Here is a 655,939-nt window from a genome sequence, read left to right on the forward strand (position 1 = left end):
CCATTATTTATATTTAATCAATTGATATTTTAAAAACAAATTGAGACTGCAGGATGCGTACCCAGGTGCAGGAAAATGAGATCAGTGCGAGATCTCGGCCTTGCACCATTTTTGTGCATCGCATGCTTTTGTGGACATCGCGCACGGCACAGATATTTTTCTTGTAGATTTGGAGATTGCATGCAGCACTTGGCAATGCGCCGCAGGTTACGGCTGCGTCACGGTGAGAATGGCCAGTGGAGCGATCACAATCCGCAGGCCTTCAGCATGCCTGGCTGCTACTGCCATGTGCGACGATATTCCTGGTGCAAAGCAGCCTCAGTCAAACCAGAAACAGCACATCAAAAAAAGCGCCGATTGCTACCTGCTTACTCCCGCTGACAGGCCCATGTTCCCCCCAAAAAAGCGACCCCGGGCACATCACAAACCGCTTCATCAGCCCGCAAATCTAGAGGGGAAATTCTAATTCCTGCTTTATTGGGCTGATTTGATTCACGCATGAGGCAATCAACAAAAAACCTGTATCACAACACCTATTATTACCCCCTTTTTTTGTTCAAAACACGCACATCAATGCGCAAATCGGCACAAGAATTTCAGCCAGATGTGCGCTTTTTGCGACGATTTTGTTGTGATTTCGCAACCATTTTTTGCGCTCCAACTCATTCCTTTTCAGTAATGAAAGTATATCTTTTCCTCTATGAAAATAAGTTTTCATAAATTTCAAGGTAAATGATAAAAAATATTTGTCTATACATCAGTAGTTATTGCTTTTGACATATTGTTAAAGAATGTCAATAATTTGCCTCTGTTGCAAAACGGCAAACTGGTATTAGTTTTTTTCAGTGCCATAAAAAAATTCAGCAGTGCCAATAGTCTTGTACGGCGGTCGCCGTGTGCAAGTGGTCTTACTATTGCCTGAAAGAATTGTTATGTGGGGAATTTGATCAATTGCCTGCATGGCAATGCGGAACCAAGGGTGGGCCTCGCGCAGCCTGCCTGGGTGTTCCTGGATGTAGGGCCTGGACGGTGCGGATACACCGTTTTTATCTGTGCATCCATCCCTGTTTTGGGAAGAATGGGGATGAGTAAATAGCTGGATCGGCGTCGCCAACACGAACCGATCACATACTTCGTATCAAAAAAACAAGGAGAGAAGTAATGCGTATCAGTTGTAATCTCAAACTAGCAGGTGTCTCCATGGCTTTGGCCATGCTGTTCGACACGGCCCAGGCAGCAGAACAATGGGCACCGACAGCAACCAAAGCCACCAGGGTACCAGCGACGGTGGCTTCCAAGTCAGCCGCCACGTTGATGCAGGCGGGTGCACCGACACAAGTGTCGGTCGCGCTCAAGTTGCGCAACAAGGCTGAGCTGGATGCCATCACAACGGGCATATTGAACGGCAAAAATGTCAAAACGATTTCCAGTGCCGAATTCATGTCCCGTTTTGCACCAACAACAGCCCAGGTGCAGGCAGTAGTGAATTATTTGAAGGCCAGTGGTTTCGTCAACATCACGGTGTCGGATAACCGCATGCTCGTCACTGCAGAAGGTGCGGCAGCGACAGTAAAAACGGCCTTCAATACTGATCTGCAAACCTTTAGCGTAGATGGCCGTACCGTGCATGCCAACACGACGGATGCACAAATACCGCAATCGCTGGCTGACACGGTGCTGGCAGTACATGGCCTGCAAAATGTGCATACTTATCACACCAACCTGGTGCGTCCAAATGCCAATACGCTGGCTGTAGGTGGGCATAATCCTACCGAGTTTTCTGCGATCTATAACGCCACCAGCTTGCCCAGCGCAGTGAATACCACTATCGGTATCATCACGCAAGGCAGCATGACGCAAACCATCAAGGACTTGAACACCTTCACCAATAAGGCCGGTTACCCGACCGTAAATGTGGAAACAGTCACGATAGGTTCGCCCAGCTCTGACACCTCTGGTGTCGGTGAATGGAATATGGACACGCAAGATGCGCTGGCAACTGCGGGCGGCACCATCAAGAAAATGGTGCTGTACACAGCCAACACGCTGAACCTGACTGACATTACTGCTGCCTACAACCGCGCTGTCACTGACAACGTGGCCAAGGTCATCAACGTGTCTTTGGGTATGTGTGAAAACGATGCGTTCAATGGTGGTATCACGGCCAGTAATGACCAGATATTCCAGACAGCGGTTGCACAGGGCCAGACTTTTGCCGTCTCGTCCGGTGATTCCGGCGCGTATGAATGCGGTGGCCCTGGTACTTCACAAAGCTATCCATCGGCTTCACCTTATGTGATCTCGGTGGGCGGCACGCAGCTCAATACTTCGGGCACTACCTGGGTTTCTGAATCGGTGTGGTCTTGTACCTCAGCGTCCAGCTGCCAGGCAAATGCAAACGGTGGTGCTGGTGGTGGGCCGTCCCTGACAGAATCAGCACCTAGCTGGCAAGTCAGTTCCGGCGTATTGGGTTCTTCTACCAAACGCGGCACGCCAGATATCTCGTTCAATGCTGACCCTGCCAGCGGTGCTTTGGTGATTGTCAATGGTTCCAACCAGCAGATCGGTGGTACCAGCCTGTCAGCACCTATCTTCACCGGCTTTTGGGCACGTGTGCAGTCGATGAACAATAACAGCCTGCCTTTCCCTGCTGCTGCGATCTATCAAAAAGCGGCCAGCACACCGGGCATGTTCCACGACGTCACAACCGGCAGCAATGGTGGTTATACCGCCAAGGCAGGCTGGGATTATGCCAGTGGTTTTGGTAGCCTGAACATGGCAAACTTTGCAGCCGCCATGGGCTCGACACCGCCACCACCCAATGTCCTGGTCAAGGATGTACCTGTCACCGGCATCAACGTAGCAACAGGTGCCAACCTGGTCTACACCTTTGCCGTGCCAGCTGGTGCAACCAACCTGACGTTCAAAACAACGGGCGGTTCAGGCGATGCTGATCTGTATGTACAAGTGGGTGCTGCTCCAACCACCACGGCCTACCTGCAAAAATCAGACGGCTCTACCAGTACTGAAACCATTACTGTGGCAACACCAACAGCAGGCACCTACTATGTCTTGCTGAACGGTTACACTGCATCCAATGGCGTCAACCTGGTTGCCAGCTATCAAATCGGCACACCACCGAACGTGTTGAGCAATGGCGTACCAGTGACAGGCATCAACCTGGCATCAGGCGCATCATCGATCTACACCTTCGCAGTGCCTGCTGGTCGTCCTACGGTGACATTCAAAACCAGCGGCGGCTCTGGCGATGCTGACTTGTATGTCAAACTGGGTTCTGCACCAACGACATCGTCGTACCTGCAAAAATCCAACGGTGCCAGCAACAATGAAAGCATCACCATCAACTCACCTGCAGCAGGCACTTACTACGTCATGGTCAAAGCGTATAGCGCGATCAGCGGCGTAAGTCTGGTAGCAACAGACTAAGCTATGTCCTGATCTGATGTTGATTTAAAAAGTAACGGCATTAAGGCCCCGGGGTAAAACCCGGGGCCTTATTTTTTTGTCGGCGTATCGGCCTTATTTCAATGCCTTTTACCACAGAGACGCAGAGGTTTCACAGAGGTTCACAGAGAGCGACATCGTTCACATACCTAAGATCGCAGAAAATGGACAGATGCTGGGCGCATTGCAATGCGCCTCCCGTTACGCCCACGTCACCGTAAGGTGCGTCGTACGCCGGATTAAACTTGTATGACGAGAAGCCGAAACCGGATTGAAACGGGGGAAGAGTTAAAATGCCCCTGAGCCCTGTTACCGTCATCCCAGCGCAGGCTGGGATCCATCTGCCCAAGATCCGTTTGCATGGAATAAGCAGCGGCTCGCAGGGTGCGCCATGCGCACCGTTACAGCAAGATGAATAAATGCGATGGTGCGCACGGCGCACTCTACAAATACTCAAGCACAGACAGCAACACGATGCCACCGAAGGACATGAATGTTACAAACAAATTTTGCCATTGAAACCAAACACGACCACGGTGGTGGCTATGGCATCAATGAAGGTGAATTGCTGTACGCGCTCAGGAAAAAGAGCAAATTATTGATGCTCAAAATCGTCACCAGTGACACCTCGCTCTGGTCTGTCCTGGTCAGCCTGTTTTTCTGGGGGCCGGTACTGTGGGCCATGATACTCTATCCGGCATTTGTCATCCTGTCTTTAGTGCTGCGCAATTTCGTCGATATCTCAAACTCGACCATGAATACGGCCACTGTTTTGCTGACCTACGCCACCGGCGTCTGGCTGTCGCTGCGCAAGCAAACCCCTGTGCGTGATTACCGGACCAGGAAGCAGCACGTCGGCACCAAAACCCTGCATCTCGATTGCAGCCAGCAATTGCTGGTAGCAGAAGAAGTCTATCGTTTTGTGCCTGAAAAAAATCGCGTGGTAACGGTGCCGTTTGAGCATATCCATGCCTGGGTGGTCTGGCACCAGGCCGACCAGGAACTGGCGGATGACGATACCTATCTGGACTCAGTCAGCATCTATTTAAGACTCAGCCGCAACAGCCGCCTGGACATGGATTGGGCTAATAAAAAAATCGGCGACCCCATTCTTTATCACCAATACGACCGCAGCAACGAAGCCCAAAACGCACTTGCCAAAGAAAAATTTGATGAAGTGATGGCTTTATTGAAGACCTGTCAGATACTGCAAAAGTAGGGAATGACATTGATGCAGGGTGCGCAGGTTGCCTTGTAACGCCGCAATTTCCACCAGAAATTTCAAGCTCCCGGGAAAATCAGACGGGCGTGAAATCCTGAATCACACATCAATTGTGACCAACATACGTGATATGACGCGCCCTGCGGTGCGTTGCAACGCACCCTACGTCACTGGACAGCAAGACCTCTCATCACAGCGAAAAATCCGTTCCCATAAAATGACCAGCAACTTGTAGGGTGCGTTATAACGCACCAGTTCCCCTGAAAATTCAAACTCGCCGGAACATTAAACTAGCATGACTGATCATCATTCATAATATGACGTCTCTTGTTGTGGTTCATTTGCGGTGCGTTGCAACGCACCCTACGCACCTACGTCACGGCAATTTTATATTCGTTTGTCATTACCACACACAGGGAAACAAGATAGTTACATGCCAACTCGCCTGTTTACCCCCAAAACCCCGCCAAAGTCACAATAAAACGGTACCCCCGCCGTTATCCTATGATTAATCCCCAAAATTGATTACACTCATAAACTGTCGTTTTTGCGCTATTTTCTTGATTTCTACCTGACCCCGCACCATAAACGTGAAGCCCGCCATCGAGCCTGCCAACAAATTTATCGTCTGTCATGAATGCGACCTGGTTTGCATTGATGTACCTCTGGTGACGGGTGAAGCTGCCAGTTGCCCGCGTTGCCAGGCGACGTTGTACAGGAATGGCAAGGCCAGTGTTGACGTGGCACTGGCGCTGGCCGCCACAACGGTGATTTTGCTGTTACTGCTCAATAGCTTCCCGCTGTTGTCACTCAAAGTGCAGCAGGTCACCCGTGACACCACCCTGCTGCATGCAGCACTGGCGATGTGGGATGACGGCATGCATATCCTGTCGCTATTGGTAATTATCACCACCATACTGGCACCAGCCATGCAGATATCGGTAGCCATCTACTTATTGTGCGTACTCAAGTTTGGTGACGCCAGACGCGCCCTGGGTGCACCTTTGCGCCTGTTACAGACCCTGCGCCCCTGGAGCATGATAGAAATTTTCATGCTGGGCTTGCTGGTGTCGCTGGTCAAGCTGCAGCACATGGCCGATATTGTCATCGGCCCGGCCTTGTGGTCATGCGCGTCACTGATCTTTTTTACGGCAGCGCTGACATCGGTACTTACGCCGCGCAATGTCTGGCTGTGGGCACATGCTGCAGATAATATGGAAGACAACAAGTCTGCACCCGCCGGAGTGCCCCATGGCTGAACACGAATACCGCCACATCCCCGCGACCAATCTGGCTGGCCAGACGGGCGCTGCTACTGGTCTCATCACTTGCGACATTTGCGAAACCCTGTGCTGCACCCATGACGAAGCCGCGACCCACTGCCCTGTTTGCGGCGCGTCCCTCCATTTGCGCCATCAAGACAGCCTGACAAAATCGCTGGCTTATCTGGTGGCCGCGGCGATACTGTATATCCCCGCCAACCTCTTGCCCGTCATGCAAACCAATACCATCTTTGGTGCGCAGAATGACACCATCATGAGCGGCGTGCTGGTCTTGCTGTATTCTGGTTCGTGGCCATTGGCCTTGCTGGTATTCTTTGCCAGCATCGTCGTGCCTTTGCTCAAGCTGTTTTCCATCAGCCTGCTGCTCTTCACCTGCTGGAAAAAATCTGCCTGGAACCCTTTGCAGCGCACACAATTGTTCCGCATGATAGAAGCCGTGGGGCGCTGGTCGATGCTCGATGTGTATGTGGTGACAGTGCTGGTGGCACTGGTGCAGTTTCAGTCACTGGCGGCAATACACCCCGGCGGTGGCGCGCTGGCTTTTGGTGCTGTGGTGGTGTTGACGATGTTGTCGGCACAAAGCTTTGATTCACGTTTAATCTGGGTAACAAAGACGCATGAGTGATCCAACTTCAGAAAAACCCGCCACACCTCCTGCAGAAAAACCTGCAGAGGCTGCCGCAAATACCGCAAATGCCACTAATACCGCGAATGCAGCCGATACAGTTGATGAGGTAGATGCCATGGTACCCGTCGTCAAGGTCAAACCACAGCGCCGCCTGCCCTCCTTCATCTGGGCCGTGCCCATCATTGCCGCCCTCATCGGCATCTGGCTGGTGGTACAAAGCGTTACCAGCCAGGGTCCGGTCATCACCATCACCTTTAAATCAGCCGAGGGGCTGGAAGCAGGCAAGACCAGGCTGCGTTACAAGGATGTGGATGTCGGCCATGTCAAGGCCATTGCCCTGTCACCAGACCGCAAGCGCGTGCTGATCACGGCGCAACTGATCAAGAGCGCGTCAGACATCCTGGCGACCGACACCCGCTTCTTCATCGTCAAACCGCGCATTTCTGGCGGCTCGGTCTCTGGCCTGTCCACCCTCTTGTCTGGCAATTACATCAGCGTTGATGTGGGCACAGCTACTGAGACCACCAATGAATTCACCGGGCTGGAAGAACCGCCCCTGATCAACCGCGATTCACCCGGACGAGAATTTGTCTTGCATGGTGCGCAGACCGGCTCGGTCAATTACGGCTCACCTATCTTCTTCCGCCACATCAATGCCGGCCACGTCACCAAGTTCCAGCTTGACCGTGATGGCAAGGGCGTCACCATCCGCGTCTTCATCGACGCGCCCTATGACCAGTACGTGACTGAAGATACCCGCTTCTGGCATGCCAGCGGTGTTGACATGCAGCTTGATGCCAACGGCCTGCGCGTCACTACAGAATCGCTGACATCATTGATCGAAGGCGGCCTCGCCTTCCAGGAACATGATGATGCCCTGCCAGGTGGCAAACCCGCATTCGAGGGTTCCGTCTTCCCCCTGTTTGAAGATCGCGAACATGCCATGCGCGCTCCCGACACCAAGGTGCGCAACTTCCTCATGTACTTCCCTGAAACCCTGCGTGGTTTGTCCAAAGGTGCGCCTGTCGATTTGCGCGGCATTGTCATTGGCGAGGTTAAATCCCTGGGCGTGGAATTTGCCGAGAATGGCCGCCTGCCGCGCTTCCCGGTCGAAGTCAGCCTCTACCCTGACCGCCTCAAATCCCGCGTCAGATCAGGTGCCCGCCTGCCAGACGACGATACCGAAGCCAAAGAAAGATCGCTGCTAGACCACCTCATCGCCCGCGGCCTGCGCGCCCAACTGCGCAGCGGTAATCTGCTGACCGGCCAGTTATACATCGCCCTCGATTTCTTCCCCGATGCCGCTCCCGCAAAAATGGACTGGCGTACTGACTACCCCGTGCTGCCCACCGTCGGTGGCGGCCTGGGTGAAATACAAGACACCGTAGGCCGCATCGCCAAGAAGATAGACAAGCTGCCTTTCGACAAAATATCCGATGAACTGGTGCAAGCCCTGAACAAGCTCAACACCACACTCGCCAGCACAGAAAAACTGGTGCGCCGCCTTGATGTTGAAGTCACGCCAGAACTGACCTCCACCCTCAAAGAGGCACGCGGCACCCTCAACAGCGCCAACGCCCTGCTGGCAGAAGACGCACCGCTGCAACAAGACATGCGCGAATCACTCAAGCAAGTCGCCAAGTCCGCCCGCGCCGTCGCCAACCTGGCCGACATGCTCGAACGCCACCCCGATGCCCTGGTGTTTGGCAAACAAAAGGTAAAACCATGATGCGAAGCACACACGTCCTGACGATTTCCCTGCTTACCCTGCTGCTGACCGCCTGCGCCACGCCGCCAGTCGAACACCTGTACCGCCTCGACTATCCGCTGACGACCAGCAATCAGGCAGAACCGCAGTATGAACTCGTCATCACCACCGTCAAACTGCCAGAAGCCGTCAACCGCCAGCAACTGGTCATCCAAAAGTCCGCCACAGAATCCATCATCTCTGACGAACAACGCTGGATAGCCCCGTTGGACGAACAACTGACCCTCGCCCTCATCGCCCACCTGCGCACCCGCCTGCCCGACGCCTGGCTCTCATCCGATACCGGCATCAGCGCAGGCATCGCCGCCAATACATCCAACAACCTGCCCCGCTACCTCGTCAAAGTACAGGTAGACCAGCTACTCATCAACAACGGCGACCAGCTCACACTGGAAGCCAGCTGGGTCGTACTGGACCAAGGCCGCAAACTGCTCAAACGTGAACACAAAGTATTAACCGTGCGCCTGAATGGCACGGCATACGAAGCCGTAGCACCGGCAATGTCGGAAGCGGCGAAGCAGCTGGCCGAACAGCTTGGAGTAAGTGTGCAGGGCGCACGCAAGTAAGGAAAATGTATAATCACGTAGGTACGATTAGCGCAGCGTAATCGTACGCATGATGCGCCGAAAATAACGAAAAACTTCAAGTAAATCTCATGACCACTGTCCATTCATCTCTGCACGAGTATGATGAATTCTTGACTCAAGATCATAATGCAGTCTTGCTTTTTCAAGCCGTATAAAGAATTGCAGCTGACCATGCGTACGATTACGCTGCGCTAATCGTACCTACACGAGCTGACTGTGAAACAGAATGCGATAGAATGGCGGCTGTTGCCAATCAATTACCCTTGCGAACTCGATGATATCCAAGCTTGCACACCTTATCAACAACACGAAGGAGCTTCCATTTGTGATACGTGTCTTGTGTTATGGAGGAATGTTGGTGTGTCCGTTGCTGCTTCTCTTGCTGCTGCTGCCCCTGTTTAACTGGGAGGTCGATGGCAGGGAAATGACTTACCTTGATCTCTGGACTACCGGTACAAGTGTTGTGCTTGCAGTTTCTTTAGCGATGGGCGCGACGGGTTCATGGGGTATGGCTGCACGCAAACCCTGGGCGCGCTGGGTCTTGGTATTCATGCAGCCAGTACTGTTGCTGATGTTGGCCTGTTATCCATCGACATGGATGACGCAGGAGGGCCTGAGCATTGGCGAACTGACTGTAGAAACACTGCTCACTTCGCTCGGCATTTATGCCTGCCTGTTTCATCTGCCTGGCATGCGCCGTTATTACCAGTTGACTGAACCTGCTGTTTAGGTGGCAAGCCCGCGTAGGTACGATTAGCGCAGCGTAATCGTACGCATGATCTCCGCTAAATTAACCATAACCACTCAAATACACATGCCCAACTATCGCCGCGCATTCGTCTCTGGTGGCACATGGTTTTTCACCGTGAACCTGTTGCAACGGCATGGCAATGACTTGCTGGTGCGTGAGATTGATCTGTTGCGGCAAGTAATCAAGAATGTTCGTCAGAAATACCCATTCCACATCGACGCCTGGGTAGTCTTGCCAGAGCACATGCATTGCATCTTCACCCTGCCTGAAGGCGACAGCGACTTCAGCATGCGCTGGCGGCTCATCAAAAGTGGTTTCTCACGCGCCCTGCCAAAAACAGAATCACTCTCCGCCGCACGCATGGCAGCCGGTGAGCGCGGCATCTGGCAACGCCATTATTGGGAGCATCTGATACGCGACGAACTGGATTTCCAAAGACATGTCGATTACGTGCATGTCAACCCACTCAAGCATGGCCTGGTCCAGCGTGTTTGTGACTGGCCTTACTCTACTTTTCATCGCTATGTGAGCGAAGACGTGTATCCTCTCAACTGGTGTGGAGATGTGGCGGCTGATGCAGCTGGCAGTGAGTGATATGTGTCATGCTGGATTTACCCTACAGTTGGTGGACTCTGTATGCCTGGCATGCGTACGATCACGCTTTGCTAATCGTACCTACATAACATCTACTCACGATCTCTACCGCAAACATACTCTAAAAAATCTCCCTGGATACTCCCATGTTTTTACGCTTTACAAAAAATGCTATTTCCATCCTGACTTTGAGCTTGTCAGTCAGCGCAAGTGCGGCCGCGCCGGTTGACGCTGCGCAGTTTCAGGCTTATCTACACCAGCAGATAGACAGTGAAGGTGCGTATGCGATTATTCCCTTGTATCCAAATGAGCAGACAATAAAATTGGCCCATACCGTGCTGGACAAGCTCTGGCAAGACAGTGCCTATCGTGACAATATGCGTGCGTGGCTGGAAAAAAACAAGGCAGACGTGATGGAAGACTTGCTCGCCAACTGGCGCAAGCATTATCAAAAAGCCTTTGTCAGCAGCTTTGACTTTGTGGATGATGACAGTCTTTCCTTGCTGTGGCGCATGAACGGCCCCAATGCAATCTATGCGATGAACCGAGAAAACTGCCAGACCTATAGCCCGGCGCAAGTGGAGAGTTTCGTCACTGAAGAGCGTCAGCGATTGCTCAATGACAATGCGGACAAGCTCGGCATCTCACTGCCAAAGGCATTGCACACTGAATTTGTCCGGCTAAATACACCGCGCCCTGGAGACCGGCCTGTCGACACGCTGATCGCAAAAATCGCCACGCGCAGCTTGCATGCCATCGCCTTGCAATGGCCGGAGGCGGATGCCAAACGCATTATTGAGCGTTTCTCTTATGGCGCAAAACAACCAACACCACAAGAGTATTGTGAAATGCTATGGGTCGTCAGCCACGCCATCAATGACAGCAAGCTGGATAATTCCAAAGACCTGGTCTCATCCCTCCTCCTGCGCGTCAGCGTGACAGGGGCTGGCTATACCAAAGATTTTGAGCGGGCCAACGCAACAGGGCGCGCCAAACCAGCCATAGAAGGCTTCAAGCCCGGCAATGCTTTTGTGTATTACCCCGGGCTGGTCGTGACAAACAAGGCCAGCGGCGCCGTCACTTATCTGATTAATATTGATGACAAGGGCCAGGTCAGCGATGTCAGCGTCGAATCCAGCGCAGTGAAACCGGCCACACTGAAAAGCATAGATGGTTCCAGCCATAAGACAGACACCCTGCTGCTCAAGGTCGTCGATGCCTATTTCCGTGCAGGATCGTTTGTGCCTAAGGTACAAGATGGCAAAGCTGTCGCTTATAAAGTATCAGTGCCTTTTACCTGGCGTGCAGAATAGGATAAGCTGAGGGTCGGCAGTGGTATGTACTGTAAATGCTTTCGGTAAAATCTTTATGGGATGGGCTGGAGCGGATAATGCAATCCGGGGCCTTGCAAGTGTAGCCCGCACAAATACTATCAGCTACGTAAATGCGATCAACGCAGCACAATCACCGCATGCCTGCAACAAGAACAAATTCCCGTTCAAAGTTACCGTGACATACGGCGCATTTCAATGCGCCGTATGAATCGCCGTACGCTGAAAAAATCAACAATATCTGTTACATGTAAAACGCCACAGTTCTTCAGTCTCCCCCAAGTCTTAACACATACCCGGACGCGCTGAAGCTTTCATTGCCGGCCAGCTTGCCTTGCGAGTGTTCGGCGATCCTGAAGCCTTCGCTCAGGTAAAGGGCGAGTGCGGCTTCGTTGCCGAGCAAGACTTCGGTGTCGAGTTTGCCGTTGTGGATCTGGATGGCGTGACGCAGCAACTGCCTGCCTATGCCTTGCTTGAAGCTGGCCGGGTCTACGTAAAGCCAGGTCAGTTCGCCTTCACTCCAGGCGGCAAAGCCTTGTACCTGGCCGTCAAGTTCTGCCACGACGATGTCGCCGTCGAACAGGCCTTCGTTCTTGCCGGTTTGCTCCAGCGTCAGGTAGGCGTCTGGCAAACCCGCTGCCTGCAGTTCAAACACGCGCGCTGCGTCGTGGATGGCGCACAGGCGTGGCCAGTCGCTGCTTAAATAAGTTCGTATATTCATATGGTCGTCCGTAAGATTGGATCAATTGCAAAATCAGATCGCCATGTGCAATGCCGCACCATGTGCATGGTGTGCACATTGCCTGCGCTAGCGCAAACGTCCTGTCTGCGAGACACAGTTGCAATCTGATTGCTGTCGTTAACTGCACGGGCATTAGAAATTGCGTATTTCCTGGCCCTGCGCATGTTCTTACCGACTATACGAACATAAAAAACATTGTCATCCCTTTGTTAATTTCTATAATAAAATCTGTTTTCCGGCCCATCCACAGAGAGGCATCCAGATGAAACTTCAGTTCAAAAAAACCTATGCACCTTACCTGGCGGCACTGCTGGCCCTGCCCTGCCTGACATTTTCTGCCGACAAGGGCAAACCTGCGCCAACCATCAATACGCCGGACACTACCGTCTGCAGCAGCAATGCCGTAGAACGCACACTGCCATTTCCGGTTGGTGACAAGGCTTTGTATTTCCTTAACCTGCGCGATGGTGACAAAGTACGCTCGCCTTTCAGGGTGGCGTTTTCAGTCTCGGGCATGGGTGTCGCGCCTGTGCAGGCGGGCAATATTGATGGCACTGGCCATCACCATATCCTGATCGACCTGGATCTGCCGCAAGACATCAAAAAACCGATTCCCTTTGATAGTGCTGAAGAATACCAGCACCAGCATTATAAACATTTTGGCAAAGGCGAAACAGAAACCGTGCTGAACCTGCCGCCCGGCAAACACAAGCTGCGCCTGATGTTCGCCAACCACCAGCATGTACCTTATTACATTGCCAGCAAAGAAGTCAATATCGAGGTGCTGGCGAGCAAGGGGTAAATCAAAACCTGGACGGAAAGTGCAAGGTTCAAGCGACCACTCTATCGTGGTCGTTTTTTTTACTCGCCACCGGTATGGGCTGCAGAACCTGCCCCCAACCGTCATTCCTGCACAGGCAAGTATCCATCTGATCGAGGTTGAAAAAGCCTGGGCAGCGGGATTATTCTTAGCCGCGTAAACACAAAAAAATCGACGTGCGATCCAAAGTGGAAGGCACGTCGATCTCTTCAGTTGCAACCCTCATGGCTGTTATAGCCACCTGGGTGCAGGCTTAGCGGCTTACTTCGATGCTGCCGGGGCAGCGGCTGCTGCTGGTGCTGGTGCTGCCTTGGCATCGTCCGCTTTCTTGTCCTTTTTGGCATGCTTGGCATGCTTCACTTTTTTCTCTACCGCAGGTTTGGCTTCTGCCGCAGGCTTTGCCTCTGCTGCCGGTGCTGGTGTGGCGGCCATTGCGGATGCAGGCGCTGCTTTGGCTGCCGGTGCCGGTGTGCTGGCAACTGCAGAGGCAGATGCTGCCTTGGCTGGTGCGGCAGGCGTTTGTGCAAATGCGCTACCCATCAAAACAGTAGAAGCGATCAGGGCAGTAATGAGCTTGTTCATGGTGAGATTCCTTACATTATGTGAGCGTTTTAAATCTGTGTTTTTTTATCCGGCAGCTAATGCTGCCGGTGTACATACCTGGTGCAAATTCTTGCTACTGGCGATTGAAACTTATTTCGATGCTGCGCTGGCTGCGGCGGATGCAGATGCTGGTTTCAATTCAATTTTTTTCATGTCTTTGCTGGCGTGCTTGTCATGCTTGGCGGCCTTGTCAGTCACGGGCTTGGTGTCTGCCGGTGTTGCTGGTGTAGATGCTGTTGCAGAGGCAGAAGCGGCTACTACTTTAGCTGCCGGAGCAGATTTCGCTACGCTGGCTGCTGCGGCAGCTGTTGCTGGTTTGGATGCAGCTGTAGCAGATGCGCTGGCTGGTGTTTGTGCAAATGCGCTACCCATAACAACTGTGGAAGCGATGATGGCGGTGATCAGTTTGTTCATGATATTTCCCTCTTTATGTTTTGGGTTGCTTGCTTGGTTTGTATTTCGTTTTTGCGTTTCGTAGTCACGCTACGTAAGCCAAAAACGCCGCCCGGATACTTTGCGTTGACGCGAAAAACCACAGAGCACGAGGCTTAGTGTTGTTGTTCTAAACGACATGCCGCCTGTCAACCGGATGCCATGCTCATGCGTTACGCGCGTAGGAACATAAGAAAAACGACGCCTGCTTGCTGCATGGCGTCGTTTTTTTTGGGCGGTCATAACGCGTAGGGTGCGTTGTAACGCACCGTCCAGGAAGATAGCTATGTAGAGAGGGGAAATATTACATAAATAATTTTCATTGTATTTATATAAAACGATCAAATTTTTGATACGGCTTTTGTGGTGCGTTATAACGCACCCTACTGACTGTATGGCGTCGTTTTTTTTGAGGGATAATCGCAGCACGCCGTACCAACTTAAACGCAGCCGTGACGTAGGGCGCAATATATTGCGCCTCACGTTACGGCTACGTCACTGCTATGTTCATCGTTGGGATATACGCACCGGCTTTCCTTCTGTCCGTGACCTCCTCCTGATGTCCAGACAGCATCCGGCTTGTCACCACGGCAGCCATGCAAGCTGGGTATAATTAAGCAACCAACGCACACTCAGGGACAAATCAATGAGAGCACATCTCGATGCACAACACCAAGGCAATCGGTATGCAAATTATCCAGAAGATGAGCATGCCGCCTCGCTACAGGCAGACCCTGAGCTGGTCGGGCGCTGGCTCAAGGGCTGGGCGCTGGCACGAGGCATCGCCCAGCCTGTCGCTGCGCATGGTGGCTGGCGTGTCGATGTAGGCTGGCCCGAGCAAAAGGCACGTCATGTCTTCCCTGGCCTGTTGCCAGGCATCGCAGACCTGGCGCGCACCATCAGCGAACCCTTCATTTTCTTGAAAACCTGCGCCTCCGCTGCCGCACTACGGGCCATACTGCCTGCCCACTGGATCATGCAGCGTCCCGGTTATATGATGACGCTGGCGACCCGCATGCCAACAGCGCCGGATTTGCCAGCGGAATATAAACTCGATATCACACTGGCACAGTCCATCTCCATGGTGCGGGTGCTGACGGCAGAGGGTGAAGTGGCCGCTTCCGGACGCATCGTATTCGTCGATGGGCTCGCCATCTATGACAGCATAGAAACGCAAGCGCCACATCAGCGGCGCGGCCTGGGGCGTGTGCTCATGAAGCAACTGGAAGCCATCGCCACAGAGCGCGGTATCGACGGCGGCGCACTGGTGGCGACGCCTCAGGGCCGGGCACTGTATGCCAGCCTGGGTTGGGAATTGCATTCACTGTACAGCACCGCCGTCATCCAGGCAGCTGTCTGAAACTATCACAAGCGCTGGAAAAAACTGGCACTGCCTGCCCCAAGTATGCACAGTCCGAACCGGCTCTTTGCGATCTTTTGCGAAGCATCATTGCAAAAGTGGCGCATGCAGCGACAGGTTCAACACACCAGGCTATCTGCTTAGCAAGTCCAGTAAATCCTTTTGCGCAAGTCAATCACGTCGGGGCCATCGCTACAGCCACCAACATCCCTGGCATAGCGGTCGTCCTTGCTGGTGCCTATGATCCATTGTTTCGAGGCTGCATGCCACATCAGCGTGCCCTCGGCAATGACCCCTTTGGGAAAAACTTCCGATGCGCGCCGGTTGATCAAGACGATATGATGGCCACGAATTTTGGCAGTCAGCACCAGGCTGGGCATGTTGGGTTGTTCTGCAAATCTGTGCTTGAACGTATATTGTCCAGACTGGAGCGGCAACGGCGGCGCGGCTGCAACTGTGCTTGTGCAGATGGCCAATGCGAACATCGCGATCAGGGCTTTTATTCCACGGACAAGCATGTGCTTCTTTTTTGATGACATCACTTTCCCATTCAAGCCCGCGTAGGTACGATTAGCGCAGCGTCATCGTACGCATGTGAGCCGCAACTCTATTTACTGATTAAAAAGCACGACGGCTTTTTGATATTGGGTCAAGTATACATCGCACTCGTGCAGGGATGGATAAATGACGAATACAAGATTTGCTTGAGGTCTTTGCTTATTGATGGCACTGCATGCGTACGATGACGCTGCGCTAATCGTACCTACACCGGCTGCCGTCTTTGCCCTTGATGATATACCCCATTCATGCCAGTGGGGCGTGCCGCGCGCGCAGGGTGTTAAAATTCTCACGCAAATCATGGTGATAAATAAGGCGTATGGCATGCAACATATTGTAATGCACACTGCGTCAACTTGTGCATCACACGCGTACGATGACGTTGCACCAATCGTATCTACATGGGCTGTGCTGTGTTTTGCCCGATTGATGAAATCAGGCTAGTCCTGCCGCGCAAACATGCTCCCCGCCCGCAGTCATCCCGCTTTTCGACAGGCTTATTTTTTGACGATCATTTTTTTGATATCTCAAATTGCAAAGTGTAATCTCCAGGCCTTCCTCCAGTTGCTTCCAGGCACAGGCGGTAATCCGGTCTATTGAAGCATCCCCTGTGACTGATACCAAATTGTTCACTGGGCGACAACCAGGCCATTATCTCATCAGAGATTGTTTGCGGAATTATGCTTTCAGTGAAGTCGCCGCTTTTTTGTTCTTCCTTGCGCTTGAGATAACCTGCAAGCTCTTCTTTGCTAAAGCCTTGTTTGATACTGCCATCGATTGATTTCACTTTCCTGCTATTCGGATAGGTAGACACCCCGATATTTTTTGCTTTTGCCCGAAATTCAGTCTTATCAGAGAGACGAACCGTCAAATAGAAAATAATGCCATCACAATAATATTCATTATCGAACCCGGTTACTTTAAAACAGTGTGCTTTTTCTTGCGACATGATTGTGTCTATCGTCGTGCTCTCGTCCACCGTCACATTGATATGGGCGGGCCAAATACGTTTAATCAGGAAAATGCTTGTTGGCACAAAGACGCAGAGCGACAAAACCCCAATAATGACCGACTTATAAAGTTTGGTTCTGCGCCTTTTGTAGGCATAGACAAGACCAAACCCTGATGCAAGGTAAGCCGCCGCCCAGAAACATAGAAAAAAAAATCCCACATAAACGAGTTCAAGACCCATTCCCCCCATCATATATTCGCCCCTTCCGCATTAATGATGCTGTCAAGCTGAGGAGCTGCCTTTTTTTGAAATTTCATCAATACTCCTTTCAGACTGAAATTGCTTTTATTGTTGTAATCAGTGTAGCGTAAATGCGTGCATCATGCTTTTTATCATAGCAGCGATGATAGCCATGCGTACGATCACGCTACACTTTCTACCTACATCCCGGACAGGTTCTTTGCCTCCATTACTTTGATATTTTCATATATGGCACGAGCTCAGATGGGATTTGATACAGATTTCTAGGGTCGGTCATTTTCTGAATTTGTTGGCGCGTTATGTCACGTGTCGCGGGGCCATTGTATCTACCTGTAAACTGATCCAGTCCCTTGCCGGCATAAGCCCAGCGATCATCAAAATTAGAGAGATCAATGCTTTTATCCGTTGGTGAAATTTCAAAATAGCCGGGCTCCCCCTTTTGACCAACATGCACATCCAATGGCAGTATTCGTGAACCGGTAGCACCGTTGATCCATGCGCCTCCGCTCATCATTGGTTCACTATACATTTTTTGAAGAACGTTTTTTTGTTCGTGATAAAGCATTTTTTTAGCTGAAATAGCACGAAGTATTTCTGCCCGCTCAGGGTCTTTGGTTTCCTGACTGACTTGAAGCGCTTCAAATGCCTCTCTCATTTCATCTTTCATGCCAATATCTTTGGCAATAGAGAGTAATTTAGCGACACCATGCTGCTGATAAAAGCGCAGATACGGCGTAATGTCTTCAAATACTTGCTTATTTCCTTCAGCAAGGTTATCAAAGGCCATGCCAGGCATGGAAGAGCTATCCAATCCTCTATCAGGTGTGGCCGATAAAAAATATTTACCTTCAACTGACTCACCTCTATTTCTCAAAGACCGCTTGGCAAGCCACGCGAGTGCGGCACGAACTTCGTTCGATGCAAATGGCGCGAGACCAGTCCAACCCAATTCCGGATTTTTTTTATTGATATCTGCGTAGGTGGTAATGTAAATGGAATTTTGGTCAAATCCCTTACTAAAGATATCGCCACCGTGTTTCTCTTCCAATTTCCGACCGACATCCTTGATGCCTTCTTTAATGCCGTTAAATGATGAGATGAGTTCGCTTTTACTGGGTTGCCTGGCGCCATTCCCAACGCTGGCCTGCGCGTTTGATTGTTCAGCTTGCTGTCGTTGCGCAGATTCAATAGCCTGCTGCCTTGCAGACGTATCATCAGCAATAAACTGGCCACCTGCACGCAGGTTCGCATTGCTGATGTTATCCGGAATAGTCAAGACGCGTCCAACTGGCAAATTGCGTGCGCCATCGACGGAAGTTGCTAGCCCATTCTGAGCAAGGATGGACATCCCTGCCCGGCCATCATTAAAATATTGCTTACCGAGCAGCGAGGGATTATCACCACGCCGGATAGTGTGTTTACGAGGTGCAAATCTGAGGTCTGCAGCATTACCGAGCAAGTCATCTATCTTGAACGGGATATTGACTCCGCTTTCTACTTCTTCTCGCGTCAAGGCGGGCATGCCACGCAATCTTCTAACGTCTCCTTGCAGGGACAGGCTTCCTACATCCTCAGGACGAATCCTTTCTGTAAGACTTGCGCCCAAAGAATAATCTGGCAAGAATTTAACGCTATCGTCATCTGCTACTTTCTCTCTGCCATACGGGGTATATGTTGGATTGCCTTCTTGCAGGTCATCAGGATTAATGATGCCGAAGCGATTTTCCTGCGGAGCCGAAGTATCAAATCTGCTGAGTAATCCCGTATTTCGCCGGGTTAAATTTTGCGCAGCAGAAGATTCGCTGTTTGTCTCGCCATTATCCGACATGGTATTCAACAGCCAGCTCTTCGCGGGGGTGTTGGCTTGCAGGTATTCACGACCGAAGCCACCAGCGTCAGTAGTGGACATGCTGTCTCCTCTTGTCATCAGCCTGACACCAGTGCTTGCCGGGGAGAGCTGGCTGCCCATGTCAGCGAACAATGGCAGCCTGTAGCTGCCTTCATCATTGTCGGCCCTGCCCATGGCGGTGCCGGATGGCAAAAGACGGATGCTGGGGTCGAGGTCTGAGAGTTACAAATCATCTGCCATGTTACTGGCATAGTCTTGCGCGTTGAAATTATCGTAGCCGTCAAGATCATCAAAATCGGGGATGTGGTAGTACAGGCCGTCGCGGCCGCGTATGCTGCTTGTGTTTGGCATGGTTGTTCCTTATATGTTTTTGAATGGAGATGCAGGCTTGTTGCCTTGTTGTGGCATTGCTGTTGCGCATGGCGATGCGCCCTGCACTACAGCAATTGCTTCCTGTAGGAGCGGCGTTAGCCGCGAAGCTTGCGACCCTTGCAAGCATTCACAGCTAAAGCCGCTCCCGCAGAAACTCTTCTCCTGCATCAAGAGCTTGATACAGCGATATGACGCAGTTTTTGGCATATCCTATTTTTTGTTCATTGCCGTGATGTAGGGCGCAATATATTGCGCCGCATGTGCACTTGGCATACGGCAAAGATGTTTTTCGAGAGAATGCGGTGATCACATACGGCGCATTGCAATGCGCCCTACGTCAAGGAAATTGCTGCCCGCAAGAACGGCTTCGGGCGCGAAAAATAAGTATGATAAGCATTTGCGGCTAAAGCCCCCCCCCTACGGGAACATGCGCGATTTGAAAATGCAGGTGTTCGTATTTGCCAGCTCACACGCCCCATTCAGCTAGTATGACTTTAAAGTCCGGAGAGATATCAAATCCTGGTAGCCAGTCGTCTTCAGGATAGGCATCAAGTCTCACATAAAAACTGCCATCTTCGTGCAAATATAAACAAGAGATTGGCGCGTTGAGGAGTCGGTAATCAGGATGCTTTTTTCGCCACTCCTCAGTTGGAGCATCAGGAAAATTAGATGAGGCAATGATTTCAGGCAGCCGTGCAATCAACTCTGCAAATATGTCCATTTGCGCTACGCTTGGTTCGTGGCTCTTTGCCCGTATTCTGATCGGGTAATCAATACCACGCAAAAGTGCATCTGCAATCCAATCATTATGTTCGGCGCGGTACCTGTACTGACCGACCAGCGGGTGACTTATCCAGCCCGGGTTTTGGGTTTGAGAGACATGATTTTTTTCGTTCATTTATTTCTCCTTGCCAGTGAAATGTGGAGATTTTTGCACTGCGATTGTATAGATACATCAACTTCTTATCGCTTTCGAAATTGACATTGACATCGGCAAAACAACGTTCAGGATGTTTGTCTACTCGTTCAATTCTTTCAATATCTCTGATATCATCTTTCTCACTTCGTCATCTTTGTCATGGATAAACGGCTGCAATAAGCTTGAGTTGTCTGGTCGATGTGAGTATGCAATGATCGGTATTGCATGTACCAGACATATGGCTGGAAGCTGGTTTAAAAGTTCAGCAGTTTCATCTGCAATCAAGTGTGTTAAATCCCCATTGTCGAATACTGTTGCAAGCAGATTGAATATGCTCTCATTGACAGCTGGATCAGCTTCATGTTTGAGTTGATTCATTAATTGCTTCACGATAGATTCCAGATCTGTCGGGTTCACCTCCCCATAAACAATGAGGTCGTTTAACTCATCAATGAGCAAATCGCGCTCTTTATACCCAGGGTTGCTGATTCTGTTCATCAAGTCGCTCATTGTCCACCTTTCTTTGATTTCAATTTGCGCTTGGCGTGGTTCGTTTCCCTCTGCGGTTATCCTGATTGGATAGTCAATGCCGTACACGGCAGTGTGAGCATTCCAATCGCCCAAGGATCTTCGCCTGAATTGTCCGAACAGAGGGTGGGGAATCAGTTCAGGATTCCAGTATGAGGGTTCTAAATTTGTTTGATTTGACATCTGATTTTTTTCTGATATTGGGTACGCTAATTGTATCTACGCAGGCTACTCTCAATTCCTGCTCCCTTGAACCAGATCCGATATAACACCAAATCAACACCAAATTAACACCAAATTTTTTGCTTATACAACCCACGCGGCTTCTCTAACTTTGAAATCGGGAAAGATTTTAAATGCAGGGGACCAGTCATCTTCAGGATAGGCATCGAGACAGACATAAAAGCTACCATCTTCGTACAAATACAAAACAGAAATTCGTGCGTTGACTAGCCGATAATCAGGGTGCTTTATCATCCATTCATTGGTTGGTGCCTCAGGCAAGTTGGAAGAAGCAATGATGTCAGGGAGGCGCGCAAGCAATTTGATCATGCTGTCGATTTGCACAGCTGTCGGCGCTTTACCAGGGGCGTATACATCAATCGGATAGTTGTGATTGCCAACAGGCGTCTCGGCAAACCAAGAATTGGATTTGATATTTTGTACGTATTGACCAACAAGCGGGTGATCTATCAAGCCTGCTCTAGTGTCTTGTGATTCTGAATTATCTTCGTTCATTTATTTTTCCTTGTCAGTGAAATGTGGGGCTTCCTGCACTGCTATTGCTCAGCTTCATGTTTGAGTTGATTCATTAATTGCTTCACGATAGATTCCAGATCTGTCGGGTTCACCTCCCCATAAACAATGAGGTCGTTTAACTCATCAATGAGCAAATCGCGCTCTTTATACCCAGGGTTGCTGATTCTGTTCATCAAGTCGTTCATTGTCCACCTTTCTTTGATTTCATTAAGCCCGCGTAGATACAAGCGCAGCGTAATCGTACGCATGTGAGCCGCAACTCTATTTACTGATTGAAAAGCACGACGGCTTTTTGATATTGGATCAAGTATACACCGCACTCGTGCACGGATGGATCAATGACGAATACAGTATTTGCTTGAGGTCTTTGGTTATTGATGGCACTGCATGCGTACGATTACGCTGCGCTAATCGTACCTACGCGGACTGAATCCCCCCCAATCAGCCAATGTGACTTTGAATTCGGGAGAGATATCAAACATAGGGATCCAGTCGTCTTCAGGATAGGCAGCAAAACTCAAAAAAAACTGCCATCCTCGTGCATACGAATAAATGAGATTCGTGCGCTGGCAAGCCGGTATTCAGGGTGCTTGCTCCTCCATTCATCCGTGGGCGCATCCGATAAATTGGAAGAAGCAATGATTTCAGGCAACCTTGCAATCAATTCTGCAAACCTGTCAATTTGCACTTTGGAGGGTTCGGTTCCCTTTGCCCGTATTCTGATCTGGTAATCAATACCACGCACAGATGCATCCGCAATCCAGTTATTGTGTTCGGCACAGTACCTGTACTGACCAACCAGGGGGTGACTTATCCAATCCGGGTTTTGGGTTTGTGGGGCATGATTTTTTCGTTCATTTTCTTTTCTTTACTAAAGTAAAGATAATTTTCAGTGCCTCAAACACCCCATATAGCTTCCGTGACGATAAAGTCCGGGGATATGCCAAATATTGGCCCCCAGTCGTCTTCAGGAAAGGCATCGAGAAAAATAACAAAACTGTGGTCTTTACGTAAGGACAAATACCCAATCTTTGCATCAAGCAAGCGATAATCGGGGTGCTTGTTCCGCCACTCTTCAGTTGGGGCATCAGGCAAATTTGATGAGGCAATGATTTCAGGCAGCCTCGCAATCAACTCTGCAAATGTGTCCATTTGCGCTTGAATCGGTTCGCTTCCCATTGCATTTATCGAAACAGGATAATCTATCCCATGTACTTTTGCTTCTGCAATCCAGTCATTGTGTTCGGCGCGGTACCTGTACTGACCAACCAGTGGGTGACTTATCCAATCCGGGTTTTGGTTTTGTGGGACATGATTTTTTTCGTTCATTTTCTTCTCTAGAATAATGAGTCTTTGCATTGTCGATATTCTTCATCAACAAGAATTTTTTGATACGAATATTCTACACGGTATGCATTTTCAACGTTTAGCCGTACCTGCTACTATGCACACCGCCTCCAATGAGGAGGCGACGGAAAATTCATCGCGAATTGGCGATATAAGTTATTTCTATCTTGTTGAAGGAACTACTCCCACATCCTGATCCCGATAACCAACGCCAAAATAGCGATTGATCGAACCACAATTCTGGCAGGCGGCTCTGATATTGCCTGTAGGATCATGTAGCTGGGCTGCTCCCATAAAGCCCCACGGTTGGTCATTATTATTCAATATCTGGGAAAAAACCTGAGGTTCGGCGCAGGTGCCGCGAAATCCTGCGGTATCTGGATGTAAATTGTTTTGGTCGATCAGCTCTTTTACGAAAGAATTCTCTATTGACGGAATCTTTAATTTTCCTCGAGGGTTAATGCTATATCCGAGTTTCACTCCCCCTGCCTTGTCAATGAAAGCGGTTACCATTCCTGATTTTGCGTCGTTTTGCACTTCTTTCACCGCTTGTTGTGCCAAAAACTCAGCATTCGCCTGGTTGGGAAATATCGTGATTTTATCCAGCTGCGTCCTCCAGTCAGCTGGTAAATCAGCTTTTGAAAAAGTGCGTTGTTCCTTAAGCCCGGCTTCTGACATGAAGCCGCTTTCAGGTCGCATGCTGTCGCGAATTGCATTCACTCTACTACTGAAGCCTGAATTTGTATTAAAAAAATTCGCTCTGCGAGATGGAGGAACTGTATTGCTTCCCCATAATTGTTGACTGTCATAAGTAGTACTACTTCGCGGTCTACCAACCCTTGCCCCTGCAATATCAAGCCCTATGGCGCCAAGCTGATTTGCGGATTCGACTTGTTCTTCATTTCCGCCAAACAGGCGGGTATAAAAGCCGGGAGCATTAAAAATTGGCCCAAGCAAAGCGAGTTCGAGATTGTTCTTTACTCTCAGCTTTGCCGCATAGTCGGTCCTGTCCAATTCCATGCGTTCATTCGGCCTCCCGGCATGTAGCATTCGTAAAGAATCGGGCATCCTTGATTGATCGGGAGTTTCGAACTTTCTCAACTGCGGCATTTCATCGGTCAATTCCTGCCAATAGTAATAACCCGCTGGTGGTGGCGACCATTTTTTAGAAAATTTTGCTTTACCCGCACCCGGTCCAAAAATGGTGACATCTTCTGGTAACGGTGTCGTTTCAGGCTTGTCGTAAGGTGTTGCCCAGCTCATGGCGCCGGTATCGCGGTCTGTAAAACTTGGTGGTCCTTGCTTCGCGATGATCCCGGGCAAGGAATCAAACATATTGCCTGGGTCGCTTTGTCCTGGCGTGGCACGAGAAAATAAATCCTGCACCGGTGTGTAGATTTGTGGACTGCCGCCATAGAAGTGGTCATCTGCGGCAGCTCGCCTGATGTCCATATCTGCTGGCGAGATGCGGCTGCCCCAGTCAGCAGAAAACGGCAGGCTGTAGCGGTCTTCATCACTACCACCTCTACTGACAATGGTATTGGGCTTCAAGCGGGGAATGTTGGGCCCCAGGTCTGACAATTGCAGATCGTCTGCCAGATTCTGGTTGTAAGCTCGTGGATCGAAATCATCGTAGCCGTCAAGCTCGTCAAAATCGGGGATGTGGTAGTACAGGCCGTCGCGGCCGCGTATGCTGCTTCTGTTTGGCATGGTTGTTCCTTATGTGTTTTTGAATGGGGATGCAAGCTTGTTGCCTTGTTGTGGCATTGTTGTTGCGCATGGCGATGCGCCCTGCACTACGGCAATTGCCCAGTGCAAGGTGCGCCGTGCGTCCCTGTGTTGATTTGGATATTTGAAAAAAAATGACCGGAAATGGTACGGGTGGTGCGGGTGGTGCGGGTGGTACGAGTAGTACGGGTGGTGCGAGTAGTACGGGTGGTGCGTGTGATGCGATGTAGTGCGCACGGCGCACACTACTGGATATGAGTCAGTAAAGTGCGCGTGGTTTATTGTGCCGGGCTTACAAAACCAGCTTGCGTTCTTCGACGAGGTATTGCAGTTCGTCCAGCGCGTTGATAAAGGCTTCTTGCGGGTCTAGCCTGGGATACTTCCAGAAGTTCATCAGGCCCAGGTGTTTGCAGATGGCCCAGTAGGTCCAGGGTTGTTCGAGGCGCAGGTCGTTGATGAGGCAGTCTATCTCTTTGACTTTTTTCTCTCTTTCCATATCCCAGACGGCGTGGCAATCGTCACTGGCAACGCAATAATTGCTGAGGGCGTTTTTGCCGATGATGCCGCCACCGATGCCGGTGTCGCGGGCGATTTCTGCGTGGTTGTTGTTCATCCACATGGCCCATTGGTCCAGCCAATAGGTCAGCAGGTCTTTTTGTTCCTTTTGTGGGTCATTGTTTTTGGTAACTGTGTGTGCAAAATTCTGACGTGCGTTCATGCTTGCTCCTTGTTATGCATGGGCTGTAGAGGTGTTGCTTGCGTATTTTTTAAAACTTTAAAACCTTAAGATCTCTCAACACAGAGGTACGGGGAAAGGCTGGGCGCATGTTTGTTGTGTAGGTTGGGCCGGGCCTCGCTAGGCTACGCTTTACCGGCCCAACCTACGTATCTACCAACGCTTCAATTTCTCAACGGCTTTGCATTTCTCGGTGTTAACTCTGTGTCTCTGTGCCTCTGTGGTGAGTGGTTTTGACGATCTATATCAAACCACCCGCCGGTACGAATCCCAATCAAACACCACGGCTTTACCACCGCCTTCGCGTAGCCTGTCCATGGCGCGGGGGCCGATGTAGCGTTCGAGTTCTGCCAGCCCCAGGTTGCTGATGAGGATGCTGGGTTTCATGACTTCGTAGCGGCCATTGATGATGTCGAAGAGCAGCATTTTTTCTGTCTCGCTGCCGAACTGCACGCCGACTTCGTCGAGTATCAATAAATCTGGTTCAACAAATTCCTGTATCAATTCCGCCTCGGTGTGAGGGCTGTCGCGGCGGTAGCTTTCTTTGATGCGGCGTACTGCTTTTAAAACGGAGCTCATCACGGCCTGCTTGCCTGCATCCATGATGTGCCTGGCGATGCCCACCGCCAGATGGGTTTTGCCTGTGCCGACGCTGCCGCAAAAGATCAGGCTGCGGCCCGTTTTGAGGACAGCATCAAACTCTTGCGCATAGGCCTGGCAATTGCGCAATGCCTGCTCTGCAGCGGCGCAGGTCGGGTGATAATTTTGCAGGTTGCGTTCTGCAAAGCGTGCCGGAATGGCGGCACGGCCGAGGCGTTTTTTCCACAGTGCGGCTTGTTGCGCTTGCCGTTGTTGGCGGATGCTGGCCTGGCGTTGTTGTGCATCGCTGGCTTCTTGGCATTGCTCGCAGGCAGACCAGATGCCGGACTTGTGCGAGTAGGCGGTGTAGCTACCGTGCTGCTGGCATTGCCTTTGCTCGCTGCCAAGCTGCATACCGCCGACGCGGACAAAACTGCTGCTGTCAGAATGAACCATCCTGGGCTATCCCCTGTGTGTAGTTGGTGTTGGCAAACCCTGTGTGCTTGCTGCTGGCGGGTGGTGCCTGATGCTCAGGCATGCTCCAGTCGGCCTTGTAGTGCTCGTAAGGGCCAAAGAAGGTCGCAGCATGCTTGACGAACCTGGGTGCCTGCCCGCTGGCGGCGATGTAGGCGGCATAACGCTTGACGCCATCGACCATGAGGGTTGCATCGACACCATCACGCCGTCGTGCCAGCCAGGCTTGCCAGGCTTCTTTTTTGCTGGCACCGGGTCGGCGTGGATAGGCTTGCCAGGCGGTTTCGAATTCGGCAGGGCATTCGTCGAATTTGCCTGATTTTTTTGGCTTGGCAGCGGCCGTTTTTTTATCGGCAATATCCTGGCGAGGCAAAGCCGTGACAGCTTCAGGGTTAAGGGAATCAGGAATCCGGTTAAGGGGATCAGGAATCAGGTTAAGGGAATCAGCCGGGCCAGTTCCGGTTAACTCTGGTGCTGGCATCATGCCTGGCACGGTCATCATCTGGTGCTGGTCTGGTGCCGGAATGAGGCTGTCATTTTCTTTGACGTGCGGGTTTTGGTGCGCATCCCATTTGCAGATCTGGATATAGTGATTGTCACCCACCACATAACGATGAATGAAGCCACGCGCATCAAGTATGCTGAGCAGGCAATCCACATCACAGTCGTCATAAGGCAAGACCTTGGCCTTGATTTTTTTGACGCGGTCTTCCAGCCGTCCTGCTCTGTCGGCAATGGTCCAGAGGCCGACAAACAATAAACGCCCGAGGGCGGGTATGTCTGCCAGCACATCATTGGTAAAAAAACCGGGTTTGATATTTCTTGCGCGTGCCATCTCAGCATTTTCCTTTTATCACTTTAAGACCTTAAAAATTGCAGCTTTCGCTACCCACCACGACATAATTTGCAATACGTATACACAGGCTGGTTCTGCGCATTGCAAAACTGCCGTATCGAGCGCATTTGTCCACGCCCGTGACGACAACGCGGGCCTTTGCATAAACGGCGTGGTGTGATGGTGTGGGTGGGGGAAATCACCCGGTTGTCCAGATGCTGCCAGTCGGTGGTTGCGGGTGACTGGCTCAGCATAGGCAGACCTTTGTTTGTGTTGATGCGTATGCGGATACTTGATCTGTTCCGCAGGCTTGCCCCAACAGGCGTGCGCGTGCGAACACCTGACGCAGGATGTCATTTTGTATTTTCATGTTGTCGTCGTGTGGCTGCCTGGGCAGCTTGGTTTGTGTTTTTTAAACAGGGAAGACCTCTGAACACAGAGACACAGAGGGGGCACAGAGGGGCACAGAGAAAAGCGAAACGTTAGTAAAACGAGAGTGTTGGCAAGTGCGTAGGTTGGGCTGGTAAAACGTAGCCTAGCGAGGCCCGGCCCAACCTACAGATACAGCGCACCTTCGCCTTCGCTTTTCTCTATGCCTCTGTTTCGAGAGGTCTTCATCGTAAAATTTATGCCCCTTGCATGAGGGGCCTCGGTCGCTGAAAACGCGACAAAATAATCAGCCGGATCGCCAGAACAAAAGGCGGCTGATGGTGGCCGGGGAATCCCGGCGGATAAGTAGATAGTTAAACAGCATTCGCGCGGTAATGAATCAAGGCAGGCGAACGGCTAGTATGTTTATTTGATCGGGATTATTGAATTTATACAGTGGGCGGCTTGTTTAAAGTAAACGAGCTCATCCCCACAAACTCAATTATATACACTTTCGTATTGCGATCCAAGTTTTTTTCGTATTGTTCTTGGCATTTTTTATGCGATAACGCATAATGCGCTCATGGACGCGAAAACTAATATCAAATACCTCATGGATAAGTCGGGCATGAACCCGACTTCGTTGGCAACTGCCCTGGAAAAAATGTTCCCTGATGAAGTCAGGGTGCCGCAGGCGACGATATTCCGTATCGTCGAGGGCATCACCAAGGACCCGCGCACTTCGTCGCTGGCGCCGATTGCCAAGTTCTTTAATGTCAGCCTGTCAGACTTGCGCAGCAAGGATTTGCGCGGCTATGAATCAAACCAGCCAGCTGCGGCCAATGATGAGCATGTCGGCATTGCTGCTATTAATTACTATGCAGCCAAAGGTTCATGCGGTGGCGGCGCACATAATGAAGATGCCGAACCCAAGGGCCAGCTGATTAAAGAAGTCGGCTTTTTCAAGAAATACGGCGTCAAGGCAGAAAACCTGGCTGCCATCTATGCCGATGGCAGCTCGATGGCTGACTTTATCGTCGATGGCGACATGGTCATCATCGACCAGACCAAGACTGAACCGCAAAGCGGCAAGATCTTTGCCATCCAGCATCCTGACGGCCTGCGCATCAAGCAACTTCGCCGCGAAATCGATGGCACCTGGGTCCTGGAAAGCCGCAACCCTGACAAGCGCACTTATCCCGATGAGCGCATCACACCTGAAAACGTGGGCCTGCTGAAGATCATCGGGCGCTTTGTATACAGGCAAGGCGGTTGATCAATGCCCCTGAAAGTGCGGTATGAAGGGGCGGTATATGGCGGTATATATATGTAGCACCGCAGTGTCATCTCAATGTCGCCGCACTTTCCCATGCTGATTTGCTATGATAGGCACTCATTCAGAGTGCTATGCCCCTGCTCACCATCATGATTGGATGATCAAGTCTCATGCAAACCAAGTTGCCACATCCCCTCCACACTCCGCGCCTGATCGTGCGCACGATAGAAGAAGGCGATCTGCCTGATTTGTTCCAGGTATTTTCTGACGATACCGTCACCCGCTTTTTGCCCTATATCACCTGGCAAGACACGCTTGCTGCCCATAGCTGGTATCAGCGTGCCAAGGACATGGCGGCGCAGGCAAGTGCCTTGCAATGCGTGATCGTTGATAAAGAAAGTAACAAGGTCATCGGCTCTTGCCTGCTGTTCCGCTTTGATACCGACAGTGAGCGGGCCGAAATCGGCTATGCCCTGGCCCAATCGCACTGGGGCGGCGGCTACATGGCAGAAGCCGTGCGCGCCCTGCTCAAGCATGCTTTTGGCGAGATGGGTATCAACCGCATAGAAGCTGAAGTTGATCCGCGCAACCCCGCCTCTGCCCAGCTTTTGAAGAAACTGGGCTTTGTCCAGGAAGGTTTGCTGCGCCAGCGCTGGAAGATGAAGGGCGAAATCAAGGACACCTGGATGTTTGGCCTGCTGCGGGATGAATGGCAGGCGCAGGCAGCAAACCGGCCTGCTTGAAGCTGCTGGTGTGCTGCTGAGTGGAGCTTGACCTCAGCAATTTATTCACTGCTTCCACTGTATTCACCATATCCAACTACACTACAGACTTAGCAAACTACATCAAGGAAGACGCATATGACTACTTTCTTCACCTCGCGCGACATCCCTTCCCCCCCTGAGCAAGTCTTCGCCGCCATCAGCGACCCGCAACGCCTGGCGCGCTGGTGGGGGCCTGCTGGTTTCACCAATACTTTCAGCATCTGCGAGTTCAAACCTGGCGGCCAGTGGTCTTTCATCATGCATGGGCCGGATGACAAGAACTATCTCAACGAAAGCCAGTTTGCCGAGATAGAAGCCCCCAGCAGGGTCGTCGTGCAACACGTTTCAGAACCCCGGTTCCGCCTGACCATTACCTTGGCACCATCGGCGACGGGCACCCTGGTGTCGTGGTCGCAGGTTTTTGAAAACCCGGACATCGCCAACAGCATTGAGCATATTGTCGTACCGGCGAATGAGCAGAATCTTGACCGGCTGACGGTGGAAGTGATGGGGGATTAAACCCAACTTGGGAACCCTCGTTAGACAAAACTGCACAGTAAATTTATAGATATGTCGATAGTATTTAAAAAATCGACATATTGATTCTATATGCCGACGTGACCAGCATATAAGGGTTTCTTCTCTTATAGCGCCTATCTACCTCTGTGTGCGTCTCACTGCAAAAACTGACATTCTTTAATTCTGTCCGTGGTGCAAGACGCATAACCCACAGAGCAAGCATTTCACTGCCCGCTTCAGCCAATTTCTTTATACCAAATCCAGCACTTTCCGCGTTTACATATAACCAACAATTCCATACGAAATCATACTTTTCAATACAATTTCGTATTGACTCGTTTAATACAAAAGCGTATAGTTCTATACATGGTCAGACAAACAAAGAAAGCGACAAATGAGCACGCAAACTTATTTCGGATTGCCTAAAACTTACTATGCCCAGCCTGCCACTGCATCTACTGCGGTGCTCATGAACGGGCAAAACCTGATCGACGCCTTTGCAGAATGCAGTATGGAACAATGCGACAAACTGGCCAGCATGCTGGACCAGGGGCGATATGAAAACTTTGGCCGGATGATGGCGAAGGTTTTATCAGACTGGCAGCAGTAATCTCAATAATCACAACACTATCCAACTGATCCGCATCTGATCATATTGCGCACACAAAAGTATACGCTGGTGAAATTGGGTCGCGGCCAATTTCGCGCTTGCCGGGGTCAGCGTCCGGCACCTTGTCTGCGCTGGCCTTGCATATTCTGCTGCCGCGTTCACCCGCGGCGGGCAAGGCCAGCGCATCACATTGTCACCAGTTTTTTCAGCATCAACAGCCAGCCGCAATGGCCAGCTATAGCAGCAACAGTTTTACCCTGCAGATTTACATCCAGCAGACTTACATCCAGCAACTAACACCTATTTTTTAACACGAGAACGAGTGCGTTTTTTCGCTGTGTACGCGCTCGCCCAAAATTTTGTGAGGACTAGTATGAAAACATCCCTGACAGACTGGCTGGTCACTGCCCTGGCGTACATCGTCATCTGCGCCGTGCTCAGCATCATCAATAATGAAGAAGACAAACAACCCGGCACAGAGCAGCCTGAACAACAGGCAGCGCCTGCCAGCAAGGCCGCCGCGACACTGCATGCCTCAGTGAGTGCATCAGTGAATGCACAGCTCACGACAAAAATAACGGCACAACAAATGAGTATGCCACGCGCTGAACGCAGCGACCTGCGCCAACTGGCGCAAGAGGCAGAACGCATGACTGGCTTTGGCGCGAGTGTGCAATGAAACATAGCCGCCAATTACACGCCGTCGGCAATGCCTTGTTCGATGCGCGCAGCAGCCAGTGCATGGCGATTGCCTATGGTTGGCAGGCCGAGGCGCATTACGATGCCAACGGCAAGATCTGCAACCCGGATGCCCTGCAACCGTCTGACGAAGCCATTGCCAATGCCCGCCTGTGGGCGATGGCACCAGAGCTGCTGGACAAGGCACAGGCCCTGGCTGCAAAACTGCCACAAGATAATCACTGGTTTGCCGCCGATGAAGCGCAAGCCCTGCGTCAACTTTGCCAGACTTTAGAGAAAACCAGCACATGAACGATACACACGCCCTCATCAACCACCTGCACATGCGTGTGCGCATCATGTGCGCGGTCTACCGCATGATCAGGAACCTGGGTTACAGCCGCCTGGCGGCATGCAAGACAGCATTGCAACACTGAACGATTTTTCTTACCGCAAGGCGACAACACACATGGCATCTGTCAATAAAGTTATCCTCGTCGGCAACCTGGGCCGCGACCCTGAAACCCGTTATGCCCCCAGTGGCGAAGCCATTAGCAGCATCACCATCGCCACCGCCGACAGCTGGAAAGACAAGTCCACTGGCGAGCGCAAAGAGCGCACTGAATGGCACCGCATCAGCTTCTTTGGCCGCCTGGCAGAAGTGGTAGGCATGCACCTCAAAAAAGGGGCATCCGTCTACATCGAAGGCAGCCTGCGCACACGCAAATACAAAGACAAGGATGGTGCAGAAAAATCCATCACCGAAGTACGCGGCGACACCATGCAGATGCTGGGCAGCAGGCCAGCGCCGGCCGGTGGTGCTGATGGCACACCCGCAAGAACACCCCAGCCAGCCCGCGCCCCTGAGACCTGGGACAACATGGATGATGATTTGCCGTTTTGATCAGCACTAAAAACCAAACATATAAAAGTAATCGCAATCCCCTCCTCTTCAATGAGGAGGAAGTAACAACCCAAACAACCGCCGAAAGGACACATCATGAGAAACGACATCGCCGTACGCTATGCCCAGGTAGCGCAAATCCTGAGTGACAAATTCCTCTTCATTGAAGACATCATGCGCGAGTTGCGCACTTCAGAAAATTATGCCCGCAAGCTGGTTGCCGACCTGTGCTTTTCTGGTCACGTCGTACAACGCGCCATCCCCAACAACCGTGGCCGCAGCAAGCTGCAGTTTGGCTGGCACAGCGGCAAGCCAGCGCCCACCATCTACACCCGCCAGATCAAGCCCAGTGCAGAAAAAATCCGCCGCACTGATCCCTTGATGATTGCGCTGTATGGTGAAGCCTGACGACAATTCAAACACCCGGAGCATGGCCATGCCATGCAATCAACAAGTATCACCGTAGGAGCAGCTTTAGCCGCGAATGCTAGCAAGGGCCACCAGGTTCGCTGCTGAAACCACTCCTACAGACCGTAATTTCCGGATGGTAGGGCAGCGCCGCATGTAATTTACACATTTACCAGGTCAGTCTGCATGGTCGTGACCGATGCTTACATGCGGTGCGTTGCAACGCACCCTACTGGCTTTATGTGCTTCATGCGCTTTGATCCAGGCGAAGATGTAGGGCGCTTAGTAATGCGCCACAGGTAATTTCGCATTCCCTCGGGTCAATGCGCATAGGCGTGATCAACGCTTTCATGCAGTGCGTTGCAGGCACCCGACGCACTGCTTACAGAGCATCATTTAACAAGCATGCATGACATGGCATTTTTTCTGCCAGGCACATACTGGGTATAAACAAAAAAATCGCCACTTCACAGGAATATCATGGCAATCAAACGCATCATAGGCCAGGATGGCCTGCCCTACCTCATCAGCTCCCTGGATGAAGCTGGCGATGAACAGTACAGCGACTGGGCAGCCCCAGACCTGCCCTCATCCAGCCCAGGATTCTATACCTCCACCCTGCTCACTGAGAGCTATCCAGGGCAGCCCGGCAACCAGGGCCACATCAGGCTGATGCCATTTGCAGAAATCAACGACACCGGCGAGTATCAAAACCCGCGTATATACGACAGGCTGCCAGGTGGAAGCAGCAACTTCCAGTCATTTGCGCCATACAGCAGCGACAAAGAACAAACGCCAGGCCAGGCACCAGTCAAAGGTTTGTTATTGCGTGTTATGGCGGCGAATGATGAATCAGACGCGAATGAACCTGTGATGCAGGTAAACGATGTGGATAGATGGTCCCACAATTCTGTAAATGAACAGGAAGGTGAATATCCGTCTTCTGGACCTGCAGAGCAAGATGCAATGCCCGGAAAAATGGGGTTGCTCAATAGATTTTCTTATCCTGAATCAAAAGGCAGTAAGCCACAATTTATTTTACCCGGTGAATCGGAAAATGATGTCCCGATGATGCGAGTTCCTTATGAGGATCATATCGATCAACATGAGCATTTCACTGATTCACGCGTAGAGCAGCAACTGAATTCGCCAACTTTACTTCCATACAATAAAATTGAACAGGGTTTTTATTCCAATCACTTCAATAATTCAGATAACAATGAGTTACTCAATGAGATGAGTAAAGACATCAGCAGCTCATCCTGGGACAGTGGAAAAGGGCAATATCCTTTACTGGCTTCGAATGACCCTGTACAACTTTTGCAATGGGAAAAAAGCCCAGATTCGGAAAATAAAAAAGGCATACAGTATTATTTTGACGCTTTCAAAAAAGTCGACAAAGTAATGGATAAAGCATTGCTGGAAAAATGGAATGAAGGCTTACTTCGTAGTGCATTGAATCCAAATGAACTCAAACCTTTTCCTCTCGTTGCGCATCCAAAGACTAAAGAAGCACCTATTACCTTCAATGGAAACGAAGCCCCCACGCCTGAGTTTGTCAACGGATCAGAAATTCCAACAATTAATAGGGGGAAAGGCAGCGGTGTGTGGGGAGAAAATCCCCGAAGATTTTCTGAATTCGCGAAAAAAATTGCAATTCAAGCAGAATTGCCCTTTGTATCTATTGCGCTTCCAGATGCGACCAGGCACTTGCAGCATTATTTGGGCAATACGGGGGAAGATTACCAAGTTGACTTGAAAAGAATAGTAGAAACAACAGATGCTGGAAGAGAACTCTATTTATCGCAACGAAACGGTGCAATAAAATATGCAATAGAAAATGCCAAAGACGGTGTCCCTCTTGATTTTTCTTCCAAGCGCCTGGAGCAGCGAGTTTTTGCCGAAGGCACTGAAAACTGGTTTTATGCCAGTGGAAATTTTTCTGGGTATTCGCAATCCAAGGTAATAAGGAACGGCGATAACTTCAGCATGAAGTTCGAACTAAACTATATTGATCCCTACGATTGGGATAGAATAAAAACACCGCTTTTTAACGCCAAGGACATACTTGACAAAGATATGGCGGAGTTTCACAAACAAGGCATAGCAAAAGATTTTCTGTTGACTGGAAAACTACCGCTTATCATCACGTGGAAAGTCGGCAATGAAATGAATCCAACTGTAAAGATCGATCAAAGTAAAATGCCAAAACCAAGTCATCCTCAGAGATAAAACATGAACGCCATCCTGAAAAAAGTAGCGAGTATTCTTTTCTTGATATTGTTTGCCTTGCTCCCGCCGCTTGCCTTTATTTACTTCCTGTTCTATGAACCCGGAGAGCAAGTGCGCGAAATCTATTCATATGAAGATCAGAAAAAAAGAGGCGGCCATTATGTCACCATCTCATCTGATGGAACACACAAGCATGGATATTCTCATGAGGAAGATCGCTACGTATTGAATGTTTTCTTTTATCGACGATATATCAGCGTAGACATTTCGCTCATCAACCGGGATGAGGATATTATCTCTTACCTGAAAAAATGCCAGGTCATTGAAACAAATGATGGTATTACTTTTTTGCAGCCTAACGGTTATTCAACATTCATTCCCAAGTCGGAACTACCTTGATACAAGAACTCATTTGATCAATAGGGTGAAATGCGTTTGCCTCATAACGTGGGCTGGCCACCACATTAACCACATTAACCACATTAATTTGAAAATGACCAGGCATATGTCTCCTGTCTGATCATCAAGGATATGGCACATCATACGCGTACCGGCAAGAGTAAACATTCTGGCACTGAGCATGCGGCCTTCCATCCTGTCTGCGCCATCAGCGATGAGCAGATACGCAATGGCAGCAAGCGCCCATTGGCTTATGCCACTGCACGCATGGATGATGAGCATAAAATCATCCACATCAGCTTGCGCATGAACTATGGCAAGCCATCACTTGTTACCTGTCTGGCAGGACTAGCCACCAAACCCAGTGACGGGCAGTTTGAAAAATATGCGAGGCTGGCCGATGAAGGTATTGCACAATACTGGAGCAGAACCATCTCGCTCAAGGGCGAAGAATGGGCTGTTAAAGTAACTCCAGAAAAATCGGCAAAGGGAATGCCGCTGACACTGGCAAACCCGGGCAGCCCCCTGCTTGGCAACCTGAGCAGGCGCTCGCGCAATCCATATCCGTTTTTTACCGGCACACTGTATTTCGATGAGAACGACGGACCAGACCCTGAGCGCTCGTATGCCATGACAGCTGCACATGAAGTTGGCCATCCAATATTGACGCATGCATTTGGCGCGAAGTGGTCCTGGGGGCATGCAGGTACATCTACCATACTGGGCAGGAGGTATGACGCTGCTCCAGAATGTCCTGCGCAAGGCGAGATCAACCTGATGATTTACTACAATAGAAATACCAGCTGCGTCATTGATAGTGATAGTGTTTTTAACAGAACAATCGCGAGTGAAGACGACCTTAAAACACTCTTACATATTTCTGGCAGACTTAAGTAATATGTTGCCTGGTGTCGCGAAGGTGCGGCGCGTAGGGTGCGTTCTAACGCACCGCCTATGATGGTAAAAGAGGATGGCTGCAATTAGAAATCGGTGCGCCATAACATACACTACGCACTCTACACGTGCTTACTCTTCACACATTGGGAGTTCATCGTTACTGCAAAGCAGCCACTCAGGCAAACACCAGTGCAGCAATGGCAAAGGCAATTCCACCAAGCACCATGTACCAGGATGTTTTTTCTTTTTCAAATACAAACTCATGTGGATGACTGGGGTCATACAACACACTAACGGGCCTGCCTGCTTCAAAATCGGCAAGCAGCTCAGAAGGGAAAGAATGATTTCGGGTGATCTTTTCACCCTTTTCTGTGGTGAAGGTAAATTCAGCGCTGTAGGCTGATTTGCGTTTGGTGTAATTGCTGATGGGGTCAACCACGGCGGGTTTGCCTATGGACTTCAAGTGCGCAAGGGATGAGCGCTCAGAAAAACCAGCACCCATGAACGTCAGGCCAGCGATCACGCCCAGCACCTTGAAAACAATCCCCTTCTTTGCCATGTTCCCGCCCTCCGGCTTATCGATAAAATGATGATGTTTGAGTGTAGCATCATCATGAATACCTGAACAACTTGGTCAGGCTAAAAATATCGTGCCCGCAAATTCATGCAGCCGAGCTGAGTAATCACATGTCGAAGGAACAGGCTGGCATGCCCTCCGCTATAATCTGCGTTTTGAATCCCGGACAAGCATCATGCAAGCCCAGCTCATCGCCCTGCTTCTCGCCCATCAATCTTACGACGCCACTGAAGCCGCGCATTTAACAAGTGCGCTGGCCTTTGTGTGCACTACCGCCAACTGCAGCAGTCGCGCCACACTGGCGGGGCATGTCACTGCATCTGCATGGATACTCTCGCCAGACGGCACATCCGCCTTGCTGACGCATCACAAGAAGCTCAACCGCTGGTTGCAACTGGGTGGGCATACCGAAGACGGCGACGCCAGCATACAGGCCGCTGCTGCCCGCGAGGCTTGTGAAGAAAGTGGCATCAGCGATTTGCAATTACTGAGCCAGGCACTGTTTGATGTTGATGTACACCCTATCCCCGCCAGAGGCAGCGAGCCCGCGCATTATCATTACGACCTGCGCTTTTTGTTCCAGGCGCAACGTGAAGAATTTAGTGTCAGCGAAGAGTCACATGATCTGGCCTGGGTGACGTTGGCTACGCTGGCGGCAGAAGATGGCAATGCATCGGTGAGCAGGATGGCGAAGAAGAGTTTGGCAGGCGGTCTCTAGCTTGATATAAGGTCGCTGCCAGATGCAGAATTGGCTACCTGCCCTACGCACTTTGTGGCACTACTTTCTTTTTTCAGAGAGCTGAAAAGAATGCAAAAAAATCCTTGATGAGCCGCTCTCACATTCTCCCTGGTAACTCACATGCCACCCCGTAAGCCACCCTCACAAATCTTGCTGCTTTTGGCAGTACGCAAGAAAGCTGCGTTTTGGATAAACGTCCCGCGGGCACCACAGCCCTGGTCACAACCGCTGTCTGGTGCTGCCAGGCTGATGTAATGCCGCTTGATGAGCAGTCTGGCCTTGCAGTTCCTGAGCTCGGGTTGTTTCGGGTCTGGCATATAAACGTAAGCCTTGCCTTTCCTGGCGAACCGGCCTTCCAGATGACACTGATGGCCGTTACCAAAGACCAGGACCGTGAAAAGTTGCACTTGATCTGGCGCGACTTTTTTCAGGACCAGGCAATCTTTCACTTTGAGATGTTTGCCATCTGAAAAATCTGATACGTGATAGTCATTGTAGGTGCCATCCAGCTTACTGTTTGTGGCGGCATCCTCATGCCATTGCTGGATAAATTCCATGCGCTTGTCGTAGGCATCTTCCAGACATTGCTCATCCTGGCAGGCGTTGCGCACCGACTGCAACCAATCTCGCTGGCTGGACTGCAACAAATCCCTGGTGTAATTCGAATAATCGGCTTGCCCATCAATATCTCCCACCAGGCTGGCCTTGCGGACAGCCTGTTGATACATACTGGTCAGCTTTTCATCCAGTGCACCGAGATCATCGGACTGGCAAATCAGTTTTTCTGCTGGCATGCTGGTCTTGTTGCAGTCAAAGCTGGTGGCATGTGCAGTACTGGCAAGAATGGAGAACAAAGCGAGAGTGAAAAGTCGGCGCATGGATGATGGATAATGGCAGATATAGTTTTTTGTAAGTAGCAGGGTGCGCCGCGTGCACCATCGTTGCATATGGATGAACGCTGGGCGCAAGGAACGCCGGTGCGCATGGCACACCCGAATGACGATTGCTGTTATATTTTGCGATTTTTTTTACATCACCGCAATCAAACGCACTTGCACGGCATTGCTTTCAGCTTCCATGCAGCGCTGTATGATGATCTGCAATTCTTCCAGCACTTCATTGTTGTCGCCTGATTCGGTCAGGGCGGTTTCCAGTGCGCGTATGGTGAGCAGAAGTTCGCTGGGGTTGACCCATTTGGCGTTCTCGGTGAGCCAGCTTTCATCGAGGTCATCTTCGCTCATGTTGTATTCAACGTCAGAATAATCAACAAACTCGCTTAACGGCAAGACACCCAGTTCTTCGCAGCGTGCATCGATATCTTCCAGCTCGTCAAGCAGGTAGCCCAGGTCGTCTGGCGCAACATCGTCGCTGTCGCTTTCAAGTTTTATCCATAAGACCATGCTCATGATTTGATTTCTCCCACTTTTAAAGATTTTTAAATAAATTTGATCACACTGGCTCTTGCTAAAGCTTACACTATGCGCAGTAGAACAGACATCTGGATAATGCTATCAATTCAAGGTTTTTCAAAGAGTCTGTGAATCGGGCTGTCTCTTTAAAACGTCTTTTCATACGGAAACATCATGAACTAAGACAAGTTTTGGTGACTGTGGCATTATATTTTACATAGAGCTTGTAACTGAACTGTGAACCAAGCTTGGAACCAAGTCTGTATCTGGAAAAGCGTGAAGTAAGTATTCAGTAAGCATTGAATGAAATAGTCTGACACCTGCTAAGGCGAGAAGCATGAAAATCTATTCTGAAATCATCGTTCTGTATGACCATGTCGCCATGCCAGGCGAAGATGATTTTTGTCCGGCATTCTGGCAGGCAGAAGAATTTGATTCGGATGGTGATTTTTATGGCGATGACGAGTCCAAAGACTGGACCACGCTGAAGCTGACCAAGCACTATGCCAATGGCCGCAATAGTGACTTTCATTTGTATGTACACCGTGAAAAAGGCGGCGATGCCGCACACGAACTGTCGCGCTATGTGCAATACCGTGATGGTGGCCAGTACAAAGAAAAAAAGAATGTGCAGGAAGCCAAGAACCTGTGCGTCGCCTCATTTGAAATCAAGGCAGCTTCGCTCGAAGACTACCGCGAATTTTTACGCACCGTGCATTTTTTCCTGGAACACACCGGCGGTATCGCAGCCAATGTGGGCGGGTATGATGCCTGGGATTTCAAGACGGAGTTTGTGGATTGATGCCGGGGTAGCTGAGCAGGGTGCACTGTAACGCACAACACACCGGTTTTATTAAGGCGCAAACCTGCGTGATACTCATCTGCCAGATCATACTGATATTGCATTTCCATTCGCCAGAAACAAAATAGCGCAAATTATTTTCGACGCATAAATGGTGCGTTATAACGCACCCTACATGAATGATATGGCAATCTGGCATTTCGAATTCTCATTAATCCCTACTGCAGGTATCTACAAGACGCATGGCAAGATGGTAGACTTTTTACCAGAATATGGCCGACGTCAGCCAGATGCGCCATTCTTGGAAGACGCCGTTTTTTTCAATTATTGGGCAGGCTCTGATCTGTCATCGGCACCAGTGCGCTTGCTGGAACAATTACTGCCACAAAAAAAATCATGGCGTGACGATGTGCGCATGTATGGCAGTAAAGACCAAAGTCAGTTGGAGGTAGGGAATGAGGATATACGTTGCATTTTTAACGTCGGCAAGCTGGATATCCCATTATTAACAAGCGTTGTCAACATTGCGCACGATCTGGATTGCAAACTCGCGCTGAAAGATGAAGGCAGACTGATAGACCCAGACATGGATATGGTCTTCGAAGCGCTGCGTGATTCTTTAGCCTGGAAATTTGTGAAAGACCCAGAGGGAGTCCTCACTCGCGGAGAGTATGTGAATCGATGAGACTCATTATAATGATCACGATGCGTACGATTATGTGAATTCGTAGGGCGCATTGCAATGCGCCGCATGCATGCGTCGTGCACAGCATTGCCATTTTGTCCGGGCGTGCAAAATCCCTGCTACTTGATTAACTCCACCGAGCGCTTGAAAGTTTCGCAGACTATCCTGAACATACTGCCGCGTGAAAAATACCATTCATGAACCACGGCCTGATGGTCGTCTGTCAGGCTCACTTCATGTATCAATAAATCGCCGTGGCCAATTGTCCCAAATGGGGGATGAGCAAAGTCTGGCGGTGTCACGATGCTGTACTCAGTCACGCCAGAATAAACAAGGTGGATTTTCAGATCATGATAAGGCCCCAGAAAACTTGCTTCTATCTGGATGGCGCGAATCTCCGAGCGCTCACCACTTGCCGGTTCTGAGATACAGAATCGCTCCAGCCAGGCATCATGCAAGCTTTGATGGCTCGTCAGATCATAATTGCCCGTGTCTATAGCGAAGGCATACACGTCTGGCGGAAAATGATCACGATGCTCTTGCAAGTATCGTTGATAGGATGGGAAGTCGAAGTCATATTCCCCCACCTGCTGTGATTCAAAAAATTTCATCGTATAAAAATGTGTTAGCTCGTAGGGTGTATTGTAATGCGCCGCATGTGTGCGTCGTGCACGGCACCATCATTTTGCCCGAGCATGCGAATATTTCATACGGCGCATTGCAATGCGCCCTACGGTTACGGCGATGGTAAAAAATGGGGCATTGCAGAGTACGCATGGAATCACATCCCCAAATAAAAAATCGCCACGGAGGGGGAAGATTCCGTGGCGACAAAATACCTAAGGAGACACAACAATCATAGGATATCGGATTAATGTTACACAAGTATGACGACGATATTTTACAATTGCTTACAAGCATGTAAATCATGCCTGCCTGTGTTTGCTGTTCAAAACGTCCTTGCTCAATGCACCCCTGCTACATGACGGCTCACCCGCCTCTCAACCAACCCGCATCTTGCCTGGATGGGGTATGCCCAGTTCCCTGAGTTTTTCTTCGTGGATGCGGAAGGGGCAGCTGCCCAGCCACATGTCTTCTTCCGGATGCGGGAATTTGCTGGCGACGAAATCGACAAAGCGCCTGACCTTGGCCGACAACTGGCGGCGGCTGGGATAGACCATGGAGATCGAGACGGCGCCAAAGCAGTGTTCCGGGAACAGCCTGACCAGCCTGCCCTGCGCCAGGTCGTCATCAATCTGGAATGAAGTGCGCAAGACCAGACCCATGCCAGCCAGGGCGCAGGCGCGCAGCACGTCGGCATTATTGCTGATGACCTTGCTCTGGATGGGGATGCTGCGGTAAGAGTCGCGGCCTATGCGCTTGTCAAAGGCCATCCAGTTATCGCGCAAAAAGTCGTAATTGAAATTGAGGCAGCGGTGGCCAGAGATATCCTCAGGCGTGGTGGGCGTGCCATGCTCCTTGAGGTAGCTGGGCGAGGCACACAGCAGCACTTCAGAAGTGGCCAGCTTGCGTGAGATCATGCTGCCGTCTATCTTTTGCAAATCCAGGTAAAAACCGACATCAATGCCCTCTTCGACCAGATCAACCTGGTGGTCAGTGATTTTGATGTCGAGCATGACATCGGGATAATCCCTGGCAAATTCGGGCAAAAGCTGCGCCAGTTGCGCTTTGCCGAAATGCGGTACAGAATAGATACGCAAGGTGCCGCTGGGCTTTTTGGCCGCATACGAGGCGATGGCATCAGCATCGTCGATATCGCTCAAAATGGCACGCACCCTGTCCAGATACACCAGACCGGTCTCTGTCAGCGACAATTTACGGGTTGAGCGGTTCAGCAATCGCGTGCCCAGATGAGTCTCCAGATCCGCGATATAACGGGTGACAACAGCGTTAGACATGTCCAGAGCCGTCGCAGCCTTGGCAAAATTGCCCAGCTCCACAACCTTGGCAAAAGTACGCATTGATTGCAATCTGTCCATTTTCAAGCCCTTTATTGTTCCTGATTCAGCAATAGTATATTCCCGTTTTCATACTTTATTGTTGAATCCGAAAAGCCTACACTGCATTTCATCGGTGCAGTGCAACATAAATCAAAGCTCTTCACCGCGCCGCTGGCGACGACTTGCTTCAGTTGTTATCGGAAGTGAAATTTCACTTCTCATGACAATTGAGCAAGATCACCGAGGCGGCTTACTCTGAAACTTACTTATTGATAGGAACAATCATGAATGCGAAACAACTCTTTTTGGCAACCAGCCTGACATTTTTGACAGCGACTGCCGCTTTTGCTGCTGACACAACTGATACAACAGCCCCAAAAACCCGCGCCCAAGTCGTCGCTGAACTGCAAGAAGCCCGCGCCAATGGCGAAGAAATCGGCATGGAAGGCTACTCCTGGTACCCAGCTCAAAAAGCTGCCCTGGTCAAAGCCAATGCAGAAACACGTCTGGCTGCAGAAAAAGCCAATGCTGAAAAAGTAGCGACATCCAAAGCACAAAAATCGACACAGAACTAATTGTGTTGGTAATGTGTTGATGTGAAGGCCAGGTAATAACTGGCTGGCAACAGGAATGATGAAACCCGGTGATCGATGATCAGCCGGGTTTTGTTTTTTTGTATGCGTTGATCTTAAGCAGGAAGACTTCTCAACACAATGGGTAGGGTGCGTTATAACGCACCATGGTTTTATATGACACCCGGCTCTTAAACACCAGCAGTGCTACGCCATGTTCACACGCAACAAGCGGTGCGTTGCAACGCACCCTACTGTACTGCACCACAGGGTTTCACAGAGAAAACCTGAGCGTGCCATACTTGCAGACAGCGATTCTTGATTACCAGCCTCAGCGCAGTCATGCCAGACTTGATCCGGCATGACGGGTTTGCGGGTACTCCCATGAAAACCTTCGTCTCAGTGCCATACACTCCTCCCATGCCGTAACGCCACTAGTTGTTTTTTGTGTGAACGTGCTCACCTCATCTTGTGAAAACGATTATTTTAAATAACAATATATTGGTTTTACTTCAAGATAAAAAATCAGCATCAGGCATTTGTTGTGGATATCCCCTGAAAGAACTGCCGTGCGTTTGACCAGGTCGCGCAAAATTTTTGCGCCTGGCGGATGTTTGTGACGCTTCGCAGTTGCTGGCGAACTGGTCTGGGGGTTTTTCACGCTTCTGTTCCTGCATTCAACGCTGGTTTTGCCAAACTCAAGGAGAAGTATATGGATGCCTTATCTACGCCTGTTCCCGCCTCAGTTCCAACGCCCTCCCGCCGCCGTTTTTTGCAGACATCCACTGCCCTTGCCACCGCCAGCATGCTGGGTATGTCGGGCGGGGCCACCGCAGCACCGGCACTGCACAGCAAACACAACCTAGCGGCGCTTGCACGCAGTATGGCCGGGCGCCTGATTTTGCCTGGTGAGCTGGGCTACATGATGGCCGCAGCGCCGAATAACCAGCGCTATGCTGATATCCTGCCCATCGCCGTTGCCATGTGCGCCAATGACAGGGATGTGCAGTTGTGCCTGCGCTGGGCGATAGATCATCGCCAGCCCTTTGCGGTGCGTTCTGGTGGCCACAATTACGCAGGCTTTTCTACCACCAGGGGTTTGCTGATCGACGTGAAGGCGATGAATGGCATCAGGGTCGATGAAAAGGAAAATACCTGCACCATTGCAGCAGGTGTCAGCAATCAGGATATGGCCAACTTTTTTAGCGGCAGCAGCCTGGCTGTGCCGTCTGGCCGTTGTCCGACCGTGGGTGCGGCGGGCCTGGTGCTGGGTGGTGGATGGGGCTTTTCTGCGACCCATGCAGGTTTGACTTGCGATAGCCTGAAGTCGTCAGAGATTGTTTTACCCAACCAGCGACTGGTGGTCGCCGAAGACAAGGGCACGTATCAGGATTTATTCTGGGGATTGCGCGGCGGCGGTGGCGGCAATTTTGGGGTGAATACCTCGTTCACCTTTAACCTGGTGGATGTGTCGCACAACGTCACCATCTTCAACATCCTCTGGCCTGCCCAGCAGCAGCTGGAATTATTTTCTGCCTTGCAGGACATGCAGCAAAATAATCCCACCACGATTTCTACCCGCAGCAAAATCGTGCCGCGCCGTGCCGGTACCAACTACACCATGGCAGATTTGCAGGTCACGACCCTGGGCCAGTTCTTCGGCGGCAAAGAAGCCGCGCTCAAGGCTTTGGAACCGGTATTAAAAATGCTCACGCCTGTCAAGGCCGACATCCGCGAAATGACTTACTGGCAGGCGCGTGATTATCTGATTACGGACGACCCCAATGGCATGTATGACCTGCGGTCTTCGTACGTGGGCGAAAAAATGTCACCAGAAGGCATGGAAATGATGCTGCGCTGGATGCTGAAATGGCCTGGCGGTTCACTCGTGCCAGAAAACATGGGCATCCTGTTTGCCATTGGTGGCAAGGTGCGTGAAGTGCCCGTCAATGCCACTGCCTACCCACATCGCAATGCCAATTATATTTTTGAAATGGAAGCCGCCTGGGGGCCGATAGACAAGCTGGACGTGGTGCAGAGGCAGCAGCAATGGCTGCGCGAATACTTTGCTGCCATGAGCCCTTTTGTACTGCCGCAAGCCTATGTCAATTTCCCGAACCGCGAGCAACCCAATTGGGCACGGGCTTATTATGGCCCTAACCTGGATCGCTTGAAAACCGTCAAGCACAAGTACGATCCCCACAATTATTTCAAATTTGAGCAAAGCATCCCACAGGGGTGAGCTGGTTTGCTTGAGGCCGGACGATCAAGCACTGGCCCTGGTGTCGTCATGCCGCCATGCCAGGCTTGATCTGGCATCTTTGTCGTTATGCCCATGCGCCTGCATATAAGGCGCTTTCTCACTATTTGCCACGCTGTTGTCATGCCAGTGCTATATTCTGCAATCAAAATAAACGCAGCAAGTGCCAGCCATCATCAACATGCAGATCAAATCCCTCTCTACGCCTGCCGGCAGCAAAACCAACGAAGACCTGATCCACCACTTCAGCCACGCGGATGGCACGCTGGATGTGCTGATGTTTGACGGTGCCAGCTCAGTATCCGACCAGCATTATCTGGATGCCGCTTTGGGTGACCCGGCCTGGTTTGTGCAGCAGTTTGCGCTGGCGCTGGAACAGGTCGCCACGCCTGCGCAGACGCAGGCGGACAGCATCATGCTGGCCCTGCAGGTCTTGCGTGATCAACACAGCAGTTTACTGCAGGCCGCCGCCATGCCCGCTTATGCCTGGCCAATTGCGGCCCTGACCTGGCTGCGTGTGCATGCCAATGGCGAAGACTGCAGCATCTATGCGCTGGGGGACTGCAAAAGCTTTTTGCTGGATGCGCATGGCAAGGTCACCGATCTTGACCCTTACGAGAATCCGCAAGAAGGCATACTCAAAACCGCGATAGAACAGTTGAAGCAAGAGGGCCTGGATGAACAGGCGCGCTGGGCCAGGCTGCTGCCCATGCTGCGTGAGCGCCGCGTAGCACAAAACATGCACCCGCAGGCAACGATACTCTGCCTGTATCCACAAGGCCGCTTTGCTGCGCGTAAGTACAAAATCAAACTGGCGGCGTCTGACCGTTTATTCTTGATGACGGATGGTTTTTACAGGCTGGTGGATAGCTACCATCTCTACGATGAGCAAAGCCTGATGCAAGCCTGCGTCACCCGTGGGCTGGAGGCCATGATGCAGGAATTGCGTGCGCATGAAACGGGCAAGGCAGGCGGCATGACGGTGAAAAAGGCGGATGATGCGACAGTAGCGATGCTAAATCTGGGCTTGATCTGAAAAAAGAAGAATGAGCAAACACAAACTACGCATCGCCGCCTTCCAGCGCCATCCTGTTTTTGATGACATCAAAAAAGCGACGGCGCAATTATGCACTGACCTGTGCTGGTGCGAGGACCAAGGTGTTGAGCTCGCCCTCTTCCCTGAATGTTATCTGCCGGGATATGCCTCGGACGCGCAAACTATCGAAAAACGTGCGATAGCCATAGACAGCCCCACGTTCAAACACGTGCTACTGGAGCTGTCTGCATTTAACACCGACATCATCCTGGGATTTTTTGAGCAACGTGCAGCAGGCGTGTTCAATTCTGCTGCCGTGCTAAGGCAAGGCCAGGTAATGGGTGCGTATGCGAAACGGCATCCCAATGAGCGAGGTGTGCTGGCAGGAACTACATCCCCCGTGTTTGACAGATCAGGATTTTCTTACGGCATCAATATCTGCAACGACGCCAACTACCCTGATTGCGCGGCAGATATCCGCCAGCAAGGTGCGCGGCTTTTATGCTATCCGCTCAACAATATGCTGAGCGCCGCCACCGCTGACAAATGGCGCAGCAAGAGTGTGGACAACCTGCGCCAGCGGGCCATGGAAACCGGCTGCTGGGTGGCATCTGCTGACGTGGTTGGCGCACATGATGGCAAAATCAGCCATGGCTGCACCTGCATAGTCGCCCCGGATGGCAGCATCGTCGCCCGCGTGGCGGAAGGGAGTGAAGGGGTAATCGTCGTCGATATTGAATAAACTGGGTGAATATCCGGGTCTGAGAAGAGCCGTTCTCTTTTATCAATTGTTGCTCTTTATAAATATTTCACAAACCCGCCCCACCCCTCGTCACATTCCTCAGTTACACTCGTCAAACGCCTGATGTAGCCGGGATTTATCCCGGTCTCATACCAATTTCTCGCAGCATGCAGTTCCAAATACAGTTCCACAACACCATACAAACTTGAAATTTGCCTGCCAAAAACGGGCAAGATAATGGAGTCAGCATGAAATTCTCATCCAAGATCGCCCTCTGCTCTGCCCTGCCTGCTGTACTGTTTGCCGTAGGCGTGACCACATCCATCACCTCGCTGATGTCTACCCGCAGCCAGTTTGACAACTATATTTCAACTGAACAGGCGCTGGAGCGCAGTATCTCCGAGATGTATGCCCAGGGTTTGCAGATGGGGCAGGCACTCAGGAATGTGGTGCTTGACCCGTCCAACAAAAAAGGCGTGGATAATTTCCTGGCCGCGCAAGTTGCCTATGACAAGGCGTATGAAGAGGCCAAGAAAATATCGGCCAACAATAACACCGCACAAAGTCTGGCCGAGCTGCCCAAGCTGCGCGCCACCCATGCCCAGGCGCAGGAAAAAATCGTCACCATACTCAAGGACAAGGGCGATGCCGCCCCCGTGCTGAATGCCGAAGAAACTCCGGCCTGGCGCAACCTGCGGGCAGAATTATTAAAGCAGCGCGATGAAGCGGGCAAACGCTCGGCGCAGGAGCATGCCAACGTCAACAGCAAGGTCAGCTTCACGGTCACCCTCTCGCTTGTCCTGGCGGTGCTGGCTGGCCTGGTGGCAGTCTTCCTGAATTTTTATTGCCAGAAAACCTTGCACAAGGAACTGGGCGGCGACCCGGCGCAGGCCAGGGATGCCCTGTCGAATATCGCCAAGGGTAATCTGGCGCAAAGCATCAACAATAATGCTGGTGACGACAGCCTCATGGGCGTGTTGCAAGAGATGCAGACTTCACTCGAATCTTTGGTCAATGGCGTGCGCGGCTCGGCCAGCGGTATCGCCCAGGCCACCAACGAAATTGCTTCTGGCAGCATGGACCTGAGCAACCGCACGGAAAGCCAGGCCAGCTCACTGGAAGAAACCTCGGCTGCCATGGAAGAACTCAATTCCACGGTCAACCACAATGCCGACAGCGCCAAAATGGCCAATCAACTGGCAGCACAGGCATCAGCAGTTGCCAGCCGGGGTGGCGAAGTAGTTGAGCAGGTCGTGGGCACCATGCGCGGCATCAATGAATCATCGAAAAAAATCCAGGACATCATCGGCGTCATTGATGGCATCGCCTTCCAGACCAATATCCTGGCCCTGAATGCTGCCGTAGAAGCTGCCCGCGCGGGTGAACAGGGCCGCGGCTTTGCCGTGGTCGCCAGCGAGGTGCGCTCACTGGCAGGCCGCAGTGCCGACGCCGCCAAAGAAATCAAGTCACTGATAGGCAGCAGCGTAGAAGCCGTGGGCAAAGGCACGCAACAGGTTGACCTGGCAGGCAGCACCATGGAAGAAGTGGTCAGCGCTATCCGCAAGGTCAGTGAAATCGTCGCGCAGATCAGCGCATCAAGTGCAGAACAATCGACAGGCGTAGGCCAGGTCGGCCAGGCCGTCACCCTGATGGACCAGACCACCCAGCAAAATGCCGCCCTGGTAGAACAAATGGCCGCCGCCGCATCCAGCCTCAATGACCAGTCGGGTGAATTGATGAATGCAGTGTCGGTGTTCAGGACCAGGCAGAGTGGCGGGGCCGTGCGGGTAACGAGGTGAGCAGGAAATTGCCGTAGGGTCTGAAAGATATCAATATCGCAGCGTAATCGCACCTTAAGTGCCCCTTGTTCATACTCTTAAGCGCACCTTAAATCATCAGCAAGGCAAGCATGACAGGCAGGCACAAGAAACACCCTGCCATGATCGCTGCCCTGCCTCTGGTGTCCAGCAGCAGAGCCTGCCTGCCCAGCAATATGAGGCGGGTGATGGCACCCGCAGTCAAAGCCATGCACACCAAAGCAAGGCCACACAAAAGTATGGCACCACCGAATGACGACGCATTGTTTTCCGGAATACTCATCTCTCTGAAGACATAGATGAAGATCGCGATGATGGGCAAACCAAGCACAAGGGCTGCAATTGTCAGTGCGCGGCGGTCGGGCATAGCCGCCATGATGAGAAAGGGTATGGCGTACAAGGGCAAGCACACGTAGAAAAAGAAGCTCAGAAAGGATGTCATGCTTGAATGGGCAAATAATAGCAGTCCACCAGATCAAGCCCCATGCTGACCCGCACCGCTATTGAGTGCGCAGCATGTCATGCTGGCGTGAAGGGAGTATGTGGTGGGTGTGAAGAATGAGAATATCCGCAATCAATGCTCGTTTGAAAGACACTTGCACGGCACAGGTATTTTCTCTGGCAGGCTGCACCTTACACACCAGAACTCCAGTTTGACTGCCCCTCACCCGCATCACAGGATGGCGTGGGTGGCGCACTTCTCTGCTGCGAAAAATTTGGCAACCACAGAAAATCCTGGGTTATGATAATTAAAAATTACTGGTGGCGATGCGAGATGGAATGTGAAAAAACGCAGGCATCGTTTTATTTTCCGGCCTGGATTTGATTGCAGGCCCTACACTTCACAACACGGGTAAAGCAGATGGAAAACGGTATGAATGCAACAGCTGCAAAATACAAGATAGGTGAACGGCTCGACGGTGGCATTATCTTTTATCTCGATAAAAGTGGTGAACATGGCTTGATGGCCGCGCCCGAAGACCAGGGTACGACGACCAGCTGGAGCCCGGTCGGCAGCCAGCATGTCCTGGCCATGACAGTGAGAGACGGCATAGGCATGGGCAATTACAACACAGAGAAAATCATCAGCACCTGTGGCCCTGGTGATTATGCCGCAGTACTTTGTGCACATTATCAGTTGAACGGGAATGGCGACTGGTATCTTCCCTCCATCTATGAACTGGAATTAATGATAAAGACCATAGGCAAAGCAGCTACCGGCCCTAACAGGGACATCGGCAAGTTCGCGCAGAATTATTACTGGAGTTCCAACGAAAAGAACACATCTGAAGCCTTGGTCGTTGCAAGTAACAACGGTGGCCGAACCGATATTGTGAAAACCTCAAATCAAATATGTGTAAGGGCGGTCAGGGTATTTTAGTCTGCTGTTTGTTTGCGGTTTGTTTGCGGACATGCTTGGCAGCATGCAGGTGTGATTTGCGGATTGCGCTACTGCACCACGTCCGCCACGTCCGCCAGCGGGAAACGCAATGAAGAGCGCAGTAGCTGGCTCATCGGCAGTTGCAGTTTGATGTTGTGCGGCGGGATGGCTTGCTGGAACCATTTGTCGTACATGCGGTAAATGTCGCCGTCGATCATGATGCGGCTGAGTTCCTGGTTGAGCAGGTGCTTGAAGGAGGTGTCGTTTTTGCGGAAGATGATGGCATAAGGCTCGGTCGACAGTGAATCGCCGACTACCTGGAAATCTGCCGGATGCGCGGCGGCGGCGCGCAGGCCGTAGAGCAGCACATCATCCATCGCAAAGGCGGCTGCCTTGCCCTGGGCGACCATGGCGAAGCCTTCTGCATGGTCTTTGCTTTCTATCAGGTTCAAATTCAATGAGCGCACCTGGCCACGGTCTGCCAGGGTTTGCGCATTGGTGGTGCCTTTGGTGGTGACCACGGTTTTGCCACGCAGGTCACCCCAGTTGCGTATGCCAGAATCACTGCGCACCAGCATCTTTGCACCGGCGATGAAATAGCTGATGCTGAAATCAACTTGCTTGCGCCTTTCTGCGGTATTGGTGGTGGAGCCGCATTCAAGGTCGGCAGCACCATCAGCAATGGTTTGCAGGCGATTGGCCGGGGTCACGGCCAGGTATTTGACTTGCAGCGCAGGCAGCTTGAGTTCACGCTTAACGGCATCGACGACTTTGAGACAAATATCCATCGCATAACCAACCGGCCGCTGTTGTCCATCGAGATAAGAAAAAGGGATGGACGATTCGCGGTGCGCAATGATGATGGTCTTGCGTTCGCGGATATTGCTCAAGGTATCGCTGGCCATAGCTGACAATGGCAACAGCAGGATGACGAATTGCAGTATCACAAACTGAAAGACGAGCTTGACCATGAGATATCTTCCCCAAAATTTAATCGAATAAATGCATGCAGTTTTAGTGAAGCTGCGCTGCCTCGGCACGCGCTACGCATGCCTGCGCCAATATGGTCGTAGGGTCAAGCAAAGCCACCGTCGTACCAGCAATTACAAACGCCGGGTCTTGCTGCAAGACCAGCGGCAACTCGGTACAGCCAAGAATGACGACACTTGCCCCTTGCTCTACCAGGTGCGCCAGCGCATCGAGCAAATCCTGCCTGCTCACACCACCGGTATGGCCTGCCTTGATACCCAGCGGGCCGTAGATGGCGTTCATGACCTTGCCTTGATGTACAGCATCCGGAGTGATGAGCTCAAAGCCCTGGCCCACGGCAGCATCATGATAGACGCGGCTGGCGATGGTGCCAGAGGTGGCCAGCAGGCCGACTTTGGCAGGCAAAGGGAAACGCTCACGGATGTAGCCGACCGTTTCTTCCAGCATATTGACGATGGGGATGGACAGGTGGGCCTGTATGCGCTTGACGTAGGCATGCGCGGTGTTGCAGGGGATGGCGATGAGTGCTGCCTCGTTTTCTTCCAGACGCTTGCAGGCAGAGTACAGGGCAATGGTAGGGTCTTCGCCATCGGCAATCAGGTTGGCGGTGCGGTCGGGGATTTTGGGGTTGTGTTCGACCATGATCTTGATATGGTCCTGGTCGCGCGCGGCGTGGGTGTTCTGGATGATCTTGTCCATGAAGTCTACCGTGGCTGCTGGCCCTACCCCGCCAACCACGCCTATCTTGAAGCTGCGCGGTTGCGGCGCCTGCTCATTGCGCAAGGCATATTCAACATACACCTGATTGGTATCGACGATGGGTATGCCACGGCTGCGCAGCAAGTCGGCCACAATGGCGACATCGGTGGCACCAGAGACGATCACATCTGCACCGCGCGCCAGCAAGTGCACGCAAGCCTGGTGCAGGAGATTGACGGCATCGCCCTGCAAATTGCCTGCCTTGATACCCTGCTCGCCGTAGATGGCGCGCATGACGCAGTCGTCCTGCACGGTATCGTCAGGATAAACCACCGTGATGCCTGAACCGGCAACATGCTGGTCAAACAGTTTCTTGTTCTTGACATAGGTGGATGCCAGCACGCCGACCTTGCAGCCTGCGGGAAACTCTTGCTGCAAGTGGGCCAGCAAGGCGTCCATGATATTCACGATGGGCGTCGCCAGCTCGCTTTGCAATTCTTTGATGAAGGTGTGACTGATAAAACAAGGCACCAGTACACGCTCTACCCGGCTTTTTTCAAACTGCTTGATCATGTCGAAAATGTATAGTTTGCGGGCATTCAGGTTGGGGTTCTCGCCGCCTGAGTTTTCATTGCCTTCGAACGGATGTTGTTCAAAGAACAGTTCATAGCGTTCTGAAATACTGTCCCTGGCCAGTGCGCGGGCGACTTTGAAATACACATCCACACCTGCCAGCGTGCCCAATCCGCCGATGATGCCCAGCCGGGTTTTATGTGTTTCTGGTTTCATGGTCATGTTCATTGCCGGTTGATTTTCTATTTTTGTGCGTACAGATAAAGATACCGGATAGTCAGAAAATGTTTATGCAAAATCGGTCTAGTTTCATGCCGATACTACATAGATGGTTTTTTGTGCCGCGTGCGGGGATACAATGTCTGTCATCAAGACGCTGGGGGAAGGCATATGGACATCAAATGGCTGGAAGATTTTTTGAGCCTGGCGCAGACACGTAATTTTTCTCGTGCGGCTGACGACAGGCATGTGACCCAGTCTGCCCTCAGCCGCCGCATCCGCAGCCTCGAAGCCTGGGTAGGTGCCGACCTGGTTGACCGCAGCACTTACCCGCTGGTGCTGACGCCTGCCGGTAAAATCTTCAGCGCCTCGGCAGAAGAAGCCATGCGCCTGCTGAACGACACGCGGGCGCAGTTGCGCGTGCGCGGGCCGGATGAAAACCTGCTGCGCATCTCTGCCGGCCACACCCTGTCGCTGAACTTCTTCCCCATGTGGTTAAAGAGCGTACGCTCGCAGGTAGGTGAAATCCACGCCAGCATCCTGCCCGCCAATGTGCATGACTCTGTGCTGTCACTGGTAGAAGGTAATTGCGATCTGCTGCTGTCCTACTACCATGCCGACCTGCCGGTAGAGCTCGATGCCCTGCGTTATGAATATGTCAGTTTGGGCACCGAGGTAGTCTTGCCGGTGTCGGTGCCCAACCGCAAAGGCTCTGCCCTGTATAGCCTGCCCGGCAGTAAAAGCAAACCCATCCCCCGCCTTAACAACATCAAGGCATCCTTCTTTGGCCGCGTGGTAGAACGTGTACTGGCCCGCTCAGACCAGCCCTGCTATTTTGTGAATGCCTACGAGAGCGACATGGCAGAACTCTTGAAGCGCATGGCCCTAGAAGGCCACGGCCTGGCCTGGCTGCCGCAGAGCAGTATTGCGAATGAACTGGCAGAAGGCAAACTCGTTCGCGCCGGCGGTGAGCAGTGGTCTATGGAGATGGATATACGCCTGTACCGGGCGGTGGATAACAAGAACCCGGTGTTGTTGAAGTTGTGGGGGGCGCTGGGTGGGAATCAGGAGAAGTGATGGGTGTTGCAAACCATGTTTGCGTAGGTGCGATTAGCGCAGCGTAATCGTACGCATGTTGCATGTAATGCGATTCACGTTAGCGCTCTCCCCAGATCATAAGGATGGCTCCCAAAATCAGCAATGCCCAGCACATCAATTCGGTTTCTCTCATTGATGAGACATACTCCTTCACTTCTTCTGGCTCCCGCTCGAAAACTAAAGTTAATTTCCTGATTGAGCTTTTCCAAAAAAGACTTTCGAAAGTGCCACGACGATAGAGTCGATCTGCGTACTGTCCAGAAGCATGCGTGATATTCGGTTCGTAACGTCGCGCCCGCAACTCAGTAATCCATCCGCAAATCACACCCAATATAAACAAGGTGAATCCATATGGCATGTTTGTTTGCTTTCTCGATCAATTTTTTCTGCACTCGCATTCACCTTGGCATAGCCATGGGAACATTGTCTGTCCGCCCGCCTCTGGCTGGAGGCTGCTAATCTGGCACCAGGAATTTGCATATAAATCTCTGAACCCCGTAGATACGATTGGCGGCGCTGCATCGTACGCATGCTACATGCAGTGACATGAACGTATACAACAGTCTTGCCTTAATCTGCGGGAAGAACAAAAATCTTGCGGTGTAATTTCCCGTTAAAGCCAGTTTTTAAAATAGCAGGGTTGTTGCTGATATGCGTACGATTACGCTGGCGCTAATCGTACCTACAGTTCTAATCGTATCTACAGTTATTATTCGCGATTTATACGATGTGTAAAAATGCACTCTACTTACCAATCATTGGAAGTTTGCAAATACTCGCAAGCACTCCCCAGACTTCATATCCCACAAGCGTAACGTCCTGTCCTTTGCTCCAGTGAGTAAATAATTGCTATCAGCACTGAAGTCTGCGCGATTAATTTCTTCACGATGTCCGATCAGGACCTGCAAGCGCTGATTTTTTTTACCATCCCATATCTCAATATTTTGGGTGTCATTGACACTAATTGCAATCAGTCCTTTATTAACTGCGAGTGGCGTCCGGGTTCCGAATCTCCCTTCGGGCATATCCGAAAAAATGGTTTCGCGCTGCTCGTTATCAATATTCCATAGATCGACTTGATAATCACTATTATATTTATTAAAGCAAATCAAATTCCGTTCAGTTTGTCCCAGAATTTCACGTACTAAAACGTCTTTGACAATTATCTTTCTATCGAAAGTCAAATCTTTCGTGTGCCAAATACTTAAGGTAAGGTCTTCAAAAAAATCTCCATCAAGAGAAATAAATCGCTGTTTTGCGGCATCCAGAATGATACCTCGAGTTGGCTTTTCCTGAACTTGCGAAACATGCAAACATTCTCCGGTAGCCAAGTTCCATAAGCGGAAAGTTCTCTCATCTCCACAAGATATTGCGTACTGACCTTCTGCATCAGCACTAATATGGTGAATCCATTCCCGATGGCCGGTGGAAATTACCCGCAGACAGGTTCCCGTATCAACGTCCCAAGTTCTAATTGTGAGGTCACCTGTGGATACCAATAGCCGATCGTTGCTGCAGATAGCCAGACCACTGATGATCCCGGTGTGGCCGTGAAAGACGCGGACACATCGACCACTCATCACATCCCATAGCCGCATCATTTTGTCTTCTGAGGCTGAAATTGCATGCTTTCCATCAGACAGAAAGCGAATATAGGTAACAGGTGCAAGATGACCATGCGTGAGTGCAGCCGGATCGAATGTATTTCTCTTTTGTATCGCTTCTTTAGAAGTATAAGACTCTGGTTGCAAAGCCTGATACGGAACCACATGTCGCATCTTATTAGCAAATTCTTCAACAAATATAAATGATGAACCAAATCCCCAACCACAGACAACGCCCTGGCGCAACAAAGTTTCTCCAAACAAGCGGAATTCCACTTCCTGGCCTAAATAGATTTTTTCTTCAATTTCCTCGTTCGTGAAAACAGGTATTCCTCCGACAATAAATATTTTTGATTCATGCACGCCATTAAAGAGTGCGTGTTCAATACGAACAATGCCATGACGCTCCAGACATCTTATGAACTCCAGCCTGTGCAAATAATTATAGTCAGGTGCATGCGAATCTGGAGGCTGGATCTCTGAAGTGATTTTCCTTATTGATCCACCATTGTCATATTCATTCATCCATTCTTGAATATTCGCAACCACTATCTGCAAAAAGAAACGCGGCACAACTTTGGTCAAATTCTCCAAGTTGACGCGACCATTGCACAGTGCTAAAAGTAAAGGTTCGGGTAAAGGCCTGATCAATATTTCGACAGCTTTATCGATCACTTCCCGATCGGATGCCTGGGCATACATATCACCAAGAACAGAATTAAAAGCTGATCTTATTTCTTCAACATCTATCATTTCAAACCTTAACAAGATCAAATCGAAGGCAATGCTATTTATAAAGACTGCTAAAAATAATCAAAATTAACTCGGTAACAACTGCGATTTTACGCCCCTCATTGCCATATTACTTTAGTTCATTTACTTGAGCGTCTTATCCATCTGCGCCTGCAAAGCACTCTCCAGCGACTTCCTCAAACTATCCGCGAAGCCGTCATCGCAAGATCACTATCGGCCACGGAATTATGCTGCTATCCTTAGTTCGCAGAGTGCGTTGTAACGTGCGCTATATGCCTGAATGCATATCGCCGACTCCTTACCCTACCTTTGAATCACGGCGACGCTGGCCGTACGTCGTGTACGGCAAATATATCTTTTCCCCCAAACCTTGAAACAACATGCAGCGCATTGCAATGCCTTTCATTTTGTTTTAACGGAATTTGCGCAAAGCCCGACAAACTGGCGATTGAAATGGAGTTAAGTCGATTTACGTCAATTTCAATCCGCCTTGATACATTCCCCTAAAAACAAGTGTAAAAAATGTAACAAAGTTAAATTTATATTAATATATTTGATGTCAATGTTATATTTTTGATGCACTCTGGAAAGTATGTATGTTGCCACTAATGTCAATTTATTACCAAACAAAGGAAATGCGATGACTACAATAGCAAATCAACTCAACTCGATATCTGAAGCGAAGTTTGGAAAAAAAGGCCGCAAGGTCTACTTTAGCTCGGTACTTTTAGCACTTTGCGCAAACCTGTTTGTCCTGCCCCAGGCACATGCTGATCAAACAATTTCGGCCATGGCAGGTCCCTGGCCTATCACCATCAGGACATGCTCCTACGACGCGGGTGCCGTCTGCTCACTGACGTGGAGGGGAAAAGAGTTTATCAACGATTATGATCATGGCCGTCAACTTCAATCCGCTTCGTCGTTTGACAATTTAGGGGAAAGTTTTAATCCAACTGAAGCCGGGGCAGCGGTGCCGTATAACGGCGTCAATCCAAGTGCGAGCAGCAGTATCCTGCAAGGGGAGTGGGCAACCAGCAATGTCCTGGCCACACAAACCAAGATGGCATTCTGGTATCCGGTAGGTGGCAGCCAGGTATCAAACCACATCCTCAACAAGCGCATCACCATCGGCCTGCCCAACATGCCGCATGTGATTGAGTACCTGACGCAATTTACCATCCCAAGTAATGAATCGCATTCTTTCGGCGTATTTGAGGCGCTGACAGGGTATATGCCGCCAGAGTTTTCCAAGTTTTATACATTTGATGTCAGAAACAATGCCGTCATGGAAGCCCCGCTGAGTGATGGGCCTGGTGAGCAAAATCTGCCTGTCATTTTTTCCACACCAGACGGTGGCTGGGCAATGGGGATTTATTCGCCAGAAGCGCCACAACCCACGTTCGCAGGCCTGGGCTATGGTCGCTTCAGGTTTCCAGATACGGTGAAATGGAATAATGTATTTCGCATCTACAATCCATCTGGTACCTATCACTTCAGGTCTTACGTCATCGTCGGATCATTGGAGAACGTCAAGGTCTCAATGACGCAGTTATATAACTACGTACATTGAGTATTTGCCCGCGCATTTTTCTTTCTGATCCGGTCCCGGCCAATACGCAGCGCGCTTTACAGTACGCGCTGCGTAATGAAGCTTGAACGCGGGAGATTAAATGTGGGCGACTGAATGCGTGCAGCTCGCAGGGTGCGTTCTAACACACCGCATGTGATGTAATAAAGACGAGAAAAATTTAAACTCCGGCCATACAAAATACGTCTGCCAAGAACGCACGGCAAAGAAAAAGAATTGCTTAGCGACCATTGATGCGGTGCGTTGTAACGCACCCTACGTCTCAGCTAATCACATCTACGGACTCAGGATCTGTTTAACCGAAAAGTGATCAGTCTTCCATTTCAGTATCTCGTCTTTTTCTGCCTCCTCCAGCCGCTTGGAATTAAGGCTTGCCGGATATTTTCCGGCTCTATAGCCAGCAATCAAGAAAGCGGCTTCATCACCAATCGTTGATCCTAAACGTATTCTCGAGCTATATTCCAGTGCAACAGTCATGCATTCATCCTCAGAATTTAACAGAGCCGCAAGAGAAGGGATATGTTCAGCCTTGACCCAATTCGATATAGGCTCACGGATAGTGTACGTTTTTTGGGTTTTATTCATTTTCAAAAAAGCCAAAAACTCTAGTGGGCTCCCACTCGAAAAATTAAACCTGCCAAGATTTTCGCCCGCATGACATGCAGGAAGCAAAGCCATCGACAGCAGTACTACAACAACTCCAAGTATTTTTCTCTTCATTCGGTAATCCTGCCAGAAATTAATCGGATTTGAAAACCCGTTCGATTAGCACCGCTCAATCATACCCTCACCAAATTGTAATCAATAAAACCACAAATCCTGATATATCCACGATATAAAAGTTAAGGAATGTATAATTCATTCTCTTGTTTTTGTACTATTAGTCCCTTAAACAATGGCTATTTGACGATAACAGGATGACTTCCCGAAAGCGGGGGTTTGCTGGGTAGCAGGATGGAATTGCTGCCGCTATGCAGTAAATCTTCGCCAACATCGCTTTAATGCTTTCCCGTTTTTTCTCATTTGTTGTCGATTGCAGCCCATTCCACCGGTCCGTTCCTGTCAGACGGAGTTTGTTTTTGCGCTGACAAGGGGACTGGCGTGTCAATATACATGGAACATATTCTATGAAAAAAGTCTTGAAATTATTCTTGCTTGCTTTTGCAGTTTCTTTTTTCACCCACAATGCGATGGCGCAAAGCTGGCCCGTTACCAGGGTGGCGACTTCATCGGCACTTTGGCCCAATACCAATTTATATGACAATAACCCAGGCACCGTCTGGACCAGTAATGGCTATGCCGACCCCAACCACCAGGAATGGCTGGCTTACTGGTTTGACGGTTTTCATCCTGTTAATACCATCAAGCTGTATCCCCGTTATGCGGGCGGGCGCACGCTGGGCTTCCCTACTGCATTCAATGTGTACTGGAGTGATGGCAGCAACTGGAACCTGGCGAACAGTTATGCCAATGTCACCATGCCGGCAGCAGGTAATTATGTAACAGTGAAGCTGCCCTCAACAGTCAATGCCAATGGCATCCAGGTGGTTGCCACCCAGTTGGGGCAGGATGATGTGGGCAATTACTATTTCCAGATAGGCGAAGTCGGTGCAGCGAGCACAGATGTCGTTGCAACGGACTATTTCAGGAACCCGCTTCCTGGTTCGCCGATACTGAGCATGGCCGGTGACGTACCAACCAGCGTACTGGTCAGTGGTGTGCTGGCACCTATGCACAGGGTCAAACACCCTACTAACGTAGGGGCAAACCCGGGGACGCCTTCTGATCCGCTAGCGGCAAACCCGGGCATAGATCGTGATCTCGCGAAATATGGTGGTGTCACGCGCGAGTGCCTGAAGCTCAACCCGAATGCCACTGCACCCGACTGGGCATGTTATTCGACCTTTCCAGGCGATTATTGGAACAGCATCCCTGTCCTGGAAAGCCCGCAGATGAATGCCGTTTGCGGTACACCGGCCAGGGTCCCGGCAATCATTACTTCGTGCAGCAGTGGTCAATGCACTTCTGAAATCTTCATGAAGGATTGCCAGACCGGGTATCCAAACCTGGTGTCCAGCCGCTTCTTCAATTCAGAAAAAACTGATCTGAATTATGGCAACACGATCGATGACCCGGACTATTTGTCCAAGCAGAGTTTTAGCGGTCAGTACTACGTCACCGGTAATTACAATACAGCGCTGCAAGTCTTGCAGCAGGGTCGTATTCCGGTTGTCAGTATCCCGATTTTTGACCGGCCTCTCAGAGGTGGCTCTTATTCGCTCAGGCCTGATGCAGAGCAGGTCCTCAACAACGCCGTGGCGCAGTATCCGCAGTTGTTTGCATCGGGTGCCAGGATTTCGATTGTCGACGAGCCATTCTGGAATAATGACGACATGGTGCAAGGTCAGGCACTGGAAGATGAGATCACTGCCCTGCGCCTGGGTATCGCCATGATGCAGAGAAAATTGCCGTGGGCAAAGTTCGGGCTGAATCTGGTTGGCTTGCAGAGCAAGCAGCCGCAGATGATGGATGCGATGAAAAAACTACTGACACCAACCGGCGGCGTCAGCATCAGCCTGCAATGGCTATCGTCCGATATCTACATCAGTTCATTTGATATAGCTGCCCGCAACAGTGCCTTCAATGCCGCCAACTGGTTCGCCAACTACATGAAAACCACTGCCCCTTTCAACACTATGGAGAGATGGCTGGTGGTGCAGGGTTTTGGGCCTTTTGCGCATGACGTCGCTCCTCCTCCCAACTGGTCTGTCGGCATGGAAAACGACTTCAAGAGCATCATGAGCACCATGGGTATCGCCGGGCTCAACTATACCGGCCTGGTCGTGTGGGGCTGGGACCAGGCGTCTGAACTCGATGACAGGTTTACGGGCAAGTATTTTTCGACCAACGTCAAGCGTGTGTATCAGGCACCGGTTTGTTCAGGCGTTAACCTGACTGCTGCCACCCTGCCAGCCAGCGGCGGCACGGTCACTGCGCAAGCTGCTTGTGCCAATGATATATCGACCTATGCATGGACGGTGAACGGCACTGCCTTCGGCGGTAATACACAGTCGATCGGCATCACCCTGACGGCAAACAGCAGCACGTCTGCGCTCAACTACAAGGTCTGCTTCACTGCCATCAACATCGCCCATACTGCCCCCATCTGTAACAACCTGGTGCAGGCTGCAGCCAGTGCTGCCACGGTGCCGGGTGCGCCTGCCATCAGCTCGGTCTTGCCGGGTAATGGCAGTGTCACGGTGGCATTCAACCCCGGTGCACTGGGGTCGGGTACTCTGGTCAATTACACGGCTACTTGCGGCAGTGTTACTGTCAACGGCAACGGCTCACCTATCAATGTGACCGGCCTGACTAACGGCACAGCCTACACCTGCCGCGTCAAGACCAACAGCAGTGTGGGTAGCAGCGCCTGGTCGGCGGTATCCGCTTCGGTAACGCCAACGGCGACACCAGTTCTGCCTGCTGCACCGGCCATCAGTTCTGTTGTTGCTGGCAATGCCAATGTCAAAGTGTCGTTCAATCCAGGTGCACTGGGATCGGGCACCCTGGTCAGGTATACGGCATCCTGCGGCAGCATCTCGGTCACGGGTAGCGCGTCACCTATCACGGTCACTGGCCTGACGAATGGCACTGCTTACACCTGCCGTGTGCAGACTACCAGCAGTGTCGGCAGCAGCCCATGGTCAGCGGTGTCTGCTTCGGTGACACCATCGGCAGCAATATTGCCTGCTGCACCTGCCATCAGCTCTGTGATGGCTGGTAATGCGGCTGTTACAGTGTCCTTCAATCCCGGTGCTTTGGGTTCTGGCACACTGGTCAGGTACACGGCATCTTGTGGCAGTGTATCTGTCAATGGCAGTGCATCGCCTATCGTGGTCACTGGCCTGACGAATGGTACGGCATATACCTGCCGCGTGCAGACCACCAGCAGCGTGGGTACGGGTGCATGGTCAGCGGTGTCTGCTTCGGTGACACCAACGGCGGCGACATTGCCTGCTGCGCCTGCCATCAGTTCGGTTGTCGCTGGTGATGGCGCGGTCACGGTGTCGTTCAATCCCGGTACTTTGGGATCTGGCACACTGGTCAGGTACACGGCATCTTGCGGCAGTGTATCTGTCAATGGCAGTGCGTCGCCTATCGTGGTCACTGGCCTGACGAATGGCACGGCATACACCTGCCGCGTGCAGACCACCAGCAGCGTAGGTGCGGGTGCTTGGTCTGCGGTGTCGGCTTCGGTAACGCCAACGCTACCGCCAGTATTGCCAACCGCACCTACCATAGGCACAGCCACCAGTGTTCCTGGTCAGGCGACGGTGTACTTTACTCCAGGTGCATTGGGATCGGGCACCCTGGTCAATTACACGGCTGCCTGCGGCGGTGTTTTTGCCACTGGCTCGGCGTCCCCTATCATCATACCGAACCTGCCCAGTGGTACACCTTTCTTCTGTCACGTGAAGACCATCACCAGCGTCGGGGCCAGCCCATGGTCCAGCTGGACGACTGATCCTATCTATCCTTAAACTGGCTTGTTCCAGGATGCCGGTGAAGTTTACCGGCATCCTGAAATAACTTCGAATCAGAGGAGACGGTGCGTATTGAATATTACGTATTGCGCACCGCCTCCTCACACCATATCTCCCCTGCAAACACCCATCACCGCCACCTCGCAAATCTGCAAACTATTTTGCACCTCTACTGCAATCCCTGAAACAAACCCCGGCATTTCCCCCTACATTCTGTCACCGCATCAAAGTATGCGTAATCAGAATAGTTAGAACAATTTAATTCCCTACACTGCGTTGCGTAGTGCATCCATCGGCAATTCTTGGCCTATTCATGGCCAATTCATCGTCTGATGAAATGCATGCAAACCCTACCAGCCCACGCAACCACGCAACCACCAGGAGTTTATTTTGTCTACACCAGCGACCAGAATAGAGCACGATTTGCTCGGCGACCGTGCCGTACCGGCGGATGCCTATTATGGCGTGCACACCTTGCGCGCGATTGAAAACTTCCCGATAACCGGCACGCCCATCTCCAGTTACCCTGAGCTGGTGGCGGCACTGGCCAGTGTCAAGCAGGCTGCGGTAATAGCCAACCACGGGCTGGGGCTGGTCAGTGATGAACATAGCAAGGCCATCATCAGCGCCTGTGAAAAAATCCGTACGGGCAAGTTCCATGCGCATTTTGTGGTGGACGTGATACAGGGCGGCGCGGGTACTTCCACCAATATGAATGCGAATGAAGTCATCACCAATATCGCGCTGGAAGAGCTGGGCCATGCTCGCGGCAGCTACAAGATCCTGCACCCGAATGAACAGGTCAACCTGAGCCAGAGTACTAATGATGTCTACCCCACAGCCTTGCGGATTGCGGCTTACCAGGGCATCCTGCGACTGGTCAGTGCAATGGAGGTGTTGAAGACTTCCTTCCATAACAAGGCGCTGGAATTCAAGGATGTGCTGAAGATGGGCCGCACGCAATTGCAGGATGCCGTGCCAATGACGCTGGGGCAAGAGTTCAGCACCTACGCAGTGATGATAGATGAAGACCAGGAGCGCCTGCGTGAAGCTGCCAAGCTGATGTGTGAAGTCAACCTCGGTGCAACCGCGATAGGCACGGGCATCAATACCCACCCGGATTATGCGCGGCTGGTGTGCCAGGCTTTGAAGGATATTACCGGCATACCGCTCTCCACTTCGCCCAACCTGATAGAAGCAACGCAGGATGTGGGTTCGTTTGTGCAGTTGTCGGGCGTGTTGAAGCGCGTTGCCGTCAAGCTGTCGAAGATGTGCAATGACTTGCGCCTTTTATCCAGCGGCCCGCGTGCGGGTTTTGGTGAAATCAATCTGCCTGCCGTGCAGGCCGGTTCCAGCATCATGCCGGGCAAGGTCAACCCTGTGATACCTGAAGTAGTGAACCAGATTGCCTTTGAGGTGATAGGCAATGATGTGACCATCAGCTTTGCGGCAGAAGCTGGCCAGTTGCAGTTAAATGCCTTTGAACCCATCATCGCGCACAGCCTGTTCAAGAGTGTCTCGCACTTGTCCAACGGCTGCATGGTGCTGGCAGAACGCTGTGTTGATGGCATCACTGCCAACCATGAACGCCTGCGCGAAATCGTAGAAAACTCCATAGGCATAGTCACCGCCCTCAACCCCTATATCGGTTACAGCGCCGCCACCGAAGTGGCACAACAAGCCCTGCTGAGTGGCAAAAGCGTCTACAGCCTGGTGCTGGAAAAGAAACTACTGACTGAAGCGCAGTTGAAGGAAATCCTGCAACCGCAAAGACTGACGATGCCACGCCAGGTCGAGATAGGCGAAACCATGATTGCCAAATAAGGCACAAGGATATCCGCGACAGAATTGATCAAACAAAACCTTAGGAGAGACAAATGAAAAAAAACAGACTGACCACATGGATCATCACCGGCATGGTGCTGGGGCTGATCACTGGCTACATCTGCCACCGCTATGCAGCAGATGCAGCGCACGCCAAGACCATTGCCGGTTACTTCAGCATCGTCACTGACATCTTTTTACGTCTCATCAAGATGATTATCGCACCGCTGGTGTTCACTACCCTGGTGGCGGGCATGGCGCATAGTGATTCTGGTTCGATAGGTCGGGTGGGCTTGAAAGCCATGACCTGGTTCATCAGCGCATCGCTGATTTCGCTGGCGATAGGCTTGCTGTTCTCTAACATCTTTGAACCTGGCCGTTCGCTGGCACTGACTTTGCCTGATGTGAATGCGACCACCAAGCTGGCGACTTCGTCACTGAACTTCAAGGACTTTTTGACGCATGTATTCCCGCGCAGCTTCTTTGAAGCGATGGGTAATAACGAGATTTTGCAGATACTGGTGTTTTCCATCTTCTTTGGTTTCGCCCTGTCTTCACTCAAAGGCAACGGCCCGCGCGTGCTGGTTAACGCGATAGAAGAAACCGCCAATACCATGTTGAAGATCACTGACTATGTCATGCGCTTTGCACCTATAGGTGTGTTCGCTGCCGTGGCTGCGGCAATTACGGTGCAGGGTCTGGAGGTACTGGTCACGTATGGCAAGTTCCTCGGCACTTTCTTCCTGGCGCTGGCAGTGTTGTGGGTGATCTTGATAGGCGTGGGCTTTTTGTTTTTGGGACGCGATGTGTTCCGCCTGATAGGCCTGATCAAGGAACCGATGATCATTGCGTTTTCTACCGCCAGCAGTGAAGCGTCTTATCCCAAGACCATAGAGCAGCTGGAAAAATTCGGCGTCAACAGCAAGATCACCGGCTTTGTGCTGCCGCTGGGTTATTCCTTCAATCTTGATGGTTCCATGGTCTACCAGGCCTTTGCCGTGATGTTCATCGCCCAGGCCTATGGCATAGAGATGAGCCTGTCGCAGCAAATCACTATCTTGCTGGTGCTGATGGTGTCAAGCAAAGGTATGGCAGGCGTCTCCCGCGCTTCACTGGTGGTGGTGGCCGCAGTGCTGCCCATGTTCAACCTGCCAGAAGCAGGCCTCTTGCTGATCATGGGCGTAGACCAGTTCCTCGACATGGGCAGGACAGCGACCAATGTGCTGGGTAATAGCATTGCGACCTCGGTCGTGGCGAAATGGGAAGAAGGCAAAGAGCCTGTTGCCACCGGTGTACCAGCGAATGAGTCTTATCAGGAACACGAACCTGTGTTGGCGAGGGTGGCGAATAGTTAAGGCCAGGATTTGATTGGTAGTGCTTGCAGGGATGGCGCGCGTAAAGTGTGCCATCCCTTTTTTGTAGGGTGCGTTATAACGCACCATGGATGCGCCGTAGAGCATGTGATTTCTGAAATTGAAATGCGGTGCGCTAATTGGTGCGTTATAACGCACCCTACTTGCTACAATTCTGGCTACGATATACAACGATATGGCGTGATGCATGTACGACTAATGCATACAGATAATCATGCATGCGATCGGGTTTCGCTAATCGTCACGACAGGCTAAAAAGTATTCACTCATCATTCAAGCGTTCACAAGCCATGGTTTCACTTAAACCGCATCGCCCTCAACAAAAGCCTCGCTTCACTGTCTGCATTTTTGTCAGGTGCAGGTGGTCCCCAACCTTTTTCTCTCGGCATCACCATGGGGGCATAGCTTGTACCAACGATATGATAGGTCGTTTTGCCGTTGACAAAGATATAGTTTGACGACACATGATGCGGCTTGTCGTTGACTGACACCTGATGGAAATAATGCAGGAAATTGCCCAGGAATTTGCTGTGTTGCAGTGTCGACAAAATAATGTCTTCGTGCTTATCAAGCGCACTCTTGATCGTTTTTAATAACTCTGCGCTGTCGCCATCAACTGGTGGCGGCAAGGTGATTACTTCATAGGTGAAAGGGAATATGCGCCCCTTTGATACAATTTTCACTCCCTGTATCTGGTTCGGTTCAGGGGAGAATTCAGAAATTTCCAGAGGTTGGGGGTCCAGTGCTTCGATCTCGCTCAAATCAAGGCTGTAGGGCTTGTCTTTAAAAATCGCTGCCGTCTCAGTTGCTGCCCTTGCTGGCGTTGCTGCCGACGCTGTCGGTGCAAGCAAGGCCAGCATCAGCAGTATAAAGAAGTGGGGTAGCGCTTGCAGTCCTGGTGCTTTCATTGATCAGCCTTGTTAGTGAGTGATAGCGGTTGTCTATGTGGAGTTCTACGTGGTGTGAACACTTCAATGAGATTATATCTAAGTAATGTTGAATGCATATTTTGGATATGGTAAGCGACTTGGTGGCTTTTTAGAAGCTTGGCCTTGATAAGAAATTTTGCAATGCTTACTTCATTGCATCATTGCATCACTGTATAAAATCTGCACCGTTCGCAACACACACATGCGGCGCATTGCAACGCGCCCTGCGCAATCCCTTTGCAAGCATCGCCGTCACATCCATGATCATGCATCCATACTTTGCACAGGCTTTTGCTGCCATGCGAGGATGCCGCCGACAAACAGCGTCAGGCCAGAAAATATCAGGCCACGTTCCAGCCCGCCAGTGCCGTCGGCTATCCAGCCTACGATGGTGGGGCCGACGATCTGGCCCAATGCAAACACGGTGGTGAAGGCGCTGATACCAGCAGACCATGCTGCTGGCCTGGCATTGTGCCGCACCAGCGCGGTGGTGGATGCCACTGCTGACAAAAACACTGCGCCAAACAAAATGCCGGATGCAAACACGGCGAAGACATTGCTACTCAGTGCGGGCAGCAATGCCGCCAGACCCGCCAGCGAAGTCAGAATAGCGAGTGACTGCCCACCCTTATAACGGTCCAGCATGCCTGCCCAGATGCGCGACGAGGCCAGCACCGCCAGCCCAAGCAAGGAATAAAAACCAGTGATGGCTGGCGCAGGCATACCCTGTTCTTTCAACAGGGCGACGACAAAGGTCATATAGCCTATGTAGCCTGCGCCAAACATGAAATAGCCCGCCAGGCCAAAACCAAACGCCCTGATACTGAACGCGCTTCTGGCCCCCGCCTGGCCAGGCAAATCCTGTATGGCCCGGACAGGCAGACTCATGACGATGGTCGCCAGCAGGCAGACTGCGCCCATCGTCAGCCACGGCCACTGCCAGGCATGCTCGACATGCTGTGCCTGTGCCGCTGCCAGCGTGGCAGGAACCAGCAGGGCAGACAGGGTAATGCCAAAGCCCGTGCCGCCGTAATACAGCCCTATCAGCAAACCCGCACGCGCAGCATGCAAGCCACCCAGGCGCGAGATCAATACGCCACCCGCAATAAAAATCAGTGCGCTGGAGATGCCTGCCAGTATGCGTTGCAGCAGCAAAAAGCCGGTTGCAGTGACCATGCCTGACACCAGCATGAATATGCCCGTCAGCACGGCGCCACCCGTCAGCAGGCTGTGCGCACGACAACGCCGCATCAACATGGGCGTGATCAGCGCACCCAGAAAATAGCCGAGTGCGTTGCCGGTATTCATCACCCCTGCCAGCAGATAAGACCAGCCCAGGTCGGTGCGCATGGGTGGCAGCAGCAGGCCGTAAGAAAAGCGCGACAGGCCCAATGCAATTGCCGCCCCCAGCGACAATGCCAGAGCGGTCAGGACGGGGCGTTGTTGTGGAAACTGACTGAACATTCCTGGCATTACCTGCACCTCAAAATTGGGGCTGCCCCGGCAGCCAACATGTTTTATGCTCATGCGATAGAATGCATCTCATCAAACATCATGCTGTCCATTTTATAGGTAGAAGAGTGATGTACAAACGTAATTTGTGCATGTCTTGCATGAACTATATTCATGAGTATCATGAGTAACCCCTTACTTCACTTGCCGCCGCTCGACGCCATCCGTGGTTTTGTCGCCGTTGCCCGGCGCATGAGCATTACCATGGCGGCGGAAGACCTGTGCCTGACGCAATCTGCCGTCAGCCGCCAGATACAAAGCCTGGAAGAACATCTGGGCAGCAAACTGTTGATACGCAAACACCGCGCCATCGCCCTGACCCCGGCGGGCGAGCAACTGCTGCAACTGGCCTCGCCCTGGCTGGACAAGCTGGCTGCCTACAGCATGTCCCTGCAACAACAGGGGCAGTTGCAGGCGGTGACCATGACTGCGTCCATCAGCGTCACAGGTTTGTGGATATTGCCAAGGCTGGGCGCGTTCCAGGAAGCGCATCCGAATATCGACGTGCGTGTCTCCGCCAACAACCGCACGCTGGATTTGAAGAAAGAAGGCCTGGACCTGGCAATACGCTATGCCCGCGCGGCAGATGTGCCAGCGCATGCGATCAGGCTCTTCGGTGAAAAGGTCATGCCCGTGGCCTGCCCAAAAATCGCCGCCCGCGCGTTTGCCCATCCGCAGGCCTTGCTGAATGAAGTCTTGCTGGAACTTGATGAGCGCGCCCTGCCCTGGCTACGCTGGTCAGACTGGCTGACCGCCACCGGCCTGCTCAGCATCAGGCCAGACGCAAAACCCAAGGCCTACCTGCATCTCAACCAGTACGACCAGGTCATCCACGCCGCCCTGGAAGGGCACGGCATCGCCCTGGGCCGCGCCGCGCTGATACAACCCATGCTAAAGGATGGCCGCCTGGTGGCAATGGATGACACCCGCCTGGGCAATAGCGACTATGCCTACTGGCTCATCGACGAATCATCTTCGCCACGCGCCGAAGTTCAGGTGTTCAGGGACTGGATTATTGCGGAGGCGAGGCAAACGGATCAGGCATCTGAAAGTCTGGCGAACACCTGAGACAACAAGTAAACAAACTGAGCGCGTTGCTCCACACTGAATTGCATCATCGCCGTGATGTAGGGCGCATTATAATGCGTCGTATGAGATCACCGCATACCGGGGAAGAATATCTGTGCCGTGTACGACGCGCACAGCGGTGCATTGCGATACGCCCTACGTCACGGCAATGCTTGAGTGAGCCATGCCTCTATGTGCTTACGCCAAACTTGTTACATTGACGTCCCTGATTTGTCACCGACATATCTGTCTTCTTCCGCAAAAACTATTTTTTTCGCTGCCCGCCAGCGTACAAACTCTGCCACCATCAGCAAAGCAAGCAAGATAATCTGCGTACCAGGTCGCCAGAGGGAGAAAGCAGACAGGATGATGAGAAGAGGAAGCGCGGCCAATTCTGCCTTGCTCCTGTACGGGATAGTCCTGTCCCTGAGGAACACCTGGCAATGCGGGCATTGCAGCTTATAGGATTGTGGCCAGTACCATTTCACATGCGGCGGCCAGAGTGCAACAGCAGCCTGGTCAAAACGGCAGGCGCAATCCGGGCACCGGTACTTGCCAGTATCCTGTGCTGTATTTGGTGCTGTAAATTCTGGTTCGCAGTGCAGACAAACCGCATTGGGCGCGGCCAGAAGAGCGCCGCAATTTGCACATTGAGATACGTTAGCTACCATAAATTCTGGGCTCTGTTTAAAAAATAGGAGTGAATCAGACACAGGCGAATTACCATCAATCCTGGATACTATACGATCAAATTAATCCTTACAAATGCGGAATGACGGGAGTCTGTTTAGTTTAGTATCGTAGGTACGATTAGCGCAGCGTAATCGTACGCATGTCAGCAAAATCCTGCTATTTTCAAAACTGATTTTCATGGGAAATTGCATGAGTAAAATTTTTGTTCTTCCGGCAGATTAAGGCATGGCTGTTCTATATATTTTTGTAATTTCAAAGCTCAACATGCGTACGATTACGCGATCTAATCGTACCTACCCTGGCTCCGCTCGTCACCCCGGCTTCCGCGCCGTATGCACTGCCACTATCCCCAACGACAGTCTTTCAAACTGGATATCGCTAAAGCCCATATCCTGCATCTCGGCAGCGAGTTGTTCTGCGCCTGGGAATTCGCGTACGCCTTGCAGCAGATATTTGTAAGCCGAGGCATCGCCGCCGGTGGCTATCCATGCGATGATGGGGGTGCAGATGGACATATAGGTCAGGTAAGCGCTATGCAGCCATGCGGGGCGGATGTTGGAAGCTTCTAATATGATCAGGCGGCCACCAGGGCGCAGGACGCGCAGGGCTTCTTGCAGGGCCAGGTGGCGCTGGCAAATTTTGAGGCCCAGTGAAATCGAATAAGCATCGACACTGCCGCTGGCAATATCAGGCATGCTGTGCATATCCAACTGACACAGCCGCACTTGCTCTCTATGCTGGCCCAGCTTGCCTTGCGCAATCGCCAGCATTTGCGGGCTGATATCAGAGGCGATGATGTGGCGGCTGGCGGGTAGCTGTTTTGCCAGCACGCGCAACATGATGTCACCTGTGCCGGTTGCGCCATCGAGCAGGGTTTGCCATTCTTCCTGCGCGATGATGTCGGCGACGCGGCGCTTCCAGGTACGGTGTATGCCAAAGCTGAACAGGTCACACAGACTGTCATAGCGGCTGGCAATGCGGCCAAAGACGTCATCGATTTCGGCGACGAATTCAGCGGCATTGTCGGATTGTCGTGTGGGTATGTGCTCAGACATGCTTACGGCAAGAATTAAATAAATCGTGAGTGTAGCGTATCACGCAAACCAGTATCCGTTTTCATCATCCCCGTGATGTAGGGCGCATTGCAATGCGCCCTACAGTTATGGCTTCGATATGCAGTTCCGTGCACACTGACCCGCTAGTTTATCAATATTGATATACGGCATCTTATTGGTGTGCAGGGTATGCCCACATTTCCTGGTTTTTCCTCTCCAAAAATTTTTTTAAAATATTTTAAAAAGAAGTGTAAGTAATCTGAAATCCGTCCGACTGATGCTTAAGTTCTGCTTGTTGATGCTGACGATAAGGCAGGCAAAGAACTTGGTTTGACTTTCAATAGCACTTAAATAGTAATTAATTACCTTCACTTATTTTATATTTTACGGAGAACACATCATGAAAAAATCTATCCAAACTGGTGCCCTGATCGCTGCTGCTGCCGCTACTCTGGCTTTGTCTGGCTTTGCTGTTGCTGGCACAAGCACGATCAGCGCTGGTGACAAGGTACATTGTTCTGGCATCAACAGTTGCAAAGGTACTAGCGATTGCAAAACAGCAGAAAACGCATGCAAAGGCCAAAATTCTTGCAAAGGCCATGGCTTTGTAGCGGTAGCTGCTGGTCAGTGCCTGGCCAAAGGCGGCAAGATCATTGATCTGGATAAATAATCCTTATTGATTGATGAAATGCGCTGACTATCATGGTCAGCGCATTTTCTGTTTCCACTCTACACACATTCATCATGACAAATCCCCTCACCTCTTCCAGCTTTGGCCTGGGTTTGCGTACCGACCATTATCTGTCCATACTGGCCGATAAACCGGCTGTGGACTGGTTCGAGATCTTGTCTGAAAACTATATGGTGCCCGGTGGCAAACCACTGGCGATGCTCGATGCCATACGCGCTGATTACCCCGTGGTCATGCACGGCGTTTCGATGTCGATAGGCACGGCAGAAGGCCCGACGGATGACTACCTGCGTGACTTGAAAAAGCTCATCGACAGGGTTGCGCCTATGTGGGTGTCTGACCATATCTGCTGGACGGGTGTGCATGGCAAGAATATGCATGACCTGTTCCCGCTGCCATATAACGAAGAAACGATAGACCTGGTCGCCAGCAATGTGCGCCGCGTGCAGGATGTGCTGGGGCGCAGGCTGGTGCTGGAAAATGTATCGAGCTATCTGCAATACAGCAGCGACAGCATGCCCGAATGGGAATTTGTCGCCGCCATTGCCGAACAGGCTGACAGCATGATTTTGCTGGATGTGAATAATATCTACGTCAGCAGCATCAACCATGGTTTTGACGCGATGGCATATTTGCGCGGCATCCCCCTTGACCGGGTCCAGCAAATTCACCTGGCCGGGCATAGTGATCACGGCACGCATATTGTCGATACCCATGACCAGCCCATCGCCGACCCGGTATGGGCCTTGTATGCGCAGGCGATACGCCGCTTTGGTGCAGTGCCCAGCATGATAGAGCGTGATGACAATATCCCGCCGCTGGCAGAGCTGGTGGCTGAACTCAATCAGGCTCGCCGTATTTGTGCCGACATACTTTCACCAGCCATTGCGGCATAAAGGTGACAATGATGAACGCGACCCAGACCCTGCAATCAGATTTCCAGCAATTTATTTTAGGCCAGCGCGATGCGGGCAGCATGCACAGGCACCTGGCCGAAACACCCGGCCTGGGGCGTGATGCCCGGCTGGACATTTATTACCAGGCTTATCGCCTGCGCCTGCGCGATGCATTGTCTGAGGCTTACAGCAAGACCCATGCATATCTGGGTGACGAATTATTTTATCAGGCCTGTGCACAGTACATAGAAACCCATCCCTCTCACTATCGCAACCTGCGCTGGTTTGGCGATGCATTTGCACAGCAGTTACGTACGCAGTTTGCCGAACACCCACAAGTCGCTGAGCTGGCGCAATTTGAATGGGCGCTGGGCCTGTCCTTTGATGCGCCTGATCACGCTATCCTGACACTGCCTGATCTGGCAACAGTCAGCGATTGGGAGACCGTGGGTTTGCGCACCAGCAACTCGCTGCAATTCATCCCCATGCAATGGAACAGTGTGGCGATCTGGCTGGCGTTAAATGAAGACAGCACACCGCCTGCGCCAGAGTGCACAGAGCAAGCGACCGCGTGGATGGTCTGGCGCAAGCAGTTGCAGGCGCATTTCAGGTCATTGGGTACAGAAGAAGCCCAGGCCTTGCAGCAATTGGGAACAGGCATGCGCTTTGCCGATGTGTGTGAACAGGCGGCAGAAAATAATCCAGAGATTGCCAGTGAAATAGGTGGCTGGCTGCAGACCTGGGTGGTGGATGAAATGCTGGTGGAAGCGACAGAAGTTTAGCCATCAGCATGACCACGTGCGGCGTAAAATTCGGTACATCCTCATCGCCAATATTGCCGTGACGTAAGGCGCATTGCAATGCGCCGTAGGACATTGCTGCTCACACATTAGCTCACCATCACCATACACGACGCACATAAGCGACATACATAAGCGGCTCAATATATTGAGTCCTGGGTCTGCGTGTTTTCCATCATCGCTGTCAACAAGTCTGGGGTAAAGGTCTACCCTCGCCCAACATTCCCGCATGGCAATTATATCGACTTGTAAAGCACTGAAACAATTTGACACAAGCAGAAGGCCAATGTTTTAATCCACGCTTTGATTTTGGCGAAACGCGTGCCATTCCACCGACTAAAAAATAAACCACATGGAATTTGACCCTTTCGCCCCCAAGCCGCAAAGTCGGCCAAGTCCATCTGCCACCGGCACCCTGAGTCTGGAAGACTGGGATAAACCCGCCGCAAAAAAACCAGAGCCAGTCGCCACGCCATCCAGCCAGCGCGAACTGACGGGGCATGACATTTCCAATCTGAATCCCAAAGCATTTCGCAATGCCAATCTGAACCTGGAATTTTATGCGCCAGGCAGCTGGAAAGAAGTCAAGAACAGCCGCTCACTGCATTTGCTGGACCCGGCAACCGGCACCAAGCTCGAAGCCAATGGCTTTGCACGCGACCATATATCCATAGAAAAATGGGTGGGCATGCGCCTGCACATTGTGGACAAGGAACTGCCGCACATGCAGCAGGTGGCCAAGCCCAGCATCATCAAGGGTGAAAACTGGGGTAACCGCATCCAGGGTATCGTGGCAGAGTACAAAGGCAAGCAGCCAGGCGATGACGAAGAAAGCCATATGCTGATTTGCTGCATACGTACCGACAGCATGCTGGTCTCGATTGCGATCACGGCGAAAGCCTCCGTGTTTGCCATCAACCGTGCCGTGTATAACTGGATCTTCAGCCGCACGGACATCAATGCGTTTCCTGCCATGGCGGGTAGCACAACACCTGCCAGCAGCACAAATGCCAGGACCAGAGATGTTGGCGGCAGCGGCGGCAACAATTCCTCCGCAGGCAATGTGCAGTTTGAACATCACCACGGTGCCAGTGACGAAGTAGGCCGCCTGGCCAGCGGCCAGCGCTTGCTCATCCTCGGCATTGTGGCTTATTTTGTGCTGGCAGCTTGGGCCAAGAATGTTGATTATGGCAGCCGTGCAGAATTGATGTCGATTTTCTGCCTGAGCGTGATGACCATCATCATGAGCATCTTTGGTTTCTTCCGCGTTGCTGGCGGCCTGGGCTGGTCTGGCGGCAAAACAGCATTGATGTTCCTGCTGTCTTTTGTCCCTATCGTGAACATCATCCTGATGGTGGTCTTCAACATGAAAGCCACTGCCCTGATCAAGGAAGAAGGCTATAAAGTCGGCCTGTTTGGCGCGCGCGAGGCCATTCCCGATGATAACCATGACCTGCGCAATATCTTCCTGGTCAGCCTGGCGCTGACCGCCTGCATGTATGCGATGTCGGGCAAGTTTATCAAGCCCCCAAAAGAAGACCCGGTTGCCGAATTTTCACCACCTGATCAACGCTACACCATCAGCATGCCGGGCACACCAACAGAACAGGCAAACCCCAAAGCCGAAGGAGTTTTCAACAACCACAGTTACTCGCTGCGCGCTGGCAAGATGCAGTATGGGATTACCTCTTTCGACCTGGCTGTGCGACCTGCTGATGCGACATACTTCCTCGACACGCTCAGGGAGAGTATCGTCAGCCAGGGCAAGATCAATATCACCGACGAAAAAACCATACGGGTAGAAGGCAACACCGGCCGCAGCCTGATGCTGTCTGCCAAGGGCGGTGTCAAGCGCGTGGATTATTTCCTGGTCGGAAAAACCGTCTACATCATCGAAGCCGGCGCCCCCAAGGACGAAGCAAATTCACCCAAGATAGCGGCATTTTTTGATTCTTTCCATTTGAATTGACTGGCTGACTTGATAAGCTGGATTCACCGACATTACCAAATGCTGCGTCATACAGATGATGCAGCATCAGCGCTCTGGCGTACCAGCTAGCATCACCTTGCGTGACGATTCCATATACCGCACGATCATCATCTCACTACTATCATTGCAGTAATGCAGGGCTCATTGCAATGCGCCCTGCGATTATCCATTTATTCATTGACCAAAGTCACCGCAAAGTGGAATGCCTGCGCCTGATTGCAGCACTCTTCAGGATGCCTGAGCATTTTAGAAATTACGTGCCACCACGACACCGTGGTAAGTCGTGACATACAAAGCATCACCGCTAAAAACCACAGACTGGGGTTTGGACAAGGCACCTGGCAGTGTCCCGGGGGTGAAGCCTTCCTGACCGGCTACCCCTATCAATGTGCTGACCAGGCCTGCTGGCGTGATTTTACGTACGGTATGATTGTCCGTATCAGCGACGTAAAGATTGCCTTTGGTATCAATACTCAGGCCTTGCGGACGGTTGAAGCGGGCTGCCGCGCCACTGCCGTCAGCACTGCCTGCCTGGCCGCTGGCACCTGCAAAAATGCTGCTGACACCTTCGCTGGAAATTTTGAAAATCACATGATTGCCACCATCTGCCACATAGAGATTGCCACTGCCATCCACCGCCATGCCGTTAGATACCAACGGCGTCAAACGTACCGACGCAGGATTGCTGAAGTAAACTGCCTGTCCCAAGGGGACGCTGGCAAATGTATCGACCAGGCCGGCTATCGTCATCTTGCGTATGGTTTTATTGGCGATGTCGGCAATCAGCATATCGCCATTGCTGGTGGTGACTATACCATTCGGTGAATTGAACCTGACATTACTGCCTGTTCCATTGACCAGGCCATACCGGTCGACCGTACCAGCCAGTTGCGTGATGACGCCTGCGGGGCTGATCTGGCTGACCGTGCCTATCGTGTCTGCAACATAGACATTGCCGCTGGCATCTATCGTCAAACCATGGATCTGGTTGAATTTTGCCGTGCTGTTGACCACAGTCGTGACCATGCCTGCAGCGCTGATCTTGCGCAAGGCAATGCCATCTGAGAGGAGCAGATTACCGCTGCTGTCTGCAGTCAGATTAGCTGGTGCATTGAAGTTGGCCACTGCGCCGTTACCATCAGCCATACCCCAGACAATACTCGAACCGGCCAGTGTCGTGACGACACCTGCAGCGCTGATTTTGCGCACTTTGAAATTTTTCGTATCTGCCACATACAGGTTACCGGCGCTGTCGCTGGCTATGGATTCAGGCGTATCAAAACGTGCTGATGAACCTGTACCATCTTCTGGGCCCGTCAGCCCGGCAACACCTGCAATTGTACTGACCACACCGGCAGGTGTGATTTTTCGTATTAAGCTGTTGAGCGAATCTGCTACATACAGATTGCCTGCCGCATCCAATGCCACTGCGCGTGGTTCCTGGAAACGGGCTGCTGCCCCTGCCCCGTCAAGGCTGCCTGTTTCACCAGCGCGACCGGCAATGGTGCTAACCACGCCTGCAGCGGTGATCTTGCGTATCACGTGGTTGTATTTGTCCGGCACATAAACATTGCCTGCATCATCTACCGCCAGATCACCTGGCCAATAAAAGCGCGCATTTGCACCTGCCCCATCCTCAGAACCCGCCACCCTGAACTGCCCGGCCATAGTCGTCACCACGCCTGCCGGTGTGACCTTGCGTACGGTCTGCTCATCAGACACATATAAATTACCCGCCTTGTCAATCGCCAGACCATTCAGCATGTTGAACCTGGCAGTATTGCCAGGGCCGTCAACGGGGGAATCACATGCATTGCCAGCCAGGGTTGACGAGACAGCAGCAGGTGTCAGCTTAAGTATCTTGCAGCCGTAATCAAGGACATAGATATTACCAGCAGCATCTGTCACCATATGGTCGAATTTAAACAACCTTCCACTGCTGCCGGTGCCGCCTGCAGATGTTCCACCCGCAAAGGTCGTGACCACGCCAGCCTGGGTGATTTTACGCACGCGCCCGTAGTCGCCGACATACACATTACCGCTGCCATCAACAGCAATACCGCTCAAGACGTTAAAGCGTGCATAGGCACCAGCACCGTCGGCATTGCCAGAGCCACCGACATTACCAGCAAACAGGGCGATGCTGCCGGTACTTACAGTACCAGTGTTGCCACTGCCATTGTTACCACTATTACCGCCATCAACGGGATTGGAAGTTGCCACATTACTGCCACCACCACCGCAAGCAGATAATATGGCTGCCGTCATCAGGCCAAGCAAGGGAGTACGTAAGTGCGTGAATTTCGTCATGGATGACCTTTATGAGTTTGCACATCATGCAAGCGACCTCAGAACCGCATGAAAAGGAAACCCTTTGCAGACAATCTGGACAAGCTCGCATAGAGCATTTGATCCTGATGAAATATGATTTGCCAGGCAATTAAAATTTCATATGGGAAATTAATTGCAAGGATGGTATCACAATATTAATAATAGAGTGACAAGCCATCATGGCAACTGTATTCAAACGAGGAGATGGGACATAGCCTTCGCTCCAAATACGAAAGCGGACCAATAATAATTTGTGCTAGGTAAAGAGATTCAAATGTACGCGTAAACTAGTTCAAAGTTTCGCGTCGCCTTAAAGTAAAGTTGGCAGAGACTTCCAGACAGTCGTTGAATCCCTTGCCGACTGCGGGTATGTGGGATACTGGCGAGTGCTTAATGCTCAGTATTTCGGAGTCCCCACGCGCCGCCGTCGCGTTTTTCTGGTCGCAGGTCTTGGACAGTATCCCCCAATTGGGCTGCTGGCTGACGCCGCAGCAGTGGGAGCTTTTTCTGGCTCGACGAGCCCGGCAGACTACCCCGCAGAAATCGATGGATGGGCTTATCCTACCCTTCTATCAGGAAGCGCAACCTCACAAATCAATATCAGTGGTTCGGGCCTCATCTTTGCCGAAGAGCACAGGCATAAGATGGTTGATCGGATCGGAGAGGTTGAAAATAATGGGATTTGCCGGGGACTAGATGAGGCCCACTTTGCGGAAACTCATGCTGCCGGAAACGCCGTTGTCCCGCAAGTCGCGGAATGGATTGCAAACAGACTGAAATAGATCAAATGCAATCAGTATCTACAAGCACATACGAGATTTATTGTTGTACATTTGATTCACTTAACAATAGTTAACATTGGATTTTTTATTAATTTTAATACTGTTCTCATAGGAGAAATTCAGCTGAGTGTATATACAGTTATGTACAATTTTCAACTATCTGTTTTCATTGTATGTGGATATATGCAGAAGTACAGCATTACAATGTGCGTCAGTAGCACTGGAGGAAATATAGAGCGCTATGAGATTGCAATATAAAACTACTCGTATTGCTTTCGCTTGACAGTTTTCCGGGACAAGTCACTTGTCCCGGAAAACAAAGAACCCACTTGTGCAGGTACTTTAGCTTGGAATCTAACAGTCTCGGGCATGAGCTGGTTCTTGTCAAATAAATTTTATACAAAAATCTTTTTTGATTAAAGGAGCCAACATGGCACACCAAATTGCAGCAGTAAAAAAACTTGAGTCATTTAGCCAAGCTAAAGGCAAAAATATGACGGAGCAATTAGCAGTACTGCTTGATTCAAGATCAGTTTCCGAAACTACTCTGTTGCATGACCTTTTAAAAGAGCACCGCGGCGACATGATTAGTCGGGGAACGTTCCATTCCAGCATGTACATTCTTGGAGTGTTAAGAATTTGCGCTGATTACGTTGAGAAATACAGTGCAGGAGCATTGGAAGACTACAAGCGTGCAATTTCTTCTGATTTAGACAAATATGATGAAACATATTTGTCCAATACAGCCACTACACTTTTAAATCGCATCTCACAAGAGAAGGATAAAGTGCAAGGAATTCTTATATCAAATGCAGGTGACGTCGCTGCTGCAATGTCCAATAAAGGCTTGCTCGACTACAAGTCTCTTGATAGCGCATTCCAAAGTGTTTGGAATAGGTCAAAAGCAGAAATCGAAATATTCAATGCAAAATTAATTGAAAGCAGGCCAACTTTTTATACTCTCTTAAAAGAGAAATGGGAACGACAGCCCGTTGTAGTTGCCTTTACAGTAGTCGTTACGGTAATCGTATTCTTAGGCGGTTTTCTTGAAAAAATACAGAAAATGATTTTCTTTTAAATTAGAAACTTCCTTATTTTTTCTATGCTGTCTGACCAAAAAGTCCGCTAACATGCGGACTTTTTCAATTTTTGAAAAATGCAAATTCATTTGCAAATCTGTGCAAAGTATTGCGCAGCCTTACAACAATCCAAGCTGTGCCTATTGGATACATCTATATTGACACCTCCTGCCACATACAAATACCAGGTCAAACAAACTGAAAACGGTGAGATTCGAACTCACGGCCCCCGACAGCGATCGCTGTATGTAGACAGGTGCATTGATCCACTCTGCCACGCTTTCAAATTTTTTGTTACCACATGCTTTGTGGATGTAAATCTCATCATGCGCGCATGTAGTGCTGTCCTTCGCAAGACGACGCTGGACGCCAGATCAAGTTTGGCCTGACGGCGGTGATATCGATGGCAATCGTGGTGCGCGTGGTGGGACTCGAACCCACATGCCAAGAGGTGCCGGTTTTTAAGACCAGCGTGTATACCATTCCACCACACGCGCATTAACTGACATCACGCAGCAAAAAAATGCGCGATTCCAACTGGTCGGAGTGCGAGGATTTGAACCTCGGACCTTCTGCTCCCAGGGCAGTAGCGCTACCAGGCTGCGCCACACTCCGAAAAACTTTCACTACTCAAACTGGCAGGGGATCAAGGATTCGAACCTTGGTGTGCCGGACTCAAATTCCGGTGCCTGGCCTCTTGGCTAATCCCCTGTAAAACTGGTGCGCGCGGAGGGACTTGAACCCTCAATCCTTTCGGCACTGGTTTCTAAGACCAGCATGTATCCCAATTCCACCACACGCGCATTAATTCATTGTTCACTACTTGCCTTCTGTAGGGTGCGTTGCAACGCACCACCTTCGGCTATCAAAACAAAACCTTGCATTTTTTGTGCGCCGGTTTTTATTACTTTTTTTCGCACCAACTATCTACGCCCGGGCAAAACGGTGCGTTGTAACGCACCCTACAGAAGTGCACATGTTGATGTGCTTACCAACTGGCGGAAACGGTGAGACTCGAACTCACGGGACCTTTCAGCCCTACTGTCTTCCAGACAGCTGCAATGGCCGCTCTGCCACGTTTCCAAATATTGGTGCGCATGGAGGGACTCGAACCCTCAAACCTTGCGGTACTGGTTTTTGAAACCAGCGTGTATACCATTCCACCACACGCGCATTCATCATTTGCTTCAACCTGCTTTGGGGTGACCACCCGGAATCGAACCGGGATAAGCGGAATCACAATCCACGACTTTCACCGTTAAGTTATGGTCACCCCAAAGCAGGCTGATTTTTCTTTCATCGCCATTCATTCTCTAGTCTCAATTACCGCCACAAGAAAAATTCAGGGTGTAGAGAACGCCGTATAAAACGACGCCCTCTACAGAACGATGCAACGCTCTAACTGGTCGGAGTGCGAGGATTTGAACCTCGGACCTTCTGCTCCCAAAGCAGTTGCGCTACCAGGCTGCGCCACACTCCGAAAAAACATTTCACTACTCAAACTGGCAGGGGATCAAGGATTCGAACCTTGGAATGTCGGGTTCAAAACCCGATGCCGTCACCGCTTGGCTAATCCCCTGTAAAACTGGTGCGCAAGGAGGGACTTGAACCCTCAATCCTTCCGGCACTGACTGGGAACTCATTTCACCAATATAAGCGAGTGCGAACAAGGCGATTTGGGATGTAGTGCAAGGCGTGTCCCGCTGCTAAGGCTCCTGCCTTAGCGAGGGGCACAACGCTGCAATGCGCCCAAATCGTCAGTTCCCGAAGGGTTTGCCTCATAACGTGCGCTGGACTGCGTTGAACTCGTTATCAATAGCACCGCTATTGACTGCCTCGTCCGCCTTGCCAGCCCACGTTATGAGACAAACGCATCTCGCTTATATTGGTGAAATGAGTTCCATGGCCAGCGTATATGCCAATTCCACCACATGCGCATTCATTCATTTCTTATTGCGTGTCTGCATCAGGCTTATTCCTGTAGGGTGCGTTGTAACGCACCGCTTACGAGTATCAAACAAAGCCTTGCATTTCTTATGCATCGTTTTTTTCAATGCATCTACGTCACATTTATTTCTTCTCAAACTTCCATGTTTGGGCAAAACGGTGCGTTATAACGCCCCCTACGAAATCGTCCATGCTTAAATCTGGTCGGAGTGCGAGGATTTGAACCTCGGACCTTCTGCTCCCAGGGCAGTAGCGCTACCGGGCTGCGCCACACTCCGATATGACTCACTTGCCTGTTGCGATCTGCAATCAGGCTTAAAAATTCTGCGTTATAAAACAAAAAAGCCCGGTGCATTGATCGCATCCGGGCTTGTCGCTACAGGTGACGTACACCATTAACTGGTGAGGCTTCCCTGTGGGGTTTCCCCCCGGATGTTGAATTGCACGCATGCGCCCAGATGATGCAAGGGCAAGGCGAAAAATGGGCTGGGCAATGTAGGCTGCGCTTGCAGTGGTTGCGACTGCAGGTCAGCGGCCAAAGAAAAGGACGGGAGCGATGCGGTATCCAGCAGTGCTGCACCAGCCTGTGCCATGCCCTGCGCGATGAGGCGCAAGTTCTGGTTCAGTTGTTGGAGTAGCGTTGCGTTCACAATATGTCCTGTTCTTTAGTTTGGTGTTGGTATTAAAGCTGGTGTTGCTGGTGTTGCAGCTGGTGTTACAGAACTACTTGCTGCATTCGATGGATGTATCTTGCCATAGCTTTTTAAATAAAACAAGCATGGCATGACGAATTTATTCAATTAATTGATATAATTTTGCAACAGGCGAGTATTTCGATACGGAATTAAGCTGTCAAAATGCGCATATCCACACTATGAAAAAGGCTTAATTTATTAAAATTTATGCTAGAGTAAATTACATCGAAATTTTTTTTGCTGTTTGAAATTTGGTGTAACAGGACAGATTTTTTTGCATCACACATGCGCCTGGCTTACAGATGCCGATCGCAAGTGTGCTGTTTTAGTCCCCTCCCCTTCAAGGGGAAGGAGCAAAAGCATCCCCCTTGCATCCCCACCGGAGTAATCCATGTCACAAACCAGCACAGACAGTACCAAACCTGCCTCTCCTCTCTGGCAAAACTGGAGCCAGAACCTATTCTACCAGGGCGATAATTATTACTACACGCCACGCACGCGTGCAGAATTGGAGGCCATCGTCAGCAATGCCGCAGCACAAAACAAGCAGCTGCGCGTATCTGGCCAGCGCCATTCACAAACCCCGCTGGTGGCGAGCAGCGAAACACCTGCCAGCAAATTCATCATCGTCGATCTGTCTTGTTATGCCGACCTGGGCCGCGATGGTGACCAGCGCATGCAGATCAACAGCGATGGCAAGAGCGTCACCGTGAATGCTGGTGTACGTGAAGATGAGCTTGATGCGTTCCTGACGCAAAACAAGCTCATGCTGCAAACCGTCACGGCTGGCGGCTTCTTCAGCCTTGGCGGCATGACGGCGGTGGACGTACATGGCGCGACAGTGCAGGCACCTATCATTGCCGAAACCGTGACAGCCTTTGCCATCATGGGGCCCAGCGGCATCGTCAATACCGTAGATGCCAGCACACCCAAGGTGGGCGCATGGTCACCGCTGCAATTTGCCCGCGTGTCGCTGGGCGCTTTGGGTGTTGTCACCGCCGTCACCATCAGCGTCCTGCCCCGCCCTTTTGCCAATTGCCTGACATCCGGCATCAATGATTATGTCTGGGAAAACGCGGCCAACTTTGGTGCTGGCCTGTCTGCACTGCTGGCATCCAAATCCAGAGTGGAAACCTTCTTCAACCCTTATGCATTGACAGGTACCAACAACTTCACTGCCGCCTGGTGGAATGTGGAAAACGGCTCGGGCGCAGCCCCCACACCTGAGCCAACTGCAGACGCCTGCGCGCTGGCGCAAAAAGATGAATTCGGCGCACCGTATTTGCCTTTTGGTGAAGACCTGGCCGAAGATGCTGCCATCTATGCACAAACTTTCGATGCCCCCATCGTGGGCACTGCTGCGGCTGCCATGGTCACCTCGGCTGCGATATCCGTCATCAAGGGCGAAGTCAAAGCCGCGGGCCAAAAGAATTCTGACCTGTGGCTGGGTGATGCTGCCAGGGTCATCTTCATGTCTTACTTCATCGAACTGCCTGACCTGGGCGCAGAAAGCTTATCCACGGTATGGGGTGCCTTGAAATCTGTGAGCGACAAGGTCAACAAAAGCAGCAACTTCCACATCGCCGCACCGATGGAATTTCGCTTTATCAAGGGCGGCAACACTGCCATGGCTGGCACCTATACGGACAATGCCGACGCGTATTTTGTTAACCTTGACCTGATCGCCTTCGTCGCCGTCCATGACGATACCAATGGCCATAAAAACGGCCTCGACTATCCCACCAAATTACTGAATTTTTTTGCTGAAGTCGAAAGTGAATGGGTCGCCCTGGGCGGCTGGCCACACAATGGCAAGATGTATGGTTTCTACGACCCGGCCACCGGCCCGGGCGCAAGTACGCAACCTTTCAACCCGGCATTCATCAAACAGCTACGCAGCCGTCGCAAAGAACGCGTACAAGCCTTTGATGATTACCGCCAAAGCTGTGATCCTACCGGGATGTTTGTGAATCCTTATGTGGCGAGGCTGGTGGGAGAGTGATGCGTTTTTTGCAGCGATGTTTACGGCGATGCTTGCGAAAGGGATAAGCGTAGTGAGCGTTGTCCACGGTATTGATATTTTGCCCGGGATGTTGTGAGACCATGCGGCGCATTGCAATGCGCCCTACGTCACGGCGATGGTGAAAAATGGCGGAATGTAGGTATGATTAGATCGCGTAATCGTACGCACGCCATGCACAGCAATATCCAGGCTATCTGGCAATTTTCTTTTTCTGAGCAGCCGCAGCAGAACTCTGGCCAGCATTATCCGGCGCACGAATAAAATCCACAAATGCGCGCAAGGGCGCAGGCAGGTGCCGCCGCCCTGAATAATATAAAAACGGCCCCGGAAATGTCAGCCACCAATCCTGCAATATGGGCTGCAACTGACCCGTTGAGATGTAGGGTTGCAGCCATTCTTCAAACAGATAAATCACGCCATGGCCCGCCACCGCCGCATTGACAGCCAAATCCATCACCGTAGGCGTGACAATCAGGGGGCCGCTGGGATCAACACTTAATTTTTGCCCATCACGTTCAAATTCCCAAGGAAAAATAGCACCGCTAAGAAATTTGCCACGCAGGCAGGCATGTTGCAGCAGATCACGCGGATGCTCGGGTATGCCGCGCCTGGCCAGGTAGGCAGGCGCGGCAGCAACAGCAAAACGTTGCGTGAGCGGGCCTATGGGGACGGCGATCATGTCTTGTTCCAGCCGTTCGCCATAACGGATGCCTGCATCACATCCGCTCGCCACGACATCGACAAAATTATTGTCGATGACAATGTCGAGCAAGATATCCGGATACTTGCGCATGAATTGATCGACGATGGGTTGCAGGAAAAAAAGTGCCGCACTGACTGGCACATTGAGCCTGAGCGTGCCACGCGGGCTGTCGCGCAAGTCGTTCAGCACATCAAGCGCGCTGGCAACATCGTTGAGCGCGGGTTGCAGGCGGCTCAGCAGCAACGCCCCAGCCTCGGTTGTGGTGACGCTGCGGGTCGTGCGCAGTAGCAGCCGTATGCCAAGCTGGCTTTCCAGCCGCCGTACAGCCTCGCTCAGTGCCGAGGCAGATTGCCCGCTCGCTCGTGCAGCCTGACGGAAGCCACGGTGCTGCACAACCAGGGCAAAGGTGGACAGGTCAGCCAGGGAATGCAAGTCTGTGGTCATGGTTGGAATGCTCCATTGTGTGGAATATCGTACAAGCCGTGCGGAATTGCCCTGATTATCACACAGTACGACTCTTGTTAAGATGTGTCCATGCCCTGACCCACTAAGCGACAAGCGCAAAACAAACGCAAAACCGGGTCCTGGCAAACCTGTCAACCTTCACCCCGGAGTTTTTTTATGACGATATATTCCCCTTCCAGTGACCAGTTCACACCTGCACATTGCGCGATTGCATTTAACCGCATGGGCTACGGCGCCATGCAACTGGCCGGCCCGCATGTGTGGGGTCCGCCCAAAGACCGTGCTGCTGCCGTGGCAGTGTTGCGTGCCGCCATGGAGCTGGGTATCAACCATATCGATACCTCGGATTTTTATGGGCCGCATGTGACTAACCAGATCATCCGCGAAGCGCTGCACCCTTACCGGGATGATCTGACCATCGTCACCAAGATAGGTTTCAAGCGTGGCAAAGACCAGTCATGGCTGCCCGCGGCCTCTGCCCAGGAATTGCGTGACGCTGTTCACGACAACCTGCGCAACCTGAGGCTGGATGCATTGGACGTGGTCAACCTGCGTGCACCTGGTGTGGCTGGCCCGGACGGCTCATCACTCGCCGAAGCACTTGACACCATGCTGCGCCTGAAACAAGAAGGCCTGATCCGCCACATAGGACTCAGCAATGTCGATATGCAGCAATTGACAGAAGCTCAGCAGATCACCGACATCGTCTGCGTGCAGAACCACTACAACCTGGTCCATCGCGATGATGACGCCATGATAGACACACTGGCTGCACAGGGTATCGCCTACGTACCGTTTTTCCCGCTCGGTGGATTTACACCTTTGCAGTCGGACGTGTTGACGCAGGTGGCAGCAAGACTGCAAGCCCAGCCCATGCAAGTGGCACTGGCGTGGCTGCTGCAACGTGCACCTAATATTCTCGTCATCCCTGGTACATCATCGGTGGCACATCTGCATGACAACGTCGCAGCAGGTGCGTTGCGACTTGATGAGGCGGCGCTGGTGGCGTTGAATAAAATGTGAGGGTGATTGCGTAGCCAGCTTCATCCAGCGCCTGATCAGGTTGGCCGAAGATGGCGATGATCGTTTGATGATGCAGATATCTTGACAAAAGGGATCATCGTTGCCGTAATGGGAAGTGCATTGTAATGCGTCGCATGTACGCGTGGGGCATGGCGCAGATATGTTGCCCAGGATAGTGTGAAACCATGCGTCGCATTGCAATGCGACCTACGTCACGGCGCTGATAAAGAATTGGGTGCGCGTCGCCCTCAGAAAACGTAGGTACGATTAGCGCAGCGTAATCGTACGCATGATGTGCGCCCAAATAATCACAGCCCCAAGAAAATCTGAGCATCGCAAAATATCTGCTTCAACAACATTACGGCCTTTGCTGAAAACACTACATTGAAGTCGTGATGACTTTCAATCTCATCAGTTAGCGGCGGTTGGCATGCGTACGATTACGCTGCGCTAATCGTACCTACACACGGCTCATTTTCTTTTATCACAGCACGATAGATTGCGATGTAAACCTCATGCTTGAGTATCGTGCACGGCGTAGATATGTTGCCCGGGATGGTGTGAAGCCATGCGGCGCATAGCAATGCGCCCTACACCAAGGCTGGCAGAAATATCCCTGCAGTGCCGCCATCTTCCATCCTTCCATTAACTGACAACCACATTCATTGCAACATTGTTGCAAAAAAAATTGAATTACTTTATGATCCTGAAAAATGCAATTGTGTTGCAAATAGACTTGAGATAACAAACCATGTGCACGCCTGATGTATGGTGGATGCTGTCTGTTTGCTTGAGGTGCTGAGCTGCACGCACGCCTTTGCAGGCGTTGCTCAGAGCTGGAAAATTGAGAGATACAAAGATAAGCACAGACTGATTTCAGTCTATTTTTTTAAATCAATAATGCAACAAAGTTGCATTTAATAGTGAAGGCGAGATGGGATGCACCGTACTTCTGTCATTGGAAACGCCTGACCTGGTGCCATCCTTTATCAAGACTCAGTAACACAACTGCCACTTACCGAACCCCAGACACAGGACCCATCATGCCAACCCCCACGCTCTTGCCCGTCACAGTACTCTCCGGTTTTTTGGGTGCAGGTAAAACTACCCTGCTCAATCACATCCTCAACAACCGTGAAGGTAAGCGGGTGGCTGTCATTGTCAATGACATGTCTGAAGTGAATATCGATGCTGACCTGGTGCGGCAAGGTGGGGCCGAGTTATCGCGGGCGGATGAAAAACTCGTCGAGATGAGCAATGGCTGCATTTGCTGCACCCTGCGAGAAGACTTGCTGATAGAAATCCAGCGGCTCGCCCGTGAACAGCGTTTTGATTATCTGCTCATAGAATCGACCGGTATATCTGAACCCATGCCGGTGGCCGAGACTTTTACTTTTAGGGATGAAGAAGGTCGCAGCCTGTCTGATATTGCGCGGCTCGATACCATGGTCACGGTAGTGGATGCCTATAACTTTTTACGCGACTATGCATCGGGCGACAGCCTGAACCAGCGCGGCACTTCCATGGGGGAAGAGGATGAACGCACTGTGGTTGACTTGCTGGTCGAGCAGATAGAATTTTGCGATGTCATCGTTCTCAACAAGGCGGACATGGTCAGTGCCGCCGAGTTTGAGAGACTGAGTCAGATCTTGCAGGCGCTGAACCCGCGTGCGGATATCGTGCCTTGCAGTTTTTCGAATGTGCCGCTGGAACGGATATTGAACACGGGCCGCTTCAACTTTGAACAGGCATCTGCCGCACCAGGCTGGCTCAAGGAACTGCGCGGCGAGCATGTGCCTGAGAGTGAAGAATATGGCATACGCAGCTTTGCCTACCGTGCACACAGACCGTTTCACCCTCAGCGTTTCTGGTCTTGCATACACCAGGGCTTTGCGGGTGTGGTGCGGTCAAAAGGTTATTTCTGGCTGGCGACGCGCATGGATATCGCTGGTGAGTGGTCGCAGGCGGGCGGCATTTGCCGTCATCATGAAGCGGGCTTGTGGTGGTCTGCCGTCAATAAGGCAGAGTGGCCGCAGGATGCAGATTACCAGCAGCATATTTTAAGCAAATGCATAGAGCCATTCGGTGACCGCCGCCAGGAGCTGGTATTCATTGGCGTGGACATGGATCAGGCGGCGATAGAAGCGGTGCTGGATGCCTGTCTGCTGACGGATGCAGAAATGGCGCAGGGGCCAGAGGCCTGGGCCAGCTATGACGATCCTTTCCCATCGTGGATGGAAACAGATGATGGCGAAGACGAGGAAGCCAACCACGCGATCACACCGCACGTGGAAGAATTAGTATGAACAAACTGATCTCCCTCGTCCTGCTCGCTGCATTGCAAGCACTGTCCATCAGCAGCAGCGCCCATGAAGCCCATGTACACGGCAGCGCCACGGTATTGCTGGCGCAGGATGGCAACAAGCTGACGCTGGAATTTGACAGCCCCCTGGATAACCTGCTGGGCTTTGAACATGCGCCGCGCACGGACAAGCAAAAACAGGCAGCCAAGGCTTTACTTGATCTCATGCAAAAACCGGATACCTTGTTGAAGCTCAGTGCCGAAGCAGACTGCCAGCTAGTCGCAGTGAAAGTAGTTGCACCCGTATTGCAAGCTACAGCTACAAGCAAGGATGAACATGCAAACCTGCATGCCGAATATGAATATGCCTGTACCAAAGTCGCCGCATTGAAATCGCTGCAACTGAGTTTGTTTGATGCCTTCCCGTCTATACACAAGGTCGATGCGCAAATGGCAGGCGCACGTGGGCAGGCTGCCGCAACACTGACACCAAAACAACGCACGTTGGCATGGTGATGTCTGCAATAGAAAAAGACAGCAGCCCTGCTCTGAGTCTGCGCGACGTACAGTTCCGCTGGCAGGCCGGACATGCACCTTGCCTGGACATAGAAGGCTTCAATATCGGCAAAGGTGAAAGCGTGTTCCTGTACGGCCCCAGCGGCAGTGGCAAGAGTACGCTGCTGTCGCTGGCGGGTGGCATTATCACGCCGCAGCACGGGCAGGTCACGGTGCTGGGTAGTGACCTGGGTGCCTTGTCTGGCGCAGCGCGTGACCGTTTCCGCGTTGATCATGCGGGATTTATTTTCCAGCAGTTCAACCTCATCCCTTATCTGTCTATGCTGGAAAATGTCTTGCTGCCTTGCCGCCTGTCGGTGAGACGGCAACAGCGTGCCAGCGCAGCGCATGGCAGCCCGCGCGAGGCGGCAGTGGCTTTGCTAAATACACTGGGGCTGAATGCCCACCTGTATCAGCGCCATGTCACAGGACTGAGCATAGGCCAGCAACAGCGCGTGGCGGCGGCGCGGGCGCTGATAGGCCGACCAGAAATCATCATCGCTGATGAACCTACATCTGCACTGGATGCTGACAGGCAAAAAGATTTTATCGCACTCATTTTGCAGCAATGCGCCAGCCATGGCAGCAGCCTGCTATTTGTCAGCCATGACCACAGGCTGGCCAGCCAGTTCAGCCGCGAGCTGGACTTGCAAAAAATCAACCGCGTGGAGCAGCACTGATGTTTTCGCAGTTATTTTCGCAGTTACTATATTTCTTGCGACTGGCAGGCAAAAGCGCCTGGAACCGCCGCCTGACGCTGGGCTTGATGCTGTTTGTCATTAGCCTGTCGGTCTGCCTGTTGCTGGCGGTAGAGAGGCTGCGCAATGATGCGCGTGAGGGTTTTTCGCATGCCATCTCTGGCACTGACCTGGTCGTGGGTGCGCGTACCAGCCCGGTGCAACTGATGCTGTACGCGGTGTTTCGCATCGGTGCGGCGACCAATAATATTGCCTGGCAAAGTTACCAGGATTTGCTGCATGACCCGGCGGTGGCCTGGGCCGTGCCGCTGTCGCTGGGTGACTCGCATCGCGGCTTTGCCGTAGTTGGTACCACGCCGGATTACTTCAGCCGTTTTCGCTATGGTGATGCGCAAAGCCTGCAACTGCAGGCGGGGCAGGCTTTTGCCGGGGATGCAGATCATTTGTTTGACGCCGTCATTGGGGCAGATGTGGCAGACAATCTGGGTTACCAGGTAGGCACAAAAATCACCCTCAGCCACGGTACCGGCGATGCGACACTGGCAGAGCATGCCGACAAACCTTTCAAGGTCGTGGGTGTGCTGGTGCGCACTGGCACGCCGGTCGATAGCAGCGTGCATATCAGCCTGCAAGCCATGCAGGCCATCCATCTTGACTGGCAAGGTGGTGCGCCTGTACCGGGTTTTTCTATCGCGGCAGAGCATGCGCGCAAGTTTGATTTGCAACCAAAAGAAATTACCGCCGTGCTGGTGGGCCTGCACAAGCGCAGTATGGTGTTTCGTTTGCAAAGGCAAATCAACACCAAAGCTGGAGATGCCTTGCTGGCCGTGCTGCCGGGTGTGGCGCTGGATCAGTTGTGGCAAGTCATCAGCATCGTTGAACGGGTCTTGCTGGCAATGTCTTCCTTGCTGGTGGTGCTGGGCAGCGCGGGTTTGTTGGCAGTGATGCTGGCCAGCCTCAATGAGCGCAGGCGTGAGCTGGCGATTTTGCGCTCCGCCGGTGCCGGGCCGGGACATCTGTTCTTGATGCTGATGGCAGAGAGCCTGGGGCTGACCATCGCCGGGGCCATCAGCGGCCTGCTCCTGCTTGATGTACTGACGCTGGCGGGCAAGGACTGGGTGCAGATGCATTACGGCATCCTCATCAAACCCGGCCTCGTCAATGCAACAGAAATCCCGCTGCTGGGCCTGGTAGTGCTGATGGGCATGCTGACCAGCCTGGTGCCTGCATGGCTGGCTTACCGCAATTCGCTGGCTGATGGTTTGACGCCGCGTTTGTAAAAATGAGGGAACAACGATGAAATCAAAATACCAATCCCGCTTTGCTTACCAGTTCTGGCTAGGCAGCGTCTGCTGTATTTTATTCATGCTGACTGCCTGGCTGTTGATGACAGCCAAAGCGGCGGAGCCTGGCGGGCAATACAAGGTGGGGGACAGGCTGCCGCAGAATAAAGCTGCGGTAGTGCCGCACAAGCCAACCGTACCACCAGCGCCAGCCAATGATAGCTACAAAGAAATCCGCTGGGAGGCCCTGATCCCCAGGAACTGGGACCCCAGCAAGGACTTCAAGAACCTGGACATGAATTTCCTCAACGATGGCGACCCACGTGCCATGGCCGCCCTGCAAACCATGCGCGAAGCCTGGGACAAGGCACCAGTCGATGCCAGCCTCAACGGCACGCGCATCAAGATCCCCGGCTTCATCGTGCCGCTGGATGGCGAACGCGGCAAGCTGCGCGAATTTTTACTCGTCCCCTACTTCGGCGGCTGCATCCACACCCCGCCACCACCTGCGAACCAGATCATAGCCGTGGTGCTCGACAAGCCCGCCAAGATACAGATGATGGATGCGGTATGGGTCAGCGGCGTGCTGGAGACGACGCGCAGTGATACGTCCATGGGTAGTGCGGGATACAAGTTGAAGGGGATGAAGGTGGAGGCTTATGTTTATGCGAAGTAGGTTTTACGAACCGGCGCAGGTTAGGCACGAGCGTAGGTTGGGCCCAACACTCGGCGTTGCAACAACGTATACGTTTATTAAAGGCCCAGTGTTGGGCTGATGAAGCGTAGCCTAGCGAGGCCCGGCCCAACCTACGCCCCGGCCCAACCTACACCCTATCCAACCTCCGTCCCCAAATCAATTTTTTAATTCCCCTAGGAACCCCATGCACTACAAACACCTTAGCCTCCTCATCGCTGCAGCCTACCCCGTACTCACCCACGCCCAGGAATCAACCCAAACCGAAGTCCTGATCAAAGCCCAAAGACAAAACTATCGCAGCCTCTCCGCCACCGGTGCCACCAAGACCGATGCCCTATTGGCCGACCTGCCGCAAAGCGTGCGGGTCTTGACGGCTGACCTGCTCAAGGACAATGGCGTCACCAGCCTCAACAATGCGCTGGACCTGACCAGCGGTATTGCGCGGCAAAGCAATCTGGGTGGTTTGTGGGACAGCTATGCCATGCGCGGTTTTACCGGCGACCCTAATTTTGGATCTGACTATCTGGTCAATGGCTTCAGTTCCAGCCGTGGCTACAATGGCTTGCGTGATACTGCGAGTACGCAATCCATCGAGATATTGAAAGGGCCATCATCAGCCCTGTATGGCCGTGGCGAACCTGGTGGCACGGTGAATATCATGACCAAGAAACCGCGCTTCAAACCTGAATATGATATCGACCTGACACTGGCCAGCCACCAGACTTACCGCATCGCTGCCGACCTGAGCGGGCCGGTCAGTGACAATTTCGCCTACCGCATCAATGCAGCAGCAGAACAGGCTAACAGCTACCGCGACACCATCAGCAGCAAGCGCAGCTTTGTCTCGCCTTCGCTGGTGTGGCTGATAGGTGAGCGCACGACACTCTCGTATGAACTCGAAGCCAGTGAACAAAAAACACCGTTTGACCGTGGCGTACTGGCCGTGAATGGCAAGCTGGGCCTGATCCCCAATTCACGCTTTTTGGGTGAGCCTGGCGATGGCTTGATGACGGTGAAGTCGCTGGGACACCAGGTGTTTGTCCAGCATGACTTCAACCAGCAATGGTCGCTGCAAAGTGGTTTGTCTTATCGCGACAGTGCGCTGAGTGGTTACTCCACCGAAGCAAATAATCTGCTGGCAGATGAACGCACTTTACGCCGCCAGCGCCGCTACCGTGATTTTTCTGCGACGGACAAATCTGCGCGGGTGGAACTGGTTGGCAAGTTTGTCACTGCGGCCATCAAGCACCATGTCTTGCTGGGTATGGATACCTACCAGTTTGATGACAGCCGCCTGCAGTTGCGCCGCAACCCATCGGCCACCAACGCCTATGCCATCGACATCTACAATCCTGTCTATGGCAAGACTGCCGACCCGCTGACACTGTCCGTCAATACCCTGGAAAACCAGCGTGCACGTGGACTCTACCTGCAAGACCAGCTTGATCTGGGCACACAATGGAAGGCGTTGCTGGGCTTGCGCAGTGACCATTATGAGCAGACCCTGACTAATTATCGCGCATCAGTCGCCAGCAGCCAGTCACTGAGTGCCACCAGCCCGCGCGCTGGGCTGGTGTATCAACCCATAAAGGGCGTGTCGCTATATGCCAATGTGGCAAAAGGCTTTCGCCCGAATAGTGGCATCAGCATCAATAACACCGCCTTTCCGGCAGAAGAAAGCCGCGCCTATGAAGTGGGCCTCAAATTTGATACGCCAGACAACAAGACCAGCGCCACCATTGCGCTCTACCGTATCAAGAAAAGCAATGTGCTGACCACCAACCCGGCCAATACTGATTTTTCTATCGCGGCAGGTGAAGTGGGCAGCAAGGGGCTGGAGCTGGATGTGGCGGGCGACATCGCCAATGACCTGCGCCTGTCTGCCGCTTATGCCTATACCGATGCGACAGTCACCAAAGGGGACAACACCATCGTCACTGGTAGCCGCTTCCCGAATGTGGCAAAGCATAGCGCCAATCTTATCCTGAGCCAGTTATTCAACATAGGCACAGCCAGGGCCAGCGTGGGTGCGGGCATCAATTATGTGGGTGAACGTCTGGGTGATGTGGCGGTGTCTTCCAGCTTTGTGCTGCCAGCTTATACAACGGTGAAACTCATGTCTTCTTACAGCCCGAGCAAAACCATGCGGGTGTCGCTGAATGTGGATAACCTGTTCAACAAACGCTATTACGCCAGTTCATATAGCCAGCTTTGGGTGGCACCGGGGGCTGAGCGCAGTGTCAGCCTCACCCTGCATCAACAGTTTTAATGGCGTGACGATGACGGACAACAGTAAAACCAGCCAGCGCATCAATAGCATCGATGCGCTACGTGGCCTGGTCATGATGATCATGATGTTTGACCATGTGCGCGAGACTTTCTTTTTACATCAGCAAGTCAGCGACCCCATGGATGTGGGCCAGACTGCGCCAGCACTGTTCTTTACGCGGCTGGCAGCGCATCTATGTGCGCCGGTGTTTGTGTTCCTGACTGGTTTGTCTGCATGGCTGTATGCAAACCCGCCACCTGGCACTCGCGATGCTGGCCTACGCAACACCGGCGGCTTTCTGATCAAGCGTGGTTTGCTGCTGGTAGCGTTGGAACTGACGATAGTCAATTTCGCCTGGGCTGGGCAATTCCCGCCTGCGACGATTTACCTGCAAGTGATCTGGGTCATAGGACTGAGTATGATAGTCCTGGGCTTGCTGCACAAGCTGCCGCCGCTGGTATTGGGCTTGCTAGGTTTGTTGATTGTGGGTGGACACAATGCCCTGGCTGACCTGAGTTTCGCACCTGGCACGGTGTCGTACACCCTGTGGACTTTGCTGCTGCACCGTGGTTACCTGATCAGCGATGCGGTAATCAAGGTCAAGGTTAGCTACCCTCTGCTGCCGTGGATAGGCATCATCTTGCTGGGTTATGTTACTGGCCGCCTGTATGCGACAGGTATGAGTGCAACGCGCCGTCAGAACCTGCTAGTGATCTTTGGCATCACTGCCCTGTTCCTGTTTGCAGTACTGCGCTGTGTCAACGGCTACGGTGAAACCCAGCCCTGGCAAGATCATGGCAACGGCCTGCTGACGCTGATGTCCTACTTCAACCTGAGCAAGTACCCACCCTCGCTGGACTTTGCTCTGCTGACGCTGGGTACAGGCATATGCTGTTTAGCCTTGCTGGAAAAATACCCCGGCAAGTTAAGCCGCATCGCCAGCGTGTTTGGTGGTGCGCCGATGTTTTATTACCTGCTGCATCTGTATGTCTTGCTGGCCTTGCAGCGCCTGATGCTTGCCGTGTCTGGAGCCAATCATGGACAGCGTTTTGGTGTGGAGCATGTCTGGCAAGTCTGGCTGATTTCTGCTGCCTTGATACCGGTACTGTATTACCCTTGCCGTGCTTTTGCGCGTTACAAGCGGCAAAGCGGGAAGACATGGGTTAGGTATTTTTGATAGACAGGGAATTGCCCGGTAAGGCGCACCATACGCACCCTACCGGATAATTTTTCTCACTTCAATATTTGACGATATACGTCAGCGCAAAATACGGTGGCCGGTTTTCATGGGGTTGATCACCGCCGGTTTTGTCAGTGCCATTAATGGGGGTGTTGTACCTGGTTTCATAAGGATAATCCGTGTCGGTATCACCCTCAAACGAACGGTTGTGCAAACCAAAATCGCCTTTATTGATGGTGTGAGAATGCGATGGCATCTGCACGGTAGTCAGCGTCACAGCTTCCAGACCGCCGGTTGCGCTGGTGGGGTAGTTACTCAAACCTGCGCCTTGTCCGGCACCGACGACGAAGCGGCTGCGCAGGTCAGGCAGGACGCCGTTGACCAGTGGATACAGATTCGGATAAGTGGCAGGATCTATGTGAGAGCCATCGCAGAGCAGCCAGCCATTCGGCGGGTTTTGCCCGACAAAGCTGACTACCGTGCCAACCGGCATGGCGATCAGGGCAACAACCGAACCGCTGTCAGCGGGTATATCGGCATCCAGCGTATATGTCATCATCCATTCCTTCTTGTTTGAATTGCATAGTGATAGTTTTAACATGCACTCATGTATGGAAAACTGACCATCAGAGAGTGTGTTGAGCACCAGAATAATTGCTAATTAATTAAAACTCAAGTGCATTCGGGAAAATAGGGGTAACACGGGGAAATGGCTGACCGCTTTGTTGCTGAAAACGGCCTGGGATGTGAAATATAAGATAGAACAAAATTTCCAGGAATGTGGAAAATCATGCGGCACATAGCAATGCGCCCTGCAGTCACGGGGCTGAAGCAAAAACCGGATAACCGTAAAGCGCATGATGCTATGCAAAATGAACATCACCTGCGGACATGATGCATACCGCTGGCCCTGCTACTGTGGTTCAGCCTGATGTTTTTTCTTGCTGGCAAAGAAGAATTGCAGAGTGGCGTTCAAGGCAAACAAGCCGCTGGCAAAAAAGCGGGCTATTTGCTGGTTATCTGCAGCCTGGAAACCTAACGTCAGGAAAACCAGGCTGGCCAGGGCGAAACAGATTCCCGAGACAAGATGCAGGCGCGGGCTTTTTACAGTGATAGACATAGGTAGCTGCTCTGATTTTATAGAACTTCCATCATAGCAGCTCAGGCAATATTTTCCAGCCTGATGCCAGACTGAGGTTTGCCCCGATATCAAGGCAAGCTGAAATCAAAACTGTAAAAATGCTGCCCCTCTTTGATATCGATGCCCATGTTGCCACTGATGCCGGTCAGCTCGCCGGTACCTGAATCAGGCACGACCTGTACCGTCAATTGCGGCTGGCCACGGTTCATGATGCCAGTGTGCATGAGGACGAAACTGCCTTGCTTGCCCAGCAAAGTACCCGTCACTCTTTCGATGGCGACATAGCCTGCCGAGCCTTTGACTTCGCCCATGGCTGACATCATTTCACCCAGGCTGCTGGCTTGCAGCTCACCATGAAATTGCTTGTCTATCGTCATGCGGCCCAGCTTGGCAGCTTCTATACCAGGTGCGGCGGCCTGCGGGCTGAGCTTGACCTCGAATTTGCCGCTTACGTGATGCATATGTTGCATGCGCTGCTCCTTTACAATGGTGGATGGGGTTGCGGTAGTTTGCGCCTGAGATGCGCTAGTGTACAGGCAGAATGCGCCGATCATGGCGATGCTGGTGACACTGGCTAGTATAGTTTTCATCTCTGCTCTCCAAAAAATTACATGAACAGGATTACACCAGACCCATGCCACACATGATAGTAAAAACGCGACAAGCTGCAAACGGGAATAAAAAATGAACCAGACCGAGTCCCAGGATCCTGGCCCGGCACGCGGTGTCTTGCGCCCGGCCTTTGGTGAAGGTGATTTCCAGCATCACCGTCAATTGCCCTCGCCCGCGCTGGCTGGCCTGGTGGCGCATTATTGGTACGTAGCCTGGGATTTGCGCGGCATGCCAGCGCAGGAGCAAGCGACCCTGCCACATCCGAATGTGCATCTGGTTGTCGAGAATGGCCAGGCGCGTATCTATGGCGTACACAGCGGCCGCTTCATGCGCACTTTACAAGGCAAGGAAAGAGTTTTCGGCATCAAGTTCCAGCCTGGTGGTTTTTACCCGTTTTACCGGCAGGCAGTGGCACAACTGGGCAATACGTCGCTAGACGTAACAGACTGCTTTGGCAAGGATGGAGCAGATTTTTGCGCACAGATACTGGCCGCAGATGACGTGCAAGCCATGTGCACTGCGGCAGAAATATTCTTGCTGCGCCATCAGCCACCCGCTGATGAACAAGTCAGCCGCATCAGCAACTGGCTGACACAGATAGAACAGGACCGCAATATCGTCGCCGTAGAAGACGTGATGGCAATCGCTGGCATGGACAAGCGCAGCCTGCAAAGGCTGTTCCAAAAATACGTAGGCATAGGCCCAAAATGGGTCATACAACGCTACCGCCTGCATGAAGCCGTGGCCCAGGTGCAAGCAGGCAAGACCCTGAGCTGGGCAGCGCTGGCAATGGAACTGGGTTACTTTGACCAGGCACATTTTGTGCGGGATTTCAGGCAACTGGTGGGGATGACACCGGGGGAGTATGAGAAGAGTTTGTAGGATTTACCAGAAATCACTTACTTATCACTTCCTTGCAAGACAGTCATGAATACGCTATCTTGAAATTACCAACTCTCTCCACTCTACAGGAGGTCATATGCAATACGATCCCAGCAAGACCGCCTTGTTCCATCCCGAATCCCAGCCTGCCTTGCTGGGCACAGAATTACCCTGGACCACGCATGCGATTTGTGCCGAGCTGGCGAGGCTGGCTTACTGGCATTATGAAAAAGGCGGGCAGGTACTTGAGCATTTCCAGGGCATATTGACGCAGGCGCAATTTGGGGAAGCTACCCTGCTGCTTGATACGCGCACCGATGTCACAGAACGCACCCGCACCCAGGGTTTTGCTGTCGTCAAGGGTGATACTGCCTATATCGCTTTCCGGGGTACACAGCCGGATGATCCTACCGACATCCTCATCGATGGCTTGTTCTGGCCGGTGAACTGGCAAGGCGATGGCCAGGTGCATGATGGATTTTTGCGGGCCTATAACAGCATCGCCCCGCAACTGCATGACTGGCTGGGTAAAATCCAGGCCACAAAAATTTATATCACCGGCCATAGCCTGGGGGCAGCAATCGCCACACTGGCCGCCGCCCTGCTGCCCGACAGCCGCCTGGTGACGTTTGGATCACCCCGCGTCGGCAATGCCAGCTTTGCTGCCATGTTCAAGAACCGCGTGGTTGATCGCTATGTGGATTGCGCCGACATCGTCACCATCCTGCCGCCTGAGTCGGAATATTATGAGCACCTGCATGGCATGCATTACATCGACCGCCATGGTGCCCTGATCGCTGCCCCTAGCAGCCTGGACATGCTGCAAGACCAGACCATCGCCAAGGCAGAATATCTGTTTGAACATGCATGGCGTAGCGAGAATGTCGGCTTTCGATCACTGGCGGATCACGCGCCGGTGAATTATGTGAGGGCGGTGTTGGGTCTGTGAGGGCTGATTGTGAACACTTCATATCTCGTAGGTTGGGCCGGGCCTCGCTAGGCTGCGGAATGTAGGTTGGGCTACGGGTTATCAGCTCAACATTAGGCTTCTGAATAATGTATCCATTTATTAAAACCTGATCCAAGACCTTTCACCACAGAGGAAGTACAGAGGACAAACGTGTAGGTACGATTAGCGCAGCGTAATCGTACGCATGCCTCGCCGAAAAATGGATAAGCGTGTGGTGCATTGCAATACACCTCCAGTTACGGCTACGTCACGGTCAAGCCGTAGTTCGCTTGTTATTGCCAGGCAAATGCGGGCGATTACGCGAATCTAATCGCCCCTACGCTGTCAAGACATTTCACCCGTCCTCATCAAAAATGCTATCCTAAGACATCAAGTTCAACTGACGACACCATGCCCGCCAGCCCGCAAAAACAGTTCACCATGCTGCCCTGCCATTTACCCGGCGTGGAAGCAGTGCGGGCGCAATCCAGGCACAGCTTTGGGCGGCATATGCATGAGCAGTTTGGCATAGGCATCGTAGTACAGGGTGCACAAAAGTCCCTGAGTGGCGTTGGCATGGTCGAGGCCATGGCAGGCGACACCATTACCGTCAACCCTGGCGAAATCCACGATGGCACACCCATAGGTGATAGCGGGCGCAGCTGGCAGATGCTGTACTTTGAACCAGTCCTGATCAGCAGCATCATGATGGACATCAGTGAAGGCAAGACTACCCAGGCAGAATTCAGCCTGCCAGTCATGCGTGATGCACACACCAGTCAGGCGGTGCAGCAATTGTTTGCAACGATGACAGCATCACCTGACGCGCACATGCCTGCAGAAGAACAAATGATCATGCTGTTCGCCCGCGTCATGCAGCCAGCCACCATGCTCAGTCAGCCTGTGCCGCAAGCCATACACCATGCGCGCAACCGCATTGATGATGACCCGACTGCCATCATCAGCCTGCAAGACCTGGCGCAGCAAAGCGGACTGAGCCGCTTCCAGCTTTTGCGGGCCTTTGCCAAGGTCACGGGCATGACACCACATGCCTATATCCTGCAACGCCGCCTGCACCATGCCCGCCGCCTGATCGCCGCAGGCACGCCTCTGGTACAAGTCGCCATGGATAGCGGCTTTGCTGACCAGAGCCATCTGACGCGACTGTTTGTGCGCAATTTTGGGATATCTCCCGGAACTTATAGCACCAAGATCTAAGCTGCAATTTTATTCAAGACGACGCAATTTCAAACTGTCACGCTGTAGCCTTTCCAACCATGGTGAGGCAAGCAATGTCAGACAGATTATTGGGATATGCATATTTGGCGCTGGCGATGATCGTCGTCGGCAGCACGGTAGTCGCCAGCAAAGTCATAGGCAGCGGCTTGCCGGTGTTTACCGCAACGGCGCTGCGCTTTGCCATCGCCTTCCCCTGCTTTTTATTATTGATGCGAGTCACTGGCACACGCCTGCCCAGGCTGGGCAGGCGTGACTGGGTCTTGCTGGTCTTGCAGGCCGGTGCTGGCAGTGTTGGCTACACCACCCTGCTCATCAGCGGCATGCACCTCACATCTGCGGCAGACGCCGGTGTCATCATCGGCACCCTGCCGATAGTCTCTGCGGCGATTGCCATTGTCTTGCTGGGTGAAAGGCCGCAAGCCAGCTTATTGCTGGCCGTGCTGCTGGCGGGTGCAGGCGTTTTATCGATAGCCATGCGGGCAGATGGAGGTGGCCAGCATTCGCTGCTGGGCAATGCCCTGATCTTTGCTGCCATTATTTGCGAAGGCTTGTTCATCTTGCTGAACAAACGCCTGAAAACTGCTATCGCTCCGCTGGCGCTATCCACCATCATGACGGGTCTGGGATTAACTTTATCCATCATCCCCGCCCTGTTTGAAATGCCATGGCAAACACCTGTCACCAACGATGCGGTATGGGCAGTGGTCTACTATGCGATGGTGCCAACAGTAGCTGGCTTTTTGCTGTGGTATGCAGGCGCTGCCAAAGTCAGCGGCAGCGAAGCTGCCCTCTTCACGGCGCTGGCCCCGGTATCTGCCGTGGTGCTGGCAATCGTGGTGCTGGGCGAAGTGGTCAGCCGCAGCCAGATCACAGGCATCGCCTGCGTATTGCTGGCGATAGGTGGGATGGGATTGTTAGGCAGGCGCGGGGTTGGTGTAGCAGGCGAGAAAATTTCGTAAATTTGTAGGGTGCACCGCGCGCACCATCACCGTGCCAAAAAAACGGTACGCACGGCGCCCCTACTGAATTCGCGCTCTCCCCCTTCCCTGCAAAACCGTGTACATTATGCATCTGTCCCAACCGACCGTCCACGTTTCAGGAATACGCCATGCTCATCAAGAAAACGCTCCCGCTTTGCATTGCCCTCGCTATTTCTACCAGCATGTTTGCAGCCAGGGCCAACGCGCAAAGCCTGTCGCCAACCGAACAAAAAATTGTCGCGGCTGTACAGGCCAGATCAGAAGCGGCCCTGCAATTGCTGGAGCGCAGCGTCAACATCAACAGCGGCACACTCAATCATGCGGGTGTGCGGGATGTAGGCAAATTGTTCCTTGCAGAGCTGGATGGCCTGGGCTTCAAGACCAACTGGTCAGAGATGCCCGCCACCATGAACCGCGCCGGGCATTTGCTGGCCGAGCGTGAAGGTAAGCAGGGCAAGCGCGTGCTGATGATAGGCCATCTGGACACTGTCTTTGAAAAAGACAGTCCCGTACAATTGTGGGACAGGCAGGGTAACCGCGTGCGCGGCCAGGGTGTCAATGACATGAAGGGTGGCGACGTTATCATGATAGAAGCCCTGCGCGCCCTGCATGCGGTGGGGGCACTCGACAATACCCGCATCCAGGTCATTTTCAGTGGTGATGAAGAAAGTGTCGGCCACCCTATCGCCACCTCACGTGCTGATCTGGTCAATGCAGCCAAGCGCAGTGACGTGGCTCTGGCCTTTGAAGGCACGGCACTCGACAATCAAGGCAACGCCACTGGCACAGTAGGCCGCCGCGCTTCTGGCGGTTTTGTGCTGGATGTAAAAGCCAAACAAGGCCATTCTGCCACCGTGTTTGCTCACAATGGTTATGGTGCGATCTATGAAACGGCGCGCATCCTGAACAGCTTTCGTGAAACTTTGATCGAGCCCGACCTGACCTTCAACCCCGGCAACATCCTCGGCGGCACCGAGATCAGCTACGACAGCCAGAACAGCAAGGGCACGGCATTTGGCAAGACCAATGTCATCGCCCCCAGCGCCCAGGTGCATGGCGATTTGCGCTACCTCAGCGCAGAACAAGGACAGCGCGCCAAAGACCGCATGAAAGACATCGTCAGTAAAAACCTCGCTGGCACCAGCGCCAGCATACGCTTTAGCGAAAACTATCCCCCCATGTCGCCGACGCCCGGCAACTACGCCCTGCTTGACCTGTATTCCAAAGCCAGCTACGACGCCGGTCTGGGCGAAATCAAAGCCTTTCCACCGGGTGAGCGCGGTGCCGGTGACATACAATTCGTCGCACCCTATGTAGACAGTCTGGATGGCCTGGGTGCCACCGGCAGAGGCGCGCATTCACCGGATGAAGACCTGGATATTTCTTCGATACAGAGAGCGACGATCAGGACGGCGATTTATTTGTATCGATTGACGCGGTGAGAAATGGCAATACGTCATTGATCAACGCAATGAGATTTAAGTATTCGCACGCGGGCAGCCTGCGATGCTCCCCCATGCCGTCATTCCAGAAACGCTTTTGAGCTGCAGCGATTCTTTGACATCGTAATTCAAGCAGTAGAGGAAGCAAATCCCACGACGCAAAAATGGATCATGGCGAAGCTAGCTGCAGCCAAGCTGGATCAGGTTCTGTCAATTGCCTGTTTTTATCAGGAATGATCCAGTGTCACTATACAAAGAACAAAATGAATTTCATTGTCAACGTTGATGACCGACTTGCTCCCGCTGATATGTGACCCCCGTTCATTTATTCGCTGGGTAAAGTCAATTTAACGCCACCTTGAATGATAAAGGTACGTAGCAAATCAGCTGTCTTAATATTCACTCTAAAGGGAGGAATACTTTTGCCTTCAAGTGCTTCGAAGTAAGTTTTGGCCTTTTGCTTGTCGACAGTTGCTGTCAGCTTTTCAAAACCACCAAACTCATTCAGGTTGACCTCATTCATTTGGGTGTTCATCAAGGCGATCAGCTGACCTGCGTCAACACCAAGGTATTTGACAATGGTTTCAATCTCCTCACGCTTTGCCTCTGCCTGATAATCTGCAAGGTAATCGCGGAATGTGCGGTTAGGGTCTATCTGCACATCGCCACGCTGGATGTCGTGCAGAAAGATTTCCGCAATTTTCTGGTCCTCTTGGGAAAGTGATGTAAAGGAGCGATGCAGTTCAGCCAAAGTGGCTTCCTTTGCCTGCTCGTCCCCGCCATGCAACACTTTCAGAAACTTCTCAAAGCGCGAGTTCATGTAATCTGCGTCGATCTTACCGGTGTCGATTTCGGTGATGTGGCTATTAATTTCGAAGGGAATACTGTCGCCGCCTCCGCCGCTGCCGCCACCAAGTTCTTTGTAGCGCTGCAACAGCGTCAGATATTGATGATGACTGATAATCAGCGTGACTTGCTTCTTGGCGTCTTCACCAAATTCATAAACTGATTTCTCCCACGTAAAGCCCTGGATTCTCGCGGCTTCCAGGATGGCGCTGAACTGGTTGAACTGCTTGGCAAAGGCTGCGCGTGCTGCCAGATCGTCCGGCAGCTTTGAGAAATCAGCAATACCTGCCGCACTAAAAATGGCGCAGATTTCGACAAAGCAAGCGTTCATACGCTCAAGGTTTATCGGCAAACGATCAGCGAAGAGTCCAATCGGCTTATCGCCAGAATACAGCTTCACGGCGGCTTCGACATTCCGCTTCATCGTATGGGGCTTGCGGTAATAACGGATCGTGCCAAAAGGCTTGTCTGATCCTGAAAGGCGATTGGTGCGCGAGAACGCCTGAATAATGTTTTCGTATTCCAACAGCTTGTCGAGATAGAGCGTGTTCAACCATTGCGAATCGAAGCCTGTCAGCATCTGATTCACTACGATCAGCAAATCGAGTCGTTTTTCAGGCTCCGCCGCGATACGTTGGTAGGGCTTTTTGTGGGCAAGGCGTGCCGCCAGGTCTTTTTTGAAGTTGGCATGCGTTCCCAAGTCAAAGGTTTGCCCATAGGTAGTGTTATAGTCGCCAATGATTTCAAGTAATCCTGCTGTTTTAAACTCGGAATCACAGCCACCGTCATCGTCGTTAATATGCGGATCAAAGAGCGCGGTGATTTTCAGTTGCGGGCACTGCGCCTTCATTAATCGGAAGTAGGTGATTGCTTCCTCGATGCTGCTGGTGGCCAAGATGGCGTGAAACTTGTTACCCTGACTTAAGGTGATCCAATTATCGGCAATGTCTTGCACCACCGCGTTCTGATGTTCGTCGCGCTCATACTGAGAATTAAGAAAATGGTCTTCGATACCGGAGTGATAAACACCGGCGCTATCCCAGTGGCCTGCCATCGGCACATCGTTCATATAGTGGTTAAAGACCTTCTTTTTCTTTGAGTCGGCAAAGGCTTCTGTTGGCGAGGCAGCTTTGGCTTTTTCCAGCGCAACGGCCTGCCGTAAATCCTTGTCGCGATACGTCATCACCTGATAGGGATCAAAGCCCAGAACGTTCTTGTCGCGGATGCCATCAGCAATGCTGTAACGGTGCAGCTCATCGCCGAACACATCGGTTGTGGTGTTGTCCTTGCGGATGTTCTCCTTATGGATGGGCGTGCCACTGAAGCCAAAAAACACCGCGCCCGGAAAGCTCTTTTTAATGTCAATCAGCATGTCGCCAAAGGTGGAGCGGTGGCATTCATCCACGATGAACACAATGCGCTTGGCGCGCATTTTTGCCAGATCATCGCCTTTCAACCCATCTTCCTCATCCTTGAGTCGGCTCATCTTTTGAATCGAAGAAACGATCAGGGTATCGGCGGGGTCTGTGCTCTTGAGCTTCTTGACGAGTACCCCTGTGTATTCCGTGGCCTGCACCTCGTTGCTATCACCAGCGAAGTTGCGGTAGTTTTGCAGTGTCTGCGTGCCCAGTTCGATACGGTCAAGCAAGAACACCACCTTATCCGCATCTTTGGAATTAGCGATGAGCTGCGCTGATTTAAAGCTCGTCATGGTCTTGCCCGAGCCTGTGGTGTGCCAGATGTAGCCACCCAGGCGGTTCGGGTTCTTCCAATCGGTTTTGGCGACTTTATCCGAGATAGCATGCGCGGCGTAATACTGATAGCTGCGCATCACCTTCAGCACACCGTCCGACTCATCGGCCACGGTGTAGAAACCGATCAGTTGATGTGCCATCGGGATCGAAAGCAAACTGGTGGTAAAACTCTTCCAGGCGTTGATTGGCTCATTATTGAAGTCTGCCCAGTGGAAGGCGTAATCCTTATTGAATTTCCCGTCCGGCCCCGGGTTGGCGAAGTAAAGCGCCTCGGCAGGTTCCATCGCCACGAAGATCTGGACAAGTGAAAACAGACCGCTGAATATGCCCTCACGCGAATATTTTTCGATCTGGTTGTAGGCCTGACTCACCGGCACACCGTTTTTTTTCACCTCGATGTGGATGACTGGCATGCCGTTAATCAGCAGCAACAGATCACCACGGCGGTCGTTGAGCAGCGGCGATCCACGCACGTAGCATGGCTGTTGTACAATCTGGTAACGGCTCTGTCCCGCGGCAATTTCCAGCCTGTCATAGATCTTCAGACTCACTTCTTTACCCAAATGCAGAGCATCGGCTGGGTTGTCACGCGTGATGGCTACCGTCTTGCCATTGATAAAGCCATTGAGCTTGAGCGGCGTGCGCAGCGCGGTGATCTGCTCCATGATTTGCTGCATCTCGCTATCGGTCAGCGGCACTTCATTGAGACTATCCTTGCCGCGATTGTTCGCGAACAGGATTTGCTTCCAGTTCGCCAGCAAGTCTTCTTCACTTGGATTCTTTATGATATCTGCGTCACCCCAACCGCGCTGGCGCAGCGTATCGATCACTGCGGCTTCAAAATCGGATTCTTTGGAATAGGTGGTCATAGTTGATCGGTAAGGTTTTTAGACAAACATCTTTTCCAGGCAGGCAGATTTGATCTGCTGGAGTTTTTGGAGCTGGGTCGCGTGTTTGGAAATCAGCGCGTCCAATGTGCGGAAGTAGTTGCCGATTTTTTGCTGCTCTGGAACAGAGGGGGCACTAAAAGTGAACTCCGAGTACTCGGTCGCATTGATTCCTGGCTGCCCCGATCGCTGGGAATTGAGCGCCACAAATTTTCCATAGTGACTAGTTATGGTCGTATAAAAGATGAAGTCAACGCAACTAGGGTTAAATACTTTTGCTCGGATTAGAAACCCCGCGAAAAACACCCTTCCATCCTTCTGTTGGTAACGATATGTCTTGCCAACTGACGCACCTGTGCGAGCAAACAAAATATCACCGTCAGTTAGTAAGTAGTTCGTAGAACGAACAAAATCTACGTCTGGTGTGGTGATATCTGCCTGGGAGAAATTTCGTGTAGTTTCATCAATATCCGTGATTCGGATGTATTTGTTCCGACCATCATAGGATTTTGCTGAAGCATTTAGACCGTATTCGAATGGGCCACAAACTTCCCTAAGCTTTGTCTCCTTCCACCCTCCCCCCTCGAAGCCTTTGAAACGAATTTCAGGCGTGGTGGCGCCGGGTTGCGGGAACATCTTTTGCAGCATCGCTTTTTTCAGCGCCAGCAGTTTGTCATGCTTGCGCTGATGCAGAGTGATAAGGCTATCTAGCTCGCGGAAATACTCGCTGATTTTGGTTTGCTCTCCATGATGCGGGAAATATCCTCCAAATTTCTTAATATCAGAAGCAAGTATGTGCTTAATCGTATTGCCAGTAGTGATATTTGCCAAGTCTCGCTTAGCTCTATTTCCTTGCAAATAAAAATTTAGGTAATAGGAGCAAGTATCACGTAATGGTTTGGAAATAATAATCAAGGCGTGCGCCGCGCTATTATTTAGCTCCTCGGGAATAACTGCGGTATGTCCCACATGGCCAGACTGCACCATCACAATATCATTCGTGTACAGCCAATTATCTTTCTGCTTAAGGTAGAACTCTTCATTAATAAAAACTTCTGTATTACGATTTATTTGGCCGTTTTTTACATTATTTGACTGAAGATAAAAATATCCTTTGTGAGTATAAAAAGGTGTGGCCGTCCCAACGAACGCATTTCTTATTTTCGCATAGAGTTCTCCGAGGTATCTCTTCTCCCATTCATCCTCGAACCCCTTGAAGCGCACCTGTGGCACTTTGTTGACTGTCTGTTCCGCCATCTCAATCCCCCGCCAGCAAGGTTTTGAGTTCCGCGAGGCCTTTGAGGTCAAACTCGCTCCCGTCCAGCTCTGCAATCATGCCCGCCAGTGCGCTTTCGGCTTGCTGAATCTCGTGGGCGTTATCGGCGTAGGTGATACGATACTTTTCACCGAAGGCTTCGAGCTTGGCGGTCAAGCGGTCGATCTGCTGATCGGGCAGGCCGTACAGCTCGTCGTTGAGGGGAGTGATCCACTTGCGTTCAAGAAGTTCATATACCTGTGCGTCGCTGAAGCCTTCAATGGTTTCCTTGGTCTTGAGGTGCAGGGTTTCGGCCTCTTTCTTGATGGCCGCTTTCAGTGTTTTCTCCTCTGCGAGCCATTCGGCGATCTGGATGATTTTGGCTTCGTATGATTCTGGCTCGAAATCGCCTGACTTCTTCGCCTCGGCGAGCAAGAGCCTGGCCTCTTTGGTCACGACAGCGGCGACGAACTTGTCACCCGCATCGTTGACGGTGTCATTGGCCTTGTCCTCTTCGCTGAAGTTCTCCAGCGTTTCTTCCAGCGAGGCCGTGATTTCGCTGAGGCGGTTTTCCTTCTCGCGCAGTGCATCCAGCTCTGGCTTGTGGTGGATGGTCTGCACCAGTTCAAAGGGTAGAATGCGGCCCTTCCAGCCCTCTTGCACCTCGGCTTCTTTACCATCTTTCTTTTTGATGACGTAATGGGGATCAACGATACGAGTCGCCTCAAAGCCCTCAGCCTGGATAATTTCCAGATCACCTGCAATTGCTTGCCAGTGATCGTCAAGAATTTGGTAAGCGTGGTATTTATCGATAAGCGGCAGAGGAGCGAGGCGGGTAAATATTTCTTCGCTGATGATCGCCTCTTGCTGGGGAATTTGCAAAGTAAGCATTCTTTCAAGCAGTGCGTCACGCAGCCAAGGTGTGAAATTGGCAAAAACAGTATTAAATGCCTTGCCGTAGCGCTCGACCTCAGCATGCTCGTGGATGACTTTGACCATATCGCTCACCCGTGGCGCGACATAGGGCGTGCCGTTGTCGGTGAACAGAGCGCTGCGCAGGCTGGGAAAGGCTTTCCAGAAATCGGCCAATCCATCGAGTTCGCTCTGCGGTATGCCACCAAACATGGAGGCGTAAAGGTCCCAGCTTTCCGCAGGCTCAGAGGAATCCACATAGCGCGGGATGTTGAGGTTGTAGTCATTGTCTTGCAGCTCGGTCTTGGGCACAAGGCGGCTGTAGCTGGGCACAGTGAGGCGGCCAGTTACTGCGTCGGCGATTTTCTTGATGTCGGAGGCGCGGAGCTTGTTGTTTTTGCCTTCCTTGGCGAACCCCTTGGAAGCATCCACGATCAGTACGTCACTGCTTTCGCGCTTTTGCCTTAGCACTAGGATAATGGTAGGAATGCCGGTGCCAAAGAAAATGTTGGACGGCAGGCCGATGATGGTTTCAAGATGGTTATTCTCAATCAGGCTTTTACGGATTGCGCCTTCTTCACCGCCCCGGAACAGCACGCCGTGCGGCAAGACAATGGCCATGATGCCGTCCGGCTTGAGGTGATAAAGATCGTGCAGCAAAAAGGCATAGTCGGCCTTGGACTTGGGCGCGAGGCCAAAGCGGGCATAGCGCGGATCTGCCTCTTTGTGCTGCGGGTCCCATTTTTGCGAGTAAGGCGGATTGGAGACGACGGCGTCAAGGTAGAGCGGGTTATAGGAATTGACCGGGTCTTGATCATCGAAGTACGGCCAATCGTCTTCCAATGTGTCGGCGTTACGGGTGACGATATTGCTGGGCAAAATACCGCGCATGACGAGGTTCATACGCGTGAGGTTGTAGGTGTTTTCTTTCAGCTCCTGGGCGAAGTACTTGATGTTGTCCTTGTCCACCATGTGCTTGGCGATGGACTCGCCAATATTGAGCAGCAGCGATCCCGAACCACTGGTGGAGTCGTAAATCTGGATGGTTTCGCGATCCTTGAGGTGGTGCGCAATGATCTCGGACATGAGCACAGAAACTTCATGCGGCGTGTAAAATTCGCCTGCTTTTTTGCCCGCATTGGCGGCAAACATGCTGATGAGATATTCGTAGATGAAACCGAGCACGTCGTAGCCCTGGCGGCCATCCATGGGAATATCTTTAATAAGCTGAAGCAGCGCGTTGATCGCTTTGGTTTGACTGGCAGCGGACTCGCCCAGCTTGCTCAGGCCAGTTTCAAGGGTCTTGAAAATACCGTCAAAGAGACGCTTGTGGTTCGGATGAATCAGGCGGCTAAAGGCTGACAGCGCCACCCGGACGTTTGCGACTTCAAAATCGCCGCCCAATGCCAGCCACGTCGAAAACAAATTGGGGTAAGAAATGAAGTAACCGAGGTTGCTTTTGAAGAAGTTGACGACTTCTTCATCATCTTCGGAAAGAGCCTGAATATCTTCTTTGCTGAATTCCTGGCTGACGGCAAAGCTTTCTAATTTGTCTGACAGGTACTTATAGAAAATGAAGCCCAGGATGTAGTCTTTGTATTCATTCGCTTCGATTTTGGATCGCATCTGGTTGGCGGACTCCCAGATTTTTGCTGCAAGTTGTTGCTTATTCACTGTGTGTCCTAGTTAAGGAAATTCTTGTTTTCGGTTGTAAAGCTGCTTAAACCTTATACGTTTTCTTGACGACGCAAATAATACCGCAATAGCCCTTATTATTGCTTCGTTGCCGTTCCTTACACAACAACATATGGGTGCATTTGGCGGAGAATGGGATGCCAAACCCCACAGATAAGTTCTTATCTTGTATCTCCCCTCGTATAAAGGCACACTCAAAGCTCAGTACCGGGATAGAGGTAAGCATCTGCAAGCTTGTCTGCTGATGTCACCCTGAGCACAGACTTGCCGCCCCGCTCCGGGTTGGGCTCATAACCTTGCCATTCTTCTGCTTTGGCGAGCAAAGTCTGCAGGTGTAGCGCCACCGGAGTTGGTGTATATACCTGCAGGGAGTTACTCATGTTCTTTGCGTCATCGAGTTTAGAATAATACCTATTGTGCCTGCGCATCCGGCAACATTTCATCAGCACTACGGAATCGCAAGCTTAGTACAAGCGGCACCGCCACAGCATACACCACCATCACGCTGAGCCAGATCGCCCCTGGCCATTGCGGGCGGACGAGGAAATACAGCGTCGAGAATGTCAGCGGGCCAATGATGGAGGCCAGGCTGACGGCGGATGCCAGCACGCCCTGGTATTGCCCCTGCCTGTTCTCGTCAACCATGCGGCTTGCCAGTGACTGCAAGGCCGGTATGCCTACACCGCCCATGACAAACACCGGCATGACGGCAAACACCATCCAGCCCTGTTTGGCGAAAGCCATGACAACCAGGGCCAGGCAGGTGCCTGCAAAACCGGTCAGTATGGTGCCGCGCTCACCCAGCAGTTTGACGGCAGGGCCGGGCAAAAAGGCTTGAGCCAGTGACTGGCACAGGCCATAGGTGCCGAGTGAGAGACCTATCCACAAACCATTCCAGCGGAATACGTCGTTGCCCCACAGTGACCAGCAGGTGCCATATACCTCACCTGTCATGCTGAGGATGAAGAAGACGATGGTGACTGGCACCAGGTTCTTCATCGTGAATATCCAGCGCATGGGCAGCAGCGGATTGAGCGCGGCCAGGTCCAGCTTCTCGCGGCTGGGCGTGCGTGATTCTGGCAAGACAAAAAATGCCATGAGCAGGTTGGCCGCATTCAAGACCGCTGCTGCGATGAAAGGCAGGCGCAGCCAATAATCACCGAGCACACCACCGAGGATGGGGCCGATGATAAAGCCTGCACCAAACACCGCATTGAACAAGCCAAAGCGGCGCGCCCGCTGGTCTTCTGGTGAAATGTCGGTGATATAGGCCATGGCCACCGACATATTGGCGCTGGTCAGCCCGGCAATGGCGCGGCCCAGCAACAGCATCCAGAGTTGCGGCGCGAAGGCCATCACCAAGTAATTGATGGCCGCCCCGGCCAGCGAGATCAGCAACACCGGGCGGCGGCCCAGCCTGTCACTCAATGCGCCCAGCACGGGGGCGAAGATGAACTGCATCACTGCATACAAGGCCGTCATGATACCTATATAGGGCGCGACATTGTCACCATGCGTAACCTCTTCCAGCAAGCGCGGCAAGATGGGGAAGATCAGGCCTATCCCCACCGCGTCAAGACCGATAGCAGCAAAGATGACGGTCAGTGCCTTGGAGCTTGCTTTATTCATGGTCATGCTCCTGTGCAGTTTGATTTTTGGAAATGCGCGCAGGAATCGCCACAGGGCTGCACGCTATTCGCGGCATCGCATGACAAGGGTTTGATAGCCCATTTTCTTTTGTAATTTTGGTCATAACATCAACTTTCTTATTAATATACTCGATATAATTATATACTGAGTACATTTAATATATGCTATGATGCCTTCCATGTCAAATCCGTCCGATCTTCGTTCCCGCAAACGTCTGGCCATGCGCCAGGGTATTTCCAATGCCGCCACCCTGCTCTTCCAGGAGCGGGGCTTTGACCATGTGACGGTAGATGAGATTGCGGCAGCGGCTGACGTGGGGCGCATGACGGTGTTCAATCACTTCCCGCGCAAAGAAGACATGTTCTTTGACCGTGATGAAGAGGGGCGCGAGATGCTACGCGCAGCCTTGCGCGAACGCGATCCCTCCATTTCCCCAATCGAGACTCTGCGCCTGCTTGCACATCAACTGGTGGCAGTCGAGAGCCCTTATGTCAGGTTCGCAGCTGGTGCCAAAGGCTTTATTTCACCGGGCAGCCAGGGCTTCATGGAAACCATAGAAGGCAGCGAAACCCTGAAGGCGCGCGCCAGGGCAATACGCGACGAGATATCACAAGTCGTGGCAGAGGCAATGGTCCTGTCCGTCAAGCGCGAAGCTGGCGATACCGATGCCGCACTGGCGGCCAACCTGTTACTGGCGACATGGACGGTGGCACTTATCCAGGCTCACCAAAGCTTCAGACAAAAGCAGGATGCGGCAGAAGCGAAAGCTGTGTTCCTGGCGATTGTTGATAAGGGAAGCGTGGGGATCAAGGCGGCGATGGCGGGGACGGCTTATGCTTGAGTTGGCTGAATGTGGTTGAATACGGATTGCAGGCAGCCTGCATCCAGACTATATAAACTGCACATTATTTGCTGCAGATGAATCCCAGCCTGCGCTGGGATGACCTGAATATGTATTACGGGGCTTTAAACGCCAACGCTTCGATATGTTTATAAGCGCGGCACTTTCATTCTAAAGCCGTATCCCGCAGGGTAATGAAATGGACACTTTTCTGGTGTTGATTCATGATTTTCGCCCTTTCTCTTTACGCCACTCTTTCTGACAATCCGCATAATTCGCAAACTCATAACTGACGCCGACTTCACCACGGTTGATGGCCTTGGCGTGGGCGAAGACGATGATGTTGAGGATGTTGTCGGGCAGTTCGCGCTCTGTCTTGCCATTGGCCCACAGGTAGCCGTAGCTGACTGAGCCTTCTTTGAGGCCGACCATCCAGAATTGCGGGCGGCGGGTGTAGATGTCGGTTTTTACCTTGTCTTTTTTGAGGCTGGGTTTGCCGTATTGCTGTTCCAGCGTTTGCGCTATGCGATCGGCGGCGGCTTTGATTTGTTCACCTGTGCCGCTGACGGCGGTAATGGTGCGCGATGCGCCGACCTTGCAGATGCCGCTGATGGGGGCGGTAACGGCGTAATAGTCGTTGAAGTCATCTACTGGCATCGGCGGCTGGCCTTCGAACAAATGCCTGGCTTTGCCGGATCTGACAAAGCCGAACTTGCTGGCCAACTCGGTTTCGCTGATGGCCATGGCGAGGCCGAAGGGGCCGCTGCTGGTAACTGCTGCAGTTGCGGTAGCTGTGGCGGCTGCCGTGGCGATTGCGCTTGTCCCAGCCGCACTGTCCGCCACTACCTGCGAGCTGGCAGATGCAGGTGAAATCTTATGTGATGCAGCAGCAGTGCTTTGTTCAGTGCCAGGACAACCTGTCAGTAAGGTAGACGCAGTGATGATGCTGATGAGATTGGTCATGCAGAAGCGGTGTCTGGTAAATGTGTTCTGCATAAGCTGTGATCGCATGATTTATTTGCTTGCTACCTGTCAGTCTGGCCTGTGTAGGGACGTGCGTCATTATGGCGCCGGAATCAATCTGACAATGTAATGCGATTGTGCTGTTGTTTGCAATAGCTTTAAAGGGTCAATCCCCTTGTTTCAGCATCGCCAGGATTTCTTTGCGTGCCTGGGCTTGCTGTTCTTCCCTGGGAATGGTGGCGTCACCGTCGAGGAGCTGGTAGCGGTAATGGGCAAACTGGGAATGGTTGCCGCCGGTGATTTCTACCCATCTGGTGTGTGCGGGCAGCAGTTTTTTATTGGCGATGATTTTTTCTTTGGGGGCAACCTGGTCATTACTGGCAAAGACCTTGGTCACCGGTATCCGCAAACCCGACAGGTCTGCGGATTTGGGATGAGTACTGCCCATCAGCAGCATGCCGGCGATGTGTTCAGTATCTGTCTGTACATAGCGTGCCGACAGTGCAGCCCCCAAAGAATGACCGGCCATTACCCAGGATGACAAATCTGGATGGCTGGTGATGACGTCTTTGGCATGTGACAAGACAGCTTGCTTGTGGGATTCCAGCGGGGCAAAGCGCCAGGGCAGTTTGATGATGAAAACGCTAAAACCAGCTTCAGCTACCGGCCTGAGCAGGGGAATATAGGCATCTGCTGCAATGCCACTACCACAGAAAAAAATCAGTCCACGTTGTGGCTTGCTCTGCAAAGGCCTTAATTCCAGGGAGGCCGGGGTGTCGGTGAGTGCGATGCTGACGCTGGACTGGAGCAGGCTGTCATCAACATCGCGGGTCCTGACATTGTTGATCATCCAGAGGGTAAACAAGATGGCAAAGCTGACAAAGAAATAGCGTATCCAGCGATGGATACGCTTTTTGGCAGCGAGTGAATGCGGCTTGCTTATGGCAAACATGACAGGTGTTCCATCAAATTCAACATGAAGAGCATGGCTGGGTCAGCCACACTCTGCTGCCCATTATAGATGCTGCGCCGGCCTGTATCAGGAACTTGATTACTTGACGTTCTTGACAACCAGCACAAACCTGTCAGTCTTTGAGCGTATGCTGGGGTCGAATACTGAATTGGTCCTGCTGTCTTGCGGGTTGCGCAAGATATCGCTCTGTGCCACGGTTTCAAAACCGAATTTGCCCAGCTCATCCTTGACGTAAACTTCATCTATCCTGTGCTGCTCTTGCGCATAGCTGGTTTTGCTATTGGCGGGTGCAGAATGGTCGATGACGAGCATAAGGCCATTGGGTTTGAGTGCCTTTTTGATTTGCCCCAAAAGTTCAGGCGGGTTGATCAGCCATTGCTTGGACACGTGATACATGTCGTGATAGCCCATGACAAAGAAGACGGCATCGAGGGAATTTTCTTCCAGCCCCAGTTGATCTACTTCACGGTCATAGCGCAGCACGTTTTTGAGGTGGCCATCGACCAGGCGCGCTTCCAGTTCCTTGCCGATAAAGGGGTAATAAGCCTTGTTATTGTGCAAGAGCACCTTGCCCTTGTCGCCCACTTGCTGGGACAGCAGTTCACTGAAATAACCACTGCCGCCGAGCAGATCCAGCACGACCATACCGGGCTTGATCTTCATTAAATCCATGGTCTCTTGTGGGCGACTGGTGGCGTCGCGGGTAAGGTCTGCCGGACGGCGGTGAGGCTCGGCCAGGTTGACCTGGGCCAGGCTATTAAAGGATAGCAAGCTGAGCAAGGCTATGCCCATGTATTGATGGATACGCATTCTTTATCTCCTTTTAAAGTTTTTTATTCAGGATTTACGCAAACTTGTCCCCGCAAGCCTGGGCAGGATTTTCTGTCAGGCCCAAGCACTATGAGTGTTTGGGCACGACAAAGTTCAGGTGGCAGATTATTCAATTATCCCCACCCTTGCATCATAGTGCCTGTAGTTTGCCGACACGCAAAACTGTGGAGTATAGTGCGGATTGTCTTCATCAAACACCAAAATCCATGATGCGATTGCTCGTCACCAGCCTGACTCTACTCCTGCCTTTGATTCTCGTCTGCCAGCCTGCAATAGCCGCAGAAGACCCGCCTGCTGCCACGACGATGGAAGAACCCCAGTCAGTCGCCGTGAGCGGCATCAAGAATCCTGAATTGCGCTCTTACCGCAATATGCTGGCCGGACTTGATATGTTCGAGAGCAAACGCCACCTGGCCCCGACGGCGGACAACTTACGCTTTGTGCTCAAGCCCAGGCATGCCGGTACATCGCTGGCCGGACTGAGCTTGCGCATCGCTACAGATGATCTATCCATCCCGGTGGTGCTTGCCGCTGATGGCAGCTTTATCCTGCCACGCGACCAGGCGGCTGCCGATGGTGATGCTGAACTGATGCTCAACCGCAGCCGTGGTGAATTCAATGGCATGCCACGCGTGAGTAGCGCCAACGTGCCGCCAAATATGCGCCGCCTTGGTGATGTGCGCCTTGAATGCCAGGTTGCCATAGCAATCGCCAAGAAAGAACTCAATGTCTTGCTGCGCACCGCTGCTGCCGTAGCTTTGGGTGGGACGGACTGGTGTATGTCATCGAGGGTCAGCTATGGCACGTATACGCCTTTCGCGTCGGACAGCGTCACCCTGGTGTCAGGTGACAAACGCACGGTGCTCTATACCGGCCACAGGATGAAGTATGTCGTGTTACCGCTTTCTGAACGCAACTGGCCTGACGACACCCTGGTCGAATTCCAGCCATCGCCAGCCACCAGCATAGCGCATTTCACCGCCCAGCCTATCTACCTGAGCGGCAACATGAACAAGTGGGATACCTCTTTGCCTCTGACGCAGATTGATGCCAGCAATTTCAGTGTGGACGTGGTTTTACCCAAAGGTATCAGCAAGTTCAGAATAGTCTCGAAAGATTTCAAGATGGTTGAGCTTGGTGCAGCCGACAGCAGGGCCAATGAAAACAAGGGTAATTTCGTGATCAATACAGGCAAGGCTCTGGCCTGGTCCGGCAAGGATGTGTGGTTTGAACCGCCACAGGCGGGCAAGTATCACTTTGCCTTGAATGTGGCTGATCCTGATGCGCCTGTGTTGACGATTACGGCGCGGGAATGAGGCGTAGCCCAACCTACGAAGCGTAGCCTGGCGAGCCCCGGCTTAGCCTACGAATTTACGTAATTTACCCTCACCTCACACCCTGTCCAGCGGCAATCTCGTCATCAAAAAATCCAGCAAGGCGGCTACCCGTGGTGGTATCGCTTCCTGTTTGTAAAACACCGCCCAGACTGGCTGCATCCAGGGCAGGCTGATGTCGGACAGCACCGGTTTGAGTCTGCCGTGGGCACGGTCTGCCATGGTCAGAAAGTCGGACAGGCAAACGATGCCAGCGCCCTGCACGGCCAGGTGACGCAGGGTTTCGCCATTGCTAGCGCTGACGACGGGGTCTATGGTGTAGCCCTCACCATCTGCGGCATTAGCTGCGTCTGATTTGGGCAGCGGCCAGGTATTCAGGCTGGCGGGCGCGGTAAAACCCAGCAGCCTGTGCTGGGCCAGGTCGGCCACGGTCTGTGGTTCACCGTGACGTGCCAGGTAATGTGGTGCCGCCACCGGGCGGATGCGGCTGCTACCCAGGCGGCGTGCATGCAGGCTGGAATCTGTGAGCTGGCCTATGCGTATCGCCAGGTCAGCGCGTTCTTCGATAAGATCAACAAAGGTTTCACCACTGACCAGTTCCAACTTGATGAGGGGATAGGCATCCAGAAAATCTGCCACCAGCGGTGCCAGCAAATGATCCAGCGTGGGGGTGGCGGCGTTCACCCGCACCAGGCCGGATGGTTGCGACAATCTGGCTGTCAGTTGTTCTTCAGTGTCATCAATATCACAGAGTATTTTCTTGGCCCTTTGCAATAACCAGTGGCCTTCCTCGCTCAGCTCCAGCTTGCGGGTAGTGCGCGTCATGAGAGTCATGCCCAGTTGCGCTTCAAGGCGGGAAATGCTGCGGCTGATGCCGGACGGCGTCTGCCCCAGGCGCTCGGCCGCGGCCGAGAACGAGCCGGTATCGGCCACTGCCACCAGGGCTTTCATGGTTTCCAGGCTTAGCATTATTGATTCCGAGTCACAAGTTAAGTGTAGCTTAAGCTATTTTTCTTATGCTTGCATGGGTTCAGACTGGCATCTCGTTCACATTTACATAGAACTTACGCAAAATTGTCCCAGCAAGGCGTCAGCGACGAAGACAGTACTTTAGTACCGAATTTGCTAAATGCGGGAGCTGCAACGCAGCTGGGGCGGTTTTGCGTAAGTTCAACCCAGGAGTTAATATGCCCTTAGCCTTGTGGGCGCTGACACTCAGCGCCTTTGCCATCGGTACGACAGAATTTGTGATTGTCGGCCTTATCCCTACCATCGCCAGCAGCCTGGCGGTGTCTGTTCCTTCTGCCGGTTTGCTGGTCAGCCTGTATGCATTGGGCGTGGCCGTTGGTGCGCCAGTGTTGACTGCGCTGACTGGCCGCGTGCCACGCAAGCAATTATTGCTTGGCCTGATGGCCTTGTTCACGATCGGTAACCTGGTAGCCTGGATGGCCCCCAACTATGCCTCGCTGATGGCGGCGCGGGTGCTGACTGGGCTGGCGCACGGGGTGTTCTTTTCCATAGGCTCAACGATAGCCACTGGCCTGGTCGCCAAGGACAAGGCCGCCAGTGCGATTGCGCTGATGTTCAGCGGCCTGACGGTGGCACTGGTGACGGGCGTGCCGCTGGGTACCTTTATCGGCCAGCATCTGGGTTGGCAGGCGACGTTTCTGGCGGTGTCGGCGCTGGGTGTGATTGCCTTTATTGGTTGCGCGATATTGATCCCTTCGACCATCGCCAGCAGCAAGCCTGCCTCTTTGTTGACGCAAATGGCGGTGCTCAAAAAACCGCGCCTCTTGCTGGTGTATGCGATGACGGCGCTGGGTTATGGCGGCAGCTTTATCGCCTTCACTTATCTGGCACCGATACTGCAGGACATCAGCGGCTTTAGCGCCAATGCAGTGGGCCTGGTGATGCTGGTGTATGGCGTCTCAGTTACTTTTGGCAATATCTGGGGTGGCAAACTGGCAGATAAAAAAGGGCCAGTCGCTGCATTGCAAATCGTGTTTGCCTTATTGGCCCTGGTCTTGCTGGTGCTGACTTTTACTGCACATAATAAATGGCTGGCCTTGCTGACAGTATTAGCCTGGGGTGCAGTGGCTTTTGGTAATGTGCCGGGTTTGCAGGTCTACGTCGTTCAGCGCGCCGAGCATGATGCGCCGCAGGCTATTGATGTGGCATCAGGCTTGAATATCGCCGCATTTAATGTCGGTATCGCATTCGGTGCCTGGGCAGGTGGCCTGATTGTCAGCCACATCGGTTTGATGCATACACCTTGGATAGGTGCGCTGGTAGTGGTAGGTGCGTGGAGCCTGACAACTCTGGCAGGCAAGCTGGACAGGGCCGAGGGTTTGCCTGACAAGGCTGTGCACCTGGGTGCTGTCAGCATGCATTGATTTTTATCAAAGCTAAAAACATGAATGGGGATATGCATTGCTGCATATCCCCATCATTTTTTGTGTCAAGCCAGATGCAGCAGTCTGCGACAGACTGCAATAGTCTGGGGTAGTCTGGGATAGTCTGGAATAGGCAGCCTATTTTTTTGAGTACGAATTGTTTTTTTCGGGATCAGGCAAACCCATTAATTTGAGTTCAATATTTTTGGCATCTTCCTGTGGCACCTTTTCATTAAAGTTTTGCTTCAGGAAACGCCACATATCTTTCTCCAGCGCTTCACATTGCAAAACGGCGCGGCTTTTGCGTGTGGATCTGTGGATGTATTCGAGATCATCACCTTCTTGCGATGTGTCGCGGTATTCGCGGCGTTCTCTATAATTTTTATAACTGGTACTCTGGTTGTCGCTGCTGCGCTCCTTGATGAACTGGTTCATGGGGATGCCACAATTTTCCCTGAAGTTGGTCATCAGGGTACGGTCAACACTGATGCTGCATTGTGAATACCGGTGATCCAGTACCCAGCAGCTTTTGCCAGTGTCACGGTCTTTTTGCATGGCCGTGATCTTGCGCAGTGTAGAGTCATTTTTGACTTCAGTCGCGGTACTGCCAATTTTTGCATTACAGGGTTGATCTGTATAAATCGTTTCGCCCGACGGGGTGACGCACTTGCGTACTTCTGCCTGCGACATGCTGGGGAAGGCAAAAACCAGGAAAGACAGGCAAGCGAGGAGTGATTTTTTCATAATAAATGGGAGAAGGCGAGCCTGGTTTCTTGTCTTTATTTGTTATCAATTTGCATTTAAATATGCAAAAACAGCTGCAAATTATAACGCAAGCTACAATTGGTTACATTTATGTTTAAGGATTTATTCGCTTATCTATTTTGTCAAGTGCATCCATGGTGCAGGACTAGCAAGCCCGACAGTATGGACATCGTGGACTGCATGTAGATGGGTTTAAGCATGCCACGCAGCTTGATTGACGTCGCAATTTTTCTTTGTTAGGATCGCCCCATATCACTGGAAACAGTGACGTAAGCGTTTACGTTAGCCAACGCGCAAACAAATTTGTCATGCATTTGCAAACAGATTTGTCGCGCCATGGATAATGTATATGCGACTTCTATTACGGCTGGAATCTTTACTACCACTACGACTGCCACTCCGGCTTTCTGCCTCTCTCAGCATTTTCACGAATGCACCTCTTGCCACTGCGGTTGGCCTTTTCCTCTGTTTTTTTGTCGGCTTTGCCGATGGTGTACTCATGCCGTTTTTTGCCTTGTGGGCAGAAAAAGAGGCGGGTATTTCTGTCGCCAATATAGGCTTGCTGCTGGCTTGTTACTCTGGCGGCGAATTGCTGGCCACTCCTCTGGTGGGCGGCATTGCCGACCGCGTCGGGCGGCGCCCGGTACTGCTGATCTCCACTGCGGGCGTGGGGCTGGGCTTTGCCCTCCTCTACTTTACCCACGGCGTATGGGCGTCTGCCCTGGTGCTGATCTTGATAGGTGCGTTTGAAAGTGTCTTGCATCCCACCATCTCTGCGGTGATTGCCGACGCCATCCCGCCTGAACAGCATCGCTATTATTTTTCCATCGCACGTGTCATGTCGAGTGCAGGCCGCGTTGCTGGCCCGGCAGTGGGATCTGTGCTGGCGCTGTTTTCTCTGGGTGCGGTGTTTCTGGGGTCTGCACTGGCAACGCTGATGGGTACACTGATCATTGCGCTCTGGCTGCCAGAGACCCTGACAAAAAATACCATCTCTGATGATGAGGATGACAGTTTGCTGGGCATCCTGCCAGCCTTCAGGGATGCGCGCCTGGCTGGCTTGCTGCTGTGGTCAATGTGCCTGCAAATATCGGCGGGCTGGTTAAGTTCAGTCTTGCCGCTATATGCCGTAGATGCAGGCACCCTGACGCCATCGCAGATAGGTTTGCTGTTTACTTATGCGGCGGCGCTGACGGTCTTGTTCCAGTTAAAAATCAGTTCCTTATTGGCGCACATCAGCAACTTCAGGATGGTGATTGCCAGCGGCTGCGTGCTGGTGGCTGCTTTCATCTGCCTGCTGTTTTCATCCAGCCTTGCCGCACTGGTGCTGGGCGTGAGCTTGCTGTCGCTGTCGCAAATGCTGTTTGGCCCCTTGCTGCCTACCCTGATCATGGAACTCGCACCTGCGCATGCACGGGCAACTTATATGGCAGCGGCATCGGTGGCGGCAGATTTGAAAGATACCGTGGGGCCAGCGGCTGGCACATCCCTGTATGCGATTGCCGTACGCCTGCCATGGATGGTGGGGATACCGGTTGCGGTGTGCGCGACGCTGGCGCTGGCGTTTAATGTCAGGCGGTGTGGGAGAGGGAAAACCTCGTAGGTTGGGCTATGCCTCATCAGCCCAACAGCCGACCACTGCACACGTATACGTTATTTAAACGCCCAGTGTTGGGTTGGGCCTCGCTAGGCTGGTAAAGCGTAGCCCAACCTACAGATCAGCCCAACCTACATCCCCCCAACCTGCAAAATTAATTAACAAGAGCTATGGCTCACAAAAAATTCAAAATATCATGACTACAAATACCAAACACCACATCGAACGCCTGTATTGGGAAAAACGCCGCAGAACCCTGCGCGTCATCGACGTCACACGCTTGACGCCACATATGCAGCGCATCACTTTTCAATCAGATGATCTGCATGATTTTGCCAGCCTCGCGCATGATGATCACGTCAAGATCTTGCTGCCCATTGCTGGCGAAGCAGACAGCGTTGTTACACGCGAATATACACCGCTATATTTCGATACACAGGCGCACACGCTGGTGCTGGACTTTGCATTGCACCAGCATGGGCCAGCCAATGCATGGGCGATGCAGGCAAAAGCAGGCGATACCCTGATTGTCAGTGGGCCGGGCAAATCCATGGTCGTGGCAGACGACTTTGACTGGTATCTGCTCATAGGCGATGCCACTGCCCTGCCAGCAATCACTAGACGTGTTGAACAATTGCGCGCAGGCGTACACGTCACCAGCATCATCATGCTTGCTGATGCGGCAGATAAACAGGCTTGCGTAACCGCCGCCAACTGGCAAGCACAATGGCTATTACGTGATAGCGATTCAGTCAGTGATGAGCAGTCCTTGCTGGCAGCAGCGGCTGCTTATCAATTCCCGCCTGGCGATGGTTATATCTGGATCGCTGCTGAAAAACAGGCCGCGCGGGCATTGCGTACCTATATGGTGGAACAGCGCGGGCAGCCAGAGGCATGGATAAAATCGTCAAGTTACTGGACGCGTGATGAGGTGTAAAAGGCGTTGCAAAAATGGTGTTTGCGTTGTGTTCCCATCTCGTCAATTGTAAGTTTTCTGTAACAGGAAAATCAATTTGTTTCTTACAAGTTTGTCATAAACCAGATAGCGCTAATACCACTTTCTTTTTCAGGCAAATTTTGTGTATTACAAATTTAAATTTGATATTTTCTGGCCATTTTTTGTCAGCAATTTTTCTGGGGCTGCACATGGTTTGGCAACTGGTATTAGCACAAGCATTGCCATAAAATTGGAAAAGTTTCCAATTTTTCCAAATCAAATTTGCTAACCAGCACTGGGATGCTTTCCAAACTGACCAAATCTGTCAGCCCCGCTGACAAAATTTGAGATGAACCACGCCCCAATTCAGGGCAGGCAGAAGCCCATTTGCCCAGCCTTGCAACATGTCTGGCATTTGGATACTGTCAGGCCACAAACAACAAATAGCAAATACAGACCGGCTTTACCTGTTTCTTTTTTTTGCTCATTTGTAATTCATGACCTCAGTCAAGTTTCACCAGGGCGCATCTACAAACATGCGCCTTGCAGTTTCAATGAGTATCAATGGATGCCGTGCACCCACGCATCCATGCATCCATATGCATCAACGTAAAAAACCAGGAGTTCATACGTGAAAAAAATATCCAATCGCATGACGGCCATCTGTCTGGCCTCATCGCTACTTTGCCTGCAACTGGCAGGCTGCGGCGGTTCCAGCACTGCTGATTCTGGCAGCACCAATGGCGGTACCAGCCCCATGGCTGCACCACCACAAGCTGCACCAGCCGAAACAGCGCTCACACCTGTTACAGCTACCGCCAGTTCCGTTGAACGTGGTGACCTGTCGGCAGCCGCCGCGATAGACCACAACGAAAATACCCGCTGGGGCAGTGCTTTTACAGATGACCAGTATCTGACGCTGGACTTTGGAAAGACAGAAACCATCACCCGTGTACGTATACAGTGGGAAAACGCCCATGCCACGCAATACCTGCTACAGGTCTCGGACAATAATAGTGACTGGACCACGATCAAGACCGTCGACAATAGCAAGGGTGGCATTGAAGACCTGACCGAGCTCAATGGCAAAGGCCGTTACCTGCGCGTGAAGGGCATCAAACGTTCTACCCAGTATGGTTATTCCATCATAGAGATACAGGCACTCTCAGGCACGCCAGTAACACAACCGGGCACCGATCCAACCCAGCCCAGCCAGCCAGGCAACCCTGGAACGATAGACTTGAGCAAGCCTGGTGTAGCCGTCAAGCCTGTCGCCGCCACTTCATCCGCAGTAGAAAACCAGGCCATGTCAGCCGCCATGGCGATCGATGGCAAAGCCAATACCCGCTGGGGCAGCACCTCAGAAGACGGTGCCTGGATACAGTTTGACTTTGGCAGCAAGACACCCGTCGGCTATATGAAGCTGGTATGGGAAAACGCCTATGGCAAGGAATACGCCTTGCGCGTATCTGACGATGGCCAGACCTGGACGCAACTGCGCTATGTCAGTGGTGGCAAAGGCGGTACGGAAGAATTCTTTAACCTTGGTGCAAATGCCCGCTACATACGCCTGCAAGGCGTGGCCCGCGCTACCCAGTATGGTTATTCTTTGTTTGAAGTTGAATTCAAGTCGCCAGGCAGCGACAATACCCTGCCGGATGCGACGACATCTGCTTTAAAATTCCCTGCCAGTGGTAGCGGCTGGACACCTTTGCCTGCTGCAGCAGAACCACTGGAAAGCCTGCAATTCACTCTGCCTGATGGCACCCTGGTCACACGTTTTGGTGCACGCGGCCTGGCACGCCATGGCCGCGAACGTGGTGAAGAATGGAATGAAATCGGCTATGGCCCGAATGAAACTGTTGATGCTGCGACCGGCTTGCCAGTGGATAAAGGCCCGGGCAATTACCTGACCTTTGTGGCGCAATATTTCAAGAACCGCACCTGGGGTTTTGAGATCATCGACAATAGCCGTGTGGCTGGCGTGACCAAGCCAACACTGACCGTCAATCAATACAATACCGTAGACTTTTTGCCGGGTGGCGTGGCCTTCTTCCGTGGTTTTGACCGCGTCGGCGTTACTGGTTATGGCTGGATGAATCCGGGTGAACTGGTAGACCGCAATGTCGCCATCTGCAAACCCGTGCCCTACCCTGCCAATAACAAGCTCAACACGCCGGACGGTGTGAATGGTGCCTGTACCTTGCGCGTAAAGGACTATCCTGGACATAGCGACCTGGATGCAAATGGCTTCCCGAATGGCAAAAACATCCCGGCACGTCCGCTGGTGGTGGGTGACATTATTGAAGTGTCGCCATCCATGTTCTCTACGCCTGAAGGCATGGCTGCCAAGGGCGACAACGGCGGTGTGCGTTATTACTCGTCTGAATGGATTTATGTGGTCGGCTCTGGCCTTAAACCATGGTATGGCGTGCAGCCACGCTTGAACTCGGTGCCACTGCCGGAAGAGACTTTGTCAGGCGGCCAGGGTTCCGTCTCTTACAATTATTCTGACAATGGCTTGTTCATGTTCCAGCAGCCTCACAATAATGCGGGCATGCAAAACATACAGCGTTTCGTTGAAGGTCGTCGTCTGGTGCATACCAATTTCACGACCGGTGATCATAATGAGAACGGCAATGACCGCTACCAGCAGGCAGTGGGTTTGCAGGGGCCGCGTTTCAACCAGTCTGCCTGTATCGCCTGCCACGTCAACAATGGCCGCAGCCCTGCACCAGTTGCCATCAACCAGCGTCTCGACAGCATGTCGGTCAGGGTGGCAGCCACCAATGCAGCAGGCCAGCAATTGCCGCATCCGCAATATGGCACTGTGGTGCAGATGAATGCGTTCTCCAGCAGCGGCGTGCCGCAAAACTGGGGTACCAATGTCAACGTCGCCGGATTTGAAACCCGCACAACCAAGCTGGCCGATGGCACCAATGTGGAATTGCGAAAACCCACGCTGGCATTTGAAGGCGCTGTACCGACAGTGTATTCGCTACGTGCAGCCCAACCAATGATAGGCATGGGCTTGTTAGAGGCCATATCTGAAGCCGACATCCTGGCACGCGCCCGCACATCACCAGATGCTGATGGTGTCGTCGGCCTGGCCAACTATGTGTATGAACCAGAAACCGGTGCTGTACGCGTAGGCCGCTTTGGCTGGAAGGCATCCAAGGCGACCCTGCGTCACCAGACTGCTGCCGCGCTGTTGCAGGACATGGCGGTAACGTCACCAAGCTACCCTAACCGTAGCTGCACGACAGACCCGGCTGGCTGTGCTGCCGCACCGGCGCAAAAAGGTATCTCGGAAGCTGACCTGCAATCCATCACCCGCTACCTGGGCCTGGTGGCCGTACCTGCACAACGCAGCATCGCCAGTGGTTTCCCCAAAGGTGTAGCACCTATGGATGAGCATGTCGTCAATCCTCAGCAAGTCAGTGCCGGTGCCAAGGTGTTCCAGAATATGCGCTGCTCGGCATGTCACACGGTGGAGATGAAAACCGGTAATGGTCATTTGCTGGCTGAATTGCGCAACCAGACCATCAGGCCATACACAGACTTGCTGCTGCATGACATGGGCACAGGTCTGGCCGACAAGCTGGCAGAAGGCCAGGCCCAGGGCAATATGTGGCGCACCTCGCCACTGTGGGGCATAGGCTATACAGAGAAAGTCATGGGCAATAACAGCAAGGTAGGCTACCTGCACGATGGCCGCGCCCGCAACCTGACCGAAGCCATACTCTGGCACGGCGGAGAAGCAGATAAAGCCCGCCAGCGTTTTGAAGCTTTGTCAAAAACTGACCGTGATGCGGTGCTGGCTTTCTTGAAGTCGCTGTAAAGCTCTTGTAACTGGCCTTGCTTTTTAAAACGGCTGTTGAACAGGTATATGTTCAACAGCCGTTTTTTTATGTGGACTGCATTCAGCACGCGTGGCAAGTCTGGTGCATATTAGAATAATTACCGTCGGCTAAAATTTGTCTTTCTCTACATACCCAGCTTCTTTTAGCATCCTTAGAAGCTCCTCATTCAAAACCTCATCCCTCATTCCCTGTGTTTTGCCGGGCCCTCTCCAGTGCCAGATAAGCTGCCCCGCCAAACCGTCAACATTTATAAACTCGCTCCTGAAAATCTGCGAAAGGCGAATATTGGTAAGTGCAGGATCTTGTTCAATCAATTCTCGAAAAACTACGCTGGGTAATTTTCCTTTATAAATATCTTCAAGCATATTCAGTTCACTTAAAAAGTTAATTCCATTCTTTAGCTGCTTGAGTATCACATATTTAGATTTATCTTGATATGACTTGTTTCGATTAATAGGCAATGCCGGGGAGATCACCTTTCCGGCAGTGCTTTTTATTTTTGCACCAGGCATTGTCGGCGCGAAATTGACGTCAGGCCAGCGTAAGGCTCACATTGATATTGCCACGGCTCATCTTCGAGTAAGGGCAGATCTGGTGTGCAGCATCAATCAGCTCTTGCCCTGCCTCCTGCGATAAACCAGGCAGACTTACCTTGAGGCGCGCCTGCAAGAAGAAGCCGCCTTCCCCGGTACCGAGATCAACTTCAGCATCTACCGCAGTGCCCGCAGGCAGTGAGATATTTTTCTCCCTCGCCGCCCTGCCCATCGCACCGATGAAGCAGGCTGACCAACCCGCTGCAAAAAGCTGCTCAGGATTGGTGCCTGTACCATGGCTGCCAGGAGGCGACAATTTGATATCGAGACGGCCATCGTCGCTTTGTGCGGCACCATCGCGGCCACCGGTAGTGTGGGTTTTGCCTGTATAGACGACTGTTTCTATCTTGCTCATGACGTTTCCTTATTTAGTGTGATATTGATAGTGAAGAAAAAGTAGATGCCAGTCACCATTAAAGATGGTCGGCACTGATGACCGCATCAGCAAAGGCGCGTGGTGCCTCTTGCGGCAAGTTGTGGCCTATACCACCCGTGATGAGCGTGTGTTTGTATTTGCCCGTGAAGCGCTTGGCGTAAGTAGCAGGATCAGGGTGTGGCGCACCGTTGGCATCACCCTCCATGGTGATGCTTGGCACCGTGATGGCAGGGAAGCTGGCCAGTTTTGCTTCCAGCGCTTCATACTTCGCTTCGCCATTAGCCAGACCCAGGCGCCAACGATAATTGTGGACGGTGATAGCGACGTGATCAGGATTGTCCAGTGCCACGGCGCTACGATCAAACGTGGCATCGTCAAAGCGCCATTGTGGTGATGCAGTTTGCCAGATCAGCCTGGCGAAATCATGGCGATTCTTTTCATAGCCGACGCGGCCACGCTCGGTGGCGAAATAGAACTGGTACCACCATTGCAGCTCGGCCTTGGGTGGCAAGGCTTGCTTGCCTGCTTCCTGGCTACCGATCAGATAGCCACTGACAGAAACCAGCGCCTTGACGCGCTCAGGCCACAACGCAGCAACGATGCCTGCCGTACGTGCACCCCAGTCATAGCCGGCAAGCACGGCCTTGTCTATCTTCAGCGCATCCATCAACGCCACCACATCAGTAGCAAGCGCCGCTGGTTCGCCATTGCGCAAGGCATTGGGGTCGAGAAAGCGGGTCGTGCCATACCCACGCAGATGCGGCACGATGACGCGATAACCAACCTTGGTCAACATGGGCACGACATCAATGTAGCTGTTGATGTCATACGGCCAGCCGTGCAGCAAAATCACTACCGGGCCATTTGCCGGACCTTCTTCCACATAGCCGACATTGAGCTCACCGGCATTGATCTGCCTGATGGCCGTAAAGCCGGGCAGCCCCTGGCTTGCCTTGGTATTCACATTCTGTGTCGCGCTGGCGGACTGCGCCAGTGCTGTTGCTGGCAGCATGAATTGCGCACCAGCCAGGGTGAAAGCTGCTGCGACAAGGGCAAACCGGCGCTTGCCGTTTATCTGATTGATTTGATTGTGCTGGCTGAGGCGCTTCAGATATTGGTGCATTTTCTTACTCCTGTATTGATGGTTTGGTTTTCCAGCTTGAGGGTGCTACCGGCATTTTCTCGTAAATATCAATAATTCAATTATCGTCATAATTATTATGAAGCGAAATATATACGGGTTCAGAATCATTTTCAAGTACGATAATCATTATTTCGATAATTAATTTACAGAGATGCTAAATGGACAAACAAGCGAATAAACAAATGAGCAAAAAAACAGTAGCAGACAAGGAAGCAGCCCGGCTAGGCGACTTCATGTGCTTTGCGGTGTATTCAACCAACCTCGCCTACTCACGCGTCTACAAGCCCGTGCTGGAACAACTGGGCCTGACGTACCCGCAATACGTCACCATCATTTGCCTGTGGGAAGAAGACGGCCAGACCGTCAAGTCATTGAGCGAAAAGCTGTTCCTGGAGCCGAGTACCATGACCCCCATGCTGAAACGCCTGGAAGCGATGGGCTATGTGAACCGCGAGCGCGACAGCGAAGACGAACGCAGCGTACTGGTATCACTGACCGACGCGGGACGAGAACTGAGGGAAAAAGCATTTGACTACCGCGAGGTAACGGCCAGAGCATCCGGCCTGGCCCCGGAAGAATTTCGCGTACTGCAAAAAGCCATCGTCAACTTGCGCACCAATCTGATGGATGCCTATAAGCAAAATGAGGCAGGTAGTTAACATTCGCCGTGCAGACTGCCATTCTGCATGCGCGGCAAGACTGCTGTATAGTTTTTCACTCGCTAATTAAGGAAAATTCGTAAGGAAAATATATGCATAGTCTGGCTGGAAAAACCGCAGTAATCACCGGTGCAGGACGCGGCCTGGGTGCCGCACTGGCCATCTCACTGGCAGAGGCAGGTTGCAAGGTGATTTTGTGCGGCCGCAATCTTGCACAACTCGCTGATACCGCCAGCATCATACAAAACATGGGCGGCGCAAACCCTGTATGTATAGCAACCGATCTGGCCGATGTGCAAAGCGTGCAAGATGCCGTCGATACCATCATCAAATCGCACACCCATATCGACCTGCTCATCAATAACGGCGCCATGTGGCTGCAAGCCAGCGATGAAGCCTACACACCTGCCCAGGTACTGGGCGTCATCAATTCTGCAGTCACGGGCACCTTCCTTTTTACACAGGGCCTGCTGCCACTGCTGAGATTATCAAGTGGTGCAGACATTCTCACCATAGGCTCCATCAGCGGTTTGCCAAATGCGAGGATGCAAAGCGTCTCTGTACCCTTCTACGCCGCCAAACGCGCCCAGGCTGGCCTGGCAGACGGCTTCCGGCAAATGCTGGCAGGCACGCCCATCAGATCCATCAGCGTGCACCCGCCCTATCTTGATGATGTAGCACCACAGCAGCCGGAATGGAATGCCGTGCAAGACCGCAAGAAAGGCGAACGCGCAACCAGCAAGGACGTTGTCGATGCGGTCTTGTTTACACTGACGCGGCCACGGCATATTACTTTGTCGGTGATACTGGATGCGGATGAGGGTGGGGTGTTTGGGTGAGATTGGAAGGCGGGAGTATTGAAAGACAGGAGCAAAAAATCCGGCGGTGATCTTACACGCACACATCTCAGTGGTGTGGAATTGTTGTAATGTGAGACTTGCCCCCTTTCACCGTCTTAGATTTGAGATCCACCATATTATTTATAGATAATTTATCTTTTTATTTGAATTCACAAAAGAAATATTATTTAAAATTTTAGCTGATACGGCTTTTTTTTGAAAATTGAAGATCACTAATGGATTCATTATGCTTTATTGATTTCGGTATATAGTCGATCAATCTGCCAAACTTCAAATGAGACATCAAATAATTTTCTCATTTCAGCCATCAGCACTGGATGAGCAACGCCATCTCTACTCCAGTCGATTTTAGTATCATGTGTAAGTAGCACAGCGTGCTTAAAGTCAACTCCACTTTCCTTGGCAATTAATAGACCAGATAAGAATTCGACCCAAATAAAAAAATCGCCATCACCTTCATCTTTGAAGCCCGGTGGAGTTTTAGTCCGCTTTCTCGCGATTGCCATTTCATAAAAACGCATTCTTGGAACATATGAAAGAATCGCTTTATCCTTTAACACCTCTAAAAAATTCGAAGTAGATCGAAGAGTGGACTCATCGTAAACATATCCATACTCAGAACTGAATTCATTAAGTATTGCCTCCATTCGCACAGCATAATCACCAAAATTGATATCGATTTTGTTTGCGTCATTCTTAAGTGTTTCAAATTTCTTTTTTAATCCAGCTGATACAGTGTCCACGGCGGCCAACTGATTATTCCAAAATTCTTGAATAGCCTGACCTGGAAGTATTAGCGGACCTTGATGCCTCGAAGAAAGATAATCTACAATATCGGCGCTTTGCTTATGAGTACCAAGTCGCAAAAAAACACTTGAATCAAGGCCTAAGGCGATGCTTCCAATTGGTATAGGATTACTTTTGGACCGATTGTTCACAGCATAGATTAGAGCATCTAGTGAATCAATAGGAGTTCGCCTATCGAGAACAGATTCAAGTTTTGATAACCTTCTTTCAATATCTTCAGTACCAGACATTTCCCGCCGCCCTAGCAAGTTGCTCACCAATTGCTTCAGCTGAAGCAGCGCTCCATTCATCCAAATTCTCCAATTTCTCTTTCCATTCACCGTCAATCCCGTGATTGAGAAGGCATAATTTAAATCCAATCCAACTGTCTGCACCTTTTGGCCTGCGGTCTAAAGAAGAAAGGAATGTATTCGAAACAGTACCGCCGAAAAAAGCAAAATCTTCATCACTAAACGAATTCCAAGTTGCAGTTTGACGTGGGCGTATTAAGTGCAAAACACCTTTATTACTTGGAGTAATGCTTTGTGATAATATTGATTTACGAAGAAAAGCTAGTACAGCTTTGTTAAACGATCGCTTACGAATCTGATCAACAAATTCTTGTCGAGATGGATTAAGATCATTTAACTCACTTTCCGCAACATGCCAATTACCTGTATCGTTAACTTTTTTTGCGGCTTCCCCAAATCGTCTTTCAACATTTCCAGTCCCTAAATTACCAACAACAATTCGTCTCACAACCAACCTTAGTATGTAACGCATGCCGTTAATAGCATCTGCTTTTTTTGACATAGCTAACATGATAGGGCGAACAGAAATCACTCCCAAACTATTCAATGCATCAAAAATTTTCAGTGCCTCAGGATCGGCTGGCCCATCTAAAGTTGGATCAACCATTTGCATATACAAAGGAAGATGCTCCTCTAAAAGAGACATCAAATTTGTAGGTGTTGGAGGTTTTTTATTTGCAAAAAGTGTTCTATTTGCTAAAAAATCAAAAAGATCTTTCGGCAAAATATGTCCACCTTCAACCGTCACAACGTGACGAATGTACTGTACAAGAGAATTTGAGCCGATTGGAGAAAACTGCCGAGCAATTTCTTGCCACTGTCTGTACCGTCTGTCTCGATCATCAGCAGGAGTTTGACTAAGAACATAATTTTTTAACAAATCCGCAGTAGTTAACTCTCTTCCACGAGTATTAATTATTTCGAAAACACGATATGCAGAAGCAGTATCAGGGTGCACGAACACCACGAAATAAAGACGATTTGTAATAAAGTCTGTCCAAATCCCAAGTCGCTTAAACGAATCTGCATTTAAATCTTCACGTAATTGTTCACGCAAGTATTTAAATGCATCTGACATTCGTTGTGACAGCGAGTCTTTATCCTCAAACAATGAACCAGCCAAGTCGTAATTGGAATCATTTAAAATCGATTGCAACATTTCATTATCAATCGAATCCGATAAAGTTACTCTAGGGTGTGTCTCATCGGTATCGTAATCAATTGTCCGCAAAAAATCGGCCTGTATTCTCTCAGCAAGCGCCTTACGTTCGGAGTAAACAGCCTCATGAAAAAGCGCAGCAGCGAGAAGTGTAAGTGTCAAAATCCGCTGCTGTCCATCCACAACTTGTTTTTTGCCGTTCCCATCTGTAAGAATGATAAGACCTAAAAAATAAGGTTCATCTCCCAATCCATTCTTAAGGTCATTCCAAAATTCAGACACATCATCTTCCAGCCACGAATATTCTCGCTGATAAGGCGGAACCTCGAAACAAGAACTGGACATCAAAGCTCCTGCCGTCATAGCAGAAGCAATTAAAGGAGTGCGCACACAATCACCTAATATAAGATATTCGATTGTATTAAGACTACAGAAAAATTATTAGAAAAGCGAGAAAAAATATCAATTTTTCATTGTCGATTCCCAACTTTTTTATTTGGATTTCATAAGCAGTATTAAAAGTTTCGTGCTCGTTTCTTTATAGAATGGTTAACAGCAATCTATATTCAAATTTGAATTCGATATGATTGCCAATTAAACATTATCGAAGCATCTATTGCTGCAATACGCCCTTCATCGGTAGGCACCACCCAGACCTCTTTAGTGCAGACGAAAGTGTGTATCGTCATGATGTTTTCACCACTTGAAGCTGTATTTGTTTAATGCCTCAATTTGCACATAAAGGTAAACCAGACCATCTGCCACGTCTTGCTTCAATTGCGCGTAGTATTCACCGATGCTGTATGTGAACACCTGAAAGCCAGGGTTCCAACTAGGGACGTAGGTATGATTAGCGCAGCGTAATCGTACGCATGCTTCCTGCTCCAGCCTGCTTCTTCACCATGGCTACTTTGCAGTTTTCAATCAAATATAAACAATGTTCATTGTTGAGATGGATTAGCGAAGAACACGTGACACGCTTGAGGTTTTTTCTTTTTGAGGGCACGGTTATGTACGATTACGCTACGCTAATCGTACCTACACGTTTCCAGAGAATCCAGGCCAATAGCCGCTATGATTTTCCAATACCCGCTGCATTTGCAAGAAAACGTGCCGCCTCCAGGCGTGTTCCCTTCGAAATTGCATCCCAGGTCATTGCTGGAAAATCAGCTGGCAACAAGGTTTCTACATGAGCCAAAGCAGCGTCTACCCTGCTTACAAAAACCTGCATTGCCGCCCAGGTAGCAGGGCCGCCGTTTTTCATCGCCAGGTCATGCCAGTGACGCGTCTGGATTTCTTTGAAAAGGTAGTGGGCATTTTTTGAGCGGAGTGCCATGGCCATGCCTGCTTTATGCGAATCAAGTTGTTTCGGCTTATCCAGATAAGGCCATACCGATAATACATCGTACAGAGGAGTCATTTGATACACATCACTGCGCCCTAAAAAGAGGGAATAATTTTTTGCGTGGCCGTCTGTGGCTCTCAGCAAGAAAAAGAGCAATTGCGTCAGTATAAAAAACAGGGTGTCGCTCGCTTGTGAACTGCGCTGGAGTAAACGCAGGCATTGCTGCATGCCGGGGCCACCATCGGCTTCATATTTTTGATCAGGTGATATACCAAGTGCCTGACAAAAATCTTCTTGCGGCAAACGGGCTATCCAGCGGCTGTCGTCCATCCATGCGCGATCAAAACGTTCGACAACCAGGGCTTTTTGTTCCCCAAATGTAGCCATGGAAGTAGTGGCGACTGGCAAACCCATCGCAGCGATAATTTGCGCGCACAGCCATTCGTTTTCGACAGAATCCGACAGATCCAGACGTTGTCCACCAATAAGTCCTAACGGTAATTTAAATATATGCGTGGTGGGCGTGGCACCATGTGGGTGACACCATTGATGTTGATATCGAAGGAAGGCTGTTTTTTCCTGTGCGCCAGCAATGGAGATACGAAACAGTTCGTCATCTTGAACGAATCGCTGATCAGAAGGAACAGTTTGCAAATGCCTCTCAACTTCTTCATCAGAGAGCGCCTCATAGGCCATGCGATTCCATCCATCTGGCGTGGCGTCATCAGGAAGCAATTGCACGGCACCTACGCAGTCACGGCCTATAGCTTCAAGCAAACCGAAAATGTCTGTACCTGCCTTAAAGCGTTTCCCTAGCCTTTTTCGGATTTGATGATTGTCAGGCAGCAAATTATCGAAGTAGTTTCTGACGGCGTCGCCCTTTATCTCCAGCGAACTACTTATTGGCAGTGAAAGTGACAAGGACCGGCTATGGGGCGACTCCAGCCAGGTCGCTTCATATCTGAATGTATGAGAATCACGGTCAACCTTCCAAGCTCCTACTAGCTCGCCATTCATCCACACATGTAATGACCGGGTCACCAGGAGCCTTTCTTGACATTGTCCAGGTCACGCATTTGCCTCAGTGCCTCATTGTTGATGCTTAGTTTTTTGAGCTTTTGCAATGCTTCATTGGTGCTGTCCTGCTCTTTAATCTCTAGTGGCACGACACTACTCACCCCACTGTCATACGTCGAATTTTGCTCAGCAGTATTTGGTGATATTTCGCTTAATACTATGCTCACGTCCAGTATCGACAGTAATTGCATCATTTGATCAAAACTAACCAGGCCGGGATTTGCTTCAATTTCTGCAATTCGCCCTTGACTTACACCTGTGAGAGCACCTAGTTGCGCTTGTGTCAGGCCACGCTTCTTCCTGAACGCACGAAGATGGTGACGTAGCTGGGTGGCAAATTGAATTGGATAAGAATTAGCCATGATATAACTCGCACATAAATGCCTATTTACAAAGTTATTTAGATAAGCCAGGAACTGCAAGCATTACTGCATTACTTCAAAAAATCTTCTGAACTTGTATTTCAATATACATGCTGTGACCAATATTTTCAATATATATCCTGTATCCTATATTATAAAAATATAGGCCATAGCATATTTTTATAAAATATAAGTTATAGCCGATATTTCTCGATGATATCAATGAGAATGTTTCCATATCACTTCTGAATATCAAGCGTCGTAGGGTGCGTTCTAACGTACTGTGCTGACAAAGGAAAAACAAAAAAACTGAAAGCTCGCCACCGAATCACAGGGAGATGCTGGAGACTGTCAATTTTTTTCCGCCTCTTCGGTGAAATTCTCGGCGTAGGATGTGCCGCACGCACCGCCATCAGCGCGAGATATTCATTCCCCCGCATCCAGATACCCAAACACCGCCCGCCTCACCCGCCTGCGCAAATTGGCGGCACTCGTATCTGCGCGCGCACCCGCAGCATCGACCATGCCTTTGATGATGCCCATCAAATCGACCATGACTTCTGCATCGTTTGCACCTTCTGGCATATCGGCCTGAGAGAGTATGTCACGCATGGTTTTGCGCAGGCGGGTGGACTGGCGTTTGAGGTCTGCGGCTACAGGCAGGCGCAGTTCTTCTGCGTCGAGTATTTTTGCCAGCGCCGGTCTTTTTAACTGATGGGTGACGGCAACGGCTATCAAGTCTTCCAGTGCCTTGCGGCCGCTCTGCTCCAGGTCAATTTTCTCGGCGTCTTCGACCAGTGCCGTGGTCTGTTCCAGTATCAGCGCCCTGCTGATGGCGTCTTTTGAGGGGAAGTATTGGTAGAGCGAGCCTATGCTGACGCCAGCCTTTCTTGCCACGGCATTGGTGGAGCAGGCGCTCAGGCCTTCAGTTTCGAGAATGTGAGCAGCAGCTTGCAATATGGCTTCTACTGTTGCGACAGAGCGGGCTTGTGTGGGGATTTTACGAGGGGCCAGCGGGGTGGCGGCCTTCTTGATGGGCTTGGTCATGAATGCGAGTTTCCAATATGAGCGATAACTCATATTATATCTCTACTTTATTGAACTTAACGAACTTAAGGAAAGCAAATAATCATGCAAACACAAAACCACCATCAACAACGAAGCGATCAACAACAAAGCGATCAACAGTTATTAAACGCCACCGTCATCGCCGTACGCCAGGCGGCTGACCTGCTGCTCCAGCGTTTCGAGCCAGATGCACGTCCCGCAGACTTGCCGCAACTGCTGACGATGATAGATGACAATGACGCTGCCGTGACAGCGCAATTGCGTGCGTCTTTGCTGGCTCTACGCCCTGCTGCGCAATGGCTGGACGATGAAAAATCCAGCGGTCCCCTGCCTGTAGGTGAATGGTGGGTGACTGACCCGGCAGAAGGCAATGTCAACCATATCCACGGCACGACTGAATGGGCGGTGACGGCGACGCTGGTGCGTGACAACGTGCCTGTGCTGACGGTGGTTGCTGAGCCGTTGGCGGCAAAGCTGTATACGGCGGTGCTTGGCGGCGGTGCTTATCTGAACGGGCAGCCCCTGCATGTATCGCAAAAAAACAGCCTGGCGGCGGCCCTCGTCAGCACTGGCCAGGCGACGCCGGGTGAAGGCAAGCTCGCTTACAGCAAGATAGGCCAGTCTGTCACGGCCATGCTGGAGCAGGCGCTGCTGGTACGCATGGCTGTGCCTGCGACCATGCAACTGGTGCAGGTCGCCAGCGGGCAACTCGATGCATTCTGGCAGCACGGCAATGTCTTGTCTGGCCTCGTCAGCGGTGCCTTGCTGGTGACTGAAGCTGGTGGTCAGGTGACAGACTGGACAGGCCAGCCCTGGACTTTATCCAGCCCCAATTTTATCGCCAGCGCACCTGCGATGAACAGTCAGTTGGTAGCCGTTTTGAAAAATATATAAATAGAATAAATAACAGAAAAGAATCGATATGAAAGAATACGCAGTCGTCGGTGCCAGCAGCGGCACAGGTTTGGCCATTACCCATTTGCTGGCCAGCCAGGGTCACACTGTGCGTGCCATTGCACGCAATCCACCCCCAGCAACAGAATTTATCAAGCCCGTCATTGCCGATGTAAGCAATCCGGCAGCCATTGCCGCAGCGCTGGCAGGTGAGCTGGAGGCAGTATTTTTTACGGTGGATATCCACAAGGCATTTGCGACAAAACAGCTGATACGCTCGGTGATGTTTGATGGTTTCGTGAATGTGCTGAATGGTGTACAGCGTCACGCAAAACCACCACGCATTGCCCTGCTCTCGGTCATGGGGCCGGGCAAATCATCAATGACCTGGCATCTGCTGAACCTGGCAAAGCGCGGCATGCAAAAGAATATCGTGGACAGGGAACAGGCTCTAAAGGATAGCGGCCTGCCGTATGTGATAGTGCGTGCGCCGCGCCTGGTTGATGTGAAAGTTGACGCAGTCAGGCAATTGACGGCAGCAGTACCATCTGGCCAGGCAAACCATCGACTCGACATGAAGCGTACGATCGCAAGACCTGATCTGGCCGTTGCCATGATCGCAGCCGCAACATCAGCACCAGAGCACAGTGTGTGGGATGTGTATGGCAGTGATGCGGGGCCTGTGCCTGCATGGCTGGGCTAAAACCTGAGAATGAAGAGTCAGCAGAAAACCTCGAAAGAACTGTCCAGACTTTCTTGATAGCATTATAATTATTGCACTTGTGCTAATTGAGTGGTCTCATTTTTTTGATTTGATTTGTCACGGGGCTTGCCGGATTTTTATCTACCCGGCAGGCTTTTTCTTTTTCGCTCAGTTTTTTAAAACTGAACCTGCCTCAGGCGATACATCCACCATGGTATTCAATGAATTCTATCTACAAAAAACTGTCGTCCTGTAGTACTTATCTCATCGTATGTGCAGCACTTGCACTTGCCCCTTTTGCGACTCACGCGCAAACCACGCAAGATGCGAAGCCAGATACAAACAGCGCTGCGCCTGGCGTGCGCCGCATTGCCATCACCATTGATGACTTGCCATTCGAAACCCGGCATTTGAAACTCGCTGACGTGCAGCGTGCGACAAAAACCATGCTGACGACTTTGCAGGCGCACAAGGTCAAGGCACTGGGTTTTGTCAATGAAGACCGTTTGCTGGTCAAGGGCGAGGTCGATGCCCGCATAGGATTACTGGAGTCATGGCTGGATGCGGGCATGGAATTGGGCAATCATAATTTTGCTCATCTGGGTTTTCATGGCAGCAGCCTGGCAAAGTATCAAGAGGCCGTGCTGCGCGGTGACACTGTCACACGCTGGCTGCTACAAGAGCGCAAACAGGTGCCGCGCTACTATCGTTTCCCCCACAACCAGACGGGCGATAATGCTGAAGTCCAGATGCAATTTGAACAGTTCCTGCACCAGCATGGCTACAAGATCGCGCCTTTCACGATAGAACATGATGATTTCATCTATGCCCGCGTGTATGAAGATGCGGTTCTGAAAAACCGCAAGGATGAAGCAGAGCGCGTGCGCAAAGACTACCTGGCCAATCTCGATCGCGCCGTCAACACTTTCGAAACCATGAGTGATGAAATGTTTGGACGGCAGGTTTCTCACATCCTCAACATCCATGTCTCGCTATTGAATGCCGACATGCTGGACAAAATGCTGGGCAAACTGGAACAGCGTGGCTATCAATTCATTACCCTCGAAGAGGCATTGCAAGACCCTGCCTATCAACTACCAGCCGGGCCTAGCGGTCAATATGGCATGTCATGGCTGGCACGCTGGGCACGCATGGCGAAAAAACGCCTGTCAGTGTATGGCCAGCCGGATCCTGAGGAATGGATCATGAAACGGGATCAGGAGTTACAACACTGAGGGATTTTCCAAGCGTAGGTTGGGCCGGGCCTCGCTAGGCCGGGCCTCGCTAGGCTATGCTTCATCAGCCCAACACTCGGCATTTAAATAACTTATACGTTTGTTGAGGCTCAGTGTTGGGCTAATACACCGTAACCCAACCTACGGGCAGCCAGCAGCCCGATCTTGCTGACAAGTTTGGCTGTACGATCAAATACAAATGGTGGATAGCCATGCAGCTACCCACCATTTTTTAACTAAACCTTACCAGCACAATGATATCAGCGCACAGTTGGCACACTGCGCGGCACGATCGCAAATTCAGGCTGGGCAGAGTAATCAGGCAAGACGCTGCGTTGCATGAATTTTTGCCAGGCTGTGGCACCACCGGTAAAACCAGAATCTGCTGAATACGCCAATGCTGGCTGCATATTCGATGGATAGCCTGTAGCTGAGCTTGAATAACCTGTCATCTCACCGACTTTCAATCCCAGTGCCTTTGCCATTTCCGGGCTGTTGCAGGCCATGCCAGCGACGACAGGATTACGGCTGGCTTCATAAGCTTGCCCAAATGTGGTGTACAGGGGTGCCGTTGCGCTGGCCCTGAGGTTGAGGCTGTAGATACCACCAAAAATCCAGCAATAATCTGGTGCCAGCATGCGGCTCACAGGGAATTTGGCTTTCCAGTTCAACAGTGGCTGGGCCTTGCTGTAGCCAAGCTCAACTGCGCGCCCTATGGCTGAGGTGAAGAAGTCATCCATCCACGGTGCGATGCCTATGCCATTGGCGTACACAATTGCGCCTGGGCCAGTAATGGCACCGAAGATATTGGCTGCCGCATTATTGCTGTAGGTAGTGTTGTAGTAATCGAGATTATTTGACAGTATCCTGGTGAACTCGGCCTTGAGCACATCATTGTCCGGCGTGATATAGGCAGTCTCGGCGAGGTTACGTATGTCCCAGGCCTGCACCCTGACATTCGACTGATAGATCAGGCCCTGAATATTAGCCCGATAGCCGGGGTTGGTCTGGAACACATCCCACATGGCCCAGAACTGCATTTCTTCCAGGTGATAATAATCACCTGTGACCAGATAAGGCAGGTAGCTGAAGGCTGGCGTATGCGCAGCATCGGCAGTATTGGTATTGGTACAGGTGCCGCCACAGACAGGGAAAGCTTCGCGCAACTTGGTAGCAGGGTTATAGGTATCACCCGGATTACCCAGGATGGTCATGTAGGGATAATCACGCAGGCTGATGGGCCTGTCGGTCTTTTGATCACGATAATGGGCAGACCAACTGCCTGCCAGGTCTGCAGTCGCCAGCGTGGCATCTTTGGCGCGCTTGTCCATGCTCAACAGGTACGCAGCAGACCAGCCAGGCATGAGGCCGATATCGGGCCTGCCACCGGTGGTGGGCATGTACGCCATGGCCAGTCCCGGCCCCATGGGCTGGAAGTTGGCACCGCTCATGAGGCTTTTCATGCTGTTCAGAGATGACTCTGAAATGATGATGCGCTGGTCATAATTGGGCACTGCCTTGCTGGCGATCAGGTAAGCCTTGTTATGTGCGATATGGGTTTGCGGTGCTACGCCCCACCAGAAAGTCTTGCGCCAGCGGGTATGGTGGAAATGCGTGAGGTTGGCTTTCGAAAACACGCTTTGCCCACCAATGACAACTTCGGCATCATAGGTGAAATTTTGCGGCGCAGGCTGGTATGCCCAGTCATTCTCTATCGTCACATCGACCCTGGCCTTGCTAAGGCCGGGGTAAGCACGTATGGCGAAACGGGCATGCAGATGTGGATGCGCAAGGCCAGTGGAATCGTAAAGTGGTGCTGATACCAGCCATTCACCCACTTGCGATCCGCTGAGCCAGTCTTGTATCTTGCTGCCCCTCAGTGCCTGGTCTATCGACGCGGTATACAACCTGCCAGCGATGGTGATATTGACACTGCCATTGAAACCGGCATTGATCAGATCACCAGGCTTGGCGGTCTGTGTAGGAATTGGTGCAGTCGTTGCCAGTTTCAATTGCAGGGTTTGCGTTTCGCTTTTACCGAGTTGCGGCAAAACGGCCGTAATGATGGCATGACGCACGGAGCCATCCGCATGCCTGGCTTTGACATCGACTTGCAAGGGGATGCTGATGCCGTTACTGAGTTGCCCTACAAGACCGTTCGCACCCGGCACATCGCCAACCGCAAAGGCCTGACCAAAAGTGACGGGGACATTGCTCTGTGCAATATCGGCAGTACTGCTGATTTTGACATCTGGCAGTGCGGCGCTGATGCCTATGCTACTCTGGACTTGCAAGACGGGTTTTGCAGTCTGGGCAAACGCGGAAGATAGTGCGAGCGTGAGCAAGGTCACGGCTGCACATGCAACCGGAATTTTTTTTGACATGATAATTTCACTTTCTCTTGTGGGAGGTGAGTTTGGGCATAGCGTATATGCCTCTTGAAACTGGAACCCGTTTCATCAGCAGGGATGAACAGCGATGAGTTCCAGTGAATGATAGTCAAAAAATAACATCAGCACTTGACCGTTCATCGCCAGAACCTTACCGGTCATGCAGAAAACTTCAGAAACAAAATACCGTGCAACCAAGCACACAAATGGATACAAATTGTTGCAACTTTCAAAACTTTAAGCGGCTAAGATGGCCCACCCAATTTGACAAAAACAAGAATGAAAACCCTTCAAACAGCAGTGTCCGGTTCCCACAAAAAGACCATGTATCAGAGTGTGTCAACGCGCATGCTGGCGTGTATCAGCCTGGCCTTGCTGGCGACCGCCTGCAGCAAAAAAACTGAAGATGCATCAGCTTCATCTGTGGCACAAGCCAGTAGTGCCACCACGGCCAGCCAGGCTGCAATGACGCATACGCCTGCACCAGCCTCCCCATCTGCACCGGCCTCAGCCGGCGCCGACAAGTTGCAAGACTATATCGCCTGCTACAACCAGCTCGACAGAAATGCCCACCGCAGCATTGCCCGCTATCGCAGCTGGGTCAAGGATATGGATGCAGGCCCCAGCGGAAAAGAAATGGTGGTCTACGGCCTGTATAAAATCGATGTCGATGATATTGCCAAGTGCAAGACCAGCTTTGCTCAAGCGGTAAAAGGCACGCCAGGCAAACTCGACGCCGCCGCCACCACCTATATAGATAGCCTGGCAGAACTGGGCGCATTGGTAGCCGACGCCGACGTGTATTACAGCCGTGAAAACTACAAGGATGATGCCTTCGCCAAGGGCAAAAAACTGCACGCACCTCTGGCCGCCAGCATCAAGAATTTTGAAGAAAAGAGTAATATTTTTTCTGATGAAATTGAAGCAGAAAACGACAAGGTCCTGGATGCAGAAATGCAGCAACTGGAAAAAACCGAAGGCCGCCAATTACCTTATCTGCAAATGGCATTGATGAGCAAGGCCAAGCATTTGATACGCCTGATCGGTGAAGAAAAATTCGACGCTGCTGCTGCCGCAAAAATCCTGGCCGATTATGAAAGCGTGACCGACGAAGCCATCGCCTACGTCAAAAAGAATAGCGAGAGCGCAGGCAGCGGTTGGTCAAGTCTGGAGAGAGCCACTGAAGATTATCGCAAGGCTGCCAAAGAACGTGTGCGCCGCATCCGTGACAAAGTGGCTTACAGCGAAGGCGAAAAAATGATGCTGAAACCAGGCTCAGGCTGGATGGTAGAAGGCAGCCAGGAAAAAGTCACCAAGGCTTACAATGAATTGATAGAGGCGAGCAATCGCATGCATCGCTGATACTAACTAATACTCGTTGATGCGGCACTTGTGCAATATCGATTTTGCGCAAGTCCCGTCCAAGGAACCAACCCGGTAGTACTCCAGGTCCCCATCTGGAGTTGCTCTTTACAATGCCCTTGTTTTTCGAGGGCATTTTTTTATGGTTGTACAGACTTACACTGCGCTGCCTGCTTATCAACTACTGCCTTGTCTCCAAACAGCAATTTCACGCCGCATAGCGAACCAAATATTTTGCTCTGGTCATGCCCTACTCCTTGCACATCAAAATAATGATGGCTGGCAGTTGTTGGCATGGGTTTGGCAACGGGCGTATGTTTGCCAAGATATTGCTCATACGTCCAATAGGCATGAGCACGGTCGTAGCGTGTTGGCCCTTCTGCTTCGGCACCGCAAGACTTGTCGAGTACGCGATGGTTGGGGTCGGTGTCCATGCTGCCGACCAGATAGGTCACCTGCCTTTGCAAGTGGCGTATATATAAATCCATGCCCGACATACCTTTTGCATAAGCGACCATGTCTTGCATGCCATAGCGGTAATCATCATAGGCGGGGCAGACGGTTTTGTCGTAGGGCGCAAAGCTGCCAGAGCCTGAGCGATCCGGTCTGTCTGGTGTGAAATACAGATAAGAAGACGGGTTCGCTACCACATACTGCACATCCAACCCTCTTGCCCGCAGGGCTTCATCGACATGGTTCAGCACGGCGTAACGATGTATCAACTGCCCACCGCCAGAATGCCCGGCGAAAATAATCTTCTTCAGCGATGGCATGCGCGACTTGTCTGCCAGCAGTTGGGCGATATCATCAAGCACCTGCAAAGAACTCAAACCCGCTTGTGTGCCCGTCCCTGGCAAGGCAGCATCACCACCTGCCCAGCCCTGCACAGACCATACCGGCATGCGGTCAAAACCCTTGCCGGGACTGTCAAGGTCGGGCTTGCCAGGAAAGTTGGGCGCCAGCACCAGCACTTCATCGGACGAACGCCCCGATGCCCGCAACAGTTCCATCGCTGCCGCATAATAATCGTCACCATTGCGCTGTATGCCATGCTGGACAATGATGACTTCACGTATGGTATCCAGTTTTCCATTGAGCTCGTGATTGGCATAGACCGGAAAATCATAGCCAGCCTGCTGGCCAGGTACGGGCAGATGCAAGCGCTGCCAGGTGGGTGCAGCGCTGGCTGGAAATGCGAGAGTGACAGCGATAGATATCAGCAAGGTCGGCATATGCAAAAAATTGAGTGATTTCATTTCTGTCCCTGTCATTAATCGAAATGAATGCTAGCATACTCATCATGAAAGCGATCACACCGCCATGAGCAAGCACAACACCGACTGGATACGCCACGCGCCGGGATCTGCACGGCTGGAACGTATTGAAGCTTATTTCGCAGGCAACGCCTATGCCATGCACAGGCATGATACCTATGCCATAGGCAGCACGCTGGCGGGCGTGCAAAACTTCGTCTATCGCGGTAGCACCTGTAACAGCCTGCCGGGCGGCACCATTGTCCTGCATCCGGATGAGGCGCATGATGGGCAGGCAGGTACGGGTGACGGTTTTCATTACCGCATGTTGTATGTCGAGCCTGCCTTAATACAACAAATCCTTGGCGGTCAGGCTTTACCTTTTATCAAGCACGGCATTTCCAGCGACCCGCGCCTGTTTGCTGCCACCCTACCCCTGCTACAAGCCATGGACAAACCCATGGATGCGCTGGAAGAACAAGACGCCCTGTTCGAGCTGGCCCACGCCATGCATGCCTGTTCTGACAAACTGGCTGGCACAGCCACCAGCAAGTTGCATTTTGATTACCAGGCTACTGAACGGGCGCGTGAATATATCCACGGCGCCATCACTGACAATATCACGCTGGAAGAACTGGCTGAGCACAGTGGCCGCGACCGCTGGAGCCTGTCACGTGACTTTCGCCTGCTGTTTGGCACCAGCCCCTACCGCTACCTGACCATGCGCCGCCTTGACCTCGTCAAAACCTTGCTGATGCAAGGCTACACGCTGGTGAATGCGGCCCTGGCTGCCGGGTTCAGCGACCAAAGCCATATGAGCAAGCACTTCAGAAAGGCCTTTGGCCTGACACCTTTGCGCTGGCTGAACATGCATGGCAAGGCATCGAGGCGTTAATACCTGACGCACAAACGTACAAGAATTGCTGTTACAGCTTGCGTATGCTTGGTTTTTTCACTCACAAAGCCAGGGATGCCAGCCATGAATGCCACAGCCGTCAGCGACAACAAAATCTATCACAGCGTCAACTTCGCCAATAAATTCAGCCTGTTCAGCGAACAATGGTCACAAAAAGTCATCGCCGAGATGAACGACTACCAGTTCAAAGTCGCCAAATTGCAGGGCGATTTCATCTGGCATGATCATGCCGACACCGATGAAAGTTTCATCGTGCTCGAAGGACAATTACGCATCGATTTCCGCGATGGCCATGTGCTGATATCTGCTGGCGAAATGTTTGTCGTTCCCAAAGGCGTGGAACACAAACCCTATGCAGAAAATGAAGTCAAGCTCTTGCTGATAGAGCCGCGTGGTGTGGTCAACACTGGCGAAGAAGGTGGTGAACGTACCAGTGAGCTGGATGTGTGGATATGAGGTTGATGCCGGTTGCGGATTAGTCTTGCGATCGACATGCCTCCCCGCGATGTAGCAGATGGCTCAAGGTAGGGAGCATTATAATGCGCCGCATGTGTGCGACGTTTACGGCACAGATAATTTCCCAAAGCATGCAATGATCTCATGCGGCGCATTGCAATGCGCCCTACGTCACTGCACCTCGATTTCCGTGATGGCCATGTGCTTATATCTGCTGGCGAAATGTTTGTCGTTCCTAAAGGCGTGGAACATAAACCCAGTGCAGAAAATGAAGTCAAACTTCTGCTCATAGAACCGCGCGGCGTGGTCAATACTGGTGACGAAGGTGGTGAGCGCACCAGTGAGCTGGATGTGTGGATTTGAGATTGAATTTTGCCTTGATATTTTGCTGGCTAGTCTGAAAAGACGTGACGCTTATTCACAGCAAAAAACCTCAACCTGTCATGCCAGACTCGATCTGGCATCCAGCGGCGTTTGTTGTACAAGCATGTCGGTAGTAACGGCCTGCATCCGAACACACTCCCAATCAAAAATCTGCACAAGTCAATCAAACTCAAGGCTTAACGACACTGGATGCCGGATCAAGTCCGGCATGAAGGGATCGGGGGTTATTTGTCTATCTTGAGCGCTGCCGCCTTTGACCTTTTGAATTCACACACACAACTTACGCAACACGATCATTCGTGGCCGAAGCTTGCAGAGTGCGCCGTGCGCACCCCACCTCGCAGGCAAGTCATTACTTAATTATCACTCCATTGGCGCAAGATATCGATCAAATACCTCATGCAACTTCTCCAAGTCTATATTCGCCGGAACAATTTGATCCTGCGATTTAGCTGAACCATGAAGCACTGTAAAAATCGCCCAATCCATTTTGAACAAGTGCTCATTGTCTTCCAAAGCGTATATGGCAGACTCGACCATATCATGCACTTTGCTCAATTCGGGTATCGTGACGCCGCCATTATCATGGAATTTTTTATTAGTCACATTAATGCTTGCAGGCCAGAGAGAAATCGCTTTTTGGAATAAGAGATCAAAATTTACTTCACTTGCCATATGAATTCCAGTTTATCAATCACTGTTTTGCCAAATCAAAACCATTTCTGCCCGAGGATCCGAGCCGTCACAAAATGGTACCCACGTATACTCTGCTTTAATACACACGTGTATCCAGGCCTCGTAAGATTCCTTTAGGCGGTTAGGTGCAATGCAAAGCCAGTCAAGCTTATGCATCTTAAATATGGCTTCAATATCTTCTACTTCTCTCTCGCTAAGACCCGAATGACTGTGAGCTGGCAGGAAGTAGCTGGCCAATTTGTTTTCTGCTTCATACGAATCTTCAAGCGGCACAAGATAGCCCTCCAGGGAAGGATGAAAACATGCAGTGCCAGCACATTGGTGGGTGTATTCAACTCCGGTGGGGTGATGAACTATGAGATACAAACCTCTAATTTCCTGAATTTCCACATCAATCAACTTACGTTTTTCGCTTTCAGGCCTAATTTTGTGTGCAGCAGATGTTTTTGGTGAAAATGTATAAGGCGGAAAATTACTACCCTGCGTCTTTGCTATCGGTTTGGATACAGGTGGCACCTCGTCTTTGATATCCAGCAGTTTTTTTAACCAACTCATTCCGTATTCCCATTTGAAATTGCATTTATTTCATTCTCAATCTGCTCAGAGCCGACAATATATCCAAGGCTGCCAAGAAGATTAAATTAGCATTAAAGCACGCACAATTCCAAACGGACAATAAAAGTCTTCCAGCGACAATACCAAAATTATGTAGTATATTACATACTACCAGACAAAGCATGATTGAAGATAGTTGCTATTACTGTCTTACTAACCACAAACCCAGCATGCCAATACCAGCCAGCACAGCCCCCCTAAGCCGTTCCCTCGCCCGTGAAGAGGTGTACCGCAGCCTCAAGCAATGGATCATAGAGTTGCAGCTTGCCCCCGGCGAAATACTGCGTGACCAGGAACTGGCAGCGCAGCTTGGCGTGTCACGCACGCCCGTGCGTGAAGCCTTGCGGCAGTTGGAGGATGAAGGTCTAGTCATCACCAGTTTTCATAAATGGACCAAGGTGGCACCATCGAATCTGGAGGATATCATCCAGCTTTATCCTGTGGTGGCTGCGCTGGAAACTGCCGCGCTGGAACTGGCTTTACCGTATTTGACGAGTGCATACTTGCAAGAACTGGAAGCGACCAATAATGAGCTCGCGCATGCCATTGCCGCTCATGCTCATCAGCGTGCGACTGAACTGGATGCACAATTCCACGCCATCATCGTGCGTGCCAGCCAGAATACGGAAATAGAAAAACTGTTAGCCAGCCTGCGCCCGCGCATCAAGCGCATAGAGCTGGCGCATTTTGGCGACCAGCGCATGGCACCGCAATCGGTAGAAGAGCATCAGGCCATCATCGCTGCCCTGCGTACTGGCGACACGAACGCAGCGGTACGGGCCATCAAGCAAAACTGGAGTCTGCCGCCTGAATTATTGAAACTGGCTGCCACTACTGCATCCACATAAACCTGCCTGTCTATTTTGGAGAAACCCATGTCATCTGCCCTGCTCATCATCGATTTCCAGAACGCCATCTTCATCGCACCATCAGCCTATCAGGCAGACGTGATACTGGCACGCATCAGCGACCTGATCGCCAGGGCGCGCAAAGCTGGTATGCCCGTCGTATATGTACAGCATAATGAAGCAGGCACTGCATGGGAAAAAGAGTCAGACAGCTGGCAGTTCCCTGCCGCAATTGCGCCCCAGCCTGACGACTATGTTTGCGCCAAGCAGCATAGCAGCGCCTTCCAGCAAACCGGCTTCCAGGCTGGTCTCGCTGAACGTGGCATAGCCGAAATTTTTGTCTGCGGCTATGCCAGCGAATTTTGCCTGGACAGTGCGATACGTCAGGCAGCAGCGCTGGGTATCAAGACCAATGTGATTGCTGACGCGCACACCACACGCAATCGCCCGCACCTGGATGCACCGACGATCAGCAATCACCACAACTGGGTCTGGAGCGAGATGGGGCAGATCAATGTCATCCCTGCTGCGCAATTACCATTCTGATTCACTTTATGAGATGGGGAAAACCATGACCGACATCAGCACCGGACTGGCACAACCTGCCAGCGATATCCCATCGGGATTTGCATCGCTGTCGCAAGGCGTGTTCCATGCATCCACCATCGTCTTCCCGGATGTCGCGTCCTTCCTGCGCAGGCAGGCGCAAGCACATACCGGATACAGCTATGGACAAAACGGCACGCCCACACACTATGCGCTGGCCAATAAACTGTCTGAGCTGGAAGGTGGCGGTTACACGGTGCTGGTGCCGACTGGCTTGGCCGCCATCGTCCTGGTCAACAGCATGTCGCTGGGCACAGGTGACCATGTGCTTTTGCCTGACTCCATTTATGGCCCCACGCTGGAAACCACCAAAACCCTGTTCGCCAAATGGGGGGTGCGTCATACCATCTACCCGAATGATATAGGTACTGGCATCACTGATTTTTTTGAAGACGCTACCAAACTGGTATGGACAGAAAGCCCTGCCTCGAACAGCATGGAAATGCAGGACATACCCGCCATTGTCGCCGCGGCCCATGCGCGCCAGATCAAGGTGGCGATGGACAATACCTGGGCTACGGCACTGGGGTTCCAGGCGTTGGATGCTGGCGTGGATTTCACGATACAAGCCCTGACCAAATATGTGGGTGGGCATTCTGACTTGCTGATGGGCGCGGTCAGCACACGCGATGAAACTGCATATCGCAGCCTGCGCGACACGGCAGAACTGCTAGGTTATTACGTTGCTCCCGATGAATGCTTTCTGGCCCTGCGCGGCCTGCCCACGCTGGCATTGCGGCTGGAACGCCAGTATGCATCTGCCCTGCGCATTGCAGAATTTTTGCAAACCCATGCAGCAATAGGCCAGCTCAATTACCCACCGCTGCCAGGTGATGCTTATCATCATTTATGGAAGCGCGATTTCAAACTGGGTAACGGCTTATTGTCGTTCACTTTGAAGCAAGATAATCTCGAAGCGATCGAAAGTTTCGTCGCCGCCTTGCAGGTTTTTACATTGGGCAATAGCTGGGGTGGCGTGCATAGCCTGATCGCCGTCGCACCACAACGCGCCCCCAAAACCGGCTGGCTGCTACGCCTGCATGTGGGCATCGAACATGTTGATGATTTGCTGCTGGATGTGAGGCGTGCGCTGGCAGCACTGGAAGAATAATAATTCTATCGTGCTGCCTCAAGCGAAAACAGCCGCAAGGCAGATGTCCCTCATCCCGGCGGCATCTTGTCAAATAACGGTAACTCTGGATCAAGATGATCCCATCCCAGGGCGCGCGCATGATAGGTTACCACCTGCGGCCTGAAGAGGGCGGGGTCATCCAGGCTTGCTGCGTGGACGGTAAAAATCTGCGGCATGGCGGCAAAGCGCAGATAGACAGGTGACCCGCAATGCGGACAAAAACCGCGAGTCTTCACATTGCCGCTATCGGCCACAATGTCCCATTGCCTGGCATCGCCACTGAGTTTCACACCTGCGGCGGCAAAGGTAAGGTAAGAACCGTGGCCAGTGCCGCTCTTGTACTGGCAGTCGCGGCACTGGCAGTGGTTCATGAAAACCGGTTCACCGGGTATCTCATAGCGGATCGCGCCGCAAGCACAACCGCCTGTGTAGTTTTCGCTAGTGGCATCACTCATGTTTTGTCTCCTGTCTTGATCTGGTGTTTGCTATCGCACTTCAGTGTGGCCCATTGGCAAAATTGCCCAGGCTGGGGACGACCTTGCGCCAGCCATCGTTCATATTCTGGAATGCAGTGTCATTGACCGGCGTCACAAAGCCTGAATGCACGAGCTGCAATCGCGTCCCTTCCGGCACCCTGGTCAGCGTGAACGTCACCACTGTATCCAGCGCAGAACCATAGCCCTGATTGCTTTCATGGCCGCCCTTCCAGGCGTAGACGAAGCGCTCGTTCGCCACGACTTCCAGCACTTCGCAATGGATGGTGCCATCCCATGCACCTGCGGCCTTGGTCTGGTAAGTGAAGCGCGCCCCCTTCACGGGTGCGAAGCCATTTGGCTCCATCAGCCAGCGCGCCATCAATTCGCCCGAGGTGAGTATCTTCCAGATCGTTTCTGGCGCGTGAGGGAAAATTTCATCCACGACGATGTCTTGCGTGGCAGGTTTCAAGGCGGTGTCGTTCATGGGTCGATTTCTTTCAAGAGAGTCCTGAGGTCGGCAAAGCGTTCGCGCCAGAACACGGCGTAATGATCCATCCATTCGGCCAGGGGAGCCAGGCCAGTGGGATTGGCACGGTAATACACATTGCGCCCCTGTGCACGGTCAATGACCAGGCCCGCCCGTTTGAGCGAACCCAGGTGCTGCGAGATGGCAGACTGCGTAACCCCACTGCCCTCGGTCAGCTCGACTACGCTGATTTCGTCTGCGCGCATGATACGTTCCAAAACTGCACGCCGTGTAGGGTCGGCGAGCGTGCGCATGAGGGTGTCGAGGTGTGTGGTTTGCATGATGATTTCATATTAGCGCATGCTAATTGATTAGTCAATACTAATTCATTAGCCATGACTAATTTGTTTTATATCTTAGGTTTACAGGTATAGCCACATGTTAAAGTTATGGCATCTCAATTGTGACCAGAACCAAAGTCCCGACAACAACATCCCATGGCAGACTACATCAATCCACTTCCTGAAGCGCTTGAAAAACTTGATACACAACACAAGCGCTTGCAATTGCAAACAGAGGTGACGCCGGAATTTCTCCACATACTTGAAAATGAACTGACCACTCTTGTCCATGATCGCCTGATGGCACACCGTGACCGTTTTTTATCGAAAAAACTTCAATTGCTTGCAATGCGGGCGTTGAAGTATATAAGCGTCTTTGGACTCTGCATGTCGATTGCACTTTTTGCTCTTGGCGGCTTCAACTACCACGGTGTCAGGCTGGAGATAGGATTTATTATTTTCTTTGCCCTCGCTTTTTTATTTGCCAGGGATACTCGCCGACTCATGGAGTGGCGCACAAAATTCTCCAAACCCTATTGGCTTTGGCTGGCAAGAAGCAATGCATCCAGAATGCTCAGGGTCGCAAAGAAATCACTTCCATTTCGTGCTGAATATGAATTTCGCGACAATGTCGTCGTGTACTACCGTATTAGCAAGACCGGTTCGAAACTTGCCTGGACCAGGACATTAAAACATTGGCGCGTCAGCGGGCAACATGCCACCTTGCTGTTCAAGAAAAAGACTTCACTGTATCCCTATATCCTCATCATGCACGAGGCATCGCATGACTTGAGCCAGTATCTGGAAGCGCTTGGGATACAGTCTATAGTTGGAAATCAAGATATATAGAGTACGCCGCACGCATCGTTTTAATAATTTGAAGTAAAGACCCGGTGCGCACGGCGCCACTGCAAATTTTCGGAATGACATCCACCATGCCCTTGCAAAAGTCTGCTACATCCACAATTACACAATAATGATATCTTCAATATAGAGAGACCATCATGAATCATCACAGCAAGCAGTTCCTAATGACCCACAAGGCGGCAATCGGGCCGCCAGGGGTAATGAGGAACTATCATGAAAGATCTCTCTCGTGCTTTGCGCAGGCACCATGCGGTGCGCCTGAAAAAGAAGCGTCAGTATTATTTTTATAGCTGGGAAGAAAAACTCAGTATCTTGCGCCTGGGTATAGCTTTGCATACTCCAACAACCTGCAGTTGCCATATGTGTGGTAATCCACGCAAGTATTTCAAAGAACGCACCATTCAGGAGAAACGCTGGCTGCAAGTAGTCGAATAATGCGGAATTAAATCGACTCTGTAAGTGCGATTAGCGCAGCGTAATCGCACGCATGCCTGGTAAACGACATCAAAAACATGGGGGACCTGCAGCCATTTACATGTGCAACATACGTACGATTACGCGCCGCTAATCGTACCTACGACACTGACAAAATTTCCAGCAACCTCGCAAAGCCTGTCGGGATTTCATGCATCTGATCTGGTGAATAAAGCACATTCAATACCTGGTCTCCCAGACCAAGATCGACAACATCAATTGCCAGCCAGTCTTTAGACCAAAAATCTATCGCCCCGATTTTGGAGGAGGATGAAAATTCCAGCCTGTTCAAATCACCAAAATCGCCCTCCAGATATTCAGTCCAGGTCAGGACATAGGAAGCTGGCATCCGGGGCTCTACAAGTTCCTTGAAGTAGGCAAGGTGTTCATTCATATACGGTCGCGTTCAAATCGGGAACACGCATATTATCCTGAACGTATCGCCGGACGTCACAAATAAGGTTCAATGTTGCGCATGGCCCGCGCCACATAGTCCTCTTTCTCACCGACCGGGGCAACGTAATGGATGGCGCTTTCTGCCGCCTCGGTGCCTGCCAGACGGGCGATGATCCAGGCGGCCAGGTATTGCGATGCCAGGCAACCGCCAGCGGTGGCGACATTGTCCTTTGCGAAGAAGGGCTGGTTTAGTACCTCAACTCCGGCTTCCTGCACCCATGGTTTGGTGGTGAGATCAGTGCAGGCTGGCACGCTGTTGAGCAAACCCAGCTTGGCGAGTATCAATGTGCCTGAGCATTGCGCGGCCAGTAATTGTCTGGCTGGATCAAGCTGCAATTGCGCCATCAGGGCAGTATCTGCCACCACTTCACGCGTACGCATGCCGCTTCCAACGATGACGGCGTCTGCAGTATTTGCTTCTGCCAGGGATATCTGTGATTCAAGCAAGAGCCCGTTCATCGAGCGCACCTGAGCCGTGGGGCTGGCGATGGACACGCGCCAGCCGGGTGTTTTGATACGGTTCAGGATACCGAGGGCAATCAGTGAATCAAGTTCGTTAAAGCCCTCAAATGTCAGGATAGCGATATGCATGTCTGCTCTTTCTTTATCAATGGAATGGCGATGAGGCATAATAGGCTGACAAAACAATACAATCAAATAATTGTCATGGATACGCTTTGCGATGAACAGCCGTTATAAAGTTTTAGTCGACAGCTTTGCCAGCGAGATACGTTCAGGCCATTTACCGCCCGGCACACGCCTGCCTACACACCGCAAACTCGCGGCAAAGCATGGTCTGGCCCTGGTGACGGCGACCCGCGTGTATGCCGAACTGGAGGCCATGGGGCTGGTCAGCGGCGAAACTGGGCGCGGTACCTTCGTGCGCGAAACTGCACTCTCCCCTGGCCATGGCATAGACCAGCATGCAACCGCAACGGGGATGGTTGACCTGAATTTTAATTATCCATCTTTGCCGGGCCAGACTGAATTATTGCGCGCCGCGCTGCGCCAGCTCGCATCCTCAGGTGACCTTGATGCCCTGCTGCGCTATCAGCCACATGCTGGCCGGCAGCATGAGCGGGCCGCTATCGCACGCCACCTTGCCAGCCGTGGATTGAATATACATGGCGAACAATTGCTCATCGTCAGTGGTGCCCAGCATGGCCTGGCTGCGACAGTGATGGCTTTGCTGCAGCCCGGTGATGTGGTGGCGGCAGATGCGCTGACTTACCCCGGCTTCAAGGTGGTAGCCGAAGCGCAGCGTCTGGAATTGTTGCCTATCCCCATGAACGAACATGGCCCTGATCTGAACGCGCTGGAGAAGTTATGCAGACGCCGTAAAGTACGGGCGGTGTACACCATACCAACCATGCACAATCCACTGGGCTTTGTCATGGGCACGCAATGGCGACAAGAGCTGGTGAGTATTGCACGCAAACATGGGCTGCTCATCATAGAAGATGCCGCTTATGCGTTTTTGGCAAACAAGCCACCTGCACCCCTGGCTGCGCTGGCACCTGAATTAACGGTCTATGTATCAGGCTTTTCCAAGAACGTTTCTACCGGGCTCAGGGTAGGGTATGTTGCCGCTCCCGTGCAATGGGTGAGCGCAATTGAACGCGCCATACGGGCAACCACCTGGAACACTCCTGCCCTCATGACCTCGCTGGTGTGCAACTGGCTCGATGATGGCACGGTAGCCCGGCTGGAGAAAGAAAAGCGTGCAGATGCCAAAGCCAGGCAAACCCTGGCTGGCAAAGTACTTGCGGGATTTAACTACACCAGCCATCCGGCATCGTATTTTATCTGGCTGCCGCTGCCAGCAGAACTTCGTGCTGACCAGCTTGCCATCGCGCTGGAACGGGAACACATTGCGGTATCAACGGCTGAACCCTTTGCAACGACAGAACATGTGCCGCATGCGATACGTCTGGCGCTGGGGTCGGTCGATATGGATGTGCTTAAAAGCGCGCTGGAAAAAGTCAGGTATGTGATCAATCAATATGCGTATTGACAGACTTTATGCAGCCTGCACCTCAAGCCGCTGTCGCATCAGTTCCACAAATGTATCCAGTGCCGGTTCAGGCCCGGCACCAAGATTGGCATTCGTCCCCATGTCATCGATCTCGCGCAAGACCGTGCCGCCGCCCATGGAAGTCTGCCCCAATACATAGTAGCGAATATGCTGGCTGGTCTTGTTGCGTACGACACCAGAAAAATGCGGTGCCAGTACCCAGGTGCCCGCACTTTGCTTGACTTCTTCCAGCGACTTGCCAGTCAGGTCTACTGGTGCAGCTTGCGGATAAACCAGCACCAGCAAGCTATGGGTGGCATCCAGCTCAAACTGGTGCCAGCGGTATTGCATGGCCTCTTCCTGCAGGCTGGGTATTTCCTGCGCTTTGCAACTGAGGTGATAAAACAGGTAGTGAGAATTCTCGTCGGCCTTTGCGACGATATCAAATAATTGTGCCGCCTGGCGGAAGACATAATGCGGCAATATCTGGTAAGCAATGTTGTAAGACAATTGTTCCAGCGATATGCGTGCGGGTGGCTTGCTTTTGAAAAAGTCGAACAGTCCCATGGTGTCTTCCCGGATTTTTTATATGTTTTTCTGTGCTTCGCCAATGAGAACTTGACTTACAAGGCGGCAGAGAGGATGACAAATGAAACCATGGCGGACAGCGATTTGTCAAATAGCCGGGTCAGCCATGATTGGGGACACGCAAGATTCCTGCATGCGTCTGCGCGGCACAGATTTTTTGTCCCGAGATGTTGTGGCACCATGCGGCGCATTGAAATGCGCCCTAGGTCACGGCATATTCTGCAAAATCAGGCCAACGCTTCCAGCGCCCGCGCCAACACTTCCACATCATCCAGAGTATTCAGATAAGAAAACGAAGCCCGCGCTATGCTGTGCAAGCCGCGCGCCTGCATGTCCAGCGGAGTATAAGGCACACCGTTTGCGCCTATGTAGATGCGTTGCTGGGCGAGTTTGTTTTTTAGTGTCATGGCATCATGCCCGCGCACGTTAAACGAGACTATGCCAGATCGTGCTCCTTCACCGAGGTCATGTAGGCTGATGGTCGGGATGCTCGTTAAACGTTCGCGGCAAGTCACTGCCAATGCGGCGCTGACAGCACCCAGGTTGGCGACACCCATGTTCAATGCCAGTTTGACGGACTCGGCCAAACCCAGTTGCAGGGCGACTGCGGCTTCGCTGGTTTCAAAGCGGCGGGCGTCATTGCGTAGATTGATTTCATCTTCTGCCAGGGGGGCAGATGAGACATCCACCCAGGCTGGTTCCAGCTTGTCCAGGAATGATTTACGCACATACAGCAAGGCTGTACCGCGAGGCCCGCGCAAGTGTTTGCGGCCTGCGCTTTTTAATACATCACATTGCAGGGCTTTGACATCGACCGGCACCTGGCCCAGGGCTTGCCCGGCGTCGATGATATAGGGCACACCTGCGGCGACCGCGACCTTGCCGATGGCTGCGGCATCATTGATGAGGCCGCTATTGGCGGGTAGCCAGGTCAGTGAGATCAGGCGCACATGCTTATCGATCATCTGCGCCAGCGCATTGGCATCAACACTGCCGTCGGCATGGCAGGGGATGCTTTCTACCCTTGCGCCCGCAAGTTGTGCGGCGCGCTGGTAGTTTGCCAGGTTGCCGCCCCACTCTTGCCGCCCTACCAGTATGCGGTCACCCTGCTGCAAGCTGGGCATGGCGGCGAAAGCGCTGCCAAAGGCGCTGGAGCCAGATGTCATAAGGGCGATTTCATCGCTGCTGGCGTTGATGAGCGCTGCGGCATCTTCGCGCAGGGCTTGCAATCTGTCGGCTACCAGCAAGGCAGCCTCCATGGGGCCGACTTGTGCTTCCAGATCCAGATGAGCATGGATGGCCTGCAGTGCAGCTTGCGGCAATAGCGAGGCACCAGCATGATTCAGGTGCGTACCCTTATCGATGCCCGGCGTTTGAGCACGCAATTGCGCCAGTTGTTCAACACTGATCATGCTGCCACCAGAGTGACAATCGCATCGACTTCCACCGCTGCACCTGTGGGCAAACTGGATACACCTATCGCCGTACGCGCATGGCGACCACGCTCACCGAGGACAGCAACAAAGAGATCAGATGCGCCATTGGCTATGGCGCTGTGGCCGTCAAAGTCCGGGCTGGCCGCGATGAAGACACCCAGGCGCTGCACCTGGACTATGCGCGTGATATCGCCACCGGTAACGGCATCTATCACGGCCAACAAGCGCAGTGCCGCCATTTCAGCTTCTTTGTGTGCGGCCTCTACCGAGCCGCCTGCACCCAGCACGCCGCCCTTGGCAGTGCCCGGGTTGCCGATTTGTCCGGCGATGATGAGCTGGTTACCCTGCAAGGTATAGCTAAGGTAATTCGCCGCTGGTGCTTTGACGGGCGGCAGGGTGTGGCCGAGTTCTTGCAATTTTTTTGAGATGCTAGTCATGGTTGTATTTTTAAGCGAGGGTGGAATTAATCGATAACAAAAGCTTGCCCTGGGTGCCGCGCTCTGCCAGTGCAATATGAGCTTGCGCAACATCTGCCAGCGCATATTCGGCATGGATACGCAGCTTCACCGTGCCATTGGCCAGGTAATCAAACACTTTGCTGGCATGCGCCTGCAGGGCAGCGGATGTGTTCAGGTAATGCGGCAAGACCGGGCGTGTCAGGGTGATGCTCTTCTTCATGAGTTGCAAGACATCGACAGGATCAGGCTGGCCGCTGGCTGCGCCAAACAAAATGACGTGACCGCAAGGGGCGACGACATCCAGGCTCTGGGTGAAGGTGCTTTTGCCGACGGAGTCAAACACCACAGCTACACCACGTCCCTGGGTTTTATCCAGCACGTGGGCGACCCAGTCTTTACCGTCCGTATAAGACACAGGCTGCGCGCCAACACTGCGCAACCAGTCAGCCTTGCTGGCAGACGATGCTGTGCCAAACACCGTCAAACCGCGTGCCACCAGCAATTGCACCAGCCAGCCGCCGATGCCACCGGCAGCAGCATGCACCAGGACTGATCCGGATGCAGGCAAGCGTGCCACATCATCAGCCAGCATGATGGCGGTAAGGCCGTGTTCTATGGCGGCGCAGGCATCACGCAGGCTGACTGCATCCGGTATGCGTATCAGATTGGCGGCAGGTACGGCCACCTGGCTGGCATAAGTGCCCTGCACGCCCGTGGTGTAGGCTACCCGGTCACCGGCGTGCCAGTTACTGTTTGCCGGTGCTGTAGCGATGATGCCTGTGCCCTCTATGCCCATGGGCCAGGCTTGCCTGACACCAGGGTAGCGGCCTTCACGCTGATAGATATCGACAAAATTCACGCCTGCCCAGGCAGCATTGACGATAACCTCGCCACTTGGTGCAGACACTTCCTGCAGTTGTAATTGCTCAGGCCCGCCAAACTTGTTCACGATGATTGCTTGCATGGTATTTCCCTTAAACATGTTGATACCGAACTTAGTGGCACCATTATTGTCGTAATATAGGTGAGTAAAAAACGATACTTTCGCAATATGAAAGTGAGGAAAATTCAATATGCAAGGAAAACTGCCGCCCCTGTTCACGTTGCAAGCCTTTGAGGCAGCCTCGCGCCTGGGCAGTTTTAGTCGCGCTGCCGATGAGCTGAGCCTGACGCCGGGTGCCATCAGCCGCCAGATACGCCAACTGGAAGACTGGAGCAGCCTGACCCTGTTCAAGCGTCATGGCCCTAGAGTCAGCATGACGGATGACGGTGCAGCTCTGCTGACACGCCTGGCAGGCCCCTTGTCGGCCCTGCACCAGGCCATCTACCCACCGGCAGATGCCACGCAAAAAACCCTGCACATCACCACCCTGGCGTCGATTGCCAAAGAATGGCTGTTGCCACGACTGGCCAGCTTTAGCGCTGCCCATCCGCACATACGCCTGATCATTGATACCGACTATGCCCTGGTGCGCGCCGCCCCGCGTGTGGCGATGGTGGCGATACGCCACGGTGCCAGGCAAAGCACGGACCAGATTTGCGAAACCCTGTTCACGGATAGGCTGCTGGCCGTGACTTCGCCAGAACTTAAAGCCAGGCTGGGAACAGATGCGCGCCTGTGGCCCGCATCAGCCATGCTGCAACACCTGTCACTGGACCCGGCAAACTGGCTGACCGCCGCTGGCCTGCCAGAAGATTTCAACTTGCAAGGCCAGGCCTATAACGACGCCGATGTCTTGCTGGAAGCCGCCCAACACAGCCAGGGCATCGCCCTTGGCCGCCTCTCGATAGCCTGGCGTCGCTTGCAAGCTGGCAGCCTGGTACTGGCTAGCGATACCATCTGCCCTACCTCACGCGACAATCTGCTGGTCTTGCGGGAAGACAGCGCCACCTTGCCCGAAGTGCAAGCGTTTACAGGCTGGCTGCGTGAGCAGGCGCGGCTGTGGCAGTTGGAAGTGGATAAGTTCGACAACGAGCATCATGTCTTGCAGGTAACAGAAAAATAAATACTCCGTCCTGGAGGGAAACCACTTTTGCCGGGCAAATTGAACCTTAGGCTGATTCAACTGTCTGAATACCGGACATAGCCCTGACGAAAATCCAAATGAAGATTAAAATAAGGGCATTACAGCCATACTTCTGCAGCCTTACTTCGAGAGTCGCTTCATGAAACCAGTGAACAAAACCATAGACCTGGCCAGCATTGGCGCTGTAGCAGGTATAGCAGCGTTGGCCGGACTGCTGTTGTTCAATATCCATGAAACCAGGCAAGCTGTTGTTGCCAGCCTTCAAGCCAGCAATGCCGTCAAACTGGCAGCAGGCAATGCCAAACCAGCCTCCCGCCTGGTTGGCAAATCAGACTGGAAACAGTTGAACGCTGCCCAACAACAGGTTTTGCTGCCCCTGCTTTCTCAGTGGGACAAACTGGACGACAAAAATAAAGCCAAGTGGGTCACCATTGCAGACCGCTACGTCAGCCTGAAGCCTGAAGAGCAAAAACGCATACAAAAGCGCATGGAACTGTGGGCACAACTCAGCCCGGAACAAAAACAGATCGCCCGCCTGAATTATTCGCAAGCCAAAAAAATCGAAGCTGCCCAAAAAACCAAACAATGGGAGCTGTACCAGCAATTGCCCGCAGAGAAAAAACAATTGCTGGCCAACGGTGTACCTTTCCAGCTCGCCACAGTGCAGACACAAAAAACCCTGGCTGACACTATCACTACCGCCAGCACAGAAAATACTGCCGCATCTGCCACGGAGCAAACATCAGTCTCTGCCAGCGTAGCGGCTGATGTAGAAGTATCAGCTTCACCTGCCAGTAATGGTGAATTGCCTGTGGTGAAGTAAGCTTAAAAACATCAGCATGCTGCAAATGCCCTCTGATTGAGTTCGTCTCAGTCGAGGGCGACTCCGTCCCGCAGTAGAGCGGCGTATGTGACTATACCTGCAATGCATACACCGGCTACTTGCATCCTGATCAGATTAATGTAATGCTAAGGCATCACACTTCCATCAGGATGCCATCATGGTTTTTTCTACTTCAGCCAAACAAGACCAGGATACTGAGCGTTTATTGGGAATGAATATGACGCCGTTTATTGGCGTCATTCTGGTGCTAATGATGGTAATGATCATTGGAGTACCAAGGCAACGGGATATTTTGTTATGGAAATTGCCAATCCTGAACTATGCTGCCTGCGACGGCATGGCAGAAATAGCCTTGACAAAAATCACGATAGACTTTGATGACAGCCTATTGTGGGACGGGCATGTGGTATCTCTTGAGGAAATGCAAACCCGCTTGTCGCAGATAAGCAGGGCCGAAGCCTTACTACCGGTGGTGTACTTGAAACCATCCTTCATGACAAGTCACGCGAGTCTGGTATCGGTTACCAATAGTATTCGGCGCAGCGGAATAGACAGCATACTTCTGGAAATAAGTGAGTTCAGGACAGTGTCGTAGGACCACACCGGCTTTTCAGGCTGATGTGCCGGTGACGGGGAAGTAGAGTTGCAAGAACTGGCATGCACTTGCATCCTGCTTGAATTAATGTAATGCCAAGGCATCTGCACTTTCTTAAGGATACATCATGGTTTTTTCTGACTCACTTGAGCAAGACAAAGACACTGAGCGTTTTCTGGAAGTGAATATGGCACCGCTTATTGGCATCCTGCTGGTACTCATGATGGTGATGATCGCTGGTGTGGCACCAAAAAGAAATATGTTACTGATGGACATAGGCATGCCTTGGACCAGCAATTGCGGCATAGTCGGCATCAACATCGACATTGATTTTGATGACACCCTACTTTGGAATGGTGTCGCTATATCTGAAAAAGAGTTGCAACAACGTCTGATCAGGATAGCGTCAGAACAACCAGAAATAAACTTAAGGCCATCTTTTATGGCTAGCCACGCGGCAGTGACAGCAGCTACCAACAGCCTGCAAAATGCAGGTGCTAACAACATATCTCTTGTCACCACCGTATCGCATGTGTTTGTCAGGCAGCATCTTTTTTGAACGTTGGGGTGCCAATTTCCTTCTTTCACGGTAAATCGACACCCTGAAGCTTTACATCAAAGATAACAAGTCAGAAAGCACCTTGCCGGTATCAAACCCTGTTTATACATTTTCCTGCGTCCTGTGTTTGTGACAAGTGGCGTTGGTATGCCATAATTATTCATTTTCGGGTGGCGATGATACCGCCACCTCAGCCTTAAGCACTTAAATCAAATGCAGCTATTTTCAATACTCCGCAATGCAGAGAAGGCGCTGGACGCCGTCACTGAGTCGTTCTCGCCAAGACCTGGAGCTACTTCCGCAGAGATACGCAAGAATGGTTTGCTTTGCCTTGCCATTGGCCTGCTGTGCTTTGCACTGAGCGGCTCGCTGATCTTCGCCATGCCCAAAGCACCGGGCCTGGCGCTGCTGCCCGTCTTGCTTTCGTATGCGTTCATGATCGTTGGCGCTTACCGGGCAGTTTTTGGAAAAACGCCCGCACCAGCACACCCTGGAGAACTCTCCATCAAGCGCGTTTTGTTCGCAGTCTTCACTATTGTTTTCATGTGTGGAGCGATAGTAAGCCTCACCTACCTGGGCACCCTGCTCTATGAGCTTTTGCATGCAGGCGGTACCTGAGCTTCGTAGCTAAGATTAGTGAAACGTAATCGTACGCATGTCGAACGTTCGATTCCCCCTTAAATCGTATATCCCACTTCACACAAACGGATCTTGCGCAGATGGATCCCAACCTGCGCTGGGATGGCCTGAATACAATTTGGGTTGACCAATCCAATCACCTTTTTAACTCGCCCAACAGTATTGCAAGACCTGGTACTAAACGGATTTCTGAACCGATATCCGCTATATCTTGAACATCCCTACAAACTTCCCCGCATCCCATTTTTTGCGATCAGAAACCTGACCATCACCCAGTTCTATCAGCCTAGGCACACCCGCGCTGTTCAAGACTATGTCGATGGAAAAGAAAGGGCTGGAAATACCTTGTGCAATCTTTTGTACGATGTCTGGTACGACATCATCACGCGCATGGGCCCGGCCCTGATAGATGAAATAGCGTTCTTCGGTTTCTGGCAAAAGCGCTTCATATTCACGCACGCAAACGCCACCTTCTATCTGGCCACGATAGCGTTCTATCAGATCGATAATTTCGCGCACTTCTGCGGCATTGCGGGCGATTGATCCGCGGCTCGTCGTCAGTGATTTTACATAGTCTTTGACGAAAAATGCTTGCCATCCTGTCGCTGCAAGTGCAGCATCGATATCAGCATCGCGCGACAGGAAAATGGTTTTCGGTGTAAGGTCTTCGCAGGCCGGATACCATTCTGGCAGATAGTGACATTGCTTGTACTGGCTGGGGGAATTGATCAAGCTCGCATTTTTTGCCGCCACTGCCTGCGCCAGAGCGGCATAGCGTTCAGGCGTCAGCATCCAGCCGCGATATAGCATCTCTCCCTGAAACTGCTGGAGCGGCCTTGGCTTGAATTCTCCCGATTCAAAATCATCCTCAGAAAACAGGAAACAGGTCAACCCTGCTGCTTTCGCAGCATTGAATTCTTCTTCGTACTCTTCATCAGGCGTATTTTTGTCGAATGGATTGCAGGGATAAAGGAGTTGCGTATTTTGTTTCGTCAGTATTTTCAAAGGCTGGTGCTTTTTCTCGTTTATTTAGAACTCATTTCATCAATAGGCTGAGGTGCGTTCTAGTAACGCAGAAAAATTGCACGCACGTTGTGTTTTTCACTAACGAATAAATGCCAAAGTCGCCGTGAAGTAGGGCACATTGTAATGCGCCGTATGAGATCATTACCTACTAAGAAATCTGTGACGTGTGCATCGCGTACATGCGACACATTACAATGCGCCCTAAGATTTTCCCATTTTCACCATTGCCGTGAATTCGCTTATAGGGGCTGTGATTTCTGCAGGAGATTTATCTCAACGACACGGCTAACATATTCATTTGAGGTAGTGCAGTTGGAAAACATGCGTGCGATTAGCCGAGGCTAATCACACTTACCCCAGGCATCTCAATCGATGCTAATTACCCTTATAAATCCCCGCTTCCAGCGTGTATTCGCCGCTGCGTACATAGTAAGTGGATTTATTTTCGAGTTGTTTCGTGACGGGATTATTGTAGCGGTAATCGACCCAGCCTTTGCCCTTGGCTTTTGCGCCTTCGACGATTTCCTTGCGGAAGAACTTGCCGTCAGCATCTGGCAACACCAGCATGTTTTTTCCTACCAGTTTGGGATTGACGGGGTGAGCGAGGGTGGTGCCATCGAGACTGCGCACAACGAGATAAAGGTCGCCTTTAATGAATTCAGGATTTTTATTATTGACTTCTTTGATGAGTGCTTCAATGCTGTTTTTCTTGACATAGGCGAGTCCTTTTTCAACCATGTCAATGGCATCAGCCGGGCTGTCGGCATAGGCATCAGGAAAAACCATGGAACTTAACAAAGCCAGGAAAATTAGTGCGCGTCGTTTCATGGTGTCTCCCGAGTGGTTATGGTCTTGGCTTAGTATAGGCAAGGAGCCGAAACGAGACAAGTCAAATATCATTATGAAAATGCGACACTGCTATATACAAGTAAGGCGGATGTCACTATTAAACGTCAATATCTCGACATCAGTATCTGAGTTGACTGAGGCCATGTTCGCACTGGGTAAGTCAACCGCTAAAGCCACGATGTGTCGATAACGAGAAAGCCTTCTCCCAGTTCTTGCTGCAAACTTATTACCAGGTCTTTACCGGTTGCGATGAAATCCGCTTCTACATCTGCGTTAATGAATACAGATCGCGCAGGGTCATCCATGTTCAGAATGGCATCATAAGTGCTCGCCCATATTATCAATTTTTTTTGAAGCGCTTGAGAGATAGGCAGACTGGCAGGATCTACATTACCAACGTTGCCAGGCGATGCTTCCCACAAGGGAAAGCAATGGTAATCGGCCATTAACTTTAAAGTTCTCATCTCCTGACACTAGCACTTAAGTTGACTCAAGTAAATATCATGCCCAAAGACCACCACTCATTTGCAGAAAAACCGCACTGGCAACACCACAAATGCGGAAAAAAATCAGCTTGCCTGAATTAGCATTTCTATCCGGGCATTCTCAATTACAGCTCTCTTATTAACACTCTTTTCAATCAATTCGGAAAGCACGCAATATGCAATTACTCTACCAAACCCATTCGCCCTATGCCCGTAAAGCCCTGGTGTTCGCTCATGAAGCCGGGCTGGCTGAACAGATAGAAGTCATCCACCATGAAACCAGCCCTACCAATCGCAATGAAGCGGTGTATGCACAAAACCCTTTGGGCAAGGTACCGGTGCTGCTGCGAACTGGCTTGCCGCCGCTGTTTGATTCTGATGTGATTTGCGAATATCTGGATGCCCTGCACACTGGCAGGCCGCTGATTCCATTGCAAGGTGAAGCGCGCTGGCATGCCTTGCGGGTGCAGGCGGTGGCCAAGGGCATGGCGGATTCTGGCATTGCCGTGCGCTGGGAAACCACGCGCCGCCCGGAACCCTTGCGCTATCCGCCATTGCGTGATGGTCATACCCAAAAACTGCTGGCAAGTTATGACTGGCTGGAACAAGAGCTGGACATAGATGGCCCTGTCCACACCGGCCACGTCGCGCTGGCAACTGCACTGAGCTGGCTGGAGTTTCGCGAACTACCGGGCTTCAGGGACCAACGCCCAAAACTGACAGCATGGTATGAAGCATTCATCACGCGGCCATCCATGCTGGCGACTCCTTTGTCTGGTGAAACCCACGACTAACCAGAACGCATTTCATCAATAGAATGAGATGCGTTCTAAATTAATCAGCCTCATCCAATGGCACAGGAATAGCCAAACCGCGCTTCACCAGCCCCAGGCTGACATTGGTGGTGAAGCGTTTGACGTTGGTGTTCTCTTGCATGAGGCGCGACATCAATGCATCAAAGGCTTCCATATCGGGTGCGGTGACGATGAGGACAAAATCAACTTCGCCAGTGACATAAAAGGCTTGCTGTATATGTTCCTGTTCATTGAGCCAGGTGCGTAGTTGTGCCAGCAATTCTGGCCGCTCACGTTCGACTTCCAGCGAGACGATGAAGAAATTCGGGCGGCCTATTTTAGCCGGATCAACAATCGCTGCGTCACGCATGATGACACCCTGCTCACGCATGCGGCGCAGGCGTCTTTGTATGGCCGACGGTGACAAGGGAACCTGTTCAGCCAGGCGCTCAGCCGCCAGGCTGGAGTCTTGCTGCACGAGGTTGAGTAAGTGGCGGTCGAATCTGTCGAGTTGCATGTTGTCTGACTTGGCTGGAATTGGCGAAATGAAGCCCTGTTTGCGCCATTTGCTTGAATACCGGATTGTAGCATTCTGCTAGTCAGGCTATTTACGTACCCTGGGTTTGACTTGAAAAGCCTGGCTGAATACCTGGCGCGCCAGCGCATGTGCGTCTTCGGGCAACCAGCCTTCATAATATGAGGAGATAGCCTCCAGAATTTCACGACGGGCGAGTACGGTGTTTACCTGTTCTATAACCTGTTCGCCGAAAGGGCTTTTGGAACATGCGGCGTAACCCAGCAAGAAGGCGGGTTGCTCTTGCAGGGGATAAAATTTCAGGTCGACAAAATCAGCACTGTCACGGCTGTTGAGGAAATTGGCTTCATAGGGGTAGCCCAGCATGAGGTTGACACGGCCCAGGGCATTCATCTGGAACAGGCTTTTTGCTGCATTCGGTGCGCTGTTAAGGAAGATACTTTTCTTGCCCTTGTGAGCAAGCAGCAGTTCATCAATCGCTGCACCATAGCTGCGGCCACTCTGCACGCCGACGGTCAGCACATCATCTTCCAGCAACTTGCTCAAGTTGAGTTTATCGCCCGCGCCCAGATAGGGACGCAGTTGTGCAATCTGTGCACGCGGGATCATGGCACCGGGTGGTATCTGGGCAAAAAATGGCGTAGAAAAAACCATTGTTTTTTCACGCTCGGCATTTTTAAACAAGCCCAGGGCGCAGGCATTGCTTTCATCCTTGAGCATCAATTCAAGGCGTTTGAGCGGGACATTGATGAATTTGTGCTGGTAGCCTGGCAAGTTGGGGATGAGATGGCGTTGCAGGGCAAGATCAACAATGCCCTCGCCCTTACCCGGTCCATCAGGAATATACAGTGGTGGCAGAGGGAAGACATACCAGTTGACCTCGCTGACAGCCTGACCTGCAGCCTGAATCATGCTACTGACAAGCAGGCTGGCGATCAGGGTGATGCCCTTGATCCACTTTGCAATACAAGCACCCAGACATGAAGCATCTCGCATCCGTCTTCTCCCTGATCACTGTTACACGACAACACAGTGTCAGTATGTCACATTTTGTCAGTTTGACAAAGATGGACAAGAGGTACTTCTGCAGGGTGCGCCGTGCACGCCAATTTTTGTTCAGCATACTTCAAAGACTGCGTGCATGGCGCCCCCTACTGCGATACATGAGTTACGCAAAATCCCCATCCGTCGATACCGACAAGACCCGCCATTGCTGCAGCTCTTGCTGGTGTTTTTCCAGGCTGGCACCGACGACTTCTATGGCGTCTGAACCGGCTGCATAACGCAACGGTGGTTCTGCCATATTGCTGATGGTCACCACAGCTGCGCCTAGCTTGACGGGGTCACCGGCTTGCTGGTGATTGTAGCTGGCAAAGCTCTCGCGGCTGTTGACACCACTGCTGGCATAGTCGGCTATCGTCTTGTCACCATAGCGCACCGATGTCTGGTCGAGGAAATCTGTCCTGAAGAAGCCGGGTTCAACAATGGTGATATGGATGCCGAAGCGTGCCACTTCCAGCGCCAGCGATTCTGAGAAACCTTCTATGGCAAACTTGCTGGCGCAATAGACAGATGCACTTTCAAAACCGACGATGCCGCCTATCGATGACAGGTTGAAGATATGGCCGCGTCTTTGTTCACGCATGACGGGCAAGACTGCGCGTGCCATGTTCATGCTGCCATAGACATTGGTATCGAATTGCTGGCGGATTTCTGCGGTGCTGATTTCTTCAAACAGGCCAAGCTGGCCATAGCCCGCATTATTGACCAGCACATCAAGACTGCCAAACTGTGCACAAGCTGCCTTGACGGCGGCTTGTACCTGGGCTTCATCATTGACATCCAGTGTCAACGCCAGCACCTTGTCGCCATAGCTGGCAAACTGGGTTTGCAGTTTGCTGATATCGCGGCCAGTAACGACAACCTTGTCGCCGCTATCGAGTGCGGCCTTGGCGATGGCTGCGCCTATGCCACGGGTGGCACCAGTAATTAACCAGGTTTTTTGTTTCATGATTTAGCTTTCAGTAGTTACCCGCGCTTTGCAGGAATGAGGCCATGATAGGTAAATAACGCCATGAACTGAATGCCGGAAACTTTCTGATTCTTGCCTAATCCTATTTCTGGCAGTAATTCGGCCTGCTAAACGGCAAAGATTATTGCTATGATGAATGCCTATTCCTATTTCTATTCCTACCATCAAGCATATGCAAAGCAAGGACGACATCAATCACAAGCTGAGCGCCATGGTGGCCAGCATGGCACCGCAGGAAGGCTTTACTGCATCTGCGCTGGACTATGTGCATTTCATGCGTAGTAACCAGGCGTATAGCCGTACGCCTGTCATGTATGAGCCCTGTATCTGCATCATCGTGCAGGGGCGCAAGCGCGCTTATCTGGGCGATGCCATGTTTGTCTATGATGCCAGGCAGTATCTGGTGGTATCTGCCCCCATGCCATTTGAAGCAGATACCGAGGCCACGCCAGATCAACCCATGCTGGGCATCCATGTCGGCATACAGCAAACTCTGGCGGCAGAACTGGCGCTGGCGGTTGAAGAGGCGCAGATTGCCGAATCTGCCAACTCTGCCAGCACAGATGCCACAGCAGCCTTCATGTATGCCACACAGGTCGACGATACTTTGGCAGAAGCTGCATTGCGCCTGCTGCAGGCTTTGGCGTCGCCGCTGGAGGCAAAGATACTGGCACCTGCCATCGTGCGTGAAATTTATTTCCGCATCCTCATGGGCGAACAAGGTGCGGCCATGCGGTCAGCCCTGAGCCAGGGCAGCCACTTTCAAAAAATCACCCGTGCCTTGCGCAAGATACATGAAGGTTTCAGCGACAAGCTTGACGTTGATAGCCTTGCGCGTGAGTCTGGTATGAGCCTGCCTGCCTTTCATTTGCATTTCAAGCAGGTAACCAGCACCACGCCTATCCAGTACATCAAGGCCATGCGTCTGCACAAGGCGCGCCTGCTGATGATACGTTCTGGCATGAATGCTTATACCGCATCCAATACCGTGGGGTATGAAAGCAGCTCACAGTTCAGCCGTGAATTCAAGCGTCTGTTTGGCCGCAGCCCGCTGGAAGAAGTCAGGCAAATGCGTACGGCTTTACGCATGCATGATGGGGCTGGCTTGTCTTAATCAAAATACAAGGTAAAATAATCTCATCCTCAAGCCTGCCTACCTTCAGCAAGGAGTTTCCCCATGACTATTACTGTCGTCAACAACACTGGCTACGAAGCATTTCTCACCGTCAACAAAGGCGACCTGGTCATCGCGCACTGGGCGCGCATAGGTGGTAACCACAAGCTGGAAATCCACACACATATCATAGGCACCATCGTCGCCAAGGCCAACTTCCAGAACCGGGAATACGTGTCGGACAGGATGCAGTTGAACGACACCGCCGCCTACATTGCACAGATGGAGCAGGACCTGGAAAACAAGTCCTATGTCTTGCGCCTGGTGGAAAGCGGCAGCAGCGAACCACCCTTCATGCAGTTGTACAAGACCTGCACACCTGCTGTCAGTTTCATCATCCAGATGCATGGCCTGTTCGAGCAGGAAATCACCCAGTCGCGCGGCTTTATTCCATACAATTTGCGCAATGGGCCTGCTTATACGCTGCAAGCTGTCATCAATGGCATTACGCTGCCACCTGTGCATTTCAGTGACGAGAATGCGACGATTACAGCAGAGACTGTGCAAAACGATCCTGTCGCAGGTTTTTACAGGCTGGAAGTGGCCCAATCAAAAACTTGAAAACCAGAGGCAAGCAATGAGCACATCCAATGCCTGGTTTTATTGGGCCGCTCTGTCGGCGATGTTTGCGGCGATGACGGCCATTTTTGCCAAGATAGGCATACAGGGCGTAGATTCTGACCTTGCCACCCTGATCCGTACCGGCATCATCATCGTCGTGCTATCGCTGTTTGTGGTGTACACCAGTAAATGGGCGAACCCACTCGCCCTGTCTGGCAAGACCTGGCTGTTTCTTACCCTCTCTGGCCTGGCGACGGGAGCATCGTGGGTATGTTATTTCCGCGCATTGAAGCTGGGTGATGCATCCAAGGTCGCGCCTGTCGATAAATTCAGCCTGGTGCTGGTGGCGGTGTTTGCCTTTGCGTTTCTGGATGAACGGCCATCCTTGCAGGAATGGGCAGGCATAGGCATGGTGGCAGGCGGGGTTTTGTTGTTGGCGTTCAAGCGGTGAGCAGTTTCGTAGGTTGGGCCGGGCCTCGCTAGGCTACGGTTTACCAGCCCAACGCTCGGCGTTACAACAACGTGTACGTCTATTAAAGGCCAAGTGTTGGGCTGATACACCGTAGCCCAACCTACAAGTCTGACGAGGCCCAGCCCCAACCTGCTAACTTCAAGCGGCCTTCCTCCCTTACTTCAAACTCGCCTTCAGTTCCCCACCCGCCTGCAGCATCGCCGAGCGCACAGCCGGTACTTTGGCCAGCACATTCAACAAACCAAAATCATGGATCATGCCCTTGTAGCGTATGGTCGTGACCTTGACGCCTGCGGCATCAAGTTTGCGGCCATAGGCTTCGCCTTCGTCACGCAGGACATCAAATTCAGCGGTTTGTATCAGGGCTGCCGGCAAGCCAGTCAATTGCTCAGTCGTGGCGCGCACAGGGGATGCGTAGATCTCCTGGCGTTTGGCTGCATCGGTGGTGTAATTGTCCCAGAACCATTTCATCATATTGCGGGTCAGGAAATGGCCTTCAGCAAATTGCTTGTAGGAGTCATTATTGAAGTCCGCATCCGTCACCGGCCACAGCAGGATTTGTGAGCGCAGTTTGGGGCCGCCCTTGTCCTTGGCCATCAGGCTGACCACGGCTGCCATATTGCCACCTACGCTATTGCCTGCCACCGCCAGGCGGCTGCCATCGACATTGATTTCTTTACCGTGTTCTGCCACCCATTTGGTCGCGGCGTAAGCCTGCTTGATGGCAACGCCGTAACCGGCTTCTGGTGAGGGTGTGTAGTTAACGAAGATGGCGACGGCACCGGATTCTGCCACCAGGTCACGCACCAGTCTTTCATGGGTAGGATAGTCACCCAATACCCAGCCGCCGCCGTGGAAGAACATAAAGCCCGGCAAGGTTTTTTTGACACCGGCAGGACGTACGATAGTCAGCTTGATGTCACCACCATCGACCTTGATGATTTTCTCAGACACATCAGCAGCAGGCAATGTGAGCTTGACACCGGCTTGTGCACCCACCAGCACGCCACGCGCATCGGCTACCGATAACTGTTCAAGCGGTTTACCGCCACCGGCTTCCAGCGCCTGCAAAAAGGCTTGCGTAGTGGGTTCGACACCGGGACTACCCGCCGCGACGGCATTGGTAACGGCGAAGCTGATGGCGCTTGCAGCGAGGAGCGATTTCAAGTGTGTCATGGTCATTTCCTTTTCATGTGATGGCAGCGTGATTACTGCCGTTGGGGGGTACTACAAAACTGGTTTTGTTTCTGATCGCCTGACGTAGTTCTTCTGGCGACTTATTACATTAAATAATTCACTATTAAATAGTGCGCTATATATTTACAAGATTTGCTAGCGACGAAACGATGCCTTGGACAAGCGGATATTGTCCGTCTTCGCAATTCACATTTGCATCCTCTTGCGGATTCACTTATCCGCACATTAATATCCATACATTAATATCCACATATAAATATATACGCTATTAAATAGCGAACTACCTATCTGTCAGGAATAAAAACGCCAAAACTGCTTTAAGCATGGATAAACTCATGCACGCTCACATTAAAAGCACACAGGCTTGTGGTCAACATCTATTGATCAACAGCCTGTTACTCAAGACAAGATCCCATCATTCAAGCATGTGCTCAAACATTTTTCATCAGCGCTGCGCGCAGGGCCAGAATTTCTTGCTTCAGATCACGCGCCTCGTCGGCAGTACATTCGGTCGCACACAAGACCGAAGTTGGCAGACTCGCTGCCTGCTTGCGCAAGTCGCTGCCAGTTTTGGTCAACGAGATAATCACCTGGCGTTCATCTGCCGCTGACCTGACTCTGGTGATCAACTCCTGTACTTCCATGCGTTTGAGCAAAGGTGTCAAGGTAGCCGAATCGAGTATCAGGCGCTCACCTATGTCATTCACGGTTTGTTCATCCTGCTCCCACAAGACCATCAGCACCAGATACTGCGAATAGGTGATTCCCATTTGCTTGAGCAACTTGCGGTACAACTTGTTCATCGCCAGCGAAGTTGAATACAGGGCAAAACAAAGCTGGTCACCCAGTTGCGGCGTTGACGCTGTTTTATTGGTTGTGGTTTTCATGCTTTGCATTTTAAATAGTGCACTATTTATTTGCAAGCTATTTTTTTAAATATTTAACCGGTTAGCAGGTGCGCCGTGCGCACCATATCGCATTTTCCAAGGCATTTAGGTTTTGACACTCTGGGGCACGCGGCTCACCCTGCAAATGTTCCCTAAGGGCGTACAAGACGCAAGTTAGGCCGTTTGGGCGGCTCTGCCGCAACCGTGTTGACGATCTGCAATTGTGCCTGCGGCCTGTGTGTAGCACCAGGTTTGAATCCGTTGTCCATTTGCGCCAGATGAGTTGCCTGCTGTTCCAGCAACCTGGTGGCAGTGCTGGCTACCCCTAACAGGACAGCGTCTTTGCGGTTTGCATAGTCCATGTCACTGACGGCATGCTTGATTTGCCTGATGCTGGCTTCCTGTTTTTTGGCGGAAGTACTGATTTCTGCCATCAAGCTGTTGACATGCTGCATGGCAGCCAGCATTTGCTCGGTGCCAGCGTTGCTCTGGCTGATCAGCCTGCTGCTGCCATCCAGTTTTTCACGCGTCTCAGCGAGCAGTTTTTTTACTTCATTGACTGCACAGGCCACGCATAGCGCCAGGTCGCGCATTTCTGGTGCAGTTGTGGCAAAGCTACTCCCTGCATCAGATGTATTTGCGTCTTCTAACGTTGCCTTCAGGGTCAGGGTATCGATCTGGAAGACGAGCTCATCAATCACCTGGATGTTATCAAGAATCTTGTCCGACGCATGCCGGATCTGTGTCATGACTGTGAACGCCTCGCTGGCTGCCTGCCCTTTTTTAACGGCAAGCTCGCTGGCGTCATCAGCATGCTGCATGGTCTGGCGCGCTTGCTCGCCATTGTGGCGTATCTCTGATGTCAGTTCTTTGGTGGCCAAGCTTATTTGCCTGTGTAAACCAGCCTGCTGCTGCATGCGTGAAGACAACACCATATTGTTGCTCAATATCTGGCCCGATGTCCTGGTAATGTTGCCGGTACTCAGGCGCATGTCCTTGGTGGCTTTTGTCAGCCGGGTCTGCAGTTGCTGCAGGGAGGCTAATACACTGGCGTCTTCAGGCACTTCTGGCGAAATACTGACATTGAGATCACCGTCAGCGATTTGCCTGGCTATCTGTGCCACATAAGCTGGTTCACCACCCAGTTGACGATACATGAAATGGATAAGAAAGTACGCCAACGCTGCCGCGAGGACAAGACCCAGAACAATGACCGCCAACATCAGATTACGCAGGGTCGCATAGCCTGCTTCCGCATTTTCATACTCTTTTTTTGTCATGTCCGACTGCATGCCGCGCAAACTATTCATGGCGCTGATGATGGGGTCTTTCAGGCGGTCTGCAAGAAGGCTGATTTCTTTGGTTTTTCTTGTGTCAGCGTCGCGCAGAACTTTGATGACAGGCAGGGTAACTGCACGATCAAAACTGGCCAGCAAGGATTTCAATTCATCTGTTTTTTTTCTGGCCAGAGGTGACATGGGAATGCCGGCAAGCTCTATCCATAATTGATCTATCGCATGATGGTCACGCTCTATTTCATCTGCGCTTACCTGCATTTTTTCTGGCACGGGGTCAGCCAGTGCAGCCAGGATAACATAGCGATTGCTCAATAATAATTTGTCTACGCTGGCGATTTTTTCCAGGCCCAGGGCATGCGCTTCATGGCTGCTTTTCAAACTCTCATGTGAGGCCCTCATCGCATACAGCCCAGTCAGGCCGACCAGTATCATGAATGCGCTCATGATGCCCATCACGAGCATGAGCCTGGTTTTTAGCGTCGTCTTCATAACCCTGCCCCGATCGTCAATCTTTAGAAATAAATAAAATAGCAAAAACGCATCAGCGCCTTTACCCGTCGCGCTTCTTTGCTTTGATAAATATGAAGGTATAGGATAATTGCCGGATGGAAAACCAAATTTAGCAATGTTTGACGGTCAGCAATATGAATTCACATTCATATTGAAATGACATTGCCTTGCATATCTGGTGCAAACACCGGCCGCAATCTTTCTGCGCTGGCAAGCTGTTTTTACAGGCGGCTTATGCTCTGAAAATTTCTTGCTATGTGCGTTATTTAACTGTTCAGGTGAGATTGAACGCGCATGCTATAAGCTCGATTCACTCTTAAGGAGATATCATGCTCGATAATCCTTACGTCGCTTACATCCCTGATCTTACGGACAATCCTCACCGTGGCCCTGGCCCTGATTTGATGGGCGCGGGCACACTGATCGGTGACAAGATTGTCAACCATGCCGATGAGCATCTGGGCGACATCAAAGAAATCATGCTGGACACACATGCAGGCAGTATTGCCTACGCCGTAGTCGCGCATGGCGGCATCCTGGGAATAGGCGAAAAACTGTTTGCCGTACCGTGGTCATCATTGAGTCTGGACACAGTCCACAAACGCTTTGTTCTGGACATAGCAAAATCATATTTTGAAAATGCCCCTGGTTTCGACAGCGAAAATTGGCCGGATACGTCAGATCCTGCATGGACGGACTCAGTACAAAGTTATTACAGCAAAAACCTGTGATTGCATGACGGAAATGTCCATGACAAACCCTATCGACAGGTAACACCGGCATGTCGTTTTTCATCAGTATCCATTCCATACTCAGGCAATGGATACTGAAAAAAATGTGTCAAAGAATATAGTTGGTTTGTCTTATTGATTTGCTTATTGGTTTGCTTATTGATTTGCTTATTGATTTGCTTATTGGTTTGCTTATTGGTTTGCTTATTGGCTTACTTATTGGACTACTTACTGGTTCTGCTCAGAACAAAAATAATTTCTTGCTATGTGTGTTATCGAACTGTTCATATCAGTTTGAGCGCGCATGCTCAGACCTCAACTTACTCAGAAGGAAAAGATGATGCTTGATACAACTTATATCCCTATTGAACCTGGCAATGGTCACAAAGGCCCAGGCCCTGAACTGATGGGTGCCAACACCCTCACAGGTGACAGTGTTGTCAACCAGGCTGATGAAAACCTGGGCGACATCAAGGAAATCATGCTCGACATGCGCACAGGCCGTGTTGCCTACGCGGTCGTGGCTTTTGGCGGCATATTGACCATAGGCGAAAAACTGTTTGCAGTACCATGGTCTGCACTGACGCTGGATACGATTAACAAGCGCTTTGTATTGAACATAGAAAAAAGCCGCTTTGAAAACGCCCCTGGTTTTGACCCTGACCATTGGCCGGATATGGCAAACCAGGCATGGGCAGATTCGATACACAGCTACTACGGCCTGACAGTATGAAAGCATGACGAAGCGTTGCGTGAGCAGATCGCGGCAGTCAGAATGACGACCCTGGTTTACGAACAGCAGCATTTCGTTTTTGTTGATGATGAATAGAAGAAACTGGCGCTGCAAACTTGGTCTTTGCAGCGCCTTTTGCATTAAAAAGCAAATCCGGCAGCCAGCCGCCGCAAAGAATAAGTCTTCCCTCCGGGACATCCCGTAGTTCTCCCGCCCTTCCATTTCCAGGCACATAAAAAAATACTTCATGTGTACGCTATCGAACTGATCTGCCTGATTGCGGCGCACATACTGGAGTCTCCATTTCTATTGAAGGAAAAGATAATGATTGATATTAATTCCAACATTTATGACACGGGCCCGGATAACAATGCTCACAAGGGGCCAGGCCCCGAGGTGATGGGTGCGCGCACTCTGACTGGTGACAATGTCGTCAACCATAAGGATGAACACCTGGGCGAAGTCAAGGAAATCATGCTGGACATGCGCACTGGCAAAATAGCCTATGCAGTCGTCGCTCATGGTGGCTTGCTGGGAATAGGTGAAAAATTATTTGCCATACCCTGGTCTGCCCTGACGCTGGACACAGTCAACAAGCGCTTTATCCTGAATATAGAGAAAAGCCATTTTGAAAGTGCCCCTGGCTTTGATCCTGACCAGTGGCCGGACATGGCAGATGAAATCTGGGTAGATTCGGTCAATGCCCATTACGGCACCAAAACATGAAGCGATGATCAGGACAACAGGAAAACAGGAGAACAATATGGATTACACAGAAATGCAATTTGCCTTCAAGGTATATGAAAAAGCCCTCAACAAACGCAGCCGTCATTTGTTCCGCACACCAGAGCCAGTACGTGAAGCGGAAGAAGCAAAGTACACCTTGCAGATGGCAGTCAATGAAGTGCTGGCTGAGACACGTGAAGTAGCAACAATGATCAGGACCAGTCCATATTGATGGCAATACTTTTCATCAGGAATATAAAAAATAGCAGCCTTTAAAAAGCCTGCTATTTTTTTCCTGCTTTCAACAAGCTGCCACAGCCACTGGCCTGATCAGGTCCGGCATTGACCAGTGGCAGCAGTGCTGCAAATGGACTCAGCAAGGCCAGGCCTATGGCACCGCCGGCACGCATGGCCATCACGCCCTTGTCGACAGATATTTGCGGATGTAAAAAAGTACCTCGCACATACAGTGGCGCACGCAAGGACAGTACACGCAAACCCTTGCTATTGGGTTTGATGGTCAGATTCAAATCTTCCTTCTGCATATTGATACTGCCTGTGATGTCGATCAGCGCTTCGTCAGTATCAATCAAGAAACTGCGTGCATTCATTTGCCCATTGGTGACAGCAAAATCTGCCAGCATGCAATTCAGTTTGACCTGTTTGTCACCAGACAGACGGGTCAGGATGACATTGCCTATATTCAACCCCATTTCTTCCAGCAAGAGCTTGCTGACTGATCCATGGTCTATCATGCTGCTCAATTCACCATTGGAGGTTGCCAGCAAACCTGCCACAGAGTTACCGGTAGCTGCCAGGTTGGCATCAGCATTGATTTCGCCCACAGTCAGCTTTGATGTCGCCAGTGTAGGTATGAACTTTTGCAACTGTACATGTCTTGCTGTAACACGCATTTTTGCCTTTATGGCATGCGCATGGACACTGTCGCTATCGCTGTCTTTATTACTGCCGCCGCCATTGCCATCCAGCGTGATATGCGCCTGCATTTGTCCGCCAGACAACTCGAAACTCAGTGGCAACATGGAAATCACGCCATCTTTCATGAGCAGCCTGGTTTGCAACTTGTGTATGGGCAGCACTTTTTCACGTATCAGTTTGGCGGCGCTCAGACTCACATCTGCGTCAATCGCGCGCCAGCGCTCGGTACGAAAGGTTTCTACTGGCAAGAGTTTGTCACTTGGTTGTACCGCAGGCGTACCACGCTTGAGCTTGCTGGCATTGGAGTCGGCACCGACCAGCGGGGCCAGGTCGGCAGATTGCAAGACTTCAGAACTCATATTGCCTTGCAGCAGGGGGCGTAACTTGCTTGCTTTTCTGGTTTGGTAATCCAGGCTGCCAGACAGATCGCTGGAACCGACCTTGCCGGTAAATTTTTCATACTTCCAGTGATTGTCGATCTTGCCCAGCGTGGCACTGAGATGGCCTGCAGTGCTATAGGCAGGCGTTTCGGGCAAGACTATGCCGGTTAAAGGATACAGGCGCGCCATGCTGTTGCCCGAGATTTGCAAATGCATGTTTACCGCAGCCAGCTCGCTGGGTTTGGTGACACTGCCTTCAACACTTACCTTGGTTTGCCCCATTTGCAGTTGTGCCATGATGGGGAAAGGCTGGGTCTGGTTTTGCAAACTCAGGATGGCACCGGCCTTGCCGCTGCCTGTGACAGCTTCACCATACAGCTTGCCCTTGAGCTTCCAGCTGATACCGTAGCTGGCTTCGGTAGTCAGGCTTTCTATATCGGCAGTGATATCGGCATGCCGGATGGCGTCAATATAATGTACCTTGCCCTGGCTGAGTACCAGCCTGCGCAATTCCAGCCGCCAGGGTGAAGACGAAGTGCTTTTCTTGAAGGTCCAGTTATTTGTACCATCGGCAAAGCGCTGCAGAAAAAGACTGCTGTCCTGAAAACGCAACAAGGGTATATCCAGCCTTTTTTCCAGCAAGGCCAGCGGGTTCAGCGAAAAAGACACTTCATTGATATGTGCCATGTCTTCTGGCGGTGCCACTGCCCGGGCTGATGCAGAAGCTGACACAAGTGCCGGGCCAGGTGCAGGTTTTGTTTCTGGCATGGCTGCCGGCTGACCGATATGGATGTCCTGCGCCAGTAAATGTGGCCAGGGAATCTTGCCACGCCAGCCTGTTGCCGTTTCTGGCCCGCTGAGCTGCTTTTCCCAGCTCAGCGCCAGGTTGCCGCGTATGCTGAATGGCCGCCCCAGGGCTTCACTGGTACGTTCGTTGAGCCAGGGCTTGGCGCGGTTCCAGTCCATATTGATCAAAATCATCACACAAATGGCTGCCAGGCTGACGACGCCAAGCACTAGCCAGAGACTGATGCGCAATATTTTATTGTTGGGTTTCATGAATATCTGTTTGCCTTTTATCGCCTGCCTATAGCCTACTGCAAAACTATTATGCTCTATGTACGGCAGCGTACTGACGTCACTTTTGGCAGGATTTATAAAGGAACCTGAGCGTTACAGACCGCTCTTGAAATTCTCTTTAATTTAACCGGAAATCATCATGCATGAAGTCAATAGCAATCTCCGCAATGGCATGGACACTGCTGCCATCCGCGAAGCAGCCAAAAATCTTGATGACGGCGCCGTCACTGCAGGTTATCAAGGCAAGCGTGAAGAAGTCATCGCCATGCTCAATGGCGCCCTGGCCACGGAACTGGTGTGCGTCTTGCGCTATAAACGTCATTATTACACAGTGTCTGGCGTACACAACGGCCCTATCAAGGCAGAATTTCTGGCACATGCGATGGAAGAACAAGCCCACGCCGATTTGCTGGCAGAACGCATCATCCAGCTGAATGGCAAACCCGATTTCAACCCGGCTTCACTGACTGCACGCAGCCATGCTGAGTATGACGATACAGAAGACGTGACTTCCATGGTAAAAGCCAACTTGATCGCTGAACGTGTCGCCATAGAATCGTACAGGCAAATGCTGGAAAAAATCGGCGATAGCGATCCGACCACACGACATATGCTGGTGGGAATTATGGCGAAGGAAGAAGAACATGCGGACGACATGAGAGATTTGCTGGCTTAAGAACAAAGGCAACACCAAAGCAGTAAAAAGTTTAAAAACAGCTTCAAATATTGCAGTACCCAACCCTACACTGAAAGGTAACCATCATGCTCGAATCTGATTTTAAATCCGTCAACAAAGACATCAAAGTATTGCTCAAGGATGCACAGGCATTGTTTAATGCAGCCGCTGCCCTCACTGGCGAAAAAGCCGATGAAATGCGCGCCCGCGGGATGAAGATGGTCGACTCAGCCATGCAGATGACGCATGATGCACAGGCATCGGTGGTCGCTACTGGCAAGCAGGTCGCAGAATCTACCGATGCTTATGTCAAGGATCATCCATGGAGTACCCTGGGCGCAGCAGCAACTGTAGGCTTGCTGGTAGGCTTGTTGTGCTGCCGTAAATAAACACTTACTACATCGGAGGGCCTGTGTGGCACCTGGCTGCACAGCCCTCTATCTTTCAAAGTCTTAAGCAGCTTTTTTTTGTAACTCAACACAACACCATCCGGCTCGCCACCATACAAGCCCGGTTCGCCACATACTGCGTGGCTCTACCTGCCACTGCCAATATACTCCTCTGACTAATTTCGCTCGGGAGGGGGCATGATGAAGAGAAGGTATTTCCTGCATAGTCTGGCATCTGCTATGGCTTACAGTCTGCTACCCTTGGCCTATGCCAAAAATAAATTGAAGCCCTTGGCAAAAACACGGCAACGCTTACGGCCTACTGATGCTGGCTGGCCCTCTACTGTCCAATGGCGCAAATTGGGGCGGGACACAAATGGTCATCTTCTGGCAATAAAACCCTCGCTGAGCGATAGCGACGGCGCATTGAAATACATGGAGAACCCTTACTGGGTGGGAGACCAACCTGAGGGAACGCAAAATTCAGGCTGGCTTGATGCCTGGGCTCCGGCAAGCAGCGTTTATGCTGTCAAGGCGGCTCATGCAGGAGAAATTGCTGCGGCAGTCAACTTTGCGCGAGAGCACAATTTACGGCTGGTCATCAAGGGCGGTGGCCATAGTTATCTTGGCACTTCCAGTGCGCCTGACTCTTTGCTGATCTGGACCAGGGCCATGGATCAGGTGGTCTTGCACGATGCCTTCGTGGCGACTGGCTGCGAAGGCCATCAGTCTCCCGTGCCTGCAGTCAGCGCAGGTGCTGGCACGATGTGGATAGACTTATACCATGCCGTGACGACCAAGGCAGGACGCTATGTGCAAGGTGGTGGCTGCATGACGGTGGGCGTCGCGGGTCTGGTGCAGAGTGGCGGCTTCAATTCTTTTTCCAAGGGTTTTGGGACAGCGGCGGCAAACTTGCTGGAAGCTGAGATCGTCACGGCCGATGGTCAGGTCAGGGTAGTCAATCCACGCCAGGAGCCAGAACTATTCTGGGCGATTAAAGGCGGTGGCGGCGGCAGCTTTGGCGTAGTCACCCGACTGACACTACGCACCCATGATTTACCACAGTATTTTGGCGCGGCCTGGGGCAAGATAGCAGCGAAATCGGACGCTGCCTTCAACCAGTTGCTTGCACACTTCATAGCTCATTACAAAACACATTTGCTAAATCCGCACTGGGGTGAACATATCCATGTGGGCACAGGCAATATCATGGAAATCAGCATGATCAGCCAGGGCCTGGACGCAACTCAGGTGCAAGCAGCATGGGAACCACTTTTTGACTGGGTAAAAGCCCGCCCCGATGTATTTACCATACAGTCGCCCCTGGGTGCCGGGGCCTGGGATGCACGTGGCTGGTGGGATGTACAGAAAAATACCAATTCCATGACTGCCGATACCCGGGAAGGCGCACCCAGACATCATGGTTGGAGCAAGAGTGACCTGGACGAATTGGCAATCATTTTGCATGGTTATGATTCGCTCTGGCTGCCCACCAGCTTGCTGGAGCCACAACAACAAGCGCAACTGGTGGCTGCCCTGCATAATGCTAGCCGTCATCAAATGCTGCGGCTGTTCTTTGGCAAGGGATTGGCTGGGGCATCGCGAGAGGTGCGCGCTGCCACTCTGCAGACGGCCACTAACCCCGCTGTTGTCGATGCCTTTGTGCTGGTTATTATCGCCGATGGTGAAAAACCGTCCATGCCAGCCAAACCACACCCGGCCCCGGCTAATTTGCAGGCAGCACGTAAAAACGCCAAGAATATTGCCAACGCCGCCGCCGAGCTACGCCGCATTGCACCGGACTCAGGTTCCTATGTTTCTGAGAGCAATTACTTCAACAGCAATTGGCAACAAGACTATTGGGGCGACAATTATGCAAAGCTGCGCTCCATCAAGACTACCTACGATCCTGATGGCTTATTCTTTGTCCATCATGGTGTAGGTAGTGAAGACTGGAGTAAGGATGGCTTTACTCGTTTAACCTGATATCAGGGCAGCTTTTTTCTTGCCTGCGCTGTTTGTGTTACTTGCTCTACACAAAAAACCCGCAATTGCTGCAAGACCTGGGCCACGGCCTGGTTGCTGGCGAGGACGCCGCCATAAGCATCTTCACTGGTGGTTGGGATGCTGATGCTGAATTCGCGCCAGGCGGTGATTTGCTGATTTTGCCGGTCTGACAGATGAGCGCGCAGTTTAAAGTGAATGCGGCCAGGCGTGCTGCTGAAGTCTTGTTGCAGGCTGAGTATTTCCAGATCCAGCCGGTAAGTGGTCAACACGGCGCTGGGAGCCTGCAAGACAACCTTGAAGATGCCGCTGGATTCCAGCGTAGTAGCGACCAGAGGCATGAGCATGGCGGCGGGTGGTTTTTGCCACTGGCTTTGCTGGAATTCTTCAACCTGGTATGGCTGGCGCATGAAGAGCATACGACTGGTGTCAAATCCGGCAGCAGCACGGATATTGCCAACCAGGATACTGGCCGTAGCAGTAGCAGGTGCAGGCGAGCTGCCGGGCGCGACTGCATCCAGCCGGTAAACTGCCATCGGTGGCACGTTGGCGGGTTGCAGGGCTGAGCAGCCAGCAAGGGTTAATGCCAGTACGGGCATTAAACTGGCTGCGCTCAATTGCGTCAAAAAATTCGTCCGTATTTGCTTCATGGTGTGACTCCTTTAGATTCGCCCGGACCTGCCGGTGGGGTTTTTCGCCCTCTGATCAAACTGCTGGGATTGTGTTCTGTCTGTTCTATGAGGCGCGTCATGGAGGCTGACAAGGTCGTCAGTTCAGCCATCAGCCTTTGCAATTCCGGCAGGGTATCGCTGCTTAACTGGCGTACGCCACCGCCCAGTTCATCTGCAGTTTTCCTGGTGCTGTCGCTGGCAGCGCCAGCCTTGTCTGCCATGCTCGCTACGGCATCAGCGCTCTTGCCTATGCGCTGGAATAAAGCATCTATTTTGGCACTGGCCTGGGCAGTATTCGCAGTGGTGACAGCGGCATTGCTGATAGCCACGCGCATGGCATTTTTCTGCGAGGCCAGCGTATCCATGACGGTGGAGGTGTCACGTAAAATCTTGCTGAAGGCGGCGCGGTTTTCATCGTTCAGGATGGCGTTGACATTGGCAGCCGTACGGTCAAGATTGGCCAGCACTGCGCTAAGGACATTTTCCAGCCTGGCACTTAAAGACGGTTTAGTCGGTATCTGCGGATAGGCCTGGCCCTCTGTCGCCTGCAAGAGTGGTGCGGCAGGTGAACCACCACTTAACTCTACATAAGCGATGCCGGTCAGCCCCTGGGTTTTTAATACCGCCTGGGTATCGGTCTTGATGGGTGTACCCGCGATAATCGAAAATACCAGTCGTACCTGCTGCGGATTGCTGGGGTCCAGGCTGATAGTGCGTACCTTGCCTACATTCACGCCCTGGTATTTAACCGGCGCGTCCAGATTTAAACCTGAGACCGACTCATTGACGACAGATTGATACAGGACGGTTTGCTCGCGCTTGCCCAGGCCGACTGACAGCCACAATACCGCAGCGACCAGCAGCGCGCCCAATGCCAGTACAAAGGCACCAACGGCAGCATAATTTACTTTGGTTTCCATGGGTTTTCCTGTGCGCTCTTTTGTTCATTCTTATATTCGTTCTTATGTTCAGATTCTCCTGCTTGTTGCTGCGCAGCCCTGCCGCGTGCGCCATCAAAATAATCGCGGATGACGGGGTGCTCCAGCTTCGACAATTCTTCCATGGTGCCTACCGCCAGCACCTTGCCCTCACCCAGTACTGCCACCCTGTGGGTGACTTGCCATAACAAATCCAGGTCATGAGTGATCATCACGATGGTGGGCTGGTATAGCGCGTGCAGATGCCGTAGCAAGGCATCCAGGCCACCGGCACTGGCAGGATCCAGGCCGGCGGTCGGTTCATCGAGGAACAAGAGTTCCGGGTCCAGCGCCAATGCCCTTGCCAGTGCGGCACGTTTCAGCATGCCACCACTTAACTCTGCCGGATAAAGGCCCGCAGATTCTGGCTTGAGACCACTGAGCGACAATTTCCAGGCGGCGATTTCATTGATACTTGCCTCATCCAGATCACTGTGTTCGCGTAAGGGCAAGCCTATGTTTTCTGTGACGGTCAGCGTGCCAAACAAACCGCCTTTTTGAAACATAACACCACAACGCTGTCGCAAGGAGCTGGCCTGTTCGTCACTGATACCAGCCAGATCACAACCGAGTACCTTGACCGTGCCGGAATCCGGCGTATGCAGCAAAATCATTTCCCGTAGCAAGGTTGATTTGCCAGAACCACTGCCACCGACGATCGCAAAAATTTCGCCACGGCGTATCTGCAAGTCCAACCCCTCATGCACGACCTTATCACCAAAGCGGGTGCAGACCTGCTGCATTTCTATGGCATAGTCATAGCTCTCTGCCTGGGACGTGGACTGGGCTTCTGTCATTACAATCCCAACAGATTGAAAATGACAGAGAACACGGCATCCAGCACGATCACAATAAATATCGCCTGCACCACACTGCGCGTGGTCTGGCGGCCTACGCTGTCGGCATTGCCCTTGGTGCGAAAACCCTGATAGCAGCCGATGATGACAATCACCGCTGCAAACACCAGCGATTTACCCAAACCTATGAGCAGCGTCTTGAGAGGGATTTCTGTAGCAAAGCGATCGACGAATTCATGCATGCCCACGTCCAGCTGGCTACTGGCCATCAGCATGCCACCGGTGACACCGATCAGATCGGCAAACAGCGTCAGCAGTGGCAGGGCCAGCATCAGCGCGACCAGTTTGGGCAACACCAGCAACTCTATGGGCTTGATGCCTATGGTTTGCAGGGCATCGATTTCTTCTGTCACCACCATGGTACCTATCTGCGCCGCATAGGCAGAGCCAGAGCGACCAGCAATGATGATGGCGGTGATCAGCGGTGCAAATTCACGCAGCATGGCATAACCAACCAGTTCGACGACAAAGATATTCGCGCCATAATGCTTGAGCTGGTCAGCTCCCTGATAGGCGATCACGATACCCAGCAAGAATGAAGTGACACCGACTATGGGCAGCGCTTCAAAACCAGCGATCTGGATATTATGCAAGATAGTGCGGCCACGCCAGCGGCGCGGGTGCAGGAACAGGCCCAGCAGGCTGATTGCAGTTTCACCCAAAAAGCTCAACAGCGCCAGATTGTCTTTGACTACGTCTACGCTGGCCTTGCCGATTTTTTCCAGCATGCCCGGAGTTTTAATGACCGGGCTTGCATCATGCGGCAACTCACCAAGTCCATCCAGCATTTTCTGATATTGCGCAGGCCAGCCTTGCATGCTCAGTTGTACTCCACTGTCACGCAATTTCTTCAGGCGCGACTGCAAGACCCAGGCGGTAATACTGTCTATCTTTTGTATTTGCTGGCCATCCAGTTCCAATACTGCCTCATGTCGCATCAGCAAAGAATCCAGTTGGCGAATGACATTGCCTAGCTGGCAGACTGTCCACGTACCGGAAAATTGCAGTGCGCCTGGCGTGATCTGTTTGATGCTGGCAGGCATGGGCGCAGGATCATTGGCAGCCCTGGGGCTGGCAACTTTACTTGCCACCTCAGTGACAGGTTTGATGGGGCTGGAGGGAACGGCGGGCATGATGATTTATTATTGGATGCACATGCAGGCTAGCTTGCCGCTTTATTGAGGCTTAATCTGTACGCTGGCGTACCAAGCCTGGCTTTCATTACCTGACGCATCAGTGTCTGAATTGAACCAATCCCAAGAATTACAGTCACTCATCCATTGCTACATCACCTACCTCACAGGACTAAGGATGAAACACTGGAACAGGCGAGACTTCATGTTGAGTAGTGCAGCAGTGCTATTGAGTCCGCATGCTTTTGCCAGCAATGATACTGGCTTCGCCGGCTCTGACAACGAGGTGGTTGATGCAATCGTCAATACCTTCTTCAAAAGCCAGCCCTTCTATGGCGTAGTGATGCTGGGCAAGCGGGGCAAAGTGACTTTTGCGCGCGCAGTTGGGATGGCCAATATTGAAGAGCAACGGCCTTTGCGGGTAGATACACCGTTTGCGGTTGCCTCTATTTCAAAATGGCTGACTTCGGTCACGGTATTGCGGTTAATTGAAATGGGCAAGCTGGAGCTTGATGCGCCAGTCGGCACCTACCTGGCATCATTCAACAAGAATACCGGCAGCAAGGTGACACTGCGCCATTTGCTGTCTAACAGCAGCGGCATACCGAATCTGTTTTCTTCCAGGATCAAGGCTGAACCTGCCTTGTTCACGACGAGCATGGATACGGCACAAGCCATGCGGGAATTTTGTCAGGGTGATTTGATTTTCCCGCCGGGCAGCAGGTTTGATTATGCAGCCACCAACTGGATCATCGTGTTGGCTATCATAGAAGCGGTCACTGGTCTGAACTTCCAGCAAGCCATGCGTGCTATTACTCTAGACCCGCTGCGGTTGCCAGTCACCCGCGCCGACCAGGCTTATGCCGATGATGCATCGACCGCTGTGGCGTATGCAAGCATCCAGCCAGCTGTGCGAAAGACTGACCGGCGTCAGCCATATATGGCTGCTGCTGGTGGGTATTACAGCACGGCGGACGATTTGATGAGAGCGGCTTATTCCGTCTTCAACCAGAATTTCATCACACCTGCGTCACTGACACAGCTCACGCATATTGAAGTTGAAAGTGAAAACTATGCCCTGGGTGGCCGTGTCAAGACCCTGCAAATCGCCGGACAGCCGCAGCGCTTTGGCTGGGAAACTGGACGGACGACCGGTTATCGCTCAGTACTCGCACACCGCCTGGATGGTGAAGATACCGTCATCATTTTGAACAATACAGATATATCGCAAAAAACCCTGGATGAATTCGCTTACAGCCTGCTTGGTGCAAGCGCTGTTTCCTGAGGCATAGTTGAGCTGCTCGAAATGCCCAAAATGCCCGAACAGGTGATCGGGTTTGCCCGTACGTCCTGCATAGGCCAGGATTGAACAAAGCACTTACACAAAATCACTCCAGCGACCCAGTACCGCATCTTCATGCAAGTACCTTGTGGGCCACCGTTTGTGCTGGAGCGATTTTGCGTAAGTGCTCTATTGTTGCGGACAGTCACGCGCAATTCCTGGGTAGAAAATGTGCAGTAAGAATTGACTGACATTTATTTTCGGCTTTTTCCTGTCCCACTTCCGTGCGCTGGCGAACAGACGCCTATTTGCCACTCCATCAGGATGCAAGTGTGCTTCAGATAAAGCACATTTGTCGATACGGTTTATTGATCAAGATAACAATTGCAAGATCATCAAAGCGAATCTGAGCTTATCTGTTTGTCAGCATCTCTTAAACCCGAGCGCAACTCTAATGATTGTGCATTTTTAAAGAAAGAAAAAATCATGCTCTATACTATCGCGGTAATTTTACTTGTCATGTGGCTGCTGGGTATGGTGTCGGCTTACACCATCGGTGGCTTTATCCACATCCTTTTGGTGATCGCTATCGTCATGATACTGGTCCGCGTGATACGCGGCGAGCGACTCTGAAGCCTTTGCTGTCTGCACTCGGGGCGCTGCTAAAACATGGCATCGCCTTACCTTTGCTGCTGCCGGAAATTATCCACATTTTGCAGCGCACCCTGAGTGAATGGCTACGCCACCGTGCTGCCAGCAAGGGCGCGGCGCTGGCTTTCTACACGCTGTTTTCCATGGCACCGATCCTGGTGCTGGTGCTGGCAATTGCCGGTTTTTTTTATGGCAAACAAGCCGCACAGGGACAGTTGTTTCATCAATTGCAAAGTCTGGTCGGGCACACCAGTGCAGAAGCCATACAAGCCATGCTGGCGGGCGCGCGTAATGAAGAAGAAGGCCGCCTGGCTACCATGATTGCCAGTGTGCTGTTACTCATTGGTGCCACCAGCGTCTTTGCCGAACTCAAAGAAAGCCTGGATGAAATCTGGCAAGTGCCGCATCAGGCCGATAGCAGTATCTGGCATTTGCTGCGTACCCGTCTTTTATCCTTTGGCCTGATCCTGGTGCTGGCATTTTTAATGCTCGTGTCACTGGTGATCAATGCCGTGCTGGCGGCGCTGGAACATTACTGGAGCGGCAGCCAACTCGCCATCTCCCTGGTATTCCTGCCTTTGTCTGCCATGGTCGGCTTTGCTGTGATTGCCTGCCTGTTTGCCGTCATCTTCAAGATGCTGCCAAAAGTGCGCCTGTCGTGGAATGATGTCTGGGTTGGTGCGCTGGGTACGGCAGGCCTGTTCCATGCGGGTAAATACGCGATTGGCCTGTATATCGGCAATAGCGGCGTGGCCAGCAGTTTTGGTGCCGCAGGATCAATGATCGCCATTTTATTGTGGGTGTATTACTCAGCCCAGATTTTTTTGCTGGGGGCAGAATTTACCCGTCAATATGCGTACAGTCTGGGCAGCCTGCAAAATGAAAGCAGGATGCCACCTTGATCACTCAGGACTCAAAGGCCAGCTATTTTGCAGTAACCCGCCAGATGATATTACCAACGTCATCTGCCACCAATACCGCGCCAGCAGTATCTACTGCAACACCAACGGGACGCCCTCTGGCTTTACCATCTGCAGTCAAAAATCCTGTCAATACATCTTGCGGTGCACCACTGGGCTTGCCATTCGAAAATGGTACAAAGATGACTTTATAGCCGCTGTGCGGCTGGCGATTCCATGAACCATGCTGACCAATCAATGCGCCGCCAGCATAACGTTCGGGCAGTAGTTTTGCGTTGTAAAATGTCAGTCCCAGCGATGCCGTGTGCGCACCGAGTGCATAGTCGGGGGTAATGGCTTTGGCCACCAGATCAGGTCTCTGCGGCTTGACGCGCACATCCACATGCTGGCCGAAATAGCTGTAGGGCCAGCCATAAAATGCGCCGTCCACTACTGAAGTCATGTAGTCAGGCACCAGATCATTGCCCAGTTCATCCCTTTCATTGACCGCTGCCCATAAGGCACCACTTTGTGGCTGCCAGGCCAGGCCATTGGCGTTGCGCAAGCCACTGGCAAACACGCGCATGCGGCCAGTGGCGATATCTATCTCATGGATGGCGGCACGCCCTGCTTCTTTATCCATGCCATTTTCACCGACATTGCTGTTAGAGCCGACAGAGACATACAGACGCAAACCATCAGGGCTGGCGACCAGATCCTTGGTCCAATGATGATTGATTGTGCCGGCGGGCAGGTCTGCCAGTTTGGTACCGGGCGCGGTGATCTGGGTTTGTCCGCGCTGGTAGGGGTAACGCATGATGGCATCGGTATTGGCGACATACAGATAATCACCTACCAGTGCCATGCCAAAAGGTGAATGCAAGCCTTGCAGGAAGACAGTGCGCGTGGTGGCCTTGCCCTGGCTATCCATGCCACGCAAAAGCGTGATGCGGTCAGCACTTTTGACCTGGGCACCGGCAGATCCCTTGACCATGGACTCTACCCATTTCTTGACGCGCTTGACGCCACTGACAGTGTCGTGCACCGCAGGCGCATTGCTTTCTGCCACCAGCACGTCGCCATTTGGCAATACATGCAACATGCGCGGATGATCCAGACCTTGCGCATAGGCAGAAACGGCCAAACCGTCAGCAGCGACGGGCTTTTCTCCCTCTGCCCAGCCTATGGCTTTGGCGATATTCACGGTCGGCAGCAGCTTTTTATCTGGTTCAGGTAAAACCGGCTGACTGCCAAAACCCGGCGTGTCAGAATGTGCGGGGGCCACCATGCATGCTTGCAAGCTAAAAAGCATGCAGGCGCGGAAAATATGTTTATTGAGTGTCATCTATTTCTCCCGAGCCATGCCAAAAAACAGCTCTCGAATGAACAATATGAAAACACCTGGCGTGACAACACGTCTGTTCGTCAACCCACACTGATGACACGAGGAAAGTTAAGTTGCCATGCAATGGCAGAGATAAAACCAGGTGCATCGTGCGATTTGGGCAAAATACCTGGCCATGCAAAAATAGCCATGGATGCTGATCCAGTCGGGAAATGATGCAGGAATCATCAAGATTTACCGGCAAATCGCACTAGCATTTCAATTCCGAAATATTTACTTACAAATGGCCATGATTTGTCACTAAAATAATATTGTTAAACAATGTAAACTTGATATTATTGCTGTTGGTTAATAGTTTTACGGATGGTGGCGTGCCTGCATGGCGCTGTCGTAGCCATCTTTAGCAAATGAACACAGCATTTCTACAAGTAGTAAAAGACGCGGACCTGGCCAGAGATTTGAGCCGGATTGCGGATGATTTTGACATACTCGGATTTTTCCATCACTTTGGCAGTTCCTGTTTTGCCATGTCGGCCATGCTGGCGCAGATACTGACGGCCAAGGGCTATACAGCCAAGGTACAGGGCTGTTACGCTGAGATCAGGCAAGGTAACGGGGTTTTCTATATAGGCTATCAAGGCTTTGCCCATCAAGGACAAAAAGAAGGCCATGCGGTTTGTCTGGTAGAAGACAAATATCTCATCGATTTTGGCCTTGGCACGCTCAGAAAACACTATGCTGCCGACTTCAGACCTGCACTGGCCTGCCCGCTGGTCAGCAATGCTGAAGGTGCAGGAGTAATTGCCCATCTGCCACTCAATGATGGCAGTGACATGGTCTGGCGTACTGACTGGATTTCACCCATGGTGGAAGCAGAATTGCGCTTCCAGGTGCCAACCGTGCAGCGGATTTTGACTGTGTTTGAAGACTTTCAAAAAAACCGCGTCGCCCATCTGGTGAAAAAACTGTTCACCGACAAATACCCTCCTGCAGCAGAAGATACTCTGCTGGTCTTGCGCGAACCACAGACCGGCACCAGTGACGCAACACCAACGCAGCATCGGCTTGCTTAAGCAAATTGATTTGCGCCATCTGTGGACAAGCGGCGCAGAGGCTATGCGCCAATAATGGTCTTCCCACTATCTTAATTGCCATCTTGCTTGTCAGTGATACAGATCCTGTGAACGCAGGATTTGATGCATCGGGTTTGCAGGCGTACTCAAGCACTGGTCAAATCAGGTAATGGCGATTAAAATTAATTAGATACCAACAACATTCCATAAAGTTAAATCTTGCTGCAAGTCACCTTTTGAAAAGAATATCCTGCTAATAACATGCTAATAACATGTTAGATTATTGATCTCAAACGGTTTTTCATTCAGACCCTGCACTGTGGGAAAGCAAGATGACAGAAACGCGTGAAGACTTATCGACATCAGCGCCAACCGCGCCTGCGAGGTCTATACGCAGTTATTTGCTGATACTGGTACTGGCCGTATCATTGCCACTGGTGGCAGCTGTGGCATTTGGTATTTATTACGACTTCCAGCAATCCACCAACTACACCAAGACCACACTCAAGACCATGACCAGCGTCATGATCAAGAACACCCATGGCAAACTGGATCAGGCACACAAAATCATGGCCGGGGTTGCCAACCTGCCGCTGGTGAGGCAATTGCAGTTACAGGATTGTCCTGAAAAAATGACCAACCTGGCCAGCCTTGATCCTGCCTATGCACGCCTGGCGATTACTGACTTGCAAGGCAATATCCTGTGCAGTGCCCGCAATGGTTCTGCGACAGCGGTCAAGGACATGATCAACATCAGCGAGATTGCAGAGACCGTGAAGACCGGGCGTTTGACAATCTCGCCACCACGCCGCATACAGGCCTCCGCCCCCTGGAGCACGATCATGAGCCTGCCTGTACGCGACAGGGAGAACGCTATCATCGCCGTGGTGGTTTTGTCGCTGGATGTGAACTTCTATGATCCTGGCATTCCCTCTGAGTTTTTGCCTGACTCCAGCCGTTTTGGTTATTTTCGCGATGATGGCATCATGGTCTGGCGCAATCTTGATCCTGACCATGTCATAGGTACGCGTCCCAATGCCAATGCTGCCAGGCGCATCGTGGCAACCAGAAAAGGTGAATTTGAAAGCCTGGCAGTAGATGGCGTGACCCGCTTCTTTTCAGTCCTGCCCATGCCTGAATATGGCATGGTGGCCTTTGTCGGTGTCCCGGCGGACACCATCTTTGCCCAGGCCAGGAAACGTGCGGCTGAAGCCATCATTCTGGCCTTGCTGATGATCATCATGTTGTGGGTGGTAGCGCGCGCATTCGGATTGCGTATCACCAGGCCCATGACAGCGCTGGAAAGCGTTGCCCGTGCAGTACAGAAAGGGGACCTGGGTGCCAGGGCCAGACTGGAAGGGCCGGGCGAGTTGCAGGCGGTAGCCAATGAATTCAACCGCATGCTGGCAGCACAGCAGCATAATGATGAATTGTTCCGTGCCTTTCTCGACAATAGTGCCATCGTTGCCTGGATCAAGGATGAAGATGGCCGCTACCAGTTTGTCAGCGATAATTTCTTGCGGCGTTTTTCTTTCCAGACTGACCAGGTCATAGGTAAAACCGATCATGATATTTTACCCGCAGAGATTGCCGACAGCTATCGCTCCAGTGACCTGGCCCTGCTGGCAAGCGGTGAGCAGGACGAAGCTATCTGGCCATCGGATAGTCCTGACGAAAGCGTGAACTGGTGGCTGGTCAACAAGTTTGTATTCACTGGCTCGGATGGCAAGCGCCAGCTTGGCGGGCTGGCAGTGGATATTACTGAACGCAAGCGCATGACCGATCTGGATGAACTGATCCTGCAAACGGCCATGGATGCCTTCTGGCTGCTGGATAAGTACGGCAATCTGCGCGCCGTCAATGAAACTGCCTGCAGCATGATGGGTTATAGCCGCGAAGAAATGCTGACCCTGAATATCGATGATGTCGATGTAATGGATGAATACCATGGCAAGCTGGTAGAAGAGAGGCTCAATAGCGTGCGCCAGGCAGGTGCCCAGCAGTTTGAAGCCAGGCACAAGTGCAAGGATGGACGTATCATCGATGTTGAAGTCTCGGTACGTTACCTGCCCGGCCAGGAATTGTTTCCGGCTTTTGTACGCGATATCACAACGCGCAAACAGGCCGAGCAAAGCCTGCATCTGGCGGCCACCGTGTTTGAGTCGCATGAAGGCATGTTTGTCACCAATGCAAACAAGATCATCCAGCAAGTTAACCGCGCCTTTACCGAAATCACCGGCTACAGCCGCGAAGATGCGATAGGACAAAGCCCCAAGATCCTCAATTCTGGCCGTCATGACCAGGAATTTTTTGCCGATATGGATGTGCACCTGGGCATGAGTGGTTCATGGCAGGGTGAAATCTGGAACCGCCACAAGGATGGTCATATCAGTCCGCAGTGGCTGGCCATCACTGCCGTGTATGGCCGCAACAATGAGCTACTGCATTATGTCGGCACCCTGGTTGACATCTCCATGCGCAAGGCGGCCGAAGATGAAATCAAGACCCTGGCTTTTTATGACCCGCTGACGCATCTGCCCAACCGCCGCCTGCTGACTGACCGTCTGCAACAAGCCCTGCTGGCATGCGCCCGCAGTGGCCGCAAGGGTGCGCTGATGTATATCGACCTCGACAATTTCAAGACCCTCAACGATACTCAGGGCCATTACACCGGTGACCTGCTGTTGCAGCAAGTATCAGAACGCCTGACGCATTGCGTACGTGAAGGGGATACCGTGGCACGCATAGGTGGTGATGAGTTTGTGCTCTTGCTGGAAAACCTCAGTGAATCCTTGCATGAAGCAGCCAGCCAGATAGAAATGGTAGGCAAGAAAATCCTTGCCGCACTAAACCAGCCTTACGATCTGGAAGGCTATGAATGCCATAGTACGCCCAGCATAGGTGCGACCCTGATCGCTGAGCATGACAATGGTCATGAAGAGCTCATGAAGCAGGCCGACCTGGCCATGTATGCAGCCAAGACTGCTGGCCGCAATACCCTGCGCTTTTTTGACCCGGCCATGCAAGCTGTAGTCAGCTCACGCGCGCAAATGGAAAAAGAATTGCGCGACGCCTTGCGTGAACAGCAATTGCGCCTGTTTTACCAACCGCAGGTTGGCCGCGATGGTGAATTGCTGGGTGCCGAAGCACTGGTACGCTGGCAGCATCCGCAACGCGGCATGATCTCACCGGCTGAATTCATCCCGCTGGCAGAGGCTACCGGCCTGATCCTCCCACTTGGGCAATGGGTCTTGCGTACCGCCTGCCAGCAATTGCTGAGCTGGGCTGATGATGCTGTCAGTGCGCAGTTGACCATCGCTGTCAACGTCAGCGCCCGCCAGTTCAGGCAGTTGGACATCGTCGAACAGATACTGGGCATCCTGCAGGAAACCGGGGCTAATCCACAATTGCTGAAACTGGAATTGACAGAAAGCCTGCTGGTTGATGATGTAGAAGACACCATCATCAAGATGGAAAAACTGAAGGCCGCTGGCTTGTGTTTTTCTCTTGACGATTTTGGTACCGGCTATTCGTCCCTGACTTACCTGAAGCGCCTGCCACTGGACCAGTTGAAGATAGACCAGTCCTTTGTGCGCGATGTGTTGACCGACCCTAACGATGCTGCCATTGCCAGAACCATTGTCGCTCTCAGCCAGAGCATGGGCTTGTCCGTCATTGCTGAAGGCGTGGAAAGTGCCGAACAAAGAAATTACCTGGCCAGCCAGGGGTGCTTTGCCTACCAGGGCTATCACTTTGGCAAACCCGTGCCTATCGCGGACTTTATTGCGGCACATCTGGCACCGTCTGACAGTACTATCAAATGAGCTTCTTGCCTTGCTGACAAAATTTGAGAACTGCAGTAAATTAGCTGACCGCCGTGCCACTGCACGCTACACACTACACGCCGCACACACTCATTGAAAGCGTCACTTACAAGATGAAGCCTGGATTAAAACTGTCGTTCTCAGTCCTGTTTTTTCACATGTTTTCTTATGCTGCTGTCAGCAATGCGGCTGTAGTTGCAAATACCCAGACAAGCACCCAGTCAAACACTGCTGTTGTATACAGCTTTGGCCATCATGTAGGTGAGCGCCTGGTCGATGTCAAATTCAAGGATGTCGATGGCCGCGCAGGCAGTCTGGCGCAACTGGCTGGCAAGCGTGGTGCCATTATCGTCATGCGTGATGCAGAGTGCCCGGTGTCGCAGCGCTATGCACCGCGCCTGGCTGATTTCGAAAAAGAATATACTGCGCAAGGTTTTAATTTCGTGTATATCGATGTCAGCCCGCATACCGCTGCGGCTGCCAGGCAGAGTGCATCCGGCAGTCAGTTGCAGGGCCGCGTAGTGCTGGACACCGACCGCAGCCTCAGCAATGCACTGCGGGCTGCTTCGACCTCTGAAGTCTTTGTTGCCGACCATCGTGGCACGCTGCTGTATCGTGGTGCCATTGATGACCAGTATGCGATCGGCGTGCACAAGGATGCTGTCAGCAAACCCTGGTTGCACAAGGCATTGAAAGAATACCTGGCGGGCAAGGACATTAGCACAGCGCAGACTACCGCCACAGGTTGCCTGCTGCCCGATCATGCAGGTGAAGTAGCGCAAAAACGCCCTGTCACCTACCACAACCGCATCAGCCGCCTGCTCGCGCAGAAATGCGAAATGTGCCACCGCGATGGCGGCGTTGCGCCCATGCCGCTGCAAAACTTTGAGCAAGTCGCTGCGCGCAAAACCATCATCGCCCACATGACAGAAAACCGGCTGATGCCGCCCTGGGGGGCAGACCGCAGCGTCGGCCACTGGGCCAATGACAGGAGCCTGTCTGATCAGGAACTGGCTGATTTGTCAGCCTGGATAAAAACTGGTACCCCTGCTGGCAATGCTGCCGAGGCACCTGTCCCGCGCACCTATGCACCTGGCTGGGAAATGCTCAAACCGGATGCCGTCTTGCAGGTGGCAGAACCACATAAAGTGCCAGCCCAGGGTGTCATTGAATATCAATACAGCTATTTGAAAACCAATTTTGACACTGACAAATGGGTCACGGCGATGGAAATACGCCCGACTGCGCCCAAGGTGGTACACCATATCCTGGTCTTCCTGGAAGAACCGGGGGCCAAGCGGCAAGCTGGTGGCATCGATGGTTTCTTCGCAGCGCTGGTGCCAGGTACGCCATTAACCACCTTCCCTGAGGGTGCAGCAAAAAAAATCCCCAAGGGTGCCTGGCTGAAATTCCAGATTCATTACCAGCCCAACGGCAGCGAGCAAACCGATCAGGCTAAAATCGCCTTCCAGTTTGCCGAAGATGCCACCAACACCAGTGGCAAGTTGAAGGAAGTCAAAAGCGAATCCGCCTTCAATGCCAAGTTTGAAATACCACCAGGTGCGGCGAATCACCAGATCGAAGCCAGCTACCTGTTCCGTCGCCCCGGCCAACTGACAGCGCTGATGCCACATGCCCATTTGCGCGGCAAGGCCTGGAAAATGGAACTGGTTGATACCATGGGCAAGCGTACTTTATTGCTGAACATCCCCAAGTATGATTTCAGTTGGCAAAGCAGTTATCAATTGCAGGAACCTGTCGCCGTGACACCTGGCATGCGCATTGCTGCCACTGCCTGGTATGACAATTCCAGCGCCAACCCTGCCAACCCCAATCCCAAACTGGCCGTGCGTTTTGGCGAACAGACTTTTGAAGAAATGATGATAGGATATTTTGACTGGATACCGGATTGAGCCAGGCCGCAGGCTAGCATGCGCTGCGGTCAAACTTGCCTGAAACCCGCCCGCAACTTGCCTTGTCCCATGTTGCAAATCTGCCTGTAAAACTTGCCGGTAGCGTCAATAAATCGCTATTATGAATACATAAGCTGCAGCAGCAGACTGTAGCCAGATCAGCCTGTGGGCAAACTCCAGGCAAGGAGGCAGACAATGAAAAGCGCTGGCGCATATGCCTGCTTTATGTTGGCACTATTCACATGCGGGGCCGCATTTGCCCAAGTAAGTAACCCTCCGCAAAACATTGCAGCAAGTGCTTCGCCTGCCGCTACACCAGCCCTGATCCTGAATTCTGAAGACTTCCCGCCTTTTAATTATCCAGATACTGATGGCAAAACGGCAAAAGGCCTGGCAACGGAAAAAGTCATAGAACTCATGGCGCGCGCTGAAGAACATTACAGCATCCATTTCTACCCCTGGGTACGCTCTTTCCAGGCCGCCCGCCAACACGCCAATACTTGCATTTATGTTGTTACCCGAACACCTGAGCGGGAAGCCATGTTCCAGTGGGTGGGGCCATTGGTGAAAAACACCTGGACCGTCTTTGCCCGCGCCGACGATACCCGCCGCCCCATCAGCATGGATGATCTGCGCCCTTATCTGCTGGGTGCTTACCGTCAAGGTGCGGTGTCTGAATATCTGCTGGCCAAAGGCTATCAGTCAGAACTGGCAAATGCCGACCGCGACAATCCAAAAAAATTACTGGCAAAGCGCTTTGATTTCTGGATCACCGGCGAACTGGTCGGCCATGCCTTTATCAAAGACCTGGGCTTGAAAGACAAGATCATCCCCATCCTGCCCCTGCAAACCAAGGAACTTTATCTGGCTTGCAACCACGGCGTCGCCAAAGAGCGCATAGAGCGTCTGAACATGATCTTGAAGAATATGGAAAACGATGGCACCAATGCCAGCATAGAGAAAAAATTTCGCTAAGCGCTGCTGTCAGCGTGGCTGACGCAAAGCGCGCAGTACACCCAGACCCAGCAAGGCAAAATTCAGTACAGCGATCAAGGCAGCAAAGAATACGAATACCAGCCATGGCAAGCCTTGCACGCTGAATGGTGAAAACAACGCTGCAAATTCCCTTGCATCTGAGTACATGCCATTACGCAAAGCTTCATACTGGAAGATATAACTGGTGTCACTAAATGCCGAATAACACATGACGATGCCCAGGCACTGCAATACCAGCCGCTGCCAGGCATCCGATGCCCGCATCACGAATATGCTAGCCAGTATCAGCGTCACCGGCAAGGCCAGGCCCAGCAAATGCGCTGCATGCCATTGCGCCAGCAAGGGATAAATACCACTGTTCATGAAGACAGGCTTAAGCATGTAATAGGCGCCACAGACAAAGAACAGCAGCAGGACCAGGTAGGCAAACAGCAATTTTTCTGCCCTGGTCGAGATCATCAGCAAGATACTGCCAAACACTGCTGGTCCCAGCAAACCACCCAGCAAGACCAGGCTTTGCCAGCCACCACTGGTGATGGCCGCGCCACCGTTGGCATCCATCTGGAACCAGTAAAACGAGCCACCACTGATCAGGCTGGCCAGGCCATGCCCCATCTCATGCACAAACACACCCAGATAACGCAGTGGCGCTGTCAGCCAGTACAGCAGGTAAGCCTGGGCAGGCAGGAGCAAGGGCAAGACTATCCATAACAAGAAAAACACCGCCATCAGCGACAGCAACATGCGCCTGTGTCCCAGGCCACGGTTATTGGCACTATATCCCGGATAAAACGGCGTCTGCTGGGCTGCCATGGGCATTCCTGATGAAAAATATTGGCAATAGTGTAACCCAAGATGTATATGTTTCCTGCGCATCCCCTCTGCTCAGGCAATGCATTCTGCAAGGCAATAGAAAAAACTGCTGAACATAGTAAAATTGCGTCATACCTCCTTACCGGAAATTTGCATGTCCAAGAAAAACGAACTTACCCTGCTGATGGCAAAAGTTCTTTTAAAACTCACTTCCGAATCCCCGCAAGCCTGGGATCAGTCGTATTGCCGTTTTTTGGCGCAGGATAAAACCCAGCCCAGCTTCGAGTTCGTGATCCGGTGGGGCAGGACCATCTATACCTTGCCAGTGCCGCCTGAATACACAGATTTGCTGGCACCGCTGATGCAATCCCTGTTTGATGAAATGCAGGCAGAGACTACACACAGACCCGTCCTCGCTGTTCTCACCGTCGATGCTGCCAAGACCTATAAACTCAAGCTTGAGTACCACAATCCATCAGCCCATGAGATCAACCCGCTGGCACTAGGAACAGCGGTTTCGTATTTTGTGAATGATGAGATTGATGTGCCTGCACGTGACCAGGCCAAATTTTAGAAATGACGCTTCAGTGTTCAAACCAGTTGGTTTTTACCAGCGCTGCGCTTGATAAAAAAATAGAACCAATTTTGCGGTTTTTCTTATATCTGTCTTTTCTACTCACCAGTTGTTTTGCATATGCACAAACATCGGCACCACAGAAACCCGGATTAAATACAAAATCAACGCAACCACATGTGACTGGCCCCATGGCTATGTCGCCAGCAAAGCTTCAAGAATTAATTGGCAAAGCTGAAAGCGGTGACGCCATCTCTGCCAATGAACTGGCCTACTACTACGATGTTGGGCGCAGGGATATACCTAAATCACTACACTGGTTCAAAATTTCTGCTGAAGGTGGTTACCCCATAGGGCAATACAGTTACGGTTGTGTGCTTTTACGTAAAAAAACGAATGAAAGTGTGACTGAAGCAATATATTGGTTGGAACTGGCACAAAAAAATGGTGTATCAGCTGCAAAATATTGCATTGCAGATGCCATACAGTGGCAACAAATGAGAGATGCGCACCCTTGACAAAGAGTAACGTTGGGCGGATTGCAATGCCCCTCTCGTTACGACTACGACTATCCTTTTACGACCATCTCGATTGGACCACCAATCCCACAAATAAAAAACGGCTTGTATGCTTGTGCATCACAAGCCGTAGCAAGGCGATATGGAGGGAGGAGGTCGCCATATCACCTAAAAATCAAACATATTGCACATTGCATGGATCAGGTTTTGAGTATGCGTTTGGCCTGTGCTTTTTGCTCATCCGTTAAATGTGTTTCAAGCTTGTTTGCCGCTGTAGCTGACTGCTCGCGGCCTAACCTGGCGGCCAGTTTTAGCCAGACATAAGCCTTGAGCTTATCTTCATCAATGCTCCTGCTTGCACCTGCTTCCAGCCCTTCGCCATTCAAGAGCATGGCGGCCAAATTCACCATGGCATCTGGCTGGCTTTGCATGGCGGCGCTTTGAAACAGCTTGCGGGCAGTTGCCAGGTCTTTGTTCACTATCTGGCCAGTATAAAAATACGTGGCCAATGCATTTTGTGCATCCGGGTGCCCGGCGACTGCAGCATCTTTGTAAAAGGCCAGGGCTTTTTGTGGATCGACGCTTGTGCCCTGCCCCTGCTCATACATCATGGCCAATACATATTGCGCCTGTGGTTTCTTTTGTTTGGCGGCTTGCTGGAACCAGGCAAAGGCACGCGGAAAATCTTGTGCTACTTCAATGCCGTAGTAATACAAATCGCCCAGTGAAAGTTGTGCCGGGGCATAGCCATATTCAGCCGCATTGGTATATAGCTTCAGCGCTTCCTTGATATCTTTGCTGCCACCATAGCCAGTCTGGTTAAAACGTGCGAGCACATAACGCGCTGGCACAAAATTCAGTTCTGCCGCCTGTTTATACCAATACCTTGCTTTGACGGGATCTTTGGGTATTTGATACCCTGCCATGTAGATACGGGCCAGACGTAATTGCGCCTGCACACGCAGGGATGCGCGTTCCGGGTCTCTGACATCGAAGGGACTGTATTGTCCGGCGTTGAAACGTGAATCAGCGAGTTTGTCATACCATTCCATGGCCAGGCGAATATCGCGCTGCACACCCTGCCCGTAGAAATACATATTTCCCAGCATCAGTGCGGCTTCGTCATAGCCAATTTTTTTATATGATATTTTGAAAGTGTCCAGTGCCTTGACATATTCGCCTGCATCATAGGCGGCAAATGCCTGATCCAGGGTTTTGTCCTTGCGGGCAAGATAATTGCGCCCTGCAGCAAAATTGCGGTCTGCCTGTGAGCAAGAAGCACTGGTCGATGCACTGTTTTCTGCAGGAGTTGGTAATCGCTCACCACCGGCTGCATTGCCGTAAGGGCTGCTATCGCGAAAACCTTCGCTGCGATCACCTAAGCCTTGCGGTCCTTCCAGGCCCATATTGGTATTATCAGTGTCGCGCCCGCGGCCCTCGAAGTGATCGAGGTAATCATTAATAATGTCGTCCTGAAAAGAGCTAAAACTAAATGCGCAGGAACTGGCAGAACTACGGTCCAGATACCTGACCGTGGCGGTAGGTCGTTTAGTCAGGTTGCCCGTAATCGTCACTGATGCCGCAGTTGCCTCGCCTGCTGCAGGCGCAGCCTGTTGCGCCTGTGCGGGCAGCAAGGTCATGCCTGACAAACTCAAGGTAAGCGTGGTGAGCAGCAAGTTGATTTTTGATTTCATAGATCCTGGTAACTATCATCTGACAAACAATTTTTTCATCGGTGTTAAAAAATGGGCAAAACCAGTCGACCAATTTCCTGCGCCGTCCTCGGCCAGACAGGGATTGCCCATAAAACGGTACGAGATCAGTTCCTCATATTGAGTCCCACCATGATTCTGCGTCCGGCATAGGCATAATCATTCAGGCTGGGTATGCCATTGGCAAACGCGGCATATTGCCCCTGGCTGCTGCTGGTCGTTGCCAGACCCAGATTGCGGGCTTCGGCAAAAATCTCCAAACCATTCTTGAAGCGATAGGCGATCTTGGCGTCGATATAAGCCGTGGCATCCCTGAAGTTGGGTGAGCCGGGGTTATAAGGCACGCGGTAAAAACCACCAGCATCATTCGGGTAAGTGTAAGTCGTAGCGATATTATTGCCGCAACCTGCAATGCAGGTGAAGTAACTGGCGCGCGCCTGATAGGCAATCCGTGCACTTAAGGCGCCATCGTCATACCAGATCGAGGCATTGGTGGTATAGCTGGATTCCAAAGTCGGTGGCAGCGAATCACCAGTGAGCAGGTCACGTACTGTCACAGAGTCGGAGGATTTCAATTTTGAATAATTGAAGTCAATACCGGTATATTTGAAGTACCAGGGCAAGAAGGTGAAGGCCATCTTGCCGCCAATTTCTATACCTTTGCGCGTAGTAGCAGGACCATTTTCCCAGGTTGAATAACCAAACTCAAAGTCAGACAATTTCTTGCCGGTGACAGGGTCAACATCATTGGAGCCAGCAAACAGCGCGACATTGGATTTGCCAACTGCAATGGCTGGCCCCACCTTGCCGGTCTGCCTGAAAGTGCCTATGCTGAACATGGTATCTTTGTTGGGATACCATTCTGCGCTCAGGTTCTGGTTGATATTCGATTGCGCCTTCAGATTAGGATTACCCATGGTGCCGCTACAACCCATATCAGCACCACTGCCATCGGTATCGACCAGACCTGCCCTGCGTTCATCATAAGTACAGGTGCCGGATGGCAGCAGGCGTGAGATAGGCGGCCTGGCGACGGTCTTGGCATGGCTGTAGCGCAAGATGAATTTTTCTGGTATCACCCACAAACCGACATTGGAAATTGGCAAAATGTCTGTGGTATTGCTGTCGAGTGAAGTATTCTTCATCAGGGTGCTGCTTTGTACACCGGCTGCAGCATTAGGATTGAGAGGATCGAAGGCGGTAGTCTTGGTGATCGATGTAAAGAACATCTGCCCGGTCGCATGTATTTCAGTGTTGACATAGCGCACACCGATATTGCCTGTCAGTTCCATGCCAAATGGCAGTTCATCCTTGTCAAACTCGACCATGAAATAGCCAGCCTTGGTTTTTTCACTATTCAGGCTGACGGGCTGGGCATACACTTTGCCGTCGCTGCCTACGCATGACTTCATGCAATTGAAATTCATGTTCGGTACACCCAGCAAGTCGAAGGCTTTGGCCACATCGATCTGGCTCCAGCCATTGATCAGGCTGGCCGGGCGATCAGGCAAGCCAGCCATGAATTGAGAAGACGCTGGCATCATGGATTGCGCGATCACATTCTGGAACTGCGCCTGTGTCAGTGTCGTGGTGCCATACAGGGTATTCGACAAATTGGTGTTTGCTACGTAACCGTAATTACATGGCGCACCACCGGCGCCCAGTGAGCCTGGTGTATTTTCACAACCAACAAAACTGCCACGCAGATTATTGGTCGGCATCACGACCGGCGGGATATAACCGGCGGCACCAAAAGTACCGACTGCAGATTTAATCGTCGCACCGCCGCCGCCCCACTGTGCAGCATTGGCATCACGCAGATTGAAACCTGTCTTCACCAGGGTCAGCCAGGGCAATTTATCAGTCAGGTTATAGCTCAGGTCGAGCTTGGCTGTTTTTTCGCCAGTTTCAATCAGCTTGGGTGAATACGAAATTTGCGGGGCCTGCGTCAGCATGGGTTGCTGGGCAATGGTATAGGCTGGCGTTGCCGGGTTATTGATTGTCGCAGCAACCGCTGCACGGGCACTGGTCGCAAGATTGACAGTGGAATACTGCGCAGGATTAGCCTGGTCAAACGTGGAATTGGCAGGGAAAGCATAAGTCCACAAACCATTTGGCAACACGCTCAGGGTAGCCTCGCCGTATGGAGTAGACCAGCTGGTGCGCTTGTCGGCACGAGAAAAATCGGACCTGCCATCGGCAATAAAAAACTCTGCCTTGAAACGGTCTTTTTTGTAGGTGCCACCACCTTGCAGGTAAGTCGATTTGGTTTCCATCGTGTTCTGGATCTGGTCGGTACTTGCCGAGCCATCCGTGATGGTGAACTTGGTCACGTGATGATTCGCATCCATCACCACGGAACCGGGTACTACGTTAGCTGTTGCCCCCATGGCAGGATCTAGCCCGGTACGGCTACTGATATTGTCGTACACATAGTAACCAGAGCCTGGCACGGCAGTACGCACGCCAGTGGCTGAGTCAACAAAGCTGGTACCGCGGAAAGCAGGTGAGATCACGTCAGTGGAATTGATACGCACACCACCCAGGCCATAGGTCAGGAAATTGTCTTGCACCTTGCGTGAGTTGCCACTGCCTTTCACATACACGGTGAGATCATCATTGACCTTGAAGTCAAAACGCAGGTCAAAGGATTTGCGGTCTTCTTTCTGGCGCTTTTCTATGAAACGCACCAGTGAAGGTGTGTAATCATTCCATTGATTGAGACAGGTTTCCAGCTCGGAAGTACGCTGTGAAATAGCGGCGTTTCTGGCTGTCGTGCCATTCACGGCAGCGGACTGTACGCTGGTCAGTGCCGGGAAAGCTGCATAACAATCCGCCTTGGTTTTGGCAGCGGCAGACTTGCTGACCAGGCTCAGCGGTGTTTCTGAATTAAAGACACCACCGGCTGTCAATGGCGATGCGACGATGGGCGCAGTTGCCGTGGGGTCACTGGTGGATACGGTGCTGGGGTTAAAGGTAAAGGTCTTGTTAGGCGAATTGTCAAAATCCAGCGAGCGCGCATAACCCGCCAGACCTGAGGTGGTCGGCTGGAAAGAATGACCATCATTGGTGACCTTACCCGCAGACACATTCAGCAAGACACCCAAACGGTTATCCAGGAATTTATTCGCCAGCACCAGATTCATGTCTGGCGTCCACTCCTTGTTGATGGAATTTTGCGTACCGGCCAGGCGCAGGGAAATATAAGGTTTGGCAAAATCCAGGCCGGTGCGGGTAGTGATGATGATGCCGCCGCCTAGCGCGCCCTCAGTCATGTCAGCTGTCGAGCCCTTGACCACATCGACGCTCTTGATCAGGTCGGACGACAGCTGGCGAAATTCTACCGCACGGCCAAAGCCACCACCATTCATGTCAGAACCACCGGCAGACTGCACTGACTGCCCGTCTATCTCTACCCTGGTCAGGTCCGGCCCATTACCGCGCACGGTGACACTGACACCTTCGCCAAAGTCGCCACGGTCGAGTGAAATGCCGGATATGCGGGAAATCGCTTCACCTATATTCCTGTCGGGGAAAGCACCGACATCTTCGGCCACGATGGAATCCTTGGCCGTAGTCGCATGTTTTTTTCTGTCAATGGCAGATTGTTGTGAGGCCCGCGTACCAACGACCACGATGGTGGAAAGGTCTTCATCCTTGCCACTCGTTTTTGTTGCAGGTTTATCGACAGCAGTTGATTCTGCGGGCTTAGTAACATGGTTGCTGGCTGGCTTGGTATCTTGCGCCAAGGCGAAATCATGCGCCATCATGGATGTCAAAGCCAGTGCAATGGCATAACTCAGGCGTTTGAGTTTCAAGCCTTCATGTGCTGCAATACCTGTCTCGCCCAACTCACGCGACAAGTCCTGCCCCCTATTATTTAGGCATCGTTTGTTCATGCTGTCTCCTGATTGGTTTTATTAGTTTTATAGGTGACCTTGCTGTGCAGGTCACTTTTATTGCACCCAATGCTGAATGCTTGTATTGATATTATTTGATTTGCAAATTTGATTTATATAGATTTTCTCGCTAAACGTATGTTGTTTTCATATAGCTTGCGTAGGCAGGATTTGCCGGAACTTGTTCCATTGTGAAAAATGATTGCGCAGCTTTCATAGTGCATAATAGGGATACAGGCAGCCTGATCTGTCGACTCTGACCTAAGCCATGCACAAGAAATTACTGATATTGGATCTGGATGAAACCCTCATCTTCGCGACAAAAAAACAACTCGCACATGAAGCTGATTTTTGCTTCTTTTCGTATCACGTCTACCTGCGTCCGCATGTACGCGAATTTATTGCATTCTGTCTTGAACATTTTGATTGTGCCGTCTGGACATCGGCATCAGAAAGCTATGCTGCCGTCATCGTCAAGCATCTGTTTGGTGAAGACCCGCCCTTGAAGTTTGTCTGGGCAAGGCAACGCTGCACGCGTGTGTTTGATCCTGAATACCAGGATTTTGAATGGGTCAAGGACTTGAATAAAGTCAGGCGACGTGGCTACATGCTTGAGCAAGTCATCATGCTGGACGACACACCCAAGAAGCTGCGCCGCAACTATGGCAACCTGATGCGCATGAATATGTTTGAAGGTGATGTCAGCGATAGAGAACTAAAGCTTGCCATGGCTTATCTGAAGGAATTGAAGCAGGCAGAGAATATCCACGCTATAGAAAAACGCGGCTGGCGAACACGGTTTGTGGAAGGTGATGGGAATACCATCTCAGGATAGCAAAGGCAATCATCATCGCCTTGATGTAGGGTGGATTGTAATCCGCCGCATGAGATCATCGCAATCCTTGGGAAAGCACCCGCGCCGTGCACCACGCACACATGCGGCGCATTACTATGCACCTCCAGTTACGTCTGCGACTACGGCTATCCATTTACCATTATCATGGTAAATCGCAAGAAAAGTTTAGGGCACTATCGTCGTAAACAAATACACCGCAAAGATCACGCAATGGATGGTGCCCTGCATGATGGTGGTTCGTCCCGTTCCCAAAGACAGTGAAGTAATCATCAGCGACAACAACAGCAGCACCATCGATTTTGCATCAAGGCCCAAATTCAATGACCAACCCGTCGTCAGCGAGATCACCGCTACTACCGGTATGGTCAAGCCTATGCTGGCAAGGGCAGAACCCAGCGCCAGGTTGATACTGGTTTGCAGACGGTTGGCACGGGCAGCGCGAAAGGCGGCGACACCTTCCGGCAACAAGACCACCATGGCGATAATAATACCGACCAGAGCTTGCGGTGCCCCAGCGGCAGCAACTGCGCTTTCCAGTGTCGGTGCCAGGGATTTGGCCAACAACACTACCGCACCAAGGCACAGCATGAGCAGGCCGGTACTGGCCCAGGCCACGCCATTGCTGGGTGGCTCGGCATGGGCTTCTTCGTCTCCCGTGGATGCGGCAGGTAAAAAATAATCACGATGACGCACGGTTTGCACCAGTACGAAAGTGCCATACAACACCAGTGAGACAATCGCGATAAAGGCCAGTTGGCTGGCGCTGTACACTGGCCCCTGCGCAGTCGAGGTGAAATTAGGCAAGACCAGGGTCAGTATCGCCAGTGCCGCCAGTGTCGCCAGCGAAGTGCTGGCCCCGCGCAGGCTGAAGCTTTGTTCCTTGTGCAGGCTGGCACCAGCCAACAGGCACAGGCCTATGATGCCATTTAAAATAATCATGATGGCGGCAAATACGGTATCGCGCGCCAGGCCAGCTGTCACCTCGCCCCCCGCCAGCATCAGCGAGACTATCAGCGCGACTTCTATCAGAGTCACCGCCAGCGCCAGCAGGAGTGTGCCAAAGGGTTCACCAATTTTATGCGCCACGACTTCGGCATGATAGACGGCAGTGAGCACACCACCAAACAAGGCAATAGTCAGCAAGATAGCGTAGAGGGAGTTGCTGATCAGGATGCCACCACCCAGGATAATCCAGGCGGCGAAGGGGATGATGATGGACCAGCGTGGCAAGGTGTTGGATATGGTCATGCTCGTTCCCGTCAATGAATGATTTACTGGCAGTCTAACCCAGGTTTGACCGTATCTGCTTCGCCATAACGTGTTTGCACTACACGCATATTCTGTCCTGCCGGGCGCAAGATCAGCATATGACTGAAGCTGCTTTCGCAAAATTCTTTCATGGCTGGCGCACCCAAGGCAGTGGCAATAGCAGGAACAGTATTGCCATGCCCTACCACCAGCACAGTGCCGCTACTGGCACGCACGGCATCAGCCATCTCCTTGACATGTTCAGCGCCACGCTTGGCAGATAAGACCTGTGGTGTGATGCCTTTGGCCTGCGCCAGTGGCTGCGCCGTTTCGCGCGTGCGTTTGAATTGCGTGGTGTAGATACTGCTGACCGCCGCATTCTGCAATGCCAGCGCCAATGCCTGCGCCCTTGCCTGCCCTGCTTCTGACAAGCTGGGATCAGCCGGATTGTCAGTCGATTTTTCTGCATGGCGCACCAGGATGATGAGTTCGGGCTCAGCCTGGGCCATCATGGGGAATAGCATCGTGCAGCAGCAAACAAAAAAGGCGATAAGAAGTTTAAGCATAGTTGGCATCATGGGTAAAAAGGGGGTAAGGTCCACGCAGGATACAGCTAAGTGCAGCTAAGTTTAAATTAGACATCGGAATTCTACTACGTCACCATGGTATCCTTGGATATCGGTTTTGCAGGAGCATGTTCATGAAATTACCAGGCAACAAAGCACTATTTGGCATTGCCGTACTGGCTGGTGCATTATTCATTGTCGGTGCCGCGCTTAATTCGCGCTACAGCAAAGAGAATGTTAACACCTCTTCTGCAGCACCACTTACCCATCATTTGCATGGGAAAATTCGTGTATCCGAGCAAATTAATCCACAAGATATTGCGGCCCTGAGGCAGCAAGGTGTACAAACCATCATCGCCATGCGCCCGGACGGTGAAGTATCCGGCCAGCCTACAGCAGCGACCATGGAAAAAGAAGCACGCAAGATGGGCATAAAATTTTCTTATGTCCCGGTACCACATGGCGAGATACCTGATGCTACCGTCAAGGATCTGCAAAATGCACTGGCCAATAGTGAAGGACAGGTATTGATGTATTGCCGCAGCGGTAGCCGCGCTGCCCGCACCTGGAGCCTGGCTGAAGCATCGCGGCCTGGTGGTCTGGATTTGACGACTATTTTAGCTGCCGTCAAATCCGCCGGTCTGAAAGCGGAAGACTTGCAAGCATTGATAGAACAACGTATTGCAGCCAGGGGCGCAGGAGGAAAATCATGAGTGAACCCGCAATTGAACCTCTCCCGGCTAACCAGCAGTCCGGTAGTAATAAAGTTCTATCGGTCGAGCAGGTATTGTACAAAATTCTGCTCGTTGCCATGGGCCTGGGGGCAGGCGTCGTTGTAGGCTTCATATTTTGCCTGATGACCGGCTTGCTTGAGTTTGAGTGCTAAATATTTAGCCGCAGACTGCACTATCCATCGTTTGTCACCTTTGCTGCCTGTCCTGCGTCAATCAGGGTAAGTCCCGTGACCTGCATCTTGCCATCTACTTGTAAGATATGCGATGCTCTTGTTTTCTCCTGCATGACAAGGCCTGTATTACCCATGATCAAGTTCACGCGCCTTACCAATCTCTTGTTGATGATCATGCTGGGTCTGGTCGTGCTGTTGCAGATCATGGGTAAATCTCCTCACAAGCTGGTCACATTTTTTCCAGCCTGGCCTGGCTTGTTGATGCTGCTGTCGGTGTATCTGGTTCCATGGTGCGCGCTGAGTAATGATGCCTCACTGCGCTTGCTGCGTATTGCCAGAGGTTATACGACATTCACGTTGATGTTCTCCATCATTGTTCCGGTTTGTCTCACATTGAATGCCAATGTCACCCATATGCCCGACATTTTGATGACAATCTTGCTGGCAGGCTTGCCAGGCTTGCTGAGCCTCAATGCGCTGAATAAAAAGCTGGCACGAGATCATGTATCTTCCGGGGCTGTTCTGGCTGCGGAGCCCGGCCAATTAGATTCACGTAATTACTTCATGGCACACTGGCGCGGCCAGCTATCCCTGGGCAAATCATTCTGGCTCAATGGAGTAGGTATAGGTAATCTGCTGGCAGTACTGCTGGTCTCGGGATTAGCCAAATTGATAGAAGCAAGCGACGTCAGTTTGCGCATGCTGGCTGGTATCAGCATAATGATCTTTGCGCTTGCCGCCCTGATATGGCTGTGGGCCATTACAGGCATCTTACGTTCGGCCAGCAAACATACTGCGCGTGGCGGTTCTGGATTGGTCGCCGGTTTGACGATATTGCTGGCATTGTCCAACATCCTGGGAGTGTTGCTGAAAGCGTCGTCATCCTATGTGCCGCAAATGAAAGAGTTTGCCATGCTGGCGACGGGTCATGACAATATGAAGCGTGTCGGGATCAGTGGCGGGGCCAAAGGCGATGTATTGAATTTGCGGGGCACCATAGGTGAAGGCAGCATGGCAAATTTTGTTGAAGCCCTTGAAAGAAATCCACGAGTCAAAACCATCTCATTGAACTCACCCGGCGGACGCTTGCGCGAAGCCCAGCAAATAGCCAGACTGCTCAAATCACGCCAACTCAATACCTATGTCGAAGGTGAATGCAGCAGTGCTTGCACTTATGTTTTTCTGGCAGGCAAGGATCGCGCTGCCACACCCAATGCGCATATAGGTTTTCATCAACCCAGCTTTCCTGGTATCGGTGGGGCGGAGCTGGCAATTGCCACCGACAATATGGCGAAACATTATCGTGCCGCAAATTTGCCGGAAGATTTCATCCAGATCGCCATCAACACCAAGGCGGAGGGTATGTGGTATCCCAGCCGAGAAGAAATGGTCAAGGCGAGAGTAATTACCCGCGTCTCGCTGGGCGGTGAGGCCAATGAATCGTTTGACATGCAGTCACGTGAGGAAGTCTTTAAAGACTTGAGTAGCAGTACAGTCTGGCGCAATTACGAACGGCGTGCACCTGGCAAAATTGATCAAATCACTGACCTGATCTGGAACATGAAACTTGCAGGTAAAGATTCGCAAACGATACAGGATGCCGTCAAACTGGCATCCAAAGATGTCTATTTGCTAGCCCTCAAAAGCGCGCCAGATGACTTACTGGACGAGTATGCGCAATTACTCTCTGAACAGCTGGAAGCCGCCAGACAACTCGGCCCGCAGGCCTGTGCCCAATTAATCAAGGGCACGCTGAGTACACAACGCACCATGCCAGATAATCTGATCAAGCGCGATAGTGCCTTGCTGGGAAAAATAATGGCAAGTGAGCCGCGCAGCCGCAGCTACACCATGGCATCAAAAGAATTTGCCACGAGCGCAAAAAAACTGCAAGACCTGATGAGCCCGCTGCAACGGCAAGTCACCGCCAATCTGGAGGCCTATGCAAACCAGCCCATCTTGCAATGCGAAGGGGTCATTGGTCTGTACAGAAATATCCTGCGCATGCAAGATGCTGACAGGCATATCATTTTGAGTGCCTTGATGCAGGCGAAGTGAGGAAATCTAAACTGTAGCAGTATCCTGTAGGGTGCGTTATAACGCACCGTCCCCGTAATCAACAAGGATGAGGTATCACGCGTCATTGATGATTCTTGGAACTCATTCATATTGATTACATGAACCCAATAATGTTTGGACATTGATACCTCACAATATTGCGCGCCCAAACGGTGCGTTATAACGCACCCTACACAGTGAAACGTGTGTACTCCTCCTCTGCCAGCCCTGTACGCCACCGGGCTATCGTGGCAGACTTCCCGCTTCAGAGCTACAATGCTGGCAGCCATCGCCAAATCTTAGAACTCATCCAGGAGCAGGTGTAAATGAAAACCGATACTACCGTCGCGCAAAGAACAGAACGCGATACCTTTGGCGAGATCGCCGTGCCCGCAGCCGCCTTGTGGGGCGCGCAAACCCAGCGCTCGCTGCATCATTTTGCCATCTCTACAGAAACCATGCCGCCAGAACTGATGCTGGCACTGGCACGCGTCAAGCGCAGCAGTGCGCAGGTCAATAGCGACCTGGGCCTGCTCGACAGCAAGGTGGCAGAAGCGATTGCCCAGGCGGTTGAAGAAGTGCTGTCAGGCACGCATGCAACAGAATTCCCTCTGTCGGTATGGCAAACCGGTTCTGGCACGCAAAGCAATATGAACATGAATGAAGTGCTGGCCAACCGCGCCTCTGAATTTTTGGGTGGCACACGTGGCATGAGCCGCGTCGTGCATCCGAATGACCATGTCAACATGGGCCAGTCATCAAATGATGTCTTCCCCACCGCCATGCATGTGGCTGCCAGCATCGCGGTCATTAGCCATGTACTGCCATCGCTCGCCAGATTGCGTGCCACGCTCGATGCCAAGGCCAAAGAATTTGCTGACATCATCAAGATAGGCCGCACCCATTTGCAGGATGCCACACCGCTGACACTGGGCCAGGAAATATCCGGCTGGGTCGCACAACTCGATTATGCAGAACGCGCCATACGCCACACTCAGCCCGCCCTGCAAGAGCTGGCCATCGGCGGCACTGCAGTTGGCACCGGCCTCAACACCCATGCAGATTTTGGCAAGCTGGTAGCCGCCAGCCTGACGCTCGATACCGGCATCGCCTTTGAAGCTGCCCCCAACCGCTTTGCTGCGCTGGCCGGGCATGATGCCATGGTCAGCAGCCATGGCGCGCTCAAGACCCTGGCAACTGCCTTGATGAAGATCGCCAATGACATACGCTGGCTGGCATCCGGCCCACGTTCTGGTCTAGGTGAATTACAGATACCTGAAAACGAACCGGGTTCATCCATCATGCCAGGCAAGGTCAACCCCACCCAGTGTGAAGCGGTGACCATGCTATGTTGCCAGGTCATGGGTAATGATGTGGCACTCAGCATAGGTGGTGCATCCGGCAATTTTGAATTGAATGTCTTCAAGCCTCTGATCGTCCACAACTTCCTGCAAAGCTGCCGCCTGCTGGCTGACGGCATGGCCAGCCTGGAAGAACATTGCGCCCGTGGCATGCAGGCCAACCGCCCGCGTATCAAGGAATTGCTCGACAATTCGCTGATGCTGGTAACCGCGCTCAACCCTTACATAGGTTATGACCGCGCCGCTGCCATTGCCAAGCATGCGCATGGCAATGGCACGACCCTGCGTGAAGCAGCGCTGGCCCTGGGTTACGTGACTGCGGAAGAATTTGATGGCTGGGTCAGGCCTGAGGATATGGTGTAATTTTTTACGAGCGCACGGGACTCAAAATCCCATGCCTGCTTTTGTAGGGTGCACCGCGCGCACCGCATTGATCTATGTGTGCTGGTGCACACGGCGCGCCCTACCTCCCCCAACACAAAAAACATAGAACGGAAACCGCATGTCCGAACAACTCAAACTCGTCATCCTGATACAAACCAAACCTGGCCGAGCTGCTGAACAGATCGCCGCCTTCACCAGGCTGGCACCGCTGGTGCGTGCTGAAGCAGGTTGCCTGCAATATGAGATGCATCCTGTCGCTGGCGATGAAGATAAATTCGTCCTCATTGAAACCTGGACATCCAAAGCAGCGCTGGATGCGCATGACGCCATGCCTTATATGATAGAAGCCGATGCCAACAGCCCGAATTTTCGCGCAGGGCCAGCGACTGTGCTGTTTTTAGGGCCTGTCATCGCGTAGTAAAGCAGTTGGAGTAAGGTGCGCACTGATGCACCAGGCGCACCAGGCGCGATGCATCCCTCCCTGCCACTTAATTCCTGCCACTTAATTCCGGCCATTTAATATTGCTCACACCAAAAGTCCCCCATGATGAAACCGTCTTACACAAAAGCCCTGCGCTGTGGCTTGCTGAGCCTGGCAATCGCCGGTTGCTCGTCCACGCATTTGCAAACTGGCAGCACTGATAATTATCGCCCCGTCATCCTGGTATCGATAGATGGTTTCAAGCCTGAATACCTGACACGCGGTGTGACCCCTGCCTTGAACGCACTGGCTGCAGAAGGTGTACGTACTGAGGCCATGCGCCCGTCCTTTCCATCGATCACCTTCCCCAATCATTACACGCTGGTGACAGGTTTGCGCCCTGATCATCACGGCATCGTCGGCAACACCATGGAAGACAGCAATATCCCTGGCGTGCGCTTCAAGCTCAGCAATAAAGAAGCCGTGCTCGACAGGCGCTGGTGGGATCAGGCTGAACCAGTCTGGGTCACCGCAGAAAAAAATAAAGTAAAAACCGCCATCATGTTCTGGCCCGGCTCAGAAGCAGCCATACACGGTGTGCGCCCCACTGAATACCGGACCTTTGATGACAAGTTGCCGCCCGCAGTGCGGGTAGACACCATGCTGGGCTGGCTGGATAAACCTGCCGCAGAGCGTCCTGGTTTTTTGACTGTGTATTTCGACCAGGTAGACCATGCAGGCCATGATTTTGGGCCTGATACCAAAGAAGTCACCGATGCTGCTGCAGGTGTGGATGCTGCCATTGCCCGCCTGATGGATGGTTTGCGCGCACGCAACATCAAAGCCAATGTCGTCATCGTCTCTGACCATGGCATGGCCGCCACCAGCCCTGAGCGGACTATATTGCTCGACCAGATTGCCGACCCGGCCAACTATGAAGTCGTCAACTATGGCAGCTATGCAGGTATCAATCCCAAGGCCGGGCAAGAGGAGGTAGTATCCAAAGCACTGCTGAAAACCCATGAACACATGCAATGCTGGAAAAAAGAAAACATACCGGAGCGTTTTCATTTCGGGCAAAACGCCCGCGTACAACGCTTCGTCTGCTCCGCTAATGTAGGCTGGCTGGTGGTGCCGGATGCCAAGGTCGCCGCCAAGGCAAACAAGGGTTCGCACGGTTACGATAATTTATCCAGGGAAATGCAGGCCCTGTTCATCGCGAATGGCCCGGCCTTCAAGAAGGCAAGCGTATTGCCACCGTTTGACAATGTGAATGTGTATCCGCTGCTGATGAAGCTGATCAAGGTACCGGCCCTGGCATCAGATGGAAATATAGATGCAACCAAGGCGGCGCTGGCTGAATAAGCTTCAAGCCAAATGCCCGGTTACCTGATCAGTCGATACCGGGCAATCTGGCATATACAATCCATGTCAGCCCGTTTATCTTTTCCCCGTCGAGGGCGCATTACAGTGCCCCTCGCCTCTCTATTATCCGTATAAAACAGGGCAAAACAGCATCTGTCACTATCTGTCACTGGTTGCGCCATCACCGGCAGCAAATGTCCGCCAGGGTATTTCGCTTCTCGCACTGACAAGCGCTGGCAGCACCTGTCAGTTCATCAGTCAATTCAAATAAATCTTGCCAAATGTCTCATTAATGCAAATTTGACAAACATTTTTCCATCAACTATTATCATATAGTAAATTCAAATTATTAATTTATTTGACTTCTGTCGCCGCCGCAAACAGAGGGAAACTTTCAATTGAACAACATGGTATTTGCAGGCTGGCTTTGTTCAGGCGTGGTCAGCAAGGTAAGCCTGTAACCATGTCCTGTCCATCTGTTTGCAAACAGGATGCAGCCCTTCCTTCACAGGCAAGGCACGTACCGCTTCCGGCCTCAGCTTTGGTTTTGATTCGTCTTTAGCATTACCTGCAGCCAGCATCATCTGCCGCAGGATAAACCAGGGATTGCCGGCAGGCAGTCTCTCTTGTGGTCCATGTTTCAATGCATTAACTCGATGCACTCATTCACTTCTTGTTGAGGAGAACTGCAATATGAATACGCAATTGGCTTTTGCTTACCGTGATGCCTGCAGGGGGCAAGCATGATATTTCTACAACTATCTCCCATCACCAGTGTGGCGCAGGCGCAGGCCATGCTGGAAACCGCGATCAATGTTGAATTTGGTACGCTGCCACCTTATCTGTATGCGCAACTGACGATACTGCCTGGTACCAATGCACCAGCCATGGCACGCCTGCAGTCGATCACACATCAGGAAATGATCCATCTCTGCCTGGCAGCGAATATTCTGAACGCGCTGGGTGGCAGCCCCAAGCTGCAGCCGCCCAAGTATCCCGGCCCGCTACCTGGTGATATCGGCCATGACGGCAAGGTGCTGACCCTGCACATACTGCCGTTTGGCAAACCTGCCATGCAGCAAGGCATGAACATAGAAATGCCGGTAGACCCGATTGAATTCCCGCAGATGAAACTGGCTGCCTCGCCAACCAAGGCAGTGACCATAGGGCAGTTTTATGAAGCACTGGACGCTTACTTGAAAACCCTGCCTGCCACGGCCTGGCAGGCAAACCGCAATCAGATTGATGACAAACAATTCTTCCCTGGCCAATTGTTTGCGGTGAACAATTATGCCGATGCGCACAAGGCGATACAGGTCATCGTCTCAGAAGGTGAAGGTGCCAGTACCAGCCCGCTGGACTTCAGCAATGAGCTTGCTCACTTCTACCGCTTTGAAGAAATCTATCGTAACCAGGTGTTGACTGCCAGTGATTCGCCGCAAGGGTTTTCCTGGGGTGGGCCGCTGGGTGTGGACTATAGCAAGGTCTACCCGGCGATTGTCGACCCGCAATTGCACGATTTTTCCAAAGAACCAGCCGCCGCCAGACTGGCGCAAGACGCCTGCACCAAGGCCTACAGCGCCATGGTCGATGCATTGAACCTGGCTTTGAATGGCGACTTGGCACAACTGGGCATTGCAGTGCGCAAGATGTTTGACTTGCGCATGGCTGCCGTCGAGGCTTTGCACACGCCCCTGAACGACAAGCACAAAGTCGCCGGGCCAGCCTTCATCTACAAAAAAATCTGAATCGGGAGAGAACAGCATGAGTATCCTGCAAACGCCGCGCATCCATTTCAAGGGGCAAATTTCCTGGGACCCCATCGTCACCAATAACTACAAGAGATTTTATGACGAGAACACTTCCCAGACCGTCATGACACCGACCGAGACCATGCAGCAATTTCGCCAGAGTGCGATTGAATCCGTTAAAACCGGAGCTGGTGGTGGCAACTGGAACCCGCATGGCACCCACCGTGTGCAATTTTTCAATACCGCCGTCTCCAGCGTTGACCTGGGCAAAGGCCCGGTAACGACAGACAAGCTGGTTGGTGCCCCCGCCAGGCTCAGCGCCATGCTGATAGACCTGGAACCCTATGGCGCCTGCACTTCGCAATTATTCTTTGACGGTATCAGCTTTGGCATAGACGGTGGCTGCCGTGTTGCCGCGCCATGCAACCAGCGCTTTACGGCGCGCTATATCAACTTCCAGCGCAATGCAGAAGGCATCATTGCCGGCATCGCCTCGGTCAACTGGCAAACCTCTTTCTCAAAGCATGGCTTGCAGATTGATGTCCACAAGAGTGAAGCCCTGGCAGCCTTGCACCATGCACTGCAAGACAGCGATGCGCAAGGCATCGTCGTCAGCTTCAATGCCTACTGTACTGTTTATTTTGATGACCCCAGCCTGGCTACTGCAGGTGCACCGGCCACGACGGCACAATTCCAGCTGTTGCGTGACAAACTGATCAAGGGCGGCTTCCAGCCCAACCCCGCCCGCAGCCAGGTAGTGGGCACCATCGGCGTCTGGCGCAGAGATGAACCCATGCATGAGCCAGGCGATCGCGCACTGCTGCCAGTTGACGGCGCCAAAACCTTCGTCGCTGCCGCCCACGCACGCCAAGGCAAAGGCATCATGACTGTGGACCTGTCCAATAGCGTCAGCGAAACCGGTATGGACCTGAAGAAAGAAGATCTGGGCACATTGCAGCTCTTCCTCACCGGCAAGACAGATCCGATTGCCAGCATCAACTATGACAAGTATGACCGTGCTGCCTATGAGGCAGGAGCAGGCATTGTCACTTTCGACATCAGCAAGACCAACCCGGCTGACATAGAAAAAGGCCAGCTCGAATTGCATAGTTCCAAATTTGGATTGCTGTTGCAGGAAAGTGTATTGCGCATGATCCCGCAGACACCCAACCTGTATCTGGACCAGGGGCCGGCGGGCAATGTCAAGTTCCAGCTCTATGCGCGCGGCAAGCCCCTGCATCAGGCCAGCGATGTCACCCTGTTCCAGATGTCGGCCAGCGGCGGCCAGGTCACTGGCACGCAAAACCTGAAAACCGATGCGCAAGGGGTGCTAAATGTCACTGCCAGTGCCACCAAGGGCACGGTCTATGCGTATGTGCCAGTGCCGGTAAAAAACGCACCCGCACCCACACAGGGGTTGGATACCCAGGCTAATACCTATGCCTATGTACGCGTACGCCAGGCAGACACCAGCATCGCAGCCATGCCCCCGACCTGGGCCAATGTCTATAAATACGTACTGATCAACTGGAATGCCATGGCCCCCTGCATGGACAACTGGCTGGACCTGGCCAACCCTGCGCAGGTGCATCAATACGCCAACATCCTGCGCCGCCTGACCGCACCTGCCGCATTTGAAACCTATCTGTTCATGCCAGTGACACGCGACATGACAGCAGGCCAGCGCAGCTTGCTGTACAAGTTTCTGGACAAACCTTTGACACCACTCACAGCGGCAGAACAAGCCGACCTGGCAGAAAAAGTACCCGCCATGGCATTCAAAGCAGCGCAGGCACCTGAGGCAGCCGATGCAGAAGAAGCCGCAGCCCTGCCACACTTCGCCCAGCTCAGCCGCTCTTTAAGGAATCCGAACAACGAGTAAACAAAAAGGGTGTGGATAGAAACCGCCTTATCCACACCCTTTCATACCTTTCCACACCCTTGCTGCACACTGTCATGTACAGCCAGCGACATTAACTAGTTTGCAGAAGTTTGTTTGCTGATCTGGTTATCATTACCAGAACTCTGCACTTGCGGTTTTTGTCCGAGCAAAGCTTGCGCCCATCTGACCTGATTGTCATTGCCCACGACCTGCACTTTACCCAGTTGTTCTACCGTGACCTGGTTTTCGTTACCATTCACATTCACTTGCGGGCAAGCCCCAACAAGACTAATTTGATTACCATTGCCCTGTATGCTCACTGGCTGCCCATTACACTGCGTACTCGTGCTCATATCATTACCAACGATGCGCCCACCATCTGCGCGTGCGACTGGCTTGCCACCGGTCTTGCCCTGCGTCGCATTCACGCTCCCACCCGGTGCCTTGACATTCACGTTCGCATTGGAACCGGTATCCTGGTTCGCCTTGACGCTGATACCCGGCAAATTGACCGACACATCACCCGCATAAGCGCTAGTGCCTGCCAACAATAAGACTGCCAATAAATGCTTTTGAATTTTCATCATCCTGCCTTTATTTATCATAAAATTTGATCAACCAATTTTGCTCTGCCATACGTACCACTAATATTCGCTACTATTCACTACCATTCGTGACTATTGCGAATACTCACTTCGTAGAGAAAATGGATTCAGGCCCTGCAGCGAAACATCGTCACTGCATATATTCAACCCGAACAAGGCAGGATGCTACCATAATGACAATAGCACCCTTAAAAACCAGGCATGAAGCTCAGGCCGCAGCAAGCGCAATGCCATTGCCTGCCGCAAATGCCTGCAAACCATCACCCGCCAGGCGATAACGCACCCACTCATCCTGCGGCTGCGCACCTATCGATAAATAAAACTGTATCGCCGGCTCATTCCAGTCCAGCACACTCCACTCCAGACGGCCACAGCCACTTTCAACCGCCACCTGCGCCAGATGCCGCAACAGCGCCTTGCCAGCACCACTGCCACGATGGCTGGGCGAGATATACAAGTCTTCCAGATACATGCCCTTGCGCCCCAGCCAGGTTGAATAGCTGAGAAAGTAAACCGCATAGCCAACCGGCTGCCCATCGACACTGCAAATCAGACCACGTGCCGGGCTGTCAGCCGCAAACAAACTTTGTCTAATATCGCCCACACTGGCGATGACTTCATGCTCTGCCCTCTCGTAAATCGCCAGCTCGGTGATATAGGCATGGATCAGGGCTGCATCTTCGGGTTGGGCCGGGCGGATTTGTATGCTCATGGTATTCCTTTAAAACACATTATTTGCCACATCCTAGCAAGCCAGCCTACAATGCGGCAAGTGCAATTACTTCAGACTATCATGCAGAGTATGCATCTTGACCTGCGCAAGCTTGATCTTAATCTCTTGCTGGTATTTAACGCCCTGTATCAACTGCGATCAGTCACCGCCGCTGCGCATGAGCTGGCGCTCAGCCCATCTGCCCTCAGCCATGCACTGGCCAGACTGCGCCAGGCCCTGGGTGATGAATTATTTGTGCGGCTGGACAACCAGATGCAGCCGACATTGCGCGCAGACCAGATCGCCGCCCCCATCAGTGCCGCCCTGGCACAATTATCTACCGGGCTCAGCCTCAGACAGCGTTTTGATCCAGCCACCAGCCAGCGCAACTTCGTTATCTCCGCCAGCGACTATACCGCCTTCGCCATCTTGCCGCGCCTGATCAGCAGGCTGCAACAAGTCGCCCCCAACATCACCCTGCGCATCATCAACACCAACCAAAAACTGGCCATCGCCGAACTGGCCGCAGGCCATATCGACTTCGCCCTCGGCTACGATGAAGAACGCACACCCCTGCCCCCGGGCCTGGAAGAATTTGACTGGCTGCAAGACGACTACGTCGCCATCGCCAGCCAACAACACCCGCTCATCAAACGCAAGCTGACATTAAAAACATATTTGCAAGCACGCCATGTCGTCGTCACCCCCTGGAACGAAAGCCGCGGCGTCATCGACTATGTACTCGACGGCATGGCCCTGCAAAGACAAGTCGCAGTGCAACTACCCAATGTGCTGGTCGCCCCCTTCATCATCGCCAGCAGCGAACTCATCATGACCCTGCCCCGCCATGCTGCAAAGACCCTGGCACAAGCTGCAGGCATCGCCATCTACGCGGCACCCTTTGCGATACCGCCTTATACTTTGAAAGTCTATAGCCATAGTAAGTACGCGCGCAGCGATGCGCATTTGTGGTTGCGGGGATTGATGAAGGAAGTGGCAGATAGTGCCGGGTAGTGGTAATTTATTTTCTTTACCGCGCTCACCCGGGATTGTATGAAAAAAACAAGCTACAAGCGCAGCCGTAAGGTACGGCGCATTGCAATGTGCCGCATGCTTCTCAAACCCTCCTTGCAGCGTCTAATACCGCGCACTCGAATACTGTTGAAGTCATAGCAATTGCCACGCAATACTACTGCTACCGCGAAAAATGCAATTCTAGTTGATGCGGTTTGTATCCGTCGGTGTCGTCGAACAAAAATTCCTCGATCAAAAGCCTATCGCTCTTTACCTCGCGGACCCGTCCAAAATTCCTCGCAATAAAATCATTCTTTCTGACTACGCGAGCGATGCCTGATTCATCGATAATTGTTGCTTGTCGCTTGCGAGAATCGACTGAAACCAGTTTCAAATTCTCGATGCTGCCTACAAATCGAAGGCTTTTCAATAAAGTCACCAACGCCCTGTTGTCTGCTCCAGACAATCCAGAGATGGTAAAAATAATCAATTTAAAGTTAGCTTCGTCTTTAGTATCTTTGATTGAAATTCTTCGCTTTATTTTTTGATGATGCTGCTCTGATGAAATACACTTCAGATCATCCAATGTGGTCATCACAGACATGTCAGAAATTTCGCAATCAAGCTTATGATCTGATACACGTAATCCATAATCAAATGCAATGAGCTGTGATCCCTTGTACAAGCTAAATACCTGGCTATCGGGCGATCTGTTTTTTTGTACGCGCCAACCAGATGGCACATCCAAAAATATCGGCGGATACCACGCAGGTTTTCCATACGCAGAAATCTGCAGAACAAGCAACGTGCAAAATAAAAGAGCTCTATTCATGGAAACATTTTTTCTCGATTTAATCGATCAGATTAGTTTGCAAGGCCTTACCATCACTTGACTGCCATCCGTAGGAACAAGAAACCCGGCAGCACAAGCTATCTTCCCGCGAAGACTACTTACGAAAGGCCCCATAGGCATCCAGTTGAAAAGAAATCTCCAAATCAGACATCCTGCGCAAGGTTTTCCAATCCAGTACCATGCCCGCAGTCCCCTCAAAAAACCATCCTATAAAAAAATGCATCTCACCACCGGACGATGTCATATCAACGATTTCTTTTCGTTTCGACTCCAGCAGCTCAAGCACATCATTGATGGCAACTTCCAAAGAAGCGTCTTCATCAAGCTCAAAACTGCACGTACAAAAAGATCGTTTATGTATCCCGCCCAATAATCTGCCATCTTCCGTCTGTCTTACTTCACCGGCCAAATTCCATTTCCATGGCACCAGCTCAATCAGATCGCAAAATGCCTGTAAATCCATTTCTGGATGCGTCATCCTTAAAGATAGTGCAAACTCCCTCTGTTCCGGCTGTTTCATCATTAAACTCATTCCTCTGTTTTCTTGTTGATCCCGGCTTTTACCTGCCTGCATAAGCTCACCTGCCAGCTAAAAGCCCAATCGCATACTCCCATGCAGCCACATATCCTGGCACAGTCTGCAACACACCCGCACGCACACCCGCATCTGCTGCGGCCAGGTTCACTGCCTGCTGGCTGTCTTTAGCTTGCAAGGCTGCTTGCGCTTCGGCCAGCGCAGTCAATAGTTGCGGCGTCAGTTTGTCGAGTGCTGGGCGGATTGCTGTCTTCAGGTCAGGCGGATTGCCAAACGGGGCTTGCGTCTTGTTCACCCACTCGGCAAACAAAGCCGTCTGTATCATCTTGCCCGCCACAATCTGCACAGCAAAAAAATCCTGCACCTGTTTGGGCTCAAGACCATATTGAGGTGCCTGCTGCGCCAGCCCGTCCAGTATCTGTTGCTCGCGCACGGGGTCATCAATCGCTGCTTTGGCATTCCACTTATACATAGCCACATCTTGCGCCAGGTTCAGGCGTTGCTGCATCAGGCTGAGCAAGCGAAGCAATCGAGGGTCGCTGGCATTCTGTGCCTGTGCGGGATGTGACAGCGAAAATGCGGCGCATGCCAAAGTCACATACAGCAAGTATTGCAGGATGGTTTTTTGGACAGTATGCTGTGATACAGCAGTAAAAGAACGAGATGTCATTAGAACTTATTTCATAAAATATATACCGACATTGTAATGGCACTGGCTTTTTTGCAGAGATCAAGGCAGGTCTGCATTCCACGCCATGCAATCTGCAAGCCAGTGCTGGTGAAAAAATACTTGACCACGACTCCGCTGCTAATACATCATCATTCATTACACTCCTTGTACATCAAGCCTTGCAGAATGCGCCAGGCTACAGAACGTGTGATTGCCAGCTTAACTCAGAATATATGGAGTACGCGCATGAAAGTGAAAATCGCCTATATAGAAGAAGCACCTTTCTACTGGACGGGTGAAGATGGTAGCGTAAGGGGCGCAGACATAGAACTGGCCGAAACCATACTCCATGCAATCGGTGTCTCGGACATAGAATATCAACTGGTACCGTTCGCAGAACTTATACCCGGCCTGCAAGCAGCCCGTTGGGACATGAATGTACCTATTTTCGTGACAGTCGAACGTGCAAAGCAGGTCGCATTCAGTCTGCCAGTATGGTCGCTGGGTGATGGCTTTGTAGTGCACCGCGGTAATCCCAAAATGCTTACCAGTTACGAGGCCGTAGCGGCACAAAGCGATGCACTACTCGGCATCATCCCTGGGCAGGTACAATTTGATTCAGCAAAATCAGCTGGCATTGCCGATAAGCAGATCGTCATGTTCAAAAACCAGCCCGATGCCGTTGCAGCACTACTGGCAGGAAAGATAGACGCATTCGCAGCCACGGCAATTGGCAACCGTGCCATCGCCAGAGACAACCAGGAGCTGGAAGCGGTTGCCCACGAAATAAGTAAATACAGCAAAGCACCTGTCGGCGCTTTCTCATTCAACAAAAACAATCATGAACTTTTGCATGCCGTGAATGAGCAACTTCGTCAGTACCTCGGCTCTGCCGATGATCTTGCGCGTATGGAAAAGTATGGTCTCACGTAGGCGACGAGTGATGGTGCAAACGTAGGAAAAAGTAACAGGCCAGGCAGGGTGAATGGTCCATCGCTTGATTAATCCTTGTAATGATATGCCCACGATTGCACGTCGCCAATCGCATCCATTTACTCACTCACGGAATCAAGCTAAATTTAACGCTACCACCAGAACCCGGTGCAAACCCAAGAGCCAGATATTGTATTCCATGGCTCAATTTTTTAGCTTTGGCGGTTTCTGTGTAACCCGCAGGAAGACTTCCATAGCGCACCAGTTCTACATCTAAAGCACTTCCTGGCGGCAATTCAAAAGCCCATAGTGGATGCTCATAGTCCCAGCTATCTGATTTTTTCTGCACGATCATAAAGTGATTCAATTGAACAACCGTCGTTTTCCATCTTTCTACGGCCAGCATTGGCTTTGAAAATTTGAATGAGGGTGTTTCGGTATTTAATTCAAATGGAATAATTTCAAACTTATATGAGCATCCGACTGCACACAATAAAATGAGCAGGCAAGATATAAAAAGGAAATTTTTCTTCGTTGGAAATTCAGGCATGATCTTTACTATAGTGCGTGTGGTGCGTTACAACGCACTCTACTGGCTGATTGGATGTGCAGCATCTGCCCATCACTTGGACGCAACGCGGTACTGAGATACTTCTGGAGTAGCTGTGCTAATGGGCGAAAACCATGCTTATGTTTCGCTAGATCCACATGGGTGAAGCTGCGATTCACGCAACCACACGTTGAAGCAAAAGGCACGACGGCATTTTGAAACAAGCGTGTGGTGGCGTGATAAATTTTATCGCGGTGTGTTGCGAGTGTGTTGTTCGACTACTTGACTACCGGGGGCTAATGGGTGACCCCGTCTTTGCAAATATGTTGTTCGACTACTTGACTATCGGGGGGTAATGACCCCAAGCCATACCTCCGATTACACTTCGTTAATCAGAGCTACGCGGGCTATTTGACCTCAATTTTTTTTTAAAGTATCAATGTAAGCATTCGCATTTCCTTCAATAACATTGATAGATAAGGTGACATTCAATAGTGTTTGTGGCTGGGAACACATAATTTGGTATTTGAACATATACGAAAGTAGCCGTATTCTTTCTTTTTTAATTATTACGCACTGCTTTCTAATATCATGAACATTTATATTCCAACTTACTTGCTTGATGTAACTGGAATTCCCTTCGTTAACTAGACGCGTGACTTGTGTATCCCAGTGTTGCCCAATCTTTTCTTCAGAGACCATCGCGATTTCGATGATTAATCCCAATGCTGCAAACCAGACTATAAAAAATGCGAGTATTAAAATCCCTCTTACTTGAGTAAGTCGAAGTTGTTGATATGACAGCCATAGTAAGGCACATATTAATAAAAACTCAGCTCCTGCTGTTGCCTCGATACGAGTTAAAGCAACGAAACTAGATACTCCAATCGATGCACGGCAAAAATCTATTGCCAGTAATATGGAGATGACAGCATAGGCCAAAGGGCGAGCAAATTTTTTACTTATCATCTTTTATAATTTTAAATTAGGGAGCAGTGCATGATTTCAAGCATTCTCCTATAACGGTCATTGTCTGCAAGACACACTGATTAGTGAATGCCTGATATCGCCCTTGAATACCTGGTGCAGATTTCTCTTTCACACATTGATCAAATTTTTTCTGATCACACTTTTTTGGTGGTTTTGCTTCTTGACAGTATTCATCTGTCTTATATTTTTCAACAGGTTCTTCAGACATCCGTCTACCTGGTGTACCAATAGTCATTGACTTCACTAGCTCAAGAATAACGGAGTTAGACTCAGGGGCAGGGTTGAACCCACTGCAATAGCCATCGCCACATACCCATGTATGTACATAATTATCTGGTTTTCCCGCGCAAAAAACAAAAAATGGGGTCATGTCTGACATTACAACATTTCTATACTACGAAAATGTATGAATGTAAGACCTGACCCCGTCTTTGCGAAAATGTATGAATGTAAGACCTGACCCCGTCTTTGTATGTTTCGCTAGATCCATATGGGTGACTGGTGCGATTCACGCAACCACACGTTGAAGCAAAAGACACGACGGCATTTTGAAACAAGCTTGTGATGGCGTGGTAAATATTATCGCGGTGTGTTGCGAGTATGTTGTTCGACTGCTTGACTACCGGGGGCAAATGGGTGACCCCGGCTTGTTTACTTGCGGTTTGACTTACCATTCCCGTTTTATTTGCGCGCCATACGCCAAATAAGCCAAAAACCCAATGCAGACACACTACCGATAGGTGTTGTTGGCAACAAATCACTTAAGTGTGGTGTACTCGGTAGTCGTATAAAAATTCCCGCTAAACCACCGATCACTGTGCCTGCTCCAACGGTAGTCCACCAAGTAACCAACTTGAAGTGATCAAGCAATAGAAACGCAGGAACTCCTAAAAGGATGGTGGTAAAAAAAGTAAAAAAGTAAAAAAATAAGATCAAACCATAAGCAGTAAAATCTTGGGGGTTAAAAATTGGCGACCTCAATGCAATAATTACTGCCGCAATTAAAGGTGCGAAAATAAACCCGAGGATTGTGGCAGAATTTTTGTTCATGAATAGATTTCTATTTTTTACATTTACACCGTTTGATTAGTTCATCCATTTGCCTCCCCCAAACTAATTCATTGCCAAAATCTTGGAGAGCATCTGTAATTGAATTTGTAGAAGACTGATAATAATTACTCATCTCGCAGTAAGCATGTACCACCCAATTGAAACGGTCACACACCTCTGCCAATACCGTCAACCACTCCTGCCGGTCTTCATCATCCAGATAAATATCCTCACGCCTGCCGCCTCGCGACGTCACATGATACCAAGCTCCGGCGAATTCTAATCGTAGTGGCCTGACCATGTGTAAAGCATAACATAATGCCTAAAGCACCAATGAAAATGTTGGAATGTTAGAACTGACCCTCGTTTTGTTTTCAACTGTCACCAGGCAAAGCGCCCATTCTGAATATTGTGCGAAAGTCATTCCTCCGATTACACTTCGTTTGGAGCTATCGGGCTTAAGAGACCTATCGCTAATTTTTCCCGTTTGATTTAATCATTTCAGGCTCGAAGTTAATATCATCACCGCGACCTTGCTCATCAATTCCATTCGGACCAATTGAATATAGCAAAAAATGGTGTTCAGAATTCAATTCTCTATCTTTGTAGATAATCGCCTGTTTCCAACCATCAAGTGGTTGATTAGTGCGTAACCCGAGCACTTCAAATCCCTCAGCCGTTGTCGGCAATCGACCATGGTCTTTTTTCCACGAATCAATGGCTCCACCACAAAGCCAAAGCATTGATTTTGTCTGTCCATACTTTGCTGCTGAGGGATCGGAATCCAGCGGTATTGACATCCAATAAATCACCCATCCAACAATGCCGGTGATTACGATAAACGCGTAAATACGCGCAATCTTAAAGTTTATTTTTTTGTACATTTGCAATCCGGAGAATCTGTCGTGTACTGTTTGTATAAAGTATCCATGTCTTTCTTAGTGACTCGAGTGGCCCGAGGAGTTCCCCATACAGGACCTGCCGGATACTTTTTAGTTCCATTCCTCTCTAAACTCTCGCGGTTATAAATTGATTGATGGTGAGTCGATTTTCCAACATCATTGCTTGACTTTCCCCTATCCCAAAAATCATCACTACTATGCATCCCTTCATGAAATAGCGTAAAAAAGAGGTCTTCCCATACAGACCGCCGTAAACAATCAGCGCCACCAAATTCATTCGGGACAGTAATATTACCATTCCATCTATTTGTTACAGCTGCAACATTCTCGTCTAGAATAGGTCCCAGTGATAAATCACCACGCGGCTTAATGTCTGGATAAATCCGTTTCATCTGCTTAAATATAAAATCTACCCCTTCTTTACTCAGGCCGAAGGGATCTTGACCACCGAGCGGATCGGTGCCTACATACCCAAAAGTATTAATCCCCCCATTTAGACCTATTGGATCAGATTCTATGTAACGTCCTGTGGCTGGATCATAATCCCTGAAGTAGTTATAGTGCAGATTGGTCTCTACATCATAATACTGCCCCGGAAACCTTTGATTAAACACAAACTTGTTTGCGTTGTTTTGCGGCTGTTCATTAGGCAGCATCTCCCCAAACGGCGCACTATCCCAACGCCAGACTTCTATTCCCGTATTGTCCGTAATCACCCGCGGTGTATTCAAATGATCCGCATGAATATCATACGCCTTCGGTGTATTCGCTGTCACTGCGACCGGCACTGCCGCTGAAGTCGTGCTTGCACCCAGATTGTCCGTGGCTTTTGCCGTCAGGCTGTAACTCCCCTGCGCCACATTCGCCCAATTGGTCGTGTACGGTGCCTGTGTGACTGTCGCAATACTGTTCGTGCCATTCAGGAACTCCACTTGCGTAATCGTGCCGTCTGTATCCGTCGCTGTCGCATTCAGGATGATGGTCGCTGGTGCTGTTCCGTTAGCCGGGTTGGCGGTCAGGCTGACCGTTGGTGCGCTGTTGTTGATGACGTTAACTGTTACAGGTGCCGTGGTTGCCGTGGCGTTCTTGTTATCCGTCGCTTTGGCCGTGACGTTATAGCTGTTGGCCGTGACATTGCTCCAGTTGACGCTGTAGCTAGTGCCGTTTGTGACTGTGGGTGCGGTGGCTGTGCCTATCAGTGTTGCTCCCTGGTAAAACTCGACCTTTGCAATCGTGCTGCCGGATGCTGGTGTTGCAGTGGCTGCCAGGCTGATGCCTGCTGGTGCGACGAAGGTGCCATTCGCCGGCGCAGTCTGGGTAGCCTGCTTGAGTGCGGGTGTCAGGCTGACTGTTGGCGGTGTCGTTGCTGCTGCCTTGACTTGTACACTGACTGCGGTACTGGTTTGGGTGAGGCTTTGGCTGTCAGTGACTTTTGCTGTCAGGCTGTAAGTGCCGATTGCGGCATTGGTCCAGCTGTAGCTGTAGGGGCTGGCTGTTGCACTGCCTAGCAATGTTGTTCCATTGTAGAACTCGACTTTTGAGATGGTGCCTTTGCTGTCTGCGGCTGTGGCAGTAATGGCGATGGGTGCACCAACCGTGACACTGGCATTGTTGGCTGGTGCAGTAAGGTTAACAGTGATCGGGTTGGTGACGGTGATGCTGACCGGGGTGCTGGTCGTTGTGCCGCTGAGGTTATCGGTGGCTTTGGCGGTGATGCTGTATGTCCCTGGGGCTACATTGGCCCAGCTATAGCTATACGGTGCGGCTGTGTCGCTATTGAGCAGGGTGGTGCCGTTGTAGAACTCGACTTTGCTGATCGTGCCATCCGCATCTGTAGCGTTGGCCGTCAGGGTGATGCTGGCTTTGCCGGCAACACTGCTGTTGTTGGCAGGGGCTGTGATGCTAACAGTGGGGGCATTGTTGACGACGACGGCAACTGCTGTCGAGGTCTTGGTTTCATTGTGGCTATTTGTCGCTTTGGCGGTGAGGCTGTAGCTGCCTGTGGTGACATTGCTCCAGTTGTAGCTGTAAGGCGCCGTCGTGGCTGTACCCAGTAATGTAGCTCCTTGATAGAACTCGACCTTGCTGATGGTATCACCAGTGTTGGTGGCAGTGGCTGTCAGGGTGATGGCTGCAGGTGCACCGTAGCGGGCATTGGCGGCTGGTGCCGTCAGGCTGACGGTGGGTGCGACGGCGAAGGCCGGGCTGCTGATGCCGAGGCCCAGACCAGTAACGCAGATCAGGGCTGCGCTGGTTACTGTCATGTGTAATCGTTGTTGGAACAAATTCTTCTCCCCTGCGATCAGCCCGGCTCTCGTGGGTGGGCTGATGGCGGTTTTTTTTGAGTAAAGTTTTTCTGGTAACCAGTTGGCGATTTGATTTAGCTATTCTGGTTGACCTGTCGTGTGCTGGTCAGTGGCGTCTTACTTGATCACTGCCACAGGCAAGTCACCGAGATAGATGTAATCGACATCGTTCTGTCCGGTACGCTCACTGATCAGTTTGCCACCCTGGTCGTAGTGATACAGGGTGCTGCTGGCGGGGTTGCTGCCATTGGCGGGTACGTTCTTTTGTACGCGTTGGCCCAGGGGGTTGATGAGGTATTGCACAGTACCTATGCTGGTGACGGCGGTGGTCATGCGGCCACGGGTGTCGTAGGTGAACTGGTTGGTGCCGTTGTTGGTGATGCTGCCATTGGGGTCCATGACAATGGTTTTTGTCTGGCTGTCGGTGACCTGGGTGAGGCGGTTGCTGTTACCTGCATAGGTGTAGCTGGTATTGGCGGCGCCATTGGTCTTGGTGTTGCGGTTGCCGACGGGGTCGTAGGTAAAACCCTGGCTGACCTGGGGTGTTAAATAGCTGGTGAGGCGGTCGACGGTGTCATAGCCGTAGGTGGCCTGGCGGCTGGGGTTGTTGGTCTCGTTGATGGCGGTGATGCGGCCTGCTGCATCGTAGCTGATGGCTTGGACTTTGTTGTTGAGGGTGTAGCTGGCAATGCGGCCTTCGTTGTCGAAGCTGCGGCTGGAGGTTTGTCCGGCGCTGTTGCGGTAGCTTTGGACGCCTCCAAAGGGGCGGTAAGTGGCCTGACTGAGGATGGTCATGGCGATGCCGTCTTTGGTGGTGTCGATCTGGGTGATGCGGCCCAAAGTATCACGGGTGTAGCTGATCAAACGGCCATTGGGGTAGGTGGTGCTGCTGAGGCGGCCTGCATTGTCGTACTGGTAGCGGGTGACGTTGTTGGCTGCGCCCAGGACGCGGGTCTCGGTCAATACGCGGCCACGGCCATCATAGGTGTAGCTGATGGTGCCACTGGCGTCACTGATCTGGCTTAAGCGGCCTTTGGCATTCGTGCCCTGGTCGTAAGTGTAGGTGGTGACGCTGTTGTCGTGCCAGGTGATGCTGGTGATGCGGTTGAGGACATCATAGGCATAGCGGGTGACTTGGCTCTTGGCGTCAGTCTTGGTGAGGATGTTGCCTGCGGCATCGACAGTGGTGGTGGTGACACCGGTGTCGGGGCTGGTGAGGCTGAGCTGGTTGCCGAGGCCGTCTATGCTGTAGATCGTGCTGAAGTTGCGGGCATCGGTGACTTTGGTTAAGCGATCCTGAGCATCGTACTTGTAGCTGGTGATCTTACCATCGGCATCGGTCTGAGTTTGCAAACGATTGAGACCATCATAGGTCTGATTGGTAGTGGCATTGTTACCATTGACGATCCAGGTGAGGTTACCGTTACCATCATAGTAATATTGATAAACAGTGCTTTGAGCCTGACTGTCTTGCATTACCGCAGCCAAGGCCAAAGCAATTACGCTGTATTTTAAAGATGATGTTGTCAATGTGGTTTTCATTGTGCAGCTCCTGTCACGGTCTTCAGGCGGTTCAAGGCATCGTACACGCGGCTGACCTGACGTGTGAGGGTGCCACCGGCATCTGTGACGGTTTCATTGGTACGGTTACCCATGTTGTCGAGTGTGTAGTTGATGCTGTTGCCCAGGCTGTCGCTGATTTTGGTCAGGCGGTGGGCGTCGTCATAGGTGTAGCTGATGTAGCTGTTGTCTGGCAGGGTAACCTTGGTCATCTGGCCGACGCTGTCGTAGTCATACACGGTCGTTTCGGTGACACCGTCAGCATTGGTGCTGCGTTGTTTGAGCCAGCCACGGGGGGTGTAGCTCAGGGTAGTGACCATGCCGTTGGGGTCGGTGATCTGACCTGCGCGGCCATTGGCGTCGTAGTTACTCAATGTGGTGAGGTGGCCGACAGCATTGGTGACAGTGGCCATGTTACCAGCGGTATCGTAGGTGTAGGTGGTTTTATCGGCGACGTCGGTACGTGGGCCTGTCACAGTCAATACCTGGCCTATGTTGTTGTAGGTGTAGGTCCATGTACGAGACAGTCCGCTGCTGCCGGCATTCATAGCCAGCTCTGTCTTGGTCAATACATTACCTTGTGGATCATGGGTAAAGCTGGTTCTGGACAGCGGGGTATTGACCTCAACAGGCAGACGATAGTTCGTATGCCACAGAGTGGTGATTGTTCGTTCCGCAGCTGAACCTGCCGCTTCTACGCGTTTAAGTTCAAGATTGCGGACAAGGTCAAAAGTATATTTAGTGGTCCAGCCATTAAAGTCAGTTTTGCTGGCCAAGTTACCGCTGCTGTCATAGCTTGTCATACTTGATGCCGCACTACTTCCTGCACCGGCTGGCTGTATGATAGACACTATTTTTTTCACATCGAATATTGGCTGCAAGTTATGCATCCAGAAAGTGCCAAGAGGATCGGTAATGTTTCTACCATTCGGACTGGCATAATCAACGACATATTTTTCTACGCCATTTGCATGTTCGCTGGATACCGCCCTGCCGTTTGCATCATATTGCCAGGTTGCATAGCGGACGCTGTTTTCGTCAACGATGCCGGTCAGCGCATTAGGGAAACGTCCATCTTCATAGACGTAACGGCGCACCTTGATATCCGGATAAGTCACGGACACCAGGTTGTTGTTCGCATCGTAAGCATAAACATATTTGCCACCATCTGGCGCTGTCATTTGCTGGAGACGGAATTCGGTATCATAAGCAAAACTTAACTGACGGCCATACGAATCGATAACAGATTCGATCAATTGTCCATCTCCTACATAGCTCAGCGTCTGCGTTGCTCCGGCGCGATTGCGAATAGACATCAAGCGACCATTTTTATCATAGGTCTCGATATCGTCCTCAGATGTGGTCAGCACCCATGTATTACCGTTTTGCACCAGCTTGACATTCACATCTGCATCAGTACTCCAGACGCCATCATTCTGGACAAATGGAATGATCGAACCATTGGCACGCGACACGGTGGCGACAGCTGCGACTGTCTGGAACAATATCCGTTTATGAAAATTGTGCTGCCACCCCATGCCTGGCGCACGGGTTGCTGAAGAGGGATAAGTATCGCCAATATCGGCAAAAGGAAAATTAAGCATATATTTGCTGGGGCGTTCGCTATTGTAATAACGCACGAATTCCAGACCGCCAACTGCGCTGCGGTAATCAGCCTCTATCTGATGTTTGTTTCCAGTCGCGTAACTGATCGGATTACCAACACAAGGGCAATCTTTATTTTTATCCGGTGGCAAAACACATTGGCCACCTTCTTTAATGTACGGTAATGTACAAACGTCATCGTAGAGCGCAGGTATTGAAACAAAGGCAACTATAAAACCAGGGGTGGCAATGCTCTCATAGGTACAATCATAACCTTCATGCCCCGGGCCACTACCTGCAGTGGGGAACAGGCCATAAAATCTGTAGCCGTTAAATAAGACACGAGACTCAATCTCGTAACGTCCGCACCCCTCGCTCGCTGAAGATAAGATAACACCGGGGCCATAACCCCATCCTTTGATTTTTTTTCAGTAGGAATAGGTGATTTAATTTGTCCAGCATAGCTAGTTTGAAAAGCCAGACCAACTTGCATCATAAGAAAAAAAGTCAAGCGCAATAGCACTTTGAAATTACAGTATTGTTGATTACGCATAGCAGAAAATATGAGAAGTAAGCATTAGAAAACCTGCATGAGCTGTTCATGCGAAACAAAAGCGAAGGCTCTTGGGGATTTCAGATATTTGGACGGAAATTGAGCAATGACGACGCTCAAGAAAGGAGGCTTTTTACCAAGTATAACTACAGTATAAAGCTCGGTATTCCCAAAAAAATTCTGGCGAGTATATTTTAAAGCCACCAACAATGCAAAATTTTATTACTTAAAATACCGTAACATCAGATTGAGTTTCAGAGTTCATTTTATCAACAGGATATGGAGCGTTTGTCTCGTCATCCGGTCAGGCAAGGATAAACCAAGGGTGTCGCGCAACATACTGCATTCCTGCGTGCAGCGTGGACTGACTAGCGCCCCCATCCGGGGGGGCGCACGATTTAGGTGAACTGCAGCTTTACGACATTCGCTCAGACTCCAATCTTCGCTGCACAAGGCGAATATTTTATGCTGTCCGCCAAAACCGCACAGCCAGTGCCGCCAGCGCCGTGACTGTCGCCATGCTGGTGACACCTATCCAGCCCCATTGCGCCAGCAAGGCGCTGCCCAGTGTGGCACCTGCCGCCATGCCAACGAACATGCCGACAAACAGGACTGCGTTAAGGCGGCTGCGGGCACCGTTGTCTATGCCGTAGACGATGGTTTGATGCGCAATCAAGGTGCTTTGTACGCCCAGGTCAAAACCGACTGTGCCTATGCCCAGCAACCACAATTGTGCGCTCGGCGGGAACAGCGGGCTCAGGTTCATGATGGCGAACGATGCTGCTGTCAGACCCGATCCCAGCTTGGTCACCAATTCTGGCCCACGCTTGTCTGCCAGGTGGCCAGCCAGGGGTGCTGCCAGTGCGCCTACTGCACCTGCCAGGCCAAAGGCACCGGCCACTGCGCTGCCCATGTGGAAGGGTTCGGCATGCAACATCACTGCCAGGGTAGACCAGAAACCGCTAAAGCCCATCGCCAGCAAGCCTTGCGCCAGTGCTGCACGGCGCAGCTTGCCATGACGACGCACAAGCTCAAACAAGGAACCGAGCAAGGCGCGATAACTCATGGAAGTAGTCGGTACAAAATGCGGCAGGCCGCGCCAGATCGCTACGCCTATGAGTGAAACGCCAAGCGCCGCCAGCACAAACATGGTGCGCCAGCCAAATTGTTCTGCCACAAAGCCGCTGACGACACGCGATAGCAAGATACCCATCAGCAAACCCGTCATGACACTGCCCACCACCTTGCCACGGCGCGATTCATGTGCCAGGGTGGCCGCAGCAGGCACGATGTCTTGTGCCATGGTCGCTGTCAGCCCTATTGCCAGGCTGGCGACCAGCAAGACACCCAGCGACTTTGAGGCTGCTGCAGCCAGCAGTGCCGCCACCAGCAAACCCGCCTTGATGAGGATGATATTGCGGCGGTCGTGCTTGTCACCCAGCGGGGCCAGCAGCAAAATGCCCAGCGCATAACCCAATTGCGTCAGCGTAGGCACATAACCAATGGCGACATTACTGACACCTATGTCAGTAGCCAGTATGCCCAGCATGGGCTGGCTGTAATACAGCGATGCCACAGAAAAGGCAGCGCCACTGGCCAGCAAAAACACCATAGACGGTGATGGCTGCTGATGTACCTGGGTATCTGTAGCTGACGGCAGTACAGTTATATGGTCATGCGGATTTTGAATGGAAGACATGCTTTTCTCTTTGCTTTAACTGATGCATCACAGTGTAAAGCGCGCCCAACTTGAACGGTAGTAGCAAGCCGTGCAGATTTGTTATACATTGAGCGTATGACCAAAACCCTGACCAGACGCCCTGACAATGCCGCCACCGCTGCCCTGATGACGGGTGCAGGTGACCGCATAGAGTTGATGCAAACCTTTGTACGCATCGTCGAGGCGGGCAATCTGTCAGCCGCAGCCGCGCAACTGGGCACCACCCAGCCCACAGTCAGCCGCCGCCTGCAATCGCTGGAGCAATTCCTGGGTGTGCGCTTGTTAAACCGCTCCACCCACAGCATGCGCCTGACTGCTGATGGTGAGCGCTGTTATGAACATGCCAGAAACCTGCTGGTCAGCTGGGCCGCCTTTGAATCTGATTTGCGCGGCACCAATGAAGAACCAGAAGGCGTGTTGCGCGTTGTCGCCCCACACGCATTTGGCCAGGAACGCCTGGTCAGGCCGCTGGCAGATTATCTCAGGCGGTATCCACGCGTGTCGGTAGAATGGCTGCTGCATGACGACACTTCGCTGCAAGATTTTATTTCTGAAGGCATAGACTGCGCCATACAGATAGGCGAGCTGACCGACACCAGTCTGGTTGCCATCAAACTGGCAGAAGTGCCACGTATCGTCGTCGCCGCACCATCGGTTTTGGCGGGCCGCCCCATGCCACAACAAGCCATAGACCTGGCCGGACTGCCCTGGTTATCGCTGCGTACTTTTTACCGTAGCGAAGTATTCCTGCATCATGTACACACTGGCGAAATCCAGCGCCTGGCCTTCACACCACGCCTGAGCACCGACAACCTCTACGCCCTGCGCACCGCCACACTCGAAGGCCTGGGTGTCGCCATCGGTTCAACCTGGATACTGACTGACGACATCGCCGCCGGGCGGCTGGTACAACTGGCACCACAATGGCAGGCCACGCCACTACCAGTGAATCTGGTGTATCCCTATGCACGTTTTTATCCTGCACGGCTGCGCAGGTTTATCGAAGTTATCCGGGCGGCTGTGCCGACTACTTTGCATGGTTGACGACTTATAGCATCGCCCGGCATGCGGCAATCTTTTTTCCGGGCTAATGCAAGGATTTCCCTCAAATCTGCCATACAATTAAATCATTCATTTTTTACACTTCCGTGCTGTTTAATTTAACCTGAAGGATGTTCCATGACTAATGCCCTTGTTGCGCTGCCGCCTGGTTTGTTTCGTAGCAATTCTTTACGCACGCATGCGCCACGTCCGGCGCTGGGGTTCAAGACGGGCGTCAGCCAGGCCCTGCCTTATCCTGGCGCGGGAGAAAACCAGGTGCTGGCAGTGGCAGCCGATGGCAGTGTATGGACTTTGACCAGGGACAGTGTTTCGCAATTCAGCAATAGTACAGGGGCAATAGTCAGGATTTGCGACTATGCTTTATACAATCAAAGCATGTTTGGTTTTCCCCAGCATCTGGCTCCAGTCAATTTCAAGCGGGCGTTTTTTATACGCAGCAAAGACAATAATCCTGTCGTCATGGAATACCACAAGGATGTGATCATCGACCCTGGTTCAGTCAAGTCCCTGCCTGTTCTGCCTGAAAGTGATTTCCCCTCCACCATCACTGCTACTGCCGATGGCAATATGTGGGTGCGTGGGCGTAGTGGCCACGTCTGGCAATACTTGAATAATGGCTGGCAAAAAATCGCCACGCCGGTGGGAATGGTAATACAACAAATCAGTGCAGGTGCGGCTGATTTTTTGCTGGCACTGGTCAAACAAAACGGCCAGGACATCATCATGCGTCTGCAAAGTGGCAGCTGGATTAAACATGATGACCTGCCCCACAATGGCATCCGCTGGATAGGCGCATGTGAAGACAAGGAATACTGGTGCACATCTGTCGGCATGGAAACCGATGGTGAGCTGCATTTGATACGTAGTGCTGTCAGGGTACAGAGTTTTAAAATCACCAAAGGTACAGTCGGCCTGACGGCCGCCACCCATCGATCATGCTATTTCTATTCCATTTTTGATGGTATTTTCAAGCGCGCAGCGCTTGGTATCATTGACCAGGCGAGCCAGGAATGGCCAGCCATGACAAGCGTGCAAAAAGAAATTTATGGCAGCATGTCCAGCGAACTGGGCATTGCCGATGTGGGTGGCATACGGTCGCAATACACCAATATCAATGCTGCTTTTTCCATCTGGGCTGGAAAAATCGATAAAATGACCCGCCCCGTCAAGTTTACTGAAGCTGACTGGGAGATAGTCAAAAGCCAGTTGATTGATGAACTTGAATACGTGCAAGGCGTCACCACCTTGTCCACCAATGTGGCCCTGCTCAATGGCATCATGGGGCAAATTTATACCAACACCTATAACCAGGTGGTGCAAATGATGGGCTTGCCCGAGCATAGCACCGACCAGCCAAAGACGGCGGTAGAAATGGTGCTCGATAAACTGCTGGATAAACTCGAAGGGGCACTCATCAGCAAAGCCAAAGCCGTGATAGGTGCAGAAGCCGTCGATATCTCGGTGGCCTGCTTTAAATTCGCCAATGCGCAGATGGCCAAGGAGCATCATCTGCCTGATGGTTCTGTCCCCTTGATCATCGCCTGTTCTGAGCTGGCAGGTACCCTCAGCGCCCTGGTAGTACGAAGCGAACAGGCACGCGGCCAGTACCAGACTGCCATCTTGCAAGACTGGGGCAAACTCAGCGGCTGCGGTGAAGCCATACGCAGCGGCATCTGGTTCTGGGCACCTGGCACTACCTATGACAAAGTCAAGGATGCAGGCAAAGCCATCGCCCTGAACTTCTACCAGACCCTGATGCCGGTCAAATGGAAAATTGTTCTCTGCCAAGGTATACAGTCGGTACAACTGCGTACCGACCCCTTCATGCACAAAGTACCGCGTTATTCACTGATGTGCAAAATGCTGGGTACGCAAATGGACAGAATCTACTGGTGGTATGCCTGCATGGAAGTTGGTGCTGCAGTCAAACAGCAAAGCGAGGGCCCATTCCCCGATCAAAGACTTTTAGAAACCATCTTCGCACTCGACACCAAGCCCGTGGACTTTTTCTCAGGCGCAAATGGCTGGAAGTTGCCAACCGCAGAAGTCCCCGGCTACCGCCCACCCGAAGGCGCTGCGCAATGGCAGACGTATCAGAACTTGCCTTCGCCGTTTTAGGCTGGGGTGGACTTTACTGAAATAATTAATGCCAATTGGATAGAGATAAATTCATGTTTAAAATTGGAGACATGATTGCTTCAATGCTGATGCGATCGTACTTTGCCCTCGCGTTAAAAAATGAATATATCCTTAAAATAAACTATCGTCACCCAAAAAATTAGCGCTTTTATGTTTAGCTTTCTCCAGTCAACTATCTACGTCCAGATTTCTTCTGATCGTTTAAGTATGAGGGATGTCAAATCCGGTCAATCCATCTCGGAAGTACCTGAAATAGCAATCAGTACTTCAACAAAACAGGAAGTAATAGGCGCCGGGGCTGAGGCGCATTCTGCGGCTGCGACCCAGGGTAACGCCATTGTTGTCAACCCTTTCGCCCATCCTCGCTCACTTGTTTCTGACTTTACTGCAGCAGAAAAACTCATCAAAGCATTTTTGGCCCGTCTTGTGAGCGACCGGTACTGGAAGATGTCACCGGTCATGATCATCCATCCCCTGGGTAATCCAGATGGAGGTTTTACACAGATAGAGAACAGGGCATTCCACGAACTAGGCTTTGGTGCGGGTGCTGCGAAAGTCATCTTGTGGCAAGGTGAAGAACTGAGCGACCAAGAAATACTGTCGGGCCAATTCTCTTCTCGTGGGAAAATCTGTGCTTGAATAAGGCAATCAGTTTTCAGCTAGCAGGCTGAGGGAATATGTCTCGCATTTTTCAATATTGTTCCCAACAATACTGAAAAATGCTTATTTTTTTGCTGGTAATGTACGGACAAAATCTAATGCAGTACTGATCAATTTGCGACGGATTTCATCGTCGCCAAATACACGGGCGTCGGCACGTACCCATCCGGCCATGGGTTTTCCGCGCGAGAGCATAGGTACTACACCATCTAATTGAAGCGCCCTGATTTCATGAACTTTACCTAACCGGACAAGCATACCGTCATGGCGTGCGCCACATAACAAACGTCCACCATGCAACCATGCCCAGCCACCAAACATTCCCTTTGTGGTAATTTCCGGTTCCGATTCCAGCTCATTGTTAATCAACTCTTCCAGTCCTTTGTCGCGTGCCATAGCTGCTCCTCATTTAATTTCCTTGATGGAAAATGATGCCCTCAAGTCTGGCAGAAAGCTCATCAAGATCATTCATACCCGCTATCGCCAAAAATTTAACCCGCCCTGTGACGTCTGGCAAATCTTGAACCGGATCAAATCCAGCATTTCACTCTCTTGATATTTGTTCCCACACCTACAAATCCAGTTTCTGCATCAATTGCTTCATATCCACTGCATAAAATTGCGGTATCTTGAAATCCCCCTTGCACGGCACGGCTAAGGTTTCTCCATTTTCCAAACCCAGGCTCACTTTGCCGTGTGAAGTGCAGGTTTGTATCATTTCATCGACGAGTAGCAAAGTGCCGAATAATCTTTTGCCTTCCATTTTCTGAATTTTCATGCCTTCTTTAAATAGTTTGCATCCTTTGATTTCTCCTACGAGGAAAGCGTCTTTACCAGTGTAAAAACTGGCACTGCCATTACAGTTTTCTTCCATCAAGGCAGTAAAAGCCATACGTTGGATATTGGCGTATTGTGTTGGCGGCGGAGGGGCAGGTTTTGCAAATTGGGTGCTGGAAAAAAATTCAGGCCAGGCTGTTGCCATGGGTTGGTCACCCATGAGTTTGGGTAGCCATAGTGGCGTGCAATTTTTCTTCTTTCCGCATTCCATGGCTTGCTCAAAACTTGTCACCTCCCCTGTTTCAAATCCATGGTAATAATCATTTATTTGTTGCAGGGCGCTGCCATCGTTCTGACGTGCCGCCAGCCCCATGACATGCAAAGCCAAACCACATTCATAGGGTACCGCGCCGCTGGCTGCCAGATTCTTGGGTAATGTTTTCCAGCTATATCCAGCTGTCTTTGAGAGGCAATTGAAAATAGCCGTACTGAGTTCTGTTGCTGCGTCCTCCGGGTTAAGCCATCTGGTTTTCAGGCTTGCTGTCCAGCGCAAATATTCAGCTCCACCTTCGCCAATGAAGGGGGCACGTTGTTCTTTTTCTTTGGCTGGAGGTGCTTGAAAACGATGGGCAAATTCATGCCAGACAAATTTCCTTAATCGCTCATCACTATCAGGATTGGGGTGCTCTGGCCAGTTATAGAGCGCCAGCCGCAAGACATCACCGGCATCGCCCCAAAAACCTGGGACGCCACCATCCTGCTCCACATTAGCGGCAAGTATGGGCTCGCGAAAAGCCACATCAGGCAATGCCTGGTGATAAAAATCTACCGCTTGACTGGCGATGTTTTGCAGAAGCTGTATATTCGCTGCCCCCAGAGCGGGATTGAAATAGCTGATGACGCCAGCTTTTGATGAAATCTGCTTTTGCAGTAGCAACACGGCCATGTATTGCCCATCATATGCATCGTAAGAGGCCGTTTTCTGGAATAGCTGGCCTTTGAAAGCGATACTGCCCGGCGCTGAAAATTGATAACCTACGGTGCCGCACTTGTCGCTGACCGCGTAGCTGGTCGTGTTGACATACATGCCTTCGCCCATGGGGAAAGAACCAGGCGATACGCGGTCATAAAACTTGCTGCTGGCAGGCACCTGGAAACGTATGTGTGAGCATGCCTTGTTGGTTTTGGTGAGTGCTGTTCCGTCAGCGGTACCGCAGTCATCCGCAGCTTGCCACGCTGCCCGGATCTCGCTGCCAAATTTGGGCAAGGTTTCCTGGTTCAGGAATGGAATGGCATCACATGTTTGCGGCAATTGATAACTGACTTCCAGTCTTTGTGGAGAGATCAGTTTAAGGTGTACGGTAACGTCAGCAGCCTGGCTTTGCTGGAGTAATAAACAGGCAGATGTTGCGAAGATTGCTGGCAGATATTTCATCATGAAATGAGTTCTCGTAACAAGAACTCAACATTGTGCCCTATCTTTCATTGCCGCAGCTTCCTTTATCAAAGTCTCCAGCACCTTCATATCAACATCACTCAATTTCCGAATATAAAGGCAGCTTTTGCCAGATTTGGTTTTACCCAGGCTGGACATCAATTGCTCATGGTTGGGTGTTGCATGCAAACCGTAAAGACTGATATCACCCTTGCGCGAAGAAAAGCCTAACAGGCAGCTATCGCCTTCGCGGCCGCTTTCGTAGCGGTAGTGATAGCTGCCAAAGCCGACTATGCTGCTGCCCCACATGACGGCGGGCTGCTTCGTCGCTTTGGACATGAGCTTGACCAATGTTGCGCAGTCCTGGCGGCGGGTTTCGTCTTCAATGGCGGCGATGTATTCGTCTACGCTATTGTCTGTTGCTTTGGTTTTATTCTCAGCCATGGCGACTCCCTGTATGTAGAAATCTGCTCTGTTTTTTTCCCATGAGAGCTATGAGGATACTAGCAGTTTGTCTTTCAGCATAGCAGTTCTCGCTGGCCTGTATGGGAACCATCTTTCGTTTGTTGTATTGGGCGCGCTGCGCTGTTGCCTTTGCCAGATGGCTGTCGCCAACAGGTGTTGATGCATAGACATACTGTGCCAGAGGCAAGCACAAATTCCAGACGATTCCTATGTTTCCGGCAGGACGTTGTCGCACACGCGTTTTAACGCAGCCATCACTGCCTGCCGGGCATCGGGGAAAGTGGCAGCGGGATGACGGGCCAGCCATTTCGCCAGTTCGTTGATGGCGCCGTTCAGGGCAGAGGCGCAGGCATCGACCTCCAGCACACTTAATCTGCCGCCGGGGTTGAGGATGTCGCCCAGCACGGCGTGGAGTTGCTGGTAACCATGGCGCTCATCCAGTGCTGCCCAGGTCTCTGCCCCCAACACCGAGGGACCATCTATCAGCAATACCTGACGCGGGCCAGGTTGCGATATGGCGTCAACCCAGGCCATGGCACCTGCTATCAGTTGTTGCTGAGGTGATCCCTGGGTATCTGCTGCTTTCTCAATTGCTGCACTCAGGTCGATGTGCACTGCCTCACATACGGCAACGAACAAATCTTTCTTGTCACGAAAATGGTGGTAGAGCGCACCGCGGGTGAGGCCGGTAGCGAGCAACAACGCTTCGGTAGAGGTATCGGCATAACCATCTTTCTCGAACAGGGCGCGCGCAGCAGCTATCAAGCGCGTGCGTGATTGCGCACCTTGCGCCAGGCGCCGGTTCGCAATTGGGGCTTCCGTGGTATTTTTCTCAGTTGACATACAGACTGTATGTATCCATAATTAATTAGACATACAGACAGTATGTACCAAACCTGAACTTCAACGCAACAGGAGCTATCATGTCGACTCTCTCACCCGCCACACTCTCGCAACTGACCTCAGCCTACCCTCTGATCACGACAGCTGACATACAGGCTTCACGCGACTTCTTTATGAAACACCTGGGTTTTGAAGTAGGGTTTGAGGCATCCTGGTTTGTCTGGCTGTCACGCAGCACGACCGAAGCTGGCACCACGGCAATCGCTTTCATGACACCTGATCACCCTTCACGCCCGCCTGGGCCAGAGGCATTCAATGGTCAGGGCCTGTTACTGACCCTGCAAGTAAACGATGCACGCAAGGAAGAAGCCTTGATGCGCGCTGCCGGTGTAGAAATCGTCTATGCGGTCAAACACGAGCCATGGGGCCAAGTACGCTTCCAGGTGCGCGACCCATCGGGGCTGGTGCTTGACATCGTGGAACAGGCTGAACCGGCAGCGGGCTTTTGGGATGCTTACATGTGAATGTAGCTCGACAATGCTCGCCGCCATTGGGGGAATGAACTGGCATATTACAGGTCCTGGCCTGATCATAAAAACTGACGTCAAAAACAGGCTGAAAAAATGCAGGTGGCAGTTCTATTGGACAGGCATTGAATGGTGCTGGCGGATGAAGCTTATGAATAAAGCCGACCTAAACAGGAAACGTCTCTGCGTTTCCTGTGGTCAGGTATGTATCAGGCAGCCTTGTTCCACATCGGCGTCAACGCAGTCACCTGCGGCGGGCCTGACAACAAAGGCTCGACCTCCAGCAGGTAAGCGGCATAGCTGTCTGTCTTTAAAAATTCCTGCGACGCTTCAAGGCTGGTGTATTGCTGGAAAGCGCAGATGGAATCAGGGTCTGCATTGTCGAAGCAATAGAAATAAGCCATGTGGCCAGGGTTGGTTGATATGGCTGGTGCCATATGCTTTTCCCAGACTTTGCGCACTTCGTCGCGTTTTCCGGCTTGGGTTTTATGTTTGATGATGACGGCGAAACTCATTATTACTCCATAAAAATTGATATCAGTTGTCAGGTCAGACTATTTTGCGTCGATTTTGTGTCGCTTTTTACGTCCATTGCGGATTCCAGACTACTTCCCACAAATGCCCGTCGGGGTCCTGAAAGTAGCCTGAGTAGCCACCCCAGAAAGTAGCGTGGGCAGGCTTGATGATCCTGGCACCGGCTGCTACTGCTTTTGCCATGACGGCATCCACTTCAGTTTGTGATCCTACATTATGGCCCAGCGTCATTTCTGTCGCACTTGCCGCTTGCAATGCAAGGCCGGTGTCATGCGCGATACTCGTGCGTGGCCACAGGGCCAAACGCAAGCCAGGCTGAAGCTGGATGAAAATCACAGCACCATATTCAAATTCTTGACCGATGATACCTTCGGTGGCAAAGCCCAGACCATCTCGGTAAAACCGCAATGACGCTTCCAGATCGTCCACGCCCAGGGTGATGACAGTGATTTGTGGTTTCACAGTAATACCTCCACAGGGGTACCTTGAATAGAATTTAAAATCAAAGTTTAACAGCCAAACTCAAGGGCTGCATTCAGGGTAGCAATCTTACCTCTTTCTTAATTCGTGCAAATCGAGTGAAAGCAAAAAGCCATACATCTCATGAGATGTATGGCTTTTTGCAAGTTATACAAATCCTGCTATCTACGCATGCGTTGAAACGCAACTTACGGGTCTATATGGCATTCAAAAAAAAATTACAATCAATCATGGCTTGCTGATCGCAAGCACCTTGATGGGATGCTGCATTCTTTCAGCATGCGCCTTGACATAGGCTTGCCATTTTTCATTGCTGTTGTATGGGCTGGCTCTGTCCCAGGCTGCACCGACGTAATAGCGTAATGGTTTGCCGGAAGAGACTGTAGCGACGATGAGGTCGTTGAGTTTGTCCTCGGCATAGCCCTCGGCGGTTGGCAAAATAATCGCGGTGCCGATGGAACCATTGCTGGCCTGCTCTACCCATTGGGTGATGGATGGGGTGACCTGGTTTTTCGTCAGCTTGATGACGGGGTTCTGACCTTTGTCTGTCGGTGTTTTATTCAATCCCAAGGCGACTTTCAATTGCGCAGGGCCGGTAAAGCTGAAGGTGCTTTCCATCTGGTCAAACAGATGGCCAGCATCGACGGTGAAGCGTTTGACTTCTGACACTTTGACGCCCGCCGCATCCCAATTGTCGTAACTGAGTTCAAACACGGTACGCACTGGGCCGTTGGCGATGACTTTCCAGGTGGCGTAGTTGGCGCTGGTGTACAGGCTTTGGCCGTCCCAGATGCCGGTGCCACCGCAACCGCGTGAACGGCCAACGTTGTACATGTCCATGCCCTCACCTTCGTCCTTGTGGTAATGGTCATGGCCCTTGTTGTACCAGCGGTCTACGATGGGGTAGGACACACGTTTGAACCAGATGTCGAGGCCACTGCTGCGCAAGACTTCTTTATTGCTGCCAGCTGGCGCGGGCGCTTCCAGTGCCGGGCCGTAGGTGCGGTGACCTATCTTGTCATTCTCCCAGGCGAAATCATCCAGACGTTCTGGTATGTAGCGGGCAAAGGCCTTGGTTTCAAATACAGGCACCAGGGTGTCGATTTTTTCCACGTTGAAGATTGCCTGTTTTTCACCGGGGGCAAAGTCATATTGAAAAATCAGTTCACCATAGGCAATGCCTTCACCCTTGGGGTCTTTTGACAAGGGCGCGACATTGGTCACCTGATGTGCCAGCACTTTGCCTTTTGCATCCTTGACGGCAATGCGTTGTATCAGTGCGCCGGGCAAGGCCTTATTGACTTCTGACCAGGGTAGCGTGATGGTTTCAGACGGGCGTGCCGCGTCGAGATCATGGCTGACTTGTATGGTGAGTTTGTCGACAGCGTGGGCGGCACTGGTCACACCTGCAGCAAACAGACTGCTCAAAACTAGTGGAAGTATCTGGCAACGCAAAGTCTGTTTCATGGCGATGGATTTCATTGTGGGTGTCCGTTAGGTGTAAGGCGTCAATGGTGTTCGCGATAATCTGTCTTGCTATTGCCAGCAGGCAGATAGTGGTAGGTGCGTACCTTATGCTGGACTTCAATCGCTGGATTCTTCAACAACTTGATCATTTCAGCGCCGGCCAGCAGCACGGGGCCATAGCCATGCAAAGTATCTACACTGGTGGGGCGGTTGTAGTAATACACCTGGTCGCTGGCGAAGGTAGTACCTACGCAAGTGCCTTCGACCTGGCCTTTGGCATTGATGCGTGGGTAGAGTGCATTCCAGCCAGCCTGGGCAATGGAGCCATAGGTCGTCGGGCTGACCCAGCCCTGGTTGATGGCGTGGGCAATCGTGTACACGAACATGGCACTGGCAGATGTCTCAAGGTAAGAGTCATTGCGGTCCAGCATCTGGTGCCAGAGACCCTGGCCAGACTGCAGTTCGGCTATGCCATTCAATGTAGCACGCAGTTGCGCCAGCACTTTGGGATAACCTGGGTGATCCTTGGGCAGCACATCGAGCACATCTGACATGGTCAGCACGGCCCAGCCATTGGCACGCGCCCAGTAAAAGCGCGGTGCATCTGGGTTATTCGCATTCCAGCCGTGGGTGTAGATACCGGCCTGCTTGTTGAACATATAGGCAGACATTTGCAAAACGTTTTTGACTGCATCATCAAAATACGCTTTGTCTTTGGTCAGGTGACCGAACTCAGCCAGCGGCATGACGCCCATATACATATCATCAGACCACAGGGAAGAGGCTTGCGGGCGTTTTCTGGCCAGGGTGCCATCAGCCAGCCTGTACTGTTGCTTAGCGACGAAATTGCTGCACACCTTGATCATATTGCCTAGGTCTGGCCCGATACTGGCAAACTTGGCCCTGATAAGTGCCGCACACATGGAACCGCTGTCATCGAGCGAGCGCGGGTCAAGAAAGCGCGCAAAGCTGTTGGCGCGCTCCAGGTGGAACTGTTTTTCTTGCGCATCAAAATAAGGCATGGTCTTGGCAAAGAACTGCAGGTGGCGCTCTGTCATTGCTGTAAATTTTTTGTCGCCTGTGACTTCAGCCGCCTTCATCAGCCCGGCGTGCACCACACCCATTTCATAGACCAGGATGCCAAAGTCACCCTTGGCCGGCTCAAAAATCGCATCGGCAACCGGTGGCTTGCTAAAGTCTGTGACCTCTGCGCCACTCCCCTTTTGTATCACGCGGGTAGGCGTGACTGATTCCATATAGGCGCGTACGCGATGCAGGGCTTCAGTAATTTCGGCCACTTCCGGCTTTTGGTAAGGCACGGGGTAAGTCCCCTCGCCTGCATCTTTCAGGTCCTTATTGTCACGGTTGCGATACCCCCCTTCAGCATAAGCAGTGCCATATAAGAATAAGGATGCCATAACTGTTGCAAAGAGCGTCTTGGCAAAAGTATTAACAAGGATGGAACTTGATTTCATATGCGCCTGCCTGGAAAGTTTGTTGAAATGTCTCATTTATAGGACTTACGCAAAACCGCCCCAACTGCGTTGAAGCTCCTAGCCGTACTAAAGTACTGTCTTCGTCGCTCCGCCTTGCTGGGACAATTTTGCGTAAATCCTGATTTATTTGTTTTTTCTTGCTTCAATTACATATATTGCAATAATTGGTCAGACCATTTTAAATTGGCCTGTCCAATAATGCAATGTGGACTAGCCGCTTATTGCATGATTATGCGATAATTCCTGAATGCTGCCCGATAAGCTTGAACAAAGCCTGGACAAGAACCTGCCATAATTGGGCTGGATGCATTACCAAAAGTATATGATGGAGTAAGGCTTGAATCGACTTGTCGCCACACTGCTTGCAGGTACATCGTTGGCAGGAAGCATGCTGTCAGGATGTGCCAGACCCGGCCAGCCCGCGCCTGCAGATAACGTCTACACGGCAGAAAGCACCTACCAAAAGCTGGCCAGCACTTACCCTTTCATCCACGTCGCCAGCAAAACACCACCGGAGACTGTCAGGGTACTGCGGGACATAGACTACGTCAGCAATCAGGGCAAGACCCTGCAACTGGATCTGTTCATGCCCGCACAAACCAGCAAGGCAGCCTTGCCGGGCATAGTCCTGGTACATGGCGGCGGCTGGCGCTCAGGCACACGTGACAATCTCGCCCCCATGGCAATACGCCTGGCAGCGCGCGGCTACATTGCCGCCACCGTCAGTTATCGCTTATCAGGCGAAGCCCGCTACCCCGCGGCGATTCATGATGTCAAGGCAGCGATACGCTGGCTACGCACGCATGCGACTGAGTACCAACTGGACCCCAGACACATTGCAGTCGCCGGTGGTTCAGCAGGCGGCCAGATCGCCGCCCTGGTTGGCGCCACCAATGGCATGCCAGAGTTTGACCCGCAGGTGCACCTGAGCCAAGTTTCCAGCGCTGTGCAAGCCACCATCAATATTGATGGCCTGTCTGACTTTACGTCAGAAGAAGCACGCAAATATGAAGACGACCCAAAGAAAAAACCTTCTTCCGCCGGTGCCTGGTTTGGTGGTACTTATTCAGAAAAACCTGAGTTATGGAAAGAAGCATCGCCACTGACGCATGTCGGTCAACATACCCCGCCCATCTTGTTCATAACCAGCGCGCAAAAACGCTTCAGCCTTGGGCGGGAGGAGATAGTGCAAAAGTTGACGGGCCTGGATATCGCAACATACACAGTGCTGATACCGGATACACCACACAGCTTTTGGTTGTTTGATCCATGGCTGGAGACGACCGTAGGTGCGATGACGGAGTTTTTGGGGAAAGTGTTTGGAAGACAATAAACTTGTGATTTGGAGGCTTGAGGCAAGCTGCACCTAAGCGCGATGAACATACATCAAAGCCATGCGGCGCAATACATTACACCCTGCGTTACGGCGTTGCCTGGATAATGTCAGCTTGCTTACTTTGTGCTGAGGCTTTAAAAATGACGACAATAGCAGCCAGCATAGACAAAGGAATGACAAAAACAAAAAAGATGAAATTCAATGAGTCGATATCCCATTCTATTGGCAAGAGATAGCTAAAAAATTTTCCAATAGCGTCAGTCATCGCCATAAAGCGCACAAGCGAGAGATAAATGCCGATCAAAGTGCCCCAGACTATCGTCGCAAAAGGCATAGCTTGAAAATGCTTTCTCAGTGAAATAGCAAGCAGGATAAACCCAGTCACTGTCACGATTATCAGGAAGATAGGGGTCCCTATTATTTCTTTTCCAAAAAGTTGGATGATATCCAGAGGCGATAATACAGAACGCACTTCTTCAGGAAATAATTTCCTCAACAAAATTGCGATGACGACTTCAGAAAATGCATTACCAATGGCTGTACATATGCATGACAGCATTAACAGTTTCCAGTAAGTGCGGATGGTCTTCATGCTTCGCCTAAATTATTGCGGTGTTGGCGTTATTGAGCGGTAGCTAAGGTTTGCGCTTATGCCCACAATGGATGATTTTCCCTTGTTGCTGCACGATAAAACTGCATGATGAGTTCAGATAAATTTGCATCAAACCATTTTCTCTATGCATGCCCATATCAGTTTCTGTACTGTCGCAGGTGATCAGGATATCTTCTCCCGGCTCCAAAGTAAAATCATGTGCCCAGGGTTCGATCCAAACGATCAGATCATTCGCGTCATTATTTGAGACGGTAAATTTAAATAAAGGCTTCTTGTTAAAGAAACTGTTGATGAAATTTCTCATGCAGGAATTGAACAAGAATAAATCGCTATATTTTATGGAGTAAGAGAGCTGTGATTTTGTAGGATGCGCCGTGCGCACCTGTCTTTCGCGATTATATCTGTTAGTTCAAATTGATTTCTGGAGCGGTCAACAATATCCTGCTCCCTTCACTCTGCCTCTCCCTGAACGGGAGAGGCGTTTGAAATGCACCCACGCGCCAGCAACGTGTATTTTACTTACCGCCGACTGCCCCGCAGTAAGCACAGCGCACTCTACAAATTTACATTTCAGGTCGGTGCCTGCCCATCTGCCACGATGCCCATATCCTGCATGTTTTGCGGCGTATAGCCCGCCTTGACCAGTGACTGATTCAAAGCCTTGCGCAAATAGGCCAGATCAAATTCAGTCTGCGCCAGATTAAGGCCAAGCTCAACGATCTGGCCCGAACGCAAAACAGGTGCACCTGTGGTTTTGTCCCATTGCAGCAGGTTATGATTTTCATTTGGGTCAGCATCAAGGTTATACAATTCCCACTGAGTATTGGTGGGGTTTTGTGGTTCCCAGTAACGCACCAGTTTCCACGGTTTTTCAAAATAAGATTGCACATGGTTGGGTTGTACGACCGGGCCAGGTGCTGTCAGGGGCTGTCTTTCCGTAGGCTTGCCGGTGGGGCTGGTCAGGCGCTCTGTAATATCGACATACCACTGGTATTTATCGGGCAGGTAGTTGGTGTCCAGCGGTGCGGTGATATTGTCGTCGGATACAAACAACACGCCGCGGCGTTCTGTCTCTTGCGCTGTACCACGGATGATGGGTGCCAGGTCTTCACCAACCAGGGGTTTGACATCATGACCTTGAATAAATTTGGCCAGCGCCTGCCTGTCGTTCTGGTCATAGCCTGCCAGGCCCAGCAGGGTTGGTACCCAGTCCACATGGGTGGTATGGCATTGCACGGTGCGCATGTTTTTGTCGCTATTCACCAAAGGTGAAGAAATGATGGCGGGGATGTGGGTGGCTTCTTGATATGCGCCACACCATTTTTCTATCTGGCCACCATGCGCCCCCGCCAGCTCGCCATGATCAGAGGTGAAAACGACGATGGTGTTTTGATCAAGGCCGCTTTCATACAGACGCTCCAATATGGTGCTGACTTCGATATTAACCAGGTACTGCAGGTAAAGATAGAACGCCAGGTAGTTGCGATACCAGTCCTCTGCATTGCTTTGCATCTTGAAGGGATAAGGTGAAGGGATGACGGCATGCTGACCGCGCAGGGTTGTCAGCGCCAACTGGAACTTGTAGGAATAATCGTACTGGCAATCTGGCTTGCTGGATAAATCACCGCGCCAGTTGGCAGGCAGCCTGACATCACCTAGTTTGAAGCCATCAGGATTCAGCGGTACGCGGTAGGTGGCCTTGAATTGATTGGGGGCATTGCCATACACCGGTGGCTGGCTGAGCGTACCTTTCACCGGTGCGCCATAAGGTGCAATGATGTCGCCCAGCGTCGGCGGTGTTGCCGGTGTTTCTACTGCTGGTTGCCATGGAAAGGGATAAGCGCCTATGTCGTGCGGATTGACAAAAGACGCCACCGCCAGCCAGGGCCGCAGCTTGAAGCTGGCATTGGTGGGGTTATTACTGTTGATCATGTTCGCCTCCACACCCACGCCCTTGCGGCGCAGGAAGGTGGTGACGAGATCAGTATAAGTTTTGTCGCGGTACACGCCCAGATTGGGCGTACCAAAACGCTGGTCAGATGGTGTCGAATATTCCCAGTCACCAAAGCCCCAGTTCTCCAGACTGCCATCAGGTGGGTTCGATAAATCCCAGCGGCCAAAATAATGCGTCTCATAACCCGCCGCACGGAACCAGTCGCCCATGGTGGGCACGCCGTCTTGCGGCAACCACGGGAAGGCCGGGTCGGTATCGACCTTGAACATGCCCTCGGTCTGCGTCACGCCACTATGCGCACTGTATTGCCCCGTCATGATGGTGGCACGGCCCGGCACGCAAGCGATGCTGGAGCAGGTATGGTTTTGCAGCGACACCCCATTCTCACGCAGCTTGACGAAACCGGGAAACTGCTCTGCATAGGGATTGTCCTCCAAGCTACCCTCTTCAAAACGCAAAATCTGGTACAAGGGATCCAGCGGATCATCTGAATAACGCGGCGGATAACGCATCTGATCAACCATGATGAACAGGATATTTGGCCTGCCTGGCGGGGTGCTGGTATCACTGGTATCGCTGGTCGAATTTGTAGAATTGCTGGCTGTAGGGCTTGCTGTGCTCATGATCATCCTTTTTGCGGTAAGGGGCAGAACATCGAGGGGCATTGCTGCAAGGGCAGATCAGGCTTTTCCTTGCACTGAAATTATCTAATTGTTAATTTTAATACTGCTTATCGAAAAAACAAAGATATAAGTGGGACGTGCACAAAAATTTTCAATTGGCGCGGTGCAATAAAAGCCAAGGCCCCCCGTTGTATGACAAGCAGATTTCATTGCATTCAAAACTGAGTGGTCTGAAAGTAGACGCTTGGGCGCTAATCCGATACGCTGCACGGAGAATCAGGATTGCTTACATTTTTAAAATTCATTGCAACACGAACCGAGGCAGCATGATAGAAAAGCTGGAAATAAATCACCTCAGAACCCTCGACGCCTTATACAAGTTTGAAAACCTGTCGGCAGCGGCGGAATATCTCGATGTCTCGCAGCAAGCCATCAGTCTGCAACTGAAAAAAATCAGGGGCATCCTCAGTGATCAGCTGTTTGTACGAACCGGTCATGGCGTAGTGGCTACGCCCTATGCGAAACTGATACAGCCGCATATCCGTCAGATACTGATCCATCTCAATGAAATCCCGCTGCCGGATACAATCACACCAGAAAATACAGAACGAACCCTGGTGATATCTGCCACTGACTATACGCAAAAAGTCATCGTCGGCGAGTTGATCAAAGAGCTGAGACTCTCTGCCCCCAAGGTAAAAATCATCGTCATCAATATCGAGAGTGCAAACCTGATACAGAAAATGCATCAGGGTGAAATTGACCTGACGCTGACATCAAATGGCTATGTGCCGGAGGGCTTGGTTTCAGATGCCATCTTCACTGAAAGATATGTCTGTGTATCTGCCAACAAAGATATTGTCTTCGACGACTATTTACCATTGGAACGTCTTGTCGAATATGACTTCGTCGTGACATCACCCGGCATTGCCAGCTTTAAAGGATCAGCAGATAGCTGGTTTGAACAACAGGGTTTGCGGCGCAAGGTACATGTCTCGGTACCTTCGTTTTTTATGGCGCAGGAATATCTAAAACAATCCGATATGGTCGGCTTTCTCCCATCGCGGCTGATGCCATGTGCAGGCTTGTTTGAAATACCGCTTAAAAAGTATCCACCGGGATATGAAGTCGTTGCTGCGTATCACTCCAGCGCCAGGGACGATGCATTCATGATGTGGCTGCTTGACAAAATACAGCAAAAGTTTTCAACCACGGCATGACATCATAACCCCGCTTGTATCGGCTACAAGCCTAGCTTGATGGCTAAGCGCAGCATCCATCACTAAACTTTCTCTGTGTTTACACAATATTTCAGATTACACAGAAAGGTTTTCATGAGTATCAACAAGATCAATCCCGCTACGCTGTATGACGGCACACCATTTGGCTTGTCACAGGCAGCGATAGATACAGAAAGCGGCCTGATTTTCATATCAGGTCAGGTAGACTGGGACAGCAGTTACCAGGTAAAAAACCAGGACATGGCAGCACAGACTGAGGGCGCAATCAAAAACCTGCTGACGGTACTGGAAGCAGCAAATTCGTCTGTAGCAAACTTGCTGCAATTACGCGTCTATATCAGAGGCGAACTCGCTGATCATATGGAAAAGATCGTACCGATATTACTTAACTACCTGGGCACATCCCGCCCGGCCCTGACAGGTATCGGTGTCGCTTCCCTGGCGACACCGGACACCTTGATAGAAATTGAAGCAGTGGCAAAGCTGAATCCTGTGCCGTAATCAGCAGATAGTCTGGAACTGCCGTATATTTGCATTTTCATCACCTGAAAAATGCGCGTAGAATATATGCCATGCGGGTGTAGTTTAATGGCAGAACGGCAGCTTCCCAAGCTTCATACGAGGGTTCGATTCCCTTCACCCGCTCCAGAGAAAACAGCTATCTTGCTTTAGCGCATTCAGCTAATGCACAGTTAATACGACATGATTTTAAATGCATTCTCATCGATCGAAGTAAGACGTTCATCGATTTAGTTGTGAATTGATCCTTCGTTCAAGTGACAAAGTCGAAAATTATTATTTTCTTTTGATTTTCAAGTTCCGAATTATAAAAGTAACGCGAAATCGATAAGTAATTAGCCCACTCATTCTGCGTATCACCGAAAATACATTTATAAAATATTTCGTCACCAAAGCGTCACAATTGTTATCTATGCATTTTCCATTTTCTTGGGTTCGGTAATAGAATGCGCCGCAAGATTTGCTCCAATAGCAGCAATACCAAAGGAAATGCAATCTTTCACATAAATGAGAGATTGCTTAAATATTAGAAAAAATGTCGAATATGACTCGGGGAAAAGAGCTTGCTTCTCGCTAACATTTTTCGCGAAATACTCGAAGCTGTTAAACATAAGCGAAGCTGCTACTACAAGTAATAAACCAAACGTGAACCTTACATGTCTTTCCGTCCCACCATGGGACACGTAGAGGTACCATAGTATTGCACAGCACTCTAGTAATAAAACTAAGGCTGACCAAAAAACGCCATTAAGAACCAAATCAAGCTTGGATGGCCACAAAATCGGAAGCACTGCAGTACCAATTACCACGATGTAACAAAATAATCCTTTTAGTGCATCAGTAAAAGTTTTGTTCATAAAATTCCAATTTTTTGAACATCATTTTTTTCAAAAAAATGATTTCTGTCTTCATGCAAAAATTACGAAGCGGGATAAAACAATCCTAAACATACTGGCTATCTATTCTATATTCTGGAATACAGATACCTCTGGAATGAAAAACTCCTCTTCTCCCATGTATATACGATGCAATTTTTATACATTACGCACAATATTGTAAGCAATGCTCAATAGTCTTATAGTTGCACAATCTATCTTAAAATTTATCACTTATATCGACATAATTTCAAACGTGAAATTATTATTGCATGCCAAAAATCAGCAAAGCAAGGAACTTATAATGGACTCTTCACATATATGAAACCATACATGCACTACGCTCGCATAATACTAATCATACTTATAGAAAGCAGTGTGGGTATTACTGCCCATGCAAGCGAACCCGTCAACGGTAGCTTCACCGCCAGCAAGTCTTGTGAACTGTACTCGTCTTTCAACAAGCAAAGTAATCCCGGTGCCGTGCATACGGCAGTAGGTAAGAGCTATGCGGTGAAAGAGATCAACAAGCCTGGGAACTATGGCTGGTTGCGGGTGGATGTGGATGGTGCCAATCCTAACTTGCGCTGGGTGGCGCGGGATTGTGGCACGGCGCAGCTGGATCAGGTGCCGCAAGAGAATGCACCGGCAGGTCGTGCCAAGGTAAACAGAGAAGCTGAGCACCAGACCATGTGCAGCACAGCTAACCAGGAAGACAGTTATGTACTGGCCATCACCTGGCAGCCCGGCTTTTGCGAACATTTTGCTTATCGCGGCAAGAAGCCGGAATGCGATGCCATCAACAGCGGCAAACTGAAGATCAATAACCTGACCCTACATGGTCTGTGGCCAAATAAAAAAGAATGCGGCATCAATTATGGCAGTTGCTCGACCGAGCCTATGAAGTTGTCAGCAGACACGGTGAAGCGCATCGCCAAGTGGATGCCGAATTTTCAGTTTGAAAGCAAGTTTGGTGAATACGAATGGAGCAAGCACGGTACTTGTCAGGCACGCGATGCTGATACTTATTTCAAGACTGCAGCGGCAGCGGTGGAAGAAGTGAATAATTCTGCAGTAGGCAAATTCATCCTGGAGCATGCGGGCAAGTCATTCTCAGTAAAAGACTTCTTTGAGATGGTCAAGAAACAGGAGGGTGAAAAAATTGCGCAGAACTTCATGCTCAGTTGTGCTGATGGTAAATACCTGCAAGAGATACGCCTGAAGCTGCCGACGAATTTTGAAACCGGCAAGGGCCTGGCTAAACTGGTCGGTGATGCGGAAGGATTTAATCGTCAGGTGGACAGGTGTGACAATGAAATTATTGTGGAGACCAGTGGGCGCGGACGGTAAGTGGTTTGTAGGGTGCGCTGTGCGCACCGTTTCGCCGGCATGGATGTTCATTAATTGACATAGCAGCCGATCCGGCTCCGTTAATCACATACTGCGCCTTACTATCCTTCGTCCAGACCATTACTCTCCAGATTTTCTTATCATGTTCATCGTCGAGCTCACCTATATCCAGCCTCTTTCTATCGTAGATAACTTTGTCAGCGAACACCGTGCATTTCTTGAGCGGCATTATGCGACAGGGCAGTTTTTGCTATCGGGACGCAAGGAACCGCGTACCGGTGGATTTATTCTGGCGAATGCGGCTGGCAAGGATGTATTGGAAGCGATATTACGGGAAGATCCGTTCCAGCGTGAAGGGATCGCGCAGTACAAGGTGACAGAATTTTTGCCATCCATGGCAGCACCAGACCTGGTGAGCATGCTGGTGAATTGAACCCATTGCGGACAAGCACAGGGGGTATATTTCTCCTGCGCTTTGCCGTATCAATACTTGCTATTTACTAAGCACAGCCACCGCCTTCTCCAGTACTACATCACGCCCTGCGCGTATGTCGGCAACTGTTGGTACGACTTCTATATCAGGTGCGATGCCCTTGCCGACGAATTCGCGGCCATCGGGAAAGCTGTCGTGCTTGACGCAGATACGGGCACTGCCGCCGCCGGGCAATTTAAAGGACATGGGCATGCCGGTGCTGCCAGCAGTGGCGCTGCCTATGATGGTGCCGCGTTGCAGAGTGACAAAAGACATCAGGAAGTCTTCTGCGGCAGAGAAAGTTTTTGCGCCAGCCAGCACGGCCACCGGGCCAGTGTAGACTTCCTTGCGTTCCTTGGTATAGGGTTTGGAAATGCCAGCCCTGAGAGTATCAAGCAGAATCAGGTCACTCTGAGTACGCATGACATGGCTCTCTTGCCTTTCTGTGCTATAGGCATACGGCACTGGCTTCTTGCTTAAAAAACTCAGGATGGCTGCGCCATGCAAAGTAGACCCACCACCGTTGGCGCGTATATCAAGTATCAGACCTTTGGCTTTCATGATACTGGGCATGACGGATTCAAGTTTTTTGACACCGGCATCACTTTCAAAATGATCGAGGGCAAGGTAGGCGATATCGCCGGGCAGCATTTTGAAATCAAAAGGTGGGTCACCTGCCGCGTCGCGGTCCTGCCCACGGCTGACGACCTCTACTCTTTCTTTGCCAGCGGCATCGCGCAAGCCCAAACGTATACTTTTGCTTTTATCACCGCTTAACAGCGCATAGCTGTACACACGCACGGCTTTGTCTTGCGGCGTACTGCTGCTGGCATAGGGAGCGATCTTGCTGCTTGCATATTCGTGCACAGGCTGGCCGTCTATGCTGATGATCTCATCGCCACGCTGGATTTTTTGCGCAAGTTGCTGGTTGAGTACCCTGGTCACCAGCACGCTCTTGCCGACCAGGGCAGTTGCCAGCGCTGGCCGGGAATAAAACACCTCTTGCAGTTCATCCGGCGCGTAGATATTGGTGTGTCCATCCTGCAGGTGCGGGGCCAGTTGCATCATGACCTGATAATACTCACGGGTACTCTTGGTTTGCGTGACTTTATCGAGATATTCGAGGTAGAGCTTGTCCCAATCCAGGTCAGGAACATTCTGGAAATTCACAAAGCTGCGTTTGACTTCTGACCAAAACATGGAGAGGCCAGCAATTTTTTCTGCATTGCTGATATTGTCTCTGTAAGGAGTGACGAGAGCAGATTCTTTCCCCATTTTGGCAGGTATATCTATCAGCTTGAGATAAGCTTTCAAACGCGGCTCATCTTTGACTGCATCGAAAGCTGGACTGGTCAGATATGCTTTTAACGAGGGCAATAAAACCCAGGTCTGACTGCTTTCCAATAAATTAAAAAACCCTTCTTTGTTGCCAAGGCGCAGCTCAAGCGAGGCCGCGTCCATGACGAAATTGAAACGTTGTCCTTTATAGTGCTGGGCCGCAAATGCCAGGCGTTCAAATTCACTACTCTCTATCACTGTCAATGCCAGTTTGATTTTAGCGAGTGCGGTTTGCAAATCTTCTTTACTGGCATCAGGTTTAGATAAACCATTGGCTTCATTCCTGAGTTGATGGATATTTTCCGTTGTGTTTGTTACGCTCTGCGATGATTCGCTGATCATGGTTTTGATAGCGGCATGTCTGGCGGAGAGGTCAGTAGCACTGGAGAGGCTGGCAGCCAACAACAAAGGAAATGCAAGTAACAGGCGCAAAGTCAAAGCAGAAGCAGTATTGGTATTTTTCACAAAGAGCGTCACTTTCACAGAGGTGATATCAAAAAAAACAGTATAGAAACGATCAAACTATTATAAATTGCCGCCAAGAAATTACAACTAAAACAACATAGTATTCTCTATGTAAACTTGTACGATGTGTTTTCACACTGTTGTATAGCCCGCTCATCAGACACACTATTTATGCAGATATTTCTTACAATAAAGATACAATCATCCAGATTGATATAGCTCAATACGCTTGAATTTTTATTATGCAAAGTTGAAAAATTCACCATTTCCGGGCTTATGCAAGTAAATCCAAAGACAACACCGCAAGACCCGCTGACAACAACACAAAGTGATCAGCTTGCTGCGCAACATTTGCTTGCGCGGGTGGAGCAGCTTGAGCAGGAAAATGCAGCGCTTAAATTCGCTCAACTTTCGCACCCTGCTGAAAACGGTTTTTACAAAGAATTTTTTCAGCATTCGACAAATTCCTTTGTGATCATCGACGGGAATGGATTGGTGATACATGCCAACCAATCAGCAGCAGATTTACTGACGACAACTGCACAAGACCTGGAGGGGCAACAGTTCCAGACCTTTGTCTTTAAAGATCAGATGGTGCTTGATACTCAGTTGATGGCGTTGACTGCATCAGGTGGGAAATCTGCATGCGAACTCAGGGCAATAAGGGCAGACCGTGAGCTCATTTTCCTTAGACTGGAGATGGTGCTACTGAACGCCGACAAGCAGGAAAACTGCGTGGGGATACAACTGACGGATATCACACGCCGGCAAGGCAAGATGATGACTCAGGCGGAAGGTCAATATTTTGCCAGCGTGGTCGCCGAAAATGTCCCCGGCATGGTGGCCTACTGGAATTCTGATTTGCGCTGCACTTATGCCAACTATCAATATCTGAGCTGGTTTGGCCGCACGCCTGAACAAATGCAAGGCATACTCATGCAGGATTTGCTTGGACAGGAACTGTTTTCCAAAAATATTGCCTATATCAAGGCTGTATTGAAAGGGGTTGATCAGAAATTCGAGCGCACTCTGGTCAAAGCTAATGGAGATGTTGCTCATACTTGGGCACAATATATCGCCCATACTATCGATGGTGTTGTGCAAGGGTTTTTTGTACTGGTGACAGACGTCACTTTACTAAAGCGGGCGCAAAAGGCACTGATGGAAAGTGAAGCCAGGAATCGCGCTCTGGTGCGTGCCATCCCCGACCTGATTTTAACTATCCACCGCAACGGCAGCCATCTTGATGTCCACGCTCCTGATCCTGGCATGTTATTGCAAAGCCGCGAACAACTCTTGCAGCTAAAAGTTGAGGACGTGTTACCACCCAAAGTGGCGAGCCAGTATACAAACGCAATCGAACAGGCGCTGGGCAGCGGCAAATTACAGGAATTTCGCCACGACTTACCTGTTGCTGGCAGAGGTGACATGCAATTCGAGGCCAGGGTGGTGCCATGTACCCAGGACACTGTCATAGCCATTATTCGCGACATCACAGAAACTGAGCGCGAGCGCCGCGCGCATGAACTGCAATTGTCCGAGCGCTTGCAAGTTCGGGAAAACGATGTACGGGCTATCCAGTTAAGCCTGACCATGGCAAGCGATATAACCAATATTGGCACCTGGATACGCGATCTGGGGACGGGTGAATTATGGGCTTCGCTGGAATGGCGCAGGCAATTCGGCTTCAGTCAGGACGAAGCGTTGACCATGGACATGGTCATTCAACGCATCCATCCGGCAGATCGTCGCCATATTCAAAATATCACGGGTAACTACAGGAATGATCAGCAACATCGGTATCAGGCTGAGTTCAGAGTAATGCTACAGGACGAGACAGAGCGATGGCTGGCGGTAGTCTGGCAGGTAGAGCTAGACGAAAAGCAAAATCCATTGCTGACCCGTGGCGTGACTGTAGATATCTCCGCGCGCAAGGAAGCTGAACTCGAACTGGGGCAAAAACGCATGGAAGTCATGCACCTGGCGCGTGTCGCTACCATGGGTGAATTGTCTGGCGCTCTTGCCCATGAATTGAACCAGCCTCTGACAGCCATACTCAGCAATGCCCAGGCGGCCCAGAGGTTCCTGGCGGGCCCAGAGGTAGATAGACAAGAGCTGGGTGAAATACTGCAAGACATTGTCGATGAAGACAAACGTGCCGGTGAAATCATACGGCGTTTGCGTCGCCTGTTTGACAAACGTAGTCATGAACAGCACAGTGTGGATATCAATAAACTGGTTCTCGAAGTGCTGCATATTTTACGCAATGATATGATTAATCAGGACATTACTTTGCTCAGTGAGCTGCAAGAAAATCTACCTACCGTCAGCGCTGACACTGTGCAATTACAGCAGGTTTTGATCAATCTGATCATGAATGCCTGTGAAGTTATTGCCGGGCTTGATGCCAGCCAGCGTATGATAGAAATCAACACGAGATTAAACGAAGAAAACCGGGTGGAAGTCAGTGTCAATGACCATGGCCCTGGCGTGCCTGAATCGCTGGGCACCAAGGTATTTGAAGCCTTTTATACTACCAAGGCCAGCGGCATGGGACTGGGACTATCGATTTGCAAAAACATCATTGAAGCCAGTGGTGGTCAATTGTGGTATGAAAATCACGGCAATCATGCAGGCACGGGCGCAAGCTTCCGTTTTTATCTGCCCACTTCCAGCGAGCCAACAACATGACAGAAGCAAGCAGCGTTTTTCTTGTCGATGACCAGCCAGCTGTACTCAAGGCGATGTCTCGTCTAATGCAATCGGCCGGGATAAATGCGGTCACTTTTGAATCGGCGCAAGCCTTTCTGGAGAGCGGCAGCGCGAGTAAAGCGGGCTGCCTGGTGCTGGACCTCGCCATGCCAGGCATGGACGGCATGGCTTTGCAACAAAAGCTAACCGAAATAGGCAGCGACTTACCCATCATCTTTTTGACGGGCCACGGCAGTATCGATACGGGGGTGCTCGCCATGAAGCTGGGCGCACAAGATTTTTTAACCAAACCCGTAGATGCAGACAAACTCTTGACAGCGGTGCAGTTCGCCTGTGAGCGCAACCTGCTCGCGCGACTTGCCAAAATGGAGAAACAGGCAATACAAGCCCGCTTGAACAGCCTCACACCTCGCGAACTGGAAGTACTGCACCTGGTGGTCGAAGGCAAACTCAACAAACAAGTTGCGGCAGAACTGGGGACAGTCGAAAAGACCATCAAGGTACACCGAGCCAAAGTAATGAGCAAGATGAATGTAACGTCAGTGGCAGCACTTATCCATTTGCTGGAAAAACTGAAAGTCTAAGCTCTGCCAGCGCCAGCTTGCTCTGCGCGCGCCCACTTCACCTTGATTCACAATTGCAGGCCTGATATTGGACCAAGGTCCAATAGCGTCATCATCTTTGTCCACATAAGATGATGCTCATGGGAAATACATCTACATGGATAGCAGTGATCGATGACGAAGAAGGAATACGTCGCGCTCTGCTGCGCTTACTACGCTCGGCTGGGCTGGAAGCACATGCCTTTGCGTCAGGTAAAGCCTTTCTCGATAGCTTGCGCATAAGGCAGCCAGCATGTGTATTGCTTGACCTGCACATGCAGGATATGTCTGGCTTTGCTGTCATAAAAACACTGGCGCAAATAGCGCTGGAGCTGCCTGTGATCATCATGACAGGGCAAGATCTGAGTGAAAAACAGCGAGATGCCGACCTGGCACATGCCCTTACTGTATTGCAAAAACCAGTCAACGATCACGATTTGTTTGCCGCGATAGCAGCGGCTTTAATTAACCGGGACGAGCAAACACTTTTTCCAGACATCAATTTAGCAGTACACACTTAGCCGGAGACATGAAATGAAATTATCCAACCTGAAGATAGGCCAGCAACTCGGCATAGGGTATGGCCTGTTGCTATGCATCCTGACAATTGTTGCGTTGCTGGGCATTAATGGTATGCACAAGTCCAATGAAGCGCTACACCATGTTGTCGATGTCAATGTCAAAAAAATCAATCATCTGGAAGAGATGAGCAGTTCTGTTCATGTCGTATCGAGGGTGATCAGAACTATTGCATTGCTCCCGGTTGACAACATGGCACAAGAGCAACACAAGAAAATCGACGAAGCACGCACTCATTACAACAAGGCGTATTCGGAACTGGAAAAGATGCCCATGGATGATGCTGGCAAAAGCTTCATGCATAAAATCAAGGAAGATCAACAGGCGGCGCGGACGTTGAATGACAAATTTATAGAAATGGCAAAAACGGATAAGGATGTCGCTATCAAATTTCTCTTGAAAGACGTCATTCCAGTTAACGCCAAATGGCAAGATGCACTGCATGAATTTGTCGTATTGCAAGAAGCAAAAAATACCCAGGACGAAGTGAATGCCAAGGAAACCTATCAGGCCTCGATGACTCTCATGATCATTGCGACGATCGCTGCCATTTTTATCGGCATAGGGATAGCCTGGAGCAGTACGCGCGCCATCACCACACCACTAAAAAAGGCAATACAAGTGGCACAAAGCGTGGCGGGAGGCGACCTCACCAGCAAGATTGAGGTGCATGCGGAAAATGAAGCAGGACAGTTGATGCTCGCATTGCAACAGATGAATGACAGCCTCGCTCACCTGGTTGGTCAGGTGCGCCAGGGTACAGAAACGATATCAACGGCTTCCTCCGAAATCGCCACTGGTAACATGGATTTGTCATCCCGTACTGAATCACAGGCTGGGGCATTACAGGAAACGGCTTCCTCGATGGAAGAACTGACTTCTACCGTCAAACAAAATGCTGACAACGCCCGTCAGGCAAACCAGTTGGCCATCGCCGCCAGTGCGGTCGCCGTTCAGGGTGGGGCCGTGGTTGCACAAGTTGTCAACACCATGGGGGACATCAATACCTCATCGAAAAAGATTGTCGATATTATCAGCGTCATAGATGGAATAGCCTTCCAGACCAATATTTTGGCATTGAATGCCGCAGTGGAAGCCGCACGTGCTGGTGAACAAGGTCGGGGTTTTGCAGTGGTCGCCAGTGAAGTGCGTAACCTGGCGCAGCGCAGCGCATCTGCTGCCAAAGAAATCAAATTGCTGATTGACGATTCGGTTGAAAAAGTTGGTCTGGGTAGCCGCCTGGTGGATGAGGCTGGTGCAACCATGGAAAAAGTCGTCAGTAGTATCAGTAACGTGACCGACATCATGGGAGAGATCACCGCAGCCAGTGCAGAGCAAACTTCAGGCATAGAACAAATCAATATCGCTGTCACGCAGATGGATGAAGTGACTCAGCAAAATGCGGCTCTGGTGGAACAAGCCGCGGCGGCAGCCGGCTCATTACAAGAGCAGGCAGTCAGTCTCGCCGATCTGGTTCGTCAATTCAAAATCGAAGCGACAAATCAATTGCAAGTATCGCCTGTCAGGCAAACGCGGCCAAGTGCAATAAGCAAATCGACCTCTGCGGGGATAAAAAAAATCCAGCATGCGGTGGCAAAGGCCAGACCCATGCCCAAACTTGTACCAGCCATTGAAGGTAGTTGGGAAGAATTTTAAGCAGAATTGATATGTTGTGTCGGTTCAATTTTCTGAAAAAACATTAGTGCGAAACAGTAAATAGCGCAGATGTATCGCTTTTTTATAAAGGGTTGCAGAAAAATCTGCAGCCCTTTTTTTACATCGGTTTAACACAGCTTTACAAATTCCCGCTCCATATTGGACCAAAGTCCAATATCAATCGCTGAGCCAGCACCATAAGATGATGCCTATGGGAAATACATCTACATGGATAGCAGTCATTGATCACGACGCAGCCACGCGGGAGGCGACGGTGACTTTGTTGGACTCTATGGGGTGGCAGACATTGAGTTTTAGCTCTGGCTACCTGTTCATAGATAGCCTGCACTTCACACAACCTGATTGCATTGTGCTGGATTTGCACATGCCCTATATGTCCGGCTTTGCCATCATGTCCAAGCTTGAGCAACTAGCGAAGAAAATACCCGTGATTGTCTTGACCAGATACGAACTGACTGAAGATTTTAAAAAGGCCTGCTTGTCGAAAGCTGTCGCGGTTTTACAAAAACCCATCAGCGATCAGGCATTGGGCATAGCCGTTAAAAAAGCCCTCAATCCAGAAATGCCAGGCTTGCCCAGTTCGCGGCTCGCAATCTGAACAAAGTTCAAATCATTTAATAAAGAAGCGATACTATCAAGGATTTTCATCATGCGTAATAATTTGCCCGTCACCAATCAGGAATACATCATGCAGGAAACGGAAACCATCGTTTCCAAGACTGACCTGCAAGGCAATATTACTTACGTCAATGATGACTTTGTTCGCATCAGTGGCTATAGCAAGCATGAATTGCTTGGTGCGCCGCAAAACATTGTGCGCCATCCGGATATGCCGGTCGAGGCCTTTGCCGATTTTTGGTGCACGATCAAGGATGGAAAATCCTGGACTGGTCTGGTCAAAAATCGCTGTAAAAACGGTGATCATTACTGGGTAGAGGCACATGCCGCACCGCTGCTCAAAGACGGCAAAATGGTGGGCTATACCTCGATACGCATCAAGCCCAGCCGTGAACAGGTCAGAGCTGCAGACGCAGTTTATCGCAGCATCAAGAACGGTGATAAATCACTGATCATCCGTGAAGGTATTGCTATAAAACGCAGTGCGTTTTCTTCCATGGATTTTTTTGCCAGACTGAACATGACGCAAAAATTAGTCAGTTTCAATGCCTTGACAATTCTGCTCATGGGCGCAATCACCTATTTAGTCAACATGGGAAATGCACAAACGGGTAACCAGAATATCTTGAATCTGCTGGCATTAGCCATGCTTGTTCTGACAGCCACATTTAGCTTGAACCTGTATCAAAAATTACTTACACCATTGCACAGCATGATGCGGGATATCCAGACCATGAGCTCTGGCGATTTATCGAATCACATCAAGACAACCGGAAGCCAGGAAGTCATCAATCTGGCGCAAGGTCTGCGCGTATTGCAGACAAACGTCAAATTGCTGGTCGGCCAGATACGCCAGACGACAGGCCATCTCACTAATGGCGCGAGTGAAATTGCAGCAGGCAATGCTGACTTGTCTGGTCGTACAGAATCACAGGCAAGTTCGCTGGAAGAAACCGCCTCATCCATGGAAGAATTGACTTCCACCGTGAAGCAAAATGCCGACAACTCACATGAAGCGACTCAATTAGTCGCTTCCACCGCAAAAATTGCGGAAAAAGGAGGCCATGCAGTAGCCAAAGTAGTTGAAACCATGGGGGCAATCAAGCATAGCTCGTCCAAGATTGCAGACATCATCGGCGTGATAGATGGTATAGCCTTCCAGACGAATATCCTGGCCTTGAATGCTGCAGTTGAAGCCGCCCGTGCAGGTGAACAAGGGCGTGGATTTGCCGTGGTCGCAAGCGAAGTACGTAATCTGGCACAGCGTAGTGCCGGGGCTGCCAAGGAAATCAAAACGCTGATCCATGACTCAGTTGATCAAGTGAATAGCGGCGACAAGCTCGCAGAGGAAGCAGGTAAAACCATGCAGGAGATCGTTTCCGGCGTTAAGCGTGCTGCAGAAATCATGCATGACATCACCGTTGCCAGTCAGGAACAAAGCGCGGGCATAGAACAAGTCAATCAGGCAATCACGCAAATGGACGACATTACTCAGCAAAATGCAGCCCTTGTTGAACAGGCGGCTGCCTCCGCCGAGAGCTTGAAAACCCAGGCAATCAGCCTCAGTGAACTGGTCGATGCATTTACACTGGTAAAAAGCAGTGGATCGTCAGCGATGGCAAGACCTGTCACCGCGGAGATAAGGGCTTACAAGACCGCGAAAAACAAATTATCCGGGCAAATAACGCAGACACTTATTACCAATCAAAACTGAATTTTGCAATTACACGATTGAATCGGAAATAATGTACTGAACAAACACAAATCCCGTCGCTGACGTTATCATACGGAAAAATGATCTGTACCGGAAATACAGAGCCCCCTGATGTTACGATAACCATACAGCCGCTCGGGAGATTCATGGGATTCTTCGATTTATTCAAATCCAGGCCATCGACGCACAAGTTTGCCCAGATCGTCATCAAGTACGCACGTAGTCAGGGCATTGCCCAGACCATGCATTTTGATGAGGCTGAATTCCGCCTGGTAGTGGGTGAAAATGGTTCGCACATACTTAACCTGCACAATGCCTATCGTGACTATTGTGCTGCAGCCAAGAGCCAGCGTGACCATGTACTGTTGAAATACACGGCTGGCTTGCAGGTGAACGGCATTCCCGACGATTTTGCCAGTGCCAGCAAACACCTGATGCCCAGTCTCAAGCCTCGTGGCCAGGGTGAATACCTGCGCCTGACTTCGCTGATGCAGGACAAACCCATGTCCTATCAACAGGCTGCCCTGCCCTTTGGTGAAGATGCCATGCTGATGCTGGCCTATGATACTGAGCATTCCATGGCGCTGGTCAACCAGAGCAATTATGAAACCTGGAATATCAGCCTTGAAAATGCCTTGAAAGTGGCATTGGACAATTTGCGTGACCGCACCGATGACAAGTTCGTGAATCTGGGGGATGGTGTCGTCGCCGGGGTATGGGAAGATGCCTATGATTCTTCACGTATCCTGCTGCCTGATCTTATTTATCGCGCTGGTTGCGGCAGTGACCCGGTGCTGATGGTGCCAACCCGTGGCCGGCTCTTGTTATGCACAGCCAATTCCAGCACCTCACAATTAAAGATGCTGGAACATGCGCAAGCCTGCATGGAGCAGGAAGGGCGTGTGGTTTCCGCCGGCATGTACAAGCTCAGGGATGGCAAGATCGTCAGCTACACTCCGGACAATGCTGATGTGCTTGACCGGCTGAGAAATCTGCAAACCACCCAGAGGGCGGAAGACTATAGTTCACAAAAGGAATTGCTGGAAGCCCTGCATGACAAAACCGGGGAAGATGTTTTTGTCGCCAGCTATACCGTACTCAAAAATAATGATACCGACAAGCTGACCTCACTTTCTACCTGGACCCAGGGCGTGGTATCGCTACTACCAAAAACCGACCTGGTCGCGATGGTCATTCCCGGTGCCCAGGAAGGCGAATACACCAGCAAAATCCTGAGCTGGGATGACCTGTGCAGCACTGCCAGCGAACTCATGCAGAGTGTGGAAGGCTATCCTGAACGTTACCTGGTAAAGGAATTCCCTGCGCAAGACAAGCTGGATGCGGCGGCGGAGTCGACTTTGTAAGGCAGAGCATAAGTATCTTATGGATCATGGCAATTTATAGGGCGCGCCCTACTACATCAAGGCTTGAACCACAATTCTGGCCGGTTCAAAGGCATCTTCTCTGCACTCAGCAAGGGGTTGCGCAAGTTGATGATGGTGCGGGATTTGAGATTGGCGTTTTTGATGGATGCTTGCTGATAGCGCTGGAATATCTTTTCAAAGCTGCCGTTTTTTATCATTTCTTCAAGGCCGTTTTGTATGTCTTCGGCCATTTTGGGTTCGCGTGGGCTGACAAAGAAATACAGGGCCGAGGGGTAATATAAGGCTATGTGTTTGTCGATCACCAATTGTTGACCGGGGCGGCCATCCAGTTCAACCTGCACTTCAAATACTGAACGCGGGAAATAATCAAAGCGCCCTGCTTTGAGCATATTAAACAATGGTTCATAAGATGCCGAGGTTTTTACCGGCAGGCCATTGCTTTTCAGTATGGGGCCGTCAGGCCAGTCCAGCTCTTGCCCGGCGCTGAAGGCGGCCAGGTCTTTGAGATTCTTCACGTCCTTGAAGATATTTGCATTCGCTGCCGTCAGCAGGGCGATGCGCCAACCTATCAGGCCCTTGTCTATGGGGATGCGGATGGGGATAAGTTGCGCCTCCCTTTCATCGGTACTCATGGTCCAGAGAATATCAACATTTCCCTGTGCCGAGCTCAGTTCATAGATGCCACGTGCCTGCTGCATGGGTGCTTCGCTGGCTTGTAGCTGGTATGGCTGGCCGCTGGTTTTGATCGCCAGTTTTAAAATTTCCAGAATATAGTCACTATGCGGATCAAGCTGCGTGGATAAGCGTGGATAGCGTATGAGCTTACCTGAGTTGTTGACTGTATTGACGGCATCACTGCCACGCGCCTGGTTCAGACAAGCAAAAGTTATCCATAACAGTATCAGTAGTCTAAGCAATTTCATCTGATCAGATTTTGTGTGGATTTCGTGGCTGGCAAACCTTCTTGTCAACACTGCTGGTACGCAGTTTTAGTGTAATGCGGGCGCGCATATCCGTGTCAAGAATCAGTAACTTATTCCTTTATATTGGTAAGAAGCAGACAGAATTTAAAAATTTGCAAACAGGATCATCTTGCCGTTGGCCTGAAGGCTCGCTTTTTATCCGCTTTTTATCCGCTTATTGTGCCATTCATTACCTGCTTTTCACACTTTGTCAGATCGCAGATGTAATTTTTTATCATCTGTTTATAGTGCCATCCAGTCATCCACCAGCCCGCGGGCGTGGCTGACACCAACTATACTCACAACACAGTCAAGGGGGAGATTTATGACCACGGCAGAAATCAATGCCAGCTTCAGCAAGCCTGTCTGGCATCAAAAGCTGTTGCAATACACTATCGTCAAATTTTTGCTGGCCGTGCTCATCGTCGGCATTGTGCAATTTGTCTCGCGCAAGGCGATGTCGCATTTCCTGGCAGGGCCAGACTGGATGGTGTTTCGTAATATGGCGGGCATGACGCTAGGCCTGCTGAGTTATGCATTTTATGTGCGTCTCATAGAAAAACGCGCCGTCACTGAACTGGCATTATTCTCGGCCTGGAAAGAATGGCTGCTTGGCCTGGTATTGGGTGCCATGCTGTTTGTCCTGGTGCTGGGCAGTTTGTCCTTGCTGGGTGTGTTTCATGTCGATGGCTACAATGACCCACGCCTGATGCTCAAATATCTTCCGGTATTTGTGGTGGTGGCGGTAATGGAGGAATTATTTTTCCGCGCTATCATATTCCGCATGATGGAGGAATCGCTGGGCAGTATCGTCGCTATCCTGATATCAGCACTGGCCTTTGGCTTTGCCCATGCATCCAATCCCGGAGCAACTATCTTCAGTTCGATTGCCATTGCGCTGGAAGCGGGCATTGCCTTTGGTGCAGCCTATATGCTTACACGCCGTCTGGCATTGTGCATTGCCATGCATTTTTCCTGGAATTTTACCCAGGGTGCGGTGTTTTCTGTCGCGGTGTCCGGCACGGACAGCAAGGGCTGGTTGCAAACCCATATGACGGGTTCTGACTGGCTCAGCGGTGGTGCTTTTGGTGCAGAAGCCTCGGTGCTGGCAGTCTTGCTGGCGACACTGATGGGCGTGGTGTTCTTGCATCTGGCCTGGAAGAAGGGCGAGTTCAAATCAGGCTTTTGGAAAAAACCGCGCAATATCGTGCCGGCATAAGGTTCGCTATGTAGCGTGTACCGCGTGCGCCTTTGCGTAATCGGTCTGTAAAAGACAGTGCGCGTAGCGCGCCCTACTGTTGCAGGTAGTTTTGCATCTGTGCCATTTCATCATGCAGCCAGTTAACAAAATGATCGACCCTGACTGCTCTGCTGCTGGCAGTGACGATGCGGTAGCAATAGCGTGAGCTGAGTTGTGCGGCCGGTAGCGTACGCAGGCGGCCTTGCTGCATGTCTTCACAGGCAATGGCAACTGGTAGCAAGGCCACGCCCTGGGCCGCGACAGCGGCCTGTACCAGCAAACCGGCATGGCTGTAATTTTGTGCAAAGTCATGTGGCTGCTTATTTTCTTGCTTCAGCAAATCATGGTTTTGCAACAGACGTATCCAGTTTTCTGGTGTGCCTTCATACAATAGCGGGTAGCGTAGCAAGCGTTTCAAGTCAGGTGGCTGACGTGCACGCTTGTCCTTGTCGGTCAGCATGGCAGGGCTATACGCCAACAATAATTGTTCGCGCCACAGCAGACTGGCTTCATCCCCTTCGACAAACAGCTGATGGCGTATGGCGATATCACATTGACCCTGGCCGGGGTCAACCACGGCATCATTGGAGTCGATACGGATATCAATATCAGGATGCAATTGTGTATAACGATGCAGGCGCGGCACCAGCCATTTCATGGCGAAGGAGTGGGTGCAAGAGATACGCAGGCTATCGTTTGCGCTGTCTTCACGCAGAGCGGCGACCTTGGTATGCAGGTCGCGCAGTAGCTGACTGACGGTGCCGGCAAATTCCATCCCTTTTTCTGTCATGCTCAGATGCCGCGCATGGCGGGCGAACAGGGCAAAGCCCAGTTGCTGTTCCAGCTGCTTGATATTCTGGCTGACAGCTGCCGGGGTCTTGTGGAGTTCATGCGCAGCCAGTTTGAAGCTGCACCAGCGCGCTGCGCATTCAAAGTCCACCAGCAAGGATAGATTACGTATGGGTTCTTGCATATTGAGATAGTTTTACTTAGTCATGACATCAATATTAATCGTTTGTCGCCATTCTTTGTTAAGCACATGATCTCCTTTTACATATGAAAGGCATATCCCATGCATAAGAATATCTTGATTATAGGCGGCACCCGCTTTTTTGGAAAACAATTGGTCAGGCGTCTGCTGGCAAAAGGCCATAGCGTCACTATCGCCACCCGTGGCCAGACGCCAGATGACTTTGGCGACGCCGTGCAACGCCTGCAAGTGGACAGGCGTGACGAAGCAGCCATGTACGCTGTGTTTGCCCATGCCAGCTATGACCTGGTGTACGACCAGATGTGTTACAGCCCGCTGGATGCAGCAATTGCGCTGGATGTATTCACCGGCAAGGTCGGGCGTTATGTGATGTCATCCACCATAGAAACCTATCGCCATTTGATCGGTAATATCAAACGGCCATTGCGTGAAGATGATCTGGACCTGAGCCAGGTCAGCATCAACTGGCAATATCCCTGGCGTGACCCGGCGCTGGCAGATACCAGCTATGCAGCAGGTAAATTGCAGGCAGAAGCTGTGTTAATGCAGGATGGTCGCTTGCCGGTTGTCAGCTTGCGCATCGCCCATGTACTGGCGGCACAGGATGATTTTACCGGCAGGCTGGCCAACTATATACGCACCGTACAGCAAGGTCAGCCCTTACATCATCTGGCAGGCGCGGGGCGCACGTCATTCCTGAATGTAGAGGCGATCGTCCATGCCATGCTATGGGCCGGGGAGACAGATTTTCTGGGGCCGGTGAATCTGGCTTGTGAAGGCAGTTTATCGGCACCGCAATTACATGAGCGCATCGCGCATTTAATGGGCAAGCCCGCACTACTGCACGTCGCCGACAATCAAGAAAAAGAAAACAGCCCCTTTGATTACGCCCATGACTATGTGATGGATACGACACGTGCGCGCAAACTGGGATATGAATTTTCTCCAGTAGATGACTGGCTGGATAAATTGATACTGGACTTGCATGTCCATCTGCAAGCTGTAAAAGCGGAGGCGCAATATGCCTGATCAGACTTCATTACTGAGTTTCATCCTGGCAGCCAGCCTGGTCATCCTCATACCTGGCCCGGCCACCTTGCTGGTGGCCGGATATGTGAAGCTATCTGCCAAACGTGCTGCAGCCGCCGTGGCGGGCATCATCTGCGGCGATGTCTTGCTGATTGCACTGTCGGCAGCAGGTTTTGCTGTACTCATGCAAAGTCTGCCCTGGCTATTGCCCACAATGCGCCTGCTGGGGGCCACGTATTTGCTGTACCTGGGTTTTATGCTCTGGCGTGGCAGTACCAGACAAAACCAGAAGGAGTTGCAGGGAGAGCAGCAGGAAGCTGCCATACCGCATCACTCGGGCTTTGCACGCGGATTATTGATCACGCTCAGCAATCCCAAACCTGTGCTGTTTTTTTCCACTTTCTTCCCTTTGTTCATTCAAGGTGGGCATGGCAATGCCGTGCAAAGTTTTGTCGTGCTGGGCGTGGTATTTGAAATAATCAACCTGCTCTATTTTGTATTCTTGTGCAGCCTGCTGAAATGGACGACCAGGCTGCTGGCGCAGCACCGGTTTGCCTGCTTGCCCAATGGTAGCGTGCAAAAATTCTGTGCCTGTGGATTGATGTTGTGCAGCGTGGGAATGCTCTGCTATCTATGAAGTAAAAGATCACGTAAAGGCGCTATCCTTATTTTTTCTTATAGAATGCTGGCATATTCAATAACTTCCTGATGGCATCCATGCGAACCTTCCTGATCTCCACAACAGTAGCAATAGGCTTCAGCCTGCTGTACAACTTGCCAGTCGCGGCCGCAGAAACAGGCAAGTTGCCTGCACAAATGCAACTGACCCGCGTTGCTGCAGACAAATGGCGCGCGGACTATAGCTTCAGCGAAGCGATATCCAGATTCACCATGCCTGCCGCGGGCGACTACCGCAGCACTGCCTGGAAGCCGCTGACAACCGGTGTACGCTATCAGGCAGAACAGTCTCCCCAGCCTGATCAGCAGATGGACAGCTATATCCTTGCGCAGCCCCTGCGCCAGCTCAGCTTTGAAATCACTGCCTACAATGGCTTTGCGCCAAAAAACTATGCCCCAAACAACCGCTTCAGCGATGGTGGCGCAGGTATCTATATGGGATTTTTTGATGGTGATGTGCAGGAAGGCGGCAAGACGCGAGGCATGAATTTGACCGTCAGCTACCGGGGGCTGCCTGGTGAGACCATCATTCCCACACCTGCGTTTGCTGATGCAGAACGCAGCTTGCGTGCCTATGCTTATTTCGGGCCACAAAAACCCGTCCCCGCCGGCACGGCCAAACTGATTCTGGATCCGGCCACGCCTGAATGGCTTGCCAAACTTATCCTTGATACTACTAGCAGCATGTCGGCCTATTTTTCCAATACCTACCAGAAAACTCTCTTGCGTGAACTGGTGTTGATGGTTTCTGTCACTGATACGAGCAGTCCGGGTTTCTCCATGAAAGGTGGTGCGACGAACGGGCAAATCACTTTCCGCCTCAGCGGCAAAGCCATGCTCAACGAACATCCTGCGATACGCCGCATGGTACAAAAATTGGTCGCCCATGAAATGGCACATATCTGGCAAGAAAACGTCAGCCAGGGTGGCGTAGGTGATGAGCCCGCCTGGATACATGAAGGCGGCGCGGAAGCGATGGCAATGGACGCACTGAAAAATACGGCAATCTGGACAGCAGAAGAAGCTGCCACTTATCAGGCAAACGCCAGCGCCACCTGCAAAAAAATCACCAGCCAGAGTGATCCCTACAATTATGCCTACGCATGCGGCCTGCAAAAATTCACGGACCTGAATGTAGACATCCCCGTGCTATGGCGCAACCTGATCAGCGAAACAGGGCAAAGCGGCCAGCCTTACAGTGAAGCAATGCTGAGCAGCGTCAGCCAGCGTTTGCGCAAATAATTGCGACGTTACCCGGCTTGGTCTTTACCCATGAATTATTAAAGGGCTTCATATGCTCATCAAAAAACTGTTTCTGCTGACCATGCTGCTTGGCAGTTCCCTGGTCAGGGCAGAAGTTGTAGAAACCCTCAACTACACCATGTATGCCGTCAAACCTGAGGCAGGTAGCTCACTGCTCAAGGCCATTAATGCCGCCACACCTATCCGCGAAGGAGATAAAAAGTATCATGGTTTCACCAGGTGGGATGTGCGCTGGAAATATAATTACGACACTTCAAGCTCAGGAATTTGCAAGGTCAAATCGGTCTCTGTCACTTTGACGACCATGATTACCTTGCCAGAATTAAGCAGCAATGATGAAACAGCCGTACGTCAATTCGCAAACTACTTGCCTGCCTTGAAAAAACACGAGCTTGGGCATTTGCAGATTGCACAAGAAGCAGCCAGAAAAATTGAACAAAGCCTGCTGCGGCAACCCGGCTTGTCCAATTGCGAGCAATTAAAAACCGCACTGAATGAACGTGGCAATGCACTGGTTGCAGTAGCGAAAACCCAGGGTAAAGAATATGACGAACAGACACAGCATGGTAAAACCCAGGGAGCATATTTAAAAAACTGATAGCCTGGTCCTGCAAATTGTGAGCAAATGCAAGTCTGGTTTGTCGCATGCAATCCAGCTGTTATCGTGCGTGGCATGTCACACACTCCTGCAGAATAAACATGCCAACCATCACCCATCAGCAAGCCCTGGATAAACTGGCCGCGCACCAGCTGGTACAAGTCATCGAAGATGATGTCGCAAGCCTGACAGCGACGGCCATGAGTTATGCCAAGCATGACCAGCAGATAACCGTGGCAGGCCATGTATTGCCCCTGCTGCTGGGGCGCTGGAATTGTGTGCTCAATGCAAACGATGCTGAAGTCAGCCCGGGCTACAGGGACAAGACTGCACTGGCGCTTGCACTGCTCTTGCATAAGCATGGTATCGCTGAGTCTGCAATTACCCAGCGTGCCCTGCAGGCCGTTGATAATCTGAATGCAGCTGTCGCCCTCAGCGATGCATTTTTCAGGAACACAGATGCCATCAAGTCTTTATTGAGCAGCCCGGTGCAGCCACTGAAGAAGCGGCCATCTACCAGGGACAGCCTGACATTTCTGCGTGCCCAGGACGTCATCGTCATCCAGCTTGAGCAATACTATTACGCCGCCTATGTACACGAGATCACGGGTTTTAATGCCTACCCCATTGTCGAGTTTTACCATGCGCGTTTTGAACAAAGGCCAGACATGGCAGCCTTGCAGGGATGTGCTGCGCAGGGCGAAACCTATAATGATGGCAAAACACGTATCTCACTGCATGCAGTCATTGGCATGCGTCATGTGCCTGATCCGGCTAACCAGTTCCACCTGATTGCCACAGGTATCACTGAAAAGCCAGACCAAAGCCAACTAGCAGCATCAGTTGGCTTGCATACGATCAGCGACTTGTTCCAACTACAAGGCATGATGCGCAAGACTGGCATCTGAATTTGTTTTTCAGCATCTTCACCTGTACTGCGCAAAGCGTGCTGCAAAACTTTCCAGCTCCACCTTTGTGGCATTGGTGATGAAGGATACAGTGTGATAGCTGCCAGTCAGGCTGATGATTTCCAGTATCTGTTCCTGGCTGAAATGCTGCTCCAGCTTTGCCCACAAGGCATCCGTCATCGTTGAGCTGGCATGCAATTCATCGACGGCTTTGAGCAGGAGTATTTCACTGCCTGATAAGGCCGTCAGTTCAGGCTCATCGCTGAGCGTGGCTGCAATATCTTCCTTGCTCAATCCTGCCTTGGCGGCAAACAGGGTGACATGTACCCCCCATTCATATTCCGAATCGCAGCGGGCACAAGTGCGCAAGATGACCAGCTCACGTTCACGCAAGGAGACAGTCCCCTTGTCCAGCAAGTTGCCAGCAAACATGCGAAGCAGCACCCGCTTGTTATGCGCCTGCGTGCGAAATAGTTTCAAGGGTGGCATGCCAGGAGGCATGATACGGCTGAAAGCCTGGTCTACTTCTGCATCGTAGGGTGGCTCCATTGGAGCAATTCTTGGCATGTCCATCGTCTTCTCCTGAAAAAGTACGCAACAAGGCAACAGGCAAATACCGGCCCGCATCGCTCAGTGCTAGAATTCATGATTCGCTACGTTATTAGTAGCAACAGCATAGCGCTACATTTAACGTAGCGCAAGGAAAAAATATGACGACACCAAAACCAAGGCAGCCCGTCAGGGGATCACAAACTGGCCGCCCTATCATGGCCTTGCTGGACTTGCTGGGCCGCCGCTGGGCTCTGCGCATGATCTGGGAACTGCGTGGTGAGCCACTGAGTTTTCGCGAACTACGCGAGCGCTGCGATGCCATGTCCCCCACGGTACTCAACCAGCGCCTGCGCGAGCTGCGAGAAACCCGCATCATAGAAATGGGGACCGCAGGTGGTTATAGCCTTAGTCCTTCAGGGCAAACGCTGATGCAGGCAATGATGCCCTTGCTGGCCTGGTCGGAAGAATGGCAGCAGATGCTGGATATGACCGGGGAAGAGGAACGTTGATTTCACCCATGCCAAGTAAGATGAATTACACTAGCAATCTACCAGAAACCCGCGTCTGCATGACCATATCGCCATCCATGTTCAAATCAACACTCTTTGCTGCCCTGCTCTCCACCCAGATATTGACAGCAAGTGCAGCCACTGCGCCAGTCGCACCAGCCAAACCCGATGTGGCGGCAGCAGCCTTTAGAGAGGGCAATTTTGCACTGGCTTTTCAGGACTGGAGTACACGGGCAGAGAATGGTGAAGCTGCAGCCCAGCATAATCTGGGCACCCTGTATCTGAACGGCAAAGGCCCGGACAAGGATGAAGCCAAGGCCATGGAATGGTTCCAGAAAGCAGCCACAGCCGGTTATGCCAGATCACAATTCAATCTGGCAGAGGGTTACAGACTGGGCATAGGCATGGAAAAAGACATGGCGCAAGCCCTGATCTGGTATCAAAAAGCAGCCGCACAGGGCCTGGCCAGCGCCCAGGTAACGCTGGGTATTCTCCATGAATTGGGGCTGGGCATGCCCAAGGATATGGAACAAGCCACCAAATTGTACAGAGCCGCCGCTGACCAGCATGATGCCGAAGCCCAGTTCCGCCTGGCCCGCATATTTGCCCTGGGCCTGGGTACTGAAGTCGATCAGCGTGTTGCCAATATCTATGCGGCGGCTGCCGCCGACCAGGGGCATCCCCAGGCACAAACTTATCTGGCAACCCAATATCTGTCTGGTGCCAGCATGCCCCGCGATGTGAATCTGGCCATCCACTTGCTGGCGCAAGCTGCCCGCCAGGGTCATGCACGTGCCTTTGCCTGGCTGGGCAATATCTACAGCGAAGGCAATGGCATTGCTGCCGACCTGCCACGCGCCTACCTGTATTTCACGATCGCCGACAGACTCGATACCGAGAAAGAAATGCAGGACATGCCCAATAAACAAAAACTGGGCCTGGCCTTTCGCCTGAAAACAGAGGACATACAACAGGCCGTGACACTGGCTAGCGAATGGCAACTCGGCAACCTGCCACCCAAGCTGGTCTTGCCTGCACTGAAAACGAACAAAGCCAAGCCGGAGATTTATCAGGGCGAGGTTTATTATTTAAAGAACTAAGCGCCCCCCTTCCAGAATGATCATGTCCGTATTGTCGTCACCATCTCACCTTCGTTCAACAACATTGCGCAGTGCCGTCGCCGTTTTCAGCAGCCTGTTATTGTTGAGTACGGCATTCGCGCAAAATGCCGCACCGCCATCACCGCCAGTCACTGGCATCAATGATGGCCCTTACGCCTTTTACCAGTCTCCCAATCAAATCGACAAGGGTGGACTGGATGTGAACTGGATATGCAATGATCAATTGCAAAAACAAAGTTTCACCGCTTCTGCCAACATCAGCCTGCCTGCGCCTTGCGGCTATCCGCAGGCATTGACGATACGTCCGGCTGCAACTGCCTTCCCTGCCAGCATCAAATTCAATGCTGACAAAGTCGCCGCCATCAGCGACATCCACGGCCAGTTTGACCTCATGCTCAAGCTCTTGCAGGGTAATGGCATCATCAACCAGGGCTGGCAATGGACATACGGCAAAGGCCATCTCGTCATCGCCGGTGACGTGCTGGACCGTGGGCCCAAGGTCACTGAAGCCCTGTGGCTGCTGTATGCACTCGAAGCCCAGGCCAGCGCCGCCGGTGGTGGCGTGCATCTGTTACTGGGCAACCATGAAGCCATTTCCATGGCTGGCGACGTACGCTACCTGAATAAAAAATATGCCGCCGTTGCTCAGCATCTGAATACCAGCTATCAGCAAATGTTTGACAACAGCAGCGTGCTGGGTCGCTGGTTGCGCAGCAAGCCCGTCATCATCCAGGTCAACGACATGCTGTTCATGCATGGCGGCCTGCATCCCGACCATCAAAACCTCAACATGAGCCTGCAACAAATCAATGAGAAATACCGCAGCACGCTGGGTTTGAGCAAGGCGCAAGTCAAGACCGATGATGTACTGAGCTGGTTATACGGCAGCATAGGGCCACTCTGGTATCGCGGCTATTTCACTGCACCAAAACTACCAGTGGACGACCTCAATAAAGTGCTGCAACAACTCAAGGTCGAACGCATCGTCGTCGGCCACACCACCATGGACGGTGTGTATTCGCACTACCAGGGCAAAGTCATCTCCATCGATTCAGGCATCAAGGGCGGCGTCAAAGGTGAAATGCTATTCTGGGATAAAGGCCAGCTCAGCAAGGCCGGCGTGGACGGGCAAAAAGTGGCGGTGCCGGATGCGCCGGAGAAACGTAAGGATGCGGGCGATTGAGTCAGTATCAAGACTACCCATACCAAAGCCATACTCTTGACGTAGGGCGCATTGCAATGCGCCGCATGTGATATCGAAATAGTGGCAATCTGTTTATCAAACAAACATGCGGCGCAGACCATAGCACCCTGCAAGACCTACGGTGTCGGTATCACCCCAGCAACACCCTCTTCACCACCCCACAAATCTCATCCACATCCCCCACCGTCAAACCCACATGCAGGGGCAGGGTAACTGTCTCGCGGGCAATGCGTTCTGCATTGGGGAACATGCCCTCGCCATAACCAAAACTCTTGCCTACGGTAGTCAGGTGGCAGGCTTCATAGGAGACACCAGTGCCTATGCCAGCATCATGCAAGACGGCACGGAAACTGTTGCGGGTGTGGCCAAAATTTTCGTAAGGGATGAGGACGCAAAACATATTCCAGGTTTGCTCTGGCTGCCCCTGGGGTGGCAGCACGATGCCCGGGATGTGCGGGAAGCTAGCGAAGTAACGTTCTGCCAGCACCTGGCGCCGGGCCATGAAGTCGTCGAACTGTGCCAGTTGGTGCAAGCCTATCACGGCGGATACATCCGACATATTGAACTTGCCGCTGGCCTCTACCACATCGCGGGTCTGGTCTGGCAGTTTGGCGATGCCGTGGAAACGCAGTACATCTATCCGCTGTGCTTCTGCTTCATCGTTGACGACGATGGCACCACCTTCTATCGTCGTCATGTTTTTGTTGGGATGGAAGCTGAAGATGGCGATGTCACCAAATGAGCCCACAGGCTTGCCCTGCCACTTCGAACCTTGCACCAGCGCGGCATCTTCTATGACGCGCAGTTTGTATTTTTTTGCCAGCGCATACAGCGCATCCATATCGCCGAGCGCACCGGGAAAATGGGTGGGCATGATGGCTTTTGTTTTAGGTGTAATGGCAGCTTCGACCTGAGCCAGGTCGATGGCGCGTGTGACCAGATCACAATCTACAAATACTGGTTTGGCACCGCATTTGACGATCATGTTCATGGCGGAGAAAAAACTTTGCGCCGAAGTGATGACTTCATCGCCCTCACCTATATTGCATAATGCCAGCGCAACTTCCATCGCACCAGTGGCCGAGGTTAGCAACCTGGTGGGGCGATGTCCAAAAGTCTGCGACAGTGCCTGCTCAAGTTCGCTGACCTTGGGGCCAGTGGCGATCCAGTTGGAACGCAATACATCGGCCACGGCCTGTATGCTGGCTTCTGATAATTGTGGCTGGGCGAATTTATGATAGGCAGATGAAGTCATGGAAAAAGACCAATGCTAAAAAAATGAAGAGTTATTGTAGCTGAAGATTTTTAAGGGCTACTTTAGAGGTCAAACCAGTCAAGCTGACTGTTCCGCAAACAGCTTGAGTCTGGCACTGGCCGCAACCAGCAGCATGGCGATACCCAGACCGGCAAAAGCCATGTTCAGGCTGATTGCATGTGCGACAAAACCTATCAGGGCCGGGCCAGCCAGTACACCTGCGTAACCTATCGTGGTGATGGCACCGATGGCCAGGCTGGCAGGCATGGCATTTTGCTTGCCTGCGGCGCTAAACAAGATGGGTACGATATTTGATGCACCTATGCCGATCAAGATAAAACCCAGAATGGCAATAACAGGTGAGCTTGCCAGTACGGCTGCAAAAAAACCTGCCGCCGCACACACGCCCCCCGTCAGCATGACCAGCTTGCCACCCAGACGCTGTACCACGCGGTCGCCCGTCAGGCGGCCCAGGGTCATGGCGATGGAGAATGCGGCATAGCCTATGCCGCCCTGCCCAGCTTCCAGCCCACGGCCTGCAGTCAGCAATAAGGCGCCCCAGTCAAGCAAGGCACCTTCGGCCAGAAAGACCACAAAGCACAGGACACCGATGAAGATCACTGCGCCATGCGGGATCACGAATTGCGGGCCATCGCGATCAGAGGCATCTGGCTCGTGCAACAGGCTGGGGCTGGCAATCCCAAGCATCAGCGCCACCAGCAGGCCAAGGCAGATACTGGCGGCCAGTGTGTTCATGCCCAGCCATAACAACAAGGCCATGGTGCCCGCACCAAGAAAACCGCCAGCGCTGAACATGCCATGAAAGCCAGACATCAATGCTGCGCCACTGTTTCTTTCAACAATCACTGCCTGTATATTCATGGCCACATCCAGCGTGCCTACCGACGCACCAAACAGGAATAGTGTCAGACCAAACAGCAAGGGGCTGCTCACTATTGCCAGACAAGGCAGGATCACGCAGGTCAAAGCACCTGCAGTCAAAATCACCTGGCGGCAACCAAAGTGTGCTGACAGCATGCCTGTCATGGGCATGGCACATAAAGAGCCACCGCCAAGGCAGAGCAAGAGCAAACCCAGCGTCGCCTCATCCAGCCCCAGCCTGTCTTTGGCATAGGGCACCAACGGTGCCCAGGCAGAAACAACCAGGCCAGCAGCCAGAAAAGCCAGACGGGTGGACAGGCGTTGTGCAGAATCTGTTTTATTGACGGGAATTACTTTGCTTCGAATTTCACGCATGAGATTGCTTGGGTACTTACCGTTTTTATAAACAGCAAAGAGATTGTTTAATGATGAAAGCGTATCTTACCGCATGCCAGATGCAGATGCAGATGCAGGGTAAGCATGACGCACGCCATTCGACATTCAAGGCTCTGGTTTTGTCCATTTCTTTTCTATGGCCGCATACACACCATTCGCCCTGATCTGGCGCAAACCCTGGTCAAGTGCATTGGCATAGCGAGTGGATTCCGGGCGGCGTTTTGAAAAACTGACATACAGGTTGTCTTCAACCAAGATGCCAGCCTGTTGAATTTTTCCTTTGAATTCTTCTGCGTGGGTACTCGTCAGGTAATCGGCAATGCGGGTATAGATCAGGGAATAATCAGAGCGGCCAAGCAAGAGTTTGCGCAGGTTGGACAAATCATTGGGCGCAGGTTCTCGAACGATACGGGTATCACTTTCAAATACCGTGCCATAGGTATAACCGTGGGTCACGCCTATGACATATTTATGCAGATCCTGAACGTTGAATTTGCTACCTCTGTTTTGCAGACTCTCAGTTCTGGCGTAGATGCCGACACTGGCCTTGAAGATGGCCTCTTTGTGGAAAAGAAAATCATGTTCCAGCTTGACGTCTTTGAGACTGTCAAAACAGCCCAGCTCCTGCCCGCTTTGTACCAGCATCAGGCAGCGTGAATAGGGAGTCGCAATAAATTTCACATCGATATTGACAGCAGCGTAGGCAGCCTTGATGACAGCAACGGCAAAGCCACGGTTTTGCCCATCCTTGACTGCCGAGTACGGGTACCAGCTATCTTCACCGACAAGCGTGATGGTCTCGGCATGGCTGTAAGCGCTGCCAAGAAAACTGCAGCAGCACAGCAAGACGCTGATGAATCTGGACAGGATTTTTTTTGAAGAAGCTGCGCGCATACTGATTTGGATGATGACGAGACCACTTGCCAGAGTGTGCCATACATTCTCTATAGAGATGTTGATTTAAGTCGCACATCTGCCGTCAATACCAATCATGCTATGCATGTTGATATACGGATATATTCGTTTTCTTATAAATATATCCTTGATATTTTTCGGTCTTCGTTCATTTCTGAGAAGACCCATGCAACATAAAAACCACCTCCACAAACCTGCGTTGACACCCATGGCAGCGTGTCTTCTGGCGCTTTTTTACAGCCAGACTTATACCAGTGCCGCCTTTGCCCAGGCGGCAGAAAGCAAATCAGAATCTGTCGTCATCACCGGTTCACGCATACCGCGCGCCAGCCTCGAAGGGCCAGCGGCAGTGACCATCATCACTGCAGAAGAAATCACCAGGCAGGGCTACAAGAATGTCTATGACGCAATCAACAACTCGGTGCAAAACTCTGGCTTTACCCAGGGCGAAGACTTCGGCAATACCTTCACGCCTTCCGCCAACACCATCAGCCTGCGCGGTCTGGGGCCTAACCATACACTGATACTGCTGGACGGCAGACGCATGGCTGATTTCCCTATCGCTTACGAAGGTACGGTCAATTTCACCAACCTGGCGAATATCCCGTCTAATATTGTAGAGCGCATAGAGATCCTGAACGGTGGGGCATCTGCGATTTATGGCTCAGATGCGATTGCAGGTGTAGTCAACATCATTCTGAAAAAGCAAAGTCAGGGTTATAACCTGAATGTCAAACTGGGCGATACCGACCGTGGTGGTGGCAGCAACAAGCGCGTGCAATTCTCTGGCACAGCCAATGTCGATCAGTTGCGCAGTCTGTTCAGTCTGGAATACAGCGAGCGTGAACCGCTGCGTGCGACCCAGCGCGATTTCATGGCCACCCGCAGCACACCCAGCGCGACCTTGTACCGCAAGGATATCAAGTCTGGCAAATACCTGGATCTGGGTGATGCCTGTAGCCAGCTCGGTGATCTTTTTGAAGGCACGCAGATCAGCTATAAAACCAGCAAGGGCAGCTATTGCGCCAGTCCCCGCCTGAGCCCTATGCACTGGAGTGTGCAAACCAAAAATCAGAGCCTGAATTTTTTCTCCAGCAGCAACCTGGATCTGAATGCAGACACCACCCTGTTTGCCGATATTTTACTGGGCAAGAACAAGACAGAAAACGATACGCGTTCGCCAAGCTGGGTTTCGTCCTCGACCAACCAGAGTTATTTCTGGAACAAGAACAGCAATGCCTATGAAGCCTGGAGCAAGATATTTGCACCGGAAGAAATCAATGGCGTGAACCGGTTCAACCGCCTGTGGGAAGACCAGTCTGCGGGTATCAATCTGGGTATCAAAGGCGTTATCCCTGGCACGCAATGGAACTATGAAGCAGCCTATAGCGCGTCAGCTTACCGCAGCGAAAACGTGGTACCACGCACGCTGGCAAACATAGACCAGTTTTTCCTGGGGCCCAAGCTGGGGCTGGACCAGGCCGGTATCGCCATCTATGCACCGGACCCTAAACGCCTGACGCAAAAACTGACACCAGCAGAATTTGAGCAGATCACAGGAGCATCACGCAGCTCTGACAGTTCGCGCACCCAGACCCTGAGCCTGGCAGTCAATACAGAGCTGTGGAAGCTGCCCGCAGGCGCGGTCAAGACTGCAGGCATAGCCGAGATAGGCCGTCAGAGCTTTGATAACCTGCCTGACCCCAGGGTCAATCAGGGTGTGTTCAATACTGTCACCAAATCAGATGATGTACGTGGCTCGCGTCAGCGTTACGCGCTGGGTGCCGAAGTCTATGTACCTCTGCTCAAAGAGCTTACCGCCAGCCTGGCTGGTCGCTACGATGATTATCACTTCGCTGGACGCAAGGATGGCAAGCTGACCTATAACGGTGGCCTCGAAATTCGCCCGACCTCTGAGCTTTTATTGCGCGCCAATTACGCCACCAGCTTTCGCGCACCAGACATGAACTACATCTTTAAGGCACGTGGCACAGGTTATTATTCTAGCACCACCGACTACTACCGCTGCAAGGCTGAAGGCCAGGAACTCAAGGATTGTGATTACGCGAATTATTCACCAGGTGCAAACTATGTACAGTTTGGCAGCCCTGACCTGAAGTCAGAAAAAGGCAAATCCTTTGGCCTTGGCGTGGTCTGGTCACCCAGCAACCAGTTTGATGTCTCGCTGGATTACTGGAACATCAAGATCAGCGATATGGTGGTCAACCTGAGTGCAGACCAGCTCTTGCGCGATGAAGCCGATTGCCGCACTGGCAAGCGCGATATAGGCTCCAGCCTGTGTGCCGATACCATCAACCGCATCAAGCGTTATCCAAAAGATGCATTGAGCCATGCCGGTGAGATACAGGAAATCTGGGTCAACCCCATCAATGCGGCTTACCAGGCTACCAGTGGTATCGACATCAGCGGCAAGTATCAGTTGAAAACCAGCGCTTATGGCAGCTTCAGCATCAAGGCCAATTACAGCAAGACCCTGAGCAAAAAATCCAAACAGTTTGAAGGCGATGCCCTGTATGACGACCTGGCCGACCTTGGCAATAGCGACTGGCGCGACAAGCTCATTACCAGCATTAACTGGGCAAAAGGGGATTTTTCAAATACCCTGACGGTAACCCGGTATGGCAAGATACCAAATGGCTCTGGTCAGTATTACCTGTCACCTACCGGCATCGCCAACTGGAGCACTGTGTATCAGGCCAATAAAAACCTGACCGTATCTGTCATCGTCAACAATGTCTTTAACAAGATCAAGTATGACTATAGCGGCGGCTGGCCTAACTACCCGGTTGGATCTTTCAATCCGTTTGGCCGCCAGGGCTGGGTAGAGGTGAATTACAAGTTTGGTGCCTGATGATATGAATCTCCTCTCTCTTCAAGGGAGAGGTCGGATGAGGGATAGGTTGCGGTTGGCCAGGCAAGACACCAGCTATCCCTCATCAATCGAGAAAATTCACACGTGCAAACTTGGCCCTGAAATCTTCCGGCATTTCGACCACGCGCCCGGCACGGTAATCAAAAAATACAAAGCCTGATTTCGCCATGGCGATAGCAGTCTGGTCGGCAGGCCTGGTAATGCGGAAAGTAATGTCACCACCGTATTTATTAAAGTCCATGACACCCACTTCAAACAATAACTGGTCACGTGCATGGGCTTCGGCCCTGTAAGTGGTTGCCAGGTCAGTGACAATGATGCCGCTGCCACCAGCGGCAGTTTCGCGTATGCCAAAGTCGTACAGGAAACGCGCCCGCGCTTCAGAAATCATCGAGATCATGGAATCATTACCCAGATGGTTTGCACCATTGATGTCGGTCACGCGCACCGTCAACTGAGTAGAGAAATAGTATTGATCTTCTGGGAAATGCAGTTGCAGGCGAGCCATGATAGGGAGTAAGACTGGGAAAGCCTCATTTTACCGCGAAGACCGGTACATACCTGCAAATGCTGACTATAACTGGCAGCCGCGATATAAATCTGATATCAATCCAGTATCTTGGCCCCCAAAGCCACTGAAGCACTTTGTATCAAGCCATTTTTTATTTCATAGATGGCAATCATTTCCATACGGCCTGTGCCTTCCGGGAAAGTGCGTGTGACTTCTTCATGGTCGATGACGATGTGGCCTATCACCTCGCGGCGCATGAGCCTGGCATGCAGGTTGGGCTCGGCAAAGCGCGCCGCCATGCGCGGGCGGATTTCAGTATGGCCTGTCGCCAGCAACTTGCCCGGGAATTCAAACTGCTGTGCATCGACAGCATAGGTCTTGAGTATGGCGTCAACGTCGCGTGCATTATAGGCGTCGAGCTGGGCCTGGACTACGGCTTCAGGGGTAGAGTGAACAGTAGCTGTCATGGTTTGGGTCAATTCCTTTCAGAGCAAATGAGTCAGGTGGGCGGGTGCAGAGTCTGCACTCAAATCACCATCAGGTAAATTGTTAATCACGGCTTCTACTGTGGGCTGGTTCAGCAGGGATGCCAGCACGGCAGCATGCGGTTCTGCCCAGATACCGGCAAAGTCTTGCTCGCCAGCGGTTTTAATGGCAAAGGCCAGTTGTTCTTGTGGCGGACAAAATTCTGCATCCACACCAGGTTTATTGCCGCGCGGATCAAGCCTGTACCAGCCATGCTCAGGCAAATAGACTGCGTTCAGGCCATGCAGGCAAAACGGCGGTTCTGTGCCTATGGTCAGGCGTTGATAGCACAAACCAGCAGGGATACCGTTTGCCCTCAGCAAGGCGGCCAGCAAATGGCTTTTGGCATAACAATAACCGGTGCCATGTGCCAGCACATCGGATGCCTTGCAGGTTACCGGATTCTGGCGATAATCCCAGCTATGCTTGATCTGGTCACGCACGAAATGAAAACAGCGTCGCGCCACCTCGGCCTGGTCACCACCGGCGGCTGCCAGTTGCTGTGCCTTTGCCAGGACGGAGGGATGCTGCCAGTCTATATAGGTGGTACTTGCCAGGAATTCTTCCATGCGTGCTTCCGTCAATTGAGTGTCAAATTAAATCAGATTTTATAAGCCATGCCTACCGAGGCAGGGGCCGTATGTTTAAAACCGAATTGCGCATACAGGTCTTGCGCAGGACCATCGGCAATGAGGCTGACATACGCCGACTCTGGCGCATTTTGCCGCAGGTAGTGCGTGATCTCTCGCATGATCATCTTGCCCAGGCCCTTGCCCTGATGCTCTGGCAAAACCGCAATATCGACGACATGATATGAAGTACCACCGTCACCAACGACACGACCCATGCCTACCACTGTTTCACCCTGCATGATTTGCACGGCAAACAGGCTGGCTGGCAAGCCACGCGCTGCTGCTTCTGCCGTCTTAGTGCTTAAACCAGAAGCCTGGCGCAAATGACAGTAAGTAGCGACGTCAGGAATGGCGGCTACCGCCTGGTAGATATTTGTATTCATGCTGCTCTTCACATTAGTTTTTACACTGGCTTTTTACACTTCAGCGAGCACAGAAATTTATCACAGTTAGACAAGCGATGTGCAAGGCATGTGGATAACCCGGCAGCAAGCTGCTTTAGTCGCTCAAAAACTGTTTTCACTCCGCTCATTTGGGCTTTGGTCGTAATCGGGCTGCCTGTGTCTGTTAATTTTTTTATAGTGATCTCTGTCGCATCCGCATCAGCAATTCCATTACCGCCTGCACAAGCTGTGCTGTGCGTCGATCAACTTTATTTGAGAGCTCATATGTATCACTATCCTGCGCGCGCCCTGCTCATATTCACGCTCGGTTGCCTGGCCCTGACGGCGCATGCGGCACCACCATTGACGGACGCTGAAATTCTGGCCCTGATGAAGCAACGCATTGACGTCGATAAAAAGGGGGTGGGCATGGTGGTGGGTGTGCTTGACAGCAAAGGCAGCAGAATCATCAGCCATGGCTATGCCAATCTGGCGCAACAGCGGCCAGTAGATGGCGACAGCCTGTTTGAGATTGGCTCCATCACCAAGGTATTTACCGGCCTGGCCCTGGTGGACATGGCAGACAAAGGTGAAGTCAGCCTGCAAGACCCCATCGCAAAATATTTACCGGAAAATGTGAACGTCCCCAGGCGCGGTGAGCGGCAAATCACGCTGGCAGATTTATCCGTGCATAGGTCGGGTTTGCCGAGAGTGCCGCCCGATATGGTGCGCAACGGGCAGGAAAGCCCATACGCTGCGTTCACCAGCGACAAGCTGTATCAATTTTTGTCCAGCTATCAATTGCCGCGTGACATAGGTTCCAAAAGTGAGTATTCCAATCTGGGGGTGGGCTTGCTAGGCCATGTACTCAGCCTGCGCGCAGGCAGCAGCTATGAAGAGCTGATCAAACAGCGCATCACTACACCACTGGGCATGCGCAGTACAGGCATTACTCTTGATACGGAAATGAAAAAGCATCTGGCAACTGGCTATGCCATCAAGACCCAGACAACACCTGTCGCCGTTCCCAACTGGGACCTGGGTTCTTTGGAAGGTGCCGGTGCATTGCGTTCGTCTGCGCGCGACATGTTGATGTTCCTGGCAGCAAACATGGGCAAGACGGATTTACCCTTGCAACGCAGTATCGCGAAGATGCAAGAACCCTTTGAGGCGGGTAATCCCATCCTGCTGGCCTGGGGCAGGCACAATAAAAAATATGGCAGCATGATACTCACGCATGGTGGCAAGACCGCTGGCTACAATACGTATATTGGCTTCGACAAGCAGGCGGGCGTAGGGGTAGTCGTTTTATCGAATACCGATACCAGCGTGGCCGATATAGGCAACAAGATTATCAACAGCGATTATCCCCTGGTACTGCACGCGCCACCCGCCAGTCTGGTGCAAACCCTGGAGCGGCAGGGCTATGCGCAACTGCAACCTGAATACCAGAAACTGAATGCCACGGATACGACATTCAGTTTATCAGAAGAGGTGTTGAATGCCTGGGGCTATGCCCTGCTTGAAGCAAACCGCACACAGCCTGCCACAGAAGTATTCAAGCTGGCCGTGCAACTCTATCCTGACAGTGCCAACACCTATGACAGTCTGGCCGAGTCTTATGAAAAACTGGGTAAGGCTGATCTGGCAATACAAAATTACCAGTTGTCACTGAAACGTAATCCAAACAACCAGAACGCGGTCAAGCGTCTGGCGGCACTTGCAATAAATAGTAAGCAATAGCAGCCAGTAACAGCTAATGGCAGCAAATAGCGAAACAGCCATCGTATGGTGCAATATCATGCGCCATACGAAATACAAATCCCCTCTCTGCATCCAAAATTAAACAAAAGATAAGTAAAAGATAAGCAAATCACTGCAAAAACAGCAAATAAAGTCTCCCATCAATCCGCCCATAGACATAAAACAGGTTTACAATCCAGCCAAACCAAAGACTTTGCTTTTCCGGAATTTGCCTATGATTAATGTCTTCGTCTTGCACAATGGCCGCCTGAGCCAGATCAATGTGGAAAACCGCGCTGATCTCGAAAATACCCTGCCTATCTGGGTCGACCTGACTGACCCCAATGAAGAAGAGCGTGAATGGGTAAAGAGTATCTATGGCGTGACGCTGCCTGGGGAAGACGAGGTCAAGGATATTGAAGCATCAGCCCGTTATTACGAAGCCGATAATGGTGACCTGCACCTGCGCACCGATTTTCTGATCGACGATGATGATGAACCGGCACGTACGGTGACGGTGGCCTTTATTCTCGCGCGCGATATTTTATTCTCTGTCCATACCATCGATTTGCCGGTTTTCCGCCTGGTGCGCATGCGTGCCCGTTCTCGTCCCGGTTCGATTGCTGATTACAAGGATGTACTGCTGGACCTGTATGCGACAGATGCCGAATATTCAGCCGACGCACTCGAAGGTATTTATCAAAACCTGGAAGACGTCAGCCGCAGCGTGCTGCAAAAAAACTTCAGCGATCAGGATGCCGCCGCTGCGCTGAACTCGATCGCCGTAGAAGAAGATTTGAATGGCCGCATACGCCGCAACATGATGGACACCCGCCGCGCTGTTAGCTTTTTGATGCGTGGCCGTTTGCTCAATGCTGACCAGTTTGAAGAAGCGCGCCAGATTTTGCGTGATATAGAATCACTCGATGGCCATACTTCATTTTTGTTCGACAAGATCAACTTCCTGATGGATGCGACCGTCGGTTTCATTAACATCAACCAGAATAAGATCATCAAGATTTTCTCGGTCGCCAGCGTGGCCTTCTTGCCTCCTACCCTCATCGCCAGTATCTATGGCATGAACTTCAAGGGCTGGTTCCCTGAACTGGACTGGCAGCTGGGTTACCCGTTTGCACTGGCGCTGATGCTGGCATCGGCGATTACGCCGTTCTGGTACTTCCGCCGCCGCGGCTGGCTTAAGTAATCAACAAATAGAATAGGACTTACACAAAATTGTTCCAACAAGGCGTAGCGACGAAGACAGTACTTTAGTACGGCTAGGAGCTGCAACGCAGTTGGGGCGGTTTTGCCTAAGTCCTGTAGAAAGTAAAACATATGCCTGCCATAGCCCTTGGTCATTACAACCTGCGCGGTGATCGTGCCACACTGGAAAATCTCAGGGATTTTTACATCCATTATGTGGGGCTGACAGAAGGCCCTCGCCCGCTGAAGAGCTTTGGCTTTTGGTTATATGCCGGTAGCCGTGATGTCTTGCACCTGTCTGAAAACCGCCCTGGTGAAACCCGCCAGACAGAATTAAAAACCGGCTTTGACCATGTCGCCTTTGTCTGTACGGATTTGCCGACCATGCTGGCAAGATTGCAGGCTGGTGGCATCGTTTATCGCCATGCTACAGTCGAAGCTTCAGCCGGTTTTGCGACCCAGCATCAGGTTTTTTTCAGTGATCCTGAAGGCAATGGCATAGAGCTTAATTTCTCTGAAGGTGCTTGAGTAATCTTCTGCGCTCGCCCGGGCAACGCACCCTACCTGGCACCAGCACAATCCCACAAAGAAGTTTAAGATAAGAAAATTATCACTTCCAAATCATCTACATCATGTTCAAGATACGCGAAATCGATCATCTGGTGCTCAGGGTAAAAGACCTGGACAGCATGCTGCATTTTTATTGTGATGTACTGGGTTGTCCTGTTGAACGCAGGCAGGAAGAAATTGGCTTGACACAGTTGCGGGCAGGCAGGTCGCTGATAGACCTGATCACGGTAACGGGCAAGCTGGGTCGCATGGGCGGTGCTGCGCCTGGCAAGGAAGGCCACAATCTTGACCACCTGTGCCTGCGCGTAGAGCCTTTCGATCTCGCCAGCATACAGGCCCATCTGCAAATCCATGGTGTGACCGTTGGTGAAGTCGGGCAGCGTTATGGGGCCGAGGGCGAAGGCTTATCAATCTACATCAGCGACCCGGAAGGCAACGTAGTGGAATTGAAGGGCCCGCCGGATAGTGCATAAAGATCAGGTCGGCGTATCGACCTCATCCCAGGCTGCATTCTCAAAATTCACCAGCCAGTTCAGGGCATAGTGTCTTTCGTAAATGACACCAGCATCCAGGTTCAGCGGTAGCGTGCCCTCTTTCATCCTGGTCTGGCGCACCAGCCAGTGCAGACGGTAATGCAGGTCGAGGGCATCCAGTATCTGGCTGGCAGTGCGTGTTTTTGCCTTGGCCATCTCACCTTCAAAATCCAGGTTCATCATGGTGCGCGCTGTCAGCGGCACATCGCAAATGGCATCTGCAAAGGGTAACTCATCCTGCAAGCCCAGCACCCATTCGAGCACGTACAGGGATTCATATCGCCAGGCGAATTGCGGCAGGATATCTTCTGCAGGTTCATCCGTCTCCAGGAATTCACGCTCGTTTGGTGTCAGCCATGCATGCACTTGCGGAAAACGTTCAGTCAATTCGTGAGCTGGAATGGGCTGGTGTGTCGCCACTGATTCTGCCCGCAAGGCAACGATGTATAAGGCCAGCGCCCGCCCCAGTATCTCGGTTGCGGGGCGCAATTGTAGTTCAGTCTCGCTGACCAGAGGCGGCAGGTGCGATGGCAGTTGTATGCCCATTTCTGCCAGCAAGGTATCCGTGCGCGCCTTTCTTTGCCATGCCTGGGCGGGATAAGGAATAGTTGCTCCGGTTTCGATACCGCCATCTGCAGCTGCCAGCAAGACATAGCCGTGAGGGTCACGGATATCACCATCTGGCATGAAAGCAATCGCATTCGCCGCCACTGCCCAGTCAGAAAACGCATCCAGCTGGCTTTCATCTATCCACAAACTGAGATGCTGCTGCACACGCTGGATATGCCGCATGACGTGATAACGCTGATGCGTCATCTGGCCGTCGCCGCGATTCAGTACATAGCCTATAAAACCTTGCAAATGCCCATGCAGTTCCGGGTCAGTCAAATCACGTTGGTTATTGAGCTTATGTGGAAAATTCAGCGGTGGCAATTGCGCGCATGTGCAATAGGCATTGACCAGTATGCTGCTGGCATCGTTGGGATCAATTTCTGACGCTACAACTGAACTCGCCGCCGACACCACTGCACTTGCCGTTACTGTTGCAGGTGTCCGGACATCTGTAGCAGGTTTTCCGGAAATCAAATTCTTTAAAATTTTCAGCATGGTGCAGTCAGAAATTGGGGGGTGGATTGCTGAATCAGGGATAGCGTTTGGTGATTTGGCACTACCATCACTCAGCATGAAAGGCGGTAGGATACGAGCAATGCAAAAGCTGCGGGGGTGCTTTTACATGTAGAAACAGAATTGGAAACAAGCAATAGTTAATTGGCCTGGCACCTTGAGCATTTCACGCGGCGCAATACATAGCACTTTACAAAATGCCCCGATACGCACCGCAGTAACTCCTGAATGCATCAAGGCATTTCCAGCATATCCCCGCTATCCACCGGCCCCGCTTCCACTACCAGACTGCGTGCGCCCTGATGTCTGAGATAATGGTGGAATACGGCAGGCAAGCCTTCGGCCTTCAAATCCTTACCGGTGCGCAGTTCATAATGCACATGGGGATTATTGGAGCTGCCGGAGTTACCGATTTTAGCCACGGCCTGCCCGCGTACCAGTTTGTCACCAGTTTTCACCAGCAGGCTGGCTTTTTGCAAATGGCCAAGCAGACTGTATTCACCATTGCCATGATCAATGACAAGGTAATTGCCGTAAAAATTCATGGGTGATTTTTTCACGCTCTCGGGTTTGAAATAATTTTCCCCGCCACGGATATTATCTGGCGTCAGGTCACTGGCATCCACTACGACACCGTCGCCTGTAGCATACAGGCTTTGCCCCCAGGCATACCAGTCTTCATTCCTGGTACCGTCGCCGCGGTAGGCATCAAAACCAGTATTGGTAGGATTGATATCAAGGCTATAGCGCATGAAATTTTGCGTAATGCCCAAATCCCTGGCGACTGGGTGTTCTGTGTTCAAGCGACGGTGATGGGCATAATAATCATGGCCGTCATGAATCAGCAAGCGGCCTTTTACAGGCAGGGCCAACTCTGTTTTACTGACATACAGCCTGGGCTCTACAGTGATGCTGGCCGTGGTTTCTGGTGCTTCTTGCGGGATGCTGAGACTGAATTTATAAGTCAGTTTATGCAAATCCAGATCAGGCCTAAAGTTGTGAAAAGGATTGAAAACCAAAATCTTCGCACCCGCAGCGACCACCCGCCCCGGAACGGTATCTATGCTGGGCGCAAAGCCATTGCTGTCGATAAAGCGGCGCAAGATGGGCTGGCCGTTGCTGTCAAAGGCAGTAACTTCTATGCTGTCTATACCCAATGGTGTACTACCCGGGTTTTCCACCAGGAAATCAAAATTCAGGCTTTGCGCGTGCTCGCCTGCTTCTATCCATAATTGCTGAGGCTGGGCCGTGATCCTGACCGGGCCTGCAGGTTTTGGATGACTGCGCTGCCAGCCAGTATAGGCAAAATAAGCAAGCGCTACGGCGGCGGCAGTGGCGATGACGGCAATAAGCAGGATGGCGGCTTTTCTTCTGGACATGATTTTCCCTTGCTGAATAAGCGCAAACTATAAACCTGGACTATGCACCTTTCCAGCTGCATGCGACAGATTGCACGATATGGGGAGCAGAATGCTTGCCGTGCAAGAATTTCAGCATGGCTGATATGTGAGAAATTCTGCTCATACGATACCAGCACTTGCTTATATCTGATGGCAGTCAGCATATTCTTGCGCTACCATCTCGCCATGAAAAATTTGACTCTGCAATTCATTCTGCGATCCAGGCTGGTATTCGCCGCGACCATTCTGGCATGCTCATGCACGCTGGCAGCAACATCAAAAGACCCGCTCGCCCTTTGCCGTCTGCCTGAAATGGGCATCAGGAATGATGTAGGCCTGGGCTTTCCACGTATCGCACACCGCCTGCCTGCTTTGGGTGAAGTCAAGATCACCGTGCTGTTTGTTGATTTCAGCGATGTTCCGGCCACAACGACGCCGCAGCAAGTGATGTCCATCATCTCGCCGCAGGCAGAGAATTACTTTGCGGCCATGTCTTATGGCAAACTGCGCATGCATTTCCTGCCCAGTTATCAGTGGTTACGCATGAGTAAAAGCTCAGTTGATTATCACTTTGGGCGCGGCGCTTCATTTGAAACCCACCGCAGCTATATGCAAGAAGCTGTCACACGGGCGGGCAAGGCGATTGATTACAGCCATACAGATGCCGTACTGGTCATCGCCAACCCGGCAGTCAAAGCCATAGACTGGGGCCCGGCATTTACGGCAGCACCTGGTTTTGGCATACAGGCAGGTGGGCACGAAATACTGAATGGCGCGACGTCAGGTAGTGATCTGACTATATTGGGGTGGCCGTGGTTTGCGCATGAATTTGGCCATGCCATGTCCCTGGTTGATCTGGCCGGACCACTGCCTGGCACACAAGAATGGCATACCTATGTTGGCGACTTCAGCGTCATGGGCAATCCTGCTGGCAAGGCGCGAGAGTTGCTGGGCTGGGAAAGATGGCAACTGGGCTGGCTGGATGACAAGCAGGTCTTGTGCGCAGATGGCCGACAACTACAAGCCAGGCTGACACCGATAGAACGCCGCAGCGCAGGTGACAGCAAAATCATTGTCATCCCGACTGGCAAGACCACCGCCACCATCATAGAAAGCCGCCGTGCCGAAGCTTATGACAGTGGCATACCCGAATCTGGCCCTCTGGTATACACCGTAGACACTCGTCTGAGTTCGCACCATGGTGCCATACGCATACAACCTGTCAATGACAAGGATACCCGACACCTGCAAGCCCCCATGAAACCCGGCCAAACCATGCGCGTTGGCAAAACCAGCATCCAGTTCCTTGGCAGCGATGCGCATGGCGATCTTGTGCGGGTAGAGACGGAATAAAAAAATGGCCAGCTAATTGATCAATTAAGCTAAAGGCAGGAGAAGATATACAAAAGCGAGTGAGTAATCTTCTGCTATGTAATACTCTTCTCATTCATGTCATACAACAGCTCCTCAGCATGATCACAAAAATACTGAGTCAGGTATTCCAGCCTGTCCAGATCACCGGAAAGTGCATGTGCTTTTTGCTCTGTTGCAAGATATAAGGCATCGGCGTCATCTGGATCTTTTTTGTAGGCCGCCATTTGCACGCGCAACGATTCAGATTCGGCGCTCAAACCGACTTCATCAAAGCATTGCAGCAAGATTTCAAATTCTGCATCCCCAATGTTCGCAAATGCCCCCCATCCATCGAACTGACATGCGCTCTTCCAGTTGAACAAGCGACTCAGCACAACATAAGCATGGGGAACTTCATTTTCTGGAATGTCAGAAAGTTCAAGTAGTGATGCCAGCGTACCAAAACCATCCAGTATGGTTGGTCCTTGATCTATAGTCCAAAAATCCAGGGGGGCTTTACACCCTAAATCTTGAACCACTTTTGCCAGTATGGGTTTTAAGACCGCCGGTATTTTATTTTCCATCACTAAGTCACCATCAAATAATCACCATCAAATTAGCTGACTGGATTTTACCAGCTTCAGCATTGTGGACTATGTCCAAAAAACATTGAAAACAGCAGGTTTCAACAATTGCCAAGTCATCTTAGTTAAAATTTAGAACTAACTTAGTTGCAATTAATATTTAAGTAGACTATCCTATATTCAAGCAGAGAAAAAATCACGTCAAAATCAAAATAAACGAGCCAAAAACACCTCCGCGCACCTGAAAACAAGAAAAGGAAAAACCATGTTCAGCATCAAATTCATCAAATTCCAGCCAACTACCTACGTGCTGCAATTCAAGAACGGCCACGTCAGGCGCGAGGGTGCGGGGCTGGCTTTCTTTTACTATGCCCCTACTACCTCCATGCTGGCGATACCCATGGCGAGTACGGATACACCGTTTATCTTTGAAGAGAACACGGCTGATTTCCAGACTGTCACCGTACAGGGTCAAGTCACTTACCGCATCAGTGATCCGCAAAAAGTAGGTGCCTTGCTCAATTTCGCCATCAACCCAGTGACACAGCAATATATCTCTGATGACCCGCAAAAGCTCTCGCAGCGCATCGTCAATCTCGTTAAGGTGTTGACCCGCAAAGGCTTGCAAAGCCTGGCTTTGCGCGACGCCCTGAAAGCGGCTGATACACTGGGTTCTGCGGTGACCATGGCGGTACGCGACAGCAAGGAATTGCAGGCACTGGGGGTAGAGTTGCTAGGCTTGAGTTTTCTGGCACTCAAACCCACGCCAGAAGCAGCCAAGGCTTTGGAAGCGCAGGCGCGCGAGCAAATCCTCAAATGCGCGGACGATGCTATCTATGAACGCCGCAATGCTGCCGTTGAACAAGAGCGCCGCATACGCGAGAATGAATTGAATACCGAAATCGCCGTTGAAAGCAAAAAACGCCAGATACGTGAAACCCAGATGGAAGCCGAAAAAAGCATACAACAGAAAGAAAACGAACTTAAACTCGCCCAGGTACAAGCCAGGATAGCGGAAGAAACCCAGCAAACCACACTCGTCAAGCTGTCCACAGAAAACGCCAGGGCAGAAGCCGACAGCCGCGCCTATGCTGCACAAACCCTGATGAATGCCTATAGCGGTGTAGACCCAAAAGTCTTGCAGGCGCTGTCCATGGGCAATATGCAATCCGGCCAGTTGATCGCCCTCGCCTTCCAGGAACTGGCAGAAAAAGCAGGCTCCATAGGCCAACTGAATATCACGCCAGACTTGTTGCGTGAATTGATCAACCAGCCTGGGTGAAGCGGGGAAATAATATGAGCAGCATCGGCACCAGCACAACAACGCGCCTGACAGAAAACAAGATCATACTGGTCACCCGCAAGACCCGGCTGGAAGAACTGATCGTCAAGTACAACACCGTCGGCCAGGCGCGCTTTTATATAGAACATCTGGGCGGTGACTTTACCGCCTACCAGGCTGAGCATGACAATTACATGGCTCGCGTCAGCGCCGCAGAAAACAGCCTGTTGCGCCTGGCGCGTTTGCAAAAGATAGAACGCAGCTTCTTGCCGAACATGATCTTTGGCCGCGACGATATCATCATCGCCCTGGGGCAGGACGGCCTGGTCGTCAACACCATGAAGTACCTCGATGGTCAGCGCCTGATTGGCGTCAACCCTGACGTGCAACGCTGGGACGGCATGCTGCTACCCTTCCAGGTCATGGACTTGCCCAGTATCGTCCCCGAGGTGCTGCAACAGCGCCGCCCCGTGCGCGAAGTGACCATGGCCATGGCAAGGCTGAATAACGGCCAGACCATGCTGGGCGTGAATGACATCTTCATCGGCCCCAAATCCCATATCTCGGCCAGCTACACCATACAACTGCACAACCACCAGGAGCAACAATCATCGAGCGGCATCATCATCTCCACCGGGATGGGCTCCACAGGCTGGATGATGAGCATACTGACAGGCGCAGCCGCCCTGCAAGAGCAGATTATTGATCCACGTCTGATGACATATAACATCGCTGCGGAACCACTGACATGCGCCACAGACTGGGATGCCCGCGAGCTGATGTTCGCCGTGCGTGAACCCTTCCCCAGCAAGACTTCATCTGCAACTTTAGTCCGCGGCCAGATCCAGGCAGACAGCAAGCTGCAAGTCACATCCCTGATGCCTGAGCATGGCGTCATCTTCAGTGATGGCATAGAAGCGGATTACCTGGAATTTAATGCGGGCCTGACGGCAGAGATAGGCATTGCAGACAGGCGTGGGTATCTGGTGGTGTAGAAGTGCAGGGCGTGCCGTGCGCACTTTACAAAATTTGTGCAGATTTCTGCAGCGCACTTAGCGCCAATTGATTCTTGGTCAGCTTCATTAATTCATCCGAAGGTTCTTCATCAGACATCATTTCAAACATGGCTTTCAGGTTACCGAACAAAGCGGCAATGGTAAAAATCGGCCCCCAAGGTATCCCCCACCAACCAATGAAAAAACTGACCAGCAAGCCACCACGGTTCTCTTTTCTGCCACAGGGAACACAACAAAGACGTGTTTTGGTTTCCTGGTTGCTCATGAATATGATGGAAGTTGCTATGTATGAATAACGCACCTCTACAGGAGTCGCCATACTGCTGCAGACCGGACAAGCGCCGGAACGAATTTTCCTCGCAGCCTGCAATATCGTTGCATCGGCAAGATCAACAGCAGCCTCGCTGATCCTTGCGTCCTGCAAGCATTGATGAGAGCAAAAACGCTGGCCCTGGTTGAGTAAAAAATTAATCTTTGCAGAGTCACCGCAAAAATCGCAGTTTGTCGTCCCTCTAGCTACCCTGTATTGGGCTTTTTGTATTTGCTTGCTGACCCTGTCTATTTCAGTCACAGAAATGCCTCGCGCCACAAGAATGTCCCTGACCGCTTCTTTAGCGTTATCGACCAGATCATCACCAGAAAGCTTGACCAGAAGCTCTTCAGATGCAAGCTCGGAAAACTGTTCTAAAAAAAATTCTTTTGGGTACATGGCGTCAGTAAATGTGAAATAGAAAGGCTGCAAGCGAAGCGAATAAATTTGCGTTTCAGGCCGCGATTATAACTTGCGACTCCTTTTATCCAAAATAAAACTAAGATAGTTGCAATTAAAAACTAACAAGTTTATTATCTATTGACCGCGCTATGCAACTCAAGCTTTGCGCGTGCAAACAATGGAATAAATCATGGACATCACATTAGAACAACGCTATCTCGGCGCACTGGCTGGCCTGGCCTGCGGTGATGCTGTCGGCACCACGGTAGAATTCTCGGCCCGTGGCAGCTTTACGCCAGTCACCGACATGACAGGCAAAGGCCCTTTTGGCTTGCTGCCTGGCGAATGGACAGACGACACCTCGATGGCACTATGCCTGGCAGAAAGCCTGCTGACGAAAGACGGCTTCGATGCCAAAGACCAGATGGGGCGTTACCTGAACTGGTGGAAATGGGGCTACCTGAGCTCCACCGGCATCTGCTTTGACATCGGCAATACCGTGCGTGCTGCCTTGTCACGCTATGCCGGTAGCGGTGAGCCCTACTGCGGCTTAGAAGACCCCAGCACGGCAGGCAACGGATCACTGATGCGGCTTGCCCCGGTCGTGATATTTGCTTACCCGGATATACCAGCGGCCATCCACTACGCCGGCGAAAGCTCACGCACCACCCATGCCGCACCAGAAGCTATACAAAGCTGCCAGTTGCTGGCGGCGATACTGTGCAAGCTGTTTACAGGCTGTGCCAGGTCTGACTTGTTTGCAGAGCTGCCATTCACACCGACCGAGCCAAAAATCATAGCTATCAGCAAGGCTGATTTCATCAATAAAGATAGTTCGCAAATACGCGGCAGCGGCTATTCAGTCGAGTCCCTTGAGGCATCGTTGTGGTGCTTCATGCACACCGACAGCTTTGAAAGCGCCATCCTCACCGCCACCAACCTGGGTGACGATGCCGACACCACTGCCGACACCACTGCCGCCATCACCGGGCAAATTGCCGGAGCCTATTACGGCGTGGAAGGCATACCTGCAAAATGGCTGGAACGCCTCGCCATGCGTGAAGAGATATTGCGTATGGCACGGGAGTTGTATCAGCGGTTTGCTAGCAGGGAAATTTCGCAAGCGAAAGAGTCTGTATGAAAGAATGCACAGGAGATTTATTGGCACTCGCCTTGCAAGGCGAGTTTGATGTCATCGTTCATGGTTGCAATTGTTTTTGTAACATGGGTGCTGGCATCGCCAAGAGTATCAAAAAGCAATTCCCTGAAGCCTATGCAGCAGACCAGTCCACTCTGCCCGCCGACCATGCAAAGCTTGGAACGTATAGCCAGGCACATATACAAAGAGGAGACAAGCAATTTGTCCTCCTCAACGCCTATACTCAATTCGACTGGCGCGGCCAAGGTGTGAAGGCTGACTATGCAGCAATACGCAAAGCATTTGCCGCAATACGTAAAGAATTTGACGGCTTGCGCATAGCTTATCCATTGATAGGTGCTGGTCTCGCTGGCGGTGACTGGGGGAAAATTGCGGCCATTATTGATGAAGAACTGGATGGCATGGATCATACGCTGGTGCGGTTTGATGCTCTTTGAAACCCGGGTGCGGAGCAGGATGGCCATGTTGATGCGATGCGAGCTATAACGATTCGAAGGAGAGACTGTGCCCGCTTCAACATCTGATGCAATTGCAGGCTGCCTGATGGGCGGCGCAGTCGGCGATGCCATGGGCTTGCCGTTTGAAGGTTTGTCACCACGCAGGATAGCGCGTTTGCGTAAGGGGTCACTACAATATCGTTTCTTCTTTTCTCATGGCATGGTCAGTGACGATACTGATCATGCCATCTTTGTCACGCAGGCGCTGATCAAGAGCAAGGGAAATATCGGACTATTCAAAAAAATTCTGGCATGGCGTTTGCGCCTTTGGTTGATATGCCTGCCTGCGGGCGTGGGGTTTGCTACCCTGCGTAGCATTATCAAGTTGTGGCTGGGTTTTACAAATAGCGGAGTCTTTTCGGCTGGCAACGGCCCCAGCATGCGTAGTGCTATGATAGGGGCCATACTCTCAGATAATGCATCAGCACGCCATGCCCATGTACAAGCATCTACCCTGCTTACGCACACTGACCCCAAGGCTTTTATTGGTGCACTGGCAATTGCGGAAATCGCAGCACGATTAGCTAACCTTGAGTGGCAAACCAGGCCACCTCTGGATAAATTGATAAACATGCTCAGCAATTTGTCAGAAGACAGGGAATGGCAAGCAGCTGTTAAAGGCATACAAGAAGCCTGCCTTGCACCAGACCCTGCACTGGCTGCACAACAACATTTTGGAAGCAAGGATGGCATCTCAGGCTACACCATGCACACGGTGCCATTCGCCATCATCACCTGGTATCAAAATTTTGGTAACTATCACGATACGATAGACGCTGTAGTAAATGCGGGTGGAGATGTAGATAGTGTAGCCGCTATTGCCGGTGCGCTGGCAGGAGCCAGTGTCGGGCTATCTGGCATCCCGCAAGAGTGGCGCGATGGCTTGATGGACTGGCCACATAGTCGCCAATACTTACAGGCATTGGTTGAAAGAATGAATAATTCCGATACGAAGGCAGGCCTGGATTTCTCCGCGATGCTATTTCCACGCAATATTATTTTTACGGTGATCGTTTTAATGCACGGGTTACGCCGTTTGCTACCACCGTATTAAGCTACATCGTAGAGTCTTGCTTGAAATACGCAGCAACAGAAGCTCGCCTTTTTAAAAGGTATTTCCAACAGAAACTACCAAGTGAAAATAAACACCTTTACTTCATCATGCAGACAGGTGATATATGAAAGGCCTGCCCGTTCATAGTCATTCATGTCCACCGACTGTAGTCTTTCTGGCGGATAGGCTTTCTTTACATCTTTGGCAAAAATATAGCGGAGCTCTTTTTCGACTGCCTGACCAAACATGACTTGATTATAGGGGCCACTGGTCAACAGCAGTGTACCTGGTAATTGCTCAAGGATGCTTTTCGGGACAGGTGAAAAAGGCCAATACACTTTAGCGCCCGGATAGCTATGCCACTCCATATCTAAAAAAGGGGCTATGACTGCATTCAAATCAAGCTCAAATCCCTTGGTGCAGGTCAGCTCACCATCGTGATGTTCAAAATCTACCGGGACAAGGCAGAGATCAACTCCCATAAACTTCCTTTTCCAATGCATTAATAGTGCGGCTTGAGTTACTTAAATCAGGTAAATCCATCACAATCGCTGCCTACTTCCCAATTGATTTTCGGCATGCCTTGCACGATGAATATAGAAAATGAAGACAGCCTGGGTGCCTGGCTCTACCTATCGGCATCTAAAGGTCATTTTATTTCTTCGAAAATATCTTGCGGATACGTTGTAGCAGCCAGACAATTCCGCCAACAATAAGCACAAGGCCAAGAAGGCCCAGAAAAATAATTTCGCGTAACCACAATAAAAGAAAAGAACCAAGATTGGTAGTCTGTCCGCTAGGGCCAACAAAATTCCAGGACCAATACATTAAAAGTGCCAAAAACAAACAGGCCATCACAAGTTTGACAGCATTCCCAACCTCTTGTTCCTCTTTGCTAATTGGAATATCTTTTTTATCTGTGTCGACCATCTGATAGCTCGCTTGAATTTCTATACTGACTCAAGATTGCCGAGACCTTGCGAGTCGGCGCGCTGAGGTGCCTGTCTGACAAGGTTGTATTCGAGTAGGGATAGAGTGATATTTTGCCCCTCAATGCGCCTCTTCCCAATTCCCGCCCACGCCAACTTCAGCAAGTAAAGGCACATCCAGCTTCGCCACATTCGCCATCAACTCTGGCAATTTTTGTTTGACGAGTTCCAGCTCAGCCTCAGGCACTTCGAGTACCAGTTCATCGTGTACCTGCATGATCATTTTTGATTGCAGCTTGTCTGTCTCCAGCCAGTTTTGCACGGCGATCATGGCGAGTTTGATGAGGTCGGCTGCTGTGCCTTGCATGGGGGCGTTGATCGCTGCGCGTTCAGCGCCGGCGCGGCGCGGGCCATTCGGGGAATTGATTTCGGCCAGCCACAGGCGGCGGCCGAAGACGGTTTCTACATAGCCGTGGGCTTTGGCCTTGGTGCGGGTGTCTGCCATGTACTGGGCGACGCCAGGGTAGCGCTGGAAGTATTTGTCGATATAGCTTTGCGCAGCGCTGCGTTCTATGCCGAGGTTGCCTGCCAGGCCAAAGGCGCTCATGCCATAGATGAGGCCAAAGTTGATGACCTTGGCATAGCGGCGCTGCTCGCTCGTTACTTCTGTCAGTGGTACGGCAAAAATCTCTGAGGCGGTGGCGCGGTGGATGTCTTCGCCATTGGCAAAGGCAGCCAGCAAGCTGGCATCGCCAGAGATGTGGGCCATGATGCGCAATTCGATTTGTGAATAATCGGCAGAGATGATGACATTGCCCGGCCCTGCGACAAAGGCTTCGCGTATGCGGCGGCCTTCTGCGGTGCGCACGGGGATGTTTTGCAGGTTGGGGTCATTCGATGCCAGGCGGCCTGTGACAGCCACGGCTTGCGCATAATTGGTGTGGACGCGGCCAGTCTCGGCGTTGACCATCTTGGGTAATTTATCGGTGTAAGTCGATTTGAGTTTGGCCAGACCCCGGTATTCAAGCAAGACCTTGGGCAGTGGATAATCCTCGGCCAGTTTTTGCAAGACTTCTTCATCCGTCGATGGTGCACCGGAAGGGGTTTTCTTGACGACGGGCAGACCCAGTTTGCCAAAGAAAATCTCGCCCAGTTGTTTGGGTGAATTCAAATTGAAAGGCTGCTCTGCCAGCTCGTAGGCCTTTTGTTCCAGTTCCAGCAGGCGTATGCCGATTTCATGCGACTGGGTTTCGAGCAGGTCTTTGTTGATGTGTACGCCATTGCGTTCGATCTTTTGCAGGACAACCGAGGTGGGCAGTTCTATGTCGTGATAGACGCGCAGCAGGTTCGCATCCGGCTCTATCTCTGGCCACATGGCGAGATGCAGTTGCAGGGTGATGTCGGCATCTTCTGCTGCATAGGCAGTAGCACGTTCCAGGTCGACCTGGTTGAAGCCTATCTGGCTGGCACCCTTGCCGCAGACTTCTTCAAAGCTGATGGTTTTCTTGCCGAGGTGGCGCATGGCCAGGCTGTCCATGTCATGCGATTTGTGCGATTCAAAAACATAGGATTCAAGCAGGGTGTCATGCGCAATGCCGCGCAGGCTCACACCCTGGTTGGCGAAGATGTGGCTGTCGTATTTGAGGTTCTGGCCAACCTTGGGCTTGCTGTCGTCTTCCAGCCAGGCTTTCATCTTGCCCAGCACGACAGCCTGCGACAATTGCTCAGGCGCGCCGGGGTAATTGTGAGCAACGGGGATGTAAGCCGCATGGCCGACTTCGCAACAAAGCGAAATGCCGACCAGCTGCGCCGTCATCGGTTCCAGCGAGGTGGTTTCTGTATCGACGGATGTCAGCTTGGCGGCATTGATGCGGGCCAGCCATTCATCGAGTGCGGCTTCGGTCAGGATGGTTTCATAATTGTGCTGGACTGGTGCTGCCGGGTTGTCAGCGTCTGCCGCATCATCATTGAACAACCCTGCCTGTACAGAATTACCGCCACTGGTCGCGGCTTTGGCGGCAGGAAGCGGCGTGGCACCCGCGGTGGCGTCGCCAGTCAGTTCACGCAACCAGGTCTTGAAGCCCCAGCGGCTGGCAAAGCCGACCAGTTCTGTCTTGTCTTCTTCCTTGGCTACCAGGCTATCCTGTATCGATGTGTAATGCCCGGTCAGGTCGCAATCGGTTTTGACGGTGATCAGCACGCGGCCTTGTGGCAGCCAATCCAGCGCATTGCGCAGGTTGTCACCCACTACGCCCTTGATCTTGTCGGCATTGGCGATGACGCCATCGAGACTGTCGTATTCTGTCAGCCATTTGACGGCAGTCTTGGGGCCGCATTTGGCAACGCCGGGCACGTTATCGACGGTATCGCCTATCAGGGTCAGGTAATCAATGATGCGGTCGGGCGGTACGCCAAATTTGGCCAGTACGCCGGGCTCGTCGAGCTTTTCATTGCTCATGGTATTGATCAGGGTGACATTGGCATTGACCAGTTGCGCCAGGTCCTTGTCACCGGTAGAAACAATGGTATTCATGCCCAGCTTGGTGGCTTCTACTGCCAGCGTGCCGATGACATCATCAGCCTCCACCCCTTCAACCATCAGGATAGGCCAGCCCATGGCCTTGACGGCAATGTGTATGGGTTCTATCTGCAGGCGCAGGTCGTCTGGCATGGAAGGTCGCTGAGCCTTGTACTCGGGATAGAGGTCGTCACGGAAAGTCTTGCCTTTGGCATCAAACACACAGGCAATGTATGCTGCCGGGTAATCAGTACGCAAACGGCGTAACATATTGATCATGCCGTGTATGGCGCCGGTTGGCTCGCCTTGTGCATTACGCAGGTCAGGCAGGGCATGGAAGGCGCGGTACAGATAGCTTGAGCCATCAACTAACAAGAGAGTATTTTGCATATGAACGGAAACAGAAAAGATGTAACGAGGTTGCGCCAGATTATCGATCAGGAAAAAGCAACTTCGCTGAAAGCGCGTGAATCATGGCATATGTTCACGATTATGGCAGAATTTATCGAGTCCACCGAGAGGCTTTCATCAATCCGCCCTGCAGTGACGATTTTTGGGTCTGCCCGTACCAAGGATGACCACCCTGATTATGCCAAATGCGTGGATTTATCGCGCCGTCTTTCGGACGAGGGCTTTGCCGTCATCTCAGGCGGTGGCCCTGGCATCATGGAGGCGGCCAACAAGGGCGCCTTTGAGGGGGCATCCCCCTCAGTTGGCCTGAATATAGAATTGCCACACGAGCAACGTAGTAACCCCTGGCAAAACATCAGTCTGTCCTTCCGTCACTTTTTTGCGCGCAAGGTGGCTTTTGTCAAATATGCCGATGCCTATGTGGTCTTCCCAGGCGGCTTTGGTACTCTGGATGAGGTCAGCGAGGTATTGACACTGATACAAACCGGCAAGACCCGCAACATCCCCGTCATTTTGGTAGGCACCAGTTTCTGGCAGGGTTTGCTGGACTGGATCAGGGTGCAAATGGCAGGCAATGGCATGATCAATCGGGACGACCTTTATCTCGTGCAACTGATTGACGAGCCAGCCAATATCGTCGATGCCATTTTTGCGTTTTATGAGGCCAGGGATATCAATCTGTCTGAGGATGAACGGCAGAAGATGCTGTATTTGTAGGATAAATAGGACTTACGCAAAACCGCCCCAACTACGTTGCAGATCCTAGCCGTACTAAAGTACTGTCTTCGTCGCTATGCCTTGTTGGGACAATTTTGCGTAAATCCTAATAAATTGGCAGGGTGCTCACGACGCACCCTGCCAGGGTTTTACCGCCCCAAATCACCCAACTTCTATTTGGCTTTCACTGCCCCCTGCTCTGTCTGCGGAAAACTCTGTATCACTTCGCCTTTGTCATCGAGGAAGTTCAGCATGGCCTGGCCTTCTGGCGTCACCATCATCATGATGCGCGCCTTGCCCTTGGCATCTGCCATGATGATGGCTGATGATTTGCCGCGAGTCTTGCCGATGAACATGCGGTTGGTTTGCTGGCCGCCAGCGTCTTTCCACTTCTGCAGCAACGCATCTTTCTCTGGCCCGGCCGGGGCTTTTTCATAGGCCTGGTACAAACCGTCGTAGTCTTTTTGCAGGCCACGGTCATAGATCTTGAGACCAGATTCCATGGTGCCGCCGCTCTCGTAATGACCGAGCGAGAGTTGCTGGTCGCCGCCAAATCTGTCCATCGAGAAATGCATGCCCGCGACAGGCTTGCCCTTATCGTCAAGCTTGCCATCAAAGATAAAGCCGCCATTTTCATCACCCTGAGCATTATAGAAAATCATGCCTGGGCGTTGCGGTCCGCTGCGCTTGCTTTGCTTGCCGTCGGTGACAGGCTCAGGCAGACGCAGGTGATTGGCGATGACCATCTCATGTTTACCTTCAGGCGTGACGATGTTGATGCGCTCTACATCGATTTCTGAAAATTTGCCACGGTTTTCAGTATTGACTGCAGCAGTAAGCAACATGACGCCCAGCCCTGCCCCGGCGATGGTCAACACCTGTTTAAGCAAGCGGTTTTGGCGTGTCAATTGTGTGATGAGTTCTTGTTGCTGGGTCATGCTGTCTCCTTTGGTATGTTGAATATTGATGCGACTGTCTTAGTGAATTGTTGCAGCGCCCGTGCATAGTAAAAGTCCTGGGCATAGCAAGACCAGTTAGCTGCGACTAGTGGAAAGATGCGGGTATTGAATGGCAGATAAGAACGATGAACGGGGCAGCAGACTTAAGTCTGTACAGGCGAATCTGGCTTGCAGGTACAATATCGCCATACCAGTAACACAGACCACGCAGCACACATCAATATCATGCTCTTTCACCTGATCAGCATCCCATCTGAAGATTTGCGTGCTCTGGCAGCCTCTGCCCTGCCAGACATGCATGGCTATAGCTGTGCCGTGGATGCGCTGCCACCGCACTTTGTTGCCTCCCGGGCGCTGGAACAAATGGCAGCCGGTGTACCTGTCTACTGGTGCAGCACCTTTTATATAGTCGAGACGACAAACCGGCACATCGCCGGCAGTTGCGGTTTCAAGCATGCACCCAGGGATGGCATGGTGGAGATAGGTTATGGTATTTCACCCGAATGCAGAAAACGGGGCGCTGCCACAGCCGCCGTGCAGGCTTTACTGCAACTGGCCTTTGAGGGTGGTGCCACGCAAGTGATGGCTCAAGTCAATCCAGATAATCTGGCATCAACCACGGTCGTGCAAAAGCTGGGCTTCGTTAATACTGGCAGTTATGCTGACGAGGCGCAGGAGACGCTGGTGCGATGGTGTTTCAACCGGGATATGCGTGCTGAGGCATTGGCTAACTCTCATGAGCGGAGACACGGGCAATGATACGCGTAATGCTTTTATTCATCAGTGCATTGGGCAGCCTGTTATTCGGCGCGGCATTTGTGCTGTCTTATATCAATCCCGTGATGGTGGAAAACGCGGCACGCGAAGTCGTGCGCATGGAAGTGGAAAAGCGCGTTAATGAAAAACTGCATACCCTGCAAGACAGTAACATCATGGGACTGGCAAACCGTATTGCCAGCCGCCAGAATGCCGAGATAGAAGACATCAAACAACAACTCGCTGCAGGTCTGCCCGCAAAAATCGCTGGCATAGTGGCAGAGATGGGCAGGCTTGACTGCCCGTGCCGCCAGAAGATAGAGAAATCCATTACGACAGGACTGGAAGAGCGCAGCCTGAGACTGGCAAAACTGAATGACAAATTGAACGACCTGATACGCAGCAAGTACATGGAAGTGGCACAAGCCCTGACGAGAGAATTCCGTATCTTTAGCGCTGCCAATGCCATGGTATTTATCCTGCTTGCAGCCACTGTCAGCTTGCGGCCGCGCGCCAGCGTGCAATTATTGTTGCCCGCTTCAGTACTGCTCGGTGCTGCCGCTATCACTGCCTTTTTCTACCTGTTTAAACAGGATTGGTTACATACCATTGTTTTCGCTGACTATGTGGGTCTGGCTTATTTTTCCTATCTGTCGTTGGCGATGGCCTGTCTGGCTGATGTCGTATTCAACAAGGCAAGGATATGCAGCGCAATAATCAACGGTGCGGCGCAAGTTGTGGGGGCGTCATTCCATGTATTGCCTTGTTGAATCAGGTTCAGGCAGTCTCATCAAATAAACGTAAGGCCAGCAAGCCATGTCCAACGGCAGCACCTGCACGCAGGGCAGCGGCGATGAAGACGGTTTCGGCAATTTCTTCCCGCGTTGCCCCTGCTCTGGCTGCATTCTTGCTGTGCGTGTCTATGCAATAGGCGCACTGGGTAGTCAGGGCAACAGCAATGGAAATCAGCTCGCGGTATTTTTCCGGGATGGCACCATCTGCTCTTTCTGCCGTGGTCTTGAGTGCCAGAAAGGCCTGAGCTTCTTTAGGGGCAAGGCTGATAAGGTCTTTGGCCTTGGCCAGGTCTTGCGGGTTTTGGTAAGTGCTCATATTGATTCCTTTCAGGGGGCTGGTTGATATCTGCTTGTATGACAAGAGTGCGCAGCGAGCTAAAAGGGTTCATTTAATTATGCATTTCCTGAAAAATATATCGGGAAGATATAATTTCCATGCTGCTGTCAAACTTGTGGGTAAGCAATGAAAATGAAGATATTTCGCCTGTTCTTTGGATTATTGCTGTCAGGCTGTGGGATAGAGGCAATCATGAGGGCCAGGTCTTACAATGTGCCAGACCCTGACATGGCAATTATCCTGGTGATACTGGGTGTGTTCTATCTTTTGGGCGGCATAGCCTTACTGCAAAAGAAAATGTTCACAAACCAGGTGGCTGCGCGATATTTACTGATCTATGCCTTGCTGGTATTTCCATTGACCTTGGCAATCCCGCTGTTGACGATCTATAGCGAAAATATGAAGGTGCCACATACCCGTTATTTTTTTGGTGACTTCTATGCTTATGGGCCGATGATATTGGCGCTGGTCTTTGCGGTGAATTTAAGGGAAGCCGACAAGGTTCAATTCAAGCCTTACTATATGAAGGTATTTAAACTTTCCGGGCTGGCCGCCTTGTTTGTCGTCTTTTTGGTGCTGCATGAAGTGGTATATGTCATGGCGCACATGGTTTGAGTGACATGGTAGCCCCTGCTGCTCAATGAGGGCATTCCATATCGGCCTGCGAACTTATTTCGTCGCCTTGTCAATTGCCCGGTTCATGGCCTTCAGGCGCAGGTCTTCATCAGCCGCACTGGAAGCGGGAGCGTTTTTACCCAGTGCCTGTTCCATGATTTTTTTCTTCATCTCTTCATTGCTCATGGAAGCCGGGTAGTTATTATCCGCGCTCTTACCGCCATCTTCTCTGGCGACCGCAGTTTTTGGCGGCTCCATGCCTTTGGAGTCGTTGAGCTTGATTTTTTTGGTGGTGGGATTGGTATCCAGGCACAAGGTGTCTGAATACACGGTCTTGCCATCAATCGTGCAGCGGCGTACGCCTTCGCTGGTAGTGGCGGCCTGGCGCATGCCCGGGCCCTCGCTGCTGTCAGTTGGCAGGCCGGTGCTGTCTTTGACGTCATTGCCGATGACGGCAGCAGCTTTGCCAAAGCGTGCCCACACGTCTTGCATGGGCAGGTGACCATAGCGCATGTAATACAGGAAAGCCATGCCCAGTGCCGCCACCAGCATGGAGAGGATGGCGACTGCGACAAGACTGAGACCGCGTTGTTTTGTATATTTCATGGCAGTTCGGAGTTATTCATGCGCTGCAGGATAATTTCGCTACGTCTTTGCAAATAGCCAGAGCCCGGGTTTTTATAAAAGTAGCGTGGTTTGGGCAACATCACTGCCAGCCTTGCTGCCTGGGACGGGCTCAGATTGGCGGCACTGGTACGATAATAATTTTGGGCTGCCGCTTCCGCGCCGAAGACACCCACACCCCATTCTACGACATTCAGGTAAATCTCAAGGATGCGCTGTTTGTCCATGCATTTTTCCAGCATATAGGTGATGATCAACTCCTCACCCTTACGGAAATAACTGCGGTCAGGTGAGAGAAACAGGTTCTTGGCCAATTGCTGGGTAATGGTAGAACCGCCAGAAACGACCTTGCCTTTTTTCTGGTTTTTTTCGTAAGCGGCTTGCATGGCTTCCCACTCCACACCCTCATGATCGACAAAGCCATCATCTTCTGAAGCGATGACGGCACGCTTGAGATGATTGGAGATGCGGTTATACGGTACCCATTTATGCTTAAGTTGAAAGTCTGGCTTTTTCTCTTGTAAGACATCCAGTTGCTGACGCATGAAACTGGTAGAGGTCGGGTTATGGTCTATCCACCACCATACATGCGCCAGATAATAGGCTTGCAAAAGCGTAAACAATAGCAAGGGCACGAGCACCAGCCAAAACAGGAGACGGCCAAATAATTTCATGCCTGGCTCGCTAGCAGGGTCGCACGCATTTCTGCCAGTACTTGAGCTGATGGCGGGCGCACGTCGCGCCACAGCGCAAAGGCTTCTGCTGCCTGTTCTACCAGCATGCCCAGGCCATCGCGGCATTGGGCGCCATGGTTGGTGGCCAGCCGCAAAAATGCAGTGGGGGCAGCGGAATACATCATGTCGTAGGCCAGCGTGTCTTTGCCAAATACTGTCGCAGCCAGAGGCGGCACATCGTCGTTGATGCTGGCAGATGTGGCATTGATGATGATATCAAAGGGTTGTTGCAAGTCTTCAAAACGACAGGCTTGCAGTTCGCAACTATCACTCAGGCTGCACGCCTGTTGCTGCAAATCCTGTGCTTTGGCGAGAGTGCGGTTAGCGATGGTCAATGACGCGGGTTGCTCCTGCAACAGCGGCAGCAAGGCACCACGTGCCGCACCACCCGCACCCAGCAAGAGCAGGCGCTTGCCGCGCAGGCTGACACCGGCATTACGTACGATATCGGCCACCAGGCCTATGCCGTCAGTATTGTCGCCATAGATGCGGCCTTGCTCGAACTTGAGGGTGTTAACGGCACCGGCAATCCTGGCGCGTTCACTTAATTCAGTGGCCAGTGCAAAGGCTTCCAGCTTGAAAGGCAGGGTGACGTTGGCTCCCTTGCCACCTTTTGCGATAAAGTCATGGACAGTGCTGGCAAAGCCATCCAGCGGTGCCAGCAGGCGCTGGTAATCAACTTGCTGGCCTGTCAGCTCAGCAAAGCGGGCATGGATGGCGGGTGACTTGCTATGCGCAATCGGGTTGCCTATGACGACATACTGGTCAGTGTTCAATTTGGCCCCTTGCGCAATTCAGTTTCCAGTTGCTGTTCGCGGGTGAATTTGAAGCGGGCAAACATGATGAAGACTTCATTACTGTCTGGCCCCAGACTGGCTTTTGGATAGTGCCCAAATGGCCCGGAACGACGGACAATACGCAGCGCAGCCGCATCCAGCGCCTTGTCGCCGGAAGAGACTTCTATGCGTGGGCCGCCTTCTTTTTCATAGATGGTGCCATCCTGGAAAATGGGGATGGAAATAAACATTTCACCATACAGTTTCTTGCCATCCTTTTGCGGGAAGTTCAGCGTACCTGTATCTTCTATGCGTTTTTGCACAGCCTTGTAATAAATCGCATGGTCCAGGCGTTTGGTGCTGGGCGTGATATAAGTTTTGCGCGGGCGCTTGTTCTGGTCTTCTATGGTTTGCGAAATTTCTGCAGCCATGCGCGCCAGCGCCTTGGTGGTATCGACGTTATCTGCACCAGTGGACGGCTGGGGCTTGTCTTCCGTATTTTTCTTTTCCTGCTTCTCTTGACGGAAGTTGTCCTTGAGTTTGGCCTGATCCAGCAATTGCTTTTGCTGCTCTTCCAGTTCGGCAATCTTGCGGCTATTGGTTTGCAAGGCATCGCCGTCTTCGCTACGCTTCATGTCTGGCAAGGGAGATTTGCTACGTCCGCTATCATGCGCGCCACCACCGTCAAGGTCTGCCTGTGCCAATGCTTCCGCCGTGACTGGCGGTTTGGCATGCTTGGAGTTGACGAGGATGATTTCCAGGTCAGCATCACGCGGCTTGTTGTCTATGGTTTTGGGCATGACAAAATGCACCAGCAAAGCCAGCGCGTGCAAGACCAGCGAAGCAGTAATGGCAACCGTGAAAATCAGGTTTTCATGGTTGGCTTTGCCTGCCCCCAATTTGATGGTTTGAGACTTGGCTGAGTCGCTTTTTACTTTGCTGCCAGCAGTTGCAGCACCAGTAACAGAGCTTACTGATGCGACGGATACAGCCTCACCTGCCTTTGCAGGCTGATCTTGCTCGCCAGGCAGATTTTCTTGTTTGACCTGTTTCGCAGGCTTGGTTTTTTTATTCTGACTTTTCATTACTAGGCTTGTGGCTGTTCTTCGTCTGGAGTATTCGCGTCGTCATTTGCAACATCAGTTGCAACGTCTGCTGTCGCGCTCTCCGCCTCTGCTACTGTCTCTGTCACTTCTGCAGGTGCGCCTTCTTCTGCACTGAAGTCTTCTGCGACTTCTGTGCTGGTTTCATCGTCCAGTTCTTCTTCATCCAGTTCGGTGACGGTGGACAGCAATTCCAGCAGGCGGGCTTCGACTTCAAGATCAACTTCATCCCAGCGCAGGATATCCAGCCTGACCTGGGCACCGCGTGCAGTTTGTGGCATACCCGGTAAACGGATGATGAGCGGAATATCGACCAGACGCAAGACTTCGTCTTTCAAAACAACAGCTTCGACCTGACGCTGCTCTTGCTGACCCAGCCAGCGCAGGCACCAGTAACGTTCCATATTGTTCTGGAAATCAGCATAGGCGGCATAAGCTGCATCAAAGCCGGAGACTATCGCAAACAGGTCAGCATCCTTGGGTTTGAAGGTAGCGACCAAAGGTGCCGTAATGCCATGCTGTACGCAGGCGATAATTTGCCATTGATTGACCAGATCGGTATAGCGGCGCAACGGCGATGTGCTCCAGGCATATTGATCCACGCCCAGGCCCTGATGCGGTGCCGCATGTGTCAGCATGCGCACCTGCATGCGTGCTGTCCAGCCGCCGGGGCCACGGCCACCGGCCACGCCCTGGGCGCGGTAGATGCCAGGGATGCCATGGTCAGCCATGAGTTTGCCCCAGGTACTGTTGGCAAAGATCATCAGCTCGGCCACGATCTTGTCCAGCGGCGCACCACGTTTTCGGCGCACGATGGAAACCACGTCATCTTCTACATAGAAATTGAAATCGACGCGGTTATTTTGCTCAGGCTTCATGCCAAAGCTCTCACGCTTGGCCATACGCCCCTGTTCCAGCACTTGTGCCCATTTCCACAGTTGCGCGATATCGGCCTTGTGCGGATATTCACCGGCATCATTGGCCAGGTTATCTTCAGTGACCAGAGCATCCAGGTCATTGTGGCGCAGGTTGCTGGCCATGGGCACTGCTTCTACCTTGGTCTCAGTGCTGATGACGGACCAGTCTTCGGTATTCAGGGTTGCATACAGTGACACCGCCGGTCGGGTCTGGCCTGCACCCAGGGTGTAAGTATTGACCAGCTCATCCGGCAGCATGGTGATCTTGTCGCCCGGCATATACACGGTAGACATGCGGCCACGGGCAATATGGTCGATCGCGTCACCGCGCTGTATGCCCAGGGCAGGCGCGGCAATATGTATGCCGACGCGCAACTGGCCATTGCCGATATCGACGACAGAAAAGGCATCATCAATCTCGGTGGTAGTCACGTCATCGATAGAGAAAGCCTGTACATCAGCCACGGGCAGATCAGCAGGCAAGGCCGGTATGGTAATGGCCGGAAAACCCACGCCCTTGGGGAAATGCTCGTAATGGAATTTGGCCAGATGCAGATGCTTGGGGCTGGCAATGCCACCCACAGCCAGCATCAAACGTTGCGGCGACATTTGCATGACATCGCAGGCTTCTGCCAGGGCTTTGTATTCTATGCTGTTCTTGTCGGGCTTGAACAAGAGTTGCAGGGCCAGCGATTTCATCGCCTCTGGCAAATGGTTTTGCTTGAGTTCTTCGACATAGCCAGCCTGTATCAGGGCTTGCTGTTTTTTCTTTTCTATACCGGCGAGTGCGGCTTTTAGCGATGCTTCAGGCGCAGCCTTGTAGCGGCCACGGCCTTTTTTGTAGAAATAGACCGGCGCATTATGCAAGGCATAGATCAGGCCTGCGGCTTCGACAGGCTGCGGTGCGTGGCCAAAATATTCTGTGCCCAGTTCAGCAAAGCCAAATTCTTCCTGCCCGGCGACTTCCCATAAAAATTCCAGGTCTATCTCAGCAGCAGCAGCCTTGGCCTGTTCGATCAGGCTGGAGGGATCGGGAGAGGCGAATTGCAACAGCACATCCTTGGCTTTCACCTTGGTCCGCTTGCCACTGGCCATCTCGACCTGATAAGCCTCACCAGCATGCGTCATGATGCTGCCTGCCTTGAAATCACCGGATTCTTCGAAAAATAAATTCATTCAATACTTCTTTAATATTGTTTATGACCAAAAAGCTCAACACAGAGACACGGAGAAAGACAGGAAAAAATCCTGGATCTTTACTGCTTCTTTTTTATTCTCTGCGTCTCTTGTTTAAGATGTCTGTTGTTCTATATTTACTTTGCTTTTATCAGCAAAGCGGAAAATTATTCATATGCCTATTTCATTTCCCTCCCCCTTGAAGGGGAAGAAGTAAATACATTGCAGCTTGCGTTTTGGCTTTATCAGTTTGCCACGAACGCCGCTGGTGTCGCCAGCCGATGGATTCCTGCCTTCGCAGGAATGACGACTTTGAGAGAGCTGCCTCATTAATACGGTACCGCCTTGTTTCTCTCTACGTCCTTTTTGCATTTCTCTGTGCCCTCTGTGTTGAGCGGTCTTCGGCCTTACCGCTTTTCAATAATCCGCAAACCCTCAACCCCCGGCAAAAACACTTCCGTCACCTGCAAACACCCACCCTTGCGCCAGAACAGAGACCGGCGTGCCAGCATGCTATGCACACCTGCCAACTCCGGCTGTCTTGCCACGATGCGGCGTATCAACGGGTGACTCTGTCTTAGCCTGGCGTAATGCAATTCACCACGGCGCACCAGCGGGTCGTTGAACAAGGTGCTGCCCAAAGACTTTTCACCAAGCGCATGAAACAGCGGCCATTCATTGGCCGTAGCACTCAACGGGACGATGGTGTGACCATACACCATGGCCACACCATCGCAACGCAAAAACACTTCGCGCTCATGGACTTTCATGGCGCGGGCCAAACCTATAGCAGCATATTCATCCTGCAGGCACACTGCCTTGTGCTGCGACAAACGCTGCACGCGAAACTGCTGGCACCGTGCCACCAGCCTGGCCGTCAGTGAATCGCGGTTACTGAGCCAGTCTTCCATCAGCGCGCTGGTATCAACTGCATTCACATGGGCATACCATTGCGCGGCCAGCGGTCGCTGCATTTGCTTACTTGTCCGCAAACCTGTGTGCAAAATTGCTGCTTCCAAATCAGGCCCTGCCATCTGCAAAGGCCATCACCTGATCCAGGTAATCGGCAAATTCAGCAATGCCATGGTCGCTGCCTTCAATCACGAGCTGTCTGGCTTGCGGATAATGGGCGACCATTTCGCGCCAGTCCAGCACTTCGTCACCGGTAGCGGCCATCAAAAAATAACGCTCAGGCCGGGTGATCTTTTCCACAGCCAGGGCGCGCAACTCAGCCATGTATTCAGCCTTGAATTCAAATACGCGGTCGCTATGATAATAAGTTGTCACACCAACATAGCTCTCCAGATCACGTGGCGGCTTGACGGCGGGGTTCAGCAAGATAGCTTTGCAACCGTATTTTTCTGCCAGCCAGGTCGCATAATAACCACCCAGCGACGAGCCTATGATGCAGATGTCTTCTGCCTTGTGCCCTGCCAGTAAAGCCTCAGCCTGTTGTATCGCCAGCGCTGGCGAAGGTGACAGGTCGGGGCAGGCTATCTCTTCGCTACGGCCCAGCTTCGCCATATGCGCAAGCATGACACGCGCCTTGTAAGAATCAGGCGATGAACGAAAGCCGTGCAGGTAGAGAATCATGCTGCAATCGCCTGTTTACCTGCTTGCTGCGCACGGTCTTGCAGGGCATCCAGCAATTTTTGATGGATGCCACCAAAGCCGCCATTACTCATGATGAGTACATGGTCACCAGCCTTGGCTTTGCTGACGATATCCTGCACCAGTTGATCTATCTTGTGATGACAGGCGACCTTGTCACCCAGTGGCGCCAGTGCTTCTGCCAGATCCCAGCCTAAAGCTGATTTGCCGTCTGCCTCGCCAAAACCAAATACCAGGTCAGCCTGCTCCAGGCTACCAGGCAAGGCCTGTTTCATGGTGCCCAGCTTCATGGTGTTTGAGCGCGGCTCCAGCACGGCCAGGATGCGGGCATCGCCAACCTTGTGGCGCAAACCTTCCACCGTCGTGGCAACGGCTGTAGGGTGATGGGCGAAATCGTCGATGACGGTGACGCCATCAGCGACACCGCGTACTTCCATGCGGCGCTTGACGCTGACAAACTGGGCCAGCGCTTCGATCGCGATTTCTGGTGTGACGCCGACATGGCGGGCAGCGGCTATCGCGGCCAGCGCATTTTGTCGGTTATGTTCGCCATTCAAATTCCATTGCACCTTGCCTTGCAACTGGTCATTGAAATAGACATCAAAGTCTTCACCGTCTTGCATGAGCAGACGCCAGGCCTGGTCATTGCCAAAGAATTCTTTTTCACTCCAGCAGCCGCGTTTCAGGACACGTTCCAGTGCGGCATTATTGCCATTCACGATCAGACGGCCTACACCGGGTACGGTGCGCACCAGATGGTGGAACTGGGTTTCTATGGCCGCCACATCGGGGAAGATGTCGGCATGGTCATATTCCAGATTGTTGAGCACGGCTGTCTTGGCATGGTAATGCACGAACTTGCTGCGCTTGTCGAAGAAGGCAGTATCGTATTCATCAGCCTCGATGACAAAAAAGTCAGAGGCGTGGTTGCCCCACAAGCGGGCAGAGATACCAAAGTTCAGCGGTACACCACCGATCAGAAAGCCAGGCGAATATCCGGCATATTCCAGTATCCACGCCAGCATGGCAGATGTGGTTGTTTTGCCATGAGTACCAGCAACAGCGAGTACCCACTTGTCACGCAGGATATGTTCGCCCATCCATTGCGGGCCAGACACATAGGGCAAGCCGCGGTTGAGGATTTCTTCCATCAGCGGGTTGCCACGCGAGACGACATTGCCTATGACATACAAATCCGGTTCCAGCGCTATCTGCTCTGCCCCAAAACCCTGGGTCAGGCTGATGCCCTGGGATTCGAGCTGGGTGCTCATGGGCGGATAGACATTGGCATCACAGCCCGTCACTGTATGACCTGCTTCTTTTGCCAATACGGCCAGGCCACCCATGAAAGTGCCGCAGATACCTAAAATGTGAATATGCATAATTGAACCAAATTCCAGAATCCCGCAATTCTACCTGAGAGAAGGCATGTTCTTGTCACCACTCGTAACAGAAGCTGAAAACCTATGAGTGCATAGACAAAAAATCTGCATTTTTCTGCATTGAGCAGTCTTGTTTTTGGATTTAGCCAAGGTTTCAGTTATGATTACCCCATGATGATCCATACACCTAATGAAGCAGAGAACCTGCGGGCAGAGATTGCCGCGCTGGCGGCGCGTATGATAGCCGAGGATGGGGCAGATTATGGTTCGGCCAAGCGCAAGGCGGCCAAGCAGTTGCTGGGCAACCATAAAGTCAAGGGTGATGTCATGCCTGACAATGCCCAAATCGAGCAGGAAGTACGCGAATACAATGAATTATTCTTTGGCGATACTCAGCCGCAGCGATTATTACACTTACGTCAACTTGCCCTTGAGCTGATGGAAGACATGGAGCGCTACAGCCCTTATATCGTTGGCGCAGTGCTGAATGGCACGGCAGGCAATCATTCCGATATTCATTTGCATTTATTTGCTGACAATACCAAGGATGTTGCCATCTACCTATTAAACAAAGATGTGCAATTTGAAGTTTCAGAAAGTTTCAATAATCGCAATGAAAGTATAGAAACACTGAGTTTCATGTACAAAAACGAAGGGGTACATCTGGTGCTACAAGATCAGGATGCCATACGCAGCGGTCACGGCAAGAGCACTGAGCGCGCCAATGCCGCTGCTTTGCGGGCGATTATGGCAGAGGCTGAGACAGCAGATTGAGCATCTGCACAAAAATCGCCTGAAGCAATCTTCCTGGCTTACCCCTCTACTCTGATTAATTCACCATTTACTGCGCCATGGCCGCTGCCGCCTTCTTGAAACGGGCTATACGTTCATCCGAAGGCGGATGACTGGCAGCGTAATTATTCATTGCACGTAACCATTTGGGCATCGCTTCAGTTCCAGACCGTTTGCGCTTCTCGCTCATTTCAGCTAATACATCAGCCAGGTGGCCGGGTGAAATCTTCCTTTGCACCAGTGCTGCAATGGCATAGGTATCGGCTTCAACTTCCATTTCACGGCTATATTCCTGGTTCAGCAAAGCCGCAGGTGCAAGGGCCGCAACCGAGCTGAAATCACCAAACATGCTACCCAGGGTGACCGTCAGCAAACCATTGCGCAACAAACGGCGCATGGCATGACGATGTTCTATATGGCCGATTTCGTGCGCCATCACACCTGATAATTCATCCGCCAGAAAACCCGTCAACTCGTTGCCGCCAGTACCAATGATGAGGGCAATCAACTGATCGGTAACAACCACGGTACCACCTGGCAGGGCAAAGGCATTCGGGCCGATTTGCGGCGAGTTGCGTACTTCCAGGTGTACCGGCACCTGTGCATCCTTGTTGCGCAAGCGACGCAATAATTGTTCGGCCTGCGCTATTGTGCGGTCATCAAGCTTGCTTGGTTTCAGCATGGATTGGTCCAGCACATTCATTATTTCGGCACCGAGGGCGCGTTCATAGCTGACAGGGACCAGAACTGCAAGCTTGTCGGCCAGCACAGGCACACCCCATTTATAAGCCGAGAACAAAATACCCGCCATGACGACAATCGCCAGCAAGGCTGCCTGCCATTTGTGCTGCCATCGCTCTACGATGGATGGGTGATAGCCAAGATACGCGAGCAGGCTTTGCTTGTCAGCCTGCGCGTGAATTTCACAATGGCTGCCATCAGCAAAATTGAGTATGCATGGCGCATCCTGAAAAGCTTCTTCCAGTTGCAACTGGCTCCTGTCTATCTGTCTGTCTATACCCTCGCCTGTCAAACTGATTCCGCTAGCCTGAAAATGCAGGATGACCTTGTGCAGCAAAGCCCGGTGATGGTCAAAATAATGTGCTTGTATCATGAATGCTTTCTACCAGGACAAATCAAAACCAAACAAATCTGCGGTACTGTCACCACTGGCCTGGCCGACTTGCCCTGATTTTCCCGTCTGCGCAACTGGCGCGTGCTGTGCTGCCAGCAACTGCTCAAAACCGGTCGCTTTCAAACTGACATGCTGCAAACGGAAGCGATAAATATTCACAACCGCAAATGGCCGGTACAAACCGAGCGTCAACATGGTCAGGATGAGGTTCTTTACCTGCATAAAATAAAAAGCCTTGTAGGGCAAATGTGAGTCTATTGCCATGCCAGGGAAACGGGTGGCATTCCAGGACTTGTTCCAGATTTTGACTTGCAATAAAGTACTACCACTGAGGAAGATAATATAGGCCAGCAATATCACCAAAAATCCTAGCGGGAACAAGAGCCAGCCATACATCTCCATAAAAAATTTATAGTTGTCCGGGGTATGGTTTTTGAGCGTGGCGATGAAAATGGCACTGCCCATCCCTACCATCATGACAAAGATCAGCAAGACCAGTCCGACAGCAAAATAAGCCCATAAAAAAGAGTTACTGGTGAGTTTGCAACTACTTTTCAAATCTGCAAAAGCCAGTTCATTATGCTGATACATGCGCATGCGTGCATGCAGCCAGGGCCAGCTTAAATAAGGGATGAAAGCAAGTGCCACAACCTCGGGCCGACGTGGCATCAAAACGCCGAGCAAACCCGGCAATAACACCATCAGGCCGACTGGAAAATACGTTCTGTAAGCACCCGCAAGTGTGCCGTGAAATTGACAGCGCAGACCAAGGTAACTGGTGTTGCGCAAGCGAAAACGCAAGGCACTGCGCATCATCCACGGCACGCCCAGCAAGAAAATGGCAAACAGACTCAGCGCCAGTGTTTTTGAAAAAGTGAACAGGTAGTGATAGCAGAACAGCATTAGCACTGCGATGACCCTGCCACGAAATATGATTTTAGGATCACCATGAAAATTGAAGACCGTGCCATTCAATTGGGTATTGCGGTCAAAATACTTGAGCCGCCTCACTTTTGCCCAGGCTGAATAAATACCCAAAGTCGCCAGGCTCAAACAGAGATTGACGATCCAGATGCGAAAATATTCTTTGCCTGTGCCAGTGAATGAAGGCTGGTATTCAGTATGCTGTTCTGCTATAAGTCCAGAGCTTGTATCTGCGGCAGCATCATGATCTGGGATAGTCATTGCGGGCAGAAGGTCTGCCGCAGGTGGCCACATATCTGTAGCCCCGGTTTGTATTTGCATGCCTGAAGTCTTTATGGTCTTAGCGTGTTTGCCCTGCCCTTTTGGCGGAGACAAGGAGAAATAACATAAGACTATCAGGTTTGAAAATTTTTGCTACAAGACTTCAATACAGGCTATTGCTTTAGCAAAACCTGGATTATATCGGCCATATGGACAGACATAATCATGGCAGGCATGTAAATGGCGCATCATGGATAAAATACGCCTACATGAAAGCCAGCTGCTTTCAGTGCCGGCAACTCAAAATACAATTTGATGCTGTGTTCACCACCAGCAGCAAAGCCTTTTTCCAGTTTATCTTTTTCTGTCAGATAATCAGCTGGAGTGAAAGCGCGTTGCAACAAGGGTTTATCTTTAACATCATTCAAGACCAGTTCTATATTCGGCCATGTCTGCGCTACATCACTCTGGTTCTGGATTTGCATGACCAGCATAAAGACATTACGTTCTGGTGCCAGATTTTGCAATTCATTCGAATCGACAAAAATCTTTTCTATCTGCGCGGGCAATGCCACCTGGCAGCTCAGGTATTTGCAGGCCTGCTGTAACCAGGGTTTGGCTTCTGGCACTCTGGCAGCGAGCTGGTTACGGAAAATATAGGCAGACTGCCCCAGCAATAATGGAATCAGTAAAACGATCATCAAACCCAGCATGATGTTGGCGATGCGTTTGCGGGAGCGCTGCTTTTCTGCCTGAATGACAAAGTTGGGTTTGGCTGCCTCTTCTTCAGGATCACTGCTGGAATCTTCATTGATGGCGGCCTGATTGGCGAGCGCGGCTTCAGCCTCACCTATATAGGAATCTTTGTGCAGCCCATCAGTAGCATCATCATTGATGGAAACCGCGTCATCAGGTGAAGCGACATCCGCATGATCTTTATGACGCCAGACCTTGCTGGTGCTGTGTGCATCCGCAATTTCAGTGGCAGCAAATTCTGGCAGTTTCTCTTTGCCATCCGCCGCATCTTCTACGGCTTCGCTGACTGACCAGTCAGCTGTTGGCGGGTCCATCAGGGCGGCACGGGTTTCCAGTTCTATGCGGGACAGATCGGCTTCCTGCACCTCCTCAGACGGCAGCAAAAAGCCGCCATCACCGAGGTCAAAATCGAGAGCCGATGAGCTACTGATTACAGGTTCCTTTTTTAAACCTGCCGGTTCAGGGTCAGCCTTGAGCTGGCTGAGAGGGTCGAGCACAGGCTCAAGCTTCTGCGTCTCTGCGGTGATGAGCGCCGTGCTGATTGGAGTAAGCACAGCAGGAGTAACCACGGCGGACCCGACTGCCGCAGGAATATCCCTGGGCATGTCAAAAGTTTCCGCCTCAAATTCCAGCTCGGCCTTGCTGATGGCGGCCAGCACTTTTGTTGCAGGCCTGGCCGTCGCGCTGCTTGCTGGCGTGCCGACAGCTGCGCCCCTTTCTGGCGGCACCAGACTGTCTGGCAAGAGCGTGTCTTCTTGCGGCAGCGCATCCGGCGGGAAGAAGCGGCCCACAGGAGTGACGGGAGCTGGCGGAACTATACGCGTCTGCTCGAAATTGGCCTCAGGTTCGATCAGGAACGCCAGATGTTCTGCCGGCACTGGCTTGGCGTCCAGCTTGGATTCTGGCTTGCTTTCTGCCACAACTTCGCTTGCCGTGGCAGACATGACTGGTTTTGCTGCTGGCGCTGGCACCGCTGCACTGACTTGCGGCCTGGCAGTCATAACATTATTTGTCGCTGCCGTTGCCGGCGGTGATGACGACTGACTTGTAGCTGGCGCAGATGCAGGTGTTGACTTGCTGACTGGCGCTGGCGCAGGTTTTTGCCCCTCGACCGGAATCAGGTTTTCTACTGCATTAAAAGTTTGCTGGCATGAGCCACAGCGCACCAGGCCCGCATGCAACTTCAACTGATCATTGGCTACCTTGAAGGCAGTCTGACAGTGGGGGCAGCGGGTCGCCAGTGCCATAGTCGCCTCAGCTACTCAAAGAGCCAGACAACGCCACCCAGCCTTCATGCTCAGCCCAGACTGTGAGCTTGATGAAAGGCGCATACGCTGCTGCCACTTCTTCGGCCTGCCTTGCCAGCACGCCTGAAAGTATCAGTGAACCACCAGGAGCAACACGGCCAGCCAGCATCGGTGCCATGAGTTTCAAGGGACTGGACAGGATATTCGCCACGACCACATCAAATTTCTGCGATGCAGGATGAGCCGCACCAAAACCTTCTGGCAGTGCATATTCGATCTGGCAGCTATTGCGTTCAGCATTGAAGTTGGCAGATTCAATCGCTTGCGGATCAATATCCACACCAATGACACTCGCGGCACCCAGCTTGCTGGCGACCATGGCCAGAATACCGGAACCACAACCATAATCAAGCACAGACAAATCCTTGGGCGCATGCGCTTCCAGCCATTCCATGCACAGCTTGGTGGTCGGGTGGCTGCCAGTACCAAAGGCCAGGCCAGGATCAAGCTCCAGGATCAGGGCGTCAGGATCAGGGGCATCATGCCAGCTAGGCACGACCCAGATATTCTTGCCGATATGGATAGGAGCAAACTGCGATTGCGTCAGGCGCACCCAGTCTTGTTCTTCTACATTGCGGGTGATGTAGGCTGGCACGACAGTCAGGCCAATGGCAGCGGCGGCTTCAGCCACCAGTTCAGCGTGATCGGCATCGATATCGGCGAGCGCAACCACACGGCTGCGGTCCCACGCGGCTTCGTCAGGCTCCATACCTGGCTCACCAAACAGCGGACGTTCAGCATCCGTACCTTCATCGGCATCTTCCACGGACACCGACAAGGCACCCGCATCCATCAAAGCGTCCGACAAAGCCTCAGCCTGCTCACGCGCTACTTCTATGACTATTTCTATCCAGCCCATATTGCTACTTTCTTATACGACGTTATTACTTCAATAGCGAAAAGCTTACCACAGAGGTGGCAGAACAAAACCAAAAGCACAGGGAAAAACTTGTGTTTTCTCTGTGCTTCTTTTTGACGGAATTTTTGCATCCCGTCTATCCCGTAGGTTGGGCTACGCTTCATCAGCCCAACACTGGGCCTCAACAAACGTATACGTTATTCAAGCGCCGAGTGTTGGGCTGGTAAACCATAGCCCAACCTACAAAACTCAAACACTTTCCTCTGTGTCTCTGTATTGAGAGGTCTTTACTCCAAATTACTTAGACTTCTTCGACAACTCCGGCATATCTGCAAGCTTATGCTCAAGGTAGTGAATATTCGTACCACCTTCAATAAACCGCGCATCTATCATCAGTTCGCGATGCAGCGGGATGTTGGTTTGTATGCCTTCTACCACCATCTCTGACAAAGCAATCTGCATGCGGCGTATGGCCTGTTCGCGGGTTTCACCATAGGCGATGACCTTGCCTATCATGGAATCATAATTCGGCGGCACGAAATAGCCAGCGTAAGCATGCGAATCCACACGTATGCCAGGGCCACCCGGTGTATGCCAGGAAGTGATGCGACCAGGCGAAGGGGTGAACTTGAACGGATCTTCGGCATTGATACGGCACTCAATGGCATGGCCCTTGAGCGTAATATCGGTTTGCTTGAAGCGCAGCTTTTCATTGAAAGCGATGCGTATCTGTTCTTGCACGATATCAACACCGGTAATCATCTCTGTGACCGGATGTTCAACCTGCACGCGGGTATTCATTTCTATGAAATAGAATTCGCCGTTTTCGTACAGGAACTCAAAAGTACCTGCGCCACGATAATTGATCTTGCGGCATGCAGCAGCGCAACGGTCACCGATTTTTTCTATTATCTTGCGCGGGATGCCGGGTGCTGGTGCTTCTTCTATGACTTTTTGATGGCGGCGCTGCATGGAGCAATCACGCTCACCCAGCCAGATGGCATTGCCATGCTGGTCGGCCAGAATCTGGATTTCCACGTGACGTGGGTTTTCCAGAAACTTTTCCATATACACTTCAGGATTACCAAAGGCTGCGCCCGCTTCTGTCTTGGTCATGGTGACCGCGTTGAGCAGAGCCGCTTCAGTATGAACCACACGCATACCGCGCCCACCACCACCGCCAGCGGCCTTGATGATGACCGGGTAACCAACCTTGCGGGCGATTTGGACGATGGCTTTGGGGTCGTCGGGCAATGCACCTTCAGAACCGGGCACGCATGGCACGCCAGCCTTGATCATGGCATGCTTGGCGGATACCTTGTCACCCATCAGACGGATGGATTCAGCACGCGGACCGATGAAGACAAAACCGGATTGCTCTACACGCTCAGCAAAGTCGGCATTTTCAGACAAAAAGCCATAGCCTGGATGGATGGCCTGGGCATCAGTCACTTCAGCGGCGCTGATGATGGCTGGCATGCTCAGGTAACTCAGATTCGACGGAGCAGGGCCTATGCAAACAGATTCGTCGGCCAGCTTCACATATTTTGCTTCGCGGTCAGCTTCAGAGTGCACGACCACGGTTTTGATACCCATCTCGCGGCAGGCGCGCTGGATACGTAGCGCGATTTCACCACGATTGGCGATAAGAATTTTTTCAAACATGATTTAACTTTGCGGTGGCAATGGTTGCAATTGCGTGAGCAGAAAACCCTGTCCAGTATTATTGCCCTCAACACGGGCATTGGACTTCAGTTCGCGCACGCGCGCCTGGATCAGCCAATCACAAACAGCGGCTGGCCGTATTCAACAGGCTGACCATTTTCAACCAGAATCTGTTTGATCGTGCCTGTGAAATCGCTTTCGATTTCATTCAGCAATTTCATTGCTTCGATAATGCAGAGGGTGTCGCCAGCATTCACGCTTTTGCCGATATCAGCAAAAGGAGCTGCGCCAGGCGCGGAGGAACGGTAGAAAGTACCAACCATAGGGGATTTGACAATATGACCATCCGGCACGACTGGTGCTGCTGCAACAGGTGCGGCCGCAGCGGTGGCCGGGGCTGCGGCAGGCATCATTTGATGCTGGGGCTGCTGCATCATGACGACCTGATTTTGCGGCATCGCAGAAGATTTGACGATGCGGACTTTGCCTTCACCTTCAGTTACTTCCAGTTCAGCGATATCTGATTCTGCTACGAGGTCGATCAGGGTCTTGAGTTTTCTTAAATCCATGTGGAATCCCCTTGAAAAAAGTGGTTCTGAATTAATTGGGACGCGCAATACTGAGCATGACAATAGCTCAGGGAATGCCGCCGAAGTTTGGATTATATACGAAATAAGCTGGCATTATCAGCAAATTACGCGAAGATGCGAGAATTTAAATATTTTTCAGGGAAAAGTCAATCGCCAGACGGTAACCTTCAGTACCGAGGCCACAGATGACCCCTTTGGCAATTGCAGACAAGTATGAATGATGTCTGAAGGCTTCTCTTTGATGTACATTTGATATATGCACTTCAATAAACGGGATCGCCACGCCTGCCAGGGCATCCCGCAAGGCAACACTGGTATGCGTCAGGCCGCCCGGGTTGATGATAATAGCATCGACTTGCTCATTTCGTGCAGCATGTATGCGGTCAATTAATGCGCCTTCATGATTACTTTGAAAAAATGACAACTCTGCGCCCGCTGCTTTTGCCTGCTCCTGTGCCGCTGCTTCTATCTCGGCCAGGGTGATAGCACCATAGGTAGCAGGCTCGCGCGTACCGAGCAGGTTCAGATTGGGGCCATTCAGCAGCAATAGTTTGCGCGCCATAGTCACATTCAATTTGACGAAGATGGCCGCATTTTGCCGCTAATCGACGCAGATTGGCAAGGAAAAACGATGCGACTTCTATTTTTCCAAAGAATATTTGGCAATATCGGTATGCAATTCATCCATCTTCAGACGGCCCAGATAAGATTTCACGACCTTGCCCTCGCTATTAATCAGTACAGTAAACGGCAAACCGCCACCGGTGTTACCCAATTGGCGCGAAAGCTCAGAACCTTCCATGCCCGCAGAAAACAAGGGATAGCTGATTTTATATTTTTTTGCAAAATCAGCAATATTTGTCGGACTATCTATGCCCAGCCCAAGTATCTGTATGGACTTGCCTTTGAATCCATCTTGCATAGCTGACAATTCAGGCATTTCCTGAACGCAAGGTGCACACCAGGTTGCCCAAAAATTAACCACCAGGAATTTCCCCTGCCATTCAGTCATGGATTGTGGTTTGCCCTCACTATCCTTGAACTGCTGCGCCATTAATTGCGCAACCGACTTGTCAGCCGGCGGCTTGGGCGTGGTCTGGCGGTTGCCCGCATAAATCCCCAAACCCCCAAACAACAAACCCAGCGCCACGGCCAGGGCAATAAACTTCTTATTCATAGACATACTCATTAAGGGCAACATTGCAGCTCAAGGCAGGGATATTAGCTTAGCTGGGAGATTTTTGCTGGAATGAATACGGATAGATCAGGCTCTCCAATATCAATATAAAAACTCAACCGGATTGCAAATCAAGGGCAATAAGCACCATAGAAAACGCCCCATAAAATGCGCGCGTTTTCTCAACCGGCCATCTTGATCTGTCACCTCTACGGCCTAATGCGCCCCACCTGCATCCACAGGTACCGCCGATTTCTTCGGTTTTGTCAGCCACACCAGACCTATCAGGCCGATGAACATATAGGCCGACATCCAGAAAATATCCGTCGCGGCCATGGTGCTGGCCTGTACGCTGATAGTGCGGTCGATGATAGCGTAGGCGCCTTGTTCTGGTATGCCTTGCTGCATCAGCCCCTGCACGGTCTGCACAAAGTTGGGAAAGCTGCTACCGGTGTTTTCTGCAATCTGGGCATGATGCAGGGTGCTGCGGCTGTCCCAGATGGTGGTCATGATGGAAGCCCCCATGCCGCCGCACATGATGCGCACGAAGTTCGATAAACCCGATGCTGCCGGGATTTTATCCGGTGGCTGGCCTGACAGGATGATAGACGTCAATGGGATAAAGAACATCGACATTGCCGCGCCCTGTATCAGCGTGGGAATCAGCAAGGTATAAGTATCCACTTCGGTATTAAATCGCGAGCGCAGGAAGAAGACCAGCGCAAAACCCAGGAAGGCAGCAGAGGCGACTTTTCTGGCATCCACCTTGGGCAAGATCTTGCCTATGATGGGCGACAAAATAATCGCGAAGATACCGACTGGTGCCATGACTTTACCCGCTTCGGTCGCGGTGTAAGCCAACTGCGTTTGCAACCACAGCGGCATGATGACCAGACTGCCAAAGAACAAGCCATAACCTATCGAGATAGCCACCACACCGGCACTGAAATTGCGCCCCTTGAACAGCGACAGATCAACCACCGGATGATCTTGCCCCAGTTCCCAGACCACGAAATAAATCAGACCTATCACAGCAATTACGGTCAACAGGATGATCTCGCCAGAATTGAACCAGTCCAGCTCTTTACCCTTGTCGAGCATGATTTGCAAAGCGCCGACCCAGACCACCAGCAGGAACAAACCAACCTTGTCGATAGGCAGGCTCTTGATGGCAGATTCGCGCTTGCGATAGATGGACCAGGTGGCCCAGGCAGTAAACAAACCTACCGGGATGTTGATATAAAAAATCCAGGGCCAGGAATAATTGTCGGAGATCCAGCCGCCAAGCAGCGGCCCCATGATGGGGGCGACCAGGGTCGTCATGCCCCATAGCGCCAGCGCCATGGAGCTTTTCGCGGGAGGGTAACTGCCCAGCAATAAGGCCTGTGAGAGCGGGATCATGGGACCCGCAACTGCGCCCTGCAAGATCCGTGCAGCGATCAGTATCTCAATATTGGGTGCCATGCCGCACAGCCACGATGAAATGACAAACAGCAGGATGGACGACAGGAACAACCTGACCTGGCCAAAATGCGTAGTCAGCCAACCCGTCAGCGGTACAGAAATCGCATTCGCTACCGCAAACGAAGTGATGACCCAGGTACCCTGCTGTGGCGAGACGCCCAGGTTGCCAGAGATTGCCGGTATCGATACGTTGGCAATAGACGAATCCAGCACATTCATGAACACCGCCAGCGACAAGGCCAGCGTGCCCATTGCCAGCTGCCCACCTTTCAGTGGTGGATGCGGTGCCTGAGGACGTGGCGTGCTCATTACGCACCCTTGCCTGTGGTTTTAATTGCGGCAGCGCTGTGACTTTCTTTGTGATCGTCTTTATGATCTTTAGTGCCCGGCAAATTCGCCGCGATAATCTCGGCGATACGCTGGTCAGCATCTTTACCATTTTGCTCAAACACTGCAGTCTGGTAGGCAGGAACGGTGCGTGCCGCTGCAGTTACCGGTGCGCCCTGCTGCTGCGAGATATTGACCTGCACCTGCATGGAGACACCGATGCGCAATGGGTGCGCTTCCAGCTCTTTAGGGTCGAGGCTGATGCGCACAGGTACACGTTGCACAACCTTGATCCAGTTACCGCTGGCATTTTGCGCAGGCAGCAAGGCAAAGGCAGAACCGGTACCGGCTGACATGCCAAGCACCTTGCCATGGTAAGTCACGTCGCTACCAAACAAATCAGAATGCAATTCCACATCCTGGCCTGTACGCATATGGGCAAGCTGCACTTCCTTGAAGTTGGCATCTACCCACAAGGTATTCAAAGGCACGATGGACAACAAGGGTGCACCGGGGGCGATACGCTGGCCGACTTGCACGGCACGCTTGGCGACAAAACCATTCATGGGTGCTGGCAGGCTGGTGCGGCTCAGGGCCAGCAGGGTTTCACGTACACGGGCGGCAGCGCGCAAGACATTCGGGTGCTGGGTGACGGTGGTGTTTTCTGTCAGTGTGCGATTGGATGTCAGTTGTTCATTGGCCGCTTGCAAGGCAGCTTCTGCACTCTTGACGGCATTGCGGGCATGCTCCAGTTCTTCAGCAGAGACAGCACCTGTGCTCAGCAACTGGGTGCGGCGTGCCAGGTCAGATTTGGCCCTTTCGACTTCGCTACTGCGCAGGCTGACATTGGCTTGCAGACTGCCATTATTGGCAAACAGTACGCGCACTTCACGTACGGTCTGTGCCAACTGAGCTTCGGCCTGATCAACAGCCACCTTGGCATCGGTCTTGTCGAGCTCCACCAGAGGCTTGCCTGCCTGCACAACATCAGTGTCATCAGCATGAATGGCGACTACCGTACCGGCAACTTGTGACGTCACTTGCACGACATTGCCGGCGGCATAGGCATCTTCAGTATGTTCAAAATTGCGGCCTACTGTATACCACCATGCGGCATAGGCAGCAATTGATGCCAGCACGATGAGGGTGATGATGATCAGTAGCACGCGGCGCTTGCCATTTTTTTCTGGTGCGTATTCAGCCTGAACAGGAACATTGACAGGTTTGTTTTGATCTGGGGCGTTCATAACGCGGCCTCCGCTGTGTTTTTAACTTGAGATTGAATGATGTTTTTATTACTGCTGGCGGCAGTGGAATTAGTCGCAGGCAAGGCCTTGCTTTCATAACCACCACCAAGCGCCTTGATCAGGTTAATGCGCGCTTCTGTATGGCGCGCAGCCAATTCCAGCGAGAGTTTTTGCTGGGACAGCACTACACTTTCCGCAGCCAGCACGGGCAGCTTGTTGGCAGTGCCCGCCTTTTGTCTTTGCTGTGCCAGTTGCAGCCCTACACGGGCAGCTTGTTCTGCAACCTGCTGCTCTACCAATTGTGACTGGCTGGCTTGCAGTATCTGCACCTGGTCTGCTACTTCATGCAGGGCATCGGTCAGGCTCTGGTTATAGGTCGCCACAGCCACGTCATAAGCCGCGACCTTGCCCTTTAATTGCGCACGCAGGCGGCCACCTTCAAATATCGGCAGGCGTATCGCCGGGCCAACACCTATGATGCTGCTGCCGCTATTGAGCAAATTACTCAGGCCCAGGCTGGATAAACCGGCAAAACCAACGATATTGATATTGGGATAAAACTGGGTCTTGGCGACATCGACATCACTTTGCCCCGCTTCTACACGCCAGCGGGCAGAGACGATATCAGGACGGCGGCCCAGCAATTCCAGCGGCAAATTACCTGGCAATGCCGTGTCTGCCACGGGCTGGAATTTGGGTATGGCGATCAGCCTGCCTTCTTCTGGACCCAGACCCTGCAAGGCAGCGATCTGGTTGCGCGTCAATGCCATGGCTTCTTGCCATTGGGAGATTTCATTTTTAAGGCCAGACAATTGCACCAGGTTTTGCTGTACTTCTACCTTGGTATCAAGACCGGCTTTGACACGTTGTTGCGTCAGGCTGTCAAACTGTTCACGTACTGCCAGTTGTTGCTTGCTGAGTTCCAGTTGTGCATTCTGACGTGCCAGTTGCAGCCAGGCGCGGGCAATGGCATTGCTCAGCATCAGACGCACACTTTGCGCTTCGGCTTCTGCCACTTTTTCCTGAGACATGGCGCTACGCATTTCTGCACTGTGCTTGCCCCAGAAATCCAGTTCATAAGAAGCATTGAAACTGATCTGGTTATTCGTATTGTAAGTACCTGCCAGTGGTGGCGGCACCAGGCCATGCTCGGTAAAACGCTGGTAAGTGCTGTCCACACCAAGATTAACTGAAGGCAATTTACTCGCACCCACAGCAGCAGCGGCTGCCTGTGCAGCCTGCAAACGCGCGGCGGCGACCTGCAGGCTGGGATGGTTTTCCAGCGCGCGGCCTATCAATACCTGCAACTCTGCACCACCTATGCCTGTCGCCCATTGCAGGTCGGGCCAGGCCGCATTACCGCCCTGATCAGGGAAAGCCCCTGTTTGCGCTGTCAGGGTCTTAAGCTGCGCATGGCTTTCAATACCCTGATAGCTGACGCAGGCCGACAGCAGGCACAATGCAGATGCACTGAGCAGCAGGCGCAGGCTGGCTGCGGCTCTGACTGGCTGGAAAAGAGATTTTTTCATATGGATGATGTCAAAAAACGATGTCAAAAATTAATGACTAAAATTGGTGAATGAATTAATTGCCCAAGCAACTAATTATTCTGTGCCATCCATGCTTCAAGGGTAGATCTGTTGGCCAGCAATTTGCGCAAGAGATACTTGAGAAAATTGATTTCCTCAGGCGCAAAACCTGTAAAACCCACATCCAGCACTTCTGAATACACGGCTGGCAATTGCGCCGCCAGGGCCTTGCCACTGGCGGTAAGTGCCAGCTTGAACAGGCGTTTGTCGTTGTCATCCACGATGCGCTGTACATAGCCCTTGGCTTCCAGCTTGTCGAGCGTGCGTTTCATAGCAGCAGAATCGATAAACAGCTCGCGCGCAAGATCAGCTGCCGTATGGCAAGTGCCCATGGACAGCATCATGAACACACTCCCTTGAGCGTGAGTGATATCAAGGCGGCGCAGCGACTCATCAATCGCCCGGGACAGCATGGTACGGGAACGGGCCAGCAGATAACCGACGCTTTCTTCAACCTGATGGGCAAAAAACTCTGAATTTTGATTTTCGTGGTTCATGGCAGCAACAATATTCATTGACTAGTCAATAGTCTATACCAGTTTAAAATTTTTTGCAGGACAGCATGAAAGCCGCCACCACGCATAGGTAAGCACCTTGTTTTCATAGGAAAATGCAGTGAAATGAAGGGGGATAAGAATCTGATACACTGCCAGCCGAATCGCTATGGCGTCACAAAAAATGACAATTGCAGAGCAATGAATCAATCGTGTGGCAATAATTCATCAAAAATCAAAGCGACGATAGTCCCTGCAAACAAATGCAGAAACACAGATAGAAAATGGCGTAATTGTAGAAGTAATATATTCTGACCTTGCCAGATAGGGCATGGGCATGACCCTGGCATGAGATCGTGGCAGGAGCCACATAGATTGCCCGACAAGTCAAAGCACAAGCCAGGGGTGCCCGACAGATGATTTAAAGACTCAGATGAAGTTTATGACGAATACCCTTGCTTTGTTCTTGTCAGTTCATCCACCTATTATCACTGTGAAGTCGCCCATCAATATCGCACCGCCATGAGCGGTAAGATCACCCATTCTGGCAGCAGGCATGCCGCCAATCATGACAGTACTCGAGCCTTTGGCTATGCAATCAGGCGGCCCGACACAAACCAGCATGTCACCCACCCTGGCAGCAGGCAGTTTGCCTATCAGGACATTCGGGGCACCAGGCCCTGTGACAGGGCCACCAACATGAGGAATGGGACCTGTAGTCATGGGGCATTGATGAAAATCAGTGACGCGGGCTGCAGCTGGCATGAGGTGATGTCCTGTGTTTTTTGAATACGTTCTTAATTAATCATAACCATGCTACCCCTGATTATCAGCTCTCCACTGCTTTGCAGCTTGGCCCCGGCATCACCGCTGGCGCTGTATAGTGACTGGGCTCGTTGCTGAATGTTCATCCCCGAGATATTGACGTCTCCACCATTACCGGCAATGGCAATCCCGCTCTGCCCCATGATGCCGATATTCTGACTGCTCTCCACGCTGATATTGCCCACACTCTTGATTCTGATACCACTGCTTGACATCACCAGAGAATTACCGTTCTGGTCACTAATGGCGATGCCGCCCGTGCTGTCATCCAGCACCACTTTATTGCCCTTGGGCGTATGCAAGCCCAGCACCTTGTTTTGATCATCAAACAGGATGCGCAAATCTGATTTGCTGACGATACCCTTGATGGCGTTACTATCTTCAGGTTTGAATATGGAAGCTGGTTTATTTACCTGACTATATAAACTGCCAAGTATCACAGGATATCGCGGATCCTGGTTCAGAAACCCAAGCACGACTTCGTCCCCGATCTCCGGCATGAAGAACGTCCCTTGCCCATTACCCGCATAAAAACTGGCAAGCCTGGCCCAGACCCCGCTCTTGTCATCAAACAGCGGTACATCGACAAGAATGCGGTATTCGCTGGCAGGATCATTGGCAATTTGTTTGACGACGGCGTTGTACATACCGCCTATGCCTGGCAAAAGACCGGCTGCCTGCGGTGCCTGTGAAGATTGCTGTTCAGCCTTGGCTGGCAGGCCTATGCTGATTTCAGTATGCCAATTGCCTTCAATGATTGCGTGCCTGACTCTGGAGATGAAATGCTCGCCATTAAAGCGCGCACCCGCGCCCTGCAGTGTCAGGTATTTACCTGCACCGGGCAGGCTGCTTCCAGCCATGTTCACTGTGCCGGTTATCTTTGCCAACTGACTCTGGCTCATTTGTGCCTGCGCCCAGGCGCTCAGTACGTCCTGGCTTTCAGCAGTAGCCGTCTGCAATACAAAATTATCTAGTGCGGCAACCGCTGACAGGGTCTTGCTGCTGATATTGCCGGGTCCGGGCCTGGTATTTTGTGCCTCGGCATTGATCATGCTTTGAGTCGGATAATCCCATGACCTGGCACTGACCTGCCCCAACTGGCTGAGCGCATTCAGTTCAGCAGTAAAATTCAAGATGTCGACACCATAAGTCGCAGTCAATACCGGTGTGTTGTTTTTGGCAGGGTCAAATACACTGACCGTGTTGTTGATTGCCGTAATCAGCATGCCATTGGCTGCGGCCCTGCTGACAATGAAATCCCAGTCACTGACGTAATACTGTACCAGTGTTGGCAGTGGTAATACAGTGTCACTGACCACGCCTGCCAGGCCATAGCTGCCTATGAGCTGCTTCATGGCATCACTGTCGCTGCTCTGAGCCCAGCTTCTGCTATGTCTGCCTACTGTCATTTTGACGGCTTCATCCTGACATTCTATGTTCAGGATGGAGCCAGTATGACCACCATGTATGGTTTGCTTGCAAATAATGCCGAGGAAAATGGATGCATTACGTCCATCGTAACCCGCTGCAATACTGATCTTGTTGCCAGGTACAAAGACATCTGAAGCACTGACGGCAAAACTCTCAGTCGCCAGGTCGCCATCGAGGATGCTGATGGTCGCACGACTAATACCGTTGATGGATTGATCTGTGACGACACTTTGAATTTGCATACTCACAGGAATGGCCTTGCCATTGACCTGGATCTCAAACGTGACAAGAGCACCTGCTGCAGTATCACCCATTACTTATTCCCCTCGGTTTTGGTTATCGACAGCCGTAGCAGAAGGTCGCCACGTGCATAAAAAGAAAGTGCCAGAGACAGTGCACACGTGCTAATTCAAACAAGCATAGCTGGATTTCAAAAGAGCCCATTGTGCCGCAGACTGCTGCCATCATAACAACAAATAAATCGCTGGCCAGCGATTTACTTCATTGCAAGCACAGAGATGTCTATAAAAGCGACGTTTTGAAAGCGACGTTTTATTTTCAAATAAGAAATAAATGAATTCCGGTTGAAAATTTTTCCTGAAATCAAATACCGCCCTCTTACTGGATAAGGCAGATGCCAAACCAGACACTCCTCAAAATTATCAAGAAAATCATATCTAATTGCCAATGCGTTCTATAATCATTACATATTTAGCATTTTCTCAACGATGAGACGCTTTCCTGCTAGTAATACGCATTGACAAATAATGGAGGGCTACATTTCATGACGACCATGACAGCCTTGAATACCGACCTCCCAGAACCTGCACAAAAAAAATTTCCGATTACCGCCCTGGCAATCGGTTTTGTCGTTCTGGTCTGCATGTCCCTGATCCTGGTACAAGCCTGGGTCACCTGGCGTGCCCGCGAAGTGCAATTGGCGGAAACCGAAAGGGCAACTTCCAATCTGGCGCGTTCTGTAGGCCAGCATGCTTACGATACGATCAAAGGTGCCGACACTGTCCTGGTTGGCCTGGTCGAACGGCTGGAAGTAGATGGCACGGGAGAATCAGCTCTCGCGCGTTTCCATGCCCTGGCGGTAAAGCGCGTCGAGGAATTACCACAGTTACACGGCATTTTTGTCTACGATCAAAGTGGTAACTGGGTTGTCAACTCTCAACCTGCTCTCAAGAAAAATGCAAACAATTCTGACCGGGAATATTTTATCTATCATCACGACCACGCTGACCGCGGTGTCCACATAGGTCCGCCTATCAAAAGCAAATCTACTGGTGAATGGATCATTACCGTTTCCCGCCGTTTTAATAAAAGTGACGGCAGTTTTGCTGGCGTGGTACTGGCTACCATACAGATGACTTACTTCAAGAAATTTTACGAGCAGTTTGATATAGGTGAGACCGGTGCAATTTTCGTTGCACTGAGTAATGGCACGGTGCTGCTGAGGCGACCTTTCGAAGAGAAATCCCTGGGCAGGGATATTTCGCAACTACCGCTATTTCGCGACTACCTCCCCGCCGCCAAAGTAGCCACCAAGACCTTTACCTCCGGCCAGGATGGCATCACACGCATCAACAGCTACCGGCAACTGGACAGCTATCCGCTGGTGGTTTCTGCCGCATTGTCCAGGGATGAAGTGCTGGAAGAATGGAAATCGAATGCCATTATTCATGCTATTGGCGTGGCATGTCTGGTGTTTGGTCTGGCCATTATAGGATCGCGCCTGATCAGGCAAATAGCGCTGCGCGTGCAGGCAGAAGATGAATTGCAAAAAGCCCGCAGCTCGCTGGAACAATTAAACCGGACACTGGAAAAACTGGCCATGCAGGATGGCCTGACCGGGCTTGCCAACCGGCGTCAGTTTGACATTGCCTTAAAAGATGAATTCAGCCGCGCCATGCGCAATGCCAGTTCACTGGCACTGATCATGATTGATGTCGATTGCTTCAAACAATATAACGATATCTACGGCCACGCCGCCGGTGATGAATGCCTGCGCGCCATCAGCAAAGTCGTCGCTGCTGGCAAGCACAGGCCAGGAGATTTGAGTGCACGTTATGGCGGCGAAGAAATGGCTATCTTATTACCCGGTACCGATGTAGCCGGTGCCATGAAAGTCGCTGAAAACATACGTCAGGCAATTTACCAGCTGGAACTGAAACACTCTGGCAATGCCACCGGCGTGGTCACCGTCAGCGCTGGCATTGATGCCTTTGTGCCCGTCAGGGAAAACAATCTGCCTCTGCAACTGATAGAAGCTGCCGACAAGGCACTGTATTACGCCAAATCCCAGGGGCGCAATTGTATTCGTGTTGGAAATGGACATTTGGCCTGAATCAAACACCGGGAATGAACTTGCGTTTATAATTATTCCGGTAATTTATAAAGGAAGTTCTGCACTTTCATGAAAATGTCCCGTCCATCCCGTGTTCTTGCGGTGTTTGTCATGCTGTGGAGCCTGCTGTTCATGCAGCTGGCCGTAGCAGCTTACGCCTGTCCGGGAATGGCCACGTCCAGTGCCGCCGAGGTTTCCATCACTGCCAGCGTGGCGATGCCGGATTGCGCAAGCATGGATCAGGATCAGCCCGCACTTTGTCATACGCATGCAGAAAATCCGTTTGGCAAGCAATCCGCCGATAAACCAGCCTTGCCTGATATACCAGCTTTTGTCAGTGCCAGCCTGCTGCTGATACTGCCTGCTTTTGATACGCTTCAGGCACCTGTTTCTGTATCCTCTATTCCAATCTCACTGGCACGTTCGACTGCGCCACCGCTCGCCATACGCAACTGCTGTTTCCGCATTTAATTTCCTGAACGCCTGATTCATCGTCACCAGCTTTTGCTGGTGTACGTCCTGTTTCTTCGTCTGGAGGTTTTATGTTTTTATTTTCTATATTGCCCCATCACGGGCACGTATACCCTGCATGTATTTTTCTTGCGGTATGCGCACTGCTACCTCTGGGTATCTCAGCAGCAGAATTGAGTCTGCCACAAGCCCAGCAACTTGCGCTGGCGCGTTCCAGGCAATTGTCTGCCCAGGACCTGGCCATCAGCGCAGCGCACGATATGGCCGTTGCTGCCAGCCAGTTCCCCGACCCTGTGCTCAAAGCCGGTATTGACAACCTACCTGTCAGTGGCCCTGACCGTGGCAGCCTCACGAATGATTTCATGACCATGCGCCGCATAGGTCTGATGCAAGAAATTACCCGCAGCGATAAACGCCAGCTACGTGCCGAACGCTATGAACGTGCGATCGATAAGTTCCAGGCAGAAAAAACGCAGTCCATGCTCGGTATTAAGCGAGACACTGCCATCGCCTGGCTGGATCGTTATTACAGCGAGCAAATGCTGGTGCTGGCCAGCGAACAGCTAAGCCAGGCCAGGCTGGAAATCCAGGCCGCAGAGCTAGCGTATCGGAGTGGTCGCGGCAGCCAGGCAGATTTGCTGGCTGCCCGCAGTGCACTGGCGCTGACGGAAGACCGCAACAGCGACTTGGCAAGACGCGCACGCAATGCCAGCATCATGCTGGCGCGCTGGACTGGCGAGACCGCCGCTGAGAGTCTGGGTGAATTACCCGCGATGGACAAGGTGGATCTGGATACAAATGCATTGGAATCCACTCTTGAGCACCATCCGCAAATCAGCATCTTGAACAGGCAAATTGAGCTGGCTGATACCGAAGCAAAACTGGCCGAAGCAAACAAGAAGCCGGACTGGAGCATAGAAGTCGCCTACCAGCAACGCGGCCCTGCCTATTCCAACATGATATCGGTTGGCCTGTCGCTGCCATTGCAATGGGACCAAAAGAACCGCCAGCAACGCGAACTTTCTTCACGTCTGGCTATGGCGGGCCAGGCCAGGGCAGAACGTGATGAAGCCTTGCGCAGCCATATTGCCGAAGTCAGCAGCTTGCTCAATGAATGGCATAGCAAACGCAGCCGCGTGAGCCGTTATGACAATGAATTACTGCCCCAGGCCGGGCAAAGGGTACAAGCCATCCTGGCCGCTTATCGCGGCGGCAAATCCAGCCTCAGTGACTTGCTGGCAGCACAACGCAATCAAACCGACATGCATCTGCAAGCCCTGCAACTGCAGGCGGAAACGGCAAGCTTGTGGGCGCAACTACGTTACCTGACGCCATCCAATGAAACAAAAACCACGTCAAGCGCCAACAAGGAATAAGCATGAAAACCAAACACATATTATTTGTTACCATTACCACCTGCTTACTGGTTGCTGCGGCTTATGGTCTGTATCAACTGGGCAAACATGAAGGTATGCAGCATTCATCGTCAGATAAAAATACAGGTCTGCCAGATGCTCGCGCAGTGAAAAAAATCTTGTACTGGCATGATCCCATGGTACCGGGTCAGAAATTCGACAAGCCAGGCAAATCGCCCTTCATGGATATGCAACTGGTGCCAGTGTATGCAGACAATGCTGATACGGCGAGTGAAAATTCCGTCAGCATCAATCCGCGTATACAGCAAAATCTCGGCATACGTATAAGCAGCGTGATACTGGGCAAACTCAACTCAGCAGTGCAGGCAGTTGGCAGTGTTGCCTACAATGATCGCGATGTCGCTGTGCTGCAAGCCAGGAGCAATGGTTTTGTAGAAAAACTTTATGTGCGTACTCCGCTGGACTTGGTGCACAGGGGTCAGCCGCTGGCAGAACTCTATGTACCTGACTGGGTGGCAGTACAAGAAGAATTTTTGGCAGTGAAAAACATGCAAGGCCAGGCGATCACTGGCTTGCTGGATGCTGCACGTCAACGCATGCGCCTGGCAGGCATGACGGATGAACAGATACGCACAGTAGAAAGCAGTGGCAAGCTGCATGCGCGCATCACGGTCAATGCCCCGCTGAGTGGCGTGATGACAGAATTGTCCGTGCGCGAAGGCATGGCCGTGAGCATGGGCACACCCATGTTCCGCATCAATGGTGTAGATACGATCTGGGTAAATGCCGACATCCCGGAGAGCATGGCGCACAAAGTACAGATTGGCAATTTAACAGAAGCAAGGACAGCATCGCTGCCTGGCATGGTTTTCCGTGGCAAGGTCACCGCTATACTGCCACAAGTGGATAGCAATACACGTACTTTGAAAGTGCGCATGGAACTGGCTAATTCTGCTACCGGTGCTGCTGGCGCACGGCTATTGCCAGGCATGTTTGCCGCCCTGAGTTTTACCGCTACGGCGCATAAAGATACTCTGCTGGTACCCAGTGAGGCTATCATCAGCACAGGCACCCGCAACGTGGTGATCCTGGCGAAGGACGGCGGCAGGTTCATGCCTGTCGATGTGGAGGTAGGTGAGGAAGCCAGTGGTCAGACTGAAATACTTAAAGGCTTGCAAGCCGGGCAAAAAGTTGTAGCCTCCGGCCAGTTCCTCATCGATTCAGAAGCCAGTCTGAAAGCGAGCGTGGCGCGCATGGAAGGTGCCACTTCTGCGGCTTCTGTAACTGCCCCCTCGGGAGTTGAAAATTGATTGCACAACTCATACGCTGGTCCATCATCAACCGTTTCCTGGTCTTGCTGGCCACACTGATGTTAACGGCTTGGGGCATCTGGGCTGTGGTACGAACACCCGTGGATGCCATCCCTGACCTGTCGGATGTGCAAGTCATCATACGAACAAGTCTGCCGGGCCAGGCACCGCAGATTGTGGAAAACCAGGTCACTTATCCACTGACGACGACCATGCTTTCGGTACCTGGTGCCAAGACCGTGCGCGGTTATTCTTTTTTTGGTGATTCCTTTGTCTATGTCTTGTTTGAAGATGGCACGGATTTGTACTGGGCGCGTTCACGCGTGCTGGAATACCTGAACCAGGTACAGGCCAGGTTACCGGCACAGGCAAAAACTTCACTGGGTCCGGACGCTACAGGGGTAGGCTGGGTCTACGAATATGCACTGGTTGACCGCAGCGGCAGAATGGACTTATCACAACTGCGTGCCTACCAGGACTGGTTCCTGAAATTTGAATTGAAATCGCTGCCGAATGTGTCAGAAGTTGCCAGCATAGGTGGCATGGTGCGCCAGTACCAGATCCAGCTGTCCCCGGATAAAATGCGCGCCTATAACATCACGCATGGCAAGATCATCGAAGCCGTGCAAAAAGCCAATCAGGAAAGCGGCGGCTCCGTACTGGAACTGGGTGAAGCCGAATACATGGTGCGTGCCTCTGGCTATTTGAAGAACCTCGACGATTTTCGCAAAATACCGCTGACGACGACAGGTGCCGGTGTGGTCGTCAGCCTGGGCGATGTAGCGCGCATACAGGTGGGGCCAGAAATGCGGCGCGGCATTGCAGAGCTAAATGGTGAAGGTGAAGTCGCTGGTGGTGTGGTCGTCATGCGCTCGGGTAAAAATGCCCTGGCCACCATAGCCGCCGTCAAAGACAAGCTGCATCAACTCAAGCCTGGCCTGCCACCTGGCGTGGAAATTATTCCCGTGTATGACCGCTCTGGCCTGATCACGCGGGCAGTGGAGAATCTACAGCATAAACTGCTAGAAGAATTCATCGTGGTAGCCGTGGTCTGTGTCGCATTTTTATTTCATCTGCGTTCAGCCCTGGTGGCGATAGTATCGCTGCCTCTGGGCATACTCGCAGCTTATATCATCATGCATTACCAGGGAGTGAATGCCAATATCATGTCCCTGGGTGGCATTGCCATTGCGATTGGCGCCATGGTCGATGCTGCAGTCGTCATGATAGAAAATGCACACAAACATATCGAAGCCTGGCAACATGCGCACCCGCATGACAAACTGGCGGGTGAACAGCATTGGCAAGTCATTGCAGAAGCCGCCGCAGAAGTGGGGCCAGCGCTGTTTTTTTCTTTACTGATCATAGTCTTGTCCTTCATTCCGGTATTCACGCTGGAAGCGCAGGAAGGCCGCCTGTTTGCGCCGCTAGCCCTGACCAAGACTTATGCCATGGCAGCGGCGGCAGGTCTGGCAGTGACCCTGATTCCTGTGCTAATGGGCTACCTGATACGTGGCAAGATACCATCTGAACACAAGAACCCCTTGAATCGCTTGTTGATTGCGTTATACCGTCCCTTGCTGGAAAAGGTTTTGCAATTCCCCAGGATCACTCTGCTGTTGGCTACATTGATAGCCGTGTTGACAGTCTGGCCGCTGGCACGCCTGGGTGGTGAATTCATGCCGCCTCTGGATGAAGGCGATCTGCTTTACATGCCTACTGCACTGCCTGGCCTGAGTGCAGGCAAGGTGAGCGAGCTTTTGCAACAGACTGACAAACTGATCAAGAGCGTGCCTGAAGTACAGACCGTGTTTGGCAAGGCTGGAAGGGCCGAAAGCGCGACTGATCCGGCACCGCTGGAAATGTTTGAAACTACCATACAGTTCAAACCGCGCGATCAATGGCGCGCAGGCATGACACCGGCAAAGCTGCTGGAAGAACTCGACCGTACCGTCAAGGTACCTGGCCTGTCCAACATCTGGGTACCACCAATACGCAACCGCATCGACATGCTGGCGACCGGTATTAAAAGCCCGGTAGGTATCAAGGTCGCTGGTGCTGACTTGAAGGAAATCGACAAGATCACCAGCGAGATAGAACGCATCGTCAAAAGCGTTCCCGGTGTCAGCTCTGCCCTGGCAGAACGCCTGAACGGTGGCCGGTATATTGATGTGGATATCAACCGCGACCTCGCTGCACGCTATGACTTGAATATCGCCGATGTGCAGAGCATCATCGCGGCAGCCATAGGAGGTGACAATATCGGTGAAACGGTGGAGGGTTTGCAGCGTTTCCCCATCAACCTGCGTTATCCGCGTGAGCTGCGCGACTCTGTAGAAAAACTGCGCCAGCTACCGGTGTTGACTGCAAGAGGTGCGCAGATCAGTCTGGGGGATATTGCCAGCATACGCATCAATGATGGCCCGCCCATGCTGAAAAGCGAAAATGCCAGATTATCCGGCTGGGTGTATGTCGATATCCGCGATCGCGATCTCAGTTCGACTGTGCGCGAGATGCAGCAACGGGTCAGCAAAGAAGTTCGCTTGCCTGCGACTTACTCCCTGTCCTGGTCGGGCCAGTTTGAATACCTGGAACGCGCCACCGCCAAACTCAGGATCGTCGTACCAGCCACACTGCTGATTATTTTTGTATTGCTGTACCTGACCTTCAAGCGCCTGGACGAAGCTGCGCTGATCATGGCTACCCTGCCCTTTGCGCTCGCGGGTGGTGTCTGGCTATTATGGCTGCTGGAGCATCAATTATCAGTCGCTAGCGGGGTTGGTTTCATCGCCCTGGCAGGTGTCTCGGCAGAATTTGGTGTCATCATGTTGCTCTACCTGAAGCAGGCCTGGAACCAGCGTCTGATGCAAGGTCAAAACAGCGAACAGGATTTGCTCGGTGCCATACGCGAAGGCGCAGTGTTGCGCGTGCGCCCCAAGGCTATGACAGTGGCTGTCATCATCGCCGGACTGGTACCCATCATGCTGGGCAGTGGCACAGGTTCAGAAATCATGCAGCGCATTGCCGCCCCCATGGTGGGTGGCATGATCACTGCGCCGTTACTGTCGATGTTTGTAGTACCTGCGGTGTACCTGCTGATGCGCAGGCGCAGCTTGAAACAAGAATAAGATGGATACCAGGACACGCCACCTTGCGGTGGCGTGTCAATATTGTAGACCAGAATCACGCTGTCAATTTCAATTGCAGACTGTTCGTAGTATAAGTTGGCGTTGCAGTAAATCCGTCAACCGTGATGCTGCTAAATTTACCTTTCAGGCTGCCAGCATTGATGACGGTGAGAGTATCGCCAACGCTGGGTTTATAGCCATTCTGGAAGCGTATGCGCAAGCTGCCGCCAGCGATGGTGACTGTGCTGCCAACCTCCATCTGGCTTTGCGCGCTACGCAGGTTAATCTCCAGTGCACCGCTGGCCAACTGTGTGTATTTGCCTGCGATAGCCAGATTGCCTACGGTATTGACGACCACGCTGGCGGCGCTATACACATCGCCATTACCAAAAGCCGTGGCAGAATTGGCTTCAACCGTACCGGCATCGACTTGTGTGCCACCAGTCCAGCTATTATTGCCAGCCAGTTTCAATATCCCGCTACCGAGTTTGCTGAGCTTGCCGTTGCCATTGATATCATTGCGCCAGATATCCATGGCATAGAAACCACCCTTGCTTGCATCCATGTTGACGATGACATTGCCGACAAAACTGCCGTAACCGTCTGCTGCTGCAAACAGGTTCAGCCTGCCCCAGCCCTCGGCATCATCCATGATGGGGTAGCCAGATGCCATGGCTGTGGTTTTCAGGACCACGCGTCTTTGCGCGTCGCTCAAATAGGGCAAGCGGGTTTCCAGCAAGACTTCTGCGCCTTTCGGTACGACTGCCGCCACATTGGTGGCAGCGATGGGGGCAAAACCATAGGTCATGCGGCGCAGGTAATTGGCCTTATTGCTGACATAGTCAGCAAAGCGGTCTGTGCTTGCAGTGGCAGAATGGGCATAGGTATTGAAGCTGTCTGCCGTGGTATTGGTTTGCGTGATCAGGGTGGCGTGGGCCTGTGCATAAGCTGCGGTTTTCTTCGATGCATTGGCGCCATCATACAAGTTGGCAGCAGCCACGGCTTGCGCCTGTATGCGGCCACTCATAACATCCAGTGGTGAATGCATGCCTGCCATGATGCGGTTCTCACCCAACTCCAGGCCACGGCTCAGCAACTCCTGGAAACGCTCGGGCACCAGATAAGCCATGGCAATGACATCGCGGGTCGCTTCTGCCGAATGACCGCTGGTGGAGCCGCCATCGGTTGCCGGTGTCGTGCTCTTGGCTGGTGCCAGCGATGGGGCGACGATGACCTGGTTACTCCAGCGGTAAGGGCGCGCATACTTATAAAAACGCTTGGCTGGTTCGGTCGAGCCATTATTGCCTATCAGCGACACCAGATCGACGGCATTGCCAAAGTTGGCATTGGCCGTGCCACCTACGCCTATATTATTACCACTGTCATTGTATAAAACCGTGCCTGCATCTGCGGGTATGGCAGTGATGCTGGTAGTTTGCTGGGCTGCACTGCGCCATGCAGCTGTCAATGGACCCAGGCCATCGGTCACGCTATAACCTTTGCCACGGCGATCATCAAGGTAAGCAGCCAGTTCCTGCCCGGGCGTGCGTTTGCTGGTGAGGCTGGCAACGTAACTGATGTTGGCATCATGCACAGGGCGATTCAGGATAGCGCCATCTGGCGTGCCGTCATTTGGCACACCTGTCCATTTGGACGTGACCACTGCCGGGAAATTATCTACCGCAGGCGCAGTCACACCGGCATCCACGAGCAGGGTCAGCGGCTGCCAGATCGCCAGGAAGCCGGACAGCACGCGCACACCGGCATTGGTTTCCAGCGTCGCATATCTGGCGTCCCCTCGCTGGTTGCTGGCGACAGTATCGACAAAGGCTGGCACACCGGCAGGCACGGGTGCACTGTCAACCACGCCAGGATCTGCAGGTGGTGTTGGTATCACCAACGGGCCTTCAATAACGACAGTATCTGTCGACACGGTGTTCGAGCCGCCACTGCAAGCCATCAGGCCAAGTGCGGTGCTGATCATCAGGGCCAGGGACAGGCGTTTCAAGCAGTGAGTAGAATTCATGATGCAGGTCTGGTGTGAAGTGGAAAAGTCCGGCGATCATAAGGTATGCACATGACTGTTGTATGACAACCGATCACAAAACTAATTAAGTTTGTCAAAACGACCTATCACGCTCACCAATAAAGCGCTCTTATTCGCTCTACACTGACATTTTCATGACAATGTTGTAGGATGACTGCCTTGCAAACAGAATACCCAAAACCATGTCTTACCGCTTTACAGCTACCCTGCTCGCTTTGATATTAGGTTTCTGCCAGCTGGAAAGCCGGGCGCAATCTGCAACGCCCGTTCCCGCATTGAAAGACAGTGCCAAATTCCCCATCGGGGTCGCATTGAATGTGGGAAATGAGCTTGGTGATATGGCCGACATCAAGGAAAGTGCCGCACTGATCAATGCGCAGTTCAACAGCATCGTCGCAGAAAACGGCATGAAAATGCGCTTCCTGCATCCCGCCTTTGATACCTACGATTTTGCAGCCGCCGATGCGCTGGCAGATTATGCGCGCGGGCATGGCATGATCTTGCATGGCCATACCCTGATCTGGCACCATGACTATCAGTTGCCAGCCTGGATGAAAAACTATCAGGGTGACTGGCAGGCAATGTTGCGTGACCATATACAGCAAATCTGCAGGCATTTTGCAGGCAAGGTGAAGAGCTGGGATGTCGTCAATGAAGCGATAGATAACAAGCATCCCAAACAATACCGTGCCACGCTCTTTCTTGAAAAGCTGGGCCCGGCCTACATAGAACAGGCCTTCATCGCCGCCCATGAAGCCGACCCTGCAGCAGTGCTGTACTACAACGACTTTAACATGGAGAGCAAAGCCGACAAATTGCAGTTCATGCTGAATATGGTGGATGATTTTCAGCGCCGTCATATTCCCCTGCACGGCATAGGTTTTCAGATGCATGTCAGTGTTGATAGCCCGGATATCGCACAGATCAAAAGTGCGCTGCAGGCAGTGGCTGCACGTGGTCTGCAGGTGCGCATTTCAGAGCTGGATGTCAACCTGAATCAGAAACAAAAGGCAGCGAACCTGGATCCGGCTCTGGCGCAACTGCAAAAAGCCAGATACCAGGAAATTGTCAGTGCCTATCTGCAAAGCGTACCGCCTGCCCAGCGCGGTGGCATCACTTTCTGGGGGTTGCTGGACAAGGATTCGTGGCTGGTAGAAAGCAAACCCTACCCCGACTGGCCCCTGCTGTTTGACGATAAAGGACAGGCAAAGCCAGCATTCTGGGGAGTGCTGGAAGGTTTGAAGGAATAAGAATATCAGTCGCTCTTGTCCTGGTTATTACTGACGGTAGCAGGCCCCAGATAACTGGGCGGCAGCTTGCCATTGTCCAGCACTATCTTGTCGATCACAATGCCTGGGCGTATGCCATATACATGCAGGCGGTGCTTGCCCGCAGCCAGCTTGCCCAGGTTGGCGCGGATCATGCGTGTGGCATTCAAGACACCCTGCGCCCAGTCGGCACTGCCATCTTTGACATCCAGTTGCACCAATTGTGGCGCGCTATCATCAATGGCGATTGCCATTTCCAGCAAACTGCCACTTAGAGCATGCGTGGGGATCAGGTAAGCAACAAAGTCGTAATTATCTGGCTGCACCAATGTGAAATCATAATCAAGCCGAGGTGCCATCGTCACTGCCTGTGCCAATGGTATGGCTGAAGCAGTTGTCGGGAACAGCGCCATTGACCCAGTGCCTGTGCGACCCAGACCAGGTATCAGTTCCCAGCGCATGCTGCCGTGGGTACGTTGCTGATACTGCTCGGCTTCCATCGCCGTAACAGCTAATAAATTGGTTGATGATGCAGGAGGAATTTCAACAGCTTTCATCGGTCCTGCAGGCGACTGCCATTTGGCAATGCGCATGGATTTCCATTGCTCATCCGCCGGTTCTGCTGCCATGATGCCACGCCATTTGCCGCCTGCCAGTTGGCTATCCCAGTATGCATTGATTGCGCCCAATTGCTGGTCAGCGGCGATAGCGGCTGCGCTATTGCCACGTTCGGTTTCAAAATAGCGGATATTCGCCAGCGCCGCTGCATGCACGGGATAGGCCAGCAGCTCAAAAAAAGCATCTTGTTTGTCTGCGGGTATTTGCGGACGCAGTTTGTCTGCGCGGCTTTGCAATTGCCGGAATGCGGCCAGCCTTTGCGTGATTTCTGCAGCACTCAACTCACTGGGACGCGGGCTTGTTTTTGGCAACCACCATTGCAAATGTTCTGGCTTGCGCTGGTAATTCAACTGGTAATACTCAGCCAGGATGGCGGCAATTTCTGTCGCATGGACATGGCCAAATTCACGCGCTGCCCATTGCGGTAGATAATCCGGCAATTGCGCGCGGGGCCAGCGCTGTATATCCCAGGCCATTTGCAAAAAGAATTCTGTGCCAATTTCTGCCGGTTTCAAGTCACCGACATTGGCTATCCATATCGTGCGGGCACCGGCATCATAAGACTTGCTCATTTCTTCCCAGATCAGGGCTGGTGGTGTCGTGCCCAGCCACAGATAAGACAGCGGTGCACCAAGATAAGACAAGTGGTAATACACGCCGAAACCACCGGCACGCTGGCGTTCATCGCTGTTGGCAAAACTGCGCACATAGCCAAAATTATCATCCGGCCAGATGATGGTGACATCATCCGGCACCTGCAAGCCCTGGCGATACAGTGACAGTACTTCCTTATAGGCGCAAAACATTTGCGGCACTTGCTGTATGTCGGGGTTCACATATTTGCTCAGCAAGCGACGCTGGTCGCTAAAGATGGTTTCTAATACCTGCTTGCGCTCTGTATCGGTCTTTGGGCCCTGCATTTTGGAATCATGGATGCCGCGCATGCCCAGGGTATAAATATTTTCGTAACGGCCATTACTGCGCAGGCGCTCTTCCCAATAAGCACGCACACCTTCTGCATTGCTGACGTAGTTATAGCTTTCTGGCGCGGCCTTCCACTCGCCAACATTATTGCGCAGCATGGGCTCAGCATGCGATGAACCCATGAAGATGCCATAGTCATGCGCCAGTGCAGCATTTGCAGCCAACTGGTTAAAGGGCGGGCTGACGGCATGCATGGCTGGCCAAAGGGTATTGGCTTTCAGGCGCAACAACAGTTCAAATACTTTGGCATACGTTTTGGGGCCTATGCCTTTATGTTCAGGTTCAAAGTTTTTTGCTGCCCATACATGCAAGCCCCAGTCTTCATCATTGATGAAGATGCCACGATACTTGACCGAAGGCGGTCCAAAACGCCGCGTACCTGCCGCCATGTACAGCACATTTTTTTTCTCCGGCACCACATCAGCCCACCAGTGCCAGGGCGACACCCCTATGGCTTGCGACAATTCATAGATGCCAAAAGCGGTACCGCGCGGGTCACTACCGATAATGGCTACCGCATGATCAACACCGGGCATGGGTGCAGCGACAGTGGCAATGATGAAGCTTTCCCAGGCACCGCGCAGCTTGCCAATATCCAGCTTGCCTGCTGCCACCAGACCATCCAGCAATGGGGACTTGCCCAGCGTGCCAACCAGTATCAGGTTAGCGGGTGCAGCAGTCATAGCTGAGCCGATTACGGGCTTGCGTCCTGTGACGCGCCCAAAATCGCGCGCCAGATCCGCCGCCGCCAGATGCACCGCCCTGGCATCACCATCAGCAACCAGAATATTGCTGGGCTTGCTGGTATCAGACAAAGCCACATGACCGGGCCGGGCCACACTGCTGATCCAGTAGTCATCGACCTGCGCCTGTGCCAGATTGCAAGCCAGCAAAGGCAAGACCAGCAATCGTACAATGAACTGGCGCAGTCTGGCTGGTGCAAGCATGGTGTAGCCCTGTAGAAGAGATCGGTATGCTGCATTGTAGAAGATCATGAATTAACACTAACACGCACATAGCGGCAGAGCGCAAAAAATCGGCAAGATGATTGCAGGCAGGATGCAGCAAGCACTTCAGGTAATTTTTTGAAACAGTTTCCTGGTTGTTAAATACCCCTGCATCCCGTATCTTTGCCGCATCTTCGCCTACCACTGATTGCCATGACACCATCCCGCCTTGCCACAGCAATGACTGCCTGCCTGATCATTAGTCCGGTCTGGGCTGCCGATCTCGCCTATAAAAAACTCTCAGGTAATACCTTTGAACTGGTACTCAGCAGTGACACCAGCCTGACCGTGGACCAGGCACAAGTCATGATGTCGGAGCCTGCGACAAAATTGTGTAATGGCAAAATACCGGAATTTGGCAAATACAAATTTAGCCGTAATGAGCCTCTGGCAGGGCAAGCCGCAGATGGCAAAACCACGCTCAACATGGTGCAAATGCTGAGCTGCGTAGCAGACATACCAGAACGCCCCAAGGTAGTGAGTAGCAAACTCAGTGAAGATGACATCATCAAATTCAAGATAGAAGGCAAGAAACTCACCAATGCCTATATGTCAGCCATAGACAATGGCTACTATGAAACTGCCTACAACATGCTGGGCAGGCGTTTGAAAAATACTAACACCCTGGAAGAATGGCAAACCCGGGTTGCTGCCTATCAGGCGCAAATTGGCAAGCAAACCAACCGTGACCTGTGGCGCGTCACCGTCTACGAAAACCCCGCCAACTCACCGGAACCCGGTACCTATATCGCAGTTGACTATGAAACCAGGCAAAGCATCGCTCCTGTCACCTGCGGCTATCTGGTCTGGTTTTTGCCAGCAGGCAGCAAGAACAACTTCAGCCTGATGCGCGAAGAATATGGGCATATCTCTGAAGACATCCAAAAATCTACTGCGGCCAGTGATATGGGTAAGTTGCGTAAGCAGATGGGGTGCAAGGCGTAAAATCGTAATATGAATGGCCCTCTGCAGGATGCGTTGTAACGCACCTTGCAAGTTGAGATGCAAGCTTGCGTGCCAGGTTTATGCGTACGATTACCTGCTTAGAGGGCAACTGCCAGCAGCATACTCCCCGGTTACCAGCGCCGATACCTCGTGTAATTTTTGTCGGCGAAGTTGCTAATCAACAAGCCATCGTCAAGCAAAATATCAAAGAGTCGGTCTTCGACATCGCCAGGCTGCTGCTTCTTGTTCCCCGCCCGGTGATACCAGGCCATTTCAGGAGCATCTGACCGCTTTCTTTTCAATTCTGTGTCTATTTGATCAAGCGACATCTGTTTGCCGTCGTAGAAAATCCTATCGTCAGCGGTAACCAATATCTTGATTACTCTGGGTGCCACATAACTTGATTTGGCAGCATTTCTTTGCGGTGCGGGATTCGTGGCCAGCTCTGCATAGACGGGCGTTACTGCAAACAATAAAATGCAGATAGCTGTCTTCAGCTTCTTGGCGATATTGTTCATTCTTTCAATTGTTCTCATGAGAATATGCAGCATTACCCTCAAGCTTGCCCGTCCGCAACCAGCCTGTTATGTCTGAACCACTCAGCAAAACCCTGATCCTCCAGCGCATAAATGCCTCTGGATTCTTTCCAGACCAGATTCTTTTCACGCAAGCCATCGATGGCGGTTTGTACTGTTGCTTTTGATAGCTTTTTGGTTTGGGTGATGTCCATGTACGCTGCCATGGATTCGTCGGAAAACGGTATCCAGTGTTCACCCTTGCTGATGAGTACACTGAGCACGGCTTTCTGTATCGCTGTCAGGGCATCAAACTCGCTGGCGAATTCCTCCCACAGGCGGTTATTGATTTTTCGGGCACCGTCTTCCAATATTTCTGACAGACTTTGCGCCTGGCCGTCGAGGGCGATGTGGGCGATCAGGTCGCGCAGCATCTCTGGTCTGTGTCCCAGTAACTGGAATGCTGCCCAGACACTTTCTGCACGCAGCTTATTACCCCTGGCCAGGTTGCCATTCGCCCATTTGGTGAAGGCATCCGTGTACGACTTGTTGAGCAATGGGAAAGGCGTAATGCTGGAACCAAAGAAAGGCTGAGTGCGGTTCAGCACCAGGTGGGCAAGTTTGTCGCGGTTGGAACCGGTGAATACCAGCATCAGGGCAGGCAGCTCGGCACTCAGGTTGAGAGTGTCGCGGGCGGATTTGAGTGCGAACATGGCATTCAAGCCTGCCGGGGTACTCAGGGCATGCTGGGCCTCATCGACGATCAGCACGACAGGTTTTTTGACCTGATGACTGAGTTCTGCAATCACATCTGAGAGCGTGACATTGTCTGGTAAACCCGGCTGGTTGATATCAATGGTCAATGTCCCCAGCACATTGACCCTGGAGAGACCCACAGCTTTAGCGGCCTTGTTGATGATGCCTATGGTGTCCGCCAGATGTTTTTTGATGGCCTCGGTAATAATCAGTGCCGGGTCGCGCTCTTTGTTAGCCCACAAGTCCACATACACTGGCTGCCAGCCACGCTGACTGATCTCTGGCACCAGGTCTTCCCGCAAGAAGGTACTCTTGCCGACACGCCTTGGCGCAGCCAGGAACAAGCCTGATCGAGCATCACTCAAACCCTTGCCTTGCAGCCTGTTACAAAGTTCCTGAGCCAACTCAGGGCGGCGAAAAGTAAAGGAAGTACTCATGGGCTGATGACCTTATTTTCTCTATTATGCTTTATTATGTCTGGAAACATAAATTATGTATTCGAGCATAATAAAGCATAAATTGTTCTAAGTTCAAGATATTTTCACAGTCTGAGTACCGTCAGAAACAGTCGCCCCATGTCATATCCGGTTTGACGGATGCGCTATGCAGGCGGTGTACTTGTTACAGCTTCAAGCATGAATCATGAAGCAAAGGAACAAACAAGTTCCGGCGCAAGAGCATGCAGGTAACTGCGGACATCAAAGACCGCACCTGGCGCGTGCGCCCCGCTACGCTCTTTCACTTCACCCTGCAAAATCCGCTGCACTGCCTCGCATATCAGCGGTGCAGTAAAACCATAGATATCACGCCCCTGCGCTACCAGCTTGCGTGTCACCCCATCCTTGCTTGCAATCACTTCAACCAGGAAAAGCTGGGCGGACTTGCCGCTTTCGTCAGCCGCTGCGGGTGGCGGCGTCAATGGGTCTCGTATGTCTTGGAGAGCAGACAGATTCAGATAAGTATGCAATTGCCCTATCCTGAGATGCTGCTTCATCAAAATGACTTCAGAAAACGGCACTTCAATGGCATCCAGACGCCCGAAGGGTTCTGCATAATCCCAGGCAATTTCAGCCGCAGGCAGGGCCATCGGCAGCAACTCGCCGTCACTGACTACCAGGCGATGCGCAGTATTACGGGCACCCGTGATGCGTGTCCCTTCGGTCGGATGCCAGCTATCCAGTGCGATGCCTATGCGGATGTCGTCTACAGCATCCCAGTCGCCGATGACTGCGGTAGCCAGCAAGTCGGCAAGACCGCCGTAAAACCCCATGGCGGGGAGAACCAGCACGCCTGCTTCCCGTGCCGGGCTGTCAAATTTCTTCAAGGTGTCATGTGCACTCATCTGCTCTGCGCTGACATCCAGATAATGCACACCATTGCGCACTGCGGCTGCAGCAAGTTGATCCGCGGTCTCCAGGAAGGGGCCTGCGCAATTGATGAGGGCAGCTACACCATGTAAGGCATCATCAAGTGCTACGTTATCGGCTATGGAGACAGACCTGGTCTGAATGCCGCGCTCTGCATAGCCAGCAGCAGCCAGCTTGATGCTGTCGCGGGCCAGGGCTACCGGCACCATGCCGCGCCGTACAAGTTCATCCACCACAAAGCGCCCCGTATGTCCGGTGGCACCAAAAACAGCAACTTTGTTATTTACTGAGGTTTTCATCGTTTGACTCCATGTTTGTTGTCACATTTACTTCATATTTATGTTTACGTTTAATCGATACAGACCGGTATGTTTTATAAGATACATACAGGTCTGTAGCATGTCAAGCGATTATGTTATAATTTTTTCCCATGAATACTTCAAAGACCGGCAACGCATCTGCTACCTCAGAGGTAAAAGAGCGCATTCTTGAAACAGCATCCCGCCTTTTCTATAGCCAGGGCGTAAGAGCCGTGGGCGTGGATTTGGTGGCGGAGCAGGCTGACGTGGCAAAAACCAGTATCTATCGTCATTTCGGTACCAAAGATGATCTCATCGCTGCTTTTCTGCAACGTGAAGACGAAGACTTCTGGCAATGCTGGGGTGATGTTCATGCGCGCCATGCAAATGATGCCGCCGCCGAACTTGATGCGCATTTCCAGTGGATAGGTGAGCGGGTAGCACGCCCCAATTATCGCGGCTGCCCGCAAATCAATGTCGCGGCAGAATTTCCTGACCAGGATCACCCTGCCCGCAAGGTCGCACACACCCATAAGCATGAATTGCGACGCAGGCTTAAAGAAATTGCAGTACGCCTGGATGCAAAACGCCCGGATGAGCTGGCTGGCCAGTTAGCCGTGCTGATCAACGGTGCCTTTGTCAGCTCGCAGATGTTCTTTGAAGGGGAAGCCACGGTATTGTTAATAGCGGCAGCACATGCTCTGGTCGCGGCGGCCAAAGAATAAGGGCAGCCACATCACCTGGATATGCACATCGCTGACAATATGAATCCAGCACAAACCGCCACGACACAAGTTGCGATAAAGACCTACCAGGATTATTACAAACACTGGATGCAAAACGCCGGGCTGGAAATGTTAGCCCTGCCAGATGCAGCCAGCAAATTACAGGCAGTTGCACATCCCCTGCCACTTGCTTTGCTGGCCTACTATCATTGCGCTGGCAATAGCTCTATCAACACCACATATAATGAACTCTTGTTACCCGAAGATTTGTACGTAGAACAAGAACACCTGATCTTCATGCATGAAAACCAGGGTGTCGTCGATTGGGGCATACGTCTGCAAGACCTGTCACAAGATGACCCGCTGGTGTGGCAAAGGAATAATGATGACCAAGCCTGGTATGCAGAAGATCATCAGCTCAGCAGCTTCTTGATGGCTTGCTGGTACTGGACTGAATTTGGGGAAGAAAAGTCAGCCGAGTTTTTTAAACTTTCATAGCATGTAAATTTGCTGGTTTGCAGGGTACGTCATACGCAGCTATCCTGGCGAATACGATTAGCATTCATCAAAAACTGCTGCGCATGGCGTACCTGCAAAATCGCCATACATGCCGGCTCACAAGAATAATGCTTCTGTCCGGCAGAGCAATAAAAACCGGGTTCGCACAGCATGACCAACTGGCAGTTTCCTGCTACTGTAATTCACGCATCCAGCTCGTGCAATTTCGCCATGGCATCAGCCAGGCCATGATTACCGTTTTTTCTGAGAGCAGGCAAACTGTCTTGTATCAGGCTCACAGGATCGCCCTGCCCCAATTTGAATTGCGCCTGGCAAGACAAGACTTTGGCACGAAAAGGTACGATGAATTTTGCCAGTTGTTCTGCCCTCGGGCTTTCTTCTATCTTCCATGGTTGCGGCTCATTGGCATCCATATGGCTGATCAGGGTTTCCAGCGCAGACCAGGCAGCAGCAGGACCTTCTTCCAGACAAATCTCCACTTCAAAATGGGCGACTTGATAATTCCAGGTGGGCGCATAGCGACGGTCGCTGAGCCAGGCGGAGGAAATATAACCCTCGACACCGGTGAAGGCCAGCAAGGCGCGCGGATTCTTGCGTATGATTTCCAACTGCGGATTGTGGATGGAAAAATGTCCTACGAAACTGGCATTGCCTTCAGCATCCCTCTGCAATATCAGCGGCAAGGGTGAAGCTTGTATATTCACACCGTCAGCACTGATGACCAGGGCCAGGGGATTGCGGGCGATCATCTGATCTATTTCATCTGTGGTTTTTGGCTGGAAAATTTCGGGGTTGTTCATTTTTGACTCCGTATTGAATTTATAGCTATGGTAATCTTGCCACAGACCTACAACAAGACCTGCTCCTGCAATGCAAGATTTCAAAAATGAACAAGCCAGACTGGACTGGGATGACTTGCGCATCATCCTGGCTGTCGCCAGGACAGGCAGTCTGAATCAAGCCGCGCTTGCGCTGGGCAGCAGTCATCCCACGGTTTTTCGCCGCGTGCGGGCGATAGAGAAAAAACTCGCGGTCAATCTATTTGAACGCAAACGCTCCGGGTACACGCCGAGTGCCGCTGCCAGCGAAATCATCGCCGTGGCACAACAAATTGAAGATGACATCCACCGACTGGAACTGGGCATCGCCGGGCTGGATGAAAAACCTGCAGGCAGCGTGCGGCTGACGACGACGGATACGCTGATGTTCCAGCTATTGCCCCCCATATTTGCCAGCGTACAGCAGCAATTGCCAGGAATATGTCTGGAAGTCAGCACTGGCAACAGCATGTTTTCCCTGGAAAAACGCGACGCAGACATTGCCATTCGCGCTGGCGGTGATCCCCCCGGGCATTTGATCGCCCGTCGCGTATGCGATATTGCCTCCTGCATTTACTATCCCGTCGCCTGGCCAGACATTTCTGGCAGCGACATGAATGATATGAGCAAGCACCCCTGGGTCATGGTCGATGCCACACTGGCCCATCTGGATTCAGCCAAGTGGCTGGCCGCGCAAGGCTTGGCAGAGCGTGCGGTATTTCGCTCCAACAGTCTGGCAGGTGTCGTCAGTGCTGCCAACGCCGGCATGGGCATGGCTATCTTGCCCTGTTATCTTGGTGACCGCGCCCCTGCACTCAAACGCCTGGGTGCGCCTGTGGAAGAATTTCTTTCCACCTTGTGGATACTCAGCCATCCCGACTTGCGCCGTGTCAGGCGCATCAATGCCTGCATAGAAAAACTCCTGCCTGCACTGGCCGCGCATCGGCAATTATTTGAAGGCAATTTGCCAGCAAACTGACGCAAAGGCTTGATGCGTTTCTTTCCTGCACCGGGAAGAAACGCGCTTATCTGGCAAGCGCCCTGAGTGTGCCATCCAGGTCAGCAACCAGCACAGCATCTGCGGTCAATACGGGGCGGGCGAATACACCGCCGGTGATAAAACTGCCGCTCAGGCTGGAAGGGTGATACTGCCAAAGCTGCTTACCGGTAGCGGCATCCACTGCGTAAAAACCGCTACGTAAAGTCACATCCGGGAAATAATAGGGACTGGCCGAAATAGCACCTATGTACAAGACACCATCGGCCAGCAGTGGCGTCATCCAGCTCCAGCCTCCTGTATTGAACTTCCATATTTCTTTGCCGGTAGCGCTCTCAAAAGCAGATAACTTGAGTGAATCTGAACTGCCTACGTAGAGCATGCCTGCATCTGCGACTGCCGTGGATTCTACCCAGGAACCATCGGCATAAGGTGCGATCCATACTTCTTTGCCGCTCTTGGCATCAAGTGCAAACAAAGCAGGCTTGCGGCCACCAAAAACTATCTTGCCATTGGATACGACAGCACTCGACTGTATGACTTTTTTGGTGTCATAGCGCCATTGCTGTTTTCCGCTGTTACGCTCCAGGCAGTAAAAGAAATGATCCCAACTGCCGACGCAAACCTGCCCATCCGCCAGCATGGGTGTGGCCCGGATACGGCCTGCAGTGGCAAATTTCCAGCGTAGACTACCGCTCTCAACATCAATGGCGTACAAATTACCATCGGCGCTGCCAACGAATACCATATCACCATCAACTACGGGGGAAGATGCCAGATAATCGTAGTCAGGCTCCCCGAGATTGGAAGGCAGGTGACGCACAATGTCCGCACTGCCAAGCTTAAATTTCCACAAGAGCTCGCCGTTACCGTTATCAAGCGCATACAGGTACCCGTCATCGCTGGAGAACAAGACCATGTTCTGGTAAAACGCTGCGCCGGAACGTATCGCCGCGCCACTACGATAGCGCCAGACCTCTTTTCTTTGACTGGTGTTGAGTGCATGGAAGTAACCATCGTCACTGCCAAAGTAGGCTATATCGCCGCGTGATGCCAGGGGTGACCATACCTGTGCATCGGTCTTGAACTCCCATAGCACATCCCCTTTATTGACAGCGTGTGCAGCATGGGTAGATAGTAGCGTGCAAAGCAAAAGCATGGAAACCACAACATAGTTCAACATCGCTTATCTCCTTTTGAATAGTAGGTATCTGACCTTTATTAATAAAATAAGTTCTTACCCAGAATAAATAATCAAGCCTTGACGTTGCGCCGACAAGGAGCTTGGTGAGACAATCAGTTTCCATCTTAAGATTTCATTAAATGAAAACAAACCCACCCAAGGTATTGGCACTAGACCTTGAAGGTACGCTGATCTCAAACGCCATGAGCCAGATCCCGCGTCCTGGTCTATTTGAATTTTTGGAGAGTTGCACCTCGCTTTTCCCGCGCCTGGTTATGTTTACAACCGTCAAGGAAGACAAGTTCCGGCACATCGCCTGTTTGCTGGTAGAAGAAGGGAAGGTACCTGCATGGTTTGCCGATATCGAATACGTCAACTGGCAAGGTGAAACCAAGAATCTGGAATTTGTACCTGATGCGGCAGTCGCCGATGTCATCCTGGTTGACGACTTTGAAATCTATGTACACCCTGGGCAGTCTACGCAATGGATGCAGATAGAGTACTTTGATTATCCTTATTCTGAAGACGACAGGGGTTTGTTTACGATGCTGGAGAAGCTGGAGAGACTGGTCGGCAAGAGTACTTGAAAATGGAAAATTTACGCACTATCAGCAAGTATCTGGAAGAAAAGGGTTTACAAATCGAATTGCGCGCACCCGAGCACATGCTTATCAGTAAATCTGAAGACACCATGCTGGATTTACGTATCGTACAAAATCGCTTAAATCTACTGCGTTGGGACTACATACCCGGTCCTGGCGAAAATGATTTTTCGATCTTTATTGATACCCTGGATGAGGCGACGCTAAAAATCTGGAATTACTTCTTCGCTCAAACAGTAAAAATCAAGGACTGGGATATCGCGCTGCACCGCTATCCCTATTGGTCACTGGCGCAAATGCAGTACAGATTAGCGAATCTGGTCCATATAACAGAAGAGCAGCTTGAGGCTATTAAGGAAGACCGCCAAAATCGGCTCGACCACACATCCTTAGAATCTCTTTCGCGCCTCGATAGCGCTGAAAAAACGCAATTCATATGTTGCGGCAGCCACCTGATAAGCTGCGACAAATTAATGATACGGCGTGATATGCAGGAAGCATATGCTGTGCGTATGAAATAGCAATGCCACCTGATCCGATATGGACAAATGAAAACCTAATCGTTGGGACTGCCTTGTTTTTCACTCTCCGATCGTATTCCCTGCCAAATCATGGTCACACCAATTAATATCGTCCCGGCACCCAGTACTACTTTGCCATCGCGATCACCAAACAGCATCAGAATAAGGTGCTCCAATGCACATCCTCTTCTACAGCCAGGAAGGGTGCTGCCATTGGCGAAAATCAAACCTGCACCATACAAAATCGCAAGCAAGCCCAATACACATATTCCAATTCGTAAAAACAAATTCATTTAATCAATACTCCAGCTCTGCGCCCTATTTACAATCATGGTGATATTCACCAGTTAATCTATACTTCGCATAAAAGAAACTCTCATACAGCAAAGCCTTGCTCTTTGAGCGCCAACTGACATAAAGACTGGTAGGTGTAGCGGCTGAAACAGCATTGATGTGCAATTCATCGGCCATCGTCATCGCCCGCTTCATGTGCAATGGATCACTGACTATCATTACGTTTTGCAACTGTTGCGCCTGCATGAGCTTGCAAGCCTGCACCAGGTTTTGGTAAGTGTTTGTCGATATCTCTTCTATCAATATCTTTTCTGCGGGAACGCCCTGGACAATCGCATACTGGCGTGCTGCAGCCGATTCTGAGAGCTTGTCACCCTCACTCAAACCACCAGTGAAGATGAGGTAGTGCACCTGGCCGTTTTTGTATAGCTGAATGCCATGCTTGATACGTTCGGCAAACACGGGCGATGGTTTATCTTTCCAGACCGATGCACCCAACACAATTGCGGCATCGGCTTTGATTTTTTCAGGTGCAGCAGAATGCTGAGCCAGTAGTGCAGGATAAAAGGCAATATTCAACATGGCCCATATAAAACCCGCCAGCAGCAAGGCAAATACCAGCAGGATAATGCGCTTGATGCTGAAATAGCGACGCAGGCTATTGAGGTAAGAGCACATTCTGGCTTACTGCTTTCTCAACACGCGCCAAGGCTTGCTGGTCTTTGGATCGATGGGTACACGTTTTTCATTACTCGCATAATCATCTTCAAATACTGCCCAGCTTTCGCCGCGTTTAATCAGGTACCAGAATGGCAGCTTGCGTCCTTCAACACGCAGCGGGGTGCCATACAAATCCAGTTCCGACAAATCGCGTGACAAACTGGCTTGGGCCGGTTTTCCATCTATGCTGAGTTTGCCGTTTTGAAAGCACCACTGCTCTTTTTCTTCACTGACAAAGCAGCCTTGTATGATGCGCGCCAGGTAGAGGTTTGCTTCATTCTGATCCAAAGTGCCCAGACGCTGATACGGGCCTTGCTCTATCCTGCTTTTGCCATCACCCAGCAACCAGATTTTGTCGCCTTGCTGGCGCAGGCAATATTCAGTCTCATCCCCTTCATGCCAGGCAAGGTTCTGTTTGATGAGTCCATCTTTTATGGTCAGGGCAACTCGTTGGCTGTCCGTAGCAGTCATGGCAGCAGTCCAGCTGCCATGTTTTTTCAACAGCGCCAGGAAGTGGCTGGTACTCCAATAGCCATCAAGCTTGCGCAAGGCAGCGTTGCCGGTACAGACTTTACCTGGTGCAGCCATGGCATTGGAAACGCATAGCAGCAACAAAGGGGATAACAACAAGGCAGTGAATCTGAAAAATGTGGATTGCATGTTGTGCCTGCTCTTTTACTATCAACAAGAATTGAATGATTTTATCAGAGCAGGCAGGCAAACCTTGACTAAAGCTATCCAGATCACCGAGCCTACCTGACCAGATTGGCCGTCATCGTAATATCAAAATCCTGTTGCTTGTCTGGCGTTTCTTTTTGCAGCCTCGCCTGCTGGTTCAAGCCTGTAATGAGTTTTGGCTTGGCGATCACCTCATCTCCTTTTTTAACTACCATGTCTATGGTCACTGAATTTTTATACTTGTCTGCAGGCGCTGGAATGAGGGTGAAACTGAAGTCCCACTTTGCCTGACCATCTTCAGACTGCATGGCAATGCTGGCTTGCGTACCTTGCTTGACTACTACACGAGGTGAACTTTTTATACCAGCTACCTTGATATCCATCGCCACAGAATAACTATCCACTTCTGATTTGCCCACATCTTGACCAGCCTGGATGGGTGCAGCGACTGTGCTCGCCGGTGTAGCAGCCCAGGCACTATAAGCACTGGCACCGCACAGACAAGTCAATACCATATAGGCACTGATGCGTTTCAATTTTCCAGGACTGTTTTTTTGCAATTGCATGATTCTCTCCTTTAAGGGATGACGGGAAGGCCAATGACAGGCCAGGGCACTGGGGGTAATACTTAACTGGGTTTTCAGCATGGCTTCGGCATAGGTGCGCCTGGCTTGCGGCTCTTGCGCTATCACGCTGGCGTCGCAGGCCAGTTCCTGATCAAGGCGAAAACATCTGGCGGCGACATGCACGAATGGATTAAACCAGAACAGGCATTGCAGCAGCGCGAACAGGGTATTGGCAATGACATCACCCCGGCGTTTATGCACCAGTTCATGACGGATGATGAGTGCCTGTTCTGCCGCGCTGTAACGTTCAAAAAAATCGGCAGGTACTATAATTTTTGGCTTGAAACAGCCTGCCAGGACAGGGCCAGTATCCACATCACTGGCAAGATATACATCATCAGCCCTGGTGAGTTTGCCCAGCCTGCGCACGAAATGCAGGTGCTGCATCCCGAACAGTGTCAGCATGACAAAGCTACCGATGAGCCATGCACTGACCAGGATTACTGGCCAGACACTGGCAGACTGAATTTCCAGCAAAGTTGTACCGGGAATGAGTTGATTCACCGGTGCATTCAAATCCACTGCCATGTCCAGATATTGATGATGCGGGAAAAGCATCGCCATCAAGCTTAGCGGCAAGATGACCCAAAATTGATAGCTGATACTGGCGCCCACCAGTTTGCGCAAGGGCTGCCTGATCAACAGGATGAGGGCAATAAGGCTGCTGATGATCAGGCAAGCCAACAAGCCTGTCTGCAAAAAAATATTACTCATCACCCAGCTCCTTGATCAAACGTTTCAGTTCAGCGATGTCCTGTTTGGATAATTTCTTTTGTTCGCTGAAATGCGCCACCAGCGGGGCGATGCGGCCATTGAACATGCGGTCCAGAAAGCCCTTGCTCTCCGACATCAGCCATTGTTCACGCCTGAGTATGGGGGAGTACAAAAAACGCCTGCCATCCTTCTCCGCAGCTATCGCCCCTTTTTTGAGCAGACGGTTCAGCAGCGTTTTGACGGTGGCGTCTTGCCAGTCCTGTTGCTGCGCCAGAGCTGCGCTGACCTCTTCGGCTGACTGGGGGTGCTGCTGCCACAGGGTTTCCATGACAAGCGACTCTGCTTCGCTGATGGCGATGTTTTTCATTACTGGCTCCAGGCTTATTTATAAGCTTCAATCTCAAATTCAAATCATTTACACATGTAATCGATGAGGAATGATTACATGTGTAATCATTGAAGTCAATAAAAAAATTCAAGACACTTGCATGAGCACGGGCTTGATTTTTATCATTCGCCTGAAAACTGAGCTTGCATGCTTTTACATTGCCTTGCATAATTGGTCTTACCAATTTTCACACTGGTCGACCAACCATCTGTTAGGAAAGCATGATGAAGCAAATGCCTGGAATGATGGCCCAGCTGGCAGCTGCCTGCCTGTTGTTGTCCAGCCTGAGTGCGCACACCTGTGCGGCTGATGCTGACGCTGGCAAGCCGCGCTACCAGAATCCCATCATTCACGCCGATTATTCTGATCCCGATGTCATACGCGTTGGCAATCGCTACTACATGACTGCATCAAGCTTCAACAGCGCCCCCGGCCTGCCACTGCTGGAATCGGCAGATATGGTGCACTGGCAGTTAACCGGCCATGCCCTGTCCCAGCAATTACCGTTGGCAGATTTTGTCAGGCCGCAGCATGGCAAGGGTGTGTGGGCACCCTGCCTGCGCTATCACGATAATCGCTTCTGGATTTTTTACCCTGACCCCGATAAAGGTATCTACGTGATGACTGCAGAAAAGTTCAGCGGTCCCTGGACTACGCCACATTTGCTGCTGGCAGGCAAAGGCATCATCGACCCTGCTCCATTGTGGGATGAGGATGGCAAGGCCTACCTCTTGCATGCCTGGGCCAAGAGCCGTGCCGGTTTCAATAATGTACTGAGCCTGCGCCGCATGAACAACGAAGCGACACAATTGCTGGATACCGAAGGCAAGATCGTCATTGATGGCAACAAGCTGCCTAACTACAAGACGCTGGAAGGAGCAAAGCTTTACAATCATCAGGGCTACTACTATGTCTTCGCCCCCGCAGGTGGTGTTGAAGAAGGCTGGCAATCGGTATTCCGCTCGCGCAATATCGACGGCCCCTATGAAGACAAGATCGTCATGGCGCAAGGCAAGTCCACGATCAATGGTCCACACCAGGGCGCCTGGGTACAGACACCAGAGGGAACAGACTGGTTTTACCATTTCCAGGACAAGCGGGCTTATGGCCGCATCGTACACCTGCAACCCATGCACTGGAAAGATGGCTGGCCCGTCATTGGTGATGATACCAATTACGCTGGTACGGGCGAGCCGGTGCTCAACCATGCCATGCCGCTGCCAGGCAAATTCCCCGCCGTACAACCGGCGACGACGGATGAATTCAAGAGTAGCAAACTGGGCTTGCAATGGCAGTGGAATGCCAACTGGAAGCCTGAATGGTTTTCACTGACAGCCAGACCACAACATCTGCGCCTGCTGACGCAAGCAGATACCAGCTATGCCGAACGCAAAAACCTGTGGGATGTACCCTCCTTGCTATTGCAAAAACTGCCTGCAGAGCAATTCACGGTAGATACCAAACTGGATGTCAGCCATCTGCAAAACGGCAGTAGCGCTGGTCTGCTCATGTACGGCTTTAACTATGCCTGGCTGGGCGTGCGTCAGCAAGACAAGGAAAGGCAATTGCTCTTGTCCACTTGCGACAAGACAGAAGCAAAATGCGAAGAAATCACCCGTGCCAGCCTGCCATTGAACAGCGGCATCGTGTACTTGCGCATGTTGGTGCAGACAGGTGGCAAGACACGCTTTTATTACAGCACGGACAATCGGCAATTCAATGCAATTGGCGAGGTGTTTACCGCCACGATGGGGCGTTGGGTTGGCGCGCAAATGGGACTGTTCAGCGTGCGCGCTGGTGCGCCAGTTTCTGCAGTCGGGGAAGATTATGTGGATGTGGACTATTTCAGGGTGACGATAAATAATTAATCACCAGAATCAAAACACCCCGGCTTGGGTTTGGGTTTTGCCGCTGCGTTTGACTTTCGCAATTCCCATGTGTAGCCGCCGTTTGTGCGGTACAGAAAATGGATTAAGAAGGACCGGTGTCTGAGCGAAGCGAGTTTCGGGCCTTCCCATTTTTTGTACTGCACAAACGGGAACCCCCTTTAGGGGGCGACTACGCCTGGGTCGCCTTTCTTTGAATACGTTCTTTGGCGACGCAAAGAAAGTATTTCGGCTGCCGGGCCGAGACCCGGCTTGTATCCACGAAGGGCAATTTAATTTCAAGCTACACGGTATGCAAAGAACGCCCCTAGATTCCTGCCAAAAGCACGCAGGAATGACGTTACCAAGATTACGGATCAATTTGCAAGCTTGGCTCTGATGACAGCCAGCCAACAAAACCCCATATCAAATTCACCCTCTTGATGCCCCTCAACGACAATTCCTTGCCCTGGCACAAATATATCCCCACCCAATCCCAGAAAATCCTTCATATTGGGTTAAAGTTGACCCTGCATGCAGCGCAAATCTCAGCAGCGTGCCAAAATAGAAAGAGATGCAGCCGGGCAAAGTCAATTCCCTGTATGCTGGCATCCGATAACAGAGACAAACTACCGTAAAACGAATTCATCATGCGTATTTTGCTAGCAGAAGACGACAGTGTCCTGGCCGACGGGCTGACCCGTTCGCTCAGGCAATCTGGCTATGCCACTGACTGTGTTAATGACGGGGAGGCAGCGGATACCGCGCTGACCACCCAGGATTTTGATTTGCTGATCCTCGACCTGGGCCTGCCCAAATTAAGCGGGCCAGAAGTCCTGCGCCGTCTGCGGGCGCGTAATTCGCGTTTGCCGGTGTTGATTTTGACAGCGGCAGATTCTGTAGAGCAAAGGGTCAAGGGCCTGGATCTGGGTGCTGATGACTACATGGCCAAGCCCTTTGCCCTGTCTGAACTGGAAGCACGTGTACGGGCGCTGACACGGCGTGGCGCGGGCGGCGGGCCAACTGTGATCAAGCATGGGCCACTGACCTATGACCAGGTCGGACGCATCGCCTATATCCATGAACAGATGCTGGATTTATCGGCACGTGAACTGGGTTTGCTGGAAGTACTGCTGCAGCGTACCGGGCGGCTGGTCTCGAAAGAACAGTTGGTCGATCACCTGTGCGAATGGGGTGAAGAGGTCAGCAATAATGCCATTGAAGTGTATGTACACCGCTTGCGCAAGAAAATAGAAATTGACGGCGTGCGCATCGCCACGGTGCGCGGACTTGGTTATTGCCTGGAAAAATTCTTTGTTCCTGCCACGCCTGCAACATCAGCGGCAACAGTCGCAACAGCGACGACAACCGCAGCCGCTGCAAATCCTGAACAAAAATGAGTCAACAGCCAGGCAGTGCCGACAGCGACGCAACAGCGCCTAACAGCACGGCGGGCAAGCAGCCTGAAGAAAAAATTCAGCGCTCGTTGTTTGGTGAAATCCTTGACTGGATGCTGGCCCCGCTCTTGCTCTTGTGGCCCATGAGCATTGCCATCACTTATCTGGTGGCAAAGTCCATTGCCAACCAGCCCTTCGACCGCGCGCTGGAAGACAATGTGCTGGTGCTGTCGCAGCAAGTCAAAGAAATAGATGGCCAGATCATCACCCAGCTCAGCAATCCGGCCCGCGACATTTTGCGGGCCGATGACCTCGACAATATTTATTTCCAGATCAAGAACGCCAAAGGCGAAGTCATTGATGGGGACCGTGACTTGCCCATGCCGACAGAAGAAGAAAAACCACTGACCGGCACAGTGCAATTAAGAAATGCCGTTTTGCGCGGCATCGATATCCGCATTGCGTATAGCTATATTGACCTCAACAAGACTGGCAAGCGCGGTCCCAATAAAGATTCGCACAAAGATTCACTCAAAGACCCGCATCTGGCGTTGGTGCAGGTAGCCGAGACGCTGGAAAAACGTGCACTGCTGGCGAATGAAATCATCAAGGGTGTGATCCTGCCGCAATTCATCATCCTGCCTATTGCTCTGGCACTGGTCTGGTTTGCGCTGACCCGTGGCCTCTCTCCACTGGTGGAACTGCAGCAGAGAATACGCGCACGCAGGCCAGATGATCTAAGCCCCATTGATTCACGCCATGTGCCGGAAGAAATCACGCCCCTCGTTAAATCACTCAATGAAATGCTGGAGCGACTGGCGCAAACCATCGCCATCCAGAAGCGCTTTATTGCCGATGCTGCGCACCAAATGAAGACACCGCTGGCCGGTATGCGCATGCAGTCAGAACTGGCTTTGCGGCAAACTGACCAGAAAGAAATACATCAGTCACTGACACAACTGGCCACCAGTTCAGAAGCCGCCACACGCCTGGTCAACCAGCTGCTGACACTGGCCCGCGCAGAAAACCTGGCACCGACCAATCAGCCACGCGAACAGATAGACTTGAACATATTGGCACGCAATGTGGTGCAAGACTGGATACAGGCTTCTTTCAGTAAAAAGATAGACCTGGGATTTGAGCAGGATAAAAATGCCGTGCTGATTTTTGGCAGCCCGCTGATGCTGCGCGAAATGCTCAGCAACCTGATCGACAATGCCTTGCGTTACACCCCACAAGACCATAGTGTGACAGTGCGGGTGCGTATAGATCATGACCAGGCACTGGCGATACTGGAGGTGGAAGACAATGGCCCAGGCATACCAAAGGCAGAAAGAGAACGTGTGTTTGAACGCTTTTACCGCATCCTGGGTACTAATGTGCAGGGCAGTGGCCTGGGCCTGGCCATCGTGCGCGAAATCGCCAGCCAGCACGATGCCAGGATAGACATACTCGACAATCCCCAACCACAAGACCCGGCTTATCCCGGTTGCGTATTCCGCATTTCTTTCCAGCTAAATCCTTTTGATGAACTTGCCATGGAGGGCCTGTCATGAACGATGCACCTGAGTTGGCTGGCAGTGTCAGCAAACAATACTGGCGTCATACCAAAAGACTGACGGTAAGCCTGCTGTGCTGCTGGGGTGCACTGTGTTTCAGCATGCTGTTCTTTGCACGTGAATTGTCAACCCTGATTTTCTTTGGCTGGCCGTTTTCTTTCTACATGGCAGCACAGGGATTGACGCTGAGCTTTGTCTTGATACTGGTCATCTATTCTCTAGGCATGGGCTGGATAGGCCGCCGGCACACGGGGGGCTGATCACATGCCACAAAAACGCTTTACCCAAAGATTGACGCTGTACTACCTGTGGTACACCCTGCTGTTTTTCATCTTCCTGATCAGCCTGGCGATACTGGAAAAAGAAGGCGTGCCGCGTGCATGGATAGGTTATCTGTTCATGTTCGCCACCATCGTGCTGTACGCAGGCATAGGTGTGGTCAGCCGCACATCCGACATCAGTGAGTATTATGTCGCAGGGCGGCGTGTGCCTGCCGTCTTCAATGGCATGGCAACGGCGGCCGACTGGATGTCTGCCGCCAGTTTTTTAAGTCTGGCTGGTGGCTTGTATTTACAGGGGTTTGATGGCCTTGCCTACATCATAGGCTGGACTGGTGGTTTTTGCCTGGTGGCGATGCTGATCGCACCCTATCTGCGCAAGTTTGGTCAATACACGATTCCTGACTTTTTGGGTGCACGCTTTGCTGGTACGCCTGAGAATAATATGGTCAGGATCATCGCCGTGTTTGCCACCGTCTTTATCTCTTTCATTTATGTGGTGGCGCAAATTTATGGTGTGGGCCTGATCACTTCGCGCTTTACCGGTGTAGATTTTTCTGTTGGTATCTTCCTGGGTCTGGCCAGCATCCTGGTGTGTTCTTTCCTTGGTGGCATGCGGGCAGTGACCTGGACCCAGGTGGCGCAATACATCATCATCATCATCGCGTTTTTGATCCCGGTGGCGTGGTTGTCGGTCAAACACACCAACAACCCGGTTGCCCCACTATCGTATGGCTCAGTGTTGCCTGAGCTGGTCAACAAGGAAAAAAGCTTTGAGTCAGATGCAAGAGAAAAAGAAGTCAGGGCGATCTACCGTCAGCGCGCCGACGAATTACAAAAGAAAATACAACAACTGCCACAATCCTGGGAGGAAGGCCGCTTCGAATTGCAGCATAAGCTGGAAGAATTAAAGTCAGGTAATGCCTCGCTGCTGGATATCAAGGCAGCCAGCCGGGTGCTGGCGAATTATCCCAAGACACCGCAAGAAGCACAAAACCGCTGGAGCGATATACGTAATAATTACCTGGGCAAGTCGCAACCCAGTTTTTCCAAGTACACGCCGTATGCCGCAAAAGACAAGAATGAGTCGGACAACAAACGCAATAATTTCATGGCACTGGTGCTTTGCCTGATGATGGGCACAGCCGCCCTACCCCATGTGCTGGTGCGTTATTACACAACACCCACGGTCAAGGAAAGCCGAGACTCGGTATTCTGGTCGCTGTTCTTTATCATGCTGCTCTACATCACCATCCCGGCGCTGGCGATACTGGTCAAGTACGATATCTATAATTCCCTGGTCGGCAGTGAATTCTCCAAACTGCCCGCCTGGGTCACTTATTGGGCGAATATAGACCGCATCAATCCACTGGTGAATATCACCGACATCAACCATGATGGCATAGTCCAGCTGGCCGAGATCGTGCTGGATGGTGACATCGTCGTACTGGCCACGCCCGAGATTGCCGGGCTACCCTATGTGGTGTCTGCGCTGGTGGCGGCCGGTGGACTGGCGGCTGCGCTGTCTACCGCCGACGGCTTGCTATTGACGATATCGAATTCACTGTCGCACGACATTTATTACAAAATCATAGATCCGCAAGCCTCCACGCAAAAGAGGGTGACGATATCCAAACTGCTGTTACTGGTAGTGGCACTGGTGGCGGCCTATGTGGCCTCACTCAAGCCTGCCGATATTTTGTCGCTGGTCGGCGCTGCGTTCTCTGTGGCTGCATCGGCCTTATTCCCTTGCCTGGTACTGGGCATATTCTGGAAGCGCGCCAACCGCCAGGGGGCCATCTGCGGCATGATTACCGGCTTTGTGGTTTGCGTGTTTTACATGCTGTCCACTCACCCCTTATTCGGCGGCAACCCTGCTAACCAGTGGTTCAGCATCGCCCCGATATCGGCAGGTGTATTCGGCGTACCGGCAGGTTTTATTACCATGCTGGTGATCAGCTTTTTTACACCTAAGCCGGATCAGAAGACACTGGAGCTGGTGGACTTTATCCGGCAGCCCTGAAGCGGGGAGAACAGGAAATGCCTGGCGATGGTAAAAAATAGATACTGTAGGACGCTTTGTAATGCGCCCTACGTCACGGCTTACCTGGACATGTATCTGTTAATCAAAATCCACCCGCATGCTTAGAGTATTGTAAGAGCACCTGGTGATGTTTTTCGGAATTGAGCCGGTGTTTCCCCAAACCGCTTACGGAATATCTTCCCCAGATAACTGACATCAGAAATACCTGCCTCATCTGCAATTGTCGCAAGGCTATGGCTGGAATTAAGCAAGCGCCATTTCACATGTTGCAAGCGTACTTCGTTCCAGTAATTTTTCGCTGTCATACCATGGCTGATCAGGAACAGGCGATCCAGTTGTCGCCTGCTGATGCCGACCATGCTGGCAAGTTCATCTGTCGTCTTACTTGAGCTGAGCAAGCTGCGCATCAGGGCGATGGCGCGGCCTGTGTGACGACCTGTTGTAGCCGCGATATCCAATGAACGCAGTTGATGACCGCTGCTGCGGGCCTCATCAACCAGCATATCAGCCAGTCCTTTCAAGGCACGGTTGCGGCCACAGGCACGCGCCAGTATTTCTACTGCAAGGTCTATTGCCGACGTGCCACCGGCACATGAAATGCGGTCTCCATCAAAGCAATACATCTGCTCGCTCACAACTTCTATGCGTGGGAATGAAGCGCGAAATTCTGCTTCATGCCGCCAGTGCAGTGCGACCTTATGACCAGACAACAAACCACAGGCAGCAAGCAGAAAACATGCGTTATCAATGCAGACCAGTTTGACACCGTGTCCTGCCGCCTTGCGCAGGATATCTTTATAGCTTGGTGCCAGTGCCTGTGTCGCCTTGGCATTTCTTCCACCAAATACCACCAGATAATCAAAGTCCGCATAATTAATTTCTGCAGGCGTGATCTGTACCTGTATGTCAATCCCGCTGCTTGATTTGACACTGCCAGCATTAAGACCCAGGACATGCCATGTGCAATACCGCTGGCGACTGTAGTCTGCCTCGTCTGCGGTAAAGCGCAGCTTGTCCAGAAACCCGCCAAACGGCAGTAGCGCAAATTCGGGCAAAGGCATAATCAGTATGCGTATGTCTGCCACAGTAGTTTCATTACGCATATGCTATATGTCCATAATTTACCTTATTAAGTCCATATAATACCATTCACAAGACATCGTATTGTCTACACTAATCGCATAGAAAACGGGAGAACACATGGCTTTGCATACCTGGATTATTTACGCGATTGCAGTATTGGGCTTATCGATTACACCGGGGCCGAATGGCTTGCTCGCGATGACACATGGCGCGATGTATGGCGCAAGAAAAGCGGTGTGGACCATCACAGGTGGCGTGGTGGGTTTTACCTGTTTGATTGCCTTGTCCATGTTTGGCCTGGGTGCCTTGCTGCAGGCTTCTTCACATGCCTTGCTTGTATTGAAGATAGGCGGCGGGCTTTACCTGGTCTGGCTTGGCATACAGTTATGGCGCGCCCCTGCGCTGCGCCTGGCACTCATGGGAAGCGCCAGTGCAGCATCCGGGCTCAGCCTGTTCCGCACTGGCTTGCTGACTGCCATTGCGAACCCAAAAGTACTCTTGTTTTATGGCGCTTTCCTGCCCCAGTTTATTGACATGCAACAGCCGCTGTTACCGCAATTTCTGATCATGACGGCGACATTTGCAGGCATGGAATTTGTGGTCGAATGCCTGCTGGCCAGGCTGGCCCACCAGATACGCCCCTGGCTGGAACGTGGCGAGAAACGCTTTAACCGCGCTTGCGGAACGCTGTTTGTATTGGTAGGTGCGGCTTTACCGATAGTAAAGTAAGGCCAGGTTCTCAACTACAGAAACGCTAGTCAACAACCTGGCCATGCCGCATTCAAGCCACATTCATGCGACCAGCTCAGTCTGCAAGCACAGACTGTAAAGACACAGGTTTGCTGGCCTGCGCCATGGGGAACAGCCACCAGCGCTTGCCGGTTTGCGGTTCGGCGATGTCAACCTCTTCACCCATCTGCGGCGTACTGATCCTGACATCATGCTGTTTGGCCAGTGCAACGATGCGTTCAAACGGCTCGAACCAGCTATGCAAAGATAAATCAAAGGTGCCGTTATGGATAGGCAGCATGGTTTTGCCACGCAAATCGATATGGGCCTGCAGCGATTGCTCTGGCTGCATATGCACATCAGGCCACATCTTGTTATAGGCACCGGTTTCTATCATCGTCAGGTCAAAAGGACCGTATTTGTCACCTATCTCTTTAAAGCCTTTGAAGTAGCCGGTATCGCCGCTGAAAAATATTTTCAGCTCAGGCGTGAGAATGCTCCACGATGCCCACAAGGTCTGGTCACGATCATGCAAGCCACGGCCAGAGAAATGCTGAGCGGGTGTGGCAACAAACTGCGTGCCGTTGATCCAGGTGCTTTGCCACCAACCCAATTGCTGGATTTTGTCTGCAGCTATACCCCATTTGATGAGGCGATCACCCACACCTGTCGGTGTCAGGATATGCTCAGTTTTTTTCGCCAGTTGCAGGATAGCGGCGTAATCAAGGTGATCATAATGATCATGCGACAGGATGATGCCCTTGATAGGTGGCAGGTCAGCAATGCTGATCGGTGGCTGGTGAAAACGTTTTGGTCCCATCCATTGGAATGGTGAGGCACGCTCAGAAAACACCGGGTCAGTCAGCCAGAATTCACCCTGCAATTTCATCAGCATGGTTGAATGACCAAGACGATAGAGTGTGTTATCCGGTGCGGCCAGCAACTGCTCTTGAGTCAGGTCAAACACGGGGATGCTGCCGCCAGGCACCGTGTCTTTTGGTTTATCGAAGAAAAACTTCCACATGATTTTCAGGTTTCCCAAAAATCCAGGCTCGCGCATTTCTTTGTCATTGACAAATCCACCCGCTGAAGCAGGCGCCTGCATGTCAGCCTGGGTTGCAGGGACAACTGCTGGCACGACAGTAGATATAACTGCAGGCAAATTCTGGGCATTGCTGGGGTATGAAACATAGGCCATGGTGATCAACACTCCTGTCATGAAGAGACTGAATACAAACCGCGAAAGTCGGGGCATAATTAATAAAATGCTTACGAAGCTGATTACTGCGCTGAAATACTGCACTGAAATATTACACTACACAGTGTAGTTTCTAAACCTGAAAAAGTAAACTACTTAGTGTAAAATTCTTTTATCGCAGCCAGACAGGCTCAACCAGCACATCAGATAATAAAATTACAAAATGTCAGAACCCGTACGCCAGACCGACCGCAAACGCGAAGCCATCTTGCAGGCAGCCATTCATGAATTTCGCCTCAATGGTTTCGATGCAACCAGCATGGACAAGATCGCCGCCACGGCCATCGTCTCCAAACGAACGGTGTACAACCACTTCCCTAGTAAAGACGATTTGTTCGCCGCAATATTGTTAAAATTGTGGCAAAGCGCAGTTTCTCAGGATGATTTTCGCTATCAGGCCGATAAAAACCTGCGCGAACAGCTGGAAACTTTCCTTGGCAACAAGATGCGCCTGATGAGCGACACCAACTTCATCGACCTCGTCCGCGTCGCCGTTGCCGCCACCATCCACACCCCGGACCGCGCCCGCGACATGGTCGAACGCATGAGCAAGCGCGAAGAAGGCATCGTCGCCTGGATCAGAGCAGCACAGGCCGACGGCAAGTTAAAAGCTGGCGACCCCTATTTCATGGGCGACATGCTGCAAGGCCAGCTCAAGTCCCTGGCCTTCTGGCCGCAGGTGGCGATGGGGCAGCCGATGCTGGAAGAGCCGCAGCAAAAAGTGTTGATAGAACTGACGGCGGGGATGTTTTTGGGGTATTACGGCGTGGCTTGATGCGAACGCATGCTGGACTTCTGCATTCAAAACAATCTACTTGCGTATGAACATTTTTACGTTGTAAGGCGCATTGCATTGCGCCTTACGTCACGGCAATTGCGAAGGAATGAACTGTGCAAAGTTCATTAGCTTAAAAATCGCAGAAGGATTCAAATCAATCATCCTGAGCAGCCAGAATCGCTTGTTGTGTATGCGCAATGTGCTCTTCCAGTAGTCTGATGGCTTTACCTTCATCACCGGCACGCAATGCATCGAGAAGCGCATAATGCTCGCGTTGCGGCTGTTCTCTTCCCACGACATGGGAGATATAAATTCTGGTGTAGCGCTGCGTCCCCAGTACCAGGTCTTCTATCATCCTGAGCAGGCGCGGTTTGCCAGCGGCGCTATACAGTGTCAGATGAAACTCAAGATTCAGTGCAGACCAGACACTGGGCTTGCTGGCCTGGTCATATCGCTCAAGTATGGCCTGGCAACTGTCGAGATGATCCGACGTCAGCCTGGGCATGGCTAATCTTAATGCCCTGGTCTCCAGGCCTATGCGTATATCCAGCATCTCGATAATCTCTGGTATTGAATGTGTGGTAACCACAGCACCTTTATTGGGCTCATGCTTGACCAACCCTTCTGCCCCCAGCTTCTTGAGTGCTTCACGGATAGGGATGCGGCTGACGCCAAATTGCTCAGCCAGTTCTTCCTGCTTCAAAGGCACGCCTGCTGAGAGCACCCCATCATAAATATTCTTTTTCAGTGAAGAGCTGATCTGGTCTGACGTAGGCTTGTTCATAAGCGCTCAATTTTTGGTATTTTTTATCAACACAAAAATTATACATTATTGGATCCAATTTAAGATACAATTTTTCATCGCCTGGGTTTGGGCTGCAGGCAGGCAAAATTTTCTCCGACAGGGATGGCAATGGACACTACAGAAAAAACTCATTATGACGCCGTGATCATAGGCGGGGCCATCATCGGTTCATGCACGGCTTACTTCCTGAAGAAGACCAGCCCGGACATGAAGATTGCTGTCATAGAACCAGATCCTACCTATGAATTTGCATCGACAGTCCGTGCATCTGGTGGTGCCAGGCGCTTGTTCTCATGCCCGGAAAATATCCAGATGTCGAACTTCAGCATTGATTTCATCAAGGCATTTCCTACAGAGATGGGCATCAATGGCGAGCTTGCGCCTATTGACTGGAAGGAGCAAGGCTATCTGTTCATCGTCCAGGGTGAGCATCTGCGCGTCATTGAAGAAAATGAAAAAATACAAACCGCACTTGGTGCAGAAATTCATCTGCTCGATCGCCAGGGATTACTCAAGCATTTTCCATCAATGAATGTCGATGATCTTGACGGTGGGGCATATTCCCCGCGCGATGGCTGGTGTGACCCGTCCAGCTTCTTGCAAGGTATGCGCAAGAAGGCGCGTTCGCTGAGGGTAGATTACATACAGGACAAAGTCGCAGGACTGAACTCCAGCAAGCATGCCGTGACCAGCGCCGTTTTAGCCAGCAAGCGAGTAGTCAGTGCCGACTACTTTGTCAACGCTGCTGGCCCATGGGCCAGCCAGATCTGCGACATGATAGGCATGCATTTACCTGTCAGCCCGCTACGCCGCTTTGAGCATTACTTCACAGGCCAAAACAAGATAGAAGCACTACCCTACGTCAAAGACAGCAATCGCCTGGCGTTTCGCCCCGAAGGTGTAGGCTATTCAGGCGGCCTGGTCAATTCTGATGAGCCACGCGGTTTCAATTTCGATGTTGATCATGACTATTTTGAGCGCGTGGTCTGGCCAGCACTGGCACACCGCTTCCCTACCGCATTTGAAGGTACAAAATGCCACCGCACATGGTCAGGCCTGTACGAACAATGCGAGCTGGACGGCAATCCCATTATTGGTAACTGGAATGGACACTTTGACAATTTCTACGTCTCCGCCGGATTCTCCGGCCACGGCATGATGCACGCCCCAGCCGCTGGCCGCGCAATTGCCGAGATGATAGTCAAGGGACATCAAGAGACAATAGATTTGTCGCGCTTGTCTTATGACCGCGTTGAAAAGAACGAGCCTTATCGGGAGAATGGGATACTTTGATTGGTAGTGAGAGAGAGTGCGACTTGCTGCATTCGTTAAATCACACCGGGACAGGTACAATTATTTTTTAGTAAAACTATCCGTCTTCGGTACATATTCGGAGATAGGTCAAAAAGGTGACGCCCCTAGACCATTTATCGAAACGGCAAATATACTGACTTGAGGTGATTACACTGTATCACCATATTACGGAGTGAAAGATGACCCATCAAGCAGCAAATTTTGGTAAACAAATTGGAGATACAATCATTTGGTATTCCAAAACAGCGGAGCGTTCCAATGCATGCTGCATCTACTGCGGCGTTTCGCTACGCGGGCCAAATGCTTCTCATTCAGACAAAGAGCACCTTATTGCCAACAATTTTGTCCCAACTGGGACCATGGCAAGTCATCCATTCAATCTCATCTTCCGCGCATGCCGCCAATGCAATGCTCGTAAGGCAAAAGCCGAGGGGCACGTCTCCAGCATCACTTTATTCAATTCACCAGACCGACTAGAGAACGTTCACATAAATGAAATAGCTCTCCGCAAAGGGAGAGGAGCTTATCACCCAAGGAAAAAAGGTGTTCTGGTACAGGATGCATATGAAAATCTATCCATCAGCAGTTCATTCGGCCCGATGTCAATCAAATTCGGGATGATCGCACCGCCACAGTTAGATATGAACTTGACTGGCGAAGTTGCATTCAGTCATGTACAAGGTCTGTTTACGCTAGTAAGCACAGAGGACCATAGAGATCTGCAAAAAATTCGCTTACTTCCCCAAGACCAATTCATCTGGTATGACGTATACCCTCACAGCGATTGGGGTAATCCTCAGACGCTAGAGATTGCTAATCGAGTCAAAGGCTGGGAATGTCTGGCAAATATCATCTCGGCCAATGGGTACTTTAAGGCGATATTACGCTTGAGTGATGAGGGATGGTTCTGGGCCTTAGAGTGGAATAAGCAGCTAAGACTAATTGGTGGAATTAGTACGTCAAGTATGAAAGTGTTTGAAGGGCTAGCTGATGAAGGCTGGATATCAACGCCAAAAGGACGAATGCGGCAACATGCGCCGTACGACCCGAAGTTTGACCAGCTATTTTCTGGGGTAATCTATGACTGTATGGATTGAATAAATGTGACCCAACTGTGGGTCAGCACGACATTCAATGATATATAAATATACAGCGACAAAAATTCCTGAATTTAATCGGTATTAAAAGTAGAATTTTCTCAGTTGAATTATTAAGTAGACTCTAAATAAAGGTATCAAGATTTATTGACAGTCAGGTAGTGGCTTTGATCTTTAAATGCGTTCATTTGCATTTTATAGACTGATGCATAACTGCGCACTGCAAATTATAACTTTTAGCTTAATTTAAAATTTAAGCACGGCAAGAAGCGCTTCCGCAGTTTCGTCGAATGCATGTACCTTCTGATCACTGGCACTTGATGCAAGAAGATTTGCACGCATTTCTTCTAACTCACTTTCTAACACTTTAGCTGCGGCAGGACTGGCTCGGTGCGCAGATAGTAGAAGCTTCACTGCTACAACGAGTGCCAACTGCGCACCTGCCGAATCTTCTGGATTATGGGCCATATTAATCCTCGTAGTTCACTTAGCTACTTTGTTTAATGCTTGAACTATTTATTTGATTGTGCAACAACAGAGCCCGCAAGTGTTTTTGTAACCGCATTAGTTTTTTCGCTCTTTAGAGCTTGAGACGCTTTAATTTCTAAAACCTTGCTTGTTGTCTTTGAAGTGCCGGACTGAGCAAGAGCACTACCTGCTAAGCTTTTCTGAATTTGCGATGCAGAAGAGCTTGCGAGCGTTTTCCCAGCCAGTGATGCTGTCTTACTACCAGTCATCTTTGAATTTTTCATAAAAAATCTCCATAGATTGTTACCAATTACAATCCTAAAATTGAATTCATAAAACCACTATATACGGTACATTAACTGTATAAAATAACTATAGGCGGTATTTTTGAAATTTCAAGAAAAATTAGCAGTACTGACTAAGGAGTGCTAACAATTTACAGAAATGCTTTTAAAATTATTTCTATGAATAGAGCATCATTAACATTTCAATCGCTGGATGGCTGCCAATAAATTTGATCTTATAATATGATTGGAATAGCCAAGCACTATTATTCGGATCTTTCCAACACCGCCAACATCGCCCTCAGCCCTTCATTCAATCGCTTCAAATCCCCCGTCCCTAGACCAGACATGATGCGTTTTTCATTTTCCACATGAGCAACCACTGCACGGTCTACCAAATCTTTACCGGTATCTGTCAATTGCACCAACATGCTGCGGGCGTCGTCGGGGTTTTGCAGGCGTAGTATCCAGCCGCTGGCTTCGAGCTTTTGCAGTCTGTGGGTCATGGTGCCGGAGGTGACCATGAGTTTCGAGAACAGGTCGGTCGGGCTCATGCAAAAAGTGGCGCTGGAGCGTCGCAGTGTTGCCAGCATGTCGAATTCCCAGGCGCTCATGCCGAAGTTGCTGAAGGTGGATTCCAGTTCACGCCCCAACAGGTCACTGCAACGGCGCAGACGGCCTATGTTTTCCATGGGGCTGCAATCAAGGTCTGGCCTGGCATTGCGCCACTGTTCCAGTATCTTGTCGACTGCATCCATCGTCTTTTCCCCCATCTTGCTTACTCCCTGATTATTTATTCTTTATAAGTTTCCATTATATGCGCTACCCCTGATGCTTCAGGCATTTGGCCGCTACGGCCTCTTGCTTCCTGCTGAAAGACCATACGCTGCATGGGGATTTTATCTTGATATCAAGATACTTTGTGCTACCATGATTTATCTTGAACTCAAGACATTATCATGAAAACCGCAAATACCACTCCCAACCTCGCCCGCCTTGGCTTTTGGCTGGATACTTTACTGACTGCCCTGGCACCTGCCATCTGGGGGTCAACTTATATTGTCACTACGCAATTCTTGCCGCCGGACCGTCCGTTTACTGCCGCCCTGCTGCGCTGCCTGCCCAGCGGGATTTTGCTGGTGCTGTTTTGCAAGCGCCTGCCCTTGTCGCGTGAATGGGGACGCTTGCTGGTACTGGCTGCGCTGAACATAGGTTTCTTCCAGGCCCTGCTGTTCATTGCTGCATACCGTTTGCCTGGTGGCATGGCTGCCGTGATTGGCTCAATACAGCCGTTGCTGATTATGGCAATGGTCTGGTTAATGGACAGGCGCAGGCCAGCGGCAGTGGCAATCACGGCCAGCATCTTTGCAGTGCTGGGCATGGCGGCTTTGCTGCTATCAGCAACTGCGGAGATGGATGCGGTGGGCCTGGCTGCCGCTGCGGCTGGGGCAATTTGTATGGCGGGTGGCACGTATTTGTCGCGACGCTGGCAAAGCAGTTTGCCGGTATTGGCTTTCACCGGCTGGCAGCTCCTGCTGGGTGGTTTGATCTTGCTACCCTTGAGCCTGCTGGTGGATGCGCCGCTGCCTGCACTGAATCTGACACAGATACTGGGCTATGCCTACCTGTCCATCGTTGGTGCCTTGCTGGCCTATAGCCTGTGGTTCCGCGGCATAGCGCGTTTGTCACCAGTTGCTGTGTCTTCACTGGGTTTATTAAGCCCTATCACTGCCGTCATCCTGGGCTGGGTCGTGCTGGATCAAAGCATGCGCGGGATGTCACTGGCGGGTTTATTGATCGTTCTGGCCAGCGTCATCGTCGTGCAAAAAAGCATGCGTAGCCAGGCCTGAAATTTTTATCTCTCTCACTTCATCAAGGAAAACAAAATGCACGCATCCATACAAGAAATTATCGAGTCCCGTGTCTCTGCCAATCATTATGAAGCCAGCCGCAAGCTCAGCCATGCCGAGATCAGCGAACTGGTGCGCCTGGCAACGCTGGCACCCTCTGCCTATAACTTCCAGAACTGGAAATTTTTGGCGGTTGTCAGCGATGAAGCCAAACAGCGCTTGCAGGCGGCAGCGTTTAATCAGCAAAAGGTCAGCGATGCTGCGGTGACTTTCATTATCTGCGGCACGCTGAATGCGCACACGCAACTGGAACCGGCCTTGCGCCCGGCTGTTGCTGCCGGGATCATCGACGATACGATGCTCAGCACCTGGGTAGGTATGGCAGAGCAAAGCCATACCAATAATGCGGTGCTGCAAAGGGATGAGGCCTTGCGATCAGCTTCACTGGCAGCGATGACGCTTATGCTGGCTGCACAAGGCATGGGCCTGGCGTCTTGCGCCCTGAGTGGCTTTGATGCGGAGGCAGTGTCACGTGAGTTTGAACTGCATGAGACGGAAATCCCGGTCATGCTGATTACGGTAGGTTATGCTGCACCAGGCAATTGGCCGCAAAAACCACGCAAGCAAGTGCATGAAGTAATGCACTTGCTATAGCACTTGTTATAGCTTCACTGTCACATCAATCGTAACGTGCCAGGCTGGCTTCCAGATGCGGAGCCAGTTCATCGGCAGAGCTGACGGTCATGCCCAATTCACTAAGCAAACCATCGCGCAAGCCATATACCCAACCATGCACGGTTAATTGCTGGCCACGGTCCCAGGCGTCTTGCACGATCGTGGTCTGACAGAGGTTGACGACTTGTTCGATGACATTCAATTCGCACAGGCGTTCGCTTTGTTGTTGCAAAGACAGTGCCTCGCCCAGGTATTTTTCATGCTTTTGATGTACATCCTGCACATGGCGCAGCCAGTTGTCGGCCAGACCAACACGGCGTTTGGTCAATGCGGCATGTACACCCGAGCAACCATAATGGCCACAAATGATGATGTGCTTGACACCCAGTACGTCAATCGCGAATTGCAATACAGACAGGCAATTCAAGTCAGAGTGAACGACGACATTGGCGATATTGCGGTGGACGAATAATTCACCAGGCAAGAGGCCCAGCAATTCATTCGCTGGAACGCGGCTGTCGGAGCAGCCTATCCATAAGTATTCGGGGCTTTGCTGTGCTGCCAGCTTCTTGAAAAAATCAGCATCTTTTGCTGTGATGGCAGCAGCCCAATTGCGGTTGTTTTCAAATAATTGCTGTGGAGTCAATCCAGTGTTGCTTGTTGCGTTCATGCTCTCGCCCATTTATTTTAGACAGGCGAGATTCTAACCGTATTGGCGTTTGGCTGCATAATATATCCTGACATGGCTAATCTGACATGAACAAAATTATCATATTGCGAAGCAAGTCTGTATAAGCAATACTTAATGAAAATAAACATCCAGCTATGGATATGGAGTTCGGGCATGATCTTGGGCAAGTATGGCAAGACAAAGACGATATGGCTTTGCGCATTCAGCATTTTTTACCTGTGCGCATCCGGGCATGCCCTGGCTCAGCAAGAAAACATACGTATTGCCACTTTTGGCCAGGGTGGCCCTATGGAAAAAGCTGCCGCCACGTATCTGACCGAGAATTATAAAAAACTGGGTGTACAAGTAGAGTTCGTCAATCTGCCCGGCAACCGCGCCTTGCAGGAATCGAATAGCGGTCGCCTGGATGGCGAACTCATGCGCAAGGCGGGCTTGAGTGTGGAATATCCCAACCTCTTGCAAATCATGGTGCCGCTGGCGACTACCAATACTGTGGCATTTGCCTTGGATAAAAATAAATATTTAGATAAAGGCTGGGACAGCCTGCGTGAACACACGTTTTCATATGAAACCGGCACCAAGGTCATAGAACAACATACCCTGGGCTTTACTAGCGGCCATGCCGAACACAATATCAAGGCAGCCTTCCGGCAAATGTTGAACAAGCGGGTAGAACTGATCGTCATTGATGAGCAAACCGGTTTGCAACTGGTCAAGGAAATGGGACTGGAAGGCACAGTGCATATGCTGACGCCACCTATCAGCACCATCCCGCTTTACCATTACCTGCATAAAAAACATACGGACCTGGCGAACAGGCTGGAAGCCTTGTTACGCAAGAATCACTAATCCAGACTGGCACGTTGTTTTTGCAGGAAGCGCCGCACTGCCTCATCCGCTTCCAGCCCTATTGCAACATCATAAGCCTGGCGCGCTTGCGCCCATTCACCTGCACTCTTCAGCAAATACGCACGTGCCGCCCAGTATGCCTGGTAGTTTTGCAAACGAGGTTGAGCCTGCACTGTCGGCAATATCTGCAAAGCAGCTTGTGGACCGGCTGTCTCTGCCAAGGCAATGGCGTGGTTGATGGCGACCACGGGTGAATCTGTGATGCGCATTAACTGCGCATAGAGTTGTACTATCGCCTGCCAGTCAGTCTTGCCGATGGTGCGCCTTGCCGCATGGGCAGATTGTATGGCGGCTTCCAACTGATAACGTCCGACTTGTTGCAAAGCACTGGCGCGTCTCAGGATTTTTTCAGCGGCATGAATGAGTTTGCCATCCCATAAGCTGGTGTCTTGTTGGGCCAGCGGCACATAATCCCCACCAGCATCACGGCGCGCTGGCCGTCGCGATTCCGTGTACAGCATGAGTGCCAGCAAACCCAGGGACTCGGCCTCGTCAGGTTTCAGGGCTGCCAATAAATCGGCCAGCCATATCGCTTCATCTGCGAGATTTGGCCTTTGCCCTTCTGTGCCTATAGTATCAGCCCAGCCGGCGGTATAAATAGCATAGATGGCATCGGTGATGGCATCCAGTCTTTCGCCGATGACGCTCTGGTCTGGTATCAACAGAGGTATGCCGGAATCACGTATCTTGGCTTTCGCCCTTACCAGTCTTTGTGCCATGGTCGCAGGTGAAACCAGAAAAGCCGAGGCAATTGCCGCCGCATCCAGGCCAAGGATAGTTTGCAAAATCAGCGGCGCACGCATGCTGGCGTCTATGGCCGGATGGGCGCAGGCAAACATCAACGCCAGACGCTGATCAGGGATGGCGGCGCTGTCCACTTCATCCATCAACTCATCGCTAAGCAAGAGCAAATCAGGCAAGGCTGCTGCCTGGGTTTGCCGCTGGCGTACACCATCTATCATGGCGCGTCTGGCCACGGTCAATAACCAGGCTTCGGGTTTTGCCGGTATGCCAGTCTGCGGCCAGTGTTGCAAGGCGCTTTCAAAAGCAATGGACAGAGCATCTTCTGCCCAGGCCACATCATGCGAACGAGCCGACAGGATAGCGACCAGCCGCCCATAGCTGTTACGAGCGGCGGCCTCTGCTGCCTTGATTGCCCCGGCTACAGTAACAATACTCGCTAGCTTGCTGCCGAACATTCGTCGCCAGGCATTTTTTCTGTAGGCCAGATTGGTCTGACTTCAATTGAACCATAGGCGGCACCTGGGCAACGCGCCGCCCAGTGCAAGGCCGCATCCAGGTCTGCCACATCGATGATGTAAAAACCACCCAGTTGCTCTTTGGCCTCGGCATAAGGACCATCAAGCACCGTGGTCTTGCCTTCACGCACGCGTACCGTGGTTGCCTTGGTCGATTCGCGCAAACGCTCACCGGATACCAGGGCACCCGCCTGTATCAGGGCTTCGGTATAGGCACCATAGGCAGCAATCATCTGCACCATTTCGGCATCCGGGATTTGTTGCTCTTCGGCTTCATTTGCGGCTATCAATAACATGTATTGCATGACTTTCTCCTCTTCAACATATAACGGGCAGGATGCACCGTCATGACAATGACGTTCGGGATACGGGCAAATCGACAAAGCGCTAAAAATATTTTATAGGCCTAATCAAGTAACAAGGCAAGCAACAAATGAAGCTTATAAGTATCAACGCCCTGGTATCAGCAATCCCCTCTGCACTGCCGGGCGTCCGACAAACTCAGCCAGGGCGCGCTGTACATGTGGATAATCATTGATGCCCACCAGATCACCCGCTTCATAAAAACCGATGAGATTGCGTATCCATGGGAAAATGGCGATATCGGCAATGGTATAGGTATCACCCATGATCCATTTGCGGTCAGCCAGACGCTGGTTGACTACAGCCAGCAAGCGTTTGGACTCCGCCACATAACGGTCACGCGGACGTTTGTCTTCATAGGCTTTACCAGCGAACTTATTGAAGAAACCAAGTTGACCAAACATGGGGCCTATGCCTCCCATCTGGAACATCAGCCATTGTATGCATTCATAGCGCTCTACTGCATCCGTGGGGATGCACAGTCCGGTTTTGTCAGCCAGATACAGCAGGATGGCACCGGATTCAAACAGGGCTAGTGGTTTGTCGCCTGGGCCCTGCGGGTCGATGATGGCAGGGATTTTATTATTCGGGTTCAGCGACAAGAATTCTGGCGACATCTGATCATTGGTCTCAAAATTGACCAGATGCGGTTCATATGGCAGGCCGGTTTCTTCCAGCATGATGGAAACCTTTACGCCATTCGGCGTCGGCAATGAATACAATTGCAGGCGTTCAGGATGTTGCGCTGGCCATTTTTTGTTGATGGGGAAATTGCTGATGACAGAGCTGGACATGGTGTTTCCTTCCTGGGTTAATCTGATAGCGGCCTTTCAGCACAGAAACCAGATGCTAATCCATTTATGAATTTTCTGCGCAAGGCCGCAATGTCCATGATGGCAAGCGCGCTGTATTTGGGCTAAGCTGCACGACTTGCACCGCAATCCAATTATTTTTCCCATGCTCAGAACCATCTTCATACGACTGCTGTTTGTTATCGCATTGATTGCCATTGTCCTGGGACTGGCACGTTATCTGGGCAAGGATAATAGCGATATTGCGCCAGAAAATTTGCTGGCTAAAGTAGGTGTCATCAAAAAGCCATTAGCAACCTCATTTGAATGGCAAGCGGAACTGGATGTGTACGCTGGCGTGCCAGATATCGATGCCAGTTATTTTTCAGATCCCTACGCGGTCGCAGCAGACAAGCAAGGCAATATTTTTGTCAGCGATGCCGGTGAACATAACCTGATCATGAAGATCAGCGCTGATGGTGCAGTTGCGCCCTATGCTGGCTCTGTTGAAGGCTTTGCCGACGGCAAGGCTGATCAGGCGGCTTTCAATACACCGTCTGGCATTGCGCTGGATGGCAAGGGTAATTTGCTGGTGGCTGATACAGGCAATCACGCCATACGCAGTATCAGCCCTGAAGGCATGGTGACGACATTAGCAGGCAATGGCAAACCCGGTTTCCACGATGGCCTGGGTGCTGAAGCACAATTCAATGGCCCGGTAGGTATAGCAGTTGATGCGGCTGGGAATATTTATGTAGCAGATACCTACAATGACCGCATACGCAAGATCAGCCCGGATGGCCAGGTCAGCACTCTAGCTGGTGGCAATGGTTCTGGTTATCTGGATGGTCCGGCAGCTGATGCCCTGTTTGATACGCCAACAGGCCTTGCCTTGAATAGCAAGGGTGACATACTGATCGCCGACAGCAAGAACGACGCCATTCGCAGGTTGGGCAAAGATGGGCAGGTAACAACCATAGCGCGCGCCCAGGAGGATGAGGACAAGCCACTGATGCGCCGCCCTTTGAGCATAGTCGCCACCTACGACGATCATTTATACATAGGCGAAGGTGGCAAGGGCCGCATCATACAGATTTCGCCCACAGGTGAAATGCGCGGCGTAACAGGTGTGGGTATCAATTTTGAACCCGGGGATGAAACGACGCCACGCTTTCTCCAACCCACAGGCATAGCCCTGAATGACAAGGGTACCTTGTTCGTCAGCGATTCAGCACGCCTGCAGTTGGTGAGGATACGTGCGCACGGTACAGTTGATGCCGCGACAGAGGAAAAACCTGCGGCACCAGCACCCAAGCAAGAAATCAAGAATACCCGTCTCGACGATCAAATCAAATCCTACCCCTGGCCCATCAAGCCACAAAAATCGCCACATGAAGTGGTAGGTACCATGGGCGAAGTGCGCGGCAATTATGATGGCGAAAGCCGCGACCATTTCCATGGCGGTCTTGATGTACAGGCGAATATGGGTACGACCGTATATGCCATCGCCGATGAGAAAGTGCGAGGCACCAGCAGTAGCTGGGGTTATGCTGGGCTCAGCGAAGGCATCAAGCTCGACAGCATGGCTTATATCCACATGAAAGTGGGGCGCACCGCCAAAGATGCGCTAATTGATGAGGATAAATTCCAGCTACAGACTAACGCAGAAGGCAAACCCTATGCAGTACGTGTCAGACGCGGCACCCGCTTCAAGACTGGCGAGGCACTGGGCAGTATCAACCGCATGTTCCATGTGCATCTGGAACATAATCATGCGGGTCTCAAAATCAACCCACTGCAACTGAACTTCCCCGGCCTGTTCGATACCGTCGCACCACAAATAGAAGAGATCACGATCGTTGACGGCAGTGGTAAGGAAGTCAAAGAAAAGCAAAAAGGCCGCTTGCTTTTATCCAGCCAGGCCAAAGATTACGGCATCGTCGTTGATGCTTTTGATCAGGTGGACGGCAATGCCAAACGCCGCCGTCTGGGTCTTTACCAACTCGGTTATCAACTCCTTTACACCGACGGCAGCTCCGTGCCCGGCTATGAAAACCCGCGCATGACGATGGAATTCAACGCCCTGCCACCCGACCGTGAAATGGTGAAATTATTGTATGCAGAAGAAAGCGGCATCACGGTACACGGCGCGAAGAAAACCCGCTTTTTGTACATGGCCAGCAATTCGGTCAAAGACGGGATTGCTAAAAAAGGCAGCTGGGATGTCAGCAAGTTAGCACCTGGCAATTATGTCTTGCGTATCCATGCGGCGGATTTTGCGGGGAATGTGGCGAAGGATAATCGGGACCTGAAATTCACATTGGAATAATATTATTGTAAGTCCACAGCGATTATCAGCTACGCCAACCATCCACCACATTAAAGATGTAAATTCTTAACGATGATAAATACGTATATAAGGTGTTTACTTTTTCTCGCTTTTTTGACTCAACTTTCTCACACTGTGTTTGCTGAAATTGTTCCAGAGTCGTCTGGTCACGACCTGATTGGGTTCGGTGGCTACCAGACGAAGCAGGCAAAATCACTGGCAGATATCCCGCAACCCGTCGTAGCGCGACTTACCGAACATCTTAAAAACCGCATGGGTGAAACACAATATGCTCATTTGAAATTTGCTGGTGTTCAGTTGCCAGACGGAAGTTCCAAAAACGAGCAAGGAAAAGTTCCAGCCTATATATTGCAGTTCGATTTTGAATTACCTGGTACACCTAAAACCATTTTTCCCGCTGAAATCTGGCTCAAGTCTGACGCGAGTGTGCTCAAGGAGATTAACCTGCCTGCTTATGCGAATTCAACAAACAAGCAAGTGTTTCATTCTTTCAAAGAGTTAACGAGCGTCATAGCCAGAAAAGGTTTTCTCGAAAAAAACCTGGCTTTCATACACGAACAAGATGAAGATGGTGCCATCATCAAGAAAGGCTTGCTCGAAAAGGACATGACTGCCAGGCTCATGTACTATGAAAAACTTGATACCCTCGCCTGGGAATATACCAAGATATTATCGGACGATGGCTACACCAAAAACATGAAATCTATTTTGGTCAATGCGTATTCAGGGAAAATTATACGGACCATAAAGTCCTATTCTATTCGTTGAAATGAGGCACCAGACCTCCCCCTCAACCCACCACGCCCAGTATCACACTGGATGCCTTGAACAAACCTGTCACCGTACCACCTACAAACAGGCCCATGCTGGTTGCGCTTTCGTTGGTGATGATAGCGGCCAGAGTTGCGCCGCCTGGCAATTCGACCACTACTTCGGTATTGACTGCACCAGGCAAGATGCGGCTGATATTGCCTGTAAGCTGGTTGCGGGCTGAGAGCCTGGCTTTAGGGTCTTCTTCCATGAGGATGATGGAAGAAGCCTTGATCAATGCAAAGGCTTCAGCACCTATTTGCAAACCTAGCTCCAGCGTGCTTTCATGGGTGATGATGGCGACTATCTTTTGTCCGCCGGCTATTTCGAGTTCTATTTCATCATTGATGGCACCGGGTTTGACCTGACTGACCTTGCCGAGGAACTGGTTGCGTGCGCTGGTTTTCATATTCATTTTCCTGATCAATAAAAAATCGTCGGCAATGCCCACTGCCTGTCTGTCTAGCTGGGCGATGAAGTCACGGTGTTCCTGTTCTATGATCTTGAAATTATTGACCAGTTGTTCACCACGCTTCGTCAGACGTGTACCACCACCACCCTTGCCACCTGTGAGACGTTCCACCAGAGGTTCACCTGCGAGATTGTTCATGGTGTCGATGGCATCCCAGGCGGCTTTATAGCTCATCTTGACAGCCTTGGCGGCCTGGGTGATGGAACCGCTTTCGGCAAGCTGAGCTAGCAGTGTGATACGGCTTTGTCCCCCGAGATTTTCTCCATTGACGGTCATCCAGACTGAGCCTTGCAGGGTAATTTCTTTATTCTTTGCATTCATCTGTTGCAGTCCTTTTCGACGAATCTGCCATCCTGCAAGTTCAGCACATGTTCACCAAACACCTGGACATCTTCTGCATCATGGGTGATGAGTATCATGGGGATATTCAGTTGTCTTTGCAGGCTGTCCAGCTCTTTGCGCATGCTGATGCGCAAAGGCTGGTCGAGGGCAGCAAAGGGTTCGTCGAGCAAGAGTGCGCGTGGTTCAGCGATCAAGGCGCGGGCCAGGGCAGTTCTTTGTTTTTGCCCGCCCGATAATTCATGCGGCATTTGCCTGGCCAGCGCTTTTATCTGCAAAGCATCCAGCCAGTAATCGACCTTTTCATCCTGCACTCTGGCAGATGGATTGCGCCAGCCATGACTGAGACCAAAAGCAATATTCTGCGCCACGTTCAGATGCGGGAACAAGGCGTAGTCCTGGAACAGGTAAGCCAGTTGGCGGCGCTGTGGCGGCAGGTTGATGTGGGCTGCATGGTCGAACAGGGTGCTGCCAGCGACATGGATATAACCGGTATCGGGTGTCATCAAACCGGCAATGGCTTTGAGCACCAGGCTCTTGCCTGCACCGGACGGCCCGAGTATGACGAGGCGCTGGCTATCGCTGCGAACCACGACATCAAGTTCAAAACGACGCTGGCCTGATTGCAGGCTCTTGTGTATGTGCAGGTCAAATTGCATGGTATCTACTCATATTCAAAGGCGTCACATGCGGTTGGCGATGCGACCCGGTGCAAGCTTGCCCGCCAGTAGCAGCACCGCTATACAGACCGCCGAAGTCAGCAAGACCAGGGTATTGGCGACATCGTCCTGCCCCGCTTGCACTGCTTCATAAACGGCAATCGACAAGGTCTGGGTCTTGCCGGGTATGCTGCCAGCCACCATCAAAGTGGCACCAAACTCACCTAGGGCGCGCGCAAAGGCAAGCAAAACACCGGCCAGTATGCCGCGCCATGCCAGCGGCAAAGTCACGCGGAAAAAGATCGCCATTTCACTAACACCCAAGACCTTGGCTGCCTGCTCCAGTTGCCCATCTACCGCTTCAAAAGCCGCCCTTGCCGGTTTGAATACCAGCGGGAAGGCGACGATGGCTGCCGCAATGACTGCACCCTGCCAGGTAAAAATAAAACTGAAGCCAAAGTGATCTTGCAGCCAAGCGCCGATTGCGCTACGCCGCCCCAGCAGGACCAGCAGGTAATAACCAAGCACCGTGGGTGGCATGACCATGGGCAGAGTCAACAAGGTATCGAGCAGGTCACGACCAGGAAAACGCTTGCGTGCCAGCAAATAGCCTACCCCTATGCCAAAAATCAGATTCAGCAGCGTGGCCCAGCCCGCGACTTTCAGTGACAATAGCAGGGCTGTCCATGCTGGATTCATCTATAACCTTAAATTTTTACGGTTTCTGGAAACCGTATTTAGTCAGGATAGCCTGGCTTTGCGGCAAGAACAAAAAGGCGATAAAGCGTTTGGCTTCTTCCCCATTGGTACTGGCCTTGATCTTGGCGACAGGATAAGTGACAGGTATATCCAGCGGCACATCCATGACGACTTTGACCTTGTCTTTCATGATGGCAGCATCGGTAGCATACACAAAACCGCTCTCCACTTCGCCACGGGCAACATAGTCCAGCGACTGGCGCACGTTCTGGGTATAGATGGCCTTGGCTTCCAGTGCAGGCCACAGCTTTGCTGCCGTCAGTGCATGCTGGGTATAACGCCCGACCGGTACGCTGGCAGGGTTACCGATAGCAATGCGCTTGACGCCAGCCAGGTTCAAATCTTCCAGGCGTTTGATGGGCAAAGTGCTGTCTATGGGCGCGATCAACACCAGGATATTTTTAACGAAATCACGGCGGTCGGCAGCGATGACCAGACCCTGCTTCTGTGCTTCATCCATGCTCTCCTGATCGGCAGATGCAAATACATCGACTGGCGCACCTTTGGCAATTTGCTGCAGCAGCGCACCAGACGCACCAAAGTTCAGGGACACCTTGGCTTCAGGATATTGCGTCTGGTAATTTTGCGCAATTTCCTTGAAGGCATTGGTCAGGCTGGCAGCGGCAGAGACTGTCACTTCTGCGGCAAGGCTGGTGACAGAAATTGTGCAGAAAGCAATACTGGCAATTAACTTGCCCAGGGTCTTGATTTGCATAAGGTATCCGGAAGAATAAGTGTCGAACAAGAAGCGTAATATACACTTATATATAGCGACTGCGAAATAGCTTCTTTTGGAAACTTGATATGCGTCATGAAAATACCCAATTCCACACATCTCTGCAAAAAAACAAGCATTTGTTGCAGTTGTGGGCAATATAAAAGCTGAAGATCGGCAGTTGCGGGTATCTTTTCGCATAGCAAGACATTGTTGAACAGGTCACTTCCCAGTGCTAATGAGCACCCTCAGTTTCTGCAAAAATCTTGATACAAGCCATAGCCATTATACATGATATAATGGCAACAAAAATTGACGAACGACTACCGACTGAGTAACCGACGGCAAGGCAGGGAATGATAGAAAAAATGACTAATCTGTTGTTGCAGGCATGTGGCCTGATTGCCGTATGTACTGGCAATGTATTAGCGGCCGACTTCAGCATCTTGAGCAGCACGATGAACAAGACCTTTGAGGAGGCTGGGAAGATCAGACAAGTCGAACTCAGGATGCCATATGTCAAGATGAGTAATGCAGATGTTGCCCAGCCCATCAATGATCAGCTTTACATTCATACACTGGGTTATTACGCGCCAGACAGCTATGCCTCAAACTTGACTGATAAAGGAGATCAAATTGCTTTTATCCGGAATCTTTCACATGAACTGGTCTATCAGAACGAACACAGGCTAGTAATAAAGGTCGCATCGTTTTTTTGCCGGCCCATCTGCTTTCAGTATGACGACTACTTTAATTTTGATTTGCGAAATGGTCATAAAATTGACTTGCATGAAGTCTTGCAGCCGGAAGCCAGCAAGATGATGGCGCGAGTAGTTCTCACAGAATTGCGCAAACGCTATCGCAAGGAAATTGATTTGCTACAAAATGAAATCCGCAAGTTGAAAAGTGGACAGTATCGTGGCGACCGCAAGCTAAAATACTTGCAAGACAGCCTACGTGTAAATAAAGACTGTCTGGTAAGTATTAAAGCAAAACTGTCTCCCATGGAATTCTTTAAGCAGTACGCGCTAACGAGTCGTTTTTTCGATGGCAGAGTAGAGTTCACTAACCACTGGTGCACCAGTTCTGACGAGAGATATCTGGATAAAGTAGCTACTACTGATTTTACTTTTAGCTATACAAGCTTGCGCCCATGGATGACAGCCTATGGCCGCACCATATTACTCAATGAAGGCGATGCCATAGACACGGACTGGAGGGGCCAAATCCTGTACGGCAGCATGGGTAAGGAATCAGTCAAAATACTAGCGCAGGAAACCAATAAATCTGGCCTTATCCACTACTCAGGCAATGTGGATATTTACGGTGATCTACACCAATCATATTTCTTCATGGGTGCGTGGATAGACAATGGTCAATTTAAGCTGATAAGCTTACCCGGTAGCAAACGTATCGCGATAAACCTCAGGCAAACAGGCAATACCTTGAGCGGTGAGTATATAGAGTTGGATGATGATGATCAGCCTACCAATAATATCCAGCAGATAAAATTGCGTATACCGTGATATGTTCTAGTGGGATGAGTCGCTTTAGTAAACATCCGTCAAAAAAACAGGCGCATCGTAATGCGCCTGTTTTTGAAACAGCGGTCTCAGAAACTTTCGGGTTTAGCGACCGCGTGTATCTTCCTCAGCCAGCATGGCTTTTTTCAGGCTGCGGTCTACCGGGGATTCTCCCAGCCAGATACGCAGCAAGGCATTGTAGAAACCGAGATCCGGATAAGGATCTCCCATTTTCTTGCCATTCAGTGCTACCACTGTGCCGACACCGGGTATCCAGTCATTGGTCATGACATCGCCTTTTTTGAGTTCAGGCACGGAGGCAAACAATTCACCGAAACGGATGAATTGTGAAGTCATTTTGGACTTTTCTGCCTTGTCGGTATTTTGTTGAATGCCGGTCATGAAACCACGTCCGAATTCTTCATTGCTGAGGTCGCGCAACATGACGATAGTCACGCGACGTGGACCTTGTGATGCCAGTACTTCTGGTACTGTGGTCTTTTTCTCTTTCAGATACAGTCCCGCTGCATAGACTTTGAAAATGGCCTTATAGCGTATGCCAGCACCGTTCAACTTCAATTCTGTGCCGCCTACCTGTACGCTTTCATCAAATTTAACTCCGGCAACTTCGGTGGCACTGGCCTGCGCACTCATACATACGGCCAGCGCCAGACCTGCCAGGCGCATTACTGTTTTGTTCAATCGCATTTGTCTCCCCTTTTATTTTAATACCACTTGTAAACTACTCGCCATCGCTTTGGGATACGATAGTCGCGACTCTAGCTTACCTGAATTTCAACTTTTGGGCTGTCGGCTTTTTGTAGCGTGTGACGGTTGCTGATGAAACGGTCAAATTCGTCTATGGGAATAGGCTTACAGAACAGGTAACCCTGATAGGCCTGGCAACCGGCCTGCAATAAAAATTCGCGCTGCTGTTCGGTTTCCACGCCTTCGGCAATCACATTCAAATCCAGGCTGGCACCCAGGCTGATGATGGTGCGGACGATGTTCGCATTGTTCACATCATCTGGCAGGTTGTGCACAAAACTGCGGTCTATCTTGAGCTGTGTCAGCGGCAAGCGTTGCAAGTAAGAAAGTGATGAATAACCGGTACCAAAATCATCCATGGAAAATCCCACGCCAAGTTTTTTGATGGCATGCATTTTTTCTATGACGATGGCGACGTCTTCAAGCACGACACTTTCAGTCAGCTCCAGTTTCAGCAAGACCGGGTTGGTACCCGTGTCATGCAAAATGCGTTTCACATCATCTACAAAACCAGGATGACGGAACTGGCGGGCGCTGACATTTACTGCCAGTTGCATGCCGGATTTAACCGGGTCATCGGCCCAGATGGCGATTTGCTTGCAGGCAGTTTCCAGCACCCATAGCCCTATCGGCAAGATGAGACCCGTTTCTTCTGCCAGGGGGATGAAATCCAGTGGAGACACCAGTCCGCGGTTGGGGTGATGCCAGCGCAATAAAACTTCTGCACCTATGGGGTCACCAAGGGCGCTGACTTGCAATTGATAATGCAGGACAAACTGATCATGCATGAGGGCATGGCGCAAATCAGTTTCCATCGCAGTGCGGAACTCCAGTGCTGCCTGCATGCTGGGATCAAAGAAGCGCACACTGTTTTTACCCAGCGCCTTGGCCTGGTACATGGCCATATCTGCGCGCCGCAATAATTCATCGATACCAACAGCCTCGGCACCAAACATGGTGATACCTATGCTGCCTGAACTTTCATAATCGATATGACCAAGATTAATGGTCTGGCTGAGTGTCAGGCGGATTTTTTCAGCGACGTTTTCAGCCAGACTGGCGGCATATTGCTGCTCTTCATGCAGGCCTTCGAGCAAGACCACGAACTCATCACCACCGGTGCGCGAGACTGTATCATCAGCGCGCACACAGGCATGGATGCGCTTGCCGATCTGGGTCAGCAGCAAGTCACCCATATTATGGCCCTGGGTATCATTCAGGGTTTTGAAGTTATCCAGGTCTATCATCAAAATCGCACCGTAACGCAGATGCCTGCGGCTCAGTGACAAGGCACGCGCCAATCTGTCCAGCAAAAGACGGCGATTCGGCAAACTGGTGAGTGGATCAAAAAAAGCCAGCTGATGAATTTTTTCTTCAGAGACCTTGTGCTCGGTAATGTCATTGAAAGAGCCGACATAATTACTGACCTTGCCATCCTCATCCAGCACGGCAGACACTACCAGCCGTTCGGAATAAATTTCACCATTCTTGCGGCGATTCCACAGCTCACCTTGCCAGCGATGATTACGGCGTATCTCGTCCCACATCTGGCTATAGAAAGACTCGTCGTGACGACCAGATTGCAGCAAGCGTGTGCCCTGACCTATCGCCTCGCTGGCTTCATAACCGGTGATGCGGGTAAATGCCTTATTGACGCGCAAGATGATGAGGTTGGCATCAGTGATTAATATGCCTTCTTCAGTTTCAAATGCCATGGCGGCAATTTCCAGCTCTTTGTCGGCCAGTTTTTTGTCGGTAATGTCACGCAACAGGGCGACGTATTGCTGTAATCTGGCTTGCTGGTCGTAGACGGGGGTGAGCAATAACTCCAGCCACAGTAACTGACCATTGTCACTCAGTCTGCTGTATTCCAGTGTCAGTGGTTTTTGCTCTTCATTATCCTGGGCCAACATGCTGGCAACAGCGGGAGCAAATAAATCACCGAGTTTTTTTTCATGCAAGGCATCTTCTGCATATCCACTCAAATGGCAAGCTGCCTCATTGACATAATTGATATGGCCGTCGCTGCCGGCGATCATCACACCTTGTGAAGTAGCGCTCAGGGCTTCATTGCGCAGACGCAGCAAGGCCTCACTTTCACGCAGCTCTTCTGCATTCAGTTCACGTTGCCTGCGTTTGATGGTGGATTGATAGCTGAGCATCCAGGCCATGAGGCAAACAATGAGGCCAAAAACTTCGATGAATCTCGATAACCTGGTCGTGCCTTGCCAGCCACCGTGCGGCAAGGCGGCCAGCTCCCAGCTACCGCCAGGCAGCATGATGCTCTGCCTGACCGCATCACCAGTGAACAAACTGCCGTCACCGAGAAACACTTCTCCCTTGCTGCCTTTGGCATCACGACCACGTATGGACAGATTGATTTCATTTTGCATCTGGGCGACGCCAGCCTGTTCCAGCAACTGGTCATAATTGACGACCATCGCGATCGAACCAAGAAATTCATCGCGGTTTTCATGCTGGTAGACGGGGATGCGCACTACCAGGCCGACACCGCCCTGCACCAGCGTCAATGGCCCGGCAATTTGTATGGTGTGTTCTTCTATCATGCGCTGATAGACTGGCCATTGCTTGGGTAACTGGCGATAATCGACACCGAGGATTTTTTCATTCCCTTTATAAGGATAGACATAGCTGGCCACCGTGCCTTTGACGAGAACCAGATTACGGATACTGGGATTGGCACTGGCCACTTCAGCCGCCAACACCTTGAATTCCTGTTCAGACAAATCAGGCTTGGTAGCGAACGTGACGGCCAGTACGCGGGCGGCAGAAATATTTGAAGTCATGCCCGTACCAAGCTTGGTACGCAAGACCACCAGCTTTTCTATGATGTCGACTTTTTGCTTCTGGATGGCCAGTTCACGTTCATTATTGTCAATGGCCCATAAACCCAGAAACACAATCAGAGCTACACCCAGAGCAAAAAGCCTGGGATATCTGGATGACAACCCGATATATGATTTATCCATCAAGGCGGTATGAGTCCTGAAAACAGGTTTTAATGTACTGTTTTTTGTTTTTGTGCTGTTTGTGCTGTTTGTTCTGTCTGTTAACGACTTGTTCTTGGTTTGCTTATAACTCAGGAGCAACAATATTCCACTCTTCTCATAGTAGCAGAATGCCATAGGGGTGACAGGCAGAATTGCGGCACTGATATGCAAGAAATGGTTTCGCGGTATATGAGCAACAAAAAAGCCTGCCAAAACAAGTTTGGGCAGGCTTTTAAGTAGAGCTTATAGCGCTTTTTGCCGGTTTTTTTGCAAAACTAGCAGAACTGATCGTGTCTATTCAAAGAATTTCTTGACCTTGTCCATCCAGGTTTTGCTTTGTGGATTGTGCTTGGGCCCACCTTCCACCGTCAGCTTTTCAAAATCACGCAAGAGTTCTTTTTGTTTTTCTGTCAGCTTCACCGGTGTTTCGATGACAACGTGACAGAACAAATCACCCGCATAACCAGAACGCACGCCCTTCACACCCTTGCTGCGCAGGCGGAAAGTCTTGCCGGACTGGGTGCCTTCAGGCACGGTGAAAGATGCCTTGCCGCTCAGGGTAGGTACTTCGATATCCCCCCCCAGTGCTGCCTTGACAAAGGAAATCGGGATTTCGCAATGCAGATCGTCGCCATCACGCTGGAATACCGGATGCTGCTTGATATGGATTTCCACATACAAGTCACCCGGAGGGCCACCATTCACACCCGGTTCACCGTTACCGGATGAGCGGATGCGCATGCCATCATCAATACCTGCAGGGATTTTGACTTCCAGCGTCTTATTACGCTTGATACGGCCAACGCCTGAGCAAGTAGTACAAGGATCAGGAATCATCTTGCCTGTGCCATGACATTTAGGGCAAGTCTGCTGTATGCTGAACAAGCCTTGCTGCATGCGCACCTGACCATGGCCACCGCAAGTTGTACAAGTGACTGGCGAGGTGCCTGGTTTGGCACCGGAGCCATGACAGGTATCGCAAGAATCCCAGCTAGGTACACGGATGGTGGTATCAAAACCGTTGGCAGCCTGTTCCAGCGAGATTTCCAGGTTATAGCGCAAGTCAGCACCACGATATACTTGCGGGCCGGCATTGCGACGGCCACCACCAAAAATATCACCAAAAATATCGCCGAAGGCATCAGCAAAACCACCTGCACCGCCACCACCGCCGCCGCCCATATTCGGGTCGACACCGGCGTGACCATAACGGTCATAGGCATCGCGCTTCTGGCTGTCGGAAAGCATCTCATAAGCCTCTTTGGCTTCCTTGAATTTTTCTTCCGCGACCTTGTTATCCGGATTGCGGTCCGGATGGTACTTCATCGCCATTTTGCGATAGGCCTTTTTGATTTCGTCTTCGGTGGCGTTTTTGCCCAGCCCAAGAATCTCGTAAAAATCACGCTTCGCCATCTCTTGTTAACCTCAGTATTGTTCTTGAACTTAAGTCTAGAATTTCTAGCATCGACTTAAGCATCAAACTTAAGCGCAAACGCCGGGCAGCATCGCAAAGCGAGCCACCCGGCGCGTCATGACGGGCGCAGACCCGTCAAACTAGGTATTACTTGCCGTCTTTGACTTCTTTGAAGTCAGCGTCAACTACATCATCATCTTTAGGTTTGGCATCTGCACCGGCCGCGCCTGCACCACCAGCAGTTGCGCCTGCGGCAGCCTGTTGTGCCTGCATGTCAGCGTAGACTTTTTCACCCAACTTTTGCGATGCAGTGGACAGTGCGCCCAGCTTGGTGTCGATCTCAGCCTTGTCACCGGATTTCAATACGTCTTCCAGCTCCTTGATGGCGGCTTCGATCTTCTCTTTTTCGCCAGCTTCCAGTTTGTCGCCATGTTCAGCCAGCGCTTTTTTGGTGGAATGCACCAGAGCGTCGCCCTGATTGCGGGACTCGGCCAATTCCTTGACCTTTTTGTCTTCTTCCGCGTTCAGCTCTGCATCTTTCACCATTTTCTGGATTTCTTCTTCCGTCAAACCAGAGTTTGCCTTGATGGTGATCTTGTTTTCTTTGCCAGTGGCTTTGTCTTTTGCACCTACGTGCAAGATACCATTGGCGTCGATGTCAAAAGTCACTTCAATCTGTGGCGTGCCACGGGCTGATGGTGGAATACCTTCCAGGTTGAATTCGCCCAGGCCTTTATTGCCGGCAGCGATTTCACGTTCACCCTGGTAAACCTTGATGGTCACTGCAGGCTGGTTGTCGTCTGCAGTAGAGAACACCTGGCTGAACTTGGTCGGGATAGTCGTATTCTTCTGGATCATCTTGGTCATGACGCCGCCCAGGGTTTCGATACCCAGAGACAAAGGTGTGACGTCCAGCAGCAACAGATCTTTACGGTCACCAGACAGAACAGAACCTTGAATCGCTGCACCAACGGCAACGGCTTCATCAGGATTCACGTCTTTACGTGGTTCCTTGCCGAAGAATTCTTTAACGATGTCCTGAACCTTGGGCATACGTGTCATACCACCAACGAGGATGATGTCATCGATGTCTGTGGTTTTCACGCCTGCATCCTTGATCGCCATGCGGCAAGGCTCGATGGTTTTCTGGATCAGTTCTTCTACCAGCGCTTCCAGCTTGGCACGTGTGATTTTCAAATTCAGATGCACAGGTGCGCCATTTGCCATGGCGATGTAAGGCTCGTTGATTTCTGTCTGTTGCGAGCTCGACAATTCAATTTTTGCACGCTCGGCAGAGGCCTTGATACGTTGCAAAGCGATAGGGTCTTTGGACAAGTCCAGACCATTGATCTTTTTGAATTCGTCGATGATGTAATCAATGATGCGTTGATCGAAATCTTCACCACCGAGGAAAGTATCACCGTTAGTGGATAATACTTCGAATTGCATTTCGCCATCTACGTCAGCGATTTCAATGATGGATACGTCGAAAGTACCGCCACCGAGGTCATATACCGCAATCTTGCGATCGCCTTTTTCTTTTTTGTCCAGGCCAAAGGCCAGCGCAGCAGCTGTTGGCTCATTGATGATACGTTTGACATCCAGACCAGCGATACGGCCGGCGTCTTTGGTTGCCTGACGTTGTGCATCGTTAAAGTAAGCAGGAACAGTGATGACTGCTTCTGTCACTTCTTCACCGAGGTAGTCCTCAGCGGTTTTTTTCATTTTGCGCAAAACTTCAGCAGAAATTTGCGGTGGTGCCAGACGCTTGTCGCGCACGGATACCCATGCATCGCCATTGTCAGCTTTGGAAATGGTGTAAGGCATCAGGCCGATGTCTTTTTGCACTTCTTTTTCTTCGAACTTACGACCGATCAAGCGTTTGACCGCGAACAGCGTGTTCTTGGGATTTGTTACAGCCTGGCGTTTGGCGGATGCACCAACCAGGATTTCGCCATCTTCTTGATAAGCAATAATGGAAGGCGTAGTACGCGCACCTTCTGCATTTTCGATCACTTTTGGCTGGCCGCCTTCCATGATAGCAACGCAAGAATTGGTTGTACCCAAATCAATACCAATCATTTTTCCCATGATAATTCCCTCAGAATGTAGATTTTTTTGTCAATGTTGGTGAGTCAGTGCGCTTTTTTATTGCAACTGAACTCGTCTGTTTCGGATATATGGTAAAAAACACGCTTTTCAAGCCATTTTTGCGTGTTTTTTTACGCTTTTCTTACTTTCCTTGCGCTACTGTCACTAAAGCCGGACGCAATAAACGGTCGGCAATGGTATAACCTTTTTGCAATACAGTCACGACGGTATTAGCCTCTTGCTCGGCAGGCACCATAGAGATGGCCTGGTGCTTCATAGGATCCAACTTATCGCCCTGTACCGGATTGATTTCGGTCAAACGATTTTTTTCAAATGCTGAGCTAAGTTGCTTCAATGTCATTTCCACGCCTTCTTTCAGCGCTTCTATAGACGGTGTGTCAATCTTCAGGGCCATTTCCAGGCTGTCCTTGACTGGCACCATGGCTTCGGCAAAACCTTCAATCGCAAACTTGTGTGCCTTGCTGATATCTTCCTGAGCGCGGCGGCGAATATTTTCACCTTCGGCCTTGGCGCGCATGAAAGAATCTTGCAATTCTTGCACTTTTGCTTCGAGCTTGGCAATCACTTGCTCAGCAGTATCCTGTGCAGGTACTGCTTCCTGGGCTGCTTCTGGTGCAGACGTCTGCACTATTTCACCTTGAACAACGCCATCCAGTTGAACTTCCGGCGCGGCTTCTTTTATTTCTACCTTTTCCGCTTGCTGGTTTTCTTGCTCTTGCATACTTACTCTCCCGATCAAAAACATACATTACCCCTGCATTTGGGGATATATCCTTACGATTTCAAGGCTTTATCTTCAAATTTTCCTGAACTTCTCTTACTCGCGGTGACTTGATCCAACATTGGGGTGGCCCGGCGCTAAGCAAGCTCTATTTCAAGCTACATTTGATGTACAAATAAACACATTTCGTAACAAAGTAAGAACAATTCATTACTGGAATATGCTGCGTCGCATCCTAAAATGATGCGTAAGAACCTGTTTACGATCTGTAGCGAGCGAGTATCAGCGGGGTCAAGGCAACATAAAACGCAGCGCAAAAAAGCGGAATGTACTCTACTACATGAGCATTTTGAGCAGCACATGAGCCCCGCACGAACTCCGATTGCGCTCGCGTAGTAGGATAGTAAGCAGGTTCCAAGAAATATCTTCATTGGAGGTATAACCATGAAACTCTCACTCATCTCCCTCATCTTGCTGGCCTACACCGTCGCCACTGTCGCCTGGATCTGCCTGTCCCAGACAAATACCCTGGCTTCGTAAGCTGATACGGCACAACGACATTTCAATAGTGGCAAGTTTTCAAACTCGCCAGCAGGTTTGTCGGTCGCTATCTATATAAAACAATTGCCAAAACATATTAAATAAACGCATAGATTAGTAGTCCCCTTCAACGAAAGCAGCCTCTTCTCAAGTAAAATCGCCTGTTGCAAGCAATTCAGCAGATTTCAGCGATTATTAGAGGAGTGAGGCATGATTTTTGTCACAGGAGGCGCGGGTTTCATCGGTGCCAATTTTGTTCTGGACTGGCTAGCCCAGTCGGATGAGTCTGTCCTCAATTACGACAAACTGACCTATGCTGGTAATTTGAACAACCTGACCAGCCTCAATAATGATGCGCGCCATGTGTTTGTCAAAGGCGACATCGTCGACAGTGCCCATCTATGCGGTTTGTTTTTTGAATATCAGCCGCGGGCCATCGTACACTTTGCAGCAGAAAGCCATGTAGACCGCTCCATCCTGGGCCCGGCCGCCTTTGTCACAACCAACGTGAATGGCACCTTCAATCTTCTGGAAGCAGCACGCACTTACTGGCAAAGTCTCGAAGGCGAAGATAAAGCCAACTTCCGCTTCCTGCATATATCCACGGATGAAGTGTATGGCACGCTGGCGGCAGACGATGCTGCCTTCACAGAAACCACAGCCTATGCACCAAACAGCCCCTACTCGGCAACCAAGGCTGCATCCGATCATCTGGTACGGGCATATCACCATACCTATGGCCTGCCGGTACTGACGACCAATTGTTCAAACAATTACGGGCCTTACCATTTCCCCGAAAAACTGATCCCGCTGATGATAGCCAATGCCCGCGCAGGCAAAGACTTGCCGGTCTATGGTGATGGCTTGCAGGTACGTGACTGGCTGTATGTGAAAGACCACTGCGCAGCAATCCGCCGGGTACTGGAAGCTGGCAAACCCGGCGAAACCTATAATGTGGGTGGCTGGAATGAGCAAACCAATCTCAGTGTGGTGCATACCCTGTGTGAATTGCTGGACGAATTGCAACCAAAAGCGCAAGGCAGTTACAAAGACCAGATCAAACATGTCACCGACAGACCAGGACATGACCGCCGTTATGCAATCGATGCCAGGAAGATAGAAAAAGAACTGGGCTGGAAGCCAAAGGAAACTTTCAGTACCGGCCTTAAAAAAACCGTGGAATGGTATCTCGCCAATGATGACTGGACCAGGCAGGTACAATCGGGCGAATACCTGAAATGGGTAGCATTGCAATATGAAGATGATGAAGACGGGGACGTAGTATGAGCGGCAGTAACGAGATAAACAGTAGCATGGCCAATACATCTGCACGCAAGGGTATCATCCTGGCTGGTGGCTCAGGCACACGCCTGTATCCCGTGACGCAGGCCATATCCAAGCAATTGCTGCCTGTGTATGACAAGCCCATGATTTATTACCCGCTGACATCGCTGATGCTGGCGGGGATACGCGACATCCTGATTATTTCCACCCCCCAGGATACGCCGCGCTTTGCCGAGTTGCTGGGCAATGGCAATCAATGGGGCATACAGCTCAGCTATGCAGTCCAGCCGTCACCTGATGGATTGGCGCAAGCCTTTATCATCGGCAAGGACTTTGTCGGTAATGCCAATACAGCCCTGATACTGGGTGACAATATTTATTATGGCCACGACTTTGAACCGCAATTACGCCAGGCTGATGCGCAACAAAGTGGCGCAACCGTATTTGCCTATCATGTACAAGATCCTGAACGCTATGGTGTCGTTGAATTCAATGAGCAACGCCAGGCCATCAGCATAGAAGAAAAGCCAAAAAACCCGAAATCCAATTACGCCGTCACTGGCCTGTATTTCTATGATAACCAGGTCTGCGATATCGCGGCCAATATCAAGCCGTCAGCACGTGGCGAGCTGGAAATTACCGATGTCAATAATGAATACCTGAAGCACGGTACGCTGAATGTGGAACTGATGGGCAGGGGTATGGCCTGGCTGGATACCGGCACCCATGAATCACTGCTCGAAGCCGGACAATTCATCGCCACCATAGAAAAACGCCAGGGCCTGAAAGTAGCCTGCCCTGAAGAAATTGCCTACCGCCGCCATTACATCAGCGATGCCGACCTCGAAAAACTCGCGCAGCCGCTGAAGAAAAATGAATATGGCCAGTATCTGTTGAAGTTACTGGACAAGAAAGCGTATTGATAGATGAGAGTTTTACGATGAAAGTTGTAGAAACCGGCTTGCCCGGCGTACTGATACTGGAACCCCGGGTTTTTGGCGATGACCGTGGTTTTTTCTATGAAAGCTTCAATGCCCGCACATTTGCTGAACTCACGGGCCTGAATGTCAATTTTGTGCAGGATAATCATTCCAAATCAGCCAAAAATGTCTTGCGCGGCCTGCACTACCAGATACAACAAAGTCAGGGCAAACTGGTGCGTGTCATTGCCGGTGAGGTCTTTGATGTGGTTGTCGACCTGCGCAAGTCTTCACCGACTTTTGGCAAGTCTGAGGCTGTCATCCTGTCTGGAGAAAACAAGCGCCAGTTGTGGATACCGCCGGGCTTTGCCCATGGCTTTTTAGTCACCAGCGACAGTACAGAATTTTTGTACAAGACCACCGATTACTGGGCACCAGAGCATGAACGCTGCCTGCTGTGGAATGACCCCATACTGGATATCAACTGGCCCTTGCAGGATGCGCCATTGCTGTCTGGCAAAGACCAGTTAGGCAAACTGCTGGCAGATGCCGAGGTCTTTGCATGAAGATATTATTGACAGGCACGAGCGGGCAACTGGGTCATGCCCTCCTGCCGCACTTGTCACGCTTGTCTGCAACTGCCACCATCCATGCGCCGCAAAAAGCAGAACTGGATTTGAGCAATGCCGCGCAATTGCGACTGTGCATCAACGACTTCAAGCCAGATCTGATTATCAATCCGGCTGCTTATACCGCGGTAGATCTGGCCGAGAGCGAGGCAGAAAAAGCCCATGCCATCAATGCGATAGCACCTGCCATCATGGCTGAAGAAGCACGCAAGCTGGGTGCTGGTCTCATCCATTACTCAACGGATTATGTCTTTGCCGGTGACAAGGCAGATGCAGAAGGCAACTGGCAAGCCTATGCAGAAACTGATGCAACAGGCCCCTTGAATGTCTATGGCAAAACCAAGCTGGCTGGTGAACAAGCCATTATCGCCAGTGGCTGCGCGCATCTGATCTTGCGCACCAGTTGGATCTATTCAAACTTTGGCAAGAATTTTTTCCTGACCATGCTGAAGCTGGCGCGTGAGCGTGAGCAATTACGCGTCGTTAATGACCAGTGGGGCACACCCAATTCTGCTGACTGGCTGGCCGCGACTACTTGCGGGATACTGGAGCAATTACAGCAATCCAAAGATGCGGTAAGCTGGTGGCAGCAATTTGGTAGTGTGTATCACCTGAGTGCTGCGTGCGCGACCAACTGGTTTGCCTTTGCCTCAGCCATCATAGAACTGGCAGACCAGCAAAACAAACTGGGCAAGGCCGCACCGCAGATCAGCGGCATACCAGCCAGTGAATATCCTGTGCCCGCGCGTCGTCCGTATAACTCTTTATTGAATACAAAAAAATTGCAGGCTGCTTTTGGATTGTCCATACCGGACTGGCGCATCCCCCTGGCTGGCTGCATGCAAAGCGTGCAAGCGCCTGTTTATGCATCACCCCATACAACAACTCAAGCTCAAGGTCAGACCACGTGAAACTGCAAATGATACCTATGCGCGTGCTCGGTGATGAGCGCGGCAGCCTGGTCGCCGTCGAGGCCAACCAGGACATCCCTTTTCCTATTGCTCGGGTTTATTATATTTTTGGTACGCTCGAAGGTGTGGAGCGCGGTTTTCATGCCCACAAGACCTTGCAACAAGTGGCAGTGGCCGTACGCGGTTCCTGCACCATGGTGTTTGATGATGGCAAAGAGCGCGTAGAACTCGAACTCGATTCGCCGGCCAAGGGTGTTTATATCGGTACGCGCATCTGGCATGAAATGAAAAATTTCACCGAAGATTGCGTCTTGCTGGTGTTTGCTGACCAGCACTATGAAGAAGCAGATTATTTGCGCAAATATGATGAGTTTTTGAAGTTCATAGAAACTGACTGATATCAGTCAATCTGGAAAAGACCTCTCACAACAGAGGCACAGAGGAAGGAATAAACTTTTGCAAAAGTTTATCGTTGCGCAAGCAAGCGACATGTCGCTTGAATTCCTTGCTTCACCACAGAGAAATCAAGAGAAAATCTGTCTTAGTGCAGTCCTTCTTACACGTGAAATAAGTGAATGGATAATATGAAACCTATACCTTATCTGGAACTCAAGCCTCAGCATCAGGATTTGCGTACAGAGTTGAATCAGGCTTTTAATGAAGTATTGGATAGCGGCTGGTTTATCCAGGGCAAACAGCTGGAAGCCTTTGAAGCTGAGTATGCCGCGTATTGCGGCAGCCAGTATTGCGTTGGTGTCGGCAATGGCATGGATGCGCTGCACCTGATTTTGCGCGCCTATGGCATAGGCGAAGGCGATGAAGTCATCGTGCCTTCGAATACTTATATCGCCAGTTGGCTGGCGGTGTCGTATGCAGGTGCGACGCCAGTTGCAGTGGAGCCGGATCTGGCTACTTACAATATCGATCCTGCAAAAATCGCGGCGGCCATTACTCCCAAAACCAAAGCCATCATGGTCGTGCATCTGTATGGTCAAATCGCAGACATGGATCCGGTTATCACCATCGCCCGTGAACATGGTTTGAAAGTCATAGAGGATGCAGCGCAATCGCACGGTGCAACATATAAAGGGCGTGTCTCTGGTGGCCTGGGTGATGCTGCTGCCCACAGTTTTTATCCGGGCAAGAACCTCGGCGCACTGGGCGATGCTGGTGGAGTCACTACCAATGATGCAGAACTGGCCAAGCAATTAAAAGTCTTGCGCAATTATGGTTCGCAAATCAAATACCATAATGAAGTCAAAGGTTACAACTCACGCCTTGATGAATTACAGGCTGCACTACTAAGAGTAAAACTGGGCAGACTCGATGGCTGGAATGTGCAGCGCCGTGCACTGGCACAGCAATATCATGAAGGCTTGAAAGACTTGCCTGGCCTGGTGATACCGTTTGTGCCTGAGTGGTCCGAACCGGTCTGGCATATCTATGCCGTGCGTCATGCCAAGCGCGATGCCCTGCAAAAACACTTGCAGGACGCTGGCATAGGCAGCCTGGTGCACTACCCCATCCCGCCGCATCTGCAACCGGCGTATGCTGAATTGCAACTGGGTGTGGGCAGTTTCCCTCTGTCTGAACAAATCCATGGAGAAGAATTGAGCCTGCCGCTAGACCCATATCTTGCACCGGAAGATGTCAGCCGCGTCATCGCCGCAGTTCGCGATTTCGTTCTGCAAGCTGGCTCAGCTAGTTCAACTGCATCAGCTACCTGACAATGACACTGGTACGCACCAGCCTGTTGAATGCAATTGCTGTCATCGTCAGGATGCTGACCATGCTGGGCCTGAACAAATTGCTGGCAGTATATGTGGGGCCAGGTGGCTATGCCGTCATAGGCCAGTTCCAGAATGCCGTGACCATGATCTTGTCATTTGCCAGTGGCGCAATTTCCACCGGCGTGACCAAGTACACAGCTGAACATGGCGACGATGCCGCCGCCCAGCAAAGAGTATGGGCCAGTGCGGCGCGTATCTCTGTCTATTGCTCACTGGCGGCCTCTGCCTTCATTGCGGTATTTCACCAGCAACTGGCGGTATTGCTATTAAAAGATGCGCAATATGGCAGCGTGTTTTTATGGCTGGCAGCCAGCCTGGTGCTGTTTGTCTTGAATACGCTCTTGCTGGCGATTTTGAATGGCAAGAAAGCAGTCGCTGCCTATGTAGGAGCCAACATCGCGACCAGCATAGTCACACTGATGGCAACCTGGTTGCTGGCCAGCGTCTGGGGCCTGTATGGCGCACTGGTAGCGCTGGCAGTGAACCAGTCTTTCGTCGCCATCATCACACTCATCCTCTGCCTGCGCAGCAAGTGGTTCAGCTTTGGCATGCTGTTTGCAAAGGCAGACAAGAACATGCTGCGCAAGCTGGGCGCTTATGCGCTAATGGCTGTCGTCACTGCCACGGTCGTGCCGTTGAGCCAGATGCTGATACGTAATCACCTGGCGCAGGATTTTGGATGGCAAGAGGCGGGTTATTGGCAGGCTGTAACACGCATCAGTGATATTTACCTGATGCTGATCACTACCACGCTGACGGTGTATTACCTGCCGCGCCTGGCAGAAATCAAGGCAGCAGCAGAATTGAAAAAAGAAATCGCCCGCGTATATCGCTTCGTTTTGCCTTTGACAGCACTGGGTGCAGTCATGGTCTATCTCTTGCGTGATCTCATGCTGTGGCTGGTATTCACAGAAGAGTTCCGCCCCATGTTACAGCTACTGGCATGGCAACTGATGGGGGACTTTATCAAGATAGGCAGTTGGGTGCTGGGCTTTGTCATGCTGGGCCGGGCGCTGACCAGGCCTTATGTGATTACCGAGATCGTCTTCAGCCTGTCGCTAGTTGTGCTGACTTATCTGCTGACCCCTACATTTGGTTTGCAGGGTGCAGTGATTGCCTTTTGCATTAACTATGTATTGTATTGGGCATGTATCGCCTGGATTTTAAAAAAATATGCCTACCGCTGAACGCCCACTCAAGCTCGCCAGTTTTATACAGGCATGCGTCGCCCGCATACTCGCGACGGGAGAACTCGATAGTTGCATACGGCGCGCCCGCGCGCTTGGCGAGCTGCTATGGAAAAACAATCTGGGTCAGTATGCTCTGCCTGAGCTGGAACAGGCCTTGCTGCAGCGTTATCAACATTTGTTCACAGCGCCAGCACAGCAAGGCATCAAGGCAACTTATCTGCATGTATTGAGCCAGACTTATACCGCCAGCGGCCATACCCGCGTAGTTGAGCACCTGATAGCCAGTCAGGCCTTGCAGGATTCTGCGGTATTGGTGACAGAAAAAGCACCACTTGCTACCTGGGAAAAATTGAGTACGCCTGGCCATCCCTGCATCTGTCTGCCCAAATTCAGCAACAGGCAAGACAAGATACAGGCCTTGCTGAATCACTTTGCACAATACAACATCCTTGTGCTGCATATCCACCCCTACGATATCGATGCCGTCATCGCTGCTGGTTTAGCCAGGCAATTGTGCGGCACCCGCATCTATATGTACAACCATGCCGACCATGTATTCTCTTATGGTCACGGCATCGCAGACGTAGTGCTTGAACTCAGTTATTTTGGCTGGGAACTCAGTAAACTGCGTGGCAGCCATGAGAAATGCGTGTTTGCAGGCATCCCGTTAAAGTTGCCGGATACCACTGCCGAACGGCCAGAAAATGCCACAGGCCATATCGCCAGCGCAGGCTCAGCTTATAAATACAAGCCAGGCGGTGAGTATTCCTTCCCTGATTTTGCGGTACGCCTGCAAGCCAGGACGGGGCGCAAACTGATGTTGATAGGCCCCAACCTGAAAACCAACTGGTGGTGGTGGAAGCCTGCACGACAAATGGGCAAGCAGGCGATTTTCCACAAACGTATGGCTTATCAGGATTATCTGGTCTGCATGCGCGACGCCAGTGTCTATGTCGATAGCTTCCCCTTGACCGGTGGCACGGCCTTCCCGGAAATGGCGGTCAAAGGTCTGCCCTGCTTTGGCATATTGACCGGCGCGCATGGTTATTCTCCTGCGGATAAGCTCAAATCAGGCAGTCAGGATACCTTGCTGGACGACATGAGCTATTATTTACAGCAAACCCGGCAGCAAACGCCACAACAAGCGCAACAGCAACGCCCCGGCTTGGACCAGGCTGCGATACTGCAAGAAATCAGGCAAGCGCATGATATAGAACAGGTGGCACGGCGCATCAGTATGGCAGAAACAGCGAATGCGCAAGAAAAACAACCGCCATGGTTAAATCCCGCACCTATAAACTGTGATTTCTATGAGAAAATCTGGTACACAAGAAAATTGTTCACGCCGCCCATCCATAACTTCCCTGACTGGAAATTGGGCGTATTATTTTTAAAGTATTGGATACAAAGTCGCCAGCTTAGTCACCAGGCTTAATTGCTAGCTAATTGCTAGTTTAATCGCCAGCTCAGTTGCCAGCTCAGTGCCAGACCCTATGCAGCATCACTTAGTAAACTATGATACATGTCGCAATCGTCAGTCACGGCCATGAAAATCTGCTTATCGCAAGCGGCATGGGTGGCTTGCGCGATGCCGCTGCGAACATGCATGTGTGGATCAAGGATAATCACCCTTCCCCGGAATTAAAAGCCTATTGTCTGCAACATGGCGTTTCTTACATAGACGATAAACCTGGCCTGGGTTTTGGCGAAAACAATAATTACCTGTTTGATCTGATCAGCAGCAGCATCGGTTTTGCCGAAGGTGACAGTTTTATCGTCATGAATCCTGACATCACCATCAGCGCTGACACCATAGTCACCCTGGTTGAGAACATGCGGCGCGACGCTTTTCCTGTAGCCACCATCAATCTCTATCGTGATGAACAACATCTGTATGTGGATGCGAATGTACGCCGTTTCCCGAATGTGATTTCATTATTGCGCATGGTGGCGGTGCGCTCCCTGTCCGAACCGTATGACAAGAAGACCATGACAGAAACCTGCCATGTTGATTGGGCCTCTGGTGCCTTCCTGGCTTTTGATGCGCTGCACTATCAGGCACTGCAAGGCTTTGATACACGGTATTTCATGTATTTTGAAGATGTGGATATCTGTTACCGTTCCAAGCAATTGCTGGGCAAGGGCATACGTTTTTATCCACAACTAAACGCTACTCATACAGCCGCCCATAAAAACCGCAACCTGGTGTCACGCCATGCCAGCTGGTTTTTCCGCAGTTTCCTGAAATTCCTCTCGCGCCGCTATTTTGTCTATGACAGGCGGTCGAATTTGCCTGCTGCCAAATAAAGTATGAAGCAGCAAATCTTGTTGACCGGTGCCAGCGGCTTTGTCGGCCAGGCTATTGCCCGCGCATGTCTGTCTCAGGGTATCGCCCTGATTTGCCCTGGCCGCCGCCCTTTGGATTGGCAGGCCGCGGACATGCACAATCCCATAGTCAGCGACATGACTCCTGACACTGACTGGTCTGCCCATCTGCAAGGAGTGGACATCGTCATCCACAGCGCTGCGCGGGTGCATGTCATGCAAGAGACAGCCAGCGACCCTCTCGCGCAGTTCCGTGCCGTCAATGTAGGCGCCAGCCTGCAACTGGCACGCCAGGCTGCAGCTGCGGGCATCAAGCAATTTATTTATCTGAGCTCGGTCAAGGTGAATGGTGAAGCGACCCTGCCTGGTCATCCTTACACTGCCGATGATCAACCCATGCCTCAGGATGCCTATGGTATTTCCAAAATGGAGGCCGAACAGGCTTTACTGCAACTGGCACAGACAACTGGCATGGCTGTCACCATCATACGCCCGCCGCTGGTGTATGGGCCGGGTGTCAAAGCCAATTTCCTGAGCATGCTGCGCATGGTGCGCCGTGGCCTGCCTTTGCCATTGGGTAGCATCCATAACCAGCGCAGCTTTGTGTATCTGGATAATCTGGTTGACCTTATCCTGCATTGCCGGCTGAACGAAGTGGCGCGCAACCAGATATTCCTGGCCTCCGATGGCAGGGATTTATCGACGACAGAATTATTGCGCCTGTGCGCGCAGGCTTTGCAAGTTAAATCCCGCTTGCTCCCTTTCCCGGCGGGCTTGCTGACACTTGCTGCCAGCATACTGGGCAAAAGAAATGTCGCGGACCGTTTATGCCAGTCGCTGCAAGTCGATATCAGCAAAACCAGAAAGCTGCTGGCCTGGTCACCACCTTATACCGTAGAACAAGGCTTGCAAGCCACGGCTGCAGCCATACCTGTTGAATGAAGAATATGTTGAAGCGCCTTTTCGATCTCGTCCTTGCACTGACAGCCAGCCTGTTTTTGATCATCCCTTTGATCATCGTTGCCATCTGCGTCAAGCTGACTTCACGTGGGCCGGTCGTCTACTGGTCCGATCGTGTCGGGCGCAATAATGCCATCTTCAAGATGCCCAAGTTTCGCAGCATGCTCATCGACACACCTGCGGTTGCCACCCATCTGTTGAGCAATCCTGATCAATACCTGACACCCATCGGTTCTTTCCTGCGCAAATCCAGCCTCGATGAATTACCGCAATTGTGGAGCATACTCTGTGGTGACATGAGTTTTGTGGGGCCACGCCCTGCCCTGTACAATCAGGATGACCTGATCGCCCTGCGCACAGAAAAGCAAGTACATACTATCCCACCTGGCTTGACAGGCTGGGCGCAAATCAATGGCAGGGATGAATTACCTATTCCTGTCAAAGTGGATCTGGATGCGTATTACCTGCAGCATCAATCCTTCATGCTGGATATTCGCATCTTGTTCCTGACCTTCTACAAGGTGGTGCGTCGTGATGGTGTTACACATTAATGAGCATTCATAAGATTAACAAGCAATGAATCGAGATATGCAATCATGATGCAATCCCTGCTCAATCTGCCGCGTCTGCAAAAACAGGTGATTGCTGCCCTGGCTGATGCCGTCTGCCTGCCACTGATGTTTATCCTGGCGATCTGGCTGCGCTATGAAACCTTTAATCTCAGCCTGTTCAATCATTACTTCTGGCTCATCGTTTCTTCTTCCCTGATCGCCATACCGGTATTCATACGCATAGGTTTATACCGTGCCGTGATACGTTTCATCGATCAGAAAATCATCAGCGTAGTCGTCTTTGGTGTCACTCTGTCGGTGCTGTTCATGGCCTTTGTGGCGGTGATGCTGCATATCACGCCATTATCGCGGGCAGTGTTTGGCTTTTTTTGGGCAGGCTCCATCTTGTATGTGGGTGCCAGCCGTTTTCTGGCCAGGGCCTGGCTGTTACAGGCTGACATGGCTGAAAACGCCACCCGCATTGCCATTTATGGCGCTGGCAAAGCCGGTGCGCAACTGGCCACTGCCCTGCGTGCAGGTGGTGAATATGTGTGCGCCGCCTTCATCGACGACAACAAGTCCGTGCAAGGTTCGACCATAGGCGGCGTCAAGGTATTTGCACCTGAGCTATTGAAGGACCTGGCCGACCGCCACGACATACGCGAGATTTTGTTGGCCATGCCCAGCATCAGCAAGACAAGGCAAAAGCAGATACTTGATCAGCTTGAGCCGCTGAAGCTCAAGATCAAAGTCACGCCATCGATACAAAGCCTGGTCAATGGCGAACTGCGTGTGCAGGACATACGCGAAGTCGAGATAGAGGATTTGCTAGGCCGTGACCAGGTTGAACCCGATGCCCGCCTGCTGAGTATCTGTATCACCGGCAAGCGTGTCATGGTAACTGGTGCAGGTGGTTCCATCGGTTCTGAACTATGCCGCCAGATCTTGCGCCAGCGCCCCACCAAACTGGTCCTGCTGGAAATGTCGGAATACGCCCTGTATGCCATAGAACAGGAATTGACTGGCCTGCGCCAGCAATTAAAGCTGGATGTAGAGATTTTGCCCTTCCTCGGTTCGATACTCGACAGCGCCAAACTGGACCGCATCTTCACCACCTGTGAAATAGAAACCCTGTACCATGCGGCCGCCTACAAGCATGTGCCGCTGGTCGAGCATAATCCGGCAGAAGGCATACGCAATAATGTGTTTGGTACACTGTCCGTGGCGCAAGCTGCCATGGCTGCAGGGGTCAAGAATTTTGTATTGATCTCGACTGACAAGGCGGTGCGCCCTACCAATGTCATGGGTGCGACCAAGCGCCTGGCAGAGCTGATCTTGCAAGCCTGCTCACGTCGCCAGCAACATACGCGTTTTTGCATGGTGCGCTTTGGCAATGTGCTGGGATCATCCGGCTCGGTCGTACCGCTGTTTCGTAAACAAATCATGGCGGGTGGCCCCATTACCCTGACCCACCCTGAGATCACCCGTTACTTCATGACCATACCCGAAGCTGCACAACTGGTCTTGCAGGCCGGTGCCATGGGTGAAGGTGGAGATGTGTTTGTACTCGACATGGGCGAACCGGTGCGCATCATTGATCTGGCAAGACGCATGGTGCATCTGAGCGGCCTGGAAGTGAAAAGTGAAGCAACACCAGACGGCACCATAGAAATCCAGCATGTAGGCCTGCGCCCCGGTGAAAAACTGTATGAAGAATTGCTGATAGGCGACAATGTCGAAGGTACTTCGCACCCGCTGATCATGCGCGCCCAGGAAAATGAATTGCCATGGGATCAACTGAATGCCCTGTTGCAAAACCTGCATACTGCCTGCACCGCCTTTGATTATGAGCAAATCCGCGCCCTGTTGCTGCAAATAGTGGCAGAATATGAACCACAATGCGGTATTGAAGACCTGATCTGGCAAGCCCAGCAAGTTGGCACTGAAGAGCAGGCCACAAAGGCCAGCGCTGGCCTGCTCCACTGAAGCATTAGATTAATTAGCTAATTTAGATAAAGAAGAAAAATCATGTCCCTACTTTCCCCCAGCATATTCAAAGCCTACGATATTCGCGGCATCATCGACAAAACCCTGGATGCAGAAGTTGCTCACCTGATAGGCCAGGCCTTTGGCAGCGCAGCCATCGCCAAGGGTGAGAAAGCTGTGGTTATAGGCCGTGATGGCCGCTTGTCCGGCCCGGACCTCATCACAGCGCTGGCCAAGGGTTTGCAATCAACTGGCATTGACGTCATCGACCTGGGCGTAGTTGTCACCCCCATGGTGTACTTTGGCACCAATGTATTGGGTGCTACCTCCGGTATCATGGTCACAGGCAGCCACAACCCACCTGACTACAATGGTTTCAAAATGGTGCTGGCTGGTGAAGCGATTTATGGCGATGCCATACAAGCGCTGTACCAGACCATCCTGAACAAGGATTTCAAACAAGGCAGCGGCAACTACCGCACGCATGACATCAAGGCGACTTATCTTGAGCGCATCATCGGTGACGTCAAGCTTGCCCGTCCTTTGAAAATTGCCGTCGATTGCGGCAATGGCGTGGCAGGTGCATTTGCCGGTGAATTGTATCGCGGCATGGGTTGTGAAGTCATAGAACTGTTTTGCGAAGTCGATGGTACTTTCCCTAACCACCACCCTGACCCAGCACATTCAGAAAACCTGCAAGACCTGATACGCTGCCTGCAAACCACTGATGCAGAAATAGGCCTGGCATTTGATGGCGATGGTGACCGTCTCGGTGTCGTTACCAAGGATGGTCAGATCATTTACCCTGACCGCCAGCTCATGCTGTTTGCTGAAGACGTGTTGACACGCAACCCCGGCGCGCAGATATTGTATGACGTCAAATGCACACGCCATATCGCACCCTGGGTCAAAGCACGCGGTGGCGTACCACTGATGTGGAAAACCGGCCATTCCCTGGTCAAGGCCAAGCTGCGCGAAACCGGCTCACCTCTCGGTGGCGAAATGAGTGGCCACATTTTCTTCAAAGACCGCTGGTATGGTTTTGATGATGGCCTGTATGCAGGTGCCCGCCTGCTGGAACTCGTCAGCCGCGTAGCTGACATGACAGCCACACTGAACAATTTGCCGCAATCGACTTCGACACCAGAACTGCAATTGCAACTGGCTGAAGGTGAAAACTTCAAGATCATCGCTGCCATGCAAGCCAATGCCAGCTTCCCAGGCTCCGATGAAATCATCACCATTGATGGCTTGCGCGTTGAATACCCGGACGGCTTCGGCCTGGCCCGTTCATCCAACACCACACCCGTCATCGTCATGCGCTTTGAAGCCGAAAACCCCGAAGCACTGGCACGCATACAGGACGCAATGAAGCAGGCTGTGCTGGCTGTTAAGCCAGATGCGAAATTGCCGTATTAATTTTATTTAAACCTAAAACATAAAAGCTCACCACAGAGATACAGAGAAAAACAAGAGAAAATCTTTTAAGCTAAAAGTGTTTGGCAATGACTCTTCACGCCTTTGCTTTTTCTCTGTGCTACCTCTGTGTCTCCGTGCCTCTGTGGTGAGAATTCCGGTCTTACTATCCAAGTGAAAATCCTTCTTGTTCGTGTCTCGTCGCTGGGCGATGTTTTGCATAATATGCCCATCGTGGATGACTTGCGCCGCCAGTTTCCGCAGGCGCGCATAGACTGGGTTGTTGAAGAAGCCTATGTGCAACTGGTGAGGCTCAATCCCGGCGTCGATCAGATATTCCCCTTCGCCCTGCGTCGCTGGCGCAAGAGTCTGCGAGAGGCGGCAACACGACAAGAGATCAAAAATTTCTTTCACCAGCTAAGGCAAGAGCAATATGACCTGGTGCTTGATACCCAGGGCTTGCTCAAAACCGGCATCATCATGGGCCTGGCAAAAACCGTCAAAGGCGGTAAAAAAGTCGGCCTGGCAAACGGCACTGAAGGTTCGGGCTATGAAGGCATTTCCAGAATTTTTCACGATATCAGCGTACCAGTAGACACACGCACCCACGCCGTCTTGCGCGGCCGCCTGGTTGCTGCCGCTGCTGGCGGCTATACCGTCAATACACCCGCCAGCTTTGGCTTACAGGCACCGGATATACCTGTTGACCAGCGCACCTGGTTGCCAACTTCACCGTATGCAGTGTTCTTCCACGGCACAGCAGGTGCCGCAAAAAAATGGTCACGTGAGAATTGGCAGGCGATTGCCGCAGAATTGAAAAACTACGAATTGCCGATACTGCTGCCCTGGGGTAGTGCGGCAGAAAAAACCGAGGCTGAAGTCATGGCCGCCGTCATGCCAAACGCCAGAGTCTTACCCGCGCTCTCCATGCAGGCAGCAACCCTGCTGGCACAAAAAGCGCGCCTTGCCATCGGTGTCGATACCGGCCTGACACATATCGCTGCAGCTTACGAAACACCAACCATAGAAATCTATTGCGCTTCACCGCGCTGGAAGACTGAGGGGAACTGGTCGGACAAGATTATCAATCTTGGGGATAATGGGGAGCCTGCGACTGTTGAAGAAGTTCGCTATGCGATTAGCATACTGATGAGAACAAACTAAAATATAGCAATAGCCTTGCGTTTGAAGATAACTTCACGGCCTTAGTAACGTCATTCCAGCGTGGGGTTAGCTGGAATCCACCGGGCTGGCGCTCCAGAAACTGAGCTGCTCCAACCCGGCATATTAATTAACAGAAAAATTACTGAAGCAAGTAGCTTTTAAAATAGGAGGTGCCCTGCTAACGACTATCAAATTTATATGGCATTAAAAACTAAGTAGAAAATATTTGAACACTTTGTCCATTCTGCCAATTCTCTATTGACTTAAACAATTCGGTTTTAGTAAATTTAGCAAAATCAAATGATGCGATTAGAAGGTCTTCAACGCAATCAGCATTTTGCAGAATTTTATTCTTACTTTTCAAGCCATCTCTGGAAATCATCCATAAAAGTTCCGAAACATCATGACCGTTAATTATTTCAATAGCTGGATGCTTTTCTGCAATAATTTCTTGTAATTTCTCGCTGATAATCGCAGCATTGGAAATTTCATTGTCTCTATTCTTTGAATATTCCATCACATACTGAATCATTTTTTCACGCCCTAAATACGTCCAATTTTTGACAGAAATGAATTTTTCAATTTTCAGCTTGTTTCCTTCAGGACGGACTGGTTTGAAAGAAAGACCTAACTCAAATCTTTTACTTGCCAATCTTAAGCACCCTAATTCATAGAGCAGATTAAAAATTAATTCAGAAAGAGAGCAACCAACTTCTTTTTCAAATGACACCACTCTTTCCTCATCGCTCACTATAGTCAAATAGTGTCTTAAAACCCCATGTGTAACCATCATGATTTCAGAGTCATGACCATCAGTTGCAAAAATATAGTCTGAATAATTTGAATTGAATTTTGGATTTCCTTTCACTCTTAAAAAATCAGCATCTCGAATTCCAAATTTTCTCTCGAAGCTACGCTTTCTAAGAATTTCATAGACTTCTCGCAGCCGATACTTTCCAGAAGCGAGCTTTATTCGTGCTATATCGGGATTAAGAAAGCGGTTATATACTTTTACATCTTTTTTACCTTCAACTAACACGTAGTAACCCGAAAAATTCTTATCTTGCATAATTGAATTTGCAATCCTGGACGGCGTTAATTGATCTTCCATTACTCTAACCCTTGCAATTCAATTTTCAAATCCCAATTTTCATCAATTATATCGGGCGAATGCGTTGCGATTACAACTTGAACATTATTCATTAACGTTACTTCTTTTAAATCATTAATAAACTTATTTTGCCAAGAAATATGCAATGACAGTTCCGGTTCGTCAATCAAGATCATATCGCCAGCATTTGTTTTAAAAATTAATTCGTAGAATAAAATAAGTTCATTTTGTTCGCCAGATGATAATTTTATTGGTGAAATAGTTTCGTATTGACCTTTATCGTCCTTCTTAATTTTTGATCTAAAAACAAATCCTTTACTCCTGCTTATCTCTAAAACTTTGTGCTTAAATCGCTTATTTACAATGTTTTTAAAAAGAAGAATCTGTCTAGAAATTTGTTCATATGGCGCGAGTTTTTCTTGACTGTCATCAATATAAAGTTTTAATGGATTAATTAAGTCATCTTGATTATCTTTTATTTGAAGCAAGTCTGAATCATAGTTACTTTCACTCAGGCCGATTGATGCGAGTAATTTCCGTCGTTCGTCTAATTTACTGAGTGCTGCGTTCAATTGATCAAATGGCTCGATGGTTTTTTGTTTTAATTTCTGGACTAATCTATTTGGGTAAGTACTATCTAATTCGGTTGCGATTTCAGATGCCGATTTTTCTATTTTAGATATTTTTTCGACTAATTCGTCAGAACACTTAAGTACATTATTTATATATGACTCTCCTCCTTGTTCTTTTGCAGTAATAATCCTCTGAGTTTCAATTAATTTGACTCTTATTTTTTTTAACGTTGTTTCAAACGATCGCGGATTAATTACTTTAGAATCAGGAAAATTGTTTCCATACATCATTTCGTTTAGAAAACGCATTCGCTCATATTTATCCCAAGGGTCATGGGCGTTCATGTTGTTTTCATGAATATAAGCTTCCATATTTGCCAACTCGAATCTACGACGAGCCTCTATAAGTCCCCGACTCGCGGCATTTTTTACGAATTCACCACTTATTTTTATTTCTGCTATTCCGTGTTGCTTTGATGATTTCGATTGCTTCGATTGCTTCGATTGCTTCGATTGCTTCAATTTTGTATCTTTGACTTCAGCACTTTTATGATTAATAGTTAATATAAATCCATGATTTGTATGAACTTTACTCAACTCCCAAGGCTCACTGTCTTCGAAATAAAATATAAATTTATCAAAAACAAGGTCATTAAAGAACTCGTATCTTCTGCCAAAAAAAGAATTAATAGCTTCTAAAATTACCGTTTTCCCTATCCCATTTTCTCCAATTACAATTGTAATTCCGCCTTCCTTCAAAGGTATGTCGTGATCAAAAACACCGAACAATTTCTTCACTTCTATTCTATTAATTCTCACGAATATTTCCTCTTTTCCAAAATGAATTCAAAATTCATTCTGAATCAAAAATGTATATTTATCAGTTTTTATATTTAAACGATACTATATTCAATAGTGCACTTATTCATGTTTCTACCGGAATTTTAAATCTCCAACTTTCCAAACGACTTCACCAAATCATCCAGCGATTTCAACTGCGCCAGAAATGGCTCAAGCTTGTCCAGCGGCAAGGCACTGGGCCCATCGCACTTCGCCTGCGCCGGGTCAGGATGTGCTTCGAGGAACAGGCCTGCCAGGCCAGTTGCCATGCCAGCGCGGGCCAGTTCGACGATCTGTTCACGGCGGCCGCCTGAGGCTGCTGCGCCAGCTTCGCGTTGTTGCAGGGCATGGGTGACGTCGAAGATGACAGGCAGGTTGTTGGTGACCTTTTTCATGACGGCGAAACCGAGCATGTCGACCACCAGGTTGTCGTAGCCAAAACAGGTGCCGCGGTCGCAGAGTATCAGTTGGTCGTTGCCTGCTTCCCTGAATTTTTCGACGATGTTTTGTACTTGTGAAGGGCTAAGGAATTGTGGTTTCTTGATGTTGATGACGCGGCTGGTTTTTGCAAGGGCGACGACGAGGTCAGTCTGGCGTGCCAAAAAGGCTGGCAGTTGCAGCACATCGACCACTTCTGCCACTTGTGCGGCTTGCCATGGTTCGTGCACGTCGGTGATCAGGGGTACGCCGAATTCTGCCTTGATGGCCTCGAATATTTTCAAACCTTCTTCGAGGCCAGGGCCACGGTAAGAATGGATGGAAGAACGGTTGGCCTTGTCAAAGCTGGCCTTGAAAACATAAGGGATGCCCAGCTTGCTGGTGACGCGCACGTATTCTTCTGCAACGCGCAAGGCCATGTCTTTGGATTCGAGCACATTCATGCCACCGAACAGGACGAAGGGGCTTTGGTTGCTGGCTTGAATTTGTGGGGTGATGGCTACGGTAGTCAAGATGATTCCAATTCTTTTAAATAGGCTGTTAAAACTATATGTACAAGCGATTTATTTTCAGCATTACCTTAGAGGCTGTTGCAAAGTTAAGATGGCTAGGCGCCCCCGGCTAGGTGCTCCCGGCTAGGCGCCGCCGACGCAGACAGTGCTTTAGTACCGGGTTTTACATCTGGGAGGCGCAACAACGCCAGATTAATTTTGCAACAGCCTCTAAGAAACCCAGCGCAGGTAGTCTTGCCATTGTGGATCAAATTCGCTGCTGATATCAAACTCCAGCGGGGCGAAGTTTTTTGCCAGTTTTTGTGCCTTGGCCAGGGCAGTTTCTACATCGCTGACATGCCAGTTCATGCTGCGCACATTGCCATGCAGCGTGATCTGGCTGGTGATGCCTTCCTGGGTTTGCATGAGCAGGGTTTCGAGCTGGTCTTCAAACTCGCGTGCGGCTTCCAGATCATCTTTATGATCCAGCACCACATCGACTTGCACGCGCCACAGCATGTCTGCCCTGCCTACCAAAGACATGGCAGATTCATTGCGTTGTACCAGCAGTTTGTCGTCAGGGTCGGTATTGCTGACGAGCTCAAAACCTGTCCATTCATTCTCACCGGTGGGGAACAGGGCAGTATGCTTGAGCTCATCGCGCCAGAAGTTATCCAGCACTGGCGGAAAGGCAGCCAGGCTGACAGTGGCCTGTTCAGGCGCATCGTCCATGAATTCTACCGGGCCTATCTTGATGGCGAAATCATATTCACCGATGGCATGGTCAAGCAGGATGAAGGACATGTGCCTGGCATGATCGGTCATGTCTTGCGGTATCGGTTTGGCAAACCATAATTGCAAACCCACCCTGCCTGTGTCGGCATAATGGCCAACCAGGACATCGGCCGGACTGAGGCTGAAATTATCCATGGACATGCCGAAATCGCCCATTTCTGTGCGTGCCCGGAAAGCAATCACATGCTGAAACATGGCCAGTTTGGGCGCTGATTGAGTGAGCGTCATGACATCCTGAAAATGCTCGGTCGCACCGTGGGCCGTGATGATCAGGTCATATACGCCGCCCTCCATTTTGCCTTGCAACTCTGCTGCCAGGTTGGGGAAGTGGGGTTGCAGCAATGCATTAATGGCTTCCATCGCATCGCGGGCTTCCATTTGCTGCAACTGTGGCTGTGCGTTTGACAGTGCTTGCCAAAAGATATCTGTGCTCATCTATTCATTTCCACGATGGGTAGGTGGCTCAACATGTCCTTGCATGTTGTTTAAGAGGCATAGGATATCATTTTATGGGAGTGGTTTTGCAGAACTGCAAAGTGCCTTGTTGAACTATGCCCATTTTTCAAGTTCTTGCCTGATGACGAAAACCACTGGAGCGTCAGCCCGGTAGCCTCCTGCCTGCGCAGGAGCGACGGCTTTGCGTTCTCGCTTTATTAAGCTGTACAGTTTACAGAGTAGCAAAAAGTTACCTATTGGACAATCAATTATCTAGTTTATTTGGCTCAACTTTCTTGCTAAATTATAAAAATACATACTCCACCCGGCATTTACAGCAAGCAAGACATACACCCCTGCACACCGTTTTCAGGTATATTCCCACCTCTTCGCCCACACTCCCAAGCTTGATGTCCGCTCAACGTAAAAATCTTGATGGTTTTGCCATATCCCTGATGCTGATACTCTGTCTGTGCTGGGGTTTGCAGCAAGTGGCGGTTAAGTTGGCGGCACCAGTGATTAGTGCCAGTATGCAACTGGGCTTGCGTTCTGGTTTGGCGGCAGTGCTGGTGTTATTACTGATACTTATCAAAAAGATTCCGTTTTCCCTGCGTGACAAGCATGTAGTACCGGGTATTGCGGCAGGCCTCTTGTTTGCCATCGAATTTTTATGCATATCGCTGGGTTTGAAATACACAACGGCTTCGCATATGTCGGTGTTTTTATATACAGCGCCTATTTTTACGGTGCTGGGCCTGCACTGGCTGATCCCTGCTGAGCGTTTGCAATCAACACAGTGGCTGGGTATCTTGTCAGCCTTTGCAGGTGTGGCAATCGCCTTTTCTGGCGCCTTCAGTAGCAACCAGCGTGATGTGGCAGATATGCTCATCGGTGACAGCTTTGGGGTCGCCGCAGCCATACTATGGGCGGCAACAACGATTACCATACGCAAGTCCAGCCTGTCTGAAGCAGAGCCGACGACGACCTTGTTTTATCAACTGGCAGTGGCTGCGGTGATTTTGCTGGCATTTGTCTTGCTGCGTGGCGAGAGTTTGCCTGCACAATGGGATATGACCAGCATCGTCAGCCTGATTTTCCAGACCGTGGTGATTGCCTTTGCCAGTTACCTGACCTGGTTCTGGCTGATGAGGCGTTATCTGGCATCACGTCTTTCTGTATTTTCTTTCCTGACACCCTTGTTCGGCGTGGCCGCTGGTGTCATTCTTATGCACGATCCCATTAGCCCGCGCTTTGCGCTGGGTGCAGTACTGGTCTGTGGTGGTATTGTATTGGTGAATTTCCGTCGGACATAAAGCATGCGTCTTCTTTACTCTCTGGTATGGGGTCTGTCCCTGCCGTTTGCCCTGTTCCGCCTTTGGTGGCGTGGCCGCCTTGAGCCTGGCTATCGCCAGCATATAGGCGAGCGCCTGGGGTTTTACCCAGCCTCTGTCAGCGTACCAACGATCTGGGTGCATGCTGTCTCTGCCGGTGAAACCCGCGCGGCAGAACCACTGATACGCGCCCTGCTGGCACGTTGCCCTGAACACCGCATCCTGCTGACGCACATGACAGCTACAGGGCGTGAAACAGGCGACAAACTGTTTGCCGATGTCGGCCCACGCCTGCAACAGGCGTTTTTACCGTATGACATCAACTGGATGATCGTACGCTTCTTGCGGCACTTTTCTCCTCAACTGTGCATACTGATAGAAACAGAAGTCTGGCCCAACCTGATCGCCCAGTGTGAGGCCAAGTCCATACCGGTAGCGCTGGTGAATGCCCGCCTGTCAGAAAAGTCTTTGCGCAAGGCCCAGCGCCTGGCTTCGCTGATATTGCCTGCGGCACGTGCGATCAGCAGTGTGGCTGCTCAATCAAATCCTGATGCCCTGCGCCTGCATGAGCTGGGCATAGAGCAACCAGGTGTGACCGGCAACATGAAGTTTGATGTGACACCACCACCTTTGATGGCAGAACGCGGCGCAGCCCTGCGCCGCAGCTTTGGTGAGCGCCAAGTAATCTTGTGTGCCAGTACCCGCGACGGCGAAGAAGAATTGATACTGCAAGCCTTTGTCGAGCAAGTGCCTCTATTGCAAACCAACCCGCTGCTGATCATCACACCACGCCACCCGCAACGCTTTGACCATGTTGCCAGCCTGCTGGAATCCCATGGCATCAAATACCTGCGCCGATCCAGCCTGAACCATGAAGAAATCGCTACTATAGGTGAAGACATACGGGTCGTACTGGGTGACAGCATGGGTGAGATGTATATGTACTATGCTGCCTGCGATATCGCCTTTGTTGGTGGCAGCCTGGTGCCGCTGGGCGGCCATAACCTGATCGAAGCCTGCGCCATGGGCAAGCCTGTACTGACGGGCACGCATACCTTTAATTTTTCTGAAATCACTGATCAGGCCATTGCCAGTGGCGCTGCTTTCCGTGTCGATGGCGCACTGAGCCTGTTCCGCCAGGCCCATGCCTTGCTGACAGACAAAAAGCAATGCCTGCGCATGGGTGTAGCGGCCCATGCCTTCTTCCTGCAGCATCAGGGGGCGACTGCGCGCACCATGCAGATGCTGGAGAAATATCTATAAAGTAGCACTGTCTGCAGGAGCGACACTGTCGAGTATCTGCAAGGCGATTTCAAAGTCAAACACTTGCAGCGACTGCACAAACTCTTCAGCCTGCGCCCCCAGCACCTGGCGCATGCTGAGATTATGGGTATTGAAATAATCCAGTGCCTCGCTGTCTGATTCCTCCAGATACTGGCGCAGCATGGCAAATAGCTGGGCTACTTCTGTTGCCTCTGCGGCATCAGCATCCTTGGCTGCTGCTTTATGTTTCTCTTCAGCTGCGGCCTCAGTTGCTGCCTTAGCCGTCTGCTCCACTAAAGCCTGCTTCAATGCATTGATCAGTTCCGCACTGGCAGCGGTGAATTTTTGTATCAGCGCCTCGTTCTCTTCAGACTTTTCAATTGCCAGTTCCAGCTCGGTTGATACCGCCGCCAGCGTGGTCGCGCCGATGTTGCCAGCGGCACCGCGCATGGTGTGTGCTTCGCGCTCGGCAGTGCCACGGTCGCCCTTCTCCAGCGCCTGCCTGATCTTGTCTGGCGTGGATGCAGCACTGTCGACAAAAATTTGCAGCAGACGCAGGTAGAGGTCGAGATTTTGTCCGCAGCGACGCAGGGCTGGCGCGACATCGACACCAGGTATGGTCAGATCATGAACAACGACTTCTGGCTTCGCTGGTTCAGCTTTGCTTACCGCTGCGGTAGTGGTAACTGAGGTCTGCGTAACTGAGGCTGGCGGTTGTATGCCTGTGCTGGCTGGCAGATCAGTCTGGTAGCCAGGCATGCGACGGCCACACCAGCGGCTCAGGGTTTCAAAGAAACTGTCCGGGTCTATCGGTTTGGCGATATGGTCATTCATGCCTGTGTCCAGGCAGCGCTGCCTTTCTTCGTTCATGGCATGGGCTGTCATGGCGATAATGGGCAAGTCCAGCCATTCAGGGTAAGAACGAATGACGGTAGTGGCGGCATAGCCATCCATCTCGGGCATTTGCAAATCCATGAGCACGATGTCATAAGGATTGCCACGATTCAGCTTGTCGATGGCGATGCGGCCATTGTCGGCCACTTCAACGATGATGCCTGCCTCAGTCATCAGTTCTGCAGCAATTTGCTGGTTGATGTGATTGTCTTCGACCAGCAGGATGCGCAAGCCTTCGAAGCGGCAGTCGTTGTGCGTCTCGGCTGCGGTGCTGACCGGCGCTTCACGCGATGAAGCGCTGATACGCAATAAAATCTCCAGCAAGCCTGCCATGCCTGTGGGCTTGGACAGATAGGCAAGCGGTGCATAGGTCCTGGCCTGCATGGTGGTTTCATCAAAGCTCATGGTGGTCAGCATGATGACTTGCGGTGCTTCCTTGCCCATGCTGGCGGCAATCGCATTCATGGTGGTGGCACCATCCATGTCTGGCATATGGGCATCGAGCAAGAGCAAATCATATGGGTGACCAAGTACCCTGGCTTCACTCAGCATGTGCAGCGCCAGCTTGCCGCTTTTGGCAGCATTCACGGTCAAACCCAGTTGCTGCCCCAGTTTTTGCAAATGCAGGCGTGCCACGTCATGGTCATCCACGACCAGCAGTTTCAGGTTTTGTACTTGCGGCGGCAAGATGATTTGCGGTGCCGGGCTGGCAAAAGCGAACCAGCAAGTGAAATGGAAATGACTGCCTTTGCCTACCTGGCTTTCGACCCAGATAGTGCCACCCATGAGTTCAACCAGGTGCCGCGATATCGTCAGACCCAGACCCGTGCCGCCATATTTGCGCGTGGTGGAACTATCTGCCTGCGTAAAGGCCTGGAACAGGTTTTCTTGCTGTTCTTCTGTCATGCCAACGCCAGTATCCTGCACACTGAATTGCAGTTGTACCTTGTCGACTTCGGCCTGCACCTGTTTGACCAGGATGATGACAGAACCCCGGTCAGTAAACTTGATGGCATTGTTGACCAGGTTGGTAATGATCTGCCCCAGGCGCAAAGGGTCACCGCGCATGCTGTGGGGGACATGAGTGTCGATATCAAATACCAGCTCTATATCTTTTTCTGCGACATTGTGGCTGACGATGGTGGCGACATCGTCGATGACATCGGCTAGTACAAATTCGGCAGATTCAATATCGAGCTTGCCTGCCTCTATCTTGGAAAAATCCAGGATGTCATTCACCACACCGAGCAAAGAAGTACCGGCGCTATGGATTTTATCGATGTAGTCGCGCTGCTTCAGCGTCAGGCGAGTTTTCTTGGCCAGATGCGAGAGACCGATGATGGCATTCATGGGCGTGCGGATTTCATGGCTCATGTTCGCCAGGAAGTAAGACTTGGCAACAGTCGCCTGTTCAGCCTGTTCCTTGGCTTCACGCAGCTCGTCTTTTTGCAGATAGGTTTCCGTTTCATCTATCCAGAAACCATTCCATATCCAGTCGCCATTGACACGCTTGGGAGCCACGGTTTGCGAACGCAACCAGCGCACCTTGCCATCCACCAGGACGCGCTGGTGGAAATTGCTGGAAGTGCGGTTATCGACAGCCCGGTTCAGGCTGATCTCGGCAGCTTCCCTGTCTTCAGCCAGCGTGGTGCGCCAGCGGGCGTCTTTGTCGGCCAGCAAGTCCTCTGCCGGTACACCCATGACGTTTTTAACATTCTCGCTGACGTAGGCGTATTCCCTTTGGCCATCCGGTCTTTCACGATACTGGTAGACTGACAGCGGCAAGACATCGGTGAGGTCAGTCAAGCGTTTGCGCTCACGGTCAGCCTCGGCAGTTCTTTGCCTGACCAGTTCTTCCAGCAGAATTTGTTGGTCAGAAAAGCGACTGACACGCCAGCGGTACACCAGGTAGATAAGTCCCAGTAAAATCAGGCTGACGATAATCCTGAACCACCATTCCATCCAGAATGGCGGTGTGATGGTGATGAGCAGGCTAGCGCCTTCATCATTCCATTCACCATCCTTGGTGGCAGCCCTGGTTCTGAATACATACTCACCAGCGCCCAGATTAGTGTAGTTGGCTGCGCGGTGGGCGCCATCTATCTGTACCCAGTCTTCATCAAAGCCATCGAGCTTATAGGCATAGCGATAATGCTGGGGGTCTGAATAATTCAGCGCCGCAAACTCTATCGACACGACACTGTGTTTGTAAGAAAGGGTGATGGATCTGGCATCAGAAATATTGCCATCCATTTTCACGCCAGCGGGCAATTTGCCGCCGCGCACAGACTGGTTGAAAATCTGAAAATCAGTAATCGTCGTGACCGGCTTGGCATTATTGTCGCGTATGGCTTTCGGATAAAACCAGGCCATGCCCTGAAAGCCGCCAAAGTACAAGGCACCATCGGTATCGCGATGGCTGGCCCCGACTGTGAAAGTGCCATCGACCAGGCCATCATCGGCAGTATATTTCTTCAGCGTTTTCCTGTCCGGCCCCAGTTTGTACAAGCCACCATCGGTGCTGATCCACAGATTGCCTGCCTCATCTTCTGCAAAGCCAGCGGTCGCATCATTGCCCAGCGCGCCGCCATAGCGAATGAAACTGATCTTGCCATCAGCACCCTGCACCATCTGATTCAGGCCACTTGCCGTGCCTACCCAAATTACGCCGGCCTTGTCTTCATACACGGCATACACGCGGCTATGGCTAAGACTATTTGGATTGTCCGGTTCATGATGATGATGTTCGAAACGTCCGGTACTGCGGTCAAGCTTGTCGAGCCCGCCAAAACTGCCCACCCACAACTGGTCGCGATGGTCAAACAGGAGAGACACTACCCGGCCATGACTAAGACTGTCGCTGTCTTTGGGGTTATGCATATAGCGTTTGAACCTGGCACCCTGCATGAGATTCAAGCCGTCATCACTTGCCACCCATAGATTACCTGCTTTGTCATATGCCAGTGAATGCACGATGTTGGAGCTGATACTGTCAGGCTGTTTGGGATCACTCTGGAAGTGCTGTGCACGTTCAGTCACGGTGTCAAACAAATTCAAGCCATCTTGCGTACCTACCCAAAGCTTGTCTTCCGGTGCCAGTTTCAGGGCCCTGATCTTGCTATTACTCAGACTGAGTGGCTGCCGGTCCTGATGCTGGTAAGAACGTATCTGACCGCTGGCCTTGTCCAGACGATTCAAACCTTCACCTGTACCTATCCACACCACACCACCCTTGCTGGTAATAGCTGACACAGTGTTATTACTCAGGGTTATGGCTTCACCAGGCAAATGCAACAGGCGCTCAAAACCACCACTGGAAAGATTGGTACGGCTGGCCCCACCCAGCCAGGTGCCTACCCATAAAGTACCGGTACGGTCTTGCAATAAGCGGGTGACGCGGTTGTCAGCCAGGCTATGCCTGTCGCTGGCATGATGGCGATATGAAGTGAATTTGTTGTCGGCAGCGTTCCAGCGTTTCAGGCCGTCATCCGTACCTATCCAGATGACACCATCGCGGTCTTCCAGCAGGGAGGAAACAGGGCCAGGGCCCAAGCCTTCAGCCAAACCAAGGCGTCGTTTTTTGGTGCGTTCTTTAGACCAGATTTCCAGACCGGCAGAAGTGGCTATCCACAGATTGCCCTGCTTGTCGCTGAGTATGCTTTGTACATTATTGTGGCGCGGGTCTGGCTTGCCGTCACTATCGAGACGGAAATTCTCGAAAGCGGTCTTGCCCCGGTACATGACGCTCAAACCGGCATTGGTGCCCGCCCATAGATTGCCGTCTTTATCCAGACTCAGTGCACTGACCTGATCACTGGCAATGCTGGTGGCATCCTTGTCATCGTGACGCAAAATCTGGAAGCGGGCAGTGTCGGGGTCAAAATGCGCCAGACCATCGCCGGTCGCCAGCCACAAACCAGAACTGCTGTCACTGATGATGGCCTGTATCTGGTTACCGCCAGAACTACGGATATCTGCCAGGTTACGTTTATACCTGACCATGGTTTCGGTCGCCATGTCATACCTATGCAGGCCACCATTGCGCGTACCTACCCAGATCCTGCCCTTGTCATCCTGATGCAAAGCCCAGACCCAGTTATCGGTGAGGCTGTCTGTACGGCTGGGGTCATGGCGAAAAAATACCACCTTGGAACCATCATACCTGTGCAGGCCACCCTGGGTACCAAACCACATATAGCCCTGGCGGTCTTGCAGCATGGATTGCACGGATTCATGCTGGAAACCCTGGTCACGCCCGACTTGCTCAAAGCGCAGGCTTTGTACACTGGCCGCCTTAACAGGCTGGCAAAATAGCAAAGAAGTCAGCAAGAGCGCCAGACAAAGCAAGCTGGTACAGGCGAACAGAAACTGAGGATAAAGATATCGCTTAGCCAAACTGTCCTGCCTCATTATGTGCCCTCTGCATTTACTGGATTTTTTAGTTCAATTTTTTGTTCAAGTATATGTTATTCAGTCATTAAGAAATCACTGTTATCCCTGAGTTTCACAGAGTTTTTCACAGTTTGTAGGGAAATCGCGAAAAAGCGGCAATATTGACAAGACTTACTGACATCAGACCAATATTGGAAACGATGGACTAACTATTTAGTTTGTAAAAACATATATCTGAATAGCAAGCTCCATGGCGAATTTTTTTGCAGGTAAACATCCCGCAATGTCATATACCCATGCTTGCCATAAAGATCAACTTCAGGCATTGCTATCCAAAAATCCCGTATCACTCCTGCAGTTTCCATTAACCGCAAAAATCAGTGATTTTCAAGGGAATTTCAGCTTGGTAATTTTGCTATGCCTTGCCCTGAGGATTGCCCTTATCTAGATTCAGCTCAAGAAAAAATGTGGCGACGGGGTTTATAATGAGAGCCATCAGACATCAGGATATCTGGCATTACGATGCTTTAATTTCAATAGAGCAATAATAGAACAATACTTGTAGGGTTTGTTTTTTATAATGAAAATGTGCCCCTGCGTCTTCACCTTTCTTAAAAAGTCCCGAACGACATAAATCAGCCTGGTATTTGGTATTCGCCTTGCTTTTTTATCCTGATTGGCGAGCTTTCGGAATCATCTCTGCAACAAGTAACAAAGAAAACTTTCTCACATGAACGCAAACGAAAAAATTTTAGGATTGACGGAAATGTCTCCTCAAGAAATCTCCCTCGATGTCTTGCTGGAAAAATACGCCAAAGGCGATGAAGTCACCATCCACGACGTGCAGTCTCGTGTTGCCAAGGCACTGGCCAGCGTAGAGCAACCAGACTTCCAGGCGTATTACGAAGAAAAATTCTTGTGGGCGCAAAAGAATGGTTTCGTACCAGCAGGCCGCATCAACTCTGCCGCTGGTATGGATCTCCACGCCACCCTTATCAATTGCTTCGTACAACCGGTAGGTGACTCTGTTTCCAGCGCCACCGATGGCAAACCCGGCATTTATACTGCACTGGCAGATGCAGCAGAAACCATGCGTCGCGGTGGTGGCGTAGGCTATGATTTTTCTACCATACGCCCGAAAGATGCGTTGGTACGCGGCACGCGTTCACGCGCGTCCGGCCCTGTGTCTTTCATGCAGGTCTTCAATGCCTCCTGCTCGACAGTTGAGTCTGCCGGTGCGCGTCGCGGTGCGCAGATGGGTGTCTTGCGTGGTGACCATCCTGACATCCTCGAATTCATCCGTTCCAAAGACCAGGGCGGTTTGACCAACTTCAATATCTCCATCGGTGTTACCGATGAATTCATGGAAGCAGTGGCCAAAGACACAGATTACTGCCTGGTCCATAAAGCGGAACCTGGCGAAGACAAGAAAGAAGCCGGTGCCTACCAGCGTGAAGATGGTCTGTGGGTGTATGAGACTGTGCGTGCACGTGATCTGTGGGATGAGGTCATGAAATCGACTTACGATCATGCAGAACCGGGCATCCTGTTTTTGTCGCGCATGAATGCCGAGAACAATCTCTACTATTGCGAAAAAATCGAAGCCACCAATCCATGTGCAGAACAACCATTGCCTGATTATGGTTGCTGCTGCCTGGGTTCGATCAACCTGACGCGCTTCATCAAGGGTGCATTCACTGATGCAGCCGAATTTGATTTCACTGCCTTTGAAGCAGTGGTGACGGTAGCGACACGCATGCTCGACAATGTGCTGGATGCCACGGCCTGGCCTTTGCCTCAGCAAAAAGCCGAAGCCATGTCCAAGCGCCGCGTCGGTCTGGGCTTCCTGGGTCTCGGTAGCAGCCTGGTCATGCTGGGTCAGCGTTATGATTCCGATGTCGGCCGTGCATTCGCACAAAAAGTATCTGAAGTCATGCGTGATGCCGCCTACCTGGCATCAGCAGAACTGGCTAAAGAAAAAGGCCAGTTTCCATTGTTTGACAGCACCAAATACCTGTCCGGTGCTTTCGCCAAACGCCTGCCAAAAAATGTACGCAATGCGATTTCCAAACATGGTTTGCGCAATTCCCATTTGCTATCCATCGCCCCTACCGGCACCATCACCCTGGCTTTTGCTGACAATGCATCGAATGGTATAGAACCTGCTTTCTCCTGGGTATATAACCGCAAGAAACGCATGGCAGTTGGCGATGCCAAAGTCTATGAAGTGGCTGACCATGCATGGCGCCTGTACCGTCATCAGGGCAATGACGTATCTGACGACAGCAAGCTGCCAAAACAATTTGTCACAGCCCTCAATATGTCTGCCAGCGACCACATGAAGATGTTGCAGGTCGTGCAGCCGTATATTGATTCTGCAATTTCAAAAACCGTCAACGTACCGGCAGATTATCCTTACGAAGATTTCCAGAACCTGTACATGGATGCCTGGCGTGCTGGCCTCAAAGGCCTGGCAACTTACCGCCCGAATAGCATACTCGGCAGCGTTTTATCGGTCTCCACTGAAGCCACACCAGAAGTCAAACAAACACCTGACGACGACCTGCTACGCAAGCAATTCGATGGCCGTCCATTTGGTGACCTCGAATCTGTCACCTCCAAGGTGCAGTACATGACTTACGAAGGCAAGAAAACTGTCTACCTGACAGTCAGCTTCATCCACATAGACGGCATGGTAGGTGGCGAGCGCGTGACGATAGAACGCCCGTTTGAATTCTTCATGCCTGCAGGACAAAAGAACGATGGCCAGCAATGGATCTCAGCCAGCATGCGTTTGCTGTCAATGGCAGCGCGCTCTGGCGGTTCCATCGCCAAGGCACTGGCAGACATGCGTGAAGTGGTCTGGGACAAGGGTACAGTACGCTGCGGCATGATCACCAAGGACGATGGTTCACAGGCACCGCTGTTCCATGAATCCGAAGTCGCCGCCATCGGTTACTCGCTGCAACGCATACTGATGAAACGTGGCTTCCTCGATGCTGCCGGTAACCAGATCCCTATCACCGTACTGGCAGAAAAGTTCAAGCAAAGAAGCCACCACTACGGCATGGATGACCTGGCCTATGAAGGTGAAACTGCGCCTATCAGCTATATTCCAACAGGTAAAAAATGCCCGGATTGCGGCGCGCATGCCCTGCAAAAAATAGATGGTTGCAGCCGTTGCGTGTCTTGCGGTTACGTCGGAGCTTGCGGATAATTTTAACTAAGCTCATTGAGCTTATTGTGTGGGTGACACCATAAGCTGCAAGTTTGACAGCATAAGCTGCAAGTACTTTAAATGTCAAAATAGTTGCGCAAAGCCGTCCATTTCAAATGGGACGGCTTTTTTTGCATAATCACTAAATAAATTTCCTCTTCTTACTCACCAGTAATTTTTGACAAACAAATGTGACTGCATCTTAAGCTTCCAAAAGCATTTGAACAGCTATTAATCCTTCCATATTCTGCATTGCATGTGCAGGCGACTCCCCGAGAGTCGGGTGGAACGTTGTTAACCAAATCTTCAGCAAGTCCGTTGAGCCAAATAGTTTAACTAGTCTTTTCAAAAGCTTATGTTCCAATGGTGTATTCTCGTCACAAGGCCAAAAATCCTCGCCGTTGCCAACAATTGCCTCCCAAATTAGCCTTGGAGCCGCAACGACAATCTCATCTCGCAGATAATATTTAAATGCCTGAAGTTGAATATTTATGCAGTCGACAATCTCTTTTAAAACAAAACTGATTTCAGGCATTTCTTTAACGTAAAACAAATTTTGAGAAATCCTTCCCGTAATTTGTGCATGAGCTCTGTCTGTTGTCAATTTTCGGCCAAACCTCAGGATGGCAAAGCGCCATATGAACATTAGCAACTATTTCGCGGTCTTATGCGCTGGTGCTGTCCGCGCAAACAGTCATCAAGTAGGCTGAAATCCTGCACCCTCGCTCGACTCAGAATTTGTAGTTGTAAGCTACACTGATCATATGCAGACGGGTTTGCCAGGTACCCTTGGTAAATTCCCCATTGCCGGTGCATCCACTGATCAAAGGTGAGCAAGAATTCTTGTAGCTTCCGTCCGCATCCTGAAAGTGCAAATAGGAGTACGCCAAATCGACGGAGGAGTTGTTGTTCAGCCTCCAGTTCGTTCCAACCGACAGTTGCACACGGTCCGCATCAGGCAGAGCCGGGTGGCGCAGGTTTGTGCCTGCAACAGGCGACTGGTCGTATGCTAGTCCGCCACGCAGGGTGAACTTTTCATCGAGCTTGTAGCTCGCTCCCCCCGAGAAGCGCCAGGTATTTTTCCAGTTCTGGAGAATCACCTCGTCACCTTGCACGGTTCCAGGAAACTGGATGTTCAGGTTCTTCAAACGCGAAGTGCGTGTCCAGGTGGCATCACCCATCACAGCCCACTTAGTATCGATCTGCCGGAAACCGCTGATGGAGAAAGTCTCAGGCGTATGGATATTCAGCAGCACAGCGGAGTTGTTTTTGGCCGAATTGGCGGCAATGATCTTGTTGACTAGCGGATCAGTGGTGACGTTAAAGTCCCACACGGCACTGCCTTTGAGCTTGTGCGAGATCGAAGAACGGTAGGACAGACCCAGACGCGTGTTCTGGTCCAATTGGAACAGATAGCCCAGATTCCAGCCATAACCCCAATCCTCGCCATTCATAGAACCGTGGCCATCCTTGACGCTTGCGAGGGCTGCAGGGTTGCCGCCAGATGCAACAATGGCACGTAGCAATGCCGTTGCAGCAGGCGTGCCAGTCAGGGCGGCGATCGAGCCTGGCACATCCACCCCCTGACCCAGATTGGCTTTCATGAACTGTGCGTTAAGACCGAAGCCGAAAGAATGCTGTTCATTCAGCTTGAAGCCGACAGACGGATTAAGGTTGACCGATTCCAGCTTCACATTGGTCAGCGCGTAACGGCCAGACCAGTTGTTGTCGTAATCGAGCTTGGTACCGTAAGGCACGAACAGGCCAAAGCCAGCAGCCCACTGGTCGTTGATTTTCTTGCTGACATATAAGGATGGTGCCGCCACCATGCCCGGCGTGTAACTATCCTGCGTAGTCAGGCCGCCAGAACTGGCGCCGGTGAAGCGTCTGGAGCCAGTATCTGAGAAGCTCGAATGCGGTATGACGGCGGTCGCGCCCACCGCGATCTGGGTGTCATCCAGATAAGTCAGGCCAGCCGGATTGGTGAAGACGATGGAGGCGTCAGCCGCTTCGGCACCGTTGGCTTCAGCAGTACTTTGGGCCGACACGCTCTGGGAGCCGAAGCGGTAGCCAGACGCATGGGCGGACAGGGATACAGCGCCCAAGGCGGCAGCAATGGTCAGGGTAAGGAATTTTGGGTTCAAGATGTAGTCTCAGTCATTGTTAAAAGTTCAGGTAATTCAGTCAGCGCAGTTTCTCAACACAGTATCTCAGTAAGATTTCCCGGTGAGCCCGAAGCTCTTCCGCAGACCTTTCTCAACAGGGCCAGCGGGCATGAAGCGGCGCAATCTGGCAAGAAGAGACGCCTCACCTTTGGGTGTATGGCGCATCTTCCATGGGCCTAACGCGGCGTTGACAATCGTGGCGGCAACGCCATCGGGCTCAGGTGCTTTTTGGACGTTGTTTTGGATTGCCTGGGAAACGAGGCCAAGTTCTTTGCTGTAGTCAGGAATTCTGGAGACGGTCTGGGGCGCGTTGAGATCCAGGTTGGTTTTTGTAAAGGATGGTTCAACAAGTGCCACGCGGATGCCAAATTGACGTACCTCGTGATCCAGGGTCTCGGACAGTCCTTCAACGGCATGCTTGGAGGCCGAATAGAGCGCCATGTATGGCGCAGGCAAAAAGCCCAGAACTGAGCTGACGTTGACTATGCGGCCAGAACCTTGCTCGCGCATGTGCGGCAGCACGGCCTTGATCGTACGCAAGAGGCCGAAGAGGTTGGTGTCAAACAAGGTCTGCGCTTCGGCAATCGAGGTTTCTTCCGTCGCGCCGAGCAAAGTCACACCGGCACTGTTGACCAGCACGTCGATGCGCTTGGTCTGAGCGATGATGGTCTGGATTCCGCGCTCAATCGACGCTTCGTCACGGACATCCATCTCTATGAGTGCAACGCCTGGTATTGCTTGCGCTTTTGCCGGGTTGCGCACGGTACCAAATACCCGGCAACCAAGCTTGGTAAATTTCTCCGCAGTGGCGCGCCCAATGCCTGATGACACGCCGGTAACAACGATAACTTTAGAATTCGACATGGTAGTTCCTTTTGTCTAAGTGAATGAGGGCAGTCAGCACATCAGCTTTGCGATGGGCTTGGCCTGATCTTGAACCAGATGGAATACATCGCTGGCAAGAACACCAGGGTCAGGATTGTTCCCGCTAATGTGCCGCCAATCAGCGTGTAGGCAAGCGTCCCCCAAAACACGGAATGGGTCAGTGGAATGAAGGCCAGGACCGCTGCCAATGCCGTCAAGACCACAGGTCGGGCGCGCTGCACGGTGGCTTCGACAACCGCACGGAAAGGTTCCAGCCCGGCCTCTTCGTTTTCACGAATCTGCCCGATCAATATCAACGTGTTGCGCATCAAGATGCCTGAAAGCGCAATCAGGCCAACCAGTGCATTGATGCCGAATGGTTGCTGGAATACAAGCAGCGTCGGTACCACGCCGATCAGTCCCAGCGGACTGGTCAGGAACACCATGACCATCCCCGAGATCGAGCGAACCTGCAAGATGATGATAAGCAGCGTGAGCGCAATCATGATAGGGAATAGCGGTAGCATCGCCGTAGAAGCCTTGCCGGATTCTTCTATAGAGCCAGCCTCTTCAATTCTGTAGCCCGAAGGAAGCTGGTCAATGACAGGCTGCAACTGCTTGATGATGGCGCTGGAAACATCTGGCGGTTGCAGCCCTTCGGCGATGTCGCCGCGTACCGTGATGGTCGGTGTACGATCACGACGTCGCAGAATCGGATCTTCCATACGCACATTGACGGCACCTACCTGAGACAGGGGGATACGCTGCCCTGCCGAGCCGACCAGCGTAAAGCCTGCGATCTTCGCGGGGTCGAGACGGATATTGCCGGCCGCGCGGCCAACTACCTGCACTGAACGGATATCTTCGCGTACCTCCGTCAGCGGTGCTCCGTTCAGCAGGAACTGCAACTGCAAGGCAACTGAAGCAGAGGTCAGTCCAACACCTTGAAGCCGGTCCTGATCTAGCGTGAAGTGCAAGGCAGGTACAAGCGGACCCCAATCCGTGTTGACGGTGCGAAGCATTGGACTTGCGTGCATGACGCCCTCGACTTGCGCGGAGATCGCGCGCAGCTTTTCCGGGTCCGGCCCCATGACGCGGTAGGCCACGGGAAAGGGAGAAGGCGGGCCAAACACAATCTGGGTAACGCGCACCCGTGCCTCGGGTGCCAGCCCGTCAGCCGCCGCCTGGCGCAATCTGAACTTGAGGGCTTCGCGTTCCTTGTCATCACCCGTGAGTACCACGATCTTGGCAAACGATGGATCCGGCAATTCAGGGGCCATCGCAAGGAAGAAACGTGGAGCGCCCTGGCCGATGTAGGAAGTCACGATCCTGGCCTCTTTCTGCTTCGCAAGCCAGGCTTCAACCTTTGCCGCCGCGGCACTGGTTTGCACTATGGAGGTACCATACGGCATCTGCACTTCCACCAGCACTTCTGGTCGGTCAGATGTCGGGAAGAATTGCTTATTGACCAGCCCCATGCCAGCAATGGCCAGCGCAAACGTCCCGACGACCGTGCCTGCCACCAGCCATTTACGGGCGATGACGCGCCCCAGCACTTGCCGGAAACGGTTGTAATGGCGTGTGTTGTAGATCGCTTCGTGCCCACCTTCAACCTTCTTGATGTCTGGCAGCATCTTTACCCCCAGATAGGGCGTAAATACGACGGCCACCACCCAGGACGCGATCAGGGCGATGCCGACGATCCAGAACATATTGCTGGTGTATTCACCTGCTGTGGAACGCGCGAATCCATTGGGCATGAAGCCGATGGCGGTAACCAGCGTGCCGGACAGCATGGGGGCCGCTGTGTGGCTCCAGGCGTAGGCAGACGCCGCCACACGGTTATACCCTTCCTCCATCTTCACCACCATCATTTCAATGGCGATGATGGCATCGTCCACCAGCAGGCCCAGCGCCAAAATCAGTGAACCAAGCGTGATGCGGTCAAAGTTCTTGCCGGTGGCCGCCATGATGACGAACACGGCAGCCAGGGTCAGCGGTACAGCGGCTGCGACCACGATGCCGACGCGCCACCCCATGCTGATGAAGCAGACCACCAGCACGACGAGCAAGGCAACAAAAAACTTGACCATGAACTCGTCCACTGTCGAACTGATGTTGACGGACTGATCGGTCACCTTGGTCAGCGACATTCCCAGCGGCAGGCTGGTGTTGATTTTGGTGATTTCCGCCTCAAGCGCCTTGCCGAGATCGAGCCCGTTCCAGTCATCGCGCATCACTATGCCCAGCAGCAATGCCGGTTCGCCGTTGTTGCGAACCTGGAAGGTAGCCGGGTCTTCATAGCCGCGTTCAACGGTCGCCACATCCGACAGCTTCAACGTCCGCCCCTGCACAGCAACCGGGGTCTGTCGGATCTTGTCCAGGTTGTCGAACGCGCCATCAACACGAAGGAAAACCTGTGGCCCCTTGGTCTCGATGGAACCGACGGGTGTCAATACGTTTTGGCTATTCAGCGCGGCGAAGATGTCCTGCGTCGTGACGCCTAGCGTGGCCAGTCGGTCGTGGGAGAAAGAGACAAAAATGCGTTCGGGTTGCTCACCTATGATGTTGACCTTTTTCACGCCCACGACGTGCAGCAGTTGCTGGCGCAGCGCTTCCGCATCGCGCACCAGCAAGCGTTGCTGTTCGCCCTTGGCTTTGAGGGCAAGCAACGCAAACGTGACGTCGGCATACTCGTCGTTAATAATCGGCCCGATGACGCCGGCAGGCAGCTTTTTGGCCTCGTCTCCAAGCTTCTTCCGGGCCTGATAGAACTCTTCCAGAACTTCCGAAGGCGGCGTCTTGTCGAGCAGGGAAACCATGGTGAACGCCAGACCAGGACGTGTATAGGTTTCCGTGCGTTCATACCACCGCAACTCTTGCATGCGCTTTTCGAGTGGCTCAGCGACCTGATCCTGCATCTCCCTGGCTGTTGCCCCTGGCCACGCGGTGACGACAGTCATCTGCTTGATCGTAAATGGCGGGTCTTCGGCACGCCCGAGCTTGAAGAATGCGAGAATGCCCGCAACCGAGATCAAGAAGATCAGGAACAGCGTGATGGATCGCTCGCGTACGGCGAGCGCCGACATGTTGAAACGACCTTCGCTCATGGAGTCACTCCCGGCGTTGTGGCAGCGGCCTGTGTGGTCACCCGCACTTGCTGACCTTCGCGCAGCAAATGCGTGCCGAGTGCGACTATCCGGTCACCTTGTTTGAGTTGTCCGGTGATTCCGCTGACATAGCCGCCATCGTCATCCAGACGCTGGACCTTGACGGCACGCCAGGCAACCTTTGCCGGCTCATCTTCGAGCACCCAGACTCCTGGCCCCTTCCCTGCATCAAATAGGGAAGCAATAGGTACCCGTAGGCTGTCCTGCGCAACGGCAAGCCCGTCCGGAATCTGGATAGTGACAGTAGCGCCCAATGGGGCATTTGACAGCTCACCATCGAGCACATACCGCGCTTCAAAGGTGCGGGTTAGCCGGTCTGCAGTATCCGAGAGTTGTCTGAGTTTGGCCGGAACAGTAAGACCCTCTTTACCAAAGAGCGTGGCCTGGCCAACTGAACCGACGGCAGGGCGCAAGGTTTCCGGTAACTGGATGATGGCTTCGCGATGTCCGGCACGAGCAACACGTACCACGACCTGGCCAGCGCTGACGACCTGACCGGGTTCAACCAGGGTTTCCATGACGACGCCATCAGCATCGGCCAACAATTCTGCATAGCGGCTGGCGTTACGCGCAACTTCTGCCTGGGCTTCGGTCGCGTTAAGCTGGGCTTTCGCGGCATCTGCCGCAGCCTTGATCTGGTCGTAGGCTGATGTCGATATCGCACCGGTTCCGCGCAGGTCACGGTAGCGTGCTTCATCCTCCGCCGTTTGCTGCGCCCGCGCCCGGGCGGCGGCCACCGTCTCTTGCTGGGCATGGGCAGCCAACTTCAGATCAACAGGATCGATGCGCATGAGCACCTGCCCGCGCTTGACAGTTTGCCCAGTATCCACCAGGCGCTCCAGCACTTTGCCAGATACCCGGAAACCGAGATCGCTTTGTACCCGGGCAGCTACCGTGCCAGTAAAAGTACGTGATGCGGCGACCGCACTCTGAACAGTAGCCACACGTACCAACGGCGCTTCGGTACGGGGGTCGGATTGCGGTTTTGCACTACAAGCGACCAGCGCAAACGGCAATGCAGATATAAAAGCAGAAAAAACAAGGCGACGGAACATAGGAATCCCATATAGAACTGAACAGGATTCGTATTTTGGGACTAGTGACCAATATTGTCAACAGTCACTTCATATTTTTCGTATTTATGGTGAAAGGCTGCGTAACACCAGACTGGACAACTGAGCTGGTGCATCATCAGTGGAATTCAGGCTGTACTGCAAGATCAGCGGATTAAGATAAGGGCGAATCACCAGGTAAATTGCTGCCGCCGTCTCATCAAGAGGAGTCTTGCGCTCAAACTCCTCGGTCTCGCGCCCCTGCCGCAGAATGTCTTCCAGCATGAGCTTGATGCGCTCCTCATAGGTACGCACTGCCTCCCACTGTTCGGTAGCAGCCGAGGCAGCAATGTCATACAGCTTACGGTCTTCAAAAAACAGGCGAAGGCTGGACTCGACGATAGTCTTGAACATGCGCCGGAATTTCTCTGGCGGATGCTTGACCCCGTCAACAGCTGCCCTGACATCCGCTTCAATCTCACGCAGGCAATTTGCGCAAATCAGTTCTCCAATAGCCTGCTTGGACTCGAAGAACTTATATATATAGGCTTTGGAAAAACCGATGGCCTTGGCAAGGTCAGAGACGGTGGTCTTTTCGTATCCATACAGGCGAAAGTGCCCGGTAGCCGCGACGATGATCTGATCCCGCACTCCATGATCAACCGGTCCCCGGGCTGTGCCCGGATGCGTGGTCGGCGTAGTGATTGTGGTAGTTGTGATGGTTGTTTTGCTCATGCCCGATAGCTTACCCTTTAAATTTGATTTGCACAACATGTGACCATTTCATGATATAGTCACCAAATACTTTACCCTTTTTCACTTCACGGAAGATGCCCATGTCAATCAAACGCTCTCTCTTGATGTTCATTGCCACCGGTCTTGCAGCAGGTTGCGCTGTCGGACCAGATTATCATCAACCTGCCTCCTCAATGCCAGATCGCTACTTAGGTCAGACCGCGATTGAGCAGCGGCATGCAAAAGCCACCGCAGACTTCATCGCCTGGTGGGAAGGCTTTGGCGACCCACAACTGACCCGCTACGTAACGCTGGCGCTGGCGCAAAATCTCGATCTTGCCCAGGCGTCCGCTCGTGTCGCCCAAACGCGCGCAGGACTCGGGGCCGCGAATGCCGCACTGCTGCCTTCCGGCAATATCAGTGCCCAGGGCGCGCGCGCCTATCAATCGCTTGAAACGCCGCTGGGGCAAATCATGAATTCAAAGCCCAATTTCGATCGCCACGGCAACGCCTATGAGGCCGACCTCGGTGCAGGCTGGGAACTGGATGTATTCGGTGGCTTGCGTCGTGGTCAGGAAGCTGCACTGGCTGAATATCAGGCTTCTGAAGCGGGTGCCACGGCAACACAACTGGCGGTGGCAGCGCAAACCGCCGACATCTATATTAGTATCCGCGGACTGCAAGCCCGCCTTGACATCGCTCGCAAACAAGTGCAGACGCAACAAGACCTGCTCGCCACCGTCAGTCTGCTATATGGCAAGGGACTGACGGCGGAACTTCAGGTGCGCCAGGCCGAAGCTGCGCTGGCCCAAGTGCGGGCATCGGTGCCTATCCTCGAAACAGGGCTGGATACGGCCATGAATGCGCTGGATGTCATGTTAGGCAAACCACCCGGCACTTACCGGGTGGAACTTGCTCATACTGGTGCTATTCCGGCCGCCCCGCAAATTGCATCTAGCGGTTCGCCAGGTGATTTGCTCAGGCGCCGGCCCGATCTGATCGTGGCAGAACGCCGCCTGGCTGCATCGAACGCCCGTATCGGCATGGCGATTGCCGAGTACTATCCCAAGCTTTCCTTTAGCGGACTGATAGGCAGCACGACATCGGTGTCTGGCAGCAACCTGTTCACCAGTGGTGCAAGCCAGGCCGCTGGCGTACTGGGTCTTCGCTGGCGTCTGTTCGACTTTGGCCGCATCAATGCACAGATTGATCTGGCCAAGGGGCAGGAAGCCGAGGCGTTGGCGGCTTATCGGCTCGCTGTGCTGCGCGCAACCGAAGAGGTAGAAAACGCGTTCTCGGCCCTGGTCAAACGTGAGGATCAGGCTGACATACTCACTCAGGGTGTGGGCTCGCTCAGTCGGGCGAGAGGTGCCTCGTTTGCGGCATACCAGAAAGGAGTCGTCAGCCTTATCGAAGTCCTGCAAACTGACGAAAACTTGCTACGCGCTACCGATATGCAAGCGCAAGCACAAACCGAATCAGCCCGCGCAGCAGTCGCCGCATTCAAGGCGCTAGGTGGCGGTTGGCAACCCCGTCAACCCGAAGTACTAGCAATTAGGTAACCTGTCCAACAAATATCGAAGTTGGTGTTTGATATGGGTATTTCACATTTTCAGCAAAACGTCGAAGTCGAGATATCAGGGAAGACGTATAAGTTACCACGCAAAGTGACCGATGATCTTTGGCAACTAGAAGAGACGAAAACCAAGCGAATTATCGAGCATACCTGAAGGCGGCAATGCCAGAACAGCTAAGCGAATCACAGGCGGCAGAGCTCGTTGTGGAAGGGCACCATGTTCAAAATTGATGATGAAACTGCTGACGAAGTGATTAACCGTCTTGACCAGGCACAAGCTTCCGAGATCATATCGGACAAGCTTTTCCATGATGAGATCATTGGGCAAATGGACAGTACTTTTGCTGCACGTCCATGGATTCTGTGTCTGGCACTCTATATTTATCGCGGCATCTACGTGGTATTGCGATATGTAGCCAGCATGCCTGGCAGTTCAGATACTGCCAAGCGATCAACCATGAATGAGCGTCTGGAGAAATTTCGGTTTGCATCCGAATACGGACGCACGGCAAATGCTGCAGGCCGCGCCTGGTTCTTTGAACAAATTCTACTCAGCAAAATCAATAAGATCGATGCCACGTTTCTGGCTTGGTCTGGCGTCATCCAAATTCGCCGACGCAGGAATTACCTGTGCAGCCGGGACAGCATCTCTGGGTACTTCCTGATGGCACCGCTTATCTTGCTCGCCATTGTTGCAGACCTGGTTTGCGCTTGTGAAGGTATCTCTGCAGGAGCGAGGGCTTTCCAGGTGACCGTCTATCTTGCAGAGATTTCCATGCTGTTCAAATTTTACAAAAGTGTGAGTTTCGATGTTTACAAACTAGCGTCCAAGTATTACATCACTAATAGCTGGTTAGGTAACCCATCATTGCGATAAGCTACTTACTTCAAAGAACATGTGTCCTTGACTAAAACTTACACAGCTCCAAATATTATTCGATTCAAATTCAGTTCAAGTACCGTGTTTTTTGAATAAGTTAAAAATTCCGTTTATATGATGAACAGTATATTTCAGCACCGTTCATTCTTCCATCGCCACGTCCGACGGCCCGAACCATTGCTGCATGAAGTGGATGTGCAGCATCGCCTCGATTGGAAACGGTTTGCGGCTTGTCGCCTTGACCGAGGCGTGCGGCGCTATCAACGCCAGAAACTCTTGCCACGGAACTGCCAGCTCCATCTCGTCGAGAAATACCTGCTTGCGCGTCCGTCAGTTGCTCAGGCCCAGACCAAGGTCGCTTTGTTTCATGGACTTCCCTCTTTTCGGGAATCCTTTTCCGACTGCCGAGGTCAGCAGAAATTTCGAATACCATCCCTAAGCACGTGCACCAACATTTTCGAGTGTCGCGCAAACTCTGTACCCCGCCATTAAAGCCTCTAGCTCGCTAATGGGGGCTTCCAAGCCAGAGGGCACATCAATCTGACTGGCCAAAGACACCCCGCTCCACCGAGCGGGGGCGTCTCCCCCTATTAATCACTGCCAGCTCACTGGATTGCGTGCCATGACGATCCACGCCGCGCCGTTGATCATCACCGACCGCTCGCCGGGGAGGACAGCGAAGGCGGCACGAACTGCGGCCGAGGCGCGGGCGCGGATGTCGTCGGGCTGATCAGCGAGGGCACGCGACAGCGGGCCGACCTCGAGTGCCATCTTCACCGCGTCGTCGATCGCTGCGTCGCGCGTCCTGCCCTCGCCAAACGGGACGGAAGCATCGAAGGGCGCGATAGCAATATCGGTGAAGCCAGCTGCCGTCAGGATGCGCGCCACCCGCCCCCGGTCGCCGAACGAAAATGGGCCGGGTGCTTCGGGATCTGGCAGCGCGGTCAGCGGGACGATGCTCTTGAGTGCGCCCATCGGCAGGCGCATCCAATCGTTCTCGGCCGCGCTGCGCCAGCAGACGAAAGCGACCCGCCCGTCCGGCCGGAGCGCACGTCGCAAGTGGGCGAACGCCCCTGTCGGATCGTCGAAGAACATCACCCCGAAACGCGAGAAGAGGATGTCGAACGCGCCCTCGGGCAGCTCGGCGCTGCTGGCGTCGGCGACCTGGAACAGGGCCGACGTATCCTGTGGCGCAAGCGCGCGCGCTCGGCCGATCAGTGGTTCCGATATGTCCACGCCCAGCACTTGGCCCACCGCGCCGACGCGGGTGGCCAGAGCCAGACTTGACGCGCCCGCGCCGCAGCCGACGTCCAGCACGCGCTCACCCGTCACGGGCGCGACGGCTTCGATCACGGCCTCGCCGAACATCGCTACCATGGCGTCGAGCCGGGCCTGATTGGCGACCCAGCGCTCCCCGCTTTGGTCATTCCAGTCGGCAACCTGATAGGCCTTTTGCTCTGTCATGCTATCTCCTTGTTCTGATTCGTTCTTAACTAGCTACGCTTTTCGCTTGGCAGGGGTAAAGACACTACTCGGCCCCATGCCGCGATCCGTTCTGCGATCGCCTCGGGGGCTTCGATGTGCAGGAAGTGGCCGACGCCGGGGACGACCTCCATCGCGTGCGGGGCAGCGAACCGATGTCGGTCGTCGACCTGCGGGGGGAGGATGCAGCCGTCGTCGGCGCCGTGAAGCTGCAGCAGGGGCACCTCGATCGGATGAGACATGCGGCGCGTCGCCCCAAGCATTCCGGGTTGCAGCATCGCCCGGTAGTACTTTAGAGGCGCGGGCATGCTCGCTCGTAGGTGCTCGTGTAGCTCCGCCTTGAGCGCAGGATCGAGCGAGAAGCCGGGCGACCACTGACGCCAAAGGTGGTCGATGAGGGCGAGATCGCGGGCGGTGGCAAGCCAGCCGCTTCCTGGCAGTTGAAAGAGCCCCATGTACCAGCTCCGGCGTAGCTGAGCGGGGTGTGTCAGCCGACTCATGAACGTGAGTGGATGAGGGATTGCGAGCGCGACAGCGCGTTCGATCCGCTCTGGCGCAGTGACGCAGGCATCATATGTGATCAGGGCGCCCCAGTCGTGGCCAATCAACTCCACGGGTCGCCCCGGAGACCAGAGGTCGATCAGCGCGAGCACGTCGCTGGTGATGGCCGTGAAGTCAAACGGCCCCGCAGTCGGGGACGGCGCGTAACCGCGAAGCCAGGGGGCGACAACGCGGCGTCCACGGCGGCCGAGTTCAGCAAGGAAGGGCTTCGCGGTCGGCGGATGGTCCGGGAAACCGTGCAAGACGATCGTCGGTTGGCCATCGGGATCGCCACCCTGCAGCGCGTGAAAGGTGCCGTGTGGCAGGTCGAAGGTGACGTGTTCGAATTCCATGTGTGTCTTCTCACACCAGCATCGACTGCTGGGCGAAGATACCCGCCATCGCGCCCTGCGATGATGCCTGGGTGACCGAGGGCAAGAAGGGCGTCGTGAGGTCGCCGGCGGCGTAGATGCCAGGCATGCTGGTTTGGCGGCGCTCGTCGACTTTGAGGACGATGCCGGTGGGCGTATCCACCGTAGCGAGGCCCAGTGATTCATGCAGGCTTGCGGACGGCTTGTTGCGCGGATGTGCGAACAGGATGTCGACCGCGACATTGAAGCCAGTATCGAGCTTGACGGTGGCGCTATGCCTTCCCTGATGAGCGATCTCGATAATCCGGCCATCAACGACAGGTAAGTTGCGGCGCGCCAGATCGGCCCGAATCTCGGGCGTAATGTCGTGACCATCGGTGAAGACAGTCAACTTGTCGGTCCAATCGTGGAACAGCCTGACCTGATTGTGCGACTGCGGGCCGGACCAGACGAGGCCCCAATGCCTGTCGGCGACTTCGTAGCCGTCGCAATAGGGGCAGGGCACAATGGATGTACCCCAGCCTTCGGCGAAGCCTGGGACGTCAGGCATCTGGTCGACGACGCCATAGCTCAGGATCAGGCGACGCGCCCTTAGGCTTTCATTATCGTCAGTGACGACGCAGAAATCGTCGATTGCGCCAGACACACTCTCGGCCCTGGCATTGACCAGCTTGATCGTTGGATAGCGCGCCAACTGCTGCCGCGCCTCGGCCAAGATGTCCAGCGGTGGCTTGTGATCATGGCCGAGCAAGCCATGCGAATGACCGGCAAAGCGGTTGCGCGGCCGGCCAGTGTCGAGAACGATGACCTTGCGGCGGGCACGGCCGAGCTGCAAGGCTGCGGCGAGGCCGGCAAAGCTGCCGCCGATGATGATGACGTCATTCATGGTGATGGGCTCCGTGTTGTTGTGGATGGAAGGGGTTGGATTGCACATTTAAGATACTATGTGGTATAGTAATTCAATAATTTGAATACTGTCAAGTACTGGAATTGTCATGACCAAAAACAGTCAAGGCCGGCGCGGCCGGCCCGCTAACGAAGCGCTTCGCCAAACGATCGTCGATGCCGCCTGCGAACTCTTTGTGGAATTGGGTTTTCAAGCGACGACCATGGATAAGGTCGCCCAGCGAGCGAAGATATCCAAGCTCAGCATCTATCGGCATTTCGAGAACAAGGAGGCTCTGTTCAGCGCGGCCATGATGGCCCATTGTCGTCCGTTTGCACCACAGGCCCTTTTCGAAGGTGCCGACGGTTCGGCCGAAGATCAGCTCATGGCGATGGGATCATCCCTGCTTCGCACGCTGTTGAGCCCGGACGTCCGCAGTGTCGAAGCCATGGTCTTGGCCGACAAGACGAATCAAAAATCGTTAAGCAAGCTCCATTACGAAGCCGGGCCCGCCCATGTCATTGCCCAAATCGAGGCTCTGTTGCGTCAGTTGCACGCGAAGGCGATTCTCCATGTGCCCGATGCTCTCCGGTCCGCCCGCTTGTTTGCCGCGCTTTTCAAAGGATCTGATCTCCTGATCATCGCACGCTTCGATGAGGCGAGAGCAGAGGACGATACCGAAATTGAATCCTATTGCCGGTCGGCTGTCGCCATGTTCGTCGCCGCGCACGGTGGCAACTAAAGGTGCGCTACCACGGCCTGATGAAGAACACGCAACAATTGCATACGTTGTTCGCCCTGAGCAACCTATGGATGATGTGCGGACGACTGATGGGCGAGGTCATGCATGAGCGCAAAAACCGCCCGCGCGGGCAGGCAATCGGCGGCTTCTTTATGCCGAACGTCGCGCTGCATTCAACCCAGGTGCCGCGCCACTCGCACCGCATCGGCTCTATGTTTATGACTCAGTGCGGCAAAACGAGTTCTGAACACCATCCTTAACGAAGAATGGAATTCTAGGCTCCAGCTTAATGGGAGGAAACATCGGGACTGTTTTTGCTAAGCTAGAGCATAAGGTTGTTTTCAGCTACCGTTAAAGGACACTAATAACGGTCACATATTGTTCCAAGATGGCATCACCAGCTTAGGTTGCTTAGCAAGGAGCGGGAGTGGAATCATGCTGGGTTACAGCACAAGGATAGCGCGCTTATCAAAAATGAGCAATTATTCTTTCTTGGCAATTAGCACCATCTTGAATAAATCTCTACGCCTGTTTGCAAACTCAGAGTGCCAGCTTAAGCCAAGAAAGTATGTCAGAAACTCTATGGATGACCCAAACGCCTTCAGCATTGGATACACACCCGTGTACATCATGAGCCACGCACACTTGACCAAATCAGTACAGGGCAGCGTGCCGCATTTGCGCTTTCAATATTTCTCGCACTGAACCTCACCTTGCAAACTGCTCCGCCGATATTACTCTTAGACGATCCAATTGCACATATTGATGACCTTAATGCGCTTTCATTCATGGACTATCTGCGAGATTTCGCGGTTCGATCAAAGAGACTGATTTTTTTTGCCACAGCGGATACTCGCATCGCTTCGTTATTTGAAAAGAAATTTTCCTTCCTCGAATCCGAATTCAAAACAATTCGTTTAGCACGGCGAATTGATGTGTGACAAAAGTTGGAATTTGCAACAAGGGAGCAGCTACGCCCACCATACAAGCAGCATCTGCTCGTCAGCCGTAGCCAAGCTTGGGCTGGAGCATAGTTATCTTGATTTCGCAATAGCCTATATCCTAGGATGTTATGCAGAAAATATCTATATCGAAGCCGTTTCCTCGGCACTGTAAAATCATCAGGCGATGATGAATATAAAACTATTAATAGATGTGATTTTACTCACGCAACATTTTGAATAAAGACTTTCTTTTTTTGGGTGTGGCCCGGTGATATTCAAGTACGAGTTCAGCGAGATCATCATCTTCCGTATAAAAATATGAAGTAGGTGCTTCCAAGATTGCAGCTAATTTTTCTGCAATTAAATAGTCTGCTTGATGTACTGCTTTTTCATATCGATTGATACGCGGACTGGCTACAAACTGATCAATCCCAGCTTGTATGCCTAATTGTTTTTGGGAAATTCCAGCAGCCAATCTCAATTCTTTGAGCCGCCTGCCGAAAATTTCGTTTCCTTTACTCATTCCGTAGTTCTCTATGTATTTTGAGAACTACGAGATTCGTAGTTATATTAGTTGCCAGATACTACGAGTTACGTAGTATCGTGTTACTGTGTGCCTCTAAACCTTTCTTGGCATTAATTGGCATACACCTTGTTACTATAAATTCTATGATCATCACCTATCCTTCGTACGCAATGCCCGTTTTTTTTTGCAACTTGGAGAAGAGCGCAGTCATGCTTGGAAGTGTGTTGATCTCGAACTTAATATTCCATATTTCTTCGTCGATTTTGAATTGATTAATGAGGAAGAAGTGCTAAATATGCGTAGGATTATTTCATCGGAGCGTGATTTATTGCAACTTTACCATGATGTCACAGTCAACCCCAATACCAGAATGCGTCAACTTTCTATCATTGCGCCAAATTGGCTAAATCAGACAAATCGTTGGCAAATGATTGATATTGTTGAAGTTCAAAGCGCACATTTTCTGACAAGCGACACACCGATTACTGTTTTTGTAAATCCGATTGGCCAAAAATTGACGACGTCTATGCAAGAGATTAATCTTCAAGAAGCCACACAAATCGAGTCCGTCTTTTCTTTACAATAGCTGGCTCATGCAATATCGTCAGCAGACTAAAAAAAGAAACTTGCAGCTTATGGTGTTACCCACATTGAGCTAAAACCTGCCGGGTTTTTGGATAACTCCACAAACCCGGCCAGGTGATCAATGAGTCAGGGTTGCATGCCTTCTTTTATCCATTGGTCATATAAATCAATTTTCTTTTGATCCATGCGGTTTTTTTCTCCTCCAGGCGGCATGGGGTGTGAGGCTTTGACAGGCTTGCCTTTGTCCGGGCCATCTTTCACAAGCAGGGGCGGCGCGCCAACTGCCTCGTCATAGCCATGGATCGCCACCTGTACCTGATAATAAAAACGTTTTACGCATTCATAATCGTCAAGCTCAAGGTTGGCTGTGCCTTGTGTATCACCTAACACTACCCTTTTCATACAGGCTGTGTAGCGGGCAAAAATTGGTTTGATGTCACGGTTAAACGAAACCATCATGCACTCCTGATTTTATTTGCTGTAATTGATGACGGGGGCGCTGAAGGCAAATTTGCCAGACGGATTATCACGCGAACTGATCGCTAGCGTGACAGTCCATTCCTGGCCATCCTTGCCGCCGAGACGCAGGTTGTTGATATCCTTGCTGATATCCTGGGTCAATCTCAAAGGCACACTGCTGCCTGCATCATCATGATGGTGATGATGCCCGGACAAGGCCCAATAGCTGGCACTCAAGACCAGGTAGCGCTTGCGGAAATTTTTATTACCAACATCGGCTGCAACGTCTTGCGGATGGAAGTAGACATCCGCCTGATAACTGTAATCGTCGCTGCCAGCCTCACGCACGATATCGATGAGGGCTTTGCTTCCATCCAGCGACTGAATCTTGACTTTGCCCTGGATTATCGCATTGGGACGGGATGCAGGGCCATGTGCGCCATGGCTCATCAACTCACTGAACAGGCTTTGCGGATTGTCCCCCAGGGTTGCACCTGGCAGATTATGTTTGGCAACGATGGCGTCAATCTGGCTCTTGGGGACAAACTCGCCAAAGGCACCGGACTGATAGGCATAACCCTGTTTTTTGGTGTCGTAATACAGTTCTGCCCGTCCCATGTTTTTGGTGTAATTGCTGTACGGCTCGCGTTTTTTTCCAATACCTTCTTCAAACCCGACCGGCAATTGCAGGCGCGCATCCTGTTCGCCGCGCATGAACCAGTTGCCACCTGTGATCGTCTCGCTGCCGTGCTCTTCTATCCATTTTTCCAGGGCATAGTCAATGAAGGCATGGAAGGAATAAAACAGGGGATCAAGACCAGCAGTAGCGGGGTTACGCAAGTAACCATGCACATACTCGTCGTGCATGGTATCGTGGATTTGTGATTCAAATGAGCCCGAGTTACCGGCACCACCCAGGGAATACCCACCAAAGGACTGCCAGTCCTGCTTGTAAATCAGGTAGGCCATCAGATAAGGTGAAGTGTAACTGGGCATGGCAGGTTTGCTGCCAGCTGGATTCTGCAACCTGTGCTTGAACCATAATGGCGATGCTGAATCTTCAAAAGCTTTAGGATAACGATTGCCCGTTGGGGGCTTGGTGAAGTTCCAGTATGGGACGGTAACGTTTTTCGTACTCGGGCCAGACAAACCCTCGGGGTCAGCATCTTGCAGGGCTTTTTCGTAAAAATAAAACTCAGCTCTGTGCCACTGGAAAAAAGTGTCTTTCCTGTGTTCGCACATGCCCGGATTTTCATAGGTAATGTTGCCAGTACCTTTAACCTGTTCGTCAAATTTACAACCGTTGAACGGGTTGCTTAAGGTGTCGTTAATCTCATTACCGACATTCAGTTGCCCGTTAATGACTTCATACAATTGCTTGTCGTCACCGCTACCCAGCGCATGGTGGCGCTTGTCATTTACGGCAACCGAAGTGCAATTGTGGACCCAGGCTTGCCATAAAAATCCAGTTCTGTCATAAATGTTTTTCGCGCTCTTGATTTTCATCATCTTCACAGCGTGCTCGAATGCAGCCAGTTCCTCGGCACTGAGTTCATCAATGTTCTTGCGATACTGGATTTCCCGGGGCACTGAAATTTGTGCGCTGACATTGATGGTGAAGCAGCTGGCGAGCAGCAGGCCCGCGAGCAATCGATATCTTGAGGTGTTCATTTTGTATCTTTCATTCTTGATGCCCAAACCTGAAGGCAGGTGCAGCAGTGTGGCTGCCTGATTACCGGATGTTCGATTATCCGATTATTCGTATGCAACCACACTGTGTATTCAGGAAGTCTGCTTAATAAGGAGTATGTGGGTCAATGTATACATCAATGCGAACCATGTGCTCCATGTCCACCTGTGGATGCACCGCCATTACCATCCGGCAGCACGACCTTGACGTTTTGCATCATGCCCTGGTCTTCATGATCAAGGATATGGCAATGCAAGACGTACTCACCGATATAGCGCTGATAGCGGGTGCGGGTTTTGACGGTATAACCTGGTGTCGCCATGATGGTGTCTTTCCATACTCCCTGCATACCGGCATATTGCCCTATCGTCGGCGCTGTCGTATCTTTGAGTGCGCTGACATCGACACCGTTTTTATCGGTGATGCTGATAATCTGGTAGGGATTGACGTGGATGTGGAAAGGATGCTGTATCGGTGCTTCACCTGTGTCAGTCGGGTTGTAAGACTTGATATGCCATTCCTGTACCTGACCCAAGATCAGGGTTTGATGGACTTCAGAAGGTACATAGGGTGCACCATTGACGTCAAAGGCAATTTTGCCGCCGCGCTGATCAATACCCAGTACCAGATCGACTGGTTTTTGCGGATCAGTGAGTTCGGATTCGGGGATGGCTTTATGCGGCACGAATTTCGTCAGTTTCAAGCCATCTTTCAAATCCCTGATGATGGTATCGCGCACACTTCTCGACAATAAGCCAGCTGCACGTACCAGTTCTTTGGTCACGAATTGCGTCTGATCACCGCTGGTCTTATTGCCGGTCGCATGGATCACTGTAATCACCTTCGCATTATTCGGCTGGGCAGAAACAAAGTCAGGCGCGCCGGAATCGCTATAGACGCAATAATCACCTTTTTCTGGCAGGCTGAACAAGATATCGCTGCGATAGCCCGGTTGCAAGGTATTGGTCACCTTGGCAAAAGCACTGGGGCGTGTCAGGCCATCGGTTGCGACTTCAAACTGCAATACGTCAATGCCGTTGCAGGCATTTTTAACCTCGGCTTGCAGTGCCTCTGGTGTATTGGCGGTTGGTGTCAGCTTGCTGATGTCGTTGATTTTGCGGATACGTAAAACGATGGACTCACGTACACCTGCATCTATCAAGCGCCAGCGATACAGTTTGCCTGCTTCCATCACCAAAGGTTTGGCAGGATTACGTGCGAAACCGTTGATCAGGGTATGGCGGCCAGACTTGGTCCAGGCAGTGGGGGCGAATTGCGCCTTAAAGTCTTGCACTATGCCTATGTCCCCCTTTTTGCATAGCCAGGTACCATCAGGGTTGGTCTGTATGACGTCTATTTCTTTGCCAGGGTTCTTGGGGTCAGGTCCCTTGATAAAGCAAGCATAGGGAATCTGCTGCATGAGCATCACTTCGCCATAGCTGCCCGCGGCAGGTTTGAAGGGATTGAGCAAGGTGTCGAGATCACCATTGCTGAGTACGGTAGGCTGCCTGTCGCCTTTGACGATCAGGGCACCGGCCATGCCACTGCCAACTTGTATGGCAGTAGATCCATGCACATGCGGGTGATACCAGAAAGTGCCAGCCGGGTGATCTGCCGGTACATTGTATTCATATTCAAAATTGACCTTGGGCTTGATCGCCAGCAGCACATTGTCGCTATTGCCCGATGGTGAAATCCACAAACCATGCGAATGCAGATTGGTCGTATTGTAGCAATGCGGGGTATTGACGTTGTCTTTCGCCACCAGCTCGCAACCTGGTTCCTTGTCGAGGCGGTTACTGAGGTCAAAGCGCACGGTCTGTCCTGGTTTCATGACTACCGTAGGTGCAACAAAGTCGGGGCGCAGCAGATTAGGCACACCAGAAACATTGCGGCCATACGAGCGCAAGGACACCTGGTCATATTCGCCAGTAGAGGGATTGTAGATAAACCCTGGCGTCATCTGTATTGGCAGGAAATAGCGTATTTCACGGCCCGATCTTTCCACCATCTTGCGCTGCTCACCGCTCAGCAGATTGGCTGCTGGCTTGATCAGGTCTGCGGCTACATCGCGGTCATCGATCTGACTGGCCAGCGGCGGTGCTGGTGGCGTCTCTTTGATTTTGGCCTCTTGTGCCAGAACCGCATGACAGAACATGCTGGCCCCGGTCACGGTGGCGACACCAGCCAGGCGGCGCATTTGTTTTAATTGTGTATGCATAAGGTGATCTCAAATCGGAGTGAGGAGAGTGTGAAAGGATATCAATGGTATTTACTTGCCATTTCAGTTTATAAAATTGACATGCATCTTGCAACAAAGCCAAGCAATCGCTAGCACAAATTTGTTGTTTTTTCGATAAATTTTTCAATTACTTGCAATTGATGCACTAATCGTGTCTGCGCCGACTGCGTGACCTGCATGGTTTGCTCCGGTCCGGCTCTTCAAAAGAACTAGTTCTTCCAGACATGCGTCCCCTCCTTTTGCATGGAAAACAGCAACCGTCAGACGAATTTCTAAATACCCCTACTCTTTGTAAGCTGATAGCACCTATAAAAGTAAAAGGAGCTGTCATGGCCAGTCAGGGCAAAGCGTATGCGGTGCTGGGTTCCAGCACGCTGGCGTTCACTGTATGTTTCACCATCTGGATGATGTTTGGCGTGATTGGGATACCCATCAAGACCGCCCTGCATCTGAATGAAACCGAGTTTGGTTTGCTGACGGCCATGCCGGTGCTGACCGGTTCGCTGATACGCGTACCACTGGGCATCTGGACAGACCGTTTTGGCGGCCGCATCGTCCTGTTCCTGCTGATGCTGTTCACAGTAATACCTATCTATCTGATCAGCTATGCGACGGCTTACTGGCATTTTCTGGTGCTGGGTTTGTTCGTTGGCTTGGCAGGCGGTTCTTTTTCTGTCGGCACGCCTTATGTTGCCCGCTGGTTCAAAAAGGACAGGCAAGGTCTTGCCATGGGCATCTTTGGGGCCGGCAATTCTGGTGCGGCGGTGAATAAATTCATCGCCCCGGCATTGATCGCAGCAGCTGGCTGGACTCTGGTGCCCAAGGTGTATGCAGTCATGATGCTGGCTGCAGCCCTGATCTTCTGGGTATTCTCTGCCACTGATCCCAGCCATAACGTCAAATCAAACATCAGCTTCCTGGCCCAGCTGAAAATGCTGAAAGACCCCAAGGTCTGGCGTTATTGCCAGTACTACTCCGTCGTCTTCGGTGGTTATGTGGGCTTGAGTTTGTGGATGGTCAAGTACTACGTGACTGAATATGGCTTCGACATCAAGAGTGCCGCCCTGCTGGCCGCCTGCTTCTCTTTGCCTGGCGGTGTCCTGCGTGCCTTTGGCGGCTGGCTGTCCGATAAATTTGGTGCCTATAAGGTGACCTGGTGGGTCATGTGGGTGTGCTGGGTAGCATTCTTCTTGCTGTCTTATCCACAAACTGATTTTACGATCAAGACCATCAACGGCATGCAGACATTCCATATCGGCCTGACACCAATGCTGTTCACGACCATCCTGTTTGTCGTGGGTATTGCGATGGCTGTTGGCAAGGCATCTGTCTTCAAATTCATCTCGGACGATTACAGCAGCAATATCGGTGCCGTCTCTGGCGTAGTTGGTTTGGCCGGTGGTCTTGGAGGCTTCATCTTGCCGGTCTTGTTCGGTGCGATTGTTGACATTACCGGTGTGCGCAGTTCCTGTTTCATGCTGTTGTATGGCACCGTCTGTGTGTCCCTGGTGTGGATGCATTTCCAGTTCCGCAGAGAAAGCATGCTGGCAGCGCAGGCCGCTATGCCAGCCTGACATCTGTGAGCACTTTTTGATTACAAGTTATTGAAAACCAGGAGCATATGATGAGTCATGTATTAAACCGGTGGGAGCCAGAGAATCTTGAGTTCTGGCGCAAGGAAGGCAGCTCCATTGCCAATAGAAATTTATGGATATCCATACCCAGTCTGATGCTGGCATTTACAGTATGGATGCTGTGGAGCGTGGTTGCGGCTAATCTGGACAAGGCTGGATTCCATTTCAGTAAAGACCAGCTGTTTTTCCTGACGGCTTTGCCTGCCTTGTCAGGCGCGACCTTGCGGATTTTCTATTCTTTCCTGGTGCCCGTATTTGGTGGCCGTAAATGGACGGCGATTTCCACAGCAAGTTTGTTGATCCCCGCTATTGGCATGGGCTTTGCATTGCAGGATCCAACTACAAGCTATTCGACCTTATTGATACTGGCGCTGCTGTGCGGTTTTGGTGGTGGTAATTTCAGTTCCAGTATGGCGAATATCAGTTTCTTTTTCCCAAAATCACGAAAAGGTTATGCAACCGGGATGAATGCGGGCATCGGTAATCTGGGTGTCTCAGTGGTGCAGTTTGTTACCCCGCTAGTGATTTCTTCCGCCATGTTTGGTGTCAGCATCTCTGGCGATGGTTTCCTGTTCCATAATGCCAAGACAGGTGCAGACCATATGTTCTGGCTGGCGAATGCCGGATTTATCTGGGTACCGTTTATTGTCGTGGCAACTCTGATGGCCTGGTTTGGCATGAATGATATCGCCTCGGCCAAAGCTTCTTTTGCGGATCAGGCGGTGATCTTCAAACGCAAACACAATTGGCTGATGTGCTGGTTGTATATCGGTACCTTTGGTTCTTTCATCGGCTTTTCTGCCGGATTTGCGATGCTGATCAAGGCGCAGTTTCCTGAAATTGATGTCGCGAAATTTGCCTTTCTCGGGCCTTTGGCCGGTGCACTGGCAAGACCAATTGGTGGCATGATCTCTGACAAAATAGGTGGAGCCAGATTAACATTCTGGGTCTTTGTCGCCATGGCAGCCACTATAATAGCAGGCATTTTGCCCGCTTTGCATGAGCATCAGTTTATGACGTTCTTGGTGTCTTTTATCATCATGTTCATTTTGACTGGCCTGGGAAATGGTTCAACCTTTTGCATGATACCGATCATTTTCCAGACCGACCGTGAACGCGCAGCCAAGGGCAAGGGCGAGCCAGCCTTGAAACAAGCCAGGCTGGATGCCGCCAAAGAATCCGCCGCTGTGCTCGGCTTTTCTGGTGCCATAGGTGCATACGGTGGTTTCTTTATCCCGCAAAGCTTTGGTACTTCCATCAAGATGACGGGAGCACCTGATATGGCGCTGTATGTGTTCATCGCCTTCTACGTCAGTTGCATGGCTATCACCTGGTGGTATTACTCGCGCAAAGGTGCAGAGATGCCTTGCTAATTTTCGCTAACTACTAGTGTCAAAAAAACCTCACCCTGTGCCACCACAGGGTGAGGTTTTTTCATGGGCCAGGCAATGCCCTAGTTCTAAAGGACTAGACGGACTAGTGCGAATGCGCAAGGACTTACACCGCACCGAAGAATGGGCGAAAGCACCTTGAATCCCTACACTCTCAATATACAAGTAAAGAAAATGTGGGTACATCGCCCACCTGATATGGAGAGTTACGATGAGTCATTTTCTGGATAGATTGAAGTTCATGTCGCGGGTGAAATCTACCTTCTCCGATGGTCATGGTGCCGTGGTCGAAGAAGACCGCAAATGGGAAAATGGCTATCGCAGCCGCTGGCAGCATGACAAGATCGTGCGCTCTACCCATGGTGTCAATTGCACCGGTTCCTGTTCATGGAAGGTCTATGTCAAAAACGGTTTGATTACCTGGGAAACCCAGCAAACTGATTATCCACGCACCCGCCCTGACCTGCCGAATCACGAACCACGCGGCTGCCCGCGCGGTGCATCTTACAGCTGGTATGTGTATTCTGCCCAGCGCGTCAAATACCCGATGATACGTGGCCGACTCATGGAAATGTGGCAGGAAGCACGCAAGACCATGGGACCGATAGACGCTTGGGAAGCCATCAGCCAGAACCCTGAAAAAGCCAAACGCTACAAATCCATACGCGGCCTTGGTGGTTTTGTCCGTGCTGACTGGGATACAGCACAGGAAATCATTGCTGCATCGAATGCCTACACCATCAAAAAATTCGGCCCCGACCGTGTGGTTGGTTTCTCGCCTATTCCGGCGATGTCCATGGTGTCTTACGCTGCTGGTTCACGTTACCTGAGTCTGATAGGCGGCGTACCGCTGTCCTTCTATGACTGGTATTGCGATCTGCCACCAGCCAGCCCACAAATCTGGGGTGAGCAAACTGACGTACCTGAATCTGCTGACTGGTATAACTCGACTTACCTGATGGTGTGGGGATCGAATGTGCCACAGACCCGTACACCAGATGCGCACTTTTATACTGAAGTTCGCTACAAGGGTACCAAGACGGTCGCCGTGTCATCTGACTTTGGTGAGATGGTCAAGTTTGGCGACATCTGGATGGCCCCAAAACAAGGTACTGACGCCGCATTGGCCATGGCCATGGGCCATGTGATACTGAAGGAATTCCATCTCGGTAACAAGTCTGCCTACTTCCGCAGTTATGTCAAACAATATACTGATATGCCCATGCTGGTGCGCCTGGTAGAGCGCAATGGCTGCTATGTACCAGACCAGATGCTGCGTGCTTCGCAATTGCCGGGCAACCTGAACGAAGCCAATAATCCAGACTGGAAAACACTGGCTATCGATGAAATCACAGGTGACATCGTGTCGCCCAATGGCTCTATCGGCTATCGCTGGGGTGAAGGTAAATTCGATGAAGGTGCCAAAGTCGGACGCTGGAACCTGGAAGCCAAAGACGGTAATTCTGGTCGTGCCATCAACCCGCAACTGAGCCTGATAGCCAAGCATGACGAAGTGGTCACGGTAGGGTTCAATTACTTTGGTGGCACTGATGCCAATGATATGTTGTTGCGTCATTTGCCAGCAAAACGCGTCACTCTGGCCGATGGCAGTACTGCACTGGTAGCCACTGTTTATGACTTGTCAATGGCAAATTATGGTGTTGACCAGGGTCTGGGCGGTGCTGTTGCCAGCTCATATGACGATGATGTCCCCTATACACCAGCCTGGCAAGAAAAACATACCAGCGTCAAGCGTGATCTGGTGATACAGGTAGCGCGTGAGTTTGCGCAAAATGCCCATGATACCGAAGGCAAAAGTATGGTAATCGTTGGTGCTGCCTTGAATCACTGGTACCACAACGACATGATTTATCGCGGCATCATCAATATGCTGATGATGTGCGGTTGCATAGGAAAATCCGGTGGTGGCTGGGCGCATTATGTCGGGCAAGAAAAACTGCGCCCACAATTTGGCTGGGCACCGCTGGCCTTTGCCAGTGACTGGGTACGGCCAGCACGCCAGATGAATGGCACCAGCTTCTTCTATGCCCACACCAGCCAATGGCGTCATGAAAAACTGGCGATGGATGAGATACTCGCACCGACTGCAGACAAGTCCAAGATCAGCCACATGAGCATGATAGACATGAATGCCAAGTCTGAGCGTTTGGGCTGGCTGCCATCAGCACCGCAACTGGAAACCAATCCTCTGGATGTTTGTGATGCGGCAGAAAAAGCAGGCATGACACCTCAAGATTATTTGAAGAACAGCCTGAAATCAGGCACAGTCAACATGAGCTGTGATGATCCGGACAATCCCAAGAATTTCCCGCGCAATATGTTTGTCTGGCGCTCGAATATCCTCGGTAGTTCTGGCAAAGGGCATGAATACTTCCTCAAGTATTTGCTGGGCACGCAAAACGCCTTGTTTGATGATCCTGATGAAGCGGTCAAGCCATCTGAAGTCAAATACCGCCCTGTGGCAGCAGAAGGCAAGTTGGACTTATTGGTAGTGCTCGACTTCCGCATGAGTACAACTTGTTTGTACGGCGACATCGTCTTGCCGACCGCTACCTGGTATGAAAAGGATGACCTCAATACCTCTGACATGCACCCTTTCATCCATCCATTGAGTGAAGCAGTGCAACCGCTGTGGGAAAGCAAGACAGATTGGGAAATCTATAAAGGCATTGCCAAGAAATTTACTGAAATTGGCGGTGAATATCTCGGTACCCGCAAGGACATCGTATTGCAACCTTTGATGCATGATACCCCTGGTGAACTTGGTCAGGCTTTTGAACCCAAGGACTGGAAGAAAGGTGAATGCGATCTGATACCCGGCAAGACTGCCCCTAATTTCTTCGTAGTAGAACGCAACTATAAAGATATCTACAAGAAGTTTACTTCGATAGGGCCATTGCTCGACAAACTGGGCAACGGCGGTAAAGGCATCAACTGGAACACCGAACATGAAGTCAAGGAAATCGGTGGCATTACCAAAGTCGTGACTGAAGAAGGTGTCAGCAAAGGTCGCCCACGCCTGGAAAGCGCCATCGACGCCTGCGAAATGATACTCACCTTCGCACCAGAAACCAATGGCCATGTCTCCGTCAAGGCATGGGAAGCGCTGGGCAAGATTACCGGTCGTGATCACACCCATCTGGCCGTTGGCCGTGAACATGACAAGATCCGCTTCCGCGATGTGCAGGCACAACCACGCAAGATCATCTCTGCACCGACCTGGTCTGGCCTGGAATCTGAAGAAGTCAGCTACAACGCCGGTTACACCAATGTGCATGAATACATACCCTGGCGCACGTTGACTGGTCGCCAGCAGTTCTACCAGGATCACCGCTGGATGCTGGATTTTGGTGAGGGTTTGTGTGTCTACAAACCGGCGATTGATACCAAGACCGTGGCACCGATGCTGAATAAATCACCGAATGGTGAAAAAGAGATCGTTCTCAATTTCATCACACCGCATCAAAAATGGGGTATCCATTCCACCTATTCTGACAATTTGCGCATGCTGACACTGAGCCGTGGTGGCCCGCACGTGTGGATATCTGAAGGCGAAGCAAAAGAAGCCGGTCTGGTCGATAACGACTGGGTTGAAGTCTTTAACAGCAATGGCACTTTGACCGCTCGCGTCGTGGTCAGCCAGCGTGTGCCCAAAGGCATGTGCCTGATGTATCACGCTCAGGAAAAAATCGTCAATACACCGGGGGCAGAACTCAGCGGCAAACGCGGTGGCATCCATAACTCGGTCACACGCGCAGTCCTGAAGCCTACCCACATGATAGGCGGCTATGCGCAACTTGCTTATGGTTTCAATTATTACGGCACCGTAGGCAGTAACAGGGATGAATTCATCGTCCTGAGAAAAATGAAGAAAGTAGATTGGCTGGAAGGCAAACTAGAAGAGGAGTCAGCATCATGAGAATACGCGCACAAGTCGGCATGGTGCTGAACCTGGATAAATGCATAGGCTGCCATACCTGCTCGGTCACTTGCAAGAACGTCTGGACCAGCCGTGACGGTGTTGAGTATGCCTGGTTCAATAACGTGGAAACCAAGCCTGGCATAGGTTATCCCAAAGAATGGGAAAACCAGCAGAAATGGAAAGGCGGCTGGCACCGCACTGAGGCTGGCAAGCTGGAACCAAGACAGGGCGGCAAGTTGCGCATACTCGCCAATATTTTCGCCAACCCGAACTTGCCATCGATTGATGATTATTACGAGCCATTCACATTTGACTATGAGCATCTGCAAAACGCGCCCCTGATGCAGACCCCGCCGACAGCACGCCCTATCTCTGTGCTGACTGGCAAGAAGATGGACAAGATAGTCTGGGGCCCGAACTGGGAAGATGATCTTGGTGGTGAGTTCAGCGCACGCAGTAAGGATGCCTTGTTTGAAGGTGTGCAAAAAGAGATGTACAGCACATTTGAATCCACTTTCATGATGTATTTGCCGCGTCTGTGCGAACACTGCCTGAATCCGGCCTGCGTTGCGTCCTGCCCGTCCGGTTCTATCTACAAACGTGAAGATGATGGCATCGTATTGGTGGACCAGGATAAATGCCGTGGCTGGCGCATGTGTATTTCTGGCTGCCCGTACAAGAAGATTTATTACAACTGGAGCTCAGGCAAGGCAGAAAAATGCACCTTCTGCTACCCACGCATTGAGGCCGGTCAGCCTACTGTCTGTTCTGAAACCTGTGTAGGCCGCATACGCTATCTGGGTGTCTTGCTGTATGACGCGGACAAGATAGAAGCTGCAGCGTCTGTGCCAGACGAGAAGGATTTGTATGAAGCGCAACTCGGTTGCTTCCTTGATCCGCATGACCCGGCAGTGATCGCCGAAGCGCGTAAGCATGGGATACCTGAAAGCTGGATACAGTCGGCGCAAAAGTCGCCTGTCTACAAAATGGCGATGGAATGGAAGATAGCTTTCCCCCTGCACCCTGAATACCGCACCCTGCCCATGGTCTGGTATGTACCGCCTCTGTCGCCTATACAAAAGGCAGCTGAGGCAGGTCACATGGGCATGAATGGCATCATTCCTGATGTGAAGTCCTTGCGCATACCTGTGCGTTACCTGGCGAACTTGCTGACGGCAGGTAAGGAAGAACCGATCACCAACGCCCTGGAACGCATGTTGGCCATGCGTGCCTACAAGCGTTCTGAAACTGTGCACGGACAACTCGATCATGAGGTCTTGAAACAGGTCGGGCTGAATGCAGCCCAGGTTGAAGACATGTATCAGACGCTGGCGATTGCCAACTATGAAGACCGCTTCGTGATTCCGTCTTCACACAAGGAAATGGTGGAAGACAGCTTCAATGAAAAAGGCAGTTGCGGATTTACTTTTGGTAATGGTTGTTCGGGCGGTACCTCGGATGGTGCCTTGTTTGGCAAGAAACCACAAGGCAGCGTGATTTTTGTGGAAATGCCCAAGTCGCGCAAGAAAATGTCGACCACCGAATAATTTGTCAGAGCGCAGCAAGTGCGCCCTGACCTGACGTAAAAAGGAAATCGTATGCAAATTTATCGCATTTTATCGGCATTGATGAGCTACCCACAGCCAGATCTTATTGCTGCCTTGCCAGAGATCGAGCAGGCGCTGCAAGACGAGCCAGTATTTCTGGATGCATTGCAGACCTTATTGAACTATCTGAAATCAAACAACCTGATTGCGCTGCAAGAAAATTATGTAGGCACCTTTGACCGCACGCATTCTTTGTCACTGCATCTGTTTGAGCATATTCATGGTGAAAGCCGTGATCGTGGGCAGGCCATGGTGGATTTGATAGAAGAATACCGCGCCCATGGCTTTGAACCTGAGGCCAGCGAATTGCCGGATTTTGTTCCACTGTTCCTGGAATTCCTGAGCCTGATGGACGAAACTACTTCAGAAAAATTGCTCGGTGAAGCCATCCATGTACTGGCTGCGATAGGCATGCGTCTGCAACGCAAGGACAGCCCCTACGCCAATCTGTTTTTGTTGCTGACAACATTGACTGATGTGGTGCCACATGAGCAGGGTGAGCCTCCAGTGCGCGACATGGATGACGCAATGGAAACTTTTGGCCCTGGTGCGGATGGTGTCGAGCCTTTGTTGAAGCCCAATTTGTCGGGCACGCATACCGTGAATTTTTATCCCAGACAGCCTAAACAAGGTGCTGCTGCAGCCCAATAATCAGGGAGACCATCATGACTTATCTGCATCAATTTATTTATGGGATTTATCCCTACATCGCGCTGGCTATTTTTCTTTTTGGCAGCCTTGCACGTTTTGAACGTGAACAATATACCTGGAAGAGTGATTCATCTCAGATGCTGCATACCGGCAATCTGCGACTGGGAAATATCCTGTTCCATGTGGGGATACTGGGTCTGTTCTTTGGCCATCTGGTGGGTTTGCTGACGCCTGTCATCGTGTGGGACACGCTGGGCATCAGCCACAGCTTCAAGCAAATGATCGCCATTGTTGCTGGTGGCATCTTTGGCACGCTGTGCATGCTGGGCCTGCTGATCCTGTTGCACCGCCGTCTTACCGATGCGCGTATCTCTGCAGTGACAAAAACAGGGGAAAAGGTCTTGCTGTTATGGATATTCGTCACACTGGGTCTGGGCCTGTCGACGATTTTTGAATCGGCGAATCATAGCGATGGCCACATGATGGTCTTGCTGATGACCTGGGCCCAGCACATCGTCACTTTCAAGGGTGATGCTGCCGAGTTCATCGTTGCTGCTCCTTTGCTGTTCAAGCTGCATTTATTCATGGGACTTAGCCTGTTCGTGATCTTCCCATTCACCCGCCTGGTACATGTCTGGAGTGGATTTGCTTCAGTGACTTATATCAGCCGTGCATGGCAACTGGTAAGGCCGCGCTGATTTATCCATAGATTCAATAAGCTTAGTAAGTTACGTTAGGGAGAACAATATGCCAGTCATTGTCAATGATTACGAACTGACAGATGCCGATATGGAGAAGGAATTGCCTGCACACCAAGATGCAGCAGATGCGATGAAAAGCGCCATGACCGCACTGGTGTTGCGCCGTGTCTTGCTGGATGAGGCGCAGCATCTGGGCTTGCAGCATGAAGATGATGACGCCAGTGTCGAGGCTTTGCTGCAACAAGAAGTCAAGGTGCCGACACCAGGGCGTGAGGAATGTCTGCGTCAGTATCATGCCTATCCTGACCGCTTCAAGGTCGGTGAGTTGGCAGAAGCCTGTCACATCCTGTTTCAGGTGACACCTGGTGTAGACCTGGATGCCTTGCGCAAGCATGCTTCTGTGGTACTGGCAGATTTGCTGGAAAATCCGTCCCTGTTTGCCGAATATGCGAAAGCAAATTCAAATTGCCCTTCGAGCGAAGTAGGCGGCAGCCTGGGGCAGATAACACGCGGTGCGACAGTGCCGGAGTTTGAACAAGCCGTATTTGCGGCAGAGCCTGGGCGCATTATTCCCAAGCTGGTAGAAACCCGCTTCGGTCTGCACATCATCCTCGTGGGTCGCAAGATGGATGGAAATTTACTGCCCTTTGAAGACATAGAAGGCAATATCGCGAAGGCTATGCACCAGGCCAGCCACGATCATGCTTTGCGCCAGTATCTGCAATTGCTGGTGGGGCGTGCAAAGATTTCTGGAATAGATATACAAGGCGCAGATACTCCATTAGTCCAATAGTCAGGGAAATAAAATCATGTCGCAAGCAATGAAACAACTCGTACTTCAGCACACAGAATGCGATGAGCAATTGAATCGCTGTGAAGCTGCTTTACACAAGGGTGATATGGCGGCTGCCCAAAGGAATTTCCGTTTATTCAGTGAGCAACTGAATAGCCATTTTTCTGTAGAAGAAGAAAAGCTTTTCCCGGCTCTCGAAAAAGCAACCGGCATGCTGCATGGCCCTACGGTGGTCATGCGCGCCGAACATATAGAAATCCGCAATTTGCGCGACGAAGCAAATGTTGCGATTGAAGCCGGGCAGGCAGAACAGGCGCTGGCTGTGCTGGATACACTCAATGTCCTGATACAGCAACACAATATCAAGGAAGAGAATATTCTGTATCCCATGTGTGGTGGCAGTATCCCCAATCTGGAAGCAGTTCTGGGCATGGGTAGTACATGTTGTGGTGCCTGTTCTTGCGCCTAAAGAGTCTCGCTGTTGCATACTTAAGCAATACACAGATTGCCATTTATGGCTGGCGTAAAAATTCTTAACTACGAGCTGTCTCCTTCGCCAGCCACTATCTTTGGCTGTTTATTGCCTGCGCCCTGGATGGGGGCGCTGACAGGCTTGTTGCTGGCATTTGGCCCACAGCAAGGCTTGCCAGACCGGTTTGCGCCTTTGGCTTTGGCGCTGACTCACTGCCTGGTACTGGGGATGCTGGCCCCCATCATGATAGGCGCGCTGTTTCAATTGATGCCTGTGGTGGCAGGGCAGGCAGTAACAGGCGCGCGCAAGATAGCACCTTTTGTGGCGCTTGGCTCTGCCTTGATCGCAGTTGGCCTTAGCCTGGGATTTTTGCAGGGTATCACCGCTGGATTTATTTTGGCTGGCATCCTGGCTGCACTACTGTACGGTGCCGTCACCGTCTCTTTGCTGATAGCAGCCTGCAAAGTCGTGGTCGTCGATAGCACTACCCGTACATTGCGCTGGATAACACTGGCGTTCTTGCTGGTCGTGACGCTGGGTATCAGCCTGGCAGGTAATTTTGCTGGCTGGTGGCAACTTGATGTCATGTACTTGCTGGACTTGCATGTGGGCTGGGGGTTAGCAGGCTGGATAGCGACGCTGGTAGTTGGTATCGCATCGACGACGGTCCCCATGTTCTGGCAAACCAAACGCCCGACAGCGTATTGGCAAAAGGCTTTGCCCGGTGTGCTGTGGCTGCCTTTGTTATTGGCAATCTGGCCAGCGTTGCAGCAGTTTGCCTTGTTATTCGCTTGCCTGGTGATTTTCGTGCTGGCATCAATTGCTTTCATGACGCTGTGGCGTGCCAAGCGCCGTTTTGATCCGGCATGGGGCTTATGGCTGGTATGTACGGCCAGCTATGTCTGTGCCGCGCTAGTGGCCGCCCTGCCTTCTGTGCTGAAACATGCTGGCGGACTAATTTTGCCGGAGTTTATCTCGCAGGCACTATCCTGGTGGATAGCTGTACTGGTTTTGGTCGGTGGCGCGGTGTTGCCAGTCAATGCGATGCTGGGCAAGGTTATTCCCTTCCTGGTATTCCTGCATTTGCGCAGGCAGATACCGATGGGACAGCGTGTCCCCACCATGCAGGCAATATTGGCACCGCAACGTCTGCTATGGCAAGCACGTCTGGTATTACTGGCGCTTGGTTTGTTGCTATTACTGCCACTGGCACCGGGCTGGCTCCCTGGTGTCGCAGGACTTGCTTTTTCTATATCCCAAGGTTATCTGGGTAGCTTGTTGATCATGAGTTTGTTGCGTTACCGGCACGAGTTAAAGCTGATATTCAAAACTGAATGAGTCTTTCATATACGCCGAAAGAACTATGTCCCTTTAGCTTGGCGGCGAATTGTGCTGTTGCCAGTCTCCAACCACAATGCAGGTATGGAAACTCCTGCCCCTCCTTCAACTGTACCTGCACTGACAGACCGTTTTGGCCGCCGGGTCAGTTATTTGCGCCTGTCTGTCACTGATCGTTGTGATCTGCGTTGCAGTTATTGCATGCCCAAAGGTTTTTCTGGCTTTGAAGAACCTGAGAACTGGTTGCGCTTCAATGAAATCACCAGGGTTGTCGCTGCATTTTCCCGTATGGGTGTAGGGCGTGTGCGTCTGACGGGTGGCGAACCTTTGCTGCGCCGCGGCTTGCCACAGTTGGTGGCACAGCTATCCGGCTTGCCGGGTTTGCAAGACATTTCGCTGTCCACCAACGCAACGCAATTGCACAAGCATGCACAAGTCTTGCACGATGCAGGCGTGCGCCGCATCAATGTCAGCCTGGACAGTCTGGACCGAGCCTGTACAGAAAAAATCACGGGGCGCGACAGTTTCGCCAGCATCATGGCCGGGCTGCAGGCTGGCAAGCAAGCGGGGTTTGACCCTATCAAGCTGAACATGGTCGTGATGCGTGGTATCAATGACCATGAAATCATGCGCATGGCACAATTCTGTTTTGAAGAAGGCTTTATCCTGCGCCTGATAGAAGCCATGCCCATGGGTGAGACAGGTCGCAACAGCCAGTATATGGATATAGGCCCTATACGCGATCAATTGGTCAGCCGGTTTAATTTGGTTCCCGCAGCGGCAGAACTCGGTGGTGGCCCGGCCCGCTACTGGACCACGGACGACAGCAAAGGCACGATAGGTTTCATCTCCCCCATCAGTCAGCATTTTTGCGCCACTTGCAACCGGGTGCGTTTGTCGGTAGATGGCACCTTATACATGTGCCTGGGGCAGGAAGAAAAATTTGAACTGCGGCCCTTGCTGCGCTCCGGTATCAGTGACCAGCAACTGGATGCTGCCATACGGACAGCGATAGAATTAAAGCCGGAGCGCCATGAATTCAAGGAGCAGCCGCATAAGATCATCCGTTTCATGTCACAAACTGGCGGTTAGCAGAATGATGGAGTAGCAAATGGAAGTCAGAAATATCCAGCAATTCATAGAAGGGTTCCAGCGTTTTCAAAGCAAATATTTCACAGGAGAAGACCGCCTGTTTGAAAAGCTGAATCACGGCCAGAATCCCACCACCTTATTGATAGGTTGTTGCGATTCACGGGTAGATCCTGCCTTGCTGCTGGATTGCGACCCTGGCGATATTTTTGTAGTCCGCAATGTCGCCAACCTGGTGCCACCCTGCAATGAATCAGCACAGCAACATGGCGTGAGTGCCGCCATACAGTTTGCCGTCGAGGCTCTGAAAGTAAAACGCATCATCGTCATGGGACATGAAAAATGTGGTGGTATACGGGCGCTGATGCAGGGTTACCAGCCTAGCCGCAAGATAGATTTCATCGGCCGCTGGATGAAGATAGTGGAGCCAGTCAAGCAGCAAGTGCTGCAGCAACTGGCGAATTGTTCAGAACCGGAACAGATACGCGCCTGCGAATTGGGGGCAATCATCAATTCCTTGAATAATTTGCGCAGTTTTCCCTGGATATCAGAGCGTGAGGCCAGAGGCGACATCGCTTTGCATGGCTGGTATTTTGATATGAGCAAGGGTGCCTTGCTGGCCTATTCAGAACGGTCTGACACTTTTTTACCCATGGTATGCCCCCTGAACATTGCCAGCAAGGCTGTCATAAAAGAAGTCTCGTATAGCGAACCATGAAAAATGGCCTGCAATGCGCTTATACTACATCTACTACATCTGACACATACCAGCTAAAGTATCCATCATGAACCCTATATCAGGCTCACCTCATACCTTGCCAGTAGGCAAGCGCCTGACTTTCAGGATATTGCTGACGACACTGATAGGTCTGGGCCTTACGCTGGCGGCAGTTGGCTACACCTTGTTGCTGTCATGGCAACTGGAGGGTGGTGGCGCTGCAATCAATGAAGCAGGCAGTTTGCGCATGCGTTCTTACCGTTTGGCCATGCAACTTGAGCACGATCACGCAGCGACCAGGATTGAGCAGGAGCTGGATGATTTCAATCGTACTTTAACGGATTTGCAGGCCGGTGATGCGAAACGGCCTTTGTTCCTGCCTGCTTCCAAGCCCATTCGTGAGCAAATGCTATTGGTACAAAATGAATGGCAACAACATATACAAGTCTATGCCAGAACAGTACTGGCAGAGAAGAATCCACAAGCAAAGCAGGCGGCACTGGCCCTCTACACCAAAGAATTACCTGTTTTCGTGGACAGCATCAATAAACTGGTATCACTGGTTGAAGTCGAACTGACAGAGAAAACGACCTGGTTGCGTTTATGCCAGACTGCCCTGATTTTTTTATCACTCGCTGCCAGTATTGCGCTGTTATATCTGCTGTATTTATGGATAGTCGGCCCGGTCACACGCATGCAGGCAGGTATCGCACGCATGTCCAAGGACGACTTGAGTGTGCGCCTGCCAATTGAGACTGAAGATGAGTTCGGTGTCCTGGCACAAGCCTTCAACCAGATGGCTGACCATGTACAAAGCGTGCACCGCACTCTGGAAGAACGCGTTGCGGAAAAAACCGGCAAGCTGCAAGACCAGAATCATGAGATCAGCACCTTGTATGAAATTGCCGGTTTCCTGGCAGGACCGCATGCGATAGAAGAATTATGTCGCGGCTTCCTGCACCGGATAATGCAGAGAATAGAAGCCGATGGCGGTACCGTGCGCATACTCGATAACCAGAGCGATAACCTGCATATAACGGTACATGAAGGTATCTCGGAGCAAATGATAGAAGAGGAACATTGCATCAAGAAGGATGATTGTCTGTGCGGTGCTGCTACCCACCAGGGCATCATCATTGTCCGCGACTTCCGCAAGATGGACCAGCAGCGCCGTTATCGCTGCCAGGAAGAGGGCTTTTTCTCGCTGGCGGTTTTCCAGATACTGGCGCGCGAACAAGTCATAGGCAGCTTCTCGCTACATTTTTCCAGGGAACGTGACATCACCAGCGAAGAACGGCGCCTGCTGGAGACACTGGGTAAAAACCTGGGTATTGCCATTGAAAACCAGCGGCTGATCGCCAGAGAAAAAGAATTTGCCGTATCGAATGAACGCAATCTGCTGGCGCAAGGCCTGCATGACAGCATTGCGCAAGGCTTGAATTTCCTGAATCTGCAAGTACAGATGCTGGAAGATTCCTTGAGTCGTAATGATGTAGAAGAAATCAAGGATATCACCCCCATGCTCCGTGCCGGAGTGCAGGAAAGCTATGAAGACGTAAGGGAGCTATTGCTTAATTTCCGCACCCGCCTGCAAGACAGTAATCTGGAATCAGAAATGCGCAATGTCGTCGGCAAATTCCAGCGTCAGACTGGTGTGCATGGTGAGATTGAGTTCGTCGGAAATGGCGCACCTCTTGCGCCAGAACAGCAATTACAAGTGCTATTCATTCTGCAAGAAGCTTTGTCGAATGTGCGCAAGCATGCACAGGCCAGTGAGGTCAGGATCAAAGTACAGAATGAACGGGATTTTTCCCTGACTGTGACAGATGACGGTGAAGGATTCAACATGGCCAGCGTTCATGAAAAAGGTGAAGCACATGTAGGCTTGCGCATCATGCAGGAAAGAGCAGAGCGACTGGCCGCCAAATTCGATATCAAGAGTCAGGTTGGTGAGGGCACTACCATCGCACTGGAATTGTTGCGGCAAGAACGTCTGGTAGCATAAGCATTATTTATAAAAAACTGGGGACACTGAATACCAATGCCAATCAAGATTTTACTGGTGGATGACCACACTCTTTTTCGCAGTGGTGTACGCTTATTGTTGCAGCGTAATCCAGAGTTTGAAGTGGTCGGTGAAGCTGTCGATGGTCTCGATGGTGTCAAACGCGCCAAGCAATTACGTCCTGATGTCGTCCTGATGGACTTGAATATGCCAGGCTTGTCCGGTCTGGAAGCCATGCAACTCATCGTTGAAGACTTACCCGATACCGCTGTCCTGATGCTGACCGTTTCAGAAGAGGCCGAGGATTTGACTACCGCCTTAAAAAATGGCGCACGTGGCTATTTATTAAAAAACATAGAAGCTGAATATCTGACGCAGGCCATTAAACGCGCTGCTGCCGGTGAGCCTGTGATTGCCGAATCCATGACAGCCAAACTGGTCATGCAATTTCGCTCCGGTCTTAATCAGAATAACATACCCAAAAAAGAAAAACTGACGCCAAGGGAGCGCGAAACCATGGTCTGTCTGGCACGCGGTGAAAGCAATAAAGAAATTGCCCGCAATCTGGATGTGGCAGAAAGCACCGTCAAAATCCACGTGCAAAATATTTTGAAGAAACTGAATCTGACCAGCCGTGTGCAAATTGCTGTGTATGCAGTCGAACACGGCATGGATAAAAATTAAGTGTTCAGTACTTACGCAAAACCACTTCTCATCCCTTTGCAGCAGCGGCCTAGTCCTCCCGGCGTATAGGCATATCAGCACATCACTTCTACACTTGATCTCAATCAGTTTGCCGGAGATCTGTGATGACGAAAATAAATTTGTTGGGCCTGCTGCAAAATCATGCCTTGTTCCGCCATATTTCGCAGGAAGATGTCAGGGAATTGCAAAAAGAAGTTGTCAAGCTGGAGCTGGACAAAGGTGCAATGCTGTTTCGTAAAGGCGATATGGCAGAAGCCACCTACATCGTGGTTTTTGGCCTGGTCAAGCTGTGCCTGCCTTCATCGCAAGGTAACGACAAAGTCCTGGAGTTGATACGCGGTGGACAAAGCCTGGGTGAAGCCATGATGTTCCTGGATGAACCCTACCCTTTTTATGCAGAAGCTCTGGAGAACACGCTACTGTTGAAAATACCCCGCCAGGCCCTGCTGCAATTGCTGGATCGCTCACCATTGATATCCCGGCAAATGCTGGCCGGATTATCTTATCGCCTGTTGGGTTTTATCCGCAATGTAGAGCGTTATTCCCTGCAAAACGCCACCCAGAGAGTGATTGATTATCTGTTGCAGCTATCCGCCTCGCAGCATAGCAATGACATCCGTCTTGAACTCAAAAAACACCTGGTCGCCTCACTGCTGAATTTGTCACCAGAAACCTTGTCCCGTGTTTTGCATCAGTTGATGGATGAGCATTTGATCAAGGTATGTGGTGCCAGCATACATATATCATCCGAGGAAGCACTCAAGTCTTATCAGAAAAATATTCATGCATTGGCTTGAAGTCTGAAGAAACGCCGCTTTCTTGACCCAGCACAATGACCCAGCGAATAATTTTCATTACCATCTGATTCATGAAACCTATAGATCTGGTGGCTCCTGCCGGTAGTCTGCTCGCACTGAAGGCAGCGGTAGATAAAGGGGCGAATGCGGTATACCTTGGTTTGCGCAATGCGACCAATGCACGCAATTTTGGTGGCCTCAATTTTGGCGATCATGAGATACGGCAAGGTGTCGCCTATGCCCATGCGCGTGGCAGGCAAATTCTATTTGCCATCAATACTTATCCGCAAGCGCGTGCCGTCGCCGAATGGCGGGCGGCAATTGACACTGCGGTACAAATGGGTGCAGACGCGGTGATCCTGGCTGACCCCGGTCTGATGGCCTATGCCCGTGACCGCTACCCGGATTTACGCCTGCATTTGTCGGTGCAGGGTTCGGCAAGTACCCTGGATGCAATCGAGCTCATGCGTGAGCAATTTGCGATCAAACGTGCAGTACTACCCCGTGTCCTGACCCTGTCAGAAATTGAAAAAATTATTCGCCAGACCAGCGTGGAAATCGAAGTCTTTGGCTTTGGCAGCCTGTGTGTCATGGCGGAAGGGCGCTGCCTTTTATCCAGCTATGTCACCGGCGACTCACCAAATAATAAAGGCGTATGTTCGCCAGCCCATGCCGTAAGCTGGGAAGAACAAGACCAGACCATGTATGCACGTCTGGGCGGCACCCTGATAGATCGCTATGCACCCGGTGAAGCTGCCGGTTATCCGACCTTGTGCAAAGGGCGCTTTGAAGTGGAAGGTGAAATCGACTATGCGCTGGAGGAACCAACCAGCCTGAATGCCATAGGTCTCTTGCCCAAGCTGATCAATATGGGTGTTGCCGCGATCAAGATAGAGGGCCGCCAGCGCAGCCCGAATTACGTCAGCCAGGTCGTTGGTACCCTGCGTGCGGCACTCGATGCTGCCCAACGCGACCCAGAACGTTATACACTCCGCACAGACTGGCAAGCCAGCCTGGCCCGCCATGCCGAAGGTGCGCAAGTGACTCAGGGCGCTTTTGAACGTCCGTGGAAATAATATGACTGCCAGCTTACCCGCTACCACAGCCCTGCTTTCCCTCGCACCCCTGGCCTATTACTGGTCCAGGCAGGATACGTTAAGTTTTTATGTCGAAGCCATGCAATGGCCGGTCGATATTATCTATCTCGGTGAAGTCACCTGCTCGCGCCGTCATCTGATGAAACTGGATGACTGGCTGGCGCTGGGCAAGGAATTAAGGGATGCAGGCAAGCAGGTCGTGCTGTCCAGCCTGACCCTGATAGACAGTGAAGCCGACCGGCGCAATATGCACAGGATGATAGAACGTGCCTGCGAAGAAGACTTCCTGGTCGAGGCGAATGACTACAGTGCCGTGCGCGCCATGCAGGGTAAGGCCTTTGTCGCCGGGCCGCATCTGAATATCTATCATGCAGACAGTCTGGCATGGCTGGCCAGCCTCGGTGCTTGCCGCTTTTTACCACCGCTGGAAATGGGGCGCGATGCGCTGGCAGCCTTGCAACAGCAACGCGGTGAACAGATGCAGACTGAAGTACAGGTCTGGGGGCGCATGGCATTGGCTTTTTCATCACGCTGCTTCACCGCGAGACATCATCGCCTGCGCAAGGACAGTTGTGAATTCCGTTGTGAGCTATACGCGGACGGCCTGCCACTGGCCACCCGTGACGGCAAGGATTTTTTGACCATCAATGGCATACAGACCCAGAGTGCCAGTTGCGTCGATCTGGGTGCGCAATTACCTGAACTGGCCGCCATGCAGGTGGATATCTTGCGCCTGCAGCCACAGTCACAAGACATGGCAGAAGTGATTGCAGCATTTGACAGCGCCAGAACGGCAAAGCTGGCTGCCGATGTCAGCGAGACCCTGCTGCCTCCCCATGCACAGCGCAGCAATGGCTACTGGATGGATAAACCCGGCATGCAATGGCTGGCGGGGGAAGGATAAATCAACATGGATCTGAGTAATTTCCGTTTTCCCCAGAGTGTACAAAAACTTGGCAGCTATTTGCCTGCACCACTGGCGAATGCCCCTTTGATGCTGCTGCTTGAACTGGCCAGGCGGCGGGCACTGCTGGTCGCACCTGAGAGCCTGTACGGCAAGAATTTTCGTATCAGGGTAGAAGACCTCGGTTTGTCGCTGTGTTTTTACTGCGAGGCTGGCAAATTCAAGCCATTATCATCTCTGCCCCAGCCGGATGTCAGCCTGTCTGCCAGCGCCATGGATTTTTTAAAACTGGCAACTGGCCAGGAAGATGCCGACACCCTGTTCTTCCGCCGCCGTTTGAAGATGGAAGGTGACACTGAACTGGGCATCGCCGTCAAATACTGGCTTGATGCCAGCGAACGCCCGGCCTGGCTCGCCCGCTTTGGTCAGCGCTTCATGCAGGCAGGTGAAGGTGTGTGATGAAAACCGTGCCACTGCCCCTGGTGTATTCCTGCTCTGGCTGTTCCAGTGTCGCGCAACTGGCCAATGATTGTGCGCTCAGGCTGGACCGCGAGCAAAAGGCACAGATGTCCTGCATCAGTGGCGTTGGTGGTGGCGTTGCCAGCCTGGTTAAACTGGCGCAATCTGGCAGGCCTGTACTCGCACTGGATGGCTGCGCACTGGCCTGTGTCAAAGCTTGCCTGCAACAGGCAGGTGTTGTCCCTGATGTCCATCTGGTGCTGAACCAGCAAGGCGCGCGCAAGCGCTTCCATGCTGATGCCACTGAAGATGAGAGGGAACATATCTGGCAACAGGTCGAAGATGCAGTGCAGACACTACAAACCCTGGAGCCACAAGCATGATACCAGGCTTATATTTTGCGGGGCCTCCCTGGCCCCACCCAAGGGATACATGATCATGAAACGTCTTGCCAGCGCCCCCCACAGGCTGTATTTCTTTCTCGGTACTGTGTCTGTCTTTATCCTGTTTTTCTGGTGGTGGTTGCAGCTACAGCATCCGCAAACCATGGCCATACCTTTGCATGCCTTGTTGATGCCGCTAGGTGTCTTCCCCTTGTTCATTTTGGGTTTTACTTTCACTGCCGGGCCCAAATGGCTGGCTGTCAGCGCTGACGATGATTACTTCCTGCTGCATGGAGCCACCTATTTTTGCGGCCTGCTGCTGGCCATGCTGGCAGCCAGCCTGGGTTTGTCGCCTTTGCGCAGTTCAGGTTTTGCACTGATGCTATGCGCCTGGCTGGCAGTGACCTGGCGCTGGGCCGGTTTGATCAAACGCAGCACGGTGCCGGATAAAAAACATGCGATTGCCATCCTGCTTGCCATGTGCGGTGGAGCATGTGCACTGGCAGCGACCCTGATGTGGAGTTGTGGCTGGACAGATGCATGGATTGCCGCCCGGCAATGCGCCTTCTTTGGTTTTTTACTGCCGGTGTTCCTGACAGTCTGCCATCGCATGCTGCCATTTTTTAGCAGCAATATCATCAAGCCTTATGTGGTCTGGCGTCCTTACTGGTTGCTGCTTGCCTGGTTAAGCGGCTGTGGTTTGCTGGTGATCAGCGGCAGCCTGCAATGGCGCTGGCTGGAAGCAGGCGCGGCCACAATGATGAGCCTGAGTTTCATGTATACCTCCTGGCGCTGGGGTCTGCTGCGCAGCATGGCAAACCGGCTGCTGGCCATGCTGCATCTGTCGTTTGCCTGGCTTGCGATCGTCTTTGCCCTGCAGGCTGTGGGCGCGTATGGCGTATCAGTAGGGTCTGCGCCCGTGCATGCGCTGGCCCTGGGTTTCATGGGTACCATGCTGGTGGCATTTGTCAGCCGGGTTACTTATGGCCACAGCGGTCGCCCGCTGCAGGCTTCCGGCCTGTTATGGGGTATTTACCTGGGCTTGCATATTGCCGCCCTGTTGCGCATTTTGGGAAGCCTGCTGTCATACAGTTTTCTCATCACGGTCTCTGCAAGCGCCTGGCTCGCCCTGCTGGCCTGCTGGGTCGCCATGATGCTGCCCATCTACCTGAAGGCAAGGTCAGATGGGCAGGCTGGTTAATTGTAAAGCCCATAAAAAAAATCAGGCGCGTATATACACCCAGGCTTGCTTGCCAGACTTCAGGGATACCGAAACACGCTTGTAGTCTGCCACTTCATAGGCATCTGCGGCTGCAAGCTCTTGCGCGGTGATCGTAAAGACAGTGCCAGCAACTTCATCAGCGGGGTTGGCGCTGGCCTGGACGATGGGGTGATGCGTCTTGCCACTGGTTGCCACGACATCAGGATCAGCTATGGCGAGCATTGTTTGCGCATAGCCAGGCAGGGAATCTGGCTTGCCTGCAAGTTCACGGCCAAAATTGGCAAGTTGCACCGCCTTATCTTGCAGGGTTCCATAAGAAAATAGCAGTACTCCAGCATCTTGCGACAAAGTCATGTTTACTTTTCCTCAAATTAATGATGTGAATTGGTGATGCAAGTCGATAAGGTATATAGAAATTAATTCTCAGCCTATAAGCTTTAATAACTTCAGCATGCGTGCAAAGGTTTTTCCGTAAGGCGGATAAAGCAGGTGCATGCCATTCAGGCTGCTTTGATAGAACACAGGCTTCTCCTTGCTCAGCGCACGGAAACCCCATTCGCCATGGTAGGCACCCATGCCGCTGGCACCAACGCCACCGAAAGGCTGTGATTCCTGACTCAGATGCCACAGGCAATCATTGATGGTCACACCACCAGAGACGGTTTGTTGCAGCACCAGGTCGCGGTTACGATTGTCAGTGCCGTACCAGTACAGGGCCAGCGGACGCTCTCTCTCAATGATGAATTCTATCGCCTCTTTGATGTCGCCCTGATAGGTGATGATCGGCAGCAAGGGACCAAAAATTTCTTCCTGCATGATGCGCATGTCTGGCGTGGCATTCAAGACCAGCACCGGTGCCTGTTTGCGTGCGGCTGTCATGCCTGCAGACTGGGCAGTGCTGGTGAGTGGCAGCAATTGCGCACCTTGCTCGACTGCATCATTCAACAAGCCTTGCAGGCGCTGGTAATGATGGTCGTTGATGATGGCGGTGTAGTCTGGATTGTCTTCCAGCACCGGGTACATTTTGCCCGTGGCGGCCATCAACGCTGCCACCAGTTCATCACGCTTGTCTGCTGGCACCAGCACATAATCTGGTGCCACGCAGGTCTGGCCTGCATTGAGTAATTTGCCAAAAGCCAGACTGGCTGCGGCGGTCTTGATATTGGCGCTGGCATCCACTATGGCCGGGGATTTGCCACCGAGTTCCAGCGTTACCGGTGTCAGGTTTTTGGCTGCAGCAACTGCCACATGCCTGCCGATTGCGGTTGAACCTGTGAACACCAGGTGATCGAAACGCAGTTCAGAAAATGCTTTCGCTACATCGGCACCGCCAGTGACAACCACCATTTCATCCTCAGAGAAATAATCAGCAACCAGCTTCGCCAGCAGTGCTGAATAATGTGGCGTCAGTTCTGACGGTTTGAGCATGACGCGGTTGCCTGCGGCAAAGGCGGCAATGGTAGGCCCCAGCGCCAGTTGATGCGGATAATTCCATGGAGAGATGATGCCAACCACACCCAGGGGCTGGCTCAGCAACCTGTTCTTTGCAGGCAAATATTGCAGGGCGGTAGCAGCACGCTGTGGCTTCATCCAGCCAGCAAGGTGGCGCCTGGTGTGCTTGATGGAAGAAACAATCAACGATAAATCTGCCAGTTCGGTTTCATGTGCAGAGCGATGCCCAAAATCCTTGCTGATCGCCTTGTTGATTTCAGCGCCATGTTGCACGGTTATTTTTTCCAGGCGATTGAGCCAGTCCAATCGTTGTTGCAGATCAGGATGAGGCTGGGCGCGGTAGGCGACACGCAAACGCTTCAGCGTTGCTTCCAGGGTTTGTGCAATGACTTCGGGTGCCAGATTCATTTCCATACCGGTCTCCTGAACATAAGTGAGCATTAATGCAATTTTGCCATTATGCGTCAAATTTCAAGCGGATCAAGGTATAAATGTATGAGCAGCCTTACATATCAAAAATGCGCATGGAAACCAGCCAGCATCACCTGACCGGTTTTTGACATCATCTACTCAAATACCCTTGCGCACCAGAACCGGATCAGGCCTATATACCGCTGGCATGACACGCTTGAGGTTCTCGACCTTGGGCAAGTCGTTGATCGCAATGTATGGCTCATTAGGATGCAGGGTCAGGTAATTCTGATGATAGCCCTCTGCCGGAAAAAATCCTGTGTCTGCTTCCAGGGTAGTCGCCAGTTTGCTACGGAAAGCATGCGAGGCATTCAGTTGGGCCATGTATTTTTCAGCTACATCGCGTTGCATCAGCGTGGCTGGAAAAATCGCGGAACGGTATTGCGTGCCACTATCCGGACCCTGGCGGTTCAACTGGGTGGGGTCATGTGCAACTGAGAAAAATATCTGCAGCAGCTTGCCATAACTGATCTGGGTGGGGTCATAGGTCACCTGCACTGCTTCTGCATGACCAGTTGCGCCTGAACCTACCAGTTCATAATGCGCAGTAGCTGCCTTGCCACCGGCATAGCCCGAGACTGCATTGGTGACGCCACGTACATGCTGGAAAACGCCCTGCACACCCCAGAAGCAACCACCGGCAAACACTGCGGTCTCCGTCTTGGCGCTGCCTGCCGGTGCATCCGCCACTGGGGCGGCAATGATGACTGCTGCCTCACCGGCCCTTACCTGACCATTCAAAACCAGTGCTGCGGCGACACTGCCTATGCCCAGCACCAGTGCTGTGAATCTGTTTGCTATTTTCATGCCGTACTCCTTGTAGAAGGAAAATCAACCAAAAGTGAAGGCGTAGGCCTCTACTCCCGGATCAAGAAACTCTATGCTGAAAGTGTGCCCGACGACTTTACCGGATTGCCGCACCAGTTGGTACAAGCGCTGTCCAGTTACGGTGCCGGCACCGTCGGCTGCTATGTCGCTGCCATGCGCTGCACCAGGTGCAGCGCCGTCAATAGTGACGCGGAAACGCACGGGCTTGCCGTCTTTGCCTGGACCCAGCACCAGATGCAGGTCACGGGCATGGAAGCGGTAAGTGATGCGCCCACCCTTCTGCGTCAGGGCGGCATGCTCTTCCTGTACCTTCCAGTTACCTGCCAGACCCCATTGATTCAGCGTCAGTTGCGCTGGCAAGCTGTAATCGGCATTGCGGTTTTGCTGTACACCGCCAGTTGACACAAAGTTTTGCACGCGGCTGTAACCAAGATAGGTTTCTGGTGATTTGACCTGGCTATCGTCCGCTGCCATTTGTGCACCAGCCGCCCCCGTCTCGATGACGACATCATTGGCGACATTTTTCTGCCCTGCTTCTTCCAGCAATTGCTGTATCACCTGTTCAGATTGCACATATTCACCTTCACCAAAATGATGGTGGCGTATGCGGCCATTGGCATCGATGAAATAATGCGCAGGCCAGTATTTGTTACCAAAGGCACGCCAGATTGCATAGTTGTTGTCGATGGCAACCGGGTAGCTGATACCCAGGTCACGCACGGCATTGCTGACATTGGCAGGATCACGCTCAAACGCAAATTCAGGCGCGTGCACACCAATCACGACCAGGCCCTGGTCACGGTATTTCTTCGCCCATGCCTGCACATACGGCAGGCTGCGCAGACAGTTGATGCAAGAGTAGGTCCAGAAGTCGATGAGCACGACCTTGCCTTTGAGCTCTTGCGCAGTCAGTGGTTTGGAATTGAGCCATTGTGTTGCACCATCCAACGCTGGCATGCCCCCTTCTTCTGGTAAAGCGCCTGCTGTAGCTGCATTGCTACCATGGGCAGACATCATGGCATTCGATGGCGCCATGATGTTAGATGTCATCTGCTTGTTCGATGCCATCATTGCATTCGAGGCCATCATCGCTCCCTGTTGCGGTGCGGTCTGTGTCTGCGCTGGATTGGCTTGTACATCCGGTGAATTTGGCGCATAGCGGTCTATCAATTGCTGTTCCAAACCTGAGGTGGCAACAGTAGATAAGCGTGTCAGCAGGCCAGTATCCAGACCCAGCGCAATCGCAGCAACACCGGCTATCATCGCAGCACCCAAAATGCGGCGTACCCATTCACCAGCACCCAGTGAGCGTTTCATCGCGGCAAATACCTTGCCACCTATCAGCAAGGCCACTGCCAGTGAAGTCGCGGCACCGGCAGCATACGCCAGCAGCAGGAAAGTTGTCTGTACACTCGCACCATTGAGTGCTGCGCCAGTGAGCAGCAGACCAAGTACCGGCCCGGCACAGGGTGCCCACAACAGGCCAGTCGCCACACCAAGCAATAACGATGAACCTATGCCACCGCCATCTGCCTGTGCCGTACTTGATAAACGGTCACCAGCAGCTACCAGTGGCTTGGTGAGCTTGTCAGCCAGGTGCGGGAACAATAGCGTCAGGCCAAAGAAAGCCAACAAGGCCATTGCCAGCCATCGGCCATATTGATTGGTCTGCAACACCCAGTTGCCACCCACCGCAGCCAATGTGGCAACAGCGGCAAAGGTCAGCGCCATACCCACCAGCAGAGGCAAGCCACTGCGGCGGAAGGGCTGGCCGGTGCGGGCAAAGACAAACGGCAGCACCGGCAGGATGCAGGGGCTGAGTATGGTCAGCACGCCACCAAGATAAGAAATAAGTATCAACAACATGTTTGCTTTCTGTGTACAGTTCAGAACGTGTTTACGATCTATAGCGAGCGGGGGTCAGCGGGGCCAGGTTAACAAAAATGCAGCGCATGAACCCCGCATGAACTCCGATTGCGCACGCGCTTTAGATCGTAAGCAGGTTCTCAGGCTTTGCCGGGGGTGAATGTCATCGCTATACCATTCATGCAATAGCGCAGGCCGGTAGGACGCGGGCCGTCATCAAATACATGGCCGAGATGACCACCGCAGCGGCGGCACAGTACTTCTGTACGAAGCATGCCAAAGGTGGTGTCGGTCACATTGTTGACTGCGCGCTCCAGCGGCGCATAAAAACTGGGCCAGCCAGTGCCGCTGTCGAACTTGGTCTTCGATGAAAACAGCGGCAACTGGCAACCAGCGCAACTGAACTGGCCACTGCGATGTTCATCATTGAGTGGGCTGGTAAAGGCCCGTTCGGTCGCGCCACGGCGCAAGACCTCGTATTGCATGCCGGTCAGCAGACGACGCCATTCGGCATCGGTGCGCTGGACTTCGAACGCAGTGTTGGATGAATTACCGGCGGGGGCTGCTGATAACATGGGGCTCATGGCCAGCATGCTGCCAGCCAGTAAAAATTGACGTCGGTTTTGCATAAATCCTCCTTGGTGTTGGTTCCACTCCTGTACCATGATTCTTATTGTGCGCCCCAATCGCTGTCCAAGTCTTCACGTAAAGTTAAACGATTTGTGATACTTTTTTACCCGTAAATCCTGCACAATGACAACATTAAAGCAGCCTGCCGGAGCCTTGCCTTGGATACAGTAAAACGTATATTGATCGTGGAAGATGATATGCCCATCGCCGACCTGCTGCGCCTGCACATGAAGGACGAGGGCTATCAGGTCACGCATTGTGCTGACGGCAAACAAGGTCTCGCACAATTGCGTACTGGTAAATGGGATGCCCTGATACTCGACATCATGCTGCCCGGTGTCGATGGGCTGGAGATTTGCCGCCAGGCGCGCGCCATGGAAAACTATGTTCCGATTATCATCATCAGCGCCCGTTCCAGCGAAGTGCACCGCATTTTGGGACTGGAACTGGGGGCTGACGATTACCTGGCCAAACCTTTCTCGGTGCTGGAACTGGTGGCCCGCGTCAAGGCCATGCTGCGCCGTGCCGATGCGATGGACAAGAGCCGCCGCACTGAAGCCGGTGATGTAGCCGTAGATGGCGTGGCCTTGTCACCAGTGACACGCGTTGCCACTGCCGATGGCAAGTTGCTGGACCTGACCCCGCGCGAATTTGACTTGTTGTACTTTTTTGTACGCCACCCTGGCCAGGTATATTCGCGCCTGGATTTGCTCAACAAGGTCTGGGGTTACGAACATGAAGGTTATGAGCATACAGTCAATACCCACATCAACCGCCTGCGCGCCAAGATAGAAGCTAACCCAGCCGAGCCGCAGCGCATACTGACGGTATGGGGCAAGGGTTACCGTTATGCGCTGCCGGGAGAGGTGACGTGAAGCTGACACTATCACAGCGCTTATCGCTGGTTTTTTCTGCGTTGTTGCTGGCCAGTTGTGGTGTCTCTGCCTGGTTGCAGATACGCGCCAATGATATGCGTGAGATGGAAGTGGTGCAGGGCCTGTCACGCGGCCTGGCAGGCAGCATTGCAGTCAATGCGCAATTGACGGGTACAGAAGAAATGGGGCCTGATTCTGTACGTCGCCTGTTCGATCAATTGATGACCGTCAACCCCAGTGTAGAAGTCTATCTGCTCGATGAAACCGGCAAGATCATCGGCAATGCGGCACCGCCTGGCCGTCTGAAGCGCCAGCAAGTTGATCTGGCACCCATACGCAAATTCCTCGATGGACGCATGCTGCCCATACTTGGTGACGACCCACGCAGTGAAAGCAGGCGCAAGGTATTCAGCGTAGCGGCATTGCGCAGTAACAGGCCTGAAGCACATTACATTTACGTGATTTTGCAGGGTGAAGAGCATGACCGCTATGCCGCTCACGCAGGTATCAATGCCGTACTGCGTGTTACCTTGTTTTCGATGGCGCTGGTGGCCCTGCTGACCCTGGTGGCAGGCTGGGCTGCACTGCGCTGGGTCACTCGCCCCTTGCATAAACTGGCAGACACCATGCGCCGTTTTGATACCCAGGCTGAACAGCCCGTCGTACCGCCACCGTCAGCACAGGCTACTAACCAGCGTGATGAAATTGCCGTGCTGGAAACCAGTTTCGGGCAAATGGCGGCGCGCATCAATGAGCAATGGCACACCCTGAAACAAATGGACCATGACAGACGCGAAGTGGTCGCCAATATCTCGCATGACTTGCGCACGCCACTGACATCAATCCACGGCTACCTGGAAACCCTGGCTGCCAGAGATGCGACGCTGGATGCGGCTGAGCGACAACGCTATCTGGCGATTGCGCTGGGCCAGAGCCGCAAAGTCGGCCGCCTGGCGCAGGCATTGTTTGACCTGGCGCGTCTCGAACATGGCGGCGTAGCACCCGAGCCAGAAGCCTTCATGCTGAATGACCTGATACAGGACGTGTTCCAGAAGTTTGAACTGCAGGCACAAACCGGCCAGGTCGCGCTGGAAGCAGAACTGGATGGCAATGCCATGGTCATGGCAGACCTTGGCATGATAGAGCGGGTGCTGACCAACCTGATCGACAATGCCATACGCCATACACCGGCAGGCGGCGTGGTGACTGTGGCAGTAACAAAACGCTTGCAGGCAGTGGAAATCTGCATACGCGATACCGGCCCCGGCATACCCGTTGAATTGCTGGACAAACTGTTCAAGCGGCCATTTGCGCTCAGTGGTGAAAGGCACGGTGGTGGTGGTCTGGGCTTACTGATCGTGCACCGCATATTGCAATTGCATCACAGCAGCATAGAGTTGCGTAATGATGCAAGCAATACGGGTGCTTGTTTTTGCTTTGAATTGCCATTGGCGACAAGCCCAGGTGGAGTCTGACTTATCTAACTTACTTGACCTATTTTCCTGCTTTCTTCTTCACCTGACTTGAGCCACTAGCTTGCTTTGAATGCCTTGCCAGTTCAACGAAGGCTTTCAAATAATCGATATCCACATCAGCTTCGCGCGCCCCTAAAAATATCTGCTTGGCGATACCCTGGCGGCCCAGGCGTACCGCCACTACATCCATTTTTTCTGCATATTCTTCTGCCAGCCAGCGCGGCAAGGCGGCAACGCCACGGCCACTTGCTACCATCTGCAACATGATGTCCGTCGTCTCTATGGTCTTGTGTCGCTGCGGGCTGATCCCGGCTGGCATCAGGAACTGATTATAGATATCCAGCCGGTCTATCGCCACGGGATAAGTGATGAGCACTTCATCAACGAGCTGTGCTGGCTGCGCATAAGCGACCTTGGCCAGCCCATGTTTGCGGCTGACGACCAGCACCTGCTCGTAATCAAATACAGGTTCAAAATGCAGGCCAGGTTTGTAGAGTGGGTCAGGTGTCACCAGCAAATCAATTTCATAACCAAACAGGGCACCAATGCCGCCAAACTGGAATTTCTGTTTGACGTCGACATCAACATCGGGCCAGCTTGCCAGGTAAGGTGACACCACTTTCAACAACCACTGGTAACAGGGATGGCATTCCATGCCTATGCGCAAGGTACCGCGTTCACCACAGGCGTACTGGCTAATGCGTTCTTCTGCCATTGCCAGTTGCGGCAGCACACGGTTGGCGACGGCCAGCAAATATTCACCTGCCTGCGTCAGTCGCAGGCTGCGCCCTTCACGCAGCCAGATGTCAGTACCCAGTTGCTGCTCCAGCTTTTTGATGGCATGGCTAAGCGCTGACTGGGTCAGGAACAAGGCAGACGCTGCAGCGGTCAGCGAGCCCTGTTTTTCTACTTCCTGGATGATGGACAGATGTATGCGTTCAAGCATGATGTATGAGCAAAACTAATCGAATAATGAGAAAACATCATTTTACTTCATGATTTACTGACTATAGCATAGCCCTCATTCAATAATCTCAAGGAATGAAGACAACATCATGGTCACTACACATAATCTGGGCTTTCCCCGCATTGGTGCCAAACGCGAACTCAAGTTTGCGCTGGAATCTTACTGGAAGGGTGAATCTTCACGCGATGCACTGAAGGGTCTGGGTGCAGAACTGCGCCAGCGTCACTGGAGTCACCAGTCTGCACTGGACCTGACACCGGTTGGAGACTTCGCGTTTTACGATCAGATGCTGGACATGAGCTTCACGCTGGGCAATTTGCCTGAACGTGTCAGCGGTTTTCATGGCGATGTGCTGGACAATTACTTCCGCGTTGCCCGTGGCCGTTCTGCGAAAGGGCTGGAAGATCACAGTGCCTGCTGTGGTGCAAATGGGAGTGGAAGCGATGGTGTCGCGGCTGGTGAAATGACCAAATGGTTTGACACCAATTATCACTACATCGTCCCTGAATTTACTGCCGATACAAAGTTTGCGCTGGATGCTACACGCCTGCTGGAACAACTGGCAGAAGCCAAACGCCTGGGTGTGAAAGCCAAGCCAGTCGTCATTGGCCCAGTCACTTACCTGTCTCTGGGCAAGGCCAAGGATGATACTGACAAGCTGGCCCTGCTACCACGCCTGCTGCCTGTCTATGTAGAATTACTGAGCCAGCTTGCCGCTCAGGGTGTGGAATGGGTGCAAATTGATGAACCCATACTGGTCACCGAATTGGCGACAGAATGGAAGGATGCGATCAAGAGTGCCTATGCGACGCTGGCCACGAGTAAGGTCAAATTACTGCTGGCAACTTACTTTGGTCAGTTACAAGACAATCTGTCACTGACATGCCAGTTGCCTGTGCAGGGCCTGCATCTGGATGCCATCAATGCGCGTGCAGAAGTCAGCGCTGTCGTTGAACAATTGCCACAAGACCGCGTGTTGTCACTGGGTGTCATCAATGGCCGCAATATCTGGAAAACTGATCTCAATGCCGTGCTGGAATGGCTCACACCTATAGCAAAAAAACTGGGCGACCGTCTGTGGATAGCGCCTAGCTGTTCATTGCTGCATGTGCCAGTTGATCTGAACAGTGAACAAAAACTGGACGCCGACATCCGTTCGTGGCTGGCTTTTGCAATCCAGAAGCTCGATGAACTCAAGGTATTGGCGACTGCCCTGAATCAGGGTAGCGCCGCCGTCAAAAATGAACTGGAGGCCAACCAGGCAGCCATTACCGCACGCCGCACTTCACCACGGGTGAACAATGCTGCCGTCAAAGCCGCCGTTGCCGCCATTACTGCAGGCATGGGACAACGCCAGAGTGCCTATGCACAACGCGCCAGCAAGCAAGCCACATTGCTGAAGCTGCCAGCGTATCCGACGACGACTATCGGCTCTTTCCCGCAGACGGCAGAAATCCGTCATGCACGTAGTGAATTCAAGGCGGGCAGACTGGACGAAGCTGGCTATAAAGTCGCCATGCAGGCCGAGATTGCCCGCAGCGTGCGTGAACAGGAGGCACTGGGCCTGGATGTGCTGGTACATGGCGAAGCCGAGCGCAATGACATGGTTGAATACTTTGGTGAGCAGCTTGAGGGTTACGCCTTCAGCCAGTTTGGCTGGGTACAGTCATATGGTTCACGTTGCGTGAAACCGCCCATCCTGTTCGGTGACATTGCCCGCCCCAAAGCCATGACGGTGGAATGGAGCCGTTATGCCCAGTCGCTGACTGCAAAACCGATGAAGGGCATGCTGACTGGTCCGGTCACCATTTTGAACTGGTCTTTCGTGCGTGATGACCAGCCGCGTTCTGTGTCCTGTTACCAGCTTGCGCTGGCAATCCGCGAAGAAGTGCTGGACCTGGAAAAAGCAGGCGTGCGCGTGATCCAGATTGATGAAGCCGCATTGCGCGAAGGTTTGCCACTGCGTAAAGCACAATGGCAGGGATACCTGGGCTGGGCAGTAGAATCTTTCCGCATCACGGCCAATGGTGCACAGGATGAGACCCAGATTCATACCCATATGTGCTATTCAGAGTTCAATGACATCATTGAATCTATCGCTGGTATGGATGCTGACGTGATTACCATAGAAACCTCACGCTCTGACATGGAGTTGCTGGATGCATTCGATCACTTTAATTATCCTAACGAGATCGGCCCTGGTGTGTATGACATCCATTCGCCCAATATCCCGACACAAGCGCATATCGAGCAATTGATGAAGAAAGCGGCGGAACGTATCCCCGCCGAACGACTGTGGGTCAATCCGGATTGCGGCTTGAAGACACGCGCATGGGAAGAAGTGATCCCTGCGCTGACCAATATGGTGGCGGCGGCTAAAGCGCTGCGTAATGCAGCATAAGCGTGCTGCATACCCCCTGTAACGCTGTATAAAAAGTAAGTCTATGGCATATGGCGGTTGGCATCACTCATTGCGTGACACCAACCGTTAACGTCGTAAAACTGGCACGGAGAGGATACCGATGTGCATTAAATTTGATCGCAAAGACGACTTGCTTTCGGCTTACCGGACTGTCATTTTCCTCAAGATCAGTAAGCCTGAATAAGTTAAGATAGTAGTTTTCAAGCTGCGCATTTTGCACGGCATCAGGACAAACTATTGAAAACACGAGCATGGATCAGGCTGCCATCAGGCAAGCACCTGGATCTGATCAATCCCGATCCCCAGGCATGGCTGGACAGCGACCTGGCAGACAGACTGTCCCGCACTTACCGCTGGGGCGGTGAATCCTGCTGGGCCAGGCCGCTGTCAGTCGCACAGCATAGCCTGAATGTGCTGGCCTTGCGCAGTACCATGACAGACTCTGCCTTAAGCGCCGGTGCAGCGCTGCGCGAACTCTTGCATGATGGTGAAGAAGGCTTGCTTGCCTTCGATTGCATTTCACCACTCAAAGCGGTATTGGGTTCACCGTTCAAGGAAGTCAGCGACAGGTTGACAGATGCCATCATCAAACGCTATCAGCTCCCCGCCTGGGATGAGATGGATTACCGCCTGCATAAACTTGCAGATGAACTGATCGCCGCCTCAGAGGCCGTGCATTGTGCAGGCTGGCCACGCAATGAAGTGCTGGATGTGCTGGAAATCAAGCTCCCCATACTGGAAGAAGACCCACTTGCAGAAATCTATGATTGCCAACCATGGGAGCCTTGGCCATCAGATATCGCCTGCCAGCGTTTTCTGGAGAAGATGACCGCACTGGGCACAGCATCGACATAAGTCAGGATTCATCAAAAATTACCGGATAAACCCGGCACTATCCCACCCCAGATCGCTTACTTAAGCTACGCGCTGTCATGTCATGCATGTATAACGGCTCCTTGCACCACATCCAAAATCATCTTTTCCACAGTCATCCCTGTTGGCGAAATGAATTTCTAAAAATTGTGAATCCAGTTCTTTGCTTCCTGCGTATTAAGACTTAAGCAAGATAAAAAGCAAGCTGCCTCGATGTGGCATGGCTGAAACAAGCGTATAGGTCTGGTTTTTGCTTGTACAAATATAAAGTATGGCGAATTCAATTTTCATCATACAGATCCAACAAATGAAATCAGCAAACAAGAATATGAATGGAGCAGCAATGCAAAAAACAAAGATGAACCGTGCACTGCTTTCCTGCTTTGGCTTTTTGCTGCTGCAAACCTTCCAAATAGCACGGGCGGATGATTTAGAAAAAATCCCTACAGTACAAGTCCTCGGTAATTACGATAATGCAGTCGGTACCAGCAATGCTGCCAGCCAGGGGGCGGTGACATCCAATCTTGTCAGCAACCGCCCTGCCCTGCGTACTGGCGAATTGCTGGAATTTGTACCCGGCATGATCGTTACCCAGCATAGCGGTGATGGCAAGGCCAATCAGTATTTTTTGCGCGGCTTTAATCTCGACCATGGCACTGACTTTGCCACGTTTGTTGATGGCATGCCGGTCAATATGCGTAGCCATGCGCATGGCCAGGGTTATTCGGATTTGAATTTCCTGATCCCGGAACTGGTACAGCGCATTGATTACAAGAAGGGGACGTATTTTGCCGATGAAGGTGACTTTGCTTCTGCCGGTGCGGCGCACCTTCGTCTGGCGGACAAACTCGGTGCCGGTATCGCCAGCCTGTCTTTGGGGAGCTATGGCTATCAACGGGCAGTGCTGGCAAATTCAGTGCCGCTGACGAACGGCAATTTGCTGTATGGCCTGGAGATCAACCGTAATGATGGCCCCTGGGTTAATCCTGAAAATGTGCGCAAGTACAGTGCCGTACTGCGCTATAGCCAGGGCAGCCATGACGATGGTTACAGCGTGACAGCCATGGCTTACAAGAATAACTGGAATTCCACGGACCAGGTACCCTTGCGTGCTGTGCAATCTGGCCAGATCAGCCGCTTTGGTGCGCTTGACCCTACGGATGGAGGACAAAGTTCACGTTACAGCCTGTCTTATGCCATGAAGAAGCGCAGTCAGGATGGCGTGTTCGAAATGGATGCTTATGCCGTGCAATCCAGTCTTGACCTGTTCAGCAACTTTACATATTTCCTGACCAACCCTGATACGGGTGACCAGTTCAGCCAAAGCGAGAAGCGGCAGATGCTGGGGATGAATATGAGCCAGACCTGGCCGCTGACTGTAGCTGATCTTGAAATGCGTAACAAGATAGGTGTACAACTGCGCTACGATAAACTGTCGCCAGTCGGCATTTATAACACCGTCGCACAGCAACGCATATCAACGATACGTGAAGACAGTGTCAAGGAAGCCAGTGCTGGTTTTTATGCAGAAAATTCCATACAGTGGCATCCAAAATTCCGCAGTATTGCCGGGTTGCGTTACGATGCCTATCGCTTTGATGTCAACAGCAGCATAGGCGGCAATTCAGGCAAGGCAAGTGACCATATCGTCTCGCCCAAGTTGTCATTGATCTTTGGCCCATGGAACAAGACAGAATACTTCATCAACTATGGCAGCGGCTTTCACAGCAATGATGCACGCGGCACTACGCAAGCCCGTTTGTCTGATGGCAGTGCCTCCACACCGGTAATACCACTGGTAAAAACCAGGGGAGCAGAACTGGGTATGCGTACAGAAATCATCCCCGGCCTGCAAAGCTCGCTGGCGCTGTGGCGGCTGGATATTGCCTCTGAGTTGCTATTCGTTGGTGATGCCGGTGAAACCGAACCCAGCCGTGCCAGCCGCCGCACCGGCATAGAATGGAACAACCACTATATCGCCAGACCATGGCTGCTGTTTGACCTTGACCTGGCAGCGTCACGGGCGCGTTATACGCAAAATGACGTGACGGGCAATTACATTCCCGGTTCCATCGACAAGGCGGCTTCTTTTGGCGTGACTGTGACTGACATGGGCCGCTGGCATGGTGGCTTTGAACTGCGTTACTTTGGCCCACGTCCTTTAGTTGAGGACAATAGCGTGCACTCTTCATCGACCACGCTGGCCTATGCCCGCTTGGGTTACAGGATCAATGCCAGTACCAAACTGACTATGGATGTGTTCAACCTGTTCAACAGGCAGGCCAGCGACATTGATTATTATTACCAGTCACGCCTGCCGCGTGAAAGCATGGAGGGTGCTAACGGCATTCATTTTCATCCGGTTGAGCCACGCTCTGTGAGGTTGACGCTGACACATAATTTCTGACGTCTGTAAAACTACCTTCCTCATTGCTGTATGACACTTCACCTTGAGAAAGATGTGACATGACTGGAACTCATTTCATAAACAGGGATGCGTTTGCCTCATAACATGGGCTGGCAAGGGTAAAGCAGGGAATTCGTGCAAGAAGCCGCCAGATTGACGCAGGCAATGCTGGCAGGACTCGAACTGCAGTTTTTTTGAAAACCAGCGGTGGTAAAGGCTTGCATGTCGCGGTGTAATCCTACAAGACCTGGTGATATAAACTGACTGCTCATCATCGCTACGCGCCTTATGATGATCACTTGAACGGTATTTCATGATTAAAAAAGATGAGCGTTTACGGTTTCAAACGCCTATATGCATGATTCATGGATGAAAAAGCATATGCTGCCACCAGCAAAAGTGTCGGCGACACTGCCAGACAATGACACAGACAATGATAATAAGGAATCAGTCCTGGCCAAGCTGAGGCCAGGTAGTGGTTAGTACTGTCATGCCGCATATCTCAATGAAAACTGAGTATCTGACGATGATCGTCGCTGTATTTGGCACCACCATCAGCCCTTAGCTTTTCTTCTGGCAAGTCTCACAGGAGGTGGAAGAATTGCGTACCAGGCCAGAAGAAACCGCATTATTGCAAGCACCATTGCAAGCCATCAAAAGTTTAAAGTGCATCAGTATTGATACCTTTATTGGTATGGGGTTTTCAAATATGGTGGCATTCTTCATCATGCTGACCACAGCGGTGACCTTGCATATGCATGGGCAAACCGATATACAGTCCTCAGCGCAGGCAGCAGCGGCATTGAAACCAATTGCAGGTGAATTTGCCTTTCTGTTATTCAGCCTGGGTATTATTGGTACAGGGCAGCTGGCTGTTCCTGTGCTTGCCGGTTCTTCTGCCTACGCCATTGCAGGCAGTTTCAAATGGAAAAACAGCCTTGAGCACACTGCTATGCAGGCAAGGGAATTTTACGCTGTGATTGCGGTGTCAACCATCATCGGTGTCGTTCTCAGCCTCAGCAATATTGATCCTATCAAGGCGCTGTTCTGGAGTGCCGTCATCAATGGCATTATCTCTGTGCCAGTGATGATCGTCATGATGCTGATGGCAGCCAAACCTGCCGTGATGGGGCAATTTGTTATTTCCCGCAGATTAAAAATCCTGGGGTGGCTGGCAACAGCGATGATGGGGGCTGCAGTTACTGCCATGGCATTCACACTTTGAATGCCATGATTTGTCTTTCGCATCCCCCCTCAACTACAGCAGGCTCTTATCTTACAAGACCGGGGACCACAGTCCGATGGCGGTAAGGCGGCCAGGCGAGCAGGATGAATCATGCACATGACAATTGGAGGTCAAAGTGATTATTGTTAAAAACGTAGGAAAAGGCATTTTACGAGCTACAGTTCGTATGGAAACGACTGAATACGGAAATGGCTGGACAGTGGGTGTAGAAATCAATGGCATCATGGTGCATCACCCTGACAAGGATTTATATCCTACCGAACAGGATGCACTGACAGCCGGTGGTGAATTTGCTGATGCTGTCATGCCAAGCCTGCATTGACCAGTTGCATGGCGATAATGCATAACAGAACTTGTTCTGAGGATCAGGAACTCCTGATTTTTTCCGCGACCTTAGGGCCCTCATCATGAACTGGCACTGAGAACAGGTAGTAAAAATTTGAAGCAAAATTTGAAGCAATAGCATGATTGTCTTTTTCACTACCGGCAGTTATATTCTCATTATTGAATGTCTTTCGATGAACAAGATAGATGAATGGAGAATATCGTGAAACCTTCTGCACTATCATCCTGCATCACGACCAACCTGGTACAGGAATCGCGGGATTTTTACCTTAAATACTTTGGTGCCAAAGTTGCCTTCGATTGCGGCTGGTATGTCAGTGTAGAATTTGGCCAACGGGCAACTTCATTGCAATTCATGGCACCACAACCAGGGCAAAGCCTGTGCAATCCTGCAGGTTTAACCTATAACTTCTGCGTCCCGGATGTCGATGCAGAATACCAGGCTCTGACCGAAGCAGGAATAGAAGTGACTGTCCCGCTTGAAGATCATCCCTGGGGTGATCGCGGTTTCGCCATCAACGACCCCAATGGCATCGTGCTCTACATTTACTCTGATCGTGAACCCAGCGACGAGTTCAGGCAATATCTGAATCCATCAGCATCCGTCTGATTCAAGAAAAGAAAATTCTCGCAAAAAAACAGCATGCCTCTTTAACAGAAGCACGCTGCGAAAACCAGAACTTGTTCTGGGAGGGTGGAAATCTTAGTCGGCTTTTGCCACGATTGTTTTTCCATCTGCGCTGGTCAGAGCACCGGGCAATACTGCGGGTACAGAACCACGTGCCTCCCAGCCACCACCAATGGCACGTATCAGATTAACTGCGGATTTTGCACGTGCGCCGTCGAGTTGTGCAGCGATGCGCTGCTGCTGTAATACCGTGCGGTCAGCATCGATCACATTCAGGTAACTGACCGAGCCTTCGCGGTATTGCACATGCGAGAGTTTCGCTGCCCGCTCTGCCGCCTGCACCGCATTGTCTTGTGCCAGTGTCTGATCACGCAAGATACGCAAGTCAGCCAGATTGTCTTCGACTTCCCTGAAGGCATTCAGCACGGTCTGGCGGTAGGTGGCCACATCTTCTTCATAGACTGCACCAGCCCTGTCCACACTGGCCTGGCGACGGCCGCCATCAAACAGAGGCATGGACAACAGAGGCCCCAGCAGGAAGGTACGACTGCTCCAGTTCAGCAAATCACTCAGACTGGCTGATGCATAACCGGCGGAGCCGGTGATATCCAGCCTTGGGAAGAAAGCTGAGCGGGCCACACCGATACGGGCATTAGCAGCGGCCATGCTGCGTTCTGCTGCGGCAATATCTGGCCTGCGTTCCAGCAAGGCCGATGGCAAGCCTGCCGGGATATTGACAGCAATGCGTGACAAGGGCCGTGGCAGGAAATTGAATTCTGCCGGCGTCTTGCCCAGCAAGACGGCCAGTGCATGTTCAGCTACCGCACGGCTGCGTGCCAGGCCCAGTGATTCTGATTGCGCCGTTGCCAGTTCTGCCTTGGCGCGGGCCAGATCGAGTTCGCTGATATCGCCTTCATTAAAACGGGTTTGCACCAACTTCAGGGTTTTTGAGCGCAACTCTACCGTGGCGGCATATAAAGCCTGTTCTGCATCCAGTTCGCGCAGCAAAAAGTAGGCTTGCGCCACGTCGGCTTGCAAGGCCAGTTGCACAGACTGGAACAGGGCTTCATTTTTTTGCGTATCTGCTGTTGCCGCATCTATGCTGGACGCCACGCGGCCAAACAAATCCAGCTCATACGATGCACCGAGTTGGGCATTGTAGGTCGTGGAAGTCGGCATCCTGGTATTGTCAGGCAGACCCTGGGACGCCGGTGCGGCACGCCCACGGCTGGCACCCAGGCCCGCATTCACTTGCGGGAACAGACCAGCACGCGCATCCTGGCGCAAGGCGCGGGATTGCTTCAGGCGGGCGGCCGCGGCTTTGAGGTTCTGGTTGGCCGCCATGGCCTGGCTTTCCATCTCGTTGAGACTATCGTCCGCAAAGATTTTCCACCAGTCGCCACGGGCGACTTCTTCTGAGGGCTGGGCTTCTTTCCAGTTGCTGTTTGCTTGCACTTCTTTATAGGCAGCGGGAGTTGTCACTTCCGCTTTCTGATAAGTTGGTGCGACTGAACAGCCAGCCAATACCAGCAATAACATCAACAGCGATGAAGCAGACTTCAGGGGTTTGATTGTATTCATCATCATGTTCTCTCAAACTTTAACAGTAGTGTGCTCATGATCGTGACCATGTGCAAGGTCGTGTGCAAGAGCGGGCGCTTCATGCACCACTGCAGAATGCAACTTGCGGCCACCTGCAAGAGTACGCAGCAATACATAAAACACCGGCGTCAGGAACAGGCCAAACAGGGTTACACCCAGCATGCCAAAAAACACCGCTACACCCATGGCATGACGCATCTCGGAACCAGGGCCGCTAGAAATCACCAGTGGCACCACACCCATAATGAAGGCGATGGAAGTCATCAGGATAGGGCGCAAGCGCAAGCGGCTGGCATCTATCGCAGCCTGCAAAGGCGTGCTGCCCTGCAGTTCAAGCTCCCGCGCAAATTCCACGATCAGAATCGCATTCTTGGCCGATAGCCCCACCAGCACCATGAGACCGATCTGGGTAAAGATATTATTGTCACCACCTGTCAGCCAGACGCCGGTCAAAGCCGCCAGCAAACTCATGGGCACGATCATGATGACAGCCAGTGGCAAGGTCAGGCTTTCATACTGCGCTGCCAATACCAGGAAGACCAGCAAGACACTGATAGGGAATACCCAGACACCAGCATTGCCCGCCAGGATTTGCTGGTAAGTCAGGTCCGTCCATTCAAACTTGATACCGGCAGGCAGTGTTTTTGCAGCGATACGTTCTGCCGCAGCCTGCGCCTGATTCGATGAGTAACCAGGGGAAGGGCCACCGTTGATATCCGCCGCGGTATAGCCGTTATAACGCACCACCATCTCAGGACCAAAGCTAGGCGTCACCTTGACGAGGGAAGACAGGGGCACCATTTCACCAGCCGTATTGCGGGTTTTCAGTTGCAGGATATCTTCAGGCTTGGCACGGTAAGGCGCATCTGCCTGGGCACGTACCTGGTACACACGGCCAAAGCGGTTGAAGTCATTCACATACAAAGAACCAAGATAAATCTGCATGGTGTCAAACACATCGGTCACCGGTACGCCAAGCTGCTTGGCCTTGACGCGGTCGAGGTTGACATCCAGTTGTGGCACATTGATCTGGTAGCTGGAAAACATAGGCCCCAGTTCTGGCGCTGTCTTGGCAGCGGCGATAAAGGCTTGTGCTGCCGCATCCAGTTCTGCATAGCCAAGCGCACCCTTGTCTTCTATCTGCATCTTGAAGCCACCCACCGTGCCCAGGCCCATGACAGGTGGTGGCGGGAAGACGGCGATGAAACCATCCTTGATTGCTGAATACTTCTGGTTCAGCTTGCCTGCAATGGCATCGGCTGCCAGCTCCTTGCTGCGGCGTTCTTCAAAGGGTTTCAGCGTCACAAAAACAATACCGGCGCTGGAGCTATTGGTAAAACCATTGATGGACAAGCCAGGAAAGGCAACTGCACTCTCCACACCCGGTTCTTTCAAGGCAATGGCCGACATATCACGGATGACTTTTTCAGTCCTGTCCAGCGTCGCGCCATTTGGCAATTGCGTGAAGCTGATCAGGTATTGCTTGTCTTGCCCAGGCACAAAGCCACCCGGCACGATGTAAGAAATACCCACGGCTGCGGCCAGCAATACGACATACACCACCATGCTGGATGCCTTGCGCGATATGACGCCAGCCACACCCTTGGAATACTTTTCAGAACCACGATTGAACATGCGATTGAAGGCATCGAAGAAGCGGCCAAACAGGCGGTTCATGACTTTGGTCAGCCAGTCCGGTTTTTCATCATGGCCTTTGAGCAGGATGGCTGCCAGTGCTGGTGACAGAGTCAGCGAGTTGAAGGCCGAGATCACAGTCGAAATCGCAATCGTCATCGCAAACTGTTTGTAGAACTGCCCGGTCAGACCTGTCATGAAGGCCAGTGGTACGAATACCGCAACCAGTGTCAAAGCAATCGCGATGATAGGGCCGCTGACTTCGCGCATGGCGCGGTAAGTCGCTTCTTTCGGTGACAGGCCAGCAGATATATTCCTCTCCACATTCTCCACCACCACAATCGCATCATCGACCACGATACCTATGGCCAGCACCATGCCAAACAGTGACAAGGCATTGATGGAATAGCCAAAGCCCAGCATCAGCGAAAAAGTACCAACGATGGAAACCGGCACGGCCAGCAGCGGGATCAGCGAAGCACGCCAGGTTTGCAAAAACACGATGACCACCAGCACCACCAGCGCAATCGCTTCCAGCAAGGTCTCGACGACCGCGTGGATGCTGGAACGCACGAATTGCGTAGGGTCATACACGATCTTGTATTGCACCGAACTTGGGAAGTCTGCCGACAATTCCTTCATCGCCGCACGCACCTGGTCAGACACATCCAGCGCATTCGCGCCAGGTGCCTGGAAGATAGGTATGGCGACGGCCGGCTTATTGTCGAGCAAAGAACGCAAGCCATATTCAGAGGCATCGAGTTCTATACGCGCCACGTCGGCCAGGCGGGTGACTGCACCATCGACAGAGGTCTTGAGTATGATCTCGGCAAATTCTGCTTCTGATTTCAAACGGCCTTGCGCATTCACATTGAACTGCAAAGGCGTACCCGGCACATTTGGCGATGCGCCAATGACACCCGCCGCCACCTGCACGTTTTGTTCGCGTATGGAGTTCACCACGTCAGAGGCAGTCAGGCCACGCTGTGCAACTTTTTGCGGGTCCAGCCAGACGCGCATGGCGTAATTGCCAGAGCCAAACAAGCCCACTTCACCGACACCCTTGATACGCGCCAGACGGTCTTTGACATTCAGCACGGCATAGTTGCGCAGGTAAGTCATGTCATAGCGGTCATCCGGTGAAATCAGATGCACCACCATGGTCAGCGCAGGCGAACTCTTGATCGTCGTCACACCCAGGCGTTGCACATCAGCAGGCAGACGTGGCAAGGCTTGCGAGACACGGTTTTGCACCAGTTGTTGTGCCTTGTCAGGGTCTACACCCAGCTTGAAGTTGACAGTCACCGTCAGGTTGCCGTCACTGTTTGCCTGTGACTGCATGTACAGCATATTCTCTACGCCGTTGATGGATTCTTCCAAAGGAGAAGCCACGGTTTCTGCAATCACCTTGGGATTGGCACCGGGGTACTGCGCCCGCACCACGACAGAAGGTGGCACCACCTCGGGATATTCCGAGATAGGCAACTGGAACATGGCCAGCGCACCGGCCAGCAAGATAATTACCGACAGCACCCCGGCGAAGATGGGGCGATCGATAAAGAATTTTGAGATATTCATGATATTTTTCTATCTGCGTCTATATTTATGTATGTGACGATTAAGATTTGTTAGCTGGAGTAGCCTTGTCTTCCGCGCCTGCAACCGGGGTCGCTGATTCAGCAGATGCGGCAGTCGCTTTGCTCATCGCCACCATATTCGGCGTGATGGTGTCACCAGGTCGTGTACGTTGCAGGCCATTGACGACGATGCGTTCACCAGCTTTGAGGCCAGATTCCACAATCAGCAAATCTTCCTGCCTGTTACCCAGGCGCACTTCGCGATAGGCTGTGTGGTTGTCTTTGTCGACTGCCAGCACGAAGCGTTTGCTCTGGTCTGTGCCCACGGCTTTTTCATCTATCATCAAGGCTGCATGCGGTGCACCACCACCGAGGCGCACACGGGCATACAGGCCGGGCAAGAGCAAGCCATCCTGGTTTTCAAACACGGCGCGCACGCGTATGGTTCCTGAAGAAGTGTCAACGCGGTTGTCGATGGACACCACCTTGCCCTGGCGTGAATAACCTTCTTCATTCGCCAGGCCCAGGAATACCGGCACCTGGCTAGTCTTGGCCTGTGCCGGGTTCACGTATTTCAAGAAGCTTTGTTCATCCACATCAAAGGATGCATACACTTGCGAGACAGATACCAGAGTGCTCAAGGCGGGTGAGCTGGCACCAACTGCAATGACATTGCCAACGGTGACTTCGGCACGCGAGATACGGCCAGCAACGGGGGCGGTGATCTGGGTATATTCAAGATTGAGTTTTGCCGCCTTCAATGCGGCCTGCGCTGCCATTACGTTGGCGGCTGCTTCACGCGATGCATTTTGTTTTTCTTCAAAGTCACGGCGGGCGATGGCGTTTTCACCGAGCAGTCTTTCACCGCGGGCCACGTCAGAACTGGTATAGGCTGCGCGTGCTTCGGCTGCTGCCAGTTGCGCCTGGAAGCGCGCCACTTCAGCCGCATACGGACGTGGGTCTATGGTGAACAGCAAATCACCTTTCTTGACCAGGCTGCCATCCTTGAAATGCACGGCAGTCAATGTACCGCCAACCAAGGGGCGTATCTCAACTCTATCGACTGCTTCGAGCTTGCCAGAATAATTTTGCCAGTCGACGATATTGCGGCTGACGACTTCTGCCACGTCGACTGTCGTTGCCGGTGGAGCACCTTTAGGTGCAGCATCGCTGGCTTCAACTTTGATGGCACCTATGGTGCCTGCGGCGGCGATCAACAGGACAATGGCAGTGCTGATAGCGATGGATTTGCGGCTTGGTGCTGTGGAGCTAGTAGATTCAGACATGATATTCCTCGTGGATGTAGTATGTAAATTACTGAGTTCTTGAGTGTCTTTTGCGTTGTCAGACATTTTGTTTTTCCTCCAGGGATACGAAAGCAGATGTGTTCAAATCAGATGAAGACGAGGCAGCAAGGCGGCGACGCAAAAAATCCGCCACTTCCACCAGCACAGGCTGATGCTCAGGCAATGAGGCATGCTTGATCCCGGCAAAGCGGGCTACCTGCACAGGCACACCAACGGTGATCAGGGCTGCAGCATATTTTTCTGCTTCCACATGCAGGACATCATGTTCAGCAGTAGCGATAAAGGCGGGTGACAAACCGCCCAGGCGGCTGGATTCCAGCGGTGCGGCATAGGGGTGCAGGCGCTGCAAAGAGCGCGGCAGGTATTGGCCGTAGCAATGCGCGCATTCTTGCGGGGTCAGGTCAGACTCCAGTTTCTTGGCGTCGCCCAGACGTGTCATGCTGGGGTCCAGCATCGGGCCTATCAGCGCCTGCGCCAGTATTGGCGGTGCATTGCGGTCGCGTGCTATCAGCGTCAGGCAAGTCGCCAGGTTGCCACCGGCATCGTCACCCGCTACTGCCAGGCGACTGGCGTCGGCCTTGATACTGGCGGCGTTCTTGATGGCCCACAGCATGGCGGTGTAGGCATCTTCCGGTGCAGCAGGAAAAGGCTTGGCAGGTGCCAGTGAATAGCCCACGGACAAGACGATGACATTGCTGTTGCGCGCAATGAAGCGGGCCGGTACATCGGCATCATTCAAGGAACCGCTGATAAAACCACCACCGTGGAAATACAGCACCACCGGCAAAACCGCATTGCCCTGAGGGCGGTACAGGCGCACAGGAATGACCCCAAGTTGGCCAGGGATAAGGAAATTGTCTATCTGCAAAGATGGCTCAGCCGTCTTTGTGGTCTTTTTTCTTTTCTTGACGGCGTTGCCGGGGTTGCCAGAAACGCCAGGGTTGCCAAGAATTATTGCTGTTTCGTCCATCATATTGTCGCCAATCGCGCCAGAGCTTAGTGAATGGACCGAATAGTAGGCGCGATGCGCTTGCGGATAAACGCCTATAATCGAACATGACTATTCCGCCAGGTCGACTAATCAGACATCAAATTAGGTTTATACTTCGTTCAGACGAATAGTCCTTGACTATGCCAACCAGTTATTCAGGAGTACCGCGATGGACCGCTTCCAGGCAATGCAAGTCTTTACCCGCGTGGTGGACAGCAATAGTTTTACCCGCGCCGCCGACAACCTCGGCTTGCCGCGTACCACCGTCACGACCATCATCCAGAACCTGGAAAGCCTGTTGCAGGTGCGCCTGCTGAACCGCACCACCCGCCGCCTGAGCCTGACGCCAGACGGCGCGGCCTACTATGAGCGCTGCGTGCGCATCCTGGCGGACGTGGACGAGACCGAAACTTCTTTCCAGAATGTGGCACGTGGCCCCAAAGGCCAGTTGCGCATTGATGTGCCAACCTCGATAGGCAGGCTGATACTGTTGCCGCAAGTCTGTGAGTTTTATTCGCGCTACCCTGACATCAAGCTGGTCATGGGCATGGGTGACCGCATGGTGGATATGGTGCAGGAAGCGGTTGATTGCGTGATACGGGTAGGTGAGTTGCAGGATTCCAGCATGGTCGCCCGCCGCATAGGCACTTTCCAGAGCATCACCTGCGCAGCGCCAGATTATCTCGATACGCATGGTGAGCCACAGACCCTGGAAGACTTGCAGCACCACCAGGCTGTGCACTATTTTTCCAGCCGCACTGGCCGCAACCTGGATTGGGATTTTGTCGTCGATGGCAAGACTGTGGATGTCACGGTCAATGGCAAGATATCCGTCAATGATTCTGAAGCCTACATAGAATGCGCCCTCAAGGGCTTTGGCCTGATACAGGCACCGCGCTTCATGCTGATGCCGCATCTGCAATCCGGCGCATTGCGCGAAGTATTGCCACAATGGACACCCGCCCCCATGCCCATCTCTGTGGTCTACCTGGCGAACCGCCATCTGTCACCGAAGGTGCGCGCCTTTGTTGACTGGGTCGCAGAACTGTTCCCGCGCTGCCCGCTGTTCAGCGGGCGCGATGCAGAATTACTCAATGGTATGAGTGAATGTGCTTTCGCTGGCAAACCTGAGCAACGCCCAGCCCACAATACCTTGCGCTCTGTCATCGAGCAAAAGAATATTGCTGAGAGTGTCTTCTAGCTACGCATCGCGCTTGCGAACCTGCGCAATCACTGCATCTACCAAAGGGTTCGGTCGTTTTGTATTCCATGCTATGGCTGTGGTTACCACATCCAACTTCTCCCTGAGAGGCCGGACCACCACATTCTCTGGTGCAAGCTTCTTCAATATCGTTGGCACCAGAGCTATACCTTGCCCACATCCTACGAAAGCAATCTGGGAAGCGACCGAACTGACTTCATGCACTATGCGTGGTGAAAAACCATGTGCCTGGCAAGAAGCGATCAGATTATCAAAATAGACTGGGCTGACTCTGCGAGCAAACATCACAAAGTCTTCTTCGGCTAGTGTTGCAAGACTGACGCGTGTTTTTTTTGCGTAAGGATGTGTATGTGGGAGCGCAACTGCGAGACGCTCCTGTATCAATGGTAATGTCCGCACGGTCTCGCCAAAGTCGCCTTCCAGCCGTGCAAAAGCCAGGTCAATCTCACCTGCAAGCAATGCCGGAACTGCATCTGCGCTATCAATTTCCCTGACTGAAACCGTGAGCTGTGGATGTGCGGACTTGATTTTTTCTATGATGACGGGAAGCACATCCAGCATTGCAGAAGTGATGGCACCGATAGCCAGCACCCCGGTTTGTCCAGCAACCGCCTCCCTTACTGCGAACTCCAGATGCCCCATCTGTTCAGCCAGTTTTTGTACTGCCGGGAGTATTGCAGCACCGACCGGAGTGAGCTGAGCGCCGCGTCTTGAGCGTTCAAACAAAGTCACCTTCAAAGACTGTTCAAGCACTTGAATTTGCTCGGTCAGAGGTGGCTGTGACATTCCCAGGCGAAGTGCAGCCTTCCTGAACGATTTTTCTTCTGCAACAACGAGAAAAAGCCATAAGTGACGCATCAGGCGAAAATTGATCATGGCAGTGATAGCTTTTATAGAATTAAATGATATTTAATTAGGAATTTACGTATCACATCTTATACCTCAGAGTAAGTCCTGTGCAACCACACAGAGGATATACACCATGACTCAAGAAAACCTGCTGGACCGTCTGGCGGCTCTTGATACCAACACGGTATCGGATGCCCTGGATTTTCTCAATCTCCCAGGCGCAACATTTGGCATTCGTCCTCTATGGGATTGCCAGAAAATCGTTGGCAGAGCCAGTACGATACAGTTGGGGCCAAAGACTGACTCAGCGCCCACAGTCCATTTGATCTCGCCTGTCATCGCAGAAATCACCTGCGATGATCGCATCCTCGTTATTGCAGGCGGTGTCGATGGCATTTCATGCTGGGGCGACATTCTTGCCAATGCTGCCCGGGCAAAGGGCATACGTGGTTCCGTTATCGATGGCAACAGTCGTGATATTGAGGGAAGCGAGTCAATTTCCTATCCCGTCTATGGCCGCGGCATCACGATGATCAGTGCCCGCAACCGTGTCGTACAAATATCATCGGGCCAAACAGTCAATATGGGGGGAGTCGTCGTCAAGGAAAACGACTACGTGATCGCCGACCGCTGCGGCGCGGTCTTCATACCGGTTGACCGCATTGCCGAAGTCATTGAGCTTGGCGAGCGTATCGCGCAACGTCAGGATGGCATGGTTCAGGCGGTACGCTCAGGACACTCGGTTGCAGATGTCATGCACGACAAGAAATTTGAAGCCATCAAGTCAGGGAGCGCGAAATGAATCACGAAGACATGGAAATCACTGCCCTGTTCAAAGGCCTGGACACACCAGGTATTTCGGACGCGATGGACAAACTGGGCTTGCCGGGTCAATGCCTTGGTATCGCACCTTTAGATAATTACAAGAATGTGGTTGTCGGCCCAGCTTTCACGGTCAAATATGTGTCGGCCAGCACGCCACCCGGAACGGTAGGTGATTTCATTGATGACGTTGCCGAGGGTGACGTGGTAGTGATCGACAATAATGGTCGCACTGACTGCACGGTATGGGGTGACATCATGACCCAGTATGCTGGCACCAGAAAAATTGCAGCAACCGTTATCGACGGTGTCTGTCGTGACGTCACTAAAGCACTGGGAGATGCCTACCCGATATTCAGCCGGGGACGCTTCATGCGCACCGGAAAAGACAGGGTACAGGTCGAAGCCACGAATGTAGCTGTGTCGGTTGGTACAGCGCGGGTTTGCCCACGCGACATTGTCATCGCTGATGCCAATGGCGTGGTAGTCGTTCCCCGGGCGCGTGCCAGGGAGATTGCTGACACAGCGCGCAAAATCGAACAGGTGGAAGCAGATATCAGGGCGCAACTTGCGCAGGGAAAGACACTCAGGGAAGCCCGCGAAGTACTGGGTTATCACACATTACAAAGGAAAGTATCATGATCACCGTCACTGCAGACATTGCCGGGCGCTGCAAGCAACTTGGCAGCTCCACACTATATGAGGCATCCGGACTGGCTTGCTCGGTCGACCCTGATATCCGCAGCATCTGGCCCGGTGCCGCCATTGCTGCACTGGCGTTTCCCCTGATCTGTTCGCCCGGTGATAATCTATCCATACACCTCGCCATGGAGAGTGCTCCGCGTGGCAGCGTACTGGTGGTCGGTACGGGTAATTTCATTGCTGGATACTGGGGTGAGGTACTGACCGTCGCGGCGGAAGCAGCAGGCATAACAGGACTGATTATCGATGGTGGAGTGAGGGATGTGGCTGCTATGACCAAGCGCCAGTTTCCCGTATTTACACGAGGCGTGAGCGTGCGTGGAACAATCAAGGCTAGCAGCCCTTCCGTCGGGCAACCTATCTATTTTGGCGGCGTCCCTGTCCATGCAGGAGATCTGGTGGTTGCGGATGACGATGGTGTAATCATTATCCCCTCTGGCGATATGGAACGCACCATCGCAGCGGCAGAAGCGAGGACCAGCAAAGAAGAAATCATGATGCAGCAATTAGCGCAAGGTGCAACTACTCTGGACTTGCTGGGCCTTACTGCCTGGAGGACACATTCGTGAATAGACCACTACAAGCTTTGAACATCAACCTGACTCAGGCCCAGCCCTCGGCCACTTACCGCATGATAGACCGCGTGGCGGCACGTCGTGCCTCGGGTGCGAAAATCATCTCCCTGAGCGCAGGCGAGCCGGATTTCGACACGCCTGCGCATGTCCGGGAGGCTGCCATTGCTGCAATTGAAGCAGGGCACACTCGCTATACACCGGTCGCAGGCATGCGGACATTACGTGAGGCTGTCGCGGATAAATTCCGCAATGAAAATGGCATAAACGCCAGTTGGCAAGACACCATCATCTGCAGCGGAGGCAAACAGGTGATCTACAATGCACTGGCTGCGACGCTTAACGCTGACGATGAAGTCATCATTCCAGCACCTTACTGGGTCAGTTACCCTGAGATGGTGCAGCTTTGTGGGGCCACTTCCGTCATCATTCCTTGTGACCACACCAGCGGCTTCAAACTCACACCTGCCGCCCTGCAACAGGCAATCGGGCCCAGAACACGCTGGCTGATCCTCAACTCACCTTCCAATCCAACTGGTGCCGTCTACACGCGTAATGAGCTCGTCGCACTGGCCGAAATTTTACTCCAGCATCCCCACGTGCTTGTTCTGTCAGACGATATCTATGAGCACCTGATCTTTGATGGCGTTTCATTTCATACCATGGCTCAGGTTGAGCCGCGCTTGCGAGACAGAACCTTGACCATGAACGGAGTATCCAAGGCCTATGCCATGACGGGCTGGCGAATAGGTTTTGGCGCTGGCCCCCGCTGGTTGATTGATGCAATGGAGAAACTCCAGGGCCAGCAAACATCCGGGGCTTGTTCCATCTCACAATATGCAGCACTCGCCGCCCTTACCGGGCCGCAGGATTTTATTCAGGAATCGAGATCTGTATTTGAAGCGCGGCGCAATATGGTGGTACAGATGCTGAATGATACGCCAGGCTTGCGATGTGAAAATCCTGATGGGGCATTTTACGCATTCACCTCTGTTGCTGCATTGATAGGCAAAACCACGGCGGCAGGAACCATGCTGTCCAGCGACGAGGATATTGCCTATGCCTTGCTGGATGAAGCTGGTGTAGCCGTGGTACATGGCAGCGCGTTTGGCTTGGGACCTTACATCCGGATCGCTTATGCCCTGGACAATGCATCCCTGCACCAGGCTTGCACCGCCATCAAACAGTTTTGTAAAGCACTACGATAGATGCCCAGACCAGGAGCAATACATGAATGCACAAAAAGAATTTCAAAAGACAAATCTGTCTTTTTCCATGGCAGGTACTGAACTCAACATTTCGGCGATCCATCGTCATGGCGAACTCTCCCCTATCGTGTTTCTGCACGGCTTTGGCTCTACCAAAGAAGACTATGCCGATATCCTGCGTCACACCAACTTTGCCGGTCATCCTTTCGTCGCCTATGATGCACCCGGATGCGGTGAAAGCACCTGTGCGGATCTTACCCAGGTATCCATTCCTTTTCTGGTGAGTACGGCCTTGGCGGTACTCGAGCGCCTGGCTATCAAACACTTTCATCTGGTTGGTCATTCCATGGGGGGCTTGACTGCCCTGATACTGGCGTACCAAAATCCGGAACGTGTGCTCAGTTTTGTCAATATAGAAGGCAATATCGCGCCCGAAGATTGTTTTCTGAGCAGGCAAATCATTGATTATCCACAGCTTGATCCAGAGAGATTTTTCAAAGACTTCATTGCAAGGACCTTGTATTCTCCCGCCTATGCCAGTGCATTGTACGCAGCCAGCCTGCCTCACAAAGTCCGTGCTGCTGCAGTTCCTGGCATATTCAAGTCCATGGTTGAATTGTCTGACAATGGTGAATTAATGAGTAAGTTCTTAAATCTTGCTTGCCCGAGAATGTTCATGTATGGCGACCAAAACCGCTCACTCTCTTATTTACCTCACATCGCCAATCATGGTGTCCAGTTGGCTGAAATCCCACAATGCGGCCACTTTCCCATGTATTCCAATCCTGCGGTGATGTGGGAAGAGATTAGCAATTTTCAGATGGCAGCGGAGAAACTGCTTATCCTCAGTTAAGCCACCCTGATTCTTTACCATCAAGAAACGCAAGCGATATGGACGGCCGGGGTTTTAAGCACAAGCGTATTTTTCACAAGTTGGTTTAAAGCAATAGCAATTTGACAAAATTAAATTTACAACAAATAGTGTATTTCAATTAAATCATTTTCCGTTTGCCCGCTAAAGTCGTTAATAATTCATTACTAGCGAGCGTGCAAGATGATAAGCAACATTAAAGCTGATAATTATTCCCTCAGAAGCTTTGAGAAGCATGAGCCTGCTGCATCGCCCACCTCGTCGTCCACTGACACGGTGAATATGAATGTCTCACGCTCAAGCAGCAGGGACACAGCGGGCGGCACGACCTACTCGCAACGCAATCATTACCTGCATATGAAGTTGCAAAACGATTTGAAAAAATCGGGCGCACCAGCATTGCAACTGAACTTGCCCAAAGGTTCTTTGATCGCATCCTGGAATGGCTATCTGAAAGAGCAGGCTGCGGGAAATCCTGTCAAGGCAACTGGCACAGCAACATCTTCTCAGCGCAGCTCAGAGTCGCTGAATGACATATTCAAGCAAGGCATGCAGGGAGGACGCAGTCACTCTCCTGCCGGTTCATTCACCAACTCGCAACACAAAGCAGATACAGACAAGCTGACACCCGACCCTGAGCAAAAAAACAGTTCTGAAAGCAAGCGACCTGCCAGCAGCAATTCCATGCAACAGCAATTGCTCTCCCAGCTCAAGAACAAGGAGCATGCCCCTGTATCAAGCACACAAAAAGCCCAGGCTGTTCCGGGACCTGTAATTGATCCTGTGACAGGTGCAATCAACAGAGAAAACCTGGCAAAAACAGTGCGCACCCTGATACAGGAATTACCGCCAGTACCGGCCAGCCCGCTGGATTTGCGTGAAAAAAGAAGAGCAAAGATAGTTGAGCAGCTTCATAGTGTCCTGGCTTTGGCCACCAGCAAAAATGGCTTGCCCGAAGATGAGCTGGGTTTAAAAATTCGCGAGAGCTTTTCACAAGCGGCAAGCGATTCAAGAAAGCTGGCGCGCAATCTGGCAGGCTCAACCATACAGCGCCCCCTGTTCAAGCCTGAGCCTGAACTGGCATTGACTTATAGCTGCATGGGTGCCCTGCTCACTGAATTGAAGCGCATACATCTGACTGCAGCAGCCCCGGCTATTTTGGACAAATACGCGGCGGCAGAAGCTAAAAACATGGAAAACGCCGCACCGACAATAGATAAAGGTATTCCTGGTGCCAGTCTGGTGGTATCAAAAAGCATAGGTGCCAAGCATTCCTTCTTTGGCCTTGGTAATCTCGGTGGCAGCCTGCAAAAAACCAATGTCCTGAGCATTGATGAAGATGGTGATGCCAATTACTGGGAAATGCTGGGCGGACAAATCAGAGGTGGTTACGGCAATAAAATAAATGGCTGGGGTTACGATGCCAGCGGCAAGGTGAAAGCAGAATTTGGCACAAAATTCTTTGAAACAGCAAGCGCCGCCGAGATGGCAAAATTGATTGCGAACATGCACGCGAACCAGTTACTGAGCAAGGGTTCGGCTGGACAAAGCGCTGAAGCACTGACCAAGGTCAAAGAAACCTACAATAAAATTGCCAAATTCGTGGTTGGCAGGCGCTATGAGAGTGACGCCACAGAACCAACTTATCTGAATGACGCCAAGCTCGGCAAAGGCTACAACACGGCAAAGCTGATGCATATCGCCGACGCGGCAGACGCCATGCTGGGACAAAAAAGGATAGCTGCATTGTTTGCAGCAGCCTACCCCAGTGCGGCGCAACTGGTGAATAAAAACCAGAGTGCCGGGGCTGCCAGGACTACTGATAAATTACGCTCACCCATCAATGCGTCTATCCCTGATTCAGTGGGGTATGCCAACAATAAAACCATGAGACCGGCGATCAATAGTGTGACTGCCACCCTGGCTGCTGATATTGGAAAAAAGCATAATGAGGGCCTATGGTCTGCAGCTAGTGGCAAGTTCGGAGGCGAGCTGACTGTCAAAAATCTGGCGATGCATATCAAAACAGCAGAGCCTGCACATCGCTTGCTGGATCCGGCACATCTGCATGACATGGCACAAACCATGGAAGTCCATCAGCGGCTTGAGAAACTGAATAATCCACGATTGCATTTGTACCACTCCCTGCGCGAAATCATGGAACAGGTTACACCTGGTGCTACGAATAAATTACCGTCAGAAGCCCAGCATTTTTATGGCAACACTGGTCAGGTTCCCAAACAATTCAGAACCACCATTACTACTCCAGATGTTGAGAAATTGGCCGGATTGACATCTGCACTTGAAGAAGTGCACAAGATGTATGGCAACTATCTTGAAAATGCCAATCTTGTGTTAGCCAAGCCGGACCGTTTCCTGCCACCTGCATTAAGAGATGAATTCCAGGCGAAAAGAGAAAAAGCTTACGATGCAATCAATACTGAAATCTGGCAAGGTAAAAATCCGCAAGGCGTGCAAAATGCATTGAAAGATCCAGAGAAATTTGTCGCTGAAAGCTATGATGGAATTTCCCTGGTACTGGCATCTGCCGGTACGCACCTGAGCTTGCTCAAGAGAGAAATCGCCAGAGAAGAGGCATCCAGTCCAACTGCAGACCCAGCTGCACGAGAGCAAAAAATTGCCGTGATCAGAGCGGCTGATCATGAGTACGCAAAATTACGTGAACTCGTGGATACCACCTTGCTGCCTATTAAGCATGAGACCTTGTCAGAGCACATGCTGCTGAAAGAACGTGCGCTTTGGCAAAGACAGGACTACTCGGCAAAGCTGACGGGGTCTGGTGGTTCAAATTTCAATATCTCAGATACCCTGCCTGCACAAACCGGCCAGACAAAAGAAGATGGCGCACATAATCCCAGTTTCACGACACAGGTCGGGAATATGTCCATCTCGGTTGAAGCGAGAGTACAAAATGCTTCTTCGCAAATCAATTCCGGGCGATTGGGACAATTCATCGTCCTGACGATCAGCGCAAATGCAGGCCAGCCGATCACAGGCAAGCTGGCAGAAAAGGGGCTGATGCTGGCATTGGAGAAAATGTATCCCGGCACATCATCCCAGGATTTAAGGTCCATGACAGACGAAGCCTGCCAGCAATTGCGTAGTGTGCAAGGGGTAGTCGCAGATCAGGGAGCCGGTGCATCCATAGAATTGAAGCTGCACAGAATGCCGGAGGTAGGATCCAGAACGCGCTTTGAAATGCAGCGTATCCGTGGTCTGGCAAATACCGATAGCGGCATGAGCATTTCCGTCCCATTGATTGTGACCAAGGCAGGTGTGACTTCTTTAAGCCTGAGCAACAAAGATTCGACCACCTCGGTAGTGAATGAAATTATTGGCCCGGACCTGAGTTATCTGATGTTGCGTTTTTCTGACCTGAAACAAATGCTGGACCTTGGGAAGAAAGATGATGCATCGCTGTCAGAGATGTTTGGCGCGAATCCCCGGATAAAGAACCAGTATTTCGGCAACCCGGATTTATTCATCAAACTGATCGAAAAGCATCAGGAATATCAGTCAATCAGCAAGGCTGGATATGATATTTCCACCATGACCATGCCCAATGAATTCTTTTGGTATTTTGAGCAGGAGCCTTATAAACGTGCGGCGACTATGGCAAACGAAGTGGCGCATTTTGCACCGGGGTCAAGCAAGGACAATAGCGACCCTTTTGCCAGGCCACCTGAAAATCTGCTGACCCAGATACGCAGCATGCAACTGCCTGACGGCGTCGATTGGGAAAAAGAAAAAGCGGCAATCAGTCAATTGTCTTCTGTAGAACAACGTCTGGCTTATTTTGAGAGCCCCAATGGACGTCATGTATTCAATCATTTCGTCAATATCATTGATGTCACCAAGCAGGTCAATAGTGCCGCAATGGTACATGCGGAACATCGCAAGGACGGCTTCAGTATCAAGGCACCTCACGCTGAAATAGCAAAAGAGGTGACTGACACGATCACGCGCATGGATGCCAGGCGCTCAAGCGAGAAAGGTCTGTTTGGCGCGTTAAAGTCAGCTGTCGCAGATATCAAACGGCCTGAGAGAAGGACCCTGCGCGAACTTAAGCCCGTCGAGCTTGAGATCATTTCAAAGAATATGACAGTCTCTGACCGCATCAGGGTTGAGGCATTCAAGGAACTGGCTAAGCGCTCTGCCCTGATCAAGGCTACTCCATTGAAAAAAAAATCGGATGTGCGGGGCTCATTTAAGACTGGTGAAAAAACCAGCGAAGCCAGCAAGAGCATTTCCAGTTTACAGAAAAGCTTTATTAATGGCACCCAGCAGGTAAAAACTGAAAAAAATGCCAGCACTAGCGAATCTTTGAAATCCCCATTTGATGCAAAAGGGGCGACGATAGCAGCGAAGAAAATCACTGAGATGCAGGGAACTGCGTTCGACAATCCGGGTAATGATACCGACAAACTGGTCGCTGGCAGTATTTTACCGACACCCAGGTCACAGGCAGGTACAGCATCAGACAACAGAGCCACGCAGGCAATCGCTGAAGAACGCGAGCGCATGGCAAAACTGATGCCCAAAGTCGAAGGCTGGATGAAGGCCAGGAATATAGCGATAGTACCAAATAACGGGGATAGCCTGAATTGCCTGATCATTTCTTTACTGCAGCATGCCACCAAGGACTACACCTCACAACATACAGAGATGGCGACAAAATTGCGCGCTGCGTTACAGCAAAAATTTCCTGAAGTAGGTAGCCAGATGCTGTATTCAGACGATGTACCTTTCCGGGCACTGGTGAACCATATTAATAAAAAATTTGATGTCAGTATGAATGTATTGATTGTCCAACCGCATGAAAGTGGCACACCGGTTGTATTACCCACCAATCAGACAGGGAAAAACGATGTCGTTATCATTCAAAAAGCTGCGCATTATGAAGCGGTCACCATGGCATCTGGCGCAAACCTGCAAAGCAAATCTGATCTTTTGAATATCCCCAGTGTGCCCAGCTCCAGATTAAGCCAGATCTCTGACAGATTGACGGCAAAGACTGATCCGACACGCAAACTTTAATCTACAAGGAACGCATTTCATTGCAAAAAATGCGTTCCCATCAATGAGCTGAGTCAAAAAAGCCGGATTTATTTTTTTGGCTCGGCAATAACATTCCCTTCAAGCCCGGCTTTTTTGCCGGGCCCACCTTCTACCAGCACTGTCACTTGCGCTGGCCCTTCGACGGCGGGCAAGTCCACGCTTAGATCACCTGTGCCTACAGAAGTTTTAGCTCCCAGCAATTTGCCATTCAACCATACCTCGGCCTTGCCGTTGACGCGTGAGAAAAGCAGGCGAGCTTTACCGCTAGCCAGTTTTTTATCCAGTGTGAAATTACTGCGGAACAGGTGAAAGTGATTCGCCTTGCTATTAATCTCACTGGCATCAACTTCCAGCATGGGTGGCTGCCCCCAGCTCCAGGTATTCATGTCATTATCTGCCAATACCTGGTTCGGATCAGGTCGCGTAGCATATGCTGGTGAGATACGCCAGTTTTGCAGATACAGCGTGGGAGCATCGCTGACTGCGACAAAAGGAATGCCCGCAGTTTTATGCACCGGTATGCGCACACTGGCTGCTGTCAGACCAGGTGCGGTAGCGGTAGCCAGCAGTTCGCCACTGCTGTCAAAATGACTTTGCACGATGAGTTGTGCCAGGCCGTTAAACAATTTGCGTGTCTTGCCTTTTTCATCTTCATGCGAATTCGGGTCACCATTACCATGACCTATGGACTGCCCCGCGCCGGAGACTTCAAAACTGACCTGGCTATTATCGACAGGGAGGGCACGACCCTGTGCATCCAGCGCGCGCACGGTAATGGGCATGGCGTCACGACCATCACCTGCCAGTGATGCACGGTCAGGTAAAAGCTCCAATGCAACGGCCTTGCCCGTGGTTTCTACGTTAGTGCGTACTACCTCCCTGCCGCCCTTGTAGCCAAATGCTTCCAGCTTGCCAGCTTCATACGCGACCTGGAAAGTATTCATGCGGTAAGGATCAACTTGCTGTTCACCCAGTTCACGGCCATTCAGTGTGAGCTTGACGCGCTCTACATTGGCCATGACCATGACGCGAATTTCCTTGCCTTCCTTTCCTTGCCAGTTCCAGTGGGGTGCGATGTGGATCAAAGGTCTGTCCTTGATCCACTGTACCTGATGCATGTAGTAAGCTGTCTTGGGAAAACCATTCATATCCATGATGCCGAATACTGAACTCACTGAGGGCCACTCATGCGGCGTTGGCTCACCACGGTAATCAAAGCCAGTCCAGACAAAACCACCTGCCACATAGGGGCGGCTGTCTATGGCCTGCCAGGCATCACGGTGGCTATTACCCCATTTGGCAAAGTCATCATCATAACTGGTGACGATATTCCTGCTTTTATCGGTCGTAAATTCACCGCGTGTCATGAAGGCAGAGGTATCTTCTGCGCTGGTGAATGGCTTGTCGGGATTGGCCTTGTGATAGCGGTCATAGTCAGGCACCTGGTAATTGGCACCCAGTACGTCGACGGCATGTGAGACATTCAATGCAGTAAAAAAGCCACCATTCATCGCTGCAGTGACCGGGCGTGTATCATCCAGCGACTTGACTGCCGCTGTCATGCGGCGTGCCATTTCATAACCGACTTCTGTGCCCTGCACCGGTTCTTCATTAAACACTGACCACAGGATCACGCCAGGGTGGTGGCGATCACGCCGCACCATCCATTCAAGTTGCTTCATATACTCTGGAGAGGGATTGAAATTGCGGTTTTCATCCATCACCAGAAAGCCCATGCGGTCTACCATGTCCAGCACTTCAGGTGCCGGAGCGTTGTGCGAAAAACGTATGGCATTCACACCCAGTTCTTTCAGGCGGCGCAGGCGGTATTCCCAGATGGAATCTGGCACGGCCACGCCGACACCGGCATGATCCTGATGCAGGCATACCCCCTGCAATTTCACATGCTGATCATTGAGGAAAAAACCTTGACGGGCATCAAAGCGTATGCTGCGAAAGCCGGTTTTGAGGCTCACCTCATCTATCGCCTTGTCATCTTGCAGCACCACTGTTTTAACACGGTAAAGTACTGGTTTATCCAGCGTCCAGCGCTGTGGCTGATTGATGGTTACTGGCAATTTGGCGATAGCCTGGCCAAGCACAGGCACACTGACAGACTGTATCTTGCTGGCGACCACCTTATCATCGGAACTAAGCACCGTGACTTCGACCTTGACATTGGCCACCTGCTTGCCGCTGTTGTCCAGCGTCACTGCTACCGGGATTTGCCATTGCCTGTCATTGATTTTTTTTGGTGTAGCATGCACACCGTCAGTCATGATGTGGACAGGATCAGATTTGAGTAACCATGCGTGGCGGTAAATGCCTGCGCCTTCATACCACCAGCCTTCCATTTGCTCTGCATCAACACGAATGGCGATGGTATTGCTGGCATCGCCATAGCGCAGATAGGGAGTGATATCGATATTGCTGGCATTGTAGCCAGACCAGTTGCGGTGCACGATATTGCCATTCACCCAGATGCTGGCATGGGTGGCAATGCCGTCAAACTGCAGTTCAAAATAGCGGCCACGCTCACTTTCATCCACCCGCAGATAACGGCGATACCAGGAAATGCCACGTGACCTGTAGCCTTGCGAGATATTCGCTTTGGGATCGAAAGGACCTTCTACCGCCCAGTCATGCGGCAAGTCCAGCTTGCGCCAGCCACTGTCATTGTATTTTGTACCTGCCGCCCCCTGGGCGTTACCTGCCTTGGCATTACCATAGGTAGCACTATGGCCGACAATCTCCGGCATGGGGATATCACCCTGATGGAATAACCAGCCTCTGTCCAGCGACAGACGTTCACGCCCTGGTTCAGCAAAGGCTGGAGTCGCCGATAAAAGTGAGATCAGCATCAGGGAGCTGATGACACGTAGCCGCCATCCCTGTCTGAATAAATTGATGATAGATAACATATGCCTGCACCCTTGATTAGTGCAGGATATTTTATGAGAGTATGCTCACCACCGACGTCAGACCGAGAAAGAATCAAGACATTGACTGATCTTCAATGAAAGTCCGGGTCTGACAGGCTTACAAATCACCTCCACGCTGCGCAGCCGCTGGCAAAGTGAACCAGAACACTGTACGCACACCGGGCTCGGATTCAAAACCTATGCTGCCCCCCATAGTTTCCACCAGGTTCTTGGTGATATTCAAACCCAGACCGGCGCCACCCAGATTCTTTTCGCCATGCTCTTCTGCCTGGGCGAATTTGCCAAAAATACGGGGGCGGAATTCTACCGGGATGCCAGCACCATGGTCTTCCACTTCTATCTTGAAAATATCATCGTGGTACTTGAGACGGATTTCTATTTGCTCATGTGCAGGAGAATACTTTGCGGCATTCGACAAAAGGTTGGCAAACACTTGCATGATGCGGTCCGTGTCACCCATGACCCAGGCGGACTTGGGATACTCAGTCAAAGAAAAGGAAGTCTGACGTTCTAGCGCATAGCTAGTATTTGCCTCGATAGCCTGCAGTGCCAGGGCAGTCAGGTCAACACGCTGGATTTCAAAACGCATGTTGCCAGAAGTAATTTTCTCCATATCGAGAATATCATTGACGAGGCCAGTCAGGCGCTTGCTGTTATTGTGGGCTATGCGCACCAGTTGCAGGGCTTTGGGTGAGAGTTCTGTCAACGTGCCGGATTCCAGCAAACCCAAGGCACCGCGTATGGATGTAATCGGGGTGCGCAATTCATGGCTGACGGTGGAAATGAAGGCAGCCTTCATATTGTCCATCTGCTTGCGCTGGGTGATGTCGCGCGCAATCGTTGAGGCACCAATGACACTTTGTCCGCCATCATGTACTGGCGACATGGCGACAGAGAGCTGGATTTTTTCACCATTCTTGCGCAAGCCGGTGACTTCGAAGTGGCTGATGCGTTCGCCTTTGATGATGCTGTCCAGACGTGCAGAACTGGCGATGACATCACCATCTGCATAGAGCAGTCTGGAAGACCGGTCCAGCACTTCGTCGGCACGATAGCCAAACAGCTTTTCTGCACCGGCATTCCAGCTGCTAATGATGCCGTCCAGCGATTCACCCATAATGGCATCTTCAGAGCTGTCGATGATCGCCGATAGCTGCGACAGCTTGGCTGCCGCTTGCAATTGCTTTTCAAATTGCCTGACGATGACCCCACCAAAAATGATCAAAATGATGATCAGGACGCCATTACCGATTACTTGCACGATGGCACTGGAACGCCAGCCCTGCAGCACTTCTTCCCTGGACAGAGCAGCAACGGCAATCAGCGGAAATTGTTCGAGACGGCTATAACCAACAATACGCTCTATACGATCAAGCTTGGAAGTGGAAGAGAATGTACCAGAATTGTTGGCAGCAATTTGTTCGCGAAAGATGGGGCTGTTAATGTATTTCTTGCCCAGGGCTCCGACAATCAGCGGCCTGCGCAATACCAGGGTGCCATCATCTGCCAGCATGGCAATGGAACCTTTTTTACCCAGATTGATGCTGTTGAAATATTTAAGCAGAAAATCAACATCGATGTGCGCCAGCACCATGCCGGTGTAATCACCATTTTTTTGATTCAGGCGGCGTGACATCAAAAAAACCCAACTGCCGTCCTGTATCACTTTGGCTGACTTGCTGATATACCAGCCAGTTTCTGTGTGAGTTTGATGATAGGTGAGATTATCGCGCTCCAGTTCGCTGATCTGGGTAAAGCCTGCGCTGCTTGATGCCATGACTTTGCCATCAGCACCTATCATAGTCATGAGTTTTAACTGTGGCAGCTTATCCATCTCACGCTTCAGGGATAGGGTCAGTTTGTCGCGCTGCTGCAGATAGCTGGCATCCTGCTCCAGCCTGTCCATGACAGAAATGATGGCAACATCAACTGCCTTAAGCGTATCACCAGAGTGCTGCGCCATCGCCTGTGCCAGATTCCCTGCGGCCACATCGCCGGCGCGCATCGCCATGTCATGGGTTTTCCACATCTGCCAGATGCTATTCCCTATCAAAACTATGCATACCAGAGCAATGAACATGTACATGGCTAACTTGATGGATGTTCGCTTTACTGGCATTAAGGTATTCATTCAAGATTGATAGAAAAGGAAATCTGGCCTGTGGGCAATATCGTGACGCAGGCATATTGTAAGTTGTCTGCCTTGAATAGGCGAATGAATCGCCTGCCATGCTTGCAGCAGGGAAATAAAGTATCAGCTCACGTGCCTGCAATTGCTTCCACATTTAAAAACATTTAAGGAATATGTAAAAACTTCTTTGCCAAGCAACTATAATTCCATTATTATCGAAATATAGAATTAATTATAGGCCGCCAAAGAAAAGACGATGGAAACAAAAAAAGCACTATTAGCCCTGGCTGCCCTGGCACAAGAATCACGTCTGGCCCTGTTCCGCCTGCTGGTACAGGTTGGTCCTGCCGGGCTGGCGGCCAGCAAGATCAGTGAGCAACTGGGCATCCCTCCTTCGTCCCTGTCTTTCCATTTGAAAGAGTTATCACACGCTGATCTGGTGCAATCGCGCCAGGTAGGACGCTTTGTCATTTACTCTGCCAACATGGACACAATGAACCAGATGCTGGGCTTTTTGACTGAGAACTGCTGTGGCGGTAATCCATGCTCACCAGTAGGCATACAAACATGTGTGGCAACTGAATAACTTATCTGCACTCTGCATCAGAATTTTTATGAACTCAGTACCAAGGCCGGACAAAATGAAACTCGCATGCACATATTTGAAGGTGAACTTGTCATGACAATGGCACGGCGTCTGGTTTCTGAAGGCTTGGGTACGGCGTTCCTTCTGACCGTGGTGGTAGGTTCCGGCATCATGGCTGAACGGCTGGCAGGCGGCAATGTCGCTATCGCCTTGCTGGCAAATGCAATTGCCACTGGTACGGGCCTGGTCGCCCTGATCCTGATGTTTGGCAGCATATCTGGTGCGCATTTCAATCCTGCCGTCACACTGTCAGAAGCTTTCCAGAAGAATATGCCAGGCAAGGAAGTGCTGCCTTATATTCTGGCGCAAGTGCTGGGCGCTTTTGCCGGTGTCGCTGCTGCACATGGCATGTTTGAGAACCCGCTGTTCTTTGCATCTGAGCATGTGCGTACCGGCATGGCGCAGTGGTGGAGTGAATTTCTGGCGACCTTTGGTTTGATCGCCGTCATCATCAGTTGTACCCGCAGCCGTCCTGCGGTCACACCCTTTGCAGTGGCAGCATATATCACTGCTGCTTACTGGTTCACCTCATCAACATCTTTTGCCAACCCGGCAGTCACTTTGGCGCGCGCTGCCAGCAATACTTTTGCGGGCATACGTCCGGCAGATACACCTGCCTTCATTATTGCCCAGCTGTTGGGAGCTGCTGTAGCAACGGCAGTATTTTGCTGGCTGTACCCACTGAAACAAAAAGACTCTGCAAGCAATTGATTTTTTCTGGATAGCGATATGACGATTACCATTTATCACAACCCTGATTGCGGCACATCACGCAACACTCTGGCCCTGATACGCAACAGCGGTATCGAACCGGAAGTGATTGAATACCTGAAGCAACCGCCTGGTAAAACCAAATTGCAAGAATTGATCGCAGCGATGAACATGCCGGTACGCGAACTCTTACGCAAAAAAGGCACTCCTTATGAAGAGCTGGGGCTGGATGATAGCAAATGGACTGATGATGAACTCATCAACTTCATGGTTGCACATCCGATACTGATGAACCGCCCTGTGGTTGTCACGCCTCTGTGTGCCAGACTATGCCGCCCGTCGGAAGCAGTGCTGGATCTTCTGCCCTCACCACAGCTGGCTGAATTCATCAAGGAAGATGGCGAGCAAGTCATTGATGCGGAGGGCAAGCGTGTTCACAGCAAATGACTTACCCAGCCTGCAACCGGACTTGTTCAGACTACCGGAAGCCGAACAATTATTTGCACCTGAGCGTTCCAGCCATGTGCCGCGCATCCTGCTTCTCTACGGCTCTTTGCGCGAGCGTTCGTACAGCAAATTGCTGACGCAGGAAGCGGCCCGCCTACTACAGGCCATGGGTGCTGAAACCCGCATCTTTGATCCGCATGGCCTGCCATTGCCGGATGAAGTACCTGACAGCCATCCCAAGGTACAGGAATTGCGTGAACTGGCCCAGTGGGCAGAGGGCATGGTCTGGACTTCGCCAGAACGCCACGGCGCGATGACGGGCATCATGAAGGCGCAGATAGACTGGATACCCTTGTCCGTTGGTGCAGTGCGCCCTACTCAGGGCAAGACATTGGCAGTAATGGAGGTATCTGGCGGTTCGCAATCATTTAATGCCGTCAATCAAATGCGGATACTGGGTCGGTGGATGCGCATGATCACGATACCAAATCAATCATCAGTAGCAAAAGCTTTTCTGGAATTTGATGAAGCTGGTCGCATGAAGCCATCTTCTTACTATGATCGCGTGGTTGATGTGATGGAAGAATTGATGAAGTTCACCCTGCTGACACGCGATGTCGCTCCTTATCTGGTGGATAGATATAGCGAACGTAAGGAAACCGCAGAGGAATTAGCCAGACGGGTGAACCAAAGAGCCATTTAATCGTTAAGCATCATTTGCATCGATGCGGGAAAAACCAGATTGACAGTGCTACCGTGCGAAGTAAATTCCAGGTCCAGCTTGCCACCCAATTGCCTGGCTCTGGCTTGCATGGAAAGCACACCATTGCCAGCCCCTTTCCTGTCCGCAGGCAAGCACATGTCATCCACTTTGCCATTGTCGATAATGCGCAATTGCATTTGTTTTTCAGTATGGTCGTAGGCACTCCAGAATACGACTTCTGTTGCACGGCTATGCTTCATGATGTTGGTCATGGCTTCTTGCAATATGCGGTACAAATGCGATACCGCAGGTGCATCCAGAAGGATTTGGCCTTGATACATTTCTATATTCCAGAATATCGATATACCTGTACGTTTTTAAAAGGGTTCTAACCTTTCCCGGAAATTTTCAAGAGGTGTAGCGACATTCCAGAAGAAGTGCTGGCACATCCCATGCCTCGTCCAATTTCAGACTCCGCTTCTTTTGAATTTCATGATAGCCGATACGAGCCTGCACCATACCAATATTTTCCAGATCCTGGCAATTGCCCCCTGATGATAATGAGCGACTCACAATTTCCACCTCAGAGATTAATACGCGATATTTAATGTTTATTTTTATAATATTTCACTTAAGAAATATCAAGTCTCATACCTGCTATCACTCATTATTTTGACAGTGTGGTCATCAAGGGCGAGTTGTCCTGATGTTAGCGTTAAATCAGGGCTCAGGTGAAAACATAAATAGAATCAGCCTATATGGAAAATCGAGGGGATGAAAAAGCTTTTTCATGCTCAGCCCGTCTAAGTATTAAGTTTCCATCAAAATAAGATAGTAATAAATTGTTACGCATTTCACCCTTGACAAATATTAATAATAAATTAACCTTGAACTATTGACATGCAAATAAAGTAATAAGTATATGCAATAAATTCTCTCGCCTGCAAATCCCCTTCCTGAAGCATTCTTTTGAGTTATTGAGCCAGCGTCCAGCAAGCTCAAGGTGGGTTGTTGTCGCCGTTTTTTTGCACACTTATTTTTGCACGATAGTTCAGGTTTGCTTTAACACCCTGGTTTTGTTTTATCTGCGTCATCTTGCTGTAACAGAGGCGCATGTTGTGGCTGCATGGCAGGGGTCTGGCTTCTGTCTGCTGAGTTTTTATTGTTATCCAAAATTTTCTGAATCCGCAATCAGGCATCTGAAAAGCCCGATGCCTGGCCTGCGTTTCAGTTTCAACCAAATGGAGAACTGTGATGGCGAAAGACAAGTATTTTGTAGAAGTATTGGCTGCCGATCCGGCGAATATTCCCGAGGTGGTGTTACTCAATGGCTTTGTGGGTAATTCTGCACTTGAAGGCTATACGCGCCTGTATCTGAACGCGGTACTGAATGAATATTATGAAATCCCCAGCGAGGCAATTTTGCACACGGCCACAGCATCCGCCAACAGCAATAATCCACTGGAAACAGCCTATGTCTGGGTCAAGGCCGACGCCGAGCTGATTCGCAAAGGCAAGAGCGTGGCAGACACCAAGATGAGCTTTTTCAGCGGCCCCATACAAAGCGGGCAAGCAGCTACCGCTGCAGCCAATGCAGCCCAGGCTGCGGTTGCCAGTGGGCCTACAGGTGTCCTGAACTGCACGCAAGCCCCCGCTGTTTGCGGCAATACCGCATGGCAGGGTTGCCCGGATAAACCCAATTGAAATATTCGTGATGTGAAGGGTCGCTGATTTAACGGGCCTTTTTCTCATGCGAATGTGTGAAGAATGGCGCTAGCATTGCCTCGTCCTGAGGCAGGAAATGTTGCCATTAGTTTGTTCCCTTGTTGTCCCTATCGTTCATGAAATGTAGTGCCACTCTTAGGAGAGTTTGCTATGTCCACTCAATTACCGATTTGCCATATACAGACATTACCACCGCAATGCCTGCCTCATACTTTACCGGTCATTTGTCATCCAACACAACCGCCACAATGCCTGCCACATACTTTGCCGGTCATCTGCCATGTGACGCAACCACCGCAATGTTTCCCTCAAACATTGCCAGCCGTTTGTCACCTGACACAACCACAGCAGTGCTTCCCGCATACCAGCCCTGTGATATGCCATATCGTCACCCACAATAACCCGCTGTGCGGCATACAATGCCAGGCTGGTACGCATATTCCAGTGACCACAACCATCAACACGACCATAGTGCAAACCCAACCACCAGTATTTAATGGTGGCGTGGCTGCACCGGCACAAGCACAAAACTTTGCTGGCGCTGCTGCGCCTGCTCAGCAATTTGCGGCGCAGGCCAATGTGGGCCCGACTGGTGTACAACATTGCACAGCGGCCCCCCAATTTTGCGGTAACACTGCGTGGCAGCCTTGCCCACCTCTTGGTCCAACCGGCGTCCAGCATTGCACTGCCGCTCCACAATTTTGCGGTAACACTGCATGGCAGGGTTGCGCGCCACCACAAGCACAGCAGGCACAACAGGCTTTCTATCCAACTACAAATCCTACTGCCAGCACCCATTGCTTCATTTGCCCACCATTCACCATTGAGGCGCAGCAAGCGGCACCTCAACAAGCACAGGCAATGAATCCAACGAATGCTACACATTGCTTCGTTTGCCCTCCTCCTACACTGGAGGCACAACAACAGCAACAAGTCGGCCAGACTGGCGTTCACTTTTGCACGGCCGCGCCGCAATTTTGTGGTCATACCGCGTGGCATGGTTGCCAGCCACCGCTGTCGGCACCACCACATTGCCCAACCGTTGCTGCCGCTGTTTGCCACACTGCTGCCACGGTTTGCACACAAACGATAGCACCAACTCATCTGCTTGGTTGCACTTGCCTGCCTATGACAGTTGGCCCTGTTATTCCAACTCATAACATGCCGATTTGTGGTCACACTTGCCTGCCTATGACGGTGGGGCCTGTTATTCCTACGCATAACATGCCAATTTGCGGCAATGTCACTGCGCCCGGATTTTGCTAACAGGGAGCAAGTGAACCAAAGCAGCACAAAGTAGTTTGATCAGCCCTGGTAAAAAACGGTCGGGATATATTTCCGGCCGCGGGCTGACTCATTCTTCGCAAACCCCAAGTGCAATTATTTGCACCTGGGGTTTCGGCATGAAAGTGGACTGTAAGCCATTTTTCTTGCTTTAATCTAAGGAGTATCAGGGATGTTTTTAACCGCTTCCAATATGGCCCACTATCTGCTGGCGCGTGGCACGATCCCACCGGCAGTGGTCGTTGATGGTGATTTTATGGTGGTAGAGGCTGGCAGGCGCAATCGCAATTACAAGATCATACGGCGCGATGGTTCTGGCCTGTTCGTCAAGCAGATCAAGGAAATCGAACCGATGGCGATGTCGACCATGCAGCGCGAAGCTGCCTGCTACCGCATGTCGCAAAAAAGTGGTTATGAAGCATTGGCAGGACTCATGCCCAACTTTGTTGATCATGATGCAGCACGCCATTGCCTGACTATCAGTCTCTTGCCTGGCGGTGAAAACCTGACGGAATTTCATGCGCGCAAAAAAACATTCCCGGCCGAGATAGGCAAGTTGCTGGGAGCTGCGTTGGGCAGCTATCACCAGACCCTGCGTGGCAAAACTTTGCAGACAGAAGACTTGAGCAGCTTCCCGCGCATGGTGCCATGGATTTTAAGTTTTCATCAAAACAGCATGCAGGCAGGTAATACCCTGAGTGGTGGTGTGCAGCAGCTTGGAGCCCTGATCAGGCAATACCCTGATCTGCAACAAAACCTGGCGCGGCTGGCACAAGGCTGGCGCTACGACAGCATTATCCATGGTGATATGAAATGGGATAACTGCGTGGTGTATCCGGGTCCTGGTGGTGAAATAGCGATTCGCATCATAGATTGGGAACTGGTTGACTACGGCGATGCCAGCTGGGATACAGGTGCAGTGCTGCAAGCCTATCTGACCTCATGGATTTATTCCATGCCGCTATATCATGATTTCAATCCTACCAGCTTTGTTGATAAAGCCATTTACCCGCTGGAAGGGATGTATCCATCCATCCATGCCTTCTGGCGCAGCTATGTACAAACGGCGGGTATCGACAAATCCCAGGCGTATGCCTACCTGCTGCGCTGCATAGAATATGGTGCTGCCCGCATGGTGCAGACTGTTTTTGAATCACTCTACTACTCGCCCGTCATGACCAATCATGCGGCGACCTTATTGCAAGTCAGTCAGAATATTTTACGCAATCCACGCCAGGCTGCATCTGCCCTGTACGGATTTAGCGGGGAGCTGCCATCATGAGTGATGAATGCATGAACAATACAGCCATGATCGAAGAATTGAAAGGCATCTACGCAGCCTTGCAGATCCACAACCAGAATAGCTATGCATTTGGCAGTAGCGCAGCAATTCCTGTCGTCACGGCCACTGGTCAGACTAATCCTGCGCAAGACCTGATCGCCGCCATCAATAGCAGCCTGTATGGCATGTATTATGTACGTGATACTGTGGGTGAACCGATACAAGCTTCACAAAGCCTGGTACCCAACCTGAGCCAGGCCAACCAGACGCCAGACCGCTGGGATCCTGGCTGGAAAATTTATCAGCAAAGCCCCGACGGCCGCGTCATGATACAAAAAGGTGAACGCAGCCGTACTGCAGTCGTGGGTGAATATGCCGCCAACAAATGGCCGGGTATGGCACCTGTAGCGGGCGAGCTGGTTAACTTACGCGTCTATCCGGGTACTGCCGATATGCAGCAAGGGTTTTACTATGCCTTTGGCAGCAATCTGTCTGACCAGTTTGACGACTATGAACTCATCCGTTTTTACTTCAATGTACCAGCCAGTGCAGCGGCAGAATTGCTATATGGCCTGACGACGCAACTCAACCGCTATGCACTGCCCTTCCGCTATAAAACACTGGTTGACGCCAGCGCCTACCGGCGTGCAGATGCAGCCGTGCTGTATATCGCCAAACGCCATTACCCCATGGTGGCAGCACTGGTACAGGATTTGCATGCAAGCCTGGGCAGCAAACTACGCCCCCTCACGCCCATGTTCTGCAAAACCCTGGTTGATGGCATAGGCGTGGCAGAAGAGCCAGGCACAGGTGAGAGCTTCGGCATGCATAGGTGCAGGCTGGTAGCCGAAGGTATGGTCGATGCGTGGCTGGCTGGCTCACAAAGCGTGGATGCGCGCGCAGATGCTGTACAAAAACGCTTCGCCGCGAATGGCATCGATATGCGTACCCCCTACCTGAATCGCAATTCAGTCAATTTATTTGAAACACCGGTATTTAACGGAGGCTTGCAACTATGAATGCACCTATAGACGGACCTATAAGCGCAGCAATAAATTCGTACAAGGAAGTCTATCTTGAGGTGGCTGACCGTATAGGCCGCAGCTTATGCCGTGATGCCGTCTGGGATGGCGCACGTTGCAACTGGCTGGGCTGGTCGATGGAAGCCGTGAATCAAGCCTGGGTGCCAGCTTACCGTTCCTTTGCCAGTGACCTGTATGGTGGTACCAGTGGCATCGCATTGTTCCTGGCGGAGTTGTACCAGTTCAGTGGAGACAAACAGCAAAAGCGGGTGCTGGAAGGGGCATTGAACCAGGCCCTGTCGCTGTCTGACAAAATGCAGGGCGCAGCACGTAGTGGTTTTTATGCAGGCAGCAGCGGCTTTGCCTATGTGCTGGTACGGATAGGCACATTGTTGAAGAACGAAGCCCTGGTAGCACGTGGCCTGCGCGAAATGGCCAGCCTCACAGAACAGGCACCCGATGCGATGTTCATTGACGTCATAGGCGGCAGTGCTGGTGCCATACCTGCCATGCTGAAACTGGGGCTGGAACACCAGCGCCCTGACTTCATCGCGCTGGCGCAAACTCATGGTGATTATTTGCTGGCACATGCGAGCAAAAGCGACGCAGGCTGGTCATGGGAAACCATGCACGTACCAGGACAAAAACATCTGACCGGGCACTCGCATGGCGTGGCGGGCATCGTCACTGCCTTGCTGGAACTGTATCGCGCCACGGGTGAAAAGCGTTACCTGGACGGGGCGAATGAAGGCTTGCGGTATGAGCGTGGCCTGTTCAGCGCCCAGCATAATAACTGGCCAGACTTACGCATCATGGATGCCAGCCAGGCTGATGCTCCGCCAGTCTATAACATGGCATGGTGTCATGGCGCACCCGGCATAGGTTTGTCACGCCTGCGCAATGTGGCCTTGATGCCGGATGACGCCATGCTCATGCAGGAATTGAATGCCGCCATACAAACCACCGCCAGTTCGCTGATGCCTGCCTGGGTACATGGGGTTGGTAATTTTTCACTATGCCATGGCGCATGCGGCAATGCTGAATTGATGATCATGGCGGGACAATATCTGAAACGCCCTGACCTGACCCAGGTCGCAGAAAAAATAGGGCAGGAAGGCTGGCAGCATTACGGCCAGTCCGACATGCCCTGGCCTTGCGGGGTGGCTGGTACGGGTGAAACGCCTAACCTGATGCTGGGGACGGCAGGGATAGGGCACTTTTATTTGCGCCTATATAATCCAGAGGCTGTGCCTTCGGTGTTGATTGTGACGCCGCCGGAGAAGGTGGTGGGTTGAGGTGTCACAATGATTGAGTTCGTAGGTTGGGCTGCGGTTTACCAACCCAACACTCTGCGTTTAAATAACGTATACGTTTGTTTAAGCCAAGTGTTGGGCTGATGAAGCGTAGCCCAACCTACGAGATAAACTGCCGTTTGTCTTTTTAAACCTTAAAACAAGCGACTGTAATAAGCCACTTGTGCTTTCAAACGCGCAATTTCAGCCTGGTCACCGCGTGTCACTGCATCTTGTATGGATACGCCATACAAAGCCTGTGGCGGCAAGCCCTTGGCTTTCATCGCTGCTTCCAGTGATGGCAAGAGACGCTCTATTTCTGATGCCGCAGCCAGGTAATCGAGTGCCTGATCGCGGATGGCAACGATCTTGCCGAGATCACCACTTGCAATAGCTTCATGGATGGGTACGCCGTACAAGGCGGCCATGGGTGCGGCGTGAGTTGGGGAAACCATATCTACTCCTTCAAGAAATGCAGACAGTTAATGGACAATGAGCGGGCCATGAGTAAGCAATGAATGCGATCAGTTAACTGCCTTGCGGATTAAGTAAAATATACTTCGACACCAAAACTATCCCGGCAAAAAAACAATGCCGGGCTTTGATCATCAGGCTGTGCTGGTCAGCACATGCAAACGATCAAGTACGCTCTTGAGTTCTGTCATGACGGCTTGCCGTCTGGCTTCTTCAATAGCATATTTTTGTGCTGCTGCGGCGACATCGGCATGACAGTGCGGGCACTCGGTTTCATCTGGCCAGATATATTCATTGCAGCCGCGGCACAGGTCCAGTTCAGGTAAAGGATTACTGCTGGTGCGTTCTGCTACCCTTGGTGCTGGCGCAGGTTCTTCTGGCAGCACTTGCCTTCCTGGAATCGCTTCTTCATACAATTCAAACCTGCCTATGGCAAAAGGCTTGTCAGGCGCTGGTGCCACTTTGCGGATTTTTTCATGTATACCGCGTTTCTCCAGCTTCAGTGCGCGGTAGTGGCAATAGGGATTATTGCCTGGCTTGCCGAACAGGGAATCTGAAGTCCAGGTGCAGCCACCACGGCAAACATCGGCGTAGTAGCAGGTCCGGCAATGGCCCCACAGCGAATCAATATTGCGCATGCGGCCAAAGTGCAGGGCTTCAGACGTGTTCCACAATTCTGCCACGGCAGTGTCACGGACATTGCCGCCACCATAGGTTTCCGTCGCCAGTGATGGGCAGCCCTTGATGGTGCCATCGGCTTCCAGGCCGATGACATTCTGGCCTGCAGCACAACCTGTCCAGTGCAGGGTTTCATCCCCCAGGCCACGCCAGTGATGCTCGAAGGGGCCGAAGTAACCGAGGTTGTTGCCAAAGGTCAGCAGCAAGCCGCGCTGCTGGCCTTCATGGTAAAGACGGTTCAACAAGGGCATGAGTTCCAGCACACGGTGTGGTTGCAACAAGAGGTGATCATTTTCTACCGCATTGCCCATGGCGACTGTGATTTGCAGTTGCCAGTGAGTGGCGCCGGCTTCGATGATGCGGTTGAACAGAGGCTCCAGTTGATCTATGGTCTCTGCACCTATCTGGGTATTACAGCTGACACCCAGGCCCAGGGACTTGGCGGTTTCCATGGCACGCAGGGCATCATTCCAGGAACCGACCACACCACGCACCCTGTCGTGATAATCTTTCATGCCATCGATGGACACGCCTATGCCAAACAAACCAGCCTGCTTGCCTGCTTCCAGCCTGGCAGTATTGAGGTTGCGGGCACCAGTTTGCATGCCTACCCGTATGCCGTGACCAGCAATGCGCTCCACCATTTGCAGCCAGTCCTTGCGCAAGAAGGCTTCGCCACCTATCAAAGTGATTTCACGCGTGCCCAGAGCGGCTAGTTGATCAATCACGGAGAAGGCTTCTTCGGTGGAGAGTTCGCCCACTCTGCGCTTGCCTGCACGTGAACCGCAGTGGCTGCATTTCAAATTGCAGGCGAGAGTGATTTCCCACACGACGTGCACAGGGGTATGACCGTTGAGGTCTGACAAGGTGCGCGCCCTGGCAGGTTGGGAAGCTTGAGAAGCTTGAGATAAGAGAGGAGTTTGTTCCATACTTGGCTCCGGTGGCAAACGCCAGCAAGCTGGCATTTGCGATAAAGAGGTGACTGCTTATTTACCGGCGTTGAGTTGTGCCAGCAAACTTTGCGCGAGTTCTTTCAGGCGATCCACTTCGGCCTGATCACCGCGCGCCTGCGCGTCCTGAATTGCGACGCCGTAAGGTGTGACAGGATGAAATGCGGCGGCAGTATTGCTGACCCCTCCGAGCAGATTGCTGTAGGAAGCCAGTTCGGATTTAATGCGGGCAATTTCAACCTGATCGCCACGGGCGACGGCATCTTGTATCGTGACGGCATACAAAGGGCGGATAATACCGCCCTTGCTTTTGATCGCGCTTTCCAGCTCAGGCAAAAGACGGGCAACATCAGCCGCGGCTGCCAGGTGGCTAAACGCGGCATCACGTGCAGCGCTCATTTTTGCTGCATCGCCACTAGCAATTGCATCGCTCATTGCCACTGCATACAGAGGGATAAAACCGCCATAAGATTCTTTACTGGTAGTCATAAAATTACTCCTTGAGGTGAGTACGGGTTATGAAACTGGGGTGGGTATCTATGAAATTCTGGAAACCTGCCTGCTATCAATATGGCAAGCTTACTTAGTATATTTTCAATTATCGAAAAGTCAATGTCATTATTCTTTTTTTAAGTAAAGATATTCGAAGCAGTGATTTACAATCTTCATTTCCGGTAAAACACGATAGTCAGAACATGCATGTGAATAAAATCAGTGGCACCGAAGGCTATGCCGAGATGGCTGTTTGTCTGGTGCAGCAGTGGCAGGAAATTTCCTTTCAAGAACACCACGCCATGGTCTTGCACTTGTTACCAGCAGCGCCCTGTCATGTACTGGATATAGGTTCAGGCATAGGCAAGGATGCGGCGGTGTTTGCTGCCATGGGACATAGCGTAGTCGCGGTAGAGCCAACGCGGGAGTTGCGCTTGCCGGGCATAGCGCTGCATGATTCACCCCGCATTACGTGGCTGGATGACAGCCTGCCAGACTTGTCGAGGCTGTGCGCCATGAATCAGACTTTCGACCTCATCATGCTGAGCGCTGTGTGGATGCATCTTGATGCAGCACAACGCCAGCAGGCCATGCCCAGACTGGCAGCTTTGATGAATGCATCTGCGCCCCTGATACTGTCGCTGCGTCACGGCCCTGTCCCTGCCGGGCGACGCATGTTTGATGTCAGCGCAGCAGAGACCATAGAACTGGCTGCTCTGCAGAGCCTGGAACCCATCTTGAATGTACAGACGGCATCAATACAAAAACTGAACCAGCAAAACGGGGTGACGTGGACGCGACTGGCTTTTCGCCAGGCCTTGTCATAGTAGGAAAAATACATATCACATTGACCATATTTATCTTTTGTGAAACACTGTCCTGCATTGACAAGCCCCATTCAGATTCACTCCATGGCAAACCCGCCCCCCATCGTTCTACCGCAACTCATGATCCAGCAACGCTGCGCTTCCAGCGTCATCTTGCGCGGGCTGAATAATCCACGCGGCATCAAGCTCAAGCAGGATGGCAGCCTGCTGCTGATAGAAGCAGGCAGCGGCGATGCTGAACAAGTTTTTTCTGGCCGTCTATTGCAGTTCAAACAGGATGCAGAAGCTGAGTATGTGAAACGGGAAGTACTCGCTGATGGCTTTCGCTCCATGAATATGCAGTCACGCATGTGCAGGGATGAAATATTTGGCCTGGCGGATATCGCTTATGGTGGTGGTCGCTGGCTGCTGAGCCAGACTGACTATGTCGCCGGTTCACGCATCCTGGATTTGACTACCCTGCCACCGCAAGCTGTATTCCACAGTAGCGGCAACCTGAATGCGCTGTGCTATCACCCGCAAAGACAAAGCTGGCTGACCGTGAAGCCTGATACCAATCAGGCCATAGAGTTTGTAGATGACCAAGCAGAAGCTGTAGTTGGTGTGCTGCCAGATTTGTCTGGTGGTCAGCATGCTGTGCCGGTGACGGTGATTCTTGATCAAAGCTGGCGACCATCGAGTGGCAGCCAGCCAGTACTGATCTCCCTGTTCTCGGGCGAATTGCAGGACAATGCTGGCAAGACGGGTATTAACTTTGAGAAGGGTGTCAGTAAAATCGTCAGGCTCGATCTTGATACAGGTGAAGTCAGCACGGTAATCACAGGCCTGACACTGGCCACAGGTATGGCTTTTACTGAACAAGGGCAATTGCTGGTGCTGGAATTATGCGATGATTTTTTAGAGCCCATGCCAGTAGATGAAATACCGCAAACCGCCTGGCATGGTGGCTTCAAACGTTATTCTGGCCGCCTGCTTTGCTTTGATCTGGACAAGCGCACAGTGACTTGTCTTGCAAGGCACCTGGATACCCCATCGAATTTATGCGTGGCAGGCAATACAGTATTCATCAGCGAAGGCATGGGTCTACCCGGCCGCCCCATCACCAATGCGGATGGAGAAACCGTGGCACTGGAAGGCTATGTGCGTAAATTGATCCTGCCCGAAAACTAAATCAAGCCGCTTGCAGGCACGCAGTCAGTTCAGCCAGCTTATCCGGGAAAGGTGCTTGTGCCACCCACTCTGCAGGGTCACCTTCTTTTTGCCAGGCAAAACCAACCACCGCCATCACATCACCCGCCTTGCTGAGCAAGGGAATAGCGATTGCCGCCTGGGCACCAACTGCCTTGGCACCAGGGCGTATATTGCCGCTTTTATCGTCTTGCAGATTGCAGGTCTGCACAGGGGCTTTACTCAGCTGCGCCGCACCCGCCATGCCCTTGCCATGGCTGACATGGGCGACGATGGCGAGTACGGGTTCTGGTATGCGCAAGGCGGCACTCAGGTATAAATCTTCTCCGCGCTGTATATGGATAGTACCGGCGGCTGCGTCCAGATTGGCGATGCTGGCTTCCAGCCATTGCTGGTGTTCATTATTCTTTTCAAACATATTGAATCTCCTTTGTGTATTAATGTTGCACTTGCTGCGGCTCTTGCAACAGTTCTTGCCAGTTCAAGTCTTTCGCTGCCGTTATCAGATTCTGTTGCTGGCATAAATTGCGAATTTTGCTGTCATGTGCAGGCAGGCTCTTGGCGATAGCCAACCGCTCTGCCATGCTGCCTTGCTCCAGCGCGCGCAACAAATCAGCCTCACCTACAGCATCAAGTTGTGGTGCTACGCAACGCCATAGCTCGGGGCTGATGGCGCGCCCTGCAGCCCAGCGTTCATGCGCCAGGTCGATCAGGATGCGTGCCAGGGCTGGATTATTTCTTTGTTCCAGTCCTTGCACTGGCCACAAGGGACTATCGAGAAAAAAGCATTTGACGACCATCTGGTTCCAGGCTGCCTCATCAAATGCCTGCATGGGATAAGGATTGCGATGCGCCATGGCTTCAAAGATAGGGCGCATGCTGGAGCGTATGGCTTCACGGGCCCGGTGTTCTATCGCACTGGCTGCGGGATACAAGGGAAAGCCGGAATACAGGGCAATCAATTCATTGATTTCAGCACTGTCAGCGATGCTGTCAAGCTGGCTGGCAAATTGCGCCTCATCACCGGCATAGCTGGCGAGTATGAAAGCAACCCTGGCAGCGATATCGGTACTCCAGCCTGAAGGATCGAAACCAGGACGCAGTAAATTCGCTGTCGCCAGTTCATCGCTGCTTAAATTCAAATCAAGCTTGCCCAGTTTACGTGAAGCCATGCCCATGGCACGGTAGACATCACGCTCCTGCTTTGCCGTACTGATTTGCTGGCATTGTAGGCGAAACCACAGCAAGGCTTCGGGTGAGCTGCGCGCGGCGATCCAGATATCTAGTTGCGACAGGGCTGAGGCGGTTGGGGTAAGTGCCTGCATTTCTTCTAAGGATGGATGTCTCATGATGGCAGCCTTCAAATGATGGATCAGGTTCCGGGAATGACACGTTGCAAAACCCTGGTCATGACAAAGGCACACAGGCAAAACGTTACGGCAGCAACACCACCACCGGCGATGGCTATCACCAGCGCATCCAGCAAGGAAGTTGCCGCAATCAATTGCGCCACAGCCTTGGGTACCGCACCCGCGATATGACGGGTGATCAGCAAGCGCACAGCAATAATGTCAGCCATGATCAGGGCCAGCAACATCAATAAAGCCAGGCCACCATCAGCCCAACTGGTGACAGAACGGCTGCCATACAAAAGTACGGGCAGGGCCAGTATCAGCAAGGGCCACAGACTGCCCAGGCGATTCAGGCTCTCTTGTTTTGCTGCATAAGTCAGCCCGACCACATGCGCCCAGATAGCGAGTGCCGCCAGCACCACGGTGGTATTCACCAGCACGGTATTTGTCAAAGGCAGGCTGCTGCCAGCATTAAGCAAATTATCATCGGCCACGTTACCGGTGATAACCATGGCACTGGCCGCGGCTGCAAAATACACGAGAGCGCGGCACAGACCCATGATCAGCGGACTAAGCGGATTCCCCTTGTGCCAGACGTTGTACAGCAAGATGGTGGCTGCCAGTGCGCAACCGCAAACGATGGCCCAGGTGCCGTAGTAACTGAGTATGGCAATGCCCGCAACCTGCAAGACAAAGCCGATGGCAAACACTGCCCTGGCGCTGATCTGACCTGAGGGAATGGGGCGCCCCGGTCTTTCGCGGGCATCGATTTCGCGGTCAAAGGCATCATTCAGATACATGCCCGCGCAGTAAAAAAAAGAAATCGCCAACATGACCAATAAGGTATGCATGGGGGACAAGGGGCGGCCAGTAATGCTGCCAGCAACGATGGCACCTGCCAGCACATTGGTCCATACCGTAGGCAGGTTGGACACCCGACCCAGCCGCAAATAAATACCCATGCGGCTGTTGTTCATGACTAAAGTATTCATGTCAGCAGTTCTTTCATGATAAAGCTCAGCTCACGCGCAATCGCGTGGGCTTTGGATTCAGTTTTTAAATGTGCGGGCAAGACATCCCAGGTATAGGTTTCGACTTCAAGATGACCGGAAAGATCTTGCCTGCGCAAAGCTTGCAGAGTCGCCAGCAAATCAGTCCTGGTTGAACCCAGTGTTGAACTCAATTGCTCTTCACTGTCCCAGAATATCGGTACATGGCAGTGCACACGCCATTCACCATCAGCCTGACCAGCCTGATAAGCAGCCAGCGCAGCAGGCAGGTCGGTATAGCGCTGCAAGCTATCCTGATTCTGGACCACGACCTGGTGCAAATACACGCCATCATCAAAACGCCGCAGTTCATTCACCATGTCAGCATGCATGACAGGGATGCGCAAGGCGCAGGACAACTGTATCTTGGGTATGCGTATGCCCAGATCGGTCAAAGTTTGCATTGCACTGACAGGATCTTCAAATTCGACAGCCGCATGGCAAACGTCATAGCAGACACCCAGATGACGGCGCATCAGACGGGCGGCTTGCGCTTCTGTACAGGTGCATAATTCTGCCAGCTTGCTTATACTGTCCTGTGCCCACAACTGGCCACAAAAAAAGGCCGTGGTCTCAGCCATGGTTTCAAGAAAGCAGCAAGGTTCTGGTTCCAATGCCAGGGCTATGCATTTTTCACTTTGTTGTTCCAACTGGGCCAGCATGGCAACCGCCTCTATGAGCTGATCGACAATTTGCTGCTGCGCATACTCTGTTTGCGTTTCAGATTTGAATGCACCGGGGACAGTGGAAATACTGCCCTCCATACCGTCAGGCAAGAGCTGGCTCAAAATCAATGCGCATTGCCTGGTATAGCGCAAGCGCTCTTCATCGCGCCAGTCAGGCAGATAGACTTGTTCTTTCACTCTGACCGTATGAAATGGTCCATAAGGAAAGGCGTTGATGGTGAATACATAGGCATCCAGCCTTTGCAGTTGCGCCTTGAATTCTTGCAAGACTACAGGCCTGGCCAGACTATCGGCAGCGATGGCTGACAGGCGCAAACCTATGCCAAAAGCTTGGCCATCAACAAGCTCCAATTTCTTCCTGAGTACTGGAATAGTTTCATCCAGGCTGACCACTACTTCATCCCAGCTTTCGCCCGCATGTATATTCGTGCAGTAAGTCAAATGCACGTTTTGCGGTGGCAGGGATAATTGCATGTCAGCCTCTTCTTCAACTCAACATGCCAGCCATGGCAGGCTGTAAATCTGCAGTCGAATTTACATGCAGATTTTGCAGCCAGTCTATCGCTGAGCGCACCCGTTCTGCATCCATTTCATGCACTTCTACACCACTGCCTATGGCCGCCAGCAGGGTGATGGTTAACTCCCCCCCAAGATGTTCACGGAATTCTTTGAGGCCCTGTAGAACCAGTAATTCACTTTGCGCATCTTGCGCCAGTAATTGTGGATGCCACAAATCAAAACCCAGTTGCGTCAGCAAATGATGGATGCGCGCGTCTTCACCGGCGGGCAACAAACCCGCCAGGCAGGAATAACGCGCATCCAGCGCCAGACCTATGGCAACCGCCTCGCCATGCGATAAAGCATGTGCAGTCAGACGCTCAAGCTTGTGAGCAACCCAGTGTCCATAATCCAGTGGCCGCGCCGAGCCGCTTTCAAAAGGGTCACCGCCATGCGCAATCTGGTGCATGTGCAGACTCGCGGATCGGGCAATGACGGCATTCAACACTACGCTGTCAAATGCCGCAAGCGCGGACAACTGCTTTTCCATCATCAGGAAAAATGCATGGTCACGTATCAGGGCAACCTTGACGGCCTCTGCCAGCCCCGCACGCTTTTCACGGGCGGGCAAGATATCAATAAAGCGCGCATCATTGACGACAGCCCAGGGCGGCGCAAAGGTGCCGATGAGATTTTTTTGTCCCTGCCAGTTAACCGCATTTTTGACACCCACACCACTATCATCCTGCGCCAGCACGGTAGTCGGGAAGCGTATATGCCGCACGCCGCGATGAAAGATCGCCGAGGCATAGCCCACCGCATCCAGCACGGCCCCACCGCCGATGGCAATGGAATAGGAATGCCGGTCTATCGCGCGTTCAGATAGCGCCTGCAATAGCCTTTCCACCAGGGCAGGATCATTCTTGCAGGCCTCGCCACCGGGCATCATGAAGATGTCACCGATCAATTCCATGGCTTCATGATGGAAGCGTATATAAGTCCTGATTTGCTCGGCAAGGCCGGGCATGGCCCTGGCTACACCTTCATCCAGGAAAATGGCAATGCGATGGCAGCGTTGCGGTTCACGCAAAGTGATCACTGCACGAAAATCGGGATTGGCAATATCAAAGGCATCGCGGGTCGATACCACAGGGAAGGAATAATCGACGCGTACATGTTGCTGTTGCCAGGTACCACGCAAGGCTGCTGGTGCTGTCACCTCCAGATCGGGCAAGCTGTTCAGTTCAGCCAATTTCACGATAAATCCTCTCCATGGGTATCCATTTCCAGTTTGCTGTCGTGCCTGAATGCGCCTTGCTGAAAATGATTATAAAACTGATATGCATTTATTTGCAAATTTACAAATCCGCCAAACAACAAATTTGATTCCCCAATAGCAGATGTCACAGATTTAATTGCAATATACGAACGCAAATATTGAAACATTATTGCAAATTAATCAATGCTTATTTTGAAACAAATGTTTAAATACTCACCCTTAGTGAAATTAATTAAAAAGAAACATTTATTCATTAAACTGTGGTTGCAATTAACTGCAGGTTAAGATGATAATCAGGCAACAAGCTAATCTGGATCCCACGGCTTCCACGTATGCGCCTTTGCACAAATCATGTTTTTCACCTTAGCGAATGACAAAAGACAGCCCCATGCAAGCCTTGCTGATATTGAATATAGTTGGACTGACACCGCGCCTGCTGGGGGCATATACCCCCAGGCTCAAAGCCTTTGTTGAGCAGGGCAAACTGCTGCCTTTACAAACGGTGACGCCCGCCGTCACCTGTACTGTGCAGGCAACACTGATGACGGGACTGGCACCACTGCAACATGGCATCGTCGGCAATGGCTGGCTGTTCCGCGACCTGGCAGAAATCTGGTTCTGGCGACAATCCAATAAACTCGTGGCGGGAGAAAAAATCTGGGAAGCGGGCAAGGCGCGTGACCCCAAGTTCACTTGCGCGAATTTGTGCTGGTGGTACAACATGGCATCCAGCCATGATTACGGCATTACCCCTCGCCCTATCTACAAGGCAGATGGCCGCAAGCTGCCGGACTGCTATACGACTCCGCCAGACTGGCGCGCAGAACTGACAAAAAAACTGGGGGCTTTCCCCTTGTTCCAATTCTGGGGACCGGCTACTACGATCAAATCCAGCCGCTGGATAGCCGATGCCGCCAAACTGGCGATCAGCGATAAAGACCCAACCCTGACCATGGTGTACCTGCCGCATTTGGACTATGACTTGCAAAGGCACGGGCCAGACCTGACTAATCCCGCAGTACAACAGTCGCTGCGTGAAATTGATGAAGTGGCTGGTGATCTCATTGCCCATGCGCAACAGGCTGGCCGTCGCGTCATGGTCTTGTCTGAATATGGCATTACTGCCGTTGACCAATCTGTGCACCTGAACCGCATCTTGCGCGAAGCAGGCTACCTGGTCGTGCGTGAAGAAGATGGTGCTGAATTGCTGGACCCTATCGCCTCCAGTGCTTATGCCGTGGCAGATCATCAGTTTGCCCATGTGTATATTTCCAGGCCGGAACTGATCGCCCCCGTGCGCAGGTTGCTCAGCAATGTCGCTGGCGTAGAAACAATCTGGGCTGGCAGTGAGCGGGCAGAGATAGGGCTGGATCACCCGCGTTCTGGCGAACTGGTGGTGATGGCAGACAAGCGCTCGTGGTTCACTTACTATTACTGGCAAGACGATGCACTCGCGCCCGATTTTGCACGCACGGTAGAAATACACCGCAAACCCGGCTATGACCCCGCTGAGCTGTTTGTCGATAAGAATATCCGCTTCCCCAAACTGGCAGTGGCATGGCGGCTGGGCAAGCGCATGCTGGGTTTCCGCAGCCTGATGAACGTCATTGGCCTCGATGCCAGCCTGGTCAAAGGCTCGCATGGCAGGCCGGTGGATGATGTGGCCGATGGTCCTTTGCTGATACTGGATAAGGTTGTGGCAGATGACAGGAATGATGTCCATGCAGCAGATATCAAGGACATCGCTTTAAAAATCATGTTTGAAGATCATGTTTGAAAATACGAATCAGGAGCAGGCAAATGAACGAGAATGGAACGAACCCAGGTAATTACCCAGGCAACTTCGTCGCCGACAGCACGATAGTCGATGAAATGTTTTCTGACCGTGCAGTGACCTGCCCCTGCTGCAATGGCACGATCACGCCCCAGATGCTGCAAAACCTGCTTGCCCAGGCCGGGCAACTGCAACAGGGGCAGGCAGCATTCCGTCAATTGCCCAGCGGTGGCAATGGCATGATGATAGACCCGCATGCACACATGATCGCCCGCACTACCGATGATTATGAAGCCATGGCCAGGGCCGGTATTGTCGCTGTCATAGAACCGGCTTTCTGGCTGGGGCAATTGCGTACCAATGTAGGCAGTTTCATCGATTATTTTTCTACCATCACCGGCTTTGAGCGTTTTCGCGCCGGGCAGTTTGGCATACGCCATTATTGCGCAATCGGCCTCAACCCCAAAGAAGCGAATAACCCGGCACTGGCAGAAGCGGTGCTCGACATCATGCCACGCTATCTCGGCAAGGAAGGTGTGGTGGCACTCGGTGAAATTGGCTACGACGAGCAGACCGAACTTGAAGACAAAGCCCTGCGTGCACAAATCGCCATGGCGCTGGAATTTGAACTGCCCATCATGATACACACGCCACACCGTGACAAGAAACGCGGCACCACCCGAACCATGGATGTGCTGGAGGAATGTGGCTTTGATCCGGCCCGTTGCGTCATCGACCACAATAATGAAGAAACCGTGCAAGAGGTACTGGACCGCGGCTATTGGTGCGCCTTCACGATTTACCCATCCACCAAGATGGGTAATGAAAGGCTGTCTGACATCGTCAAGCAGTATGGCCCTGAACGCATCATCGTCAACTCTGCCTGTGACTGGGGCGTGTCTGACCCACTGGCTGTACCCAAATCAGCCCGCCTGATGGCCAGCCGTGGCATCTCTGCCGAAGTCATCCACAAAGTGGTGTATGCCAATGCCTTGTCCGTCTACGGTCTGAACCAGGAAATGCAGGAAGCCCACTGGTGCCAGCCAGCCAGGATAGACCAGCGTACTCTGTATAGTGGCAATTCAGTCTTGCGCGGACAAACGCCGAGGGTAGATGAAGAGGTGTTGAATCCGGATATCATTCGCTGAGCAATCCGGGAGCTCGCCGTCTGCTTAATTCGATTTGCCGCCAGTAACGCTGATTACTGGTTAAAATACTTGAACTTGAGACCAACCAGACGACCAGCTCCCATGTTGAAATGGCTTAAAAACACTTTTTCAAAGTCAACAGAATCTTCCCAACAACAGCCTGTAGAAGCCGTTGCTGAGCAACGTGCTCCGGCATCTGCGCCCGTACCCCCGACCGGACAAAACACCCCAGTTGCATCGACGACTACTGTCATGCTGGCAGACGAGCAGAATGCCATTGCTATTGCTTATCAAAAACTGGGGCTGGATCCGGCAGAAAACCTGCCCGTCAATATCCTGGCTGACAGACTGTATGAGAGATTGCTCTTGCCAGATGCCGAAGCGCTGTACCGCCTGGTCTTGCAAGCCAGACCAGAGTCGCTGGAAACCTGGATCAATCTGGGCCTGACACTGGATGGCCAGTCACGCTTTGCCGAATCCGTGCAGTGTTACCAGCACGTTATTGCCCAGCAAGCGGACCATACCATTGCCTGCTTCAATCTTGCTGTCAGCCTCTCACTCATGGGCAAAAATTCCGAGGCAGAACAGGCGTACTCGCGTGCGCTGGAAATCAACCCGAAATTGACGCATGCGCACTTCAATCTTGGCCTGTTATTGCAACAACGTGACGATCTTGCCGGGGCAGTACGACATTACGAAGAATTACTTAAACTGGACACCCAGCACTACTACGGCTATTGCAACCTGGGCATGATACATGCGAGCCAGGGACGCATGACAGAGGCAGAATCCTGTTTCCAAAAAGCGATTGCCGCGCAACCTGAATTGGTGAATGCCGATTTTTTCCTGATCAACCTGTATCAGCAGCTGGGCAGGCAGGCCGATGCTGAAACCTTGCTGCAAAATCTCTGCCAACGCCAACCGGATAATGCCAGTGCCCGTGACAGTCTGCTGAACCTGTATATGCAACAACGGCGTTTTGCTGATGCGGCAAACATCTACAGGCAGATGATCAGCCAGGCACCGGCTGAACCGCTTCATCACTATAACCTTGCGGTTGTACTCAAGGAACAGGGCCTGGTTGAGGATGCCATACAACATTATCAGCAGGCAATACAACTCAAACCAGATTTCACAGAAGCACATGGCAATCTTGGCGTGATTTTGCAGGCGCAGGGCAAATTAAAAGAGGCGCAAGCCAGCTATCAGCGCAGTCTCGAATGCAATCCTTGCTTCAGTATCGCCCTGAACAATCTTGCCCATATTTACAGCGGTACCGGACAGGTCGCCCAGGCAGAAGCAAATTACCGCAAAGCGCTCGCGCTTGAACCTGGCAATGCAGATCATCATGGCAATCTGGGGCGTTTGCTATCCGAACAAAAACGCTATGCGGAAGCTGAGGCCTGTTATCAGCAGGCACTCAAACTCAATCCCGATTCCTTCACTGTCCTGCATGACTATGGCAAGTTGCATATGTTGTTTAGCCGGTTTACCGCGGCACACAAGTGCTTTCAACAGGCGATCAAGCTCAAGCCAGATTTTGCCGATGTATATAACAGCCTGGGTGCCCTGTTTGATGACCAGGGCATGATCGCCGAAGCGGTGGATGCTTATCGCCTTGCGCTGGAATACCGCCCGAATTTTTCTGAAGCCTATGGCAATCTGCTATTCGCCCTGAACTATCACCCTGACCTGAGTGCAGAAGAAATTTTTGCTGCTTACCGTGAATATGAACAGCGCTTTGCGGCGCCGCTATATCAATTGCAGCGCCCTCATACAAATAGCAAGACAGCTGATCGTCGCCTGAAAATAGGCTATGTCTCACCTGATTTGCGCCAGCATCCGGTACAGTATTTTCTTGAGCCACTGCTCGCTCATCACGACAAGAGCAAATTCGAGATTTATGCCTATTCTGAACTCCAGACTGAAGATGCTGTATCCGCACGCTATCGCGGCTATGCCGATCATTGGGTATCGACTTCACATTTAAGTGATGACGTACTGGCAGACCAAATCCGTGCTGATGGCATAGACATACTGATAGACCTGGCCGGGCACACTGGCAATAACCGTCTGCGGGTGTTCGCCCGCAAACCGGCACCGATATCCCTGTCCTGGCTCGGTTATGGCTACACGACCGGTTTGCAGGCCATCGATTATTTTCTGGCAGACTCATGCACGGCCCCGCACCGGACAGAAGCCCTGTTTGCAGAAAAAATCTGGCGTGTCGATAGCCCCGTATTTGCCTACCGGCCCAAGGATGGCATGGGTCCAGTCTCTACCCTGCCAGCTCTGAAAAATGGCTATATCACGCTAGGCACACTAAGCCGTGCAGTACGCATCAATCACAAAGTCATGCATGCCTGGGCAAAAATATTGCAACGACTGCCAAATGCCAGGCTGGTGATAGACAGCAGCAACTTCAGTGATACTGCCATGCGCACCGCCTTTGAAGATAAATTTGCGGCGCTGGGCATAAGCAAAAATCGCCTGCAGATAGGCGTCCATAGCCCGCCATGGGATGTACTAAGGGGGATAGACATAGGCCTGGATTGCTTCCCGCATAATTCTGGCACAACCCTGTTTGAAACCCTGTATATGGGTGTGCCCTTTGTGACCCTGCTGGGTCGCCCCGGCGTTGGTGGTATAGGCAGCAGCATACTGGAAGGCCTGGGACGACCAGAATGGATAGCCCGTACAGAAGAGGAGTATGTAGAAAAAGTCGTCAGCCTGGCATCCAATCCAGACTATCTGAACACCTTGCGTTTGAGCCAGCGCAGCCAGATGCAAAACAGCAAGCTCATGGATGAACCCGGTTTTTGCCGCAAGCTGGAAGCAGCTTACCGCGCCATGTGGCAAACCTGGTGTGAAAAATAAGGCCTGTCTTAATTTAAGAGGCTGTTGCGAAATTAAGGTGGCCAGGCGTCACCGACGCAGACAGTGCTTCAGTACGGCAAGGAGGCGCAACAACGCCAGGTTAATTTCGCAACAGCCTCTAAGCCTTAATGATGAAATCCATCGCAATATCATGCGGCTCTGAGGCAAATTCAGCCTCAGTGCAGGCGTAGGCGATACCTATCGCCGTAGGACGTGGGCTGGCTGCCAGAGTACGGTCATAAAAACCGCCGCCATAGCCCAGCCTATAGCCTGCTTTATTCCAGCCCAGGCAGGGAATAATCAGGACCGACGGTTGGCTGACCAGCCTGCCATGCGCGGGGATGGCGATACCGTAGCTATCGACCGTCATGACATCTCCGGCTTGCCAGTCAAGAAAACTCAAGGCCATGTCCTTGCCTGTCACCAGTGGCAAGGCCAGGTGCAAGCCGCTATCCAGCAATTGCTGGTAACAGGGGCGCAAATCCGGTTCAGCCTGTATCGGCCAATATACCCCCAGGCTGGCTGGCTTGTTTTGCCTGTACCATGCAAGTAATTGTCTTCCGATCTCAGTATCCAGCGCCAGTTTTTGATCTGCCGTCATATCCAGGCGTTTTTTGCGTAAAAGCTTGCGCAATTCAGAACGACTTTGCGCTGTTTCAACGATGACTTTGTGTTCGCTATTCTTGGGCTGTGTCATACTGTCAGAAATGTAATCTCAAACTGTTAAAAGATGTCTGTGAAAAAAAGTTTAGCTGGTCTTAGCCTGATGATCTTAGCAGGTTTCGCAACAAGTCCTTTCGCCTACGCAGCACCGGCGAAGAGGGGCCTGATTGCCAATGATGATGACCGCTTCATGGCCTTGCGCGATGCGGCTTTCCATGATGATGCCGCCAGTGCCGAGCAATATGCTGCGACACTGAAGAATTATGACATCCCTTCCTATGTCGATTATTACCGCATACGGGCGCGCCTGGTAAAAACCAGCAATAACGAATTCCGTGAATTTATTAGCAAGTATGAAGGTAGCGCGATTGCTGACCGGCTGCGTAATGACTGGTTGTTATTGCTGGGCAGACGCGGTGAGTGGGACTTGTTCGATCAGCAATACCCGCAATTTGTCGTTGCTGATGATAATCAGTTGCGCTGCTATTCCCTGCTATCGAAAGCCATGAAGCAACAGAAAGTGGCGACCGAAGCACGCAACTTGCTCAATAGCCCACGCGATTATGGCGAAGGCTGTCATGCCCTGGTAACTTATCTGGCCACAACTGGACAATTCAACCAGTATGATTTGTGGGCGCAAATGCGCATGGCAGCAGAAAACGGTGCCACACCATTGGCGCAACGTATGGGCAAACTGCTCAATGTGCCAGAAAAACAAGTCGCAGAAGTCATCGACAAACCCGCTGGCCTGTTGAAAAAAGCACCCGATGCCGGACATGCTGCGCATGAGCTCTACCTGATTGCCCTTGGTCGCCTGGCAAAAACTGATCATGAACAGGCTGCGGCTACACTAAGTCGTCATGCAGCCCTGTTCACTGATAATGAACGCGCCTTGGGCTGGGCCCAGATCGCCATGCAGGCTGCCTTGAAACTGGAGCCAGAAGCATTAGGCTATTGGCAAAAAAGCGAAGCTGCCCCCTTAACGGTGGAGGCTTACCAATGGCGTACCCGCACGGCCTTGCGTGAACTTGACTGGAAGCTGGTGAAATCCAGTATCACCGCCATGCCTGCCAACCTGAAAAGCGATCCAACCTGGGTTTATTGGTATGGCCGTGCCCTGAAGGCAGAAGGCAAGAACGAAGAAGCGCGCGCGCAGTTTGCCAGCATCGCCGATCAGTTGCATTTCTATGGCCAGCTCGCGCTCGAAGAGCAGGGTCAAAAAATAGGTTTACCAGCGACCGTCAAGCCATTGACGCCAGAAGAACTGGCACCAATGGAAAGAAACCCCAACCTGCAAAGGGCGTTGAGGTTTTACACCATGAATTTGCGCTTTGAAGGCACGCGTGAATGGAATTGGGAATTGCGCAAGATGAGCGAACGCCAGCATCTGGCGGCAGCTGAACTGGCCAGGCAAAACAATTTGCTTGACCGCATGGTGAATACCTCGGATCGCACCAAGGGTGAACTGGATTTCAGCCAGCGCTACCCCACACCATTCAACGACAGCATGTACAAGACTACCCAGGCACTGGGTATGGACATGGCCTGGGTGTATGGCTTGATACGCCAGGAATCACGCTTCATCATGAATGCCAAGTCACATGTGGGTGCATCTGGTCTCATGCAATTGATGCCGGCAACAGCGCGTTATGTAGCCAAGAAAATTGGCCTGGGTAATTTTGTGCCCAACCAGGTCAATGATGTGGAAACCAATATTGCCCTGGGCACAAATTATCTGAACATGGTCTTGACTGACCTGGGTGGCTCGCAAGCATTGGCATCAGCTGCCTATAATGCTGGCCCTGGCCGTCCGCGCGCCTGGCGTTCCAAGCTCAGCAAGCCGGTGGAGGGAGCTATTTTTGCCGAGACGATTCCTTTCAACGAAACCCGAGGATATGTCAAAAACGTCTTGTCGAATGCGACTTACTACGCCGCCCTGTTCGAGAAAAAACCGCAATCACTGAAGACACGCCTGGGCGTCGTCGTGCCCAAGGGCATGACTGCTGGCGACCCTGATCTTCCTTAATTTTCAAGTGTAGACATCATGCAAGATACAGAAATGCAACCTGCCCTGGCCGCCATGCTGGATCAGCACCGTGCTGGTTTGCGCCTGGTGATAGGGAATAAAAATTACTCGTCCTGGTCCATGCGCCCCTGGGTGCTGATGAAGGCATTTGGCATCCCCTTTGAAGAAATACGCATACTGCTGAACCAGCCAGACACCACCAACCGTATCGCCGAATATTCTGCCGCTGGTCGCGTGCCTGTCTTGCTGGCGGGTGAAATCACGATATGGGATTCATTGGCGATTTGCGAATACCTGGCCGAACAATTTTCCATACTCAACCTATGGCCGGAAGATGTGGCAGCCAGAGCAACCGCACGCAGCATCTGCGCCGAAATGCATTCCGGTTTTTCTTCGCTGCGCTTTGACATGCCCATGAATATCCGCGCAGACCTGTTTGGCAAGGGACGTACCATAGGTTCACAGGCAGACATAGGGCGCATCAGTGAAATCTGGGAAGATTGCCTGGCCCTGTATGGAGCGCATGAATTCCTGTTTGGTGCATTCTCTATCGCCGATGCATTCTATGCTCCAGTCGTGATGCGCTTCCGCACCTATGGTGTATCGCTGGCACCGGCCCTGCAAGCCTATGCTGACCGCGTCATCGCCCACCCTGCAGTAGCCCTGTGGGTCAGGGAAGCCTTAATGGAAACTGAAAACATGCCCGGCCATGACAGCCGCCATGGTGATTGAGCGCTAGCTCTGCAAAGACATAGATGAAGACATACATCGTAGGCGGTGCCGTGCGCGATGCCTTGCTGGGCTTCCCTGTACAAGACCGTGATTTTGTCGTGGTTGGTGCCACACCTGAAGACATGCTGGCAAAAGGATTTCTGCCGGTTGGCAAGGACTTCCCGGTATTTCTGCACCCCAAAACCCATGAAGAATATGCCCTGGCCCGCACCGAACGCAAGACCGCTGCCGGTTACAAGGGTTTTGTATTTCATACCGATGCGGAAGTCACGCTGGAACAGGATCTGATACGGCGCGACCTCAGCATCAATGCCATGGCCCAGGATGATGATGGCAATATCATCGACCCTTACGGCGGCTTGCAGGATCTGAAGAACCGCGTATTCCGTCATGTATCAATGGCGTTTTGCGAAGACCCGGTACGCATCTTGCGCCTGGCCCGCTTCGCTGCCCGTTTTGCCACGCCACCAAATGATTTCAGCGTAGCACAAGAAACTACCGCGCTGATGCAAACCATGGTAACTGCCGGTGAAGTCGATGCCCTCGTGGCAGAACGCGTATGGCAAGAAATTTCACGTGGCTTGATGGAAGCACGTCCTTCACGCATGTTTGAAGTCTTGCGCAGTTGCGGTGCGCTGCAAAGGCTGTTGCCTGAGCTTGATGTCTTATGGACTATCCCCGCAGCAAATCACTCCAGCAAGGCTGAACAATTGATGAGCTTGCTGGATGCCACGGCACAAACAGGCCAACCCTTGACGACACGCTATGCCGTGTTATTGCATGACCTGCTTGCTGTTCAAACGGACGGACAAGTTATCATTGCACAGGAAAAACAGCGCATGGCACTGGCCGATGCCATCAGCCAGCGACTGAAAGTGCCGGCAGAATGCCGCGACCTCTCTGTCATGCTGGCGCGTGAGCATTTGCGCATTAAAGATGCCGCATCACTGTCCGCTGCTGACGTCATAGATTTGCTGGGACGCTGCGATGCTTACCGCAAGCCCCAGCGCTTCCATGAATTATTAAGTGCCGTAGCTTGCCTGTATGCTCAGGCAGACACTGCATATGTGCCACAAATCCAACTCAGCAAAGCGCTGGAAGTGGCACAGCAAGTCAATGGGGGTGAGATAGCCAACCTGCATGTCAATAATCCAGCACAGATTCCCGTGGAGATACGGGCAGCCAGGATTGCAGCGCTAGGGGCCAAAAACAGTTAAATTCAGTTAAATTTAGTTAAAATGAAGAGAATAGAAGTTTTATTCTCAAAACTTGGGCTTTTCTGGAATAATCCGCATAGATCAACTACAATGCATTGTGCACTGCACAAAAAGGCTACCCATAAGGAGCTGCTATGAATGCGTCAGATATTTTTCCAGAAGATCCCAATCACTTGTTAGATTCAGCAAAAAAATCATCCAAATCCACAGTTTTCGTCAAAGAACTGTCAGAAAAGGACAGGCATCGCATCATGAAACACTTTCTTGGCCTTGAAGAAAGTGACCGCTTACTGCGTTTCGGTACTTACTTGCCGGATGCGATGATAGAAAAATATGTAGACGGTATCGATTTCTCCCGCGACAAGGTATTTGGCGTCATCAGCCATCATTTCCGCATTGTCGGCGTCGGCCACCTGGCCTATGCCCCACGCGCAGAAGATGACGAGGCTACAGACAAAGACAAAGTCGCCGAATTTGGCGTTTCCGTCTCCAGTTCTGCCCGTGGCAAAGGCATAGGTTCCAAACTGTTTGAACGCGGCGCCATCCACTGTCGCAATGACGATGTTGACACCCTGTACATGCATTGCCTGTCATCGAACCAAACCATGATACACATCGCCAAAAAAGCCGGCATGGAAATCCACCGCGCCTACGGCGAAGCCGACGCCTACCTCAAACTCATGCCAGCAGACGCCGCCAGCGTACTCAAGGAAGCCATGCAAGAACAGGTAGCAGCGATTGATTACAGCATCAAGGCAAATACCCGCGCTGCTGCCAAATGGCTGAGTAATTTGCCGGGGATGAAGGATAGCTCCAAGTAGTTGAGCTAAAGCATCTCACCACGGTCACACTGAGATCAGAGAAAGTTGCAAGGAGAACAAAAACTGACTTCTTTGTATCCAGTTCGTTGATTAATCCAACCCAACGAATCTCGTTTGCAAGTCGCATTGACGTTGCTTTTGACTGTTGCAGTTCCCATGTGTCGACGCCGTTTGTGCGGTACAGAAAATGGAAATAGAAGAGCCGCTGTTTGAGGTGTAGCAGGGGTTTCGGGCAGCATGCTGCCCGCCTGCGTAACGGCTAATCGCTTGCAAGCGATTGTGCGCCCTGCAAGGGAAGCGAGTTTCGGATCTTCCCATTTTTTGTGCTGCACAAACGGGAACCCCCTTTAGGGGGCGACGACGCCTGGGTCGCCTTTCTTTGAATACGTTCTTTGGCGACGCAAAGAAAGTATTTCGGCTGCCGGGCCGAGACCCGGCTTGTGTCCACGAAGAGCAAGCGTTTTAATCAAAGTATGGCAAGGCAACGAACGCCGCTAGACACCGAGCCTATGCTGGAGCGACGATTTGAAGGCTAAATATATAAAATGTCGCTGTCAGCACATCCCTCAAAAAAACCGCTACCCTTACGCCCCCACCACCACCGGCAATGCCGTCGTATCCTTAATCTGCTGCAAGGCAAAACTAGACTTCACATCCAGCACAGCAGGATGACGCAACAGCGTCTCCATCATAAAACGTGAAAAGTGATTCATGTCTTCCACATGCACACGCAAGAGATAATCCATTTCTCCCGTCATCGCATAACAGGCCACCACCTCAGGCCACTGCCCTACCGAGGCCGAAAAATCATCGCGCGGTGAGCGCGAAGCACCCTTGCCAGGATTATCGCTATGCTTTTCCAGGCGCACATTGACATAAGCGAGCAAACCCAGGCCTATCTTGGCCGGTTCCAGCAAGGCAACATATTTGCGGATGACACCGCTATCTTCCAGGCGCTTGATGCGCCGCAAACAAGGGGAAGGTGAGAGATTGACACGCTCTGCCACTTCCTGATTGGTCAGCCTGCCATCGGCCTGCAAAATCGCCAGTATCTTGCGGTCTATCTTATCCAGTTCAACTTCAAGCATAATCTGCTCCATACTAAATAAATTAAGCAATATTATTGCTCAAATTGATAATCCATTGGGTTATTTTGCAATTATATGGCGCGTTTTGCAGACTATACTGAGAACTTGAGCTACATCAAAACCAGCCCTAAAAGCGGAAGATGCAGCAAACACTGATGATCACACTGAGGAGACAGGCATGACTTTCCAAACTTGGGAAAACCCTATGGGTACTGATGGCTTTGAGTTTATCGAGTACGCAGCACCCGATCCAAAAGCACTGGGCGAATTATTCGTCACCATGGGTTTCACAGCGATAGCCAAGCACCGCACCAAGGATGTGACTCTGTTCCGCCAAGGTGGTGTGAACTTCATCATCAATGCAGAACCAGATTCTTTCGCACAAAAATTTGCCCGCAAACATGGTCAATCCGTTTGCGCATTCGCTTTCCGCGTCAAGGATGCCAACGCTGCCTACAAGCGCGCGCTGGAACTGGGTGCCTGGGGTTTTGACAATAAAACCGGCCCTATGGAATTGAATATCCCTGCCATCAAAGGCATTGGTGATTCCCTGATTTATTTCGTTGACCGCTGGCATGGCAAAGATGGTGCAGATGCAGGTGCCATCGGCAATATCAGTATCTATGATGCTGACTTCGTGGCACTGCCAGGTGTGGATTCCAATCCTGTCGGCAAGGGCCTGACTTATATCGATCATCTGACCCACAATGTACACCGTGGCCGCATGAAAGAATGGGCAGATTTCTATGAAACCCTGTTCAACTTCCGCGAAATCCGTTACTTCGATATCGCTGGCAAACACACAGGCCTGAAGTCCAAAGCCATGACTTCACCTTGCGGCAAAATCCGTATTCCTATCAATGAATCCTCGGATGACAAATCCCAGATCGCTGAATACCTGGACCTGTACCACGGCGAAGGCGTGCAACATATCGCCATGGGTACAGACAATATCTATGACACAGTAAGCGGCATGAAAGCCAATGGCGTGGTATTCCAGGACACCATAGAAACTTACTATGATCTGGTTGACCGCCGCCTGCCTGGCCATGGTGAAAACCTGGAAGAATTGCGCAAGCTGCGCATCCTGGTTGATGGCAAGAGCACAGAAACATCACGTGAATTGCTGCTGCAGATTTTCACGACCACAGTCATCGGCCCTATCTTCTTTGAAATCATCCAGCGCAAGGGCGATCAGGGTTTTGGTGAAGGTAATTTCCGCGCCCTGTTTGAATCTATTGAGCTTGATCAGATCCGTCGTGGCGTCATCAAAGACGAAACAACTGCCTGATTTCCGTCAACAGCTAATGGAGATATGAGAGAGGCTGGCCATCATCTTGATGCCGGCCTTTTTCACTGAAAAAATATGGATACTATCGATACTTCCGCTGCTACTGTCAGCAACGACGATTTCCTCGCCACCGTTGCCGAAAAATCCAATGGCGCAGCCCTGCGCGGCAATTATGAAAAAGCCGACGATCAATACGTAGTCGAGCAAGACTGGGCTGCCTATACAGAAGAAGAACACGCCCTGTGGCGCAAGCTCTACCAGCGCCAGATGGAACTCTTGCCTGGCCGTGCCTGCGACGAGTTCATAGAAGCACTGCACAAGATGGATGCTTCTGGCGGCATCCCGAAGTTTGAGCGCACTTCAGAGGAGTTGTTTGCTGCAACTGGCTGGCGCATCGTTGCCGTGCCCGGACTGATCCCTGAACTGACTTTCTTTGAACACCTGGCAAACCGCCGCTTCCCCATTACCGTATGGTTGCGTAAGCCTGAGGAGTTCAATTACATCGTCGAGCCAGATGTCTTCCACGATTATTTCGGTCATGTGCCGCTGCTGTTCAATCCTGTCTTTGCCGACTATATGCAGCTTTATGGCAAGGGGGGTTTGAAGGCGATGAAGCTGGGTGGTCTGGATTATCTGGCACGTCTGTACTGGTACACGGTAGAGTTTGGCCTGATCAAGACTGACAAGGGTTTGCGCATCTATGGCGCGGGCATCCTGTCATCAGGCGGTGAAGTCGAGTACTGCCTGAAACCGGGCACGCCTTCACGCCATATCCATCTTGAAATAGAACGCTGCCTGCAAACCCTGTACAAGATAGACAGCTTCCAGGAAACTTATTTTGTCATCGACAATTTCCAGCAATTGTTTGATGGCACGGCACCGGATTTCACGCCTTATTATGAGCGTCTGAAACAACTCGATGCCTTGCCAGCCAATACCTTGTTGCCGGGGGAAATTGAATTGCTGCCGTAATTCTGGATTGATATTAAAAAATGAAATGGGAGCATCAGGTGATGCTCCCATTTTTATTTTTGCGCAGTAACGGTATTTGATACGCGCGTCCACACCTGGGTACGACCATTTTCTGGCTTGTCCTTGTATGCGGTAACTTCCAACTCAGTCTGGCTCAGCATGCGCATCTGGCAAGCATAGGTCTGGCCATCGGCACGGTTAAAAATCTTGCCTGACCAGGTATCGGCCTTGGCTGGCGTAAAACCTTCCATGATGGTCTTGCCCAGCACAGGTATCGCAGGCACGGATGTTGCGGTAGCACCCATGGCAGCCATGTTGCTGACATTGCCCATATCAATGACCTTGCTGACTTTGCCGCACAAAGCCTCACCACAATTGCTGATCTGCACTTCCAGGCTGCCACTTTGCGTGAGCCAGGTACCGGCGACTGCGCCAGCCTTGCTGCTGGCATGATGATTGGCCTGGATTTCAGCTTCCACAGGTGCCAGGTAGTAATCAGACAAACCAACTTGCTGCGCCTGGGCAGACCAGGCGCTCATCAATACAGCGGCGAAAGTGGTAATAACGATCATTTGCTTTTTCATGTCAGTTCTCCTTGAGTTGTAGAGGTGATGAATTCATCACGGCAATGTCATTAGACAGGCGCAAGGTATCTGGCAGATGTCAGGGAATGCCATATTTGCATCTGACTATGTGTCAACGGCACTCAGATACACTGGGATACAAAAGATTTTGTCTCAGCCACGATTTAAGCTATAAAGCACTATGAAATGAATCATCAAAAATGCGCATCAAGAATGAGCAACCAGTCCACAACCGTCCCAGCACATGGAAAACACTGAATCCCCGGATCACATCCTCATCGTTGATGATGATGCAGAAATACGCGAACTGACTGCCCTGTACCTGCGCAAGAATGGCAACAAGGTCAGTACGGCGGCAGGTGGCAAGCAAATGCGCGCTTTGCTCGAAGGCAATGCCATCGACCTCATCGTGCTCGATATCATGATGCCGGGTGAAGATGGTTTAAGCCTGTGCCGTGAACTGCGTTCCAGCCCACATAAAGTCATTCCCATACTTTTTCTGACTGCACGCGCAGAAGAAACCGATCGTGTGGTCGGACTGGAGATGGGTGCCGACGATTACCTGACCAAGCCCTTTGCCGCCAGGGAATTGCTGGCACGCATCAAAGCAGTCTTGCGCCGCACGCGCATGCTGCCACCCAAGCTGCGCGAACAAAAACCACCCGCCATGCTGCAATTTGGTGAATGGCAACTCGATACCCTGGCGCGTCATCTGCTTGATAAAGATGCTGTCATGGTCACACTTAGCGGTGCTGAATACCGCTTGCTGCAAGTCTTTGTCGAGCACCCGCAAAGAGTATTAAATCGTGACCAGTTACTGAACCTGACCCAGGGCCGCGATGCCGACTTGTTCGAACGCTCCATCGACTTGCTGGTCAGCCGCTTGCGCCAGCATTTGCGTGATGATGCGCGTGAGCCACGCTACATCAAAACCGTGCGCAGCGAAGGTTATGTATTTTGTGCGCAAGTCACGGCAGCAAAGGAGCCCTGATGCACATCATAGAAAGCCCGCACTGGCCGCACACCCTGTTTGGCCGCCTGTGCCTGATCTTGCTCAGTGCCCTGCTGATGGCGTATGCACTCTCGTTTGCCTCGTCGCAATGGGACAAGATGCAGGTCAGGAAAAATCACATGGTCTACTCGGTAGGCAAGGATGTCGCCAATGCGATTTCCTTCCTCGATCGCCTGCCAGTCAGTGAACGTCGGGCCTGGCTGGATAAACTGGCCCGCAATAACTATGAATATGCTTTGCAGGCCGCCCCCGCAGATGCCAGGGACAGCATAGACCTCGACATTGCCAACGAGGCGATAGAGGCCATCAAAAACAACCTCGAACATCAGGCAAAGATCAGGATCAGCGTACGCATGGAAGCTGATAAAAAAATCCTGCAATTGCATCTGGCCTTAAGTGATGGCACGCCGATCACCGTGCGCCTGACTGCAACACCTTACACCATACAATGGAGCATGTTCTCACTGCTCTGCGTACAGCTTGCCATTATCATGCTGGCTGCCTGGCTGGCCGTCAGGACGGCGACGCGCCCGCTGGCCATGCTGGCTGAAGCAGCCGACGCCATGGTCAAGCCAGGTGCCAGGCCGCAGTTTCCTGCCCGTGCCCCGCGAGAAGTATTCCGTGCTGCTACCGCCTTCCAGAACATGCAAGAACGCATAGACACTTACCTGGCTGAGCGCATGCAAATCCTGGCCTCCATCACTCACGACCTGCAAACCCCCATCACCCGCCTGCGCCTGCGCACAGAACTCATGGACGACGATACCCATCGGGATAAGATGCAGGCTGACCTGCAAGCCATGCAAAAACTGGTAGAGCAAGGTCTGGCCTACGCCAAGGTACAAAATCAATTGCAAGCCGATCAGGAAGCCAGCAGCAAGATCAAGCTCGACGCCCTCGCAGGCAGCCTGGTACAAGACTATTGCGACACCGGCCAGCAAGTCGGCCTGCGTGGCAATAGCAGCCAGATAATACAAACCCGCCCTCTGGCCCTCTCCCGCCTGCTGGGCAACCTCATTGACAATGCCCTGAAGTTTGGCAATGAAGTGGAGCTTATTCTAAGTAGCGATGCACAGCATGCAGTCATCACCGTACAAGACCGCGGCCCCGGCATCCCCGAAGACCAGTGGGACGCCGTCATGCAACCTTTCGTGCGACTCGAATCCTCGCGCAACCGCGATACAGGCGGCGCTGGTTTGGGCCTGGCGATCGTGGCACAACTGGCGATACAACTGCATGCCGAGATACGGTTTGCCAATCGTGAGAATGGAGGCTTGGCGGTCAATGTCAGCTTGCCTTTGCTGGTTGGAGTGGAGTAAATCGGTTGAACGATTGAGTATGAAGGATATAAGCTGCGGTCGTGGTGACGTTGCTGTTGCTGTTGAATTTGCGGTTGCTTTTGACTTTTGCCGTTCCCATGTGTAGCCGCCGTTTGTGCTGTACAGAAAATGGAAAAAGAAAGGCCGATGTTTGAGCGTAGCGAGTTTTCGGACTTTCCCATTTTTTGTACTGCACAAACGGGAACCCCGCAGGGGCGGCTACGCCTGGGTCGCCTTCTTTGGCATACCTTTCTTGGCGACGCAAGAAAGGTATGTAGCTGTCGGGCTACCCCCGACCGGCAATCATAAATGACCTGCAAGCGTATTTCAAAAACAAATGCGCAAAACACGACGGATCTGAAATTACTATACCTAACAGTATGCAACGAACACCGCTGGATTCCAGCCAAAAGCACGCTGGAGCGCCAGCCCGGTGGAATGACGATAACTTTATTGCTGTTAATTTGAATTTCTTCAGCTTGGCATGTATATCAAAACCACGATTTCATCTACATTAAATCGCAGACATAGCTCACACTCTCCAATACTCCCCCTCCGCCCTCTCCATCAATCCATTCATAATAAACTCCCGCCGCAAGGTCGCAAAATCAGAATGAAACTGCAGCAAGAAGCTATTGATATCAGCCTCGACATAACGCCGATCAAACTGTAATTGATCCACCAGCCAGCGCAAGATTACCAGTCGCTTTTTACGCTGCTCAGGAATACTCACCAGGCGCCCGTTCTTGACGAAAGACTTCATCACCCGTTCAGCCTCAACTTCGGTAGACTGCAAATCCAGCATGATCTGGGAAGCATCCCAGTTCGCCTTGAAACGCTCGGTGCGGCTGGATTGCAGACGTTGCTGCGCCAGGTTCAGCCAGTTTGCGCTGCCGTAACCCTGCACCAGATCACGCCCGATAGAGTCCCAATATTCAGCAGCGGCACTGACACCCAGCGCCTGCAAATAATCACTGGTGACGACCAAATACTGACGACGGTAAGGCAGCAAATAACCGGCTTCATTCGCCTGCAATTGTTCTTGCGCTTCAGCATAGCTGGCATACCAGTGATTGATGAAGACAGACACTTCGGGACCGTGCCAGAAGTCCCCCATGTCTTCACCAGGTTTGACTTCGCCACCGAGGACGATGCGGGCATGTTCCCAGTTCTGGAAACCGGTATCGGCAGCAGCCAGGTTCATGCAGTGCTTGAGTTGCCAGCTCTCGGGGATTTCCCAGTTGCGCTGGCGGCTTAAGATCAGGGCGCGTTTGCTGGCTGCGGTATTGCGTGTCTCCAGCAGTTTTTGCAATAAACGGGCGCGGGTTTTGATTTCTGTAGTAAGTGCGTTCATGCTGCAGCTCCAGTCAATATGGGCTGTTGTATGATGAACAAAGATAGGTAGTGCGACGATAACATGATGAACTCCAGTTCGCTTATCGACGACCCGCTGACGTCAAACGAAACATGGCAATTATCACATTAATCTGGATGTGCATTTGCAGGGTGAGAGCCTCTTGTGCGGGAAGGCGCCCCTTAGCACCTGACGCAATTGTAGGCTCGGATCCAAACTTCGTCAACTCCAGTTAAACACGCTATCACTAATGCAAGGCTGGCAAACTGGCGAGGGATACCCCCAGGACTATCAGCACAGCGCCTATGAACCGATTCAATATCACTTGCTGCCTGAGCATGCTGGCACGAAGACGGTTATCTGAAAAGAACAGGGCAACCAGGCTGAACCATATCCAGTGTGCGACAGACATGAACAAGCCATAGCCAAATTGTGCCAACAGGCTGGTATCGATTTGCACGACCTGGGTGTAAGTACTCAGGACAAATAAAGTAGTTTTTGGGTTAAAGGCATTGGTCATGAAACCAGCACGCAAGGCCGCCAGATTATTCAAGGACTGCTCCGCTCCGGCCTCTGCATTCACGACGGCGCGGGCAAAAAAAGTCTGGTAGCCAATATAAATCAAGTAAATCGCACCGATGATCTTGATGGCGAAATACAGGCTGGGGGATTTGGCAATCAGCAGCCCCACACCCAGCATGGTGTACATGACATGTACCTGCACGCCCAGTGCAATGCCGCTGGCGGCCAGCAAACCTGCACGGCGACCATACAGATAACTGTTCCTGGTGACCATGGCAAAGTCAGCTCCAGGGCTGATGACGGCCAGGATAGTGATGATGGCGACGGCAATGAGTTCTGTCATTTTCTTCCTCAAGATAAAGTATTCATTTGTGATCCGATTTGTGATGCACGATCACGTATGCACAGATTCTGAAGCCTTACAGCAATGATGAAAATCGATATATACTGAGACATATCATTGAGAAAATCTCACACATGCCTGGTCACTTACCCTCGCTGAATGCCATACGCGTGTTTGAAGTGGCCGCGCGCCATTTAAGCCTGGTCAGGGCTGCGGAAGAACTGCATGTCACCCACGGTGCGGTCAGCCGCCAGATCAAGCAACTGGAAGAAAACCTGGGCGTGGAATTATTCGAACGCCGCAACCGCGCTATCTTTTTAACGCGTGCCGGACTGAGCTTGCAAGGCACTTGCACTGACATCATGCGACAACTGGAAGCTGGCTTGCGTCAGCTCAAGCAGACAGATGATCAACCGCTGGTGGTGTCTTGCGAGCCGACGATAGCCATGCGCTGGCTTATCCCGCGCCTGGGCAAATTCAGGCAGTTACATCCAGAGTTGGACATTCATTTATTTGCTGCCGGTGGGGCCGTGGATTTGCGTCATGGTCACATCGACCTGGCTTTGCGGCGCAATGATTTTGCCTGGGATGCAAGCTATCATTTCGCCAAAGTGGCTCAAGAATTAATTGCCCCGATTTGCGTACCGAACCTACTCAAACAAGGCAAGCTGCAACTGAACCAGCAATGCCTGCTGCATACTGCAACACGTCCCGATGCCTGGCCACAATGGCAAAAACTCAGCAAACAAACTGCACGTGGCAAAAGCAGGGCGACATATGAACACTTTTACCTGAGCCTGCAGGCAGCTTGCGCTGGCCTGGGTGTCGCCATGGCGTCGGCCTATATGGTGGAAGATGAAGTGCGCGGCGGGCAACTCGTAGCACCACATACTTTCCTGGAGGATGGTAGTGACTACGTTTTATTGTCAGCCCTGCCCTTTGATGAAGACCAGCGCCGTACCGCATTTTTGGGATGGATACAGCAAGAATTGGAACTGACGGCGCAGGCCGTCACAGGCCTGACTCAGTAAACACCAGGCTCACCAGGAGGGCGTGTTTTGAAACGCTTGTGCGCCCAAAAATATTCGGCTGGCGCTTTCAGGATTTCCTGCTCAATGAAGGTATTCATATATCGCGTAGCTGCCACGATATCTTCACCCGGATAATTTTGCCAAGGTTCGTGAAAAGTCACTTTCCAGCCTTTGTAGTCAGGCAAAATCGTGGCGATGACGGGGATGACCTTGGCACGGGTAGTGGCAGCAATTCTCGGCACTGCTGTCAGAGTCGCTGCAGGAACACCAAAGAAAGGCACAAACTCGGCATCTTTCGCACCAAAATCCATGTCCGGTAACATAAAGAAAGGCAAGCCTTCACGCATCGCGCGTATGATGGGCTTGACGCCCTCAGCACGTGAAAACAGCTTGACCGGACGAAAACGTGAACGACCTTTGCGTAAAGCAGCATCAAACACTTGGCTGCGCTGACGGGTATAAATTGAACACAGGTTAGACTCCAGCATGACGGCCACCCCGGCCACATCGAGGCTGACAAAATGCGGGCACATCAATATCGTTGCACCATCACTCATTGCCGCCACGGGTACCGCAGGGTCAAGCTGGATCAAGCGTCTCAGGCGCGCTTCAGAAGCCCACCAGAGTATGCCGCGTTCCAGCACGCTGCGGGCATAGACCTGAAAATGACGTTTGGCGATAGCCTGCCGTTCAGCCTGGCTCAAATGAGGCAGGCAAAGTGACAAGTTTGTGAGTGTGATATGCCTGCGCTTGCGTATCAGCATAAACAATATACTGCCTACCCCCTCACCCAGGCGACCCAGCACCGACAAGGGCAACCAATGCAATATCCACATCAAGACCAGCACTGCCCTCATGCCGGCTCCCTGTCCGCGCCTGTTTCGGGGTCGTCGACACCGTCAGGTTTCTTGTAGCGGTTATAGCTCCAGAAATACTGTGCAGGGGATAGCGCAATGAGTTTTTCCATGCCACGGTTGATGGCAGTAGCTTGTGCCACCGGATCCGTACCCAGTTCTTCTTCAAAGGGCACGAAGCGGATCACATAGCCACGCCCGCCGGGCAGGCGTTCAGCAAAAGTCAGGATAATCGGTGCGTCTGTCATACCATGCAATTTGGCAGACAGTGTCATGGTATAGGCGCGCTTGCCAAAGAATTTGGCCCAGACGCCCTCGCCTTCTTGCGGCACCTGGTCGGGCAGCAGGCCTATCGCCTCGCCTTTTTTGAGCGCCTTGGCCATGATCCTGACACCGGAAAAGTTCGCCGGTGCCAGCAAGAGATTGTCACGCGCACGCGCTCCCTCTATCAGCGGCTTGAGAGCAGCTTTACGCGGTGGGCGATATAAAACTGTCAGGCGGGTGCGCACGGCGATGCTTTGGGCGACGATTTCAAAACAACCCAGATGTGGTGTCAAAAATATCACACCCTTCCTGGCATCCAGCGCGGTCTGTACCAGTTCCCAGTTCTCTATCGTTGCAGTCTTCAATACCCTTTCCGGCTTGGCGCACCAGATAAATGGCAGCTCCAGGATATTCTTGCCAGCTTCACGCACAGCGACATGCAAATGCTGAGGAAAACCGGCTCGGCTTATGTTCTGCTTCAGGCGGCGGCGATACGATCCAGACAGCAAATAGACGAGCCAACCCAGCGCGGCTCCAGAAAAATGCAAGACCGACAATGGAAAGATGGAAAGAAAACGAAACAAAGTGACAAGCATGACGCCGCTCAAGTATCAGTATAATAATAAGGGTATATTCGACAGACTACGCAGAACGAGCGTAAAATATCACATATTGGCTAGCTTTGACCTGCTTAAGGGCAGGATAAACACAGAAGGCAAGCCACCGCCGAGTTAATGACAACTTGCGAGGCGGTTAATAAAACTCGCTAAAGCGTCGCAGGACTCTTCCGACTGCGGCATAATTTTTTACGGTCAATTTTTTATAGGAGCCTGCGATGGCTAATGATTTTCTTTTCACCTCTGAATCGGTATCCGAAGGACACCCGGACAAAGTCGCCGATCAGATTTCCGATGCGATTCTGGATGCGATCTTTGAACAAGATCCCCGTTCCCGTGTTGCCGCCGAAACCCTGACCAATACTGGTCTGGTCGTTCTGGCTGGTGAAATCACCACCAATGCCCACGTTGATTACATACAGGTAGCGCGTGACACCATCAAGCGCATCGGCTACGACAATACCGATTATGGTATCGATTACAAGGGTTGCGCGGTACTGGTTGCTTACGACAAGCAATCCAATGATATCGCCCAGGGCGTTGACCAGGCATCTGATGATCACCTCAACACCGGTGCCGGTGACCAGGGTCTGATGTTTGGTTATGCCTGCGATGAAACACCAGAACTGATGCCTGCGCCAATTTACTATGCGCACCGTCTGGTAGAACGCCAGGCACAATTGCGCAAGGATGGCCGCCTGCCTTTCCTGCGTCCTGATGCCAAGAGCCAGGTCACCATGCGCTATGTTGATGGCAAACCGCACAGTATTGATACTGTCGTGCTGTCCACCCAGCATCACCCTGACCAAAGCGAAACCTCGACCAAGATGAAGCAGTCTTTCATTGACGCCGTCATTGAAGAAATCATCAAACCAGTCTTGCCTAAAGAATGGTTGCTGGACACTAAATTTCTGATCAACCCGACTGGCCGTTTCGTTATCGGCGGCCCGCAAGGTGATTGTGGCCTGACTGGCCGCAAGATCATCGTTGATACCTACGGTGGTGCCTGCCCTCATGGTGGTGGTGCTTTCTCTGGTAAAGATCCTACCAAGGTTGACCGTTCTGCTGCCTATGCTGCCCGTTATGTCGCCAAGAATATCGTCGCTGCAGGTATCGCCCGTCAATGCCAGATCCAGGTGGCTTACGCGATCGGTGTTGCACGCCCGATGAACGTAACTGTCTACACTGAAGGCACCGGCGTTATCCCTGATGACCAGATCGCCGCATTGGTGAACGAGCATTTTGACTTGCGTCCAAAAGGCATCATCCAGATGCTGGATTTGCTGCGCCCTATCTATTCCAAGACAGCCGCTTACGGCCATTTTGGTCGTGAAGAGCCAGAATTCACCTGGGAACGTACCGACAAGGCAGCAATTCTGCGTGCCGCTGCCGGACTGTAGTGTGTTCATTGTTTTAAGTAATAGGTAGCACTGGGAGTAGAAGCAAGAATGCCAGCTAGTATTTTTAGAAGTAAGTTCTGTGCATCTCGCTGCAAAAAACTTGGTGCTTTGTTTGCAGTGGCTGGCCTGTTGGCCATGCCATCTGCACACAGCGTGTCTGCCCCACCTGTCACAAAGACTGCCACTACACCTGCAAAACCAAAAACCGTCACCGACTGGTGCACACCACTGGTAGCGCGCCTACCCCAAGTTAGCCTGACTGACTGCAAGAACAGCAAACTCGGTCCTACAGGTGCCAATTCCCTCAATGGCTTCCCGGTGTTGTTCCGCGATATCAAGGCAGATGCCAAGCATCCGCAAGCCATACGCGTGCTGCTACTGGGCGGCATCCATGGTGATGAACAGACGGCATCTTCCGTTGTGTTCAAATGGATGGAAACCATGCAAAAAAATCCGCTGGAATTCAACTGGCGTGTAGCTCCGGTGGTGAATCCTGATGGTTTGTTGGCACCCAAGCCACGCCGCGTCAATGCCCGTGGCATAGACCTGAACCGCAACTTCCCCACACCCAACTGGCAAAAAGAAGCGCCAAGCTATTGGGCACGCGTAACCCGCAGCGACCCGCGCCGCTACCCTGGCAAAGCACCGATCTCTGAACCAGAAAGCCGCTGGGTCTATGAGACCATAGAAAAATACAAACCCGACGTCATCATCTCCGTACACGCCCCTTTTGGCGTACTCGACTTTGACGGCCCGGCCACACCACCCAACCGTTTTGGCCGCCTGATCTACAACCGCGTCGGCGTTTATCCTGGCTCACTCGGCAATTACAGCGGCCTGCACAAGGATATCCCGGTCGTCACCATAGAACTGCCGAATGCCACGCAAATGCCGCCGGATGCTGAAGTACAACGTATCTGGCAAGACATGCAGACGTGGATAAGACAAAATGTGGCAGCGCCGCTGAAGACAGCGCGTAACCCCTGAATTTGGCAAACAGTCTGCCAAAGGCGATTCAGATTGATTTCACGGCATGGCTGAGCCAATCCCTGAACTGCTGCGCTTCTTCCCTCATTAATACCTCGGAAGGATAGACCAGGTAGTAGGCGATACCTGTCCTGACGGCCGTTTTGAAAGGCATGATCAGTTCGCGATTCTTCAACTCTTCCCTGACCATGGCTTTTCTTGCCAGCGCTATGCCGTAGCCGCGCTTGGCAGCCTCAATTGCGCCATTCGAATCTGCAAATACCGGGCCGTTGTTCCACACTACATCGCTTGCTGCTGTCGCTTCCAGCCATAGCCGCCAGTCGTGCTGGTGTTCGTCATGCAGCAGGGTGTAGGCACTTAATTCACCGGATGATTTCAACTGTTTTTTGCTTTTGAGCAGACGCGGACTACATATCGGCTGCAGGGGATCATCGATCAGCATTTCTGATTGTAATCCCTGATAGTTTCCCAAACCATGCCTGACAGCGAAGTCCACGTCATCGCGAGAAAAGTCTGCCAGCCGGTTGGTAGTGCTGATCCTGATATCAATCGCAGGATAGCTGGCGTGAAACTGCGGTAGTTGTGGCAACAGCCATTGCATGGCAAACCCTGGCGTGCAACTGACCGTGATCCTGGGAGGCGTACGCTGCTCTTGCAGGCGTCTGGTCGCTTCTTCCATTTGCCTGAATGCCGTGCGTATGCCCATGAAATAGCGTTCACCTTCTGCAGTCAGGGCGATACCGCGCAGGTCTTTCTTGAACAGCGCCATCTGCAAGATATCTGCCAGCTTGCTCAGTTGCTGGCTGACAGCTGCCGGTGTGACATTTAATTCAGCCGCCGCATTTTTGACGCTCAAATGGCGGCTCACACATTCAAAATATTGCAGGGCTTTCAGTGGCGGAAGGCGGTTCATATTGATTTAGTTTTTCTAAACCATCAATAGAAATGATGATTTGTCTTCGTCATTGTCTCAGTGATTAAATCATGCAATACAGGAATTGATGAAAAGAATAACTTACTTCAAATCTGTATAGAAAAAATATTTTGCATTTGCAAGAACTTGATTAACAGGAGCAACATTTGAAAACTACTGACATTATCCGGCTCATCATCCTCGCTGCTATCTGGGGTGCAAGTTTTTTATTCATGCGTATGATCGTACCCACACTAGGTGCCATGCCAACTGCATTTTTTCGCGTATTGTTTGGTGCTGCGGGCCTGATCGTCATTTTGCTCATCATGCGCGTACGCTGGGATTTTAAAGGAAAGCTGGGTACTGCCATGATGCTGGGAGTCATTAATTCCGGCATTCCCTTTGTCATGTTCAGTCTGGCGGCAAAGCTGTTGCCCGCCGGCTATTCTGCAATCCTGAATGCCACGACACCGCTCATGGGTGTGATTATCGGTATGCTGTTTTTTTCTGAAAAACCTGGCCTCTACAAAGTACTGGGTGTTTGCATCGGCATAGCCGGTGTCGCAGTGTTGACCACCACCGGACCTGTGCAGTACAGCGTACAACTACTGATTGCTGCGGCGGAATGCATGGTGGCAACAGGATGCTATGGGCTGGCCAGCTTTCTGACCAGGAAATGGATCACAGCCAAAGGCGGCCTCGATAGCAAGCTTGTCGCTTTTGGCAGCCAGCTAGGCGCAACTGCCTTGCTGCTGCCAATTTTTTCTTATGGCGCGATGACGCAGGCACCAGCCTCATGGGGCAACAGCGCGCTATGGCTGACAATGGCGGCGTTGGGCTTGATATGCACGGCACTGGCTTATATCCTGTATTTCCGCTTAATCGCCGACATAGGTCCGGTAAAGTCACTGACAGTCACGTTCTTGATACCACCCTTTGGCGTCCTGTGGGGTGCGCTATTCTTGAATGAAAGCATCACGCTGGCCCATCTCATGGGTGGTGCACTGATCGGTCTCGCCGTATGGCTGGTGTTACGACCGGAGAAATCACGCAATACCTGAAAGGAAGAAATCGCTAGTCATGCATGCCTGCCCTGATTAAGTTGTACAATTCATTGCTGTTTTATCCGGCGTTTCAAACATGCAAGTACATCCACAAAGAAACCTTACAGGAGAACACCATGCAGCTTCGCGAAGACTTTAATAGCCTGGTTGGTACCATCGAAGACAATACGACAGTCAACCGCCGCAGCTTTATACAGACCGCAGTTGGTGTAGGCTTTGCCGCAGCGGTGGCACCAGTATGCGCACAGACCATGATCAAGACTGACCGGGCAGGCTTGACGGACGGCGTGGCCAAATTGACTGTAGCTGGTGCAGAAGTGCCTTTGTACTTTGTCAAACCTGAGGGCAAAAGCAATTTGCCGGTGATACTGGTGATTTCCGAAATTTTTGGTGTACATGAACATATTGCCGATGTCGCACGTCGCTTTGCCAAGCAGGGTTATCTGGCGCTGGCTCCAGAATTGTTTGTACGTCAGGGTGATGCCAAGAATGCCGCCAGTGTCGCAGAATTGATGAAGGAAATTATTTCCAAGGTGCCGGATGCGCAAGTCATGGGTGACCTGGATGCAGTAGTAGCATGGGCAGGCAATAATGGCGGCGACACCAAGCGCCTGGGCATCACCGGCTTTTGCTGGGGTGGCCGCATTACCTGGCTGTATTCTGCCCACAACCCCAATGTCAAAGCCGGCGTGGCCTGGTATGGCCGCTTGCAGGGCGAATCCACGGCACTGACACCCAAACACCCTATCGATATCGCTGCCAACCTGAAAACACCAGTGCTGGGCCTGTATGGTGCCAAGGACCAGGGTATTCCGGTTGAGTCTGTCTTCAAGATGGAAGTCGAACTCAAAAAAGGCAATAGCAAATCAGAATTCAAGGTCTATGAAAATTCTGGCCATGCCTTCAACGCTGACTACCGCCCCAGCTATAACGAAGCCGATGCCAAGGACGGCTGGGGTCGCGCCCTGGCCTGGTTCAAGGCAAATGGCGTAGCCTGATTACCACCTCTCTTATCAGCCCTCGTCTGTCACGAGCAGGTTCGGTGTCAACCGAACCTGCCTCATTCATTAATTTACCCAGGACCATCATGCATACTTACGACTATGACTTATTCACGATAGGCGGCGGTTCTGGTGGTGTGCGGGCCAGCCGTTTTGCGGCACAGTATGGTGCCCGCGTTGCCCTGGCTGAATCCGGGCCGCTGGGCGGCACTTGTGTAAACGCCGGTTGCATCCCTAAAAAACTGATGTCGTATGCTGCGCATTATCATAGCGACTTCGAAGAAGCTGTCGGCTTTGGCTGGAGCTTGGGGGAACAGCGCTTTGACTGGGCCACCCTGATCGCCAACAAAGACAAGGAAATCGCCAGGTTGAATGGCATCTATAGCCAGATACTGACGAATGCCAACGTAGATGTCATCGCTGGCCATGCCCAGATTGTGGATGCGCACACGGTTGTGGTTAACGGTAAAAGCTATAGTACACATCACATCCTGATCGCCACCGGCGGCCATCCAGTCAAACCGGAATTGCCTGGCAGCGAATTGGGTATTACTTCGGATGAATTCTTTCATTTGCCTGCACTGCCACGCCATGCGGTAGTACAAGGCGGCGGTTATATTGCGGTAGAGCTGGCCTCGATCTTGAACGGACTGGGTTGCAAGGTCACGCTGGTGCAGCGCGGGACACAAATCTTGCGCAGCATGGATGCGGATCTGGGCCATTTCCTGCTTACTGAAATGCGCAAGAAAGGCGTGGAGATTGCTCTCGATACCAGCATTGCATCCATCACTGTCCACGGCGACAGCAAACAGGTAGTGCTCAGCGATGGCCGCATACTGGAGAGTGATTGCATTCTGTTTGCCACAGGCCGCAAGCCCAATGCCAGAGGCCTGGGCCTGGACAATGCGGGCGTACAGCAGCGTGAAAATGGCGCGATTATTGTTGATGAACATTTCGCCACCAGTGTCGCCAACATCTACGCCATAGGCGATGTCATTGACCGAGTGGCGCTGACTCCGGTAGCACTGGCAGAAGGCATGGTCGTTGCGGCCAATTTGTTCCAGCACGGACGCAAGATGATGTCATATGAAAATATCCCCACTGCGGTATTCAGCCACCCGAACGTGGCGACATTGGGGATGACTGAAGCCAGGGCACGCGAAAAACATACGCATGTCAACATCTTCAAAAGCGAATTCAAGGCACTCAAGCACACGCTGTCGGGTTCAAGCGAACGCTGCCTGATGAAGATGATCGTCGATGCCGATACCGACCACGTATTGGGCATGCACATGGTGGGGCCGGATGCGGGTGAAATCATCCAGGGTTTTGCAGTCGCCATGCAATGCGGCGTGACCAAGGCTCAGGTCGACGCCACCATAGGCGTACATCCTACCATTGCAGAAGAGTTTGTGACGATGAGGACGGCGGTGGTATAGCTGCAGGAAACTGTTCCAGTAAATAGATATTGCCAGTGTTTCGTAGTTGTTTAGTATTTTCCTTGAACTCACTCCTTCTGACACAACTTTGCATAAATTTCATCTCCCGTTTTTCCTCGCCATCATGCTTGGCCTGTTTTCAAACAACTCCCATGCTGCATGCCCCGATGACTTACTGGGTGATTTTGCCAGCGAAAAAAATGGCCCTGCCATCATCAGGATAGAGAAAATACATGGTGAACTTACCTACCGCATGTCAACTGACAGCCAGCAGTGGGATGCCAATGTTCACAAGAGTGCGTTGGTCGCGCAGGACAAACTGTTGCAGTTACTAAAAGAGCAGAGTCTGCTCAAGACTTCATGCGCGATGTGGGTAGACAGTGGCGTACTGATGAAACTGCCAGTAGGGACACCCCTGCAAGTCAGTTCGCCAACCCAAAAATCTTATATAGACAGGGAGGTGACGACTGGCTATGTCTATTACATCATGCAAGGCTTCATGCTGGAAGCGACTGATTTGTACCCCGTTACCGCCAAGGGTATTTCGCCAGCCGCACCTGAACCTTTAAAGAAAAGGCCTGAAGGCAAAGAGGTACCTGATACGGCTGCAATTTGCCCAGGCAACAGGCTGCCTGATGTGCAGCAAACTGCTTTTGATAATTTGCGCGCCGGTACCAAAGACTGGTTCAGGAAACGCTCACCGCAAATGCAACTGGAATTTATCTGTGGCCAGTGGCTGCATGCAGCAATGCTGAAGTTTCCCGGCATGGCGACAAAAGACGAAAAGGAAAGAACTTCGGCCCTTGAGAATTTTCGTGAATTGCTGCAGGCAGGCCAGATACCGCGCGACGAAAATGGCGATGCGCAATGGCTGAAAGCTGCATCCGGGCTACTCAGCGGCAATCATGACTGGAACACCGTCGTATCTTTGCAAAAAGAGTTTTATGATTTGTTCGAGCAAGCTGTCTTCCCACATCTGGCTGTACCCGCCCCTTATGAAAATGGTTATGCCAATACCGAGCTGCTTAAACAGACACAGTTTATGCCAGCAGAACAAGCCCTGCGTGTACTGAAAAAATTCAACCAAAAAGGATTCCTGACGTCCTCCAGAGAAAAGCCGGAGTCAAGGAGCTATGCCTTATCACCAGTGGCAATGGAACTATTGCAGCACTATCGTGACTTGGGCAAAGTACCAGCAACCACTCTGGACTTTCTGCTACCACTGGCAGGTGCAGACGCCATCAATGACAGGGACTTGATGCGCAATGCTGTTGGCAGCAAAAGCGGGGATGCAGCACAGAGACTACTGAAACGTGGTGCAAATCCATTGCGCGCAGGCGTTTTGGTGCAGGCCTGGGATACACCCGCCTACCCAGTCTTGTTGGCTGCCGCCCTGGACCGGCATGCATCAACACAAGTATCAACCAAGGACAAAACCCGTTTACCCCAGGCAGAAGCTGAAGCCATCCTCATTCGCATACTTGACACCCGCGAGTATGAAAAGAAACTGGATTGGCAAGAAGTGGATTTTTTAATCAGCGCTGGCGCAGATATCAATCATATGTTCGAACAGCAAAAGCCAGAGAACATAGGTGTATATACGCACACACATCCAGTAAGGACGATGCAATTGGTAACACGCGGTTTGCGGCTAGACAAAAGCCACGAATACAGCGATGGAAAAAACAAGACCTCTGGTGAATTACTGCCTTTGTATTTGCGTTTTGAAGGTTATGAACCACATCGTGACGACCTGATACGCGCCATGCTAGCAAAGCACAATAATGTGAATACTGCTTCGGTATGTCCAAGCTGTGGGCTAAATTATCCCATGGACTACGCAGCTAAATCCGGGCGGGTCGATCTGGTGAAAACCTTGCTTGAATTTGGTGCCAATCCAAACAACGTGAATGTAGATGGCTCATTAAGTTTTTGGCAGGCAGTCATCAAAAACCAGCCTGATATGCTGAACATGATGGCAGCTTCAAAATTCAAACTCAATTTGAATGCCGTTGATAAAAACGGCATATCAATACTGGCCTGGGCCAATTGCCTTAAGGCTGATGCAGCGGCAGCATGGTTGAGCAAAAACGGCGCGCTGGAAATTGGCCGCGAGATTTGTGCCAAACTTAAATAAACCTATTTTAAGTTTGCTGCACTAAACCATACAGACCCAGTATATCTAATTCAGAGTTTGCTAAAGCGGATTCAGCGGAATGTACTCTAGTACATGAGCATTTTGAGCAGCACATGTGCCCCACGTGGACTCCGATTGCGCACGCGCAGTTAGATCAGAAACAGGTACTTAGATCCAGGTGAAGCTGTTTCAGCCTGCCTTATAGACCAAATATCTTTCGTTCACACTGCAGTTTATCTTCCTCTTTTTCCAATTTTTCACAGTTGCGGATACGTGGTTTTAATTCTGCCAGTTCGGTATATTTTTGATTGTTCTCTATCGCCGCACATTTCCTTAAGTTGTACACATAAATATAGGTAGTGTCGACATCAGGATTTTCAAAAACCTCATCAATTATTTTTGGCATTACCCGCAAAGTAAGCTGGTCATTCTGCAATCCAGTTTTGACGAGAGCGCTGACACTTTCTTTTGACATTCCCTTGTCTCTGGCAACGGCAACATTGGATGCGGACTGTCCGATATTTTCGCATAGAGGCACTCGCTTCAATGGATCCCATGCAGACCGTGGGTTTCTTTCGAGGTAGTTGGCAATATAGCGTTTATCTGCGTTTTGGCCTTTGTAATGCGAACAGGCATCAACAATTGCAGCTTGAGTCGCGCCACGCTTGATGGTCTGATCTGCATAAATAAGCTCATAGATTTTGCCAACAACCGCGATATATTCAGACAGCAGGTTTGCTGGAATTTTAAGATGACGATTCATTGATGCTTTGACCATGTTGAATGCAATCGCCTTCGGCATAGCAGAATCACGTCCGTCTACTGCGAAGTCTGCATACATATCCAGGTTAGAACAAACCGTCAAGGTTTCTTGGTTGACAGGATTTTGGCTGCTTTGCTCTGCTGCCTCTACGGCAAATGGAAACACCATACTCAGGATAAAAAAGAGGGGAAATATTTTATTTTTCATTTTCTTGAATACCAAGTTTAGAAATAGTCAGGCTAATTAACACCACTCAGTTGATCCCGACGACAAAGCGACACATGAATGACGGTGATTCATAAATATTGATGCAACGGTGCAAAGATAACATAAATAAAACAGTATTTCTTAAGCTGTTCTTTCAAGGTTTTATAGTCTCATTCCATTTAAACGTCAGCTTGGATGTATATGGGTGGGTACTGCACAGGACGAGGCCACGTGGGCATTCACAGCGAGGAATAAAAAAACTAAGCAAGACTGACTGGCATTTCAATTTCACGGGAGACATGGAGGCAGAGGAGGTGATGATAAGGAAATCAGTGCCCTGATCAGGTGTGTTCAAGTGGCTTGGGGTAGGCGGGCAGTGGCGCATACTGACGCAAAGTCATCTGATGCGTATGTCTGTGCGAATGCTGCAGGTGAGATTGTGCGACGTGCTAATTTTACTGATGAGCCCTACTTCAATAATGCGATTGAACAGTACGAAAATTACGCCTCCTCCGAAGGCTGCATTCGCTTCGCCAGGGAGTCCGCAGAATACAATACCGTTCAACATTCCATTGCAGAGGGCAGCGACATCGCTACATCGACGCCGCTTCCACAAATTGTATTGGTTGGTGAATGGACGCATGAAAGTGTCTTGAAAGTCGTTGATCAACTTCGGGCGCAGCTCCATGCACCTGTTGCAAAATCTACACCATGGTGGAAGTTTTGGTGAGCATGTCTTTACACAGATTTTGCTCCTTTCACCCTAAAGCGGCTACTGCTCACTCAGCGACAAATTTGCAGAAACCCCCGCAATATGTTTTAATTTGCAACCTGGTTGCAAATTCCCGAGGCTTAAAATTCATTCCACGCTGTTATCCATCCTGTTTGCTACCACAATTGCTGGTGTCCTGAGCATCACTGCGGCTGCCATTTTTTCGTTTTCACTGCTCTCCAAAGTCGTAGAGCGCATGGTCAGCCTGTCGGTGGGTATCATGCTGTCCACTTCTTTGCTGCATGCGCTGCCCGAGGCTTTTGAATCCGGTGCGGACACCCGCACCCTGTTCGCCTGCCTGCTGGGTGGCTTACTGGCTTTCTTTTTGCTGGAAAAATTCGCCATCCTGCGCCATTCGCATCATCACGAGGGTGACGGCCACCATCATGAACATGGTCACGATGCACATGAAGCTGGCAAGGCTGGCTGGATGATATTGGTGGGTGATGGCCTGCATAATTTCACCGACGGCATTTTGATTGCGGCGGCTTTCTTGGCTAACCCCAAGTTGGGTCTGGTGACTGGCCTGGCAATTATTGCCCATGAAATCCCGCAAGAGATAGGTGATTTCATCGTCTTGCTGAATGCCGGTTTCAGCCGCATGCGTGCTTATATGTATAACCTGATCTGCAGCATGATGGGTGTGGTTGGTGGTGTGCTGGGCTATTACACGCTGGAAAGCGCCAGCGGCATGATTCCCTATGTGCTGGTGTTTGCGTCTTCCGGGTTTATCTATATCGCAGTCAGTGATCTGATGCCACAGATGCAGAGGCGGGCGACGCTGAAAGAAACGATACCGCAGATTATCCTGGTGTCACTGGGGGTGGTGCTGGTGTTATTTGTGACTAGTCACAGGTAGTTATTGAAATTCTCGTAGGTTGGGCCGGGCCTCGTTGGGCTACGGGGTATCAGCCCAACACTTGGCCTCAATAAACATATATCTTACTTAAACGCCGGGTGTTGGGCTAATGAAGCGTAGCTTAGCGAGGCCCGGCCCAACCTACAAGCCCAACCTTCGCGCTAACTCAACGCTCCACAGGCCGCGACACATCCGCGCACCACTCGCTCCATGATCCCGGATACAAGGCAGCACCATGCAGGCCTGCCACTTCCAGTGCCAGCATGTTATGACAGGCGGTTACACCTGAGCCGCATTGCATGACAGCCCCGCTGGCATCACCAACTATAACTCCCCATTCCTGTTGCAACTGGTCTGCTGGTTTGAAACGACCATCGGCTTGCAGGTTATCTTTGAAAAAGCGGTTTTTTGCACCGGGGATATGGCCACCTACAGGATCTATCGTTTCGTTCTCACCACGGAAACGATCCGGAGCACGGGCGTCAACCAGGGTTTTGGCTGTGTTACTGATATTACCCAACACCTGTATGACATCAACGGTCAACGTCAATGCATGCTGCTCAGTGATATTGCCGCTACGTGCAGACGGGACTTCGGTTGTCACTGGTTGCCCTGCTGCCACCCAGGCAGGCAGGCCACCGTCCAGCACAGCCACGGCGCGGTGCCCCACCCAGCGCAGCATCCACCACAGGCGCGCGGCAAACATGCCGCCATGCGCGTCATACACGATGACCTGGCTGTCACCATTGATACCCAGCGCTTGCAAAGTCGCGATGAAGTCAGCTTTTTCAGGCAGGGGATGGCGGCCACGGAAGACACCATCCGGGCCGATCTTGGCAGCCGACAAGCGCTGGTCCAGATGCACGAATTGTGCACCGGGGATATGCCCCTGGTCATAGGCAGCCTGGCCGGCATTGGTGTCCATCAAATCATGACGGCAATCCAGCACGACCCAATTCTGGTCTGCGATATGTGGGGCCAGCTCTATTGCACTGATCAATGTTGTGTACATCTTGGTCTCCTGAAAAATAAGATGATGATTATTCTGAACTGATGGCATCGCCAGGTATGGATTTGCGATTGGTTTTGGCATTATAGAATGTTGCGATCAGGCCGCTACATAAAATCACAGCGATACCTATCCAGCTTAACCAGGCCAGGCTGACTTTCCAGATCAGCAAATCCCATACACTGGAAAACACGATGCCCACATATTGCAGGTTGGCTGTGACCAGAGTATTACCAAGACGGTAGGCGCGTGTCATGGCCATTTGTGCGCTGGCGGCTGTCACGCCTATCGCCAGCAGGAGCATGATGCCTTTACTATCCAGATGGTGCCAGGTGACATCGCCCGCAGCGGCATAGACTGATTTGCCGATCAGCGCACCCAATAATCCAGCCACGGCGCAGGTCAGGGAAAAATAAAACACCACACGGTATTCAGGCTCGCCCAGCAAACCCATTTGCCTGACTTGCATATACGCCCAGGCCGCCAGCATGCCCGACAACAGGGCCAGCATGCCACCCATGACCTGGTCAGCATGTATGCTGGGGCGCAACAGCAAGACCACGCCAACAAAGCCCATGATGATGGCGGCGATGGGTTGCCAGGTCAGGCCGCGCTGCTTGTTCCACCAGGCACCTGTCAGCAAGATGGCTGCTATCCAGATCGGTGACATGTAATTCAGTGTCACGGCCATCGCCAGCGGCAATTTACCCAGGGCATAAAACCATAACCATAGTGAGACTACGCCGACACCACCACGTACCAGATGATGGTAAGGCATGCGCGTTTTCAAGCTACCTCCCTGGAACTTGACCAGTACGGCGATCATCAACATGCCTATGGCACCACGATAAGCAACAATTTCAGCGGTGGAATAATCAACCGATGCCAGCTTGACGCAAACACCCATGATGGAAAACAGAAAACTGGCAACCAGCATCCATAAAGACTGCATAAAAACACGACTCCAAAAGATAAGGGAGGCACAGGCCTCCCATATTTACGCTATCAACACTACACTGCGATTTTTCTTCGGTACCATTCATGGAAGTGCTGCATGCCATCTTCCATGGGCGACTGATAGGGGCCAACTTCATTGACACCGCGGTCAAACAGAATCTTGCGCCCGGCATCCATACGCTGGCCTATCTCATCATCCTCGACGCAGGTTTCCATATAGGCGGCACGTTCGGCCTCTATGAATTCACGTTCGAACAAGACGATTTCTTCAGGATAATAAAACTCAACTACATTGCGGGTTTTGCCAGTAGCTGTTGGCCACAGGGTAGATACCACCAGCACATGTGGATACCATTCAACCATGATGTTCGGGTACAGCGTCAACCAGATCGCGCCGTACTTGGGTGCTTCACCATTACGGAACTTCAGTACCTGCTCTTGCCAGCGCTGGTAAGTGGGTGAGCCAGATTTTTGCAAACCCTTGTGTACGCCCACGGTTTGCACGCTGTAGTCTTCGCCGAATTCCCATTTGAGGTCATCACAAGAGACAAAGCTGCCCAGGCCAGGATGGAAGGGTTCGACGTGATAATCTTCCAGATAGACTTCGATAAAAGTCTTCCAGTTGTAATCACATTCATGTACCTCGACATGGTCCAGCATATAGTCAGTGAAATCCAGGTCCTGGGTGACACTGAGTTTGGACATGCGTTCCATGACGTTGTAGCCGTTTTGTTCGAACAGCAGGCCATTCCAGTTTTGCAATGGTGTGCGCTGCAAATTCAGGCAAGGTGTGTCGGCAAAATGCGGCGCACCTATGAGCTCGCCTTTGAGGTCATAAGTCCAGCGATGCAGCGGGCAGACAATATTATTGGTATTGCCGCGCCCATTGAACATCAATGCCTGGCGGTGACGGCAGACATTTGACATCAGTTCTATGCCCTGTGCGCTACGCACCAGCATGCGGCCTTCGTTTTCGGCAGCAAGCGTGGCAAAGTCGCCGACATTGGGCACCATGAGTTCATGGCCGACATAACGCGGACCAGACTGGAATAAATCTTTGATTTCGCGCTGTAACAGCGTTTCATCAAAATACACGTGAACCGGAAGTTGCGCGTCAGAACGCGCGAGTGTAGACAAAGAAGCCAGATCGGACATCCCCACCCCCCAAATTAATTTGCACCAACCTAAGAGAGAAAGAATCCACAAATACCTGTTCCGTAAGGACTTTCAATCCAGACGAAAATTCAAACGATCAAACGACTTGAAGAGGAAATTTTGGACAGAACCGGGGATTATACCTGAACTTGAAAAAAATGGCCTGAAATGATGATGAAATGATATAAAAGTATTAGAAATTACTGGATTTGCAGAGAAGGCAGCGTTGAGGGCCGTCGTGTTGACGACGCAAGCCTCTCGCTAATCTGCCGTCAAAGCAAAGAGGCTAAAACAATTCTGGTCATAGCGCAGCCTGACCTTAAGCCGCCTGCAAGACAGCTTTCAACTGCCGCAAAGACAAGGCTGATTCTGCTGCAATACGACGACGCAAGACCAGGAAATTCAGGATTCTCAACATCAGGCTTGGCAATTCGTAATGCAGATGTCGTTCAAACAAAGTACCCGTCGCAGTTGCTGATAAATGATAACTGACCGTCAGGCTGGCACCGTTATCGACTGTTGCCTGCCCTGTCCAGCGACGCCGATCTTGGTATTCAGTCACAGTCCACACCAGATGCCCGGTACGGCCACCGGCACGCACATCTTCTTCAAACCTGGTTCCGCCGGTGGCGATACCAGTTTGATCCATGTAGAGCTTCAAGGAAGAAGGATGCCAGTCTGGCCAGTGTACAGGTGTGCAGGCATAGTCAAATACCTGCTGGACAGGACGTTGTATCTCTATGGCATTGTAGATATGTGTGCCCATGGTGTGCCCTTGTCTCCGATCCAATTGTTTTAATTTTGATTTAACTTCGATCCAGGGCAGCGCGGGTATAAGCTTCGACATTGTCGAGCAGCTTTTCAGTGGCAGCAACGGCTGCCTCGGCATTGCCACTGGCAATTGCATCTGCCAGGTCGGCGTGGGTCATGGCGGTGAGATGCAGGATGTCTTCAAACTGTGACTGTATCTTCCAGAAACGACGTGACAAGGCATGCATGCGCTGCAGCGCAGATACCAGGAATTCATTTCCGGCCACTTCAAATACCAGTTGATTAAAGGCACTATCTGTTTCGCTGAGGATGAATTCATCAGCCTTGTCGGCGGCTTCTCGGAAGCCTGCCGCCAAGGTGCGAAACTGTTCACGTTCATCCTTGCCGGCCTTACGGGTAGCGATGCGTATGAGGCTGCCTTCCATGGCGCGGCGTGCTTCTATCAGGCGCATCTGGCATTGCAGGTCAACTTCGCTGACGATCATGCCGCGCCTTGGCAAGACCTTGATCAGCCATTCTTGCGCCAGTCTTTGCAAGGCTTCACGCACAGGTGTGCGACCCAGATCGAGGTAATCACAGAGTTCACTTTCAGTAATCGCCTGACCAGGTTTAAGGTCCAGAGAGACGATACGTAATTCCAGCAGGCGATAAGCACGCGCTGCCTGTGATTCGCTTTTGATGATGGGAAAAAGTTTGCTGAATTCTGTTTTATCCATGGTCTGCTGGTGATATAGACGACTGTTGTTTCATAAGATTTTATTTGGCATCAGGGGACATCATTACCAAGCTGACAGGCTCCAGTGGTGCTTGCGGATGTGGCACTGGTGGCTGCATGCCAAGCTCCTGATAGCGTCTGGCCACTTCCGGTTTCAGGTGCTGTGAACCATAGCCATTGAAAACGGTACCTAGCAAACTGCGCTGCAAGTCTGATGTGCCGAGCAACCAGTCAGCAAAGGGAAATGTCAGATTCATATTGTAGTCGGTCATCAGCGCCTGGGTATGGTGCACCATATGATTCCTGCGCATGGTGTTCACCAGAGGCAGATGCCTGACCAGGCTATTTTCACCAACGTGGCAGAGAAAATGCATGGCTTCATACAAGAGGTAAAAAGCGATGGCCGTGGCAAATACGATATAGCCAAGATTGCGCCCCGCCACCAATGCACAGACCAGACCCAGCAAGATACTTTGAATAGCGATCATGACAAAGGCATAGGCCGGGAAAAACACGATACGGTATTCACGCGTGCTGGCGACACGCATTTCTTCATGAGTGAAGTAATGATGATGTTCCTTGGTGTGGCGATACCAGATCAATTGCGATAGGCGATTCTTGCCGCGTTTGTGCAAACGGTTTTTATGCACATACCATTCATTCAGGTTGGCAAACAGCAAGGTCGCTGGCACACCCAGCCAGATCCAGCCAGCAGTCTGCACCTGGGACAGCGCCGCCACAATGAGGGCAATACCAAGACCAAACACAAACAAGCCATGCAAGACCCCGTTGTAATAAGGACTGGTGGCAGCCTGATACTGGCTGCGGAACAAACGCTGCTTGTCATCCATGTTGTCATCCTCAAAATAGTTTTATTTTCGCCGAACAACTGATATATCATATGTTCATCATATACCATTCTTAAAAATTGAAAAGCACCTGCGTGGGTATTTTTTTGTTCGCGCAGTGTTTTCCCAACACGCAATCACAAGCTGTCACATAGCTGCACCACCTGTCGATGGTATTGACGAAGGTTCTGGACAAAGGTGAGAAATAACAGGAAATAAGGCGTCAGAAGCAGTGCAAAACCTGCTGATATAGCCTGTTGTGATGAGCCTACAATTCTTGCCTGTCAAAAACGCAAGACTTCATTTTAGTGAATTTCATCTAAAAGCCCTTCTATATCAGTCTTGCTCAGGCATCTACAGAGTGCATATAAATGATTTAACAATTTACAACTGCAGTTGCGCCGTCACAAATTCCCAACACTATTCATTTTCCTGACTGTTTTATGTTGCATAGCAACTTGCTAATCCGGCGCGGGAAACCTAGCCTGAGCTTGCCATATCAAGATCTGCTCACAAGAGGCAGACACATAGGCACCGCTGCGTTTCATTTCAACGATAACAATGAAAGAGACAAAATGAAAAAACAAATGGTAAAAAGTGTAGTGATGTTCGTCATGGCCATGATGGTGTTACCAGCACCGTCCTGGGCAGCAGGTTATACGGAGACAAAATATCCCATCGTGCTGGTGCACGGCCTGTTCGGGTTCGATAACATCGGCCCGGTAGATTACTGGTATGGAATCCCCTCAGCCCTGCGCAGTGATGGTGCGAAGGTCTATGTTACCCAGGTTGCGGCTGCCAACAGCACCGAAGTCCGGGGCGAACAATTGCTGACCCAGGTTAAACAAATCCTGGCCGTCACAGGTGCAGCCAAAGTCAATCTGATAGGACATAGCCATGGTGGCCCCACCATACGCTATGTGGCATCCGTCAGGCCCGACCTGGTGGCATCGGCAACCTCGGTAGGCGGCGTAAACCGCGGCTCCAAGGTGGCAGATGTTTTGCTTGGTGTAGCACCGGCAGGTTCATTGTCGAACACCGTACTGGTCTCGATCACGAATGGCCTGGCACAAGTCATCAGCTTCTTGTCAGGCAGCCCGACCATGCCGCAAAACTCACTGGCCGCAGCTAATTCGCTGAGCACGGCCGGTTCGCTGAAGTTCAACGCCAAATACCCTGAAGGCGTACCAACAACAGCATGCGGTGAAGGTGCCTACACAGCACGCGGTGTGGCGTATTTCTCCTGGAGTGGTGCCAAGCCTTATACCAATTTGCTTGACATCATAGATCCTGCCCTGGCACTGACTTCACTGGCATTTGCTGGTGAAAAAAATGATGGCCTGGTTGCCAGCTGCGCCACCCATCTGGGCAAGGTAATACGTGATGACTATGCAATGAACCATCTGGACGAAGTAAATCAGACCATAGGCCTGACAAATATCTTTGAAACCAATCCGGTTACCCTGTATCGTCAACATGCAAACCGCCTGAAAAATCAGGGCCTGTAACACTGGCCCCGGATGTAGTCCACGCAAAGATGTAAATTTGAACAAGGAGCGGGAGTCTATGAGAACAGCCAATCTGGCATTTGCTGGCGCGACGGCTTTGGTCGTCGCGGTTTTTTTCGTTTTTACTTCCCTGAAATCAGAAAGCAATAACGAACCCATCAAGCAACGCAAGGCCGATAAAAGCTTTGACTTCGTCCGCTCGTTTGAAGGTACCACCCAGGACGGCAATATCGGGCAAACTGATACCAGTCAATTGCAAGTCAGCGCAGAATTACGCCTGCTGTTTGATTACTATCTGGCCGCCACCGGTGAGAAAAAATTACCCGAGATACGCGCCGAAATTGAACGCGTACTGGATCAAAAACTCAGCGGCAATGCCGCCATACAAGCCAAGAATTTACTGGCCCGCTACATCCAGTACAAAGAAGCACTGGTTGGTGTGGAAGCCAATGCACAAAACGTCAATGCGGGCAAGACCAGCATGGCTGCAGCAGCCCGCCAACGCTGGTCTGCCATGCAGCAAACCCGCCAGCGCTTCTTCAGTGAAAAAGAAAACCAGGCCATGTTCGGTTTTGACGACGCCTACGATATTGATGCCCTGAACCGCATGGATGTCGCCGAAAACACCAGTCTGAATCAAGAACAGAAACTGGCACAACTCAAAGCCCTGGACGATGCCTTGCCTGCTGCATTGAGAGAAGAAAAAAATGCCCCCTACCAGGTCATACGCCTCGAAGAACAGGCAGCAAACCTGCGTGCCACAGGCGCCAGCGACGAAGACATCTACAAAATGCGCGCTGCCGCCACGTCACCAGAAGTCGCCAGCAGACTGGCCGAAGTCGACCGCGAAGAAAGCATCTGGAAAGCCCGCATACAGCAATACCTGGAACAAAAAAGCAAGCTCAATACCGAAATGGCATTCCACAGCGCCACCGAAAAACAGGCAGCACTGGATCAAGTGCGCAAGCAGTATTTTAATGCGGATGAGCAGCGCAGGTTGCCTGCGTATGAGTGAGGATGAATCAGAGAAAAACAAGCATCTCCCTCAAGCATTGAGGGAGATGTTCATTGCGTGATGATAGGCATATGTATAGCGGCAAAACGCCCTATGGCCCCCATTCCAATTTTGTATGTCGGTTTTTTCTCGTTTGTCACATAAACCGTGACGTCAGAATCAACTGCCTTAAGACTCCCAGCCGGAGCAAAAGATACACTCCATTCGCCATTGAAATTCTTTTCTGTAGCCATCCATTCAGAATAATAAATAAATGAAAGGTGGGTGAGTACAAATTTTTTCATATCCAGCCGTCTCTCTTTCGCCAGAAAACTCTTTGCAGATTCAACGACTTCACTCGCTTGCAGAACCGGGGCCCTATTCTCCAGAACCTGAGCAGTGACCGGCGGTGCCGCCGTCGCACCATTCAGATGAAACAACTGCACCAACACTATTGCAGACAAAAAAGATTTCACCGGTCAGCCTTTCAAAAAAATAAGCGGTAGATCTGCCCAGGTCAGAGACTATCAGTCTAACCGCAAGCTTGAGCAACTACACATGCTGATCAACCAGCAACGGATTTCCGTCAGGATCTATCGCCATGAAATACGCTGGCCCTGTCGTTGATTCATCTGCCTGCTCGGTCAATTGCACGCCTTGCTGTTTCAATTGGCGCTGCAATTCTCGTACATCGGTAAAACTTTCCAGTGCATTCGCGTTGCTGTCCCAGCCGGGGTTAAAGGTCAGCATATTCTTTTCAAACACACCCTGAAATAAACCTATGACATGCTCGCCATTCTTGAGTATCAACCAGTTTTGCGAAGCATCACCAGCAAATTTTTTGAAGCCAAATTTCTCATAAAATGCCAGTGATGCCGCCAGGTCCTTGACGGCGAGGCTGATAGAAAAGTTACCGAGTTGCATTGATCTCTCCTTGATACGAAAAGGCTATGAAAAGCCAGATGTAAGTACCTCACCCTGCAATGTTTTATCCGTCACGCATCTGCATATGCCCTCAATATGGCATCATCATTACTGTAGGCAGAAATGTGCAGCAATATTGTATGTCTGAGCTCAACAGTAGGATGTTCTATATGGACTTTAGCAAACTCAAAGAGTTCTTCCAATGTGTAATCCGAAAACCAGCTTGTGATCAAGAAACTATCCTCAGGATAATCCCCGTAGTCATATTTCTCCATGTGACACCAATCCACAACATCATCCCACAGAGAGCACTCCTTCCCCCAGGCAATCATATACAGGCATCCCGTATCCACCAGCCAGCGGCTGATCGTTGAACGCCACTCTGGGCTAACATCATCCTCTATCATGACGATCGCGACATAAGGGGAACATGCTGATATGTCAGTTGGCTCAGCGCCTGGCTTGAGATGCAGATAAATAGGGTTATTTGTCATGGCAGAGCTTACAAGAATAAAGTCTTAACAGGCCGGCGACGAAGACCAGCGCGCTGCAGCTTTACCTGTACGCAAAGTCACCTTCCCTTTGACAATATCTGCACAACTCAAATCTGCTTCGAGTATATTGTCATCGCGCCAGACAGGATTAACAAATTGGGCAATCACCATTGCCGAATCATTCTTAGGCGTGCTCAGGATGCCCGCGTATCCTTGCCACAATTTTTTCCCGTATAGCTTGTAGACTGCCCAGTCTTCGCCATCAAAGCCATTTTGCTGTTCGATAGCAAGAAATTTCGTCCGTTGTGGCGACATCAATATCGTATGACCAGCCTTGAAAGTCTTGCCGTCACTATGGCGCAAGATGAGGCCACTGAACAGTGAATCTATAGTGTGACCTATCAGATGCAAATTTTGTGCTGCATTGTAGCCACAGTAAAACCAGCGTGTACCACCAATATCCACATGCGGTGGTTTATCGATAAAACGTTTTGTGCCATTTGCATACTTCACTTCCAGCACATGTTCACTGGGCCTGCGTGCTTGTGCTGGATGTTGCTGGATCAGCTTGCTTTCTGCACCACGGGTAAGAAATGCGTCCATGCAGCTCAGTTGCTGATCTGCCGTGTGGGCGTTTGTCGCCCAAACTGTGGCGATTAAGAAGGAAAGCAATCTCATTGCGTGAAAATAAAGAAGGTGTCGACATCAAAATATCGCTGTGCACATAAGCAAGCGAATGCCAGGCCAGTGTTCTTTAAGAGAAGTGGTGATGGGACAAAGAGTGTGCCATTTTAATCAAGCTTTGACACGACTTCCAGGGGCTTTATTTCAGATGCTTTCGCTTGTACGTTTAATACTATTTACCAGCGAAAATCAAACGAGACTCATCTCTTCTTCATTCTCTTGCTCATCTGGCGTATTTTCCAACGCTTCAGTCAGAGCACGATCAACGACGCGGTCGAGTTCGAGTATCTTCGCGCGTTTTTCGCGGAAGGTTTGTTCGAGTTCTTCGGCAGTGACCTGGAAGGTTTTTTCCTTGTCACCGGTAGTGAAGATGTACAGACTGCGCATGGGACTGACCCAAGCGAGTTTGACCTTGGTGGTACCACCGGTTTTTTTAGTGAATTCCAGCCAGACGCCGCGCTCGAGTTCAGTAACGGTATCAACGTGCTCATCTGGCGGAGGTGCAGGCTCGGCCTCGGCCTTGCCTTCCGCTTCTGCACGTTTTGCCATCCTGCGTTCAGCGGCCTGCTGTGCGACTTCAACGGCGATTTCTATCTGGCGTTCTGGCGACAGATCGAGTGGTGCGCGGACAATGGAGGCGTGGCACTCTGCCAGGTCAGCAAAGAACTGTACGCGGTCGGCGTCTTCCCATTTGATGAGGCTCAGCCATTTGTTCAGGCGTGCCAAAATTGCAGGCAGGCGGTTCAATAATTCCTGACGTTGTTGCAGGGTGATCTTGGGTTTGACGCTCCAGATCAGATCGTCCATGGTCTTGATGGCGTCTTCAACGGCATAAGGTTTTTCTTCCTTGACGCTATAGGCCAGGGTCAACACCTTGGTCCAGCGGTCTTCGAGGAAGGTTTCAACAAAGGCGACGACTTCACCAGTGCCCACCCGCAATGAGACTTCGTGAGTGGCGGCAATACCAGCCTGTTTGACTTTTTCTTTTTTGAGCGCTGTTTTGATGGGCAGTTGCAATGCCTCTGCCGCTTCTTTCTCTTCTTTCTGTATGAAAGATTCGAGATCGTTGACGACTTCTTCAAACAGGGCAACTTCCTGGTCAAACTCTTGCTGCACACGATGGACGTTGCGCTGCATGGTCTGGAACAGGGGATCTTGCTGGCCTTTTTTCTGGTCCCAGGCCAGGCTGTAGCGTGACAGCAAATCAACCAGGCGACGGGCTGGATGGTTTTCCTGGAAAAAGAATTCCTTGTCCATCAAGGCGGCCTTGAGGACAGGTATTTGCAGAACCGAGATCAATTCCTTGATCTGTGTCGGGATAGCCTGATTGCGGAAGACGCTGTCAAAAACCTGTGACAGCAAATCCAGAGTATTTTTTTCTATGCCGGTATTGGCAATTTCCGGCATTTGCTCACGCATTTGCGAGAGGCGCAAAACGTCTTGCGCGCCAGCCATCATTTGCTGCAGCTTGACGCTCTTTTGCAGGTCAGCCAGTTTCTGGAACAACTCTGCGCGCGCTACTGTCTGCGGTTCACCTGCCTGGGCAAAGCCAGAATAAGGTGTAGAACCACCAGCACCATCTGGTGCACCACCCATTTGACCTGATCCGCCAGACTGTCCAGCGAAACTACCAGAGCCGCCACCAGCACCGGCAACGCCACCTGCTGATCCGCCGCCTGCGTTCATACCACCAGCGCCACCGCCATGTCCGCCTCCAGAGTGGCCAGTTGCCTCATTCGCGGCACCGGCCTGGGCATTACCAGACAAAAGGTTCCTGAGTTTTTGCGAGATATCGCCAGGGCTTGCTTCTTTACGTCTTTCTGAATTGCGATTACGGCGTATGCGGAAGGACTCATGCAAGTCAGGCAGAATGCCCTTGGCAATCAGCGCTTCATTGAGTGCATTTAAAATTGGTTCCAGATCAAACAGGATGTCTGCGCGCAACAGAGGCAACACCAGTTCGTGGGTATTGACTTCAGGGTCAAATTCACACCAGGCTGAATAGATGGTGTGCAAGAAAATTTCTGGGCGGAAGGGGTTTTGCGCAATACTTAATGCATCATGTTCCATTAGATGGGCAAAACGCATGTTCAGCGCAGCATACTGCTCGGCACTATCAAGTTCCAGCGTACGGCCAGCCCTGCTCAGAGCCAGCTTTTTGTCCATCTCTTCATAAGTAACCAGTGTCAGCGCAACGTCGGCATTGCTGGCGACAATTTTGACACCTTGCAGGAGAGCATCGATTTCCTTGCGGAATGCGGCTTCAAATCCTGCCGAGGTCAGGTAGAAAAAGGCATAGCCATTTTTTTTCAGCAATTGCCCTGCGTTAAAGCTCAGGTTTGCTTCGCGGGCATCCATGCTTTGCTCGGACAAAGCCAGGAAAGCATTTGCCAGCCGGGCAGAAAATGCATCGATTTGCGATGCTACCAGATGATTCGCCAGCGGAATAAGCGCGCGCAAGACTGCATCACGGGACTGCAATACAGTACCGGTAGGCTTGGGCTGGTGTGCTGGCGTGGACATGATAGCAATGAAGTCGGGTTGTTTTGCTCAGGCTACAATTAAAACAATGAAAGTAAGAAAATTTCTACAAATAGTAATGTAATGCAAATCGGCTACTACAATTGCAAAACATTAAGACAAGCTCATGACACATTTATAGTTTTTAAGGCAATTTGCCAATTAACTACTGATCATTGGAAAACAATTAATCTGCACAAGAATTAATCAAACTGGATGAAACGTACTATATACCGTTAATTTCCACATGGAAATGTTTGAAACGCAATTTCTACAAAAATTTAGTATAACTTGAGAACAAATCTAAAATCGGCAACAGCTTCGAGTAAGTCCCCTAAATTTGATTGCCATGATTGCAATAAACAGTAAATTTCTTGGGATTGCTCTAAAATAGCAGGTTGAACTCTGTTTACCTTACTTTTCACGCCGATTTTTACGTTTGGTTTCACTTTTTTTTGTTAACGGCGCGAAACAAACATTTCTTTATGACAAAAAAACAAGCAACTGCAAATCTATCTGTTCCGGCCCATTTGGAAGGTCTGTCCTTTGAAGATGCCATGGCAGAACTTAATAAACTAGTCTCCAGCATGGAAGCAGGCGAACTGCCGCTTGAAGCCTCTGTGAGTGCTTACCAACGTGGTTCTGAACTGGTGAAATATTGTGCAGCCCAACTCGAAAAAGTAGAGCAACAAGTCAAGGTGCTGGAAGCTGGCATGCTCAAGCCATTTGTCGATTCCAGCAACAATGGCGGCAGCAACGGCGGTGAGGAAACAACATGAGTGAACAATTTGGTAACTGGATGCGACAAACCCAGGCAGAGTGCGAAACCAGCCTGAAACAGTTTTTACCAGACGAAAATACGGTCCCGCAACAATTACATGCCGCCATGCGTTATGCGACTCTGGATGGCGGTAAAAGAGTGCGTCCCTTATTAGTGTACGCAGCGGGCCAGTTGTTTGATGCCCCAGCCACCTTGCTGAGCCGGGCAGCAGCAGCAGTGGAAATGATCCATGCCTATTCATTAGTACATGACGACATGCCCTGCATGGACGACGATGCCCTGCGTCGTGGCAAACCCACCGTGCACATCAAATATGACGAAGCAACCGCCTTGCTGGTGGGTGATGCCTTGCAGGCGCAAGCCTTTTTGGTGTTGTCAGAGGGTGAAGGCGATGCTGCTGCCAAACTGGCCATGTTGCAATTGCTGGCACGCGCCGCCGGTTCTGTTGGCATGTGCGGCGGCCAGGCGATTGATCTGGCCAGTGTCGGTGTCGCCTTGAACCGCGAACAACTGGAACAAATGCACAGGTTGAAAACCGGCGCCCTGTTGCGTGCTTCTGTATTATTAGGCGCCATGTGCGGAAAAACCCTGACAGCTGATGATACTGCAGCACTGGATAGCTATGCCTCCGCCATAGGACTGGCCTTCCAGGTGGTCGATGATGTACTGGATGCAACGGCAGATTCTGCCACTCTGGGCAAGACGGCAGGCAAGGACGCGGCAGATAACAAGCCGACCTTTGTCAGTCTCATGGGGCTGGACGCTTCACGCGCATTAGCCACGCAACTGTGCCATGATGCGCATGCAGCCTTACAAAATTTTGGTGACAAGGCAACGCTGTTGCACGAGTTGGCGGATTTGATTGTCCAGCGTCAGGCTTGATAGTTTTGTGTTAGCAGTAGAAATATATGCAGTGCGCAGGGTGCGCCGTGCGCACCACAGCAGTAAAAAATAGTAAAGCGAACGATAGATTTGGCAAAGAATTCTGTCTAAGGATAGAGCCCGGACAGAAGTAAGCCCGAACAAGAATACCGTGCAAGTATGCGATAGCAGCTCTGGCTGTCAGCCAGACATGATGTAGCTGACAATCTGAGGCGTTTAGCCAAGTAATGAAAAGAATAATGACGACTTTATTAAACACCATTAATTCCCCCGCTGACCTGCGCAGCATGACTCGCAGCCAACTCAAGCCCCTGGCCGATGAGTTACGTCAGTATGTGCTTGAATCCGTTTCCAAAACCGGCGGCCATTTGTCGTCGAATCTGGGCACGGTGGAATTAACCATCGCCCTGCACTATGTCTTCAACACACCGGAAGACAGGCTGGTATGGGATGTGGGCCATCAGACTTATCCGCACAAGATTTTGACCGGCCGACGTGACCAGATGCATAGCCTGCGCCAGTTGAATGGCATCTCCGGCTTCCCGCGTCGTGCTGAAAGTGAGTACGATACCTTTGGCACCGCGCATTCATCAACCTCGATTTCTGCTGCGCTGGGCATGGCACTGGCTGCCCGCACCAAGGGTGAAGACCGCCACGCCGTTGCCATCATCGGCGATGGTTCGATGACCGCAGGCATGGCATTTGAAGCCATGAATAATGCAGGCGTACATGAAGACATCAATCTGCTGGTGGTATTGAATGACAATGACATGTCAATCTCGCCACCGGTCGGTGCATTGAACCGTTACCTGGCGCGTTTGATGTCGGGCAAGTTTTATGCAGCAGCCCGCAATGTCGGCAAATCGGTCTTGCCTTCACCGGTACTGGAACTGGCCAAGCGCTTTGAAGAACATGCCAAAGGCATGATCGTACCAGCCACCATGTTTGAAGAATTCGGTTTCAATTACATAGGCCCTATCGATGGCCATGACCTCGACTCATTGATACCGACACTGCAAAACATCCGCAACCTCAAAGGTCCGCAATTTCTGCATGTGGTTACCAAAAAAGGTCAGGGGTATAAACTGGCCGAAGCTGACCCTGTTTTGTACCACGGTCCCGGCAAGTTCAACCCGGCTGAAGGTATCAAACCTGCGGCGGCACCGGCCAAGCAAAGCTATACCCAGGTATTTGGTAACTGGTTGTGCGACATGGCTGCGGCTGATCAAAAACTGGTCGCCATCACCCCTGCCATGCGCGAAGGTTCAGGCATGGTGGAATTTGAAAAGCAATTCCCCAAACGTTATTACGATGTCGGCATCGCTGAACAACATTCAGTCACTTTTGCAGCAGGCCTGGCTTGTGAAGGCCTGAAGCCTGTCGTCGCCATCTACTCCACTTTTTTACAGCGTGCTTACGATCAATTGATCCATGACGTCGCACTGCAAAACCTGGACGTAACTTTTGCACTTGACCGCGCTGGCCTGGTGGGTGCCGATGGTGCAACGCATGCAGGTAATTATGATCTGGCCTATCTGCGCTGCATCCCGAATATGGTCGTCATGGCAGCCTCAGATGAAAATGAATGCCGTCAGATGCTGAGCACCGCCTATCAATACTCCGGCCCTGCTGCTGTACGTTACCCGCGTGGTTCTGGCATCGGTGTGCCAACAGGTAAAGACCTGGATACGATCCCGCTGGGCAAAGGCGAAGTCAAACGCCAAGGCAAGCGCATTGCGATACTGGCCTTTGGCTCTCTCGTACATCCTGCGCTGAAAGCGGCGGAGCAACTCGACGCCACTCTGACCAATATGCGCTTTGTCAAACCGCTGGATGTGGAGTTGCTCAAATCCCTGGCCGCCAGCCATGATGAACTGGTGACAGTAGAAGAAGGCTGCACCATGGGTGGTGCCGGTTCAGCCGTAGCCGAAGCCCTGGCAGAGGCAGGCATCAACAAGCCTCTTCTTATACTCGGCTTGCCAGACCGCTTTGTCGATCATGGTGACCCTGGTTTGCTATTGGCGCAATGTGGGCTGGATGCGGCGGGGATAGAAAAATCGATACGGGCGAGGTTTGTGGCGGAAAGCTAACAAGCAAAAATCACTCATTGAGGGGCCACTTGCAAGCTGCCCCTCACTCATTACTTGTCAAACACATCGGCAATACTGCACGGTCTAAAATTCAATAAATTGATTTTTTAAAAAGCTTCAGTTAGTGTGTGGTCTGAAAAACTCATCAGTCACATCCATGCGCGCACTCGTCCTCACTCTGCTTTGTATTTTGCCATTTTCAGCCTGTGCCGCAACACTGCAGGCTGGACAGGTCTGGGCATATCACACGCGCCAGGGGGAAGAGGCCTCGACACTCACCATACTCAAAATTGAAAACTACAAGGACCTTGGCAAAGTCGTTCACATTCGTGTGGATGGCATTAACATGACTAACCCCATCAAGGGCAATGCTGTCGAGACACTGCCACATCTGCCATTCAAGGATGCGCCCTTACAGAAGAGCATTACAAAACTGTTGCGCCAGATAAAACCCGTTCCTGATTTTAAAAAAGGATATGCGCACTGGAAACAAGCATACACGGCACATCAGGCCGGCGCGTTCAATGTCAGCGTAAGAGAAATGCTGGACGGTATGCCCAAGGCGCAATGGGTGGAAGAAAAATGAACATGGCCTTATACAGATAAAATACCAGCCTGCCTCGCTATCAGCCATCCAATAAAAAAACCTTGTCAACAAAATCGGAATAATCGCCATGTTTAACTGGTTCAAAAAACAGTTTTCTTCAAATGCAGCTACATCTGAAAACTCAACTACACCAGAACAAGTGTCTAGCAGCACAACAGCCAACCGTAGCGACGATCAAAACCACGACAATGACCACGGTAATAGTCAGTACATGCAGCAAGGCGATGCACTCGTCAAAGCAGGCAAACCCGACGAAGCAATACTCTGCTATCAACAAGCGCTGGATTTAAATCCACATGACGCCCAGACACATAACAGTCTCGGTGATATCTACTATGAAAAACAGATGCTGACTGAAGCCGAGGCATCTTATCGCCGCGCCATAGAGATCAAACCTGATTACAGCGATGCCTTGCTGAATCTGGGGCTGGTGCTGGACCAGCAAGCCCGTCTTGATGAAGCAGAAGCCTGTTATCGCAAAGTCGTACAAGTCCAGCCCGGCAATGCCCTGGCCCATTTCAATTTGAGCATTACCCTCAAAGCCCAGGCCCGCTGGCAAGAAGCCGAAAGCAGTTGCCGCAAAGCGCTGGAAATCAAGCCTGATTTCAGCCATGCACATTTTAATCTGGCCACTCTGCTGCAACAGCAAGGCCGACTTGCAGAGGCAGAAGCAAGCTACCGTACTGCCATCAGTATCAACCCTGATTTTTTACAGGCACATTACGCCCTGGCCATGTTACTGCAACAGGACAACAAGCTAAGCCAGGCTGCCGACAGTCTGGAAAACATACTCAGGCTAAGGCCAGACGTGAGTGAGGCAAGAGATTCACTGCTGAACATCCTGATGGTATTGCAACGCTTCCCTGAAGCCGAAGTCCTTTGCAGGCATTCACTGGAACTGGCGCCAGATAACGTAATAACACTTTACAACCTGAGTGTGACCTTAAGAGAGCAATCCAAGTTGCTTGAGGCAGAAACAGGTTTCAGAAAGGTCATCGGACTAAAGCCTGATTTTACTGAAGCACATTTTAATCTCGGCTCGATTTTGCATCAGCAAGGCAAGCTGGCGGATGCAGAGTCAAGCTATCGCAATGCCCTGGCTATACAGTCATATGCCCCCGCATTGACACGTCTGGCAGATGTCATGCAGGAACAAGGCCGAATGGCAGAGACTGAAACCGTCTTGCAGCAAGCTGTGAAGAACCAGCCTGACGATGCTGCCAGTCATTTCAAACTGGCATTGCTGCACATGGAACAAGGAAAACCATCAGAGGCAGAAAATGGCCTGAAAAAAGCCTTACTCATCCAAAAAGATTTTGCTGACGCACATGGCGCATTGGCGTTGCTGTTGATGAGTCAGGGTCGCTACCCTGAAGCAGAAGCCAGTCTCCGGCGTGTTTTGCAGATCAGGCCGGGTGATGCAGTGGCCTACGATAATCTTGGCATGATTTCCTATCAACAGGGAAAGTTTGCCGAATCCATCAGCAGCTTTAAAAGCGCAATAGCACTTGATTCCAAACTACTGAATCCGCACCACAATCTGGCCAACGCCTATAAAAGATTGGGACGTTTGCAAGACGCTGAAGCCTGTTACCAAACAGTCTTGCAGATGGATGCTGACAGCCCCATGGCACACAATAACCTGGCGTTGGTCTATGTTGATCAGGGGCGTATTGCCGATGCCATTACCCTTTATAAAAAAGCCCGTACCATCAACCCGGATTATGCCGAATCCCATACCAATCTGCTGTTCGCACTGAATTACCATCCAGATCTCAGCAGTACAGAAATATATGCAGCTTACCAAGAGTATGATGCGCGCTTTGCCAATATATACAAAAAAGATTGGCTTGCATTTTCCAACCGGCGTGATCCGGCCAGACGTCTCAAAATAGGCTATGTTTCACCTGACTTATATAACCATTCGGTCAAACACTTTCTGGAGCCCTTGCTGGCGCACCACGACAAACGCGAAGTCGAAGTTTATGTTTATGCCCAATTGAATTGGGAAGACGATGTCACTGCCCGCTACAAAACTTATGCAGATCACTGGATTCCGACCATGCTGATGTCGGATGAAGCACTGGCAGCACGCATTCGCTCAGATGGCATCGACATCCTGGTAGACCTGGCAGGCCATACAGGTCAAAACCGGCTGCTGGTCTTTGCGCGCAAACCTGCCCCCGTCTCTGTGTCATGGCTGGGCTTTGGATACACCACCGGCGTCAAGGCCATCGACTATATGCTCATGGATGACACCAGCATACCTGCAGGTAGTGAACATCTATTTGCCGAGCAGCCGTGGCGGCTCGACACACCAGGTTATGCCTATCGTCCAGGTAAAGACATGGGTGCAGTCAATTCGTTGCCAGCACTACAGCGTAACTGCATCACTTTTGGCACGTTGAGCCGGGCCATACGCATCAACGACAATCTTATTGCCGTATGGTCAGCGATACTGAAAAAAGTGAATGGTGCCAGACTGATCATCGACAGCCACAACTTCCGTGAAAGTTTCATGCAAGAGACCTTCATTGGAAAATTTGCTGCCCACGGCATAGACCGCTCACGACTCGATATAGGTTGTCACAGCCCACCATGGGACACCATGCGCAAGATTGATATAGGACTGGATTGTTTTCCTCACAATTCTGGCACAACCCTGTTTGAAACTCTGTACATGGGCGTGCCCTATGTGACACTGGCTGGCCGACCCAGTATGGGCTTGCTTGGCAGCTCCATACTCAAAGGCGCAGGCCATCCTGAATGGATAGCCAGGACAGAAGAGGAATATATAGAAAAAGCAGTAGCACTTGCCAGCAACTTGCCAGCACTAGCAAGCCTGCGCGCTGGTTTGCGCGAACAAATGAAGGCCAGTCCCCTGATGGATGAAACCGGCTTCGCCCGTAAAGTCGAGACTGCCTATCGAGGTATGTGGGCCAAATGGTGTGAACAAAATCCGGACTGATGCCGTAAGCTGCAGTCTGATGTAGGCCAAGTGTACGACATCTGGCCTGCTATGACCTGTTATCTACTTTGCTGACTTCTTCCGGTAAACACCTCTGAAACTGACATTCAGACCGCCGCAGACATTATTGTCCTTGACGACCAGATAAGATCCAAGCAAGCTCAATTCAAGCTTACAGCCATCTCCTTCTGCACCGTCGTTCAACAGAGCCTTATTGGCTTGCGGCACCATCAACCCGGATACGTCGCCGACATGGACATTGCCACCGCCCCCCTCCCATACCGCATTGCCAGCATAGCTAAGTGATTTTCCTTTTTTCTTTATACTCAGTTCAGCGAACTTATAGAAAACCCACTTACCCAGCCAGTCATCTGGTTTCGCCACGGCAGCTTCAGCAAGGCTGGATTTGTGAAGCAATCTGTCCGCCCTGACCCAGCCCACTGTTTCGCGTTTGGCGCCGGGATACCAGGCACAAACCCAATCACCCCTGCGTTGATTGGTGATCAGCTCATCGCCAGCCAGCACATAGGCTTTGATCTTGCAGGCCTCTCCTTTTTCAGGGCAAGATTTTTCATCCTTGTAAAAGTACAGTTTTTGCTCAGCATCTGCTTTGACACTGACCAGTGCCAGCTTGCTGTGGTCTTCGACAAAAGCATAAGACTGGCACGCCGGCTCATCCGCCCGGGCAACAGAAGTGTGCAGAACAAGACCAAACAGCAGCAATGAAATAGCGATTTTGTGAACTTGCATGGCTTGAATGAGAGGATTGACAGTATTGCATACTATAAAACATTATCGATTCTGGCGACAAAAACCTGTATTACAGCTAACACTGACACTTAACTACCATACATCGCCAGAGATTACCGCTGATCGCCTGGAATTTGAGCTGAAAGCACAACATCAATATAATCATTGCACTGTGGTTTATACACGCGCATTCCTGCTGACTTGTCAGCCGGAGGATGCCAGAGAATTGTAAATAACTACCACTAAGCCCCATATCGTAAAGACTTTTTAAGGAAACTAGCATGCACATCCACGCAAGAAAACTATGGTCAGCAATCATCATCCTGATCTCCATGTTTTGCGGACTGGTTCAGGCAGCAGAATCTGGCGGCCAAACATTTACCACTGACGACAAGCACATCAAATTTTGGGCAGCAGGCACACCAGAAAAAACCGAAGAGGCGATGCCCGACCGTAAAGGAGCCCCGTATAAACGCACCACCTACTTAATGGAAACAGAGGGCAGCACGCTGATGCTGGGGATATTGGAATTTCGCCCGGATGACACATCGCCAGCAGGCTATGAAACTATCTACCTGAACACCATGCTGGACAACTTGCGCAGAAGTTTTGTTTCCAGGTTTTTACTTGATACTGACAGTGGCTGGAAAGATATAGACCTGCCCAAAGGTAACTTGAAAGGGAAACAATTAAAAGGCAGGCTTGAGGGTCAGGATTTTATTCTGAGAGCCTATGTAGCGCCACATACCATTTACATGCAGCAAATTGGCCATGCACCACAAGACAACAAGGCAGCAGAAATTGCAGATCGTTTTTTGCAATCACTGGAACTCATTCCATGAAACAGGAATAAATTCTACTTATTGAAAAGAAAAAAACCAGGAGCGTCTCTACATTGAGAAGCTCCTGGTCCCGGATTTGTTCCCGGATCTTTTTTAGGATCCCAGACGAACTGTCTTATCCCTGCGCAGCAATCTGGCGCAATGCCTGCTCAAATACTTCCGGCGGCTGACCACCTGAAATCAGATGGCGTTCATTGATGATGATTGCCGGTACAGAACTGATGCCTTGCTGGTGATAATAGCGCTCTGTTTCACGCACTTCTTCAGCATAGTCACTTGATGCCAGAATCCGCGCGGCCTCTGCCGTATCCAATCCCACTTCACCTGCCACACGTACCAGGGCTTCATGCGAAGCCGGGCTTTCACCCTTGCTGAAATACAGTTCAAACAGCGCCACTTTCAGCGCGTGCTGGCGTCCTTGCAGTTCAGCCCAATGCAGCAAGCGGTGCGCGTCGAAGGTATTGTAGATGCGGCTACGCGTTGCCATGTTGAATTCAAAGCCCAGCTCTGCACCGCGTGCCCGTATCATTTCGCGGTTTTTGGCAGTCTGTTCCTGGGTGGCACCGTATTTTTCGGCCAGGTGTTCTGCAATATCCTGCCCTTCCGGCACCATTGCCGGATTTAACTCAAAAGGCTGAAAATGCAATTGCACATTGGCATTGTCACCTACGCGTTCTATGGCTTGCTCAAGCGACTTGAGCCCGATGATGCACCATGGGCATGACACGTCTGATACAAAGTCGATTCTGATTTCTTTACTCATTTTATGCTGCCTTTCCGCTGCCGGCTTGATGCCGCAGCTATCCAATTTGCAGTGCCTCAGGTATTACCTCCAGGCACCAGTATGCAAGCTTATATGTGCACTTTATCAGTCAATTCAAGTGGCTGCAGGATGCTGCGGCGCAAGCCGCCTACAAACTGATACAAATTAGTTTTATTTGCAACTTTATTTATGCGCAGATGGCTATATCTTAAGAGTCTAACAATGGCTTATTTCAAGGCAAGAAATTTTACTGAAGCACACACGCAGCACAGCGTCATCCATTGCCGCACTCACCCATGCATTAGCTCAGGAAGAAGACAAATGACAGAAGATGAAATCCGCCGCAATGCCTTTGCAATGCCCTACCCCAATTCTGCTTTCCCGCCAGGCCCTTATCGCTTTACCGACAGGGAATACCTGATCATCACCTACCGTACTGATCCTGAGTTGCTGGAAAAAATCATCCCGGCACCATTGAAGCTTGCAGAACCTGTCGTCAAGTTTGAGTTCATCAACATGCCGGATTCAACAGGGTTTGGACATTATTGCGAATCCGGCCAGGTTATTCCGGTCACCCTTGATGGCGTGCATGGCGCTTACGTGCACAGCATGTATCTGAACGACCACCCACCGATTGCGGCTGGACGTGAGTTATGGGGTTTCCCAAAGAAACTAGGAGACCCGGAGCTCAGGGTGCACAAAGACACCCTGATAGGCACACTGGACTACAGCGACTTCCGCATCGCCACCGGCACGATGGGTTTCAAGCACACGCAACTCGATCATGCAGCCGTCAAAGCGAGCATGGAAATCCCGAATTTTTTATTAAAAATCATCCCCCATGTCGATGGCACGCCGCGCATCTGCGAACTGGTGCAGTACCAACTAACCGACATCACCGTCAAAGGTGCGTGGGGTGGGCCAGGTGCTCTGGATTTGCACGCACATGCCCTGGCCCCTGTCGCTGGCTTGCCGGTACTGGAAGTATTATCTGCAGTTCATATCCTGTCTGACCTGACTCTGCCCTACGGCACAGTTGCGTACGATTACCTCGCCACCACCAAGAAATAAGCAAATAAAGGAATTCACATGCTACTCAATAATAAAGTCGCCCTCATCACTGGCGCTGCCAGCGGCATAGGCAAAGAAATCGCCATAGAATACGCCAAACAAGGTGCCAAAATCGTTATCGCCGATATGGCTTTGGAAGCAGCACAAGCCACCGCCAAAGAAATCGAAGCATCCGGCGGCACCGCCATGGCAGTGGCCATGAATGTGACTGACGAAGCACAGGTAGATAAAGGTGTGGCAGATGCCATCGCCGCCTACGGCAACATCGACATCCTCATCAGCAATGCAGGCATACAAATCATCAGCCCTGTGGTTGACCTGAGCCTGGATAACTGGAAAAAAATGCTCGCTATCCATCTGGACGGCGCTTTCCTCACCACCCGCGCCTGTATGCGTTCCATGATCGCTGGCGGCAAAGGCGGCAGCGTGATCTACATGGGCTCAGTTCACTCCCACGAAGCCTCACCACTGAAAGCCCCTTACGTCACCGCCAAGCACGGCCTGATAGGCCTGGCAAAAGTGGTCGCCAAGGAAGGTGCCAAAAACAATATCCGCGCCAACGTCATCTGCCCAGGCTTTGTCCGCACCCCACTGGTCGATAAACAAATCCCGGAACAGGCAAAAGAACTCGGCATCACAGAAGCAGAAGTCATCAAGAATGTCATGCTCAAGGAAACCGTCGATGGCGAATTCACGACCGTGCAAGACGTCGCACAAACCGCGCTATTCCTGGCGGCCTTTGGCACCAACGCGTTGACGGGTCAATCCATCACGGTTAGTCATGGGTGGCATATGCAGTAAGGTGGTTATGAGCAGTGCATTCGTGCACTGCTTTGGCACACCCACAGTAGGCAAACTGTGGGTGTGAGGCGCATCCGACTCCACTGCCAACATGTTTATGTCATTGAGTTTTTCTATAGCAGGTCTGCATCTCTTTATCCGAGCAAATTAATGTGTTTGAATATATGCGCAACGCCACATATTGATCACTCCCGGGTCTATTTTTTTAGCGCCCCGCAATCATCCTTTATCCAACGCATTCTCATTATAGAAGTAGGTAATATTGCGACAATATCTGTATCGCCATGATGAATCATGGTCAGTTTCGTTGACTGTTTATGTCCATTCTGTTTGCACTGTAGTACAACCTCAGTAACTTCATCTGGCTTGTTAGTCACCGTACGCTTGCATAGGGACTTATTCTTTGCCTCTGACAATGCCGTCGCATCAAGCCATTTTTGATCGATGCAAAACTGTAGGCCAATAACACCATCTGGTTTATCGAGATGAAGATCAACTCCAGAAGCTGCCATTTCTGCCTCAACTGCTTTTTTCTTTTCAGTATCTAATGCAGCCATTTTTTCTTTGAACTGTTGATTACTTTCAATAAGACTTTTTCTTATTCCTGCCATTTGATCTTTTGCGTCCTCATTCGGAGTAAACCATTGTTCCCATAGTCCCAAACGACGCGTTTGTGCAACGCTATGCGATGAAAAAACAATGAGCAAAGAGGCCAAAATTATAAATTTGAAAAAAGATTTAATAATATTCTCCAGGCACTCTGAAAAGAGTGCTAAAAAAACACTTGAAATAGTTTCAGGCTGAAGTAGTCCATTGATACCAAATCAGTTTATCGGCAACATCGATTGCCACGCTGCGCTCATTCCACTCGTCTTGAAATAAAAGCCCAGCACGCCATTGCGCAGGATGAGGTAGCTCAATGTTGGCAAATCGTTTCAGATGGAGACCAACCTCAGAATGGTTCGCCCAAGATGCCGGAATAGCAATCGATCTTGAAATATCGACTTTGCAATCAAGAAGAAACTGCTTCAAGTCACCATGCTGCTTATGAGTGGAAATAATGAGCTCCATTTCCGTTTCGGAGCCTGCTCCATCTAATTCATAAGAATCACAATAAATTCGTTGCATCAGAGACTCATCACAAAGATATATTTTCAACTCAATCAGAATTTTGAGCCGCAATCAAGAAACCCTGAGTAAGCGTAGCGAGCGGCGCTAGTTTGGGTTAAGAAGCGCAATCGTACTTTAGTACGATGAACATCGCAGGCCCAAAATAGCGTCGCGCTTAGCTTAATCAGGGTTTCGACTAGCGTTGGCGTTCTTTTTCCCAAAGCACATCACTCCCCCCCGCATACCGGTTCAACACCCGCGACAACACAAACAGCAAATCCGACAGACGATTCATATACTGTCTAGGCGCATCATTGATAGTCTCGGCATTGCCGACGCTGACGATGGCGCGTTCTGCGCGGCGGCAGACGGTGCGGCAGACGTTGGCGATGGCGGCGGCGCGTGAGCCTCCGGGCAGGATGAAGTCTTTTAGCGGTGGCAGGTCAGCATTGTATTTTTCGAGCAGGGCATCAAGCCTTTCTACCTGGGTGTCGGTGATCATGGTGTAGCCTGGGATGCAGAGTTCGCCGCCCATATCGAACAGGTCGTGCTGGATGGAGACCAGTTCATGCTTCATCTGCTCTGGCATGTCTTCGCACAGCAGGACGCCGATCTGTGAATTGAGTTCGTCCACGTCGCCCATGGCGTGCACGCGCAGGGCGTCTTTGGCGATGCGGCTGCCGTCACCCAGGCCGGTAGTACCTTTGTCGCCGGTACGTGTTGCGATTTTTGAGAGTCGATTACCCATGGCAATTAAAATAAGTAAAAAATAAATAAGGAAGTGTGAAAGGATACGGCAAAATCTGCCTGAACACAGCATATACAGAATATCTGGTATTGCCGCGTTATTGCCTGCCATCATTGCCCTGATTGTGCCTTATCAATATAATCGCGCCATGACACTTACACAATTATTCGCTGCGATTCGCGCTTCTTATATTGCCGTACTTGCGGCTGCTGTTAATAAAGACGATGTCCATGTTGAACCCGCCTACCGTAATGCAGATGGCTTGCTGAGCTTGGAAGGCAAGCCTGCCCTGCCTTGCCGGGCAGACTGGATACCTGCAGAGGGTGAATTTGCCGGTCAATCACACACGGTGGATGCGAAGACCCAGCTGGAATTTGATCCCTTTGGTTTTGAAATGTCTGGCACTAAGGTAAGTATTGCCCCCTTCACCTGGGACTGGCTGCCCTTGCAGATCAGCGGGCTGACGCCTAATGTTGCCGAGGTCACGCTAGTCAACTGGTTCACGACGTGGTTTGATGCTGAGGATCAAAATCCCAAGAGTGCCGATGGTCTGTATGGCGTGGTGCATTTCATGTCTGCCATCACGTCAGAAGGTGAGGCTCTGCAAGTCAGCATCGATCTTGGTTCAGTGCCAGAAGCTGCTGTTGAAGATTTGCTATTCAAATTGTCGGACGCAAACGCGCAAGCAGTGCAATTGGGATAAGTGCGCGGCTGCAGAATGCCACTTGGTACCGTCTGGTACTGCTGCCCATACAACGGTGACTTGAGTCTGAATTGCCACTGGCAAATAAAATAAGCCAGGAAGTTTGAAAGGATACGGCAAAATTTGGCTGGACACAGCATAATAGAGGTCACCATCACCAGTACGGACCGCATTATGAACCATCCTGCCATTTTGGCGAGTGTCAGAAAGCCCCTGCCCGCCGGTTTGCTGCATGCCTTGCAAGCCCTGCTGGAAGACCGTTGCAGCATCGCCCTGGCGGTGCGTGAGCATCATGGCCGCGATGAATCCTCGTATGATCCCATGCCGCCAGAGGCGGTGGTGTTTGCCCAGAGCACCGAAGAGGTGGCTGAAGTCGTCAAGCTGTGTCATGCGCATGATGTGCCGGTCATACCCTATGGTGCCGGTTCGTCACTGGAAGGCCATATCCTGGCCCTGCACGGTGGCGTGACAATAGACTTGTCGCAAATGAACAGCATGATTGCTGTGCATGCCGAGGATTTGACGGCTACCGTGCAGGCTGGCGTCACGCGCAAGCAGTTGAATACCGAGATCCGTGATACTGGCCTGTTCTTCCCTATCGACCCTGGTGCGGATGCCAGCCTGGGTGGCATGGCGGCGACGCGGGCTTCTGGCACGAATGCGGTGCGCTATGGCACCATGCGTGAGAACGTCATGGCCTTGACGGTGGTGACGGCAGATGGCCGCATCATACCCACGGGTTCGCGTGCCAAGAAATCATCTGCGGGTTACGATTTGACGCGGGTGTTTGTCGGCAGTGAAGGCACGCTGGGCATCATTACTGAAGTGACGGTCAAGCTTTATCCTTTGCCGGAAGCGATCTCTGCTGCGGTGTGCAGCTTCCCTGATAATGCAGATGCAGTGAATACCGTCATCCAGACCATACAAATGGGTGTGCCAATTGCGCGGGTAGAGTTTCTGGACGCGAATGGCGTGCGCGCCATCAATGCCCATGACAAGCTGAACCTGCCAGTCAAGCCTTTGCTGCTGTTTGAATTCCATGGCACAGAACATAGTGTGAAAGAACAGGCAGAGCTGGTGCAAGAAATTGCCGCCGCCAATGGTGCCGGTGATTTTGAATGGGCGACCAGGCCAGAAGACCGCAGCCGGCTGTGGGCGGCACGGCACAATGCCTATTTTGCCTTGTTGCAATTGCGGCCAGGTTCGCGTTCGATTTCTACTGATTGCTGCGTGCCGATTTCACGACTGGCAGAATGCATCAGTGAAACCCAGATAGATTGTGAAAACCATGGCATTACCTATTCCATCATCGGCCACGTCGGTGATGGTAACTTCCATGTGCTGATGCTGGTGGATCCGGACAGTGCGGAAGAAATTGCCGTGGCAGAATCCATCAACCAGCGCATGGTGACACGGGCAATTGCCATGGATGGTACTTGCACTGGCGAGCATGGCGTGGGCATACACAAGATGGGATTTTTGATCGAGGAACATGGGGCAGATGCGATACACATGATGCGCTTGCTCAAGCATGCATTTGATCCCAAGAATATTTTAAATCCCGGCAAGATTATTGCGTGGGATGAAGCTGAAGAATAAGTCGGGACCGTATCAAATTATTCAAGTAAGACCATTCACCACAGAGGCACGGGGTCACAGAGATAGCACAGAGGAATTCCAGGGAAAACAATATGGCTACTACGCCTGCGTCGCTCTCGCCAATTACCTGTACCACTCTTGTCGCTCACTTATTCGTGGTAACTGAAACACCAAACAGAACACATCAGGAAGAGTATGGCAACACGATTACCACCGGTACATGCATTATCTGCTTTTGAGGCTGCGGCACGGCATAGTTCTTTTGCGGTGGCAGCTGAAGAGCTGTGCATCACGCCTTCTGCGCTGTCGCATCGCATACGTTTATTGGAAGAGCATTTGTGCGAGCGCGTCTTTGTACGCGAGGGGCGCAGTGTCACGCTGACTGAATTTGGGCGACGTTACCTGGATGTGGTACGGGTGGCCTTGCGCACCTTGTCTGATTTCCCTTTGCCGAACAAGGTTACACAAAGCCAGTTGCGCGTCAAGGTGACTGTGCCGCCGACCTTTGCACGCTATATGTTCATGCCACGCCTGGCCAGTTTTACGCAAGCTTATCCAGACATAGAAATTGAAGTCTATCTGTTTGTACCGCTGTATGACTTGAGCCTGTCAGAAAGCGATGTAGAGATACGTTTTGGTGCCGGTGAATACCCTAATCTGGTGACCAAGAAGTTATTCGTCGAGCCCAGCTTCGTGGTGGCCAGCCCGGCTTACCTGAAGACTTTGCCTTCCATACAAAGCCCGGCAGATTTGCGTCATGCAAAGCTCTTGCGTTCAGCCCTGGAACCATGGCAGCCATGGTTTGAAGTCGCGGGTCTGGACTGGCCTGAGCCAACGACCGGTTTGCGTGTTGATGATCTGGGCTTGTTGCTGGAAGCAGTCAAGCATGGTCATGGTATAGGCCTGACCCGTCAGCAATTTGCCCAGGACATGATCAGCAAGGGTGAAGTCGTGCGCGTGTTTGATACGCAACTGGCAACGCCACCGCATGCCTATTACCTGGTGCATGAGGCGCAGGCAAATATACGGCCAGAGGTACAATTGTTTATTGACTGGATGCAGGCAACTTATCAGCAGGCTTAGTTATAGGGATGCACCCTACAGATTTTCTCAAGTCAATAAATCACGGTGACCTTGGCAAAAGGATAACCGTAGGGCGCAATATATTGCGCCGCATGTGTGCCTCACGCACGGCACAAATGTTTCGCCCGGGATTTGGAACATCATGCGGCACATTGCAATGCGCCCTGCATCACGGCTACGTTTGGAAATGAGCTATGCGCGTCGCAAAACTGTGCGCTACACCACCCTGCTGCTCTCCTGCCCTGGCTGCTCTATCTGCTTTTGCAGGGCCAGCCATTTATCCAGTGGCATGGGGCGGGCGAACAGGAAGCCTTGCATGGATGCACAGCCGTTGGCGATCAAAAATTCTGCCTGCTCCTTGGTCTCGACCCCTTCTGCGACGACACGCAAACCCAGATGCGAAGCCATGGATAAAATCGATTGCACAATGGCCGTGCCATTCGCATCACCCGGTGTATCTTGCACAAAGCTCTTGTCTATCTTGAGTTCGTACAGGGGCAGGCGCTTGAGGTAAGCAAGGCTGGAATAGCCGGTACCAAAATCGTCGATGGAAAAGCGTATGCCCAGGGTCGTCAATTCCAACATGCGGGCGATGGTGTCATGCAGGTTGTCGATGAGCAGGCCTTCGGTCACTTCCAAGATCAGGCGTGTTGGTGGTGCGCCTGTGTAGCGCAATACGCGCCTGACTTTTTCAACAAAATCAGGTTGGCGGAATTGCTTGGGGCTGACATTGACTGATACGGGAATGTCCCAACCGGCCTCCTGCAATTGCAGCAGGGCCAGGCAGCCCTGTTCCATGACCCAGTCGCCCAGGCGCAAGATCATGCCGGATTCTTCTGCCACGGGGATGAAGAGCGCAGGTGAAACAAAGCCGCGCTCAGGATGTATCCAGCGCATCAGCATTTCGCCGCCAACCGGCCGGCCCAATCTGTCGACCTGGGCCTGTATGTACATGTGCAGATGACCGCCAGAGATGGCTTCGCCCAACTCTCTTTCCATGGTCAGTCTTTGCTCAACCTCGGTTTGCATGCCGGTTTCGTAAAAGGCGATTTGATTGCGTCCACTGCTTTTAGCGCGGTACATGGCAGTATCAGCTTCACGCAGCAAGTCATGTGAATTTTGGTTTTCACGCGGCAACAGGGTCACGCCTATACTACAGGTGGTGCTGTATTGCAGGCCATTGATATCAAAAAATTGTGATATCGAATGGCGTATTTTTTCTGCCACGGCCTGCGCAGCATGGGCACCCGCCGCTACATTATTGGAAATATGGCAGAGCATGACGACAAATTCATCACCGCCAATATGAGCAACCGTATCAACCTCGCGCAGGCTGCTGGAGAGCCTTTGCGCCACCAGGTTCAGCAAGGCATCGCCCACCGCATGACCACGGGCATCATTGATGTATTTGAAGTGGTCAAGGTCAATGAAGAGGATGGCGCTGACCATATTGCTGCGTCTTGCTGTCGCCAGCAAAATGCTCATGCGGTCAAGCAGCAGGCGGCGGTTAGGCAAACCTGTCAGTACATCAAAATAAGCCAGCCTGTGTATATGCTCCTGGGCTTTTTTACGATCGCTGATATCGCGGCCCGTGGCAACCCAGTGGCTGAATAAACCCTGATCATCGGCCAGTGGCACGACATCGGCTTCCATCCAGAATTCACTGCCGTCATGGGTATAGCAAATCAATTCTATATGTACTGATTCGTAAGAAAGCAACGCCTGATTGAGTTTATCAAGTTCATCTGCCTGGGTACGCGGGCCTTGTAAAAATACGGGCGATTTGTCTATCACCTCTTCACTTTTGAAACCAGTCTGGCGCACGAAAGCGTCATTCACAAAGACGATTTTCAAGCGACGTTTTCCTGTCGCATCAATATCCACCTTGATGATCATGACGATGTCATTCAGACGTGCGACGGCGGCAACGATCAGGCGCAATTCTTCGTTCGCGACTTTCAATGAAGTTTGCCCGTGCTGCAGCGAAGCCGTGATGATGCGCTGATGCTCGAGTGAACTGTCCAGCCTTTGCAACAACACGCCGCAAGAGATGGACATGACGGCTGCAATAAAGGTGAAATTGATGGTCACTACCACCAGTTGCATGAAAGGGTGGGAATCAAAACCATAGACATGCAAATTGGAATCCGATATATAGCCCACCACCAGCAGACTGACAGAAGACAATATCAGGGCCTGCATGGACAGCCGCATGTTCAGCAGCAAAGAGGTCAGTACCGGAAAAGCCAGTAAATAAATCAGCCCAGTCAGACCCACCTTGATCAGGAACCAGACGCCCAGCAAATACAGGAAGAGCAAAAAATTCCAGGCGCGCTGTTGATAGGTCAAAAATGGCAAGCGCCAGACAGTGGCGACCCAGGCCAGGGCGAAAATATCTACCACCACGACTGACCACAGGTTTTCACTGATGGCCAGCACAATGCTGGGTATGGCAGTTGCACCACCCAGGGCAAGTACAAAAAACAGGATCGCCGACAATACCTGCTCGCGCCACTGATGAGTTTCCCCCGGTGCCGAAGAGTTTGCCATAAAGTTACTGCGGATGAATTGAAAAACAGTCACAAATCCTGTCCTTCTGCAATCACATCACGAAACAGGCCAGACTAGGTTTAGCGGCCGGAACAGTAATACTATACCAACATTTGTCTATTCAGACAGAAAATACGCCCATGCTAGCAAAAAGCGACAAAATGGCATTTACACTGGGCAATATCAGATCGTACAGCCTTGCTGTATAAGCATGATTTTGACACCCTTTACTGCAAGCTGAGACCCCGCCGCTTAGTCAAAATTTTTTATCGACATTTTTAATCGACATTTTTAATCGACGTTTTTACCTGCTGACGCGCACCACAAAGCAAACCATTGTTCACGGCTGAGGGTGATGGCGGTGGCACTGACTGCTTCCTCAATGGCTGCAATGCGGCCAGAGCCGGTCAACACCAGGGGTCTGGATGGATGTTGCAAAATCCAGGCAAGGGCAATAGCGCTGGGGCTGACATCAAGTTCTGCCGCAATCCTGGCCAGCACCGTGCTGATGCGCTGGCCACGTTCATCCTGTTCATGCAGAGGACGGAACAGGCTGCCACCACCCAGGGCGGACCAAATCATCGGTGCGATGCGCAGGCGCTGGCATAAATCCAGGGTGCCATCATGCAATGGCTGCATATGCAGCAGCGACAATTCAACCTGATTGGTCACCAGCGGGAAACGTGACGCCAGCAATTCAAACTGGCTATTGGTGAAGTTGGACACACCAAAATGCCTGACCTTGCCACTGTCTTGCAACTGCCTGAATGCGCCTGCCATTTCGTCGGCGTCCATCAGCGGATCTGGCCTGTGTATGAGCAACAAATCCAGTTGCTCTATCTGCATGGCACGCAAGGATTGTTCGGCAGAAGCAATGATATGCGCGGCGCTGGTATCGTAATGTTGTATGCCATGGGCAGGACGATTGTCAGACACCAGCTTGATGCCGCATTTGCTGACGAACTGAAACTTATTGCGCAGATGCGGTGCCAGTGAGATGGCTTCGCCCAGCAATTTTTCGCTTTCATAATTTCCATAGATATCAGCCTGGTCTATGGTGTTGATGCCGAGCGCCAGAGCCTGCTCCAGAAATGTCACCCTTTGCTGCGCCGTCATTTGCCAACTGGCAAGCCGCCACAAGCCCAGTACGATGCGGGAAAATTCAGGGCCGTTTGGGGCAATAGCTGCGCTTGAGGTGATTTGCAGATTGGTTGTCATTGTTGTTTTAGCTGTTGAAATGTGGAGATCAAATCATCGCGCGTGGTGTAGCCAGAAGCGATCATGTGCAGAGCGCCTTCGTGTACCAGCAACAGCGCCGGAAAGCCGCGTATGCCCCAGTTTTTTGCCTGTTCAAAATGTTCGCGCGTATCTGACATGGCCATCGGTGAAACCAGCGTCTCGGCAAAGCTGGCAACATCAAAACTGCCCTCGCCTTCGACCCTGTTCATGGCAGCGACTGCCAGTTCAGACAAAATCGCCGGATCACGCACGTCACGTCCCTCGGCATAGAAGCCATGCTGTACCGCATGGAAGACTGCCAGTGCAGAGCGCCCGGTATCATCATCAGTCAATGTGCGTGCTGTCACCACAGCACGGCAGGCGGGCTCGGTATCATAGACAAAACCGGCTTGCAACATCGCAGTATCACTGAAAGGCAGGCCACTACGCTCAGCCACCTGCTGCCAGTGTCCCATGATGGTAGTGCGCGTAGCATCATCCAACAATTGCTTGTTATAGGCGCGTAAGCCACCCATGATCAAATCAATTTTGGCATCAGGTACAGTGTCAAGAAAAGCCAGCAATTCTGGCCCAAAGCCATAACACCAGGAACACATGGGGTCGGCGACATAAATCAGTTGCGTCATAAGAGCCTCAAAGCATAAATATTGATTGCTCATTGTATAGAAACTTGGGATTGGCTGTCGCCTGCGATTTGGCAGGGTGCGCCATGCGCACCGGCCTGTCTATATTTGCACGCGTGGCACTGCGCGCGCGGCACCCCTGCAAGGATACTAAGCCGGGTATAAGGCACCTAAAATACGCCCGCCTGCGGCTCCCGTCACATCCGCCAGATTCCCCGGCAAACGCAAGCAAAAGCGCTGTGCCAGCCAGGCGAAGGCCAGGGCCTCTACCTGTTCAGGCGCGACACCGAGTACGCCTGTGCTGCTGACGATAGCGGCACATGATTGTGCCTCCAGCAAAGCTTGCAAGCGCTGCATGAGATGGCAATTGAACGCACCGCCGCCGCAGACATAGACATGGGCAGCATCGACTGCATGGCGGGCGATATCATTGGCCAGTGTCAGCGCAGTAAATTCACATAGCGTGGCCTGTACATCGACAGGCCGTGCGGTTTCAAATCCCCGCAATTTGCCTTGCAACCAAGCCGGATGGAACAGGTCACGCCCTGTGCTTTTTGGTGGTGGCATCTGCAGGTAGGCTTCATCCATCAGGCTGCTCAGCAGGGCGGGTATGACTGTACCCTGTGCGGCCCAGTCACCATTGGCATCGTAAGCCTTGCTCTGATGTTGCAGTACCCAGGCATCCATCAGGACATTGCCGGGGCCAGTATCAAAACCACGGGTAGTACCATCAGCTGCCAGCACACTGATATTGCTGATACCGCCAATATTGGCAACCACACTGGAAGCACCAGCACGTCCAAATACGGCGCGGTGAAAGGCGGGCACCAGTGGCGCACCCTGGCCGCCCGCTGCGACATCACGACTACGAAAATCAGCGATCACATCGATACCAGCCAGTTCTGCCAGCAAGGCGGGATTATTGGTCTGACGGGTATAGCCCAGCTCTGGCCTGTGCCGTATGGTTTGCCCGTGCACACCAATAGCATGCACGGTTTGCCCGTCTGTTGCTGCCTGCAGTTTTTTGACGCAGGCGGCATAAGTTCTGGCGAGGTCATTTGCCAGCAGTGCTTCATGATGCAGTTCATTCTCGCTGGCTTGTTGCAAGCGCATAGCTTGCTCACGAAGGTCAGGGTCAAAGGGGATATAGGCTGTTGCCATGATCTGCATGCCGGTACCAGCATCGTCATCTGGTTCAGGCAGGCGCACCAAGACACCATCAACCCCGTCCAGGCTGGTGCCAGACATCAGGCCTATATAGATTTTGGCTGGATTGTTTTGATTTTGCGGCATGCTGACTCCACCTGTGTTTTGATCAGCATGAGTATAGAAGAGTCAGCCTGGTATTACAGCGTCTTGCAGAAAATTCTGTTGGCGACCTCTTCGTCTTCCATACGAAAGATGGTAGCACCTATGTCGGCATAGCCTGTACGCGGATAAAAGCGCAAGGCTTTGTCGTTACCGACCCAGGCTGTCAGCCAGAGTTGCTGTACGCCCAGGCCGCGTAAATGTTCTTCGGCTTCAGCCAGCAAACGGCGACCTATGCCGCGACTAAAAAATCCAGGGTGTACGTAGAGATGGTCGAGCTCGGCCTGGCGTTCAGCCTGCACCTGGTCATGGCGTTTGCCGTTCAGCGTCTGGCAATAGCCGACCAGATGACCATCGATTTCTGCTAGCAGGATGTGGGTATTTGTTTGTGCGAGATAAGCTGCTGTGCGTGCTGCTGTCAGTTCAGACAAGACATAATCGGCAATCGACTTTTTGATGCCATGCTTGACATAGGTATCAAGCCAGACTTGCAATATCAATACGGTCAAGGCAGAGACATCTTCTGTCTCTGCCTTGCGTATGATGACTTCGCCTGCGAACAAACCAGCCAAGACTTATGAGCGCTTGGCCAGTCGCATGGTTTCTGCCATGCGTTCAGGGTGCAGCAGGTTGAATCTATGATTCATGTCACCGGCAAAACCTTTGAAGCGGGCCATTTCAGCAGTTGCCAATGGGGCGGCTTCTGTCATATTGATGCTCATGGGGTCACGGGCTTCATTATTGACGCGGAATTCATAATGCAGATGCGGGCCGGTAGACCAGCCTGTCGTACCTACATAACCAATGACATCACCCTGGCTGACCTTGCTGCCCTTGTGTATGCCAGCAGCAAAGCGGCTCATGTGAGCGTAAGCGGTGCTGTAGTTATTCCAGTGTTTGAGTACCACCAGGTTGCCATAACCATTGCTTGGTGCAGCAGAATCAACTACGCCATCAGCAGAGGCACGGATAGGTGTGCCAGTGGCGGCGGCAAAATCGACACCCTTATGCGCTTTCCATTGACCGGAAATAGGATGCACGCGCATGGAGAAGCCAGAAGATACGCGGGTAAATTCTATTGGTGACTTCAAAAAGGCTTTTTTCAGGGACTTGCCGTCAAAGGTGTAGTAACCACCCTTGCCGCCAGTTTCTTCAAACCAGGCTGCCTGATACAGCTTGCCAGAATTGCTGAATTCCCCTGCAAGCACACGACCAGTGCGGACGCGCTCACCGTTTTGCCAGAAGCTTTCATAGACAATATTGAAATAGTCGCCCTTTTGCAGGCGCTGGTAATCAACATTGGTCTCGAACATGGATTTGACCTGCTCGGTGACGTTATACGGGATCATGGCATCATCGGCAGCCGGGTAAAAGGCGGTGCGGATATAGGCTGTTGCCATTTCTACACGTCGCTCCAGCTTGGCAGTAATATCGGCAGATGTAAGCTTGCCATTATTATCACGGCTGATGACGATATTCCTGACTGGTTTGTCCGGGCCATCTGAGACAGTTGTTTGTAACCACAGGAGTTCACCTTCTTCATCCGTTTTTACCGCCACGGTTTTGTCAGCCCTGAATTGCAGGATACCGCGTGCAATATTGTCTGATTTGATGAACTGTGCCGCTTCGTCGTCATCCACACCTATGCGCTGCAAGAACGTGGCTAACTGCTCACTACTCTTGAAAGTGGCTTCACGGATGAATTGCTGGTCAACCGCTTCGAGTGCGGCGACCTGGTCATCCAGTGAGGGGAGGCTGAGTTCTTCTTTGATGCGCTTGACCGGCAGGTCAGACGCGTCTGGTGCCAAAGGAGCAACACCAACTGCGCCAAATGCGCAAACTGCAAAGAAAAGTGCGGAGACGGAAACGATGCGCGAAGCGCGTGTGGTGCCAAACAACAGTCTGCCACCAGAGACTAATCGAAGTAATTTATCTGTTGGACGCATGCAATAAGTTAAAATTGACTGTTTTTATCGAAAATTCGAGATCGTTGCAACGAGATGCACTTGCACATAAAATGTGCGAAATATCAAAACTGCAACACCAAAGTTCGGGATTATAAAACCAGGGAACTAGCATTCAATTGCTGACATCCGGTTTACGCGATAATCCCTGCTATTTAACCAACACTCAGAATTTGGCAAACGCTGATTATGGATTCAGATTTGGAATTCGACCAGCGGTGTTACAAAAAATTTGATTTCCATTCATGATGACTTCTGAACAAAATTCCAGCTCCCCTGAAAACACTGGCAATGCCAGTAAACTCCTGCCTCTCTCCGATGCAGTGCAACATGCACTGGCAGTGACCAAACGCGGTGTTGATGAACTGCTCATCGAATCCGAATTTGCCCAAAAACTGGCACGTAGTGAACAGACCGGCAAACCCCTGCGCATCAAGCTGGGCCTGGACCCGACTGCACCAGATTTGCACCTGGGCCATACCGTCGTGCTCAACAAGATGCGCCAACTGCAAGATCTGGGCCATACCGTGATCTTTTTGATCGGCGACTTCACGTCCATGATCGGTGACCCATCTGGCCGCAATGCCACCCGCCCGCCGCTGACGCGCGAACAGATAGAAGAAAACGCCCAGACTTACTTCAAGCAGGCTGCTTTGGTGCTGGACGCCGGCAAGACCGAGATACGCTACAACTCTGAATGGTCAGACCCACTCGGCGCACGCGGCATGATACAACTGTCATCCAAATACACCGTCGCCCGCATGATGGAGCGCGATGACTTCACCAAACGCTTCAAGGCCGGCACGCCGATTTCCGTGCATGAATTCTTGTACCCGCTGATGCAGGGTTATGATTCTGTTGCCCTGAAATCTGACCTGGAACTTGGTGGCACCGACCAGAAATTCAACCTGCTGGTAGGTCGTGAACTGCAAAAAGATTATGGACAAGAACAGCAATGCATCCTGACCATGCCTTTGCTCGAAGGCCTGGACGGTGTGGAAAAAATGTCCAAGTCCAAGAACAACTACATCGCCATCACTGAACCGGCCAATACCATGTTCGCCAAGATCATGAGTATTTCTGACACCATGATGTGGCGTTACTACGAGTTGCTGTCTTTCTGTTCGCTGGAGCAAATCGCTGCCTACAAAAAAGCAGTGGCAGAAGGCCAGAACCCGCGTGATATCAAGGTGGCGATTGCCCAGGAAATCGTAACGCGCTTCCATAACAGGCAAGCGGCAGAAGATGCGCTGGCGGATTTTGTGAATCGTTCCAAGGGTGGGATACCGGATGATGTGGCAGAAGTCACTATCAGCGGTGCACCTTTGAGCATAGGTCAATTGTTGAAACAGACAAATCTGTGTGCGTCGACAGGTGAAGGTATGCGCATGGTTGAGCAAGGTGGTGTGCGTATCGATTCCGTCGTTATCAGCGACAAGGGCTTGAAAGTTGAAGCAGGTACATTTGTGGTGCAGGTTGGCCGTCGCAAGTTTGCAAAGGTGACTTTGACGGCTCTTGATGGCTTGATGCATGCCCCACTTCCTGAGTAACGCGGGAAACTCCTTCCCCTTCAAGGGGAAGGTTGGGATGGGGATGGGGTTCAGCCGCAAATCCTCGCTGCAATTAATATCACCGTCATTCAACCGCACCCCATCCCCACCCTACCCCTCCCCTTGAAAGGGAGGGAATTTCAGGCTTTTATACGAATACGGTTCATGAACCGGTTAAAGCCTCTGTACCTGGATCAAATAAAAAATACCTCCCATGATTGCCCTACTCCAAAGAGTCACCGAAGCCAAAGTCGTCGTCGATGGCAACAGCATAGGCACCATCAATACCGGTCTGATGGTCCTCGTCTGCGCCGAGCGCGAAGACACTGAAAAACAGGCTGATGATTTACTGAAAAAATTACTCGCTTACCGTGTATTCTCTGATGACGCTGGCAAGATGAACCGCAGCGTCACAGACGTACAAGGCGGCTTGCTCTTGGTGCCGCAATTCACGCTGGCGGCGGATACCAATTCCGGCACCCGCCCTTCTTTCACACCGGCGGCGCCACCAGAACTGGGCAGGCAATTATTCGATTACTTCGTCACCCAGGCACGCAACAAACATGCGCAGGTAGAAACTGGCAGCTTTGGTGCCGACATGAAGGTATCACTGACCAATGATGGTCCCGTCACTTTCTGGCTAAAAACAAAATAAGAACAAAATAAACAAATGAAACCCACAGAAATATTATTGATACGCCACGGCGAAACCGCCTGGAACGCAGAACGCCGCTTGCAAGGCCATCTTGATATCCCGCTCAATGCAGAAGGCACGCGCCAGGCCAAGGCGCTGGCCTGGGCTTTGCAAAATGAAAAGCTGCACGCGATAGTCTCCAGCGACTTGCAGCGCGCCGTGCAAACCGCTGGTGAAATTGCCCGCTTGCAAGGCGTCAGCACGCGCATAGACAAGGGCTTGCGTGAGCGCTGCTTTGGTGGTTTTGAAGGCAAACTGTATAGCGAACTGCCCAGCCTGTACCGCAATGAATACAATGCCTGGCAAGCGCATGAGCCAGATGCACAATTCCCGCCTGGTGAAAACCAAGGCGAAACCATACGCCAGTTTCATAAGCGCGTCATGGAGCATGTACTGCACTATGCCAAGCAATTTGAAGGCAAGAAAATCGCCCTGGTTGCTCACGGCGGCGTACTCGAATGCGCCTACCGTGCGGCCAAGGATTTACCGCTGAATGCACCACGCGAAGTCACTATCTACAACGCCAGCATCAATCGCTTTGAAGTCACAGGCAAAGAAATCAAACTGGTGCAATGGGGTGATATTGCACATCTGGATGCGGATGGGCTGGATGAAATTAATCAGAGCAAGGTCGAGAAGCACTGAAGTAATGTACTACGACAATAACCGGCGCTACCTGCCTATTGAAGAGTGCCGCCAGGCTCCAGTCTGTGCTGGAGCGACATTAATTTTTGAATAGTCATTGGTGTACTCAGCAAATTATAGTCTCTCCTATATATAGAAGATAGACAACCCCGTGACTCTCCAAATCGTCATTCCTGCGAAGGCAGGAATCCACCGGGCTGGAGCTCCAGCAGCTTTCGTCGTGTACTACAGCAGTAATAATCAGCCTTTCCTTAACAACGTCACCAGTCACCTGCAGACTACTACCCACTTAATTTTCATGGTAATGCACTCAGCGGTCTGACGCCTCCCGCATGCAAAAGAGACTGGCAATCAGTATTTCTCTCTTCCCCATTAACAAGACCATGTAAAGAAAATTTCCATTTGCATTTAAGGGTTTGTGTATAAAATTAAATGCAACTATTTGGTTGCATTTATTCAAAATCCGTCCCATAATAAATATGCATCCATTTGGTTGCTTATTTAATGCAAGGGAGATACATCATGAAAAACTATCAGCAAAGTCTCAGCATCAAAGCCAGCCCTGCTGCCGTTTACGCAGCCCTTACCACTCTCGAAGGTCTGCGTGCCTGGTGGACTCTGGATTGCGAAGGTGGCACAGCCGTCGGCGACACCCTGAAATTCCACTTCAGCGTGTGCTACAAGGACATGCGCATAGAGAAACTGGAACCCGACAGCGAAGTACACTGGCTATGCACCCGTGCCCATATCGTGGCAGAATCAGTCAGCCGTGCTGACGAATGGGTAGGTACCGAGGTCATATTTCGCATGAGTGATGCAGGACTAGGCAAGACATGTCTGGATATGGAGCACATCGGCCTGCTGCCATCCCTGCAATGCTATACGCTATGCATGAATGGCTGGCAGCATTTTCTCGTCAGCCTGCAACAATTTCTGGAAACCGGCACTGGCACCCCCTTTGCCCCAGTTGATCAGCAACAGGCACCGTCTACTGAAAGGAAAGCAGCATGAGTAAGGATACCAGTAGCACAGATAGCATTGAGCGCAGCATCGTCATCAATGGCGCACGTGAACGCGTGTGGCGCGCACTGACTAATGCCGAAGAATTTGGCGCATGGTTTGGTGCCGACCTGACAGGTCAGGTATTCCAGCCTGGCCAGCGTACACGCGGCCCGTTTACTCATCCGGGATGCGAAGGTCTGGTCTTCGATATCGTCATCCAGCACATACAGCCGCAAGATGCCATGTCTTTCCACTGGCATCCGTATGCAGTCGATACCACCGCTGATTACTCTGACGAAATCCCGACACTGGTCAGCTTCAGCTTAAAAGATGCGCCCGGCAATGCCACCTTGCTGACCGTCATTGAATCCGGCTTTGACAAAGTACCAGCACACCGTCGTCGCACGGCTTTTGAGATGAATACAGAAGGTTGGGAAATACAACTGCAAAATCTGCTCAACCATGTCAGCAAATAAAGTAACAAATAAAGTAGCAAGCAAAGCCAGCGAGTCAGTCGCAAGCAGAGTCACTGCCGACGACACGCTGGCACATGTCTTCGCCGCCCTCGGCGACCCTACCCGTCTGAAGCTGGTGGCTGTACTCTGCTCTGGTGGCGCATTCTCGATTTCTGATTTGACCCAAACCACCGCCATCAGCCGTCAGGGCGTCACCAAACATCTGAACGTACTGGCAGAGGCTGGCGTCGTCAGTGATATCAAGACTGGAAGAGAGAGACTGTGGCAACTGGAACCTGCCAGCATAGATGAAGCCAAACGCACGCTCGAGTCCATAGGTCGCGAATGGGAAATGGCACTGGGCAGGCTGAAGAGATTTGTGGAGAAGGATGATTAAGCGATAACTTCTTCGCTCATTGTGTCTCGTTTTATTCATTACCTGATACCGATTAAATATTGCAGTAAAACCTCTCGTCCGCATTTTCCTACCGCTTGTCTGTTACACAATTTTTCAAAAAACCGTTGATCCGAAATTAATAACCAGTTATCTGTTTTGACAAGTAATTACCCGACGGCAACCATATAGTGATGCCTCCAGCTTTACTGTTTAGCTGAATGTCGGGAGTCAAAAATGGAAGAAGAATTTCAACGTTCGCAATTTCGATTCGGGCGTATCAATTGCCCGGCCCTGCTGGCAGAGAGCTACAGGCTGCGCTATCAGGTGTATTGCAAAGAGCGTGGTTTCTTGCAGGCGGCGGCTTATCCCTGCGGCATGGAAACAGATTTTTATGACGATGATGCACTGCACTTTGCAGCCTTGGGTGAAGACGGACATATGGCAGGAACCGTGCGCCTGGTCGGTGCGCGAAACCGGCATTACCCTCTGCAAGAAAAGTGTGATCTCGATATCGCTATACCACTGCACACTGCAGAAGTGTCACGTCTGGCAGTAACGCGCGGTCATGATCGTCTTGCCATTAGTGCAGGCGACAATTTCTTATCGCAAGTCACGCTACCATCCAAGCTGCAATCTGCAGATGAAAGACGCTGGCAATCCGAACTGGCAATCGGCTTGTACAAGGTGATTTATCGCGAAGCAAAATTGCAGGGCATACAGTATTTTCTGGCCGCCATGGAAAGCAGCCTTGCGCGCATGCTGATCCGTTTTCAATTGCCCTTCAAGGCGATAGGCCCGGTCGTCGACTACTACGGAAAAGTCCAGCCTTTCTTGCTACGCCTCAGCGAATGCGAACAAAATTTCGCCAGGCTAATGCCCGGCATGTTTGAAGACTTTACTCATGGAGTACTACAAGCCTCTCCCAAGCTTTATGCGGCCCCCACTCATACCTCAATACATACCTCATCGAATATCTATGAAATCAATTAAACCTTATGCCAGCCCTGCTGATCGTCTGGAACGCCAGGAAACCATACGTCTCTTGCGTGAAACACCGCCGCAAATACTGCGTGAGTTAAGTGAACAGGCAACGCTGCAGGCATTTGCGCGCGCCGCCGAAACAGCACCCTTTTACCGCCGCATGTTAAGTGAGCAGGGTGTCGATGTAGCAGCAATTTCATCCATCGCCGCTTTCCGTGAACATACCCCTGTGCTGGACAAACACAATACCTTTGGCAAGCACGATATCGCCGATTTATGCATAAATGGTAGCCTGGATGGCGTGCGCAGTTTGCTGACCAGCTCGGGTCATTCTGGCGTGTTCTCTTTCGGCGTCAATACCAGAGATAATCTGCAACGCTCGGCCAAATCAACTGATCTCGGTTTGCAATACCTGTTTCATACCGACGAAAAATCCACCCTGCTGATCAATTGCCTGCCCATGGGCGTCAAGGTGCATACCGACTCCACCTTCCTGGCTGAGACCAGTGTGCGCGAAGACATGGTGTTTGCCGTCATCAAGAAATTTGCAGCAGAGTTTGAGCAAGTCATTCTGGTTGGTGAAGCCTCTTTCATCAAGAAAATTATTGAAGATGGATATGAGCTGCACGGCATAGACTGGCCCTCCATACAATTGCAAATTGTCACCGGCGAAGAAGGCATTGCAGAAAACTACCGCAGCTATATTGCGGAACTCATAGGCCTGACCGATTTCGATAATCCCAATGGCAAACTCATAGGTTCATCCATGGGCGTGGCCGAGCTGGACTTGAATCTTTTCCATGAAACCCGTGAAAGCATACGCATACGCCGCCTGGCCCACCGCAACCCGGCCTTACGCCGCGCCCTGTTTGGTGAAGAGGCACGCTGCTGCCCGATGTTCTTCATCTACTATCCGAATCGCTGTTATGTAGAAACCCTGGACAGAGATGACCACCAGCAAGAACTGGTAGTCTCCATGCTCAGTGAAGAAATGAAGATACCCCTGCTGCGCTATCGTTCCGGCGATTGCGGCGCAGTGTATGACTATGAAAAAGTCGTCGCTATCTTGCGCGAACATGACATAGGTCTGACGCCTGATCTGAAACTGCCCTTCATCGCAGTATCCGGTCGCGGCAAGTTCCTGGCTGGCGATGATGGGCGGCTCTATCCCGAAGCAGTCAAGGAAGCACTGTATGCCGACAAGCGCATCGCTGCCGCTATCACTGGCAATTTCCGCATGTCCCTGCTCAATGGTCAGGCCCGCGTCGCTGTGCAACTAAGACCAGACCATGCTATCCCGCCAGGCGCTGTCAACACCCTGAGTGCCGCACTGGCTGAATATTCATCAGCAAACGCGCACTTCCATTTCTGGCAACATGCAGAATTTCCGTTTAACTGCGGCGTCGATTATGAGAGAAAGTTTGCTTATATTTGAGTTTGCACTAAATCCGGTGTCACATCTGTCTGAACTGATATTGATAGGCTTGTGACACCGTTAGCCATTCATCCTCTTTCTGCAAACGCAAAGCCAAACCGCCATCACTTCTTTGCACCGCATCTATCGCCGCCACATTGACAATATTACTGCGTGATATCTGCCAGAATTTATCCGCATCCAGTTGCGCAACCAGGTCTTTGATGGTGGTGCGGATATAGGCTTCGAGTTTGGCGGTGATGACCTTGGTGTATTTGGAATCTGCGCGAAAGCAGAGTACATCACCGACATTGATGAAGCGTATCTGGTTGCCGATGGACGCCTGTATCCAGCGCAATGGTTCTTGCGGCTTTTTGACTTGCAGGGCAGACAGGTCAGCCGGTCGTTGTGACAGGCGCTGTCTGAGTCTTTGCGCAGCCAATGCCAGCCGCCCCATATCGAGAGGCTTGAGCAGGTAATCAACCGCACCCTGGTCGAAAGCATCGACGGCATAATCATTATGGGCTGTCAGGAAAACGATATGGCATGGATGCTGCGCCAGGCGTGCCACGTCTATGCCGCTCAGGCCGGGCATGCGCACATCCAGAAAAGCGATATCGGGGCTCAGGTCCGCTATGGCTTGTGCGGCTTTGATACCGTCATCAACACTGGCGATAATGTCCAGTTCCGGCCATAGCTGTGTCAATGCATTTTGCAGCTCCTGGCGCAGGATTGCTTCATCTTCGGCGATCAGTACTTTGGGTTTGTGATTGATCATGCTCATGCCAATTCACCTGTTCTGGCTGGTAACGATATGGTGGCGCGCACACCACCAGCATCACCTGGTTGCAATTGCAACTCTGCCTGTTCACCAAACAAAGCCAACAATCTTTCCTGTACATTCAACAAGCCGACACCGCTGCCCAGTTCATCCTGAAAACCACGGCCATTGTCGCTGACAGTAATTTGCAATTGACCTGCTGCGCTACTGGCGCTGATGTCTATATGCACCTCTCCGGGTTGGGGCTCTATGCCATGCTTGATGGCGTTTTCCACCAGGCTCATAACGGCCAGTGGCGGAATCAGGCAAGTCCTGGCTTCATCGGTGGCTTGCACAGAAAACTGGAAACGTGCGCCCAGGCGTATCTGGAAGATTTGCAGATAGGCAGCGGCCCTGTCCATCTCCTGCCCCAGCGTAGTGGTACTCTGGCGCATGTCGGGCATGGCGGCCCGCAGATAGGCAATGAGATGGTTCAGCATCTGCTTAGCCATTGCGGCATCCTGATGTATCAGGGCGCGGGTATTGGCCAGGGTGTTAAACAAAAAATGCGGTTCTATCTGCCCCTGCAGTGCGGCCAGCCTGGCTTCCAGCATTTGCCTTTCCATTTTGTGCTTGCTGGCTTCTGCAGCCAGGCTGGCCTGGGTGCGATGCCTGATCTCCAGGTCTATGGCTGCGGGTAAGACTGTGGCAAAGATAAATGCCAGGATAACGGCAGGCAACAACCAGTTGGCATGAGCAGTGGTCATCGCTGGCCAGAATGCGGCTTCTGCCTTAAGACCTGCAAACATTGCCAGCGACATGGACAAGACCAAGATTGCCCAACGCTGGCTGGCATATTTGAACCACTCAGTTTTTTGCGACAGACATAAGCCTGTTTGCGCCAGGGTATAGGCCAGCAAGATCGCCAGACTATCGGCCAGCCAGGCTGAGCGGGCGCCGCTCAAACCTGCATATGCCAGCAAACCCAGCACTGCCAACATGGGTAATAATGGCCATGTCGTGACAGTACCGGTACTCTCTTTTTCCTGATGAAGTATCGCAATTTCTGTGTGCATCTATTTTTGTCTATTCAGAGAAATTCAGGTTTTGTATAGTGCCGCTTGCTGGCCCCATGGTAATTTTGTTGGCGATGGGCTTGGTCTCAGGGCCAGGTTTGCTCGCCTGCGCTTCGGTGAAACTGAGTTCTTTCACCAGCAATTTTCCCTTCTCCCTGATACCCACGCCCAGCTCCAGTTTTTGTGCAGTGGTTGCCACCATGAGTTTGACGCGCACTGTTTCCCAGGTATCGCTCTTGCGTGCCCAAGCAGAGGTAATGGAGACATTGCCTTTTTCATCGGTAGTACGTATCCAGAACTCATAACCACCAAGATCGCCAATATGCAGGGCTGATGCAGTCAAGCTCATCAATTTTCCACGATAGGCGCTGGCATCCACTACTTGTGTAATGGCAGCAAAATCATTCTTGCCGGCATCTTTTGCGGTAATAAAAAAAGCTGGCTGTGCAGCTGTTCCTTGTGACTCATCCAGGCCAGTTTCATAATGGGTGGCAATCGCCCCACTTCCTACCCAGCCTTTTGGGATGCCAGTCTTGACTGCGCCTGCATAAGAAAAGTTGACGGCAAAGGCGACCAGGGGTGCTGCGATTAAGATTTTCCAGTGTTTCATCATCGTTACTCCATAAGGGTTGTTGATGATGTGCAATATACGGATGAACAAGTTTGACTTCCTTCAGTTTGCGATTACCGCCTCTTCATTGCCGATAAATGGCGGGAAATTTCTGATGAATGGGCGTGATAAAAATAGTTTTTATGCATGAACACCAGAAAGAGACAAGTGATTTGACCATAGCATGGGAAATGACGATACTGCCAACTTTGTATTTCATTTCCAAAGGCGCAGTTTAAGTGATTAAATGCGGTGATTAAATGCGGTGAGTATATGTGATGGATATATGCGCCCTTCTGGCTGATCTGCCATTTTAAGTTTAAGGAAAGTCCTGGTGCGAGTCTTCTATCAATTCGATTATGATGCACTACCCCGTAACGTCAAAAAGCACCTGGCCAGATCGGTCAGGAGTCCTGATTACCTGGTACATGCACAAGTCATGTCCAATCTGCGTTGGTACTTGCTGCATGGATTGATATTGGCAGTGTGCGCTTTTCTGATCTATCTGGCGGCATCAACTGACTTTGGCGACCCGGTGAAAGATATTGCCTGGGGTAACACGGGTTTGATCACCTGGTATGCAATATTGTTTTTTGGTGTCGTATATGCGGGTCACGCGATGTGGCAACGCCTGCAATTAAGCGCAAAGTTTCGCTTTCCTCCCGGTCGCTATCTGTTTCCACTGGCGCTGGTTGATATACGTAATAATAAAATTGCCGTGCACGATCTTGCACAATTACGCAAGCTCAACGCCACCCATCATGAAAGCAATGGCCGTTATAACAAAACGGTTTTCTCCTTCAACTTTAATGATGGTTCCCGCAAGGACCTGGTCATCACGAACCTGAACCAGGCCGAAATTGCATTGGAAAAATTCAATCACTATCAGACCAAGGCACGCGCCGCTTTTCATAACCGTGATATATCCAGCCTGTATGGCTTTGACCCTTTTCTTGATGTGCGCAGAAACAAGTGGAAAAACGCTCTTGATCATTCCAAACTAAGCAAGCAAGTTCTTAACTTGCTGCAGTTAATCAAGCTGCCTTTGCTGATGCTGGCGATCGTCATTGCGGCCCTGTTCTGGTATGGCAGGAATGTGGCAGCAGATAAGAAGATGTATCTGAATGCGAAGCACATGAAAACTGAAGTGGCCTATCAGGGTTATATCACCCACGGCAAATTCAGAGTAGCAGAAATGCAGGCCGAGTTGCCACGTGTAGTGTTTAACGAAGTGCAGAAAAAAAATTCTGTCTCTATGCTGCGTGGTCTGAAAACGCGCTTTCCCCAATCAGATATCTTGCCTGATGTAGCTGAAGAAATTCACTTGCTATATGACAGTGCGCTGCAGAAATTCAGGGGGCAGGCTGTCAATTCAGACATGGGTCTGATCAAGTCAATGGAGCAATTGTTAAAGCATGCCGAAGAGCATGACAACCCCAATGTGGCTATCAGTTTTGACCGTCCGACAGCGAGTGAGTTAAGCCAGCTTGATGCTTTTCTTAAACTCAGGGAAAACAAGTTGCGCGGCATGAAGATCATACCGGCAGCCAAGTACTTTGCCGATGATAGCGCGGCCACCAGGGAGGCGCGGATTACCACGGGCATACGCAGTGCGTTCAGCTCCATCTTCCCGAACGATGTGCTGGCCTTCAATACCAATGCGGCTGCCGGTGACAATGTTCCCAAATTGCAGATTGCCTATCAGATAGAACCCTCCGGCAAAGTATATAGTTCGGAAAAACAGGATGATGCCTTTGTCGGCCTGGTCATGCGGTTCAAGGCTGCCATTGTTGTGCCCGGTGCCAGAGATCGCTGGAAATTTGACCTGGAAGTAGAACCACCGGATTCTTTCAATGTCGAGTACAAGACATCCAGCAGCGATGCAGTACGCCGTGCACCTGAAGGCCAGGTTTACGCGGTGATGGCAGAACGTGCTTTTGATAAACTGGCAGCCAGGATCAATGCCGCATTCTTCAGGCCGGATAGCACCGTGTTCATGCGGCAGATGAAGAATGGGCGCTAAGTGAATTCAGTGTGGATTGAGTATTCGCCAATCCACACCAGCTCAATGCAGCTTGATACGCGGATTACGCACCCTGTCTATGGTCTCTGCCCAGGTGGACAACCAGGTATGGAACAGGCCATTCACCGCCACCTGATGATGTTTGTGCAAAGACCAGTACATCCATTTTGCCAATGTCCCTTCTATGAAGACCGAACCGCTGGCGATGGCACCCATGAGGCTGCCGACGGTGCTGTAATTACCCAGCGACACCAACGAGCCATGGTCCTTGTAAGTAAATTCCAGCAATGACTTGCCTTGCAACTGACGTACCAGCGACTTGGCCAGCGTGCTGGCTTGCTGGTGTGCAGACTGGGCGCGCGGCGGTACATTGGGCAAGCCCTCGCCTTGCGGGCAGGCACAGCAATCACCCAGGGCAAAAATCGATGGGTCCCGTGTGGTTTGCAAATTGCGGTTGACGACCAGTTGGTTGATACGATTGCACTCCAGGCCGTCAAGGTCTTTCAAAAACTCAGGGGCCTTGATACCAGCTGCCCATACGACTATACCGCTGGGAATGAATTTGCCACTGGCCATTTGCACGCCAGCCTTGGAAACTTCAACGACTTTTTCATTGGTGTGCACTTCAATGGCAATGCTGCGCAATTCACGGGCGACGGATTCTGACAGACGCTCAGGTAACATTTGCAGCAGACGCGGCGCAGCATCGACGATGACGATCTTTAAATCTTTTTCTGGATGGAAGTTGAGCAAGCCATAACTGGACAGAATTTTGGTGGTCATGTGCAATTCTGCCGCCAGTTCTACCCCGGTAGCACCACCGCCTATGATGGTGACGGTAAAGCGCCCTTCGCCCACAGCCTGGGCCTGGGTTTGCGCACGCAGGCAGCAATTGATGAGTTTTTGATGGAAGCGTTCTGCCGCCGCCAGTGAATCCAGCATGATGCTGTTCTCACGCGCTCCAGGCGTACCAAAGTCATTGGTCTGGCTGCCCAGAGCGATGACCAGGCTGTCATAAGTGATGGCCTGGCGTGGCAGCAGCTCTATGCCATTTTCATCAAGAGTAGGAGCGAGGTAGATTTCTTTCTTGTCACGCGACAAACCATCCATGCGTCCCAAACGGAAATCAAAATGATTTGATCTGGCCAGGGCAAAGTATTCGCGCTCGTCGGCATGGCTGTCGAGGGTGCCTGCGGCAACCTGATGCAATAAAGGTTTCCACAAATGAGTGCGGCTGGCATCGACCAGCGTAATGACGGCCTTGCCGCGTTTTCCTAATTTCTTGCCCAGACGAACTGCCAGTTCCAGCCCGCCTGCACCACCGCCAACGATGGTAATTCTATGTACTGCCTCCTTGTTTTGCGTGTTCACGACGACTCCCTTAATATAAAAAATGTATTCCCCTGGCGGCGAGTTAGGTATCGGGGCCACGGGAATGCACTTTGTCCAGAGTCAATATAACAAATTGCAATCAGAGTATACACACATGCTGACTAGTGTTGGTTGGTATCCCACTTACTACAGTAATTTAGAAATGCAAGTCTAAAAGACTGACAATTTAGCCAGATTTATACTATCGCTTGAGCATGTGATATAGATAAAAATATTCCTTACGAGTGGTAACGATTTTGCCGAATATTTAGGCAGGATTCAGGTAGAATAGCGCTTCTTCGAATTTCCCCCTTCCCTGATCGTGCAAATCGGCTCTTACGTGCTGCGTAATAATATTTTTGTCGCTCCCATGGCTGGTGTGACTGACAGACCTTTCCGTCAGTTGTGCAAGGAACTGGGTGCGGGCTATGCCGTGTCTGAAATGGCGGCATCCAATCCCAAACTCTGGGAAACAGAAAAATCCACGCGCCGTACCAACCATGCAGGCGAAATGGAACCCAAGGCCGTGCAGATTGCCGGTGCTGATCCACAGATGCTGGCCGATTGCGCCCGGCATAATGTTGATAAAGGTGCACAAATCATCGATATCAACATGGGTTGCCCGGTTAAAAAGGTCTGCAATGCCTGGTGTGGCTCTGCCTTGTTGCAGCATGAAAGCCTGGTCGGGCAGATACTGGATGCGGTGGTTGGCGCAGTCGATGTGCCTGTCACACTCAAGTTTCGTACCGGCTGGGACAGGGCCAATAAAAATGCCCTGAACATTGCCCGTATGGCAGAAGCGGCTGGCATACAAATGCTGACCCTGCATGGACGCACCCGTGCCGATGGCTATAAGGGTGATGCCGAATATGACACCATTGCTGCCGTCAAGGCTGCAGTCAATATCCCCGTAGTTGCCAATGGCGACATCACGACACCGGAAAAAGCCAGATATGTATTAGAGGCCACTGGTGCTGACGCCATCATGATAGGCCGGGCGGCGCAAGGCCGACCGTGGATCTTTCGCGAGATCGCCCATTTCCTCGATACCGGAGAGCACTTACCTGCCCCACTGATTTCTGAAGTTCGTGAACTCATGGATGCCCATTTGAAAGCGCACTATGCCTTCTATGGTGACTACCTTGGCGTACGAACGGCACGCAAACATATAGGCTGGTATGTGCAAGACCTGGTAGGTGGTGAAGATTTCCGGCAACAAATGAACTTACTGACGGATTGTGATGAACAACTTGCCGCCGTCAGCAGTTTTTTTGATCACATGGCTGGGGAGCGGTTACAATACCGCCCCTTTGAAGAAAAACTGGCAGCATAAGACAAAGCAATTTCACAAAAACCAATTTGTCTTGCCGTCCATGAAGCATGGACTACCCGCCGCCTGGCATAACCGAACAGTGATAAAAACAGCATGAGCAAAGATAGCATTCAAGACGCCGTCCACAAGAACCTGGAAAAGTATTTCCGTGACCTGGGCGAGCAACCCGCATCCAATATTTACGACATGGTCGTGTTAGCCGTTGAAAAACCTATGCTGGAAATGGTCATGACGCGCGCATCGAGCAACCAGTCACAAGCCGCCGATATGTTGGGCATTAACCGGAATACCTTGCGCAAGAAATTGCAGCAGCACGGTTTGCTTTAATCCATCCGCGAGGCTTGACACCGATTTCCTTACTCAAATCAAAAATCATGATCAAACAAGCCCTCATTTCCGTCTCCGACAAGACCGGTGTGCTCGAATTTGCACGTGAATTGTCTGCGCTCGGTGTCAAGCTCTTGTCCACGGGTGGCACAGCCAAACTGCTGGCTGACAATGGCCTGCCTGTTACCGAAGTAGCTGACTACACCGGCTTCCCTGAGATGCTCGATGGCCGTGTCAAGACCCTGCACCCTAAAGTGCATGGCGGTATTTTGGCACGCCGTGATTTCCCTGAACATGTGGCAGCACTGGAACAGCATGGCATCCCTACCATAGACATGGTGGTGGTCAACCTGTACCCGTTCCAGCAAACTGTCGCCAAAGGTGAATGCTCACTCGAAGATGCGATAGAAAATATCGACATCGGCGGCCCGACCATGTTGCGTTCTTCTGCCAAGAACCATAAAGACGTGACCGTCATTGTTGACCCGGCTGATTATGCTGTCGTATTGGCAGAGATGAAGGCGAATCAAAACGTCGTCAGCTATGACACCAAGTTCACGCTGGCGAAAAAAGTATTTGCCCATACAGCACAATACGATGGTGCCATCACCAACTACCTGACCAGCCTGGGTGAAGACAAGGCACACACCACACGCAGCGCCTATCCGCAAACCCTGAACCTGCATTTTGAAAAAGTGCAGGAAATGCGTTACGGTGAAAACCCGCACCAGTCAGCGGCCTTCTATCGCGACCTGAAGTCCCTCGAAGGCTCGCTGGCCAACTACAAGCAATTGCAAGGTAAGGAACTGTCTTACAACAATATAGCTGATGCTGATGCAGCATGGGAATGCGTGAAGTCTTTCGCTGAATCTGCCTGCGTCATCGTCAAGCATGCCAATCCTTGCGGCGTAGCCCTGGGTGCGACACCGTTTGAATCTTACAGCAAGGCTTTGCAGACTGACCCGACTTCTGCGTTTGGCGGCATCATCGCCTTCAATCGCGAACTTGATGGCAAGGCTGCTGAAATCGTCGCCAAGCAATTCGTTGAAGTATTGATCGCGCCATCTTTCACTGCCGAAGCGAAACAGATTTTTGCAGCGAAACAAAACGTGCGCCTGCTGGAAATTTCTCTGGGTGACGGTTTCAATCAATACGATATGAAACGTGTTGGTGGTGGCTTGCTGGTACAGGCACCTGACGCCAAAAACGTCTTGCAGGAAGAGCTGCGTGTCGTCTCAAAATTGCAGCCAACTCCACAACAAATGGCTGACATGATGTTCGCCTGGCGCGTGGCCAAGTATGTGAAATCAAACGCTATCGTCTTCTGCGGCAACGGCATGACGCTGGGTGTAGGCGCAGGCCAGATGAGCCGCATAGACTCTGCCCGCATCGCCTCGATCAAGGCACAGAATGCTGGTTTGACCTTGACTGGTTCTGCAGTAGCGTCTGACGCTTTCTTCCCCTTCCGCGATGGCCTCGATGTGGTGGTGGATGCAGGTGCTACCTGCGTGATCCACCCGGGTGGTTCCATGCGTGACCAGGAAGTGATTGATGCTGCGGATGAACGTGGTGTGGTGATGGTCTACACGGGTACACGTCATTTCCGTCATTGATGTGGTGTTGAAGTATTAAATGATGTATGTGCGGCCCTGATTATTCAGGGCCGTTTTCATTCTGTATTCTCTTTTTTTATGGCTTACGTCTATATATTGGCCAGTGCTCGAAATGGCACTTTATATGTTGGTGTCACCAGCGATTTGATTGCACGTGTTTATCAGCATAAGAATGACTTCGTCGACAGTTTTACTGTCGAATATAGGATTCATCAACTGGTCTGGTTTGAACAGACTGACTCTATTCTTTCTGCGATTAAGCGTGAAAAACAGATCAAGGCCTGGAAGTGTGGATGGAAGATCAGGTTAATTGAAGAAACCAATCCTTACTGACGGGATTTGTATTTGGATATTATCTGAATCTCGCCAAGCTCCTTACCGCTGACGTGCCATAACCAATCTTAACGTCGCTCCAGTGCAGGCTAGAGCCTAGTGCGTTGGTTGTTCACTAATGCCATCCGCAAATGTGCGGCAAGTCGCATGCGACACGTATCAATCACAAATAACAATAAAAAGTAATCGCCCACTCACATAGCAACAAATAAAAGCCCACACTGATACGCTATACTCACCAGCAAGAGCTGCTCAGCAACATCAGCAAACTAGCACCAGACACCGTTACCAACAAAACAATCCATGAAAATCCTAGGCATAGACCCCGGCTTGCGCACCACCGGTTTTGGCGTCATTCATAAACAGGGCAGCAAGCTGACATATATCGCCTCAGGAACGATCAAGACCATCGATGGCACTTTGCCAGAACGCTTGAAGACAATTTTGTCAGGCGTTTCAGAAATAGTACGTACTTACCAGCCTGATTGTGCGGCCATAGAAAAAGTCTTCGTCAACGTCAATCCACAATCCACCCTGTTGCTGGGGCAAGCCCGCGGTGCGGCGATTTGTGCGCTGGTGGCGGCAGATCTGGCAGTGGCAGAATATACGGCCTTGCAAGTGAAGCAAGGCGTAGTTGGTCATGGTCGCGCCAAGAAAGAACAGGTACAGGACATGGTACAGCGCTTGCTGGCTTTGTCCGGCTTGCCTGGTAGCGATGCCGCCGATGCGCTGGGCGTGGCGATTTGCCATGCGCATAGTGGTGATACCCTGGCGACGCTGGGCGCAATTGCGCCAGGACTCGCCAAGAAGGGCTTGCGCGTCAAGGGCGGACGCCTGGTAGGCTAGCAACTGCAGAACTCATTTCATTGCAACATTGCAATATCGCAATATCCATATAATTTCCCCGTATTTGCCTCGTCAAACGCGCCAGAATCGTTTACTATCACTGCTTATTCATACAGTATGGAAGCAGTCTCATGATAGGTCGCATTGCAGGTACTCTGATAGAAAAGAATCCTCCGCAATTGCTGGTCGATTGCCAGGGCGTAGGCTATGAGGTCGACGTACCCATGAGCACTTTCTATAACCTGCCACATCTGGGCGAAAAAATAGTCTTGCTGACGCATCTGGCGATACGCGAAGACGCACACGTACTGTTTGGTTTTGGCACGGCAGAAGAGCGCAGCACCTTCAAGCAATTGATCAAGATCAGCGGTGTCGGTGCCCGTACTGCCTTATCCATTTTGTCTGGCATGTCGGTAGCCGACCTGGCACAGGCGATCACCCTGCAGGAAGCCGGACGCCTGACCCGTGTGCCTGGGATAGGCAAGAAAACTGCTGAACGCCTGCTGCTGGAACTCAAAGGCAAGCTCGGTGCTGACCTGGGTAATGCGACTGCAGCACTGGCAGCAGGTGACCATAGCGCCGACATCCTGAATGCCTTGCAGGCCTTGGGTTATTCTGACAAGGAAGCTCTGCTGGCAATGAAGTCCGTGCCCGCAGGCAGTGGCGTTTCTGACGGCATCAAGCTGGCATTGAAAGCATTGTCCAAGGGTTAAGCGATGACGATACAGACCGACAATCTTTCTTCCAACTTCAGCGAGCCGCGCATTATCTCGGCCACGCCGAGCTCGCCCAATGAAGAGGCAATAGAGCGTGCCCTGCGCCCCAAGCAGCTTGATGAATATGTGGGCCAGGAAAAGATACGTGGCCAGCTGGAGATTTTTATCACGGCAGCAAGACAGCGTAGTGAAGCACTTGATCATACCCTGCTGTTTGGCCCGCCAGGCCTGGGTAAAACCACATTGGCACATATCATTGCGCGTGAGATGGGGGTTAACCTGCGCCAGACTTCTGGCCCGGTGCTGGAGCGTGCCGGTGACCTGGCAGCCCTGCTGACTAACCTGGAAGCCAATGATGTGCTCTTCATTGATGAGATACATCGCCTGTCACCGGTAGTCGAAGAGATTTTGTACCCGGCGCTTGAAGACTACCAGATCGATATCATGATAGGCGAAGGCCCGGCAGCCCGTTCGGTGAAGCTGGATTTACAGCCTTTCACTTTGGTCGGAGCAACTACCCGTGCCGGCATGCTGACCAACCCGTTGCGCGACCGTTTTGGTATCGTCGCCCGACTGGAGTTTTACACGCCGGAAGAATTGACCAAGATCGTGACCCGCTCAGCATCACTGCTGGGCGCACCGATACAAGCTGATGGTGCGCGTGAAATTGCCAAGCGGGCACGTGGCACACCACGTATTGCCAATCGCCTGTTGCGACGGGTACGCGACTATGCCGAGGTCAAGGGCAATGGTGAAATCACCAAAGATATTGCTGATGCTGCATTGAAGATGCTGGATGTCGATGCCGTTGGTTTTGATTTGATGGACAGAAAACTGCTGGAAGCCATCCTCTTTAAATTTGGTGGTGGCCCGGTAGGTCTGGACAATGTCGCTGCAGCCATAGGTGAAGAACGCGACACCATAGAAGATGTACTGGAACCCTATCTGATACAACAGGGTTTTTTGCAACGCACGCCCAGAGGCCGGATAGCAACCCCGTCCGCTTATGAACATTTTGGCGTAACCATGCCCAGATCGGGCAACAACGGTGACTTATGGGGCGGTTCTTAATACCTTGATCTCCCCATGGTTTGTGCTCAATCTAACCAAACTTGATGCCATGTCCTTACTAGCCGAACAACATGCCTATACCTTTCTTGAGGCAAGAGCACGTACCCAACACTTGAGCCCCCTGAGTTCGCAATTTGATTTAAGTATTCACGATGCTTATGAAATCGCAAAAGCATCCGACACCATACGTGCTGCAGAAGGCGAAGTGCGCATAGGCCGCAAACTGGGTTTTACCAATCGCAAACTGTGGACCAAATATGGCGAAAAAGCCGCCATACGTGAGCCTATCTGGAGCAGCCTGTTTGACAGCACAGTGCGCTACGTTGAAGACAACCATACCTATCAAAGCCTGACAGGCGCACTGCAACCACGCATAGAACCGGAAGTGGTATTCAAGCTCGGCAGAACACCCGCCGCCGATGCCTGCATAGAAGAGCTGGCAGATTGCCTGGAGTGGATGGCGCATGGCATAGAGATCGTTGTCAGCCCCTACCCTGACTGGAAATTTGAGGCTGCCGACGCAATCGCAGCGCTGGGTTTGCACGGCACCCTGTTGATCGGTGAGCCGCGTATCTTGTCGAGCGCCAGCCGCCAGCATCTGGCTGAGTTGCTGGCGAATGCCAGCGTCTCGCTGTCTTGTGATGGTTCTTTGCTGAGTGCAGGTTATGGCAGCAACGTGCTGGACAGCCCTTTGCATGCAATCTGGTACCTGCATGGCCTGCTGAAAAAACAGCCGCAATTCCCGCCCTTACAGGCAGGAGAGATCATCACCACCGGCACCTGGACTGACGCCTATCCCGTGCAAGCCGGGCAAACCTGGGGGACAGCCTTCTCTGGTATTCCTTTACCGGGTCTGAGCGTCAGTTTTGCTTAAAAGTAGTTAAACTCGCTGCAATTAGAAACGATCCTCATCTAAAAGCGAACAGTTTTAAAAAATAAAAAAAGCTGACATGCATCATGTCAGCTTTTTTTATGCCTTACAAATCTGCTTGGGTATTACAATCAGCTTGCCTTACAGCAGTCAAAAACCCGCAATGCAAGCACCCACATCTTAATTTCAAAAGAAAAAGCACTCCCACAGGAGTGCTTTTTCAGTCTTGCCAAACTCTTTTTTATACTGAGCTAGTCAGCATAAAATTAGAACTTGTGACGGATACCAACGTTAACCAGACGAACTGTTGCGCCGTTAGGTACTGGTTTGAATGTTGCTGAAGAGTCAGCGCTACCCAGGTTGATGTTTGCGTCGTTAGTTGCGCGAGATACAGAAGTGTACAGGTTAGTACGCTTGGACAGGGAGTATGTGTAACCCAGAGCCAATTGTGTACCGTTAGCTTCTTTGATCAGGCTGTTTTGGTTAGTAGAACGGATGTAGCTGGCGATGATGTTGCCAGAACCAACTGGTACTGTTGCACCCAGCAACCAAACGCGACGATCCAGAGCAGCTGCGCCTGCGCCGTCATCTTTGATAGAAGAGAAACCAGCGTGTGCTGTTACAACGTCAAAGTTGTATGTACCAGCCAGCAAATAGCTCTTAGTTGCATTAGAGCCGTTAGCATTTTGTGCATTGCTGTAAGCCAGTTCAGCCATCAGAGGACCAGCAGAGTATGCACCGGAGAAACCGATATAACGGCCAGCTGTTGTGTTACCAGCAACTTCACCGAAGCCATAAGCCAGAGTACCTGTGAAACCGCCCAGGTTAGCTGTGGAGTATGTTGCGGAGTTGTTCATACGAACGCCACCGTGGTCGAAGTAAGCTGCAGCGCCCAGACCGGATGTGCCGCTACCTGCTGTACCGCTAGTGATACCAGTGCCGAACGGATCGAAGCTGTCGATAGCGATAAATGCTGGTGTGTATTGACGGCCGAAGTTAACCGCACCGAAGTCACCAGACAAACCTACGTAAGCTTGACGACCGAATGCGCGGCCACCTTGAGCAGAGCTACCTGTATCAGCATTGATACCCATTTCCAATTGGAAATTTGCTTTCAGACCGCCACCCAGATCTTCAGAGCCTTTGAAGCCCAGACGGGAACCGGATTGAATACCACTATCCAGACCCAGAGTAGAGCCAGCAGGATCGCCAGTGTTTTGATGTTGCAAAGCCATATCGACTACACCGTAGATAGTTACGGAAGATTGAGCTTGCGCTGTACCAGCAACAGCAGCCAAAACTGACAGAGCGATGAGTGATTTTTTCATTGATATTTCTCCAAAGGATTTCACATTGATATGAACTACATTAAGCACAGTTCGCGCAAAACAGAGCCAAAAAATTGATCGCACGAAACGCGCAAATACTTAAGAACCGACAAGACAGCTAAAAAGAAGTTAACGTATTTGACCAAAAATGGTGTCAGGCAGCCAAGCTAAATCAGCTTTTGGAGGGAATATGGGGGGATTATGTCTCGTATAAGCAACATAAATTGCATTAAAAGCAACAACATCAATGTAATTAAGGCAAGCTTGACTAAGCGAAATAGTTGCTGAAAACTTACATTATTAACACTAAAAGTGAAGCAAAAACAAAATTGCAAAGGTCGCTTACGCGACCTTTGCAAGTAAATCTAACTGTCTACAATCAGAATGCGTGCAATACGCCAACTGCTGTACGTGTTGCAGAACTATTACCTGCACCGATGATGCCCAAAGCCAGGGAAACATCTTGTGCATTTACAGAACCAGCTTTTGCATATGTCAGGGAAGCATAAGCAGTTGTACGTTTGCTGAATGCATATTTACCCAGCAAGATATATTGATCTGCTTTACCGTCGATATCGCCAGAGCGTTTGGTGTTGTAATAAGCAGTAGTCAAAGTCATTTGATCAGACAGAGTGAAATCTGCACCCAGACCTATCACAGCAATCTTGCGGCCATTTGCGTTTGGCAAAGCATCAATCTTGATATTGCCTTCTACTTTGTTGTTGGAGTAAGTACCACGCAACATTACAGATGGAGCAACTTTGAACTTGGCACCACCAGCCCAACCAGCCAAGTAGGCTGCACCGGAATTGTCTTTCAATTTGGCATAAGACAGCGCTGCACCGTTAGTGCCGTCTGTAAAGAAGCCAGACAAACCAGCATAGTTACTTGCTGTGTTGTCACCTGCTTTTTCACCGAAGCCATACATCAGCGCGCCGCCGAAGCCAGACATCAGTGGAGAAACGTATTTGATGGAATTGTTTTGACGCAGAGCAGTACCACCCTGGTTAGTACCGAAACCACCAAAGAATGCGCCTGCGTTCAGGGCGCTGAACATCACGTTAGGATTGGAACCAGCGTGTGCCAGGCTGATAGGATCAGCCAGACCAACAGAATCCACACCAACAATATTGTTACGACCCAGCGTGACGGAGCCGAAAGCACCAGACAAACCTACCCATGCCAGACGATCGAACAGCGATGTGTTATTACCTGCCTGATTAAATACGTTACCACCAAAACCGGCACCGGCTGTACCAGTGTCATTGGCCAATGTGCCTTCGAGATTGAAGTTTGCTTTCAAACCACCACCCAGGTCTTCAGAACCTTTGATACCCCAGCGGGAGGTCAGTAACTGACCAGCATCCATGGAGAATTTGGAACCACCAGTTGCTGTCTGGTTGGTAGTGGCTACAACGGCTGCGTCGATAATACCGTAGATGACGACTGAAGATTGTGCTGAAGCGGTTGCTGCAAATGCGCTCAAGACTGCGAATGCCAGTATCGATTTTTTCATTGAAAGCGTCTCCAAAATTATTAATTTATGCGGCCACACTGAAATGCTTCGGCCATTATTTTACAAATTTAGTCTTGCCAAGACTTCGAAACCTGCTGATTAAGAAGCTAGATTCCATTGAAACAAATTAAAGGAATTAGGGCAAAGAGAATTTGCGAACGATCGTTTTTAAGCAAATTTTATGTGGCGTTATCGCAACAAGCATCTACTTTCTTATTATTAGAATCTTAAGTTTTCTGTAGGTTTCCAGACTTGGTCTGATGGCGTAAATCCATATTCCTTTCTACAATAGGTCATTAATAGCTGCTTTTTATTAGCTCAATATTGCTCAACCATGGCATTTCCAAAAAACAATATGAACTTCCTAACAACATCTCCCAAGGGTAGCCTGGACCAACTGATCGGCAAGTTTGACCGCGCCCTGCGCGTGGTCAGTGGCCAGGCAATTGCCAGAAGAGCTTACCCCGGCCATGATTTGCCAGATAGCAATTTATCCGAACAGGAAAAAGCACATAGCGCAGGTTTAATGCGCGTCAACCATGTGGGTGAAATTTGCGCTCAGGCTCTGTATGACTCTCAGGGCGCAAATGCACATACAGAAGAGATACGCCAGCAATTCCAGCATTCCGGCATAGAAGAAGAAGACCATTTAGCCTGGACCGCAAAAAGACTGCACGAACTTAATTCACATACCAGCTTTCTGAATCCGCTCTGGTATGCCGGGGCCTATGCCTGCGGCGCGCTGGCCGCCAGATTTGGCGATGCGGTCAGTCTGGGATTTGTAGTTGAGACAGAAAAACAGGTGGAAGCGCATCTGGCCAGCCATATGAAAAACTTGCCCACAGAAGATCAGAGGTCACGCGCGGTGGTAGAACAAATGCGTCTGGATGAAATTGCACACGGCACAGCTGCTCAGGCTTTAGGTGCGAGCGAACTACCAGTCCCCGTCCAGGCAGGCATGAAGCTGATGGCCAAGGTCATGACGACAACGGCTTACTATATTTGAGCAACTTAGTTGAGCACTTAGTTGAGCACTTAGCCCGGCTGCCCTGTTTTTTGTACAACGGGAAATCTGATAAAAAAGCGCAGGGTGATTGATTCACCCTGCGCTCGTCTTTTTCCTGGACAGTTCTTTTATATTTTTTCCAGTTTCGCAATACTCAGGTCCAGCTCCTTCATACCGAATTTGCCGAAATTGATCTGGGCACGCAAGCTGCCACTACCGCCACCGCCATTCAGATTGACAATCACGCCCTCACCAAATTTTGCATGCTCCACATTCTGGCCTATACGCCAGCTCATGCTGTCATTACTCTTCTTGAAAGTCTGAGCGATGCGGTTGGCAGCATCATCCGGCGCTTCATCCCAGGCAGATTTTTTATTGCCGAACCAGGTAGGCTGTACACGCGGTGTAAGCCACTTCAATGACTCCTCAGGCAATTCATCAAGGAAGCGTGAACGCATGTTGTAACGGGTCTGTCCATGCAACATGCGGGTTTGTGAAAAACTCAGGTACAGGCGTTGGCGCGCACGGGTAATCGCCACATACATAAGGCGACGTTCCTCTTCTACACCACTGTCTTCCTGCGTACTGTTTTCATGTGGGAACAAACCTTCTTCCAGGCCGGTAATGAAGACTGCATCGAATTCCAGGCCCTTGGCGGAATGCACGGTCATCAACTGCATGGCATCTTGCCCTGCTTGCGCCTGATTGTCGCCTGCCTCCAAAGAGGCGTGGGAGAGGAAGGCCGACAAGGGCGACATCACCGTTGGCAGTGCTGCGTCAGCATCAATGATCTGATCGCCATTCCCGCTTTCCAGCAAGACTGCCGCACTACTGGCAGGGCCGGCAAAGGCTGGTGCTTCTTTGTTAAAACCTTCTTCTGATACGAACAGGGTGGCAGCACTGACTAGCTGCTCCAGGTTTTCTATCCGGTCCGCGCCTTCTTTTTCAGTCTGGTAATGCGTCAGCAGGCTGCTTACTTCCAGCACGATCTTGACCATCTCGGGCAAAGGCAGGTTCTGGGTTTCAAAACGAGCACCTTCTATGAGCTTGACGAAAGATGCCAATGAAGAGCCAGCCTTGCCAGCCACATAAGGCACAGCAGCATACATGGAAATATTTTGCTGCCTGGCGACATCCTGCAATTGCTCCAGCGAGCGCGCACCTATGCCACGGGTAGGGAAATTCACTACGCGCAAAAAGGCAGAATCATTATGCGGGTTATCCATCAATTGCAGATAGGCGATGGCGTGCTTGATCTCGGCACGCTCAAAGAAACGCTGGCCGCCATACACGCGGTAGGGAATATTCGCCGTGAACAGTGCATGTTCAATCACACGTGATTGCGCATTCGATCGGTACAGGATGGCGATCTCGCTACGCAAAGAACCTTCACGTATGAGGTTTTTGGCTTCGTCTATGATCCAGTTGGCTTCCTGGATATCGCTGCTGGATTCCATGACGCGCACCAGCTCCCCATGACCTGCATCAGTACGCAGATTCTTGCCCAGACGCTTACTATTATGTTCGATGAGTACGTTAGCACTGTCAAGGATGTGGCCGTGCGAACGGTAATTCTGTTCCAGCTTGATCAGGTTCTGCACCTGAAATTCGCGCTCAAAGGCCGACATATTGCCCACATTGGCACCACGGAAGGCATAGATACTCTGGTCATCATCACCGACTGCAAACACTGCACCACCTTTTCTGCTGCCCTCCCCTGCCAACAACTTCAACCACTTGTATTGCAAATCATTGGTATCCTGAAACTCATCAACCAGAATATGGCGGAAGCGATCCTGATAATGTTCACGCAGTGGCTGGTTGCGGCTCAATAATTCATAGGTACGTAATAACAGTTCAGCAAAATCAACCACCCCGTCACGCTGGCACTGGGCATCATACAAATCATACAGGCCAACCAGCTTGCGGTTGAAGTCATCATAGGCATCGACCTGCGCTGCACGCAAACCCTGGTCCTTGGCACCATTGATGAAATACATCAAAGTCTTGGGCGGGAATTTTTCATCGTCGATATTGTTGGCCTTCAGCAAACGCTTGATGAAGGATAACTGGTCGCCAGAATCAAGTATCTGGAACGTCGATGGCAAACCGGCATCGCGGTGATGCGCACGCAAGAGGCGGTTACACAGGCCATGGAAAGTGCCTATCCACATGCCGCGTGTATTAATCGGCAACATGGCAGACAAACGCGTCAGCATCTCCTTAGCGGCCTTGTTGGTAAAGGTCACGGCCAGAATACCACCAGGCGAAACCTGGCCCGTCTGTATCAGCCAGGCGATGCGGGTCGTCAGCACACGTGTCTTGCCGGAACCTGCGCCAGCCAAAATCAGGGCAGGCTGCGCTGGCAAAGTCACCGCAGCAAGTTGTTCAGGATTTAAGTTGTGGAGTAAATTTTGCATAGACGGATTATACGGGACTATGCCGGGTACGCTCCAAGGCGATCCCGGAGGGCTAAAATTTTCTTACTAGATGAAGCCTTGACAAGCTACATCCCATCCGCAGATAATCATTTCAATCGCAATAGAAATTTCATTTTCATTATGCAAACTCAAGTCAAAGATCAGTTACACACACAAGGCAACACTGCTTTGTGTATGGTCTTTGCTAAAGCCAAGAAACAGACGCTCATCTGACCGGGGCGTGCTGTCCCGTCAGGTGAGCTGACAGGATGGCAAAAACGGTAATCCTCCCTTTGCGCTTCATGTCAACTCCCTGCGGGTCTTTTTACCGGTCCACAGGAGAACAAGTATGTCCAGCAGCATCAGTAATTCCAGTAATACACATATTGAATCTGACCATCAGACCAGACGCACTGATTTTTCAGGCATCTGGGTCGCACTGATCACACCGTTTTGTGCAAGCGCAGAGGCGGAAGTGGATTTCCCAGCACTGCAGGCACTTGCCAATAAGTTGATCAAGGAAGGTGTCACTGGCCTGGTCGTCTGTGGCTCCACCGGTGAAGCTGCCGCTCTCAGTGAAGAAGAGCAATTGCAGGTGCTGGACGCCGTGCTGGCTGTGGTTCCTGCCCACCAGGTCATCATGGGCTTGAGCGGTAATCACATGGGGCAAGTCTTGCACAGGCTGGCAGCTATAGGACAGAGACAAACTGCTGGCGTACTGGTGACGCCACCGTATTACATACGGCCCTCACAAGCAGGCATCTTGCACTACTTCCATGAAATTGCCGATGCATCAGTCATACCTGTGCTGCTGTATAACATTCCTTACCGCACTGGTGTGAATATGGAATTACCGACCTTGCAGCAACTGGCCAAACATCCCAATATCGTCGCCATCAAGGATTGTGGTGGTAATCTGCAAGCCACCATGCAACTCATCATGGACAGGGATATTCAAGTGCTCACAGGGGAAGACCACCAATTGTTCACCACCCTCTGTCTCGGTGGTGCAGGCGGCATACTGGCATCTGCACATATACGCCCCGATCTGTTCCTGAGTTTGCATGCGCATATCAATGCAGGTCAGCTTGAACAGGCCAGGACAATTTTCTATCACTTGCTGCCCGTCATGCAGGCACTGTTTGAAGAGCCCAATCCTGCGCCGTTGAAAGCAGCACTGGCGGCGTCAGGCAGAATACAGGCCAGCCTGCGGCCACCCATGCAAACAGCCAGCGCAGAAACGGCAGACAAGCTATTGAGTGCGATAGCAAAACTCACCGCTATTCAATAGGGCATTGCCCGCTCAGTCCAGGCAAAGGATAATGCGGCTTCAATTATTTTCCTCTTGAATGATGATGCTACGTCCCTATCCTTTGTTTGCCATATTGGCCACTGCCATGATTTCATATAGCCAGCCAGCTGCTGCCATGACTATGCTGCGCTCAAATGACACTTTGATTTTATATGGCAAGGTAGAAGCGGATGACACGCAGCGATTTCGCCGCAATCTGTCAGGCGGTGAAGTGCACAATGTCGTGTTGACTGAAAGCCCTGGCGGTGACCTGGGTGCCGCATATGGCATAGCCCAGCTTATCAAAGGCAGGAAAATCAATACTGCCGTCCAGGGAAACTGCTTTTCTTCCTGTGCCATCATGTTCATGGCAGGTACGGAAAGGCGCATGCTAGACAGCAAGAATCTGGCACGCACGCGACTGGGTTTTCATGGGCCACACAATAAAGAAACCCGCGAAGTCAGCACCGAAGCCATACCCAAATTGCGTGAGTGGTTGTTAAAAGCCACCGATGGCAAATTCCCGGAAGAATTGCTGGATCAGGCCATGTATATTAAAAGAGCCAGTGACATGATGCTGTTCTATTATCCCGGTGCGGACAAGAAGAAAGGTAATATCCGCTTTTGCACGGAAGGTACGCTGGCCAATCCGCGCAAATGCGAGACCATAGAAGGCCACGACATCATCAGTGTCGGCATCCTCACCACGGCAGAATTATTGAAAGTTGAAGATCTGGAACCGCAAGCGGCTGCATCTGCGCCTACCAACAAAGAAGCTGAGAGCGAAATTAAATAAACCCTGAGCCCCTCACTGACGTGCAGTGAAAAGTTCTGTAAATGCGAGCGCTGCCTGTTGCGGCCGTTCTGCCATATACACGCTGCTGATCACGGCCACCATGTCAGCCCCCTGAGCAAGCAGGGGCTGACAGTTTTCCAGTGTCATGCCACCGATAACGACGTTCGGCAAGTCGAATTCCTTTACTGCATCTGCAACTACACTGGCAGGTGTGCTTACTGCATATTTCTTGATGCGGGAAGGATAAAAACCACCGAAGGCAATATAACTTGCTCCACCCATTACGGCAGTACGCGCCAGCTCCAGATCACCGTAGCAGGATGCACCCAGTATCTTGTCAGACCCCAGTTTGGTTCTGGCGTCTGCTACCGAAATATCCGTGCCACCTACATGCAGGCCATCAGCACCAATTTCCAGGCAAAGTTCCAGATGGTCGTTGATGATGAAGGGTTTATTAAAACTGCGGCACAGTCCCAGCAAGGCCAGCGCCTGGGTTTTGCGTAGTTCTTGACTGGCAGTTTTGTGACGGTATTGCACGATATTTGCACCACCCTGCAAAGCCTGTTCTGTGACTGTCACAAGTTGAGCAGTATCATCCCAATCAGGGGTGACGACATATAAACCGCTCAATGGATGATTGCCCAATGTGTTCATGATTTTTCCCTTGTACTCAATACTGGCTGGCGTGCTGGAATAAGCTGGCCTGCAGCTATCGCATACGCATGCAGCAGGCTTTGCTGTGTATAGCTTTGTGCCTGTTGCAAAGCTTCTGGCAAAGTCACTCCCCTTGCCAGTTGTCCGGCTATCGCTGAGGCCAGCGTGCAGCCACTACCATGAAATTCACCTGACAAACGCGGCCATGACCATTCTTGTGCGGTCTGCCATTGTCCATGCTGGAACCAGATGTTTTTTACCCGGGCTTCTGTTGCATGACCGCCTTTCAGCAGAACATCCGTATCATAAGCTTGCATCAGGTTTTCCACCTGCGCCTGTATATCAACAGCCAATGGTGACAGACGCTGTAACTCAGGCAAATTGGGCGTGATCAGCGTTGCCACTTTCAATAATGGCTCAATAGCTGCTATTGCATCATCCAGCGACAAACTGTCGCCGTGACCGCTGCCCAATACCGGGTCAACAATGACATGCAGATCAGCATGTTGCAGTTTCATCTTCTGGATAAAACTGGCAATCGCCGTCGCATTTTTTTTGTGCGCAACGATGCCAAGCTTGATGACCTTGACCGGTATTTTTGCCACCAGCGTCATTGCCTGCTGCAAGATGATTTGCACATCGACTGCATGCACGGCATAAGCGTGATCGTTATCCTGCACGGTCAATGCAGTAATCACCGGCAAGGCATGTGCGCCCTGCGCGGCGATGGCTTCTATATCTGCCTGTATGCCAGCACCGCCACTGGGGTCATGCCCGGCAAATACCAGCACACAGGGACGCTTAGTTGCTTTCATTAAACGAAGATCAGACAATGCGGCCAGCCATCGGTGACGATGGTGATGCTGCAAACTTGCGTGGCATGCGCCCCGCCAGAAATGCTTCACGTCCAGCCTCGACTGCGAGACCCATGGCACGTGCCATGCGTACCGGATCTTTGGCGCCAGCGATTGCCGTATTCATCAACACCCCATCGCAACCCAGTTCCATGGCTATCGCTGCATCAGATGCCGTACCTACACCGGCATCCACCAGTACCGGCACTTTGGACTGGTCTATGATCAGCGACAGATTCCAGGGATTCAAGATACCCATACCTGAACCTATCAAGGAGGCCAGCGGCATGATGGCGACGCAGCCTATGTCTTCCAGCATGCGTGCCTGTATGGGATCATCACTGCAATATACCATGACGTCGAAACCATCCTGCACCAGGGTTTTCGCTGCCTTCAATGTTTCGGGCATATTCGGGAACAGGGTTTTCTCGTCGCCCAATACTTCAAGCTTGCACAGCTTGTGACCACCCAATAACTCACGCCCCAGTCGCAGGGTGTACACCGCATCTTCGGCGTTATAACAACCCGCCGAGTTGGGCAGTATGGTGTATTTACTCGGTGGCACTACGTCCAGCAAACTGGGGGCATTCGGGTCTTGCCCTATGTTCACGCGACGGATTGCTACCGTGATGATCTCTGCACCGCTGGCTTCTGTCGCCAGGCGGGTTTGTTCAAGGTCTTTGTATTTGCCGCTGCCAACCAGCAGGCGGGAGCGGTAGGTTTTGCCGGCTATGGTTAAGCCTTGGTCGTTTTCTGTTTGCATAAAAATTCTTTCAAATTTGTGAGCGCTAAGCAATACATCGCCGGGCGAATTTGCAGGTTGGGCCGGCCCTACCAGCCCAACCTGCAATCAACGAACGAATCAACCGCCACCAATCGCCCTGACTACATCAACCTTATCATCCACTTGCAACTGATGCTCTGGCCATCGCGACCGCGGGATAATCTGCCGGTTCACCGCCACCGCAATTGCCTGCTGCGACAAATTCAGTTCGGCAATCAAATCCGCCAGCAGCACGCTCGCCAATTGCCGTTTTTCTCCATTAAGCTGTATCTCCACCATGGCTATTGCTTCTTGTAGATTTCCGCACCGGATTTGATGAACTCGACGGCTTTGACTTCCATACCCTGTTTCAGCGCCTGGATCTCGCTGATACCCTGCGCATTGGCATAGTCGCGCACTTCCTGCGTGATTTTCATGGAGCAGAAATGCGGGCCGCACATGGAGCAGAAATGGGCGACCTTGGCAGAATCTTTGGGCAGTGTTTCATCATGGAATTCACGTGCCTTGTCGGGGTCGAGACCGATGTTGAACTGGTCTTCCCAGCGGAATTCAAAGCGCGCCTTGGAAAGAGCATTGTCACGTATCTGCGCACCTGGGTGGCCTTTTGCCAGGTCGGCTGCATGGGCGGCGATCTTGTAAGTGATGATGCCATCCTTGACGTCGACCTTGTTTGGCAAACCCAAATGTTCTTTCGGTGTCACGTAGCACAGCATGGCAGTGCCGTACCAGCCTATCTGTGCCGCGCCTATGCCGGAAGTGATGTGGTCGTAGCCGGGGGCGATGTCAGTCGTCAGAGGGCCGAGAGTATAAAAAGGCGCTTCATGGCATTGCTCAAGTTGCAGGTCCATGTTTTCCTTGATGAGATGCATGGGCACATGGCCCGGGCCTTCTATCATGACTTGCACATCATGTTTCCAGGCGATCTGCGTCAGTTCACCCAGGGTTTTCAATTCACCTAACTGTGCTTCATCATTGGCATCATAGATGGAACCTGGACGCAGGCCATCGCCGAGGCTGAAAGACACATCATAGGCTTTCATGATTTCGCAAATGTCTTCGAAATGCTCGTACAGGAAGCTTTCTTTATGATGGGCCAGACACCATTTCGCCATGATGGAACCACCGCGTGAAACGATACCGGTCAGGCGCTTGGCTGTCATCGGCACATATTGCAGACGCACGCCTGCATGGATGGTGAAGTAATCGACACCTTGCTCAGCTTGTTCAATGAGCGTGTCACGGAAAATTTCCCAGGTCAGGTCTTCTGCTTTGCCATTCACTTTTTCCAGTGCCTGATAGATGGGCACGGTGCCGATAGGTACGGGTGAATTGCGGATGATCCACTCACGGGTTTCATGTATGTGCTTGCCAGTGGAAAGATCCATGACATTGTCGCCACCCCAGCGTATTGCCCAGGTCATTTTTTCTACTTCTTCACCGATGGAAGAGGTCACTGCAGAATTACCGATATTGGCATTGATCTTGACCAGGAAATTACGGCCTATGATCATCGGTTCGATTTCAGGATGATTGATATTCGCAGGAATAATCGCACGGCCACGGGCGATTTCCGAGCGTACGAATTCTGGCGTGATTTCTTCAGGGATCGCGGCCCCGAAAGACTGACCCGGATGCTGGCGGCCCATGACTTCTGCCAGCTTGCTGCCCATGGGGCCAGAGGCTTTCAGGTTTTCGAGATATTCTTTCCTGCGCAGGTTTTCGCGTATTGCAACAAATTCCATTTCAGGTGTGATGATACCCTGGCGTGCATAGTGCATTTGCGAGACATTCTTGCCTGCCAGTGCGCGCCGTGGCAGGCGTTTCAGATTGAAGCGCAATTCAGCCAGCTTGGGGTCATGCAGGCGGGCGATGCCGTATTCAGATGTCGGGCCAGCCAGTTCTTCAGTGTCATTACGCTCGGCTATCCAGGCACCGCGTACGGATGCCAGGCCAGAGCGGATATCGATTTTTACTTCAGGGTCGGTGTAGGGGCCGGAGGTATCGTAGACATAGATAGGTGGATTTTTCTCCGAACCAAACATGGCTGGTGTATCTGACTGGCTGATTTCACGCATGGGTACGCGGATATCGGGGCGGCTACCCTGTACATAGGTCTTGCGGGAATTCGGCAGTGGCTGAATGGCTGCCTCGTCTACCGTAGCGGTAGCGGACAGGAATTGCGGGTTGGCGTTCATTTTGGCTCCTTTGCTTTGTTGGCATGGAGCCAGCAAAGGAGTTTCCAAAACTGGTGCGCGCAGATCAATACATAACACAGGCGGCACAAACTTCGGCAGCTTCCCTTCGCTGGCATTATCCAGATCAGGTTCGAGGGTATTTCTCACCCGCCAACAAAATTGATGGCAGGACCCCTAGCATTTTTTCTTCGGGTTCTGAATTAAATCCAGAACCGCGACGACGGCAGATTATACGACTTTTTTAAACTCTGGTGCTTTATTTGATTTCGCTGGCCAATTCTGTATCTTGCATTGTTGACGATGGTGCAAGATTGCTTTCCGGCAGTTTTACTGGCCCATGCACTTCTACCAATTCGACCATACCCGCCTTGATGGCGGCCGACAAATCATGATCCAGTACCGGCAAGGCTTCTTCATAGGCAATCAATAATTTACTGACACCATAGGCACGGTTGCGGCCATTGACCTTGCCCAGATATAACGCCATGTCGGCAATTTGCAGCGCTTTTTCCCAGTTGCAAACTGCTTCTGGCAAGCCAGAAAATGGCAGGCTGATGAAACCTGCAGTCAAGGTAACAGGCACACTGGCGCCCTCGACTTCGATGTTCTCTTCACCGATGCTACGCAAAATACGCTCTACCAGTCCCTTGAGTTGTGCAGGATTAGAGCGTGGGGAATAAATCAAAAACTCTTCCCCACCCCAGCGCAACACCATGTCGCTATCGCGCACTGTACTGCGCAAACGGCGCGCCACTTCTATCAGGACAGCATCGCCGGTTGCATGACCAAAGCTGTCATTGATATTTTTGAAGTGATCGATATCCATGAGAATTAAACAATCCGGATTATCAAGCGCATCTTCGCGCCTTTCACCTTCCGGCAATATGACTCTGCCCTTCATCATATCGACAAAAGAGCGGCGGTTATATAAACCAGTCAGGGGATCACGCACGGCATGAAATTCAAGTTGCTCATTCACTTCGCGCAGTTTTTCATTGGTCTTGCGTACCCGTCTGTACAAGAAGAAGACGACTACACCCACCATCACCATGATGATGGCAGCCAGCATCAACACCACTTGCTGCAACTGGCGGTTTTTGATGTCGGCATCCTTGAGCTGGTTTTCACGCGCCAGCAATTCAATCTGTTTTTGTCTTTGCTGGGCATTGAATTGTTCTTGCAGGGTGGCTACAGCCCGCGCGCGATCAGAGCGGAATAATTCATCACTGAGTTTTTGTTGTTCACGTACGGTTGCCAACGCTTCTTTATACATGTCAGCGGCTTCGTACATATTGCCAATTTCGCTGAGCAGGTTTTCCACATCCGACTTGGAACCTGTCTCCATGAAAAACTTCTTGGCCTCGTTGATGAAACCTATACCCTGAGAAAATTTCTTTTGTCCTGCCAGCGCAAAACCTATATTCGCTTTGGCGATGGCAATTGCAAAAGGGTCATTCACGGCCTGGGCTTTTTCCAGGGAGAAGCGGGCGGCGCGCTCGGCCTCGGTGAACTTGCGCACATGCAGGTAATAATCAGCAATATTGCCCAAAGCGGTTGCCGCCACGGCTGGCATGCCAGCTTCAGTGGATATCTGCAATACCGTCTTGTAAGCTTCCAGAGCTTCATCATGGCGCCCAAGGTCTATCAGTGCCAGACCACGTGTCATTTGCAAGGATGAGGTAATCTTGGGTGATTCTATTTTAGGCTGCATCGCCAATGCATCGTTGGCAGTTTCCAGGGACTTTTCAGCATTGTGCATATTCAGATATAGCCTGGCGATGGATTCCATGCGGTACATCTTGGCCTGGGCACGCCTTCTTGGTATCTGATCTGCCAGTTTCAGCGCCTCAAGAAAATAAGGCAGGGATTTATCAAAATTACCTATCGCCAGTTGCACCATGCCGAAGGCGATATTCAGGCGCATGAGTACTTCCGCATTTTTTGAATCACGCAGGCTTTGCTGTATATCATTGAGCTTCACCAGTGCCATGGCAAACTTGCCCTGATCCAGTAACTGAAAGGCTTCACCTATCAGCGCCATGTTGATCATGTCATTATCTTTTTGCAACCTGGCGAGTTGCAGCAACTCTGCATTGGCAGCATCGGCTTCCTTGATCTTGCCAGCGTCATACAAGATGCCTATCAGTGTCTTCAGGACTTCGGCCCGCAAGAAGTAATCTGCATCCTTGCCTAATTTGTCTTTGTATTCCTGCAGTTGTTTGAGTGCGGCGGTATTGTCACGGTCAGACAGCGTATGTATCGCTTCGATCTCAGAAAAATCAGCTTGAGGTTTAGCTTGCGCATGTGCCGTCGTGTTCATGCATAGCAAGAAGATAGCCAGCAAACCCGGCATCAGGCTGGTTTGCCATTTAGGTAGTTGAAGCTGCAACATGCAAGCCCTCATTGATCGATCCGAGTCTCTAATAATTTTTATCAAGGCTGCAGCAAAACTGCGTCAGCCCCAGGTTTCATTTACCTGTCTGATCCAGAAATACGCTGCCCACTTGCGACAATATTTCGTCTTCCAGTTGCTGCGCCGGTATAGGTTTGCTCAAGTAAAAGCCTTGCAGGATATCGCAGGATTGGGCGCGTAAAAATTCCAGTTGTTCGCGGGTTTCCACCCCTTCAGCCACTACCTCCAACCGCAGACTATGTGCCAGCGCAATGATGCCGGTGACAATGGCGGCATCGTCGGCATCACCAGGAATATCGCGCACGAAGGAGCGGTCTATCTTGATGATATCGACAGGAAAGCGTTTCAGATAAGACAGTGATGAATAGCCAGTACCAAAGTCATCAATGGTCAACCTGACACCGAGGCTGCGCAGACGGTCCAGTATGGCCAGAGTATCTTGCGCATGCTCCATCAGCGTGCTCTCGGTAATTTCCAGTTCCAGCATTTTCGCGGGCAAGCCGGTATCGAACAAGACTTGTTCTACCGTATTGGCAAAATCCTTTTGCAATAACTGGCTGACAGACAAGTTCACTGCAACCCGCAGATGGGACATGCCCTTATCCATCCAGTTGCGCATCTGGGCGCAGGCCGTACGCAATACCCATTCACCGAGCGCAATAATCAAACCGGTTTCTTCTGCCATCGGTATGAATTCCAGTGGCGACACCATGCCACGGGTAGGATGGAACCAGCGCACCAGTGCTTCTGTACCGATGATCTCACCAGTATCCATACGTGCCTGGGGTTGATAGAAAACTGCCAGCTCATTACGTTCCAATGCACGGCGCAAATCATTTTCCAGACGTACCCGTTCAGAGATCGAATGCTCCATCGCCGCTTCAAAAAACTGGAAGTCGGTATTGGTTTTCTTGGCGCGGTACATGGCGGTATCTGCATGTTTGACCAGGGTGCCTACGTCCATGCCATCACTGGGATAAACAGAAATACCTATGCTGGCGGTCACGAAAATATCATGACTATCAATCTGGAAAGGCTTGGCCAGAGTGCGGCAGATATTTTGCGCAGCCGATGCCGCAGCCGCCGGGTCAGCCAGCTCGCTCAATACCACGGTAAATTCATCGCCCCCCAGGCGTGCCACGCAATCGGCATTACGTACGCTGCGACGTATGCGCTGCGCCACGGCAATCAACAGACGGTCACCAACATCATGGCCGAGAGTGTCATTGACATTCTTGAATCTGTCCAGGTCCAGGAACAGCACTGCCACTGATTCGACATTGTCCTTGGCCATGGTCAACCTGCGCCCCAGTTGGTCAAGGAATTGCGTGCGGTTAGGCAAACCCGTCAGCACATCATTGAAGGCCAGGTGGCGTATGCGTTTTTCTGCCTGATTCGCTTCTATGATGCGGCGCACGCGTTGCGACAACACGGCAAAATGAATAGGCTTGGGGATGTAGTCACAGGCACCGGCAGCAAAGGCTCTTTCTACCGAACTATTGTCTTCCAGTGCGGTGATCATCAACACCGGTATGCTGCGGCCACGCGGCATTTCCTGTATCAGGCTGCAGGCGGTAAAACCATCCATGACTGGCATGACAGCATCCATGAGGATGACATCAGGCCGCATGCGTTTGAGCATCAGCAAAGCTTGCGAACCATCTGCAGCTTCCTCGACTTTAAAACCATCTCTTTGCAAGGTATGACGCAGTGTGCTGCGGGTGCTTCGGTCATCGTCGACCACCAGCACTTTAGCGACATGACGGCTATGGCTGACAGCATCATGGTCTTCCAGGAACACTTCATTACCCAGCTCGGACGCCACCGCTTCATAAGCTTGATGCAGGCTACTCAGTAAAGGTGTAATTTCTGACAAATGCCGTTCCAGTGCGAGTTGCTCAACTTCTTTGGCAAACTGCAAAAGATTGGTGGCCCCAAGGTTACCGCTACTGCCCTTGATGGAATGCGCCATGGCACGCACCATTTCAGCATCGCCTTGCTGCAAACCCTGGCTTAATTGTTCCAGATAGACAGGTGTGTCTTCCAGGAACAGGGATACCGTCTGCTGCAGACCCGGCCCCAGGATATCGCGTAATTTATCGAACACAGCGCGGTCTAGCGGGCTATTGTCGAGTGCTTGCAATTGTCCATCTGATGGCAGTGCGCGTCCTGCTGCACCGCCATGGGTCAGCCAACGCTCCAGTTTCTGACGCAATTCTACCAGCGTGATGGGTTTGGCCAGATAATCATCCATACCTATCGCCAGGCATTTTTCAGCATCGCCGCGCTGGGTATTGGCCGTCATCGCCACAATAGGTGTGCGCCTGCCCAGTCCGTCTTCATAGCTGCGTATCCTGACTGTGGCTTCATAGCCGTCCATTTCCGGCATGCTGCAATCCATGAGTATCAGGTCATAACGGTTGCGGCGGGCTGCCTCCACGGCTTCCTTGCCATTACCGGCAAATTCGCAATGGCAGGCAGAAAGCGAGAGCATGCCTGCAGCCACCATTTGGTTGGTGCGATTATCCTCAACCACCAGTACGCGCCATTCAATATGACCGCCATTGGAAGGATGGCGTGTCACTTCCATGCTCCTGGCGGGCATGTGCGCAGGTGCCCTGGCGATCGTTGTTGCTGTTGCAGCAGAGGATGTCTGCACATCGGCTGTGGTCAGCAGCAAGTGACGCAAGGCTTCCAGCAGTTTTTCGATGTGTACTGGCTTGCTCAGGCAAATTTCAGCCGTCGAAGAATTAGCATCTCCCACGCAACCATTCCGATCCAGTGCCAGAGTACGGATGCCACTATAGCGATGGTCATTGCGCAAGCGGCGCGCCAGTTCTTCGCCATTGTCATCCATGCTGCTGACATCCATGATGACCAGAGAATGCGGCGTGCCATCTTTCGCAGCCTGATCCAGCAAAGCCAGAGCCTGCACGCCACTGGCAACCGCGTGGCAAGACATGCCGTGACGGGAAAGTTGTTGCGTCAGGAAACTGCGAACAACTTCACTGGGGTCAACGATGAGTATGCGTTCATCCTGCAAATCAGCGCTGGCACTGGTCAGTGCAGGTTTTTCTGTACTGCTGGCGTGACATTGCATGCTGAAGTAGAAGTTACTGCCCTGATCCGGCACGCTGCTGACACCGATTTCGCCATGCAAGAGTGCCACCAGTTGCTTGCAGATGGCCAGCCCCAGACCGGTACCGCCATATTTGCGGGTAGTTGAACGGTCCGCCTGGGCGAAGGATTCAAACACATTAGCGACGGCATCTGCCGACATGCCTATGCCGGTATCGCTGACTTCAAAACGCAGGCTCATCATGGAAGACGGGTCTGCCTGATCATGGTACTGACTCAATACCACCCGCACCGCTATTTCACCATGTTCGGTAAACTTGACTGCATTGCCAATCAGGTTGATGAGGATCTGACGTAAGCGCAGCGGGTCGCTCTTGACGCGCAAAGGTACATCATCAGCGATCAGATAAGCCAGTTCCAGGCCTTTTTGCTGGGCTGACTTGGACAATAATTCCAGTACTTCGGCCACTAGTTTATTGAGGTCAAATTCGATTTCTTCAACTTCGACCTTGCCTGCTTCCATCTTGGAAAAATCCAGGATGTCATTGATCAGTTCTATCAAAGCCTGGGAAGAGTTCCAGGCCACATCCACACATTCACGCTGGCTCTTGGTCAGGCGCATTTCTTTCAGCATGTCGAGCATGCCAACCACGCCATTCAAGGGCGTACGCACTTCGTGACTAACGGTAGCAGCAAATTGCGCCTTCATGACAGCTGCATGCAAAGCCTGATCACGCGATTGCTTGAGTTCAGCCTCACGGTCTTCCAGCACTGCCATCATCTGATTAAAGGCATGCGACATTTCTATGATGTCTTTTGACCCGTCCGGCGTGGCACGCATGCCGGATTCGCCTGCCTCTGCTCTACCCATCAGGGCAGACAACTGGTTCAGCGGGCGTATCATCTGCCGCGACATCAGGCGTATCACGGCCAGCAATATCAGGGCAAATGAAAAGGTAATGCCAAGGTTGCCCAGCAACAGTGACGACACCAGTTTATCAAGCGTGGTCTTACCGACCACCACATGCACATAGCCCAGCAATTGCGGTTTGCTTTCCTGTACTTCAAAAGGAGAGGCTTCACTTTCACCGGCAAATACCGGGGCGCTGAAACGCCAGTCCTGATCACTTTCCTGTTCCAGCCTGGCACTCGATAATGGTCCGGCCGGATGTGTTTTCAATGGAGGCAAGACCACGCCTGGCTTGCTTTGTGACAGCAAGACCTTGTGATCGGCATTGGCAATTTCTACCTGCAAGACATCAGGAAAAGCCAGGGTTGTCGCCACCACTTCCCTGGCATTGTCTGCTGAGTGATACAGCAGCGCCAGCCGGCTTTGCCGGGCCAGGTTTTCTGCAACTTGCTGACCTTGTACGACAAAGTAAGCGCGCATGCGATGGCTGGCCTGCCATGAGTTCATGATGGAAGAAAAAAGTGCCAGCACCAGAATAGCGGCCGTGATGATGACCGTTAGCTGGAGACTGAAACCTGTGCGGCGAAAGTAGTTACTGAAAAACTTCATACTTGAACCAAATTACTTGTGGCCACTCACCCTCAAGCTGCGCTGGTGAACAACACTATGTCCCGGAATATTCAAGATCATGCCAGCACTGGTTTATCAATGCGTGGCATGCTTGGCTCGTTCACTTCTCATCTTTCTTTTTCTTCATGCGGGCTCATACCAATGCCCACCTGCTTAGCTTCATTCAAGGCTCAGGGAAAATCGAATCAAAACTTCTCTGGCTTTGATAATCAATGTTCAGACCTATATGGCTGGCAGTGCGCAAATTGACTGCCACCAATACTTCGCGCAATAGCGATACGCCAGACTTGCGGCCATCACCACTCACGGCACTTTGCGCAGCCATGGCCAGGCTCTGTCCGAGTTCCAGATTATTCGGATAAAGGGCAAACAATGCCCCTTTTTTGGCGTGCAAAAAACTGCTGGAAAAGAAGGGAACGCCACGGTTCCATGACTCACGCAATACCAGTGGCAAGATACTGCCCTCTTCCACTGTCGTCGAGTCTTGCGGTAACCACAGGGCATCGCGCCGGTCGGCATTGGCAAAGGCCACTTCATATTGATGGGCCGCGCCAGCCAGGTCTTTGGCTTCGTAGGTGACCAGTTCCAGCCCCTGCTGTTTGGCGGCTTCGCGTGCCAGCTTGATCAGCCATTCATTGTTTTTTGGATCGTAGACGACGATCACCCTTTTGACACCTGGCAGCAGGCTTTTCAGGCGGGAAAATAGCAGTACCGGGTCTGGCATCAGGCTGACACCAGTCATGCTGCGGCTTTCACTTTCCGGGATGTTTAAAACCCCGCCAACCACCACGGCAATCTCACGGTCCAGACTACTGGCCAGTTTCACACCCTGACGGCCAAGTGCAATCACAACCTTGACGCCACTGCGTTTCAATTGCGCATTCAAGTCGCCAGTTTCCAGCTTGGGCCCTATCGGCATACTGATCACTGGCATGCGCGACTTGCTTTCTATACCCTCAATGATCTTGGCAAAAATACTGCGATATGGCTCACCCATATCCGGGTACAGTACGGCCAGGCTACCACCGGTGCTGACGTCCTGGCGACGTCCCTGACTGGCAACGTCAGCAAATACCAGATGTTCGCCATAGCGACGCCCCATGCGCAAGTCCTGAGCCAGCGCAGGCGTATGCACTTGCGGCATCTGGTTTTGCAGCATCGCCAGGTCCGGCATCAAGGCAAGCTGGTCTGCCCTGACCGGATCGGCAAACAAAACCAGGATGCAAAAAGCGATATTGAAAAACCACCAGACGTGCTGAAACAGCCCTGGCTTCCTGTCAGTTTTTGTACTGTCGCTGGAAGCACGGATATCAGAAAAATAAGGGGCGCTGTTTTCCAACATCTAAAGTTTCATACCTTCTTTGGTTTTCACTAACAGGATCAATTCATCCTTATTAAATACATGCCATACGTCCGGCACATGCAGCTCAGGCAATCTGCACTCTTTTTACAACAACCTATCACCCTGCCGCATCCGTAATTCAACTGAACCATCAACATTAACAGATTTACTCACGCTCCTATATCGAAATTCTTGAAGCTGCACTGTCCGTCCGACAAGCGGTCACCATTCCTTGCAAAAGACGTCTGCTATTTTTACAACTTATAGCCAAATTGCAAAAATAATGACCGCCCCCCCATGGGTATATCATTTGGCATATTTACAAAAGGCGTGCTGTATGGGCTGGGTTCGCGCACATCCGCATTCAGGAGATTGCGCACCGCCAAAGTCCAGTCCCAGCCTGCATATTTTCTATTCGTCCCCAGCGTCAAATCCAGGGTAGTGTAATCCCTGACACTCGGGCGGGTGTCGCCTGGTTCTCGCTGGCGGTCTGCAATGTGATTGACTTGCGCATTCACCCGCCATCCTGCTGCTGGCTGCCAGTCTGCCCGCACATAGGCGTGGCGGCGCGGTGTCAAACCCGGGTCCTTTTGCGTCATATCGTCAATGGCACGCTGGTAAGCAATATTGCCAGCCAGACGCAAATTTTTGTGCACATCCCAGCTGGCCTCCAGCTCAAAGCCCCGGCCACTCTGGCTGCCACCATTCTCATTCAAAAAATTATTACTGATCCTGATGATGTCCGACATCTGATAACGAAACAGATTCAAACCCAGTTGCAAACCTGGCCGCGCTTGCCAGTTCAGGGCCAATTCCGTCGTGCGCATTCTTTCAGCCTTCAGCGCCGGGTTACCATTCACGACAGGATTATTGATCACATACAGTTCTTCAAAAGCGGGAGCGCGAAAAGCACTGCCGTACAAGAGCTTGGCGGTCAGGTTGTAATCAACTTCCCATACCAGGGCCAGTCTTGGATTGGTGGTATTACCAAAATCGGAATACTGGTCACGCCGCACACCTGCAGTCAAAGTCCAGTCCTTGGCAAATTGCCATTCGTCTTGCACATATAAATACTTCAACAAACGGCCATGAGGTCGTATATACGGGACAGTGTCGGTAACATCTACCAGATCAGAAAAAGCACCAACATTGATCGGTGAATTATCAGGGTTAAAGTTTTTGGTTTCGCGTATCTTGTACAAATCTTCTTTTGATACTCCTATCCCAAAACGCAAATGATGTTGGGCAAAACCGCTGTAATGGAAGGTGGCATTCAGCCTTTCATGCCTCTCCCAGCGATAAGGGCTACCGATAAAACCATCCTTGAAGGCACCGCCAAAAGCACCTGCAGGAAAAATCACGATACTGGAATTTTCATTGTAATAAGTAAAACTACCATTCAGCTCCAACCCCCAGTCCCTGGCAAAATCCGGGTCCTTGTATTTCAAATCACTGGTAAAGCGACGGCTGCTGCCCCAGCCACTGGGGTCCAGCGCCTGGGCGATGCCCGTGCCTGCGCCTATGTTTTCCCTGTGCATGAAGCCCAGGTTCAAATTCCATTTGTCGTACGCCAGCTCCATATTGGCGTCCGTAGCAGCACGGCTAAAGTTTTCATAACCTGGTGCAAGGGAAGCGTGAGTGCCAAATAACTGGTCAAACCCACTTTGTGCATCGCGTTCAACCAGGGCACGCGGCCCGGCAGTGCGGCTATGTTGCAAAGAAGCGGCAACATCGATGCTGCCCCACTTGCCACCGTGTAAAACCCAGGCGTCCCGGCTATTGAATGACCCCAGCCGTACACCAAAACGTGTGCCATCCTGCTCTTTGGCAGTTTTGGTGACAATATTGATCACACCTGAAAAAGCATCTGCGCCATACAGGGCAGACCCAGGGCCACGGATAACTTCTATCCTGGCGATATTTTCCAGTGGCATATCAGCAGAGAGGAAGCCCCGGTCACCACTATAGGCATTGGTCACCGGTGTGCCGTTGATAAGAACCAGCACCTGCGGATTACTGAGCGCACTGCGCACCCCACGTATGGTGTAAATAGCCATATTCAACACGGTAGAGCGCCCTACATGCAAGCCAGGTACTGTTTCCATCACGGCATCAAGGCTGGTTGCACCTGTCGCTTCTATATCGGCCGCGGTAATCACGGTGGCAACTGCTGGCGCACGGCGCAAAGGCAAAACCGAACCCGTAGCAACACTGATGACAGACTTGTCACCATACACCAGGGCCAGGTCCTCTTCATTGTTCGGTTCGTCAGCCCTGGCCAACTGAGGCAGGACTGTCAGTAGCAGGGCAAGATTCAGGGTATATACCGTATTGATAAGGCGTCTCATCATGTCCCCTGGGGTTTATAAGCATATTAATCCAATCCTCCAGGCAACAACAAGCCAGATGCAGCGGGGCAACACAGCATTTGTCGCTTTGCTGCTCACAAATGACAAGATTTAAAATATTCATTATCTTTAAGATAATTTAAATTCAGGCTACCCGCAGGAAAACCCGACTTCTGCACTTACCTCATTTATAATCAAAGGTTTAGCAATCACCGCAGATCATATTATGGAATTAGCCAAGTCTTTTGAGCCCGCAGAAATCGAACAATCCTGGCGTGGCGAGTGGGAAAAACGTGGATATTTTGCCGCCACCATGGATGAAGGCAAACCCTCATTCTCGATACAACTGCCACCACCGAATGTGACAGGCACCCTGCACATGGGCCACGCCTTCAACCAGACCATCATGGATGGTCTGACGCGCTACTACCGCATGCGCGGTCACAATACGGCCTGGGTGCCGGGCACTGACCATGCCGGTATCGCCACGCAAATCGTGGTGGAACGCCAGCTCGATGCACAAAAGATTTCGCGCCATGATCTGGGCCGTGAAAAATTCCTGGAAAAAGTCTGGGAATGGAAAGAAAAATCCGGCTCCACCATCACTGGCCAGATGCGCCGCATGGGTGCGTCTGCCGACTGGGACCGTGAATATTTCACCATGGATGCCGAACGCTCGAAGAGCGTCACCGATGTCTTCGTCAAACTGGTAGAGCAAGGTCTGATCTATCGCGGCAAGCGCCTGGTCAACTGGGACCCGGTGCTGGGCACTGCGGTATCTGATCTGGAAGTGGTGTCGGAAGAAGAAGATGGTTCGATGTGGCATATCCGCTACCCGTTTGCAGATGGCTCCGGCCACCTGACGGTAGCGACAACCCGCCCTGAAACCCTGCTGGGTGACGTGGCGGTAGCGGTTGACCCGACGGATGAACGTTATATCCACCTGGTTGGCAAGATGCTCAAGCTGCCGCTGACAGGCCGCGAAATCCCGGTGATTGCCGACAGCTATGTCGACAAGGAATTTGGTACTGGCTGCGTGAAGATCACGCCTGCGCATGACATGAACGATTACGCAGTCGGCCAGCGTCACAAACTGGACATGATTTGCATTTTCACTCTGGATGCCAAAATCAATGAAAACGCCCCTGCCGTATATCAGGGCATGGACCGCTTCGTCGCCCGCAAACAAATCGTTGCTGACCTTGATGCGCAAGGTTTGCTGGAATCGGTAAAACCACACAAGCTGATGGTGCCACGTGGCGACCGTACCAATGTGGTTATCGAACCCATGCTGACTGACCAGTGGTTCATGGCCATGAGCAAACCAGCACCGGAAGGTACCTTCTTCCCGGGCAAATCCATCGCTGAAGTGGCGCTGGAAAAAGTCGCTGACGGCGAAATCAAATTCATCCCGGAAAACTGGACGACGACTTACAACCAGTGGCTGAACAATATCCAGGACTGGTGTATTTCGCGCCAATTGTGGTGGGGCCATCAAATCCCGGCCTGGTATGGCGACAATGGCGAAATCTTTGTTGCGCATGATGAAGCCGGTGCCAGAGCCAAGGCAACTGCCGCTGGCTACACTGGTGCATTGAAGCGTGATGATGACGTGCTTGATACCTGGTTCTCGTCTGCACTGGTGCCTTTCTCGACCATGGGCTGGCCGGAAGAAACACCGGACATCAAACACTTCCTGCCATCTTCAGTACTGGTGACTGGCTTTGACATCATTTTCTTCTGGGTAGCGCGCATGGTCATGATGACCACGCATTTCACCGGCAAGGTGCCATTCAATACCGTGTATGTACATGGACTGGTACGCGACTCCAGCGGCCAGAAAATGTCCAAGTCCAAGGGAAATACCTTGGACCCTATCGACCTCATCGACGGCATCACTGTTGATGAACTGGTCGCGAAACGTACTGCTGGGCTGATGAACCCCAAACAGGCAGCCAGCATAGAAAAAGCTACGCGCAAGGAATTTGCTGATGGCATCCCTGCCTATGGTACAGATGCATTGCGCTTTACCATGGCCAGCTATGCATCGCTGGGCCGCAATATCAATTTCGACCTGGGCCGTTGTGAAGGCTATCGCAACTTCTGCAATAAGCTCTGGAATGCAACCCGCTTTGTCTTGATGAATACTGAAGGCAAGGATTGCGGCTTTGGCGCTGGCGTTACCGATGCCGATCTTGAATACTCGCAAGCTGACAAATGGATCATATCCACCCTGCAACACGCAGAGGCCGAGATAGAAAAAGGCTTTGCAGACTACCGTTTCGACAATATCGCTTCTGCCATCTACAAGTTTGTCTGGGATGAATATTGCGATTGGTATCTGGAAGTAGCCAAAGTCCAGGTACAACAAGGCAATGAAGCGCAGCAACGCGCCACCCGCCGTACTTTATTGCGCGTACTGGAAGTGATCTTGCGCCTGGCTCACCCTGTCATTCCTTTTGTCACTGAAGCCCTGTGGCAAACCGTGGCACCACTGGCAGGCAAGACCCTGAACCCGGCTGGCGACAGCATCATGATCCAGCCTTACCCGTTATTCGTCGCGGCAAACGTCGACACTGCGGCAGAGGCCTGGATGCAGGCATTGAAAGCAATGACCGACGCCTGCCGTAACCTGCGTGGTGAAATGCAATTGTCTCCTGCCCTGCGCGTGCCACTGCTGTTGCAGGCCGCCAATGCTGAAGACAAAGCACGTCTGCAATCTTTTGCGCCTTACCTGCAAGCTCTGGCCAAGCTGTCTGAAGTGTCTGTCGTTGATGCCCTCCCTGAGTCACCGGCACCTGTATCCGTCGTTGGCGAATCCAAGCTGATGCTGAAGGTGGAAATCGACGTGGCAGCAGAACGTGCACGTATCAGCAAGGAAGTCGCCCGCCTGGAAGGTGAAATTGCCAAGTTGGAAACCAAGCTGGGTAACGAAGGCTTTGTCGCCAAGGCACCTGCACAGGTCATCGCGGTTGAGAAAGAACGCCTGGCGAATTTCAAAGCCACTTTGCAAAAACTGCTTGAACAATTGGGCAAGTTGCCAGCAGCATAATAAGCTGGCAATACTATGGGTTAAAGTAGGTACTCTAAAAATATTGTACGTGGTTAAAATTTTGCCACGTACAATCAATTTACATAATCAGAGACCTCAGTTTTTCTTTTTGGAGACAGCATGAAAAAAACAGTTCCATTCGCCTTATCCCTACTATCCGCATTCATCGCATTCGCAGGTATGCCACTGCTGGCACAGGCAGAAGAAAGCCCGGTCGGCCTTTGGAAGAGCATAGATGACAAATCAGGCAAACCCAAGGCGCTGATACGCATCACCGAAACTGCTGGTGAATTGCAGGGCAAGATAGAAAAACTGTTTCTGGAAGCCGATGCTACCGACAAAAACCCAAAATGCGACAAATGTGAAGGCGTCAACAAAGACCAGCCCATCGTCGGCATGACGATTTTGTCGGGCCTGAAAAAAGATGGTGATGAATACACGGGGGGCAAGATACTCGACCCAGGTAATGGCAAGCTGTACAGCAGCAAACTCAGCATCATAGAAAACAACAAGAAACTGAATGTACGCGGCTATATAGGTGCTCCCATGTTTGGCCGTACACAGACCTGGTTGCGCGAGCAATAAGTCTTTAACTTAAGTAATATTACGACAACGGGAGCTCAGGCTCCCGTTGTCGTTTACGATTCATTATTGTGGCACAGCATAGTTCACATATTGTTGCGGCCCAGCGACTTGCCAGAAGCCGCAATAAGGCAGATGATAAGCTCCTGAGTCCCTTTCATCCAAGCCCTTTTTTAAGGCGGTATCATGAAAAAAGCATGGTCATTCTGGTGTGCTGTTGCTCTGCTGCTACCGCTACTGCCTGGTATCTCCAGTGCACAGGCCCAACTGCTCAAAATCGCCACTGGCGAACTTCCGCCCTATGCCACTGAAAGCCGCCCTGACAAAGGCATCGCTCTGAGCATAGTGCGGCGCGCCTTTGAACTGGAAGGTTATCAGGTTGAATTTACTTTCCTGCCCTGGTCGCGTGCATTGGCGGAAAGCCGCGCCGGTAAATGGGATGGCACGGCATACTGGGGTCATAAGCCTGAGCATGATGCGAGTTTTTTCCTGAGTGACAATGTCATCACCGAACAATGGGTTTTTGTCTATCGCAATGCCCTGGATTTCAAATGGAAACAATTGGACGACCTGCGCCCATACCGTATCGCCATGATACAAGACTACACCTATACGCCAGAAATCTGGGCCATGGCCAACAAGGGTGATCTGAAAATGGAAAAGCTGCCGAATGATATGGCGGCATTGAAACTCTTGTTGCTAAAGCGGGTGGATATCGCCCCGATGGAAAAAAACACCGCCTGCGATTTATTGGCGCGGAATTTTTCACCTGCTGATGCGGCACAATTATCCGCCCACCCAAAACTGATGACGGACAGTTTTACCACTCATCTGATGATGTCACGCGGTCTGCCCACCAGTGCTGGCCGGATTGCCGCTTTTAATAATGGTTTGAAAAAACTGCGTGCCTCGGGTGAATATCAAAAGCTGTCGTCCCAGGTCAATTGCCCACAAGGCTGGTCTGACGTGGCTAAAACCGGCCACTAAATTTCTCCACTGTTTTATTTTGCTTCATCACCATGACCTGGCGCACACAAGGGCAGTTGCATGATAAAGCTGCTGCCTTTTCCGGGTTCACTTTCTACTCGTATACTGCCGCCCAATACATCACAGACCAGGTTGTAGACAATATTCAATCCCAGACCACTGCCCCCCTGCCCCAGCTTGGTGGTAAAGAAGGGGTCAAAGATACGCCCCAGGTTGGCTTCGGCGATACCAACACCATTGTCATTGACGCTTAATTCCACGGTGGCAGGTTCAGTACCCAGCAAATGTGCCCGAATATCAATGACGCCATTTTCGCGGCCATCAAATCCATGCAATATCGCGTTATTGATGAGGTTGCTGACGATCTGCCCCAATAAACCGGGATAGGCATCCATGCGTATCCCGACTGGAATATCTATGCGCACGTGATGAACCTGGTGTCTGATACTGGCCCCCATGGTCAGCATGGTTTCTCTTATGACTTCATCAAGAAAAAATACCCGGCGCTGAGCGCTGGTTCTGTCCACGGCCACGCGCTTGAAACTGCCTATCAGGTCTGCTGCACTATGCAAGTTGCGTAACAGGATATCGCTGGCCTGCAGATTGTTATCGACATAATTCTGCAGGGCCGCGCGGGTGACTCCCTGTAACATTTTCTTATTGAATTCGCGACTCAGGTCATGGATGGTGCTGGCCACCGTCACTGAATTGCCTATAGGTGTATTAAGTTCATGTGCAACACCTGCTACCAGTGAGCCCAGGGCAGCCATTCTGTCGCTACGCTGGATTTCGGCATGGGCGCTATTCAGGTCATCGAGGGCAGTGCGCAATTCCTGGTTCGATGCATGTAATTCCCTGGTGCGGTCTGTCACCCGTTGTTCCAGCGTGGCATTGTGGCTGGCTTGCTCGTTCATTAACTCGCCCAGACGCAGGCGCATGGAATCCACCCCCAGCGCCAGGCTGCCCAGTTCATCTGGCCTGGCAACATTGACGACTTCTGAGAGATGCCCCTCGCCCAGGCGGTCGACATCGCGCTGCAATTGCTGCAAGGGCCGCATCATGCGTTTTTGAAACAGCAGCCATAACAGGAAAAAGGAAATCAGCAATTGCACCAGGATGGCAGCACCACCTTTGAGGAATTTTTTCAAAAATTCCTGCTCCATCCAATAACTGCTCATTTCTATCGTCACCCGGCCTATGACGGTGCCATCTTTGCGGATATTGCGGGTTTCACTGATCAAGCCCTGTTTTTGCTCGTTGTTTTTTTCAGCATGGACAAACCGCCCCAATGCAGCATCTTCGACAACGATACGAACCACATCAGGATTGAGCATGACGGAATTAACAAAGCTTTGGGCGCTGGTCGCATCAACTTGCCACAGTGGCACAGGCATGGTCTGCTCCAGCATGCTGGCATATTGCTTGAGTGGGCCGCGTACGCGTACTTCATATTCGCGCTCATAACTATCCCTGGCCAGCACGGTACCAAGCAGGACGGCGGGGATCAGGATACCCAGACCTATGCCCAGTACGATGGCTTTACGCAAGGACAAAGTAGCTGAACGCCACCCTGTCTGCTGGCCTGATGATACTGGATGAGGTGAGTGCTTGCTGAACATCCTTGCAGCCAGTCCCGGTGTTAGCCTAAAGCCATAATGGCAGAATTTGTCCAGGCCATGGGCCCGGACCTGATTGATTTGCAAAGACGCAGCAGCCAGGTTCTCAATGGCATATACCCGAAGGTACTCCGCGTTGCACAAATATTCTACCTGAAATTGATTATGCCTTCGTTGATTAGCATTTCACTGTGACAAATCTGTAAATCAGTCAGCCACAGGACAGAGCAAATCAGGGTAAATTGCACATACAGATTGTGAGCATCAGTTCTGGCGTTTTGCCCTGAAGACTTGCTGGTCTTCATAAAAAGCAGCGTCCTGTTGATGCCACCAGCCTGGCAAACCCAGCACGGGCAATGGCGTGTAATTTGCCGTTGTCAAAACCTGGCTGGCAAGTTGCTGCGCCACCACACCGTCAATATATGCACACCTGTCTATAGCATCCAGCGTGAAATAAACGGGTTCCACCATCACTACCCAGGTATGCGCAGTGATTGCCTTATAAGGCTGAACCAGTTTTTCCATCAGGGCATGGCCAAAGCACCAGACTTCAGCACAGCGTCCGAATTTATCTGCCTGCGTAACAAAAGCGTCTTGCCATGCATGGGCGCGCAATGCTGCCACCAGGTCTGCGCCCTCAAACGTATCAGCAAGAACCAGCAAGGCGGCATTCTCATCAAAGATAGTGGCTGCATCACGCGCAGGGCCGCGTGACTTGCCTATGCCCAGACTGGCAATCTGTGCCGCCTGCAAGGCATTCAACTGACGTTTGATGGCTGGAAAAGTAAGCCATACCAAGGCGTTGAAAAAATCATGCAGATTCGCACGCGTGGGCACCAGGCCGGTAGCACTGATATGTGCTTCATAGGCAACGCCCTCGGGTAGTTCTTCCTGCGTGATAAAACGTAGCGGCAATTGAAGATGATTTGTCAGGCCTGCCAGCCCGGCAAATTGATTAAGTTGCGCACGCCAGTCATCTGCCGCCAGCAAGCCTTGTGCTGCCTGCCTTACTGCAGCAAACCAGGCTTGCGACCAGTCTATGTCATCAAAAAAACGTGTCATGAATTGCAAACCAGATTTATGCAGTGCGCATTTTCCAGTGCAGGGTTTCGCCACTGTTCAGTGGCACAATGCTGGTATCGGCAAATGGCAATTCTGCAGGCATTTGCCAGTCTTCTCGCAACAGAGTGATGCTGCCACTATTGCGTGGCAATTGGTAAAAGTCGGGACCATTGAAGCTAGCGAACGCTTCGAGCTGATCAAGTGCACCGGCTTGCTCAAATGCCTGGGCGTACAACTCCATCGCATGCAAGGCAGTGTAACACCCGGCGCAACCACAGGCATGTTCTTTCAAACCCTTGGCATGTGGCGCAGAATCGGTACCCAGGAAGAAGCGTTTGCTGCCCGAGATGGCGGCTTTGACCAGTGCTTGTCTATGCGTTTCGCGCTTCAGTACTGGCAGGCAGTAATAATGCGGGCGTATGCCACCTTTGAAAATCTCATTGCGGTTATACAGCAAGTGATGGGCAGTAATCGTCGCTGCAATCGGGCCGCCGGATTCTGCCACATAGGCTGCTGCATCACTGGTAGTGATATGTTCAAACACCACTTTCAATTCTGGCATGTCCTTGCGCAGCGGCTGCATGACGCGGTCTATGAATACGGCTTCGCGGTCAAACAAATCGATCTCAGGGTCTGTCACTTCACCATGGACCAGGAAAGGCATGCCAACTTCCTGCATGGTTTCCAGGGTCTTGTAGCAGTTTTTCAGATCAGTCACGCCTGCATCAGAATTGGTGGTGGCACCGGCTGGATACAGTTTCACAGCATGCACAAAGCCACTGTCCTTGGCACGACGGATTTCATCTGGCGGTGTGTTATTCGTCAGGTACAGCGTCATCAGCGGTTCAAAGTTCATGCCCGCTGGCAGAGCAGCAAGTATGCGCTCACGATAAGCGGCAGCCTGCTCAGTCGTCGTGACCGGTGGCTTGAGATTAGGCATGATGATGGCGCGGGCAAACTGTGCTGCCGTATGCGGCAACACGCTGGCCAGTGCAGCACCGTCGCGTACATGCAAATGCCAGTCGTCTGGACGGGTAATGGTGATTTCTTGTGGGGAAGTGCTGGAAGTAGAGGCAGTCATGGTAGCTCGCAGTGACGGAATACAGGCATTTTACCTTTTCCATCCGCCTTAAGCACCTTCGCAAGCATTGCTCAAGGGCATCTCACAGGAGGAGTCACTGTAAAAATAATTAAATGACAAAATTATTCAGCATCACATTTTCTTAATGACATGCAATCACGGGATCAAGTTTTCCACTAAAACGCTGTAATGCCATGACCCGCATGATCAATGCCTGCTCAGGCAGTATATCCAGGGCATTTTGCGGTGAAGTACCCTGTGTCATCAGCAATGCTTTGCCCTGTGTATGCGCCAGACCTAGTACGTGCCCTAGTTCATGCCCCAAAGGTTTGCCCATCAGGAAATAGGGGTTGGCATGTCTGTCCTGGCGCTTCATGAGTACATCGTTAAACACAGCTTTACCTGCGGGCAAATTCCCGAATGCATCCGCAACTTTACCCGTCGGGGCAGGCATGGCGGAGGCAAAAATCACTGTCAGTTGATTGCGATTCTCAGTCCAGGCTGGCAGCTCGCTTGCCGGACGGAATTTGAAATTGAAACCTATGCGTGCCTGCTGATAATAGCGGTTCACGAGTGCTATATAAGGCTGCAGTTGCTCAGGCCGATTCCAGATGGCAGAGTCCTTGAAAAACACATCCACATCGACTGCGATGAGTTTCTTGCTCTCAGCCTCGCTACAAATTGCCGCATTCATTGCGCAGGCAGCTTGCTGATCAGGAAAAATTTTTAATTCGCGCGGTAAGTCTGCAGCCCGCAAATGTGACCAATCCAGTGCCTGCCATTGATATTCATCCGGCAGCAATTTGCTGCAGTTTTTTGTAGTAGCGTCGGTTGCAGCGTTTGTGGACAAATTCTGTTCTGTGCCAAATACTGTTGCGGCTAACAGCAGCATGCTTGCAAATGTGCCTGTGCGGATAGCGAGCTTTGCTGAATTAAACGAATGAGGAAATGTATACATAGAATTTGCCAGATGTCTTTGAGTTGATTGTGATCCTTCACATCCAAAGACGCAGCAATTTTATTGTATCTATGTTTAATGACGACAGTTACAAACAAGCCCGGCACTTTGCAGTGCCAGGCTTGTTTGTTTTTTCAGCTAGCGACAGGGGATCACTCCCCTGCCTTGCTGCGAACCTGATTAAGCGATGAAGTCGCCAGCGACAATGGAACCTGCGCCAACGAGTTTAACGATAAAGTCAGTTGCATCAACAGTACCTACAGTGCCACCGATGTTTTGGAAAGCATAAGTACCAGCTGCTGTACCTGCGGCTACAGTGATGACGTAAGCCTGGGTGTTAGCTGCCAGGGTCGCGCCAGCTGCAGTTGCTGCTGTAGCGATAGCTGCTGCCAGAGTAGCTGTGTCAGCTGTAGCGATGTTCAGTGCGTTCAATGTTGTTGCTGCTGTACCAGTTTTGAATACGTCAGCACCAGCAATTTTGAAGTTTGCCACTGTATCGATGTTAGCCAATACAGAACCAGTAGCAATCGCATCAGAACCAGTTGCAGTGGTGGACAGGTTGATGGTATCAGCACCCGAACCACCTGTGATAGTGGTTGCACCTGTACCAGTACCCAGGATATTCAGCGTCTGACCACCTGTACCCAGGATGACGTTATTGATGGCAGTAGCAGCAGACTTGGTGAAGTTCAGAGTCACGCCAGCACCGTTTTCATTGGTCACTGTCCAGGCGGCATTAGTGCCACCAGTGACATTCACTGTTTCAACATCGGTTACCTTGGCAGACATATCCAGCGCAGCAGTAACAGCGCCTACGTTCAGGATGTCACCAGCTCCAACACCACCGTTAATACCATTGGCAGCAACAGTTGCCGTGATGATGGCATCACCCACTGTGAACGTATCGACACCGGTACCACCAGTGACAGAAATCAAGCCAGCTGCTGCAGTGAAGGTATTTGTACCGTTAGCCAATACATAGTTTTCAACAGTTGCATTACCTGCAATAGTGCCTGCACTGGAGAAAGTGAATGTATTTGTACCGGTAGCAGTAATCGACGTGAAGGCAGCATATTGAGCCGCATTCAGCGTAATACCAGCATTACTGGCAACCACTAGGCTTTCGAAGCCAGAGATATTTGCACCAGCAATATTCGATGACGCGACCAGGCTCAGGATATCAGATGTACCAGCGCCTGCGGTGAAAGTGCCGCTATAAGTCTTGCCTTCCATGGTCAGGGTATTGTTACCTGCACCCAGATTGACATTGCCAGCCAGCATGGAGCTACCAGAGTTCGCCAGGTATACGCGGTCATTGCCTGAACCGCCATTGACAGTGGTAACACCTGCAGTAGCAACGTTGAAGTACACGTCTGTCGATGTATTGTCTGTAGCGACAGTTTTGATGTTGGTAATAGTATTGCCGCCACCGATAACGATACTGCCGCCACCAGTGAAGGTGATCATGTCTGTATCACCGGCATTACCGTTAATAGTTGTACCAACCAGCGCTGCCGCATTACCTGTGAAATTATCATTCACGTTTGCTGTACTGTTAAATACACCACCTGCAGTCAGGGCAATCGGCGCCAGGGCTACGCCACCGCCATTGACTGGATTAGTACCTATGACACCAGCAATCGCAGTGGCACCACCGGATGTACCGATTGCATTCGATGTCGTCGTGTTGTTCACGCCACCACCAGTTGCGTTGGAAGAAGACGTTACGTCGAATACCAGACTGCCGCCTGTGACCGTAATAAAGGACAGGTCGATGTTATTAATACCACCAATATCGTCAACGATAGTCAGTTGATGAGGTACGTTACCCGAGAATGTCAGCACAGGACCAGACAGGTTCAATGCCGCACGCGCAGCAATTAATGCGGCGTATTGGGAAGCAGTAATCACAACCGCAGAGTTCGCAGTGATGTTTTCGATGTTGGACAGTTGTGCACCGGCCAGGTTGATCGCACCATAAGTCACCAGTGTATCGTTACCGTTACCCAGGTTGATCGTGTCTGTGACAACACGGGCAACTGCAGTCGCTGTGGACTGGGCATTGAGGGAAACACCGTTTTCAGATGTCAGGTAAGTACCGGCAACATAGTTACCCAGCAATACTACGCGGTCTGCACCAGC

Annotated in this window: 584 protein-coding genes, 12 tRNA genes, 4 pseudogenes and 1 riboswitch; of the genes and pseudogenes, 307 read left to right on the plus strand and 293 right to left on the minus strand. The window is 51.5% G+C overall.

What is annotated here, in order from left to right:
* Positions 1 to 1,161 precede the first annotated feature (1,161 nt).
* The 9 genes from AC3WQT_RS01065 (at position 1,162) to AC3WQT_RS01105 (ending at position 11,611) form a co-directional block, all read left to right on the plus strand.
* The gene (locus AC3WQT_RS01065) at positions 1,162 to 3,447 is read left to right on the plus strand and encodes a pre-peptidase C-terminal domain-containing protein (protein ID WP_492701393.1); all 2,286 of its coding nucleotides are present in this window, start codon (positions 1,162 to 1,164) and stop codon (positions 3,445 to 3,447) included.
* A gap of 511 nt (positions 3,448 to 3,958) precedes the next feature.
* Positions 3,959 to 4,684, plus strand: a complete 726-nt coding sequence (locus AC3WQT_RS01070; RefSeq protein WP_492701395.1) for a hypothetical protein — start codon at positions 3,959 to 3,961, stop codon at positions 4,682 to 4,684.
* Between the two features lie 593 nt (positions 4,685 to 5,277).
* Positions 5,278 to 5,946, plus strand: coding sequence for a paraquat-inducible protein A (locus tag AC3WQT_RS01075; RefSeq protein ID WP_492701397.1), 669 nt, complete (start codon positions 5,278 to 5,280; stop codon positions 5,944 to 5,946).
* Complete coding sequence (locus tag AC3WQT_RS01080; protein WP_492701399.1) at positions 5,939 to 6,595, plus strand: paraquat-inducible protein A; 657 nt, start codon at positions 5,939 to 5,941, stop codon at positions 6,593 to 6,595. Before AC3WQT_RS01075 ends, AC3WQT_RS01080 begins: the two co-directional genes overlap by 8 nt.
* Positions 6,588 to 8,327: a PqiB family protein gene (locus AC3WQT_RS01085; RefSeq protein WP_492701401.1), complete on the plus strand. Its 1,740-nt coding sequence runs from the start codon at positions 6,588 to 6,590 to the stop codon at positions 8,325 to 8,327. Before AC3WQT_RS01080 ends, AC3WQT_RS01085 begins: the two co-directional genes overlap by 8 nt.
* Positions 8,324 to 8,932 carry a PqiC family protein gene (locus AC3WQT_RS01090; protein ID WP_492701403.1) on the plus strand — a complete coding sequence of 203 codons (609 nt, stop codon included), beginning with the start codon at positions 8,324 to 8,326 and terminating at the stop codon, positions 8,930 to 8,932. The genes AC3WQT_RS01085 and AC3WQT_RS01090 overlap by 4 nt, the downstream gene beginning before the upstream one ends.
* Before the next feature lie 379 nt (positions 8,933 to 9,311).
* Complete coding sequence (locus tag AC3WQT_RS01095; RefSeq protein ID WP_492701405.1) at positions 9,312 to 9,683, plus strand: hypothetical protein; 372 nt, start codon at positions 9,312 to 9,314, stop codon at positions 9,681 to 9,683.
* A gap of 84 nt (positions 9,684 to 9,767) precedes the next feature.
* On the plus strand, positions 9,768 to 10,298 hold the full coding sequence (locus AC3WQT_RS01100) for an REP-associated tyrosine transposase (RefSeq protein WP_492701407.1): 531 nt from the start codon (positions 9,768 to 9,770) through the stop codon (positions 10,296 to 10,298).
* Positions 10,299 to 10,444: 146 nt separating this feature from the next.
* A complete protein-coding gene (locus AC3WQT_RS01105; RefSeq protein ID WP_492701409.1) occupies positions 10,445 to 11,611 on the plus strand; it encodes an energy transducer TonB in 1,167 nt (388 codons plus the stop codon).
* A gap of 286 nt (positions 11,612 to 11,897) precedes the next feature.
* Here AC3WQT_RS01105 and AC3WQT_RS01110 read toward each other — a convergent pair whose 3' ends face one another.
* Entirely contained in the window at positions 11,898 to 12,350 is a 453-nt protein-coding gene (locus AC3WQT_RS01110; RefSeq protein WP_492701411.1) for a GNAT family N-acetyltransferase, read from the minus strand.
* 283 nt (positions 12,351 to 12,633) lie between these two features.
* Here AC3WQT_RS01110 and AC3WQT_RS01115 point away from each other — a divergent pair, with 283 nt between their 5' ends.
* The gene (locus tag AC3WQT_RS01115; protein WP_492701413.1) at positions 12,634 to 13,173 is read left to right on the plus strand and encodes a DUF4399 domain-containing protein; all 540 of its coding nucleotides are present in this window, start codon (positions 12,634 to 12,636) and stop codon (positions 13,171 to 13,173) included.
* A 279-nt stretch (positions 13,174 to 13,452) separates the two neighbouring features.
* Here the strand turns inward: AC3WQT_RS01115 and AC3WQT_RS01120 are convergent, their stop codons facing one another.
* Together AC3WQT_RS01120 and AC3WQT_RS01125 are read right to left on the minus strand one after the other, a co-directional pair.
* On the minus strand, positions 13,453 to 13,773 hold the full coding sequence (locus AC3WQT_RS01120; protein WP_492701415.1) for a hypothetical protein: 321 nt from the start codon (positions 13,771 to 13,773) through the stop codon (positions 13,453 to 13,455).
* Positions 13,774 to 13,884: 111 nt separating this feature from the next.
* Positions 13,885 to 14,208, minus strand: a complete 324-nt coding sequence (locus AC3WQT_RS01125) for a hypothetical protein (protein WP_492701417.1) — start codon at positions 14,206 to 14,208, stop codon at positions 13,885 to 13,887.
* 664 nt (positions 14,209 to 14,872) lie between these two features.
* Between AC3WQT_RS01125 and AC3WQT_RS01130 the strand changes: the two genes are divergently transcribed.
* Positions 14,873 to 15,586 (plus strand): GNAT family N-acetyltransferase, encoded by a 714-nt coding sequence (locus AC3WQT_RS01130; RefSeq protein WP_492701419.1) that lies wholly within the window; start codon positions 14,873 to 14,875, stop codon positions 15,584 to 15,586.
* A 140-nt stretch (positions 15,587 to 15,726) separates the two neighbouring features.
* On the opposite strand, the gene AC3WQT_RS01135 is transcribed toward AC3WQT_RS01130, so the two are convergent.
* The 13 genes from AC3WQT_RS01135 to AC3WQT_RS01195 form a co-directional block, all read right to left on the minus strand.
* Entirely contained in the window at positions 15,727 to 16,125 is a 399-nt protein-coding gene (locus AC3WQT_RS01135; protein WP_492701421.1) for a hypothetical protein, read from the minus strand.
* 530 nt (positions 16,126 to 16,655) lie between these two features.
* Complete coding sequence (locus AC3WQT_RS01140) at positions 16,656 to 17,348, minus strand: hypothetical protein (RefSeq protein ID WP_492701423.1); 693 nt, start codon at positions 17,346 to 17,348, stop codon at positions 16,656 to 16,658.
* 217 nt (positions 17,349 to 17,565) lie between these two features.
* Entirely contained in the window at positions 17,566 to 19,266 is a 1,701-nt protein-coding gene (locus AC3WQT_RS01145; RefSeq protein ID WP_492701425.1) for a DUF2515 family protein, read from the minus strand.
* 162 nt (positions 19,267 to 19,428) lie between these two features.
* The gene (locus AC3WQT_RS01150) at positions 19,429 to 19,557 is read right to left on the minus strand and encodes a hypothetical protein (RefSeq protein ID WP_492701427.1); all 129 of its coding nucleotides are present in this window, start codon (positions 19,555 to 19,557) and stop codon (positions 19,429 to 19,431) included.
* Between the two features lie 487 nt (positions 19,558 to 20,044).
* Positions 20,045 to 20,476, minus strand: coding sequence for a hypothetical protein (locus AC3WQT_RS01155; protein WP_492701429.1), 432 nt, complete (start codon positions 20,474 to 20,476; stop codon positions 20,045 to 20,047).
* A 120-nt stretch (positions 20,477 to 20,596) separates the two neighbouring features.
* The gene (locus AC3WQT_RS01160; protein ID WP_492701431.1) at positions 20,597 to 21,208 is read right to left on the minus strand and encodes a hypothetical protein; all 612 of its coding nucleotides are present in this window, start codon (positions 21,206 to 21,208) and stop codon (positions 20,597 to 20,599) included.
* A 123-nt stretch (positions 21,209 to 21,331) separates the two neighbouring features.
* Positions 21,332 to 21,763: a hypothetical protein gene (locus AC3WQT_RS01165; protein ID WP_492701433.1), complete on the minus strand. Its 432-nt coding sequence runs from the start codon at positions 21,761 to 21,763 to the stop codon at positions 21,332 to 21,334.
* A 41-nt stretch (positions 21,764 to 21,804) separates the two neighbouring features.
* On the minus strand, positions 21,805 to 22,032 hold the full coding sequence (locus AC3WQT_RS01170) for a hypothetical protein (RefSeq protein ID WP_492701435.1): 228 nt from the start codon (positions 22,030 to 22,032) through the stop codon (positions 21,805 to 21,807).
* A 649-nt stretch (positions 22,033 to 22,681) separates the two neighbouring features.
* Positions 22,682 to 23,113, minus strand: coding sequence for a hypothetical protein (locus AC3WQT_RS01175; RefSeq protein WP_492701437.1), 432 nt, complete (start codon positions 23,111 to 23,113; stop codon positions 22,682 to 22,684).
* Between the two features lie 180 nt (positions 23,114 to 23,293).
* Entirely contained in the window at positions 23,294 to 24,841 is a 1,548-nt protein-coding gene (locus AC3WQT_RS01180) for a hypothetical protein (RefSeq protein ID WP_492701439.1), read from the minus strand.
* Between the two features lie 310 nt (positions 24,842 to 25,151).
* Positions 25,152 to 25,577 (minus strand): hypothetical protein, encoded by a 426-nt coding sequence (locus tag AC3WQT_RS01185; RefSeq protein ID WP_492701441.1) that lies wholly within the window; start codon positions 25,575 to 25,577, stop codon positions 25,152 to 25,154.
* A 264-nt stretch (positions 25,578 to 25,841) separates the two neighbouring features.
* Positions 25,842 to 26,630 (minus strand): ATP-binding protein, encoded by a 789-nt coding sequence (locus tag AC3WQT_RS01190; protein ID WP_492701443.1) that lies wholly within the window; start codon positions 26,628 to 26,630, stop codon positions 25,842 to 25,844.
* Positions 26,617 to 27,483, minus strand: coding sequence for a hypothetical protein (locus AC3WQT_RS01195; RefSeq protein ID WP_492701445.1), 867 nt, complete (start codon positions 27,481 to 27,483; stop codon positions 26,617 to 26,619). Before AC3WQT_RS01195 ends, AC3WQT_RS01190 begins: the two co-directional genes overlap by 14 nt.
* Positions 27,484 to 28,435: 952 nt before the next feature.
* On the opposite strand from AC3WQT_RS01195, the gene AC3WQT_RS01200 reads away from it, so the two are divergent.
* The 12 genes from AC3WQT_RS01200 (at position 28,436) to AC3WQT_RS01255 (ending at position 36,539) form a co-directional block, all read left to right on the plus strand.
* On the plus strand, positions 28,436 to 29,128 hold the full coding sequence (locus AC3WQT_RS01200) for a LexA family transcriptional regulator (RefSeq protein WP_492701447.1): 693 nt from the start codon (positions 28,436 to 28,438) through the stop codon (positions 29,126 to 29,128).
* 170 nt (positions 29,129 to 29,298) lie between these two features.
* Positions 29,299 to 29,871, plus strand: coding sequence for a GNAT family N-acetyltransferase (locus AC3WQT_RS01205; RefSeq protein ID WP_492701449.1), 573 nt, complete (start codon positions 29,299 to 29,301; stop codon positions 29,869 to 29,871).
* Positions 29,872 to 29,988: 117 nt separating this feature from the next.
* Positions 29,989 to 30,411, plus strand: a complete 423-nt coding sequence (locus AC3WQT_RS01210) for an SRPBCC family protein (RefSeq protein WP_492701451.1) — start codon at positions 29,989 to 29,991, stop codon at positions 30,409 to 30,411.
* 394 nt (positions 30,412 to 30,805) lie between these two features.
* On the plus strand, positions 30,806 to 31,021 hold the full coding sequence (locus tag AC3WQT_RS01215; RefSeq protein WP_492701453.1) for a hypothetical protein: 216 nt from the start codon (positions 30,806 to 30,808) through the stop codon (positions 31,019 to 31,021).
* 373 nt (positions 31,022 to 31,394) lie between these two features.
* Positions 31,395 to 31,700 (plus strand): hypothetical protein, encoded by a 306-nt coding sequence (locus AC3WQT_RS01220; protein WP_492701455.1) that lies wholly within the window; start codon positions 31,395 to 31,397, stop codon positions 31,698 to 31,700.
* Positions 31,697 to 32,011 (plus strand): hypothetical protein, encoded by a 315-nt coding sequence (locus AC3WQT_RS01225; protein ID WP_492701457.1) that lies wholly within the window; start codon positions 31,697 to 31,699, stop codon positions 32,009 to 32,011. The genes AC3WQT_RS01220 and AC3WQT_RS01225 overlap by 4 nt, the downstream gene beginning before the upstream one ends.
* Positions 32,008 to 32,136, plus strand: a complete 129-nt coding sequence (locus AC3WQT_RS01230; RefSeq protein ID WP_423009173.1) for a hypothetical protein — start codon at positions 32,008 to 32,010, stop codon at positions 32,134 to 32,136. Before AC3WQT_RS01225 ends, AC3WQT_RS01230 begins: the two co-directional genes overlap by 4 nt.
* A 32-nt stretch (positions 32,137 to 32,168) precedes the next feature.
* The gene (gene ssb, locus AC3WQT_RS01235) at positions 32,169 to 32,603 is read left to right on the plus strand and encodes a single-stranded DNA-binding protein (protein ID WP_492702511.1); all 435 of its coding nucleotides are present in this window, start codon (positions 32,169 to 32,171) and stop codon (positions 32,601 to 32,603) included.
* 96 nt (positions 32,604 to 32,699) lie between these two features.
* On the plus strand, positions 32,700 to 33,011 hold the full coding sequence (locus AC3WQT_RS01240) for a hypothetical protein (RefSeq protein ID WP_423012319.1): 312 nt from the start codon (positions 32,700 to 32,702) through the stop codon (positions 33,009 to 33,011).
* A gap of 480 nt (positions 33,012 to 33,491) precedes the next feature.
* The gene (locus tag AC3WQT_RS01245; RefSeq protein ID WP_492701459.1) at positions 33,492 to 35,243 is read left to right on the plus strand and encodes a hypothetical protein; all 1,752 of its coding nucleotides are present in this window, start codon (positions 33,492 to 33,494) and stop codon (positions 35,241 to 35,243) included.
* 3 nt (positions 35,244 to 35,246) lie between these two features.
* Positions 35,247 to 35,642, plus strand: a complete 396-nt coding sequence (locus AC3WQT_RS01250) for a hypothetical protein (RefSeq protein WP_492701461.1) — start codon at positions 35,247 to 35,249, stop codon at positions 35,640 to 35,642.
* Positions 35,643 to 35,774: 132 nt separating this feature from the next.
* A complete protein-coding gene (locus AC3WQT_RS01255) occupies positions 35,775 to 36,539 on the plus strand; it encodes a hypothetical protein (protein ID WP_492701463.1) in 765 nt (254 codons plus the stop codon).
* Positions 36,540 to 36,714: 175 nt separating this feature from the next.
* On the opposite strand, the gene AC3WQT_RS01260 is transcribed toward AC3WQT_RS01255, so the two are convergent.
* Positions 36,715 to 37,098, minus strand: coding sequence for a DUF3592 domain-containing protein (locus tag AC3WQT_RS01260; protein WP_492701465.1), 384 nt, complete (start codon positions 37,096 to 37,098; stop codon positions 36,715 to 36,717).
* A 193-nt stretch (positions 37,099 to 37,291) separates the two neighbouring features.
* Between AC3WQT_RS01260 and AC3WQT_RS01265 the strand changes: the two genes are divergently transcribed.
* The gene (locus tag AC3WQT_RS01265) at positions 37,292 to 37,834 is read left to right on the plus strand and encodes an NUDIX hydrolase (protein WP_492701467.1); all 543 of its coding nucleotides are present in this window, start codon (positions 37,292 to 37,294) and stop codon (positions 37,832 to 37,834) included.
* Positions 37,835 to 37,971: 137 nt separating this feature from the next.
* Here AC3WQT_RS01265 and AC3WQT_RS01270 read toward each other — a convergent pair whose 3' ends face one another.
* Together AC3WQT_RS01270 and AC3WQT_RS01275 are read right to left on the minus strand one after the other, a co-directional pair.
* Positions 37,972 to 38,733, minus strand: a complete 762-nt coding sequence (locus AC3WQT_RS01270) for a lysozyme inhibitor LprI family protein (RefSeq protein WP_492701469.1) — start codon at positions 38,731 to 38,733, stop codon at positions 37,972 to 37,974.
* A 150-nt stretch (positions 38,734 to 38,883) separates the two neighbouring features.
* Positions 38,884 to 39,261, minus strand: coding sequence for a hypothetical protein (locus AC3WQT_RS01275; RefSeq protein WP_492701471.1), 378 nt, complete (start codon positions 39,259 to 39,261; stop codon positions 38,884 to 38,886).
* Positions 39,262 to 39,601: 340 nt separating this feature from the next.
* Between AC3WQT_RS01275 and AC3WQT_RS01280 the strand changes: the two genes are divergently transcribed.
* Entirely contained in the window at positions 39,602 to 40,066 is a 465-nt protein-coding gene (locus AC3WQT_RS01280; RefSeq protein ID WP_492701473.1) for a hypothetical protein, read from the plus strand.
* Positions 40,067 to 40,241: 175 nt separating this feature from the next.
* Entirely contained in the window at positions 40,242 to 40,751 is a 510-nt protein-coding gene (locus AC3WQT_RS01285; protein WP_492701475.1) for a hypothetical protein, read from the plus strand.
* A 119-nt stretch (positions 40,752 to 40,870) separates the two neighbouring features.
* On the opposite strand, the gene AC3WQT_RS01290 is transcribed toward AC3WQT_RS01285, so the two are convergent.
* Positions 40,871 to 41,362 (minus strand): hypothetical protein, encoded by a 492-nt coding sequence (locus tag AC3WQT_RS01290; protein WP_492701477.1) that lies wholly within the window; start codon positions 41,360 to 41,362, stop codon positions 40,871 to 40,873.
* Between the two features lie 390 nt (positions 41,363 to 41,752).
* The gene (locus AC3WQT_RS01295; RefSeq protein ID WP_492701479.1) at positions 41,753 to 42,751 is read right to left on the minus strand and encodes a LysR family transcriptional regulator; all 999 of its coding nucleotides are present in this window, start codon (positions 42,749 to 42,751) and stop codon (positions 41,753 to 41,755) included.
* 245 nt (positions 42,752 to 42,996) lie between these two features.
* Between AC3WQT_RS01295 and AC3WQT_RS01300 the strand changes: the two genes are divergently transcribed.
* The 5 genes from AC3WQT_RS01300 (at position 42,997) to AC3WQT_RS01320 (ending at position 49,121) form a co-directional block, all read left to right on the plus strand.
* On the plus strand, positions 42,997 to 43,287 hold the full coding sequence (locus tag AC3WQT_RS01300; protein WP_492701481.1) for a DUF4148 domain-containing protein: 291 nt from the start codon (positions 42,997 to 42,999) through the stop codon (positions 43,285 to 43,287).
* A 709-nt stretch (positions 43,288 to 43,996) separates the two neighbouring features.
* A complete protein-coding gene (locus AC3WQT_RS01305; RefSeq protein WP_492701483.1) occupies positions 43,997 to 45,526 on the plus strand; it encodes an FAD-binding oxidoreductase in 1,530 nt (509 codons plus the stop codon).
* 199 nt (positions 45,527 to 45,725) lie between these two features.
* Positions 45,726 to 46,580 carry a SpoIIE family protein phosphatase gene (locus AC3WQT_RS01310; protein WP_492701485.1) on the plus strand — a complete coding sequence of 285 codons (855 nt, stop codon included), beginning with the start codon at positions 45,726 to 45,728 and terminating at the stop codon, positions 46,578 to 46,580.
* A gap of 10 nt (positions 46,581 to 46,590) precedes the next feature.
* Positions 46,591 to 47,322 carry a carbon-nitrogen hydrolase family protein gene (locus AC3WQT_RS01315; protein ID WP_492701487.1) on the plus strand — a complete coding sequence of 244 codons (732 nt, stop codon included), beginning with the start codon at positions 46,591 to 46,593 and terminating at the stop codon, positions 47,320 to 47,322.
* Between the two features lie 248 nt (positions 47,323 to 47,570).
* Complete coding sequence (locus tag AC3WQT_RS01320) at positions 47,571 to 49,121, plus strand: methyl-accepting chemotaxis protein (RefSeq protein ID WP_492701489.1); 1,551 nt, start codon at positions 47,571 to 47,573, stop codon at positions 49,119 to 49,121.
* Between the two features lie 88 nt (positions 49,122 to 49,209).
* Here the strand turns inward: AC3WQT_RS01320 and AC3WQT_RS01325 are convergent, their stop codons facing one another.
* Entirely contained in the window at positions 49,210 to 49,581 is a 372-nt protein-coding gene (locus AC3WQT_RS01325) for a hypothetical protein (protein ID WP_492701491.1), read from the minus strand.
* Between the two features lie 432 nt (positions 49,582 to 50,013).
* Between AC3WQT_RS01325 and AC3WQT_RS01330 the strand changes: the two genes are divergently transcribed.
* Complete coding sequence (locus tag AC3WQT_RS01330) at positions 50,014 to 50,520, plus strand: Lcl domain-containing protein (protein ID WP_492701493.1); 507 nt, start codon at positions 50,014 to 50,016, stop codon at positions 50,518 to 50,520.
* 68 nt (positions 50,521 to 50,588) lie between these two features.
* Here the strand turns inward: AC3WQT_RS01330 and AC3WQT_RS01335 are convergent, their stop codons facing one another.
* Both AC3WQT_RS01335 and cuyB read right to left on the minus strand, forming a co-directional pair.
* Complete coding sequence (locus AC3WQT_RS01335; protein ID WP_492701495.1) at positions 50,589 to 51,491, minus strand: amino acid ABC transporter substrate-binding protein; 903 nt, start codon at positions 51,489 to 51,491, stop codon at positions 50,589 to 50,591.
* A gap of 43 nt (positions 51,492 to 51,534) precedes the next feature.
* Positions 51,535 to 52,998, minus strand: coding sequence for a cysteate racemase (gene cuyB / locus AC3WQT_RS01340; RefSeq protein ID WP_492701497.1), 1,464 nt, complete (start codon positions 52,996 to 52,998; stop codon positions 51,535 to 51,537).
* A gap of 174 nt (positions 52,999 to 53,172) precedes the next feature.
* Between cuyB and AC3WQT_RS01345 the strand changes: the two genes are divergently transcribed.
* Entirely contained in the window at positions 53,173 to 54,078 is a 906-nt protein-coding gene (locus AC3WQT_RS01345) for a LysR family transcriptional regulator (RefSeq protein ID WP_492701499.1), read from the plus strand.
* Between the two features lie 79 nt (positions 54,079 to 54,157).
* Here AC3WQT_RS01345 and AC3WQT_RS01350 read toward each other — a convergent pair whose 3' ends face one another.
* Positions 54,158 to 54,457 (minus strand): hypothetical protein, encoded by a 300-nt coding sequence (locus tag AC3WQT_RS01350; RefSeq protein WP_492701501.1) that lies wholly within the window; start codon positions 54,455 to 54,457, stop codon positions 54,158 to 54,160.
* A gap of 397 nt (positions 54,458 to 54,854) precedes the next feature.
* Entirely contained in the window at positions 54,855 to 56,456 is a 1,602-nt protein-coding gene (locus tag AC3WQT_RS01355; protein ID WP_492701503.1) for a WD40 repeat domain-containing protein, read from the minus strand.
* 640 nt (positions 56,457 to 57,096) lie between these two features.
* Between AC3WQT_RS01355 and AC3WQT_RS01360 the strand changes: the two genes are divergently transcribed.
* Complete coding sequence (locus tag AC3WQT_RS01360) at positions 57,097 to 58,026, plus strand: hypothetical protein (protein WP_492701505.1); 930 nt, start codon at positions 57,097 to 57,099, stop codon at positions 58,024 to 58,026.
* A 294-nt stretch (positions 58,027 to 58,320) separates the two neighbouring features.
* On the opposite strand, the gene AC3WQT_RS01365 is transcribed toward AC3WQT_RS01360, so the two are convergent.
* Positions 58,321 to 58,764, minus strand: coding sequence for a hypothetical protein (locus AC3WQT_RS01365; protein WP_492701507.1), 444 nt, complete (start codon positions 58,762 to 58,764; stop codon positions 58,321 to 58,323).
* A 407-nt stretch (positions 58,765 to 59,171) separates the two neighbouring features.
* Here AC3WQT_RS01365 and AC3WQT_RS01370 point away from each other — a divergent pair, with 407 nt between their 5' ends.
* The 3 genes from AC3WQT_RS01370 (at position 59,172) to AC3WQT_RS01380 (ending at position 65,767) form a co-directional block, all read left to right on the plus strand.
* Positions 59,172 to 62,585 (plus strand): discoidin domain-containing protein, encoded by a 3,414-nt coding sequence (locus tag AC3WQT_RS01370; protein WP_492701509.1) that lies wholly within the window; start codon positions 59,172 to 59,174, stop codon positions 62,583 to 62,585.
* 393 nt (positions 62,586 to 62,978) lie between these two features.
* Complete coding sequence (gene aspA, locus AC3WQT_RS01375; protein ID WP_492701511.1) at positions 62,979 to 64,412, plus strand: aspartate ammonia-lyase; 1,434 nt, start codon at positions 62,979 to 62,981, stop codon at positions 64,410 to 64,412.
* 53 nt (positions 64,413 to 64,465) lie between these two features.
* Positions 64,466 to 65,767: a dicarboxylate/amino acid:cation symporter gene (locus AC3WQT_RS01380; RefSeq protein WP_492701513.1), complete on the plus strand. Its 1,302-nt coding sequence runs from the start codon at positions 64,466 to 64,468 to the stop codon at positions 65,765 to 65,767.
* 314 nt (positions 65,768 to 66,081) lie between these two features.
* On the opposite strand, the gene AC3WQT_RS01385 is transcribed toward AC3WQT_RS01380, so the two are convergent.
* A complete protein-coding gene (locus AC3WQT_RS01385; protein ID WP_492701515.1) occupies positions 66,082 to 66,693 on the minus strand; it encodes a hypothetical protein in 612 nt (203 codons plus the stop codon).
* Positions 66,694 to 66,978: 285 nt separating this feature from the next.
* Entirely contained in the window at positions 66,979 to 68,187 is a 1,209-nt protein-coding gene (locus tag AC3WQT_RS01390; protein ID WP_492701517.1) for a YbfB/YjiJ family MFS transporter, read from the minus strand.
* 162 nt (positions 68,188 to 68,349) lie between these two features.
* Here AC3WQT_RS01390 and AC3WQT_RS01395 point away from each other — a divergent pair, with 162 nt between their 5' ends.
* Positions 68,350 to 69,294 (plus strand): LysR substrate-binding domain-containing protein, encoded by a 945-nt coding sequence (locus tag AC3WQT_RS01395; protein ID WP_492701519.1) that lies wholly within the window; start codon positions 68,350 to 68,352, stop codon positions 69,292 to 69,294.
* 212 nt (positions 69,295 to 69,506) lie between these two features.
* Here AC3WQT_RS01395 and AC3WQT_RS01400 read toward each other — a convergent pair whose 3' ends face one another.
* Positions 69,507 to 69,965: a hypothetical protein gene (locus AC3WQT_RS01400; protein WP_492701521.1), complete on the minus strand. Its 459-nt coding sequence runs from the start codon at positions 69,963 to 69,965 to the stop codon at positions 69,507 to 69,509.
* 333 nt (positions 69,966 to 70,298) lie between these two features.
* Complete coding sequence (locus tag AC3WQT_RS01405) at positions 70,299 to 71,042, minus strand: ubiquinone/menaquinone biosynthesis methyltransferase (protein ID WP_492701523.1); 744 nt, start codon at positions 71,040 to 71,042, stop codon at positions 70,299 to 70,301.
* A 400-nt stretch (positions 71,043 to 71,442) separates the two neighbouring features.
* Between AC3WQT_RS01405 and bufA2 the strand changes: the two genes are divergently transcribed.
* From bufA2 to AC3WQT_RS01425, 4 genes are all read left to right on the plus strand, one after another.
* On the plus strand, positions 71,443 to 71,712 hold the full coding sequence (gene bufA2, locus AC3WQT_RS01410) for a BufA2 family periplasmic bufferin-type metallophore (protein ID WP_492701525.1): 270 nt from the start codon (positions 71,443 to 71,445) through the stop codon (positions 71,710 to 71,712).
* 74 nt (positions 71,713 to 71,786) lie between these two features.
* The gene (gene bufB / locus AC3WQT_RS01415; RefSeq protein WP_492701527.1) at positions 71,787 to 72,629 is read left to right on the plus strand and encodes an MNIO family bufferin maturase; all 843 of its coding nucleotides are present in this window, start codon (positions 71,787 to 71,789) and stop codon (positions 72,627 to 72,629) included.
* Positions 72,630 to 72,637: 8 nt separating this feature from the next.
* The gene (locus AC3WQT_RS01420) at positions 72,638 to 73,411 is read left to right on the plus strand and encodes an HvfC/BufC family peptide modification chaperone (protein WP_492701529.1); all 774 of its coding nucleotides are present in this window, start codon (positions 72,638 to 72,640) and stop codon (positions 73,409 to 73,411) included.
* Positions 73,412 to 73,781: 370 nt separating this feature from the next.
* Positions 73,782 to 75,398 (plus strand): hypothetical protein, encoded by a 1,617-nt coding sequence (locus AC3WQT_RS01425; protein WP_492701531.1) that lies wholly within the window; start codon positions 73,782 to 73,784, stop codon positions 75,396 to 75,398.
* 267 nt (positions 75,399 to 75,665) lie between these two features.
* Here AC3WQT_RS01425 and AC3WQT_RS01430 read toward each other — a convergent pair whose 3' ends face one another.
* Positions 75,666 to 77,729 (minus strand): hypothetical protein, encoded by a 2,064-nt coding sequence (locus tag AC3WQT_RS01430; protein ID WP_492701533.1) that lies wholly within the window; start codon positions 77,727 to 77,729, stop codon positions 75,666 to 75,668.
* 356 nt (positions 77,730 to 78,085) lie between these two features.
* Here AC3WQT_RS01430 and AC3WQT_RS01435 point away from each other — a divergent pair.
* Together AC3WQT_RS01435 and AC3WQT_RS01440 are read left to right on the plus strand one after the other, a co-directional pair.
* Positions 78,086 to 78,532, plus strand: a pseudogene (locus AC3WQT_RS01435) (DNA cytosine methyltransferase); the annotation flags it as partial.
* A 430-nt stretch (positions 78,533 to 78,962) separates the two neighbouring features.
* On the plus strand, positions 78,963 to 79,610 hold the full coding sequence (locus AC3WQT_RS01440) for a hypothetical protein (RefSeq protein ID WP_492701535.1): 648 nt from the start codon (positions 78,963 to 78,965) through the stop codon (positions 79,608 to 79,610).
* Between the two features lie 200 nt (positions 79,611 to 79,810).
* Here AC3WQT_RS01440 and AC3WQT_RS01445 read toward each other — a convergent pair.
* The 12 genes from AC3WQT_RS01445 to AC3WQT_RS01500 all read right to left on the minus strand — a co-directional run bounded on the left by AC3WQT_RS01445 (position 79,811) and on the right by AC3WQT_RS01500 (position 82,208).
* Positions 79,811 to 79,895, minus strand: a tRNA-OTHER gene (locus AC3WQT_RS01445).
* Between the two features lie 129 nt (positions 79,896 to 80,024).
* A tRNA-Leu gene (locus tag AC3WQT_RS01450) sits at positions 80,025 to 80,108 on the minus strand.
* Positions 80,109 to 80,149: 41 nt separating this feature from the next.
* Positions 80,150 to 80,226, minus strand: a tRNA-Pro gene (locus AC3WQT_RS01455).
* 21 nt (positions 80,227 to 80,247) lie between these two features.
* Positions 80,248 to 80,322, minus strand: a tRNA-Gln gene (locus AC3WQT_RS01460).
* Between the two features lie 7 nt (positions 80,323 to 80,329).
* A tRNA-Leu gene (locus AC3WQT_RS01465) sits at positions 80,330 to 80,414 on the minus strand.
* 193 nt (positions 80,415 to 80,607) lie between these two features.
* Positions 80,608 to 80,694 (minus strand) — tRNA-Ser (locus AC3WQT_RS01470).
* A 6-nt stretch (positions 80,695 to 80,700) separates the two neighbouring features.
* A tRNA-Leu gene (locus AC3WQT_RS01475) sits at positions 80,701 to 80,784 on the minus strand.
* Positions 80,785 to 80,809: 25 nt separating this feature from the next.
* Positions 80,810 to 80,884 (minus strand) — tRNA-His (locus AC3WQT_RS01480).
* A 130-nt stretch (positions 80,885 to 81,014) separates the two neighbouring features.
* Positions 81,015 to 81,091 (minus strand) — tRNA-Pro (locus tag AC3WQT_RS01485).
* Between the two features lie 23 nt (positions 81,092 to 81,114).
* Positions 81,115 to 81,190, minus strand: a tRNA-Gln gene (locus AC3WQT_RS01490).
* Positions 81,191 to 81,759: 569 nt separating this feature from the next.
* Positions 81,760 to 81,836, minus strand: a tRNA-Pro gene (locus AC3WQT_RS01495).
* Positions 81,837 to 81,953: 117 nt separating this feature from the next.
* Positions 81,954 to 82,208, minus strand: coding sequence for a hypothetical protein (locus AC3WQT_RS01500; RefSeq protein WP_492701537.1), 255 nt, complete (start codon positions 82,206 to 82,208; stop codon positions 81,954 to 81,956).
* A 436-nt stretch (positions 82,209 to 82,644) separates the two neighbouring features.
* Between AC3WQT_RS01500 and AC3WQT_RS01505 the strand changes: the two genes are divergently transcribed.
* Entirely contained in the window at positions 82,645 to 84,255 is a 1,611-nt protein-coding gene (locus AC3WQT_RS01505; RefSeq protein ID WP_492701539.1) for an FAD-binding protein, read from the plus strand.
* A 211-nt stretch (positions 84,256 to 84,466) separates the two neighbouring features.
* Here the strand turns inward: AC3WQT_RS01505 and AC3WQT_RS01510 are convergent, their stop codons facing one another.
* Positions 84,467 to 85,423, minus strand: coding sequence for a LysR family transcriptional regulator (locus AC3WQT_RS01510; RefSeq protein ID WP_492701541.1), 957 nt, complete (start codon positions 85,421 to 85,423; stop codon positions 84,467 to 84,469).
* A gap of 243 nt (positions 85,424 to 85,666) precedes the next feature.
* On the opposite strand from AC3WQT_RS01510, the gene AC3WQT_RS01515 reads away from it, so the two are divergent.
* From AC3WQT_RS01515 to AC3WQT_RS01550, 8 genes are all read left to right on the plus strand, one after another.
* Positions 85,667 to 86,467: an oxidoreductase gene (locus AC3WQT_RS01515; protein WP_492702513.1), complete on the plus strand. Its 801-nt coding sequence runs from the start codon at positions 85,667 to 85,669 to the stop codon at positions 86,465 to 86,467.
* Between the two features lie 1,043 nt (positions 86,468 to 87,510).
* Positions 87,511 to 88,773, plus strand: a complete 1,263-nt coding sequence (gene zigA / locus AC3WQT_RS01520) for a zinc metallochaperone GTPase ZigA (protein WP_492701543.1) — start codon at positions 87,511 to 87,513, stop codon at positions 88,771 to 88,773.
* Positions 88,770 to 89,285 carry a DUF2796 domain-containing protein gene (locus AC3WQT_RS01525; protein WP_492701545.1) on the plus strand — a complete coding sequence of 172 codons (516 nt, stop codon included), beginning with the start codon at positions 88,770 to 88,772 and terminating at the stop codon, positions 89,283 to 89,285. Before zigA ends, AC3WQT_RS01525 begins: the two co-directional genes overlap by 4 nt.
* A complete protein-coding gene (locus AC3WQT_RS01530; protein WP_492701547.1) occupies positions 89,285 to 90,004 on the plus strand; it encodes an ABC transporter ATP-binding protein in 720 nt (239 codons plus the stop codon). The genes AC3WQT_RS01525 and AC3WQT_RS01530 overlap by 1 nt, the downstream gene beginning before the upstream one ends.
* The gene (locus tag AC3WQT_RS01535; RefSeq protein WP_492701549.1) at positions 90,004 to 91,302 is read left to right on the plus strand and encodes an ABC transporter permease; all 1,299 of its coding nucleotides are present in this window, start codon (positions 90,004 to 90,006) and stop codon (positions 91,300 to 91,302) included. Before AC3WQT_RS01530 ends, AC3WQT_RS01535 begins: the two co-directional genes overlap by 1 nt.
* A gap of 16 nt (positions 91,303 to 91,318) precedes the next feature.
* Positions 91,319 to 91,981: a DUF3299 domain-containing protein gene (locus AC3WQT_RS01540; protein ID WP_492701551.1), complete on the plus strand. Its 663-nt coding sequence runs from the start codon at positions 91,319 to 91,321 to the stop codon at positions 91,979 to 91,981.
* Positions 91,982 to 92,186: 205 nt separating this feature from the next.
* Positions 92,187 to 94,271: a TonB-dependent siderophore receptor gene (locus AC3WQT_RS01545; RefSeq protein ID WP_492701553.1), complete on the plus strand. Its 2,085-nt coding sequence runs from the start codon at positions 92,187 to 92,189 to the stop codon at positions 94,269 to 94,271.
* A 10-nt stretch (positions 94,272 to 94,281) separates the two neighbouring features.
* Positions 94,282 to 95,448, plus strand: coding sequence for an acetyltransferase domain-containing protein (locus AC3WQT_RS01550; protein WP_492701555.1), 1,167 nt, complete (start codon positions 94,282 to 94,284; stop codon positions 95,446 to 95,448).
* 61 nt (positions 95,449 to 95,509) lie between these two features.
* Here AC3WQT_RS01550 and AC3WQT_RS01555 read toward each other — a convergent pair whose 3' ends face one another.
* The 3 genes from AC3WQT_RS01555 to AC3WQT_RS01565 form a co-directional block, all read right to left on the minus strand.
* The gene (locus AC3WQT_RS01555) at positions 95,510 to 96,010 is read right to left on the minus strand and encodes a phage tail protein (protein WP_492701557.1); all 501 of its coding nucleotides are present in this window, start codon (positions 96,008 to 96,010) and stop codon (positions 95,510 to 95,512) included.
* 354 nt (positions 96,011 to 96,364) lie between these two features.
* Positions 96,365 to 96,571: a hypothetical protein gene (locus AC3WQT_RS01560; protein WP_492701559.1), complete on the minus strand. Its 207-nt coding sequence runs from the start codon at positions 96,569 to 96,571 to the stop codon at positions 96,365 to 96,367.
* A gap of 89 nt (positions 96,572 to 96,660) precedes the next feature.
* Entirely contained in the window at positions 96,661 to 97,182 is a 522-nt protein-coding gene (locus AC3WQT_RS01565; protein ID WP_492701561.1) for a DUF3224 domain-containing protein, read from the minus strand.
* A 94-nt stretch (positions 97,183 to 97,276) separates the two neighbouring features.
* On the opposite strand from AC3WQT_RS01565, the gene AC3WQT_RS01570 reads away from it, so the two are divergent.
* From AC3WQT_RS01570 to AC3WQT_RS01590, 5 genes are all read left to right on the plus strand, one after another.
* Positions 97,277 to 98,086: a DUF6597 domain-containing transcriptional factor gene (locus AC3WQT_RS01570; RefSeq protein WP_492701563.1), complete on the plus strand. Its 810-nt coding sequence runs from the start codon at positions 97,277 to 97,279 to the stop codon at positions 98,084 to 98,086.
* 97 nt (positions 98,087 to 98,183) lie between these two features.
* Positions 98,184 to 99,035 (plus strand): lipase family protein, encoded by an 852-nt coding sequence (locus tag AC3WQT_RS01575; RefSeq protein WP_492701565.1) that lies wholly within the window; start codon positions 98,184 to 98,186, stop codon positions 99,033 to 99,035.
* A 411-nt stretch (positions 99,036 to 99,446) separates the two neighbouring features.
* Entirely contained in the window at positions 99,447 to 100,253 is an 807-nt protein-coding gene (locus AC3WQT_RS01580) for a helix-turn-helix transcriptional regulator (RefSeq protein ID WP_492701567.1), read from the plus strand.
* A 74-nt stretch (positions 100,254 to 100,327) separates the two neighbouring features.
* Positions 100,328 to 101,233 carry a DMT family transporter gene (locus AC3WQT_RS01585; protein ID WP_492701569.1) on the plus strand — a complete coding sequence of 302 codons (906 nt, stop codon included), beginning with the start codon at positions 100,328 to 100,330 and terminating at the stop codon, positions 101,231 to 101,233.
* A gap of 149 nt (positions 101,234 to 101,382) precedes the next feature.
* Positions 101,383 to 102,696, plus strand: a complete 1,314-nt coding sequence (locus AC3WQT_RS01590; protein WP_492701571.1) for a M20/M25/M40 family metallo-hydrolase — start codon at positions 101,383 to 101,385, stop codon at positions 102,694 to 102,696.
* A gap of 325 nt (positions 102,697 to 103,021) precedes the next feature.
* Here AC3WQT_RS01590 and AC3WQT_RS01595 read toward each other — a convergent pair whose 3' ends face one another.
* The 5 genes from AC3WQT_RS01595 to AC3WQT_RS01615 all read right to left on the minus strand — a co-directional run bounded on the left by AC3WQT_RS01595 (position 103,022) and on the right by AC3WQT_RS01615 (position 111,674).
* On the minus strand, positions 103,022 to 106,165 hold the full coding sequence (locus AC3WQT_RS01595) for a type I restriction endonuclease subunit R (RefSeq protein WP_492701573.1): 3,144 nt from the start codon (positions 106,163 to 106,165) through the stop codon (positions 103,022 to 103,024).
* 18 nt (positions 106,166 to 106,183) lie between these two features.
* Positions 106,184 to 107,440, minus strand: coding sequence for a restriction endonuclease subunit S (locus AC3WQT_RS01600; protein WP_492701575.1), 1,257 nt, complete (start codon positions 107,438 to 107,440; stop codon positions 106,184 to 106,186).
* 1 nt (position 107,441) lies between these two features.
* Complete coding sequence (locus tag AC3WQT_RS01605; RefSeq protein ID WP_492701577.1) at positions 107,442 to 110,024, minus strand: type I restriction-modification system subunit M; 2,583 nt, start codon at positions 110,022 to 110,024, stop codon at positions 107,442 to 107,444.
* 215 nt (positions 110,025 to 110,239) lie between these two features.
* Positions 110,240 to 110,425: a hypothetical protein gene (locus tag AC3WQT_RS01610; protein ID WP_492701579.1), complete on the minus strand. Its 186-nt coding sequence runs from the start codon at positions 110,423 to 110,425 to the stop codon at positions 110,240 to 110,242.
* A 31-nt stretch (positions 110,426 to 110,456) separates the two neighbouring features.
* The gene (locus AC3WQT_RS01615; RefSeq protein WP_492701581.1) at positions 110,457 to 111,674 is read right to left on the minus strand and encodes a TCR/Tet family MFS transporter; all 1,218 of its coding nucleotides are present in this window, start codon (positions 111,672 to 111,674) and stop codon (positions 110,457 to 110,459) included.
* 199 nt (positions 111,675 to 111,873) lie between these two features.
* Here AC3WQT_RS01615 and AC3WQT_RS01620 point away from each other — a divergent pair, with 199 nt between their 5' ends.
* Entirely contained in the window at positions 111,874 to 112,536 is a 663-nt protein-coding gene (locus tag AC3WQT_RS01620) for a TetR/AcrR family transcriptional regulator (RefSeq protein WP_492701583.1), read from the plus strand.
* A gap of 222 nt (positions 112,537 to 112,758) precedes the next feature.
* Here the strand turns inward: AC3WQT_RS01620 and AC3WQT_RS01625 are convergent, their stop codons facing one another.
* From AC3WQT_RS01625 to AC3WQT_RS01635, 3 genes are all read right to left on the minus strand, one after another.
* On the minus strand, positions 112,759 to 113,547 hold the full coding sequence (locus AC3WQT_RS01625; RefSeq protein ID WP_492701585.1) for a hypothetical protein: 789 nt from the start codon (positions 113,545 to 113,547) through the stop codon (positions 112,759 to 112,761).
* Positions 113,548 to 113,665: 118 nt separating this feature from the next.
* Positions 113,666 to 114,451 carry an alpha/beta hydrolase gene (locus tag AC3WQT_RS01630; protein WP_492701587.1) on the minus strand — a complete coding sequence of 262 codons (786 nt, stop codon included), beginning with the start codon at positions 114,449 to 114,451 and terminating at the stop codon, positions 113,666 to 113,668.
* 99 nt (positions 114,452 to 114,550) lie between these two features.
* Positions 114,551 to 115,282: a class I SAM-dependent methyltransferase gene (locus AC3WQT_RS01635; RefSeq protein WP_492701589.1), complete on the minus strand. Its 732-nt coding sequence runs from the start codon at positions 115,280 to 115,282 to the stop codon at positions 114,551 to 114,553.
* Between the two features lie 227 nt (positions 115,283 to 115,509).
* Between AC3WQT_RS01635 and AC3WQT_RS01640 the strand changes: the two genes are divergently transcribed.
* The gene (locus AC3WQT_RS01640) at positions 115,510 to 116,619 is read left to right on the plus strand and encodes an early set domain-containing protein (RefSeq protein WP_492701591.1); all 1,110 of its coding nucleotides are present in this window, start codon (positions 115,510 to 115,512) and stop codon (positions 116,617 to 116,619) included.
* A gap of 75 nt (positions 116,620 to 116,694) precedes the next feature.
* On the opposite strand, the gene AC3WQT_RS01645 is transcribed toward AC3WQT_RS01640, so the two are convergent.
* Entirely contained in the window at positions 116,695 to 117,606 is a 912-nt protein-coding gene (locus AC3WQT_RS01645) for a LysR family transcriptional regulator (protein ID WP_492701593.1), read from the minus strand.
* 218 nt (positions 117,607 to 117,824) lie between these two features.
* Between AC3WQT_RS01645 and AC3WQT_RS01650 the strand changes: the two genes are divergently transcribed.
* Complete coding sequence (locus AC3WQT_RS01650; protein ID WP_492701595.1) at positions 117,825 to 119,030, plus strand: MFS transporter; 1,206 nt, start codon at positions 117,825 to 117,827, stop codon at positions 119,028 to 119,030.
* Between the two features lie 138 nt (positions 119,031 to 119,168).
* On the opposite strand, the gene AC3WQT_RS01655 is transcribed toward AC3WQT_RS01650, so the two are convergent.
* Positions 119,169 to 119,774, minus strand: coding sequence for a DUF4124 domain-containing protein (locus tag AC3WQT_RS01655; RefSeq protein WP_492701597.1), 606 nt, complete (start codon positions 119,772 to 119,774; stop codon positions 119,169 to 119,171).
* A 370-nt stretch (positions 119,775 to 120,144) separates the two neighbouring features.
* Here AC3WQT_RS01655 and AC3WQT_RS01660 point away from each other — a divergent pair, with 370 nt between their 5' ends.
* The 3 genes from AC3WQT_RS01660 (at position 120,145) to AC3WQT_RS01670 (ending at position 126,170) form a co-directional block, all read left to right on the plus strand.
* Positions 120,145 to 121,398: an MFS transporter gene (locus AC3WQT_RS01660; protein WP_492701599.1), complete on the plus strand. Its 1,254-nt coding sequence runs from the start codon at positions 120,145 to 120,147 to the stop codon at positions 121,396 to 121,398.
* A gap of 190 nt (positions 121,399 to 121,588) precedes the next feature.
* The gene (locus AC3WQT_RS01665) at positions 121,589 to 122,329 is read left to right on the plus strand and encodes a siderophore-interacting protein (RefSeq protein ID WP_492701601.1); all 741 of its coding nucleotides are present in this window, start codon (positions 121,589 to 121,591) and stop codon (positions 122,327 to 122,329) included.
* Between the two features lie 652 nt (positions 122,330 to 122,981).
* The gene (locus tag AC3WQT_RS01670; RefSeq protein ID WP_492702515.1) at positions 122,982 to 126,170 is read left to right on the plus strand and encodes a di-heme oxidoredictase family protein; all 3,189 of its coding nucleotides are present in this window, start codon (positions 122,982 to 122,984) and stop codon (positions 126,168 to 126,170) included.
* A gap of 129 nt (positions 126,171 to 126,299) precedes the next feature.
* On the opposite strand, the gene AC3WQT_RS01675 is transcribed toward AC3WQT_RS01670, so the two are convergent.
* From AC3WQT_RS01675 to AC3WQT_RS01685, 3 genes are read right to left on the minus strand one after another with little or no spacing between them, the layout of a single operon-like run.
* A complete protein-coding gene (locus AC3WQT_RS01675) occupies positions 126,300 to 126,704 on the minus strand; it encodes a hypothetical protein (RefSeq protein WP_492701603.1) in 405 nt (134 codons plus the stop codon).
* 19 nt (positions 126,705 to 126,723) lie between these two features.
* Positions 126,724 to 127,140 carry an organic hydroperoxide resistance protein gene (locus AC3WQT_RS01680; RefSeq protein WP_492701605.1) on the minus strand — a complete coding sequence of 139 codons (417 nt, stop codon included), beginning with the start codon at positions 127,138 to 127,140 and terminating at the stop codon, positions 126,724 to 126,726.
* Between the two features lie 58 nt (positions 127,141 to 127,198).
* On the minus strand, positions 127,199 to 128,284 hold the full coding sequence (locus AC3WQT_RS01685) for an alpha/beta fold hydrolase (protein WP_492701607.1): 1,086 nt from the start codon (positions 128,282 to 128,284) through the stop codon (positions 127,199 to 127,201).
* A 203-nt stretch (positions 128,285 to 128,487) separates the two neighbouring features.
* On the opposite strand from AC3WQT_RS01685, the gene AC3WQT_RS01690 reads away from it, so the two are divergent.
* Together AC3WQT_RS01690 and AC3WQT_RS01695 are read left to right on the plus strand one after the other, a co-directional pair.
* A complete protein-coding gene (locus AC3WQT_RS01690; RefSeq protein WP_492701609.1) occupies positions 128,488 to 128,964 on the plus strand; it encodes a MarR family winged helix-turn-helix transcriptional regulator in 477 nt (158 codons plus the stop codon).
* A gap of 92 nt (positions 128,965 to 129,056) precedes the next feature.
* Positions 129,057 to 129,803: an SDR family oxidoreductase gene (locus AC3WQT_RS01695; RefSeq protein ID WP_492701611.1), complete on the plus strand. Its 747-nt coding sequence runs from the start codon at positions 129,057 to 129,059 to the stop codon at positions 129,801 to 129,803.
* Positions 129,804 to 130,048: 245 nt separating this feature from the next.
* Here the strand turns inward: AC3WQT_RS01695 and AC3WQT_RS01700 are convergent, their stop codons facing one another.
* From AC3WQT_RS01700 to AC3WQT_RS01720, 5 genes are all read right to left on the minus strand, one after another.
* Positions 130,049 to 130,861 (minus strand): hypothetical protein, encoded by an 813-nt coding sequence (locus AC3WQT_RS01700; protein WP_492701613.1) that lies wholly within the window; start codon positions 130,859 to 130,861, stop codon positions 130,049 to 130,051.
* Positions 130,848 to 132,470 carry a DUF262 domain-containing protein gene (locus tag AC3WQT_RS01705; RefSeq protein WP_492701615.1) on the minus strand — a complete coding sequence of 541 codons (1,623 nt, stop codon included), beginning with the start codon at positions 132,468 to 132,470 and terminating at the stop codon, positions 130,848 to 130,850. Before AC3WQT_RS01705 ends, AC3WQT_RS01700 begins: the two co-directional genes overlap by 14 nt.
* Positions 132,471 to 133,152: 682 nt before the next feature.
* Complete coding sequence (locus AC3WQT_RS01710; RefSeq protein ID WP_492701617.1) at positions 133,153 to 134,442, minus strand: HipA domain-containing protein; 1,290 nt, start codon at positions 134,440 to 134,442, stop codon at positions 133,153 to 133,155.
* A 20-nt stretch (positions 134,443 to 134,462) separates the two neighbouring features.
* The gene (locus AC3WQT_RS01715; protein WP_492701619.1) at positions 134,463 to 134,864 is read right to left on the minus strand and encodes a helix-turn-helix domain-containing protein; all 402 of its coding nucleotides are present in this window, start codon (positions 134,862 to 134,864) and stop codon (positions 134,463 to 134,465) included.
* 426 nt (positions 134,865 to 135,290) lie between these two features.
* The gene (locus AC3WQT_RS01720; RefSeq protein WP_492701621.1) at positions 135,291 to 135,944 is read right to left on the minus strand and encodes a TetR/AcrR family transcriptional regulator; all 654 of its coding nucleotides are present in this window, start codon (positions 135,942 to 135,944) and stop codon (positions 135,291 to 135,293) included.
* Between the two features lie 51 nt (positions 135,945 to 135,995).
* On the opposite strand from AC3WQT_RS01720, the gene AC3WQT_RS01725 reads away from it, so the two are divergent.
* From AC3WQT_RS01725 to AC3WQT_RS01735, 3 genes are all read left to right on the plus strand, one after another.
* A complete protein-coding gene (locus tag AC3WQT_RS01725; protein ID WP_492701623.1) occupies positions 135,996 to 136,826 on the plus strand; it encodes an inositol monophosphatase family protein in 831 nt (276 codons plus the stop codon).
* A gap of 28 nt (positions 136,827 to 136,854) precedes the next feature.
* The gene (locus AC3WQT_RS01730) at positions 136,855 to 137,529 is read left to right on the plus strand and encodes an NAD(P)H-binding protein (protein ID WP_492701625.1); all 675 of its coding nucleotides are present in this window, start codon (positions 136,855 to 136,857) and stop codon (positions 137,527 to 137,529) included.
* Positions 137,530 to 137,750: 221 nt separating this feature from the next.
* Positions 137,751 to 138,764, plus strand: coding sequence for a polysaccharide deacetylase family protein (locus AC3WQT_RS01735; protein WP_492701627.1), 1,014 nt, complete (start codon positions 137,751 to 137,753; stop codon positions 138,762 to 138,764).
* A 260-nt stretch (positions 138,765 to 139,024) separates the two neighbouring features.
* Here the strand turns inward: AC3WQT_RS01735 and AC3WQT_RS01740 are convergent, their stop codons facing one another.
* Positions 139,025 to 141,148: a hypothetical protein gene (locus AC3WQT_RS01740; RefSeq protein ID WP_492701629.1), complete on the minus strand. Its 2,124-nt coding sequence runs from the start codon at positions 141,146 to 141,148 to the stop codon at positions 139,025 to 139,027.
* Between the two features lie 285 nt (positions 141,149 to 141,433).
* Here AC3WQT_RS01740 and AC3WQT_RS01745 point away from each other — a divergent pair, with 285 nt between their 5' ends.
* Positions 141,434 to 142,516, plus strand: a complete 1,083-nt coding sequence (locus AC3WQT_RS01745; RefSeq protein WP_492701631.1) for a YiiG family protein — start codon at positions 141,434 to 141,436, stop codon at positions 142,514 to 142,516.
* Positions 142,517 to 142,656: 140 nt separating this feature from the next.
* Here AC3WQT_RS01745 and AC3WQT_RS01750 read toward each other — a convergent pair whose 3' ends face one another.
* Entirely contained in the window at positions 142,657 to 143,772 is a 1,116-nt protein-coding gene (locus AC3WQT_RS01750; protein WP_492701633.1) for a hypothetical protein, read from the minus strand.
* Positions 143,773 to 143,836: 64 nt separating this feature from the next.
* Between AC3WQT_RS01750 and AC3WQT_RS01755 the strand changes: the two genes are divergently transcribed.
* The 3 genes and pseudogenes from AC3WQT_RS01755 to AC3WQT_RS01765 form a co-directional block, all read left to right on the plus strand.
* Positions 143,837 to 144,664 carry an AraC family transcriptional regulator gene (locus AC3WQT_RS01755; protein WP_492701635.1) on the plus strand — a complete coding sequence of 276 codons (828 nt, stop codon included), beginning with the start codon at positions 143,837 to 143,839 and terminating at the stop codon, positions 144,662 to 144,664.
* 84 nt (positions 144,665 to 144,748) lie between these two features.
* Positions 144,749 to 145,141 carry a cupin domain-containing protein gene (locus AC3WQT_RS01760; protein ID WP_492701637.1) on the plus strand — a complete coding sequence of 131 codons (393 nt, stop codon included), beginning with the start codon at positions 144,749 to 144,751 and terminating at the stop codon, positions 145,139 to 145,141.
* A 174-nt stretch (positions 145,142 to 145,315) separates the two neighbouring features.
* A pseudogene (locus AC3WQT_RS01765) lies at positions 145,316 to 145,504 on the plus strand (cupin domain-containing protein); the annotation flags it as partial.
* A gap of 384 nt (positions 145,505 to 145,888) precedes the next feature.
* Here AC3WQT_RS01765 and AC3WQT_RS01770 read toward each other — a convergent pair.
* Positions 145,889 to 146,200: a hypothetical protein gene (locus AC3WQT_RS01770; RefSeq protein ID WP_492701639.1), complete on the minus strand. Its 312-nt coding sequence runs from the start codon at positions 146,198 to 146,200 to the stop codon at positions 145,889 to 145,891.
* Positions 146,201 to 146,215: 15 nt separating this feature from the next.
* Positions 146,216 to 146,776, minus strand: coding sequence for a DUF6210 family protein (locus tag AC3WQT_RS01775; RefSeq protein ID WP_492701641.1), 561 nt, complete (start codon positions 146,774 to 146,776; stop codon positions 146,216 to 146,218).
* A gap of 230 nt (positions 146,777 to 147,006) precedes the next feature.
* On the opposite strand from AC3WQT_RS01775, the gene AC3WQT_RS01780 reads away from it, so the two are divergent.
* The 3 genes from AC3WQT_RS01780 to AC3WQT_RS01790 are packed head-to-tail and all read left to right on the plus strand — an operon-like array spanning position 147,007 to position 149,401.
* Positions 147,007 to 147,684, plus strand: a complete 678-nt coding sequence (locus AC3WQT_RS01780) for a GntR family transcriptional regulator (RefSeq protein ID WP_492701643.1) — start codon at positions 147,007 to 147,009, stop codon at positions 147,682 to 147,684.
* A gap of 27 nt (positions 147,685 to 147,711) precedes the next feature.
* Positions 147,712 to 148,230 (plus strand): isochorismatase family protein, encoded by a 519-nt coding sequence (locus AC3WQT_RS01785; protein ID WP_492701645.1) that lies wholly within the window; start codon positions 147,712 to 147,714, stop codon positions 148,228 to 148,230.
* Positions 148,231 to 148,255: 25 nt separating this feature from the next.
* Complete coding sequence (locus tag AC3WQT_RS01790; protein WP_492701647.1) at positions 148,256 to 149,401, plus strand: trans-sulfuration enzyme family protein; 1,146 nt, start codon at positions 148,256 to 148,258, stop codon at positions 149,399 to 149,401.
* Between the two features lie 50 nt (positions 149,402 to 149,451).
* On the opposite strand, the gene AC3WQT_RS01795 is transcribed toward AC3WQT_RS01790, so the two are convergent.
* Genes AC3WQT_RS01795 through AC3WQT_RS01805 form a run of 3 tightly spaced genes read right to left on the minus strand, consistent with a single transcriptional unit; the run spans position 149,452 to position 150,705 of the window.
* On the minus strand, positions 149,452 to 149,877 hold the full coding sequence (locus AC3WQT_RS01795; protein ID WP_492701649.1) for a GFA family protein: 426 nt from the start codon (positions 149,875 to 149,877) through the stop codon (positions 149,452 to 149,454).
* A gap of 40 nt (positions 149,878 to 149,917) precedes the next feature.
* Positions 149,918 to 150,382 (minus strand): SRPBCC family protein, encoded by a 465-nt coding sequence (locus tag AC3WQT_RS01800; RefSeq protein WP_492701651.1) that lies wholly within the window; start codon positions 150,380 to 150,382, stop codon positions 149,918 to 149,920.
* A complete protein-coding gene (locus AC3WQT_RS01805) occupies positions 150,379 to 150,705 on the minus strand; it encodes an ArsR/SmtB family transcription factor (RefSeq protein ID WP_492701652.1) in 327 nt (108 codons plus the stop codon). Before AC3WQT_RS01805 ends, AC3WQT_RS01800 begins: the two co-directional genes overlap by 4 nt.
* 156 nt (positions 150,706 to 150,861) lie before the next feature.
* Between AC3WQT_RS01805 and AC3WQT_RS01810 the strand changes: the two genes are divergently transcribed.
* A complete protein-coding gene (locus AC3WQT_RS01810; RefSeq protein WP_492701653.1) occupies positions 150,862 to 151,554 on the plus strand; it encodes a hypothetical protein in 693 nt (230 codons plus the stop codon).
* A gap of 231 nt (positions 151,555 to 151,785) precedes the next feature.
* Positions 151,786 to 152,007, plus strand: coding sequence for a hypothetical protein (locus AC3WQT_RS01815; RefSeq protein WP_492701655.1), 222 nt, complete (start codon positions 151,786 to 151,788; stop codon positions 152,005 to 152,007).
* Positions 152,008 to 152,146: 139 nt separating this feature from the next.
* Here AC3WQT_RS01815 and AC3WQT_RS01820 read toward each other — a convergent pair whose 3' ends face one another.
* Complete coding sequence (locus AC3WQT_RS01820; RefSeq protein WP_492701657.1) at positions 152,147 to 152,440, minus strand: hypothetical protein; 294 nt, start codon at positions 152,438 to 152,440, stop codon at positions 152,147 to 152,149.
* A gap of 56 nt (positions 152,441 to 152,496) precedes the next feature.
* Positions 152,497 to 153,093 (minus strand): DJ-1/PfpI family protein, encoded by a 597-nt coding sequence (locus AC3WQT_RS01825; RefSeq protein WP_492701659.1) that lies wholly within the window; start codon positions 153,091 to 153,093, stop codon positions 152,497 to 152,499.
* Positions 153,094 to 153,184: 91 nt separating this feature from the next.
* Here AC3WQT_RS01825 and AC3WQT_RS01830 point away from each other — a divergent pair, with 91 nt between their 5' ends.
* Positions 153,185 to 154,516 (plus strand): aminotransferase-like domain-containing protein, encoded by a 1,332-nt coding sequence (locus AC3WQT_RS01830; RefSeq protein WP_492701661.1) that lies wholly within the window; start codon positions 153,185 to 153,187, stop codon positions 154,514 to 154,516.
* Positions 154,517 to 154,522: 6 nt separating this feature from the next.
* On the opposite strand, the gene AC3WQT_RS01835 is transcribed toward AC3WQT_RS01830, so the two are convergent.
* The 4 genes from AC3WQT_RS01835 to AC3WQT_RS01850 all read right to left on the minus strand — a co-directional run bounded on the left by AC3WQT_RS01835 (position 154,523) and on the right by AC3WQT_RS01850 (position 157,962).
* Complete coding sequence (locus AC3WQT_RS01835) at positions 154,523 to 155,083, minus strand: hypothetical protein (RefSeq protein WP_492701663.1); 561 nt, start codon at positions 155,081 to 155,083, stop codon at positions 154,523 to 154,525.
* A 248-nt stretch (positions 155,084 to 155,331) separates the two neighbouring features.
* Positions 155,332 to 156,516: an aminotransferase class V-fold PLP-dependent enzyme gene (locus AC3WQT_RS01840; RefSeq protein WP_492701665.1), complete on the minus strand. Its 1,185-nt coding sequence runs from the start codon at positions 156,514 to 156,516 to the stop codon at positions 155,332 to 155,334.
* Complete coding sequence (locus AC3WQT_RS01845; RefSeq protein WP_492701667.1) at positions 156,513 to 156,977, minus strand: RidA family protein; 465 nt, start codon at positions 156,975 to 156,977, stop codon at positions 156,513 to 156,515. The genes AC3WQT_RS01840 and AC3WQT_RS01845 overlap by 4 nt, the downstream gene beginning before the upstream one ends.
* A gap of 10 nt (positions 156,978 to 156,987) precedes the next feature.
* A complete protein-coding gene (locus tag AC3WQT_RS01850; protein WP_492701669.1) occupies positions 156,988 to 157,962 on the minus strand; it encodes a quinone oxidoreductase family protein in 975 nt (324 codons plus the stop codon).
* 109 nt (positions 157,963 to 158,071) lie between these two features.
* Between AC3WQT_RS01850 and AC3WQT_RS01855 the strand changes: the two genes are divergently transcribed.
* The 5 genes from AC3WQT_RS01855 (at position 158,072) to AC3WQT_RS01875 (ending at position 161,641) form a co-directional block, all read left to right on the plus strand.
* Entirely contained in the window at positions 158,072 to 159,004 is a 933-nt protein-coding gene (locus tag AC3WQT_RS01855; RefSeq protein WP_492701671.1) for a LysR substrate-binding domain-containing protein, read from the plus strand.
* A 160-nt stretch (positions 159,005 to 159,164) separates the two neighbouring features.
* Positions 159,165 to 159,848: a DUF3106 domain-containing protein gene (locus AC3WQT_RS01860; RefSeq protein WP_492701673.1), complete on the plus strand. Its 684-nt coding sequence runs from the start codon at positions 159,165 to 159,167 to the stop codon at positions 159,846 to 159,848.
* Positions 159,849 to 160,026: 178 nt separating this feature from the next.
* On the plus strand, positions 160,027 to 160,464 hold the full coding sequence (locus tag AC3WQT_RS01865; RefSeq protein ID WP_492701675.1) for an ExbD/TolR family protein: 438 nt from the start codon (positions 160,027 to 160,029) through the stop codon (positions 160,462 to 160,464).
* A gap of 127 nt (positions 160,465 to 160,591) precedes the next feature.
* Positions 160,592 to 161,023, plus strand: a complete 432-nt coding sequence (locus AC3WQT_RS01870; protein WP_492701677.1) for an ExbD/TolR family protein — start codon at positions 160,592 to 160,594, stop codon at positions 161,021 to 161,023.
* A 213-nt stretch (positions 161,024 to 161,236) separates the two neighbouring features.
* Positions 161,237 to 161,641, plus strand: coding sequence for a hypothetical protein (locus AC3WQT_RS01875; RefSeq protein WP_492701679.1), 405 nt, complete (start codon positions 161,237 to 161,239; stop codon positions 161,639 to 161,641).
* A 225-nt stretch (positions 161,642 to 161,866) separates the two neighbouring features.
* Here the strand turns inward: AC3WQT_RS01875 and AC3WQT_RS01880 are convergent, their stop codons facing one another.
* The 3 genes from AC3WQT_RS01880 to AC3WQT_RS01890 form a co-directional block, all read right to left on the minus strand.
* Positions 161,867 to 162,667: an ATP-grasp domain-containing protein gene (locus tag AC3WQT_RS01880; protein WP_492701681.1), complete on the minus strand. Its 801-nt coding sequence runs from the start codon at positions 162,665 to 162,667 to the stop codon at positions 161,867 to 161,869.
* Between the two features lie 396 nt (positions 162,668 to 163,063).
* A complete protein-coding gene (locus tag AC3WQT_RS01885; RefSeq protein WP_492701683.1) occupies positions 163,064 to 163,516 on the minus strand; it encodes a cache domain-containing protein in 453 nt (150 codons plus the stop codon).
* A gap of 188 nt (positions 163,517 to 163,704) precedes the next feature.
* Positions 163,705 to 163,983, minus strand: a complete 279-nt coding sequence (locus tag AC3WQT_RS01890; RefSeq protein ID WP_492701685.1) for an immunity protein CdiI family protein — start codon at positions 163,981 to 163,983, stop codon at positions 163,705 to 163,707.
* A gap of 215 nt (positions 163,984 to 164,198) precedes the next feature.
* On the opposite strand from AC3WQT_RS01890, the gene AC3WQT_RS01895 reads away from it, so the two are divergent.
* On the plus strand, positions 164,199 to 164,816 hold the full coding sequence (locus tag AC3WQT_RS01895; RefSeq protein WP_492701687.1) for a glutathione S-transferase family protein: 618 nt from the start codon (positions 164,199 to 164,201) through the stop codon (positions 164,814 to 164,816).
* A gap of 40 nt (positions 164,817 to 164,856) precedes the next feature.
* Here AC3WQT_RS01895 and AC3WQT_RS01900 read toward each other — a convergent pair whose 3' ends face one another.
* The 3 genes from AC3WQT_RS01900 to AC3WQT_RS01910 form a co-directional block, all read right to left on the minus strand.
* The gene (locus AC3WQT_RS01900) at positions 164,857 to 165,333 is read right to left on the minus strand and encodes an Lrp/AsnC family transcriptional regulator (protein WP_492701689.1); all 477 of its coding nucleotides are present in this window, start codon (positions 165,331 to 165,333) and stop codon (positions 164,857 to 164,859) included.
* An 87-nt stretch (positions 165,334 to 165,420) separates the two neighbouring features.
* Positions 165,421 to 166,347, minus strand: a complete 927-nt coding sequence (locus AC3WQT_RS01905) for a TIGR02285 family protein (protein ID WP_492701691.1) — start codon at positions 166,345 to 166,347, stop codon at positions 165,421 to 165,423.
* A gap of 172 nt (positions 166,348 to 166,519) precedes the next feature.
* Entirely contained in the window at positions 166,520 to 167,362 is an 843-nt protein-coding gene (locus AC3WQT_RS01910) for an oxidoreductase (RefSeq protein WP_492701693.1), read from the minus strand.
* 157 nt (positions 167,363 to 167,519) lie between these two features.
* Between AC3WQT_RS01910 and AC3WQT_RS01915 the strand changes: the two genes are divergently transcribed.
* The 3 genes from AC3WQT_RS01915 to AC3WQT_RS01925 all read left to right on the plus strand — a co-directional run bounded on the left by AC3WQT_RS01915 (position 167,520) and on the right by AC3WQT_RS01925 (position 169,569).
* The gene (locus tag AC3WQT_RS01915) at positions 167,520 to 168,497 is read left to right on the plus strand and encodes an AraC family transcriptional regulator (protein WP_492701695.1); all 978 of its coding nucleotides are present in this window, start codon (positions 167,520 to 167,522) and stop codon (positions 168,495 to 168,497) included.
* Positions 168,498 to 168,560: 63 nt separating this feature from the next.
* Positions 168,561 to 169,118 carry a hypothetical protein gene (locus tag AC3WQT_RS01920; protein ID WP_492701697.1) on the plus strand — a complete coding sequence of 186 codons (558 nt, stop codon included), beginning with the start codon at positions 168,561 to 168,563 and terminating at the stop codon, positions 169,116 to 169,118.
* 16 nt (positions 169,119 to 169,134) lie between these two features.
* Positions 169,135 to 169,569 (plus strand): EamA family transporter, encoded by a 435-nt coding sequence (locus AC3WQT_RS01925; RefSeq protein ID WP_492701699.1) that lies wholly within the window; start codon positions 169,135 to 169,137, stop codon positions 169,567 to 169,569.
* 177 nt (positions 169,570 to 169,746) lie between these two features.
* On the opposite strand, the gene AC3WQT_RS01930 is transcribed toward AC3WQT_RS01925, so the two are convergent.
* The 3 genes from AC3WQT_RS01930 to AC3WQT_RS01940 all read right to left on the minus strand — a co-directional run bounded on the left by AC3WQT_RS01930 (position 169,747) and on the right by AC3WQT_RS01940 (position 173,461).
* A complete protein-coding gene (locus AC3WQT_RS01930; protein WP_492701701.1) occupies positions 169,747 to 170,766 on the minus strand; it encodes an alpha/beta hydrolase in 1,020 nt (339 codons plus the stop codon).
* 452 nt (positions 170,767 to 171,218) lie between these two features.
* Positions 171,219 to 171,674 (minus strand): MarR family winged helix-turn-helix transcriptional regulator, encoded by a 456-nt coding sequence (locus AC3WQT_RS01935; protein WP_492701703.1) that lies wholly within the window; start codon positions 171,672 to 171,674, stop codon positions 171,219 to 171,221.
* A 152-nt stretch (positions 171,675 to 171,826) separates the two neighbouring features.
* Entirely contained in the window at positions 171,827 to 173,461 is a 1,635-nt protein-coding gene (locus AC3WQT_RS01940) for a methyl-accepting chemotaxis protein (protein ID WP_492701705.1), read from the minus strand.
* A 350-nt stretch (positions 173,462 to 173,811) separates the two neighbouring features.
* On the opposite strand from AC3WQT_RS01940, the gene AC3WQT_RS01945 reads away from it, so the two are divergent.
* The 4 genes from AC3WQT_RS01945 (at position 173,812) to AC3WQT_RS01960 (ending at position 175,904) form a co-directional block, all read left to right on the plus strand.
* Positions 173,812 to 174,213: a PRC-barrel domain-containing protein gene (locus tag AC3WQT_RS01945; RefSeq protein WP_492701707.1), complete on the plus strand. Its 402-nt coding sequence runs from the start codon at positions 173,812 to 173,814 to the stop codon at positions 174,211 to 174,213.
* Positions 174,214 to 174,550: 337 nt separating this feature from the next.
* Positions 174,551 to 174,946, plus strand: a complete 396-nt coding sequence (locus tag AC3WQT_RS01950; RefSeq protein ID WP_492701709.1) for a PRC-barrel domain-containing protein — start codon at positions 174,551 to 174,553, stop codon at positions 174,944 to 174,946.
* Between the two features lie 324 nt (positions 174,947 to 175,270).
* A complete protein-coding gene (locus AC3WQT_RS01955) occupies positions 175,271 to 175,672 on the plus strand; it encodes a PRC-barrel domain-containing protein (RefSeq protein ID WP_492701711.1) in 402 nt (133 codons plus the stop codon).
* 37 nt (positions 175,673 to 175,709) lie between these two features.
* The gene (locus AC3WQT_RS01960) at positions 175,710 to 175,904 is read left to right on the plus strand and encodes a hypothetical protein (RefSeq protein ID WP_492701713.1); all 195 of its coding nucleotides are present in this window, start codon (positions 175,710 to 175,712) and stop codon (positions 175,902 to 175,904) included.
* A gap of 52 nt (positions 175,905 to 175,956) precedes the next feature.
* On the opposite strand, the gene AC3WQT_RS01965 is transcribed toward AC3WQT_RS01960, so the two are convergent.
* Positions 175,957 to 178,050 carry an AsmA family protein gene (locus AC3WQT_RS01965; protein WP_492701715.1) on the minus strand — a complete coding sequence of 698 codons (2,094 nt, stop codon included), beginning with the start codon at positions 178,048 to 178,050 and terminating at the stop codon, positions 175,957 to 175,959.
* Positions 178,051 to 178,210: 160 nt separating this feature from the next.
* Between AC3WQT_RS01965 and AC3WQT_RS01970 the strand changes: the two genes are divergently transcribed.
* From AC3WQT_RS01970 to AC3WQT_RS01980, 3 genes are all read left to right on the plus strand, one after another.
* Positions 178,211 to 178,747: a ferritin-like domain-containing protein gene (locus AC3WQT_RS01970; protein WP_492701717.1), complete on the plus strand. Its 537-nt coding sequence runs from the start codon at positions 178,211 to 178,213 to the stop codon at positions 178,745 to 178,747.
* Between the two features lie 86 nt (positions 178,748 to 178,833).
* Complete coding sequence (locus tag AC3WQT_RS01975; RefSeq protein ID WP_492701719.1) at positions 178,834 to 179,136, plus strand: ElaB/YgaM/YqjD family protein; 303 nt, start codon at positions 178,834 to 178,836, stop codon at positions 179,134 to 179,136.
* 198 nt (positions 179,137 to 179,334) lie between these two features.
* Entirely contained in the window at positions 179,335 to 181,122 is a 1,788-nt protein-coding gene (locus AC3WQT_RS01980; RefSeq protein ID WP_492701721.1) for an FAD-dependent oxidoreductase, read from the plus strand.
* A 2-nt stretch (positions 181,123 to 181,124) separates the two neighbouring features.
* Here AC3WQT_RS01980 and AC3WQT_RS01985 read toward each other — a convergent pair whose 3' ends face one another.
* Genes AC3WQT_RS01985 through AC3WQT_RS02000 form a run of 4 tightly spaced genes read right to left on the minus strand, consistent with a single transcriptional unit; the run spans position 181,125 to position 184,778 of the window.
* Positions 181,125 to 181,790, minus strand: a complete 666-nt coding sequence (locus AC3WQT_RS01985; RefSeq protein ID WP_492701723.1) for an ABC-type transport auxiliary lipoprotein family protein — start codon at positions 181,788 to 181,790, stop codon at positions 181,125 to 181,127.
* Positions 181,787 to 182,731, minus strand: coding sequence for an MlaD family protein (locus AC3WQT_RS01990; RefSeq protein ID WP_492701725.1), 945 nt, complete (start codon positions 182,729 to 182,731; stop codon positions 181,787 to 181,789). The genes AC3WQT_RS01985 and AC3WQT_RS01990 overlap by 4 nt, the downstream gene beginning before the upstream one ends.
* Positions 182,716 to 183,585: an ABC transporter ATP-binding protein gene (locus tag AC3WQT_RS01995; RefSeq protein WP_492701727.1), complete on the minus strand. Its 870-nt coding sequence runs from the start codon at positions 183,583 to 183,585 to the stop codon at positions 182,716 to 182,718. The genes AC3WQT_RS01990 and AC3WQT_RS01995 overlap by 16 nt, the downstream gene beginning before the upstream one ends.
* A complete protein-coding gene (locus tag AC3WQT_RS02000; protein WP_492701729.1) occupies positions 183,585 to 184,778 on the minus strand; it encodes an ABC transporter permease in 1,194 nt (397 codons plus the stop codon). Before AC3WQT_RS02000 ends, AC3WQT_RS01995 begins: the two co-directional genes overlap by 1 nt.
* Before the next feature lie 178 nt (positions 184,779 to 184,956).
* On the opposite strand from AC3WQT_RS02000, the gene AC3WQT_RS02005 reads away from it, so the two are divergent.
* The 3 genes from AC3WQT_RS02005 to AC3WQT_RS02015 all read left to right on the plus strand — a co-directional run bounded on the left by AC3WQT_RS02005 (position 184,957) and on the right by AC3WQT_RS02015 (position 187,613).
* On the plus strand, positions 184,957 to 186,063 hold the full coding sequence (locus AC3WQT_RS02005) for a serine hydrolase domain-containing protein (RefSeq protein WP_492701731.1): 1,107 nt from the start codon (positions 184,957 to 184,959) through the stop codon (positions 186,061 to 186,063).
* Positions 186,064 to 186,546: 483 nt separating this feature from the next.
* Entirely contained in the window at positions 186,547 to 186,693 is a 147-nt protein-coding gene (locus AC3WQT_RS02010) for a lmo0937 family membrane protein (protein ID WP_423010614.1), read from the plus strand.
* Between the two features lie 71 nt (positions 186,694 to 186,764).
* A complete protein-coding gene (locus AC3WQT_RS02015) occupies positions 186,765 to 187,613 on the plus strand; it encodes a YihY/virulence factor BrkB family protein (protein WP_492702517.1) in 849 nt (282 codons plus the stop codon).
* 22 nt (positions 187,614 to 187,635) lie between these two features.
* On the opposite strand, the gene AC3WQT_RS02020 is transcribed toward AC3WQT_RS02015, so the two are convergent.
* Positions 187,636 to 188,955 carry a PQQ-dependent sugar dehydrogenase gene (locus AC3WQT_RS02020; protein ID WP_492701733.1) on the minus strand — a complete coding sequence of 440 codons (1,320 nt, stop codon included), beginning with the start codon at positions 188,953 to 188,955 and terminating at the stop codon, positions 187,636 to 187,638.
* A gap of 407 nt (positions 188,956 to 189,362) precedes the next feature.
* On the opposite strand from AC3WQT_RS02020, the gene AC3WQT_RS02025 reads away from it, so the two are divergent.
* The 4 genes from AC3WQT_RS02025 (at position 189,363) to AC3WQT_RS02040 (ending at position 196,740) form a co-directional block, all read left to right on the plus strand.
* Positions 189,363 to 190,028 carry a hypothetical protein gene (locus AC3WQT_RS02025; protein ID WP_492701735.1) on the plus strand — a complete coding sequence of 222 codons (666 nt, stop codon included), beginning with the start codon at positions 189,363 to 189,365 and terminating at the stop codon, positions 190,026 to 190,028.
* A 332-nt stretch (positions 190,029 to 190,360) separates the two neighbouring features.
* Positions 190,361 to 193,852, plus strand: coding sequence for a bifunctional diguanylate cyclase/phosphodiesterase (locus AC3WQT_RS02030; RefSeq protein WP_492701737.1), 3,492 nt, complete (start codon positions 190,361 to 190,363; stop codon positions 193,850 to 193,852).
* A gap of 53 nt (positions 193,853 to 193,905) precedes the next feature.
* Positions 193,906 to 195,765 (plus strand): redoxin domain-containing protein, encoded by a 1,860-nt coding sequence (locus tag AC3WQT_RS02035; RefSeq protein ID WP_492701739.1) that lies wholly within the window; start codon positions 193,906 to 193,908, stop codon positions 195,763 to 195,765.
* Between the two features lie 195 nt (positions 195,766 to 195,960).
* Entirely contained in the window at positions 195,961 to 196,740 is a 780-nt protein-coding gene (locus tag AC3WQT_RS02040) for a substrate-binding periplasmic protein (protein ID WP_492701741.1), read from the plus strand.
* A gap of 9 nt (positions 196,741 to 196,749) precedes the next feature.
* Here the strand turns inward: AC3WQT_RS02040 and AC3WQT_RS02045 are convergent, their stop codons facing one another.
* Entirely contained in the window at positions 196,750 to 197,574 is an 825-nt protein-coding gene (locus tag AC3WQT_RS02045; protein WP_492701743.1) for a M50 family metallopeptidase, read from the minus strand.
* A gap of 154 nt (positions 197,575 to 197,728) precedes the next feature.
* On the opposite strand from AC3WQT_RS02045, the gene AC3WQT_RS02050 reads away from it, so the two are divergent.
* Positions 197,729 to 198,148 carry a hypothetical protein gene (locus AC3WQT_RS02050; RefSeq protein WP_492701745.1) on the plus strand — a complete coding sequence of 140 codons (420 nt, stop codon included), beginning with the start codon at positions 197,729 to 197,731 and terminating at the stop codon, positions 198,146 to 198,148.
* A 26-nt stretch (positions 198,149 to 198,174) separates the two neighbouring features.
* Positions 198,175 to 198,666 (plus strand): tetratricopeptide repeat protein, encoded by a 492-nt coding sequence (locus AC3WQT_RS02055; protein WP_492701747.1) that lies wholly within the window; start codon positions 198,175 to 198,177, stop codon positions 198,664 to 198,666.
* A 200-nt stretch (positions 198,667 to 198,866) separates the two neighbouring features.
* On the opposite strand, the gene AC3WQT_RS02060 is transcribed toward AC3WQT_RS02055, so the two are convergent.
* Entirely contained in the window at positions 198,867 to 200,360 is a 1,494-nt protein-coding gene (locus AC3WQT_RS02060) for an SEL1-like repeat protein (protein ID WP_492701749.1), read from the minus strand.
* A gap of 125 nt (positions 200,361 to 200,485) precedes the next feature.
* On the minus strand, positions 200,486 to 204,277 hold the full coding sequence (locus tag AC3WQT_RS02065) for a TonB-dependent receptor (RefSeq protein WP_492701751.1): 3,792 nt from the start codon (positions 204,275 to 204,277) through the stop codon (positions 200,486 to 200,488).
* A 268-nt stretch (positions 204,278 to 204,545) separates the two neighbouring features.
* Here AC3WQT_RS02065 and AC3WQT_RS02070 point away from each other — a divergent pair, with 268 nt between their 5' ends.
* Entirely contained in the window at positions 204,546 to 205,112 is a 567-nt protein-coding gene (locus AC3WQT_RS02070) for an NIF family HAD-type phosphatase (protein WP_492701753.1), read from the plus strand.
* Between the two features lie 186 nt (positions 205,113 to 205,298).
* Here the strand turns inward: AC3WQT_RS02070 and AC3WQT_RS02075 are convergent, their stop codons facing one another.
* Complete coding sequence (locus tag AC3WQT_RS02075; protein ID WP_492701755.1) at positions 205,299 to 206,381, minus strand: calcium:cation antiporter; 1,083 nt, start codon at positions 206,379 to 206,381, stop codon at positions 205,299 to 205,301.
* A gap of 23 nt (positions 206,382 to 206,404) precedes the next feature.
* On the minus strand, positions 206,405 to 206,947 hold the full coding sequence (locus AC3WQT_RS02080; protein ID WP_492701757.1) for a histidine phosphatase family protein: 543 nt from the start codon (positions 206,945 to 206,947) through the stop codon (positions 206,405 to 206,407).
* A gap of 134 nt (positions 206,948 to 207,081) precedes the next feature.
* On the opposite strand from AC3WQT_RS02080, the gene AC3WQT_RS02085 reads away from it, so the two are divergent.
* From AC3WQT_RS02085 to AC3WQT_RS02110, 6 genes are all read left to right on the plus strand, one after another.
* Positions 207,082 to 207,660 carry a protein tyrosine phosphatase family protein gene (locus AC3WQT_RS02085; protein ID WP_492701759.1) on the plus strand — a complete coding sequence of 193 codons (579 nt, stop codon included), beginning with the start codon at positions 207,082 to 207,084 and terminating at the stop codon, positions 207,658 to 207,660.
* A complete protein-coding gene (locus AC3WQT_RS02090) occupies positions 207,657 to 207,833 on the plus strand; it encodes a hypothetical protein (protein WP_492701761.1) in 177 nt (58 codons plus the stop codon). The genes AC3WQT_RS02085 and AC3WQT_RS02090 overlap by 4 nt, the downstream gene beginning before the upstream one ends.
* 153 nt (positions 207,834 to 207,986) lie before the next feature.
* Entirely contained in the window at positions 207,987 to 209,912 is a 1,926-nt protein-coding gene (locus AC3WQT_RS02095) for a COG3904 family protein (protein WP_492701763.1), read from the plus strand.
* A gap of 326 nt (positions 209,913 to 210,238) precedes the next feature.
* Positions 210,239 to 211,636, plus strand: coding sequence for a class II fumarate hydratase (gene fumC, locus AC3WQT_RS02100; protein WP_492701765.1), 1,398 nt, complete (start codon positions 210,239 to 210,241; stop codon positions 211,634 to 211,636).
* 139 nt (positions 211,637 to 211,775) lie between these two features.
* Positions 211,776 to 212,075 carry a putative quinol monooxygenase gene (locus AC3WQT_RS02105; RefSeq protein ID WP_492701767.1) on the plus strand — a complete coding sequence of 100 codons (300 nt, stop codon included), beginning with the start codon at positions 211,776 to 211,778 and terminating at the stop codon, positions 212,073 to 212,075.
* 126 nt (positions 212,076 to 212,201) lie between these two features.
* Positions 212,202 to 213,443, plus strand: a complete 1,242-nt coding sequence (locus tag AC3WQT_RS02110; RefSeq protein WP_492701769.1) for an alkaline phosphatase family protein — start codon at positions 212,202 to 212,204, stop codon at positions 213,441 to 213,443.
* A gap of 431 nt (positions 213,444 to 213,874) precedes the next feature.
* Here AC3WQT_RS02110 and AC3WQT_RS02115 read toward each other — a convergent pair whose 3' ends face one another.
* On the minus strand, positions 213,875 to 214,105 hold the full coding sequence (locus AC3WQT_RS02115) for a hypothetical protein (RefSeq protein WP_492701771.1): 231 nt from the start codon (positions 214,103 to 214,105) through the stop codon (positions 213,875 to 213,877).
* A gap of 81 nt (positions 214,106 to 214,186) precedes the next feature.
* Between AC3WQT_RS02115 and AC3WQT_RS02120 the strand changes: the two genes are divergently transcribed.
* Together AC3WQT_RS02120 and AC3WQT_RS02125 are read left to right on the plus strand one after the other, a co-directional pair.
* On the plus strand, positions 214,187 to 215,191 hold the full coding sequence (locus AC3WQT_RS02120; RefSeq protein WP_492701773.1) for a ferritin-like domain-containing protein: 1,005 nt from the start codon (positions 214,187 to 214,189) through the stop codon (positions 215,189 to 215,191).
* Between the two features lie 16 nt (positions 215,192 to 215,207).
* Positions 215,208 to 217,076 (plus strand): hypothetical protein, encoded by a 1,869-nt coding sequence (locus AC3WQT_RS02125; protein ID WP_492701775.1) that lies wholly within the window; start codon positions 215,208 to 215,210, stop codon positions 217,074 to 217,076.
* Between the two features lie 95 nt (positions 217,077 to 217,171).
* Here the strand turns inward: AC3WQT_RS02125 and AC3WQT_RS02130 are convergent, their stop codons facing one another.
* Positions 217,172 to 217,663 (minus strand): DUF3060 domain-containing protein, encoded by a 492-nt coding sequence (locus AC3WQT_RS02130; protein WP_492701777.1) that lies wholly within the window; start codon positions 217,661 to 217,663, stop codon positions 217,172 to 217,174.
* Between the two features lie 226 nt (positions 217,664 to 217,889).
* The gene (locus AC3WQT_RS02135; protein WP_492701779.1) at positions 217,890 to 218,393 is read right to left on the minus strand and encodes a GNAT family N-acetyltransferase; all 504 of its coding nucleotides are present in this window, start codon (positions 218,391 to 218,393) and stop codon (positions 217,890 to 217,892) included.
* 90 nt (positions 218,394 to 218,483) lie between these two features.
* Between AC3WQT_RS02135 and AC3WQT_RS02140 the strand changes: the two genes are divergently transcribed.
* The gene (locus AC3WQT_RS02140) at positions 218,484 to 219,407 is read left to right on the plus strand and encodes a LysR family transcriptional regulator (RefSeq protein ID WP_492702519.1); all 924 of its coding nucleotides are present in this window, start codon (positions 218,484 to 218,486) and stop codon (positions 219,405 to 219,407) included.
* A gap of 181 nt (positions 219,408 to 219,588) precedes the next feature.
* On the opposite strand, the gene AC3WQT_RS02145 is transcribed toward AC3WQT_RS02140, so the two are convergent.
* The 3 genes from AC3WQT_RS02145 to aroQ (AC3WQT_RS02155) form a co-directional block, all read right to left on the minus strand.
* On the minus strand, positions 219,589 to 220,239 hold the full coding sequence (locus AC3WQT_RS02145; protein WP_492701780.1) for a hypothetical protein: 651 nt from the start codon (positions 220,237 to 220,239) through the stop codon (positions 219,589 to 219,591).
* A gap of 115 nt (positions 220,240 to 220,354) precedes the next feature.
* The gene (locus tag AC3WQT_RS02150; protein WP_492701782.1) at positions 220,355 to 220,834 is read right to left on the minus strand and encodes a DUF4279 domain-containing protein; all 480 of its coding nucleotides are present in this window, start codon (positions 220,832 to 220,834) and stop codon (positions 220,355 to 220,357) included.
* Positions 220,835 to 220,838: 4 nt separating this feature from the next.
* Positions 220,839 to 221,465: a gamma subclass chorismate mutase AroQ gene (gene aroQ, locus AC3WQT_RS02155; protein ID WP_492701784.1), complete on the minus strand. Its 627-nt coding sequence runs from the start codon at positions 221,463 to 221,465 to the stop codon at positions 220,839 to 220,841.
* Between the two features lie 246 nt (positions 221,466 to 221,711).
* Here aroQ (AC3WQT_RS02155) and AC3WQT_RS02160 point away from each other — a divergent pair, with 246 nt between their 5' ends.
* Positions 221,712 to 222,398 carry a transporter substrate-binding domain-containing protein gene (locus AC3WQT_RS02160; RefSeq protein ID WP_492701786.1) on the plus strand — a complete coding sequence of 229 codons (687 nt, stop codon included), beginning with the start codon at positions 221,712 to 221,714 and terminating at the stop codon, positions 222,396 to 222,398.
* Between the two features lie 127 nt (positions 222,399 to 222,525).
* Here the strand turns inward: AC3WQT_RS02160 and AC3WQT_RS02165 are convergent, their stop codons facing one another.
* The 9 genes from AC3WQT_RS02165 to AC3WQT_RS02205 form a co-directional block, all read right to left on the minus strand.
* Positions 222,526 to 222,948, minus strand: a complete 423-nt coding sequence (locus tag AC3WQT_RS02165) for a hypothetical protein (RefSeq protein ID WP_492701788.1) — start codon at positions 222,946 to 222,948, stop codon at positions 222,526 to 222,528.
* 417 nt (positions 222,949 to 223,365) lie between these two features.
* Complete coding sequence (locus AC3WQT_RS02170) at positions 223,366 to 223,917, minus strand: hypothetical protein (protein ID WP_492701790.1); 552 nt, start codon at positions 223,915 to 223,917, stop codon at positions 223,366 to 223,368.
* Between the two features lie 16 nt (positions 223,918 to 223,933).
* Positions 223,934 to 224,317: a hypothetical protein gene (locus AC3WQT_RS02175; protein WP_492701791.1), complete on the minus strand. Its 384-nt coding sequence runs from the start codon at positions 224,315 to 224,317 to the stop codon at positions 223,934 to 223,936.
* A gap of 302 nt (positions 224,318 to 224,619) precedes the next feature.
* On the minus strand, positions 224,620 to 224,988 hold the full coding sequence (locus AC3WQT_RS02180) for a hypothetical protein (protein ID WP_492701793.1): 369 nt from the start codon (positions 224,986 to 224,988) through the stop codon (positions 224,620 to 224,622).
* 473 nt (positions 224,989 to 225,461) lie between these two features.
* Entirely contained in the window at positions 225,462 to 225,872 is a 411-nt protein-coding gene (locus AC3WQT_RS02185) for a hypothetical protein (protein WP_492701796.1), read from the minus strand.
* Complete coding sequence (locus tag AC3WQT_RS02190; RefSeq protein ID WP_492701798.1) at positions 225,857 to 228,154, minus strand: Ig-like domain-containing protein; 2,298 nt, start codon at positions 228,152 to 228,154, stop codon at positions 225,857 to 225,859. Before AC3WQT_RS02190 ends, AC3WQT_RS02185 begins: the two co-directional genes overlap by 16 nt.
* A 159-nt stretch (positions 228,155 to 228,313) precedes the next feature.
* Positions 228,314 to 229,738, minus strand: coding sequence for an RHS repeat domain-containing protein (locus tag AC3WQT_RS02195; RefSeq protein WP_492701800.1), 1,425 nt, complete (start codon positions 229,736 to 229,738; stop codon positions 228,314 to 228,316).
* Positions 229,735 to 231,513, minus strand: a complete 1,779-nt coding sequence (locus AC3WQT_RS02200) for a DUF6531 domain-containing protein (protein ID WP_492701802.1) — start codon at positions 231,511 to 231,513, stop codon at positions 229,735 to 229,737. Before AC3WQT_RS02200 ends, AC3WQT_RS02195 begins: the two co-directional genes overlap by 4 nt.
* Positions 231,514 to 232,377: 864 nt before the next feature.
* Positions 232,378 to 233,613, minus strand: coding sequence for an MFS transporter (locus AC3WQT_RS02205; protein ID WP_492701804.1), 1,236 nt, complete (start codon positions 233,611 to 233,613; stop codon positions 232,378 to 232,380).
* A 96-nt stretch (positions 233,614 to 233,709) separates the two neighbouring features.
* Between AC3WQT_RS02205 and AC3WQT_RS02210 the strand changes: the two genes are divergently transcribed.
* The 3 genes from AC3WQT_RS02210 (at position 233,710) to AC3WQT_RS02220 (ending at position 237,474) form a co-directional block, all read left to right on the plus strand.
* The gene (locus tag AC3WQT_RS02210) at positions 233,710 to 234,678 is read left to right on the plus strand and encodes a LysR family transcriptional regulator (RefSeq protein WP_492701806.1); all 969 of its coding nucleotides are present in this window, start codon (positions 233,710 to 233,712) and stop codon (positions 234,676 to 234,678) included.
* A gap of 135 nt (positions 234,679 to 234,813) precedes the next feature.
* Positions 234,814 to 236,814: an NHL repeat-containing protein gene (locus tag AC3WQT_RS02215; RefSeq protein WP_492701808.1), complete on the plus strand. Its 2,001-nt coding sequence runs from the start codon at positions 234,814 to 234,816 to the stop codon at positions 236,812 to 236,814.
* A gap of 171 nt (positions 236,815 to 236,985) precedes the next feature.
* Positions 236,986 to 237,474, plus strand: coding sequence for a rod shape-determining protein (locus AC3WQT_RS02220; protein WP_492701810.1), 489 nt, complete (start codon positions 236,986 to 236,988; stop codon positions 237,472 to 237,474).
* Positions 237,475 to 237,558: 84 nt separating this feature from the next.
* On the opposite strand, the gene AC3WQT_RS02225 is transcribed toward AC3WQT_RS02220, so the two are convergent.
* From AC3WQT_RS02225 to AC3WQT_RS02240, 4 genes are all read right to left on the minus strand, one after another.
* Entirely contained in the window at positions 237,559 to 237,891 is a 333-nt protein-coding gene (locus AC3WQT_RS02225) for a TfoX/Sxy family protein (RefSeq protein WP_492701812.1), read from the minus strand.
* A 175-nt stretch (positions 237,892 to 238,066) separates the two neighbouring features.
* A complete protein-coding gene (locus tag AC3WQT_RS02230) occupies positions 238,067 to 239,710 on the minus strand; it encodes a hypothetical protein (RefSeq protein WP_492701814.1) in 1,644 nt (547 codons plus the stop codon).
* Between the two features lie 24 nt (positions 239,711 to 239,734).
* On the minus strand, positions 239,735 to 240,151 hold the full coding sequence (locus AC3WQT_RS02235; RefSeq protein WP_492701816.1) for a DUF1801 domain-containing protein: 417 nt from the start codon (positions 240,149 to 240,151) through the stop codon (positions 239,735 to 239,737).
* Between the two features lie 228 nt (positions 240,152 to 240,379).
* Positions 240,380 to 241,015: a TetR/AcrR family transcriptional regulator gene (locus AC3WQT_RS02240; protein ID WP_492701818.1), complete on the minus strand. Its 636-nt coding sequence runs from the start codon at positions 241,013 to 241,015 to the stop codon at positions 240,380 to 240,382.
* Positions 241,016 to 241,095: 80 nt separating this feature from the next.
* Here AC3WQT_RS02240 and AC3WQT_RS02245 point away from each other — a divergent pair, with 80 nt between their 5' ends.
* Complete coding sequence (locus tag AC3WQT_RS02245) at positions 241,096 to 241,539, plus strand: VOC family protein (RefSeq protein WP_492701820.1); 444 nt, start codon at positions 241,096 to 241,098, stop codon at positions 241,537 to 241,539.
* Positions 241,540 to 241,751: 212 nt separating this feature from the next.
* Here AC3WQT_RS02245 and AC3WQT_RS02250 read toward each other — a convergent pair whose 3' ends face one another.
* The 4 genes from AC3WQT_RS02250 to AC3WQT_RS02265 all read right to left on the minus strand — a co-directional run bounded on the left by AC3WQT_RS02250 (position 241,752) and on the right by AC3WQT_RS02265 (position 245,441).
* Positions 241,752 to 242,057, minus strand: a complete 306-nt coding sequence (locus AC3WQT_RS02250; protein ID WP_492701822.1) for a putative quinol monooxygenase — start codon at positions 242,055 to 242,057, stop codon at positions 241,752 to 241,754.
* A 67-nt stretch (positions 242,058 to 242,124) separates the two neighbouring features.
* Positions 242,125 to 242,538, minus strand: a complete 414-nt coding sequence (locus AC3WQT_RS02255; protein WP_492701824.1) for a VOC family protein — start codon at positions 242,536 to 242,538, stop codon at positions 242,125 to 242,127.
* Positions 242,539 to 242,784: 246 nt separating this feature from the next.
* On the minus strand, positions 242,785 to 244,038 hold the full coding sequence (locus AC3WQT_RS02260; protein ID WP_492701826.1) for a BT3233 family polysaccharide utilization protein: 1,254 nt from the start codon (positions 244,036 to 244,038) through the stop codon (positions 242,785 to 242,787).
* Between the two features lie 26 nt (positions 244,039 to 244,064).
* Complete coding sequence (locus AC3WQT_RS02265; protein ID WP_492701828.1) at positions 244,065 to 245,441, minus strand: glycoside hydrolase family 88/105 protein; 1,377 nt, start codon at positions 245,439 to 245,441, stop codon at positions 244,065 to 244,067.
* Positions 245,442 to 245,856: 415 nt separating this feature from the next.
* On the opposite strand from AC3WQT_RS02265, the gene AC3WQT_RS02270 reads away from it, so the two are divergent.
* Positions 245,857 to 246,852, plus strand: a complete 996-nt coding sequence (locus tag AC3WQT_RS02270; protein ID WP_492701830.1) for an alpha/beta fold hydrolase — start codon at positions 245,857 to 245,859, stop codon at positions 246,850 to 246,852.
* A gap of 88 nt (positions 246,853 to 246,940) precedes the next feature.
* On the opposite strand, the gene AC3WQT_RS02275 is transcribed toward AC3WQT_RS02270, so the two are convergent.
* The 3 genes from AC3WQT_RS02275 to AC3WQT_RS02285 form a co-directional block, all read right to left on the minus strand.
* A complete protein-coding gene (locus AC3WQT_RS02275; protein ID WP_492701832.1) occupies positions 246,941 to 247,447 on the minus strand; it encodes a hypothetical protein in 507 nt (168 codons plus the stop codon).
* A gap of 43 nt (positions 247,448 to 247,490) precedes the next feature.
* The gene (locus tag AC3WQT_RS02280) at positions 247,491 to 247,772 is read right to left on the minus strand and encodes a hypothetical protein (RefSeq protein WP_492701834.1); all 282 of its coding nucleotides are present in this window, start codon (positions 247,770 to 247,772) and stop codon (positions 247,491 to 247,493) included.
* A gap of 266 nt (positions 247,773 to 248,038) precedes the next feature.
* Complete coding sequence (locus AC3WQT_RS02285) at positions 248,039 to 250,045, minus strand: sulfatase-like hydrolase/transferase (RefSeq protein WP_492701836.1); 2,007 nt, start codon at positions 250,043 to 250,045, stop codon at positions 248,039 to 248,041.
* A 326-nt stretch (positions 250,046 to 250,371) separates the two neighbouring features.
* Here AC3WQT_RS02285 and AC3WQT_RS02290 point away from each other — a divergent pair, with 326 nt between their 5' ends.
* The 3 genes from AC3WQT_RS02290 to AC3WQT_RS02300 all read left to right on the plus strand — a co-directional run bounded on the left by AC3WQT_RS02290 (position 250,372) and on the right by AC3WQT_RS02300 (position 251,934).
* Positions 250,372 to 251,265, plus strand: a complete 894-nt coding sequence (locus AC3WQT_RS02290) for a LysR family transcriptional regulator (protein ID WP_492701838.1) — start codon at positions 250,372 to 250,374, stop codon at positions 251,263 to 251,265.
* Between the two features lie 114 nt (positions 251,266 to 251,379).
* Positions 251,380 to 251,787 carry a RidA family protein gene (locus AC3WQT_RS02295; RefSeq protein ID WP_492701840.1) on the plus strand — a complete coding sequence of 136 codons (408 nt, stop codon included), beginning with the start codon at positions 251,380 to 251,382 and terminating at the stop codon, positions 251,785 to 251,787.
* 73 nt (positions 251,788 to 251,860) lie between these two features.
* Positions 251,861 to 251,934, plus strand: a tRNA-Gly gene (locus AC3WQT_RS02300).
* A gap of 281 nt (positions 251,935 to 252,215) precedes the next feature.
* Here AC3WQT_RS02300 and AC3WQT_RS02305 read toward each other — a convergent pair.
* Entirely contained in the window at positions 252,216 to 252,662 is a 447-nt protein-coding gene (locus tag AC3WQT_RS02305) for a hypothetical protein (RefSeq protein ID WP_492701841.1), read from the minus strand.
* 351 nt (positions 252,663 to 253,013) lie between these two features.
* Here AC3WQT_RS02305 and AC3WQT_RS02310 point away from each other — a divergent pair, with 351 nt between their 5' ends.
* Together AC3WQT_RS02310 and AC3WQT_RS02315 are read left to right on the plus strand one after the other, a co-directional pair.
* Positions 253,014 to 254,030 (plus strand): ribonuclease T2 family protein, encoded by a 1,017-nt coding sequence (locus tag AC3WQT_RS02310; RefSeq protein WP_492701843.1) that lies wholly within the window; start codon positions 253,014 to 253,016, stop codon positions 254,028 to 254,030.
* A gap of 142 nt (positions 254,031 to 254,172) precedes the next feature.
* Positions 254,173 to 254,463, plus strand: coding sequence for a YciI family protein (locus AC3WQT_RS02315; RefSeq protein ID WP_492701845.1), 291 nt, complete (start codon positions 254,173 to 254,175; stop codon positions 254,461 to 254,463).
* 60 nt (positions 254,464 to 254,523) lie between these two features.
* On the opposite strand, the gene AC3WQT_RS02320 is transcribed toward AC3WQT_RS02315, so the two are convergent.
* Positions 254,524 to 256,305, minus strand: coding sequence for a S41 family peptidase (locus AC3WQT_RS02320; RefSeq protein ID WP_492701847.1), 1,782 nt, complete (start codon positions 256,303 to 256,305; stop codon positions 254,524 to 254,526).
* Positions 256,306 to 256,581: 276 nt separating this feature from the next.
* Between AC3WQT_RS02320 and AC3WQT_RS02325 the strand changes: the two genes are divergently transcribed.
* From AC3WQT_RS02325 to AC3WQT_RS02355, 7 genes are all read left to right on the plus strand, one after another.
* A complete protein-coding gene (locus AC3WQT_RS02325) occupies positions 256,582 to 258,996 on the plus strand; it encodes a PAS domain-containing sensor histidine kinase (protein ID WP_492701848.1) in 2,415 nt (804 codons plus the stop codon).
* Positions 258,993 to 259,601 carry a response regulator transcription factor gene (locus AC3WQT_RS02330; RefSeq protein WP_492701849.1) on the plus strand — a complete coding sequence of 203 codons (609 nt, stop codon included), beginning with the start codon at positions 258,993 to 258,995 and terminating at the stop codon, positions 259,599 to 259,601. The genes AC3WQT_RS02325 and AC3WQT_RS02330 overlap by 4 nt, the downstream gene beginning before the upstream one ends.
* 119 nt (positions 259,602 to 259,720) lie before the next feature.
* Positions 259,721 to 260,140: a response regulator transcription factor gene (locus AC3WQT_RS02335; protein ID WP_492701850.1), complete on the plus strand. Its 420-nt coding sequence runs from the start codon at positions 259,721 to 259,723 to the stop codon at positions 260,138 to 260,140.
* A 13-nt stretch (positions 260,141 to 260,153) separates the two neighbouring features.
* Entirely contained in the window at positions 260,154 to 261,854 is a 1,701-nt protein-coding gene (locus tag AC3WQT_RS02340; RefSeq protein ID WP_492701852.1) for a methyl-accepting chemotaxis protein, read from the plus strand.
* A gap of 211 nt (positions 261,855 to 262,065) precedes the next feature.
* Positions 262,066 to 262,473, plus strand: coding sequence for a response regulator transcription factor (locus AC3WQT_RS02345; RefSeq protein WP_492701854.1), 408 nt, complete (start codon positions 262,066 to 262,068; stop codon positions 262,471 to 262,473).
* A 51-nt stretch (positions 262,474 to 262,524) separates the two neighbouring features.
* Complete coding sequence (locus AC3WQT_RS02350) at positions 262,525 to 264,207, plus strand: methyl-accepting chemotaxis protein (protein WP_492701856.1); 1,683 nt, start codon at positions 262,525 to 262,527, stop codon at positions 264,205 to 264,207.
* A gap of 146 nt (positions 264,208 to 264,353) precedes the next feature.
* Positions 264,354 to 265,571, plus strand: coding sequence for a DUF1444 domain-containing protein (locus AC3WQT_RS02355; RefSeq protein WP_492701858.1), 1,218 nt, complete (start codon positions 264,354 to 264,356; stop codon positions 265,569 to 265,571).
* Between the two features lie 56 nt (positions 265,572 to 265,627).
* On the opposite strand, the gene AC3WQT_RS02360 is transcribed toward AC3WQT_RS02355, so the two are convergent.
* Positions 265,628 to 266,515 (minus strand): substrate-binding periplasmic protein, encoded by an 888-nt coding sequence (locus AC3WQT_RS02360; RefSeq protein WP_492701860.1) that lies wholly within the window; start codon positions 266,513 to 266,515, stop codon positions 265,628 to 265,630.
* Between the two features lie 364 nt (positions 266,516 to 266,879).
* On the opposite strand from AC3WQT_RS02360, the gene AC3WQT_RS02365 reads away from it, so the two are divergent.
* A complete protein-coding gene (locus tag AC3WQT_RS02365) occupies positions 266,880 to 267,773 on the plus strand; it encodes a CPBP family intramembrane glutamic endopeptidase (protein ID WP_492701862.1) in 894 nt (297 codons plus the stop codon).
* Positions 267,774 to 267,846: 73 nt separating this feature from the next.
* Here AC3WQT_RS02365 and AC3WQT_RS02370 read toward each other — a convergent pair whose 3' ends face one another.
* Positions 267,847 to 268,767, minus strand: coding sequence for a LysR substrate-binding domain-containing protein (locus AC3WQT_RS02370; RefSeq protein ID WP_492701864.1), 921 nt, complete (start codon positions 268,765 to 268,767; stop codon positions 267,847 to 267,849).
* A gap of 99 nt (positions 268,768 to 268,866) precedes the next feature.
* Between AC3WQT_RS02370 and AC3WQT_RS02375 the strand changes: the two genes are divergently transcribed.
* The 5 genes from AC3WQT_RS02375 to AC3WQT_RS02395 all read left to right on the plus strand — a co-directional run bounded on the left by AC3WQT_RS02375 (position 268,867) and on the right by AC3WQT_RS02395 (position 273,261).
* Entirely contained in the window at positions 268,867 to 269,814 is a 948-nt protein-coding gene (locus AC3WQT_RS02375; protein ID WP_492701866.1) for an NAD-dependent epimerase/dehydratase family protein, read from the plus strand.
* The gene (locus AC3WQT_RS02380; RefSeq protein ID WP_492701868.1) at positions 269,807 to 270,451 is read left to right on the plus strand and encodes a LysE family translocator; all 645 of its coding nucleotides are present in this window, start codon (positions 269,807 to 269,809) and stop codon (positions 270,449 to 270,451) included. The genes AC3WQT_RS02375 and AC3WQT_RS02380 overlap by 8 nt, the downstream gene beginning before the upstream one ends.
* 71 nt (positions 270,452 to 270,522) lie before the next feature.
* The gene (locus tag AC3WQT_RS02385; RefSeq protein ID WP_492701870.1) at positions 270,523 to 271,734 is read left to right on the plus strand and encodes a basic secretory protein-like protein; all 1,212 of its coding nucleotides are present in this window, start codon (positions 270,523 to 270,525) and stop codon (positions 271,732 to 271,734) included.
* Positions 271,735 to 271,786: 52 nt separating this feature from the next.
* Positions 271,787 to 272,353, plus strand: a complete 567-nt coding sequence (locus AC3WQT_RS02390) for a DUF922 domain-containing protein (RefSeq protein WP_492701872.1) — start codon at positions 271,787 to 271,789, stop codon at positions 272,351 to 272,353.
* A gap of 101 nt (positions 272,354 to 272,454) precedes the next feature.
* On the plus strand, positions 272,455 to 273,261 hold the full coding sequence (locus tag AC3WQT_RS02395) for a hypothetical protein (protein WP_492701874.1): 807 nt from the start codon (positions 272,455 to 272,457) through the stop codon (positions 273,259 to 273,261).
* 18 nt (positions 273,262 to 273,279) lie between these two features.
* On the opposite strand, the gene AC3WQT_RS02400 is transcribed toward AC3WQT_RS02395, so the two are convergent.
* Entirely contained in the window at positions 273,280 to 273,834 is a 555-nt protein-coding gene (locus tag AC3WQT_RS02400; RefSeq protein WP_492701876.1) for a carboxymuconolactone decarboxylase family protein, read from the minus strand.
* Positions 273,835 to 273,971: 137 nt separating this feature from the next.
* Here AC3WQT_RS02400 and AC3WQT_RS02405 point away from each other — a divergent pair, with 137 nt between their 5' ends.
* From AC3WQT_RS02405 to AC3WQT_RS02415, 3 genes are read left to right on the plus strand one after another with little or no spacing between them, the layout of a single operon-like run.
* Positions 273,972 to 274,322 (plus strand): winged helix-turn-helix transcriptional regulator, encoded by a 351-nt coding sequence (locus AC3WQT_RS02405; protein WP_492701878.1) that lies wholly within the window; start codon positions 273,972 to 273,974, stop codon positions 274,320 to 274,322.
* 20 nt (positions 274,323 to 274,342) lie between these two features.
* Positions 274,343 to 275,422, plus strand: coding sequence for a tetratricopeptide repeat protein (locus tag AC3WQT_RS02410; RefSeq protein ID WP_492701880.1), 1,080 nt, complete (start codon positions 274,343 to 274,345; stop codon positions 275,420 to 275,422).
* 22 nt (positions 275,423 to 275,444) lie between these two features.
* Complete coding sequence (locus AC3WQT_RS02415) at positions 275,445 to 276,626, plus strand: metallophosphoesterase (protein ID WP_492701882.1); 1,182 nt, start codon at positions 275,445 to 275,447, stop codon at positions 276,624 to 276,626.
* A 151-nt stretch (positions 276,627 to 276,777) separates the two neighbouring features.
* On the opposite strand, the gene AC3WQT_RS02420 is transcribed toward AC3WQT_RS02415, so the two are convergent.
* The 3 genes from AC3WQT_RS02420 to AC3WQT_RS02430 form a co-directional block, all read right to left on the minus strand.
* Positions 276,778 to 277,902 carry a DegT/DnrJ/EryC1/StrS family aminotransferase gene (locus AC3WQT_RS02420; protein WP_492701884.1) on the minus strand — a complete coding sequence of 375 codons (1,125 nt, stop codon included), beginning with the start codon at positions 277,900 to 277,902 and terminating at the stop codon, positions 276,778 to 276,780.
* Between the two features lie 78 nt (positions 277,903 to 277,980).
* Positions 277,981 to 279,159: an MFS transporter gene (locus AC3WQT_RS02425; RefSeq protein ID WP_492701886.1), complete on the minus strand. Its 1,179-nt coding sequence runs from the start codon at positions 279,157 to 279,159 to the stop codon at positions 277,981 to 277,983.
* 126 nt (positions 279,160 to 279,285) lie between these two features.
* The gene (locus tag AC3WQT_RS02430; protein ID WP_492701888.1) at positions 279,286 to 280,074 is read right to left on the minus strand and encodes a substrate-binding periplasmic protein; all 789 of its coding nucleotides are present in this window, start codon (positions 280,072 to 280,074) and stop codon (positions 279,286 to 279,288) included.
* A gap of 187 nt (positions 280,075 to 280,261) precedes the next feature.
* Here AC3WQT_RS02430 and AC3WQT_RS02435 point away from each other — a divergent pair, with 187 nt between their 5' ends.
* Complete coding sequence (locus tag AC3WQT_RS02435) at positions 280,262 to 282,967, plus strand: TonB-dependent receptor domain-containing protein (RefSeq protein ID WP_492701890.1); 2,706 nt, start codon at positions 280,262 to 280,264, stop codon at positions 282,965 to 282,967.
* An 85-nt stretch (positions 282,968 to 283,052) separates the two neighbouring features.
* On the opposite strand, the gene AC3WQT_RS02440 is transcribed toward AC3WQT_RS02435, so the two are convergent.
* From AC3WQT_RS02440 to AC3WQT_RS02455, 4 genes are all read right to left on the minus strand, one after another.
* Complete coding sequence (locus AC3WQT_RS02440; protein WP_492701892.1) at positions 283,053 to 283,496, minus strand: thioesterase family protein; 444 nt, start codon at positions 283,494 to 283,496, stop codon at positions 283,053 to 283,055.
* Between the two features lie 98 nt (positions 283,497 to 283,594).
* Positions 283,595 to 283,966 carry a nuclear transport factor 2 family protein gene (locus tag AC3WQT_RS02445; RefSeq protein WP_492701894.1) on the minus strand — a complete coding sequence of 124 codons (372 nt, stop codon included), beginning with the start codon at positions 283,964 to 283,966 and terminating at the stop codon, positions 283,595 to 283,597.
* Positions 283,967 to 283,984: 18 nt separating this feature from the next.
* A complete protein-coding gene (locus AC3WQT_RS02450) occupies positions 283,985 to 284,593 on the minus strand; it encodes a transglutaminase-like domain-containing protein (RefSeq protein WP_492701896.1) in 609 nt (202 codons plus the stop codon).
* A gap of 32 nt (positions 284,594 to 284,625) precedes the next feature.
* Positions 284,626 to 285,039, minus strand: a complete 414-nt coding sequence (locus AC3WQT_RS02455) for a GNAT family N-acetyltransferase (protein WP_492701898.1) — start codon at positions 285,037 to 285,039, stop codon at positions 284,626 to 284,628.
* Between the two features lie 285 nt (positions 285,040 to 285,324).
* Here AC3WQT_RS02455 and AC3WQT_RS02460 point away from each other — a divergent pair, with 285 nt between their 5' ends.
* The 4 genes from AC3WQT_RS02460 to AC3WQT_RS02475 all read left to right on the plus strand — a co-directional run bounded on the left by AC3WQT_RS02460 (position 285,325) and on the right by AC3WQT_RS02475 (position 289,028).
* Positions 285,325 to 286,782, plus strand: a complete 1,458-nt coding sequence (locus AC3WQT_RS02460) for a serine hydrolase domain-containing protein (RefSeq protein WP_492701900.1) — start codon at positions 285,325 to 285,327, stop codon at positions 286,780 to 286,782.
* A 235-nt stretch (positions 286,783 to 287,017) separates the two neighbouring features.
* Positions 287,018 to 287,986 (plus strand): magnesium/cobalt transporter CorA, encoded by a 969-nt coding sequence (corA, locus tag AC3WQT_RS02465; RefSeq protein ID WP_162043097.1) that lies wholly within the window; start codon positions 287,018 to 287,020, stop codon positions 287,984 to 287,986.
* 131 nt (positions 287,987 to 288,117) lie between these two features.
* Positions 288,118 to 288,513 (plus strand): VOC family protein, encoded by a 396-nt coding sequence (locus AC3WQT_RS02470; protein WP_492701903.1) that lies wholly within the window; start codon positions 288,118 to 288,120, stop codon positions 288,511 to 288,513.
* A gap of 104 nt (positions 288,514 to 288,617) precedes the next feature.
* Positions 288,618 to 289,028, plus strand: coding sequence for a VOC family protein (locus AC3WQT_RS02475; RefSeq protein ID WP_492701905.1), 411 nt, complete (start codon positions 288,618 to 288,620; stop codon positions 289,026 to 289,028).
* Positions 289,029 to 289,031: 3 nt separating this feature from the next.
* On the opposite strand, the gene AC3WQT_RS02480 is transcribed toward AC3WQT_RS02475, so the two are convergent.
* Together AC3WQT_RS02480 and AC3WQT_RS02485 are read right to left on the minus strand one after the other, a co-directional pair.
* Complete coding sequence (locus AC3WQT_RS02480; protein ID WP_492701907.1) at positions 289,032 to 290,195, minus strand: DUF4272 domain-containing protein; 1,164 nt, start codon at positions 290,193 to 290,195, stop codon at positions 289,032 to 289,034.
* 251 nt (positions 290,196 to 290,446) lie between these two features.
* Positions 290,447 to 291,592: a M23 family metallopeptidase gene (locus tag AC3WQT_RS02485; protein ID WP_492701909.1), complete on the minus strand. Its 1,146-nt coding sequence runs from the start codon at positions 291,590 to 291,592 to the stop codon at positions 290,447 to 290,449.
* Between the two features lie 171 nt (positions 291,593 to 291,763).
* On the opposite strand from AC3WQT_RS02485, the gene AC3WQT_RS02490 reads away from it, so the two are divergent.
* Positions 291,764 to 292,966: a metallopeptidase domain-containing protein gene (locus AC3WQT_RS02490; protein WP_492701911.1), complete on the plus strand. Its 1,203-nt coding sequence runs from the start codon at positions 291,764 to 291,766 to the stop codon at positions 292,964 to 292,966.
* 74 nt (positions 292,967 to 293,040) lie between these two features.
* Here AC3WQT_RS02490 and AC3WQT_RS02495 read toward each other — a convergent pair whose 3' ends face one another.
* The gene (locus AC3WQT_RS02495) at positions 293,041 to 293,550 is read right to left on the minus strand and encodes a hypothetical protein (protein ID WP_492701913.1); all 510 of its coding nucleotides are present in this window, start codon (positions 293,548 to 293,550) and stop codon (positions 293,041 to 293,043) included.
* A gap of 265 nt (positions 293,551 to 293,815) precedes the next feature.
* Here AC3WQT_RS02495 and AC3WQT_RS02500 point away from each other — a divergent pair, with 265 nt between their 5' ends.
* Together AC3WQT_RS02500 and AC3WQT_RS02505 are read left to right on the plus strand one after the other, a co-directional pair.
* Complete coding sequence (locus AC3WQT_RS02500) at positions 293,816 to 294,832, plus strand: SPFH domain-containing protein (RefSeq protein ID WP_492701915.1); 1,017 nt, start codon at positions 293,816 to 293,818, stop codon at positions 294,830 to 294,832.
* A 14-nt stretch (positions 294,833 to 294,846) separates the two neighbouring features.
* Positions 294,847 to 295,827 (plus strand): diacylglycerol kinase catalytic domain-containing protein, encoded by a 981-nt coding sequence (locus tag AC3WQT_RS02505; protein WP_492701917.1) that lies wholly within the window; start codon positions 294,847 to 294,849, stop codon positions 295,825 to 295,827.
* Positions 295,828 to 295,852: 25 nt separating this feature from the next.
* Here the strand turns inward: AC3WQT_RS02505 and AC3WQT_RS02510 are convergent, their stop codons facing one another.
* Complete coding sequence (locus AC3WQT_RS02510; RefSeq protein WP_492701919.1) at positions 295,853 to 296,557, minus strand: hypothetical protein; 705 nt, start codon at positions 296,555 to 296,557, stop codon at positions 295,853 to 295,855.
* A gap of 193 nt (positions 296,558 to 296,750) precedes the next feature.
* Between AC3WQT_RS02510 and AC3WQT_RS02515 the strand changes: the two genes are divergently transcribed.
* From AC3WQT_RS02515 to AC3WQT_RS02525, 3 genes are all read left to right on the plus strand, one after another.
* Positions 296,751 to 297,701, plus strand: a complete 951-nt coding sequence (locus AC3WQT_RS02515; protein WP_492701921.1) for an ADP-ribosylglycohydrolase family protein — start codon at positions 296,751 to 296,753, stop codon at positions 297,699 to 297,701.
* Positions 297,698 to 298,156 carry a macro domain-containing protein gene (locus AC3WQT_RS02520; RefSeq protein ID WP_492701923.1) on the plus strand — a complete coding sequence of 153 codons (459 nt, stop codon included), beginning with the start codon at positions 297,698 to 297,700 and terminating at the stop codon, positions 298,154 to 298,156. Before AC3WQT_RS02515 ends, AC3WQT_RS02520 begins: the two co-directional genes overlap by 4 nt.
* A 67-nt stretch (positions 298,157 to 298,223) precedes the next feature.
* Positions 298,224 to 299,270 carry an ADP-ribosylglycohydrolase family protein gene (locus tag AC3WQT_RS02525; RefSeq protein WP_492701925.1) on the plus strand — a complete coding sequence of 349 codons (1,047 nt, stop codon included), beginning with the start codon at positions 298,224 to 298,226 and terminating at the stop codon, positions 299,268 to 299,270.
* A gap of 74 nt (positions 299,271 to 299,344) precedes the next feature.
* Here the strand turns inward: AC3WQT_RS02525 and AC3WQT_RS02530 are convergent, their stop codons facing one another.
* From AC3WQT_RS02530 to polA, 3 genes are all read right to left on the minus strand, one after another.
* Positions 299,345 to 299,752, minus strand: a complete 408-nt coding sequence (locus AC3WQT_RS02530; RefSeq protein WP_492701927.1) for a hypothetical protein — start codon at positions 299,750 to 299,752, stop codon at positions 299,345 to 299,347.
* Positions 299,753 to 299,924: 172 nt separating this feature from the next.
* Positions 299,925 to 300,200, minus strand: coding sequence for a hypothetical protein (locus AC3WQT_RS02535; protein ID WP_492701929.1), 276 nt, complete (start codon positions 300,198 to 300,200; stop codon positions 299,925 to 299,927).
* A gap of 120 nt (positions 300,201 to 300,320) precedes the next feature.
* On the minus strand, positions 300,321 to 303,107 hold the full coding sequence (polA, locus tag AC3WQT_RS02540; protein WP_492701931.1) for a DNA polymerase I: 2,787 nt from the start codon (positions 303,105 to 303,107) through the stop codon (positions 300,321 to 300,323).
* Between polA and AC3WQT_RS02545 the strand changes: the two genes are divergently transcribed.
* Positions 303,108 to 303,845 carry an LOG family protein gene (locus AC3WQT_RS02545; protein WP_492701933.1) on the plus strand — a complete coding sequence of 246 codons (738 nt, stop codon included), beginning with the start codon at positions 303,108 to 303,110 and terminating at the stop codon, positions 303,843 to 303,845.
* 173 nt (positions 303,846 to 304,018) lie between these two features.
* On the opposite strand, the gene AC3WQT_RS02550 is transcribed toward AC3WQT_RS02545, so the two are convergent.
* The gene (locus AC3WQT_RS02550) at positions 304,019 to 304,783 is read right to left on the minus strand and encodes a hypothetical protein (RefSeq protein ID WP_492701935.1); all 765 of its coding nucleotides are present in this window, start codon (positions 304,781 to 304,783) and stop codon (positions 304,019 to 304,021) included.
* Between the two features lie 246 nt (positions 304,784 to 305,029).
* Between AC3WQT_RS02550 and AC3WQT_RS02555 the strand changes: the two genes are divergently transcribed.
* Together AC3WQT_RS02555 and AC3WQT_RS02560 are read left to right on the plus strand one after the other, a co-directional pair.
* Positions 305,030 to 305,563, plus strand: coding sequence for a GNAT family N-acetyltransferase (locus AC3WQT_RS02555; protein WP_492701937.1), 534 nt, complete (start codon positions 305,030 to 305,032; stop codon positions 305,561 to 305,563).
* Positions 305,564 to 305,571: 8 nt separating this feature from the next.
* Positions 305,572 to 306,330, plus strand: a complete 759-nt coding sequence (locus AC3WQT_RS02560) for a hypothetical protein (protein WP_492701939.1) — start codon at positions 305,572 to 305,574, stop codon at positions 306,328 to 306,330.
* 7 nt (positions 306,331 to 306,337) lie between these two features.
* Here AC3WQT_RS02560 and AC3WQT_RS02565 read toward each other — a convergent pair whose 3' ends face one another.
* Entirely contained in the window at positions 306,338 to 306,670 is a 333-nt protein-coding gene (locus tag AC3WQT_RS02565) for a carboxymuconolactone decarboxylase family protein (protein ID WP_492701941.1), read from the minus strand.
* Between the two features lie 147 nt (positions 306,671 to 306,817).
* Here AC3WQT_RS02565 and AC3WQT_RS02570 point away from each other — a divergent pair, with 147 nt between their 5' ends.
* On the plus strand, positions 306,818 to 307,306 hold the full coding sequence (locus tag AC3WQT_RS02570; protein ID WP_492701943.1) for a hypothetical protein: 489 nt from the start codon (positions 306,818 to 306,820) through the stop codon (positions 307,304 to 307,306).
* 54 nt (positions 307,307 to 307,360) lie between these two features.
* Here the strand turns inward: AC3WQT_RS02570 and AC3WQT_RS02575 are convergent, their stop codons facing one another.
* The 8 genes from AC3WQT_RS02575 to mpl form a co-directional block, all read right to left on the minus strand.
* A complete protein-coding gene (locus AC3WQT_RS02575; RefSeq protein ID WP_492701945.1) occupies positions 307,361 to 307,912 on the minus strand; it encodes a hypothetical protein in 552 nt (183 codons plus the stop codon).
* Positions 307,909 to 308,604 carry a monofunctional biosynthetic peptidoglycan transglycosylase gene (mtgA, locus tag AC3WQT_RS02580; RefSeq protein ID WP_492701947.1) on the minus strand — a complete coding sequence of 232 codons (696 nt, stop codon included), beginning with the start codon at positions 308,602 to 308,604 and terminating at the stop codon, positions 307,909 to 307,911. Before mtgA ends, AC3WQT_RS02575 begins: the two co-directional genes overlap by 4 nt.
* Positions 308,601 to 309,440, minus strand: coding sequence for a shikimate dehydrogenase (gene aroE / locus AC3WQT_RS02585; RefSeq protein WP_492701949.1), 840 nt, complete (start codon positions 309,438 to 309,440; stop codon positions 308,601 to 308,603). Before aroE ends, mtgA begins: the two co-directional genes overlap by 4 nt.
* Entirely contained in the window at positions 309,437 to 310,525 is a 1,089-nt protein-coding gene (locus AC3WQT_RS02590) for a TonB C-terminal domain-containing protein (RefSeq protein ID WP_492701951.1), read from the minus strand. Before AC3WQT_RS02590 ends, aroE begins: the two co-directional genes overlap by 4 nt.
* Before the next feature lie 2 nt (positions 310,526 to 310,527).
* The gene (locus AC3WQT_RS02595; protein ID WP_492701953.1) at positions 310,528 to 312,636 is read right to left on the minus strand and encodes a ribonuclease catalytic domain-containing protein; all 2,109 of its coding nucleotides are present in this window, start codon (positions 312,634 to 312,636) and stop codon (positions 310,528 to 310,530) included.
* 407 nt (positions 312,637 to 313,043) lie between these two features.
* Complete coding sequence (locus AC3WQT_RS02600) at positions 313,044 to 313,610, minus strand: chorismate--pyruvate lyase family protein (protein WP_492701955.1); 567 nt, start codon at positions 313,608 to 313,610, stop codon at positions 313,044 to 313,046.
* 46 nt (positions 313,611 to 313,656) lie between these two features.
* The gene (locus tag AC3WQT_RS02605; protein ID WP_492701957.1) at positions 313,657 to 314,229 is read right to left on the minus strand and encodes a YqiA/YcfP family alpha/beta fold hydrolase; all 573 of its coding nucleotides are present in this window, start codon (positions 314,227 to 314,229) and stop codon (positions 313,657 to 313,659) included.
* On the minus strand, positions 314,226 to 315,629 hold the full coding sequence (gene mpl, locus AC3WQT_RS02610) for a UDP-N-acetylmuramate:L-alanyl-gamma-D-glutamyl-meso-diaminopimelate ligase (RefSeq protein ID WP_492701959.1): 1,404 nt from the start codon (positions 315,627 to 315,629) through the stop codon (positions 314,226 to 314,228). Before mpl ends, AC3WQT_RS02605 begins: the two co-directional genes overlap by 4 nt.
* Before the next feature lie 171 nt (positions 315,630 to 315,800).
* Between mpl and AC3WQT_RS02615 the strand changes: the two genes are divergently transcribed.
* The gene (locus AC3WQT_RS02615; RefSeq protein WP_492701961.1) at positions 315,801 to 316,403 is read left to right on the plus strand and encodes a hypothetical protein; all 603 of its coding nucleotides are present in this window, start codon (positions 315,801 to 315,803) and stop codon (positions 316,401 to 316,403) included.
* Between the two features lie 67 nt (positions 316,404 to 316,470).
* On the opposite strand, the gene AC3WQT_RS02620 is transcribed toward AC3WQT_RS02615, so the two are convergent.
* From AC3WQT_RS02620 to vgrG, 14 genes are all read right to left on the minus strand, one after another.
* Positions 316,471 to 317,535 carry a M48 family metallopeptidase gene (locus AC3WQT_RS02620; RefSeq protein ID WP_492701963.1) on the minus strand — a complete coding sequence of 355 codons (1,065 nt, stop codon included), beginning with the start codon at positions 317,533 to 317,535 and terminating at the stop codon, positions 316,471 to 316,473.
* Positions 317,536 to 317,544: 9 nt separating this feature from the next.
* Positions 317,545 to 318,801, minus strand: a complete 1,257-nt coding sequence (locus tag AC3WQT_RS02625; RefSeq protein WP_492701965.1) for a YjgN family protein — start codon at positions 318,799 to 318,801, stop codon at positions 317,545 to 317,547.
* Between the two features lie 188 nt (positions 318,802 to 318,989).
* On the minus strand, positions 318,990 to 320,744 hold the full coding sequence (locus tag AC3WQT_RS02630; protein WP_492701967.1) for a DUF3426 domain-containing protein: 1,755 nt from the start codon (positions 320,742 to 320,744) through the stop codon (positions 318,990 to 318,992).
* 7 nt (positions 320,745 to 320,751) lie between these two features.
* The gene (gene prmA / locus AC3WQT_RS02635; protein WP_492701969.1) at positions 320,752 to 321,663 is read right to left on the minus strand and encodes a 50S ribosomal protein L11 methyltransferase; all 912 of its coding nucleotides are present in this window, start codon (positions 321,661 to 321,663) and stop codon (positions 320,752 to 320,754) included.
* 297 nt (positions 321,664 to 321,960) lie between these two features.
* The gene (accC, locus tag AC3WQT_RS02640) at positions 321,961 to 323,328 is read right to left on the minus strand and encodes an acetyl-CoA carboxylase biotin carboxylase subunit (RefSeq protein ID WP_492701971.1); all 1,368 of its coding nucleotides are present in this window, start codon (positions 323,326 to 323,328) and stop codon (positions 321,961 to 321,963) included.
* Positions 323,329 to 323,438: 110 nt separating this feature from the next.
* On the minus strand, positions 323,439 to 323,897 hold the full coding sequence (accB, locus tag AC3WQT_RS02645; protein ID WP_492701973.1) for an acetyl-CoA carboxylase biotin carboxyl carrier protein: 459 nt from the start codon (positions 323,895 to 323,897) through the stop codon (positions 323,439 to 323,441).
* A gap of 145 nt (positions 323,898 to 324,042) precedes the next feature.
* Positions 324,043 to 324,480, minus strand: a complete 438-nt coding sequence (gene aroQ / locus AC3WQT_RS02650; RefSeq protein ID WP_492701975.1) for a type II 3-dehydroquinate dehydratase — start codon at positions 324,478 to 324,480, stop codon at positions 324,043 to 324,045.
* 78 nt (positions 324,481 to 324,558) lie between these two features.
* A complete protein-coding gene (locus tag AC3WQT_RS02655) occupies positions 324,559 to 325,095 on the minus strand; it encodes a TlpA disulfide reductase family protein (protein ID WP_492701976.1) in 537 nt (178 codons plus the stop codon).
* Positions 325,096 to 325,311: 216 nt separating this feature from the next.
* The gene (locus tag AC3WQT_RS02660) at positions 325,312 to 326,868 is read right to left on the minus strand and encodes a DHA2 family efflux MFS transporter permease subunit (protein WP_492701978.1); all 1,557 of its coding nucleotides are present in this window, start codon (positions 326,866 to 326,868) and stop codon (positions 325,312 to 325,314) included.
* On the minus strand, positions 326,868 to 328,133 hold the full coding sequence (locus tag AC3WQT_RS02665) for an HlyD family secretion protein (RefSeq protein WP_492701980.1): 1,266 nt from the start codon (positions 328,131 to 328,133) through the stop codon (positions 326,868 to 326,870). Before AC3WQT_RS02665 ends, AC3WQT_RS02660 begins: the two co-directional genes overlap by 1 nt.
* Positions 328,130 to 329,662 (minus strand): efflux transporter outer membrane subunit, encoded by a 1,533-nt coding sequence (locus AC3WQT_RS02670; protein WP_492701982.1) that lies wholly within the window; start codon positions 329,660 to 329,662, stop codon positions 328,130 to 328,132. Before AC3WQT_RS02670 ends, AC3WQT_RS02665 begins: the two co-directional genes overlap by 4 nt.
* A gap of 71 nt (positions 329,663 to 329,733) precedes the next feature.
* Positions 329,734 to 330,219 carry a MarR family winged helix-turn-helix transcriptional regulator gene (locus tag AC3WQT_RS02675; RefSeq protein ID WP_492701984.1) on the minus strand — a complete coding sequence of 162 codons (486 nt, stop codon included), beginning with the start codon at positions 330,217 to 330,219 and terminating at the stop codon, positions 329,734 to 329,736.
* 471 nt (positions 330,220 to 330,690) lie between these two features.
* Positions 330,691 to 330,981: a PAAR domain-containing protein gene (locus AC3WQT_RS02680; RefSeq protein ID WP_492701986.1), complete on the minus strand. Its 291-nt coding sequence runs from the start codon at positions 330,979 to 330,981 to the stop codon at positions 330,691 to 330,693.
* A gap of 32 nt (positions 330,982 to 331,013) precedes the next feature.
* Positions 331,014 to 332,786, minus strand: a complete 1,773-nt coding sequence (gene vgrG, locus AC3WQT_RS02685) for a type VI secretion system tip protein VgrG (RefSeq protein ID WP_492701988.1) — start codon at positions 332,784 to 332,786, stop codon at positions 331,014 to 331,016.
* 470 nt (positions 332,787 to 333,256) lie between these two features.
* On the opposite strand from vgrG, the gene AC3WQT_RS02690 reads away from it, so the two are divergent.
* The 5 genes from AC3WQT_RS02690 (at position 333,257) to AC3WQT_RS02710 (ending at position 341,110) form a co-directional block, all read left to right on the plus strand.
* Positions 333,257 to 334,825 (plus strand): sensor domain-containing diguanylate cyclase, encoded by a 1,569-nt coding sequence (locus tag AC3WQT_RS02690; RefSeq protein ID WP_492701989.1) that lies wholly within the window; start codon positions 333,257 to 333,259, stop codon positions 334,823 to 334,825.
* Positions 334,826 to 334,894: 69 nt separating this feature from the next.
* Positions 334,895 to 335,296, plus strand: coding sequence for a hypothetical protein (locus AC3WQT_RS02695; protein ID WP_492701991.1), 402 nt, complete (start codon positions 334,895 to 334,897; stop codon positions 335,294 to 335,296).
* Positions 335,297 to 335,469: 173 nt separating this feature from the next.
* On the plus strand, positions 335,470 to 336,672 hold the full coding sequence (locus tag AC3WQT_RS02700; RefSeq protein WP_492701993.1) for a TolC family protein: 1,203 nt from the start codon (positions 335,470 to 335,472) through the stop codon (positions 336,670 to 336,672).
* A 2-nt stretch (positions 336,673 to 336,674) separates the two neighbouring features.
* Entirely contained in the window at positions 336,675 to 337,982 is a 1,308-nt protein-coding gene (locus AC3WQT_RS02705; RefSeq protein WP_492701995.1) for an efflux RND transporter periplasmic adaptor subunit, read from the plus strand.
* On the plus strand, positions 337,979 to 341,110 hold the full coding sequence (locus AC3WQT_RS02710; RefSeq protein WP_492701997.1) for an efflux RND transporter permease subunit: 3,132 nt from the start codon (positions 337,979 to 337,981) through the stop codon (positions 341,108 to 341,110). Before AC3WQT_RS02705 ends, AC3WQT_RS02710 begins: the two co-directional genes overlap by 4 nt.
* A 55-nt stretch (positions 341,111 to 341,165) precedes the next feature.
* On the opposite strand, the gene AC3WQT_RS02715 is transcribed toward AC3WQT_RS02710, so the two are convergent.
* Positions 341,166 to 343,136, minus strand: coding sequence for an acid phosphatase (locus tag AC3WQT_RS02715; protein ID WP_492701999.1), 1,971 nt, complete (start codon positions 343,134 to 343,136; stop codon positions 341,166 to 341,168).
* Positions 343,137 to 343,339: 203 nt separating this feature from the next.
* On the opposite strand from AC3WQT_RS02715, the gene AC3WQT_RS02720 reads away from it, so the two are divergent.
* On the plus strand, positions 343,340 to 344,407 hold the full coding sequence (locus AC3WQT_RS02720; RefSeq protein ID WP_492702001.1) for an endo-1,4-beta-xylanase: 1,068 nt from the start codon (positions 343,340 to 343,342) through the stop codon (positions 344,405 to 344,407).
* 5 nt (positions 344,408 to 344,412) lie between these two features.
* On the opposite strand, the gene AC3WQT_RS02725 is transcribed toward AC3WQT_RS02720, so the two are convergent.
* Positions 344,413 to 346,974, minus strand: a complete 2,562-nt coding sequence (locus AC3WQT_RS02725; protein ID WP_492702003.1) for a glycosyl hydrolase 115 family protein — start codon at positions 346,972 to 346,974, stop codon at positions 344,413 to 344,415.
* Between the two features lie 213 nt (positions 346,975 to 347,187).
* Here AC3WQT_RS02725 and AC3WQT_RS02730 point away from each other — a divergent pair, with 213 nt between their 5' ends.
* Positions 347,188 to 347,979: a DUF4019 domain-containing protein gene (locus AC3WQT_RS02730; RefSeq protein WP_492702005.1), complete on the plus strand. Its 792-nt coding sequence runs from the start codon at positions 347,188 to 347,190 to the stop codon at positions 347,977 to 347,979.
* A gap of 131 nt (positions 347,980 to 348,110) precedes the next feature.
* On the opposite strand, the gene AC3WQT_RS02735 is transcribed toward AC3WQT_RS02730, so the two are convergent.
* From AC3WQT_RS02735 to AC3WQT_RS02745, 3 genes are all read right to left on the minus strand, one after another.
* Positions 348,111 to 348,515 (minus strand): hypothetical protein, encoded by a 405-nt coding sequence (locus tag AC3WQT_RS02735; protein WP_492702007.1) that lies wholly within the window; start codon positions 348,513 to 348,515, stop codon positions 348,111 to 348,113.
* Positions 348,516 to 348,535: 20 nt separating this feature from the next.
* Positions 348,536 to 349,687: an ATP-binding protein gene (locus tag AC3WQT_RS02740; RefSeq protein ID WP_492702009.1), complete on the minus strand. Its 1,152-nt coding sequence runs from the start codon at positions 349,685 to 349,687 to the stop codon at positions 348,536 to 348,538.
* 203 nt (positions 349,688 to 349,890) lie between these two features.
* A complete protein-coding gene (locus AC3WQT_RS02745) occupies positions 349,891 to 350,916 on the minus strand; it encodes a saccharopine dehydrogenase NADP-binding domain-containing protein (protein ID WP_492702011.1) in 1,026 nt (341 codons plus the stop codon).
* A gap of 131 nt (positions 350,917 to 351,047) precedes the next feature.
* Here AC3WQT_RS02745 and AC3WQT_RS02750 point away from each other — a divergent pair, with 131 nt between their 5' ends.
* Together AC3WQT_RS02750 and AC3WQT_RS02755 are read left to right on the plus strand one after the other, a co-directional pair.
* Positions 351,048 to 351,641: a TetR/AcrR family transcriptional regulator gene (locus AC3WQT_RS02750; protein ID WP_492702013.1), complete on the plus strand. Its 594-nt coding sequence runs from the start codon at positions 351,048 to 351,050 to the stop codon at positions 351,639 to 351,641.
* A 39-nt stretch (positions 351,642 to 351,680) separates the two neighbouring features.
* Positions 351,681 to 352,139, plus strand: coding sequence for a hypothetical protein (locus AC3WQT_RS02755; RefSeq protein ID WP_492702015.1), 459 nt, complete (start codon positions 351,681 to 351,683; stop codon positions 352,137 to 352,139).
* Positions 352,140 to 352,342: 203 nt separating this feature from the next.
* Here AC3WQT_RS02755 and AC3WQT_RS02760 read toward each other — a convergent pair whose 3' ends face one another.
* A complete protein-coding gene (locus AC3WQT_RS02760) occupies positions 352,343 to 352,960 on the minus strand; it encodes an FMN-binding negative transcriptional regulator (protein ID WP_492702017.1) in 618 nt (205 codons plus the stop codon).
* Between the two features lie 70 nt (positions 352,961 to 353,030).
* Between AC3WQT_RS02760 and AC3WQT_RS02765 the strand changes: the two genes are divergently transcribed.
* On the plus strand, positions 353,031 to 353,957 hold the full coding sequence (locus AC3WQT_RS02765) for a LysR family transcriptional regulator (protein ID WP_492702019.1): 927 nt from the start codon (positions 353,031 to 353,033) through the stop codon (positions 353,955 to 353,957).
* A gap of 46 nt (positions 353,958 to 354,003) precedes the next feature.
* Here AC3WQT_RS02765 and AC3WQT_RS02770 read toward each other — a convergent pair whose 3' ends face one another.
* Positions 354,004 to 355,158: an outer membrane protein assembly factor BamB family protein gene (locus tag AC3WQT_RS02770; protein ID WP_492702021.1), complete on the minus strand. Its 1,155-nt coding sequence runs from the start codon at positions 355,156 to 355,158 to the stop codon at positions 354,004 to 354,006.
* A gap of 140 nt (positions 355,159 to 355,298) precedes the next feature.
* Here AC3WQT_RS02770 and AC3WQT_RS02775 point away from each other — a divergent pair, with 140 nt between their 5' ends.
* Complete coding sequence (locus tag AC3WQT_RS02775) at positions 355,299 to 355,745, plus strand: NIF family HAD-type phosphatase (protein WP_492702023.1); 447 nt, start codon at positions 355,299 to 355,301, stop codon at positions 355,743 to 355,745.
* A 2-nt stretch (positions 355,746 to 355,747) separates the two neighbouring features.
* Positions 355,748 to 356,281: a hypothetical protein gene (locus AC3WQT_RS02780; RefSeq protein ID WP_492702025.1), complete on the plus strand. Its 534-nt coding sequence runs from the start codon at positions 355,748 to 355,750 to the stop codon at positions 356,279 to 356,281.
* A gap of 35 nt (positions 356,282 to 356,316) precedes the next feature.
* Here AC3WQT_RS02780 and AC3WQT_RS02785 read toward each other — a convergent pair whose 3' ends face one another.
* From AC3WQT_RS02785 to AC3WQT_RS02805, 5 genes are all read right to left on the minus strand, one after another.
* Positions 356,317 to 356,574: a hypothetical protein gene (locus AC3WQT_RS02785; RefSeq protein ID WP_492702027.1), complete on the minus strand. Its 258-nt coding sequence runs from the start codon at positions 356,572 to 356,574 to the stop codon at positions 356,317 to 356,319.
* A 25-nt stretch (positions 356,575 to 356,599) separates the two neighbouring features.
* On the minus strand, positions 356,600 to 357,253 hold the full coding sequence (locus AC3WQT_RS02790; RefSeq protein WP_492702029.1) for a YdcF family protein: 654 nt from the start codon (positions 357,251 to 357,253) through the stop codon (positions 356,600 to 356,602).
* Between the two features lie 6 nt (positions 357,254 to 357,259).
* Complete coding sequence (locus AC3WQT_RS02795; protein ID WP_492702031.1) at positions 357,260 to 357,955, minus strand: hypothetical protein; 696 nt, start codon at positions 357,953 to 357,955, stop codon at positions 357,260 to 357,262.
* 92 nt (positions 357,956 to 358,047) lie between these two features.
* Positions 358,048 to 359,313 carry a M56 family metallopeptidase gene (locus AC3WQT_RS02800; protein ID WP_492702033.1) on the minus strand — a complete coding sequence of 422 codons (1,266 nt, stop codon included), beginning with the start codon at positions 359,311 to 359,313 and terminating at the stop codon, positions 358,048 to 358,050.
* On the minus strand, positions 359,306 to 359,680 hold the full coding sequence (locus AC3WQT_RS02805; RefSeq protein WP_492702035.1) for a BlaI/MecI/CopY family transcriptional regulator: 375 nt from the start codon (positions 359,678 to 359,680) through the stop codon (positions 359,306 to 359,308). Before AC3WQT_RS02805 ends, AC3WQT_RS02800 begins: the two co-directional genes overlap by 8 nt.
* A 242-nt stretch (positions 359,681 to 359,922) precedes the next feature.
* Between AC3WQT_RS02805 and AC3WQT_RS02810 the strand changes: the two genes are divergently transcribed.
* The 5 genes from AC3WQT_RS02810 (at position 359,923) to AC3WQT_RS02830 (ending at position 366,823) form a co-directional block, all read left to right on the plus strand.
* A complete protein-coding gene (locus AC3WQT_RS02810) occupies positions 359,923 to 361,569 on the plus strand; it encodes a glycoside hydrolase family 43 protein (protein ID WP_492702037.1) in 1,647 nt (548 codons plus the stop codon).
* A 647-nt stretch (positions 361,570 to 362,216) separates the two neighbouring features.
* Complete coding sequence (locus tag AC3WQT_RS02815) at positions 362,217 to 362,966, plus strand: response regulator (RefSeq protein ID WP_492702039.1); 750 nt, start codon at positions 362,217 to 362,219, stop codon at positions 362,964 to 362,966.
* Positions 362,963 to 364,519 (plus strand): sensor histidine kinase, encoded by a 1,557-nt coding sequence (locus tag AC3WQT_RS02820; RefSeq protein ID WP_492702041.1) that lies wholly within the window; start codon positions 362,963 to 362,965, stop codon positions 364,517 to 364,519. The genes AC3WQT_RS02815 and AC3WQT_RS02820 overlap by 4 nt, the downstream gene beginning before the upstream one ends.
* A complete protein-coding gene (locus AC3WQT_RS02825; protein WP_492702043.1) occupies positions 364,516 to 364,782 on the plus strand; it encodes a DUF4212 domain-containing protein in 267 nt (88 codons plus the stop codon). The genes AC3WQT_RS02820 and AC3WQT_RS02825 overlap by 4 nt, the downstream gene beginning before the upstream one ends.
* A gap of 4 nt (positions 364,783 to 364,786) precedes the next feature.
* Positions 364,787 to 366,823: a sodium:solute symporter family protein gene (locus AC3WQT_RS02830; protein WP_492702044.1), complete on the plus strand. Its 2,037-nt coding sequence runs from the start codon at positions 364,787 to 364,789 to the stop codon at positions 366,821 to 366,823.
* Between the two features lie 122 nt (positions 366,824 to 366,945).
* Here AC3WQT_RS02830 and AC3WQT_RS02835 read toward each other — a convergent pair whose 3' ends face one another.
* Positions 366,946 to 367,947: a GlxA family transcriptional regulator gene (locus AC3WQT_RS02835; protein WP_492702046.1), complete on the minus strand. Its 1,002-nt coding sequence runs from the start codon at positions 367,945 to 367,947 to the stop codon at positions 366,946 to 366,948.
* 97 nt (positions 367,948 to 368,044) lie between these two features.
* On the opposite strand from AC3WQT_RS02835, the gene AC3WQT_RS02840 reads away from it, so the two are divergent.
* Complete coding sequence (locus AC3WQT_RS02840; protein ID WP_492702048.1) at positions 368,045 to 368,656, plus strand: LysE family translocator; 612 nt, start codon at positions 368,045 to 368,047, stop codon at positions 368,654 to 368,656.
* A gap of 76 nt (positions 368,657 to 368,732) precedes the next feature.
* Here AC3WQT_RS02840 and AC3WQT_RS02845 read toward each other — a convergent pair whose 3' ends face one another.
* Positions 368,733 to 369,854, minus strand: coding sequence for an MBL fold metallo-hydrolase (locus AC3WQT_RS02845; RefSeq protein ID WP_492702050.1), 1,122 nt, complete (start codon positions 369,852 to 369,854; stop codon positions 368,733 to 368,735).
* A 223-nt stretch (positions 369,855 to 370,077) separates the two neighbouring features.
* On the opposite strand from AC3WQT_RS02845, the gene AC3WQT_RS02850 reads away from it, so the two are divergent.
* On the plus strand, positions 370,078 to 370,689 hold the full coding sequence (locus AC3WQT_RS02850; RefSeq protein ID WP_422972275.1) for a TetR/AcrR family transcriptional regulator: 612 nt from the start codon (positions 370,078 to 370,080) through the stop codon (positions 370,687 to 370,689).
* Positions 370,690 to 370,846: 157 nt separating this feature from the next.
* On the opposite strand, the gene AC3WQT_RS02855 is transcribed toward AC3WQT_RS02850, so the two are convergent.
* Positions 370,847 to 371,476, minus strand: a complete 630-nt coding sequence (locus AC3WQT_RS02855; protein ID WP_492702053.1) for a GntR family transcriptional regulator — start codon at positions 371,474 to 371,476, stop codon at positions 370,847 to 370,849.
* Between the two features lie 129 nt (positions 371,477 to 371,605).
* On the opposite strand from AC3WQT_RS02855, the gene AC3WQT_RS02860 reads away from it, so the two are divergent.
* Entirely contained in the window at positions 371,606 to 372,790 is a 1,185-nt protein-coding gene (locus tag AC3WQT_RS02860) for an NAD(P)/FAD-dependent oxidoreductase (RefSeq protein ID WP_492702055.1), read from the plus strand.
* Between the two features lie 200 nt (positions 372,791 to 372,990).
* Positions 372,991 to 373,908 (plus strand): hypothetical protein, encoded by a 918-nt coding sequence (locus AC3WQT_RS02865; protein ID WP_492702057.1) that lies wholly within the window; start codon positions 372,991 to 372,993, stop codon positions 373,906 to 373,908.
* Positions 373,909 to 374,154: 246 nt separating this feature from the next.
* Here the strand turns inward: AC3WQT_RS02865 and AC3WQT_RS02870 are convergent, their stop codons facing one another.
* The 3 genes from AC3WQT_RS02870 to AC3WQT_RS02880 all read right to left on the minus strand — a co-directional run bounded on the left by AC3WQT_RS02870 (position 374,155) and on the right by AC3WQT_RS02880 (position 375,433).
* A complete protein-coding gene (locus AC3WQT_RS02870) occupies positions 374,155 to 374,376 on the minus strand; it encodes a hypothetical protein (protein WP_492702059.1) in 222 nt (73 codons plus the stop codon).
* Between the two features lie 44 nt (positions 374,377 to 374,420).
* On the minus strand, positions 374,421 to 374,660 hold the full coding sequence (locus tag AC3WQT_RS02875) for a hypothetical protein (RefSeq protein ID WP_492702061.1): 240 nt from the start codon (positions 374,658 to 374,660) through the stop codon (positions 374,421 to 374,423).
* A gap of 266 nt (positions 374,661 to 374,926) precedes the next feature.
* Positions 374,927 to 375,433, minus strand: a complete 507-nt coding sequence (locus AC3WQT_RS02880) for a MarR family winged helix-turn-helix transcriptional regulator (RefSeq protein ID WP_492702063.1) — start codon at positions 375,431 to 375,433, stop codon at positions 374,927 to 374,929.
* Positions 375,434 to 375,619: 186 nt separating this feature from the next.
* Here AC3WQT_RS02880 and AC3WQT_RS02885 point away from each other — a divergent pair, with 186 nt between their 5' ends.
* Both AC3WQT_RS02885 and AC3WQT_RS02890 read left to right on the plus strand, forming a co-directional pair.
* Complete coding sequence (locus AC3WQT_RS02885; protein WP_492702065.1) at positions 375,620 to 376,510, plus strand: EamA family transporter; 891 nt, start codon at positions 375,620 to 375,622, stop codon at positions 376,508 to 376,510.
* A gap of 36 nt (positions 376,511 to 376,546) precedes the next feature.
* Complete coding sequence (locus AC3WQT_RS02890) at positions 376,547 to 377,164, plus strand: nitroreductase family protein (protein WP_492702067.1); 618 nt, start codon at positions 376,547 to 376,549, stop codon at positions 377,162 to 377,164.
* 25 nt (positions 377,165 to 377,189) lie between these two features.
* Here AC3WQT_RS02890 and can read toward each other — a convergent pair whose 3' ends face one another.
* Positions 377,190 to 377,855, minus strand: coding sequence for a carbonate dehydratase (can, locus tag AC3WQT_RS02895; protein WP_492702069.1), 666 nt, complete (start codon positions 377,853 to 377,855; stop codon positions 377,190 to 377,192).
* Positions 377,856 to 377,990: 135 nt separating this feature from the next.
* Here can and AC3WQT_RS02900 point away from each other — a divergent pair, with 135 nt between their 5' ends.
* On the plus strand, positions 377,991 to 378,725 hold the full coding sequence (locus AC3WQT_RS02900; protein WP_492702071.1) for a substrate-binding periplasmic protein: 735 nt from the start codon (positions 377,991 to 377,993) through the stop codon (positions 378,723 to 378,725).
* Here the strand turns inward: AC3WQT_RS02900 and AC3WQT_RS02905 are convergent.
* From AC3WQT_RS02905 to AC3WQT_RS02915, 3 genes are all read right to left on the minus strand, one after another.
* Positions 378,722 to 379,984: an RNA polymerase sigma factor gene (locus tag AC3WQT_RS02905; RefSeq protein ID WP_492702073.1), complete on the minus strand. Its 1,263-nt coding sequence runs from the start codon at positions 379,982 to 379,984 to the stop codon at positions 378,722 to 378,724. The two genes, AC3WQT_RS02900 and AC3WQT_RS02905, sit on opposite strands and share 4 nt — an antisense overlap.
* Positions 379,966 to 380,349, minus strand: a complete 384-nt coding sequence (locus AC3WQT_RS02910; RefSeq protein WP_492702075.1) for a YciI family protein — start codon at positions 380,347 to 380,349, stop codon at positions 379,966 to 379,968. The genes AC3WQT_RS02905 and AC3WQT_RS02910 overlap by 19 nt, the downstream gene beginning before the upstream one ends.
* Positions 380,350 to 380,493: 144 nt before the next feature.
* Positions 380,494 to 381,201, minus strand: a complete 708-nt coding sequence (locus tag AC3WQT_RS02915) for a glutathione S-transferase N-terminal domain-containing protein (RefSeq protein ID WP_492702077.1) — start codon at positions 381,199 to 381,201, stop codon at positions 380,494 to 380,496.
* 163 nt (positions 381,202 to 381,364) lie between these two features.
* On the opposite strand from AC3WQT_RS02915, the gene AC3WQT_RS02920 reads away from it, so the two are divergent.
* Together AC3WQT_RS02920 and AC3WQT_RS02925 are read left to right on the plus strand one after the other, a co-directional pair.
* Positions 381,365 to 383,527 carry a gluconolaconase gene (locus tag AC3WQT_RS02920; RefSeq protein ID WP_492702079.1) on the plus strand — a complete coding sequence of 721 codons (2,163 nt, stop codon included), beginning with the start codon at positions 381,365 to 381,367 and terminating at the stop codon, positions 383,525 to 383,527.
* Between the two features lie 135 nt (positions 383,528 to 383,662).
* Positions 383,663 to 384,316 (plus strand): hypothetical protein, encoded by a 654-nt coding sequence (locus tag AC3WQT_RS02925; RefSeq protein ID WP_492702081.1) that lies wholly within the window; start codon positions 383,663 to 383,665, stop codon positions 384,314 to 384,316.
* Between the two features lie 22 nt (positions 384,317 to 384,338).
* On the opposite strand, the gene AC3WQT_RS02930 is transcribed toward AC3WQT_RS02925, so the two are convergent.
* The 4 genes from AC3WQT_RS02930 to modA are packed head-to-tail and all read right to left on the minus strand — an operon-like array spanning position 384,339 to position 387,302.
* Positions 384,339 to 385,151, minus strand: coding sequence for a TOBE domain-containing protein (locus AC3WQT_RS02930; protein ID WP_492702083.1), 813 nt, complete (start codon positions 385,149 to 385,151; stop codon positions 384,339 to 384,341).
* Positions 385,148 to 385,828 carry an ABC transporter ATP-binding protein gene (locus tag AC3WQT_RS02935; protein ID WP_492702085.1) on the minus strand — a complete coding sequence of 227 codons (681 nt, stop codon included), beginning with the start codon at positions 385,826 to 385,828 and terminating at the stop codon, positions 385,148 to 385,150. The genes AC3WQT_RS02930 and AC3WQT_RS02935 overlap by 4 nt, the downstream gene beginning before the upstream one ends.
* 24 nt (positions 385,829 to 385,852) lie before the next feature.
* Positions 385,853 to 386,527: a molybdate ABC transporter permease subunit gene (gene modB, locus AC3WQT_RS02940; RefSeq protein WP_492702087.1), complete on the minus strand. Its 675-nt coding sequence runs from the start codon at positions 386,525 to 386,527 to the stop codon at positions 385,853 to 385,855.
* A gap of 16 nt (positions 386,528 to 386,543) precedes the next feature.
* Positions 386,544 to 387,302, minus strand: a complete 759-nt coding sequence (modA, locus tag AC3WQT_RS02945) for a molybdate ABC transporter substrate-binding protein (RefSeq protein ID WP_492702089.1) — start codon at positions 387,300 to 387,302, stop codon at positions 386,544 to 386,546.
* Positions 387,303 to 387,670: 368 nt separating this feature from the next.
* Here modA and AC3WQT_RS02950 point away from each other — a divergent pair, with 368 nt between their 5' ends.
* Positions 387,671 to 388,828 (plus strand): hypothetical protein, encoded by a 1,158-nt coding sequence (locus AC3WQT_RS02950; RefSeq protein ID WP_492702091.1) that lies wholly within the window; start codon positions 387,671 to 387,673, stop codon positions 388,826 to 388,828.
* A 102-nt stretch (positions 388,829 to 388,930) separates the two neighbouring features.
* Here AC3WQT_RS02950 and AC3WQT_RS02955 read toward each other — a convergent pair whose 3' ends face one another.
* The 5 genes from AC3WQT_RS02955 to grpE all read right to left on the minus strand — a co-directional run bounded on the left by AC3WQT_RS02955 (position 388,931) and on the right by grpE (position 396,851).
* Complete coding sequence (locus AC3WQT_RS02955; protein ID WP_492702093.1) at positions 388,931 to 389,533, minus strand: chalcone isomerase family protein; 603 nt, start codon at positions 389,531 to 389,533, stop codon at positions 388,931 to 388,933.
* A 71-nt stretch (positions 389,534 to 389,604) separates the two neighbouring features.
* Positions 389,605 to 392,583: an EAL domain-containing protein gene (locus tag AC3WQT_RS02960; protein ID WP_492702095.1), complete on the minus strand. Its 2,979-nt coding sequence runs from the start codon at positions 392,581 to 392,583 to the stop codon at positions 389,605 to 389,607.
* 315 nt (positions 392,584 to 392,898) lie between these two features.
* Positions 392,899 to 394,017, minus strand: a complete 1,119-nt coding sequence (gene dnaJ, locus AC3WQT_RS02965) for a molecular chaperone DnaJ (RefSeq protein WP_492702097.1) — start codon at positions 394,015 to 394,017, stop codon at positions 392,899 to 392,901.
* A 148-nt stretch (positions 394,018 to 394,165) separates the two neighbouring features.
* Complete coding sequence (gene dnaK, locus AC3WQT_RS02970; protein WP_492702099.1) at positions 394,166 to 396,109, minus strand: molecular chaperone DnaK; 1,944 nt, start codon at positions 396,107 to 396,109, stop codon at positions 394,166 to 394,168.
* A 142-nt stretch (positions 396,110 to 396,251) separates the two neighbouring features.
* Positions 396,252 to 396,851, minus strand: a complete 600-nt coding sequence (grpE, locus tag AC3WQT_RS02975; protein WP_492702101.1) for a nucleotide exchange factor GrpE — start codon at positions 396,849 to 396,851, stop codon at positions 396,252 to 396,254.
* A gap of 750 nt (positions 396,852 to 397,601) precedes the next feature.
* Between grpE and rfbB the strand changes: the two genes are divergently transcribed.
* The 14 genes from rfbB (at position 397,602) to waaC (ending at position 412,517) form a co-directional block, all read left to right on the plus strand.
* Positions 397,602 to 398,678 carry a dTDP-glucose 4,6-dehydratase gene (gene rfbB, locus AC3WQT_RS02980; protein WP_492702103.1) on the plus strand — a complete coding sequence of 359 codons (1,077 nt, stop codon included), beginning with the start codon at positions 397,602 to 397,604 and terminating at the stop codon, positions 398,676 to 398,678.
* Between the two features lie 26 nt (positions 398,679 to 398,704).
* The gene (gene rfbA, locus AC3WQT_RS02985; RefSeq protein ID WP_492702105.1) at positions 398,705 to 399,598 is read left to right on the plus strand and encodes a glucose-1-phosphate thymidylyltransferase RfbA; all 894 of its coding nucleotides are present in this window, start codon (positions 398,705 to 398,707) and stop codon (positions 399,596 to 399,598) included.
* Between the two features lie 17 nt (positions 399,599 to 399,615).
* Entirely contained in the window at positions 399,616 to 400,161 is a 546-nt protein-coding gene (rfbC, locus tag AC3WQT_RS02990) for a dTDP-4-dehydrorhamnose 3,5-epimerase (protein ID WP_492702107.1), read from the plus strand.
* Positions 400,158 to 401,135 carry a dTDP-4-dehydrorhamnose reductase gene (gene rfbD, locus AC3WQT_RS02995; RefSeq protein WP_492702109.1) on the plus strand — a complete coding sequence of 326 codons (978 nt, stop codon included), beginning with the start codon at positions 400,158 to 400,160 and terminating at the stop codon, positions 401,133 to 401,135. The genes rfbC and rfbD overlap by 4 nt, the downstream gene beginning before the upstream one ends.
* On the plus strand, positions 401,132 to 401,533 hold the full coding sequence (locus tag AC3WQT_RS03000) for a sugar 3,4-ketoisomerase (protein WP_492702111.1): 402 nt from the start codon (positions 401,132 to 401,134) through the stop codon (positions 401,531 to 401,533). Before rfbD ends, AC3WQT_RS03000 begins: the two co-directional genes overlap by 4 nt.
* A 186-nt stretch (positions 401,534 to 401,719) precedes the next feature.
* A complete protein-coding gene (locus AC3WQT_RS03005; RefSeq protein WP_492702113.1) occupies positions 401,720 to 402,862 on the plus strand; it encodes a DegT/DnrJ/EryC1/StrS family aminotransferase in 1,143 nt (380 codons plus the stop codon).
* A 2-nt stretch (positions 402,863 to 402,864) separates the two neighbouring features.
* Positions 402,865 to 404,112, plus strand: a complete 1,248-nt coding sequence (locus tag AC3WQT_RS03010) for an O-antigen translocase (protein ID WP_492702115.1) — start codon at positions 402,865 to 402,867, stop codon at positions 404,110 to 404,112.
* Entirely contained in the window at positions 404,099 to 405,550 is a 1,452-nt protein-coding gene (locus tag AC3WQT_RS03015; protein WP_492702117.1) for a hypothetical protein, read from the plus strand. Before AC3WQT_RS03010 ends, AC3WQT_RS03015 begins: the two co-directional genes overlap by 14 nt.
* Before the next feature lie 80 nt (positions 405,551 to 405,630).
* Positions 405,631 to 406,422, plus strand: coding sequence for a glycosyltransferase family protein (locus AC3WQT_RS03020; protein ID WP_492702119.1), 792 nt, complete (start codon positions 405,631 to 405,633; stop codon positions 406,420 to 406,422).
* 3 nt (positions 406,423 to 406,425) lie between these two features.
* Positions 406,426 to 407,382 carry a UDP-glucose 4-epimerase family protein gene (locus AC3WQT_RS03025; protein ID WP_492702121.1) on the plus strand — a complete coding sequence of 319 codons (957 nt, stop codon included), beginning with the start codon at positions 406,426 to 406,428 and terminating at the stop codon, positions 407,380 to 407,382.
* Between the two features lie 8 nt (positions 407,383 to 407,390).
* Positions 407,391 to 407,951 carry a sugar transferase gene (locus AC3WQT_RS03030; RefSeq protein WP_492702521.1) on the plus strand — a complete coding sequence of 187 codons (561 nt, stop codon included), beginning with the start codon at positions 407,391 to 407,393 and terminating at the stop codon, positions 407,949 to 407,951.
* A 48-nt stretch (positions 407,952 to 407,999) separates the two neighbouring features.
* Entirely contained in the window at positions 408,000 to 409,937 is a 1,938-nt protein-coding gene (locus tag AC3WQT_RS03035; protein ID WP_492702523.1) for a polysaccharide biosynthesis protein, read from the plus strand.
* A 42-nt stretch (positions 409,938 to 409,979) separates the two neighbouring features.
* Positions 409,980 to 411,356 (plus strand): phosphomannomutase/phosphoglucomutase, encoded by a 1,377-nt coding sequence (locus AC3WQT_RS03040; protein ID WP_492702123.1) that lies wholly within the window; start codon positions 409,980 to 409,982, stop codon positions 411,354 to 411,356.
* A 171-nt stretch (positions 411,357 to 411,527) separates the two neighbouring features.
* The gene (gene waaC, locus AC3WQT_RS03045; protein ID WP_492702125.1) at positions 411,528 to 412,517 is read left to right on the plus strand and encodes a lipopolysaccharide heptosyltransferase I; all 990 of its coding nucleotides are present in this window, start codon (positions 411,528 to 411,530) and stop codon (positions 412,515 to 412,517) included.
* Between the two features lie 211 nt (positions 412,518 to 412,728).
* On the opposite strand, the gene AC3WQT_RS03050 is transcribed toward waaC, so the two are convergent.
* The 4 genes from AC3WQT_RS03050 to AC3WQT_RS03065 all read right to left on the minus strand — a co-directional run bounded on the left by AC3WQT_RS03050 (position 412,729) and on the right by AC3WQT_RS03065 (position 417,199).
* Positions 412,729 to 413,628 carry a hypothetical protein gene (locus AC3WQT_RS03050; RefSeq protein WP_492702127.1) on the minus strand — a complete coding sequence of 300 codons (900 nt, stop codon included), beginning with the start codon at positions 413,626 to 413,628 and terminating at the stop codon, positions 412,729 to 412,731.
* The gene (locus AC3WQT_RS03055; protein ID WP_492702129.1) at positions 413,628 to 415,019 is read right to left on the minus strand and encodes an AAA family ATPase; all 1,392 of its coding nucleotides are present in this window, start codon (positions 415,017 to 415,019) and stop codon (positions 413,628 to 413,630) included. The genes AC3WQT_RS03050 and AC3WQT_RS03055 overlap by 1 nt, the downstream gene beginning before the upstream one ends.
* A gap of 125 nt (positions 415,020 to 415,144) precedes the next feature.
* Positions 415,145 to 415,990: a 3-deoxy-8-phosphooctulonate synthase gene (gene kdsA / locus AC3WQT_RS03060; protein WP_492702131.1), complete on the minus strand. Its 846-nt coding sequence runs from the start codon at positions 415,988 to 415,990 to the stop codon at positions 415,145 to 415,147.
* A 210-nt stretch (positions 415,991 to 416,200) separates the two neighbouring features.
* Entirely contained in the window at positions 416,201 to 417,199 is a 999-nt protein-coding gene (locus tag AC3WQT_RS03065; protein ID WP_492702133.1) for a hypothetical protein, read from the minus strand.
* Between the two features lie 410 nt (positions 417,200 to 417,609).
* Here AC3WQT_RS03065 and AC3WQT_RS03070 point away from each other — a divergent pair, with 410 nt between their 5' ends.
* Positions 417,610 to 418,512 carry a DMT family transporter gene (locus AC3WQT_RS03070; protein ID WP_492702135.1) on the plus strand — a complete coding sequence of 301 codons (903 nt, stop codon included), beginning with the start codon at positions 417,610 to 417,612 and terminating at the stop codon, positions 418,510 to 418,512.
* 3 nt (positions 418,513 to 418,515) lie between these two features.
* Complete coding sequence (gene waaA / locus AC3WQT_RS03075) at positions 418,516 to 419,793, plus strand: lipid IV(A) 3-deoxy-D-manno-octulosonic acid transferase (protein ID WP_492702137.1); 1,278 nt, start codon at positions 418,516 to 418,518, stop codon at positions 419,791 to 419,793.
* Here the strand turns inward: waaA and AC3WQT_RS03080 are convergent.
* On the minus strand, positions 419,788 to 425,082 hold the full coding sequence (locus AC3WQT_RS03080; RefSeq protein ID WP_492702139.1) for a two-component regulator propeller domain-containing protein: 5,295 nt from the start codon (positions 425,080 to 425,082) through the stop codon (positions 419,788 to 419,790). The genes waaA and AC3WQT_RS03080 overlap by 6 nt on opposite strands.
* Positions 425,083 to 425,809: 727 nt before the next feature.
* Between AC3WQT_RS03080 and AC3WQT_RS03085 the strand changes: the two genes are divergently transcribed.
* On the plus strand, positions 425,810 to 428,296 hold the full coding sequence (locus AC3WQT_RS03085; protein ID WP_492702141.1) for an adenosylcobalamin-dependent ribonucleoside-diphosphate reductase: 2,487 nt from the start codon (positions 425,810 to 425,812) through the stop codon (positions 428,294 to 428,296).
* A 202-nt stretch (positions 428,297 to 428,498) separates the two neighbouring features.
* On the opposite strand, the gene AC3WQT_RS03090 is transcribed toward AC3WQT_RS03085, so the two are convergent.
* The 6 genes from AC3WQT_RS03090 to AC3WQT_RS03115 form a co-directional block, all read right to left on the minus strand.
* Positions 428,499 to 428,900, minus strand: coding sequence for an antitoxin Xre/MbcA/ParS toxin-binding domain-containing protein (locus AC3WQT_RS03090; protein WP_492702143.1), 402 nt, complete (start codon positions 428,898 to 428,900; stop codon positions 428,499 to 428,501).
* Positions 428,901 to 429,027: 127 nt separating this feature from the next.
* Positions 429,028 to 430,440, minus strand: coding sequence for an OmpP1/FadL family transporter (locus AC3WQT_RS03095; RefSeq protein WP_492702145.1), 1,413 nt, complete (start codon positions 430,438 to 430,440; stop codon positions 429,028 to 429,030).
* Between the two features lie 66 nt (positions 430,441 to 430,506).
* Positions 430,507 to 431,325 (minus strand): oxidoreductase, encoded by an 819-nt coding sequence (locus AC3WQT_RS03100; RefSeq protein ID WP_492702147.1) that lies wholly within the window; start codon positions 431,323 to 431,325, stop codon positions 430,507 to 430,509.
* A gap of 41 nt (positions 431,326 to 431,366) precedes the next feature.
* Positions 431,367 to 434,435 (minus strand): efflux RND transporter permease subunit, encoded by a 3,069-nt coding sequence (locus tag AC3WQT_RS03105; RefSeq protein ID WP_492702149.1) that lies wholly within the window; start codon positions 434,433 to 434,435, stop codon positions 431,367 to 431,369.
* Complete coding sequence (locus tag AC3WQT_RS03110) at positions 434,432 to 435,550, minus strand: efflux RND transporter periplasmic adaptor subunit (RefSeq protein ID WP_492702151.1); 1,119 nt, start codon at positions 435,548 to 435,550, stop codon at positions 434,432 to 434,434. Before AC3WQT_RS03110 ends, AC3WQT_RS03105 begins: the two co-directional genes overlap by 4 nt.
* Positions 435,551 to 435,634: 84 nt before the next feature.
* Positions 435,635 to 436,282 carry a TetR/AcrR family transcriptional regulator gene (locus AC3WQT_RS03115; RefSeq protein WP_492702153.1) on the minus strand — a complete coding sequence of 216 codons (648 nt, stop codon included), beginning with the start codon at positions 436,280 to 436,282 and terminating at the stop codon, positions 435,635 to 435,637.
* Positions 436,283 to 436,383: 101 nt separating this feature from the next.
* Here AC3WQT_RS03115 and AC3WQT_RS03120 point away from each other — a divergent pair, with 101 nt between their 5' ends.
* Positions 436,384 to 437,844 (plus strand): efflux transporter outer membrane subunit, encoded by a 1,461-nt coding sequence (locus AC3WQT_RS03120; RefSeq protein WP_492702155.1) that lies wholly within the window; start codon positions 436,384 to 436,386, stop codon positions 437,842 to 437,844.
* 231 nt (positions 437,845 to 438,075) lie between these two features.
* The gene (locus AC3WQT_RS03125; protein WP_492702157.1) at positions 438,076 to 438,735 is read left to right on the plus strand and encodes a hypothetical protein; all 660 of its coding nucleotides are present in this window, start codon (positions 438,076 to 438,078) and stop codon (positions 438,733 to 438,735) included.
* A 147-nt stretch (positions 438,736 to 438,882) separates the two neighbouring features.
* Here AC3WQT_RS03125 and AC3WQT_RS03130 read toward each other — a convergent pair.
* The 4 genes and pseudogenes from AC3WQT_RS03130 to AC3WQT_RS03145 all read right to left on the minus strand — a co-directional run.
* Positions 438,883 to 439,107: pseudogene (locus AC3WQT_RS03130) on the minus strand (transposase); the annotation flags it as partial.
* 225 nt (positions 439,108 to 439,332) lie between these two features.
* Positions 439,333 to 440,202, minus strand: coding sequence for a class I SAM-dependent methyltransferase (locus tag AC3WQT_RS03135; protein ID WP_492702159.1), 870 nt, complete (start codon positions 440,200 to 440,202; stop codon positions 439,333 to 439,335).
* Between the two features lie 29 nt (positions 440,203 to 440,231).
* Complete coding sequence (locus AC3WQT_RS03140) at positions 440,232 to 441,113, minus strand: alpha/beta fold hydrolase (RefSeq protein WP_492702161.1); 882 nt, start codon at positions 441,111 to 441,113, stop codon at positions 440,232 to 440,234.
* 10 nt (positions 441,114 to 441,123) lie between these two features.
* A complete protein-coding gene (locus AC3WQT_RS03145) occupies positions 441,124 to 442,017 on the minus strand; it encodes an NAD(P)/FAD-dependent oxidoreductase (RefSeq protein WP_492702163.1) in 894 nt (297 codons plus the stop codon).
* Between the two features lie 109 nt (positions 442,018 to 442,126).
* Here AC3WQT_RS03145 and AC3WQT_RS03150 point away from each other — a divergent pair, with 109 nt between their 5' ends.
* Both AC3WQT_RS03150 and AC3WQT_RS03155 read left to right on the plus strand, forming a co-directional pair.
* Complete coding sequence (locus AC3WQT_RS03150; protein ID WP_492702165.1) at positions 442,127 to 442,759, plus strand: TetR/AcrR family transcriptional regulator; 633 nt, start codon at positions 442,127 to 442,129, stop codon at positions 442,757 to 442,759.
* A pseudogene (locus AC3WQT_RS03155) lies at positions 442,756 to 442,857 on the plus strand (IS5/IS1182 family transposase); the annotation flags it as partial. The gene AC3WQT_RS03150 and the pseudogene AC3WQT_RS03155, both read left to right, overlap by 4 nt.
* A gap of 1,063 nt (positions 442,858 to 443,920) precedes the next feature.
* Here AC3WQT_RS03155 and AC3WQT_RS03160 read toward each other — a convergent pair.
* Positions 443,921 to 444,226, minus strand: coding sequence for a helix-turn-helix domain-containing protein (locus AC3WQT_RS03160; protein WP_492702167.1), 306 nt, complete (start codon positions 444,224 to 444,226; stop codon positions 443,921 to 443,923).
* A 187-nt stretch (positions 444,227 to 444,413) separates the two neighbouring features.
* Here AC3WQT_RS03160 and AC3WQT_RS03165 point away from each other — a divergent pair, with 187 nt between their 5' ends.
* Positions 444,414 to 444,815, plus strand: coding sequence for a hypothetical protein (locus AC3WQT_RS03165; protein ID WP_492702169.1), 402 nt, complete (start codon positions 444,414 to 444,416; stop codon positions 444,813 to 444,815).
* Positions 444,816 to 444,940: 125 nt separating this feature from the next.
* On the opposite strand, the gene AC3WQT_RS03170 is transcribed toward AC3WQT_RS03165, so the two are convergent.
* From AC3WQT_RS03170 to AC3WQT_RS03180, 3 genes are all read right to left on the minus strand, one after another.
* Positions 444,941 to 445,273 (minus strand): hypothetical protein, encoded by a 333-nt coding sequence (locus tag AC3WQT_RS03170; protein WP_492702171.1) that lies wholly within the window; start codon positions 445,271 to 445,273, stop codon positions 444,941 to 444,943.
* 12 nt (positions 445,274 to 445,285) lie between these two features.
* Complete coding sequence (locus AC3WQT_RS03175) at positions 445,286 to 446,944, minus strand: tyrosinase family protein (protein WP_492702173.1); 1,659 nt, start codon at positions 446,942 to 446,944, stop codon at positions 445,286 to 445,288.
* Between the two features lie 155 nt (positions 446,945 to 447,099).
* Positions 447,100 to 449,184, minus strand: coding sequence for a multicopper oxidase family protein (locus AC3WQT_RS03180; protein WP_492702175.1), 2,085 nt, complete (start codon positions 449,182 to 449,184; stop codon positions 447,100 to 447,102).
* Between the two features lie 350 nt (positions 449,185 to 449,534).
* Between AC3WQT_RS03180 and AC3WQT_RS03185 the strand changes: the two genes are divergently transcribed.
* The 19 genes from AC3WQT_RS03185 (at position 449,535) to AC3WQT_RS03275 (ending at position 471,093) form a co-directional block, all read left to right on the plus strand.
* A complete protein-coding gene (locus AC3WQT_RS03185; protein WP_492702177.1) occupies positions 449,535 to 450,779 on the plus strand; it encodes an MFS transporter in 1,245 nt (414 codons plus the stop codon).
* A 47-nt stretch (positions 450,780 to 450,826) separates the two neighbouring features.
* Positions 450,827 to 452,212, plus strand: coding sequence for a NarK family nitrate/nitrite MFS transporter (locus AC3WQT_RS03190; protein ID WP_492702179.1), 1,386 nt, complete (start codon positions 450,827 to 450,829; stop codon positions 452,210 to 452,212).
* A gap of 229 nt (positions 452,213 to 452,441) precedes the next feature.
* Complete coding sequence (locus AC3WQT_RS03195; RefSeq protein WP_492702181.1) at positions 452,442 to 456,170, plus strand: nitrate reductase subunit alpha; 3,729 nt, start codon at positions 452,442 to 452,444, stop codon at positions 456,168 to 456,170.
* Positions 456,167 to 457,720, plus strand: a complete 1,554-nt coding sequence (gene narH, locus AC3WQT_RS03200; RefSeq protein WP_492702183.1) for a nitrate reductase subunit beta — start codon at positions 456,167 to 456,169, stop codon at positions 457,718 to 457,720. The genes AC3WQT_RS03195 and narH overlap by 4 nt, the downstream gene beginning before the upstream one ends.
* A 51-nt stretch (positions 457,721 to 457,771) precedes the next feature.
* The gene (gene narJ, locus AC3WQT_RS03205; protein WP_492702185.1) at positions 457,772 to 458,431 is read left to right on the plus strand and encodes a nitrate reductase molybdenum cofactor assembly chaperone; all 660 of its coding nucleotides are present in this window, start codon (positions 457,772 to 457,774) and stop codon (positions 458,429 to 458,431) included.
* 14 nt (positions 458,432 to 458,445) lie between these two features.
* Complete coding sequence (gene narI, locus AC3WQT_RS03210; RefSeq protein WP_492702187.1) at positions 458,446 to 459,129, plus strand: respiratory nitrate reductase subunit gamma; 684 nt, start codon at positions 458,446 to 458,448, stop codon at positions 459,127 to 459,129.
* Between the two features lie 49 nt (positions 459,130 to 459,178).
* Positions 459,179 to 459,925 (plus strand): peptidylprolyl isomerase, encoded by a 747-nt coding sequence (locus AC3WQT_RS03215; protein WP_492702189.1) that lies wholly within the window; start codon positions 459,179 to 459,181, stop codon positions 459,923 to 459,925.
* Between the two features lie 16 nt (positions 459,926 to 459,941).
* Positions 459,942 to 460,394 (plus strand): hemerythrin domain-containing protein, encoded by a 453-nt coding sequence (locus AC3WQT_RS03220; protein WP_492702191.1) that lies wholly within the window; start codon positions 459,942 to 459,944, stop codon positions 460,392 to 460,394.
* Positions 460,395 to 460,439: 45 nt separating this feature from the next.
* A complete protein-coding gene (locus tag AC3WQT_RS03225; RefSeq protein ID WP_492702193.1) occupies positions 460,440 to 461,735 on the plus strand; it encodes a hypothetical protein in 1,296 nt (431 codons plus the stop codon).
* Positions 461,736 to 461,819: 84 nt separating this feature from the next.
* Complete coding sequence (moaA, locus tag AC3WQT_RS03230) at positions 461,820 to 462,827, plus strand: GTP 3',8-cyclase MoaA (protein ID WP_492702195.1); 1,008 nt, start codon at positions 461,820 to 461,822, stop codon at positions 462,825 to 462,827.
* A 19-nt stretch (positions 462,828 to 462,846) separates the two neighbouring features.
* Positions 462,847 to 463,542 (plus strand): carbonic anhydrase, encoded by a 696-nt coding sequence (locus tag AC3WQT_RS03235; RefSeq protein ID WP_492702197.1) that lies wholly within the window; start codon positions 462,847 to 462,849, stop codon positions 463,540 to 463,542.
* A gap of 67 nt (positions 463,543 to 463,609) precedes the next feature.
* Positions 463,610 to 465,547: a type IV pili methyl-accepting chemotaxis transducer N-terminal domain-containing protein gene (locus tag AC3WQT_RS03240; RefSeq protein ID WP_492702198.1), complete on the plus strand. Its 1,938-nt coding sequence runs from the start codon at positions 463,610 to 463,612 to the stop codon at positions 465,545 to 465,547.
* 36 nt (positions 465,548 to 465,583) lie between these two features.
* Complete coding sequence (locus AC3WQT_RS03245) at positions 465,584 to 466,231, plus strand: response regulator (RefSeq protein WP_492702200.1); 648 nt, start codon at positions 465,584 to 465,586, stop codon at positions 466,229 to 466,231.
* Between the two features lie 125 nt (positions 466,232 to 466,356).
* Positions 466,357 to 467,049: a Crp/Fnr family transcriptional regulator gene (locus tag AC3WQT_RS03250; protein WP_492702202.1), complete on the plus strand. Its 693-nt coding sequence runs from the start codon at positions 466,357 to 466,359 to the stop codon at positions 467,047 to 467,049.
* Positions 467,050 to 467,120: 71 nt separating this feature from the next.
* A complete protein-coding gene (gene ubiU / locus AC3WQT_RS03255; RefSeq protein ID WP_492702204.1) occupies positions 467,121 to 468,125 on the plus strand; it encodes a ubiquinone anaerobic biosynthesis protein UbiU in 1,005 nt (334 codons plus the stop codon).
* A 1-nt stretch (position 468,126) separates the two neighbouring features.
* Complete coding sequence (ubiV, locus tag AC3WQT_RS03260; RefSeq protein ID WP_492702206.1) at positions 468,127 to 469,050, plus strand: ubiquinone anaerobic biosynthesis protein UbiV; 924 nt, start codon at positions 468,127 to 468,129, stop codon at positions 469,048 to 469,050.
* A gap of 6 nt (positions 469,051 to 469,056) precedes the next feature.
* Positions 469,057 to 469,509: a ubiquinone anaerobic biosynthesis accessory factor UbiT gene (gene ubiT / locus AC3WQT_RS03265; RefSeq protein WP_492702208.1), complete on the plus strand. Its 453-nt coding sequence runs from the start codon at positions 469,057 to 469,059 to the stop codon at positions 469,507 to 469,509.
* Positions 469,509 to 469,892, plus strand: a complete 384-nt coding sequence (locus AC3WQT_RS03270; RefSeq protein ID WP_492702210.1) for a putative zinc-binding protein — start codon at positions 469,509 to 469,511, stop codon at positions 469,890 to 469,892. Before ubiT ends, AC3WQT_RS03270 begins: the two co-directional genes overlap by 1 nt.
* A gap of 55 nt (positions 469,893 to 469,947) precedes the next feature.
* Positions 469,948 to 471,093: an NnrS family protein gene (locus AC3WQT_RS03275; protein ID WP_492702212.1), complete on the plus strand. Its 1,146-nt coding sequence runs from the start codon at positions 469,948 to 469,950 to the stop codon at positions 471,091 to 471,093.
* 21 nt (positions 471,094 to 471,114) lie between these two features.
* On the opposite strand, the gene AC3WQT_RS03280 is transcribed toward AC3WQT_RS03275, so the two are convergent.
* From AC3WQT_RS03280 to msrB, 5 genes are all read right to left on the minus strand, one after another.
* Complete coding sequence (locus tag AC3WQT_RS03280) at positions 471,115 to 471,468, minus strand: gamma-glutamylcyclotransferase family protein (protein ID WP_492702214.1); 354 nt, start codon at positions 471,466 to 471,468, stop codon at positions 471,115 to 471,117.
* Between the two features lie 69 nt (positions 471,469 to 471,537).
* Positions 471,538 to 472,980 carry a coniferyl aldehyde dehydrogenase gene (locus AC3WQT_RS03285; protein WP_492702216.1) on the minus strand — a complete coding sequence of 481 codons (1,443 nt, stop codon included), beginning with the start codon at positions 472,978 to 472,980 and terminating at the stop codon, positions 471,538 to 471,540.
* A gap of 156 nt (positions 472,981 to 473,136) precedes the next feature.
* Positions 473,137 to 473,844, minus strand: coding sequence for a peptide-methionine (S)-S-oxide reductase MsrA (msrA, locus tag AC3WQT_RS03290; protein ID WP_492702218.1), 708 nt, complete (start codon positions 473,842 to 473,844; stop codon positions 473,137 to 473,139).
* Positions 473,845 to 473,868: 24 nt separating this feature from the next.
* Positions 473,869 to 475,731 carry a cytochrome c biogenesis protein DipZ gene (locus tag AC3WQT_RS03295; RefSeq protein ID WP_492702220.1) on the minus strand — a complete coding sequence of 621 codons (1,863 nt, stop codon included), beginning with the start codon at positions 475,729 to 475,731 and terminating at the stop codon, positions 473,869 to 473,871.
* 140 nt (positions 475,732 to 475,871) lie between these two features.
* On the minus strand, positions 475,872 to 476,360 hold the full coding sequence (gene msrB / locus AC3WQT_RS03300) for a peptide-methionine (R)-S-oxide reductase MsrB (protein WP_492702222.1): 489 nt from the start codon (positions 476,358 to 476,360) through the stop codon (positions 475,872 to 475,874).
* 159 nt (positions 476,361 to 476,519) lie between these two features.
* On the opposite strand from msrB, the gene AC3WQT_RS03305 reads away from it, so the two are divergent.
* Together AC3WQT_RS03305 and AC3WQT_RS03310 are read left to right on the plus strand one after the other, a co-directional pair.
* Complete coding sequence (locus tag AC3WQT_RS03305; RefSeq protein ID WP_492702224.1) at positions 476,520 to 477,236, plus strand: response regulator transcription factor; 717 nt, start codon at positions 476,520 to 476,522, stop codon at positions 477,234 to 477,236.
* Entirely contained in the window at positions 477,233 to 478,711 is a 1,479-nt protein-coding gene (locus AC3WQT_RS03310; protein ID WP_492702226.1) for a sensor histidine kinase, read from the plus strand. The genes AC3WQT_RS03305 and AC3WQT_RS03310 overlap by 4 nt, the downstream gene beginning before the upstream one ends.
* 19 nt (positions 478,712 to 478,730) lie before the next feature.
* Here the strand turns inward: AC3WQT_RS03310 and AC3WQT_RS03315 are convergent, their stop codons facing one another.
* Positions 478,731 to 479,657 carry a LysR family transcriptional regulator gene (locus AC3WQT_RS03315; protein ID WP_492702228.1) on the minus strand — a complete coding sequence of 309 codons (927 nt, stop codon included), beginning with the start codon at positions 479,655 to 479,657 and terminating at the stop codon, positions 478,731 to 478,733.
* Between the two features lie 109 nt (positions 479,658 to 479,766).
* Here AC3WQT_RS03315 and metE point away from each other — a divergent pair, with 109 nt between their 5' ends.
* From metE to AC3WQT_RS03345, 6 genes are all read left to right on the plus strand, one after another.
* Positions 479,767 to 482,079: a 5-methyltetrahydropteroyltriglutamate--homocysteine S-methyltransferase gene (metE, locus tag AC3WQT_RS03320; RefSeq protein ID WP_492702230.1), complete on the plus strand. Its 2,313-nt coding sequence runs from the start codon at positions 479,767 to 479,769 to the stop codon at positions 482,077 to 482,079.
* 258 nt (positions 482,080 to 482,337) lie between these two features.
* Positions 482,338 to 482,955, plus strand: a complete 618-nt coding sequence (locus AC3WQT_RS03325) for a phosphohydrolase (RefSeq protein ID WP_492702232.1) — start codon at positions 482,338 to 482,340, stop codon at positions 482,953 to 482,955.
* 361 nt (positions 482,956 to 483,316) lie between these two features.
* Positions 483,317 to 485,380, plus strand: coding sequence for a TonB-dependent receptor (locus AC3WQT_RS03330; protein WP_492702234.1), 2,064 nt, complete (start codon positions 483,317 to 483,319; stop codon positions 485,378 to 485,380).
* Between the two features lie 601 nt (positions 485,381 to 485,981).
* Positions 485,982 to 486,605 carry a divalent metal cation transporter gene (locus AC3WQT_RS03335; protein WP_492702236.1) on the plus strand — a complete coding sequence of 208 codons (624 nt, stop codon included), beginning with the start codon at positions 485,982 to 485,984 and terminating at the stop codon, positions 486,603 to 486,605.
* 187 nt (positions 486,606 to 486,792) lie between these two features.
* Positions 486,793 to 486,948, plus strand: coding sequence for a hypothetical protein (locus AC3WQT_RS03340; protein ID WP_492702238.1), 156 nt, complete (start codon positions 486,793 to 486,795; stop codon positions 486,946 to 486,948).
* A gap of 225 nt (positions 486,949 to 487,173) precedes the next feature.
* Positions 487,174 to 487,581 carry a VOC family protein gene (locus tag AC3WQT_RS03345; RefSeq protein ID WP_492702240.1) on the plus strand — a complete coding sequence of 136 codons (408 nt, stop codon included), beginning with the start codon at positions 487,174 to 487,176 and terminating at the stop codon, positions 487,579 to 487,581.
* 93 nt (positions 487,582 to 487,674) lie between these two features.
* Here the strand turns inward: AC3WQT_RS03345 and AC3WQT_RS03350 are convergent, their stop codons facing one another.
* The 4 genes from AC3WQT_RS03350 to AC3WQT_RS03365 are packed head-to-tail and all read right to left on the minus strand — an operon-like array spanning position 487,675 to position 494,693.
* Positions 487,675 to 489,180 carry an efflux transporter outer membrane subunit gene (locus tag AC3WQT_RS03350; RefSeq protein ID WP_492702525.1) on the minus strand — a complete coding sequence of 502 codons (1,506 nt, stop codon included), beginning with the start codon at positions 489,178 to 489,180 and terminating at the stop codon, positions 487,675 to 487,677.
* 12 nt (positions 489,181 to 489,192) lie between these two features.
* The gene (locus AC3WQT_RS03355) at positions 489,193 to 492,414 is read right to left on the minus strand and encodes an efflux RND transporter permease subunit (protein ID WP_492702242.1); all 3,222 of its coding nucleotides are present in this window, start codon (positions 492,412 to 492,414) and stop codon (positions 489,193 to 489,195) included.
* Positions 492,415 to 492,454: 40 nt separating this feature from the next.
* Entirely contained in the window at positions 492,455 to 493,699 is a 1,245-nt protein-coding gene (locus AC3WQT_RS03360; RefSeq protein ID WP_492702244.1) for an efflux RND transporter periplasmic adaptor subunit, read from the minus strand.
* A gap of 58 nt (positions 493,700 to 493,757) precedes the next feature.
* Positions 493,758 to 494,693 (minus strand): alpha/beta hydrolase, encoded by a 936-nt coding sequence (locus AC3WQT_RS03365; RefSeq protein ID WP_492702246.1) that lies wholly within the window; start codon positions 494,691 to 494,693, stop codon positions 493,758 to 493,760.
* Positions 494,694 to 494,880: 187 nt separating this feature from the next.
* Between AC3WQT_RS03365 and AC3WQT_RS03370 the strand changes: the two genes are divergently transcribed.
* Entirely contained in the window at positions 494,881 to 495,912 is a 1,032-nt protein-coding gene (locus AC3WQT_RS03370; protein WP_492702248.1) for a LysR family transcriptional regulator, read from the plus strand.
* Here the strand turns inward: AC3WQT_RS03370 and AC3WQT_RS03375 are convergent, their stop codons facing one another.
* Positions 495,913 to 496,809, minus strand: a complete 897-nt coding sequence (locus tag AC3WQT_RS03375) for a LysR family transcriptional regulator (RefSeq protein ID WP_492702250.1) — start codon at positions 496,807 to 496,809, stop codon at positions 495,913 to 495,915.
* A gap of 106 nt (positions 496,810 to 496,915) precedes the next feature.
* Between AC3WQT_RS03375 and AC3WQT_RS03380 the strand changes: the two genes are divergently transcribed.
* The 6 genes from AC3WQT_RS03380 (at position 496,916) to AC3WQT_RS03405 (ending at position 506,015) form a co-directional block, all read left to right on the plus strand.
* Positions 496,916 to 497,584: an RraA family protein gene (locus AC3WQT_RS03380; RefSeq protein WP_492702252.1), complete on the plus strand. Its 669-nt coding sequence runs from the start codon at positions 496,916 to 496,918 to the stop codon at positions 497,582 to 497,584.
* Positions 497,581 to 498,246, plus strand: coding sequence for an RraA family protein (locus tag AC3WQT_RS03385; protein ID WP_492702254.1), 666 nt, complete (start codon positions 497,581 to 497,583; stop codon positions 498,244 to 498,246). The genes AC3WQT_RS03380 and AC3WQT_RS03385 overlap by 4 nt, the downstream gene beginning before the upstream one ends.
* Positions 498,243 to 498,875, plus strand: coding sequence for an RraA family protein (locus AC3WQT_RS03390; protein WP_492702256.1), 633 nt, complete (start codon positions 498,243 to 498,245; stop codon positions 498,873 to 498,875). Before AC3WQT_RS03385 ends, AC3WQT_RS03390 begins: the two co-directional genes overlap by 4 nt.
* 62 nt (positions 498,876 to 498,937) lie before the next feature.
* Positions 498,938 to 500,086 carry a pyridoxal phosphate-dependent aminotransferase gene (locus AC3WQT_RS03395; protein WP_492702527.1) on the plus strand — a complete coding sequence of 383 codons (1,149 nt, stop codon included), beginning with the start codon at positions 498,938 to 498,940 and terminating at the stop codon, positions 500,084 to 500,086.
* Between the two features lie 22 nt (positions 500,087 to 500,108).
* Positions 500,109 to 500,939, plus strand: coding sequence for an alpha/beta fold hydrolase (locus tag AC3WQT_RS03400; RefSeq protein WP_492702257.1), 831 nt, complete (start codon positions 500,109 to 500,111; stop codon positions 500,937 to 500,939).
* A gap of 201 nt (positions 500,940 to 501,140) precedes the next feature.
* Positions 501,141 to 506,015, plus strand: a complete 4,875-nt coding sequence (locus AC3WQT_RS03405) for a hypothetical protein (protein WP_492702259.1) — start codon at positions 501,141 to 501,143, stop codon at positions 506,013 to 506,015.
* A gap of 68 nt (positions 506,016 to 506,083) precedes the next feature.
* Here the strand turns inward: AC3WQT_RS03405 and galA are convergent, their stop codons facing one another.
* Together galA and AC3WQT_RS03415 are read right to left on the minus strand one after the other, a co-directional pair.
* On the minus strand, positions 506,084 to 508,957 hold the full coding sequence (gene galA / locus AC3WQT_RS03410) for a beta-galactosidase GalA (protein WP_492702261.1): 2,874 nt from the start codon (positions 508,955 to 508,957) through the stop codon (positions 506,084 to 506,086).
* A gap of 118 nt (positions 508,958 to 509,075) precedes the next feature.
* Positions 509,076 to 511,109, minus strand: coding sequence for an ATP-binding protein (locus AC3WQT_RS03415; RefSeq protein WP_492702263.1), 2,034 nt, complete (start codon positions 511,107 to 511,109; stop codon positions 509,076 to 509,078).
* Positions 511,110 to 511,365: 256 nt separating this feature from the next.
* Between AC3WQT_RS03415 and AC3WQT_RS03420 the strand changes: the two genes are divergently transcribed.
* From AC3WQT_RS03420 to arsH, 4 genes are all read left to right on the plus strand, one after another.
* Positions 511,366 to 511,695 (plus strand): ArsR/SmtB family transcription factor, encoded by a 330-nt coding sequence (locus tag AC3WQT_RS03420; protein ID WP_492702265.1) that lies wholly within the window; start codon positions 511,366 to 511,368, stop codon positions 511,693 to 511,695.
* 66 nt (positions 511,696 to 511,761) lie between these two features.
* Positions 511,762 to 512,466 (plus strand): MIP/aquaporin family protein, encoded by a 705-nt coding sequence (locus AC3WQT_RS03425; protein ID WP_492702267.1) that lies wholly within the window; start codon positions 511,762 to 511,764, stop codon positions 512,464 to 512,466.
* An 18-nt stretch (positions 512,467 to 512,484) separates the two neighbouring features.
* Entirely contained in the window at positions 512,485 to 512,913 is a 429-nt protein-coding gene (arsC, locus tag AC3WQT_RS03430; RefSeq protein WP_492702269.1) for an arsenate reductase (glutaredoxin), read from the plus strand.
* The gene (gene arsH, locus AC3WQT_RS03435; RefSeq protein WP_492702271.1) at positions 512,882 to 513,616 is read left to right on the plus strand and encodes an arsenical resistance protein ArsH; all 735 of its coding nucleotides are present in this window, start codon (positions 512,882 to 512,884) and stop codon (positions 513,614 to 513,616) included. The genes arsC and arsH overlap by 32 nt, the downstream gene beginning before the upstream one ends.
* Here arsH and AC3WQT_RS03440 read toward each other — a convergent pair.
* A complete protein-coding gene (locus AC3WQT_RS03440) occupies positions 513,613 to 513,957 on the minus strand; it encodes a sensor histidine kinase (protein ID WP_492702273.1) in 345 nt (114 codons plus the stop codon). The genes arsH and AC3WQT_RS03440 overlap by 4 nt on opposite strands.
* A 913-nt stretch (positions 513,958 to 514,870) precedes the next feature.
* On the opposite strand from AC3WQT_RS03440, the gene AC3WQT_RS03445 reads away from it, so the two are divergent.
* From AC3WQT_RS03445 to AC3WQT_RS03465, 5 genes are all read left to right on the plus strand, one after another.
* The gene (locus tag AC3WQT_RS03445; protein WP_492702275.1) at positions 514,871 to 515,320 is read left to right on the plus strand and encodes a hypothetical protein; all 450 of its coding nucleotides are present in this window, start codon (positions 514,871 to 514,873) and stop codon (positions 515,318 to 515,320) included.
* 171 nt (positions 515,321 to 515,491) lie between these two features.
* Positions 515,492 to 516,607 (plus strand): hypothetical protein, encoded by a 1,116-nt coding sequence (locus AC3WQT_RS03450; RefSeq protein WP_492702277.1) that lies wholly within the window; start codon positions 515,492 to 515,494, stop codon positions 516,605 to 516,607.
* Positions 516,608 to 516,797: 190 nt separating this feature from the next.
* Positions 516,798 to 517,907, plus strand: coding sequence for a phosphotransferase family protein (locus AC3WQT_RS03455; RefSeq protein WP_492702279.1), 1,110 nt, complete (start codon positions 516,798 to 516,800; stop codon positions 517,905 to 517,907).
* A complete protein-coding gene (locus AC3WQT_RS03460; RefSeq protein ID WP_492702281.1) occupies positions 517,904 to 518,926 on the plus strand; it encodes a T3SS effector HopA1 family protein in 1,023 nt (340 codons plus the stop codon). The genes AC3WQT_RS03455 and AC3WQT_RS03460 overlap by 4 nt, the downstream gene beginning before the upstream one ends.
* Entirely contained in the window at positions 518,923 to 520,224 is a 1,302-nt protein-coding gene (locus tag AC3WQT_RS03465) for a lanthionine synthetase LanC family protein (RefSeq protein ID WP_492702283.1), read from the plus strand. Before AC3WQT_RS03460 ends, AC3WQT_RS03465 begins: the two co-directional genes overlap by 4 nt.
* Before the next feature lie 152 nt (positions 520,225 to 520,376).
* Here the strand turns inward: AC3WQT_RS03465 and AC3WQT_RS03470 are convergent, their stop codons facing one another.
* From AC3WQT_RS03470 to AC3WQT_RS03480, 3 genes are all read right to left on the minus strand, one after another.
* The gene (locus tag AC3WQT_RS03470; protein WP_492702285.1) at positions 520,377 to 520,676 is read right to left on the minus strand and encodes a DUF1843 domain-containing protein; all 300 of its coding nucleotides are present in this window, start codon (positions 520,674 to 520,676) and stop codon (positions 520,377 to 520,379) included.
* Positions 520,677 to 520,829: 153 nt separating this feature from the next.
* Positions 520,830 to 522,302, minus strand: coding sequence for a GDL motif peptide-associated radical SAM/SPASM maturase (locus AC3WQT_RS03475; RefSeq protein WP_492702287.1), 1,473 nt, complete (start codon positions 522,300 to 522,302; stop codon positions 520,830 to 520,832).
* Between the two features lie 57 nt (positions 522,303 to 522,359).
* The gene (locus AC3WQT_RS03480) at positions 522,360 to 522,812 is read right to left on the minus strand and encodes a DUF1843 domain-containing protein (protein WP_492702289.1); all 453 of its coding nucleotides are present in this window, start codon (positions 522,810 to 522,812) and stop codon (positions 522,360 to 522,362) included.
* 212 nt (positions 522,813 to 523,024) lie between these two features.
* On the opposite strand from AC3WQT_RS03480, the gene AC3WQT_RS03485 reads away from it, so the two are divergent.
* The gene (locus AC3WQT_RS03485; protein WP_492702291.1) at positions 523,025 to 523,642 is read left to right on the plus strand and encodes a class I SAM-dependent methyltransferase; all 618 of its coding nucleotides are present in this window, start codon (positions 523,025 to 523,027) and stop codon (positions 523,640 to 523,642) included.
* An 84-nt stretch (positions 523,643 to 523,726) separates the two neighbouring features.
* The gene (locus AC3WQT_RS03490) at positions 523,727 to 524,812 is read left to right on the plus strand and encodes a hypothetical protein (RefSeq protein ID WP_492702293.1); all 1,086 of its coding nucleotides are present in this window, start codon (positions 523,727 to 523,729) and stop codon (positions 524,810 to 524,812) included.
* Position 524,813: 1 nt separating this feature from the next.
* Here AC3WQT_RS03490 and AC3WQT_RS03495 read toward each other — a convergent pair whose 3' ends face one another.
* From AC3WQT_RS03495 to AC3WQT_RS03515, 5 genes are read right to left on the minus strand one after another with little or no spacing between them, the layout of a single operon-like run.
* Positions 524,814 to 525,248 carry a GAF domain-containing protein gene (locus AC3WQT_RS03495; RefSeq protein ID WP_492702295.1) on the minus strand — a complete coding sequence of 145 codons (435 nt, stop codon included), beginning with the start codon at positions 525,246 to 525,248 and terminating at the stop codon, positions 524,814 to 524,816.
* A gap of 19 nt (positions 525,249 to 525,267) precedes the next feature.
* The gene (locus AC3WQT_RS03500) at positions 525,268 to 526,179 is read right to left on the minus strand and encodes an EboA domain-containing protein (protein WP_492702297.1); all 912 of its coding nucleotides are present in this window, start codon (positions 526,177 to 526,179) and stop codon (positions 525,268 to 525,270) included.
* 23 nt (positions 526,180 to 526,202) lie between these two features.
* Entirely contained in the window at positions 526,203 to 527,174 is a 972-nt protein-coding gene (locus tag AC3WQT_RS03505) for a UbiA family prenyltransferase (RefSeq protein ID WP_492702299.1), read from the minus strand.
* The gene (gene eboE, locus AC3WQT_RS03510; RefSeq protein WP_492702301.1) at positions 527,171 to 528,391 is read right to left on the minus strand and encodes a metabolite traffic protein EboE; all 1,221 of its coding nucleotides are present in this window, start codon (positions 528,389 to 528,391) and stop codon (positions 527,171 to 527,173) included. The genes AC3WQT_RS03505 and eboE overlap by 4 nt, the downstream gene beginning before the upstream one ends.
* A 13-nt stretch (positions 528,392 to 528,404) precedes the next feature.
* Complete coding sequence (locus tag AC3WQT_RS03515; protein WP_492702303.1) at positions 528,405 to 529,673, minus strand: 3-dehydroquinate synthase; 1,269 nt, start codon at positions 529,671 to 529,673, stop codon at positions 528,405 to 528,407.
* Positions 529,674 to 530,064: 391 nt separating this feature from the next.
* On the opposite strand from AC3WQT_RS03515, the gene AC3WQT_RS03520 reads away from it, so the two are divergent.
* The 3 genes from AC3WQT_RS03520 (at position 530,065) to AC3WQT_RS03530 (ending at position 535,493) form a co-directional block, all read left to right on the plus strand.
* Positions 530,065 to 531,471: an alkaline phosphatase family protein gene (locus tag AC3WQT_RS03520; RefSeq protein ID WP_492702305.1), complete on the plus strand. Its 1,407-nt coding sequence runs from the start codon at positions 530,065 to 530,067 to the stop codon at positions 531,469 to 531,471.
* Positions 531,472 to 531,494: 23 nt separating this feature from the next.
* Positions 531,495 to 532,616 carry a TatD family hydrolase gene (locus AC3WQT_RS03525; RefSeq protein WP_492702307.1) on the plus strand — a complete coding sequence of 374 codons (1,122 nt, stop codon included), beginning with the start codon at positions 531,495 to 531,497 and terminating at the stop codon, positions 532,614 to 532,616.
* Between the two features lie 102 nt (positions 532,617 to 532,718).
* Positions 532,719 to 535,493, plus strand: coding sequence for a tetratricopeptide repeat protein (locus AC3WQT_RS03530; RefSeq protein WP_492702309.1), 2,775 nt, complete (start codon positions 532,719 to 532,721; stop codon positions 535,491 to 535,493).
* A gap of 118 nt (positions 535,494 to 535,611) precedes the next feature.
* Here AC3WQT_RS03530 and AC3WQT_RS03535 read toward each other — a convergent pair whose 3' ends face one another.
* A complete protein-coding gene (locus AC3WQT_RS03535) occupies positions 535,612 to 536,190 on the minus strand; it encodes a 5-formyltetrahydrofolate cyclo-ligase (protein ID WP_492702311.1) in 579 nt (192 codons plus the stop codon).
* A gap of 33 nt (positions 536,191 to 536,223) precedes the next feature.
* On the opposite strand from AC3WQT_RS03535, the gene AC3WQT_RS03540 reads away from it, so the two are divergent.
* The 4 genes from AC3WQT_RS03540 (at position 536,224) to AC3WQT_RS03555 (ending at position 540,952) form a co-directional block, all read left to right on the plus strand.
* On the plus strand, positions 536,224 to 538,182 hold the full coding sequence (locus AC3WQT_RS03540; protein WP_492702313.1) for a lytic transglycosylase domain-containing protein: 1,959 nt from the start codon (positions 536,224 to 536,226) through the stop codon (positions 538,180 to 538,182).
* Between the two features lie 18 nt (positions 538,183 to 538,200).
* On the plus strand, positions 538,201 to 538,914 hold the full coding sequence (locus tag AC3WQT_RS03545; RefSeq protein ID WP_492702315.1) for a glutathione S-transferase family protein: 714 nt from the start codon (positions 538,201 to 538,203) through the stop codon (positions 538,912 to 538,914).
* 23 nt (positions 538,915 to 538,937) lie between these two features.
* Complete coding sequence (locus tag AC3WQT_RS03550; RefSeq protein WP_492702317.1) at positions 538,938 to 540,131, plus strand: multifunctional CCA addition/repair protein; 1,194 nt, start codon at positions 538,938 to 538,940, stop codon at positions 540,129 to 540,131.
* Positions 540,132 to 540,265: 134 nt separating this feature from the next.
* Entirely contained in the window at positions 540,266 to 540,952 is a 687-nt protein-coding gene (locus tag AC3WQT_RS03555) for a GNAT family N-acetyltransferase (protein WP_492702319.1), read from the plus strand.
* Positions 540,953 to 541,536: 584 nt separating this feature from the next.
* Here AC3WQT_RS03555 and AC3WQT_RS03560 read toward each other — a convergent pair.
* Positions 541,537 to 542,040: an Lrp/AsnC family transcriptional regulator gene (locus AC3WQT_RS03560; RefSeq protein WP_492702321.1), complete on the minus strand. Its 504-nt coding sequence runs from the start codon at positions 542,038 to 542,040 to the stop codon at positions 541,537 to 541,539.
* Between the two features lie 178 nt (positions 542,041 to 542,218).
* Here AC3WQT_RS03560 and hppD point away from each other — a divergent pair, with 178 nt between their 5' ends.
* Both hppD and phhA read left to right on the plus strand, forming a co-directional pair.
* Entirely contained in the window at positions 542,219 to 543,331 is a 1,113-nt protein-coding gene (gene hppD, locus AC3WQT_RS03565; protein WP_492702323.1) for a 4-hydroxyphenylpyruvate dioxygenase, read from the plus strand.
* A gap of 75 nt (positions 543,332 to 543,406) precedes the next feature.
* Positions 543,407 to 544,303 carry a phenylalanine 4-monooxygenase gene (gene phhA / locus AC3WQT_RS03570; protein ID WP_492702325.1) on the plus strand — a complete coding sequence of 299 codons (897 nt, stop codon included), beginning with the start codon at positions 543,407 to 543,409 and terminating at the stop codon, positions 544,301 to 544,303.
* 53 nt (positions 544,304 to 544,356) lie between these two features.
* Here phhA and AC3WQT_RS03575 read toward each other — a convergent pair whose 3' ends face one another.
* Positions 544,357 to 544,887 (minus strand): DUF2147 domain-containing protein, encoded by a 531-nt coding sequence (locus tag AC3WQT_RS03575; RefSeq protein ID WP_492702327.1) that lies wholly within the window; start codon positions 544,885 to 544,887, stop codon positions 544,357 to 544,359.
* Positions 544,888 to 545,131: 244 nt separating this feature from the next.
* On the opposite strand from AC3WQT_RS03575, the gene AC3WQT_RS03580 reads away from it, so the two are divergent.
* Positions 545,132 to 545,878: a response regulator gene (locus AC3WQT_RS03580; RefSeq protein ID WP_492702329.1), complete on the plus strand. Its 747-nt coding sequence runs from the start codon at positions 545,132 to 545,134 to the stop codon at positions 545,876 to 545,878.
* Positions 545,878 to 547,218 (plus strand): ATP-binding protein, encoded by a 1,341-nt coding sequence (locus tag AC3WQT_RS03585; RefSeq protein ID WP_492702331.1) that lies wholly within the window; start codon positions 545,878 to 545,880, stop codon positions 547,216 to 547,218. Before AC3WQT_RS03580 ends, AC3WQT_RS03585 begins: the two co-directional genes overlap by 1 nt.
* Positions 547,219 to 547,750: 532 nt before the next feature.
* On the opposite strand, the gene AC3WQT_RS03590 is transcribed toward AC3WQT_RS03585, so the two are convergent.
* Together AC3WQT_RS03590 and AC3WQT_RS03595 are read right to left on the minus strand one after the other, a co-directional pair.
* Positions 547,751 to 548,572, minus strand: a complete 822-nt coding sequence (locus AC3WQT_RS03590; RefSeq protein WP_492702333.1) for a DUF2087 domain-containing protein — start codon at positions 548,570 to 548,572, stop codon at positions 547,751 to 547,753.
* 247 nt (positions 548,573 to 548,819) lie between these two features.
* Positions 548,820 to 549,437, minus strand: coding sequence for a LysE family translocator (locus tag AC3WQT_RS03595; RefSeq protein ID WP_492702335.1), 618 nt, complete (start codon positions 549,435 to 549,437; stop codon positions 548,820 to 548,822).
* A 134-nt stretch (positions 549,438 to 549,571) separates the two neighbouring features.
* On the opposite strand from AC3WQT_RS03595, the gene AC3WQT_RS03600 reads away from it, so the two are divergent.
* A complete protein-coding gene (locus AC3WQT_RS03600; protein WP_492702337.1) occupies positions 549,572 to 550,468 on the plus strand; it encodes a LysR substrate-binding domain-containing protein in 897 nt (298 codons plus the stop codon).
* On the opposite strand, the gene AC3WQT_RS03605 is transcribed toward AC3WQT_RS03600, so the two are convergent.
* Both AC3WQT_RS03605 and AC3WQT_RS03610 read right to left on the minus strand, forming a co-directional pair.
* Positions 550,462 to 551,325, minus strand: coding sequence for an LpxL/LpxP family acyltransferase (locus AC3WQT_RS03605; RefSeq protein WP_492702339.1), 864 nt, complete (start codon positions 551,323 to 551,325; stop codon positions 550,462 to 550,464). The two genes, AC3WQT_RS03600 and AC3WQT_RS03605, sit on opposite strands and share 7 nt — an antisense overlap.
* Positions 551,322 to 552,182 (minus strand): lysophospholipid acyltransferase family protein, encoded by an 861-nt coding sequence (locus tag AC3WQT_RS03610; RefSeq protein WP_492702341.1) that lies wholly within the window; start codon positions 552,180 to 552,182, stop codon positions 551,322 to 551,324. Before AC3WQT_RS03610 ends, AC3WQT_RS03605 begins: the two co-directional genes overlap by 4 nt.
* A gap of 239 nt (positions 552,183 to 552,421) precedes the next feature.
* Between AC3WQT_RS03610 and metK the strand changes: the two genes are divergently transcribed.
* Entirely contained in the window at positions 552,422 to 553,603 is a 1,182-nt protein-coding gene (gene metK / locus AC3WQT_RS03615; RefSeq protein WP_422950739.1) for a methionine adenosyltransferase, read from the plus strand.
* 135 nt (positions 553,604 to 553,738) lie between these two features.
* On the plus strand, positions 553,739 to 554,590 hold the full coding sequence (locus tag AC3WQT_RS03620; RefSeq protein WP_492702343.1) for a M14 family zinc carboxypeptidase: 852 nt from the start codon (positions 553,739 to 553,741) through the stop codon (positions 554,588 to 554,590).
* A 28-nt stretch (positions 554,591 to 554,618) separates the two neighbouring features.
* On the opposite strand, the gene gcvA is transcribed toward AC3WQT_RS03620, so the two are convergent.
* The gene (gene gcvA, locus AC3WQT_RS03625; protein WP_492702345.1) at positions 554,619 to 555,503 is read right to left on the minus strand and encodes a transcriptional regulator GcvA; all 885 of its coding nucleotides are present in this window, start codon (positions 555,501 to 555,503) and stop codon (positions 554,619 to 554,621) included.
* 167 nt (positions 555,504 to 555,670) lie between these two features.
* Here gcvA and AC3WQT_RS03630 point away from each other — a divergent pair, with 167 nt between their 5' ends.
* From AC3WQT_RS03630 to AC3WQT_RS03645, 4 genes are all read left to right on the plus strand, one after another.
* On the plus strand, positions 555,671 to 556,564 hold the full coding sequence (locus AC3WQT_RS03630; RefSeq protein ID WP_492702347.1) for a DMT family transporter: 894 nt from the start codon (positions 555,671 to 555,673) through the stop codon (positions 556,562 to 556,564).
* 119 nt (positions 556,565 to 556,683) lie between these two features.
* Positions 556,684 to 557,565: a dienelactone hydrolase family protein gene (locus tag AC3WQT_RS03635; RefSeq protein ID WP_492702349.1), complete on the plus strand. Its 882-nt coding sequence runs from the start codon at positions 556,684 to 556,686 to the stop codon at positions 557,563 to 557,565.
* 89 nt (positions 557,566 to 557,654) lie between these two features.
* Entirely contained in the window at positions 557,655 to 559,007 is a 1,353-nt protein-coding gene (gene gorA, locus AC3WQT_RS03640) for a glutathione-disulfide reductase (protein WP_492702351.1), read from the plus strand.
* 88 nt (positions 559,008 to 559,095) lie between these two features.
* Complete coding sequence (locus AC3WQT_RS03645; protein ID WP_492702353.1) at positions 559,096 to 561,144, plus strand: ankyrin repeat domain-containing protein; 2,049 nt, start codon at positions 559,096 to 559,098, stop codon at positions 561,142 to 561,144.
* Positions 561,145 to 561,343: 199 nt separating this feature from the next.
* Here AC3WQT_RS03645 and AC3WQT_RS03650 read toward each other — a convergent pair whose 3' ends face one another.
* Entirely contained in the window at positions 561,344 to 562,114 is a 771-nt protein-coding gene (locus tag AC3WQT_RS03650; protein ID WP_492702355.1) for a hypothetical protein, read from the minus strand.
* A gap of 439 nt (positions 562,115 to 562,553) precedes the next feature.
* On the opposite strand from AC3WQT_RS03650, the gene AC3WQT_RS03655 reads away from it, so the two are divergent.
* Positions 562,554 to 562,844 (plus strand): hypothetical protein, encoded by a 291-nt coding sequence (locus AC3WQT_RS03655; RefSeq protein WP_492702357.1) that lies wholly within the window; start codon positions 562,554 to 562,556, stop codon positions 562,842 to 562,844.
* Positions 562,845 to 562,973: 129 nt separating this feature from the next.
* Here the strand turns inward: AC3WQT_RS03655 and AC3WQT_RS03660 are convergent, their stop codons facing one another.
* On the minus strand, positions 562,974 to 563,108 hold the full coding sequence (locus AC3WQT_RS03660) for a hypothetical protein (RefSeq protein ID WP_423012517.1): 135 nt from the start codon (positions 563,106 to 563,108) through the stop codon (positions 562,974 to 562,976).
* On the opposite strand from AC3WQT_RS03660, the gene AC3WQT_RS03665 reads away from it, so the two are divergent.
* Positions 563,044 to 563,745 (plus strand): ZIP family metal transporter, encoded by a 702-nt coding sequence (locus AC3WQT_RS03665; protein ID WP_492702529.1) that lies wholly within the window; start codon positions 563,044 to 563,046, stop codon positions 563,743 to 563,745. The genes AC3WQT_RS03660 and AC3WQT_RS03665 overlap by 65 nt on opposite strands.
* A 166-nt stretch (positions 563,746 to 563,911) precedes the next feature.
* On the opposite strand, the gene AC3WQT_RS03670 is transcribed toward AC3WQT_RS03665, so the two are convergent.
* From AC3WQT_RS03670 to AC3WQT_RS03695, 6 genes are all read right to left on the minus strand, one after another.
* On the minus strand, positions 563,912 to 564,757 hold the full coding sequence (locus AC3WQT_RS03670; RefSeq protein WP_492702358.1) for a sulfurtransferase: 846 nt from the start codon (positions 564,755 to 564,757) through the stop codon (positions 563,912 to 563,914).
* Between the two features lie 28 nt (positions 564,758 to 564,785).
* Entirely contained in the window at positions 564,786 to 565,706 is a 921-nt protein-coding gene (locus AC3WQT_RS03675) for a DMT family transporter (protein WP_492702359.1), read from the minus strand.
* 59 nt (positions 565,707 to 565,765) lie between these two features.
* Positions 565,766 to 566,866 carry an aromatic ring-hydroxylating oxygenase subunit alpha gene (locus AC3WQT_RS03680; RefSeq protein ID WP_492702361.1) on the minus strand — a complete coding sequence of 367 codons (1,101 nt, stop codon included), beginning with the start codon at positions 566,864 to 566,866 and terminating at the stop codon, positions 565,766 to 565,768.
* A gap of 319 nt (positions 566,867 to 567,185) precedes the next feature.
* A complete protein-coding gene (locus AC3WQT_RS03685; protein ID WP_492702363.1) occupies positions 567,186 to 567,632 on the minus strand; it encodes an SRPBCC family protein in 447 nt (148 codons plus the stop codon).
* Between the two features lie 40 nt (positions 567,633 to 567,672).
* Positions 567,673 to 568,353 carry a GntR family transcriptional regulator gene (locus AC3WQT_RS03690; protein WP_492702365.1) on the minus strand — a complete coding sequence of 227 codons (681 nt, stop codon included), beginning with the start codon at positions 568,351 to 568,353 and terminating at the stop codon, positions 567,673 to 567,675.
* A 40-nt stretch (positions 568,354 to 568,393) separates the two neighbouring features.
* Positions 568,394 to 569,203 carry a sterol desaturase family protein gene (locus AC3WQT_RS03695; RefSeq protein WP_492702367.1) on the minus strand — a complete coding sequence of 270 codons (810 nt, stop codon included), beginning with the start codon at positions 569,201 to 569,203 and terminating at the stop codon, positions 568,394 to 568,396.
* A 572-nt stretch (positions 569,204 to 569,775) separates the two neighbouring features.
* Between AC3WQT_RS03695 and AC3WQT_RS03700 the strand changes: the two genes are divergently transcribed.
* Both AC3WQT_RS03700 and AC3WQT_RS03705 read left to right on the plus strand, forming a co-directional pair.
* Positions 569,776 to 570,708, plus strand: a complete 933-nt coding sequence (locus tag AC3WQT_RS03700; protein WP_492702369.1) for a lipase family alpha/beta hydrolase — start codon at positions 569,776 to 569,778, stop codon at positions 570,706 to 570,708.
* 58 nt (positions 570,709 to 570,766) lie between these two features.
* Entirely contained in the window at positions 570,767 to 571,723 is a 957-nt protein-coding gene (locus tag AC3WQT_RS03705) for a lipase secretion chaperone (RefSeq protein WP_492702371.1), read from the plus strand.
* A gap of 50 nt (positions 571,724 to 571,773) precedes the next feature.
* On the opposite strand, the gene AC3WQT_RS03710 is transcribed toward AC3WQT_RS03705, so the two are convergent.
* From AC3WQT_RS03710 to AC3WQT_RS03730, 5 genes are all read right to left on the minus strand, one after another.
* Positions 571,774 to 572,178 carry a hypothetical protein gene (locus tag AC3WQT_RS03710; protein ID WP_492702373.1) on the minus strand — a complete coding sequence of 135 codons (405 nt, stop codon included), beginning with the start codon at positions 572,176 to 572,178 and terminating at the stop codon, positions 571,774 to 571,776.
* Positions 572,179 to 572,254: 76 nt separating this feature from the next.
* Positions 572,255 to 572,626, minus strand: coding sequence for a VOC family protein (locus tag AC3WQT_RS03715; protein ID WP_492702375.1), 372 nt, complete (start codon positions 572,624 to 572,626; stop codon positions 572,255 to 572,257).
* Between the two features lie 71 nt (positions 572,627 to 572,697).
* The gene (locus AC3WQT_RS03720) at positions 572,698 to 573,120 is read right to left on the minus strand and encodes a DUF7684 family protein (RefSeq protein ID WP_492702377.1); all 423 of its coding nucleotides are present in this window, start codon (positions 573,118 to 573,120) and stop codon (positions 572,698 to 572,700) included.
* Between the two features lie 24 nt (positions 573,121 to 573,144).
* Positions 573,145 to 573,723, minus strand: coding sequence for a hypothetical protein (locus AC3WQT_RS03725; RefSeq protein ID WP_492702379.1), 579 nt, complete (start codon positions 573,721 to 573,723; stop codon positions 573,145 to 573,147).
* Positions 573,724 to 573,993: 270 nt separating this feature from the next.
* Positions 573,994 to 576,327 carry a DUF1631 family protein gene (locus AC3WQT_RS03730; protein WP_492702381.1) on the minus strand — a complete coding sequence of 778 codons (2,334 nt, stop codon included), beginning with the start codon at positions 576,325 to 576,327 and terminating at the stop codon, positions 573,994 to 573,996.
* A 482-nt stretch (positions 576,328 to 576,809) separates the two neighbouring features.
* Here AC3WQT_RS03730 and AC3WQT_RS03735 point away from each other — a divergent pair, with 482 nt between their 5' ends.
* From AC3WQT_RS03735 to AC3WQT_RS03755, 5 genes are all read left to right on the plus strand, one after another.
* Entirely contained in the window at positions 576,810 to 577,103 is a 294-nt protein-coding gene (locus AC3WQT_RS03735; protein ID WP_423012464.1) for an exodeoxyribonuclease VII small subunit, read from the plus strand.
* The gene (locus AC3WQT_RS03740) at positions 577,100 to 577,987 is read left to right on the plus strand and encodes a polyprenyl synthetase family protein (RefSeq protein WP_492702383.1); all 888 of its coding nucleotides are present in this window, start codon (positions 577,100 to 577,102) and stop codon (positions 577,985 to 577,987) included. Before AC3WQT_RS03735 ends, AC3WQT_RS03740 begins: the two co-directional genes overlap by 4 nt.
* Before the next feature lie 239 nt (positions 577,988 to 578,226).
* Positions 578,227 to 580,077, plus strand: a complete 1,851-nt coding sequence (dxs, locus tag AC3WQT_RS03745) for a 1-deoxy-D-xylulose-5-phosphate synthase (RefSeq protein WP_492702385.1) — start codon at positions 578,227 to 578,229, stop codon at positions 580,075 to 580,077.
* A 157-nt stretch (positions 580,078 to 580,234) separates the two neighbouring features.
* The gene (locus tag AC3WQT_RS03750; RefSeq protein ID WP_492702387.1) at positions 580,235 to 580,663 is read left to right on the plus strand and encodes a hypothetical protein; all 429 of its coding nucleotides are present in this window, start codon (positions 580,235 to 580,237) and stop codon (positions 580,661 to 580,663) included.
* A gap of 88 nt (positions 580,664 to 580,751) precedes the next feature.
* A complete protein-coding gene (locus tag AC3WQT_RS03755) occupies positions 580,752 to 583,652 on the plus strand; it encodes a tetratricopeptide repeat protein (RefSeq protein ID WP_492702389.1) in 2,901 nt (966 codons plus the stop codon).
* Positions 583,653 to 583,715: 63 nt separating this feature from the next.
* On the opposite strand, the gene AC3WQT_RS03760 is transcribed toward AC3WQT_RS03755, so the two are convergent.
* Complete coding sequence (locus tag AC3WQT_RS03760) at positions 583,716 to 584,402, minus strand: hypothetical protein (protein WP_492702391.1); 687 nt, start codon at positions 584,400 to 584,402, stop codon at positions 583,716 to 583,718.
* A gap of 281 nt (positions 584,403 to 584,683) precedes the next feature.
* Here AC3WQT_RS03760 and AC3WQT_RS03765 point away from each other — a divergent pair, with 281 nt between their 5' ends.
* Positions 584,684 to 585,244 carry a hypothetical protein gene (locus tag AC3WQT_RS03765; RefSeq protein ID WP_492702393.1) on the plus strand — a complete coding sequence of 187 codons (561 nt, stop codon included), beginning with the start codon at positions 584,684 to 584,686 and terminating at the stop codon, positions 585,242 to 585,244.
* 115 nt (positions 585,245 to 585,359) lie between these two features.
* Here the strand turns inward: AC3WQT_RS03765 and AC3WQT_RS03770 are convergent, their stop codons facing one another.
* Complete coding sequence (locus AC3WQT_RS03770) at positions 585,360 to 586,007, minus strand: DsbA family oxidoreductase (RefSeq protein WP_492702395.1); 648 nt, start codon at positions 586,005 to 586,007, stop codon at positions 585,360 to 585,362.
* Between the two features lie 321 nt (positions 586,008 to 586,328).
* On the opposite strand from AC3WQT_RS03770, the gene AC3WQT_RS03775 reads away from it, so the two are divergent.
* Together AC3WQT_RS03775 and AC3WQT_RS03780 are read left to right on the plus strand one after the other, a co-directional pair.
* Entirely contained in the window at positions 586,329 to 587,078 is a 750-nt protein-coding gene (locus AC3WQT_RS03775) for an acetoacetate decarboxylase (protein ID WP_492702397.1), read from the plus strand.
* 18 nt (positions 587,079 to 587,096) lie between these two features.
* Positions 587,097 to 587,879, plus strand: coding sequence for a 3-hydroxybutyrate dehydrogenase (locus AC3WQT_RS03780; protein ID WP_492702399.1), 783 nt, complete (start codon positions 587,097 to 587,099; stop codon positions 587,877 to 587,879).
* A 197-nt stretch (positions 587,880 to 588,076) separates the two neighbouring features.
* Here AC3WQT_RS03780 and AC3WQT_RS03785 read toward each other — a convergent pair whose 3' ends face one another.
* From AC3WQT_RS03785 to AC3WQT_RS03795, 3 genes are all read right to left on the minus strand, one after another.
* Positions 588,077 to 588,490, minus strand: coding sequence for a hypothetical protein (locus tag AC3WQT_RS03785; RefSeq protein WP_492702401.1), 414 nt, complete (start codon positions 588,488 to 588,490; stop codon positions 588,077 to 588,079).
* Between the two features lie 184 nt (positions 588,491 to 588,674).
* Complete coding sequence (locus AC3WQT_RS03790) at positions 588,675 to 589,007, minus strand: hypothetical protein (protein ID WP_492702403.1); 333 nt, start codon at positions 589,005 to 589,007, stop codon at positions 588,675 to 588,677.
* Between the two features lie 178 nt (positions 589,008 to 589,185).
* Complete coding sequence (locus tag AC3WQT_RS03795) at positions 589,186 to 589,737, minus strand: cob(I)yrinic acid a,c-diamide adenosyltransferase (protein WP_492702405.1); 552 nt, start codon at positions 589,735 to 589,737, stop codon at positions 589,186 to 589,188.
* Positions 589,738 to 589,885: 148 nt separating this feature from the next.
* On the opposite strand from AC3WQT_RS03795, the gene AC3WQT_RS03800 reads away from it, so the two are divergent.
* The 3 genes from AC3WQT_RS03800 to AC3WQT_RS03810 all read left to right on the plus strand — a co-directional run bounded on the left by AC3WQT_RS03800 (position 589,886) and on the right by AC3WQT_RS03810 (position 593,122).
* Positions 589,886 to 590,440 carry a hypothetical protein gene (locus AC3WQT_RS03800; RefSeq protein ID WP_492702407.1) on the plus strand — a complete coding sequence of 185 codons (555 nt, stop codon included), beginning with the start codon at positions 589,886 to 589,888 and terminating at the stop codon, positions 590,438 to 590,440.
* Positions 590,441 to 590,614: 174 nt separating this feature from the next.
* Positions 590,615 to 592,039 (plus strand): FAD-binding oxidoreductase, encoded by a 1,425-nt coding sequence (locus AC3WQT_RS03805; RefSeq protein ID WP_492702409.1) that lies wholly within the window; start codon positions 590,615 to 590,617, stop codon positions 592,037 to 592,039.
* A 195-nt stretch (positions 592,040 to 592,234) separates the two neighbouring features.
* A complete protein-coding gene (locus AC3WQT_RS03810) occupies positions 592,235 to 593,122 on the plus strand; it encodes a LysR substrate-binding domain-containing protein (protein WP_492702411.1) in 888 nt (295 codons plus the stop codon).
* A gap of 216 nt (positions 593,123 to 593,338) precedes the next feature.
* Here AC3WQT_RS03810 and AC3WQT_RS03815 read toward each other — a convergent pair whose 3' ends face one another.
* From AC3WQT_RS03815 to AC3WQT_RS03840, 6 genes are all read right to left on the minus strand, one after another.
* Entirely contained in the window at positions 593,339 to 595,672 is a 2,334-nt protein-coding gene (locus tag AC3WQT_RS03815) for a putative bifunctional diguanylate cyclase/phosphodiesterase (protein ID WP_492702413.1), read from the minus strand.
* Between the two features lie 291 nt (positions 595,673 to 595,963).
* Positions 595,964 to 596,890, minus strand: a complete 927-nt coding sequence (locus AC3WQT_RS03820) for an aldo/keto reductase (RefSeq protein ID WP_492702415.1) — start codon at positions 596,888 to 596,890, stop codon at positions 595,964 to 595,966.
* Positions 596,887 to 597,537: a DsbA family protein gene (locus AC3WQT_RS03825; protein WP_492702417.1), complete on the minus strand. Its 651-nt coding sequence runs from the start codon at positions 597,535 to 597,537 to the stop codon at positions 596,887 to 596,889. Before AC3WQT_RS03825 ends, AC3WQT_RS03820 begins: the two co-directional genes overlap by 4 nt.
* Positions 597,538 to 597,684: 147 nt before the next feature.
* Positions 597,685 to 598,827, minus strand: coding sequence for an anhydro-N-acetylmuramic acid kinase (locus AC3WQT_RS03830; RefSeq protein ID WP_492702419.1), 1,143 nt, complete (start codon positions 598,825 to 598,827; stop codon positions 597,685 to 597,687).
* Between the two features lie 53 nt (positions 598,828 to 598,880).
* Positions 598,881 to 599,414, minus strand: a complete 534-nt coding sequence (locus AC3WQT_RS03835; RefSeq protein ID WP_492702421.1) for a GNAT family N-acetyltransferase — start codon at positions 599,412 to 599,414, stop codon at positions 598,881 to 598,883.
* Positions 599,415 to 599,417: 3 nt separating this feature from the next.
* Positions 599,418 to 600,788, minus strand: a complete 1,371-nt coding sequence (locus AC3WQT_RS03840) for a M23 family metallopeptidase (RefSeq protein WP_492702423.1) — start codon at positions 600,786 to 600,788, stop codon at positions 599,418 to 599,420.
* 266 nt (positions 600,789 to 601,054) lie between these two features.
* On the opposite strand from AC3WQT_RS03840, the gene tyrS reads away from it, so the two are divergent.
* From tyrS to AC3WQT_RS03880, 8 genes are all read left to right on the plus strand, one after another.
* Positions 601,055 to 602,356 (plus strand): tyrosine--tRNA ligase, encoded by a 1,302-nt coding sequence (tyrS, locus tag AC3WQT_RS03845; RefSeq protein ID WP_492702531.1) that lies wholly within the window; start codon positions 601,055 to 601,057, stop codon positions 602,354 to 602,356.
* Between the two features lie 214 nt (positions 602,357 to 602,570).
* Entirely contained in the window at positions 602,571 to 603,011 is a 441-nt protein-coding gene (dtd, locus tag AC3WQT_RS03850; RefSeq protein WP_492702425.1) for a D-aminoacyl-tRNA deacylase, read from the plus strand.
* A gap of 15 nt (positions 603,012 to 603,026) precedes the next feature.
* The gene (locus AC3WQT_RS03855; RefSeq protein WP_492702427.1) at positions 603,027 to 603,695 is read left to right on the plus strand and encodes a histidine phosphatase family protein; all 669 of its coding nucleotides are present in this window, start codon (positions 603,027 to 603,029) and stop codon (positions 603,693 to 603,695) included.
* A gap of 522 nt (positions 603,696 to 604,217) precedes the next feature.
* Positions 604,218 to 604,706 carry an SRPBCC family protein gene (locus tag AC3WQT_RS03860; RefSeq protein ID WP_492702429.1) on the plus strand — a complete coding sequence of 163 codons (489 nt, stop codon included), beginning with the start codon at positions 604,218 to 604,220 and terminating at the stop codon, positions 604,704 to 604,706.
* Positions 604,703 to 605,173 (plus strand): SRPBCC family protein, encoded by a 471-nt coding sequence (locus tag AC3WQT_RS03865; protein ID WP_492702431.1) that lies wholly within the window; start codon positions 604,703 to 604,705, stop codon positions 605,171 to 605,173. Before AC3WQT_RS03860 ends, AC3WQT_RS03865 begins: the two co-directional genes overlap by 4 nt.
* Positions 605,160 to 605,549 carry an ArsR/SmtB family transcription factor gene (locus AC3WQT_RS03870; protein ID WP_492702433.1) on the plus strand — a complete coding sequence of 130 codons (390 nt, stop codon included), beginning with the start codon at positions 605,160 to 605,162 and terminating at the stop codon, positions 605,547 to 605,549. Before AC3WQT_RS03865 ends, AC3WQT_RS03870 begins: the two co-directional genes overlap by 14 nt.
* A gap of 234 nt (positions 605,550 to 605,783) precedes the next feature.
* Positions 605,784 to 606,539, plus strand: coding sequence for a PEP-CTERM/exosortase system-associated acyltransferase (locus AC3WQT_RS03875; RefSeq protein WP_492702435.1), 756 nt, complete (start codon positions 605,784 to 605,786; stop codon positions 606,537 to 606,539).
* Complete coding sequence (locus tag AC3WQT_RS03880; protein ID WP_492702437.1) at positions 606,526 to 607,965, plus strand: phenylacetate--CoA ligase family protein; 1,440 nt, start codon at positions 606,526 to 606,528, stop codon at positions 607,963 to 607,965. Before AC3WQT_RS03875 ends, AC3WQT_RS03880 begins: the two co-directional genes overlap by 14 nt.
* Positions 607,966 to 607,984: 19 nt before the next feature.
* Here AC3WQT_RS03880 and AC3WQT_RS03885 read toward each other — a convergent pair whose 3' ends face one another.
* The 3 genes from AC3WQT_RS03885 to AC3WQT_RS03895 are packed head-to-tail and all read right to left on the minus strand — an operon-like array spanning position 607,985 to position 610,441.
* Entirely contained in the window at positions 607,985 to 608,728 is a 744-nt protein-coding gene (locus tag AC3WQT_RS03885) for a LytR/AlgR family response regulator transcription factor (RefSeq protein WP_492702439.1), read from the minus strand.
* Entirely contained in the window at positions 608,725 to 609,780 is a 1,056-nt protein-coding gene (locus AC3WQT_RS03890; RefSeq protein ID WP_492702441.1) for a sensor histidine kinase, read from the minus strand. The genes AC3WQT_RS03885 and AC3WQT_RS03890 overlap by 4 nt, the downstream gene beginning before the upstream one ends.
* A gap of 10 nt (positions 609,781 to 609,790) precedes the next feature.
* Positions 609,791 to 610,441: a hypothetical protein gene (locus AC3WQT_RS03895; RefSeq protein ID WP_492702443.1), complete on the minus strand. Its 651-nt coding sequence runs from the start codon at positions 610,439 to 610,441 to the stop codon at positions 609,791 to 609,793.
* Between the two features lie 283 nt (positions 610,442 to 610,724).
* On the opposite strand from AC3WQT_RS03895, the gene AC3WQT_RS03900 reads away from it, so the two are divergent.
* On the plus strand, positions 610,725 to 612,413 hold the full coding sequence (locus AC3WQT_RS03900; protein WP_492702445.1) for a hypothetical protein: 1,689 nt from the start codon (positions 610,725 to 610,727) through the stop codon (positions 612,411 to 612,413).
* Between the two features lie 42 nt (positions 612,414 to 612,455).
* Here AC3WQT_RS03900 and AC3WQT_RS03905 read toward each other — a convergent pair whose 3' ends face one another.
* A complete protein-coding gene (locus AC3WQT_RS03905) occupies positions 612,456 to 613,784 on the minus strand; it encodes an NAD(P)/FAD-dependent oxidoreductase (RefSeq protein ID WP_492702447.1) in 1,329 nt (442 codons plus the stop codon).
* A 322-nt stretch (positions 613,785 to 614,106) separates the two neighbouring features.
* Here AC3WQT_RS03905 and dusB point away from each other — a divergent pair, with 322 nt between their 5' ends.
* From dusB to AC3WQT_RS03945, 8 genes are all read left to right on the plus strand, one after another.
* Positions 614,107 to 615,117: a tRNA dihydrouridine synthase DusB gene (dusB, locus tag AC3WQT_RS03910; RefSeq protein WP_492702449.1), complete on the plus strand. Its 1,011-nt coding sequence runs from the start codon at positions 614,107 to 614,109 to the stop codon at positions 615,115 to 615,117.
* Positions 615,118 to 615,210: 93 nt separating this feature from the next.
* Positions 615,211 to 615,444 (plus strand): helix-turn-helix domain-containing protein, encoded by a 234-nt coding sequence (locus tag AC3WQT_RS03915; RefSeq protein WP_110258221.1) that lies wholly within the window; start codon positions 615,211 to 615,213, stop codon positions 615,442 to 615,444.
* Positions 615,445 to 615,491: 47 nt separating this feature from the next.
* Complete coding sequence (purH, locus tag AC3WQT_RS03920; protein WP_110258222.1) at positions 615,492 to 617,057, plus strand: bifunctional phosphoribosylaminoimidazolecarboxamide formyltransferase/IMP cyclohydrolase; 1,566 nt, start codon at positions 615,492 to 615,494, stop codon at positions 617,055 to 617,057.
* A gap of 78 nt (positions 617,058 to 617,135) precedes the next feature.
* Entirely contained in the window at positions 617,136 to 617,390 is a 255-nt protein-coding gene (locus AC3WQT_RS03925; RefSeq protein ID WP_492702451.1) for a GIY-YIG nuclease family protein, read from the plus strand.
* A 303-nt stretch (positions 617,391 to 617,693) separates the two neighbouring features.
* Positions 617,694 to 618,236, plus strand: coding sequence for a crossover junction endodeoxyribonuclease RuvC (ruvC, locus tag AC3WQT_RS03930; protein ID WP_423008970.1), 543 nt, complete (start codon positions 617,694 to 617,696; stop codon positions 618,234 to 618,236).
* A gap of 131 nt (positions 618,237 to 618,367) precedes the next feature.
* Positions 618,368 to 618,949, plus strand: a complete 582-nt coding sequence (gene ruvA / locus AC3WQT_RS03935; protein WP_492702453.1) for a Holliday junction branch migration protein RuvA — start codon at positions 618,368 to 618,370, stop codon at positions 618,947 to 618,949.
* Positions 618,950 to 618,952: 3 nt separating this feature from the next.
* The gene (gene ruvB / locus AC3WQT_RS03940; protein ID WP_492702455.1) at positions 618,953 to 620,023 is read left to right on the plus strand and encodes a Holliday junction branch migration DNA helicase RuvB; all 1,071 of its coding nucleotides are present in this window, start codon (positions 618,953 to 618,955) and stop codon (positions 620,021 to 620,023) included.
* Between the two features lie 49 nt (positions 620,024 to 620,072).
* Complete coding sequence (locus AC3WQT_RS03945) at positions 620,073 to 620,897, plus strand: 2-keto-4-pentenoate hydratase (protein WP_492702457.1); 825 nt, start codon at positions 620,073 to 620,075, stop codon at positions 620,895 to 620,897.
* Between the two features lie 263 nt (positions 620,898 to 621,160).
* On the opposite strand, the gene AC3WQT_RS03950 is transcribed toward AC3WQT_RS03945, so the two are convergent.
* Together AC3WQT_RS03950 and AC3WQT_RS03955 are read right to left on the minus strand one after the other, a co-directional pair.
* On the minus strand, positions 621,161 to 622,222 hold the full coding sequence (locus tag AC3WQT_RS03950) for a porin (RefSeq protein WP_492702459.1): 1,062 nt from the start codon (positions 622,220 to 622,222) through the stop codon (positions 621,161 to 621,163).
* A gap of 379 nt (positions 622,223 to 622,601) precedes the next feature.
* On the minus strand, positions 622,602 to 623,738 hold the full coding sequence (locus AC3WQT_RS03955) for a porin (RefSeq protein ID WP_492702461.1): 1,137 nt from the start codon (positions 623,736 to 623,738) through the stop codon (positions 622,602 to 622,604).
* Between the two features lie 355 nt (positions 623,739 to 624,093).
* Between AC3WQT_RS03955 and coq7 the strand changes: the two genes are divergently transcribed.
* Positions 624,094 to 624,744, plus strand: coding sequence for a 2-polyprenyl-3-methyl-6-methoxy-1,4-benzoquinone monooxygenase (gene coq7 / locus AC3WQT_RS03960; RefSeq protein ID WP_492702463.1), 651 nt, complete (start codon positions 624,094 to 624,096; stop codon positions 624,742 to 624,744).
* 128 nt (positions 624,745 to 624,872) lie between these two features.
* On the opposite strand, the gene AC3WQT_RS03965 is transcribed toward coq7, so the two are convergent.
* Positions 624,873 to 627,164, minus strand: a complete 2,292-nt coding sequence (locus AC3WQT_RS03965; protein ID WP_492702465.1) for a UvrD-helicase domain-containing protein — start codon at positions 627,162 to 627,164, stop codon at positions 624,873 to 624,875.
* Between the two features lie 349 nt (positions 627,165 to 627,513).
* On the opposite strand from AC3WQT_RS03965, the gene dapA reads away from it, so the two are divergent.
* Together dapA and AC3WQT_RS03975 are read left to right on the plus strand one after the other, a co-directional pair.
* A complete protein-coding gene (gene dapA, locus AC3WQT_RS03970; RefSeq protein WP_492702467.1) occupies positions 627,514 to 628,455 on the plus strand; it encodes a 4-hydroxy-tetrahydrodipicolinate synthase in 942 nt (313 codons plus the stop codon).
* Positions 628,456 to 628,513: 58 nt separating this feature from the next.
* Positions 628,514 to 629,251, plus strand: coding sequence for a hypothetical protein (locus AC3WQT_RS03975; protein ID WP_492702469.1), 738 nt, complete (start codon positions 628,514 to 628,516; stop codon positions 629,249 to 629,251).
* Between the two features lie 12 nt (positions 629,252 to 629,263).
* Here AC3WQT_RS03975 and thiE read toward each other — a convergent pair whose 3' ends face one another.
* The 9 genes from thiE to AC3WQT_RS04020 all read right to left on the minus strand — a co-directional run bounded on the left by thiE (position 629,264) and on the right by AC3WQT_RS04020 (position 644,462).
* Positions 629,264 to 629,905: a thiamine phosphate synthase gene (gene thiE / locus AC3WQT_RS03980; protein WP_492702471.1), complete on the minus strand. Its 642-nt coding sequence runs from the start codon at positions 629,903 to 629,905 to the stop codon at positions 629,264 to 629,266.
* Positions 629,902 to 630,720 carry a bifunctional hydroxymethylpyrimidine kinase/phosphomethylpyrimidine kinase gene (gene thiD, locus AC3WQT_RS03985; RefSeq protein ID WP_492702473.1) on the minus strand — a complete coding sequence of 273 codons (819 nt, stop codon included), beginning with the start codon at positions 630,718 to 630,720 and terminating at the stop codon, positions 629,902 to 629,904. Before thiD ends, thiE begins: the two co-directional genes overlap by 4 nt.
* A 10-nt stretch (positions 630,721 to 630,730) precedes the next feature.
* The gene (locus AC3WQT_RS03990; RefSeq protein WP_492702475.1) at positions 630,731 to 631,522 is read right to left on the minus strand and encodes a thiazole synthase; all 792 of its coding nucleotides are present in this window, start codon (positions 631,520 to 631,522) and stop codon (positions 630,731 to 630,733) included.
* Between the two features lie 99 nt (positions 631,523 to 631,621).
* The gene (gene thiS, locus AC3WQT_RS03995) at positions 631,622 to 631,822 is read right to left on the minus strand and encodes a sulfur carrier protein ThiS (RefSeq protein ID WP_492702477.1); all 201 of its coding nucleotides are present in this window, start codon (positions 631,820 to 631,822) and stop codon (positions 631,622 to 631,624) included.
* Between the two features lie 2 nt (positions 631,823 to 631,824).
* A complete protein-coding gene (gene thiC / locus AC3WQT_RS04000; protein WP_492702479.1) occupies positions 631,825 to 633,738 on the minus strand; it encodes a phosphomethylpyrimidine synthase ThiC in 1,914 nt (637 codons plus the stop codon).
* Between the two features lie 84 nt (positions 633,739 to 633,822).
* Positions 633,823 to 633,924: riboswitch (TPP riboswitch) on the minus strand.
* A gap of 70 nt (positions 633,925 to 633,994) precedes the next feature.
* On the minus strand, positions 633,995 to 636,130 hold the full coding sequence (locus AC3WQT_RS04005) for a tetratricopeptide repeat-containing diguanylate cyclase (protein ID WP_492702481.1): 2,136 nt from the start codon (positions 636,128 to 636,130) through the stop codon (positions 633,995 to 633,997).
* Between the two features lie 76 nt (positions 636,131 to 636,206).
* Positions 636,207 to 640,748, minus strand: coding sequence for an EAL domain-containing protein (locus AC3WQT_RS04010; protein ID WP_492702483.1), 4,542 nt, complete (start codon positions 640,746 to 640,748; stop codon positions 636,207 to 636,209).
* Between the two features lie 184 nt (positions 640,749 to 640,932).
* Complete coding sequence (locus AC3WQT_RS04015; protein WP_492702485.1) at positions 640,933 to 642,111, minus strand: ABC transporter substrate binding protein; 1,179 nt, start codon at positions 642,109 to 642,111, stop codon at positions 640,933 to 640,935.
* A gap of 254 nt (positions 642,112 to 642,365) precedes the next feature.
* A complete protein-coding gene (locus tag AC3WQT_RS04020) occupies positions 642,366 to 644,462 on the minus strand; it encodes a TonB-dependent receptor plug domain-containing protein (RefSeq protein WP_492702487.1) in 2,097 nt (698 codons plus the stop codon).
* A gap of 223 nt (positions 644,463 to 644,685) precedes the next feature.
* Between AC3WQT_RS04020 and AC3WQT_RS04025 the strand changes: the two genes are divergently transcribed.
* From AC3WQT_RS04025 to AC3WQT_RS04035, 3 genes are all read left to right on the plus strand, one after another.
* Positions 644,686 to 647,511, plus strand: coding sequence for a valine--tRNA ligase (locus tag AC3WQT_RS04025; protein WP_492702489.1), 2,826 nt, complete (start codon positions 644,686 to 644,688; stop codon positions 647,509 to 647,511).
* Between the two features lie 120 nt (positions 647,512 to 647,631).
* Positions 647,632 to 648,096, plus strand: a complete 465-nt coding sequence (locus AC3WQT_RS04030) for a DUF2147 domain-containing protein (protein ID WP_492702491.1) — start codon at positions 647,632 to 647,634, stop codon at positions 648,094 to 648,096.
* 183 nt (positions 648,097 to 648,279) lie between these two features.
* Positions 648,280 to 649,080 (plus strand): substrate-binding periplasmic protein, encoded by an 801-nt coding sequence (locus AC3WQT_RS04035; RefSeq protein ID WP_492702493.1) that lies wholly within the window; start codon positions 648,280 to 648,282, stop codon positions 649,078 to 649,080.
* Between the two features lie 14 nt (positions 649,081 to 649,094).
* Here the strand turns inward: AC3WQT_RS04035 and AC3WQT_RS04040 are convergent, their stop codons facing one another.
* The 5 genes from AC3WQT_RS04040 to AC3WQT_RS04060 form a co-directional block, all read right to left on the minus strand.
* Complete coding sequence (locus AC3WQT_RS04040; protein ID WP_492702495.1) at positions 649,095 to 650,699, minus strand: sensor histidine kinase; 1,605 nt, start codon at positions 650,697 to 650,699, stop codon at positions 649,095 to 649,097.
* A 261-nt stretch (positions 650,700 to 650,960) separates the two neighbouring features.
* Complete coding sequence (locus tag AC3WQT_RS04045; RefSeq protein ID WP_492702497.1) at positions 650,961 to 651,758, minus strand: DUF3025 domain-containing protein; 798 nt, start codon at positions 651,756 to 651,758, stop codon at positions 650,961 to 650,963.
* Positions 651,759 to 651,774: 16 nt separating this feature from the next.
* A complete protein-coding gene (gene pyrC / locus AC3WQT_RS04050) occupies positions 651,775 to 652,839 on the minus strand; it encodes a dihydroorotase (RefSeq protein WP_492702499.1) in 1,065 nt (354 codons plus the stop codon).
* A gap of 142 nt (positions 652,840 to 652,981) precedes the next feature.
* The gene (locus AC3WQT_RS04055) at positions 652,982 to 653,731 is read right to left on the minus strand and encodes a hypothetical protein (RefSeq protein WP_492702501.1); all 750 of its coding nucleotides are present in this window, start codon (positions 653,729 to 653,731) and stop codon (positions 652,982 to 652,984) included.
* 246 nt (positions 653,732 to 653,977) lie between these two features.
* Positions 653,978 to 655,939 (minus strand): beta strand repeat-containing protein (locus tag AC3WQT_RS04060; protein WP_492702503.1); only part of this gene is annotated, 1,962 nt, incomplete at its 5' end.

Source organism: Undibacterium sp. FW305-107 (assembly GCF_058788535.1).

What these genes read in the sequence shown, in the direction of transcription:
- AC3WQT_RS01065 (WP_492701393.1), top strand. Translation starts at nt 1,162, where the DNA reads ATGCGTATCAGTTGTAATCTCAAACTAGCAGGTGTCTCCATGGCTTTG.
- AC3WQT_RS01070 (WP_492701395.1), top strand. Translation starts at nt 3,959, where the DNA reads ATGTTACAAACAAATTTTGCCATTGAAACCAAACACGACCACGGTGGT.
- AC3WQT_RS01080 (WP_492701399.1), top strand. Translation starts at nt 5,939, where the DNA reads ATGGCTGAACACGAATACCGCCACATCCCCGCGACCAATCTGGCTGGC.
- AC3WQT_RS01085 (WP_492701401.1), top strand. Translation starts at nt 6,588, where the DNA reads ATGAGTGATCCAACTTCAGAAAAACCCGCCACACCTCCTGCAGAAAAA.
- AC3WQT_RS01090 (WP_492701403.1), top strand. Translation starts at nt 8,324, where the DNA reads ATGATGCGAAGCACACACGTCCTGACGATTTCCCTGCTTACCCTGCTG.
- AC3WQT_RS01100 (WP_492701407.1), top strand. Translation starts at nt 9,768, where the DNA reads ATGCCCAACTATCGCCGCGCATTCGTCTCTGGTGGCACATGGTTTTTC.
- AC3WQT_RS01105 (WP_492701409.1), top strand. Translation starts at nt 10,445, where the DNA reads ATGTTTTTACGCTTTACAAAAAATGCTATTTCCATCCTGACTTTGAGC.
- AC3WQT_RS01110 (WP_492701411.1), bottom strand. Translation starts at nt 12,350, where the DNA reads ATGAATATACGAACTTATTTAAGCAGCGACTGGCCACGCCTGTGCGCC.
- AC3WQT_RS01115 (WP_492701413.1), top strand. Translation starts at nt 12,634, where the DNA reads ATGAAACTTCAGTTCAAAAAAACCTATGCACCTTACCTGGCGGCACTG.
- AC3WQT_RS01120 (WP_492701415.1), bottom strand. Translation starts at nt 13,773, where the DNA reads ATGAACAAGCTCATTACTGCCCTGATCGCTTCTACTGTTTTGATGGGT.
- AC3WQT_RS01125 (WP_492701417.1), bottom strand. Translation starts at nt 14,208, where the DNA reads ATGAACAAACTGATCACCGCCATCATCGCTTCCACAGTTGTTATGGGT.
- AC3WQT_RS01130 (WP_492701419.1), top strand. Translation starts at nt 14,873, where the DNA reads ATGAGAGCACATCTCGATGCACAACACCAAGGCAATCGGTATGCAAAT.
- AC3WQT_RS01135 (WP_492701421.1), bottom strand. Translation starts at nt 16,125, where the DNA reads ATGTCATCAAAAAAGAAGCACATGCTTGTCCGTGGAATAAAAGCCCTG.
- AC3WQT_RS01140 (WP_492701423.1), bottom strand. Translation starts at nt 17,348, where the DNA reads ATGATGGGGGGAATGGGTCTTGAACTCGTTTATGTGGGATTTTTTTTT.
- AC3WQT_RS01145 (WP_492701425.1), bottom strand. Translation starts at nt 19,266, where the DNA reads ATGTCCACTACTGACGCTGGTGGCTTCGGTCGTGAATACCTGCAAGCC.
- AC3WQT_RS01150 (WP_492701427.1), bottom strand. Translation starts at nt 19,557, where the DNA reads ATGCCAAACACAAGCAGCATACGCGGCCGCGACGGCCTGTACTACCAC.
- AC3WQT_RS01155 (WP_492701429.1), bottom strand. Translation starts at nt 20,476, where the DNA reads ATGAACGAAAAAAATCATGTCTCTCAAACCCAAAACCCGGGCTGGATA.
- AC3WQT_RS01160 (WP_492701431.1), bottom strand. Translation starts at nt 21,208, where the DNA reads ATGTCAAATCAAACAAATTTAGAACCCTCATACTGGAATCCTGAACTG.
- AC3WQT_RS01165 (WP_492701433.1), bottom strand. Translation starts at nt 21,763, where the DNA reads ATGAACGAAGATAATTCAGAATCACAAGACACTAGAGCAGGCTTGATA.
- AC3WQT_RS01170 (WP_492701435.1), bottom strand. Translation starts at nt 22,032, where the DNA reads ATGCGTACGATTACGCTGCGCTTGTATCTACGCGGGCTTAATGAAATC.
- AC3WQT_RS01175 (WP_492701437.1), bottom strand. Translation starts at nt 23,113, where the DNA reads ATGAACGAAAAAAATCATGTCCCACAAAACCAAAACCCGGATTGGATA.
- AC3WQT_RS01180 (WP_492701439.1), bottom strand. Translation starts at nt 24,841, where the DNA reads ATGCCAAACAGAAGCAGCATACGCGGCCGCGACGGCCTGTACTACCAC.
- AC3WQT_RS01185 (WP_492701441.1), bottom strand. Translation starts at nt 25,577, where the DNA reads ATGAACGCACGTCAGAATTTTGCACACACAGTTACCAAAAACAATGAC.
- AC3WQT_RS01190 (WP_492701443.1), bottom strand. Translation starts at nt 26,630, where the DNA reads ATGGTTCATTCTGACAGCAGCAGTTTTGTCCGCGTCGGCGGTATGCAG.
- AC3WQT_RS01195 (WP_492701445.1), bottom strand. Translation starts at nt 27,483, where the DNA reads ATGGCACGCGCAAGAAATATCAAACCCGGTTTTTTTACCAATGATGTG.
- AC3WQT_RS01200 (WP_492701447.1), top strand. Translation starts at nt 28,436, where the DNA reads ATGGACGCGAAAACTAATATCAAATACCTCATGGATAAGTCGGGCATG.
- AC3WQT_RS01205 (WP_492701449.1), top strand. Translation starts at nt 29,299, where the DNA reads ATGCAAACCAAGTTGCCACATCCCCTCCACACTCCGCGCCTGATCGTG.
- AC3WQT_RS01210 (WP_492701451.1), top strand. Translation starts at nt 29,989, where the DNA reads ATGACTACTTTCTTCACCTCGCGCGACATCCCTTCCCCCCCTGAGCAA.
- AC3WQT_RS01215 (WP_492701453.1), top strand. Translation starts at nt 30,806, where the DNA reads ATGAGCACGCAAACTTATTTCGGATTGCCTAAAACTTACTATGCCCAG.
- AC3WQT_RS01220 (WP_492701455.1), top strand. Translation starts at nt 31,395, where the DNA reads ATGAAAACATCCCTGACAGACTGGCTGGTCACTGCCCTGGCGTACATC.
- AC3WQT_RS01225 (WP_492701457.1), top strand. Translation starts at nt 31,697, where the DNA reads ATGAAACATAGCCGCCAATTACACGCCGTCGGCAATGCCTTGTTCGAT.
- AC3WQT_RS01230 (WP_423009173.1), top strand. Translation starts at nt 32,008, where the DNA reads ATGAACGATACACACGCCCTCATCAACCACCTGCACATGCGTGTGCGC.
- ssb (WP_492702511.1), top strand. Translation starts at nt 32,169, where the DNA reads ATGGCATCTGTCAATAAAGTTATCCTCGTCGGCAACCTGGGCCGCGAC.
- AC3WQT_RS01240 (WP_423012319.1), top strand. Translation starts at nt 32,700, where the DNA reads ATGAGAAACGACATCGCCGTACGCTATGCCCAGGTAGCGCAAATCCTG.
- AC3WQT_RS01245 (WP_492701459.1), top strand. Translation starts at nt 33,492, where the DNA reads ATGGCAATCAAACGCATCATAGGCCAGGATGGCCTGCCCTACCTCATC.
- AC3WQT_RS01250 (WP_492701461.1), top strand. Translation starts at nt 35,247, where the DNA reads ATGAACGCCATCCTGAAAAAAGTAGCGAGTATTCTTTTCTTGATATTG.
- AC3WQT_RS01255 (WP_492701463.1), top strand. Translation starts at nt 35,775, where the DNA reads ATGGCACATCATACGCGTACCGGCAAGAGTAAACATTCTGGCACTGAG.
- AC3WQT_RS01260 (WP_492701465.1), bottom strand. Translation starts at nt 37,098, where the DNA reads ATGGCAAAGAAGGGGATTGTTTTCAAGGTGCTGGGCGTGATCGCTGGC.
- AC3WQT_RS01265 (WP_492701467.1), top strand. Translation starts at nt 37,292, where the DNA reads ATGCAAGCCCAGCTCATCGCCCTGCTTCTCGCCCATCAATCTTACGAC.
- AC3WQT_RS01270 (WP_492701469.1), bottom strand. Translation starts at nt 38,733, where the DNA reads ATGCGCCGACTTTTCACTCTCGCTTTGTTCTCCATTCTTGCCAGTACT.
- AC3WQT_RS01275 (WP_492701471.1), bottom strand. Translation starts at nt 39,261, where the DNA reads ATGAGCATGGTCTTATGGATAAAACTTGAAAGCGACAGCGACGATGTT.
- AC3WQT_RS01280 (WP_492701473.1), top strand. Translation starts at nt 39,602, where the DNA reads ATGAAAATCTATTCTGAAATCATCGTTCTGTATGACCATGTCGCCATG.
- AC3WQT_RS01285 (WP_492701475.1), top strand. Translation starts at nt 40,242, where the DNA reads ATGAATGATATGGCAATCTGGCATTTCGAATTCTCATTAATCCCTACT.
- AC3WQT_RS01290 (WP_492701477.1), bottom strand. Translation starts at nt 41,362, where the DNA reads ATGAAATTTTTTGAATCACAGCAGGTGGGGGAATATGACTTCGACTTC.
- AC3WQT_RS01295 (WP_492701479.1), bottom strand. Translation starts at nt 42,751, where the DNA reads ATGGACAGATTGCAATCAATGCGTACTTTTGCCAAGGTTGTGGAGCTG.
- AC3WQT_RS01300 (WP_492701481.1), top strand. Translation starts at nt 42,997, where the DNA reads ATGAATGCGAAACAACTCTTTTTGGCAACCAGCCTGACATTTTTGACA.
- AC3WQT_RS01305 (WP_492701483.1), top strand. Translation starts at nt 43,997, where the DNA reads ATGGATGCCTTATCTACGCCTGTTCCCGCCTCAGTTCCAACGCCCTCC.
- AC3WQT_RS01310 (WP_492701485.1), top strand. Translation starts at nt 45,726, where the DNA reads ATGCAGATCAAATCCCTCTCTACGCCTGCCGGCAGCAAAACCAACGAA.
- AC3WQT_RS01315 (WP_492701487.1), top strand. Translation starts at nt 46,591, where the DNA reads ATGAGCAAACACAAACTACGCATCGCCGCCTTCCAGCGCCATCCTGTT.
- AC3WQT_RS01320 (WP_492701489.1), top strand. Translation starts at nt 47,571, where the DNA reads ATGAAATTCTCATCCAAGATCGCCCTCTGCTCTGCCCTGCCTGCTGTA.
- AC3WQT_RS01325 (WP_492701491.1), bottom strand. Translation starts at nt 49,581, where the DNA reads ATGACATCCTTTCTGAGCTTCTTTTTCTACGTGTGCTTGCCCTTGTAC.
- AC3WQT_RS01330 (WP_492701493.1), top strand. Translation starts at nt 50,014, where the DNA reads ATGAATGCAACAGCTGCAAAATACAAGATAGGTGAACGGCTCGACGGT.
- AC3WQT_RS01335 (WP_492701495.1), bottom strand. Translation starts at nt 51,491, where the DNA reads ATGGTCAAGCTCGTCTTTCAGTTTGTGATACTGCAATTCGTCATCCTG.
- cuyB (WP_492701497.1), bottom strand. Translation starts at nt 52,998, where the DNA reads ATGAAACCAGAAACACATAAAACCCGGCTGGGCATCATCGGCGGATTG.
- AC3WQT_RS01345 (WP_492701499.1), top strand. Translation starts at nt 53,173, where the DNA reads ATGGACATCAAATGGCTGGAAGATTTTTTGAGCCTGGCGCAGACACGT.
- AC3WQT_RS01350 (WP_492701501.1), bottom strand. Translation starts at nt 54,457, where the DNA reads ATGCCATATGGATTCACCTTGTTTATATTGGGTGTGATTTGCGGATGG.
- AC3WQT_RS01355 (WP_492701503.1), bottom strand. Translation starts at nt 56,456, where the DNA reads ATGATAGATGTTGAAGAAATAAGATCAGCTTTTAATTCTGTTCTTGGT.
- AC3WQT_RS01360 (WP_492701505.1), top strand. Translation starts at nt 57,097, where the DNA reads ATGACTACAATAGCAAATCAACTCAACTCGATATCTGAAGCGAAGTTT.
- AC3WQT_RS01365 (WP_492701507.1), bottom strand. Translation starts at nt 58,764, where the DNA reads ATGAAGAGAAAAATACTTGGAGTTGTTGTAGTACTGCTGTCGATGGCT.
- AC3WQT_RS01370 (WP_492701509.1), top strand. Translation starts at nt 59,172, where the DNA reads ATGAAAAAAGTCTTGAAATTATTCTTGCTTGCTTTTGCAGTTTCTTTT.
- AC3WQT_RS01380 (WP_492701513.1), top strand. Translation starts at nt 64,466, where the DNA reads ATGAAAAAAAACAGACTGACCACATGGATCATCACCGGCATGGTGCTG.
- AC3WQT_RS01385 (WP_492701515.1), bottom strand. Translation starts at nt 66,693, where the DNA reads ATGAAAGCACCAGGACTGCAAGCGCTACCCCACTTCTTTATACTGCTG.
- AC3WQT_RS01390 (WP_492701517.1), bottom strand. Translation starts at nt 68,187, where the DNA reads ATGCCAGGAATGTTCAGTCAGTTTCCACAACAACGCCCCGTCCTGACC.
- AC3WQT_RS01395 (WP_492701519.1), top strand. Translation starts at nt 68,350, where the DNA reads ATGAGTAACCCCTTACTTCACTTGCCGCCGCTCGACGCCATCCGTGGT.
- AC3WQT_RS01400 (WP_492701521.1), bottom strand. Translation starts at nt 69,965, where the DNA reads ATGGTAGCTAACGTATCTCAATGTGCAAATTGCGGCGCTCTTCTGGCC.
- AC3WQT_RS01405 (WP_492701523.1), bottom strand. Translation starts at nt 71,042, where the DNA reads ATGTCTGAGCACATACCCACACGACAATCCGACAATGCCGCTGAATTC.
- bufA2 (WP_492701525.1), top strand. Translation starts at nt 71,443, where the DNA reads ATGAAAAAATCTATCCAAACTGGTGCCCTGATCGCTGCTGCTGCCGCT.
- bufB (WP_492701527.1), top strand. Translation starts at nt 71,787, where the DNA reads ATGACAAATCCCCTCACCTCTTCCAGCTTTGGCCTGGGTTTGCGTACC.
- AC3WQT_RS01420 (WP_492701529.1), top strand. Translation starts at nt 72,638, where the DNA reads ATGATGAACGCGACCCAGACCCTGCAATCAGATTTCCAGCAATTTATT.
- AC3WQT_RS01425 (WP_492701531.1), top strand. Translation starts at nt 73,782, where the DNA reads ATGGAATTTGACCCTTTCGCCCCCAAGCCGCAAAGTCGGCCAAGTCCA.
- AC3WQT_RS01430 (WP_492701533.1), bottom strand. Translation starts at nt 77,729, where the DNA reads ATGACGAAATTCACGCACTTACGTACTCCCTTGCTTGGCCTGATGACG.
- AC3WQT_RS01440 (WP_492701535.1), top strand. Translation starts at nt 78,963, where the DNA reads ATGGCACACCAAATTGCAGCAGTAAAAAAACTTGAGTCATTTAGCCAA.
- AC3WQT_RS01505 (WP_492701539.1), top strand. Translation starts at nt 82,645, where the DNA reads ATGTCACAAACCAGCACAGACAGTACCAAACCTGCCTCTCCTCTCTGG.
- AC3WQT_RS01510 (WP_492701541.1), bottom strand. Translation starts at nt 85,423, where the DNA reads ATGACCACAGACTTGCATTCCCTGGCTGACCTGTCCACCTTTGCCCTG.
- AC3WQT_RS01515 (WP_492702513.1), top strand. Translation starts at nt 85,667, where the DNA reads ATGGGCTACGGCGCCATGCAACTGGCCGGCCCGCATGTGTGGGGTCCG.
- zigA (WP_492701543.1), top strand. Translation starts at nt 87,511, where the DNA reads ATGCCAACCCCCACGCTCTTGCCCGTCACAGTACTCTCCGGTTTTTTG.
- AC3WQT_RS01525 (WP_492701545.1), top strand. Translation starts at nt 88,770, where the DNA reads ATGAACAAACTGATCTCCCTCGTCCTGCTCGCTGCATTGCAAGCACTG.
- AC3WQT_RS01530 (WP_492701547.1), top strand. Translation starts at nt 89,285, where the DNA reads ATGTCTGCAATAGAAAAAGACAGCAGCCCTGCTCTGAGTCTGCGCGAC.
- AC3WQT_RS01535 (WP_492701549.1), top strand. Translation starts at nt 90,004, where the DNA reads ATGTTTTCGCAGTTATTTTCGCAGTTACTATATTTCTTGCGACTGGCA.
- AC3WQT_RS01540 (WP_492701551.1), top strand. Translation starts at nt 91,319, where the DNA reads ATGAAATCAAAATACCAATCCCGCTTTGCTTACCAGTTCTGGCTAGGC.
- AC3WQT_RS01545 (WP_492701553.1), top strand. Translation starts at nt 92,187, where the DNA reads ATGCACTACAAACACCTTAGCCTCCTCATCGCTGCAGCCTACCCCGTA.
- AC3WQT_RS01550 (WP_492701555.1), top strand. Translation starts at nt 94,282, where the DNA reads ATGACGGACAACAGTAAAACCAGCCAGCGCATCAATAGCATCGATGCG.
- AC3WQT_RS01555 (WP_492701557.1), bottom strand. Translation starts at nt 96,010, where the DNA reads ATGATGACATATACGCTGGATGCCGATATACCCGCTGACAGCGGTTCG.
- AC3WQT_RS01560 (WP_492701559.1), bottom strand. Translation starts at nt 96,571, where the DNA reads ATGTCTATCACTGTAAAAAGCCCGCGCCTGCATCTTGTCTCGGGAATC.
- AC3WQT_RS01565 (WP_492701561.1), bottom strand. Translation starts at nt 97,182, where the DNA reads ATGAAAACTATACTAGCCAGTGTCACCAGCATCGCCATGATCGGCGCA.
- AC3WQT_RS01570 (WP_492701563.1), top strand. Translation starts at nt 97,277, where the DNA reads ATGAACCAGACCGAGTCCCAGGATCCTGGCCCGGCACGCGGTGTCTTG.
- AC3WQT_RS01575 (WP_492701565.1), top strand. Translation starts at nt 98,184, where the DNA reads ATGCAATACGATCCCAGCAAGACCGCCTTGTTCCATCCCGAATCCCAG.
- AC3WQT_RS01580 (WP_492701567.1), top strand. Translation starts at nt 99,447, where the DNA reads ATGCCCGCCAGCCCGCAAAAACAGTTCACCATGCTGCCCTGCCATTTA.
- AC3WQT_RS01585 (WP_492701569.1), top strand. Translation starts at nt 100,328, where the DNA reads ATGTCAGACAGATTATTGGGATATGCATATTTGGCGCTGGCGATGATC.
- AC3WQT_RS01590 (WP_492701571.1), top strand. Translation starts at nt 101,383, where the DNA reads ATGCTCATCAAGAAAACGCTCCCGCTTTGCATTGCCCTCGCTATTTCT.
- AC3WQT_RS01595 (WP_492701573.1), bottom strand. Translation starts at nt 106,165, where the DNA reads ATGACCACCTATTCCAAAGAATCCGATTTTGAAGCCGCAGTGATCGAT.
- AC3WQT_RS01600 (WP_492701575.1), bottom strand. Translation starts at nt 107,440, where the DNA reads ATGGCGGAACAGACAGTCAACAAAGTGCCACAGGTGCGCTTCAAGGGG.
- AC3WQT_RS01610 (WP_492701579.1), bottom strand. Translation starts at nt 110,425, where the DNA reads ATGAGTAACTCCCTGCAGGTATATACACCAACTCCGGTGGCGCTACAC.
- AC3WQT_RS01615 (WP_492701581.1), bottom strand. Translation starts at nt 111,674, where the DNA reads ATGAATAAAGCAAGCTCCAAGGCACTGACCGTCATCTTTGCTGCTATC.
- AC3WQT_RS01620 (WP_492701583.1), top strand. Translation starts at nt 111,874, where the DNA reads ATGTCAAATCCGTCCGATCTTCGTTCCCGCAAACGTCTGGCCATGCGC.
- AC3WQT_RS01625 (WP_492701585.1), bottom strand. Translation starts at nt 113,547, where the DNA reads ATGCGATCACAGCTTATGCAGAACACATTTACCAGACACCGCTTCTGC.
- AC3WQT_RS01630 (WP_492701587.1), bottom strand. Translation starts at nt 114,451, where the DNA reads ATGTTTGCCATAAGCAAGCCGCATTCACTCGCTGCCAAAAAGCGTATC.
- AC3WQT_RS01635 (WP_492701589.1), bottom strand. Translation starts at nt 115,282, where the DNA reads ATGCGTATCCATCAATACATGGGCATAGCCTTGCTCAGCTTGCTATCC.
- AC3WQT_RS01640 (WP_492701591.1), top strand. Translation starts at nt 115,510, where the DNA reads ATGATGCGATTGCTCGTCACCAGCCTGACTCTACTCCTGCCTTTGATT.
- AC3WQT_RS01645 (WP_492701593.1), bottom strand. Translation starts at nt 117,606, where the DNA reads ATGCTAAGCCTGGAAACCATGAAAGCCCTGGTGGCAGTGGCCGATACC.
- AC3WQT_RS01650 (WP_492701595.1), top strand. Translation starts at nt 117,825, where the DNA reads ATGCCCTTAGCCTTGTGGGCGCTGACACTCAGCGCCTTTGCCATCGGT.
- AC3WQT_RS01655 (WP_492701597.1), bottom strand. Translation starts at nt 119,774, where the DNA reads ATGAAAAAATCACTCCTCGCTTGCCTGTCTTTCCTGGTTTTTGCCTTC.
- AC3WQT_RS01660 (WP_492701599.1), top strand. Translation starts at nt 120,145, where the DNA reads ATGCGACTTCTATTACGGCTGGAATCTTTACTACCACTACGACTGCCA.
- AC3WQT_RS01665 (WP_492701601.1), top strand. Translation starts at nt 121,589, where the DNA reads ATGACTACAAATACCAAACACCACATCGAACGCCTGTATTGGGAAAAA.
- AC3WQT_RS01670 (WP_492702515.1), top strand. Translation starts at nt 122,982, where the DNA reads ATGACGGCCATCTGTCTGGCCTCATCGCTACTTTGCCTGCAACTGGCA.
- AC3WQT_RS01675 (WP_492701603.1), bottom strand. Translation starts at nt 126,704, where the DNA reads ATGCCTGGTGCAAAAATAAAAAGCACTGCCGGAAAGGTGATCTCCCCG.
- AC3WQT_RS01680 (WP_492701605.1), bottom strand. Translation starts at nt 127,140, where the DNA reads ATGAGCAAGATAGAAACAGTCGTCTATACAGGCAAAACCCACACTACC.
- AC3WQT_RS01685 (WP_492701607.1), bottom strand. Translation starts at nt 128,284, where the DNA reads ATGCACCAATATCTGAAGCGCCTCAGCCAGCACAATCAAATCAATCAG.
- AC3WQT_RS01690 (WP_492701609.1), top strand. Translation starts at nt 128,488, where the DNA reads ATGAGCAAAAAAACAGTAGCAGACAAGGAAGCAGCCCGGCTAGGCGAC.
- AC3WQT_RS01695 (WP_492701611.1), top strand. Translation starts at nt 129,057, where the DNA reads ATGCATAGTCTGGCTGGAAAAACCGCAGTAATCACCGGTGCAGGACGC.
- AC3WQT_RS01700 (WP_492701613.1), bottom strand. Translation starts at nt 130,861, where the DNA reads ATGTCTGGTACTGAAGATATTGAAAGAAGGTTATCAAAACTTGAATCT.
- AC3WQT_RS01710 (WP_492701617.1), bottom strand. Translation starts at nt 134,442, where the DNA reads ATGAATGGCGAGCTAGTAGGAGCTTGGAAGGTTGACCGTGATTCTCAT.
- AC3WQT_RS01715 (WP_492701619.1), bottom strand. Translation starts at nt 134,864, where the DNA reads ATGGCTAATTCTTATCCAATTCAATTTGCCACCCAGCTACGTCACCAT.
- AC3WQT_RS01720 (WP_492701621.1), bottom strand. Translation starts at nt 135,944, where the DNA reads ATGAGTTATCGCTCATATTGGAAACTCGCATTCATGACCAAGCCCATC.
- AC3WQT_RS01725 (WP_492701623.1), top strand. Translation starts at nt 135,996, where the DNA reads ATGCAAACACAAAACCACCATCAACAACGAAGCGATCAACAACAAAGC.
- AC3WQT_RS01730 (WP_492701625.1), top strand. Translation starts at nt 136,855, where the DNA reads ATGAAAGAATACGCAGTCGTCGGTGCCAGCAGCGGCACAGGTTTGGCC.
- AC3WQT_RS01735 (WP_492701627.1), top strand. Translation starts at nt 137,751, where the DNA reads ATGAATTCTATCTACAAAAAACTGTCGTCCTGTAGTACTTATCTCATC.
- AC3WQT_RS01740 (WP_492701629.1), bottom strand. Translation starts at nt 141,148, where the DNA reads ATGTCAAAAAAAATTCCGGTTGCATGTGCAGCCGTGACCTTGCTCACG.
- AC3WQT_RS01745 (WP_492701631.1), top strand. Translation starts at nt 141,434, where the DNA reads ATGAAAACCCTTCAAACAGCAGTGTCCGGTTCCCACAAAAAGACCATG.
- AC3WQT_RS01750 (WP_492701633.1), bottom strand. Translation starts at nt 143,772, where the DNA reads ATGAAATCACTCAATTTTTTGCATATGCCGACCTTGCTGATATCTATC.
- AC3WQT_RS01755 (WP_492701635.1), top strand. Translation starts at nt 143,837, where the DNA reads ATGAGCAAGCACAACACCGACTGGATACGCCACGCGCCGGGATCTGCA.
- AC3WQT_RS01760 (WP_492701637.1), top strand. Translation starts at nt 144,749, where the DNA reads ATGAATGCCACAGCCGTCAGCGACAACAAAATCTATCACAGCGTCAAC.
- AC3WQT_RS01770 (WP_492701639.1), bottom strand. Translation starts at nt 146,200, where the DNA reads ATGGCAAGTGAAGTAAATTTTGATCTCTTATTCCAAAAAGCGATTTCT.
- AC3WQT_RS01775 (WP_492701641.1), bottom strand. Translation starts at nt 146,776, where the DNA reads ATGAGTTGGTTAAAAAAACTGCTGGATATCAAAGACGAGGTGCCACCT.
- AC3WQT_RS01780 (WP_492701643.1), top strand. Translation starts at nt 147,007, where the DNA reads ATGCCAATACCAGCCAGCACAGCCCCCCTAAGCCGTTCCCTCGCCCGT.
- AC3WQT_RS01785 (WP_492701645.1), top strand. Translation starts at nt 147,712, where the DNA reads ATGTCATCTGCCCTGCTCATCATCGATTTCCAGAACGCCATCTTCATC.
- AC3WQT_RS01790 (WP_492701647.1), top strand. Translation starts at nt 148,256, where the DNA reads ATGACCGACATCAGCACCGGACTGGCACAACCTGCCAGCGATATCCCA.
- AC3WQT_RS01795 (WP_492701649.1), bottom strand. Translation starts at nt 149,877, where the DNA reads ATGAGTGATGCCACTAGCGAAAACTACACAGGCGGTTGTGCTTGCGGC.
- AC3WQT_RS01800 (WP_492701651.1), bottom strand. Translation starts at nt 150,382, where the DNA reads ATGAACGACACCGCCTTGAAACCTGCCACGCAAGACATCGTCGTGGAT.
- AC3WQT_RS01805 (WP_492701652.1), bottom strand. Translation starts at nt 150,705, where the DNA reads ATGCAAACCACACACCTCGACACCCTCATGCGCACGCTCGCCGACCCT.
- AC3WQT_RS01810 (WP_492701653.1), top strand. Translation starts at nt 150,862, where the DNA reads ATGGCAGACTACATCAATCCACTTCCTGAAGCGCTTGAAAAACTTGAT.
- AC3WQT_RS01815 (WP_492701655.1), top strand. Translation starts at nt 151,786, where the DNA reads ATGAAAGATCTCTCTCGTGCTTTGCGCAGGCACCATGCGGTGCGCCTG.
- AC3WQT_RS01820 (WP_492701657.1), bottom strand. Translation starts at nt 152,440, where the DNA reads ATGAATGAACACCTTGCCTACTTCAAGGAACTTGTAGAGCCCCGGATG.
- AC3WQT_RS01825 (WP_492701659.1), bottom strand. Translation starts at nt 153,093, where the DNA reads ATGCATATCGCTATCCTGACATTTGAGGGCTTTAACGAACTTGATTCA.
- AC3WQT_RS01830 (WP_492701661.1), top strand. Translation starts at nt 153,185, where the DNA reads ATGAACAGCCGTTATAAAGTTTTAGTCGACAGCTTTGCCAGCGAGATA.
- AC3WQT_RS01835 (WP_492701663.1), bottom strand. Translation starts at nt 155,083, where the DNA reads ATGGGACTGTTCGACTTTTTCAAAAGCAAGCCACCCGCACGCATATCG.
- AC3WQT_RS01840 (WP_492701665.1), bottom strand. Translation starts at nt 156,516, where the DNA reads ATGATCAGTGTTGAACAACTGGCGCAATTGCGTGCTCAAACGCCGGGC.
- AC3WQT_RS01845 (WP_492701667.1), bottom strand. Translation starts at nt 156,977, where the DNA reads ATGACTAGCATCTCAAAAAAATTGCAAGAACTCGGCCACACCCTGCCG.
- AC3WQT_RS01850 (WP_492701669.1), bottom strand. Translation starts at nt 157,962, where the DNA reads ATGCAAGCAATCATCGTGAACAAGTTTGGCGGGCCTGAGCAATTACAA.
- AC3WQT_RS01855 (WP_492701671.1), top strand. Translation starts at nt 158,072, where the DNA reads ATGCAAGGAAAACTGCCGCCCCTGTTCACGTTGCAAGCCTTTGAGGCA.
- AC3WQT_RS01860 (WP_492701673.1), top strand. Translation starts at nt 159,165, where the DNA reads ATGAAACCAGTGAACAAAACCATAGACCTGGCCAGCATTGGCGCTGTA.
- AC3WQT_RS01865 (WP_492701675.1), top strand. Translation starts at nt 160,027, where the DNA reads ATGGTTTTTTCTACTTCAGCCAAACAAGACCAGGATACTGAGCGTTTA.
- AC3WQT_RS01870 (WP_492701677.1), top strand. Translation starts at nt 160,592, where the DNA reads ATGGTTTTTTCTGACTCACTTGAGCAAGACAAAGACACTGAGCGTTTT.
- AC3WQT_RS01875 (WP_492701679.1), top strand. Translation starts at nt 161,237, where the DNA reads ATGCAGCTATTTTCAATACTCCGCAATGCAGAGAAGGCGCTGGACGCC.
- AC3WQT_RS01885 (WP_492701683.1), bottom strand. Translation starts at nt 163,516, where the DNA reads ATGAAACGACGCGCACTAATTTTCCTGGCTTTGTTAAGTTCCATGGTT.
- AC3WQT_RS01890 (WP_492701685.1), bottom strand. Translation starts at nt 163,983, where the DNA reads ATGGCCGATTACCATTGCTTTCCCTTGTGGGAAGCATCGCCTGGCAAC.
- AC3WQT_RS01895 (WP_492701687.1), top strand. Translation starts at nt 164,199, where the DNA reads ATGCAATTACTCTACCAAACCCATTCGCCCTATGCCCGTAAAGCCCTG.
- AC3WQT_RS01900 (WP_492701689.1), bottom strand. Translation starts at nt 165,333, where the DNA reads ATGCAACTCGACAGATTCGACCGCCACTTACTCAACCTCGTGCAGCAA.
- AC3WQT_RS01905 (WP_492701691.1), bottom strand. Translation starts at nt 166,347, where the DNA reads ATGCGAGATGCTTCATGTCTGGGTGCTTGTATTGCAAAGTGGATCAAG.
- AC3WQT_RS01910 (WP_492701693.1), bottom strand. Translation starts at nt 167,362, where the DNA reads ATGAAACAAAAAACCTGGTTAATTACTGGTGCCACCCGTGGCATAGGC.
- AC3WQT_RS01915 (WP_492701695.1), top strand. Translation starts at nt 167,520, where the DNA reads ATGCCTATTCCTATTTCTATTCCTACCATCAAGCATATGCAAAGCAAG.
- AC3WQT_RS01920 (WP_492701697.1), top strand. Translation starts at nt 168,561, where the DNA reads ATGACTATTACTGTCGTCAACAACACTGGCTACGAAGCATTTCTCACC.
- AC3WQT_RS01925 (WP_492701699.1), top strand. Translation starts at nt 169,135, where the DNA reads ATGAGCACATCCAATGCCTGGTTTTATTGGGCCGCTCTGTCGGCGATG.
- AC3WQT_RS01930 (WP_492701701.1), bottom strand. Translation starts at nt 170,766, where the DNA reads ATGACACACTTGAAATCGCTCCTCGCTGCAAGCGCCATCAGCTTCGCC.
- AC3WQT_RS01935 (WP_492701703.1), bottom strand. Translation starts at nt 171,674, where the DNA reads ATGAAAACCACAACCAATAAAACAGCGTCAACGCCGCAACTGGGTGAC.
- AC3WQT_RS01940 (WP_492701705.1), bottom strand. Translation starts at nt 173,461, where the DNA reads ATGAAGACGACGCTAAAAACCAGGCTCATGCTCGTGATGGGCATCATG.
- AC3WQT_RS01945 (WP_492701707.1), top strand. Translation starts at nt 173,812, where the DNA reads ATGCTCGATAATCCTTACGTCGCTTACATCCCTGATCTTACGGACAAT.
- AC3WQT_RS01950 (WP_492701709.1), top strand. Translation starts at nt 174,551, where the DNA reads ATGATGCTTGATACAACTTATATCCCTATTGAACCTGGCAATGGTCAC.
- AC3WQT_RS01955 (WP_492701711.1), top strand. Translation starts at nt 175,271, where the DNA reads ATGATTGATATTAATTCCAACATTTATGACACGGGCCCGGATAACAAT.
- AC3WQT_RS01960 (WP_492701713.1), top strand. Translation starts at nt 175,710, where the DNA reads ATGGATTACACAGAAATGCAATTTGCCTTCAAGGTATATGAAAAAGCC.
- AC3WQT_RS01965 (WP_492701715.1), bottom strand. Translation starts at nt 178,050, where the DNA reads ATGAAACCCAACAATAAAATATTGCGCATCAGTCTCTGGCTAGTGCTT.
- AC3WQT_RS01970 (WP_492701717.1), top strand. Translation starts at nt 178,211, where the DNA reads ATGCATGAAGTCAATAGCAATCTCCGCAATGGCATGGACACTGCTGCC.
- AC3WQT_RS01975 (WP_492701719.1), top strand. Translation starts at nt 178,834, where the DNA reads ATGCTCGAATCTGATTTTAAATCCGTCAACAAAGACATCAAAGTATTG.
- AC3WQT_RS01980 (WP_492701721.1), top strand. Translation starts at nt 179,335, where the DNA reads ATGATGAAGAGAAGGTATTTCCTGCATAGTCTGGCATCTGCTATGGCT.
- AC3WQT_RS01985 (WP_492701723.1), bottom strand. Translation starts at nt 181,790, where the DNA reads ATGAAGCAAATACGGACGAATTTTTTGACGCAATTGAGCGCAGCCAGT.
- AC3WQT_RS01990 (WP_492701725.1), bottom strand. Translation starts at nt 182,731, where the DNA reads ATGGAAACCAAAGTAAATTATGCTGCCGTTGGTGCCTTTGTACTGGCA.
- AC3WQT_RS01995 (WP_492701727.1), bottom strand. Translation starts at nt 183,585, where the DNA reads ATGACAGAAGCCCAGTCCACGTCCCAGGCAGAGAGCTATGACTATGCC.
- AC3WQT_RS02000 (WP_492701729.1), bottom strand. Translation starts at nt 184,778, where the DNA reads ATGCCCGCCGTTCCCTCCAGCCCCATCAAACCTGTCACTGAGGTGGCA.
- AC3WQT_RS02005 (WP_492701731.1), top strand. Translation starts at nt 184,957, where the DNA reads ATGAAACACTGGAACAGGCGAGACTTCATGTTGAGTAGTGCAGCAGTG.
- AC3WQT_RS02010 (WP_423010614.1), top strand. Translation starts at nt 186,547, where the DNA reads ATGCTCTATACTATCGCGGTAATTTTACTTGTCATGTGGCTGCTGGGT.
- AC3WQT_RS02020 (WP_492701733.1), bottom strand. Translation starts at nt 188,955, where the DNA reads ATGACACTCAATAAACATATTTTCCGCGCCTGCATGCTTTTTAGCTTG.
- AC3WQT_RS02025 (WP_492701735.1), top strand. Translation starts at nt 189,363, where the DNA reads ATGAACACAGCATTTCTACAAGTAGTAAAAGACGCGGACCTGGCCAGA.
- AC3WQT_RS02030 (WP_492701737.1), top strand. Translation starts at nt 190,361, where the DNA reads ATGACAGAAACGCGTGAAGACTTATCGACATCAGCGCCAACCGCGCCT.
- AC3WQT_RS02040 (WP_492701741.1), top strand. Translation starts at nt 195,961, where the DNA reads ATGAAAAGCGCTGGCGCATATGCCTGCTTTATGTTGGCACTATTCACA.
- AC3WQT_RS02045 (WP_492701743.1), bottom strand. Translation starts at nt 197,574, where the DNA reads ATGGCAGCCCAGCAGACGCCGTTTTATCCGGGATATAGTGCCAATAAC.
- AC3WQT_RS02050 (WP_492701745.1), top strand. Translation starts at nt 197,729, where the DNA reads ATGTCCAAGAAAAACGAACTTACCCTGCTGATGGCAAAAGTTCTTTTA.
- AC3WQT_RS02060 (WP_492701749.1), bottom strand. Translation starts at nt 200,360, where the DNA reads ATGAAATCAAAAATCAACTTGCTGCTCACCACGCTTACCTTGAGTTTG.
- AC3WQT_RS02065 (WP_492701751.1), bottom strand. Translation starts at nt 204,277, where the DNA reads ATGAACAAACGATGCCTAAATAATAGGGGGCAGGACTTGTCGCGTGAG.
- AC3WQT_RS02070 (WP_492701753.1), top strand. Translation starts at nt 204,546, where the DNA reads ATGCACAAGAAATTACTGATATTGGATCTGGATGAAACCCTCATCTTC.
- AC3WQT_RS02075 (WP_492701755.1), bottom strand. Translation starts at nt 206,381, where the DNA reads ATGACCATATCCAACACCTTGCCACGCTGGTCCATCATCATCCCCTTC.
- AC3WQT_RS02080 (WP_492701757.1), bottom strand. Translation starts at nt 206,947, where the DNA reads ATGCTTAAACTTCTTATCGCCTTTTTTGTTTGCTGCTGCACGATGCTA.
- AC3WQT_RS02085 (WP_492701759.1), top strand. Translation starts at nt 207,082, where the DNA reads ATGAAATTACCAGGCAACAAAGCACTATTTGGCATTGCCGTACTGGCT.
- AC3WQT_RS02090 (WP_492701761.1), top strand. Translation starts at nt 207,657, where the DNA reads ATGAGTGAACCCGCAATTGAACCTCTCCCGGCTAACCAGCAGTCCGGT.
- AC3WQT_RS02095 (WP_492701763.1), top strand. Translation starts at nt 207,987, where the DNA reads ATGATCAAGTTCACGCGCCTTACCAATCTCTTGTTGATGATCATGCTG.
- fumC (WP_492701765.1), top strand. Translation starts at nt 210,239, where the DNA reads ATGAAAACCGATACTACCGTCGCGCAAAGAACAGAACGCGATACCTTT.
- AC3WQT_RS02105 (WP_492701767.1), top strand. Translation starts at nt 211,776, where the DNA reads ATGTCCGAACAACTCAAACTCGTCATCCTGATACAAACCAAACCTGGC.
- AC3WQT_RS02110 (WP_492701769.1), top strand. Translation starts at nt 212,202, where the DNA reads ATGATGAAACCGTCTTACACAAAAGCCCTGCGCTGTGGCTTGCTGAGC.
- AC3WQT_RS02120 (WP_492701773.1), top strand. Translation starts at nt 214,187, where the DNA reads ATGATATTTCTACAACTATCTCCCATCACCAGTGTGGCGCAGGCGCAG.
- AC3WQT_RS02125 (WP_492701775.1), top strand. Translation starts at nt 215,208, where the DNA reads ATGAGTATCCTGCAAACGCCGCGCATCCATTTCAAGGGGCAAATTTCC.
- AC3WQT_RS02130 (WP_492701777.1), bottom strand. Translation starts at nt 217,663, where the DNA reads ATGATGAAAATTCAAAAGCATTTATTGGCAGTCTTATTGTTGGCAGGC.
- AC3WQT_RS02135 (WP_492701779.1), bottom strand. Translation starts at nt 218,393, where the DNA reads ATGAGCATACAAATCCGCCCGGCCCAACCCGAAGATGCAGCCCTGATC.
- AC3WQT_RS02140 (WP_492702519.1), top strand. Translation starts at nt 218,484, where the DNA reads ATGCATCTTGACCTGCGCAAGCTTGATCTTAATCTCTTGCTGGTATTT.
- AC3WQT_RS02145 (WP_492701780.1), bottom strand. Translation starts at nt 220,239, where the DNA reads ATGAATAGAGCTCTTTTATTTTGCACGTTGCTTGTTCTGCAGATTTCT.
- AC3WQT_RS02150 (WP_492701782.1), bottom strand. Translation starts at nt 220,834, where the DNA reads ATGCAGGCAGGTAAAAGCCGGGATCAACAAGAAAACAGAGGAATGAGT.
- aroQ (WP_492701784.1), bottom strand. Translation starts at nt 221,465, where the DNA reads ATGACATCTCGTTCTTTTACTGCTGTATCACAGCATACTGTCCAAAAA.
- AC3WQT_RS02160 (WP_492701786.1), top strand. Translation starts at nt 221,712, where the DNA reads ATGAAAGTGAAAATCGCCTATATAGAAGAAGCACCTTTCTACTGGACG.
- AC3WQT_RS02165 (WP_492701788.1), bottom strand. Translation starts at nt 222,948, where the DNA reads ATGCCTGAATTTCCAACGAAGAAAAATTTCCTTTTTATATCTTGCCTG.
- AC3WQT_RS02170 (WP_492701790.1), bottom strand. Translation starts at nt 223,917, where the DNA reads ATGATAAGTAAAAAATTTGCTCGCCCTTTGGCCTATGCTGTCATCTCC.
- AC3WQT_RS02175 (WP_492701791.1), bottom strand. Translation starts at nt 224,317, where the DNA reads ATGTCAGACATGACCCCATTTTTTGTTTTTTGCGCGGGAAAACCAGAT.
- AC3WQT_RS02180 (WP_492701793.1), bottom strand. Translation starts at nt 224,988, where the DNA reads ATGAACAAAAATTCTGCCACAATCCTCGGGTTTATTTTCGCACCTTTA.
- AC3WQT_RS02185 (WP_492701796.1), bottom strand. Translation starts at nt 225,872, where the DNA reads ATGTACAAAAAAATAAACTTTAAGATTGCGCGTATTTACGCGTTTATC.
- AC3WQT_RS02190 (WP_492701798.1), bottom strand. Translation starts at nt 228,154, where the DNA reads ATGACAGTAACCAGCGCAGCCCTGATCTGCGTTACTGGTCTGGGCCTC.
- AC3WQT_RS02195 (WP_492701800.1), bottom strand. Translation starts at nt 229,738, where the DNA reads ATGAAAACCACATTGACAACATCATCTTTAAAATACAGCGTAATTGCT.
- AC3WQT_RS02205 (WP_492701804.1), bottom strand. Translation starts at nt 233,613, where the DNA reads ATGTCTTCCATTCAAAATCCGCATGACCATATAACTGTACTGCCGTCA.
- AC3WQT_RS02210 (WP_492701806.1), top strand. Translation starts at nt 233,710, where the DNA reads ATGACCAAAACCCTGACCAGACGCCCTGACAATGCCGCCACCGCTGCC.
- AC3WQT_RS02215 (WP_492701808.1), top strand. Translation starts at nt 234,814, where the DNA reads ATGACTAATGCCCTTGTTGCGCTGCCGCCTGGTTTGTTTCGTAGCAAT.
- AC3WQT_RS02220 (WP_492701810.1), top strand. Translation starts at nt 236,986, where the DNA reads ATGTTTAGCTTTCTCCAGTCAACTATCTACGTCCAGATTTCTTCTGAT.
- AC3WQT_RS02225 (WP_492701812.1), bottom strand. Translation starts at nt 237,891, where the DNA reads ATGGCACGCGACAAAGGACTGGAAGAGTTGATTAACAATGAGCTGGAA.
- AC3WQT_RS02230 (WP_492701814.1), bottom strand. Translation starts at nt 239,710, where the DNA reads ATGATGAAATATCTGCCAGCAATCTTCGCAACATCTGCCTGTTTATTA.
- AC3WQT_RS02235 (WP_492701816.1), bottom strand. Translation starts at nt 240,151, where the DNA reads ATGGCTGAGAATAAAACCAAAGCAACAGACAATAGCGTAGACGAATAC.
- AC3WQT_RS02240 (WP_492701818.1), bottom strand. Translation starts at nt 241,015, where the DNA reads ATGTCAACTGAGAAAAATACCACGGAAGCCCCAATTGCGAACCGGCGC.
- AC3WQT_RS02245 (WP_492701820.1), top strand. Translation starts at nt 241,096, where the DNA reads ATGTCGACTCTCTCACCCGCCACACTCTCGCAACTGACCTCAGCCTAC.
- AC3WQT_RS02250 (WP_492701822.1), bottom strand. Translation starts at nt 242,057, where the DNA reads ATGAGTTTCGCCGTCATCATCAAACATAAAACCCAAGCCGGAAAACGC.
- AC3WQT_RS02260 (WP_492701826.1), bottom strand. Translation starts at nt 244,038, where the DNA reads ATGAAATCCATCGCCATGAAACAGACTTTGCGTTGCCAGATACTTCCA.
- AC3WQT_RS02265 (WP_492701828.1), bottom strand. Translation starts at nt 245,441, where the DNA reads ATGGCATCCTTATTCTTATATGGCACTGCTTATGCTGAAGGGGGGTAT.
- AC3WQT_RS02275 (WP_492701832.1), bottom strand. Translation starts at nt 247,447, where the DNA reads ATGAAGACCATCCGCACTTACTGGAAACTGTTAATGCTGTCATGCATA.
- AC3WQT_RS02280 (WP_492701834.1), bottom strand. Translation starts at nt 247,772, where the DNA reads ATGAGAAATTTCATCAACAGTTTCTTTAACAAGAAGCCTTTATTTAAA.
- AC3WQT_RS02285 (WP_492701836.1), bottom strand. Translation starts at nt 250,045, where the DNA reads ATGAGCACAGCAAGCCCTACAGCCAGCAATTCTACAAATTCGACCAGC.
- AC3WQT_RS02290 (WP_492701838.1), top strand. Translation starts at nt 250,372, where the DNA reads ATGATAGAAAAGCTGGAAATAAATCACCTCAGAACCCTCGACGCCTTA.
- AC3WQT_RS02295 (WP_492701840.1), top strand. Translation starts at nt 251,380, where the DNA reads ATGAGTATCAACAAGATCAATCCCGCTACGCTGTATGACGGCACACCA.
- AC3WQT_RS02305 (WP_492701841.1), bottom strand. Translation starts at nt 252,662, where the DNA reads ATGAACAAAACTTTTACTGATGCACTAAAAGGATTATTTTGTTACATC.
- AC3WQT_RS02310 (WP_492701843.1), top strand. Translation starts at nt 253,014, where the DNA reads ATGCACTACGCTCGCATAATACTAATCATACTTATAGAAAGCAGTGTG.
- AC3WQT_RS02315 (WP_492701845.1), top strand. Translation starts at nt 254,173, where the DNA reads ATGTTCATCGTCGAGCTCACCTATATCCAGCCTCTTTCTATCGTAGAT.
- AC3WQT_RS02325 (WP_492701848.1), top strand. Translation starts at nt 256,582, where the DNA reads ATGCAAGTAAATCCAAAGACAACACCGCAAGACCCGCTGACAACAACA.
- AC3WQT_RS02330 (WP_492701849.1), top strand. Translation starts at nt 258,993, where the DNA reads ATGACAGAAGCAAGCAGCGTTTTTCTTGTCGATGACCAGCCAGCTGTA.
- AC3WQT_RS02335 (WP_492701850.1), top strand. Translation starts at nt 259,721, where the DNA reads ATGGGAAATACATCTACATGGATAGCAGTGATCGATGACGAAGAAGGA.
- AC3WQT_RS02340 (WP_492701852.1), top strand. Translation starts at nt 260,154, where the DNA reads ATGAAATTATCCAACCTGAAGATAGGCCAGCAACTCGGCATAGGGTAT.
- AC3WQT_RS02345 (WP_492701854.1), top strand. Translation starts at nt 262,066, where the DNA reads ATGGGAAATACATCTACATGGATAGCAGTCATTGATCACGACGCAGCC.
- AC3WQT_RS02350 (WP_492701856.1), top strand. Translation starts at nt 262,525, where the DNA reads ATGCGTAATAATTTGCCCGTCACCAATCAGGAATACATCATGCAGGAA.
- AC3WQT_RS02355 (WP_492701858.1), top strand. Translation starts at nt 264,354, where the DNA reads ATGGGATTCTTCGATTTATTCAAATCCAGGCCATCGACGCACAAGTTT.
- AC3WQT_RS02360 (WP_492701860.1), bottom strand. Translation starts at nt 266,515, where the DNA reads ATGAAATTGCTTAGACTACTGATACTGTTATGGATAACTTTTGCTTGT.
- AC3WQT_RS02365 (WP_492701862.1), top strand. Translation starts at nt 266,880, where the DNA reads ATGACCACGGCAGAAATCAATGCCAGCTTCAGCAAGCCTGTCTGGCAT.
- AC3WQT_RS02370 (WP_492701864.1), bottom strand. Translation starts at nt 268,767, where the DNA reads ATGCAAGAACCCATACGTAATCTATCCTTGCTGGTGGACTTTGAATGC.
- AC3WQT_RS02375 (WP_492701866.1), top strand. Translation starts at nt 268,867, where the DNA reads ATGCATAAGAATATCTTGATTATAGGCGGCACCCGCTTTTTTGGAAAA.
- AC3WQT_RS02380 (WP_492701868.1), top strand. Translation starts at nt 269,807, where the DNA reads ATGCCTGATCAGACTTCATTACTGAGTTTCATCCTGGCAGCCAGCCTG.
- AC3WQT_RS02385 (WP_492701870.1), top strand. Translation starts at nt 270,523, where the DNA reads ATGGCATCCATGCGAACCTTCCTGATCTCCACAACAGTAGCAATAGGC.
- AC3WQT_RS02390 (WP_492701872.1), top strand. Translation starts at nt 271,787, where the DNA reads ATGCTCATCAAAAAACTGTTTCTGCTGACCATGCTGCTTGGCAGTTCC.
- AC3WQT_RS02395 (WP_492701874.1), top strand. Translation starts at nt 272,455, where the DNA reads ATGCCAACCATCACCCATCAGCAAGCCCTGGATAAACTGGCCGCGCAC.
- AC3WQT_RS02400 (WP_492701876.1), bottom strand. Translation starts at nt 273,834, where the DNA reads ATGGACATGCCAAGAATTGCTCCAATGGAGCCACCCTACGATGCAGAA.
- AC3WQT_RS02405 (WP_492701878.1), top strand. Translation starts at nt 273,972, where the DNA reads ATGACGACACCAAAACCAAGGCAGCCCGTCAGGGGATCACAAACTGGC.
- AC3WQT_RS02410 (WP_492701880.1), top strand. Translation starts at nt 274,343, where the DNA reads ATGAATTACACTAGCAATCTACCAGAAACCCGCGTCTGCATGACCATA.
- AC3WQT_RS02415 (WP_492701882.1), top strand. Translation starts at nt 275,445, where the DNA reads ATGTCCGTATTGTCGTCACCATCTCACCTTCGTTCAACAACATTGCGC.
- AC3WQT_RS02420 (WP_492701884.1), bottom strand. Translation starts at nt 277,902, where the DNA reads ATGACTTCATCTGCCTATCATAAATTCGCCCAGCCACAATTATCAGAA.
- AC3WQT_RS02425 (WP_492701886.1), bottom strand. Translation starts at nt 279,159, where the DNA reads ATGCGTGAAATTCGAAGCAAAGTAATTCCCGTCAATAAAACAGATTCT.
- AC3WQT_RS02430 (WP_492701888.1), bottom strand. Translation starts at nt 280,074, where the DNA reads ATGCGCGCAGCTTCTTCAAAAAAAATCCTGTCCAGATTCATCAGCGTC.
- AC3WQT_RS02435 (WP_492701890.1), top strand. Translation starts at nt 280,262, where the DNA reads ATGCAACATAAAAACCACCTCCACAAACCTGCGTTGACACCCATGGCA.
- AC3WQT_RS02440 (WP_492701892.1), bottom strand. Translation starts at nt 283,496, where the DNA reads ATGGCTCGCCTGCAACTGCATTTCCCAGAAGATCAATACTATTTCTCT.
- AC3WQT_RS02445 (WP_492701894.1), bottom strand. Translation starts at nt 283,966, where the DNA reads ATGACAGCTACTGTTCACTCTACCCCTGAAGCCGTAGTCCAGGCCCAG.
- AC3WQT_RS02450 (WP_492701896.1), bottom strand. Translation starts at nt 284,593, where the DNA reads ATGGAAGAATTCCTGGCAAGTACCACCTATATAGACTGGCAGCATCCC.
- AC3WQT_RS02455 (WP_492701898.1), bottom strand. Translation starts at nt 285,039, where the DNA reads ATGAATACAAATATCTACCAGGCGGTAGCCGCCATTCCTGACGTCGCT.
- AC3WQT_RS02460 (WP_492701900.1), top strand. Translation starts at nt 285,325, where the DNA reads ATGTATCACTATCCTGCGCGCGCCCTGCTCATATTCACGCTCGGTTGC.
- corA (WP_162043097.1), top strand. Translation starts at nt 287,018, where the DNA reads ATGATTAATGTCTTCGTCTTGCACAATGGCCGCCTGAGCCAGATCAAT.
- AC3WQT_RS02470 (WP_492701903.1), top strand. Translation starts at nt 288,118, where the DNA reads ATGCCTGCCATAGCCCTTGGTCATTACAACCTGCGCGGTGATCGTGCC.
- AC3WQT_RS02475 (WP_492701905.1), top strand. Translation starts at nt 288,618, where the DNA reads ATGTTCAAGATACGCGAAATCGATCATCTGGTGCTCAGGGTAAAAGAC.
- AC3WQT_RS02480 (WP_492701907.1), bottom strand. Translation starts at nt 290,195, where the DNA reads ATGCTGAAAATTTTAAAGAATTTGATTTCCGGAAAACCTGCTACAGAT.
- AC3WQT_RS02485 (WP_492701909.1), bottom strand. Translation starts at nt 291,592, where the DNA reads ATGTCCAGAAGAAAAGCCGCCATCCTGCTTATTGCCGTCATCGCCACT.
- AC3WQT_RS02490 (WP_492701911.1), top strand. Translation starts at nt 291,764, where the DNA reads ATGGCAGTCAGCATATTCTTGCGCTACCATCTCGCCATGAAAAATTTG.
- AC3WQT_RS02495 (WP_492701913.1), bottom strand. Translation starts at nt 293,550, where the DNA reads ATGGAAAATAAAATACCGGCGGTCTTAAAACCCATACTGGCAAAAGTG.
- AC3WQT_RS02500 (WP_492701915.1), top strand. Translation starts at nt 293,816, where the DNA reads ATGTTCAGCATCAAATTCATCAAATTCCAGCCAACTACCTACGTGCTG.
- AC3WQT_RS02505 (WP_492701917.1), top strand. Translation starts at nt 294,847, where the DNA reads ATGAGCAGCATCGGCACCAGCACAACAACGCGCCTGACAGAAAACAAG.
- AC3WQT_RS02510 (WP_492701919.1), bottom strand. Translation starts at nt 296,557, where the DNA reads ATGTACCCAAAAGAATTTTTTTTAGAACAGTTTTCCGAGCTTGCATCT.
- AC3WQT_RS02515 (WP_492701921.1), top strand. Translation starts at nt 296,751, where the DNA reads ATGGACATCACATTAGAACAACGCTATCTCGGCGCACTGGCTGGCCTG.
- AC3WQT_RS02520 (WP_492701923.1), top strand. Translation starts at nt 297,698, where the DNA reads ATGAAAGAATGCACAGGAGATTTATTGGCACTCGCCTTGCAAGGCGAG.
- AC3WQT_RS02530 (WP_492701927.1), bottom strand. Translation starts at nt 299,752, where the DNA reads ATGGGAGTTGATCTCTGCCTTGTCCCGGTAGATTTTGAACATCACGAT.
- AC3WQT_RS02535 (WP_492701929.1), bottom strand. Translation starts at nt 300,200, where the DNA reads ATGGTCGACACAGATAAAAAAGATATTCCAATTAGCAAAGAGGAACAA.
- polA (WP_492701931.1), bottom strand. Translation starts at nt 303,107, where the DNA reads ATGCAAAATACTCTCTTGTTAGTTGATGGCTCAAGCTATCTGTACCGC.
- AC3WQT_RS02545 (WP_492701933.1), top strand. Translation starts at nt 303,108, where the DNA reads ATGAACGGAAACAGAAAAGATGTAACGAGGTTGCGCCAGATTATCGAT.
- AC3WQT_RS02550 (WP_492701935.1), bottom strand. Translation starts at nt 304,783, where the DNA reads ATGACCCAGCAACAAGAACTCATCACACAATTGACACGCCAAAACCGC.
- AC3WQT_RS02555 (WP_492701937.1), top strand. Translation starts at nt 305,030, where the DNA reads ATGCTCTTTCACCTGATCAGCATCCCATCTGAAGATTTGCGTGCTCTG.
- AC3WQT_RS02560 (WP_492701939.1), top strand. Translation starts at nt 305,572, where the DNA reads ATGCTTTTATTCATCAGTGCATTGGGCAGCCTGTTATTCGGCGCGGCA.
- AC3WQT_RS02565 (WP_492701941.1), bottom strand. Translation starts at nt 306,670, where the DNA reads ATGAGCACTTACCAAAACCCGCAAGACCTGGCCAAGGCCAAAGACCTT.
- AC3WQT_RS02570 (WP_492701943.1), top strand. Translation starts at nt 306,818, where the DNA reads ATGAAAATGAAGATATTTCGCCTGTTCTTTGGATTATTGCTGTCAGGC.
- AC3WQT_RS02575 (WP_492701945.1), bottom strand. Translation starts at nt 307,912, where the DNA reads ATGAAATATACAAAACAACGCGGTCTCAGTCTTGTCGCAGTCGCCATC.
- mtgA (WP_492701947.1), bottom strand. Translation starts at nt 308,604, where the DNA reads ATGAAATTATTTGGCCGTCTCCTGTTTTGGCTGGTGCTCGTGCCCTTG.
- AC3WQT_RS02590 (WP_492701951.1), bottom strand. Translation starts at nt 310,525, where the DNA reads ATGAAAAGTCAGAATAAAAAAACCAAGCCTGCGAAACAGGTCAAACAA.
- AC3WQT_RS02595 (WP_492701953.1), bottom strand. Translation starts at nt 312,636, where the DNA reads ATGAATTTATTTTTCGAAGAATCCGGTGATTTCAAGGCAGGCAGCATC.
- AC3WQT_RS02600 (WP_492701955.1), bottom strand. Translation starts at nt 313,610, where the DNA reads ATGCAGCGACCGCTGGCCGCGCAATGGTATGCCCATGTGAATGCAGTT.
- AC3WQT_RS02605 (WP_492701957.1), bottom strand. Translation starts at nt 314,229, where the DNA reads ATGATTCTCTACCTGCACGGCTTTCGTTCATCGCCTGATTCTTACAAG.
- mpl (WP_492701959.1), bottom strand. Translation starts at nt 315,629, where the DNA reads ATGCATATTCACATTTTAGGTATCTGCGGCACTTTCATGGGTGGCCTG.
- AC3WQT_RS02615 (WP_492701961.1), top strand. Translation starts at nt 315,801, where the DNA reads ATGATGATCCATACACCTAATGAAGCAGAGAACCTGCGGGCAGAGATT.
- AC3WQT_RS02620 (WP_492701963.1), bottom strand. Translation starts at nt 317,535, where the DNA reads ATGATACAAGCACATTATTTTGACCATCACCGGGCTTTGCTGCACAAG.
- AC3WQT_RS02625 (WP_492701965.1), bottom strand. Translation starts at nt 318,801, where the DNA reads ATGCAAATACAAACCGGGGCTACAGATATGTGGCCACCTGCGGCAGAC.
- AC3WQT_RS02630 (WP_492701967.1), bottom strand. Translation starts at nt 320,744, where the DNA reads ATGGCACTGGCGACCCGCTGCCCCCACTGTCAGACTGCCTTCAAGGTA.
- prmA (WP_492701969.1), bottom strand. Translation starts at nt 321,663, where the DNA reads ATGGGCTGGATAGAAATAGTCATAGAAGTAGCGCGTGAGCAGGCTGAG.
- accC (WP_492701971.1), bottom strand. Translation starts at nt 323,328, where the DNA reads ATGTTTGAAAAAATTCTTATCGCCAATCGTGGTGAAATCGCGCTACGT.
- accB (WP_492701973.1), bottom strand. Translation starts at nt 323,897, where the DNA reads ATGGATTTAAGAAAACTCAAGACCCTGATCGACCTCGTAGCAGAATCA.
- aroQ (WP_492701975.1), bottom strand. Translation starts at nt 324,480, where the DNA reads ATGGCGCGCAAACTATTGCTGCTGAATGGCCCCAATCTGAACCTGCTC.
- AC3WQT_RS02655 (WP_492701976.1), bottom strand. Translation starts at nt 325,095, where the DNA reads ATGAATAAGAAGTTTATTGCCCTGGCCGTGGCGCTGGGTTTGTTGTTT.
- AC3WQT_RS02660 (WP_492701978.1), bottom strand. Translation starts at nt 326,868, where the DNA reads ATGAGCACGCCACGTCCTCAGGCACCGCATCCACCACTGAAAGGTGGG.
- AC3WQT_RS02665 (WP_492701980.1), bottom strand. Translation starts at nt 328,133, where the DNA reads ATGAACGCCCCAGATCAAAACAAACCTGTCAATGTTCCTGTTCAGGCT.
- AC3WQT_RS02670 (WP_492701982.1), bottom strand. Translation starts at nt 329,662, where the DNA reads ATGAAAAAATCTCTTTTCCAGCCAGTCAGAGCCGCAGCCAGCCTGCGC.
- AC3WQT_RS02675 (WP_492701984.1), bottom strand. Translation starts at nt 330,219, where the DNA reads ATGAACCACGAAAATCAAAATTCAGAGTTTTTTGCCCATCAGGTTGAA.
- AC3WQT_RS02680 (WP_492701986.1), bottom strand. Translation starts at nt 330,981, where the DNA reads ATGCCAGCTGCAGCCCGCGTCACTGATTTTCATCAATGCCCCATGACT.
- vgrG (WP_492701988.1), bottom strand. Translation starts at nt 332,786, where the DNA reads ATGGGTGATACTGCAGCAGGTGCTCTTGTCACGTTTGAGATCCAGGTC.
- AC3WQT_RS02690 (WP_492701989.1), top strand. Translation starts at nt 333,257, where the DNA reads ATGACGACCATGACAGCCTTGAATACCGACCTCCCAGAACCTGCACAA.
- AC3WQT_RS02695 (WP_492701991.1), top strand. Translation starts at nt 334,895, where the DNA reads ATGAAAATGTCCCGTCCATCCCGTGTTCTTGCGGTGTTTGTCATGCTG.
- AC3WQT_RS02705 (WP_492701995.1), top strand. Translation starts at nt 336,675, where the DNA reads ATGAAAACCAAACACATATTATTTGTTACCATTACCACCTGCTTACTG.
- AC3WQT_RS02715 (WP_492701999.1), bottom strand. Translation starts at nt 343,136, where the DNA reads ATGAATTCTACTCACTGCTTGAAACGCCTGTCCCTGGCCCTGATGATC.
- AC3WQT_RS02720 (WP_492702001.1), top strand. Translation starts at nt 343,340, where the DNA reads ATGTCTTACCGCTTTACAGCTACCCTGCTCGCTTTGATATTAGGTTTC.
- AC3WQT_RS02725 (WP_492702003.1), bottom strand. Translation starts at nt 346,974, where the DNA reads ATGCTTGCACCAGCCAGACTGCGCCAGTTCATTGTACGATTGCTGGTC.
- AC3WQT_RS02730 (WP_492702005.1), top strand. Translation starts at nt 347,188, where the DNA reads ATGACACCATCCCGCCTTGCCACAGCAATGACTGCCTGCCTGATCATT.
- AC3WQT_RS02735 (WP_492702007.1), bottom strand. Translation starts at nt 348,515, where the DNA reads ATGAGAACAATTGAAAGAATGAACAATATCGCCAAGAAGCTGAAGACA.
- AC3WQT_RS02740 (WP_492702009.1), bottom strand. Translation starts at nt 349,687, where the DNA reads ATGAGTACTTCCTTTACTTTTCGCCGCCCTGAGTTGGCTCAGGAACTT.
- AC3WQT_RS02745 (WP_492702011.1), bottom strand. Translation starts at nt 350,916, where the DNA reads ATGAAAACCTCAGTAAATAACAAAGTTGCTGTTTTTGGTGCCACCGGA.
- AC3WQT_RS02750 (WP_492702013.1), top strand. Translation starts at nt 351,048, where the DNA reads ATGAATACTTCAAAGACCGGCAACGCATCTGCTACCTCAGAGGTAAAA.
- AC3WQT_RS02755 (WP_492702015.1), top strand. Translation starts at nt 351,681, where the DNA reads ATGAATCCAGCACAAACCGCCACGACACAAGTTGCGATAAAGACCTAC.
- AC3WQT_RS02760 (WP_492702017.1), bottom strand. Translation starts at nt 352,960, where the DNA reads ATGAACAACCCCGAAATTTTCCAGCCAAAAACCACAGATGAAATAGAT.
- AC3WQT_RS02765 (WP_492702019.1), top strand. Translation starts at nt 353,031, where the DNA reads ATGCAAGATTTCAAAAATGAACAAGCCAGACTGGACTGGGATGACTTG.
- AC3WQT_RS02770 (WP_492702021.1), bottom strand. Translation starts at nt 355,158, where the DNA reads ATGTTGAACTATGTTGTGGTTTCCATGCTTTTGCTTTGCACGCTACTA.
- AC3WQT_RS02775 (WP_492702023.1), top strand. Translation starts at nt 355,299, where the DNA reads ATGAAAACAAACCCACCCAAGGTATTGGCACTAGACCTTGAAGGTACG.
- AC3WQT_RS02780 (WP_492702025.1), top strand. Translation starts at nt 355,748, where the DNA reads ATGGAAAATTTACGCACTATCAGCAAGTATCTGGAAGAAAAGGGTTTA.
- AC3WQT_RS02785 (WP_492702027.1), bottom strand. Translation starts at nt 356,574, where the DNA reads ATGAATTTGTTTTTACGAATTGGAATATGTGTATTGGGCTTGCTTGCG.
- AC3WQT_RS02790 (WP_492702029.1), bottom strand. Translation starts at nt 357,253, where the DNA reads ATGTGCTCTTACCTCAATAGCCTGCGTCGCTATTTCAGCATCAAGCGC.
- AC3WQT_RS02795 (WP_492702031.1), bottom strand. Translation starts at nt 357,955, where the DNA reads ATGCAATCCACATTTTTCAGATTCACTGCCTTGTTGTTATCCCCTTTG.
- AC3WQT_RS02800 (WP_492702033.1), bottom strand. Translation starts at nt 359,313, where the DNA reads ATGAGTAATATTTTTTTGCAGACAGGCTTGTTGGCTTGCCTGATCATC.
- AC3WQT_RS02805 (WP_492702035.1), bottom strand. Translation starts at nt 359,680, where the DNA reads ATGAAAAACATCGCCATCAGCGAAGCAGAGTCGCTTGTCATGGAAACC.
- AC3WQT_RS02810 (WP_492702037.1), top strand. Translation starts at nt 359,923, where the DNA reads ATGATGAAGCAAATGCCTGGAATGATGGCCCAGCTGGCAGCTGCCTGC.
- AC3WQT_RS02815 (WP_492702039.1), top strand. Translation starts at nt 362,217, where the DNA reads ATGCGTATTTTGCTAGCAGAAGACGACAGTGTCCTGGCCGACGGGCTG.
- AC3WQT_RS02820 (WP_492702041.1), top strand. Translation starts at nt 362,963, where the DNA reads ATGAGTCAACAGCCAGGCAGTGCCGACAGCGACGCAACAGCGCCTAAC.
- AC3WQT_RS02825 (WP_492702043.1), top strand. Translation starts at nt 364,516, where the DNA reads ATGAACGATGCACCTGAGTTGGCTGGCAGTGTCAGCAAACAATACTGG.
- AC3WQT_RS02830 (WP_492702044.1), top strand. Translation starts at nt 364,787, where the DNA reads ATGCCACAAAAACGCTTTACCCAAAGATTGACGCTGTACTACCTGTGG.
- AC3WQT_RS02835 (WP_492702046.1), bottom strand. Translation starts at nt 367,947, where the DNA reads ATGCGTAATGAAACTACTGTGGCAGACATACGCATACTGATTATGCCT.
- AC3WQT_RS02840 (WP_492702048.1), top strand. Translation starts at nt 368,045, where the DNA reads ATGGCTTTGCATACCTGGATTATTTACGCGATTGCAGTATTGGGCTTA.
- AC3WQT_RS02845 (WP_492702050.1), bottom strand. Translation starts at nt 369,854, where the DNA reads ATGGCCTATGTTTCATACCCCAGCAATGCCCAGAATTTGCCTGCAGTT.
- AC3WQT_RS02850 (WP_422972275.1), top strand. Translation starts at nt 370,078, where the DNA reads ATGTCAGAACCCGTACGCCAGACCGACCGCAAACGCGAAGCCATCTTG.
- AC3WQT_RS02855 (WP_492702053.1), bottom strand. Translation starts at nt 371,476, where the DNA reads ATGAACAAGCCTACGTCAGACCAGATCAGCTCTTCACTGAAAAAGAAT.
- AC3WQT_RS02860 (WP_492702055.1), top strand. Translation starts at nt 371,606, where the DNA reads ATGGACACTACAGAAAAAACTCATTATGACGCCGTGATCATAGGCGGG.
- AC3WQT_RS02865 (WP_492702057.1), top strand. Translation starts at nt 372,991, where the DNA reads ATGACCCATCAAGCAGCAAATTTTGGTAAACAAATTGGAGATACAATC.
- AC3WQT_RS02870 (WP_492702059.1), bottom strand. Translation starts at nt 374,376, where the DNA reads ATGGCCCATAATCCAGAAGATTCGGCAGGTGCGCAGTTGGCACTCGTT.
- AC3WQT_RS02875 (WP_492702061.1), bottom strand. Translation starts at nt 374,660, where the DNA reads ATGAAAAATTCAAAGATGACTGGTAGTAAGACAGCATCACTGGCTGGG.
- AC3WQT_RS02880 (WP_492702063.1), bottom strand. Translation starts at nt 375,433, where the DNA reads ATGGGGGAAAAGACGATGGATGCAGTCGACAAGATACTGGAACAGTGG.
- AC3WQT_RS02885 (WP_492702065.1), top strand. Translation starts at nt 375,620, where the DNA reads ATGAAAACCGCAAATACCACTCCCAACCTCGCCCGCCTTGGCTTTTGG.
- AC3WQT_RS02890 (WP_492702067.1), top strand. Translation starts at nt 376,547, where the DNA reads ATGCACGCATCCATACAAGAAATTATCGAGTCCCGTGTCTCTGCCAAT.
- can (WP_492702069.1), bottom strand. Translation starts at nt 377,855, where the DNA reads ATGAACGCAACAAGCAACACTGGATTGACTCCACAGCAATTATTTGAA.
- AC3WQT_RS02900 (WP_492702071.1), top strand. Translation starts at nt 377,991, where the DNA reads ATGAAAATAAACATCCAGCTATGGATATGGAGTTCGGGCATGATCTTG.
- AC3WQT_RS02905 (WP_492702073.1), bottom strand. Translation starts at nt 379,984, where the DNA reads ATGTTCGGCAGCAAGCTAGCGAGTATTGTTACTGTAGCCGGGGCAATC.
- AC3WQT_RS02910 (WP_492702075.1), bottom strand. Translation starts at nt 380,349, where the DNA reads ATGCAATACATGTTATTGATAGCCGCAAATGAAGCCGAAGAGCAACAA.
- AC3WQT_RS02915 (WP_492702077.1), bottom strand. Translation starts at nt 381,201, where the DNA reads ATGTCCAGCTCTGTCATCAGCAATTTCCCCATCAACAAAAAATGGCCA.
- AC3WQT_RS02920 (WP_492702079.1), top strand. Translation starts at nt 381,365, where the DNA reads ATGCTCAGAACCATCTTCATACGACTGCTGTTTGTTATCGCATTGATT.
- AC3WQT_RS02930 (WP_492702083.1), bottom strand. Translation starts at nt 385,151, where the DNA reads ATGAATGCAAAGAATAAAGAAATTACCCTGCAAGGCTCAGTCTGGATG.
- AC3WQT_RS02935 (WP_492702085.1), bottom strand. Translation starts at nt 385,828, where the DNA reads ATGCAATTTGACCTGCACATACACAAGAGCCTGCAATCAGGCCAGCGT.
- modB (WP_492702087.1), bottom strand. Translation starts at nt 386,527, where the DNA reads ATGAATCCAGCATGGACAGCCCTGCTATTGTCACTGAAAGTCGCGGGC.
- modA (WP_492702089.1), bottom strand. Translation starts at nt 387,302, where the DNA reads ATGCAAATCAAGACCCTGGGCAAGTTAATTGCCAGTATTGCTTTCTGC.
- AC3WQT_RS02950 (WP_492702091.1), top strand. Translation starts at nt 387,671, where the DNA reads ATGACTAATCTGTTGTTGCAGGCATGTGGCCTGATTGCCGTATGTACT.
- AC3WQT_RS02955 (WP_492702093.1), bottom strand. Translation starts at nt 389,533, where the DNA reads ATGCGATTGAACAAAACAGTAATGCGCCTGGCAGGTCTGGCGCTGGCC.
- AC3WQT_RS02960 (WP_492702095.1), bottom strand. Translation starts at nt 392,583, where the DNA reads ATGGATAAATCATATATCGGGTTGTCATCCAGATATCCCAGGCTTTTT.
- dnaJ (WP_492702097.1), bottom strand. Translation starts at nt 394,017, where the DNA reads ATGGCGAAGCGTGATTTTTACGAGATTCTTGGGCTGGGCAAAAACGCC.
- dnaK (WP_492702099.1), bottom strand. Translation starts at nt 396,109, where the DNA reads ATGGGAAAAATGATTGGTATTGATTTGGGTACAACCAATTCTTGCGTT.
- grpE (WP_492702101.1), bottom strand. Translation starts at nt 396,851, where the DNA reads ATGCAAGAGCAAGAAAACCAGCAAGCGGAAAAGGTAGAAATAAAAGAA.
- rfbB (WP_492702103.1), top strand. Translation starts at nt 397,602, where the DNA reads ATGATTTTTGTCACAGGAGGCGCGGGTTTCATCGGTGCCAATTTTGTT.
- rfbA (WP_492702105.1), top strand. Translation starts at nt 398,705, where the DNA reads ATGGCCAATACATCTGCACGCAAGGGTATCATCCTGGCTGGTGGCTCA.
- rfbC (WP_492702107.1), top strand. Translation starts at nt 399,616, where the DNA reads ATGAAAGTTGTAGAAACCGGCTTGCCCGGCGTACTGATACTGGAACCC.
- rfbD (WP_492702109.1), top strand. Translation starts at nt 400,158, where the DNA reads ATGAAGATATTATTGACAGGCACGAGCGGGCAACTGGGTCATGCCCTC.
- AC3WQT_RS03005 (WP_492702113.1), top strand. Translation starts at nt 401,720, where the DNA reads ATGAAACCTATACCTTATCTGGAACTCAAGCCTCAGCATCAGGATTTG.
- AC3WQT_RS03010 (WP_492702115.1), top strand. Translation starts at nt 402,865, where the DNA reads ATGACACTGGTACGCACCAGCCTGTTGAATGCAATTGCTGTCATCGTC.
- AC3WQT_RS03015 (WP_492702117.1), top strand. Translation starts at nt 404,099, where the DNA reads ATGCCTACCGCTGAACGCCCACTCAAGCTCGCCAGTTTTATACAGGCA.
- AC3WQT_RS03020 (WP_492702119.1), top strand. Translation starts at nt 405,631, where the DNA reads ATGATACATGTCGCAATCGTCAGTCACGGCCATGAAAATCTGCTTATC.
- AC3WQT_RS03025 (WP_492702121.1), top strand. Translation starts at nt 406,426, where the DNA reads ATGAAGCAGCAAATCTTGTTGACCGGTGCCAGCGGCTTTGTCGGCCAG.
- AC3WQT_RS03035 (WP_492702523.1), top strand. Translation starts at nt 408,000, where the DNA reads ATGCAATCCCTGCTCAATCTGCCGCGTCTGCAAAAACAGGTGATTGCT.
- AC3WQT_RS03040 (WP_492702123.1), top strand. Translation starts at nt 409,980, where the DNA reads ATGTCCCTACTTTCCCCCAGCATATTCAAAGCCTACGATATTCGCGGC.
- AC3WQT_RS03050 (WP_492702127.1), bottom strand. Translation starts at nt 413,628, where the DNA reads ATGGAAGATCAATTAACGCCGTCCAGGATTGCAAATTCAATTATGCAA.
- AC3WQT_RS03065 (WP_492702133.1), bottom strand. Translation starts at nt 417,199, where the DNA reads ATGAGCACAGATATCTTTTGGCAAGCACTGTCAAACGCACAGCCACAG.
- AC3WQT_RS03070 (WP_492702135.1), top strand. Translation starts at nt 417,610, where the DNA reads ATGTCCGCTCAACGTAAAAATCTTGATGGTTTTGCCATATCCCTGATG.
- waaA (WP_492702137.1), top strand. Translation starts at nt 418,516, where the DNA reads ATGCGTCTTCTTTACTCTCTGGTATGGGGTCTGTCCCTGCCGTTTGCC.
- AC3WQT_RS03085 (WP_492702141.1), top strand. Translation starts at nt 425,810, where the DNA reads ATGAACGCAAACGAAAAAATTTTAGGATTGACGGAAATGTCTCCTCAA.
- AC3WQT_RS03100 (WP_492702147.1), bottom strand. Translation starts at nt 431,325, where the DNA reads ATGTCGAATTCTAAAGTTATCGTTGTTACCGGCGTGTCATCAGGCATT.
- AC3WQT_RS03105 (WP_492702149.1), bottom strand. Translation starts at nt 434,435, where the DNA reads ATGAGCGAAGGTCGTTTCAACATGTCGGCGCTCGCCGTACGCGAGCGA.
- AC3WQT_RS03110 (WP_492702151.1), bottom strand. Translation starts at nt 435,550, where the DNA reads ATGTTCCGTCGCCTTGTTTTTTCTGCTTTTATATCTGCATTGCCGTTT.
- AC3WQT_RS03115 (WP_492702153.1), bottom strand. Translation starts at nt 436,282, where the DNA reads ATGAGCAAAACAACCATCACAACTACCACAATCACTACGCCGACCACG.
- AC3WQT_RS03120 (WP_492702155.1), top strand. Translation starts at nt 436,384, where the DNA reads ATGTCAATCAAACGCTCTCTCTTGATGTTCATTGCCACCGGTCTTGCA.
- AC3WQT_RS03125 (WP_492702157.1), top strand. Translation starts at nt 438,076, where the DNA reads ATGTTCAAAATTGATGATGAAACTGCTGACGAAGTGATTAACCGTCTT.
- AC3WQT_RS03135 (WP_492702159.1), bottom strand. Translation starts at nt 440,202, where the DNA reads ATGACAGAGCAAAAGGCCTATCAGGTTGCCGACTGGAATGACCAAAGC.
- AC3WQT_RS03140 (WP_492702161.1), bottom strand. Translation starts at nt 441,113, where the DNA reads ATGGAATTCGAACACGTCACCTTCGACCTGCCACACGGCACCTTTCAC.
- AC3WQT_RS03145 (WP_492702163.1), bottom strand. Translation starts at nt 442,017, where the DNA reads ATGAATGACGTCATCATCATCGGCGGCAGCTTTGCCGGCCTCGCCGCA.
- AC3WQT_RS03150 (WP_492702165.1), top strand. Translation starts at nt 442,127, where the DNA reads ATGACCAAAAACAGTCAAGGCCGGCGCGGCCGGCCCGCTAACGAAGCG.
- AC3WQT_RS03160 (WP_492702167.1), bottom strand. Translation starts at nt 444,226, where the DNA reads ATGAGTAAAGGAAACGAAATTTTCGGCAGGCGGCTCAAAGAATTGAGA.
- AC3WQT_RS03170 (WP_492702171.1), bottom strand. Translation starts at nt 445,273, where the DNA reads ATGATGGTTTCGTTTAACCGTGACATCAAACCAATTTTTGCCCGCTAC.
- AC3WQT_RS03175 (WP_492702173.1), bottom strand. Translation starts at nt 446,944, where the DNA reads ATGAACACCTCAAGATATCGATTGCTCGCGGGCCTGCTGCTCGCCAGC.
- AC3WQT_RS03180 (WP_492702175.1), bottom strand. Translation starts at nt 449,184, where the DNA reads ATGCATACACAATTAAAACAAATGCGCCGCCTGGCTGGTGTCGCCACC.
- AC3WQT_RS03185 (WP_492702177.1), top strand. Translation starts at nt 449,535, where the DNA reads ATGGCCAGTCAGGGCAAAGCGTATGCGGTGCTGGGTTCCAGCACGCTG.
- AC3WQT_RS03190 (WP_492702179.1), top strand. Translation starts at nt 450,827, where the DNA reads ATGATGAGTCATGTATTAAACCGGTGGGAGCCAGAGAATCTTGAGTTC.
- AC3WQT_RS03195 (WP_492702181.1), top strand. Translation starts at nt 452,442, where the DNA reads ATGAGTCATTTTCTGGATAGATTGAAGTTCATGTCGCGGGTGAAATCT.
- narH (WP_492702183.1), top strand. Translation starts at nt 456,167, where the DNA reads ATGAGAATACGCGCACAAGTCGGCATGGTGCTGAACCTGGATAAATGC.
- narJ (WP_492702185.1), top strand. Translation starts at nt 457,772, where the DNA reads ATGCAAATTTATCGCATTTTATCGGCATTGATGAGCTACCCACAGCCA.
- narI (WP_492702187.1), top strand. Translation starts at nt 458,446, where the DNA reads ATGACTTATCTGCATCAATTTATTTATGGGATTTATCCCTACATCGCG.
- AC3WQT_RS03215 (WP_492702189.1), top strand. Translation starts at nt 459,179, where the DNA reads ATGCCAGTCATTGTCAATGATTACGAACTGACAGATGCCGATATGGAG.
- AC3WQT_RS03220 (WP_492702191.1), top strand. Translation starts at nt 459,942, where the DNA reads ATGTCGCAAGCAATGAAACAACTCGTACTTCAGCACACAGAATGCGAT.
- AC3WQT_RS03225 (WP_492702193.1), top strand. Translation starts at nt 460,440, where the DNA reads ATGGCTGGCGTAAAAATTCTTAACTACGAGCTGTCTCCTTCGCCAGCC.
- moaA (WP_492702195.1), top strand. Translation starts at nt 461,820, where the DNA reads ATGGAAACTCCTGCCCCTCCTTCAACTGTACCTGCACTGACAGACCGT.
- AC3WQT_RS03235 (WP_492702197.1), top strand. Translation starts at nt 462,847, where the DNA reads ATGGAAGTCAGAAATATCCAGCAATTCATAGAAGGGTTCCAGCGTTTT.
- AC3WQT_RS03240 (WP_492702198.1), top strand. Translation starts at nt 463,610, where the DNA reads ATGAACCCTATATCAGGCTCACCTCATACCTTGCCAGTAGGCAAGCGC.
- AC3WQT_RS03245 (WP_492702200.1), top strand. Translation starts at nt 465,584, where the DNA reads ATGCCAATCAAGATTTTACTGGTGGATGACCACACTCTTTTTCGCAGT.
- AC3WQT_RS03250 (WP_492702202.1), top strand. Translation starts at nt 466,357, where the DNA reads ATGACGAAAATAAATTTGTTGGGCCTGCTGCAAAATCATGCCTTGTTC.
- ubiU (WP_492702204.1), top strand. Translation starts at nt 467,121, where the DNA reads ATGAAACCTATAGATCTGGTGGCTCCTGCCGGTAGTCTGCTCGCACTG.
- ubiV (WP_492702206.1), top strand. Translation starts at nt 468,127, where the DNA reads ATGACTGCCAGCTTACCCGCTACCACAGCCCTGCTTTCCCTCGCACCC.
- ubiT (WP_492702208.1), top strand. Translation starts at nt 469,057, where the DNA reads ATGGATCTGAGTAATTTCCGTTTTCCCCAGAGTGTACAAAAACTTGGC.
- AC3WQT_RS03270 (WP_492702210.1), top strand. Translation starts at nt 469,509, where the DNA reads ATGAAAACCGTGCCACTGCCCCTGGTGTATTCCTGCTCTGGCTGTTCC.
- AC3WQT_RS03275 (WP_492702212.1), top strand. Translation starts at nt 469,948, where the DNA reads ATGAAACGTCTTGCCAGCGCCCCCCACAGGCTGTATTTCTTTCTCGGT.
- AC3WQT_RS03280 (WP_492702214.1), bottom strand. Translation starts at nt 471,468, where the DNA reads ATGACTTTGTCGCAAGATGCTGGAGTACTGCTATTTTCTTATGGAACC.
- AC3WQT_RS03285 (WP_492702216.1), bottom strand. Translation starts at nt 472,980, where the DNA reads ATGGAAATGAATCTGGCACCCGAAGTCATTGCACAAACCCTGGAAGCA.
- msrA (WP_492702218.1), bottom strand. Translation starts at nt 473,844, where the DNA reads ATGAAAATAGCAAACAGATTCACAGCACTGGTGCTGGGCATAGGCAGT.
- AC3WQT_RS03295 (WP_492702220.1), bottom strand. Translation starts at nt 475,731, where the DNA reads ATGTTGTTGATACTTATTTCTTATCTTGGTGGCGTGCTGACCATACTC.
- msrB (WP_492702222.1), bottom strand. Translation starts at nt 476,360, where the DNA reads ATGCAAAACCGACGTCAATTTTTACTGGCTGGCAGCATGCTGGCCATG.
- AC3WQT_RS03315 (WP_492702228.1), bottom strand. Translation starts at nt 479,657, where the DNA reads ATGCTTGAACGCATACATCTGTCCATCATCCAGGAAGTAGAAAAACAG.
- metE (WP_492702230.1), top strand. Translation starts at nt 479,767, where the DNA reads ATGGTCACTACACATAATCTGGGCTTTCCCCGCATTGGTGCCAAACGC.
- AC3WQT_RS03330 (WP_492702234.1), top strand. Translation starts at nt 483,317, where the DNA reads ATGCAAAAAACAAAGATGAACCGTGCACTGCTTTCCTGCTTTGGCTTT.
- AC3WQT_RS03340 (WP_492702238.1), top strand. Translation starts at nt 486,793, where the DNA reads ATGGAAACGACTGAATACGGAAATGGCTGGACAGTGGGTGTAGAAATC.
- AC3WQT_RS03350 (WP_492702525.1), bottom strand. Translation starts at nt 489,180, where the DNA reads ATGAATACAATCAAACCCCTGAAGTCTGCTTCATCGCTGTTGATGTTA.
- AC3WQT_RS03355 (WP_492702242.1), bottom strand. Translation starts at nt 492,414, where the DNA reads ATGAATATCTCAAAATTCTTTATCGATCGCCCCATCTTCGCCGGGGTG.
- AC3WQT_RS03360 (WP_492702244.1), bottom strand. Translation starts at nt 493,699, where the DNA reads ATGTCTGAATCTACTAGCTCCACAGCACCAAGCCGCAAATCCATCGCT.
- AC3WQT_RS03365 (WP_492702246.1), bottom strand. Translation starts at nt 494,693, where the DNA reads ATGATGGACGAAACAGCAATAATTCTTGGCAACCCTGGCGTTTCTGGC.
- AC3WQT_RS03370 (WP_492702248.1), top strand. Translation starts at nt 494,881, where the DNA reads ATGGACCGCTTCCAGGCAATGCAAGTCTTTACCCGCGTGGTGGACAGC.
- AC3WQT_RS03375 (WP_492702250.1), bottom strand. Translation starts at nt 496,809, where the DNA reads ATGATCAATTTTCGCCTGATGCGTCACTTATGGCTTTTTCTCGTTGTT.
- AC3WQT_RS03380 (WP_492702252.1), top strand. Translation starts at nt 496,916, where the DNA reads ATGACTCAAGAAAACCTGCTGGACCGTCTGGCGGCTCTTGATACCAAC.
- AC3WQT_RS03385 (WP_492702254.1), top strand. Translation starts at nt 497,581, where the DNA reads ATGAATCACGAAGACATGGAAATCACTGCCCTGTTCAAAGGCCTGGAC.
- AC3WQT_RS03390 (WP_492702256.1), top strand. Translation starts at nt 498,243, where the DNA reads ATGATCACCGTCACTGCAGACATTGCCGGGCGCTGCAAGCAACTTGGC.
- AC3WQT_RS03395 (WP_492702527.1), top strand. Translation starts at nt 498,938, where the DNA reads ATGATAGACCGCGTGGCGGCACGTCGTGCCTCGGGTGCGAAAATCATC.
- AC3WQT_RS03400 (WP_492702257.1), top strand. Translation starts at nt 500,109, where the DNA reads ATGAATGCACAAAAAGAATTTCAAAAGACAAATCTGTCTTTTTCCATG.
- AC3WQT_RS03405 (WP_492702259.1), top strand. Translation starts at nt 501,141, where the DNA reads ATGATAAGCAACATTAAAGCTGATAATTATTCCCTCAGAAGCTTTGAG.
- galA (WP_492702261.1), bottom strand. Translation starts at nt 508,957, where the DNA reads ATGTTATCTATCATCAATTTATTCAGACAGGGATGGCGGCTACGTGTC.
- AC3WQT_RS03415 (WP_492702263.1), bottom strand. Translation starts at nt 511,109, where the DNA reads ATGAATACCTTAATGCCAGTAAAGCGAACATCCATCAAGTTAGCCATG.
- AC3WQT_RS03420 (WP_492702265.1), top strand. Translation starts at nt 511,366, where the DNA reads ATGGAAACAAAAAAAGCACTATTAGCCCTGGCTGCCCTGGCACAAGAA.
- AC3WQT_RS03425 (WP_492702267.1), top strand. Translation starts at nt 511,762, where the DNA reads ATGCACATATTTGAAGGTGAACTTGTCATGACAATGGCACGGCGTCTG.
- arsC (WP_492702269.1), top strand. Translation starts at nt 512,485, where the DNA reads ATGACGATTACCATTTATCACAACCCTGATTGCGGCACATCACGCAAC.
- arsH (WP_492702271.1), top strand. Translation starts at nt 512,882, where the DNA reads ATGCGGAGGGCAAGCGTGTTCACAGCAAATGACTTACCCAGCCTGCAA.
- AC3WQT_RS03440 (WP_492702273.1), bottom strand. Translation starts at nt 513,957, where the DNA reads ATGTATCAAGGCCAAATCCTTCTGGATGCACCTGCGGTATCGCATTTG.
- AC3WQT_RS03445 (WP_492702275.1), top strand. Translation starts at nt 514,871, where the DNA reads ATGGCGAAAGACAAGTATTTTGTAGAAGTATTGGCTGCCGATCCGGCG.
- AC3WQT_RS03450 (WP_492702277.1), top strand. Translation starts at nt 515,492, where the DNA reads ATGTCCACTCAATTACCGATTTGCCATATACAGACATTACCACCGCAA.
- AC3WQT_RS03455 (WP_492702279.1), top strand. Translation starts at nt 516,798, where the DNA reads ATGTTTTTAACCGCTTCCAATATGGCCCACTATCTGCTGGCGCGTGGC.
- AC3WQT_RS03460 (WP_492702281.1), top strand. Translation starts at nt 517,904, where the DNA reads ATGAGTGATGAATGCATGAACAATACAGCCATGATCGAAGAATTGAAA.
- AC3WQT_RS03465 (WP_492702283.1), top strand. Translation starts at nt 518,923, where the DNA reads ATGAATGCACCTATAGACGGACCTATAAGCGCAGCAATAAATTCGTAC.
- AC3WQT_RS03470 (WP_492702285.1), bottom strand. Translation starts at nt 520,676, where the DNA reads ATGGTTTCCCCAACTCACGCCGCACCCATGGCCGCCTTGTACGGCGTA.
- AC3WQT_RS03475 (WP_492702287.1), bottom strand. Translation starts at nt 522,302, where the DNA reads ATGGAACAAACTCCTCTCTTATCTCAAGCTTCTCAAGCTTCCCAACCT.
- AC3WQT_RS03480 (WP_492702289.1), bottom strand. Translation starts at nt 522,812, where the DNA reads ATGACTACCAGTAAAGAATCTTATGGCGGTTTTATCCCTCTGTATGCA.
- AC3WQT_RS03490 (WP_492702293.1), top strand. Translation starts at nt 523,727, where the DNA reads ATGGCAAACCCGCCCCCCATCGTTCTACCGCAACTCATGATCCAGCAA.
- AC3WQT_RS03495 (WP_492702295.1), bottom strand. Translation starts at nt 525,248, where the DNA reads ATGTTTGAAAAGAATAATGAACACCAGCAATGGCTGGAAGCCAGCATC.
- AC3WQT_RS03500 (WP_492702297.1), bottom strand. Translation starts at nt 526,179, where the DNA reads ATGAGACATCCATCCTTAGAAGAAATGCAGGCACTTACCCCAACCGCC.
- AC3WQT_RS03505 (WP_492702299.1), bottom strand. Translation starts at nt 527,174, where the DNA reads ATGAATACTTTAGTCATGAACAACAGCCGCATGGGTATTTATTTGCGG.
- eboE (WP_492702301.1), bottom strand. Translation starts at nt 528,391, where the DNA reads ATGCAATTATCCCTGCCACCGCAAAACGTGCATTTGACTTACTGCACG.
- AC3WQT_RS03520 (WP_492702305.1), top strand. Translation starts at nt 530,065, where the DNA reads ATGACAAAAGACAGCCCCATGCAAGCCTTGCTGATATTGAATATAGTT.
- AC3WQT_RS03525 (WP_492702307.1), top strand. Translation starts at nt 531,495, where the DNA reads ATGAACGAGAATGGAACGAACCCAGGTAATTACCCAGGCAACTTCGTC.
- AC3WQT_RS03530 (WP_492702309.1), top strand. Translation starts at nt 532,719, where the DNA reads ATGTTGAAATGGCTTAAAAACACTTTTTCAAAGTCAACAGAATCTTCC.
- AC3WQT_RS03535 (WP_492702311.1), bottom strand. Translation starts at nt 536,190, where the DNA reads ATGACACAGCCCAAGAATAGCGAACACAAAGTCATCGTTGAAACAGCG.
- AC3WQT_RS03540 (WP_492702313.1), top strand. Translation starts at nt 536,224, where the DNA reads ATGTCTGTGAAAAAAAGTTTAGCTGGTCTTAGCCTGATGATCTTAGCA.
- AC3WQT_RS03545 (WP_492702315.1), top strand. Translation starts at nt 538,201, where the DNA reads ATGCAAGATACAGAAATGCAACCTGCCCTGGCCGCCATGCTGGATCAG.
- AC3WQT_RS03550 (WP_492702317.1), top strand. Translation starts at nt 538,938, where the DNA reads ATGAAGACATACATCGTAGGCGGTGCCGTGCGCGATGCCTTGCTGGGC.
- AC3WQT_RS03555 (WP_492702319.1), top strand. Translation starts at nt 540,266, where the DNA reads ATGAATGCGTCAGATATTTTTCCAGAAGATCCCAATCACTTGTTAGAT.
- AC3WQT_RS03560 (WP_492702321.1), bottom strand. Translation starts at nt 542,040, where the DNA reads ATGCTTGAAGTTGAACTGGATAAGATAGACCGCAAGATACTGGCGATT.
- hppD (WP_492702323.1), top strand. Translation starts at nt 542,219, where the DNA reads ATGACTTTCCAAACTTGGGAAAACCCTATGGGTACTGATGGCTTTGAG.
- phhA (WP_492702325.1), top strand. Translation starts at nt 543,407, where the DNA reads ATGGATACTATCGATACTTCCGCTGCTACTGTCAGCAACGACGATTTC.
- AC3WQT_RS03575 (WP_492702327.1), bottom strand. Translation starts at nt 544,887, where the DNA reads ATGAAAAAGCAAATGATCGTTATTACCACTTTCGCCGCTGTATTGATG.
- AC3WQT_RS03580 (WP_492702329.1), top strand. Translation starts at nt 545,132, where the DNA reads ATGGAAAACACTGAATCCCCGGATCACATCCTCATCGTTGATGATGAT.
- AC3WQT_RS03585 (WP_492702331.1), top strand. Translation starts at nt 545,878, where the DNA reads ATGCACATCATAGAAAGCCCGCACTGGCCGCACACCCTGTTTGGCCGC.
- AC3WQT_RS03590 (WP_492702333.1), bottom strand. Translation starts at nt 548,572, where the DNA reads ATGAACGCACTTACTACAGAAATCAAAACCCGCGCCCGTTTATTGCAA.
- AC3WQT_RS03595 (WP_492702335.1), bottom strand. Translation starts at nt 549,437, where the DNA reads ATGACAGAACTCATTGCCGTCGCCATCATCACTATCCTGGCCGTCATC.
- AC3WQT_RS03600 (WP_492702337.1), top strand. Translation starts at nt 549,572, where the DNA reads ATGCCTGGTCACTTACCCTCGCTGAATGCCATACGCGTGTTTGAAGTG.
- AC3WQT_RS03605 (WP_492702339.1), bottom strand. Translation starts at nt 551,325, where the DNA reads ATGAGGGCAGTGCTGGTCTTGATGTGGATATTGCATTGGTTGCCCTTG.
- AC3WQT_RS03610 (WP_492702341.1), bottom strand. Translation starts at nt 552,182, where the DNA reads ATGCTTGTCACTTTGTTTCGTTTTCTTTCCATCTTTCCATTGTCGGTC.
- metK (WP_422950739.1), top strand. Translation starts at nt 552,422, where the DNA reads ATGGCTAATGATTTTCTTTTCACCTCTGAATCGGTATCCGAAGGACAC.
- AC3WQT_RS03620 (WP_492702343.1), top strand. Translation starts at nt 553,739, where the DNA reads ATGCCATCTGCACACAGCGTGTCTGCCCCACCTGTCACAAAGACTGCC.
- gcvA (WP_492702345.1), bottom strand. Translation starts at nt 555,503, where the DNA reads ATGAACCGCCTTCCGCCACTGAAAGCCCTGCAATATTTTGAATGTGTG.
- AC3WQT_RS03635 (WP_492702349.1), top strand. Translation starts at nt 556,684, where the DNA reads ATGCAGCTTCGCGAAGACTTTAATAGCCTGGTTGGTACCATCGAAGAC.
- gorA (WP_492702351.1), top strand. Translation starts at nt 557,655, where the DNA reads ATGCATACTTACGACTATGACTTATTCACGATAGGCGGCGGTTCTGGT.
- AC3WQT_RS03650 (WP_492702355.1), bottom strand. Translation starts at nt 562,114, where the DNA reads ATGAAAAATAAAATATTTCCCCTCTTTTTTATCCTGAGTATGGTGTTT.
- AC3WQT_RS03660 (WP_423012517.1), bottom strand. Translation starts at nt 563,108, where the DNA reads ATGATACCCACCGACAGGCTGACCATGCGCTCTACGACTTTGGAGAGC.
- AC3WQT_RS03670 (WP_492702358.1), bottom strand. Translation starts at nt 564,757, where the DNA reads ATGTACACAACATTGATCAGTGCAATAGAGCTGGCCCCACATATCGCA.
- AC3WQT_RS03675 (WP_492702359.1), bottom strand. Translation starts at nt 565,706, where the DNA reads ATGCAGTCTTTATGGATGCTGGTTGCCAGTTTTCTGTTTTCCATCATG.
- AC3WQT_RS03680 (WP_492702361.1), bottom strand. Translation starts at nt 566,866, where the DNA reads ATGTCCGATCTGGCTTCTTTGTCTACACTCGCGCGTTCTGACGCGCAA.
- AC3WQT_RS03685 (WP_492702363.1), bottom strand. Translation starts at nt 567,632, where the DNA reads ATGGGCACACATATCTACAATGCCATAGAGATACAACGTCCTGTCCAG.
- AC3WQT_RS03690 (WP_492702365.1), bottom strand. Translation starts at nt 568,353, where the DNA reads ATGGATAAAACAGAATTCAGCAAACTTTTTCCCATCATCAAAAGCGAA.
- AC3WQT_RS03695 (WP_492702367.1), bottom strand. Translation starts at nt 569,203, where the DNA reads ATGGATGACAAGCAGCGTTTGTTCCGCAGCCAGTATCAGGCTGCCACC.
- AC3WQT_RS03700 (WP_492702369.1), top strand. Translation starts at nt 569,776, where the DNA reads ATGAAAAAACAAATGGTAAAAAGTGTAGTGATGTTCGTCATGGCCATG.
- AC3WQT_RS03705 (WP_492702371.1), top strand. Translation starts at nt 570,767, where the DNA reads ATGAGAACAGCCAATCTGGCATTTGCTGGCGCGACGGCTTTGGTCGTC.
- AC3WQT_RS03715 (WP_492702375.1), bottom strand. Translation starts at nt 572,626, where the DNA reads ATGCAACTCGGTAACTTTTCTATCAGCCTCGCCGTCAAGGACCTGGCG.
- AC3WQT_RS03720 (WP_492702377.1), bottom strand. Translation starts at nt 573,120, where the DNA reads ATGACAAATAACCCTATTTATCTGCATCTCAAGCCAGGCGCTGAGCCA.
- AC3WQT_RS03725 (WP_492702379.1), bottom strand. Translation starts at nt 573,723, where the DNA reads ATGGACGCATTTCTTACCCGTGGTGCAGAAAGCAAGCTGATCCAGCAA.
- AC3WQT_RS03730 (WP_492702381.1), bottom strand. Translation starts at nt 576,327, where the DNA reads ATGTCCACGCCAGCACACCAGCCCAAGCCTACCGGTACTGTATTGCAG.
- AC3WQT_RS03735 (WP_423012464.1), top strand. Translation starts at nt 576,810, where the DNA reads ATGACAAAAAAACAAGCAACTGCAAATCTATCTGTTCCGGCCCATTTG.
- AC3WQT_RS03740 (WP_492702383.1), top strand. Translation starts at nt 577,100, where the DNA reads ATGAGTGAACAATTTGGTAACTGGATGCGACAAACCCAGGCAGAGTGC.
- dxs (WP_492702385.1), top strand. Translation starts at nt 578,227, where the DNA reads ATGACGACTTTATTAAACACCATTAATTCCCCCGCTGACCTGCGCAGC.
- AC3WQT_RS03750 (WP_492702387.1), top strand. Translation starts at nt 580,235, where the DNA reads ATGCGCGCACTCGTCCTCACTCTGCTTTGTATTTTGCCATTTTCAGCC.
- AC3WQT_RS03755 (WP_492702389.1), top strand. Translation starts at nt 580,752, where the DNA reads ATGTTTAACTGGTTCAAAAAACAGTTTTCTTCAAATGCAGCTACATCT.
- AC3WQT_RS03760 (WP_492702391.1), bottom strand. Translation starts at nt 584,402, where the DNA reads ATGCAAGTTCACAAAATCGCTATTTCATTGCTGCTGTTTGGTCTTGTT.
- AC3WQT_RS03765 (WP_492702393.1), top strand. Translation starts at nt 584,684, where the DNA reads ATGCACATCCACGCAAGAAAACTATGGTCAGCAATCATCATCCTGATC.
- AC3WQT_RS03770 (WP_492702395.1), bottom strand. Translation starts at nt 586,007, where the DNA reads ATGAGTAAAGAAATCAGAATCGACTTTGTATCAGACGTGTCATGCCCA.
- AC3WQT_RS03775 (WP_492702397.1), top strand. Translation starts at nt 586,329, where the DNA reads ATGACAGAAGATGAAATCCGCCGCAATGCCTTTGCAATGCCCTACCCC.
- AC3WQT_RS03780 (WP_492702399.1), top strand. Translation starts at nt 587,097, where the DNA reads ATGCTACTCAATAATAAAGTCGCCCTCATCACTGGCGCTGCCAGCGGC.
- AC3WQT_RS03785 (WP_492702401.1), bottom strand. Translation starts at nt 588,490, where the DNA reads ATGGCAGGAATAAGAAAAAGTCTTATTGAAAGTAATCAACAGTTCAAA.
- AC3WQT_RS03790 (WP_492702403.1), bottom strand. Translation starts at nt 589,007, where the DNA reads ATGCAACGAATTTATTGTGATTCTTATGAATTAGATGGAGCAGGCTCC.
- AC3WQT_RS03795 (WP_492702405.1), bottom strand. Translation starts at nt 589,737, where the DNA reads ATGGGTAATCGACTCTCAAAAATCGCAACACGTACCGGCGACAAAGGT.
- AC3WQT_RS03800 (WP_492702407.1), top strand. Translation starts at nt 589,886, where the DNA reads ATGACACTTACACAATTATTCGCTGCGATTCGCGCTTCTTATATTGCC.
- AC3WQT_RS03805 (WP_492702409.1), top strand. Translation starts at nt 590,615, where the DNA reads ATGAACCATCCTGCCATTTTGGCGAGTGTCAGAAAGCCCCTGCCCGCC.
- AC3WQT_RS03810 (WP_492702411.1), top strand. Translation starts at nt 592,235, where the DNA reads ATGGCAACACGATTACCACCGGTACATGCATTATCTGCTTTTGAGGCT.
- AC3WQT_RS03815 (WP_492702413.1), bottom strand. Translation starts at nt 595,672, where the DNA reads ATGGCAAACTCTTCGGCACCGGGGGAAACTCATCAGTGGCGCGAGCAG.
- AC3WQT_RS03820 (WP_492702415.1), bottom strand. Translation starts at nt 596,890, where the DNA reads ATGACAACCAATCTGCAAATCACCTCAAGCGCAGCTATTGCCCCAAAC.
- AC3WQT_RS03825 (WP_492702417.1), bottom strand. Translation starts at nt 597,537, where the DNA reads ATGACGCAACTGATTTATGTCGCCGACCCCATGTGTTCCTGGTGTTAT.
- AC3WQT_RS03830 (WP_492702419.1), bottom strand. Translation starts at nt 598,827, where the DNA reads ATGCCGCAAAATCAAAACAATCCAGCCAAAATCTATATAGGCCTGATG.
- AC3WQT_RS03840 (WP_492702423.1), bottom strand. Translation starts at nt 600,788, where the DNA reads ATGCGTCCAACAGATAAATTACTTCGATTAGTCTCTGGTGGCAGACTG.
- tyrS (WP_492702531.1), top strand. Translation starts at nt 601,055, where the DNA reads ATGACTTCTGAACAAAATTCCAGCTCCCCTGAAAACACTGGCAATGCC.
- dtd (WP_492702425.1), top strand. Translation starts at nt 602,571, where the DNA reads ATGATTGCCCTACTCCAAAGAGTCACCGAAGCCAAAGTCGTCGTCGAT.
- AC3WQT_RS03855 (WP_492702427.1), top strand. Translation starts at nt 603,027, where the DNA reads ATGAAACCCACAGAAATATTATTGATACGCCACGGCGAAACCGCCTGG.
- AC3WQT_RS03860 (WP_492702429.1), top strand. Translation starts at nt 604,218, where the DNA reads ATGAAAAACTATCAGCAAAGTCTCAGCATCAAAGCCAGCCCTGCTGCC.
- AC3WQT_RS03865 (WP_492702431.1), top strand. Translation starts at nt 604,703, where the DNA reads ATGAGTAAGGATACCAGTAGCACAGATAGCATTGAGCGCAGCATCGTC.
- AC3WQT_RS03870 (WP_492702433.1), top strand. Translation starts at nt 605,160, where the DNA reads ATGTCAGCAAATAAAGTAACAAATAAAGTAGCAAGCAAAGCCAGCGAG.
- AC3WQT_RS03875 (WP_492702435.1), top strand. Translation starts at nt 605,784, where the DNA reads ATGGAAGAAGAATTTCAACGTTCGCAATTTCGATTCGGGCGTATCAAT.
- AC3WQT_RS03880 (WP_492702437.1), top strand. Translation starts at nt 606,526, where the DNA reads ATGAAATCAATTAAACCTTATGCCAGCCCTGCTGATCGTCTGGAACGC.
- AC3WQT_RS03885 (WP_492702439.1), bottom strand. Translation starts at nt 608,728, where the DNA reads ATGAGCATGATCAATCACAAACCCAAAGTACTGATCGCCGAAGATGAA.
- AC3WQT_RS03890 (WP_492702441.1), bottom strand. Translation starts at nt 609,780, where the DNA reads ATGCACACAGAAATTGCGATACTTCATCAGGAAAAAGAGAGTACCGGT.
- AC3WQT_RS03915 (WP_110258221.1), top strand. Translation starts at nt 615,211, where the DNA reads ATGAGCAAAGATAGCATTCAAGACGCCGTCCACAAGAACCTGGAAAAG.
- purH (WP_110258222.1), top strand. Translation starts at nt 615,492, where the DNA reads ATGATCAAACAAGCCCTCATTTCCGTCTCCGACAAGACCGGTGTGCTC.
- AC3WQT_RS03925 (WP_492702451.1), top strand. Translation starts at nt 617,136, where the DNA reads ATGGCTTACGTCTATATATTGGCCAGTGCTCGAAATGGCACTTTATAT.
- ruvC (WP_423008970.1), top strand. Translation starts at nt 617,694, where the DNA reads ATGAAAATCCTAGGCATAGACCCCGGCTTGCGCACCACCGGTTTTGGC.
- ruvA (WP_492702453.1), top strand. Translation starts at nt 618,368, where the DNA reads ATGATAGGTCGCATTGCAGGTACTCTGATAGAAAAGAATCCTCCGCAA.
- ruvB (WP_492702455.1), top strand. Translation starts at nt 618,953, where the DNA reads ATGACGATACAGACCGACAATCTTTCTTCCAACTTCAGCGAGCCGCGC.
- AC3WQT_RS03945 (WP_492702457.1), top strand. Translation starts at nt 620,073, where the DNA reads ATGTCCTTACTAGCCGAACAACATGCCTATACCTTTCTTGAGGCAAGA.
- AC3WQT_RS03950 (WP_492702459.1), bottom strand. Translation starts at nt 622,222, where the DNA reads ATGAAAAAATCACTCATCGCTCTGTCAGTTTTGGCTGCTGTTGCTGGT.
- AC3WQT_RS03955 (WP_492702461.1), bottom strand. Translation starts at nt 623,738, where the DNA reads ATGAAAAAATCGATACTGGCATTCGCAGTCTTGAGCGCATTTGCAGCA.
- coq7 (WP_492702463.1), top strand. Translation starts at nt 624,094, where the DNA reads ATGAACTTCCTAACAACATCTCCCAAGGGTAGCCTGGACCAACTGATC.
- AC3WQT_RS03965 (WP_492702465.1), bottom strand. Translation starts at nt 627,164, where the DNA reads ATGCAAAATTTACTCCACAACTTAAATCCTGAACAACTTGCTGCGGTG.
- dapA (WP_492702467.1), top strand. Translation starts at nt 627,514, where the DNA reads ATGTCCAGCAGCATCAGTAATTCCAGTAATACACATATTGAATCTGAC.
- AC3WQT_RS03975 (WP_492702469.1), top strand. Translation starts at nt 628,514, where the DNA reads ATGATGATGCTACGTCCCTATCCTTTGTTTGCCATATTGGCCACTGCC.
- thiE (WP_492702471.1), bottom strand. Translation starts at nt 629,905, where the DNA reads ATGAACACATTGGGCAATCATCCATTGAGCGGTTTATATGTCGTCACC.
- thiD (WP_492702473.1), bottom strand. Translation starts at nt 630,720, where the DNA reads ATGAAAGCAACTAAGCGTCCCTGTGTGCTGGTATTTGCCGGGCATGAC.
- AC3WQT_RS03990 (WP_492702475.1), bottom strand. Translation starts at nt 631,522, where the DNA reads ATGCAAACAGAAAACGACCAAGGCTTAACCATAGCCGGCAAAACCTAC.
- thiS (WP_492702477.1), bottom strand. Translation starts at nt 631,822, where the DNA reads ATGGTGGAGATACAGCTTAATGGAGAAAAACGGCAATTGGCGAGCGTG.
- thiC (WP_492702479.1), bottom strand. Translation starts at nt 633,738, where the DNA reads ATGAACGCCAACCCGCAATTCCTGTCCGCTACCGCTACGGTAGACGAG.
- AC3WQT_RS04005 (WP_492702481.1), bottom strand. Translation starts at nt 636,130, where the DNA reads ATGTTGCAGCTTCAACTACCTAAATGGCAAACCAGCCTGATGCCGGGT.
- AC3WQT_RS04010 (WP_492702483.1), bottom strand. Translation starts at nt 640,748, where the DNA reads ATGAAGTTTTTCAGTAACTACTTTCGCCGCACAGGTTTCAGTCTCCAG.
- AC3WQT_RS04015 (WP_492702485.1), bottom strand. Translation starts at nt 642,111, where the DNA reads ATGTTGGAAAACAGCGCCCCTTATTTTTCTGATATCCGTGCTTCCAGC.
- AC3WQT_RS04020 (WP_492702487.1), bottom strand. Translation starts at nt 644,462, where the DNA reads ATGATGAGACGCCTTATCAATACGGTATATACCCTGAATCTTGCCCTG.
- AC3WQT_RS04025 (WP_492702489.1), top strand. Translation starts at nt 644,686, where the DNA reads ATGGAATTAGCCAAGTCTTTTGAGCCCGCAGAAATCGAACAATCCTGG.
- AC3WQT_RS04030 (WP_492702491.1), top strand. Translation starts at nt 647,632, where the DNA reads ATGAAAAAAACAGTTCCATTCGCCTTATCCCTACTATCCGCATTCATC.
- AC3WQT_RS04035 (WP_492702493.1), top strand. Translation starts at nt 648,280, where the DNA reads ATGAAAAAAGCATGGTCATTCTGGTGTGCTGTTGCTCTGCTGCTACCG.
- AC3WQT_RS04040 (WP_492702495.1), bottom strand. Translation starts at nt 650,699, where the DNA reads ATGTTCAGCAAGCACTCACCTCATCCAGTATCATCAGGCCAGCAGACA.
- AC3WQT_RS04045 (WP_492702497.1), bottom strand. Translation starts at nt 651,758, where the DNA reads ATGACACGTTTTTTTGATGACATAGACTGGTCGCAAGCCTGGTTTGCT.
- pyrC (WP_492702499.1), bottom strand. Translation starts at nt 652,839, where the DNA reads ATGACTGCCTCTACTTCCAGCACTTCCCCACAAGAAATCACCATTACC.
- AC3WQT_RS04055 (WP_492702501.1), bottom strand. Translation starts at nt 653,731, where the DNA reads ATGCTGCTGTTAGCCGCAACAGTATTTGGCACAGAACAGAATTTGTCC.